At 65.7% G+C, this 922,746-nt stretch carries 847 protein-coding genes, 12 tRNA genes, 1 other RNA gene, 17 pseudogenes and 1 riboswitch (2 of these 878 cut by a window edge); of the genes and pseudogenes, 405 read left to right on the plus strand and 472 right to left on the minus strand.

The window, feature by feature from the left end:
- Positions 1-373: the 3' portion of a response regulator gene (locus tag H0P51_RS22785; protein ID WP_180915106.1), read on the plus strand. Its footprint begins 311 nt before the window's first position; the window shows 373 of its 684 coding nt (coding positions 312-684); the start codon falls outside the window, past its left edge; it ends in the stop codon at positions 371-373.
- A 4-nt stretch (positions 374-377) separates the two neighbouring features.
- Here the strand turns inward: H0P51_RS22785 and H0P51_RS22790 are convergent, their stop codons facing one another.
- The 7 genes from H0P51_RS22790 to mfd form a co-directional block, all read right to left on the minus strand.
- On the minus strand, positions 378-1,340 hold the full coding sequence (locus tag H0P51_RS22790; RefSeq protein WP_180915107.1) for a Ppx/GppA phosphatase family protein: 963 nt from the start codon (positions 1,338-1,340) through the stop codon (positions 378-380).
- Positions 1,331-1,819: a DUF501 domain-containing protein gene (locus tag H0P51_RS22795; protein WP_180915108.1), complete on the minus strand. Its 489-nt coding sequence runs from the start codon at positions 1,817-1,819 to the stop codon at positions 1,331-1,333. The genes H0P51_RS22790 and H0P51_RS22795 overlap by 10 nt, the downstream gene beginning before the upstream one ends.
- Positions 1,812-2,519, minus strand: coding sequence for an FtsB family cell division protein (locus tag H0P51_RS22800; protein ID WP_180915109.1), 708 nt, complete (start codon positions 2,517-2,519; stop codon positions 1,812-1,814). Before H0P51_RS22800 ends, H0P51_RS22795 begins: the two co-directional genes overlap by 8 nt.
- Positions 2,520-2,525: 6 nt before the next feature.
- Positions 2,526-3,815, minus strand: coding sequence for a phosphopyruvate hydratase (gene eno / locus H0P51_RS22805; protein ID WP_180915110.1), 1,290 nt, complete (start codon positions 3,813-3,815; stop codon positions 2,526-2,528).
- Between the two features lie 48 nt (positions 3,816-3,863).
- Complete coding sequence (locus tag H0P51_RS22810) at positions 3,864-4,607, minus strand: lytic transglycosylase domain-containing protein (RefSeq protein ID WP_180915111.1); 744 nt, start codon at positions 4,605-4,607, stop codon at positions 3,864-3,866.
- 264 nt (positions 4,608-4,871) lie between these two features.
- On the minus strand, positions 4,872-5,948 hold the full coding sequence (locus H0P51_RS22815) for a nucleoside triphosphate pyrophosphohydrolase (RefSeq protein WP_180915112.1): 1,077 nt from the start codon (positions 5,946-5,948) through the stop codon (positions 4,872-4,874).
- Positions 5,948-9,586, minus strand: a complete 3,639-nt coding sequence (gene mfd / locus H0P51_RS22820; protein ID WP_180915113.1) for a transcription-repair coupling factor — start codon at positions 9,584-9,586, stop codon at positions 5,948-5,950. The genes H0P51_RS22815 and mfd overlap by 1 nt, the downstream gene beginning before the upstream one ends.
- Positions 9,587-9,738: 152 nt before the next feature.
- Between mfd and H0P51_RS22825 the strand changes: the two genes are divergently transcribed.
- Positions 9,739-11,058, plus strand: coding sequence for a diaminopimelate decarboxylase family protein (locus tag H0P51_RS22825; protein WP_180919174.1), 1,320 nt, complete (start codon positions 9,739-9,741; stop codon positions 11,056-11,058).
- A gap of 3 nt (positions 11,059-11,061) precedes the next feature.
- On the opposite strand, the gene H0P51_RS22830 is transcribed toward H0P51_RS22825, so the two are convergent.
- Positions 11,062-11,655, minus strand: coding sequence for a TetR/AcrR family transcriptional regulator (locus H0P51_RS22830; RefSeq protein WP_180919175.1), 594 nt, complete (start codon positions 11,653-11,655; stop codon positions 11,062-11,064).
- Between the two features lie 187 nt (positions 11,656-11,842).
- Here H0P51_RS22830 and H0P51_RS22835 point away from each other — a divergent pair.
- From H0P51_RS22835 to H0P51_RS22855, 5 genes are all read left to right on the plus strand, one after another.
- Positions 11,843-11,914: transfer RNA gene (locus H0P51_RS22835), tRNA-Gln, on the plus strand.
- Positions 11,915-12,017: 103 nt separating this feature from the next.
- Complete coding sequence (glmU, locus tag H0P51_RS22840) at positions 12,018-13,487, plus strand: bifunctional UDP-N-acetylglucosamine diphosphorylase/glucosamine-1-phosphate N-acetyltransferase GlmU (RefSeq protein WP_180915114.1); 1,470 nt, start codon at positions 12,018-12,020, stop codon at positions 13,485-13,487.
- An 82-nt stretch (positions 13,488-13,569) separates the two neighbouring features.
- The gene (locus H0P51_RS22845) at positions 13,570-14,550 is read left to right on the plus strand and encodes a ribose-phosphate diphosphokinase (protein ID WP_180915115.1); all 981 of its coding nucleotides are present in this window, start codon (positions 13,570-13,572) and stop codon (positions 14,548-14,550) included.
- The gene (arsC, locus tag H0P51_RS22850; RefSeq protein ID WP_180915116.1) at positions 14,551-14,901 is read left to right on the plus strand and encodes an arsenate reductase (glutaredoxin); all 351 of its coding nucleotides are present in this window, start codon (positions 14,551-14,553) and stop codon (positions 14,899-14,901) included.
- 2 nt (positions 14,902-14,903) lie between these two features.
- Positions 14,904-15,554, plus strand: coding sequence for an LpqN/LpqT family lipoprotein (locus tag H0P51_RS22855; protein ID WP_180919176.1), 651 nt, complete (start codon positions 14,904-14,906; stop codon positions 15,552-15,554).
- 4 nt (positions 15,555-15,558) lie between these two features.
- Here the strand turns inward: H0P51_RS22855 and H0P51_RS22860 are convergent, their stop codons facing one another.
- Together H0P51_RS22860 and H0P51_RS22865 are read right to left on the minus strand one after the other, a co-directional pair.
- Positions 15,559-18,858: a helix-turn-helix transcriptional regulator gene (locus H0P51_RS22860; RefSeq protein ID WP_180915117.1), complete on the minus strand. Its 3,300-nt coding sequence runs from the start codon at positions 18,856-18,858 to the stop codon at positions 15,559-15,561.
- A 125-nt stretch (positions 18,859-18,983) separates the two neighbouring features.
- Entirely contained in the window at positions 18,984-22,277 is a 3,294-nt protein-coding gene (locus H0P51_RS22865; protein WP_180915118.1) for a LuxR family transcriptional regulator, read from the minus strand.
- A gap of 150 nt (positions 22,278-22,427) precedes the next feature.
- On the opposite strand from H0P51_RS22865, the gene H0P51_RS22870 reads away from it, so the two are divergent.
- The 4 genes from H0P51_RS22870 to pth all read left to right on the plus strand — a co-directional run bounded on the left by H0P51_RS22870 (position 22,428) and on the right by pth (position 25,965).
- Positions 22,428-23,639, plus strand: coding sequence for a cytochrome P450 (locus tag H0P51_RS22870; protein ID WP_180915119.1), 1,212 nt, complete (start codon positions 22,428-22,430; stop codon positions 23,637-23,639).
- A gap of 5 nt (positions 23,640-23,644) precedes the next feature.
- Complete coding sequence (locus tag H0P51_RS22875) at positions 23,645-24,520, plus strand: oxidoreductase (RefSeq protein ID WP_180915120.1); 876 nt, start codon at positions 23,645-23,647, stop codon at positions 24,518-24,520.
- 194 nt (positions 24,521-24,714) lie between these two features.
- Complete coding sequence (locus H0P51_RS22880; RefSeq protein ID WP_180915121.1) at positions 24,715-25,380, plus strand: 50S ribosomal protein L25/general stress protein Ctc; 666 nt, start codon at positions 24,715-24,717, stop codon at positions 25,378-25,380.
- A gap of 6 nt (positions 25,381-25,386) precedes the next feature.
- Complete coding sequence (gene pth, locus H0P51_RS22885; protein WP_180915122.1) at positions 25,387-25,965, plus strand: aminoacyl-tRNA hydrolase; 579 nt, start codon at positions 25,387-25,389, stop codon at positions 25,963-25,965.
- Positions 25,966-25,982: 17 nt separating this feature from the next.
- Here the strand turns inward: pth and H0P51_RS22890 are convergent, their stop codons facing one another.
- The 5 genes from H0P51_RS22890 to H0P51_RS22910 all read right to left on the minus strand — a co-directional run bounded on the left by H0P51_RS22890 (position 25,983) and on the right by H0P51_RS22910 (position 31,972).
- Complete coding sequence (locus H0P51_RS22890; RefSeq protein WP_180915123.1) at positions 25,983-27,617, minus strand: fatty acyl-AMP ligase; 1,635 nt, start codon at positions 27,615-27,617, stop codon at positions 25,983-25,985.
- Between the two features lie 230 nt (positions 27,618-27,847).
- The gene (locus H0P51_RS22895; RefSeq protein WP_180915124.1) at positions 27,848-28,807 is read right to left on the minus strand and encodes a 4-(cytidine 5'-diphospho)-2-C-methyl-D-erythritol kinase; all 960 of its coding nucleotides are present in this window, start codon (positions 28,805-28,807) and stop codon (positions 27,848-27,850) included.
- A gap of 71 nt (positions 28,808-28,878) precedes the next feature.
- Positions 28,879-29,814 (minus strand): 16S rRNA (adenine(1518)-N(6)/adenine(1519)-N(6))-dimethyltransferase RsmA, encoded by a 936-nt coding sequence (gene rsmA, locus H0P51_RS22900; protein ID WP_180919177.1) that lies wholly within the window; start codon positions 29,812-29,814, stop codon positions 28,879-28,881.
- Entirely contained in the window at positions 29,787-30,875 is a 1,089-nt protein-coding gene (locus H0P51_RS22905; protein ID WP_180915125.1) for a resuscitation-promoting factor, read from the minus strand. Before H0P51_RS22905 ends, rsmA begins: the two co-directional genes overlap by 28 nt.
- Before the next feature lie 236 nt (positions 30,876-31,111).
- On the minus strand, positions 31,112-31,972 hold the full coding sequence (locus tag H0P51_RS22910; protein WP_425488909.1) for a TatD family hydrolase: 861 nt from the start codon (positions 31,970-31,972) through the stop codon (positions 31,112-31,114).
- A gap of 48 nt (positions 31,973-32,020) precedes the next feature.
- Here H0P51_RS22910 and metG point away from each other — a divergent pair, with 48 nt between their 5' ends.
- The 3 genes from metG (at position 32,021) to H0P51_RS22925 (ending at position 34,701) form a co-directional block, all read left to right on the plus strand.
- Positions 32,021-33,568 (plus strand): methionine--tRNA ligase, encoded by a 1,548-nt coding sequence (gene metG, locus H0P51_RS22915; RefSeq protein ID WP_180915127.1) that lies wholly within the window; start codon positions 32,021-32,023, stop codon positions 33,566-33,568.
- Between the two features lie 109 nt (positions 33,569-33,677).
- Positions 33,678-34,043 carry a PAS domain S-box protein gene (locus H0P51_RS22920; RefSeq protein WP_180919178.1) on the plus strand — a complete coding sequence of 122 codons (366 nt, stop codon included), beginning with the start codon at positions 33,678-33,680 and terminating at the stop codon, positions 34,041-34,043.
- A 103-nt stretch (positions 34,044-34,146) separates the two neighbouring features.
- Complete coding sequence (locus H0P51_RS22925) at positions 34,147-34,701, plus strand: LbetaH domain-containing protein (protein WP_180915128.1); 555 nt, start codon at positions 34,147-34,149, stop codon at positions 34,699-34,701.
- On the opposite strand, the gene H0P51_RS22930 is transcribed toward H0P51_RS22925, so the two are convergent.
- A complete protein-coding gene (locus H0P51_RS22930) occupies positions 34,698-35,411 on the minus strand; it encodes a TetR/AcrR family transcriptional regulator (RefSeq protein ID WP_180915129.1) in 714 nt (237 codons plus the stop codon). The genes H0P51_RS22925 and H0P51_RS22930 overlap by 4 nt on opposite strands.
- A gap of 134 nt (positions 35,412-35,545) precedes the next feature.
- Positions 35,546-36,223, minus strand: a complete 678-nt coding sequence (locus H0P51_RS22935; protein WP_180915130.1) for a TetR/AcrR family transcriptional regulator — start codon at positions 36,221-36,223, stop codon at positions 35,546-35,548.
- A gap of 394 nt (positions 36,224-36,617) precedes the next feature.
- Between H0P51_RS22935 and H0P51_RS22940 the strand changes: the two genes are divergently transcribed.
- From H0P51_RS22940 to H0P51_RS22995, 12 genes are all read left to right on the plus strand, one after another.
- Positions 36,618-36,917, plus strand: a complete 300-nt coding sequence (locus tag H0P51_RS22940; protein ID WP_180915131.1) for a PE family protein — start codon at positions 36,618-36,620, stop codon at positions 36,915-36,917.
- 29 nt (positions 36,918-36,946) lie between these two features.
- Positions 36,947-38,101, plus strand: coding sequence for a PPE family protein (locus tag H0P51_RS22945; RefSeq protein ID WP_180915132.1), 1,155 nt, complete (start codon positions 36,947-36,949; stop codon positions 38,099-38,101).
- 188 nt (positions 38,102-38,289) lie between these two features.
- Positions 38,290-39,087, plus strand: a complete 798-nt coding sequence (locus H0P51_RS22950; protein WP_180915133.1) for a glycosyltransferase family protein — start codon at positions 38,290-38,292, stop codon at positions 39,085-39,087.
- Entirely contained in the window at positions 39,084-39,749 is a 666-nt protein-coding gene (locus tag H0P51_RS22955; protein ID WP_180915134.1) for a PIG-L deacetylase family protein, read from the plus strand. The genes H0P51_RS22950 and H0P51_RS22955 overlap by 4 nt, the downstream gene beginning before the upstream one ends.
- A gap of 39 nt (positions 39,750-39,788) precedes the next feature.
- Positions 39,789-40,349: a dTDP-4-dehydrorhamnose 3,5-epimerase gene (rfbC, locus tag H0P51_RS22960; RefSeq protein WP_180915135.1), complete on the plus strand. Its 561-nt coding sequence runs from the start codon at positions 39,789-39,791 to the stop codon at positions 40,347-40,349.
- Positions 40,350-40,385: 36 nt separating this feature from the next.
- A complete protein-coding gene (locus tag H0P51_RS22965; RefSeq protein WP_246398157.1) occupies positions 40,386-41,237 on the plus strand; it encodes a WecB/TagA/CpsF family glycosyltransferase in 852 nt (283 codons plus the stop codon).
- Between the two features lie 70 nt (positions 41,238-41,307).
- A complete protein-coding gene (locus H0P51_RS22970; protein WP_246398905.1) occupies positions 41,308-42,756 on the plus strand; it encodes a sugar transferase in 1,449 nt (482 codons plus the stop codon).
- On the plus strand, positions 42,756-44,258 hold the full coding sequence (locus H0P51_RS22975) for an oligosaccharide flippase family protein (RefSeq protein WP_180915137.1): 1,503 nt from the start codon (positions 42,756-42,758) through the stop codon (positions 44,256-44,258). The genes H0P51_RS22970 and H0P51_RS22975 overlap by 1 nt, the downstream gene beginning before the upstream one ends.
- Positions 44,255-46,306 (plus strand): glycosyltransferase, encoded by a 2,052-nt coding sequence (locus tag H0P51_RS22980; RefSeq protein WP_180915138.1) that lies wholly within the window; start codon positions 44,255-44,257, stop codon positions 46,304-46,306. The genes H0P51_RS22975 and H0P51_RS22980 overlap by 4 nt, the downstream gene beginning before the upstream one ends.
- A gap of 58 nt (positions 46,307-46,364) precedes the next feature.
- Positions 46,365-47,618 (plus strand): class I SAM-dependent methyltransferase, encoded by a 1,254-nt coding sequence (locus tag H0P51_RS22985; protein WP_180915139.1) that lies wholly within the window; start codon positions 46,365-46,367, stop codon positions 47,616-47,618.
- Complete coding sequence (locus tag H0P51_RS22990; RefSeq protein ID WP_180915140.1) at positions 47,615-48,712, plus strand: class I SAM-dependent methyltransferase; 1,098 nt, start codon at positions 47,615-47,617, stop codon at positions 48,710-48,712. The genes H0P51_RS22985 and H0P51_RS22990 overlap by 4 nt, the downstream gene beginning before the upstream one ends.
- Positions 48,713-48,723: 11 nt before the next feature.
- Positions 48,724-49,782 (plus strand): glycosyltransferase family 4 protein, encoded by a 1,059-nt coding sequence (locus H0P51_RS22995; protein ID WP_180915141.1) that lies wholly within the window; start codon positions 48,724-48,726, stop codon positions 49,780-49,782.
- A gap of 95 nt (positions 49,783-49,877) precedes the next feature.
- On the opposite strand, the gene H0P51_RS23000 is transcribed toward H0P51_RS22995, so the two are convergent.
- The 5 genes from H0P51_RS23000 to H0P51_RS23020 form a co-directional block, all read right to left on the minus strand.
- Positions 49,878-51,839 carry an FkbM family methyltransferase gene (locus H0P51_RS23000; protein ID WP_180915142.1) on the minus strand — a complete coding sequence of 654 codons (1,962 nt, stop codon included), beginning with the start codon at positions 51,837-51,839 and terminating at the stop codon, positions 49,878-49,880.
- On the minus strand, positions 51,836-53,332 hold the full coding sequence (locus H0P51_RS23005; protein WP_180915143.1) for an O-antigen ligase family protein: 1,497 nt from the start codon (positions 53,330-53,332) through the stop codon (positions 51,836-51,838). Before H0P51_RS23005 ends, H0P51_RS23000 begins: the two co-directional genes overlap by 4 nt.
- Complete coding sequence (locus H0P51_RS23010) at positions 53,329-54,855, minus strand: tyrosine-protein kinase domain-containing protein (protein ID WP_180915144.1); 1,527 nt, start codon at positions 54,853-54,855, stop codon at positions 53,329-53,331. The genes H0P51_RS23005 and H0P51_RS23010 overlap by 4 nt, the downstream gene beginning before the upstream one ends.
- 190 nt (positions 54,856-55,045) lie before the next feature.
- On the minus strand, positions 55,046-56,758 hold the full coding sequence (locus tag H0P51_RS23015; RefSeq protein WP_180915145.1) for a copper resistance CopC family protein: 1,713 nt from the start codon (positions 56,756-56,758) through the stop codon (positions 55,046-55,048).
- An 11-nt stretch (positions 56,759-56,769) separates the two neighbouring features.
- Positions 56,770-58,635 carry a putative bifunctional diguanylate cyclase/phosphodiesterase gene (locus H0P51_RS23020; RefSeq protein ID WP_180915146.1) on the minus strand — a complete coding sequence of 622 codons (1,866 nt, stop codon included), beginning with the start codon at positions 58,633-58,635 and terminating at the stop codon, positions 56,770-56,772.
- Positions 58,636-58,921: 286 nt separating this feature from the next.
- On the opposite strand from H0P51_RS23020, the gene H0P51_RS23025 reads away from it, so the two are divergent.
- The 5 genes from H0P51_RS23025 (at position 58,922) to H0P51_RS23045 (ending at position 64,735) form a co-directional block, all read left to right on the plus strand.
- Positions 58,922-59,713, plus strand: a complete 792-nt coding sequence (locus tag H0P51_RS23025) for an FkbM family methyltransferase (RefSeq protein WP_180915147.1) — start codon at positions 58,922-58,924, stop codon at positions 59,711-59,713.
- An 87-nt stretch (positions 59,714-59,800) separates the two neighbouring features.
- On the plus strand, positions 59,801-61,006 hold the full coding sequence (locus H0P51_RS23030) for an NAD(P)/FAD-dependent oxidoreductase (RefSeq protein ID WP_180915148.1): 1,206 nt from the start codon (positions 59,801-59,803) through the stop codon (positions 61,004-61,006).
- Complete coding sequence (locus H0P51_RS23035; protein WP_180915149.1) at positions 61,003-61,917, plus strand: RNA polymerase sigma-70 factor; 915 nt, start codon at positions 61,003-61,005, stop codon at positions 61,915-61,917. Before H0P51_RS23030 ends, H0P51_RS23035 begins: the two co-directional genes overlap by 4 nt.
- 22 nt (positions 61,918-61,939) lie before the next feature.
- Positions 61,940-63,202, plus strand: a complete 1,263-nt coding sequence (locus H0P51_RS23040) for an aminodeoxychorismate synthase component I (RefSeq protein ID WP_180915150.1) — start codon at positions 61,940-61,942, stop codon at positions 63,200-63,202.
- A 150-nt stretch (positions 63,203-63,352) separates the two neighbouring features.
- Positions 63,353-64,735 carry a hypothetical protein gene (locus tag H0P51_RS23045; protein WP_180915151.1) on the plus strand — a complete coding sequence of 461 codons (1,383 nt, stop codon included), beginning with the start codon at positions 63,353-63,355 and terminating at the stop codon, positions 64,733-64,735.
- 10 nt (positions 64,736-64,745) lie between these two features.
- Here the strand turns inward: H0P51_RS23045 and rsmI are convergent, their stop codons facing one another.
- Positions 64,746-65,609 (minus strand): 16S rRNA (cytidine(1402)-2'-O)-methyltransferase, encoded by an 864-nt coding sequence (gene rsmI / locus H0P51_RS23050; protein WP_180915152.1) that lies wholly within the window; start codon positions 65,607-65,609, stop codon positions 64,746-64,748.
- A 25-nt stretch (positions 65,610-65,634) separates the two neighbouring features.
- Between rsmI and H0P51_RS23055 the strand changes: the two genes are divergently transcribed.
- Positions 65,635-67,227, plus strand: a complete 1,593-nt coding sequence (locus tag H0P51_RS23055) for a dolichyl-phosphate-mannose--protein mannosyltransferase (RefSeq protein ID WP_180915153.1) — start codon at positions 65,635-65,637, stop codon at positions 67,225-67,227.
- Between the two features lie 66 nt (positions 67,228-67,293).
- Here H0P51_RS23055 and arcA read toward each other — a convergent pair whose 3' ends face one another.
- Positions 67,294-68,502 (minus strand): arginine deiminase, encoded by a 1,209-nt coding sequence (arcA, locus tag H0P51_RS23060; protein WP_180915154.1) that lies wholly within the window; start codon positions 68,500-68,502, stop codon positions 67,294-67,296.
- Between the two features lie 80 nt (positions 68,503-68,582).
- Between arcA and H0P51_RS23065 the strand changes: the two genes are divergently transcribed.
- Positions 68,583-69,179: an alpha-ketoglutarate-dependent dioxygenase AlkB gene (locus H0P51_RS23065; RefSeq protein ID WP_180915155.1), complete on the plus strand. Its 597-nt coding sequence runs from the start codon at positions 68,583-68,585 to the stop codon at positions 69,177-69,179.
- Between the two features lie 17 nt (positions 69,180-69,196).
- On the opposite strand, the gene H0P51_RS23070 is transcribed toward H0P51_RS23065, so the two are convergent.
- From H0P51_RS23070 to H0P51_RS23080, 3 genes are read right to left on the minus strand one after another with little or no spacing between them, the layout of a single operon-like run.
- A complete protein-coding gene (locus H0P51_RS23070) occupies positions 69,197-69,856 on the minus strand; it encodes a DUF5642 family protein (RefSeq protein ID WP_180915156.1) in 660 nt (219 codons plus the stop codon).
- Between the two features lie 28 nt (positions 69,857-69,884).
- Positions 69,885-70,565 (minus strand): DUF5642 family protein, encoded by a 681-nt coding sequence (locus H0P51_RS23075; protein ID WP_180915157.1) that lies wholly within the window; start codon positions 70,563-70,565, stop codon positions 69,885-69,887.
- Positions 70,566-70,604: 39 nt separating this feature from the next.
- Complete coding sequence (locus tag H0P51_RS23080) at positions 70,605-71,591, minus strand: GNAT family N-acetyltransferase (RefSeq protein ID WP_180915158.1); 987 nt, start codon at positions 71,589-71,591, stop codon at positions 70,605-70,607.
- A gap of 94 nt (positions 71,592-71,685) precedes the next feature.
- Here H0P51_RS23080 and H0P51_RS23085 point away from each other — a divergent pair, with 94 nt between their 5' ends.
- Positions 71,686-72,432: a class I SAM-dependent methyltransferase gene (locus tag H0P51_RS23085; RefSeq protein ID WP_180915159.1), complete on the plus strand. Its 747-nt coding sequence runs from the start codon at positions 71,686-71,688 to the stop codon at positions 72,430-72,432.
- Positions 72,433-72,444: 12 nt separating this feature from the next.
- Here H0P51_RS23085 and H0P51_RS23090 read toward each other — a convergent pair whose 3' ends face one another.
- A complete protein-coding gene (locus H0P51_RS23090; protein WP_180915160.1) occupies positions 72,445-72,696 on the minus strand; it encodes a hypothetical protein in 252 nt (83 codons plus the stop codon).
- A 177-nt stretch (positions 72,697-72,873) separates the two neighbouring features.
- Here H0P51_RS23090 and H0P51_RS23095 point away from each other — a divergent pair, with 177 nt between their 5' ends.
- Complete coding sequence (locus H0P51_RS23095; RefSeq protein WP_180915161.1) at positions 72,874-73,389, plus strand: hypothetical protein; 516 nt, start codon at positions 72,874-72,876, stop codon at positions 73,387-73,389.
- Here H0P51_RS23095 and H0P51_RS23100 read toward each other — a convergent pair.
- The 7 genes from H0P51_RS23100 to H0P51_RS23130 all read right to left on the minus strand — a co-directional run bounded on the left by H0P51_RS23100 (position 73,378) and on the right by H0P51_RS23130 (position 80,357).
- Positions 73,378-74,364 carry a helix-turn-helix transcriptional regulator gene (locus H0P51_RS23100; protein WP_246398159.1) on the minus strand — a complete coding sequence of 329 codons (987 nt, stop codon included), beginning with the start codon at positions 74,362-74,364 and terminating at the stop codon, positions 73,378-73,380. The two genes, H0P51_RS23095 and H0P51_RS23100, sit on opposite strands and share 12 nt — an antisense overlap.
- Positions 74,365-74,576: 212 nt before the next feature.
- On the minus strand, positions 74,577-75,926 hold the full coding sequence (locus tag H0P51_RS23105; RefSeq protein ID WP_180915162.1) for an FAD-dependent oxidoreductase: 1,350 nt from the start codon (positions 75,924-75,926) through the stop codon (positions 74,577-74,579).
- Positions 75,927-76,082: 156 nt separating this feature from the next.
- Positions 76,083-76,155 (minus strand) — tRNA-Ala (locus H0P51_RS23110).
- Positions 76,156-76,204: 49 nt separating this feature from the next.
- Positions 76,205-77,281: a divisome protein SepX/GlpR gene (gene sepX / locus H0P51_RS23115; RefSeq protein ID WP_180915163.1), complete on the minus strand. Its 1,077-nt coding sequence runs from the start codon at positions 77,279-77,281 to the stop codon at positions 76,205-76,207.
- Positions 77,282-77,455: 174 nt separating this feature from the next.
- Complete coding sequence (locus H0P51_RS23120) at positions 77,456-78,109, minus strand: GNAT family N-acetyltransferase (protein ID WP_180915164.1); 654 nt, start codon at positions 78,107-78,109, stop codon at positions 77,456-77,458.
- Positions 78,110-78,121: 12 nt separating this feature from the next.
- Complete coding sequence (gene glp, locus H0P51_RS23125; protein WP_180915165.1) at positions 78,122-79,414, minus strand: molybdotransferase-like divisome protein Glp; 1,293 nt, start codon at positions 79,412-79,414, stop codon at positions 78,122-78,124.
- Between the two features lie 28 nt (positions 79,415-79,442).
- A complete protein-coding gene (locus H0P51_RS23130) occupies positions 79,443-80,357 on the minus strand; it encodes a UTP--glucose-1-phosphate uridylyltransferase (RefSeq protein WP_180915166.1) in 915 nt (304 codons plus the stop codon).
- 55 nt (positions 80,358-80,412) lie between these two features.
- On the opposite strand from H0P51_RS23130, the gene H0P51_RS23135 reads away from it, so the two are divergent.
- The 3 genes from H0P51_RS23135 to H0P51_RS23145 all read left to right on the plus strand — a co-directional run bounded on the left by H0P51_RS23135 (position 80,413) and on the right by H0P51_RS23145 (position 82,163).
- Positions 80,413-81,030, plus strand: a complete 618-nt coding sequence (locus H0P51_RS23135) for a 5-formyltetrahydrofolate cyclo-ligase (RefSeq protein WP_246398161.1) — start codon at positions 80,413-80,415, stop codon at positions 81,028-81,030.
- A 76-nt stretch (positions 81,031-81,106) separates the two neighbouring features.
- Positions 81,107-81,433 carry an FmdB family zinc ribbon protein gene (locus H0P51_RS23140; protein WP_180915167.1) on the plus strand — a complete coding sequence of 109 codons (327 nt, stop codon included), beginning with the start codon at positions 81,107-81,109 and terminating at the stop codon, positions 81,431-81,433.
- 70 nt (positions 81,434-81,503) lie between these two features.
- The gene (locus H0P51_RS23145) at positions 81,504-82,163 is read left to right on the plus strand and encodes an SAF domain-containing protein (protein ID WP_246398163.1); all 660 of its coding nucleotides are present in this window, start codon (positions 81,504-81,506) and stop codon (positions 82,161-82,163) included.
- Positions 82,164-82,234: 71 nt separating this feature from the next.
- On the opposite strand, the gene H0P51_RS23150 is transcribed toward H0P51_RS23145, so the two are convergent.
- A complete protein-coding gene (locus tag H0P51_RS23150) occupies positions 82,235-83,503 on the minus strand; it encodes an amidohydrolase family protein (RefSeq protein ID WP_180915168.1) in 1,269 nt (422 codons plus the stop codon).
- Positions 83,490-84,959, minus strand: a complete 1,470-nt coding sequence (locus H0P51_RS23155) for a cytochrome P450 (protein ID WP_180915169.1) — start codon at positions 84,957-84,959, stop codon at positions 83,490-83,492. The genes H0P51_RS23150 and H0P51_RS23155 overlap by 14 nt, the downstream gene beginning before the upstream one ends.
- A gap of 638 nt (positions 84,960-85,597) precedes the next feature.
- On the opposite strand from H0P51_RS23155, the gene H0P51_RS23160 reads away from it, so the two are divergent.
- The 12 genes from H0P51_RS23160 to H0P51_RS23215 all read left to right on the plus strand — a co-directional run bounded on the left by H0P51_RS23160 (position 85,598) and on the right by H0P51_RS23215 (position 102,118).
- Positions 85,598-88,321, plus strand: coding sequence for an AAA family ATPase (locus tag H0P51_RS23160; protein ID WP_246398165.1), 2,724 nt, complete (start codon positions 85,598-85,600; stop codon positions 88,319-88,321).
- 394 nt (positions 88,322-88,715) lie between these two features.
- Entirely contained in the window at positions 88,716-89,750 is a 1,035-nt protein-coding gene (idsB, locus tag H0P51_RS23165; protein ID WP_180915170.1) for a geranylgeranyl diphosphate synthase IdsB, read from the plus strand.
- A gap of 9 nt (positions 89,751-89,759) precedes the next feature.
- The gene (locus H0P51_RS23170; RefSeq protein WP_180915171.1) at positions 89,760-91,214 is read left to right on the plus strand and encodes a cytochrome P450; all 1,455 of its coding nucleotides are present in this window, start codon (positions 89,760-89,762) and stop codon (positions 91,212-91,214) included.
- A 15-nt stretch (positions 91,215-91,229) separates the two neighbouring features.
- Positions 91,230-92,225: a terpene synthase family protein gene (locus tag H0P51_RS23175; protein WP_180915172.1), complete on the plus strand. Its 996-nt coding sequence runs from the start codon at positions 91,230-91,232 to the stop codon at positions 92,223-92,225.
- 55 nt (positions 92,226-92,280) lie between these two features.
- Positions 92,281-92,997 carry a hypothetical protein gene (locus H0P51_RS23180; RefSeq protein ID WP_180915173.1) on the plus strand — a complete coding sequence of 239 codons (717 nt, stop codon included), beginning with the start codon at positions 92,281-92,283 and terminating at the stop codon, positions 92,995-92,997.
- Between the two features lie 65 nt (positions 92,998-93,062).
- A complete protein-coding gene (locus H0P51_RS23185) occupies positions 93,063-94,079 on the plus strand; it encodes a prenyltransferase/squalene oxidase repeat-containing protein (RefSeq protein WP_180915174.1) in 1,017 nt (338 codons plus the stop codon).
- Positions 94,076-95,062, plus strand: a complete 987-nt coding sequence (gene ispH / locus H0P51_RS23190) for a 4-hydroxy-3-methylbut-2-enyl diphosphate reductase (RefSeq protein ID WP_180915175.1) — start codon at positions 94,076-94,078, stop codon at positions 95,060-95,062. Before H0P51_RS23185 ends, ispH begins: the two co-directional genes overlap by 4 nt.
- An 8-nt stretch (positions 95,063-95,070) precedes the next feature.
- The gene (locus H0P51_RS23195) at positions 95,071-96,918 is read left to right on the plus strand and encodes a 1-deoxy-D-xylulose-5-phosphate synthase (RefSeq protein ID WP_425489090.1); all 1,848 of its coding nucleotides are present in this window, start codon (positions 95,071-95,073) and stop codon (positions 96,916-96,918) included.
- Positions 96,915-98,102 (plus strand): flavodoxin-dependent (E)-4-hydroxy-3-methylbut-2-enyl-diphosphate synthase, encoded by a 1,188-nt coding sequence (gene ispG, locus H0P51_RS23200; protein WP_246398167.1) that lies wholly within the window; start codon positions 96,915-96,917, stop codon positions 98,100-98,102. Before H0P51_RS23195 ends, ispG begins: the two co-directional genes overlap by 4 nt.
- A 50-nt stretch (positions 98,103-98,152) precedes the next feature.
- On the plus strand, positions 98,153-99,451 hold the full coding sequence (locus H0P51_RS23205) for a cytochrome P450 (RefSeq protein WP_180915177.1): 1,299 nt from the start codon (positions 98,153-98,155) through the stop codon (positions 99,449-99,451).
- A 73-nt stretch (positions 99,452-99,524) separates the two neighbouring features.
- Positions 99,525-100,934 (plus strand): ABC1 kinase family protein, encoded by a 1,410-nt coding sequence (locus tag H0P51_RS23210; protein ID WP_180915178.1) that lies wholly within the window; start codon positions 99,525-99,527, stop codon positions 100,932-100,934.
- Positions 100,931-102,118 carry a cytochrome P450 gene (locus H0P51_RS23215; RefSeq protein ID WP_180915179.1) on the plus strand — a complete coding sequence of 396 codons (1,188 nt, stop codon included), beginning with the start codon at positions 100,931-100,933 and terminating at the stop codon, positions 102,116-102,118. The genes H0P51_RS23210 and H0P51_RS23215 overlap by 4 nt, the downstream gene beginning before the upstream one ends.
- Before the next feature lie 10 nt (positions 102,119-102,128).
- On the opposite strand, the gene H0P51_RS23220 is transcribed toward H0P51_RS23215, so the two are convergent.
- On the minus strand, positions 102,129-102,479 hold the full coding sequence (locus H0P51_RS23220) for a carboxymuconolactone decarboxylase family protein (protein ID WP_246398169.1): 351 nt from the start codon (positions 102,477-102,479) through the stop codon (positions 102,129-102,131).
- Positions 102,480-102,696: 217 nt separating this feature from the next.
- Entirely contained in the window at positions 102,697-103,509 is an 813-nt protein-coding gene (locus tag H0P51_RS23225) for a mycofactocin-coupled SDR family oxidoreductase (protein WP_180915181.1), read from the minus strand.
- A gap of 261 nt (positions 103,510-103,770) precedes the next feature.
- Here H0P51_RS23225 and H0P51_RS23230 point away from each other — a divergent pair, with 261 nt between their 5' ends.
- The 5 genes from H0P51_RS23230 (at position 103,771) to mscL (ending at position 108,940) form a co-directional block, all read left to right on the plus strand.
- Positions 103,771-104,931: a cytochrome P450 gene (locus tag H0P51_RS23230; protein WP_246398171.1), complete on the plus strand. Its 1,161-nt coding sequence runs from the start codon at positions 103,771-103,773 to the stop codon at positions 104,929-104,931.
- A gap of 160 nt (positions 104,932-105,091) precedes the next feature.
- On the plus strand, positions 105,092-105,898 hold the full coding sequence (locus H0P51_RS23235) for an SDR family NAD(P)-dependent oxidoreductase (RefSeq protein WP_180915183.1): 807 nt from the start codon (positions 105,092-105,094) through the stop codon (positions 105,896-105,898).
- A gap of 15 nt (positions 105,899-105,913) precedes the next feature.
- Positions 105,914-107,401, plus strand: a complete 1,488-nt coding sequence (locus H0P51_RS23240) for an aldehyde dehydrogenase family protein (RefSeq protein WP_180915184.1) — start codon at positions 105,914-105,916, stop codon at positions 107,399-107,401.
- A gap of 51 nt (positions 107,402-107,452) precedes the next feature.
- Positions 107,453-108,268 (plus strand): mycofactocin-coupled SDR family oxidoreductase, encoded by an 816-nt coding sequence (locus tag H0P51_RS23245; protein WP_180915185.1) that lies wholly within the window; start codon positions 107,453-107,455, stop codon positions 108,266-108,268.
- 198 nt (positions 108,269-108,466) lie between these two features.
- Positions 108,467-108,940: a large-conductance mechanosensitive channel protein MscL gene (mscL, locus tag H0P51_RS23250; RefSeq protein WP_180919183.1), complete on the plus strand. Its 474-nt coding sequence runs from the start codon at positions 108,467-108,469 to the stop codon at positions 108,938-108,940.
- A gap of 13 nt (positions 108,941-108,953) precedes the next feature.
- On the opposite strand, the gene H0P51_RS23255 is transcribed toward mscL, so the two are convergent.
- The 5 genes from H0P51_RS23255 to rpmF all read right to left on the minus strand — a co-directional run bounded on the left by H0P51_RS23255 (position 108,954) and on the right by rpmF (position 113,606).
- Positions 108,954-109,499, minus strand: a complete 546-nt coding sequence (locus tag H0P51_RS23255; protein WP_180915186.1) for a MogA/MoaB family molybdenum cofactor biosynthesis protein — start codon at positions 109,497-109,499, stop codon at positions 108,954-108,956.
- On the minus strand, positions 109,499-110,992 hold the full coding sequence (locus H0P51_RS23260) for a S1C family serine protease (protein WP_180915187.1): 1,494 nt from the start codon (positions 110,990-110,992) through the stop codon (positions 109,499-109,501). The genes H0P51_RS23255 and H0P51_RS23260 overlap by 1 nt, the downstream gene beginning before the upstream one ends.
- 115 nt (positions 110,993-111,107) lie before the next feature.
- Positions 111,108-112,613: a HAMP domain-containing sensor histidine kinase gene (locus H0P51_RS23265; protein ID WP_180915188.1), complete on the minus strand. Its 1,506-nt coding sequence runs from the start codon at positions 112,611-112,613 to the stop codon at positions 111,108-111,110.
- On the minus strand, positions 112,613-113,299 hold the full coding sequence (mprA, locus tag H0P51_RS23270) for a two-component system response regulator MprA (protein WP_180915189.1): 687 nt from the start codon (positions 113,297-113,299) through the stop codon (positions 112,613-112,615). The genes H0P51_RS23265 and mprA overlap by 1 nt, the downstream gene beginning before the upstream one ends.
- A gap of 133 nt (positions 113,300-113,432) precedes the next feature.
- Positions 113,433-113,606: a 50S ribosomal protein L32 gene (rpmF, locus tag H0P51_RS23275; RefSeq protein ID WP_180915190.1), complete on the minus strand. Its 174-nt coding sequence runs from the start codon at positions 113,604-113,606 to the stop codon at positions 113,433-113,435.
- 238 nt (positions 113,607-113,844) lie between these two features.
- Between rpmF and H0P51_RS23280 the strand changes: the two genes are divergently transcribed.
- The 9 genes from H0P51_RS23280 (at position 113,845) to H0P51_RS28270 (ending at position 124,979) form a co-directional block, all read left to right on the plus strand.
- Positions 113,845-115,545: an acyclic terpene utilization AtuA family protein gene (locus tag H0P51_RS23280; protein WP_180915191.1), complete on the plus strand. Its 1,701-nt coding sequence runs from the start codon at positions 113,845-113,847 to the stop codon at positions 115,543-115,545.
- Complete coding sequence (locus H0P51_RS23285) at positions 115,542-116,702, plus strand: acyl-CoA dehydrogenase family protein (RefSeq protein WP_180915192.1); 1,161 nt, start codon at positions 115,542-115,544, stop codon at positions 116,700-116,702. Before H0P51_RS23280 ends, H0P51_RS23285 begins: the two co-directional genes overlap by 4 nt.
- 2 nt (positions 116,703-116,704) lie before the next feature.
- Complete coding sequence (locus H0P51_RS23290; protein WP_180919184.1) at positions 116,705-118,294, plus strand: acyl-CoA carboxylase subunit beta; 1,590 nt, start codon at positions 116,705-116,707, stop codon at positions 118,292-118,294.
- Positions 118,295-118,299: 5 nt separating this feature from the next.
- A complete protein-coding gene (locus H0P51_RS23295; protein ID WP_180915193.1) occupies positions 118,300-120,282 on the plus strand; it encodes an acetyl/propionyl/methylcrotonyl-CoA carboxylase subunit alpha in 1,983 nt (660 codons plus the stop codon).
- Positions 120,279-121,445 carry an acyl-CoA dehydrogenase family protein gene (locus H0P51_RS23300; protein WP_180915194.1) on the plus strand — a complete coding sequence of 389 codons (1,167 nt, stop codon included), beginning with the start codon at positions 120,279-120,281 and terminating at the stop codon, positions 121,443-121,445. The genes H0P51_RS23295 and H0P51_RS23300 overlap by 4 nt, the downstream gene beginning before the upstream one ends.
- The gene (locus H0P51_RS23305; RefSeq protein WP_180915195.1) at positions 121,445-122,251 is read left to right on the plus strand and encodes an enoyl-CoA hydratase family protein; all 807 of its coding nucleotides are present in this window, start codon (positions 121,445-121,447) and stop codon (positions 122,249-122,251) included. The genes H0P51_RS23300 and H0P51_RS23305 overlap by 1 nt, the downstream gene beginning before the upstream one ends.
- An 81-nt stretch (positions 122,252-122,332) precedes the next feature.
- Entirely contained in the window at positions 122,333-122,935 is a 603-nt protein-coding gene (locus H0P51_RS23310) for a DUF1707 SHOCT-like domain-containing protein (protein WP_180915196.1), read from the plus strand.
- A gap of 110 nt (positions 122,936-123,045) precedes the next feature.
- On the plus strand, positions 123,046-123,351 hold the full coding sequence (locus H0P51_RS23315; RefSeq protein WP_246398173.1) for a WXG100 family type VII secretion target: 306 nt from the start codon (positions 123,046-123,048) through the stop codon (positions 123,349-123,351).
- On the plus strand, positions 123,348-124,979 hold the full coding sequence (locus H0P51_RS28270; RefSeq protein ID WP_213016711.1) for an alpha/beta hydrolase: 1,632 nt from the start codon (positions 123,348-123,350) through the stop codon (positions 124,977-124,979). Before H0P51_RS23315 ends, H0P51_RS28270 begins: the two co-directional genes overlap by 4 nt.
- Positions 124,980-124,988: 9 nt before the next feature.
- On the opposite strand, the gene H0P51_RS23325 is transcribed toward H0P51_RS28270, so the two are convergent.
- From H0P51_RS23325 to H0P51_RS23355, 7 genes are all read right to left on the minus strand, one after another.
- Positions 124,989-126,974 (minus strand): vWA domain-containing protein, encoded by a 1,986-nt coding sequence (locus H0P51_RS23325; RefSeq protein ID WP_180915197.1) that lies wholly within the window; start codon positions 126,972-126,974, stop codon positions 124,989-124,991.
- A complete protein-coding gene (locus H0P51_RS23330) occupies positions 126,967-128,349 on the minus strand; it encodes a sigma 54-interacting transcriptional regulator (protein ID WP_180915198.1) in 1,383 nt (460 codons plus the stop codon). Before H0P51_RS23330 ends, H0P51_RS23325 begins: the two co-directional genes overlap by 8 nt.
- A 110-nt stretch (positions 128,350-128,459) precedes the next feature.
- Positions 128,460-129,041, minus strand: coding sequence for an LGFP repeat-containing protein (locus H0P51_RS23335; RefSeq protein ID WP_180915199.1), 582 nt, complete (start codon positions 129,039-129,041; stop codon positions 128,460-128,462).
- 88 nt (positions 129,042-129,129) lie between these two features.
- The gene (purH, locus tag H0P51_RS23340; RefSeq protein ID WP_180915200.1) at positions 129,130-130,695 is read right to left on the minus strand and encodes a bifunctional phosphoribosylaminoimidazolecarboxamide formyltransferase/IMP cyclohydrolase; all 1,566 of its coding nucleotides are present in this window, start codon (positions 130,693-130,695) and stop codon (positions 129,130-129,132) included.
- Between the two features lie 7 nt (positions 130,696-130,702).
- Positions 130,703-131,332: a phosphoribosylglycinamide formyltransferase gene (purN, locus tag H0P51_RS23345; RefSeq protein ID WP_180915201.1), complete on the minus strand. Its 630-nt coding sequence runs from the start codon at positions 131,330-131,332 to the stop codon at positions 130,703-130,705.
- A gap of 61 nt (positions 131,333-131,393) precedes the next feature.
- Positions 131,394-132,821: a cell division protein PerM gene (locus tag H0P51_RS23350; RefSeq protein ID WP_246398175.1), complete on the minus strand. Its 1,428-nt coding sequence runs from the start codon at positions 132,819-132,821 to the stop codon at positions 131,394-131,396.
- A 53-nt stretch (positions 132,822-132,874) separates the two neighbouring features.
- Positions 132,875-133,786 carry a DUF5336 domain-containing protein gene (locus tag H0P51_RS23355; RefSeq protein WP_180915202.1) on the minus strand — a complete coding sequence of 304 codons (912 nt, stop codon included), beginning with the start codon at positions 133,784-133,786 and terminating at the stop codon, positions 132,875-132,877.
- A gap of 250 nt (positions 133,787-134,036) precedes the next feature.
- On the opposite strand from H0P51_RS23355, the gene H0P51_RS23360 reads away from it, so the two are divergent.
- Complete coding sequence (locus H0P51_RS23360; RefSeq protein ID WP_180915203.1) at positions 134,037-134,885, plus strand: LLM class F420-dependent oxidoreductase; 849 nt, start codon at positions 134,037-134,039, stop codon at positions 134,883-134,885.
- A gap of 69 nt (positions 134,886-134,954) precedes the next feature.
- Here H0P51_RS23360 and H0P51_RS23365 read toward each other — a convergent pair whose 3' ends face one another.
- From H0P51_RS23365 to sucC, 3 genes are all read right to left on the minus strand, one after another.
- The gene (locus H0P51_RS23365; RefSeq protein ID WP_180915204.1) at positions 134,955-136,478 is read right to left on the minus strand and encodes an acetyl-CoA acetyltransferase; all 1,524 of its coding nucleotides are present in this window, start codon (positions 136,476-136,478) and stop codon (positions 134,955-134,957) included.
- A 256-nt stretch (positions 136,479-136,734) separates the two neighbouring features.
- A complete protein-coding gene (gene sucD / locus H0P51_RS23370; RefSeq protein WP_180915205.1) occupies positions 136,735-137,637 on the minus strand; it encodes a succinate--CoA ligase subunit alpha in 903 nt (300 codons plus the stop codon).
- An 18-nt stretch (positions 137,638-137,655) separates the two neighbouring features.
- Complete coding sequence (gene sucC / locus H0P51_RS23375) at positions 137,656-138,819, minus strand: ADP-forming succinate--CoA ligase subunit beta (protein WP_180915206.1); 1,164 nt, start codon at positions 138,817-138,819, stop codon at positions 137,656-137,658.
- 278 nt (positions 138,820-139,097) lie between these two features.
- On the opposite strand from sucC, the gene H0P51_RS23380 reads away from it, so the two are divergent.
- Positions 139,098-140,165, plus strand: a complete 1,068-nt coding sequence (locus H0P51_RS23380) for a M23 family metallopeptidase (protein WP_425488911.1) — start codon at positions 139,098-139,100, stop codon at positions 140,163-140,165.
- 3 nt (positions 140,166-140,168) lie between these two features.
- Positions 140,169-140,738, plus strand: a complete 570-nt coding sequence (locus H0P51_RS23385; protein WP_180915207.1) for a hypothetical protein — start codon at positions 140,169-140,171, stop codon at positions 140,736-140,738.
- A 4-nt stretch (positions 140,739-140,742) separates the two neighbouring features.
- Here the strand turns inward: H0P51_RS23385 and pcrA are convergent, their stop codons facing one another.
- Positions 140,743-143,070 (minus strand): DNA helicase PcrA, encoded by a 2,328-nt coding sequence (gene pcrA / locus H0P51_RS23390; RefSeq protein WP_180915208.1) that lies wholly within the window; start codon positions 143,068-143,070, stop codon positions 140,743-140,745.
- A gap of 404 nt (positions 143,071-143,474) precedes the next feature.
- On the opposite strand from pcrA, the gene H0P51_RS23395 reads away from it, so the two are divergent.
- The 3 genes from H0P51_RS23395 (at position 143,475) to pgi (ending at position 146,508) form a co-directional block, all read left to right on the plus strand.
- Positions 143,475-143,789, plus strand: a complete 315-nt coding sequence (locus tag H0P51_RS23395) for a chorismate mutase (protein ID WP_180915209.1) — start codon at positions 143,475-143,477, stop codon at positions 143,787-143,789.
- Between the two features lie 75 nt (positions 143,790-143,864).
- Positions 143,865-144,836, plus strand: a complete 972-nt coding sequence (locus tag H0P51_RS23400) for an esterase family protein (RefSeq protein WP_180915210.1) — start codon at positions 143,865-143,867, stop codon at positions 144,834-144,836.
- A gap of 10 nt (positions 144,837-144,846) precedes the next feature.
- Positions 144,847-146,508 (plus strand): glucose-6-phosphate isomerase, encoded by a 1,662-nt coding sequence (pgi, locus tag H0P51_RS23405; protein WP_180915211.1) that lies wholly within the window; start codon positions 144,847-144,849, stop codon positions 146,506-146,508.
- A 120-nt stretch (positions 146,509-146,628) separates the two neighbouring features.
- On the opposite strand, the gene H0P51_RS23410 is transcribed toward pgi, so the two are convergent.
- The 7 genes and pseudogenes from H0P51_RS23410 to cobF form a co-directional block, all read right to left on the minus strand.
- Complete coding sequence (locus H0P51_RS23410) at positions 146,629-147,378, minus strand: SDR family oxidoreductase (RefSeq protein ID WP_180915212.1); 750 nt, start codon at positions 147,376-147,378, stop codon at positions 146,629-146,631.
- An 18-nt stretch (positions 147,379-147,396) separates the two neighbouring features.
- On the minus strand, positions 147,397-147,885 hold the full coding sequence (locus tag H0P51_RS28705) for a zinc finger domain-containing protein (RefSeq protein WP_425489091.1): 489 nt from the start codon (positions 147,883-147,885) through the stop codon (positions 147,397-147,399).
- A 180-nt stretch (positions 147,886-148,065) separates the two neighbouring features.
- Positions 148,066-148,260 (minus strand): annotated as a pseudogene (locus tag H0P51_RS28710) (DNA-formamidopyrimidine glycosylase family protein); the annotation flags it as partial.
- A gap of 15 nt (positions 148,261-148,275) precedes the next feature.
- Positions 148,276-149,790: a PE family protein gene (locus tag H0P51_RS23420; RefSeq protein WP_180915214.1), complete on the minus strand. Its 1,515-nt coding sequence runs from the start codon at positions 149,788-149,790 to the stop codon at positions 148,276-148,278.
- 114 nt (positions 149,791-149,904) lie between these two features.
- Positions 149,905-151,644, minus strand: a complete 1,740-nt coding sequence (locus tag H0P51_RS23425; RefSeq protein ID WP_180915215.1) for a PE family protein — start codon at positions 151,642-151,644, stop codon at positions 149,905-149,907.
- A gap of 198 nt (positions 151,645-151,842) precedes the next feature.
- Positions 151,843-152,529 (minus strand): PE family protein, encoded by a 687-nt coding sequence (locus H0P51_RS29035; protein ID WP_180915216.1) that lies wholly within the window; start codon positions 152,527-152,529, stop codon positions 151,843-151,845.
- 228 nt (positions 152,530-152,757) lie between these two features.
- Positions 152,758-153,513: a precorrin-6A synthase (deacetylating) gene (cobF, locus tag H0P51_RS23435; protein ID WP_180915217.1), complete on the minus strand. Its 756-nt coding sequence runs from the start codon at positions 153,511-153,513 to the stop codon at positions 152,758-152,760.
- A 128-nt stretch (positions 153,514-153,641) separates the two neighbouring features.
- Between cobF and H0P51_RS23440 the strand changes: the two genes are divergently transcribed.
- From H0P51_RS23440 to H0P51_RS23455, 4 genes are all read left to right on the plus strand, one after another.
- Positions 153,642-154,547 (plus strand): AurF N-oxygenase family protein, encoded by a 906-nt coding sequence (locus H0P51_RS23440; protein ID WP_180915218.1) that lies wholly within the window; start codon positions 153,642-153,644, stop codon positions 154,545-154,547.
- On the plus strand, positions 154,523-155,701 hold the full coding sequence (locus H0P51_RS23445; protein WP_180915219.1) for a DUF4873 domain-containing protein: 1,179 nt from the start codon (positions 154,523-154,525) through the stop codon (positions 155,699-155,701). Before H0P51_RS23440 ends, H0P51_RS23445 begins: the two co-directional genes overlap by 25 nt.
- 353 nt (positions 155,702-156,054) lie before the next feature.
- Positions 156,055-156,822, plus strand: a complete 768-nt coding sequence (locus tag H0P51_RS23450; protein WP_180915220.1) for an STAS domain-containing protein — start codon at positions 156,055-156,057, stop codon at positions 156,820-156,822.
- Positions 156,823-156,910: 88 nt separating this feature from the next.
- Positions 156,911-157,780, plus strand: a complete 870-nt coding sequence (locus H0P51_RS23455) for an LLM class flavin-dependent oxidoreductase (RefSeq protein WP_180915221.1) — start codon at positions 156,911-156,913, stop codon at positions 157,778-157,780.
- A gap of 3 nt (positions 157,781-157,783) precedes the next feature.
- Here the strand turns inward: H0P51_RS23455 and H0P51_RS23460 are convergent, their stop codons facing one another.
- Positions 157,784-158,599 (minus strand): enoyl-CoA hydratase/isomerase family protein, encoded by an 816-nt coding sequence (locus tag H0P51_RS23460; RefSeq protein WP_425488912.1) that lies wholly within the window; start codon positions 158,597-158,599, stop codon positions 157,784-157,786.
- Positions 158,600-158,676: 77 nt separating this feature from the next.
- On the opposite strand from H0P51_RS23460, the gene H0P51_RS23465 reads away from it, so the two are divergent.
- Positions 158,677-159,588, plus strand: coding sequence for a class I SAM-dependent methyltransferase (locus tag H0P51_RS23465; protein WP_180919189.1), 912 nt, complete (start codon positions 158,677-158,679; stop codon positions 159,586-159,588).
- A gap of 22 nt (positions 159,589-159,610) precedes the next feature.
- Here H0P51_RS23465 and H0P51_RS23470 read toward each other — a convergent pair whose 3' ends face one another.
- The 3 genes from H0P51_RS23470 to H0P51_RS23480 all read right to left on the minus strand — a co-directional run bounded on the left by H0P51_RS23470 (position 159,611) and on the right by H0P51_RS23480 (position 165,678).
- Positions 159,611-161,539, minus strand: coding sequence for a fumarylacetoacetate hydrolase family protein (locus tag H0P51_RS23470; RefSeq protein ID WP_180915222.1), 1,929 nt, complete (start codon positions 161,537-161,539; stop codon positions 159,611-159,613).
- A gap of 140 nt (positions 161,540-161,679) precedes the next feature.
- Positions 161,680-163,947 (minus strand): ATP-dependent DNA ligase, encoded by a 2,268-nt coding sequence (locus H0P51_RS23475; RefSeq protein WP_180915223.1) that lies wholly within the window; start codon positions 163,945-163,947, stop codon positions 161,680-161,682.
- Positions 163,948-164,130: 183 nt separating this feature from the next.
- On the minus strand, positions 164,131-165,678 hold the full coding sequence (locus H0P51_RS23480; RefSeq protein ID WP_180915224.1) for a PPE family protein: 1,548 nt from the start codon (positions 165,676-165,678) through the stop codon (positions 164,131-164,133).
- A 216-nt stretch (positions 165,679-165,894) separates the two neighbouring features.
- Between H0P51_RS23480 and H0P51_RS23485 the strand changes: the two genes are divergently transcribed.
- Positions 165,895-166,545: a TetR/AcrR family transcriptional regulator gene (locus H0P51_RS23485; protein ID WP_180915225.1), complete on the plus strand. Its 651-nt coding sequence runs from the start codon at positions 165,895-165,897 to the stop codon at positions 166,543-166,545.
- Here H0P51_RS23485 and H0P51_RS23490 read toward each other — a convergent pair.
- The gene (locus H0P51_RS23490; RefSeq protein WP_180915226.1) at positions 166,515-167,033 is read right to left on the minus strand and encodes a class I SAM-dependent methyltransferase; all 519 of its coding nucleotides are present in this window, start codon (positions 167,031-167,033) and stop codon (positions 166,515-166,517) included. The genes H0P51_RS23485 and H0P51_RS23490 overlap by 31 nt on opposite strands.
- Positions 167,034-167,136: 103 nt before the next feature.
- On the opposite strand from H0P51_RS23490, the gene H0P51_RS23495 reads away from it, so the two are divergent.
- The 4 genes from H0P51_RS23495 to H0P51_RS23515 all read left to right on the plus strand — a co-directional run bounded on the left by H0P51_RS23495 (position 167,137) and on the right by H0P51_RS23515 (position 172,952).
- Entirely contained in the window at positions 167,137-168,051 is a 915-nt protein-coding gene (locus H0P51_RS23495; RefSeq protein WP_180915227.1) for a carbohydrate kinase family protein, read from the plus strand.
- An 82-nt stretch (positions 168,052-168,133) separates the two neighbouring features.
- Positions 168,134-169,045, plus strand: coding sequence for a non-homologous end joining protein Ku (gene ku / locus H0P51_RS23500; RefSeq protein ID WP_180915228.1), 912 nt, complete (start codon positions 168,134-168,136; stop codon positions 169,043-169,045).
- 153 nt (positions 169,046-169,198) lie between these two features.
- Positions 169,199-170,323 (plus strand): phosphate ABC transporter substrate-binding protein PstS, encoded by a 1,125-nt coding sequence (gene pstS, locus H0P51_RS23510; RefSeq protein ID WP_180915230.1) that lies wholly within the window; start codon positions 169,199-169,201, stop codon positions 170,321-170,323.
- Between the two features lie 337 nt (positions 170,324-170,660).
- Complete coding sequence (locus H0P51_RS23515; protein ID WP_180915231.1) at positions 170,661-172,952, plus strand: serine/threonine-protein kinase PknD; 2,292 nt, start codon at positions 170,661-170,663, stop codon at positions 172,950-172,952.
- A 6-nt stretch (positions 172,953-172,958) separates the two neighbouring features.
- Here the strand turns inward: H0P51_RS23515 and pstA (H0P51_RS23520) are convergent, their stop codons facing one another.
- The 3 genes from pstA (H0P51_RS23520) to pstS (H0P51_RS23530) are packed head-to-tail and all read right to left on the minus strand — an operon-like array spanning position 172,959 to position 175,978.
- Positions 172,959-173,870: a phosphate ABC transporter permease PstA gene (gene pstA, locus H0P51_RS23520; RefSeq protein ID WP_180915232.1), complete on the minus strand. Its 912-nt coding sequence runs from the start codon at positions 173,868-173,870 to the stop codon at positions 172,959-172,961.
- Entirely contained in the window at positions 173,867-174,841 is a 975-nt protein-coding gene (gene pstC / locus H0P51_RS23525) for a phosphate ABC transporter permease subunit PstC (RefSeq protein WP_180915233.1), read from the minus strand. Before pstC (H0P51_RS23525) ends, pstA (H0P51_RS23520) begins: the two co-directional genes overlap by 4 nt.
- Positions 174,842-174,853: 12 nt before the next feature.
- Positions 174,854-175,978 carry a phosphate ABC transporter substrate-binding protein PstS gene (pstS, locus tag H0P51_RS23530; RefSeq protein WP_180915234.1) on the minus strand — a complete coding sequence of 375 codons (1,125 nt, stop codon included), beginning with the start codon at positions 175,976-175,978 and terminating at the stop codon, positions 174,854-174,856.
- A 233-nt stretch (positions 175,979-176,211) separates the two neighbouring features.
- On the opposite strand from pstS (H0P51_RS23530), the gene H0P51_RS23535 reads away from it, so the two are divergent.
- From H0P51_RS23535 to H0P51_RS23555, 5 genes and pseudogenes are all read left to right on the plus strand, one after another.
- Positions 176,212-177,003: an SDR family oxidoreductase gene (locus H0P51_RS23535; protein ID WP_180915235.1), complete on the plus strand. Its 792-nt coding sequence runs from the start codon at positions 176,212-176,214 to the stop codon at positions 177,001-177,003.
- Positions 177,004-177,013: 10 nt separating this feature from the next.
- Positions 177,014-178,093, plus strand: coding sequence for an NAD(P)H-dependent amine dehydrogenase family protein (locus H0P51_RS23540; RefSeq protein ID WP_180915236.1), 1,080 nt, complete (start codon positions 177,014-177,016; stop codon positions 178,091-178,093).
- Positions 178,094-178,207: 114 nt separating this feature from the next.
- Positions 178,208-179,437 carry an Nramp family divalent metal transporter gene (locus H0P51_RS23545; RefSeq protein ID WP_180915237.1) on the plus strand — a complete coding sequence of 410 codons (1,230 nt, stop codon included), beginning with the start codon at positions 178,208-178,210 and terminating at the stop codon, positions 179,435-179,437.
- A pseudogene (locus H0P51_RS23550) lies at positions 179,438-179,863 on the plus strand (gamma-glutamylcyclotransferase family protein); the annotation flags it as partial. It lies immediately after the preceding gene.
- 81 nt (positions 179,864-179,944) lie between these two features.
- Entirely contained in the window at positions 179,945-180,763 is an 819-nt protein-coding gene (locus H0P51_RS23555) for an LLM class F420-dependent oxidoreductase (protein WP_180915239.1), read from the plus strand.
- Positions 180,764-180,906: 143 nt separating this feature from the next.
- Here the strand turns inward: H0P51_RS23555 and H0P51_RS23560 are convergent, their stop codons facing one another.
- A complete protein-coding gene (locus H0P51_RS23560) occupies positions 180,907-182,466 on the minus strand; it encodes a carotenoid oxygenase family protein (RefSeq protein WP_180915240.1) in 1,560 nt (519 codons plus the stop codon).
- 54 nt (positions 182,467-182,520) lie between these two features.
- Here H0P51_RS23560 and H0P51_RS23565 point away from each other — a divergent pair, with 54 nt between their 5' ends.
- The 6 genes from H0P51_RS23565 to H0P51_RS23590 all read left to right on the plus strand — a co-directional run bounded on the left by H0P51_RS23565 (position 182,521) and on the right by H0P51_RS23590 (position 187,803).
- Positions 182,521-183,081: a TetR/AcrR family transcriptional regulator gene (locus tag H0P51_RS23565; protein ID WP_180915241.1), complete on the plus strand. Its 561-nt coding sequence runs from the start codon at positions 182,521-182,523 to the stop codon at positions 183,079-183,081.
- Positions 183,082-183,200: 119 nt separating this feature from the next.
- Positions 183,201-183,273 (plus strand) — tRNA-Arg (locus H0P51_RS23570).
- A gap of 314 nt (positions 183,274-183,587) precedes the next feature.
- Positions 183,588-183,764, plus strand: a complete 177-nt coding sequence (locus H0P51_RS23575; protein WP_180915242.1) for a helix-turn-helix domain-containing protein — start codon at positions 183,588-183,590, stop codon at positions 183,762-183,764.
- Between the two features lie 116 nt (positions 183,765-183,880).
- On the plus strand, positions 183,881-185,857 hold the full coding sequence (locus H0P51_RS23580) for a type I restriction-modification system subunit M (protein ID WP_213016712.1): 1,977 nt from the start codon (positions 183,881-183,883) through the stop codon (positions 185,855-185,857).
- A complete protein-coding gene (locus H0P51_RS23585; RefSeq protein ID WP_180915243.1) occupies positions 185,836-187,278 on the plus strand; it encodes a restriction endonuclease subunit S domain-containing protein in 1,443 nt (480 codons plus the stop codon). Before H0P51_RS23580 ends, H0P51_RS23585 begins: the two co-directional genes overlap by 22 nt.
- A gap of 225 nt (positions 187,279-187,503) precedes the next feature.
- Complete coding sequence (locus tag H0P51_RS23590) at positions 187,504-187,803, plus strand: hypothetical protein (protein ID WP_180915244.1); 300 nt, start codon at positions 187,504-187,506, stop codon at positions 187,801-187,803.
- A gap of 229 nt (positions 187,804-188,032) precedes the next feature.
- Here H0P51_RS23590 and H0P51_RS23595 read toward each other — a convergent pair whose 3' ends face one another.
- Positions 188,033-188,788 (minus strand): hypothetical protein, encoded by a 756-nt coding sequence (locus H0P51_RS23595; RefSeq protein ID WP_180915245.1) that lies wholly within the window; start codon positions 188,786-188,788, stop codon positions 188,033-188,035.
- Positions 188,789-188,990: 202 nt separating this feature from the next.
- Here H0P51_RS23595 and H0P51_RS23600 point away from each other — a divergent pair.
- From H0P51_RS23600 to H0P51_RS23610, 3 genes and pseudogenes are all read left to right on the plus strand, one after another.
- Positions 188,991-190,150: pseudogene (locus tag H0P51_RS23600) on the plus strand (IS3 family transposase).
- An 89-nt stretch (positions 190,151-190,239) separates the two neighbouring features.
- Positions 190,240-191,325 carry an AAA family ATPase gene (locus H0P51_RS23605; protein ID WP_180915246.1) on the plus strand — a complete coding sequence of 362 codons (1,086 nt, stop codon included), beginning with the start codon at positions 190,240-190,242 and terminating at the stop codon, positions 191,323-191,325.
- 620 nt (positions 191,326-191,945) lie between these two features.
- Entirely contained in the window at positions 191,946-192,923 is a 978-nt protein-coding gene (locus H0P51_RS23610) for a hypothetical protein (protein WP_180915247.1), read from the plus strand.
- A gap of 99 nt (positions 192,924-193,022) precedes the next feature.
- Here H0P51_RS23610 and H0P51_RS23615 read toward each other — a convergent pair whose 3' ends face one another.
- The 3 genes from H0P51_RS23615 to H0P51_RS23625 form a co-directional block, all read right to left on the minus strand.
- On the minus strand, positions 193,023-194,159 hold the full coding sequence (locus tag H0P51_RS23615; RefSeq protein ID WP_246398910.1) for a tyrosine-type recombinase/integrase: 1,137 nt from the start codon (positions 194,157-194,159) through the stop codon (positions 193,023-193,025).
- 380 nt (positions 194,160-194,539) lie between these two features.
- Positions 194,540-195,910, minus strand: coding sequence for a PPE family protein (locus H0P51_RS23620; protein WP_180915249.1), 1,371 nt, complete (start codon positions 195,908-195,910; stop codon positions 194,540-194,542).
- Positions 195,911-195,938: 28 nt separating this feature from the next.
- A complete protein-coding gene (locus H0P51_RS23625) occupies positions 195,939-197,171 on the minus strand; it encodes a PPE family protein (protein WP_180915250.1) in 1,233 nt (410 codons plus the stop codon).
- A 1,036-nt stretch (positions 197,172-198,207) separates the two neighbouring features.
- On the opposite strand from H0P51_RS23625, the gene H0P51_RS23630 reads away from it, so the two are divergent.
- Positions 198,208-199,188: a Rieske 2Fe-2S domain-containing protein gene (locus H0P51_RS23630; RefSeq protein WP_180915251.1), complete on the plus strand. Its 981-nt coding sequence runs from the start codon at positions 198,208-198,210 to the stop codon at positions 199,186-199,188.
- Here the strand turns inward: H0P51_RS23630 and H0P51_RS23635 are convergent.
- The 4 genes from H0P51_RS23635 to H0P51_RS23650 all read right to left on the minus strand — a co-directional run bounded on the left by H0P51_RS23635 (position 199,163) and on the right by H0P51_RS23650 (position 203,938).
- Positions 199,163-200,518: a DEAD/DEAH box helicase gene (locus H0P51_RS23635; protein WP_180915252.1), complete on the minus strand. Its 1,356-nt coding sequence runs from the start codon at positions 200,516-200,518 to the stop codon at positions 199,163-199,165. The genes H0P51_RS23630 and H0P51_RS23635 overlap by 26 nt on opposite strands.
- Before the next feature lie 235 nt (positions 200,519-200,753).
- Complete coding sequence (locus H0P51_RS23640; protein ID WP_246398178.1) at positions 200,754-201,512, minus strand: YoaK family protein; 759 nt, start codon at positions 201,510-201,512, stop codon at positions 200,754-200,756.
- A gap of 133 nt (positions 201,513-201,645) precedes the next feature.
- Positions 201,646-202,806 carry a fatty acid desaturase family protein gene (locus H0P51_RS23645; protein WP_180915253.1) on the minus strand — a complete coding sequence of 387 codons (1,161 nt, stop codon included), beginning with the start codon at positions 202,804-202,806 and terminating at the stop codon, positions 201,646-201,648.
- Positions 202,807-202,816: 10 nt separating this feature from the next.
- Positions 202,817-203,938, minus strand: a complete 1,122-nt coding sequence (locus H0P51_RS23650) for a ferredoxin reductase (RefSeq protein ID WP_180915254.1) — start codon at positions 203,936-203,938, stop codon at positions 202,817-202,819.
- An 86-nt stretch (positions 203,939-204,024) separates the two neighbouring features.
- Between H0P51_RS23650 and H0P51_RS23655 the strand changes: the two genes are divergently transcribed.
- The 5 genes from H0P51_RS23655 (at position 204,025) to H0P51_RS23675 (ending at position 209,374) form a co-directional block, all read left to right on the plus strand.
- The gene (locus H0P51_RS23655) at positions 204,025-205,239 is read left to right on the plus strand and encodes a PucR family transcriptional regulator (protein ID WP_246398179.1); all 1,215 of its coding nucleotides are present in this window, start codon (positions 204,025-204,027) and stop codon (positions 205,237-205,239) included.
- Between the two features lie 250 nt (positions 205,240-205,489).
- A complete protein-coding gene (locus H0P51_RS23660; RefSeq protein ID WP_180915255.1) occupies positions 205,490-205,930 on the plus strand; it encodes an STAS domain-containing protein in 441 nt (146 codons plus the stop codon).
- A gap of 242 nt (positions 205,931-206,172) precedes the next feature.
- A complete protein-coding gene (locus tag H0P51_RS23665) occupies positions 206,173-207,384 on the plus strand; it encodes an acetyl-CoA acetyltransferase (RefSeq protein ID WP_180915256.1) in 1,212 nt (403 codons plus the stop codon).
- Positions 207,385-207,386: 2 nt separating this feature from the next.
- The gene (locus H0P51_RS23670) at positions 207,387-208,910 is read left to right on the plus strand and encodes a carotenoid oxygenase family protein (protein WP_180915257.1); all 1,524 of its coding nucleotides are present in this window, start codon (positions 207,387-207,389) and stop codon (positions 208,908-208,910) included.
- Positions 208,907-209,374 (plus strand): VOC family protein, encoded by a 468-nt coding sequence (locus H0P51_RS23675; protein WP_180915258.1) that lies wholly within the window; start codon positions 208,907-208,909, stop codon positions 209,372-209,374. Before H0P51_RS23670 ends, H0P51_RS23675 begins: the two co-directional genes overlap by 4 nt.
- Before the next feature lie 12 nt (positions 209,375-209,386).
- Here the strand turns inward: H0P51_RS23675 and H0P51_RS23680 are convergent, their stop codons facing one another.
- From H0P51_RS23680 to H0P51_RS23705, 6 genes are all read right to left on the minus strand, one after another.
- Positions 209,387-209,809 (minus strand): hypothetical protein, encoded by a 423-nt coding sequence (locus H0P51_RS23680; RefSeq protein ID WP_180915259.1) that lies wholly within the window; start codon positions 209,807-209,809, stop codon positions 209,387-209,389.
- Positions 209,810-209,927: 118 nt separating this feature from the next.
- Positions 209,928-210,710 carry a VOC family protein gene (locus H0P51_RS23685; RefSeq protein WP_180915260.1) on the minus strand — a complete coding sequence of 261 codons (783 nt, stop codon included), beginning with the start codon at positions 210,708-210,710 and terminating at the stop codon, positions 209,928-209,930.
- Positions 210,711-210,788: 78 nt separating this feature from the next.
- Positions 210,789-211,262, minus strand: coding sequence for a type II toxin-antitoxin system Rv0910 family toxin (locus H0P51_RS23690; protein ID WP_180915261.1), 474 nt, complete (start codon positions 211,260-211,262; stop codon positions 210,789-210,791).
- Between the two features lie 6 nt (positions 211,263-211,268).
- Entirely contained in the window at positions 211,269-211,448 is a 180-nt protein-coding gene (locus H0P51_RS23695; protein ID WP_180915262.1) for an antitoxin, read from the minus strand.
- A gap of 58 nt (positions 211,449-211,506) precedes the next feature.
- Positions 211,507-213,885 (minus strand): cation-translocating P-type ATPase, encoded by a 2,379-nt coding sequence (locus H0P51_RS23700; protein WP_180915263.1) that lies wholly within the window; start codon positions 213,883-213,885, stop codon positions 211,507-211,509.
- A complete protein-coding gene (locus H0P51_RS23705; RefSeq protein ID WP_180915264.1) occupies positions 213,882-215,468 on the minus strand; it encodes a serine hydrolase in 1,587 nt (528 codons plus the stop codon). Before H0P51_RS23705 ends, H0P51_RS23700 begins: the two co-directional genes overlap by 4 nt.
- A gap of 445 nt (positions 215,469-215,913) precedes the next feature.
- Here H0P51_RS23705 and H0P51_RS23710 point away from each other — a divergent pair, with 445 nt between their 5' ends.
- Positions 215,914-219,375, plus strand: coding sequence for a PE family protein (locus H0P51_RS23710; RefSeq protein ID WP_180915265.1), 3,462 nt, complete (start codon positions 215,914-215,916; stop codon positions 219,373-219,375).
- A gap of 32 nt (positions 219,376-219,407) precedes the next feature.
- Here the strand turns inward: H0P51_RS23710 and H0P51_RS23715 are convergent, their stop codons facing one another.
- Both H0P51_RS23715 and H0P51_RS23720 read right to left on the minus strand, forming a co-directional pair.
- Entirely contained in the window at positions 219,408-220,526 is a 1,119-nt protein-coding gene (locus tag H0P51_RS23715) for an MBL fold metallo-hydrolase (protein ID WP_180915266.1), read from the minus strand.
- Between the two features lie 2 nt (positions 220,527-220,528).
- Complete coding sequence (locus tag H0P51_RS23720; RefSeq protein ID WP_180915267.1) at positions 220,529-221,260, minus strand: enoyl-CoA hydratase; 732 nt, start codon at positions 221,258-221,260, stop codon at positions 220,529-220,531.
- A gap of 28 nt (positions 221,261-221,288) precedes the next feature.
- Between H0P51_RS23720 and H0P51_RS23725 the strand changes: the two genes are divergently transcribed.
- From H0P51_RS23725 to H0P51_RS23740, 4 genes are all read left to right on the plus strand, one after another.
- Entirely contained in the window at positions 221,289-222,770 is a 1,482-nt protein-coding gene (locus tag H0P51_RS23725) for an acetyl-coenzyme A carboxylase carboxyl transferase subunits beta/alpha (RefSeq protein ID WP_180915268.1), read from the plus strand.
- A 113-nt stretch (positions 222,771-222,883) separates the two neighbouring features.
- Positions 222,884-223,477: a TetR/AcrR family transcriptional regulator gene (locus H0P51_RS23730; RefSeq protein ID WP_180915269.1), complete on the plus strand. Its 594-nt coding sequence runs from the start codon at positions 222,884-222,886 to the stop codon at positions 223,475-223,477.
- A 56-nt stretch (positions 223,478-223,533) separates the two neighbouring features.
- On the plus strand, positions 223,534-224,235 hold the full coding sequence (gene prrA, locus H0P51_RS23735; protein ID WP_036364553.1) for a two-component system response regulator PrrA: 702 nt from the start codon (positions 223,534-223,536) through the stop codon (positions 224,233-224,235).
- A 16-nt stretch (positions 224,236-224,251) separates the two neighbouring features.
- Positions 224,252-225,592 carry a HAMP domain-containing sensor histidine kinase gene (locus tag H0P51_RS23740; protein WP_180915270.1) on the plus strand — a complete coding sequence of 447 codons (1,341 nt, stop codon included), beginning with the start codon at positions 224,252-224,254 and terminating at the stop codon, positions 225,590-225,592.
- On the opposite strand, the gene arfC is transcribed toward H0P51_RS23740, so the two are convergent.
- From arfC to arfA, 3 genes are read right to left on the minus strand one after another with little or no spacing between them, the layout of a single operon-like run.
- A complete protein-coding gene (arfC, locus tag H0P51_RS23745) occupies positions 225,593-226,246 on the minus strand; it encodes a channel accessory protein ArfC, sunset domain variant (RefSeq protein WP_246398181.1) in 654 nt (217 codons plus the stop codon). It lies immediately after the preceding gene.
- Positions 226,243-226,983 (minus strand): channel accessory protein ArfB, encoded by a 741-nt coding sequence (gene arfB / locus H0P51_RS23750; RefSeq protein WP_180919287.1) that lies wholly within the window; start codon positions 226,981-226,983, stop codon positions 226,243-226,245. Before arfB ends, arfC begins: the two co-directional genes overlap by 4 nt.
- Positions 226,984-226,995: 12 nt before the next feature.
- Positions 226,996-228,033, minus strand: a complete 1,038-nt coding sequence (arfA, locus tag H0P51_RS23755) for a channel-forming protein ArfA/OmpATb (protein WP_180915271.1) — start codon at positions 228,031-228,033, stop codon at positions 226,996-226,998.
- A gap of 117 nt (positions 228,034-228,150) precedes the next feature.
- On the opposite strand from arfA, the gene H0P51_RS23760 reads away from it, so the two are divergent.
- Together H0P51_RS23760 and H0P51_RS23765 are read left to right on the plus strand one after the other, a co-directional pair.
- Positions 228,151-228,414, plus strand: a complete 264-nt coding sequence (locus H0P51_RS23760; RefSeq protein WP_180915272.1) for a DUF2630 family protein — start codon at positions 228,151-228,153, stop codon at positions 228,412-228,414.
- 6 nt (positions 228,415-228,420) lie between these two features.
- On the plus strand, positions 228,421-229,962 hold the full coding sequence (locus H0P51_RS23765; RefSeq protein WP_180915273.1) for a phytoene desaturase family protein: 1,542 nt from the start codon (positions 228,421-228,423) through the stop codon (positions 229,960-229,962).
- Positions 229,963-229,968: 6 nt separating this feature from the next.
- Here H0P51_RS23765 and H0P51_RS23770 read toward each other — a convergent pair whose 3' ends face one another.
- Positions 229,969-231,261 carry a citrate synthase gene (locus tag H0P51_RS23770; RefSeq protein ID WP_180915274.1) on the minus strand — a complete coding sequence of 431 codons (1,293 nt, stop codon included), beginning with the start codon at positions 231,259-231,261 and terminating at the stop codon, positions 229,969-229,971.
- A gap of 75 nt (positions 231,262-231,336) precedes the next feature.
- Here H0P51_RS23770 and H0P51_RS23775 point away from each other — a divergent pair, with 75 nt between their 5' ends.
- Complete coding sequence (locus H0P51_RS23775) at positions 231,337-231,501, plus strand: hypothetical protein (RefSeq protein ID WP_180915275.1); 165 nt, start codon at positions 231,337-231,339, stop codon at positions 231,499-231,501.
- An 18-nt stretch (positions 231,502-231,519) separates the two neighbouring features.
- On the opposite strand, the gene H0P51_RS23780 is transcribed toward H0P51_RS23775, so the two are convergent.
- A complete protein-coding gene (locus tag H0P51_RS23780) occupies positions 231,520-232,785 on the minus strand; it encodes an MFS transporter (protein ID WP_180915276.1) in 1,266 nt (421 codons plus the stop codon).
- A 179-nt stretch (positions 232,786-232,964) separates the two neighbouring features.
- On the opposite strand from H0P51_RS23780, the gene H0P51_RS23785 reads away from it, so the two are divergent.
- Entirely contained in the window at positions 232,965-240,887 is a 7,923-nt protein-coding gene (locus tag H0P51_RS23785) for a BTAD domain-containing putative transcriptional regulator (protein ID WP_246398912.1), read from the plus strand.
- Between the two features lie 115 nt (positions 240,888-241,002).
- Here the strand turns inward: H0P51_RS23785 and pdxH are convergent, their stop codons facing one another.
- The gene (gene pdxH, locus H0P51_RS23790; RefSeq protein ID WP_180919194.1) at positions 241,003-241,629 is read right to left on the minus strand and encodes a pyridoxamine 5'-phosphate oxidase; all 627 of its coding nucleotides are present in this window, start codon (positions 241,627-241,629) and stop codon (positions 241,003-241,005) included.
- A 107-nt stretch (positions 241,630-241,736) separates the two neighbouring features.
- Here pdxH and H0P51_RS23795 point away from each other — a divergent pair, with 107 nt between their 5' ends.
- Together H0P51_RS23795 and H0P51_RS23800 are read left to right on the plus strand one after the other, a co-directional pair.
- Positions 241,737-242,855, plus strand: a complete 1,119-nt coding sequence (locus H0P51_RS23795; protein WP_180915278.1) for a citrate synthase 2 — start codon at positions 241,737-241,739, stop codon at positions 242,853-242,855.
- A 173-nt stretch (positions 242,856-243,028) separates the two neighbouring features.
- Positions 243,029-243,484 carry a VOC family protein gene (locus H0P51_RS23800; RefSeq protein WP_180915279.1) on the plus strand — a complete coding sequence of 152 codons (456 nt, stop codon included), beginning with the start codon at positions 243,029-243,031 and terminating at the stop codon, positions 243,482-243,484.
- 73 nt (positions 243,485-243,557) lie between these two features.
- Here H0P51_RS23800 and H0P51_RS23805 read toward each other — a convergent pair whose 3' ends face one another.
- Together H0P51_RS23805 and H0P51_RS23810 are read right to left on the minus strand one after the other, a co-directional pair.
- Positions 243,558-245,246, minus strand: coding sequence for an FAD-dependent oxidoreductase (locus H0P51_RS23805; RefSeq protein ID WP_180915280.1), 1,689 nt, complete (start codon positions 245,244-245,246; stop codon positions 243,558-243,560).
- A 19-nt stretch (positions 245,247-245,265) separates the two neighbouring features.
- Complete coding sequence (locus H0P51_RS23810; protein ID WP_180915281.1) at positions 245,266-246,291, minus strand: AurF N-oxygenase family protein; 1,026 nt, start codon at positions 246,289-246,291, stop codon at positions 245,266-245,268.
- Positions 246,292-246,500: 209 nt separating this feature from the next.
- On the opposite strand from H0P51_RS23810, the gene serC reads away from it, so the two are divergent.
- The gene (gene serC / locus H0P51_RS23815) at positions 246,501-247,631 is read left to right on the plus strand and encodes a phosphoserine transaminase (protein WP_180915282.1); all 1,131 of its coding nucleotides are present in this window, start codon (positions 246,501-246,503) and stop codon (positions 247,629-247,631) included.
- Between the two features lie 99 nt (positions 247,632-247,730).
- Positions 247,731-248,516, plus strand: coding sequence for a septation protein SepH (gene sepH / locus H0P51_RS23820; protein ID WP_180915283.1), 786 nt, complete (start codon positions 247,731-247,733; stop codon positions 248,514-248,516).
- Here the strand turns inward: sepH and H0P51_RS23825 are convergent.
- Genes H0P51_RS23825 through H0P51_RS23835 form a run of 3 tightly spaced genes read right to left on the minus strand, consistent with a single transcriptional unit; the run spans position 248,499 to position 250,043 of the window.
- Positions 248,499-248,771 carry a DUF2537 domain-containing protein gene (locus H0P51_RS23825; protein WP_180915284.1) on the minus strand — a complete coding sequence of 91 codons (273 nt, stop codon included), beginning with the start codon at positions 248,769-248,771 and terminating at the stop codon, positions 248,499-248,501. The two genes, sepH and H0P51_RS23825, sit on opposite strands and share 18 nt — an antisense overlap.
- A gap of 10 nt (positions 248,772-248,781) precedes the next feature.
- The gene (locus tag H0P51_RS23830) at positions 248,782-249,615 is read right to left on the minus strand and encodes a TrmH family RNA methyltransferase (RefSeq protein WP_180915285.1); all 834 of its coding nucleotides are present in this window, start codon (positions 249,613-249,615) and stop codon (positions 248,782-248,784) included.
- On the minus strand, positions 249,612-250,043 hold the full coding sequence (locus H0P51_RS23835; protein ID WP_180915286.1) for an Rv0880 family HTH-type transcriptional regulator: 432 nt from the start codon (positions 250,041-250,043) through the stop codon (positions 249,612-249,614). Before H0P51_RS23835 ends, H0P51_RS23830 begins: the two co-directional genes overlap by 4 nt.
- 138 nt (positions 250,044-250,181) lie before the next feature.
- Here H0P51_RS23835 and H0P51_RS23840 point away from each other — a divergent pair, with 138 nt between their 5' ends.
- Complete coding sequence (locus H0P51_RS23840; protein WP_180915287.1) at positions 250,182-250,454, plus strand: DUF2530 domain-containing protein; 273 nt, start codon at positions 250,182-250,184, stop codon at positions 250,452-250,454.
- Positions 250,454-250,915, plus strand: a complete 462-nt coding sequence (locus H0P51_RS23845) for an SRPBCC family protein (RefSeq protein ID WP_180915288.1) — start codon at positions 250,454-250,456, stop codon at positions 250,913-250,915. Before H0P51_RS23840 ends, H0P51_RS23845 begins: the two co-directional genes overlap by 1 nt.
- Before the next feature lie 263 nt (positions 250,916-251,178).
- Here the strand turns inward: H0P51_RS23845 and H0P51_RS23850 are convergent.
- A pseudogene (locus H0P51_RS23850) lies at positions 251,179-251,961 on the minus strand (DUF3027 domain-containing protein); the annotation flags it as partial.
- Positions 251,962-252,157: 196 nt separating this feature from the next.
- On the opposite strand from H0P51_RS23850, the gene H0P51_RS23855 reads away from it, so the two are divergent.
- Complete coding sequence (locus tag H0P51_RS23855) at positions 252,158-253,759, plus strand: MFS transporter (protein WP_180915290.1); 1,602 nt, start codon at positions 252,158-252,160, stop codon at positions 253,757-253,759.
- Between the two features lie 8 nt (positions 253,760-253,767).
- Positions 253,768-254,250, plus strand: a complete 483-nt coding sequence (locus tag H0P51_RS23860; RefSeq protein WP_180915291.1) for a DUF2771 domain-containing protein — start codon at positions 253,768-253,770, stop codon at positions 254,248-254,250.
- 229 nt (positions 254,251-254,479) lie between these two features.
- Here H0P51_RS23860 and H0P51_RS23865 read toward each other — a convergent pair whose 3' ends face one another.
- The 3 genes from H0P51_RS23865 to H0P51_RS23875 form a co-directional block, all read right to left on the minus strand.
- The gene (locus tag H0P51_RS23865) at positions 254,480-255,484 is read right to left on the minus strand and encodes a glutathione S-transferase family protein (protein WP_180915292.1); all 1,005 of its coding nucleotides are present in this window, start codon (positions 255,482-255,484) and stop codon (positions 254,480-254,482) included.
- 35 nt (positions 255,485-255,519) lie between these two features.
- Entirely contained in the window at positions 255,520-257,466 is a 1,947-nt protein-coding gene (locus tag H0P51_RS23870; RefSeq protein ID WP_180915293.1) for an acyl-CoA dehydrogenase family protein, read from the minus strand.
- A 77-nt stretch (positions 257,467-257,543) separates the two neighbouring features.
- Positions 257,544-257,966, minus strand: a complete 423-nt coding sequence (locus H0P51_RS23875; RefSeq protein WP_180915294.1) for a cold-shock protein — start codon at positions 257,964-257,966, stop codon at positions 257,544-257,546.
- Between the two features lie 161 nt (positions 257,967-258,127).
- Between H0P51_RS23875 and H0P51_RS23880 the strand changes: the two genes are divergently transcribed.
- From H0P51_RS23880 to H0P51_RS23895, 4 genes are all read left to right on the plus strand, one after another.
- Positions 258,128-258,523 (plus strand): YccF domain-containing protein, encoded by a 396-nt coding sequence (locus H0P51_RS23880; protein WP_180915295.1) that lies wholly within the window; start codon positions 258,128-258,130, stop codon positions 258,521-258,523.
- Positions 258,520-259,590 carry a GTP 3',8-cyclase MoaA gene (gene moaA, locus H0P51_RS23885; RefSeq protein WP_180915296.1) on the plus strand — a complete coding sequence of 357 codons (1,071 nt, stop codon included), beginning with the start codon at positions 258,520-258,522 and terminating at the stop codon, positions 259,588-259,590. The genes H0P51_RS23880 and moaA overlap by 4 nt, the downstream gene beginning before the upstream one ends.
- On the plus strand, positions 259,583-259,873 hold the full coding sequence (locus H0P51_RS23890) for a MoaD/ThiS family protein (protein WP_180915297.1): 291 nt from the start codon (positions 259,583-259,585) through the stop codon (positions 259,871-259,873). The genes moaA and H0P51_RS23890 overlap by 8 nt, the downstream gene beginning before the upstream one ends.
- Positions 259,874-260,121: 248 nt before the next feature.
- A riboswitch (cyclic di-AMP (ydaO/yuaA leader) is annotated at positions 260,122-260,297 on the plus strand.
- A 9-nt stretch (positions 260,298-260,306) separates the two neighbouring features.
- Positions 260,307-261,275 carry a transglycosylase family protein gene (locus tag H0P51_RS23895; protein WP_180915298.1) on the plus strand — a complete coding sequence of 323 codons (969 nt, stop codon included), beginning with the start codon at positions 260,307-260,309 and terminating at the stop codon, positions 261,273-261,275.
- A 28-nt stretch (positions 261,276-261,303) separates the two neighbouring features.
- Here H0P51_RS23895 and H0P51_RS23900 read toward each other — a convergent pair whose 3' ends face one another.
- The 4 genes from H0P51_RS23900 to H0P51_RS23915 form a co-directional block, all read right to left on the minus strand.
- Positions 261,304-261,729: a molybdenum cofactor biosynthesis protein MoaE gene (locus H0P51_RS23900; protein WP_180915299.1), complete on the minus strand. Its 426-nt coding sequence runs from the start codon at positions 261,727-261,729 to the stop codon at positions 261,304-261,306.
- Positions 261,726-262,208, minus strand: coding sequence for a MogA/MoaB family molybdenum cofactor biosynthesis protein (locus H0P51_RS23905; RefSeq protein ID WP_180915300.1), 483 nt, complete (start codon positions 262,206-262,208; stop codon positions 261,726-261,728). The genes H0P51_RS23900 and H0P51_RS23905 overlap by 4 nt, the downstream gene beginning before the upstream one ends.
- The gene (moaC, locus tag H0P51_RS23910; protein WP_425489092.1) at positions 262,205-262,630 is read right to left on the minus strand and encodes a cyclic pyranopterin monophosphate synthase MoaC; all 426 of its coding nucleotides are present in this window, start codon (positions 262,628-262,630) and stop codon (positions 262,205-262,207) included. Before moaC ends, H0P51_RS23905 begins: the two co-directional genes overlap by 4 nt.
- A gap of 71 nt (positions 262,631-262,701) precedes the next feature.
- A complete protein-coding gene (locus H0P51_RS23915) occupies positions 262,702-262,896 on the minus strand; it encodes a hypothetical protein (RefSeq protein ID WP_180919196.1) in 195 nt (64 codons plus the stop codon).
- A 63-nt stretch (positions 262,897-262,959) separates the two neighbouring features.
- Between H0P51_RS23915 and H0P51_RS23920 the strand changes: the two genes are divergently transcribed.
- Together H0P51_RS23920 and H0P51_RS23925 are read left to right on the plus strand one after the other, a co-directional pair.
- Positions 262,960-265,218 carry a helicase-associated domain-containing protein gene (locus H0P51_RS23920; RefSeq protein WP_180915301.1) on the plus strand — a complete coding sequence of 753 codons (2,259 nt, stop codon included), beginning with the start codon at positions 262,960-262,962 and terminating at the stop codon, positions 265,216-265,218.
- Between the two features lie 28 nt (positions 265,219-265,246).
- A complete protein-coding gene (locus H0P51_RS23925) occupies positions 265,247-266,896 on the plus strand; it encodes a DNA repair helicase XPB (RefSeq protein ID WP_180915302.1) in 1,650 nt (549 codons plus the stop codon).
- Between the two features lie 109 nt (positions 266,897-267,005).
- On the opposite strand, the gene H0P51_RS23930 is transcribed toward H0P51_RS23925, so the two are convergent.
- From H0P51_RS23930 to H0P51_RS23945, 4 genes are all read right to left on the minus strand, one after another.
- Positions 267,006-268,151 carry a thiolase family protein gene (locus H0P51_RS23930; RefSeq protein ID WP_180915303.1) on the minus strand — a complete coding sequence of 382 codons (1,146 nt, stop codon included), beginning with the start codon at positions 268,149-268,151 and terminating at the stop codon, positions 267,006-267,008.
- Between the two features lies 1 nt (position 268,152).
- Positions 268,153-268,578, minus strand: a complete 426-nt coding sequence (locus tag H0P51_RS23935) for a Zn-ribbon domain-containing OB-fold protein (RefSeq protein ID WP_180915304.1) — start codon at positions 268,576-268,578, stop codon at positions 268,153-268,155.
- 118 nt (positions 268,579-268,696) lie between these two features.
- Positions 268,697-269,692: an LLM class F420-dependent oxidoreductase gene (locus H0P51_RS23940; RefSeq protein ID WP_180915305.1), complete on the minus strand. Its 996-nt coding sequence runs from the start codon at positions 269,690-269,692 to the stop codon at positions 268,697-268,699.
- A 10-nt stretch (positions 269,693-269,702) separates the two neighbouring features.
- Complete coding sequence (locus H0P51_RS23945) at positions 269,703-270,248, minus strand: TetR/AcrR family transcriptional regulator (RefSeq protein WP_180915306.1); 546 nt, start codon at positions 270,246-270,248, stop codon at positions 269,703-269,705.
- Positions 270,249-270,324: 76 nt separating this feature from the next.
- On the opposite strand from H0P51_RS23945, the gene H0P51_RS23950 reads away from it, so the two are divergent.
- Together H0P51_RS23950 and H0P51_RS23955 are read left to right on the plus strand one after the other, a co-directional pair.
- On the plus strand, positions 270,325-271,596 hold the full coding sequence (locus H0P51_RS23950) for an FAD-dependent monooxygenase (protein ID WP_180915307.1): 1,272 nt from the start codon (positions 270,325-270,327) through the stop codon (positions 271,594-271,596).
- Complete coding sequence (locus H0P51_RS23955) at positions 271,565-272,422, plus strand: LLM class F420-dependent oxidoreductase (protein ID WP_180915308.1); 858 nt, start codon at positions 271,565-271,567, stop codon at positions 272,420-272,422. The genes H0P51_RS23950 and H0P51_RS23955 overlap by 32 nt, the downstream gene beginning before the upstream one ends.
- 104 nt (positions 272,423-272,526) lie before the next feature.
- Here the strand turns inward: H0P51_RS23955 and H0P51_RS23960 are convergent, their stop codons facing one another.
- Together H0P51_RS23960 and H0P51_RS23965 are read right to left on the minus strand one after the other, a co-directional pair.
- On the minus strand, positions 272,527-274,671 hold the full coding sequence (locus tag H0P51_RS23960; protein WP_180915309.1) for a 3-hydroxyacyl-CoA dehydrogenase NAD-binding domain-containing protein: 2,145 nt from the start codon (positions 274,669-274,671) through the stop codon (positions 272,527-272,529).
- A gap of 18 nt (positions 274,672-274,689) precedes the next feature.
- On the minus strand, positions 274,690-275,901 hold the full coding sequence (locus tag H0P51_RS23965; protein WP_180915310.1) for an acetyl-CoA C-acetyltransferase: 1,212 nt from the start codon (positions 275,899-275,901) through the stop codon (positions 274,690-274,692).
- 231 nt (positions 275,902-276,132) lie between these two features.
- Between H0P51_RS23965 and H0P51_RS23970 the strand changes: the two genes are divergently transcribed.
- Complete coding sequence (locus H0P51_RS23970) at positions 276,133-277,311, plus strand: pyridoxal phosphate-dependent aminotransferase (protein ID WP_180915311.1); 1,179 nt, start codon at positions 276,133-276,135, stop codon at positions 277,309-277,311.
- On the opposite strand, the gene H0P51_RS23975 is transcribed toward H0P51_RS23970, so the two are convergent.
- Genes H0P51_RS23975 through H0P51_RS23990 form a run of 4 tightly spaced genes read right to left on the minus strand, consistent with a single transcriptional unit; the run spans position 277,304 to position 279,792 of the window.
- Complete coding sequence (locus H0P51_RS23975) at positions 277,304-277,741, minus strand: SRPBCC family protein (RefSeq protein ID WP_180915312.1); 438 nt, start codon at positions 277,739-277,741, stop codon at positions 277,304-277,306. The genes H0P51_RS23970 and H0P51_RS23975 overlap by 8 nt on opposite strands.
- Positions 277,741-278,205, minus strand: a complete 465-nt coding sequence (locus H0P51_RS23980; protein WP_180915313.1) for an SRPBCC family protein — start codon at positions 278,203-278,205, stop codon at positions 277,741-277,743. The genes H0P51_RS23975 and H0P51_RS23980 overlap by 1 nt, the downstream gene beginning before the upstream one ends.
- Before the next feature lie 58 nt (positions 278,206-278,263).
- Positions 278,264-279,343, minus strand: a complete 1,080-nt coding sequence (locus H0P51_RS23985; protein ID WP_180915314.1) for a CaiB/BaiF CoA transferase family protein — start codon at positions 279,341-279,343, stop codon at positions 278,264-278,266.
- A 5-nt stretch (positions 279,344-279,348) separates the two neighbouring features.
- Complete coding sequence (locus tag H0P51_RS23990; protein WP_180915315.1) at positions 279,349-279,792, minus strand: SRPBCC family protein; 444 nt, start codon at positions 279,790-279,792, stop codon at positions 279,349-279,351.
- Positions 279,793-279,874: 82 nt separating this feature from the next.
- On the opposite strand from H0P51_RS23990, the gene H0P51_RS23995 reads away from it, so the two are divergent.
- Entirely contained in the window at positions 279,875-281,548 is a 1,674-nt protein-coding gene (locus H0P51_RS23995; protein ID WP_425488916.1) for an alpha-keto acid decarboxylase family protein, read from the plus strand.
- Positions 281,549-281,591: 43 nt separating this feature from the next.
- Here the strand turns inward: H0P51_RS23995 and H0P51_RS24000 are convergent, their stop codons facing one another.
- The 7 genes from H0P51_RS24000 to H0P51_RS24030 all read right to left on the minus strand — a co-directional run bounded on the left by H0P51_RS24000 (position 281,592) and on the right by H0P51_RS24030 (position 287,492).
- On the minus strand, positions 281,592-281,777 hold the full coding sequence (locus H0P51_RS24000) for a (2Fe-2S)-binding protein (protein ID WP_180915317.1): 186 nt from the start codon (positions 281,775-281,777) through the stop codon (positions 281,592-281,594).
- Between the two features lie 9 nt (positions 281,778-281,786).
- Positions 281,787-282,416, minus strand: a complete 630-nt coding sequence (locus H0P51_RS24005; RefSeq protein WP_180915318.1) for a fatty-acid--CoA ligase — start codon at positions 282,414-282,416, stop codon at positions 281,787-281,789.
- Between the two features lie 7 nt (positions 282,417-282,423).
- Entirely contained in the window at positions 282,424-283,029 is a 606-nt protein-coding gene (locus H0P51_RS24010; RefSeq protein WP_180915319.1) for a twin-arginine translocation pathway signal, read from the minus strand.
- Positions 283,026-283,964: a hypothetical protein gene (locus tag H0P51_RS24015; RefSeq protein WP_425488918.1), complete on the minus strand. Its 939-nt coding sequence runs from the start codon at positions 283,962-283,964 to the stop codon at positions 283,026-283,028. Before H0P51_RS24015 ends, H0P51_RS24010 begins: the two co-directional genes overlap by 4 nt.
- Before the next feature lie 336 nt (positions 283,965-284,300).
- A complete protein-coding gene (locus H0P51_RS24020; protein ID WP_213016754.1) occupies positions 284,301-285,704 on the minus strand; it encodes a FadD3 family acyl-CoA ligase in 1,404 nt (467 codons plus the stop codon).
- Between the two features lie 56 nt (positions 285,705-285,760).
- Positions 285,761-286,951, minus strand: a complete 1,191-nt coding sequence (locus H0P51_RS24025) for an amidohydrolase family protein (RefSeq protein ID WP_180915320.1) — start codon at positions 286,949-286,951, stop codon at positions 285,761-285,763.
- A 118-nt stretch (positions 286,952-287,069) separates the two neighbouring features.
- On the minus strand, positions 287,070-287,492 hold the full coding sequence (locus H0P51_RS24030; protein ID WP_180915321.1) for a lipoprotein LpqH: 423 nt from the start codon (positions 287,490-287,492) through the stop codon (positions 287,070-287,072).
- Between the two features lie 131 nt (positions 287,493-287,623).
- Here H0P51_RS24030 and H0P51_RS24035 point away from each other — a divergent pair, with 131 nt between their 5' ends.
- Positions 287,624-288,388 carry an enoyl-CoA hydratase/isomerase family protein gene (locus tag H0P51_RS24035; RefSeq protein WP_180915322.1) on the plus strand — a complete coding sequence of 255 codons (765 nt, stop codon included), beginning with the start codon at positions 287,624-287,626 and terminating at the stop codon, positions 288,386-288,388.
- 68 nt (positions 288,389-288,456) lie between these two features.
- Positions 288,457-288,825: a hypothetical protein gene (locus H0P51_RS24040; RefSeq protein WP_246398916.1), complete on the plus strand. Its 369-nt coding sequence runs from the start codon at positions 288,457-288,459 to the stop codon at positions 288,823-288,825.
- Here H0P51_RS24040 and H0P51_RS24045 read toward each other — a convergent pair.
- On the minus strand, positions 288,741-289,436 hold the full coding sequence (locus tag H0P51_RS24045; protein WP_180915323.1) for a TetR/AcrR family transcriptional regulator: 696 nt from the start codon (positions 289,434-289,436) through the stop codon (positions 288,741-288,743). The two genes, H0P51_RS24040 and H0P51_RS24045, sit on opposite strands and share 85 nt — an antisense overlap.
- A gap of 206 nt (positions 289,437-289,642) precedes the next feature.
- On the opposite strand from H0P51_RS24045, the gene H0P51_RS24050 reads away from it, so the two are divergent.
- Complete coding sequence (locus tag H0P51_RS24050; protein ID WP_180915324.1) at positions 289,643-290,914, plus strand: cytochrome P450; 1,272 nt, start codon at positions 289,643-289,645, stop codon at positions 290,912-290,914.
- Between the two features lie 56 nt (positions 290,915-290,970).
- Here H0P51_RS24050 and H0P51_RS24055 read toward each other — a convergent pair whose 3' ends face one another.
- Genes H0P51_RS24055 through H0P51_RS24070 form a run of 4 tightly spaced genes read right to left on the minus strand, consistent with a single transcriptional unit; the run spans position 290,971 to position 293,440 of the window.
- Positions 290,971-291,246, minus strand: coding sequence for a cytochrome C oxidase subunit IV family protein (locus H0P51_RS24055; protein ID WP_246398184.1), 276 nt, complete (start codon positions 291,244-291,246; stop codon positions 290,971-290,973).
- Positions 291,247-291,249: 3 nt separating this feature from the next.
- Entirely contained in the window at positions 291,250-291,837 is a 588-nt protein-coding gene (locus H0P51_RS24060) for a cytochrome c oxidase subunit 3 (RefSeq protein ID WP_180915325.1), read from the minus strand.
- Entirely contained in the window at positions 291,834-292,664 is an 831-nt protein-coding gene (locus tag H0P51_RS24065; RefSeq protein ID WP_246398185.1) for a hypothetical protein, read from the minus strand. The genes H0P51_RS24060 and H0P51_RS24065 overlap by 4 nt, the downstream gene beginning before the upstream one ends.
- Positions 292,661-293,440 (minus strand): hypothetical protein, encoded by a 780-nt coding sequence (locus tag H0P51_RS24070; RefSeq protein ID WP_180915326.1) that lies wholly within the window; start codon positions 293,438-293,440, stop codon positions 292,661-292,663. The genes H0P51_RS24065 and H0P51_RS24070 overlap by 4 nt, the downstream gene beginning before the upstream one ends.
- Before the next feature lie 108 nt (positions 293,441-293,548).
- Here H0P51_RS24070 and H0P51_RS24075 point away from each other — a divergent pair, with 108 nt between their 5' ends.
- Positions 293,549-294,127, plus strand: a complete 579-nt coding sequence (locus H0P51_RS24075) for a TetR/AcrR family transcriptional regulator (protein ID WP_180915327.1) — start codon at positions 293,549-293,551, stop codon at positions 294,125-294,127.
- 137 nt (positions 294,128-294,264) lie between these two features.
- A complete protein-coding gene (locus H0P51_RS24080) occupies positions 294,265-294,546 on the plus strand; it encodes an Mtp family mycobacterial-type pilin (RefSeq protein WP_180915328.1) in 282 nt (93 codons plus the stop codon).
- Positions 294,547-294,688: 142 nt separating this feature from the next.
- Here H0P51_RS24080 and H0P51_RS24085 read toward each other — a convergent pair whose 3' ends face one another.
- Positions 294,689-295,093, minus strand: a complete 405-nt coding sequence (locus H0P51_RS24085) for a hypothetical protein (RefSeq protein ID WP_180915329.1) — start codon at positions 295,091-295,093, stop codon at positions 294,689-294,691.
- Between the two features lie 167 nt (positions 295,094-295,260).
- Between H0P51_RS24085 and H0P51_RS24090 the strand changes: the two genes are divergently transcribed.
- The 3 genes from H0P51_RS24090 to H0P51_RS24100 all read left to right on the plus strand — a co-directional run bounded on the left by H0P51_RS24090 (position 295,261) and on the right by H0P51_RS24100 (position 297,152).
- Positions 295,261-295,995: a hypothetical protein gene (locus H0P51_RS24090; protein WP_180915330.1), complete on the plus strand. Its 735-nt coding sequence runs from the start codon at positions 295,261-295,263 to the stop codon at positions 295,993-295,995.
- Complete coding sequence (locus H0P51_RS24095) at positions 295,992-296,555, plus strand: twin-arginine translocation pathway signal (protein ID WP_180915331.1); 564 nt, start codon at positions 295,992-295,994, stop codon at positions 296,553-296,555. The genes H0P51_RS24090 and H0P51_RS24095 overlap by 4 nt, the downstream gene beginning before the upstream one ends.
- Before the next feature lie 84 nt (positions 296,556-296,639).
- Positions 296,640-297,152 carry an Rv2253/PknI dimerization domain-containing protein gene (locus tag H0P51_RS24100; protein WP_180919202.1) on the plus strand — a complete coding sequence of 171 codons (513 nt, stop codon included), beginning with the start codon at positions 296,640-296,642 and terminating at the stop codon, positions 297,150-297,152.
- 40 nt (positions 297,153-297,192) lie between these two features.
- Here H0P51_RS24100 and H0P51_RS24105 read toward each other — a convergent pair whose 3' ends face one another.
- The 10 genes from H0P51_RS24105 to H0P51_RS24150 form a co-directional block, all read right to left on the minus strand.
- Entirely contained in the window at positions 297,193-298,908 is a 1,716-nt protein-coding gene (locus tag H0P51_RS24105; protein WP_180915332.1) for an MCE family protein, read from the minus strand.
- Positions 298,909-300,213 carry an MCE family protein gene (locus H0P51_RS24110; protein WP_180915333.1) on the minus strand — a complete coding sequence of 435 codons (1,305 nt, stop codon included), beginning with the start codon at positions 300,211-300,213 and terminating at the stop codon, positions 298,909-298,911.
- Positions 300,210-301,634 carry an MCE family protein gene (locus H0P51_RS24115; protein WP_180915334.1) on the minus strand — a complete coding sequence of 475 codons (1,425 nt, stop codon included), beginning with the start codon at positions 301,632-301,634 and terminating at the stop codon, positions 300,210-300,212. Before H0P51_RS24115 ends, H0P51_RS24110 begins: the two co-directional genes overlap by 4 nt.
- The gene (locus H0P51_RS24120; protein WP_180915335.1) at positions 301,631-302,713 is read right to left on the minus strand and encodes an MCE family protein; all 1,083 of its coding nucleotides are present in this window, start codon (positions 302,711-302,713) and stop codon (positions 301,631-301,633) included. The genes H0P51_RS24115 and H0P51_RS24120 overlap by 4 nt, the downstream gene beginning before the upstream one ends.
- Complete coding sequence (locus tag H0P51_RS24125; RefSeq protein WP_180915336.1) at positions 302,706-303,737, minus strand: MCE family protein; 1,032 nt, start codon at positions 303,735-303,737, stop codon at positions 302,706-302,708. Before H0P51_RS24125 ends, H0P51_RS24120 begins: the two co-directional genes overlap by 8 nt.
- Positions 303,734-304,930: an MCE family protein gene (locus H0P51_RS24130; RefSeq protein WP_180915337.1), complete on the minus strand. Its 1,197-nt coding sequence runs from the start codon at positions 304,928-304,930 to the stop codon at positions 303,734-303,736. The genes H0P51_RS24125 and H0P51_RS24130 overlap by 4 nt, the downstream gene beginning before the upstream one ends.
- Positions 304,931-304,935: 5 nt before the next feature.
- Positions 304,936-305,781, minus strand: coding sequence for an ABC transporter permease (locus tag H0P51_RS24135; RefSeq protein WP_180915338.1), 846 nt, complete (start codon positions 305,779-305,781; stop codon positions 304,936-304,938).
- Between the two features lie 23 nt (positions 305,782-305,804).
- Positions 305,805-306,611, minus strand: a complete 807-nt coding sequence (locus tag H0P51_RS24140) for an MlaE family ABC transporter permease (protein ID WP_180915339.1) — start codon at positions 306,609-306,611, stop codon at positions 305,805-305,807.
- Between the two features lie 310 nt (positions 306,612-306,921).
- Positions 306,922-308,127, minus strand: a complete 1,206-nt coding sequence (locus tag H0P51_RS24145) for a CaiB/BaiF CoA transferase family protein (protein ID WP_180915340.1) — start codon at positions 308,125-308,127, stop codon at positions 306,922-306,924.
- Positions 308,124-308,270: a hypothetical protein gene (locus H0P51_RS24150; RefSeq protein WP_180915341.1), complete on the minus strand. Its 147-nt coding sequence runs from the start codon at positions 308,268-308,270 to the stop codon at positions 308,124-308,126. The genes H0P51_RS24145 and H0P51_RS24150 overlap by 4 nt, the downstream gene beginning before the upstream one ends.
- Positions 308,271-308,566: 296 nt before the next feature.
- On the opposite strand from H0P51_RS24150, the gene H0P51_RS24155 reads away from it, so the two are divergent.
- Genes H0P51_RS24155 through H0P51_RS24165 form a run of 3 tightly spaced genes read left to right on the plus strand, consistent with a single transcriptional unit; the run spans position 308,567 to position 310,878 of the window.
- Entirely contained in the window at positions 308,567-309,268 is a 702-nt protein-coding gene (locus H0P51_RS24155; protein WP_180915342.1) for an SDR family NAD(P)-dependent oxidoreductase, read from the plus strand.
- Positions 309,269-309,292: 24 nt separating this feature from the next.
- Positions 309,293-309,487 (plus strand): ferredoxin, encoded by a 195-nt coding sequence (locus H0P51_RS24160; RefSeq protein ID WP_180915343.1) that lies wholly within the window; start codon positions 309,293-309,295, stop codon positions 309,485-309,487.
- A gap of 20 nt (positions 309,488-309,507) precedes the next feature.
- Complete coding sequence (locus H0P51_RS24165; RefSeq protein ID WP_180915344.1) at positions 309,508-310,878, plus strand: cytochrome P450; 1,371 nt, start codon at positions 309,508-309,510, stop codon at positions 310,876-310,878.
- Positions 310,879-310,942: 64 nt separating this feature from the next.
- On the opposite strand, the gene H0P51_RS24170 is transcribed toward H0P51_RS24165, so the two are convergent.
- The gene (locus H0P51_RS24170) at positions 310,943-312,118 is read right to left on the minus strand and encodes an acyl-CoA dehydrogenase family protein (protein WP_180915345.1); all 1,176 of its coding nucleotides are present in this window, start codon (positions 312,116-312,118) and stop codon (positions 310,943-310,945) included.
- Entirely contained in the window at positions 312,102-313,100 is a 999-nt protein-coding gene (locus H0P51_RS24175) for an acyl-CoA dehydrogenase family protein (RefSeq protein WP_180915346.1), read from the minus strand. The genes H0P51_RS24170 and H0P51_RS24175 overlap by 17 nt, the downstream gene beginning before the upstream one ends.
- Positions 313,101-313,177: 77 nt before the next feature.
- On the opposite strand from H0P51_RS24175, the gene H0P51_RS24180 reads away from it, so the two are divergent.
- Genes H0P51_RS24180 through H0P51_RS24190 form a run of 3 tightly spaced genes read left to right on the plus strand, consistent with a single transcriptional unit; the run spans position 313,178 to position 315,776 of the window.
- On the plus strand, positions 313,178-313,672 hold the full coding sequence (locus H0P51_RS24180; protein WP_180915347.1) for a nuclear transport factor 2 family protein: 495 nt from the start codon (positions 313,178-313,180) through the stop codon (positions 313,670-313,672).
- Positions 313,669-314,766 (plus strand): NAD-dependent epimerase/dehydratase family protein, encoded by a 1,098-nt coding sequence (locus H0P51_RS24185; RefSeq protein ID WP_180915348.1) that lies wholly within the window; start codon positions 313,669-313,671, stop codon positions 314,764-314,766. Before H0P51_RS24180 ends, H0P51_RS24185 begins: the two co-directional genes overlap by 4 nt.
- Positions 314,763-315,776, plus strand: a complete 1,014-nt coding sequence (locus H0P51_RS24190; protein ID WP_180915349.1) for an NAD-dependent epimerase/dehydratase family protein — start codon at positions 314,763-314,765, stop codon at positions 315,774-315,776. The genes H0P51_RS24185 and H0P51_RS24190 overlap by 4 nt, the downstream gene beginning before the upstream one ends.
- On the opposite strand, the gene H0P51_RS24195 is transcribed toward H0P51_RS24190, so the two are convergent.
- On the minus strand, positions 315,764-316,366 hold the full coding sequence (locus H0P51_RS24195; protein ID WP_180919203.1) for a nitroreductase family protein: 603 nt from the start codon (positions 316,364-316,366) through the stop codon (positions 315,764-315,766). The two genes, H0P51_RS24190 and H0P51_RS24195, sit on opposite strands and share 13 nt — an antisense overlap.
- A 207-nt stretch (positions 316,367-316,573) precedes the next feature.
- On the opposite strand from H0P51_RS24195, the gene H0P51_RS24200 reads away from it, so the two are divergent.
- The gene (locus H0P51_RS24200; RefSeq protein ID WP_180915350.1) at positions 316,574-317,194 is read left to right on the plus strand and encodes a TetR/AcrR family transcriptional regulator; all 621 of its coding nucleotides are present in this window, start codon (positions 316,574-316,576) and stop codon (positions 317,192-317,194) included.
- Between the two features lie 101 nt (positions 317,195-317,295).
- Complete coding sequence (locus tag H0P51_RS24205; RefSeq protein ID WP_180915351.1) at positions 317,296-318,432, plus strand: phosphotransferase; 1,137 nt, start codon at positions 317,296-317,298, stop codon at positions 318,430-318,432.
- On the opposite strand, the gene H0P51_RS24210 is transcribed toward H0P51_RS24205, so the two are convergent.
- A complete protein-coding gene (locus tag H0P51_RS24210) occupies positions 318,433-319,179 on the minus strand; it encodes an alpha/beta fold hydrolase (RefSeq protein ID WP_180915352.1) in 747 nt (248 codons plus the stop codon). It lies immediately after the preceding gene.
- A gap of 252 nt (positions 319,180-319,431) precedes the next feature.
- Here H0P51_RS24210 and H0P51_RS24215 point away from each other — a divergent pair, with 252 nt between their 5' ends.
- The 7 genes from H0P51_RS24215 to H0P51_RS24245 all read left to right on the plus strand — a co-directional run bounded on the left by H0P51_RS24215 (position 319,432) and on the right by H0P51_RS24245 (position 325,033).
- On the plus strand, positions 319,432-319,839 hold the full coding sequence (locus H0P51_RS24215; protein ID WP_180915353.1) for a DUF4189 domain-containing protein: 408 nt from the start codon (positions 319,432-319,434) through the stop codon (positions 319,837-319,839).
- A 117-nt stretch (positions 319,840-319,956) separates the two neighbouring features.
- A complete protein-coding gene (locus tag H0P51_RS24220) occupies positions 319,957-320,343 on the plus strand; it encodes a carboxymuconolactone decarboxylase family protein (RefSeq protein ID WP_180915354.1) in 387 nt (128 codons plus the stop codon).
- Positions 320,340-321,239, plus strand: a complete 900-nt coding sequence (locus tag H0P51_RS24225; RefSeq protein WP_180915355.1) for an NAD(P)-dependent oxidoreductase — start codon at positions 320,340-320,342, stop codon at positions 321,237-321,239. Before H0P51_RS24220 ends, H0P51_RS24225 begins: the two co-directional genes overlap by 4 nt.
- A 204-nt stretch (positions 321,240-321,443) precedes the next feature.
- Positions 321,444-322,541 (plus strand): amidohydrolase family protein, encoded by a 1,098-nt coding sequence (locus tag H0P51_RS24230; RefSeq protein WP_180915356.1) that lies wholly within the window; start codon positions 321,444-321,446, stop codon positions 322,539-322,541.
- A gap of 38 nt (positions 322,542-322,579) precedes the next feature.
- On the plus strand, positions 322,580-323,737 hold the full coding sequence (locus H0P51_RS24235; protein WP_180915357.1) for an amidohydrolase family protein: 1,158 nt from the start codon (positions 322,580-322,582) through the stop codon (positions 323,735-323,737).
- Between the two features lies 1 nt (position 323,738).
- On the plus strand, positions 323,739-324,149 hold the full coding sequence (locus H0P51_RS24240; protein WP_180915358.1) for a Rieske (2Fe-2S) protein: 411 nt from the start codon (positions 323,739-323,741) through the stop codon (positions 324,147-324,149).
- Between the two features lie 17 nt (positions 324,150-324,166).
- Positions 324,167-325,033: an alpha/beta fold hydrolase gene (locus tag H0P51_RS24245; protein ID WP_180915359.1), complete on the plus strand. Its 867-nt coding sequence runs from the start codon at positions 324,167-324,169 to the stop codon at positions 325,031-325,033.
- A 5-nt stretch (positions 325,034-325,038) separates the two neighbouring features.
- Here H0P51_RS24245 and H0P51_RS24250 read toward each other — a convergent pair whose 3' ends face one another.
- Positions 325,039-325,512 carry a hypothetical protein gene (locus H0P51_RS24250; protein ID WP_180915360.1) on the minus strand — a complete coding sequence of 158 codons (474 nt, stop codon included), beginning with the start codon at positions 325,510-325,512 and terminating at the stop codon, positions 325,039-325,041.
- Positions 325,513-325,545: 33 nt separating this feature from the next.
- Here H0P51_RS24250 and H0P51_RS24255 point away from each other — a divergent pair, with 33 nt between their 5' ends.
- From H0P51_RS24255 to H0P51_RS24280, 6 genes are all read left to right on the plus strand, one after another.
- Positions 325,546-326,826 carry an NADH-ubiquinone oxidoreductase-F iron-sulfur binding region domain-containing protein gene (locus tag H0P51_RS24255; RefSeq protein WP_180915361.1) on the plus strand — a complete coding sequence of 427 codons (1,281 nt, stop codon included), beginning with the start codon at positions 325,546-325,548 and terminating at the stop codon, positions 326,824-326,826.
- 7 nt (positions 326,827-326,833) lie between these two features.
- Entirely contained in the window at positions 326,834-327,130 is a 297-nt protein-coding gene (locus H0P51_RS24260; protein WP_180915362.1) for a ferredoxin, read from the plus strand.
- A 229-nt stretch (positions 327,131-327,359) separates the two neighbouring features.
- Complete coding sequence (locus H0P51_RS24265) at positions 327,360-329,015, plus strand: thiolase C-terminal domain-containing protein (RefSeq protein WP_180915363.1); 1,656 nt, start codon at positions 327,360-327,362, stop codon at positions 329,013-329,015.
- A gap of 44 nt (positions 329,016-329,059) precedes the next feature.
- Positions 329,060-329,917: an alpha/beta hydrolase gene (locus tag H0P51_RS24270; protein ID WP_213016755.1), complete on the plus strand. Its 858-nt coding sequence runs from the start codon at positions 329,060-329,062 to the stop codon at positions 329,915-329,917.
- Between the two features lie 121 nt (positions 329,918-330,038).
- Positions 330,039-331,244 carry a cytochrome P450 gene (locus H0P51_RS24275; RefSeq protein ID WP_180915365.1) on the plus strand — a complete coding sequence of 402 codons (1,206 nt, stop codon included), beginning with the start codon at positions 330,039-330,041 and terminating at the stop codon, positions 331,242-331,244.
- Positions 331,241-331,435 (plus strand): ferredoxin, encoded by a 195-nt coding sequence (locus H0P51_RS24280; protein ID WP_180915366.1) that lies wholly within the window; start codon positions 331,241-331,243, stop codon positions 331,433-331,435. Before H0P51_RS24275 ends, H0P51_RS24280 begins: the two co-directional genes overlap by 4 nt.
- A gap of 21 nt (positions 331,436-331,456) precedes the next feature.
- Here H0P51_RS24280 and H0P51_RS24285 read toward each other — a convergent pair whose 3' ends face one another.
- The 7 genes from H0P51_RS24285 to H0P51_RS24315 all read right to left on the minus strand — a co-directional run bounded on the left by H0P51_RS24285 (position 331,457) and on the right by H0P51_RS24315 (position 338,148).
- Positions 331,457-331,645, minus strand: coding sequence for a ferredoxin (locus H0P51_RS24285; RefSeq protein ID WP_180915367.1), 189 nt, complete (start codon positions 331,643-331,645; stop codon positions 331,457-331,459).
- Positions 331,642-332,925, minus strand: a complete 1,284-nt coding sequence (locus H0P51_RS24290; RefSeq protein WP_180915368.1) for a cytochrome P450 — start codon at positions 332,923-332,925, stop codon at positions 331,642-331,644. Before H0P51_RS24290 ends, H0P51_RS24285 begins: the two co-directional genes overlap by 4 nt.
- A 190-nt stretch (positions 332,926-333,115) precedes the next feature.
- On the minus strand, positions 333,116-333,619 hold the full coding sequence (locus tag H0P51_RS24295; RefSeq protein ID WP_180915369.1) for a hypothetical protein: 504 nt from the start codon (positions 333,617-333,619) through the stop codon (positions 333,116-333,118).
- On the minus strand, positions 333,616-334,227 hold the full coding sequence (locus tag H0P51_RS24300) for a TetR/AcrR family transcriptional regulator (protein WP_180915370.1): 612 nt from the start codon (positions 334,225-334,227) through the stop codon (positions 333,616-333,618). The genes H0P51_RS24295 and H0P51_RS24300 overlap by 4 nt, the downstream gene beginning before the upstream one ends.
- Before the next feature lie 90 nt (positions 334,228-334,317).
- Positions 334,318-335,466: a thiolase family protein gene (locus tag H0P51_RS24305; RefSeq protein WP_180915371.1), complete on the minus strand. Its 1,149-nt coding sequence runs from the start codon at positions 335,464-335,466 to the stop codon at positions 334,318-334,320.
- Positions 335,467-335,559: 93 nt separating this feature from the next.
- Positions 335,560-336,726, minus strand: a complete 1,167-nt coding sequence (locus tag H0P51_RS24310; RefSeq protein WP_180915372.1) for an acyl-CoA dehydrogenase family protein — start codon at positions 336,724-336,726, stop codon at positions 335,560-335,562.
- Between the two features lie 123 nt (positions 336,727-336,849).
- On the minus strand, positions 336,850-338,148 hold the full coding sequence (locus H0P51_RS24315) for an amidohydrolase family protein (protein ID WP_180915373.1): 1,299 nt from the start codon (positions 338,146-338,148) through the stop codon (positions 336,850-336,852).
- 278 nt (positions 338,149-338,426) lie between these two features.
- On the opposite strand from H0P51_RS24315, the gene H0P51_RS24320 reads away from it, so the two are divergent.
- Genes H0P51_RS24320 through H0P51_RS24350 form a run of 7 tightly spaced genes read left to right on the plus strand, consistent with a single transcriptional unit; the run spans position 338,427 to position 344,132 of the window.
- A complete protein-coding gene (locus tag H0P51_RS24320; RefSeq protein WP_180915374.1) occupies positions 338,427-338,993 on the plus strand; it encodes a carboxymuconolactone decarboxylase family protein in 567 nt (188 codons plus the stop codon).
- Between the two features lie 4 nt (positions 338,994-338,997).
- Positions 338,998-340,290 carry an aromatic ring-hydroxylating oxygenase subunit alpha gene (locus H0P51_RS24325; RefSeq protein ID WP_180915375.1) on the plus strand — a complete coding sequence of 431 codons (1,293 nt, stop codon included), beginning with the start codon at positions 338,998-339,000 and terminating at the stop codon, positions 340,288-340,290.
- On the plus strand, positions 340,271-340,597 hold the full coding sequence (locus tag H0P51_RS24330) for a hypothetical protein (RefSeq protein WP_180915376.1): 327 nt from the start codon (positions 340,271-340,273) through the stop codon (positions 340,595-340,597). The genes H0P51_RS24325 and H0P51_RS24330 overlap by 20 nt, the downstream gene beginning before the upstream one ends.
- Positions 340,598-340,600: 3 nt before the next feature.
- A complete protein-coding gene (locus H0P51_RS24335; RefSeq protein WP_180915377.1) occupies positions 340,601-341,809 on the plus strand; it encodes a metal-dependent hydrolase family protein in 1,209 nt (402 codons plus the stop codon).
- Positions 341,799-342,233, plus strand: a complete 435-nt coding sequence (locus H0P51_RS24340; RefSeq protein ID WP_180915378.1) for a nuclear transport factor 2 family protein — start codon at positions 341,799-341,801, stop codon at positions 342,231-342,233. The genes H0P51_RS24335 and H0P51_RS24340 overlap by 11 nt, the downstream gene beginning before the upstream one ends.
- Positions 342,230-343,333: an acyl-CoA dehydrogenase family protein gene (locus tag H0P51_RS24345; protein ID WP_180915379.1), complete on the plus strand. Its 1,104-nt coding sequence runs from the start codon at positions 342,230-342,232 to the stop codon at positions 343,331-343,333. Before H0P51_RS24340 ends, H0P51_RS24345 begins: the two co-directional genes overlap by 4 nt.
- 4 nt (positions 343,334-343,337) lie before the next feature.
- Positions 343,338-344,132 carry an acyl-CoA dehydrogenase family protein gene (locus H0P51_RS24350; RefSeq protein ID WP_180915380.1) on the plus strand — a complete coding sequence of 265 codons (795 nt, stop codon included), beginning with the start codon at positions 343,338-343,340 and terminating at the stop codon, positions 344,130-344,132.
- 138 nt (positions 344,133-344,270) lie between these two features.
- Here H0P51_RS24350 and H0P51_RS24355 read toward each other — a convergent pair whose 3' ends face one another.
- The gene (locus H0P51_RS24355; RefSeq protein WP_180915381.1) at positions 344,271-345,446 is read right to left on the minus strand and encodes an acyl-CoA dehydrogenase family protein; all 1,176 of its coding nucleotides are present in this window, start codon (positions 345,444-345,446) and stop codon (positions 344,271-344,273) included.
- A 200-nt stretch (positions 345,447-345,646) separates the two neighbouring features.
- On the opposite strand from H0P51_RS24355, the gene H0P51_RS24360 reads away from it, so the two are divergent.
- The 4 genes from H0P51_RS24360 (at position 345,647) to H0P51_RS24375 (ending at position 349,442) form a co-directional block, all read left to right on the plus strand.
- The gene (locus tag H0P51_RS24360) at positions 345,647-346,300 is read left to right on the plus strand and encodes a TetR/AcrR family transcriptional regulator (RefSeq protein WP_180915382.1); all 654 of its coding nucleotides are present in this window, start codon (positions 345,647-345,649) and stop codon (positions 346,298-346,300) included.
- 218 nt (positions 346,301-346,518) lie between these two features.
- Positions 346,519-347,721 (plus strand): cytochrome P450, encoded by a 1,203-nt coding sequence (locus H0P51_RS24365; RefSeq protein WP_180915383.1) that lies wholly within the window; start codon positions 346,519-346,521, stop codon positions 347,719-347,721.
- Positions 347,722-347,744: 23 nt separating this feature from the next.
- Positions 347,745-348,584: a mycofactocin-coupled SDR family oxidoreductase gene (locus H0P51_RS24370; RefSeq protein WP_180915384.1), complete on the plus strand. Its 840-nt coding sequence runs from the start codon at positions 347,745-347,747 to the stop codon at positions 348,582-348,584.
- 21 nt (positions 348,585-348,605) lie between these two features.
- Complete coding sequence (locus H0P51_RS24375) at positions 348,606-349,442, plus strand: SDR family NAD(P)-dependent oxidoreductase (protein ID WP_425489093.1); 837 nt, start codon at positions 348,606-348,608, stop codon at positions 349,440-349,442.
- 48 nt (positions 349,443-349,490) lie between these two features.
- On the opposite strand, the gene H0P51_RS24380 is transcribed toward H0P51_RS24375, so the two are convergent.
- The 12 genes and pseudogenes from H0P51_RS24380 to H0P51_RS24435 all read right to left on the minus strand — a co-directional run bounded on the left by H0P51_RS24380 (position 349,491) and on the right by H0P51_RS24435 (position 361,249).
- Positions 349,491-350,294 (minus strand): SDR family NAD(P)-dependent oxidoreductase, encoded by an 804-nt coding sequence (locus tag H0P51_RS24380; RefSeq protein ID WP_180915386.1) that lies wholly within the window; start codon positions 350,292-350,294, stop codon positions 349,491-349,493.
- A complete protein-coding gene (locus tag H0P51_RS24385; RefSeq protein WP_180915387.1) occupies positions 350,291-352,732 on the minus strand; it encodes a CaiB/BaiF CoA-transferase family protein in 2,442 nt (813 codons plus the stop codon). Before H0P51_RS24385 ends, H0P51_RS24380 begins: the two co-directional genes overlap by 4 nt.
- The gene (locus H0P51_RS24390; protein WP_180915388.1) at positions 352,678-353,652 is read right to left on the minus strand and encodes an enoyl-CoA hydratase/isomerase family protein; all 975 of its coding nucleotides are present in this window, start codon (positions 353,650-353,652) and stop codon (positions 352,678-352,680) included. Before H0P51_RS24390 ends, H0P51_RS24385 begins: the two co-directional genes overlap by 55 nt.
- 2 nt (positions 353,653-353,654) lie before the next feature.
- Entirely contained in the window at positions 353,655-354,773 is a 1,119-nt protein-coding gene (locus H0P51_RS24395; RefSeq protein WP_180915389.1) for a M24 family metallopeptidase, read from the minus strand.
- Positions 354,763-355,986, minus strand: a complete 1,224-nt coding sequence (locus H0P51_RS24400; protein WP_180915390.1) for a M24 family metallopeptidase — start codon at positions 355,984-355,986, stop codon at positions 354,763-354,765. Before H0P51_RS24400 ends, H0P51_RS24395 begins: the two co-directional genes overlap by 11 nt.
- Positions 355,983-357,140, minus strand: coding sequence for an amidohydrolase family protein (locus H0P51_RS24405; protein ID WP_246398193.1), 1,158 nt, complete (start codon positions 357,138-357,140; stop codon positions 355,983-355,985). The genes H0P51_RS24400 and H0P51_RS24405 overlap by 4 nt, the downstream gene beginning before the upstream one ends.
- 40 nt (positions 357,141-357,180) lie before the next feature.
- Entirely contained in the window at positions 357,181-358,419 is a 1,239-nt protein-coding gene (locus H0P51_RS24410; RefSeq protein WP_180915391.1) for a cytochrome P450, read from the minus strand.
- Between the two features lie 2 nt (positions 358,420-358,421).
- Positions 358,422-358,616 carry a ferredoxin gene (locus tag H0P51_RS24415; protein ID WP_180915392.1) on the minus strand — a complete coding sequence of 65 codons (195 nt, stop codon included), beginning with the start codon at positions 358,614-358,616 and terminating at the stop codon, positions 358,422-358,424.
- A complete protein-coding gene (locus tag H0P51_RS24420; RefSeq protein ID WP_180915393.1) occupies positions 358,613-359,284 on the minus strand; it encodes a TetR/AcrR family transcriptional regulator in 672 nt (223 codons plus the stop codon). Before H0P51_RS24420 ends, H0P51_RS24415 begins: the two co-directional genes overlap by 4 nt.
- An 85-nt stretch (positions 359,285-359,369) precedes the next feature.
- Positions 359,370-360,887 carry an FAD-dependent oxidoreductase gene (locus tag H0P51_RS24425; protein WP_180915394.1) on the minus strand — a complete coding sequence of 506 codons (1,518 nt, stop codon included), beginning with the start codon at positions 360,885-360,887 and terminating at the stop codon, positions 359,370-359,372.
- Between the two features lie 28 nt (positions 360,888-360,915).
- Positions 360,916-361,110, minus strand: a pseudogene (locus H0P51_RS24430) (SDR family oxidoreductase); the annotation flags it as partial.
- Positions 361,058-361,249, minus strand: coding sequence for a hypothetical protein (locus tag H0P51_RS24435; protein ID WP_180915395.1), 192 nt, complete (start codon positions 361,247-361,249; stop codon positions 361,058-361,060). The pseudogene H0P51_RS24430 and the gene H0P51_RS24435, both read right to left, overlap by 53 nt.
- Positions 361,250-361,799: 550 nt before the next feature.
- On the opposite strand from H0P51_RS24435, the gene H0P51_RS24440 reads away from it, so the two are divergent.
- The gene (locus H0P51_RS24440; RefSeq protein WP_180915396.1) at positions 361,800-363,935 is read left to right on the plus strand and encodes a catalase; all 2,136 of its coding nucleotides are present in this window, start codon (positions 361,800-361,802) and stop codon (positions 363,933-363,935) included.
- On the opposite strand, the gene H0P51_RS24445 is transcribed toward H0P51_RS24440, so the two are convergent.
- The 3 genes from H0P51_RS24445 to H0P51_RS24455 all read right to left on the minus strand — a co-directional run bounded on the left by H0P51_RS24445 (position 363,883) and on the right by H0P51_RS24455 (position 368,550).
- Entirely contained in the window at positions 363,883-364,323 is a 441-nt protein-coding gene (locus tag H0P51_RS24445; protein WP_246398195.1) for a DoxX family protein, read from the minus strand. The two genes, H0P51_RS24440 and H0P51_RS24445, sit on opposite strands and share 53 nt — an antisense overlap.
- Positions 364,324-364,360: 37 nt before the next feature.
- Positions 364,361-365,170 (minus strand): SDR family NAD(P)-dependent oxidoreductase, encoded by an 810-nt coding sequence (locus H0P51_RS24450; RefSeq protein WP_180915397.1) that lies wholly within the window; start codon positions 365,168-365,170, stop codon positions 364,361-364,363.
- Between the two features lie 77 nt (positions 365,171-365,247).
- Positions 365,248-368,550, minus strand: a complete 3,303-nt coding sequence (locus tag H0P51_RS24455) for a helix-turn-helix transcriptional regulator (protein WP_180915398.1) — start codon at positions 368,548-368,550, stop codon at positions 365,248-365,250.
- Positions 368,551-368,706: 156 nt separating this feature from the next.
- Between H0P51_RS24455 and H0P51_RS24460 the strand changes: the two genes are divergently transcribed.
- The gene (locus H0P51_RS24460) at positions 368,707-369,894 is read left to right on the plus strand and encodes a serine hydrolase domain-containing protein (RefSeq protein ID WP_180915399.1); all 1,188 of its coding nucleotides are present in this window, start codon (positions 368,707-368,709) and stop codon (positions 369,892-369,894) included.
- Between the two features lie 81 nt (positions 369,895-369,975).
- Here the strand turns inward: H0P51_RS24460 and H0P51_RS24465 are convergent, their stop codons facing one another.
- The 3 genes from H0P51_RS24465 to H0P51_RS24475 are packed head-to-tail and all read right to left on the minus strand — an operon-like array spanning position 369,976 to position 372,517.
- Entirely contained in the window at positions 369,976-370,752 is a 777-nt protein-coding gene (locus H0P51_RS24465) for a glucose 1-dehydrogenase (RefSeq protein WP_180915400.1), read from the minus strand.
- Positions 370,752-371,552: an SDR family NAD(P)-dependent oxidoreductase gene (locus H0P51_RS24470; RefSeq protein ID WP_180915401.1), complete on the minus strand. Its 801-nt coding sequence runs from the start codon at positions 371,550-371,552 to the stop codon at positions 370,752-370,754. The genes H0P51_RS24465 and H0P51_RS24470 overlap by 1 nt, the downstream gene beginning before the upstream one ends.
- A complete protein-coding gene (locus H0P51_RS24475) occupies positions 371,549-372,517 on the minus strand; it encodes an alpha/beta hydrolase (RefSeq protein WP_246398198.1) in 969 nt (322 codons plus the stop codon). The genes H0P51_RS24470 and H0P51_RS24475 overlap by 4 nt, the downstream gene beginning before the upstream one ends.
- A gap of 130 nt (positions 372,518-372,647) precedes the next feature.
- Here H0P51_RS24475 and H0P51_RS24480 point away from each other — a divergent pair, with 130 nt between their 5' ends.
- Positions 372,648-374,039: a wax ester/triacylglycerol synthase family O-acyltransferase gene (locus tag H0P51_RS24480; RefSeq protein WP_180915402.1), complete on the plus strand. Its 1,392-nt coding sequence runs from the start codon at positions 372,648-372,650 to the stop codon at positions 374,037-374,039.
- A 29-nt stretch (positions 374,040-374,068) separates the two neighbouring features.
- On the opposite strand, the gene H0P51_RS24485 is transcribed toward H0P51_RS24480, so the two are convergent.
- From H0P51_RS24485 to H0P51_RS24520, 8 genes are all read right to left on the minus strand, one after another.
- Positions 374,069-374,887, minus strand: a complete 819-nt coding sequence (locus H0P51_RS24485; protein ID WP_180919206.1) for an alpha/beta fold hydrolase — start codon at positions 374,885-374,887, stop codon at positions 374,069-374,071.
- Positions 374,887-375,876 carry a cyclase family protein gene (locus tag H0P51_RS24490; protein WP_180915403.1) on the minus strand — a complete coding sequence of 330 codons (990 nt, stop codon included), beginning with the start codon at positions 375,874-375,876 and terminating at the stop codon, positions 374,887-374,889. Before H0P51_RS24490 ends, H0P51_RS24485 begins: the two co-directional genes overlap by 1 nt.
- Positions 375,876-376,691: a coniferyl-alcohol dehydrogenase gene (locus H0P51_RS24495; RefSeq protein ID WP_180915404.1), complete on the minus strand. Its 816-nt coding sequence runs from the start codon at positions 376,689-376,691 to the stop codon at positions 375,876-375,878. The genes H0P51_RS24490 and H0P51_RS24495 overlap by 1 nt, the downstream gene beginning before the upstream one ends.
- Positions 376,692-376,694: 3 nt before the next feature.
- Positions 376,695-378,008 carry an LLM class flavin-dependent oxidoreductase gene (locus H0P51_RS24500; RefSeq protein ID WP_180915405.1) on the minus strand — a complete coding sequence of 438 codons (1,314 nt, stop codon included), beginning with the start codon at positions 378,006-378,008 and terminating at the stop codon, positions 376,695-376,697.
- A gap of 18 nt (positions 378,009-378,026) precedes the next feature.
- On the minus strand, positions 378,027-379,697 hold the full coding sequence (locus H0P51_RS24505) for an FAD-binding protein (protein WP_246398918.1): 1,671 nt from the start codon (positions 379,695-379,697) through the stop codon (positions 378,027-378,029).
- A gap of 62 nt (positions 379,698-379,759) precedes the next feature.
- Entirely contained in the window at positions 379,760-380,677 is a 918-nt protein-coding gene (locus H0P51_RS24510) for a 3-carboxyethylcatechol 2,3-dioxygenase (RefSeq protein WP_246398200.1), read from the minus strand.
- Complete coding sequence (locus H0P51_RS24515) at positions 380,625-382,331, minus strand: bifunctional 3-(3-hydroxy-phenyl)propionate/3-hydroxycinnamic acid hydroxylase (protein WP_180915408.1); 1,707 nt, start codon at positions 382,329-382,331, stop codon at positions 380,625-380,627. Before H0P51_RS24515 ends, H0P51_RS24510 begins: the two co-directional genes overlap by 53 nt.
- Complete coding sequence (locus H0P51_RS24520) at positions 382,331-383,194, minus strand: alpha/beta fold hydrolase (RefSeq protein ID WP_180915409.1); 864 nt, start codon at positions 383,192-383,194, stop codon at positions 382,331-382,333. Before H0P51_RS24520 ends, H0P51_RS24515 begins: the two co-directional genes overlap by 1 nt.
- Positions 383,195-383,322: 128 nt before the next feature.
- Here H0P51_RS24520 and H0P51_RS24525 point away from each other — a divergent pair, with 128 nt between their 5' ends.
- Together H0P51_RS24525 and H0P51_RS24530 are read left to right on the plus strand one after the other, a co-directional pair.
- On the plus strand, positions 383,323-383,988 hold the full coding sequence (locus tag H0P51_RS24525; protein WP_180915410.1) for an IclR family transcriptional regulator: 666 nt from the start codon (positions 383,323-383,325) through the stop codon (positions 383,986-383,988).
- Between the two features lie 19 nt (positions 383,989-384,007).
- Complete coding sequence (locus tag H0P51_RS24530) at positions 384,008-385,669, plus strand: FAD-dependent oxidoreductase (RefSeq protein WP_180915411.1); 1,662 nt, start codon at positions 384,008-384,010, stop codon at positions 385,667-385,669.
- Here H0P51_RS24530 and H0P51_RS24535 read toward each other — a convergent pair.
- Complete coding sequence (locus H0P51_RS24535; protein ID WP_180915412.1) at positions 385,659-386,876, minus strand: sensor histidine kinase; 1,218 nt, start codon at positions 386,874-386,876, stop codon at positions 385,659-385,661. The two genes, H0P51_RS24530 and H0P51_RS24535, sit on opposite strands and share 11 nt — an antisense overlap.
- A gap of 88 nt (positions 386,877-386,964) precedes the next feature.
- Here H0P51_RS24535 and H0P51_RS24540 point away from each other — a divergent pair, with 88 nt between their 5' ends.
- Entirely contained in the window at positions 386,965-387,618 is a 654-nt protein-coding gene (locus tag H0P51_RS24540) for a response regulator (protein WP_180915413.1), read from the plus strand.
- Here H0P51_RS24540 and H0P51_RS24545 read toward each other — a convergent pair.
- The 3 genes and pseudogenes from H0P51_RS24545 to H0P51_RS24555 form a co-directional block, all read right to left on the minus strand.
- A complete protein-coding gene (locus H0P51_RS24545; RefSeq protein ID WP_180919207.1) occupies positions 387,615-388,814 on the minus strand; it encodes a sensor histidine kinase in 1,200 nt (399 codons plus the stop codon). The genes H0P51_RS24540 and H0P51_RS24545 overlap by 4 nt on opposite strands.
- 124 nt (positions 388,815-388,938) lie before the next feature.
- Positions 388,939-390,891 (minus strand): annotated as a pseudogene (locus tag H0P51_RS24550) (APC family permease); the annotation flags it as partial.
- 102 nt (positions 390,892-390,993) lie between these two features.
- Positions 390,994-392,910: pseudogene (locus tag H0P51_RS24555) on the minus strand (APC family permease); the annotation flags it as partial.
- A 564-nt stretch (positions 392,911-393,474) separates the two neighbouring features.
- Here H0P51_RS24555 and H0P51_RS24560 point away from each other — a divergent pair.
- Together H0P51_RS24560 and H0P51_RS24565 are read left to right on the plus strand one after the other, a co-directional pair.
- A complete protein-coding gene (locus tag H0P51_RS24560) occupies positions 393,475-395,235 on the plus strand; it encodes an NAD-binding protein (protein WP_180915415.1) in 1,761 nt (586 codons plus the stop codon).
- A 161-nt stretch (positions 395,236-395,396) separates the two neighbouring features.
- On the plus strand, positions 395,397-396,737 hold the full coding sequence (locus H0P51_RS24565; RefSeq protein WP_180915416.1) for a PPE family protein, SVP subgroup: 1,341 nt from the start codon (positions 395,397-395,399) through the stop codon (positions 396,735-396,737).
- A gap of 11 nt (positions 396,738-396,748) precedes the next feature.
- Here the strand turns inward: H0P51_RS24565 and meaB are convergent, their stop codons facing one another.
- Positions 396,749-397,645 carry a methylmalonyl Co-A mutase-associated GTPase MeaB gene (meaB, locus tag H0P51_RS24570; RefSeq protein WP_180919209.1) on the minus strand — a complete coding sequence of 299 codons (897 nt, stop codon included), beginning with the start codon at positions 397,643-397,645 and terminating at the stop codon, positions 396,749-396,751.
- A 195-nt stretch (positions 397,646-397,840) separates the two neighbouring features.
- Here meaB and H0P51_RS24575 point away from each other — a divergent pair, with 195 nt between their 5' ends.
- The 6 genes from H0P51_RS24575 to mbp1 (H0P51_RS24600) all read left to right on the plus strand — a co-directional run bounded on the left by H0P51_RS24575 (position 397,841) and on the right by mbp1 (H0P51_RS24600) (position 404,700).
- Positions 397,841-398,713 (plus strand): proline iminopeptidase-family hydrolase, encoded by an 873-nt coding sequence (locus H0P51_RS24575; protein ID WP_180915417.1) that lies wholly within the window; start codon positions 397,841-397,843, stop codon positions 398,711-398,713.
- Positions 398,714-399,021: 308 nt separating this feature from the next.
- Positions 399,022-399,456, plus strand: coding sequence for an MmpS family transport accessory protein (locus tag H0P51_RS24580; RefSeq protein WP_180919210.1), 435 nt, complete (start codon positions 399,022-399,024; stop codon positions 399,454-399,456).
- Positions 399,453-402,308 carry an MMPL/RND family transporter gene (locus H0P51_RS24585; RefSeq protein WP_180915418.1) on the plus strand — a complete coding sequence of 952 codons (2,856 nt, stop codon included), beginning with the start codon at positions 399,453-399,455 and terminating at the stop codon, positions 402,306-402,308. The genes H0P51_RS24580 and H0P51_RS24585 overlap by 4 nt, the downstream gene beginning before the upstream one ends.
- 88 nt (positions 402,309-402,396) lie before the next feature.
- Positions 402,397-403,002 carry a TetR/AcrR family transcriptional regulator gene (locus tag H0P51_RS24590; RefSeq protein WP_180915419.1) on the plus strand — a complete coding sequence of 202 codons (606 nt, stop codon included), beginning with the start codon at positions 402,397-402,399 and terminating at the stop codon, positions 403,000-403,002.
- A 527-nt stretch (positions 403,003-403,529) separates the two neighbouring features.
- Positions 403,530-404,336, plus strand: coding sequence for a transglutaminase-like domain-containing protein (locus H0P51_RS24595; RefSeq protein WP_180915420.1), 807 nt, complete (start codon positions 403,530-403,532; stop codon positions 404,334-404,336).
- 121 nt (positions 404,337-404,457) lie between these two features.
- Positions 404,458-404,700, plus strand: coding sequence for a microaggregate-binding protein 1 (gene mbp1, locus H0P51_RS24600; RefSeq protein ID WP_180915421.1), 243 nt, complete (start codon positions 404,458-404,460; stop codon positions 404,698-404,700).
- Positions 404,701-404,771: 71 nt separating this feature from the next.
- Here mbp1 (H0P51_RS24600) and H0P51_RS24605 read toward each other — a convergent pair whose 3' ends face one another.
- Genes H0P51_RS24605 through H0P51_RS24620 form a run of 4 tightly spaced genes read right to left on the minus strand, consistent with a single transcriptional unit; the run spans position 404,772 to position 408,911 of the window.
- Positions 404,772-405,539 carry an enoyl-CoA hydratase/isomerase family protein gene (locus tag H0P51_RS24605; RefSeq protein WP_180915422.1) on the minus strand — a complete coding sequence of 256 codons (768 nt, stop codon included), beginning with the start codon at positions 405,537-405,539 and terminating at the stop codon, positions 404,772-404,774.
- Between the two features lies 1 nt (position 405,540).
- The gene (locus tag H0P51_RS24610) at positions 405,541-406,629 is read right to left on the minus strand and encodes an acyl-CoA dehydrogenase family protein (protein WP_180915423.1); all 1,089 of its coding nucleotides are present in this window, start codon (positions 406,627-406,629) and stop codon (positions 405,541-405,543) included.
- Entirely contained in the window at positions 406,616-407,521 is a 906-nt protein-coding gene (locus H0P51_RS24615; protein WP_180915424.1) for an acyl-CoA dehydrogenase family protein, read from the minus strand. Before H0P51_RS24615 ends, H0P51_RS24610 begins: the two co-directional genes overlap by 14 nt.
- A complete protein-coding gene (locus H0P51_RS24620; RefSeq protein ID WP_180915425.1) occupies positions 407,499-408,911 on the minus strand; it encodes a class I adenylate-forming enzyme family protein in 1,413 nt (470 codons plus the stop codon). The genes H0P51_RS24615 and H0P51_RS24620 overlap by 23 nt, the downstream gene beginning before the upstream one ends.
- Before the next feature lie 117 nt (positions 408,912-409,028).
- Here H0P51_RS24620 and H0P51_RS24625 point away from each other — a divergent pair, with 117 nt between their 5' ends.
- Genes H0P51_RS24625 through H0P51_RS24635 form a run of 3 tightly spaced genes read left to right on the plus strand, consistent with a single transcriptional unit; the run spans position 409,029 to position 410,941 of the window.
- Positions 409,029-409,310, plus strand: coding sequence for a 2Fe-2S iron-sulfur cluster-binding protein (locus H0P51_RS24625; RefSeq protein WP_180915426.1), 282 nt, complete (start codon positions 409,029-409,031; stop codon positions 409,308-409,310).
- A gap of 16 nt (positions 409,311-409,326) precedes the next feature.
- A complete protein-coding gene (locus H0P51_RS24630) occupies positions 409,327-409,635 on the plus strand; it encodes a DUF4286 family protein (RefSeq protein ID WP_180915427.1) in 309 nt (102 codons plus the stop codon).
- A gap of 40 nt (positions 409,636-409,675) precedes the next feature.
- Positions 409,676-410,941 carry an amidohydrolase family protein gene (locus H0P51_RS24635; RefSeq protein ID WP_180915428.1) on the plus strand — a complete coding sequence of 422 codons (1,266 nt, stop codon included), beginning with the start codon at positions 409,676-409,678 and terminating at the stop codon, positions 410,939-410,941.
- 6 nt (positions 410,942-410,947) lie between these two features.
- On the opposite strand, the gene H0P51_RS24640 is transcribed toward H0P51_RS24635, so the two are convergent.
- From H0P51_RS24640 to H0P51_RS24655, 4 genes are read right to left on the minus strand one after another with little or no spacing between them, the layout of a single operon-like run.
- Positions 410,948-411,931: a CaiB/BaiF CoA transferase family protein gene (locus tag H0P51_RS24640; RefSeq protein ID WP_180919211.1), complete on the minus strand. Its 984-nt coding sequence runs from the start codon at positions 411,929-411,931 to the stop codon at positions 410,948-410,950.
- A 47-nt stretch (positions 411,932-411,978) separates the two neighbouring features.
- Positions 411,979-412,935 (minus strand): LLM class F420-dependent oxidoreductase, encoded by a 957-nt coding sequence (locus H0P51_RS24645; RefSeq protein ID WP_180915429.1) that lies wholly within the window; start codon positions 412,933-412,935, stop codon positions 411,979-411,981.
- The gene (locus H0P51_RS24650; RefSeq protein WP_180915430.1) at positions 412,920-413,345 is read right to left on the minus strand and encodes a cobalamin B12-binding domain-containing protein; all 426 of its coding nucleotides are present in this window, start codon (positions 413,343-413,345) and stop codon (positions 412,920-412,922) included. Before H0P51_RS24650 ends, H0P51_RS24645 begins: the two co-directional genes overlap by 16 nt.
- Positions 413,346-414,923: a methylmalonyl-CoA mutase family protein gene (locus H0P51_RS24655; protein ID WP_180915431.1), complete on the minus strand. Its 1,578-nt coding sequence runs from the start codon at positions 414,921-414,923 to the stop codon at positions 413,346-413,348.
- A gap of 112 nt (positions 414,924-415,035) precedes the next feature.
- Between H0P51_RS24655 and H0P51_RS24660 the strand changes: the two genes are divergently transcribed.
- Both H0P51_RS24660 and H0P51_RS24665 read left to right on the plus strand, forming a co-directional pair.
- The gene (locus tag H0P51_RS24660) at positions 415,036-415,452 is read left to right on the plus strand and encodes a hypothetical protein (RefSeq protein WP_180915432.1); all 417 of its coding nucleotides are present in this window, start codon (positions 415,036-415,038) and stop codon (positions 415,450-415,452) included.
- Between the two features lie 359 nt (positions 415,453-415,811).
- Positions 415,812-416,450 (plus strand): cutinase family protein, encoded by a 639-nt coding sequence (locus H0P51_RS24665; RefSeq protein ID WP_180919212.1) that lies wholly within the window; start codon positions 415,812-415,814, stop codon positions 416,448-416,450.
- 14 nt (positions 416,451-416,464) lie between these two features.
- Here the strand turns inward: H0P51_RS24665 and H0P51_RS24670 are convergent, their stop codons facing one another.
- The 3 genes from H0P51_RS24670 to H0P51_RS24680 all read right to left on the minus strand — a co-directional run bounded on the left by H0P51_RS24670 (position 416,465) and on the right by H0P51_RS24680 (position 418,916).
- Positions 416,465-417,277, minus strand: a complete 813-nt coding sequence (locus H0P51_RS24670) for a class I SAM-dependent methyltransferase (protein ID WP_180915433.1) — start codon at positions 417,275-417,277, stop codon at positions 416,465-416,467.
- Positions 417,278-417,335: 58 nt separating this feature from the next.
- Positions 417,336-418,094: a M15 family metallopeptidase gene (locus H0P51_RS24675; protein ID WP_180915434.1), complete on the minus strand. Its 759-nt coding sequence runs from the start codon at positions 418,092-418,094 to the stop codon at positions 417,336-417,338.
- A gap of 174 nt (positions 418,095-418,268) precedes the next feature.
- A complete protein-coding gene (locus H0P51_RS24680; protein WP_180915435.1) occupies positions 418,269-418,916 on the minus strand; it encodes a sensor domain-containing protein in 648 nt (215 codons plus the stop codon).
- A gap of 256 nt (positions 418,917-419,172) precedes the next feature.
- Between H0P51_RS24680 and H0P51_RS24685 the strand changes: the two genes are divergently transcribed.
- The 3 genes from H0P51_RS24685 to H0P51_RS24695 all read left to right on the plus strand — a co-directional run bounded on the left by H0P51_RS24685 (position 419,173) and on the right by H0P51_RS24695 (position 421,910).
- Complete coding sequence (locus tag H0P51_RS24685) at positions 419,173-420,558, plus strand: PP2C family protein-serine/threonine phosphatase (RefSeq protein ID WP_246398202.1); 1,386 nt, start codon at positions 419,173-419,175, stop codon at positions 420,556-420,558.
- Between the two features lie 26 nt (positions 420,559-420,584).
- Positions 420,585-421,151 carry a TetR/AcrR family transcriptional regulator gene (locus tag H0P51_RS24690; RefSeq protein ID WP_180915436.1) on the plus strand — a complete coding sequence of 189 codons (567 nt, stop codon included), beginning with the start codon at positions 420,585-420,587 and terminating at the stop codon, positions 421,149-421,151.
- Positions 421,152-421,304: 153 nt separating this feature from the next.
- A complete protein-coding gene (locus H0P51_RS24695) occupies positions 421,305-421,910 on the plus strand; it encodes a biliverdin-producing heme oxygenase (RefSeq protein WP_425489094.1) in 606 nt (201 codons plus the stop codon).
- 196 nt (positions 421,911-422,106) lie between these two features.
- Here the strand turns inward: H0P51_RS24695 and H0P51_RS24700 are convergent, their stop codons facing one another.
- Positions 422,107-422,385, minus strand: coding sequence for a GlsB/YeaQ/YmgE family stress response membrane protein (locus tag H0P51_RS24700; RefSeq protein ID WP_180915438.1), 279 nt, complete (start codon positions 422,383-422,385; stop codon positions 422,107-422,109).
- Positions 422,386-422,889: 504 nt separating this feature from the next.
- Here H0P51_RS24700 and H0P51_RS24705 point away from each other — a divergent pair.
- Positions 422,890-424,512, plus strand: a complete 1,623-nt coding sequence (locus H0P51_RS24705; RefSeq protein WP_246398204.1) for a PE family protein — start codon at positions 422,890-422,892, stop codon at positions 424,510-424,512.
- Positions 424,513-424,606: 94 nt separating this feature from the next.
- Here the strand turns inward: H0P51_RS24705 and H0P51_RS24710 are convergent, their stop codons facing one another.
- The 4 genes from H0P51_RS24710 to H0P51_RS24720 all read right to left on the minus strand — a co-directional run bounded on the left by H0P51_RS24710 (position 424,607) and on the right by H0P51_RS24720 (position 427,122).
- On the minus strand, positions 424,607-424,888 hold the full coding sequence (locus H0P51_RS24710; RefSeq protein ID WP_180915439.1) for a hypothetical protein: 282 nt from the start codon (positions 424,886-424,888) through the stop codon (positions 424,607-424,609).
- A gap of 42 nt (positions 424,889-424,930) precedes the next feature.
- Complete coding sequence (locus H0P51_RS24715) at positions 424,931-425,800, minus strand: hypothetical protein (RefSeq protein WP_180915440.1); 870 nt, start codon at positions 425,798-425,800, stop codon at positions 424,931-424,933.
- Positions 425,801-426,051: 251 nt separating this feature from the next.
- A complete protein-coding gene (locus H0P51_RS28720; RefSeq protein ID WP_246398207.1) occupies positions 426,052-426,684 on the minus strand; it encodes a DUF5994 family protein in 633 nt (210 codons plus the stop codon).
- A 252-nt stretch (positions 426,685-426,936) separates the two neighbouring features.
- The gene (locus H0P51_RS24720; protein WP_180915441.1) at positions 426,937-427,122 is read right to left on the minus strand and encodes a hypothetical protein; all 186 of its coding nucleotides are present in this window, start codon (positions 427,120-427,122) and stop codon (positions 426,937-426,939) included.
- Positions 427,123-427,540: 418 nt separating this feature from the next.
- On the opposite strand from H0P51_RS24720, the gene H0P51_RS24725 reads away from it, so the two are divergent.
- Positions 427,541-427,744, plus strand: a complete 204-nt coding sequence (locus H0P51_RS24725) for a cold-shock protein (protein ID WP_180915442.1) — start codon at positions 427,541-427,543, stop codon at positions 427,742-427,744.
- A gap of 709 nt (positions 427,745-428,453) precedes the next feature.
- Here H0P51_RS24725 and H0P51_RS24730 read toward each other — a convergent pair.
- From H0P51_RS24730 to H0P51_RS24745, 4 genes are all read right to left on the minus strand, one after another.
- Positions 428,454-429,362, minus strand: a complete 909-nt coding sequence (locus tag H0P51_RS24730; RefSeq protein ID WP_180915443.1) for an alpha/beta fold hydrolase — start codon at positions 429,360-429,362, stop codon at positions 428,454-428,456.
- Positions 429,363-429,412: 50 nt separating this feature from the next.
- On the minus strand, positions 429,413-430,117 hold the full coding sequence (locus H0P51_RS24735; RefSeq protein ID WP_180915444.1) for a TetR/AcrR family transcriptional regulator: 705 nt from the start codon (positions 430,115-430,117) through the stop codon (positions 429,413-429,415).
- Entirely contained in the window at positions 430,105-430,353 is a 249-nt protein-coding gene (locus H0P51_RS24740) for a hypothetical protein (RefSeq protein WP_180915445.1), read from the minus strand. The genes H0P51_RS24735 and H0P51_RS24740 overlap by 13 nt, the downstream gene beginning before the upstream one ends.
- 235 nt (positions 430,354-430,588) lie before the next feature.
- Positions 430,589-431,578: an ArsR/SmtB family transcription factor gene (locus tag H0P51_RS24745; RefSeq protein ID WP_213016713.1), complete on the minus strand. Its 990-nt coding sequence runs from the start codon at positions 431,576-431,578 to the stop codon at positions 430,589-430,591.
- Positions 431,579-431,640: 62 nt separating this feature from the next.
- Between H0P51_RS24745 and H0P51_RS24750 the strand changes: the two genes are divergently transcribed.
- Positions 431,641-432,930, plus strand: a complete 1,290-nt coding sequence (locus H0P51_RS24750; RefSeq protein ID WP_180915446.1) for an MFS transporter — start codon at positions 431,641-431,643, stop codon at positions 432,928-432,930.
- 135 nt (positions 432,931-433,065) lie between these two features.
- On the opposite strand, the gene H0P51_RS24755 is transcribed toward H0P51_RS24750, so the two are convergent.
- From H0P51_RS24755 to H0P51_RS24765, 3 genes are all read right to left on the minus strand, one after another.
- Positions 433,066-433,142 (minus strand) — tRNA-Phe (locus H0P51_RS24755).
- A 33-nt stretch (positions 433,143-433,175) separates the two neighbouring features.
- Positions 433,176-433,252: transfer RNA gene (locus H0P51_RS24760), tRNA-Asp, on the minus strand.
- Between the two features lie 33 nt (positions 433,253-433,285).
- Positions 433,286-433,358: transfer RNA gene (locus H0P51_RS24765), tRNA-Glu, on the minus strand.
- Between the two features lie 125 nt (positions 433,359-433,483).
- Between H0P51_RS24765 and H0P51_RS24770 the strand changes: the two genes are divergently transcribed.
- A tRNA-Lys gene (locus H0P51_RS24770) sits at positions 433,484-433,556 on the plus strand.
- Positions 433,557-433,647: 91 nt separating this feature from the next.
- On the plus strand, positions 433,648-434,475 hold the full coding sequence (locus H0P51_RS24775; protein WP_180915447.1) for a TIGR04255 family protein: 828 nt from the start codon (positions 433,648-433,650) through the stop codon (positions 434,473-434,475).
- On the opposite strand, the gene H0P51_RS24780 is transcribed toward H0P51_RS24775, so the two are convergent.
- Complete coding sequence (locus H0P51_RS24780) at positions 434,472-435,377, minus strand: SAM-dependent methyltransferase (protein WP_180915448.1); 906 nt, start codon at positions 435,375-435,377, stop codon at positions 434,472-434,474. The genes H0P51_RS24775 and H0P51_RS24780 overlap by 4 nt on opposite strands.
- Before the next feature lie 83 nt (positions 435,378-435,460).
- On the opposite strand from H0P51_RS24780, the gene H0P51_RS24785 reads away from it, so the two are divergent.
- Genes H0P51_RS24785 through H0P51_RS29145 form a run of 3 tightly spaced genes read left to right on the plus strand, consistent with a single transcriptional unit; the run spans position 435,461 to position 436,607 of the window.
- The gene (locus H0P51_RS24785) at positions 435,461-435,961 is read left to right on the plus strand and encodes a nucleoside deaminase (protein WP_180915449.1); all 501 of its coding nucleotides are present in this window, start codon (positions 435,461-435,463) and stop codon (positions 435,959-435,961) included.
- Positions 435,962-436,008: 47 nt separating this feature from the next.
- Positions 436,009-436,398, plus strand: a complete 390-nt coding sequence (locus H0P51_RS24790) for an ArsR/SmtB family transcription factor (RefSeq protein WP_180915450.1) — start codon at positions 436,009-436,011, stop codon at positions 436,396-436,398.
- A gap of 11 nt (positions 436,399-436,409) precedes the next feature.
- Entirely contained in the window at positions 436,410-436,607 is a 198-nt protein-coding gene (locus tag H0P51_RS29145) for a zinc transporter Slc39a7 (protein ID WP_343061738.1), read from the plus strand.
- A gap of 52 nt (positions 436,608-436,659) precedes the next feature.
- Here the strand turns inward: H0P51_RS29145 and H0P51_RS24800 are convergent, their stop codons facing one another.
- Positions 436,660-437,703: an oxygenase MpaB family protein gene (locus H0P51_RS24800; protein ID WP_180915452.1), complete on the minus strand. Its 1,044-nt coding sequence runs from the start codon at positions 437,701-437,703 to the stop codon at positions 436,660-436,662.
- Between the two features lie 68 nt (positions 437,704-437,771).
- On the opposite strand from H0P51_RS24800, the gene H0P51_RS24805 reads away from it, so the two are divergent.
- The 5 genes from H0P51_RS24805 (at position 437,772) to phoU (ending at position 443,771) form a co-directional block, all read left to right on the plus strand.
- Positions 437,772-438,413: a TetR/AcrR family transcriptional regulator gene (locus tag H0P51_RS24805; RefSeq protein WP_180915453.1), complete on the plus strand. Its 642-nt coding sequence runs from the start codon at positions 437,772-437,774 to the stop codon at positions 438,411-438,413.
- 145 nt (positions 438,414-438,558) lie between these two features.
- Positions 438,559-439,581 carry an acyl-ACP desaturase gene (locus H0P51_RS24810; protein ID WP_180915454.1) on the plus strand — a complete coding sequence of 341 codons (1,023 nt, stop codon included), beginning with the start codon at positions 438,559-438,561 and terminating at the stop codon, positions 439,579-439,581.
- 55 nt (positions 439,582-439,636) lie between these two features.
- On the plus strand, positions 439,637-440,722 hold the full coding sequence (dusB, locus tag H0P51_RS24815) for a tRNA dihydrouridine synthase DusB (RefSeq protein WP_246398209.1): 1,086 nt from the start codon (positions 439,637-439,639) through the stop codon (positions 440,720-440,722).
- A 162-nt stretch (positions 440,723-440,884) separates the two neighbouring features.
- Positions 440,885-443,050, plus strand: a complete 2,166-nt coding sequence (locus H0P51_RS24820) for an LCP family protein (RefSeq protein ID WP_180915456.1) — start codon at positions 440,885-440,887, stop codon at positions 443,048-443,050.
- Positions 443,051-443,105: 55 nt separating this feature from the next.
- A complete protein-coding gene (gene phoU / locus H0P51_RS24825) occupies positions 443,106-443,771 on the plus strand; it encodes a phosphate signaling complex protein PhoU (protein ID WP_180915457.1) in 666 nt (221 codons plus the stop codon).
- On the opposite strand, the gene pstB is transcribed toward phoU, so the two are convergent.
- The 6 genes from pstB to H0P51_RS24855 all read right to left on the minus strand — a co-directional run bounded on the left by pstB (position 443,768) and on the right by H0P51_RS24855 (position 449,501).
- Complete coding sequence (gene pstB / locus H0P51_RS24830) at positions 443,768-444,544, minus strand: phosphate ABC transporter ATP-binding protein PstB (RefSeq protein WP_180915458.1); 777 nt, start codon at positions 444,542-444,544, stop codon at positions 443,768-443,770. The genes phoU and pstB overlap by 4 nt on opposite strands.
- Positions 444,545-444,556: 12 nt before the next feature.
- Entirely contained in the window at positions 444,557-445,474 is a 918-nt protein-coding gene (pstA, locus tag H0P51_RS24835) for a phosphate ABC transporter permease PstA (RefSeq protein ID WP_180915459.1), read from the minus strand.
- Positions 445,471-446,508, minus strand: coding sequence for a phosphate ABC transporter permease subunit PstC (gene pstC, locus H0P51_RS24840; protein ID WP_246398211.1), 1,038 nt, complete (start codon positions 446,506-446,508; stop codon positions 445,471-445,473). The genes pstA (H0P51_RS24835) and pstC (H0P51_RS24840) overlap by 4 nt, the downstream gene beginning before the upstream one ends.
- A gap of 88 nt (positions 446,509-446,596) precedes the next feature.
- On the minus strand, positions 446,597-447,649 hold the full coding sequence (pstS, locus tag H0P51_RS24845) for a phosphate ABC transporter substrate-binding protein PstS (protein ID WP_180919216.1): 1,053 nt from the start codon (positions 447,647-447,649) through the stop codon (positions 446,597-446,599).
- Positions 447,650-447,813: 164 nt separating this feature from the next.
- A complete protein-coding gene (gene mshD / locus H0P51_RS24850) occupies positions 447,814-448,734 on the minus strand; it encodes a mycothiol synthase (protein WP_180915461.1) in 921 nt (306 codons plus the stop codon).
- Positions 448,731-449,501: a winged helix-turn-helix transcriptional regulator gene (locus H0P51_RS24855; protein ID WP_180915462.1), complete on the minus strand. Its 771-nt coding sequence runs from the start codon at positions 449,499-449,501 to the stop codon at positions 448,731-448,733. The genes mshD and H0P51_RS24855 overlap by 4 nt, the downstream gene beginning before the upstream one ends.
- Before the next feature lie 284 nt (positions 449,502-449,785).
- On the opposite strand from H0P51_RS24855, the gene lmeA reads away from it, so the two are divergent.
- From lmeA to H0P51_RS24885, 6 genes are all read left to right on the plus strand, one after another.
- On the plus strand, positions 449,786-450,592 hold the full coding sequence (gene lmeA, locus H0P51_RS24860) for a mannan chain length control protein LmeA (protein ID WP_180915463.1): 807 nt from the start codon (positions 449,786-449,788) through the stop codon (positions 450,590-450,592).
- A gap of 336 nt (positions 450,593-450,928) precedes the next feature.
- Complete coding sequence (locus H0P51_RS24865) at positions 450,929-451,762, plus strand: sulfurtransferase (protein ID WP_180915464.1); 834 nt, start codon at positions 450,929-450,931, stop codon at positions 451,760-451,762.
- A 1-nt stretch (position 451,763) separates the two neighbouring features.
- Positions 451,764-452,066 carry a DUF1416 domain-containing protein gene (locus H0P51_RS24870; protein ID WP_180915465.1) on the plus strand — a complete coding sequence of 101 codons (303 nt, stop codon included), beginning with the start codon at positions 451,764-451,766 and terminating at the stop codon, positions 452,064-452,066.
- 122 nt (positions 452,067-452,188) lie between these two features.
- The gene (locus H0P51_RS24875; protein ID WP_180915466.1) at positions 452,189-452,857 is read left to right on the plus strand and encodes a heme-binding beta-barrel domain-containing protein; all 669 of its coding nucleotides are present in this window, start codon (positions 452,189-452,191) and stop codon (positions 452,855-452,857) included.
- A 50-nt stretch (positions 452,858-452,907) separates the two neighbouring features.
- Positions 452,908-455,244: a hypothetical protein gene (locus H0P51_RS24880; RefSeq protein ID WP_246398213.1), complete on the plus strand. Its 2,337-nt coding sequence runs from the start codon at positions 452,908-452,910 to the stop codon at positions 455,242-455,244.
- A gap of 132 nt (positions 455,245-455,376) precedes the next feature.
- Positions 455,377-456,930, plus strand: coding sequence for a sensor domain-containing protein (locus tag H0P51_RS24885; protein ID WP_180915468.1), 1,554 nt, complete (start codon positions 455,377-455,379; stop codon positions 456,928-456,930).
- Between the two features lie 240 nt (positions 456,931-457,170).
- Here the strand turns inward: H0P51_RS24885 and H0P51_RS24890 are convergent, their stop codons facing one another.
- Positions 457,171-458,037 (minus strand): aminodeoxychorismate lyase, encoded by an 867-nt coding sequence (locus tag H0P51_RS24890; RefSeq protein WP_180919217.1) that lies wholly within the window; start codon positions 458,035-458,037, stop codon positions 457,171-457,173.
- A gap of 56 nt (positions 458,038-458,093) precedes the next feature.
- On the opposite strand from H0P51_RS24890, the gene ygfZ reads away from it, so the two are divergent.
- Together ygfZ and H0P51_RS24900 are read left to right on the plus strand one after the other, a co-directional pair.
- The gene (ygfZ, locus tag H0P51_RS24895; protein ID WP_180915469.1) at positions 458,094-459,179 is read left to right on the plus strand and encodes a CAF17-like 4Fe-4S cluster assembly/insertion protein YgfZ; all 1,086 of its coding nucleotides are present in this window, start codon (positions 458,094-458,096) and stop codon (positions 459,177-459,179) included.
- Between the two features lie 146 nt (positions 459,180-459,325).
- Positions 459,326-459,499 (plus strand): DUF3073 domain-containing protein, encoded by a 174-nt coding sequence (locus tag H0P51_RS24900; RefSeq protein ID WP_180915470.1) that lies wholly within the window; start codon positions 459,326-459,328, stop codon positions 459,497-459,499.
- 71 nt (positions 459,500-459,570) lie between these two features.
- Here H0P51_RS24900 and purM read toward each other — a convergent pair whose 3' ends face one another.
- The 3 genes from purM to H0P51_RS24915 form a co-directional block, all read right to left on the minus strand.
- Entirely contained in the window at positions 459,571-460,644 is a 1,074-nt protein-coding gene (gene purM, locus H0P51_RS24905) for a phosphoribosylformylglycinamidine cyclo-ligase (protein WP_180915471.1), read from the minus strand.
- A 73-nt stretch (positions 460,645-460,717) separates the two neighbouring features.
- Positions 460,718-462,244 carry an amidophosphoribosyltransferase gene (gene purF, locus H0P51_RS24910; RefSeq protein ID WP_180919218.1) on the minus strand — a complete coding sequence of 509 codons (1,527 nt, stop codon included), beginning with the start codon at positions 462,242-462,244 and terminating at the stop codon, positions 460,718-460,720.
- Positions 462,245-462,371: 127 nt separating this feature from the next.
- Positions 462,372-462,764, minus strand: a complete 393-nt coding sequence (locus H0P51_RS24915; protein ID WP_180915472.1) for a sterol carrier family protein — start codon at positions 462,762-462,764, stop codon at positions 462,372-462,374.
- A 19-nt stretch (positions 462,765-462,783) separates the two neighbouring features.
- Between H0P51_RS24915 and H0P51_RS24920 the strand changes: the two genes are divergently transcribed.
- Positions 462,784-463,998, plus strand: coding sequence for an MCE family protein (locus tag H0P51_RS24920; RefSeq protein WP_180915473.1), 1,215 nt, complete (start codon positions 462,784-462,786; stop codon positions 463,996-463,998).
- Here H0P51_RS24920 and H0P51_RS24925 read toward each other — a convergent pair.
- The 3 genes from H0P51_RS24925 to H0P51_RS24935 all read right to left on the minus strand — a co-directional run bounded on the left by H0P51_RS24925 (position 463,953) and on the right by H0P51_RS24935 (position 468,238).
- Positions 463,953-464,615 (minus strand): Rv0804 family intramembrane glutamic endopeptidase, encoded by a 663-nt coding sequence (locus H0P51_RS24925; RefSeq protein ID WP_246398215.1) that lies wholly within the window; start codon positions 464,613-464,615, stop codon positions 463,953-463,955. The genes H0P51_RS24920 and H0P51_RS24925 overlap by 46 nt on opposite strands.
- Positions 464,612-466,873 (minus strand): phosphoribosylformylglycinamidine synthase subunit PurL, encoded by a 2,262-nt coding sequence (purL, locus tag H0P51_RS24930; protein ID WP_180919219.1) that lies wholly within the window; start codon positions 466,871-466,873, stop codon positions 464,612-464,614. Before purL ends, H0P51_RS24925 begins: the two co-directional genes overlap by 4 nt.
- Positions 466,874-466,987: 114 nt before the next feature.
- Complete coding sequence (locus H0P51_RS24935; protein WP_180915474.1) at positions 466,988-468,238, minus strand: M18 family aminopeptidase; 1,251 nt, start codon at positions 468,236-468,238, stop codon at positions 466,988-466,990.
- 49 nt (positions 468,239-468,287) lie between these two features.
- Between H0P51_RS24935 and H0P51_RS24940 the strand changes: the two genes are divergently transcribed.
- The 9 genes from H0P51_RS24940 (at position 468,288) to H0P51_RS24980 (ending at position 476,805) form a co-directional block, all read left to right on the plus strand.
- Positions 468,288-469,307 (plus strand): Dyp-type peroxidase, encoded by a 1,020-nt coding sequence (locus H0P51_RS24940; RefSeq protein WP_180915475.1) that lies wholly within the window; start codon positions 468,288-468,290, stop codon positions 469,305-469,307.
- Positions 469,304-470,107, plus strand: a complete 804-nt coding sequence (locus H0P51_RS24945) for a family 1 encapsulin nanocompartment shell protein (RefSeq protein WP_180915476.1) — start codon at positions 469,304-469,306, stop codon at positions 470,105-470,107. The genes H0P51_RS24940 and H0P51_RS24945 overlap by 4 nt, the downstream gene beginning before the upstream one ends.
- A 73-nt stretch (positions 470,108-470,180) precedes the next feature.
- Positions 470,181-471,053, plus strand: coding sequence for an alpha/beta fold hydrolase (locus tag H0P51_RS24950; RefSeq protein WP_180915477.1), 873 nt, complete (start codon positions 470,181-470,183; stop codon positions 471,051-471,053).
- 65 nt (positions 471,054-471,118) lie between these two features.
- Positions 471,119-472,423, plus strand: coding sequence for a TetR/AcrR family transcriptional regulator (locus H0P51_RS24955; protein WP_180915478.1), 1,305 nt, complete (start codon positions 471,119-471,121; stop codon positions 472,421-472,423).
- A 93-nt stretch (positions 472,424-472,516) separates the two neighbouring features.
- Complete coding sequence (locus tag H0P51_RS24960) at positions 472,517-473,569, plus strand: zinc-binding alcohol dehydrogenase family protein (RefSeq protein WP_180915479.1); 1,053 nt, start codon at positions 472,517-472,519, stop codon at positions 473,567-473,569.
- 10 nt (positions 473,570-473,579) lie between these two features.
- Positions 473,580-474,254, plus strand: coding sequence for a haloacid dehalogenase type II (locus H0P51_RS24965; protein WP_180915480.1), 675 nt, complete (start codon positions 473,580-473,582; stop codon positions 474,252-474,254).
- A 49-nt stretch (positions 474,255-474,303) separates the two neighbouring features.
- A complete protein-coding gene (locus H0P51_RS24970) occupies positions 474,304-475,743 on the plus strand; it encodes a dihydrolipoyl dehydrogenase family protein (RefSeq protein ID WP_180915481.1) in 1,440 nt (479 codons plus the stop codon).
- Positions 475,744-475,756: 13 nt separating this feature from the next.
- On the plus strand, positions 475,757-476,212 hold the full coding sequence (locus H0P51_RS24975; protein ID WP_180915482.1) for a cupin domain-containing protein: 456 nt from the start codon (positions 475,757-475,759) through the stop codon (positions 476,210-476,212).
- Positions 476,213-476,337: 125 nt separating this feature from the next.
- On the plus strand, positions 476,338-476,805 hold the full coding sequence (locus H0P51_RS24980) for a hypothetical protein (RefSeq protein ID WP_180915483.1): 468 nt from the start codon (positions 476,338-476,340) through the stop codon (positions 476,803-476,805).
- Here the strand turns inward: H0P51_RS24980 and H0P51_RS24985 are convergent.
- Positions 476,788-477,900 (minus strand): NAD-dependent epimerase/dehydratase family protein, encoded by a 1,113-nt coding sequence (locus H0P51_RS24985; RefSeq protein WP_180915484.1) that lies wholly within the window; start codon positions 477,898-477,900, stop codon positions 476,788-476,790. The genes H0P51_RS24980 and H0P51_RS24985 overlap by 18 nt on opposite strands.
- 155 nt (positions 477,901-478,055) lie before the next feature.
- On the opposite strand from H0P51_RS24985, the gene H0P51_RS24990 reads away from it, so the two are divergent.
- Both H0P51_RS24990 and H0P51_RS24995 read left to right on the plus strand, forming a co-directional pair.
- Positions 478,056-478,865: a lysophospholipid acyltransferase family protein gene (locus H0P51_RS24990; protein ID WP_180915485.1), complete on the plus strand. Its 810-nt coding sequence runs from the start codon at positions 478,056-478,058 to the stop codon at positions 478,863-478,865.
- Between the two features lie 14 nt (positions 478,866-478,879).
- Positions 478,880-480,265, plus strand: a complete 1,386-nt coding sequence (locus tag H0P51_RS24995; protein ID WP_180915486.1) for a WS/DGAT/MGAT family O-acyltransferase — start codon at positions 478,880-478,882, stop codon at positions 480,263-480,265.
- Between the two features lie 6 nt (positions 480,266-480,271).
- Here H0P51_RS24995 and purQ read toward each other — a convergent pair whose 3' ends face one another.
- The 4 genes from purQ to H0P51_RS25015 all read right to left on the minus strand — a co-directional run bounded on the left by purQ (position 480,272) and on the right by H0P51_RS25015 (position 482,791).
- On the minus strand, positions 480,272-480,946 hold the full coding sequence (gene purQ / locus H0P51_RS25000) for a phosphoribosylformylglycinamidine synthase subunit PurQ (protein ID WP_180915487.1): 675 nt from the start codon (positions 480,944-480,946) through the stop codon (positions 480,272-480,274).
- Positions 480,943-481,182, minus strand: coding sequence for a phosphoribosylformylglycinamidine synthase subunit PurS (gene purS, locus H0P51_RS25005; protein WP_180915488.1), 240 nt, complete (start codon positions 481,180-481,182; stop codon positions 480,943-480,945). Before purS ends, purQ begins: the two co-directional genes overlap by 4 nt.
- A 78-nt stretch (positions 481,183-481,260) precedes the next feature.
- On the minus strand, positions 481,261-482,013 hold the full coding sequence (locus tag H0P51_RS25010) for an LLM class flavin-dependent oxidoreductase (RefSeq protein WP_180915489.1): 753 nt from the start codon (positions 482,011-482,013) through the stop codon (positions 481,261-481,263).
- A gap of 49 nt (positions 482,014-482,062) precedes the next feature.
- The gene (locus tag H0P51_RS25015; protein ID WP_180915490.1) at positions 482,063-482,791 is read right to left on the minus strand and encodes an ATPase; all 729 of its coding nucleotides are present in this window, start codon (positions 482,789-482,791) and stop codon (positions 482,063-482,065) included.
- Here H0P51_RS25015 and H0P51_RS25020 point away from each other — a divergent pair.
- A complete protein-coding gene (locus tag H0P51_RS25020; protein WP_180915491.1) occupies positions 482,768-483,406 on the plus strand; it encodes an MBL fold metallo-hydrolase in 639 nt (212 codons plus the stop codon). The genes H0P51_RS25015 and H0P51_RS25020 overlap by 24 nt on opposite strands.
- Positions 483,407-483,541: 135 nt before the next feature.
- Here the strand turns inward: H0P51_RS25020 and H0P51_RS25025 are convergent, their stop codons facing one another.
- Positions 483,542-485,236, minus strand: a complete 1,695-nt coding sequence (locus H0P51_RS25025; protein ID WP_180915492.1) for an FAD-binding dehydrogenase — start codon at positions 485,234-485,236, stop codon at positions 483,542-483,544.
- A gap of 23 nt (positions 485,237-485,259) precedes the next feature.
- Positions 485,260-485,964 (minus strand): DUF2334 domain-containing protein, encoded by a 705-nt coding sequence (locus H0P51_RS25030; RefSeq protein WP_180915493.1) that lies wholly within the window; start codon positions 485,962-485,964, stop codon positions 485,260-485,262.
- A 97-nt stretch (positions 485,965-486,061) separates the two neighbouring features.
- Here H0P51_RS25030 and H0P51_RS25035 point away from each other — a divergent pair, with 97 nt between their 5' ends.
- Positions 486,062-487,666 (plus strand): DHA2 family efflux MFS transporter permease subunit, encoded by a 1,605-nt coding sequence (locus H0P51_RS25035; protein ID WP_180919221.1) that lies wholly within the window; start codon positions 486,062-486,064, stop codon positions 487,664-487,666.
- A gap of 1 nt (position 487,667) precedes the next feature.
- Here H0P51_RS25035 and H0P51_RS25040 read toward each other — a convergent pair whose 3' ends face one another.
- Positions 487,668-488,243 carry a TetR/AcrR family transcriptional regulator gene (locus H0P51_RS25040; protein WP_180915494.1) on the minus strand — a complete coding sequence of 192 codons (576 nt, stop codon included), beginning with the start codon at positions 488,241-488,243 and terminating at the stop codon, positions 487,668-487,670.
- Positions 488,244-488,341: 98 nt separating this feature from the next.
- Between H0P51_RS25040 and H0P51_RS25045 the strand changes: the two genes are divergently transcribed.
- On the plus strand, positions 488,342-488,788 hold the full coding sequence (locus tag H0P51_RS25045) for a DoxX family protein (protein WP_180915495.1): 447 nt from the start codon (positions 488,342-488,344) through the stop codon (positions 488,786-488,788).
- Here the strand turns inward: H0P51_RS25045 and H0P51_RS25050 are convergent.
- Positions 488,750-490,867 (minus strand): S9 family peptidase, encoded by a 2,118-nt coding sequence (locus tag H0P51_RS25050; protein ID WP_180915496.1) that lies wholly within the window; start codon positions 490,865-490,867, stop codon positions 488,750-488,752. The genes H0P51_RS25045 and H0P51_RS25050 overlap by 39 nt on opposite strands.
- Complete coding sequence (locus tag H0P51_RS25055; protein WP_180915497.1) at positions 490,864-491,769, minus strand: phosphoribosylaminoimidazolesuccinocarboxamide synthase; 906 nt, start codon at positions 491,767-491,769, stop codon at positions 490,864-490,866. The genes H0P51_RS25050 and H0P51_RS25055 overlap by 4 nt, the downstream gene beginning before the upstream one ends.
- A 62-nt stretch (positions 491,770-491,831) precedes the next feature.
- Between H0P51_RS25055 and H0P51_RS25060 the strand changes: the two genes are divergently transcribed.
- Positions 491,832-492,449, plus strand: a complete 618-nt coding sequence (locus H0P51_RS25060) for a hypothetical protein (RefSeq protein WP_180915498.1) — start codon at positions 491,832-491,834, stop codon at positions 492,447-492,449.
- A gap of 25 nt (positions 492,450-492,474) precedes the next feature.
- Here the strand turns inward: H0P51_RS25060 and H0P51_RS25065 are convergent, their stop codons facing one another.
- The 4 genes from H0P51_RS25065 to purB all read right to left on the minus strand — a co-directional run bounded on the left by H0P51_RS25065 (position 492,475) and on the right by purB (position 498,485).
- Positions 492,475-494,721, minus strand: a complete 2,247-nt coding sequence (locus H0P51_RS25065; protein WP_180915499.1) for a serine/threonine-protein kinase — start codon at positions 494,719-494,721, stop codon at positions 492,475-492,477.
- Positions 494,722-494,821: 100 nt separating this feature from the next.
- Positions 494,822-495,826 carry a tellurite resistance/C4-dicarboxylate transporter family protein gene (locus tag H0P51_RS25070; protein ID WP_180915500.1) on the minus strand — a complete coding sequence of 335 codons (1,005 nt, stop codon included), beginning with the start codon at positions 495,824-495,826 and terminating at the stop codon, positions 494,822-494,824.
- Positions 495,826-497,070, minus strand: coding sequence for a cytochrome P450 (locus H0P51_RS25075; RefSeq protein ID WP_180915501.1), 1,245 nt, complete (start codon positions 497,068-497,070; stop codon positions 495,826-495,828). The genes H0P51_RS25070 and H0P51_RS25075 overlap by 1 nt, the downstream gene beginning before the upstream one ends.
- Entirely contained in the window at positions 497,067-498,485 is a 1,419-nt protein-coding gene (gene purB / locus H0P51_RS25080) for an adenylosuccinate lyase (RefSeq protein WP_180915502.1), read from the minus strand. Before purB ends, H0P51_RS25075 begins: the two co-directional genes overlap by 4 nt.
- A gap of 40 nt (positions 498,486-498,525) precedes the next feature.
- Here purB and H0P51_RS25085 point away from each other — a divergent pair, with 40 nt between their 5' ends.
- A complete protein-coding gene (locus H0P51_RS25085; RefSeq protein ID WP_180915503.1) occupies positions 498,526-499,341 on the plus strand; it encodes a DUF429 domain-containing protein in 816 nt (271 codons plus the stop codon).
- A 13-nt stretch (positions 499,342-499,354) separates the two neighbouring features.
- Here H0P51_RS25085 and H0P51_RS25090 read toward each other — a convergent pair.
- Positions 499,355-499,960, minus strand: a pseudogene (locus tag H0P51_RS25090) (TetR/AcrR family transcriptional regulator); the annotation flags it as partial.
- A 55-nt stretch (positions 499,961-500,015) separates the two neighbouring features.
- Here H0P51_RS25090 and H0P51_RS25095 point away from each other — a divergent pair.
- From H0P51_RS25095 to H0P51_RS25105, 3 genes are all read left to right on the plus strand, one after another.
- Positions 500,016-500,927, plus strand: coding sequence for an alpha/beta hydrolase-fold protein (locus H0P51_RS25095; RefSeq protein WP_180915504.1), 912 nt, complete (start codon positions 500,016-500,018; stop codon positions 500,925-500,927).
- Positions 500,928-501,032: 105 nt separating this feature from the next.
- Complete coding sequence (gene ggt, locus H0P51_RS25100; protein ID WP_213016714.1) at positions 501,033-502,616, plus strand: gamma-glutamyltransferase; 1,584 nt, start codon at positions 501,033-501,035, stop codon at positions 502,614-502,616.
- A gap of 193 nt (positions 502,617-502,809) precedes the next feature.
- Positions 502,810-504,375 (plus strand): serine/threonine-protein kinase, encoded by a 1,566-nt coding sequence (locus tag H0P51_RS25105; protein ID WP_180915505.1) that lies wholly within the window; start codon positions 502,810-502,812, stop codon positions 504,373-504,375.
- A 4-nt stretch (positions 504,376-504,379) separates the two neighbouring features.
- On the opposite strand, the gene purD is transcribed toward H0P51_RS25105, so the two are convergent.
- Positions 504,380-505,648 carry a phosphoribosylamine--glycine ligase gene (gene purD, locus H0P51_RS25110; protein WP_180915506.1) on the minus strand — a complete coding sequence of 423 codons (1,269 nt, stop codon included), beginning with the start codon at positions 505,646-505,648 and terminating at the stop codon, positions 504,380-504,382.
- 135 nt (positions 505,649-505,783) lie between these two features.
- On the opposite strand from purD, the gene H0P51_RS25115 reads away from it, so the two are divergent.
- The gene (locus H0P51_RS25115) at positions 505,784-506,935 is read left to right on the plus strand and encodes a zinc-binding metallopeptidase family protein (protein ID WP_180915507.1); all 1,152 of its coding nucleotides are present in this window, start codon (positions 505,784-505,786) and stop codon (positions 506,933-506,935) included.
- Here the strand turns inward: H0P51_RS25115 and H0P51_RS25120 are convergent.
- The 4 genes from H0P51_RS25120 to H0P51_RS25135 are packed head-to-tail and all read right to left on the minus strand — an operon-like array spanning position 506,892 to position 510,468.
- Positions 506,892-507,329, minus strand: coding sequence for a carboxymuconolactone decarboxylase family protein (locus H0P51_RS25120; protein WP_180915508.1), 438 nt, complete (start codon positions 507,327-507,329; stop codon positions 506,892-506,894). The two genes, H0P51_RS25115 and H0P51_RS25120, sit on opposite strands and share 44 nt — an antisense overlap.
- The gene (locus H0P51_RS25125) at positions 507,329-508,186 is read right to left on the minus strand and encodes an NAD(P)-dependent oxidoreductase (protein WP_180915509.1); all 858 of its coding nucleotides are present in this window, start codon (positions 508,184-508,186) and stop codon (positions 507,329-507,331) included. Before H0P51_RS25125 ends, H0P51_RS25120 begins: the two co-directional genes overlap by 1 nt.
- Positions 508,187-508,233: 47 nt before the next feature.
- Positions 508,234-508,986 carry an SDR family oxidoreductase gene (locus tag H0P51_RS25130; RefSeq protein ID WP_180915510.1) on the minus strand — a complete coding sequence of 251 codons (753 nt, stop codon included), beginning with the start codon at positions 508,984-508,986 and terminating at the stop codon, positions 508,234-508,236.
- A 12-nt stretch (positions 508,987-508,998) separates the two neighbouring features.
- Positions 508,999-510,468 (minus strand): aldehyde dehydrogenase, encoded by a 1,470-nt coding sequence (locus H0P51_RS25135; protein WP_180915511.1) that lies wholly within the window; start codon positions 510,466-510,468, stop codon positions 508,999-509,001.
- Between the two features lie 207 nt (positions 510,469-510,675).
- Between H0P51_RS25135 and H0P51_RS25140 the strand changes: the two genes are divergently transcribed.
- From H0P51_RS25140 to H0P51_RS25175, 8 genes are all read left to right on the plus strand, one after another.
- The gene (locus tag H0P51_RS25140) at positions 510,676-511,338 is read left to right on the plus strand and encodes a TetR/AcrR family transcriptional regulator (protein ID WP_425488924.1); all 663 of its coding nucleotides are present in this window, start codon (positions 510,676-510,678) and stop codon (positions 511,336-511,338) included.
- On the plus strand, positions 511,335-512,555 hold the full coding sequence (locus tag H0P51_RS25145) for a cytochrome P450 (protein ID WP_180915512.1): 1,221 nt from the start codon (positions 511,335-511,337) through the stop codon (positions 512,553-512,555). Before H0P51_RS25140 ends, H0P51_RS25145 begins: the two co-directional genes overlap by 4 nt.
- Entirely contained in the window at positions 512,556-513,380 is an 825-nt protein-coding gene (locus H0P51_RS25150; protein WP_180915513.1) for an SDR family oxidoreductase, read from the plus strand.
- Between the two features lie 57 nt (positions 513,381-513,437).
- Positions 513,438-514,790, plus strand: coding sequence for a cytochrome P450 (locus H0P51_RS25155; RefSeq protein WP_180915514.1), 1,353 nt, complete (start codon positions 513,438-513,440; stop codon positions 514,788-514,790).
- 14 nt (positions 514,791-514,804) lie between these two features.
- Entirely contained in the window at positions 514,805-515,023 is a 219-nt protein-coding gene (locus H0P51_RS25160; RefSeq protein ID WP_180915515.1) for a ferredoxin, read from the plus strand.
- Positions 515,024-515,030: 7 nt separating this feature from the next.
- The gene (locus H0P51_RS25165) at positions 515,031-515,582 is read left to right on the plus strand and encodes a nuclear transport factor 2-like protein (RefSeq protein ID WP_180915516.1); all 552 of its coding nucleotides are present in this window, start codon (positions 515,031-515,033) and stop codon (positions 515,580-515,582) included.
- Positions 515,583-515,744: 162 nt separating this feature from the next.
- Positions 515,745-516,872, plus strand: coding sequence for an NDMA-dependent alcohol dehydrogenase (locus H0P51_RS25170; RefSeq protein WP_180915517.1), 1,128 nt, complete (start codon positions 515,745-515,747; stop codon positions 516,870-516,872).
- 7 nt (positions 516,873-516,879) lie between these two features.
- A complete protein-coding gene (locus H0P51_RS25175) occupies positions 516,880-517,296 on the plus strand; it encodes a ketosteroid isomerase family protein (RefSeq protein WP_180915518.1) in 417 nt (138 codons plus the stop codon).
- Positions 517,297-517,300: 4 nt separating this feature from the next.
- Here the strand turns inward: H0P51_RS25175 and H0P51_RS25180 are convergent, their stop codons facing one another.
- Both H0P51_RS25180 and H0P51_RS25185 read right to left on the minus strand, forming a co-directional pair.
- The gene (locus H0P51_RS25180) at positions 517,301-518,737 is read right to left on the minus strand and encodes a hypothetical protein (protein WP_180915519.1); all 1,437 of its coding nucleotides are present in this window, start codon (positions 518,735-518,737) and stop codon (positions 517,301-517,303) included.
- A 103-nt stretch (positions 518,738-518,840) separates the two neighbouring features.
- Positions 518,841-519,758, minus strand: a complete 918-nt coding sequence (locus H0P51_RS25185) for a C1 family peptidase (RefSeq protein WP_180915520.1) — start codon at positions 519,756-519,758, stop codon at positions 518,841-518,843.
- Between the two features lie 38 nt (positions 519,759-519,796).
- On the opposite strand from H0P51_RS25185, the gene H0P51_RS25190 reads away from it, so the two are divergent.
- Complete coding sequence (locus H0P51_RS25190) at positions 519,797-520,207, plus strand: HIT family protein (protein ID WP_180915521.1); 411 nt, start codon at positions 519,797-519,799, stop codon at positions 520,205-520,207.
- Here the strand turns inward: H0P51_RS25190 and H0P51_RS25195 are convergent.
- A complete protein-coding gene (locus H0P51_RS25195) occupies positions 520,204-521,652 on the minus strand; it encodes a sensor histidine kinase (RefSeq protein ID WP_281373805.1) in 1,449 nt (482 codons plus the stop codon). The two genes, H0P51_RS25190 and H0P51_RS25195, sit on opposite strands and share 4 nt — an antisense overlap.
- Before the next feature lie 2 nt (positions 521,653-521,654).
- Complete coding sequence (locus H0P51_RS25200; RefSeq protein WP_180915522.1) at positions 521,655-522,380, minus strand: response regulator transcription factor; 726 nt, start codon at positions 522,378-522,380, stop codon at positions 521,655-521,657.
- Positions 522,381-522,538: 158 nt separating this feature from the next.
- Between H0P51_RS25200 and H0P51_RS25205 the strand changes: the two genes are divergently transcribed.
- Together H0P51_RS25205 and H0P51_RS25210 are read left to right on the plus strand one after the other, a co-directional pair.
- Positions 522,539-523,258, plus strand: a complete 720-nt coding sequence (locus tag H0P51_RS25205; RefSeq protein WP_180915523.1) for a hypothetical protein — start codon at positions 522,539-522,541, stop codon at positions 523,256-523,258.
- Positions 523,259-523,285: 27 nt separating this feature from the next.
- A tRNA-Thr gene (locus tag H0P51_RS25210) sits at positions 523,286-523,357 on the plus strand.
- On the opposite strand, the gene H0P51_RS25215 is transcribed toward H0P51_RS25210, so the two are convergent.
- Positions 523,339-523,926 (minus strand): MarR family winged helix-turn-helix transcriptional regulator, encoded by a 588-nt coding sequence (locus tag H0P51_RS25215; RefSeq protein ID WP_246398217.1) that lies wholly within the window; start codon positions 523,924-523,926, stop codon positions 523,339-523,341. The two genes, H0P51_RS25210 and H0P51_RS25215, sit on opposite strands and share 19 nt — an antisense overlap.
- 91 nt (positions 523,927-524,017) lie before the next feature.
- On the opposite strand from H0P51_RS25215, the gene H0P51_RS25220 reads away from it, so the two are divergent.
- A complete protein-coding gene (locus H0P51_RS25220; RefSeq protein WP_180915524.1) occupies positions 524,018-524,458 on the plus strand; it encodes a nitroreductase family deazaflavin-dependent oxidoreductase in 441 nt (146 codons plus the stop codon).
- Between the two features lie 67 nt (positions 524,459-524,525).
- Here H0P51_RS25220 and H0P51_RS25225 read toward each other — a convergent pair whose 3' ends face one another.
- The gene (locus H0P51_RS25225; protein ID WP_180915525.1) at positions 524,526-525,224 is read right to left on the minus strand and encodes a FadR/GntR family transcriptional regulator; all 699 of its coding nucleotides are present in this window, start codon (positions 525,222-525,224) and stop codon (positions 524,526-524,528) included.
- Between the two features lie 81 nt (positions 525,225-525,305).
- Here H0P51_RS25225 and H0P51_RS25230 point away from each other — a divergent pair, with 81 nt between their 5' ends.
- The gene (locus H0P51_RS25230) at positions 525,306-526,172 is read left to right on the plus strand and encodes a sterol desaturase family protein (RefSeq protein WP_180915526.1); all 867 of its coding nucleotides are present in this window, start codon (positions 525,306-525,308) and stop codon (positions 526,170-526,172) included.
- Positions 526,173-526,282: 110 nt separating this feature from the next.
- A complete protein-coding gene (locus H0P51_RS25235) occupies positions 526,283-527,266 on the plus strand; it encodes an alpha/beta fold hydrolase (protein WP_180915527.1) in 984 nt (327 codons plus the stop codon).
- Positions 527,267-527,281: 15 nt separating this feature from the next.
- On the opposite strand, the gene H0P51_RS25240 is transcribed toward H0P51_RS25235, so the two are convergent.
- The 9 genes from H0P51_RS25240 to H0P51_RS25285 form a co-directional block, all read right to left on the minus strand.
- Positions 527,282-528,898 carry a PE domain-containing protein gene (locus H0P51_RS25240; RefSeq protein WP_180915528.1) on the minus strand — a complete coding sequence of 539 codons (1,617 nt, stop codon included), beginning with the start codon at positions 528,896-528,898 and terminating at the stop codon, positions 527,282-527,284.
- A gap of 83 nt (positions 528,899-528,981) precedes the next feature.
- A complete protein-coding gene (locus H0P51_RS25245; RefSeq protein WP_180915529.1) occupies positions 528,982-529,761 on the minus strand; it encodes an enoyl-CoA hydratase in 780 nt (259 codons plus the stop codon).
- Positions 529,762-529,765: 4 nt separating this feature from the next.
- Positions 529,766-531,214, minus strand: a complete 1,449-nt coding sequence (locus H0P51_RS25250; RefSeq protein WP_180915530.1) for a WS/DGAT/MGAT family O-acyltransferase — start codon at positions 531,212-531,214, stop codon at positions 529,766-529,768.
- 145 nt (positions 531,215-531,359) lie between these two features.
- Positions 531,360-532,325 carry an MAP_0585 family protein gene (locus H0P51_RS29150; protein WP_343061741.1) on the minus strand — a complete coding sequence of 322 codons (966 nt, stop codon included), beginning with the start codon at positions 532,323-532,325 and terminating at the stop codon, positions 531,360-531,362.
- Between the two features lie 35 nt (positions 532,326-532,360).
- Positions 532,361-532,831 carry a lipoprotein LpqH gene (locus tag H0P51_RS25265; protein WP_180915532.1) on the minus strand — a complete coding sequence of 157 codons (471 nt, stop codon included), beginning with the start codon at positions 532,829-532,831 and terminating at the stop codon, positions 532,361-532,363.
- A 134-nt stretch (positions 532,832-532,965) separates the two neighbouring features.
- Entirely contained in the window at positions 532,966-533,841 is an 876-nt protein-coding gene (locus tag H0P51_RS25270; protein WP_180915533.1) for an alpha/beta fold hydrolase, read from the minus strand.
- Positions 533,842-533,850: 9 nt separating this feature from the next.
- Positions 533,851-535,446: an MFS transporter gene (locus H0P51_RS25275; protein ID WP_180915534.1), complete on the minus strand. Its 1,596-nt coding sequence runs from the start codon at positions 535,444-535,446 to the stop codon at positions 533,851-533,853.
- Between the two features lie 126 nt (positions 535,447-535,572).
- Entirely contained in the window at positions 535,573-535,728 is a 156-nt protein-coding gene (locus H0P51_RS25280) for a hypothetical protein (RefSeq protein WP_180915535.1), read from the minus strand.
- Positions 535,729-535,820: 92 nt separating this feature from the next.
- On the minus strand, positions 535,821-538,094 hold the full coding sequence (locus H0P51_RS25285) for a serine/threonine-protein kinase (RefSeq protein ID WP_180915536.1): 2,274 nt from the start codon (positions 538,092-538,094) through the stop codon (positions 535,821-535,823).
- 243 nt (positions 538,095-538,337) lie between these two features.
- Between H0P51_RS25285 and H0P51_RS25290 the strand changes: the two genes are divergently transcribed.
- On the plus strand, positions 538,338-541,430 hold the full coding sequence (locus H0P51_RS25290) for a patatin-like protein (RefSeq protein WP_180915537.1): 3,093 nt from the start codon (positions 538,338-538,340) through the stop codon (positions 541,428-541,430).
- A 31-nt stretch (positions 541,431-541,461) separates the two neighbouring features.
- On the opposite strand, the gene H0P51_RS25295 is transcribed toward H0P51_RS25290, so the two are convergent.
- A complete protein-coding gene (locus H0P51_RS25295) occupies positions 541,462-542,154 on the minus strand; it encodes a GAP family protein (RefSeq protein ID WP_180915538.1) in 693 nt (230 codons plus the stop codon).
- A gap of 171 nt (positions 542,155-542,325) precedes the next feature.
- Between H0P51_RS25295 and H0P51_RS25300 the strand changes: the two genes are divergently transcribed.
- The 3 genes from H0P51_RS25300 (at position 542,326) to H0P51_RS25310 (ending at position 544,699) form a co-directional block, all read left to right on the plus strand.
- Positions 542,326-542,553 carry a hypothetical protein gene (locus H0P51_RS25300; protein WP_180915539.1) on the plus strand — a complete coding sequence of 76 codons (228 nt, stop codon included), beginning with the start codon at positions 542,326-542,328 and terminating at the stop codon, positions 542,551-542,553.
- Positions 542,550-542,933 carry an integrase gene (locus H0P51_RS25305; protein WP_180915540.1) on the plus strand — a complete coding sequence of 128 codons (384 nt, stop codon included), beginning with the start codon at positions 542,550-542,552 and terminating at the stop codon, positions 542,931-542,933. The genes H0P51_RS25300 and H0P51_RS25305 overlap by 4 nt, the downstream gene beginning before the upstream one ends.
- 197 nt (positions 542,934-543,130) lie before the next feature.
- A complete protein-coding gene (locus tag H0P51_RS25310; protein ID WP_425488925.1) occupies positions 543,131-544,699 on the plus strand; it encodes an LCP family protein in 1,569 nt (522 codons plus the stop codon).
- A gap of 68 nt (positions 544,700-544,767) precedes the next feature.
- Here the strand turns inward: H0P51_RS25310 and H0P51_RS25315 are convergent, their stop codons facing one another.
- The 7 genes from H0P51_RS25315 to H0P51_RS25345 all read right to left on the minus strand — a co-directional run bounded on the left by H0P51_RS25315 (position 544,768) and on the right by H0P51_RS25345 (position 551,390).
- Complete coding sequence (locus H0P51_RS25315; protein ID WP_180915542.1) at positions 544,768-545,544, minus strand: SDR family NAD(P)-dependent oxidoreductase; 777 nt, start codon at positions 545,542-545,544, stop codon at positions 544,768-544,770.
- Positions 545,541-546,170: a nitroreductase family protein gene (locus H0P51_RS25320; RefSeq protein ID WP_180919226.1), complete on the minus strand. Its 630-nt coding sequence runs from the start codon at positions 546,168-546,170 to the stop codon at positions 545,541-545,543. Before H0P51_RS25320 ends, H0P51_RS25315 begins: the two co-directional genes overlap by 4 nt.
- Before the next feature lie 67 nt (positions 546,171-546,237).
- A complete protein-coding gene (locus H0P51_RS25325) occupies positions 546,238-547,086 on the minus strand; it encodes an SDR family oxidoreductase (protein WP_180915543.1) in 849 nt (282 codons plus the stop codon).
- Positions 547,087-547,142: 56 nt separating this feature from the next.
- Complete coding sequence (locus tag H0P51_RS25330; protein WP_180915544.1) at positions 547,143-548,078, minus strand: enoyl-CoA hydratase; 936 nt, start codon at positions 548,076-548,078, stop codon at positions 547,143-547,145.
- 83 nt (positions 548,079-548,161) lie between these two features.
- On the minus strand, positions 548,162-548,395 hold the full coding sequence (locus tag H0P51_RS25335) for an acyl carrier protein (RefSeq protein WP_180915545.1): 234 nt from the start codon (positions 548,393-548,395) through the stop codon (positions 548,162-548,164).
- Positions 548,392-550,041: a fatty acyl-AMP ligase gene (locus H0P51_RS25340; protein WP_180915546.1), complete on the minus strand. Its 1,650-nt coding sequence runs from the start codon at positions 550,039-550,041 to the stop codon at positions 548,392-548,394. The genes H0P51_RS25335 and H0P51_RS25340 overlap by 4 nt, the downstream gene beginning before the upstream one ends.
- An 89-nt stretch (positions 550,042-550,130) precedes the next feature.
- Entirely contained in the window at positions 550,131-551,390 is a 1,260-nt protein-coding gene (locus tag H0P51_RS25345; protein WP_180915547.1) for an aminotransferase class I/II-fold pyridoxal phosphate-dependent enzyme, read from the minus strand.
- Between the two features lie 209 nt (positions 551,391-551,599).
- Here H0P51_RS25345 and H0P51_RS25350 point away from each other — a divergent pair, with 209 nt between their 5' ends.
- From H0P51_RS25350 to H0P51_RS25360, 3 genes are all read left to right on the plus strand, one after another.
- Positions 551,600-551,764: a hypothetical protein gene (locus H0P51_RS25350; protein WP_180915548.1), complete on the plus strand. Its 165-nt coding sequence runs from the start codon at positions 551,600-551,602 to the stop codon at positions 551,762-551,764.
- Positions 551,764-553,212: an alpha,alpha-trehalose-phosphate synthase (UDP-forming) gene (locus H0P51_RS25355; protein WP_180915549.1), complete on the plus strand. Its 1,449-nt coding sequence runs from the start codon at positions 551,764-551,766 to the stop codon at positions 553,210-553,212. Before H0P51_RS25350 ends, H0P51_RS25355 begins: the two co-directional genes overlap by 1 nt.
- 98 nt (positions 553,213-553,310) lie before the next feature.
- Positions 553,311-553,889 (plus strand): hypothetical protein, encoded by a 579-nt coding sequence (locus tag H0P51_RS25360; RefSeq protein WP_180915550.1) that lies wholly within the window; start codon positions 553,311-553,313, stop codon positions 553,887-553,889.
- A gap of 12 nt (positions 553,890-553,901) precedes the next feature.
- On the opposite strand, the gene H0P51_RS25365 is transcribed toward H0P51_RS25360, so the two are convergent.
- The 12 genes from H0P51_RS25365 to H0P51_RS25420 all read right to left on the minus strand — a co-directional run bounded on the left by H0P51_RS25365 (position 553,902) and on the right by H0P51_RS25420 (position 565,721).
- Complete coding sequence (locus tag H0P51_RS25365; RefSeq protein ID WP_180915551.1) at positions 553,902-554,393, minus strand: mammalian cell entry protein; 492 nt, start codon at positions 554,391-554,393, stop codon at positions 553,902-553,904.
- Entirely contained in the window at positions 554,393-555,124 is a 732-nt protein-coding gene (locus H0P51_RS25370) for a mammalian cell entry protein (protein ID WP_180915552.1), read from the minus strand. The genes H0P51_RS25365 and H0P51_RS25370 overlap by 1 nt, the downstream gene beginning before the upstream one ends.
- A gap of 8 nt (positions 555,125-555,132) precedes the next feature.
- Positions 555,133-556,815 (minus strand): virulence factor Mce family protein, encoded by a 1,683-nt coding sequence (locus H0P51_RS25375; RefSeq protein ID WP_180915553.1) that lies wholly within the window; start codon positions 556,813-556,815, stop codon positions 555,133-555,135.
- Positions 556,816-556,826: 11 nt separating this feature from the next.
- Complete coding sequence (locus H0P51_RS25380) at positions 556,827-557,981, minus strand: MCE family protein (protein WP_180915554.1); 1,155 nt, start codon at positions 557,979-557,981, stop codon at positions 556,827-556,829.
- Positions 557,978-559,420 (minus strand): virulence factor Mce family protein, encoded by a 1,443-nt coding sequence (locus H0P51_RS25385; protein WP_180915555.1) that lies wholly within the window; start codon positions 559,418-559,420, stop codon positions 557,978-557,980. Before H0P51_RS25385 ends, H0P51_RS25380 begins: the two co-directional genes overlap by 4 nt.
- A 10-nt stretch (positions 559,421-559,430) precedes the next feature.
- On the minus strand, positions 559,431-560,504 hold the full coding sequence (locus H0P51_RS25390) for a virulence factor Mce family protein (protein WP_180915556.1): 1,074 nt from the start codon (positions 560,502-560,504) through the stop codon (positions 559,431-559,433).
- Positions 560,491-561,546 (minus strand): MCE family protein, encoded by a 1,056-nt coding sequence (locus H0P51_RS25395; RefSeq protein WP_180915557.1) that lies wholly within the window; start codon positions 561,544-561,546, stop codon positions 560,491-560,493. The genes H0P51_RS25390 and H0P51_RS25395 overlap by 14 nt, the downstream gene beginning before the upstream one ends.
- Positions 561,546-562,748, minus strand: coding sequence for a virulence factor Mce family protein (locus H0P51_RS25400; RefSeq protein ID WP_180915558.1), 1,203 nt, complete (start codon positions 562,746-562,748; stop codon positions 561,546-561,548). Before H0P51_RS25400 ends, H0P51_RS25395 begins: the two co-directional genes overlap by 1 nt.
- Before the next feature lie 4 nt (positions 562,749-562,752).
- Positions 562,753-563,595, minus strand: a complete 843-nt coding sequence (locus H0P51_RS25405; protein WP_180915559.1) for an MlaE family ABC transporter permease — start codon at positions 563,593-563,595, stop codon at positions 562,753-562,755.
- A 46-nt stretch (positions 563,596-563,641) separates the two neighbouring features.
- Positions 563,642-564,406, minus strand: coding sequence for an MlaE family ABC transporter permease (locus H0P51_RS25410; RefSeq protein ID WP_180915560.1), 765 nt, complete (start codon positions 564,404-564,406; stop codon positions 563,642-563,644).
- 192 nt (positions 564,407-564,598) lie between these two features.
- Entirely contained in the window at positions 564,599-565,504 is a 906-nt protein-coding gene (locus tag H0P51_RS25415) for a 3-oxoacyl-ACP reductase (RefSeq protein ID WP_180919288.1), read from the minus strand.
- Positions 565,505-565,529: 25 nt separating this feature from the next.
- A complete protein-coding gene (locus tag H0P51_RS25420; protein ID WP_180919227.1) occupies positions 565,530-565,721 on the minus strand; it encodes a ferredoxin in 192 nt (63 codons plus the stop codon).
- A 217-nt stretch (positions 565,722-565,938) separates the two neighbouring features.
- On the opposite strand from H0P51_RS25420, the gene H0P51_RS25425 reads away from it, so the two are divergent.
- From H0P51_RS25425 to H0P51_RS25440, 4 genes are all read left to right on the plus strand, one after another.
- Positions 565,939-567,120 carry an acyl-CoA dehydrogenase gene (locus H0P51_RS25425; protein ID WP_180915561.1) on the plus strand — a complete coding sequence of 394 codons (1,182 nt, stop codon included), beginning with the start codon at positions 565,939-565,941 and terminating at the stop codon, positions 567,118-567,120.
- A 25-nt stretch (positions 567,121-567,145) separates the two neighbouring features.
- Positions 567,146-568,243: an acyl-CoA dehydrogenase family protein gene (locus H0P51_RS25430; RefSeq protein ID WP_180915562.1), complete on the plus strand. Its 1,098-nt coding sequence runs from the start codon at positions 567,146-567,148 to the stop codon at positions 568,241-568,243.
- Between the two features lie 13 nt (positions 568,244-568,256).
- A complete protein-coding gene (fadD17, locus tag H0P51_RS25435) occupies positions 568,257-569,759 on the plus strand; it encodes a long-chain-fatty-acid--CoA ligase FadD17 (RefSeq protein WP_180915563.1) in 1,503 nt (500 codons plus the stop codon).
- A gap of 875 nt (positions 569,760-570,634) precedes the next feature.
- Positions 570,635-574,870 carry a PE family protein gene (locus H0P51_RS25440; RefSeq protein ID WP_180915564.1) on the plus strand — a complete coding sequence of 1,412 codons (4,236 nt, stop codon included), beginning with the start codon at positions 570,635-570,637 and terminating at the stop codon, positions 574,868-574,870.
- Between the two features lie 100 nt (positions 574,871-574,970).
- Here the strand turns inward: H0P51_RS25440 and H0P51_RS25445 are convergent, their stop codons facing one another.
- From H0P51_RS25445 to H0P51_RS25455, 3 genes and pseudogenes are all read right to left on the minus strand, one after another.
- Entirely contained in the window at positions 574,971-576,518 is a 1,548-nt protein-coding gene (locus tag H0P51_RS25445; RefSeq protein WP_180915565.1) for an acetolactate synthase large subunit, read from the minus strand.
- Complete coding sequence (locus H0P51_RS25450) at positions 576,515-577,378, minus strand: amidohydrolase family protein (protein ID WP_180915566.1); 864 nt, start codon at positions 577,376-577,378, stop codon at positions 576,515-576,517. Before H0P51_RS25450 ends, H0P51_RS25445 begins: the two co-directional genes overlap by 4 nt.
- Positions 577,379-577,426: 48 nt before the next feature.
- A pseudogene (locus tag H0P51_RS25455) lies at positions 577,427-577,867 on the minus strand (fructosamine kinase family protein); the annotation flags it as partial.
- 1 nt (position 577,868) lies between these two features.
- On the opposite strand from H0P51_RS25455, the gene H0P51_RS25460 reads away from it, so the two are divergent.
- From H0P51_RS25460 to H0P51_RS25470, 3 genes and pseudogenes are all read left to right on the plus strand, one after another.
- Entirely contained in the window at positions 577,869-578,006 is a 138-nt protein-coding gene (locus H0P51_RS25460) for a hypothetical protein (RefSeq protein WP_180915567.1), read from the plus strand.
- 115 nt (positions 578,007-578,121) lie between these two features.
- Positions 578,122-578,840, plus strand: a pseudogene (locus H0P51_RS25465) (hypothetical protein).
- 185 nt (positions 578,841-579,025) lie between these two features.
- Entirely contained in the window at positions 579,026-584,503 is a 5,478-nt protein-coding gene (locus H0P51_RS25470; RefSeq protein WP_180915568.1) for a PE family protein, read from the plus strand.
- Between the two features lie 9 nt (positions 584,504-584,512).
- Here H0P51_RS25470 and H0P51_RS25475 read toward each other — a convergent pair.
- Positions 584,513-584,887: pseudogene (locus tag H0P51_RS25475) on the minus strand (thiamine pyrophosphate-dependent enzyme); the annotation flags it as partial.
- Positions 584,888-584,989: 102 nt separating this feature from the next.
- Entirely contained in the window at positions 584,990-585,757 is a 768-nt protein-coding gene (locus H0P51_RS25480) for a fructosamine kinase family protein (RefSeq protein ID WP_180915569.1), read from the minus strand.
- 152 nt (positions 585,758-585,909) lie between these two features.
- On the opposite strand from H0P51_RS25480, the gene H0P51_RS25485 reads away from it, so the two are divergent.
- On the plus strand, positions 585,910-589,968 hold the full coding sequence (locus tag H0P51_RS25485) for a PE family protein (protein ID WP_180915570.1): 4,059 nt from the start codon (positions 585,910-585,912) through the stop codon (positions 589,966-589,968).
- Positions 589,969-589,980: 12 nt separating this feature from the next.
- Here H0P51_RS25485 and H0P51_RS25490 read toward each other — a convergent pair whose 3' ends face one another.
- On the minus strand, positions 589,981-591,633 hold the full coding sequence (locus tag H0P51_RS25490) for an acyl-CoA synthetase (protein WP_180915571.1): 1,653 nt from the start codon (positions 591,631-591,633) through the stop codon (positions 589,981-589,983).
- 34 nt (positions 591,634-591,667) lie between these two features.
- Here H0P51_RS25490 and H0P51_RS25495 point away from each other — a divergent pair, with 34 nt between their 5' ends.
- On the plus strand, positions 591,668-592,507 hold the full coding sequence (locus H0P51_RS25495) for a crotonase/enoyl-CoA hydratase family protein (protein ID WP_180915572.1): 840 nt from the start codon (positions 591,668-591,670) through the stop codon (positions 592,505-592,507).
- A gap of 578 nt (positions 592,508-593,085) precedes the next feature.
- On the opposite strand, the gene H0P51_RS25500 is transcribed toward H0P51_RS25495, so the two are convergent.
- Positions 593,086-594,306, minus strand: coding sequence for a cytochrome P450 (locus H0P51_RS25500; RefSeq protein ID WP_180915573.1), 1,221 nt, complete (start codon positions 594,304-594,306; stop codon positions 593,086-593,088).
- A gap of 45 nt (positions 594,307-594,351) precedes the next feature.
- Between H0P51_RS25500 and H0P51_RS25505 the strand changes: the two genes are divergently transcribed.
- Entirely contained in the window at positions 594,352-595,062 is a 711-nt protein-coding gene (locus H0P51_RS25505) for an acetoacetate decarboxylase family protein (protein WP_180915574.1), read from the plus strand.
- 51 nt (positions 595,063-595,113) lie between these two features.
- Here H0P51_RS25505 and H0P51_RS25510 read toward each other — a convergent pair whose 3' ends face one another.
- The gene (locus tag H0P51_RS25510; RefSeq protein WP_180915575.1) at positions 595,114-596,145 is read right to left on the minus strand and encodes an LLM class F420-dependent oxidoreductase; all 1,032 of its coding nucleotides are present in this window, start codon (positions 596,143-596,145) and stop codon (positions 595,114-595,116) included.
- Between the two features lie 58 nt (positions 596,146-596,203).
- Here H0P51_RS25510 and H0P51_RS25515 point away from each other — a divergent pair, with 58 nt between their 5' ends.
- The 5 genes from H0P51_RS25515 to H0P51_RS25535 are packed head-to-tail and all read left to right on the plus strand — an operon-like array spanning position 596,204 to position 600,742.
- Positions 596,204-597,193 carry a Zn-ribbon domain-containing OB-fold protein gene (locus tag H0P51_RS25515; protein WP_180915576.1) on the plus strand — a complete coding sequence of 330 codons (990 nt, stop codon included), beginning with the start codon at positions 596,204-596,206 and terminating at the stop codon, positions 597,191-597,193.
- Positions 597,194-597,205: 12 nt separating this feature from the next.
- Positions 597,206-598,270: a thiolase domain-containing protein gene (locus tag H0P51_RS25520; protein WP_180915577.1), complete on the plus strand. Its 1,065-nt coding sequence runs from the start codon at positions 597,206-597,208 to the stop codon at positions 598,268-598,270.
- The gene (locus tag H0P51_RS25525) at positions 598,270-599,463 is read left to right on the plus strand and encodes a thiolase domain-containing protein (RefSeq protein ID WP_180915578.1); all 1,194 of its coding nucleotides are present in this window, start codon (positions 598,270-598,272) and stop codon (positions 599,461-599,463) included. The genes H0P51_RS25520 and H0P51_RS25525 overlap by 1 nt, the downstream gene beginning before the upstream one ends.
- Positions 599,460-600,341, plus strand: a complete 882-nt coding sequence (locus H0P51_RS25530; protein ID WP_180915579.1) for a TIGR03619 family F420-dependent LLM class oxidoreductase — start codon at positions 599,460-599,462, stop codon at positions 600,339-600,341. The genes H0P51_RS25525 and H0P51_RS25530 overlap by 4 nt, the downstream gene beginning before the upstream one ends.
- Complete coding sequence (locus H0P51_RS25535; RefSeq protein ID WP_246398223.1) at positions 600,326-600,742, plus strand: nuclear transport factor 2 family protein; 417 nt, start codon at positions 600,326-600,328, stop codon at positions 600,740-600,742. The genes H0P51_RS25530 and H0P51_RS25535 overlap by 16 nt, the downstream gene beginning before the upstream one ends.
- Here H0P51_RS25535 and H0P51_RS25540 read toward each other — a convergent pair.
- Together H0P51_RS25540 and H0P51_RS25545 are read right to left on the minus strand one after the other, a co-directional pair.
- Positions 600,739-601,944: a glycosyltransferase 87 family protein gene (locus tag H0P51_RS25540; RefSeq protein ID WP_180915580.1), complete on the minus strand. Its 1,206-nt coding sequence runs from the start codon at positions 601,942-601,944 to the stop codon at positions 600,739-600,741. The genes H0P51_RS25535 and H0P51_RS25540 overlap by 4 nt on opposite strands.
- Positions 601,945-602,048: 104 nt before the next feature.
- Entirely contained in the window at positions 602,049-602,579 is a 531-nt protein-coding gene (locus tag H0P51_RS25545; protein ID WP_180915581.1) for a gamma carbonic anhydrase family protein, read from the minus strand.
- Between the two features lie 115 nt (positions 602,580-602,694).
- On the opposite strand from H0P51_RS25545, the gene H0P51_RS25550 reads away from it, so the two are divergent.
- The 3 genes from H0P51_RS25550 to H0P51_RS25560 all read left to right on the plus strand — a co-directional run bounded on the left by H0P51_RS25550 (position 602,695) and on the right by H0P51_RS25560 (position 604,875).
- The gene (locus H0P51_RS25550) at positions 602,695-603,882 is read left to right on the plus strand and encodes a 3-ketosteroid-9-alpha-monooxygenase, oxygenase component (RefSeq protein WP_180915582.1); all 1,188 of its coding nucleotides are present in this window, start codon (positions 602,695-602,697) and stop codon (positions 603,880-603,882) included.
- A gap of 5 nt (positions 603,883-603,887) precedes the next feature.
- Positions 603,888-604,334, plus strand: coding sequence for a hypothetical protein (locus tag H0P51_RS25555; protein WP_180915583.1), 447 nt, complete (start codon positions 603,888-603,890; stop codon positions 604,332-604,334).
- 205 nt (positions 604,335-604,539) lie between these two features.
- Positions 604,540-604,875: a DUF732 domain-containing protein gene (locus H0P51_RS25560; RefSeq protein WP_180915584.1), complete on the plus strand. Its 336-nt coding sequence runs from the start codon at positions 604,540-604,542 to the stop codon at positions 604,873-604,875.
- A gap of 35 nt (positions 604,876-604,910) precedes the next feature.
- Here H0P51_RS25560 and H0P51_RS25565 read toward each other — a convergent pair whose 3' ends face one another.
- The 4 genes from H0P51_RS25565 to H0P51_RS25580 all read right to left on the minus strand — a co-directional run bounded on the left by H0P51_RS25565 (position 604,911) and on the right by H0P51_RS25580 (position 608,356).
- Entirely contained in the window at positions 604,911-606,059 is a 1,149-nt protein-coding gene (locus tag H0P51_RS25565) for a sulfotransferase family protein (protein ID WP_180915585.1), read from the minus strand.
- Positions 606,059-606,841, minus strand: a complete 783-nt coding sequence (locus H0P51_RS25570) for an SDR family oxidoreductase (RefSeq protein ID WP_180915586.1) — start codon at positions 606,839-606,841, stop codon at positions 606,059-606,061. Before H0P51_RS25570 ends, H0P51_RS25565 begins: the two co-directional genes overlap by 1 nt.
- Entirely contained in the window at positions 606,838-607,977 is a 1,140-nt protein-coding gene (locus H0P51_RS25575; RefSeq protein WP_180915587.1) for a hypothetical protein, read from the minus strand. Before H0P51_RS25575 ends, H0P51_RS25570 begins: the two co-directional genes overlap by 4 nt.
- Before the next feature lie 91 nt (positions 607,978-608,068).
- On the minus strand, positions 608,069-608,356 hold the full coding sequence (locus tag H0P51_RS25580; RefSeq protein WP_180915588.1) for a hypothetical protein: 288 nt from the start codon (positions 608,354-608,356) through the stop codon (positions 608,069-608,071).
- A gap of 241 nt (positions 608,357-608,597) precedes the next feature.
- Between H0P51_RS25580 and H0P51_RS28730 the strand changes: the two genes are divergently transcribed.
- The gene (locus H0P51_RS28730) at positions 608,598-609,206 is read left to right on the plus strand and encodes a hypothetical protein (protein ID WP_246398224.1); all 609 of its coding nucleotides are present in this window, start codon (positions 608,598-608,600) and stop codon (positions 609,204-609,206) included.
- 58 nt (positions 609,207-609,264) lie between these two features.
- On the opposite strand, the gene H0P51_RS25590 is transcribed toward H0P51_RS28730, so the two are convergent.
- The 5 genes from H0P51_RS25590 to H0P51_RS25610 form a co-directional block, all read right to left on the minus strand.
- The gene (locus H0P51_RS25590) at positions 609,265-609,570 is read right to left on the minus strand and encodes a hypothetical protein (protein WP_180915589.1); all 306 of its coding nucleotides are present in this window, start codon (positions 609,568-609,570) and stop codon (positions 609,265-609,267) included.
- Between the two features lie 251 nt (positions 609,571-609,821).
- A complete protein-coding gene (locus H0P51_RS25595; RefSeq protein WP_180915590.1) occupies positions 609,822-610,532 on the minus strand; it encodes a hypothetical protein in 711 nt (236 codons plus the stop codon).
- Positions 610,533-610,797: 265 nt separating this feature from the next.
- Positions 610,798-611,850: a 4-hydroxy-2-oxovalerate aldolase gene (dmpG, locus tag H0P51_RS25600; RefSeq protein ID WP_180915591.1), complete on the minus strand. Its 1,053-nt coding sequence runs from the start codon at positions 611,848-611,850 to the stop codon at positions 610,798-610,800.
- The gene (locus tag H0P51_RS25605; RefSeq protein ID WP_180915592.1) at positions 611,847-612,761 is read right to left on the minus strand and encodes an acetaldehyde dehydrogenase (acetylating); all 915 of its coding nucleotides are present in this window, start codon (positions 612,759-612,761) and stop codon (positions 611,847-611,849) included. The genes dmpG and H0P51_RS25605 overlap by 4 nt, the downstream gene beginning before the upstream one ends.
- 232 nt (positions 612,762-612,993) lie before the next feature.
- On the minus strand, positions 612,994-613,779 hold the full coding sequence (locus tag H0P51_RS25610) for a 2-keto-4-pentenoate hydratase (protein ID WP_180915593.1): 786 nt from the start codon (positions 613,777-613,779) through the stop codon (positions 612,994-612,996).
- Between the two features lie 72 nt (positions 613,780-613,851).
- Between H0P51_RS25610 and kstD the strand changes: the two genes are divergently transcribed.
- The 8 genes from kstD (at position 613,852) to H0P51_RS25650 (ending at position 624,317) form a co-directional block, all read left to right on the plus strand.
- A complete protein-coding gene (gene kstD, locus H0P51_RS25615; protein ID WP_180915594.1) occupies positions 613,852-615,534 on the plus strand; it encodes a 3-oxosteroid 1-dehydrogenase in 1,683 nt (560 codons plus the stop codon).
- 1 nt (position 615,535) lies between these two features.
- On the plus strand, positions 615,536-616,396 hold the full coding sequence (locus tag H0P51_RS25620; protein WP_180915595.1) for a MaoC/PaaZ C-terminal domain-containing protein: 861 nt from the start codon (positions 615,536-615,538) through the stop codon (positions 616,394-616,396).
- 585 nt (positions 616,397-616,981) lie between these two features.
- Positions 616,982-617,866 carry a cyclopropane mycolic acid synthase family methyltransferase gene (locus H0P51_RS25625; RefSeq protein WP_180915596.1) on the plus strand — a complete coding sequence of 295 codons (885 nt, stop codon included), beginning with the start codon at positions 616,982-616,984 and terminating at the stop codon, positions 617,864-617,866.
- 279 nt (positions 617,867-618,145) lie between these two features.
- Complete coding sequence (locus tag H0P51_RS25630; protein ID WP_180915597.1) at positions 618,146-618,592, plus strand: MmpS family transport accessory protein; 447 nt, start codon at positions 618,146-618,148, stop codon at positions 618,590-618,592.
- A complete protein-coding gene (locus H0P51_RS25635) occupies positions 618,589-621,510 on the plus strand; it encodes an MMPL/RND family transporter (protein ID WP_180915598.1) in 2,922 nt (973 codons plus the stop codon). The genes H0P51_RS25630 and H0P51_RS25635 overlap by 4 nt, the downstream gene beginning before the upstream one ends.
- 110 nt (positions 621,511-621,620) lie before the next feature.
- Positions 621,621-621,977 carry a hypothetical protein gene (locus tag H0P51_RS25640; RefSeq protein WP_343061745.1) on the plus strand — a complete coding sequence of 119 codons (357 nt, stop codon included), beginning with the start codon at positions 621,621-621,623 and terminating at the stop codon, positions 621,975-621,977.
- 10 nt (positions 621,978-621,987) lie between these two features.
- Positions 621,988-622,824 (plus strand): TetR/AcrR family transcriptional regulator, encoded by an 837-nt coding sequence (locus H0P51_RS25645; RefSeq protein ID WP_246398225.1) that lies wholly within the window; start codon positions 621,988-621,990, stop codon positions 622,822-622,824.
- 242 nt (positions 622,825-623,066) lie between these two features.
- Positions 623,067-624,317 (plus strand): KasA/KasB family beta-ketoacyl-ACP synthase, encoded by a 1,251-nt coding sequence (locus H0P51_RS25650; protein WP_180915600.1) that lies wholly within the window; start codon positions 623,067-623,069, stop codon positions 624,315-624,317.
- Positions 624,318-624,341: 24 nt separating this feature from the next.
- Here the strand turns inward: H0P51_RS25650 and H0P51_RS25655 are convergent, their stop codons facing one another.
- Genes H0P51_RS25655 through H0P51_RS25680 form a run of 6 tightly spaced genes read right to left on the minus strand, consistent with a single transcriptional unit; the run spans position 624,342 to position 630,295 of the window.
- Complete coding sequence (locus H0P51_RS25655) at positions 624,342-625,523, minus strand: lipid-transfer protein (RefSeq protein ID WP_180915601.1); 1,182 nt, start codon at positions 625,521-625,523, stop codon at positions 624,342-624,344.
- Positions 625,524-625,925, minus strand: a complete 402-nt coding sequence (locus tag H0P51_RS25660) for a MaoC family dehydratase (RefSeq protein WP_180915602.1) — start codon at positions 625,923-625,925, stop codon at positions 625,524-625,526.
- Complete coding sequence (locus H0P51_RS25665; RefSeq protein WP_180915603.1) at positions 625,922-626,878, minus strand: bifunctional MaoC family dehydratase N-terminal/OB-fold nucleic acid binding domain-containing protein; 957 nt, start codon at positions 626,876-626,878, stop codon at positions 625,922-625,924. Before H0P51_RS25665 ends, H0P51_RS25660 begins: the two co-directional genes overlap by 4 nt.
- Complete coding sequence (gene fadE29, locus H0P51_RS25670) at positions 626,875-628,038, minus strand: acyl-CoA dehydrogenase FadE29 (RefSeq protein ID WP_180915604.1); 1,164 nt, start codon at positions 628,036-628,038, stop codon at positions 626,875-626,877. Before fadE29 ends, H0P51_RS25665 begins: the two co-directional genes overlap by 4 nt.
- The gene (locus tag H0P51_RS25675) at positions 628,038-629,045 is read right to left on the minus strand and encodes an acyl-CoA dehydrogenase family protein (protein ID WP_180915605.1); all 1,008 of its coding nucleotides are present in this window, start codon (positions 629,043-629,045) and stop codon (positions 628,038-628,040) included. Before H0P51_RS25675 ends, fadE29 begins: the two co-directional genes overlap by 1 nt.
- Positions 629,045-630,295 (minus strand): cytochrome P450, encoded by a 1,251-nt coding sequence (locus H0P51_RS25680; protein ID WP_180915606.1) that lies wholly within the window; start codon positions 630,293-630,295, stop codon positions 629,045-629,047. Before H0P51_RS25680 ends, H0P51_RS25675 begins: the two co-directional genes overlap by 1 nt.
- 121 nt (positions 630,296-630,416) lie before the next feature.
- On the opposite strand from H0P51_RS25680, the gene H0P51_RS25685 reads away from it, so the two are divergent.
- From H0P51_RS25685 to H0P51_RS25695, 3 genes are all read left to right on the plus strand, one after another.
- Positions 630,417-631,580 (plus strand): steroid 3-ketoacyl-CoA thiolase, encoded by a 1,164-nt coding sequence (locus H0P51_RS25685; protein ID WP_180915607.1) that lies wholly within the window; start codon positions 630,417-630,419, stop codon positions 631,578-631,580.
- A gap of 119 nt (positions 631,581-631,699) precedes the next feature.
- Positions 631,700-632,155 (plus strand): nitroreductase family deazaflavin-dependent oxidoreductase, encoded by a 456-nt coding sequence (locus tag H0P51_RS25690; RefSeq protein WP_180915608.1) that lies wholly within the window; start codon positions 631,700-631,702, stop codon positions 632,153-632,155.
- A gap of 5 nt (positions 632,156-632,160) precedes the next feature.
- Complete coding sequence (locus tag H0P51_RS25695; protein WP_180915609.1) at positions 632,161-633,390, plus strand: class I SAM-dependent methyltransferase; 1,230 nt, start codon at positions 632,161-632,163, stop codon at positions 633,388-633,390.
- 19 nt (positions 633,391-633,409) lie between these two features.
- Here H0P51_RS25695 and H0P51_RS25700 read toward each other — a convergent pair whose 3' ends face one another.
- Positions 633,410-634,330: an SDR family oxidoreductase gene (locus H0P51_RS25700; RefSeq protein WP_180915610.1), complete on the minus strand. Its 921-nt coding sequence runs from the start codon at positions 634,328-634,330 to the stop codon at positions 633,410-633,412.
- A 15-nt stretch (positions 634,331-634,345) separates the two neighbouring features.
- The gene (locus H0P51_RS25705) at positions 634,346-635,143 is read right to left on the minus strand and encodes an SDR family oxidoreductase (RefSeq protein ID WP_180915611.1); all 798 of its coding nucleotides are present in this window, start codon (positions 635,141-635,143) and stop codon (positions 634,346-634,348) included.
- 57 nt (positions 635,144-635,200) lie between these two features.
- Between H0P51_RS25705 and echA20 the strand changes: the two genes are divergently transcribed.
- The 5 genes and pseudogenes from echA20 to H0P51_RS29305 form a co-directional block, all read left to right on the plus strand.
- Positions 635,201-635,956 (plus strand): (7aS)-7a-methyl-1,5-dioxo-2,3,5,6,7,7a-hexahydro-1H-indene-carboxyl-CoA hydrolase, encoded by a 756-nt coding sequence (gene echA20 / locus H0P51_RS25710; RefSeq protein ID WP_180915612.1) that lies wholly within the window; start codon positions 635,201-635,203, stop codon positions 635,954-635,956.
- Between the two features lie 50 nt (positions 635,957-636,006).
- Entirely contained in the window at positions 636,007-636,834 is an 828-nt protein-coding gene (ipdA, locus tag H0P51_RS25715; protein ID WP_425489095.1) for a cholesterol ring-cleaving hydrolase subunit IpdA, read from the plus strand.
- Positions 636,831-637,574: a cholesterol ring-cleaving hydrolase subunit IpdB gene (gene ipdB / locus H0P51_RS25720; RefSeq protein WP_180915614.1), complete on the plus strand. Its 744-nt coding sequence runs from the start codon at positions 636,831-636,833 to the stop codon at positions 637,572-637,574. Before ipdA ends, ipdB begins: the two co-directional genes overlap by 4 nt.
- The gene (gene ipdC / locus H0P51_RS25725) at positions 637,571-638,638 is read left to right on the plus strand and encodes a (3aS,4S,5R,7aS)-5-hydroxy-7a-methyl-1-oxo-octahydro-1H-indene-4-carboxyl-CoA dehydrogenase (RefSeq protein WP_180915615.1); all 1,068 of its coding nucleotides are present in this window, start codon (positions 637,571-637,573) and stop codon (positions 638,636-638,638) included. The genes ipdB and ipdC overlap by 4 nt, the downstream gene beginning before the upstream one ends.
- A gap of 34 nt (positions 638,639-638,672) precedes the next feature.
- Positions 638,673-638,768: pseudogene (locus H0P51_RS29305) on the plus strand (hypothetical protein); the annotation flags it as partial.
- 139 nt (positions 638,769-638,907) lie between these two features.
- On the opposite strand, the pseudogene H0P51_RS25730 reads toward H0P51_RS29305, so the two are convergent.
- The 4 genes and pseudogenes from H0P51_RS25730 to H0P51_RS25745 all read right to left on the minus strand — a co-directional run.
- A pseudogene (locus H0P51_RS25730) lies at positions 638,908-639,225 on the minus strand (hypothetical protein); the annotation flags it as partial.
- A gap of 144 nt (positions 639,226-639,369) precedes the next feature.
- Positions 639,370-640,530 (minus strand): steroid 3-ketoacyl-CoA thiolase FadA6, encoded by a 1,161-nt coding sequence (gene fadA6, locus H0P51_RS25735; RefSeq protein WP_180915617.1) that lies wholly within the window; start codon positions 640,528-640,530, stop codon positions 639,370-639,372.
- 1 nt (position 640,531) lies between these two features.
- Positions 640,532-641,134 carry a TetR family transcriptional regulator KstR2 gene (gene kstR2 / locus H0P51_RS25740; RefSeq protein WP_180915618.1) on the minus strand — a complete coding sequence of 201 codons (603 nt, stop codon included), beginning with the start codon at positions 641,132-641,134 and terminating at the stop codon, positions 640,532-640,534.
- Between the two features lie 58 nt (positions 641,135-641,192).
- Positions 641,193-642,350, minus strand: a complete 1,158-nt coding sequence (locus H0P51_RS25745) for a DUF4878 domain-containing protein (RefSeq protein ID WP_180915619.1) — start codon at positions 642,348-642,350, stop codon at positions 641,193-641,195.
- A 366-nt stretch (positions 642,351-642,716) separates the two neighbouring features.
- On the opposite strand from H0P51_RS25745, the gene H0P51_RS25750 reads away from it, so the two are divergent.
- Positions 642,717-644,339: a PPE family protein gene (locus H0P51_RS25750; RefSeq protein ID WP_180919231.1), complete on the plus strand. Its 1,623-nt coding sequence runs from the start codon at positions 642,717-642,719 to the stop codon at positions 644,337-644,339.
- 106 nt (positions 644,340-644,445) lie between these two features.
- Here H0P51_RS25750 and ipdF read toward each other — a convergent pair whose 3' ends face one another.
- Positions 644,446-645,234 carry a (5R,7aS)-5-hydroxy-7a-methyl-1-oxo-2,3,5,6,7,7a-hexahydro-1H-indene-carboxyl-CoA reductase gene (gene ipdF, locus H0P51_RS25755; protein WP_180915620.1) on the minus strand — a complete coding sequence of 263 codons (789 nt, stop codon included), beginning with the start codon at positions 645,232-645,234 and terminating at the stop codon, positions 644,446-644,448.
- Positions 645,231-646,379 carry an acyl-CoA dehydrogenase IpdE1 gene (gene ipdE1, locus H0P51_RS25760; RefSeq protein WP_180915621.1) on the minus strand — a complete coding sequence of 383 codons (1,149 nt, stop codon included), beginning with the start codon at positions 646,377-646,379 and terminating at the stop codon, positions 645,231-645,233. Before ipdE1 ends, ipdF begins: the two co-directional genes overlap by 4 nt.
- A 219-nt stretch (positions 646,380-646,598) precedes the next feature.
- Here ipdE1 and fadD3 point away from each other — a divergent pair, with 219 nt between their 5' ends.
- The 5 genes from fadD3 (at position 646,599) to H0P51_RS25785 (ending at position 652,409) form a co-directional block, all read left to right on the plus strand.
- The gene (fadD3, locus tag H0P51_RS25765; RefSeq protein WP_180919232.1) at positions 646,599-648,128 is read left to right on the plus strand and encodes a 3-((3aS,4S,7aS)-7a-methyl-1,5-dioxo-octahydro-1H-inden-4-yl)propanoate--CoA ligase FadD3; all 1,530 of its coding nucleotides are present in this window, start codon (positions 646,599-646,601) and stop codon (positions 648,126-648,128) included.
- Positions 648,129-648,213: 85 nt separating this feature from the next.
- Complete coding sequence (locus tag H0P51_RS25770; RefSeq protein ID WP_180915622.1) at positions 648,214-649,350, plus strand: acyl-CoA dehydrogenase family protein; 1,137 nt, start codon at positions 648,214-648,216, stop codon at positions 649,348-649,350.
- Positions 649,351-649,357: 7 nt separating this feature from the next.
- Positions 649,358-650,293 carry an acyl-CoA dehydrogenase family protein gene (locus tag H0P51_RS25775; protein ID WP_180915623.1) on the plus strand — a complete coding sequence of 312 codons (936 nt, stop codon included), beginning with the start codon at positions 649,358-649,360 and terminating at the stop codon, positions 650,291-650,293.
- Positions 650,290-651,246, plus strand: coding sequence for an acyl-CoA dehydrogenase IpdE2 (gene ipdE2 / locus H0P51_RS25780; RefSeq protein ID WP_180915624.1), 957 nt, complete (start codon positions 650,290-650,292; stop codon positions 651,244-651,246). Before H0P51_RS25775 ends, ipdE2 begins: the two co-directional genes overlap by 4 nt.
- Positions 651,243-652,409, plus strand: a complete 1,167-nt coding sequence (locus H0P51_RS25785) for a pyridoxal phosphate-dependent aminotransferase (RefSeq protein ID WP_180915625.1) — start codon at positions 651,243-651,245, stop codon at positions 652,407-652,409. The genes ipdE2 and H0P51_RS25785 overlap by 4 nt, the downstream gene beginning before the upstream one ends.
- Here H0P51_RS25785 and H0P51_RS25790 read toward each other — a convergent pair.
- Positions 652,374-653,222, minus strand: coding sequence for an arylamine N-acetyltransferase family protein (locus H0P51_RS25790; protein ID WP_180915626.1), 849 nt, complete (start codon positions 653,220-653,222; stop codon positions 652,374-652,376). The genes H0P51_RS25785 and H0P51_RS25790 overlap by 36 nt on opposite strands.
- 104 nt (positions 653,223-653,326) lie before the next feature.
- On the opposite strand from H0P51_RS25790, the gene H0P51_RS25795 reads away from it, so the two are divergent.
- Entirely contained in the window at positions 653,327-653,758 is a 432-nt protein-coding gene (locus tag H0P51_RS25795) for a hypothetical protein (RefSeq protein ID WP_180915627.1), read from the plus strand.
- A gap of 96 nt (positions 653,759-653,854) precedes the next feature.
- Here H0P51_RS25795 and H0P51_RS25800 read toward each other — a convergent pair whose 3' ends face one another.
- From H0P51_RS25800 to H0P51_RS25845, 10 genes are read right to left on the minus strand one after another with little or no spacing between them, the layout of a single operon-like run.
- On the minus strand, positions 653,855-654,679 hold the full coding sequence (locus tag H0P51_RS25800; RefSeq protein WP_180915628.1) for a CHAD domain-containing protein: 825 nt from the start codon (positions 654,677-654,679) through the stop codon (positions 653,855-653,857).
- 45 nt (positions 654,680-654,724) lie between these two features.
- On the minus strand, positions 654,725-655,387 hold the full coding sequence (locus H0P51_RS25805) for a hypothetical protein (RefSeq protein ID WP_180915629.1): 663 nt from the start codon (positions 655,385-655,387) through the stop codon (positions 654,725-654,727).
- Entirely contained in the window at positions 655,384-656,349 is a 966-nt protein-coding gene (locus H0P51_RS25810) for an MlaD family protein (protein ID WP_180915630.1), read from the minus strand. The genes H0P51_RS25805 and H0P51_RS25810 overlap by 4 nt, the downstream gene beginning before the upstream one ends.
- Positions 656,346-657,356 carry an MlaD family protein gene (locus H0P51_RS25815; protein ID WP_180915631.1) on the minus strand — a complete coding sequence of 337 codons (1,011 nt, stop codon included), beginning with the start codon at positions 657,354-657,356 and terminating at the stop codon, positions 656,346-656,348. The genes H0P51_RS25810 and H0P51_RS25815 overlap by 4 nt, the downstream gene beginning before the upstream one ends.
- Entirely contained in the window at positions 657,353-658,483 is a 1,131-nt protein-coding gene (locus tag H0P51_RS25820) for an MlaD family protein (protein ID WP_180915632.1), read from the minus strand. Before H0P51_RS25820 ends, H0P51_RS25815 begins: the two co-directional genes overlap by 4 nt.
- Position 658,484: 1 nt before the next feature.
- Positions 658,485-659,507, minus strand: coding sequence for an MlaD family protein (locus tag H0P51_RS25825; protein WP_180915633.1), 1,023 nt, complete (start codon positions 659,505-659,507; stop codon positions 658,485-658,487).
- The gene (locus H0P51_RS25830) at positions 659,498-660,502 is read right to left on the minus strand and encodes an MlaD family protein (protein WP_180915634.1); all 1,005 of its coding nucleotides are present in this window, start codon (positions 660,500-660,502) and stop codon (positions 659,498-659,500) included. Before H0P51_RS25830 ends, H0P51_RS25825 begins: the two co-directional genes overlap by 10 nt.
- Positions 660,499-661,491, minus strand: coding sequence for an MlaD family protein (locus H0P51_RS25835; protein WP_180915635.1), 993 nt, complete (start codon positions 661,489-661,491; stop codon positions 660,499-660,501). The genes H0P51_RS25830 and H0P51_RS25835 overlap by 4 nt, the downstream gene beginning before the upstream one ends.
- 3 nt (positions 661,492-661,494) lie before the next feature.
- On the minus strand, positions 661,495-662,367 hold the full coding sequence (locus H0P51_RS25840) for an MlaE family ABC transporter permease (RefSeq protein WP_425488926.1): 873 nt from the start codon (positions 662,365-662,367) through the stop codon (positions 661,495-661,497).
- 16 nt (positions 662,368-662,383) lie between these two features.
- Positions 662,384-663,232 carry an MlaE family ABC transporter permease gene (locus tag H0P51_RS25845; protein ID WP_425488927.1) on the minus strand — a complete coding sequence of 283 codons (849 nt, stop codon included), beginning with the start codon at positions 663,230-663,232 and terminating at the stop codon, positions 662,384-662,386.
- Positions 663,233-663,582: 350 nt separating this feature from the next.
- Here H0P51_RS25845 and H0P51_RS25850 point away from each other — a divergent pair, with 350 nt between their 5' ends.
- Positions 663,583-665,298 carry a GMC oxidoreductase gene (locus tag H0P51_RS25850; RefSeq protein WP_180915637.1) on the plus strand — a complete coding sequence of 572 codons (1,716 nt, stop codon included), beginning with the start codon at positions 663,583-663,585 and terminating at the stop codon, positions 665,296-665,298.
- A gap of 9 nt (positions 665,299-665,307) precedes the next feature.
- Here the strand turns inward: H0P51_RS25850 and H0P51_RS25855 are convergent, their stop codons facing one another.
- From H0P51_RS25855 to hsaA, 5 genes are all read right to left on the minus strand, one after another.
- On the minus strand, positions 665,308-665,916 hold the full coding sequence (locus H0P51_RS25855; RefSeq protein ID WP_180915638.1) for a hypothetical protein: 609 nt from the start codon (positions 665,914-665,916) through the stop codon (positions 665,308-665,310).
- 213 nt (positions 665,917-666,129) lie between these two features.
- Entirely contained in the window at positions 666,130-666,696 is a 567-nt protein-coding gene (gene hsaB, locus H0P51_RS25860; protein WP_180915639.1) for a 3-hydroxy-9,10-secoandrosta-1,3,5(10)-triene-9,17-dione monooxygenase reductase subunit, read from the minus strand.
- A 15-nt stretch (positions 666,697-666,711) separates the two neighbouring features.
- Positions 666,712-667,614, minus strand: coding sequence for an iron-dependent extradiol dioxygenase HsaC (gene hsaC / locus H0P51_RS25865; RefSeq protein ID WP_180915640.1), 903 nt, complete (start codon positions 667,612-667,614; stop codon positions 666,712-666,714).
- A complete protein-coding gene (gene hsaD, locus H0P51_RS25870) occupies positions 667,611-668,486 on the minus strand; it encodes a 4,5:9,10-diseco-3-hydroxy-5,9,17-trioxoandrosta-1(10),2-diene-4-oate hydrolase (protein WP_180915641.1) in 876 nt (291 codons plus the stop codon). The genes hsaC and hsaD overlap by 4 nt, the downstream gene beginning before the upstream one ends.
- Entirely contained in the window at positions 668,486-669,670 is a 1,185-nt protein-coding gene (gene hsaA, locus H0P51_RS25875) for a 3-hydroxy-9,10-secoandrosta-1,3,5(10)-triene-9,17-dione monooxygenase oxygenase subunit (protein ID WP_180915642.1), read from the minus strand. Before hsaA ends, hsaD begins: the two co-directional genes overlap by 1 nt.
- Positions 669,671-669,840: 170 nt before the next feature.
- On the opposite strand from hsaA, the gene H0P51_RS25880 reads away from it, so the two are divergent.
- Both H0P51_RS25880 and H0P51_RS25885 read left to right on the plus strand, forming a co-directional pair.
- A complete protein-coding gene (locus H0P51_RS25880; RefSeq protein ID WP_180919234.1) occupies positions 669,841-670,938 on the plus strand; it encodes a ferredoxin--NADP reductase in 1,098 nt (365 codons plus the stop codon).
- Between the two features lie 44 nt (positions 670,939-670,982).
- The gene (locus tag H0P51_RS25885; protein ID WP_180915643.1) at positions 670,983-671,513 is read left to right on the plus strand and encodes a hypothetical protein; all 531 of its coding nucleotides are present in this window, start codon (positions 670,983-670,985) and stop codon (positions 671,511-671,513) included.
- Between the two features lie 73 nt (positions 671,514-671,586).
- Here H0P51_RS25885 and H0P51_RS25890 read toward each other — a convergent pair whose 3' ends face one another.
- A complete protein-coding gene (locus H0P51_RS25890) occupies positions 671,587-673,686 on the minus strand; it encodes an acyl-CoA dehydrogenase family protein (RefSeq protein WP_180915644.1) in 2,100 nt (699 codons plus the stop codon).
- A gap of 241 nt (positions 673,687-673,927) precedes the next feature.
- On the opposite strand from H0P51_RS25890, the gene kstR reads away from it, so the two are divergent.
- A complete protein-coding gene (gene kstR / locus H0P51_RS25895; protein WP_180919235.1) occupies positions 673,928-674,527 on the plus strand; it encodes a cholesterol catabolism transcriptional regulator KstR in 600 nt (199 codons plus the stop codon).
- Here the strand turns inward: kstR and H0P51_RS25900 are convergent.
- Positions 674,524-675,603, minus strand: coding sequence for an Rv3575c family transcriptional regulator (locus H0P51_RS25900; RefSeq protein WP_180915645.1), 1,080 nt, complete (start codon positions 675,601-675,603; stop codon positions 674,524-674,526). The two genes, kstR and H0P51_RS25900, sit on opposite strands and share 4 nt — an antisense overlap.
- A gap of 129 nt (positions 675,604-675,732) precedes the next feature.
- On the opposite strand from H0P51_RS25900, the gene H0P51_RS25905 reads away from it, so the two are divergent.
- The 6 genes from H0P51_RS25905 to H0P51_RS25930 are packed head-to-tail and all read left to right on the plus strand — an operon-like array spanning position 675,733 to position 680,731.
- Positions 675,733-676,641, plus strand: a complete 909-nt coding sequence (locus H0P51_RS25905; protein WP_180915646.1) for a metal ABC transporter solute-binding protein, Zn/Mn family — start codon at positions 675,733-675,735, stop codon at positions 676,639-676,641.
- A 10-nt stretch (positions 676,642-676,651) separates the two neighbouring features.
- Positions 676,652-677,413 (plus strand): metal ABC transporter ATP-binding protein, encoded by a 762-nt coding sequence (locus H0P51_RS25910; RefSeq protein ID WP_180915647.1) that lies wholly within the window; start codon positions 676,652-676,654, stop codon positions 677,411-677,413.
- Entirely contained in the window at positions 677,410-678,276 is an 867-nt protein-coding gene (locus H0P51_RS25915) for a metal ABC transporter permease (RefSeq protein ID WP_180915648.1), read from the plus strand. Before H0P51_RS25910 ends, H0P51_RS25915 begins: the two co-directional genes overlap by 4 nt.
- Positions 678,277-678,312: 36 nt before the next feature.
- Positions 678,313-679,026, plus strand: a complete 714-nt coding sequence (locus H0P51_RS25920; protein WP_180915649.1) for a sensor domain-containing protein — start codon at positions 678,313-678,315, stop codon at positions 679,024-679,026.
- Positions 679,027-679,043: 17 nt separating this feature from the next.
- Positions 679,044-679,802 (plus strand): LamB/YcsF family protein, encoded by a 759-nt coding sequence (locus tag H0P51_RS25925; RefSeq protein WP_180915650.1) that lies wholly within the window; start codon positions 679,044-679,046, stop codon positions 679,800-679,802.
- The gene (locus H0P51_RS25930) at positions 679,802-680,731 is read left to right on the plus strand and encodes an MBL fold metallo-hydrolase (RefSeq protein ID WP_180915651.1); all 930 of its coding nucleotides are present in this window, start codon (positions 679,802-679,804) and stop codon (positions 680,729-680,731) included. Before H0P51_RS25925 ends, H0P51_RS25930 begins: the two co-directional genes overlap by 1 nt.
- A gap of 102 nt (positions 680,732-680,833) precedes the next feature.
- Here the strand turns inward: H0P51_RS25930 and rlmB are convergent, their stop codons facing one another.
- Genes rlmB through carD form a run of 5 tightly spaced genes read right to left on the minus strand, consistent with a single transcriptional unit; the run spans position 680,834 to position 684,882 of the window.
- Positions 680,834-681,763, minus strand: a complete 930-nt coding sequence (gene rlmB / locus H0P51_RS25935; RefSeq protein ID WP_180915652.1) for a 23S rRNA (guanosine(2251)-2'-O)-methyltransferase RlmB — start codon at positions 681,761-681,763, stop codon at positions 680,834-680,836.
- On the minus strand, positions 681,764-683,170 hold the full coding sequence (cysS, locus tag H0P51_RS25940) for a cysteine--tRNA ligase (RefSeq protein ID WP_180915653.1): 1,407 nt from the start codon (positions 683,168-683,170) through the stop codon (positions 681,764-681,766).
- A gap of 37 nt (positions 683,171-683,207) precedes the next feature.
- Positions 683,208-683,687, minus strand: a complete 480-nt coding sequence (gene ispF / locus H0P51_RS25945; protein WP_180915654.1) for a 2-C-methyl-D-erythritol 2,4-cyclodiphosphate synthase — start codon at positions 683,685-683,687, stop codon at positions 683,208-683,210.
- Complete coding sequence (ispD, locus tag H0P51_RS25950) at positions 683,684-684,376, minus strand: 2-C-methyl-D-erythritol 4-phosphate cytidylyltransferase (protein ID WP_180915655.1); 693 nt, start codon at positions 684,374-684,376, stop codon at positions 683,684-683,686. The genes ispF and ispD overlap by 4 nt, the downstream gene beginning before the upstream one ends.
- A gap of 17 nt (positions 684,377-684,393) precedes the next feature.
- Positions 684,394-684,882 carry an RNA polymerase-binding transcription factor CarD gene (gene carD, locus H0P51_RS25955; protein WP_007166539.1) on the minus strand — a complete coding sequence of 163 codons (489 nt, stop codon included), beginning with the start codon at positions 684,880-684,882 and terminating at the stop codon, positions 684,394-684,396.
- Between the two features lie 341 nt (positions 684,883-685,223).
- Between carD and H0P51_RS25960 the strand changes: the two genes are divergently transcribed.
- Genes H0P51_RS25960 through disA form a run of 3 tightly spaced genes read left to right on the plus strand, consistent with a single transcriptional unit; the run spans position 685,224 to position 688,373 of the window.
- A complete protein-coding gene (locus tag H0P51_RS25960) occupies positions 685,224-685,796 on the plus strand; it encodes a copper chaperone PCu(A)C domain-containing protein (RefSeq protein ID WP_180915656.1) in 573 nt (190 codons plus the stop codon).
- Between the two features lie 48 nt (positions 685,797-685,844).
- The gene (radA, locus tag H0P51_RS25965; RefSeq protein WP_180915657.1) at positions 685,845-687,266 is read left to right on the plus strand and encodes a DNA repair protein RadA; all 1,422 of its coding nucleotides are present in this window, start codon (positions 685,845-685,847) and stop codon (positions 687,264-687,266) included.
- 30 nt (positions 687,267-687,296) lie between these two features.
- Positions 687,297-688,373, plus strand: a complete 1,077-nt coding sequence (gene disA / locus H0P51_RS25970; protein ID WP_180915658.1) for a DNA integrity scanning diadenylate cyclase DisA — start codon at positions 687,297-687,299, stop codon at positions 688,371-688,373.
- Positions 688,374-688,454: 81 nt separating this feature from the next.
- Here the strand turns inward: disA and H0P51_RS25975 are convergent, their stop codons facing one another.
- Entirely contained in the window at positions 688,455-689,264 is an 810-nt protein-coding gene (locus H0P51_RS25975; protein ID WP_180915659.1) for a hypothetical protein, read from the minus strand.
- 89 nt (positions 689,265-689,353) lie between these two features.
- The gene (locus H0P51_RS25980) at positions 689,354-689,977 is read right to left on the minus strand and encodes a carbonic anhydrase (RefSeq protein WP_180915660.1); all 624 of its coding nucleotides are present in this window, start codon (positions 689,975-689,977) and stop codon (positions 689,354-689,356) included.
- Here H0P51_RS25980 and H0P51_RS25985 point away from each other — a divergent pair.
- Positions 689,976-690,887: an HhH-GPD family protein gene (locus tag H0P51_RS25985; protein ID WP_180915661.1), complete on the plus strand. Its 912-nt coding sequence runs from the start codon at positions 689,976-689,978 to the stop codon at positions 690,885-690,887. The two genes, H0P51_RS25980 and H0P51_RS25985, sit on opposite strands and share 2 nt — an antisense overlap.
- Positions 690,888-690,891: 4 nt before the next feature.
- Here H0P51_RS25985 and H0P51_RS25990 read toward each other — a convergent pair whose 3' ends face one another.
- Entirely contained in the window at positions 690,892-691,662 is a 771-nt protein-coding gene (locus H0P51_RS25990; protein ID WP_180915662.1) for an alpha/beta fold hydrolase, read from the minus strand.
- A 14-nt stretch (positions 691,663-691,676) separates the two neighbouring features.
- On the opposite strand from H0P51_RS25990, the gene mhuD reads away from it, so the two are divergent.
- Complete coding sequence (gene mhuD, locus H0P51_RS25995; RefSeq protein WP_180915663.1) at positions 691,677-691,994, plus strand: mycobilin-forming heme oxygenase MhuD; 318 nt, start codon at positions 691,677-691,679, stop codon at positions 691,992-691,994.
- Positions 691,969-693,339 (plus strand): serine hydrolase, encoded by a 1,371-nt coding sequence (locus tag H0P51_RS26000; RefSeq protein ID WP_180915664.1) that lies wholly within the window; start codon positions 691,969-691,971, stop codon positions 693,337-693,339. The genes mhuD and H0P51_RS26000 overlap by 26 nt, the downstream gene beginning before the upstream one ends.
- Positions 693,340-693,652: 313 nt before the next feature.
- On the opposite strand, the gene H0P51_RS26005 is transcribed toward H0P51_RS26000, so the two are convergent.
- The 18 genes from H0P51_RS26005 to H0P51_RS26090 form a co-directional block, all read right to left on the minus strand.
- A complete protein-coding gene (locus H0P51_RS26005) occupies positions 693,653-694,189 on the minus strand; it encodes a histidine phosphatase family protein (protein WP_180915665.1) in 537 nt (178 codons plus the stop codon).
- On the minus strand, positions 694,186-694,929 hold the full coding sequence (locus tag H0P51_RS26010; RefSeq protein WP_180915666.1) for a CbtA family protein: 744 nt from the start codon (positions 694,927-694,929) through the stop codon (positions 694,186-694,188). The genes H0P51_RS26005 and H0P51_RS26010 overlap by 4 nt, the downstream gene beginning before the upstream one ends.
- Before the next feature lie 20 nt (positions 694,930-694,949).
- Entirely contained in the window at positions 694,950-695,159 is a 210-nt protein-coding gene (locus H0P51_RS26015; protein ID WP_180915667.1) for a CbtB domain-containing protein, read from the minus strand.
- A 220-nt stretch (positions 695,160-695,379) separates the two neighbouring features.
- Entirely contained in the window at positions 695,380-697,905 is a 2,526-nt protein-coding gene (clpC1, locus tag H0P51_RS26020) for an ATP-dependent protease ATP-binding subunit ClpC (protein WP_180915668.1), read from the minus strand.
- A gap of 349 nt (positions 697,906-698,254) precedes the next feature.
- Entirely contained in the window at positions 698,255-698,593 is a 339-nt protein-coding gene (gene lsr2, locus H0P51_RS26025) for a histone-like nucleoid-structuring protein Lsr2 (protein WP_180915669.1), read from the minus strand.
- Positions 698,594-698,708: 115 nt separating this feature from the next.
- A complete protein-coding gene (gene lysS, locus H0P51_RS26030; RefSeq protein ID WP_180915670.1) occupies positions 698,709-700,220 on the minus strand; it encodes a lysine--tRNA ligase in 1,512 nt (503 codons plus the stop codon).
- 33 nt (positions 700,221-700,253) lie between these two features.
- Entirely contained in the window at positions 700,254-701,072 is an 819-nt protein-coding gene (locus H0P51_RS26035; protein WP_180915671.1) for a type III pantothenate kinase, read from the minus strand.
- 2 nt (positions 701,073-701,074) lie between these two features.
- Complete coding sequence (gene panD, locus H0P51_RS26040) at positions 701,075-701,494, minus strand: aspartate 1-decarboxylase (protein ID WP_180915672.1); 420 nt, start codon at positions 701,492-701,494, stop codon at positions 701,075-701,077.
- Positions 701,494-702,417: a pantoate--beta-alanine ligase gene (gene panC / locus H0P51_RS26045; RefSeq protein WP_180915673.1), complete on the minus strand. Its 924-nt coding sequence runs from the start codon at positions 702,415-702,417 to the stop codon at positions 701,494-701,496. Before panC ends, panD begins: the two co-directional genes overlap by 1 nt.
- The gene (locus H0P51_RS26050) at positions 702,414-703,325 is read right to left on the minus strand and encodes a Rossmann-like and DUF2520 domain-containing protein (RefSeq protein ID WP_180915674.1); all 912 of its coding nucleotides are present in this window, start codon (positions 703,323-703,325) and stop codon (positions 702,414-702,416) included. Before H0P51_RS26050 ends, panC begins: the two co-directional genes overlap by 4 nt.
- 102 nt (positions 703,326-703,427) lie before the next feature.
- Positions 703,428-704,864 (minus strand): DUF6779 domain-containing protein, encoded by a 1,437-nt coding sequence (locus H0P51_RS26055; protein WP_180915675.1) that lies wholly within the window; start codon positions 704,862-704,864, stop codon positions 703,428-703,430.
- A gap of 75 nt (positions 704,865-704,939) precedes the next feature.
- Complete coding sequence (locus H0P51_RS26060; RefSeq protein ID WP_180915676.1) at positions 704,940-705,413, minus strand: DUF3180 domain-containing protein; 474 nt, start codon at positions 705,411-705,413, stop codon at positions 704,940-704,942.
- Positions 705,413-705,928 (minus strand): 2-amino-4-hydroxy-6-hydroxymethyldihydropteridine diphosphokinase, encoded by a 516-nt coding sequence (gene folK, locus H0P51_RS26065; RefSeq protein WP_180915677.1) that lies wholly within the window; start codon positions 705,926-705,928, stop codon positions 705,413-705,415. Before folK ends, H0P51_RS26060 begins: the two co-directional genes overlap by 1 nt.
- Positions 705,929-705,941: 13 nt before the next feature.
- A complete protein-coding gene (folB, locus tag H0P51_RS26070) occupies positions 705,942-706,337 on the minus strand; it encodes a dihydroneopterin aldolase (protein WP_180915678.1) in 396 nt (131 codons plus the stop codon).
- Positions 706,330-707,166 carry a dihydropteroate synthase gene (gene folP / locus H0P51_RS26075; protein WP_180915679.1) on the minus strand — a complete coding sequence of 279 codons (837 nt, stop codon included), beginning with the start codon at positions 707,164-707,166 and terminating at the stop codon, positions 706,330-706,332. The genes folB and folP overlap by 8 nt, the downstream gene beginning before the upstream one ends.
- Positions 707,163-707,765 (minus strand): GTP cyclohydrolase I FolE, encoded by a 603-nt coding sequence (gene folE, locus H0P51_RS26080; RefSeq protein ID WP_180915680.1) that lies wholly within the window; start codon positions 707,763-707,765, stop codon positions 707,163-707,165. The genes folP and folE overlap by 4 nt, the downstream gene beginning before the upstream one ends.
- Before the next feature lie 14 nt (positions 707,766-707,779).
- The gene (gene ftsH / locus H0P51_RS26085) at positions 707,780-710,029 is read right to left on the minus strand and encodes an ATP-dependent zinc metalloprotease FtsH (protein ID WP_180915681.1); all 2,250 of its coding nucleotides are present in this window, start codon (positions 710,027-710,029) and stop codon (positions 707,780-707,782) included.
- A 194-nt stretch (positions 710,030-710,223) separates the two neighbouring features.
- On the minus strand, positions 710,224-710,637 hold the full coding sequence (locus tag H0P51_RS26090; RefSeq protein ID WP_180915682.1) for a VOC family protein: 414 nt from the start codon (positions 710,635-710,637) through the stop codon (positions 710,224-710,226).
- A gap of 66 nt (positions 710,638-710,703) precedes the next feature.
- Here H0P51_RS26090 and H0P51_RS26095 point away from each other — a divergent pair, with 66 nt between their 5' ends.
- The 4 genes from H0P51_RS26095 (at position 710,704) to H0P51_RS26110 (ending at position 714,447) form a co-directional block, all read left to right on the plus strand.
- On the plus strand, positions 710,704-711,669 hold the full coding sequence (locus tag H0P51_RS26095) for an alpha/beta fold hydrolase (RefSeq protein ID WP_180915683.1): 966 nt from the start codon (positions 710,704-710,706) through the stop codon (positions 711,667-711,669).
- Positions 711,666-712,853, plus strand: a complete 1,188-nt coding sequence (locus tag H0P51_RS26100; protein ID WP_180915684.1) for an LLM class flavin-dependent oxidoreductase — start codon at positions 711,666-711,668, stop codon at positions 712,851-712,853. Before H0P51_RS26095 ends, H0P51_RS26100 begins: the two co-directional genes overlap by 4 nt.
- Complete coding sequence (locus H0P51_RS26105) at positions 712,853-713,866, plus strand: zinc-binding dehydrogenase (protein WP_180915685.1); 1,014 nt, start codon at positions 712,853-712,855, stop codon at positions 713,864-713,866. Before H0P51_RS26100 ends, H0P51_RS26105 begins: the two co-directional genes overlap by 1 nt.
- Before the next feature lie 383 nt (positions 713,867-714,249).
- On the plus strand, positions 714,250-714,447 hold the full coding sequence (locus H0P51_RS26110) for a three-helix bundle dimerization domain-containing protein (RefSeq protein WP_180915686.1): 198 nt from the start codon (positions 714,250-714,252) through the stop codon (positions 714,445-714,447).
- A gap of 73 nt (positions 714,448-714,520) precedes the next feature.
- Here H0P51_RS26110 and H0P51_RS26115 read toward each other — a convergent pair whose 3' ends face one another.
- Positions 714,521-715,768: a PPE family protein gene (locus H0P51_RS26115; RefSeq protein WP_180915687.1), complete on the minus strand. Its 1,248-nt coding sequence runs from the start codon at positions 715,766-715,768 to the stop codon at positions 714,521-714,523.
- Between the two features lie 12 nt (positions 715,769-715,780).
- The gene (locus H0P51_RS26120) at positions 715,781-716,080 is read right to left on the minus strand and encodes a PE family protein (RefSeq protein WP_180915688.1); all 300 of its coding nucleotides are present in this window, start codon (positions 716,078-716,080) and stop codon (positions 715,781-715,783) included.
- Positions 716,081-716,933: 853 nt separating this feature from the next.
- On the opposite strand from H0P51_RS26120, the gene H0P51_RS26125 reads away from it, so the two are divergent.
- Complete coding sequence (locus H0P51_RS26125; protein ID WP_180915689.1) at positions 716,934-717,674, plus strand: SIMPL domain-containing protein; 741 nt, start codon at positions 716,934-716,936, stop codon at positions 717,672-717,674.
- 1 nt (position 717,675) lies between these two features.
- Here the strand turns inward: H0P51_RS26125 and hpt are convergent.
- From hpt to dacB, 4 genes and pseudogenes are all read right to left on the minus strand, one after another.
- Positions 717,676-718,282, minus strand: a pseudogene (gene hpt / locus H0P51_RS26130) (hypoxanthine phosphoribosyltransferase).
- A gap of 9 nt (positions 718,283-718,291) precedes the next feature.
- Positions 718,292-719,257, minus strand: coding sequence for a tRNA lysidine(34) synthetase TilS (gene tilS, locus H0P51_RS26135; RefSeq protein ID WP_180915691.1), 966 nt, complete (start codon positions 719,255-719,257; stop codon positions 718,292-718,294).
- Positions 719,236-720,291, minus strand: coding sequence for a zinc-dependent metalloprotease (locus tag H0P51_RS26140; protein WP_180915692.1), 1,056 nt, complete (start codon positions 720,289-720,291; stop codon positions 719,236-719,238). The genes tilS and H0P51_RS26140 overlap by 22 nt, the downstream gene beginning before the upstream one ends.
- On the minus strand, positions 720,288-721,676 hold the full coding sequence (dacB, locus tag H0P51_RS26145) for a D-alanyl-D-alanine carboxypeptidase/D-alanyl-D-alanine endopeptidase (RefSeq protein WP_180915693.1): 1,389 nt from the start codon (positions 721,674-721,676) through the stop codon (positions 720,288-720,290). Before dacB ends, H0P51_RS26140 begins: the two co-directional genes overlap by 4 nt.
- Positions 721,677-721,764: 88 nt before the next feature.
- On the opposite strand from dacB, the gene H0P51_RS26150 reads away from it, so the two are divergent.
- From H0P51_RS26150 to H0P51_RS26165, 4 genes are read left to right on the plus strand one after another with little or no spacing between them, the layout of a single operon-like run.
- A complete protein-coding gene (locus tag H0P51_RS26150) occupies positions 721,765-722,253 on the plus strand; it encodes an inorganic diphosphatase (RefSeq protein ID WP_180915694.1) in 489 nt (162 codons plus the stop codon).
- Positions 722,254-722,263: 10 nt separating this feature from the next.
- Entirely contained in the window at positions 722,264-723,526 is a 1,263-nt protein-coding gene (locus H0P51_RS26155) for a polysaccharide biosynthesis protein (RefSeq protein WP_180915695.1), read from the plus strand.
- A gap of 38 nt (positions 723,527-723,564) precedes the next feature.
- The gene (locus H0P51_RS26160) at positions 723,565-724,296 is read left to right on the plus strand and encodes a glycosyltransferase family 2 protein (protein ID WP_180915696.1); all 732 of its coding nucleotides are present in this window, start codon (positions 723,565-723,567) and stop codon (positions 724,294-724,296) included.
- Positions 724,297-724,312: 16 nt separating this feature from the next.
- Positions 724,313-724,675: a DUF2304 domain-containing protein gene (locus tag H0P51_RS26165; protein ID WP_180915697.1), complete on the plus strand. Its 363-nt coding sequence runs from the start codon at positions 724,313-724,315 to the stop codon at positions 724,673-724,675.
- 54 nt (positions 724,676-724,729) lie between these two features.
- Here H0P51_RS26165 and H0P51_RS26170 read toward each other — a convergent pair whose 3' ends face one another.
- On the minus strand, positions 724,730-725,671 hold the full coding sequence (locus H0P51_RS26170; protein WP_180915698.1) for an NAD-dependent epimerase/dehydratase family protein: 942 nt from the start codon (positions 725,669-725,671) through the stop codon (positions 724,730-724,732).
- Here H0P51_RS26170 and H0P51_RS26175 point away from each other — a divergent pair.
- From H0P51_RS26175 to H0P51_RS26190, 4 genes are all read left to right on the plus strand, one after another.
- Positions 725,637-727,451, plus strand: a complete 1,815-nt coding sequence (locus tag H0P51_RS26175) for a hypothetical protein (protein ID WP_180915699.1) — start codon at positions 725,637-725,639, stop codon at positions 727,449-727,451. The two genes, H0P51_RS26170 and H0P51_RS26175, sit on opposite strands and share 35 nt — an antisense overlap.
- A gap of 1,109 nt (positions 727,452-728,560) precedes the next feature.
- Positions 728,561-728,830 (plus strand): hypothetical protein, encoded by a 270-nt coding sequence (locus H0P51_RS26180; protein WP_180915700.1) that lies wholly within the window; start codon positions 728,561-728,563, stop codon positions 728,828-728,830.
- A 199-nt stretch (positions 728,831-729,029) separates the two neighbouring features.
- The gene (locus tag H0P51_RS26185) at positions 729,030-729,296 is read left to right on the plus strand and encodes a type II toxin-antitoxin system RelE family toxin (RefSeq protein ID WP_180915701.1); all 267 of its coding nucleotides are present in this window, start codon (positions 729,030-729,032) and stop codon (positions 729,294-729,296) included.
- On the plus strand, positions 729,293-729,538 hold the full coding sequence (locus H0P51_RS26190; protein WP_180915702.1) for a type II toxin-antitoxin system prevent-host-death family antitoxin: 246 nt from the start codon (positions 729,293-729,295) through the stop codon (positions 729,536-729,538). Before H0P51_RS26185 ends, H0P51_RS26190 begins: the two co-directional genes overlap by 4 nt.
- Positions 729,539-730,053: 515 nt before the next feature.
- Here H0P51_RS26190 and H0P51_RS26195 read toward each other — a convergent pair.
- Together H0P51_RS26195 and H0P51_RS26200 are read right to left on the minus strand one after the other, a co-directional pair.
- Positions 730,054-730,126, minus strand: a tRNA-Thr gene (locus tag H0P51_RS26195).
- 67 nt (positions 730,127-730,193) lie between these two features.
- Positions 730,194-731,399: a DNA polymerase III subunit delta' gene (locus H0P51_RS26200; RefSeq protein WP_180915703.1), complete on the minus strand. Its 1,206-nt coding sequence runs from the start codon at positions 731,397-731,399 to the stop codon at positions 730,194-730,196.
- Positions 731,400-731,500: 101 nt separating this feature from the next.
- On the opposite strand from H0P51_RS26200, the pseudogene H0P51_RS26205 reads away from it, so the two are divergent.
- Positions 731,501-733,181, plus strand: a pseudogene (locus H0P51_RS26205) (adenylate/guanylate cyclase domain-containing protein); the annotation flags it as partial.
- Positions 733,182-733,218: 37 nt separating this feature from the next.
- Here the strand turns inward: H0P51_RS26205 and topA are convergent.
- The 3 genes from topA to cspA form a co-directional block, all read right to left on the minus strand.
- On the minus strand, positions 733,219-736,041 hold the full coding sequence (gene topA / locus H0P51_RS26210) for a type I DNA topoisomerase (RefSeq protein WP_180915705.1): 2,823 nt from the start codon (positions 736,039-736,041) through the stop codon (positions 733,219-733,221).
- Positions 736,042-736,204: 163 nt separating this feature from the next.
- On the minus strand, positions 736,205-736,783 hold the full coding sequence (locus H0P51_RS26215) for a hypothetical protein (RefSeq protein WP_180915706.1): 579 nt from the start codon (positions 736,781-736,783) through the stop codon (positions 736,205-736,207).
- Between the two features lie 143 nt (positions 736,784-736,926).
- Positions 736,927-737,130 (minus strand): cold shock protein CspA, encoded by a 204-nt coding sequence (cspA, locus tag H0P51_RS26220; RefSeq protein WP_036363014.1) that lies wholly within the window; start codon positions 737,128-737,130, stop codon positions 736,927-736,929.
- Between the two features lie 299 nt (positions 737,131-737,429).
- On the opposite strand from cspA, the gene H0P51_RS26225 reads away from it, so the two are divergent.
- The 5 genes from H0P51_RS26225 to H0P51_RS26245 all read left to right on the plus strand — a co-directional run bounded on the left by H0P51_RS26225 (position 737,430) and on the right by H0P51_RS26245 (position 746,951).
- Positions 737,430-739,748, plus strand: a complete 2,319-nt coding sequence (locus H0P51_RS26225) for a DEAD/DEAH box helicase (protein WP_180915707.1) — start codon at positions 737,430-737,432, stop codon at positions 739,746-739,748.
- A 298-nt stretch (positions 739,749-740,046) separates the two neighbouring features.
- On the plus strand, positions 740,047-742,626 hold the full coding sequence (locus H0P51_RS26230) for a PE family protein (RefSeq protein ID WP_180915708.1): 2,580 nt from the start codon (positions 740,047-740,049) through the stop codon (positions 742,624-742,626).
- A gap of 140 nt (positions 742,627-742,766) precedes the next feature.
- Entirely contained in the window at positions 742,767-743,498 is a 732-nt protein-coding gene (locus H0P51_RS28735) for a PE family protein (protein ID WP_246398228.1), read from the plus strand.
- 622 nt (positions 743,499-744,120) lie between these two features.
- Positions 744,121-745,164, plus strand: coding sequence for a PAS domain-containing protein (locus H0P51_RS26240; RefSeq protein WP_180915709.1), 1,044 nt, complete (start codon positions 744,121-744,123; stop codon positions 745,162-745,164).
- A gap of 125 nt (positions 745,165-745,289) precedes the next feature.
- Entirely contained in the window at positions 745,290-746,951 is a 1,662-nt protein-coding gene (locus H0P51_RS26245; RefSeq protein WP_180915710.1) for a PE family protein, read from the plus strand.
- Here the strand turns inward: H0P51_RS26245 and H0P51_RS26250 are convergent.
- Genes H0P51_RS26250 through ssd form a run of 7 tightly spaced genes read right to left on the minus strand, consistent with a single transcriptional unit; the run spans position 746,932 to position 751,430 of the window.
- Entirely contained in the window at positions 746,932-747,246 is a 315-nt protein-coding gene (locus H0P51_RS26250; protein ID WP_343061746.1) for an Rv3654c family TadE-like protein, read from the minus strand. The genes H0P51_RS26245 and H0P51_RS26250 overlap by 20 nt on opposite strands.
- Positions 747,247-747,271: 25 nt before the next feature.
- Complete coding sequence (locus H0P51_RS26255; RefSeq protein WP_343061803.1) at positions 747,272-747,544, minus strand: TadE family type IV pilus minor pilin; 273 nt, start codon at positions 747,542-747,544, stop codon at positions 747,272-747,274.
- A gap of 50 nt (positions 747,545-747,594) precedes the next feature.
- A complete protein-coding gene (locus H0P51_RS26260) occupies positions 747,595-747,795 on the minus strand; it encodes a DUF4244 domain-containing protein (protein WP_180915712.1) in 201 nt (66 codons plus the stop codon).
- A 15-nt stretch (positions 747,796-747,810) separates the two neighbouring features.
- Positions 747,811-748,392, minus strand: a complete 582-nt coding sequence (locus tag H0P51_RS26265; protein WP_180915713.1) for a type II secretion system F family protein — start codon at positions 748,390-748,392, stop codon at positions 747,811-747,813.
- A 22-nt stretch (positions 748,393-748,414) separates the two neighbouring features.
- Positions 748,415-749,221 (minus strand): type II secretion system F family protein, encoded by an 807-nt coding sequence (locus H0P51_RS26270; protein ID WP_180915714.1) that lies wholly within the window; start codon positions 749,219-749,221, stop codon positions 748,415-748,417.
- A complete protein-coding gene (locus H0P51_RS26275) occupies positions 749,218-750,384 on the minus strand; it encodes a TadA family conjugal transfer-associated ATPase (RefSeq protein ID WP_180915715.1) in 1,167 nt (388 codons plus the stop codon). Before H0P51_RS26275 ends, H0P51_RS26270 begins: the two co-directional genes overlap by 4 nt.
- Complete coding sequence (ssd, locus tag H0P51_RS26280) at positions 750,381-751,430, minus strand: septum site-determining protein Ssd (RefSeq protein WP_180919237.1); 1,050 nt, start codon at positions 751,428-751,430, stop codon at positions 750,381-750,383. Before ssd ends, H0P51_RS26275 begins: the two co-directional genes overlap by 4 nt.
- Before the next feature lie 519 nt (positions 751,431-751,949).
- Between ssd and H0P51_RS26285 the strand changes: the two genes are divergently transcribed.
- Positions 751,950-752,807: an HAD-IB family hydrolase gene (locus H0P51_RS26285; RefSeq protein ID WP_180915716.1), complete on the plus strand. Its 858-nt coding sequence runs from the start codon at positions 751,950-751,952 to the stop codon at positions 752,805-752,807.
- A 437-nt stretch (positions 752,808-753,244) separates the two neighbouring features.
- On the opposite strand, the gene H0P51_RS26290 is transcribed toward H0P51_RS26285, so the two are convergent.
- The 5 genes from H0P51_RS26290 to H0P51_RS26310 are packed head-to-tail and all read right to left on the minus strand — an operon-like array spanning position 753,245 to position 758,988.
- Entirely contained in the window at positions 753,245-753,985 is a 741-nt protein-coding gene (locus H0P51_RS26290; RefSeq protein WP_180919238.1) for a Fic family protein, read from the minus strand.
- Positions 753,986-754,034: 49 nt separating this feature from the next.
- The gene (locus H0P51_RS26295; RefSeq protein ID WP_180915717.1) at positions 754,035-755,633 is read right to left on the minus strand and encodes a dipeptide ABC transporter ATP-binding protein; all 1,599 of its coding nucleotides are present in this window, start codon (positions 755,631-755,633) and stop codon (positions 754,035-754,037) included.
- Positions 755,630-756,451, minus strand: coding sequence for an ABC transporter permease (locus H0P51_RS26300; protein ID WP_180915718.1), 822 nt, complete (start codon positions 756,449-756,451; stop codon positions 755,630-755,632). The genes H0P51_RS26295 and H0P51_RS26300 overlap by 4 nt, the downstream gene beginning before the upstream one ends.
- Complete coding sequence (locus tag H0P51_RS26305) at positions 756,444-757,370, minus strand: ABC transporter permease (protein WP_180915719.1); 927 nt, start codon at positions 757,368-757,370, stop codon at positions 756,444-756,446. Before H0P51_RS26305 ends, H0P51_RS26300 begins: the two co-directional genes overlap by 8 nt.
- 1 nt (position 757,371) lies before the next feature.
- Positions 757,372-758,988 carry a peptide ABC transporter substrate-binding protein gene (locus H0P51_RS26310; RefSeq protein ID WP_180915720.1) on the minus strand — a complete coding sequence of 539 codons (1,617 nt, stop codon included), beginning with the start codon at positions 758,986-758,988 and terminating at the stop codon, positions 757,372-757,374.
- A 115-nt stretch (positions 758,989-759,103) separates the two neighbouring features.
- On the opposite strand from H0P51_RS26310, the gene acs reads away from it, so the two are divergent.
- Complete coding sequence (acs, locus tag H0P51_RS26315) at positions 759,104-761,056, plus strand: acetate--CoA ligase (protein ID WP_180915721.1); 1,953 nt, start codon at positions 759,104-759,106, stop codon at positions 761,054-761,056.
- An 8-nt stretch (positions 761,057-761,064) separates the two neighbouring features.
- Here acs and H0P51_RS26320 read toward each other — a convergent pair whose 3' ends face one another.
- Positions 761,065-761,718: a S1 family peptidase gene (locus H0P51_RS26320; RefSeq protein WP_180919239.1), complete on the minus strand. Its 654-nt coding sequence runs from the start codon at positions 761,716-761,718 to the stop codon at positions 761,065-761,067.
- A gap of 300 nt (positions 761,719-762,018) precedes the next feature.
- On the opposite strand from H0P51_RS26320, the gene H0P51_RS26325 reads away from it, so the two are divergent.
- Positions 762,019-762,528: a phage holin family protein gene (locus H0P51_RS26325; protein ID WP_180915722.1), complete on the plus strand. Its 510-nt coding sequence runs from the start codon at positions 762,019-762,021 to the stop codon at positions 762,526-762,528.
- Complete coding sequence (locus H0P51_RS26330; RefSeq protein ID WP_180915723.1) at positions 762,529-763,485, plus strand: alpha/beta fold hydrolase; 957 nt, start codon at positions 762,529-762,531, stop codon at positions 763,483-763,485.
- Here H0P51_RS26330 and marP read toward each other — a convergent pair.
- Genes marP through nth form a run of 4 tightly spaced genes read right to left on the minus strand, consistent with a single transcriptional unit; the run spans position 763,478 to position 766,770 of the window.
- Positions 763,478-764,671: an acid resistance serine protease MarP gene (gene marP / locus H0P51_RS26335; RefSeq protein ID WP_180919240.1), complete on the minus strand. Its 1,194-nt coding sequence runs from the start codon at positions 764,669-764,671 to the stop codon at positions 763,478-763,480. The two genes, H0P51_RS26330 and marP, sit on opposite strands and share 8 nt — an antisense overlap.
- Before the next feature lie 5 nt (positions 764,672-764,676).
- On the minus strand, positions 764,677-765,432 hold the full coding sequence (locus H0P51_RS26340) for an NUDIX hydrolase (RefSeq protein WP_180915724.1): 756 nt from the start codon (positions 765,430-765,432) through the stop codon (positions 764,677-764,679).
- Between the two features lie 13 nt (positions 765,433-765,445).
- The gene (locus H0P51_RS26345; RefSeq protein WP_180919241.1) at positions 765,446-766,042 is read right to left on the minus strand and encodes a TlpA family protein disulfide reductase; all 597 of its coding nucleotides are present in this window, start codon (positions 766,040-766,042) and stop codon (positions 765,446-765,448) included.
- Between the two features lie 47 nt (positions 766,043-766,089).
- Positions 766,090-766,770, minus strand: a complete 681-nt coding sequence (nth, locus tag H0P51_RS26350; protein WP_180919242.1) for an endonuclease III — start codon at positions 766,768-766,770, stop codon at positions 766,090-766,092.
- Positions 766,771-766,931: 161 nt separating this feature from the next.
- Between nth and H0P51_RS26355 the strand changes: the two genes are divergently transcribed.
- Positions 766,932-767,339 (plus strand): hypothetical protein, encoded by a 408-nt coding sequence (locus H0P51_RS26355; protein WP_180915725.1) that lies wholly within the window; start codon positions 766,932-766,934, stop codon positions 767,337-767,339.
- A 108-nt stretch (positions 767,340-767,447) separates the two neighbouring features.
- Positions 767,448-768,122 (plus strand): cAMP-activated global transcriptional regulator CRP, encoded by a 675-nt coding sequence (crp, locus tag H0P51_RS26360; RefSeq protein WP_180915726.1) that lies wholly within the window; start codon positions 767,448-767,450, stop codon positions 768,120-768,122.
- A 100-nt stretch (positions 768,123-768,222) separates the two neighbouring features.
- On the opposite strand, the gene H0P51_RS26365 is transcribed toward crp, so the two are convergent.
- Genes H0P51_RS26365 through sp36 form a run of 3 tightly spaced genes read right to left on the minus strand, consistent with a single transcriptional unit; the run spans position 768,223 to position 769,631 of the window.
- Entirely contained in the window at positions 768,223-769,011 is a 789-nt protein-coding gene (locus H0P51_RS26365) for an MBL fold metallo-hydrolase (protein WP_180915727.1), read from the minus strand.
- A 6-nt stretch (positions 769,012-769,017) separates the two neighbouring features.
- Complete coding sequence (locus H0P51_RS26370; protein ID WP_180915728.1) at positions 769,018-769,473, minus strand: RidA family protein; 456 nt, start codon at positions 769,471-769,473, stop codon at positions 769,018-769,020.
- Positions 769,470-769,631 carry a Sp36 family protein gene (gene sp36 / locus H0P51_RS26375; RefSeq protein ID WP_099539648.1) on the minus strand — a complete coding sequence of 54 codons (162 nt, stop codon included), beginning with the start codon at positions 769,629-769,631 and terminating at the stop codon, positions 769,470-769,472. The genes H0P51_RS26370 and sp36 overlap by 4 nt, the downstream gene beginning before the upstream one ends.
- A 40-nt stretch (positions 769,632-769,671) precedes the next feature.
- On the opposite strand from sp36, the gene bagA reads away from it, so the two are divergent.
- Entirely contained in the window at positions 769,672-770,694 is a 1,023-nt protein-coding gene (gene bagA / locus H0P51_RS26380; RefSeq protein ID WP_180915729.1) for an ATPase BagA, read from the plus strand.
- Positions 770,695-770,696: 2 nt separating this feature from the next.
- Positions 770,697-771,830, plus strand: coding sequence for an ATPase BagB (gene bagB, locus H0P51_RS26385; RefSeq protein ID WP_425488929.1), 1,134 nt, complete (start codon positions 770,697-770,699; stop codon positions 771,828-771,830).
- A 542-nt stretch (positions 771,831-772,372) separates the two neighbouring features.
- Here the strand turns inward: bagB and H0P51_RS26390 are convergent.
- Positions 772,373-772,723, minus strand: a complete 351-nt coding sequence (locus tag H0P51_RS26390) for a WhiB family transcriptional regulator (protein WP_180915730.1) — start codon at positions 772,721-772,723, stop codon at positions 772,373-772,375.
- Positions 772,724-773,083: 360 nt separating this feature from the next.
- On the opposite strand from H0P51_RS26390, the gene ponA2 reads away from it, so the two are divergent.
- From ponA2 to H0P51_RS26410, 4 genes are all read left to right on the plus strand, one after another.
- Complete coding sequence (gene ponA2 / locus H0P51_RS26395; RefSeq protein ID WP_180915731.1) at positions 773,084-775,510, plus strand: transglycosylase/D,D-transpeptidase PonA2; 2,427 nt, start codon at positions 773,084-773,086, stop codon at positions 775,508-775,510.
- A 57-nt stretch (positions 775,511-775,567) separates the two neighbouring features.
- A complete protein-coding gene (locus tag H0P51_RS26400) occupies positions 775,568-776,527 on the plus strand; it encodes a metallophosphoesterase (protein ID WP_180915732.1) in 960 nt (319 codons plus the stop codon).
- Positions 776,524-777,630: an L-cysteine desulfhydrase Cds1 gene (cds1, locus tag H0P51_RS26405; protein ID WP_180915733.1), complete on the plus strand. Its 1,107-nt coding sequence runs from the start codon at positions 776,524-776,526 to the stop codon at positions 777,628-777,630. Before H0P51_RS26400 ends, cds1 begins: the two co-directional genes overlap by 4 nt.
- Before the next feature lie 76 nt (positions 777,631-777,706).
- Positions 777,707-777,780: transfer RNA gene (locus tag H0P51_RS26410), tRNA-Pro, on the plus strand.
- Positions 777,781-778,429: 649 nt separating this feature from the next.
- On the opposite strand, the gene H0P51_RS26415 is transcribed toward H0P51_RS26410, so the two are convergent.
- The 3 genes from H0P51_RS26415 to H0P51_RS26425 all read right to left on the minus strand — a co-directional run bounded on the left by H0P51_RS26415 (position 778,430) and on the right by H0P51_RS26425 (position 780,389).
- On the minus strand, positions 778,430-778,585 hold the full coding sequence (locus H0P51_RS26415; protein ID WP_180915734.1) for a hypothetical protein: 156 nt from the start codon (positions 778,583-778,585) through the stop codon (positions 778,430-778,432).
- A gap of 104 nt (positions 778,586-778,689) precedes the next feature.
- Positions 778,690-780,063 (minus strand): cytochrome P450, encoded by a 1,374-nt coding sequence (locus H0P51_RS26420; protein WP_180915735.1) that lies wholly within the window; start codon positions 780,061-780,063, stop codon positions 778,690-778,692.
- A gap of 26 nt (positions 780,064-780,089) precedes the next feature.
- Positions 780,090-780,389 (minus strand): DUF4193 domain-containing protein, encoded by a 300-nt coding sequence (locus H0P51_RS26425; RefSeq protein ID WP_180915736.1) that lies wholly within the window; start codon positions 780,387-780,389, stop codon positions 780,090-780,092.
- 152 nt (positions 780,390-780,541) lie between these two features.
- On the opposite strand from H0P51_RS26425, the gene H0P51_RS26430 reads away from it, so the two are divergent.
- The gene (locus H0P51_RS26430) at positions 780,542-781,084 is read left to right on the plus strand and encodes a cysteine hydrolase family protein (protein WP_180915737.1); all 543 of its coding nucleotides are present in this window, start codon (positions 780,542-780,544) and stop codon (positions 781,082-781,084) included.
- Positions 781,085-781,103: 19 nt separating this feature from the next.
- Entirely contained in the window at positions 781,104-781,268 is a 165-nt protein-coding gene (locus H0P51_RS26435) for a hypothetical protein (RefSeq protein WP_180915738.1), read from the plus strand.
- Here H0P51_RS26435 and H0P51_RS26440 read toward each other — a convergent pair whose 3' ends face one another.
- Genes H0P51_RS26440 through H0P51_RS26460 form a run of 5 tightly spaced genes read right to left on the minus strand, consistent with a single transcriptional unit; the run spans position 781,269 to position 785,080 of the window.
- Positions 781,269-782,030, minus strand: a complete 762-nt coding sequence (locus H0P51_RS26440; protein ID WP_180915739.1) for an endonuclease/exonuclease/phosphatase family protein — start codon at positions 782,028-782,030, stop codon at positions 781,269-781,271. It abuts the gene before it with no gap.
- 2 nt (positions 782,031-782,032) lie between these two features.
- Positions 782,033-782,662, minus strand: a complete 630-nt coding sequence (locus tag H0P51_RS26445; RefSeq protein WP_180915740.1) for an SAM-dependent methyltransferase — start codon at positions 782,660-782,662, stop codon at positions 782,033-782,035.
- Positions 782,659-783,369: a PIG-L deacetylase family protein gene (locus H0P51_RS26450; protein WP_246398229.1), complete on the minus strand. Its 711-nt coding sequence runs from the start codon at positions 783,367-783,369 to the stop codon at positions 782,659-782,661. The genes H0P51_RS26445 and H0P51_RS26450 overlap by 4 nt, the downstream gene beginning before the upstream one ends.
- Before the next feature lie 32 nt (positions 783,370-783,401).
- Entirely contained in the window at positions 783,402-784,349 is a 948-nt protein-coding gene (locus H0P51_RS26455) for an acyl-CoA dehydrogenase family protein (protein ID WP_180915742.1), read from the minus strand.
- The gene (locus tag H0P51_RS26460; RefSeq protein ID WP_180915743.1) at positions 784,346-785,080 is read right to left on the minus strand and encodes a glycosyltransferase family 2 protein; all 735 of its coding nucleotides are present in this window, start codon (positions 785,078-785,080) and stop codon (positions 784,346-784,348) included. Before H0P51_RS26460 ends, H0P51_RS26455 begins: the two co-directional genes overlap by 4 nt.
- A gap of 100 nt (positions 785,081-785,180) precedes the next feature.
- Between H0P51_RS26460 and H0P51_RS26465 the strand changes: the two genes are divergently transcribed.
- Positions 785,181-785,765: a nucleotidyltransferase gene (locus H0P51_RS26465; protein ID WP_180915744.1), complete on the plus strand. Its 585-nt coding sequence runs from the start codon at positions 785,181-785,183 to the stop codon at positions 785,763-785,765.
- A gap of 205 nt (positions 785,766-785,970) precedes the next feature.
- On the opposite strand, the gene H0P51_RS26470 is transcribed toward H0P51_RS26465, so the two are convergent.
- On the minus strand, positions 785,971-786,228 hold the full coding sequence (locus tag H0P51_RS26470; protein WP_180915745.1) for a DUF7218 family protein: 258 nt from the start codon (positions 786,226-786,228) through the stop codon (positions 785,971-785,973).
- A gap of 349 nt (positions 786,229-786,577) precedes the next feature.
- Here H0P51_RS26470 and mbp1 (H0P51_RS26475) point away from each other — a divergent pair, with 349 nt between their 5' ends.
- From mbp1 (H0P51_RS26475) to H0P51_RS26490, 4 genes are all read left to right on the plus strand, one after another.
- Positions 786,578-786,814 carry a microaggregate-binding protein 1 gene (gene mbp1 / locus H0P51_RS26475; protein ID WP_180915746.1) on the plus strand — a complete coding sequence of 79 codons (237 nt, stop codon included), beginning with the start codon at positions 786,578-786,580 and terminating at the stop codon, positions 786,812-786,814.
- 138 nt (positions 786,815-786,952) lie between these two features.
- Complete coding sequence (locus tag H0P51_RS26480) at positions 786,953-787,975, plus strand: chemotaxis protein CheB (RefSeq protein WP_180915747.1); 1,023 nt, start codon at positions 786,953-786,955, stop codon at positions 787,973-787,975.
- Positions 787,968-788,723 (plus strand): STAS domain-containing protein, encoded by a 756-nt coding sequence (locus H0P51_RS26485; protein ID WP_180915748.1) that lies wholly within the window; start codon positions 787,968-787,970, stop codon positions 788,721-788,723. The genes H0P51_RS26480 and H0P51_RS26485 overlap by 8 nt, the downstream gene beginning before the upstream one ends.
- 54 nt (positions 788,724-788,777) lie before the next feature.
- Positions 788,778-790,646, plus strand: coding sequence for a CheR family methyltransferase (locus tag H0P51_RS26490; protein WP_180915749.1), 1,869 nt, complete (start codon positions 788,778-788,780; stop codon positions 790,644-790,646).
- Here H0P51_RS26490 and H0P51_RS26495 read toward each other — a convergent pair.
- A complete protein-coding gene (locus H0P51_RS26495; protein WP_246398230.1) occupies positions 790,600-791,244 on the minus strand; it encodes a chemotaxis protein CheB in 645 nt (214 codons plus the stop codon). The genes H0P51_RS26490 and H0P51_RS26495 overlap by 47 nt on opposite strands.
- 160 nt (positions 791,245-791,404) lie before the next feature.
- On the opposite strand from H0P51_RS26495, the gene H0P51_RS26500 reads away from it, so the two are divergent.
- Complete coding sequence (locus H0P51_RS26500; protein WP_246398231.1) at positions 791,405-792,574, plus strand: glycosyltransferase; 1,170 nt, start codon at positions 791,405-791,407, stop codon at positions 792,572-792,574.
- A 24-nt stretch (positions 792,575-792,598) separates the two neighbouring features.
- A complete protein-coding gene (locus H0P51_RS26505; protein WP_180915750.1) occupies positions 792,599-793,579 on the plus strand; it encodes a helix-turn-helix transcriptional regulator in 981 nt (326 codons plus the stop codon).
- 6 nt (positions 793,580-793,585) lie between these two features.
- On the opposite strand, the gene H0P51_RS26510 is transcribed toward H0P51_RS26505, so the two are convergent.
- The 5 genes from H0P51_RS26510 to H0P51_RS26530 all read right to left on the minus strand — a co-directional run bounded on the left by H0P51_RS26510 (position 793,586) and on the right by H0P51_RS26530 (position 797,068).
- Positions 793,586-794,119 (minus strand): PAS and ANTAR domain-containing protein, encoded by a 534-nt coding sequence (locus H0P51_RS26510; RefSeq protein ID WP_246398233.1) that lies wholly within the window; start codon positions 794,117-794,119, stop codon positions 793,586-793,588.
- A 185-nt stretch (positions 794,120-794,304) separates the two neighbouring features.
- Positions 794,305-795,360, minus strand: coding sequence for a DNA topoisomerase IB (locus H0P51_RS26515; protein ID WP_180915752.1), 1,056 nt, complete (start codon positions 795,358-795,360; stop codon positions 794,305-794,307).
- Positions 795,361-795,439: 79 nt separating this feature from the next.
- Positions 795,440-795,958, minus strand: a complete 519-nt coding sequence (locus tag H0P51_RS26520) for a DUF6328 family protein (RefSeq protein WP_180915753.1) — start codon at positions 795,956-795,958, stop codon at positions 795,440-795,442.
- Between the two features lie 64 nt (positions 795,959-796,022).
- The gene (locus H0P51_RS26525; protein WP_180915754.1) at positions 796,023-796,421 is read right to left on the minus strand and encodes a heme-binding protein; all 399 of its coding nucleotides are present in this window, start codon (positions 796,419-796,421) and stop codon (positions 796,023-796,025) included.
- Between the two features lie 278 nt (positions 796,422-796,699).
- A complete protein-coding gene (locus H0P51_RS26530) occupies positions 796,700-797,068 on the minus strand; it encodes an STAS domain-containing protein (protein WP_246398234.1) in 369 nt (122 codons plus the stop codon).
- A 169-nt stretch (positions 797,069-797,237) separates the two neighbouring features.
- Between H0P51_RS26530 and H0P51_RS26535 the strand changes: the two genes are divergently transcribed.
- The 6 genes from H0P51_RS26535 to H0P51_RS26560 are packed head-to-tail and all read left to right on the plus strand — an operon-like array spanning position 797,238 to position 802,845.
- Entirely contained in the window at positions 797,238-798,122 is an 885-nt protein-coding gene (locus H0P51_RS26535) for an STAS domain-containing protein (protein WP_180915756.1), read from the plus strand.
- Positions 798,123-798,150: 28 nt separating this feature from the next.
- On the plus strand, positions 798,151-798,540 hold the full coding sequence (locus H0P51_RS26540) for an STAS domain-containing protein (RefSeq protein WP_180915757.1): 390 nt from the start codon (positions 798,151-798,153) through the stop codon (positions 798,538-798,540).
- A complete protein-coding gene (locus H0P51_RS26545; protein ID WP_180915758.1) occupies positions 798,530-798,940 on the plus strand; it encodes an anti-sigma regulatory factor in 411 nt (136 codons plus the stop codon). Before H0P51_RS26540 ends, H0P51_RS26545 begins: the two co-directional genes overlap by 11 nt.
- Before the next feature lie 43 nt (positions 798,941-798,983).
- On the plus strand, positions 798,984-799,592 hold the full coding sequence (locus H0P51_RS26550) for a SpoIIE family protein phosphatase (RefSeq protein ID WP_180915759.1): 609 nt from the start codon (positions 798,984-798,986) through the stop codon (positions 799,590-799,592).
- The gene (locus H0P51_RS26555) at positions 799,589-801,823 is read left to right on the plus strand and encodes a SpoIIE family protein phosphatase (RefSeq protein WP_180915760.1); all 2,235 of its coding nucleotides are present in this window, start codon (positions 799,589-799,591) and stop codon (positions 801,821-801,823) included. Before H0P51_RS26550 ends, H0P51_RS26555 begins: the two co-directional genes overlap by 4 nt.
- Positions 801,820-802,845, plus strand: a complete 1,026-nt coding sequence (locus tag H0P51_RS26560; protein WP_180915761.1) for an iron-containing redox enzyme family protein — start codon at positions 801,820-801,822, stop codon at positions 802,843-802,845. Before H0P51_RS26555 ends, H0P51_RS26560 begins: the two co-directional genes overlap by 4 nt.
- Here the strand turns inward: H0P51_RS26560 and H0P51_RS26565 are convergent.
- The 7 genes from H0P51_RS26565 to H0P51_RS26595 all read right to left on the minus strand — a co-directional run bounded on the left by H0P51_RS26565 (position 802,838) and on the right by H0P51_RS26595 (position 808,236).
- Positions 802,838-803,044 carry a CDGSH iron-sulfur domain-containing protein gene (locus H0P51_RS26565; RefSeq protein WP_180915762.1) on the minus strand — a complete coding sequence of 69 codons (207 nt, stop codon included), beginning with the start codon at positions 803,042-803,044 and terminating at the stop codon, positions 802,838-802,840. The genes H0P51_RS26560 and H0P51_RS26565 overlap by 8 nt on opposite strands.
- Positions 803,041-803,733 (minus strand): HemK2/MTQ2 family protein methyltransferase, encoded by a 693-nt coding sequence (locus H0P51_RS26570; protein WP_180915763.1) that lies wholly within the window; start codon positions 803,731-803,733, stop codon positions 803,041-803,043. Before H0P51_RS26570 ends, H0P51_RS26565 begins: the two co-directional genes overlap by 4 nt.
- Before the next feature lie 103 nt (positions 803,734-803,836).
- Positions 803,837-804,400, minus strand: coding sequence for a type 1 glutamine amidotransferase domain-containing protein (locus H0P51_RS26575; protein ID WP_180915764.1), 564 nt, complete (start codon positions 804,398-804,400; stop codon positions 803,837-803,839).
- 13 nt (positions 804,401-804,413) lie between these two features.
- Positions 804,414-805,583: a zinc-dependent alcohol dehydrogenase gene (locus tag H0P51_RS26580; RefSeq protein ID WP_180915765.1), complete on the minus strand. Its 1,170-nt coding sequence runs from the start codon at positions 805,581-805,583 to the stop codon at positions 804,414-804,416.
- A 2-nt stretch (positions 805,584-805,585) separates the two neighbouring features.
- Positions 805,586-806,518: an SRPBCC family protein gene (locus H0P51_RS26585; RefSeq protein WP_180915766.1), complete on the minus strand. Its 933-nt coding sequence runs from the start codon at positions 806,516-806,518 to the stop codon at positions 805,586-805,588.
- 43 nt (positions 806,519-806,561) lie between these two features.
- A complete protein-coding gene (locus H0P51_RS26590; protein ID WP_180915767.1) occupies positions 806,562-807,548 on the minus strand; it encodes an LLM class F420-dependent oxidoreductase in 987 nt (328 codons plus the stop codon).
- A gap of 223 nt (positions 807,549-807,771) precedes the next feature.
- Complete coding sequence (locus H0P51_RS26595) at positions 807,772-808,236, minus strand: GatB/YqeY domain-containing protein (RefSeq protein WP_180915768.1); 465 nt, start codon at positions 808,234-808,236, stop codon at positions 807,772-807,774.
- Here H0P51_RS26595 and H0P51_RS26600 point away from each other — a divergent pair.
- The 5 genes from H0P51_RS26600 to H0P51_RS26620 are packed head-to-tail and all read left to right on the plus strand — an operon-like array spanning position 808,235 to position 813,635.
- Positions 808,235-809,560: a DUF7847 domain-containing protein gene (locus tag H0P51_RS26600; RefSeq protein WP_180919246.1), complete on the plus strand. Its 1,326-nt coding sequence runs from the start codon at positions 808,235-808,237 to the stop codon at positions 809,558-809,560. The genes H0P51_RS26595 and H0P51_RS26600 overlap by 2 nt on opposite strands.
- Before the next feature lie 13 nt (positions 809,561-809,573).
- Positions 809,574-810,224, plus strand: coding sequence for a DUF4129 domain-containing protein (locus H0P51_RS26605; RefSeq protein WP_180915769.1), 651 nt, complete (start codon positions 809,574-809,576; stop codon positions 810,222-810,224).
- A complete protein-coding gene (locus H0P51_RS26610) occupies positions 810,206-811,363 on the plus strand; it encodes a DUF4350 domain-containing protein (RefSeq protein ID WP_425488930.1) in 1,158 nt (385 codons plus the stop codon). The genes H0P51_RS26605 and H0P51_RS26610 overlap by 19 nt, the downstream gene beginning before the upstream one ends.
- Positions 811,360-812,313, plus strand: coding sequence for an AAA family ATPase (locus H0P51_RS26615; protein WP_180915771.1), 954 nt, complete (start codon positions 811,360-811,362; stop codon positions 812,311-812,313). The genes H0P51_RS26610 and H0P51_RS26615 overlap by 4 nt, the downstream gene beginning before the upstream one ends.
- Entirely contained in the window at positions 812,313-813,635 is a 1,323-nt protein-coding gene (locus H0P51_RS26620) for a DUF58 domain-containing protein (RefSeq protein WP_180915772.1), read from the plus strand. The genes H0P51_RS26615 and H0P51_RS26620 overlap by 1 nt, the downstream gene beginning before the upstream one ends.
- A gap of 87 nt (positions 813,636-813,722) precedes the next feature.
- Here the strand turns inward: H0P51_RS26620 and H0P51_RS26625 are convergent, their stop codons facing one another.
- Positions 813,723-814,715, minus strand: a complete 993-nt coding sequence (locus H0P51_RS26625; RefSeq protein ID WP_180915773.1) for a stage II sporulation protein M — start codon at positions 814,713-814,715, stop codon at positions 813,723-813,725.
- Positions 814,716-814,775: 60 nt separating this feature from the next.
- Between H0P51_RS26625 and H0P51_RS26630 the strand changes: the two genes are divergently transcribed.
- Positions 814,776-815,681: an RDD family protein gene (locus H0P51_RS26630; protein WP_180915774.1), complete on the plus strand. Its 906-nt coding sequence runs from the start codon at positions 814,776-814,778 to the stop codon at positions 815,679-815,681.
- Positions 815,682-815,693: 12 nt separating this feature from the next.
- Here H0P51_RS26630 and H0P51_RS26635 read toward each other — a convergent pair whose 3' ends face one another.
- Positions 815,694-816,077 carry a hypothetical protein gene (locus tag H0P51_RS26635; protein ID WP_246398235.1) on the minus strand — a complete coding sequence of 128 codons (384 nt, stop codon included), beginning with the start codon at positions 816,075-816,077 and terminating at the stop codon, positions 815,694-815,696.
- Positions 816,078-816,239: 162 nt separating this feature from the next.
- On the opposite strand from H0P51_RS26635, the gene H0P51_RS26640 reads away from it, so the two are divergent.
- A complete protein-coding gene (locus tag H0P51_RS26640; protein ID WP_180915775.1) occupies positions 816,240-816,950 on the plus strand; it encodes a PadR family transcriptional regulator in 711 nt (236 codons plus the stop codon).
- Positions 816,951-816,990: 40 nt separating this feature from the next.
- Here H0P51_RS26640 and glpK read toward each other — a convergent pair whose 3' ends face one another.
- Positions 816,991-818,457, minus strand: a complete 1,467-nt coding sequence (gene glpK / locus H0P51_RS26645; RefSeq protein WP_246398924.1) for a glycerol kinase GlpK — start codon at positions 818,455-818,457, stop codon at positions 816,991-816,993.
- A 106-nt stretch (positions 818,458-818,563) separates the two neighbouring features.
- Between glpK and H0P51_RS26650 the strand changes: the two genes are divergently transcribed.
- From H0P51_RS26650 to H0P51_RS26660, 3 genes are all read left to right on the plus strand, one after another.
- Positions 818,564-819,358, plus strand: a complete 795-nt coding sequence (locus tag H0P51_RS26650) for a class I SAM-dependent methyltransferase (protein ID WP_180915777.1) — start codon at positions 818,564-818,566, stop codon at positions 819,356-819,358.
- Positions 819,359-819,376: 18 nt separating this feature from the next.
- On the plus strand, positions 819,377-820,861 hold the full coding sequence (locus H0P51_RS26655; RefSeq protein ID WP_180915778.1) for a glutamate-cysteine ligase family protein: 1,485 nt from the start codon (positions 819,377-819,379) through the stop codon (positions 820,859-820,861).
- 80 nt (positions 820,862-820,941) lie between these two features.
- The gene (locus H0P51_RS26660) at positions 820,942-821,610 is read left to right on the plus strand and encodes a class I SAM-dependent methyltransferase (RefSeq protein WP_180915779.1); all 669 of its coding nucleotides are present in this window, start codon (positions 820,942-820,944) and stop codon (positions 821,608-821,610) included.
- A gap of 17 nt (positions 821,611-821,627) precedes the next feature.
- Here the strand turns inward: H0P51_RS26660 and H0P51_RS26665 are convergent, their stop codons facing one another.
- The 11 genes from H0P51_RS26665 to H0P51_RS26715 form a co-directional block, all read right to left on the minus strand.
- The gene (locus H0P51_RS26665; RefSeq protein WP_180915780.1) at positions 821,628-824,738 is read right to left on the minus strand and encodes a PPE family protein; all 3,111 of its coding nucleotides are present in this window, start codon (positions 824,736-824,738) and stop codon (positions 821,628-821,630) included.
- Between the two features lie 184 nt (positions 824,739-824,922).
- Positions 824,923-826,035 (minus strand): ergothioneine biosynthesis PLP-dependent enzyme EgtE, encoded by a 1,113-nt coding sequence (gene egtE, locus H0P51_RS26670; RefSeq protein WP_180915781.1) that lies wholly within the window; start codon positions 826,033-826,035, stop codon positions 824,923-824,925.
- A gap of 12 nt (positions 826,036-826,047) precedes the next feature.
- On the minus strand, positions 826,048-827,013 hold the full coding sequence (egtD, locus tag H0P51_RS26675; protein ID WP_180915782.1) for an L-histidine N(alpha)-methyltransferase: 966 nt from the start codon (positions 827,011-827,013) through the stop codon (positions 826,048-826,050).
- Positions 827,010-827,726, minus strand: coding sequence for an ergothioneine biosynthesis protein EgtC (egtC, locus tag H0P51_RS26680; RefSeq protein WP_180915783.1), 717 nt, complete (start codon positions 827,724-827,726; stop codon positions 827,010-827,012). The genes egtD and egtC overlap by 4 nt, the downstream gene beginning before the upstream one ends.
- Positions 827,726-828,997: an ergothioneine biosynthesis protein EgtB gene (egtB, locus tag H0P51_RS26685; RefSeq protein WP_180915784.1), complete on the minus strand. Its 1,272-nt coding sequence runs from the start codon at positions 828,995-828,997 to the stop codon at positions 827,726-827,728. The genes egtC and egtB overlap by 1 nt, the downstream gene beginning before the upstream one ends.
- Complete coding sequence (gene egtA / locus H0P51_RS26690) at positions 828,994-830,283, minus strand: ergothioneine biosynthesis glutamate--cysteine ligase EgtA (RefSeq protein WP_180915785.1); 1,290 nt, start codon at positions 830,281-830,283, stop codon at positions 828,994-828,996. The genes egtB and egtA overlap by 4 nt, the downstream gene beginning before the upstream one ends.
- 163 nt (positions 830,284-830,446) lie before the next feature.
- Complete coding sequence (locus H0P51_RS26695) at positions 830,447-831,895, minus strand: catalase (protein ID WP_180915786.1); 1,449 nt, start codon at positions 831,893-831,895, stop codon at positions 830,447-830,449.
- 146 nt (positions 831,896-832,041) lie between these two features.
- Positions 832,042-832,428, minus strand: a complete 387-nt coding sequence (locus H0P51_RS26700; RefSeq protein ID WP_180915787.1) for a hypothetical protein — start codon at positions 832,426-832,428, stop codon at positions 832,042-832,044.
- 115 nt (positions 832,429-832,543) lie between these two features.
- Positions 832,544-832,930 (minus strand): hypothetical protein, encoded by a 387-nt coding sequence (locus H0P51_RS26705; protein WP_246398236.1) that lies wholly within the window; start codon positions 832,928-832,930, stop codon positions 832,544-832,546.
- 195 nt (positions 832,931-833,125) lie between these two features.
- Positions 833,126-834,178: an aspartate-semialdehyde dehydrogenase gene (locus tag H0P51_RS26710; RefSeq protein ID WP_180915788.1), complete on the minus strand. Its 1,053-nt coding sequence runs from the start codon at positions 834,176-834,178 to the stop codon at positions 833,126-833,128.
- The gene (locus tag H0P51_RS26715) at positions 834,179-835,444 is read right to left on the minus strand and encodes an aspartate kinase (protein ID WP_180915789.1); all 1,266 of its coding nucleotides are present in this window, start codon (positions 835,442-835,444) and stop codon (positions 834,179-834,181) included.
- Positions 835,445-835,713: 269 nt separating this feature from the next.
- Here H0P51_RS26715 and leuA point away from each other — a divergent pair, with 269 nt between their 5' ends.
- Entirely contained in the window at positions 835,714-837,510 is a 1,797-nt protein-coding gene (gene leuA, locus H0P51_RS26720; protein WP_180915790.1) for a 2-isopropylmalate synthase, read from the plus strand.
- Between the two features lie 75 nt (positions 837,511-837,585).
- On the opposite strand, the gene H0P51_RS26725 is transcribed toward leuA, so the two are convergent.
- Positions 837,586-838,578, minus strand: a complete 993-nt coding sequence (locus tag H0P51_RS26725) for a DEDDh family exonuclease (RefSeq protein ID WP_425488931.1) — start codon at positions 838,576-838,578, stop codon at positions 837,586-837,588.
- A gap of 72 nt (positions 838,579-838,650) precedes the next feature.
- Between H0P51_RS26725 and H0P51_RS26730 the strand changes: the two genes are divergently transcribed.
- A complete protein-coding gene (locus H0P51_RS26730; RefSeq protein WP_180915791.1) occupies positions 838,651-839,889 on the plus strand; it encodes a Mur ligase family protein in 1,239 nt (412 codons plus the stop codon).
- Positions 839,882-840,598 carry a type 1 glutamine amidotransferase gene (locus H0P51_RS26735; RefSeq protein ID WP_180915792.1) on the plus strand — a complete coding sequence of 239 codons (717 nt, stop codon included), beginning with the start codon at positions 839,882-839,884 and terminating at the stop codon, positions 840,596-840,598. Before H0P51_RS26730 ends, H0P51_RS26735 begins: the two co-directional genes overlap by 8 nt.
- A 32-nt stretch (positions 840,599-840,630) precedes the next feature.
- Here the strand turns inward: H0P51_RS26735 and recR are convergent, their stop codons facing one another.
- On the minus strand, positions 840,631-841,242 hold the full coding sequence (gene recR, locus H0P51_RS26740; protein WP_180915793.1) for a recombination mediator RecR: 612 nt from the start codon (positions 841,240-841,242) through the stop codon (positions 840,631-840,633).
- A 5-nt stretch (positions 841,243-841,247) separates the two neighbouring features.
- A complete protein-coding gene (locus H0P51_RS26745; RefSeq protein WP_180915794.1) occupies positions 841,248-841,604 on the minus strand; it encodes a YbaB/EbfC family nucleoid-associated protein in 357 nt (118 codons plus the stop codon).
- A 104-nt stretch (positions 841,605-841,708) separates the two neighbouring features.
- On the opposite strand from H0P51_RS26745, the gene H0P51_RS26750 reads away from it, so the two are divergent.
- Positions 841,709-842,476 carry an Rv3717 family N-acetylmuramoyl-L-alanine amidase gene (locus H0P51_RS26750; protein WP_425488934.1) on the plus strand — a complete coding sequence of 256 codons (768 nt, stop codon included), beginning with the start codon at positions 841,709-841,711 and terminating at the stop codon, positions 842,474-842,476.
- Here H0P51_RS26750 and H0P51_RS26755 read toward each other — a convergent pair.
- Both H0P51_RS26755 and H0P51_RS26760 read right to left on the minus strand, forming a co-directional pair.
- Positions 842,473-842,919, minus strand: a complete 447-nt coding sequence (locus H0P51_RS26755; protein WP_180915796.1) for an SRPBCC family protein — start codon at positions 842,917-842,919, stop codon at positions 842,473-842,475. The two genes, H0P51_RS26750 and H0P51_RS26755, sit on opposite strands and share 4 nt — an antisense overlap.
- Before the next feature lie 145 nt (positions 842,920-843,064).
- Positions 843,065-844,897, minus strand: a complete 1,833-nt coding sequence (locus tag H0P51_RS26760) for a DNA polymerase III subunits gamma/tau (RefSeq protein ID WP_180915797.1) — start codon at positions 844,895-844,897, stop codon at positions 843,065-843,067.
- A gap of 577 nt (positions 844,898-845,474) precedes the next feature.
- Between H0P51_RS26760 and H0P51_RS26765 the strand changes: the two genes are divergently transcribed.
- Positions 845,475-847,757, plus strand: a complete 2,283-nt coding sequence (locus H0P51_RS26765) for a SpoIIE family protein phosphatase (protein WP_246398237.1) — start codon at positions 845,475-845,477, stop codon at positions 847,755-847,757.
- Between the two features lie 11 nt (positions 847,758-847,768).
- Here the strand turns inward: H0P51_RS26765 and H0P51_RS26770 are convergent, their stop codons facing one another.
- The 4 genes from H0P51_RS26770 to ffs form a co-directional block, all read right to left on the minus strand.
- On the minus strand, positions 847,769-849,850 hold the full coding sequence (locus H0P51_RS26770; RefSeq protein ID WP_180915798.1) for a PE-PGRS family protein: 2,082 nt from the start codon (positions 849,848-849,850) through the stop codon (positions 847,769-847,771).
- Positions 849,851-850,130: 280 nt separating this feature from the next.
- The gene (locus H0P51_RS29040) at positions 850,131-852,185 is read right to left on the minus strand and encodes a PE domain-containing protein (RefSeq protein WP_180915799.1); all 2,055 of its coding nucleotides are present in this window, start codon (positions 852,183-852,185) and stop codon (positions 850,131-850,133) included.
- 336 nt (positions 852,186-852,521) lie between these two features.
- The gene (locus tag H0P51_RS26780; RefSeq protein WP_180915800.1) at positions 852,522-853,820 is read right to left on the minus strand and encodes an aspartate aminotransferase type Ic; all 1,299 of its coding nucleotides are present in this window, start codon (positions 853,818-853,820) and stop codon (positions 852,522-852,524) included.
- Positions 853,821-853,864: 44 nt separating this feature from the next.
- Positions 853,865-853,959: signal recognition particle sRNA small type (gene ffs, locus H0P51_RS26785), an RNA gene on the minus strand.
- Positions 853,960-854,050: 91 nt separating this feature from the next.
- Here ffs and H0P51_RS26790 point away from each other — a divergent pair.
- Positions 854,051-854,139: transfer RNA gene (locus H0P51_RS26790), tRNA-Ser, on the plus strand.
- 79 nt (positions 854,140-854,218) lie between these two features.
- On the plus strand, positions 854,219-855,124 hold the full coding sequence (gene lucA / locus H0P51_RS26795; protein ID WP_180915801.1) for a lipid uptake coordinator LucA: 906 nt from the start codon (positions 854,219-854,221) through the stop codon (positions 855,122-855,124).
- A gap of 4 nt (positions 855,125-855,128) precedes the next feature.
- On the opposite strand, the gene H0P51_RS26800 is transcribed toward lucA, so the two are convergent.
- Together H0P51_RS26800 and H0P51_RS26805 are read right to left on the minus strand one after the other, a co-directional pair.
- Positions 855,129-855,875: an enoyl-CoA hydratase/isomerase family protein gene (locus H0P51_RS26800; protein ID WP_180915802.1), complete on the minus strand. Its 747-nt coding sequence runs from the start codon at positions 855,873-855,875 to the stop codon at positions 855,129-855,131.
- A gap of 18 nt (positions 855,876-855,893) precedes the next feature.
- On the minus strand, positions 855,894-856,262 hold the full coding sequence (locus H0P51_RS26805; RefSeq protein WP_180915803.1) for a hypothetical protein: 369 nt from the start codon (positions 856,260-856,262) through the stop codon (positions 855,894-855,896).
- A gap of 94 nt (positions 856,263-856,356) precedes the next feature.
- On the opposite strand from H0P51_RS26805, the gene H0P51_RS26810 reads away from it, so the two are divergent.
- The 6 genes from H0P51_RS26810 (at position 856,357) to H0P51_RS26835 (ending at position 863,496) form a co-directional block, all read left to right on the plus strand.
- On the plus strand, positions 856,357-856,845 hold the full coding sequence (locus H0P51_RS26810; protein WP_180915804.1) for a lipoprotein LpqH: 489 nt from the start codon (positions 856,357-856,359) through the stop codon (positions 856,843-856,845).
- A 65-nt stretch (positions 856,846-856,910) separates the two neighbouring features.
- Positions 856,911-858,632, plus strand: coding sequence for a hypothetical protein (locus tag H0P51_RS26815; RefSeq protein ID WP_180915805.1), 1,722 nt, complete (start codon positions 856,911-856,913; stop codon positions 858,630-858,632).
- Positions 858,629-859,981 (plus strand): CHAT domain-containing protein, encoded by a 1,353-nt coding sequence (locus H0P51_RS26820; RefSeq protein WP_180915806.1) that lies wholly within the window; start codon positions 858,629-858,631, stop codon positions 859,979-859,981. The genes H0P51_RS26815 and H0P51_RS26820 overlap by 4 nt, the downstream gene beginning before the upstream one ends.
- 17 nt (positions 859,982-859,998) lie before the next feature.
- Complete coding sequence (locus H0P51_RS26825; RefSeq protein WP_180915807.1) at positions 859,999-861,318, plus strand: hypothetical protein; 1,320 nt, start codon at positions 859,999-860,001, stop codon at positions 861,316-861,318.
- Positions 861,315-862,409, plus strand: coding sequence for a hypothetical protein (locus H0P51_RS26830; protein WP_180915808.1), 1,095 nt, complete (start codon positions 861,315-861,317; stop codon positions 862,407-862,409). Before H0P51_RS26825 ends, H0P51_RS26830 begins: the two co-directional genes overlap by 4 nt.
- A 28-nt stretch (positions 862,410-862,437) precedes the next feature.
- A complete protein-coding gene (locus tag H0P51_RS26835) occupies positions 862,438-863,496 on the plus strand; it encodes an NAD(P)H-dependent amine dehydrogenase family protein (protein WP_180915809.1) in 1,059 nt (352 codons plus the stop codon).
- On the opposite strand, the gene H0P51_RS29045 is transcribed toward H0P51_RS26835, so the two are convergent.
- Positions 863,493-863,615, minus strand: coding sequence for a hypothetical protein (locus H0P51_RS29045; RefSeq protein WP_281373821.1), 123 nt, complete (start codon positions 863,613-863,615; stop codon positions 863,493-863,495). The two genes, H0P51_RS26835 and H0P51_RS29045, sit on opposite strands and share 4 nt — an antisense overlap.
- 55 nt (positions 863,616-863,670) lie before the next feature.
- On the opposite strand from H0P51_RS29045, the gene H0P51_RS26840 reads away from it, so the two are divergent.
- From H0P51_RS26840 to H0P51_RS26850, 3 genes are all read left to right on the plus strand, one after another.
- Positions 863,671-863,868: a CsbD family protein gene (locus tag H0P51_RS26840; protein WP_246398239.1), complete on the plus strand. Its 198-nt coding sequence runs from the start codon at positions 863,671-863,673 to the stop codon at positions 863,866-863,868.
- A 56-nt stretch (positions 863,869-863,924) separates the two neighbouring features.
- Complete coding sequence (locus H0P51_RS26845) at positions 863,925-864,098, plus strand: CsbD family protein (RefSeq protein ID WP_180915810.1); 174 nt, start codon at positions 863,925-863,927, stop codon at positions 864,096-864,098.
- A gap of 284 nt (positions 864,099-864,382) precedes the next feature.
- Positions 864,383-865,090 (plus strand): cutinase family protein, encoded by a 708-nt coding sequence (locus tag H0P51_RS26850; RefSeq protein ID WP_281373822.1) that lies wholly within the window; start codon positions 864,383-864,385, stop codon positions 865,088-865,090.
- A 25-nt stretch (positions 865,091-865,115) separates the two neighbouring features.
- On the opposite strand, the gene H0P51_RS26855 is transcribed toward H0P51_RS26850, so the two are convergent.
- Both H0P51_RS26855 and H0P51_RS26860 read right to left on the minus strand, forming a co-directional pair.
- Positions 865,116-865,253: a hypothetical protein gene (locus H0P51_RS26855; protein WP_180915811.1), complete on the minus strand. Its 138-nt coding sequence runs from the start codon at positions 865,251-865,253 to the stop codon at positions 865,116-865,118.
- A 34-nt stretch (positions 865,254-865,287) separates the two neighbouring features.
- Positions 865,288-865,671: a PPOX class F420-dependent oxidoreductase gene (locus tag H0P51_RS26860; RefSeq protein ID WP_180915812.1), complete on the minus strand. Its 384-nt coding sequence runs from the start codon at positions 865,669-865,671 to the stop codon at positions 865,288-865,290.
- 133 nt (positions 865,672-865,804) lie between these two features.
- Between H0P51_RS26860 and H0P51_RS26865 the strand changes: the two are divergent.
- Positions 865,805-866,874, plus strand: a pseudogene (locus tag H0P51_RS26865) (SDR family NAD(P)-dependent oxidoreductase).
- On the opposite strand, the gene H0P51_RS26870 reads toward H0P51_RS26865, so the two are convergent.
- The 9 genes and pseudogenes from H0P51_RS26870 to H0P51_RS26910 all read right to left on the minus strand — a co-directional run bounded on the left by H0P51_RS26870 (position 866,808) and on the right by H0P51_RS26910 (position 873,713).
- A complete protein-coding gene (locus tag H0P51_RS26870; protein WP_180915814.1) occupies positions 866,808-867,653 on the minus strand; it encodes a TauD/TfdA dioxygenase family protein in 846 nt (281 codons plus the stop codon). The pseudogene H0P51_RS26865 and the gene H0P51_RS26870 sit on opposite strands and share 67 nt — an antisense overlap.
- A gap of 18 nt (positions 867,654-867,671) precedes the next feature.
- The gene (locus H0P51_RS26875) at positions 867,672-868,013 is read right to left on the minus strand and encodes a hypothetical protein (protein ID WP_180915815.1); all 342 of its coding nucleotides are present in this window, start codon (positions 868,011-868,013) and stop codon (positions 867,672-867,674) included.
- Complete coding sequence (locus H0P51_RS26880; RefSeq protein ID WP_180915816.1) at positions 868,010-869,278, minus strand: aromatic ring-hydroxylating oxygenase subunit alpha; 1,269 nt, start codon at positions 869,276-869,278, stop codon at positions 868,010-868,012. The genes H0P51_RS26875 and H0P51_RS26880 overlap by 4 nt, the downstream gene beginning before the upstream one ends.
- Before the next feature lie 13 nt (positions 869,279-869,291).
- Complete coding sequence (locus tag H0P51_RS26885) at positions 869,292-869,996, minus strand: SDR family NAD(P)-dependent oxidoreductase (protein WP_246398928.1); 705 nt, start codon at positions 869,994-869,996, stop codon at positions 869,292-869,294.
- A 35-nt stretch (positions 869,997-870,031) separates the two neighbouring features.
- Positions 870,032-870,295: pseudogene (locus tag H0P51_RS26890) on the minus strand (2Fe-2S iron-sulfur cluster-binding protein); the annotation flags it as partial.
- 108 nt (positions 870,296-870,403) lie between these two features.
- Positions 870,404-870,856 (minus strand): MarR family winged helix-turn-helix transcriptional regulator, encoded by a 453-nt coding sequence (locus H0P51_RS26895; protein WP_180915819.1) that lies wholly within the window; start codon positions 870,854-870,856, stop codon positions 870,404-870,406.
- An 18-nt stretch (positions 870,857-870,874) separates the two neighbouring features.
- Entirely contained in the window at positions 870,875-872,113 is a 1,239-nt protein-coding gene (locus H0P51_RS26900) for a metal-dependent hydrolase family protein (protein ID WP_180915820.1), read from the minus strand.
- Complete coding sequence (locus tag H0P51_RS26905) at positions 872,110-872,439, minus strand: hypothetical protein (protein WP_425488935.1); 330 nt, start codon at positions 872,437-872,439, stop codon at positions 872,110-872,112. The genes H0P51_RS26900 and H0P51_RS26905 overlap by 4 nt, the downstream gene beginning before the upstream one ends.
- Positions 872,440-872,444: 5 nt before the next feature.
- A complete protein-coding gene (locus H0P51_RS26910; RefSeq protein ID WP_180915821.1) occupies positions 872,445-873,713 on the minus strand; it encodes an aromatic ring-hydroxylating oxygenase subunit alpha in 1,269 nt (422 codons plus the stop codon).
- Between the two features lie 80 nt (positions 873,714-873,793).
- Here H0P51_RS26910 and H0P51_RS26915 point away from each other — a divergent pair, with 80 nt between their 5' ends.
- Positions 873,794-875,191, plus strand: coding sequence for an aldehyde dehydrogenase (locus H0P51_RS26915; RefSeq protein WP_180915822.1), 1,398 nt, complete (start codon positions 873,794-873,796; stop codon positions 875,189-875,191).
- Positions 875,192-875,490: 299 nt separating this feature from the next.
- Here the strand turns inward: H0P51_RS26915 and ligD are convergent, their stop codons facing one another.
- Positions 875,491-876,525 (minus strand): non-homologous end-joining DNA ligase, encoded by a 1,035-nt coding sequence (ligD, locus tag H0P51_RS26920; RefSeq protein WP_180915823.1) that lies wholly within the window; start codon positions 876,523-876,525, stop codon positions 875,491-875,493.
- Between the two features lie 37 nt (positions 876,526-876,562).
- On the opposite strand from ligD, the gene H0P51_RS26925 reads away from it, so the two are divergent.
- The 4 genes from H0P51_RS26925 to H0P51_RS26940 all read left to right on the plus strand — a co-directional run bounded on the left by H0P51_RS26925 (position 876,563) and on the right by H0P51_RS26940 (position 879,258).
- Entirely contained in the window at positions 876,563-877,642 is a 1,080-nt protein-coding gene (locus tag H0P51_RS26925; protein ID WP_180915824.1) for an ATP-dependent DNA ligase, read from the plus strand.
- A gap of 24 nt (positions 877,643-877,666) precedes the next feature.
- Complete coding sequence (locus H0P51_RS26930) at positions 877,667-878,266, plus strand: TetR-like C-terminal domain-containing protein (RefSeq protein ID WP_180915825.1); 600 nt, start codon at positions 877,667-877,669, stop codon at positions 878,264-878,266.
- A gap of 56 nt (positions 878,267-878,322) precedes the next feature.
- A complete protein-coding gene (locus tag H0P51_RS26935) occupies positions 878,323-878,769 on the plus strand; it encodes a hypothetical protein (RefSeq protein WP_180915826.1) in 447 nt (148 codons plus the stop codon).
- A gap of 63 nt (positions 878,770-878,832) precedes the next feature.
- Positions 878,833-879,258, plus strand: a complete 426-nt coding sequence (locus H0P51_RS26940) for a hypothetical protein (protein WP_180915827.1) — start codon at positions 878,833-878,835, stop codon at positions 879,256-879,258.
- Here the strand turns inward: H0P51_RS26940 and H0P51_RS26945 are convergent.
- The 3 genes from H0P51_RS26945 to H0P51_RS26955 are packed head-to-tail and all read right to left on the minus strand — an operon-like array spanning position 879,255 to position 882,381.
- Positions 879,255-880,502 carry a cytochrome P450 gene (locus tag H0P51_RS26945; RefSeq protein WP_425488936.1) on the minus strand — a complete coding sequence of 416 codons (1,248 nt, stop codon included), beginning with the start codon at positions 880,500-880,502 and terminating at the stop codon, positions 879,255-879,257. The two genes, H0P51_RS26940 and H0P51_RS26945, sit on opposite strands and share 4 nt — an antisense overlap.
- A gap of 31 nt (positions 880,503-880,533) precedes the next feature.
- Complete coding sequence (locus H0P51_RS26950) at positions 880,534-881,007, minus strand: NUDIX hydrolase (protein WP_180915829.1); 474 nt, start codon at positions 881,005-881,007, stop codon at positions 880,534-880,536.
- A complete protein-coding gene (locus H0P51_RS26955; protein ID WP_180915830.1) occupies positions 881,008-882,381 on the minus strand; it encodes a WS/DGAT/MGAT family O-acyltransferase in 1,374 nt (457 codons plus the stop codon).
- An 84-nt stretch (positions 882,382-882,465) separates the two neighbouring features.
- Here H0P51_RS26955 and H0P51_RS26960 point away from each other — a divergent pair, with 84 nt between their 5' ends.
- The 3 genes from H0P51_RS26960 to H0P51_RS26970 are packed head-to-tail and all read left to right on the plus strand — an operon-like array spanning position 882,466 to position 884,081.
- Complete coding sequence (locus H0P51_RS26960) at positions 882,466-882,954, plus strand: anthrone oxygenase family protein (RefSeq protein WP_180915831.1); 489 nt, start codon at positions 882,466-882,468, stop codon at positions 882,952-882,954.
- 42 nt (positions 882,955-882,996) lie between these two features.
- Positions 882,997-883,323, plus strand: coding sequence for a hypothetical protein (locus H0P51_RS26965; RefSeq protein ID WP_180915832.1), 327 nt, complete (start codon positions 882,997-882,999; stop codon positions 883,321-883,323).
- 44 nt (positions 883,324-883,367) lie between these two features.
- Positions 883,368-884,081: a VC0807 family protein gene (locus tag H0P51_RS26970; RefSeq protein ID WP_180915833.1), complete on the plus strand. Its 714-nt coding sequence runs from the start codon at positions 883,368-883,370 to the stop codon at positions 884,079-884,081.
- Here the strand turns inward: H0P51_RS26970 and H0P51_RS26975 are convergent.
- Positions 884,065-884,487 carry a hypothetical protein gene (locus H0P51_RS26975; protein ID WP_246398241.1) on the minus strand — a complete coding sequence of 141 codons (423 nt, stop codon included), beginning with the start codon at positions 884,485-884,487 and terminating at the stop codon, positions 884,065-884,067. The genes H0P51_RS26970 and H0P51_RS26975 overlap by 17 nt on opposite strands.
- Before the next feature lie 153 nt (positions 884,488-884,640).
- Between H0P51_RS26975 and H0P51_RS26980 the strand changes: the two genes are divergently transcribed.
- The 3 genes from H0P51_RS26980 to H0P51_RS26990 are packed head-to-tail and all read left to right on the plus strand — an operon-like array spanning position 884,641 to position 887,107.
- Positions 884,641-885,726 carry an NAD(P)H-dependent amine dehydrogenase family protein gene (locus tag H0P51_RS26980; protein WP_180915834.1) on the plus strand — a complete coding sequence of 362 codons (1,086 nt, stop codon included), beginning with the start codon at positions 884,641-884,643 and terminating at the stop codon, positions 885,724-885,726.
- On the plus strand, positions 885,723-886,508 hold the full coding sequence (locus tag H0P51_RS26985) for an SDR family NAD(P)-dependent oxidoreductase (protein WP_180915835.1): 786 nt from the start codon (positions 885,723-885,725) through the stop codon (positions 886,506-886,508). Before H0P51_RS26980 ends, H0P51_RS26985 begins: the two co-directional genes overlap by 4 nt.
- Complete coding sequence (locus tag H0P51_RS26990) at positions 886,505-887,107, plus strand: TetR/AcrR family transcriptional regulator (RefSeq protein ID WP_180915836.1); 603 nt, start codon at positions 886,505-886,507, stop codon at positions 887,105-887,107. Before H0P51_RS26985 ends, H0P51_RS26990 begins: the two co-directional genes overlap by 4 nt.
- Before the next feature lie 3 nt (positions 887,108-887,110).
- Here H0P51_RS26990 and H0P51_RS26995 read toward each other — a convergent pair whose 3' ends face one another.
- From H0P51_RS26995 to H0P51_RS27025, 7 genes are all read right to left on the minus strand, one after another.
- On the minus strand, positions 887,111-888,106 hold the full coding sequence (locus H0P51_RS26995) for a D-2-hydroxyacid dehydrogenase family protein (RefSeq protein ID WP_180915837.1): 996 nt from the start codon (positions 888,104-888,106) through the stop codon (positions 887,111-887,113).
- Between the two features lie 8 nt (positions 888,107-888,114).
- Positions 888,115-889,641 (minus strand): carboxylesterase/lipase family protein, encoded by a 1,527-nt coding sequence (locus tag H0P51_RS27000; protein WP_180915838.1) that lies wholly within the window; start codon positions 889,639-889,641, stop codon positions 888,115-888,117.
- A gap of 65 nt (positions 889,642-889,706) precedes the next feature.
- Positions 889,707-891,071: a flavin monoamine oxidase family protein gene (locus H0P51_RS27005; RefSeq protein ID WP_180915839.1), complete on the minus strand. Its 1,365-nt coding sequence runs from the start codon at positions 891,069-891,071 to the stop codon at positions 889,707-889,709.
- 78 nt (positions 891,072-891,149) lie between these two features.
- A complete protein-coding gene (locus H0P51_RS27010) occupies positions 891,150-891,758 on the minus strand; it encodes a TetR/AcrR family transcriptional regulator (RefSeq protein WP_180915840.1) in 609 nt (202 codons plus the stop codon).
- 27 nt (positions 891,759-891,785) lie between these two features.
- Positions 891,786-892,640 (minus strand): HpcH/HpaI aldolase/citrate lyase family protein, encoded by an 855-nt coding sequence (locus H0P51_RS27015; RefSeq protein WP_246398930.1) that lies wholly within the window; start codon positions 892,638-892,640, stop codon positions 891,786-891,788.
- A gap of 61 nt (positions 892,641-892,701) precedes the next feature.
- Positions 892,702-893,886 (minus strand): CaiB/BaiF CoA transferase family protein, encoded by a 1,185-nt coding sequence (locus H0P51_RS27020; RefSeq protein WP_180915842.1) that lies wholly within the window; start codon positions 893,884-893,886, stop codon positions 892,702-892,704.
- Positions 893,879-895,225 (minus strand): LLM class flavin-dependent oxidoreductase, encoded by a 1,347-nt coding sequence (locus tag H0P51_RS27025; RefSeq protein WP_180915843.1) that lies wholly within the window; start codon positions 895,223-895,225, stop codon positions 893,879-893,881. Before H0P51_RS27025 ends, H0P51_RS27020 begins: the two co-directional genes overlap by 8 nt.
- Positions 895,226-895,294: 69 nt before the next feature.
- Between H0P51_RS27025 and H0P51_RS27030 the strand changes: the two genes are divergently transcribed.
- Together H0P51_RS27030 and H0P51_RS27035 are read left to right on the plus strand one after the other, a co-directional pair.
- Positions 895,295-895,939, plus strand: coding sequence for a GntR family transcriptional regulator (locus tag H0P51_RS27030; protein ID WP_180915844.1), 645 nt, complete (start codon positions 895,295-895,297; stop codon positions 895,937-895,939).
- A gap of 424 nt (positions 895,940-896,363) precedes the next feature.
- Positions 896,364-897,314 carry a helix-turn-helix domain-containing protein gene (locus tag H0P51_RS27035; RefSeq protein ID WP_180915845.1) on the plus strand — a complete coding sequence of 317 codons (951 nt, stop codon included), beginning with the start codon at positions 896,364-896,366 and terminating at the stop codon, positions 897,312-897,314.
- A 287-nt stretch (positions 897,315-897,601) separates the two neighbouring features.
- Here H0P51_RS27035 and H0P51_RS29050 read toward each other — a convergent pair whose 3' ends face one another.
- Positions 897,602-900,472: a PE family protein gene (locus H0P51_RS29050; protein WP_213016716.1), complete on the minus strand. Its 2,871-nt coding sequence runs from the start codon at positions 900,470-900,472 to the stop codon at positions 897,602-897,604.
- 328 nt (positions 900,473-900,800) lie between these two features.
- Here H0P51_RS29050 and H0P51_RS27050 point away from each other — a divergent pair, with 328 nt between their 5' ends.
- Entirely contained in the window at positions 900,801-904,685 is a 3,885-nt protein-coding gene (locus H0P51_RS27050; RefSeq protein ID WP_180915846.1) for a Pls/PosA family non-ribosomal peptide synthetase, read from the plus strand.
- Positions 904,682-906,004 (plus strand): M1 family metallopeptidase, encoded by a 1,323-nt coding sequence (locus H0P51_RS27055; protein ID WP_180915847.1) that lies wholly within the window; start codon positions 904,682-904,684, stop codon positions 906,002-906,004. The genes H0P51_RS27050 and H0P51_RS27055 overlap by 4 nt, the downstream gene beginning before the upstream one ends.
- Positions 906,005-906,089: 85 nt before the next feature.
- Here the strand turns inward: H0P51_RS27055 and H0P51_RS27060 are convergent, their stop codons facing one another.
- A complete protein-coding gene (locus H0P51_RS27060) occupies positions 906,090-906,476 on the minus strand; it encodes a DUF2237 family protein (protein WP_180915848.1) in 387 nt (128 codons plus the stop codon).
- A 97-nt stretch (positions 906,477-906,573) separates the two neighbouring features.
- Between H0P51_RS27060 and H0P51_RS27065 the strand changes: the two genes are divergently transcribed.
- Entirely contained in the window at positions 906,574-906,963 is a 390-nt protein-coding gene (locus tag H0P51_RS27065) for a hypothetical protein (protein ID WP_180919255.1), read from the plus strand.
- Between the two features lie 201 nt (positions 906,964-907,164).
- Here H0P51_RS27065 and H0P51_RS27070 read toward each other — a convergent pair whose 3' ends face one another.
- The 3 genes from H0P51_RS27070 to H0P51_RS27080 are packed head-to-tail and all read right to left on the minus strand — an operon-like array spanning position 907,165 to position 910,635.
- Positions 907,165-908,115 carry an LLM class flavin-dependent oxidoreductase gene (locus H0P51_RS27070; RefSeq protein WP_180915849.1) on the minus strand — a complete coding sequence of 317 codons (951 nt, stop codon included), beginning with the start codon at positions 908,113-908,115 and terminating at the stop codon, positions 907,165-907,167.
- A 2-nt stretch (positions 908,116-908,117) separates the two neighbouring features.
- Complete coding sequence (locus H0P51_RS27075; protein WP_180919256.1) at positions 908,118-909,311, minus strand: MBL fold metallo-hydrolase; 1,194 nt, start codon at positions 909,309-909,311, stop codon at positions 908,118-908,120.
- Between the two features lie 55 nt (positions 909,312-909,366).
- Positions 909,367-910,635: a sulfotransferase family protein gene (locus tag H0P51_RS27080; protein WP_180915850.1), complete on the minus strand. Its 1,269-nt coding sequence runs from the start codon at positions 910,633-910,635 to the stop codon at positions 909,367-909,369.
- A gap of 111 nt (positions 910,636-910,746) precedes the next feature.
- Here H0P51_RS27080 and H0P51_RS27085 point away from each other — a divergent pair, with 111 nt between their 5' ends.
- Complete coding sequence (locus H0P51_RS27085) at positions 910,747-911,106, plus strand: hypothetical protein (RefSeq protein ID WP_180915851.1); 360 nt, start codon at positions 910,747-910,749, stop codon at positions 911,104-911,106.
- 97 nt (positions 911,107-911,203) lie between these two features.
- Positions 911,204-912,340 (plus strand): glycoside hydrolase 5 family protein, encoded by a 1,137-nt coding sequence (locus H0P51_RS27090; RefSeq protein ID WP_180915852.1) that lies wholly within the window; start codon positions 911,204-911,206, stop codon positions 912,338-912,340.
- Between the two features lie 95 nt (positions 912,341-912,435).
- On the opposite strand, the gene H0P51_RS27095 is transcribed toward H0P51_RS27090, so the two are convergent.
- The 3 genes from H0P51_RS27095 to H0P51_RS27105 all read right to left on the minus strand — a co-directional run bounded on the left by H0P51_RS27095 (position 912,436) and on the right by H0P51_RS27105 (position 913,534).
- A tRNA-Ser gene (locus H0P51_RS27095) sits at positions 912,436-912,525 on the minus strand.
- A 29-nt stretch (positions 912,526-912,554) separates the two neighbouring features.
- Positions 912,555-913,016 carry a nucleoside deaminase gene (locus H0P51_RS27100; protein WP_180915853.1) on the minus strand — a complete coding sequence of 154 codons (462 nt, stop codon included), beginning with the start codon at positions 913,014-913,016 and terminating at the stop codon, positions 912,555-912,557.
- Positions 913,013-913,534: a tRNA adenosine deaminase-associated protein gene (locus H0P51_RS27105; protein ID WP_180915854.1), complete on the minus strand. Its 522-nt coding sequence runs from the start codon at positions 913,532-913,534 to the stop codon at positions 913,013-913,015. The genes H0P51_RS27100 and H0P51_RS27105 overlap by 4 nt, the downstream gene beginning before the upstream one ends.
- 107 nt (positions 913,535-913,641) lie before the next feature.
- Between H0P51_RS27105 and H0P51_RS27110 the strand changes: the two genes are divergently transcribed.
- The gene (locus H0P51_RS27110; RefSeq protein WP_180919257.1) at positions 913,642-914,586 is read left to right on the plus strand and encodes a prephenate dehydrogenase; all 945 of its coding nucleotides are present in this window, start codon (positions 913,642-913,644) and stop codon (positions 914,584-914,586) included.
- On the opposite strand, the gene H0P51_RS27115 is transcribed toward H0P51_RS27110, so the two are convergent.
- Genes H0P51_RS27115 through H0P51_RS27135 form a run of 5 tightly spaced genes read right to left on the minus strand, consistent with a single transcriptional unit; the run spans position 914,549 to position 918,589 of the window.
- Positions 914,549-915,148: a putative glycolipid-binding domain-containing protein gene (locus tag H0P51_RS27115; RefSeq protein WP_180915855.1), complete on the minus strand. Its 600-nt coding sequence runs from the start codon at positions 915,146-915,148 to the stop codon at positions 914,549-914,551. The two genes, H0P51_RS27110 and H0P51_RS27115, sit on opposite strands and share 38 nt — an antisense overlap.
- Before the next feature lie 37 nt (positions 915,149-915,185).
- Complete coding sequence (locus H0P51_RS27120) at positions 915,186-915,887, minus strand: ABC transporter permease (protein WP_180915856.1); 702 nt, start codon at positions 915,885-915,887, stop codon at positions 915,186-915,188.
- Entirely contained in the window at positions 915,884-916,552 is a 669-nt protein-coding gene (locus H0P51_RS27125) for an ABC transporter permease (protein ID WP_180915857.1), read from the minus strand. Before H0P51_RS27125 ends, H0P51_RS27120 begins: the two co-directional genes overlap by 4 nt.
- On the minus strand, positions 916,552-917,655 hold the full coding sequence (locus H0P51_RS27130) for an ABC transporter ATP-binding protein (protein ID WP_180915858.1): 1,104 nt from the start codon (positions 917,653-917,655) through the stop codon (positions 916,552-916,554). Before H0P51_RS27130 ends, H0P51_RS27125 begins: the two co-directional genes overlap by 1 nt.
- 1 nt (position 917,656) lies before the next feature.
- Positions 917,657-918,589 (minus strand): ABC transporter substrate-binding protein, encoded by a 933-nt coding sequence (locus tag H0P51_RS27135; RefSeq protein WP_180919258.1) that lies wholly within the window; start codon positions 918,587-918,589, stop codon positions 917,657-917,659.
- Between the two features lie 105 nt (positions 918,590-918,694).
- Between H0P51_RS27135 and H0P51_RS27140 the strand changes: the two genes are divergently transcribed.
- Positions 918,695-919,060 (plus strand): LapA family protein, encoded by a 366-nt coding sequence (locus H0P51_RS27140; RefSeq protein WP_180915859.1) that lies wholly within the window; start codon positions 918,695-918,697, stop codon positions 919,058-919,060.
- 2 nt (positions 919,061-919,062) lie between these two features.
- Here the strand turns inward: H0P51_RS27140 and H0P51_RS27145 are convergent, their stop codons facing one another.
- Together H0P51_RS27145 and H0P51_RS27150 are read right to left on the minus strand one after the other, a co-directional pair.
- Positions 919,063-920,109, minus strand: coding sequence for a phosphotransferase family protein (locus H0P51_RS27145; RefSeq protein WP_180915860.1), 1,047 nt, complete (start codon positions 920,107-920,109; stop codon positions 919,063-919,065).
- Positions 920,110-920,442: 333 nt separating this feature from the next.
- Positions 920,443-921,051 (minus strand): histidine phosphatase family protein, encoded by a 609-nt coding sequence (locus H0P51_RS27150; protein WP_180915861.1) that lies wholly within the window; start codon positions 921,049-921,051, stop codon positions 920,443-920,445.
- An 83-nt stretch (positions 921,052-921,134) separates the two neighbouring features.
- On the opposite strand from H0P51_RS27150, the gene H0P51_RS27155 reads away from it, so the two are divergent.
- Both H0P51_RS27155 and H0P51_RS27160 read left to right on the plus strand, forming a co-directional pair.
- The gene (locus tag H0P51_RS27155) at positions 921,135-922,208 is read left to right on the plus strand and encodes a phosphotransferase family protein (protein ID WP_180915862.1); all 1,074 of its coding nucleotides are present in this window, start codon (positions 921,135-921,137) and stop codon (positions 922,206-922,208) included.
- A gap of 1 nt (position 922,209) precedes the next feature.
- Positions 922,210-922,746 carry the 5' portion of an SDR family NAD(P)-dependent oxidoreductase gene (locus H0P51_RS27160; RefSeq protein WP_180915863.1) on the plus strand. 228 nt of this gene lie beyond the right edge of the window, so 537 of the gene's 765 nt are visible here — the first part of the coding sequence; its start codon is at positions 922,210-922,212; the stop codon falls past the right edge of the window.

A 922,746-nucleotide genomic window follows, 5' to 3' on the forward strand; every position in this document is an offset into this window, starting at 1 on the left:
TGGGATGGACGAATTCCTGGCCCGGCTACGGGCCGCGGTGCGCCGCAGCGCCGCCGCATCGGAGGTAGAGCAGCCCGTCGTCGAAACCGACTCATTCACGGTTGACCTGGCCGCCAAGAAGGTGACCAAGAACGGCGCCGAGGTGCACCTGACGCCCACCGAATGGGGCATGCTCGACGTGCTGGTGCGCAACCGCGGCAAGCTGGTAGGCCGCGAGGAGCTGCTCAAAGAGGTGTGGGGACCGGCGTACGCCACCGAAACTCATTACCTGCGTGTGTATCTCGCGCAACTGCGGCGCAAGCTGGAGGACGACCCCTCGCACCCGAAGCACCTGCTGACCGAATCCGGCATGGGCTACCGGTTCGAGGCGTGAGTCCCTAGCCGGCCAGTGACAGCACGATGCCATCCAGGATGTCGTGCTCGCTGACGGTCAATGTGTCGATCCCCGCGCGGTCGCGCAATTCCCGGGCCAGTTCCTGCACCACGATCGCTCCTCCGCCGATCACGTCCACCCGGCCCTCGTGCATGGGCCCCAGCGCGGCGCGCTGCGCACGGGTCATGCCGAGCAGCCTGTCACACACGTCCAGCAGTGAATCGAACGGAACCCGCGAAAGATGAATGGCCACAGGGTCATAGGCGGTCATGTTATGCGCCAGCGCAGACAGCGTGGTCATGGTCCCGGCCAGCCCGACCCAGGTTCGGGCGCCTTCGACGGGCACCGCGCGCAGCGCGTCGTCGAGTCGCTCCCGCACCACGTTGCGCGCGGCGGTCACCTCTGCGGCGGTCGGCGGGTCGGTGTGCAGGCACCGTTCGGTCAATCGGACACAGCCGATGTCCGCCGAGTAACTGGCGGCGACCTCCCCGCTGTGGTCACCCGCCTTGCCGAGCACGATCTCGGTCGATCCGCCGCCCAGGTCGACCACTACGAAAGGCGCTTGGGCACTGTCTAATTCGCCGACTGCGCCGCGGAACGATAGCTCGGCCTCCTGTGCGCCGGTGATCACCTCGGCTCGCGCCCCGGCGATCACCGAGCCCAGCACCTCGGCCGTCATCGCGAAGAACACATCGCGGTTGGCGGCATCGCGGGTGGCCGAGGTGGCAACCATCGACACCCGCTCCACGCGGTGGATCGCCAGCAGCGAGGCGTAGTCGGTGAGCGCCGCGCGGGTGCGCGCGATCGCCTCCGGCGCGAACTCACCCGTCGCGTCCACGCCTTGACCCAGCCGCACGATCCGCATCTCGCGGTGGACATCGCGCAGATGTCCGTCAACAACATCTGCGATCAACAAGCGGATCGAGTTGGTACCGCAGTCGATTCCGGCCAACCTACTCAAATCCACTGCTCCCCAACTAAGTTCGCGATGGCCGGCTCCGCAGCCAACAGCGCCAGCGCCTCGTCCCCGAACGGGTTGACACCCTGTCCTTTGGCCAGCGAGTGCGCGATCAATACGTGCAGGCATTTGACCCGATCCGGCATGCCGCCGCCGGAAAATGTAGTGCCGAGCGGCTCGATCGCGTCCCGCTCGGACAGATACGACTCGTGGGCCCGCTGGTATGCGGTGGCCAGATCGGCGTCGTGGTGCAGTCGTTCGGTCATGTCGCGCATCAGCCCGGTGGTCTCCAGTCTGCTCGCCGCCGCCGTCAGCACCGGATGGGTCAGGTAGTACAACGTCGGAAACGGTGTTCCGTCAGGTAGTTTCGGGGCGGTCTTCACCACTCCGGGTGAATCGTCGCGGCATCGGAAGGCGATCTCCAGCACCCCGCGAGGCTCACGGCCGAGTTGACGGGCCACCGCGTCCAGATCGTCGCGCTCAACCACCGGGCGTCGTCGGGGTCGGTGAGCCGGGCGGCACTGGAGCAGGCTCCGGCGGCTGGTTGGCCCCGGGCGGCAGGTGCGGCGCGTCGGCGATGGTGTGCCACAGCGACGTGTACCACGGCTCGTTCTTGGCGTGACCGCCCGGCTCGGTACCCGGCTGCTGAGGCGTCGCCGCACCGGGCGGCAGCTGCACCTGAAACGGGATGTCACCGGGCTTGACGAACCCTAGACGCTCACGCGCCTGCGCCGCGATGTACGCCGGATCGGCCAACTGGCCCTTGCGCTGCTCCAATTCGGCGATCTGACGGCGCAGCGCGGCCTCGGACGCCGACAGCTGTTCCATCTCGGTGCGCTGCGCGAAGTAGGTGCGCACCGGGCCAGCGATGGTCAGGGTCAACACGCACATCACTGCGGCCAGGATCGCCGCGCGGCGCGCCGTGAAGCCCAGCCGCTGATCCGAGCGCTGCTCCATCGACTCGGTGAACGACCGCTTGATGGGCTCGACGACATGCTCCTGCAGCGACCGCGTCGCGGCGCGGCTCTCGTCCGGCGCGGTCTGCGCGGGCTTGGACGACGGCCGCGCGACCGGCTTGGCCGCGGCCTTGGAGGAGGAACTCGTCGAGCGCCGGCCGCGTCCCGAATCGCCGGCCTTCCCCGGGCGCGAAGCCGGGGAACGACGTCTCGGATCGGACTTGGCGGCCAAGCTGCGTTACTTCGAGTCCAACGCGAAACGCGGAAACGCCAGATCACCCGCGTAGCGAGCGGCGTCGCCCAGCGCCTCCTCGATACGCAGCAGCTGGTTGTACTTGGCCACCCGCTCGCTGCGTGCCGGCGCACCCGTCTTGATCTGACCGCTGCCGACGGCCACCGCCAGATCGGCGATAGTGGTGTCCTCCGTCTCGCCGCTGCGGTGGCTCATCATCGTGCGGTACCCGCTGTGGTGCGCCAGCGCCACCGCGTCGAGGGTCTCGGTCAGGGTGCCGATCTGATTCACCTTGACCAGCAACGCATTTGCTACTCCGCGCTCGATGCCTTCCTCGAGGCGTTCCGGATTTGTGACGAAGAGGTCGTCGCCGACAATCTGCACCCGGTCACCGATGCCGGCCGTCAGGGCGGCCCAGCCGTCCCAATCGTCCTCGGAGAGCGGGTCTTCGATGGACACCAGCGGATAGGACCCGAGCAGTCCGGCGTAGAACTGGGTCATCTGCTCGGCGGTGCGGGTCGATCCCTCGAAGCTGTAGCCAGTGCCTTCAGTGTGGAATTCGGTGGCCGCCACGTCCAAGGCCAGTGCGACGTCGACGCCGAGCTGGAAGCCGGCGGACTCGATGGCCCTGCTGATCAGGTCCAGGGCGGCCGTCGTCCCGGAGACGTCGGGAGCGAAGCCGCCCTCGTCGCCCAATCCGGTGGACAGCCCCTCTTTCTTCAGGACCGACTTCAGCGAGTGATAGACCTCCGCACCCCAGCGCAGCGCCTCGCTGAAGCTCGGCGCACCGATCGGCGCCACCATGAACTCCTGGACATCGACGCCGGTGTCGGCGTGCGCGCCGCCGTTGACGATGTTCATCATCGGCACCGGCAGGATGTGCGCATTGGGGCCACCGAGGTAGCGGAACAGGGGCAAAGCCGCGCTGTCGGCGGCCGCCTTGGCCACCGCCAGCGAGATGCCGAGGATGGCGTTGGCGCCTAGCCGGGACTTGTCCGGCGTGCCGTCGAGGTCCACCAGCGCCTGGTCGACCAGCCGCTGGTCGTCGGCGTTGAGACCGATCACCGCCGGGCCGATCTCGTCCAGCACGGCCTGGACGGCCTTCTTCACCCCTTTGCCGCCGTAGCGGTCGCCGCCGTCACGCAGTTCGACTGCCTCGTGCTCACCGGTAGATGCACCCGAAGGCACCGCAGCCCGGGCGAAGGTCCCGTCGATCAGCGCGACTTCGACCTCCACGGTCGGGTTGCCGCGGGAGTCGAGAATCTCACGCGCTCCGACCTGCTCGATAATCGGCACTGGGTTCTCCTTTGCGTGCTGGTGCGTCAAACGTCAGCGATCATCTTTCTACAGCGGATGGCCGGCGGCATAGGCGGTCGCCCAGTCCCGGACCGCCCGCGCATAGACAGTGGAGTTGTTGTAGGCCCGCAGCGCGGTGATCCACCCCCGCGGCGTCCCGAGATCTTTTCCGCGCCAGCACAAGTAACCCGCGGCCGACAGCGCGGCGTCGTCGATGTTGTCGACGTTGGGGGTGGCGTGTTCTTTCGCCGAAACCCCGTACAGCCGCCAGGTTTCGGCGATGAACTGCATGGGCCCCATGGCGCGCTGCACCCCGTCGTCGTCAGACGCGCCGCTCGACGTGGCCGCGTCGGCGTCGTCCACAATCCGCAGGTTGCCCCCAGTGCCGTCCAGGCGAACACCCCGAATCGGGGGCGTGACATCGCCGTTGGGCGCGATTGTGGCACCCCGATAGGTGCCGTTGTGGCTCTCCACCTGTCCGATGCCCGCCAGCGTTGTCCAGGCGATATGGCACTTCGGATTCTCCACCTCGGCTACGCGGGCGGCATAGGCGTAAGCCTCCAGAGCGGTGACGGGCATCTCCAAGGCGGGTGCCCGTAGCTGCGCCCACTCCCGCAACTGGTCGGCCGGTCTGCCGGGCGCGTGGGTGTCCACCGGCGGCACCGGATCCCCCGCCGGCGGCGGAACGCCCTCGGGGATGAACAGGCTCAGTTGCCAGGTACAACTCGACGCCAACAGCATCGCGGTCGCCCCTATCACGGCGACCGCGCGCAACCAACGTCTCGGCGACACAACTTCCCCTGTCGGTCTCCTTGTCGGAGCCAATTACCAGTTTTCGTCTCGCTCATCGTCCCACGGCTTCGGAGTGGGCCCCGGCAACCAAGGCACCCAGCAAACTATTCGAGCGCCATGCAAGGGTTCCTACATGGGTTGCCAGCATGGCGCGCAGCTACTACCTATTGTGATTACTAACTGATGATGTCAGCGATCGCAAAGGTTGCAGAGATCGCTTAATGTGCGGAGTCTCTGAGTCCCCGCAAAGATAGACTCTGGGCCTCAGCGGCGGCCTTTGCGCTTCTTGGAAGCACCGCGCGACTCCTTGGCGCCAGTCGACGCGACCGCCGTCTGCTCGCCGTTCAAGGCGTCCGCGGGGTCCTGCTCCGGTGGGTCCTGCCCAGCTTCCACCACCGACCCGCCGCGCGGCCAGTTAGCCCGCCACTCCTCCTCGGTGACGAAACCGAGCGGAGCCATGTCGAGTTCCTCGGCGATGCTGTCGCCGCGGCGAGCCGCGGCGATCGCACGCTCGGCAACGCGCACCATCTCGACGAAATCCAAAACCGCGGCCCGAAGATCGTTTTCCGCATCGACGTCCGGCGTCAGCGTGATCGTGGTGATTTCGCTCGGTATGAATTCGCCGGGCACCCCGGCCTGCGTCACCCGCTGAATCACCTTCTGCGCCAATGCCAATGCCGGCTGACCCGTGTGAACGTCGTCCAGCACCGAGTTACGCGACTTGCGCGACCGTTCCGACGCCTTGGCCTCTTCCCACTGGGCAAGCTGATCCTGCAGCGAAATCGCTTCGCCGGCAAGCACTCCCGGCACCCGGTTGCCGAGTTTGCGCATCAGCGTCTCGGCGACGTCGTCGATGCTGAACGGCAGCAGCGCCTCGTCCTCGGCGATGCGAGCATGAAACAGCACCTGCAGCAGCAAGTCACCGAGTTCGTCGCGAAGCTGCTCGACGTTGCCGCTGTGTACCGCGTCGAGCAGCTCGTAGGTCTCTTCCAGCAGGTATCGGCGCAGCGACTCGTGCGTCTGCTCGCTCTCCCACGGCCCGGCAGTCCGCAATTTGTCCATCATCGCGACCGCGTCGACGAGCCGTTCGCCGCGCTGCCGTTCGGGCGCCGTGATCAGCCGCGCACCGGCGGCCAGCCGCGCCGTGACCGCAGGATGCTTGGGATCCGATGACAGCAACACCGGCGCTTCTTCGCCGGTGTAGGCGGGATGCGCGTCGGGCAGCGACCACGGCACGGCGATCGGCATCTCCTCGGTGTACTGCACCTGCCCGCACAAGAGTTCGATGGCCTCGACCGGTACCAGGGCCGGGCGGCGCGGGTCGACCAGGACGACAATCATCAGCCTTGTCGCTCCTTACTCGCCGGGCCCGAGGGGCCGACATCTCGCTGCGGTTTGCCCGCCAACGCGGTTACCAAGTCAGCCACCATCTGGACCAATTCGACATCACGGATGTGTCCTGCGCCAATACCGCCCGCCCGCGGAATCGGAACCTGCACCGTAGACGTGGTGGGGCGGTACCGCCCACCCGGGTACATCCGCGCCAGACGCACCTGCGCGGAATCCGGCAGGGTCAGCGGCGAGAGCCGCACCGTCGCCGCCGACACGGCGCTGACCTCGGTGATTCCGGACGCCCGGCAAAGCAACCGGAGCCGGGCGACCGCGACCAGCCGTTCGGCGGGTTCCGGCAACGGCCCATACCGGTCTTTGAGCTCCTCCACCACCGACTCGACGGCGGCGTCGTCCTGAGCTGAGGCCAGCCGCCGATAGGCCTCCAGCCGGAGCCGGTCACTGGCGATGTAGTCCGGTGGCAGGTGCGCATCGACCGGCAGGTCAATCCGCACGTCCTTGGGCTCCTCCGCCGTGGTGACAGTCTGTCCATCGGCCGCAGCCTTGTACGCCTCCACCGCCTCGCCGACCAACCGCACATACAGGTCGAAGCCCACGCCGGCGACATGCCCGGACTGCTCGACCCCCAGCACATTGCCGGCGCCGCGGATCTCCAAGTCCTTCAGCGCTACGGCCATGCCCGCACCCAGCTCGTTGTTCTGCGCGATCGTCGCCAATCGGTCGTAAGCGGTCTCGGTCAGCGGCGCGTTCGGCGGATACAGGAAGTAGGCGTAGCCGCGTTCCCGACTGCGACCGACCCGGCCGCGCAGCTGGTGCAGCTGCGATAGGCCGAAGGTGTCGGCGCGCTCGACAATCAGCGTGTTGGCGTTGGAGATGTCCAGGCCGGTCTCGATGATCGTGGTGCATACCAGGATGTCGTACTCCCGGTTCCAGAAGCCCTGCACGGTGCGTTCCAGCAGTTCCTCCGGCATTTGCCCGTGCGCGACTACCACCCGAGCCTCGGGCACCAGCTCGCGCAGCCGGGCGGCGGCGGAGTCGATGGAGCTGACCCGGTTGTGCACGAAGAACGCCTGCCCGTCGCGCAGCAGCTCGCGCCGCAGCGCGGCCGCGATCTGCTTGTCGTCGTGCGGGCCGACGTAGGTCAGCACCGGGTAGCGCTCCTCGGGCGGGGTCAGGATCGTCGACATCTCGCGTATCCCGGCCAGGCTCATCTCCAGCGTGCGCGGGATCGGGGTAGCGCTCATGGTCAGCACGTCGACGTGGCTGCGCAACGCCTTGATGTGCTCCTTGTGCTCGACGCCGAACCGCTGCTCCTCGTCGACCACGACCAGTCCGAGATCCTTCCAGCGGACCCCGGTCTGCAGCAGCCGGTGCGTCCCGATCACCACGTCCACCGAGCCGTCGGCCAGGCCGTCGATTACCGCGCGGGACTCGGCCGGATCGGTGAACCGGGAGAGACCTTTCACGGTCACCGGGAATCCGGCCATCCGGTCGGTGAAGGTCTGCAGATGCTGGTCGGCCAGCAGAGTGGTGGGCACCAGCACCGCGACCTGCTTGCCGTCCTGCACCGCCTTGAACGCCGCCCGCACCGCGATCTCGGTCTTGCCGTAGCCGACGTCGCCGCAGATCACCCGGTCCATCGGGATCGGCTTCTCCATATCCGACTTGACCTCGGTGATCGCGGTGAGCTGGTCGACAGTTTCGGTAAAACCGAACGCGTCCTCCATCTCGGCCTGCCAGGGCGTGTCCGGGGCGAACGCGTGCCCGGGGCTAGCTTGCCGCTTGGCGTACAGCGCGACCAGTTCGCCGGCGATCTCGCGCACGGCTTTGCGCGCTTTGGTTTTGGTGTTGGTCCAGTCGCTGCCGCCCAGCCTGCTCAACGCCGGAGCGTGGCCGCCGACGTAGCGCGACAATTGATCCAGCGAGTCCATTGGCACGTACAGCTTGTCTGATCCGCCGCCCCGCTTGGCGGATGCGTACTCCAAAACCAGGTATTCGCGCCGTGCGCCGCCGACGGTACGTTCCACCATCTCGACGAATCGGCCGATGCCGTGCTGGTCGTGCACCACCAGGTCGCCGGCGTTCAGCGCCAGCGGGTCGACGGTGTTTCGCCGTTTGGCGGCCAGCCGCTTGCCCTCCACAGCCGTGGCCCGGCTGCCGGTGAGATCGGCCTCGGTGATGACGACCAGGTTGGCGCCCTCAATGACAACACCTTCGTGCAGCGGACCCTTGAGCACGCCGACCACCCCGGGTTTGGGGGTGACGCCCGACTCCAGCATGCTTGCGGCGATGTCGGATTCGGCCAGTCGCTCCACCATGCGGTGGGCGGTTCCGGTGCCGGGCGCGACCATCGCCGCGTAACCGCCGGTCGCGACGTGTGCACGCAGCATGGCGAAAATACCGTCGATGTCGTGCTGGTGCCCGCGCGCCGAGGGCGCCGACCGGATGTCTAGCTCCACAGCCGACTCGTCGGACAACTGGCTCAGCGTCCACCACGGATGGTCCGCGCTGACGGCGGCGGCCCGGACCTCATCCAGCTCGGCGAACCCGGAGCCACCGAGCTGTTCGACGTCGACGGGCGCGTCCGTCCCCAGAGCCGCCACCGACCACGACGCCTCCAGGAACTCCCGACCGGTCTTGATCAGGTCGGCCGCGCGGGTGCGCACTTTCTCCGGGTCACACACCAGCACCGGGGTGCCGTCGGCAAGCTGATCGGTGAGCAGCGCGTGGTCGTCCGGCCGCAATACCGGCAATAGCGCTTCCATGCCGTCCACCGGGATGCCCTCAGCCAGCTTGGCCAGCATGTCGATGATGCTGCCGGTGACAGTGTTCTCGGTGGCCGGATGTTCCTTGGCCAATATGCCCGCACGCTCTTTCACATCGGGAGTGAGCAGCAGTTCCCGGCAGGCCACCGCGATCAGCGTCCGGACTTCGATCTCGGGAATCGAGCGCTGGTCGGCGACCGAGAACATCCGCATCTCGGTGATCTCGTCACCCCAGAACTCGACGCGCACCGGGTGCTCGGCGGTAGGCGCGAAGATATCCAAGATTCCGCCGCGTACGGCGAATTCACCGCGGCGGCCCACCATGTCCACCCGGGTGTAGGCCAACTCGACCAGCCGCTGGGCGACGTCCTCGAACGGGATCTCGTCGCCAACGGTCAGCGTCAGCGGTTCCTGCCAACCCAGCTGCGGCGCCATCGGTTGCAGCAGCGATCGGACGGCGGTCACCACCACCCGCAACGGCGGACCCAGCCGCGCGTCATCGGGGTGAGCCAGCCGTCGCAGCAGCATCATCCGGCTGCCGACCGTGTCGATGCCGGGCGAGAGCCGTTCATGCGGCAGCGTCTCCCAGGACGGGAAGACGGCCACCGCGTCACCGAACACCCCACGCAACTCCGCGGTCAGGTCGTCGGCTTCCCGGCCGGTGGCGGTGACTACCAGCAGCGGTCCAAGCTCGGCCAGTGCGCTGGCAACGAAAAGGCGCGCGCTGGCCGGGCCAACCAGCGGCAGTTCAATAGGGCGATCGGAGGCACGCTCGATGAGCTGTTGGAATGTCGGTGCGGTCAGCGCCAATTCGACGAGCCCCGCGATCGGGGTGTCTGGGCTAGCAGCCCCCGGTGCGGTCATGATGTCGCCATTCTAGGGCCGTTGCAGGCCGTCAATTTTCGGCCCGGCACCGTCAAGGAACCGTAAGCAGCCCGAAATCCGCCGCCGCTAGGGCGCAGCTTGGAAGCGTGACCTGGTCGAAGATAACGACGACGCTGGATTTGCTGCCCACGATGGCCAAAGCCGCACCTCGCCGGCTGGACCCCACGATCTGGCCGGCGACGGCGTCGTGTGACAAAGAAGGCCGGATCTGTGTTGGTGGGGTGCCGCTCACAGACGTCGCCGACGAATTCGACACCCCGGCCTACGTGATCGACGAAGCCGACTTCCGGCAGCGGGCCCGCCGCTGCCGCAGGGCGCTACGGGACGTCGAGGTGGTCTACCCCGGAAAGTCGTTGCTGGCCACCGCGGTTGCACGCTGGGCGCGCGAAGAAGGCCTCGGCCTCGACGTCACCTCACCGGGTGAACTGGCGGTGGGCCTGGCCGGCGGCGTGGACGCCGCACGAATCATCATGCACAGCAACGCCAAGTCCCCCGACGAGCTGCGTCAGGCCGTATCGGTGGGCGTCGGGCGCATTGTGCTGGACTCCAACATCGAGATTGCCTACCTGGCCGGCCTGGTCCGCGAGCGCCAGCGGGTGCTCATCCGGGTCACCCCGGATATCGAGGTAGCCGGGCAGCGGCCCCAGGCCGGGTTCAGCGCGGCGTTCGGGTTCACCCTGGACCGGGGCCATGCCGTCGACGCGGTGGGCCGCGTGCTGGCGCATCCGATCCTGGACCCGGTGGGATTGCACTGCCACCTGCCCCGCCAAGGCGCCCACCCCACCGACGCCGTGCGCTACGGCCAGACAATCCACCGGATGATCGCGGCGATGGCCGACATCCGAACCCGTCATGGCGTCATCCTCACCGAGCTGCACATCGGCGGCGGTCTCCCGCTGCGCGGTGAGAGCCAGCCGGGTCCGCTGAGCCTGGGCGAATTGGCCGCCGTTATCGACAACGCGCTGGACGAAGGGTGTGCGGGCGAGCACTTCCCCCGTCCGACCGTGGTGGTGGAGCCCGGTGCGGCGATCAGCGCGCAGGCCGCGGTGGCCCTGTACCGGGTGTGCTCGGTGAATACCCGTCCCAGCGGGCGCGTATTCGTCACGGTCGATGGCGCTACCAGCGACTACCCGGGCAGCGCGCCGTGTCAGGTTGCGCTGGCCAACCGGCATCCGCTGGTGAGTCGCCAGCTCGTCACCGTGGCCGGTCGCCACTGCGAGGCCGGCGAGGAGATCGCCCGCGACGTCGAGCTACCGGCCGACGTGCGGCCCGGCGACCTGCTGGCCGTCGCGGGCAGTGCGGCGAACCACGGCCTGGTGGCCGGCTACAACCTGGTTGGGCGGCCACCGCTGGTCAGCGTGTACCGAGGGCGGGTGCGCGAGCTGGTACGCCGCGAGACCACAGCCGACCTGCTGGCTCGCGACTGTCTCGCCGTCGAACGTGGGGCCTGATTTCTACTCGTCCTGCAGATGCGGGTCGGCTTCCAGGTGAGTCAGGCCGTTCCACATCAGGTTGACCAGATGCGCGGCCACCACTTCCTTCCTGGGCTCGCGGGTGTCCAGCCACCACTGGGCAGTCATCGACACCGAGCCCACCAACGCCTGGGCGTACAGCGGCGCCAGGTCAGGGTCGAGGCCGCGGCGGGCGAAGTCGCCGGCCAGGATCGAGCTGACCTGACTGACGGCGTCGTTGAGCAGGCTCGAGTAAGTGCCCGAGCTGATCGCCGCGGGCGAGTCGCGGATCATGATCCGGAATCCGTCGGTGCGTTCTTCGACGTAGGTGAGCAGCGCCAGCGCAACCCTCTCGACCCGCACCCGGGACCGGTTGTTGGTCAGCGACGAGGTGATGCCGTCCAGCAATGCGGACATCTCGCGGTCCACCACAACGGCGTAGAGGCCCTCCTTGCCGCCGAAATGCTCATAGACGACGGGCTTGGACACATTGGCGCGCTGGGCGATCTCCTCGATCGAGGTTCCTTCGTAGCCACGTTCGGCGAACAGCGATCGCGCAATGCCGATCAGTTGGTGTCGGCGCTCGCTGCCCGTCATCCGGGCGCGCGGGGTGCGGGCTTGGGGCTCTTTTTCGGGCGCTTTTTCCGGTTCCGCCACGCAGAACAGCGTATCGGGCGGGTGTGCTCGACTGTTCGGTGTGCAGGGGTTACGCGGGTGTGTTCGCGGCGTTGAGTCGGCAGACTAAAGTCTCATGGGCGGCGGCACGTGGACCGTCAGCAGCCAATCCGTCGTGGTGTAATCGGCAGCACCTCTGATTTTGGTTCAGATAGTTCAGGTTCGAGTCCTGGCGACGGAGCTTTAAGCGGAGCGCCTTTTGCCCCGAGCGTCCCCAAAATGTCACCCTTAGCGGCGTATCTGCGTGCATTCGCGGACGCTCGACCGAAACGTGAGGAGAGTTGATGACGTTTCGTGGTGACACTGACACCGCGGTCCTGGTCCTGGCGGCCGGCCCCGGCACCCGGATGCGCTCGGACACCCCCAAGGTGCTGCACACCCTCGGCGGCCGCAGCATGCTGTCGCACTCCCTGCACGCGATGACCAAGCTCGCACCCCAACACCTGGTCGTCGTGCTGGGCCACGACCACCAGCGGATATCGCCCCTGGTCGCCGAGCTGGCCGACCGGCTTGGTCGCACCATCGACGTCGCGCTGCAGGACAAGCCGCTGGGCACCGGGCATGCGGTGCTGTGCGGGCTGTCCGCACTGCCCGACGACTACGCGGGCATCGTCGTCGTCGCCGCGGGCGACACGCCGCTGCTGGATGCCGACACCTTGGCCGACCTGATCGCCGGCCACAGCGCCGCCTCGGCCGCAGTCACCGTGCTGACCACGACACTGGACGATCCATACGGCTACGGCCGGATCCTGCGCACCCAGGACAACGAGGTGATGGCGATCGTCGAGCAGACCGACGCCACCGCCTCGCAGCGTGACATCCGCGAGGTCAACACCGGCGTCTACGCCTTCGACATCGCCGCGCTGCGCTCTGCGCTGAGCCGGCTGAGCTCCAACAACGCCCAGCAGGAGCTCTACCTCACTGACGCCGTCGCCATCCTGCGCCGCGACGGCCACACGGTCAGCGCCCGCCACGTCGACGACAGCGCAGTGGTGGCCGGCGTAAACAACCGCGTCCAGCTCGCCGAACTGGGCGCCGAACTCAACCGCCGTATCGTGGCCGCCCACCAGCTCGCCGGCGTCACCGTGACCGACCCCGCCACCACGTGGATCGACGTGGACGTGACGATCGGGCGCGACACCGTCATCCACCCGAACACCCAGTTGCACGGCCGCACCCAGATCGGCGGCCGCTGCGTCGTCGGCCCGGACACCACCCTGACCGACGTCAGCGTCGGCGACGCCGCCTCCGTCGTCCGCACCCACGGCAGCGAGTCCGCGATCGGCGATGGCGCCGCCGTCGGCCCGTTCACGTTCTTGCGGCCGGGCACGGTGCTGGGCGCCGACGGGAAACTGGGCGCGTTCGTCGAGGTCAAGAACGCCACCATCGGCACCGGGACCAAGGTGCCGCACCTGACCTACGTCGGAGACGCCGACATTGGCGATCACAGCAACATCGGCGCATCCAGCGTGTTCGTCAACTACGACGGCAACACCAAGAGCCGCACCACAATCGGCTCGCACGTGCGGACCGGCTCGGACACCATGTTCGTGGCGCCGGTCACGGTCGGCGACGGTGCCTACACCGGTGCCGGCACCGTGATCCGCGAGGACGTGCCGCCGGGTGCGCTGGCGGTGTCGGCGGGCCCACAACGCAACATCGAGAACTGGGTGCAGCGCAAACGGCCCGGCACCGCGGCCGCTGAAGCCGCCGAGGCCGCCGGCCGCAAATCCGGCACCAACCAGACATCGTGATTTCGATTTCCGGCAACCCGGCTACGATGGGTCGTTCTTGTTTTGATTCCTATTCCGATCCCGACATGGCGAGGGCAGCCCGGTGAGCCACGACTGGACCGATAATCGCAAAAATTTGATGCTGTTCAGCGGCCGCGCCCATCCGGAGCTCGCCGAGCAGGTCGCCAAGGAACTCGACGTGCACGTCACCGCGCAGACGGCGCGGGACTTCGCCAACGGCGAGATCTTTGTGCGCTTCCACGAGTCGGTGCGCGGGTGCGACGCCTTCGTCCTGCAGTCCAACCCGGTGCCGGTGAACACCTGGCTGATGGAACAGCTCATCATGATCGACGCCCTCAAGCGGGGCAGCGCCAAACGGATCACCGCGGTCCTGCCGTTCTACCCCTACGCAAGGCAGGACAAGAAGCACCGCGGTCGCGAGCCGATCTCGGCGCGGCTGGTGGCCGACCTGCTCAAGACCGCGGGCGCCGACCGGATTGTGACCGTGGACCTGCACACCGACCAGATCCAGGGTTTCTTCGACGGCCCGGTCGATCACATGCGTGGGCAAAACCTGTTGACCGGCTATATCCGCGACAACTACCCGGACGGCAACATGGTCGTGGTCTCGCCGGACTCCGGCCGGGTGCGCATCGCCGAGAAATGGGCCGACGCGCTCGGCGGCGTGCCGCTGGCCTTCATCCACAAGACCCGTGATCCACGGGTGCCCAACCAGGTGGTGTCCAACCGCGTGGTCGGTGAGGTAGCCGGACGCACGTGCGTGCTGATCGACGACATGATCGACACCGGCGGCACCATTGCCGGCGCGGTCAAGTTGTTGCACGACGACGGCGCGAAGGACGTGATCATCGCGGCCACCCACGGTGTGCTGTCCGACCCGGCCGCCGAACGGCTGGCTAGCTGCGGCGCGCGGGAGGTGATCGTGACCAATACGCTGCCGATCAACGAGGAGAAGCGTTTCCCCCAGCTCACCGTTCTATCCATCGCACCGCTGTTGGCCAGCACCATCCGCGCGGTGTTCGAAAACGGCTCGGTCACTGGACTTTTCGACGGAGACGCGTAGATGGGTTCGGGTCGTGCCGTCATTTACCACAACCCCAAGTGCAGCACCTCACGCAAGACGCTGGATCTGTTGCGCGAGAGTGGATCTGAACCCGAAGTGGTGCAGTACCTGAAAACTCCGCCGTCCCGGGACGAACTGGCGCAGCTGATTGGCGATGCCGGCATCGAGGTGCGTGCCGCGGTGCGCAAGCGGGAGGCGCTGTACACCGAGCTCGGGTTGGCCGACGCCGACGACGAGGCGTTGCTCGATGCGATGGCCGAGCACCCAATCCTGATCGAGCGCCCGTTCGTCGTCACACCGAAGGGCACCCGCCTGGCCCGTCCGATCGACGCGGTACGCGAGATTCTGTGACGTTGCGGGCGATCCGGACACGCATGGCCGCGTTGCTTTGTCTGACCACCACATTGGTGGCCTGTGGACCGAAATCTCCGGACTACCAGTCGATCTGGACGACAAGTTCGACTACCAGCAGCACGCCGGAGGCCACGACGCCGATCCTCCCGCTGTCGAAGTACCTGGACGGTGAGGGCGTCACCGGCATTCCGGTCACACCGGGCGAGCTGACCGACCTAACGGTCTCGTTACCCACCCCGCCGGGCTGGGGGCCACGCGAGCCCGACGCGAAGACCGCGCCCAAAGCGGTGGTGATCTCCAAGGGCAACAACTACCCTGCGGCCATCCTGATCGTGCTGCGACTACGCGGCGACTTCAATCCAGCCGAAGCGATCAAGCACGCCAATGCCGATCTGCCGCAAGGTTTTCACCGGCTCGACGGCTCGGAAGCCGACTTCAACGGCTTTCCCTCGTCGATGGTGCAGGGCACCTACGAGCTCAAGGGCGCACGAATGCGCAGCTGGCAACGCGTCGTGCTGGCCACCGGTTCAGCACCGGACAACCAGAGGTATCTGGTTCAGTTGAACATCACCAGCTTCGACGGGCAGGCCGTCGCCGAATCCAACGACGTCGAGATGATCATCCGAGAGTTTGTGGTCGCCAAGAAGTAGCGCCCTAGTGGCGACCCGCTTCCTGGACCAACTGCACTCGCGAGGACAGCCCCAGCTTGGCGTAGACGTGGGTGAGGTGTGTCTGCACCGTGCGCGGTGAGATGAACAATCTCGCGCCGATCTCCTTGTTGCCCAAGCCTTCTGCGACCAAGCGCACCACGTCGAGCTCCATTGGCGTCAGCGAGCCCCATCCGCTGCTGGGCCGCTTGCGCTCACCTCGTCCACGCTGCGCATAGCCGATTGCCTCCTCGGTCGACAACGCGGAACCTTCGACCCAGTAGGCGTCGAGATCGCTTCGCCCCAACACCTCAATAACTGTCTGAAGCGTCGCGTCGTAGTCGGGTTGATACATCGGGAAGCGCACGTCCCCGGTGCGCTGCCGGATGCCATCCGCCGCGCCCAGAAGGCGCGCCGCGTGGGCGTAGTTGCCGCCGTCGGCCGCCAGGCGGGCAAGGCATTCCAGGGTCAGCGGCACCCGCCCATAGGCCCGGGTACGGACGGCAACCGCCAGGGATTGGTGCGCATCACGCTCGGCCTGGTCCGGGTCACCCTGGGCGAGTGCGACATGGGCACGCGCCGTCAGGGCCGCCGCTTGGTGGAATCCCGGGACCACCGCGACACTCTCGTCAGCCCAGCGACGCGCGGCTTCGAGCTCGCCGCAAGCTAGCTCCGCCTCGGCCATCGGCAGCATGCTTCTGGTGAGCAGTTCTTTCAGCGGATAGGTGTGCTGCCATGCGGCCTCGCAGGCTCGTTTGGCGGCCACGGCGTCGCCAAGGGCCAGCGCGGCGCCGGCCAGGGCCGCGTAGGCCGAGTCTTCGTGGAAGCCGCCCATCGCGGCGGAAACCTCAAGTGCCGCTTCGGCTGCGGCGTGGCCTGCGGCGGGATCCCCATGGTAGGTCAGCGCTTGCGCGAGGATTATGAGTCCGAACGTCTGCATCGAGCCGTCCTCGTCCGCCTTGGCCTCGGCGACCAGCGACCCCGCCATCGCAATGGCCTGCGCCAACTTGCCTTGCACAGAAAGCGCACTGCTCAGGAACGCACGGCTGTATCGGGACATCAGTTTGTCGCCCAGCGCGTCGGAGAGGTCGCGGCCCTCCTCTCCGGCCGCCTCTGATTCGACCGGAAGGCCGGCGACGCTATAGGCGAAGGTCTGGTAAGCACGGAGCTGGTGGAGCCCCAGAGCGTCCTCCGACGCGCGAGCCAGATCCGCCGCCTCGGCGAGGTACGTCTCGACCATTTCCGGATCGAAGATAACGTGCATACCGCAGGCCATCAGGCTGCGCACGATGAGCGCGCGGTCGTCGAGTTCGCGCGCAACAGCCAGTGCCTTTTCCGTTCTTTCCAGGCTGGCCGGGATCGAGGCCCAGACCGCTAGGATCGCAGCGTCGGCGACCGCCCGGACCAAGACCGCCGGAGGAATATCACTCGCCTCGTAGAGTTCGTCGGTGAAGACGGCATTGAAACCGGCCACCCCCTCGCGGAATCGCCCACGCTTCAACCAGAACTGGTGCAGCGAGGACAGCAGCTCCAGCGCCGGACCGATCTCGGCCATCTCCCGGCACCACGTGTAAGCCGCGCGCAGGTTGTCGATCTCGACTTCGGCCCACTGGAGCAGCGGTGAGCCGTCGCCCGCCGCCCGCGCTTCAAGTGCTGCCGCGGTGGCGAGGTAGTAGTCGCGGTGACGGGTACGCACGGTGTCGGCTTCGCCTGACTCGCCCAGCTTTTCCAGCCCGTACTGGCGCACCGTTTCCAGCAGCCGGTATCTCATTGCGCCGTGTGCTTCTTCGGCGACGATGAGCGATTTGTCGACCAGCAGTCCCAGCTGGTCGATGAGCTGGAATCGCTCGGCGTCGCTGCTTGCACCGACTGCGTGGGCGGCGTCGAGATCGAAGCCACCCATGAATACCGCCAGCCGCCGGAACAGGATGCGTTCCGGCTCGGTGAGCATCGCGTGCGACCAGTCGACGGAAGCGCGCAGCGTCTGCTGACGGCGAACCGCGGTACGCGCGCCGCCGGTCAGTACGCGGAAGCTGTTGTGCAGGCCGTCGACGATCTGGGTCAGCGAAAGGGTGCGAATCCGGGCGGCCGCCAGCTCGATCGCCAGCGGCATGCCGTCCAATCGTCGGCAGATTTCGGCGACGCCGGCCGAGTTCTCCGCTGTGACAGCGAAATCGTGCCGGACCCGGCGGGCGCGGTCGGCGAATAGCTCGATGGCTTCGTCGTCCAGCGACAACGACGGCACCCGCCAAGTCAGTTCGCCCGCGACGCCGATCGGCTCGCGGCTGGTGGCCAGAATCGACACCGCAGATCCCGCATTCAGCAGAGTCACCACCGCGTCACCGCTGGCATCCAGCAGATGCTCGCAGTTGTCGAGTATCAGCAACATCTTTCGGTCCCTGACGAATCTGGTCACTGCATCCATCGTCGGCCGTCCGGGCTGATCGGGCAGTCCAAGCGTCCGCGCGAGAACGACTGGAACAACGGCAGGATCGTTGACCGGTGCCAGATCGACATACCAAATGCCGTCGGGAAACTCGGCGCCGAGTCGTGCCGCGACTTCGGTGGCGAGTCGCGTCTTGCCGGCGCCGCCGGCGCCGGTCAAGGTGACCAGCCGGTTACCGGTGACCAACTCACCCAGTTCGGCCATCTGTCCTCGTCGTCCAACGAAACTCGTCAGCTGGGTCGGAAGATTGTGCGAGGCAACGGTGTCCCCGACCCGAAGTGGCGGGAACTCGTTACGCAGATCGGAGTGGCACAGTTGCAGCACGCGCTCGGGGCGCGGCACACCCTTGAGCGGATAACAGCCCAGATCGGTTAACCAGACGCCGCCCGGCAGCCGATCCCCGACGATAGCTTCCGTCGCACCCGACAACACTGTTTGACCGCCGTGGGCCAGATCCCTTATCCGAGCCGCACGGTTAATCGTCGGCCCCGCATAATTCCCCTCATCCCGAAGCTGAATCTCCCCAGTATGCAACCCAATCCGAATCCGAATCGGCGCCAACCGCGCCCGCTGCAACGCCAACGCACACCCCACAGCATCACTAGCCCGCGCAAACGCCGCCACGAAACTGTCACCCTCACCCTGCTCCACCGGACGCACCCCACCAAACCCCGCAACAGCCTCATCAACCGCGCGATTCAGCAACCCCAACGCCGCCGCCATCTGCTCAGGCTGGGTCTCCCACAACCGCGTCGACCCCTCCACATCAGCCAACAGCAACGTCACCGTCCCAGTCGGCAACAACTCGCTCACACCCAGATCACTCCAGTTCAGCGGCGGTACCTCCGCGTGTTGGCTCATGGTAGCCAGCTTCACGCTTCGCATAGCGGAAAACATCCGCCAGAACGCTTAGTTCCCTCGCGCGAGCAGACGCAAAGGCACCGGTTTCGGCACGAAACCGGTGCCTTTGCGTCTGCTCGGCATCACTAGTGGCGGACGGCCTCCTGGACGAGCTGCACCCGGGACGTCAAACTCAGCTTTGCGTAGACATGCGTCAGGTGTGTCTGCACCGTGCGCGGCGAGACGAACAGCCGCGCGCCGATCTCCTTATTACCCAGCCCCTCGCCCACCAGACGCACCACGTCGAGTTCCATCGGCGTCAGCGACTCCCAGCCGCTGGCGGGGCGTTTGCGTTCGCCGCGGCCACGCTGCGCATACGCGACCGCCTCCTCGGTCGACAAGGCGCTGCCCTCCGACCACGCGGTATCAAAGTCACTGGACCCCAATGACTCTCGAACGGCCGTCACAACAGCGTCGTAGCCGGCTTGATACATCGGGAACCGGATGTGCTCGGTGCGCTGCCGGATTGCGTCGGCCGCGCCCAACAACCGTGCCGCATACGGGTGGCTGCCGCCGCCGGCCGCCAAGCAGGCCAGGCATTCCAACGTGTCTGGGACGCGCAGATACCCCTGCGTTTCTGTGGCCACCGCGAGGGCTTCGTGTGCGTCACGTTCGGCTTGTGCCGATTTGCCCTGTGCGATCCCGACAAACGCGCGAGCGGTCAGTGCGGCGACCCGATGACAGCCAGGCACCAGCGCGACAGCCTCGTCGGCCCTCCGGCGAGCCGCCGTAAGGTCACCACATGCCAAGGCGGCCTCGGCGGCCGGAGAGAAGCTAGTGGTAAACGACAACCGCTCCGGAACCGTGTGGTGAAAAGCTTCCTCAGCCGCCAGTCTGGCCGCAGCAGCGTCGCCACGGGCGAGTGCGGCCACGGCAAATGCACCGCACACCGCGTCGCCGTAGACTCCGCCCATCGCTTCAGCGGCCTGTTGCGCGGATTCCGCGGCGGCGTGTGCGGCGGCGGCTCGCCCCAGGTGCGCCTGTGTATATGCGTGCCCAGTCGCAGCGAAAGCCTGCATGGGCAGGTCCCCCGCGGCCTCCGCACTAGCGACCGTACTGCGAGTTATCTCCGCAGCCTGCGCGAGATCGCCTAGCTCCCAAAGAGTTACTCCCAACCACGCTCGGCAGCTTCTGGCAATGAACTGGTCACCAAGCTCGTCGGCGATGTCACGTCCCTCTTCGGCGCATGCGAGCCCCGCGGTCGGCTCCCCACCGATCGCGCAAACGGCGGACATGTAAATGAAGGTCCCGCACAGTGTCCACTTGTCCTCTGTCCGACGAGCTAGGTCGATCGCCTCCCCAAAGGAGATTCGAGCAACGTCAGGGTTGTAAAGGCCGAGCGCGCCGCACGCGATGAGGGCTCGCGCCGTCAATTCCGAGTCATTGAGCCGACGCGCGATAGCCACGGCTTCTTGCGCACGTTCCATGCTCATCGGCACCGCGATCCATCCGGCGAGGGCGGCTTGATCGGCCACCGCTCGCGCCCAGGCGCTCGGAGCGATCGTTTCGGGAGACTGATCGGACAAAATCGAGTCGAACCCGGCGAGCGCCTCGCGGAAACTGCCGCGGCGCAACCAATACTGCTGCAGCGAGGACACAAGTTGTAACGCGACCTCGAAGTCAGCGTTCTCCCGACTCCAGACGAACGCGGCACGCAAATTGTCGATCTCGACATCCACCCACTTCATCAGGGACTCGACCCCGGCCAGTCCTCGGGCGTACAACTCCGTAGCCTTGCCGCTGTAGTAGTCGCGGTGGCGGGTGCGCACCTCGTCGGCTTCGCCGGATTCGCCGAGCTTTTCCTGCGCGTACTGTCGCACGGTCTCCAACAATCGGTAACGCATTCCGGTCCCGGTGTCGTCCGCTACTACCAGCGACTTGTCGACGAGTAGGCCGAGCTGGTCCATCAGCTGATAGAACTCCACCTCTCTGCTCGACCCCACCACTTGCGCGGCGTCCAGATCGAACCCGCCGGCAAAAGCCGCGAGTCGCCGAAACAGCACCTGCTCGGGCTCGGTGAGTAGCGCATGCGACCAATCGACCGAGGCCCGCAGCGTTTGCTGGCGCCGCACCGCGGTACGCGCACCACCGGTCAACAACCGGAATCGGTCGTGCAGACTGTCCACGATCTGGTTCAGTGACAACGCCCTGATGCGCGCCGCAGCAAGCTCAATCGCTAACGGCATCCCGTCCAGCCGAACGCAGATCTCGGTTACCAAGGCGGAATTATCCTCCCCGACAACGAAATCCGGTCGTGCGCGGCGGGCACGATCGGCGAACAACACGATCGCCTCGTCGTCAAGCGACAGCGAGGGCACCCGCCAATTCAACTCACCCGGCACCCCCAGCGGTTCACGGCTGGTGGCCAGAATCGTCAGGTGCGCGCAGGATTTGAGCAACTCGACGATCATGTCGCTACAGGCATCAAGCAGATGCTCACAGTTGTCGAGTAACAGCAGCATCGTCTTGTCGCCGAAGAACCGCACCAACAGCTCCGTAGTGGAGCGGCCCGGCTGATCGGGCAGACCGAGCGTGCGCGCTGTGGTGACCGACACCACCGCAGAATTGCTGACCGGTGCCAGGTCGACGTACCACAGCCCGTCGGGAAACACGGCAGTCAACTGCGCCGCGACCTCCACGGCAAGCCGTGTCTTGCCCGCGCCACCGGCACCTGTGAGCGTCACCAACCGATTGCCTTCAACCAACTGCCGCAGTTCGACGATTGCCGCTTGACGTCCGACAAAGCTGGTCAACTGAGCCGGCAGATTGTGCGATGTCGTAGCGCTGCGGACCCGAAGTGGCAGGAACTCGTTACGTAAGTCCGGATGGCACAACTGCACCACCCGCTCCGGGCGCGGAAGGCCCTTGAGCGGATAGCTTCCCAGATCGGCCAGCCACACCCCTTCCGGCAGCCGATCGGCCACCAGCGATTCGGTGACCCCCGACAACACTGTTTGACCGCCGTGGGCCAGATCCCTTATCCGAGCCGCACGGTTAATCGTCGGCCCCGCATAATTCCCCTCATCCCGAAGCTGAATCTCCCCAGTATGCAACCCAATCCGAATCCGAATCGGCGCCAACGGCGCCCGCTGCAACGCCAACGCACACCCCACAGCATCACTAGCCCGCGCAAACGCCGCCACGAAACTGTCACCCTCACCCTGCTCCACCGGACGCACCCCACCAAACCCCGCAACAGCCTCATCAACCGCGCGATTCAGCAACCCCAACGCCGCCGCCATCTGCTCAGGCTGGGTCTCCCACAACCGCGTCGACCCCTCCACATCAGCCAACAGCAACGTCACCGTCCCAGTCGGCAACAACTCGCTCACACCCAGATCACTCCAGTTCAGCGGCGGTACCTCCGCGTGTTGGCTCATGGTAGCCAGCTTCACCTGCGCAACCCCGCCAATACATCCGCCAGAACGCGCAGACGGCAGAACTGGGTCAACGCGAATACGCGTATCGGTGGCGCAAACTACGCGCTGTGACGGATGGTTCTGGGCGCAATTCGCCGGATAGTCGCTGCCATGACAACCACCACCGCACTCGAATGCCCCACCATCGCCTACCACCACCTCACCGATCCGGCGGACGCACACCGGGCCATCGCAGCGGCCCGCGCCGAGTCCCCGATCGCCATCGGCCCCTACGGCCCCGAGGTGCTCAGCTTCGACCTGGTCCGCACCGTGCTGCGCGACGATCGGTTCGTCACCGCCGACGGCCTGGGTCTGGGCGCCTTCGGCATCACCTCCGGCCCGCTGTGGGACAGGGCGGTCAGCAACATCCTGGGCCTCGACGGTGTTGAGCACCACCGGTTGCGGCGACTGGTGTCGAAGGCCTTCTCGCCGCGCGCGGCGGAACGCATGCGCACCCTGGCCGTCGAAATCATCACCGGGCGTGTGGAACCTCTCATCACCGTCGGGCACTGCGACGTCGTCGCTGACATCGCCCGGCGCTATCCGACGCCGATCATCTGCGCGCTGCTGGGTGCTCCGCCCGAGGATTGGCAGCTGTTCTCCGACTGGACCGACGACATCAAGAAGCTGTTCGAGCCCACCGTCGCCGACGACACCCCGGCGATCCTGTCGGCCTGGAACGAATTGGACGCCTACTTGGAGGACTTGATCTCGGCCCGACGCAAGTCGCTCAGCGACGACCTGATCTCCGATCTGATCCGCGCCGAAGAAGACGGCGACCGCCTGAGCCACGAAGAACTGCTGATGCTGTGCGCCACCCTGCTCAGCGCCGGCACCGACACCACTCGCAACCAGCTCGCCGCGGCGGTGCAAACCCTGGCCGCCCACCCGGGCCAGTGGGCCACCCTCGCTCGGTATCCCGAATGCGCACCGGACGCCGTTCACGAGCTGATGCGTTACAGCCCAATCATTTTCGGGGTCATCCGGCAGGCTGCCGAGGACGTCGAGCTGGCCGGCGTCCACATCCCGGCAGGTTCGCTGGTGCTGGCCAACACCGCGTCGGCCAACCGGGATCCCGCTGCCTGCCCCGAGCCGGAACGGCTCGACATCACCCGACGCAACGCAGCGGCCATCCTCAACTTCGGCGGCGGCGTGCACTATTGCCTCGGCGCCCACCTGGCTCGGCTGGAGCTGACCGAAGCGCTGCGGGTCATCACTGCGCGGATGCCGAACCCCCGCCTGGCCGGACCCTGCCCATGGCCAACCATGGCCGGCATCACCGGACCCCTCAGCGTCCCGCTGGAGTTCGACACCTCAGACTGAGGGGCATGACGAATTGGACAGCAGCCGACCTCCCCTCCTTCCAAGGGCGCACCGTGATCGTCACCGGCGCCAACAGCGGACTGGGCGCGATTACGGCGCGCGAGCTCGCCGGCCGCGGCGCCACCATCGTCATGGCCGTTCGCAACATCGGCAAGGGCGAAGTGGCGGCGAAGCAGGTCTCGGGTGACGTCGAGGTCCGCCCGCTCGACCTGCAGGACCTGTCGTCGGTGCGGGCATTCGCCGACGGTGTGGACGGGGCCGACATCCTGATCAACAACGCCGGCATCATGGCCGCCCCGTACGCGCTGACCGTCGACGGCTTCGAGAGCCAGATCGGCACCAACCACCTAGGCCACTTCGCGCTGACGAACCTGCTGCTGCCCAAGCTGCGGGATCGGGTGGTGACGGTGTCGTCGATGGCGCACTGGCCGGGCCGGATCAATCTTGACGACTTGAACTGGCAGCGCCGGCGCTACTCGCCGTGGCTGGCATACAGCCAGTCCAAGTTGGCCAACTTGCTATTCACCAGCGAACTGCAGCGCCTCCTGGACGCCGCGGGTTCACCGCTACGCGCGTTGGCCGCCCATCCCGGCTACTCGCACACCAACCTGCAAGGAGCATCCGGGCGCAAGCTCAGCGACGCGGTAGTGGGTGCGGCGACCCGGCTGATCGGCACCGACGCCGCTTTCGGCGCCCGGCAAACGCTGTACGCGGCGTCCCAGGATCTGCCGGGCAACACGCTCATCGGTCCGCGATTCGGCTACCTCGGCCGCACCCAGCCGGTCGGGCGAAGCCGCGCGGCTCGGGACACGACCATGGCTACCGCGCTGTGGGAGCTGTCCGAGCAGCTCACCGACACCAAGTTTGCCGCGCAGGCATAGCCGCACCGCCAAGTTCCGCAGACCCAATATCTGCAGCCGGGGCAGGTTCGCAGCGATTTCTCGTCCAACGAACGAGGCTGCTACCCTGACCAAGCGTCACGGCGAGGGTGCACCGGCTTAACCAGCACCGTTATCGACGGAGACCGACAGTTCGTCGCGATCCTGGCCGTGCCTTACACACAGGAGCGACTCTTATGGCCAAAGCCACGATCAACCAGCTCAGCGCCACCGTGCGTACCGAGACCGGCAAAGGCGCCTCGCGCCGGGCCCGCCGGGAAGGCAAGATTCCCGCCGTTCTGTACGGCCACGGCAGCGAACCTCAGCACCTCGAACTGCCCGGCCACGATTTCGCGGCCGTGCTGCGCCACTCGGGTACCAATGCAGTGCTCACCCTGGACATCGACGGCAAGGAGCAGCTTGCGCTGACCAAGGCCCTCGACATCCACCCGATCCGGCGCAGCATTCAGCACGCCGACCTGCTGGTGGTGCGCCGCGGCGAGAAGGTGACCGTCGAGGTGAATGTCATCGTTGAGGGCGACGCCGGGCCAGACACCCTGGTCACCCAGGACGCCAACGCCATCGAGATCGAGGCCGAGGCCCTGTCGATTCCCGAGCAGTTGACCGTGTCGGTGGAGGGCGCAGAAGCCGGCACCCAGTTCACCGCCGGCCAGATTCAGCTGCCCAAGGGCGTCTCGCTGGTCTCCGATCCCGAGCTGCTGGTGGTCAACGTGGTCCAGGCGCCGACAGCTGAGGATCTCGCCGAAGAGGGCGCCGGCGAGGAGGGCGTGGCCGCCGAAGAAGAAGCCGGCGACGAGGCCGAAGGCGAGGCCGACGCCGAGGCCGAAGCCGGCTCCGAGTAGCGCGACGTGGCCGAACCGCTGCTAGTGGTCGGCCTGGGCAACCCCGGCGAGAACTACGCCCGAACGCGGCACAACGTCGGGTTCATGGTTGCCGACGTGCTCGCCACCCGCCTTGGCGCAAAGTTCAAGGCGCACAAGCGTTCTGGTGCCGAGGTGAGCACCGGGCGGCTGGCCGGCCGCGCGGTGGTGCTGGCCAAACCACGCAGCTACATGAACGAGTCCGGCCGACAGGTCGGGCCGCTGGCCAAGTTCTACTCGGTGGCCCCCGCCGACATCATCGTTATCCACGACGACCTCGACCTTGATTTCGGCAAAATCCGCCTCAAACTGGGCGGCGGTGAAGGCGGCCACAACGGGCTGCGTTCGCTGGCTGCCGCGTTGGGCAGCAAGGACTTTCAGCGGGTTCGGATCGGGATCGGCCGTCCACCGGGCCGCAAGGACCCGGCGGCGTTCGTGCTGGAGCCGTTCAACGCCACCGAACGCCCCGAGATCCCGACCATCTGCGAGCAGGCCGCCGACGCCACCGAGCTCCTGATCGAACTCGGCCTCGAACCGGCGCAAAATCGGGTGCACGCCTGGCCCTGAGCCGACTGCGGGGCCGCCTAGGTGACCAGGGTGACCGAGTTCGCCCGGCGCAGCTTGCCCGACGGCGTCTTCGGGATGGTCCCGGGCCCGAGCACCACGACGTTGCGCGGACGCACGTCGACCTCCTTGACGACCTCGTGGGCGACGTCGTGCTCGATGCGGCGAACTTGCGCGGGGTCCTCGAACGCGTTGGACTCCACCGCGACGGCGAATGACTCGCGCGAATGCCCGGCATCCAGCCGCACGGCCACCGCGCAACCCGGACGCACACCTGCGACACGGCCGGCGGCCCGCTCGATATCGGTCGGATAGATGTTGCGGCCGGCCATGATGATGACGTCCTTTACCCGGCCGCACACCACCACGTGTCCCTCGTCGGTGAGGTAGCCCAGGTCGCCGGTGTCGTACCAGCCGTGCTCGTCCTGAGCCGGCATGAAACCGCCCATGGTGAGGTAGCCGGGGGTGACGCACTCGCCACGCAGCTCGATGACACCGACGCCGCGGGCCGGCACCACATTGCCGTCCTCATCGACGATGCGGGCTTCCAAGTCCTGCAGCAGCGGCCCCAAGGTGGCCAGCCGGCGGGTGTTGCCTTTGGTCGCGGGTACCGCCCGCCGCAACGCAACCAGCAGATCGTTGTCCACCTCGTCGACCACGAGCCCGGAATTGCATTTGGAGAACGACACCGCCAGCGTTGTTTCGGCCATGCCGTAGGCCGGCAGGATCGCCGAGGGCCGCAGGCCGAACGGCTTGCCCGCGTCCAGCAGGTCTTCGACGTCGGCTGGGTCGACGGGCTCGGCGCCGGATAGCGCGAACCGCAGGGTGGACAAGTCGAACTGCCCGGCGTTGGCCTGCCGGCGCAACCGCTTGGCCAGCAGCGCGTAGGCGAAGTTGGGCGCCGCGGTCATGGTGCCCTTGTACTTGTCGATCAGCTTCGCCCACAGCAGGGTGTCCCGCAGGAAGTCCATCGGGGTGACCTTGACCAGCTCGGCGCCGAAGAACATCGGGATGGTGAGGAACCCGACCATGCCCATGTCGTGGAAGCAGGGCAGCCAGCTGACCATGACGTCTTTGTCGACGTCGTACTCGGCGCCGATGAACATCGCCTCGGCGTTGGAGTAGATGTTGCGGTGGGTGATCTGGACCGCTTTGGGAGACCCTGTCGATCCGGACGTCAGCTGCATCAGCGCCAGGTCGTCCTCACCGACGTCGATCGGGTCGATCGGGTCCGACGCCAGCAGATCGGCGACCGTGAGGACCTTGATGCCCTTCTGCTCGAGCACCGGAATGGCGACCGTGAACGGTTCGGAGACCACCACGGCCTTGGCCTCGATCATGCCGATGACGGTCATGGTGTCCTCGGCCCACACCGCCAGGTCGGTGCGGGGCGTGGGCTGGTGCAGCATGGTCAGGCTGGCGCCGCGCATCCACAGGCCCTGCGCGGTGGGGGCGATCTCCACTGGGAAGCCGGCGAGCACGCCGACGGCGTCGCCGAGGCCGATGCCGGCAGCCGCTAGCCCGCCGGCGATACAGCGGGCACGCTCGTGCACCTCGCCCCAGGTGTGCCGGACGGGTTCGTGGGGTTCACCGGTCACCATGCCCGTCGTCGCGGTGCGGGCATTGTGGAACATCTTCTCGGTAAACCTGCTCACGCAAACCTCCTCGGTCCAACGCTTCCCCAAGGTCCGGGTTTTCATGTTCCACCTGCCACATCTCGCTTCGAGGCAGGCGCGCATACATATTGGGAAGCGTTTAGGTCTCGATTTGGTGATGAGCTCTTGGTCGTGGCTACTCGTCACCGCGGCTTATCTTAAGCATCTCTTAAGTATCTGCCAAACGAACACACGATTTGAGTGCCAAGTCACAGCTCGGCGCGTGGTCCTCACACATCGTTGGCGGGTGCCGGAACCACACGGGCGCCCGGTGCCGGCCCGGTAGCGACCCGAACGGTGCGGCATACGCCCGCACCCGACAGCTGGGTGCCGACATCGACAGCCGAGTCAGCCGAGTCGCACAAGAAAGCACACGTGGGCCCCGACCCGGACACGATTCCGGCCAGCGCACCCGCTTCGACGCCCGCGCGCAAGGCGCGCCGCAGCGTCGGATCCAGACTCACCGCGGCGGCCTGCATCTCGTTGCCCAGTAGCGGGGCCAGTTGCCGCGGGTCACCAGCGGCCAACGCCGCTAGCACCGGGCCGGGCTCGTCCAGCTGGGGCGGGTCCCCGGCCTCACGGAGCCGGTCCAGCTCGCTGTACACCGCCGGCGTCAACAACCCGCTCTCGGCGAACGCCAACACCCAGTGAAACGTGTTGCGCGACAGCACCGTGGCCAGCTCCTCACCGCGGCCGGTCCCCAGCGCGGTGCCACCGTGCAGCGCGAACGGCACGTCACTACCCAACTGGGAGGCCATCAGCCGCAGGTCGCGGCGGGGCAGGTTGAGTTCCCACAGCGAGTTCATCGCCACCAGCACCGCTGCGGCGTCGGCGCTGCCGCCCCCCATGCCGCCGGCCACCGGGATCGACTTGTCGACGAAGATCGACACATCGGGCGCGCGGCCCACATGCTCGGCCAGCAGCTCGGCGGCCCGCCAGGCCAGATTGCGCCCGTCGGTGGGCAGCTTCTCGGCACCCTCGCCTACCAACTCGAGCGACAGCACGTCGGCGTTGCGCACCGTCACCTCATCGAACAACGAGATGGCGTGAAACACGGTGGTCAGCTCGTGGTAGCCGTCGTCGCGACGATCACCGACGGCTAGGTACAGGTTGACTTTTCCCGGCACCCGGACGGTGACCGACCCGGTTGGCACCCACAACTCAGCGGTGTTCCCATCAGTCCCAGCCACCGCAGCAGACTATCGCCGCCACGGGTGCACCACTCGCAGCGGCACCGTCTGCGCGGTCCGGCCGGAGCGCGTCAGCCCGCCGAAACGTGCGCGGGGTCCTGGCCGCCGCCAGGTGTGTCATCGAGGTCGCCGGACCGCTGCAACAACCGCACGAAATCCTCAATGGACAGCGTCTCACCCCGGCGCGCGGGGTCGATGCTGGCCGCGAGCAAGCGGTTGGCCGACTCTTTGCCCGAGCCCGCCCATTGCACGAACGCGTTGCGAGAGGTCTTGCGGCGCTGGGCAAACGCAATGTCGACCAGCTCGAAGACCCGCTTTCGGAAAGCCTCGTCGGTGGGCCACGGCGACGTTTCGTAGCGGTCGATGCGAACCAGCCCGGAGTAGACGCGCGGGATGGGCCAGAACACCGTCGGAGACACCGTCCCGCACCGCCGAACCCGCCCGTAAAAGTTCACTTTGACGCTGGGCACGCCGTATTCCTTGCCGCCCGGCTCGGCGGCGAGCCGCTCGGCGACCTCGGCCTGCACCATCACCGTCACCGTGCGGATGGACGGGAATTCGGCGAGCAAATGCAGCAGCGCCGGAACCGCGACGTTGTAGGGCAGGTTGGCCACCACCGCGGTCGGCGTGTCCGTCAAGTCCTCACTGCGCAGCGCCAGCACGTCCCGGTTGACCACGCTGAACCGGTGAACTTCGCTGTTGGAACGTTCGGCGATGGTCTGCGGCAGCCGAGCCGCCAGCACCGGGTCGATCTCTACGGCGGTCACCGTCGCGCCGCGGTCCAGCAGCGCCAGCGTCAGTGAACCGAGCCCCGGGCCGACTTCGAGGACGACGTCGGACTTGCCGACTCCCGAGGCTGCGACCACCCGCCGCACCGTATTGGCGTCGTGGACGAAGTTCTGCCCGAAAGATTTCCGTGGCCGGAAATCAAGCTCTTTGGCTAACCGCCGGATCTCGGTGCGTCCGAGCAACCGGATCGTCAGCGGGCACCCACTCGTCCACTGCAGACGGGCCAGGCACCCCAGCCCTGACGCTGCCGGGTCACTTCGGCGACGGCGATCTGTTCTTCGCGGGTGGCCAGGTCGGCTCGGGGCGCATAGCGCAGCCCGCCGTTGGCCTCCCAGGTGCCCTGGTCGAACTGCACACCACCGTAGAAGCCGTTTCCGGTGTTGATCGCCCAGTTTCCGCCAGCCTCGCAGCCGGCCAGGCTGTCCCAGACGCTGCCGTCGTTGACGGGGGGTACCTCGGTACCCGGCTTGGTGCCGACCCGGACCACAGCTTCACGGGCCGGCGTGACGACCGAGTTGGAGATCGGCAGCCGGCCGGTCTCGACGCCGTTGACTTCGGCCACCGCGAACGTCACGTCCTGGGTACCCGGGGCGCCCGGGTCCTCGACGACCTCGCGGCTCATGTTCAGTTCCGGATCCTCGATTCGGCGCGCCGGGGGCGGCAGCGGGACCCGCTCGGTGACCCGCTCGATGCGGTTACGAGTGACCTGGATCTGCATCCCGTCGACGATCGGAGTATTCGCCGCGGGCACCACCTGGTCACTGTCCTGCAGCGGGGCGCCCGCCGCGGCCAGCAACCCGGCAACATTCGGTGCCGGCAGGTGCACCGTGCGCACCACGCCGCCGTCGGAGATCTCGACGGTCTTGGCGCTCACCACCGGCAACGTCATCCCGGCCAGCGGAACGCGGCTGGCGCGCGATGCCGCGGCCGGGGCGGTGTCGGTCATGGCCAGCTGCGCCAGCGCCTCATCGACAGTGGACGCGGTGGTCCACACCTGCCGCGAGTTCTGGCCGTCCAGTGTGATCTGCAGCGGCCGGCTGCGACGCAGGACGATGGTTGCGGCGCTCTGCACTGTGACATCGCCGGCCGGGTACAGGTCGTCCCGCTCGCCGACGGAGAACCCGTTCTCTTGCACGATGTCGATCACCCGCGACTTCATCGTGCTCACTCGCGTTGAGGTTCCGTCGACGGTCAAGGTCACGGTTTTGGAGGAGGAGACGGCGAAACCGCCGGCGAATACCAGTGCCACGAGCAGCGCGCCAACCAATAGGCGCAACATCGGTGATTCGGTTTGATGAAGTTTAGTAACCAGATTCAATGTCAATATCCCAGTCTGTTCCGACCCACTGCAACCGTCAGCATCAACTCTTCGATGAGCCCTCGACCATATTCAGCTGAAATGACGAAATGGGCCCGGAGGCCCACCCGTTCGATCACAAGACGGTAACGAACCGTCCAATGCAGGGCAACTCCGCCCCCTGTGTGTCGGGCTCGAATAGTGCCATCAACAGCCGGTCAGCGAGGGTCCACACCCAGTTCATAGGCACGACGGGCATTGCTGGTCGTGATTTCCGCCACTTCCTCGGGTGCACGATTGACCAGTTCAGCCAGCGCACGAACGGTGTAGGGCAAGCAGTATGGTTCGTTCGCTGCGCCACGGTAGGGGTGCGGGGTCAGGAATGGTGCGTCGGTTTCCACCAGCAGCTGCTCCACCGGTATCAGTGGAACAGCTTCGCGCAACTCGCGAGCGTTACGGAAGCTCACCGTCCCGGACAGACTCAGCAACCATCCGGCCGCCACACATTCGCGCGCCATTGCGCTGCCCGAAGAGAAGCAGTGAAAGATCACCGTGTCGGGCGCGCCCTCGGCGCGTAGCACGTCCAGCACCTCGCTGTCGGCATCCCTGTTGTGGATCATCAGCGGCTTGCCGATCCGCTTAGCCAGGTCGATGTGCCAGGCGAACGCATCGCGCTGGACCTCGGGCTGCGCGCAACCGTCGAGCTTTCCCGGCCAGTACAGATCCATGCCTGTCTCGCCGACGGCCACCACCCGCGGATGTGTGGCCAATCGTTCGATCTCGGTGCGAGCGGCATCGGTGAGTGCGTCGGCGCGGGTGGGGTGCAGCGCCACCGCCCCGTACACCCGGGGATCCCACCCGATTGCTTTGCAAACCCAGCGCGCAGATTCCATGTCGTCGGCGATGGTGACGATCGCCCGCACCCCCACCGCGGCCGCGCGATCGACGATCGCGCGCACGCCGTCGCCGTCGGACGCGCCGCATGCGTCGAGGTGGGTGTGTGCGTCGATCAACGGCGACAACGGCTCCGGCGCTGGCGGTGCTGCTCGGGTAGACCGGTTGGCGCTCACCTGGCACACGATAGGGGCACACGGGCAAGCAGCCCACCCAATAGGGTGGAGCGCGACATGGAGCCCTATTACGTCACCACCGCGATCGCCTATCCGAACGGCGCGCCGCATATGGGACACGCGTATGAGTACATCGCCACCGACGCGATCGCCCGATTCAAGCGGCTCGACGGCTTCGACGTGCGCTTCCTCACCGGAACCGACGAGCACGGCCTCAAGGTCGCGCAGGCCGCCGCGGCCGCCGGCATCCCGACCCTGCAGCTGGCCCGCAGCAACTCGGACGTCTTTCAGCGCATGCAGGAGAAGCTCAACATCTCCTTCGACCGGTTCATCCGCACCACCGACGCCGACCATCATGCGGCGTCGGAGGAGATCTGGCGTCGGATGGAGGCTAACGGCGACATCTACCTCGACAACTACGCCGGGTGGTATTCGGTGCGCGACGAGCGGTTCTTCGTCGAGTCGGAGACCCAGCTGCTCGAGGACGGCAGCCGGATCGCGGTGGAGACCCAGACGCCGGTGACCTGGACCGAGGAACAGACGTATTTCTTCCGGCTGTCGGCGTACGCGGACAAGCTGCTGGCTCACTATCGAGCGAATCCCGGCTTCATCGCCCCGGAAACCCGGCGCAACGAGGTGATCAGCTTCGTCTCTGGCGGCCTGGAGGACCTATCGGTATCCCGGACCTCGTTCGACTGGGGCGTGCAGGTCCCCGGGCACCCGGACCACATCATGTACGTCTGGGTCGACGCGCTAACCAACTATTTGACCGGCGCCGGCTTCCCCGACACCAATTCATCGCTCTACCAACGCTTTTGGCCGGCCGATCTGCACATGATCGGAAAGGACATCATTCGATTCCACGCGGTGTACTGGCCGGCGTTCTTGATGTCGGCCGGAATCGATTTACCGCGAAGGGTTTTCGCGCACGGATTTCTGCACAACCGGGGCGAGAAGATGAGCAAGTCGGTGGGCAACATCGTCGACCCGGTGGCGCTCGTGGACACGTTCGGTGTGGACCAGGTCCGCTATTTCCTGTTACGGGAGATTCCGTTCGGCCAGGACGGCAGCTACAGCGACGAGTCGATCGTCACCCGGATCAACACCGACCTGGCCAACGAGTTGGGCAATCTGGCCCAGCGGTCGCTGTCGATGGTAGCCAAGAACCTGGGCGGGGTGGTCCCCGAGCCCGGCGAGTTCATCGACGCCGACACCGAACTGCTGGCGACGGCCGACCGTCTGTTGGAGCGGGTGCGCGGACACTTCGACACCCAGGCGATGCATCAGGCGCTGGAAGCCATCTGGCTGATGCTGGGTGATGCGAACAAATACTTTTCGGCGCAACAACCTTGGGTGCTGCGCAAGAGCGGCACCGAGGGCGACCAGGATCGGTTCCGTACCACGTTGTACGTCACCTGCGAGGTGGTCCGCATCGCGGCGCTACTGGTTATCCCGGTGATGCCGGAGTCTGCCGCCAAGTTGCTCGAGCTGCTTGGCCAGTCCGAAAATCAGCGCACGTTCGCCGCGATCGGGCAACGCCTAACACCCGGAACGGTGCTACCGCCGCCGAGCGGGGTGTTTCCGCGTTACCAACCGCCCGAGTGAGCCGAGGCGGCAAAGCATCCCGCGGCGAAGCCGCGTGAACTTAACTTCTGCCATAGGCCATAATCGCCGTGTGGAGCGAAGACGGAATCGGGCAGTCAGCCAATCGCCGATAACCACTTTGAAGGAATTGCCGGCGCTGGTGGTGCTGGAGCGCATCCCGGTCCCGGTGCTGGCCATCGGCGAAGACGGCAGCATCCTGTTCACCAACACCGCTTTCGCCCAGATGGTCGGCTTCGAACCCGAAGAGGTTCTGCGACTGGGGTTTCACGAGATCTTCTACCAGGCGCCGGATACCGAGTCCTCGCTGCTGTCGTTCGTGCATGCGTTGGCCAACATGGTGGTCGAACTGGCGCACAAAGACGGTTCGGTGGTGCGGGCACTGATGAGTAGGTCGGCGGTGATGCGCGCTGACGACAAGTTCGCGCTGGCCGCATTCCAAGATCTGACCGAACAACTATGGGAAGAAGAACGCTAGCTTTTCGACGTCGACGTCCTTGAGCGAGGGCGCGCGCAGCGGGACGCAGAAACCAAAGGTTTAGGCATAGGCGCATATTGATACTTGTAGTATGCTTCTACAGGTGATCAAGAGTCGCGCCGACCTGGAATCCTACCTGGCGGCGGATCTGCGTGCTCAAGGACTGGAGCGGTGGCGGCACCGATACCGGATCATCCATCGCGCACCCTACTTCCAGCGCATGCTGCGCAAAACGGAATACTGGACGAATACCGCCCGCACCCCGGCCGGCCGCCTAGTGGCCGCTTACCTGCGCCTACGACTGAAATTTCTCGGCGAGAGACTCGGGTTCGGCATCCCGCTCAACGCGTTCGGGCCGGGCCTGTCGGTCGCGCACGTGGGCTGGATTCACGTGCACCACCGCGCCAGGATCGGTGCGAACTGCCGTATCCACCAAGGGGTCACGTTGGGCGAGGGACGCGCGGGCGAGTATCCGACGATCGGCGACGACGTATTCATCTCCCCCGGCGCCATGGTGCTCGGGGCCACCGTGGGCAGCCGCGTCGGGATTTACGCCGGGGCGGTGGTGAACCAACCGGTGCCCGACGACGTCGACGTCGCCGGCGTTCCGGCCCGGATCATCCGTGATCGTCGCCCGCTCGCCAGCACCCCACGCTAGGGGCCGTCCGGCACCGCGACCGGGCGGCTCGCGGCGGCCTCCACCGCGCGGTGGTGGCGCATGGCTTCCCGCGCCAGGTACTGGCGGAAATACGGTAGCGACGCCTCGGCCGCTACGCCGGGCAGCAACAGCATCCAGAGCTGGGTCAATTGCTCGTTGAGCTCTTTGGCCAGGCCCTCGCCGGTGCGACTGCGGGTCATAGCGATGGTCAACATCCGGGTTCCGAACATCGCGCCGACCACTGCTTCGCTAAGTGACTGAGGATCGACGTCCTCGCGTAGATCGCCTTCGGCTATTGCGCGTTGCGCCTCGGCCGTCATTGCCGCTACCCAGTTGGTACAGCAGCGTCCCGCGGCCTCGTTGAATCCGCTCAGTGCGCCAATCAGCTGTTCGGCCGCCCGCGCCGTCTTGTCCGAGCTGACTACATACGTGACCGCGAAGGTGCCGTGGATCATGTTCTCGAGTGCCGGCGACGCCGATCCACAGACATTGCCGAATGCAGCCAGCAGGATTGCGCTGCCCTCGTCGATGATGTCGGAGGCGAGCGCTTCCTTGGAGTCGAAGTGGTGGTAGAGGGCGCCCTTGGTCATGCCGGTCCGCTCGATGATGGTGCCCCACCCGGCGGCCGCATAGCCCACCTCGCTGAAAACGTCGATCGCGGCGTCGAGAATCTTTCGCCGGGTTACTTCGGATCGAACCTGGCGCGCCATTGCCCTGCCCTTTCCAATGTCAATCCAGTTATGATCCGAGCCCTTACATCTTGTTTTTCCTGGTCAGCCGCTAAAGCCTAGCAGTCGGGAGCCCCGCATTCTCGAGCGTGCGTCCCAGAACTGTTGGTGTCGTATCACCCGGCGCGCGTCGAGGCCGTGGCGGACGAAATGGCCAGCGCGGTGCGTCGCCTGATGAATTGCCTGAAGTAGTCGAACCGGTCGGGTTCCAGGATCCCTGCTAGGACGAGCACGCAGTTCTTCTCCAGATCAATTAGGTAACGCTGCGGATCGTCGAGATCGCTGGCCTGGCGCAACCCCATGTACATCGACACGATCAGGCGACCGACGTCGCGAGGCTCCCATGCACCCGAGACATCTCCCTCGGCAATGGCCCGCTCGACAACCCCGGCGAGCATGTCGATCCAGCCGCCGAGCAACTGCGATTGCAGGCCTTCGGTGCGGCCCACCGACTCGATCAGGTGCGACGCGGCCCTAGCTACGTCTTTGCTCATGTCCTGCACCGCCGCCAGGTAACAGAAGTCGATCAGCGTTTCCAGCCCGGACAGCTGCCTCGCCAGCAAATCTTCCACCGCGACCCGGCCATCAGCGGTGTGTTGCTCGATGATGGCCACCGCCAGCGCGTGCTTGGAGCGGAAGTGGAAGTACATGGCCCCCTTGGTCAACTCGGCCTCAGCGAGGATATCGTCGAGGCCGACATCGTGGTAAGCGCGGCGGGCGAACTGGTGAGCTGCGGCCCGCAAAATTAATTGCCGAGTGGTGTCTGCTCGTCCGTCTGCCGGTTCAGTCGACATTTGACCCGTGGGACTCGTCTGGCCGTGCCCGATAGCCGGGTGCGCTCCGCACACGGACCGAGGTCGCGTTGTCGGCGCCGTTGCCCGTCCCCGTCACCATTTCTTGTGCCCTCCTCGAGCGGGCCGAACCGGTTCCCTTTGCTAGGAGCACCGGCATATCTCCGGCGGCGCCCTGACCGCCACTTGCGAGGTTATCAGCCGGGCCGCAGCCCGAAGTGTTCTACGCCACAAAAGACTGCAAATTACCTCGGACAGTACCTAAGGTTGGCTTCAACCCTTCTAATAGTTCAAAAAGTATGTAGATTGGGTATTCAGAAGATCGATGGTTTGATGCCACCGCGACCGCGGCCATCTCGCCACCGCAGCCTGTGACCAACTTGGTTAGGAGAGACGGATGTCGTTCGTGACCACCCACCCGGAAGTCTTGGCAGCCACGGCAGGCACTCTGCAGAACATCGGCTGCGCTGTTAGCACCGGAAGTGCCGAGGCGGCGGTTCCAACGACCGCCCTGGCACCGGCGGCAGCCGACGAGGTGTCGGCCCTCACGGCCATGCAATTCGCCGCCCATGGACAGCTCTACCAAGCGGTGAGCGCGCAGGCCACAGCGATTCACCAGATGTTTGTGCAGGCCATGGCGGTCAGCTCCGCTTCCTACGCCGCCACCGAGGCCGCTAATGCGGCCTCGGCCGGTTGATCCATGTTGATCCAGGGGGAATGACAGCAATGGACTATGGCGCACTGCCACCGGAGTTCAACTCTGCCCGGATGTACGCCGGCGTCGGTGCAGCGCCGCTGCTGACCGCGGCGGTGGCCTGGGACAACCTGGCGACTGAATTGCAATCGGCAGCGTCGTCCTACACGGCCGTGATCGGGACGCTGACCGGCGGACCATGGCTTGGACCGGCAGCGATATCCGCCGCCGCGGCCGCCACCCCGTACGCCGCCTGGATGGGTGCCACCGCAGCACAGGCCGCGGAAGCCGCCAGCCAGGCCCGAGCGGCCGTCGCGGCCTACGAGGCCGCGTACGCGATGACGGTCCCACCAGCGGTGGTCAGTGCCAATCGAATACTGCTGGCCACGCTGGTCGCGACCAATTTCTTCGGCCAGAACTCACCGGCCATTGCCGCGACCGAGGCCCACTACAGCGAAATGTGGGCGCAGGATGCCGCAGCCATGTATGGCTATGCGGCCAGCTCCGCGGTGGCTTCGGCCCTCACCCCATTCGAAGCTCCGCCGCAGGTCACCGACGCCGCCGGCGTTGCCTCACAAGCCGCCACGGTCTCGCAGGCCACCGGCGAAGCCGCCTCGACCCAGACCACCCTGGCCTCACTGGTGAACTCTCTGCCCTCGACGCTGCAGGGGCTGGCGACTCCCACGTCGCTGGGTTCGACGGAGTCGGCCGCCGCGATCCTGCCGACCACCGGGTCCACCTCCAGTGGCGACCTGGCCAACATGCTGAACATTGCCGTCATGCCGTTGTTCGCGCTCAGCAGCTTGTTGAGCATCGCGCAGACCATGCAGGGCATGGCGCAGGCGGCGGCCGCGCAGGTCGCCGAAGTCGCGGCGGATGCGGCCGAGGCAGCGGCGGGTGCGGTGGACGCGGGCGCCATAGGCGCCATGGGACAGGCCGCCGCCCTCGGCTCGCTGTCGGTACCACCCGCCTGGACCAGCGTGATCCCAACCGCACACCTCGCCGGGGTCAGCTCGGCGCTGCCCGCTGCCGGCGGTGGCGGACCGGTGAGCACGGTGCCACCCAGCCTGCTGGGCGGATTGCCACGCAACGCCGCAGCTCAGGGACCGGTTGCCGGTCCCCGCTACGGCCTGGTGCCGACTGTGATGGCGCAACCGCCGTCCGCTGGGTACGGCACTTTCGCCTGACCCCGTCGGCCGGCTGGGAGCGCATACATTGCACGCCCGGCGCGTCTCCGCTCAGCAGTCTCCAAAATCATTGTTATCAGACTCACAGTTCATCTTTTTGCTGTAAATCATTCTAAATGTATGTATACTAGCCATGCGGCGGTTGTCTGGTATGTGGTTGGACTAGAAGCCCGAAGGGGGCAGGTTAGATGAAGGTGGTTCTTTTCTGCGGCGGCTACGGCATGCGAATGCGCAGCGCTGACGGCGACCTCGTCCCGAAGCCGCTACAGATGGTGGGCCCGCGACCGCTGCTCTGGCACGTGATGCGCTATTACGCGCATTACGGCCACACCGAATTCATTCTGTGCCTCGGCTACGGCCAGGCCATGGTCAAGGAATTCTTCGTCAACTACCGCGAGACCGAGTCCAACGACTTCGTGATGCGCGGCGGCAACGTCGAACTGCTCGACACTGACATGTCGGACTGGACCATCACCTTCGTCGATACCGGGCTGGAGTCGCCGATCGGCGAGCGCCTGCGTCGGGTGCGCAAGTACCTCGGCGACGACGAGTACTTCCTGGCCAACTACGCCGACGTACTCACCGATGCCCCGCTGGACACGATGATCGACCGCTTCCACGACAGCGGCGCCACCGCCTCGATGCTCGTCGTGCCACCACAGTCGTCGTTCCACTGCGTCGACGTCAGCACCGGCGGCGACATCAAGGAGATCGCCCCGATCGCCAAGTTCCCGATCTGGGTCAACGGCGGCTACTTCGTGCTGCGCCAGGACGTGATCGACCTGATCCCGGAGAACGGCGATCTAGTCGGCGACGCATGCATGGCGCTGGCCGGCACCGGGCAGCTGTTGGGCTACCAACACGACGGATTCTGGAAGCCGGCCGACACCTTCAAGGAACGCGCCGAACTCGACGCCGACTACAACCGCGGTATCCGCCCCTGGGCAGTTTGGGAGACCCCCGAACCGGCGGACCTGTCAGCATGAACCCGCTGACCATCGGGGGCGGCATTGCCTCCGTCGCCGTCGTGGGCGCCCATTGCGACGACATTGTCATCGGCGCCGGTGCGACGCTGATGCAGATCGAGCGCGACAACCCCGGTCTAGTGATCCACGCGCTGGTGTTGAGCGGCGCGGGAACCGACCGGGAAATCGAAGAGAAGAGCGCGTTCGCGGCCTTCTTCCCGCGCGCCGACGTGCGACTGACCGTCGCCGACCTGCCCGACGGACGCCTGCCGCAGTACTGGGGCCAGGTGAAGCAGCGGCTCGCCGAATTCCGCCACAGCTGCCACCCGGACCTGGTGCTGGGACCTCAGCGCGACGACTACCACCAGGATCACCGCCTACTCGCCAAGCTGCTTCCCACCGAGTTCCGCGCCCATCTGCTACTGGGCTACGAGATTCTCAAGTGGGAGTCCGACCTACCCAATCCCACGCTCTACGTACCGATTCCAGCCGACCTCGCTCACCGGAAGGCCCGGCTGCTGGCCCAGTGCTATCCCTCGCAGGCCGCGCGGGACTGGTTCGACGACGAGATGTTCCTGGGGTTGATGAGGGTCCGCGGCGTTCAATGCCGATCCCGGTACGCCGAAGCCTTCGTGGTGGAGAAGGCCGTACTGAGCCCGATCACCAGCCGCCCGGGCGCCTGACGACACGGTTCGACTCACAAGAGGGGACAACAGATCCGGATGAAGTACACACCCACCAGCGTCGCGGGCGTGACGATCGTCGACATCGAACCGCACCGCGACCACCGTGGCTTCTTCTCGCGAGTCTTCTGCGCCGAAGAATTCGCCGAGCACGGACTGATACCCGACGTCTCCCAGACCAGCATCTGCTTCAACCAGACTCGCGGCACGGTGCGCGGCCTACACCGCCAACTCCAGCCTCACGCCGAAGCCAAGTTGGTGCGCTGCATCCGCGGCGCGATAGCCGATGTCGCGGTGGACGTACGACCGGAGTCGCCGACTTTCGGCAAGCACGTAATGGTGGAGTTAAGCGCGGACAACCACCGCGCCCTGTTCCTGCCGCCCTATGTTGCACACGGCTTCCAAACTCTCACCAACGACACCGAGCTGATCTACCAGATCAGCGGGCCGTACGTGCCGGGCAGCGAAGAGAACTTCCGTTACAACGACCCAGAATTCGGTATCCAATGGCCTCTGCCGGTGACGGTCATCTCCGAAAAAGACGCCAGCTGGCCCCTGTTGACTGCCGGGCTGGCCCCGACCGGAACCACCCCGAGATGACCCGGCCACGCGAAACACATTGGGGGTAGCGCGGTTATGACCAACAACGCATGCCCCCAAGCCTCGGTACGTATGGTCGTCAGCGGCAGCATCGTCGAGCGCTGCGAAACTCACGAGGTGCTGTCGATCATCGACTCGCGGCTAGGCCCGAACTCCGGACGTGCCTTGGCGGTTGGCTCGGTAAACCTCGATCACCTGCACCACTTCCGTAGGCTGGGCGCAGCCCCCAACGGCCTGCTGGATTGGCTGCTGCTTGCCGACGGCATGCCGATCGCCTGGCGCGGTCAACTGCTCACCGCCAAACCGTGGCCCCGGGTGACCGGCGCCGACCTGCTCCCGGCAGTACTGGCGTTGGCAGAAGCCGACGGACACCGAGTCGGGTTCTTCGGCGGCAGCGCGGCGACGCATCGCCGGTTGGCCGAACATTTGCGCGAAACCAATCCCGCGCTGGCGGTTTCGGGCATGTGGGCGCCCAACCCCGACGACATCGAAACCGGATCCCCGCAGCTGTGTTCAGCGATCCGGGCGGCACGGACCGACATCCTGATCGTCAGTCTAGGTAAGCCTCGACAGGAGCATTGGGTCGACCAGCACGGGTACGCCACGGGCGCAAAGGTTTTCCTACCATCGGGCGGTGCCATCGACTTCCTGGCCGGCACCACTAGCCGCGCGCCCGACTGGATGCAGCGGTCCGGACTGGAATGGCTGTATCGGCTGACTCGCGAACCGCGCCGGCTGGCCCGTCGCTACCTGCTGCAAGGTCCGATCGCGCTGTTGCGCGCCCTTCGCGCCCAGCTGATCTGCTACCCCGGCGTCCACTACGTCGCCACACCCGTACACGAGCATGTCGAAACCTCCTGCGTCAGAACCGAAGCGGTGTCCGCATGACAGAGGAGCGGCCAGCATGACTGCCACACTACGAACACAGAAACGCCGGTCCGCTGTCGTCCCGCTGCCCATGGCGAAAAACGGCGTGGGTGGGTTTCCGCGTTGGCAGCAACAGTACTCGGCGCGGCTGCGCATCACCGACTCGATCATCGTCTGCGTGGCGATCTTGCTCGCGCAGTTGGTCCGATTCGGCGACACCCCTAACAGGTCCGGGTATCCGGGCCCGGTGATGACGCTGTTCTCGTGTCTTTTCGCACTGCTGTGGCTCACTTCGATCTCGGTGTTCCAAGCCCGTTCCCCCCGCGTCATCGGTGCGGGCATCGACGAGTACCGCCGCATCGCCAGTGCGTCATTCTCGGTGTTCGGCATCATCGCGATGGTCACGCTGCTCGCCAAGATCGATCTGGCTCGCGGGTATCTGGCCGTCGCACTACCGGTCGGTACACTCGGCCTGCTGCTCAGCCGCAACGTGTGGCGTAAATATGTGTGGCGCAAGCGAGCTCAGGGCCACTACCAGACAATGGTGCTGGCGATCGGCGATCGGTCCGGCGTCACACACTTGGCGCACGAACTCATCCGCAGCCCCAGAGACGGCTATGTCGTTGTCGGCGTGTGCATCCCAGGCTACGGCGGGTACCGCGGTGAAACCATCAAAGTGGGCGGCAAGGAGATCCCGATCCTCGGGGACGAGACCGGTGCCGTCGCAGCCGTCGGCGCGTGCGGGGCCGACACGGTGGCAGTTACACGCACCGAACAATTCGGGGTGCACGGCATCCGCGACCTGATGTGGCAACTCGAGACGATGGACGTCGACATGGTGGTCTCGCCAGGCGTGATGGACGTCGCGGGGGCCCGGTTGACCATGCAGCCCATCGCGGGATTTCCACTGCTGCACGTCGACAAGCCGCAATACGAAGGGACGCAACGCCTACAGAAGCGCGCGTTCGACTTCTGCTTCGCCCTGGCCGCGCTGCTGGCTACCGCGCCCATACTGGTCCTGGCCGCCATCGCCATCAAGTTGACTAGTAGGGGTCCCGTCTTCTACCGCGCCGAACGCATCGGCCTGGACGGCCAGCCCTTCACGATGTTGAAGTTCCGCACCATGGTCGACGGCGCGGACCAGCAGATCGACCACCTGCTGCCGCTGAACCAGGGGTCCGGCATGCTGTTCAAGATCCACCAGGACCCCCGCGTCACGTCGGTCGGAAAAACGCTGCGCCGCTACAGCATCGACGAGTTGCCGCAATTTATCAACGTGCTCAAACAGGACATGAGTGTGGTGGGTCCTCGCCCGCCGCTGCGGCGCGAAGTGGAGAACTACGACGGCCAGGTCAAGCGGCGGCTGCTGGTGAAGCCGGGCGTCACCGGCCTCTGGCAAGTCAGCGGACGCTCCGACCTGTCCTGGGACGACTCGGTCCGACTCGACCTTTCCTATGTAGACAACTGGTCGATGGCCGGCGATCTAGTCATCATCGCCCGCACCCTCAGAGCCGTCCTCGCTAGCGACGGAGCCTATTGATGAAAGGCGGTCGCGTGATCGAGCCGACGGCACAGGCTCCGCAGGAGGAGTCCCCGGAGTCGTCGGCTGTGCCCGACGTACCGCAGTCACGGATTGCGCACGCGTTCTCGATCCAGCTCATCTGCCGGTCGCTGGGAATGGTGGCCTCGGTGATCTCGGTGTCGATGACCGCGCGCTATCTGGGCCCGGGTCGCTACGGGCAGCTGATGGTCGCAGTCGCCTTCATCGGAATGTGGACCAGCATGACCGATCTCGGCATTACCACCGTGATCGTGCGGCGCGTCACGTCCGGCCGCGGCGAGCTGGAACGTCTGGTCCGCGTCAACAGCGGCCTTTCCCTGGCGTATTGCATTCCGCTGGCGGTGATCGCCTCCGTCACCGGCTGGCTGATCTACCGCGACGCTGACGTCCGCGTGATGCTGGTGGTGTTGTCCGGGCAACTGCTGATGTTGACCATGCGCACCCGGTTCGAACCGGTATTCCTTTCCACGGTGCGCTTTTCCGCGGTCGCCGCCTCCGACGTCGTAGGCCGGTTGGGCACGCTGGCGATGATCAGCTGGCTGGTGACCACCCACGCCGACGTCGCCTGGTTTGCGGTCGCTCAACTAATTCCGCCGCTCGTGCAACTGGCCATCCAGGGTGCGGCAGCCGCCCAGCACATCTCGCTGCGCCCGGTCTTCTCAGCCACCGAATCCATCGACCTGCTACGGGAAAGCCTGCCGCTGATGGGCGTTGCGGTAATCGGAATACTGTATTGGCGCGCCGACGGGGTGATCCTGTCGCTCCTCAACTCCCACGCCGAAGTCGGCGTGTACGGCTTGGCCTACACGCTCGCATTCAACACCGAGGCGTTGTCGGTCTTCTTCCAGAAGTCGACGCTGTCGACCGCCACCGGGCTGTATTCCCGCGACGTCGGCGCCTACGTCGCATTCCTGCGCCGCAGTGTGGAACTCATGAGCTTCCTTGCCTTCCCGGTCGCCGTGGTGGGCACGTTGCTGGCCGGACCGCTGATCGAACTGTTCGGCGACCGCGACTTCGTCGACCGTGGTGCGCCGACGCTGGCGCTGCTGCTCATCGCTGCCGCGCTGCGGTTCGTCACCGGAACGCTGGGGCAGGGCTTGTTCGCTTGTCACGAACAACAGTTCTTCTTCCGGCTTTTCGTCGCGACGCTATTCGTGAACGTGGCACTGAACCTCTGCCTGGACGGGCGATTCGGCGCGATCGGCGCCGGAGTCTCGCTGGTATGTACCGAGCTGAGTGGTTGGATACTGGCCAGCTGGCGGCTGCGCAGCAACTGCGGCTACCGCACTCCGGTGATCTTCTTGGCGCGGCTGCTGGTTCCGACTGTCGCCAGTGTGGTGGTGGTGCTGGTCCTTTCGGGATATCACGTGGTGTTTGTCCTGACAGCCGCGGCGGCCACGTACCTCGGGATAAACATGGTGGCCGGCCCCCTCAACTGGTCGATGCTGACCTCGATCTTCCGGAAACAGGTGACCACATGACAACCGAGCTGGATCGTGCCTACCTCAAACGCCCGTCGACGATTCCCGGCACGCCGCGGACCGAGTTACCCCCGGACCGGCCGCTGTCGGCACTGATCGTCACCTACAAGAGCCACGACCTGGTGGAGCAGTGCCTGGCCGGATTGGCCGAACACGCACCCGAGCTGCCGGTCTACGTCTATGAGAACAGCGGCGACACCTACCCCGGCCGCGCCGAACTGGCCGCCCGCCACCCACATGTGCACTGGGTATTGGGCCCGGTCAATCTCGGCTTCGGCGGAGCCTTCAACGCGTTGGTGGAGCACACGCCCCCCGACACCGATCTGCTGCTGCTCAACGCCGACACCCGACTGACCGGGCCGCTGACCCGCACCCGTGCGCTACTGCGCCAGCCCGGTGTCGCGGCCGTCTCACCGCTGATCCAGGACGCAGGAGCCCCCGGGCCGCAGCGGTGGGACATCGCGACCCGGCGCCGCACCCTGACGCGGGCGCTGGTGGCCGCCGCAGGCTATTCCGACCGGTTCCGCGGCACCCCGGTCTCTCACCTGTACCCGGAGCAGCCCGGCGAATCGCAATGTATCGACGGTTATCTGGCCGGTATCTGCCTGGCCATCAGCCGCGCGGCATGGAACCAGATCGGCGGGTTCGACGAGGAATTCTTTCTTTACGGCGAGGAAACCGACTGGCAGGAGCGAGCCGCGGCCGCGGGCTGGCGCATTCTGCTGGCCAACGAGCTCGACGTCGACCACGGCAACCCGGCGGCCGCCAAAGCTCAGCAACGGACCAACGGCGAATCCGTGTGCGCGCATGGTGCGCAAGTCTCCACCGTCGAACGCTTCCGTAACCGGGACCTGTTGCGCGCCAACATCGCGTTGCTGCTCGAACACCAGGACGGCGTACACCACGCCGACGTCTACCTGGCTGCCACCTCGGTGCTGGACCGGGTGCAGCGCTCCAAGCGCGAAGTCCGCAAGCTTGCGGTCCGAGCCGGCACCGGCAAACCCGCGATCGTCATCACTACCAATCGCTTGGTGTACGGCGGCGCGGAACGTCAAAAGGCGCTGCTAGCAGCGGAACTGGCTCGCCGCGGCTACCCGGTCACCATCGTCTGCATGCAGCGGTTCGGGCCGCTGATCAAAGAGATCCCGCACAGCGTGCGGGTGGTGCGCCAACCCTGGTGGGCGCCGATGGTCGACCTGCCCCCCGGCCCGGCGGTGCTGATCAGTGGCGACACCAATACTGAGACGGGCTTCGCAACCCTCTGGCGCGCCAGGTCTGGGAACCGGCGCTGGCTGGTAGCTCCGCACGTTCCGCCAGAGACCGACCGGCCCATCTACTCGCGGCCGCTGACCGCCGCAATGCGGCGCGCCGATGCATTAATCGTCTTGGCACAACGGCATTGGGAGATGTTGACACCGCACCACAACCTAAAGGGACACCCCTTCATCGCTCCCAACGGCGTGGAGCCGGCCTTTGCCCGGGATTTGACCGATTTGGGCCCGCGGATCCGCCCGCCGGGCGCGCCGCCGCACCTGGTGATGCTATCGCGCATCGTTGAACACAAGAACCCGCAGCTGTTGATCGAGGCGCTCGGGCAGCTAACGGAATTGCCTTGGCGGCTATCAATTTTCGGCGACGGTCCCGATCGCGAGCGGTTGGAAGCCGGCACTCCAGCGGCCCTTCGGAACCGCGTCCAGTGGCGCGGCTGGTCGCCCGGGCCGGGTCCAGCCTTGGCCGATGCCGATCTGCTTTGCGTCCCAAGCCGTTCCGAGGCTTTCCCACTGGTGATTTTGGAAGCCATGTCCCGGGGGGTGCCGGTGGCCGCGTCGGGTATCTGCGCGGTCCCCGAGATGCTGGACTTCGGCAAAGCCGGCTTCGTCGTCGAACCGGTATCGGTGGCAGCCTGGCGAGCCCAGTTAGCCGACATCCTGTCCAAGCCGGAGGAATTGCCGCAGGTCGGCCGGCGCGGTCTGGAGCGGCTGCACAAGCACTACACGGTCGCTGCGATGGCCGATGCCTACATCGACGCGATCGCCGCGGTGGTGTGACACCTGTGCACACTCCGCAATCCGACCTAGCTCACCCAACCAAAGAATCGAGACTCAGATGAAGTGCCGCCTGTGCGACTCGGACCGGATGCTCAGCGTCCTGGACTTGGGCGCGACACCGCCCTGCGAAAAAATCCTCGCTGCCGACGAACTCGACCTGCCCGAACCCACCTACCCGCTGCACCTGCGGCTGTGCCAGGACTGCCTGCTGCTGCAGATCCCGGCGCTGATCACTCCGGAAGAGACCTTCACCGAATATGCCTACTACTCTTCGTATTCCGATAGCTGGGTCGAACATGCGGAGACGTTCGTCGCCGAGGCAGCCGAGCGGCTGGGTCTTGGCCCCGACTCCTTCGTGGTCGAGGCCGCCAGTAATGACGGTTATCTCCTGCAACACGCGGTTGCCAGGGGAATCCCGTGCCTGGGTATCGAGCCGTCGTTGAACGTGGGTGCCGCGGCCGTCGAGCGTGGCGTTCCGACGGTATCGGAGTTCCTGGACCAGGATCTCGCCCGCGGGGTGCGGGCCCAACACGGACCGGCGAATCTGGTGGTGGCCAACAACGTCTACGCGCACATTCCCGACCTGCGCGGCTTCACGCAGTCGCTGCGGGGCCTACTCGCTGACGACGGCTGGCTTAGCATCGAGGTGCACCACGCGCTAAACCTAGTGTGTCTGGGCCAGTTTGACACCATCTACCACGAGCACTTCCAGTACTACACGGTGTTCTCGGCGCGAAATGCGCTCGCCAGCGCCGGCCTGGCCGTCGTCGACGTCGAAATGCTGCCCACCCACGGCGGGTCGATCCGGGTGTGGGCGCGGCCCATAGAGGTCGCCGGACCGCCCACCGACCGGGTCGAGCAGATCCTACGGATCGAAGAGGCCGCGGGATTGCATCGCCCCGAGGGCTATCAGCAGCTACGGCAACGCACCGAGCAGATCCGCCATGACCTGCTGCGGTTCCTGCTGCAGTGCCGGGCCGAGGGTAAGCGGGTGGTCGGCTACGGCGCCCCGGGCAAGGGCAACACCTTGTTGAACTACTGCGGGATTCGCACCGATCTGCTCGAATACACTGTCGACCGTAATCCGTACAAACACGGGCATTTCACGCCGGGCACCCGAATCCCGATTCACGATCCCGACCGCATCGCCCAGGACCGCCCGGACGTGATCCTGGTGCTGCCCTGGAACCTGGAGACCGAGATCACCGAACAACTGAGCTACGTCACCGAGTGGGGCGGTCAGATCGTCTACCCGCTCCCCAACCTGCACCTGGCGACCAGCGTGAAATCGCGCAGTGCCGCACTCGCATGAACGGGTGCCGGGCGTGTGGCAAGCGTGGCCTGACCCGGGTGCTCGACCTAGGGAATGTGCCGGCGGCTGACCATTTTCCGTTGCTCAGCGAGCCGATCGACCCCCGGGAAACGGCACATGAGCTGGCAATGGACCTGTGCGGGAGCTGCGGCCTGGCCCAACTCGCCGACGACGACACCATCACCGAAGAACCCCGCGGTGTCGAGCCGCAAGCACTCCGCGACCAGGCCGCCGACGCGGTGCAGCGCGTCGCCGATCGCGGCTGGCTGCGCGGTCGCACGGTCCGCGAGTTCGGCAGTCCACACGGCGGGACCTGGTTACCGTTGCTCGCCGAGCGCGGCATGGCCCAAGCCGAGGTCGCCGATCTGGTGCTGGACTCGTTCGGCGTCATGCATGAGGCGGATCAACGGGCCTCCTTCGAGCTGCGCGCCAAGGTGACCGCCCCGGGCGGAGTGCTGCTGGTGCAGTTCCCGTCGTTGCAGGCAATGATCGAGCAGGGCCAGTGGAACTCGCTGCGCCACGGTCACTTCGGCTACTACTCGCTGACTGCGATGACCAATCTGCTGCGTGCGGTCGGGATGAGTGTGGCCACCGCGTGGCAGTTCGACCTTTACGGCGGGACTTTTCTGGTGGCCGCTGTGCACGGCCACGTCGAACCCGACCAGTACGTCCACGACATCCTGGCCCGCGAACGCGAATTCGGGGTGATGCAACCGGAGGTGCTGAGACGCATGCAGCGGGCCGTCGACGCCCATGCCGCGCAGTTGCGCGCATGGCTGGCGGCACAGTCCGACCAGGGCCGCACTGTATACGGATACGCCGCCGGTTCGCGGGTTCCGGCACTGTTCAGCATTGCAAAGGTGGACCGGCGGCTGGTCATGGCTGTGGCCGACGGCTCTGCCGCCAAGCAGGGCCGCCGGCTGCCCGGCACCGACATCGCCATCATCTCCCCCGAACAACTCATCGCCGCCGACCCCGACCGGGTCCTGCTGACGCTGCCCGATCTCTACGGCGAACTGCAGCAACAATACCCGCAGTTCGCCGGGCGCTGGTGGGTGGACAACGGCCCGCTGCAGAGTCAGAATTCATTGTGAATCCTCCTCGGGTGCTTTGGCTTTCGCCATGGATGCGGCCGTTGGCGCGCGTTCAGGCCGAGGCGTTGCAGCGCCGGGGCGCCGACGTGTTGCTGGTCACCTCAGATCAGCATCCGGAGTCCGACGGGCCCCGTGATTACGAGCTGGTGCTCGACCCGCGGTTCCGCAGTGCCGCGACGTGGCCGGCCACAGTTAGGGCTTGGCGCCGGGTCCGGGATTTCCGGCCCGACGTGGTGCTCACCGAACTGGTCCGCGACCCGCGCTGGATCGCACTGGCCGGTGGAGCACCGCGGGTGCAGCTGGTGCATGACGACCGACCGCATGACGTGGCCGAACAACGACCCGGCTACGAGGCCGCGGTCTTCGACCGCTGGGGTGCAAGCTCTTTGGCAACTATTACCTACAGCCGGTACGTGGCAGCCGGGATTGCCGCTCGGCGCGACGTCTCCGGCATGCCGGTGCACGTGGTGCCACTGGCCAGTGACCTAGACCCGGCATTGGTCCCCGATCCGGCGGCCGCAGACCGGCGACGCGATTTCGTGATGATCGGCCGGCTCAACCCGTACAAGAACGTCGAGGTCGTACTGTCGGCATGGCAGCAGCATGCGACCGGAACTGGTTGGCGCGGTGACAATCTGGTGCTTATCGGGGACGGTCTGATCGATCCCGATCGATTGCCAGGCCATACCGAGTGGCGTTGCGGCAGCTACCGTTACGCCGATGTGCTGGCCACGCTGACCGCGGCCAAGGGCTCGGTGGCTCACTACCGGCGCGCCTCGCAGAGCGGGGTGCAAGTGCTCTCGATGCAGCTCGGCGTGATGCCGATCGTCTCCGATCGCGGCGCCCTACCCGAATATCAGCCCAGCGATTGCCCGCCGGTCAAAGTCGACGATATCGACGCTCTGACGGCCGCTTTCGACACGCTCGCTGATCCGGACACCGCTGCGCGGCAGGGCGTTGCCGCCGCCCGCCACTACGCGCGCAACTATGCGGTCGGTCATGCCGCCGAACGGCTGCTCGAGGTGATCGACGCGGCGCGCCGACCGAGGAGAGCCACGGTCGCCTTCTAGCGTCCCGATGGCCCTGGCCGACACGCACGGCCCCGGCGCATCCATTGCGATCGGGCACCTGACCATGCCCGAAAGCTCCTAGGAGAGGAAGCTGGCTAGGACCGGAAGCCATCCACCAGTTCGGGCGACCGCACCGCACAGAAATCGTGCACGTAACCCTTCGGCATCGCAAACGGATGGAACTCCCCGGAATTCACCATCGCCAGCTGGTCGCGGTGCACGTCGAACTCGGCGATCGGCCGCAACCCCGACTCCGTGACATAGAACAGGTGGTATCCAAGAGCTTCGATGAACGCGAAAACCTCGGCGATCGGCGCCGACAAGTGTCGCTGCTCGATTTCGATCAAAATTGCAGGGCGACAGCGACGTAACGTCTCGGATCCACCATGCAGCACCGACATCTCGTGCCCCTCGACGTCGATCTTGACGAAGTCGACCCGAGCATCGGGAGCCAACACGTCGTCCAAACGCACCAACGGCACATCGATCTTCAAAACGTCCACGCCTTGACCGTCGAACCCGTGGGCCAGACTGCCCTGCGCGGTCACCTGGCGGTTGCGCTGCCGGGGGACCAACAGTTGCGCGGCGCCCGCCTCATCCGACACTGCGGCCTGCTGGAAATGCACGTGCGGTAGCGCTTGGTCCAGTTTGCGCAGCATCGGCGCATTGTCCGGATGTGGCTCAAAGCTGCACAGCTGCCCGGTTTTTCCGACCCGCCGGGCTAGGTGATAGCTGAACAAGCCCCAACTCGCACCCACGTCGAGCACCGTCGCCCCGCGGGTGGCGAAGTGATCCGCCACCGACATGGCCCGATCCTGACGCAGTCGGCGCCGCCACAGCGCCTCCGTGGCCATCGTCATCGCAGTCCGGCCAAACACCCGGCCGACGTTGCGAACCGTTACGTACTTCGCGGCCCAGTTGGCCGCATCACTTTGCACGAGGAGTTCCTTCACTGACACGGTTGCACCGCCTCTCTGCGAGGTGCGTAGGCACCGCACGTCTGCCCACTCCTGATCCAGCCGGTCATACCATCGCTGCAGCCCGAAGTCGCTGGCCCGGCCGCGGGCAGCCCGCGCTAGCTCTGCCCGCAAAGTATCGTCTTTGAGCAATTCCGTGAGGGCAGCAGCGATTTCGCCCGGACGCCCCGGCTCCACTAGAAGCCCGTTCACCCGGTCGGTGATAGCATCGCCGATGCTGCCGACTGGGGTCGCGACGGGCGCTAGACCGTATGCCATCGCCTCCAGCAGCGCCATCGGCAGGCCTTCGTCGTAACTTGGCAGCACGAAAATATGTGCACTGCAAAGCAGTAAGTCTCTAGCCGCCGGATCCAGCCATCCCGCAACGTGAATCGTCTCGGATAATCCCGCCGCCTGCACCGCCGCGCGTACTTCTTCCACGTCTCCGTCACCGGCCAATGTCAGCGAAAGCCGGCCGCGTAACGAAGGATCGAGCTTGCCGACCGCATCGATCAGGTCATAGCTGCCCTTGCGCACACCCAGCCTGCCGAGCGAAACAGCATGCAAACGATCGACATCCGATTGAACTATCGCTTGTGAAGGAATAGGTACGGCGTTGTTGAGCACGCCGATTTGGTGCTCGGCCAGCCCCAGCCGCCCGGCGTACTCCTGCAGGTGGCGGCTGCCCAACACTAGCCACCGATCGGCGGCCAGCGCACGCCGCACCATTGGCTGCACCGCTGCCGGCAGGCCGTCGAACCAGCCGCCGAAGTCGTAGCTATGTGCGTGCACCACGGTGGGTACCTTCGCCAGCCGCGCCGCCGCCATCGGAACCGCCTTGCGCAAAACACTGCCGCCGTGCGCCAGATGGACGTGCAGGATATCGGCGCGGCCGCGCAGCACCAGCCAGGTGGCGCGAACCATTCCGGACAATCCGACCCAACGTCGATACCAGAACGAGCCCTCGATGTAGGTCGGCACCATGGTGATGCTGATCCGCGGGTTCGGGTGCGCGGTCATCAGCTTGATAACCGTCGCCATCCCGCCGCGGCTCGCCGCCTGCGCGGGAGCCGGGCCGACGACCAACACCCGCGTGGTCATCGGGCCACTCCATCGGGCACCGAGGCCGGCCGCGCCGCGTAGTCGTCAGTCGCGGGCTCTTCCAACTCCGGGCGGACGCGGCGCCGCCCCAGGGTGGCGAACGCCATCGCGGCCCCCAGCGCGATGCCCAGCGTCATCGAGTTGGCCGGGTCCTCGGGCAGCGGATCGATGACGCACATCACCAGTAGCCCAACACTTGTCGCCGCACTGACCTTCGCGGGCACCGACGCACTGCGCAGTGCCCGCACCAGCGGTGTCAGTGCGAACACCGCAAACCCCGTCATGCCAATCGCGCCGGACTTCGCGAGCCACCACAAGTAGAAGTTGTGGGCATAGGTGGTGCCCAGCGTCTGAGTGAATTCGCTTGGGTCATCTCCCCCGAACGGCAGCTGGTAGGCATACCCCAAACCATGTCCGAACACTGGGGCCGCAGCGATCGCGTCATTGAGGTGCCGGTCCTCGGCGAACCTGGCCAACGTCGAGGGGTCCTCGGTGAGCGCGGTCCCGGTCGACCTGCCTAGCACGCGGTGGCTGAACCCAGTGATCTGGTTGGCCAACCACACCCCTGCCGTGGAATCGCCGAGCAGGAACAGCGCCAGCGGGATCGTCACCGCCAGGATGCCGGCACCGGTTAGGGTGAGCCGGGCGGCCCGGCGCACCGCCGACCAGCCCATGCTGGCGAAGAACGCGACGACGGCGGCGACGCCCACCGACAGGATCGTATTGCGCGAGAACGCCAACACCGCGATCACCAACGCCGGCAGGCCCAGCGCGAGGTAGGCCGACGGCTTGACCCGACCGGCTATCTGAGCGGCCACCAGCGCGGTAAGCACGGCGATGGCCGGGATGAGGCTGGACGTGATCACCCGGTTGGCGGCGTCTCCGGTGTCGGCCTGCAGGCTCTCGGTGCGGCCGGCCAACCGAATGCCTCCCGAAGAGCCCAGGATCGCCATACCCGCCGAAAACCACAGTGTGAAAGCCATCGCGTGAATCGACAGGATGACGTAGTCGCCGTACACCACGACCAGCGCCAGGACGAATCCCGCGAGCATCTCGAACAGGAAGGTCGCCTCACGCACCACTATCCCAGTATGGTGTCCGGTTGAAAATCCAACGGCGGCAAAGTAAATGACCACAATCCCGAACATGCCGGGCAGCAGATAGTCGGACATGCGCAGCCGCACCACCGGCAACACGAAGCAGATGGCCAGGATCAGCACCACGTGCGAGGCGTAAATCGAAACGGGGCCAATCACTTTGCCCACATGTAAGCCCTGCGGCAGCGCCGCGCAGCCCAGAAACAGTGCCAGCCCGATCATCAACTCCGGCTTGGCCCAGTACACGATCAGGAAGAACGTCAGTCCAACCAGCAGGATGCCCTGGGTGGTGTTGCGCACCGAGAGCGCGCCGTAGACGAAGCAGCCGAATCCGAACAGCGCCAATACCGCAGCGGCCATCGCCAAGCGGTGCCGAGTGCGCAGGTAGACGATCACGCCGGGCCACTGACCTTGGCGCGGTAGGTCCGGGTGGCTGCCCTGGTGTGCCGGGCAATGCGGGCGTCGGTCAGCACCGTGCCCACCACGTGGGCGCCGGCCGCGCGAAGCGCGGTTATCGCGTCGGACAATTCGTCCTCGGTGGTCCGACCTGCCCGCGCCACCAGCACCGTGGCGTCCACCGCGCCACCGAGCAGGCCGGAGTCGGCTGAAGCCAGCACCGGCGGACCGTCAACCACGGTGCGCTCGAAGGTCTTCGCCACGTCCTTGAGCACCTTGTCCAGCACTTCGGGCAGGAAGGCGCTGGTGGGCATGGTCTCTCGGCGTACCGCCCGGGCCGCCAAAACGAACAGTTTGGGAATCGACGTCGGTTTGGTTGCCTCGGTGGCGATGTCGGGATTGGACAGCGCGTTGGACAGCCCTTCTCCGGACTCGACCTTCAGCAGCCCGGCGATCGTCGGCCGGCGCGGGTCCCCCTCGATCAGCAGCACGTCCTCACCCAGCTCGGCAAAGGCCCGGGCCAGGTTGATCGCTGTCGTCGTCGTCCCCTCACCGCCGAACGGTGCCGTCAGCAGCACCCGGTTGGTACCGGGCCCCATCGCCCGCAGCAGCCGCGCGCGCAGACCGCGTACCGCATCGTCGAAGGAGATGTCGGTGCCGAACCGGGGCGCATTGCCGCGGTGCCCAGGCAATTCGGCCAGCGTCGGCAACCCGGTGAGGCTTTCCAGTTTCGCGCGGTCGCGCACCGTGCGGTCGGCGGCCTCGCGGGTGAGCGCCACCCCGGTGCCCAACAGCAATCCGGCGACCAGGCCCATCGCCATGTTGCGCACCGGCACGGGCTTGACCGGCTTGTCGGGGACGCCAGGCTGTTCAACGACGGTAGCCCGGGCCACCGGCAATTGCGCCGGCGGCGGAGAGGTCTGCTGCGTCGACACCTGCTGCGGGTCCGGTGCCGACACCGTCGTCGTCGCCGACACCGGCGTGGTGGTGTCATCCGCCGGTGGCTGGTCGCTGGCGGGCGCAGCCGAGGGTGGCGGCGGGGCCGCCGTGGGCTGCGGCGCCACGGGTGCGGCGGGGACTTTCGGACCGGAGCCCAGTGTGCCGACCATGATGGTGAACTCGTCGGCGACCGCCTTGGCCAGCGCCGCAGCGCGATTGGGTTCAGTGTCGGTAACGGTGATGGTGAATAGCGTCGACTTCGGGGTGAATGCCACCTTGGTCTCGCTGGCCAGGATATCCGCGCTTACCGGCAGGTGGAATTGCTCGACGGCCCGTTCGGCCACGGCGTGACCACCAGCGATCGCCGCGTAGGAGGATAGGCGTTCCTGGGCGGCCTGCGTACCCTGGTACACCTGCATCAAGTCGGTTTCACCGGAGAAGGAGAGCAGGACGGTGGCCGAGGATTCGTAGCTCTTGGTCTGAAAGGCCGTGATGGCCGCCGCGCCGGCCAGGCATGCCAGGACGGCACCGACAACCAGCTTCCAGTGCAGCAGGATCGTCCGGACAAACGTGCGGAAATCCATCCATCAACCTCTCTGAGCGCCCTTGGGCCGGTGCAGCCAGGACCCCCTGACGGTTGCTTTCGCGGCTTCCGCAAGTCCCGACAGTCAGGTTGCCAGCAGCGAGCCTGACGGTATGCATGATTGATATTGCCATACCTTTGGTACGCTAAACAAACTCGCAACCGTCTCCAGGTATGCGCTCTTTGATCGGCTACGTTTGGCCGGGAGCGGTCAGCACCTCGCGCGGCACATCCAGGGTGGCGATCGGATAGAAGCCGGAGTCGTCGCGCCCGTCACGGGCCAGCTGCATGGGGGGATAGTTCACCGGATTGGAACCATTCGGCTTGTGCTGCTGCCACTCAACCGCGGCACGCAGCGTGTAGTGGCCCGGCGGCAATCCTTTGAGGTCGACCCGCACCGTCTCAGCCGCCGACACCGTCGGTGGGGTGTCTGCGCTGCCGCTGCCGGAGGAATCCGGGACGAGACCCCGTAAATTCACTGTCCCGGGTATCACCCGGACCGTCTGCCCGCTGAAATCCACCACCCGGTAGGCCGCCACCCATTTCTCGGTCGCTGCGGCGGCGCCGTAATTGGTCCAATTGACCGAAATCGACGCCGTGTTGTCCTGCAGCGATTGCGAACCCGGCCGAGCTTCCACCGAATAGCGGTAACCTGCAACCGCATTCGCCTGCGCCCAGAGCACGTACAGCTTGGGATCCATCGGCGAGGTCGCATCCTGATCGGGGAAGTTGACGCTCGAGGTCATCGAGACGTGGTAGCTGATGACGTCGTGCAGGCCTTTCTCGTAATACTGCTGCGGCGTCATCCCGTTTTGCAGCTGACACCACTCGGTGATCACCGGCGCCTTCCCAAGACGCTCTTTCAGCTTGTCGACAAGCGAGTCCTGGTTCTGTACATAGCGCCCCGACTCGGCCCAGGCGGGTAGCGGCGAGTAAACGCCGAGACAATCCGACCGAATGCCCACCGGTGCGACCAATTTCTTGGTGACGTCGTCGGCGAGCAACTGCCGGGTGATCTCGGGGTTATTGGGGGTTACTACCAGCTGGGTGTGCGGGAAGGCGGCGACGTTGGCCGCGACCAGCTGCGTGATGGACGCCTTGGTGATGTTCTGGTCCCGATATTGGCTGTAGTAGCCCAGGACGCGTTCGCTGTCGTCGGGGCCGGGTCCCGGTGCGTTCAGCGAGTCACGCAGGTATGCCACGTGGTTCTCGCTGAAGTCGCCGTAGCCGGAGAACTCGAAGACGCTGAGCCGTTCGTCGTTGTCGTAACGGCGCCCGAGTGCGGCCAGCAGCTGTCCGAAATCGTTCAGATAGGTGGGGTCGTTGAAGTTCGGCACCACCTGCGTCACGCCGGGTGCGGGCGCCTTCGGGGAGCCGGGATAGCTGGTGCTGGTGCCGGGCTTGGCCCGTTCCCAGTCCGGGATCTCGATATTGGTGTTGTCCGGGTAGCTGGCGTTGCAGCAGGAGTTGTAGGCCTGCACTCGAAGCGTCAGCCGCATGTGCCGCTCGGCGAGCTTGTTCAGGGTGTCGTCGATGACGCTGAAGTCGTACTTGCGCTCGTCCGGCGCATCGGGCGGCAGGGTGGCGGGGTCGGTGGGCTGCAACTGGCGCCAGGTGACCCGCAGGCTCGCGTCGTGCGAGGGCGGCCACGCCGGGTAACGCTGCTGCGCGAGATCGCGTTGCGGAAACAGCGGCTCCAGCAGGTCTTCGTACTGCCCCCGCAGTGGATTGGGTATTTCCTGGGCGGCCGGCGGGATGGCCGGACTCACCATCGCGTTCAGCGGACCGGGATTGGTGTGGCCGCGACTGCACCCGACTAGTGCAATCGCCGCGATCAGGACCGTTGCGACGGCGGTCGCGGACGCGGCAGCGATGAACCTGGGGTTTCTGATCGGTCGAACCATTCTCTGTTTGGCTAGATCGCGCCGAGCGTGAGTGCCTCGCGGTCGGCGAGGAACGGCATCGGCATCCAGCGCGCGGACAGCAACGCTTCCATGGCGTTGCCGGGAACAGGGCGCGACAACAGGAATCCCTGCGCGCGGTGACAACCATGTTGCATCAATGTCAGCGCGGCGGCCGGGGTCTCCACGCCCTCGGCAACCACCTGCAGGCCGAAGGCCTCGGCCAGGCCGATGATCGCGCGCACGATCGCCAGGTCTCCGGCGTTCGTCCCAAGATCGCGGACGAACCCGGTGTCGATCTTGAGCATGTCGACCGGTAGCGACTTCAGGTGCGACAGCACCGCGTAACCGGTACCGAAGTCATCGATAGCGATCTGGACTCCGACATCTTTGAGCTCATGCAGCGTCTTGCGGGTTGCGTCGATGTCGTGGACCACGGCACGCTCGGTGATCTCCAGACAGACCGAACCGCCGTCGATGCCGAACTCCTCGATCGTGTCGGCAATGCTGCGGACGAAGCCGCGGGTGATCAACTGGACGGGCGAGACATTGATGCGCAGGATGGCGGTCTGCCCGACGCCGTTAGATCGCCATCGGCTGAATTCGGCGCAGGCGCTGCGCATCACCCAGCGGCCCAGCTCACCGGCCAGGTTGGTCGATTCGGCGACGCCGATGAACGAGTCCGGCAGCAACAGCCCCCAGATGGGGTGCCGCCAGCGCACCAGCGCCTCAGCCGCCACGATGGCACCCGTCCACAGGTCGACCTCGGGCAGGTAGTGCAGCAGCAGGGCTTCGCTGTCGATGTCACCCTGCAGGTGCAGCTCGATGTCGTTGCGAAAAGCGCTCTTGAGCGACATGTCATCGGTGGACACGGCAACCTGGTTGCCTCCGGCGCGCTTGGCTGTCAGCACCGCCTCGTCGGCACGACGCAGCAGGTCGGTGCTGTTGTCGCGGCCGGGCATACCGACGGCCAGGCCGATGCTGACGGTCCGGGTGATCTGGTGCCCGCCGATCGCCAGGCGCTCACGCAGCATGCTGCCGAGGCGGCGGGCCAACGATTCGGCCGCGCCGCTGGACATGGTTTGTTCCGGGATGACGACGAACTCGTCGCCGCCCAGCCGGGCGATCATGCTCTGCGAGCCCGCGCACACCCGCAGCCGCTGTGCGAAGACGCGGATGAACCAGTCGCCGGCGGTGTGGCCCAGGTAGTCGTTGATCGACTTCAGCCGGTCGAGGTCCATATAGAGCACCGCGACCGGGCCGGGGTGGCCGGCCCTGAGCCGATCGGACAGGTGCGCGACCAGTGCCCGGCGGTTGTAGAGGCCGGTCAGGTCGTCGTGTTCGGCCAGGTACCGCAGCTTCTCCTCCGCCGCGATCCGGGCCTGCAGTTGCGCGAAGAGGGCCGCGACGGCCTCCAGGGTGTTGATCTCTTCCTGTTTCCACTTACGCGCGCCGAACTTGACGAAACCCAGTACCCCGGTGGTCATTTCGCCGGATACCAGCGGAGCGGCCGCCACCGAGGGCGATGCGGCCTGCTTCGTGCCGCCAATCCAGCGGGGCAACGAGCGGTTGTTCTGATCGGGCCGGATCACCACCGGCTTCCTGCCGTGTTCGCACTGCGACAACACCGGGTCGGCGCTGGTGAAGTGCACTACCCCCTGGGGATCCGGGTCCGGCACATCGGGCCGCGGCGGCCACTCCGCAACCAGGACCGAGGCGCGGATGTCGTGGTCGTGGTGACGCAGAAAGCTTGCGTCCACGTCGAACTGCTCGACCAGCTGGGCGAGCACCCGTTCGCTGACTTGCGTAGCGGTGGACGCGGTCGCCTCCATGAGCTGGGTGGCCACGGAGGTGACGACGAGGTCCAAGCTGCGCGGCACCGGTCCTCCGATTTGTGCACGAGTCGAGTGGCTGCACCGGTTGACGGGCGTCTGACCCAGGCAGCGTCACTGTCGACGGTCCGCCACGTCCGAATGCCCAGCGATGCGCTTCGAACGGCCCCCTGCATAGCCTGGTTTCCTGGGAAGCACCCGGACCGGCGCAGGTCACGGATGGAATATCTGTCGGGAGAGGTTATCACGCGAGCCCGCAGCAGCCCTGGGAAATCTCTGTGACCTGCGCTATCCCACCGACTGTCGCGGTTGGGGGTCCGCTAGTGTCGGCACGATGTCCGTGGCACGCACAGCCAAGCAGTGGCTCGCGCCTGCGGCGAAGGCCCTCGCGCCGGGGCTGTTTTGGCGACGCAAATACCGCATCCTGCAACGCCTTGGCGCATCCCGTCCGGATGTGGCGCTGGTGCAATCGCTGTGCGACCCCCATCGGCTCTCATTGGACATCGGCGCCGACATCGGGGAGTTCGCGATCGCCATGGCCTCGTCGTCACGGTCGGTGATCGCCTTTGAGCCGCGTCCGGCCCAAGCGCGCGAGCTGACGACGATGTTCGCCGCAGTGGGCGCGGCGGTGCGCGTCGAGGCGCTCGCGCTCTCCGACCGGCCGGGCGTGGTGGCCATGCGGGTAGTCGAGTCCGATCCCGGGCGCAGCACCATCGACGCCGACAACGTGCTGGACACCGCAGTCGGCGGACCGGTTGCCACCATCGAGGTCCCCGTCAAACGGCTCGACGACCTGGGCCTGGACGGCGTCGGCCTGATCAAGATCGACGTCGAGGGGCACGAACTCGCCGTGCTGCGCGGCGCTGTCGAAACCCTGGACCGCAACCGGCCGACGATCGTCGTGGAGGCCGAGGACCGCCACCACGCCGGTGCGGTGGCCGAGATCACCCGGCTGTTGACCAGCCTGGGCTACCGGGGCCACTTCACCCTCGACGGTGAGCAACGGCCGATCGAGGAGTTCGATGCCGCCGCGCATCAGAACCCGGCCAACATCGGCGGCGCCGAGGACGGCTGGGCGCCGCGCGGCGTGTACGTCAACAACTTTGTCTTCACGCCATCGCAGTGAGACAGCTCACAATTCGCGCCTGTTCTGTCACGCCTGGCCGCCCCGCGGTGTCTTGAGGGCGTAACCCGATCAGAACAGGAGACAACGATGTCTGAGCTTTACGAGCTATCCGAACCGGCGAGCGCCAAGACCCGTGTGGTCGTCATCGGCGGCGGATACGCCGGCACCATGGCCGCCAACCACCTCCGGCTGCGCGAAGACGTCGACATCACTCTGGTCAATCCGCGGCCGCAGTTCGTGCAGCGAATTCGCTTGCACCAGTTGGCCGCCGGCACCGGCGCCGCCACCGCGGACTACGGAACGCTGCTGGGCGAGGGCATCCGCCTGGTCGTCGACACCGCCACCCACATCGATGCCCCGGCGCGCCAAGTTTCACTGGCATCGGGCGGCGTGCTGAATTACGACTACCTGATCTACGCCGTGGGCAGCACCGGGGCCACCCCGGTCGCCGTCCCAGGAGCCGCCGAGTACGCGTTCCACCTGGCCGAACTGGAGGGGGCGCAGCGGCTCCGATACACACTGGCCGATCTGCCCCCCGCCGCGACCATCACCGTCGTCGGTGGCGGCCTGACCGGCATTGAAGCCGCCGGTGAACTGGGTGAACAGGGGTGGCCGGTGACCCTGGTCTGCGGCGGTATTCTCGGTCCGTCGCTGAGCGGTCCGGGCCGGCGTTCGGTGGCCAAACAGCTGCGCAAGCTCGGCGTTAACGTGCTCGAATCCGCGACAGTGACCGAGGTTCGCTGGGACTCGGTGGTGCTGGGCGACGGCGCCGTAATGCCCAGCGAAGCCACGGTCTGGACGGCGGGATTCGGGGTGCCGGACCTGGCCACACGCAGCGGGCTGCGTACCGACGCGCTGGGCCGACTGCTCACCGACGAGACGTTGACCAGCATTACCGACTACCGCATCGTCGCCGCCGGCGACGCCGCCGCGCCCTCCAACCAACCATTGCGGATGAGCTGCCAGGCCGCCATTCCGCTCGCCGCCCAGGCCGCGAACACGGTCCTGGCCCGCATCGCCGGCACCGCGCCGGCCCCGTTGAACCAGGCGTTCACCGGGCAGTGCATCAGCGTGGGCCGCAGTTACGGCACCATCCAGCTGGCCCGCACCGACGACACCCCGGTGAACTTCTACGTCGGGGGTCGCGTCGCCGCGGCCCTGAAGGATTTGGTCTGCAAGGGCACGGTGTGGGGCCTGCGTAAGGAGGCCGCGAAGCCCGGCTGGTACCGCTGGCTCAAGGGCGGAAACCGGCCGGCGCGGCTCGGCTCCGATGAGCAGGTTGCGGTCCCGTGAGTTCGCCGGGGGACGGCAGCGGGCACGCGGAACGGTTCACCCTGCTGCGCCCGCTGCTGTTCACCATCGCCTACGAGATCCTGGGCTCGGCAACCGAAGCCGACGACGTCCTGCAGGACAGCTACTTGCGCTGGGCGGAGGTCGACCTAGGCGGCGTGCGGGACACCAAGTCCTACCTGGCTCGGCTGGTCACCCGGCAGGCGCTCAACTCGTTGCGGGCGCAGGTCCGCCGCCGGGAAGAGTATGTGGGCCCCTGGCTGCCCGAACCGCTGCTGCTCGACGACCACGATGCCAGCGCCGACGTTGTGCTGGCCGAATCGGTCTCCATGGCCATGTTGGTGTTGCTCGAGACACTCAGCCCGGACGAACGGGCGGTGTTCGTGCTGCGCGAGGTGTTCGGGTTCGACTACGGCGAGATCGCCGACGCGGTGGGCAAACCGGCGTCAACGGTGCGGCAGGTCGCGCACCGGGCGCGGGCCCACGTCCAGGCTCGGCGCAAGCGGTTCGATAGCGCCGACCCGGGGGATCCCGATCGGCACGCGCGGATCACCCGGCAGTTCCTCAGCACCGCGGCCAGCGGCGACGTCGAGGCGTTGCTGGAGATGCTAGCCCCGGATGCGGCCTGGGTGGCCGACGGGGGTGGCAAGGTCACCGCGTCCCGCAAGCCGATCGTCGGGGCGCGTAAGGTAGCCGGCGCCGTTGTGGGGCTGCTGCGCAAGGCGCGTGGGGAACTACAGGTGGAGGCCGTGACTTGCAACAGCGCTCCGGCGGTGGTGCTTTATCTGGACGGCCAGCTGCAGGGGGTGATCACGGTGGAGATCGTCGACGACAAGATCACCAACTTCTACGCAATGCGCAACCCTGAGAAGCTGGTGGCGTTGGGTAACCCACGCAGGATCAGCCGCGGCTGACACCTTCTGTCAAGCTAAGCCGGTGCGAATCGAGCGGCTCGGCGATCTAGGTGGCGCACCGCAGGTGCTGCGCTCGCTCGGTCGCGCGACCGATCGGCTCGGGTTTGCCCCTCCGGCAGCACTGACCGGGGAGTGGTTCGGCGCGCTGGCGGTGATCGCACCGACCGTGGAGATAGGCCCCGCGGCGACCGGCGACGTCTTCACCGCGCCGCTGGGCTTTACCGCACCGCCCGAGGGCCGGCCGGGGCCAGTTGGCGGCGGGTGGATCGGCTACTTGTCCTACCCAGATCCCGGCGCCGACGGGCTGCCGCACCGGATACCCGAAGCGGCCGGCGGCTGGACCGACTGCGTCCTGCGCCGGGACCGAGACGGGCAGTGGTGGTTCGAAAGCCTCTCCGGTAGCCGGATGCCCGGCTGGTTGGTCGACGCGCTGGGGGCGCCGGCACCCAGAACGGCACCCTTGTGCCAGATCGAATGGCGGCCCGCGGACCGCTCAGCACACAAAAATGGTGTGCTGCAGTGCCTGGAGGCGATCGCGGCTGGCGAGGTCTACCAGGCCTGCGTCTGCACCCAGTTCACCGGCACAGTCACCGGTTCCTCCTTGGATTTCTTCGTTGATGGCGTCGCGCGCACCGCCCCGGCCCGCGCCGCGTACGTCGCTGGGCACTGGGGCGCGGTGGCCTCGCTTTCCCCCGAATTGTTCTTACGCCGCCACGGCGACGTCGTGACGTCCAGTCCGATCAAGGGAACACTGCCGCTGGATGCCTGGCCGTCGGCGCTGCGGGCGTCGCCGAAGGAGGTGGCGGAGAACATCATGATCGTAGATTTGGTTCGTAATGACCTTGGGCGCGTGGCGGTTACTGGCACAGTTACCGTGCCGGAGCTGCTGGTGGTGCGTCGGGCGCCGGGCGTCTGGCATTTGGTATCGACGGTGTCGGCGCAGGTCCCGTCAGAGTTGCCGGCAGCGTCGCTGCTGGATGCCGCCTTCCCGCCGGCATCGGTAACCGGAACTCCTAAACTGCGTGCCCGTCAACTTCTTTCGACATGGGAGCCACATCGTCGTGGAATATATTGCGGCACAATAGGATTGATGTCCCCTATCGCCGGGTGCGAACTCAACGTCGCGATCCGCACGGTTGAATTCGATGCTACGGGCCGTGCCGTGCTGGGCGTCGGCGGTGGGATCACCGCCGATTCCGACCCCGAGGCCGAGTGGGCCGAGTGCCTACACAAAGCCGCCCCGGTGGTCGGCCTACCCACCGCCGAGATCAGCCGAGTGAGTTAACTGAGCAAACTTCTTCGCGACAAAGTCGGGTGAGGTAATTTCGCGGAAAGCCCGCGCCGGTCGCCGGGTGCGCCTAAGCTTGCGCCAGCGGTGTGCCAATCGGCGTGGCGTGGTGCACATCTGATACGCGAGCGGGGCGAAAGGGCTGTCATGAGAGTTGCCATCGTTGGCGCTGCGGCTGCGGCCGTGTTGGGTGGCGCGCTGGCGGTTGCGCCGTTGACCATCTCCAACCAGAGCAAGGTGCTTTCCGGCGGCACCTGCACCGCCGGAAAACAATGCGACAAGCTGGCCTCCGTCTTGATGCCTGAAACCGGCAAGCCAACCGGTCTCGCGATGCCGCAGGCCCCCTCCGTGATCGAAGCCCCGCAAGCAGCCGCCCCTGCCACAGCGCCGCAACCAGCAGCGCCCCAAGCGGTCGCCTACACCGGGCCCACCGGCGGCTCCGGCGCGCTGCCGGACGCCTCGACCGCCGGCCTGTCTCCGGCTGGCCCGCTGCCCGACGCCGCCACTCTCTCGCCGGGGTACGGCGCCGTTCCAGATATCTACTCGATCCCCGGTGTGCCGGACCTCTACGGTGTTGCGGGCGGCGTGGCCGGCCTCGCCGGCATCCCATACGGCGTGAACGCAGCCGCAGCGGTTGTCAACGGTGTGTTGGGCGTCGGCACCGGCCTGGCCAGCGCGGTGACGACGGGCGCGCTGGCGGTCACCTACGTGGTGCTGGCCTACAACACGCTGCAGTCCTCGGGCCTGCTCCCGGCAGTCAACACCGGCGCGCAGGGCGGGCTCAGCAACCTGCTGCTGCCGGTCGCCAGCGCACTTCCCGCGGCGGCGCTGCCGGGTTTGAGCCTGCCCGGACTGCCGAACCTGAACCTGCCCGGCCTGCCCGGCGTCTCGCCGGCCGGCATGATCGGACTGGCCGCGGCGGGCGGCCTGCCCGGCGTCAGCCTGCCCGCGCTGCCGGGCGTATCGCCGGCAAACCTGATGTCGCTGGCCGCCAGCGGACTTCCGGGGCTGCCGGGCGTTTCGCCGACCGACTTGCTTGCCCTGGCTTCCGCCGGAGGCATTCCCGGACTTCCCGCCCTGTCCGGAGTGAACCCAGCCGTGTTGTCGGCCGCGCTGCCGGCGTTGACCGCAGGAATCCCGGGTCTACCGGCGATCCCCGGCGTGGACCCGACCATGCTGGCCGCCGCACTGCCCGCCCTAGCCAGCGCCCTGCCAGCGGTGAATCCGGCGATGTTGGCCCAGGCGCTGCCCGCCCTGGCCGGCGGCGCCCTGCCCGGCGTCGACCCCGCTCTGCTGGCTGCCGCGCTGCCGGCCCTGTTGGCCGGCGGCCCGGCGCTGCACGGCGTGGACCCGGCCGCGTTGGCCGCCGCACTGCCGGCGATGCTGGCCGCCGCCGGCGTGCCGACCGGCTTGCCCGGATTGCCTGGGCTGCCCGGGTTGCCGGCACCCCCGGCGTTGCCGCCGCTGCCTGCCCTGCCCGGTCCGCCGCCGCACCCCCCGCTGTGCGTGCCGATGGGGCCGTGCATCTGACCCGACGGGATTATTCGTCGCCCGACGAATCACGCCGCGACTTCAGCACCGCCTCATAGAGTTGGCGCGAGCGCACCTCCGGGTAACCCGCCGCTACATGACTGCACGCGTCTTTGACGCGGATGCCGCCTTCGACGAGGTTCTCCACCTCCGCAACCAGGTCGGTCACCAACGTGGATAGGTCCGCACGCGGGGTGGCACCGGACAGCACGACGGTGATCTCGCCAAGCACACCTTCAGCCGCCCAGTCGGCCAGCTCGTCGAGTGGTCCGCGCACCACTTCCTCGTGCACCTTGGTCAGCTCCCGGCAGATCGCGGCCTGACGAGCCCCGCCGAGCTGGTCGACCGCGTCGCGCAAGCAGGCGGCCAGACGTCGGGGGGATTCGAAGAACACGCAGGTGCGGCGCTCCTCGGCCAACGAAGCTAGCCAGGACCGGCGGGCCGCGCCCTTGCGTGGGGCGAAACCTTCGAAGCAGAACTTCTCCGCCGGTAGCCCGGAAACCACCAGCGCGGTCGTTACCGCCGACGGACCGGGCAGGCAGTGCACCGGCAACCCGGCCTCGATGCACGCCGTCGTCAGCCGGTAGCCCGGGTCGCTGATGATCGGCATGCCGGCGTCGCTGACCACCAACACCGTTGCCCCAGAGCCGATCGCCTCGAGCAGGGCGGCGACCCGGGTAGCCTCCACCCGGTCGAACAAGCTGAGCACGCGGCCGCCGATCGTCACGTCGAGTGCCTTGGCGAGGTTGCGCACCCGCCGGGTGTCCTCGGCGGCGACCACGTCTGCGTCTGCCAGCGCTTCGATCAGGCGGGGCGATGCATCCGTTGGCTGGCCCAGCGGGGTCGCGGCGAGCAACAGGCGGCCGGTAGTCACGACCGACAGCCTACGATCGACACCGATGACTGCCCCGCCCCGAGAAACCTCTGTCTGCAACGAGGACCCCGCCGAGGACGGGACTTTTCACCGCGCGTCGACCCGCCCAGCCGCCACTGTGAGCCCGGCGCCACTGCTGCCCGCCGCCGACTTCGGCCCCACCGACCGGATGCGGGGCTGGGTCACCACAGCGGTCATCACTTTGCTCGCCGCGCTGACCCGGTTCCTGAACCTGGGCTCGCCGACCGACGCCGGCACCCCGATCTTTGACGAGAAGCATTACGCGCCGCAGGCCTGGCAGATGCTCGGAAACCATGGGGTGGAAGATAATCCGGGCTTCGGGTTGGTGGTGCACCCGCCGGTCGGCAAACAGATGATCGCGATCGGCGAGGCAGTGTTCGGCTACAGCGGAGTCGGCTGGCGGTTCACCGGCGCTTTGCTGGGTGTACTGCTGGTCGCGCTGGTGACCCGCATCGTCCGGCGTATCAGCCGCTCCACGCTGGTTGGCGCGATCGCCGGGATTCTGGTGATCTGCGACGGTGTCAGCTTCGTCACCGCACGGACCGCGCTGCTAGACGGATTCCTGACGTTCTTCGTGGTCGCCGCGTTCGGGGCGTTGATCGTCGACCGCGACCAGGTCCGACAACGCATGCATGTCGCGTTCACCGAAGGACGCTGCGCCGCGACGGTGTGGGGTCCCCGGCTGGGGGTGCGCTGGTGGCGGTTCGGTGCCGGGGTGCTGCTGGGGCTGGCCTTCGGGACGAAGTGGTCGGGACTGTACTTCATGGCCTTCTTCGGTCTCATGTCGCTGGCCTTCGACGCGGCGGCCCGCCGCCAATACCAAGTACCGCGGCCCTGGCTGGGCACACTGCGCCGCGACGTCTTGCCCACCACCTACGCGCTGCTGGTCATCCCGTTCGCCGTCTACCTGGCCAGCTACGCGGGGTGGTTCGCTTCCGAGACCGCGATCGACCGGCACCAGGTCGGCCAGACGATCGGCCCGGACAGCGTCGTCCCGCTGCCCGACGCGATCCGCTCGCTGTGGTGGTACACCACCAAGGCGTTCCACTTCCACGCCACGCTGACCAATGCCGCAGGCAACTACCACCCCTGGGAGTCCAAGCCGTGGAGCTGGCCGATGTCGCTGCGGCCCGTGCTGTACGCCATCGACCAGAACAACGTTCCCGGCTGCGGCGCGCAATCGTGCGTCAAGGCCGTGATGTTGGTGGGAACCCCGGCGATGTGGTGGCTCGCGGTGCCGGTGCTGCTCTACACGTCGTGGCGGATGTTCGTGCGACGCGACTGGCGCTACGCGGTGGTGTGGGTGGGCTACTGCGCGGGCTGGCTGCCGTGGTTCGCCGACATCGATCGACAGATGTACTTCTTCTACGCGGCGACCATGGGCCCGTTCCTGGTGATGGCGATCGCGTTGATCCTCGGCGACATCCTGCACCAGCCGCGCCAAAACAAGGAGCGCCGCACGCTCGGCTTGATTCTGGTCAGTTGTTATGTGGCGCTGGTGGTGACGAATTTCGCCTGGCTGTTTCCGGTGCTGACCGGACTGCCGATCTCCCAGCAGACCTGGGACATGGAGATCTGGCTGCCCAGCTGGCGATAGCCGACCACCCTCCGCGCGTCAAGCGTCAGGCCAGCGCGACTTCCGGCGCTGCGCCGGGCCCTGGTTTCACAACAGATCGCGGCTCGCGGGGCAGGTCATGCAGCGCGGACCGCCGCGCCCGGTGCCCAATTCAGAGCCGGCGATGGTAAGCACTTCGATGCCGGCATCCTGTAGCCGGGCGTTGGTCTGCACGTTGCGCTCGTAAGCGACCACTACGCCGGGCGCCAACGCCAGAGTGTTGTTGCCGTCGTCCCACTGCTCACGCGCGGCGACGACGGGATCGCGGCCGGTGTCGATCACCCGCAGCTTGTCCAGGCCCATCGCCGCGGCGGCCGCCGCCACGAACGGGGCCTCGTCGCTGATCGTCACGCCGCCGGGGGTGCGCGCGATGGTGAACGCCGACAGCGTCTCGACGACGTTGGCGTACATCACCATCGCGTCGACGTCGACCATCGTGCACACCGTGTCCAGATGCATCTGTGCGCGCTGCTGGGCGATCGGCACCGCCAGCACGGTGTGCGCCAGATCGTCGTCGAAAAGACTGCGCGCCAATGCCTCCGCACCGGCCGGGGTGGTCCGCTCCCCCACCCCGACGGCGATCACACCCGGGGCGAGCAACAGCACGTCGCCGCCCTCGACGGGCGCGGTGCGCGATTCGTAGGCTCGCCGCACACCGGTGAACCGCGGGTGGTGGGCGTAGACAATGTCGGTCAGCGAAGCCTCGCGCACCCGCGCGCGCAGCGCCAGCGACGGGATCACCACCCGCGGACCTATCCAGATCGATGAGTCGCGGGTGAATACCAGGTTGGGCAGTGGGTCGATCACGAAGTCCGACTCGTGGTGCATCCGCAACACCAGTGACACGTCGGTGCGGGCCGTTGCCGGCAGCTCCTCGAATGTCATACCGGCGGTTAGCACCCGCGCCAGCGGCGCCGGTTCCAGTCCGCGCAGATGGGCTGAAACCGATTGTGCCAGCGGCATTCCCAGCCGCCGCGCGTCGACGGCCGCGGCCACCCCCTGCATCCGGGCCGCCCCGCTGTGCTGCAGCGCCTCGGTCAGCAACTCGGAGAGCAGCAGCACCTCCACCCCGCGAGACCGCAGCAGCGCGGCGAACTCGTCATGCTCGTCCTGGGCGCGTGACACCCACGGCAGCGCGTCGAACAGCAGCTGGTCGTTGTTGCGCGGGTTGAGCCGGCGCAGTTCGTCGCCGGGGCGATGCAGGATCGCGACCTGTAGCTCGCCCACCTCGGAATTAATCCCTAGCTCGACACCCACGCCACAAACCGTAGCGGCGGCTGGGGCCTCTGGCGCGTCACGCACCAAGCTATCGAACTGATGTGCGATAGACTCGCCGCGTGGCGATCGCGGTTCAGGGCTCGCTATTCGAGCACAACGAACGTCGGTATCTCGGCGACGGCGCCTTCCTCGACGTCCGAGCGAACTGGCTGCGAGACTGCGACGACCTGCTCGGCGAACTGCTGCGGATCGTTCCCTGGCGCGCCGAACGCCGCCAGATGTACGACCGGGTGGTAAACGTGCCGCGACTGGTGAGTTTCCACGACCTCAGCATCGAAGATCCCCCACATCCGCAGCTGGCGCGAATCCGTCGGCGACTCAACGACATCTACGCCGGTGAGTTGGGCGAACCATTCACCACCGTCGGATTGTGCTGCTACCGAGACGGCTCCGACAGTGTGGCCTGGCACGGGGACACCATTGGTCGCAGCAGCTCACAGGACACCATGGTCGCGATCGTCAGCCTGGGCGCCACCCGCACCTTCGCCATGCGGCGGCGCGGTGGTGGCCACTCGTTGCGGTTGCCGCTGGCCCACGGTGATCTGCTGGTGATGGGCGGTTCCTGCCAACGCACTTGGGAGCATTCGGTTCCCAAGACGTCGGCGGCCGCAGGACCGCGGGTCAGCATCCAATTCCGGCCGCGCGACGTGCGCTAGGTTGGCCCGCCGCGCGACTAGCTGCGGACCGCAGCCACCGCCTTGACCAGCAGGTCGCGAGCGCGCTGCGTGTCGACCTTGGCGACCGGTTGGCCGGGTATCACCAGCGGGTTGGCGATCACGATCACCTGGTAGTCGCCGAACTGCGCGGAGTAGTCGTACAGCTCGCCGGTGTGCGCCGCGCCGTCCACCAGTGCCTGCAGCACGCGGTGGATGCCCTGGGTGTGCACACCGTCGATGTGCGGCGCCTCTACCACTTCAATACCGCCGCGGACCTGCGCACCGGCGAAGCCCACCTTGGTGCAGTCTTTTCCCGGATCGTTGACCGGCAGCGCCTGGGAGGTCTCCACCGCAATCGCCACGAATCGGTTGCCGTTGCCCTCGGCCGAAATTGCGGCCATGTTGCCCTCCAGACCGGGCGGCATGTCCGGCCCGACCGCCGTCTTGGCGCAGCCCGCCGGGTCGAAGCTCAGGCCTTCCGGGAGTTTGCGGGCGGCGAAGAACTGCGGGTCGATGGCGCGTGGGGTGACATTGGTGACCTTGAATTCCGGACCGAAACTGGATTTCACCTCGCTGATCTTGGCGATGTCGACCTTGGCGGGCTGGGAGGCGTGCGTGCCGCCGGAGCAGCCCACGAGCACACACACCGATCCGACTGCGAGCGACACCCTGACCATCGTCGCCAATCTACCGAACCCAGAATGCTCAGCCGCGTAACGTCGATACCGTTTTGACCAGTAGATCCGCGGCATATTGCGGCGGCAGCGGCGGCAGCATGGAGCCCGGGTCGGTGGTCAGCGAGGTGAATACGTAGTAGGCGCCTAGATACGCAACGAATGTGTATGCTCGCGAATCGATTTCGCTGCCCGATTCGACTGCGGCGCGGATGTCGGCCACCATTGCGCACGTGTCCGCACCATCGATGTGCGGGGCGTCGACCAGACCAACGCTCACCAGCGTGCGCCCGGCGGACAGATCCCAGTGCGCGCAGGCCGTCTGCACGTTGCGGTCCAGCTTCGCCAGGCCCCCGGACATCGTCACGACCACCGAGTCGACGATGCCGCCCGGTCCGGACGCGGACACGCCCTGCGCGTTCGGCTGGTGACCGTTACCCGGATCTGCCAGGGCCAGACACGGCGGCGGGTTCGCCGCGGTATCGCCGCCCAATCCCCAGAGGGCCTTCGGCGACGCGGCGCGGGCGGTGTTGCTCACCTCATAGCCCGCGGGCAGTTCGCGGGCGACCCGCCTGATATTGCCCGGGTTGACGACCGCGCCGGGCGGGCGACTTGACGTGGGTGCCGACAACGAGGCGGGTGCCGTCGTGGGCTGCTGCTGGGCGCAGGCGGTCAGCAGGGCCACCGCAAGGCCGATGCATACGCGCCGCATGATCGTTGATATCACGGCGGGCGGGTTTGGTCGGGGAGCTCAGCTGAGGACGTCGATGACCTGGCGAGCGACCTGCTTAATCTGTTCGGCCATCGAATCGTCGATCTTCAGTTCGCTGGGCACGTCGATGATGGTGGCGATCACCCCCACGTCCTCGCGCTGCCACACGGCGCCGGCGCGGTCCATGATGGTGCGCATCGGTAGGTTGTCGGAAAGCATTCGCGCGGAGAATCTTTCGACGCCGTCGACGCGGGCGGCCACCGAGAGTGCGTCGATCAGAAACGTTCCGATGCCACGTCCCTGATAGGCGTCGGCGACGGTGAAGGCGATCTCGGCGACCGTCGGGTCTTCCTGGTCGCGTACGAATCGCGCGTCTGCTACCGGGTCGCTGCCGTCGACCATCACCCAGACGAAGTGGTCGACGTAGTCGACTTCTGCCAGATAGTGCATCATCGCCAGGCTGGGCGCGCGCGCCGACATGAACCGTCGGTAGATGGTTTCGCTGGAGAAGTGGACGTGCCCGTGCACGGTTCGTTCGCTGTCGCCGGGCAGAACCGGACGCAGCATCAGCTCGGATCCGTCGCGCAGCCGCACCGGAATCGGTGTGATGAAGGCGGCCAGTCGCTGTCGAACCGTACGCACCAGCCGGTCCATGATGCCGGGAATGTGCACCATCTCGTTCAAGGCGCCCCGGTCGCCGACCCAGCCGGTGAGCGGTTCGATGGTGGCGATCGTGGCCGTTCGCGGGATATCGCGCAGCAAAGCAATTTCGCCGACGATCATGCCAGGCACCGCCTGTTCGATGATCACCGTGTTGTCGGCGCCGACGTGCATCACCTCGGCACTTCCCGACGCGATGAGCAGGAATGACACCGCCTGCTCGCCCTGCCGCATCAGCACTTGGCCAGCCGGGGCAGACAGGGGGGCTAGTCGGGACGCCAGCGGCAGCAAATCCTGCGTCGGGCAGTCCCGGAAAATGTCCATCCGCGCGAGTTCTTCGACCCCCATGCCGGTCAATTCGGCCATCCCTCCGCGGTCTGCTGGGCCCCAGGCTAGGACGTGGGGCGCCGCTCCGGCAAGGACGCCCACTAACCTGAGGGCAGGGAGGAGCCGCCAAACAATGATCGATAACCAGGATCGAGTGGAGTTGACGCGCAGTCTGCTCACCCAGCCCGCTGTGCTGCGGCACGGCTTCCTCGATGTGCTCGGCGAATCGACCGCCTCCCCCGTGCCCACGTTTGCCCAGCTCGCGATGAACAGCCCGTTCGTCGCCACCGTCTATGAACAGTTGTGGCGCCCGATGTCGTTCTACCTGGCCAGCGGTGTCACCACCGGCGCCGAACAGCGGCGCGCGGCGACAGCCCTGCGGTTGCGCGGTGCCACCAGGCTGCTCGATGTCGCATGTGGGCCAGGAAATTTCACCGCGCCGCTGGCCGAGCAACTAACCACGGGAAGCCTCGCGGTCGGATTCGACATCTCCGAGCCGATGCTGACCCGCGCGGTTGAAGATAACAACGGACCGCGGACCTGCTACGTGCGCGGTGACGCCCGCGAATTGCCGTTCGACGATGAAACTTTCGACGCGGTGTGCTGTTTCGGCGCTCTGTACCTGATTCCCGATCCGTTCCAGGTAGCGCAGGAAATGGTGCGGGTGCTGGCCCCCGGTGGGCGCATCGCCATCCTGACCAGCTATTCCGGTCAGCCGCAACCGCTCAGCTTCGCGCTGAGCGCCGGCGCGCGCCTCATCGGGCTCACCATGTTCGACAGTGACGCTTTTGTGGACCTGTTCATCTCGGCTGGTCTGGTCGGCGTGGAGCAGCAGACCCAACGCGTGTTGCAGTTCGTGACCGCCACCAAGCCGAGCTGAGGTCCCGAGACCTTAAGAGGCGGCGGCCGCGCAGATGCCGAACAACCGAACTACGGGCGTGCCCGCTTCGTAGTCCAACGTCGCCGCGCCGTCCGACGTCAGGGTGACCATCGGCGGCTGTCCGTCGCGCTGCGACACCTGAATACTGTCCACCTGAAAAAGACGGAACTTGCCGCCGGTGCGGGCGGCATCGGGGATTGCGAGTGAGTATCCCGGCTCGACGGCTTCAACGGGAATCTTCTGCAGGTAGTACTGGGTGCTCATTCCGTCGACTTTAGAGACGTTGCCGGACACAATTCGACACAGAAACGCGATCTCAGCGAATGTTCAGCTGAATTTTGGACGTTCATCAGGCTGTAGGGCGGATCGCCGTCCGGGGCGGTGACTGAGGGCCGGCGGGACCAGTAGCGTTTGATTCATGGTCGACGGTTGGAGTGTTAGATGAGTGTCGCCGGCTTGGTGCTCGGCGTGGTTGCCACCGTGCTCGCCGTGGCGTCCCTGGGCTGGCAGATCGGCACCTACCTGCGGCAGCGGCCGCGTCCCAGACTCACGGCCGTCATCGGCCGGCTGACGCCCGACGGTTTGGTGACCAACGACGCCAGCGCCGACGTCCGCGAGTGCCTCAGCAATGTCGCCGAGCAACTCGAGGATCTGGTCATCGGGGTGAAGGTGGTCAACGCCGGCCGGGTGCCGTTTCACGTCGACGGGTGGGCGATACGTTGCGGTCCGGACGGCACCTCGTTGATTCCGATCGGGAAGCCGATCGCCGGTGCCGACGTGCCGCACGACATTCCGCCCGACGGCAGCGCGGTGTTCTTCACCGAGTTGCAGCATGCACAACACTTCAGCGCCGACACTGGGGGCCCCACCGATCAGCCGTTAGTGCTAACGGTGGCGTCGGGCACACGCACGTACGCAACCAAACCTATTGCGCCCGAGATCTTTTCAACCAGTTAGCGGCACTCGGCCAATGCGCAGCGTGACCTGCGGGCTTTGGCCGAACTCGTCGCTGTAGTAACCGGCGAAGCGCCCCAAATGCGCGAATCCCCAGCGGTGGGCGATCTCGCCCACGGTGGCCACGGTGCCGTTGGCGGTCAGCAGGTCGCGGTGGGCGTGGTGTAGCCGCACCAGCCGTAGGTATTCGGTCGGGGTGCAATCGCGGTGCTTGCGAAACGCGTACTGCAGCGTCCGTGGCGTGACGTGCACCGTCGCGGCAATATCCGCGAGCGAGATGTCAGCGCGGGCGTTCTCTTCGATGAACCCCATCGCGCGGCGCAGCAGTTGCGGTGTGCCGCCACGCAACTCCGCACTGGCTGGTTCCGGAGATGCGGTGCTGGGGAAGGACCCCAACAACAGCGCTGCCAGATATTGCTCCACACCGCCGCGGATCAACGGGTTCTGGTCTGCGTCGCCCGCCGCGGCGCGCCGCAGGTATTCGATGCAGTCGAAGAGGTACCGGTTTGCCGCCGCCGACACCGGAGTCGAACCGGTCAGCTGGACGGGTTCGCCCCACGGCACGGCGACTCTGTCAAGGATGGACCGCTCGACGACCAGGTTGCGGTAGTGACCAGCACGAACTTGGCCCCTATAACCTTTGCCGTCTTGCGCGCCGAACACGTAGACCTCGCCGGGCCAGCAGAAAGTCGCCTGCCGCTGATGGCTGGCTTGAAGCGCGCCGGAGACCACACCGCTGATGACAATCGATTCCGGCGGGTCCATCTCGTAGCTGAAGCCGCATCCGTAGTCGATGGCATCGATGCCGATGGAACCGAACAAGCTCCGCTCGATCCGGATCGAGGTGGGCGCACTGTCGGTAGTCGCGTTGATGCGAATTTTGGAGTAGTTGGCACTAAGCGCGATCTCGGCCTCGTCGAGATCGCGTGTGTCAAGCAGGACCGTGGATTCCACAATGACCTTCGGAGCAGGGGACACCGTTTCGGCGTCCTTCTGAACCGAATGTTCATTCTAGCTGCGGGCGCCGTGTTGCGCACGGCGTGCTTCGTTGGCACCTCCGACGTGCGGCACGGAGCCCGGCGCGCGGCGAAATGGCCGGCCGCATCATGTTCGACGAATTGCGTCGCGTCGGCATCGGACTGTTCATGACGAACCGGACCTCTCCACATGGATTGAGTTGCGCCACAACGTCACTCGTTGGTTGCCGTCAGTCGGTTGCCAGCCACTATCCGGCGCAACAGGGACGGCCGAAGAAATTCCTTGGGATGCTCGAGGAGTTGCATCTGTCTGAATAGCGCCTCGGTGATTACTACGTCGGTCGCCGCCGCCACGTAAAGCTTGCCCATTGCGAGACTAATGAACTTCTTCGGCTTCGACTGCCAACCATCAGACGGGACAATGGTGAAGTCGAAGAACCGATTCGCCCGCCACATCGGTGACAACGTCTCGGCGCAGGCGCGAAAGAATCGAAGGCTTAACTGGTCGCTGCCATCGGATATGCACGTTTGGAGCGCCGAAGCTTGTAACGCCGCTGAGGTCATCCCTTGGCCGTACACGGGATTGAGGCTGCATACGGCGTCGCCCATGACGAGTAATCCCGGTGGAAACCGAGTGAGCTTGTGATAACACCGCCAAACGCTAGCGGGATACCGCTGAGTGGATACCTCGCCAATCGGTTCCCCAGTGCGTAATGCCGCAGCGACGTGGTTCGGCACCGACGCGGAAATTGAGTCAAGTAAGCCTGGCAGGTCTTTGGGTGTCTTCCTGCCAGCAAACCCGATCACCGTGGCGATGACGGTCCCGTTTTCGTAGGGCAACAACCCAAAACCCTCCGGCCTGTCGAGTGTGGGAATTTCCAACACGGCTCGCTCGGCAAGCGTCCCAGGTGCCAAGCGGAAGAATTGGCTGGAGTAGCTCAGATCGATCGTGTACCTGCGTTCAGGAGGCCGCTGATAACCATTAGCCTCCAAGAACGCGGGGGTGCGGGCAGAGCGACCGGTCGTGTCGATCACCAGGTCAGTCGTCAGCACGAGTTCCTGGCCGGTTGCGCGCTCGACCACGCGCGCACCCGTGACCCGACCAGCGGGGCCGATCACCATCTCCGCCACGTCGTGGCCATCCATGAACGTGACGTTGGTAATCGACCGCACCCGCCGTCGAATTATCCCTTCCAGCAGTGGGCGGCTGGCCAAGAACACGACTGTGCCCTCGGATCGTGTGAACCGCCCCGAACGGCAAAAGACGATGTCACCGACGCCCAGATGGAACAGGGCCGGGTCGTCGGGGCTGTCCAGGACGATGGCACCTGCCGCTTCGAGTTCCTCCAAGAGACCCGGAAACAAGTCGACGATGTACGGCACACCTCTGCTGAGCATCTGATGCAGATGTCGCCCTTGCGAAACCCCTCGCCGCTGGGATGGGCCTTCCGGCAACTTGTCACGCTCGACCACAGTGACTGCGTCGTAGAAATCCGACAGCACCCGCGCCGCAAACAGGCCAGCGATACTCGCGCCGCAGACCACTGCGTTCTCATTACGCATGTCGCCGGTCCCTCCCGAAAGAGTCCCCCACCAACGCCACACTGGCAGTGCGCTCCACCGCTGTCTACCAACGGACGGACCGAATCTGCTTGAGATATCGCGCTGCTGAAAGTGCCCTCCGAGCGGGTCCGCTAGTCCTGACGTGCTCAAACTCTGTGGAGCTAAGGGGAATCGAACCCCTGACCTACTCGATGCGAACGAGTCGCGCTACCAACTGCGCCATAGCCCCTGACCGCTAGCAGGCTACCAGCCAGTCTCGCAAAGGTCCGAACCGCGGGCTACTGGCCGACGGCGCGGGGAAGGTCGCGCGGCCAACCGTAGTTGCGCGAGGCCACCGCATAGTCGAGGTGCTCGAAGATCGGGTCCTCGTCGTCGATCTCGAGGACCACCGCACCCGGGCGCCGCAGCCGCGAGGGCACCACGTCGTAGTCGCGATCCTCGGTGTTCTCCACACCCATGCGTGCGCGGGCCATCCGCCGCATCCGGCGCCGACGTACCTGCTCCTCGATCTTGGTCTGCCGGCGCAGGTAGGCCAGGTAGAACATGGTGATCGTGGTGGCAGTCCCGCACACCCACCAGGCGAGCGACGTCACCTCGAACGCTGCGATGGCCGAACCGATCAGGACCAGCGCCATCACTACCAACACCCGTTTGCGGAACGCGTACTTGCGGGCACTGACCGCCGCGGCCGTCGTGTTGTCGTAGCGGCGCCGCCGCGACGCCCCCGACGCGTAGGTCAGCGGGGCCTCCTCCTCGTCGTCCTCCTCCGGCTCCAAACCCGAAGAGTCGTCGACATATTCGTATTCGTCCTCGGCGAGATCCTCGTCGGACTCGTCAGCCTCTTCGGCCTCAGCGGTGTGCTCAGCGGCTGGTTCGTCGTCGTCTTGGCTCGCGTCGACTTTGAGCGCGAGCGGTGCGACACCGTCGGGGGCAACGCTGGCGCCCGCCGGCAGCGCGGGAGCGTCCTCGTCGACGACGTCGACGTCGAGGTAGTCGTCCGCGGTGTCCATCTCGGCCTTGTCAGTCTTGGTCAGAGCCGTGACCACAGATCGTTTGCCGACCATCACGTCGGTGTCGGCGTCGTGGTCCTTGTCGGCATCGGCGTAGGTCCCGTCGATGCGGTCGGTGTCCCACTCCTCTTCGGGCTGCCAGTCGGGATCACTGCGGTGACCGGCCGCGGGTCCGGTCCGTTTGAGCAGGCGAGAGCCGGCGCCACCATTGAGGACTCTGGTCGCCAAGGCCACATCGCTGGTGCGCCGTACCGCGTCGCGTTTGCTGATCAGCATCGGCACCAACACGAACAACCAGAGCACCACAAGCGAGATCCACAACAACGATTGCGGGATGCTTGGCATGATGACCTGCTCTCTTCGGTTCCGCTATCCGCGAGGCACCTCGTTGGCCTGCGCGGCCGGGTCTCTGTGACCAGGGCAATTACACACCTGTAATTCGCCCCTTTCAAGCATCACACGCCACATATGTCACGCGAGCCACACTTTTATTTCGGTTTTCTCAAGCGTGTACGTCGTCTACGCCCAGCTGGCGCGACCAGCCCGAACCAGCGTCGACGCCACCGACCCGTAGACCTCTTCGACCGTCAGCCCCACCAACAGATGGTCGCGCCAGGCCCGGTCCACCTCGAGATACCGCCGCAACAGCCCCTCTTCCCGGAACCCGACCTTCGCCAGTACCGCGCGGCTGGCCGCGTTCTCCGGCCGCACCGTGGCCTCCACCCGGTGCAGCCCCACCGGGCCGAAGCAATGGTCCAAGCCCAGGGCCACCGCCCCCGTCGCCACCCCGCCGCCGGTGCAGTCGCTGGACACCCAATAGCCAATCCACGCCGACCGCAGCGCCCCGTGCGTGACATTGCCGATGGTTAGCTGCCCGCAGAACTGCCCATCCAGCTCGATCGCGTACGGCAGCATCCGGCCCTTGCGCGCCTCGGCACGCAGACTCGAACACACCGCCGGCCACGCCGCGGCAGAATGCCGGACCGCCCAGTCGCCGTCGGTGCTGGGTTCCCACGGTTCGAGATGCGCGCGGTCGGCCGACCGAATCCGGCTCCACTGCGCGCCGTCACGCATCCGCACCGCCCGCAGCCGGATCACCCCAGCGGCAACCCGCAGCGGGCCCACGGTCATCGGCCAGCCCGGATGCCGGGCGCTGGAACGCAGCAGATTCACGCGCGGTCGCGCTCAGCCGTGCTGAGCCAGGAAGGCAACGTCGACGATCTCCCCGGTCCGGATCTGCTCGGCCCCGCTGGGAACCACCACCAGGCAGTTGGCCTCGGCAAGAGTGGCCAGCAGATGCGACGACGCCCCGGGCGCGCCACCCAGCGCCTGTACCAAATACTCGCCGCTCTCCTGATCACGCATCAGCTGGCCGCGCAGATACCCCTTGCGTCCCGCCACTGAGGTGATCGGCGACAGCGTGCGCGCCTGCACCACCCGGCGCATGGGGTGGCGTCGCCCCAGCGAAAGACGGATCAGCGGACGCACCATAACCTCGAACACCACCAGCGCGCTGACCGGATTGGCCGGCAACAGAAAGGTGGGCACACCGTCGCGCCCGAGTTGTCCGAATCCCTGGACCGAGCCCGGATGCATCGCGACCCGGACCACCTCCATGTCGCCAAGTTCGGACAGCACCGAACGCACCCCTTCGGCCGCGGCGCCGCCCACTCCCCCCGCGATCACCAGGACCTCGGCCCGGTTGAGCTGGCCCTCGACCACCTGACCGAGTTCCTTCGGGTCGTTGCTGACGATGCCGACGCGGTTCACCTCGGCACCGGCATCGCGGGCGGCGGCGGCCAGGGCGTAGGAGTTGACGTCGTAGACCTGCCCATTGCCCGGGTTCCGGGAGATGTCGACGAGTTCACCCCCGACGGCCATCACCGACACCCGCGGTCGTGGATGGACCAGTACCCGCTCCCGGCCGACCGCAGCCAGCAGCCCCACCTGGGCGGCACCGATAATCGTGCCCGACCGCACCGCCACATCGCCGGGCTGCACGTCGTCGCCGGCCCGGCGGACGTAGGCGCCCGACGGCGCGCCGCGCAGGATCCGGACTCGGTTCATGCCACCGTCGGTCCAACGCAACGGCAGGACGGCATCGGCGAGTGTCGGCAGCGGGGCACCGGTCTGCACGCGGGCCGCCTGGCGTGGCTGCAGCCTGCTTGGGGTGCGCGCGCCGGCTTCGATGGTTCCCATCACCGGCAGGGTCACGACCTCACGACCCTCGGCGGCAATCTCGCCGCCGTCACCACCGAACGCCACTTCGACCGGACCTGAATCACCGACTCCGAGCACGTCGACGCTGCGCACCGCGTAGCCGTCGATGGCGGCCTGATCGAAACCGGGCAACGGGCGTTCGGTCACCACCTCTTCGGCACACAACAGTCCCTGTGCCTCGGCGATGGCAACCTTGATCGGCCTCGGAGCCACCGCGGCTGCCGAGATCCGTGCCTGCTGCTCCTCCACAGAACGCACAGTGCGCCTTCCTGCTGCCGGCCTGCGACTACTGTTCGGTCAGGCCCAATCGCGCTACCAACCACCGCCGAAGTTCTGGGCCGTAGTCGTCACGATCCAAGGCAAAGTCAACCGCAGCCTTGAGGTACCCGCCGGGATTTCCCAAGTCGTGTCGGGATCCGCGGTGCACGACGACGTGGACCGGGTGCCCCTCGGAAATCAGCAAGGCGATCGCATCAGTCAGCTGGACTTCGCCGCCGGCACCCCGGTCGATGCGGCGCAGCGCATCGAAAATCGCCCGGTCGAGCACGTAGCGGCCGGCCGCCGCGAGCAGGGATGGCGCGTCGTCGGTCTTGGGCTTCTCCACCATGCCCTTGACCTGGAGGACATCAGGATTCGAGCTGTCCGAAACAGGCTCGACGTCGAAAACGCCGTAAGCGCTGATCTCGTCGGGCTCGACCTCGATGGCGCACAGCACGGTGCCGCCGTATTGCGCCCGCACCTGCGACATGGTCTCCAACACCCCGGTTGGGAGCACCAGGTCGTCGGGCAGCAGCACCATCACCGCGTCCTCGTCGGCTGCCAGCGTCGGCTCCACGCAGCCGATGGCGTGGCCCAACCCGAGCGGCTCGGCCTGTACCACCGACTCAACCTTGATCAGCGCGGGCGCTCGACGGACCTTGGCCAGCATGGCTTTCTTGCCGCGCGCTTCGAGGGTGCCCTCCAGCACCAGGTCCTCAACAAAGTGGGCGACCACGCCGTCTTTGCCTTCGGAGGTGATGATCACCAGCCGTTCCGCGCCGGCTTCGGCCGCCTCCGCGGCTACCAGCTCGATGCCCGGAGTGTCGACGACAGGAAGCAGCTCCTTGGGCACCGTCTTGGTCGCGGGAAGAAACCGCGTTCCCAGCCCGGCAGCGGGGACGATCGCCGTGAGCGGGATCGGGTTTTGCGAGCGTGGAGACATCGATTCACACCATAACCCGCTGGACGGATGTGGCGGCGGGAAGACCGTAGCTGTCATGGTTGACGGCATGGCGGACGACGGTGGCGCAGCCAGCAAGGCCGCATGGCGGGAACGGCTGGCGGCCGGACGTCGCGGTGTTGCCGACGACGTCCGCGCCGCCGAGGCCGCGATGCTTACCTATCATGTCGAGCAGGTGGTGACCAGCGGGATCACCGTGTGCGCGTATGTGCCAGTGGGGTCGGAGCCGGGCTCGACCGGCATGCTTGACGCGTTGCTGAGCCGTGCCGGGAAGGTGCTGCTGCCGGTGGCACGCACCTCGCCCACCGACACCGCGCAGCGGCTGTGGTGGGGAGAGTACCGATCCGGCGACCTGGTGACGGCGCGATGGGGGCTGCGTGAACCGCCCCAGCCATGGCTTCCGCCGTCGGCCCTGGCCGAGGCTGCTCTGGTACTGCTGCCAGCACTGGCGGTCGACCGGCGCGGCGTGCGGCTGGGCCGAGGACGCGGCTTCTACGACCTGTCCCTCCCACTCCGCGATCCCCAGGCCAGCTTGGTTGCGGTGGTGCGCGACACGGAACTCGTCGACAGCTTGCCGTGCGAACCGCACGATGTGCCAATGACCCATGCGCTCACTCCGGCACTCGGGCTGATCCCGCTGCCGATGCGGGAATGATCGCGATCACGTGGCGGTTCTAGCACTTAAGACGGTAGAGTGCTAACTCAGACTTACTTATCCCCCGGAGGTTTTTGTGCCCACGTACAGCTACGCGTGCACCGAGTGCGGCCACCGCTTCGACAAGGTGCAGGCATTCACCGACGACGCGCTGACCACCTGTGAGCAGTGCTCCGGCCGGCTGCGCAAGTTGTTCAACTCGGTCGGGGTCGTTTTCAAGGGCAGCGGGTTCTACCGCACCGACAGCCGTGAGGCGAGCAAGGCGGAGAAGAGTTCGACCAACGGGTCCTCGTCTTCGAGCGACTCCGGGTCCAGTGCCACGTCCACGTCGAGCGACAGCAAGTCATCCGCATCGAGCGAGAAGTCGAGCAGCGCCGCCGCGTCGACGGCCGCCGCTTCGTAAGCTAGCGCTTATCCACAAATAGATCCCGGCCTGACTGCGCTGGTGCTGCACCGCGTCTAACGTGTGCGGCGTGCGGGAACCGTCATCGCTCAATCCCACTCTGCTCAGCCGCATTTCAACGGGACTGCGCCCGGACTGGGCCCGTACCATGCTGGCCCGAAGGATCGCCGCGGGCGGACTCGTGGCGCTGGCCGCGGTGGCGGCACTGCGCTCCGATCCCGAGCGCGATCGCGTCGAGGTGTTGGTGGCCGCGCACGACTTGAGCCCCGGCGTCGCTCTGACCGCAGCCGACGTGCACATCGAAAAGCGTTTGGCAACAACAATTCCCGACGGTTCACAAACCAACATCCAGACGGTGCTCGGCTCGACGCTGGCCAGTCCCGCGCGGCGCGGCGAGGTGCTCACCGACGTCAGCTTGTTGGGCAGCCGGTTGGCCGAGTCGACGGCCGGCCCCGGTGCCCGGATCGTGCCGCTACGCCTGGCCGACAGCGCACTGGTCGACCTGGTCAGGGTCGGCGACGTGGTCGATGTGCTGGCCGCGCCGGCCAACGAATCCCCCGCGACCGCCCGACTGATAGCCACCGATGCGGTGGTGGTGCTGGTCTCTACCAAGCAGAAAATCCAGGCGGGCGACAACGACCGTGTTGTGCTGGTCGCGTTGCCAGCTCGGCTGGCAAGCACGGCTGCCGCTGCAGCACTGGCGCAGACCGTAACCCTCATCCTGCATTGACGGGCGCCTACTGCGCACGTCCGGCATCTCGCCGGTGGCCGCACCGGGGTGCGACCGCTACCGACCGCTTCTTACAGCACCCGGTAAGGGTTGGCATCGTCTCGCTCCCCCGCGTTGTGCTGGTTGAGCGCGCGAATGGACACGTCATGACCCTCGGCGGCCTGCCGCAACGCACCGACCGTCGCCTTCTCGCGAGGGATGCGGGCAAACGGGTCGAACGAATACCAGTTCATCGCGTTGAGGTGAGTCATCTTGTCGACTTCATCCTCCGGCACGCTTTCCGCGGTAAAGACTTCCCAGAGCTGCTCTGGTGCACCCGGCCACATCGAGTCGCCGTGCGGGTAGTCGGCCTCCCAGGCGATGTTGTCGATGCCGATCTTGCGACGCAGCGCGGTGCCCACCGGATCGCTGATGAAGCAAGCAAGGAAGTGCTCCCGAAACACCTCGGACGGGAGCTTGCCACCGAAGTCTTGATGGGTCCACGTCGAATGCACCTCGAACGTGCGGTCCGCTCGCTCCAGGAAGTACGGGATCCACCCCGTGCCGCCCTCGGCCAACGCGATCTTTAGGTCCGGGTAAGCCTTAATTGCTTTGGACCACAACAGATCCGCGGCCGTCTGCACGATGTTCATCGGCTGCACGGTCATCATCACGTCTATCGGCGCGTCGGGTGCCGTCATCACCAATTTGCCGGAGGATCCGAAGTGGATGTTCATCACGGTGTCGGTGTCACACAACGCCTTCCACAGTGGATTCCAGTAAGGATCGTGAAAGCTGGGGTAACCCATCACGGACGGGTTCTCGGTGAAACTCAACGCGTGCACGCCCTTCTTCGACACCCGCCGCACCTCCTGCGCACACGCCTCGGCATCCCAGATCACCGGCAACGCCATCGGGATGAACCGTCCCGGGTATGCCCCGCACCAATCGTCGATGTGCCAGTCGTTGTAGGCCCGTACCAATGCCAGCGAGAACTCCGGGTCGTCGGTGGCAAACAGCCGTCCAGCAAATCCCGGAAAGGACGGAAAGCAGATTGAGGCAAGGACGCCACCTGCATTCATGTCTTTGACCCGTTCGTCGATCTGGTAGCAACCGGGCCGGATCTCGTCGAGACTCTGCGGTTCTAGGCCGTACTCGTGCTTGGGGCGGCCGGCCACAGCGTTGAGTGCCGCATTGGGGATCACTCTGTCACGGAATTTCCACACGTCCGAGCCGTCCGGGCTACGCACCAATCGGGGTGCATCGTCCAAATACTTTCCCGGCAAATGATTCTCGAACATATTCGGCGGCTCGACCGTGTGATCGTCGACACTGATCAGAATCATGTCATCGCTGTTCATCATCACACCTTCGAAGACGCAATCCGGCCACGATGCGACTGGACCGTAGGGAACTGAGGGCAGGATTCTTATTGGCTCCGCGCTGCTCATGCGGCAACACTTCTTGGCGACGGAAAGGAGTCATGCGCAAGCCCTGGGGCTGGACAATCGCCCAAGGCCGTTCACGAACGCGCACTTTCGGCTCTAGTGACAGATGCCAATCACGCAAAATTGTGGCGGCGGTGACCAGCATTTCCGTCATGGCGAATGCGTCACCTATGCACTTGTGTTTGCCAATACCGAAGGGGATAAAAGTATGCCGCGGCACCGGCGCCGAGTGCTCTGCGGCCCAGCGGTCCGGTTTGAATGCAAGGGGATCGTCATACACCGTTGGATCCCGGTGAATCGCGGTAGGGCTAAAAGCTACCTCCACCCCGGCCGGAATCTGGAACTGCCCCAAGCGAACCTCCTCGACGGTTCGGCGGGTCAGGATCGAGTTCGGCGTATGCAGACGCAAAGCCTCGTGGACGACCCGTTTCAGCAGCTCGAGATCGCGAAGGTTGTCGTAAGTGATGGGCTCGGCGCCCAACTTGTCGTCGAGTTCGCGGACAACCTCGCGCTCGATCTCCGGGTGCCGGTCCAGTTCATAGAACAGCCAAGACAGTGTGGTGGAGGATGTCTCGGTGGCCGCGAGCAGCAGGGTGAGCACCTCGTCTCGCACCTGGCAGTCGCTCATCGGTTGGCCGGTGTCCTCGTCGCGGGCCTCCAGCAGCATGGCCAGCGCGCTCTGGCCACCCTGGCCAGAGCAGCGATACGCCGCTACGAGCTCCGCGACAAGCTCGCGTACATCGGCGATCGCGCGCTGAAACCGGCGGTTGACCGGAATGGGTAACTGGGCCAGCCACTCGAATGGGTAGAACGTCTGCCAGATAACGCCCTGGTTGATAGCGATCAGCGCCTGCTCGACCCGGGATACCGCCGATTGGCCGACATCGGTTTGGAAGAGCCCTCGGCACACCACCGCCAGTGCCATCGTGTGAATTTCGTGGGCCACTTCGATCGACCCACCCGGGCGCCATGCCCGCGACAACGTCTGCGCGGACTCGGCCATCACCGCCGTATATCGGGCGATCTGCTGGCGGTGGAAGGCCGGTTGGAGCAACCGTCGTTGACGGCGGTGAAGTTCTCCGTCCGAAACGAGCAACCCTTGCCCGAGAGCCTTGCCGGCGCGTTCGAAAAGCGCTCCGCGAGTGAAGGATTCGGACTGCGAGGTCATCATGTCTCGCACCAGATCGTGCGAGGTGACCAGATAGGCGACACGTGGGCCCAGGTGAATGGCGACGACGTCGCCTACTGACCGAAGCCGCGCCATGTATCCCAGGGGGTCGCGGGCCAGAGCCCCCAGATGCCCCAGGACCGGCAGCCGACCGGGGGCGACGGGTGGTGTCCGCACCCCGGGTGGGATGGCGACCGTCATTTCGGTCCGCCGTCAGAGCGACGAGGACGCACAAGCGTGTAAGCATCAACCATCTTCGACAGGCAGTAGGCTTGCGAAAGTTCTTCTAACGCTTCAGCAGCCGACGGACTCATGGGCGCCGACGCTAACACTTCGATGCCTTAGTTTTAAGGCCATTGATGCTGCACCGCGCACAATTGAGTCATTTGACTGAACCGCCCTGACAGCAGACAGCACGGTGCTGGCATCGCCCTACCGTCCGTGAGTTTGCCGCGCAATTGGTTGGCATCGCCGAGCCTCTGTCATTCATGGCACCTACCAGTGCCAGGAATGACAAGCATCTGTGCCGTTCGCGGGAAGTGTCTGCGCAGGAGACGGCACACTTGCTAGTCTGCGCCATCAATGATGGGACCCGCCGAACCTCGGTAGGAGACCCAGCAGATTTGTCGACCAGGGACTGCATCGAATCCGCTTCGCCTCGAGATTGCCTGCCTAAGCCCGGGAGGAGCACTATGCTACTTGCGTACGATCTGCAACAAGCACTCGCACCACACCGGGGCGGCGCCCGGTCGATCGGATAATTCCATTGCGGCACATGGTGATTGGATGATCTCCTACGACAGCGAAGATAGACCTTCAGCCAACCCGGTGGTGGCCGATTGATCGATCGGGTAGAGGAACTAGGCGCGCTGGAGTCGTTTCTCGATGGCGGCGGCCCCTGCGGAGGCATGTTGCTGCGCGGCGAAGCCGGGGTCGGCAAGTCGATGCTCGTGCAGGAGCTCTCGGACCGAGCGGCGGCGCGGGGTCGGCGGGTATTGCGCTGCAGCGGGGTCGAAGCGGAGGCCTCTTTCGTGCTGGCCGGGCTCAGCCAGCTGGTCTACCCGCTGCGAGACTTCATCGGCGACCTTGGGATCGAGGATCAGCGCACGTTACAGACAGTGCTGGGAGTGCCATCCGACAAGGCACCATCCGTTAGCGGGCTTACCTTTGCTTTGTTAAACCTCTTGACCGCGGCAGGCGACGTCAAGCCGCTGCTGGTGGCTCTAGATGACGCGCATTGGTTCGACGATGTCAGCGCCCGGGTGATCGCGATGGCCGGCCGACGACTTGATGTCGCGGCGGTGCGCCTAATTGCCGCGTGCCGCGCCGAGGTACCAAACGCCCTGGCCGACGGAGGATGGCCGCAGCTGATGCTGGGTCCGTTCGACGCGGAGTACTCCGCGAGCTTTCTGGACGAGCTCGGTGTCGACTTGACGCCGACGGCCCGCCTGGCGGTGCTCGACCAGGCCGCTGGCAATCCGTTGGCCCTGGAGGAACTCTCACGGTGTGCGCTGGAGAACGCGTGGACCCACGAAGCACCGTTGCCGCTGACGCAGCGCTTGGTCGCAATCTTCGGCGAAAGGCTGAAAAGCCTCGACGCGGCCACCAAGACCGAGCTGCTCCGCGGCGCCCTTGACGGCCCCGCGGCACCCGATGTGATGTCGGCCCCGCCGCGAAACCGCTATGTGATGGAGGGGATTGAGGCCGCCGTCGAGTCCGGCATCCTGATTATCGACAGCCGCGGCGAAATGGTGTTCCGGCATCCCCTGGTCCGTGCTGCAGTGATCCAAGCCTCGAGCGCGATACACCGCCGTGCTGCACACGCACTGCTCGCCGACATTTATCCCGATGACCTGGTACGCCGTGCCGCACATCTTGCCGACGCCACCGTCGGTCCCGATCAAGCGGTGGCCGATACCCTCGCCAAGGCGGCCGAAGTCACGATCCGGCGCGGCGGTGCACGGCAGGCAATTCGGTCGTACCGTCGCGCCGCCGAATTGTGTGAGGAGTCGCGACGCCGAGAAGAACTGTTGGCAGACGCGGCGTTTGTCGCGTTGCAAGCCGCGCAACTCGACGAGGCCGAGCGCCTCCTGGCGGATGTAGATCTGGGTGCGCGTGCGTCGAGAACCGCGGTGCTTACCTCGTCATTTATTTCGTTATACCGCTACGGCGATGTGACCGCGACGCATCGGTACCTCGTCGAACGACTGCAATCGGGTGATGACCTTGACCGCGACTCCCTCACCCGGATGGTCAACTTGCTGCTTGCGGCCAACATGTTCGCCGCAGATCCCGTTATGTGGGGTATTACCGATACGCTGGTCGACTCGCTCGCCAGCAGGCTGGGCGAGCTGACGCTGATCTACCGGGACGCCTGGGCCGATGTGGCGCGCCGCGGCCATGGCGTGCGGCAACGGCTAGACGCGCAATTAAACCGGCTCCCGGAGCTGGATCCTTGGGATCTGATGCGGCTTGGCCTGTCGGGCTACTACGTCGACGTGATCGAGGACTTCCGTCCAGCCCTAACTCGCATGGTTGATCGCGAAATCGACGGCGGTGCGGCTACTATCGCGCTCGCGACGCTCGCGCTGGTCATGGTTTACCAGATAGCGACGGGCCAGTGGGCGGAGGCGCTGCGCTCCGGCCAGCGCGGAGTGTCCTTATGCAGCGAGCACCACTACGGCCTATTCGGGTGTCAGTTCCGAAGCTATTTGGGCCTGCTCGCCGCCCACCAGGGCAATGTCGAGCGTGCCCGCGCCTTCGCCGCAGAGGTGCGGGTATGGGCAGAGCCACGGCGGGTGGGCTTCTGTCTGGGCAACGCCCAACAGATCGCGGTCCTGTGCAGTCTCGCCGAAGGCGATTACGAATCGGCCTACCTACACGCCACCGCAATCACCGCAGTAGGCGAGTTCCCGCCGTATTCGCTGCACGCCCCCCGCACCTTGTTCGATTTAGTCGAGGCCGCCGTGCATACGGACCGGCTAGCTGAAGCGCGCCAGCACCTGCAGGCAGCCGAACGCCTCAAGTTTGGCTATGCCACACCGCGATTGGCCATCGCGATCGGCGCTGCGGCGGCCTTGTGCGCCTCGGACGAACTGGCTCCGGCGCTGTTCGAGAAGACATTGCGGCACCCCGATATTGCTGCGTTCCCCTTCGAGCACGCCCGCGTGCGCCTGGCCTACGGGATGCGCCTTCGCCGGTTACGCCGCTACAGCGTCGCTCGGGTGGTACTGGACGCCGCGGAAGAAATCTTTTCTGGCCTGGGCGCAGAACCGTGGGCCCAGCGAGCACGCAGTGAACTTCGCGCAGCAGGCACCTCGGTACACCACTCGGCCACCGGGGGGCCCGCTCCGCTCAGCGCGCAGGAACGCCGCATCGCCGAATTGGCCGCCAAAGGGCTGACCAACAAGGAGATCGCCCGGCAGATGAGTCTCTCGCCACGCACCGTTGGCGCGCATTTATACCGGTTATTCCCGAAGCTAGGCGTTACCCGGCGCGCCGGATTGCATGACGCTCTCAAGGCCATCGATGCTGCACCCCACACTATTGGGTCATCTGACTGATCCCACCTAGTCCGCCAGGCGCAACCCTGTGCATGTCCCCGCGATGAAGCGACGAAGCAATGAAGCGGGACCAGGGCAAGGAGCACCGCATGGCGGTCACGCGAACACGGGTGAAGTTCGCCGATGGACTTTGGCGGCATTCGCGGACCGCCGGACGGCTCCGCTACCCCGACCAACAGCGGGCAGCGTACGCACGACCCGCGTCCAGCCCACCGGGATTCCCCCCGCCGCTACCAGATAGCCGCGAGGCACAATGCGGCCGCTGTCACACTGCGCCAGTCTTCTGGCGTCAGCGCTAAAAGCGTTGCACCTCAGGCATTTCAAACGATCTCTCCATCCTCATAGCTACGACGGCCGGTTACGCCCAACCACATGCGATACCAGGAGGCTGCGAATGTCAGTTGACGCTACTCGCACAAGTGAGTCGTCTCGTTCTGGCTTAGACGTCTTGCGGCGTGCCCAGTGTGATTGTGACCCGTTCTTACGCGACGCAATTGGATCACTCAACGAACCGCTAGCGACGATGGGCGGCTACCACTTCGGATGGTGGGATGCCGATAAGGGAGGTGCGCCAGCCACGTCGGGGAAGTCGCTTCGGGCGGCCCTCGTTTTTGGCGCCGCGCGGGCTTGTGGATATCGCGGCGACGCCACGCCCGCTGCGGCAGCCGTGGAGCTTATTCACAACTTCACGCTGCTTCACGACGATGTCATGGACGGTGATTCGACGCGCCGGGGCAGAGCCACCGTGTGGAGGGTATGGGGGGTTAATAACGCAATCCTGCTGGGGGACGCGCTCCACGCCTTAGCGATACGGATCTTGACTGAATCACTCGGGCAGACTGCGGCTCTGAGCGCGATCGCGCGGCTGGAGCAGACTTGCCTCGACCTATGTGTAGGCCAACACGAAGACTGCGCCTTTGAGCGGTGCATGAGCGTGACGGTTCCCGACTACCTGCGCATGGCAGCCGGCAAGACCGCCGTGTTGATGGGCTGCGCGTGCGCATTGGGTGCGCTGAGCGCCGGCGCCGACGCGACCACGGTATGCGCATTAGACCGGTTTGGTTACGAGCTCGGCCTAGCGTTTCAAATCGTCGACGATCTGATTGGGCTCTGGGGAAACCCCGCTGCGACAGGAAAGCCGGTCGGCAACGATTTGGCCCGCCGAAAGGCGACATTACCGATCGTTGTCGCCCTTAGCTCTACCGGCGAGGCGGCCGTCGAACTGGCGAAGCTGTACAAGTCCGATCACGCGATGACTCAGCAGGAGATTGTTCGTGCTGCCGACCTGGTGGAGGCCGCGGGGGGCAGGGAGGCCGCGCAGCGTTACGCAAACGAGCGGATGCACGCCGCCATGACCGCGCTGCCCGACTCAATGAAGTCGAGCGAGCTCGTTGCGTTGGCGCAGTTGGTTATCGATCGTGACAAGTGAGGCCGACCGATGAGACGTAACCGTGTCCTGGCGCCGCATCAATCTGGCGACGACTCGCCGCTGGAGTCGAAAGTCGTTGTCCACAAAATTCCCACCGCACCGGCGGCATTGCCGCTGGTCGGCCACAGCGTGCCGTTGCTGCGTGACCCACTGTCGTTCCTGCGGTCCTTACCCGCCCAAGGCGACCTGGTGCGGATCCGGATCGGTCCCGCAGCCGCCGTGGTGGTGTGCACCCCTGAGCTCACCCACCAAGTCCTTTGCGACGACCGCACTTTCGACAAAGGCGGCTTTTTCTTCGACAGGTTCAGAGAAATGCTTGGCGACGGTATTGGCACCTGCCGCCGTAGCCAGCACCGACGGCAGCGCCGCCTTTTGCAACCGGCTTTCCACTCGCAGCGGTTGCCCGGCTATGCGGAGACCATGGTCACCCAGGTGGATGCGACGGTCGGGAGCTGGCGTAACGGACAGATCATCGACGTGCCCACGGAGATGATGACGATCACCAGCCGGACGCTGCTCACCACAATGTTCTCCAATAGTCTGCCTGCCTCCGTGTTGCGGGACGCCCTCGACGATGTTGCCGCCATTTTCGAGGCCCTGTATTGGCGGATGCTGACGCCGCCGCCGTTGGATCGGTTGCCCACCCGCGGCAACCGTCGCTACAACCGCGCCCTGACCCGGTTGCGTCATGCGGTCGGTTCGGCAATTGCCGACCGACGTGCCGATGGCGGCGATCACCGCGACCTTCTCTCGGCGATGCTGAGCGCCCGCGATGTCGATAACGGCGACGGCGCCCTGACCGACGCCGAGGTCGTCGACCAGGTCGTGTCGTTTTTCGTTGCGGGCACCGAGACCACTGCTCTTACGATCGCCTGGGCGCTGCATTTGCTCACCCAGCACCCTGATATCGAACGACGCCTGCACACTGAGATCGATGCAGCCCTGTCGGGCCGCTCAGCCACTCACGCCGACTTGCCCCGGCTAGGGTTGGTCAGCCGCATCGTCACCGAGACCCTCCGCCTCTACCCGCCGGGGTGGATCATTACCCGCCAGGTCAGCGCCGATACCTGCCTTGGCGACCATCGTATTTCGGCCGGGGCAACGGTGATCTTCAGCCCATACCTGATCCACCATCGACCTGATCTCTACCCTGACCCCGAGCGCTTCGACCCCGACCGGTGGCTGCCCGAGCGGGCCAAGGCTGTCCGGCGCGACGCCTTCATCCCCTTCGGCGGCGGTGCGCGCAGGTGCATGGGTGATCAGTTCGGCATCACCGAGGCCGTACTGGCCTTGGCTACCATCGCCGCCAACTGGCGGATGGAGCCGATTCCTGGCCTGCCTGTCCACACAGCCGCGGAAGCGTCATTGCGCCCACGAGGACTCCGCTTGGTTGCCATTGCTCGCACGGATGACCACACCCGCGAGAAAACCGGCGCACCTCAAGCGAGCCGACAAATTGGTTAACTCGGAGGTGCGCTCGTGACCATCACCGCGGATTTCACGCTGCCCGAAATCCATTGCCCGTTTCCGTCCGCCTTCGCCCATTCACGTCACTCGGCCGGAGCCGAAGTAAAACAGGCAATGTCGACCGTCCTCCACGGCAGCACAGGCAATTCAGTTCGGCGAGCCGTCTCAGGAATACATCTTGTGGACTATGCCGGCCGCCTTTATCCCGACGTGACGGCGGACGGGCTGCAGACAATCGCCTGGTACTTTTCCTTCTTCTCCCTGCTAGACGACTGGTCCGAACAGCAGGACGGCGACGGACACCCGGATACCCCGGGGCTGATCCAGCACCTTCACCGCGCGGCACTTCGGCTGCTCGACTACCCCGACGCGGATAGCAACGATCCCCGCATTCTTGAACTGGCCCACGTTGTTCGCCCACTCAGTCGGCTTCTCAGTGCCACAGCCAATCCGGACATTGTCGAACGCTTCCGGATCGCTCTCGAAAGAGCCCTGCAAGCCCGGATTTGGGAACTTGATCACCTAAGAACCGGGAGTGTGCCGTCCTTGGCGGTGTATCCGCGGTTGCGGCGGCAGAGCTCGATGGCCCTTCCCCTGCTCGAGCTTCATCCGGCGCTCCTGGAACTGCCTACCACCGCGCAGTCGCTGGACCATCCAGCAGTCCGACAGCTGCGCACGATGCTGCTCAACTGCGTGTTGTGGAGCAATGACTTGTTATCGCTGGCAAGGGAACTACGTGAACGGTCTTGCATGAATCTCGCCCTCGTCTTGCAGGAGGACCTCGGATGCGATCTCCAACGAGCCGTGACTGAGGTTGGCCAGATGATCAAACGAGAAGCCCTCGCATACCTTCTCCTCAAGGAGCAGCTCCCTCGCATAGGTATCAGTTCATCGGACGAATTAGCTTCCGTCACAGCGCTTCTCGATCGCGAGGAACGGTGGTATGCCGACTCGATCCAATGGCATAAATCCCCGCGCTATCAGGGCGACCCAGTGCAGGCGCAATGACACCGCAACCAAGCACAGCACGGCAAGTCAACCACCCCACGATTGGAGAGCAGCGATGACCATAGGCATCTTGGACGCCACAGACGCGAGGGATATCCGAGCCGCTGGATGGGCCGGCATTCTGGCCGTCATCCCCGGAATTGTGGCGAACTTTCTAACCGGTACCCCGCAGGAGCCCTATCCCAATTGGGCCTGGACCGACCAGCATCTGGTCAGCTACTTCGCTGGCCAGCAGTCGGCGGTCGCCGTGCAGCTCCTGCTCACGAATGCGGGTTTCGTCTTACTGATATGGGTGGTGGCCGGCGTGAAACGAGCGGTACTCACCGACACCCGGCCGTCGCTACACACCGACCTGATGGTCCCATCCGCCGCGATAACGACGGTCGCGCTACTGCTAGGCAACGGCCTCTACTGGACCGCGGGGTTACGGGGCTTCCCCCCGCAGTTGGTTCGACTCGCTTTCGACATGCTCATTACCTCCGGATACATCGGTGTCATGATCAGTGCGGCGGTCATGCTCTTTAGCGTCGGCATCGCCATGCGGCGCAGCGCGGTCTTCCCCAAATCACTGGCGATCGTCACGCCCTGGGCGGCCATTCCACTGGCCGCCGGCCCATTCTGCTTGTTGGCCGACTCCGGCCCGGCGGCACCCATCAGCTTCTTGAGCTTGGTCCCGTACTTGGTGCTTTACGTCTGGCTCGCGGTCACCGGCGTCGTCATGTTACGACTCACCGCCGCCAACCGCGTCGCACTCAGCCAGTCGACCGACTAGACGCATACCTATCAACAGGGTTGGCAACTCAAATCTGCACAGCCACCGACACTTTGGAGACCGGTATGAATACGCCCATTCAACGAGCCATCACATACCTCGCCGAACAGCACGCCATCGGTTATCCGAACGCGGTGCACAAGATGGGTTCCTACTCAACCGCGAAGTTTGTTCAACTCGCGGCCGATCACCTTGGCCTCACTGCAGACCAGGTACACAAATTCTCCACATTCACGTGTGAGAACAAGGCGTATCACGTGGCGATGATCACGGACGCCCTGCAAGACGCGGTCGAGGCGGGACATTCCCAATGCCAAGCGATGGTCGATGACAATGTCGACTATCTGCTCGGCTGCCGGGATGAAATATCCTGGCGCTACTTTCCCGGGTTCGATCCACTACCGTACGACGCCGACAGTCTTGGCCAGATAACACAGGTGCTTGTTCGAGCGGGGCGAGCGGAGCCCGAAATACTAGAGAAAGCATTCGAACTCGCTGCCCTTAACGCATGGCCAGACGGCCCCATAAGTACTTTCTTCGCGACCGATCCGAACGACAGAATCACTGTCAACAAGATCTGGGGCCGTGGGCGCGACGACAGCGGACGCGACGCCGAGGTCGTCGCCAACCTTCTCTACGGGGCCATGCTCTATCAAGATAGAGTGGGCGACTCACCATTAACCCCACTGCTGGAAACAGCAACCAAGTGGCTGACGATTCAACAACAGCCGATGGGGTTCTGGCGTGCCGCATGGTATGTCGGCACCTCCTATAGCACTTATATTGTTGTGCGCCAACTTGTTGCGGCGGGTGGCTACCAGGAATCAGTTGACCATGCGGTCCGCTTTCTCAGCCAAGCACCTGCGCCCGATCCGCTGAACCGAGCCCTGGCGATGCTGGCGATGACCGCGACGAACCGCACACCCGATCGCGAGGACCTAGACCTTCTTCGGGACACCCAATTCCATGATGGATCCTGGGAAGCCATCCCGCTGCTGGACAACCACGCACGAATCTGGGGAAGCCGCGCAGTCAGCACCGCCATCTGCCTCAAGGCACTGGTGCGGCAGGAGTCTCAGTGACTATTGCCGATTCCCCGCCGCAGCTGCAGTCGCAGTTATCCACTACCACAGTACTTTTAGCGTCGCCACGCTCATTCTGCGCGGGTGTGCAACGGGCCATCGAAACGGTTGAGCGGGTGCTCGATCGTGCCACGGGGCCGGTGTACGTGCGCAAGCAGATTGTGCACAACCGCACAGTAGTCGCCGAATTGAGCTCCCGTGGAGCAATTTTCGTCGACGAACTGGACGAGATCCCCGATCCACCCGCCCTGGGTACCGTCGTGGTCTTCTCCGCTCATGGCGTGTCCCCGGCAGTGCACGCGGCAGCCAAGCAACGCGGACTGGAAGTCGTTGATGCCACCTGTCCGCTGGTCACGAAGGTTCATGTGGAAGCCACGCGGTTTGCCGGGCGGGGCGACACGGTGCTGTTGATCGGACACGCTGGACATGAAGAGACGGAAGGCACGCTGGGGGTTGCTCCCGAGTCAACCCTATTGGTACAGAACGTAGATGACGTAGCCAGCCTGGATCTCCCCGGAGACGCCCAAGTGTCGTACCTGACTCAAACGACGCTAGCGTTGGATGAAACCTCCGACGTCATAGCTGCGCTGCGTCGGCGGTTCTCCAGGCTTAGCGAACCGCCGTCAGAAGACATCTGTTACGCGACGACCAATCGCCAGCGCGCGGTCGACGCAATCGTCGGGCAATGCGATGTCCTGCTGGTGATCGGGTCACAAAACTCGTCGAACTCGCAGCGGTTGGTCGAGTTGGCCCGACGGCGCGATACTCCGGCCTACCTAATCGACGGGCCAAGCGATATCGACCCGAGGTGGCTGGATGCAGTGGCAGTGATCGGCGTCACTGCTGGCGCTTCGGCGCCACCGCAGCTGGTTGAGCAGGTGGTCGACGCACTGCGGCAGCGCGGGCCGATTGATGTGGTCGAAGACCCGGTGACGACGGAATCCGTGCGGTTCAACCTGCCGCGAAAGGTGCGCGCGCTGTGACCATTGCCATGCGGGCCGATCAGCCCGACCTACTGTCATTCATCCGGGGTCCGCAGGATGTCCAAGCTCTGTCTGATGACCAATTGCCGTTGTTGGCTGCGCAGATACGCCGGCGCATGATTGACACGGTTACGAGCACCGGGGGTCACCTCGGCGCGGGGCTAGGTACTGTCGAACTAACCATCGCGCTGCACCGCGTGTTTTGCTCCCCGCGCGACATTGTTGTGTTCGATACCGGACATCAAACGTACCCGCACAAACTACTGACCGGCCGCATCAATCAGTTCGACACCCTGCGCCAACCCGCCGGGTTGTCGGGATATCCAAGTCGCAGCGAATCAGACCATGACTGGGTCGAAAACTCACATGCATCAGTAAGTTTGGCATGGGTCGACGGTATCGCCAGAGCACTGAGCCTGCAGGGTCGGCATGATCGCCATGTCGTAGCTGTCATTGGCGATGGGGCCCTTACCGGCGGAGTCGCGTGGGAGGGTCTGAACAATCTGGGCGGCACCGACCGCCCGGCGATCATTGTGCTCAACGACAACGGACGGTCCTATGATCCCACGATCGGCGCTGTCGCCGCGCACCTCGAGGAACTCCGCCGCGGTGCTAGCACAGTTCCAAATCTGTTCGAAGTCTTAGGGTTTTCGTATATCGGCCCGGTAGACGGTCACCACATCGAATCGATTTGCGTGGCGCTACGGCAAGCGGCCGCACTGAACCAGCCGGTCGTCGTCCACGCGGTCACCGCCAAAGGGCGCGGGTATCCACCGGCCGAAGCGGATGAAGACGACCGCATGCATGCCTGCGGTGTAGTCGATGTAGCGACCGGCCGGCCCACCAAGAAGAGCCCACCGACCTGGACTGACATATTCGAGCAAGAGCTCGTGCGCATCGCGGACGAACGGCCAGAGGTCGTCGGAATGACAGCCGCCATGCGCCTGCCCGCCGGCCTTGGAGCGCTATCACGCAAGTACCCCGAGCGAGTATTCGACTCGGGCATTGCCGAACAACACCTACTGGCCTGTGCCGCAGGCCTGGCAAGTGCGGGGGCACATCCTGTGGTGACGCTCTATTCGACCTTCCTGAATCGAGCCTTCGACCAGTTGATGTTCGATGTCGGACTGCATCGCCTGCCCGTCACGCTAGTCCTTGACAGAGCCGGTATTACCGGCCCGGACGGAGCAAGCCATCACGGAATGTGGGATTTGGCGCTGCTGGCCACGGTGCCTGGAATGCGCGTCGCCTGCCCACGTGACGAGCTGAGACTGCGCCAACAGCTCTCCGCAGCAGTTGGACTGACGTCACCAAATGCTGTGCGCTATCCGAAAGGATTACCCGACAAGGATATTCCAGCAATCGACCACATCGCTGGGGTCGATGTCCTTTACCTCAGCGGGACATCCCGTCGTGACGTGCTGCTGATCGCGGTAGGTGCGATGGCGCGACCATGCCTCGACGCCGCGCAGTGCCTCAGTGCGGCGGGCGCCGGTGTGACCGTCGTCGACCCAGGTTGGGTCTGGCCACCCAACCCCGTCCTGATCGAGTTGGCCAGCCAGCATCGGATCACCGTCACAGTCGAGGATGGAGTCGCCGAAGCGGGGATCGGCACCCGAATGCGCCACCAAATCAAGCAGCTGAGTCCCCAAGCACATATCTACAGCCTGGGCTTGCCGACGGACTACATCGCACACGCCGCCCGCAACCAGATCCTCGACGAGTTCGGCATGTCCGGAACCGTAATCGGTGCAAAGTGCCGGTCATTGCTCGAAGCGGCCAGCACAGTTCCGACGGTCGATCGGTGCGCCTATCAGCGTGATCTAGTCATGGGCGTCCCACCGGAGACACGATGACTGTCGCGCTCGGTATCCCCGCACCGCCAGTTCCGACGTTGGCCCCGCGACGTCCGACCCGCCAACTGATGGTCGGCAACCAGGGCATCGGAAGCGATTATCCCGTTGCGGTGCAATCGATGACGACGACAAAGACCCATTGTGTGAACTCGACCCTGCAACAGATCGCCGAGCTGACAGCAGCGGGCTGCGACATCGTGCGAGTGGCGTGCCCACGTCAAGAGGACGCCGACGCGCTACCTCAGATCGCCAAGCGAAGTCCTATCCCGGTAATCGCGGATATCCATTTCCAACCCAAGTACATCTTCGCCGCGATTGCCGCTGGGTGTGCCGCTGTCCGGGTAAACCCAGGCAACATAAAAGAATTCGACGGCCGGGTGGGAGAGGTGGCCAAGGCTGCGGGTGACGCCGGCATCCCGATCCGCATCGGAGTCAATGCCGGCTCATTGGACCGGCGGTTCATCCAGAGGTACGGCAAGGCCACCCCAGAGGCGCTAGTGGACAGCGCACTCTGGGAGGCATCCCTGTTTGAAGAACACGGTTTTGGAGATATCAAGATCAGCGTGAAACACCATGATCCAGTCATCATGGTGGCCGCGTACCAGCTACTGGCCGCACAGTGTGACTATCCGCTTCACCTCGGTGTCACCGAAGCCGGTCCCGCATTCCAGGGCACCATCAAGTCAGCAGTCGCTTTCGGCGCCTTGCTATCCGGGGGCATCGGCGACACCATCCGGGTGTCGCTGTCGGCGCCGCCAGTCGAAGAGGTCAAGGTTGGCAATCAAATCCTCGAATCACTCAACTTGCGGCCGCGATCGCTGGAGATCGTGTCGTGTCCGGCCTGTGGACGTGCGCAGGTCGACGTGTACAGATTGGCCAATGAAGTCAGCGCTGGCCTTGACGGGCTTGGGATTCCGCTGCGGGTTGCAGTGATGGGTTGCGTAGTTAACGGTCCTGGCGAGGCACGTGAGGCGGACCTGGGTGTGGCCTCCGGAAACGGCAAAGGACAGATCTTTGTCAAGGGTGAGGTGATTAAAACCGTACCCGAGTCACAGATTGTGGAGACGTTGATTGCGGAGGCTTTGCGAATCGCAGAAGAGCAGGGATATGTCATTCCGTCGGCGGACGTCAGTGTGCAGGGTGTCCCGATCCCCGCTGCGGTAATCAGGGACGAAGCCGTTTGACGTTCGAATAGTTCTCGGATTACTGGTTTTCGGGTTTGAGGGAGGTGTGAATGGACAGCAACGAACGCTACGTTTCTCGGCTGGCGCCGTTGACCCTGAGAGTGAAGGGCATGGCCAGCCCACAGCCCGTGTACCACCAGAAGGCCAAGGATGTGCGGGCCGAACGGGCCGAGGCGGGGGTGGTGACGTTGTACCGGCGCGACGACGTGGTCCGGATCAACCGTCATCCGGCCGTGCTGGGCGCGGGGGGTCGTGGCGGGAACTTCGGCAATGATAATCCCTTAATTCCGTTGGAGATCGACGGCGAGGACCATAAGAAGTGGCGGCAGCTGCTGGACCCGCTCTTTGCGCCCAAGCCGATGGCACGGTTGGAAGGCTTGGTTCGCAAGCGCGCTGCAGAACTGGTAGACGGCTTTGCCGACGCGGGTACCGCCGAGTTGTACGAGGACTACTGCGTGCCACTGCCATGTTTGACGTTTCTGGAATTCGTCGGCGCCCCGGCCGAGGACATTGAATTCTTCGTACATTTCAAAGATGGCGTGTTGCATCCGCAAGGGAACACTCGCGACGAGATTCGGGCCAGCCAGGCCGCCTCGGGAGCCACGCTAGTCGACTACTTCAGCAAGTTCTTTACCCAACGGCGAGCCGAAGGTGTTCGGGGTGACGATGTCCTTGCGGTGTTGCTGCGCTCGCAGATCGACGGTCGACCGCTTACCGATGCCGAACTACTGAACATCATCTACCTGCTGATGTTTGCCGGCCTGGACACCGTTACCGCGTCCATGTCGTGTCTACTAGCGTGGCTGGGCCAACACCCGCACGAGTGCCGCCGGTTGGCCGAAGACCCCGCCCGAATCCCGGCTGCGGTCGAAGAACTAATGCGCCACCAATCACCGGCACCTAGCAGCATCCGTTACGCCACAGCGGATATCGACCTCGGCGACGGCCTAACGATCCAAGCCGGAGAAGCGATCCACGTCAGCTGGGCCGCCGCCAACGTCGACCCGACCGCGTATCCCGATCCCTTGCGGGTGGACTTCGAACGCGGGCGATTCCACCACCTCGCCTTTGGCAGCGGGGTCCACCGCTGCCTTGGTTCGCATCTGGCTCGGCTCGAATTGCGAGTCGCGCTCGAGGAGCTCTTGGCTCGCATCCCCGATTACGCAGTGGATACGGATGCGCTGGTCTACGACAACGTGTCTGTGCGCACCGTGCAACAACTGCACATCGCCTTCGACACCAACGCCGGGATCGCCGCATCCGGAGCCGGGGCTGCGTCGAACAAGACGGGGCTTGCCGCCAGCCACTGCCGAAGTCCAACAGATTCAGTCCATAGTCGTCATAGGTAGACCCATGGCCGGCAACAAAATTAAGCAAGGAAATGGCAATCAATGGGGGGCAGACGCGTCGTTAGGAGCCGCGATGCTTGGCCGGGACCTATTACCCCAGGGGCGACTTCGTCGCACTATGCCGCTGGCCGGATTCACCGCGCGCGCAGCTAGCGGGCGCCTGGTTGCCGGATTGCGGGAGAAGGCTGGCAAGGCGGGCGCGGTTGCCCAGTTTCACGAGCAGACCGCGATTTCCTACGCGGAGCTGCTGGGTCACTCCAAGGGCGTGCTGATGAAGGCCGGGCAGATCTTCTCCATGGTCGACGCCGGCTCGGTTGGCAATGGGCAGCTGCTGCCCTACCAGAAGGCACTGACTCGGCTACAGGCCGACGCACCACCCATGGACGCGAGGCTGGCCAGGGAGGTGCTGCTCGACGATCTCGGCCGTCCAGTGGAGTCGGCCTTCGCCGAGTTCGACGACGAGCCCATGGCCGCAGCTTCGATCGGCCAGGTCCACCGTGCGGTGCTACTTGACGGCCGGCAGGTTGTGGTCAAAATTCAATATCCCGGCGTCGCTTCTGCGATCCGCGAGGATTTGGCCAACACCGAATTGTTGACTACGTTTTTTCGAGTCCTGACCTCGGCGTCGGGCATCGGTATGTATCGCGATCTGCGCGAGTGGACCCAGGAGATCACCGCACGTATCGGCGAGGAAACCGACTATCGACGCGAAGCCGCCAACATCACCGCGTTCAACCGGCTCTACCGCGATCATCCCTTCATCCGGATACCCGAGGTGATCGACAAGCTATCCGGTGAGCGGGTGCTGACGATGACGCATCTGGAGGGCCTGGACTGGGCTGCCGCCCAGGCCGCCGACCAGGATCTCAAGAACACCTGGGCAGAGGTCATTCTGCGCTTCGTGATGAGCTCCTACCGGCACGCGAATCTGTTCCACGCCGATCCGCATCCCGGCAACTATCGCTTCGGCCTCGACGGTACGGTGGGATTTGTTGACTTCGGCTGCGTCAAGATGTTGGACGAACGGCTGCGCCGAAACGGCGTTGCATTGCTGCGCGCAGGGATAGAGGGACGCAAGCGCGAGCTGCGTGACCAGATGGTGAAAATTGGTTTCTTTGCCCATGATTCGACGATCACCAGCGAAGAGGCCTACGAGTGGTACGCCGACATCATCTACGAGGTGATTGCACCACAACCGGTGACATACACGCCAGAGACCACAAGTCGGGCCATCCGTGCTCTGATAGATGTCCGTTCGAAAGAGCACGTTCTCCGTCGTATGTCAGTTCCAGGGGACTTGTTGTTCACGACACGGATCAACCTGAGTGTCAACGCGATATGCGCAGCACTGCAGGCCACAGTCGACGCCAAGTCAATGGTCGACGAGATGGATGGCGTGCGCGCGCCGCTCACCCCCATGGGTCAACAGCACGACATCTGGGTGCGCCAGCGCGGTCTGCCCTACGGATTGGATCCTCGATGAGTACAGCTCACATTCACGAAGCACCGCCTGTGGTGTGGGACCCGCAGAATCCGCACGCATATTGGGATCAACGCCGCCAGGAGGGCGATATTGTTTGGGACGACACCATGCAAGCCTGGCTGGTCCTGGGCTATCAGGCTGCTCGCGACATCCTCTCGGGACCCGGATGGAGCAGCAATCTGCTCTCCAAACCCGAAATATACGAATCGATTTCACCCACATTCGATCCCGAGATGTTCAACCGGTTCATCCTGTTCGCCGACGGGGTAAACCACATCCGCCTGCGCAAAGCGGTACGCGACGTGTTCACTCGGTCCTTCATCGCGGGAATGCGTACCGGAGTGCAAGCCATCGGCTCCGCGCTCATCGGTCATCCTGAACCTCACACGGTGTTCGACTTTATGACCGAAATCGCGTTGCCTATGCCGGTCGCCATCATCGGGGAATGGTTGCGTTTGGACACCAACGCCTCGCGGTTCCTCAATGACCAAGCCCCGACCATCATTCGGATGCTGCAATCCCTTGCTGATCCCGAGGAGGTTGCCAGGGGCACCGCCGCCTTCTCGTCCATCTTCATGGACTTCCTTCCGTTGGCCGCCGATCGGCGGACCCACCCGGGCGATGACCTGCTCAGCCTTATCGCGTCCGACCCCGACCTTGAGCTCGATGACGTCGTGATCACCGCAATCCTCATTGCCGTCGCAAGCCGCGAAACCACCGCGAATCTGCTTGGCGCCGCGATCGTTCGGCTGCTCACACCCGAACCCGACGGCGCCCGCATCATCGATGATGTCGACCCAGCCGATCCGTCCCTGGTCACCGAACTCTTCCGGCTTGATGCATCGGTGCAGACCGCGGCGCGCACGGCCACCCAAGACCACGCCATCTGCGGTGTAGACATCGCGCAGGGCCAGCAAGTTGTTGTGGTAATTCCAGCAGTCAACCGCGACCCAGCTGTATTCGATGAACCGAGCCGATTCCGGTGGAACCGTTCCGGGCCCGCACCACTGACATTTAGCCATGGTGCCCATTACTGCCTTGGTGCCGCCCTGGCTCGACTAGAGATCACCGTCGCCCTAGAGGAAATTTCCGCCCGCAAACCATCGTTGGCCGGGCCCCCGATTTGGGGTGATACCCAGGCGATCCGTGGGCCGCAAAGCGTCCCGATGATCTTCGACCGCTAGCATCTAAGCGTCAGCCCGTCGAGCTCGGTTGCGTGGCTTGTGATCTCAGCACCTTGCGGGCAACTTCCCGCGCACTGAAGGCCGCGGGATACCCGACATAGCCGGCGGTGTGATACACCACCTCTTCGAGCTCTTCAATGGTAATGCCGTTGCGCAGGGCTATCGGAAAATGAGATTCGAGTTCGCTGGCGCGCAACGCAATGAGCGCACCCAGCGTGACAAGGCTGCGTGAGCGGCGGTCGAGCCCCGGGCGGGCCCAGAGCGCGGCATAGACGTGGTCGACTACCAGTTCCGGTAGCTCCTCCGCGAATTGGCCGTCGCGTATGGAGGCTTCGCCGTCGGGCAGCAGTCCGGGTAGCATGTCTCGAAATATTTCGAGACCCTCGGATCGGACCTCGTTCATAATGTGCCTCTCTTTGCTGGCGGCGACGGTACGCCGCGGCGACGATGTCCGATATCCCGAACGTCTTGGAACACTGTCATTCCCCGTCTTGGCATCCCTATCGACAGTTGGGCTGCCGAGTTCGCATCGGTCGTCGCACCTGAACACAATCCACCCGTGTTCGAAGACGGGCCTGTCACATTGCGGTGAATCCGGCGTCCACTGGCAACGCAACGCCGGTGACATACCGTGCTTTGTCGCTGGCTAGCCATACCACCGCATTGGTCACATCCTCGGGTTGGATGAGTGGAACGGGTAGCAAATTGGTTGCAACCTTTGCCGCTGTCGGGGTCCCCCGGAAGAACTGGGCGGCGTGGTCGTTGATGACCATGGGGGTGGCCACGCCGGTGGGATGCACGGTGTTGACCCGGATGTTGTGCTGCGCGTGGGCATTCGCAGCGGATCTCATCAGCCCCACGATGCCATGCTTGGATGCTGCATAGGCGAAGGCCGCCGCGGAGCCGTCACCGCCGCGACCCACCAGTCCCTGGGTCGAGCTGATCAGTATGATCGAGCCGCCTTGGCCTTTGCGAATCATCGAGGGCACGGTCGCAGCGATGGTGTTCCATGCGCCGAACAGGTTGATTTCGACGATGTCGCGGTACAGCTGGTGGTCTTGTGGGTCAGTTTTCCCGGGGGCCACCACACCAGCGTTGGCGACCACAACGCCGATGTCACCGAGTTCGGCGATGCTCGACTGCACACAGGCCTGCAGGTCGGCGAACTGGCGCACATCGGCGACATGAGCGGCGACCCGGCGCCCGGTGTCACGGACGAGTTGTGCGGTCTCCTCAAGATCGTCCTTGGTTCCCAACGGATACGGAATCGATTCGACGTCTGCGGCGATATCGATGGCGATGATGTCAGCGCCCTCGTTCGCCAGCGCTACAGCATGGCTTCGGCCCTGCCCACGAGCGGCGCCGGTAATCAACGCTACTTTGTTTGTCATCCCGACATCGCCCTCCTCACCCGAATCGGCATGATCCAAGGATCATGTCCTGCAGCCCGATTCGGTTGATCGGTCAAATGACTCAATTGTGCGGGGTGCAGTAGCGAGAGCCCTCAAATCAATGGCGTTGAAGTGTTAGCGTCGGCGCTCATGAGCTCATCGGTTGCTGACCTGTCAGAAGAACTTGGACAAGCCTTCCGCGCCGCGACGATGGATGACCCCTACCCGATGCTCGCGGAACGCCGACGCGAGACGCCGGTGATGAAGGGCGACATCATGGTGGAACTTGGCCTGCCGTCGTTTATCGGTGAGCGCGCAAACGAGACGTACACATTCTTCCGCTACGACGACATCATGGCCATCCTGCGCGACAACGAGACCTTCTCGAGTAGCGTCTGGGAAGTTTCGCAAGGCCCGCTGATCGGCCGATCGATCCTTGCGTTGGACGGCTCCGAGCACCGTCAGTGGCGCGGTTACCTTGCCTCGGTCTTCAGTGGAAAACTGCTGAATACCTGGGACGACAACAGCTTCCGTCCGCTGGCCGCAAAGTATGTCACCGACGTAGCTCCCGCACGGCGAGCCGACCTCATTGAACTGGCTCTCGAATACCCGTTGCGAGCAACGTATGAAATGCTGGGCCTGCCAGACCATAAAGGCGCTTACGAAGAATTCCAGATTGATGCCCTCACCATCCTGCTGGCTACGTGGTCCACCCCGGGGCAAATGCAAGCAGAGCAATTTCAACTCAGGTTTGAAAAGGCAATCGAGGCCTCAACTCGGGAATGGGCGCGGCTGCTGCCGGTCGTTCAGCGCACACGAGCGGCTGGCGCGGCGGGAAATGACCTCATTAGTTCCCTGATCCGGGCCGAGTATGAAGGTGGTGTGCTCGACGACGAGCAAATCACCTCGTTTCTACGCGCTCTTCTGCTGGCGGCAACCGACAACACCACCCGCCAGTTCCTGAACACGCTAACGCTACTGCTGGAACACCCGGACGAACTGGAACGTGTTCGCCAGGATCGAAATCGCCTGCAGTTAGCGCTCGTCGAGGGCGAACGTCTTCAACCCCCCGCACTGTTCCTACCTCGGATCACCACCCGCGATGTCGTGGTCCGAGGCACCAAGCTCGCTGCCGGAACACCGGTGATCTTGGCCATCGGGTCGGCCAACCGGGACCCGGAAGCCTATCCGCCCGATCCCGACGAGTTCAGAGTCGGCCGCGAGGGACCGCACCATGCGACTTTTGGATTCGGCGCCCACATCTGCTCTGGCATCAACACCACCCGCCGCGAGATCGCCACACTGATCAACGCGATACTAGACAACCTGCCTAATCTGCGCTGCGATCCCGACGCACCGCCGCCGTTGATCACTGGCATTCACTTCCGCGGACCCTCCACCCTCCGTGTCGTCTGGGACTAGGGATGCCAACACATTTCGTCCGTTTCGGCTGGCGGCGCCGCTCTTCGCTAGATCAATAGGCTAACGAACCACTAACCAGCACAAGCGTTGACGCCCGCAGCCGCGGTGTACACCGGGACGAAACAGGCGCACAGGCGCGCACGAAAGAAAGTGACACACCGTGACACAGACACCAGAACTTGACGGGAAGGTCGCGATTGTCAGCGGTGCGTGCGGCGGTATCGGACTCGAGACGTCGCGGGTGTTGGCGCGCGCGGGCGCGCATGTTGTGTTGGCGGACCTGCCCGACACGGATCTCGCCGGCGCGGCTGCCGCGATCGGCGCGCGGGCCGTCCACCACCCCGTCGACCTCGCCGACGAAGCGTCCGTGCGAACACTGATCGACTTCACCGTCGACAGATTCGGCCACCTCGACATCGTGGACAACAACGCCGCGCACACCGACCCTACCGACACGCTGGTCGCCGAGATGACAGTCGACGCGTGGGACGCGATCTTCGCGGTCAACGCCCGGGGGACCATGCTCATGTGTAAGCATGCGATTCCCCATCTCGTCAGCGCCGGCGGCGGCGCGATCGTCAACATCTCGTCACAAACCGCCCACGCCGCCTCCGACATGTCGACCGCGTACGCCTGCACGAAAGCCTCCGTCGAAACGCTCACTCGTTACGTGGCAACGCAATACGGACGGTACGGCGTGCGCTGCAATGCGATCGCCCCGGGCCTGGTCCGCACCCCACGGCTCAAGGTGGGGCTACCAGCACCGGTCGTAGAGATGTTCGCCGCCCACCACCTTGCCGGCCGCATCGGCGAGCCGCGTGACATCGCTGAGCTCGTCTGCTTCCTCGCCTCGGACCGAGCCGCCTTCATCACCGGACAGGTAATCGCCGCTGACAGTGGTCTCCTCGCGCATCTGCCGACCTTGGTGGAAGTTCGGGCGTCAGAACTGCAGAGCCAATCTTCGTGAGGAGAGCTCACTTCAATGTCGACCTGCTCAACTGACCGCACCGTACCGAATGTGGCGCTCAACCTCGCCGGCGGACGGCGCGCCGAGGGAAGCGGCGGCGTGCACGAGCACGTGAACCCGGCAACCGGGCTGGTGGACGCAACAATCCCGCTGGCGGGCCCAGCAGAGGTAGATGAATCGGTGCGCGCGGCGTATGAGGCGTTCGACGATTGGCGACGGACGAAGCCCGCCGAGCGCCGCACCATCCTCAATAGGTTTGCAGATCTGATCGACGCGCACGCAACGGAATTCGCGCGGCGCGGAGTGCTCGACAACGGGACCCCAATCACCACCACCGCCGGCTCGCCAGTGATTGCGGCGGAATGGACGCGGTATTACGCGGGCTGGGCAGACAAGATCGAGGGAGACACGACAGCGTCATTCACTGCCGACGGCGAACTTGGTCTGACGTTGAGGCAGCCATTCGGCGTGATTGGCGTCATCATTACGTGGAACGGCCCGCTAGTCTCGTTGGCGATGAAGGTTCCTGCCGCGCTCGCTGCCGGAAATGCGGTGGTGGTCAAGCCGTCTGAGTTGACGCCATTCTCCGGCGATCTCTACGCGGAGTGCGCACAGCGTGCCGGCCTACCCGACGGCGTGCTGTCGGTTTTGCCGGGCGACGCTGCTGCCGGGGCCGCCCTCGTTGGCCATCCGCTGGTGGAGAAGGTGAGTTTCACCGGAGGGGCTACGACCGCGCGACGGATTCTCACCGAGTGCGCGCAGACGATGAAACCTGCAGTGCTGGAACTGGGCGGCAAGTCGGCGAACATTGTGTTCGCGGACGCAGATCTGGATTCGGTGTGCCTTCATGGCACGTTTATGTCGATCGGCCTAATGAGCGGCCAGGGGTGCGCATTCCCGACCCGCATGATCGTCGAGGAGCCGATCTATGACGAGGTCTGCAAGCGCGTCGTTGACATTGCCGAAAACCTTGTCGTTGGAGATCCATTCAACCCACAGGTGGCCTCTGGTCCACTGATCTCCGAGGCGGCATTGCAGCGGGTGCTCGGCATGGTCGAGCGGGCGCAAGTAGCTGGCGCACGACTGCTCACCGGCGGTTACCGGCTCGGCGGTGAGCTAGCCGACGGTTTCTACCTCGCGCCAACTGTTTTCGCCGACGTCGATCCCGAATCCGAACTCGCCCAGGAGGAGGTCTTCGGACCGGTGCTGGCGATCATGCGGTTCCGCGACGAGGACGAGGCGGTGCGGATCGCCAACAACACCAGGTATGGGCTGTCCGGCTATATCCAGACCCGCGACGTGAACCGCGCACTGCGAGTGGCCGAGGAAATGAGGACCGGCGAGGTGTTGATCAACGGCGGGTCCAACGTTGCGGTGTGGCGGCCGTTCGGTGGGATCGGCATGAGCGGACAGGGAAAAGAGGGCGGCCGCGCCGGCATCGAGGAGTTCCTGCGACTCAAAGGTGTCGGCGTCGGAGCGACCGCCGCACTCCCGTTCGGCTGAACATCCTCACCAGACCCAGCGACATCGCTACGCAAGCTCAAGGAGGACGCAATGGGTGGATTGGAAGGGCGCGTCGCCTTCATTTCGGGCGTTGCCCGCGGACAGGGGCGAGCGCACGCGGTCCGTCTCGCCCGAGATGGTGCCGACATCATCGGGTTTGACATCTGCGAGGACATCCCGACGATGGACTACCCCAACGCCACCGAGCAGGACCTGGCGGCGACCGTCAAGATGGTCGAGGCGGAGGGCCGCCGCATGATCGGCCGGAAGGCCGATGTGCGCGACTACCAACAGGTCGCCCACGCGTTTCAGGAAGGATTTGCCGACTTCGGCAGGGTCGACATCATCATCGCCAACGCCGGGATCGTCCGCTACGACCCGGAGGAGGATTTCGTCGCGGAGTGGAAGGACGTCATCGACGTCAACCTCACCGGCCCCTTCCAGACGGTTCGGGCGGCGTTGCCCGCGATGATCGAAGGCGGCCGCGGGGGTTCCATCGTGCTCACCAGCTCCTCCGGCGGGCTGAAGGGCAGCGCGACACACGACGCGGCCATGCAAGCTTATGTCGCGTCCAAGCGCGGACTCGTCGGCTATATGCATACGCTGGCCAATGATCTTGCATCACAATGGATTCGGGTGAACACCATCCACCCGACAGGTGTGCTCAGCGGCATGACTGACAACGAAGCACTCCCCCGTGCGGCGGCCCGCAATCCCGAGGGCATCGCCGCGATGCAGAACGCGTTGCCCATCGACATCCTGCAGCCCGAAGACATCGCGAACGCGGTGGCCTTCCTAGTTTCCGACCAAGCGCGGTTCATCACCGGGGTACAGTGGCCCCTCGACGCCGGTTTCTCGATCCGATAGGGAACATCAATATGCGGGATGTGCTGAGCCGACCCTAGTTCGAGCCCTATTCCGCCTTGCCGCGCAACACCCGGCAGCAATCTCCGACGACGCCCACGCCAGACCTTGACTGGCAAATGAAGCCATCTGGGTTAGGTTTTTTGTGGGCGGCAATCCAATCGGCTGGATTAGCAGATGCCGCTAGAGAAAGGACGTCTGATGCTCAAAGGATTCAAAGAGTTTCTCTCGCGGGGCAATATCATCGACCTGTCGGTCGCGGTCGTCATCGGTACCGCGTTCACGGCGTTGGTCAAGAGCTTCACCGACAGCGTCATCAACCCGCTCGTCAGCTCGATCGGCTTCAACCAAGAGTCAAAGCACGGCATCCTGAACCTGCACATACCGGGCACCGACCAGTACGTCGACTTCAATACGGTACTTTCGGCCGCGATCAACTTCCTCCTGGTCGCCGCGGTGGTGTACTTCCTGATCGTCTTGCCATACAGCAAACTGCGCAAGCAGGGTGAGGTCGAACAAGCCGACGACGCACAGGTCGTGCTGCTCGAAGAGATCCGCGACCTGCTCGCGCAGACCAACGGCGCGGCGTCCTCGGGTCGGCACGGCGGCGCACCGGCGCCCGGAAATGTGCCGCTGTCGCCGCCGCCGAACTACGGGCCGCGCTCCGAGCGCTGAGCGAGACCCGGCGTCAGATCTCGAGGCTGGACAGCTCGCCGATGATGTGCGCGGCCAGCGGGTTCAGTGTCGCCATCCCGTCCCGTACCGCGTAGCGAGAACCGGCCAGATTCACCACCAGCGTGCTGCCGGAGACGCCCGCCAGCCCGCGGGACAGTCCCGCATCGGTGATGCCCGCGGACAGTCCGGAGGCCCGGATGGCCTCGGCGATCCCCAGGATCTCCCGGTCGAGGATGTCGCGGGTGGCTTCCGGAGTGACGTCACGCGGCGTGACGCCGGTTCCGCCGACCGAGACAACCAGATCGACCCCGCCGATCACGGCGGTGTTCAACGCGTTGCGGATCTCGACCTCGTCGGCCTCCACCGCCACGACCCCGTCAACGACAAACCCCGCCTCGGTGAGCAACTCAGTGACCAGCGGGCCGCTGTGGTCCTCATCGCCGTGCGCGGTGCGGTCGTCCACGACGACCACAAGTGCCCGGCCAACGACCAACTCCGCGCCCTGTTCCATGGGTGCAACCGTATATCCGAGGTCGGACAGCTGAGCGTCGGCCTTCATCACTGATCCGCCTTTCCGAGCGTGACCTGCACCGTCCGACTACCACCCGCGGGATCCTCGAATGTCAACGACACCTTGTCCCCTGGAGCTTTGGAGCGCACCGCGGCCACCAGCGCATCGGCACTGTTGATCGTGCGGTCGTCGACCTTGGTGACGATGACGCCCTTGGGCACCCCGGCGTTGGCAGCCGCACCGCCGGCAACGACCTCCATCACCTTGGCGCCGGGGGCGCCCTTGTCGGTGGTCACCTGCACGCCCAGCGAGGCGTGCGACGCCTTGCCGGTGCTGATCAACTCGTCGGCGATCCGTTTGGCCTGGTCAACGGGGATCGCGAAACCCAGCCCGATCGAGCCGCTCTGCGCGTCGCCGGAGTCGGCGCCGAGCGTGGCGATCGCCGAATTGACGCCGACGAGTTGAGAGTTCATGTTGACCAACGCACCACCGGAGTTACCCGGGTTGATGGCGGCGTCAGTCTGAATCGCGTCCAGCACCGTGTTCTGGTTGCCGGCTTCACCGGTTGTCGACACCGGTCGGTTGAGGGCACTGACGATGCCGGTGGTGACCGTACCCGCCAGTCCCAGCGGGGAGCCGATAGCCAGCACCGGCTGCCCCACCCGCAGGCCCGCCGACGAACCCATCTGGATCGGCGTGAGCCCTGATGCGCCCTGCGCCCGCACGACGGCGATATCGCTGGTCGGATCGGCCCCGACCACCGTGAACGAGGACGTGTGTCCGTCGGAGAACGTCACCGTGGTCTTCGGCGGCGGGCTTCCGGCCGGCGGCTTGGCGGCAGCCGCGACAACATGGTTGTTGGTCAGGATCAGCCCGTCGGCCGACAGGATGACGCCGGATCCCTCTTCGGATTGGCGCCCCAGATCGGTCTCAAGCATCACGACACTCGGTACCACCTTGGCGGCAACCTGCTCGACGGAGCCGGGCGGCATATTCGCGGCCGGGACGCTGGGCGCCGACCCCGACGCCACCGTAGCGCCCTGGGTACCGCTGGATTGGTGCCCCAGTTCGACCACGGTCGCCGCCGCGCCACCAATGCCCGCCGAGACCACCGCGATGGCCAGGGCGCCCAGGATCAGCCCGCCCGAGCGACGTCGCCGCCGCGGCGGCCCCATCGGTGGGAGCATGCCCGGAATCGGGCCCGACATGGCCGCACCCGGCAGGTGTCCGTGCATGGTCGCCCCCGGAATCGGACCGATTCCGGTGCCACCATGCAGGGGACGCCCGCCGGGGATCGGGCCGGGGCCCGTGCCACCCGGAATCGGGCCCGGGCCGGTGCCGCCGGATACCGGGCGCGATCCAGTGCCGCTGAGCGGATCGAAGGACCGGTACTCCGCCTGGGGGGGTGATTGGTACCGCCAGTCGAACTGCTGGTTGTAACTTTGCTGCCCCTGGGCATAGGCGGGCGGCACCGGCTGGTTAGGCGTGGCACCGAAACCCGGCTGTTGCGGCGGTGGCGAATACCTCGGGTGATTCGTCATGACGCTAAGACGCTCTTCCTCTACTACTACGTGGGGCTTGCTTACGGCCTAGAACATGCGTGGCTTGCATGGCTCAGGTTTTCAACACTAACTGCAACCAGCTTCCGCGCGCGGACTAAGAGTCCACTGAGATAACGTTCGCCGAACCCCGTGAGTTCGCACTGTGACCAGATTCGCCGTGTTCCATTTCGCCGGAGGTTGACGTGTAGACGCCCGGCGGCATCGGCCGGCCGGGTAACAGCACGTGAATCGAGGTTCCCGGCGGTTGGGCGTGGGGGTCGGTGTCTTCGACGCGCAACGATCCGCCGTGGTTGAGCACCACCTGCTTGACGATGGCCAGCCCCAGACCCGAGCCCGGCATCGCGCGCGCCGAGGTGGACCGGTAGAAACGTTCGAACACCAGCCGCCGCTCCTGCGGCGGGATGCCCGGACCCTGATCGGACACCACGAGTTCGGCGTGCGACGGGTCGAGTTGGCGCAGCACGACGCCTACCCGGCCGCCCGCCGGACTCCACTTGGCCGCGTTGTCCATCAGATTCAACGCCGCCCGCGACAAGCCGGCGGAGTCACCGTAGACCTGCCATGGGACGACATCCACATCGAAGTGAATGTCGTTGCGCCTCCGGCGGACTCGTTCCAGGCTGCGGTCGACGACCTCGGCCATGTCCACCGGCTCGTGCACCACCTGACCGGCGTCGCCGCGGGTTAGGTCCACCAAATCGCCTACCAGCGTGGATAATTCCTCGATCTGCGCCAGTACGTCAGCGCGCAGGTCGACCATCTCCTGTTCCGGCAGCCGCGGGGCGCCGGGCTCCATTGAGGCCATCAGCAGCTCGACATTGGTGCGCAGCGACGTCAGCGGCGTGCGCAGTTCATGTCCGGCGTCGGTGACCAGCCGCGCCTGCCGCTCGCGCGATTCGGCCAGCGCCCGCAGCATAAGGTTGAACGCCTCGGTGAGCCGCGCCAGTTCGTCGCTGCCGAACACCGGGATGGGCCGCAGGTCGTCGGTGCGCGCCACCCGTTCGGCGGCTTCGGTGAGACGCCCCACGGGGCGCAGCCCGGCGCGAGTGACCATTCCGCCGGCCACCGCCGCCACCGCCACGCCGACGCCACCCACCATCAGCAGCACGAAACGCAACTTGCCCATCACGTGCTCGGTGGGCTTGAGACTCTTGGAGATCAGCAGTGAGCTGCCGTTGGGCAGGTGGATGGCCAGCACCCGCTGATCGGAGGCGGTACGACGCGACATGAACAGCTCACCGCGGATGACCGCCTTCTCCGGCGTCCCGACTGGCAGCGTTTGCCCCGGCTGGTTGGCGGTGTAGATGGACCGGCCCGGGTTCACCAGCATCGCGTTGACGTCCGAATAAGCGGTGCCCTCGATGGCCTTGCCTGGGTCGGCCGCCAGCGAGCCGCTGGCAATCAGCAGCTGAGCGCGACTCTGCAGCTGATTGTCCAGGTCGCTGTAGAGGGCGGCCGAGATCACCGCGTAGACGGCGAAGGACATCAGCACCACGCCCATCGCCACCATGGACATCGCCAGCAGCATGACCCGCCACCGCAGCGAAAGCGAGCTGGTTGCCGGCAGCGGCGCACGCCGTTTGCGGCGGAGAGAAAGCATCAGGGCGGCGTTTCGCGTAGCACGTAACCCACCCCGCGCACGGTGTGGATCAGCCGCGGCTCGCCGTCGGCCTCGGTCTTGCGGCGCAGATATCCGACGTACACCTCCAGCGCGTTGCCCGAGGTGGGGAAATCAAATCCCCACACCTCTTCGAGGATGCGGCTGCGGGTCAATACCCGGCGCGGGTTGGCGATGAGCATCTCCAGCAACGCGAATTCGGTGCGGGTCAGGCTGATCCTGCGCTGCCCGCGAACGACCTCCCTGGTCACCGGGTCCAGGCTCAGATCGGAAAAGGTCATCGCGACGGACTCGGCGGCATCCTCGGGCTTGGTCCGGCGTAGCAGCGCCCGCATTCGGGCCAGCAGCTCCTCGAGAGCGAACGGTTTGGGTAGGTAGTCGTCGGCGCCGGCATCAAGGCCCGCGACGCGTTCGGAAACCGAATCGCGGGCGGTCAGCACTAGGATCGGCAGGTCGTCGCCGGTGCTGCGCAGCTGACGGCACACTTCCAGGCCATCCAGCCGGGGCATCATCACATCCAGAACAACCGCGTCGGGCCGGTCGCTGGCTATCCGCTCCAGAGCCTCCACCCCGTCATGGGCCAACTCCACCGTATAGCCATTGAAGGAGAGTGACCTGCGCAGCGACTCGCGCACGGCGCGATCGTCGTCGACGACAAGTATTCGCACCGGGCTAGTTTCATACGAGCGCCTGAGACTGGGCTGAGAGGCGCGCCGCTGTACGGGGCAACATCAGTCGCATCCATCACACCGGACCCCGATTGGGTTCACCGCGGCGTGCCCACGAGCGTGTGGATTCGGGTCAGCGCTTGTCGAGGTCGATCAGGCCGAGGCGGGCGGCCTTGAGCAGCCGACGCGGCACCTTGTGCTTCTGCCCGGCAACGTTGACGCCCACCAGCGGAGTCTCGGCGGCCTTCCACTGCGAGCGCCGGCTACGGGTATTCGAGCGCGACATCCTGCGCTTGGGTACGGCCATGGTCGGGCCTAACTCCTCGTTCGGGTTTCGGTGGGTCGTGTCGCGCGGCAAGGCCGTGGGTGACCGACGTGGCGACAGTTGCCGACAAGAATAGTCGCTGGGCCTGCCGGTCACCAAAATGACTCGAACCGTGGCATCCCGCAGCGAGGCCGAGCCGCTTGACGAGGCACCAGCGGTACCGGCTAACCTACCGGTTGGTTGGTTGTGTTCAGGCCGATCCTTTCTGGGGAGGACGCGCATGGCATCTCTGGACGTCGTCCGGATCGCGAATTGCTCCGGTTTCTACGGCGACCGTCATTCGGCGATGCGCGAGATGCTGACCGGGGGTGACGTCGACTACCTCACCGGTGACTACCTGGCCGAACTCACCATGCTGATCCTGGGCCGCGACCGGATGAAGAGCCCGGAACGCGGCTACGCCAAGACCTTCCTGACCCAACTCGAGGACTGCCTGGGCCTGGCCCATGAACGCGGCGTACGCATCGTGGCCAACGCTGGCGGCCTGAACCCCGCCGGGCTCGCCGACGCGGTCCGGGTCCTGGCCGAGCGCCTCGGCATTCCGGCCCGGGTAGCCCACGTCGAGGGCGATGATCTGCAGCCGCGCGCAGCCGAACTGGGCCTCGGATCGCCGCTGACAGCCAACGCCTACCTAGGCGGTTGGGGCATCGCCGACTGTCTGCAGGTCGGAGCCGACGTGGTGGTCACCGGCCGAGTCACCGATGCGTCGGTGATCGTCGGGTCTGCCGCCGCACACTTCGGCTGGAACCGCACCGACTACAACCAGCTGGCCGGCGCTGTCGTCGCGGGACACGTCATCGAATGTGGCACCCAGGCCACCGGCGGCAACTTCGCCTTCTTCACCGAGGTGCCCGACCTAACCTATCCCGGCTTTCCCCTGGCCGAGGTGCACGCCGACGGCTCGGCGGTGATCACCAAACATCCCGGCACCGGTGGCCTGGTCAGCGTCGACACCGTAACCGCCCAGCTGCTCTACGAGATCACCGGCGCCCGCTACGCCAATCCAGACGTGACGGCACGGATGGACACCATTTCGCTGACCCCGGCCGGTCCCGACCGGGTGCGGATCAGCGGTGTGGTCGGCGAGCCGCCACCACCAACGCTGAAGGTCTCGCTGAACAGCATCGGCGGGTTCCGCAACTCCATGACGTTCGTGCTGACCGGGCTGGACATCGAGGCCAAAGCGGAGTTGGTGCGACGCCAGCTCGAGGCCACCCTGACGGTCAAGCCGGCCGAGCTCGTGTGGACCCTATCCCGCACCGACCGACCCGATGCCGACACCGAGGAGACGGCCAGCGCATTGCTCAGTTGCGTTGTCCGCGACCCCGACCCGGCCAACGTTGGACGCAAATTCTCCGGCGCCGCAGTCGAATTGGCGCTGGCCAGCTATCCAGGGTTCACCGCCACCACCCCACCGGGTGACGGCCAGGTGTACGGGGTCTTCACCCCCGGCTACGTCGACGCCGGACTAGTTGAGCACATCGCCGTACACGCCGACGGTAGCCGTGTCGAAATTCCCTGTGCCACGGAAACTTTGAACCTGGCCTCCGCCGCCCCTGCGGGTCTGCCGGAACCGTTGCCGGTCGGCCCGACCAGGCGGGTGCCACTGGGCCTCATCGCCGGGGCGCGCAGCGGCGACAAAGGTGGGTCCGCCAACGTTGGAGTGTGGGTGCGCACCGACGAGCAGTGGCGTTGGCTCGCGCATACTCTGACCGTCGAGTTGCTCAAGGAGCTGCTGCCCGAAGCTGCCGAGCTCGACGTCACTCGCCATGTGCTGCCGAATCTGCGGGCGGTGAATTTCGTGATCGAGGGAATTCTCGGGCAGGGTGTCGCCTACCAGGCACGCTTCGACCCGCAGGCCAAAGGGCTGGGCGAATGGTTGCGCAGCCGCCACGTCGACATTCCGGAGAGCCTCCTATGAGTATCTGGACCACGCCCGAGCGCCAGCAGCTGCGAAAGACGGTGCACTCCTTCGTCGAACGGGAGATCCTGCCCAACGTCGACGAGTGGGAGCGCACCGGGGACTTGCCGCGCGAGCTGCACCGCCGCGCCGGGCAAGCGGGCCTGCTGGGCGCCAACTTCCCGTCCGCTGTCGGGGGTGGTGACGGGGACGGGGCCGACGCCGTGGTGATCTGCGAAGAGTTTCACGAGTCCGGCGGCCCCGGCGGGGTGTTCGCCTCGCTGTTCACCTGCGGCATCGCGGTGCCGCACATGATCGCCTCGGGCAACGAGCGGCTGATCGAAACCTACGTGCGCCCAACGCTGGCCGGCGAGAAGATCGGCTCGCTGGCCATCACCGAACCGGGCGGCGGCTCGGACGTCGGACATCTGCGAACCTCGGCGGTCCGCTGTTCTGGCCCGGAAGGCGACCACTACATCGTCAACGGCGCCAAGACCTACATCACTTCTGCGGTGCGCGCCGACTACGTGGTGACCGCGGTCCGCACCGGCGGGCCCGGGGCGTCTGGGGTTTCGCTATTGGTAGTGGACAAGGGCACGCCCGGGTTCGAGGTGACCCGCAAGCTGGACAAGATGGGCTGGCGGTCGTCGGACACCGCGGAACTGTCCTACACCGACGTTCGGGTGCCGGTGGCTAACTTGGTGGGCGCCGAGAACAGCGGATTCGGCCAGATCGCGCAGGCATTCGTCTCCGAACGGATCGGCCTTGCCGCACAAGCCTATTCCAGCGCACAGCGTTGTCTGGACATCACCGCTCAGTGGTGCCGCGATCGGGAAACCTTTGGTCGGCCGTTGATCTCGCGGCAAGCAGTGCAGAACACGCTGGCTGAGATGGCTCGCCGCGTCGATGTCGCCCGCGTCTACTCGCGCAACGTGGTGGAGCGGCAGCTGGCCGGCGAGACGAACCTGATACCGCAGGTGTGCTTCGCCAAGAACACCGCCGTCGAAGCCGGCGAGTGGGTCGCCAACCAGGGCGTCCAATTGTTCGGTGGCATGGGCTACATGGCCGAATCCGAGATCGAACGCCAGTACCGGGACATGCGGATATTGGGCATCGGCGGGGGGACCACCGAGATCATGACCGCATTGGCCGCCAAACTCCTGGGATACCAACAATGACCGTGCTTGCGACCACGCTCGACCCGAACGGCGACACTTTCGCCGAAGCGGCCGCGGCGGCAACAGCCAAACTCGACGAGATCGCCGCCGAACTGGCCAACGCGGTCGAGGGCGGCGGACCAAAATACGTCGAACGTCACCACGCCCGCGGCAAGCTGACCGCGCGCGAACGCATCGAGTTGTTGGTCGACGCCGACTCCCCGTTCCTGGAACTCAGCCCACTCGCCGCCTGGGGCAGCGCATTCAAGGTAGGGGCGAGTACGGTCACCGGCATCGGTGTCGTCGAAGGCGTCGAGTGCATGATCGTCGCCAACGACCCCACCGTCAAAGGCGGCACCAGCAACCCGTGGACCCTGAAGAAGATCCTGCGGGCCAACCAGATCGCGTTCGAGAACCGGCTTCCGGTGATCTCGCTGGTGGAATCGGGCGGAGCCGACCTGCCCACCCAGAAAGAGATCTTCATCCCCGGCGGACGGATGTTCCGCGACCTGACCCGCCTCTCGGCTGCCGGAATCCCCACTATCGCACTGGTTTTCGGCAACTCCACCGCGGGCGGAGCCTACGTACCCGGGATGTCGGATCACGTGGTGATGATCAAGGAACGCTCCAAGGTCTTCTTGGCCGGCCCTCCACTGGTGAAGATGGCCACCGGTGAGGAGTCCGACGACGAGTCACTCGGCGGCGCCGAGATGCACGCTCGTATCTCGGGTTTGGCCGATTACTTCGCTCAGGACGAGCTCGACGCGATCCGCATCGGTCGCCGCGTGGTGGCCCGACTGAACTGGCGAAAACAAGGCCCTGTCCCGAAACCCGTCACCGAGCCGCTGTTCGACACCGAGGAACTGATCGGCATCGTCCCGTCGGACCTGCGCATCCCGTTCGACCCGCGCGAGGTGATCGCGCGCATCGTCGACGGCTCGGAATTCGACGAGTTCAAACCACTCTACGGATCGTCGCTGGTGACCGGCTGGGCTCAATTGCACGGCTACCCGATCGGGATCCTGGCCAACGCCCGCGGTGTGCTGTTCAGCGAGGAATCGCAGAAAGCCACCCAGTTCATCCAACTGGCTAACCGCTACGACACTCCACTGTTGTTCTTGCACAACACCACCGGCTACATGGTGGGAAAGGACTACGAGGAAGGCGGGATGATCAAGCACGGCTCGATGATGATCAACGCCGTGTCCAACTCGAAAGTCCCGCATATCTCGCTGCTGCTCGGCGCCTCCTACGGCGCGGGCCACTACGGCATGTGCGGTCGCGCCTACGATCCGCGGTTCCTGTTCGCCTGGCCCAGCGCCAAATCCGCGGTGATGGGTGGCGCGCAGCTGGCGGGTGTCCTGTCGATCGTGGCCCGGGCCGCTGCCGAAGCCCGCGGCCAACAGGTTGACGAAGACGCCGACGCCGCCATGCGGGCCGCCGTCGAAGGCCAGATCGAAGCCGAGTCGCTGCCCATGGTGCTCTCCGGGATGCTCTACGACGACGGGGTGATCGACCCGCGCGATACCCGCACCGTGTTGGGAATCTGTCTGTCCGCCATAGCAAATGGCCCGATCAAGGGGACGCCGAACTTCGGCGTCTTCCGGATGTGAGTGTCATGGGAATCACCAGAGTGCTGGTTGCCAACCGCGGTGAGATCGCGCGACGGGTCTTCGCCACCTGCCGTCGCCTCGGCCTGGGTACCGTCGCCGTCTACACCGACCCGGATGCCGAGGCACCGCACGTCGTTGAGGCCGATGCCCGGGTCCGGCTGCTCAAGACGAACGACTACCTCAATGCCGAGGCCATCATCGCGGCGGCGACGGCTGCCGGCGCTGACGCGATTCATCCCGGCTACGGATTCCTGTCGGAGAACGCCGAATTCGCCGCAGCGGTCCAGGACGCGGGCCTGAGGTGGATCGGCCCACCGGTGGACGCGGTGCGCGCCATGGGCTCCAAAATCGAGTCCAAGAAGCTGATGTCGGGCGCCGGAGTGCCAGTGCTCGAGGAGCTCGATCCGGCTACCGTCACTGCGCAGCAGCTGCCGGTGCTGGTCAAAGCTTCCGCCGGCGGTGGCGGCCGCGGTATGCGTGTGGTGCGCGAATTGTCCGCGTTGCCAAGTGAAGTCGAGGCCGCACAGCGTGAAGCGCAGTCCGCGTTCGGTGACCCGACGGTGTTCTGCGAACGCTATCTGCCGACCGGTCACCACATCGAGGTCCAGGTGATGGCCGATAACCACGGCACCGTCTGGGCAGTCGGCGAGCGTGAGTGCTCCATCCAGCGGCGCCATCAGAAGGTAATCGAAGAGGCACCCTCACCGCTGGTGGAACGCATTCCCGGGATGCGCGCCAAGCTGTTCGAGGCCGCGCGGCTGGCGGCTGCCGCCATTGGCTATAGCGGCGCGGGCACCGTGGAGTTCCTCGCCGACGATGACGGCGAGTTCTTCTTCCTGGAGATGAATACCCGGCTGCAGGTGGAGCACCCGGTCACCGAGGAAACCACCGGGCTGGACCTGGTCGAGCTGCAACTCGATGTCGCCGACGGCGGCAGGCTGGGCACTGAACCGTCGCTGACGCAGGGACATTCGATCGAGGCGCGGCTCTACGCCGAAGATCCCGCACACGGCTGGCAGCCGCAGGCCGGTCGGATGCACGCGATTCACGTGCCGTCGGTGCAAGCGGAATTCGAGACCCTGAGGCGCCGGACGGGAATCCGGCTGGACTCGGGCATCGTCGACGGCTCGGTTGTATCGATCCACTACGACCCCATGCTCGCCAAGGTGATCTCCTACGCCCCGACTCGCCGCCAAGCGGCGCTGGTACTCGCCGACGCACTGGCCCGCGCCCACGTACATGGCCTGCGCACCAATCGCGAACTGCTGGTCAACGTGCTGCGTCATCCCGCGTTCCTCGAAGGTGCCACCGACACGGCGTTTTTCGACACGCACGGCCTGGCGGATTTGGCGGCGCCGCTGGCCGATTCCGAGGCAGTCCGGCTGTCGGCGATCGCGGCAGCCCTGGCCGACGCCGCGCACAACCGCGCGGGTGCCACGGTGTTGGCAGCCGTTCCGAGCGGCTGGCGCAATCTGGCTTCTGGGTTTCAGACCAAGGCCTACCGTGACAGCGCGGACAACGAAATTCGGGTCCAATACCGCTACACCAGGACCGGATTGGCACTTCCCGAAGATCCAAGCGTGCAGCTGGTGTCGGCGACACAGGATCAGGTGGTGCTGGCCGAACACGGGGTCGCCGCCAGCTTCACCGTGTCGCGCTACGGCCACGACATCTATATCGACTCTGCCCGCGGGCCCGTGCACCTGATTGCACTTCCCCGCTATCCCGAGCCGGGCTCGGCCGTCGAGAAGGGATCCCTGGTTGCGCCCATGCCTGGCAACGTGATCCGGGTCGGCGCCGACGTCGGCGACCCCGTGACCACCGGCCAGCCGCTGATCTGGCTAGAGGCGATGAAGATGGAACACACCATTACCGCACCCAACGACGGGGTACTCGCCGAACTCAATGTTCAGCCAGGCCAACAAGTCGAAGTCGGCGCCGTATTGGCACGCGTCGAAGAGCCCGAAGCAGAAGGGGATTCCCAGTGAGCGACACCAGCTTTATCGAGAGCGAAGACCGCCAAGCGCTGCGCAAGGCAGTGCGCGAGTGGGCGTCCGGTTACGGTGCCGAGTACTACCTGAAGAAGGCACGCGCCCAGGAGCACACTGACGAATTGTGGTCCGAGGCAGGCAAACTCGGCTTCCTCGGGGTGAACCTGCCCGAGGAGTACGGCGGCGGCGGCGCAGGCATGTACGAGCTGTCCTTGGTGATGGAGGAGATGGCCGCCGCTGGCAGCGCACTGCTGCTGATGGTCGTCTCACCGGCCATCAACGGCACCATCATCAGCAAGTTCGGCACCGAGGAACAGAAGAAGCGCTGGATCCCATCCATCGCCGACGGCACGTTGACCATGGCGTTCGCCATCACCGAACCTGATGCCGGATCCAACTCGCACAACATCACCACCACCGCCCGCCGCGACGGCAGCGACTGGATCCTCAAGGGCCAGAAGGTCTACATCTCCGGCATAGACCAGGCCCAAGCGGTCCTGGTGGTTGGCCGCACCGAGGAAGCCAAGACCGGCAAACTGCGCCCCGCGCTGTTCGTGGTGCCTACCGACGCGCCCGGCTTCACCTACACCCCGATCGACATGGAGATCATCAGCCCCGAACGGCAGTTCCAGGTCTTCCTCGACGACGTCCGGTTGCCCAGCGACGCACTGGTCGGGGCCCAGGATGCTGCCATCGCACAGCTCTTCGCCGGGCTGAACCCGGAACGGATCATGGGTGCGGCCAGCGCGGTGGGCATGGGACGGTTCGCGCTCGACAAGGCCGTCGAATACGTCAAGACCCGCAAGGTATGGTCCACCCCGATCGGCGCCCACCAAGGGCTCGCGCACCCGTTGGCGCAGTGCCACATCGAGATCGAACTGGCCAAGCTGATGATGCAGAAAGCCGCCACCCTTTATGACAGCGGCGACGATGGCGGCGCAGCACAGGCCGCGAATATGGCCAAGTACGCCGCGGGCGAGGCATCCACCCGTTCCGTCGACCAGGCCGTGCAGTCGATGGGCGGCAACGGGCTGACCAAGGAGTACGGCGTGGCCGCCATGCTGGCCGCATCCAGGCTGGCACGTATCGCGCCGATCAGCCGCGAGATGGTGCTGAACTTCGTCGCGCAGACCTCGCTGGGCCTACCCCGTTCGTACTGATGGACACTCTCGTCGAATACACGCGGGACGGCGTCGTCGCCCGGTTGACGCTGAACTCACCGCATAACCGCAACGCCTTGTCGACCAGGTTGGTCACCCAGCTGCACGACGGTCTACGGGTGGCCGCGGCGGACCCGGCGGTGCGGATGGTGGTGCTCGGGCACACCGGCGGCACGTTCTGCGCCGGTGCGGACCTCAGCGAGGCAGGAGGTGGCGCGGCCGGGGGAAGCGGGTCGCCACCACCGTCTGCCTACGACCTTGCGGTGGCGCGGGCCCAGGAGATGGCGACCCTGCTGCGCGACATCGTGTCCTCGCCGTTGCCGGTGATCGGTGCGATCAACGGGCACGTCCGGGCCGGCGGGTTCGGCCTGGTTGGCGCGTGCGACATCGTGGTAGCCGGGCCGAAGAGCACCTTTGCCCTGACCGAGGCGCGGATCGGCGTCGCCCCGGCAATTATCTCGCTGACCCTGCTGCCGAAGCTGTCGACGCGCGCCGCGGCGCGCTATTACCTCACCGGCGAAACGTTCGGCGCCAGCGAAGCCGCCGAGATCGGGCTGATCAGCCTGGCCACCGACGACGTGGACACCGCGGTAGCCGGGCTGGTCGCCGACATCGGCCGCGGCTCACCGCAGGGTCTGGCGGCGTCCAAGGCGCTGACCACGACCGCGGTGCTGGAAGGCTTCGACCGGGACGCGCAACGGCTCGCGGAGGAATCCGCTCGACTGTTCGTTTCCGAGGAAGCGCACGAAGGGATGCTCGCGTTCTTGCAGAAACGGCCGCCGAGCTGGGCTTCTCCGCCGGAATAGGACTATGTCGGCGGCGGGAAGATTGCAGTTTAGCCAAACCCTCTTGCAGCAAAAATATGAAGTCGTAAGCTCGCCTGTGAGATGACCAACCCAGCCCAACGTGACGTGAAGGCCGTGCGCGACGAGCTGTCGCGCGCAGAGGACACCGATCGCATCCAGATCGCGCAATTGCTGGCGTATGCCGCAGAGCAGGGTCGCCTGCAACTGAACGAGTACGAAGACCGGCTAACCAAGGCTTATGCGGCGACGACGTATCAGGAACTCGACGAGCTGCGCGCCGACCTGCCGGGAACGGTGGTCAGTGGTCGCCGCGGCGGCAACTGCAATCCGGCACCGTCCACGTTATTGCTAGCCATCATGAGCGGCTTCGAGCGCCGCGGACGCTGGAACGTGCCGAAGAAGCTAACCACCTTCACCCTCTGGGGCAGCGGCGTGGTCGACCTGCGCTATGCCGACTTCACCTCCACCGAGGTCGAGATCCACGCCTACTCGATCATGAGCGCGCAGACGATTCTGCTGCCGCCGGAGGTCAGCGTCGAGATCGACGGTCGCGGCATCATGGGCAACTTCGAGCAATCGGTGGTCGGTGAGGGCAGCCCAGGCGCACCCAACATCCGGATCCGCGGCTTCTCGCTGTGGGGTGGCGTCGGCATCAAGCGCAAGCCCCGCAAGCCCCGTAACTGATCCACAGCCGCACCAGCGCCAATCCACACGGGCCACTGCGGTGAGTGGTCCGTCGTTTTAGCCGCTGCCAGGCTTTCGCCGAGAGTTCACCTCGGCGGAAGACGGTTGGTATGGCGGAGGAAGTGCGGGCGGTTCCCCACGCGCTCGCTCAGGTCGGTGCAGCGCTGGCCGATCACGGGCAAGCGTTGCTGGACCTACAGCAGGCGTGTCACCGGGACGCTGAGGGCGCTCAGCGGGGTTGGGTGGGTTCCTCGGCACGCGCCTTGTCGGGCTTCCTGGACGGTTGGTTGGCTGCCAGCACCGACCACTGCGGCCGCTTCGACCAGCACTGCGCCGGAATGCTTTGCACTGCAGCAGTATTCGAGGAGATGGAGCAGGGCAACGCGGCGCTATTGGCCGGCCGGTCGGCACGATGACGGTCACTCCGGCCGATATCGAACGCTGGGATCCAACGGCAATCCGCACAGTTTTCGACGCCGCGATCCGCCGCGCACACGGCACCCGCACCGCCTCAGCGTCGGTCGCGGAGATGATCCGACTGCTGAACTTCGGCGGCGACGCCGCCGAGGCGGCGCAGGCGGCCTCCCGTCACATCGCGCTGGTACTGGACGGCCATGCCGATACCTGTGAGGCGGTCGCGCGCGCCGCCGAGCAGTCCGCCGACGAAGTCGCCGTAATCAAGCAGCGGCTGCACGCAATCCGCGATTTGGCCCGCGACAGTCGCCTGGTTATCGACGAGCAGACCGGAGCGGTCCTGCCGCCATTCGACTTCACTTCGCTATCCCCCGATGATCAGCAGCGCATCCTGGACGCCGCGCTGTGGTTGAACGAGCGCATGCGCAGTTTGTTGGAGTCGGCCGAGGTCGCCGACCAAGACCTGGCCGCGGCGATCCGCGGCGCCGACCGCGACCTTGCCCCCGACCAACTCAGCGCGCAACTCGCCCATAATCCACCCGCTATACCGGCGTTGCCGCCGCGCGACAGTACACCCGACCAGGTGAGCAGTTGGTGGCACGCGTTGACGCCGGGACAGCAGGACCGGGTTAAGCAATCGGTACCCGCCGCCATCCGCAACCTCGACGGCGTTCCGGTCACCGTCCGCGGCCGACTCAATCTGCCAGTGCTGCAACGCGAAATCACCCGGCTGCAGCAGGGGTGGTTCGACGGCGCCGGCTGCTGGCACACCGATCCGGAGAAGCTGGCCGACCTTCGGGCACTGCGCGACGCCCTGGACGCCAATCCCGGATCGAGCCTGATCTTGCTGGACACCACCGGCATTCCCGGAAAGGTGTTGGCGGCGGTCGGTGTCGGCGACGTCGACAACGCCGAGTGTGTCGGTGTCACGGTGGGCGGCCTGAACACCCGAGTCAGCGCCAGCGTCCTCGATATGACGAATCAGGCTGCTAGACAGCGCGATAAAGCGGGGGAATTGAGGACGGCGGCGCACCGCACCAATCCGGATGCAGTCGCGTCCATCGCCTGGCTGGGCTACGACGCGCCCGACAGCCTGCGCGACGTGACGCACGACTGGCATGCCCGCGACGGCGCGGACAGGCTGAACCGCTTCTACAAGGGGTTGGCCGCGTCCAGTAACGTTGCAGACCAACATATCACCGGCTTCGGTCACTCCTACGGATCGCTGGTGACCAGTCTGGCACTGCAGCAGGGCGCACCGGTGAGCGACGTCGTGCTGTACGGTTCGCCCGGCGGTGAACTTACCGACGCATCGCAGCTGCGAGTGCGGCCCGGTCACGCCTTCTATCTGGTCGGCGTGAATGATTATGTGGCCGAGACTATTCCCGGGTTCGGTGCGTTCGGCCCGGCGTTACAGAACGTCCCGGGCATGACGCCGTTGTCGACCGGCACCGACCTGGCACCACCGAATGAGTACGGCGACGGTCAACTCCACGAGCGTGCCTACGGCCATTCGGACTACGCCCGGCTAGGCAGCAACGGGCAACTACGCATGAGCGCTTACAACATGGCGGCGGTGCTGGCCGGATTGCCCGACGACCTCATCAGGCCGCGGCAACTGGGCCGATGACTAGCGGCCTTACCGGCGTCGCCGCGAGCGCAGGTAGTCTCCCACCACCGCGGCGCCCAGCCCGTCCAGGTCGGGCACAACGACCCGGCCTTCCACCCGTCGGGCCACCTGGTCGATGAACCGCGCCAGGCCAGGGTCACTGCCGAGTCGGAAGATGGTGATCTGCGCGCCGAGCCGGGCCATGTCGTCAAAACCCTTGACCGTGAACGAGATAGTGCGCGGGTGCGGCGGGTAGTCGAAGAAGACCGAGGTGCCCTCGCCGTCAAAATCCTCCAGGTGCGCGGTCGGTTCACCATCGGTGACGATCAACACCACTGGTTGCGCGTTGGGATGGCGGCGCAGGTGGCGCCCAGCCAGCGCGAGGGCATGATGCAGGTTGGTGCCCTGCTCGTACACGCCCTCCAGGCCGGTCAACTCACCGGCCGTCACGGTGCGCGCGTAACGACCAAAGGCGATGATCTGCAAGGCATCCGACCGAAATCGGGTGGTCACCAGATGATTCAGCGCGAGCGCCGTCTGCTTCATCGGCAACCAGCGGTTCTCCATCACCATCGAGAACGAGGTGTCCACCAGCAACGCCACCGCAGCCTGGGTGCGGGTTTCGGTCTCGGAGATCTCGACGTCGTCGACGGTGATGCGCAGCGACGGGCGACCCTCGTCGAGGTTGTGCGTACCCGCTTGCCGCAGTACGGCATTGGTGAGAGTTCGGGAGATGTTCCATGGCTCGGTGTCGCCGAATTGCCAAGGTCGAGTCGCCCCGGTCAACTCGCCGGCCGCACCCGCGCGCCGGTGGTCCCGCTCGCCATGCCGTCCGGAAAGCTGTTGCGCCACATCGCGTAACGCGGTCTCCCCGAGACGACGCAAAGCCTTCGGGGAAAGTCGCCACTGACCGTCGGAGCCACGGTCCAAGAAACCCTGATTGACCAGGGCACGTTCGAGTTCGGCAAGCGTGCGGGCGTCGACGGCGGCTTCGTCGCCCAGTTGGCGGGCCAGCGCGTCGAGGTCGACGTCGTCCATGGTGGCACCCGGGTACGCCTGCGAAAGCTGATCGGCGAGTTGCTCGAGCTCGCCGATGTCGGCCAGTACCTGCGCGCCCTCGCCCATGCCCAGTGGGTTCTCACCAGAGAACTGCTGCGAGCCGTCCCAATCCTCCCCCGGGCGCGCGGCCTGCAGATGCGCGTCCAGCCGGCCCAACGCCTGCATCAGTGACGGCGATCCAAAAGCCTGCTGCGCCAACGTATCCAGCTCGTCGCGCTGCTCCTGGGACAGGCTGTTGCGGAAGCGCTGCGCGGCCGCGGCCCGCTTGGCCAGCGAGTCCAGCAGCTCGTCGACATTGCGCGGGTTTTCCGGGAAGAACTCGCCATGCTTGTCCATGAAATCCTGGAAATCCTGCTGCGTATCTTCGCCGCGAGAGTGCTTGTCCAGCAGGTTGTTCAGATCGTCCAGCATGTCTTTGACCCGCTGACGGTCCTCGTCGGTGGCACCTTCCAGCGCCTGCTTCATGCCGGCGAAACGCTGGTCCAGCATTTCGCGCCCCAAGAGGTCCTTGATCTGCTCGTACTTCTGCCGGGCCTCGGCGCTGCGCCAGTCGTATTCGGAAAGTTCCTGTACAGCCTTGGCCGGCGACGGCGGCAGCGCCTCCAACTGCAGCTCGGAGAAGCGCGCGTCGTCGTCCAGCGCGCGCGCCAGTTCCTTGCGCTCGGCCAGCACGGCCTCGTCGAGCAGCTTCTTGATTTCCTGCAGGGTGCCGTCCAAGTTGTTGCGGCGCAACAGGTCCCTGCGGCGGCGGTTGGCCTCGGCGGCCAGCCGGTCGGCACCGCGCATGTTCTCGGTGCCGCGCCGCAGCAACTCCGACAGCGCGCGGCGCGGCGAGGTGCCGCCCATCACGTCCTGCCCGATCGCTTCGAGCGCCTCACGCAGATCCACCGGCGGTGCCAGCGGGTCGGGCCCGCCGGTGTACGCCGAGTACCGCGACGAGTGCCCTCTATTAGCCATAGACGGTTTGCCCTTCCCCGGACACTTTGTCGACCCGCTTAGCCAGATACAGCGCCTCGAGCGCCAGTTCCAGCGCCGCGGCCCGCTCGCCTTCGGATTCCGCGCCCAGCTTGCGGGCGATGGCATCCACCACCGGTAGGCCGGGAACCGCGGCCAACACGTCCTTGGCCGACACCCGCTCGCCCGTCGTCACGGCGGAGCCACCCTCGACGGCCGACACCAAGGTGCCGACGTCGATGCCGCCCAGCACCCGCGATGCGGTGTCGGCGGTGGCGCGGCGCAGCAAATGCTCGAGCACCGCCTGCTCACGGCCCTCCTCACCGGACTCGAATTCCAATTTGCCGCGCAGCACGTCGATCACGGTGCCCAGGTCGACCACCCGGGCCACCGGGTCGGTCTCACCGAGGATCGCGCCGCGGTGGCGGGCCGCGGCCGCGACGGTCTCGGCGGCCGCGATGGCGAACCGCGCCGAGACCCCGGAACGCTGGTCGACCGAGCTGGACTCGCGCAGATAGCGGGCGAAGCGGGCGATCACCTGAAACAGATAGTCGGGCACCTGCGCGCTCAGGTGTGCCTCCTGCGCGATGACGCCGATCTCGGCGGACAGTTCCAGCGGGTAGTGGGTGCGGATCTCGGCCCCGAAGCGGTCCTTGAGCGGGGTGATGATGCGGCCGCGGTTGGTGTAGTCCTCGGGGTTGGCGCTGGCCACCACCAGCACATCCAGCGGTAGGCGCAGCGTGTAACCACGGACTTGGATGTCGCGTTCCTCCATCACGTTGAGCATCGACACCTGGATGCGCTCGGCGAGGTCGGGCAGCTCGTTGACAGCGACGATGCCGCGGTGCGCGCGTGGAATCAGGCCGTACGCAATGGTCTCGGGGTCACCCAGGCTGCGGCCCTCAGCGACCTTGATCGGGTCGATGTCACCGACCAGGTCGGCGACACTGGTGTCAGGCGTCGCCAGCTTCTCGGTGTACCGCTCGCTGCGGTGTTTCCACGCGATCGGCAGGTCCGCTTGCGCCTGGGCGGCGCGACGAATCCACTCCGGGGTGATCGGGTTGTAGGGATGCTCGCCCAATTCGGAGCCCTCGATTACCGGGGTCCACTCGTCAAGCAGTCCGGTCAGTGCCCGCAGCAGCCGTGTCTTGCCCTGCCCGCGTTCGCCCAGCAGCACGAAGTCGTGCCCGGCGATCAGGGCCCGCTCCAGCTGCGGAATCACGGTGTCGTCAAAACCGAGGATCCCGGGCCACACCTCGTCACCGTCGGCGAGCGCGGTGAGTAGATTCTCCCGGATTTCCTGCTTGACTCCCCGCTCGCGATGGCCGGAGGCACGCAGCTCGCCGACGGTGCGGGGCAGATTGCTCGGTGAAGTCACCTCTCCACGCTACGACCCTGCCGGGGATTCAGCACGGGCGCGTTCATCAAATGCGCTGAAGGCCGGGCAATCAAATCGATTGCCCGGCCTGCGCGTGGTACGTGGAACAGTCAGCTCGTGGTAACGGTTGCTTCGGGGTCGCCCGGCTTCCAGGTGATGGTGCCGTGCTCGAACGTCGACTTGTAGGTGCCGTCGGGCTGTACCTGCTCGTCCGCGGTGGGGTAGCCCAGCTTGCCCTGCGAAGCCTGGTTGGCATTCCACGCATCGCGGATCTTGCCCCAGACGAAGTAGACCGGGCCGCCGTTGCGGTAGATCAGCACTCCGCCGTCGAACTGCTGGTAGACACCACTGTTGTCTTGGGTGTTCTTCTGGTTGTCGAACGGAGCACCAAGGTCCTTCTTCTGGGCTTCGGTCAGCGTTTGCCACTTGGCCAGAATGGGGCCCTCGACCGTGTACTGGGTACCGTTGGCGCCGGGGATCTGTGTCGAGCTCGCCGACGCACTGGAGCTTGGACCCGACGCCGGGGCCGACGACGTCGCGCTGGAGATCGCGCTCGAGACCGCCGAGGTTGCCGAGCTCAACGAACTCGACGCTTCGTTGGATTTGTTCGAATTGCTGCAGCCGGCACCGATCAGCCCGAATGCTGCGATCGCCGCGGAGAATGCTGCCGTTCGTTTCGTTGTCGCGCGCATCATGCCCTCCGAATTCGTTTGACCCCGTCCCTAGGTGCGATGCTATGCACCTTGTGACGCGGGCGACAAGGGTCGCCGCACCGGGCCATCAATGCGCGAAGTGCCGCGCCCCGGTCAGATAGAGCGTGATCCCGGCATTAGCGGCAGCGGCGGTCACCTCATCGTCGCGTACCGAACCGCCGGGGTGCACGATCGCCTTGACCCCGGCCGAGGTCAGAGTCTCGAGGCCGTCCGGGAACGGGAAGAACGCGTCGGAGGCCCCGACGGCTCCCCTGACCCGTTCGCCGCCGCGTTCGACTGCCAACCGGGCGGCGTCGACCCGGTTCACCTGGCCCATGCCCACGCCGATGGTGGCGCCGCCGGCGACGATGACTATCGCATTCGACTTGACTGAACGACAGGTTCGCCAGGCGAAGACGAGGTCGGTGAGCGTGGCGGGGTCGGCGGGTTCGCCGGTGGCCAGGGTCCAGTTGTTGGGGTCGTCGCCGGGGGCGTCGAGTTGGTCGCGCTGCTGGATCAGCAGTCCGCCGCTGATCGGCCGCAGCTCGTGGGCGCCGCTAAGCGGTTCGGAGGCCACCAGCACCCGGATGTTCTTCTTGCGGCTCAGCACCTCGATCGCGCCTGGCTCGTAGGCGGGAGCGACGATCACCTCGGTGAAGATCGTGCTGACGTACTCGGCCATCTCCACGCTGACTTCGGTGTTGGCTGCGATCACCCCGCCGAAGGCGCTCAGCGGGTCGCATTCGTGGGCTTTGCGGTGCGCGTCGGCAACCGAGACGTCGGAGATAGCGATGCCGCACGGGTTGGCGTGCTTGATGATCGCCACGCAGGTCCGCTCGTGGTCGAAGGCCGCCCGCCAGGCCGCGTCCGCGTCGGTGAAGTTGTTGTAGGACATCTCTTTTCCGTGCAGCTGCTCGGCCTGCGCCAGACCCGGCCACGCGACGGGGTCGGCGTAAAGCGCAGCCTGCTGGTGCGGGTTCTCGCCGTAGCGCAGCGTCGACTCACGGCGCCAGTAACGGGCGAAGAAATGCGGGAATTCCTGCGCGGGTTCCTCGGGCGCCAGCGTGGACTGCATCCAGTTGGCGACCGCGATGTCGTATTCAGCTGTGTGCTGAAACGCCAGGGACGCAAGCTTTTTACGCTCGGCTAGGGAAAAGCCTCCGTGCCGTACGGCGGCCAGCGCACCGTCGTAGCCGCGGGGATCGGTTACCACGGCGACGCTGGGATGATTCTTGGCCGCCGCGCGCACCATCGATGGACCGCCGATGTCGATCTGCTCGACGCATTCGTCTTCCGAGGCACCGGATTCGACGGTCTGGGTGAAGGGATAAAGGTTGACGACGACGAGCTCGAACGCTTCGATACCGAGTTCGGCCAGGGCTTCTTGGTGCGCGGTCTTGCGCAGGTCGGCCAGCAGTCCGGCGTGCACACGCGGGTGCAGGGTTTTGACACGTCCGTCCAGGACTTCGGGGAAACCGGTCAGTTCCTCCACGCGGGTCACCGGAATCGCTTTGTCGGCAATGGCCTTCGCGGTCGAACCGGTCGACACGATCTCGACGCCGGCGTCGGCGAGGCCCCGGGCCAGTTCGACCAGCCCGGTCTTGTCGTAGACACTGATCAATGCGCGACGAATCGGCTTCTTGTCGATGCTCATGCTGCGCTCATCCCAGGGTCGCCTTTCGTCCTGTTACCGTCACGCCGCGAGTCGCTATCGCGGCCACCACTTCTACCAGCAGTTGTCGTTCCACAACCTTGATACGTTCGTGCAGCGTCTCTTGGTCGTCGCCGTCGAGCACCTCGACGGCTTGCTGGGCCAGTATCGGACCGGTGTCCACTCCGGCATCCACCAGGTGCACCGTACAGCCAGTCACCTTGACGCCGTAGGCCAACGCGTCGGCGACGCCGTGCGCGCCGGGAAACGCCGGCAGCAACGCTGGGTGGGTGTTAACAGTACGGCCGGAGAATCGCGAAAGGAACTGCGGCCCAAGAATTCTCATGAATCCCGCGGACACGATCAGGTCGGGTCGCTGCGCGGCGGTGGCCGCGGTGATGGCGCCGTCCCAGGCGTCGCGGCCCGGATGGTCACCAACCCGCACGGTATAAGTCGGGATGTCGGACGCGGCGGCGATCTCGGTGGCCCGGCAGTCGCGATCGACACCGACGGCCACCACCCGGGCCGGGTAGTCGCCTTGCGCCGCGTCCAGCAGCGAGTTCAGCAACGAACCGGTGCCCGAGGCCAGCACCACCAGCCGCGCCGGTGCACTTGGGGGTACCCGGAGCGGTTCCTGCACACGGCGAGCCTAATCTGCCGCCGCCGAGTGGGCGTGGGGGGCTTTGAGTGCGGCCGCGAGCTCACTCCCGGCTGTCGCGCGGCTCGGCGCTGGGCTCCTCCGACGAGGCTGGGTTCGTATCGCCCTCGCCGCGCGGCATCTCGTGATCGGGTGGCATCTGGTGATCGGGCGGCATCTCGTGGCCGGGGGGCATCTCGTCGTCGCGTCGGATCTCCTCATCGGGCGGCGCATCTTGGTCAGAGAACCCAGCGGCCTCGAGATCGTCGTCGAAAGATCCCAATACGGAGTCGTCCTCGTCGGGGTCGGGGGCAATCGGCTTGGCTCGGGGCCGTCGCCGCCGTCGCCTGACCCCGCCGGCCATCACCACCGTCATCGCACCGACGACGGTGAACCAAAACAGCACCCCGAGGAACATCGCCCCCACATCGACGCCGACTTCTCCGAAGTTGCCCAACCGACCGCCGCCGCCATAGCCGAGCAACGTCATCATCAGCGCGCCGACAACCGCGGCGACCACAAGCTTGGCCATCGCCGCCGGCAACGGCAGCGGTCGCCGGGCGCACTGCTGCCCGACGGCCACCCCGGACGAGGCACCGACGATCAGCAGCGCCACCCAGGCCGGCCCGAGCTGCGGAGTGGGCGCGGCGGCCAGAATCGGGACCGCCGGCACGTCGCCGCCGAACACCGCGAATGCGCTGAACGTCGCGAACCCGATGTGCGCACTGGACCCGACCGCGACCGCCGCGGCCCCGACCATCACGTTGGGCGCATACAGCACCGACAGCACCGCGAGATTGAACTGACCCCAGATGGAGTCGCTGATGCCGAACAGGTCCTGCATGGTCGCCCAGTGCACTACCAGCGATCCCGTCGTCACCACCCCGGAGAGCCCCAGCAAGGCCAGCACCCCGGCGAAGGCGGCGCGCAGCGAGTCGCCCAGCCAATTGGGCAACGGGGACACGGCAAGCGCACGCCGCCCCACCCGCGACCACACCCCGATCGTGGCGCCGATCAGATGCACCACCAGCACGCTGGTGAACGCCCGCAGCGCACTTGGTGTTTGCAGCTCGGTCAGCACTGACGACGCGTCGTGAATGACGGCCAGGGCGATCGCGGTCATGAGCAGCGGGCCACCCACCGCCGACGCCACGATCCAGCGCACCACCAGCCAGGACGAGTATGGCGAGGTCGCGCGCGCAGTCGTGCGAGCCGCACCCCAGACCATCAGCAGCGCCGGCAGCAGCGGCATGATGCCCAGCTCCCGGCCACCGATCGAGACCGGGACCTGATGCACGCCCAGCCACATGCTGGCGATGGCGCCGAGCGCGCCGGTCATGTCGCTGTTGGCAATCAGTAGTTCCAGCAGCGTGACCGCCGCGATGATGACCAGCGCCACCACGGCCGGCGCAAACGCGACCCGGACCAGGTCGCGTGCCTGACGGGCGCCTGCAGCCCGGTTGTCCTCGCTTCTTGCCGACACGCTTCTCACTCTTCGCGTGTCACTCTTTGCGCACCGGCGCGACTAGGCGCGAGAGCGCACGGTCAGACCGGTGCCGAACCAGGCTGGCCGTAGGACTGCTGCCCCCCGGCCGGGTTCGAGTAATTAACGGGGGCCGAACCGCCCTGAGACTCGTTGCCGGCCGACACGGGAGGCGGTGGGCTGAAGCTGGGGAAACCGGTGGGCGGCGTGTGGGTCGGCGGTCCCTGATGCTGCGGCTGGTTGACCGCCTGGGTGGGTTGCGACGGGAAGCCACCGGACTGCGGGTTCTGGCCGGCCGAGTAGCCGCCGTACTGCGAGCCGTAGCCGGGCGCCTGGCCCGGATTCGGCGTGGGCTGCTGTGCTGCACCTGGCTGACCGTAGTACCCGCCCGGCTGGCCGCCGTACTGACCGTATTGGCCGTATTGGCCATAGCCGCTGAACGGGTCGTACTTCGGGCGCGGCGTCGGCGCGGTGATGACGCCGGCTTCCAGCAGCAGTGCGCCGACGGCGGCCACCGCCTGGAACACGATGCACACCAGGACGATCCATAGCGCCCAGCCGGCCGTGAACCCGTCCGGCTTGTTGAAGGTCGAGGAGATGATCAGCAGCACAGCCGCGACGGAAAGCACCGCGACAATCGGCAGGTAGCTCTTGGCCTTCGGCAGCAAGCCCACTCCGGCAAGCAACGCCGCCAGCACCGCCACCGGAACCGCGTACCCGGCGTCACCGTGCAGGTCGCCGCTGATGTCCGATTTGTAAGTGAACATCGGGCCGAAGCTGAAGAAATATGCCAACAGCCCCAACGAGAGCACCGTGATGGCCAGGATCAACCCCAGTTTGCTCTCGGGGGCGGCGGGTTCGGCGCCCGGCTGGGTGGCTACCGGGCCAGAGGCCGGCGCGGCAGCGGGTGTGCTGCCGCTATAGGAGCCCCCCTGCTGGGGTGTATAGCCGGGACTACCGGGCGAGTAGGTCATGGACTCCTCCTAGTTGCTTCCGGTCTGTTGCTTTCCGGTGCCTTGCTTGTGGTGCTCGGCGAGCCGAGGCGGCGTCACTGCCGCCGTGCCAGGCAGTCCAGTGCGGCGCTGCCCGCGACGCGTTCGACCAACCACGCTAGCGCACCGCGCCGGACTAATGCCCGCGCCGGTCGCCGCAGCTCCCGCCGGTGGCCCGCGCCATGGGGAGGGGTGCCTGCAGGTAAAAATAGAACACGTTCTAAATTGGGGCATGGACTACGGACTCGTTCTGTTCACCAGCGACCGCGGCATCTCTCCGGCGGCAGCTGCCAAGCTGGCCGACCACCACGGCTTTCAGACGTTCTACGTGCCCGAACACACCCACATCCCGATCAAGCGGGAGGCAGCCCACCCCACCACGGGTGACGAGACGCTGCCCGACGACCGCTATATGCGCACGCTGGATCCGTGGGTCAGCCTTGGCGCGGCTTCGGCGGTGACGTCACGGGTGCGACTTTCTACCGCGGTGGCATTGCCGGTCGAGCACGACCCGATCACCCTGGCGAAAAGTATTGCCACGCTCGACCATCTGTCCGGCGGGCGGGTAAGCCTGGGCGTTGGGTTCGGCTGGAATACCGACGAGCTCGCCGATCACAACGTGCCGGCCGGCCGTCGTCGCACCATGCTGCGCGAGTATCTCGAGGCGATGCGGGCGCTATGGACTCAGGAAGAGGCCGAGTACGACGGCGAGTTCGTGAAGTTCGGGCCCAGCTGGGCGTGGCCCAAGCCGGTGCAGGCGCACATCCCGGTGTTGGTGGGGGCTGCGGGCAATGAGAAGAACTTCAAGTGGATCGCGCGTAGCGCCGACGGCTGGATCACCACCCCGCGCGACTTCGACATTGACGCGCCAGTGAAGTTGCTCCAAGACACCTGGGCCGCGGCCGGCCGTGACGGAGTCCCGCAAATCGTGGCGCTGGACTTCAAGCCCGATGCCGAGAAACTGGCACGCTGGGCCGACCTCGGCGTGACCGAGGTGCTGTTCGGCTTGCCGGATAGCGACGAAGACAAGGTCGCAGCGTATGTGGAGCGGCTGGCGGGCAAACTCGCCTCGTTCGCCTAGCGCTCCAGCCCCGACCAATCTGTTTCGCGCCGCCGTCACATGGGCGTTGCGTTGGGCGCAGGCGATTGCCTACAGCGTGCAGCGGTTGCCGTGCTCGAAGGACCGCACCTGCACCGGATGCCCAAGCGGGTCGCCGTCGATCAACAGTGCGAGCAACTTGTCGTCCTGGGTGGTGGCCAGGAACCGGCTGCCATCGGCGGTAAGCCGTCCGATGACGATCCCGGTCGAACGACCGTTGTCTCGGCGCACCGTGTACGTCTCAATGACCCCGGAGCCGTCGGGGGTCTCGGTGACCGGCACGGTGGGTTGGCTGTCGATCTGAACCTGCAGCGCGGCGCTGCGGTCCGGCTGCCAGGGTCCCGGCGTGGTCGAGTAGACCCCGACCGAGTACTTGCTCTGAATGCCGCCGTTGGCACCGACGAGGCCGAATTCCCCTGGGGCGCTTCGCATCCGCGTGACCGTTTCGGCGACACCGTGCATCGAATAGTTGTTTCCGGGGCCGCCGAAGAACGGCAGCCCACCGGTGAGGGACAGGCCACGAGGGTCGTCAGGGGCCACCCCAAGGCCGTCGCAGAAGTTGAACACCGGCACTGGGAAACAGCTGTAGAGGTCGAAGGTGGCCACGTCGTGGATACCGATTCCGGCCATGTCGAGGGCCTCGCGCGCGGCTAGCACCGCCGCCGGGTAGCCGCCCAAGTCCTCGCGCTGGAGAAAGGGTTGCGCCTCGAGGTCCCCGTGCCCGCGCAGGTACACCCACTTGACCTCGGGCACCCCGAGCCGGCGCGCCGCATCGACCGACATCAGCACCGCGGCCGCGCCCTGGTTGACCTGGTCGCGTGCGACCAGCAACCTCGGGTACGGCTCGGCGATCATCCGGTTGCTCTCGGTCACGGTGATCAGTTCGTCAACGGTCCGTTCGACCGGTGCCGCCGAAAATGGGTTGGCAGCAGCAACTTTGGTGAACGGCGCGAACAGCTCAGCCATCCTCCGCAGGTATTCGGCAGGCCCCAGCCCGGTTCTCGCCCGTCGCGCGTTCTCCATCAACGCGTACTGCGTCGGCGCATCCACCAAGCCATGGATAACGGTGTAGCGCGAGATCAGTTTCTCGATCCCCGGCCCGCGGTCTTCCAGGTCACCCTCGACCATTTCACTGAAGTCGGGCCTGTCGTCGCGCCCCGCGAAATGCCGCAGGGTCGACGTCGCGTCGGAGCCGAAGACCAGCGCGACCTCCGAGTCGCCCGCGACGATCGCCCCGGCCAGCTCGGTGATCAGATGCTGAGGGCCCTGACCGCCGACGATCTCGAGGATCGCCCGTCGCGGTTCGGCGCCGATACGCTTGGCCACCGACCGCGGATAGTTGTTGGAGCACCCGAGCGGGGCGTTGGCGACAGGCCCGGAAATCTCAAACTGCCGGGTGGCCGCAATGGTGTCGATCTCGGCAGCCACCGCGGTTCCCGCGCAGTCGTCGAGGGCGGCCTGGGCTGCCGCAGCGGCCAATTCGACGGGTGACATGGCCCGGTAGCCGGGGTCATCGATGCGTTCGGCTGCCTGCCCGACACCAACGATGACCGGCGTCCGAGAATCAAGATTCATAGTCTTACTATCGACGGCGCGGTCTTGCGAGACAAACCCGCCGGTCGACGCTATCGGGCTGCCATCCGGAAATTCGTTGCCCAAGGCCATGGTGACCCAACCGCCCGGAACGCGCAGGTGACTACGCGATCCGGCTTGTCTGCACGCAGCGATGCTTCGGCGAACGGGATCGCCGGCATCAAGGGCTGACCAGCCCCCGAAAGCGGAAGAGCACGGCCCCCGCGGGGGACCGTGCTCTGCTGCCTAACTGGACCGATCAGAGGCTGTTGAGGATCTCTCGAGCCAGCGCCGCCGTCTCCGACGGAGTCTTTCCGACCCTCACCCCGGCCGCCTCTAAGGCTTCCTTCTTGGCGGCGGCGGTGCCCGACGAGCCGGACACGATCGCGCCCGCGTGTCCCATCGTCTTTCCTTCCGGTGCAGTGAATCCCGCGACGTAGCCGACGACGGGCTTGGTGACGTTGGCCTTGATGAAGTCGGCGGCCCGCTCCTCGGCGTCACCGCCGATCTCGCCAATCATCACGATGAGCTTGGTGTCGGGGTCCTTCTCGAAGGCCTCAATGGCATCGATATGGGTGGTGCCGATTACCGGGTCGCCGCCGATACCGATCGAGGTGGTGAACCCGAAATCGCGCAGCTCGTACATCATCTGGTAGGTCAGCGTGCCCGACTTGGAAACCAGCCCGACCGGACCGGGCCCGGTGATGTTGGCCGGGGTGATACCGACAAGCGACTGTCCGGGGCTGATGATGCCGGGGCAGTTCGGACCGATGATGCGGGTCTTGAGGCCCTTATTCACGTTGTAGGCCCACGCATAGGCGCTGTCCTGGACCGGGATCCCTTCGGTGATGACCACCAGCAGCGGGATCTCGGCGTCGATAGCCTCGATCATCGCGTCCTTAGCGAATTTCGGCGGCACAAAGATGATCGACACGTCGGCACCGGTCTTCTCGATGGCCTCGACGACGGTGCCGAACACCGGCAGTTCCACGTCGTTGTCGTCGGCGTCCTTGTGCTTGACCGTGGTGCCGGCCTTGCGGGCGTTGACACCGCCAACGATCTGGGTGCCCGCCTTGAGCATCCGCGCGGTGTGCGTGGTGGCCTCGCCGCCGGTGATGCCCTGGACGATGACCTTGTTGTCCTTGGTCAGGAAGATTGCCATTTGGGTCAGGTCTCCTTGTCAGGCGTTCGCCAGCTCGGCGGCTTTGTCGGCGCCGGCGTCCATGGTCTCGGCCTGGATCACCAGCGGGTGGTTGGCGGCGGCCAGAATGCGCCTGCCCTCTTCGACGTTGTTGCCGTCCAAACGCACGACCAAGGGCTTGTTGGCCTCGTCGCCCAGAATCTCCAGCGCCTTGACGATCCCGGTGGCCACCGCATCGCATGCGGTGATGCCGCCGAAGACGTTAACGAACACGCTCTTGACCTCGGGGTCGCCCAGGATCACGTCCAGTCCGGCGGCCATCACCTCCGCGGAGGCGCCGCCGCCGATGTCCAGGAAGTTGGCCGGCTTGACCCCGCCGTGCTTCTCGCCCGCGTAGGCGACGACATCCAGCGTCGACATCACCAGGCCGGCGCCGTTCCCGATGATCCCGACCTCACCGCTGAGCTTGACGTAGTTGAGGTCGTGTTCCTTGGCCTTGAGCTCGAGCGGGTCGGTGGCCTCTTTGTCCTCGAACTCGGCGTGACCGGGCTGGCGGAAGTCGGCGTTCGCGTCCAGAGTTACCTTGCCGTCCAGGGCCAGGATCTTGTCGTCCGGGGTGCGCACCAACGGGTTCACTTCGACCAGGGTGGCGTCTTCGCCGACGAACACACCCCAAAGCTTCTCGATCGTGACCGCGGCCGCGTCGAGCACATCGGCGGGCAGATGGCCCTGCTCGGCGATGGACCGCGCGAAGGCCAGGTCGACGCCCTTGACGGCATCCACCGGCACCTTGGCCAATCGGTCGGGTTTGGTAGCGGCGACCTCTTCGATCTCCATGCCGCCCTCCACCGAACACATGGCCAGGTAGCTGCGGTTGGCGCGGTCCAGCAGGAATGACAGGTAGTACTCCTCGGCGATGTCACTGGCCTCGGCAACCAGCAACTTCTTCACTATGTGGCCCTTGATGTCTAGGCCGAGGATGTTCTTGGCGTGCTCGTAGGCCTCGTCGGGGGTGGCGGCGTACTTCACACCACCGGCTTTGCCGCGTCCGCCGGCCTTGACCTGAGCCTTGACCATCACGGGCTTGCCGACCTCTTCGGCGATCGCGCGCGCCCCTTCGGCGGTGTCGGTCACCCGGCCCTGCGTCCCGGGCACGCCGTGCTTGAGGAACAACTCCTTGGCTTGATATTCGAACAGATCCATCAGCGTCACTGCCTTCGCTCGGCTTGCTTACTAGGCCCAATTGGTGGCGGTGCCAGCAATCGGCAACTCGCACGGAGGCACTGTATCCACACCCGAAAAGAGGTCCGTCGCCGCATCCCATGGCTGTGGCATACGTCACGTATGATTTGGGCCTTTCAAACGTGATCCAAGTCACAGTTTCGCTTGGTTTTGGCACCGAGGTTGCCAGTGCCATACCTTTGCGGATACCTTCTCAGAGGTCCAGATAACGTTATGGTCACGATACAAGGACATTCAGGTTGTCCCAGCACCGTATTGCTCGCACTGCCGCCGCTGGCTCGGCTCTCGGATCCCGGGATCGCTGGCCGCACTATCACCGCAACGAAGTCACCGAGATCATCCCGTTAGATGGGTTTGATGAACTCGACGACATGGAACTCGCCGATCTCGACGAGCTGGACTTCGGTGATCCCGAGTTCGACACCTCGACTCCGTTGCTGCAGGCTCCCGAACTCGACGACCTGGACGCCACCGACAATCTGAGCCCACTGTGGCTGGCAGCCCCCGTCACCGAGGTCCTGCCGCAGGTCAGCACCGATGAGCCGCGGACCACGCGCTCAGTTCACGCGCACACCACGAACGTGACGCAGCTGCCGCGCCGTGGCGGAAGCCACCGCAAGCAACCCACCAGCGCCGCTAAGGGTCGCCTGCTGATCGGGGCGATGGCGGCGGGCGCGGCCGCCGCGGCGACACACTCCGCGCTCAACCAGTCCGACGCCCCGAAGATTGAGACGGTGCTGACCGCCAACGCCTCGACCTTGTCCGGCGGGTCCGGGACCAACGGACCCCGTGGCGTCCAGGTGGTGGCCGCGCAGCCGGGCAATGTTGCGGTCCACAACGAAGAGTTCGCCCGCGGTGTGGCGTTCGCGCAGGAACGCGCGCAGCGCGAAGCACGGCTGCAGCAACCGCTGTACGTCATGCCGACCAAGGGCATCTACACATCGAACTTCGGTTACCGGTGGGGTGTGCTGCACGCCGGTATCGACCTCGCCAATTCGATCGGAACCCCGATCTATGCGGTGTCCGACGGCGTGGTCATTGATGCGGGGCCGACCGCCGGCTACGGCATGTGGGTGAAGCTTCTGCACGCCGACGGCACCGTCACCCTCTACGGCCACGTGAACACCACGCTGGTCAGCGTCGGAGAGCGGGTGATGGCCGGCGACCAGATCGCGACGATGGGCAACCGAGGGTTCTCCACCGGACCGCACTTGCACTTCGAGGTACTGCTGGGCGGCTCCGAACGAATCGACCCGGTGCCGTGGCTGGAAAAACGAGGACTGTCCGTCGGCAACTACGCCGGCTGACCTGTGACCACACCGAACGACCCGGCCAAACCCACATCACCGGAATCGTCCGAGTCTTCCGAAGAACCGCGGACTCGAATTATCCGGCGCGCGCCGACCGCGCCACTGCCACCAATTGAGGCCCCGCCGACCACCCAGATTCCGCGCAGCTCAACGCCTTTGGATGCGCGCGCAGGCGTGCCGCCGCTTCCCGGCCTGTTACCACCCGAGCCCCGGGCGCGCACGGCGGTGGCGGCCAGTGCGGTCAGCATTGTCAGCGGTTGGGCCACCTCGGTGGTGGCCACCGATCTGATCGCGGGCTGGTGGCGCACCGACCGACTTTTCTGCGTGGCGGTCGGATTCCTGGCCATGGTCTTCGCGATTACCACCGTCTCCGGGGTGATCACGCTGCTGCTGCACCGCCCGGTCGGGCGTCACCTGATCATCGCTGGGGCGGTCGTCGCGCTACTGACGTATCTCGGTGTGTTCATTGCCGGCGCGCGGGTGGCGTGGGTGGTGCACGCCCTACCGTTGTTGCCGATCGCGAGCGCGGTGCTGGCATCGCTGCCAGAAACCAAACGCTGGACCGACTAAATCCTCAGAGCTTGCTTATCGGGGCGTGGTTGTGCATCAGCTTCACCCGGCCCGCGCTGCCGAAGTCGATCAGCGACATCGCCGATTCGCCCATGCCCGAGACTTCCTCGACCCGCCCCAGCCCGTACTTGTCGTGCGTCACCCGGTCCCCGGGCTCCAACACGATCAGTGGACGCTTGCTCGCACCGGAACGGGCCGGCGCGGTGCGCGGAGCGCCGAACCGGCCCGCGCCACTCACCGGCGCGCTGAACGAAGGCTTGGGCGCGACGCGCCGCCAGTCGATGAGCTGCTGTGGAATCTCACGCAGGAACCGCGATTCCGGATTCAGCATCGGCTGTCCCCACGATGACCGAACAATGGCCCTGCTCACGTACAGCCGTTGGCGGGCCCTGGTGATACCGACGTAGGCGAGCCGACGTTCCTCGGAGAGTTCGGTCGGGTCGTCCAGCGCCCGCATGTGCGGGAACATGCCGTCCTCCCAACCGGTCACGAACACCACCGGGAACTCCAATCCCTTGGCGGTGTGCAGGGTCATCAGGGTGACCAGTCCGGCCGCGTGCTCGGGAATCTCGTCGGTGTCGGCAACCAGCGACACGCGCTCTAGGAACGCCGCCAGCACCCCGGTATCGGGGATGTCTTCGGTTTCAGCGTCTTCCAGGGCGGTGGAGTTCGCCCGGTCGATGCTGAATTCGTGTGCGACGCTGACGAGTTCGTTGAGATTGTCCAGCCGGGCCAGCTCCTGCGGGTCGGTCGAGGACTCCAGCTCACGGCGGTACCCGGTGTGTTCCAGCACCGCTTCGACCAGTTCGCCGAGGTCGTCATCGAGATGCCCGCGCAATTCGTCGAGCAGTTCGACGAACCCGGCGATTGCCTTCTCGGCGCGGGTGTTGAGCATCGGAACCTTGCCCGCGGCCGCGGCCTGCAGGGCGTCGGCGAAGCTGGCGCCAGAGTTCTCCGCGTATACCGCTACGCACGCTTCGGCGCGGTCGCCGATGCCACGGCGCGGGGTGTTGAGGATGCGCCGCATGCTGACCGCGTCGCCGGGATTGTCCAGCACCCGCAGGTAGGCGACAATGTCGCGGATCTCCTTGCGCTCGTAAAAGCGCACTCCCCCAACGACTTTGTAGGGAATCCCGGCGCGGATGAACACCTCTTCCAGGGACCGCGACGAGTTGTTGGTGCGGTAGAAGACCGCGACGTCGTTGTAGGTGATCTCGCCGCGGTCGGCCAAGGCGTCGATCTCGTCGGCGACGAAGCGGGCCTCGTCGTGCTCGTTGTCGGCGACGTAGCCCACGATCAGTTCGCCCTCGCCGGCGTCGGTCCATAGCCGCTTCTCGCGGCGCCCGGTATTGCGGGCGATCACCGAGTTCGCCGCCGACAGGATGTTCTGCGTCGAGCGGTAATTCTGTTCCAGCAGAATCGTTGTCGCGTCCGGGTAGTCGCGCTCGAAGTCCTCGATGTTGCGGATGGTCGCGCCCCGGAAAGCGTAGATGGACTGGTCGGCGTCACCGACCACGCACAGCTCGGCCGGCGGGACTTGATCAGCTGAGGAGTCTGAGTTCTCGTCACTACCCCGCCCGACCAGCTCGCGCACCAAGACGTACTGCGCGTGGTTGGTGTCCTGGTACTCGTCGACCAGCACGTGCCGAAACCGCCGCCGGTAGTACTGCGCGATGTCGGGAAAGGTCTGCAGTACCGCGACGGTCTCGCCGATCAGGTCGTCGAAGTCCAGTGCGTTGGCCGCGCGCAGCCGCCGCTGGTACTCGCCGAAAACAGAGGCGACGGTGCGGGTCAACTCGTCGGACTCGTCGGTGAGGTTGGCCACCGCCTGGTGCGGGTCGATCAGTTCGTTCTTCAAGTTCGAGATGGCATTGGCCAACAGCCGCGGCGAGAACCGCTTGATGTCTAGGCCCATGTCGCGCCCGATCATCTGGAGCAGGCGGCGCGAGTCGTCGGCGTCGTAGATGGAGAAATTGGAATTGAGTCCCGCGATCAGCGAGGCCTGGTTGCGCAGGATCCGCACGCAGGACGAGTGGAACGTCGACACCCACATGTAGCGGGCGCGCGGACCGACCAGGTTGACCACGCGTTCGCGCATCTCGGCGGCGGCCTTGTTGGTGAACGTGATCGCCAGGATCTGCCCAACGCTCACGCCCCGCTCGGCGATCAGGTAGGCGATCCGGCGGGTCAGCACCGCGGTCTTGCCCGAACCGGCGCCCGCGACGATCAGCAGCGGCGAACCCTGGTGGACCACCGCCTGCCGCTGTTGCGGGTTCAGACCCTCCAGCAACTGGTCGGCTTCGGATTTTGCGTCAGCAGCGTGCACACTCATGTCGGTCCAAACTTACCGCCGTCCGCCGACACCCGACCGTGCAGCGTCCAAAGCGCATTCGCAGCCGCGGTCCTAGAGCTAGGTACTCGCTTACGCGGCCGACAGCGCACCGGTCCATCCGAGAGTCACGCTCACGAATTCAAGATGAATACTCTTTATCCGCAGCCGAATTAAAGAGTGCTGCGGAATGTCCGACAGACGCGGCGGACGATTAGCGGTGCGAATTTGCCGCATTTTTTTGCGCGTGCACACCGGTTGGTGGCACACTCGTTTGGTGCTCAACAAGCAGCCTCGATTTTTCTACGGGTACCGGCCAGCGGTGCCCGTGGTCTAGCTGCTATCGCAGAGCCCCGCGGTCCGCTTCCGGATTTCGGGGCTCGTCTTTTGTGTGAGGCCCAACCCGGATGAGACCAGACCCCCCACCTCACGAAAACACGGAGATAGCAGACATGAACACCGAGGCACTCGATACCCAACAGCTCAGTATCGACGAGTTGCGCGCCGAGATCGACCGCCTAGACGCCGAGATCCTGGCCGCGGTCAAGCGGCGTGCCGAAGTGTCCCAGGCAATCGGCCGGGCGCGGATGGCCTCCGGCGGTACCCGACTCGTGCACAACCGCGAAATGAAGGTGATCGAGCGTTACAGCGCGCTTGGCCCCGAGGGTAAAGATCTCGCCATGCTGCTCTTGCGTCTAGGGCGGGGTCGGCTCGGCCACTAAGAGTCGGCCTCTAATCGGTTTCGACCGCATTACATTCGGCTAATTCCGGCTTTGCCAGGGTAAATTTCGCCGGAAATGGTTACAGCATTAACAGCTGGGCTTTCGCCGTTGCGCCGGTTGCTGTTCCTGTCGGCTGCGGCGTTGCTCGCGCTGCTGGGTGAGGTGTCCGGCGCGGGTGCCTCGTCGGCGTGGTCGCGGCAAGGCCAGCCGATCGAGTACCTCATGGTCCCGTCGCCGTCGATGAACAGAAACGTCAAGGTGGAGTTTCAGGGCGGCGGCTCCCACGCGGTGTACCTACTGGACGGGATGCTCGCCCGAGATGACTTCAACGGCTGGGACATCCATCTGCCGGTCTTCGAGTGGTTCGGCTCCTCGGGTCTGGCGGCAGTGTTGCCGACAGGTGGTCAGGCCAGCTTCTACTCCAACTGGTACCGGCCGGCTGTCGGCAACGGCGGCACATACACGTATAAGTGGGAGACGTTCCTGACCCAGGAGTTGCCGCAGTGGTTGGCAACGAACAAGGCGATCGGAGCGACGGGCAACGCGGTGGTCGGTGCGTCGATGGCAGGTTCGGCGGCGCTGATCCTGGCCGCCAACCATCCGCAGAATTTCGTGTACGCGGCTTCGATGTCGGGATTCCTCAATCTTTCGGCCGGTCAATGGCCCGCCCTGGTCAGTGCCGCGCAGCTGGGGGCCGGGGGCTTCCACTCCGACGCCATGTGGGGTCCACCCAGCGACCCGGCGTGGGCCGCCAACGACCCAACGGTCAACGTGCCGAAGCTGGTCGCTAACAACACTCGCATCTGGGTGTACACCGGCAATGGGGGTGAATCCGACTTAGGCACCAAGCTGGATGCCAGCTTGCTGGAAAGCGCCACCCGGATCAGCAACAAAGTCTTCGCGGCGAGGTACAAGGCCAAGGGCGGGCACAACGGCGTGTTCAACTTCCCGGCCAGCGGCACCCACACCTGGCAGTATTGGGGCGAGCAGCTGCAGGCAATGCTGCCGGATCTGCAGCAAGTTCTTGCCGGGATGGGCTCGCATTAGGGTCGGAGGTATGACCTCCTCCGACCCATCAGACATCACCGCCACCGCTGAGTGGGGCGCCCTGCGCAAGCACCACGATCAGATCGGCGAAACCCACCTGCGGCAGTTGTTCGCCGACGATCCCAAGCGTGGGCGCGACCTGACCCTGACCGTCGGCGATCTGTACATCGACTACAGCAAACACCGCATTACCCGCGAGACGATCGAGTTGCTGATCAATCTGGCCCGGGCGGCCCGATTGGAACAGCGTCGCGACGCCATGTTCGCCGGTGAGCACATCAACACCTCGGAGGATCGCGCGGTGCTGCACACGGCGCTGCGATTGCCGCGCAACGCGCGGCTTGAGGTCGACGGCCAGAACGTGGTCAAGGACGTCCATGACGTTCTTGACGCGATGGGCGACTTCACCGATCGGCTGCGTAACGGCGAATGGACCGGAGCCACCGGGCAGCGGATCCGCACCGTCGTCAACATCGGCATCGGCGGCTCGGACCTGGGTCCGGTGATGGTATACCAGGCGCTGCGGCACTACGCCGACGCGGGCATCTCGGCGCGCTTCGTCTCCAACGTCGACCCCGCTGACCTGGTCGCGGCGCTGACCGACTTGGACCCTGCCACAACGCTTTTCATCGTCGCATCCAAAACCTTCTCGACTCTGGAGACGTTGACCAACGCGACGGCCGCGCGGCGCTGGCTCACCGATTCCCTCGGTGACGGGGCGGTGGCCAAGCACTTCGTCGCGGTCTCCACCAACAAGCGACTGGTCGACGAATTCGGGATCAACACCGACAACATGTTCGGCTTCTGGGACTGGGTCGGCGGACGCTATTCGGTGGACTCGGCGATCGGGCTTTCGGTGATGGCCGTCATCGGCCGCGAAGCGTTCGCAGACTTTCTGTCCGGGTTCCATATCGTCGATGAACACTTCCGGACGGCGCCATTGGAATCGAATGCGCCAGCGCTGCTTGGTCTTATAGGTCTGTGGTACTCCAACTTCTTCGACGCGCAATCGCGCGCAGTGCTGCCGTACTCCAACGACCTGGCCCGGTTCGCAGCCTATTTGCAGCAGCTGACCATGGAGTCCAACGGTAAGTCGACCCGCGCAGACGGCAGCCCGGTCACCACCGATACCGGTGAAATCTATTGGGGCGAGCCGGGAACCAACGGCCAGCACGCCTTCTACCAATTGCTGCACCAGGGCACCCGGTTGGTCCCTGCTGACTTCATTGGGTTCAGTCAGCCCCTCGACGACCTGCCGACCGCCGAGGGTGACGGCAGCATGCACGACCTGTTGATGAGTAACTTCTTCGCCCAGACCCAGGTGCTTGCATTCGGCAAGACAGCCAAGGAAATCGCGGCCGAGGGTACCCCGAAGGATGTGGTGCCGCACAAGGTGATGCCCGGAAATCGGCCGTCAACCTCGATTCTGGCAAACCGTCTGACGCCCTCGGCGCTGGGACAGCTGATCGCGCTTTACGAGCATCAGGTGTTCACCGAGGGCGTGGTGTGGGGTATCGACTCGTTCGACCAGTGGGGTGTGGAGCTAGGCAAGACGCAGGCCAAGGCGCTGTTGCCGGTGATCACCAGCGATGCGTCGCCGGCCAAGCAGACGGACAGTTCGACGGATGCTTTGGTGCGCCGCTACCGTGCCGAAAGAGGGCGGGTGGAGTAACCGGCTGGACCCTAGCCGTGTTCTCCGTTGGCTAGCGAGAGCGAATCTTTCGACGCGACATGCCAATTCAGCGTCGTGCGATTCACCTCGGCGCTGCGGGCGCAGTGCTAGGGTGGCGGGCTAGGCGAAGGGTTTGGTCAGCGGTGGCGGCAGCAGCCGCAGCAGCTGCACCAGCGGTGCCCACGGCCACCACGGAATCACGGCGCGGCCGGGCTCCCGCTCGATGGCACCGACGAGCGCCTTGACGCCGGTTTCGTTGTCCACCATCAGCATTGTGCTGTTCGACTTGGCCGTCATCTCAGACTCGATGTAGCCCGGCTCGATTACCGAGATCTTGATCGGGCCCTTGGCGTATTCGGCGCGCAGCGATTCACCGAGCGACCTCAGTCCGGCTTTGCTCGCGGCATAGGCGGCTTTGACTCCCCCGACGCCCTTGTTGCCCAGTACGGACGAGATGAGCACCAGGTGGCCCGAACCGCTCGTGTGGAACATCTCCAGCGCGGCTTCGATCTGGACCAGCGCCGCAACCAGGTTGGTCTCGAGAGTCGCCTTGTTGGCCCACATCTTGCCGGAGCCCAGCCGGGCACCCTTGCCGATTCCTGCGTTGACGATCACCCGGTCGATGCCGCCGAGTTCGTCGCTCAGTTCGGCGAATACCTTCGGCACGCGCTCGTGGTCATTGACGTCCAACTGCTCGACTGCGACCTTTATCGACGGATACTCTTGCGTCAGTTGGGCTTTCAGGTCGTCGAGACGTTCCGTGCGTCGGGCGCACAGCGCCAGGTCGCGCCCCTTGGCGGCGAAGGCTCGTGCCATACCGGCGCCCAGGCCGGAGCTAGCACCGGTGATCAGGATTCTCTGGCGGGTCACCCGCGCAGCATATCGGGGCTATTTGAGCAGTCGCGACATGCGCCGGTCGGCGAGTACCTTGCCGCCGGTCTGACAGGTCGGACAGTATTGAAAAGACTTGTCCGCGAACGACACTTCGCGAACGGTGTCACCGCAGACCGGGCAGGGCAACCCGGTGCGGGCGTGCACCCGAAGCCCGGAGCGCTTCTCGCCTTTGAGGGTAGCCGCACCCTGTCCGACGGAGCGGCTGACGGCGTCGTTGAGGACGGAGATCATCGCGTCGTGCAGGGTGGTGAGTTGCTCCGCGGTCAGTTTGCCCGCGGTGGCGAACGGGGACAGCTTGGCCACATGCAGGATTTCGTCGCTATAGGCGTTGCCGATGCCGGCGATCACCTTCTGATCGGTGATGACGGTCTTGATCCGCCCGGTGTTGCCGGAGAGTACTCGCGCCAGGTCGTCGGGGCCGAGTTCCAGGGCGTCGGGCCCCAGCGAGGCGATCTGCGGGACCTGCTGGGGATCATTGACCAGCCAGACCGCCAGCCGTTTCTGGGTGCCGGCTTCAGTGAGGTCGAAGCCAGGCGCCGTGCCCGGGGTGCCCAGGTGCACGCGCAGCGCGATCGGGCCCTTGCCGGGGCGTAGCGGCGCGGCGGCGAGCTTGTCCGACCAGCGCAGCCAGCCGGCCCGCGACAGATGGGTGATCAGCCACAGCTCGCCGGCCTGCAGGCCCAGGTATTTGCCCCAGCGACCGGCACCGACGACGGTTTGCCCGTGCAGCGTGTTGATAGGCGGGTCGAAGGTTTTGAGCACCGAAAGTGCCGCGACGTCGACGCGGCCGATCGGCAGTCCGACGGCGTGTCGGCGCAGATGGTCGGCCAGCGCTTCGATCTCAGGGAGTTCGGGCACCGGTCCAGTCTGCCCCTAGGTCGTGGCGCCGGGTGTTCCGGGCGTTCCGGAGAGCAGGCCCTTGTTGCCACCGGCGCCGGCCGGTTTGCCGTTGCCACCGGCGCCGCCATTGCCATACAAGCTGGCGTTGCCGCCCTGGCCACCACCGCCGTCCGCGCCGGGAGTGCCGGTCGCGGTTTGTCCATTGACGGACGCTTGACCCGGAGTTCCGCCGAAACCGCCGTTGCCGCCGGCGCCGCCGTTGCCGATCCACCCCGATGCGCCCCCCGCGGCCCCGGAACCGGCGGCGCCACCGTTGCCCGCTATGGGAGCCATGGCGGCGGAGCCGGCATTTCCGCCGTGACCCCCGGTGCCGCCGAACCCTCCAGCGCCGCCGTTGCCGACGAAGAAACCTCCCCTACCGCCGAGCCCACCGTTGCCGCCGGCGCCGCCATCACCACCGTTCTCAAACCTCGCGCTGCCCCCGAAACCGCCGAGACCGCCATTGCCGCCGGCACCCCCTGCACCGAACAGCCCGGCGTCGCCGCCGGCCCCGGCAGTTAGCCCTGCCGCGCCGCCATTCGGGCCAACGACGACCTGTGCGCCTCCACCAATCAGACCTCCACCGTTGCCGCTGTCGCCACCGCTGCCGCCGTTGCCGGATAGCCACCCCGCGTGGCCGCCATTACCGCCCAGGCCACCGGTTCCACCAGTGCCGGCAGTCACAGAGGAAGAGTTGCTGTGGCTCGTCGAGCCGGTGGCTTGTCCGCCGGCGCCACCAGCCGCGCCGTTGCCACCGTCACCGAAGAGATAGCCGCCGCGACCACCGGCGCCACCGTTTCCGCCGATGCCGCCGTTAGCGCCGGAGCCCCCGGCACCGCTGACGTTCAGACCGGCGTCTCCCCCGGTCCCGCCGATCCCGCCTCGTCCGCCGTTGCCCCAAATCCAGCCACCGGCCCCGCCGTTGCCGCCGTTGCCAGCATTGGCCCCGGGCTGGGCTACCGCGCCCGCGGCGCTATTGTCGCCCGATCCACCGGCACCCCCGACTCCGCCGTTACCGAAGAACCCGGCTGACCCGCCGTGGCCGCCGTTCTGGCCAGCCGCACCGTTGGCGCCGTTGCCGCCGTTGCCCCACAGGATTCCGCCGTCGCCGCCGTTGGCGCCGGGTGTGGCTCCGTTGGCTCCGTTACCGATCAGCGGACGATTTAGGAGTGCCATCGTCGGCGCGTTGATGGCGCCAAGCACTTCTTGTTCGGCGGTCTGCAGCACGTTCGATGCCTCCGCACTGGCGTACTGCGCCGCGCCGGCACTCATCAGCTGCACGAACTGCTCGTGGAACTGTGCCGCCTGGGCGCTGAGCGCCTGGTAGGCCTGCGCGTGCGCCCCGAACATCGCCGCGATGACGGCCGAAACCTCGTCCGCCCCGGCAGCCAGCACAGTCGACGTGGGAAATTGTGCGGCCAGGTTGGCCTGACTGATCGTCGAGCCGATCCCGGCCAGATCAGAGGCGGCGGCCGCCACAAACTCCGGCGTAGCGTTCACAAACGACACAAGCGGACCTCCTGAAGTCCGCATATTACTGCGATCAAGATCACACTTTGGGCGTTTTAACCGAATTCGATTGCGGCTGAATGATTTCAGCGACGACGTTATCCGGGCTGCGAACTAGACCGCCCCGGGCTGGCCGTCCTTGCCGAAGATTTTGCCGCCGGCGCCACCGCTGCCACCTGGCTGACCGAACCTGCTGGCTCCCCCATCGCCGCCCGCGCCGAACAAACCTGCGTCGCCGCCGCCGCCACCGATGCCGGTATGGACGCTGGTGGGCGCGCCCGACGGTGACTGGCCGGCGTTGCCACCGCCGCCGCCGTCTCCGAACAACCAGCCACCGTGGCCGCCGGCACCGCCGTTGCTGACCGCATAGACCTGGAACGACGTGGTTCCGGTAGCGCCGCCGTCGCCGCCACGCCCGCCACTGCCGAGCAGTGTGGCATCACCACCGCGACCGCCGTCGCCGCCGACGCCGGACCATCCATTGCTGGGATCTCCGGAAAGGGTCCCGGCTACGACGCCGCCGTCGCCGCCCGCACCGCCCCTGCCACCGTCTCCACCCGACCCGATCAGGCCGCCGCGGCCGCCCTGACCACCGGTCCCCCCGGCGCCGCCCGAACCACCGTCACCCCCGGTAGTGGATGCGCCGCCGAGGCCGCCGGCCCCACCGAGTCCACCGACGCCACCGCTGCCCCACAAGAGGCCGCCATTGCCACCGTCGCCACCGAAGCCACCTTGTCCGCCGTCCCCGCCCGTGCCGCCGGCGAGGACGGTGGCGGACTGTCCGTCGCCGCCGTAGCCACCGTTTCCGCCGGCGCCGCCGTGGCCGAACAACCCCGCGTTGCCGCCGTTACCGGCATGCACGTCGAAGGCGTAGAAGCCGTTGGCTGAGCCGTTGACCCCTTCATCAATGAGCGTGCTGCCTGGGTTTCTGAAGGACCCGCCGCTGCCGCTGTCCCCGCCGGTGCCGCCGTCTCCGGCGATCCACCCGCCGTGACCGCCGTTGCCGCCGGCACCAGCCAAGCCGCTGATTCCGGCCCTGCCCGCGGCGGCGATGTTCTGGGAGCCGACGGCGTTGCCGCCGCTTCCGCCCGTGCCACCGATCCCGCCATTGCCAAAGAGTCCCGCGGACCCGCCGTTACCGCCACCACCACCGGGGCCCGCGCTACTGCCGGCCGTGATCGAGGATTGGAAGTACCCGTCGCCGCCGTTGCCGCCATGGCCACCGGCGCCCCCGTTGCCGTAGAGCCAGCCGCCCGTACCGCCGTTGCCGCCGAGCCCGGCAGCCTGCCCGGCTCGATGAGCCGAGTCACCGGCGACGCCATTGGCGCCGTTACCACCCGTGCCGCCGGCGCCCCCGTTGCCGAAGAACCCGGCAGAACCGCCGTTGCCGCCGTTCTGGCCTGTCCCACCGTTGGCGCCGTTGCCGCCGTTGCCCCAAAGAATCCCCCCGTCGGCGCCATTGGCGCCGGGTGTGGCGCCGTTGGCGCCGTTCCCGATCAGCGGACGATTCAGCAGCGCCATCGTCGGCGCGTTGATGGCGCCGAGGACATCCTGACCCGCCGCGGTCAGCGCGTTGGATGCTTCAGCGCTGGCGTATTGCGCTGCACCGCCGCTCATCAACTGGACGAACTGCTCGTGGAATTGGGCCGCCTGCGCACTCAACGCCTGGTAAGCCTGGGCGTGCGCGCCGAACATCGCCGCAATGGCCGCCGAGACCTCGTCGGCGCCGGCAGCCAGCACTGTCGACGTCGGCGCTGCCGCGGCCCAGGTGGCGGCGTTGATCGTGGACCCGATGCTGGAGAGGTCCGACGCCGCCGCGGCAACCCACTCCGGCGTAGCGAACACGTACGACATCCAGAACCCACTTCCCCGACCAACCGCACATTAAGCACGTGTTTAGCACGCGAACACGGATCGTATCGCGGCGCCTGGGGTACGGAGCACACGTTCTACGAGGGATTTACTAAACCCTCATCTACCGGATGCCGCCGCGAGGAGTCCTCGAGATTTGTCCCGACATGGAAAGCCATCGCCGGGCCGCCGCGAGACGGATTATTGGCGCGGCGGGCTCGGCGGCGCCTGCGGTGCTGCCGGACGAGACGGCCTGGGCGCGACCGGTGTGGCAGGCGCCGGCGGTGTGGCAGGAGCGGCTGTCGGCGCCTCAAGTGCGGCTCCTTTCAGCGCGTTCCCACCTTCGACAGTGCCCCCATTGCCAAGGCCAACCATGCCGCGACTTGCCCCGTTGCCGGCCAGGCCGGCAGATCCGCCACCTTGCGTAGTCACGCCGACCCCGCCGCCTCGCCCAGCGGCTTCTGCTGCCGCGGCACGGCCGAAACTGCCGGCCAACGGGGGGTGCCCGGTGATAGGTGCCGTGATCCCATGGGAAATCTGCTGCTCAGCGGTTTGCAGCGGTCCAGTTGCCGAGGTCGGGGAGATTTCGGCAGCCCCTAGGGCAGCATTTGACGCCTCCGCGGAGGCGTATTGCGCAGCTCCTCCGGCCATCAGCTGCACGAACTGCTCGTGGAATAGCGCCATCTGGGCACTGGCCGCCTGATAGGCCTGGGCGTGCAAGTCGAACAACGCTGCGATTGCGCCCGAGATTTCGTCGCCGCCTGCGGCCAACACGCCGGACGTAGGCGCTGCAGCAGCAGCGCTCGCTCCATTGATCGAGTTGCCGATGCTCGATAGGTCCGAGGCCGCCGCAGCGACCCACTCGGGCATAGCGAACACGTAGGACATTCGGCAATTCTCCTCGTTCGATGGGACCGCGTATTGGGCACGCGTCTGGCAGCCGCACCCTATCCCAGGATGCTGGGGTGCGGCATCTGCAGCGCGTGCCGGCCAGGCGACGCTGTAGGGGTCCGGGCCGTTCGGGGGTTCCGACCCTCAGGTGCGCGTGCAGTCGGGACGCAGTAGCGCGATTACCGCTCAGCTAGCGAGCGTCATGGAAGGTAGGTCAATCGCTAGTTAATCGGGCGCCCGCAGCAGGTAGGTGTCCATGATCCAGCCGTGCCGGGTGCGGGCCTGCGCGCGAAGATCGGCGATCCGCGAGCCCACCCCGCCGACAGTTCCCGTGACCAGCAGCTCGTCCGGAGTACCCAGGTAGGCGCCCCACCAGATGCGGGTTTCGGGTGCGCAGACCTGGAAGGAGCAATCGGCGTCGAGCATCACCACCGCCGACCCGGACAACCCGTGCGCGCGCAGCTGGCGGCCGGTGGTGATCAGCACCGGTTCACCGATGTCGTTGAGCGGGATGCGGTGCCGCGCAGTCAACGCCTGCACCGCGGTGATCCCCGGGATCACGTCATAGCTGATGTCGATCTCGGTGGCCACCGCGTCCAGAATGCGCAGCGTGCTGTCGTAGAGCGACGGGTCACCCCAGGCCAGGAAGGCCCCGCAGCCGTCGGGCTGCACTTCGTCGCGGATCGCCGCCGCCCAGATGCGGGCGCGGTCCGCATGCCAGTCCGAGACGGCTTGCCGGTACTCGGCATCGTGCGCCCCGGCGGCGGCACGCCGCGGATCGGGCAACTCGACGAACCGATAACCCGGGCGCCGGATGAAGCGCGCGCAAATCTGCTGCCGCAACGCCACCAGATCACTCTTGAACTCGCCCTTGTCCATCGCGAAGAACACCTGGGTGTCGTTGAGCGCCTCGATTGCCTGGACGGTCACATAACCGGGATCACCTGCGCCGATACCGATGACGTGAATGCGCCGACCCATACCGCCCAACTTAGAGAAGGCCGCGGGAAGCTCCCTAGATGAGACCGTCGGTACCCAGTACCCTGGGTATTGACTAACGGGTGTGATCTCCCTAACGTTTTGAACTATCCGACGGAGGGACGGTAACGATGACCACTGCCGTGCGACCAAGTGGACCGAGTCGCGAAGAATTCTCCGAACGCCTGCTGAAGGGCTCGATCAAGAAGTCCTACGAGCCCGTCGTCGACATTGACTGGGATGCCCCACTAGACCCGGACCGCTTCTTTCTTCCACCGCGGCTGGTGTCGCTGTACGGCACGCCGATGTGGGACGAGATGACCCGCGAACAGCAGATTGAGTTGTCCCGCCAGGAACTGGTCAACACTCTCTCGGCCGGGATCTGGTTCGAAAACATGCTCAACCAGTCGCTGTTGCGCACCATCCTGCACGAGGACCCCACCAGCCGCTCGACGCATTACAAGCTGACCGAATTAGGCGACGAAACCCGTCATATGGTGATGTTCGGCAAAGCCATCGAGCGGGTCGGCGCAAAACCGGTGCGGCCGAGGCGGTTTCACCGTTGGGTGATCAACCTGCTGCCCTTGGCGTTTCAGCGCGGGTCGATGCTGTGGGTGGCGGCGCTGATCGGCGAGGAGATTTTCGACTCGCTGCAACGGCAGATGATGGACGATCCGGAACTGCAGCCGATCATCCAGCGACTGATGCGGATCCACGTCACCGAAGAGGCTCGCCACATTCAGTTCGCCCGCGACGGGGCGCGCAAGCGGGTGGCCGAGATGCCCCGGATGAACCGGTGGTTCATGGCCAACATCAACGGGCTCGGTGGTTACTTCTTCAACTACCTGTTCAGCAATCCGGTGCCGTACGCCCGCACCGGGCTGGATGTCAAGCGGGCCAAGCGCCTGGCGCGCACCAGCCCGCACCGCCACGAGGTACAGGTCACCGGCTTCGCACCGTTGGCAGCGTTTTTGACCGAGGTCGGGCTGATGGGCAGGATCGGCCGCAGGGCATGGAAACGCAGCAGGTTTCTGTGACCGTAATCGTCGGTGCCGGAGCCCGCGGCATCGAGACTGCACTCGCACAAGCCGGTGTCACCGACGTTGTAACTCTCGAGCGGGCCGTGCTGCGTTCGGAATTCGACGAAGACACCGATTCCTGGACCCTGCACACTGACCAAGCGCCGGTGCAAGCCCGCGTCGTCATCGCCACGGATCAAACGCGATTCACCCCGTGGATACCGGATATCGATGGCCGCAGCGACTTTCGAGGCGAGTATTTCCACGCGGCGGACTGGGACCGGTATTTTCACCCGGATGGAAAGCGCGTTGCGGTGCTCGGCACCGATTCGTGGGCCGGCCATCGCCTCGGCCAACTGATCGAATCGGCGCGCTCGGTGACCGTCTTTCCCCTTGCCCCGCGCCGGGTAGTCACCGACATGCCCCGCTGGACCACCCGCGCAACGCGCCGCCTGCTTCGCCGCCGGCCGGATCCGGGCCCAGAAATCGGATCTGCCGTCACTGCCATCACGACGACGGGCATCCGGACCCACAACGGCATCGAGCACGGTGTCGACGCGATCGTCTACGGCACCGGCTTCGCGACCGTCGACGAGACGCTGATCGGCGTGGGTGGGCGCAGCTTGCGGGAGGCCTGGCAAAGCGGCATGGAGCCATTCGCCGGGGTAGCCGTCCACGGCTTCCCCAACTACTTCGTCCTCGTCGGCCCCGACATCCCCACCCAGGCGCGCTACATCGCGCACTGCGTGGCAGAGATGCAGCGCACCGGCAGTCGGCGCATCGAGGTGCGCCGCTCCAGCCAGCAGGTGTTCAACGAACGCGCCCACTTGGGGCCGATCTCGACACCCGCGCCGACCGGGGCGTTCGAAACTTTCGAACTCTCCTCTGGCGCGCCCGAGTACGAAGACACCTACGACGGTGCCGCCACACTCGAGATCAACGGCACCCGCCATCCGGTACGCGTCCGACTGACCGGTCACCTCGATCCGCTCGACGGCAACTACCACTGGCAGGGAACCGCATTCGACGTCCTGCCGGACGACTCGTTGAAGGCGAGTCGAGCGGGCACACTGCGCATCGGGCAGCGCAGTGCGCCCGCTCGCATAGTTGAGAAGACGCCGTGGGGCACCCACTCGGTCGCCGGGATGGGTGCGCCGCCGTACCCGCGCTGAGCGTCCCGCTACTCCCTTTGGATTGAAACGCCCGTGGTGTGGTTATTCCCACTCGGGAGATTGACCGCGCGCGAAGCGGGGTAGGACTGTATGGGGTGCGCGCGACGGGCGCGCTGCGCAGTAGGCGACCAGCGAGAACGGCGAGTTCGGCGTGGTGATGTATAGGGGTTTGGCTCGGCTCCAACGGGGGCGGAATTGTGATGCGTATCCATCGCGCCCGGGCGTGGACGACACGCGCAAAGCGGCCTTCGCTTTCACAAATTGGACAATTTGTCCGAAAATACATCTCAGCCGAGGGCAGAGGCGGCACCACTGAAGGAATTGACGACGGGGCAGAAGTTCGAGGAGCTGGAATGAGCGCGGTGGCCAAGACCCCCGGTTCCGTGGCCCTCACGGCGCGCACTGAGCAAGGTGTGGTGGTGTTGACCGCCGACGGTGTGCTGGACACCAGCAACGCAGCCGAGCTGCGCGACAGCGTCACCAAGGCGACGCTCGACGTGCCGGCCGCGGTTGTCGTCGACGTCAGTGCTCTGCAGGTTTCCGATGAGACGATGTGGTCGGCAGCGTTAGTCAGTGCGCGATGGCACATGAATTCCCGTCCGGATGTCCCCATCGTGCTCGTATCGGCTAACCGCGCGGCCCGCGACGCGATTACCCGCAGCGGCGCTGCCCGGTTTATGCCCGTGTACCCGACCGAGAAGGGCGCCCTCAAGGCCGTCACCCGGCTCGGGCGGCGCAAGTTGCAGCACGCGCAGGCGCAGCTGCCGGCCAACCTGTCCAGCCTGCGGGAGTCGCGCCAGCTGGTCCGAGAATGGCTCACCAACTGGTCGAAACAGGGACTGATCCCAGTCGCCTTGGTGGTGGTCAACGTATTCGTCGAGAACGTGCTGGAGCACACCGGAAGCGACCCGATAATGCGGATTGAGTGCGACGGCCAGACGGCGACCATCGCTGTTTCCGACACCAGCAACGCCGCCGCCGTCCGGTTGACGTCGCCACCGAAAGGGATCGATGTGTCCGGCCTGGCCATTGTCGACGCGCTGTGCCGCGCTTGGGGAAGCACACCAACGTCGTCGGGCAAGACGGTGTGGGCGATCATCGGCCCGGAGAACCAGCTGTAACGCACTAGTTCGACGGGTCCCATGCGGGCCGAACTGGAACACGTTCTAACCTCGATTGAGGTGCCCCTCTGACGAAAGCAGGGACGACGTGCGGTTCAGCTACGCTGAGTCATTGACCGACCCGCAGTTCTACATTCCGCTGGCCATGGCAGCCGAGGCCGCCGGTTACCACAGCATGACGATCGCCGACAGCCTCGCGTACCCGTTCGAGTCCGACTCCAAGTACCCGTACACCCCCGACGGTGGCCGCGAGTTTCTGGACGGGAAGGAGATCGTCGAATCGTTCGTTCTGGCAGCGGCATTGAGCGCGGTGACGACAAACCTGCGGTTCAACTTTTTCGTGCTGAAGCTGCCGGTGCGGCATCCGGCGTTGACGGCCAAGCAGGCCGGATCGCTGGCCGCGATGTTCGGTAACCGACTGGGCCTGGGCGTGGGCAGCAGTCCGTGGCCGGAGGACTACGAGCTGATGGGTATCCCATTCGTCAAGCGCGGCAAGCGGATGGACGAATGCATCGAGATCATCCAGGGCCTTACCACCGGAGAATATTTCGAGTTCCACGGCGAGTTCTACGACATTCCCAAGACGAAGATGAGCCCGTCTCCTACCCAGCCAATCCCGATCCTGGTGGGTGGCCATGCCAACGCAGCGTTACGGCGCGCCGCGCGCCTCGATGGTTGGATGCACGGCGGCGGCACTTCCGACGAAGAACTCGACCGACTTATTGCCCGAGTCAAGAAGTTTCGCGACGACGAGGGCAGGAAGGACCCGTTCGAGATTCATGTCATCTCCACGGACGCCTACACTGCCGACGGCATCAAGCGGCTCGAAGACAAAGGTGTCACCGACGTCATCGTGGGCTTTCGTTGGCCCTACATCATCGGGCCCGACAAAGACCCACTGGGCAAGAAGATCCACCTGCTGGAGAAATTCGCCGACCAGGTGATTGCGAAAGTCTAACGCCTACAGCGAATCCCAGTTGGGTGTCCGTTTTTCGCGGTGCGCCATGGCGGCTTCGGCCGGATTGTTAGTGAAGCCGGTCAAAATCTGGGTGCGGTTCTCGATCTCGATGGCGTGCCGCAGGCTCGGCGCATCCAGCGCGGCGTTGAGGCCAATCTTGGTTTGCCACACGCCGAAAGCGTTGTTGGCGGCGATTTCTCGCGCCTTGTCCAGGGCCGCGGTCATCAGGTCTTCGGCCGCCACCACTTGGTGCACCAGCTTGATTCGGTAGGCCTCGTCGGCGTCGATCATCCGCCCGGTCAACATCAGTTCGCGGGCCGTACCGGCGCCGACGATCTTGGGCAGCAGATAACTGGTGCCCATGTCCATCGACGAGAAGCCGGCCTTGATGAACGCCGAACCGAAGCGAGCGTGTTGCGCGGCAATCCGGATGTCGGAGTGCAACGCGAACGCCAATCCGCCTCCAACGGCCACGCCGTTGACGGCGGCGATTACCGGGATGGGCAGTTCGTAGAGTCGGATGAACAGCTCGGCCAGTCGCACCTGGGAGTCGTAGCTGACTTTGAAACGCGGGGTCGACGGCCTGACGTCGGTCCAAGCCTCGCCGGTGCCGCTCAGGTCGGCCCCGGCGCAGAACCCCCGTCCGGCGCCGGTCAAGATCGCCACCCGGTGCTCGCCGCGGCTCAGCACGTCCAGGGCGTGGTCGGTGGCCATGATCAGCGCTCCGTCGATGGCGTTCAACAACCTGGGCCGATTGAGGGTGAGGCGGGCGATGCCGTCTTCGACGGTCTCCAGCGTCACCGCGGGTTCGGATGCCATCTGTGAACCGTAAGCGACTCAGGCAACGTTCAGTTAGCGGGCATACGGTGAAACTCACCGGTATCGAGGGAGCAGACATGGCGCGCGCCGACGACGACACATGGGACCTGGCCAACAGTGTGGGAGCCACGGCCACCATGGTCGCGGCCGCGCGGGCAGCCGCTACCCGACGGCCTAACCCCGTGGTGACCGACCCGTTCGCCGAACCACTGGTCCGCGCCGTAGGCCTGGACCTGTTCACCCGGATCGCGGCCGGCGAGATCGAGCCCACCGACGTCCAGCTCGGCTTCCCACGCATGGTCGACACGTTCGCTGCACGCGCCAAGTTCTTCGACGACTATTTCGCCGACGCCGGAGCCACCGGCCTGCAGCAGATCGTCATCCTGGCATCTGGGCTGGATTCGCGCCCCTACCGGCTGCAGTGGCCGGCAGGCACCGTCGTGTACGAGATCGACCAGCCCGAGGTGATCGAGTTCAAGACGTCGACCCTGGCCAAAATCGGCGCGACACTGGGCGTCGAGCATCGCACCGTCGGCATCGACCTGCGCGACGACTGGCCGGCAGCGCTGCTGGCCGCCGGTTTCGACATCGAGCGCCCAACGGCCTGGCTTGCCGAGGGTCTGCTGATCGGATTCCTGCCGCAGGACGCTGAACTGCGGTTGCTGGACAACATCGTCTCGCTCAGCGATTCGGGCAGCCGCCTGGCTGCCGACTACGGTCAGGTTGCCGGACAGTCGGCGCAAACCCAGCAGCAGGCGCAGCACATGACCGACCGGTGGCGCGAACTCGGTATGGACCTCGACATCGCCAGCCTGACCTATCCGGGCGAGCACACCGACGTCGCGGCGCACCTGTGGGCGCGCGGGTGGAATACGGTGACATCGGATCTCGGCGATCTCTTCAGCGGCGCCGGGTTCGCTCCGCTCGACGACTTCGCGCGCCAAGGCCAGGCCAACGCGATCAGGTTCGTGCGCGCGTCGGCGCCCTGAAGCGCAAGGCCGCTGCGCACGGTCAGCCCGAACGTTTGGCCAGCCACTCGGCCTGCATCGCGAACAAGCTGAGCAAGTCCGGCTGCGGGGTGTCGGGGTCCAGTTCGCAGTAGCGCCGGAAAATGTTGACCACCACGCGCTCGGAGTCCAGCCAGGATGCGTACTCGCCCAGGTCGACGGCGTCGACAGCCTCCGCCAGCGTGAGTCCCTTGCGGTGCGCCTCGTCAGCCTGCTCGGTGAGGTGCACGAAATAGCTTCGCACTGCCCGGATTCCGTCGGGATCGGTGACCGGGCCGTGCCCCGGGACAACGATGGGCGCATCCAGCGCGATCATCGTGTCGCACGCTGCGATCCAGTTGGCGATCGGTCCGGCCCACACGATCGGCGTGCAGCCAATGAACAGCAGGTCCCCGGCGAACAGCACCCCGGCGTCGGGCACATGCGCCACCGAATCGGCGGCGGTGTGCGCGGGTCCCAGGTTCAGCAGGTCCACCCGTCGCCCACCGACCTCGATGGTGAGCTCGCGCTGGAACGTCTGGTCGGCGTTGCGCAGGGTGATGCCACTGAAATCGAAGGCCCCGAACCGGTCTCGCGCGAACGTCGTCGCGACCGGGCCCAAGTCGGCAGTCTGGATGCCGACCAATCGGTCGACGCCGGCTTCGTGGGCGATCTCCGCGGCGGTGTCGGCAGCTGCAATTATGCGAACGTTGCTGTCCAGTAACTGGTTTCCGTGCGTATGGTCGCCGTTGGAATGGGTAATCAGGGCGTCGGTAATCGGCGCGGAGTCGGTGATCGGCCGCATCGCGTCGAACATCTCCTGGGTCAGCGCCAGGTCGAATAGGGTGTCCACCAATAGGGAACCGCCAGCGCCGGCGACCAAACCTGCGTTGCTCCAACCGTATCCGCCGTCGGGCAACGTCCAGGCCCATACCCGGTCGGCGACCTGGTGCAGGCCGCGGGTGTAGGGCACCTTGCCCGGGGCCCGATTGACGCGGGGCGCGCCGTTTTCAAAGGCCGGATTCGGCCTCGGCGCAAGCGGATACGGCGCTGGGGTGGCCCGCACAGTTTGCCGGGTCTCGCCCAGACCTTCGACCTGCAGCGTGACCACATCCCCGGCGCGCAGCCAGCCCGGGAACGCATCGCCTTTGGGCAGGTGCTCGACGAGCGTGCAGGTCGGCACCGTGCCGGATCCGATCACGTCGCCTGGGTATAGCGTGACCCCGCGCGAGATGTAGGAGATCACCTCGGCGAAGGTCCAGTCCATTGTCCCGGTGGAGCCCGAGCCGATGACGGTGTCGTTGACCCGCGCGGTCACCCGCAGGTGCAGCCTCCCGTCGCGGCGATAGGCCTCGAGTTCGTCGGCGGTGACCAGATACGGGCCCAGGGTGACGCCACTGTCTTTGCCCTTGGCCTGCCCGATCCGCAGCTGCCCCTCCAGCATCTGCAGGTCGCGGGCGGACCAGTCGTTGAAGATCGTGTAGCCGACGATGGCCTCTTCGGCTTGTTCGACGGTCAAATTCTGGCCGGTGGTCCCGATCACCGCGGCAATCTCTAACTCGAAGTCCTGCCAGGCACTTCCGGGTGCCATCGGAGCGTCGTCGTAGGGTCCCAATACTGTTGCCGGGCAGGCGAAGTAGAACGCCGGGATGCGGTACCAGGTGTCCATTAGCACGCGCCCGCCGCCGGTGGCCTCCTGGCAGTTGCGCATGTGGTCCAGAAAGCACAGCGTGTCGCGGATCGACGGAGGACGCCCGATGGGCGCCGCAAGGGTCACCTCGCTCAGCGCCACGGTCGAATCGGGGGATGCAAGCGCCCGCTCGCCGGCCTCGCGCAGACCGCCGCTCGCGATCAGCTCGAGCAATGTCGTGCCCCGCGGAAGCGGGTGGATCGTTTCGCCGTTGAGCACGCCGACGCGCACGCCGTCAGCGCCTCGATACGTCACCCATTTCATTCTCGACTTTTATCAGATTCCATTTCCGTGGACCTGTTCCAGGTGCAGCATTTCGATAACTGCGCACTTCCAGCCATGATCCGGGAGTTCCACTAACGGTGCCTGGAAGGCAGTTCGTGCGTACGCCCCGCCTACCTCTGCTACTCCCGCACCACCTCACTCGCCTTCTTGTCAGGCCGCAGCCCGCGCCAGCTCGACTGCCGCAGCCGGTTGTCCGGAGTCCATTCGCCGTAGCGCACCTCGCCCACCAGCGTCGGACGCAGGAACGTGACCCCCTTCGCCTCGCGGGCGGGAAGTGAGGCGCCGAAGGGTGATTCGTCGGTGTGCAGCGGCTTGAAGGTCTTCTTCAGGTCCGACAGTTCGCGTTCGGTGAACCCGGTGCCGACCCGGCCGACGAACTGCAGGCCGTCGGGACCCGGAACGCCCATCAGCAACGCTCCGATACCGCTGCTGCGTCCGCCCTCGCCGACCCGCCAGCCGCCGATCACGACTTCCTGGGTGTTCCAATGCTTGTCCTTGACCCAGGAGGCCGAACGGCGGCCCGGCTGGTAGGTCGAGTCGCGCTTCTTGGCGACCACGCCTTCCCAGCCATGCTTGCGCGAGTACTCCAGGGCGTGCGCTCCGTCGTCGCCGGGCAGTAGCGGCGGGACGATGAGATCGCCGGTGCTGGCCAAAGTTTCCAGCAACTGGCGCCGGTCGGCGTACTTAGCCCGCAACAGCGATCGGCCATCGAGGTAGAGCAGGTCGAATGCCCAGAATTCGATACGTGTGGCACGGACCCGGTTCTGCAGTTCGTTGAAGCTGGGCACGCCGGCTTTGTCCAAGGCCACTACTTCCCCGTCCAGCACCAAATGGTGATCCGCGAATGCGTCAGCCACAGAAGCAAGTTGGGGGAACTCTTTGGTGACGTTACGTCCGCTGCGGGATCGCAGCCGGACAACTCCGTGCTCGGCGTCTACCAACAGCCGGTAGCCGTCCCACTTTCCCTCGAATGCCCACTGTCCCTTCGTCAGAGTGGTCACCGACCCGTGCGTGGCAAGCATCGGAGCCAGCCCGTCGAAGTCGAATATCTTCTGTTCCTTCATCCGGTGCGCCAGCCATTGGTCCCCGTTGGTCTGAATTAGCGCATACCGTCCTGAAATTCGATGGCCGTGCAGGTTCACGATCACCTCGTGATCGTTGAACTTCTCGGCCTCGTAGGTGCCCGAGTCCCAGACGACCACCCTGCCGGCGCCGTACTCACCCTTGGGAATTTCGCCCTCGAAGCCACCGTATTCCAGCGGGTGGTCCTCGGTGTGCACCGCAAGGTGGTTGACCGAGGTGGTCTCGGGCAGGTTCTTCGGCACTGCCCACGACACCAGGACCCCGTCGCGTTCCAGCCGGAAGTCGTAGTGCAGCCGACGGGCGTGATGTTCTTGAATGACGAACGTATTGCCCTGTCCAGCTTCAGGTTTAGACTTTGGAACCGGTTCGGGGGTCCTCGACGCGTCGCGCATGCTGCGGTACTTTGTCAGCCGGTCGGGGTCGGGTGCTGCGGGATCGAGCGCGGCGATCAGGTCACCGTCGCGGTGCACCCGCGCCAGCACCTCGTCGTAGCGCAGCTGGCTCAATTGGGTGTCGTCGAGTTCGGCCCAACTGCGGGGCGCGGCGACGGTCGGGTGCTCGCGGCCACGAAGCGAGTACGGCGCGATGGTGGTCTTCGAGCCGTTGTTCTGGCTCCAGTCCAGGAACACCTTGCCAGCCCGCAGGCTCCTGGTCATCGTCGAAGTGACCAGTTTCGGCATCGACTTCTCCAGTTGCTGGGCAACGCGTTTGGCCAGCACGGTGGCCCCCCGGCTGCTGACTGGCTCGTCCAGTGGCGCATACAGATGCAGGCCCTTGCTGCCGCTGGTCAACGGGTAGGTGATCAGCCCGATGCCCGCCATCAGGTCCCGCACGGCTCGGGCCACCTCGGACAGCTGGGCCATCGCCACGCCCTCGCCGGGATCCAGGTCGAATACCAGCCGGGTGGCCGGGCCGGGCGCGAGACTTTCACCGCCGCGCGTCCACTGCGCGACGAATCGCCATTGCGGCACGTGCACTTCCAGTGCGGCCTGTTGGGCGATCCAGGCCAGTCCGTCGGTGCTGTCGATGATCGGGTAGGTGGTGGTCCCGGACCGGTGGGTGACGCTGGCCCGCGGCAGCCAATCCGGGGCGGACGACGCCAGCTGCTTTTCGAAGAACGACGGCTTGTCAACTCCGTTGGGCCAGCGCTTGCGCGTCGCCGGCCGCCCGGCAATGTGCGGGATCATGAACTCGGCGATCCGGGTGTAGTAATCAAAGATATCGGCCTTGGTGGTCCCGGTCGCCGGATAGAGCACCTTATCGGCATTGGTCAGCTTGACCCGCTGCTCCGGTGCCGAACCCATACGGCCAACGTAGTCCTGCCGGCAACGCCCATCTCGTACCCTCAGCGGACGGGTAGCTCGGAAGTTCTCTTGAAGGGCGACGCTGGCGAGAGCTACGGGAAAGTCCCGACGCCTTCCGCACTCCAGTTTGATTGCCTTCGCGCCAATCTTGTCGGCAAGAGAACACAGCCAATCGTTGTCGCTTCAGAGGCCGCCTCGCCAGGTGGTGGGGAGCGCAGGTGCGGCGGGGTTGTCGTTGAACGGGTCACCGTCGATGGTCATCAGTCCGGTTGCCTCGGCGTCCTGCTGGATTCCTTCGGTGCCAGGGAAGCCGCCGCTGACACCAAATGCGCCGGCGTTGCGGCCCGAGGCGGTGGCCGATGGCGGCGGCACACCGTCGGAGTCGACGACGGGTCCGGCGTCCATCGTCAAGTATTCGTCACGGTGACCGCGGCTCTTGAATGTGGTGCCCCGCCGCCGCCGGGCCCGGCTCTTTTCGCTCGCGCAGGCAGCCTGACCGACCGAAGCGGCTGCCAGGTTTGCGGCGGCCTCCTTCGCACCGGTGTCCTCGGTGAGGGTGGGGCCGCAGCCCTCGTCGGGGTAGTCGCCACGCACGGCGTAACCGGCAAAATCGGCGCCGACGGGCGTCGGGCTCGCCGTGGCTGTGGTTGTCATCGACGCGGGCGAAGCCAACGTCCCTGTCGGCGTGGGTGTCAGGGATTCCACCACACCGGATACCCCGATCAGGTGGTCGGTGCGCGGTGGCGCGGTGGCAACTGCGTTGTCCCCGGCGGGTATGGCGACCGGCACCTCGGCGGGTGCGAACGCATGCGACAACAACTCGCTGAGCCCGACGGCACCCAAGGTGATCAGGGTTGGAATCCAGGCAGGTGCTGAGTAGATGAGCCCCCAGGTCGTCGATCCGACGGGCCAAGTGAACAGGTTGTAGGCGACTGCGTATAAGAACGGCCACCACGTCACCAATGCCGTCTGGGGATCGGTGAGGAAGTCGGTGATCAGCTGCTGGGTGTTGGCAACCGGGTTTTGCAGGAATTCGACGATCGGAGCAAACATCTGTTCGAGGGTGTCGGCATAGTACCTCAACAAAGCGGTGACGAAGTTCGAGTTCTCCAATGCCGCAGCGGAATTGGCGGCCCGATCCGAAGCGACGGTCTGCATGGAGGTGGCCGCCGAATTCTCCTCACCGACCAGCTTGTTCATTATCGAAGGCGCCGCGATGCTGCGCGGGGCGGCTGCCCGAACGGAGTTGGTGACGTAGTCGTACACACTCATCGTGGTGGCGGCCTGCACCCACATCCGAACGTAATCGGACTCATTTAGCGCGATCGGTATGGTGTTGATCCCGAAGAGGTTCGTGGCCACCAACGCCGCATGAGTGGCGTGATTGGCGGCAAGGGCCGCCAATGTGGGCATGGTCGACAATGCGCCCAGGTAGGCCACGGCGCAGGCTTCATGTTCGGCGGCGCGGGCCGCACTGTCAACGCTGGCCTGAGTCAGCCACGCCAAGTAGGGAACATGGGCGGTCGCATATCGCTCGACGGCCGGTCCAGCCCATGCACTGGCTTGGACTTGCGTGAGCAGCGCCGCCAATTCAGCTGCTGCAGCGGCATACTCAGCGCTCAGAGAATTCCACGCGCTTGCCGCCGCGACCAGTGCCGCCGGCCCGGGACCAGTCGAGATCAACGCCGAGTGCACTTCGGGAGGTGCGGCCATCCACAGCGACGCGGTCACCGGACAACCCGCCACAATGTACGAGTGATCTGCAGAATGAAGGACAACTCCACGCGCTTGCGCCCCGCCTCTCAAAGGCCGTATCAGGTCGCGGGAGCTGCCCCGGGTGGGTCCGCTGAAGCCAGAATAGTGATGCCCTTAACAAATTGTAAGAGTGGGCGAGGAAAGTGACGGATGTCTCCTAAACGGGCGGTCGGCCGCCCTGCGCGGATCTCGGTGGCAGACATCGAGCGGATCGGCCTGGGCATCGGGTTGCGAGACCTCACCGTTGCAGCCGTCGCAACCGAACTGGGCGTGAGTCCGGCTGCCCTATACCGGCACGTCGGCGGAAAGTTCGGCCTGGAAACGCTGGTCGGCGAGCGCATCTTGTCGGAACTGCGCTTAGTCGACAATCCCACGCACGATGTTGCCGAGCATCTGGTAGCGACTGCCGAGCAGTTTCGTGGTTTCCTGCTCGCCAATCCGGGCCTGTCCAGCTATGTCCAAGTTCTATTCCCCCGAGGGCCGGCCGGCGAGGCGTTGATTGCCGGCCAGATCAGCTCGCTCATCAATCGGGGGTGCAGTGCCGAGGCCGCGATGATGGCATGCACCACCGTCGCACTGATCGTCATGAGCGTAGCGGCCGCGGAAGAGAACCGTCGCGACCGCTCGCGTCAGGTGGCCGAAATCGAACGCCGCCGCCAGGAGGCTCTGGGGGTATACGCAAAACATGGCCTGGCCGATACCGAGATGGACGCCGACGCTTACTTCAGCTACGTCATCCGCTCGTGCCTCAACGGCATCCTGCATACCACCGGTATCCAAAGCGGCGACGACACATCAAGCGCCGCAACAGGCTACGACTCCAGCACCGCTTCAACCAACTGAAAAGGCAAGGCCGGACTCTGCGCCCGATCATGTGAGACGATGTTGAACCCGACATCGCGCAGTGCGTCGACGATACCGTCGCCGAGCACCTCCAGGGCATCCGGCTTCGCAACCATCCTGATGACGAACTCAACAGTTCGGCCACCGCGCTCGGGCACATCCCAATCCGCCGCAATCACCCGACCACCGGGCCGCACCACCGGCGCTGGTTCGGCGTAGGTCAGAGCACGGTCGCAACTGGATATCTCATGCAGTCCATAACATGAAATGGCGGCATCAAAGGTGTTGTCGGGGAATGGTATCCGCGCGGCCGACACGTGCGTGAACCGGCGTGACAAGTAGCCAGAACCCGCGCATACCTCCAAGATTCGCCGGCCAGCTACGCCGATAAGTTCGGCAACCCGCTCATGCGGACGACCAGCGATCTTTGGATTGTAGAACTCAAGTACCTGGGCGCCGAACATGAACTTCACCCGATTCGAGATCACGGTGCCACGATACGGTTCGTGTTCGTGGCAACCCGATCGTCTGCACTGCCTTGTTCCGCGACGCGCTAAGCGCCAGGGCGCCAAGTCTGGAACGCTGGAGCCCATGAGTTCGCGGGGGCTGGTGATCGGCGAGGCGTTGATCGATATCGTCGGCGGCCAGCCGGAGCGGGTCGGCGGCAGTCCGCTGAATGTCGCCGTCGGGCTGGCGCGACTAGGTCGCGGTGTCGACTTACTGACGCACCTCGGCGACGACGATCGCGGACGACACATCGCGGAGTACGTCGAACATGCTGGGGCTCGGCTTATTTCGGGAAGTGTTGCGGCGCAGCGCACACCCACCGCGGTGGTCACTCTGGCCACGGACTCCTCGGCGAGCTATTCCTTCGATCTGGATTGGCGCCTCGACGGCACGCCGCCGGTACCGCCGCCGCTATTCGTGCACACCGGATCCATAGCCGCGGTGCGCGAGCCGGGTTGCCTGGCGGTGGCCGCGTTGCTGAACGCCTACCGCGCGTCGGCAACGGTCACCTTCGATCCCAACATCCGGCCTTCGCTGATCGTCGATCGCGACCAGGCGCGAGGCCGGATCGACAAGCTCGTCCAACGCAGCGACATCGTCAAGGTCAGCGACGAGGATCTGCGGTGGCTTGCACCCGAGCGGTCGCCACTGGACACCGCGCGCGGCTGGCTGGCGTCCGGGCCCGCGATCGTCGCACTCACCATGGGCGAGCGAGGAGCGCTGGGGCTGTGCGCGGCCGGGGAGGTCACCATGCCGTCCTATCCCGCGACGGTGGTCGACACCGTCGGCGCCGGTGACGCCTTCATGGTCGGGATGCTTGACACCCTCTGGAGACTGGAGCTGTTCGGCGGTGACCGCCGCAGCCGGCTGCGCCGGATCGGGCCCGACCAGTTGCGCTCGGTCCTGGAGGTCGCCGCCGCGGCGTCCGCGCTGGTGGTCACGCGTGGGGGTGCCGATATGCCCAATCGCGCCGAGCTGAGCCAGTTCCGACGTACATGACGCCAGCACCCGCCGGGCAGCGTCACATCGCAGCCTGATTACGTTCGCGGATAACCAGTGCATAAGCGGGCATACTGACGCAATGCGCTCCATTTGGAAGGGCTCGATCGCTTTCGGCCTGGTAAACGTTCCGGTCAAGGTGTATAGCGCCACCGGGGACCACGACATCAAATTCCATCAGGTGCATGACAAGGACAACGGACGCATCCGCTACAAGCGAGTCTGTGAGGTGTGCGGAGAGGTCGTCGAATACAACCACATCGCCCGCGCATTTGAGTCCGACGACGGCAAGAGTGTGGTGATCACCGACGACGACATCGCCACCCTGCCCGAAGAGCGCAGCCGCGAGATCGAAGTGCTGGAGTTCGTCCCGGCCAGCGAGGTGGACCCGATGCTGTTCGACCGCAGCTACTTCCTGGAGCCCGATTCGAAATCCTCGAAATCGTATGTGCTGCTAGCCAAGACGCTCGCTGAAACCGATCGGATGGCGATCGTGCACTTCACGCTGCGCAGCAAGACGCGGCTGGCCGCGTTGCGCGTCAAGGACTTCGGCAAGCGCGACGTGATGGTGATCCACACGTTGTTGTGGCCGGACGAGATCCGCGACCCCGACTTTCCGGTGCTGGACAAGGAAGTGGAGATCAAGCCGGCCGAACTGAAGATGGCCGGCCAAGTGGTGGAGTCGATGTCCGACGACTTCGACCCGGACCGCTATCACGACACCTATCAGGAACAGTTGCAAGAGCTGGTCGAGGCGAAACTCGAAGGTGGCGAGGCATTTACGGTCGAGGAGCAGCCGACGGAGTTGGACGAGTCGGAAGACGTGTCCGACCTGCTGGCCAAGCTGGAGGCCAGCGTGAAAGCACGATCGGGTGGCGCAGCGGAAGCGCCGAAGAAGAGCGCCGCGAAGAAGGCGCCGGCCAAGAGAGCCCCCGCCAAGAAGGCACCGGCGAAAAACGCAGCTGCCAAGAAGGCAATAGCGAAAAAATCCTGACCCGCTAGGGCTTTAGCAAATGAGCATCGTGTGTTCAACTCCTATCGTGTGTTCAACTCCTATCGTGTGTTCAACTCCTATCGTGTGTTCAACTCCTATGGAGTGGTTGTTCACCTATGCTCATCGTGCTGCCGACTATTCAGAGGAGTCGCCGTGAAATTCGGTCGATCTGGCGCCGTACTCAGCCTGCTTGTCGTTGCGGCTTTGACCATGTCGGGCTGTGGCGGCAATTCGGGCAATACGTCGTCGTCGGGATCGAGTGCAGCGCCTGTCGTCCCGGTGGACTGCGGTGGCAAGAAGAAGATCCTGGCCGGTGGCTCCACCGCGCAGAAAAACGCGATGGAGCAATTCGTCTACGCGTACATCCATGCCTGCCCCGGCCACACACTGGACTACGCGGCCAACGGATCCGGCGCCGGTATGGCGGCCTTCATCGCCGGCCAGACCGACTTGGCCGGTTCCGACTCCCCGATGAATCAGGAAAAGGGTGAACCCGATAGTGCACGAGCGCGCTGCGGCTCGTCAGCCTGGGATATTCCGGTGGTGTTCGGACCGATCGCGGTCACCTACAACATCAACGGCGTCAGCTCGCTCAACTTGGACGGACCCACGATTGCGAAGATCTTCAACGGCGGCATCACCAAGTGGGACGATCCGGCGATCAAAGCGCTCAACTCCGGGGTGAACTTGCCTCCAACCCCGATCCATGTGGTCTTCCGCTCAGACAAGTCCGGCACCACCGACAACTTCCAGAGGTACCTGGACGCGGCCTCCAACGGCGCTTGGGGCAAAGGCGCCGGCCAGGTGTTCAATGGCGGTGTCGGTGAAGGCGCCGCCGGCAACGACGGCACGTCACAGGCGATGAAGGCAACCGACGGTTCGATCACCTACAACGAATGGTCTTTCGCAGAGGGCCACCAGCTGAACAAGGCTCAGATCATCACCTCGGCCGGGCCCGAGGCCGTGTCGATCAGCCCGGAGTCGGTCGGCAAGACCATCGCCGGCGCAACCTTCAGCGGCGGAACCGAACCGAACGACCTCGTCGTGAACACCTCGTCGTTCTATCGGCCGACTCAGCCCGGCTCTTACCCCATCGTGTTGGTGACCTACGAGATCGTCTGCTCCAAATATCCCGACGCCCCCACCGGCCAGGCGGTAAAGGCTTTCATGCAAGCCACAATTGGCGACGGCCAGATTGGCTTGCAGGAATACGGTTACATTCCGCTGCCGGACTCATTGCAGAAGAAGTTGATACCTGTCGTCAATGCAATCGGATGACCGGCAGTCATAGTAGCCATACCAGCAGGCAGCCGGCACGTTGCGCAGCGGTCAGTTCCACTATGTCGACCAAACCGCTTCGCCAATGTCTAAACACGTCAATGATTTTCGAAGTAGCCGAATGCGCCCACCCGGTACACTGGATGGCAGCGGTGTCGGGCATCGTTACGGACTCGTGATTCAAAATTCACGCCGAGTCGTGGGATTTGGTTGTGTGCCCACTCCGCGAGGATTTACCGTGTGTTAAACATCTGTTTCGGCGCCGCGGCACCGTGGCCGTCGGAGGTAACCGCTGCCGGATGCGGCATCGGATTTCCGGTCGAAGGGAGCGTCGACGGTGACCAACACCGGGTCGGAATCGCGGGTGGGGTCGCAATTTGGGCCCTACCAGTTGGTGCGCCTGATCGGACGCGGCGGCATGGGCGAGGTCTACGAGGCCGAGGACACCCGCAAGCATCGCGTGGTGGCGCTGAAGTTGATCTCGACGGCGTATTCGGGCAATCCGGTCTTCGTTGCCCGCATGCAGCGCGAAGCGGACATCGCCGGACGGCTGACCGAACCGCACGTAGTCCCGATCCACGACTATGGCGAGATCAATGGGCAGTTTTACGTGGAGATGCGCCTGATCGACGGAGTCTCGCTGCGCTCTATGCTGACGCAGTACGGCCCGCTCACCCCGGCCCGGACGGTGGCCATCGTCCGTCAGATTGCTGCGGCGCTAGACGCCGCGCACGCCAGTGGGATCACGCACCGCGACGTGAAGCCGGAAAACATTTTGATCGCCGCCAACGATTTCGCCTATCTGGTCGACTTCGGCATTGCCCGGGCCGCCCAGGACCCAAGTCTCACGCAGAGCGGGATGGCGGTTGGCACCTACAACTACATGGCCCCGGAGCGGTTCACCGGCGACGAAGTCACCTACCGGGCAGATATCTACGCACTGGCCTGCGTGCTGGGTGAATGTTTGACCGGGGCGCCGCCCTACCGGGCGGACAGCGTCGAACGGTTGATCGCCTCGCACCTCATGGAACCCGTCCCGAGGCCCAGTGTGCTGCGGCCGGGCCGGGTTCCGGAGGCGCTCGATCACGTGATCGCCAAAGGCATGGCGAAAAACCCCAACGAGCGCTACATGACCGCCGGAGACCTCGCCGCCGCTGCTCACGACGCGCTTACCACGCCCGAGCAGCGCCAAGAGGCCACGATCCTGCGGCAGGGTGACAATCAGACACTGATCGCGCCCGTCGTCGATCCGAGCCTGGCCGGCGGGTGGAACAGCCAAAGTGGACAGCCGTCAGGTCAGGCTGCGGCGCAACCTCCGGCCGGGCAGTACGCCTCCGCGGACCAGACGATGCGGACCCCCGTTCCGCCCTATGGTTCCGGAGACCAGACGATGCGCACGCCCGTCCCGCCGTACGCCTCCGGAGACCAGACGATGCGCACGCCGGCACCGCCATACCCCACCGACGACCAGACCGCGCGCACGCCGGTGCCGCCGTACCCCACCGGGGGCGAAACCATGGTCGGGTCGGCGCAGTACTCGACCGGCGGCGAGACCGTGGCCCATCCGGTGCCGCAGAACGCTGGCGGATGGCGCTCTGAGCCTGGCCAAAACTCCGATCAGTGGACCCAGGTTGCCCCGGTCGCAGCTGCTGGCTGGGCCAGCCAGCCGGGTGCTGGTGCCCCACCCGGCGCCCCACCTGTCCAGGGCCAACCACCTGCGGCCAGCCCGCCGCCGGCAAAGTCGCGTAAGCCGCTGATCATCGGGGCCATTGTGGCCGCGGTGCTGCTGGCCGTCGCGGCGGTGACCGGTTTCCTGCTCTTCGGCTCCAAAGACGACAACGGTAATCCGACGGACGCGAAGGGCCAGCAGGTGATGCCCTTCAAAGACTTCAACTTCCGATTCGCGCCGGGCGGGGTCGCGGTCGACGCCAGCGGGACGGTGTACGTCACCAATCAGACCATGTACGGCAAAGTGGTGACATTGCCGCAAGGGTCCAGTTCGCCGACGGTCATGCCGGTCAGCGGACTCTACGAACCTCAGGGCATCGCGGTCGACAGCAACGGCACGGTTTACGTCAGCGACTTCAACAACCGGGTGGTGTCGGTGGCACCCGGCTCCAACAAGCCAGTGGTGCTGGCGTTCAATGGCCTCAGCTACCCCGAAGGTGTCGCGGTTGACCCACAAGGCAATGTCTATGTCGCCGACCGCGGCAACAACCGGGTGTTGAAGCTGGCGCCGAATTCCACCGCGCAGGTAGAAGTTCCGTTCAGCGGCCTGAAGAATCCAGACGGCGTGGCCCTGGATGCCGACGGCAACATCTATGTCACCGATACCGACAACAACCGGGTGCTGCGACTCGACGCCGGCACCACCAATCAGCGCGAGCTGCCGTTCACCGGCCTGAGCGCACCGTGGGGAATCACGGTCGACGGCGCCGGTAGCGTCTACGTCACCGAACACGACAACAACGTGGTGGTGAAGCTGCCCGCCGGCGGTTCGGCCAGCGAAGAACTCCCGTTCACCGGCCTGAATACCCCGTTGTCGGTCGCGGTGGACAACAAGGGCAACGTCTACGTCGCCGACCGCGGCAACGGCAGGGTGTTGCGGCTCGCACAGCCCCAGAAGTAAAGCGACTCAGCGCGTCCGCACGGCTAGGAACCGCATCCCCGCGGCAACCAGATTGATCACCGCCACCAGGATGATCAAGGTCAACGCGGCGCCCCACACACGCAGGAACCCGGCGTGTTCGGGATTGGTGAGCTCGGTGTAGATCAGCAGCGGCAGCGAGGCCATGTTGCCCTCGAAGATGTCGAGGTTGATCGAGCGGCTGTAGCCGACGAGCACCAGCACCGGTGCGGTTTCTCCGATCACCCGGGCCACCGCGAGCAGCACACCCGACACGATGCCCGGTGTCGCGATCGGCGCCACGATCCGCACGATCGTCTTCCATTTCGGCACGCCCAGGGCGTAGCTGGCTTCCCGCAGTTCGTCGGGCACCAGTCGCAGCATCTCCTCGGTGGAGCGCACCACCACCGGCAGCATCAGCAGGACCAGGGCGAACGACACAGCCAGCGCGCTCTGCTGGAATCCCAGGGTGGCGATCCACAGGCTGAAGATGAACAGTGCGGCCACAATCGAGGGCACACCGGCGAGGACGTCCACCATGAAGGTCGTCACCCGCGCCAGCCGGCTGTTGCCGTACTCGACCAGGTAGACGGCGGTCATCAGGCCTAGTGGCACCGCGATGGCCGCTGCCACGCCGGCCTGCACCATCGTCCCGTACAACGCGTGATAGACACCGCCGGCGAATTCCTCGGGCAACACCCCGCGCAGCGAGTGGGTCCACCAGTCGGCGTTGATGACGGCTTGGTAGCCGCGGACGATCACCACCGCGAGCACCCAGATCAGCGGCACCAGCGCGATCAGGAACGAGGCGAGAAAAAGAGCCGTGGCGATGTTGTTCTTGACTCGGCGCACCGTGCTCAGCGGGCGGAAGACCACGACCTTGACCGGCTGATCGAGCGCGTCGGCGCTGAGTTGGCTCATCCGTTGACCTTCCCGCCGGCGACCGCGCGAGCTGCCGCATTGACCACAAAGGTCAAGACGAATAGCGCAAACCCCGCCGAGATATAGGCTCCGGTCGGAAGTGGCCGACTGAATTCGGCTGCGGCCGAAGCGATCTTGGACGCAAACGTGTAACCACCGTCGAACAGCGACCATTTCCCGGGCCGGGCCGCCGACCGCAGGATGATCAGCACCGCCACCGTTTCACCCAGCGCACGACCCAGACCCAGCATCGAGGCGGCGATGACTCCGCTGCGACCGAACGGCAGCACAGTCGTGCGCACCACCTCCCATTTGGTCGCGCCGAGTGCCTGGGCGGCCTCGATCTGCATCAGTGGTGTTTGCCGGAATACTTCACGCGACACTGACGTGACAATCGGCAGGATCATCACCGCTAGCACGATGCTTGCGGTGAAGATCGTGCCGCCGCCGGCCATGGATACGTTGCCGCTCTTGAACAAGAACAACCAGCCCAGGTTGTGGTTGAGAAACTCCGCCAGCGGCTCCAGCTTCGGTGCCAGCACGAAGATTCCCCACAACCCGAAGATGATCGAAGGCACCGCGGCCAGCAGGTCCACCATTGCGCTGAACGGCCGCGACAGCCGACTCGGTGCGTATTGGGTGACGAAGACCGCGATACCGACGGCGATCGGCACTGCCAACGCCAGGGCGGTGACGGAACTGAGCACCGTGACCATCAGCAGGTCGCTGATGCCGAACGCTAGTTTCTGATCGTCGCCGGTTTCGAACTGCGCGCTAGTGAAGAAGTTGACGGTGTTCGCGCGCAGCGACGGAACGGCTCGCACCAGCAGGAAGACCGCGATCAGCACGATCGCCACCACGATGGTGGACCCCGCGGCCGCGGCGAGTGACCTGAACAAACGATCAGCTCGCCGCGACGCGCGCGCGTCCACCTCCGCTAGCGCATGCTTTGCCAGCGGGGGATTGGCCACGTCAACCTCGGATCAGGAGATGGCGTTGACCGCAGTCGACAGCCTCGATTTGAAAGTATCCGGGATCGGAGCATACCCGTTGTCTCCCAAGCCGTTTTGACCGGCGCCGATGGTCGACTGCAGGAATGCCTTCACCGCGGTCCCGACCGATGCGTCGGGATACTTCGAGCAAACGATCTCGTAGGTGGCCAGCACGATCGGGTAGGAGCCAGGCTGGCTGGGGCGGTAGAACGAGGCGGTGTCGAGGACTAGGTCGTTGCCCTGGCCGGCGATGGTCGCACCGGCGATGGTCTTGCCCACCGAATCGGCGCTGATCGCGACGGCCTCCGGTCCGGCCGATGTGACGATCTTGGCGATGTTCAGCTTCTGGGCCTGCGCGAAGGACCACTCGTTGTAGGTGATGGCACCCTCGGTGTTCTTGATGGCCGCTGACGTGCCGTCGTTGCCCTTGGCGCCTTCACCGACGCCACCCTGGAATGACTTTCCGGCGCCTTTGCCCCACGCACCGTTGGAGGCGGCGTCGAGATAGTGCTGGAAGTTGTCCGTGGTTCCCGACTCGTCGCTGCGGAACACGACGTGGATGTCCGTTCCAGGCAGGTTGGTGCCGGGGTTGAGGGCGGTGATTGCCGGGTCGTTCCACTTCTTGACGCCCCCGTTGAAGATCTTCGCCAGGGTGGGCCCGTCGAGGTTCAGTGAACTCACTCCCCCGACGTTGTACGTGACCGCGATGGGACCGAACACCACCGGCAGGTTCCACGCCGGCGCGCCACCACAACGTTGCTGCGCGGCGGCCGCCTGGTCGTTGGTGAGCGGTGAATCAGAACCCCCGAAATCGGTTTGGTTGCCGGTGAATTCGCTGATGCCCGCGCCAGAGCCGTTGGACGTGTAGTTCAAGGTCTGACCGGGACATGCCGATTCGAATGCTTTGACGAAGCGGGTCATCGCGTTGTTCTGGGCGGAGGAACCACTGGCCTTCAGCGCCTTCTTGCCGCCGCAGCTCACGTTGCCCGATGAAGGACTGCCCGATGAGCCCGAGCTTCCCCCACCTGCATTGTTGTTGTCGCTACCGCACGCGGACAACACGAGTGCGCCTGATGCCAGGACACTCAGCGCGGCACCAAATCGGTTGAGTTTCAATTCAGTTCCTAACTGGTAGTGATGAAAGATGCTAGCCGCCGCCCACCCGTCGCGGCTCCTCGACAACCCCTTCCATTGCAGCTGTTCAACTACATTAACAACAGGTTACGAACGGTGAAAGGGTTGCTGATTCCCCGCCCAGGGACCCCTGTGCCAAACTAGAACCTGTTACAAAAATGATCGAGGCGATGGCCGCCGCTGTCGTTTCTCCCGACGAGTGAAACGAGGCCGCCGTGATCCTCGACAGGTTCCGCCTCGACGACAAGGTCGCCGTAATCACCGGAGCCGGCCGCGGCCTGGGCGCGGCCATCGCGCTGGCTTTTGCTGAAGCTGGTGCCGATGTGGTGATCGCGTCGCGCACCCAGTCACAGCTGGACGAGGTCGCCGAGCAGGTGCGCGCCGCCGGGCGCCGCGCCCACGTGATAGCCGCCGACCTGGCCCGCCCCGAGGAAACCGAGAAGCTCGCGGCGATGGCGGTCGAGGCATTCGGGAAGTTGGACATCGTCGTCAACAACGTCGGGGGAAGCATGCCCAACACGTTGCTGACCACGTCGACCAAAGAGCTCAGGGATGCGTTCACATTCAATGTCGCCACCGCCCATGCGCTAACCGTCGCCGCGGTGCCGCTGATCCTGGAGCATTCCGGCGGCGGCAGCATCATCAACATCACCTCGGCCATCGGACGGCTTGCCGGACGCGGCTTCGCGGCCTACGGCACCGCCAAAGCCGCGCTTACGCACTACACCCGATTGACAGCGCTCGACCTGTGCCCGCGCATCCGGGTAAACGCGATTGCGCCGGGGTCGATCCTCACCTCCGCGCTCGACGTGGTGGCCAGCAACGACGAACTGCGTAAGCCCATGGAGCAGGCCACGCCACTGCGCCGCCTCGGCGATCCGCTCGATATCGCCGCTGCCGCAGTATATTTGGCGTCACCGGCGGGCGGGTTCCTGACCGGCAAGACGCTAGAGGTCGACGGCGGCCTCACCTTCCCCAACCTCGAGATCCCGGTCCCGGATCTGTAAGGAGTCGATCGTGCCTATACGCGTCGCACAGCTCGGCACCGGCAACGTCGGCATTCACTCGCTGCGTGCGCTCATCACCAACCCCGAGTTCGAACTCACCGGGGTGTGGGTGTCATCGGAGGCGAAAGCCGGAAAGGATGCAGCCGAGCTGGCCGGACTCGAGCAGGTTACCGGCGTCAAGGCCACCACCGACCTGGACGCCGTGCTGGCCACCGCGCCGCAGTGTGCGGTCTACAACGCGATGGCCGATAACCGCCTTCCCGAAGCACTCGAGGACTACGGCCGCGTGTTGGCGGCCGGGATCAACATGGTGGGCAGCGGCCCGGTATTCCTTCAGTACCCTTGGCAGGTACTGCCCCAGAATCTGATCGAACCGATCGAAAATGCAGCGCGGCAAGGCAATTCGAGTGTGTACGTTAGCGGCATCGATCCCGGCTTCGCCAACGACCTGCTGCCGATGGCGCTGGCCGGCACCTGTCAAAGCATCGAGCAGGTGCGCTGCATGGAAATCGTCGACTACGCGACGTACGACAGTGCCGTCGTCATGTTCGACGTGATGGGATTCGGCAAGCCGATAGACGAGATCCCGATGCTGCTACAGCCCGGGGTGCTCAGCCTGGCGTGGGGATCGGTGGTGCGGCAACTCGCTGCGGGACTGGGCATTTCGCTTGACGAGGTCACCGAGAAGTACGTCCGGGTGCCCGCACCCGAGGCCTTCGACATCGCTTCGGGCCATATCCCGCGGGGCAGTGCTGCCGCGTTGCGGTTCGAGGTGATCGGCATGTTCGACGGGCGCCCCGCGGTGGTGCTGGAGCACATCACGCGGTTGCGCGAGGACCTATGTCCGGAATGGCCGCAACCCGCCCAGCCCGGCGGTTCCTACCGCGTCGAGATCACCGGCGAGCCGTCGTACGCCATGGACATCTGCCTGAGCAGTCGGCGCGGTGACCACAACCATGCCGGGCTGGTGGCCACGGCGATGCGCATCGTCAACGCCATCCCCGCAGTGGTGGCCGCCGCGCCCGGCATCCGGACCACTCTTGAATTGCCCTTGATCACCGGTCGCGGACTGTACCGGCCCGCCCACTAGACACAGGGCGGCAACGACCGCGGCGGAGGTTTCGGCTAACCTCACTTTTTTATTCGACCTCACTTTTATTCGACCTCGCTTTTCATTCGGCGAAGCGGACCTTAAGGCGGTGCGTTGGCGCAGGACATCGCGACCTCGGGCAAAGCAAGCTGGTATCTGCTGGGGCCCGCGTTCGTCGCGGCGATCGCCTATGTCGACCCTGGCAACGTCGCCGCCAACGTCAGCTCGGGCACCCAGTTCGGCTACCTGCTGTTATGGGTCATCGTCGCGGCCAACGTGATGGCCGGGTTGGTTCAGTACCTGTCGGCCAAGCTCGGACTGGTGACCGGTCGGTCGCTGCCCGAATCGATCGGCGACCGGATGAGTCGGCCCGCGCGGCTGGCCTACTGGGCGCAGGCCGAGATCGTCGCCATGTCGACGGATGTGGCCGAGGTGATCGGTGGGGCCATCGCGCTGCGCATCCTGTTCGGGCTACCGCTGCCACTGGGCGGGCTGATCACGGGTGTGATCTCGTTGCTGCTGCTGATGATCAAGGATCGTCGTGGCCAACGCCGGTTCGAGGCGGTCATCACCGGGCTGCTGCTGATCATCGCCCTCGGGTTCACCGCTAGCTTTTTCGTCGCCACACCGCCGGCGCGCGAAGTCTTATCCGGCCTGGTACCGCGCTTCCAGGGCACTGAGAGCGTGCTGCTGGCCGCGGCGATCCTGGGTGCGACCGTGATGCCCCACGCGGTCTACCTGCACTCCGGGCTCGCTCGGGATCGGCACGGGCAACCCGCACCCGGGCCGGATCGCCGCCGACTGCTGCGCATCACCCGCTTGGATGTCGGGGTCGCCATGGTGATCGCCGGCGGAGTCAACGCGGCGATGTTGCTGGTTGCCGCATTCAACATGCGCGGGCACGGCGAGGTCGGGTCTATCGATGCCGCCTACGTGGCGGTTCGCGACACCTTGGGACCGACAATCGCGGTGCTGTTCGCAGTCGGACTGCTGGCCTCTGGGCTGGCGTCATCGTCGGTGGGCGCGTACGCCGGCGCCATGATCATGCAGGGCCTGCTGCACTGGTCGGTCCCGATGGCGGTCCGCCGCATCGTCACTGTGTGCCCCGCGATAGCGCTGTTGGCGCTGGATGTGGACCCCACCCGGGCACTAGTGCTATCCCAGGTAGTGCTGTCGTTCGGGATCCCCTTCGCGGTGCTGCCGCTGGTCAGGCTCACCGCCAACCGCAAACTGATGGGTAGCGACGCCAACCACATGATCACGACGGCCGTTGGTTGGGTGGTCGCGGTGATGATTAGTCTGCTTAACGTGGCGTTGATCTGTCTGACGGTAAAAGGTAGCTGAATGCCGGCTCGCCGACACTCCTACTTCGCATACGGATCGAATCTATGCGTGCGCCAGATGGCCGCGCGCTGCCCGGAGGCCTACGACCCGCGCCCGGCGACGCTCGACGGTCACGACTGGCTGATCAATGAGCGCGGTGTCGCGACCGTCGCACCATCGGCTGGCGGCGAGGTGCACGGCGTGCTTTGGCGGCTTTCCGACGACGACCTGGCACGTTTGGACAGTGCCGAGGGAGTGCCGGTGCGCTACCGACGCGACGAGCTGACCGTGCGACTCGACCGCGGGGCCGCACCGGCGTGGGTGTACATCGACCCGCGGGTGACGGCGGGTCCGCCGCGCCCGGGTTATCTGCCACGCATCATCAACGGCGCGGTGCATCACGGGCTGCCGCAGCGTTGGATCGACTACCTGCAGCTTTGGGATCCGGGATGCTGTTCCTCGGTGGCGGGAGCGCGGCCCGTGCGATCTTTCTCGGAGTAGCTTTCTCGGAGTGGATGGAGGTTATTGGTGGCCAAGGACTTTCGCTTCGGGCTGAGCCTGCGATTCTTCAAATCCCGCGAGGCCCTGGCGGACACGGCCAAGCGTGCCGAGGATTCGGGGTTCGACATCCTCTGCGTACCGGACCATCTCGGTGCGGCGGCACCGTTTCCGACGCTGACCGCGGCCGCCATGGTCACCACAACGTTGCGACTGAGCATGTATGTGCTCAACGCCGCCTTCTACAAGCCGGCCCTGCTCAGCCGAGACCTCGGCTGCCTGGACCTGATTAGCGACCAGCGCGTCGAGGTGGGGCTGGGAACCGGTTATGTCCGTGAGGAATTCGAAGCAGCCGAGCTGCCCTATCCGAGCGCCGGCGCGCGTGTCGATTACCTCGAGCACATGACGAGGTACCTCAGTGAGCATCATCCGCAGATGCCGATCCTGATCGCCGGAAACGGCGACCGAGTGCTGACCCTGGCAGCACGCCATGCCCACATCATCGGCCTGACCGGGGCCCGGGTGCGCGAGGCCGAGGACCCGCTGACCGAGCGCGTCGAATTCGTCCGCCGCGCGGCGGGAGATCGCTTCGACTCGCTGGAATTGAACCTGGCGGTCACCGCGATGCCACGGGACGGCGAGACCGTGCCCGACCTGTCGATGACGCGGCGCTACGCGCCGGGGATGTCCGACGAAGAGTTACTGGCGATGCATTCGGTGCTCAGCGGGTCACCCCGCGAGATCGCGGACACGCTGCTGGAATACCGGGACAAGTACGGTGTGTCGTCGATTACCGTGCAGGACAACAACCTCAAGAACTTCGCGAAGGTGATCGACGCGCTGCCCTGATCCCGGCTTCTCCCCCCTCGTCTGTCACCCGCCCTCCCCCAGCTTGTCGCCCCTCCCCCTTCTTGTCGCCGAGTGTGAAACTCACGACACGACAAGCCGACTCGGCGTCGTGAGAGTCGCATTCGGCGGGGGAATCGCTTGGGTCAGCCTCGGGCGGGTCGAGGCGCGAAGTTACCGTGGAACCCCTGCGGGATGTGATCGGTGAGCTGGGCGGTAGCGATAGGCCCGGTGCTGGGATCGCGCGCATCGAGGATGACAAGCCGGGACAAGTGTTGCCGGGCCTGGTATTCCACGGTCAGCAGCCAGCCGTCATCTTCGGCGGACGCGTCGGGACGAGGGACGAACACCGGTTCGCAGAAACTGTTGCCGGCGCCCGCCGCCGTATACGTGTTCTCAGTTTGGTCGGCGAGGTCGACCTTGCTGATCGAGTCGTACAGCGAAGCCAGGCGCCTGCGAGTGGTGAAATAAGCGTAGCGGTGCGGCCTGCCCTCGCGGTCGGGATGATGCCGCGGGAACTCGCAGATGCTGTCGCTCAACGTTTCTCGAATCAACCGTCCGGACTTGGTGAGCCGGAACCGGGTCAGCTTCGACGGTGATTCACGCAACGGAGTGGTTTGGAATCGCGCGATGCTCCTGAGCAGCTGTGGGTTCTCGTAGGTGACCGCGTCGACGACCACGTCCTCCCCGTCGTCGAAGGCGTTGCTGAGGTGGAACTGCAGGATCGCCGGGGACTCGATCCGGCGTATCTCGCCTCCGTCGCGGGGGACGAGGATAAAGACGCTCTCGCGCTCCGGGCGGTAGCGCAGGGCGTCACCGATTGGCTTGCGGCCCAATGTAACCGCCATCAAATCCGGGATGATCGGCGACACCAGAAACACCAGGTAACGCTGGGTGATGCCGAAGTCGTGCGTCATCGCCAGATAGGGCAACCGTGCGGAGCGCAGGTACCGCAGACTGCCCTGTGGGTCGCTGCGGTAGATGCGCAAGTGCGGGCGCGGGATGAATTCGACGCCGAAGTTGTACATGTCACCGGTGCCAGGGCAGATGCTGGGATGCGCGGAATAGGCACCCATCCGCGCTAGCTCACCGCTGAATCGTCGTGGCCCAAGGGTTTCCAGCGTGTCCGGGTTGATCTCATAGGGCGCTCCGCCCTCCCACAGCGCGTAGAGGCGACCGGCATGCTCGATGACATTGGTGTTGGCCAGGTTTGGGGGGGTCTTGCCGATGTTCGCCCGCCAACCACCCGGTGCCGCAGTGCCCAGATGCGTGACGCCGCCCTTGCCCTGGTAGTGACGGGTGCGCACATAGCGATTCCGATAGTGAACCGCGCCCTCGCGGATGGTGAAAGCCGACAGCATGCCGTCGCCATCGAAAAGATGGTGCAGGGGGCGACCCGTGTAGTCCTGCCACCGGCCGGGGCCGTTGCGGTATAGCGTGCCGCACAACTCGGCGGGAATCGCGCCCTCGACGTCGTCCACCGAGTAATCGAATTCGTTGGGTTGCGGTTCGCTGACACCCAGACTGAGCCGATCCTCGCTGGACAGCGCCGAGAGTCGCTCGATGGCTTGGGCACGCTCGCTCTGAGGCAGGGACGCCAGATAACGGCGTAGGGCCGGTAGTGGCGTCAGGTCGAGCAAGGCCGTGGCTTGCGCGGATTGCGTCACCACGCACCCGCCCTTCGCATCCAAACTGAGACGAATCATAAAGTTAGTCTCAGTTGGCGAGGCAGTCAAGAACCTGCGGTACAAATACCCGTGATGGCCTCAACTCGTTCCTGGGACGCGCTGGTGCAGGCGACATTGCTGCTCATCGCCGAAACCGGCGTCGATTCCCTCACCCTGAGCCAGGTCGCCGAGCAAGCGGGCGTCTCCCGCGCCACCGCCTACCGTGAATTCGGCGACAAAGACGGGTTGGTGTCCGCGGTGGCCCAGCACGAGATCCAGCAGATGGCCCTCGATGTGATGACCGGCGCCGACTCACACGCCGATCCCGCGACGTTGGTGCCGACGACCGTCCTGGCCGCCCTGCGCTACCTGCGCAACCACGCCGCCTTCACCTACGTGCGCGACCACGAACCACACTGGCTGCTGCAAGCCGTATTGCGCGTCGGGGAGGCGCGGATGAACGTGGTGCAGACCGTAGCCGCGACCATCGCGCCGGCGATCGCCGCCACAGAGTATCCACATCCGGTACTGCCACCGCTGCAGACCGCCGAAATCATCGTTCGCACAGTACTTTCGCACACGTTAATCGAACGAAGTGCGCTTACCGACGAGGAAGTCGCCGCCTCGGTGGCACGTGCGATCACCGTCGGCTGACCCGTCCCGTGGGCAGGATTGCGGCCTGTAGCGGTACGCTGTGTCCGCATGACCGGCGTCGGTGGCCGTGGAATTTCGCAGTCCAACGGGCCGTGCGCAATCGACCGGCCGGTCGCCCCGCCCTCGTAGCTCAGGGGATAGAGCACGGCTCTCCTAAAGCCGGTGTCGCAGGTTCGAATCCTGCCGGGGGCACTTTGCTGTATAGCTGTTATCGCAGCTCATTACAGTATTTATCGTTAGCTAGCTAAAGCCCCGTGTGATCCATGTGCTATCAACTTCCGGCAGGCACTGCCCGAATCTGTTTGCTGTGCCAGCCCACTCGCGGCCCGAAACACAGTGTTGCCATTTGGTACCAACACGCATTAAGCTGCGCTTATTCGGTTTACCAGAGCGCCGCATAGGGTGCTAATTCAAACCGCTAGAGCGTTGCCGCCAGATAGAACGCAGCCGATGCGTTAGGCACCAGAACGCTAGCCCCGATTCAACTGCGTTCAAAGGTGCCAGCCATGACTAAACAGCCCCGTCTGCTCTCAACCGTCCAAGCAGCCGACTATCTCGGCGTCTCAACCAACACCATCCGCAACTACATCGCTCGCGGTTGGCTCACAGCTCACCGCATCGGCCCAAAACTGCTCAAGTTTGATCCCGCCGACCTTGACCGCGTGGCAGAACGGGTCAACTGAAACTGACCGCCTAGGCTGCTGACGTGGACAAGAATCAGCTCTACTACGGTCATAAAGTCGGAGGTCTGCCCGCAGAGCGGGTGTATCTGGCCCCGCTTCGGTAAGGGGGTAGCGTTTTGGCGAGGAGCCGCGCAACTGCGGAGCATGCGGCCGAAGCATCGATCGCAGCGGTCATCGTAGAGCAAGGAAAAATACTTGACTTCATCGATCGCACCACACAAAGACCTGAAACGCCTGAGGAGTACGTACGGCAGGAAATAGCTAAATCACTCGTACGCGAATATCTATATTCTCGGGAATATATAGCAGTAGAATATACGCTACGCCTTGGGAGCCGCAGACCTCGCGCAGACTTAGTCATATTTAGCGATTCGAAGAAACACACTCAAGACCGTGCACAAATCATCCTCGAATGTAAAGCGCCTACCGTTAAGGCAGACGATCGCAATGACGGAGTAGGCCAACTACAAAGCTATATGGCCGCATGCCCTAATGCGCGATATGGTATGTGGACGAACGGGACTGATCGATACTGCTACGCAAAGGTAGAGACTCGCGGAGAGGTCAGCTTCGAAGAGATTGCCGACATTCCTGCGTTTGGATCAACAATCGAGGATGCAGAGAAACCGACCTTCGATAAGTTGAAGCCTGCGTCAAGTGACGCACTTCTTTTTGCGTTTCGCCGCTGCCATAACTACATCGCTGGTAATCAGGGTTTACAGAAGCCAGAAGCCTTTTGGGAGCTGTTGAAGCTGATCTTTTGCAAAATTCATGACGAGCGAGAATCTCAGTCAGTGAAATTCTATGCAACATCTGCTGAGCGACGAAACCTCAACGGCGAAATGAAAGTTCGCGCACGGATCGAAAAGCTATTCGATTCAGTCAAGAAAGATTACCCTCAAATTTTTAAGACCGGTGAGGAGATCGAACTTACACCGGCAGTCCTCGCCTATATCGTAAGCCAGTTACAAATTTACGCACTACTTGAAAGTGACGTAGATGTCAAAGGCAAGGCCTACGAGGAGATTGTCGGATCGAACCTGCGGGGAGATAGAGGGGAGTTCTTTACTCCTCGAAACGTGTGCCGCATGGTCGTCAACATGCTCGATCCTAACGACCGGCAACTAATCCTCGATCCGGCATGCGGTACCGGCGGGTTTTTGATTACCGCGATGAATCATGTAATCGCCGCTATACGGGTTCAAGAGCTCGCAAAATGGAAAGGTCAAGCGCGCGCTGAGACCGCGATTTCACAACGCAATGACAGATTCCTTAGCCACAAACTAATTGGGATGGACTTCAACCCAAATCTCGTAAAAGCGGCAAAAATGAATATGGTGATGAATAATGACGGCGAAGGCGGCCTTTATCAAGCCGATTCGCTTGCATCACCAGCGACTTGGGTTGCCGGACTTCGTGAACTTTCCTTGATGAATTCGGTTGATTTGTTGATGACCAATCCGCCGTTCGGCTCTAAGATACCTGTCGACAATCCGACAGTCCTGGAAGCGTACGAACTCGGACATCAATGGAATTATGACGAGGCGGATGACCGCTGGGTGATGCTCGAAACAATCCAGAGGTCACAACCGCCGGAGATTTTGTTTATTGAAAGATGCCTGCGCTTTCTCAAGCCCGGTTCCGGAGTTGCCGCCATGGTGCTACCTGACGGCATTCTGGGCTCTCCCGGCTTGGGCTACGTGCGTCAGTGGCTTATGGATAACGCCTACATTTTGGCGAGTATCGACATGCACCCCGATACTTTTCAGCCTGGCACGAGTGTTCAAACGAGCATATTAGTTTTCCAGCGCAAGACCGAAACGCAGAAGAAGATCGATGCTGCTGGTAAACCGACTGAATACGAAGTCTTCATGGCTTTGGCTAATCATATTGGACACGATAAGCGCGGAAACACGCTTTACCTTCGGGATAAGGACGGTAACGAAATCGTCGAAGAGGTTGAGTTGCCCGTACGCGAATATATCGATGGAGTGCCGGTGTTGAAAAATCAAAAGACAATGCGCAAGATGGTCGACGATAACACGGGCACCGTCGCAACTGAATTCCGCAAATGGGTAACTCAAGCGTCGTAGAGGGTGGCGTTGGAGACTTCTTCACACAGCCGCAGGCTGCCGAGTGGGGAACAGTCCGTGCGTCATCACTTTTCAAGGCAGAACGCCGACTAGAAGCCTCAAGCTACTTATCGGATGGATACGGCAAGCGCATTGCCATTGAGTCCAGGTCATCAGGATGGAAGCCGCTCGACGACATGGCGAAAGTCTGGCAACCGAGCCGGCTCAAGGGTGTCGTTGTAGACCCGAGTGTAGGGAAGCCTTTTTTCGCGGCCGGACAGGTATTTGAAGCACAGCCAGTAGCACGAAAATATTTGGCAATTGAAAAGACTCCTGACGCTGCCGCACGGTTCGTTCCGCGCGGCGTCATACTGTTGTCATGCTCCGGCAGCGTAGGACGCACGACTATCGCATATCGGCTCCACGAAGGTCACCTTATTACACATGACTTGTTGCGGATAGAACCGCGCAACCAGAACTGGCTCGGGTGGATATACGCTTTCATGCGGACACCAACCTTCCGGTCTATGGCTACATCAGCGCATTACGGTCACATGATCAAACATCTTGAGCCTGAACACGTTCAGCGATTGCCGTGCGTAGAGGTAGATCGAAAAACGTTGGTGGACTTCAATAACAGTTTCCAAGATGTCCTCGCATCGCGTGATAAAGCGGCCGAATTGACCGATGCTGCTCATGAAGCATATGCTTCCGCGCTTGGCACCGATTCGACACCGATCCCGATGGAACCGACATTTACGACATATGCGCATGAACTATTAAAGGGTCGACGCCGATTAGATGCATACCATCACAACACAGCTGTTCGGGAAGTAGTTTCGCTCATGCAGCGATCAAGTAAGCATATTGACACTTTGCAGACTGTAACTACCGGCGTATGGTGGCCAAACAGGTTCAGACGCGTTTTTGGCCCTAACGGCACACCCTATGTTAGCGCCGGAGAGTTATTTGACGTAAATGCGCCAATTACGAAGAATATTTACGCAGGCCAAGTTGCTAACGCTCAAGATTACTTTGTGGAGGCGAATTGGATTTTGATGGCGCGCTCTGGGCAGATTTACGGCTTGAATGGGCGGGTCATCTTGACGTCTGACCGGCATACGCGCTTTTTTGTATCCGAAGATATCATCCGCATTGTTCCAGACAGGAAAATAATTCGGCCTGGATACCTTGAAGCCGTTTTATCGCATCCGACACTAGGGCGCCCAGTGATCTTAAGTTACGCATACGGCACATCAATCCCTCATCTGGAGCCAGGCGATATTTGGGATCTGCCGATTCCAAGGCTAAAAGCCAAGCTTGAGTCGGAGATTGCTGCAAAGATCGAGGAGGCCGCATCTCTGCGCGCACACGCCGACGATGTTGAAGATGCAATGGAAAATCGAGCAGAGCAGATAATCACCGAGTACCTACATGTATAGCGGTGATGTGGCTTAGAGCGGGCTTCGCACACTGGTTTGCGAGGAAGGCCCGTTGCCGGGGCTGTGCGGGCCGCTGGGCGACGTTGGCTGCTAGCCGGTGCCAGTTCCAGGCAGTCCGGGGTGGTTGGGGCGGGAAATCGTTCTCCGGTGAACGATTCTTCTGTTGTCGCAGGTCAGCGCTGTTCATGACAGGCTTTTTGCAGGTCAGGCAGGTAAAATAGACAGGTGAGCGCAACCCGAGAGTTCTTCACGATTGAACGGGCGCACGCCGAGTTTGAGCACAAGCTGCGCCGGGCCATCTTTTTCGGTGAAACGACGGGGTACGAGTGTCCTACCTGCCTATACACCGAGACCCAAGACGCAATAGACCGCATCGCTGCGCGGTATCCAAACGTCAGCTTTGAAACAGTGCTGGCCGCACGGCATGAGTTTGAGTGTCAGCTTGACGGCAGGCTGTCAGAGCGAAACCGGCTCAAGTTTGAGGCACAGCTAGAGAAGATCGCAGAACGGTTCGGATGGGCGTAAACGAACGTCTTGCGGGTACAAGATCGATCTTGGGAATCACACTAGTCATGTCTAACCTATGACCTTTCGCGCTCGTGGAGCCTTGCCGCGATACGGCCCACCCTCGCTAGGTGGCAATCGATTCACGTATGGCGGAACAAAGCCGAATTCTGATGGTTCCCTTCCCTCTTCGTAGGCATCACCGCAACGGGTCTCTTCTGCGTACTGCCTTCGTCCGTAACTCATTGCGTCACATCGCGATTTGTGGAGCTTCATAGCTGCCAGAGGCTTTGATTTGGACCACCGCCGCAGCCCCTCTGTGCCGCGTGCCGACGCCGATTGCGCGAGACCAGAACGACTCTTGAATCGGATACGCCGGGTTCGGACCTGGAATCGTCCTAAGCCCTTGATACTGCGGCTTTGGATGCTGCCTGACCGATACGACGTTGTTTAGACTGTTAGGGCCTTCGGTCGCGATGGTTGCGAAGTAACCTGCCGGAATGTATTGCGTCCTAACGATCCACAAAGGCCCGTAGCTGCCATCAATCTTCAACCCGTTGTACTGAGCAGGGGCCACCTTGCCGACAATCTCGTTAGGCGTGTAGTACGGCGGAGCACCCTGACTTGGGATGAAGTCGTGGGTAGCGATGATATCGTTGTTGTTCTGCACACCGGCCTTGAACTTCGAAACCTCATCTGCCTCTTGTTCATTCATGAACGCAATCAGTTGACTGTTCGCAGCCACGCCGTAACCATGCTCGGTAATCGTTTTGATCGAATCGTCTAGGTCACCCGAATCTATGACGTCTGACCCGTTGACTACATAGTGAGTGTGGTTGCCGGAGAATGTTTTTCCCAGGTACGGGGGCGGAACCATCCCATCTGCTGACCAGAGCGGATAGCAAGTGTGATTGAATTCGTTGACGTCAGGCGTCGGATCGAACAAGCGGTTCATAATGAGCCCATTCGTAAGTTTGTTGTCCGCAGCCAACGCGTAGTTGGTCACGGCACGAATCTGCTCAGCGGTACTATCCCGCAAAAATCGCCAAGTAAACCGTCCAGCTTTATCGTAGTCCTCTAACGTGTTGCCCAAAAGTATGGCGTTGCCAGGGGGTCTGCTGCACGAATAGGTGACAACTTGACCTGCCCTACCGTTTAGGTTCCAGATTCGGTGACTAACTGACAGCCTGTACGAAAGGCTGACCGTCATGCCACGTCCCTATCCGGCCGAGTTTCGGGCCCGCGCGATCGCGCTCGTGCGGGCTGGCAAGCCCCAGAAGCAGACCGCTGATGATCTCGGCATACATCCCGTCACTTTGTCCAAGTGGATCAAACAGGACGACATCGACCGCGGTGCACGACCCGGTGTGCCCTCGAGTGAATCCAGTGAGCTGCGCGCGGCTCGCCGTCGAATCCGCGAGCTGGAAAGCGAGTTGGCGATCGTGCGCCAGGCCGCGACGTTTCTCGGGGAGGACAAGCCCCGCCCAAAAGGATCTACCCGGTGATCGATCGACTCGTCGACGCCGGGGCGTCCGTGGATCGCTGCTGCCTCATTCTCGGTGTGACGCGCCAGAATTACTACAAACACAAGCGCACTCCGACCACGCCCAGCGCGCTGCGGCGGCAATGGTTGACCGGATTGATCCGCGAAGTGCACGTCGCTTCTAGGGGCACCTACGGGTATCGCCGTGTGCATGCCGAGCTGACCCTGGGTATGGGTATCACAGTGTGCCCGCGCACGGTATCGGTGCTCATGACCCGAGCCGGCATCTGCGGGTTGCCCGGGCCAGTCCGGGTTAAACGGCTGCGCGGGGTGGTCACCGCTGACGATCTGGTCAACCGAAAGTTTCGCCGCCTCGCCCCAAATGAGTTGTGGGTAACCGACATTACGCAACATCGCACCCGCGAAGGGTGGCTGTACTGCTGCGCGGTCCTGGATGCGTTCAGCCGCAGGATCGTGGGCTGGTCGATCGACTCGCGGGCTGACTCCAGCTTGGTGGTCAACGCACTGGACATGGCGATCCGCAATCGCCGCCCAGACGCCGGGGGAATTGTTCACGCTGATCACGGAACTCAGTTCACTTCTTGGGTTTTCGGTGAGAGAATCCGATCCGCTGGGCTGCTGCCGTCGTTCGGATCGATCGGTGACGGCTTGGACAATGCCATGATGGAGAGTTTCTGGTCCTCCATGCAGATCGAGCTTCTCGACCGACAGAAGTGGAAGACCCGGGTCGAGCTGGCCAACGCGATCTTCGACTACTTGGAGATCTTCCACAACCGCCAACGCCGCCACTCAGCGCTTGGCTACCGCACCCCGATCGAATACGAACTATCCTTCACCAACAACACCCTCACCGCCGTCAGTTAGCCACCACAAGTGGAACCCAACGGGTAGGGCAGGTCAAAACTGTCACCTATCCGTGCAGCAGACCCCAAGCCGAAGTCAGCAAGCAACTGTTGCGACTCAATACCGCAGCACAAGCCAAGCGGCTGCAATCACTCGCGGCATGGACAGAGCCGCAAGATCAGGGAGACGCACTCCACCAGTATCAGAACCGACCACCCGCACCCGATTGGCTCATTAAAGAGCTGATCCCGCCAGGATCGCGAGTCTTGGTTAACGCACAGTGGAAAACCGGCAAGACGACACTAGGCGTGAACTTGCTGCATACGTTGGTCACCGGGCGTGATTTCCTGCGTAGGTTCTCCCTAGCCACGAAGCCTCTTGAGGCGGTCGCCTACTGGAATCACGAAGTTGACCAGCAGACGTTTCTTGGTTGGCTGCATGATCGCGGCCTGATTGATCCAGACGAACCGTACGGGCGTCGAATCTTCCCGTTGCACACCAGGGACTTCACAAGTCAGATCAATTTTGACAACGACGCCGCTGTTGAGTGGGCCGTCAACTGGCTCAAAGAACGGCGCATTGAAGCGTGGTTCATCGATACGCTCTCACGGCTGTATACGGGCAGTGAGAAGGAAAACGATGAAATCACGCGCTGGTGGCAGACGATGAACGAGGTTGCCGCCAAGGCGGGTGTGAAAACCGTTGTGATCTTTCACCATACGGGCTATTCCGAAGAAGCTCAGGAACGCGGTCGCGGCGCTAGCGCGCTTATGGGTCTTCCCGACGTGCTCGTTTCATATCGGCACAACGGTAAACCGGGTGAATTTCCGCCCGATAACATACGGTGGCTCAAGGCTTTTGGCCGCAACGTCCACTTAGACGAAGTCGAACTAGATTACGCAGGCGATGCCAAGCGCGAGCTGTTCGTCACGGGCAGCGGAAACAAGCGAGAAACGCCAGGCTTGCGCGACGCAGCGGCTTCGGTCGCTCTGTACCTTCACGACACGCCCGGTGTCGGTGAAGTCAACCAAGGCAATCTCTGTAAAGCGTTGGGTTTGAAAACAACCGGCAGAAGCAAAGAGTTCACAGATGAGGTTCTGCGCACTGTCGTTGCAAACCAATGGGTTTCGCGCAGGGAGCAGGGCAAGGCGATCCTTTACAAAGCAGGTTCAATACACCCAACGAGAGCGGTCTAACCAAATGTCGCAATTGAATTCGAAAATAGCCCCTGAACTGCGGTTTTGTATGTTTCCCGATCGTGCGGAAACATACCAGTTTTCGGCAAACCCGATTGGCCTACTGGCGCACGTTATGTTTCCACACGAAGGCGCGCAGCTCCGGGGCGGTTTTGGCGCTATGTTTCCGCATGTTTCCGCATGTTTCCGAGCTAACCAGAAGATGTTTCACTTCCCCTATAGAGACGGGAACCGTCTCGGGGGGAAGTAACTTCGCGCCGGAAGCACGCCCGCCTAGATAGAGGCGCTAACAAAATTCGAAATCCGCGAATTGAACCGATGGGATCTAGAGCTGTGAAACCTGTTGATAGTGACCAAATCCCGACCGCTTGCGTGAAAGCGGTCAGATTGCACGAGACGCAAGGCCGCACCGTTGAAATCGACTGCGTATGCGGACAACGGCACGAAGGGATCAAATGGCCGGTTGGGCATATCGGCATCGGAGTTGTTCGGATGAGCTGCGGTACAGAGGTTTTCGTAGTGGTGCCGGATTGGTGCTCAGATCGCAGGGATAGAACAGGATACGCCAAACGGAAGCATGAGCTACCGAAGGTAGTGAGTAAACGAAAGAAGGTGTGATGATGGATGCTAAGCGAAGGCGCGCGGAATACAAGCGGCGTCCAACGATTGCTATCAAGATGATGCGTGACGCTGGAATGAGCGAAGAAGAGATTCAAGCAGAATTGTTGAAACTGCGTGAAGCGCTCGGGATTTCAGTCAATGAACCGAGCGATAACCTTCCGGCTGTCATTGATAAGCCAGTGGGTAACCTATCGGGTGAAAAAGCTATGGAATCGCCTGCGGCCCACCAACCGGCGTCCGATTCTCAAAAGGCAAGTGATTCAAGACCTTTGAACGGACGCGATTGGGCGAATTCTGCTGTGCCGCAACGGCGTTGCAAAGCGCACAAAAAAGACGGCTCACAGTGCAGCAACCCAGCGATTCGGGGCGGAACCGTTTGCAGGTTTCACGGTGGAGCAGCAAAACACGTCAAGAGGGCCGCTCGCGCTCGTTTGGAGAATGCGGCCGACCGCATGGCAAAAGAGTTGCTAGGCATGGCAATTGATCCCGATATCTCATCAGCGGTCAAGCTAGCCGGGATTCGTGATGCCTTGGACCGAGCTGGCCTCAAAGCTCCGAACGAAGTGGTGCTGAGCCAAGGCACCGCACCCTATGAAGAGATATTTGATTCCATCGTCAGCGAGCGGCCTGATTCTGACAGCAGCAACGTTGATAGCAAGCAAGATTCGGCTGATTGGCTGGTGTCCGGTCAAAGCACGGAATCGATTGCAGAGCAACCAAACTCGACTGATTACAAACCCCCACCCGCCCCGGCGGAGCCCGACTCTGGCAACCCTCGCGACCGTGCCGACACTGGCCGCACAGACCGCGATTCCGACCGCCTGAGCGCCGACGAGAGCCGCGTTCGTCGCGACCGCGATAGATACCACCAGAGAGCGCACATCACCGGCGAGGACGCCTATCAGGCCGCAAACGCCGCCAACCGCGAGATAGGCGCATTGCGCGCCTTGCCACCAGGGCGAACGGCGAGCTGGTAGCACGCTGATAGCACGAAAAGCCTAAATATGCCCTTGAGCTGCGTGCCCCGACAGGTTAAATACCTGCGACACCGCTAGCCGGTGGTTCAAACCTGGTGACTAGCTTGCCTTTTGGACCGTTTCAGCCATCTTGGACAGCCTATCGGCCAAATGCGTCATTCGGCTAGCCGTCGCCGCTGTGTAGCGCATAGACATCGTTGGCGTTGAATGACCAAGAAACAGGGCAATCTCGGTTGGACTTGCGCCAGCGTGAGCCATCATCGTTGCGCCGAAGTGCCGCAAGTCATGGATTCGAACCTTTTCCCTGCCAGCGTCTTTCAAGGCCGGTTTGTACCACGTCTTTGCAAAAACCTGGTCGTTGACGTGACAGCCGCCCATAAATGGCTTGAACAGCAAGGCATCTCTTTGGCTTTCGACGTGTTCGGCTAGGTGATCTTCGACCAATCGGCGCAGACTGGCCGGAATCGAGACATAACGGACGTTGCCCGATTTGGTCGTATCGATTCGGCACTTGCCAACATGGGTCACAGCACGCGAGATAGTGATCTGGTCACGATTGGCGTTGATATCGCTTCGGCGCAGCTCGGTTGCTTCGCCCCAACGCAGGCCGCACCAGGCCGAGAGCAGAACCAACAGCTTGAATCGTTCGGGCATTGCATCGGCAACCGCGTTCAGCTCGTCAACGGTCAAAATCTCCGGTTCGCGCTTGCGCTTGGTTGTCATCGCCCCGTCAATCTGGCAAGGGTTGCGGACCAGCAAGCCGTCTTTCACGGCGACATTGCAGACCATGTTCAAAAGGCTGTAAGCGTGGCGCTTGGTCGTTTCGCCTTCAAGGCGCGCGTACCACGCTCTGATCGCTTCGGCGTTCAATTCACGCAGCGGGATCACGCCTAGCCGCTCTTGGACGTGGTTCGTCCACAGAGAGTTATAGAGGCTTCGGGTGGTTTCCTTGGTTTTGCGCTCTTCGATCACCTGCTTGCCGTAATCGCCTACAAGCAACACAGCGGCCTTACCTTCGTCGCGGCGCTGCTCGGGAGATTTCCACGTCTCCCCCGTCATCCGGCAACGATCTAGATAGTTCTTTTCGTTGGCTAGCCAACCTTCGGCGTTGAGCTTGGTGTCAAACGTTCCGGCAGCTTTGTAGCGCGTGCCGTCTTTGAGGTAAGACGCCTGGTACTTGCCGCTTGGCAGCTTTCGAAGCCAGCCCCAATTGCGGTGACCTTTAGTCGCGGGCATCACCCCACCCGCCTTGGTGGATCAAGCGTTGTTGGATCGCCCATCTCTGGCCCCTATGGATTCATTCAGCGAAATTGATTCCTTGCATACCTGCCGATTAGCTGCGCTGATGAGCTGGCGTGCTATCAACATGTTATCAAGGTTGGCCGGAGCTGACATGTGTTGATAGGAACTGAGTTTGCGTGTTCGCGCGTAATCGCCTGTAGCACAACATAATTGCTGGTAGCGCGCTATAACGCTGGCACCAGATGGCTTAGGTTCGAATCCTGCCGGGGGCACTTTGCTGGACGGCACACTGTGCGGGACCAAAACTGACAGAGATACCGGACACGCTTGGGGATTTCTGACGACCCTTCCGTCGTTCCGCGTTCACCGCGCCGTCATCCCCAGGTCGGCTGGGGTGAAATTGCCTTAGGTTTGTCTTTCGGGGACAGATGCACGGCATGAACACCAGGCTTCTTGGATAACTGGTCCAGAAGGCTCTCCAGGTGGGCCTTGTCGGTGTGCCAGTGCTGAACGGTTTCCGGCGCCTCCTGCAAGTCCGCGAGGATAACCTTGAGCTTCTCCGGAATTTTTGTGTCGTTCTCTGGTGCGCGGCGACCCACTCCCCGCCCGGCGCCTGCGCTGATCCCGCGCGGGAGCGCACCGCCCAGAGCACCTCCGGCCAAGCCAGCAAGGACCATTTGACCCGCGAGGCCACTCATGGTCGCCGCAACCGTCGGTGCGGCGCCTAGGCTGGTGCACTCCAGCACGGTGGCGGCAAGCTTGGCAGCAGGACTGGCCACAGCCCAGCTCGGCGGCACCGACAAAGCACCTGCCAAACCCGCACTCCCGACACCCGCCGTCACCGCAGGCCCACCCGCCGCCTGGGTGCTCGACCCAAGTGCCGCGAACAGCGGACCCTCGAGATCGACCGCAGTATCGCTCCAGGTCCGTGCCGTTGATACCAGTCCCAAACTGAGGCTCAACAACGTGTCGTTGACCGGCCTGATGCCTTTGGTGACGAATTCGACGTTCGCGGCAATCCGCGCCAGCGGCGTGGAATTCAGGTTGTCCAGGAAGGTTATGAGCGACGACGGATCCGCAGCGGGGGATGCCGCGGGCGATGCAAGGCTCTGCAGGGTGTGCGGCGTAGTCGACATCAGCTGCGACAAGGTCGATTGCGCGCTGGCGGGTGCCGAGCCGACGGCTTGGGCGACCGCCGCTGATTGGCCCGCCGCGCCAACGGGATTGACGGTCTGCGGTGCAGGTTTGAACGGCGTTATCTGAGCAGCCGTGGACGAGGAGCCCGCGTAGCCGTACATCGCGGCAGCGTCTTGCGCCCACATCTGCGCGTACTCCGCCTCGATGGCTGCGATCGAGGCGGTGTTCTGGCCAAGAATGTTCGTCGCCACCAGTGACGCCAACTGGCTTCGGTTTTCCGCGACCACCGCCGGGGGCACCGTCGCCATGAACGCGGTCTCGTAGGCGGCCGCGACCGCTCTGGCCTGGGAGGCGGCCTGCTCGGCTTGGGCCGCGGTAGCACTCATCCATTCCACGTACGGCGCCGCGGCGGCGGCCATGGCCGCCGATGAGGGACCGTGCCAACCACTGGCCAGGTTGGAGATTACGGATCGGTAGGCGGCCGCCGCGGAGTGCAGCTGGGCAGCCAACCCGTCCCAGGCCGACCCCGCGGCCAACATCGATCCCGAACCCGGCCCGGTGAACATCCGACCGGAGTTAAGCTCCGGCGGCAGTGCTCCGAAATCCATTGCTACTCCTTGATATTAGTGAACCTAGCTACTCTTGCGTGTCGTCGGCGTTGATGACGAAGATCGTGGCAGTGGCCGCTGCCCGCCTGAATGCATTGCCCCCGAGGCCCATTCCGCCGGCAGAACCGTTACTGGCAGTGGCCACGGCGTGCCCGGCCAGACCGGACGCGGCAATCTCGCCGAACAGCGAGCCCTGTCCTTGCACAGCAAGGGCCGCCGGAGCAGCGGCAAAAGTGGTGGACTGTGGCATGACGGCAGTAACCATCCGGCTTTCCGGAGCCGCCACGGCCCACCCCTGCGGCACCGACATGCCGCCGACTACCCCGGAACGGCCCATGCCCGCGGAAATGCCGGTTCCGCCGGAAGATATCGAACCCACCACCCGCGTCTGTGAACCGAGGTCTCCGCCCAGCGACACCAGCTTGGAGCGATCCCTGTCAAGCCGTTGTCTGGCGCTGTTGACATTCGCCACGTTTTGCGGCACCAGGTAGTTTTCGATGCCCAGCAGATACGGGCTACCCCCAATGCCATACACCGAGCTTGGTCCCAACGGGCCGGTGAGGGCCAGGTCCAATGCTGACAGCAGCGACGGTGTGTCGGCGGCGGCAGTGGGGGTTGTCAGGGCTTGCAGAGATTGCGGAACGGTCAACATCAGTTGCGGCAGAGTCGATTGCGCATTCGAAGCCGCAGAGCCGCCCGCGGCGTGTACAACGGCGGCCTGGGCCGCCATCCCGGCCGGGTTGGCAGTCTGCGGCGGCTGGCTGAATGGAGTCATCTGCGTGGCGGTCGCCGAGGAGCCGGCATAGCCGTACATCGCCGAGGCATCCTGAGCCCACATTTCGGCGTACTCGGCCTCGGTGGCCATGATCGCCGCGGTGTTCTGGCCGAGCAGGTTGGTCGCCACCAAAGCCATCAGCCGGGCACGATTGGACGCAACGATCGCAGGGGGCACCGTCGCTGCAAATGCTGTCTCATAAGCCGATACCGCCGCTCGCGCCTGGCTGGCGGCTTGCTCGGCCTGGGCGGCGGTCGCGCTTATCCACGCCGTATACGGCCCTGCCGCGGCGAGCATCGCGCTTGACGAAGAGCCCTGCCAGCCACTGGCCAGATCCGCAATGGTCGACTCGTACGAGGCGGCCGTCGCGTGCAGCTGGGCGGCCAAACCGTCCCACGCCGCAGCGGCCGTCAGCATCGGACCCGCACCGGGACCGACATACATCCGGCCCGAATTGACCTCGGGCGGCAAAACTCCGAAATCCATTTCTACACCTCATGATTGACTGCGCGGCGACCACGCCAGCAGCAAAATTGCACCGACCGTCGCGCCCATCTTGAATTGATAAGCACGCGCTATCGATTTAGCGCCTTGGCTCCCAGTTCGCCCGATTCGGGCGCTGATACCAAGAGCTGCAACATGATTAGCTCGGTGAGAGCACGATGATCGGTGTGCCGGTGAGGCGAGGTCGGCGGTGTGAAACACGCCAATTCGACAGCCAGCCCGAAAGGCTTGTCAGCCGACCACAGCGATCTTTGGCCGAGAATGCTGTGCCAGCATCTGCGGAGTTGCTGCGCAACACCGATCACTACACAAAAGGCTCAAGCCCGAGCGCTAGGATCCCCGGTTGCGCCAGGGACGATGCCGGCGACGTTGCAGGTAGGACTCGACACTGCGATTGTGACTATTGGCGATGACTTCAATTGCGCGCCAGCTATCTTCGCGCGTCTGCTCAGAGTCGACTGCAGCCAGGCAAGCGCGTACCTGCGCAAGGCAACGGGCGAACAGCGGGGTCGGACTCCGCCGCCGCAGCGCGACACCAGGGGTACTCGCGACAAGCACCGACAGTGAGTTCCCCTCCAGAGACCTCATCGCCATGCTCCTGCTTGCACGGCCCTGTGCCGCAATGAATTCCCCGCTCAGTGAGTAGATGACTAGACCCGATCGTACTTTCGGTTGGGATGCGCTGTCCAGTTTGCGTTCATCGACTGCGCCGTCCGCCGTGCGGTCACGACGGCCGCGTCCGGCACAACCGCCCATCGCTGTCATCCACTCGGGCGGTTTGATTCCCAGACAGCAACGCGTGTCCGACCGACGAAAGCGGCGCACCTGCCGTCCGACGATTAGCACCGTGCCGCTTCGGCCCCCTCGTCGGATAGGCGATTGCCCGATCACCAGCCCATCGAATGCGGGCCGATGTACCCGGAAGCCTCGGCAAGACGTCCGCCAACCCCGCGCTCGGCAACCCATCGGCTCTATACTTATAATGATAAGAAAATAGGTAAAGGCAGGGCGGTGCAGCATGCCGGTGCTCGAACGGCGATTCCCTTTCGCGGAATATCCGAAAGGATGGTTCCAGGTCGCCTACAGCCGCGACGTCGACGAAGGCGACGTGATCGGGTTGCACTACTTCGGGCGGCAACTGATCTGCTACCGCGGCAACTCCGGCACCCCTTACGTCCTGGATGCCTACTGCCCGCACCTGGGCGCCGATATCGGGGTCGGCGGCTCGGTCCGCGACGACTGCGTCGTGTGCCCCTTCCACGGCTGGTCCTTCACCGGTGACGGAACGAACGTCGACATCCCGTACACCAAGCGCCCCAACCCGACCGCCAAGCTACGAAGCTGGCCGACAGTCGAGCGTGCCGGCATCATCTTCGTCTGGCACTCCGCCCACGGCGGCGCACCGGATTGGGAGCTGCCGAAGATACCGGAGAGCGACGACGCCGCCTTTGCCTTTTACGCACCCGAACATGCCCGGTGGACATTCCGCTCACATCCGCAGGAAGTCTTCGAAAACACGGTAGACATAGCGCATTTCGCTACGGTGCACGGCGTCTCGGCGTTCGGCGCACTCGACGTCGAGCAGAATGGGCATCTGTTCCGCGCGGTGGCCGAAGTGAATTTCGTGACACCGCGCGGTCCCGTGTCCGGCGCGGTGGACTCCGAATTGTTCGGCCTGGGTGTCGACGTCGTCCGGCACCGCGGTTTGGGTCGGTCGTGCACCATATTGACCGTGACACCGATCGACGGCGAGAGAGTCGATGCGCGATATACCTTCTTCGTCGCCCTTGACCCGCAGACCGGCGAAATGACCAGGATGGGAATGGGATTCGCTCGCGACTTCTGCAAGCAGATCGAACAGGACATCCCGATCTGGGAGAATAAGATCTACCGCGGCCGACCCAAACTAGCTCCGGGTGAATCAGCGATTACGGAGTTCCGTAGCTGGGCGCAGAATTCGTATGACGCCGAGACTACGCAGTCCGCGCCGCCCCGCTGACCCGCTGCGCACGTACGGCGCGCCGGCGCCGCGTACCCTGCCGACCAGCGGTGTCGACCTGTCCCGGAATGCGCCGCTCATGAACGGGTTTGCGCTGCCGCGTACCCGCCGGCCGACTCCTGGCGGGCTGCCCCGGCGTAACCGAAGCAGCCCCGCGCGGGTAGGTCGGCTGCGCCACCTCGCCTACCAGTGCCTGCACCGGCTCTGAATCGACGGTGACCTGTTGCGGGCGTATGTCGATGCCGGCTTTGCGCATGATCGCCTGGTGGTCCCGCCGCTGTTCGGGCAACACCACCGTGACGACGTCGCCGGCGTTGCCCGCCCGCGCAGTGCGACCGGAGCGGTGCAGATAGGCCTTATGGTCGGCGGGCGGATCCACATGGACGACAAGTTCCACGTCATCGACGTGCACGCCGCGCGCCGCGATGTCGGTGGCGACCAGGACGCGGGCCTCCCCGCTACTGAAAGCCGCGAGGTTGCGGTCACGCGCGGGCTGAGAAAGATTGCCGTGCAAGTCAACTGATGGGACGCCGGCCTGCGTGAGCTGCTTGGCGAGCTTACGGGCCTGATGCTTGGTACGCATGAACAACACTCGACGCCCGGTGCCGGAAGCGAGTCGATGGACAAGTTCTTTCTTGGCCTCGGTACCGGCGACGTGGAACACGTGGTGAGTCATGTCCGGAACCGGCGACTCGGCCGAATCCACGGAGTGCGTCACCGGGTTGCGCAGGAATCGCCGCACCAGTTTGTCGACGCCGTTATCCAGGGTCGCGGAGAACAGCATGCGGTGACCGCCCGCCGGTGTGGCGGCCAGGATGCGGGTCACCGACGGCAGGAAGCCCAGGTCGGCCATGTGGTCGGCCTCATCGAGCACCGTCACCCGGATTGTGTCCAGGCTGAGGAGGCGCTGCTTCATCAGATCCTCTAATCGGCCCGGACACGCAACGACGATGTCCACTCCGGCCTTGAGTGCCGCTGCCTGGCGGCCCTGCGGCACGCCGCCGAAGATCGTGGTGACCTTCAGGGCATGGACGGCCGCCAGCGGCTGCAGTACACCGGCGATCTGGGTGGCCAATTCACGGGTGGGTGCCAGAATCAATCCGATCGGGCCCGACGACCGCCGGGTCCCCGCCAGCCGCTCGACGAGCGGAATGCAGAAGGCCAGTGTCTTTCCGCTGCCGGTCTTGCCGCGACCGAGAGCGTCCCGCCCAGCCAACGTATCGGGCAGGGTCGCGACCTGGATCGGGAAGGGCGTGTCGATGCCGCGGGCGGCAAGCTCGCGAACGGTCCTTTCGCCGACGCCGAGTTCGGCAAAAGAAGGTGTGGTCATGGTTGAGATGCTTTCAGGTCTGGATGCGCCAATCGTGGCGCAGCTTGGCGAGATTGCCGGCGGGCAAAATCGATCGCCGCAAGAGAGCCGATGCGGGTGCATGGACATCTACGTTCAAGGCTTCGGAGGCCTGCGAGAGAACGGTGTACGCGGAGGCGATTGTCACGCGTAACGCTTGTTGCCGACCCTACCACGAGGTTGACGGGCATCCCGAATCGCCCGCGCGGCATCCCGTTCAGACACGCGCCAATTCGGCAACCTCGTCCCGCACTTCTTTGCGGTAGCCGCGGCTGTGCAACAGGTTGGCGGCCGCCAGCGCTGCACACATTGCGGCCGGAACCACCAGCGCGTAACCGCCAATCTGAGCGCCGACTAGCAGCCCAGCGATGCCGCCACAGAGGAAGAGCAACAGCGTGACCAAAAGGATTGCGGCCTTCCACTTCTCGATCCCGTGCTCGCGACTGCGGCCGAGCATGAGTCCGAGATCGGTGACAGTGCCGGTGAAGTGGGTGGTGCGGACCGCCATCCCCCGGAAGCTCGACGTCAGCGCATTCTGCAGCCCGAGGGCGGCGGCAGCGAAAAGCGCCTGCACCGCAGTTACTTCGATCCCAAAGGTCGCAAGTTGCGCCGCTACGAATGGTTCCGTCAGGCCCAGTGCGGCAAGCAACAACAGCCCGGCTTCGAGCGTCAGAACCACGGCGTGCCGACGACCTGTCACGACACCGGTGGGCGCAAGCAACGCCCCGGCCATCGTCGCGCCCGCCAGAAATCCGACGAGGATCGCAACCAGCATGTGACCTTCGTACAACCACGGGTTGGCCGTGTTCATCCCGATCTGGGTGGTTACAGCGGTGAGATTGCCGACCGGGAAGGCCAGAATCAGCAGCGCGACAGCGTTGACGAAGCCCGCGCTCAGCGCGAGTACCGCGCTAAAGCCGAGCATCATCACACGAGATTCGGGCCCGTACTCCCGGGCCGGATTGGGCTGCGGCATAGTTTCGGTTTTACCCGCCGCTCACCGCGGGAAAAACCTCGACGACGTGGTCACAATAGCCGCAAAACGGCGAAATCTGCTGCGCAGGAAGGGCTCTCGTCAAGTCTAGGAGTTTTATTTGAAGTCCGGCTGATCAGGCGGCTTGTGCTTTCTGCCGCGGCCTGGCGAAGATCGCCCTTCTGATCGCCGTGGGCTGCATCGCCTGAGCCGCTTTGCGCGGGAAATCGTTGGGCAGCGACAGGCGGAACACCTTCTTCCAGGCCGATGTGACCTGGCGCGGAAGGCTGCCGGTGGTGTAGGTGAGCCCATACCGCTCGAAGAGTTCCTGTACTTTCGGCGCGATCTCCTGGTATCGGTTGCTGGGCAGGTCCGGGTAAAGGTGATGCTCGATCTGGAACGACAAGTTGCCCGTCATGAAGTGCATAAGCGCGCTTCCGCTGATATTGGCCGAACCGAGCATCTGCCGCAGGTACCACTGTCCGCGGGTCTCGCCCTCGATCGAGGTCTTCTCGTAGGTCTGCACTCCCTCGGGGAAATGCCCGCACATGATCACCGAGTGGGTCCACCAGTTGCGTACCAGGTTAGCGGTCAGATTCGCCGTCACGGTCGTGACCGCCGAGGGCCCCGAGAGCAATGGGTGCAGTACGTAGTCGCGCATCACGTGCTTGCGCACCTTGGCCAGGACCTTGGCGCCCTGGCGGCGGAATTCCTCCTTGTCGCTTCGCCCCTGCAGGTACTTGCCGATCTCGAGATCGTATGCGGCGATACCGTATTGAAACAGGCAGGCGTTGATCAAGTTCCACAACGGCTGAGCCAAGTAGAACGGCTTCCAGCGTTGGTTCTCATCGACTCGCATGATGCCGTAGCCCAGATCATGGTCTTTGCCAAGCACATTGGTGTAAGTGTGGTGTACCTCGTTGTGCGAGTGCTTCCACATCTGCGCCGGGGAGGCGTTGTCCCACTCCCAACTGGTGGAGTGGATCTTGGGATCGCGCATCCAGTCCCACTGGCCGTGCATCACGTTGTGCCCGATCTCCATGTTCTCCACGATCTTGGAGACGGACAGGCCGGCGGTGCCCAGCAGCCACGCGGGAGGGAACAGCGAGAACAGGAGCACTGCGCGGCTGGCGAGTTCAAGCCTGCGTTGGCCGTCGATGACTCGACGGATGTAGGCGGCATCCCGCTCGCCGCGGCTGGCCAGCACATTCTCACGAATCGCATCGAGTTCGCGACCCAAGTTTTCGATGTCTTCATCGGATAGGTGTGCGGTCGGATCCGCTTGGGCGACAGTCATGTTGGCTCCTTTAGAGGTCAATCTCGCAAGCACCTGCGGCTGCCGACACGCAGGTCTGGATTTGCACGTTGTCCCCGGCAATGGTCACCTCGCCGTTGCGCAGGTCTCGCACCGCGCCCTGCTTCAAAGGCGCGACGCAGCCGAAGCAGATACCCATCCGGCATCCCGACGGCATCAGCACTCCGGCGGACTCACCGGCGTCGAGCAGGGTTCGGGTCCCCTCGACATCGACCGCGCTACCGCTTTTCGAGAAAGTCACGGTGCCGCCCTCGCCCGTGTTGATGACGGTGGGCCGAAAGCGTTCGATGTGCAGCCGGTCGGGGATTCCATCTGCGGCCCAACGCTGCTCGAGGGCATCCAGCAGTCCGGCCGGGCCACACGCCCAGGTTTGGCGTTCGGCGAAATCATGGACGATCTCGTTCAGGCGCGCCACGTCGAGCAGACCGTCGGAATCGGTGTGCTTCTCCACCAAGCGAATTCGACCCTGACGGGCGAGCATGCGCAGGTCCCAGCCGAAGATGGTGTCGTCAGCAGTCGGCGAGGAATGCACGACCACGATGTCTGGGTTACCGATGCCGCTCATGTTGCGCAGCATCCCCATCACCGGGGTGATGCCGCTTCCGGCGGTCAGGAACAAGATCTTGGCCGGCACCTGGTCGCCGTGTGCGCCGAGGGTGAAGTCGCCGGTGGCCTGGTCAAGTTGAATGACGGTGCCAACGGTGGCACGTCGGACCAGGTGGTTGCTCACCACGCCACCGGAGATCGCCTTGACGGTGATCGCGAAGCAGCCGTCGCGCCGGTGGGTCTTGGAGGTCAGCGAGTAGGCCCGCCATTGCCGCACGCCGTCGACATCCACGCCGACCCGGACGTACTGGCCGGGGATGTGGGGGCGCCAGCCACGGCCGGGCTTGATCAGCAGGGTGGCGGCGTCACGCGTTTCCGGGTTGATCGCCACGATGCGCCCGCGCAGGCTCGCACCGGAGCGAAGTGGGTCAATCACGTCGAGGTAGTCGGCGGGAACCAGTGGGGTCGCTAGCGGTACAGCCACCCGCTCGGCAAACTTCAGCACACGCTGACGCATCGCGCCGATGAGAGTGGGCCCCGGTTCCAGTCGGGGTGCTGTGGTGGTCATGCCATCAATAGTGGGCCGCTCTGTGGTGTAAATTCTTGGCTGTATGACGTGAAGTTTTGCCAAGTTTTTGTTCGATTGGAATAGTCTTGACGTATCCATCCACGCGTCTAGCCGGTCTGCAACTGGACGAACCCGTGGTCAGAGCGCTGGAGGCGATCCTGCCGGCGATGGCTGAGCGGACTGTGACAGCCATCACCATCGAGGTGCCCAGTTACGCTGACGCGTTCAGCGGGGACATGGGCCAGAACATCGAGAACGCCGTGCAGACGTCGCTGGGCGTCTTCCTGCGCCTGGCCACCCGCGCTGAGGATTCCGACCCTGGCCCGCCGCTGTCACCCGCTCTCGACGGTGCCTACGAACTCGGCCGCGGCGAGGCCCGCCAGGGGCGATCCATCGACGCGCTGCTCTCGGCGTACCGGGTGGGCGCACGGGTGGCGTGGCGCGAGCTGTCGACGACCGTGGTGGCAGCGGAACTCCCTGCGGCCACCGTGGCCCGGTTCGCCGAGCTGGTGTTCGCCTACATCGACCAATTGTCGGCGGCCAGCGTGTCCGGCCATGCCGACGAGCTGGCCACCTCGGGGCGGGTCCGCCAGCGCTACCTCGATCGGCTCGCCCAGCACCTATTGGCCGGCGAGCCCGCAGCCACCCTGCACGCCGATGCCGACAAAGCTGGCTGGCAACCACCGGAGACCTTGACCGCGGTTCTGTTGCCGCAGGCCCAAACACGCGGCTTAGCAGCACAATTCGGTCAGGCGACACTGCAGCTGTCCGAAGACCTGCCCGCCGTCGACCCGGCGCAGGGGCTTTCGGTGCTGCTGGTATCGGATGTGGCCGGAAGTCAACGGCGTCAACTGATTTCAACCCTGCCCCGCAGGCAGGCAGTGGTGGGCCCGGCGCGACCTTGGACGGCCGTTCGCTCGTCCTACCTCCGCGCGCTACGGGCACGCGAACTGGTGCAGACCGAAGGCATCGAAGCCCTAGACACCGACGACCATCTGGCCGAACTAGTACTCGGGGCCGATCGCGAGGCCGCCGACGACCTGCGGACCCGCACGTTGGCGCCGCTGGCCGCACTCTCGCCCAACACTGCCGAGCGGCTCACCGAGACACTGCGGTCATGGGTGCTGCACCAAGGTCGGCGCGACGCCATAGCCGCCGATCTGTTCGTTCACCCCCAGACCGTGCGCTACCGGATGACCCAGCTGCGCGAGCTGTACGGCGACCGGCTTAGCGATCCGCGGACCGTGCTTGAGCTGACGATTACGCTCGGTCTCGATGCCGAACACACCGTCTTACCCTAAACCGTTGTGGTGGAACATATTTCCAATCGGCGCGGGTCAAGAACCAGCCGCGTACTCCCTGGCCCTGTCCAGAAAGCCGAAACTGGGCTAGGGTTGATGCAACAAGTTGAAGCCACAGCCTGTGGACACGCCAAATAGCACGTCTGATGACAATCCGCTTCCATCAGGACTATGACGGATGCAGCATTCAATTGATCTGACTGCGGCGTATCGAAACCTCTTGCAGCAACGATCGAATCGAGATCCGAGGATGATCACTTCGCGCTACCCAGAATCCGCACTTCGCGGCTTCACTTCACACTCCGGCCCCTGCACGGTCTACTGCAACGGCACGCAGATGCGGGCACACTGTCGGCACGACGTCACGGTCGTCCAAGTAACTGGAGAGATCGACGCCACCAACATCGATCGCGTCTACCACTACGCCCATCGGTTCGTCGGCGTCGCGCCCGGCCTCATCCTCGATCTCAGCGAGGTTGACTTCATGTCCGCCAAGGGCATTTTCGCGCTGTACGCGCTCACCCACGAATGCCGCACCGCGGGAACCGACTGGATCGTGGTCACCAGCCCGGCCATCTCGCGGCTGCTGCGCATCGGGGACCCCAGCCGGGTGATCCCCACCACCGACTCGGAGCACCAGGCCTTGGTTGCCGTCTCGGGCCACCAGCAAACGAGCAAATCCGCCTCCTGACGCCGTTCGCCAACCCGCACAGGCCGGCGTCGCCGGCGGCAGATCTGTTCCAACATGTTTGTCATCGGCCGCAGATGGTAATGATCAACCGGAGGTGGGCGTATCGGCCGGCCTATATGCCCACCGAGGTCCCGTCGGTTCAGCCCGAGAGCCGACGGGACCGCTTTAATTTGTGGGGTGGATCACCGGCCTCGCTCCCATCGCCGGGATAACGGTGCCGACCTCGGAGTACCGTGCCGCTTATGGACAGCGTGTGGATTCTGGGCGGGTACCAGAGCGACTTCGCCCGCAATCTGAGCCGTGAGCAGCGGGACTTCGCCGCCTTGACCGCGGAGGTTGTGGACGGCACGCTGACCGCGGCCCGGGTCAACGCCGCCGAGGTCGAGGTGGTGCACGTCGGGAATGCCTTTGGGGAGATGTTCGCCGCCCAGGGTCACCTCGGCGCTATGCCGGCCACGGTGTGCAACGACCTGTGGGACACCCCGGCCTCGCGGCACGAGGCCGCCTGCGCCTCGGGAAGCATCGCCGCACTATCAGCAATGGCCGACCTGCGCTCGGGGTCCTACGACTGCGCGCTGGTCGTCGGGGCGGAACTAGAGAAGACCGTGTCCGGCGACACCGCCGCCCAGTATCTAGGCGCAGCCGCCTGGGCGGGGCATGAAGGCGCCGAGGCGCACTATCTGTGGCCGTCGATGTTCGCCCAGGTCGCCGACGAGTACGACCGGCGCTACGGTCTGGACGACATTCATCTGCGGGCCATCGCTGGTCTCAACTTCGCCAGCGCGCGCCGCAACCCCAACGCCCAGACCCGCGGCTGGTCGGTGCCGGACCCGATCACCGACGACGACGCGACTAACCCGATCACCGAGGGCCGGTTACGGCGCTTCGACTGCAGCCAGATGACCGACGGCGGCGCCGGCGTGGTGTTGGTCAACGACGCCTACCTGCGTGCCCACCCGTCGGCGCGACCCGCCGGCCGGATCGACGGGTGGGGGCATCGCACCGTCGGGCTGGGGTTGCGCCAGAAATTGGACCGATATGCCGACGACCCTTATGTGCTGCCGCACGTACGAGCCGCCGTTCGCGACGCGCTGCGCCGCGCGCAGTCGACCCTCGACGACCTGGACGGATTCGAGGTGCACGACTGCTTTACCCCCAGCGAATACCTGGCGATCGACCACATCGGGCTGACCGGGCCCGGCGAATCGTGGAAGGCGATCGAGAACGGGGAGATCGAGATCGGTGGCCGGCTGCCGATCAACCCCAGCGGTGGCTTGATCGGCGGCGGGCATCCCGTCGGGGCTTCCGGGGTGCGGATGCTGCTGGACGCGGTCAAGCAGGTCAGCGGCGCGGCTGGTGACTACCAAGTCGAAGGCGCACAGAAGTTCGGCACCCTCAATTTCGGGGGGAGTACGGCCACCACGGTCAGTTTCGTTGTCAGCAAAGGCATTTGATAATGGATGTGCAGATTGTCGGCAAATACCTGTCCACGCTGCCCGAGGACGACGACCATCCTTACCGTACCGGTCCCTGGCGACCGCAGACGACCGAGTGGGATGCCGACGACCTGAGGATCGTAGAAGGCGACATCCCGGCCGACCTGGACGGCGTCTACCTGCGCAACACCGAGAACCCGCTGCACCCGGCGTTCAAGACCTACCATCCCTTCGACGGTGACGGCATGGTGCACGTCGTGGGTTTCCGGGACGGAAAGGCGTTCTACCGCAACCGGTTTGTCCAAACCGACGGCTTTCTGGCGGAGAACGAAGCCGGCGGCCCGCTGTGGCCCGGACTTGCCGAGCCTGTGCAGTTCGCGAAGCGTGAAACAGGCTGGGGTGCACGCGAATTGATGAAGGATGCGTCCAGCACCGATGTCGTCGTGCACCGCGGGATCGCATTGACCAGCTTCTACCAGTGCGGCGACCTCTACCGGGTGGATCCGTATTCAGGCAACACGCTGGGCAAGGAGAGCTGGAACGGCGGGTTCCCCAGCGACTGGGGTGTGTCGGCCCATCCCAAGGTGGACAACGAGACCGGCGAATTGCTGTTCTTCAACTACAGCAAGCAGGACCCGTATATGCGTTACGGCGTAGTGGATGCGAACAACGATCTGGCCCACTATGTCGACATCCCGCTGCCCGGGCCGCGACTGCCGCACGACATGGCGTTCACCGACAACTACGCGATTCTCAACGACTTTCCGTTGTTCTGGGACCCTGGCCTGCTCGAGCAGCGGGTTCACCTGCCGCGCTACTACCCGGACATGCCGTCGCGGTTCGCGGTGATTCCGCGCCGCGGCGGTACCTGCGATATCCGCTGGTTCGAAGCGGATCCGACGTTCGTGCTGCACTTCACCAACGCGTATGAGGACGGCGACGAGATCGTGTTGGACGGTTTCTTCGAAGGCGCCCCGCAGCCTCTGGACAGCGGTGCAGCTAGCACCGGCAAGTGGGACAAGCTGTTTCGTTTCCTTGCGCTGGATCGTCTGCAGGCCAGGCTGCACCGCTGGCGGTTCAACATGGCGACCGGAGCGGTGCGCGAAGAGCAGCTGTCGGACTCGATCACCGAGTTCGGCATGATCAACGCCGACTACGCGACCAGCAACTACCGCTACGTGTATGCCGCGTCCGGCAAGCCGGGCTGGTTCCTGTTCGACGGGCTGGTCAAGCACGATCTGACTACCGGCGGCGAGGAACGCTTCTCGTTCGGCGACGGGGTGTACGGCAGCGAGACCGCGATGGCGCCACGCCTCGGTGGCGCGGGCGAGGACGACGGCTACCTAGTCACGCTCGTCACGGACATGAACGCCGACGCGTCCTACTGCTTGGTCTTCGACGCCGCCCGGGTTGCAGACGGCCCGGTGTGCAAACTTGCGCTGCCCGAACGTGTTTCCAGCGGTACGCATTCGACGTGGGTAGCCGGTCGGGAGCTGCGTAAGTGGGATCACGCGGAAACGGCGGCTGGTGCGGTGGGGCTGTGAACGCCAAGCGGGACACCCATTGGCCTGCCCACCTGGCGTCGATCGGCGGCATCCGATTCGCCCGTCACTCGGCGAACTTTGCCGAGACGGTGCGGTTCTACCGCGAGCTGGTGGGCCTGCCTCTGCATGAGACGTTCAGTCATAGCTACGGCAGTAACGGCGCGATCTTCGGTCTGCCCAACTGGAACCTGACGATGGAGATCATCGAGGCAGCTGAGGGTGTGCCGGTAGATCCCCGCGAGCAGATATGCCTGTATTTCCCGGACTCACGGACCCGAGACGCCGCCGTCGCACGCCTGCAGGCGGCAGGGCAACTGCCGGTTGAGCAGCATTCGTATTGGGCAGCTACGGGCGCGCTCACCTACCGCGATCCGGATGGCTCAGAGGTCGTGTTCGCACCGTTCATCTACGGGGTCAACGAACCGGGCGACAGCTCGGCGTCGGGTCGGCACGACTTTCCGTAGACCCTAGTCGGGTCAGCGCCGTCCACCGCCGAGGATAGCTTCGGCAAACGCCCACAACGCGCACAACACCGCGGCACCCGCGGCCACCGCACCTACGTAGAGCCCATATTCCGGCTTTACCTGCGCGCCGACGTTGCGCTGGTAGTACAGCAAAAGCGTGCCCACGACGAGTAGCGAAATGATCAGTGCGGCAACCGAAGCCACGCGCCCTGAGAGTCCGCGTCCCACCATCGCACCGGCCACCAGCAACGCCGAGGCTAGCAATACGATCAGTTGACCAGCCCCGAATCCGCGGGTGTGCGGCAGGCTGCCATGGACGCCCCCGATCGCGTTGGCCCAGCCGCCCTTCGACGTCAGCCACGGCATCCAGGTGCTGGCCGACAGCACTACCGCGCACAACGCAATCAGCCAACCTGGACGGGGACGGCGACTCATGGTTGCGAGGTTAACCGGTCGCGTCCGCCGAGCCGTGCGTAACGCTGATCGCGCCCGGTGTCGCGTCAAATTCACATAGCGGCTGCCGGTAAGGCTAGGCGCGGCTCGCGGGGCTTTCTCAGCCTTCCGGCACCTGCAAGGACGACAGGTTGAAGGCCGCTCCGGTGGGGTCGGCCGCCGCAGCGAGGCGTCCATAAGGGGTGTCCTCGGCGTCACGCAGCACGGCGCCGCCGTTGTCGACGATCACCCCCAGCGTCTTGTCGACATCCTCGGCCCCGAAGAAAATGCTCCACTGCGAGGGAACCTCGGCCGACAGGAACGCGGCGCCGTCCATCACACCGAGCAACTGCTGATCCCCGAACCACGCAGTGGTGTAGCGGAATTCGTCGGTATCGGAGACGGACTCGGTGCGCCACCCGAACACCTGGCGGTAAAAGTCGACGGCAGCGCGATAGTCGCGGGTGGTTAGCTGATGCCAGACGGGCGCCCCAGCCTCCCCGATCACTTCGAAGCCGCGGTGCTCCAACGGCTGCCACAAGCCCAAGGACGCGCCCGAAGCATCGGTCGCTGTCGCCATGAAGCCCTTCGCCGGCACTTCCATGGGTGGCAGGCAAACCGTGCCACCCGCCGCCGGCACGGCGGAAACGGTCGCGTTGATATCGGCGGTGTGAAAGTAGGTCGTCCAGCTGTCCGGGCTTTCCCACTCCGGGTTGGTGGCCATCAGACCGGCGACCCTATGGCCGTCCCTGGCAGCGCTGACGTAGCCGCCGTAGTCGGGTCCGGCCGACTCGAACGTCCAACCGAAGACGGTGCCGTAGAAGTCTTGGGCGCGGTCAACGTCAGACGTGGTGAGGTCGATCCAGCAGGGTGCGCCGAGTGGGGCGCCATCACGAGTGGGCACAGGGATCTCCTAAGGTCGGTCGGTTCGTAGGTATCGACTCGTGTCGATCGAAAAACTCATCGCCGCCGACGGCCCTGGTCAGCGATGCAGGACGCTGTCGCCGATCGTGCCGGGATCGGGGCGGACAAACACCCTGACGAAGTTCTGCAGCGACTCGCGGATATCGCTGCGCAGCGCGGCGGCCACCACCATCCCGATGGGACCGAACAGCGCCGGCCCGCCGAGGTGGACGTCGAAGCCGACCACCGATCCGTCGTCCTTGGGCGACACCTTGGCGATCAGCTTCACCTTCACCCCGCCGACTCCGTCGCCGTTGAGGGTCATGCCCTCCGGCGGCTTGTACCGAACGATCGTCCACTTAATGCGGTTCGTCATGCCCTTGACCTCGACATAGGACTCCAGCACCGTGCCCTTCTCGATGACGTCGGGCAAAGTGCTGCGCCAGACCTTGTGGATGGTCAGCCACTCCTTGTACCGGGTCAGATCCGAGGCGTGCTGCCAGGCCTTTTCCGGCGGCAATGGGACGTCGATAGCTCCAGACAGTTTGGCCATGCCCGGCTACCCCTGCTGGTCGCCCGGTGCGGCGACCTTCTTGGCTTCCTCCTGCACCTTGTGGATGGCGTCGGAGTATTTATGCTGCGTCTTCTCGTCGACGAATTCGCCGGCCTTATTGATCGCCGTCTCGACCTTGTCAGAGTTCTGCGCCAGCAGGTCTTTGGCCTTATTCAGAAAGCCCATGGCAGTGTTCCTTTCCCCAGCGGCTCCTCCCCCGGGAGCCCCGATTCGCTGGTAAACCCTACTTGCTGCGCCACAATTGCGGCTTTACGCCCAGCATCCGCGCCCGAATCCGCCACATCGCCTCGATCGCAGCCGCTCCCAGCGCGCCGATACCCACAGCCGTCCCGGTCGCCGTCAGATTGGATGGATCGAGGAAGAACTTCTGCTGAGTCCACGGCAGGCTGAAGATCACCACATACGCCAAAGCCGAGGCGATGACCAGCGCCAACCGCCACCACCGGTAGGGCCTGGCGGCCACCGCGAGCACCCATACCGCGCAGATCAACAGCGTGATGAGTGCCGTGGTCGACGCTTGAGCCTGCTGCAATCCGGTTGCGTGCCGACCGTGATAGGCAGTCAGATAGGAGGCGAAAGTCGCGATTCCAACGACAAGTCCCGACGGCAGCGCGGACGTCAATACGCGCCGTACGAAACCCGGATAGGCGCGTTCATTGTTCGGTGCCAGCGACAGGATGAACGACGGAATCCCAATCGTGAACCACGCCGCGATCGTGACATGAATGGGCTGAAAGGGATACAGCAGCGGGTCGACACCCAGCGGTTTGGCGAGCAGGCACTCCAGACCCACCAATAGGGCCAGCAACGCCGAGTACACGGTCTTGGTCAGGAACAGGCTGGCGACGCGTTCGATGTTGCCGATCACTCGACGGCCCTCGCCCACTACATAGGGCAAAGTTGCAAACTTGTTGTCCAGCAACACAAGTTGCGCTACCGCGCGTGCCGCGGGGCTGCCCGCCCCCATCGCGACCCCGATGTCGGCGTCTTTGAGGGCGAGCACGTCGTTGACGCCGTCCCCGGTCATGGCCACGGTGTGCCCATGGGCTTGCAGCGCGTGCACCATGGCGCGCTTCTGATCGGGGCGCACCCGGCCGAACGTGGTGTGGGTGTCCAGCGCTTGCGCAAGTTCAGCTTCGTTGTGCGGCAGTCGGCGCGCATCCATCGTCTGGCCGCGCAATCCGAGTTCGCCGGCCACCGCGCCGACCGACACCGCGTTGTCTCCGGAAATGACCTTGACCGTGACATCTTGCGCGGCAAAGTAATCCAGCGTCTGACGAGCATCCGGGCGAACCTTCTGCTCGAGCACCACCAAGGCGACGGGAGTGACTGTGCCCGGGGCTTCGGGCTGATCCACCTCGACCGTGCCCGCGCCCAGCAGCAGTACCCTTAGTCCCTGCGCGCCGAGGTCCTCAGCTCGTCCGGCCGCGACCGAATCCGGTTCCAGCAGCACATCGGGGGCACCGATCACCCAGTTGCCGTGTTCGCGGAACGACACTCCGCTCCACTTAGTCGCCGATTTGAAAGGCGCTGTGGCAGTGGCAATCCAACCGGGATCGGCGGCGTAGGCCTCGGCGATCGCCTGCATGCTGGCGTTGGGCCGAGGGTCGGCCGCGGCCAATGCCGCAAGCACTTCAGAGACATTCTCGGCGGCGGGCTCAAGGTCTTCGACGTCGGCTACCCGCATGCCGCTCTCGGTGAGTGTGCCGGTCTTGTCCGCGCAGACCACGTCGACACGGGCCAGCCCCTCGATGGCCGGCAACTCCTGCACCAGACACCGTCGTCGACCCAGCCGTACCACGCCCACGGCGAACGCGATCGACGTCATCAGCACCAGGCCTTCGGGCACCATCGGCACCAGTGCACCTACCGTCGCCAGCACCGACTCGCGCCAGCTCACGTTGGTGGTGAACAGTTGGGTGTAGATGGTCAGCAGGCCCACCGGAATCAATAGGTAGGTGATGAACTGCAGGATCCTGTTGATGCCGCTTCGCAGTTCGGATTTGACCAGGGTGAACTTGCTGGCTTCGGCGGCCAGCTTGGCCGCGTACGCTTCGTGGCCGACCTTGGTGGCACGGTAGGCGCCGATTCCGGAGACGACGAAGCTGCCCGACATCACTTGATCGCCGGATTCTTTCGCGATTGGGTCGGCCTCCCCGGTGAGCAGTGATTCGTCGACCTCCAGGTTGCTGGCTTCCAGAATTTCACCGTCGACGACGATCTGGTCACCGGGGCCGATCTCGATGACGTCGTCGAGCACCACCTGGTCGGGCGGCACCGTGCGGGTGCCGGATTGCCTGCGCACCAATGGTTTCGCCTGTCCGACGATGGCTAGCTTGTCCAGCGTCTGCTTCGCGCGAATCTCTTGAACCATGCCGATCACACTGTTGGCGATGATGAGCATGCCGAACAGGCCGTTGATCAGCGAGCCGGTCACCAGCACGATGGCGAACAGCACACCCAGGATGGCGTTGATACGGGTGAATACGTTGGCTCGAACGATATGGGCGATGCTGCGGGTGTTGCGCTGCGGGATGTCATTCGCTTGGCCGTCGGCGATCCGTTGCGCGACTTGCGCATCGGAGAGGCCGGTGACATTCATCGCTTGAACGTTCCCAACTTGTCGGAGTCGAAGTATTCGAGAGTGAGTGACATGCCGGTGAAGGTGGCTTTGGAAACCGATCCGGGCAAGGCATTTTCGGTCGACAGCTGGAAGGTGAAGGTGTCGCCGTCCCAGTGTGTCAGGTCGAAGGTCTGGTTCTTCGGGCCGAGTGACAGCTGGAGCCGGCCGCCGTGGTCGGTGACCGTAGCCGGTCCCCAGTAGTCGCTGTTGTAGACACCGGCGTAGTCATTCAGCGGTCTGGCCGGCGCGGGGTTGGCGGGGGGTTGCTTGCCGGCCAGCGAGCCGTCCGGGTTGTTCATCGGCGCCAATTGCTGGCGGTAGAGCTTCGCCCAGTCCTCGCGCACCTGGCCGTACTGCACCAGATCCATGAACTCGGCGGTCAACGTCTCCGGCACGCCGTAGGGTGCGGCGTTGGTCAGCGCGATGATCCCGACGTCCTCAGACGGCAGCACCGCGAAATTCGTTGCGGCACCGAGGCCGAACGCGCCAGAGTGGCCGTACTGGGTGCGCCCGGAGGAGGTTACCGACACGTTGAATCCGTGGCCGTAGGTACCGGCTCGGCCCTTCGGGTTGGTTGCGGCGACCGAGATGACCTGCGGGGTGATGGCGGGCAGCAACGCTTCCGGTGAGGTGATCCGCTGGCCGTTGTAGGTACCGTTGGCCATCACCATGGTGAGCCAGCGCGCCAGGTCGTTGACCGATGAGCTCACGCCACCGGCCGGTGTTTGGTCGTCGGGATTGCGTTGGTAGCGGGCTTCCCACTTGTCGCCGACCTTGATGTGGTTGACGGCGTGGTTAGGCCGGGCCAGGAAGTCGGCGAATTTCGAACTGGTGGAAGACATGCCGAGCGGGCGGTAAAGCACCTCGTCAGACAGCTCTTCCCAAGGCTTGCCAGCGCCGGCGGCGACCGCTACGGCCGCTGCGGTCACTCCGAAGTTGGTGTAGGCGTAGCTGATTCGAAACGGTGCCAAAGGTAGGTACTTCAGCCGTTCCAGCACCTGTCGACGGTCGTAGCCCAGGTCTTCCAGAGCATCTCCGGCGTGGTCGGGCAGCCCGGAGCGATGCGAGTAGAGGTCAGCGACGCTGACATGCTGGGTGACGTAGGGATCGCTGAGGGTAAACCACGGCAGCTTCGCCGCCACCGGGGTGTCCCAGGTAATGGCACCTTCCGTTACCTGGTGTGCAATTACCGTGGCACCGACGGACTTCGATATCGAGGCTAACTGAAAGACGGTGTCGGCGTTGACACTATTGTCCGGATTATCCGGCTTGCTTGTGTCCCTGATACCGAAACCCTTAGCGTACAAGGTTTTTCCGCGGTATACGACAGCGACGGCCATACCGGGGATACCGCTGTTGTTCATCAGCTCGGCCACCAGACCGTCGACCTTGGCGATTGCGTCGTCGATGCGGCCGGCAGGGATCTGCAGGCCAGACAATTCGTTGGGCGGCACGTTCGCGGGTGTCGTCGAGGGGCTCGAGGTTGGTTGGGCGGGTCCACAGCCAACTAGCGTCAGCAGCATTGCCAGGAGGGCGGCGACGGGGCCACGTTTCGTCCTCATTGCCGAACCTTAGCCCGGCGACGATGCGCGCCGGGGGCGGCGCGAGGAGGAGCCGGGCAATCAGGCTGAGCCGGCGACGATGCGCGCCGGGGGCGGCGCGAGGAGGAGCCGGGCAATCGGGCAGAGCCGGCGACGATGCGCGCCGGGGGCGGCGCGAGGAGGAGCCGGGCAATCGGGCAGAGCCCGGCGACGATGCGCGCCGGGGGCGGCGCGAGCAGGAGCCGGGCAATCGGGCTGAGCCGGCGACGATGCCCGCCGGTGCGACGAAAGGAGGGGGGCACAGATCCACCAAAGGGTTGAATTTCCGAACAAGTCCTAGATCAGGTAGTGGGCTGTGTTCTCATGATTTCACCGCTGCAAATTTGCGATCCTCGTCACTTTTCGGGCCAGTGAGCATCGAACGTGGGGATGGCAAGCGGTTCTGGCAGCAAGGTGAGGGAGTCAGATGTCGTTTGTCATGGCAACACCGGAGCTGGTGGCGGCGGCGGCCACGGAGGTGGCCGGGATCGCGTCGGCCATTCACACCGCAAACCAAACGGCGGCAACCGCGACAACGCAGCTGGTGGTCGCGGCGGGCGATGAGGTGTCGGCGGCAATCGCGGCGATGTTCGGTGCGCACGCCCAGGATTACCAGGCTTTCAGCGCGCAGGCGGCAGCGTTTCACGAGAGATTCCTGCAGACCCTGGCCAATGCCGGAAACGCTTATGCCACGGCCGAAGCGTCCAGTGTCGAAAATCTGCTGCTCGATGTGATCAACGCACCGACGCAAGCCCTGCTGGGCCGCCCGCTGATCGGCAATGGCGCCAACGCGACGACGCCCGGCGGCAACGGTGGAGCTGGCGGGCTGTTGTGGGGGAATGGCGGAAACGGGGCTGTGGGCGCGGCGGGTCAAAACGGCGGCGCCGGCGGTGCCGCGGGCCTGTTCGGCACCGGAGGCCGTGGCGGGGACGGTGGCGCCGGTACCAACGGGTCGCCCGGTACGGGCGGGATGGCGGGCGGCAACGGCGGGGCAGGTGGGGCCGGCGGGATGCTCTTCGGTCAGGGTGGCGCCGGCGGCAACGGCGGCGCGGGCGGCAGCGGCGGGTCCGGCGCGTCGGCCGTCGCCGGGTCGGGAATGGCGGGGATCGCCGGCGGTGCGGGCGGAGCCGGTGGCCAGGGTGGTGCCGGCGGAGCGCACGGGCTGGTGTTGGGCCATGGCGGCAACGGCGGCACAGGCGGCAACGGTGGCCTGGGTGGTGACGGCGGCAATGGCGCCGCGGCCAGTTCGGCTAGGGGCGGCGACGGCGGCAATGGCGGCGCGGGCGGGGCGGCCGGAGCTGGCGGCGCAGCGGGCTCCGGGGGCGGCGCGGCGGGCGCAGCGGGCAATGGCGGGCAGGGCGGCAATGGCGGCAACGGTGCGACCGGTGCCAATAGCTCCGCCCTGCTGGCTGACGGGACAGGCTCCGACGGCTTCGCCGGTGGCTCGGGTGGGACCGGCGGCGCGGGCGGTTCCACCGGCGTGGGTGGCATCAACGGCAGCGGAGGGCACGGCGGAAACGGCGCCTCCGGTGGCACCGGCGCCGACGGCTCAAACACCGGTGCGACCGGTGGCGACGGCGGTGCCGGAGGTCGCGGCGGCAATGCGGGCGCAGGCGGGGCCGCAGGTACCGGGGGTGCCGGTGGCACCAGCGGTGCCCGGGGCTCCGGCGGCGCGGGAGGCTCTGGCGGTAACGGCGGGTCGGTGTCCAGCTACGGCACCGACACCGCTACCGGCGGCAATGGCGGCCAGGGCGGCGTTGCCGGCGACGGCGGCAACGGCGGCTCTGCAGGCAACGGCGGCGGCGCGTACAGCTTCGGCAGCGGACACGCGATCGGGGGGAACGGAGGAAGTGGCACCAGCGGTGCCACCGGGGGCAACGGCGGCAATGGCGGCGGCGCCGTCGCCGGTGGCGCTGGGCAGGTCACACCCGGAGCGGGCGGAGCGGGGGGCGTCGGCACCGCAGGGCGCGGCGGCAACGGCGGCAACGGCGGCCTCGCGGCCATCGACAACGCGGCGTCAGCGCAGAACGCGGTCGGTGCCGACGGCGCCGCGGGCGGCACCGGCACCACGGGCGGCGGCAACGGTGGCAACGGTGGCAACGCGGCAACCCGGGGCTCAGGCAACGCCACCGGCGGCAACGGCGCCGCCGGTACCAGCGGCGTCACCGGCGGCAACGGCGGCAACGGCGGTGGTGCCGAGACCTATGGCTCCGGACACGTCAGCGCCGGCACCGGCGGGGTGGGCGGAACCGGCACCGCCGGGCGCGGCGGCAACGGCGGCGACGGCGGGTACGCGTACGTCGGCGACAGCGGTTCTGCACTGAACGCGGTCGGCGCCGACGGCGCCGCGGGCGGCACCGGCACCACCGGCGGCGGCGACGGCGGAAGCGGCGGAAACGCGTATAACTACGGCACCGGCAACGCCACCGGCGGCAACGGCGCCGCCGGCACTAGCGGTGCGAACGGTGGCAACGGCGGCAATGGAGGTAACGCCCAAGCCCATGGGTCCGGCCAGGCCAGCGCCGGCGCAGGCGGCGTAGGCGGAACCGGCACCGCCGGGCGCGGCGGCAACGGCGGCTACGGCGGCTCCGCAGCCATCTACAACAGCGCCTCGGCGCAGAACGCGGTCGGTGCCCACGGTGCCGCGGGCGGCGTCGGAACCACCGGCGGCGGCGACGGTGGCGGCGGCGGCAACGCGGCGGCGTGGGGCTCAGGCAACGCCACCGGCGGCGACGGCGCCGCCGGCACCAGCGGCGCCACCGGCGGCAACGGCGGCAACGGCGGCGAGGCCGCGGCCTACGGGTCCGGGCAAGTCAGCGCCGGTACCGGCGGGGTGGGCGGAACGGGCACCGCCGGGCGCGGCGGCAACGGCGGCAACGGCGGCTCTGAGTTCATCTACAACAGCGCTTCGGCTCTGGACGCGGTTGGTGTCCACGGTGCCGCAGGCGGTACCGGCACCACCGGAGGTGGTAACGGCGGGAACGGCGGCGACGCATTCACCTCTGGCTCAGGCAACGCGTTCGGTGGCAACGGCGCCGCCGGCACCAGCGGGCCAACCGGCGGCAACGGCGGCAATGGCGGCATTGCCCAGAGCACTGGATCCGGGCACGTCAACCCCGGTGTGGGCGGCGTGGGCGGAACCGGCAGCGCCGGGCGCGGCGGCAACGGCGGCAACGGCGGCAGCGCAACCATCTACAACGTCAATTCGACGCTGGATGTGGTGGGGGCAGATGGCGCCGCCGGTGGCGTCGGAACCACCGGCGGCGGTGACGGCGGCAACGGCGGCAACGCAGCCGCCTCCGGCTCGGGCAATGCCATCGGCGGCAATGGCGCCGCCGGCACCAGCGGCGCCACCGGTGGTGACGGCGGTAACGGCGGCGGCGCCACAACGTATGGGTCCGGGCAGGCCAACCCGGGCACCGGCGGGGTGGGCGGAACCGGCACCGCCGGGCGCGGCGGTGCCGGCGGCAACGGCGGCACCGCGAACCTGATCAGCACCGATTCGGCACTGAATGCGGTAGGAGCTGACGGAGCTGCGGGCGGTACGGGCACCACCGGGGGCGGCAGCGGCGGAAACGGTGGCGACGCGTATACCTACGGCTCGGGCGCCGCGCTCGGCGGGCACGGCGCCGACGGCACCAGCGGTGCCATCGGTGGCAACGGCGGAAAGGGCGGCGGCGCGTACATTTCCAACCCGGTGTCCACGGCTACCGCGACCGCTGGCAACGGAGGCGATGGCGGGACCGGCAGCGCGGGCGCGGGTGGCGATGGCGGCGACGGCGGCGATGCTTCCAACACCCACATCCCCGGCAACGCTGCTGGTGGCAGTGGCGGAGCCGGAGGCGCCGGAACGCCCCCGGGCGCAGCTGGCGCCCACGGAACGCCATAGCCCGGCGACGACGCGGTCGCCGGATGGCAAATCTACAACCGCCACCAGGGGTTGAACCGCAGCGACTCCCCCGAGTCGATCCGCTGCCCCGGTGTCGGCACCGCCACCTGAACCCCCTGTGGCTCAGCGGCTTTGAGTACCCGCTCGACCGGCTCGGACCACGGATGCGGCGCCAATCGGAACGTCCCCCAGTGGATCGGCACCAGCAGCCCTGAGCCGGACTCGGTGACGTCCAAGTGGCCCCGGACCGCCTCCTCCGGGTTCATGTGGATGTCCGGCCACGCGCTGTTGTAGGCACCGATGGGCATCAGCGTCAGGTCGAACGGCCCATGGTCGGCGCCGGTCTGCGCGAAGGTCTTGGTGTAGCCGGTGTCGCCGCCGAAATAAGCACGATGCGACGGGCCGATAAAGGCCCAGGACGCCCACAACGTGTTGTTGCGGCTCAAGAACCGGCCCGAAAAGTGGCGGGCGGGAAGGCAAATCACAGTCAGCTCGTCCACCGAGGCGCTCTGATTCCAGTCCAGCTCGACGATCCGCTCGTCGGGAATCCCCCACGCCCGCAGATGCGCACCGACCCCGAGTGGCACGAAGAACGGGGCCCGCTGCATCCGGGCCAGCGCCAGCACGGTGTCGATGTCGAGGTGGTCGTAGTGGTCGTGGCTGACCACCACAGCGTCGACTGCGGGCAGCCCTTCCAGTAGCACCGGGGGCGGGTGCAGCCGCTGCGGGCCCACAATGTCGGAGGGCGAGCAACGATCGCTCCACACCGGGTCGGTCAACACCCGGTAGCCGTCGATCTCCACCAGCGCCGTCGAGTGCCCGAACCAGCTGACCGCCAGCGGCGCCGGCTCGCCTTGGTAGATCGACGGCGCGGCTAGCGGGATCGGCTTGGCGGGCAGACTTCCGCCCCGTCCGCCCAGCAGTTCCCACGCGATCTGCCGTACCTCTTCGCGGTTCATCACATACAGCGACGCCGGGTCGATATTGACGAACACCCCGTCGTGATAGTTCGGCGACCCCTTGGATACGGCGGCGATCGCCGACGGGTCGGCGCCGAGCGCGGCCGGTGCGCCGTGCAGCGCCCGCAGCAGCCAGCCTCCCGCCGCCAAGGAGGCGGTGCCTGCCGCCAGTCGCAGCGCCTGGCGCATCATGATCAAGCCCCCTGGAACCTCGGTGGCCGCTTCTCCATGCGCGCGACCTGCGCTTCGATTACGTCCTGGCTACCCCAGGCCTTGTCGAATAGCTCCTTGTGCTCCGGCCGCTGCTCTTCAATGGAGCCGTCGTCGTTGAGCACTCGCTTGGCGTGCTGAATCGCCAGCGGCGCCAGCCCGGCGATCTCGGCGGCCCACGCCTGTGCGTCGGCCAGCGTCCCGATGCGGTTGGCCATCCCGGTGTGCAATGCCGCGTCAGCAGTCAGCTTCTCAGCGGCCAGCAGCATCGCCCGCGCCCGCCCGTGACCCACCAGCGACGCCAGCCGCCGAATGCTCCAGTTGTCCAACGCCAGGCCGTACTTCGACGTCGGGAACTGGAAGAACGCGTCCGGCGCGACGACACGCAGGTCACACTGCATGGCTAGCTGCAGGCCAGCGCCGATCGCGGGGCCGTTGATTGCGCCGATCACCGGGATCACTGTCGCATCGAGGACGCGGTGCAGTTCAATGAGCCGGTCGGGGTAGTCGGCGGCGAATGCGTCGCCGGACAGGTCCGCTCCAGCACAGAACGCGGTACCTTGCCCGGTCAGCACGATCGCACGTGTCGACCCGCCGCCGGCCTTGAGCACCGCTTCGCGCAACTCCTCGACGAGCTGGGAGTTCAGCGCGTTGCGCCGGTCTGGCCGCTGCAGCTCAATGGTCATCACGGCTTCGTCGTGGGTGATACCGATCATGGGGGCCAGGATAACTAGCCTCTTCGGTGTGAGCCGTATCACGACCGATGAGCTGCGCGAAGCGGTGCTCGACCAGGACTCGTTCGTCAGCTGGGACTGCGAGCCGATCGCGGTCCCGACCTCACCGGAATATGCCCGCGAGCTGGCCAAGGCGCGTCATACCAGCGGACGTGACGAGGCGGTGTCGACGGGCGAGGGACGAGTCTTCGGGCGCAGGGTGGCGGTGATTGTCTGCGATTTCGACTTTCTGGCCGGCTCGATCGGGGTGGCGGCGGCCGAGCGCATCACCGCCGCAGTGGAGCGCGCCACCGCCGAGCGGTTGCCGCTACTGGCCTCCCCGAGGTCTGGCGGCACCCGCATGCAGGAGGGCACGGTCGCGTTCTTGCAGATGGTCAAGATCGCCGCCGCGGTCCGGCTGCACCGGCAGGCCCGCTTGCCGTATCTGGTCTACCTGCGCAATCCGACCACTGGCGGGGTTTTCGCGTCGTGGGGTTCGCTGGGCCATGTGACCTTCGCCCAGCCGGGCGCCCTGATCGGCTTCCTCGGCCCACGGGTGTATGAGCTGCTCTACGGCGAACCATTCCCGGCGGGCGTACAGACCGCGGAGAACCTGCAGCATCACGGTGTAATCGATGATGTCGTCGAACTCGACCAGTTGCGCGCCACGCTCGACCGGGCTCTGACGGTCATCGCCGACGCCCCCCAAGACCCGCCGCCGGCGGAGGCACCCGAGCAAATTCCCGACGTCCCGGCATGGGAGTCGGTGCTGGCCTCCCGACGGCCGGATCGGCCGGAAGTGCGTGACCTGCTGAGGCACGGCGCCACCGACCTGGTGCTGCTGTCCGGCACCGGCCGGGGTACGGCGACGCTGCTGGCGCTGGCCCGATTCGCCGGTCAGCCCGCGGTGGTACTCGGTCAGCAACGGACGGTCGGCGGTGCGGGTAACACCGTTGGGCCTGCGTCGCTGCGAGAGGCTCGGCGCGGCATGGCCCTGGCTGCTGAACTGCGGCTGCCGTTGGTGCTCGTGATCGACACCGCCGGCCCGGCGCTTTCAGCCGAAGCCGAGCAGGGCGGGTTGGCTGGCCAAATCGCGCAATGTCTGGCCGACTTGGTCACACTGGACACGCCGACGGTGTCGGTGCTGCTGGGTCAGGGCAGCGGCGGCCCGGCACTGGCGATGGTGCCGGCCGATCGGGTGCTGGCCGCACTACACGGTTGGCTTGCGCCGCTACCGCCGGAGGGTGCCAGCGCGATCGTGTTCCGTGATACTGCACATGCTCCCGAACTCGCCGCAGCACAAGGTATCCGGTCGGCCGATCTGTTGGCTTCGGGGATCGCCGATGCCATCGTGCCCGAACATCCCGACGCCGCCGACGAGCGCGTCGAGTTCTCGTGGCGACTTGCGCGAGCCATCGCCGTCGAGGTCCACGCACTGCGCATGGTGCCTGACGCGCAGCGGCTCGACACCCGGCTGAGCCGCTACCGTCGCATCGGTCTGTTCGGCACCTGACCAGCGAAGCCGGCGCAGCAACCGCGCCCTGAATTCGACAGTTCCCCAATTGTCCTGTCGCGCACCCGATGTGACAATGTAGCGAATTACTGAGGCAATCGGAGGCAAGCCAGATGCCGACAGCTACCACGCCCGCCACCAAGCCACCGCGGGTCACCAAACGGCGCGCCGAAACGCGCGCCCGCCTTGTGGAGGCGGCCTTTCGGGTGTTCTCAGGTAAGGGCTACGGTCACGTGACCATTGAGGACGTGTGCCTGGCCGCCGGTTACACCCGTGGCGCGTTCTACTCCCAGTTCGAGAATCTCGAAGAACTGTTTTTCCTGCTGTACGACCAATGGGCCGCCCGTACCGCCGAACAGGTATCCACAGCGATGCAACACAGCACTGAGTTGCGCGGTGTGGTGGAACGCGTTGTGGACACCCTGTTCTTCGAGCGCGACTGGCTGCTCATCAAATTCGACTTCTTGCTGCACGCCGCGCGGCATCCCAAAGTCGCACACCGCTGGGACGCGCATCGGGCGCAGTTGCGCAACGTGATCGAGGAGCGACTGGTCGCTGCCGGGATCGCGTCCCACGAATCTGCCGATACCGCACGCGCGGTCATCGTCGCGTACGACGGGGTCAGCGCTCAGCTGCTGCTCGACGGCGACGAGGCCAGCGCACGCGCCAGACTGAGTCAGGTGTTGAACGCAGTCCTGACGCAATAACCGCCCCCGGGTTCCGCCTCCCACCGCCGCAACCGCCAATCAGGCAAGATAGGCGCATGGACACTGGTGTCAACTCACCCCGGGTCTTGGTAGTCGACGACGACTCCGACGTGCTGGCTTCCCTGGAACGAGGGTTGCGGCTGTCGGGATTCGAGGTTTCAACCGCTGTCGACGGCGCCGAGGCCCTGCGCAGCGCCACCGAGACCCGGCCGGATGCGATCGTGCTCGACATCAACATGCCGGTCCTGGATGGCGTCAGCGTGGTAACGGCGCTGCGCGCCATGGACAACGATGTGCCGGTGTGCGTGCTCAGTGCGCGCAGCTCCGTGGACGACCGGGTGGCCGGCCTGGAAGCCGGTGCTGACGATTACCTGGTCAAGCCATTTGTGCTGGCCGAGCTGGTGGCGCGGGTGCGTGCCCTACTCAGGCGGCGCGGCGCCACCGCGACGTCGTCGTCGGAGACGATCACGGTGGGTCCGCTGGAAGTCGACATTCCTGGCCGTCGGGCTCGGGTCAATGGTGTCGACGTCGACTTGACCAAGCGGGAATTTGACCTGTTGGCTGTGCTTGCCGAACACAAGACGGCGGTGCTGTCCCGCGCGCAGCTGCTCGAGCTGGTGTGGGGCTACGACTTCGCCGCCGATACCAACGTCGTCGACGTCTTCATCGGCTACCTGCGACGCAAGTTGGAGGCTAACGGCGGCCCACGGCTGCTGCACACCGTCAGGGGAGTCGGGTTCGTCCTGCGGATGCAGTGAGGCCGCGACGTTGTTGATGAACATCCTGTCGCGGATCTTTGCCCGGACGCCCTCGCTGCGCACCCGGGTGGTGATCGCGACGGCCATCGGCGCCGCGATTCCGGTGCTGATAGTCGGCGTTGTTGTCTGGGTGGGCATCACCAAGGACCGCAAAGAACGGCTGGACCGCCGGCTCGACGAGGCGGCGGGCTTCGCGATCCCGTTCGTGCCGCGCGGCCTGGACGAAATCCCGCGCTCCCCCAATGACCAGGACGCGCTGATCACAGTCCGCCGCGGCAACCTGATCAAGTCGAACTCCGATATCGAACTGCCCAAGCTGCACTCGGACTACGCCGACACCTACATACATGGGGTGCGCTACCGGGTACGGACGGTCGAGATTCCCGGTCCGGAACCGACGTCGATGGCCGTCGGCGCCACTTACGACGCCACCTACGCCGAGACCAACAACCTGCATCGCCGGGTACTGCTGATCTGTAGTTTCGCGATCGGTGCCGCCGCGGTGTTTGCCTGGCTGCTGGCCGTCTTCGCGGTGCGCCCGTTCAAACAGCTCGCCGAGCAGACCAGATCGATCGACGCCGGCGACGAGGCGCCGCGGGTCGAAGTGCACGGCGCCAGCGAAGCCGTCGAGATCGCCGAGGCCATGCGCGGCATGCTGCAACGCATCTGGAACGAACAGAACCGCACCCAGGAGGCGCTGGCGTCGGCTCGCGACTTCGCGGCGGTGTCCTCCCACGAACTGCGCACCCCGCTGACCGCGATGCGGACCAACCTGGAGGTGCTGTCCACCCTGGATATGCCCGAAGATCAGCGCAAGGAGGTGCTCAACGACGTGATCCGCACCCAGTCGCGGATCGAGGCCACCTTGAGCGCGCTGGAGCGGTTGGCCCAGGGCGAGCTGTCCACGTCCGACGATCACGTGCCGGTCGACATCACCGAATTGCTCGACCGCGCCGCCCACGACGCCATGCGCATCTATCCCGACCTGGATGTCTCCCTGGTGCCGTCGCCGACCTGCATCATCGTCGGGATGCCGGCCGGCCTCCGGCTGGCCGTGGACAACGCGATCGCCAACGCCGTTAAGCACGGCGGCGCCACCCATGTCCAGGTGTCGGCGGTAAGCTCGCGCGCGGGAGTCGAGATTTCGATCGACGACGACGGCAGCGGGGTCCCCGAAGAGGAGCGCCAGGTGGTCTTCGAGCGGTTCTCCCGGGGCTCGACAGCGTCGCATTCGGGGTCGGGACTGGGTCTGGCGCTGGTGGCCCAGCAGGCTGAGCTACACCGCGGGACGGCGTCGTTGGAGAGCAGCCCGCTGGGCGGTGCGCGGCTGGTGCTGCGGTTGCCGGGACCGAGCTGATCAGTCGTCTCGCGCCCTGTTGCGTCCCGGCAGGAAGAATGCCCGCTTGGCGAATTCTTCGTTTTCGAACCAGACTTGCGCTTCGACGTCGTCGTAGCCGTCATCCTCGGGCGAGTAGAAGAGCCGAGAGTCGCTGCGCCCCTTGATTGGCCAGCCCTCGGGCCCCTTGCCGTCTGGATCTGCCCGCATCGAACCGGGCCCGTAGGGCGCATACGGCACCAGCTGAATCTTCTGCGTCGGCGTCTCGGCAGGCGGAATTTTGTGTGTTACAGCACTTTTGGTCCTGACCTTCTTCGCGGGCACCTTCTTGCCCGGAACTTTTCGGCCCGGCACTTTTTTGACCGGCCGCTTCCTGGGGACCGGAATTCGTTCCGTTGCATCATCTCTGGGAGAAGGTCGGCGTTTGGCCGGTGGCGCTTTGGAGACCGCGTTCTTCTTGGCAGGCCGAGGCCTGGCAAGGGGAATCTCCTCGGTCGGCGCCTCGGCTGCGGGCACTCTCATCGCCGGCGGCTCGGGCTTAGGGCGCGGCGCGGGCTGAGCGAGAACCCACGCCGGCATCTGCGCCCTCGTGGGCCGGGCCATCAGCGTGCAGGTCAGCGCCATGCCCAGCGCGAACGAAACGGCGGCCAACCACCAGTGCACGTGGCCTGTCACCGTCTCACCCCAATGCCAGGCCACTGCGATGGCGGTCCAGGCCACTGAGCCTGCGGCAATTCGCGCTCGGGCTCGTACTCGGGTTCGGGTTCGGGTTCGGGTTCGGGTTCGGGCTGCGGCTCGTGATTGAGCTCGGGCTCGGTGAGCAAATCAGAAATGGCGGAAACCGGCTCGGGCTCGTGATTGAGTTCCACCTCGGGCTCCGGCTCCGGCTCCGACTCCGGCTCGGGCTCGGGCTCGGGCTCGGGCTCGGGCTCGTGATTGAGTTCCACCTCGGGCTCCGGCTCGGGCTCGGGCTGCAAATCAGAAATAGCGGAAACCGGCACCGGCTCTGGAACTTCCGGTTCATCGCGCGATTCGACGGGCTCCGGCGCCGCCTCTGGCTCCTGCTCGACAAGTGTCGACTCGGAACCCTCAGGCGCCGTTCGAAATTCAACCGGCTCAGCGTCAGAAACAGGCTGTTCGGTATGCAATTTGAGGCCGAAATCAAGGGTGTCGGATTCTGGCTCTAGCGACGGTCCGGGCCAGTGCGCTACCGGCAACCCGGACTGCTGCGCGTGCGCCTCGACAACCTCCGGCTCAGTCATGACTCCAGTCGGCTCCGGCTTGGCACCTAACGAATCGGTGACATCAGCCCCGGTGCCACTCCTGATCACCAGCGTGACAATGCCGTAGGCAACACCCGAGCCGGCCATGAAAGCTGCCAGGTAGATCAGCCACTGGATCAGGAAACCCATGCTTGATTCTCCCTAGCCGACCACAAGCTCGGCGCGCCGGTTCTTGGCACGCCCCTCGGCCGTGTCATTGCTGGCTATCGGATTGGCCGATCCCAGACCCTTGGCGGTGACGCGATCGCGAACCACGCCGTTGGCGATCAGGAACTCGGCGACTGCGGTGGCCCGCTGGGTACTCAGCGGAATGTTGATGGCTTCGGCGCCGGCGTTGTCCGTGTAGCCATTGACGGTCACGCGCGCGGTCGGACACGTCTTGAGCTTGTCCGCCACTCGTATCAGGATTTCGGTGTCCTGGGTTGTCAGACTCACTCCATCGGCGCCGAAGGCGAGCGGTCCACGGGTCAGGGCATTGATGGCGGCTTGCAGGTCGTTGCACGTCGCCGGAGCCGGCGGCCCAGCCGCGGGAGGGGCGCCCAACGGCGCTGGAGCGCTGGGGGTGATCTGGGTTTTGGCCAAAATTCTGTTGATGACGTTGACGTTGGGCCAGGCGCCTTCAACCGCCCGCGCCACCGCATCCTTCTGATCGCGGGATGTGGCAGTCCCGCTCAAGGTGACCGTGTCCTTTTCCACCGTGAGGTTGAAGTCGGGGATCGGCGCGCCTGCGGCGAACACCTGGTCCGCGATGGCGAAATCCAGCGCGTGCACTAGCGGGTCAATGCGGACCTGATCGATGACGTTGACACCGGGCGCCAGTAATCCCTTGAGCGACTTCATCAATGCCGCCTTCGAAGCGTCGTCGGGAACGTCGCCGATCAGCGTGACGCTGTTTCCGGTGCGACTGATCGACAGGAGGGCCAGCGACAAACTTGGGGCGACCGACACGCTCGTCGTCGGCGAGGTGAGTGTCGGGAGGTCGCCGGTCGGACCGTTGACGGCCAAGGGTCGGCCGTCGGCGCCATAACCGATCAGGGCAAGCAGTATCGGGATGGCCACGACACCGATCAACCAGGGCCGACCGGGCCGCTCCCGACGGAATCGTGAGGTGTTTGGCGCCTGGTCGACGGTATCGGCGGGCGCGGGGGCTTCGCCGACACCCAACTTTGAACCGACCATCGCTCCTCACTCGCTTGTTGAACAGGGTTTGTTCGCGATTTCCAGGCGATATGCAGCCTACCGAGTCCGAGCCGATGCCAACGGTATCTGCGGGCAACTGTCGGGCAGACTAGGGCGATGACCCAAGGGAGAAAACCCAACGAGCACGACACGTTGGCGCACATCCGCGACCTCGTCGCACAGGAGAAGCTGCTGCGCACTCAGCTGCAGCAGGGCGAGATTTCGACCACCGAGGAGCACGAGCGGCTGCAATCGATCGAGGTCGAACTCGACCAGTGCTGGGATCTGCTGCGGCAGCGACGGGCGCTGCGCGAAACCGGCGGCGACCCCCGCGAAGCCACCGTGCGCCCGGCCAACGAGGTCGAGGGCTACACGGGTTAACCGCGAATGGACTACGACGTAGTCGTGGTCGGCGGAGGCCACAACGCCCTGGTGGCGGCGGCCTACCTGGCCCGCGCGGGCCTTGGGGTGCGCGTCCTGGAACGCCAGGGCCACGTCGGTGGTGCCGCGATCTCGGCTCGGATCTTCGACGGCGTCGACGTGCGGCTGTCGCGGTATTCGTACCTGGTCAGCCTGCTGCCGTCGCGCATCCTTACCGACCTGGGCGCGCATGTTCGGCTGGTCCAGCGGGCCTACTCCTCCTACACTCCCGACCCCGGCACGAGCGGTCGCACCGGCCTGCTGGTGGGGTCATCCGGCGGATTCGAATCGATCGGTGCGGCCGCCGACGAGCACGGCTTCGACAGCTTTTACCGTCGCGCCCGCCTGGTCACTCAGCGGCTCTGGCCCACTCTGCTCGAGCCGCTGCGTACCCGCACCCAGGCTCGTCGCCTGGTCTTGGACGGAGGCGATCCCGACTCGGTAGCGGCGTGGCGGACCCTGATCGAGGAGCCGATCGGGCACGCGATCGTCGACGCGGTGAACAATGACGTGGTTCGAGGGGTGATCGCCACCGACGCCTTGATCGGCACCTTCGCCCGGCTGAACGACCCGTCGCTGCAGCAGAACATCTGCCTGCTGTACCACGTACTCGGTGGGGGCACCGGCGACTGGAACGTCCCGGTCGGTGGCATGGGTGCGGTGACTTCGGCGCTGTCCGCCGCCGCCACCGGATTTGGGGTCGAAATATCAACGAGCACTGATGTTTTCGCTATCACCCCGGACTGCGATGTGCACTATCGCGACGCGGGTGGTGAGCACGTCCTCCGCGGCCGGTTCGTCCTGTCCGGCGTCTCGCCAACGGTGTTGGCAGGCCTGTTGGGTGAGACCGCACCTGCGTCGACCCCGGGCGCGCAGGTCAAGGTGAACATGGTGCTGCGGCGGCTACCCCGGTTGCGGGACCAGCAGGTGAAACCGCAACAGGCATTCGCAGGCACATTCCACGTCAACGAAACCTGGTCCCAGCTCGACACCGGCTACAGCCAGGCCGCCAACGGCCTGCTGCCGGATGTGTTGCCGTGCGAGGCCTACTGCCATTCGCTGGCCGACCCGAGCATAGTCTCACCCGAGTTGACCGGTGTGCAGACGATGACGGTGTTCGGCTTGCACACCCCGCACTCGCTGCCGGCCGACGCCGCCGCGCTCACAGACTCGGTGCTTACGTCACTGAATTCCGTTCTAGCCGAACCTATTCAGGATGCGCTACTGCCGGACGCACATGGGCGTCCGTGTATCGAGACGACGACTACCGCCGACCTGCAACGCACCCTGGGGATGACGGCGGGCAACATCTTCCACGGCGCGCTGGCGTGGCCGTTCGCCGAGGACGACGACCCGCTGGACACTCCGGCCCGAAAATGGGGGGTGGCCACCGAGCACCCACGAATCATGATGTGCGGCTCGGCTGCCCGCCGGGGCGGGGCCGTTTCGGGTATCGCAGGCCACAACGCCGCGATGGCAGTGTTGGCGTCCCTGCCCGACAGTGGCTAACGCCGGTTAGCGCCCGTCCATGCCAACATAGTTGCGCTCGGTGTAGCCCGTGTAGATCTGACGCGGACGGCCGATCTTGCTATCGCCCTCGTCGTGCATCTCGCGCCAATGCGCGATCCAGCCGGGAAGCCGACCCAGCGCGAACAGCACCGTGAACATCCGGACCGGGAAGCCCAGCGCCCGGTAGATCAGGCCGGTGTAGAAGTCGACGTTCGGGTAGAGCTTGCGCTCAATGAAATAGTCATCGGTCAGCGCAGCCTCTTCGAGTTGCTTGGCGATGTCAAGCAAGGGGTCGCCGCCAAGCTTGGCCAGGATCTTGTCGGCCTGCTCTTTGACGATCCGAGCGCGCGGGTCGTAGTTCTTGTAAACCCGGTGGCCGAAGCCCATCAGCTTGACGCCCTCTTCGCGGTTCTTGACCTTGCGGACGAATTCGCCGACGTCGTCGCCGCTCTCCTTGATCTGCTCGAGCATCTCCAGCACCGCCTGGTTCGCGCCGCCGTGCAGCGGACCCCACAAAGCATTGATGCCGCCCGAGATTGAGGTGAACAGATTGGCCTGCGATGACCCCACCAGCCGTACCGTGGACGTCGAACAGTTCTGCTCGTGGTCGGCGTGCAGGATCAGCAGCATGTCCAGGGCGCGGACCACCTCGGGGTCGGCCTGGTAGGGCTCGGCCGGGAGCCCGAACGTCATGCGCAGGAAATTCTCGACCAAGGTCAGCGAGTTGTCCGGGTAGAGGAACGGCTGTCCGACCGACTTCTTGTATGCGTAGGCGGCGATGGTGGGCAGCTTGGCGAGCAGCCGAATCGTGGACAGCTCGACCTGCGTGTTGTCGGTCGGGTCCAGCGAGTCCGGGTAGTACGCCGACAGTGCGTTGACGGTGCTGGACAGCACCGGCATTGGGTGAGCGTTGCGCGGGAAGCCGTCGAAGAACCGCTTCAGGTCCTCGTGCAGCATCGTGTGCAGCTGAATGCGGCCAGTGAACTCGGCCAGCTGGTCGGCGGTGGGCAGCTCGCCGTAGATCAGCAGGTAGGACACCTCAATGAAGTTGGACTTCTCGGCGAGCTGATCGATCGGGTAACCGCGATAGCGCAGGATTCCGGCGTCGCCGTCGATATAGGTGATGGAACTCTTGCAGGCCGCAGTGTTGACGAAGCCATTGTCGAACGTGGTGTGTCCGGTCTTGGACAGCAGCGGACCCAGCGCAATACCGTCGGCACCTTCGGTGGCATGGACGACCTTCAGGTCGATCTCGCCACCCGGGTACTTCAGAGATGCGGTGTCGTCGGTGTCGCCCACGAGAACCCCTTTGCGCTCAGGCTTGATATGACTACCTGCCCTTGTGCGTACAGGTGTGCACTAAGGGCGTCATAGGTGAAGGTAGTCGTTATCGCAGCGGCGTGCCTGCCCGGGGTCGGGTCTGCAGGTCACGCCGTCCATCCGGGCTCCGCCGAGCACGCGGGTGGCCCCAGCGGGGGCAGCGAAGGTGACGGCGGCGTCGGTGGAAATGCCCAGGTGCATCCGGCGGTCGGGAACTAGAAGCCATCGGCGCGGGGGTCACGACCGCGCCAGCACCCGGTAGTTCACAAATGCCGGCGCGACCAATGCCGCCACCACCACGCCCAGCACCACCAGCGCCCCACCGCCGGCCGCTGCCGCGGTAGTTCCGACCATTGCGGCGGCCGCGCCGTGCAACGTGTCGGCTAGCCGTGGCCCGCCACCGACCACGACCGCGAACACGCCCTGAAGCCGCCCGACCACATCGTCAGAGGCAGCCTGCTGAAGGATGGTCGACCGGAAAGCCGCCGACACCATGTCCGCCGCACCACCGAATGCCAGGAATACCACCGCGAGCCACAGCATCGCCCCCGCCCGGCCGTGCGCCGCACCGCTGGCCAGACCGAAGCCCACCATGGCCAGGCCCCACGCCACAATCGAGACGACGATCACCAGCCCCTGGCGCCGGACCCTCGGAAACCACCCCGAGAACACTCCCCCGGCCACCGCGCCGACCGCGATGGCCGCCGACAGCAACGCCATCGCCGAGCCACCCTCGATGGGACCGCCGAAGCTCTGGTGCGCCATCTGCGGAAACAGCGCCCGCGGCATACCGAAGATCATCGCGATCAGGTCAACGACGAACGACATCAGCACCACCGTATTGCCGGCCAGATAACGGAAGCCGTCCAAGACCGCACCCAGACCCCACCGAGACGTCCCGGCAGTTTCCACGGCGGGCATCGGCGCCAGCCGGAAAGTCGCCCAGATCGGCAATAGGCATGTCACAGCGTCAAGCAAATACAACGCCGATAGGTCGACCCAGTTCAGCAGCACACCGGCCAGCAGCGGCCCGGCGATTGCACCGAACTGGCCCACGGTCATGTTCAGCGCGTTGGCTGCGGGCAATTGCTCACCGGGCACCATCCGCGGGATGGCCGCCGAGCGCGCCGGTGAATTGACGGCAAAGAACGCCTGCTGCACCGCCAGCAGACACAGCACCACCCAGACGTCGTTAAGCGCCAGTAGCGCTTGCAACCAGAGCAGCAGCGAGGACACCGCCAGCCCGCACGACGCGACAATCAGCAGCACCCGCCGGTCCATAGCGTCGGCCCAGGCACCGCCCAGCAGCCCGAACACCACCAGCGGCACCAGCGAGAACAGTCCAGCCAGCCCAACGTACGCCGAGCTCTGGGTCAGCGCGTAGATCTGGACCGGGACCGCGAAGATCGTGAGGTTGGCGCCGATGACGGTCGGAATGCCGGCCACCCAGAGCCGGCGGAAATCAGGGGTGCGCAGCGGGGTGGTGTCCGCGAACAGTGGCATCGTCGATGAGGTTACCGGTGGCGATCGCGGGCGCCCCGAACCCAACCGCGCTGCCACGGCCCAGGCCGCAGACCGCAACCCGCCGGTCGGCCGTCCATGTTGCTGGCGGTCTTTACCCGATCTTGACCGTGCGTTGAATCGACTTACCGACGATGGCGGATGTGACTACCCTTCAAGACGTGGAGCTGGGGGTTTTGGGCCCTCTTCAGGTCCGGCAGCGCGGCGTACCCGTCGTCATCCCGGGCGCCAAACCGCGCGCCTTGCTCACCGTGCTGGGTTTGCACCACGGCTCCGTCGTTCCGGCCGATACGTTGATCGAACTGCTCTGGGGCACCGATCCGCCCCGCACCGCCGCCAAGGCCCTGCAAACACACATCTCCGCGCTGCGCCGCACGCTTGGCGACGGATTCGTGTTGACCGAGGGATTGGGATGGAAGCTCGCCGGAGCAGACGTCGATGCCTCGCGTTACAGAGCGACAGCCCGGGCGGGACGTGACGCGGCTGCCGCTGGCGACACCAGCCAGGCGGTGGCCCGCTTCGAAGAGGCGCTTTCGCTGTGGCGTGGAATCCCCGAACTGCCCGACGGTCGGCGCGGCACGTCAGAAAAGACGCGCTGGATCGAGGGCCATGCCGCGCTCGTCGAGGACCGCGCCGACGCGTTGTTAGCCACCGGTCGCGCCGCCGAGATCATCGGAGACCTCGAGGCCGCGGTGGCCGAGGCACCGCTTCGCGAAAGACGTTGGGGCCAACTGATGCTCGCCCTGTACCGCGCCGGCCGTCAGGGCGAAGCCCTCGCCGCCTACCAGCGGGCGCGGTCAATGCTCGCCGACGAGCTGGGCGTCGACCCCGGACCCGAACTGCGTCGCCTCGAGGCGGCCATTGTCGCGCAGGACTCTTCTCTGGATGTCGTTGTTGTACAGCTACTCCCGTCGGTAACGCGGGCGGTCACCTTCTTGCTGACCGATATCGAAGGATCCACGTCCGCTTGGGAATTGGACGCCGACGCGATGGCAGTTGCGTTGGCTCGCCACGACGAAATCATCGAACAGGTCGTCACCGCCCGTGGCGGACGGCTGATCAAAACCCGCGGTGAGGGCGACGCGACGTTTTCGGTCTTCGACCGGCCGTCGGCAGCGGCCGCTGCCGCTATTGATCTGCAGGAAGCCATCTTTAGTGAGCCGTGGGCATTACGGGAGCCGATGCGGGTACGCGTGGCGCTGCACACCGGCGAGGTCGAGTTCCGCGACGGCGACTACTTCGGCCGGGCGGTCAACCGCGCGGCGCGGTTGCGGTCGCTGGCCGCCGGCGGGCAGATCCTGTGCTCGGGCGCCGTCGCCGAACTTGTCATCGACACATTGTCCGACGACGTGGTGCTCGCCGATCTGGGGACTCGCCACCTGAAGAACTTGGCCCGCCCGGAGCACGTTTTCGAACTCCGCCTGGACACCGAGCGACACGAAGACGTCAATCTGGAAGCTCCGACGCTGGAACGGCCGCCCCTGCCCGCGGTGTTGATCGGCCCGGGTCCCTTCGTCGGCCGCGGTCCGGAACTGCAGCGGCTGCTGTCGTCGTGGCAGAGCGGCGGCACGCATGCGGTGTTGATCGCTGGCGAGCCGGGGGTCGGCAAGACCCGGCTGGCCGGTGAATGGTCCCAGCGGGCCTACAAACAGGGGGCATTCGTGCTCTACGGCCGGTGCGACGAGGATTTGGGCGCGCCGTATCAGCCGTTCGCCGAAGCGCTGCGGTCGCTGGTGCCGAGCGTGGGCGCGGACCGGTTGCGCGGACTACGCGGTGTGGAAGCGCTACTCCCCCTTGTTCCCGGACTGCCCGACGTAGTGCCCGATCTGGCGTCCCCGGCCCGTTCGGGCCCCGACACCGAGCGCTACGCGCTATTCGATGCCGTCGTCGCTCTGCTCGAAGTAGCTTCGGCCGCGGCGCCGGTGATCCTGGTCCTCGATGATCTGCACTGGGCGGCAAAGCCGACCCTGCTGCTGTTGCGGCATCTGCTGCGCTTCGGCGACCGGGCCCGCGTCCAGATCGTGGGCACCTACCGCAGCACCGACCTCGACCGATCGCACCCGTTGGCGGCGATGCTCGCCGACCTGCACCGGGACGGCAGCGCCAACCGGCTGAACCTCAGCGGTCTCGACCAGGACGACGTCACGGCTTACGTGGCCGAGGCCGGTTACGACGAGGAACTCGCCCACGCGTTGGCATCCGTCACCGGCGGCAACCCGTTCTTTCTGATCGAGGCGCTGCGCCACGTCGACGAGAGCGGCGGCGTCTGGGATCAAAGCACCCTGCCACAAGGGGTGCGAGAAGCGGTGAGCCGCAGGCTTTCCCGACTCTCTTTGGAAACCAACAAAGCGCTGTCGGCCGCGGCCGTCGTCGGCAGCCGGTTCGGCCTAGAACTGGTCGAGACGGTGATCGGCACCGATCTCGTCGACGCGTTCGACGAGGCGTGCCAAGCGGGTCTGGTCATCGAAGAGCCCGGCGGCCGGTACCGCTTCAACCACGCCATCGTGCGGCAGTCGCTGTTAGCCGAGCTGGCATCGGTGCGGCGCATGCGGCTGCACCAGCGCATCGCCTCGACGCTGGAGAATCAGCCCGGTGCCGACGACCAGCTGTTAGCAGAACTGGCGCATCACTACTTCGAATGCGCCTGGGCTGGAAACGCATCGAAGGCCGTGTCTTTTTGCCGGCGTGCCGCAGACCAGGCGATGGCTCGGCTGGCCTATGAGGGTGCGGCCGACCTCTACGACCACGCGCTGCACGCGTTGCAGGAGATCGACGACGAGCTGCCCGACCGCGACGAGCAGACCGCCGAGCTGCTGGTGGCGCGCTGCGAGGCGCTGCTCGCCGCGGGCGATATGGGTGCGGCGACAGGTGCGGTAACCCAATTGCATTCGGCAGCAGTCGATTCCCTGCATCTGACGGCATGGGCGACGTGCTTCGATGGGCAGTTGTCGATGCTGATCCACCCCGAACGACTCGATGAAGTAGAAGCCGCATTGGGGGTGGCCGCCGCCAGGTTAGCCGAATTGGACGATGCCGCAGGCGAAGCTAAGGCACACACCGTACGGGCTGGGTGCCTGGCCCGCCTCGGGCGTATCGGTGACTGTGAAGTCGCGCTGGACGATGCCCTCACCGCGGCGCGGCGATCGCGAGACCACCGTCGGGTGAACGCGGTGCTGGCCGGTGCACCGCTGGCGGCTCTGTGGGGTCCTAATCCTGTTCCGCGCGCGGGCGGCCGGTGCCTTGACGTGGTGCGGCTGCTGCGCATCACCACTGACTCGCCTGCGGTCGAGGCCACTTCGACGCGATGCCAGGCGGTCCTCGAGGCGTTTCGCGGACGCACGGCCGCCGGTCGGCGCATGATCGACTCCGCGCGGCGCACTGTCACCGAGCTCGGGCTGCGGCACTCGCTGCTCGAAGTGGAGCAGTTCGCCGGTATCGTCGAATTGGTCGCCGCTGATCCTTCCATGGCCGAGCCACATCTGCGTAAGGCCTACAACGGTTTCCGTCGAATGGGTTTAGATGCCGACACTGCCGAGACCGCTGCGCTGCTTGGACGCGCTTGCCTCCTGCTCGACCGCGAGGAAGAGGCCAGCGAATTGTGCGCGGAGAGTGAGCGTCTAGCGGGGCACGCGTTGAAGGCATCAATTGCGTGGCGCTTGCTTCGGGCGCACTTGCTGACGCGCTCTAGTGATTACGACGAGGCTCGCCAGGTAGCTGAGGCCGCCGTCAGCCTGGCCGAGCGCACCGACTTGTTAGTCGACCACGGCGATGCCTGTCTCACCCTCGCAACAGTATTACGCGCTGGCGGCGATGCCGCGGCCGCACGTGCCGCAGCCAGCCGGGCTGTCGATCTGTATGAGCGGAAAGGCGCTGCGGCACTTGCCGAAATGGCACAGTCGACGCTTGCGGCCGAACGTCGCCTTGTACTAGCCGCACCCGACGAGGCGCGCGTCGAGCTGGACAACGCGTGTGTCCGAGCATCCGGCCAGGTGGCGGCCGCTGTCGATCGCGAGGCTTGGGACGAGCTGGCGCGGCTTTTTGCCCCCCAGGTGATCGTCGAGAGCCGCCGGAAGTTAGTTCGCTTCAACCGGGACGATCTTCCCACCGCCCCGTGGCCGCAGCAGGTACGCCGGCTCGGTGAGAGCGGGGCACTGCGGTTCCAGACTGTCGGAGTCCTGGCAGTACGAGGAGAACACCTTGCCCTGACTCGACTGAAAGTAGGCACGGCCGACAAGAGCGTGGGGTCGCCGCACGACGAATTTCTTCAATTGTGCCGTCTCGACGCGGACGGGCGTATTGCACTTCAGATTTGGTTCGACCTCGATGACGTTGACGTCGCAATCGCTGAACTCGACGCCGCGCACGAGCGGTCCGGGAAGGTGCAGGAAGCGTCCGTCGAACTGCACAACGCATGTGTGCAGGTGATCCGCCACGGCGAAGCTGCTATCCATCGCAAAGCGTGGGACGAGTACGAGCGGTTGATTTCACCCGACGTCATTGCCGAGAGTCGGCGAAAGGTGGTCGGGTTCAAGCAAAACGATCTCCCCGACGAATGGCTGGATCAGGCGTCGCAGCTACTGCGGTCGGGAACCGCACGCCTCGCCTCGATTATCGTCCTAGCCACCCGAGGCGAGCACCTAGCTCTCGTCAGGGCGGTGCTGGGCACCGACGACGAGAGTCCAGGCGCGCCGTCTGACGAATATCTGCACCTGATTGCCATCGACGATCAGGGCCGAATCTCGCGGCAGGTGTTCTTCGACGCCGAAGACATCGATTCCGCGCTGGCCGAGCTTGACGCCGCGTACGCCCGGTTCGCGAAGTCCCGCCCTCAAACGCCTCTCGAGAACACCGCAAGCCGCGCGGATGCTCGGTTCAACGACCTTTTCGCAGGGAGGTGCTGGAACGAGTTCGACGCCCTACTCATCGACGACCTCCGTATCGAAGATCGACGGCAGGGGCTTCACCAAGACGGCCGTGGCCGCGCCGCAGCGCTCGCTGAGCTTCGGGCGATCGCGGGGGTTGGCACCACGACAATGACCTCGCACGTGGTCGCGGTTCGCGGAGAACGTCTGGCCCTCGTTCGTACCAAGTACTCGGGCCGAGACACTCGGCCCCCGGGGTTCGATACCGAGGTACTCCGCATCGCCGAGATCGACACCGAAGGTCGGATGCTCGCATACGTCGCGCTCGACGCCGATGACCTCGACGCCGCGTTCGAGGAGCTCGATCGTCGATATTTGGCCGGGGAAGGTGCGGCCCACGCCCACACCTGGTCGGTGCTCGTGCAAAGTTTCGCTGCGTTCAATAGACACGAACTCCCTTCGGTGACGCCGGACTGGGTGAATGTCGACCACCGCCGCGCACGAGCCTTCGCGCCCGGCGACCTCGTCCCATACATCCGTGCCACATGGGAACTCGCGCCGGAAGCCACCATCTATGTCGTGGCCGTGCACCGCCTGAGTGGCCTCGGGGCGGTCGTCACGCAGGCGACATGCGGGACGTCGCGAGCTGGCTTCGACGTCGAGTGGCTAGAGGTCACTCTTTTTACGGTCGAAGGCGGCCGGATCAGCCGTTGTGAGGTTTTCGAAGAGGCAGACCTGAACGCGGCAATCGCGAGGTTCGATGAGCTCACCCAACCGCTGCCGCGACTGCAGAATGCGGCAAGTCGGGTCGACCAAAGAGTTCTCGCGTACCTTTCGGCCGGAGACTTGGCGGCTACCGCGGGTTTGTTGTCCGACGGCTATTGCAGCGATGATCGGCGGCAGGTAGTCGGCGTCGGCACCATACGCGGTCTCGCTACCGCAAGCGGGAACGCCGCAAGCGCCGAACTCGGAGTCACCTTCGAAGTACTGGAGGTCATCGCAACCCGCGGAGATCGTCTCGCCCTCAGTCGAATACGCTGTTCTCGAACGGATCAGCGCAATGGACCCCTCGACACCGAGATGCTCAGCCTCGTCGAGGCCAACCCCGACGAGCATCTGAGGGCGCGAATCATGTTCGACCCTAACGATGTCGACACTGCCTTCGCCGAACTGGATGCGCGATACCGCGCTGGTGAGGCCGCACCATACCTGGATACCTGGTCGTCGATCAACCAAGGTTTCGCCGCTCTCAATCGCCGCGAACTCTTTGCCTCAGAGCCTGATTGGGTCAATATCGATCACCGCAAAGGGACCTCGATCGCGACTGGTGAGATGCCGGCGCTGCTTGACGCGGCATGGCGTGTGCCGTCCGAGCTGACTTACCGCATTGTGGCAGTGCCACGTTTGAATGAGCACGGAGCCGTCCTCACCCACGTGACCCGCGAGACCTCGGACGAAGGCTTCTTGGCTGAGTGGCGGGTAATCAGCGTCATCACCTTCGATGGCGAGTTGGTCGACCGTTGCGAGATTTTTGATGAGGCAGACCTCGATGCCGCGATCGCTCGTTTCGATGAACTACACCTGCCAGCAAAACGATTGCAGAACAAGGCGAGCCGTGTCGGCGCTCGTTCCTTTGGACATTTCGCCGCGGGTGAAATCGACGCGGTGGCCGAGATCATGGCGGCCGGCTGTCACATCGAAGACCGCCGCAAGTTGGTGAGCGTCGGGTCCTGGGACGGTCACGATGCCGTCATGGCAAATATGCGGGCGTTGTCCGACGGTGCGACGAACAGAACATTGACCGTTATCGCGACGCGCGGGGAACGACTCGCCCTCTTTCGGGTCAGTGCGCCGAATCGCGATGCAGGGCAAGGACAGTTCGGCGTCGAGGTGCTCAGCATCACCGTGATCGACGCCGACGAGCGGATCACCGCTCACGTCCTGTTCGAGCCGGACGACTTCGACGCGGCTTTCGCCGAACTCGATGCGCGCTACCTCGCCGGCGAAGCCCCCGCTGCGGCTCGTACGTGGTCGATGATCGCGGGAGCCTACGCAGGATTCAAACGACATGATCTTCCCGCGATGACGTCGAATCTGGTTTACGTCGACCACCGACCGCTCGTGTCGATCGAGGGGGTTGACCTTGCCGCATCGATACACGCCTTATGGGATCTCATGCCTTCCAGCCGCGCGTACATCGAGGCGGTGCATCGCCTGACCGAGTTCGGGGCCGTCATCACACAGGCGGTGACCGGAACGTCGCAGGACGGCTTCGATGCTGAGCTTCAGATGGTGGCCGTTTTCACGGTCGAGGGCGACCTGCTTGCTCGAGCCGAAGTCTTCGACGAGACAGACCTCGACGCCGCTATCGCTCGCTTCGAAGAGCTGCACGCGCAGGCGCAGCAACCACAAACCGCGGCCTGCAGAGTGGCCGAGCGCTTTATCGCGAGGTACGCGGTCGGCGACTGGAACGCCATGGCGGACATGCTTGCCGAAGACTTTCTGAACGATGATCGCCGTCAATTGGTGGGTTCGGGAATCCGACTGGGCCGGGATGCCCATATGGCGGATGTGCAAGCCCTCACCGACCTATGCCTCACCAATGTGACGCCGAGAGTCATAGCGACCCGCGGCGAACGACTAGTCCTCGCCCGCAACAGTCTTTCAGATAGCGAACTGGGACCCGAGGCTAACCTCACCGAAGTACTCAGCATCCTCGAGATTGCCTCCGACGAGCGGATTGTCGCTCTGATCACCTTCGACGTCGACGACCTTGAGGCCGCTTTCGCCGAACTCGAGGCCCGATACCTCGCCGGTGAGGTCGCCGCCCACGCTCGCACCTGGTCAGTCCTCACCGGGGCATACGCGTCCCTCAACAAGCACGAAATACCGTTGACAGCAACTGATTTCGTGGACGTCGACCACCGACCCCTGGCCCCGGTCGGGCCTGGCGACCTCAGGGCTTACCTGCGCGCCGCGTTGAACGAAACGACGCACAACAACCTCTACGTTGAGACTGTTCATCGATTGACCGATACCGGTGCGGTCGTCACTCATGTGGCGAGCGGGACTACATCTATGGGCTTCGAAGCCGAGTGGCGCATCACCGTCCTCTTCATGATCGAAGGGGAGTTGCTCAGCCGGTGCGAAATGTTCGACGAGGCTGATCTCGATGCCGCTCTCGCCCGCTTCGACGAGTTCGACCGCTCACCTAGGACATAACCCACCGCGAGAACGGCACAGGCGCGATGATGCATCGCCGGACTCGCAACGGGGATGACGGTCATGAAACTGGCCCGGGCGTGGCCTGAACGCGGGGCAAACGACCCCACGGGCATCACGGCTGCAGTCGCTCCACCACGCCGTCGCAGACCCTAATCCTGTTGTGCAACCGGTCTTCTCGGCCCTGCCAGAACTCAATTACCTCGGGCGCGATCAGGTACCCGCCCCAGTTCGGCGCAACCGGCACCCGTTCGGTGTCAGCGAACCGCGCAGTCACGGTGGCCAGCTGCTCGAGCAGCGCCGCACGCGACGCGATCGGCTGCGACTGATGCGAGGCCCAGGCCCCCAATTGCGAGCCACGCGGCCGCTTCGACCAGTACTCTTCAGTCGCCTCTGCCGCGACCTTGGTGACCGCACCCCGAACGTGGATCTGACGCCCCAGCCGATACCACGGGAAGGTTGCCGACGCATACGGCGTCGCCGACAGCTCCAAGCCTTTGGCCGAGTTGTAGTGCGTGAAGAACGTGATCCCGTTTTCGTCGGCTCCTTTGCACAACACCGAGCGGCTCACCGGCCGCCCATCCAGGACGGTGGCCACCACCATGGCGTTGGGTTCGGCAACTCCGGCGCTCTCGGCGTCGGCCATCCACCTACGAAACAGCGCCAACCAACCGTCCGCCAGCCAGTTCGCGTCGAGATCGGTGCTTCCATCCTTCTCGACGGATCCGTACTCCGCCCGCATCCCAGCCAGGCGATTCTGCTCAGCTCCGGTCACCGCGCCCACGCTACTCGCCGCCGGTTACCAGCCGGTAGTAACGGGCCTGCGGACGGGTGCAAGAATCAAGCCCCATGACAGTGGTCCCCGAGGATTTTGTCCCAGGCTTAGAAGGTGTGGTGGCATTCACCACCAAGATCGCCGAACCGGACAAGGATGGCGGCGCACTGCGCTACCGCGGTGTCGACATCGAGGACTTGGTGGGCCGCGTCCACTTCGGTGATGTATGGGCACTCCTCGTCGACGGAGACTTTGGCCGCGGGCTGCCGCCGGCCGAGCCGTTCCCGTTACCGATCCACACCGGCGACGTGCGGGTCGACGTCCAGGCAGGCCTGGCGATGCTGGCGCCGATCTGGGGATACAAACCGCTGTTGGATACCAACGAACCCACCGCGCGCGACCAGCTGGCCCGCGCGTCGGTGATGGCACTGTCTTACGTCGCGCAATCTGGCCGCGGCATCTACCGGCCCGCGGTTCCCCAGCGCGTCATCGACGAATGCTCAACGGTCACAGCACGTTTCATGACGCGCTGGCAGGGCGAACCGGACCCCAGGCACATCGAAGCGATCGACGCCTACTGGGTGTCGGCGGCCGAGCATGGGATGAACGCATCCACCTTCACCGCGCGAGTGATCGCCTCTACCGGGGCCGACGTGGCTGCGGCCCTGTCCGGCGCCATCGGAGCGATGAGCGGCCCCCTGCACGGTGGTGCCCCGGCTCGCGTGCTGCCGATGATCGAGGAAGTCGAGCGCACCGACGACGCCCGCGGTCTGGTCAAGGGCATTCTGGACCGCAACGAGAAGCTGATGGGCTTCGGGCACCGCGTCTACCGCGCCGAGGACCCGCGCGCCCGGGTGTTGCGCGCCACAGCCAAACGGTTGAATGCGCCGCGGTACGAGGTCGCTGCCGCGCTCGAGCAGGCGGCCCTGGCCGAATTGCGGGAACGCCGCCCCGACCGGCCGATCGAGACCAACGTGGAGTTCTGGGCGGCCGTCATCCTCGATTTCGCCGGGGTACCGGCGGAGATGATGCCGGCGATGTTCACCTGTGGTCGCACCGCAGGATGGTGCGCACACATTCTTGAACAGAAGCGGCTCGGCAAGCTGGTCCGCCCGTCGGCGATCTACGTGGGCCCGGACCCCCGCAGCCCGGAATCCGTGCCGGGTTGGGACGCCGTCGCCACCCCCGTGTGATCCGCTCACCCTATTGCCGCGAACGTAACCGGGCCGCGATTTCCCGGCGCTGATTGCACGGCTGGTGATACCAGCGAGTGCGAACGAGTAAGACAATCTGCTGCCTAAGCGATGAGTTTTCGGCACCGCCCTGGTCAATACGAGCGACCGCACATCGAGCATCAGGAGTGACCATGGCCATCACCGTCCAACCCGCACTGTCCCCCCACCTCGTCGTCGACAACGCCGCCGCCGCAATCGACTTCTACGTCAAGGCGTTCGACGCGGTTGAGCTGGGTCGGGTGCCTGGGCCGGATGGCCGGTTGATCCACGCCGCGGTACAGATCAACGGCTTCACCGTGATGCTCGCCGACGACTTCCCGGAGATGTGCAGCGGCCAATCGATGACCCCGAAGGCGCTGGGTGGCACCGCAGTCACTATCCACCTGACCGTCACCGACGTCGATGCCAAGTTCCAGCGCGCGCTCAACGCCGGGGCCACCGAGGTGATGCCGTTGGAAGACCAGTTCTGGGGCGACCGTTACGGCGTGGTCGCCGATCCGTTCGGGCACAACTGGTCACTGGGACAGCCTGTGCGCGAGGTCAGTTACGACGAGATCCAGAAAGCCATGTGCGCCCAGGCAGACTAGTTTGTCGCTGTTGCTGGTGCCGTATTCGCCGGTGGGACGCCTACAGCTGCGTAACCTGTCCGAGCGGGTACAGCTAGCGCCGAAGCCGTGCCAGCAGGCGTCGTCCCCGGGTAGGCGGCTGCGGCGCGGTGGCAGCTACCGCAAGCATGTCGGCGACATCGGTGAACTTGACCCGCGGCCGCCCATCCTCACCACCGCGCGCAATTTCGGCGGCGTCGATGGCTCGCCACCCAGCAGAGTCCACGACGGCCGGCTGGCGCTGGGCCACCAGCTTCCGTAATGCCGCGGGTTTGGCAACCGGGGCGGTCAGGCGTCCCTCGTTGAAGTCGGCCACCAGCGCCCGGATGGTCTGCAACGAGTCGGACTTGTTGGTGCCGATGAAGCCGGTGGGCCCACGCTTGATCCAGCCTGCGACGTAGGCGCCCACGACGGGCCGTCCGGTCTCAGGATCGATGACGCGGCCCTCCTCATTGGGGACGACGGCGGCTGACTCGTCGAACGGGAGGTCGCGAATTGCCTTACCGCGGTAGCCAATCGAGGTCAGCACCAGGCCCGCGTCAATGCGGCGCACCTCGTCGGTGCCAGAGACGTCGAACTCGACGCCAGTGGCGTGCGCCTCACCGAGGATACGGCGGGGTGTCAGCTGGTACGCCAACCGGATACGCGGTCCTGATGCCGGCGACGAGCTGTCGCCTAGCGCGTGCAGGATCTCCAACTTGTTGCGGGTCAGTGCATCCGACACAGTGGCCAGGTCCTGCTGCACCAGCCGGTGGTCCTCGGCGTCGAGCACCACCTCAGCGGTAGCCGTGAGGCCGATCAGCTCGGGTAGGGTGAATGCCGAGTGGGCGGGTCCGCGGCGGGCCGCGATCACCACCTCCCTTACCGCCGATTTTTCGAACGCCTTCAAGGCGTGATCAGCGATGTCGGTGCGGGCCAACTCGTCTGGGTCGGCGGTGAGCACCCGCGCGACGTCCAGTGCGACGTTGCCGTTGCCGACGATCACCACCCGCTCATGGCTGAGATCGACTGGCAGGGAGGAATACTCGGGATGTCCGTTGATCCAGGCGACCAGCTCGGTAGCGGTGCCGGTGCCTGGCAGGCCCATTCCCTCGATGTTGAGGCGACGATCGTTGGGCGCACCCACCGCGTACAGCACCGCGTGATGATGCTGTAGCAGCTCAGCGTGGCTCAGGTGGTTGCCGATTTCCACATTGAGGAAGAACCCAAACCGCCGATCAGCGGTCACCCGGTCGAACAACCGAGTCACCTGCTTAGTGTGCTGGTGATCAGGCGCCACCCCAGCTCGCACCAAACCGTATGGTGTGGGCAGCTTTTCGAAGATGTTGACCCGCACGTTCTGTTGCACCAGGAGTTCGTCTGCGGCATACATGGCCGCTGGCCCCGATCCCACGATGGCGACCGTCAGCGGCTCGTGTTGTGCGCTCACAGCGGCGGCCGGGAGTACCGCGGCCAGCTTCGAGGTCGGCGGCAGCTTCACGCCGGCGGGCCGCTCCGGGTAGAACGACGCGTTGATCTCCACGAATGGCAACTGTTTGAGGTCAAGCTTGCTGTCGGGCACGATCGCGCCAACTGGGCAAGCACTCACGCAGGCGCCGCAGTCTACGCAGGCCACCGGGTCGATGTAGAGCATCTCCGATGTCGCGTAGCCCGGCTCGTCCGGGGATGGGTGGATGCAATTGACCGGGCACGCGAAAACGCACGACCCGTCATTGCAGCACGACTGGGTAATTACGTGCGGCACAAGTTAACTCGCGGACTTGTCAGGCGGCGGGCACAGCGACCAGGTGCTGCCGCTGCGGCTCGCTACGGTAACGCGACGGCTTGCCGTTGATCTTGCAGAGCCGCCACATTAGGCGGGCGGACCGGTTTTCCATCAGCCCGGTGTCGTAGGCCAGCATCCGGACGTCGGAGAACATGTCGCGCAACCACTTTCTCGACTCCGGCGACCGGAAGAACAGTTCCTTCTTCACCGAGCGCGGGATGTTGAACTCATCCCAGAAGGCCTTCGGCGGAATCAAGATCGCATTGCACAGAATCCGCATGGTCAGCGGGAAGTACAGCGAGACCCAGAACCGCTGCCGCCGGTTGAGATTCGGCAACCTCCTGCGCAGGAATTCGTGCGCAAAGGAAATGTGGCGCGCTTCCTCGGCCACGTGAATGGCCATCACCCGCTCCATGATCGGGTGCAGCGCCTTGCCCTCGCGCAGAACCTGCTTCTGGGTGTGGTCGATCGGCTCCTCGCCGGCGAGCACGCCGATGAAGAACGCTACCGGCAACGGTCCTGCCACCAACGGCACCAGCGGCGATATCCAGCGCAGCCGGCGCGGCATGCCCGGAACGTCGGCACCCACGCGGTTCACCATCTCCTGGAACATCATGGTGTGGTTGCACTCTTCGACCGATTCGTGCAGGCAGTAGCGGTATTCCGGCGAGCCGTTAGGCACCCAGAAGGTGTAAGTCATCAGGCCGCGGATCAGGATGGACTCAAAGTGCAGGCCGACCTTGGCCACGTTGGCCTGGCGCCACATCCCGATCTTGATCTTCACGTCGTCGGGCTGCGACTGATACCAGGGGTGGCGGCCCAGCGGGTCGGTCGCCGGGAGGATCCACCGGGGATCGTTCTCGGTAACAGCGAACTCCGGCGACTCCCAGTCGATATCGGTGTACGGATTGAAATTCCGCCGCACAGACCCCTCGGACAGTGTGGCGAGCATTTCCACGTACTCGGCGTCGTCTCGAACTTCCATGTTGCGGCGCCAACGTCGAACCATGCGCGTCCTAGCCATTCAAGCCTCCCCAAACGAGGTGTTTACATCGGACGTGTAAACAACACGATACCGCCGGTACCGGGAATCCACCAGACCGCAGCCAGCGACTGTGGCCTAGCCCGCACGTGGCGGCCCGCTATGGTCCAAGTCACACCAGGCAGGGGGTTTCTGACCGCGGAGGGTCCCGATTTGTCGGTGACCCCTCGCCGCTCACTACCCTGAACGTCATGGCTGAACAGCTCACGACTTCCCTCGAGATTCCTGCCGACCTCAAACCGCGTGACGGACGCTTCGGCTGCGGCCCGTCCAAGGTGCGACCCGAGCAGCTGAAGGCGCTGAGCACCTCGGCCGCGGCTTTGTTCGGCACCTCGCACCGCCAAGCCCCAGTCAAGAATCTGGTGGGCCGGGTACGTGACGGGCTGTCGCAACTGTTCTCCCTGCCCGACGGGTACGAGATCATCCTGGGCAACGGCGGCGCGACGGCCTTCTGGGACGCCGCAGCGTTCGGCTTGATCGACAAGCGCTCGCTCCATCTCACCTATGGCGAATTCAGCGCGAAGTTCGCCTCTGGGGTCGCCAAGAACCCGTTCGTCGGCGACCCGATCATCATCAAGGCCGACCCGGGCAGCGCCCCCGAGCCGCAGTCCGACCCGTCCGTCGACGTGATCGCCTGGGCACACAACGAGACGTCGACCGGTGTCGCGGTGCCGGTGCGCCGGCCCGCCAACTCCGGTGACGCACTCGTCGTCATCGACGCCACCTCGGGTGCGGGCGGCTTGCCGGTGGACATCACCGAGGTCGACGCCTACTACTTCGCGCCACAGAAGAACTTCGCCAGCGACGGCGGCCTGTGGCTGGCCGCGATGAGCCCGGCAGCCCTTGCTCGCGTCGAGGCGATCGCAACGTCCGGGCGCTGGGTGCCGGACTTCCTTTCGCTGCCGATCGCGATCGAGAACAGCGTCAAGAATCAGACCTACAACACCCCGGCGATTGGCACGCTGGTGTTGCTGGCCGAGCAACTCGACTGGCTGCTGGGCAACGGCGGGCTCGATTGGGCCGTCAAGCGCACCGCGGACTCGTCGCAGCGGCTGTACGGCTGGGCCGAGGAGCGCTCCTACACCACGCCGTTCGTCGCCGATCCGGCGCTGCGCTCGCAGGTGGTGGGCACCATCGATTTCGTCGACGAGGTCGATGCGGCAGCAGTGGCCAAGACACTGCGGGCAAACGGCATCGTCGACACCGAGCCGTACCGCAAACTCGGCCGCAACCAGCTGCGGATCGCCATGTTCCCGGCGGTGGACCCAGACGACATCAGCGCACTGATCGCCTGCGTCGACTGGGTGGTCGAGCGGCTCTGACCCCTCCCGCGTGTCAGCGAGGTTAACAGCGTTCGGCGCACTAGAGTGCGCACGAGACGGGTCCGGCGCTGACCTGCACGGAGCCTGCGAGGAGAAGCCATGCGGGAACTCAAGGTGGTTGGGCTAGACCCCGACGGCAAATTCGTCCTCTGCGAGGGCGCCTCCCCGACGGAGAAGTTCAAGCTGCCCGCCGACGACCGCTTACGCGCCGCGCTGAATGGCGAGCCGATGCCCGCTGAGCAACCTGCCCTCGACATCGTGGTGACGAATATGTTGAGCCCCAAAGAGATTCAAGCCCGGATCCGGGCCGGCGCTTCGGTCGAGCAGGTGGCCGCCGCGTCGGGATCCGACGTCGCCCGCATCCAGCGGTTCGCCAACCCGGTTCTGCTGGAGCGTTACCGCGCCGCCGAGCTGGCAACCGCCGCACACCCGGTGCTGGCCGATGGACCCGCGGTGCTGAGCCTGCTGGAAACCGTCACCGCATCGCTAGTGGGCCGCGGCCTGAGTCCCGACAAGCTCACCTGGGACGCATGGCGCAACGAGGACGGGCGCTGGACGGTACAACTGGGCTGGCAGGCAGGCCGGTCGGACAATGTCGCCCACTTCCGCTTCACCCCCGGCGCGCACGGCGGCATGGTCACCGCGATCGACGACGCGGCCAGCGAGCTGATCGACCCGGACTTCAAGCCTCGCCAGCTGGCGCCGGTGGCACACCTCGCCTTCGATCCCGCCGAGCAGTCGGCCCAGCCGGCCCAACAGGCTGCGCCGGAATCCGCCGTACCAACCGCACCGACCGACCCTCCCGCCCAGGCCCGGCGCGGCAAGCCGGCCATCCCGGCCTGGGAGGACGTGCTACTCGGCGTCCGCTCAAGCGGACAGCGTTAACGCCACCAGGGCTAACCAGCCGCCGACGACTCCGATCCCGGCACCCAACACGAACCAGCGCAGCACCAGGGTTCGGCGCCATCCCCAGAAGGTCGGCGCCAATCCCCCGACAGCCACGATGTTGAGGCCGACGGCCAACAGCGGGTGAACACGCATCAGGCCCAGGCTGAGCACCACGATCGCCGTGCCGACCACAGCGGCGACGAACCCGGCCACCGCCAGACCCGTTCCCCACGGCACGGACTCGTCGCTCACGACCGGAAGCCTAACCCTCGCGGCGATCGACGGTCCGCTCGTAGAACGCCAGCGCCGCGGCCGTCGCCACGTTTAGCGAGTCAGTGCCCCGCGACATCGGAATCCGGACCCGCATGTCGCTGATCTGCAACGCAGCAATGGTCAACCCCGGACCCTCGGCGCCCACCAGCAGCGCGACCGGATCGTCGGCAACAGCGGCCATCGCCTCCGGCAGCGGGAGCGCCTGGTGGTGCGGGGTCATCGCCAGCAACCGAAAGCCCAGATTCTTGAGCCGGGCCAGGTCGGCGGGCCATTGCGCGGCGCGGGCGTAGGGCACCAGCAACGCGTGGCCCATCGAGACCCGCACCGCGCGGCGATACAGCGGGTCGGCGCAGCCGCTGCCGAACACCACCGCATCCACCCCGAGACCGGCGGCGTTGCGGAAGATCGAACCCAGGTTCTCGTGGTCGTTGACGCCTTCCAACACGGCCACGGTTCGGGCGCCGTCGACGACCTGGGCGACGGTCGGCTCGGCAACCCGGCTCGCCGCAGCCAATACGCCCCGGTTCAGATGGAAGCCAACGGCCTGCGCCATCACCTCGGCCGAGGCCCGATAGTAGGGCGCCGAGTTACCAGCCAGGTCGTCCTTGAGTTCGGTGAGTCGGCGCTCGGTGCCCAACAACGCCCGCGGAGTGAACCGCGACGCCAGCATGCGCTGCACCACCAGCACACCTTCGGCGATCACCAGGCCCTTGCCGGTGGGCAGGTCCGGGCGGCGGTCGACACTGTTCAGGTCGCGGAAGTCGTCGAGGCGCGGGTCGTCGGGGTCGGTGACGTCCTGGACATCGATGTCCGGTGACCTCACGGACTTTCGTCGACCAACGTCGACATCAGATCGGCGGCCTTACGCAGGATCTCGCGTTGCTCGTCGTCCAGGGTGGACAGTCGATCGGCAAGCCATTCCTGCCGGGCCCGCCGGGCAGCTCTGACCAGTTCGGCGCCGGCCTCCGACACCGACACCAACACCTGACGACCGTCGACCGGGTGTGGTGCGCGGTCCACCAGGCCTTCGTCGGCCAGCGACGCAATCACCCGGGTCATTGAGGGCGGCCGTACGCGTTCGCGAATGGCCAGCGCGCCGGGCGTCATCGCGCCCTCGTTAGCCAGCGTGGTCAGCGCCGACAGCTGCGACAGAGACACTGGCGACGACGGGTTTCGGAACCGAAGCTGACGGGAAAGCCGCATGACGGCCAACGACAGGTCGGCGGCCAGGCGCGCATCGCTGTCAGGCACAGCGCGAGGTTACAACGGAACCTGGCTAACAGCGATGAGAAACGGCGAACCGGGACGCTCCCTCCTGCGCTGAGCCCTCATACGCGGCGATAAGTCGACGCCACGCGCCGCCTGGCCGCGGACTAATATTGAAACGCGATGAGCACCGAACCCCAGCCGCCGCCGCTACCGCCGGCGATGCTGACAATATGGCCGATCATCATCGTCGGCGCGCTGGGCTGGGCGGTCGCGACCGCCGTCGCATTCCTGGTCCCCAGCCTCGAAAGTTGGCGCCCTATCACCATCGCCGGCCTGGGCGTTTCAGCGCTCGGCACCAGCATCTTCGTGCTGCAGTTGGCCGCCGCCCGACGCGGCGCGCGCGGTGCGCAATCCGGGCTCGAAAGATATCTCGAACAAAAACAGGAGGACTGATGGCCACCCCTACCGCGCTCTTACAAGCACAAGTCGACATCGACGCGCCGCCGGCGAAGGTGTGGGCGCTGATCTCCGACCTGCGGCGAATGCCGCAGTGGAGCCCGCAGTGCCGGTGGATGCGACAGTTCGGCCCGCTGCGCGCGGGCACCCGCACCCTGAACTTCAATCGGCGCAACAAGCTGTTTTGGCCGACCACCAGCACAATTGTGGAAGTCGTCCCGGAGCAAAAGCTGGCTTTCCGGGTCGACACCAACCGGACGATTTGGACCTACGAACTCGAGCCACACGGCGAGGGCACCCGGCTGACGGAGAGCCGGCACGCCGAAAACGGCGTCACCGCATTTTCCAGCATGTCTGTCAACGCGCTGATGGGTGGGACTAGCAGCTTTGAACGCGAGCTGGTCGAAGGTATGCAGACGTCGCTCGCCAAGATCAAGGCGGCCGCCGAGAAGGGTTAGTCGGTGGGCGGTTCCTCGGCGGCCTGCACCTCAATGACCGGCGCCTCGGCGGCGCGTTCCACGCTCGTGTGCTCTGTGGCCGGTTCCGCAGTCACCGATTCGTCCGCGACCGGCTCGTCCGTCAGGGGCACGTCCGCGACCGGCTGGTTCGTCACAGGCTCGTCCGCGACCGGCTCGTTCACCACGGGCTCCTCGGTCACCGGGTCGTCCGCAATCGGCGTGGCCACGGTCTCTTCGGCCGCCGGCTCGGCAACCACAGCCGCCTGAACGACCTCCAGCACACCGTCGTCGTACGGCTCGTACATCGGCGAGCCAGTCCCCGGCGGGGCGGGGGTGTCCGAGTGCGCGCCACACCCGTACAGCTTGTCCACCACGTGGCCGTCGGCGGAGAGTTCGTTGCCGCACACCCCGAACATCCTGCCCAGCGACCCCGCCAGCGGCAGGAAAAAGCCGCAGTCGCGGCAGACCCGTTTGGTCGACCGCGACATCGCCGAATCCGGCCCGTAGTCACCCTCATGCCAGCGCTCGGCGGCATCCGCGCGACCCCAGGCGCTCATCACCCAACGGCGACCCAACCCCAGCTCGTAGGCGACATCGTCAACCTCTGAGTCACCGCTCGCGCGATAGCCCGGCACCAGCCGCGGGTCGTCCTTGACCGGTGCCAGCAGATCCCCGGGCCCCAGGTCGCCCGGCCGCACCCGCTGCTCCCACGGCACCCACTCGGGCGCCAGCAGCGCCGTGGGCCCTGGAATCAGCACTACCTCGCTGATGGTGGCGTGATCCGCGCCAACGTAGGAGGCCACGACGACGGCCCATTGCCAACCCACGTAACCCGGCAGGTGCGCCAGGAAACGGTGGGTGGCGGCGTTCGGGTCTTCGTAGCTGACGCCCAAGTAGTCGCCGACGGTCTCTGGGCCACTGAACTCCGCGACGGCGGCCCTGGCCAGCTCGGCCGCACCCGTGAGCACCCCCGCGATCTCGTCGGGCCAAGCCGTCGCCGTTACGGCGCCAGCCGGCTGGGGGGACTCCTCGATGGGTCCGGTCACGCTTTCACCTCTCTGCATTGCCTCACCAATACTGCCGGAAGACACGTCGGCCGAGCCACACCGGTTTCCTCCACCAGCAGTCGACATAAGACAGAATTGAACCGTGTCTGGACCGAGGCGTGATCAACCGGGCCGTACGGCCCCACCCCCGGGCCGCCGGACCCGAGACGAAGGATCCTTTCAGGAACATCCCGGGATGGCCAATTACCCGGCGGGCGACGCCGACCACCGGCGGTCCCGCCGGCCACCACCCATGCCCAGCTCCAACAGGTACCTGCCGCCGCTGGGCCAGGAACCACCGCCCCGTCGCGACAACGCGCCCCCGCCACGCAACTTCACCAACGGGGAGCGCATCACCGTCACCCGTGCCGCGGCGATGCGTAGCCGTGAAATGGGTTCGCGGATGTACTGGATGGTGCAGCGGGCCGCCACCGCAGACGGTGCCGACAAGTCCGGGCTCACAGCGCTGACCTGGCCGGTGATGGCGAATTTCGCCGTTGACTCCGCGATGGCAGTCGCCCTGGCCAACACGTTGTTCTTCGCGGCGGCAAGCGGGGAGAGCAAGTCCAAAGTGGCCCTGTACCTGCTGATCACTATCGCGCCGTTCGCCGTGATCGCCCCGCTGATTGGACCGGCGTTGGACAAGTTGCAGCACGGCCGCCGCGTCGCGCTGGCTATGTCCTTCGCGCTGCGCACCGCGCTGGCCTTGGTGCTGATCATCAATTACGACGGCGCAACCGGCAGCTTCCCGTCCTGGGTGCTCTACCCCTGCGCGCTGGCCATGATGGTGTTCTCCAAATCCTTCAGCGTGCTGCGCAGCGCGGTGACGCCTCGGGTAATGCCGCCCAGCATCGACCTGGTGCGGGTCAATTCCCGGTTGACCGTGTTCGGCCTGCTCGGTGGCACCATCGCCGGCGGCGCGGTGGCGGCCGGCGTGGAGTTCGCCTGCACGCACCTGTTCAAGCTGCCCGGGGCGTTGTTCGTCGTCGTCGGCATCACGATTGCCGGGGCGCTGTTGTCCATGCGTATCCCGAGTTGGGTCGAAGTGACCGCCGGTGAGGTCCCCGCCACCCTGAGCTATCACCGTGACACCGACACGGTGCGGCGCAGCTGGCACACCGAGTTAAAGCCTGCCAAAGACAAGCCTCGACAGCCGTTGGGCCGCAACATCATCACCTCGTTATGGGGCAACTGCACGATCAAGGTGATGGTCGGGTTCTTGTTCCTGTATCCGGCGTTCGTCGCCAAGGCGCACGACGCCGACGGCTGGGTTCAGCTGGCCATGCTGGGAATGATCGGCGCGGCGGCCGCCGTCGGCAATTTCGCCGGCAATTTCGCCAGCGCGCGATTGAAACTGGGCCGGCCGGCGGTGCTGGTGGTGCGATGCACGCTGGTCGTCACCGCGTTCGCATTGGCCGCCGCGGTGGCCGGGCATCTGATCATGGTCGCCGTCGCCACGCTGGTCACCTCGGGATCCAGCGCCATCGCCAAGGCATCGCTGGACGCGTCGCTGCAACACGATCTCCCCGAGGAGTCGCGCGCCTCGGGTTTTGGGCGCTCCGAATCGACCCTGCAGTTGGCATGGGTGCTGGGAGGCGCCCTGGGCGTGCTGGTCTACACGGACCTTTGGGTGGGATTCACCGCGGTCAGCGCGCTACTGATTCTGGGCCTGGCCCAGACCGTCGTCAGCTTCCAGGGCCGCTCGTTGATCCCAGGGCTCGGCGGTAACCGGCCGATCATGGTCGAGCAGGAGGGTTGGCGCCGGAGCGCTCCGTCAACTCGAGCGATGCCCCAGTGAGGGGCGCGGTGAAACCCCGCGTCGTCGCGCTGCTCGTGAGCGTGGTGGTGCTTGCCGCCGGGGCAGGGGTCGGAACGTGGCTGCTGCTGCGTGATCGCGGCCCGTCCTACCCGGTGATTAGCGCCTATTCGAACGGCCACCTGACCCGGGTGGGTCCCTACATGTATTGCAACGTCCTGAATCTCAATGATTGTCAGGAACCGCGGACGCAGGGCGAATTGCCGGTGAGCGAACGTTACCCGGTGCAGCTCTCGGTGCCTGAGGCGATCGGTCGCGCACCGTGGAAATTGCTTCAGACCTACGAGGATCCGACCAAGGACACCACTACCATCTTCCGGCCGAACAGCACCCTGGCCGTCACCATCCCCACCGTCGACCCGCAGCGAGGCCGGCTGACCGGGGTGGTAGTGCAACTGCTGACCAAGCTGATCTACAACGGTGAAGAACTATTTCCGCCGCACGCCGAATGGTCTGTGCGCGTTACCTTCTGACACATCAACTTGGCAGACGCGCGATGAACCGACGGCGGTGTCGCGAAGGTGATCACTTTCACCAGTTGAGTTCACACGCGCGGCGAATGGACGGGCTGATCCGGCCCGGCATGCCGTTCGTCGCCGGGTCGTCGAGCCGGGGGCGATCGGGTCGATCTGGAGCCAAGTCGGACTATCCAGGGGTCATACAGAAATGTACCCCGCAAGGAAGGGACCGAAGTCAGGCCGGCTACGCGCCGTGACTGGTCGGCACCCGCTCACCCTCGACCGTCGGACCCGGTGCCGTACCCTCTCCGAAAGGCCGGCCGCCCAATGCTTCTCGGCCGTGCGGCGTCAACCAGCCGGACAACTCCGGCCCCTTGGGCACGATGCGAGTGGGGTTGATGTCGGCGTGCACTATGTAGTAGTGCTGCTTGATCTGGACGAAGTCGGTGGTGTCCCCGAAACCTGGAGTCTGGAACAGGTCTCGAGCGTAGGCCCACAACACCGGCATCTCGGATAGCTTGGCCCGATTGCACTTGAAGTGCCCGTGGTACACGGGATCGAAGCGGGCCAGCGTGGTGAACAGCCGAACGTCGGCCTCGGTGATCGTGTCACCCACCAGGAATCGCTGGTCGGCCAGGCGGTCGCTGACCCAGTCGAGCGCCGTGAACAACCGGTCGTAGGCCGCGTCGTAGGCCTGCTGCGAACCGGCAAACCCACAGCGGTAGACACCGTTATTAATCTCGGTGTAGATCCTCTTGCTCACCTCGTCGATCTCGGCGCGCAGTTTTTCGGGATAGAGCCGGGGCGCTCCCTCGCGGTGGTAGGCGGTCCATTCGGTGGAGAGGTCGAGGGTGATCTGCGCAAAGTCGTTGGTGACCACAGCCCCGGTGGAAATGTCGACGATCGCCGGGACGGTGATGCCCTTGGAGTAGCCGGGGAACCGCTTAAAGTAGGCATCTTGAAGCCGCGGGATCTTTAGCACCGGGTCGACACCACCGGGATCAAGGTCGAACGTCCAGCTGCGCTCGTCATGGGTCGGACCGCAAAATCCAATGGAGAGAACCGATTCCAGACCCAATAACCGTCGCACAATGATCGTGCGGTTGGCCCACGGACAAGCGCGGGCGACCACAAGCCGGTACCTGCCGGGTTCCACCGGATACCCGTCGCGACCGTCGCCCGTGATCCGGGTGGTTATGTAGTTGGTGTCGCGGTTGAATTCGCCCGTGCCGGCCACATAAGAGGACATGAGTACGATTGTGCTCCGATCCTCGTCGCCGACAGCTACAGCCGTCCCTGCGCGTGTGGTGACAGGACGCGGCGTGCCAGGTTGGTCTGGGCGGACTCAGCCGGCTCCCAGTCGGCGATCCACGGCCCAGTGCCCTCGGACTGGTCGAGGATGCCGGCTTCCAGCCAGGTGTAGCGACCGTCCAGCACATCGTTGGTCAATTGCACATCACTACTGTCGGTGTTGGTCCACAACGCACCGAACAGTGCATCGACCCGCAAAGTTGCTTGTTGACAGAACATTTCGGCGAGCTCGTAGGCCTGCTTGCCGACCACCGGATCCGCCGCCCGCTGAGCCTCGGCCCGCACGCAAACAGCCGCCATCGCAAAAAGTTCGGCGCCGATGTCGACGATCCTGCCCAAAAATCCCTGCTTCTGCTCCAGCTTGGCCTGCCAGCGCGCCATCCCATAGAAGGTGTTGCGGGCAAGCTTGCGGCTGGCACGTTCGACGAAGCGCAGGTGCGCTGCCAGCGTGCCGAAGTCTCGGTACGCCCTGGGCCGTTGTCCTTCGCCAAACACCAGTTTGGGCAACCACTTTGCGTAGAATCCACTGGCGTCAAGCGCCGCTGCCGCCTTCTGCCGCAGGTCGGCGTCCGGCTTGGCGAGGTCGCCTGCGGCATTCAGGTGCGCGTCGACCGCCTCTCGCGCGATGAGCAGGCGCATGATCTCGCTGGCCCCCTCGAAGATGCGATTGATCCGCAGGTCTCGCAGGGACTGTTCCACGGGTGCGGCACGTTCCCCGCGCGCGGCCAACGATTCCGCCGTCTCGTAGCCACGGCCGCCGCGGATCTGCATCAGGTCGTCGGCGATGAGGCAAGCCATTTCGCTGCACCACAGCTTGGCCAGCGCCGCCTCGATCCGAATATCGTTTCGGCCCTCGTCTGCCATCTGACCAGTCAACTCGACCACCGCATCCAGCGCATACGTGGTCGCTGCCATGAAGGCGATCTTGCGGGCCACCGCTTCGTGTTTGCCGATCTGCTTGCCCCACTGCACCCTCTCGCTAGACCATTCGCGGGCGATCTTCAGCGACCATTTCGACGATCCCGTCACCATCGCCGGCAACGCCAACCGACCCACATTAAGCGTGGTCAGCGCGATGCGCAGACCGTCGCCCTCGCGACCGATCAGGTTCTCGGCAGGAACGCGGACGCGGTGCATCCGCGTCACGCCGTTCTCGATGCCGCGCAGGCCCATGAACTGGTTGCGTCGTTCCACGGTGATGCCCGGCGAATCAGCCTCCACGACAAAGGCACTGATGCCGCCACGATGTCCGTCGCTCTTCGGGACCCGGGCCATCACCACCAGCAGTTCGGCTACCACCCCGTTGGTGGTCCACAGCTTCACACCCTCCAACTCGTAGGCGTGCCCGTCGTCGATGGGTGTCGCCGTGGAGCCCAGCCGTGCGGGGTCGGAACCCACGTCCGGTTCTGTCAGCAGGAATGCCGAGATTGCCCCGGCGGCGCACCGCGGCAGGAACTTTCGCTTCTGCTCATCGGATCCGGCGAGCTTGAGCGGTTCGGGCACCCCGATCGACTGGTGAGCCGACAGCAGCGCACCGAGACTGGGATGAACTGTCGACGCCAACATGAGCGCCCGGTTGTAGGCGACCTGAGACATGTTCAGACCGCCGTACTCCGACCCGATCTTCATCCCAAAGCAGCCCAGTTCGGCTAGCCCCGCGATGTATTCGTCCGGGATCCGCGCGTCACGCTCGATGACGCTGCCCGAAACGGTGCCAAGGAATTCCTTCAACTTCTCCAAGAATTCCGCACTGCGTTTCTCCTCGTCGTCCGGTGGCCGGGGGAAGGGATGTATCAGCTCCAGCCCGAAGCGGCCAAGAAACAGCTCCTTGGCGAAAGACGGTTTATCCCAACCACTCTCGCGAGATTCTTCGGCAACGGCTCTCGCCTGCTCCTCGGTGACCTGCGCTTGCTCTGCCATCGCCGCCTCCTCGCTGACGTTGTAGACGAGGCTTTGAGTACCCGCTTCCGGAACGGATACGCGCAGCTAACGGCCTGCTAAGCCTCGAACTCCCGCGCGACCGCCTTGACCACTTCGGAGATCTGCCGGGCGGTCTTGCGGTCGGGGTAGCGGCCCTTGCGCAGCTCGGGCTGCACGGTGCTCTCCAACAGGGTGATCATGTCTTCGACCATGCCGTGCAGTTCGTCCGGACTGTGCTTGTGCTCGGCCGGCGCTTCCCGCCGCGAGGCCTCACGGCGCGTCCGGGACAGGCTCGGCGGCGGATCGAGCAGTTTGAGGCTCAACGCCTGCGGCCCCCGCCGTCCAGAAGCGATGCCGAACTCGACGCGTTGACCCGCCTTGAGCCCTTCGACACCTGCGGGCAACGCCGACGAACGGACGTAGACGTCCTCGCCATCCTCCTGCGACAGGAAGCCGAACCCCTTCTCGGAGTCGTACCACTTCACTTTGCCGGTCGGCACTGCTCTCACCTGCTTGTCTGACGGAATAGGTATCCCACACAAAGACGCGCCCCGCCTGCGCAGGACGCGATGACGATCACAGATCCTACTCGGCCGCTTGGCGACCGGGCATCCCGGTTTACCCGGAACTCGGTACGCTGGCGGTACCGCTGGAGGAGACTATGCGCCTTATTCTCAACGTCATCTGGTTGGTGTTCGGTGGCCTCTGGTTGGCCCTCGGATACCTGCTGGCCGCGCTCGTCTGCTTCCTGCTGATCATCACCATTCCGTTCGGCTTCGCATCGCTGCGGATTGCGTCCTATGCGTTGTGGCCGTTCGGCCGCACGATCGTGGACAAGCCGGGCACGGGATCGGGCGCCTTGATCGGCAACGTGATCTGGCTGGTGCTGTGCGGGCTGTGGCTGGCCATCGGTCATCTGACCAGCGCGCTGGCCATGGCAGCGACCATCGTCGGCATCCCGCTGGCGTTGGCGAACCTGAAGATGATCCCAGTGTCGCTGGTTCCGCTGGGTAAAGAGATCGTCCCTGCCGACTGGCCGGCCCGAGCGCACGCATGACGCTGATCGCGCTGGGACTGCCCCGGATACCCACCACCAGCAAACACCGGCGGCCGCCGGGCGTCGGGCCGCTGGTGGACACGTACGGCCGTGTCGCTACCGACCTGCGTGTTTCACTCACCGACCGCTGCAATCTGCGGTGCACCTACTGCATGCCCGCGGACGGCCTGAACTGGCTGCCCGACGACCAGCTGCTGCGCAGCGACGAGCTGGCCCGCCTGATGCGCATCGCGGTGACCCGACTTGGCGTCACCAGCGTGCGATTCACCGGCGGCGAGCCGCTGCTGGCCCGCCACCTCGAGGAGGTCGTCGCGGCCGCGGACCGCCTCGTGCCCCGCCCGGAGATATCGCTGACCACCAACGGCGTCGGACTCGCACGCCGGGCGGCCCCGCTGGCAGCGGCGGGCCTGGACCGGGTCAACGTGTCGATGGACAGCATCGACCCCGCGCAGTTTGCGGCCATCACCCGCCGCGACCGCCTTGCCGACGTGCTGGCGGGACTGGCCGCCGCCGCGGAGGCTGGGCTGGCACCGGTGAAGGTGAACGCCGTTCTCGACCCCGCAACCGGTCGCGAAGACGTTGTCGAGCTGCTGCGGTACTGCCTGCGGTACGGCTACCAATTGCGGGTCATCGAGCAGATGCCACTGGACGCCGACCACCGTTGGCGCCGCAACGCCGCTCTGAGTGCTGACGACGTGCTGGCCGCGCTGCGACCGCACTTCCGGCTGCAACCCGACCCGACGCCCCGCGGGTCGGCTCCCGCCGAACTCTGGCTGGTCGACACCGGCCCCGGCACGCCCGCCGCCAAGTTCGGCGTCATCGCCTCGGTTTCGCACGCCTTCTGCGCGGCCTGCGACCGGACCAGACTCACCGCCGACGGGCAGATCCGCAGCTGCCTGTTCTCCACCGAAGAGACCGACCTGCGCGCCCTGCTGCGCGGCGGCGCCGACGATGACGCCATCGAGGCGGCGTGGCGCGACGCGATGTGGGCCAAGCCCGCAGGGCACGGCATCAACGACCCCGGGTTTGTACAGCCCGATCGTCCGATGAGCGCTATCGGTGGCTGAGGCTCCCGCTGAGGCGTCTTCGACGGGCGTCCGGTTCAAGGTGACAGTCCGGTACTTCGCGGCTGCCCGGGCGGCCGCAGGTGTCGAATCGGAATCGGTCGGGTTGCCAACCGGCACCACAGTGGCCGGCTTGGTTCAGAAACTGAAGAGTCGGGGTACCCGCCTGGCAACGGTTTTGGAACGCTGCTCTTATCTACGCGACGGAATTGCTGTTCGAGATGAGGCCGCGGTGTTATCCGCCGGCGACACTGTTGACGTACTCCCGCCCTTCGCCGGCGGCTGAAAAGTGTGAAATGTCTCACATAACGGAAAGATAACGGCCCGGCTACGCTCCGATTTCGGCCGGCATGAGCTGGGTAAACGCATACCGCTCCTGCTGTTATTCGCGCTAAGTGTGACCAAAACGCCGGTTTCAACTCGACGTGACGGGACCGCCGTAACCCGCTACCGTCTCGGGAGGTTCGTCAGCCAACCCAAGAGACGGACTCTCCCTCACCTGTTACGCGCCGAGCTCCATCCAGTAGGTCGAGGGATTCCGACCCGCGGATGGAGGCGGGGGACCCACCAGGTCCACCGAGATCGGACCGGGGCCGTGCGCGGCCCCTTGGGGTGAAGCCGAAGTCGTGGCGACAGCTGCGATCCGGCCGGGTGACCTCTCCCACCCGAACCCGACAGCTGACCTCGCAGGCGTGTACACGAGAGGATTTTCTGGACGTATGAGTGGACGGCACCGCAAGCCCACTACTTCGAGCGTCAGCGTCGCCAAGATCGCCTTCACGGGCACCGTCCTCGGTGGCGGCGCCATCGCCATGGCCGGCCAGGCGACCGCAGCCACGGACGCGGAGTGGGACGCTGTAGCCCGCTGCGAATCCGGCGGCAACTGGGCCATCAACACCGGTAACGGCTTCTACGGCGGCGTGCAGTTCGCGGCCGGCACGTGGGCCTCGCACGGCGGCAGCGAATACGCCCCGTCGGCGCAGATGGCCACCAAAGACCAGCAGATCGCCGTCGCCGAGCGTGTGCTGGCGACCCAAGGCCGCGGTGCATGGCCGGTGTGCGGCACCGGGCTGTCGGGCCCGTCGCCCCACAATCCCTCCCCCGAGCCGGCTGGTTTCGGCCCGTTCGACCCGCCCCAGGAGGCCCCCGCGAACGGTGAGCTGCCACCGCCCGTGGACGAGGCCCCGGCGCCGGTCCAGATGGCCGGTAACGAGCTAGCGCCCGCGCCCGCCGACCTGCCTCCGGCACCCGCCGACCTGCCTCCGGCACCCGCCGACCTGCCCCCGGCACCCGCCGACCTACCCCCGGCACCCGCCGACCTACCCCCGGCACCCGCCGACCTACCCCCGGCACCCGCCGACCTACCCCCGGCACCCGCCGACCTACCCCCGGCACCCGCCGACCTACCCCCGGCACCCGCCGACCTACCCCCGGCACCCGCCGACCTACCCCCGGCACCCGCCGACCTACCCCCGGCACCCGCCGACCTACCCCCGGCACCGGCCGACCTGACTCCTGCTCCGGCGGTCGTCGAAGCCGGCCTGCAGCCCGGCGACACGGGCAACCCCACCGGGGTCCACGAGGTGTCCACCGTCGGCTACACACAGCAGCTGTGGCAGTCGATCGTGGGACACGGCATCGCCGGCAACGACGCGCTCGACGCGCTCGTGGCGGGTCCCGTCCTGTAACCGTCAGGCTCGGCCTGCGCCTTCCGGTTCAGGCCGAGCCGACCCACTCTTCGGAGCCGTCGTCGAAGAACTGGTGTTTCCACACCGGTAGTCGCGCTTTGATGGTGTCCACTAATAGCGCACAGGTAGCAAACGCCGCCTGACGATGGTCGGCCGCCACCGCGGCCACCAGCGCAGCCTCCCCAATGTGCAACACCCCGACGCGGTGGCTGGCCGCCACCGCCCGAACGCCGCTGGCCTGGCCGGCCACGCCCGCAACCACCTCGGTGAAGACCTCGGGCGCCGATGGGTGCGCGGAATACTCCAGTCGCACTACCCGGCGCCCGCCGTCGTGGTCACGGATCATGCCGACAAAGCCGACGACCGCCCCCGCGGACTGGTGACCCACCAGGGCCTCGTGCTCGGCGAGAAGGATCGGCTGTTCGGTCACTGCAGCGCGCAGGACCAGTGTCATCGCCGGTGGTCTTCGCCGGCGAGTTGCGACAGCGCGTGGTCGAGCACACCGGCCAGCACCCCGAGGCCATCCCGCACCCCACCGGGTGAGCCCGGCAGGTTAACCACCAGCGTGTTGCCGGCCACCCCGCAGACCCCGCGCGACAGCACCGACGTCGGCACCTTCGGCAACCCGGACTGCCTGATTGCGTCGGCCAATCCCGGGATGACGTAATCCAACACCGCAACGGTTTGCTCGGGTGTGCTGTCGGTGGGCGAGATGCCGGTGCCCCCCGAGGTAATGACGAGGTCGACGTCGTCGTCGAGAGCGTCGTGCAGGGCATCGCCGACCGGGTTTCCGTCGGCGACCACGCGCGCCTCAACTGGTGAAAATCCTTGTTCTTCAAGCCATTCAGTGATGATGGGACCGCATTCGTCGGTATAGGCACCAGAAGCAGCCCGGGTGGACGCGATCACCACTCGTGCGGATCGGCTCATCACCTCACCCAACTTCCGCTGCGACCACCTTCTTTGCTCAGCACCCGGACATCGTCGATGCGCGCAGCCGGGTCGACCGCTTTGATCATGTCGTAGAGGGTCAGGGCTGCCACGCTGACCGCGGTAAGCGCCTCCATCTCCACCCCCGTTCGGTCGGTGCTGCGTACCGTCGCGTTGATCTCGATATCTGAGGTGCCCACGGTGAATTCGACATCGACTCCGGTGAGAGCCAGCTGGTGACACAGCGGGATCAGGTCGCTGGTGCGTTTGGCTGCGAGGATGCCCGCGACCCGTGCGGTGGCCAGGGCATCGCCTTTGGGTAGACCGCCCGTCGAGATCAGCGCCACCACAGTCGAGGAGGTGCGCAGTGCACCCGCCGCGACGGCGATGCGACGGGTGGTGTCCTTTGCGGTGACGTCGACCATGTGCGCGGCACCCCGCTCGTCCAAGTGGGACAGCGCGGGAACTGCTTTGTGGTCAGCCGACCCGGACACGACTACCAGGTGGCAATGGTCACCGGATGTACATAGGGCAACTCCTCGGCGGGCACCGGGAACACCACTTCCCCGAAGGGTGACAGTGCACCCGTTCGGTCGGTCACGAGTTCGCTCACCGCGTGGTCGTCGGGGTCCGTAGTGGGCCAGCCGTTGTCCACATACTTTGCCTTGCCTGCGTCAGCCACGCGGTCCATTCTGACAGGTCCGCGCACCGTACGCGACGGTAGGCCACCGGTCGGGCCTACGCTTGATCAGCAATGACCGAACATTCCCCGGATATCCCGCTGGGGTCTTGGCTGGCCGACCTGCCCGACGAGCGACTGATCCTGCTGTTGGAGCTGCGGCCGGACCTTGCCCAGCCCCCGCCCGGCAGCATCGCCGCGCTGGCTGCGCGCGCGCAGGCGCGACAGTCGATAAAGGCTGCGACCGACGACCTCGACTTCCTGCGCCTGGCGGTCCTCGATGCGCTACTGGTGCTGCAGGCCGACGCCGAGCCGGTGCCGGTGGCCAAGCTGTTGGCCCTGATCTCCGACCACGCTCCACAGCCGGACGTGCTTGCCGCACTGGACGACCTCAAGTACCGCGCCCTGGCGTGGGGTGACGCCGCAGTGCGGGTGGCCGGCGACACCGGGACGGCGCTGCCGTGGCATCCCGGCCAGGTGACCCTGGAGGACCGCTCGCACAGCGCCGACGAGATCGCCGCCCTGGTCGACGGCCTCGACCCACCCGAGCGGGACGTCTTGGACAAACTGCTCGAGGGTTCGCCGATGGGGCGGACCCGCGACGCCGCTCCCGGCGCTCCCCCGGACCGGCCGGTGCCGCGCTTGCTTTCCGCGGGGCTGCTGCGCCGCATCGACGCCGAGACGGTCATCTTGCCTCGGCACGTCGGTCAGGTACTGCGCGGTGAGAACCCCGGTCCGATCCAGCTGACCGCGCCCGATCCGGTGGTTTCGACCACCAAGCCCGCCGACGTCGACGCCGCGGCCGCCGGCGCGGTCATCGATCTGCTGCGACAGGTCGACGTGCTGCTGGAAAACCTCAGCGCCACACCGGTCGCCGAGCTGCGCAGCGGCGGGCTCGGGATTCGTGAGATCAAGCGGCTGGCCAAGTCGACCGGCATCGACGAACCAGGCGTGGGCCTGATCCTCGAGCTGGCGGCGGCCGCCGGCCTGATCGGCAGCGGCATGCCCGATCCGGAACCGACCTACGGTGAGGGACCGTACTGGGCGCCCACCACAGCGGCCGATCGGTACACCACACTGTCGGCCGCCGACCGCTGGCTCCTGCTGGCCGACACCTGGCTGGACCTGCCGGGCCGGCCCACACTGATCGGCACACGTGGGCCCGACGGCAAAACTTATGGTGCACTGTCGGACTCGTTGTTCTCCACCGCAGCCCCGCTGGACCGGCGGCTACTGCTCGGCATGTTGGCCGAGTTGCCCGAGGGCGCCGGGGTCAACGAGACAACAGCGTCGGCGGCGTTGATCTGGCGCCGTCCACGCTGGTCCCGTCGGCTGCAACCCGGGCCGGTCGCCGATTTGCTGTCCGAAGCGCAGTCGCTGGGTCTGGTGGGGCGCGGGGCGATCAGCACACCGGGACGGGCATTGCTGGACGCCGACGACGATCGCGGCGCCGTGGTCGACGCGATGGTCCGTGCGCTGCCGAAGCCGATCGATCACTTCCTGGTGCAGGCCGACCTGACGGTGGTGGTGCCAGGTCCGTTGGAACGCGAATTGGCCGACGAACTGGCCACTGTCGCTTCAATCGAATCCGCCGGTGCGGCAATGGTTTACCGGGTCAGCGAGCAATCGGTCCGGCACGCTCTGGACGTCGGTAAGACCCGGGACTGGATGCAGGCGTTCTTCGCCAACCACTCGAAAACACCGGTGCCACAGGGACTCACCTATCTGATCGACGATGTCGCGCGGCGGCACGGGCAGCTTCGGATAGGAATGGCGTCCTCATTCGTGCGCTGCGAGGACCCGGCGTTGCTGGCCCAGGCGGTCTCGGCGGCCGATGCCGCCGATTTGCAGATACGGGCACTGGCCCCGACGGTGGCGGTGTCTCCGGCCTCGATCGCCGAGGTGTTAACGGCTTTGCGGGCGGCGGGGTTCGCCCCGGCCGCCGAGGACTCATCGGGCGCGATCGTCGACGTGCGCGGCCGTGGTGCCCGGGTGCCCACACCGCAGCGCCGCAGACCCTACCGGCCGCCGTCGCAGCCCAGCACCGACACGCTGCAGGCGGTGGTGGCGGTCCTGCGCACGGTGACCGCGGCACCCTTCGGCAACATCCGCGTCGATCCCGCCGTCGCCATCTCGCTACTGCAGCGCGCCGCGAAAGACCAGGAAACGGTGCTTATCGGCTATCTCGATGCCGCCGGGGTGGCAACCCAGCGGGTGGTGTCCCCGATCGTGGTCAAGGGCGGGCAGCTGATGGCGTTCGACTCGGCGTCCGGACGTCTGCGCGACTTCGCCATCCACCGCATCACCTCGGTGATGTCGCCCGACGAACGATAGCTGTCGGTCCACCGACGATAATGAACTAATGACTGACGGACCGTTGATCGTGCAGTCCGACAAGACGGTGCTGCTTGAGGTAGATCACGAGCTGGCCGGTGCAGCACGCGCCGCCATCGCGCCGTTCGCCGAGCTGGAACGCGCGCCCGAGCACGTGCACACCTACCGCATCACGCCGTTGGCGCTGTGGAATGCGCGGGCAGCCGGCCACGATGCCGAGCAGGTGGTCGACGCGCTGGTCAGCTTCTCCCGTTACGCAGTACCCCAACCGTTGCTGGTCGACATCGTCGACACCATGGCCCGGTACGGCCGGCTACAGCTCGTCAAGCACCCTGCCCACGGCCTGACACTGATCAGCCTGGACCGCGCGGTGCTCGAGGAGGTGCTCCGCAACAAGAAGATCGCGCCGATGCTGGGCGCCCGCATCGACGACGATACCGTCGTCGTGCATCCCAGCGAGCGCGGCCGGGTCAAGCAGATGTTGCTCAAGATCGGTTGGCCCGCAGAGGATCTTGCCGGGTATGTGGACGGCGAGGCACACCCGATCAGCCTGCAGCCCGACGGCTGGGAGCTGCGTGACTACCAGCAGCTGGCCACCGACTCGTTCTGGGCCGGCGGGTCGGGCGTGGTGGTGCTGCCCTGCGGGGCCGGCAAAACTCTGGTCGGCGCCGCGGCGATGGCCAAGGCCCAAGCGACGACGCTGATCCTGGTCACCAACATCGTGGCGGCCCGGCAGTGGAAGCGCGAACTGGTCGCGCGCACGTCGCTGACCGAGGACGAGATCGGCGAGTATTCCGGCGAGCGCAAGGAGATTCGGCCCGTCACCATCTCGACGTATCAGATGGTCACCCGCCGCAGTAAAGGGGAGTACCGCCACCTGGAACTCTTCGACAGCCGCGACTGGGGCCTAATCATCTACGACGAGGTGCACCTGCTTCCGGCGCCGGTGTTCCGGATGACCGCGGACCTGCAGTCGCGGCGGCGACTCGGGTTGACAGCCACTCTGATCCGCGAGGATGGCCGCGAGGGTGACGTGTTCTCCCTGATCGGGCCGAAGCGGTACGACGCGCCGTGGAAGGATATCGAGGCGCAGGGGTGGATCGCACCCGCGGAGTGTGTGGAAGTTCGGGTCACCATGACCGACAGCGAGCGGATGAACTACGCCACCGCCGAACCCGAGGAGCGCTACAAGCTGTGCTCGACGGTGCACACCAAAATTGCTGTGGTCAAATCGATTCTGAAGAATCACCCCGGCGAGCAGACGTTGGTGATCGGCGCCTACCTCGACCAGCTCGAGGAACTTGGCGCCGAATTGGACGCACCGGTGATCCAGGGATCAACGAAGACCCGGGAGCGCGAGGAGCTTTTCGACAAGTTCCGCAGCGGTGAGATCTCGACACTGGTGGTCTCCAAGGTCGCGAACTTCTCCATCGACCTACCGGAAGCGTCTGTGGCGGTGCAGGTTTCGGGGACCTTCGGGTCCCGCCAGGAAGAGGCCCAACGACTGGGCCGGCTGCTTCGACCTAAGTCCGATGGCGGCGGGGCGATCTTCTATTCGGTGGTAGCACGCGACAGCCTGGACGCCGAGTACGCTGCCCACCGGCAACGCTTTCTGGCCGAACAGGGCTACGGCTACATCATCCGCGACGCCGACGACCTACTCGGCCCCGCCATCTAAAGCTCACCCCCTACCGCGAACTCCCTGCCGCGACTCCGTACGCCGAGCAGACGTAAAAGCACCGTGGAACAGGTGTTCCACGGTGCTTTTACGTCTGCTCGGCGGGGGCCTAGAGGGACAGGATGGTCGCCGACGCCGTACCCGGCGCGCCATAGACCTGTGCCAGCCCAACCCGCGGATTTCCCGGCACCTGACGCTCGCCGGCCTCACCGCGCAGCTGGCGCACCAACTCGTGCATCTGCCGTAGTCCTGAGGCGCCGATCGGTTCGCCGTTGGCGATCAACCCGCCGTCGGTATTCACCGGCATCGAGCCGTGAATCTCGGTGGCACCGTCAGCAATCAGCTTTTCCTGCTCGCCGTCGGCGCACAGGCCCGTCTCGGCCATGTGGATGACCTCGTTACCGGCATCGGTGTCCTGCAATTGGGCCACGTCGACGTCCTCGGGCCCGATGCCCGCGGCCTCGTAAGCCGCCTTGGACGCATACACCGTCGGGGAGACGTCCTCGTCGAGCGGTGCGAAGGTGGCGTGTACCTCGTAGGCGCCGTAGCGTCGGGTGCGAATTTCGCAAGCCCGCACGTACACCGGGGTGTCGGTGTATTTGTGTGCCAGATCGGCGCGGCACATGATGACCGCCGCCGCGCCCTCGTCGGGCGCGCAGAACATGTACTGCGTTAACGGGTAGTTGAGCACCGCCGAGTTGAGGATCTCTTCTTCTGGAATCGGCTTGCGGCGGAACGCATTCGGATTCAGTGCACCATTGCGGAAGTTCTTCGCGGCCACCTTGGCCAAGGTGGCCTGAGAGATGTTGTGGTCGTGCAGGTACTTGTTGGCCTTCATCCCGAAGAACTTGGTGGTGACGAACTGCCCGTTCTGGGCATACCACTGCGGTAGCGCAAGTTTGGCGGGGTCGTCGGTGAAGGCGCCGCGCGGGTGCTTGTCCAGGCCGATCGCAATTCCGATGTCGTACTTGCCCAGCCGGATGGTGTCGGCGGTCTGCTGAATCGCGCTCGCGGCGGTGGCGCAGGCATTGAACACATTGGTGAACGTGATACCTGTCAGCCCGACCAGCCGGGTTACCGCATCGGGGTTGGAGACCTCGTGGCTACCGCCGAAGCCGAACTGGATGTCCTTCCATTCCGCTCCGGCATCGGTCAGGGCGGACTGAATGGCCTCGGCGCCCATCTGCATGGCCGTCTTCTCGAATCGGCCGAACGGGTGCAGCCCCACACCAATGATCGCAACGTCGTTGGTCATCTCAGGCTCCCGTTCCGACCGGCTGGAATGCGAACGTCATGACCTCGTCGCCGTTCTCATCGGTGATGAGCGGCACCATGGTCAACTCGACCTCCTGGCCGAACTGCAGCTTGGCGGGGTCGTTTTCGGTGAGCCGGCCCTCGACACGAACCACGTCACCCAATTGCACCAGGCCCACGCCGAACGGCACGAAGTCCTTGCCGGTCGGACCGGCATACGGCGCGCCGGGTGGAAACCCCTGCGTGGTCCACGCGATGACGGTGCCGCGCCGCGGCAACAGAACATCGCTCATCTCCCCCAGGCTGCAACGCGGACAGCGCTGCTGTACGGGGAAGGTGGTGGCGTCACAGGCGCCGCAGCGACTACCGATCAGCTGTGGGTTCTCGTCGGGCCAGGTCGAGATCTCCGGGGCGAGTGCCTTCTGCATCGAGGATCCTCCGTCGGACACGGGACAATGCGACTCACCCGACGGTACAACAGCGTTCCGCAAAAGTGGAAATCTGATTCTCGCAGCGGCTGCTACCGGCGCTCCTCGGCGCCGACGACTAGTCGGCCGGCGCGCCGAGCGCGGGAATCACTTCCCGCTCGAAAAGCTCGATCCCGGATCGGTCGTATGCCGCCTCAGGGAAGTAGCAGATCGCATATTCGCAGCCGATGTCGCGCGCCTTCGCCAGCCGCTCGATGATCTGTTCGGGCGTGCCCGACGCCGAGTCGGGGATGGCACCCACCATCGACTCAGCCAGCGACTCGGGCATATAACCAGCGAGCCGATCCCGAACTCGCCGAACCCGGTCTGCAACGTCGGCCTCGGAGGTGCCGACGACCGCGGTGAAGTTGGCCGACCGGACGATGGCGTCGAAGTCGGTCCCAAGACTGCGGCAGTGCTCGGCAAGTATCTGCGACTTATGGGCGAAGGCCTCCGGCTCCGGGGTGAAGTTGGTGAACTGCGCATACTGCGCGGCGATGCGGAGTGTCTTCTTCTCGCCACCGCCGGCGATCCACAACGGAATTCCTTTGTCCTGCAACGGCTTGGGTGCGACGATCGCTCCGTCCACCTGGTAGTGCTTGCCGTCAAAGCTCACTTTGCCGTGCCGCCACGCATCGCGCATGATCTGCACGCCCTCGTCCAGCCGGGCCAGCCGCACCCCCGCCGACGGGAAGCCGTAACCGTAAGCGCGCCATTCGTGTTCGTACCAGCCGGCACCGATACCCATCTGGACGCGGCCACCGGAGATGATGTCAGTGGTGGCCGCCACCTTGGCCAGGTAGACCGGGTTGCGGTAGCTCATCGCGGTGCACATCTGGCCGAGTTTGATCCGCGTGGTGACCGCCGCGTACGCCGCCATCAATGACCACGCCTCGTGGGTGGCTTCGTCGCTGGGTAGCGGCACGGTATGAAAGTGGTCGTAGACCCACAGCGAATCCCAGGCACCGCCGTCCGCGTACGTGGCGAGCTCGCGCATCACCTCCCAGTGCCGCTCGGGTTCGACGCCGACGAGATCCATTCGCCAGCCTTGCGGGATGAAGAGTCCGAAGCGCATTGCGCTGACTTTAGACCTGCCCGACCCCGAGCGCGGCCAGCCCTGCCTCCACCGAACGAGCTCGCAACTCGTCGTACGGGGCTTCGGGGAATTGCATGCAGCAGTCCTGCAATCCGCCGAAAGCAACCGCCGCGCGTGTCGCCTGCGCCAGCGTCGGAGTCGGGCCGAAAACTCGCCGTCCGAGTTGCTCGCGCCAGGCGATCACGGTGTCGATCAGGCCGAGGTCGGCCAGCATGGTCAGCTCGGTCAGCACCACGATCAGGTCCTGGCGGTGCCGGTAGTGGAAGTCGAAATAGCCTTCCAGGAGTTCGCGGATATCGACCTCGCCGCGTGCCTCCCACTCGGCGACGAACAGCTGCCCCTCTTCGATGAGCGGCACCACGATGCTGCGTATCAGGTCTTCGCGCGACTCGAAGTGATAGTAGAGCGCAGGCTTGGTGATCCCGAGTTCGTCGGCGATGTCCTGCAGGCTGGTGCGCTGCACACCCTGTCGTGCGAACAGTGAGCGTGCCGCGTCCTGAATGCGCTGCCGGGTGTCTGACCTGGGCTTGGTCACCTGACCAGATTAACTGACCTACCGATAGGTAAAATCATGGGATACGCTTACCTAACGTTAAGTAAGGAGGCTGATCATGCGTATCCTGATCTCGGGCGCCAGCATCTCGGGTCCGGTCCTCGCGTACTGGCTCATCCGGCATGGTTTCGACGTGACCGTCGTCGAGCGGGCCGGACAACTCCGCAAAACCGGCGGCCACGCCGTCGACCTGTTCCGGCCTGCGATGGAGATCTCGGAGAAGATGGGCGTGCTGCCCCAAATCGAGGCGCTGCAGACCGGCACCACCGAGCTGACGCTGCGGCGCCATGGCGCTAAACGGCCGGTACACGTCAACCTCACCAAGGTCTACGCCGCCTCGTCCGACCGACACGTCGAGATCATGCGCGACGACCTCAGCGAGGTCTACTACAACGCCACCCGAGACGACGCCGAGTACCTGTTCGGCGACTCGATCATCGCCATCTCCCCCGACGGCCGAGTGACATTCGAGCACAACAAGCCACGCGACTTCGACGTGATCGTCGGCGCCGACGGATTGCACTCCAACGTGCGCAGTCTGGTGTTCGGTGGCGACGCCGGCCACACCAGGTTTCTCGGCGGCCATCTTGCCGTCGTGTCGGTACCGAAATCCCTTGCACGCGAAGGTGAAATGGTCGTTCATCTGGCGGCAGGCCGGATGGCCGGCATTTACACCGCCAAGCCGTTGCAGGACGCTCGCGCGCTGTTTTTGTTCCGCAGCAAGGAAGAACTGCGGTATCACCATCGGGATGTGTTGCGGCAAAAGCAATTACTACGCGCAGCAGTGGCCGGGATGCATCCACAGGTCGACCGCTGGCTCGACGGGCTCGACGTCACACCGGCGTTCTACTTCGACTCGATCATCCAATTGCAGCTTGACGCGTGGTCGCGCGGACGGGTCGCGCTGGTAGGCGATGCCGGGTACTGCCCCGGTCCCGCGGTCGGTGGAAGCACCAGCATCGCGGTTCTCGGCGCCTACGTCCTCGCCGGGGAGCTGGCGCGCGCCGGCGGAGACTATCCGCGGGCATTCGCCTGCTACGAGCAGCAGATGGCCGAAGCGGTACGGCGCAGCCGCGCCTTCGCGCGCACGGCGGCCAAGAGCATCGTTCCTAGCTCCGCCGCCGGAGTGTGGGCCCTGACCCGCGGTGCGCAACTGATCTCAGCGCTGCCCGCAAGCCTGACCAGGGCCGTCGCCAAGCTGAACACCAAGGGTGTGCGACTCTTCGACTCGATGCAATACTCCGATTACTCGTTTGGCAACATGGCACCAAAGCCGCTGACGAGAGGACTGGCCCCGAATGGATCTCAACGGTGTCGGAATATGGAGTAGTCAACTGCGCTACGGTAACGCAGCCGAAGCGACCGATGCCGCAACGGAATTGGACGAGTTGGGGTTTCCCGCATTGTGGATTCCCGACGTCGGCGGAGCGGTCTTCGAGGCGGTGGGCCGCCTACTAGCCGCCACCAAGCGCACCGTCATCGCAACCGGCATCCTCAACCTGTGGATGCACACGCCCGAAGACACCGCCAAGTCCTACGCGGCGCTGAACACCGAACACGGCGACCGCTTCCTGCTCGGGATCGGCGTCAGCCACGCCCCACTGATCGACGCCGGCACTCCCGGTCGATACCGCAAACCACTGGCCGCGACGGCGTCGTTCCTGGACGGTCTGGATGCCGCCGACACGCCGGTGTCCAGCGACCGGCGGGTACTGGCAGCGCTAGGTCCAAAGATGTTGGCACTAGCGGCAACCCGCGCCCGCGGTGCCCACCCCTATCTGGTCACGCCGGAGCACACCGCTACCGCCCGTACCACACTCGGACAGGGCCCGCTGCTGCTGCCCGAGCAGACCGCGATCCTGACCGACAACGCCGACGAGGCGCGCAGCATCGGAACCGATTGGCTGCGCGGCTACCTGGCGATGCCGAATTACGCCAACAACATGCTGCGCAGCGGGTTCTCCGAGGACGACATCAAGCAGATCAGCGAACGGCTGTTCGACGCGATCATCGTGTGGGGCGATGAGGCCGCAATCATGCGTCGGGTCGCCGAGCATCAGGCTGCCGGCGCCGACCATGTCTGCGTTCAAGTCCTCACGGCCGACCCGAAAGAGTTCCCCCGGGAGCAATGGCGCCGCTTGGCCGCGGCCATCTAGATTTCAAACGCACTCAAAGCTCGGTCAACGGCCCGGAGGCCGGTAGCAATAGGCCCCCGAAACACCGTTGTTTCGGGGGCCTTTGCTTGGCTTACGCCGACTTGTTAAGTCAACGAGTCCGGCGGCAGAAAGCGATCGCCGTACTTCTCGGCCAGCTCCCGGGCACGGGCCACGAAGGCTGCCTTGCCCCGCCCGTGCGGCCCTTCGTAGCCCACAATGTACTGTGCGCTACCACCGGTCCAGGGTGGGTATCCGATGCCCATGATGGACCCTATGTTGGCGTCCGCCGTCGAAGTCAGCACGTTCTCGTCCAGGCACTTCTGAGTTTCCAGAGCCTCGGCGAACAGCATCCGGTCGATCATGTCCTGCAGCGGCGGCTCCGAGGAGCCCGACTTGAACGTCTCCCGCAGGCCCGGCCACAACCCGGACCGCTTGCCCTCGGGGTACTCGTAGAAGCCGGCGCCGTTGAGACGACCCGAGCGGCCGAGCTCGATCATCTTCTCCACCACGGCTTCTGCCGGGTGCGGCTCGTACTTGCCGCCGGCGTCCTCGACGCCCTTGCGGGTGGCGACGGCGATCTTGTGCATCAGCTCCAGGTTGAGTTCGTCGGAGAGCTGCAGCGGCGGCGCCGGGTAACCGGCCTGCGAACCGGCCTGCTCGATCGAAGCCGGCTCAACGCCTTCGCCGAGCATCGCTAGCGCCTCGTTGACGAAGGTGCCGATCACGCGTGAGGTGAAGAAACCGCGGCTGTCGTTGACCACGATCGGGGTCTTGCCGATAGCCAGCGTGTAGTCGAACACCCGAGCCAGCGCTTCGTCAGATGTCTTCTCGCCCTTGATGATCTCCACCAACGGCATCTTGTCGACCGGCGAGAAGAAGTGGATACCGACGAAGTCCTCCTGCCGCTTGACGCCGGTAGCCAGACCGGTGATCGGCAGCGTGGAGGTGTTGGATCCGAGCACCGCGTTCGGTTCGACGATGTCCTCGATCTCCTGGAACACCTTGTGCTTGAGATCCTGGTTCTCGAAGACAGCCTCGATAACGAAGTCGACGCCCTTCAGATCGGCGGGGTCGGCTGTCGGATGGATTCGGCCCAGCAGAGCGCTCGACTTCTCCTTGGTGGTCTTGCCGCGCTCAAGTGCTTTGGCCTCAAGCTTTTCTGAGTAGCCCTTGCCCTTCTGTGCGGCCTCCAAGGAGACGTCCTTGAGCACCACCTCGTAGCCGGCCTTCGCCGAGACGTAAGCGATACCGGCACCCATCATGCCGGCGCCAAGCACGCCGATCTTGTTGATCTTGACCGGCTGGATACCGTCTGGCCGGGACCCACCGCCGTTGATGGTCTGCAGGTCGAAGAAGAACGCCTGGATCATGTTCTTGGCAACCTGACCGGTCACCAGCGAGGTGAAGTAACGGCTCTCGATGCGGCAGGCGGTGTCGAAGTCCACCTGCGCGCCCTCGACGGCAGCAGCCAGGATCGCGCGCGGCGCCGGCATGTTCGCGCCCTTGAGCTGTGAACGCAGCAGCGACGGGAACGACGGCAGGATCGCGGCCAGTGCCGGCGACGCCGGGGTGCCGCCAGGGATCTTGTAGCCCTTCACATCCCACGGCTGGGTGTGCGACTCCGGGTTGGCTTTGATCCACGCTTTGGCCGCCGGCACCAGTTCGTCGACCGAGCCGACCAGCTCGTCGACTAGCCCGACCTCCTTGGCCTTTTTCGGGTTGAAGCGGGTGCCCTGCGACAGCACGTTCATGAACGCGTTCTGGATGCCGAACATCCGTACCGTGCGGGCCACGCCGCCACCGCCGGGCAACAGGCCCAGGGTGACTTCGGGCAGGCCCACGACCAGACCCTTGACGTCGGCCGCGATGCGGTGGTGACAGGCCAGGGCAATCTCGAGGCCACCGCCGAGGGCGGCACCGTTGATGGCGGCCACCACCGGCACGCCGAGGGTCTCCAGGGTGCGCAGATCTCGTTTGACGCTCTCGACGGTGTCGAACGCATCGCCCGCGTTCTCCGGGCCGAGCTGGATCATGCCCTTGAGGTCACCGCCGGCGAAGAAAGTCTTCTTGGCGCTGGCGATCACCACGCCGGTGATCGAATCCTTTTCCGCGACAAGGCGTTCGACCGCCTTGTGCATCGACTCCTGGTAGTGCTCGTTCATCACATTGGCCGACCCGGTCGGGTCGTCCAGCGTCAGGGTGACGATGCCGTCGGCATCCTTATTCCAATGAATCGTGTTCTCAGCCATGACTTTTTTAAATCCCTCTCAGACGCGCTCGATGATGGTCGCGACACCCATGCCGCCGCCGACGCATAGGGTGATCAGCGCGCGTCGCGCGTTGCGGCGCTCAAGCTCGTCGACCATGGTTCCGGTGATCATGGCGCCGGTTGCCCCCAACGGGTGCCCCATCGCGATGGCGCCACCGTTGACGTTCAGTTTCTCGTCGGGAATGCGCAGGTCCTTCTGGAACTTCAGCACGACCGAAGCGAACGCCTCGTTGAGCTCGAAAAGGTCGATGTCGTCGACGGTCAGTCCGGCTCGGTCCAGCGCTTTCTGGGTGGCGGGGGTGGGGCCGGTGAGCATGATCGTGGCGTCCGCGCCGGTGGTGGCCGTCGCCACGACGCGCGCCCGCGGGGTCAGCCCTTGCGACTTGCCGGCCGCCTCGGAACCGATCAGCACCAGTGCGGCGCCGTCGACGATGCCGGAGCTGTTGCCGCCGGTGTGCACGTGGTTGATCTTCTCGACCCAGTGGTAGCGCTGGCGCGCCACGTCGTCGAAGCCGGCCATCGCCGCCAGCCCCTCGAACGCCGGCTTGAGCTTGCCCAGCCCCTCGGCGGTGGTGTCGGGACGCATGTGCTCGTCGTGGTCGAGGATCACCAACCCGTTCATGTCACGGACTGGGACCACGGACTTGGCGAAGTAGCCGCCCGACCACGCCTCGGCGGCCTTGGACTGCGACCGCAGCGCGTATGCGTCGACGTCGTCGCGGGAGAAGCCCTCGATGGTGGCGATCAGGTCGGCACCGATGCCTTGCGGGACGATGTAGGCGTCGTAGCTGGTGGCCGGGTCGGCCATCATCGCGCCGCCGTCCGAGCCCATCGGAACCCGGCTCATGGACTCCACACCACCGGCGATCACCAGGTCGTCCCAGCCGGAGCGCACCTTCTGGGCGCCGATGTTGACGGCCTCCAGGCCTGAGGCACAGAACCGGTTGAGCTGCACCCCGCCTACCGTGTCGGGCATCTTGGCCGCCAGCACCGCGGTGCGGGCGATGTCGCCACCCTGGTCGCCGACCGGCGATACGACACCCAGCACGATGTCGCTGATCAGGTTCTCGTCGAGGTCAGGGTTGCGCCGCCGCAGCTCGTCGATCAAACCGACGACCAGGTCGAGCGGCTTTACCTCGGTCAGCGATCCGTTCTTCTGCTTTCCGCGCGGCGTGCGGATGGCCTCGTAGATGAAGGCTTCTTCGGACATGTCGATTTCCTATTCCAAAAGGGGTTTCGGATCCGTCTTACAGAGTAGGTCCAGTACAGGCACCCTAACAGGACATTCGGCCAACCTGTTGGTTGGGAGGAAGTTCGCAGGTCAGCATCACTGTAGCTACCCTTTTCGGCGCCGAGTGTCCGGCCAGACCGATTCCCGGCGGCCCGCGCACCCTGGCCGGACGTTCGGCGGGGCAACTCACGCGCTCTAGGCTCGACCACCATGACCGTCCCGCGGCTGCAGCCCTACGCCACCACGGTGTTCGCTGAGATGTCGGCGCTGGCCGCGCGCATCGGCGCGGTCAACCTGGGGCAGGGCTTCCCTGACGACGACGGCCCGCCCGAAATGCTGCAAGCCGCTCAGGATGCGATCGCCGCCGGCGTCAATCAGTATCCGCCCGGCCCCGGCATCGCGCCGCTGCGCCAGGCCATCGCCGCGCAGCGGCGCAGGCATTACGGCATCGAGTACGACCCGGAGACCGAGGTCCTGGTCACCGTCGGCGCTACCGAAGCCATCGCATCCGCGGTGCTCGGATTGGTAGAACCCGGCTCCGAGGTGCTGTTGATCCAACCGTTCTACGACTCGTACTCACCCGTGGTGGCGATGGCCGGCGCGCGCCGCGTCCCGGTACCCCTGGTCGCCGATGGCCGCGGTTTCGCTCTCGACGCCGACGCGCTGCGCCGTGCCGTCACACCCCGCACCCGAGCTCTGATCGTCAACTCGCCGCACAACCCCACCGGCGCCGTACTCAGCCCGCCCGAACTACAAGCTATCGCCGAGATCGCTACCGCCGCGGACCTATTAGTGATCACCGACGAGGTGTACGAGCACCTGGTCTACGAGGGGCAGCGGCATCTGCCGCTGGCCGCCTTGGACGGCATGGCGCAGCGCACGATCACCATCTCTAGCGCGGCCAAGATGTTCAACTGCACCGGCTGGAAGATCGGATGGGCCTGCGGCCCAGCACATCTCATCGCCGGCGTCCGGGCAGCCAAACAGTATCTCAGCTACGTCGGCGGAGCGCCGTTCCAGCCCGCGGTAGCCCTGGCGCTGGACACTCAGGACCGCTGGGTCGCCGCGCTCCGCAACGAACTGCAGGCCCGGCGCGATCGACTGGCAACCGGGCTGAGTGACATCGGGTTCGCGGTGCACGACAGCCACGGCACCTATTTTCTGTGCGCCGACCCGCGCCCGCTTGGCTACCACGACAGCACCGCGTTCTGCGCGGCGCTGCCGGAACGGGTCGGTGTGGCCGCCATTCCCATGTCGGCGTTCTGCGACCCGGACTCACATACCGCCGAACTCTGGAACCACTTGGTGCGCTTCACATTCTGCAAACGCGACGCCACCCTCGACGAGGCGCTGCGGCGGCTGGCCACGCTCAAAGCCGCAACTAAGTAGGCGCGACCACCTGCTCGCGCAAACCCTCGGTCGCCACCCACAAAACCTTTTCGCGGGCGCGCTTGACCATGAACTCCGGCAGTAGCGCCGAGGTCTCGACCGTGAGTGTGAAACGCACTCTGGTCCGGTCGTCCGCTTCGCGGCTGAAGTTGTACTCGCCATGCTGGGCGTGCTGCCGACGAGTCTTCTTGGCGTCCCACACCACCCAGTCCGGGCCCCAGTGGTATTCGAGGATCTCTTTGTCGATGATGCCGGCCACTTTGACGATGACCTTCACATGCCGAGGGCGGCCGTCCGGCCAGGTGTCGACGACTTTGGCCCGCTTGTGCACCGACGACCAACCCGGCAACGCCTCGATGTCGGCGATCGCGTCGATGATCGCCTCAGGCGGCGCGTCTATGACAATCTCGGAGGACGCTTGAACAGCCACTACTTCTTCTTCTCCGCGGGTTCACCATCCGACTCGCCTAGCACCCGTTCACGCAATCCCTTTGCGGCAGCGTCCAATACATGCTCACTGGCTCGCCGGACGATGAAACCTGGGATAGGACCACCTGGTTCGACGGTGATGTCGAAGCGCACCCGCGTCGTCTCGGGGCCCTCGGCGGTGACGTTGTACTCCACGTGTTGAGCGTGCTGCTGGTTGGTCTTGCCTGCGTCCCACACCACCCAGTCTGGGCCCCAGTGGTATTCGAGGATCTCCTTGTCGACAAGCCCCAGGATCTTAACCGTGGCCTTCACGTGGTGCGGCCGGCCGTCGGGGTAATAGTCGAGCACTTCGATGCTCTTGTGCAGCGGCGACCACGACATCAGCACGTCGACGTCCGCCAGCGCCTCCATGACGGCTTCCTGGGGCGCCTCAATAAGAAATTCTCGCGATGCTTTTACGGCCACCGCGTTCAAAACTAGCAACGTCGTCCTGACATCGGGAGCTGTTGGAGCAATTTGTCTGTTACCACCCGATCTCGGCGAGCGGGGTGGTCTCGGTGGGAGGTTTGCCGACGGGTCCGCCGGGTGTTCGCGAGAACCGCGGTGCCGGGGCGGCCTGGTCGACGCCGTGCGCGCTGACCACCGTAGACCGCCCCCGCAAATGGGCGTCACCTGCCGCTTCACTCCAGCTCAGCACGGGCGTCACACATGCGTCGGTATCGGCGAACACCTCGGTCCACTCGTCGCGCGTCCGGCTGGCGAACTTCGCCTCGAATAACTCGCGCATCCGTGGAAAGGAATCTCGTTCCAGTTGGGCCGGCACCTCGTCCACCGTCAATTCGAGCCCTGCCAGCAACGCCGCGAAGAACTGCGGCTCGATGGCGCCCACGGCCATGTACTTGCCGTCGGAGGTCTCGTAGCAGCGGTAGAACGGGGCACCGCCGTCGAGCAGGAACGATTCCCGTTCGTCGCGCAGCGAGCCGGTCGCCTTCATCGTCCACATCACCTGGGCCAGCACGCTGACCCCGTCGACCATTGCGGCATCGATGACCTGTCCCTGGCCGGACCGCTCGCGTTCGTAGAGTGCGGTCACAATGCCCAGCAACACCAGCATCGAGCCGCCGCCGAAGTCGGCAACCAGGTTCAGCGGCGGGGTCGGCGGCCGGTCGCGGTATCCCAGCGACGACATCGCGCCGGTCTGCGACAGGTAGTTGATGTCGTGTCCCGCCCTTGATGCCAGCGGGCCGTCCTGTCCCCAGCCGGTGATGCGCGCGAAGATCAGCCGCGAATTGATCGCCGCGCACTCGTCGGGCCCGATACCGAGCCGTTCGCAGGTGCCGGGCCGGAAGCAGTCCAGCAATACGTCGGCCTTGGCCGCCAACTCCAGCAGCACGTCGGGGTGGGACTTCACATCGAGATCGACGATTCGCTTGCCGCGGTGCAGCAGGTCGCGATCCTCGGCAGGCATCTGCAGGCCGCCGGGCCGGCGCACCCGCACCACGTCGGCGCCGAGGTCGGCGAGCACCATGCCCGCGTGCGGTCCGGGCCCGATGCCGCCCAGTTCGATCACCCGCACCCCGGCCAGGGGGCCCCCGCCCACCACCGGTGTTACTTCGCCTTCTTCACCTTCAGCACCCGCTCGCGCAATCCCTTGGTGGCCGAATCGATAGATCCCTTAACGGCTCGCTTGAGCACGAAGCCAGGCAGCGGCACGTTCGGGTCGACGGTGATCTCCATCTTCACCAGCGTGTCGCCACCCTTTGGCACCAGGGTGTATTTGCCGTCCTGCGCCTTCTGCTGGCTTGAATTCACCAGCGTCCAGCTCACCTCGTTGCCGTCCCAGGTGTAGGCCACCACCTGCTCGTCGGTGATGCCCGCGGTCTTCACCTTCATCTTGACTTTGCTCGGACGACCGTCGGCCCCGGTCTCGAGGACCTCGGCACTCTGATGCGGTTCGGACCAGTCGGGCATCGCTTCGAAATCGGCGATGACATCCAGGATCTCCTCGGGACTGGCTTCGATGACGATGTCGCGGGATTCTTTGATTGCCATGGCCCGCACGATATCGCGGGCCGTGTCCCTGGGGAATAGCCGTTGCACTGATATGTCGTCTCCGGGGCGTACCGTCGACGGCATGACCGAATCCGTTTACAGCGTCGGCGACTACCTGTTGGACCGCCTCGCGGAGCTCGGCGTCACCGAGATCTTCGGCGTCCCCGGCGACTACAACCTCGCGTTCCTCGACCACATTGTCGCCCATCCCAAGCTGCGCTGGGTGGGTAATGCGAACGAGCTCAATGCCGGCTACGCCGCCGACGGTTACGGACGCCTTCGCGGAATGTCAGCTGTGGTAACAACTTTCGGTGTGGGTGAACTCTCGGCAACCAACGCGATTGCGGGCAGCTACGCCGAGCACGTACCGGTGGTGCACATCGTCGGCGGTCCGTCCAAGGATGCCCAGGCCACCCGACGGGCGTTGCATCACTCGCTCGGCGATGGCGACTTCGAGCACTTCTTCCGAATCAGCCGCGAAATCACATGTGCGCAAGCCAATCTCATGCCCGCAACGGCCCGCCGCGAGATCGACCGGGTGCTCAGCGAGGTGCGCGAACAGAAACGGCCCGGGTACCTGCTGATGTCCACCGACGTGGCCCGCTTCCCCACCGAGCCGCCCGATGCCCCGTTACCGCGCTACAGCGGGGGCACCAGCCCACGCGCGCTGGCCATGTTCACCGAAGCCGCCGCCAAGCTGATCGGTGACCATCAGTTGACGGTGCTCGCGGACCTGTTGGTGCACCGATTGCAGGCGGTCGGCGAGTTAGAGGCGCTACTGGCGGCCGACGTGGTGCCGCACGCCACGTTGGTGTGGGGTAAGAGTCTGCTCGACGAAAGCTCTCCGAATTTCCTTGGTATCTATGCCGGTTCGGCCAGCGCCGAGCGGGTGCGCACCGCGATCGAACAGGCGCCGGTATTGGTGACGGCCGGCGTGGTGTTCACCGACATGGTTAGCGGATTCTTCAGTCAGCGCATCGACCCGGCGCGCACCATCGACATCGACCAGTATCAGAGCAGCGTGGCCGACGAAGTGTTCGCACCACTGGAAATGGGCGCTGCACTACAGGCGCTCGCCGCGATACTTACCGAGCGTGGAATCAGGTCACCGGCCGTGGCGCCGCCACCGGCCGCACCGCCCGCCCCCACCCCAGATCGCAACTCGGCACTCACCCAGCGGGTTCTGTGGGATCGGCTGTGCTCGGCGCTGACGCCGGGCAACGTGGTGCTGGCCGATCAGGGCACATCCTTCTACGGCATGGCCGACCACGTGCTGCCGCAAGGAGTCACCTTCATCGGCCAACCCCTCTGGGGCTCAATCGGTTACACATTGCCCGCGGCGTTCGGCGCCGCGGTGGCGCATCCTGAACGCAGGGCGGTGCTGCTGATCGGGGACGGGGCCGCGCAGCTGACGGTGCAGGAGCTAGGGACGTTCGCCCGCGAAGGGCTGTCCCCGGTGATCGTGGTGGTCAACAACGACGGCTACACCGTGGAGCGCGCAATCCACGGAGAAACGGCGCCCTACAACGACATCGTCGGCTGGCGCTGGACCGACTTGCCGCACACGCTGGGCGTACGAGACTACCTCGCGTTCCGCGCGCAGACCTACGGCGAACTCGACGACGCGCTCACCGCGGCCGCGGAGAACCGGGACCGGATGGTGCTCGTCGAGGTGGTGCTGCCACGACTCGAGATTCCGCCACTGCTGGCCCAACTCGTCGGACCGATGGCGCCGCCGCACCAGCAATCGGGATAGGAAGGGGGCAGCCCAAGGCTGGATAGGAAGGGCAGCCCAAGGCTTAGGCGGGCTTGGACGTGCTGTCCACGGTCGCCGATGAGATGATCGCCCGCACGGTACGCCGGCAGCGCCCGCAATCCGCACCCGCCCCGCAGGCGGCGGCGACCTCCTTGGTGGTGCATGCGCCCGCGCCGACGGCCTCAGCGACCATATGGCTGGTGATGCCATTGCACAGACACACGTACATCGCGCGCCGCTAGTCCGTCCCGATCCGGATCATGTCGGAGAAACGGCCGACGAACAGCGGCGGGTAGGCGCCGATGCCCACGCCTCTCAACCACTGCGCAGCCGCATCCGGGTGCTCGATCCATTCCCGGGCGCTGTCCTCATCGGGAAACTCTTGCAGGATCAGCACTTCGTGGGAATCGTCGAAAGCCTGGAAAACCCAGGTCTTCCGGATGCCGGCGGCGGTGAACCGCTCCATCGCTAGGCCGACTTCGGCGCTCAGTGTCGGCACGCTATTCACCGACGCGAACGCGGCCACCACCACCCCGGGCGCTTTGGGAGCAGCCGGCGGAGATTCAGCGACGAACCTGTCCACGATCTCGCCGGCGAACACGGCCGGGATGTCGTCGACACCGACCGCATCGAACCAATCGAAGAAGACCCTTGACCGCAGGAGTTCCACGATGGGCTCGCGGCTGTGCACGCCGATCATCACCAGGACCCGGCCGTAGTCGTGGGTCGAGGTATAGACGAGCACATGGTGAGCACCGATGTCGGCCAGCGCCGCCTTGCGACGCTCGAGCAGCGGCCACACTTTGGTCGGATCCGGAATTCGGTAGTCCGACGCAATCACCATCGAGTGGATGTCGCCGTCGCTCATGACGTTCCTAGGCCGGATTGAACTGCGAAATAAGCCATTTGCCGTCAGCCTTGATCAAGGTGACCAGCACCGTACTCGCGGCCATGGACGGCTCCGGGCGGTCCTTGCTCTGGGTGGTTTGGTTGACGAACAACAGGACGACGGCCGAGTTGGGGTGGAATTCGGTCAGCGCTCCACGCAACACCACCGCCGTCGTCTTCAGCGACTTCTGGGTGGCCGCCGGGGCGATGACCTGACGCGAGAAATTGTCATAGTAAGACAGGAAGTCACCCGTCAAACGCGTTCTGGCAGACGAGAAGTCGCGCTCAAGCGTTTCGGGCGAATAGGACAGGATGGCGACCACGCCATCGCTGGCGGCGGTGACTGCGGCCTTGGCGGCGTCCGCGTCGACTGCTTTGTCCTGGCGGTTGATAAACCAGTACTGTCCACCGAGCGCCAACAGCGAGACCACCACGAGCGCGGCCAACAAAATGGCGCCGGCCGTCGACGACAACCTGCTCGCCCGAAGTTTGCTCAACCGCCCACCGAGACGCGTGAGCCGGCCCGGACGCGACTCGCCCGCGGCTTCGAGCTTTTCCTTCTCCTCGACTACCGAGGTCTCCTCTGCGGTCACGGCACGAACTCCACTCTGGACATCTTGAGTTGTCCACCGTCGCGAGTCATTGTCACGATCAGCCGGTATTTGCGTGGATCTTGTTTAGCTCCAGCAGAATTCGTGATCTCAGCAGTACTTGCGACCAGTACGACCGCCGAGTTTTCGGTCATGGTGTCGCGTTCCACCGCAGTGGCCTGAACGCTGCCCTGCGCCACCACCTTCGACTCCTCCACGGTCCGGGTGAAGTCGTCGGCCATCTTCAGGAAATCTGCCTTGAAGTCACCGGTGGCGACGTCCTCGATGCGTTGGACACTTTCCTTCGCGTGCTCGAAGTCCAGCGAGGTCAAAGTCACCACGCCTTGGCGCGCAGCTGCGGCGAACTGCTCCACCTGCTGGCGTTCACGGGCCGCATTGCGGTGCAGGATGGACATCTCGACGCTGGCTCCCACTGAGGCCAGCACGACGAGGACGGCGAGAACCACGGCGACTTCGGACAGTTTCGGACGCCGCAGCGGGAGCAGCCGCCGGCCAGATTCGGCGGTCGCCCCTTCCGGATCGTGGGCCGTGGCGGTTTCACCACCGGTGATCTCTTCGGTCTGGCCCACCGGTTCGGTCTCTTCGGCCTCTTCGGCGGGTTTGGTGAGTTTGCTCGGCTCCGCCTTGCGGGCCGCGACCTTTGAGGGTCCCTCGGCTTGGGGCGCGGCCACAGCGTCCGGCTCGCTGGCCGCCGCGGCGATCTCCGCCTCGACGGTTTCTGCTTCGGCGGTGCCGCTCGGTGCGTCGTGGTCTGATTCGACGAGTTCGGCCTCGCGACGCAGCCGGATCGCTCGGGCCCGGGCCCGAGCGGCGGCGGCGAGGGCTTCGGCCTCGGCAGCCTCAGCCTCCGCTTCCTCGGCCAGCGACCTCATCTCCGCGATATCCCGCGGAGTCTCGTACTTTTTCAGCGGAGACAATTTCGTCTCGGCAGCATCCTGTCGGATGCCGCCGTCCCCCGCTCGTCGGCTAGAGAGCGAGACTGCTTGTCGCTCAACCTGGAACTCCTCTACCGCCTACCCGTCGGTGACCACCGGCATCGCCGACCGGCCCAAACCCTACTCGGCACCAACGATGGTGCGCGACAACTTGAGCGTGGTTAGACCTGTACGCGACAGCAGCCATCGGAGAGCGAGATTATCACTGTCCGCCCGCCACCCTACCGAAGATGTAAAGTACTCCCACCAAAAAGTCCTGGTCAACTGCGGAAATATCATTCTTATTTTTGGCATATCAGACCCTCCCCCGGGGCGGGCTCAGCGCAGCAGGTCCTTGACGACCTTGCCAGTCGCGTTGAGCGGTAGCGCGTCGAGAAACTCCACCGAACGTGGCACCTTGAATCCCGCCATGCGCTCGCGGCACCAGTCGATGAGTTCCTGCGCTTCGACGGGGCTGTGGCAGACCACGAACGCCTTGCCGACCTGCCCCAGCCGCTCGTCGGGTGCGCCGATCACCGCCGCCTGCGAGATGGCGGGATGCTTCAGCAGAAAGCCCTCGATCTCAGCCGGATAGGCATTGAAGCCGCCGACGATGAACATGTCCTTCTTGCGGCCGTCGATGCGCAACCGTCCGGCGACGTCGATGCTGCCTAGGTCGCCGGTGTGCAGCCACCCGTTGCTGTCGATCGCCTCGGCGGTCGCGACCGGATCGTCGAGATACCCCTGCATCACGCCGTAGCCGCGAACCAGCACCTCCCCGTCCTCGGCGATCCGCACCTCCACGCCGTCGCACGGCAGTCCGGCGGTGGTGGCCACATCCTGGAAGGTGTCGCCGGGCCGGGACAAAGTCACGTTGCCCGCCTCGGTCAGTCCGTAACCGGTCATCAACGTCTGGAACGGCAGTTCTTCGTGGATGCGACGCACCAGCTCGACGGGGATGTCGGCGGCTCCGGTCACGCCCGCCCGCAGCGTGGACAGCCGGGATTTGTCGCGCACCGTCAACAGTGAATGGTACAAGGTCGGTGGTCCCGGGAGCATCGTGACGCGTTCGCGCTCAACGAGATCCACGACCCCGTCAATATCGAAGACCGCGACGGGCAACATCGTGGCGCCGCGCAGGAACGACGTGATGAGGCCCGCTTTCAAGCCGAAGGTGTGGAAGTACGGGTTGATCATCAGGTAGCGGTCGCCCTCGCGCAGATCGGCGAGCGTGGCCCACTCCTCGTACATCCGTAACGTCTGCTCGTGGTTCATCATCGCGCCCTTGGGGCGGCCGGTGGTACCCGAGGTGAAGATGATATCGGAGATATCGGCGCCGTCCACCGGCATCTCGAACGGCGAACCACTTTGCAGAAAGCGGGATTTCAGGTCGATGACAGGTATCCCGGCAGGTGAGGCGTAGTCCTGATCCAGGAATCCCTGCTGGACCAGAACCGCCTTGGCCCCGCTGCGAACGATGACATCGCCCGCCTCGTCGGCCTTGAATCGCGTGTTGACCGGAACGAGCACGCCGCCGGCGGTGAGCAGACCGAACGCCGCGACGATCCACTCCACGGAGTTGGGCGCCCAGACGGCGACCCGATCCCCCTTGCCGATGCCAAGTTCAGCGAAAGCACCAGCTGCACAACGTATTCGGTCGACAAGCTCGCGGAAGGTCAAGCGCAGCGGACCGTCGACGACCGCTTCCGCGTCACCGAACCGGTCCGCTGCGCTCAAGACCATCTCGGGGATGGTCCGCCAGCTTCTACTGGCCAAGTCGGCAACGTTGGCCAGGTTTGTCACACCGTGACAAGACGACCGAGGTTGCCGCCCATGATTTTCGCCTGGTCCTCGACGGACAGGTGCGACAGCGCGTTGACGTAGAACGTCGGCTCAGCCAGCCCTTCCGGGTGCGGCCAGTCCGAGCCGTACAACACCTGATCCACACCGACAAGGTTGACCAGGTCGTCGATGCCATCCTCGAAGAACGGGCTCACAAAGATCCGGTTCTTGACCATCTCGACCGGGTCGCTCGGGAAGGCTTCCGGAGCCTTCCGAAATACCTCGGCCAACCCGTCGAGCAACGGGGTCATCCACTTCGAACCGGCCTCGACAATCGCCACCTTCAGCTTCGGGTGGCGGTAGAGCGCGCCGTGAATGACCCACGACCCGACCGAGTCCTGGATGGGCCGCCACTCGTTGAGGATCCCCATCGCATTCGTCTGGAACGGCAGCATCTCCTGGTCGGCGCCGTCCCACTCGGAGGTGTAACGAGAGTAACCACTGTCGCTGGAGTGCATCCCGACCAGCACGTCGTACTCGACGACCCGCTCCCAGAACGGATCGAACTCGGGCAGCGCGAACGACCTGGGGCCGCGGAAGCCGGGCACTGGCGCCGGGCGGACCAGAATGGCGCGAGCACCGCGCTTGACCGCCCATTCCAGCTCCTCGATCGCCTTCTCGACGATCGGCAGCGTGATGACCGGGGTAGTGAAGATGCGGTTCTGATAGTTGAAGCCCCAGACTTCGTCGAGCCATTGGTTCAGCGCGTGGACCAGGACGTGGATCGCAACCGGGTCGTCACGCAGCCGCTCCTCGAGCAGGCTGGCCAACGTCGGGAACATCAGCGTGCGGTCCAGGCCCAGCTCGTTCATCGTCTCCAGGCGCGGGCCGGGCTCGAAGAACGCCGGGATCGCCCGCATCGGCTCACCGAAGAGCTCCCGCTTGCTCTTGCCGTCCGGGTTGCCGTATTTGAAGTACTCCTCCCAGGCGCCAGGCCGGGCGACCACCTCAAAGGTCGGGTTGGGAATGTAGTTGCTGATCTGGCCGCGGATCGCGATCTTGGTGCGACCGTTGACCTGCACGTACTGGACGTAACTCTGGTACTCCTTGGGCAGGAATTTGGTCAGCGCCTCCGGCGGCTCGTACAGATGGTTGTCCGCGTCAAAGATCGGGAACGGCACATCCTCCCGATGCGATAACTGGCCCATGAAATCCTCCTTCGCAATTTGCGAGAATCATATTCTCTTGGTACTCGCGCCGCAACGTGCCCCCGGGTTTACCACGATGGCGCTCCGGCCTAAGCCCGTCAGGCAAGCCGGTTACGGCTCAGCACTTGGCTGCGATCTTGAAATCGGTGCTGGTCGCTTCGTTGGGTGTGGCCGTGTTGGACCCGTTGGCCGTGCCGGTGATCGTGAACGTCTCCCCGTCGAAGCGAGTGCCGGCCTGGTTGGAGTCGTTGCGCGCGAAGTCTCCGGTGAATCCGCCGAGGTTGTGGAACCGCACGGACAATGTGGCGACCGGATGCTCGCGCTGGTCGAGGACCACCTTCGCCCCGGACGTGTCGTCGCCCAGTTCGATGGTGCGGAACCACTCTTGCTGGTAACAGCGGACCAGATGCGGGTGCACCTCGTGTCCGTTAATCGTCACTGTCGCGGTACTGGCGAGCTGGCGCTGAGACGGTGTGCTGCAGGCGCCCAGGACGGCGAGAGCTGCCGCCGTTGCCGCTACCGCCGCCATCCGATTCCGCACTGGCCACCTCGATCCTGGGACTGCACGTCGGTTGGTTAACTTCTGGACCTGCAGCGATGATGCTATTCTCCTGGGGCGAGAATGCCAATATCGGCTTTGCCTTCAGGCTCGCACCAAGGAGCTGAACACGCATGGTGGACCTGGAGTTCGACGAACTCGACCCGGGCCTGGCGGTGCTCACCATCGACCGTCCGCACGCGCGAAACGCCATCGCGCTACAAACCATGGGCCAGCTCGAGGACGCACTGGACGCGGCGGCCGGGGCCCAAGCCCTGGTGATCAGGGGGGCCGGAGACCGCGCCTTCGTGTCCGGCGGCGACCTCAAGGAGCTGAGCGCGCTGCGCACCGAGCAGGACGCCGCGGCGATGGCCAAGCGGATGCGGACCGTCTGCGATCGGATCGCCGACTTTCCCGCGCCGGTGATCGCCGCGCTCAACGGCCACGCGTTTGGTGGCGGCGCCGAATTCGCCGTTGCTGCCGACATCCGGGTCGCCGCCGACGACATCAAGATTGCCTTCAATCAGGTGCAGCTGGAGATCATGCCCGCCTGGGGCGGCGCCGAACGGCTGGTGACGTTAGTCGGCCGGAGCAGGGCGCTGCTGCTGGCCGGATCCGGAACGGCACTGGACGCATACGAGGCACAACGTCTCGGGCTGGTGGACGTGGTGCTGCCGCGGGCCATCTTCGACTCCTCCGACCAAGGTTGGCGGTCGGTCGCCAGGTCGCTGGCACGACGTCCGGCGGCCGAGATAAAGCGGGTAATCGGGGGAGTTTCCGCTGATGAGGCGATAGCATCATTTGCACGGTTGTGGGTGTCTGACGCGCACTGGGAAGCCGCAGATCGAGTCATGAACCGCACAGCCAATCCGCGCCCGGCAGCCGGAGGAGCGAAATGACAACCATCGCAACGAAGCACCTGGGGTTGGGCGCGGCGACGCTGTTGGCAGCCGCGGCGACGGGCCTGATGGTCGGCAGCGGCCGCGCACACGCCGACGACGATCCGCCGCCCATGCACCAGGTGGTGTACACGATTTCGGCCAAGAACCCGATCTACGCCGACATCTACTACCAGGATCAAGATCCCCGCGTGTTTTCCGACTACAGTCACAACCCGTACACCTTCACGCCGAACGTTCAGGCCGACATCGCGCCGGGCAGGCCGTGGGTCCAGCAGGTAATGCTCTCCAATCCGGCCCAGTGGGCGATGGTCAGTGTCAGCACCGGACGGCAGTCAGCCATCCCGCAGTTTCACTGCACCGTGTCGGTCGACGGCGCGGTCGTGGTGTCCAAGGACGGCGACAGAGGGGCGCTCTGTTCGCTACGCACCTGGTGAACCAGCCAGGCGGGACGCATGTCGGCAATCGGTTGCGGGTCGCCTTCCAGGCGGCACAGGTGCTCTTCCACGAACGACTTGGTCTCGGCGTGCCCGCCCGACATGCCCAGAGCCTGCTCGAGCACCAGAAACCGCGACAGGCTGGTCATCAGCACGGTCCACACGATCGGCGGCACCTCGTCGCTGCCGTAGCGCTGCAGAGCCTCGGCTACAACTTGGGCTTGCTCCTCCCGAAAACGCTCTGCGTAGTAAGCGATTTCGGCGCGCAACTCCTTGCGGTGGTTCGCCAGCGCCATGAACTCCATCGAGATGCGGGTGAAGGCGGGGTCGGTGCCGAATCTCCACAGCGCCCACAAGGGTTGCGGCAACTGCAGCAACTGCGCCTGCACCAACAGGCCCTCGTCGGCGCGACGGCGGAATACGGCCAAGAAAAGTTCTTCCATGGTGCGGAAGTAGTAGTGGACAAGCTGGGGCTTGAGGCCGGCCTTGTGGGCCAGTCGCCGCGACGTCACTGCGGCATAGCCCTCTTCGAGCATCAATTGTTCGGCCGCGTCGAGCAGCAGACCGCGATTCTTCGCGTCCGGCGCACCGATCCTGCGAGCCGATGTCATGTCGATACCTCGTACTCTCCGCGTTCCCCCGACGGCCCCGACGATCGTAGCCAGTCCGTCCGCCCCAGGCCGGCTCCGTGACCTTGACCACGACAATACCGCCATGCTAAGCAGGTGCTCAGCAGATCATCTGATCGGGGCGGTATCAGCTCACGCCGCCGTCACATTCACTCGGTAACAGCCAGCTTCGGGAGGGCCTGCACGACATGAGCGACTACGACACGATCGACTTCTTCACCGACCCGTCGCTGATTCCCGACCCATACCCGTATTTCGACCACCTGCGCAACAAGAACCCGGTGCTGCGACTCCCCCATTACGGCGTCGTCGCCGTCACTGGATACGAGGAGGCCACCGCGGTCTACAAGGACACCGACTCCTTCTCCAACTGCGTCGCGCTGGGCGGCCCGTTTCCGCCGCTGCCATTCGAACCCGTCGGTGACGACATCAACGCCCAGATCGACGAGCACCGGGAGAAGTTTCCGATGTTCGAGCACATGGTCACCATGGACCCGCCCGACCACAGCCGGGCGCGCTCGATCCTGAGCCGGTTGCTGACGCCCAGCCGGCTCAAGCAGAACGAAGAGTTCATGTGGCGCCTAGCCGACCAGCAGCTCGACGAGTTCCTCGTCAACGGCAAGTGCGAATTCATCGGCGAATACTCGAAACCGTTCGCCACATTGGTGATTGCCGACCTGCTCGGTGTCCCCGAAGAGGATCACAAAGAGTTCCGGGTGGTGCTAGGCGCCGACCGACCGGGCCGGGTCGGAGCGCTCGACCACGAGTCGGTGGGCGTCAACCCGCTGGAGTGGCTCGACGAGAAATTCTCCGCCTACATCGAGGATCGGCGTGCGCATCCGCGCGAAGACGTGCTGACCGCGCTGGCGACCGCGAAGTACCCGGACGGGTCGACCCCCGACGTGATCGATGTGGTTCGCTCGGCCACCTTTTTGTTCGCCGCCGGACAGGAGACAACGGCCAAGCTACTCAGCGTCGCCCTACAGGTGATCGGCGACCGGCCCGACATCCAGCAGCAGTTACGCGACGACCGCAGCCTGATCCCCGGATTTATCGAGGAGTCATTGCGCATGGAGAGCCCGGTCAAGAGCGACTCTCGGCTGGCTCGCCGATCGACTCAGGTGGGCGGGGTGGACATTCCGGCCGGCACTGTGGTGATGGTGCTACCTGGGGCGGCCAACCGCGATCCGCGCCGATTCGAGAACCCGCACGAATTCCGTCTGGACCGCAAGAACGTCCGCGAACACATGGCTTTCGCACGCGGTGTGCATTCCTGTCCCGGCGGACCGCTCGCCCGGGTGGAGGGCCGCGTCTCGATCGAACGGATCCTGGACCGCATGGCCGACATCGCCGTCGACGAGACCGAGCACGGTCCGGCCGGCGCGCGCCGATGGGAGTACGAGCCGACCTACATCCTGCGCGGACTGCACCAGCTGCACCTGACGTTCAACCCGCAGTAGCGCAACCCAGCTCTTCTGTTCGCTTGCCGCCGAGTGGGCCACGCGAGTGGGTCACATCAGTGCACGGCCAAGCCGACGAAGTAGCAGCTGAACATGGCCACGCCGATCAGCACCACCCACGCATCGGTCACGCGGCGCAGCACCGCCGGCGCTTCCCGGACTTCCATGAACTCACGAAAGATGATGCGCACCTTGAGGAGTGCGATGACGATGACGCTCGAGGTAATGATGACGTTGGCTCTCGGCGAGGCACCCGCCGAGTGGTCTATCCACAGGTAGGCCAGCGTGAGCGAGGCCAGCACCACCCACACGATCAGCAGCCTCTTGTTCACCGGTCACCTCACCACGTACAGCAGTGCGAAGATCAGCACCCACAGGAAATCGACTGTGTGCCAGTAGGTTGCGCAGGTTTCGACCAGTACCTGGGATTCCTGCGACTGCCACGATGCACTCCGGAGCCGATAGACGATCACCCCCAGAACTACAAAGCCGATCATCAGGTGCACAAAGTGAATGCCGGTGAGAAAGAAGTAGTAGGTGAAGAAGTCGTTGCTGTCGAACCCATTTCCGGTGCGTACCAAGCTAGCCCACTCGAGCAGTTTAAACACGAGAAAAACTGCGGCGAATGCGGCAGTGATGCAGACATCGCGTAGCGCCGCCCGACGGGCACCGGCGCGGGCGGACTGCACGCAGCGGGCCACCGACCACGAACTCAGCAGCAGGACAAGGGTGTTGAACACCCCGGTTCGAAGGTCCAGGTGCGCCTGCGAATGCAAGAACAGCTCCGGACTTCGGGTGCGGTAAAACAGGTAGAAGCCGAAGTACCCGGTGAAGACCAAGGTCTCGAACAAGACGAAGGCCCACATGTCCGGCTGACCTGGCACGAATGCAGGACGCTGATCCTTTTCGGTTAGGTCGGTCATGCCGCGGTCGCCCATCGCGTTGCCTGTCTTTGTGGCGGATCGGGCAGCGGCCCGGTACCGAAGTCTTCACGCCTAATCATCTTGAAAAGCATTACGACGAAAGTTATTTGGTAGATGCCGAAGACGACCATGTCCAGCCACCACGCGATCTGGCCGTTCCAGGCCAGCACACCCCGCCCGAAGATCCAGCAGGGCGCGACTACCACCTCGGTCAGCGCGTTGCAGAGGTTCAAATAGCCAAACCATTTGGGGAACACCCGGTTTTTGTCGATCAGAATCGCGACCATCCAGATCAGCGAGCCGATCAGGAAAACGCCCATCGTTCCGTCGAAGGACAGGAAGGCGAAGTCGTAGAGCCAACCCAGCACCTTGGGGTCTCGCTGGGGCCGCAGTGTTCCGACGATGAGTGCGATACACAGCAGCAGCAAACCCGGAAGTGCACTGAGCGAGTAGATGATCAGATACGAATATGCGAACGCCGGGCTCACCGACATGCGCCGCATCGAATACGCGATGAGGGCATTGTTTACCGCGGTCATTCCGGTGATGGCGAAAATGACGCCCAGGCCGACGGGTATGCCGAGGTGACGTTCGTCGAACCAATGGGCTTGCATTGCGAGGTCCCAGGTGGGTTGTGGCGGTGGCTGGACTTGTGCCACCACGAAGACCATCGGAAAGAAAAGGTTGTAGAAGACGATGAGTGCCCCCCACGCAAACCACAACTCGCGCTTGGGATTATGCCGCACATGCCAGGCGATCCGGCGACGCAGAGGCCCGGACGGAGTCGCCGCGACATTGCCGTCTGAGCCCACGATCGCGGTATTCACGTGCCGTCCGCTTCTGCGCTGCGCCGTCGGGTCTCGGCGCGCTCACGATGCACCGCCGCGCGGAGCACGAAGCCCATCACCACAACCCAGACGCCGATGGCGATGTTCTTCAACCAGAATGACAACACGCCATCCCAGGCCAGCGGCCCGGACAACGAAAGGCCCACGAATGTCGCCGGTACCAGCGCCCCGGCGACCAGAAGGTTGAAATATGCCACCCAACGGCTGAATATCGGATTCGGCTGCTCATCGAAATAGATTGCCAGGGCCAAGATTACGCTCTGTCCAATCAGAAACGGCACCAACATCGTGAAAGTGATCCAGGCGAAATCATTGAGCAATTGCGTTAGCTCCGGGCTGCGCTCCGGGCGGAAGGCGGCTAACAGCCAGCAGACATTCGCAACCAGGAACAAACTGGGTCCGCCGGCTACACAGCCCAAGAGCGCGTAGGAGAAGATCGGCGTGCGATGAGCCATCCTGCGAACCTGCAGCACGATCAGCGACAGAATCGGAACGAGGCCCACGCCGAACCAGTTGAAGAGGATCATGCTGTACCGGATCTCCGGCAGGTGAGCGGGATCGCGGTAGAACGCGGCAACCTGCTCTGCGGACATTGTGGCCGACATCGGCGGGTTGAATCCCGGGAACAATAAGAACGCGGCAATCCAGATGACCACCGTGACGGGCAGCGTCCAGAGCAAGATGAGCTCACCGTCGATGCGGCGCAAGCCAAGTCGTGGGGGCGCTGGATCCTGGCTCGTGCCGATCGCGGTCATCGATGGCTCCTTCCTGCACACGGAACCGTGCGGCTGAGGTCGGCTCAGGCACCGAAACTAGCCGATCGGCTATTTCAGGTCAATAGCCGATCGGCTAGGCTGCACGGTGTGGTCGACACCCAGTCACGCAGCCAGTTCCGCTTCATCAGGCGCAGCGCTGCGCAGACACGGATCTTGGACGCCGCTCTAGAGCTGATTGCCGAGCACGGCGTCGGAGGCACCTCGCTGCAGATGATCGCCGATGCCATCGGCGTCACGAAAGCCGCGGTCTACCACCAGTTCAAGACCAAAGAGCAGATCGTCGTAGCGCTCACCGAGCGCGAACTCGGCGGACTCGAAGAGGCACTAGAAGCCGCCGAGGCGCACGAGCACGGCTCGCGGGCGCGCGAGGTGCTGTTGGGCAGGGTCATCGACCTTGCTATTGAGCGTCGCGGGGCGGCCAGCACGCTGCAGTTCGACCCGGTCGTGGTGCGACTGCTCGCCGAGCAGGACCAGTTCCAGCAGTTCATCTCCCGGCTGTACGGAGTCCTGGTCGGCGACAGCACCGAGGACGCGCGGGTTAGTGCCGCGATGCTGTCAGGCGCCATCGCGGTCGGGGTCATGCATCCGCTGGTTGCCGATGTCGACGACGCCGCCTTGCGGGCTCAACTGATGCGGATTACCCGCCGACTCTTCGAGGGAGATTAGGACGCTCTTGTGCCAGTTCCGTTTTCATCGCGCAGTCACTCGGATACGGTGTTTCGTATGAAGACAATTCGGCGTCTCGCCGCCATGACAATCCAGTTCCGTTTTCATCGCGCAGTCACTCGGATACGGTGTTTCGTATGAAGACAATTCGGCGTCTCGCCGCCATGACAATGCTGGTCGGCACTGGCTTCGGATTGGCAAGCACTGCCACCGCCACGGCCGATGACCCACCCTGGCCATTCGTGGGATACCACTGGTGCCCGGGCCTGCCCTTCGACCCGGCCTGGGGCCCGAACTTTGACCCGTCCACCTGCCACGACGCGCATCACCGGGATATGGACGGGACCATTCACGATCGGGATTACTTCGGGCCCAGCCCATTCCAAGATCAGCCCAATATTCCGAACAACCGCCCCTGAGCCTCGACGGCCAAGCGCCCCAGACCCCAAAATGCCGGCAAATCCGGCCTACGACCGCACATTTGAGGACGCTCGCGCGTCAACTACGAAGGGCAATAACACCTGCAGAAACGCCCGCACGACAACCCAAGTCCGCCAGGGGTCAGGTGTCGCCGCGCTCCCACCGCTGTGTTCCGTCGTGCGGATTGCAGACCAGGAACAACCCGTCGGGCGCCTGCGCGACGTAGTACGACGGGTACTCGTTGCATGGCGAGTTTTCCAGCTTGACCCCCACCATCGGCGGCGAGCGGAACCAGCGTGGTTCATATCTGCGCGGCGAGCCGCAGAACATCAGCCGCCCCGGTTCGGTGGCGAACGACACGTAGTAGTCGGCGGTGCCGAACACGTAGTAAGTCGTGTTGTCACACGGGGCACCGAGCACCATATGACCGGCGATGCCCGGCGTGCAGTCCGGATAGTCACAGCTTGCCGGATCGGCGGCGGCAGGCGGTGCGCCCAGCCCACCAATACTCAGCGCTGCGGCGACCGCTCCCACGATGAATCGCACCAACTAAATTTGCCACAGTGGCCCAGAAAATTCATTACCTTAGCCATAGCTGGTAAGAAAATTCTCCCAATCGGAGAGCGCATGCATCGACCGCAACCGGAACCGGGCAGCCCGTGCCCCCAGTGATAATGTGGCCCTCTCGATAGTTGCGGGCGAGGAGGTGATTCATGCCGCCGCGCGAGCTTCCCACTGAGGGGTCCGACGCCGATAATCCGCGGTCGGTTGTGCTCACCGAAGCGGTCTCGGACTCGGCGCCCTCTTCAGCGACCCACGACGACGACTTCGCGGAAGTCGAAGCCCGCGCCGAGGCAGCTCGGGCCCGAGCCACCGCATTGCGCGAAAAGGCGGAGGCCGCAGCGGCGGGCACATCCGGCGCGGAGCACGCGGCTTGGACGCCGCAGGCCCGACACCTGCGCCGGATGGGACGCAACGCGCGGACGCTCGCGGCCGCACTGCTGATCGTCTGCGCCGCACTCGCGGGCAGCGGCTACCTAGCATGGGACCACCACCGGGCCGTGCAGCAACGACAGCGCGCCGACGAATTCGCCACGGCCGCGCGCAACGCCGTCATGACGATGATGTCGATCGACGGCACCAGGGCACGAGACGACATGCAGCGTTTCGCCGACGAAACCACCGGGCAATTCAAGGCCGGCGTGCTGATGGGCGCCGAGGATATGGTCAAGGCACTCGAGCAGTCGAAGATCACCGCAAAGGCCACCATCCAAGCCGTCGGCGTGCAATCCATGACCGAAGATTCGGCTGTTGTGCTGGTCGCCGCGAAATCCGAGCTCACTAAACCCGATAAAGACAAGCCCGAAACGCGACTGTGGCGGCTCGTCGTCAACGTCGAACGAGACGGCGGACGCCTTAAGGTTTCCAAAGTCGAGTTCGTCCCATGACAGCCAAAGAGAAGGTCAGCCACCAGCCCACCGGCCGCCGCTCGACACAACTTCTCAAGCGTTCGGCGCGCATTTGTCTGGCCCGCTGGCGCGCCATTCTGTTGGCTGTTCTCGTCATTTCCACGGCTGGGTACGCCGTGGTCTACTACTTCGCGGTCTACCGCCCGGACCAGCAGACCGACCGCGTGGTGACACGACAGGTGATCAGGGCCGCCAGCGAGGGCGCCGTGGCATTGCTGTCCTACTCGCCGGAAACACTGAGCCGCGATTTGGATAACGCGAAATCGCGCATCACCGAGGATTACCTGACCTACTATCAGCAGTTCGCCGACCAGATCGTCGGGCCGTCCACACAGCGCGCTCAGATCACCACCTCCGCGACCGTCGTCAAGGCCGCGGTGGCGGAACTTCATGCGAATTCGGCTGTCGTACTTCTTTTCGTACGGCAGAAAACCGCAAGCAAGGAAAAGCCTGAACCGGTGGTGACATCGAACAGCCTTCGGGTAACGTTAAAAAAGGTCAACAGTTCGTGGCTTATCGAGAAATTCGAAGGCGTATGAGCGTACGAATTATTTTTCAAGAGCCGGGATCTGAGACATGTCTAGCGGTAGGCCGATAAGCAGCGCGTCGAGGAGTGACAAATGATGCGTTCAACAAATGTGGTAGGCGCACCGCTGGTCGCCGCGGGTCTGATCGGTGGACTCGTTACTGCCCCTCCGGCATCGGCCTACAACCCCGCCATCAACGGGACGTACACCGCCACGCAGATCGGCGACTGGGCCCGCACTCGAACGGTGTATCACGACGAGCCGGTGGTGCGGAGCACGTGGACGATCACCACCGCGTGCACGACCGCGCAGGACTGCACTGGCATGGTGGTCAGTGACCAAGGCTGGTCCGCACCGGTGGTTATGCACGACGGGTCCAACTGGTACCTCAAACGCGACATCCCCAACTGGCAGACGTGCGAAGACGGCACCACCTGGACCGGTCATGACAGCTTCTATTTCTATCCCGCGGACCCGGTGACCGGTGAAAACACGCTCGGATCGCCGGTCCTGGCGGGCAGAGAACATACGAGTTCGGCGAGCGGCGCCTGCGGTGTGAACGCACCGTTGTACATCGAGCAGCCGTTCCGCCTGGACAAAATCGGCTGACGGCGTCGCTGGCCACGGCCGAAACCGCGCGGACCCGGCGTCAGACGGGGAACATGTCCTTCCACGTCTTGGGAGTCTTCGACGGGACCAAGTCCGTCTGCCTAAAAACCTGCCCGTCGGGGGTGATGTAGCTCCCGGTCTCCGGACTGTACTGAGCCACCGCCACGGAGGGTCCGGGCGGCACGCCCGGCTGTAATCCACTGTGCTCGAACGCACTTGGTGCCGCAGCAGGCCCACCGCTAGGTGCGGGCACAGGTCCGGCCGGTGCTGCGGCGGGCGCAGCCGGTGCTGGACCGTCGAGCGGCGCGAGGGGCGACACCGCCCCCATCGGACTCAGCTGCGCAGGAGGCGGAAGCTCCGGCGGCAACTGCGGGCCGACTGGTGGCCCCAGCCCCGGCGGTAGCTGCCCGGGCTGCCCGGCGGGCGGCGGCGCACCCACTCCCGGCGGCATCGGGGTGCCGTCCACCGGGCCGAAGATACGTTCGCGGTTCCAGTTCACCCGGTCATCGGGCGGAATGCCCTGGGACAACAGGTTCGGGTCCAACGGGTAGGTGCCGAATGCGTGCTGCCTCATTGCCAACGGCTGGAAGGGCTGGTCGCTGTCACAGATCTCGACGGTGGGTGCACGTTTACCGGGATGTCCCATGCACGGGTAGTTGCGGGCGCCGCGCACCCCGATGGGCGAGTCCTGAGGCAGCTTGCAGTACAACCCGTCCGGGGTGTCGATGGTGGTGGTGTCCGACGGCGACCGCCATTGGCTCGGCGGCAGGAAGCCGACCGTGCAGGCAGGCGGGTCGCTGATGATGAGATTGAAAGCGCCCGTTGCCAATCCGGTCGGGCTCTTGGTGCCAAGGAAGGACTGAATCGCCGCGGTGAAGGGCGGCAGCAGCACCAAGACCTGCTCGAGCGACGCGTGGTAGGTGATACCGATCTGACCGATCGTGGTGAGGTTGGCCAGCATCACCGGCAACGTCGGCTTGATCTGGTCGAGCAGCTTCGACGCCTCGTTGAAGGCCCCCGGCCCGTTTTGCAACACGTTGCGGATCTGGGGGTCGTTGGTCGCCAGTTGCCCGGTGACGCCGGCCAGGCTCCGTGCCCAGGTCCGGATGTCGCCGGCCGTCTGCGCCTGACTGTCCAGCAGTGGCCCAGTGTCCTCGGTCAGGCGCCGCGCTTGCTCGGAAACGCCATTGAGGTCCTCGGAGATCTGTGTCGACGAATCGAACAGTGATCCGAAATCGTAACTGGCACCGTTGAATGCCTTGAACGACTCGTCGAGCAACTGGCTGATCTTCCCCTTGGGAATGCTGTTGATCAGGGCACTCGTCTGATCCAGCACGGGGCCGATCGGCTGCGGAACCTTGGTGTCTCTGACCGCAATCACCGACCCATCATGCAGATACGGCGACGAGTCGGTGTTGGGACGCAGGTCCACGTACTGCTCACCCACCGCGGAAATGCTTCGTACCTCAGCGCGAAGATTGGCCGGGATCTTCGGCGAAGTGTCAAGGCGCATCTTGGCTTTCGCACCGTGGCTGGTCAGCTCAACCGAAGTGACCTTGCCGATCTGCACACCGCGATAGGTCACGTTGCTAAACCGGTATAGGCCGCCGGCCTCGGGAAGTTCGAGGGTGACGGTCATCTTGCCGATGCCCAGCAGGGTCGGTGCCTGGATGTAGTAGACGACCATTACGAAGATTCCGACGACCCCGACGATCGTGAAGATCGCCAACTGAATTCGAATGAAGCGCGTCAGCATCTATCCGGTCCCCTCCGCCGGTGCGACAGCGGGCGGCAACCCTATGGGTGGCGCCGACGGCTGTTCAGCCGGTGCCGGCCCGAGCGCCGGTGCCGGTCCGGGTGCCATCGGCGCCGGTCCGGGTGCCATCGGCGCCGGTCCTGGCGCCATCGGAGCCGGTCCGGGTGCCCCTGGCAGCGGCCCGGGCGGAGCGAACGAGCCCGGTGCTCCCGGCGGTGCCCCGTATCGGAACTGCAGATGCTCGGGATCCCCTGGTGCCGGCACGCCCTCCGCGCCCAGTCGTTCCCAGTGTGTACCCCGCAAGATGCTCTTACGCAGACCGGAGTTCGTCAGATCGATGATGAAGTAGCCGTTGACGTAGTCGCCGCGGACGTAGCGGTCGATGAAACCCTGCGTGAACGGGAAGGTCGGGGCATAGGCAAGGGCGGCGTCCAGGTCCGGTCCGACATCGGCGAGGGCTTTGATGGTCGGCTCGAGGTTCTTCAGGTTGTTGACCAAGTCGGATCCGGCGTCGTTGACCAACCTGGTGGCCGTGTCACCGAACGTCCCAAGCTTGTTCAGCGCGCTGGTGAGGCGGGGCCGCTCCCTGATGAGCACGTCGAGCGCCGGTGGAATCTTGTTGAGCGCCTGCGTGATCACGTCGCGCTGACCGGCCAAAGTGTTGGAGAGCCGGTTCAGGGATTGGATCGAGGCGACGAGGTTGTCGCGCTGTGCGTCGAAGGTACCCACGAACTTGTCCAAGCGATGCAGCAGATCGCGAATCTCTTTGGGGTGGCCCGATAGTGCCGCGTTGAAGTTGTTGATGATATCGCCGATCTGACCCAACCCGCCGGCGTTGAGCACCACCGACAGCGAGGACAGCGTCTGTTCGGTCGACGGATACGTCGACGACCGGTCGAGCGGGATCGTGGCACCCGGCTGTAACCGCCCCTTCGGCTCCTGCCCCAGTGGCGTGTTAAGCGCGAGGTGCATGGATCCCAGCAGGCTGGTCTGCCCGACGCTGGCCACCGCATTGGCGGGGACCACCACACCGGGCTGCACCGAGATGTCGACGTTGGCGTGCCAGCCGCGCACCGACAGACTCCGGATGCTGCCGACGATCACGTCGTTGATCATTACCGGCGAATTCGCTTCCAGCGTACCGACGTTAGCGACTTCGACGTGATAGCTGCTGGATCCCGGGCCGCGCCCGACCGCGCCGGGCAGCGGCAATGAGTTCATGCCGCTGAATGCACATCCAGACACCGAGACCATGACACAGGCGGCAATGCCCATTAGCCTCCGGATACCCCGCCGGGCGCTCATGGCTGCGGCCGTTCGGCCGGAAGCAGTAATTCCGGCACGCTCGCCGGGGCGGGCGGCGGTTCCTGCGGGACACTCCGCGGCGGCGGCTCGGGCATCGCGGCGCCGGGTATCCGTGCGGGCGGCCCGGGTGGCGGCGGCGCTTCGGGAACATCGCCCGGCAGGCCGGTGTACGCGGACACCGCGGGCGGCAACTCGGGCGGTCCCGGTTTCGGGCCCGCCCCGCCGGGTGCCAACCGCTGCTCGCTGTACACGACGTTGCTCGGATCGAAAGCCGGTGCCAGGATCGGGTTTACCGGAATCGGCAGATAGTTGAAGTTGAAAATCGTCAACGGGTTGAACACTTTCAACGCGGGACTCAGATACAGGCCGCACAGCTTGCCCGTCTCGACCGAGGTGACGTTCTCCAGGGCTCCGATCTGTGAGCAGTAAGCCCAAGTCGGGTTGCTGAGGTTTTGCACACCGACGCCGCCACGGACGTTCCCGACGTCGGGGTCATAGTCGTTGTAGGCGTTGGCAAGTGCGTTGGGCGCCACGTGCAGCACATTCTGCAGGGCCATCTTGTTGTCGACGAGAATCTGGGTGAGGTCGGCCAACCGGGTGATCTGTTCGGCGGTCTGCTCACGACTGCCCGCGATGAACCGCTGCACTTCGCCGACCGCGCTGGACAGATCCGTCAGGGCCGCATCGAGGGTGGACTTGTTGTCGTCGAGCACGCTGGATAGGGTGGCCAACCGATCGTTGAAGTGCACAAGTTGGACATTGCTGTCCCGCAGCGCTCCGACGAAGGCCTGCAGATTCTTGATGATGTCGACGAAGTTACCGCCGCCGTTGGCGAACGTCCGCGCCACCGCCGACAGCTGCGCCAGCGTCTGGCGCAACTTCTCCCCGTTGCCGCCCAGCGCATTGGCGGCCGAGTCAATAAAGCGCGCCACCGCCGGCGTCGACACCTGGCTGTTGGGCCCGAAATCGGTCGCCAATTTCATCAATTGGTCTTTGATCTCGTCCCATTCGACGGGTGTCGCGGTGCGTTCGACCGGTATCACCGCACCGTCTTTCATGGTGGCACCACTCGACCGGTAGGCGGGGGTGAGCTGGACGTAGCGTGCCGCCACCAGGTTCTGCGCCACGATCACCGCTTTGGCATCGGCGGGAATGGAAATCCCGTGATCGACGTGCATCACCATTCTGGCCTGGGTACCCGCCGGCTCGATCGAATCGATGGTGCCGACTTTCAGACCGGAAACGCGCACGTCGTCACCGGGGTAGATCGCGGTGGCGGTGTGGAAGTAGGCGGTGATCTTTGTCGCCCGGAACACCGTGTTGCGGACCACGATTACCGCGCCAACGACGACAAGCAGAGTCAGCAGCACGGCCAGCGCTAACTTGAACTTGTTGCGCAGCAACGACTCGAGCCGCGTCATCGCGACCCTCCAGGGTTCTGGTTGAAGGGGAACGGTAGCTGTGCCCGCGGCCCGGCGTTGTCCGGCGGCTGACCCGGCGCACCGTAGGCGCGGAAGCCGAAGGAGTAGTCGAACAACCACTGGAAGAACTGCAACGTGAACAGGTTTGGGATGAACGGGTTGTAGTAGAACCCGCTGGATACCGTCTCGCCCTGGGTTAATTCGAATTTCGCCAGCCCCGGTATCGCCTTGGCGAGGTTGTCACGGTTGCTTTCCAGCATCGCCGTCACCGAATTCAGCTTAGCTAGCGTCGGCGCCAGTTTGGCCTCGTTGTCGTGCACCAGGCCGGTCAGCTGCTTAGCCACAGCTGACGTACTGGCCAGCAACCGCACGATCGCCTGCCGCCGCTCCACCAGCATGGAGAGCAACGCGTCGGAGTTGAGGATCAGCGTGTTCACCTGCTGGCTGCGTTCAGACAGGATATGCGTGACGTCGGCGGCGCCCTTCAGCAGTTGACTTAGAGTCTGGTTGCGGCTGTTCAGCGTTGCCGACAGCCGGCTCACCCCGTCGAACGTCGGGCCCAATTGCGGCGCAATCTGATCCAGCGTCGTCGACAGCGTATTCAGGGACTGGTTCAGTGAGTCGGTGTTGGTGCCCTGGATGTCGGTGGCCAGGTCACCCACCGCCTCAGACAAAGAATATGGCGAGGAGGTACGCGCTATCGGGATGACGGCGTTGGGGCGCATGGTGCCGCTCCCGGTGGATTCCACGGTGAGCACCCGCTGTCCCAGCAGCGAACCGGTTTTGATGTGCGCGGTGCTAGCCGAGCCGAGTTGCACCGCCCCCTTGACGGTGAAAGTCACCAGCACGTCGCCGTTTTGCAGCGACATGCCCGAGACGCTGCCAACTTTGATGCCCGATACCGTCACGTCGTTGCCGGTTACCAAGCCTCCCGCGTCGGCAAACACCGCCTGATAGCGCACCGTGGTCGCCCGCTGCAGTAGCGCGTCGGGCGATAGTCCGACGGCTATCACCAGCACGATCAGTACGACGCCGATGAATCCGGCGCGAATAAGTTGATTGCCACGGTATTTAAGCATCGGGTTCCGCGCACCTTCCGGTGACCTGGTGAGTCACACCGACTTCCACCGTGCGGTATTGCAGGTCGGAGACGCGCAGCGCCAGCCCGCACAGGTAGTACGGGAACCAGGCGCCGTAGGAGCCCAACCTCGTCAGCTTGCGGTAATTGTTCGGCAATTTGTGTAGCGAAACATCGATTAGGTTCTTGTCCTTGTCCAACAGCGGTGCCAGCCGGTTCAATTGGTCGACCGTTCCAGCCAGCGGCGGTCGGGCGCGGGTGAGCAGGTCCGCGATCGAGGCGGTGCCGTTGTCCAGGGCGGTGATCGCAGCGCCGACGGTGTCTCGGTCGGACGCGAGGCCGCTGATCAGGCGCTCCAGCCGGTCGATCGCACCGGAGAATTTCGCGCCCTCGGCATCGACGGTCCCCACCACGGTGTTGAGGTTGTCGATCAGCGCCTGGACGGTTTCCCCGTTGTCGGCCAACGTGTTCGAAAACGACGACGTCCTGGACAGCAGCGACTGCAGGGTGCCGCCCTCACCCTGGAACACCTCGAGCAGCGCCGCGCTGAGTGCATTGACGTCTTCGGCCTTGAGGCCCTTGGTGACCGGCTTGAGTCCGCCGAGTAGCAGATCGAGGTCAAGTGCCGGTGCGGTACGGTCGATCGGGATCTGCGCGCCGGCGGGCAGCGGGCTGGTGGATCCGGGGCCGTCCAGCAGTTCGAGGTAGCGGTCCCCGACCAGGTTGAGGTAGCGGATCACGGCCCGCGTTCCGTTGGTGAGGACGACACTGCGGTTGGCGTCGAATTTCACCAGAACCTTTTTGTCCGCTCGCAATTCGACGCTGTTCACCGTGCCAACGCGGACTCCGGCGACCCGTACCGTCTGCCCCTCCTTAAGCCGCGACACGTCGGTGAACAGCGCGGAATAGCTTGTCGTGGAGCCGGTTTGGTACTGGCCGAAGATAAAGAACAATGAAATGGTGAGCAGTATCATGATCAACGCGAACGCGCCAAACTTGATGATCATCCCGCGTGAGCCGCTCATCCAGGTTGTCCTACCTGGAAGGAGTTGCGTGGTGGCCCGTCTATCGGCCCGTACAGCAACTGCTTGAGAGCGTCGGAGTTAAGTAGCAATTGCGGGTTTCCATACTCCTGCGGGTTGGCGCCCACGTCGGCGACCACAAACGGCGGCGCCTTGTCGAACGGCACGACGGGCAGGTCGTGGCATTGGGGTCCACCGGTTGCGGCCACCTTAGGCAGGTTGCTCGGGTAGCGGTAGCGTTCGGCGCCGAAGCCGATGTAGACGAGCACCTTGATCATCGGCTCAGGCAGGTTGGGGGCGCGCAGGTTCACCAGTGAGCCGGCCAGACCGCACCAGAGCGCGTCGTGGTACTCGTTGGTCAAGTTGGTGGTGGGCAGCAGCAGATGCAAGGTGTCGGTCAGACCCTGCCGATTCCCGCCGATCACCTCGTTGCCGATGTCGGCCAACCCGATGGAGCTGATCAGGAACGCGTCCAGGTTCTGCTGTTCCTCCACGATGGACTTGCTGATTCGGATCGTGTTGTCGGCCGCGCCGATCAGGTTAGGCGCCGCGTCGGCATAGGCTTCGCTCACCACCGGCAGCACGGACAGATCGTGATTCAGCGCGGGCAGTGCCGGATCCTGGCTGGCCAGAAAGGCATCCAGGTCGGCCAGCGCCTGGCCGATCTGGTGGCCACGGCCGTTCATCGCTGACGCGATGGCGCCAAGTGTTTCGTTGAGTTTGGCGGGATCGATGTTCGACAGCAGCGAAGTGAGCTGCTGGAAGACGGTATTGATCTCCACCGTCACGTTCTTGCCCTGCAGCACCTGGTGGGGCTGCAGGCTCTGCTGCGACGGATGGTCGGGCGCCATCAGCTCGACGAATTTCGCGCCGAACACGGTGGTCGACGCGATGTCTACGAGCACGTTGTGCGGTATCAGATGCATCTGTGACGGCTGCATCGCCAGGTGCAGGACGGCTTCGCCGTTCGGGCGTTCTTCGATCGACTCGACCTTGCCCACCACAACGCCGCGCATCTTCACCTTGGCGTCTGGGTTCATCACCAGGCCGGCACGCGGCGAGACCACGGTGACGGGCACGCTCTCGGTGAAATCGCTCCGGAACAAGCCCACCGCGACAGCGACGATCGCAAGGATCACGGCGATGGTCGCCAGGCCCGTCAGCGGCCGCACATATGAACGCGATTCCTGCACCATCCTCCCTATCCCGACAGGTTGAAGTTGCCGTTGGCGCCATAGATGGACAATGAGATCAGCAACGTCACCGAGACGACCACGATTAGCGAGGTGCGCACCGCGTTACCGGTGGCGACGCCAACACCGGCCGGCCCACCCGAGGCGAAGAAGCCGAAGTAGGTGTGGATCAACAAGATCGTGATCGCCATCAGCACGGCCTGCAGGAAGGACCACAGCAAGTCGATGGGGTTGAGGAACGTCGTGAAGTAGTGCTGGTACAAGCCGCCCGACTGGCCGAACAGAACCACAGTGGTGAACTGACTGGCCAGAAACGACAGGCTGACGGCGATGCTGTAGAGCGGTGTGATCGCCAGCATGCCGGCCACGATCCGGGTGCTGACCAGATACGAAACCGGCCGGATGGCCATGGATTCCAGCGCGTCGATCTCCTCGTTGATCCGCATCGCGCCCAGTTGCGCGGTTACGCCGGCGCCGAACGTGGCGGCCAAGCCGATTCCCGCGACGATCGGCGCCGCGATTCGGACGTTGATGAAAGCTGCCAGGAATCCGGTCAGCGCTTCGATGCCGATGTTGCCCAGCGAGCTGTAGCCCTGGACCGCGAGTGTGCCGCCGGCGGCCAGTGTCAGGAACCCCACGATCACCAGCGTCCCGCCGATCATCGCCAATGTGCCTGCACCCATGCTGATTTCGGCGATCAGGCGAATGACCTCGCGGCGGTAGTGGACGGTCGCGAACGGGATTCCGGCGATCGCCTTTCCGTAGAACAGGGTGTGGTCGCCGACCCGGCCCAGGCTGCCGATCGGCTTCTGCAGGGTCCGCGTCAGTCGCGGGTAGGTAGCTCGCAGCGTCACAGTGTGTCCTTACACCCCCTGCGCTACTTCGCCGACATTCGGATACCGATGGCGGTGACCACGACATTGACCACGAATAGGGACATGAACGCGTACACCACTGTCTCGTTGACCGCGTTGCCCACAGCCTTGGCACCGCCGCCGGTGATCGTCAGCCCGCGGTAGCAGGCGACCAATCCGGCGATCAGGCCGAAAAGCGCTGCCTTGACACAGGAGATGATGACCTCGGGCACGCCTGTCAGCAGGGTGATACCGGCGGCGAAAGCGCCCGGGTTCACGTCTTGGACGAACACCGAGAAGATGTAGCCGCCCAGGATCCCGATGATGACGACCAAGCTGTTTAGCAGCAACGCCACTAGTCCAGAGGCCAGCATCCGTGGCGTCACCAACCGCTGAATCGGGTTGATACCCAGTACCTCCATGGCGTCGATCTCTTCGCGGATCGTGCGCGAACCCAGGTCCGCGCACATCGCCGTCGCACCGGCACCAGCCACGATCAAGACGGTTACCAGCGGACCGACCTGTGTCACCGCCCCGAACGCGGCACCCGCGCCGGACAGATCTGCCGCACCCAGTTCCCGCAGCAAGATATTGAGGGTGAAGCTGACCAGGACGGTGAACGGGATGGCCACCAACAATGTGGGGGCCAGTGCAACGCGCGCGACAAACCAGGACTGTTCGAGGAACTCACGCCATTGGAAGGGCCGGCGAAAGACGAACCTGATGGCGTCGGCCGACATCGCGAATAGCGCGCCGACAGCCTCCATGGGCTTGGCACCGCGGCCCAACGAGATGCCCGGCGTCCAGCGCTCCGCGCCCTTACTCGCCATCGGCTCCGGACTCCTTCCAGATGACAGGAGCGAACTGGGGCAGGACCGTAACGACGCTGTCCGACATCGCGATCCACGGGACGAACGCCAGGGGATAGCGTGGCCTTGCGTTGCGGTCACTACCGACTACCATCCGCACGCCCGTCCTCCGCTCCGTTGCGCGGGTTGGCGCCTCCAAGCCATCCAGGCCGCCCACAGCCCCACGTCTTGACGCGTCCGGCGATTATTACTCATAGTGCGTCCAGTGGGAATGGAAAACGCGTAACCGTTATCGGGCAATTCGGGTGCGCTTGGCATGACGTCGGCGGACCTAGGTGACCGCGCCGGCGGTCTTGAGTTCGATGATGCGATCCCAGTCGAGCCCGAGTTCCTGGAGGATGTCATCAGTCTGCTCGGCGAAGCCTGGAGCCGGACCGGTGTGCGGAGCGGTGACGTCGAACTGAACCGGATTGGCTACCAGTTCGAGTTCGCCTGCGCGAACGATGTATTCGTTGGCCCGGATCTGGGCGTCGTCCGCCGCTTGCAGCGTGTCCTGAACCGGCGCCCACGGTCCCGCGAGGGTTGCAAAACGTTCACTCCACTCAGCAAGCGTCCGGGTGGCGATGACCTTGTTCAAAATCTCAACGGCGTCCGCCGTATTGGCCGCGATCGTCTCTGCGTCGGCGAACCGCGGATCGTTGATCAGATCCTCGCGATCGATGTGCCGGCACACGTCCGCCCAGAACTTGGCCGGCTGCATCATCACCAGAGAGATGTAGCGGCCGTCGGCCGTCGGGTACACCCCGACGAGTGGGTTCACCGGCGAGCCGTGAATACCCGGGGGCGGGGATATCATCAGCTGACCCAGGTGGTTGGTCAGCGCTACCGTGTGCCCCAGCGACCACAGCCCGCTGCCCAGGAGTGACACGTCGACGATGGACGGTTCGCCGGTGCGTTCGCGCTTGAGGAGCGCCGCGGCAATTCCGCCCGCGAGGTTGGTGCCAGAGATGGTGTCACCGTAGGCGGGGCCGGGTGGATTGATCATTCCTTCATACCCCATCGGCGTGATGGTTGCCGCCGTTCCAGCCCGGCACCAGAACGCAGTCATGTCGTAGCCGCCCTTGACTGACTCCGCACCGCGGGGGCCGAGCGCACTGCCACGCGCGTAAATGATCTTCGGGTTGACCGCGCGGATGTCGTCGACGTCGATACCGAATTTCTGCCGATGGTCGGGCAGGAAGCTGGTCAGGAAAACATCGGAGCGACGGGCGAGTTCATAGAGCACTTCCTTGCCCGCAGGCACCGACATGTCCAGGCCGATGCTGCGCTTGCCGCGGTTGGCATGTTCGATGTTCGGATTGGGGTCGCCCTCGACGCGCAACATGCCGGTCTGACGCAGCCCCCGTTGCGGGTCACCGGTCACCGCGTGCTCAACCTTGATCACCTCGGCACCCCATTCGGCGAGCACCGCGCCAGCGGATGGGACAAATCCATACATGGCGACTTCGAGAACACGGATTCCGTCGAGCGGCTTCATACCGGGGCTCCTCCTACGGCAACTGGGATGGCAAATGGCTCGCGCGCCACTTCGTCCTGGGCGATCACGCTGTCCACGTTGGTGAGCAACCTCGGTGCAGCGAAGAAGCCGACCACGATCGACACCGTGTCTTGCACTGACATGCGAAACTCCCGGCTCACTGATGTGGTGACGGTCACGATAATTTCATTCTCATCCCGGGCGAATCTTACATTCGGCAGACGAGAACTCAAGAATGCAGCGGAATCGCATCGCCCCGCCAGTAAGCTGTGCAAGCGCTCAGCGGTTCGCCGATTGCACCTCTTGACGCAGGCCAAGCGGGGTTCCGTAACCAACTTGCCACCGACTTCGGCCGGAGAGTAAGATTCTCATAATCGAAAGGGAGATTCTTTGTGTGTGAGACGACTATGCCGCCACTCGCGCCCGGGGCGTCGCCAGAATGAGGACCGCGGTGGTCACCGGTGGTGGATCCGGCATCGGACTGGCCGTCGCCCAGCGACTGCGCGCCGACGGGCGCATCGTCGCAACGATCGACCTCAAGCCGTCCGATGATGACTTCTGCTATACCGCCGACGTGACCGATAGGTCACAAGTGGACGCAGCACTCTCGGCAATCCGTGACAGGCTCGGGCCGGTCACGATCCTGGTTAATGCCGCCGGCTTGGACGGGTTCAAGCGGTTCCACCACATCACGTTCGATGAATGGCAGAAGATCATCGACGTCAACCTCAACGGCGTCTTCCATATGATCCAGGCCGTGCTGCCCGACATGCTGGCAGCCGAGTGGGGGCGCATCGTCAACATCTCTTCCTCCAGCACACACTCGGGCGTTCCCGGAATGTCGCACTACGTGGCGGCGAAATCTGCGGTCAACGGCCTCACCAAGTCGCTGGCGCTCGAGTACGGGCCCAAGGGCATCACCGTCAACGCGGTGCCGCCCGGGTTCATAGACACCCCGATGCTGCGCAACGCCGAGATGCAAGGCTTCCTCGGCGACGTCGAGCAGAACATCGCCAGGACACCGGTGCGCCGCATCGGCAAGCCCGAAGACATCGCCGCGGCATGTTCGTTCCTGGCCTCCGACGAAGCCAGCTACATCACCGGTCAGATTCTTGGCGTCAACGGCGGCCGCAACACCTAGAGTTCGCACGCTTGGAGGAAGCAGATGAAGGTCTGGGTTGACCCGGAACGCTGCCAGGGGCACACCCTATGCGCCATGATCGCGCCGGATTCGTTCCAACTCAGCGATATTGACGGCAGCTCGTCTGCTGTCAACGAAATTGTTCCGGAGGAGCTTGTGGATCAGGTGCGCGAAGCCGCGCAGTCCTGCCCCGAGCAAGCCATCATGCTCAGCGACTGAACATCAAGGGAGACTTGGCTTTGAGTGTGGATGACGTCGCGACCGATAGCGACAGCGACCGCAAGAAAAACGCGTACCACTACGACCGGCACTCCCCCGAGTACCGATCGCATTTCACGCGCATCACCAAAGAGATGCACACCCAGTGCCCGATGGCCTGGACCGATACCTACGGGGGCCACTGGGTTGCCGCGGGCAGCAACGAGGTGTTCGAGCTGGCACGATGTCCCGCGGTCTCCAACGACCACGACATCCACGGCGAACGCCGCGGCTACAAAGGGATTTCAATCCCTACTGCCCGCCGAGTCAGTGTGGTGCGGGGCGGCATTCTAGAGATGGACGAGCCTGAGCATCGCACCTACCGCAACGTGCTTAACCCGTATCTGTCACCGGCGGCTGTCAAGCGCTGGGAACCGTTCATCGCCGACGTGACGCGGGCGTGCCTCGACGAGAAGATCGAGGAAGGCCATATCGACTTCGTCGACGACCTGGCCAACATCGTTCCCGCCGTGCTGACTTTGGCGATGCTCGGCATCCCGCTGAAAAAGTGGAACATGTACAGCGAGCCGGTCCACGCGGCGGTATACACCCCGGAGCACTCGCCGGATATCGAGCGGGTCACCGAGATGCACCGCAACATGGGGCTCGACATGGTCAACAACATGATCGAGATCCGCGAAAACCCGCGCCCCGGAATCGTCAACGGGCTGCTGCAGATGCGTATCGACGGGGAGCCGGCGCCCGATCTGGAGATCCTGGGCAACCTCGGTCTGGTGATCGGGGGTGGGTTCGACACCACGACCGCGCTCACGGCGCACTCACTGGAATGGCTTTCTGATCATCCCAACGAGCGGGAGCGGCTGCGCCGTGAGCGCGGGGCGCTGATCGACGCCGCAACCGAGGAGTTCCTGCGGTATTTCACTCCGGCGCCGGGTGACGGCCGCACGTTCTCCGACAATGTCGAGGTAAACGGCACCCGATTCAAGGAGGGTGAACGGCTTTGGATTTCGTGGGCCATGGCCAATCGTGACGCGAGTGTGTTCCATGACCCGGACGAGGTCGTCTTGGATCGCAAAGGAAACCGGCACTTCAGCTTCGGCATCGGCGTACACCGCTGCATCGGATCAAACGTGGCCCGCACGGTGTTCAAGTCGATGCTGAACGCTGTGTTGGACCGAATGCCCGATTACCGCTGCGACCCCGAAGGCGCGGTGCATTACGAGACCATCGGCGTGATCCAGGGCATGCGCAAGCTACCGGCCGACTTCACCCCGGGTGCTCGCGTCGGAGCCGGCCTGGACGAGACACTGGAGAAGCTGCAGCGCATTTGCGATGAGCAGGAACTCGCGCGGCCGATCACCGAACGCAAGGAAGCCGCGGTGATCGACTAGGGCGACTCGGCCTTTCGCCGAACGTCGCGGCCGTCCCGCGTCCTGCGCGGCGAAGCACCGACCTCTAGCCGCGTGGCAGCCCCAGCACTCGCTGGGCGATGATGTTGCGCTGGATCTCCGAAGTACCGCCGGCGATAGTGCCGGAGAAGCTTCGCGCATACCGCTCGAACCAACTCGCGAAGTAGTGATCCAGGTTCATCGGCGCGTAAGGTCCGGTGAGCCCAGGATGCACCAGACCGTCGCCGCCGGCGGCCGCCAGTGCATGCTCGGAGATCCGCAATTCCGCTTCGGAGCCAAGGAGTTTCAGCACCGATATCGCCGATGTGTCGTCCTCGCCACGCGAGGCGCGGGCCAGCGCCACCGAGCCCAACAGCCGTAGTGCCTCCTTGTCCATGATCGTGCTGGCGTACTGGTCGCGGTCCAGCTCCGACACGGGATGGAAGTCGGCGAGCATGTTGTCCATCCGATCGGCGAAACCCAGCCACATCATCGTGCGCTCATGCCCGAGCGAGCCGTTAGCCACCCGCCAGCCCTGGTTGAGTTCGCCGACAAGGTTCTCCGCGGGCACCTTCACGTCGGTGAAGAACACCTCGTTGAAGTCGAGGTCGTCGACCGCGCAGATCGACGGGAAGGGTCGCCGCACCACCCCTTCGGCATCGGTCGGTATCACCAACGCGCTGATGCCCTTGTGTTTTGGCGCGTCGGGGTCGGTGCGAACGAAAGTCAGCAGCACGTCTGCGTCGTGCGCCCCAGAGGTCCACACCTTCTGCCCGTTAACCACGAAGTAATCGCCCCGCAGCTCCGCCCGGGTGCGCAACGACGCTAGGTCCGAGCCCGCGCTCGGCTCGCTCATCCCCAACGAAGCGGTGATCTCGGCCCGCAGGATGGGCACCGCCCAACGCCGTTTCTGCTCGTCGCTGCCAAATGAGATCAGGGATGCTGCAACGATATTCACGCCCTGAGGGTTAAGACTGTGGTAGATCCGGCGGCGGCACAGTTCCTCGAGATACACGTACTGCTGCAGTACGGTCGCGTTCCGGCCGCCAAACTCCGGCGGCTGGGTCGGCAGCAGCCAGCCGTTGTCGAAGAGTAGTCGCTGCCAACGCCTGGCCCAATCCGGCATGTGGGAGACGGAGCGGGGCCGCTCGATGCATTCGCTTGCCGGAGGCAGGTTTTCGTCAAGGAAGGCCGAGAACTCCGCGCGGAATTCCTCGACGTCGGCATCAAAAGTCAGCTGCACGGTACTCCTCGGCGATCTGGGCCCGGTGCTCGGCCGCACCACCGAGCATCAGCTCGCCGGCCTTCGCGCGCTTGAGCGCGAACTGCACGTCGTTCTCCCAGGTGAATCCCATTGCGCCGTGCAGTTGCAGTCCGTGCCGAAACACCAGCGACTGGCATTCTCCGGCAGACGCTTTGGCCATCGCCGCGGCGAGTCGACGGCGCGGATCGTCGGCGGATATGGTCAGCGCAGCGAAGTAGGCCAGCGCTCGGGCGCGCTGCACGGCGACGTGCATGTCGGCAGCCTTGTGCTGTACAGCCTGGAAAGAGCCGATGGGAACGCCGAATTGGTGACGGCTGCGGACGTGCTCGAGGACCATGTCCAGGATGCGCTGGCACGCACCGACCATCGTGATCGCCATGCCGGTCAAGGCGATGTGGTGGGCGCGTTCGCTGTCGACGCTCAGCCGGTCGCGGTCCGGCACCCGGGTTCCGGCGAACGACAGGTCGGCAACATGCAGCACCGGATCGAACACCGATTCACGCCGTGCCGACAACTGACTGGCATCGACGACGAACACGCCGGCCTCGGTCACCACCGCCACCCGCTCGGCCCGGTCGCCGTCCAGTACGTGGCGGGCCACGCCGTCCAGCACCCACCCGTCGGCGTCCCGGCGCGCCGAGACCCCGCTGTACACGGCGGTGCCCGACTCGTTCGGCTCGAAGCGGTCACCGGCTAGTGGCGCGAACTGGGTCATGGTCGCAAGGAACGGAGTCGGGTCGGTGGCGTGACCGAGTTCCTCGAGGACGATCGCCAACTCCACCGCGCTGGCCGGGTCGTTGAGCTCGGTCCAGCCGAGTTCCCGGTAGAGCTTCCACAGCGGTTGGGTATCTGCGCCGTCCTCGGCGACACTGCGCACCAGGGAGGGCGGGCATTGTTTGGTGACGACATCGCGCACGGTGTCTTGCCACAGCCGCTGGTCTGCATCAAACTCCAAGAGCATCCGATGAGAATAGCATTCTCGCTGCGGGAAGTAGTAATCTCGGAAACCGATTAGGCCGATTACGTGAAGGGGCCGCTATGCAGGACGTCGCAGCCGAGCTGTGGGAACTCGAGTCGATCAAGCAACTCAAGGCTCGATACTGCCGCTACCTGGACACCAAGCGCTGGGACGATTGGCGCGCGCTGTTCGCCGAAGACTTCGTCAGCGACACCTCACCATCGGGCGGAAAGCTGATTACCGGTGCCGACGAGTTCGTCGCCTATGTGCGCGGAACGCTGGGCAAGCAGCCCACCGTGCATCAGGTCCACGCACCGGAGATCGAACTGACCTCCGCGACCACTGCAACCGGCGTGTGGGCGCTCGAAGATGTGGTACGACTGGCCCCGGGGGTGAACCTAAACGGCTTCGGGCATTACCACGAAACCTATGAGAAAACCGATGACCGCTGGCTGATCAAGACATCGACACTTACCCGGCTGCGTGAAGATGTCTTCAATCCGCTGTTCTCTGTTCGTATCTCGCCTCGGCTGCGTGACGCCGGCGCCGCGCTGGCCCGCAAGTTCGACCGATGAGCCCCACCACCCTGGTCACCGGCGCCTTTGGGCAAGTGGGGACGCGCTGCGCGGAGATCTTGCTGCGACGCGGGCACACCGTAATCGCGGTCGACCTGCCCAACGACGACGCCGCCGAAAAATTGGCGCAGCTCGCGACTTCGGGCACTCTGGTCACCGAGTACACCGACCTCACCGACGCCGACGCGGTCACCGGCGTGGTGCGCCAGCACCGACCTGACGCGATCGTGCACCTCGCCGCAATCGTTTCGCCGCCGTCCTACCGCAATCCGCGGTTGGCCCGCAAAGTCAATGTCGAGGGCACCCGAAACCTGGTGACGGCCGCACAGTCTTGCACCGACCCTGCCTTTTTTATATTCGCTTCCAGCGCAGCTGTTTACGGATCCCGCAACCCCAACCGGTACCCGGAGCGCATCACCGGTGCCACCCCGGTCAATCCGATCGATCAGTACGGCGAGGACAAGGTGCTGGCCGAAGCCGTCATCACCGAAAGTGGGCTGCCCCATGCGATACTGCGATTGGCTGCGATCGTCTCCCCCGACGGCGCCGCCAATTTCGACGGCGATTACCTGGCTCTGGTGCGCGCCACCCCAGTGGACAATCGCATGCACGCGACCGACGCCCGCGATGTCGCATTGGCGTTCGCCAATGCCGTGGAACGACGTGAGGCGGTCGACGGCAAGGTGCTGATGATCGCGGGCAACGAGACCCACGTGCACCTGATGAGCGAGCTGCAGGACGATGTCATGGCCGCCGTTGGCATCGGCAGACTGGGCCGCTGCGCCGGTCTGCCGGGTGATCCCGACGACGACCGTGGCTGGGCATTCACTGGATGGTTCGACACTTCCGAATCTCAAGCACTGCTTGATTATCAGCAGCATGACTGGCCTGACAGCCTGGCCTGGATCAGCGATTCCATGCGCCGGCAGCGCATCCTGTTGCGCGCGGCCGGGCCGGTGGTGCGCCCGGCACTACGTGCGTTTCTTGCGGTGCAGCGAAGGCTCGAACACCGTGGCTGCTATGCCGACCCGTGGACGTTCTTGAGCGCCAAGTACGGATCCCAGATGCTCGCACAGATCCCTGACGCAACATGACCAAGAAACTTGTCATTGGAGCCAGTGGCTTCCTAGGCTCCCACGTGACCCGTCAGCTTGTCGAAGCAGCCGAAGTAGTGCGGGTCATGTTGCGAAAAACCAGCTCCACGAACGGGATCGATGATCTCGACGTGGAGCGGCATTACGGAGACATCTTCGACGACGCGGCGCTGCGCGCGGCCATGGACGGCTGTGACGTCGTCTACTACTGCGTGGTGGACGCCCGCATGTGGCTGCGCGATCCCGCTCCCCTGTTCCGCACCAACGTCGAAGGTCTGCGCCACGTTCTCGACGCGGCTCTCGCGGCCGGCCTGCGTAAGTTCGTATTCACGAGTAGCTCAGGAACACTGGCGATAAATGACCGTCGGCTGGTCACCGAAGCCGACCCCCACAACTGGACCGACGGCGGCGCCTACATCGAATCCCGGGTGGCCGCCGAGAACCTGGTCCTGCAGTACGCGCGAGAGCGCGGCCTGCCGGCCGTCGCAATGTGCATTTCGACAACGTACGGGCCGAGAGACTGGGCGCCGACGCCGCACGGCGGGGTCATTGCCCGAGTGGCCGCCGGGCACATGCCCTTCTACATGGGCTTCTCCCTTGAAGCGGTAGGCATCGAAGATGCAGCCCGCGCAATGCTTCTCGCGGCGGAGAAGGGTCACAACGGCGATCGCTACATCATCTCCGACCGCTCGATCAGCACCCAGGAGGTGCACGCGATCGCCGCCCGTGCGGTCGGCCGCCGCCCGCCGCGCATCCCCATCCCGATGGCTGCCCTGCTGGTGGCCTCGCGCATCAACGACCTTGCCGCACACGCGCTGGATCGTGACCTGCCGTTCGCGTACGTCGGTGCGAAAATGGCGCAGCTGATGTCGCCGCTGGATCACAGCAAGGCCGAGCGCGAACTCGGCTGGGAGCCTGAGCCGGTCGAGGCTTCCATCACCAGAGCCGCGCAATGGTTTGCCGCGCAGGCCTCGAAAAAATCGGTCACGGGTGCAATTCAAAGCGGGTAGGGCTTGTCCCAGTGGTCCAGGTTGACCGCGTCGGCGAGGGGACGCCGACGCACCGGACCGTGATTGCCCTTCGGCCAGCCGATTACGATGTGGCCGGCCAACATCCAGTCGTCGGGTACGCCGACGGCCTCGCGTAAAAGTTGCTCGCCGCCATAGGACGCCCAGCTGGTCATACAGGCGCCGAGTCCCTGCGCGCGGGCTGCCAACAGGAAATTCTGCATCGCCGGAAAAATCGAACCGCCGAGCAGCAGTTCGGATGCCGTCGGGTAATGCAGCTGCGCGAACAGCACGGAGGTGAATTCACCAGCACGGTCGTGCAATTCGTAGGTAGCACGGTTGTTGCGGGCACGGCGGCTGGCGTCGCTGGGGTCGGGTCGGATCATTCCGTAGACAGGTTCGATCACCTGCAACGCTTGTGCGGCCGCCTTGGCTACCACGGCCCGCTGCTCGGGCGATCGCAGGACCACGTAACGCCAGGCTTGCGCGTTGGCCCCCGAAGGCGCCCACCTGGCCGCTTCCAGGCACCGCCGCAACGTGTCATCGTCGACGGGCTCCTGGGTGAAACGCCGGATGGTGCGGGAGGTGGACATCACCTCCCAGATGTCATCGCTTGCGCCGGTCACTGTGGCTGCGTGGCTCCGCTGTGGTGGCAGTGCCTCATCGCTTGTTGCCCGATCGAACGTGACCGGAAATTGGTGGGCGAAAGACTCACCGGCAGCCGAGTAACCCATGGCTTGCTCCTTGATCAGATAGTGCCTGGCACAACCTATTCGGAAGGTCGATTAGCATCACCGGACATGGAAGCCAGCCGCCGGTGGGGTGACGACCGCGCGATCCTCGACGATAGCGAGGCACGCCGGTTGTTGTTGGACGCGGCCAGCAGGTGCATCGTACGGCGAGGGAACGCGCAGATCCGCATGGCCGAGGTCGCCGACGAAGCCGGCGTCTCCCGGTCGACGCTGTACCGCTACTTCCCCGGCCGTAACGATCTACTCCTCGGTCTGATGCTGGCACGCATCGACGCCGCACTCGCGGAAATGGTGCGATCGCTGCGCGACCCGGACGACCCAGCGCATGCGCTGCCCGAGATGATTCTGGCCCGGGTGGAATCGGTCGAGGGCGATCCGTTGAACGAGGCACTCTTTGCCGCCGAGAGCACCGCGGTGTCCGGTGCCCTGGAGCAGGGCTCGCAGCCCATCGTGGATGTGCTGCTGCGCCACTACGGTCCACTCTTGCAGCGATGGAAGAACATAGGCCGTCTTTATGACGATCTGGATCCGAGCGCCATTGTCCAGTGGCTGAACACCACGACGCTGTTCTTGCTCGCGCCCTCGTGGCGACCCCGGCCGGCGGCCGACAAGCGCCGATTCGTCGCGCAATTCCTGGTCCGTGCGCTGGTGCCACGGATCAGACAATAACGCACTATTGTCTGATCCGTGTCGCATCGAATGACTGTGTTCTTCCCGGAAGACCGTGCCGGACGTGACCGGACCGGGTCGCGCGTCCAGAATGAGTCATTATGAAAAATACTGTGCCACAGGCGCTCTCTGCGCTCGGCCTGGCAGCTCACCTGGGCCGTGGGATGGGTCGAGTCGCTACCGATGCAATCGTCGGGACCCGCGCCGGCCTGCCGCGCGGGGTCAATCAACTCGACGCCGCAGTCCTCTCCGACGTGCTGGGGACCAAGGTCAGCTGGGTGCACCTGCTCGGCAACCACAGCGGGACGTCGTCCCGGGCGCGGCTGGCGGTGACCGGGGAGGGCCTGCCGGAGACCTTGTTCGTCAAGCTCACGGCCCAGACCGCCGCGACCCGTCTGATGGGCGAACTCGGCCGGCTTGGGCACACCGAAGTGCGCTTCTACAGCCAGCTGGCCCCGGAGCTGACCGGGGTTCCGCAGTGCTACGGCACCGCTTTCGATTCCTGGACCGGCCGATACCTGCTCGCCCTGGAAGATCTGCCGGCCGACTCCTGCGAGTTCCCGGACACCCTGCACCCGCTGTCGGTTGATCAGGCCAGCCTGATCGTCGAACTACTGGCCAAGCTGCACGCCACCTTCTGGGGTCGGCTGCCGCGCAACGGCCGCGGATCGCTTGGTTGGCTCTACACGCCGTCGGGGGATGTCACGTCGCTGCTGACCGGCTCACTGATGAACGCCTCAATTAAGCGACTCGGCGAACGCACCGATATCCCGGTCGAAAACGGCCGCTTCATCGCCGAGAATTACCGCGCCGTGGCGGCCATTATCGACACCGAACCGCACACCGTCATGCACGGCGACGCGCACCCGGGCAACGTGTACTTCCGCGACGGCCGGGCCGGGCTGCTCGACTGGCAGGCGGTGCGCCGCGGCCACCCTTCCCGCGAGCTGGCCTACACACTGGTCACCAGCCTGACCCCAGCGGACCGCATCTCCGCCGAGCGCGAGTTGCTGGACGAGTATCGGCGCGCGCTGGTCGCTGCCGGCGGCCCCGACCTGGACCGCGACGACCTCTGGCTGCGGTTCCGGCAGGCCGCGCTGTATGCCTACGTGGCCGCGCTGATCACCGCGGGGATGGGCGGGATGCAGGTGGAAGACATCGCGCTAGAGGGCTTGCGGCGCGGCGTGGCCGCCCTTGATGACCTAGAAACCGTTGCCGCGCTGAAGCTTTCACTGTAGTCAGGATCGAGCCCGGCAGCGCGCGAGCAGGATTGCCGCCAGCCGTTCCGGCTCGCTGTACATCAGGTCATGGCAGGTGTCTAGGCACACCAGGGTGTCGACACCGCCCAGCGCCTCGATGCAGCGGTGCTGCTGGGCCGGTGAGAGCGCTCTGTCCCGCAGGGTCATGATCCAGGTCCGGGGCACCTCGTCGGGCAGGTCCGTGCGGTCAACGCGTTCGACGATCACGCTAGCATTCTCCGGGTACAGCCGGTCCCGGGCGAGCCTGCGCCGCTCCGGGGGCAAACCATTCCAGAACGCCCATCCGGCCGCGGCAGCAGGCATCGCGAAGGATCGGTTTGACAGACCGAGCCAAGGCCCCATCCTGGCCAACGGCGCCAAGGGCCCGCGCAGGCTGTGCACCACACTGGATCCCTGCGGCGGCACGAATGCGGCCGCCATGACGATTTCCCGTACCCGGGCGGCGCCGAGTTTCGCCGCTACCTTGGGCACCACCAACCCGCCCATTGAATGCCCGACCACTACCGCGGCAGCCATCCCGGCCCGGTCGATGTCCGCGACCACCGACTCGGCCCAGTCGGCGATGGTCCCCTTCGTCGAATCTCCCCCGGTGCGGCCGCGGCCGGGCAGATCAACCGCGAGGACGCGCAATTGCGGTTCCTGGTATGCCAATTCGGCGACGGTCAGCTCCCAGCAGTCCCCGGCGTGGGCGCCGCCGTGGATCAGCACCAGACCGGGCAGGCTCATCCACCCGATCCTGCTACAGCGGGGGCGAGTCGGCAGCCGTTCGCCCCCAACCGCGGGGGGAGCGTGCACGTCGGGCGAAAGGCGCCCGATCCAATGTCACCGCGGCGACAAGCTGGGCGAAAGGGTCCCGTGGGCTCTGGCGCAAGCAGCGCGCCCCACGAAAGCTCGGTAATCTGGAAGTCGCATGTTTCGTTCTTGTAAACATGTGCTCACATGTCCTCCGCCATCGAGTCGAGAGAAAGGAAACGGCACATGACGACACGACAACGACGTCGGGTCGCGCTCGTATTCGCAGGTTTAGTGGCCGCGCTGGCAATGACCATGAGCCTGATTCAGCCGGCCCAGGCGCGGGTCCATACCGAAACGATGCCGGATAACATTCCGCCGCTGCTCACCAAGTACGGCGCCATCGCCTACTCCGCGGATGGCAGCTCCGGCAAAGCGCGGCGACATGTAAGCAAGCTGGGTGCCGAGCAGCTGGCTCTTTCGCGGTGCGGCGCTCCGTCCTGCATCGTTGTCAGCACCTTTACCAAATGCGGCGCGGTCGCGCACGACGGCACCACCTACCACGGGGGAATTGGCCTCACCCGCACGGCCGCCGAGCTGCACGCCGTCAGTAGACTCGCCGGCGGCTGGCCCGTCGACTGGGCGTGCAACTAAGCAGCCTGGTTGATACCAATCGCCCTGTCCAGCAACACAACTCGGTACGCGATCCAGTGCCGCTAGTCCACGACCCTAGACTCCTGACTGTTCGCACTAGTCGCAGAGGAGAAGGCGTTGGGCAACGAAACGTATCAGCGGGGCAGACAGATCCGCTCCGAGGTGCTGGGCAAGGAGTACGTCGACAAGGCGATCGGCGAGGCCGACGACTTCACCGGCCCCCTGCAGGATCTCGTCACCGAATACTGTTGGGGCGCGGTGTGGGGCCGGGAGGGCCTGACCCGCAAGACCCGCAGCATGCTGAATCTGGCCATGACGTCGGTGCTCAACCGGCCGCACGAACTGCGCACCCACCTGCGGGCCGCGCTAACCAACGGCGTCACCCGCGAGGAGATCCGCGAGATTTTCCTCCAGGTCGCGATCTACGCGGGAGTGCCGGCCGCGGTCGACAGCTTCCGCGCGGCCGACGAGATCTTCGCCGCTGTGGACGGGGCTGCCCCATGACGGTCGGGTTCGTTGGATTGGGGCACATGGGGTTTCCGATGGCGCGCCGCCTCATCGAGGCGGGCCACGCCGTCGTCGCCTTCGACGCCCACGCCGCGGCACTCGACCGCATCGTCGCCCTGGGCGGAGATCCCGCGTCATCACCGCGCGATGTCGCCGACCGTGCTGAAACCGTGTTGGCCAGCCTGCCGACACCGGCCGCCGCGCTCGAAGTGACTACCGGTCCGGTCGGGCTGATCAAGGGTGCGCGGATCCGGCGCTACGTCGACCTGTCCACAGTCGGCAGCCGAACAGCGGCACAGATTCATGAACTGCTCGCCCAGCGCGACATCGTCGCGATCGACAGCCCGGTCAGCGGCGGCGTCCGAGGAGCCGAAAAGGGCGCGCTTGCCCTGATGGTGTCGGCCCCGCGCACCGCGTTCGACGAAATCAAAAGCTTGCTGCAAACGCTAGGCCGGCCGCTGTATGTCGGCGACAAGCCCGGCTCCGCGCAGACCATGAAGCTGGCCAATAACATCCTCGCCGCCAACGTCCTGGCCGCCACCGCAGAGGTCGTGGTGATGGGCGTTAAGTCCGGGCTGGACCCAGCGGTGATGATCGACGTGCTCAACGCCGGTTCGGGTGCCACTAGCGCCAGCCGCGACAAATTTCCGCGCGCGATCCTGCCGCGCACCTTCGACTACGGATTCGGCACCGGGCTGATGGTCAAGGACGTGCAGCTCTACCTCGAAGAAGCCCACGCACTTGGCGTTACCGCCGACCTCGCCGAGGCGGTGGGACGCCTGTGGGAGGCCGCGGCGCAACAGCTAGGACCCGAATCAGACTTCACCGTCGTGATCAAGTTGTTCGAAGCGGCCGCAGGCGTGACCGTGGAATCGGCAGACCTGAGGACATGAGTTACATTTGGCATTGAGAATGTTAATATCGATATTGAAGAACTTGACTTGCGCCATGGCGGCAGGAAGTCTCTTGACCTGGACAGATAGGTAACCGAAATGCTTGCCAGAAATCCATGAAAGGCGACCAGGAAGAATGTTAGGTTGTCTATCTTATGGGCGTATCGGGCCTGCCCATGCTGCCGCGGCCGAAGGGTGGCTGTCGTGATCGAACACGCTGACGGCACACAAACGCCGGTCATCGACGCCAGCGTGCACATCTTCTTCCCGTCCAACAGGGACCTCCGCAGCTTCCTGCGCGAGCCGTTCAAGAGCCGCGGCTTTCCCGACTACGAGATGGACTGGTACGGGGCGCCGGGCGGTGAATACGCGCCCAACACCGAAGGACCGGAGCGCGGCCGCAGCTACCCTGGTTCGGACCCGGAATTCGTTGCCAATGAACTGTTTTCAAAGCGCGGAGTGGACGTGGCGATCCTGCACCCGATGGGGCGCGGCATCATGCCAGACCGCCACCTCGGCAGCGCCCTGCACGCCGCGCACAACGAGATGATGGTGTCGCGCTGGCTGGATTCAGCGGAGTTCGGGGACCGGTTCCGCGGCACCATCCGGGTCAATCCCGACGACATCGCCGGCGCGCTGCGCGAAGTCGAGAGATACCGCGACCATCCCCGGGTGGTCCAGATCGGGGTGCCGCTGCAGTCCCGCGAGGTCTACGGGAAACCGCAGTTCTGGCCGCTGTGGGAGGCCGCGGCGGCCGCGAATCTCCCGGTTGCCGTACACATCGAGTCCGGCTCGGGCATCGGATTTGCGCCGACCCCGTCCGGCAACACCCGCACCTACGAGCAGTACGTCAGCTTCATGGCGCTCAACTACCTCTATCACCTGATGAACATGATCGCCGAGGGTGTGTTCGAACGCTTCCCGACGCTGAAATTCGTATGGGCCGACGGGGCCGCCGATTTCGTGACGCCGTTCATGTGGCGGATGGACACCTTCGGACGGCCGCACCTGGAACAGACGCCGTGGGCGCCGCGCATACCCAGCGACTATCTGCCCGGCCACGTGTACTTCATCCAGGGCGCGATGGACGGACCCGGCGACGCCGAGTTCGCCGGTGAGTGGTTCGGCTTCACCGGCAAAGAAGACATGGTGATGTTCGGGTCTAGCTATCCGCATTGGCAGTGCGCCGACATCCGCGGACTGCCCACGGCCCTGTCATCAGAGCAGCGCGAAAAGTTGTGCTGGCGCAACGCGGCACAGCTCTACGGGATAGACATCCCGGCCGGGGTGGGCGCACAGTAGAAGTGGGCGAGGCCCAGGACGATTTCAGGAGATTCGAAATGACCGTGACTCAGTCCAGCACCCATACGTCGAAGCGGGTTCCGCCCGCCGAGCGCATCGCCGTCCGATGCGTAGACTCCGATGTCCACCCCGCACCCAAGCGCGGCGAACTCGTCCAGTACATCCCGGAGCCCTGGCGCAGCAAGTACTTCCTCACCCGCCAAGTCGGCGAGCAGATCTACTACGACGCACCCGACTACGCGCACAGCTACGCAATGCGCGTGGACGCCTTCCCAGCCAATGGCGAATTCCCCTGCAGCGACCCGGATCTGGCATTCCGCCAGCTGATCATGGAAGCCGGCTCCGACATCGCGATCTTGGAGCCGGCGGCCTACCCAGCGCGGATCCCCGAGGCGCAGCACGCAATGGCGGTGGCGTTGAACGAGTGGCAGGCCAACCACTGGCTGGACAGCCACAACAACTGGCACCAGCGGTGGCGCGGCTCGATCTGTGCCGCAATCGAGGACCCGGACGCATCCGTGCAGGAGATCGAGAAGTGGGCCGGACACCCCTACATGGCACAGATCCTGATCAAGGCCGAACCCCGGCCGTCCTGGGGCAATCCGAAATACGACCCGATCTGGGCCGCCGCCACCAAGCACGACATCACGGTCAGCTGCCACCTGTCGCGCAGTCACTACGACGAGCTTCCGACCCCGCCGGTGGGCTGGCCTAGCTACAACCACGATTTCATGGTCACGTACTCGCTGCTGGCCGCAAACCAGGTGATGAGCCTGATCTTCGACGGCGTGTTCGACCGCTTCCCGACGCTGCGGATCGTGTTCGTCGAGCACGCGTTCACCTGGATCCTGCCGCTGATGTGGCGCATGGATTCGATCTACCAGGCCCGCAAGTCGTGGGTGGACATCAAGCGCAAGCCGTCCGAATACGTCAAGGACCACATCAAGTTCACCACCCAGCCGTTGGACTACCCGGAGGACAAGACGGAGCTGACCCGCGCGCTGGAGTGGATGGAGTGCGAGAAGATCCTGCTGTTCTCCTCGGACTATCCCCACTGGACCTTCGACGACCCGCGCTGGCTGGTCAAGCACCTGCCCAAGGCGGCGCGAGACGCGGTGATGTACAAGAACGGCATCGCGACCTACCACCTCCCCGAGACCGTTCCGGTGCTCGAGGGTCAGGTACGGGTGCTCTGAGTTGACTCCTGAAGAAAACGGGGCGGTCGCCAAGCCCCAATCTCGACTTGCCCAAGGCCGCGAACACATCGTCGCCACCGTCGACGAAATACCCCCCGGCACACACAAACTAGTGCCCATTGGACGTCATGGCGTCGGTGTTTACAACGTCAACGGCACTTTCTACGCCATCGCGAATTACTGCCCGCACCAAGGCGGTCCGCTGTGTTCGGGACGAGCGCGCGGACGCACCATCGTCGACGAGTCTGCTCCCGGCGACGCAATCATGGTGCGCGACCTGGAATACATCTATTGCCCTTGGCACCAATGGGGTTTCGAATTAGCGACGGGCACCACCGCGGTTAAACCGGAGTGGAGCATCCGCACCTACCCGGTCCGCGTGATCGGCAACGACGTGGTGGTGATGGCGTGACGGCCCAGGAGGACAGCGTGGCTTCCATCGAGATCAACGGTGGCAACGTCGTATACGAAATCCTCGGCGAATCGGGCGATCTCATCGTCCTGACACCGGGTGGCCGGTTCAGCAAGGAGATCGAGGGCCTACGGCCGCTGGCCGACGCGCTAGCCGCCGGCGGCTACCGGGTGCTGCTGTGGGACCGACCGAACTGCGGTGCGTCCGACGTGCAGTTCTACGGCCAGAGCGAATCGCACATGCGCGCCGAGACATTGCACAACCTGGTGACGGGCCTAGGTTTCGAAAGGTGCATCCTTGCCGGGGGATCGGGCGGCGCAAGGGATTCCATGCTCACCACCATGCTGTACCCCGAGATGGTGACCAAGCTGGTGGTCTGGAACATCGTCGGTGGCGTCTACGGCACGTTCGTGCTGGGGTCCTTCTACATTGTGCCGAGCATCCTGGCGGTGCGCGGCACCGGCATGGACGGCGTGATCAAGGTCCAGGAATGGCGTGACCGCATCGCGCAGAATCCGGCCAACAAACAGCGGTTCCTCGACTTCGACAAAGACGAGTTTCTAAAGATCCAGCTGCGTTGGCTCAACGCGTTCGTCTCCAAGCCGGGACAGACCATCCCGGGCGTCGAAGACGAGATGTTCGACCGCATCAAGGTTCCCACGCTGATCATCCGCGGCGGCGAGAACGACCTGGACCACCCCAAGCGCACGTCGCTGGAAGTCAGCTGCCTGATCAAAGGTTCAAAGTTGATCGATCCGCCATGGCCGGAGGACGCCTGGGAACGCGCCTCCGAGGACCGGGCGGCGGGCCGCGTCAAACACTTCAACATGTTCGACACGTGGGTGCTGGCCGCCCCGCCCATCCTAGAATTCCTGGGCCGGTGATGAGATCAGACGGTGCGGATGTGGACCTCGCAATTGAGCGACGCCTCGAGGGCCGTGTGGATGCGGCTTTCCGGGATACGCTCAAGGTCTTCTTCGCGAAGCGTGACGTAGACGACGTCGTAGCCGTCGTCCCCGGGCTGGCGAACAATGTCACCGGTCAACCCAAACCCCGACAGCACGCCGCGGACGTCGTCGTCGGTGCCGCGGCTGATGAAAGTGGTCACGCCGACCGCTGGCTGTGTGCTAAAAGATTTGGCGCACAAGTCGATTGCGATCCGCTTCGTCGTGTCGACGTCGTCACAGGTGACCAGCAACTCGAGTTCACGTCGGCTGGACGGCCGATTCGGCAGGTCGATCTCGACCACGTCGGCGCCTTCCTGGCGGGCAAGGACGAGGAGCGTTGCCATGCCCTCCGCTAACTGTTCGGGCGTGAGTACACCGGTCGGGTCGACGTTGACGCGCACCACCGCAGTCCGCATGCGGGCAAGCCTAACTGCAGGACGGGCCGGCTCATGACGACGACAGACGCGTTGTTCCTCACCACCGCCTGGCCCGGCTGCCCGCCGCGCCTGCTCAGCGCGGGTCGGGAGGATCTGGCGGCCTACCGCGACGGTGGCGGATACCGCCCACTGGCCAACGCCGAACAGTTGCTTGCCGAAGTCGAGGCCGGCGGACTGCTTGGGCGCGGCGGCGCGGCCTTCCCGCTGGCGGTGAAGTTGCACGCTGTCCGCACCAACGGTGCCAGGTACGGCGCCCCAGTCGTCGTAGCGAACGGCGAAGAGGGAGAACCGACTTCGATCAAGGACCGGTGGCTGTTGCGCAACCGTCCGCACCTGGTCATCGACGGTCTTCGGCTGGCAGCGGCGGTCGTGGCAGCCCAGCGAGCCTACGTCTTCGTGTCGGACGCCGAGTCGGCGCGCAGTGTCGAGACGGCACTCGGCGAACTCGACCCGAGCTGGCTCGACGGAGTTAGCGTCGATGTCGTCACGGTCGGGCCCGGCTACGTCGCCGGGGAAGAAACCGCCGCCGTAAACGCGATCAATGGCGGCCCCACCAAGCCCACCGACAAGCCGCCGCGCCCGTTCGAGGTCGGTGTCGGAGGCCGGCCCACGCTGGTGAGCAACGTCGAGACGCTGGCCAATCTGGTTTATCTGCAATTCCACGGCGCCGCGCAGTTCCGTTCGCAGGGCACCGCGCAGTCGCCGGGAACATTCCTGGCCACCATCACCGGCGCCGGCCGGCCAGCCGTCCTCTACGAGCTGCCGCACGGGGTGCCGTTCACCGAAGTGATCGCGTTGCACGGGATCTCAGCCGAGAAGGTGCGCGGGGTGTTGATGGGCGGCTATTTCGCCGGATTGCTCAACCGCCGCGTACTGGACACCACACTGGATCACGAGACTATTCGCGGGATCGGCAGTGGGCTGGGCTGCGGGGCGATCTCGGTGATAGTCGACGAGTGCCCGGTGGCGGTCGCTGCATCGGTGCTGGCTTACTTCGATCGCGAGAACGCCGGGCAGTGCGGTTCTTGCTTCAACGGCACGGCGGCCATGGCGGCAGCCGCCGGGGCACTGCGGGACGGGTTGGCGGCCACCGAGGATCTGGACCGATTGCGCCGCTGGTCGGTGGTGTTACGCGGCCGCGGGGCCTGCGGGACGCTGGACGCCGCCTGCAATATCGCGGCCTCGCTGCTCGACCAGTTCCCCGACGAGGTCAGCCACCACCTTGCTGGCACCTGCGCGGACTGTCAGCGCGGCGCGTACCGCGCCGACCGTCCCTACCAGGCAGCGGGGTGAGCGAGCGATGAAGATCCGGTTGGATCGCACTGTGTGCGACGGTTTCGGCTTGTGCGCCAAGCACGCTCCCGAATACTTCTCCCTCGACGACTGGGGCTACGCCTGCCTCGTCGGTAACGGCGATGTTCCCCAACAAGATCGTGATGCGGTGATGCGCGCGTTGCTGGACTGCCCGGTGCACGCCATCACCGAGGTCGGCGAGCCCAAGCCCAGCATCCCCCATCCGCAGTTGCATGACGAAGACGACCCTGCGTCGAGGGTCAAGACCGAATCCAACGAAGCCGAGTGGGGATTCATCCGCTGACGACCTGCCTCGGTCGGGCCCCGATCCGAAATTGCAAGGCTCGCTACGGGATACGCTTTCTGAGATCACTACTGCCGGTAGTTCGGCTAGTGCGGTCCAGGTCGATCTGTCCGAGCGGAGCGTGGTGCCTCACACACCAACGTCTCCGTCACCGGAAGATGATAACGTAATTCTCGTATTCGCATAACATGCCTACCGACGCGGTGGCCGTTCTACTTGCGGAGGTGACGTGTCAGCTGCACCGGGTCGCCCGCTGCCCCAGATCACGGACGAGAACGAATTCTTCTGGACCGCGGGCGCCGACGGCCAGTTGAGGTTCCAGGAATGCCGGGGCTGCCAAGCGCTGATCCATCCGCCCGCACCGGTGTGCCGCTACTGCCGCTCCCGCGACCTGGGCGTGCGCGATGTCTCAGGTCGGGCGACCCTGGCCGGGTTCACCGTCAACCACCGCTTCAGTGTCCCGGGAATGCCCGCGCCTTACGTGATCGCGGAGGTGGCCATCGCCGAGGACCCGCGCGTCCGCCTGACAACCAACATCGTGGAGTCCGATCCCGAGCAGCTGCGGCTGGGCCAGCAGGTGCAGGTGGTCTTCGAACACGTCGAGGACGTGTGGCTACCGCTGTTCCGCACGGTCCCCGACGCCGAACTCGGCGCGCTCCCCGACGACGAGATCGCGCCGGAACGCTTCGGCGAGCACGTCCGCCCGATGCTGACCGCAGAAAAGTTCGAGGACCAGGTCGCGCTCACCGGTATTGGCATGTCGAAGATCAGCCGCCGGCAAATGCTGCCACCGCTGTCGCTCACAGTCGACGCTTGCGAGGCCGCGATCGCCGACGCCGGGCTGACGTTCGACGACATCGACGGCCTGTCCACCTACCCCGGCGGGGGCAACCTCGGCGGATTCGGCGAGGGCGGGGTGACCGCGCTGGAAGCAGCCCTCGGCATCCGGCCCACGTGGCACAACGGCGGTATTGAGACGTTTGGACCGGGCGGATCCGTGATCGCGGCCATGCTCGCGGTATCCGCCGGTCTGGCCCGACACGTGCTGTGTTTCCGGACGCTGTGGGAAGCCACCTTCAACGAACAGATGAAGCGGGGCAAGATCGTCCCGTCCGGAGGCCGGACCACCAGCTGGCAATGGCCATTCGGCGCAACCTCGGCGGCACACACCTTGGCGCTCAACGCACAGCGCCACTTTCATCGGTATGGAACCACGAAGGAGACGTTGGGCTGGATCGCTCTGAACCAGCGCGCCAACGCCGCGCTCAACCCGACCGCGGTTTATCGCGACCAGATGACCATGGACGACTACCTCAACGCCCGGCCTATCACCACGCCGTTCGGACTGTACGACTGCGACGTGCCGTGCGACGGCGCTATCGCCGTCATCGTCTCGGCCGTCGACGCTGCCCGCGACCTGGCCAAGCCGCCGGTCCTGGTGGAAGCGGTGGGGACGCAGATCGTCGAACGCATCGACTGGGACCAAAGCACGTTGACCCATGAGCCGCAGGTACTGGGACAGTCCGCGCACCTGTGGACACGTACGTCGATGCGCCCCGCCGACGTCGACGTCGCCGAACTGTACGACGGGTTCACCATGAACTGCCTATCTTGGATCGAGGCACTGGGATTCTGCGGCATCGGTGAAGCCCGCGAATTCCTGGACGGCGGCAAGAACATCGCCCGCGACGGCCTGATCCCGCTCAACACCCACGGCGGGCAACTCTCGCACGGCCGCACGCACGGCATGGGTCTGATGCACGAGGCGGTCAGCCAGTTGCGCGGCGAGGCCGGCGAGCGCCAGGTCGCCGGCGCCCGCGTCGCCGTGGTCAGCAGCGGCGGCCTCACACCCAGCGGCGTGATCCTGCTCAGGACCGACGCGTGACCGGCTCCGTACGACCCCGGGTTGTCATCGTCGACGGCGTGCCGATGTCCGGGATCGTCGCCGAGGCGCAGGAACAATCGGAGCCCAAGGCTGTCATTGTGGCCATCCACGGCGGCGGTACCAGCGCCGTGTACTTCGACTGCCCCGGTCACCCGGAGTTGTCGCTGTTGCGGTTGGGAGCATCCCTGGGATTCACCGTGATCGCGATCGATCGACCGGGACACGGCAGCTCCGCCGCATATCCGGAGGCGGTGCAGACCCCCGCCCAGCGTGTCGACCTCGCCTACGGCGCCGTCGAACGAATCCTGGGTGAGCACCCGCGCGGTGCAGGGTTGTTCTTGCTAGGTCATTCGGGTGGGTGTGAACTGGCCACCCGGATGGCGGCCGATGACCGCGGTGCAGCGCTGCTAGGTCTGGAACTCGGCGGCACCGGGAGGCGATACCACGACGCCGCCAAACAGATCATGAAGGCGGCCGCGGTCAAGGAACGGCCACCGGGGACGCGCGAGCTGCTGTGGGAGCCGACCCGCCTGTATCCCCCTGACATCCTGCTCGGCGTCACTAATTCGTCGTCAGCTCCGCCCTATGAGCGGGACGTGGCGCTCAACTGGCCACACCGTTATTTCCCGGAGCTGGCTCCCGCGGTCCGGGTGCCGGTGCGGTTCAGCCTCGGCGAGCACGACAACGTCTTTCGGTCCGATCCGACCGCACTCGCAGAAATCGCCGAGATGTTCGAGACGGCGCCGTCTTTCGTCACCGAATTGCATGCCGAAGCCGGGCACAATCTAAGCCTCGGTCATTCCGCAGCCAACTACCATCGCAAGGTCTTCGCGTTCGTGGACCAGTGCGTGACAGCGCGCGGTGACGCCACCGGCCCAGCTGGTGCACGGGAAGCCGGTTGATGCTCGCGATTCGGGTCTTTCGGTCCTTTCGGCCGCGCCCGGAAGCCGCTACCGTTAGCGTTACAGTCAGACGTTCAGCTGTAATGGTGTCAGCCCGCATCTCATGAGCGAGGAGCGTTCCATGACCAAATCGAAGGTCGTCTTCGATCCGTTCTCCGAGGACTTCTTCAACGGCGCCTGGGATACCTATCGGCGCATGCAAGAGGAAGCGCCGGTCTACTACAGTGAGGAGTACGACTTTTACGCACTGACCCGTCACGCCGACGTGGCCGCGGGATTGAAGAACTTCGAAACCTACTCCTCGGCCTTCGGCATTGACCTGTCGATGGTGCGCACCGGCAAACCGCCGGAGCAAAAGTCGATCATCTTCATGGACCCGCCGGACCACCGACACATGCGCAGCCTGCTCAACAAGGTGTTCACCCCCCGCGCGATCCAGTCCCAGCGCGAGATGGTCGGTCAGAAGATCGACAAATACCTCAGCAAGGTGGATCCCGAAAACTTCGATGTGGTGCAGGACTTCTCCGGACCGTTCCCGGTCGAAGTGATCACCACGATGCTCGGCGTGCCGGAGGAGAATGCCCAGCGGATCCGCTACTTGATCGACGAGTCATTGCATCGCGAACCCGGGCAGGTCGAGGTCGGTGACCGCGGCATGCAAGCCAACATCGAAACGGGGATGCTCTACTACGACCTTTTGCAGCAACGCCGCGCCAAACCGCAGGACGATTTGTTCACCAAGTTGATCAACGCCGAGATCACCCGCGAGGACGGCCAGACAACCAAGCTTGACGACATCGAAATCGCCGGATTCGCAACGCTATTGGGCGGCGCGGGCGCCGAGACCGTCACCAAGTTGATCGGCAACGCGCCGGTGGTATTCGCGCGATTCCCCGACGAGTGGCGCAAGCTGCTCGACGACCGCAGCAAGATACCAGCGGCGGTCGAAGAGTTGTTGCGCTACGAGGCACCATCGCAGTACCAGGTCCGTTGCTCGGTCAAAGACGTTGAGCTGCACGGTGTCACGATCCCGGCCATGAAGCCGGTGTTCCTGATCAACGGGGCAGCCAACCGCGACCCCGAAGCCTGGACCGACCCAGACACGTTCAACATCGACCGCGACGCTCACGAGGCGCTGAACCTGAGCTTCGGCTACGGGATTCACAGTTGCCTCGGCGCGGCGCTGGCCCGGATGGAAAGCGTAATCGCCCTGGATAAGCTGCTCGACTTCATGCCCCGCTACGAAGTGGACTGGGACAACTGCAACCGCGTGCAGATGCAGAACGTCGCGGGCTGGAAGAACGTACCGGTGAGGGTGCTGTCATGAGAATTGAAGTCGACTGGGATCTGTGCGAAAGCAATGGCGTGTGCATGGGCATCATCCCCGAGGTATTCGAACTCGGCGACGACGACATGCTCACGGTGCACCGAACCGAGGTCACGCCGGACATCGAGGAGCAGGTCCGCGAAGCCGTTCGGCAGTGCCCTCGGCAGGCGATTTCGCTTGTCGAGGAATAGGAACTTTACAGCCGACCGCGCTCAGCGCTCCTTGATCGCCTGCTCAGGACAGCATTCGATGGCCTCGCGGGTGGCAGCCTCGAATTCCGGTGGGATATCTGAGGTTATCGCCTCGGCGTAGCCATCGTCGGTGAGGGTGAACACCTCCGGACACAGCGTTAGGCACATGCCATGCCCGCGGCAGAACCCGTCGTCGACCCAAATTTTCATGCTGGCGTGAACTCTAGGTGCAGATCGGTCAGACCACGCAGGATGTACGTCGGCACATAGTGGTAGCGGCGATCATTCGCCGGTCCGTGCACCTGTTCGTCGACCCTGATGTCGGAGGTGCGGTCCAGCAGCCGCTCGATCGCGACCCGGGTTTCGGCCCGCGCCAACGGGGCGCCCGGGCAGCTGTGAATGCCACGCCCGAACGAGATGTGCTGCCGGGCATTCTTACGGGCCGGATCGAAGGTTGCGGGGTCTTCGAAGCGACGCGGGTCTCGGTTGGCCGCCGCTTGCACGACCATCACCGTGGTCCCCGAGGGCAGGTCGACGCCACCGACGTTGACCGGCACCCGGTTCATCCGGAAGTCGCCCTTGACCGGGCTCTCGATGCGCAGCGATTCCTCGATGAAGTTGGGGATCAGGCTGCGGTCCCTACGCAACTGCGTCTGGATGTCGGGTCGTTCCCCGAGCGTCTGCAACGCGGCTCCGAGCAGCCGGACGGTGGTCTCCTGGCCGGCCGAGAAGACGTTACTGGCTACGCGCGCAACGTCTTCGACTTCCGGTATGGATCCGTCGGGATAGGTGGCCGTGGCCAGGCCGGTGAGCACGTCGTCGCGGGGCTCACGACGACGATCCCGGACATAATCGGAGAACAGGCCGTAGAGGAATTCCAGCGGGCTGTGCGCCAGCGCTTCCTTCCCGGTGCCGCCGATACCGCCACCCGAGTGCTCGCGAATGCCCTTGACGAACTTGTCCCGGTCCTCCATCGGCACGCCCAGCAGATCGGCGATGACAAGCAGCGTGAACGGCCCGGCGAACCCCTTGATGAACTCGCCTTTGCCCGGCGCCAGGAAGTCGTCGAGTACCTGATCGGCCAGCGCCCACATCGCGTCCTCGTTCTCCTTGAGGCGCTTGGGGGTGATCAACCGCATCAGCAGCGAGCGATGGTTGGTGTGCGTGGGGGGGTCCAGGGTGGGCAGCTGGTCGCTGAACGGCAGTTTGTCGCGGTTCTGCTCGATCAGCTCTGTGAGGTCCGAGTCGCCCAGACCTTCCAGGGACACCGGGAATCCAGGGAACGGGCCCGTCACCGAGATGCACGACGACCACGTCTCGGCGTCGTTCAGCACGGCGCAGGCTTCTTCCCAGCCGGTCACCATGGTGACGCCGTGGTGCTCCTCGCGTGTGACGGGGCACTGCTGACGAAGGGCCTCGTAATACGGGTAGGGATCTTTGATCAGCTGCTTGTCACGGAAAAAGTCCAGCTCGGTGAGGTCATTCACCATCTGCAGCTCCTTGATCTCAGCTAGCGAGAATCTGCCTCTCATTGTTGAGTATTACATTTTCATAGCCGGCGGCGAAATGGCAACGGCGCGTCAGTCGCTGCTCCCGCGTCGGTCACCGACCGTGAAATGCCCGACGCGACACGTCGACCGGCCGTCGTGAATTTCACCGTGAGCGCCCGGCAGCGCTGCGTTAGGCCGGCACCAGGTCAGCCGCAACCGACCGGCAGCTCATCAACCCGCTGCGGAACGACTCGACCGGACCGATAGAACTCACCGGTGTCGCGGCCGCGGCCAGCGCCCGAGCCTTGAACTCCCGGGCGGCCATGCTCAGTTGGTGCTGGACGCGGCCCACGCTGTCGTCCAGCTCGGCCGGCCACGTCTTGCCCCACAAGATGACCTCGGTAACACCGTGGTCGAGGGCCTGCAGGACGCCGGCCCGCACCCGCGGATCCGACCCGATCAGATCCGCCGCGGCCGCTAGCGCCTGCGGCCGGGGCCGCGTCTGCACCGAGGCCAAGGCCGAATCCAAATCGAGCGTCTTCGCGCCGAGGATGTGCAGCGGGCGGTCGTCAGGGTGGTCGGTGAGCAGCACGGTGACGTCCCATCCAGCCATCGACCGATCGAACAGCCAGCCCCCGGCAAAAGTCACGACGTCGGCGACGCTAGAGGCCACGACGTCGAGGCGGTACCTCATGTCGTGCTCGCTGCCGACGGGGAGAAATCGCGTGCTAGTGCCTCCGCGTACTCCTTGAACACCTCGGCCAGTGGTATCGACGGGTCGAGCAACCATGTCATTTCCATTCCGTGGGTGAAGGCGAGTATTTCCACCGCCTTGACGGTTGGGTCTATGTCGGCGCGATACCGGCCATCCTCCTGACCTCGGCGAATGGCTGCGGCGACGATTTCGGTGGCGTCACGCTGCCGTCTGACCAGACGGTCGTGCAGTGGCGCGTCGGGGTCGATGTTTTCGACCAGCAGCACGGTAAACGTGCCGACGAGTTCCGGCGCCCGGGTGAATCGGTCGGCAACCTGAGCGATCTCTCCGAGCAGATCGCCACCGCGGTCGGAGTGCGTGTCGTCGTCCAGGTCCCGGGCGTCCAGTACCGCGTGCAGCAACTGTTCCTTGGACTCAAAATGGTGTAGCAGCCCGGCGGGACTCACGCCGGCCGCACCGGCAATCTGGGCCAGGGTCGTGTTGCGCCATCCGTTGCGCGACAGCAGTCGTTGCGCCACCGTGAGGATCCGCTGTTTACGGTCCTCGCCTTTGGCGAGCAGCGTGTCATACGGCCGTGCTTCGGGCACCGCGCTCCTAGGAATGGGCTGCGACTAAACCTACTGAACACACAGTAGGTTGGTTTGCCAACAGTGGCAAGACCCGTTTCGGGCTCGAATTCAGCCGACCAGTTCGACGATCGTCGCGTTCGCCGTGCCGCCGCCCTCGCACATGGTCTGCAGGCCGAAGCGAATCCCATTGGTGCGCATGTGATGAATCATCCGCGTCATCAATACCGCGCCGGAGGCCCCCAGCGGGTGGCCTAGCGCGATGGCGCCGCCCAGCGGGTTGAGCCGATCTGGGTCCGCGCCGGTTTCGGCAAGCCACGCCAACGGCACCGGTGCGAAGGCCTCGTTGACCTCGAAGACTCCCACGTCACTCAGCTTGATGCCGGACTTGGCCAGCACCTTCTCGGTCGCTGGGATCGGACCGGTCAACATCAGCACCGGATCGGCCCCGGTGACCGCTCCGGCGCGGTACCGAACGATCGGCGTCAAACCCATCTCCAGAGCCAATTCGGACGTGGTCACCAGCAGCGCGGCTGCACCGTCGGATATCTGCGAGGAATTGCCCGCGTGGATCACCCCGTCCTCGGCGAATGCCGGTTTGAGTCCGGCCAGCTTCTCAACCGTGGTGCCGCGCCGCACCCCTTCGTCGGTGTCGATGACGGACGCTTCCCCCGGGAAAACTGGGACGATCTGATCGACAAAAGCGCCCGCGTCCTGCGCGGCTGCGGCGCGTTCGTGGGACTGCGCTGAAAACTCGTCCAGGCGGGTGCGGGACAGCCCCCACTTCTTGGCGATCAGCTCCGCCGACAATCCCTGGTTGAACGAGAAATCGTCATAGCGAGCAAGCACTTTCGGCCCGTATGGCATGCCCGTCGCCCGGGCCGACCCGAGCGGCACGCGGCTCATCACCTCGACACCGCCGGCCACCACGACGTCCTGCTGGCCCGACATCACCGCGTGCACTGCGAAATCGAGGGCCTGCTGGCTGGATCCGCATGCCCGGTTGACCGTGGTGCCCGGGATGCTTTCCGGCCATCCGGCCGCCAGCACGGCGAAGCGTCCGATGTTGCTGGACTGGTCTCCGATCTGGGACACGCAACCCCAGATCACGTCGTCGACGATCTCCGGGCTGACCCCGGTGCGTTCCAGCAGTTCGTTGAGGACGACCGCGGACAAGTCGGCGGCGTGCATGCCGGACAACCCGCCGTTGCGCTTACCCACCGGGGTGCGCACGGCTTCGACAATTACCGCTTCGCGCATGTTCTGCCTGCCTCTCGCTAGCCGAGCGTGCACAGGGACCGAAAGACGCGAAAAAACCGCCGCCAGTACACGTTCGATGACTAATAAACTACGTCAGTAGCTGCGCGGCAGTTTCAGGACGTTGGATCCCAGGAAATTCAGAATCATCTCCTGGCTGACCGGCGCGATTTTCATCAGCCGGGCCTCGCGGAAGTAGCGGGTGATGTGATACTCCTCCGCATAGCCCATGCCGCCGTGGGTCTGCAGCGCCCGGTCCGCGGCGGTGAACCCGGCATCGGCACACAGGTACTTGGCCGTATTCGCTTCACGCCCACAGGGTTTGCCGTTGTCATAGAGCCAAGTAGCCTTGCGCAGCATCAACTCGGCGGCGTCGAGGCGGGCCAGCGAGTCCGCCAGCGGGAACTGCAGACCCTGGTTCATGCCGATCGGGCGGCCGAAGACCTCCCGCTCGTTACCGTATTTGACCGCCTTCTCCAGCGCGACCCGCCCGATTCCCAACGCCTCTGCCGCGATCAGCATCCGCTCTGGGTTGAGGCCGTCCAGGATGTACTGAAAACCCCTGCCTTCCTCGCCAACCCGGTCTTCGACCGGCACCTCGAGGTTGTCGATGAAAAGCTCGTTGGAGCTGACGGCGTTGCGGCCCATCTTGCGGATCGGCCGGATGTCGACGCGGCTGCGGTCCAGGTTGGTCAGGAACAAGGTCATACCGTCGGTCTTCTTGGTGACCTCGTCGTAGGACTGAGTCCTGGTCAGCAGGAGGATCTTGTCGGACTCCATTGCCTTGGAAATCCACACTTTTCGCCCGTTCACCACGTAACGGTCGCCGTCGCGCTTGGCAAACGTGGTAATCCGCGAGGTGTCAAGCCCGGCTCCAGGTTCGGTCACCCCGAAGCAGACGTGGGTCTGCCCGGTTGCCACCGACGGCAGCGTGCGGGCCTTGAGTTCGTCGGACCCGTGCACCACCACCGGTTGCATGCCGAAGATCGACAGATGGATGGAGCTGGCGGCGTTCATGGCGCCACCGGACTTGGCGACCTCCTCGAGCAGAATGGTCGCCTCGGTGATGCCGAGGCCGTGGCCGCCGTACTCAGTCGGGATCGTCATGCCCAGCCAGCCACCGTCGGCAATAGCGCGGTAGAACTCCGTCGGGAATTGGTGTGCCTGGTCTTTTTCCATCCAGTACTGGTCGTCGAACTTGGACGCCAACTCGGCCACGGACCGGCGGATCAGCTCCTGATCCTCGGTGAGCTCAAACTCCATTGCGCACCTTTCTCAGCGCGGGCCCTTTCTCATGCGCGAGTCTCATGCGCGAGCAGACGCAAAGGCACCCGACACGCCGTCGGCTTGGGTGCTTTTGCGTCTGCTCGCCGAGGTACTGGACCCTCAGTCCTTGTTCCCGGTAAGTGCTTTGGCGTTGGCCGCGAAATCCGCGAAGGACGAGCCGCCTCGACTGTCCTTTTCGTGCCCCTGCGCCTTGATCGACACGTCGTGACCCTCGGCGGCTTTACGCAGCGCACCTACCGTCGCCTGTTCGCGACTGATGTGCGTGAACGGGTCGAACGAGTACCAGCGCATAGCGTTTTCGTGCGTCATCTTATTGATTTCGTCGTCGGGAACATTGTTGAGAGACAACACATCCCACAGTTCTTCCGGCGCACCGGGCCACATCGAGTCGCTGTGCGGATAGTCGGCTTCCCAACAGATGTTGTCGATGCCGATCATGTTGCGCAGCGCCACGCCGACCTTGTCACTGATAAAGCAGGTCAGGAAGTGGTCGCGGAAGACCTCGCTGGGCAGCTTGCCCTTGAAATCCTGGTGGGTCCAGGCGGAGTGCATTTCGTAGGTCCGGTCCGCGCGCTCGAGGAAGTAGGGAATCCAGCCGGTTCCGCCCTCGGACAGCGCGATCTTGAGGTCCGGGTACTCCTTGATCGGCCGCGACCACAACAGGTCGGCGGCGGCCTGGACGATGTTCATCGGCTGCAGTGTGATCATCACGTCCATCGGCGCATCCGGCGCGGTGATGGCCAACCGCCCCGAGGACCCGATATGCACGTTCATCACGGTGTCGGTGTCCACCAAAGCCTCCCACAACGGTTTCCAGTACTCGTCGTGGAAGCTGGGGTAGCCCATCGCCGCTGGGTTCTCGGTGAAGGTCAGCGCGTGCACGCCCTTCTTCGATACCCGGCGCACCTCGGCGGCACACGCCTCGGCATCCCAGATCACGGGGATCGCCATGGGTATGAAACGCGCCGGGTAGGCGCCACACCACTCGTCGATGTGCCAGTCGTTGTAAGCCTGCACCAGCGCGATTGAGAAGTCGTGGTCGTCGGTGGCGAACAGGCGTCCCGCAAAACCGGGGAACGACGGGAAGCAGATCGACGCCAGGATGCCGCCGGCATTCATGTCCTTGACGCGCTCGTCGACGTTGTAACAGCCTGGCCGGATCTCGTCGAGCCCCGTCGGCTCGATGCCGTACTCCTCCTTCGGCCGGCCGGCAACGGCGTTGAGGGCGACGTTCGGGATGACCGTGTCACGGAACTTCCACATGTCCGAGCCGTCGGCGTTGTGCACCAGGCGCGGCGCGTCATCCTGGTACTTCTTGGCCAAATGGTTCTTGAACATGTTGGGCGGCTCGACGGTGTGGTCGTCCACGCTGATCAGGATCATGTCCTCTTTGTTCATGGGCTGTTCCCTTCCAATCCGGGTCCATCCGAGCGCGCGGCAGCACCACCTACGCAAAGCTCGCTATATGTGAAAACTAGCTTCTCACGAAGCGAGAATCAACATCCAGCATAGGCGCCCCGCGCACCACCGGGGCCGCTACATCCCCCGCCGCCGCGGGCCCACGAGCAGCCGCAGGGCGTCCCACCGCGCCAGGATTGACCTACCGAGCGATTCGTGCAAGTCTGTTAGTTGTAAATGAGAATATGATTCTCTTTGATCGAGAGGAACCCAGGTAGATGCGTCTGCCTCCGCTGCCCGCCGACCAGTGGGACGAATCTGTCGACCAGGCACTGGCCGTCATGCTGCCCGCGGAGCGCCGCAATCCGCGCGACGCCTCCAATGTCCTGGCGACCTTGGTCAACCACCCCGCGCTGACCAAGGCATTCCTCCGGTTCAACGTCCACCTCTTATTCACCTCCACCCTGCCGCCGCGCATCCGCGAACTGGCCATCCTGCGGGCCGCGCACCGGCGCGATTGCGCCTACGAGTGGAACCACCACGTCGATCTGGCCAAGCGAGAGGGCGTGACCGACAACGAGATCGAAGCCGTGCGAGGTGGTGGCGACACTTGGGTCGGCGACGACTTCGAGCGTGCCGTCCTCGTCGGGGTCGATGAACTCGACGAGAAATCTCGATTGTCCGACGAGACCTGGGCCGCGCTGGGCAGCCGCCTCGACGATCGCCAGCGGATGGACTACGTGTTCACTGTCGGCTCTTACATCATGTTGGCTATGGCGCTCAACACTTTTGGCGTTCAGGTCGAAAAGACCCACCAGACGACAGAGACTGAAGACGAAAGGTAGGACGTTGGCCCATTTCCCCAAGCCAGCCGCCGGCAGCTGGACCGAAAACTATCCCGAACTGGGCACCGATCCGGTCGACTACAGCGACTCGATCGACCCGTCATTCTTCGAGGCCGAGCGCGAAGCGGTGTTTCGCAAGCAGTGGCTCAACGTCGGCCGGGTCAACCGTTTGCCGCGAACCGGCAGCTACCTCACCCGGGAACTGCCCTCTGCCGGCCCGGGGACCTCGGTGATCATTGTCAAGACTAAGGACGGTTCGGTGAAGGCGTACCACAACGTCTGCCGCCACCGCGGAAACAAGTTGGTGTGGAACGACTTTCCCAACGAGGAGACCTCCGGCACCTGCCGGCAGTTCACCTGCAAGTACCACGCTTGGCGGTACAGCCTGGACGGCGACCTTACCTTCGTCCAGCAGGAGGGCGAGTTTTTCAATCTCGACAAGGGCCAGTACGGCCTGGCGCCCGTCCGCTGCGAGGTGTGGGAAGGCTTCATTTTCATCAACTTCGACAACAACGCGGCGCCCCTGGTCGACTACCTTGGTCCGCTGGCCAAGAGCATCGAGGGCTACCCCTTCGGCGAGATGACGGAGACCTACTCCTACCGGGCCGAAGTCGGCAGCAACTGGAAGCTGTTCATCGACGCATTCGTCGAGTTCTATCACGCGCCGATCCTGCACCAGGGGCAGTACACAAAGGAAGAAGCCGCCAAGATCCAGAAGTTCGGCTACGAGGCGCTGCACTACGAGTTGGCCGGTCCGCACAGCCTGCAGTCGACCTGGGGCGGTCAGGCACCGCCACCGGACATGTCCATGGTCAAGCCGATGGACCAGGTGCTGCGCAGCGGACTGTTCGGACCGTGGGACAAACCTGAGATCATCGAGAAACTGGAGCTGCCCCAGGGCGTCAACATCAAGCGGGTGCCACAGTGGGGCATCGACTCGTGGCTTTTCTACCCGAACTTCATGTTGCTCATCTGGGAGCCCGGCTGGTTCCTCACCTACCACTACTGGCCGACCGCGGTGGACAAGCACATCTTCGAGGCGGTGCTGTATTTCGTCCCACCGCGCAACGCACGGGAACGCCTGGCCCAGGAGCTGGCTGCGGTGACGTTCAAGGAGTACGCGCTGCAGGACGCCAACACCCTGGAAGCGACCCAAACCATGATCGGGACCCGGGCTGTGAAGGAGTTCCTGTTGTGCGACCAGGAAGTCCTGATTCGCCACTTGCACAAGATAACTGGCGACTACGTACACAACTGGGTTAAGGAGCGCCAGAACAATGGCAAAGTTACCGTCTGAATTCGCGGCGCTGGAACCGTATTTGGACTGGGACCTGGCCCATGAGCCGGAGCGCTACGCCAAACGGCTAGCCTCGACAATGGCCGAGATGCAGGAGTTCTATGACGTCGCTTTCCCACTTCTCAACGATGTCATCTCCTACTGCGACAAGTTCCCGCTGGACGAGCTGCCCGACGACGCAAAGTCTCTGATGCACATCATGCAGTCGTTGGTGATGGTGTCGTTCCCGATCGAGGCCTGGAAGCAACCGCGGGTTCCCGACAGCGGTGCGGCCTGGGTGGAAGTCCTTCAGGAACCGGTGATCTGAGCAGTGCTCACGCTCAGAGCGGCCGGCCTGCTGGACGTCGAGTCCGGCGACATCGTCCGGCCCGGCATCCTGCGCATCGACGGTGACCGGATCGTCGGCGTCGGTGGCGAACCCGAAGGCGACACAATCGATCTCGGTGACCAGATCCTGCTGCCCGGTCTGATGGACATGGAAGTCAACCTGCTGATGGGCGGGCGCGGCGAGAAGCCGGGCCTATCCCAGGTGCAGGACGATCCACCGACCCGGGTGCTGCGCGCCGTCGGCAATGCTCGCCGCACGTTGCGCGCCGGGTTCACCACGGTGCGCAACCTCGGGCTGTTCGTCAAGACAGGTGGCTACCTGCTCGACGTGGCACTGGGCAAGGCGATCGACGCCGGCTGGATCGACGGGCCGCGCGTGGTGCCGGCCGGACACGCGATCACACCCACCGGCGGGCACCTAGACCCGACCATGTTCGCTGCGTTCGCACCGCACGTGCTGGACCTGACGATCGAGGAGGGCATCGCCAACGGTGTCGACGAGATCCGCCGGGCGGTGCGCTACCAGATCAAGCACGGGGCCCAGCTGATCAAGGTCTGCTGCTCGGGCGGCGTCATGTCGCTGACGGGACCACCAGGCGCACAACACTATTCAGACGAAGAATTGCGCGCCATCGTCGACGAGGCACACCGGCGCGGGCTCCGGGTGGCCGCACACACGCACGGTGCCGATGCCGTCAAGCACGCGGTGCAGGCCGGTATCGACTGCATTGAGCACGGCTTCCTCATCGACGACGCGGCGATCGCCCTGATGGTTGAGCGTGGCACGTTCCTGGTCAGCACCCGGCGCCTGGCCGAGGGCATGGACGTCTCGCACGCCCCACCCGAGCTGCAGGCCAAGGCGGCCGAGATGTTTCCGAAGTCGCGCATCTCAATTCTGGCGGCCTACGAGGCCGGGGTGAAGATCGCGGTGGGCACCGACGCGCCCGCAATTCCGCACGGCAAGAACGCCGACGAACTCGTCACCCTGGTGGAGTGGGGTCTGCCACCGCTGGCGGTGCTGCGGGCGGCGACCGTGACCGCCGCCGAGCTGATCAATTCCCGCGATCTGGGCAAGCTGGCCGAGGGTATGCTCGCCGACGTCATTGCGGTGCCGGGAAACCCGTTGGACGACATCACCGTTACTCGAAACGTCAGCTTTGTCATGAAAGGCGGCAAGGTATTTGTCCAGTAACCAGCCAACCAGAACTGACGATCTGGTCGAGATCCAGCAGCTGCTCGCCCGCTACGCAGTGACCATCACCCAGGGCGACATCGACGGACTGATCGGTGTGTTCACCCCGGACGGTACCTACAGTGCGTTCGGCGACACCTACACACTGGATAGATTCCCGGAGTTGGTCGCCGCCGCACCCAAAGGGCTGTTCATGACCGGCACCTCCCTGGTGGAAAACCTGGATGGTGACACGGCGACCGGGACGCAACCACTGTGCTTCATCGAACACTCCGCCCATGACATGCGGATCGGCTACTACCGCGACACCTACCTGCGGACCCCCGACGGCTGGCGGCTGAAAACCCGTGCTATGACCTTTATTCGGCGCAGCGGTGTGCACGACTCGGGCCGCCCGCACGCGGTGGGCCGACCCACCCCGTGACATCAGCACCGGTTGACGTCGGGCAATTCCGCGCGGACCTGTGCGCGTGGCTCGACGAGCACGACCTGACGCCCGGACCCGATCTTTCGTTGCAGGGCCATATGCGGCAGTTCGGCCGGGTCAGCGAAGCGCTCTTTGATGCGGGCTGGATGCGCTACGGCTGGCCAGTAGAGGTCGGCGGCCTCGGCGGACCCGCCCTGCTGCGCGCCGTTGTCGGGGAGGAAGTGGTCGGCCGCCGCCTGGCCGAACCGGGGCCATATTCGATGCTCGAGGTGCTGGCCCCCACGATGATCGATTATGCCCCAACCGAACTCGCCGCCGAGATGGTGCCGTTGCTGCTCAGTGGCCGCGAGCAGTGGTGCCAGGGTTTCTCCGAGCCGGGCTCCGGCAGTGATCTCGCGTCGTTGACGACACGTGCGGTTCAGGATGGGGACAACTGGATCGTCAACGGCCAGAAGGTCTGGACCAGCTTCGCGCAGTACTCCAGCCGCTGCATACTGCTCACCCGCACTGCCCCCGGCCATGACGGGATCACCGCGTTCTTCGTCGACATGGACACCCCGGGCATCACGGTGCGTCCGTTGCGCACCATGCACGACGTCGACGAGTTCTGCGAGGTCTACTTCGACGACGTGCCAATCCCGTCCCGCCGCATGCTCGGGCGGCCCGGGGACGGCTGGCGGCTGGCGATGGACCTGCTGCCTTTCGAGCGATCGACCTGCTTCTGGCAGCGCATCGCGTACCTCTACTCCCGCTTTGACGCGCTGATCGAACAGGCCGTCGAGCGTGACGATACCTCCTTGGGCGCAGCATATCTCGCGCTGCACACGTTGCGCTGCCGGTCGCGTGTCACCCAGCACCGACTGGCCGGCGGGACTCGACTGGGGCCAGACACCTCCATCGACAAGGTGCTGTTGGCGGGTGCGGAGCAGAAGCTCTACGACACAGTTCGCGACCTGCTGCCCGGGACGCTGGAACTTGACGACACCGCGTGGCGCCCGGAGTACCTGTACTCCCGAGCGGCCACCATCTACGGTGGCACAGCGGAGATCCAGCGCAATATCATCGCCCGCCGGTTGCTCGACCTCGGCAAGGAGTGAGCGCATGACTGCCGACCCCGAGCTGCAGTTGATAACAGAGTCGCTGCGTTCGGCGATGCTGTCTTCGTCGGGCGCGAAGCTCGACGGCGCACTGGCCGAGCTCGGCTGGCTGGACATGCTCGACGAAATCCCTGATACTGCAGTTCCTTTGGTGTTCCAGCTGCTAGGAGAAACGGGTACGCAGGCACCGCTGCTCAACGATGTGGTGCTGCGGGCCGCCGGGCTACCGGGTGGCGGAACCGTGCCGATGCCCTATGCCGGCGGGTCGTGGGTGGTCTGGGAACGCAGCGACCAGGTCGCGTCCACGTTGGGTGGCGATCTGCCAATACATCGTGTGGCACAGCGCGATTCGGTCCCGCTGGCTGCCGGGCGGCGGGCCCTGGGCTGGTGGCTCGTCGGCTGCGGCCGGGCTATGTTGTCGCTGGCTCGTCAACATGCGCTGGACCGCGTCCAATTCGGCCGTCCCATCGCTTCTTTCCAGGCGGTACGGCACCGGCTGGCCGAAACATTCGTGGCCGTCGAGGGCGCCGAGGCGACATTACAGGTCGCCTCGGACCATCCGGACGACCTAGCCAGCCTGCTCGCCAAAGCCGCTGCGGGCCAAGCCGCTCTTACCGCGGCCCGGCATTGCCAGCAGGTGCTGGGTGGCATCGGCTTCACCGCCGAACATCAACTGCACCGGCACATCAAGCGGGCGTTGGTGCTCGACGGGTTGCTCGGGAGCTCGCACGAGCTCACCCGGGAGGCGGGCGCGATCGTGCGCGAGCGGGGATCTGCGCCCCGCCTGGCGCACCTATAGCTCGCGGCCACGCGCCTACTCTTTTGCCTCGCGAGAGTGAACCTTACGACGCGACACGCCGTAACAGTGTCGTGGAAGTCACAGTCGCGGAGGCGATGGGGAGACGGTCCGGAGACGTGGGAGAAGGCGGGGTGAAGATTAGCCGCGCGGGAGTCCGAGGATTCGCTCGGCGACGATGTTGCGCTGGATCTCGGATGTGCCGCCGGCGATGGTCCCGGCAAAGCTGCGTGCGTACCGGTCGAACCAACTGCCCGAGTGAGCATCCAGGTCCAGCGGAGCGAATGGCGCGGTAATCGCCGGATGAACCAATCCGGCTGCGCCACTGGCATTCAACGCATCTTCGGAGGCGCGCTGTAGGGCCTCTGACCCCAAAAGCTTGAGCACCGACTGCGCCGGCACATCTTCCTCGCCGCGCGCGGCTTTCGCCATCGCCGCGGATCCCAACAGTTGCATCGCACGCGCGTCCATAACCAATGTGGCGTAGCGGTCGCGCTCCACAACCCCGTGCGGTGTGAAATCAATCGCCATCTGGTCCAACAGGTTGGCGTAATCCATCCACAGCATGGCTCGTTCATGGCCCAGCGACCCGGTGGCCACCCGCCAACCGTCGTCCAGCTTGCCCACCAGGTTCTCGGCCGGCACCCGCGCATCGGTGAAGAACACCTCGTTGAATTCGACGTCGTCATGGTCACAGACCGACGCGAACGGCCGACGGACCACGCCTGGGGTGTCGGTCGGGATCAGAAATACGCTGATGCCTTTGTGTTTTGGCGCGTCAGAGTTGGTGCGGACGAACGTGAGTAGCACGTCGGCGTCGTGCGCGCCGGAGGTCCAGACCTTCTGCCCGTTGACCACGAAGTGATCCCCGTCTGGCACCGCCCTGGTTTTCAGCGATGCCAGATCTGAGCCCGCGCCGGGTTCACTCATCCCCAGTGAAGCGGTGATCTCGGCGCGCAGGATCGGTACGGCCCAGCGTCGCTTCTGTTCCTCGGTGCCGAACGACAATAGCGATGCCGCGATGATGCCGACGCCCTGCGGGTTGAAGCTGCGATAGATCCGGCGGCGGGCCAGCTCATCGGCATACACGTACTGCTGAAGGAGGGTGGCATTGCGGCCACCGAACTCCGGCGGGTTGCCGGGTAGCAGCCAGCCGTGGTCAAACAACGTCCGTTGCCAGCGGGCCGCCCACTTCGGAAGATGAGAGCACGATCGCGGGCGCTCGAATCCCTCGGCCTCGTCGGGCAGATGCTCGTCCAGGAATGCCACGAATTCCGCCCGGAATTCCTCGACGTCGGCGTCAAAACTGAGCTGCACGGGGTTCCTTCCAACCTTCGCATGCTCGGCTCTCGCAAATCTGCTTCCCAAACACGCGTCTAAGAGAATAGTATTCTCGTCGTGAGGAAGTTACAATCTCCAAGACATCGTCCGTGAGGAGGTCGAGCGCACCGATGGCACGGCGTTCTCCGGTACAGTCCAACCATGTTCTCACCCCGCGGCAGCCTGCCGAGCCGCCCGTGACGACCCCCAGCGAAGAACCCGCCTGGAAGCAGCGCGCCGTAGAGCGGTCCATCAAAACCGCGAAACTGCGTGCAGCGCAGCGCGTCCAGCGCTTCCTGGACGCCGCGCAGGCGATCATCATCGAAAAGGGCAGCACCGACTTCACCGTCCAGGAGGTCGTGGACCGTTCGCGACAGTCGCTGCGCAGCTTCTACCTGCAATTCGACGGCAAGCATGAGCTGCTGCTAGCTCTGTTCGAAGACGCCCTAAGCCGCTCGGCCGATCAGATCCGCGCCGCCACCGAAAGCCATACCGATCCCCTAGAGCGACTCAAGGTCGCCGTCGAATTGCTCTATGAGGCGTCCCGCCCGGACCCGACGGCCAAAAGGCCACTCTTCACCGACTTTGCGCCGCGTTTGCTAGTTACCCATCCCACAGAGGTCAAGGTCGCACACGCGCCGCTGTTGGCGTTGCTCACCGAACTCACCGAGGCCGCGGCCGCGGCCGGCAAACTGCGCGCCGACGTCAACCCCAAACGGGCGGCCGCCATGACCATGCAGACCGTGATGTTCATCGCACAATCCAGCGGTGGCACCGACGACGCGACGGTCAAACCCATCTCCGCGGACGAGGTTTGGGACTTCTGCTCACGCGGATTCGCGGGCAAATAATTCGCCGGCCGACACTCGGCCACAAAATTCGACAATGTGCGAATATCGCACGTCAACGGTTGTGCGAGAATGCTATTCTCCGATATCAAGAATCATAAATAGCCGAAACGGATTCCACGTTGACACTCATTGGTGGGTGATGACAGAGTTCTGGGGCGGCATGAACGCGCACCCGCGAGGGACGGGAGAGCGCGGTTCCGGCGAGAGGGCAATTTCCCGTGACAGTAAGCGCAGCCAATGATGTCTATTTCGACCCCTACGACGTCGAACTCAATGCCGACCCCTACCCGATGTTTCGGCGCCTACGGGAGGAGTCGCCGCTCTACTACAACGAGCAGCACGACTTCTACGCGCTGAGTCGGTTCGCCGATGTCGACGACGCGCTCGTCGACTACCAGACCTTCAGCTCTGCTCGGGGCGCAATTCTCGAACTCATCCGGGCCAACATCGACATGCCACCGGGGGTGCTCATCTTCGAGGACCCGCCGGTGCACGACATCCACCGCAAGTTGTTGTCCCGCATGTTCACGCCACGCAAGATCAACGACCTCGAGCCCAAAATCCGTGAATTCTGTGCTCGCAGTTTGGATCCGCTGATCGACACCGGCAGATTCGACTTCGTCACCGATCTCGGCGCACAGATGCCGATGCGGGTGATCGGCATGCTGCTGGGTGTTCCCGAAGAAGATCAGGAAGCCGCAAGGGATTTCGCCAACGCGCAGATGCGAACCGAGGCGGGCAAGCCGATGGAGGTCTCGGCCGAGAACATGCTCAACGGCGAGTTCTTCGGTCAGTACATCGACTGGCGCGCCGAGCATCCGTCCAACGACATCATGACCGAGCTGCTCAACGCCGAGTTCGAGGACGAGACCGGCACCGTACGCCGCATGCGCCGTGACGAACTGCTCACCTACGTCACCGTGGTGTCCGGGGCAGGCAACGAGACCACCACTCGGCTGATCGGATGGGCCGGCAAAGTTCTTGCCGAACACCCGGATCAGCGGCGCGCCCTGGTCGAGAACCCGGCGCTGATTCCCGCGGCCGTCGAGGAACTACTGCGCTACGAACCGCCGGCTCCGCACGTGGCACGATACGTAACCCGCGATGTCGACTACTACGGCCAGACCGTGCCCGAGGGCAGCGTGATGATGATGCTGATTGGTGCGGCCAACCGTGACCATCGCCAATTCCCGCCCGACGGTGACGTTTTCGACATCCGTCGCGAGCCGCGCCAGCACCTTACGTTCAGCGTCGGCACCCATTACTGCCTCGGGTCGGCGCTGGCACGCCTGGAGGGCCGCATCGCACTCGAGGAGATCTTGAAGCGTTTCCCCGAATGGGATGTCGACCTCACCGAGGCCAAGCTTTCCCCGACGTCCACTGTGCGGGGTTGGGAAACCATGCCGGCCGTAATCGGCTGAATCACTTAAGAAAAGGGGTAATCATGGCAGGTCGTGTGGAAGGCAAAGTCGCCTTCGTCACCGGGGCCGCGCTCGGTCAGGGCCGCAGCCACGCGGTTCGCTTGGCGCAGGAGGGCGCCGACATCATTGCCGTCGACGTCTGCAAGCGAGTCGTGGAGACCAGCCCCATCCCGGCGGCGACGCCCGAAGATCTGGCCGAAACCGCCGATCTGGTCAAAGGTCTCAATCGACGGATCTTCACCGCCGAGGTCGATGTGCGCGACTACGACGGGCTGAAGGCCGCCGTGGACGCCGGCGTGGAGCAATTGGGTCGGCTGGACATCATCGTTGCCAATGCGGGCATCGGCAACGGCGGGGACACCCTGGATCAGTGCAGCGAACACGACTGGCAGGAGATGATCGACGTCAACCTTTCCGGCGTCTGGAAGACGGTGAAAGCCGGTGTACCGCATCTGGTCTCGGGCGGCAACGGTGGCTCGATCATCCTGACCAGCTCGGTCGGCGGGCTCAAGGCCTACCCGCACTGCGGCAACTACGTCGCCGCCAAGCACGGCGTGGTCGGCATCATGCGCTCGTTCGCGGTCGAATTGGGACACCACATGATTCGGGTCAACTCCGTGCATCCCACGCACGTCAGCACGGGCATGATCATGAATGAGGGAACATGGAAGATGTTCCGGCCGGACCTGGAGAACCCGGGCCCTGACGACATGGCCCCAATCTGCCAGATGTTCCATACGTTGCCGGTTCCGTGGGTGGACGCACAGGACATCAGCAATGCGGTGCTCTTCCTCGCTTCCGACGAAGCCCGCTACATCACCGGGGTCACCCTGCCTGTCGATGCGGGAAGCTGCTTGAAATAGGGTTCCGTCAGTATGGACGGAATTTCTAGCTTCGAGGGGCGCGGAGCGGTCGTCACCGGCGGTGCGAGCGGGATTGGGTTGGCTACCGCCACCGAGTTCGCCCGCCGTGGCGCCCGACTGGTGCTTGCCGACGTCGACGGACCGGGATTGGAGCAGTCCGTCGCCCACCTGCGCGGGCAGGGGCTCGACGCGCACGGCGTGCTGTGCGATGTCCGGCACCTCGAGGAGGTCGTGCGCTTGGCCGACGAGTCGTTCCGGCTGCTCGGCCAGGTCGACGTCGTGTTCAGCAACGCCGGCATCGTGGTGGCGGGCCCGATCGCGGAGATGACGCACGAAGACTGGCGCTGGGTGATCGACATCGACCTGTGGGGCTCAATCCATGCCGTTGAGGCGTTCCTGCCGCGGCTGCTCGACCAAGGTAACGGTGGTCACCTCGTATTCACCGCGTCGTTCGCCGGACTGGTGCCCAACGCCGGACTGGGCGCATACGGCGTCGCCAAATACGGCGTCGTTGCCCTGGCCGAAACCTTGGCCCGCGAGGTGAAAGGCAACGGCATCGGCGTCTCGGTGCTGTGCCCGATGGTCATCGAGACCAAGCTGGTGTCCAACTCCGAACGAATCCGCGGTGCGGATTACGGGCTGGCCTCGACGCCGGAGGTGACCGGATCGTTCGGGCCGCTGCCGGCGCAGGACCAGACCGTCAACGTCGAGGAGTTCGCCCGCCTCACCGCCGACGCTATCCTGGCCAACCGGCTGTACGTGCTACCCCACGAAGCCTCCCGCGCCTCAATTCGCCGCCGCTTCGAGCGCATCGACCGCACCTTCGACGAGCAGGCCGCCGAGGGCTGGCGACACTAGGATCGGACCGGCGGGTGGTCCACCACTCACCGGACAGCGCCGATCTGACTAAGCAGGCCCCAGCCGGTACTCGCCGGTGACCGGATCACGGAACCAGCCGCCGGCGGCGTGCGTACCACCGTCGACGTGAATGGTCTGACCGGTGATGTACGTCGACATCCCCGACGCGAGAAATACTGCGGTGCTTGCGATTTCGTCGACATCACCGGCACGACCCCAGGGCACGACGGCACCCACGGATGGGGTGGCGGTCTGTCCTGCGAGCTGCGCCAGACCTTCGGTCATGGTGATGTCGGGGGCGATCGCATTAACCCGGATGGCGTGCCGAGCCAATTCCAGTGCGGCGGTCTTGGTGTAGTTCACCACCCCGGCTTTCGCGGCGGCATAGGCCGCATAACCCGGTGCGGCGCGTACACCCTCAATGGAGGTTACCGCCATGATGCTGCCGGGCAGGCCAGCAGCGACCAACTCTCGCGCAACCCGCTGGGTGCACAACAGCACGTGCCGCAGGTTGGCGCGATACAGTGCATCCCAACCGTTTTCGCTCGTCTCCAGCAGCGGCGAGGAGAACGTCCCACCTGCGTTATTGACCAGGATCGTCGGTACACCGAGTTCGGAGATCGTGCGCTGCAGTGCCGCGTCGACCTGACCGCTGTCGCGCACGTCGGTGGTGACTCCTAGTGCGCCGCTCGATTCGGCCGCATCGTGGCAGCTTTCCGGGTTGCGTTCCCAGATAGCCACTTTCGCGCCAAATGCCGCCAGGCCCGCGGCCACACCGCGACCAATGCCCGTTCCTCCACCGGTGACCACCGCGACGCGGCCGGTGAGCAGTATGTCGGAAGGGTCGATCATGCGGGTGCCTGTCCGATGACGCCGTCGGCTTCCAGCTCGGCGATCTCGCGTTCATCGACGCCCAGCTCGGCCAGCAACTCGCGGTTGTGTTGTCCCAGTAGAGGTGCGGGCTGGACGTGAAATCGGTCCGGACCCTCAGACAGCCGCATCGGCACGGTGCTGAGCCGTGCCGGGCCGTTGACCGGATGGTCGACAAGTTCGAAGAAACCCCGTGCCGCCAGTTGGGCCAGTTCGGTCTGGCGATGCGGCTGCATGACCTTGGCCACCGGGACGCCGGCATCCCACAGCGCGGCCACGATCTGATCGCCGGTTTGCTGCGCACACCATTCGGCAAGTTCCTGGTCGATCCGGCCCTGTTGTGCACGGCGGCCCGCGGCGGTGCGAAGCGTCGGATCGGTAGCCCACGAAGGCGATCCGAGCGCCCTTCGCAGTTCGCACCACTGCTCGTCGGTCGCGACCGCGATGGCGACCCAGCTGTCGAGGCGACCGAACTCGTCGATTTCGTTGGTGCGGTAGAGGTTCTGCGGGGCCGCCGTGGGCCCGCGATTGCCGGCGCGTTCCAACAGCCTGCCGTAGGCGGAGTATTCGATGACCTGTTCGGCGGCGACGTTGAGCGCCGCGTCCACCATCGCCGCTTCCACCAGCACTCCCTGCCCGGTCCGGCGCCGGTGTTCCAAAGCCAGCAGCAGCGCGTTGACGGCGTGGATGCCAGCGTTGGGGTCGCCGACTGAGTATGGCTCGAAGGGCGTGAGGTCAGGGTAGCCAGTCAACCAGCTCACTCCCGAAGCCGACTCGATGACGTAGGCGAAGGCCGGGTTGTCCCGCCACGGCCCGTCCAGCCCGAAGCCAGGCATCCGCATCAGGACCGCATCCTGCCGAAGATCCTGCACCGCCGACCAATCCACCCCGATCTGATCCAGCACCCTCGGCGTGAAGTTCTCCGCGATCACGTCACAGGTGGGAATCAGCCGGCGCAGCAGGTCTCTGCCACGCGGATTCTGCAGGTCGAGTGTCAAACCTTTCTTATTGGTGTTCAGCGCCGCGAAGATCGGCGACTTCTCCCACCACAGTTCTTCGGCGACCGGTATGCCCGCGATCAACCTGGTGCCGTCGGGCCGCCGGGTGGATTCGACATGAATCACCTCCGCGCCCAACATCGCCAAGAAGTGGGTACAGGACGGGCCCGCCCAGAAAGTTGTCATGTCGAGCACGCGAAGCCCGCTCAGCGGCAGGCTCTTTGCGGATGTGGCTGGCGCTTGTCGGGGCGGCTGAACGCGCCGGTGCCGCGTGTTGTGCTCACCGAGTCGGGGCGCCGGGCCCGGTGGGCGCAGTCGCGCCGGTGACATCCGGTAGGGATGGCCGGGCTGGGTGAATCCGTCGCGGGGATTGCGCTGGAAGCTCTCGCGTGCCACGAAATGGTCCAGCGCCGGAGCATTGGCGCCGTTGGCGACTGGGGCGCTGGGTATCCGGAACGCTTTGGCGAGTTCGCGGATGTCGTCGACGCAGTGACTGCGCACCCAGGCGTAGATCTCGTCGGCGTGCACGTTGGCCTGTTCGGTGATCGACAGCGGCGAGTCCTCGTCGATCCACTCCGGGTGCCCGACCATCGCGCACAGGTCGAACCATTGCTGCGCGGTGCCGCAGCCGAGGTCCACCAACCCGTCCTGTGCGGCGGCGACTCCCGGCACGGTCCGACGCCGGGTATCGCGCCACGGTCGGCCGAGCATCTCGTGGTAGGTCACCGGATAGTAAGTGAGACCCAGGATCTCGGCCTCCAGTATGGACAGGTCGATCAGCCGTCCGTGGCGTGCAAAATGTGCCGCGAGGGTGGCGGCGCTGGCGTAGGCGCCCGCCAGGTACTCGCCGACCTGGCCGCCGACGAACACCGGGGCGCGGTCGGCAACCCCTCGGCCAAGCCCGATGATGCCACCGGACCAGGCTTGCAGGGTGAATTCGGTGGCCGCGCGCTGCGACCACGGTCCGAGCCGACCGAACGGTGTGATCGCCGTGACGATGAGGTGTGCATGCCGGTCCCGAATCTGCTCCGGGGTAAACGACTGGTGCTCGGCCACTTTCGATCCGCCCGACCACACCACAGCGTCGGCGGAGGCCAGCAGCGTCTCAACAAGTTCGAGGTCGGCATCGTCGGCCGGATTGGCGACGACGCTAAGCTTCGACCCCGCCAGAAAGCTGAACAACGCGCCGTCGGCACCCGGCTCGATGCGCGCACCCGACGCCGACCATGTCCGCAGCGGATCACCCTCCGGTGATTCGATTTTCACGATATCTGCGCCGCCGTCGGCGAGCAGCTTAGAGCAGTAGGCACCGGCGATCCCGCTGGAGAAGTCGATCACCGCGAAGCCCGTCAACGGAGATTCGGCCACTACCGCTTCTTCTTTCCGCCATCGGCCTTGCGCGCCTTCTTGCTCAGTCGCCATTCGGGCGGGAACTTGTTGTCGTTGTCCTTGACCGCATCGGCCAGGCCCCGGTCGACGGCAGCGGCCAGGGAGAAGGTGCCACCGTCGGGCCGCATCCCGCCGCCCATCGATTCGAACACTCCACTGAGCACACTCCCCAGGTATTCGCCCTGAAACTGTTTCATCACCTCGAAAAACGTCTTCTGCAGGAAGACCGTGTCGGTGGGCCGATTGCTGGCGCAAGCCAACGCGCACTTCGCCACCTCGGCATCGAGTTGGTCGCGAGGCACCACGCTGTTGAGGAAGTTGCAGTCGTACATCTCCGCCGCGGTGAAAGCCCTTCCGGTAAAGACCATTTCCTGGAACTTGCGGATGCCCATCGTCTGGGCCCACCACCACATCCGGGGGCCCCAACCGTAGTATCGAAACGACGGGTGCCCAAACAGCGCGTCGTCACTGGCGATCACGAGGTCGGCATCGGCGGCCTGGTAAAAGTGCCAGCCGTAGCAATAGCCTTTGGCCTCCACGATGCTGATCTTCTTGAAGTCCTGCAGGCCCCGAATGCCCGAGTTCGGGTTGGCGTACCATTGCCCTATCGCCGCTCCGTGGCGGAAAGTGTCCTTCGGCGGATACCTGACATCCTCGGTGCCCAAGCCGAATTCGGCGAGCAGCGGCCCTGAGTCGGCAGCATTCTTGGCCTGCATGAACTCCTCGAGATCGGCGCCGGAGCCCAGGTCCTCCCCCGCGCCGCGGATGACCACCACCTTGACGTCGTCGTCGAGGCTGGCGCGGTGCAGCAGATCGGCGTAGCGCCGCCGCGCGGCAATGGTAGGTGCGTTCAGCTGTTCCGGCCGGTCGAAGGTGATGGTGGCGATGCGGGTGGTGATGTCCTTGTCATATCGGATGATCTTGCCCGCCTTGCGATCCGCTTTGGCGGCCATGTTCAGCCGCGCCAAAACGGACTGGTCGTAAGGACTTCCGGCCCGTCAGGCGCTATCAGCACCGCTTCGCGCCCGAACACCGCGCCGACTTCCGGTTTCCAGACATACCCCGTGACGGCCAGCACCATGCCGGGCTGCAGTCGCTCCACCGCCGCGGTGTCCGGCAGCGACCCCGAGACCACCGGCGGGTCGAACCCCATCCCCAGACCTCGGGCCACCGGCATCGCCGGCAATGGCTCTCCCGCGGCCTGATAAGCGGCCAGCAGGTCCGCGGCCGGCGCTCCGGGCTGGCATGCGTCAATCAGCTTGTCCCACAGTCGGCCCCAGCGACCGAATACCTCGGCCACGCCCGGCACCGATCCGACCGGCCAGGTTCGGCCGACCTCACCCACGTAGCCGCCGGCCACCACTCCCGACGACAGCGCCACCAAATCACCGGACTGAATACGACCGTCGCCGCCGGCACGACGCCAGGGATGTTCACGCGAAGTTACCCACGCCACATCCTGATTCGACGGAGTGCTCACGCCGCCGGCCGCCAACGCCTCTAACAGCACGCCAGCGAGGTTCGTCTCGTCCATTCCCGGCCGCAGCTCAGACACCGCCGCGGACAGCGCCATCTCGGCAACCTTGATCGACTCGCGCAGCGCCCGGATTTCGTCGGCGGTCTTGATCCGTCGCGCGGCACGCATAGCCAGCTCCCCATCCACCAGCTCGGCGTCGGGAAACGCTGTCGGCAGCAGCTGGGCGAAACTGGGTGAGAGCGCGTCGGTTCCGACCCGGCGGGCGGTGGCGGCACCCTCGATGCGCCGAAGCGCCGCCACGGTGTTCACCGGATTCCAGGAGATGCCGTACAGGTTCTCGTGCGGAATATCTTCCGGCACACCTTCATCCCAGGTACTGAGCAGGTGGATAGCGCCTGTCGCGCGCACCAGCACGCAGCTCGGGCCGAACGGCCGGGTCCCGGCCACCCAGAGTTGCGGTGCGCCGGTGATATACCGAATGTTGGCCTGCCTGCCCAGGACTAGCACGTCCAGGTCGTGCTCGGCCATCTGGGCCAGCGCGCGTTCCCGACGACCGTGCCGCAGCGCGGTGTCGTCGGCCAGAACCTCAGTCGACATAGGGGGCGTAGGGGTAGTCGGTCAGTTTCATCGAGCCTTCCTCGGTGATCACCAGGACTTCCTCACTGCGATAGCCGCCGGTCCCGTCCTCCCAGACCACCGGCTCGAGTACCAGCACCATGCCTGATTGCAGCACGAAGTTCTCGTCGAACTCGTCGCCGAGATCGGTTCCGATCATCGGCATCTCGGCGGCGTTGACGCCGATGCCGTGACCGAGGTAGAAGTGCGGAAGCCACGGCCGGACGCCGCCGTTGGCGGCAGTGGCAGCGCGACCCAGGTCGGCTGCGGTTGCCCCGGCGCGCGCAACGCCCAGCACGGCATCCATAATGTGGCGCCATTGGTCGAATTGCGCCTGCTGACGCGGCGACGGGTCCTGTCCGACGATCCAGGTCCGTCCGAAGTCCGAACAGTAACCCTGGTAGGTGATGCTGACGTCGGTCCACAGCACGTCACCGCGGACCAGCTCCCGCTCGGTGCTCAGCAGGGGCAGAGCCAGGTCGCCATGCGTGGTCCACACCCCCTCGGCCCGGCTATTTGGCATCACCTGCCAGATCGGTTCCAGCATGCTGGCCATGGCCCCGAGTTCGAAGGCGCGGCGCAGAAAGCGACCAGACAGGTCAACTTGGCGGATTCCGGGCGCCAATGCCTGCTGCACTTCGAGCATTGCCTGGTCGGTGATCCGGACCGCGGTGCGGATGCAGGAAAGTTCATCCGGTGTCTTGACCGCCTTGGCGGCACTCACCACAGCCGCGGCGTCCACCGGAGTACCGTTGGGGAACAGTATGTTCCGCGCCCGAGACATGGCACCGGTGAATTCGTCGACCGCCACGGTCGCTCCCACCGGGATGAGCTCTGCCAGTTTGCGCGCGAAATCTGAAACGCCCTCGTCGAATTCGAGATAGACAGGTCCATGTCGGTGATCTGACGGCAGGTCCGATTCCTGCGCGGCACCCTCCCGGAACGGCAGGAACAGGTGCGGCGTGTCGTCGTCGACGAGGACTACCGCAACCGGGCGCTCGACGTAGGACAGCCCGGCATCGCCCAGCGGCCAACTTGTCCCGGTCGCGTAGACGACGGCGTTATTGCCCAGCAGGATCAGGGCATCGACACCCCGGTCGGTCATCGCCGCGCGGAGCCGCGCCCCGGTCTCGCGGCGCAGCCGGGTTAGGTCGGGGGTCTCCGGGATGATTAACCGGTCGGTGATCGTGCTCATAGGCCCAGAAATTCACGGATGTTGCCGCTGACAATCCGGACCGCCTGTTCGGACCCGACGGCCTCGACGACGGCCGCGAGCGACTTCTCCGAATAGCCGTATGTGCTTTCGTTGTGCGGGTAGTCGCTGGACCACATCACCTTGTCCACGCCGATCCGGTCGATCAACTCCAGGCCCAGCGGGTCCACCATGAATGAGGCGCTCATGTGGGTGTCCCAGTAATAGCGAACATCGTGCTCAAGCGGGCGGTTGAACATGTGCTGGTAGGAGGCGACTAGATGCTCGGCGTCTTGCAAAGCCCATGGGACCCAAGCGATCCCACCTTCAAACCAGCCGATTCGCAGGCCGGGGTGATCGTCGAGGATGCCGGAGAAGAGGTACTTCGCAAACTGCTCGCGAAAGCCGTCAATGTTGATCATCATGCCGACCACCACGCTGTTGAACTGACAGGGGGTTTTCGGCGGCGTCTCCCCGATGTGATGCGTGACCGGAAGCCCGGCGGCCTCGATCTCGTCCCACACCGGTCTCATCGCGGTGCTGCCATAGTCGATGATGTTTCCGTCGTCATCCTTGCCCGGGTTCAACGGGAGCAGAAACGTCTTGAGCCCCAGCGACTTGAGCTCGGATAGCGTTTTTCGGGTACCTTCCGGATCCCACCAGTTGATCAGGCCAGCCCCGTAGAAGTGGCCGTTGGACTTCTCCTGCAATTCCGCAATGTACTCGTTGTAGATACGAAAGGTGAGCTCGCGAAGTGCCTTGTCCGGGTAGTGAAACAGTGCCAGGACGGCGTTCGGGAAGGCAAGCTCTTTGTCGACGCCGTCCTCGCGAAGTTCTTGAATCCGGGCCTCGATGTTGGTGCTGGCAGCCCCAGGCAGATCATCGTACTGCATGAGCACTGCGCTGAAGTCACCCGGCAGGAACGACTGACCCTTGCGGCCAACCTGGTATGCACCGTCCTCGTACCAGATTCGCGGTGCCTTGTCCTTGAGGTTTTCGGGAAAGCGCTCGTAGAAGATGTCGGAGGCCAACGAGATGTGATTGTCGGCGGAGAACACCTCGGTCCCGGCGGGCAGGCCAACGTTGCTGTCGAGGGCGTGACCTTTGCGATCCTTGGGTGCGCCAAAGCCTTTCGGTGGGTAAAGCGTGCTTGTCATCGTTGACCTCTCGAATACTTCTGTGGGCTGCGTATCGGGCTTACCAGGTGACCGGCAGTTCGTAGACGCCGTAGGCAAGCCGGTCATCCTTGAACGGGATGCCTTCCAGCGGCGCCGCCAACTCGAGTGTGGGCACCCGTCGGAACAGAGTCCGGAAGACGATCTGCATCTCGGCACGGGCAAGCTGCTGGCCCACGCACTGATGCCGGCCGTAGCCGAACGCGACGTTACGGTCCGCGTTGGACCGGTGGAGATAGAGCCGGTCCGGTTCGGTGAAGGCGTGTGCGTCCCAATTCGCCGGGGCCAGGTCGATGATGATGCCCTCCCCGGCGCGAATCACCTCGCCGGCGATCGGAATGTCCTCGACGGCGACGCGACGCTGACCGTTCTGGATGATGCTGAGATAACGCAGCAACTCCTCCACGGCGTTGGCCACAATCTTGGGGTCTTCCGCATCGCGGATCGCTGGCAGCTGGTCCGGATTCTGCAGCAGCGCTAGCACCCCGAGGCCGAGCATGTTCGCAGTGGTCTCATGCCCTGCGATCAGCAGCCCGGTGCCCAATTGCGCGGCTTCTTTGACGCTCAGTTCGCCTGCCTTGACCCGTTCGGCCAGATCGGAGACCGCGTCCTCGGCGGGGTTCTGCATCTTCGCTTCGACTAATTGGCACAGATACTTGTGCAGGCTCATGGCACCTTTGACGGTGTCCTCACCGGTGGCGTACCGCGCGAGACCGACGTTGGCGTGGTGCTGAAACATCTCGGCATCCTCGTAGGGCACCCCCAACAGCTGGCTGATCACCAGCGAAGGCACCGGCAACGCGATCGCGGTGACGATGTCGGCCGGTTGCGGTCCGGCCAGCATCATGTCGATGTGGTCGTCAGTGATCTGCTGGATGGCCGGCCGGAGTGCTTCTACCCGCCGAAAAGTGAATGGCTTGGATAACATTCGGCGGAATCGAGTGTGCTCGTCGCCGTCGGACGTGAACACCGAGCGGGGCCGTTTGTGCACCGTCGACAACATGCCGGCGTTCCAGTGCGGAAAGCCCGGCACCCGGTCGTCCACACTTACCCTCGAATCCGAGAACAGCTCGCGGCACTGCTCGTAGCCGGTGATGAGCCAGGGTGTGCTGCCGTCCCAGATCCGCACCCGGGAAAGGGGTTTGGCATCGGCCAACGCCATGACCTCCGGGGGTGGGGCGAACGGACAGCCCGCCGCTCGCGCCATCGGATACTCGGGGATGCTGGTATCGGTCGTGCTGTCGGTGAGCGTGTCGGGCAAGGTCACTCCTCGATCTGGATTGCCAGCGCCGGGCAGAATGCGGCAGCTTTACGGGTCGCGTCGGCCTGGTCGGCGGGAGGGTTCGGGTTGAGCAGGACGACGACGCCGTCCTCATCACGCTGGTCGAAGACCTCCGGCGCGTTCATCACGCAGTTGCCTGACGAAGCGCAGATATCTTGGTCGACAGTGACTTTCATCTCTTCGGCTTTTCGGTTACAGGTGTGACGGGTGCCAGCCACAGGCCGACGATCGCATCGATGAGACCGGTGGCGGCGGCCCGCCAGGACGGGCGCGGTAACGACGTGCCCTCGGCCAGGGCACGCTCGAGGTCCGCGCAGGTGTGCATCAAAAGGTTGCGCGCCATGATGTTTCGCTCGAATCGGACGGAGACCGGCAGGTCGGGTAGGCAGCTGTTGATGCCGTCGATCACCTCAACCAGCGACGAAGAACTCAGCGCATCCTTAACGACGAGGTTGTGGTAGGCCGGATCGGTCATAGCCTGCGCGGCGAATCGGGCGTACCAGGTGGGGTTGCCCAGTTCCTCCAGGTGCTCGGTGAGGGGGCAGACCAGGCAGGCGACCCAGTCCCGCATCTCGGCTGCGGCGGGCAGGCCGGCCACCATCTTCTCCCGCAGTCGCTCGACGGGCCCGCGGTGCTTCTGCTCGATGGCACGCACCAGGTCCGCCTTGGTGCCGAAGTGGTATCCGACCGCGGCGTTGTTGCCCTGTCCGGCCGCCTCGCTGACCTGCCGGTTGGACACCGCGAATACGCCGTGTTCGGCGAATAGCCGCTCGGCGGCGGCCAGGATCGCCTCCTGTGTGGAGCTGGCCCGGTCGCTGCGCACGGGTCGACCGACTGTGGTCATGCCGCCAGTCAACCGCGCTTGCCCGCGTTAAGTCAAGCGATTGATTTAATCTGCAGCGGATCGGCCCGGATGGCCCGTACCTGCGCTACGACGTCAGGTCAGTGGTGGCCGGGCCTTCCAGCAGCGTGCCGTCCGGCGCGAACCGCGACCCGTGCAGGGGGCACTCCCAGGCCTGATCGGCGTCGTTCCAATTGACTATGCCTCCCAGGTGTGGGCAGACCGGCGAGACGCGATGCTCGATGCCGTCGACCCTTGACCTGGCCTCCAGATGCCACGGTGGACCGCTGACCACCCCGGCGCCGTCATCGGTCGGGCTGCGACGCGTCAGGTGCACCGATGGTGTGATCCATCCCTTGGTCAGGTTGAACCCCACTTCGAGGTTGGACATCACAGCCGATGACAGCCCGGCCAGCTCGTGGCGGCTCCAACTGGCGAACGCATCGGCCCAGTCCATCCGCCCACCCAGGATTCTGGTCGATAGCGCCAACGCCGCAGCAGGTCCGTTAGTCATTCCCCATTTGTTGAAACCCGTTGCCACGAAGATGCTTTCGAAGTTGGGAAGGATCGGGCCAACATAGGGCAGTTCGTCGATGGGCTCGTAGTCTTGTGCCGACCAGAAGTGCGTCTGCGCCGCACCGGGGTAGTGCAGACGTGTCCACGACGACAGCTCGTCGAGCGCCTTGGAGGGGCTCCTCTCGCGGCCGACGGTGTGTCCCGCGCCGCCCACGATCAGCAGCTCGCCGTCTCCGACAAGCGCGTACCGGACGGATCGCGTCGGCGAGTCGGTCGAGATCATCATCGGCCGGGTGATGCTGCCGGGAACCTTGAATGCCATGCAATAGGACCGTTGCGGCTTCACGCGGGCGAAGTAGCCGCCGCGGTCCAGGATGGGGATTCCGGTGGCCAGCACCAGCTGGCCCGCCCGCACTTCGACTTCGCGCCGCAACTCATCGTTCACCTGCACGCGGACCCCATTGCCGCGGCTAGACACCTTACGTACTCGACAATTCTCGACTAGTCGCCCGCCGTGTTCGAGCAACTCGACGGTCAGCGTATCCAGCAGCGTCATCGGATCGAACTGTGCCTGCTGGGGCAGCCGGACGCCGCCACGGTAGGGAAACGGTACCGGGGCGTCGTCCTCCCACGTGACTGGCAGGCCCACCGTCTGCGCGGCCTTGAACTCGGCATGCGCCGATGCGAGGCCCTTGTCGGACTGGGCATAGCTATAGGCGTCCTCGTGCTGCACCGCCACACCGTGCTGCTCGCAGTATTTGAGCAACCACTCCATGCCTTCCCGGTTGCCGTCGACGTAGGCACGGGCGGTATCGCGGCCGTGTTTAGGCAGGATCTTCGACAGGTGCGTGGCCTGCAGCAAGCTGAGCTTGGACGTGGTGTTGCCGCTGGCGCAGGCGCCGACGCTGCGCGCCTCGACCACCAGCACATCTTTGCCGGCGCGGGCCAGCAGCACCGCGGTCGTCAGCCCGGTTATCCCAGCACCCACGACAACGACGTCAGCGGATGCCGGCCCCTCGGCGAGTATGCTCGCCGCCCAGGGCTTTTGGTTGTGCTCGGCAAGCCAGAGAGAAGTCCGCAAAGGAGCCATGAGTCGCTGATACCCGCGAACAACGCCGTCAAACAGCGGGCCACAGTATCGGCCTGCCTCCGGTAACGGCTACCCGCGCACCGGAGACGTAGCTGGCGTCGTCGGATGCCAGCAGGACGTAGACCGCCGCCAATTCGGCCGGCTGGCCAGCTCGACCCAGTGGAACGCTGTCACCGAAGAACTTCACCTTCTCGGCGGGCATGGTCGCCGAGATCAGCGGAGATTTCCTCCAGGCTCTGGTACGTCATCTGGTAAGCGGTATTGTTGACCAGAGTGTCGATGTACCCGAATTCGGCTGCGGCGCAGTCGATAACGGCGCGCTTTAGGCCGGGGACGGTTTGTTGCTGCTCGGGGAATGCCATGACAGGCGGACTAGCCGTTCGGAACCCGGATAAATGTGCTGCGTCCAAAGCTTGTAGGGCCCGCGCGGCGACGCTGTCGGCGACGTTTGGCTCGACGGATCAGGGGTACTACCGGGGCTGGTGTTCTTCAGCCCAGCAGGAACAACTCTGCGACTCAGAGGTTGTTCGCAGCCAGCGGTGGCCAGTTGGCGCCGCTGCGCGCCATTGAAATCAATGTTGTCGAAAGGAACTCGTCATGGTGCGTGTCGCGTCGGTACCCGCCTCGCACGTTTACGCGCGGCACCTGGTCGATACGGAGATCAATTGCGTTGTCCGCCTTGATGACCCCGTTCCTGCGGACGGGCACACCGTGCCCGATGGCTGGTGGCCAATGGCGGGATGGCTCTCGTCGTTCGAAGCCAGCGGCCACATCCGCCGCCGAGCCGACGGTCGACCGGTCCGCAGAGTCAGAGTGGAACGGTCCGCAATCGCTGGTCGAGAACAGATCTCGTTGCACGACAACGTTTTTGCAAATTGCGGAAGAATCCCTTCGAACGTATCAGGAGTTGATATGTCTGTAGCGCGCAAGCCGTCCCAATCCACGCCCCGCCGCATCAGCCCGACTGGTGCTTCCACCAGTTCCGATGGCCTCGACAACGACCCGCGCGCACAGCAAGGTTCGTTTTTGACCACCGCCGAGGGGCTGCGACTGCCCGACACCGACCACTCGCTCAAGGCCGGCAGCCGAGGTCCGAGCCTGCTGGAGGACTTTCACCTTCGGGAGAAGATCACCCACTTCGACCACGAGCGTATTCCCGAGCGGGTCGTACACGCCCGCGGCGCAGCGGCGCACGGTGTATTCGAGGCCTACGGAAATGCGTCCGACTACACCCGGGCAGCCTTCCTGGCCCGCAAAGCCAACAAGACCGACGTGTTCTGCCGCTTCTCCACCGTGCTGGGTTCGCGCGGCTCGGCCGACACGGTCCGCGACACCCGCGGCTTCGCGGTGCGGTTCTACACCGACGAAGGCAATTTCGACTTGGTGGGCAACAACATTCCGGTCTTCTTCATCCAAGATGGCATCAAGTTCCCCGATATCATCCACGCCGGCAAGCCGCATCCGGACCGTGAAATCCCGCAGGCGCAGTCCGCCCACGACACCTTCTGGGACTTCGTGTCGTTGCACACCGAGGCCACCCACCACGTGTTCTGGAATATGAGCGACCGGGGCATCCCGCGTTCCTACCGCACCATGGAGGGATTCGGCGTCCACACCTTCCGGCTGGTGAACCTGCGCGGCAAGACCAGCCTGGTCAAATTTCACTGGAAGCCGGTGGCGGGTGTGCACTCGCTGGTATGGGAGGAAGCGCAGATCGCTGCGGGGTGCGATCCCGACTTCCACCGCCGCGACATGGCGGACGCCATCGACGCGGGTGCCTTCTTTGAGTACGAACTCGGAATCCAGGTCATGCCCGACGACGGGACCGACAGCTATGACGGCATCGACTTGCTCGATCCGACGAAGATCGTTCCCGAAGAGCTGGTTCCGGTCACGCTGATCGGCAAGCTCACGCTGAACCGCAACCCCACCAACTACTTCGCCGAGACTGAGCAGGTCGCATTTCACACGGGCAACTTTGTTCCGGGCATCGAGCCGACAAACGACCCGCTGATGCAGGCCCGGCTGTTCTCCTACCTCGACACCCAACTGACCCGGCTCGGCGGACCAAATTTCACTCAGCTGCCGATCAACCGTCCGCACTGTCCGGTCAATGACATGCTGCGGGACGGCATGCACCAGAACGCCATTCACCAGGGTCTGGCCCCCTACCGTCCCAACAGCATCGACGATGGGGAGCCCGAGGTTGCTGACGCCGACGACGGCGGCTACGTGCAGACTCGGCGCTTGATCGAAGGAAGCGCCGTCCGCGCCAATCCCGTGTCGTTCGAGGACCACTTCAGCCAGGCGGCGATTTTCTATCGCAGTCTGAGCCGCGTCGAGCAGCTGCATGTGATAGAGGCATTTACCTTCGAACTGGGCAAGTGCTACGAGCAGTCGATAAAAGAACGCGAGTTGGAGGTACTCGCAAATGTCGATACCGATCTGTGTCAGCAAGTCGCGGTTGGCCTGGGGCTGCCGGCGCCGAAAGGCAATCCGCCGAAAGACGTTTCGCCGTCACCCGCCTTGTCCCAGGTATATGCCGAACCGGGCCCCGTGGCGGGCCGCAAGGTCGGCATCATCGCCGACTCGGGCTCGGATCTCGCCGGCGTCGGGAAACTGATCAAGGCGGTAACTGCCGCCGGAGCGGTTCCGCTGCTCACCGCTCCGGGCGGCGGAAAACTCAAGTCGGGCCGACGGATCGAGGTGGTCGAGCGCACCCTGCTGACCGCGCGGTCGATCGAGTTCGACGCGGTGGTGGTGGCGGCGGGTACCACCCCGACCGGCGACATCAAGCTAGTAACTTTGCTGCAGGAGGCTTTTCGGCACTGCAAGCCAGTGGCCGCGTGGGGGGATGGTGTGGCTGTCCTGGAATCGGCCGGTATCTCGCGCGACGGTCCGGGTGTGCTGATCGCCGATGACGTCGACAAGAAAACCACTGCCGGGCTGCTGGCCGCACTCGGTATGCACCGGGCGTGGGATCGCGCGCCGACGGTCATGGCGTCGGCGGTTCCTCCCGCGAATAGGCGTCCGGCGAAGAAGAAGTGACACGAGCCAAAGGCCGCGTGCACCACAGCGCCCAGACCACCAGCAACGGCTGGAACAGTAGGCGGATACCACGAGCCAGGTCGGAATTCAGACCGAAAGCATTCGTGTGCGTGACGAATTGGGAGATGTTACCGGGAAACACCAGCACAAAGAACAGCGCGACCGCCCAGCCGACGGACGCGCGCCACCGGGTGAGCAGCAGCAGTGCCGCTCCGAGCACGAGTTCCACCACACCCGAGGCGCTGACCACGAAGTCGGTATCCAGCGGGAGCCATGGAGGCACCTGTGCATAGAAAGTGGTTCGCGCAAACGTCAGATGCCCGACTCCTGCGAAGATCAGCACGCCGGCGAGAACTGCCCGCCCGACGGTGCGTAAGAGGGAGGCCACCGGGTGCACCCAACCAGTATGTCTCTCGGCGGCAACATCAATCCGCCCGTGTGCGAGAACGATTCACTTTGCCGGCTACGGTCCCCCCGTCAACCGGTAGCACCGTCCCGGTAACGTACCGAGACCGGTCGGTCGCGAAATACAGAGCGGCCTCTGCCACGTCGTCGGGCGTACCCTCGCGCTTGAGCGGGCGGTCGTCGCGCATGGTCTGGCGAATCGCTGCCTCGAAACGCTCAAGCTCGGCGGGATCCTTCGCGCTGGACGACGATGCCAGGATCGAAGTCGGTATGTTGCCGGGCGCGATAGCGTTGACCCGAATCTCGTAGCGGGCCAGGTCGATTGCCGCCGACTTGGTGAACTGGATGACGGCCGCCTTGGAAGCTCGATAGGTCATCACACCGCCGCCGGCCTGGATCCCACCGATCGAGGTCACATTGATGATGGAGCCGCCGCCATGGTCCGCCATGTGCCGCGCGGCGTCCCGGGTGCCGGCCATCACGCCCAACACGTTGACCCCCATCACCCGGTAGAAGTCCTCGAAGTCCTCGTCAAGCAACCGGCGCAACGGGCCCGAGATGCCGGCGTTGTTCACCATGACGTGCAACCCACCGAATTTCTCGACCGCCACGGCAACCACCGCGGCAACCTGTTCCTGGTCGGAAACGTCGGTCTGATGAAATATCGCGGACGGCCCTAAGGCGTCGGCCAACTCGTCGCCAAGATCGGTCCGGACGTCGGCAATAACCACCCGGGCGCCCTCGGCGACAAACCGCTGCACCATGCCCCGGCCGATACCCGCAGCCCCGCCGGTGACCACAGCCACCTTGTCCGTCAATTCGTTGACCACCCGTCGAGTTAATCGGGGCGGCCCTCATTAAGTCAAGCACTTGATTTAACACGGCAGGTAGCCTCGATGCAGACACGTCACCCGGGCCCGTTACGGCGCACCGCCTCCTGCGCCAGCTGTACCCGCGAGGTGTAGCCCAACTTCGTGTACATATGCGTCAGGTGGGCCTGCACGGTGCGCGGAGAGACGAATAGTCGTTCGGCGATGTCCTTATTCGTCAGCCCATCGCTGACCAGTCGCGCCACGTCGATTTCGGTCGGGGTCAGAGCTGCCCAGCCCGTGCCGGGCCGTTTGCGCTCGCCACGTCCGCGCATTGCATAGGCGATAGCGTCTTCGGGCGACAACGCCGCGCCCTCCGCCCAGACTTCCTGAAATCCGTTGTCGCCGAGCATGTTAACACATGTATCCAGCGCCGCCCGATACGAGCCCTGGTAGATCGGAAATCGAAACTCGCCGGTGCCGTTGCGCATCGCATCGGCCGCCGCAAGGATCCGGGTCGCGTCAGTGTGCCTATCGGCCTGCACCGCCAGCCGCGCCAGCGCTTCCAGGATGAGTGGGACCCCAAGGCGCCCCTGGTTGGTGGTCGCGACCGAAAGAGCCTCCCGGACATCGCGGCGGCTCTGTTCGTAGTCGCCGAGGTCGGACGCGATGTGCGCCCTGATACCCAGCGCATACATCCGATGCCAACCGGCCAGGGAGGTTACTGCCTCGTCGGCCAGTTCCCGCGCCCGGGCCAAGTCGCCGTCTAGGTGCGCGCACTGGGTGATGGCAGTGATTGCCACGGTGCCGCGCTGTACCGCGGGAAACTCCCAAACGGTCCGACTGATCGCACGCGCGGAGTCGGCATCACCCTGGGCGACGGCAGCCATCGCCATGACGGTGCCGGCCGCGCGTTCCAGCATGACGTCGAGTTCCGCTCCCGCTGCCATCGCCGCCCGACCGATCCGGTTGGCTTCGGCGACCTCACCCCGGTACACCAAGGTGCACCCTTGGCTGATCAGACACAACATCATTCCGACGCCGTCACTGTCGGACTCGCAGTCGGCGAACACGCGGCGATAGGTCTCGACAGCGCCGGCGAGGTCGGCACGGAACATCTGGGACATGCCAATGGCCCAACGACACGAGTGCTCGTTGGACCAGTCGTCAAGCGCATTCGCGATGTCGGCCCCTTCAACGCCGATAGCACTGGCGGCGACCGGATCCCCGGCCATGGCGGCCAGATAGGCCTGCCGGCCCAGGATCTGACTCAGCCTCCAGTCGTCCCCCGTCAACCGGGCCAACTCGTTCGCCTCGGACAAATAGCGGGCAGCCAGGTCGAAGTCGAGTCCGGCCAGGCAACCACACGCCGTCAAGGTTCGGCTCAGCAGCGCGTGATCGCCGAGCCCGCGGGCGGTTTCGACGGCCCGCTCCGCCTGATCCATGGGGTAGTGGGCCACGGTGAAGGAGTCCAGGAAGACCTTGTCGGCTATAGCGCGGGCGTATACCTCCGGGGCGACGTCATCCGGATCCAAACCCTTGTCGGTCAGGATCGCGTCGAACCACGTCAAACCCTCGCGAAGTCGGCCCCGGCCCTGCCATAGCGGCTGCAGCGACGATGCCAGCGCAAGGGCTGCCGCATGCTCGCCGCCACCGCAGCAATAGGTGAACGCGGCACGCATGTTGTCGATGTCGGCTTCGACACGGTCGACGCGGCGTCGAAAGTCGTCGCGGGCGGAGACATCCAGCTCGGCGGCCAGCGAGGAGTAGTGGTTGCGGTGCCGCGTCAGCACCGCGTCGGCCTCCCCGGCCTCCTCCAGCTTTTCCAGCGCATAGTCGCGGATTGTCTCCAGCATCCGATATCGCGCCCGATCGTCGACGCTGTTCGCCTGCACCAGCGACTTCTCCACCAGCAGCGTCAGCTGGTCCAGTACCTGGTAGCGCTGTCCGCATTCGCAGACCGCAACCACGCTGTCGAGGTCGAAACCTCCGGCGAACACACCCAGCCGCCGAAACAACACCGCCTCGGCTTCGCCGAGCATCGAATGCGACCAGTCGACTGAGGCACGCAACGTCTGCTGACGCCGCACGGCGGTGTGCGAGCCGCCGTTGAGCAACAGAAACCTGTCCTGCAGACTGTCGCGGATGTCGGCGGCCGACAGGGCCCGCATGCGGGCGGCCGCCAACTCGATAGCCAACGGCATGCCGTCCAGGCGGCGACAAATCTCGGTGACCACGTCGAGATTGCCTACGGTAAGTCCGAAGTCGGGCTGGACATGGCGGGCACGGTCAGCGAACAGCTGGACAGCCTCGTCAGCCAAGGCCAGGGAGGGCACCTGCCAATTCACCTCAGCGGCAAGGCGCAGCGGTTCGCGACTGGTCGCAAGCACCCGTACGGCTGGGCAGCGGCTCAACAGTGAAAGCACCACTGCCGCAGCCGCTTCCCGCACATGCTCGCAGTTGTCAAACACGAACAAAGCTCGGCGGTTGGCGATACGCGCAGCGGCAACATCGACGATCGAGCGGCCCGGCTGCTGGTGCATCCCCACGGCCTCGGCGACTGCCGCCTCGACCAGGTCGGCGTCGGCGATCGGCGCGAGATCCACATAGTGCACCGGGTCCGCCGCATCCCCGGCGACTCGGGCCGCGAGCTCACTGGCAAGGCGGGTCTTGCCGACCCCGCCGGCGCCGGTCAGCGTCACCAATCTGTGCTCGTCGAGAATGCCTTCCAGTTCGGTTATTTCGGCACTGCGTCCCACAAAGCTGGTCAACGGTATCGGAACCGTCTGTGCAGCACCAATATTCGCAGAACGCAGCGGAGGAAATTCGCCGAGCAGGTCGGGATGGCATAGCTGCACGATCCGTTCGGGGCGAGCCAGGTCGCGCAACTGATAGCTGCCCAGATCGGTCAGCCAGACTCCACCCGGCAGACTATCGATCACCAGCTGCTCGGTGGCGGTAGTCAGTACGGTTTGACCGCCATGCGCCAGATCGCGCACGCGCGCAGCGCGATTGACGGTGGAGCCGATGTAGCTCGCGGTGTCACGAAGCTGGATCTCACCTGAATGCAGGCCAATACGCAGCCGAAGCGGGGCCAACGGTGCGAGCTGCAAGGCCAGCGCACACGCGACGGCGTCGCTGGCCCTGCTGAAGGCGATCACGAAGCTGTCGCCCTCGCCTTGTTCGACCGCACGCACGCCGTGATGGTCGTCCACCAACCGGGCCAACGTCGTATCGAGGCGGGCGACGGCCCCCGTCATGTCTGCTGGACAGCTCTGCCACAGCGCGGTGGAGCCTTCGACGTCGGCCAGCAACAGCGTCACCGTTCCAGTCGGCAGTTCGCTCACGCCACAGCTCCAATTCACCGGCGATGTGTCCGCGCGGGGATCAGACTCACCCATGCTAGCCAGCCTGCGACCGCGGAAGGCGGACAACATCAGCACATATGCGTAGAAAACGGGATCGTCGCCCGCGCCGACGAGTTACGCCTTCCTACCAATGCCCCGGAGCCATCCCGCACCGCAAGCTCGACTCACCGACAAGGAAGGAGCTTTCTGATGACACGACAACTCGACGGGACCGGGCCGAACATCGGCGCCGTCCTCGGTGGGCACTGCGATCCGCACTTCGCCGACCTTGCCGCCGCTCTCGCCGAGGAAATATCCAGGGGAAGCGAGCTCGGCGCAGCCGTTGCCATTGACATCGGCGGCGAGATGGTGGTCGACCTGTGGGGCGGATACGCCGATCGGGCCAAGACCAGGCAGTGGGACCAGGACACCATCGTCAACGTCTTTTCCAGCACCAAGAATGTCACCGCATTGGCGGCCCTGCTGCTTATCGATCGCGGCGAGCTGGATCCGTTCGCCCCCGTAGCCCGGTACTGGCCGGAATTCGCGGCCAACGGAAAGCAGGACATCGAGGTGCGGCATGTCATGAGCCACACCTCCGGCGTCTCCGGCTGGGAGCTGCCATTCACCGTCGATGACCTCTACAATTGGGACCTTGCCAGCGCCCGGCTGGCCAGCCAAGCGCCCTGGTGGCAGCCCGGTACCGCGTCCGGATACCACGTGTTGAGCAGCGGCCAGTTGATCGGGGAGTTGGTGCGGCGAGTCAGTGGAATGAGTCTCAAACGGTTCGTCCGCGAAGAAATCGCAGAGCCGCTCGGCGCCGACATCCAGATCGGCGTCCGCGCCCAGGACGACAGCCGAGTGGCCGAGCTGATCCCACCCCCGCCGCTGGAAGTACCTCTGGAAGCGGTGCCCGAGGATCACCCGATGCGAAAGACGTTCGGGATCATGGCTCCGAACGCCGAGGCCGCATTGACTGCGCAGACGGTGGGTTGGCGGCGCGCAGATATCGGCGCGGCCAACGGTCACGGCAACGCCCGCGCCCTGGCGCTCGCACTGTCCGCTGTTTCGTTGGGCGACAGCGTTGCTGGGAGGCAATTGCTGCGACCCGAAACCGTCGACCTGATCTTCACCGAACAGGCCAACGGTCTCGACCTGGTGCTGGGCATGCCCGCTCGTTGGGGGATCGGATTCGCCTTGCCGAAATACGATGCGGTACCCGACATCCCGGATGGGCGGATCTGCTACTGGGGTGGCTGGGGTGGATCGACGGTGGTAATGGATCTCGATCGTCGGATGACCTTCGCGTATGTGATGAACAGAATGGGGCAGGTCACTGCGGCGGGATCGGATCGCACCCAGCGGTATACCCGGCTGGTCTACCACGCCATGAGGTAGAGCTCAGCCGTCGCACGCTCAGCCGTTCCGACTAAAGCGGACAACCGGTTAGCCTTTGCGGAGCATGCCTTCCGGTGGAGGCTACTGCCCCATCACGTATTGCACGGTGGGACCGGCAGTCCATCCGCCGTCGACGGCGATCTCAGCACCCGTCGTGTATGCGGCGTCGTCGGAGAGCAGATACCCCACCGCGCCGGCGATCTCGTCCGGGAGGCCCACCCGGCGCATCGGAGTGTTGGGATAGTTACCTTCACCGATCTGGATACCGACTTGCTCGGTCATCGGGGTGTACGTCATTCCCGGATGTACGGAGTTAACTCGGATCCGGTCGTCCGCCAGTTCCACCGCGGCGACTTTAGTCAACCCGCGCACACCCCACTTCGAGGCGCCGTAGCCGGCGGTCAGGGCCAGACCGAAAAGGCCTGCAGCAGAAGAGATATTGACAATCGAGCCGCCACCAGCGGCTCGCATTGCCGGAATCGCAGCCTGGATACCGTTGAACACCCCCACCAGGTTCACCTCCAGCACCGCCCGGAAATGGTCGATGGGCTCGTGCTCGACGAGCTGCCCAGTGGATATCCCGGCATTGTTCACCAGCCCGTCGAGCTTGCCGAATTCATCGGTGGCATAGCGCACCGCCTGGGCCCACTGTCCCGGATCGGTGACATCCAGATGCGCGTACCGCGCCGACTCGCCTAGCTCGTCGGCGAGGGAATTGCCGTCCTCGTCGAGCAGATCGACGAGCACAGCTTTGCCGCCCCGGCTGACGATGTGGCGGCCGAACGCAGCGCCGAGCCCCCGCGCACCGCCGGTGACAATGACCACCTTGCCGGCCAATTGTGCTTCGTTCGAGGTCATTATGAGTCGGCCCGCATGTCAATCCCGGCGAGCATGGCCGCACTCATGCGCCGGGGCAACTCGGTCATGATCGCCGACGCCGCGATGCGGCGGGGCAAGGTGACGTAGCGGCGATTGCGTTCGATCGCGTCGGCGATCGCCTCCGCCACAACCACCGGTTCCAGGTCCTCGCGCGGTAACATGTGCATTCGTTGCGATCTTTCGATCGCCCGCCTTGCCGGCCCGAATTGCTTTATGCCGTCCAGCATATCGGTCTTAACAGCACCGATCTGGACGAGCGTCGTCCCGATCAGAGTGCTCTTGAGTTCCTGACGGATTCCGGCGGTAAAGTGGCTCAACCCAGCCTTGGACGTGGCATAGACGGTGACACCGGGGCTCACGCTCACCGCGCCCACCGACGAGACGTTCACGATGTGTCCACGTCCGCGGTCGACCATGCGGGGCATCAGCTGGCGGCACAGCTCCATCGGAGCTAACAGGTTGACCTGCAACAGGTCTCGCACCTCCTGCGCGGAGGTGTCCGGCAGCAGGCGACAGCAGTCCAACCCGGCGTTGTTGATCAATATGTCGATCGGGCCGTCTGCTTCGACCCGGTCGGGCAGGGCTTCGACGGCAGCCGGATCGCTGAGGTCGGTCGGGTACGCCTTGCCGCCGAGTTCCTTGGCGAGAAGATTCAGTGCCGCTCCGTCGCGTGCGACGACGGCAACCTCAGCGCCGCGCTGAGCCAGTACCTCGGCGATGCTGCGGCCTAATCCGCGGCTGGCGCCGGTGATCAACGCGCGGGTGTTGGTCAATCTCATGGACATTCCTTCGGACGGCTTGAGCCCCGCAGGGCTTCGCGCACTATCTGGCACGCGTCGGTGTTTGCCTGCTCGGCGGCGGGAATGTCGTCGGGCAGATTGAAGAAGCCGTGGAACATTCCCGGGTAACGCCGGACGGTGGTGGGCACTCCGGCGGCACGGAGAAGCCGGGCGTATTGTTCGTCCTCGTCGCAGAGTGGGTCGATCTCGCCGGTGATGATATGCGCCGGAGGCAGGCCGGCAAGGTCGGCAAGGATTGGCGAAGCCCGTACGTCGCTGCGGTCGCCGCCCGGGCCCAGATACTGCTCGGTGAACCACCGCTGGTGGTCGATGGTCAGCACACCAGGGGCCGACCGGGCATGCGCCCCGGACGGTTTACGGCGCTGATCCACCACCGGGTAGATGAGCAACTGAAATGCGATCGGCGGGCCACCTTGGTCGCGGGCCAGCAGGCACACCCCCGTGGCCAGATTCCCCCCGGCGCTGTCGCCGGCCAGCACAAGCCGGCCGGGGTCGCCACCGAGCTCGGTCGCGTGACCCGCCACCCAGCGCGTCGCGGTCCAGGCGTCGTCGAGGGCGGCCGGGAATCGATGTTCGGGGGCAAGCCGATAGTCAACCGAGACGACCACGGCACCAACACCATTGGCAAGCCGGCGGCAGCAGGCATCATGAGAGTCCAGGTCACACAGCACGAAACCGCCGCCGTGCAGATAGACAATCACCGGCGCCGCCGATCCCGCTGCCGGCTGATAGATCCGCACGGGTATCTGCGCGCCATCCGGCCCGGGTATGTCGCGGTCGGTTACCCGCGCGACCGGTATATGCCGGCGCGGCTTGCGACTGGCTCGCAGACTCTCGCGCACTTCGTTGGCGTCGGCGCTGCCGTCGCGCATCGAGGCGAATGCCGCGGCCATCCGTTGCGCGACTTCACGGCCCGGTTCTAACCGCGTCGTCGATTCCGTCACGACCGTCACACTAAGGCTTCGGACGGTTCGGACGACCACGTCCTCCCGTTCATCGGGAAAGCCCGCCGCCGAATCATCCGGGACACGGTTGGATGTAATTCAGCGGAAGTAGAAGTGGAGGTGCGCCCGGATGCGTCGTCTCACCGGTGTCGACAACTTGTTTCTCAAACAGGAGAAGAACACGCAACCCCAGCACACCATCAAGGCCGTCGTACTCGATCCCGCCGCTGCGCACCAGCCGCTGACCTTCGAGGCGATTCGAGCGGCGGTGCCCGCCCTGGCGGAACGGATCGAGCCGCTGCGCTGGCAACTCCTGCGGCCGCGGCTAGGCCGGCCGTGGTGGATCGAACGTCCGGATATCGACCTCGATCACCATGTCAAGCGGGTGTCCACGCCGGCGCCCGGCGGCGACCGGGAGCTGAGTGCGCAGATCAACGAGATCAACATGGGCGGACTCGACCACAGTCGGCCGTCCTGGCAGCTGTGGTACGTCGATGGGCTGGCCGGCGGCCGAATCGCGTTGGTGCTCAAACTCCATCACACGCTGGCCGACGGCATGGCGTCGCTGCGGCTGCTCGAGACGATGCTCAGTCCCGATGCCGGCGAACCCTTACCGACAGCTAACGGCGCGCTCTGCGGCGAGCGCCGGCCCAAAGCAGTGCAGTGGTATCGCACGCTGCTAACCCACCAAGTTAGCGCCGCCGCAAGGTTTCCCGGCGTACTGGCACGATCGGCACGCACGATCGAGACGGTCCGCGCCCGCCGTAAGGCCGGCCGACCCGGCTTCGCCGAGGCCTTCGCAGCACCATCCGCCCCGTTCAACGCTCCGTTCACCACACGTCGCGAATTCGCCTTTATTACTTGCGATCTCGACCAGATCAAGACAGTCAAGGCGGCGTTCGGAGTGACAGTTAACGACGTGTACCTCGCCGTGTGCAGCGGTGCCGTCCGGTCGTATCTGCAACAGCACGGCAAGCTGACCGCAGAACCGTTGTCCGCCGTAGTACCAGTGGCGATTCGACCACCGGGCGCCGAGGTGGACTGGGGCAACCAGGTCACCACGTGGTACACCTCCCTCGCCACCGATGTGGCCGATCCCGTCCAGCGGCTGATGCAGATTTCGGCTAACACCAAGGCTGCCCGAGCGGTCCACGACGAGCGCGACCTGTGGTTATTCGGCGACTGGATGGAATACTGGCCCTTGTTCTGGTTCTACGGGCGCGCACTGCCGATCGTCGGCGCGGCGACCAAGAAGCGCCCAACGTACAGCCTGATCGCCTCGAACGTTCCCGGCCCGAGGAACCGGTTGTATCTTGGCGGGGCACCGGTGGAGAAGCTGATCTCGGTGGGACCCATCGTCTATCCCTACGGCTTGAACTTCACCGGTTGGAGCTACGGCGACGATATGACCATCGGGATGCAAGCGTGCAGCGACCACGTTCCGGACATCTGGGAGATTGCCGACGGCATTCAGGTCACCCTCGCCGAACTGTTTTCGCTGGCGAGGGAATCGGTCGCTTAGGTGACAACAGCTTTGCTGCGGCCTCGTCCCTACATGTCGAAGAAGTCCAGCAGCAGGTCGTTCACCACCGCGGACTGCTCGATTTGCGGGCAGTGACCCGCCCCGTCGATGACGACCGAACGCGCGCCACCGATCTGCTCGGCGATTTCAGCTGCCCAACCCGAAGGGAGCAGCTTGTCGCCCCTGCCTTCGACAACCAGCGTCGGCACCCGAATCCTCTCATATGGCCGCTCGCTCGATGGCGCCGTCGTTGCACCGGCGTTGGGCCGGCGAAAACGGGCCGCCGCCACAGCTTCCCACGCGCCGGGGGCGACGCTCGATTGGTAGCGGCGCCAGACATAGTCCTCGTCGGCTGGATAGCAGCGGTCGTAAAACAACGCCTCCACGATGTTCCGCATCGCCGGTAGCGTTGCGTCGTACTGTTGCAGCGCATCGAAATGATGGTTCTGCTGAATCTCCCCGCCCCCGCATATGATTGCGATGCTGCGTACAGGCAGCAGTGGCGACTCCGACGTGGTGTCGGTCAGCAGATTGATCGCGCCCATGGAGTTTCCAGCGAAGTGCGCCGAGGTGACCCCGAGGATCTCGCAGAACCGCGCCACGTGGCGGATCCGCATGGCGCGGCTGTTGACGAAGTCGATCACCTTCGCCGATTCCCCGAATCCCAGCTGGTCGGGAGCCAGCACCCGGAACCGGTCGGCGAGTACGGAAATATTTCTCTCCCAGCCTAATTCAGCACTGGCACCGAACTCACCGCCATGCAGCAGCACCAAGGGGTCACCAGAACCGGCCTCAAGATAGCTCGTCACGAGTCCGTCGACCTCGACGGCTCGGCGATGTGCCTTGATCACTTGATCGCGATCGGGTTCAACGGGGAACCGACCGCGCCGGTGAACCGCAGCGGTGGCGCGATCAGCTGGAACTCGTATACGCCGTCGGTCGCACAGTCCGCGGCCAGCGCGGTGAGGTCCCAGTATTCGCCGAGCATCAGCCCCATGTCGCGCAGACACAACAAATGGAAGGGCAAGAACAACCCGTCGACACCGGACACCGGGTCCTCGACCTGAAGGTTGTCCGCCGCTACGGCGGCAACCTCGTTGTCGTGCAGCCACTGTGCGCAACGCCAGTCCAGCCCCGAATAGGGCTCGACCTTGTCGCCGGTGAGCGCAAACCTGGTCCACCAGCCGGTCCGGACCAACACGACATCACCGCTCTCGATGGTCACCCCCTGCGCCCGGGCGACGTCGTCTAACTCCTGCGGTGTGATCGGATTGCCGTGTTCTAGAAAGACTTCCGCGCCACGGTGCCGCACCAGGTCCAGTAGCACACCGCGCGAGGTGATGCCCTTGACGTCGACCTTATCGATGCCGCAGTGGAATGCGCCCATGCTGGTCACCGAATCCGCTGGAAAACCGTTGTACAGCTTGCCCTCGTAGTACACGTGCGCCAAGGCATCCCACTGGGTGGCTGCCTGCAGTGGCATGATGATCATGTCGTCGTTGAAGCGAAACGGATTGTCCGCGAGATAACTGGCCAGCTGGGCGGCAGTCGGATTCTTCGCCCATCCGGGCCCATACTGCGCCAACGAGGCGGCGTCACCGCCGTCGACTGTCATCACGTGAATCGGGTTGTGTCGGAACCCGAATGCGCCCTGCGGCCCCGACGATCCGAAATCTACGCCCAGGGGGAACACCTTGCCGTGTCGGACCAGCCCGGCGGCCTGCCGAACCTTCTCGGCAGTAATGAAGTTCAGGGTGCCCAGCTCATCGTCATCACCCCACCTGCCCCAGTTGCTGACGTCGGCGGCGGCCCGGCGAAAGTCGGTCATGGTGGCCATCAGGCCCGTCCTTCCTCGAGTTCCCCCGCGATTGCGGCGCCCACGTTCCCCCCGTCGACCCACACCACTTGGCCCGAAATATAGCTCGCTGCCCTGCTATTCAGGAATAGCAATACCGCGGCCTGCTCCGCCGGGTCCGAGACCCGGCCCAGCGGCTTGGGGATGTCGTCGAGGAACTGCGGCCCGTAGGCGGTTCGCAGCTGATCGAGGATCGGCGTCTGGGTGACGCCCGGTCCGGTGCAGTTGATCCGGATGCCGCGCGCCCCTAGATCGTTGACGCTGCGCATTGTGTAGAGGATGAGGGCCTCCTTGGACAGCTGGTAACCGGTGCCCAGCAGGTCCGGGTGACGCTCACACCACTCGATGCCCTCCGGCATGGTTGCCGTGCGCAGCAGCGGCGCCACATCACGCAGATGTTCCCGGTACGCCGACGCCGCCAGCGACGACACACTTACGATCGACGACCCTGCGGCCATCCGGGGCAGCAGCGCCTCGGTGAGGTGTCGCAAACCCAAGAAGTTGATTGTCACCACCAAAAGGGGGTCCCCGATTCCGGACGAGACGCCAGCGATGTTGAACAACGCGTCGACGGGTCCGGCGATGGACGCGACGGCATCGTCAATCGACGCCGGGTCGGACAGATCGACCTGGTGAAATTCACTGAGCCCGAACGCGGTTCGCTGGCGGTCCAACCCCACCACCTCGGCGCCGAGCGCGCCGAGCTGCTGCACCACGTGCGCTCCGATGCCCGACGCGCATCCGGTGACCGCCGCACGGCGGCCGTCATAGCGCAGCAGCTGGTCGACTGTCGCCAACGCTCAGTTGCCCTCGGCCCGCGCCTGCTCCTTCAGCCGCTGCGCGGCCTGCACGCGGCCCTCGTTGATCTCGGCCATCGCCTCGGGAATCTCACTGGCGGTGAAATTTCCACCACGACCGGTCGGCAGGCCACCGAACGAGTACTGCTCGTCGAACGGCGGAATACTCGACTCGGGCCGGCGGGCCTCCACCTTCTCGATGACCGGCGCCAGCCTGGCGACCTTCTCCGCCGCCTGCTTGACGTCACGTTCGATGAACTCGGGCAGCACCTCCTTGCCCATGAGTTCGATGGATTCCATGGTGCCCTCGTGGCTGCGGGGGTTGAGCAGCAGGATGATCTCGTCCACGCCGCTCTCCTCATAGCCGCGCAGGAACTCCCGCACCGTGGCCGGCGAGCCGATCGCCCCGCGACCCGGACCGTACGCCAACGTCGGGTCCTTTTCCACCTCTTCAAGATAGCGCTCCCACACCCCGGTGCGCCCCGGCGTGTGCACGCCCGTCATGTAGTAGTGCATGATGCCGAACGAGAAGAAGCCGCCGCCCTGACCGAGGCGCTGCAGCGCCAGCTCGTCGGTCTTGGCGACCATCATCGACAGGTCACCGCCAATCGCCAAGATGTTCGGGTTGATCTGCGGGGTGATTGGCACTCCGTTCTCTTCGAACTCCTTGTAGTAGCCGTTGACTCGCTCGGTCAGCGGTCCGGGACCCGTGTAGGCGAAACTCAGTGCGCCGATACATTTTTGCGCTGCCATCTGCACGCTGGCCGGCCGGGTGCAGGCGACCCAGACCGGCGGGTGCGGCTTCTGCAGCGGCTTGGGGATCACGTTGCGGGCGGGCATCTGGATGTGCTCGCCCTTGAACCCCGAAAAGGGCTCCTCGATCATGCAGCGAATGGAAACCTCGAGCGCTTCCTCCCACTGAGCGCGCTTGTCGGCGGGGTCGATGTTGAATCCGCCGAGTTCACCCACCGACGAGGATTCGCCGGTGCCGAACTCGACTCGGCCGTTGGAGAGCAGATCCAGGGTGGCAATTCGTTCGGCGACCCGGGCCGGGTGATTGACCGCGGGCGGGAGATGCATGATGCCGAAGCCCAGCCGAATGTTCTTGGTGCGCTGGCTGGCTGCTGCCAGAAATATTTCCGGTGCGGTGGAGTGGCAGTACTCCTCGAGGAAGTGGTGCTCGGTCAACCAGACTGTGGAGAATCCCGCCTTGTCGGCGGCCTCCACCTCATCGAGGCAGTCCTGCAGCATCTTGCGCTCGTCGTCGGGAACCCAGGGCCGCGGCAGCGCGAACTCGTAGAACAGAGAGATCTTCATTTGCTTCCTCCTAATGGGTCAAGGGTCTGTGGGATCAAGGGGCTGGATGGCTTGCCGTTCCACGATGTGCTTCGCCGCGACATAGCCGAAGGTCATGGCGGGCCCGATGGTTGCGCCCGCACCGGCGTAGCTGCGGCCCATCACCGGCGCAGAAACATTGCCCACCGCATACAGGCCCGGTACCACCGTGTCGTCGGGGCGGAGCACGCGCGCGAACTCGTCGGTGCGCAACCCCCCCGAGGTGCCCAGGTCGCCGAGCACGATGCGGAATGCGTAGTAGGGCGGGTCACCCAGCGGGTATAGATTCGGGTTGGGCAGAGTTGGGTCGCCGTAGTAGTTGTCGTAGACGCTGTCACCACGGTTGTAGTCGTCGTCATGGCCTTGCCTGGCCAGCTCGTTGAACCGGGTGGCGGTGGCCCGAAGTTGTTGCGCCGGAACGCCGATCTTGGCAGCCAGTTCCTCCCAGGTCGATGCCGCCTTGACGACGCCGGAGTCCAGCCAGGCCGCCGGCATCTTGGGGCCGGTAGGCACCGGCGCGCCGGGGATCTTCGGAATCGGCAGGTGCCCGCCGACCACGTAGCGGTTGAACGAGCGGTGGTCGGTGATCAGCCAGCACGGGATATGAGTGACGCCGGACTTCTGGCCTTCGATCATCGCGTGGCCGAAGTCCATGTATGGCGCGGCCTCGTTGATGAAGCGTTTGCCTTCGCCATTGACGATGAACTGTCCGGGCATCATTCGCTCGTTAAGCATGAATTGCATTCGCCCGTCCGGCCATTGAATCGCCGGGAACCACCAGGCCTCGTCCATCAGTTCGGTCGCCGCGCCAACCTGTTGCCCGGCTCGGATACCGTCGCCCAGCGCGGCCGGGTTGCCAAAACTCCAGTCCTGGTCCACCACGGGCTGATGCTCCTTACGCCACGCCGTGTCGTGGTCGAAGCCGCCCGAGGCCAGTATCACGCCGCGTCGCGCACCGATCCGCAGCTGCTCGCCATCGCGCTGCACGAGCGCGCCGACCACCGTTCCTTGTGCATCGGTGAGTAATTCGGTCATCGGAGTGTCCAACCACAGCGGAATCTCTCGATCCTTCATCGCCAGTCGCAACCGAGCGGCCAGCGACTGTCCGATCGCCGCCATCCGCTCACCGAAAACCCTCGCCCGGACCATCCGCAACGTCAGCTTCAGCAATACACCTTTGCCGGCCCAGGACTGCCGGATCCGGTAGAACGAACGAAGTTCCTTGGGACCCAGCCAGATTCCTTTGGGCGCTAGCGCCAGCGGTGTCAACAGTCGCGGTTCGTCGTCGCCGAGTGCGCGCAGATCGATCGCGGGGACGTTGATGGTGCTGCCGAGTTCCGATCCACCCGGCAGCTCCGGGTAGTAGTCCGCATAGCCCGGCTTCCAGACGAATTCGAGCCAGGGGCTGAGCTTCTCCAGAAAGTCCAGCATCTGCGGTGCGGCCTCGACATACCGGCGCAGCCGGGCTTCGCTGACCAGTCCGTCGGTGATCTGCCGTAAGTACTGGACAACGCTTTCCGGCGACGGCGAGTAACCCGCCCTGCGCTGCGCGGGTGCACCCGGTACCCAGATGCCGCCGCCGGACAGAGCGGTCGAACCACCGAACTGCGGCGATTTCTCGATGACCAGCGCATCCAGACCGGCGGCGTTCGCGGTCAGTGCGGCGGTCATGCCGCCACCGCCCGACCCGATGACGAGCACGTCCACTGCCCGATCGAAGCCCGTGGATCCCCTCACTCGCTCACCGCCGTCCGGATGGCGAAACCGGCGATCAAATCGGCGGCCAGCCGGTAGTAGCGCATGGTGGTCCGATACGGGCCTGCGGTCGCCATTGCTGCGAACGCCGCTATCCAGGTGCGGATCTCGTGCGCCGAACTGCCACCTTCGTGCGTGACGAAGGAATTGGACCACTGATCCAACTCGGCCAGGTGCCCAGCGTCGACGATGTCCAGAAACCGCCGATCCCACTCTGGGTTGAGCGGCTGCAGATCGCTGTTACCACTGGCGAAACTGCGGGCCGCCTCGATCACCTGAGTTTGCCGGGCCTGGCGTTGTTCGGTGGTCATCGGCCGGCCCTGCACGATGCGTTCCAGCACCGCTGGCCCGGCCGTAGCCAAGGTGGGCACCGGCGGACTGTGCGAAAGCCCGCCGGAACCGACCAGCAACACCCTTTTGTCCAGCGCGCCAAGGAAATTTCCGACCGCGGTGCCCAGCGCCCGACAACGGTGCAGCGGTCCGAGCGGGACCGCGATCGCATTGACGAAGATTGGGATCACCGGCACGGCGGTAGCCGCACCGCACAGCTTCTCCAGCGGCTGCACCGTCCCGTGGTCGACGTCCATGCCCGCCGACACGGCGACGTCGACACCGGCGCCCAGAACGGCTGTCGCGCAGTCGCGGGCGACGTCGCCGGCCACCTCGAGCGGGCCAGCGTAAGTGCCATAGTCGCCGACACCGCTGGCCTGCATGCCGATACAGAACGGCGGCATCGCCCTATAGAAGAAGCCGTTGTAGTGATCCGGGGAGAAGATGACGACGAGTTCGGGGTCGTAGTCGGCGACGAAAGAGCGCGCCTGAGCAATCGCGGTCTCTACATCGTCAAGCAGACTCCGCGGCGGCCCCGGAAGATTCAGCAGCGGGCTGTGGGACATACAGCACAGAGCCAGTGGCACGGTCGACTTCACCCCCTTGCGGCGTCAGGGCGAGTCTCTCCAGGAGCGCGGCGCTCAAGTCCGGTGACCGCTGCGCAATGCAGGCTCCCGCGATGCACCGGTCTGGACGAAGGAACACCACCGATTCCGGATGCGTGTCGAACCAGGCCTTGAGATCACCGCACCGGTCGCCGACGATCAGGACATCGGGATCGTCCTGATCGACCCAATGCAGCTGCGTTGCCGGGCGTAGCGCAACGAACTTGGCACCCAGCACTTTCCAATCCGCGAAGGCGAGTTCGCCGAGGATCCTGCGCGGGTTGTTGTTCCAGCACAACACGGCGAACCAGGTGCCCAGCACGTCGTCGAGCAGGACGTTCTGCTGGGTGCGGGTGTCGACTCGGGGCTGGATGAACAACGTGCCCGCCGGCGAGTCCGCCGCGGCGACCGAGTGCACCACCGCACCCTGCTCGTAGCGCGGCATGGGCTTGAACCTCATCTCCAGCACGTATCGCTTGAGCGTCGGCAGCACGGACGCAGAGCGGATTAGCAAGTCGCGCGCGGAGGCCACCCTGCGGTTGGTGGGTGAGATGACGCGGCCCACCATGGTTGACAGGTCGATCATCGCCCGGGCGTGCTTACGCCTCTCCACGTCGTAGCTGTCCAGCAGTGCCTCGCCGGCGCGGCCGTTGACGACCGCGGCAAGCTTCCAGCCCAGGTTCGCCGCGTCCCGGATGCCGCTGTTGTAGCCCTGCCCCTGCCAGACCGGCATCAGGTGCGCGGCGTCCCCGGCGAGCAGCAGCCGTCCGTTGCGGAAGGACCCGGCGATGCGAGAGTGGTGCGTGTAGACGCGGCGGCGGATCACCTCCACCCGGTCTGGGCGGGGGACCATCCGCGCCAGCATCCGGGTCAGAAACGCGGGATCCTCGGCCTGCTCGTCGGTCTCGTCGGCGTGAATCATGAACTCGAAGCGCCGAATTCCGTGGGCGATCGAGATCGAGGCGTACGGGCGCTCGGGGTCGGCCCCGACCTCACTGTTGGGATGACCCAGCGGGTCGTTGGCGACGTCCACCACCAACCACCGGGTAGCCGAAGTGGTGCCGTCGAACGACACGCCCATCACGCCGCGCGTCTTGCTGCGCCCGCCGTCGCAGCCCACCACGTACCGCGCCCGCACGAAGCCGGCCATGGCCTCGCCACCCAATTCGACGGTCACCCCGCCGTCATCCTGCGCGCACGCGGCCATCGGGCTACTCCACCGGACCTGCACATGATCGAATCTGTCCAGTCCGCGCAATAATTCGGCATCGACGAGCGGCTGGACGAACCCATTGCGCTTGGGCCAGCCGAATCGGGCGTCCGGCGGCGCCATCTCGGCCAGCACCCGACGCTTGGCATCGTAGAAGCGCAGTATCTGATTCGGCACGGTGTGCGGCAGGACCTGCTCCACCAGACCGATCGCCTGGAAGGTGCGTAGCGACTCGTCGTCTAGCCCGACGCCACGGGGATAGTCGATCAGTGACGCCCTTTCCTCCACTACCAGCGTCCGAACTCCTTGCAGACCAAGGATATTGGCCAGTGTGAGACCGACCGGCCCGGCACCGATGACTACGACGTCGAAGTCCTCGACACCAGCGCCGTCACCCTCGACCATCAGCGACCCAGCAAGAAGTCGATGTGTAGCCGGTTGAAGGTCTTGGCATCCTCGTACTGCGGCCAGTGGCCGCAGCCCGGCATCAGCTCGAACCGCGCACCGGGAATCATCGACGCGATGCGCCGGCCTTCGGGTACGTCGGCGGTGGGGTCGTCGCTGGTCCACAGCACCAGCGTGGGTGCAGCAATTGCGCCGTATTCCTTCGGGCCCAACATGTTTCGCGCCCGGACCTCGGGGTCCTGCAGTGCCATGATGTCGCGCATCGCGGCGACGAACCCCGGCTGCCGATAGATCCGCTGCCGACTGGCCACCAGATCGTCGTAGTCCTTGGACTTGTCCGCCATCAACCACTTGATGCGCGCCTGCACTGTCGCCCACGACGGATCCTCGGCGGCAGCCATCGACAGTGTGATGATCCGTTGCATCACCTCGGGGTCGGCCTGCGAGCCGCCAGCGGTGTTGAGCACCAGCCGGTCTATCACGTCGGGATGGTCGATGGCGGCGCACGCGGCCACCCAGCCCCCCAGCGACTCACCGCTGAGCTTGATGCGGTCGACCCCGATGGCATCCACCACCGCCATCAAATGGTGGACATAGTGCGGGATTTCGAGCGGATGATTGGGCTTTTCGGTGTACCCGTGCCCCAGCATGTCGATCGACCAGGTCCAGAAATGCTCGGCGTGCGCCGCGAGGTTGCGGACGTAGGCCTCAGCGTGCCCGCCGGATCCGTGCAGCAGGATCAGCACCGGCTGGCCGGGTTCGCCGGCCCGCAGGTAGCGGGTCCGCACTCCCCCGGCCCTCAGGTATCCCTGCTCGAACGGCACGCCCTGCAGATCGCCCCAGACGCTCTCGAACTCCGTCACAGTTCCCCTCTGCCTGGCCACCCGGTGAGAACAAGGCTCTCGTCTTCAACATATATCGTGTGCTAATATCGCACATTGATGTGCGATATATATAGAGCTTGGCTCTCCCTCGGAGGTCTGTCAACCCCGTGACCGGTTCCCAGACGCTGGCCCGAGGACTCACCGCGCTGCAGCTGGTGGCCGCCTCTTCGGCCGGGCTCACCATGCAAGAGGTCGCCGACCAGGTGGGCGTGCACCGCACCATCGCCTATCGGCTGCTGGGCACATTGGCGCAGTTCAAGCTGGTAGCCAAAGGTGGCGACGGGCGGTATCGGCCGGCCGCGGGTCTGGTGCCACTGGGCGCGTCCTTCGACCGCAACCTGCGCCAGCTGTGCCTACCGACGCTGCGCGGGCTGGCGGACGAATTGGGCACCACGGTGTCGCTGCTGGTGGCCGAGGGAGACGAGCAGGTGGCGCTCGCGGTGATCGTCCCAACCCAAGTCGCCTACCAACTCGCCTTCCACGAAGGCAGCCGATATCCGCTGGACCGGGGCGCCGCCGGAATCGCACTACTTGCGGCCATGCCACCCCGTGCCGCCGAACGCGACTTGGTTACCTCGACCCGACAGCGCGGCTGGGTCACCACCCACGGGGAGATCGAACCGAACACCTACGGCCTGGCCGTCCCTGTTGTCCGCCCGGCGCCCTCACCGCCCACCTGCATCAACCTGATCTCGCACCGCGAAGACGTGGTGATGCGCGGCAAGGATGCCGTCATCCACGCCGCCGGGAAGTTGTCCGCGCTGTTGAGCTAGAGGCTGGAAGGTGACACCGATGCCTGAGGATCAAACCCGAGACCATGAGTACGACTCCGACCATGAGTACGACTGGGATTATGAGTACGACGTCGTCGTACTGGGTAGTGGCGGCGCCGGGCTCACCGCCGCGCTGGCGGCCGCCACGACCGGCGCGACAGTGGCGGTGTTCGAGAAGGCGGCCACAGTCGGCGGCACCACCGCCGTCTCGGGTGGAATTGCCTGGATTCCCGCTCACAATCGTTGCGCAGAAAGGGAATTGACGCCCGAGGATGCACTGCGTTATCTACACGCCCAGTCGTATGGCTCGATGGACAGCGACCTGGTGGACACGTTCGTGCGAACCGGACCGGTGATGCTGGACTTCGTGGAATCCCACAGCGGCCTGCGGTTCGAGGTGGCGACCGGCTTCCCCGACTACCAGCCCGAGCTACCGGGCGGCCAACCGGCAGGCGGTCGATCGCTCAGCGCGGCGCCGTTCGATCTCGGCCTACTCGGTGACTGGGCCACCAGAATCACCGCGTTTCCCGCCGACTGGTCCAACGTCGGCTTCGACGCCGAGACCCGGGCCAGGTTGCACGCCGACATCGACCGGGCCGGCGAATTGTGCGTAGCGGGGACAGCGCTAATCGCCGGATTGCTCAAGGGACTGCTGGACATCGCGGTTACCCCCCACACCGGGTCGCGCGCCACCGAACTCCTGGTCGACGAACACGGCGGTGTCTCGGGTGTGCGGATCGCCGGGCCCGAGCGAACGGAGGACGTGCGGGCGCGCCGGGGCGTCATTCTGGGCACCGGCGGATTCGAATGGGATCCGTTGTTGACGCAGGCTTTCCTGCGCGGACCCATGCACGGCGCCGTCTCCCCGCCCAACAACACCGGCGACGGGTTGCGCATGGCGATGGCGCTGGGTGCCGATCTGGCCAACATGGGCGAGGCGTGGTGGGTACCGATCGTGCGGATTCCCGACGACACCATCGAGGGCCGGCAACGCAGCCGAAGCGTGCGTCTGGAACGCACTCGGCCGCGCAGCATCATCGTCAACCGGGCGGGTCGGCGGTTCGTCAACGAGGCCGGCGAATACAATTCGATGGCTGGGGCGTTCCACTACCTGCAGCCGGGCAAGGGTTACGTCAACGACCCCGCCTGGATGGTCTTCGACTCAATTCACTTGGGCCGCTACGGTTTCTTGGGAATCGGGCCGAACGACCCAGTACCGGAGTGGTTCTGCGAATCGGCCGACCTCGCCGAACTGAGCGCAAAAACCGGCATCGACGCAGCCGGACTCGCCGACACACTGCAGCGGTGGAACCGCAACGTCGCCGCGGGCAGTGATCCCGACTTCGGCCGTGGCTCCAGCGCTTATGACGGCTACTGGGGTGACGACAGCGCCCCCACCCTGTCCGGAAAAACGTTGGGGCCCATCGACACCGCCCCCTACTACGCGGTGCCGATCAGCGTGGGATCGATGGGTACCAAGGGCGGACCGCGGACCGACGTGGACGGCCGGGTCCTGCACGTCAACGGCCGACCAATACCCCGGCTGTTCGCGGCGGGCAACGCGATGGCCGGTGCGACCGGTCGCGCCTACGGCGGCGCTGGCGGAACTATCGGTCCGGCAATGGTTTTCGGCTATCGGGCCGGTTACACCGCGGCGACCGGCGAGTCTGTCAAGGTTTGAGTGCCAGCTCGACACAGACGTGCGTGCCCGGGGGCGCGTCCAGGAAGACGAAGGTGCCGCCCGCGGCGTCGACCCTGGCCCGGTGCGAAGCCAACCCGATATGCCCCTCCCCCAACCGCCGCGCCATCGTGTCCCCGCTGACACCCACACCGTCATCAGAGACCTCCAGCACACAAACCCCATCAGCGACACGCAAACTCACCGAAGCATGCACAGCCCCGGAATGACGCACCACATTCGACAACAACTCCCGCGCCGCCGCGAACACGATCGGGTCGATCTCGTTTCGCACCGGATAGTCAATATCGGTACTCACCTCGATACCCGAGCGCTTGGCCGTAAACCCCGCCAACTGCTCCACCGCAGCACCCAACCCAACCTGCTCAAGAACCGCCGGATGCAGCTCGAACGTGGCCTGCCGCAACCGCTCCGAGGCACTGTGCAGACCCGACAAAGCACGACTCACCCGCTCGTCATCGGGATCATCCAAGGACAACTCCACCAACTCCTGACGCGCGACCAGCACGTCCTGCAACGGCCCATCGTGAATGGCCTCCGAGATCCGGCGCTGCAACTCCTCCGACGCCGTCATCGTCTGCGCCAGCAACTCCTCACGCAACGCACTCAGCCCCGCCACCGAGCGGACATGCCGTTCCTCGATGCGCACCACCACCAACGCCGTACCGCACAAAAACGCATACAGCGCGAATCGAAAGACGGCTTCGGGCCAGCCGATCGCGCGCACCATCACAGGATCCTCGACAACGGCCAAAGCGAATCCGACCAACGTGAAGGCCAGCACCACCGCTGCCCGCCGGGTCGACACGTCGAGGCCAACCAGCACCGGCAACAGAGTCATGATCAGCAACGGGTAGATCCCGTCGGTGGACTGCATCTGAAACCCGGTCAGGGCCACCACATCGATCGCGATGAACGCGAACGGTTCAAACCGGCGCACTCCGACCAGCCGGCCCATCCCCACCCAACGGCGTGACGGGGCGAAGGCCATTACCACCGAACACACTGCGATGAACGCGTAAACGACGATCAGCACGGTTTGCTGAGGCCACTCCGACTGCCGGGTGCCGATGAGCATGGCTGCCACCATGAGGGCCACCACCCCGACCCGTAACACCGATGCAATCCGGTATGAGCGCAACCGGTGCACACTACGAACGCGCTCCAATTCCACGTCGCTGGTCGACACACGAACACCGTACTCACGGCGCCCTAGGTCGGAGCCGGTCCGGCGATTGCGAACAGTTCTTTGCCTGCCAGCCGCTAGACTTTGCACCATGGTCGGCGCTGTGACGCCCGAAAAGGTGCGCGTGGTGGTCGGCGATGATCACCCGCTATTCCGCGAGGGCGTGGTGCGCGCGCTGTCGTTGAGTGGCTCGGTGAGCGTCGTCGGCGAAGCGGATGATGGCGCGGGCGCCCTCGAGCTGATCAAGGAACACCGACCCGACGTCGCGCTGCTGGACTACCGCATGCCCGGGATGGACGGAGCGCAGGTGGCCGCGGCGGTGCGCAACAACGACCTGCCGACCCGGGTGCTGCTGATTTCGGCGCACGACGAAGCCGCGATCGTGTATCAGGCGCTGCAACAGGGTGCGGCCGGATTTCTGCTCAAGGACTCCACTCGCACCGAGATCGTCAAAGCGGTGCTCGATTGCGCGCAGGGCCGCGATGTAGTAGCGCCCTCGCTGGTCGGCGGGCTGGCCGGCGAGATCCGGCAGCGCGCCGCACCAAACACTCCGGTGCTCAGCGCGCGCGAACGCGAAGTGCTGCAACGCATTTCCCGCGGCCAGAGCATCCCCGCGATTGCCGCCGAGCTGTATGTGGCGCCGTCGACGGTCAAGACGCACGTGCAACGCCTCTACGAGAAGCTCGGTGTCAGCGACCGCGCCGCTGCTGTTGCTGAGGCGATGCGCCAGCGGCTGCTGGACTAGCCGCCGGTCCGCAACGGCAGTCGCACACGGACGTGCGTGCCCGGGGGCGCGTCCAGGAAGACGAAGGTGCCGCCCGCGGCGTCGACCCGGGCCCGGTGCGAAGCCAACCCGATATGCCCCTCCCCCAACCGCCGCGCCATCGTGTCCCCGCTGACACCCACACCGTCATCAGAGACCTCCAGCACACAAACCCCATCAGCGACACGCAAACTCACCGAAGCATGCACAGCCCCGGAATGACGCACCACATTCGACAACAACTCCCGCGCCGCCGCGAACACGATCGGGTCGATCTCGTTTCGCACCGGATAGTCAATATCGGTACTCACCTCGATACCCGAGCGCTTGGCCGTGAACCCCGCCAACTGCTCCACCGCAGCACCCAACCCAACCTGCTCAAGAACCGCCGGATGCAGCTCGAACGTGGCCTGCCGCAACCGCTCCGAGGCACTGTGCAGACCCGACAAAGCACGACTCACCCGCTCGTCATCGGGATCATCCAAGGACAACTCCACCAACTCCTGACGCGCGACCAGCACGTCCTGCAACGGCCCATCGTGAATGGCCTCCGAGATCTGACGCTGCAACTCCTCCGACGCCGTCATCGTCTGCGCCAGCAACTCCTCACGCAACGTACACAGCCCTGCCACCGAGCGGACATGCCGTTCCTCGATGCGCACCATCACCAACGCCGCCACGCATAGAAACGCATAGAACCCGAACAGGAACCCGGTATCCGGCCAGCCGATCGCCCGCTTTTGCAGATGGTCCTGTATCCCGGCGAAGGCGAACCCGACCACGGTGCAAGCCAGCAACAGTGCTGCCCGGCGTGTGGACATGTCCACCCCGACCAGCACCGGCAACAGGATCATGATCAGCAGCGGATAAATCCCATCACTGGACAGCATCTGCAGGGCGGTCAATACGACAACGTCGATCGCGATGAAGGCGACTGGCTCCATCGGGCTCACGTCGCCGAAGCGGTTCCACCCGAAGCGCGCAAACGGCGCGAACGCCAGGATCAGCGCGCTGACGCAGGCGAGTGCATAGAAGACGACCAGCGTTGTCTGCCCGCCCCATTCGGACCGCGGGCTGGCCAGCACCATGGCGCCCACAACGAAGGCCAGAACACCGATCCGCAGCACGGCGACCACACGGTAGGAGCGCAGCGCATGAACCCTGCGCACGCGCTCCATTTCCCGGTCGCCGGCCCGCCCTGAAGCACTGGCCACCGAAATACCGTACTCACATAACGGGCTGCTGTTGGGAGTCGTGCACTGCTCCCTCAGTCACAGGGCGCGACGGACGGATGCCGACCGCCGCGGACCGCGACGCACGCTGTTCGGTTTCCGCCCGCGCGATCCGCGACTCGATGTCGTAGGGCACGATGATCGCGGTCGCACCGCGGATACGGCTGACGGCGCGCGCCATCTTGTCTGCGGTGCGGTCGTGCAGCAACCGACCCAGCAGCGGCGAGTAGGTTCGGCGCGGCAACAGGACGGTCACCTTGCTGTCGGGATGCTCACGGAGCACCTGGGCGACCAACTCGTACGCGGACTTGCCCAGATGGCGATCCGGGCAGTCGACCATGCGCAGTTCGGTGTCGTGCTCGAAGCGCTCCCAGCGTTGCCGGAGCAGCGCGGCATGATCGGCGTCGATGACGAAGTGCACCGCGGTCAGTTCGTCGGCGTGCAGCCCGTTTCCGTAGCGCAGTGCTTCGATCTCGGCGAGGTCGACGGTGTCCACGAAAATCAGCACCCGTAGTCGCGCGTGCTTGGCTACCTCCGGAGGTTCGGTCCGCGACATCTCCAAAACTGATGCTTCCGAACGGTATTGGCGATTCAGCCGCATCAGGAACAGCACCAGTAGCGGGAAGATGACCACCACCAGCCAGGCGCCCTCGGTAAATTTGGCCACCGCGAAGATGCCCACCACAACCGTTGACAGGATTCCGGCCGCTAGGTTGACCGCCAACTTCGGGCGCCACCGCCGGCCGCGATGAACCAGATGGTGCTTGGTCATCCCGTACCCGGCCATCGAGAAGCCGGTGAATACCCCGATGGCGTAGAACGGCACCAACGCGGTTACCGAACCTTCGGTGACCAGCAGCAGCGCCACCGCCAGCGCCGCCAAGGTGATGATGCCGTTGGAGAAGACCAGGCGATGCCCCCTCTTCATCAGCGGCCGCGGCAAGAACCGGTCCTCGGCGACGAAGCTAGCCAGCCCCGGGAAGCCGTTGAAGCTGGTATTGCACCCGGTGAACAAGATGGCGGCGGTCGACGCCTGCACCAGGAAGTACAGAGTGTTGCCGAGGGCGCCTTGCCCGAAGACGGCGCGGGTGATCTCGGAGAGCATTGACGGATATTCGTGCAGATAAGGCGTGGCGTGGGTGACGTGCGCCAGCCAGGCAACCCCGGCCAGCAGGAAGCCCAGGATGCAGGCCATCACGGTCAGCACCCGGCGCGCGTTGATGCCCTCGGGTTTGCGGAAGCTGTCGACGGTGTTGGAAATCGCCTCGACACCGGTCAACGATGTACCACCGTTGGCGAACGCCCGCAGCACGACCAGCACGGTCGCACCCATAACCAGCCCGCTGCCATGATGCACCGGGACCGCACCGACGAGCTTGTGAGGATCGTATTTCGGTAAGCCCCAGATGATTTCACGAACTAATCCGGTCAGGATGGTCAGGGTGATCATGACGACGAACGAGTACGTGGTGATCGCGAACGCCCGGCCCGACCGCCGCAACCCCCGCAGGTTGGTCAGACACATCAGCACCACCACGCCCACGGTGAGCTCCAGGTGGTAGGGACGCAGCGCCGGGATCGCGGAGACGACCGCCAACGTCCCGGCCGCGGGCTGCACAGCCACCGTCACCACGTAGTCGATGAGCAGCGCTGCCGCCGCGACCTGCGCCGTACGGGGACCGAAGTTCTCCCGCGCTACCAGGTAGGCGCCGCCGGCCCGGGTGTAGGTCGTGACGACCTGGCGGTACGACGCGGTGACCAGCACCAGGATCAGCAGCACGACTCCGGTGATCGGCAGCAACAAGGTGAACGCTGCCATGCCGGCCGCCGGCAACAGCTCGATCATCACCTGCTCCGGCCCATAGGCGGTTGAGGAGATTGCATCGGGCGAAAGTGCGCCCAGCGCAATGTGGTTCGACAATCTTTCGGAGTCGAGTTGATCGCTGGTCAGTGTCTTTCCGAGGAAGATCCGCTTCCATCGGTCGGCAAATGACTGCGGTATACCGCCAGCCTGAGTCGTCACAATAGGTTCGCTTTCTTGGAGAACGTCGTGCTTGTTCCGGCGTGCACGGCCAATGGTTCGACGCCGGAGGGACGGCCTGCAGGTTCAGCCCACCCGAGTGACTTCCGCCACTCGAGATTCGATGTCAAAGGGCACAATTTGCGCGGTGGCACCCGAAATTCGGCTCACCGAACGGGCGATCTTGTCCGCGGTGCGGTCGTGCAGCAGTCGGCCGACCAGTGGCGAGTAGGTTCGGCGTGGCAGCAGCACTGTCACCTTGCTGTCGGGATGATCGCGCAGCATCTGCGCGATCAACTCGTGGGCGGCCTTGCTCAGATGGCGGTCGGCGCAGTTGACCATGCGTAGTGGGGTGTCGTGCTCAAAGTGCCTCCAGCGCTCGGTCAGTCGCGCCGCATGATCGGCGTCGATCACAAAGTGCACAGCGGTCAGCTCGTCCGCGTGCAAGCCGTTTCCGTAGCGCAGCGCCTCGACCTCCGCAAGATCGACCGCGTCGACGAAGACGACGACTCGGTGTTTGCTGTAGCGGGCCAGATCTGGCGGTTCGGTCTGGGACAACTCCAAGACCGAGGCCTCGGCCCGGTACTGGCGGTTAAGTCGCATCAGTACCAGCACCAGCAGCGGGAAGACGACGACCACCAGCCACGCGCCCTCGGTGAACTTGGCCACCGCAAAGATGCCGACCACGATCGTGGACAGGATTCCGGCCGACAGGTTGACCGCCAGCTTGCGGCGCCACCCCCGGCCGCGATGAACCAGGTGGTGCTTTGTCATGCCGTATCCAGCCATGGAGAAACCGGTGAATACGCCGATGGCGTAGAACGGCACCAACGCGTCGAGCGAGCCTCCGGTGACTATCAGCAATGCCACCGCCAGCGCCGCCAGGGTGATGATGCCGTTGGAGAAGACCAGCCGATGGCCCCGCTTCATTAGCGGCCGCGGCAAGAACCGGTCCTCGGCGACGAAGCTGGCCAGCGCCGGAAAGCCGTTGAAACTCGTGTTTCCTCCGGTGTAGAGGATGGCCGCGGTCGACGCCTGGACCAGGAAGTACAGGATGTTACCGACAGTGCCGTGGCCGAAGACCGCGCGGGCGATCTCGGACAGCATCGACGGGTACCCGTCGACGTACGGGGTGGCGTGGGTGGCGTGCGCCAGCCAGGCGACGCCGGCCAGCAGAAACGCCAGGATGCAGGCCATCACGGTCAGCACCCGGCGCGCGTTGATGCCCTCCGGCTTGCGGAAGCTGGTCACCGTGTTGGAGATCGCCTCGACACCGGTCAACGACGACCCACCGTTGGCGAATGCGCGCAGCACGATCAGCACCGTCGCACCCATCACCAGTCCGTTGCCCTGGTGGACTGGTACCGCGCCGGCGATGTGCGCTGGGTCATACACGGGGAGGGTCCCCATGACCTGGTGAACGATGCCGACAACTATCGTGAGCGAGACCATAACGACGAAGGCGTAGGTCGGCAGGGCGAACGGCGCTCCGGCTTCCCGCAGGCCACGCAGATTCGCGAGGCACATCGTCAGTACCACGCCCACAGTGATCTCGAGGCTGTACGGGCCGAGTACCGGCACCGCGGAAACCACTGCCACGGTCCCGGCTGCACATTGCACCGCAACGGTCACCACATAGTCGATCAGCAGCGACGCCGCGGCAATCTGAGCGACCCGCGGTCCGAAGTTCTCCCGTGCCACCACATACGACCCGCCGGACCGCGTGTAGACCATCACCACCTGGCGGTAGGACGCGGCCACCAACACCAGGATCAGCAGGATGACGCCGGTAATCGGAAGCAGCAACGCGAACGCTGCCATGCCCGCCGCGGGCAGCAGCTCGATCATGATCTGTTCCGACCCATAGGCGGTTGACGAGATCGCGTCCGGCGACAGCACCCCTAACGCGACCGGATTAGACAACCGCTCGTGCTGCAGCTGGTTATTTATCAACGGCCTGCCGAGAAACCCTCGCTTGCACACGTCGGAAAACGACGACCATGTTCTTTGTTCATGATCCAAAGTTGTTGCCAAGGCGTGATATTCCTTTGCCCAATCGGTAATTGACGTCAAAAGCCTAGCGGCTCAGCACACCTCACCCCCCGCTCAGAGGGCTACCGACAGCATGTTGTCAGGATATTCCCAAGATAACTTGATATCGATGTAACAATGGACGCCCAGTATGGAGACCAAAGCGCGCCACGGGGGCCGCTAGAACCGCAAGACGCCGACGAAAATGGAGGTTGGGCGCCATCACAACCAGGCGCGGCGCATTGGCAGCCGCGACCTCGAAAGCTCGCTGGTTCCACGGCCTGGCTGTCGTTCGGCGTTCACCGGATAACGAACGACCGCCAATCCTTGTCGCAGATCAATTGCCGCAGCAGCCTTTTATTCGCGTCGAATTTGCCGTGGCAGCAGCGTTTATCGAAATGACTGTTAGCAGTCGAGACAATAGGGGAACGGATGCTGCAGCAAGATCAGTGTTCATGCCAGGCAAAAAGTATTGATCAGCAGAAATATTCGCGCCGATCACGCCGAACTCTGGCAGTGGCCAGTCCAGGCCAGCACCGCGAGGAGCCGAATTTGATGCAACAGCGGGTAATCGTCAGCGGTGACGACGCGCTCGCCACGACGATCATCGAGGAGTTGAAGCGCGCGGGCGCCAGCGTCGTGAAACTCATCGGTCCCGAACTAGCCGGCACCAGAGTCAAAGCGGAACTGGCGCGGGCCGGCGTAACCGAGGCGGCGGCCGTCATCTGCGCCAGGGACGACGACGCGACCAATCTCGAGATCGCGTTGCTGGCGCGGAAAGCCAACCCGGATATCCGGGTGGTGTCGCGCCTGTCGAACGAGGTTCTGCGCGAGGCGGTGGCCGAGGACGAGGGACCCAGCGCGATCTTCGGAGTCGCCGAGCTCGCCGCCCCGGCTGTCGTCGAGGCGTGCTTGGCGCGCACCACACACCCGTTCGAGGCGGCGGGGATCGAATTCGCGGTCTTCGGTGCCGAAGCGCCGCACGAGGGGACGCTGCGGGAGATCTTCGGAGACCTCGCCCCGGTGGCAATCATGCGCGGCCAGAATGCATCTGACCCCGGCCAGGTAGTGGTATGCCCCGGCCGCGATGAACATGTCTGCGAGGGCGACTGGACGGCGCTGATCGGAACACAGGACGAACTAACGACTTTCGGCGTCAAGGTTCCACGCCAAACGCGTACGCGTTCGCACCATTCCCGGTTCCGCCGGATGCTTGACGCGGCGCGCCTGTTGCCGGCCGAGGTCAACCCGGCCTTTTACCCGGTAATCATCGCCCTGGTCGTGCTGATTCTGGGCTCGACCATGTTGTTGCACTTCGCCTACACGCACCCCGGAATGTCCTGGGTCGACGCGTTCTACTTCACCATCGAGACCATCACGACGACCGGTTACGGCGACTTCAGCTTCGCCGAACAACCCACCTGGCTGCGCGTCTACGCGGCCGTGTTGATGCTGGGCGGCGTCACCACCACAGCCCTGCTGGTCGCCTTCGTCGCCGACGTGCTGTTGTCCCGCCGCTTCGTCTGGTCGTCCGGACGTCCCCGGGCACGCCACCTGCGCAACCATGTGATCGTGGTCGGGCTCAGCGCCCTGGGCATCAAGGTCGTTCGGGACCTGACCGAGTCCGGCCACGACGTCGCGGTGATCGAACGTGACCAGGGCAATCCGTTCGTAGCGGAGGCGAACGAGCTGGACGTGCCGGTCATCTATGGGGACGCGACGCTACGTCAGACGCTGGAATCGGCCCGCGTGGACACCGCACGTGCCGTAGCGGTGTTGACGCGCGACGACATGATCAACATCGAGGCCGGAATGGTGCTTCGCGAGATGCTGAGCGCCCAGGTGACCCCGGAGGTCAATCGCTGGAACGAGGTACCCCTCGTTTTACGTGTCTTCGATCACGACCTCGGCGCCGCAGTGGCGCAGCGGTTCGGCTTCGACAACGTCCGCTCCACCGTGGAGATCGCCGCCCCGTGGTTCGTCGGCGCCGCACTGGGCCTGGAGATACTCGGGACGTTCTCGGTGGGCAGCCGCTCCTTTCTGATCGGTAAGATGCATGTCCAGCCGGGCAGCGAACTCGACGGTTTGCAGATGTTCGAGATGTCGACGCAAACCCGCGTTTTCGCCATCACTCGAGACGACGCCCCGGTTCAACTGCACCCGCGCCGTGATGCCCGACTTTGTGCCGGAGACACCGTGTACCTGGCCGGGCCGTATCGAGAGCTGCTGGCCACGTTGCGCAAGGGACAGCAGTCCAAGCAGACCTCTGACGATCTGGACGCCGAACACGGGGTGAGTGCCAGCTCGAACAACTGACCCGGTGCTCCGCCCGGCCTATGTGAAGGCTGTCTGGCTTCACGGCAACCTCCTTGACGGTTCAGATGGCTGACCAATCGGCATAGCGGATGTCACCGTTTTCCCTGACCGACGAGATCGGGCCACACTGCCCCGACCGATTTGAATTGTGAACCGATACAATGTATTTCGCCGCAATACCGCCCGAAGTCAATTCCGGACGTATGTATACAGGCCCTGGCTCGGCCCCGATGCTGGCTGCCGCCGAAGCCTGGGAAAGTTTGGCGGCCGAGCTGCATTCGGCGGCGAGCTCCTATCAAGCGGTGGTGTCAGGGCTCGTCGCGGGACCGTGGCTGGGTCCGACGTCGATGACGATGGCGGGCGCCGCCTCGAACTACGTGGCATGGCTCGGTGGCGCCGCCGCGCAGGCCGAGGAGACGGCCGACCAGGCCACTGCCGCCGCAGCAGCCTTTGAGTCGGCGTTCGCCGCGACGGTGCCGCCGGAAGTAGTGGCCGCCAACCGCAGTCTGCTGGCGGCCCTGGTCGCCACCAATCTGTTGGGGCAGAACACGCCTGCCATTGCCGCCACCGAGGCGCAGTACCTCGAGATGTGGGCGCAAGACGCCGCCGCGATGTACGGCTACGCCGGTTCGTCGGCCGCGGCCACGCAATTAACGCCCTTCCTAGGGCCCCAACAGGCCACGAGTCCGTCGGCGGCGGCTGGCCAGTCCGTTGCCGTCAGCCAGGCTGCCAATACCGCGGCGGGCACCGCGCAGGGCGCGGTGTCCCAGGTCGCGCAGGTCTTCTCCGCGGTGCCCGACGCGCTGAGCGGCCTGGCGGCGTCGTCCCCGAGTGCTGCCGCCTCGCTGTCGCCGCTCGACCTGCTCGACATCGGTGCCGACCTGATCGCGTTCTTGATCGACGCGCCGGTGTCGCCCCTAGGCGTTATTTCGCTGCCGATCGACATCGTCGGCGCCCAGACCGGTTTGCACACCGACGACATCGTGTCCGGATGGGCGGATGAGAGCACAGCAATTCCGGGGCTAACGGGCGCGAAGTTCGTAGTACCGCCGCAAACGATTGCAGCGGGTATCGGGGAGGCCAACTCAGTAGGCGCATTGTCGGTGCCGCCCACCTGGACTGCTGCCACACCCGCGGTGCGTCCGGTCGCGCTGGCCTTACCTGCCAATTTCGGCATCGACCAGCAGGCGCTGACGGCCAGTTTGTCCAATAGCGTCGACACCGCAGCCGGTGACATGGCGCTGGCGACTGCGGCCGGACGCGCCGTCGGCGACACGGTAGGCGGGCGGGGTCGTCAAGTTGCCCAAGCGGCTACCAGAGGCCAGAAACCCGCCGCCGAGAACGCCAAGACCGAGACCGACGAGAAGGCCGAACACGAGGAGCCGCGTACCGTGGTGACCGGAATCGCCGCCGAGATACGTGAATTCGCCCGGCTTCGCGACGAGGGCCTGATCACCGACCAGCAGTTCGTTGAGCAGCGGAACCGGCTACTGGACCTTTAGCGCCACACCGCCTAGTCGGGCCGCGACGGCGCCGACAGGAGTCTTTCGGCTGCAGCGTACGGGTCTTCGCGGCCATCGACCACCGACTGGGCGAGCAGATCGAGGTCCGGCCGGGTGCGCAGCCGGGTCTGTGCCAGCGACAGGATCTGCGCTCTCGCACGGGCCAGCCGCCGGGCACGATTGTCGGCGCGGTGATGCACCTCGATCGCGTCGACCAGCTCCGTTAGCCCCTCCCCACGTGCGGCGACCAGGCTGACGATCGGGGCCTGGGTTTCGGCGCGCAGGTCCCGCACGGTTTGTTCGGCGCCCTCCCGGTCCGCCTTGTTCACCACCACGATGTCGGCGACCTCCAGCAGGCCTGCCTTGGCGGCCTGCACCGCGTCGCCGGCCCCGGGGTTGAGAATGACGATGGTCGGATCGGCGAGCGCCGCGATTTCGATCTCGGACTGCCCCACACCGACCGTCTCGGCGAGCACCACGTCGTAGCCGATGGCCCCTACCAGCCGGATGGCCGCCGGCACCGCCGCAGCAAGGCCCCCGAGGTGACCTCGACTGGCCACGGATCGGATTAACACGTCAGAATCGTTGATATGGGCTGTCATTCGGATACGGTCGCCGAGCAGCGCGCCGCCGCTGAACGGTGACGAGGGATCGACGGCCAGCACCGCGACCCGACACCCACGTTCCCGGTAGGCGCCCACCAGGCCACCGATCGTCGTCGACTTCCCCGCTCCGGGCGGACCAGTGATGCCGATGACCCGTACGTTGACCACGGGGAGACCGAGTGTGGAGAGCACCTCGTCGCGGCGCTCACTCTCCACCAGGCTGAGCAAGCGACCCGCGGCACGCGGAGATCCGTTGCGCGCCTTGATGATCAGATCGTTGACGTCCGTGGGATGCGGGCGCATGGCGTCGGGCACGGACAGTTCTCCACTTCGGCGGCGCGCGGGGTGAAGAGCCGACCGCGCATTCGTGAGAACTATATTCTCACAGCTCGAGAGTATGAGTTGCAAGGCGGGCTCCGGGCGCAGCGGCCCGGCCCGTTGCGTGCGATTCTGGTGGTTGCCATCACGACTTGCCAACAAGAAAGGGCGTCTTTGGTGATGACCCCACAGCCCACGATCGCCGTTCCGGGCGGACTGGTATGGGCCAAGCGGGTCGGTCCCGCGCAGCCGAGCGGATCGCGCCCGCTGTTGGTGGTGCACGGGGGTCCCGGGTTGCCGCACTATTACCTGAGTGCGCTGGAACGCCTGGCCGACGAACGCGAGGTGGTCTTCTGGGACCAACTGGGTTGCGGAAACTCCGAGCGTCCGACCGACCCGGGGTTGTGGACCATGCGGCGTTCGGTGGCCGAAATGGACTCAGTCATAACGGCTCTGGGCCTGTCCGACTTCCACATCTTCGGCAACTCTTGGGGGGCGATGCTCGCCCAGCAGTACCTGCTGGACTTCCCCAGCGGTATCCGCAGCTTGACCATCTCCAACAGCGCCGCGTCCATTCCGGTGTTCGCCGCCAACGCAATTCGACTCAAGGCTGGGTTGGACCGGGCAACTCGGGACGCCATCGACCGACACGAAACCGCCGGAGCCACCGATTCCGCCGAGTACCGAGCGGCGATCGCCACCTGGAACGAAACCCACCTGTGCCGCCGCAAGCCCTGGCCCGACGACCTCTACCGCGCCTTCCAGAATATGGGCGCAGAGATATTCGATACGATGTTCGGCCCCAGCGTCTTTCGCATAGTCGGAACGATGCGGGACTGGGACGTGGTCGATCGGCTCGGCGAGATCACCGCGCCGACGCTGCTGCTCGCCGCCCGGTTCGACGAGTTCTCGCCGGAGCACATGCGAGAGATGCACCGGCGCATCCACGGCTCACGCTTCGAGTTCTTTGAGAACAGCGCACACCTCCCCTTTATCGAAGAACCCGAACTGTTCGACACAGTGGTGCGCGATTTCCTAGGTCAGCACGACTGATCCGGGAGGAACGACGATCAGGCGCAGGTTCGCCGAAATCACTTCCATGCAAACCGTGTTGGCTCAGGCTGGCCGTGATGCTACTGATCAGCTGATCGGCCCGATACGCACCGATTCCGGCCGTCCTGTTGGTAAACACTAACGCCCGCACTCACACCTCGGTGGCGGCTGTGCGGTAAAGTCATCCCGGATTACATGGAACTTGAGTTCCGTTATGGACGCGCCCCCACGTCGACCGATCTACAACTGTGCGAACAACTCGGTTCGCATAGGGGCCGCCGGGCGTCATGTTGAAGGAGGAGATGGCGGTGTTTCGACTTCTCAAGAAGGTGTGGATTCCGCTGCTGCTCGTCGTAGTCATCGCTCTGGGCTCCTATGTCGTGATTCGCGTACGCAACACTTTCGGTGCCAATACTGCCGTCGCGCGGGGCGACGTAAACGCCGAGACCAAGCCGTTCAATCCCAAGCGCATCACCTACGAAATCACCTCGCCCGCAGGGGGCAGCATCAGCGCCAACTACCTCGATGAAAATGGGCAACCCCACCTGATCGAACATGCCCCGCTGCCGTGGTCGTACACCATCGTGACAACCCTGCCGTCGATGTCGGCCAACATCGTTGCCCAAGGCGACCGGGGCATGCGTGACATCCGATGTCGGGTCATCGTCGACGGCCAAGTCCGCGACGACCGCACCATCAACGAATTCGAGCCCTTCATCTACTGCTTGGTGAAATCTGTATGAGTAACGAGCCCGACTCTCGCTCCCGCATCGCCCACCTGATCCGTACCCTGGCGGTGCCGATCATCCTGTTCTGGCTCCTGGTCGCCCTCGGGACCACGCTGTTTACCCCCGACCTCGGTGAAGTGGCGGGGAGGCACTCGGTGCCCATGACTCCGCGGGACGCAACGGCGTTCAAGGACATGATGAAGATCGGCCACAAATTCGAAGAGTTCGACACGGACTCCTCGGCGATGATCGTTCTCGAGGGTGAGGACAAGCTTGGCGACAGCGCACACGTCTTCTACAACAAGCTCGTCGCGAAGCTCAAGGCCAGCAAGCACGTTCAGTTCCTCCAGGATTTCTGGAGTGACCCGCTGACCGCCGCCGGCTCCCAAAGCCCAGACGGTAAAGCCGCCTATGTACAGGTCTTCCTCGACGGTGCGCAGGGCACCACTCCCGCCCACAAGTCGGTCGCCGCAATCCGCAAGATCGTCGCCGACGTACCGCCGCCACCCGGCATCAAAGCCTACGTAGCCGGCAACACCGTGCTCAACACCGATACGCTCAAAGCCGCGCACAACAGCATGGAACTCATGACCCTGGTCACCATCGGCGTCATCTTCGTGATGCTGCTCTTCATCTACCGGTCGCTAAAGAACGCCATCCTTGCGTTGATCCTGGTTCGCTTCGAGCTCTACGCCGCGGAAGGCATCGTGGCGACCGCCGGCAATCTTGACATCATTGGGCTCACGCCGTACGCCGTCAGCATGGTCACGATGCTGACCATCGCCACGGGAACCGACTATTTCATCTTCCTGTTGGGTCGCTACCACGAAGCCCGATCGCGCGGCGAAGACCCCGAACAGGCGTACTACAGCGCCTACAACGGCGTCGTGCACGTCATCCTGGGGTCGGGACTGACGATCGTGGGCGCCTGCCTGTGCCTGACCGCGACCAAGCTTCCGTACTTCCAGACGATGGGAATTCCGTGCGCCATCGCCCTGGTGGTGACGATGCTGGCGGGCCTGACTCTGGCTCCAGCGGTGCTGGTGGTCGCGTCCCGGTTCGGCTTCTTCGATCCGAAACGTCAAGTGTCGGAACGGGGTTGGCGCAAGGTCGGCACCCTGGTGACGCGGTGGCCGAAACCCATCATTGTGGTCGCGACCTTTATCGCGGTGATCGGGTTCGTCAGCCTGACGACCTACGTGCCAACTTACAATGACAGGAAGTTCACTCCGCCCGAGATCGCGGCCAACGTTGCGCAGACGGCGGCCGAGCGACACTTCACCCCGGCGCGCGTGAATCCGGAATTGCTGATGGTCGAAGCCGACCACGACATCCGCAACCCGGCGGACATGCTGATCATCGACAGGATCGCCAAGGCCGTCTTCCATGAACGCGGCATTGGGCGGGTGCAGACCATCACCCGACCCCTAGGGGCGCCGATCGAGCACAGTTCGATCCCGTTCGTGATCGCCATGAACAGTTCGAGCACCCTGCAGACGGCGAAATTCATGAACGACAGCATGGCGGCCATGCTCGAGCAGGCCGACGAGATGGGCCGGACGATCGCAGTCATGCAGCACATGTACGGCGTCATGAAGCAGATGACCGAGACCACCCACGAGATGACCGGCGATATGCACGTGTTGCAAGCCGACATCGAGGGGGTGCGCCAGCACGTCGCCGATTTCGAAGACACCTGGCGCCCAATTCGCTCCTATTTCTACTGGGAGAAGCACTGCTACGACATCCCGGTGTGCTGGTCGTTGCGGTCGATATTCGACATGCTCGACGACATCGACACCATGGCCGACGACATCGGAAGAACAACCAAGGACATCGACAAGCTCGACACCTTGATGCCGCAACTGCTCGCTGATTTTCCCAAGACCATCGAGTCAATGCAGAGAATGCGCGATTACATGCTGTCCACCCACAGCTCCATGGCAGGCATTCAGCATCACATGCAAGAGAGCGCCGAAGGCTCGACGATGATGGGCAACTACTTCGACCAGGCCAAGAATGACGACTCGTTCTACCTGCCGCCGGAGGTCTTTCAGAACCCCGACTTCAAACGCGGCCTGAAGATGTTCGTCTCGCCCGACGGCAATGCCGTCCGATTCATCATCACCCACCAGGGCGACCCTGCCTCGGTGGAAGGCATTCAGCACGTCCAGGGCATCAAGCAGGCCGTCGCCGACGCGGTCAAGGGAACGCCGCTGGAATCGGCGAAGGTATCGCTGGCCGGCACCGCATCGATGTACAGTGACATGCAGCACGGGGTCGGCATCGACTTGACGATCGCCGGAATCGCGACGCTGATCCTGATCTTCTCGATCATGCTGCTGATCACCCGTAGCTTGGTGGCGTCCCTGGTGATCGTCGGTACCGTGCTGGCTTCACTTGGCACGGCATGCGGTCTTTCCGTGCTGCTCTGGCAGGACATCCTTGGGCTGGGCCTGCAATGGATCGTGCTGCCGCTGACGGTAGTCATCCTGCTGGCCGTCGGGTCCGACTACAACCTGCTGCTGGTTTCGCGTCTGAAGGAAGAGATTCCGGCCGGCCTCAACACCGGCATCATCCGGGGCATGGGCGCTTCTGGCCGGGTGGTCACCGCCGCCGGCCTCATCTTCGCGGCGACCATGGCGTCGATGATCGTCAGCGACCTGGTGGTGATCGGCCAGTTCGGCACGTCGATCGGCATCGGCCTACTCGTCGACACGTTCATCGTGCGAGCATTCATGACGCCGGCGATCGCCGCCGCCCTAGGCCGCTGGTTCTGGTGGCCGCTGGACACCTTCCGCATGAAGAACAGTGCAGCGGCGCCCACGAACGACCCCGCAGCTGTCCCGCAACCGATGAGGGTGTAAACATCGAAGACCCGCACCGGGATCTGGCACGCTTTGGTGAGAATCGATGAAGCGCTTCGGGCCGCGGGTGGGAGCAGGTACAGGGCAGATGAGCGAGATGGAATCGAAGCTACGCCAACGGACGGACGGCCGGCTGGACCGCTCCCGTGATCCCGCGATCCTCAACGCCGCTCTTGCAGCGTTGACCGAGAACGGCTACGACGCCACCAACATGGACGACATCGCGGCCCGCGCTGGCGTCGGCAAGGCCGCAATCTACCGGCGATGGTCATCAAAAGCGGCGTTGATAACCGACGTCCTGGTCTATTGGCGGCCCGATCTGCGGACCGACGACACCCCCGACACAGGCAGCTTGGCTGGCGACTTCGACGCCCTCATCGAACGCGCAGTGCGCACTGACAACCAGTTGATCACCACCGACCTGGTACTCCGTGTCGCTTTAGAAGCCACCCGCGATCCTCAGCTCGCCACGGCCGTCGACGATCTCCTACTGCTCAGGGGGGGCCGAATAATCTCCAATATCCTGACCCGAGCCGCGGCCCGGGGCGAGATCGCCGCCGACCGTGACTGGTCTCTGGTCGCCGACGTGCTAACCGCAATGGGCCTGCTGAGGGTGCTGAGCGGACAAACCGTTGACGCCAAATTCCTACGACAAGTCGTTGACACCGTCGTCTACCCAGCGCTTGCCACCTAGACATCGCCTCCGTGCTCGATCCCCGCACAAACACGAAGACCTCTGAGCCAGCTTGGCGACTTAAGAGCGCGGAAAATCAAGGCGATACAAGCATTCTCGCCCGGGCCAATGCAGCCGGCACCGTTCGGCCGCGGCCAGCCCACGTCTCGACCGCCAGGATCAAACTCAAGTCGCAGGTATGCGGCGTAGACCACTTGCTGTCTTCCACCGTGTCGGCCATGTCGGTGTCGATCCACCCGGCGTGTACGCGGCCGACAAGCGTTTCCGCGCAGCGTAGTTCGATGCGACATCGCGTTGATCGGACCCGGCGTGGGATTGAAATTGCCTACTGCTGCGTGGAATTGGCCGGTGCCGGCTTTGTCGCCGACGTGTGCGCGGACGAGGGTGCAGTCCGTGGTGAGGGATTTCTTCGAGGACCAGATCCTGCCCGCACCGATGGCGCTGATTCGAAACTGCGGATGCGGGTATAGGCCGGGCGTGATTGGCTGCAGACGATACTGCTGCGACGAATCGGAATCGGGGCCACATTGACCAAGCGTGAGGTCGGATCCAGCCTGCATGTCAGCGTGACCGAACCGACGACACTCGAGTTCCAGATCACCGTGGCCGCCCTGCCCGGCTTGCAGGTGAACGAGTCACTGACGGTGACGGTGGATGGCAGCCCGGTGACGGTCCGCGAGATCGCCGGCGAGCATGGCACCCGAATCCACACCGGGGAGTTCGGCGTCGGGGATGTCCGAATCAACTATGAGGCCACCGTCACCGGCCGGGCCGAGCCACCCCCGGTGCGCGACATCGACGCCTCGACGTATCTGCGGCCGAGCCGTTATGCAGAAGCCGACAAGTTCTTCGGGTTCGCGGCCACCGAGTTCGGCCAATACACCGACTCGGTGACGGTGCTGGAGAAGGTGTCGTCGTGGGTCGGCACGCGGTTGAAATATGTTCCAGGTTCCAGTGATCCGATCGACGGCGCGACTGATACCCTGCTCGCCGGTGCCGGGGTGTGCCGAGACTACGCGCACCTGGTGATCGCGTTACTGCGGGCGGTCAACATCCCCGCCAGACTGGTGTCGGTGTACGCACCGGGCTGCGACCCGATGGACTTCCACGCCGTGGCTGAGGCGCTGATCGACGGAGACTGGCGCGTCGTGGATGCAACCTGCCTGGCGCCTCGGCAGGCGATGCTGCGCATCGCCACCGGCCGCGACGCAGCCGACACTGCCTTCCTGGACAACCACCGCGGTGCCATCGACCTCCGCGACATGATGGTCACGGCGGTGACCAGCGACGATCTGCCCCGCGATTCCGTTGAGGACCTGGTGACACTGGGCTGATCCTCAGGGGCTGGAGTGATTGATCCCATAGTTAGGTTGTTCCGCAACTTCCGCGCGGGTAAGCGCTTGCAACGTGATTGCCAAGGAATCGTAAGGCGATTCAAGGGAAGGGAGCGCAACAGTGAGTAACCGCGACAGTGGACCGGTGGCGGCCGTCAAGGGCATCGTCGAGGACGTGCTCGGCAAGTCCAAAGAGATCGCCGGCATCGTGATCAACAACGACAACCTTCGCAACGAAGGCCGGGCGCAGCAGGACAAGGCGCAGGCGCAGCGCGACGTGGCCAAGAAAGAGGCTCAGGCCGAGTCGGCGAGGGCTGCTGCTAGCGCGGCCGAGGCGCGCCAGAAGACCAAGTCCGCCAAGTAAGAGTTAGTCGCCCGAAGTGGGGTCGCCGCCAATGCGCCGGCCCCACTTCGGTGTTCAACGGCGTGCGAAGGCTAATTTTTGCTCGCGTTGAGTTTGGTGACGATCGACCTGAAGTCTTCGGTGACGAACGACTGGTGCTCGGCGGACAAGGCGTAGTCGATGCTGGCGAGCACCGCACGCTCCAGGTGGATGTTGAGCACCCGCTTGGTGCTTTCCACCGCCTGCTGAGGCAATTCCAGGATGCGCTGTGCGCAGGCCACCGCTTCCGCGACCGGATCGTCGACCACGTGGTTGGCTAGGCCGAGTTCGACTGCCCGCTCGGCGCGAATCCTGGTGCCAGTCAACGCATATTCCTTAGCCAGCAACAGGCTGATGTGCAGTGGCCAAGTCAGCGGACCACCGTCGGCGGCCACCAATCCCACCTGGACGTGCGGGTCGGCTAGGAAGGCGTGGGGCGCGATGTAGACGATGTCGCTGAGCGCCACGAGGCTGCAGCCCAGGCCCACTGCCGGGCCATTGACCGCCGCCACCACCGGAATTCGGCAGCGTGCCATTCCCAGCACGATCTCCCTGCCGTCCCGAATGGTCTTGGCGCGCAGGTCGGCGTCCTCGGCAAGTTCGGCCAAGTACGCGAAATCCCCGCCGGCAGAGAACGCCTTGCCGGCGCCGGTCAGCACCGCGGCGCGAGCCGACGCATCGTCGGTGAGCCGCTGCCACAGCCGGGCCAGACCGACGTGCAGGCTGTCGTTGACCGCGTTGAGGTCGTCAGGCCGGTTGAGCGTGATGATCCGCAGCGACCCGTCCGCCCGGACGTCGATTTCACTTGGCATGTCGTACATTTCAGACTCCCAATCCCAGAATTCGCGAGGCGATGATGTTCTTCTGTATCTGCGACGTGCCGCCCATGACGCTTTGCGCGCGGCTGTAGAGGTAAGCGCTGAGCAGATCCGGGTCGCGGGTACCGCCGACCGCCAGCGCGGCATGTCCGACCGACTGCTCCACCCAGGTCATCAGCAGCTTGTCCAGCGAACCTTCCGGGCCGTGCGACACGCCATCGAGTTGCTCGGACAGCCGCCGCCGCACGTGGTGGGTCAGCATCTGCGCCTGCACCGCCGCCCACGCAACTTCGTCGGCTACATCGCCGTCAGTGCGGTCCACCAGCTGCGCCACCAGCTTGTTGTAACGGGCGGCATATCCCAGCGTGGACGGTTCGCGCTCGTGGCCGACGACGGTCATCGCGACGGCCCAGCCGTCACCCGGGGCGCCCACCATCCGATCTGCCGGAACCCGGGCGCCGTCAAAGGTCACCTGCCCGAACTCGTTGGTGACGCCGTTGATCATCTGCAGTGGACGTTGTTGCACCCCATCTTGTCTCATCGATATGACGAAAGCGGAGATGCCGCGGTGCCGCTTGGCGGCGGGTTCGGTGCGGGCTAGCAGCAGACACCAGTCGGCGACATCAGAGTAGCTAGTCCAGATCTTGTGGCCGTGGATCACATACTCGTCACCCATGCGGGTCGCGGTGGTGGTCAGCGACGCCAGGTCGGATCCCGCGCCCGGTTCGCTGAACCCCTGACACCAGCGTTCGGTGCCGTTGATGATGCCCGGCAGGAATCGCTGCCGCAGTTCGTCGCTGCCGTGCCGGCCGATACCGATCACCAGGTAGCCGACGCTGGGCCGCGGCGGGGCGCCCGCTCGGGCGATCTCCTCGTCGACGATGACGTCGTAAACCGGCGGCAGCTCCCACCCGCCGTACTCGCGCGGCCACGACAAGCCGAAGAACCCTTCCTGATACAGAGCGCGATGCCAGTCCGCCTGCCCTGCCCAGTACTCGTCACCCGAGCCACCGAATTCCTTCGCGTGCAGGGCAAGCCACGACCGCAACCGTTCCCGGAACTCCGCTTCCTGCGGTGAGTCACGAAAGTCCACGGCCGACCTCCTTCAGGGTGACCGGCCACAGCTCGGTCGATGTCAGGGCCCGGCGCAGGTAGACGTGCACCAGGCATTCCCACGTGTTGCCTATTCCGCCGTGCACTTGTATGGCGGTCTCACATACGGTTACGGCGGCACGGGCGCAGTAGATCTTGGCCACCCGGGCCGACTGGATGGCTTCGGCAGGTTCCAGTTCGTCGACAGCCCATGCGGCATGCCGCAGCACGCTCACCGAACCTTCGATGAGCGCCAGACTTTCGGCGAGCAGATGGGCGACGGCCTGATACGACCCGATCGGTTTGCCGTACTGCTCCCGGAGCTTCGCGTAGTCGCAGGCCAGGGCGTGTGCCCCGCGCGCGGCACCGACCAGGTCGGCCGCGGTGATGACCAGCGCCAACGCCCGCCATCGGTCGGCGGCTTCCGCGGACACCTCTCCCAGCGGCGCCGGCGAACCTGTGATCCGAACACAGGACCGGGTCAGGTCGGCACCGTCAACGCGGTCGCCGAGGTGTACCTTAAGGACCGTGGTGCCCGAAAGTTGAACGGCCCGTTGATAACCGCGGGTGTCGACCCCACGATCCTCGACCGCGACGGTAGCCCGCTCGACTCTCGTCTCCAGGTGCCGGGTCAGATCGTCGGCCAGCACCGGGCCCAGAAACGGAGCATCGAGGAGTCGCCGTCCGAATTCCTCTGCGACGATCGCCGCCTCGACACCCGAGGCCTCATCCGAGCGCAGCGATCGCCACCCGGTCAACTCGATCTGCTTGTCCAGCCGGGCAATTCGACCCTGGTCGGCCAAGTCGCCTACGGCGGCCGGGCCGAGGTCGTCGGCCAGCTTTGCGGCGGCGTCGCGCAATTGCTGCTGTTCAGCCGTCAGCCGTACATCCATAGCTCTCCTTGAGCACTCTGCGTAACACCTTGCCCGAGGGCAGGCGAGGAATCTCCGGCACGAACACCACCCGGCTCAGCCGCTTATAAGACGCCAGTTTCGCTTCCACCCGCGCGGTGAGTTCGGCGGCGAGCTCGGTGTTGTCGAATGTGGGGTGCGTGGCGACGGCGGCGACCACTGCCTCACCATTGGCTCCGTCGGCAACGCCAAAGACCGCGCAATCCCGTACGGCCGGATGACCATGCAGTACGGTCTCGATCTCGGCGGGGGCAACCTGGAAGCCCCGCACCTTGACCATCTCCTTGAGTCGGTCGGTGATCGACAACCAGCCGTCGCAGTCCAGGTGGCCCACGTCCCCGGTGCGGTACCACCCGTCCCGCAGCACGTCACTGGTGGCCTCGGCCGGGAGGTAGCCGGCCATCAGGGAGTCCGCGCGTGCCTGGATCTCTCCCGTCTCTCCCGGATCAACCGGCTCACCAGTCTGCAAGGACACCACCCGCAACTGCACGCCGGGCACCGCGCGGCCGACGGAGTCCAGCCGAGGCCCCTGGATGGGGTTGCAAGCGATGACCGGCAACTCGGTGGTTCCGTACGCCGGAACCCAGCCGACGCCGGTGCGCCGGGTGACCATCTCGGCGACCGTGGCGGTCACCGGGGTCGCACCCCACATGAAGTACCGCAGCGACGACAAGTCGTAGGACTCCAGCTGAGGGTGAGAGGCGATGGCCAGCGCGATCGGTGCGACGGCCATTTCGACTGTGATGCGGTCGATTTCGATGTGCCGCAATATCCGGTCAATTTCGAAGCGGCGGTGTAGCCGTATCCAGATACCGGTGCGCAGCGCGGTCAGGATGTTCAGCAACCCCAGGATGTGCGACGGGGGCGTGGCCACCTGGATGCGGTCCCGAGTGGTCAGCTGCAGCGCGTCGCGCCAATCCCGCACGGCCGCATCCAGCGACGCGTGGGTGTGCCGCACGGCCTTCGGCAACCCGGTGGTGCCGGAACTGAACACCAGCGCCGCATCACCGTTGGGTGATAGGGCGCCGATGGCTTCGCGGGGAGCGAGCGGTTCGTCCAAGTGCAATGTCGGCATCAGCCCGGCCAGCACTGGATGGTCACCGACGGCGTCGGTCGGGTCGGTGAGCGCGAGCGCATGGTCGACCTCGTCGCGCTTCCAGGCCGGGCTGAGGAGGACCGCCACCCCGCCGAGCCGCCAAATCGCCAGCACGGCGGCGACGAACTCGGGCCGGTTGGACGACATGACCGCGATCCGCTGGCCCGGCCGGACACCCCTTTGGCGCAGGGTGGCGGCGAGGGCGCCGGTCAGCCCATCGAGTTCGGGCAGGCTGAATCGCTGCTCTTCGAACACGAGCGCGGCCGGCTCGGTCACGTCCCGCCCTCCTGGGTGGCTGAGAAGATACTATCGCTAGGTGAGAATAGTATTCTCTATAGTGAAGAACGCAAAGTGCACAGCAAATGGCGACGACCCGGTGGCAGATAGGCGGTCATGACGGAGCCCGGCATGGTAACGATTCACCTCGACCGTAAGAAGGTCACGGTGCCACTTGTTGCCGGCGAGACACTCCTGGAGAGCGCGCGCCGCGCGGGGCTCGATCCGCCGTTCAACTGCGAGGCCGGTAACTGCGGCACCTGCATGGCCAGGCTGACCGAGGGCACCGCAACCATGCGGACCAACGACGCCCTCGACGACGACGAGGTCGAGGACGGCTACATTCTGACCTGCCAGGCCGTACCGGACGCCGCACCGATCACCGTGCAGTACGAGTAACCACCAGGAGGCCACGATGGCAAAAGGAATCATCTACGTCGAGACGTACCCCAGCTCGCCCGAACGCGAGCAGGAGTACAACACCTGGTACGACGAGGTCCACTTGGGCGAGCTCGTCGCGCTGGACGGAATCGTCTCGGCACGCCGGCTGCGGCCGGTCAACGGCGAGGGGCCCTACATCGCCCTCTACGAGATCGAGGGCGATGACCTCGAGGAGGTGCTGCACAGCATGAGCGGCGCAAAGCTGACCATGTCCAGTGCGCTGCAACTCGATCCGCCACCGATCCCGCGGCTGCTTCAGACCATCACCGAGCACACCGGCTGACCGGGCCCGGATCGGGCCGCTACGCGGAGAGGACTGCCCAATGAGGGCTGATGACCTGATTTTGGTGAGTATCGACGACCACGTCGTCGAACCCCCGGACATGTTCCGGCGGCATGTGCCCGCCAAATACCGGGACGAGGCTCCGATCGTCGTGATGGACGACAAGGGCGTCGACCAGTGGATGTACCAGGGCAGGCCGCAGGGTGTGAGCGGGCTGAACGCCGTGGTGTCCTGGCCGGCCGAAGAGTGGGGACGTGACCCGGCCGGATTCGCCGAGATGCGCCCCGGTGTCTACGACGTCCATGAGCGCGTCCGGGACATGAACCGCAACGGCATCATCGCGTCGATGTGCTTCCCGACCTTTACTGGCTTCTCGGCCCGCCACCTCAACATGCACCGCGAAGAGGTCACGCTGGTGATGGTGTCGGCTTACAACGACTGGCACATTGATGAGTGGGCGGGGTCCTATCCCGATCGGTTCATCCCGATCGCCATCCTGCCGACGTGGAACCCCGAGGCCATGTGCGACGAGATCCGCCGAGTCGCCGCCAAGGGCTGCCGCGCGGTCACCATGCCGGAATTGCCGCACCTGGAAGGACTTCCGAGCTATCACGACGAGAACTACTGGGGTCCGGTGTTTCGCACCTTGTCCGAGCAGAACGTGGTGATGTGCCTGCACATCGGCACCGGGTTCGGCGCGATCAGCATGGCGCCCAACGCGCCGATCGACAACCTGATCATTCTGGCCACCCAGGTCTCGGCTATGTGCGCCCAGGATCTGTTGTGGGGCCCCGCCATGCGCAACTATCCCGACCTGAAATTCGCCTTCTCCGAAGGCGGTATCGGCTGGATTCCCTTCTACCTGGACCGCAGCGACCGCCACTACACCAACCAGAAATGGTTGCGCCGCGACTTCGGTGACAAGCTGCCCAGCGACGTCTTCCGCGAACACTCGCTGGCCTGTTACGTCACGGACAAGACATCGCTGAAGCTACGCCACGAGATCGGCATCGCCAACATCGCCTGGGAATGCGACTACCCACACTCGGACTGCTTCTGGCCCGACGCCCCCGAACAGGTGCTGGCCGAGCTCAATGCCGCCGGCGCCGACGACACCGACATCAATAAGATCACCTGGGCCAACGCCTGCCGCTTTTTCAGCTGGGACCCATTCGCCCGCACCCCTCGCGAGCAGGCGACGGTTAAAGCCCTGCGTACCAAGGCGACTGACGTGGATGTTTCCATCCGGCCACGCGCCGAATGGGCGCGGCTCTATCGGGAAAGGCAACTGGCCGAACTGAGCTAGCGCGGCTTAGGCCCCCGGCAGTGCCGGCGGCGGCCGGTACTCGGGTTCATAGCCCGTGACGTGGATCGGGCTGCCGACCAACCGGAACTCGCCCGCCGACACGACCACTTCCGGGGTGGCCTCAAGCGCTTCGGGTAGCGTCCGGACCGCTGACGCCGGAACACCGAGCGGCCGCAGTCGCCGTTCCCACCCGGCGGCGGTGTCGGTGGCCAACATCGCGGTGACGACAGCCAGCACTTCGTCGCGGCGCGCCACCCGCTCGGCCATCGTCTCGAAACCCCCGATACCGGCCTCGGCGGCAAAGGTCTTCCAGAAGCCGTCGTGCGTGATAAACAGGGCGAGATAGCCTTTGGAGGTCGGAAATAGCTGTGCGGGAACGTAATAGGAGTGCGCCCCGTACGGACGGCGCTGCGGCTCGATACCGCTGTTGAGGTAGGCGGAGGCATGATAGTTCAGTTGTGACAGCATCACATCGCGCAGCGACACATCCACTTGGCCGCCGGTGCCGGAGATGATCTTCGCCAACAGACCCAGTGCCGCGGTCATCCCGGTGGAGTTGTCAGCCGATGAATAACCCGGCAAAGTGGGTGGACCGTCCGGGTCACCCGTCAGGGCGGCGGTTCCGACGCCAGCCTGCACCACGTAGTCGAAGGCCGGATCGTCACCGCCGTACAGACCGAAACCGGTGATCGCCACGCAGACGATCTTCTCGTTGTGCTGTCGCAACTCGTCGTAGGTCAAACCCAGCCGGCGGATGGCCGACGGCTTGAGGTTGACCAGCAAGGCATGCGATTCGACGACCAGTTCGCCCAATCGCTGTTGTCCCGCATCAGAATTCAGATCCAGCACGATGCTGGATTTGTTGCGGTTGAGGCTGGCGAAGTAGGTGGCGCCGACGCTGCGGGATATCTCACCACCGGTCGGTTCAATCTTGGTGACGTCGGCGCCGAGATCGGCGAGCAACATCGTCGCGTACGGGCCCGCCAGCATCGTGCCGACCTCGAGGATGCGTATTCCGGACAGCGGCCCGGTACCGCTCACCGCAACTCCCTGGCGAACTCGGAGATCATCTCCCGAGTGCGGCGCTTGGACGCGACAAGTTCGTCACGGTTCTTCCCGATAGGCAACAGCCGTACCGACAGATCCGTCACTCCGGCGTCGGCGAAGCGGCGCATCCGTGCCAGGATCTGTTCCGGTTCACCGGCCGCGCACAAATCGCCGACATCGCGGGCATCACCGCGCTCGAGCAGCCGCTGGTAATTCGGCGAGACCTCAGCCTCGCCCAGGATGCGATTGGCCCGCTCCTTAGCTTCGCCGACTTGCGAAGGCGCACAGAGGCATACCGGGATTCCGGCGACGATGCGAGGCGCCGGGCGCCCGGCATCCGCGGCGGCCTTGGTGATCTTGGGCGCGATGTGGTCGCCGATCGCGCGCTCGTCGGCCATCCACAGGACGGTGCCGTCAGCCAATTCACCCGCCAACTGCAGCATCACCGGCCCCAGCGCGGCTACCAGCACAGGCATCGGGGTGTCGGCCCCGATACCCAGCGGATTATGCACGGTGAACGAATCATTCTCCACGTCAACGGGTCCCGGTCCCGCAACAGCGGCGGTGAGTACCTGCAGGTAGTCGCGGGTGTAGGCGGCCGGCTTCTCGTACGGCAGGCCCAGCATGTCCCTGATGATCCAGTGATGCGACGGCCCGACACCCAGCGCCAACCGGCCACCGGCGACCGCATGCGTCGAGAGTGCTTGGCGGGCAAGGGCAATCGGGTGTTGGGCCTGCAGCGGCACTACCGCGGTGCCCAACTCGATGCGCGAGCTGTGCGCAGCCATCAACGACACCATGGTCAGGCAGTCGAAGTCGTTGGGCACCTGAGGCATCCACGCCGTGTCCAGCCCCGCCGATTCAGCCCACTCGATATCGGAGGCCAGCTTAGCCACCTTGCGGGCCATGTCGCCGCGCTCGGCGCCGATCATCACTCCGATACGCACGGTTCCTCCTGCGCTGGTTCGGGCGTGCCGGTCAGCGCACGAATCTCGCGCACCAGGTTGGCCAGCGACGTACCGGTCGGAAACACTGCCGCCGCACCGGCTTCCAGCAATTTTGGAACATCAGCGTGCGGGATGGTGCCGCCCACCACGACGGCGATGTCGCCGGCATCGGCGGCACGCAAAGCCTCGATGGTGCGCGTGGTAAGCCTCAGGTGCGCTCCGGACAGGATGCTCAGGCCGACCAGGGCCACGTCCTCCTGAACGGCGATCGACGCAATGTCCTCAATGCGCTGGCGGATGCCGGTGTAGATGACCTCGAAGCCAGCATCACGCAGCGTACGGGCAACAATCTTGGCGCCGCGGTCATGCCCGTCCAGACCGGGCTTGGCGACCAGGATGCGGGCGGTCATCTAGAACACCACCGGCTGCTGAAATTCGCCCCACACCGCTTTGAGCGTCGAGACCATTTCGCCCACCGTGCAGTAGGCGTTGGCACAATCGATGATCTTGTGCATCAGGTTGTCGTCTCCCTCGGCACTGCGGGCCAGCGCGGCGAGGGCGGATTGCACCGCGCCGCTATCTCTTTCGGCCTTCACCTGCGCGAGCCGCTTGAGCTGCAGGTCGCGGCCCTCAGCGTCGAGTTCGTACATCACGACGTCGGGTTCGGGTTCCTCCGAGACGAACCGGTTCACCCCGACCACCGGCCTGACGCCACTCTCGATGTCCTGATGGATCTTGAACGCCTCGTCGGCGATCAGTCCCTGCAGATAACCGTCTTCGATGGCGGCGACCATGCCGCCGTGCGCCTCGAGGTCGGCCATGATCTCGATGATGCGCGCCTCGGTGGCGTCGGTAAGGGCCTCGACGAAGTACGAGCCGCCCAGCGGGTCGGCGACCTGGGTGACGCCGGTCTCGTAGGCCAGCACCTGCTGGGTGCGCAACGCCAGCGTGGTGGATTCCTCCGACGGCAGTGCGAACGGTTCGTCCCAGGCCGCGGTGAACATCGATTGCACGCCGCCCAGCACCGCCGCCATCGCCTCGTAGGCCACTCGCACTACATTGTTCTGCGCCTGCGGCCCGTATAGCGATGCGCCGCCGCACACGCAGCCGAACCGGAACATCGATGCCTTGTCTTTGGTGGACCCGTAGCGTTCGCGCACGATCGTGGCCCAACGACGCCGTCCCGCACGATATTTGGCGATCTCCTCGAAGAAGTCACCGTGCGTGTAGAAGAAGAACGAGATCTGAGGAGCGAATTCGTCGATGGTCATCCGGCCTCGTTCCACCACGGTGTCGCAGTAGGTGACGCCGTCGGCCAGGGTGAACGCCATCTCCTGCACCGCGGTAGCGCCGGCGTCGCGAAAGTGCGCCCCGGCCACCGAGATGGCGTTGAACCGCGGCACCTCGGCGGCGCAGAACTCGATGGTGTCGGCGATCAACCGCAGCGACGGTTCCGGCGGCCAGATCCAGGTGCCGCGCGAGGCGTACTCCTTGAGGATGTCGTTCTGGATGGTCCCGGTGAGCTTGGCGCGCGGTATCCCCTTCTTCTCGGCGGCCGCGACGTAGAACGCCAGCAGGATCGCCGCGGTGCCGTTGATCGTCATGCTGGTGCTCAGCTTGTCCAGTGGAATGCCGTCGAAGAGGATCTCGAAGTCGGCCAGGGTGTCGACCGCGACACCCACCCGCCCCACTTCTTCGCCGAAGTCAGGATCGTCGGAGTCGTAGCCGCACTGGGTGGGCAGATCGAGCGCCACCGACAGTCCGGTACCGCCCTGATCGAGCAGGTACCGGTAGCGACGATTCGACTCCTCGGCGGTGCCGAAACCGGAGTATTGCCGGAAGGTCCATAGCTTGCCGCGGTATCCGGATGCGAAATTGCCACGAGTGAAGGGGAACTCTCCTGGCGCTGGCGGCTCGGCGTGTCGGTTCTGCGGGCCATACACCGGCGCAAGCGGTATGCCCGATGGGGTCTGGGCTGCGTTATTCATCGTTGAATAACGTACTTGCAAAAAAAGAGAATGCCAATACCAGTAGGTTGACCTGCGGAATAGGCGCTATGGGGGTGAGTCTGCACGGCGCCGGATTTGACACAATGCCGCTATGGCTGACGAGTCCGATGACGCGCAACGGAGCCACGGTGGCTTGCCGGTGGTCGGGGGTCTGTTGCGCCGACAGCGACGGGAGGCCGAACGGGCCCTGCACGGGCTCGTCGACACCGTCGTGCGGGACGGCAAAAGCCTCGAGAGACTGATGCGGCGAATCAACATGGACGCGATCATCGCCCGGCTTGACATCAACGGCATTGTCGCGCGCATCGACATCGACGCATTCCTTGCGCGCCTCGACATCGACGCGATTGTGGAGCGGCTCGACATCGACGCGATGCTTGCCCGCCTGGACATGGACGCCATCGTCGCCCGCGTCGACCTGGACGCCCTCCTAGCACGGCTGGACCTAGACGCCGTAGCCGCCAGAGTCGATCTCGCAAAGCAAGAGAGTCGGCCGGAGAACTTGTGAACATGACCACACCGGGTCACGCGAAGCGGCGTCGACGCGCGCACTGATCACCACCGGCCACGTGCTGAAATGCCTCCGACTGCCCGTGTAGCGGCAGCCGTCGGCGAACTTTGTCGGCGCTGCGGCGGCTCGACCCGTGATTTACGCTCACCGCGTCGCCTTCCCAACGCGTGGACCCGGAACAAAGCGCGGCCGCCACGAGTTCGTAATCGGCGGATCCCCCGGCAGACCCCTCAGATCTACGAAAAGACGAAAAGACGAAAAGAGTTAACTTGCGCCGCACTAAATCCTCCACCCCGCCGGCGCGGCGGGTGGCTCGTTGGTTGGCAGCGGCCTTCGTCGCCGTCGCGGCTCTGCTGATGCCAGTGCCGGGCCAACTCTCGCGGGCTAGCGCCGACCCCGGGTGTCCGTCCGTCAAAGTGGTGTTTGCCCGCGGGACCTTCGAGGCACCGGGCATCGGTGCCACTGGGCAGGCATTCGTCGATGCACTGAATGCCCGGCTAGGCGGCACCGATGTCGCCGTCGATCCGGTCAACTACCCGGCGTCGCTGGACTTCGGCAGGGCCGTCGACGGTGTCGCCGATGCCAGCCGCAAGGTCGAGGCCACAGCCGCAAACTGCCCTGGGACCAAGATCGTGCTCGGTGGGTACTCGCAAGGCGCGGCCGTGGCCGCCTACACCACTTCCGACTCTGTTCCGGACGGCATTTCGCTTCCCGACGGAATAACCGGCCCGATGCCGCCGACCGTCGCTTCCAAGGTTGCCGCGGTCGTTTTGTTTGCCGCTCCTTCAGATGCGTTCCTGCACTTCGTCGATGGCAGTGCACCGCCCATCAACATCGGTCCGCTGTACACCGCCAAGACTCTTCAACTCTGCGCTGATGGAGATCCGGTGTGCTTCCCGGGCGGGCGGGATCGCGCCGCGCACAGCACCTATCGAGACAACGGCATGGCCAACCAAGCCGCCGATTTCACCCGCAACGCAATCGCTTCCCACTGACGCAATCGGGGTTGTCAGGCGCGGCAGAGGATTTCGCCGTGCGGGATGGCCAGCCAGCCGTCAGGGTCGGCGGCCCACATCCGCCACGCTGCCGAGATCTCCTCGAGCTCTGCGGTGGTGGCCAGGCCGGAATCGGTCAGCTGGTGCCCCAGATCCGAATGCAGAATCCGGTCGGCCCACATGCCGCCCCACCACTTTCGGGTGTCATCTGTTGCGTAGCACCACGTGCTGGCGCCGGGGGTGATGTCGGCGAAGCCGGCTTGGCGAGCCCAGGCCAACAAAGAACGTCCCGCATCTGGTTCTCCGCCATTGTCACGCGCTGCGCGTTCGTACAGCTCCCGCCAGCGATCCAGCGGCTCCAGCCGCGGATACCAGATGAATCCGGCGTAGTCAGCGTCCCTGGCGGCGACGATCCCACCCGGTGCGCACACTCGCTTCATCTCGCGCAGCGCTTGCACTGGGTCGGCGACGTGCTGTAGCACCTGGTGGGCGTGCACGACGTCGAACGTGTCGTCGGGCAGGTCGAGCGCATGCACGTCGGAGGTCAGGAACGCCACGTTGCGCAGGCCACGCGATTCCATCTCGGCGCGGGCGAGACTGAGCGCATCATCGGTTTGTTCGACGGCCGTCACCGATCCGGGTGCGATCCGCGTGGCGAAGTCGGCGGTGATGGTGCCGGGCCCGCAACCGATGTCGAGTAGGGATATTCCGGCCCGAAGGTGCGGGAGTAGGTAGCCCGCGGAATCCTCGGCGGTGCGCCGCCGGTGGCTGCGCAACACCGACTCGTGGTGGCCGTGAGTGTAGGTGACCCGTGGTGGTTCCGTCATGAACCAAGCCTAGCCAATATCTCATATATTGAGTTTTTCGTCTCAAATAATGAGACGATTAGTCGACCGGGACATCAAGGATTGGTCGCTGCACCGCCGCGCCGGGACCGTCAAAGTGCCACCACTCACCGGAGTACACCGATAGCCCGCCGTAATTCATTGCATCGCGCAGCCGGACCCGATTCGCGTAGGCGGCGGGACCGACGTCCTTGGTCGCGAAAGCCTTTGCGCGGTCGGTGAAGTCGTCGAAATCGGTGCCCATGTCAGCCAGGCAGAAGTACCCGGCATGCCGCTCGGTAGGACATGGCTGCTGTGAGCTGGTGAAGGTGACGTCCACCGAACGCCCGGCCTCGTGGCTGGTCGCGTACGGGCCCGGGCGAGCCACCCAGGCGGGGTTCGGCACCACTTGATACATCTTCACCTGGACGTCGTGCGGGCGGTAGCAATCCCAGAAGACGAGGACCTGGCCCTGTGGCCGCAACGCCGCGGCGGCGGACTCCAGCCCGTGTGCCATCGATTGATGCACCAGGCAGCGGGCATCGGCGGGGTAGAGCTGGGTGTGGGTGAAATTGTCCGTGGTGGCATAGCGCAGATCGATCACGGCGTCGGGAACTACGCTGCGCACGTCGACGAGACCCGCCGCAGCGGCTTCGGCGCTTACCGGGGGAACGCTGGGACTGAGCGGAGCCGTGGTACCCACCGGCAATATCGACGTCGCGGTATCCGAGCGAACGCCGAACGGCGACGCACCACACGCCGCGACCGCACCCACGGCCAAGGCGGTCAGCAGGATCGACGTCGCTTTTCGCACGGACATCGTCGCTTTTCGCACGGACGTCGTCGCTCTTCGCACGGACGTCGTCGCTTTTCGCACGGACGTCGTCGCTTTTCGCACGGACGTCGTCGCTCTTCGCACAGACGTCGTCGCTCTTCGCACAGACGTCATTGTCCAGTCGCCAACCCCACGGACGCGGAGCGCCACGACCGAACGTCAGCGAATTCGATCGGTCGCGGTCTGCAAGATAGCCCCGGCGATCTGGTCGGCCGGCTCGAGTCCGACTACGCCAATCGACAACAACACCGAGTCCTTCTCGCGGTACACATGGCTCCACGCGTTGGCATTGAGCCGTACGGTCGCCGAATCCGGCCTGTCGAGGGTGAACTGGTAGTGCGGATCGTGTAGATCCGCGCAGGCCCGCAGTGACTCTTCTAGCTGGTTCAGCACTCCACGCGCTGCGTTCGAGTCCGGATAGACGGCGACGGCCTGGCTGACCGTCTGAATCATCGCCGGCCCACCAGGCTTGAGGTCGTCGGTAATCCCGTGATAGCCCGCGCTGCGGAACTCTGACCACCCGGTGCCGAACGTTACGTCGCTGATCCCGGCGGCCCGGCACGGCCCCGGCGCGTTCAGATCGCCGACGGGTGGCTGCCGCAGGTCGGCGTGGGAGTGCGCGGTGAGCTCCTCGTAGTTCGCGATGCGACGAACCTCTTCGACACTGACGATCAGTGAGTCGGCGCGCGAGACCGGGGTCGCAGCCGGTGCGGCGGAGGTGTTTCGGGTCGAACAGGCAGTAAGCGCCACGAGGACGGTGACGGACGCTGCGCGGATGATGGCAGTCCGGCGTGATCGAGGTGTCATGTCCTTGGTCCGGATCGAGGTGCGCCTTGCTACCTCAACACTATGACTGGCCAAGACCGGTCATCGCCCCGCCAGTGCAATACCACGAATACTCATCGGCAGTTCATAGGTAGCGGCGCCGCTGCGGCGCAGGTCCGGAGTCTGTGCACAGGCCCGGCACGCGGCATTCGGACTATAGTCGGACGCATCGGGCCGTTGGTCTTTCTGTCAGAGTTTCCGGCGCGGAGGCAACCACGATTTCCAGACCTTATTTGCCGTGAATGCCACTGAGACGGCCCGCTTGCAGGCGGTAGAACGGTACCGATTGCACGAGACTCCGCCCGACCGGATTTTCGGACGAATCGCCGCGCTGGCGGCGCGAGTCTTCGGTGCACCGATGGCCTTGGTGTCGATCGTCGATCGCGACTGCACCTGGTTTCTGGCCGTCCACGGGCTGCAAAGCGCGCGGCATGGCGCGGCCGCCGAGGAATTGGCGGCCGGCCTAGACGCTGCGGGTCATGCGGTTTTGGTCGAAGATGCGCTCACCGATCCGCGTACCGCCCACAATGCGTTCGTGCGCGATCACCAGATCCGCTTCTATGCGCGCGCGCCGATCACCACCGCCGACAACTATCGACTCGGCGCGGTGGCCGTACTGGACACCCAGTCGCATACCGCCACGCAGGAACAACTGGGCATCCTCGGCGATCTTGCGGACCTGGTGATGGATCAGTTGGAAAGCCGGTTGTCCTCGTTGGACAACCTGCGCTTCGCCCGGCGGCAACGGGACGCGGCGGAATTCGCGCGCGATGATGCCCGGCTCGACCGCGACACCGCTGAGATAGCCCGTGACGATGCCCGGCTGGACCGCGACGACGCGATCCGCCACCGCGACATCGCCGAGCACACCCGCGACGTCGCAGAGCATGAACGGGATCTCATCACGGAGTATGCGACCGTCCTGCAGCGGACGCTGCTGCCGCCCTCCCTGCCGGAGATCGACGGTCTCGCCCTGGCCGCGCACTACCATCCGGCGTCCCCGCGGCAAGTCGGCGGGGACTTCTACGATGTGTTCGCACTCGGTCACAGCCGGTGGGCGTTCTTCATCGGTGACGTCGAGGGCCATGGTGCCGAAGCCGCTGTGGCGACGTCGCTGATCCGTTACACACTGCGCGCCGCCGCGCTGCACTTCGCCGATCCAACCGAAGTTCTCGCCGAACTCAACGCGGCGTTACTTCGCGAGCTGGATCCACGGCGATTCTGCACAGTATTGTTCGGCAACCTGGAGCCCGCCTCCGGCGGCCACGGGTTCGAGGTCACCATTGCCACCGGCGGGCACCCACCGGCGCTGCTCCTCGACCCCTGCAGCGGCAGCGCGAGTCAAGTACGCTCCGCGGACGGGATGCTGGTCGGTATGACGTCCAACGCCACCTTCGACTCTTGTCGGGTTCGGCTGAGTCCGGGCGAGATTTTGCTGTTCTATACCGACGGCATCGTCGAATCCCGCCGTGCCACGCCGCCGTTCGACGAGCACAGTCTGGCTGACTTCGCCGTCGAGCACGCGGGCCTGGGCGCCGCGGGGCTGATCGACCGGTTCGCCACGCTGGTTCCTAAATTGAATCCCGACGACGACGTAGCCGTGCTGGCGATCGGTGCCCGCTAAACCTGTTGTCGGCGTTAGAGTCGCGTGTGCCTAAGATCAGCGCCTCATCGGTGGAGGAGCACCGCGAGCAAGTCCAGCGACGAGTCTTCGAGGCGTTCGCCACCCTGATGGCCGAGCACAGCTTCGACGCGATCACCATGGCCAAGCTGGCGGCCGCCGCCGACATCGGCCGTACCGCGATCTATCACCATTTCGCCGACAAAGAGGCGGTAGTGGTGGCTTTCGCGTCGCACGAGACGAGCCGCTACATCGACGGGCTGCGTGGCGACTTGGCGGACGTCGACGACCCGGTGGCGCGGCTGCGGATCTACATTCGGCATCAGCTCGGCGCCGGCGAGCAATTTCACATGGGGCTCGGGCCGCAACTGTATGGCGCGCTGTCGCACGACACGATGCGCGCCATCCGCGAGCACGTGGTCGCCATCGAGGACGTGTTGCGGGAAATCCTGGCCGACGGTGTTGCGAGCGGACAGTTCGTGATCGAAGACCAGGCCGCCACCATGTCGTTGCTACACGCCTGCCTCGCGCCGCGCGAGTTGCCGGTGACGGCCATCGAGCGGTTTATCCTGCGTGCTCTGGGGGCACGCCCCTAAGACACGACATCCGCCGAAGGCTGTGTTATGTTTCCTGACATCTTGTCAGCATCGTTTTGACATGTTGTCAGAGTTGTTGGAACAGAAGCCGAATACCCGGGAGCAAACGTGTCAGTCAGCGCAGCCGAGGCCCTGCGGCCCTTCTCCGTTGCGATGAAAGAGGGTTCGACCGCCGAGCACGAAGCCGCTGAACACTCACCCTATGTATCCGAGCTTTTGTCCGGCCGAGTCAACCGCCAGGGTTATGCCGACTACCTGTTGCGGCTCCGCGTGATCTACCAAGGGCTGGAGGAAGCGGTGCGGGCTTACCGTAACGACCCGCTGGTGGCCGCGGTGTACGACCCGGCCCTGGAGCGCCTGGCCGCAATCGATGCCGACCTGCAGCACTGGGCGCCCGGCGCCGGGCATCACGTCGACTCCCCCGCTGCTCGCGCGTACCGTGACCGGTTGGCCACCGCGACTTGGGGAGGCGCATTGGTGGCGCACCACTACACGCGCTATCTCGGCGACCTGTCCGGCGGCCAAGCCATTGGCAAGATTCTGGACCGCACCTTCGGCCTGAACGGCGCGGGCCTGTCCTTCTACGAATTCCCGATGCGGCCCAAGCCGTACAAGGACGCCTATCGCCGTCGGCTCGACGCTCTCGACCTCGACGCCGACCAGATCGACAGGGCCGTCGACGAGGTGAAGATCGCGTTCAACCTCAACCAGGCGCTGTTCAACGAATTAGCGACGAATCTGCCCGCCTACCGGAGCTGATCTGTTCAGACCCGGGCGTAACGCCGCTGGAAGATACCCCTCAATTCTCCCAGCGGCGTTACGCTCGTTCCGGATCCCGACCGGTTGCCTTCGGCCCCAAGATGTTTCGACTCCAAAGCGAAACCGCCGCCGACAATAAATGTCGACGGCGACTCCAACTGGCATGGATCCGCGGCTGACCCGCGTTCAACTTCGGTCAGTGCGGCAACCGCGTCCGGCGACCGGTGACGGCCTCGTAGATTGCAATGAACACCACAGCAGCCCCGATACCGACGAAGAACGGGACCCAGGCGACGCCACCGTTGGCGTTGGAGTAGCCGAATTGTGCGGCCACCGCCGAACCGACCAGGCCCCCGAGGGCACCGAGTAACACCGTCATGATCATCCCGATGTTCTGTTTGCCGGGCATGACGAGTCGCGCCACCACTCCAATCACCGCGCCCACGATGAGGGAAAGGATTATTGCTCCGATCATTTTCGAACTCCTTGTCCTGGCGGGCGCCCGATCGGCCCCGTCTGCGACACCGGGTTCCCCAATTCGCGCGGCCGTAACACCCCCCAACGGTCATTTACCCGTTGGTACGGAAGCGTTTAGCTGGCCGGGACCGGGGGTAGATCCAAGAGGCGTTCGACGCACGTTCACTAGGAGGTCTTCGCCGTGAGCACTAACGCTTGCCCCGCATGCGGCTATCCCACGCTGGAGCCCGTTTTGTGCGCGTTTTGCGGCCCTGGCGATACGTTTGCCGGCGACCAGGTGTTTGGCGGATCGACGTACGTGGCGGCGACGTCGAGTGGTTCGCTATCAGGTCTCGGCCGCGTTCGCTCGGAGCCCCTTGCACTTCCGACGTTCGGCCCCGCTGCCTAACAGATACCGGCAATCCCATGAATCTTGCTGGGCTGACTGTGAATCGGCTGCTTCTTGGCGGTTCACCCGCCCGTTCGGCTGCGTCACCTCTGTCAGCGTGACAACCTGCTAGACGTGCTGAATATTCACCTTCCGGCGCTGACATCGGCGGCCGCCGATGTGGCGGCGATCGGTTCGGCGGTCAACGACGCCGCCGTGAGCGCGGCGAGCGCTACCACCGACGTGGCGGCAGCCGCCGCCGACGAGGTATCCGAAGCCATCACAACCCTCTTCAACGCACAGGCCCAGGAGTGTCAAGCAGTCCTCGGCCAAATTGCGGCCCTGCACACCAGATTCGGCCAGGCGCTGGCCGCATCGGGTGCCGCCTACGCTGGCACCGAGTCCGCGACCCTCAGCGCTCTAGCCGCAGACCCTGCCGTCACCTTCGTGATGGCCGGCAGCGGTACACCGACACCGTCGTGGACGTTCGTTAACGACATGGTCAGCCGGTACCTCAAATTCCCGGCCGGTGACCTGATGCCGCTGACCCTGCCGGCCGGGGAGTATCCCGACAGCGGAATCAAGGACCTGACCCAGGCGGTGTCGCTGTCGCGGGGCGTAACGATCTTGAACAACGCGGTCCAGCAGCAGCTCGCGGCCGGAAAGACCGTGAACGTGCTGGGCTACTCGCAGAGCGCAAACATCGCCTCGCTGCTGATGCAGCAGTTAGACCCCTCCGGTACGCCCAGTTCGTTGCCAATCAACTTTGTGCTGCTTGGCAATTCGATGAACCCCAACGGCGGGTGGGACGCGCGCTTCCCTGGCTTGAGCCTGCCGACGCTGGGCTTCAGCACCCTTGGCGCAGCACCCAGCAACAGCTTCAACACCGTCTCCTACACCCTCGAATACGATGGGTGGGCGGACTTCCCGCGGTATCCGATCAATGTGGTGTCTGACCTGAACGCCCTGGTCGGCATGGTCACCGTGCACGGCACCTATGACAGCGTGACCGCCGCGCAGTTGGCTTCGGCGGTAGTCTTGCCGACGGTCGGTGACACCATGACCACCTACTACATGATTCCCAGCCAGAATCTGCCCCTGCTGGAGCCGCTGCGGTACCTGCCAGTCGTCGGCGACCCGCTGGCGGACCTGATTCAGCCGGTGCTGCGGCCGCTGGTGAACTGGGGCTACGGCGACCCGAGCTACGGTTGGTCCACGGGGCCGGCCAATGTGCCCACGCCGTTCGGATTCCTGCCGCCACTGAGCGACACCTTGGCCCTGGGGCCAGCGATGCTGCATGGGATCCCAGCGGGAATCACGGCCGCTGTCAACGACATTCAGGGGATGGGGTTGCCGACGCTGGGTTCGCTGGAGTCGCTGGTCTCGGCACCCGGCACCCTGGCCCTGCCGACCTTTCCGGCGTCGATTCCGGACCTGCTGTCGGGCCTGCAGGCGGCGAACACCCAGATCGTCAGTGGTGCCACCACCGCCGTCTCGACGGCTTATGCGACCTTGCTCCCTACCGCCGACATCACCATGGCGGCGCTGGTCTCGTTGCCGTCCTATGACGTGAACCTGTTCTTGGGGGGTGTCAGCCAGATAGTGAGCGGGCAGCCGCTCGCGGGCCTGCTCAGTGCTTTCGGCGATCCGGTCGCGGCGAACTTCGGGCTGCTGCCGTTCCTAGGAGGTCTGGAGCTCGCCGTCCTTGCCGAAGCGGCCGATTCGATCGTGACCGGGACGCCGTATCCAAGTCCCTAACTCATGCACCCGAAGCTCCAGTGGCGGCGACGGCTCAACAGGGGTGACGGAGTCGTCCCCGGGGAGTCCGCCAAACCGCTGAACGCTGCGTGGCTCACGGGCCAAACATTGGCCCGAACATGCCTCCTGGGCCGCCGAGCAGGCCCGGCCCGTCGAGCATTCCACCAGGCCCCATACCGAAACCCAGGACCATCACGACAAGCACCACCACACCCAGCACCCACGCCCATGACGGAGCCGACATTCGTCTCGGCGTCGACCCGCTGGTACCGACGGCAGGGTGCTGCGGTACGTCGTTTCGGGGATGGGGACGGGTCTGCGTGCCTGCCCAGTAGGCACCCGCGGCGACAGCGGCCAGCAACAACAACACGATCACGGTGGCTGCTCCTCAGTTCCTTTGACGGGTATTTCTCAGTAGCTACGCGGGAGGAGGTGGTGGCGGACCCCACGGCACGGCTGGCAGCGGGGCCGGCCCGCCAGGCGGCGGACCCAACGGCGGCGCGGCCAGCAGCGGCGCCGGCCCGCCAGGCGGTGGACCTGGTGGACCCCACGGCTCCGGTGGCGGCGGCGGACCCCACGGCGCGGCCAGTGGCGGCGCCGGCCCGCCAGGCGGTGGTGGACCCAACGGCTCCGGTGGCGGCGGCGGACCCCACGGCGCGGCCAGCAACGGCGCCGGCCCGCCAGGCGGTGGACCTGGTGGACTCCACTGCACGCCGAGTGGTGGTTGTACGTCCGGCGGTGGCGGGGGTGAACCCCAGGCCCCAGGCACAACAGGTGGCCCTGGCAACGGTTCACCCTGCGCAACCGGCGGCGGTGGCAGCGGTCCCCCAGGCTCCGGCGGAGACGGTGGAACCGGCTCCTGCGGCGCGGGTCGAGCACGCGCCTTGGGGTAGCTAGGCTCGGCCTTCGGCGGCGGCGCGGGACGCAACGCCTGCGGCGGGGGAAGGTCAGGCGTGATGCGCGCGGGCGGTCCAAGCGGCGCGATCGCGCCGGGCTGCCCGTTGGTCGGTGTGGCCAGATTTTGCCCGCCGATCGGTGTGGCCAGGTAGGGGCTCCTGGCGATCACGGCAATGGTGGCGGTCGCGCCGACGATCAGCCCCATTAGCGCCGCCACGATGGCCGTGCCGACCGGCCGGCGGCGTACCCGTTCACTAACCGCGGCCCGGACGCGTCGCCGGGGCCTCTCCGCCTGGACCGGGGCCGGGTTCTCGCCACTGTCTGGGGTGCTATTTGTGCCCGCGTTGAAGTCCACGTCGGAGTCCGCGTGGTCGCTGCCGTCGGAGGTCATGGGGTTTCCCGTGTCCGTTGGAGATTGATAGCACGGACGGTAGCCAGCGGAGTTGAAATTAAGCTGAAGAAAAGCGGATCCGGACGCTTCTTCGGGCCAAGCCGCTCAGCGTCGCGCTAGCCGGCTACCGCAACTGGGCACCGGCCATGAGGGAGCGAACACGGAACAACACATAGGTGGTGTGGCGCAACCGCTTTTACCTTTTAACGAGTGTTGAGCCAGCGGGGCGACTCGGCCAGGGCCCGGGTGTTCTACCCGCAACACATCTGAAGTTGCGGCGCGGGTGTCGCGAGCGCTGTCGGCGGCGTTCGACGGTAACGACGTTGCAGCCTCTTGACGGAGGTCGATTGGACGCCTTCGACCAGGCTATTCCCGCCGCCAACTGCGAAAAGGGACCGGACCCTAGATGCAAGTGCTCGTCCGCCCCGCGGACGACGCGTGGTATCGAATAGCCGGTCGACGGTGTCGGCGTCAACTGGTTGCGCGGCGGCCATCACGGTTGCGCGCGCATTGCGCGGCGCCAGATGTGGGGGGACGATCAGCAAGACGATCCGGCCGCGATTGAAACCCTGGACTTCGATGGTCGCAGGCGGCTGCAGTGGGCAGCCCTCGAGCCGAACAACGCCATCGTCGATAACGAGTTTCCTTGGCGGTGTTGACCATTCACCGGTTCGGTAGAGCACACGGTCGATCGGCCCGAGCCGAATTGCCAGAGCCGACAACAGATTGGGCAACTCCGCAGCAAGGTCATCGCTACGAGGCCACCATGCTCCGTCGACGTAGCCGGATGTGGGGGATTTGGGCTTTAGACGCAGCCGAAGTGGCCCATCAGACTCGGGTGCACCTGAGGTTTGAACGTCAAGAAGTACGTGTTGTTGCGTCACGAGGACGCTCCTGTCATTGGCTTGGAATCAGCCAGATCATTTCCAATCAGCGACGACGCAAGCTTTGGAGTGCTATACGTACGAAGTACCGCCGATGCTGTCTGACCCTACGGCGCATCTGCCTCAAGCGCAATACGTCGCCACCGTGTCGCACTCGAACTGCGCACCGACACCGTTGCGAAAAGGCATGGCGTCGTATCCGACGGGCCTTGAACGAGATTGGCGCAATCGTCCGACAGCGAACGCTCGCCGTCAGGACGTTCGACGCAACCGGCGAACGTCGCGTTCGACGCAGCCCACACGGTCGGCCGCCTCAGCGACCGATAATGCTGGGTTGAGCAAGATGTTCAACTCCTCAGCAGTGAACGTCGGCTCGACGTCCCAGGGCGCCTCATCCCACCCCGTTTCGCTGAAGCCGGAAAACAATTCATCGCACATAGACTATCCTCACGAAAGGTGGAGCACGAGAACAGAATTCGGCGGGTAGGGCGTAACCGATCAACACCCGGTTCTCCGTGGTTTCCATCGCCGTGGCGGAATCACTGGTTGCGCTTGATACTACCGCCACAGCGGCTCGTGCGTAGCTGGCAAGCCGTACCGGCGCATCCTCGCGGACGGAGGTGGTCACGAACTTGTCGTCGGATGGCGCGAGGCGTTCGTACGGCCGTGCAGGCCACCGCGGCCGTCGTGGCGCGATGAACTTGTTCTGTTAACTTCCAGCTTCTGCGGAGTCCAGCCAGGTGAACCCTGAATGAAAAGCCTTCCGTCCCAATTGAAGATAGTTCCAGCTCTCGCACGTGCTACTGTAAGCACGGATGCCCATCGGCATCTGTTCAGAATGAGAGAAGTTGGAAGTATGACACAGGGAACTGTGAAATGGTTTAACGGCGAAAAAGGCTTCGGCTTTATCGCTCCCGATGGCGGCGCGGCAGATGTGTTCGTCCACTACTCGGAAATCCAGGGAAGCGGCTACAGGTCGCTCGAGGATAACCAGCGAGTTGAGTTCAGCATCGAGCAGGGCGCCAAGGGTCCGCAGGCAGTTGGGGTGACTGTCGTCTAGCGCGAGAGTTTTATCCCGCGTGGGCTGGTGGGTGAATTCCTGCCAGCCCACAGCACATTTGAGAGGTCCTTTAGCCTCAGAGCTGGCAGGCGTACTTTCCAAGAATCGGGCTCATCCGAGTTGTACGATGTCAACCAACACCCTCGAAGTGCTTGCAGTCGCCTGCGAGAGGCCACTTCTGAAAGTGGTACCCCAGACCGATCCAGACGTAGCAGATCCGGCGATGATGAGAGCGGCGGTACCGCGCAACGCTTCCAGGTCGGCGACATGGTTAGGATCAGTTCGGACCGCCAAGAACCGAACCGTCGCGTGTTACCGGCCGTCACTTCGCCGAGATATCCAGAGGGCGCGTCCGCCGGCAAATCAACCGCTCTTCGCTCGTCAGACCAATGTTTGAGCCGAGGCTAAATCCAATGAGAAGGATGCCCAACAACATGAAATCGATCGATTTGTTTTCACATCGCTACGCACCCGAAGTCGTATCTCGCACCGGTGACGATTCAGAACCGGTGCAACTTCCCACTTTCTCCGACCGCCCCGCGAGCGATTCCGCCGCTGCGCCGTCACCGTCGTGAATGCTTGGTCGGGACGCCTCGGCGTTGCGGCCGCTCAGCCTCGCACGGACTTGGAAGCTACTGCAACACTCGACTTTTCGCCACTCTTATGAGGGTCGTGAATAGATGCCATCACTGCCCCGTCCGCAACGCAATCAGGTATCGCGACCAAAGAAGCGCCGCAGCTGCTCGGCGATGATCGCGGGATTGCCGCCTTGGTCCTGGGGGCCGCCGTGGTTGAGGCCGGGCAATTCGACCCGAGTCGCTCGCGGCAGCACCTGCTGCAAGGCGTCCAGCGTGCCGGTGAAAAGCGTTGGGGCACCGGTTCCACACATCAGTAAGACCTCGGCGGCCACCTTCGCGTAGTCTTCGAGAGTGCCCTCGGTGGCCTTGACCACGTCCAATTCTTGTTTCCAAGCAACTATTAGGTCCCGTAGTGGGACGCCGTCGCCGGTGACCCGTCGAGCATCGGCCCACAGCAACGCGCGGCAGATGGCCGGCTGCGTCATCACCCGGCCCAGCAGCCGATAGGGTGCCGAAACCTCCTGTGCCCGAGGATCTGAGTCGTAAGAGTCTTTGGCCAGGCTCGCCATCGCTGCGGCGATATCGCCGCTATCCACCAGCCGTTGCCCACGGTTGATGATTCGTTTGAACTCGTCCAGGCCGGGTTGGCCGACGAACAGGACCGGTTCAAAGACGGCGACCTTGCGGATCGCCGGTATCGCGGTGGAGGCATGTAGCGCAAATAAGCCACCATCGGCGACACCGAAAACGTACTGCGCTCCGGTGGTGGCGATGATGGCGTCGAGGTCTTCGTCCTCGCGTTCGATGCTGTAGTGCGGACCGTAGGGGCCGCTCATCCCACGGCCGCGTCGGTCCGGCATATAGACGGTGAATGCGTCCGCCAAGGAGGTGCCAAGCTTCATGTAATGCTGCGAGGCTAGCGCCCCGCCGTGCAAAATCACTAGCCCAGGACCATCGCCGAACTCGCGAAAGCCGATGCTCGTGCCGTCTTTCGAGGTTACGACCTTCTTCAAATACGTTGCCTTCTTGCTAACCAACATGCCAACCCCCTCTGTACGTGGCGATAGTTGTTCCAGGTGATTCCGCGGCATCAGTAGTTGCGCGGCAGTGGCGCGAGCAAGGCCTTGACTTGGTCAGCGGTCAAGACGGTGATACTGCCGTCTGGTAGTCCGAGAATGCGGTCGATCGCCAATCCGTGCAGCCTCAATCTGGTTGTCAGAACGTCGATCGCCTGGTCTCTGGCTGACTCGTCGGCGGCCTCAAAGACCTGCAGGATGTTTGAGTTGGTCCGCGCGGCGAGGCCCTGGATCATATCGGCGACGCCTTCGGGATCAAAGGTGTCGAAAATGCCCTCCTGTACCCCATTGGAAATCAACTCAGTGAGCAGCGGTCGAGCCAGATCCTCTGCAACGCTGACGATTCGTGCGTACAGGTGCGCATTCTCAGGTCGCAGAAGCGATACCATGGCCGCCAGCTGTTCAGCTGTTCCGGTCTGCATCTTGACATCAAACCCGCTCTGCAGCAGCGTGTTTAGCCGTTCCAACGCATTGCCGTCACATCGGGCCACGACGTCCTGGATGACCTCGAACTGGTGGTGGGCACCACGCTCGGTCAGGGCGGTGATCAGGGCTTCTTTCGATGGAAACCAGTGGTAGAAAGCACCTTTGGAGACCCCAGCGTCCGCGATCAAATCATTGAGGCTGACATTGTCATAGCCGCGCTCGACAAACAACGCGGTTGCGCGGTCTAACAGTTCTGCCCGCCGAATGTCTGGATGCTTCACTACCCGTGGCATACGGCCGGTCCTGACGTTGAGCCCGTTCCAATGACTGGGCTTGATTCGAACGTTGCGGCGTAGGTCAGATAAAGGCCGACCAACACCAAGGCGCCGGTGATGGTCCTTTCCGCCGAAATGGCGCGCTGCTCAAAAACATTGCCGGCCGCGTTGAGGACGTCGGGGGCGGCCAACAGGAGCACCCCGCGGGCGAGCATGCGGGTGCGTCCCTGTTGCGACTGCTCCGCTGCGCTCACTACGACGTCCTTACGTGTCAAATACGACCATAACCGACCAATAGTCGGTATGCAAGACCACCAGTCGGTATAGAAGACTGACGGTCTGAGGTCAACGACGATGTGCCTGCCTCTAGGAACTACCGCCGTTGCCCACGGCTCATTGCGCCTGCGTAATTTCGCGCTGCCGTCGGAATTTACGGACACGCAGCTCGACGAAATCACCCGTACCGATCTTCAGCAGTTCCTCGGGGCCTCAGTGTGAACATTCGCCGAGGAGTTGCAGGAGTTGATGTCCTTGTTCGCTGAGCCGGTAGGTGACGCTGCGTCCGACTCGGGTTCCGACGATTGTTCCTGCATCGCGCAATACGGCGAGGTGGCTACTCACCGTGCCCAGGGACTGGCCGAGCGTGTGCGCGAGTTGGGTACTGGTGGCGGGGGTTTGCAGCTGGCGTGCGATGCGGGACCGGCCGGGCCCGAGCAGGGTCGACAGGGCGTCGGTGCCGTCGAGGTCGGGCGCAGTCGGCTCGGCGTGGGGACCGTAGGCGCAGTAGACCAGGGCGTAGCGGGGGGCTCGTTCACACGTCCACCATCCGCCGGTGGTGGTGCGCGGAACAAAAATCAGCCCCTCGTCGATAATGCGGTCGGGCCAGTGCTGATTGCTGAAACGAATCGCATTGTCCCCGACCCAAACTGAGCGCTGCTTCATCGATTCGACGGCGTGCTTCCAGCCGTAAGCGGCCAGGAGCCCAGCGCGGTACATGATGTCTCGTTCCAGCACGGCACGGCGCCGTGACCAATCTGGTTCGACGAATTGCCGCCAACCCTCGTCGAATAGCTCCGCGGTGCGGGCAGCCAGATGCTGCTGTTCGAGCCAGTCGAGGCGATGGGTTTTCCAGCTCGCCGCCGCTGCGGCACGCACCCCGGCACGGATGTCGTCGTCGCCGAAGGCTGCCATCAATGCGAGTTCAGCACCAAGGCGGGTGTTCATCCCGTGCTCAGGTGGTATGGCGATCATGTCGGGGAATCGTTTAGTAGTCGCTATCAGCGGCAGTAGTGCGGCAGCGATCGGGTTGGCGTCGAGCCAGCGGCGGTAGGCCGGCCGGTGTTTGGCGTGCCAGCGGGCCGAGGCAGGATCGGTGCATCGTCGCTGCAAAGTGATTAGCGCACCCACGGTTTCGGCCAGCGGTGAGATCGCGAAACGGCAGTGGGCTAATGCATTAGGGCTGAGCTGGAGAAGCGTCATATCCTTGCGCCTTTTGGCGTAAGGATAGCGGCTGAATCGTGCCGTTGCGATGCTGTCCGGCTATGGCACGTTCGGCACTCTCAAGCGCGGTCCGCACGCCCTTCGGCTGCTTCGTAGTGGGCAGGTCAGTCTCGCTAGCGGGAAGCGCGATAACACCTGTCGCGCTGAGTTTGGCGGTGCTGCAGGCATCACATCGGCCGAGCGACCTTGGTGTGGTTTTGGCCGTGCAGGTGGCGGCGCAGCTTGGCTTGTTGCTGGTGGGCGGCGTACTGGGTGACCGCTGGCCGCGACGCGCCCTCTTGGTGGGTACGAATCTGGGCGCGGGGCTGACCCAGGGCGCGGTCGCCGCCATCTTGCTCACCGGTCACTACCAACTGGCACTGGTGGCGTGCTTGCAGTTCATTAACGGGGCACTGGAAGCCTTTGCCTCCCCTGCACTGCGGGGCATTGTGCCCGAGTTGGTTGAGTCCGCCCAACTGCCGCGTGCCAACGCAACACTGGCCACGGCAAAGAATCTCACGAAGGTTCTCGGGCCAGTTGTTGCCGGCCTGCTCGTAGCCGCACGCGGAGGCGGGATCGCCATTGCCGTCGACGCCATCAGCTTCCTGGCCGCCGCGGCGATCTTTTCTAGACTCCGGCTAGCCGACACACCGAGCGGCCCTTCGGGCGACAGCGTGTTGACCGAGATACGCCGGGGATGGCGCACCTTCCGGTCAACACGATGGCTATGGGCGACCACCGCCTCATTTGCAGTCATCAACCTGATCGGTACCGGAACATGGCAAATTCTGGGACCCGAAATCACCATCGCGCGAGCCAATGCGCCCGTATGGGGGATGGCGCTGAGTGTGCGCGCCATCGGCGCCCTGTTTATGGGTGTAGTGCTGTACCGCCATGCCCCGCAACGGTTTCTGCGCTCCGGCCAGCTCCTGGCCGCCTTGGGCGCCTGCGGGCTTCTGGGCTTGGGAATTGACCTGTCCGCACCCTGGTTTCTGCTCTGCGCGTTTGTTTCCGGGCTGGGATTCGCCGCCCCGTCGATCGCCTGGGACACCTGCGTGCACCAGCACATCCCTCGACAGCAGTTGTCCCGCATCTCCGCCTACAACGATCTGTTGTCCTACACGTGCGTCCCCGTCGGCCAGCTACTCGTCGCACCGGCCGCCGCATGGCTAGGACCGGCCAACGTGGCGCTTTACGCGGGGATTGGCTTCATAGCCGCAGCGCTCGCCCCGCTCAGCAGCCGGTCGGTGCGCGCCCTTGCCCTTCCGTCCCAACCCACGGCGCGAACCAGGCCCGCCAAAGCACAGAAGACCCCAACGTGTCGCATCGCAACGCGCCCTCGTCCGAAGTGACTTCTAGTCACGAAGTCGACCACGTCGTCACGAATCTCAACCGGTTCAACAACGTCACCAGAACACAGCGGACGGAAACGGACCCGCCACAACCAACCATCAATCAAGAGGCACGATGCCCATGCAGGTAAAGAATGGTGGCCAGGGGCGGGATCGAACCGCCGACCTTCCGCTTTTCAGGCGGACGCTCGTACCGACTGAGCTACCTGGCCGGAAGCCGGCAGGCAGCATGTGCCTCGCCGTGCTGGCGACCCTGACGGGACTCGAACCCGCGACCTCCGCCGTGACAGGGCGGCGCGCTAACCAACTGCGCCACAGGGCCTTGCTGCTGCTCCGCGGTGAGCCGCGACGCAAGTACCCCCTACGGGATTCGAACCCGCGCTACCGCCTTGAAAGGGCGGCGTCCTAGGCCGCTAGACGAAGGGGGCCAGAACCGAATCTCTCCGGGGCACTCGCAACGAGATCAACGTTGGGAGCCAAGTCAGCTTAGGGCACCCCGGCCCCAATCCTCAAACGAGGGCGACAGGGGCAGGCAGTATCCTGAGTCTCCGCCGCCCCTATAGCTCAGTTGGTAGAGCTACGGACTTTTAATCCGCAGGTCGTAGGTTCGAGTCCTACTGGGGGCACCGTTCGAGCTGGAAGAGCGCCGTCGGCACCAATCGCAGCCAATCGGGGCAGCTCGTTTCAATGCCGCACCGCATGGTTATGCTCGCGGCTATGCTTCCCGACGTGAATCAGGCTGACCAACCCAACGCCCCCGTAGCTCTGGTGACGCTCGAAATCCGTCACCCCGCAACAGACTCCCTCACCGAATCGGCAAGCCGCGAACTCAAACAGCTCCTGCTCAACGACCTGCCGATTGAGCGTCAAGCCCAAGACGTGCAATGGGGCATGACCGCCCCCGGACAGCCGCCGCAGCCGGTCGCCGACCGCTTCGTGCGCTACTCCAACCGCGACAACACCACCGCCGCATCGCTGAAGAACCAGGCGATCGTCGTTGAAACCAGCGCCTACACCAACTTCGACACGTTCCTGGACACCGCGATGCGGGTGGTGGACGCACGTTCCGCGGTCTCGTCGATCGTGGGCGTCGAGCGCATCGGCCTGCGTTATGTCCTTGAGGTCCGGGTGCCTGCGGGCGTCGACGGTCGCATCGAGTGGGCCAACTGGATCGACGACAGCCTGCTCGGGCCGCAACGCCTGGCCCCCACCGGACTTGCTCTCACCGAGTGGCAGGGCGCGGCGGTCTACCGCGAGGCTCAGCCCGGCAAGTCGCTGATCGTGCGGTACGGCCCAGGTGTCGGACAGGCTCTGGACGCCAACTACCACCTGCGCCGGGTGACGCCGCCGCAGACCGGTCAGTTCTTCCTGATGGACCTGGACAGCTTCTGGACCCCGCCCACCGGCGCGATTCCGGAGTACAGCCGCGAGGCGTTGGTGTCGACCTTCCGCGACCTGTACGCACCGGCGCAGACGGTGTTCCAGGACATGCTGACCACGAGGCTCAAGGACGAGCTGCTGCGCAACGCCAGCCCCACCAACTAGGGCTTGAGCACCGCGCTGGTGTAGGTCACGTCGGCGAAGGCCTCGGCAAGTTCGTCGTCGGGATAACCGAAGCCGTTGGCTTCGTGCAGCTCCCGGGTGGTGTGGGGCGACGTCTGCCAACCCTCGCCCGCCAGGTGGTCGAGGATGTGGCTGCGTTCGGCGTGGTAGACGAGGTCGTTGAAGTCGAGTTCGAAGCCGAGTTTGCTCATCCGTTCGTGGTGCTCGCGCCACCGGGGATCCGCAAAGATGCGGGTGTCGGGCACGAACTCGAAGGCGAGCCGGCTGCCGGGTGCGCTGAGCGCGGTGATGTTGTCGAACAAGGCGTCCTGCGCGTCATCGGGCAGGTAGACGAGTAGCCCTTCGGCACTCCACGCAGCCGGCTCCTCGATGTCGAATCCCGCGGCTTTCAGCGCCGAGGCCCAATCGTCGCGCAGGTCAACGGACACGGTTCGGCGCTCGGCTGTCGGTTCGGCACCCAGCTCGCGCAGCGTCTCGGTCTTGAACTCGATCACCTCCGGCATGTCGACCTCGTAGACGACGGTCCCCGCCGGCCAGGGCAGCCGATAGGCGCGCGCGTCGAGGCCGGAAGCGAGGATGACCACCGAAGTGATGCCGCCGCGGGTGGCGTCGAGAAAGAATTGGTCGTAAAACCTGGTACGGCAGGCCATTCCCCTGGCCATCCGTCCTGGGTCGAAGTCGGAGTCCTCCCCCACCGGAATCTCGCCGTTCACCAGCCGCGTGTAGACGTCGATGCCGACCGTGCGCACCAACGGTGCTGCGAATGGATCATCGATGAACGCGTATTCCGGCTGCGAGGCCAAGGCACGCTGGGCAGCGACCATGGTTGCCGTCGCGCCAACGCTCGAGGCGAGGTCCCAGCGATCGTTCTCGGTACGTGCCATGTTACTCCCAAGCAGACAAACAATATAGATAAGCTAGTCAGTATCATAGACACTCCGATGAATTGCGGGACTACCCTGCAGCTGTGACGGACTTCGCCCAGCGCACGATCGACCTCGCCCGCCGCAACGTCGCCGAAGGTGGGCGTCCGTTTGCGACGGTAATCGTCAAGGACGGTCAAGTGCTGGCCGAGAGCGCCAACAAAGCCGCCCAGACCAACGATCCCACCGCCCATGCCGAGATCCTCGCGATCCGCGAAGCGTGCACGAAGCTGGGCACTGAGCATCTGGTCGGCACTACCATTTACGTGCTCGCTCATCCATGTCCGATGTGCCTGGGCTCGCTGTACTACTGCTCCCCCGACGAGGTCGTGTTCCTGACGACCCGCGACGCCTACGAACCGCATTACGTCGACGACCGCAAGTACTTCGAGCTCGCCACCTTTTACGACGAGCTCGGCAAAGACTGGCGGGACCGACGGCTGCCAATGCGATATGAGCCGCGGGACGATGCGCTGGAGGTCTACCGGTCCTGGCAGCAGCAGAATGGCGGCAGCCGCACCGCCAGCACCGTGCCACCCGGCTGAGGCGGCAGCCTTGACACCACCACACCGCCCTCGCTTACTATCTGCGTATGCATGCAGATAATGGCCCATTGCGACTCCCCGACGATCAGGTGGCCCTAGTGGTCGAGGTTTTTCGCATGCTCGCCGACGCGACCCGGGTGCAGGTGCTGTGGTCGCTGTCGTGCCAAGAGTTGTCGGTGAACGAGCTCGCCGAGCATGTGGGCAAACCCGCGCCGTCGGTCTCCCAACACCTGGCCAAGCTGCGGATGGCACGGCTGGTGCGCACCCGGCGCGACGGCACGACGATTTTCTACAGCCTGGAAAACGACCACGTACGCCAACTCGTCATCGATGCCGTGTACAACGCCGAGCACGCCGGCCCCGGCGTACCCCGCCATCACCGCGGCTCAGGCGGACTCCAGGCCGTCAACGAAACATCAAGGGAAACAACAACATAAAAGGAAGACCGATGTCAGACCACAGCCATGACGCGCCACATGCGCACGAACACCAGCACGGCGGGGTAACCCACAACCACCCGCACACCGCCCATGACCACGAACATGTGGTGCACGATCACACCCACACCCACGACGACGGCACCGAGCACAGCCATGAGCACGTGCACCAGTCGGGCCTGGAAGCCGCGCACAGCCACACTCACTAGCTAAGCCCGCGCTGAGCGCCTCAGACCGCAGCGCTATCAGACCTAGGACCCGTCAAACCTTGGGGCAGTAGTGCATCGGGTTATCCCGCTCGTCCAGCGGCGGCAGGTTGCGCGCCGGCGTCTCGGGCAGCGGCGCGTCGACCGGGATACGACCACTGACGCGGTCCAGGCCGGCTCGAGGCCGCGGATGCTTGCGATACCGCCGCGGCACGAAGGCGAAAACCACCCGAACCAAGTTTCCGAAGCGGCGGTGCAACCACTCGTCCCGCGCAGACCAGCTGTAACCCATCAGGTCGCGGACGGCCGGGTCGTAAAGACCGACAGTCAGCCAAACCATGAACGGAGCAAGCAGTTTGCGCTGGGCGGCCCACAGCCAATCGGGAATCCAGCTCGCGAATGGCGGCTGCGGCAGCTCGGAGAGGTCAAGCACGGCACGTGCTGCGTAGTTGTTCTCCAGCACGTCGCGGCACATGTGGTCCCAGTACTGCTGGAATTCCTCCAACGAGCCCGGCACCGGTCGCATGCTCATCCCGTACATCCGGTACCACTGCACGTGCTCGTCGAAGAGCTGCCGCTTCTCCGCTTCGGTCAGACCACCACAGAAGCGTTCGGCGACCAGGATGGTGCCAACGAAGAAGGTGGCATGCGCCCAATAGAAGACTTCGGGGTTCAGCGCATGGTAGCGGCGGCCCTGGGCGTCGATGCCTTTGATGGAAATGTGGTAGTCCCGAACCTCGGCTCCCGTTGTGGGGGCCCGGTCACCGTCGAAAACCACCCCGCCGATTGGGTACAACGATCGCATCAGCCGCGGCCAGCGCTCCCGGAAGAACGTCGAATGTTCCTCGACCGCGGCACCCAGCTGCGGATGCATGTTCTGCATCGATCCCGCCCACGGTCCCTGCAACATGCCACGCCAGTCACCGAAGTACTTCCAGGTCAGGGAATCCGGACCCAGCGGCGCCGGCGGCGTGTCGTAGCCCAGCGGCGATACCGGGCATCCCCCGGCGACGCCGTCGAATCCCTGACCGGCCGCGGCTTCGGGCAGGCCGGGTGCCGTGGTGGTAATCGGGCAGGCAGCGGACGTATCTTGGGTCACTGGCAACTATCCTCGGTGGTCGGCAACTTTGACTACACACGTTGTCAAAATCGATTTTAGGAGTAGAGGTGCAGGCGGGTCAACGGCGGGGCCGCTGGTCGGGCGTCCCCTTGCAGGACCGCCATGCCTTACGCCGCGACGACCTAATCGCCGCGGGCGTGCAGCTACTCGGCAGCGAAGACGGGCCCACCCTCACGGTGCGCGCGGTTTGTCGGCAAGCCGGATTGACCGAGCGGTACTTCTACGAAAGCTTCACCGACCGCGAGCATTTTGTCCGCGCGGTCTACGACGACGTCTGCACCCGGGCAATGAGCACACTGACGTCCGCGAAGACGCCGCGAGAAGCCGTCGAGCAGTTCGTCGCCCTGATGGTCGACGACCCGGTGCGGGGCCGGGTGTTGCTGCTGGCACCCGCGGTCGAGCCGATCCTTACCCAGTCCGGCGCCGAGTGGATGCCGAACTTCATCGAACTACTGCAGCGCAAGTTGTCGCGGATCGTCGACCCGGTCGTGCAGAAACTGGTCGCCACCAGCCTCATCGGAGCGCTGACCGGCCTATTCACCGCGTACCTGAACGGACAGCTCGGAGCCACCCGCGAGCAGTTCATCGACTATTGCGTTGAGATGTTGCTCAGCAGGGCCACCAGCTACGTGCCGCGGCCAGGGCACGGCGGAATGGAAATTCCCGTCGGAACCGGCCCGCACGATTGACTCCCACGCTCCCCGGGCACCCTATTTCGACAAGCCCCCGCGCCGCGACAGTGGTGCGAGGCGCCACACCGCGACCAAACTTGATGCTACCGGTAGGCACAGATATTCTGACTGCAACCCAAAGACACAGATATCTGGAGGGGCCATGTCAGCGGAGCTGACCCACCTGCAGTTGCTGCACGAACTCGAGCCGTTTGTCGAGAAGTACATGAACCGGCACGAAAGCATGCATAAGAACTGGAACCCGCACGACTACATCCCGTGGTCGGACGGCAAGAACTACTACGCGCTCGGCGGCCAGGAATGGGAGCCCGGACAGTCCAAGCTGTCCGACGTCGCCCAGATCGCGATGGTGCAGAACCTGATGACGGAGGACAACCTGCCGTCATACCACCGCGAGATCGCGATGAACTTCGGCCTCGACGGCCCCTGGGGCCAATGGGTCAACCGCTGGACCGCCGAGGAGAACCGGCACGGAATCGCGCTGCGCGACTACCTGGTGGTGACCCGCGCGGTCGACCCAGTCGAACTCGAGAAGCTGCGGATGGAGGTCGTCAACCGCGGCTTCAGCCCCGGTCAGAACCACCAAGTGCGGGCCGACCTGTTCGCCGAGAGCCTGTTCGACTCGGTCATCTACGTGACCTTCCAGGAGCTGGCGACCCGGATCTCGCATCGCAACACCGGCAAGGCCTGCAACGAGACCATCGCCGACCAGCTGCTGGCAAAGATCTCCGCAGACGAGAATCTGCACATGATCTTCTACCGCGACGTCAGCGAAGCCGGGTTCGCCGCCTCGCCCAACCAGGCGATGAAGTCGCTGCACAAGGTGCTGCGCAACTTCCAGATGCCCGGTTTCCAGGTGCCTGAGTTCCGCCGCAAGGCCGTGGCAATCGCCGTCGGTGGGGTCTACGACCCGCGTATCCACCTCGACGACGTGGTCATGCCGGTGCTGAAGAAGTGGCGCATCTTCGAGCGCGAGGACTTCACCGGCGAGGCCGCCGCGCTTCGTGACGACCTGGGTGTGCTGATGAAGGAGCTCGAAGCGTCCTGCGACAAGTTCGAGCAGTCCAAGCAGCGTCAGCTCGAGCGGGAAGCCCGCACCGGCAAACGGACCACCGCGTTCGAACTGCACCAGACCGCCGGCACGCTGACAATGAGCCGGCGGTAGCCAAGCGGTGCGCATAGGGCCCATCGCGCTCGCGAGCCCGGTGGTCTTAGCCCCGATGGCGGGCGTGACGAACGTTGCATTCCGGACGCTGTGCCGCGAGCTGGAACTGTCCAAGGTCGGCACGGTCAGCGGTCTATACGTCTGTGAGATGGTGACCGCCCGCGCGCTGGTCGAGCGCCATCCGGTCACCATGCACATGGTGACGTTCGCGCCCGACGAATCGCCCCGGTCGCTGCAGCTCTACACCGTCGACCCGGACAACACCTATGCCGCGGCCAAGATGATTGCCGACGAGGGCCTGGCCGACCACATCGACATGAACTTCGGCTGCCCGGTGCCCAAGGTCACCAAGCGTGGTGGCGGAGCCGCGCTGCCGTTCAAACGACGCCTGTTCGGCCAGATCGTCGCCGCCGCGGTGCGGGCAACGGAAGGGACCAACATTCCGGTGACGGTCAAGTTCCGCATCGGCATAGACGACGAGCACCACACCCATCTGGACGCGGGGCGCATCGCCGAGGCCGAGGGCGCAGCGGCTGTCGCCCTGCACGCCCGCACAGCGGCCCAACGCTATTCCGGGACCGCCGACTGGGATCAGATCCGTCTGCTTAAGCAGCAGGTTCGCTCCATCCCGGTACTAGGCAACGGCGACATCTACGACGCCAGCGACGCGCTGGCAATGATGGCCGCCACCGGATGCGACGGCGTGGTTATCGGCCGCGGCTGCCTAGGCCGGCCGTGGTTGTTTGCCGAGCTCTCGGCCGCATTCACCGGACGCCCGGCACCCACCCCACCCAACCTGGGCGAGGTGGCCGACGTCGTCCGCCGCCACGGCGCGCTGCTCAGCGAACACTTCGGCGAGGACAAGGGCATGCGCGAAATTCGCAAGCACGTCGCCTGGTATCTGCACGGCTTCCCGGCCGGATCCGACCTACGCCGCGGATTGGCGCTGGTCAAGACCCTCGAAGAGCTCGACGCACTGCTGGACAAGCTGGACCGCGACATTCCGTTCCCGGCGGCCGCCAACGGCCCACGCGGCCGGCAGGGCTCGGCGGCGCGGGTCTCGCTGCCCGACGGCTGGCTGGACGATCCCGACGACTGCCGGGTGCCCGACGGTGCCGACGTCATGCACTCCGGCGGCTGATCCGCAAGTACCGCTGGCCGAACCGAAACAGTCTTGAAATCGCGCCTCGGCCGACAAATCAGTACGATGTGAGCCTTACTGCTATTCCGCGGCGCCGGGCAACACGGTGCTGCGTCTACCTGCGCGCATCACATGCACGCGACCGTTGGAGGCCAGCAGGACATGAGTGACGGCGACAAGGACGCCACTCCTGGACCTCGGCGCGGCTCCGGCAGCGGTAATGACTTCATTACCTCAACCCCACAGCCGATGCCAGGCGCCGCGCCGTGGGAGAGGTTCTCGGCACCGGCAATCGATGACGAGCTGTGCCGTTGGTCGTCCAAACCGCGGCAGGAGGCACCGGCCGAGCACGTCGCCTCACCCTCGGTGGACACCGGAAGTAGCAGCAACGGCGGTGCGCTAAGCGTCGCCGACCTGATCGCCAGGCTGGGCGCCACCATGCCGGACCGACCGACCCATCACCACGTCGCTGAAGACTCCGATACCGCCGAAGACTCCGATACCGCCGACGAGTCCGGCCTGGCCGATGAGCAACCGGAACCGGAGCCCGCCGACTTCGACCTCTCCGACACGCAGATCCTGCCGATCCCCGCCTACTCGCTGCAACTGCACTCCGAGCTGCCCGATCTCGGCGCGGCCAACTACCCGCACGATGCCACCGACGACGAGCCCCCGAAGAGGCGCGGCAAGCGGTTCGGCATGAAAGCACCAGCCGACCGTCCGGCGCGGGAAACCCGCCAGCCCAAGCGGCGGACCCGTAGTCATCGAGTCCTGATCGCGGGTCGCTCCCTGGCCATCCTCATCGCCGTGCTGTCGCTGGTAATGACCGGCGGCGCCTACCAGTGGAGCGCGTCGAAGAACAACAAGCTGAACACCGTGAGTGCACTGGACCCGCAGTCGAACGACATCGTCGACCCCAACGCGCAATACGGTGACGAGAACTTCCTCATCGTCGGCATGGACTCCCGGCTGGGCGCCAACGCCAACGTCGGAGCTGGTGACGCCGACGACGCCGGAGGCGCCCGTTCGGACACCGTCATGCTGGTCAACATCCCGGCCAACCGCCAACGTGTAGTCGCTGTCTCGTTCCCGCGTGACCTGGCGATCAGTCCGATTCAGTGCGAGGCGTGGAATCCCGAGACTGGCAAGTACGGCCCCATCTACGATCCGAAAACCAAGACAACCGGTCCGCGGATGGTCTACACCGAGACCAAGCTGAACTCCGCCTTCTCCTTCGGCGGCCCCAAGTGTCTGGTCAAGGTCATCCAGAAACTCTCGGGCTTGAGCATCAACCGGTTCATCGCTATCGACTTCGTCGGATTCGGACGGATGGTCGAGGCGCTCGGCGGTGTCGAGGTGTGCAGCACCACACCGCTGAAGGACTACGAGCTCGGCACGGTCCTCGCCCACGCCGGACGGCAAGTCATCGACGGCCCCACCGCGCTGAGCTACGTCCGGGCACGCCAGGTGACCACCGAGGTCAACGGCGACTACGGACGCATCAAACGCCAGCAGCTTTTCCTGTCGTCGCTGCTGCGCACGATGATCTCCGAAGACACGTTGATGAACCTCAACAAACTCAACAACGTCGTCAACATGTTCATCGGCAACAGCTACGTCGACAACGTCAAGACGAAAGACCTGGTCGAGCTCGGCCGGTCGCTTCAGCACATGGCCGCCGGCCACGTCACCTTCGTCACCGTGCCCACCGGCATCACCGACCAGGACGGCAACGAACCTCCCCGCACCGCCGACATGAAAGCGCTGTTCGCGGCGATCATCAACGATGATCCGCTGCCCAAGGAGAACGACAACAACGCCCAAAGCCTGGGGAACACACCGGCATCGGGGGCGACCACTTCGCCGTCCCCCACCAAGAAGCCGCCGGCCAACTCGTCCAACGAGATCCGCCAGGAGCAGGTAACCACGACCTCGCCGCAAGAGGTCACCGTGCAGGTCTCCAACGGCACCGGCACCGAGGGTCTGGCGGCCACCGCCGCCAGCCAACTCAAGCGCAACGGTTTCAACGTCATGACGCCGGACGACTACCCGGACGCACTCAAGGCCACCACGGTCTTCTTCTCGCCAGGCAACGAGCAGGCCGCCGCCACCGTCGCCGCTGCCTTCCGCAATTCGAAGACCGAGCGGGTCACCGGGATCGGCTCGGTGGTTCAGGTGGTCCTCGGCTCCGACTTCAACACGGTGAGCGCTCCCCCGCCCAGCGGCTCTTCAGTGAGCATGCAGATCACCCGCGGCACCACCAGCACACCGACCAAGCTGCCCGAAGACCTCACCGTCACCAACGCCGCCGACACCACCTGCGAATAGGCTGCGGGTGTGGGGCTTACGTCCGTTTGACCTGAACGGACCGTAGGCTCTACCTATGCGGACCGCGTACCACGAGCAACTCACCGAACTGTCCGAGCGACTCGGCCAGATGTGCGGGCTGGCCGGTGCGGCGATGGAACGGGCCACCCAAGCCTTGCTGCAGGCCGACCTGGTGCTGGCCGAGCAGGTGATCTCCGACCACGAACAAATCTCCGCGCTCAGCTCCCAGGCAGAGGAGAGCGCATTCGTACTGCTGGCGCTGCAAGCGCCGGTCGCCGGCGACCTGCGGTCTATCGTGAGCGCGATTCAGATCGTCGCCGACATCGACCGGATGGGCGCGCTGGCACTGCACGTCGCCAAGATCGCCCGGCGCCGCCACCCCCAGCACGCCCTACCCGAAGAGGTCAACGGCTATTTCGCCGAAATGGGCAGGGTCGCAGTCGAACTGGGGAACAGCGCGCAGGAAGTACTAATATCGCGCGACCCGGAGAAGGCCGCCCGGATCCGCGAAGAAGACGACGCGATGGACGACCTGCACCGGCATCTGTTCAGCGTGCTGATGGACCGCGAATGGCGATACGGGGTGGCGGCAGCCGTCGACGTGACCTTGCTGGGCCGCTTCTACGAGCGCTTCGCCGACCACGCCGTCGAGGTCGCGCGACGGGTCATCTTCCAGGCCACCGGCAAGTTCGAGGACGACTCCTCAACCACATCGAGCTAGCCGAATCGGCCAGAGATGTAATCCTCGGTGGCTTTCTGGGTGGGATTGGAAAAGATCTTCTCGGTGTCGTCGATCTCGACCAGCCGGCCCGGCTTTCCCACCGATTCCAGGTTGAAGAACGCCGTCTGATCGCTGACCCGGGCGGCCTGCTGCATGTTGTGGGTGACGATTACGATGGTGTACTCCTGCTTGAGTTCACTGATCAGTTCTTCGATCGCCATCGTCGAGATTGGGTCCAGCGCCGAGCACGGCTCATCCATGAGCAGCACATCGGGCTGCACCGCAATGGCCCGCGCGATACACAGTCGCTGCTGCTGCCCACCCGACAATCCACCGCCAGGTCGGTCGAGCCTGTCCTTCACCTCGTCCCACAAGTTCGCCCCCCGCAGCGAGTGTTCTGTGGTCTCGTTGAGCAGCTTGCGGTTTCGGATGCCCTGCAGCTTCAGCCCGGCCACGACGTTGTCGCGGATCGACATCGCGGGGAACGGGTTGGGCCGCTGAAACACCATCCCGATCGCCCGGCGCACCCCCACCGGATCGATGCGCGCGCCATAGATGTCCTCGTCGTCGAGCAACACGCTGCCTTCGACCCGCGCGCCAGGAATCACCTCGTGCATCCGGTTCAGGGTGCGCAGCACCGTCGTCTTGCCGCAACCGGATGGTCCGATGAACGCCGTGACGCTGCGCGGCAGTACCGATAGAGAGACATCGGCGACGGCGTGAAACGAGCCGTAATAGATGTTGACCTCTTTGAGGTCCAACCGTTTGGCCACGGAAAATATCCCCTAACTACGACTTCTCGGGTCCACGATCTTTGCCACCACTCTCGCTCCGACGTTGATCATCCCAATCAACACAATCAGTGTCAGCGCGGCGCCCCACAACCGATCCGTGGAGACCTGATTGGCGCCCGCGCCGGCCGTCGTCTGGTAATACATCATTCCGGGCAGCGTCCCAACGAATCCGCTGAAGACGTCGAAGTTGATTGCACGGGAGTAGCCGACCAGGATCAGCAGCGGCGAGGTCTCGCCAAGTACGCGCGCCAATGCCAACAGGATGCCGGTCAGGATGCCGGACCGGCCGGTCGGCAGCACCACTCGGGTGATGGTCTTCCACTTCGTTATCCCGAGTGCGTAACTGGCCTCGCGAAGGTCGACCGGAACGATTCGCAACATCTCCTCGGTTGCGCGGGCGATCACCGGCAGCATCAATAACACCAGCGCCAGCGCGACCGCGAATTCCGAGCGGGGAAGACCCATCGCCGAAACCCACACCGAGTAGATGAACAGCGCGGCCACCATAGACGGAACCCCGGCCAGCACGTCCACCGTGAACGTGACCAGGCGCCCCAACGGACTGCTGCCGCCGTACTCCACCAGGTAGATCCCTACCAAGACACCGATCGGGATGGAGATCGCGGCACACATCAACCCAAGCAGCAAAGTGCCTACGATCGCGTGGTAAGCGCCGCCGCCGGGCTCCAGGGCCGTCGTACCCGCCTGCGAATGAGTCCACCAGACACTCGAACTCAGCGAGCGGAACCCGCGGGCCACCACCGAGCACAACACCCAGATCAAGGGCGTCAAGGCGATCAGCATCGCGAGCGTCACCAACACGGTCGCAACGGAGTCGGCAAGGCGACGCCGTCGGCTGATGCCCGAGATTCTGCGCCACTTCAGTGGGCGGTCCAAGATCGAAGTCATCCGCGCTTCCTACCGGCCCGGGTTCCGGCCACCACCGTGCGCGCCAGCGCGTTGACCACGAAGGTGAGCAGGAAAAGCACTAGGCCGGCGGCGATGTAGGCACCAGCCTTGTACGGATTGTCGAACTCGGGCGCCGCTGCGGCGATCTTGGTGGCGAAGGTGGAGCCGCCGTCGAACAGCGACCATCCGAACGCTTCCTGCGTACCGCGCAAGATGATCAGCAACGCCATGGTTTCGCCCAGTGCTCGGCCCAGGCCGAGGATCGCGCCGCTGACAAATCCGGACCGCCCGAAAGGGAGCACGGTCGTCTTGACCACTTCCCAGCGGGTGGCCCCGAGCGCCAACGCCGCTTCGACCTGCTCGTGCGGAGTTTGAACGAATACTTCGCGGGTGACGGCGGTGATGATCGGCAGGATCATCACCGCCAACACAATTCCGCCCGTGAATATGGTGCCGCCACCGGAGACCGAGGCGTTGCCGGTGGCGAACAGGTGATAGTCGCCCAAATGGACGTTCAGCCAGGTGGCGACGGGCCGCAGCTGCGGCGCCAGCACGTACAGTCCCCAGACGCCGAAGATGATCGACGGCACCGCGGCCAGCAGATCGACCAGGTAGGCCAGCGGCGCGCTCAGCCGCCGCGGCGCGTATTGGGTGAGAAAGATCGCCACCCCGAGCGCCACCGGCATCGCCACGACCAGGGCGAACATCGCCACCAGGACGGTGACCTGGAGCAGATCGGAGATCCCGAACCGCATCGCCGACGTATCAGCGGTGAACCAGTTTCCGCCGTAGGTAAAGAAGTTCACCCGGTTGCGCGCCAAGGCCGGTAGCGCGCTGGCCAATAGGAACGCGCCGATAGCCGCGATCAGCGCCACGATCAGCACACCGGCACCTTGCGACAGCCGACGGAAAAGCCGGTCGCCCAGGTGCGGCCGGGCGTCACCCCACGGGCTGATGGGTACGACCGGCGGTTCCGGATGCGGTACCGCGACGACTTCACCCGAACCCGCGTCGGCTGGGTGTGGTGTCGTCACTGCTGTCCCGTCGGTCCCGTTCTCCGCGGCTCGGCCGAGCCCCGATTGCCCACGTGCGCGCGCGCCCGGGTAAGCCGCGGCCGATAAGTCACTGCAATGCGTCGATCGCGGCAACCAGGCGCCCTTTGAGGGTATCCGGCAACGGCACATAACCGGCGGACGGAAGCGGCGTTTGACCTTGATCGACGGCGGTGGTGAGGAATGCTTTGATGGCTCCGGCGGTATCGGCGTCGTACCCCTTCGAACACACGATTTCGTAGGTGGCCATCACGAGCGGATACGCGCTCGGGTCCGGGTTGCCGTACATCGAGCTCAGCTCCAGCACGAGGTCGTTACCGGGGGCGGCGAAGGCGAGGGACTTGACGGCGTTGCGTGCCGTGCCGTCGGTGAGCGGCACCACACCGTTACCGTTGTCGATCTGCGCGAACGGCACACCGGCCCGGTCCGCGAAACCCTTCTCGACATATCCGATCGCTCCCGGGGTGGACTGCACCGCCTGGATCACCCCACCCGAGCGCTGCGCTCCTTCACCCACCCCGCCCTGAAACTCGGTGCCCACGCCCCTGGTCCAGCTCTGCGGGGCGGCGGCGGTCAGGTACTTCTGAAAATTATCGGTGGTCCCCGAGGAATCCTTGCGATAGATCGACGTGATTTTGATGTGCGGCAGCGCCACGCCCGGATTGAGCGCAAGCAGTATCGGGTCGTCCCACATTCGGATTCCACCGCTGAAGACCTTCGCCAGTGCGTCGGCGTCGAGGACCAGTTTCGCAACGCCATCCAGGTTGTACACCAACGCAATCGGGCCGAAAACCAACGGCAGGTCCCACGCGGGATTCCCGCCACAGCGATTGGCGGCCGGACCGAGCTGGGAGGCGACCAGCGGCGAATCCGACCCGGCGAAGTCGACGTGGCCGGCGATGAACTGCTCGCGACCGGCCCCTGACCCGGTCGCGTTGTACGCCACCTGCTTGCCCGGGCACAGCTTGCCCCACACCTGGTTGAACATCGCCATCGCGTTCTGCTGGGCGGTCGAACCCTCCGCGGTCACCGAGTTCTTGCCGCCGCATGAACCCGTCCCGGCGGCGCCACCGGAGTTTGACCCCGACCCGCTGCGGTTGTCGTCGCTCCCGCAGCCGGTCATGATCGCCCCACACACCGTCGTTGTCGCCAACAGAGCAGCCGTTGTCTTGACCACCGAACCCGGTTTCACCGACCTCACTTCCCGAACGCTTCTCGATGGATTGCGGGCGCACCAGCCCCTGCAACATTGCCAACCCCTCGAGCAAGTATGCGCGCCAGCGATGTTTAGCCGGTGTCCGCGGCATACGCGGTGTCGACGCTGTAGACCGTAAAACCCGTCTTCTCGTAGGTCCGCACTGCGGCGAGATTGTCGGACTCCACGTAGAGCAGCGCGGTCGGTTCGGGGTTTTCGGCCAGGCGCTGCGCCAGCGACGCCAGGCCGATTGCCGTCAAAGCTTGGCCCAGACCGCGGCCCTGCGCCGCGGGATCGACACCAAGAACGTAGACCTCACCGAGACCCGCGGGGTCGGGATGGATTTTGGTCCAGTGGAACCCCAGCAACCTGCCCTGCGTGCCTTCCTGGGGCTCGGAGAACGCCAGAAACAACCCGTCCGGATCGAACCACGCCGCGCTGCGCCGCTCGTCCAGCTCGCGTTCGGTCCAGCCGCCCTGCTCGGGATGGGAGGCGAACGCGGCGTTGTTGACCCGCAGCAGTTCGGCATCGTCGGACGGCCCGGCGTAGGTGCGGATCTGCACCCCCGGAACCCGCTCCGGGTCCCGCCGTTCGGCCCGCAGGGGGCGTCGCATTTGCAGCAGTTCCCGGACGGGGACCAAACCGAGCGTCGAGGCGGTGGCGCGGGCTGCCTCAAGGGTGCCGTGCGCCCAGAACTGGTTGTGTCCCTGGGATTTATCCAGCGCCGCGCGCGCCAGGGCGGTGCCGACGCCACGGCGCCGGGACTGCGGGTGCACCACCAGCTCCGCCATCGCGGGCGACGCGTCCCGGGCCGGGCTGAGGTTCAGATATCCGACAATGCCGCCGCCGGTATCCACGGCCAGCAGGTGGCCGGTGCGCCCATGCGGCAATTCTCGAAGAACCTGCTCGCCTACCGGCGCTACGCCATCGAATTTTGTTGCCGCACTGATCAATTCGCGAATAACCTGCTGCTCGTCGCCGGTTGGCGCCGAGCGCCAGTCCAGGGCCGTCACTGACTGCGGAGCTGGTCGGCCAGTGGGTCGGCTAGACCGTCGCCGCCATCGGGGTCGGATTCGGCATCGTCGGTCTCAGCGGCGGCCGTCCTGCCGCGGGCGGGCCGAACCGCCTTGTAACCGACGTTGCGCACCGTGCCGATCAGCGCTTCGTGCTCGGAACCAAGTTTGGCCCGCAGGCGGCGCACGTGCACGTCGACGGTGCGGGTGCCGCCGAAGAAGTCGTAGCCCCACACCTCGTGCAGCAACTGGGCGCGAGTGAACACTCGGCCGGCATGCTGCGCCAGGTACTTCAGCAGTTCGAACTCTTTGTAGGTGAGGTCCAGCGGACGGCCCCGCAGCCGGGCCGTGTAGGTGCCCTCGTCGATCACCAGCTCACCGAGGGTGACCTTGCCGACGCTTTCCTGATCCGCCAGCCCGCCGCGCCGACCGATGACCAGGCGCAGCCGGGCGTCGACCTCGGCCGGCCCGGTGGTGGGCAACAAAATTTCGTCCAGCCCCCAATCAGCGCTGACGGCGACCAGGCCGCCCTCGCTGACCACGGCCAGCACCGGCACCGAGCGGCCCGCCGTGCTCAACAACCGGCACAGACCGCGCGCTGCGGACAGGTCGTTGCGCGCGTCGACCAGCACGGCATCGGCGTTGCCCGCCTCCAGCAACGAAGACGCCTCCGCCGCTGCGGTCCGCACGGTGTGAGGGAGCAGCGACAGCGACGGCAGGACCGGGTCGGGGTACAGCTCCGAGGTCAGCAGTAGTAGCTCCAACAAGCCCCTCCAGCGTCGTGGGCAAGGCCTCCAGATTCATCGCGAAATATGACGTTAGCGGCCAGAACACCTAACGATAACTTGCAACCTGGCCCTTTGCCTTCCGACGCCGCCTGCGCACATGCGCCGCCGCCCGGGCTCAACCAGCGGATTCGGGCCGGCCACAGGTCCTGGTGCGGGGCGGGTCACCACGCGGGGCAGCGACTTTGCCGTCCCGGCTGCATCGCTGGCGCGCAGCCGGCTGTGACCAATGCAACACGGCCACCAACCGGTGTCACAATGTCCGGGTGCGCAAGGTCTTGCTCGGTGCAACCGGCATCGCGATCACGGTCGCAGTGGTCGCGCTGGGAGCCGTCGGCGTCGATTTCGGCGCAAGCATCTACGCCGAATATCGACTCTCCCGGACCGTGCGCGACGCCGCCGACCTCGGCTCTGACCCCTTCGTGGCCATCCTGAGTTTCCCATTCATTCCCCAGGCGCTGCGCCACCACTACAACGAGCTGGAGATCAAGGCCCACGCCGTCGAGCAGCCCAAAGTCGGTAAGGCCACCCTCGAGGCCACCATGCACTCCATCGGCCTGACCGACGCGTCCTGGCTGATCAGGCCCGACGCCAGGCTGCCGGTGGGCGAGCTGGAAAGCCGGATCATCATCGACTCGGTACACCTGGGCCGGTACCTGGGGGTCCCCGATCTGATGGTCGAGGCGCCCCCGCAAGAGTCCAACGACGCGACCGGCGGCACCACCGAATCCGGCATCTCGGGCAGCCATGGACTGGTTTTCAGTGGCACGCCGACCTCAGCGAAATTCGACCACCGAGTCAGCGTCTCGGTGGACCTGTCCATCGCCGCCGACGATCCGGCCACCCTGGTGATCACCCCCACCGGCGTGCTGCTCGGCCCCGAAACCGCCGACCAGCCCGTCCCAGACGACAAGCGGGACGCGGTGCTGCGCGCCTTCAGCAGCAGGTTGTCCCGTCAGAAGCTGCCGTTCGGGGTGGCACCGAACACCGTCGGCGCCCGAGGTTCCGACGTCATCATCGAAGGCATCACCCGTGACGTGGTGGTCAAGCTCGACGATTTCAAGCAGCAGTGATCGCCCGCCAACCGTCATTGGCCTGATCACCATGCCATTGGGTAAGCTTGCCGACGTGTCAACCCGCACCGAGCTTTCGCTCACCAAGTGCCGCACAGTCGAACTGTGCCGCACCGCGGGTTGTTGCTGTTGCTGTAGCTGCTGAGTAGCCGCGCCGATCTGCGCAGCACTCGGAACAGCCCGGAGCCCCCACCGCGGCATGTCTCCCACGCGCAACAGGCATATCTAGGAGTAGTCCGTGTCGAGCACCATTCCCACCCGAGTGCGTGGACGTCCGCGCCGACCGGTCAGGTAGTGCCCGAAAGTTCATCAGAAGAAATCGAAAGGATCCCCACCATGGCACGCTCCGACGTCCTGGTCTCCGCCGAATGGGCGGAGAACAATCTGGATGCCGCAGGCGTCGTCTTCGTCGAGGTCGACGAGGACACCAGCGCTTACGACGGCGGACACATCCCCGGCGCGGTCAAGCTGGACTGGCGAGACGACCTGCAAGACCCGATCAAGCGGGACTTCGTCGACACCGAGCAGTTCTCCAAGCTGCTGTCCGAACGCGGTATTTCCAACGACGACACCGTGATCCTCTACGGCGGTAACAACAACTGGTTCGCGGCGTACGCCTACTGGTACTTCAAGCTGTATGGCCACCAGGATGTCAAGCTGCTCGACGGCGGCCGCAAGAAGTGGGAGCTCGACGGCCGTCCCCTGTCGGCCGACCCGGTCAGCCGGCCGGCCACCTCCTACACCGCCGCGACACCGGATACATCGATCCGCGCCTTCCGCGACGACGTAATTGCCGCCATTGGCGTGAAGAATCTGGTCGACGTCCGCTCCCCTGACGAGTTCTCCGGCAAGATCTTGGCCCCGGCTCACCTGCCCCAGGAGCAGAGCCAACGGCCCGGCCACGTCCCGGGTGCCATCAACGTTCCGTGGAGCAAGGCGGCCAACGAGGACGGCACCTTCAAATCCGACCAGGAGCTGGCCAAGCTGTACGCCGACGCCGGCCTGGACGGCGCGAAGGAAACCATCGCCTACTGTCGAATCGGGGAACGTTCCTCGCACACCTGGTTCGTGCTGCAGGAACTACTGGGCCACGAGAACGTCAAGAACTACGACGGCAGTTGGACGGAATACGGCTCCCTGGTGGGTGCCCCGATCGAGTTGGGAAACTGACATGTGCTCTGCACCAAAGCAAGGACTGACGTTGCCAGCCAGCGTCGACCTGGAGAAGGAAACGGTGATCACCGGCCGCGTCGTGGACCGCGACGGGCAGGCGGTTCCAGGCGCTTTCGTGCGCTTGCTGGACTCCTCCGACGAGTTCACCGCCGAGGTAGTCGCCTCGGCCACCGGTGACTTCCGCTTCTTCGCCGCGCCGGGTGCGTGGACGCTGCGGGCCCTATCCAGGGTGGGCAACGGCGACGCCGCGGTGACACCGTCGGGCGCGGGCATCCACGAGGTGGACATCAAAATCGCCTGAGGGCAACGCGCAGAATAGACTCGTCCCGTGGTGCTGTTCTTCGAGATCATGCTGGTCCTGTCGACCGGGGTCATCTCCTGGTTTGCGTTGTATGCGCTGTACCGGTTGATCACCGACGAGTCGTGACGTCCACCGAAGGCGACGACGCTGCAGCCGACGTGCCGGGTTCGGGAGACCGGGCCGTCGCGGCCGCGGCCGAACGCGCCAAACTGACTGCCGCGCGCAACATCCCGGCGTTCGACGACCTGCCGATTCCGTCGGACACCGCGAATTTGCGCGAGGGCGCCAGTCTCAACGACGCATTGTTGGCGTTGTTGCCCCTGGTCGGGGTGTGGCGTGGTGAAGGCGAAGGCCGCGGCTCGCACGGCGACTACCGGTTCGGCCAGCAGATCGTCGTGTCCCACGACGGCGGCGACTACTTGAACTGGGAAGCCCGGTCCTGGCGGCTCGACGACGCCGGCGACTACAAAGAACCAGGCCTGCGCGAAACCGGCTTCTGGCGCTTCGTCAGCGACCCCGACGACCCGACCGAGTCCACCGCGATCGAGTTGCTGCTGGCCCATTCGGCCGGATACATCGAGTTGTTCTACGGCCGGCCCCTGACCCAGTCGTCATGGGAGCTGGCCACCGACGCCCTGGCCCGCAGCCGATCGGGCATGCTAGTCGGCGGCGCCAAGCGGCTGTACGGCATCGTCGAGGGCGGCGACCTCGGCTATGTCGAGGAGCGGGTGGACGCGGACGGCGCGCTGGTGCCGCACCTGTCGGCGCGGCTGTCCCGATTCGTCGGCTGACCGCCTGGATGCGTACCCGCAGGACGGCCCCACCCCAGGTGCGCTGGACAGTGTCCGGGATCGCCGTGCTGCTCATCGGCTATCTCGCCGCGGTAGCAGCCCGGCCCGTGATCCTGGAGGTGCTGCCGGGATGGCTGAGCTGGTTCGGCCGGCCGGGATCGATGGCGACCACCGCGATAGTGGTCGGCGTGCTGGTCACGGCCTGCGTGATGACCTTCCGGTCCAGCGCCAACCACCGCGTGGTGGGTGTTTCGTTCACTGTGATCGCAGCGCTGATCACGATGAGCGCGGTGCTGGGCCTCAGCGCGTACTGGGCCTGCCACGACACCAATCACCCGGCCCTCTTCACACCGTTGATGTTGACGGCCCAGCTGATCAAAGGCAGCAGCAGCGACTACTCACTCGCTGGGCACATCTGCCCGGACCCCACCCCGGTCGGGCTCGAATTGGCCCGGCTGGCAGCAGTTTCGGCGATCTTCACGGGCTTGGGCGGCGTGGTGGTCGGCGTGTTCCGGTCCCAGGTGGACCGGCTGCGGGCGAATCTCGCGGACTCCGTCACCGCGGTGGTAGGCATCGACGACGACACCGAGTCGATGGTCAGCGGTATCGCGCGAACGTTGGACCGGCGCAGCACCCTGGTCGTCATCTCCGGTGCCAGCGACGACCGGGTCAATCGGGTCCGCAGGCTGGGCGCACGGGTGGTGCTGGTGGACTTCAACACACCGTCCACCCTGGTCTCGCTGCGGCTGTGGCGCCACCTCGGGCGGCTGTACCTGATGGCACCCGACCCCGCCGTCAACCTGCTGTGGCTGGACCTGATCGGCCGGCGACTCGCCGAGGTCGCCGACAAGCGCCGGCTGCCGCTGATCGTGCGCATCGACGACCCCTGGCTCGCCGAAGCCTGGCGCGCCCAGCAGTTCGGCGGATCCGACACCCGATGGGCCGCCGATGTGGTGGGCAAGTACGAGGTGACCGCGGCTCGGCTACTCGACGGCATCATCGCGACAGGCCGGACCAAACGTGTGTTCGTCTGCGGCACTTCGCAATTGACCCTGGCGCTAAGCGCGGACCTCACCCGGCGCGTGCTGGAGCGCGACTTCTACACCCCGCCCGGAGCGTACCCGCTGCCCGCGCTGACGCTGGTCGAAAAGGATGCCGAAGAATACCTGCAGGATCACCAGTTCTACCGCAGGCAAGCGGGTTTCGCCTCGGACGGTCCGTCGATCGACGCGGTGGCCGAGGCCCCGACCATCCCCACCATGTTGCGACTACTGGCCGACACCGATCCGACCACCAGCGCGGTGATCCTGGTTGACGCCCACACCGCGACAACGGGTACCCGGCTGGCCGCCCGCTTCCCCGACATGCCCGTCTACACCTCGGATCTCAACACGAGCATCGACGACGACTCCATCCAGGTCGTCGGCATGCTGCAGTCCTACTCGCTGGTGCTGGACACCCGCGAAGGCCAGGTCCAGGATGCGTGGGAACGCGCGGCGCGGCTTATTCACGAGCGCTACGTGGCGACCATCGACCCCAGCTGGCCGCGCGGGCCCGCTGCGGTCCCGTGGATCGAACTCGACGAGTTCTACCGCGGCTCCAACCGCCGCCAGGTGCGCAACGCGTTGTGGATGGTCGAACAGATCGCCGGGCACACCTGGAACACTTGGGGCACACGGCCTGCGCAGCTGTCTGGCCAGCAGATGGCCGATTCGCCGCCACTGGAGCAGTTGGCGATGATGGGTTTCGACGAGTCCTCGGCGCTGGCCATGGCGCGGGCAGAGCACGAGGACTGGTGCCGCTACTACCGCCGCAACGGTTGGAAGTACGGCACGCCCCGCGACGACGGACGCAAGATTCACGACAAGCTGGTCGACTGGTCGGTGGTCGAAAGCAATCCCGACCTGCTCGGCGCCGCCGTGCGGAGTCTGGCTGCCACTCTGTGGAGCCTGCGTCAGCTGGGTTACCGATCGCGCCCGTTATGGCGGTCTTTCACCAGGGTCGGCACGGTTGCCGCCGAACAACACCATGAGCCGTGGACGTGGACGTCGGACTCGGGGCACGCCATGCATGCCGATGCCGGTGACTGGGAGGTCCGCTCCGACGGCAAGACGTGGTCGGTGCGCGACGACATTTTTCGCGCCACCTACGAACCGGCCGGCCCCAGGGCGCAAGGCGAGTGGCGGCGAAAGGGCCGGGTGCAAGCTCGTCCAGCCCAACCGGGTGAGACCGTCAACACTTTGGAAGGCCCCACCACCGCCGCCGACGGCGACTGGGTGGTGCGCGGCGCCGAGGGCGAGCAGTGGCCGGTCCCGGGTCCCGAATTCGCACTACGATATGCCGAGACCCGCCAACGCGCGGACGCGCCGGCCCGCGACGGGGATTGACCGCGCAACGCGTTCGGCCGACAGCCGCCGTGAGTTTGCCGGAAGCCGATTGCTGCGGGGCGCAAATGCGCTACGGTCGCAGGACGGTTTTGCCGTATTAACTTCCCCTTGCCCTCAATTGAGGAGACCGCTGTGGCCATCTTCATCAGCTACTCGAGCCAGGACAGAACGTCGCTCGACGCGCTGACGACCGCACTCAAGCGCGCTCAGCAGAAGGTTTGGTTCGACCAGGAGCTCGGCGGCGGCGACGCATGGTGGAACGCGATTCTCGAGCAGATCCGCTCCTGCGACGTGTTCATCGTCGCGCTATCCAACAATTGGCTGCAGTCCAAGCCGAGCCAGGCCGAGTTGCGCTACGCGCAGGCCCTGAACCGCCCCATCCTGCCTGTCCAGGTGGGCCCGGTCGACAGTGTGCGAGTCAATCCCGTTTCCGCCCTGCAGATCATCGACTACCAGAACCCGACCGTGGACGCCGGGATCCAGCTGGTCACCGCCATCCACGGGCTGTCCGGCAAGGAGTCCCCACTGCCGTCGCCCCTGCCCGAAGAGCCGCCGCTGCCATTTGGCTACATCATGCGATTGGGCAACACCCTCTCGGAAAAGGAACTCACGCCCCAGCAGCAGCTTCAGCTGCTGGTCGAGTTGCGGTCCGGGCTCGATGAAGACGGCAGCGACCCCAGTGCCCGCAGCGACATCGCCCAGCTGTTGCGGATGCTGCGGATGCGCCATGACGTCACGTACCGCACGCGCACCGAGATCGATAACGTGCTGGCCGAGATCGAGGCCAAGGATGGGTCGCCGGCGGGCCCGAAACCCCCCGCGCCGGGCGCCGCTGAGGCTGCCCCGCCACCCGCCGCCACGTCGGCCGCACCGACGCAACCGGCCATCGCCGCGACACCGGCGCGCCCAGCGACCGGTTCCGCCGGAGCCACAGCCAGCTCGGCTGGCGGATCGAACAAGCGGCTGCTCCTCATCGGTGGCGCCGCCTTGGCTGCCGTGGTTGTGCTGGCGCTGATCGTGGTCTTCGCAACCCAGGGCGGCGGCCGCAAACCGGCCGCCAAACCGGGTACGTCCAGCGCCGCGCTAGCTGCACCAGCGGGGGCGAGTGGGCAGAACTCCGACAAGCTGGATTCGTTTCTGCTCAACGCCGCCGAGATAGGCACCATAATCGGGGATCCGAACATGACGGTCACCGGGAAAACCGACCTGCTGCGCGCCACCCCGGGCACCCTGTCCAGTCCCGAGTGCTTCGGGGCGTACGAACCTTTACTGCGCGAGACGTACGAGGGCGCCGACGGCTTCGTGGGGGCGCGCGGTCAGGCGATTCAGACGCCCGGCGAGGACCCGCAGCACCGAACCTACGAGGCCGTCGCCGCATTCGGATCCGCGGAGAAGGCGCATGCGTTTGTGCAGGCGTCCGCGGACAAGTGGCGGGCCTGCGCGGAGCGCGCAGTGACCCTGACCACGCCAAAGCGCAGCTTTGACTGGACATTCGGGCGCCTCGAAGGCGAACCCCGGAACAGGATCTGGATGGAAAAGGTGGCGGCCGCCGGGGGCCGCAGCTGCCATCATGTGCTGAGCGCGCAGATAGACGTGGTTGTCGATGTGCTGGCCTGCGGTGCGGCCGCGGCCGCCAGCCCCGCGGGCAAGGTCGTCGACCAGATCGCCGCGAAGATCGAGCATTAACTGGTCGAGAAATGGAGCGGCCCCCGAGCCGTTCTCCGGTTGGACAGACCGAAGACTCGGGGGCCGGGTGGCTGCGGGAAATTCGCCAGCGCGCGTTTATCGCTGACCCTTCCGAGCCAATGCAGCTAGCGCGCAGCCACCTCACATGTCCATGAAGCTATCAATTTCGCGGACCACCTCCTTCCTTGTGTACGACCGACGCTACCGCGACTTCTGTCCGGCTACAACAGAATTAACGCCTCAGCGATCGCTGACGATTGCGGCATCGACCAATTCGGCGAAGCGGTCGGCGAACGGGGCCCGGGGCAATGGCCGACCGTCGAGGGTGTGCACGCGGGCCGCCAGTGTCATGCTCGATATGAGCCAAATACCTTGGGCGGCTACGAGATCCGAACGGCGCAGGGCGCGGTAGTCGCAGTCGTAGCCCTTGGCGCGAGCGACCTCGAAGAGCGCCTGCTGGGTGGTTCCGCGCAAAATTGGGAACCAGGGCGGCGGGGTGAGCAAGCACGGGTTGCCGTCGTCGCCTTCGGCGGCGATGACAACGGTCGAGCGCGGACCCTCCAGGACAAAGCCGTCGGTGCTTTCGAAGACGACGTCGCCCGCGCCGTGTCGGGCGGCGTGGCGCAACGCGGCCATGTTGACCGCGTAGGACAGTGTCTTGGCGCCGGCCAACAGCCACGGCATGGCGTCGACCCCCTTGGCCGGCAATCCGCGGTCCAGCGTGACGGCCGATACGCCGTCGCGGCGCACTGCTGCGACCCGGTCGGGAACCGGGCTGACTGTGACATAGCCGGTGGGCGCGCTCGGCGCGCTCTCGCGGCCTCGGCTGTAGATCAGCCGCATCGCGGCCTCGTCGGCGCTGCTCGAGGTCCATTGGCGGGTCGCCGCGTCGATGGCGCTGCGCCAGGCCGGAAGATCAGGTTCGGGCAATTCCATGAATGCGGCCGACTGGGTCAGCCGCTGCAGGTGCGACTCAATCAGGCACGCCCTGCCGTCGCGGATCAGCAGCGTCTCGAAAACTCCGTCCCCGCGGACGGCGGCCAGATCGTCCGCATGCAGCAGCGGCGTACCGGGATCCAGGATTTCACCGCCGAGCCTGACAACCACACCAGCCATGGAGTCAGAGCCTAACGACCCCTGCGTCAACCGTAGAGTTGATGCATATGAATCCCGTTCCCGCCCCCGACCCCGGACCCGACGCCGGCGCGGTCTGGCACTTCGGCGATCCGCTGGGCGAACAGCGGGCGGCCGAGACCGGAGCCGTCGTGGTGGACCGTTCGCATCGCGGCGTGCTCACCCTGACCGGCAACGATCGGCAAACCTGGCTGCACAACATCTCCACCCAACACGTCAGCGGCCTGCCCGAGGGGGCCAGTGCGCAGAACCTGAGCCTGGACGGCCAGGGCCGGGTCGAGGACCACTGGTTGCAGACCGAACTGGGCGGCACCACCTACCTGGACACCGAACCGTGGCGGGCCGAGCCGCTGCTCAATTACCTGCGCAAGATGGTGTTCTGGTCCGACGTCACGCCTTCGGCCGCCGACCTTGCGGTGCTCTCGCTGATCGGTCCGCAGCTGGCCGACCAGGCCGTACTCCAGGCGCTGGGCCTGGCTGCGCTGCCCAACGAATGGCACGCCGTCCCGCTGGCGGGTGGCGGCTTTGTGCGGCGGGTGGCTGGCCGCCCACCCGAACTCGACCTGCTGGTACCCCGCGAAGAAGCAGCCGAATGGCAGCGGCGCCTGTCCGCGGCGGGCGTACGACCGGCAGGCGTGTGGGCCTACGAGGCCCATCGGGTGGCGGCCCTGCGGCCGCGGTTGGGCCTGGACACTGACGAACGCACCATCCCCCACGAAGTGCGCTGGATCGGCGGGCCCGGCGAAGGAGCGGTGCACCTGGACAAGGGGTGCTACCGCGGCCAGGAAACCGTCGCGCGGGTGCACAACCTGGGCAAACCGCCGCGAATGCTCGTGTTGTTGCACCTCGACGGATCGGTGGACCGGCCGTCCACCGGCGATGCGGTGCTGGCCGGCGGCCGGGCCGTGGGTCGGCTTGGAACCGTGGTCGAGCACGTCGATCAGGGTCCGATTGCGCTGGCCCTGGTGAAGCGGGGCGTACCCGGCGACACCGAATTGGCGACCGGCGCCGACGGGGCGGTGGCGGCGGTGATCGACGCCGAATCCCTGCCACCGGCAGACGAGCTGGGCGCCGGACGGCTCGCGGTGGAGCGGCTGCGCGGCGGCGGCCGCTGATCCCGGGGCAGTCGGAGCCACCTGGCAGGGCGCGCCTACGTTCCGCCGCGCGGCACGGTAAGCTGTCGGCAGGACAATAACGACACTAAGAGATCGGAGCCGCCTACTTGTTAGGCCGCTCCGTTATTTCGCGAGGGGGTTCCCCCATGGGCCGCGGCCGGGCTAAGGCAAAGCAGACCAAGGTTGCTCGAGAACTGAAATACAGCTCCCCCCAGACCGACTTCCAACGGCTCCAGCGCGAGCTGTCCGGGACGAGCACCGACGAATCCAACGGTATGGACGGTGACGACTCATGGGAAGACGACGACTGGCGCCGCTAGCTCGCTGATCCCGACCGTGCCGATGCGCTCCCGCATCGGCACAGTGCTCTGGGTAGCTCTGCTAAGCCCGTTCAGAACCGCGGATGCTGCCCGACGAGTGTGGCCCGCGGGCCGTCCTTTCCACCCTTCCCGACAGTGCCCAGCACCCAGCAATTCAGGTGCCGCGCGGTAAGGATGGCCTGGGCCCGATCGGTGTCCTCGGGAGCGACGATGGCAATCATGCCGACGCCCATGTTGAACGTCTTTTCCATCTCCACCCGGGTGACCCGGCCACGCTGGGCGATCATGGCGAACACCGGCGCGGGTGTCCAGGTGCCGCGATCCACCTCGGCGACCAGCCCCGGCGGGATGACCCGAGCCAGGTTGCCGGCCAACCCGCCGCCGGTGACGTGGCAGAAGGTGCGGACCTGCGTCTCGGCGGCCAGCGCCAGACAGTCCTTGGCATAGATGATCGTGGGCTCGAGTAGTTCCTCACCCAGCGTGCGCCCGAATTCCTCCACGTAACCGGCCAGGTTCATCCGGTCGATGTCCAATAGCACGGCGCGGGCCATGGAGTATCCGTTGGAGTGCAGGCCCGAAGATTCCATACCGATGATGACGTCGCCGGGCTTGACCCGCTCCGGTCCCAGCACGTCGTCGGCCTCCACCACACCCACGCCGGTGGCAGAGATGTCGTAGTGGTCGGGTTCCATCAGGCCGGGGTGTTCGGCGGTCTCACCGCCCAACAGCGCGCAGCCGGCGCGTACACAACCGTCGGCGATGCCGCCGACGATCGCCGCGACCCGCTCCGGGACGGTACGGCCGACCGCGATGTAATCCTGCAGGAACAAGGGCTCGGCGCCGCACACGACGAGGTCGTCCACCACCATGGCCACCAAGTCGAGCCCGATGGTGTCGTGCTTGTCCATCGCCTGGGCGACCGCAAGCTTGGTGCCGACACCGTCGGTGGACGCCGCCAGCACCGGTTCGCGGTAATCACCGCGCAGCGCGAAAAGCCCGGCGAACCCGCCCAGCCCGCCACGTACCTCGGGTCTGGTGGCCTTGTTCGCCAGTGGTTTGAACAGGTCAACAGCGCGGTCACCGGCTTCAATGTCCACTCCGGCCAATGCGTAGGTGACGCCCTGGTTGCGTTCGGGATCCGTCATCGCGATAAAGGCTACCGCCCGGTGCGCACCGTCGGCATCAGTTATTGCCGGTTGCGCGGCGCGATCGGTCTCGTCAACGCCCGACGGGCACTTCTGGGTCGGCCAGATCGCCCAGGCCGGCGCCGCGTGCCGCATTGGCGAGCATCTGCTCGATGACGTTCTTGCCCAGCGCGCTCCCACTCGGCAGCTCGATCGGATAGGTGCCGTCGAAGCAGGCGGTGCACAGCCGCGAGGCGGGTTGCTCGGAGGCGGCGATCAACCCGCGCAGCGAGATGTACCCGAGCGTGTCGGCGTTGATCGCGTGCCGAACTGCCTCCAGCATCTCGCTTTGGTCCTCGACGGCGTTGGCGATCAATTCCGCCGGTGACGGGAAGTCGATGCCGTAGAAGCAGGGCCATTTCACCGGTGGTGAGGCGATCCGTACGTGAACTTCCACTGCACCCGCTTCGCGCAGCATGCGTACCAGCGCACGCTGGGTGTTCCCCCGCACAATCGAGTCGTCGACGACGATGAGCCGCTTACCGCGGATCACCTCTTTGAGCGGATTTAACTTGAGCCGGATACCGAGTTGGCGGATGGTCTGCGACGGCTGGATGAATGTACGACCGACGTAGGCGTTCTTCATCAGGCCCTGGCCGTACGGGATGCCAGACTCCTGTGCGTAGCCCACCGCGGCCGGGGTGCCGGACTCCGGCACGCCGATCACCAGGTCGGCGTCCACCGGGCACTCGCGTGCCAGCCGGCGGCCAATCGCCAGGCGCGCGCCGTGGATGGACCGTCCGGCGATGATGCTGTCGGGTCGGGCCAAGTAGACGTATTCGAAGATGCAGCCCTTGGGCGAGGGGTTGGCGAAGCGGGTGGACCGCACCCCGTCGGCGTCGATGGCCAGCAGTTCACCCGGCTCGATGTCCCGGACGAACGAGGCTCCGACGATGTCGAGCGCGGCGGTTTCGGATGCGACCACCCAGCCGCGGTCCAGCCGCCCCAGCGACAGCGGGCGCACGCCGTGCGGGTCGCGGCAGGCGTAGAGGGTGTTCTCGTCCATGAAAGTCAGGCAGAACGCGCCGCGCACGGTCGGCAGCAGTTCGAGCGCGGCTTGTTCCAGGCTGGAGTCGGCCGCGCCGTGAGCGAGCAGCGCGCCGAGGATGTCGGAGTCCGTCGTTGCCGGGGCCGGGTACCGTTTGTCCATCAGTCCCGCGTCCCGGGCCCGCGCGGCGAGTTCGGCGGCGTTCACGAGATTCCCGTTGTGGCCCAACGCAACCCCGGTTCCGGCTGCGGTGTTGCGAAATACTGGCTGGGCGTTCTCCCAGGTGGTGTCGCCGGTGGTGGAATACCGGCAGTGCCCGATGGCGACATGGCCGTCCATGGCCGCCAGCGTCTGCTCGTCGAATACCTGGCTGACCAGTCCGAGGTCCTTGAAGACCAGGACCTGAGACCCGTCGGCAACCGCGATCCCAGCGGCCTCCTGGCCCCGATGCTGCAACGCGTATAAGCCGTAGTAGGTGAGTTTGGCGACGTCTTCCCCGGGGGCCCAGACCCCGAATACGCCACATTCTTCACGAGGCGAACTGAAGTCCTGGTCGGGCTGCTGCGCGGTCACGGTTTGGCGGCTCCCTGGGGCGCGGTTGGTGACGTCTTCGGAGTCTACGGGCAGCACCGCCCGGCCGTGCAATCCAAACCGCGTGTCGAGCCGCGGCGCGCCGTACACGTGGGCACAAAACCTATGGTCAGTACCCCACCTGCAGCACTGGTAACCAGTGATCAATGTCACGCGATCGCGAGCCCGAGAGGGTTAGCGCGCCACTCGCGAGAGCCTCGTCGACGCTGATTAGCCCGGTGGCCAGCAACAACCACGTTCGGGGATCGGTCTCGACGACGTTGGGCGGCGTACCGCGGGTATGCCGGGGCCCCGATATGCATTGCACCGCGACGAACGGCGGCACCCGCACCTCCACGGTGGCGCCCGGCGCGGACGCCGCCAGAGTGCGAGCGGTCAACCGTACGGCCGCCCCGAGCGCATCCCGGTCCGGTCCCGGAATCGAATCGTCGCGCAGCCAATCCGCCAGGGCCGACACAGCTTGCCGGGTCTTCGCCGGATCGGTTCTATTGCGGGCCGCCATACCTTAGGGTCTCAGAGTCATGGAGCGTCGTCGCTCGGGCACGCGACCGCCATTCAAGGCCATCGGCTTGGCGGCACTGATGGTGCTGGTGTTCGTGCTCGGGTCGCTGTATTGGCAGTTCCGCGGGAACTTCACTCCGAAAGTCAAGCTGACGATGATCGCCCCCCGCGCGGGTCTGGTGCTGGACCCCGGCGCCAAGGTCACCTACAACGGGGTGCAGATCGGCCGGGTCTCCGACATCTCCGAGATCACCCACGACGACCGTCCGGCGGCGCAACTGGTGCTGGATATCTATCCGCGCTACATCCCGCAGATCCCGGCCAACGTGGCCGCGCAAATCACCGCGACCACGGTGTTCGGCAATAAGTACGTATCGCTGACTTCGCCGCAAACCCCGGCGCCGCAACACATCACACCGTCGACGGTGATCAACGCGACGCACGTAACCACCGAGTTCAACTCGCTGTTCCAGACCCTGACCGCGCTGTCCGAAAAGGTCGATCCGGTCAAGCTCAACCTGACGCTCAGCGCCGCCGGCCAGGCCCTGGCCGGGCTGGGCGACAAGTTCGGCGCCTCCCTGACTAACGGCAACGCGATATTGGACGATCTGAACCCACGAATGCCGCAGGCGCGCTTTGACATGCAGCGCCTGGCGGCGCTGGGTGACGTCTACGCCGACGCCGCACCCGACCTGGTGGAAGCGCTCAACCAGGCCGCGACGACCGCGCGCACCGTCGACCGCCAACGCGGCGCCCTGGATGCGGCGCTGCTGGCGGCCGCCGGGCTGGGCAACGACACGGCGCCTGTCTTCGAGCGGGCCGGGCCATACCTGGCCCGCGGCGCAGCCGACCTGGTCCCGACCGCACAACTGCTGGACGAATACAGCCCCGAAATCTTCTGCACGCTACGCAACTACGACCAGGTTGCGCCACGGATCCACAATGCACTGGGGTTCAACGGCTACGCGCTGGGGGCAACCTCGGCGGGCGCCGTCTCCGGCGCCCCAAACCCTTACATCTATCCGGACAACCTGCCCCGGATCAACGCCCACGGCGGGCCGGGTGGCAAACCGGGATGTTGGCAGACCATCACCCGCGACTTGTGGCCGGCGCCGCTGTTGGTGATGGATGTGGGCGCCAGCCTGGCGCCCTACAACCACTTCGAGATCCCTTCGCCCTTCGTTATCGATTACGTGTGGGGCCGCCAGGTCGGCGATCCCACCATCAACCCCTGAGCGTCGTTGCGCTTCCGCCGCTGGACGGCCACCGCGGCAACCGCTCCGGACTCGTTGACGGCCAGGTGCGCCAGGATCGGCGCCGCCAGGCTGCCGCTTCGGTCCGCCAGCCAGCCGAACACCCAGCCCGCCAGGGCGGTGACCGCCGCAACCGGCACCGCCGGCTGGCCCGCTGCCCGGGCGTCAGCGACGTGCGACAAGCCAAATGCACTGGCCTGCAATAGCCTTCCCCCGACGTCCCCGAATGCCCGGGCCGCCGTGACGCCCAACGCGGCGCGGAAGGCGGCCTCCTCGGCCCACACCGTGCCGACCGGAATGTGCAGCCCGAGCCAGCCCCGTACCGACGGAGGCAACTCGCGTGCGGCCATCGAGAGCCGTACTGCGGGCACCGGTGTGGCAGTGCCGATCGCCACCGATGCGACGGCGGCGGCCAGCGATCCGGACCGCAATCCCGCCCACAGCTGCGGCGGCCGCAGACCCAGCGGGGCTCGCGCCATCAACGCCAGCAGCCCACCGGCGACCGCCTGCACCGGGGTCCGCCAGGTGGCGGGAACCCGGGGAACGACGAAGCTCCAGCCGACCAGCCCGGCCGCTAAAGCCAGTGCGCGCAACCTCAACCGAACAATCGTGGCAGCACCGCCTCGGACGTCTCGCGCAGTTCTGCCAGCGAAACGGTGAACAGTCCCTGCACCTCGATCTGGTCCGACGCCTGGTCCACGACTCCGATGCGCGCCGCGGGCAGCCCGCGCGCCTCACACATCGAGCGGAACCGGCTCTCCTCGGTGCGCGGGACGGCGACCAGCACCCGGCCGGCCGACTCGGAGAACAGCGTAACGAAGGCATCGGCACCTTCGGGAAGTACTATGCGGCAACCGGTTTCACCGGCGAGCGCCGCTTCCACGACGGCTTGGGCCAGTCCGCCCTCGGACAGGTCGTGGGCGGCGGTGATCAACCCGTCCCGAGACCCGGCGCGCAGTACCTCGGCCAACAACTTTTCGCGCGCCAAGTCCACCGCGGGCGGCCGCCCGCCCAAGTGATCGGCGCTGACCTGTGCCCAGATGGATCCGTCGAATTCGTCACGGGTGTCGCCGAGCAGCAGCAGCGATTCGCCGGGCTCGGTACCTAACGCGGTGGGAACACGCCGGCCGACGTCGTCCAGTACACCGAGTACACCGACCACCGGGGTCGGCAGGATCGCCGAAGAACCGGTCTGGTTGTAGAAGCTGACGTTACCACCGGTGACCGGAATCCCAAGGGTCGCACAGCCATCGGCTAGTCCGCGTACCGCCCGAGCGAACTGCCACATCACACCCGGGTCCTCGGGCGAGCCGAAGTTGAGGCAGTTGGTCACCGCAACCGGGGTTGCGCCGGTGACGGCGACGTTGCGGTAAGCCTCGGCCAGCGCCAATTGGGCGCCAGCGTAGGGGTCGAGTTGGGTGTAACGCCCGGAAGCGTCGGTGGAGAGCGCGATGCCGCGGCCGGTCGCCTCGTCGATGCGCAGCACCCCGCCGTCGGCATGCTCGGCCAGCACCGTGTTGCCGCGCACGTATCGGTCATACTGTTCGGTGATGAATGCCCGGCTGCACAAATGCGGGCTGCCAAGCAGCGCAAGCAAAGTCGCCCGCAGTTCGGCGCCGGTGGCCGGGCGGGGCAGGGTGGCCGAAGTGTCGGCGTTGAGCGCGTCCTGGGTATCCGGGCGGGCCACCGGCCGCTGGTACACCGGACCCTCGTGGGCCACCGTGCGCGGCGGCACGTCCACCACCGTCGCACCGTGCCAGGTGATGCGCAATCGGTCGCCGTCGGTGACCTCGCCGATCACCGTGGCCAGCACCTCCCACTTGCGGCACACCGCCAGGAACGCGTCCACGTTCTCCGGCGTCACCACCGCGCACATCCGTTCCTGGGACTCACTGCACAAGATCTCGGCGGGCGTCATCTCCTTGGCCCGCAGCGGAACGGCATCCAGGTCGATCGCCATGCCGCCGTCGCCCGCGGAGGCCAATTCCGATGTTGCACAAGACAATCCGGCGCCGCCCAGATCCTGGATCCCTACCACGAGCTTGCCGGCGTAGAGCTCAAGGCAGCATTCGATTAGGACTTTCTCCATGAAGGGGTCACCGACCTGCACTGAGGGCAGCTTCTTGCGCGAGTTCTCGGCGTCGAATGTGTCCGAGGCCAGCACAGACACCCCGCCGATGCCGTCCAGACCGGTGCGCGCCCCGAACAGGATGATCTTGTTCCCGGTTCCAGAGGCGAACGCCAGGTGCAGGTCCTCCTGGCGTAATACGCCGACGCACAACGCATTCACCAACGGGTTGCCCGCGTAGCACTCGTCGAAGACGGTCTCGCCGCCGATGTTGGGCAGGCCCAGCGAGTTGCCGTAGCCGCCCACGCCGCGGACTACACCGTCGAGCACGCGGCGGGTGTCGGGCGCGTCGGCGGCGCCGAACCGCAGTTGGTCCATCACCGCCACCGGCCGCGCGCCCATTGCCATGATGTCGCGCACGATGCCGCCGACGCCGGTAGCCGCACCCTGATACGGCTCCACATACGACGGGTGATTATGCGACTCCACCTTGAAGGTGACCGCCCATCCGTCACCGATGTCGACGACGCCGGCGTTTTCGCCGATACCGGCCAGCATCCCGGTGCGCATCTCTTCGCTGGTGGTCTCGCCGAAGTAGCGCAGGTGCACCTTCGAGGACTTGTACGAACAGTGCTCGCTCCACATCACCGAGTACATGGCCAACTCGGTGTCGGTGGGCCGACGCCCCAAGATCTCGCGGATCCGCTGATATTCGTCCTCTTTGAGGCCCAGCTCGTGAAACGGTTGCGGATAGTCGGGAGTGGTTGCGGCGTGTTCGACGGTATCGATCGTGGGAGTGCGCGCGCCTGTCACGACGACAGTCTAGAGTCCAGCCCGCCCCGCCCGCCGCGTGTGAGCTGCCGCCATCTGCACCTCGAGTGCCCACGGCCCGGGGATGCGCGGTTATCCCGGTGTGAGAAACGCCCGCAGCGCCGCGGCGTACCGCGGAACGTCGTGGGCGCCCATCAACTCGCGCGCCGAGTGCATGGCGAGTTGGGCAGCTCCGACGTCGACGGTCGGGATCCCGGTCCGGGCCGACGCCATCGGCCCGATTGTCGACCCGCACGGCAGGTCGGCGCGGTGTTCGTAACGCTGCAGAGACACTCCGGCCTGCTCACAGGCCAGCGCGAAAGCCGCGGCCGTGCGACCGTCGGTGGCATACCGCAGATTCGGGTGCACCTTGAGCACCGGTCCCTGGTTGACCTCGATCCAGTGGCCCGGCTCGTGCCGCTCCGGGTAGTTGGGGTGGGTGGCGTGCGCCATGTCCGCCGAGGCCAGCAGCGACGCGGGCAGCAGCCGCAGGTAGTCCTCGCGGCCGCCGCCAGCGGTCAGCACGATGCGCTCCAAGACCGTGGTCAGCAGGTTGGACTGCGCGCCATGGTCGGAAGTCGAGCCAACCTCCTCGTGGTCGAACAGCGCCAGCACTGGTAGGAAATCGCCCGGCTCGGCGGCCAGCAGCGCCTCCAGTCCGGCGTAGCAGCTGGCCTGGTTGTCCAACCGCGGGGCGCTGAGCAGGCTGGCGTCCGCACCGATCACCGCCGACGGGGTCAGGTCGTGTGTCATCAAGTCGGCGGCCAACACGTCGGCCGCGGCGACACCCGCGCGCCCGGCGACGTAATCGATAAACGACCCCTCCCCCACGCCCCAAATCGCGTTGAGATGGCGCTGCGGATCCAGCGTCAGCGACTTGCGGTCGTCGGCCAGGTGGATAGCCAACTGCGGCACCCGCAGGATCGGCTCGTCAATCCGCACCAGCCGATGGCTGACAGCGCTGCCTTCGCGCACCGACAATCGCCCGCTGATGCCCAGGTCGCGGTCCAGCCAGGAGTTCAGCCAAGCACCGCCGTAGGGTTCCAGCGCCACCACCCGCCAGCCGGCGACCACGCGATCCGGGTGCTGCTTTACGCGCAAATTGGGACTGTCGGTGTGCGCGCCGACAATGCGGAACGGTGTGCCCGCCACCCCGCCATGCCAGGCGACCAGCGATCCGGCGCGTACCACGAAATAGCGGCCCGGTTCAGCGGGCCAGCGATCGAGCTCGCGAAGTTCGGTGTAGCCGGCCTCGAGCAGCCGCACCGCGACCGTCGCACAGGCGTGAAACGGCGACGGGGACGCGTCGATGAATTCACCCAACCCGGGCGCGGTGGCCACCATGCACCCAGGTTAGGCACCGCGTCGCGTACCGGGGCGTTAGGGTCGAACCGTGCCCGATGTTCAGCCGCAGCCCATTCTGGCGCCCCTTACGCCCGCCGCGATCTTCCTGGTGGCCACCATTGACGAAGGTGGCGAGGAGAAAGTTCACGACGCCCTGGCCGACATCTCCGGATTGGTGCGTGCAATCGGCTTCCGCGACCCGACCAAACGACTTTCGGTGATCACCTCGATCGGCTCGAACGCCTGGGACCGGTTGTTCTCTGGACCGCGGCCCGCCGAGTTGCACCCGTTCGTGGCGCTGGAGGGTCCTCGCCACTCGGCACCGGCCACCCCGGGCGATCTGTTGTTCCACATCCGCGCCGAGACCATGGACGTATGCTTCGAGCTGGCGGGGCGCATCCTCAAGGCGACGGCCGGGGCGGTAACGGTGGTCGACGAAGTGCACGGCTTTCGGTTCTTCGACAACCGCGATCTGCTCGGCTTCGTCGACGGGACCGAGAATCCGGACGGCCCAATTGCTATTAGCGCCACCGCAATCGGCGACGAGGACCCCGACTTCACCGGTTCCTGCTATGTGCACGTGCAGAAGTACGTACACGACATGACGTCGTGGGAATCGCTGTCGGTCACCGAGCAGGAGCGGGTAATCGGGCGGACCAAGCTGGAAGACATCGAACTCGGCGACGGTGTGAAACCGTCCAATTCGCACATCGCGCTCAACGTGATCACCGACGACGACGGCACGGAGTTGAAGATCGTGCGGCACAATATGCCGTTCGGCGAGGTCGGCAAGAGCGAGTACGGCACCTACTTCATCGGCTATTCGCGCACCCCCGCCGTCACCGAGCAGCTGCTGCGGAACATGTTCCTCGGCGACCCGCCCGGCAACACCGATCGGATACTGGACTTCTCGACCGCCGTCACCGGCGCGATGTTTTTCTCCCCCACTGTGGATTTCCTCGACGACCCGCCACCCCTGCCGCAGACGCCCGCGCCGACCGCGGATGCGGCCCCACCCTCGTACGACGGTTCCCTGTCGATCGGCAGCCTGAAAGGAATGTCCCGATGAACAACCTGTACCGCGATCTGGCACCGGTCACCGAAGTCGCCTGGGCCGAAATCGAATTGGAGGCCTCACGCACGTTCAAGCGGCACCTCGCCGGACGCCGCGTGGTCGACGTCAGCGAGCCCGGCGGCCCGGTCACCGCGGCCGTCAGCACCGGCCGGCTGGTCGACGTGCAGGCACCCACCGACGGCGTGGTGGCCCACCTGCGTACCAGCAAGCCGCTGGTGCGGCTGCGGGTTCCGTTCACCCTGTCGCGCAGCGAGATCGACGACGTCGAACGCGGGTCCAACGACTCCGATTGGGACCCGGTCAAAGTTGCCGCGAAGAAGCTGGCGTTCGTCGAGGACCGCGCCATTTTCGAGGGGTACCCGGCGGCGTCGATCGACGGCATCCGCAAATCGAGTTCCAACCCGCCGTTGACGCTGCCGGAGGACCCGCGCGACATTCCAGACGTGATCACCCAGGCGCTGACCGAGCTGCGGCTCGCCGGGGTGGACGGCCCGTACTCGGTGCTGCTGTCGGCAGACGCCTACACCAAGGTCAGTGAGACGACCGCACACGGCTATCCGATCCTGGAACATCTCAACCGTCTGGTCGACGGCGACATCATCTGGGCGCCGGCCATCGACGGCGCGTTCCTGCTGACCACCCGCGGCGGCGACTTCGACCTGCAGTTGGGCACCGACGTGTCGATCGGCTACCTCAGCCACGACGCCGACACGGTGCAGCTCTACCTGCAGGAGACCCTGACGTTCCTGTGCTACACCGCCGAGGCGTCGGTGGCGCTGAGCCCGCCGGCATAGCTGGCCGCTACGCACGACGCCCTTGATGCATAATGGGTTGCACAACCCATTTTATTGCCTTAGGGGGATGCTCGTGCCGTCCGTTCACCATCGCTACATCACCGTCGAGGGCCACCAACTTTTCTACCGCGAGGCCGGGACGCCGGACCGCCCCACTGTGGTTCTGCTGCATGGCTTCCCGACCAGCTCACACATGTTCCGCCACCTCGTTCCGGCGCTCGCGGACAGCTATCACGTGATCGCCCCTGATCACCTCGGCTTCGGCCTTTCCGACGCGCCGCCGGTCGAGGCCTTCGATTACACCTTCGACGCACTGACCAACCTGACCGCCGGACTGCTGCGTGCGCTGGGCATCAACCAGTACGCCATGTATGTGCAGGACTATGGTGCCCCGATCGGATGGCGACTGGCACTGCGCGACCCGAACGCGGTTACGGCCATCGTCAGCCAGAACGGCAACGGCTACGACGCCGGCTTCGTCGCAAGCTTCTGGGAGGGGGTGTGGGCCTACCAGCGCGACCGCAGCACCGCCAACGAGGCCGCGGTCCGGCAGTTCCTCACCCTGGAGGCCACCCGGTGGCAATATCTGACCGGCGTGGCAGATCAGACGCTGGTGGACCCTGACTGTTGGCAACACGACTACACGCTGCTGGCACGTCCCGGTAACGACGTGGTGCAGTTGAAGCTCTTCCGCGACTACGCGACGAACCCGCCCCTCTACCCGCGTCTGCACGAGTACTTCCGCGCCAGTGGCGTTCCACTGCTGGCCGTCTGGGGACGGGGTGACGAGATATTCGGCCCGGCCGGCGCGACGGCTTTCGCCGACGATCTGCCCGACGCCGAGATCCACCTGCTCGACGGCGGGCACTTCCTGCTGGAGTCGGCGTTCGACGAGACCACCCAGTTGATTCGCGCATTTTTGGCCCGGCGACTGGTAGCCACCTGACCAAGTGGGGCGGCTCCGGGCTGTATATCCCATGATCGAAGATCTGCCGGCGTTAGCCTGGCGCCGTGGATCTGGACGCCGAACAGCGGTTGACCGCGAAGGGGCGCGCCACTCGCGAGCGAATAGTGCTGACCGCGGGCGAGTTGATCGTGGCCGAAGGCCTGGTTGCGTTCAATATGGACAACGTGCGCAAGGCCGCCGCGGTGAGCGGTTCGCAGCTGGCGCACTATTTCACCGACAAGCGCGCGCTGCTGCACGCCGTCATCGACCGCCAGATCGAGGTGGTCCTCGACTTCCACCGCCAGCCAAAACTCGGACAACTGGACACCTTCGACGACTTCGAGCGATGGATCGACCTCAACATGCGTTACCTCCGACGCATCGAGTACACCGGCACTCCGACTTACCATGCTCTCGCAGCGCAACTCGCCAAGTCCGACGACGCTACCCGGGGGAGCCTGGCGACAGGCTATTGGCGGTGGATCGACCTGATCGAACAAGCCATCGGCCGAATGAAGGATGCCAAAGCCCTGACTGCCCGGGCCGAGCCGCGGGCGCTGGCTATGGCCGTGGTCAGTGCCCATCAGGGTGGCGCTACCCTTGCCTTTACCTATCGAGCGGAATGGCCGCACGCGGACGCGACCCGATTTGCGGTCAACTGGCTGCGCGCATTCGCCACCGATCCCGCCGAACGGACTCCCCGCCCACCGCGGGAACCTCGCGCACCACAAGAATCCGCGCGATCCGAGGGCGACGACACCGGCTCACGGCTGACCAGGAAGGGTCTGGCCACTCGGGCGCGGATAGTCGCGGCGGCCGCCGATCTAATGTTCGAGCGCGGCGTCGCCAACGCCAGCATCGAGGACGTGCGATCCAGCGCCGGCGTGAGTGGTTCGCAGATCACCCACTACTTCCGGGACAAGCGCGCACTGACCCGCCAGGTCATCGCCACACGCCGCAACGATGTGCGAACATTTCACACCCGGCAACAGTTCGGCACTCTGGACAGTCTCGATGCCGTGGCAGCCTGGGCCGACGCCTGTCTGAACGACGTTGACACCGTCTATCGACGCGGGGGATGCGTCTACGGCTCGTTGGCCGGAGAACTCATCGATGCGGACGACGAGATCCACCGTGACCTATCTGCCGGGTACGACGAGTGGATCGAGCTATTTCGTACCGGGCTCGTCGCAATGCGGCGCCGCGGCGAACTGCGCGCCGACGCCGACCCGCGACACCTGGCCGTGTCCCTGGTGGCCGCACACCAGGGCGGCGCGATGGTCACGCACGCCACCGGCGACGCCGGACCTATCGCCGCCACCTTGCGGGCAGCCGTGGGGTACGTGCGGTCCTTCGCCGCGATCGACTGATTCGGCACCCCTAGACAAAATGGGTTACCTGTCCCATAATATTGGGTTGTATAACCCATATATGCCGTGCGACGGCTCAAAAGTGAAGGCAACATGACTGTTTCGGACAAAGTCGCCCACGCACTGCCTACCGCACCGGCGGTGGTACGCGACCAGCACAACGGTGAAACCATGCGGGCGATCGTGTTGGCACGCTTCGGCGGCCTGGACAGCCTGGTCTATACCGACATCCCCAAACCGTTGCCGAGGGACGGCGAAGTGGTGATCGCAGTCAAAGGCTTCGGTATCAACCACGCCGAAGCGCATATGCGTCGCGGCGAGTGGGCCGAGGCGGCCGAAGTGAGCGGGATCGAGTGCGTCGGCCTGGTGGACGCCTGCCCCGGCGGTGAGTTTCCAATCGGGGCCAAAGTCGCTGCCCTAATGGGCGGGCTGGGCCGAACCGTCAATGGCAGCTATGCGCAATACACCCGGGTACGTGTGGAGAACGTCGCGGCGCTCGACTCCGACCTGCCATGGGCACAGTTGGCGGCTCTGCCCGAGACGTACGCGACCGCGTGGACCTGTTTGTTCCGCAACCTCGCGCTGGTGGCGGGCCAGACCCTGTTGATCCGTGGTGCGACTTCGTCTTTCGGTCAAGCCGCCCTGAAGATGGCGGTCGCCGCTGGCGCACAAGTCCTCGCGACGACGCGGAACCCAGCACGCGCCCCCACACTGAGGAAACTGGGCGCCGTGCGAGTCGAGCTGGAGCGAACCGACCTCGCCGCGCACATTGCCGAAGCTAAGCGGATCGACGCCGTGCTGGATCTCGTCGGCAACAGCACCATTCTGGATTCCCTGGACATGCTGCGCCGCGGCGGCACGGCCTGCTTAGCGGGATGGCTGGGTGGCCTGGACCCGATCGGAGATTTCAACCCGTTACTGCGGATGGCGAGCGGAGTAAACCTGAACTTCTTCGGCAGCTTCGTGTTCGGCACACCGAGCTTCCCGCTGTCCGACGTTCCGCTGCAGGACATCGCCAAGCAAGTTGCCGAAGGGCGCCTCGACGCCGCGCCCAGCCGGGTGTTCTCCTTCGATCAGATTCACCAGGCACACCAGGTGATGGAGGCGGGAGAGGCCGGCGGAAAAATGGTCGTGGTCCTGGACTAGCGTCGGTGACGTGGCGCCCTCTGTGCTGATCTTCGACGTCAACGAGACGTTGATCGATATCGATTCCCTGGCACCACTTTTCGATGAATTGTTCGGCGATCCGCGGGTGCTGCGCGAGTGGTTCGGTCAACTCGTGACGTATTCAATGACCGTGACACTGTCGAGCAGCTATGTCGACTTCTTCACGCTGGCGCGCGGTGTGCTGCGCATGCTCGCCGAGGTGCACGGCGTACAGGTGAGCGAGGCCGACCTCGACCGGATCGGTACCGGCATGCGCCGGATGCCCGCACATCCCGATGCCGCAGCAGCGCTGGCGCTACTGCGCGACAACGGTTTTCGGTTGGCCACATTGACCAATTCCCCCCATCTCGCGGCAGACCGGACACCGCTGGAGGAAGCCGGATTGGCGGAGTTTTTCGAGTGCCAGCTCAGCGTCGACTCCTGCCGGGAGTTCAAGCCGGCCCCAACGGTCTACCGCTACGCCTGCCGGGAACTCGCGGCCGCGCCCGGCGACTGCATGATGGTGGCCGCGCACGTCTGGGACCTGCTCGGCGCACAGAGCATCGGGATGCACACCGCGCTGATCACCCGGCCCGGCAATCCGCCGCTACCCGTCGCCGGCCTACCCCAACCGGATCTTGTCGCCGCCGATCTCGGCGCGCTCGTCCGCCGTCTCACGCCATGACCGCGCGGCGTAGCGTCGGTGACGGACTCAGCTGAAAGGGAGACAGACGATGACCGAGCACGACTTCGACGTCGTGGTGCTGGGCGCGGGGCCGGTTGGCGAGAATGTCGCGGACCGGACCCGGGTCGCGGGCTTGAGCGTCGCGATCGTCGAACGCGAACTCGCCGGTGGCGAGTGCTCGTACTGGGCCTGCGTACCGAGCAAGGCGCTGCTGCGTCCAGTCATCGCGCTGGCCGACGCGCGCCGTGTCGACGGCGCACGCCAGGCGGTCCGCGGCGCGCTTGATGCCGCAAGCACGTTCGCCCGCCGGGACCACTACGTCGGCAATTGGGATGACTCCGGCCAGGCCGACTGGATCGCTGGCACCGGCGCGACGCTGATCCGCGGGCACGGCCGGTTGGCGGGTCCGCGCCGGGTCACGGTCGCCGAGCCCGGGGGTGCTGAGATCACGCTGACCGCGCGGCATGCCGTCGTCGTGTGCACCGGAACACGGGCAGCGCTGCCCGAACTGCCCGGCATCGACGATGCCCGACCGTGGACCAATCGGCAAGGCACCGATAGTAGTTCGGTCCCGTGCCGGCTCGCGATCGTCGGCGCCGGTGGTGTTGGCGTTGAATTGGCAACGGCCTGGCAGGGTTTGGGCGCATCAGTCACCCTGCTGGTGCGTTCGAAGTTGTTGCCGCGGATGGAGCCGTTCGTCGGCGAACTCATCGAAAAGGGGCTGACCGAGGCGGGCGTCGACGTCCGCAAAGGCGTGTCGGTGACCGCGCTGAGCAGACCCGGCCCGGTGCTGGCCGAACTTGACGACGGCAGCACGCTGGAGGTCGACGAGATACTCTTCGCCACCGGACGCGCGCCGCAAACCGACGACATCGGCTTGGACACAGTCGGATTGGAGCCGGGAAGCTGGCTGGAAGTGGACGACACCTGCCGCGTGCGGGCCATCGGCGAGGGATGGTTGTATGCCGCCGGTGACGTCAACCACCGCGCGCTGCTGACCCATCAAGGCAAGTACCAGGCCCGGATCGTCGGGGCAGTCATCGCCGCTCGAGCGCACGGGCAGGCACTGGACACCGCGCCGTGGAGTGAGCACACCGCCACCGCCGACCACCACGCGGTGCCGCAGGCGTTCTTCACCGACCCGGAGGCGGCGTCGGTGGGACTGACCGCCGAGCAGGCCGCGCAACATGGCCACCGCGCCAAGATCGTCGACGTGGAGATCGGCGACGTCGTCACCGGCGCCAAGCTGTTCGCCGACGGGTACACCGGTCGGGCGCGGATGGTGGTTGGCGTCGACGACGATCGCGTGCTCGGTGTGACGATGGTGGGCCCCGGGGTTACCGAAATGGTGCATGCTGCCACGGTCGCGGTCGCCGGGCAGGTGCCCATCGACCGGTTGTGGCACGCGGTGCCGTGCTTCCCGACGATCAGCGAGCTGTGGCTCAGACTCCTTGAAGCGTACCGGGATTCGGATTACGTGTTGGTCTAGCAAAGGATGGTCCATGGCAACCTCGGACGGATTCCATCCCGATTTCGACGCGGCCCAGGTCGAAGCCCGCAGCAAACGAGTCCACCATGTCAAGGCTTCCGAGCTAAGTTCCGACACCGCGCAGACGGCCGGGTTGCAGCGATTCGCCGCCATCAGCGGGATGTCGGTGGGTGCCTCGAAGATCTGGATGGGTGAGACCTACGTCCAGCCCGACACAGCGTCGGACAACCATCACCACGGCGATTCCGAGACCGCGATCTATGTGCGAAGCGGTAACCCAGAGTTCGTGTTCCACGACGGCGTGCAGGAAGTGCGCATAAAGACCCAACCCGGCGACTACATTTTCGTGCCACCGTTAGTGCCGCACCGGGAGGAGAACCCGGACCCCACCACGCCCGCCGAAGTCGTCATCGCCCGCTCCAGCCAGGAGGCCATCGTGGTGAACCTGCCGAATCTCTATCCCCTGTAGGGCCGGCACACCGTCCCCGGGAGGGGCCGCGAACCGGGGTTACTCAGCGAATTCTCAACCGATTCTTCGCAATCACTGGCTTTGCCAAAAGCCTGCGCATAGCCGGGTGCCGGAGCATCGACTCCATGATTGACCTCTCGGCCGAGCCGCTGAGCACGGACTTGATCGAACGGTACCTGCGCACCCGCGGGCGACGGTACTTTCGCGGGCGCCATGATGGCGAGTTCTTCTTCGTTCTCGACGCCGGCAGACGTCTGCGCGTGCACCTGGAGATCCCGCCCGCGCACCCCGACGTTTTCACCATGCGGTTCACTCCCGCGTGTTTCTTTCCGGCCGCCGAGCGACCTCGGTTGACCAAGTTCGCCGGCAGCTGGAACAAGTTCAACCGTGACATCGCCGCCGTGGTGCACGGGTCCTCCGACCCGCAACGCGTCGGCGTCACCGGCGAACAGACCCTATGGATCGCGGACCCGGTCGACTACGTCGAATTCGCAGCGTTCGCCGACCGTGCCACCGACGCCGCGATCGATCTCTTCACCGGGCTAAATGTCGTCGAATTACCTTCTCCGACAACGCTACTCGATGCAAGCTGAACCCGCGGCCAAGCGGCCGGTGAGCACCTTGTCTGGCCGCGGTTCGCCAAGTTTGGCACGGATAGCACCCCACGGGTTCGCGTAGCGTCCCGGCGCGTTGCGGTATGCCGCACGCCGTTTGAGTATCAACCGGACCAAGGGGGCCATCAACCGCATCGGGTGTTGCCGCCAACCGGTGGCGGCGCGCATCTCGGTCAGCATGTCCGGCCACCGGTGGTGCTGAAAGGCCAACACCCGCTGGGCGTGGGTGGTGTCCATCCAATCGGTGACGAACCAGTCCTCGTCGCTGTCGGGGTCGCCGGGGCGCCCACCAGGCAACACGTCTTCCAGACCGCGAGCGGCCGCCAACGCCGCCCCGACCTCCCCCTGCAACAGCCGGTGCGATTCGTCACCGGCGACCAGCAGAATCTCGCCGATGACGTCTGTCGCGGGCGCGGTTGTCGCGGCGGCGAACGCGACCGCCACGTCACGGACGTCAACACTGTGCATCCGCCCGTCCGCGGGAAGCGCGCTCTCGAAATAGAGGGCGTCAAACGTGAACGGCATCGCGCCGGGGTCGACGCTCATCACGCCGCCCAGCCGCAATATGCCCCACGGCAGTTCCGAATTCCGTACACACTGCTCGGCCTCCGCCTTGTGCGCTCCATAGATGTCAGACGGGGCGAGGGGGCTTTCGGCGGTCAGTAACTCCGGATGATGGTGCGGATTGCGGGCGCCGTGCACGGCGTTGCTGGACGCCTGGATGAAGCGGGGCGGCCGCGGGCACGATTCGGCGGCACGCAGCAATGACACCGTCGCGTCGACGTTGACTCGACGCGCGAGTTCGGGCTGGCCATAGATGACCGGCGGGATCACCGCGGCCAGGTGGATGACGACCGTCGGCTCGACCTGAGCGACCAGCTCTGCGACCGCCTTCGGATCGGTGAGGTCTGCCCAGTGAGCCTGTGCTCCAGCGGGCAGCGCCTTGGCTGCCTTGCGATGCGCCGGAGTCCCAAGGTCGGTGGCCACCACGTGGTGCCCCTGAATGGCCAGCAGTCGCACAGTTTGCGATCCGACAAGCCCGAATCCTCCTGTAACTAGTACTTTTTCGGCCATGACGCCTCCCTGAACTCATTGCTGTGCGGTATGCCACATCGCACGATAATGACATTCTCCTATTTCGAAAGTACCATATTCTCTACATACGTAGAGCGCCTGAACTGGGTAATCCCCGTCACAACGCCATCCTCGCCAACAATCGGAGAACGCCAATGAACGGCAGCGACAGTCCAGACGGACGCGAGATCGCCAAGTGGGACCCCTCCTTCACCAAGCGGGTAATCGACACCGTCGCGCCCGCGGTCAGGCGGTGGCATCGCGCCGAGGTGCGAAACCTGGAGAACATTCCGGCGGCGGGCGGCGCACTGGTGGTGTCCAACCACTCCGGCGGCATGTTCACCCCGGACGTGTTCATCTTCTCGCCGGCCTATTACGACGCCTTCGGCTACGACCGACCCGTCTACACGCTCGGCCACTACGGGCTGTTCATCGGTCCGATGGACGGCTGGCTGCGCCGGCTCGGGGTGATCGAGGCAAGCCGGGAGAATGCCGCCGCTGCGCTGCACTCAGGTGCGCTGGTGCTGGTGTTTCCCGGCGGCGACTACGACTCCTACCGACCGACGTTCGAAGCGAACACCGTGGACTTCAACGGCCGCACCGGCTACGTCACCACCGCCGTCGAAGCTGGGGTGCCGATCGTGCCGACGGTGTCGATCGGCGCCCAAGAAACCCAACTGTTCCTCACCAGGGGCAACTGGCTGGCTCGCAAGCTGGGGCTGACCAAGGCCCGAATGGACATCCTGCCGGTCAGCTTCGGGTTTCCCTTCGGCCTCAGCGTGATCTTCCCGCCGAACCTGCCGCTGCCGGCCAAGATCGTGACCGAGGTGCTCGAGCCGATCGATGTCGTCGCGCGATTCGGCACCCATCCCGATGTCGCCGAGGTCGACGCCCACGTCCGCTCGGTGATGCAGGCCGCGCTCGACCGGCTATCCGCCCAGCGCCGACTGCCCGTACTGGGCTGAGGGCTAGGTTCGCGATGAAACGACTGAACGGCATGGACGCGATGCTGCTCTACAGCGAGACGCCCAACCTACACACGCACACCCTGAAAGTGGCCGTGATCGACCCAGGCGCAACACTTTTCGGATTCGAGGCATTTCGCCGCCATCTCATCGAACGCCTGCACCTGCTGGAGCCGTTGCGTTACCGGCTGGTCGAGATGCCCTGGCGGCTCGGCCACCCGATGTGGCAGCAGAATTGTGACCTCGACCTGGACTACCACCTGCGGCGGGTGCGGATACCGGCGCCCGGCGGCCGCCGCGAACTGGACCAGGTGATCGGTGGGATCGCTTCGACGCCGCTGAATCGCAGCCGTCCGCTGTGGGAGTTCCATTTCGCCGAGGGGCTGGCCGGCGGGCGGTTCGCGGTGATCGGGAAGGTACACCACTCGCTGGCCGACGGCGTAGCGTCGGCGAATCTGTTGGCGCGCATGATGAACCTGGTCGAGATTACCACGGCTGACTGTGAGAACGATTGCACCACTGGAACTCTCGACCTGTTGCGCGCAACCGTGAGCGAGCAACTTCGACAACTCGCGGCACTACCCGGCTTGGTGAGGGACGCCGCGCGGGGTGCGGCCAGAGTACGCCGTCGTACCCGGGAGCGTGGTGACCATCCCGATCTCGCCACCACATTCGACGCTCCACCGACCTTCCTCAACAACCACGTGGTGTCGCCGCAACGCCGGTTCGCCAGTGCGGCGCTGCCGCTGGCCGACGTCAAGGCCACGGCCGCAGAGTTTGGTGTCACGATCAACGACCTGATCCTGTCGATGGCCGCCGGGGGGCTGCGCACGCTGTTGCTCGACTACGACGGGGTCGCCGACCGGCCGATCATCGCTTCGGTCCCTACCGCCACCGACAAATCGGATCGAGTTACCGGCAACGAGATCAGCGGGCTGTCCGTCTCGCTGCCGGTGCACGTCGCCGATCCGATCAAACGGCTGCGCCTGGTGGCGCTGGCCACCCGGTTCGCCAAGGAGGATCACGAGATCCTCGGCCCAACCCTGTACGGGCGAATGATGAGCTACCTGCCGGCGGCGATTGCGCCGGCGATGTTCCGGTGGCTGGCCAGGCGCGACGCGCCGAACAGGATCATGAACGTGGCGGTGTCCAGCGTGATGGGTCCGCGTCGGCGCGGCGACTTCGCCGGTGCCCCGGTCAGCGAGATCTACTCCACCGGCGTGCTCTCACCCGCGGCACCGGTCAACATCACCGTGTGGAGCTACGCCGACCAGGTCGGCATCGCGGTGCTGACCGACGACCAAACCTTCACTGACGCCCACGACGCAACCTCGGCACTCACCGCCGCATTCGACGAATTACGCAGTGCCACAGCACTTTATGCGAGCCTGACAGCCTGAGTAGATTCAGGCGGTCAGCACCGCGTCGAGCGCGGAGTAGAACAAGCCCAACCCGTCATCGGATGGGCCGGTCAGCGCTTCGATCGCGTGCTCGGGGTGTGGCATCAGGCCGACCACCCGCCGGTTCGCCGAGGAAACACCGGCGATGTCGTTCTGCGAACCGTTGATGTTGTCCCGGTAGCGGAACACCACCCGGTCCTCGCCTTCCAGTTCGTCGAGCACCCGGGTGGGTGCCACGTAGCGGCCCTCGCCGGACTTCAGCGGAATCAAGAGGTCGGCATCAGGCTCGAAGCGCGACGTCCAGGCCGTCGCTGTCGATGCCACGCGCAGCCAGACGTCGCGGCAGACGAAGTGCAGGCCCACATTGCGGGTCAGCGCCCCGGGCAGCAGGCCGGCCTCACAGAGGACTTGAAAACCGTTGCAAATGCCCAACACCGGCATACCCCGGCCAGCGGCGGCGACCACTTCGCCCATCACTGGGGCGAACCGCGCGATCGCTCCCGCGCGCAGGTAGTCACCGTAGGAGAAGCCGCCGGGCACCACCACTGCATCGACGCCTTTGAGGTCGGCGTCGGCATGCCAGAGGTTCACCACCTCGGCGCCCACCATGCGCGCGGCGCGCGCGGCATCCACGTCGTCGAGGCTGCCGGGAAAGGTGATGACGCCGATGCGGGCCGTCACCGTGTTTCCCGGGTGATCGTCCAGTCCTCGATCACCGTGTTGGCCAATAGCGACTCGGCGATCTCGGCCAGCACGGTGTCGTCGACGGTGTCGTCGACCTCCAACTCAAACCGCTTGCCCTGCCGGACATCCGAGACGCCGCGATGGCCCAGCCTGCCCAGCGCGCCGACGATTGCCTGACCCTGCGGGTCGAGAATCTCCGCTTTGGGCATCACATGCACGACCACCCGGGCCAACGTGCTCCTCCTCAGCTCCGATTGCTACACCGGCGCAAGCCACGAGCCGGACGAACAGACGGGCCAACTCTACCGCGCCTACCCGAGCAGGATCAGTCCGTCGCCGCCCAACTCGGCAATGCGACGCTGCGCCTCGCCGCCGGGATCGAGAGACTCCTCGGACAGCGTCGTCCAGGCGTTGAGCAGCAGCGCAGCATCCGGCCGCGCGGATGCCGCTCGCGCGGCACGGGCCGCCTCGAAGAACTCGCCGATGCGCGGGTGCTCGAGCGCCACGTTGACCGCATCGCATCGCAGGCCGGCGATCTCGGCCAGTGCGACACTGTTGACTCCCAGTAATACCGCTGGTCGAGGGTCGGGCAGCGGAAACCCCGCCCATTGTGCCGGCCGATTCGGGTCCCACTGGACGTCACACATGTCAAGCACATCGCGCAAGTGCGCATGCCGCTGTCGCATCGAGTCGCTGAGCGTGATCCCGACCAGTTCGTGCTCGCGTGACCACGGACTGCCCGGTGCCGAACCCGCACCGAGCCCGAACACGAAGCGCCCACCGCTGATTTCCTGCACCGAGGCGGCAGCGGCGACCGTCACACCGGCGGGCCGGTTGGCGGCGTTCACCACCAGGGTGCCGACCTTGATCGATGACGTCACCGCGGCCAGCGCGCCGGCCAGGGTGAAGCACTCCAGCATCCGGGAACCGGCCAACATCGCACCCGAGAGGTGGTCGAAAACCCACGCCGTCCCGAACCCGTCAGCTTCAGCGCGCAGCACCTTCTCGCGCAGCTGCGGCCAGGGATGGGAAGCCGCGCTGTAGAGCACGTCGAGTGTCACCATCGGCCCAACATACCGGTTAAATACTCACCGCCGGAACGAGTTTCGCGAGTCACGAACACGACGCGATGTAGGCCTCGCACAACGGGGCGGTCATTGCGTCCAGTACGGCGGCATCGGAGATCACCGGCCAAGCCACCTCGGGAGACCCGGTCGCCCACAAGGTCAGCTCGCTGATCGTGCTGCTGGCGACGTGCGCGACCAAATAGGTGTGCATCAGGACCGGGCCGGCGATCACGGCTGCCATTCGGGTCGGCTCATCGTCGGTGATCGACGGCGACTGCGCGGGTGCGCCCAACTGGCACGCCCGCAGGGCGGCTACCGCTGTGCCCAAGACCGACGCAGCGAGCGCGCCGCCGCGGGCGGTGTCTCCGCGCCAGTGCATGATCTGGGCCTGCAGCTGCCACTGACCGTCGGGCTGCGTCACCGTCACGCGGGCCGCGACGGTCGAATTGCGCGTGTCCTGCGGAAAGGCCGGAGTGGCGCACACCTGCTCGAACCTGAACTGCGGCGTGGTCCCAGTCACCGGCACCGCTCGGCTTGCCAGCGGCGGCCACCGATACACCGCATCCAGCGGCACCGACCGGTGAGCCATCCACGCGCTTGCCGGGATCTGGTCACAGAGCGGCGGGCAGGTCTCCGGGTCGGCCTGCGCAGGCACCACCACGACTAGTGCAACGACGACGCTGCCGGCGAACAACATCGTCGCCAGAATCATCCGCAGCTGCACCGCCCCCATCAGGGCACAATCGTAGACATGCAACTGACGCATTTCGGTCATTCGTGCCTACTCGCCGAGTTCGGTCAAACGAAAGTCTTATTTGACCCCGGCAGCTTCGCCCACGGCTTCGAGGGCATCACCGGCCTGTCGGCGATCCTGATCACCCACCAGCACCCCGACCATGTCGACGTCTCGCGGCTGCCGGCGTTATTGGAGGGCAACCCGGACGCGCCGTTGTACGCCGACCCGCAGACCACCGCGCAGCTGGGCCAGCCGTGTCGGGCGGTGCACGTCGGTGACGAGCTTTCGGTGGGGCAGCTGACCATTCGAGCCCTCGGCGGTCGGCATGCGGTGATTCATCCGGAAATCCCTGTGATAGAGAACATCTCGTTTGTGATCGGCGACGGCGAACACCCGGCCAGGCTGATGCATCCCGGGGACGCGTTGTTCGTGCCGGACGAACCGGTGGACGTGTTGGCCACACCCGCTGCGGCACCGTGGATGAAAATCTCGGAGGCCGTCGATTACCTGCGGGCGGTGAATCCCACGCGGGCGGTTCCCATCCACCAGGGCATCGTGGCACCCGAGGCGCGGGGTATCTACTACGGACGGCTCACCGAGATGACCGACACCGACTTCCAGGTGCTGCCAGAGGAGGACGGCGTCACCTTCTGAATCTGACGCGCAATCCGGCGCTGAGCCTGGCGCGGAATCCGGCGCTGAGCCTGGCGCGAGCAGACGCAAAATCGCAGGATTCGCGGGCGATTTTGCGATTTTGCGTCTGCTCGGCGGAGAAGGTGGGCCCGGCGGCTAAGTGATATCGGCGGCCGCGCCGCGTCCGGCGGCCCGCCCGGAGAAGATGCAACCGCCCAGGAAGGTGCCCTCTAGGGCGCGGTAGCCGTGCACACCGCCACCGCCGAAGCCAGCGACCTCGCCGGCCGCGTATAGCCCGGCCACCGGACTGCCGTCGGTCTTGAGCACCCGCGAATCCAAGTCAGTTTCTATGCCGCCCAATGTCTTTCGAGTGAGAATGTGCAACTTGACCGCGATCAGTGGACCGGCCTTGGGGTCGACCAACCGATGCGGCGCGACCACACGTCCCAGCCGGTCACCTAGATAGGTGCGGGCGGCGCGAACCGCGGTGATCTGACCGTCCTTGGTGAACTTATTGGTGACCTCACGATCTCGAGCGGTAACGGCTGCTTCCACCGTCTCGTAGTCCAACGGCTCCACGTCCGGCAGCGCGTTCATGGCCTCCACCAGATCGGGCAGCGAATCGGCGGTCACAAAGTCCACACCCCGGTCGATGAACGCCTGCACCGGCGCCGGCGGACCGGAGCTGGCCCGCGAGCGCAGCAGTTGGCGGACGCTCTGCCCGGTCAGGTCAGGGTTCTGCTCTTGACCCGACAGCGCGAATTCCTTTTCAATGATCTTCGCGTTCAACACAAACCAGGTGTAGTCGTAGCCGGATTGGGCAATGTGCTCCAAAGTGCCCAACGTGTCGAATCCCGGATACAACGGTACCGGCAAACGATTCCCCGCCCCGTCGAGCCACAGTGACGACGGCCCCGGAATGATCCGGATACCATGCAGCGGCCAGATCGGGTCGTAATTGGTGATGCCCTCGGTGTAATGCCACATCCGGTCGGGGTTGATCACTCGCGCACCGGCTTTCTGGGCGATACCGATCATCCTGCCGTCCACGTGCGCGGGTACCCCGCTGAGCAGCTGCTTGGGCGCGCGGCCCATCCGGCGCGGCCAGTTCTTGCGCACCAGCTCGTGGTTGCCACCGATGCCGCCGCTGGTGACGATCACCGCAGACGCCCGAAATTCAAACTTCCCCATCGATTTTCGTGACGAAGGTACGCCGCGCGGCTGATCGCACGGCTCCAATACGGTGCCCCGGACGCCGGTCACCGCGTCGCTCTCCACGATCAACCGGTCCACCTGGTGGCGGTGCGCGAAGCGAACGTTCGGCCGGTTACGCAGCTGCCGGGCAAAGATCTCGACCAGCGCGGGGCCGGTGCCCCAGGTGATGTGGAACCGGGGCACTGAATTGCCGTGTCCCTGCGCGTCGTAACCGCCTCGCTCGGCCCAGCCGACCAGCGGGAAGATCTTCAGGCCGCGGGCCCGCAGCCAGCTACGCTTCTCCCCCGCCGCGAAGTCGACGTAAGCGTGCGCCCACTGCTCGGGCCAGTAGTCCTCCGGCCGATCGAACGCGGCCGTGCCCAACCAGTCCTGCAACGCGAGTTCGTGGCTGTCCCGAATGCCCAGCCGGCGCTGCTCTGGGCTGTTGACGAAGAACAGGCCGCCGAACGACCAGTACGCCTGCCCTCCCAGATTGGCGCTGTTCTCCTGATCCAGGATCAGCACGCGCAGGCCACGTTCCACCAGTTCGCAGGCCGCGACCAGTCCGGCCAGCCCGGCCCCGACGACGATCACGTCGGCTTTGAACTCCTCGGAACCCGAACTCGCATCGCTCATGTCGGTACAGGGTAGTGCCACCCGAACGGGTGACCGGGCGCGACTTAGGCGGCGTCCAGAACCGCCTTGTCTGCACGCCACCGGTACACCATCGGGGTGCATTCCTGCAGTAGAGCGAGGTCGACGGCGTCGAGCATGGCTTGCCGCGGTCCGGGCTTGCGCAGGTGACGGGCGGCGACTGCGATCCGCACCACACCACCGCGCCGGGCGGTGCGGTCGGCGGACATCACCACCATCCGGCACCACCACGGCTCTGCCAGATAACCCTCGCCGATACCCAGCACGCGGGCCCGCACGGTGGTGTTGCGCACCAGGTCGGTCACACCGTAGGCGTCGGCCAGTAAACGAAAACCGTTGGACGGCAATGCCTTGACCACACCGGGCGAGACCAGCCAGCCGGGTGCCGCAAACAGCCGAGTGCGCAACCCGAGATGCTCGAGCACCCGATCGGCACCCTTGAGCCGGAGGTTCGCCTCGTGGGCGTGCAGCGTCGCGAACTCGCCTCGGCGCTTCTTGACCGCTGACTCGTCGAAGCCGTGCAGCACCAGCGCGTCGCCGCCGGAACGCCGGGCCGAGAGCCAGTCAACAGTGCGGGCGTCGCGGTCGAGGCGATAGCGATCACCGAGGCGCGGTGCCACCAACAGCGACACCGGGACGGAACGGGAGTCCATTTGCGCACAAAAGTCCTCGACGTCGGACAGGGTTTGCTCACCGATACCCGAGACCGAGACGATCAGTTTTCCAGACACGCTTGTAGTTTGCCGACCACAGGTGTCTCGACCGTGAAGGACACGCAGACTCCAGACGACCATCCGCCCGCTGATCAGGTCGAACAATCGGTTAGATATCCTCAGTAACGCCATGGATAAGGCGCCTCCCACACCGGCTGACGCCGCGCTGCCGACCACTAGCTCCACCGGGCAGTCGAATGTCCATCACGACTATCCCGACAAGCTCGACGCCGCGACCTTCCGGACCGCCGGGGTGTGCATTCTGGCGTCAATGATGATGGCCGTCGACGCCACCATCGTCAACGTCGCGCAGCGCACCTTCATCGTCGACTTCGAGTCCACGCAGGCCGTGGTCGGCTGGACCATGACGGGCTACACGCTGGCGCTGGCCACCGTTATCCCGATAGCCGGCTGGGCGGCCGACCGATTCGGTACCAAGCGGCTGTGGATGGGTTCGGTGCTGGCCTTCATCGTCGGCTCCCTGCTGTGTGCGATGGCGCCGAACATTCTGCTGCTCATCGTATTTCGGGTGGTGCAGGGCATGTGCGGCGGCATGATGATGCCGTTGGGATTCACGATCCTTACGCAAGTGGCGGGTCCGAAACGGCTCGGCCGGCTGATGTCGATACTGGGCATCCCGATGCTGATCGGCCCGATCAGCGGACCGATTCTGGGCGGCTGGCTGATCGGCGAATTCGGCTGGCCTTGGATCTTCCTGGTCAATCTGCCGATCGGATTGTGCGCGTTCGTCCTGGCGCTATTGGTGTTCCCGCGCGACGAACCGACCCCGTCGGAGACCTTCGACGTCGTTGGCGTGCTGCTGCTGTCACCCGGCTTGGCCACCTTCCTGTTCGGGGTGTCGTCAGTTCCCGGCCGCGGCACGGTGGCCGACCGGCATGTGTTGATACCGGTGGTCGTCGGCCTGACATTGATCGTCTTGTTCGTCGCGCACGCGTGGTTCCGAGCCGAGCACCCGCTGATCGACCTGCGGCTGTTCAAGATCCCGTTGGTGACCCGGGCCAACGTCACGGCGCTGCTGTTCGCGATCGCCTTTTTCGGCAGCGCACTGCTGCTGCCGAGCTATCTACAGCAGGTCACCCACCAGACGCCGCTGCAATCCGGGATGCTGCTCATTCCGCAAGGCATCGGCGCGATGCTGACCATGCCATTTGCCGGGGTGTTCGTGGACCGAAAAGGACCCGGGAAAGCGGTGCTGTTCGGAATTGGCCTGATCGCGTTGGGTATGGCGGCCGTCACCTTTGCCATCGCCCGCCAGGCCGAGTATTTGCCGACGATGTGCGCCGGGCTGGTGATCGTCGGCATGGGCATGGGCTGCACGATGATGCCGCTGTCCGGCGCCGCGGTGCAGGCGCTCGGACCGCACGATATCGCCCGTGGTTCGACCTTGATCAGCGTGAACCATCAGGTCGGCGGTTCGATCGGCACCGCGCTGATGTCGATGGTGTTGACCAGCCAGTTCAACCGCAGCCCGACCATCACCGCCGCAAACGAACTGACGCGCATACAGCAGGACGCGGCCCGGCGCGGGGTGACCGTCGACCCGTCGGCGATACCGAGGCGGACGATGGATCCGGACTTCGACACCGTACTGCTGCACGACCTGTCGCACGCCTACACCGTGGTGTTGGCGATCGCAGTGGTGTTGGTGACGTTGACGCTAATCCCGGCCGCGTTCCTGCCCAAGACTCCGGCTGGCTAGCTCAGCCGGCGAACAGCATCGTGGCGATGCGGGCGACGGTGTCCATCGGGTCGACGGCCTTCACTCGGGCGTCGACGGTGTCGTTGAGCCATAGCATCGAAAAGCCGTGCACCAGAGACCATGCCGCGAGTTCGGCGCCGGCCGGGTCGGCCCTCGCGTTCGGATCGTGCAACGTCGCCACTCCTCGTGACAACTCGGCGGCCGCGGCGGCTTCAGCGGCGGCGAGCTCGGCGTCGGAGCCGTCAAGCAACGACCTGTTGAACATGACCTGGTAATGGCCAGGACGCTCGAGGGCGAACCGCACATAGGCTAGGGCCGCGTCGGAAAACTGCGCTCCGGGCGCGGTCATGGCCCGCACGAGGGCTTCGGCGAGCAGCCGGAATCCCTGGGTGGCCAACGCAGTGAACAAGCCACGGCGGTCGCCGAAATGATGGGCCGGTGCAGCGTGTGACACACCGGCATCACGCGCCAATTCGCGCAGCGATATCCGCTCGGCGCCGCGCGCGGCCACCGCTCGGGCGGCTTCGGCCAGGATCACCGCACGCAGGTCTCCGTGGTGGTAGCTCGCCCGGCTCATATCAAAAAGCATAGCCAATCAATCTTGACAGCGCCAAGATCGCCAACCTAATCTCATCGAGTTATATCTTGTCATTGTCTAGATAAAGGAGGTATGCGATGGCTCCCCTACTCGCGCTGTTGCTCAGTACAGCGGTCGCCCGCGTTATCGGCTGGTTCGGTGTGAGCTACGTCGACGGCTGGCCGGAGGCGGTCGCACTCGGCCTGGCCGTGATGTTCGTGGTTACCGGTGTGGCCCACTTCGTGCCGCCGCTACGGACGGATCTGATCGCGATCGTTCCGCCCCGTTTGCCCGCACCGGGCCTGCTGGTCACCGGCACCGGCGTGCTGGAACTGCTGGGCGCGGCAGGCCTGCTGCTACCCGCGACCCGAACGATCGCGGCGGCCTGCCTGCTGCTGTTGATGCTGGCGATGTTCCCGGCCAACATCTACGCGGCGCGGATGCCAAATCCGCCCAAGTCGATGACGACCCGCCTGTCGGTACGCAGTGTCGAGGAAGCTGTCTTTCTAGGCGCCGCGCTCGTCGTCGCCCTTAGCGGTGGTTAGCAACCACGCGTACTGGAACGCCGTCTCTTTCCAGCGCTCGTAACGTCCGCTGATTCCGCCATGGCCGGCCTTCATCTGGGTCTTCAACAGCACCGGATTACCCTCGGCATTCGCGTGCCGCAGCGCCGCGACCCACTTGGCCGGCTCGACGTAGTAGACCCGCGTGTCGTTCAGCGACGTCATCGCCAGGATCGCCGGATACCGCTGGCGCACCACGTTCTCGTACGGCGAATACGACTTCATATAGGCGTAGACATCGCTGTCACTTAATGGGTTTCCCCACTCGTCCCACTCGGTGACGGTGAGCGGCAAGGAGGGATCCAGGATGGTGGTCAGCGGGTCGACGAAAGGGACCTGGGCCAGGATTCCGGCGAACAGTTCCGGGGCCATATTGGCCACCGCCCCCATCAGCAGGCCCCCAGCGCTGCCGCCCAGGGCTACCAGTTGCCGCGGCCGGGTCAACCCCGAGTCCACCAGATGCCTTGCCACCGCGATGAAGTCGGTGAAGGTGTTCTTCTTTTGCAGCAATTTGCCGTGCTCGTACCACAGCCGGCCCATTTCGCCGCCGCCACGCACATGGGCCGCGACGAAAACCATGCCGCGATCCAGCAGCGACAACCGGGCGATGGAGAACCGCGGGTCCTCGCACATCTCGTAGGCCCCGTACCCGTAAATCAGTGCCGGCGCAGGGAACTCGATGTCGGCTCGATGCACGATCGAGACCGGTATGCGGGCACCGTCCGCGGCAATCGCCCAGTCGCGCCGTTCCACATAGTCTTCGCGGCGGTAATCACCCTGCACCGACTGTTCCTTGAGCAGGGTGCGCTCGCCAGTCACCAGATCCAGGTCGTAGATCCGCATCGGTGTGACAAACGATCCGGCGCCGACCCGCAACTTCGGTGACATCCAGTTCGGGTTGGCCCCCAACCCGGACGACATCAGCTCCGAATCGAACTCGAGTTCCTCCGGAGCACCGTAGGTACCGTCAGAACTGAATGGCCACAACTGAATTCGCGGCAGTGCGGTACGACGATAACTGACCACCAGGTGGTCGGCGAAGGCGTCCACGCCGTCGAGGCGGACGTCGTCACGGTGCGGGATCAGCGTGGTCTGCCGAGTCGGCGCATCTACTGGCGCCTCCACTAGCGTGAAGTTCACCGCCGCGTCGTTGTGCAGGATCAAGAATCGCTCCTGGCCGCCGACGACGGCATGCTCCACTGAGTACTCGACGCCCTCGCGACGGGGCAGCACCACAGTGAATTCAGCGTCGGGGTCAGCCGCGTCGGCGTAGCGCACCTCCGAAGTGATCGACGACCCCGCCGCGATCACCAGGTAGGCATCGCTGCGGGTACGCCCGACCCCAAGCCAGAACCGTTCGTCGGGTTCGTGATAGACCTGCACCGAGTGCCCGCCGGAACCGAGACGGTAGCGCCACACCGTATCCGGACGCCAGGCCTCGTCCACGGTGCTGTAGTAGACGGTGGCGTTATCTGCCGCCCAGGTCGCGCCGGCGCCGATGCCAGCGATCTCGTCGGGATATAACTCGCCGGTGCGCAAGTTCTTGAATCGCAAGGTATATCGCTCATCGCCGATCACGTCGACGGAGTACGCCAGCAGGTTGGCATCCAGGCTGACACTGGCTGCGCCGAGCGCGAAGAAGTCGTGGCCTTCGGCTTCGACGTTCTCGTCCAGTAGCACCTGCTCCCGGGCAATCTCGGTGTGCTCGTCGAATTGCGGCGGGTTCCAGTCGTCGGGATCACTTACCGGACAACGGCAATGCACCCCGTACTGCTTCCCCTCGAACGTGCGGGCGTAATACCACCAGTCGCCGCGCCGGGTCGGAACCGACAGGTCGGTCTCCTTGGTGCGCGCCTTGATTTCGCTGAAGATCTTCTGCTGCAACGCCTCCAAGTGAGCGGTGCTTTGATCGACGTAATCGTTCTCGGCTTCCAGGTACGCGATCACTTCGGGATTGTCCTTGTCGCGCAACCATTCATAGGGATCGACGAAGACGTCACCATGGTACTCGCGGCGGATGTCGATCCTCTTCGCAACGGGTGGCAGCGGTTGTCCGGTCATGCGCCGGGACCGATCCAGTCGCCGAACCTCAGGCCCGAAATCCGTTCGTATGCTTCGATGTAACGACCACGGGTGGCGTCGACGATCTCGCCGGGCAGCGGGGGCGGCGGTTCGGTGCCGTGCCGGTCCCAGCCGGACTCGGCACTGGTGAGCCAGTTGCGGACGAACTGCTTGTCGAACGCCGTCTGCACCACACCCGGCCGGTATTCGTCCGCCGGCCAGTAGCGCGACGAATCCGGGGTGAAAATCTCGTCGGCCAGCAACAGGTTTCCGTCGGTGTCCGAACCGAACTCGAACTTGGTATCGGCGATGATGATTCCTTTACTCAGCGCGTGATCGGCGGCCTGAACGTAAATCTGCAAGGTGCGGTCGCGTAACTGGTTGGCGCGCACCGCCCCCACCAGCTCGATGACGCGGTCGAATGCGATGTTCTCGTCGTGGTCACCCAACTCGGCCTTGGTCGCCGGGGTGAATAGCGGCGTGGTGAACTTGCTGGCCTCCACCAGCCCCGGCGGCAATGGGATGCCGCAGACCTTCCCAGTGGCCTGGTAGTCCAGCAAGCCCGAGCCGGTGAGGTAGCCGCGCGCCACGCATTCCACCGGCATCATTTCCAGCCGCCGCACCACCAGCGCACGACCGAGCACCTCGTCGGGAATCCGCGGGTCGTCCGGCGGCCCAGCGAGGTGATTGGGGACCTGTGTGAGCCGGGAGATCAGGCCGAAGAAGAACACGCTCATCGCGGTCAGGATGCGGCCCTTGTCGGGGATCGTGCTGTCCAGGATGAAGTCGTACGCCGAGATCCGATCGGAGGCGACCAGCAGCAGGTGGTCATCGTCGACACCGTAGATCTCGCGAACCTTGCCACTGGCCAGATGCTGATAATCGGACAAAGCGGGTCGCATCGGGTCAGCCTATCGGGCAAGCCGTCGCCATTTTGGATGCCAGCTGTGCTGGTATCAGTGTCATGAGCCGGTATCTGCCCTACTCGACCAGACCCGTTCGGCTGTTTGGTCAGCTTCTCAGCGACATCATCATCTCGATATGGACGGTGATCTGGGTGTTCGTCGGCTTGGCGGTACACGAGGCGATCGCCACCATCGCCGAGGCCGGACGCCAGGTCGAGACCGGCTCGAAGGGACTCGCCGGCAATCTCGCGTCCGCCGGGCACGGTGCACACAACGTTCCGCTGCTGGGTGACGCCCTGGGCAAACCGCTGGACGCGGCCAGCCAGGCGGCCCTCGACGTGGCCGGTGCCGGACACGATCTCAGCACCACGGCGACCTGGCTGGCAGTGGTGCTGGCGCTGGCGGTCGCCCTGCCGCCCATCCTCGCAGTGACAGTTCCGTGGCTGTATCTGCGGATCCGGTTCTTCCGACGCAAATGGGTGGTGACCGCGCTGGCTGACACTGCAGCCGGTCAGCAGCTACTTGCGTTGCGCGCCTTGGCCAACCGGTCTCCGGCCAAGCTGGCTGCCGTCAGTGCTGACCCAGTCGGCGGTTGGCGCTATGAGGATCCTACGGTCGTCCGCGGCCTGGCCGCGCTCGAATTGCGAGCAGCGGGAATCCGGCTCCGCATGGACTGACTACCGGCGCGCTAGAAGTGCCAGCTCAGGCGCTGTTGACCAGAATGGCGTACTGGGCGGCAGCGCGCTGCCGCGCGTCTTTGTCCTCGTTGCTGCGCACCGCCGCGACGTACCGCCCGAACGAGACCAGACACTCGAATCGGGCGTTGGGGTTGTCGGCAACGACATCTGGTTTCTGCTCGTAGCACCTGGCAGCCGGGAGCCCGGCGGGCGGTGGAATTTCATGGTCGATGTATTCGCCTCGTTCCGCCTCCACCAGCTTCGGCAGGATCGCAGTGGCGGTTGACTCGTCCTTTGTCCGCAGCAAGGTGGAGTCGGCGCTGAATGCGCACTGGTCGATTCCAGCCTGGTTGAACAGGCCATCCTTTCGCGCCTGGCTATCCGCGCAGAGGAGCGCCGCCCGTGGGCCGATGCTACCGAAGGTGGCGGATACTTTTGGCACGTCGCCGGCGAAGAAAAGCCGGCTGAGCATGCGATTGGGGTCCAGCGGCAGCTCAGTGAGCCCTACCGCGAGGGACGGGACGAGCTTGGCCGACAGGGGGGCCTGCAAGTCGAGCGCGCTTTCGATCCGCTTGGTCAGATACGAAAGGTCGGGGCGGGTGTCGCTGCGAACCGCGATCGACAAGACCGTCCGGCCTGCGGCCATGGTCGCACCGACCGACGGGGAATCGGGACGATAATGCGCCTTGGCCTGCGGATAGTTAGGTATGTCCACCGGTCGGTTCTCGGGGCTGACAGCAAAGTCGACCGAATCCATCTCAGCGGCAGCCCGGGCGGCCGCATCGTCGTTCGGGAAGCTCGTCAGCAGAATCCGCAGCAGGTCGGCGCTGCCGTTGTGCACAAAATCGGGGAGGGACTTGGAAATGCCCTGGACAAGGTAGCCGGAGATCATGTTGTACTTCTCCAGCACCGGTTGGGTAATCGGGGTTCCGGTACCCGAGATAGCGGTGGCAGCCAGCTCCGGGGTGGGGATGGCCTCTCCGTAGACGTGGTCCAGGATGGGATCCACTTCATACGGATCTGCCAGGCCTTCGGCCAGACGGAACGCCTCGAGCGCTCGCCCCTCGTCGACGGTGGCGGGACCGGGCAGCGGCCGCGGCTTGATTCCGTAGCGGCCCACGTCCAGCTTGCTGATATTGGCTGCGTTTGCGTGGTCGGAGTCCGCTTTAGTCAGCTGCCAGATCGCCACCCCGGCCACCACGGCGACGACGAGCAGCACCGCCGCCGCAACCAGAATCCACCGAGTGCGCTTGCCGGCTGCCGGTGGCGGCCCCCCGGCAACCATCGGTGGGTACTGGCCGGGCGGCTGTGTCCACTGCGGCTCGCCCGGCTGCTGCGGAGATGGCGCCGGCTGCTGCGGAGGTGGTACCGGCGCTGGTTGGGTCGGCACGATCGGCGCGGTGGCCGCGGGAACGGTGAAGGCAGTCGTCGAACTGCCAAGGGACGCAAGGCAGTTCTCCGCCGCCCGAGCGAACTCACCACTTGTGGCATATCGCTGCGCGGGATCCTTCGCCATGCCACGAGCGATCACGTCGTCCAGCGCAGGCGGCAGCCCGACCCGTGCACTGACGCGGGGTGGTGGCTCGCTCAGGTGCGCACCGACCAGGCTCGCGGTGTCGCCCGCGAACGGTGGCGAACCGGTCAGGGCTTCGAAAAGAACGCACGCCAGCGCGTAGGTGTCCGCACGCGACGTCACCTGGCTCTCGTCGCCACGGAATCGTTCCGGCGCCATGTAAGTCCAGGTTCCCAACACGTCGCCCATCTGGGTCAGCTTGGACTCGGTGGCAGCATTGGCGATCCCGAAATCCACCAGGTAGGCGAAGTCGTCCGCGGTGATCAAGATGTTTCCCGGCTTGACGTCGCGGTGCAGCACACCGGCGGAGTGCGCGGCATCCAGCGCCGAGGCGATCTGGCGCACCATGGCCACTGCCTTCTCCGGCGACAGCGGCCCCGAGCGCTGCAGGATCGTCTCCAAGTCGGTGCCGTTGATCAGCCGCATGTCGACGTAGAGCTGCCCGTCGATCTCCCCGGTGGAGTGGATCGGCACCACGTGGGGGTCCTGTAACCGCCCGGCGATCCGGGCTTCGCGCTGCAGCCGCTGCCGGTAGTTCGGGTCCTGTGCGTAGGGTCCCGAGATGAGCTTCAGGGCCACGACACGGTCCATGGCGGTGTCCTGAGCTTCGTACACCGTCCCCATGCCGCCGCTGCCGAGCATGCGCTTGAGTAGGTAAGGGCCGAATTGCGTCCCAACCTCTGGCCGTGCCTCAGTCATCGCCCCTCCTGTACCGGGCATGCGGCAAACGCCGCAGAGGCATCGTAAACCCGACACCTACCTATTTGCACCAGTTAATGCGGGTACTTGGTCGCACCAGTTAACGCTTTGACGTTGCAGCGGCTAACGCTCTGATCCGCAGCAGCCCGGCGAGGACCACAACAAGCCACGCCACCAACGCAATCCAGAAGAACACCAGCGAAACGCTCTTCAGCGAGGACCGGCCAAGCTCGGCGGCGGCAGCGCCGTTGGCAGCGGTCGCGGCGGTCGCGACCGAATACATCCCCAACGGAAACACCATCGCCCACCACACCCCGGCGAAGCGCAACAGCGCGGGCCGCCGCTTGATGCGCCGCAAGACCAGATAGGTCAGTGCTGGAATCCATAGGGTGGCGGCCAACCACGTCAGCACCGTGACCGTGGCCACCGTCGACCCTAACCACCCGGCGGCTTGGCTGCAGATTCTGTCGCCGGTCAGAGTCGCAATGGCCAAGCCACCCATCAAGATCCACGAATCAGGCTCGAACCCGTCCTGTCGTTCGGCGATGGCGCGCCACAGGATCAGCGAAGTCATCAAGCCGTAGCTGCACAGGCCCGCTACCCATAGGACAACCGCGACTCCCGAGCACCAGTGCAATGGCGGGTGCCGGGCAAACTCGGCCGCCACTATCGCCGTTCCCGAGGTGCCCACACTAGCCAACTCCCAGGCACCGCGCGCACGGTCGCGCAGCGCCGTCCACGAATTCGCCGCCATATTCCGGGTGGTCAGCAAGGCTAGGGTCAACCAGCACGAGAAGGCGGCTAGGCCGAGCGGAAGCACCACCGCACGCACAGCGTCCAACCCGCTGTCCAGGACCGCGCACGCGGCGACGAAGGTGAAAAGCCGCACCGTGACATCGGGATCTTTCAGATCCCAGCGCTTGGCGGCGCCGGTCACCAGCACCAGGACGACCAGCAGGGTCATCCCGGCAGCAGCAAGCATGATCAACGGTTCACTGAGTGGACGGTAATGCTGCTTTTGCGCGGCGATCGACAGGATTCCCGTCGCCATCACGGCGGCGAACACATCGGGCGACGGCCTGACACCGACCTTCCGGATGCGCATTACGCCTGCACGAGTTCCACGACCAAATGACGCAGGCCGGTGTGGCGATTGCTGCGTGTCCACTCCGGAGGCGCCACCAGACGTATAGAGCCGAATCGGGAAAACATCTCCTCGTAGAGCACCCGTAGTTCCAGCCGGGCTAGGTTGGCTCCCAGGCAGTAGTGCACACCTTGGCCAAAGCCCAAATGCGGATTGGGTTTACGGGTGATGTCGAATCGCCCGGCGGACTCGAACACGGTGTCGTCGCGGTTGGCGGAGCCCTCCCAGATCTGCACCTTCTGGCCCGCGCGGATCGACTGGCCGCCGAGCGTGACATCGCGGGTGGCGGTGCGCCGCTTGGACGGTGACGGCGCGGTCCAGCGGACAATCTCTTCAATGGCAGTTGGTAAGATCTCGAAACCACTACGCAGCAAACGCAATTGGTCGGGATGCTCGGCGAGCGCCAACAGTCCGCCCGCGACCGCGTTGCGAGTGGTCTCGGCACCTGCGCTGAACAGCAGGCTGAAGAAGAGATACAGCTCCAGATCCGACAGCACCGCCGACTCGGCGCCCGCCACGGTGGCATTGGCAACGACCGACAGCATGTCGTCGGTCGGCTCGGCGCGTTTGGCGGCGATCAGCTCCTGCCCGAACGCATACATCCGCGACCCGGCCTCTTCGACCGAGAGCTGCGTCAATGCAGCTTTGCGTGAGCCGCCGAAGTCGAACTGCGGCTCGATTGCCTCGAACAGCCAATGCCGTTCGGACTCCGGCACTCCTAGCAGAATGCAGATCATCTGCATCGGCAGTTCGGCGGCGACCTCGACCAAAAAATCGACCGGCTCTCCCGGCACCACCGCGTCCAGCAGTCGGCGCGACCTGGCCCGCAGGTCGTCCTCGACGCGTCGGATCATGCGCGGCGTCAGCCCGGAACTGACCAGCCGGCGAATCTGCGAATGTCGCGGATCGTCCATCATGTTCAGCACTTGGCCGGCAATGGCCAGGTCCTGCAACAGCGTGCCGCCGAACGGCCGGTCACCACCCGTCACCGACGAATAGGTGACCGGATCACGCAACACCTCAAGCGTTTCCGGGTAGGTGGCCACCGACCAGAAGCCCTCGCCGTCGGGGGTGTTCTCGGTCGGCTCGTGCCAGTACACCGGGGCCTCGCGGCGATGGACAGCGAATAATTCGTGCGGAAAGCCGCTGGCGAAATTGTCCAAATCGGTGAAGTCGATGCCGGCGAGCGCGGCAATCGCAGTCACAGGATCGCCCCGGGGGTGTACTTGGCCGCCTCCGGATAGCGCTGCACCAGTTGCTCCACCGCCCCGGCAACCTCGTCAATCTGATCGCCGGCCGCGCCGGTAAAGGCCTTCCTATCGGCCAACGCGGCGTCCAGGGCCGCCCGGTCCAGCGGAAGCCGCGGATCGGCAGCCAGCCGCTCCAGAAGATCCGGCTCGGCACCATGCTCACGCATGGCAAGCGCGGTGGCCACCGCGTGTTCGCGGATCACATGGTGTGCGGACTCGCGGCCCATGCCCGCACGTACCGCGGCGATCAACACCTTGGTGGTAGCCAAGAAAGGCAGGTAGCGGTCCAACTCACGCTGGATCACCGCCGGGTAGGCGCCGAACTCATCGAGCACCGTAAGGAACGTCTCGATCTGTCCGTCGATGGCAAAAAAGCTGTCCGGCAACGCAACCCGGCGCACCACCGAGCAGAATACGTCGCCCTCGTTCCACTGCGCGCCGGCCAGTTCGGCAGCCATCGAGGCATACCCGCGCAGCACCACCTGCAGGCCGTTGACCCGCTCGCAGCTGCGCGTGTTCATCTTGTGCGGCATCGCCGAGGAACCGACTTGGCCCTCGGCGAAGCCCTCGGTGACCAGCTCATGCCCGGCCATCAGCCGGATGGTATGCGCCAGCGACGATGGTCCCGAACCCAACTGCACCAGTGCGGACACCACGTCGTGGTCCAGCGAGCGCGGGTACACCTGGCCAACGCTGCGTAAAACCGTTGCAAAGCCCAGGAATTCAGCGATGCTGTGCTCCAGCTCAGACAGCTTGGCTACCTCGCCGCCGAACAAGTCGAGCATGTCCTGGGCGGTGCCCATCGGGCCCTTGACGCCACGCAGCGGGTAGCGGTCGATCAACTCGCGCAGCCTGGTCAACCCGATCAGCATCTCTTGCGCGGCCGAGGCGAACCGTTTGCCCAACGTGGTGGCCTGGGCGGCGACGTTGTGACTGCGTCCCGCCATCACCAGGTCGCGGTATGACACCGCCCTTTCCGCGAGCCGGGCCACCACCGCTACCCCGTGTGCAAACACCAATTCCAGTGATTGCCGGATCTGCAACTGTTCGACGTTCTCGGTCAGGTCACGGCTGGTCATCCCCTTGTGCACCTGCTCATGGCCGGCGAGGGCGTTGAATTCCTCGATGCGGGCCTTGACGTCGTGGCGCAGCACCCGCTCGCGGGCGGCGATCGAAGCCAGGTCCACCTGATCGAGCACACGCTCGTAGTCCTCGATTGCCGCGGCGGGAAGATCGACCCCGAGGCTGGCCTGGGCCCGCAGCACCGCCAGCCACAGGCGCCGCTCCGCGACGACCTTGGCCTCGGGCGACCAGATCGCCAACATCTCGGCACTGGCGTAGCGGGCGGCCAGAACGTTCGGAATGCTCACCCGGACAGCTTAAGGTCGGGACCGGCAATAGCCTGTGCGGATGTACTTCGCCGGCGTCGACCTGGCCTGGGCGGGCCGCAACCCGAGCGGTGTCGCAGTGCTCGACGAGGTCGGTGGCCTCGTGACTGTCGGTGCGGTCGGCGACGACGCCGAGGTGCTGGCGGCCCTGCGGCCCTACACGCAGGGTGCCTGCCTGGTCGGTTTCGACGCACCGTTGGTGGTGAAGAATCCGACCGGTCAGCGTCCGGCCGAGGCCGCGCTCAGCCGCGACTTCCGCAGATTCGAGGCGGGCGCACATCCGGCCAACACCGGCAAACCCGAGTTCGCCGATGGCCCACGCGCTGGGCGGCTGGCCCGCGCGCTGGACTTGAACACCGATCCACACTCGGGTGTGTCCCGCCGCGCGATCGAGGTCTATCCGCATGCGGCAACCGTGGCACTGTTTCGACTCCCCCGGACGCTGAAGTACAAAGCCAAACCCGGCCGCGACGTAAATGGGCTCAAGTCGGAGTTACTGCGGTTGATGGACGGCGTCGAGATGCTCGCGCGCGCATCGGTACCGATGCGGGTCACCGGTCACCACGGTTGGACCGAACTGCGGCGCACCGTCACAGCTGCGCGCCGCAAGAGTGAGCTGCGGCGTGCCGAGGACCCGATAGATGCCGTCGTCTGCGCTTACGTGGCGCTCTACACCCAGTGCCGCCCTTCGGACATCACCGTTTACGGAGACCCGGCGACTGGCTGCATTGTCACGCCGTCTCTACCGGCAGACCTGGCTCCGGCGGTGCGAGATCACGCGGCGCGAGATCGGGCGGCACAAGATCGGACGGCGCCAGCTCCGGCGGCGCCAAGCTGATTCGCGCCGTCGGCTGATCCACCGGTGCGAGCACATCGATAAGGTCGATCACCGTGGCCAGCGCCGCGGCCCGTGGGTCACGCCCCTCGACCAGCGCGGAGACCACCGAGCCGTCGACCGCGGAGATCAGAGTGCACACCAGTTCAAACTGAACTGCCCTTCCCGACCTCTCGATGGCCTCGGCCACCGCCTCCGCGCGTTGGCGCAGGCTGCGCCGCATGCTCTCCCGCAACGCCGGCAGGCGAGTGCAAGCGATCTGCCGCTCATACCGAGAAATCAGCTGCTCGGCGAGTCCCGGCCCGGACACGTCCCCCACCAGTAGGTCAACCAGCACCTCAGCGGTGGTCTCGGGGCCCCGGCGCCGTCGCGACAGGGCGCTGACCCGCGCCCGTAGCTGGGCCACCTCGATCATCCCGATATGTTCGACCGCGCGGGCTATCAAATCGTCCAGTGACGAGAAGTAGTAGGTGGTCGACGCCAAGGGCAACCCAGCGCGCCTGGCTACCGCCCGATGACGCACCGCTTCGAATCCGCCCTCGCCGAGCAGCTCGGCGGCCGCACTCACCAGTGCGTACCGCCTACGTTCCCCTTTTGGGGTCACTGCTGCTGTCACGCCCACCCATGCTGCCAGTCAAAGTGGTACTGCATTGCCATTTTAGCGAAACGGACATGGCATGATGGCCCGCATGTCTGCCGTCAGCCGCCGTACCGTGCTGCGTCTCGGGGCCGGCGCGGCATGCGGCGCGGTCGGCGCATATGCGCTCAACATGGTTGTTCAGCCGGACAAATCCGTTGCCGCGCCGGTTACGGGGAGTGGGACAAACGTTCCATTGGCCCCGACACGACCGCTGGATCCGGCGCCGTCCGGCCAGGTGGCCCCGACAATGGTGACTGGTTCCTTCGTCTCGGCGGCTCGCGGCGGCATCTCCACCAATTGGGCGATTGCGCGTCCACCTGGCCAGACCAAACCCCTGCGGCCGATCATTGCGCTGCATGGCAAGGGCAACGATGCGGCGGCGGTGATGGCCGGCGGTGTCGAGCAGGGTCTGGCCCAGGCGGTCAATGCGGGGCTGCCGCCGTTTGCTGTGGTTGCCGTGGACGGCGGTGGTAGCTACTGGCACAAGCGGGCCTCCGGCGAGGACTCCGGGGCGATGGTCCTGGACGAGCTGCTACCGATGTTGGGCGGCCAGGGCCTGGACACCTCACGGGTGGGATTCCTGGGCTGGTCGATGGGCGGCTACGGCGCACTGCTGCTAGGCGGTCGGCTGGGGCCGGGGCGAACCGCGGCGATCTGCGCGGTCAGCCCCGCATTGTGGACCTCCGCCGGAGCAGCCGCGCCCGGTGCCTTCGACGGGGCCGAGGACTACGCGGCCAATTCGGTGTGGGGGATGCCGGCGTTGGGGTCGATCCCGATCCGGATCGACTGCGGCGACAGCGACCCATTCTATTCCGCGACCAAGCAATTCATCGCCCAGCTGCCCAACCCGCCGGCGGGCGGGTTCTCGCCGGGCGGGCACAACGGCGGTTTCTGGAGTTCGCAGCTGCCGGGTGAGCTCGCCTGGATGGCCCCACTCCTGACGGCGTGAGCCGGCTCTCTCCGCGAAGATAACGGGCGGCGAAGAACCTTGCCGAGGTTCGCGGCGTGGTTATGATCCGGAGGGCGCACGCCGGCTGGCGTTAGGCTCACGAGAGTGAGTGCACCGTTTGGCTGGACCTTTCCCTACGCGCGGCCGCGCATGCCGGTGCTGGCCGCCAACGCAGTCTGTACCTCGCAGCCGTTGGCCGCCCAGGCCGGGCTACGAATGCTCGCCGAGGGCGGCAACGCGGTGGATGCGGCCATCGCCACCGCCATTACGCTCACAATCGTCGAACCGGTGTCCAACGGCATCGGATCGGATGCGTTCGCGATCGTCTGGGACGGCGAACAACTCCACGGCCTGAATGCCTCGGGCCGCTCCCCCGCGGCGTGGACGCTGGAATACTTTGCCGGCCAGCGAGTCCCGGCTCTGGGCTGGAATTCGGTGACCGTCCCGGGCGCCGTGTCGGCCTGGGCGGAGTTGCATAGCAAGTTCGGCCGTCTTCCGTTCGACCGACTTTTCGTGCCGGCTATCTCCTACGGCCGCAACGGCTTTCTCGTCTCTCCGACTGTGGCGTCGCAGTGGCGAGCCCAAGTTCCGCTGTTCGCCGACCAACCCGGATTTGCCCAAGCGTTTCTGCCACACGGACGGGCACCGAAACCGGGTGAGCTGTTTCAGTTTCCCGACCACGCCGCCACGCTGGAGAAGATCGCTTCGACGGGCGGTGAGGCCTTTTACCGCGGCGAGTTGGCCGAAAACCTCGAAGCACACTGCCGCGCCAACGGCGGCGCCATGCGGGCCGACGACCTAGCATCCCACCGCGCCGACTGGGTCGGGACCATCAGCGGAGACTATCGCGGGTACACATTGCACGAGATACCCCCCAACGGCCAGGGCATCGTCGCCCTGATCGCGCTGGGCATCCTCGAAAACTTCGACTTGTCATCGCTTCGAGTGGATTCCGCCGACAGCGTGCATCTGCAGATCGAGGCGATAAAGCTGGCATTCGCCGATGCCCAGGCTTACGTCGCCGACATCGAACACATGACGGTGCCGGTCGAGCATCTACTAAACCGGGAGTACTTGTCGCAGCGCGCCGCGTTGATCGACCCGAAGCGGGCGCAAGCCGCCAGCGCAGGAACACCGAGGGGCGGCACGGTGTACCTGACGGCCGCCGACGCCTCCGGGCTGATGGTGTCGATGATCCAGTCGAACTATATGGGCTTCGGCTCCGGCGTGGTGGTACCCGGCACCGGCATTGCGTTGCAGAACCGTGGGGCGGACTTCGTTGTGGCACAGGGTCATCCGAACCAGGTTGGTCCGGGTAAACGTCCGTACCACACCATCATCCCCGGTTTCGTGACCAAGGGCGGCGCACCGGTGATGAGTTTCGGGGTGATGGGCGGGCCGATGCAGCCCCAGGGGCACGTGCAGGTCCTGGTCCGCATCGCGGACTACGCCCAGAACCCACAGGCAGCCTGCGACGGCCCCCGGTTCCGTTGGGTGCAGGGCTCGCAAGTCAGCTGCGAGAACGGGTTTCCGCCGTCGACCCTCGAGGAGTTGCGCCGGCGCGGGCACGAACTGCTCACCACCGATGACTACAATTCGTTCGGCAGCTGCCAAGCGATCTGGCGACTCGACGACGGGTACCTCGCGGTCAGCGATCCGCGCCGCGACGGTCAAGCCGCCGCATTCTGAACCTCGCAGACGAGCCGATTCGACCCTGCTCTCGTTTTGCCAGTAAGCCGGGGAAGCCAGCGGCTCAGGCCAAATTCAAAGGTGAACAAATGGTGAACTGGAGGTGGCTCAGTAGTAAATCTGAGGTGACGGCAATACACTATCCGCAGGCCAGGGACCAGCCCGGTCAGGTATCAGCGCAGGAGACGGTTTCATGGTTGGGATAGCTGACATGCTCCCCGGTGGCAGGTTGACTGCCGGTGAGGTGTTTGCCGACTACGTGATCGTCCGGTTCTTGGGATCCGGCGGGATGGGTGAGGTCTACCTCGCCGAACACCCCCGGTTGCCCCGGCGCGAAGCGCTCAAGATATTGCGCAACATCCCAGATAACGACGTGTCAGCCGACGACGAGTACCGCCGGCGGTTCATCAGAGAGGCCGACCTGACGGCCGGGCTGTGGCATCCGAACATAGTGCGCGTCAACGATCGAGGCGAGTTCAACGGACAGCTCTGGCTCGCAATGGACTTCGTGGACGGATCGGACGCGGCGACGTTGGTGCGGGAGCACTATCCGGTCGGCATGCCGGCAGATCAAGTGGCCCCGATCCTGTCGGCAATCGCCCGCGCCCTCGACTACGCGCATGAACACCACGGCCTGATGCACCGCGACGTCAGCCCCGCCAACATCCTGCTGACCAAACCTCAAGACGAAGAACAGCGAATCCTGCTGAGCGACTTCGGAATAGCCCGCAACGTCTGCGACACCAGCGGCTTGACCGCGACCAACATGACCATCGGCACGTTTCCCTACGCCGCACCCGAACAGCTCACGGATGAGCCGCTCGACGGACGCGCCGACCAGTACGCATTGGCGGCCAGCGTTTACCACCTTCTGACCGGATCGCCGCTGTTTCCGCACACCAACCCGGCGGTGGTGATAGGCCGCCACTTGACCGCGCCGCCCCCGAGACTTGCCGAGACCCACCCCATGCTCCGGGTTTTCGATCCGGTACTTGCCGTGGCTCTGGCGAAGGACCCGGCCGATCGATTCGCCCGCTGCACCGATTTCGCTGAGGCGTTCATCCGGGCCGCCAAATCCGGCCGACACCCGGCAACGTCGGTTTCCACCATGCCGCGACCTCTGGCGATCAAGCCTGCGAAGAGCACAGCCTCGTCTTCGGATGCGGATGTCGATCTGCCGCAACGGCGCCGCAGCCGGTGGGGGGTCCTCGCGGCAGCATCGGCGGCGATCGGATTGGCCGCGCTGGGAGCCAGCGGCAGCCACCCGGATGCCAGCAGAGCCGCCGCTGGGCAGAATGCGTCGTCGGTGGCACCCACGGTTGCGGCGCCGCCGCCGCATGAAGTGGCAGACGCGGCACCGGCCGCCCCGCAAGCGGCGCCAGCCCTACCCTCGGCACTTCCCGCCCCTGCTGCCGTTCCGGCCGCGCCGGCTCCCAAAGGACCCGCCCCCACCCCGAGGGCACCGGCACCGCCCCCACCTGCGCCCGCTTCGAGGCCGCCGGCGGCGGTTCCGCAACCGCCGGCCAGCCCCGACCAGACCTACCTCAATCTGGTCTCCGGAATTCCCGGGGTCACCGTCACCGACCCCTCAGTGGCGGTGGCCACCGGCCGCAACCTGTGCACAGTCCTGCAGAATGGCGGCAGTCCGAGCGAAGTCGCAAACGCGACGGTCAACAACAACGAAGGAATCACGCCCGCCCAAGCGGCCGCGGGGGTCAACGCGGCGATCACCGTCTACTGCCCGCAGTATCAGCGGTAGAACCTCACACGCTGATCTTGCCCTCGGCCGCCCGCTGGCCGATATCGGTCCGAAAGTGACTGCCCGGCAATCGGACTGATTCCATGATGTGGTAGGCGTTTGCGCGGGCCGCGGACAAGTCGGTGCCGGTGCCAACCACCGACAGCACCCGACCTCCGGAAGAGACAACTGCGCCGTCGTCACGCCGCGTGGTTCCCGCGTGCAGGATGCCCTCGGCCTCGGATCCGGTGACCACATCGCCGACCCTGGGCCGGCCGGGATAGTTCTCGGCGGCCAACACCACCGTCACGGCGGCCCCCTCGTGCCACCGCAATTCGCCGAACTCAGCCAGTTTGCCGTTGCCCGCGGCGTACAGCAGCTGTCCCAGCGGCGACTCCAGCAGCGCCAGCACCGCCTGAGTCTCCGGATCCCCGAAACGGCAGTTGAATTCGACCACGGCCGGCCCGGCGGGCGTGATTGCCAACCCCGCGTAGAGCAGCCCGCTGAACGGGCTGCCACGTCGAACCATCTCGGCCGCAACGGGTTCCACGATCTGCTCGACGATCTCCCGGTAGACGGTGTCGGGTAGCCAGGGCAGCGGCGCGTAGGCACCCATGCCGCCGGTGTTGGGGCCGGTGTCGCCGTCGCCCACCCGCTTGAAGTCCTGAGCCGGCAACAGCGGTACCACGGTTGCACCGTCGACCACGCAGAACAGCGATACCTCGGGACCGTCGAGGAAGGCCTCCAGCAAGGCCGGGTGCCCTGCCTCGAGCAGACCCGCGGCATGCGCGCGGGCGACCTCGCGGTCGGCCGTCACCACCACACCCTTACCTGCGGCCAAGGAGTCGTCCTTGACCACCCAGGCGGGATCGCCAGCCGGCGGCCCGAACCGGCCCAGAGCCGCATCCAAATGCGCCGGGTTGTCCACGATTTCGCTGGACGCGGTGCGCACCCCGGCCGCAGCCATCACGTCCTTGGCGAATGCCTTGGAACCCTCGATTAGCGCGGCCCCCTTGCTGGGGCCGAAACAGGTGATGCCGGCGGCTCGCACCGCGTCGGCCACCCCGAGCACCAACGGCACCTCGGGACCGATCACCACCAGGTCGGCCTCGACCTTGCGGGCCAGAGCGATAACCGCCTCGCCGGAAGTGATGTCGACGTCGTGCTGTTCGGCCAGCCGGGCCGTGCCGGCGTTGCCGGGAGCAACGCTGAGCCCCGTCACCTGTGGGTCCCTGCTGAGGGCCAACAGCAGGGCATGTTCACGGGCACCGGAACCGATCACCAGGACGCGCACGAGAGGTCAGACTAGCCCCTGGACCCCCCCGAGTCTTTTCGAGCGGGCCCTCGACACCCCCGAAGCCGCCGCCCGCTGGCCTGGACCGCTTGAGGGCCAGCCACGCTGGGTAGATAGTCCGCGGAAGGAGCCCCGATGACGCCGCATGAGAATCTTTGCGCCGACGAGCTGTTGCAGGAACTGCTGTGGACCTACGGGCCGTGCGGACAGGAAGACGCAGTGCGCGCCGTCTGCGCTCGCACACTTCAGTCCGTCGTCGACGACATGTGGGTCGACGACGCCGGCAACTTGATCGGGTTCGTCGGCGCCAGCCCGGACTCTGCCGGTGCCGGCCGCCACCGAGTCAGGCATCCGGCGTCCGCCGGCGACGGGACACGCGTGATGGCGCACCTGGATGAATTATCCATGCTGGTCAAGCGGGTCGAACCGGACGGCACACTGCACGTGACTCAGCTGGGCGTGATGTACCCGGGCAACTTCGGACTGGGTCCGGTGGCCGTGCTCGGGGACAACGAGACATTCACCGCGGTGCTCACCCTGGGCTCCGAGCACACCACCAAGGAGAGTCCGCGGATCTGGGAGACCAAGCCCGACCAGGGCGATCGGGCACTGGATTGGCAGCATGTCTACGTCTTCACCGGTCGCACCCCCGACCAACTCGACGCCGCCGGCGTGCACGCGGGGACCCGGCTGTGCGTAGACCGCAGCAAGCGGACGCTGGTCGATGTCGGGGATGACTATGTCGGTTCGTACTTCCTGGACGACCGCGCCGCGGTTCGCGCGTTGCTGCGCGCCGCCCAACTGCTGCGCGATCGGGGCCAACGCCCCACCGAGGACGTATACCTGGTGTTCACCACCAACGAGGAGATCGGCGGGGTGGGCGGCAGCTACGCCGCCGCAACGCTGCCCGGCACCCTCACCCTGGCGCTGGAAGTTGGCCCCACCGAACGCGAATACGCGACCACGGTCACCGGCGGTCCGATTGTTGGCTACAGCGACGCGCTGTGTGTCTACGACAAAGACATCGCCGACCGGCTGATGCGGACGGCGAACGCCCGGGGTCTGTCCCCCCAAGCGGCGGTGCTGGGCGCCTTCGAATCCGATGCCTCGCACGCGAAAGCCAATGGCTTGACACCGCGCGCCGGGCTGCTGTGCCTGCCCACTCTGAGCACCCACGGTTTCGAGGTGATAGCCCGCACGGCGATCGAGGACATGGCCGCGATCGTCGCCGATTTTCTGACGCTCAGTCCAGCTTCTTCCCCGAGTGCATCTTCAACGCAGCGTTGACGTTGCCCTTCTTGTCCTCGGCGGCGCCTCGGGCGACTGCCTTCTTGCGCCTGGCCACCACCGTGTCGACGGCACCGTTGAGCGCCGAGCCCAGCGGGAACCCGAGGTAGTGGGTGAGGAAGACGGCCATCTCCTTGAGTTCGGTCTCGTCGAGCTCGCCGTTGAGCAATGCGGCGTTGATCTGGATCTCGGCCAGATCGCGACTGCCGAGTGCCGTCACAGCGGTCAGCGTCATGATTCGCTTGTCCCGCATCGAGAGCCCGGGCCGGGTCCAGATGGAGCCGAACAAGTGGTCGACGGTGAGGTCGAAGTAAGGGTCGCCCTCGACGTCGGGCATCTCCCAGCCGTAGACCTCGTTCATTTTCTCCAGGCCATTGCGGCGCAACTCGTCCATCAGGCTTCCTTCTGTGTATGCGGGACACCGAGCGCGAGTCCGAGCCGATCAAGCGCCAGCTTAGCCAGCGGCAAATCCACCGAAAGCGAGTCCGCCAATGCCAACGCCAAACTCAGGTCCTTTTCCCCGAGGTCCCGGGTGTGGGTGAAACCGTCGTACAGGAAATGGCCCTGCTCAAGGTCTTTCGCATCATCTCGGTACATGATCGACCCAGCGCCGCCGGTCAGTTTGTCGGTATGGCGCACGACGCTGCCCAAATCCTGCAGATTCAACCCGGCCGCGTCGGCCAGCTTCCACGCCTCGCCCACCGCTACCCACGTGGTGAAGGTGATCATGTTGCGGGCCAGCTTCATCCGGGTACCAGCACCGGGTGGTCCGGCGTGCACCACCAGCTCCGCCCAATGCTCGAACGGTTCCTTCACCCGGGCGAAGACCTCGTCGCTGGCCCCCACCATGGTTGCCAGTTGACCAAAGCGCGCCGCCCGCCCGCCGCCGCTCACCGGCGCATCGACGACGTAAATGTCCTGCGGTTCCAGCTCGCGGGCCAGCTCCTCGGCGGTCGTCTCGCTAATGGTGGAGTGAATCGCGATGATGGTGCCCGGTTTTGCATGTGCTGCTAGCTCGCTCACTACGCTGCGCACTTGTTCGTCGTTGAGCACGGTGACGCTGATGATGTCTGCATCTGCGACATCGGCGATACTGTCGGCCAGAATGGCACCCCGCTCGGCCAGCGGGGTCATGGCTTCGGTCCGGATGTCGTAAACCGTTAGCCCACCGGGCCATTCGAGCATCTTCTTGGCCATCGGCGTGCCCATGTTTCCCAACCCAATGTACCCGAGCTTTGCTGCTTGAGTCATGACGCGCCACTCCTCCTCGTCGGTTCGCTCTGCATCGTCGCCGGTCGCTATGACCGGATGATTTGTCCGCCATCGACATTGAAGATCTGGCCGGTGATCCAGCGCGCCTGATCACTCAGCAGGAATAGGCACATACCCACCAGGTCATCTGAAGTTCCCATCCGGGACAACGGAAGCCCCTTCACGATGTCCTGAACTATCTCCTGTGGAGTGGTGGTGCGGTTGGCCTCGGTGTCGATGGGCCCTGGCGCGATGGCGTTGATGCGGATGTTCTGGCCGCCCAGTTCCCGCGAAAGTTGTTGCGTGAGGCCGTTGATGCCGACCTTCGCCAGGCCGTAGAAGTTCGAGTAGAGCCACGCAGCGGTGGACGACTGATTCACGATCGCCCCGCCGCCGCGCTTGGCCATCTTCTTGTAAACCGCGCGGGTGCACCACAATGCCCCGTCCAGGTTCACACTCATAAACCTCTTGTAGTACTCCGGGTCGACGGTGACCAGGAAGTCCAGTTTCATGCCGCCGAAGATCGCGGCGTTGTTCACGAGGTAGTCGATACCGCCGAACTCGGCCAGGGTGCGATCGGCCATCGCCTTGGCCGACGCGGGGTCCGACACGTCCACCGGGACGCTGATGGCGGTGCCGCCGTCGGCGACGATCCCCTTGGCCACCCGCTCGGCCGCCTCGGCGTTGATGTCGGCCACCACCACCGCCGCGCCCTCACGGGCTAGCGCCTCCACGTAGGCCTGGCCGATACCGCCACCGGACCCGGTGACAATCGCTACCTTGTTTTCGAACTGTCCCACGCGATGCTCCCTCTAATTCGCTGCTGTGGCAACGAGTTTGGTCTCCAAGTATTCCTCGAAACCGGCCACGCCCATCTCGCGGCCGTTGCCCGACTGCTTGTATCCGCCGAACGGCGCGTCGGCCGAGTACCAGACGCCGCCGTTGACGTTGATGGTGCCCGCCCGGATGCGCGCGGCGACACCCGCGGCGCGGTCCGGGTCGGCGCCGTACACGGTGCCGGACAGGCCGTACGGGGAGTCGTTGGCGATGCGCACCGCGTCGTCATCACCGTCGTGGGCGATCACGGTGAGCACCGGCCCGAAGATTTCTTCTCGCGATACCTTGGCCTCGTTGCCTAACCCGGCGATCAGCGTCGGTTCGATGAAGAAGCCGACGTCCCTGCCTTCCGGGCGGCCTCCGCCACAGGCGAAGGTGCCGCCTTCGGCGACTGCGGAGTCCAGGTAACCCTGCACCCGGTCGCGTTGCCGCGCCGAAATCAAGGGTCCACAAATGGTTTTCGGGTTGGTGGGGTCACCCGCCCGGATCCCGCCCATGGTGGCCGCCGCGATGGCGACGGCCTCGTCGTAGCGGGACCGTGGGACTACGAGTCGGGTGGTGATCGCACACCCCTGCCCAGCGTGCATGCACACCGAGAAACCCGCGACACCGGCGGCGGCACCCAGATCAGCGTCGTCGAGCACCACGAACGCCGACTTGCCGCCGAGTTCCAGGAAGACCCTCTTGATCGTGGCGGCACCGTCGCTCATCACGCTGCGCCCGGTGGCGGTGGACCCGGTGAACGAAACCATGTCCACCCGAGGGTCTTTGGCCAACAGTGCGCCCACACCATGGTCGCTGGACGTGACGATGTTGACTACGCCGGGCGGAAAGTCGGTGTGCTCGGCGATCAGTTCGCCGAGCACCGCGGCGCACCACGGGGTATCCGGCGCCGGCTTGAGGACGACGGTGTTGCCCGCGGCCAAGGCAGGCCCGAGCTTGGCGAGGTTGATCTGATGCGGGAAGTTCCACGGGGTAATGGCGCCGACGACACCGACCGCCTCTCGGGCGATAGTGCGCTTGGTAGGGATGCCCATCGGTGCCGCTTGGCCCAGATCCTGCCGCCACGGGTAGGACTCGGCGGTATCCGCGGCGAAAGCGAGGTCGTTGACCGGCCCTTCCAGCTGAGCCATCGAAGTGAGCATGCGAGGCGCGCCGACCTCGGAGATCGTCAGCTCACGCAGTTCTTCGATGTGCTGTTGCATCGCCTCGCGCAACTGCCGTACACAGCGCACCCGCAGCTCGGTGTTGCGCGACCAGTCGGTGTCATCGAAGGCACTCCGGGCGGCTGCTATGGCACGGTCCATGTCGGTCGCGTCAGCGTCGGCGGCTACGCCCAGCACCTCTTCGGTGGCGGGGTTGAGGGTCGCAAAGGTTCCGGCCCCGCCGTCGGACAACTTTCCGTCGATGTACAAAGCACTCTTGCCGCCGGCCAACAGGGCCATCTACCACTCCCACCAGGTGAACGAGTCGACTTCGGGTTGAAATGGACAACTGTCCGATATTCTCGTCTCGAACCATAGCCCTCACGGCCGGAGCGGGGCAAGGCCCGATCTGGCGGGACGCTCGATCTTGCGTAGCTAAAGCAGCTTGACGTGCTTATTTAATCCAAGAGCTTGCTTCGTGCTGCGCTCATCCTCTAGTTTGGACATGTGTCCAGCGATGCCCTGGCTACGACGTCGGAGACAGCAGCGACGTCGGCCCAGACCCAGCCCCCCGCAGACCGGATGCCGCGCAACCGGCGGCAGGAGGAAACTTTCCGCAAGGTGCTGGCGGCCGCCATGGAGACGATGCGGGAAAACTCCTTCGCCGACCTGACCGTTCGTATGGTGGCAGCGCGAGCGAAAGTGGCGCCTGCCACCGCATATACGTACTTCTCCTCGAAGAACCATCTGATCGCCGAGGTGTATCTCGACCTGGTCCGGCAGGTCCCGTACTTCACCGATGTCAACGACCCCATGCGTACCCGGGTGGAGCAGGCACTGCGTCATCTGGCGCTGGTGGTCGCCGACGAGCCCGAAGTCGGTGCCGCGTGCACGGCCGCGTTGCTCGGCGGTGGCACCGACCCCGCGGTGCGCGCAGTCCGGGACCGGATCGGGGCCGAGATCCATCGGCGCATCGCGTCGGCGATCGGGCCGGGCGCCGAGGCGGGCACCGTATCCGCCTTGCAGATGGCGTTTTTCGGTGCTTTGGTGCAGGCCGGCAGCGGTGAAATCACCTATCACGAGATCGCCGACCGATTGGCCGGCGTGGTGAATCTCATCCTGACCGGAGCCGGCTTCGGGAACAGGGCGGAAAAGGACGGTGACGCATGACCATCCACGTGGGTGGCGCGGAGTTGGTATTGGATCCTTACGATTACGACTTCCACGAAGACCCGTACCCGTACTACCGGCGGCTGCGCGACGAAGCGCCGCTTTATCACAACGCCGAACTCGGCTTCTGGGCCGTGTCCCGGCACAGCGACGTCCATCAGGGATTCCGCAACAGCACCACGCTGTCCAACCGCGACGGCGTCTCGCTGGACCCGGTGTCCCGCGGTCCGCACGCGTCCAAGACGATGTCGTTCCTGGCGATGGACGACCCGGCGCACCTGCGGCTACGCACGCTAGTGTCAAAAGGCTTCACGCCGCGTAGGATTCGCGAATTGGAGCCGCGGGTCACCGAGCTCGCGGTGCAGCACCTCGACGTGATGCTGGACACGGCCGGTTCGGGGACCTCCGTCGACTACGTCGCCGAATTCGCCGGCAAGCTGCCGATGGACGTGATCTCGGAGCTGATGGGTGTGCCGGTGGAGGACCGCGACAACATCCGAGCCATGGCCGACGGCGTGATGCACCGCGAGGACGGTGTCACCGACGTGCCGGCGTCCGCGATCGAGGCGTCGATCAACCTGATCGTCTACTACCAGGGCATGATCGCTGAGCGGCGCAAGAAGCTCAGCGATGACCTGACTTCGGCGTTGCTGGAAGCCGAGATAGACGGCGACCGGCTCACCGACGAAGAAGTCCTGGGATTCATGTTCCTGATGGTGATCGCCGGCAACGAGACCACCACCAAACTCCTTGCCAATGCCGCGTTCTGGGGTCACAAGAACCCAGATCAGCTGGCGCCGGTGTATTCCGACCTGTCCCGAGTGCCGCTGTGGGTCGAGGAGACCTTGCGTTATGACACCTCCAGCCAGATCCTGGCCCGCGTCGTCTCCGGGCCGCTGGAACTGTATGGCATCACCATCCCCGAAGGCGACGTCATGCTGCTGCTGCCCGGATCGGCGCACCGTGACGAGCGTGTCTTCGACAATCCCGACGACTATGTGATCGGTCGCGAGATCGGTTCCAAGTTATTGAGTTTCGGTAGCGGCGCGCACTTCTGCCTGGGTGCGCACCTGGCCCGGATGGAAGCCCGCGTGGCGCTCACCGAACTGTTCAAGCGAATCCGTGGCTATCAGGTCGACGAGGCCAATGCCGTCCGCGTCCACTCCAGCAATGTCCGCGGGTTCGCCCACTTACCCATGACCGTGGAGGTTTCCTAGATGCCCCGCTTCGATCCGCACCCCGCGCGCCGGCCCGCAATCGTCGCGGGCGCGTCCTCGGGTATCGGTGCTGCCACCGCGATCGAGCTTGCGGCGCATGGGTTTCCGGTGGCCCTAGGGGCACGGCGCGTTCAGAAGTGCCAGGAGATCGTCGACCAGATCCGCGCCGACGGCGGCGAGGCCGTCGCGCTGCCACTCGACGTCACCGACCCCGAATCGGTGAAGAACTTCGTCCACCAATCGACCGAACAGCTCGGCGACATTGAGGTGCTGGTTACTGGGGCCGGCGATACGTACTTCGGCAAGCTGCATGAGATCGACACCGAGACATTCGAATCGCAGCTGCAGATCCACCTGATCGGAGCGTACCGGCTGGCCACCGCGGTCCTTGGGGGCATGATCCAACGCCAGCGCGGCGACCTGATCTTTGTCGGGTCGGATGTGGCGCTGCGCCAACGCCCGCACATGGGCGCCTACGGTGCGGCCAAGGCCGCGCTGGTGGCGATGGTCACCAACCTGCAGATGGAACTCGAGGGCACCGGCGTGCGGGCCTCGATTGTGCATCCCGGTCCGACCAAGACGGGGATGGGCTGGAGCCTGCCGGCCGAGCTGATCGGCCCGGCGCTGGAGGACTGGGCCAAATGGGGGCAGGCCCGCCACGACTATTTTCTGCGCGCGGCCGACCTCGCCCGGGCGATCACATTCGTCGCGGAGACACCACGCGGTGGCTTCGTGGTCAACATGGAACTTCAGCCCGAAGCTCCATTGGCTGCGACGAAAGAACGCCAGCAGCTCAAAGTCGATGAGGAAGCCCTGAATTCATGACAAGCCGCGAAACGACGCTGCGGCGCCGAAGCACGAGCGCCAAGGAGAAGTGAGCAAATGACCACTGCGATGGTGCCGCGAGTCTCCGGCGGCGAAGAAGAACACGGCCATCTCGAGGAATTCCGCACCGACCCGATCGGTCTCATGCAACGGGTGCGTGACGAGTGTGGAGATGTCGGCTGGTTCCAGCTGGCTGACAAGCACGTCATCCTGCTGTCCGGCGCCGGAGCCAACGAGTTCTTCTTCCGTTCCGCCGACGAGGATCTCGACCAGGCTGAGGCATACCCCTTCATGACACCGATCTTTGGCAAAGGTGTCGTGTTCGACGCCAGCCCAGAGCGGCGCAAGGAGATGCTGCACAACTCGGCGCTGCGCGGCGAACACATGAAGGGCCATGCCACCACCATCGAAGGCGAAGTCAAACTCATGGTGGCCGATTGGGGCGACGAGGGCGAGATCGACCTGCTGGACTTCTTCGCCGAGCTGACCATCTACACCTCGACCGCGTGCCTGATCGGGCTGAAGTTCCGCAATCAGCTGGACGGTCGGTTCGCCCACTTCTACCACCAGCTCGAGCGCGGCACCGACCCGCTGTGCTACGTCGACCCGTACCTGCCGATCGAGAGCTTCAAGATCCGCGACGAAGCCCGCGTCGGCCTGGTAGCCCTGGTTCAAGAGATCATGAACCAGCGAATCGCCAACCCGCCCAAAGATAAAACCGATCGCGACATGCTCGACGTGTTGGTGTCGATCAAGGACGAGGAGGGCAACCTGCGCTTCTCCGCCGACGAGGTCACCGGGATGTTCATCTCACTGATGTTTGCCGGACACCACACCAGTTCGGGCACCTCGGCCTGGACCCTGATCGAGCTGATGCGCCACCCGGATGCCTACGACGCGGTGGTCAACGAACTCGACGAGCTCTACGCCGACGGCCAAGAAGTGAGTTTCCACGCTCTGCGCCAAATTCCCAAGCTGGAAAACGTGCTCAAGGAGACTCTCCGGTTGCACCCGCCGCTGATCATCCTGATGCGGGTGGCTCAAGGCGAATTCGAGGTCCAGGGCTATCCGATCCACAAAGGCGACTTCGTCGCGGCGTCCCCGGCGATCTCCAATCGAATACCGGAGGACTTCCCCAACCCGGATTCCTTCGACCCGGACCGCTACGAGAAGCCGCGGCAGGAAGATCTGGTCAACCGATGGACGTGGATCCCGTTCGGTGCCGGGCGGCACCGTTGCGTCGGCGCCGCGTTCGCCCAGATGCAGATCAAGGCGATCTTCTCGGTTCTGTTGCGCGAGTATGAGTTCGAGATGGCTCAGCCCGCCGACAGCTATCACAACGACCACTCCAAGATGGTGGTGCAGCTGGCCCGGCCGGCCAAAGTCCGTTACCGCAAGCGCAGTTCGTAGCAGGTTTACGGCTCATGGGATCAAGAACATTTCGGATCGAAGCAGACCTGGACCTCTGCCAGGGCCACGCCATGTGCGAACTCGAGGCACCCGACTATTTCCGCGTGCCCAAGCGGGGCAAGGTCGAGATCATCGATTCCGAACCGTCCGAGGACGCCCGCGACGAGATCGAGCGGGCAGTCGAATCGTGCCCGACGCAAGCACTATTCATCAAAGAGAACGAGGGAGACTGAATCCAAAATGGCACCGTCGTCACATCCGAGGGAACTGCTCGAAGACTGGGTCGAACGCTGGCTGGAGGCCAACCGGCTGGCCGAGCGCGAAGGCAACTGGAAGCCATTGGCCGACTTCTACGCCGAGAACGCCACCTATGGCTGGAACATCGGGCCCAAAGAGGACGTGATGTGCGTCGGCATCGACGAGATCCGCGACATCGCGCTTGGCCTGGAGATGGAAGGCCTGGAGAACTGGCAGTACCCGTACCAGAAGGTCCTCATCGACGACAAGCAAGGCGAGATCGTCGGCTTCTGGAAGCAGGTCGCCACCGACGCCGACGGCACCACCTCAGAGATTTATGGCATCGGCGGCAGCTGGTTCCGGCTCAACGCCGACGCGAAGATCGAATGGCAGCGCGACTTCTTTGACTTCGGCCACGTGCAGGCGCTCTACCTGGACCTGATGAAGGCCGGGAAGCTGTCGGCGGGCATGCAAAAGCGGATCGAGCGCAGCCTGGCCGGCGAGAAGCTGCCGGGTTACTACCCGCTGGGTAAGGCGCCGGTCCCGATCTGGTGAGGGTGTCGCCGTGGGGCTCCTCGGCACCCAACCAAGCACTTGTTTTGTTGGGCAAGCTATGCTGGCCGCAAAGGGGTGCCCTGTGGCACTCGTCACCACCGTGCCGGGCATGATTGGGCCAGGCACTACTCAATTCAAAGGCGAAATGGGGTCAGGTCCACCGTGAAGACAAAAGGCGCATTGATCTGGGAATTCAACCAGCCGTGGTCCATCGAGGAGATCGAGATCGGTGACCCGGCCAAGGACGAAGTCAAGATCCAGATGGAAGCGGCCGGGATGTGCCACTCCGACCACCACCTGGTGACCGGCGGCATCCCGATGGCGGGCTTCCCCGTGCTCGGTGGGCACGAGGGCGCCGGAATCGTCACCGAAGTCGGGCCAGGCGTCGAGGACATCGCCCCCGGAGATCACGTCGTGCTCTCCTTCATCCCGTCCTGTGGGCAGTGCCCGACCTGCCAGGCCGGCATGCGCAACCTGTGCGACCTGGGTGCCGGCCTGCTCGGTGGCACCGCGGTGTCCGACGGCACCTTCCGTATCCAGGCCCGCGGCCAGAACGTCTTCCCCATGACACTGCTGGGCACGTTCTCGCCCTATATGGTCGTGCACCGCAGCTCGGTGGTGAAGATCGATCCGTCGGTTCCGTTCGAAGTCGCCGCCCTGGTGGGCTGCGGCGTCACCACCGGCTACGGCTCAGCGGTGCGCACCGCCGACATCCGGCCGGGCCAAGACGTCGCGATCGTCGGCGTCGGCGGCGTCGGCATGGCCGCACTGCAGGGCGCGGTCGCCGCGGGGGCGCGCTACATCTTCGCGATCGACCCGGTGGAGTGGAAGCGCGACCAGGCCCTCAAGTTCGGCGCCACCCACGTCTACCCCGACATCAACGCCGCGCTGATGGGCATCATGGAGGTCACCTACGGCCTGATGGCCCATAAGGTCGTCGTCACCGTCGGCGAGCTGCAGGGTGCTGACATCGACAACTACCTCAACATCACCCAAAAGGGCGGCACCTGCGTGCTGACCGCGATCGGCAGCCTGCTGGACACCAACGTCAACCTGAACCTGGCGATGCTGACCCTGATGCAGAAGAACCTGCAGGGCACAATCTTCGGCGGCGGCAACCCGCAGTACGACATCCCGCAGCTACTGTCGATGTATAAAGCCGGGAAGCTAAACCTCGACGATATGGTTACCACCCAGTACCGCCTGGAGCAGATCAATGAGGGCTACCAGGATATGTTGAACGGCAAGAACATTCGCGGCGTCATCCGCTACACGGACGCAGACCGGTAGGTCGACCATGACGCAAACCGCGCAATCCCCGGCACTGACCGCCTCGCAGTCGTCGTGGCGGTGCGTCCAGGCGCACGACCGCGAAGGCTGGCTGGCCCTCATGGCCGACGACGTCGTGGTCGAAGACCCGATCGGCAAGTCGGTCACCAACCCCGACGGCACCGGCGTCAAGGGCAAAGACGGCGTTGCCGCGTTCTACGACACCAACATCGCCGCCAACCAGTTGACGATCACGTGCGAAGAGACCTTCCCGTCCAGCTCTCCCAACGAGATCGCCCATATCCTGGTGCTGGACAGCAAGTTCGAGGGCGGCGTCACCAGTTCGGTGCGCGGGGTGTTCACCTATCGCGTCAACGACGAGGGACTGATTGAGAGCATGCGCGGCTACTGGAACCTGGACATGATGAAGTTCGGCCAGGAATAGGCCGCTAGCCGATACGGCCCAGCCCGGTGATGTTGCCCTGCATGATCTTGTTTCCCATCAACACCATTGACGACGTCTGAATCGGGTCGCTAAGGATGGTGGCCGACTTCGGTTGCTGATGCAGCAGTTTGCCGGTATTCGGATCGATGACGGCATAGGCGAAAATGTCCGCCGGTGTGGTCTGGTCGAGCCCGATCCGGGTGATCGTGTAAATAAGCCCGTCGCCGGTGGACAGATGTGGCAGCGCGGCACTGCGAACCTTGCTCTCCCACACCGTATGACAACCCGGGTTGTCGATGTCGACTCTGGTCATGCCGCCGACAAACGGTGCCGTCGCTGGCACGGCCGGACCGGCATTCGCCGGCACCTGCGGATACGGGTAGCCGTAGGTACTGGCGATGAACATCGAATTGCCCACGCCGATCGGTGAGTTCTCGCTGCCCGGGCCGCCCTGGGTCAACACCGGTTGCTGACAGATCAGGGCTCCGGTGCCGGCCTGGTAGACCAATGCGTGCACCTGCGAGTCGGCATTGTCGACGATAGTCAGATAGTCGGCCCCGTTAGGGCCGAAATAGGTTGGGGTAGAGCCGGTTCCCCAGCTTAGCTGGCCGGGCTTGCGCGCCGAGCCGCGATCGTAGGGTTGCCTCCACACCTGCTGCGGGTTACCGCCACCCCCGAGGCCTATCTCATAGAGCGCGAACGTGGTGGCCACAGCGACGTGGTTTTGCGGCGAGGCCGAAATGCTGTTGGCCACTTGCTCTCCGGCCGGCAATTGCATACTGGCCACTCCCCCACCGACTTTCGCCACACCCACTACGCCGTTGGCAGTGGCGAACCAGACATTGCCCTGATAGTCGGGCACCACCCCGACGGAGCTGTCGCCGGCGGGTATCGCGCTCGATAGATCGGTGGATTCGGTGACCTGCAAATGCCACCCACCCCGATCGTCCCGGTTGTGCGCGATACGCAGCAGGTGGTTGGTACCGTCGATCAGCACCATCTGGTTGTTGTTGTCCAGGTATGCGTAAACACCACCCAGCAGACCACCTTTGGTGATATCCATGCTGGCCAGCGGGATGACCGCGGGCAGGATGCCGCCGGGGTTGATCAGATGCAGCACCGGCGCCTGCGCGGTAATGGTGGTGCACAGCGCCAACACCAGGCCGTCGGTGCCCTGAGTGATCGTCGGACAGGCCGCCAGCAATGGGAAGGCGAAGATCGGCACCAGACGGGCACCCGGGCCGGGCAACGGGCCTGCGTCCGCAGATCCGGCGTCGTTGTGCATGGATGCAATGCCGTTGGGCGCCATGAACGGATTCGGCGGGCCCAGTGGGCCCAGTGCGTCGGCCGCCAGAGCCGGTGTGATGACGGGTAACAGCGACATCGCGCAGGCGGTAACCACCGCTACCGGAATCGCCAGTAGCGCTTTGGGAAACCGCACTGAGGTCCCCTCCCGTGAGTTGTGTCACATGGGAGTTTGGCGTTCGTTGAGAACGACACCGCAACGGTGAGTTAACGATTCGGCTTCACCGCGTTTAGCGGCCTCAGACCGTGTCGGGGACGTATACCCCAATGCCCTGCGACATCTTCTCCAGCGTGTCGTAGGCAATACTCACGAATCCACGCTCACCCCAACGCTTTCCGAAACTGTTTTGCACGCGAACGGCCGACAGATGGTCGTCATAGCCCGTGATGAGCATGACGTGACCGACTTTCTTGCCGGCGTTGTCGTGCATCCACTGCCCGTTGCCGACATAGGGCGACGGATTTGCCCGGTAGTGCGGAAAGTCCGAGTAGAGCCACACACCGAAAGCAATCGGCATGCCGTTGGCGATGACGGTACGCAGGTTGTCCAGACCGGATGGTCCGGTGATTCTGGTTGTTTTGTGCTCAGGGATACAGAACATCGGGTCGGGAGCGATGGTCTGCGAACCGTAATCGGCCCAGTTGGCCGCGCACGACGAGTTGGCTTTCTGCCGGCCGCGGTTCGGCGCGGCCTGTAGCGACGGAGTTCCGCCGTTGTCGCGAAGCCAATTCAGGCACTTCACGATTTGCCCTCCCTCGCAAGTGTTCTCGGCGCGCTGGTTGGCCTGCTGGTAGCGGATGTAGGCGTAGTCGGGTCCGGCCCGACGGGCAGGGGTGGTGGGCGCAGTCTTGCTCTTGCGCGCAGCGTAGAAAGTGGCCAGCCCGTACACGGTGGCCCACACGAAACAATTCGGCATGGTCTGCCGGCCGACCGGGGGCAGCCACTCGGTTCGCACCGACGCCTTGGCCGGCAGCTGACCTCGCCGCTCGGGCCGTTCTGGGGTGCCGGGCTCCGGGACGTCGGGGTCGTAGCCGTACGCGGTGAGTTCGACGGGCTCGTCGTCCTGCGTGGCGGTGCCGCACCCCGGCAGTGCCGCGGCCGCTGCGGTGGCGGCCGCGAGCGCCAGCATCGAACGCCTGCCGAACCGTGGCTCCATCCGACTGACTTTATTTCGGCCACACCTATGCTGGGGCAATGGCAACGATCTTCACCAAGATCATCAACCGCGAAATCCCGGGCCGCTTCGTCTACGAAGACGACGACATCGTCGCGTTCCTGACGATCGAGCCGATGACGCAAGGCCACACCCTGGTGGTGCCGCGTGCCGAGATCGACCAGTGGCAGAACATCGACCCCACGGTATTCGCCCGGGTCATGGCAGTGAGCCAGCTGATCGGCAAAGCCGTGACCAAAGCGTTCGACGCCGACCGGGCCGGGGTCATCATCGCCGGGCTGGAAGTGCCGCATCTTCACGTGCACGTGTTCCCAGCCCGCGATCTCAGCGATTTCGGCTTCGCGAACGTCGACCGCAACCCGTCGGCGGAATCGCTGGACGAGGCTGCGGCCAAGATCAAAGCGGCGCTGGCCGAATTGAGCCAGAACTAGCCGACCTGTGCCGGCACGTCGCTCACCCGCGGCAACGCGACCCGAAAACAGCACCCCTGTCCCGGCGAAGTCGTGACAGTTACCCTGCCACCGTGCGCCTTCACCAGTGAGTCGACGATCGAGAGCCCGAGCCCGGTGCCGCCGCTGGCCCGCGCCCGCGACGAGTCAGTGCGATAGAAGCGCTCGAAAATCCGGTCGGCATCCTGCTGGCTCATGCCCGGCCCCGTGTCGGCGACCTCGAGGACGGCATCGTCACCCGCGGTGCCGACCCGAACGGTGATGTCCGCGGTGTCCGGTGTGTGCTGAATCGCGTTGGCAACCAGATTGCTCAGCACCTGACGCAACCGCGGCTCGTCACCAAGCACTTCCGGGGTGCCCGGGCCGTCGAGCACTTCCATCGTGATGTTGCGCTGAGGTCCCATCGCGCGCCCGTCGTGCACCGCATCACTGGCCAGCGCGAGCAGATCCACCCGGTGGATCTCCAGGGGCCGCTGCACGTCGAGCCGAGCCAACAACAGCAAGTCCTCGACCAGCAGACCCATCCGGCTGGCTTCGCTTTCGATGCGCGACAGCAACATGGAAACGTCCGACGCGGCGCCCTGCCGGTACAGCTCGGCGAACCCACGAATGGTCGTCAGCGGGGTGCGCAGTTCATGACTGGCGTCGGTGATGAAGCGACGCATCCGCTCCTCGGAAGTACGTGCCGTCTCCGCCGAGGCCTCCGAGGCGGCCAGCGCCTCCTGAATCTGGGCCAGCATTCCATTGAGCGCCGCCGACAGCCGGCCAACCTCGGTGCGAGGGTCGCGTTCGGTGACCCGTCGATCCAGCTGCCCACCGGCGATCGCCGCCGCAGTCTCCTCGACCTCGTCCAGCGGCCGCAGACTGCGGTGCACGACCGCAAAACTGGCGATCCCCACTACCACCAACACCACGGCCCCGATACCGATCTGCAGCCAGAACAACGCCGTAACCGTGTGGTCCACGTCGGACAGGTCGATGGCCACCGTGGTCAGTCCACCCTGCGGGCCGTGCACCGAAACCGCACGCCACTCGATGTCGGAGTCACTGACCGAGGGCAGCGTCGTCGGATTGGGGCCGACGTCGTTGTCGGCGGGCAGCGCCGGCTCAGCATTGCGGTCGTTGATCGCTGTCATCGTTTTGCCGTCCGGGCTGATTGCGCGGACGTAGAACTTCGACGGCGGCCGGGCGGGGTCTGGTCCGCCAACGGTCGGCGGGGTGTGCTTCCACGGCGCCTGCGCCCAGCTACGGGTGGCGTCCATCAGCGTCGCGTCGATGCGACTTATCAGGCTGTGCCGCAGGATCGAGGTGACCGCGACACCCGAAGCCAGCAGACCGCACAGCACCAGCACCAGCGTGGCCGCAACCAGACCCACCCGCAGCGGCACACCGCGCCGGTACCGTCTGGTTGATTCGGTCCGGGCCACGCTCAGCGCGGCTCCCGCAACACGTAGCCAACCCCGCGCAGCGTGTGCAGCAGCCGCGTCTCACCGGTATCGATTTTGCGGCGCAGATAGGAGACGTAGGACTCCACGACATTGACGTCACCACCAAAGTCGTAGCGCCACACGTGGTCCAGGATCTTGGGCTTGCTCAGCACCGTGCCCGCGTTGATCACGAAGTAACGCAGCAGCGTGAACTCCGTGGGCGACAACGAGACTGGCTGCCCAGCCTTCCACACTTCGTGAGTTTCCTCGTCGAGTTCGATGTCGGCGAAGGTCAGGCGGGCGTTGCGCGGCTCATTGCTGTTCCCTTTCCCCGCTCGGCGCAGGATGACCCGCAGCCGCGCGACCACTTCTTCGAGACTGAACGGCTTGGTCACGTAGTCGTCCCCGCCGAGGGTCAGCCCAGCGATTTTGTCCTGCAACGAGTCCCGCGCGGTGAGGAACAGCGCCGGCGCGTCGATGCCGTCGGCGCGCAGCCGGCGCAGCACCCCGAAGCCGTCCATGCCGGGCATCATCACGTCGAGAATCACTGCGTCCGGACGGGATTCGCGGGCCCGGTCGAGCGCCTGGGCCCCGTTGGATGCGGTGAGGACTTCGAACCCCTGGAATTTCAGGCTCACCGAAAGCAACTCGACGATGTTGGCCTCGTCGTCGACGACGAGGATGCGCGCCTCCGGTTGGGTGTCGGCGCCAGAGTTTCCCATTGTCATCACTGCGCCTCTCGGCCAGAGCTGTGTACTAGCTTCACAATCATTGAAAACTTCCTGAGAGGTCGTTGCAAGTAGCCTGCAAGCATTCTGCCAGTGGTAATCGAACCAGCTCGGACCCGAACGGCGAAATCGGTCCGCGTCGCTCGTAGACTCGCAGAATGAACCTCGTCAAAGCCGCTATGGGCATCGCGACCGCACCTGCGCGGGCCGGGCTCGCGGCGGCCGAAGCCAGCCTGAACCTTGCCGGTACGGCGGTGGGCGTGGCCAAGCGGGCACTGGGCGACTCCGGCAGCACCGGCGGCTACAACCCGATGGCCAACATGCTGGGGCTCGACGACACGCTGGCGCGGGCCAACCGGCTAGCCCGGCTGCTCGACGACGACATGCCGTTGGGGCGGGCTATCGCGCCGAACGGTCCGATGGACCGGATGCTGCGACCGGGCGGCGTGGTCGACCTGCTGACCGCAGAGGGCGGACTGATCGACCGCCTGACCGCAGAAGGCGGTGGGCTGCAGCGCGCCCTGCAACCCGGCGGGCTGGCCGATCAATTGCTTGCCAACGACGGGCTGATCGAGCGGGTGCTGGCCGAAGACGGGCTGGCCGACAAGCTGCTCTCCGAGGGCGGGCTGGTCGACAAGCTGACGGCCAAGAACGGGCCGCTGGAACAGCTGGCCGATGTGGCCGACACCCTGGCGCGGCTGGCGCCCGGAATGGAGGCGCTGGAGCCGGCGATCGCCACGCTGCAGGAGGCCGTCATCTCGCTGACCATGGTGGTCAACCCGCTCAGCAGCATCGCCGACCGCATCCCGTTGCCCGGTCGCCGGCCGCGCACCTCGTCGCGGTCGGTGCGGTCGCAGCGGATCGTCGAGGGCGATTGACCGGCTAGGCTGTCACCGGTTTCACCGGCCTCCTTAGCTCAGTGGTAGAGCACTCGCCTTGTAAGCGAGCGGTCGTCAGTTCAATCCTGACAGGGGGCTCTCTCACCAGGCCTCCGAGCCTGACCGATGCTGTCCATGCGTTCGGCCAAGTGGTTGCCCATCGTGGTGCGTAAGTCGATGAGTAGGCTCTCGAAACTGTTCAGCAGCTCGGCGGAGTAGCGCGACATTGTCGTGTCGAGCTGCTCTGCCAGCGGCGCGAAGAACTCATCGGCGCGAGCGTGCACGGTCGGGCTGCTGCGCAGCGTCACCACCCGACGGTCGGCGCTCTCTCTGCTGCGTATGACGTGTCCGGCCTCTTCGAGGCGGTTGAGCAGCGATGTCGTGGCACCCGATGACAGTCCGATCCGGCTACTCAGCCGCGCCGGCGATAGCGGGACGTTGCGTTCCTCGGCGTTCACGATTTCCATCAGTGCCTCCGAATCGGTGGAGTGCAAGCCAAGCCAGCTACCGAATAGGCGGCTGAACTGGTTGAAGATGGAGCCGAAACTGCGCAGCCCCTCCATCAAACGTGCATGCTGCCCCGAAGCATCGGGCGCGGCATGCGCGTCCTCCCTGCGCGCAGACCCACCTGCATCCTGAGTCTGGTGATCACCGCGTGTGCTTGACAACGAACCTCCAAGCATTAACCTTCACTATGAAGCTACTTTATAATGAAGTGATACCGGCTGATTGTGTTCGCAGACTACGCCCAGGAGTTCGATGACTGACCAGATCCCCGACGCCGCCACACAGCGAGCCTTCAACCAGGGCGTGATCGACGAGTTCCGCGCCAACAACGGCAAAGTTGGGGGCCCCTTCGCCGGGCAAAAGCTGCTGCTGCTCACAACCCAAGGCGCCAAATCGGGGCTGCCTCGATTGGTGCCGTTGTCCTACCTGACCATCGACGGCGCAATGATCCTGGTCGGCTCCCTGGCCGGCGCCGACGTCGATCCCGCCTGGGCACACAACTTGCGAGCCCACCCGCGAGCGCAAGTCGATCTCGGCACGCAGTCCTACGATGTTCTGGCGCGCGAACTTCCGCGCGCCGAGCGAGATGCCACGTTCCCGAAAGTCACGGCAATGGAACCCATCTACGCCGACTACCAAGCGCGAACAACTCGGCCGATCCCCCTCTTCGAATTGCGACCCGCCGACAACTGAAGGCTCATCCCTCTGCCGTCGAGCACAGCGACCGACCCCGAATTTTCCAGCCATCCAGACCTAATGCCTACGCCAACTCCGGTGCGCTGAGCACCGCGTCCAGGAACTCGGCGGCGATTCGGCGCGCCGCTTGCGCGTCGCCATCACCTATCGCCGTCGCAAGCAATGCCATCTGTTCCGCTTGTCGATATTCGCGATGCAGAGCGTCCATGATCTGCGCCCCACCAGCCGCTCGCCGGATGGTGTCGATGACCGCCATCAGCGTGTTCAACGCAAGGCGATAGGCCAGGTTGTGCGAGCCGTCGATGATCGCCGACCAAAATTCCAGGTTGCCGGCCTCGAGGTCGGCCACCGACGTCGTCGACGCCGGAATGTGTCTCATGAGCTGTTCGGCGACGCCCGACGAGCGCAGTGCGCACAGCCGGGCGGCGTCGGCACCGACGCACGAGCGCAATTCCAGGACCGCCCGGGCGACGCCTGGGTCCAGCACGCCCTCCCGAACGATCACGTCGGGCAGCAGATCCAGACGCGCATGGTCGGTCACCGACAGCACGCGGGTTGCGCCGCCCTGGTTGACCTCCACCAGCTTGGCCTGCTGCAGACGCTTGACCGCCTCGCGGATCACGTGGCGATTGACCTGAAAAGACGCGGCCAGCTCTCGTTCCGGCGGCAGCGTGCCGTGCAGCGTTCCTTCCAGAATCGCGTTGAGGAGTTGGTGGTGGACCTGCTCAGATAGCGGAACCGCACCCACCGGACGCCATGCCATCGCCACACGGTAGCACTGCGGTTCACTAATCAACTGGTCCAACCACTAGACAGGTTGGACCAATGTACCTAAACTCCCTACATGGACCTTTCGTCGCTACTCCTGTTGATCTCGGCTCCCGTGTTCCTGCTCGGAATGGCGCTGGAAGTGCTCGTCCTGCGGTTCCGCAAACGACCGTCCTATGACAGGCGCGACTCAGCCGTCAGCATCACCACCGCACTGATCAACCAGGCGCTCACGTTGCCCTGGGCCTTCGTGGAGATCGCACTGCTGGTGTGGCTGTGCGGCGCGGTCCCGTGGCACCTGCACGGCTGGGCCGCCTGGATAGTCGCGATGATCGCCGTCGATTTCGCCTTCTACTGGTATCACCGCACCCACCACCAGATCCGCCTGCTGTGGGCCGTGCACGTGGTGCACCACAGCAGCCAGCAGTACAACCTGTCCGTCGCCCTGCGCCAGCCCTGGGCGGTGTTCACCACACTGCCCTTCCTCGTCCCGGTCGCGCTCCTGGGCATCGACGCGCGGATCATCCTCGCCTGCTACGGCTTGAACCTGCTCTACCAGTTCTTCCTGCACACCGAGATCGTCGACAAGCTTTGGGCGCCAATCGAATTCGTATTCAACACGCCCAGCCATCACCGGGTGCACCACGGATCGCAACCGCAGTATCTGGACACCAACTACGGCGGCATCCTGATCATCTGGGACCGGATGTTCGGCAGCTTCCAACCCGAACGCGAGCGGGTGCGCTACGGGCTGACCAAGAACATCGCCACGAACAACATCGCCGCCGTCGAGACCCACGAATTCGTCGCGATCTGGCGCAGCGTGCGGACCGCCAGCAACTGGCGAGACCGTCTCGGTTATGTGCTGCGCGGGCCCGGCTGGGCGCCGGTACCAACCGGCGCGCTCGCCCCCAGCAAGGCAAAGCCACTACCCGTCGGCTGACGGCTGGCAGGTAGCACCCGCCGCGCTTTTAGAAAGTTGCAAGGCCAGCACCCCAGACTTCACTTCACCAGGAACAGCCCGTCCACACCGAAGTGAGCTAGCAGGCCAAAATGAGCAACCTCCGAACGATCAACTTGCACGGCGATCGTGTCGCCTACCGCGACGAAGGCGCCGGCGACGTGCTGCTGCTGATCCACGGCATCGGCGGCAGCTCGAACAACTGGCGCGCGATCATCCCCGCCCTGTCCAAGAAGTTCCGCGTCATCGCCCCGGACCTGCTGGGCCACGGCCAGTCCGACAAGCCGCGCGGCGACTACTCGCTGGGCTCCTTCGCGGTGTTGCTGCGCGACTTCCTCGACGCGCTGGGCATCCCACAGGCCACCATCGTGGGCCACTCGCTGGGCGGCGGCATCGCGATGCAATTCGCCCACCAGCACCGCGACTACTGCGAGCGGCTGATCCTGATCAGCAGCGGCGGCCTGGGCGCCGAGGTGAGCCGGATGCTGCGGCTGGCCTCGCTGCCCGGTTCGGCGATGGCATTGCGGCTGATCTCGTCGAAGCCCGCGATCGCGGCCCGCAAGGCGGTGACGTCGTTGCGGCCCACCGACCAGAGTGCGGAGCGGGTCAGCGACCACTGGGAAGCCCACGCCGCGCTGTCGAATCCGGAGAACCGCAAGGCGTTGCTGCGCACCCTGCGCGCCGTCGTCGACCGCAAGGGCCAGTACGTGTGCGCGCTGAACCGGTTGCACTGCAACGCCGCCGTGCCGGTGCTCATCATCAGTGGCGACCAGGACCGCGTCATCCCAGTGACCCACGCCTACGCGGCGCACCAAGCGATGCCGCACAGCCGGCTGCACATCATCCCCGGCGCTAAGCACCACCCCCACATGGAGCGCACCGAAACCGTCGCGGACCTCATCGACGACTTCATCGACGCCCCCGCCTACCCGCACCAGACCTCAGCCGCGGTGTCCCTGGCCGACTGGTCGGCGACGCACTCGCCGCGCTCGGGTCTGCGGTCGGCAGCCGTGGTTCAGCGCATCAACCGTCGCCGCGGTCGCCGGCACCTGCAGGCGGTATCGGAGGCCAGCTGAGCCCGCAGCCCCCGCTCACGCCACCGCGCCGAGCAGGTCCTCGCCCACCTTGATCGGGAAGTTGACCGTCGCCGCTGCGACCCCTTCGATGCCATCCCGAACAGTGCTGAGCACCACGGTCGGATCGCCGGTGAATAGCGACTGCCAAATGTCCCACACGGCGTACTGCGGCGGGGTGATCACGTTACGGAAATCGACGAACAACCGCGTCGGCAAGTTCGCCGGACCGATGGGCATCCCGTCCCAGCTGTTCATCGTCCAGCCCCCGCCCGGACTTCCCGTAACCTCAACGATCGCGGTATTGGGCAGTGAGTGGGCCAGCAGCAGCAACGGATTCGGATTGTCGACGTTCATCAGCGTGCCGACCCCGATCGAAAACGCGCTGGAATACGCGACCGACGTGTTGGAAGGCACTGGATTTGCCATGGCGTTGCCGTAGATCGCGCCCATGGCGCCGGTGAAGGCGCGGTTGAACACGATCCCATTGACGTCCGGGGTGCCTGGAACCAGCATCGGGAAAAGGGGGAAGCCCAACGTCCACGCGACCGGGCCCACCAGATACAGCAGACCACCCGGGCTGATCTGCGGCATACCGTCGAACCAGCCAGCGTTGATCTCGTTCAGGCCCGGCAACACGGCGAATGTGGGCGTCAGGGCCGAGGCCGTCTGCTGCACCCTGAGCAACTCCGAGGCGAAGACGCCCGAGTACTGGGTGCTGGGCGCCAGGACGGCCGCCACGTCGGCCGCCTGCTGAACGCCCGTGGCAGTCAGCGCGACCCCGGGAACGCCCGTGTCGATCAGGCCCGCGGCGTTGGCGATCGACTGTGCATGGCGCACGAAGTCGATGACGATCGGCTGCTGACTGCCGACTGGGGCGGCCCATCCGCCGGTACCGATGAACAGCCCCCCGCGGCCATCGAGCGCCCCGGCTGCGCCGAGCCCGCCGTTGCCGAAGAACAGGGCCTGGCCGCCGACTCCCCCGGTGGCTCCGGGGCCGCCCGGCCCGCCGTTCCCCATCAGCCACCCGCCGGCTCCCCCGGTGCCGCCATTGCCGCCGCCGAAGCCGGCGCCGCCCGCGCCACCCGTGCCGATCAGGCCGGCGTTGCCGCCATTACCCCCAGCAATGGTGCCGGTGGTCGGGCTGTAGCCGGTCCCGCCGTCGCCGAACAGGATCCCGCCGGCGCCGCCGGCGGGGCTCCACGCGGTTCCGGCGGCGCCGTTGCCGATCAGACCACGCCCGAACAGCGCGACGGTGGGGGCGTTGATGAATGGGTCCAACGCCTGACCGTACGGACTGTTGATCCACGCTTGACCAGCCTCGTGCAGAGGGGTGTAAAGGAGCGTCTGGAATGCTGCGGCTTCCGCGCCGCGGTAGGCGGCTGCCGCCGCAGCCAGGCTCGGTATGAACTGCCGTTGGTAGCCGGCGGCCACGGCGGCCGCCGCCTGATATTGCTGAGCATGCCCGCCGAACAACACAGCAATAGCAGCCGACACTTCATCCGCGGCGGCCGTCGCCAGCTGCATGGTCGGTATCAGCGCCGCCAGGTTGCCCGACCGCACCGCCGATTCGATCCGCGCGATCTCGGCCGCTGCCGATTCCAAGATGTCCGGTGCCACGACCACAGATGACATCGCTTACCCCCGTTGGTATCGCGTCCTAGTCATCATGGCCCGCACCGGCGGCAAACAGCGGAGATTCGGCAGAATGCGTGCCGCTAGCTGGCGCCCTTCCTGCGGGACAGGAATGCCCGCATGTGCTGTTGCGGCTCGCCGGTGAGGAACGCCAGGCCAAACTGTTCCACGCTGTCCTCTATCGCGCCGTGCACGGTCATGTCGAACCATTTGTTGAGCAGTCGCTTCTGCTGCCTGACCGCATGCGGGCCGAATTCGGCGAGCCGCGCCGCGAGCTGTCCGATTCGGTCGTCCAGCGCGTCGGGCGCGACGACCTCGTGAACCAGGCCCCAGGTCGCGGCCGTCGGAGCATCGATGGTCTCACCGGTCAGCAGCAGCCAGGCCGAGTGCGAGGCCCCGATCAACGCTGGCATCAGCGCCGCGTGAATCACCGACGGGATGCCGACCGCCACCTCCGGCATGCCGAATTTTGCGCCGGACTCCGCGATGCGCAAATCGCAGCACATCGCGACCTCCAGGCCACCGCCCAGACACCAGCCCGCCAGCCGGGCGATGACGGGGACCGGGCACTGACGAATAGCCTCGCAGAGCCCGGCCAGGCCACGGATGAAATCCTGGGCGCTGGACTGGTCGAGGGTTACCATCTCGTTGATGTCGGCGCCGCCGATGAATGCCTTGTCGCCGCTGCCGCGGAGCACCACCACCCGAACCTCGTCGTCTCGCCCGACGGCGCCGAAAGCTTCGGTCAGCTCCGAATTAGCTTGACTGCCAATGATATTCAGTGGCTTGGAGTTGATCAGCTCGATGGTGGCCAGACCGTCGGCGTGTCCGTACCGGACGAAGGGGCCTTCCGTGATCGTCATGTGCTTAGCAGGCGCTCTCCAACTCATCGAGTGCCTCGCCGGTGTAGACGGCGAGGCGCTGCAGGTGCGGCAGCGAGTCGCGACAGCCGATGAACCCGAAGTTCAGTGTGCTGGCGTAGCTCTGCAGGGTGACGTTGAGCGCCTGGCTGTGCGCCACCAGCGACACCGGGTAGGACGCCTCCATGCGGCTACCGCGCAGGTAAAGCACATCCTGCGGTCCGGGCACATTACTGACGCAGAGGTTGAACGTGTAGGGCCACGGCGCCTTCACCCCGGTCAACGTGCTGGCCAACTGCATGCCGAACGGCGCCATCAACGCGCCGCTGTAAGCCAGGATTGCGTCCCGGTCCATCTTCGCCAACTCGGCCTTTGCCATCCGGGTCGTTGCCGTCACCGCTTGCAGACGCTCGACCGGGTCCGCGATGTCGGTGCCCACCGTCGCCAGGATCGTGGCGACGGCGTTGCCGCCGCCTTCGTCGTCCTTGGGCCGCACGTTGACCGGCAACATCGCAATCAGCGGCTTGTCGGGTAACTCACCGAGCTCGTTGAGAAACCTCCGCAGGCTGCCCCCGACAATCGCCAGCGCGACGTCGTTGACCGTCGAATCTTGGCTGGCTCCAATCTTTTTCAGACGATCCAGCTGGTACTGCTGGGTGGCGAAACGGCGGTTGCGGCTGATCCGGGTGTTCAGGATCGACCGCGGCGCCCGCAGCGAACCGACCAGGTCGCGGTACTCGTTGTCGCTGCGCAGCTGAGTGTTCACGATCGCCTTGGTCAGATCCAGGGACGAGCGGCCCGCGCCCGCGGCCGAACCGATCACGCTGCCGACACCGCTGACCAAGCCGCCCAGACTGCTCACCACGCCACCGATACTGCCGAGCAAGCTGGCCCCAGAGTTCTCCTTGGCGGACGACACCCGCCCGGGCGTCGGGATGTTGAAGAACAGCGGGTGCTCGGTATCGTGCGGATCCGTCGAGAGGCTGCGGGCCAGCATCTTCTGACCGGTGTAGCCGTCCACGAGCGCGTGGTGCATCTTGATGTAGATCGCGAAGCGCCCCCCTTCCAGGCCCTCGATGAAGTGCATCTCCCACGGCGGACGCCGCAGGTCCAGGGCGTTGCTGTGCAAGCGCGACACCAGGATTCCGAGTTCCCGCTCGTCGCCCGGGCTGGCCAGCGCCGAGCGCCGCACGTGGTAGTCAAGGTCGAAGTTGTCGTCGTACACCCACGATTGGATCGGGCTCAACAGCAGGTCAGGATGACTCAGCTTCAGGTTCCACGGGTCCACGACTTCGTTGGACCTGCTCTCATCGACGAGCTGGCGCAGAAAATCCCGGGGCGCGTCCGGCGGCGGCGCAAACGGCATCAGCGCACCGACGTGCATCATCGTGCTCGAGGACTCGCCGTAGAGGAAGAACATGTCTTGCGGGCCCAGCCGCCTGGCGATCTTGCTCACGGGCTGCTCCTTTGCGCACGTCACGACTGCCGACAGCAGCCTGTACAGCTTGTGACGCTAGCTCAAAACAGCGCGAACACCTGTGCCTTTTCGCGTTACGGTGCGCTGGGCCGGCGGATACCAAAGCCGGCGCAGCCGGTGTCCGTCAGTACAGCGGAACCCAGGTACCGAAGAACCAGTAACCCCAGCCCCCGTACTGCCAGTTGAAGACCGGCAGCACAGTGAAGGTGTTGTAGTTGAACGGACCGAAATCACGTTGTCCGTAACCGATGTCGCGCGCCGGTGGTCCCTCGTAGGGACGGTTCCAACCGCCCGGAGGCGGCGGACCATTCCATCCCCCGGGAGGCGGCGGGCCCTCCCAGTTGGGCGGCGGGTGGCCGGGTGCGGGCCCGTTGTTGTAGCCGAAGCCACGCTGCGGTGGCGGAGGCGGCGCGCCGCGGTCGGGGAAGAGAATGCCCGCAAGCGTGTTCCTTGGGCCACCAAACTGGTTGTCGGGCTGCGCCAGCGGTCCGCGTGGAATGAAAGGCGGGTGCGGGGGCTGGGTTGCCGGAGCGTTGATGACGATGGTGATCCCCGGAGCGGCCGTCGTCGACGTGCTCGACTGCCCCGCCGGCACTGTCGTGGTGGTAGTCGACCCGCTCACGCTCGTGGTCGACCCGGCCGGCGTCGTGGTAGTGGTCGCACCCGAGGACGTGGTCGTCGAGGACGCTGTCGGGGTGGTGGTCACGGTCGTCGTCGTGGTCTGCGAGGACGGCGCCGCGCTGGAGGCCGTGGTCGACGGCGGGACGGTCGTGGTGGGCGGGACCGTGGTGGTAGCCGGCACCGTCGTGGTGGCCGGCGGAGCTGTGGTGGCGGGCGCGGCCGTGGTCGCCGGTGGCGCGGTAGTGGCTGGGGCGGCGGTAGTGGCTGGGGCCGGGGCGGCGGTGGTGGCTGGGGCCGGGGCGGCGGTAGTCGCCGGCGCTGGTGTGGCCGGACCCGGCGTCGGAGTGTTCGGCGCCAGCGGTATTGGCGCGAACGGCGCGGAACTAGCGATGCCCGCGTCGAGTAACACCGCCGAGATCCCCAGTCCCGCCGCGACAGCCGTCGCGCCGACGACACGTTTCATGGTCATAGCTGCGTCCCCTCCTGGGATTCGGCTGCCCGCCCTTACGGGCAAGTCACGCTCATCTCGAACGGTTTAGTCACCGACTTCGGGTCCTGCGGATTACTCACGTCGACACCGGAAGCGGTGCCCTTGATGGCGTAGGTCTTGTCCTTCACCGCCGCACCGGCGTTGGTGGCCTGGTTGGGTGCTGCATCGGAAAACCCGAGGGTGACGCCATTCACCGCGCCCAAACCGACCGCATGAACGATCGGCGGAGTGTCTTTGCTGACCACCGCACCGATTCCGGCCGAAGCGTCGCCGATGCCGATGTTGATGTTGTTGCCCGACGGCGTGCACGTCACTGCACCCGTGACCTTGAGGTTCTGACCGTCGACGATGACGACCGGCCCGGAGGGCGCGGTCCCCTGGGGAGCCGAGGACTGTGCAGCCTTCTCGGACTTGCTCGAACAGCCGGCGCAACTCACCACCACCAGTGCCAGACCGGCCAGCCCGGCCACGATTCCACGCTTCACACCGCTCTCCTTGTGTCGCAAGTGTCGTAGGTGTCGAAAGTGTCGCCCTGAACAAACGCACGCTGCGCGCGAATACCCAATGCAGTGACTCCGCAAACTAAGTCATACAACGTCGCGATGCCGCCGGCAAGCCCTCACCCCGCATTGACGTGCCGCTGGATGAATTCCAGGACCGAATCAGCAAAGACGTCGTTGCGATCACCGGCAACCATGTGGCCGGCGCCTCGGACGTCGGTGAACTCGACCTGCGGAAAACGTGCCAGAAACTGATCGGCGCGTTCCTGGCTGACCAAGTCGCTCACCTGACCGCGGACCAGCAGCATAGGTACACCGTCGGCCAGGATGGCGGCTACCGCCGCATGCATGCGGTCCGCCTCGACGACCTCCAGCGGCGGATACGCCGCGCTGCCGTTGATGAACTGCGGGTCCCAATGCCAGTACCACCGATCGCCGCGACGGCGGAGGTTCGTGGTGAGTCCCTGCAGGTCAGTGGGCCGGGGGCGGTGCGGGTTGTACTCGGCGATCGCATCGGCGACTTCTTCCAGCGACGCGAAGCCAGACTCCATCCGGTCAGCCATGAAGTTGTGGATGCGGTTCGCCCCGGACTGCTCCATGTCGGGCACGATGTCGACCAGCACGACGGCGCTGGCGATCCCCGGCGCGAGTTCGCCGGCCAGCAGCATCGAGGTGAACCCACCAAGCGATGCCCCCACCAGCACCGGCCGCGGGGGCAGACTGCGCAGCACCTCCTGCACGTCGGAGGCGAAGCTGACCACGCGATAGTCGCCCTCGCTGGACCAATCGGATTCGCCGTGGCCCCGTAAGTCGACGGTGACCGCTTGGTACCCACGCTGGGCGACAGCGCTCGCCGCGCGTCCCCAGGATCGGCGCGTCTGCCCGCCGCCGTGTAGGAAGACCACGGCGCGCGCCTGCGGATCGCCATGACGGTCTGAGACGATGCGAACCCCGCCGCGCCCGTGGGTGATGAATGGTTCGGCTGCCGTCACCATCAGGAAATACTAGGACGCGGTGCGGTCGCGCAGGCGGCGCGCAAGCCGCAACCGCTCGCCGTCTCGTCCGGGGGCGAACAGCGAGATCAGGACTGCAGCCACAGCCACGACGACGGCCATCACGGTGTAGGACGAATTCGTCGCCGCCACGAACGCCTCCTTGCTGCGCTCGGCGAGCTGAAGACCATGCGGCCCCAATTGGTGAGCGGCGGCCAGGGCCTTGGTCAGCGAGTCCGAGGCCGGAGCGCGCACCGGCTCCGGGTAGCCGCTCAGTGCGGCGGCGACCTGGTGGCTGTAGCTGCTGGCGAGAATGGAACCGGCTAGCGCGATGCCCAGCGCGCCGCCGACCTCTCGGGTGGCGTCGTTGACCGCGGACGCGACACCCTGCTTCTGGTCGGGCGCGGCGGTCATGATCGCCGATGTGGTTGGCGCCGTGCACAATCCGAAGCCGGTGCTGATCACCAAAAGCGGCCAGGCCACCTCGAGGTAAGTGGAGTGGGCATCGAGGGTGCGCATACACAGAAACCCGACAGCGACCAGTGTCATGCTCGCGAACACCACCGCCCGCAACCCCAGCCGGGGTAGATACCAGGACGACAGCATCGACAGCGACAACAACGGTAAAGCCATGGGGCTCAGGGCAAGTGCCGCCGAGAGCGCGGAGTAGCCGCGGACCTGCTGCAGATATTGGACCACCAGGAAGAACAGCGCGAAGGTGGCCAGGAATACCACGGTTATCGCGGCGGCGCCGGTGCCGAATTCGGGATCGCGGAACAACCGGATGTCCAGCAGCGGTTGCTTGCGCCGCAATTCGACCAGGCCGAACAGCACGGCCAGCAGCGCACCGGCGACAAGGCAACCGAACACGCGAGCGTCGCTCCACCCGTGCGCGGGTGCCTGCAGGATGCCGAACACGAAGACGGCAACCGCCGCACCGATGGTCACCGCACCTGGCACGTCCAAGCGCGGGGCGTGGTCGTCACGCGATTCGGCGATGGTCAGCGTCAACACGAAAACCAGCGCCCCGCCGATTGCCAGGGTCCAAAAGATCGACCGCCAATCCGCGAACTGGACCAGCAATCCGGCGCCGAGCAGGCCGAAAAGCCCGCCGGAGCCAGCGACCCCGGCCCAGATACCCACCGCTTTAGTCCGCGCCTCCGGCGGATAGGCGGCAGTCAGCAACGACAGCGTTGCCGGCATCACGAACGCCGCTCCGGCCCCGGCGAGTCCACGCGCCGCGATGATCTGTAGCGGGCTGGCGAAGATCAGGGGTGCGGCCGAGGCGACAGCGAACGTAGCCACCCCGACCAGCAATGCGATACGGCGCCCATACCGATCGCCGATCGCACCGGCGGGCAGCAACAGGCAGGCCAACAGCAGCGTGTAGCTGTCGACGATCCAGGTCAGTTGCGTCTGGTTCGCCGAGGTGGCTCTAGCGATGTCGCCCAGCGCGGTGTTCAGCGCCACCATCGACGCGATAACCAGGGCGACACCCGCGCAGGCGATAAACAGAGTCCAGCCACGTCGGGCGCGAGACCCTTGCGTGAACGAACCGGAAGGGGCGTTGTGGGCACGGCTGAGTGATGTAACAGCAGATCCAGTCATGGGCCCGCTTCCCTTGTTGGACAGGAGCAAAACAAGACTTACAGTCTCTGTACGAGACTAACGGTCTCATTACCCCGTCCGGTAGAGGGGAAAACGCCCACACCCCGCTACGAGCCGAACCGGAGATCAGACTCGCGACGCCCCAGGCAGCCGGTCGCGTACCCACCCGATCAGTCGGACCAGCGGGTTTCCCGACCCCGTCGACTTCTTGATCCGGTCCAGGGCCTGCTCGCCCTCCTCGGCGTAATCCTTGACCGTTTCGTCGCCTTCCTCAGCACGCATCGATCAGCTCCGTTCTCAGATTTCCACGTTCGATCAGGAGGGCCTACCCGCCGCGCGCGTGTTCCAAAACAGGTGCGGCCCCGGCGGGGCACTCATCCGCCGGTGCGGGTGAACTTCATGTCGTAGGGGCCACCCCTGCACGCACTCCCCGACTCGTCCTTGACGCCGTTGCCGGTGAGGAGCGGGATCGGGTCCGACGGCGGCTCGGGAAGCGGGAAGGTGCCCTTGATCTTGACGTGCGAGGTGCCCCCGGCCGGGCAGGAGGCGTCGTACTCGTCGTCCCGGGTCCAGGTGTTGTTAGCGAATAGCAGCAGCTGGGTGCCACTGCTGCCATTCCTGACGAAGCGGCTTAGACAACGGTCGCCGGTGCGCAGACAAAAAGTGTCGACCGTGTAGTCGGCTTCCTGCGGCTTCGGCGCGTCGGCCCCGGTGTAGGTGGTGAGCAGGTGGTAGTTGCCACGCAACGCTTCACCCGGAGACACCACCCGCGCGGCCAGCTTGGTGGGGTCGGTCACGTTGGTGCTATCCGGGTCACCGGTCCGGCTAAACGTCACGGTCCGTTTGCTGTAGCAATCCAGTGAGTCCGTGATCCATTCGCCGACCATGGTGCCGTCGGCATGTGGCTGCAGCCAGACGTAATTCCACTTCTCGATGTTCTTGTCGTTGCACCTGCCGCCCTCCAGAGCGACCGCTATCCAGCGGCCGCGGACATAGTCGAAGGTCAACCTTGGCGTGTGGTTGTAGGTGCCGTCGGTTCGCTGCGCCGAGGCCACGCAGGCGTTGCCGTCACTGCCGCAGGTGGAATGAAGGACCCAGGTCTCGTGATCTGGCGGCTCGGAGTTTTCCACCGGTTTGCCCGCCAGCGAGACCTTCGGGCCGAAGTCGGCCGTATAGGTGCCGGTGAACGGGCCCGCGACGCCGCCGGCAGGTTCCGCTCCGGCGGGATGCGCGGCTTGGTGACCACTGCCGCTGCTGCCATGGCCGCCGGTCAGCACAATCGCGGCGACGACCGCAATGACGGTCACCAGCGCGCCCGCACCCGCCAGCAGCAACGGGGTGCGACGGCGCTTGGGTTTAGGCGTGGCGGGGGTGGCCTCCTCGGCCGGCGCGGACCACGGAGGTGGCGTCTGGGGATCGCTCGGCAACCGGAAAACGGTCTGCTCTCCACTGTTCGGGCCGTTTGGGCTGTTCGGGCGATAAATCTTCGGGTCGCTGCTCGGTCGCCGCATCGTTGGATCTGCGTTGGGCCGCTGCACGGTTGGCTCCGCCGGCGGCCGCTGCGGGACCGGTTCGGGCGCGAGCCGCTGCGCCTCCACAGGCGGGCGATACCGGTTCGGGTCGGCGGCCGGGCGGGGCTGGCTCTGCCGAACCGGCCCGCGATGCTGGTTGGGATCGGCGGGCGGGCGCCGCTGTCCAGGGTCGGCATATCCCGGGCCCGGCCCACCACGCATCGGGGGTGGCTGGGTCGGCGGGGGCTGCTTCGGCGGGCCGGATGGCGGCGCCAGCTGAGTGCGTTGCTGCACCGGCTCGGGACGGCGCACCGGAATCGGGCGCGTGCCGGTCACCGCTTCGCGCGCTGCCGCGGCGAGGTCGGTCACCGTCGCGTAGCGCTGCTCGGGGTTCTTTGCCATCGCGATGGCAATGACGTTGTCGAGTTCCTCGGGGATGCCGCGACGCAGGGTGGAGGGACGCGGCGGCGGCAGACTCAGATGGCCGCCGATCTGCTGCTCGAGGCTGGCGCCGGGGAACGGCTGACTTCCGGTAAGACACTCATGCAGCACGCATCCCAAGGCATAGGTGTCGCCGCGCGGGTCGGTGCGGCCGTTCGTGACCCGCTCGGGCGCCATATACGCCCAGGTCCCGATCACATTCCCGGTGCCGGTCATGTGGGAATCACCCTCCGCACGGGCAATCCCGAAATCGATCAGGTACGCGAAATCGTCCTCGGTGACCAGGATGTTGGACGGTTTGACGTCGCGGTGCACCAACCCGATCCGGTGCGCCGACCGCAGCGCCGAAGCGATCTGCTCGATGATGTTGACCGCACGCTCGGGATCCAGGGGGCCCTCCGCGATGATGGCCTGCAGGTCGCGGCCGACGACCAGGCGCATATCGACATAGAGGCGACCCTCGATTTCACCGAAATGGTGGATCGGCACCACATGCGGATCATTGAGCCCGGCGGCCGCGAGCGCCTCGCGGCGAAAACGCTGTTCAAAAGTCGGGTCGTTGGCCAGGTTCGCCGGCAAGACCTTCACGGCGACGACGCGCTGTGTCTCTGTGTCGTAGGCGCGCCACACTTCGCCCATACCGCCGCGGCCCAGCAACTCGATGAACCGGTAGCGGCCGAAGGTCGTACCTTCCACTCCGCCCCCTCAAGCGAAATTCTCCGATATTCAGCAAATACATTAGGACCCCGTGCCGGGATGCACAGCTGCATTGACAAGCTAAGCACGAAAGGGTACCGCCGCACACCGCGGTCCGTCGGTTCGACTGGCGACGCGGTCACCTGCCAACCCGACGTCATTGACCCCGAACTGCACGCTGGTCTGGCAATCTAAGGCAGGGGCCCGGTTCCGGGCGGACCCCGCCTTACCTGGGGGTGCGTCATGGCATTCGACAAACCGTCGCCCGTGACGGAGTTGACTCAGGAGCTGCGGCTCGCCACGACCATGACCGGCGGGGTCAGCCTGGCGGTTTGGATGGCCGGGGTGGCCCGGGAAATCAACCTGCTGGCCCAAGCCTCGCAATGGCGCCGCCAAGGCGGACCCTTTCCGGCCGACAGCCGACTCAGCAAGCAATCGGCTGAGGCACTGCGCCTGTACGCGGGACTGATCGACCTGCTCGACATGATCGTCGACGTCGACGTCCTATCCGGGACCAGCGCCGGCGGCATCAACGCGGCCCTGCTCGCATCGTCGCGAATATCCGGCGCCGACCTGGGCGGACTTCGCGACCTGTGGCTGGACCTCGGCGCGTTGACCGACCTACTGCGCGACCCCCGCGACGAGGACACCCCGTCGCTGCTGTACGGCGACGAGCGGATGTACGCCGCCCTGGCGACGCAGATCCCCCGGCTCGAGACCGGACCATTCCCACCCGCGGCGTTCACCGGCGGCCCGCGCACCCCGTCCACCACCCTGTACGTCACGACCACCCTGCTCGCCGGCGAGACCAGCCGGTTCACCGATTCATTCGGCACCCTCGTCCAAGACGTCGACCGGCGTGGTGTGTTCACCTTCACCGAGACCGAGCTGCTCGAACCGGGTACGGTCGCGGCCCTGGCGCTGGCGGCGCGCAGCTCGGCGTCGTTTCCGATCGCGTTCGAGCCGTCGTTCCTGCCCTTCACCCAGGGGACCCCAGCCGCCGGAAAGATCCCGGCCCGGCCACCGATGGCGCCGTTCGCCAACATCAGTCGCGCCCACTGGGTCGCCGACGGCGGCCTGCTGGACAACCGGCCGATCGACGTGCTGCTCAAGCGCATCTTCGATCGCCCAGCCCGCCGCCCGGTGCGGCGGGTGCTGCTTTTTGTGGTGCCGTCGTCGGGGCCCGCGCCAGACATAGCTCGCGACGTCCCAGCCGATGACCTCGAGCACCCGCTCGGGCTGGTCGACGGGCTGCTCAAGGACCTCTCCGCGATCACCACCCAATCCATCGCCGCCGACCTGCGTCAGATCCGGGCCCACCAGGACAGCATGGCGGCACGTACCGACGGCAAACTGCGGCTGGCCGAGCTCGCGGCCCAGCTGCCCGAGGGTGCCCGGCTGCTGACGCCCGCGCTGCTGGACGACTACCGCTCCCGCGAGGCGACGCGACATGCACACGACCTCACCGACGCGCTACTGCGCCAGCTCGGTACCGGCGTCCCGAAAAGCTGGGCAGCCGAACTCGCCATCGGTGGCGATGCCGAGAAGGTATGCCGGAAACAGATCACCGAATCGATCCTGAGTCGTCGGGACGCGCAGCCGCGCCTACCGCTGGGTCCTGCGGATCTGGCCCGGTACGGCCAACCCGGCTACGACCTCGCCAAGAGCTGCGCGCTGGCCGTCGTGCGGGCGGCCTACCAGCTGGCGACGTCCGACGACGACATCGCCGACTTGACCGCACTCACGAAGGGGATCCACGCCGCCTGCCCGCCCCCGGATCCGGTGGACTCGGGCGCGCTGGTGCGAGCAGTCTTCGCGAAACCCGCTGTCCGACAGGGAAGTTTGAAAGATGCGGCCACCATGATCGCGGCCGAACAGCTGCGCCGATCCGAGGTGCCGCAGGACGGTTGGGCCAAGCTGGGCAGGGTACTGGTCGACGGGTACCCAGCCTTGAAGAGATTGGCGGACAAGGCTTTACCCGCTGACGATGCCGCACCTGGGTCGCCGCTAGCGCTTGACGGTGCCGCAGCCGGTCAGCTGCACACGTACCTGCGCTACCTCCGTCCGGCCACCGACCCCGGGGAGGTGGCCACCCGATTGTTCGACCTGGCGGCAGCCCAGCGCGCAATGCTGCCCGCCGACGCGGACATCGACCAGTCGGTCGAGCTGGTACAGGTCAGCGCCGACACACGCAGTCTGCTGGCGCCGGACTGGCAGACCGCGCAGCAGAAGCTGACCGGGATGCAGTTCCACCACTTCGGCGCCTTTTACAAGCGATCCTGGCGCTCCAACGACTGGATGTGGGGACGGTTGGACGGGGCCGGGTGGCTGGTCCATGTGCTGCTTGATCCGCGCCGCGTCCGCTGGGTCGTAGCAGCCCGCCCGCAGGCGACCGAAAGTGGCGCAAAGTGGTTCGTGCAACATCTCAAAGCGCTTGGGGCCCCGGACTTTCCGGCTCACGGTTACCGGCTGGCGACAGTCGGCGGCGACTCTGGACGACTGACCGAGGACACGGTGCTGCGCGAACTGGCCTTCGTCGACAATCCGGCCGTCCCGATGCCGCCGAGCCTGCCGGCCACCTCGATGTGGCTGGCGCAGCTATGGCAACGACGCGTGCTGGACGAGGAACTGGACGAGCTGGCCGGCACGGTGCTCGACCCGAACACCAACGACCAACCCGACTGGAGCCCGGCCAGATCCCGAACTTGGGCCAAAAAGGTACTCGCCGCAGCCCCGGGTGAGTCGAAATACGCTCTGCTGAACGAGGATCCGGTGGCCCGCGAGACGTTCAACAGCGACCGGGGCTCACCGCTGATGGCTCACACCGTCGCCAAGGCCGCCGCGACGGCATCGGGCGCGGTGGGGTCGGTACGGCAACTGCCCGGTGTCGTCAAGCCGCCGATCGCCACGGTGCGAACACTGACGCTGGCCGCATACCGGGTGGTATCGCTGACCAAAGGGATCGCGAAGCGGACGTTGACCGCCGGAGCGGCACTGCTGGTGTTGGGACTGGCCGCCGCGGTTCAGTCGGCCACGTTAATTGGTGTGACAGGACTGACCATGGCCGGTGTCGGCGGCTACCTGATCGTGCTGGGCACCTGGCAGCTCTCGAGCCGTCTGCTCTTCGCCCTAGTGTCGGCAACCCTTGTCGGAGCCGTACTTTCGCTGGCCACACCCGTGGTGCGCGCGTTCCTGTTTGGCGACCGCGAGCATTCCGGCTGGATCGGCACCCACGCCTATTGGCTGGGCACCCAGTGGTGGCACCCGCTGCTCGCTGTGGCGGCAATATCACTGTGCGGCTTGGCCGCCGCCGCCGCGAAACCGAAGCGGAAGTGACGCGGACCAGACGGCCCGCCGCCGCGGAGCGTCACGTCAGGCCTTTGAGCCCGTTGTGCAGCACCATCAGCCCGATCAGAACCAGCACGGCGGCCAGCATTCCCGCGTGATTGCGTTCCATCCAGTCCTTGAGCTTGGTCAGCTGGTCGTCGAGGCGGTCCCCGGCGCTCACGTAGCCCAGGATCGGGACGGCGACCGTCGAGGCGGACAGGACCACGAACGCCACAGCGAACACCCATTTGTCCGGCATCGTCAGGCCACTGGTGCCGATGGCCAATCCTGCGGCCAGGCACATGATCGACACCTCGAGTCGCACCACTGTGAGCACCAGCGCGGTGACGCCTGCGCGCACCGGGGTGATGGTGTCGAACGCCCTCATCCAACGGGGCGTGTCGGACTCCCGGTGCCGGGTCAGCCACCGGTAGATGCCGAACAGGATCAAGATCGAGCCCAGCACCACACGCACCCAAGAGGCCCACTGCGGCGGCGACTTATGCAGGCCGGCAAACAGTCCGGAGCCAGCCGTGAAAACGGCGGTCAGCGCGGCCAGCCCCAGCACCCATCCGCCGAGGAACGCCAGACTTGTTGGCCGGGGCCGCGGCGCGTGCAGAACCAGTACCGCCGGGATGATCGTTAACGGCGAGACCGCGATCACCAGAGCCAACGGAATCAGCGTCGCCAGCAATGAACCCCAGTTACCTGTCACGGGCAGCAATCTTCGCATTCCCACGTCCGCAACGGCCGCATTGGGTGATCAGCCAGTCGGCCTTCCTTGCAGCAACCCGACCTAAGCCACCGTTACACCTGTCAAGACGCGCCTAGACTGCGGTGAGGCGAGGAGTCGGACCAGGATTCGAGAGAGTAAATGCAGACCCGCGCGCGAACGAAGTCGTCAATGGCCATTGGGCTCGCAGCGGTGGCGGCCATCGCCACCCTGGCGATGCCGGTCAAGCAGCGATGCGGTGCGCCCGGCCACACCTGCGGCAGCGCGGTCGACGCTAACGGCGACGTCCACTACTACTACGAAGTCGAACCATTCGGGGTATTTCTGGTCGAGACGCTGATCGGTTCGGACATCCCGTTGTTTTACACGTCCGGGGAGGAGGTCGTGCGGGCCCGATGAACGCGCGTATCGCGGCGGTGGTTGTGGTGGCCGTCCTGCTCGGCGGCGCCATCGCGGCGATTCCGATGACCGACGTGTCACTTACGAACAGGAGCGAGAACTTCTGCGTCGTCAGCTATACCTGTCCGACAAGTCCCGCGGCCGACGGCGGCGACCAGGCCACCGCCGAGCGCCGAGTCATCGACGGATACCTCGCCAAACAGGCTGGATGCACACCGGAAGCTACGGCCAATCCTCAGTCGGTGAGCTGGGAACCGCCGGGATTCGTCCCCGCTGTTGGAGGCTCCGGCAACGTCAGGGACGCCGACGCGAGCCTCGGCGGCCATTTCGCCGCCACCTATATCAACGGCCGGTGGCATATCGATTACCAGGACTGCTGACGGACCGCGCGTCACCGGCTGGCAGCAGAACGTACTGCTCAAAGCGATTTCTATGGGTGAATCCGCCCACACCGACCGAGCTGGAGTGGGGTCGATGCAGCAATCTGCCGCATACTAGACCTCATGCCTCGGATGACGTCACCGCAAACCGCCGGTCAGGTGCCGGCCGGTAGGTCGGCGCTGGGTCGAGGACGTTAGTGACACGCTCCGGCGGTGCGCACCGCCTCCGATCGGATCGACGTGCAATCAAGCGGACAACACTCCGCAAACGATTGGCGCGCACTTTCATGACCCTGGTTTCGGTAGTAGCCGTCGGTACGACCGGGGCCGGCTACTGGGTGGCCCACGGCGCCCTCGGCGGCATCACCATCTCGCAAGCGTTGACTCCCGAAGACCCCAGGTCCAGCGGGAACAACATGAACATCCTGCTCATCGGCCTGGACTCGCGCAAAGACCAGGACGGCAACGACCTGCCCTGGTCGATCCTCAAACACCTGCACGCCGGCGACTCCGACCAGGGCGGCTACAACACCAACACGTTGATCCTGGTGCACGTCGGATCCGACGGCAGAGTCGTTGCCTTCTCGATCCCGCGGGACGACTGGGTGGCCTGGAACGGAATTCCCGGCTACAACCACATCAAGATCAAAGAGGCGTACGGGCTGACCAAGCAGTACGTCGCCAATCAACTCGCCAACCAGGGCAACATCTCGCAGCGTGAACTGGAGGCCCGCGGCCGCGAAGCCGGCCGGGCCGCAACGCTGCGCGCGGTGCGCAACCTGACCGGAGTCCCGATCGACTACTTCGCCGAGATCAATCTGGCCGGTTTCTACGACCTCGCCCAGACCCTGGGCGGCGTCGACGTCTGCCTGAATCACCCGGTCTACGACTCGTACTCCGGCGCCGATTTCCCGGCCGGCCGTCAGCGGCTGGACGCGTCGCAGGCGCTGTCGTTCGTCCGGCAGCGGCACGGGCTGGAAAACGGCGACCTAGACCGTACCCACCGACAGCAGGCCTTCCTGTCCTCGGTGATGCGCGAGCTGCAGGACACAGGCACGTTCACTAACTTCGACCGGCTCAACAGCCTGATGGCCGTGGCGCGCAAGGACGTCGTGCTGTCGGCGGGATGGGATGAAAACCTGTTCCGTCGGATGGGGGAATTGGCCGGCGGCAACGTGGAGTTTCGCACGCTGCCGGTGGTGCGTTACGACAACATCGACGGCCAGGACGTCAACATCATCGACCCGGCTGCGATCAAGGCCGAGATCGCCGCGGCCTTCGGCACGGCCGCCACCCCGTCGGCCGCGCCCACCACCTCGGCGAAGCCGAACCAGTCGACCGTCGTCGACGTGGTCAACGCGGGCGCGATCAGCGGCATGGCCTCGCAGTTGTCCAGTGCGCTGAAAAAGCGTGGCTATACCGCAGGCCAGGTCCGCGACCGCGAATCCGGCGAACCCACTTCCACCACGATCCAGTACGGCGCCGGAGCGGAAACCGACGCCCAGAACCTGGCCGATGTGCTGGGTATCGACCCGCCCAAGAAGCCCGATGCCAGCATCGCGCCCGGACACATCCGCGTGACCGTGGACACCAACTTCTCGCTGCCCGCCGCCGAGGAGAGCACGTCGACAACGTCCACGACGACGACCACGACGACCACGACGGCGAAGTCCAACGGCTACTACTACGACGGCACCTTCACGCCTTACCCCACGCCCGATCGGGGCAAGCCGATCGACGGCGGCGGCGTGCCCTGCGTCAACTGATCTCCCCTTCTGCGGGGCCCGCTCGGCGGCTCTTCGAGCCGATGCGCGAAGCGGCCGCACCCGAGGTGTCAGGCGTGCGTGCCGCCGTCGATGCGGATCTCGGTGCCAGTGATGAACTGGCCGTCGTCGGACACCAGCATCGCGATGACACCGGCAACCGCCGACGGGTCGGCCATCCCGGCGCCGCTGGATGTCTCGGTGGTGGGCAGAATCGGCATCAACCGGCCGAACAGCGACCAGTCGGCGTCCGCGGGGATGTATCCGCCGGTGGCATCGGTGATCCCGGACTTGATGCTGCCCGGCGCCACGCACACCGCGCGCAGCCCGGCCTTGGCGTATTCGAGCGCCAGCGCGTGCGTGAAAGACTGCACCCCGCCCTTGCTGGCGGCGTAGGCCGCCATATAGGGGTGGGCGAAACTCGCCGAGGTGGAGCTGAAGTTCACGATCGAGCTGTGCGGGTTGTCCAGCAGCGCCGGCAACGCCTCGCGGACCACCAGGAAAGTGCCGGTCAGATTGACGGTGAGGATCTGGTTCCACAGTTCAAGGCTGGTCTGGGTGGTGTGGGCGGCACGCAACATGCCGGCCGCGTTGACCACCGAATCCAGGCCGCCCAGGGTGTCGACGGCCGAGCGCACCCCGTCGACCACCGAACGCTCGTCGGCGACATTCATCTCCAGCCCGGTGAATCGGCTGTCAGTTCTGCTCCGGGTGGCCGCCAGACCGGCCGCGGCGATGTCCGCGCCGACCACCGCCGCACCTTCGTCGAGCAACCGCAGCGCCGTCGCCTGGCCGATCCCCGACCCGGCACCGGTCACCAGGATCCGCCGCCCTTCCAGCCGCTTCACTGGAACGCCCGGTTGCCGTACCGGTCCAGCGACACGAATTCGCCGACCGGCCTGCGGGAGGTGGGACCGTACTTACCCATCGGCCAGCCCAGCGGGATCACCGCGCACGGGGTGACATTCCACGGCAGGCCCAGCACCCGCTTCGCGGCGAACGTGCTCCACAGCGGCAAGGTGATCAGCGCCGCGCCCAGCCCGGCCGCGCGGGCCGCCAGCAACAGGTTCTGCACCGCGGGATAGATCGACCCGTAGGCGCTGCTGACAGCGACCGGCGGAAAGGGCGGGATGACACCTTTGAGGCAGGCCACCACGACCACGGGGATGTCGTCGAAGTGCTCAGCCTGCCAGCGCACGGCCTTCTCGATGCGCAGCATCTTCTCGTCCATCCGCTTTTCCAGGGCGCGCTTGTAGAGCGGCCCGAAGGTGTTCATCGCCGCGCGATTCAACCGGCCCAGCTTCGCAACGACCCGGCGGTCCTTGACGACGATGAACTCCCAGTTCTGCGCGTTCGAACCGGTGGGTGCCTTCATCGCCAATTCGAGCAGGTGCAGGATCAGTGAGTCGTCGACCGGGTCGCTCTTGAGCCGACGGATTGCACGCTGGGTGCGCATCGCCTCTTCGAGCGGCATGTTGAGGGGTTGCTGTTGAGCCATGACCCTCATTCCAGCACCGGCCGGCCCGCCCGCAAACCGCGGGTCAGCCGACGGGGTCTGACACCACTCCGCGCAGGGCGTCGGCACCGAACATCTGCTCCATCATCGACGAGTAGTCCGGCCCGCGGCGCACCATGTGGCCGCCGTCGACGTTGATGCACTGCCCGGTGATGTAGCTGGCGGCATCGCTGAGCAGGAACATCGCCAGGTTGGCCACGTCCTCGACTTCACCCACCCGCGGCAGCGGGGTGCACTGCGCGTAGTCGCCACTGATCTCCGGTGACTGGATGACGCTGGCGTTCACCAGGTCGGTGCGGATCAGGCCCGGCCGGATGCTGTTCGCCCGCACCCAAGACGCCCCGAGCTCGTCGGCGGCCAGCTGCATCATGTGGTCGATCGCCGACTTGGTGACACCGTAGGGCCCGAACCACCGGTGGGTGTTGCTGGCCGCGATCGACGAGATCGCCACGAACGACCCTCCGCCTCCGCGCACCAGCTCCCGAGCCACATGTTTGAGGACGTACATCGTGCCGTTGACGTTGAGGTCGACGGTGCGGCGCCACTGCTCGGAGTCGGTGTGGGTGAGCGGGCCGACGGTCAGCGACCCGCCGGCGCTGTGCACGGCGCCGTGCAGCCGGCCATGCCATGCTGTCGCGGCGTCCACCACCCGGGCGACCTCGCCCTCGTTGGTGACGTCGGCAGGTTCGTAGCGGATCGAGCCGGGCAGTTGCAGGCCCTCGATCTCCTTGACGGCCTCGGCCAGCCGGTCGGCGTTGCGGCCCATGATCATCACCGACGCGCCGCCGTTCACCAGCCCGGTTGCGACCCCCTTGCCGATACCGCTACCGCCGCCGGTGACCAGATACGTGCGGTCCTGGAATGAAAGCTGCACTGGGGACCTCCCGCGCCGAAAACTGAAACAGGTTCTAGCTATCGAACCATTGCGCGTTAGGGCTCGTCGCGGCGGGCGACCTTGGTGGGCCGGGCGGTGCGCCAGTCCTCTACGTCCGGCGGCAACCCGACCGGGAACCTGTTCTCGTTGTGCGCCGCCCAGTGCGCGTGGCCGAGTTCGTGGACGTGGAACGCGTGCCGCAGCGCCTCGGTGAAACCCATCGCGTCGGAAGCCGCGTTGACCGACGCCTTCACCAGCAGCGAGGCCATCGTCGGACGCTCGGCGATACGCCGCGCGAAGGCCAGTGTCTTGTCGTCCAGCTCGTCGACCGGGAAGACCTTGGACACCATGCCGAGCCGGTAGGCTTCGTCGGCGTCCAGCGAATCGCCGGTCAGCAGTAGCTCTTTGGCCTTCCGCGGGCCGAATTCCCAAGGGTGCGCGTAGTATTCGACGCCCGGCATGCCCAGCCGGACCGCGACCACGTCGCTGAACTTCGCATTGTCGGCCGCGACGATCAAATCGCACGCCCAGATCAGCATCAGCCCCGCCGAAATCGCGTTGCCCTGCACCTGAGCGATGGTGATCTTGCGCAGATCGCGCCAGCGCCGGGTGTTCTCGAAGAAGAAATGCCACTCCTGGTGGTACAGCTTCTCCACAATCGGCTCCAGGGTGGCTCCATGCGAACGGAAGGTCGGATGCTGCGTCGGTCCCGGCTTTCGCTCCGCCAACGCTGCCTCAGAACCCAGGTCGTGGCCGGCCGAGAAGTTGCGACCGCGCGCGGCCAGAATCACCACCCGCACGGTGTCGTCGGCCTCGGCCCGCAAGAACGCCTCGTCGAGCTGCACCAGCAGGGTGCGGTTCTGCGCGTTGTGCTCTGCGGGCCGGTTCAGCCAGATCCGGGCGATGCGTCCCTCGTCGAGCGTTTCGTAGGCCACCATCTCGGGGGCCGCGGGCACCTCGGCGTTGGCGTCGGTCTGGTCGGAGAGTGTCATTGCCCACCTCACTTGTCACGGGCTTGGGCTTTACACATTACGGCTAGTGTGTAAGCGCGCCGCTGCTGGGTTGACGCGGGTCGTCAGCGCCGTTGCGCGTCAACCCAGTCGATGACCTCCCGCACCGTCTGCAGTGGCGCATCGGGATCTTCGAGCCGCATCTCCAGGTGCGCCTCCAGGGTGGCAACCAATTCCATTTTGCGAGGCGAGTCGTAGCCCAGGTCCTCCACCAGGTCCGAGTCGGCGGTAACCGGGGCCATCCGGTCCGGCGCCAGGGCCGCGACGATACCCACGATCGATTCGTCGAACGCATTCACAGTGCACTCACCTCTCCGAAGAGCTCCTTGGCCGCGACGTGGCGCAGCTTTCCCGAGGCGGTTTTGGGAACTTCGCCTTTGCCGACCAGCAGCACTGTCGGACTCATCCCTGTCGCACCCAGCACCCTGCGGGTGATCTCCCGGCGGATCTCCCGCCCCTGGTCGGCAGGATCGCGCTGGACCGTCTCGGCGACGATCCGGATCTCCTCGCGTCGATCCGGCAGCGTGACCCCGAAAGCGACCACCCCGCCGCGCCGAACGCCGTCGACCGACGCGGCCAGTCGCTCGATGTCGGCGGGAAAGATGTTGCGGCCGGCGACGATGATGACGTTCTTGAGCCGTCCGCACACCACGATTTCGCCCTCGTCGGTGAGGTAGCCGAGGTCGCCGGTGCCAAACCAGCCGTCGTCGCCGACGGCGTCGACCTCACCGTCGGGGGTCAGGTAGTGACTGGTCACCGCGTCGCCCCGGATATGCAACTCACCCATCTGGCGCGCCGGTTGGCTGTGTCCGTCCTGATCGACGATCCGGACTTCCATGCCGGACACCGGACGGCCGAGCAGCACCAACTGCTTCTGCGGAGCGTCGCAGCCGCACGCGGTCACCGCGCGGCCCCGGAGTTCCAGTTCCTCGGCACACACTGTTTCGAAGGCCAGCGGCCGGTCCACCGGCGAGAACGACACCGCGACGGTGGCCTCGGCGAGACCATAGGCCGCGCCGACCGCCGCTCGCCGCATCCCGAAGCGGGCTGCCTGCGCGGTGAACTCGAACATGGTGGCCGGATCTATCGGTTCGGCACCCGAGACGACGCAGCGCAGCGCACTGAGGTCGTAGGCGCCATCCTCGACAGCTTTGAGGCGGCGGCTGACGATCGAGTACGCGAAGTTGGGCGCCGCAGTGACGGTGGCCCGCTGCTCGCTCAGGACCTGGATCCACTGCAGCGGCGACCTCACGAACTCGGTCGGGGGGATGTAGACCGCGCCGTTGCCGGCCCACATCGGCGAGAGCAGGTAAGCGATGAGTCCCATGTCGTGGGAGAGCGGCAGCCAGCTCATCGTGACGTCTGCGTCGGAGTCGATGTCCACTTCGGCCACCATGGCCGAAATGTCGGCACACAGATTGCCGTGGGTGATCGCCACTGCCTTGGGGTCACCGGTGGACCCGGAGGTGAGCTGGTAGAGCGCGACGTCGTCGTCGGTGGTCTGCCAGTCTTCGGCGGCGATGTCCGGCCAGGTCTCGGGGATCTCGATAACTCGGTATCCGTCCGCCCGCAATGCCCCGGCGATCGCCGAGAACGGTTGTCCGACAACCACGCACTGTGCGCCGAGCATGGCCAACGCACGCAGGGTACCGGCATGCCACTGTGCCAGATCGGCCTGCGAGGTCGGCTGCTGGAGCATGGTCATCGCGGCGCCGGCCTTCCAGGTGCCCTGCAACACCACGGCGACGTCCTGGGCGTTGGCGGCCAGGACGCCCACCCTGTCGCCGCGGGCGACGCCCTCGGCGACCAGCCGTCCGGCGACTCTGGTTGCGGCCTGGTTGATGTCCTGCCAGCTGAGGAAGCGCAAATCGGTCGCGGTGCCGAAGCGCAAGCCGGTGGCGGAATTCGCCGCCACTTTGTCGATGACTTCGGTCAGCCTACTCATTGTTCGAAAACGTCCTGTCCTAAAGCGGGAAGCGAGCCGGAAAACTCCGAATGACGTTCTAATTTTGGTGAGGGTTCGAAATGGACGTCTTAGACGAATTCGCTTGCCTGGTCTTTAACGCTGGGGACGGCCGCGGCGATGATTTCGACGGCCCGCTCAATCTGGGCACTGGAATGCGCCGCCGAAACACCGCACCGCATCATGCTGTCGTTTTCGCCGACGGCGGGCGCAAGGGCCAGCGAGCAGAAGACGCCGTTGTCGAAAGCCTCGTTCCAGGCCGCGACCGCGTCGTCCTCTTGCCCAATCCACACCGAGACGATCGGCGCCACCACGCGCGACCCGTCGGACCGGATGATGTCGCCGCCCACCTTCAGTCCATGCGCGGCCAGCCCGTCACGCAGAGCGCGTGAGTTCCGCAGGACCTCGGCAGCGCGCTGCTCCCCCTCCGGACTGCGGATGATCTCGATCGCGGCGATGGTCGCGGCCAGAGTTCCCGGCGGCGACGTGGCGGTGAACATATGTGGGTTGGAGTACATCTTGAGGAAGTCGACCAGATCCCGCGAACCGACGATGTAGCCACCCGCCGAGCCCAACGCTTTGGACATGCCGCCCATCAAGATGTCCACGGCGTGCAGGCAACCGAATTCCTCGGCGATGCCGGTGCGTTTGGCACCGAATACGCCGACGCTGTGCGCCTCGTCGACGAACAGCCCTACACCGTATTTGCGGGCCAATGCGACGATCCCCTCCATCGGAGCCACGTCACCGTGCATCGAGTAGAGGCCGTCGATCGCGATCATCTTGGTGCCGCCACGGTCGGCGGTGCGGATCAGATTGTGTTCCAGCGCCTTCAGGTCATTGTGGGCGAAGTAGCGCGAGCTGGCCCCGGACAAGCGAATTCCGGCGTGGATCGAGGCGTGCGCTTGGCTGTCGGGCAGCGCGAGATCGCCGACTCCCAGGATGGCCGTGAGCGCGCCGACGTTGGCTTGATAGCCGCTGGTGTACACCAGCGCCGCCTCGCTGCCGTGCCAGTCGGCCAACAGCTCCTCTAGTTCGACCTTGAGCCGCGACGTACCGCAGAACGGGGGCGCGCCTTCACTGGACGTGCCGTGTCGGTCGGTCGCGCGATTGGCCGCGGCGATCAACCGCGCGTCGCCGCCGAGGCCCAGAGAATCGTTGGCACCAAGCATGATCCGCGATTTTCCTTCGATGACCGCGGTCGGTCCGGGTGCGGATTCCACCACTCGGAAGAATGGAAGTCGGTCATCGGCGGCATAAGAACGGAAAGCAGCCAGTCGGCGATCCTGCTGGACCCGCTCGCGCATATTCAGTCTCAAGGTGTTGAACACGCGAATATTAGACACCGCGCGCGCGGCTCAGACACAACTTTTCACCAGAACAAAATAAGCAGCCATTCTCCGTTTGCGTTGCCATATTTCGAAATACGCCAGGCGACCTGTTAGTGCTACCGGTAGCCCGCTGTCGTCTACCGGCGCCGACGGCATCCGCTGAACGACGTGAGTTCCAGCGGCAAGCCGCCGTCGCATACAGTGAACTGATGCCAACAAAAACCGACCACGCCGATATCGGTGACGTGGAACCGCTGGCCGACAGCACCGCCAGCCAGGCGCGGCGCGTCGTCGCCGCCTACGCCAACGACGCTGACGAGTGCCGCGTCTTCTTGTCCATGCTCGGCATTGGTCCGGCGAAACACGAGAGCTAATGGCTCGAAAAGCCGGCGCCAGCTACGGGGATTCTGACTTCGTCGTCGTTGCCAACCGGCTGCCGGTCGACCTGGAACGCCTGCCCGACGGCAGCATCGCCTGGAAGCGCAGCCCCGGCGGTCTGGTCACCGCGCTCGAGCCGTTGCTGCGTAAACGTCGCGGAGCCTGGGTCGGTTGGCCGGGAGTGGTCGACGCTGACGAGGACCCGATCACCCAGGATGAGCTCACCCTGCACCCGGTCCGGCTCAGCGCCGACGACGTCGCCGAATACTACGAAGGTTTCTCCAACGCCACGCTGTGGCCGCTGTACCACGACGTCATTGTCAAGCCGAACTACCACCGCGAATGGTGGGACCGCTACGTCGACGTCAACCGCCGATTCGCCGAGGCGACCTCCCGCGCCGCAGCCAAGGGCGGAACCGTCTGGGTGCAGGACTATCAGCTGCAGCTGGTGCCCAAAATGCTGCGCGAGCTGCGACCGGATCTCACCATCGGGTTCTTCCTGCACATCCCGTTTCCGCCGGTGGAACTATTCATGCAGATGCCCTGGCGCACCGAGATCGTCGAAGGTCTGCTGGGCGCCGACCTGGTGGGCTTCCATCTGGCCGGCGGCGCACAGAACTTTCTGATACTGGCCCGACGGCTACTGGGCGCGGAAACGTCGCGGGGAACCGTCGGCGTGCGGTCCCGGTTCGGCGAGGTTTCACTCGAGTCCCGCAGCGTCCGGGTGGGCGCCTTCCCCATCTCGATCGACTCCGCCGAACTCGACCATGCCGCGCGGGACCGCAACGTGCGACGCCGGGCCCGCGAGATCCGCGCCGAGTTGGGCAACCCGCGCAAGATCCTGCTGGGTGTCGACCGGCTCGACTACACCAAGGGCATCGACGTACGACTCAAGGCGTTCAACGAACTACTCGACGAGGGCCGCGCGAAGCGCGACGACACCGTGTTGGTCCAGTTGGCCACCCCTAGCCGGGAACGGGTTGAGAGTTACCAGATCCTGCGCAACGACATCGAGCGGCAGGTTGGGCACATCAACGGCGAATATGCCGAGGTCGGCCACCCGGTGGTGCACTATCTGCACCGGCCCGTCCCCCGCGACGAGCTGATCGCCTTCTTCGTGGCCAGCGACGTCATGCTGGTCACTCCGCTGCGCGACGGCATGAATCTGGTGGCCAAGGAGTACGTCGCCTGCCGCAGCGATCTGGGCGGCGCTCTGGTGCTGTCCGAATTCACCGGCGCCGCAGCCGAACTCCACCAGGCCTATCTGGTGAACCCGCACGACCTGGAAGGCGTCAAGGATGCCATCGAGGCCGCGCTCACCCAGTCCGACGAGGAGGGTCGCCGGCGCATGCGGGCGCTGCGCCGCCAGGTGCTCGCCCACGACGTGGACCGCTGGGCCCGCGCGTTTCTCGACGCCCTCGGCCAAGCCCATTCCTCGGGCTGACAGGCAAAAGTCCGGCCGAACCCGTGGTGCTGCCGCGCAATCGCTGTGATACTCAGATGCGGCGCAGCGGCGCCATCAATCGGGCCAGGAGGGTTCAGGTGAAGATCCGTCGCGGGCTGGCCGGCGGTGCCGTCGTCAGCACGGCAGTCGCAGTAGGCATGGCGCTGGATTCGGGCAGCCCGGCGTACGCGATAGGGCCGCCCCCGGACGGCACCTACGTCTTGAACCAGGCCGGCGTATCCGGCGCCACCTGGACCATCGGCGCGCTGTGCGCGCAGCCGTCGGGAACCCGCAACATGAACGACTATTCGGACCCGATCGTCATCGCGATGAACTGCGCGCTGAACATCGTCAGCTCGACCCCGGCGAACAACACCCGCGCCGAGCATCTGCAGAACTTCAGTGGCCGGGCCCGGATGAGCAGCATGCTGTGGACCATGCAGGTCAGCAAGCCCGAGGGGGTGGTATGCCCGGACGGCAGCTTCGCCCCCAGCAGCGAGACCTACGCGTTTAGCGACGAGACCTTGACCGGCACTCACACCACCCTGCATGGCGCTGTGTGCGGCCTGCAGCCGGACATGAAGAAAGAGCCGTTCTCGCTGTCCCTGGTGGGGCCGCCGCCCAGCCCGATCGAGCGTTACCCGATGGAGTGCAACGACATTGCGATCTGCTTCTGACCCGAGTCGGGCTCAGATCGGCATGATGTGCGCGATCAACCACTTACCCTGATCGCGCTCGAACTCCACCCGAAGCCGGCTGCCCTCGTAGATGGGCTGACGCGCCTTGTCGGTGACGATGCGGTTCATGTACACCATGAGCGTCGCGGAGTTGCGTTTGGCCTGCATGACTCCTACGCCCACGACGTCCACCTGAACTACCATCTCCCGCTTCTTGGCTTCCGGGATGATCTGCTCGTTGACGACCTTCTTGTACTCCTGGCGGTACGCGGGGGTGAGCAAGGGATACACGTCGTTGAGGCTGCGCTCGATGGTCTGGAAGTCATAGCCGAAGAACTGCGGAATCTCCTTTGCGGCTTGTTTGGTCAACACCTCCCGTGCCGACTGGGCACCCCGGGCCTCCACGCGATCCCAATAGAACCAGCCGCCGGCGGCCGACAGCCCCACCACCAAGACGATCGCCAGATAACCCGCAGCAGTGGGCAACCACCGCAACCATCGCATCAGTTGCCCCCGTGCGGGTACATCATGTCGAACGCGGTCATCCGACCCTTCTCGTCTTCGTGCACGATGACCCGCACCCGGTAAGGCTCCGACGGCTTATTGACCCCGTCGAGGTCTGTGTTCGTCACGCGCACCGCCACCAGCACCGACGCGTTGTCGCTAACGGGATCGATACTCTCCAGCGCGGCGCCATTGACGACCGCCTCCGAGGATGCGCTGGTCTTGCGCAAGAACGCCTTCACCAGGTCGACGTTCTCCGGGCTGAACTTGCTGCGCAACGGGCCGCTGGTGCCGTTGACGAAGCGGTTGATCGCCTCGTCGAGGTTGTCGAGCGTATGACTGTACATATTGACCACGGTCTGGGCGCCGACGTCGACGAAGCGCTGTTCACGGGCCTGCTCCGTGCGTGCGTCCCGGTGCTGCAGCACCAAGGCGGTGACGCCGCAGACCAGTGCGGCGATCACCGGCACCGCAGCCGCCAGCGACACCCAGCCCACCAGGCGGCGGTTGGGCTGGCGGCGCCGCGGCGGCCGCACCGCCGTGAGGGATTTCTTCTCTCCGGCGGCCCGGACAGCCTTTTTCGGGGCGACGACGACGGTATCGGTCGTCGCCTCGGCCGCGGCCCCGTCCTCCTGCTTGACCTGCTCGGATTTTGGCGGGCCCGCCGCACGCGAGGCCTTCCGGCGCACGCGTTGCGTTGGCGGTACTTCGTCTGTCACTACTGAATCCACTTGCTCGGCTAAAGCGGCTTGGGCGCGAGCATCAAGTCCACCCAATTCTCGGCGCTGGCTGCGCCGGTCACGCCGGACGCGAAGATACCAGTGCCGCCCGCCGGATCCTTGAACAGGCCGGTCGACGGGTCATAGGTGGTGTAAGCCGGACCGCTGGCCTGCGGTTGGGGACCGGGTACCGGACCGGTGCCCAGCGGTGGCGGCGGTGGCTCCAGGTACTTCGGATACGGCAGCTGCGGCGGCACCGGCGGGTAGTTCGGCGGCATGTACGACGGGTTGCCCGGCGGCGGCGGAACGTTGTTTGGCGGCGGCGGGTCGTAGGCCGGCTGGATCGGCGCCGGGCCCGGACCCGGCGTCACTCCCGGCGGCGGCGGCCCGACGATCGGGATGCCCGGGTCGGGGTCGGCACCCGGCGGAATGAACGGGAAGTGGTTGGGCGGCAGGATGTTCAGGCCGTTGGTGACCGGCGTGCCGTACGGGATCGGCGGCCCGCGCCACGGGTTGCTGCCGAGCGGCACGTACCCGCGCGGATCACGGCACAATTGCACGGTGGGCGCCCGCTTGCCGGGGAATTCCTGGCACGGGTAGTTGCGGGCGCCGCGCACGGTGGTCGGGTCGTTCTGCGCGGCCTTGCAATACAGGTCACGCGGGACTTCACGCACCGTCTCGTCCGCCGGCGTCCGCATCAACGGGGACGGGATGAAACCGGTGTTGCACGGCGGCGGGTCATTCAGGTCGAGCTTGAAGTCCAGCTTTGCGCCCTCGTCCTGGGGCGCCCCACCGGCCGCGGTTGTGATCGCGGCGAACAGCGCGGGAAAGACCACCAATAGCTGCTCGATCGACTTGTGATAGATGACGCCCACCCGGCCCAGATTGGCCATATTGGCCGCCAGCGCCGGCAAGGACGGCCGGATCCCGGTGATCGTTTCGTTGGCCTGGTCGATCGCGCCGGGTGCGGTGGCGAGCGTGTCACGCAGCCGCGGGTCGGCCTGGCGAACTTCGGACGTGAACCGAGCTAACCCATCGGCCAGCGTCTTGATGTCGGCGCCGGCACGCACTTGGGCCTGCAGAAAGGGGCCGGCCTGGTCGATGAGCTGCGACACCTGCGGGTAGTTGGCATTGGCTTCGTCCACCAGCAGCCGCGCCGACTCGATCATCCTGGCCAGCTCCGGCCCGGTGCCGTTGGTCGCCAGGAACGCCTCGTGCAGCACCTCGCGCAGCCGGGTGTCACCCAGGCTGTTGACCAGCGTCTCTGCCTTCTTCAGCAGGTCGGCGACGTCCTGGCCGATACGGGTGTTGGCGCGTTCGATCTTGGCTCCGTTGCGCAGCTTGCCGGGCGCCGGATTGGCCGGCGGCACCAGGTCGATGTACTGCTCGCCGATCGCCGACACACTCTTGACGGTGGCGGTCACGTTGGCCGGGATGGTGGTCCCGCTGTTAAGTCGCATTTCCGCGGTGACGCCGTTGCGGTTCAGCCCGACGGATTCCACCCGGCCCACGGCCACGCCCCGGTAGGTGACGTTGGCGTTCTTGTACAGACCACCGCCGGCCTCGAAATCGGCGCTCACCGAGTAGGTTCCGATGCCCAGGGTCGCCGGCAGCCGCAGGTAGAAGATGGCCATCACGGTCAACGTGATCACCGTGATGACGGCGAAAATGTACAACTGGATTCTGGTGAGTCTGTCGATCATCTCTGCCGCCTCTACTGTGACGCCGTGCCGGGCGGGATCTTGAACGGGTCGGCCGCTTGTCCGGACAGGTTGGCCATCTCACCCATCAAGAAGTTGGGCGCGTTGAGCACCTCGTCCATGTGCATCATGTTCGGGTCCAGCGCATAGCTGGTGGTGAAGAACGTCTCCCCCAGCCGGCGCAGCGTCAGGTCGAATGTGGTGAACACGTTGAGGTAGTCACCGCGCACCGCCTGCTTGATGCCGAAGTTGGGGAACGGGAACGTCAGCATGATCTGCAGCGACGTGACGAAGTTCTTGCGATTGTCGTTGAGGGCCTTGATCGCCGAATACAAGTCCTTGACGTCGGCGGCGAAATCCGACTTGGTCTTCGACAAGACGTTGGAGGCGACGTTGGCCAGCCGGCGCAGCGAGCTGAACGCCTCCACTATGTGGTCGCGGTTCTTGTTGAGCACGCGGACAGCTTCGGGCAAGGTGTCCAGCGTGCGGCCCAGGTTGTCCTTGTCGCGCGCCAGGATCGCCGAGAACCGGTCTAATCCCTCCATCGCGCCGATGATGTCGTTGACCTGCCGGTTGAGCCCGGCCGTCAGCTCCGCCAGCCGGGGCACCAGGTCCACGAACTGGCCCTGCCGGCCAGCCACCGCCTGATACGTCTCGTCGATGATCTCTTCCAGCGCACCGACATTGCCCTTGTTCACCACCACGCCCAGCGCCGAGAAAACCTCCTCGGTGGTCGGGAAGCGGCCGGTGTTGGACTCTGCGATGCGTGACCCGTCGCGCAGCCGGCCCTGCGCGGGCTTGTCTTTCGGAGCCGCCAGCTCGATGTGCAGCGAGCCCAGCAGCGAGGTCTGGGCGACCCTGGCCACCGCGTTGGCGGGCAGCACCACATTCTTGTCCAGCGCCAATTTGACTGCCGCATAGAAGGATCCGTCGGCACGCTGCTCAGCCGCGACCCCGGCAACACTGCCCACCGTGACGTCGTCGACGAACACCGGCGAGTTCTGCGGCAGCGTCGAGATGTCGGGCAGCTCCACCGTGACCGAGTAGGCACCGCTGCCGTGGCCGGCGGTCCCCGGCATCGACAGCGAGTTCAAACCGCCGAACGAGCAGCCGGCCAGCAGAGTGCAACCCGCCAGTAACACGCTGCCGCGCAACGCGATACGTCTCATCGGCCGCCCCCCTGCTCGGCCGGCAAGGGACCCGGCATCGGACCCGGAAGCGGGCCGGGAGCCGCCGCTGGTGCGGCCGGGCCGGGCCCGGGAGCGGGACCCGGCGCAGGACCGAAGCCCGGCGGCGACCCCGCAGCCGGGGCCGGAGCCGTCGGCGCCAAGAGGCTCTGCAGGTCGGTGACATTGCTGGGCGCCGGACGTCCCGAACCGGGCGCGGGAATCCAGGTCAGCTCCGGAATCGGGGTCTCCGCCTTGGCCTGTGTGGCCGGCGTGTCATAGATGATCTGACCCTTGTAGGCGGTGATCGTGTTGATCGGGTGGAACATGATCGGCGGGTAGTTCACCGTGAGCCGGCGCAGTACCGGTCCCAGCCGCTCGCGGCAGATCTCGGCGCGCCGGAAGTAGTCGGGCGCCGACGGGCCGGCCGCGGTGTCAAAGGACCCGCCGCAGATGAACTGCACCGGGTTCATGAAGTTGGGCAACGACAGCAGACCGTTCAGGGTGCCCTGCGCGGGGTCGTAGATGTTGTAGAAGTTTGAGATACCGGGACCCGCGACGTGCAGCACCTGCTCGATGTTGTCGCTCTGGTCGCTCAGGGTCTGGGTGAAGTCCTTGAGCTGGTTGACCGTTTCGATCAGGTTCGAGTTGTTCTCCTGCAAAAAACCCCGCACGTCGGAAAGTGCCTGATTGAGGGTGCCCAGTGTCTGGTCAAGGTCGCGCGAGCTGTCCGCCAGCACCTGCGACACCGACGCCACATGCCCGGCGAATTGCACGATCTGCTCGTTGCTCTGGGACAACGCGTCCACCAGAACCTGCAGGTTCTTGACCGTGCTGAAGATGTCGCTGCGCGAATCCCCAAGGCGGCCAGCCACTTGCGCGAGCTCGGTCAGCGCGCTGTGGAACGACTGGCCGTTGCCGTCCAAGGTGTTGGCGGCCTGGTTGATCGCCGCCCCGAGCGGGCCCTGCATCTCACCGGCGGCCGGGCTGAGCGACACCGACAGCTGGGTCAGCGCCTCCTTGACCTCGTCCCATTCCACCGGCACACCGGTGCGGGACAGGTCGATGCTGGCCCCGTCGGGTAGCGCCGCGCCACCGGTGTAGGCCGGGGTGAGCTGAATGAACCGGGCCGCCACCAGGTTCGGCGAGATGATGACGGCCTTGGCGTCCTTCGGGATCTTGACGTCGTCGGACACCGTCATGGTGATCTTGACGTCGGTTGCCCGCGGCTCGATCGACTCGATCTGGCCCACCGGGACACCCACCACACGGACCTGGTCCCCCGGGTAGAGCCCGACAGCGGAGGTGAAGAACGCGGTCAGCTTCCGTCCGCCGCCGCCGGCGGAGAACAGCACATAGGCACCACCCACCAGCGCCGCGACCAGCGCAACGACGGTAATGGTCCGCAGCCCCCGGCTGCCCAGCCGTCTGGGGGCGGTCATCGCTGCTCGATCATGGTGATTTCGGCCTAATCGTCCAACGTTCCTGGATCATTCCGCGCAGGTAGTCCGCGAGACTGTCCGGCAGCTTGCCGGGCTGGAAGACCACGTCGAACATGGTCGCCACCAGCGGCGCCGGAATCGCGCCGAAGACGTTGACGTTGAAGCCGGGACCGGAGCCGACCACCTCGCCCAGGGTGGTGGCGTACGTGGGCAGCCGTTTGAGGGCCTCGGTGATGTAGTCGCGGCGTTCGTTGAGGTTAGCCACCACCTGGTTGATCTTGGTCAGCGCTGGGCCGAATTCCCTACGGTTGTCGTTGACGAAGCCCGAGAGCTGGGCCGAGACACCCTGGATTCCGGAGATCAGCGAGCTGAGCGCGGCGCGACGCTCGTCGAGTGCGGCGAACAGCTGGTCGCCGTCGTCGACCAATTTGCGGACCTGTCCGGCACGGTCGGACAGCACCGCTGTCACCGACTTGGCGTGCGCCAGCAGCCCTTGCAGTGCCTCGTCGCGGGTGTTCAGCGCGCGCGACAGCGTGGTGACACCGTCCAGCGCGCCGCGCAACCCCGGCGTTGCATCGTGCAGCGTTTCGGTGAGCACCTTCAGCGCGTGCTCGAACTGCGGCTTGTTCAGGTGGCTGGCGTTCTGACCGAGATCCTCCAGCGCGCCTGCCAGGGTGTAGGGGGTGGTGGTCCGGCTCAGCGGGATGGTGGTCGCATGACCGGAGCCACCCGGACTGACCGAGATGGAGCGCTCGCCGAGGATGGTGTCGGTGCGGATCGCGGCCAGCGACTGGTCGCCGACTACGACGTGGCGATCGACGCTGAACCTGATCTTGGCGCTGTCGCCGGCCAGGGCCACCTCCGACACCTTGCCCACCTTGACGCCGGATACCGTGACGTTGTTGCCCGGCGTGATGCCGCCGGCGTCGCTGAAGTAGGCGGTGTAGCTGTTGCCCTGCGGCCAGAACGGCAGGCTGGCGTAGCCGAACGCGATGAGCACGATGAACGTCACCACCGCTAGACCGATGATGCCGGTGCGCAGTGGATCCTGGTCGCGCTTGCTAGCTGGCTTACTGCTTGGCAAAGGCGCACCTCCCCTTGCTGGAGTCGACCTGGCCACCGAGTCCGAAGCGAATGTCGGAGCCCGCCGGGCCGTTGATCTTGATCGTGACCGAGCAGAAGTAGATGTTGAAGAACGATCCGTAGGTGCCCAGTGCGGCCAGCCGCAGGTAGTCCTCGCCCAGTTGCTCCACGTCGTTGTTGATTTCGGCCTTACGGGTGTCCAGCTCGGTGGCCAGCGGCCGCGCGTTCTCCAGCAGACCCTGCAGCGGCCGGCGCGAATTACGGAGCAGCTCCGTCAGGTTCGTCGTAGTCGAGGCCAGCGGCGGGATGGCGCCGGCGATAGCGTCGCGGTTCTTAGCCAGTCCGTCGATCAGCTGCTGCAACTGGTCGACGCTGGTCGAGAACTGCGCGCTGCGCTGGTCGACAGTCGCGAGCACGGTGTTCAGGTTGGTGATCACATCTCCGATGAGCTGGTCGCGCTTGCCCAGTGCGGAGGAGAAGGAGCTGGTGTCGGCCAGCAGGTTGGACAACGCACCGCCCTGCCCCTGCAGCAGCTCGATCAGGGCGCCGCTGATCGCGTTGACCTTGTCCGCGTCCAGGCCCTTGAGCACCGGCTTGAGCCCACCCAGCAGCGCATCGAGATCGAGCGCCGGCTGGGTGTGCGAGGCGTTGATGGTGCCGCCCGGCGGCAGCTTGCGCAGCTCTCCGGGGCCGGAGGTGATCTCCAAAAACCGGTCACCGACCAGGTTCTCGTAGCGCACCACCGCACGCGTGGACGAGTACAGCGTGTAGCGCTCGTCGACACCGAACGCGACGTCGACGGTGTTGTCCGGGTTGAGTTTGACCCCCGACACGGCGCCGACGGGCACACCGGCGATGCGGACCTTCTGACCACCCTTGAGCCGCGACGCGTCGAGGAAGGTGGCGTGATAGGTGCGTTCCGAACCAAACCGGAAGTCACCGAACACCACCACCAGCGCGGCGCTCACCAGGACCATGACCACGGTGAAGATGCTGACCTTGATCACCATCGAGCGGTGTGACGGAATTCCTCCGGCGGCCATCAGAAGTCGTCCTTTTCGGCGAAGGCGCCGTGGAAGAGGAACTGCAGCGTCGAAGGCGCGTCGAACTGGAACTCGGTGAACGGCTCGTAGGGGATCAGCGCGTTGTCGGTGACCAGGAACGGAGCCCGGTAGAACGAACCACCGGTCTGCTTGGTCGGAATGTCCGGCAGGCCACGACAGTTCGGCCCACCCGACGCGTTGACCAGCGGCAGGCTCTCCGGATAGGTGTAGGCGGGTGCACCGATGACAAAGCTCGACGAGGTGAACAGCCCCGCCTTGCGCACACCGAGCAGCGGGGCGAATTCCTTGATGCCGCGGTCGATACCGGCCAGCAGACAGCCGAATTCCGGGGAGTAGTCCGCGGCGACCTTGAGCGGAGCGCGCAACCGGTTGACCGTGTCGATCAGGTTCTGCTCGGCCGGCGCCAGCGTGTCGTACCCGTTGTTGGCCAAGCCGATCGCGGCCAGCAGCGTGGTGTTGAGGTTCTTCTGCTGATCCACCACAGTGCGGTTGATCGTCGGTAGGTTGTCGAACATGGTGTTGAGGTCGGGCGCGGCGTCCCCATAGATGTTGGTCACGATGCTGGCCTTGCGGAAATCCTCCTGCAGGGTGGGCAGCTTCGGATTGGCTTGGCGGGTAAGCGTGTTGAGGCCCGTCATCAGCGAGCCGAGGTCGTCGCCGTGGCCGCGCAGGCCCTCCGACAATGCACTCAGCGTTCCGTTCAACTCCACCGGGTCGATCTTGTGCAGCAGGTTGATCAGCGACTGAAACAGCGTGTTGACTTCCAGCTGTACCGCCGAAGCCTGCACCTGAGCTCCGGGCCGGAGCGAGGTGGTCGCTGGGTCCTTGGGAGGGATGAACTCTACCGACTTGGCCCCGAAGATGGTGTTGCCGGCGATGTGCACGGTCGCGTTCGACGGGATCCAGTGCAGATCACCGCTGTAGATGGCCAGCTTGAGGCGCGCCTGATCGCCGCTGTAGATGATGTCCTCGACTTTGCCGACCTGGATTCCGCGGTACTTAACCTTGGCGCCCGGCTCCATCACCAGGCCGGCGCGCTGTGATGCGACCGTGACGGTCTCCACCGGCGTGAAGTAGGCGGTGTAGGACAGATAGGTCAGCACGGCCGAGGCCACCAGCAGCCCGGCGAGCACCGCCGCGGCCACCCGGCCCGCGGTCTTACGTGACCCCGTGTCTGACATCGCCTTATCCCGAAAGGTTGAAGTTGCCGGTCGCTCCGTAGACGGCGAGCGAGATGAACAGGGTAATGACCACAACGACGATCAGGGAAGTGCGTACCGCTTGGCCGACGGCCACGCCCACACCGACCGAACCGCCGCTGGCGTTGTAGCCGTAATAGGTGTGCACCAGCATCACCGCGATCGCCATCGCGATGGCCTGCAGGAACGACCACAGCAGATCGGATGGGATCAGGAAGGTGTTGAAGTAGTGGTCGTACAGACCTGCGGACTGGCCGTTGACGAACACCGTGGTGAACCGCGCGGCAAAGAACGCGGCGAGCACCGAGAGCGAATAGAGCGGGATGATCGCGACCAGGCCGGCGATCAACCGTGTCGACACCAGATACGAAACCGAGTGCACCGCCATGCATTCGACGGCGTCGATCTCCTCGGAAACCCGCATCGCGCCCAGCTGTGCGGTGGCGCCAGCACCGATGGTCGCAGCCAGCGCGATCCCGGCGATCACCGGGGCGACCACACGCACGTTGAGGAAGGCCGATAAGAAGCCGGTCAGCGCCTCGATGCCGATGTTGCCCAGCGACGAATAACCCTGGACCGCGATGACACCGCCGGAGGCCAACGTCAGAAACGCCGCCACCCCGACCGTTCCGCCGATCATCACCAACGCACCTGCGCCCAGCGTCATCTCGGCGATTAGGCGGATCGTTTCCTTGCGATACCGGGTGATGGCGTTGGGAACGTAGCGCAGGGTGTCGCCGTAGAACAGTGCCTGCTCGCCAAAGTTGTCGACCGGTTCGGCGAACCTCGATACGAATCGTTTGAAACGAAGGGTGGCGTCGTAGCTCATCGCATCATCACCATCGCCGCTGCCTCGCCCATCGTTACCCCGACCCCTACTTGGCCGAGATTCTGACGCCGATGGCCGTCATGACCACGTTGATGACGAACAAACAGATGAAGGCGTAGACGACGGTTTCGTTGACGGCATTTCCGACGCCTTTGGGGCCGCCCTTGACAGTGAGGCCGCGGTAGCAGCCGACCAATCCCGCCATCACACCGAACAGCAGCGCCTTGACTTCGGCGAGAACCAGCTCCCGCAACCCGGTGAGCACGGTCAGGCCGTTGATAAATGCGCCGGGGTTCACCCCCTGCAGGAAGACCGAGAATGCGTAGCCGCCGGACAGACCGATGATGCACACCAAGCCGTTGAGCAGCAGAGCGACCAGCGTGGACGCCAGCACCCGGGGCACCACCAGGCGCTGAATGGGGTCGATGCCAAGCACCCGCATCGCGTCGATTTCTTCGCGGATGGTGCGGGCACCGAGGTCCGCGCAGATGGCGGTGGCGCCGGCACCGGCCACCACCAGCACGGTGACGATGGGGCCGAGCTGGGTGATGGTGCCGAAAGCCGTTCCGGCGCCGGACAGGTCGGCCGCACCGATCTCGCGCAGCAAGATGTTCAGGGTGAACGCAACGAGCACGGTGAACGGGATTGACACCAGCAGCGTCGGCACCAGCGAGACGCGCGCCACCATCCAGGTTTGCTCAAGGAATTCTTGGAACTGAAACGGCCGCCGGAAGGCCGCGCGCGCTGTCTCGATCGACATCTCGAAGAACCCGCCGACCGCGCGGGCCGGTACGGCAAGCCGTTGCAACAACCGGGTCCTCCAATCTGCGGCTCGCGGCGAATTTTCGTGACCGGAACACACCGTTGGATGACTCGTTGCCTGGTGTGAGCGCGCTCATAGTAACTAGAACAGGTTCCTGCTGTCGATGAACCTTGATATTTTTGCGGTAAATATGTGTCTAGCTGGTACTTCTTCTCGACAGACGCGCAATAAGCGGGCCCGTTAGTCCATCAGATGCGTGGCGGCGAAGGTTAACTCCGGGTTACGGTCGGCAAAATAGCCCTGCAACGTCGTGCTCAACTGGGCAGGTTCCCAGGCCGCGGCGCCGGCGTCGAACTGCTGCTCCACCGTCGGTGCGGCGACCAACGTCACGCGCGGGCCGTACACGATGAACACCTGACCGTTGACCTCCGCGGCGGCCGGCGAGGCCAGGAACCCGACCAGGGTGACCACGTGCTCAGGCGACAGCGGGTCCACCTCGCCGCCTTCGGGCGCCGCGCCAAACACGTCCGCGGTCATCGCGGTGCGTGCTCGCGGCGCGATCGCGTTGGCGCATACCCCATAACGTCCCAGGCCGCGCGCCGCGGTCAAGGTGAGCGAGATGATGCCGGCCTTGGCAGCGCCGTAGTTGGCCTGGCCGACCGGTCCGACCAGGCCAGCCTCCGAAGAGGTGTTGATGATGCGGCCATATACCGAACCACCTGCCTCTTTGGCTTTGTTTCGCCAGTACGTCGCTGCGTTTCGGGTGAGCAGGAAGTGGCCGCGGAGGTGCACGGCGATCACCTGGTCCCAGTCCTCGTCGCTCATGTTGAACAGCATCCGGTCGCGGGTGATACCCGCGTTATTCACCACGATGCCCAGGCCACCCAGGCCATCGGCGGCGGTGATGAGATCGTCGGCGGTGGAACGCGCACTGATGTCACCGACCACGGCCACGCCTTTGGATCCGGCGGCCCTGATCTCGTCGAGTACGTCGGAAGATTCCAGCGCCGAGGCGATGTCGTTGACGACGACGGTCGCACCGAGCCGGGCTAGCCCGATCGCCTCGGCTCGGCCCAGGCCAGCGGCGGCACCGGTCACCACCGCGACCTTGCCGGACAGATCGGTCGCGTTCGTATTGCTGCTCAATTTATGAATACCTCTAGTTTCGGTTTCAGTCTTCTCGTAGCAGGGCTGCGCGCGGGCATTCGGCGATCGACTGCTCGGCCAGATCCTCCTGGTCAGCGGGAATCGGATCCGTCTTGACCACGGCATAATCCTCGTCGTCCAGATCGAAGATATCCGGAGCTATTCCCACGCAAACGGCATTACCTTCGCAACGGTCACGGTCCACTTTTACTCGCACGGCATCCTCCTTGAACTTGGGCTGGAAGCTGGGGAACACGCCTCTTTCATCGGCAAATCAGGTTGTAACACCACCATAGAACTCACACACGTCCGAACAAACGGTCGCTGGATTCCCAGACTAGAACGTGTTACAACCGGGGTGACGAATGGGTGGCCGCCGCTATTGTCGGATGCCAGCCCACAGATGGACGATCGCTCGATCGGAGGCGGCGGGAATGCAGATCAGTTACACCCCTGAACAGGAGGAGCTGCGTCGCGAGCTGCGGTCGTATTTCACCGCGCTGATGACACCCGAACGCCGCGAAGCCCTGACCTCGACGCAGGGCGAGGTGGGAACCGGCACGGCTTACCGCGACACCGTGGCGCAGATGGGCAAGGACGGCTGGCTGACCCTGAACTGGCCCAAGGAGTACGGGGGCCAGGACCGCACACCGATGGATTCGCTGATTTTCACCGACGAGGCGGCGATCGCCGGTGTGCCCGTACCGTTCCTGACCATCAACAGCGTCGCGCCGACCATTATGGCCTTCGGCACCGAGGAGCAGAAAAAGTACTTCTTGCCCAAGATCGCCGCCGGCGAACTGCACTTCTCGATCGGCTACTCCGAGCCGGAGGCCGGCACCGACCTGGCGAACCTGCGCACCACGGCCGTACGCGACGGCGACGACTACGTGATCAACGGCCAGAAGATGTGGACCAGCTTGATCGCCTACGCGGACTGGGTGTGGCTGGCCGTGCGCACCAACCCGGAAGCCAAGAAGCACCGCGGCATTTCGATGTTGGTGGTGCCCACCACCGCCGAAGGTTTTTCCTGGACTCCGGTGCACACCATGGCTGGTGTAGACACCAGCGCCACCTATTACTCCGATGTACGGGTCCCGGTGACCAACTTGATCGGTGAGGAGAATGGTGGCTGGAAGCTGGTGACCAACCAGCTCAACCACGAGCGGGTCGCCCTGGTCTCGGCGCAGCCGATCTTCCTGGCACTGCGCGAGGTACGCGAGTGGGCGCAGAACACCAAGGACCCCGGCGGCGCCCGGCTCATCGACTCGGAATGGGTGCAGCTGAACCTGGCCCGGGTGCACGCCAAAGCCGAAGTGCTCAAGCTGATCAACTGGGAGCTGGCGTCGGCGTCGAGTGAGGCCCTGAACCCGGCGGATGCGTCCGCGGCCAAGGTCTACGGAACCGAGTTGGCCACCGAGGCCTACCGACTGCTGATGGAAGTGCTCGGCACGGCAGCGACGGTGCGCCAGGACTCCCCCGGCGCCCTGTTGCGCGGCCGGGTCGAGCGGATGCACCGGGCGTGTTTGATCCTGACCTTCGGCGGCGGCACCAACGAAGTCCAGCGCGACATCATCGGCATGGTCGCGCTCGGTCTGCCCCGAGCCAACCGCTGAATTCTCTGACGAGGACGGATATCTGATGGATTTCTCGACGACCGAAGCGGCCCAGGACCTCGGCGGTCTGGTCGACAGCATCGTCAACTCGGTATGCACGCCGGAGCACCAGCGCGAGCTCGACAAGCTGGACCAGCGATTCGACCGTGACCTGTGGCGCAAGCTGGCCGACAGCGACATCCTGACCAGCGCAGCAGCCACCCAGGTGGGTGGCGACGGGTTCGGCGTCCTCGAGCAGGTCGCCATCCTGGTGGCGCTGGGACACCAGCTGGCCGCGGTGCCATACCTGGAGTCGGTGGTGCTGGGCGCGGGTGCGCTGGCCCGGTTCGGTTCCGAAGAGCTGCAACAGGACTGGGGCCAGTCCGCGGTCAGCGGGGAAAAGGTCCTCACTGTCGCGCTGGACGGTGAGATGGGCGAGGGCCCGGTGCGCGCGGTGAGCTCCGGTGACGGTTACCGACTCAGCGGCACTCGTACCCAGGTGAGTTATGGTCCAGCCGCTGATGCCTTCCTGGTTCCCGCCGAGACCGATGCCGGCACAGCGGTTTTCCTGGTTGCCGCGGACGACCCAGGAGTGACTTCGACACCGTTGCAGACCACGGGACTGGGCAGTGTCGGGCATCTGTCGCTGGACGGTACCGAGGTGCCCGCCGGCCGCAAGGTGGGTGACGCCGAGGCCGCGGAGTGGCTGCGCCTGATCTCCTCGTTAGGCCGCAGCGCCTACCAGCTCGGAGTGCTCGAGCGCGGCCTGCAGATGACGGCGGAGTATGCGCGCACCCGTGAGCAGTTCGACCGCCCGATCGGAAGTTTCCAGGCAGTGGGCCAGCGGCTGGCCGACGGCTACATCGACATCAAGGGGCTGCGGTTGACGCTGACCCAGGCCGCGTGGAAGGTGTCCGAGGACATCCCCGCCGAGGTCGACGTTGCGTCCGCAGCATTCTGGGCCGCCGATGCCGGCCACCGAGTGGCGCACAGCATTGTGCACGTGCACGGTGGCGTGGGCGTCGACACCGACCACCCGGTGCATCGATACTTCCTGGCTGCCAAGGAGACCGAGTTCGCGTTGGGTGGCGCTACCGGCCAGTTGCGTCGGATCGGACGAGAACTGGCCGAGACCCCCGCCTAACCGGCAGCGTGCGTTGACCGAGCCCACCGTCACCGACCTGCTGGTCCCGCTGGCCGAAATCGAGGACCGCGGCGTCTATTTCGAGGACTCTTTCACCAGCTGGCGGGAGCATCTGCGGGACGGCGCCGCCCTGGCCGCGGCCTTGCGCGCCAGGTTCGACCCTGCGTTGCCACAGCACGTCGGGATTCTGATGGAGAACACGCCGGCCTTTTCGGCGGCGTTGGTGGCAGCGGGGCTGTCGGGCATCGTCCCGGTAGGCCTGAACGCGGTGCGGCGCGGCGAGGCGCTGCTCCGCGATATCCGGCACGCCGACTGCCAACTGGTGCTGGCCGATGCGAATTCGGCTGCCGCGCTCGGCGACGTCGACTACGTCGATGTCGAATCCGCGGAATGGGCCCAAGAAATCGCCGCATATCGTGACACTGAGCTTCGATTCCAATCCGCCTCTGCGGCAGACCTTTTCATGCTGATCTTCACCTCGGGCACCAGTGGTGAGCCCAAAGCGGTAAAGATCACCCATCGCAAGGTGGCCAGCGCCGGCCTGGGGATGACCATGCGCTTCGGCCTCGGCGCCGACGACGTCTGCTACGTGTCAATGCCGTTGTTCCATTCCAACGCGGTGCTGGTCGGCTGGGCAGTCGCGGCAGCCTGCCGGGGCTCGATGGCGTTGCGGCGCAAGTTCTCTGCTTCGGGATTCCTGCCTGATGTACGCCGCTACGGCGCCACCTACGCCAACTACGTGGGCAAGCCGCTGTCCTACGTGCTGGCCACCCCCGAACAGGCCGACGACGCCGACAATCCGCTGCGCGCCGTCTACGGCAACGAGGGCGTTCCCCGGGATATCGAGCGCTTCGCCCGCCGCTTCGGCTGCCGGGTGCAGGACGGCTTCGGTTCCACCGAGTTGGGTGTCGCGATCGCCCGGATGCCGGGGACGCCGCCTGGGTCACTGGGCCCACTGCCCGACGGTGTGGCGATCCTGGATCCCGACACCGGGCAACCCTGCCCGCCGGGAGTGGTCGGCGAACTGGTCAACACCGCCGGCGCCGGCGGTTTCGACGGCTACTACAACGACGCCGCGGCCGAGGCCGAGCGCATGCGTGGCGGCGTCTACCACAGCGGCGACCTGGCCTACCGCGACGAAAACGACTACGTCTACTTTGCCGGGCGACTCGGCGATTGGATGCGCGTCGACGGGGAGAACCTGGGCACCGCCCCGATCGAGCGGGTGCTGCTCCGCCACCCGACGGTGGCCGAGGTCGCGGTGTACCCGGTGCCCGATCCGGTGGTCGGTGATCTAGTGATGGCCGCGCTCGTCCTATCGCCCGGCGCACGGTTCGACGCGGACGAGTTCCGCGCGTTCCTGGCCGACCAGGACGATCTCGGACCCAAGCAGTGGCCGTCGTACGTGCGGGTCAGCTCGGGACTGCCGGGAACGGTTACCTTCAAGGTCCTCAAACGACAATTGTCGGCCGAAGGCGTCGACTGCGGCGAGCCGGTGTTCCAAATCCGCCGATAGGCGCCGGCCACATTGACAAACGGCTCCGAAATGTTCGCACCTCCCCTAAGGCCCCCGTAGAGGGTCTTCCGTTGCGCAAGAAGGGGCAAGTGTTGGGAAACGAGTTGGAAAGTTGGCCTCCGGTCCGCCCACCGTCGTGATCATGGCCACCCCTTCCCGCAGCCTTGGATTTGCCTTCGGATCGCTCTGACCAACACAGGTTCCTGCTCTTGGAGGTACCGGTTGGTGTCCGCCGACTTCTGTTCGAGCGGCCTATCGGTCTGGTTCCGACGGAGGCTCGAGCTATTGGATTTCGACCGGGGTTTGGTCGTTCCGTTCGGCATCATAGAACGCGATTTCGAACTCGGCTGGTGAAATGTCGCCGAGGTGACCGTACAAGTGGCTGGTGTTGTGCCGGTGGACCCATCCCGGGATGACGAGGAATTCGAAAATGGGCGGGACCCTATGCGTTTAATCCAGCCGTTGCGCAGTCATTTGCTGTCAACAGTGCAGGATCCCCGCCTAATCCCCACGGCCGACAGCCAGGACGCATGCTTTCGCACACGAAGGCCCCGACCAAGGAGATGACCCGGGATGAGCCGCGCAGCGTTGCCATGCCCTCACCCGTACGCCAGGTCGCATGTGTGTCGACCGTGCGTGTCCTTCAGCGTCTGAATTGTCTGGGCTCTCGTGATTCATCAACTGCACGGGAATGCGTTTTAGAACGCCTTTTAGAACGTCGTTCAACGGAACCAACTCCGTCCTTTAACTTGAGACGCCTATTACGCGCGAATACAACAACCTGGCGCCAAGACGCGATACGATCCGCGCCTAACCGCTTACATTGTTGCCCGCTCGGCCATCGCCGGGCCGCCCTAATTTAGTGCGAGGTGCCGATGTCCTTCCTGCTTGTAGCGCCCGAGCCGGTAGGCGTGGTGGCCGCGAATCTGGCCAGCATCGGCTCGACTGTCAACGCGGCCACCGCGGCCGCGGCAGCACCCACCACTGATTTGCTGGCGGCAGCCGCCGACGAGGTATCAGCGGCAATCACCCGCCTGTTCTCCCAGCACGCGCTCGGCTATCAGGCGATCGCGAATCAGGCCGAGGCGTTCCACACGCAGTTCGTACAGACAATGATCCGTGGTGCAGGGGCTTACGCCGCCGCTGAGGCAGCCAACTTCCAGTTGGCCGCCGCTGCGGCGACCAACCCCATCCAGGCACTGCTGTCGCGTCCCATCATCGGCAACGGCGCCAACGCGACGACTCCGGGCGGCAACGGCGGTGACGGCGGCTGGCTGTTCGGCAGCGGCGGCAACGGGGCGGCGGGCGCGGCCGGCCAGCCGGGCGGTAACGGCGGCTCCGCGGGCCTGATCGGCAACGGCGGCATCGGTGGCGCGGGTGGCAGTGGTGGGGCCTCCGGCGGCAACGGCGGCAACGGCGGTCTGCTGCTCGGCGTCGGCGGAACCGGCGGCCTCGGCGGTGTGGGTGCCGCCGGACTATCCGGCGGCACCGGCGGTCACGGTGGCCACGGGTCGTACCTGATCGGCGGTGGCGGTGTCGGCGGCCAAGGCGGCCAGGGCGGATCCGGCGGCGGCCAGGGGGGCCACGGCGGCGACGGCGGTAACGGCGGGTTCCTGCTGGGCACCGGCGGCGACGGCGGCGCGGGTGGAATCGGCACACCGGGCGCCTACGGCGGAGGCGGGGCGGGCAACGGCGGCGCGGGCGGCAACGGCGGGGCCGGCGGCCTGTTCATGAACGGTGGTAATGGCGGGGCCGGCGGCCAGGGCGGCAACGGCGGGGCCGGCATCGACTCCACCAATCCCGCCCTCGTCGGCGGACTCGGCGGCAACGGCGGCAACGGCGGGAGCGGTGGTCAAGGCGGGACCGGACCGGTGTTGTTCGGTCACGGAGGAGCCGGCGGCCTGGGAGGCCAGGGCGGCACCGGGGGCACCGGCGGCGTGGGCGCCGACAGCCTCACCGGCATCGGCGGCACGGGCGGTACCGGTGGAAACGGCGGATCCGCCGGCCTGGGTGGCGCCGCCGGGGCCTCCGGCCCGCTGTCCAACGGCGGGGTGAACGGCGGTGTCGGTGCCGGCGGCACCGGCGGTGGCGGCGGCCACGGCGGCAAAGGCGCCGACGGCGCGGCAGTCGCCGGCTACAGCACGGACGGCAAATCAGGCTTCACCGGCGGCGGGGGCGGCAAGGGCGGCCAGGGCGGCGCGGCAATCGCCGGTGGCGTCGCCGGAAACGGCGGCCAGGGCGGTGCCGGCGGTCTTGGCGGCAACGGCAGCGACGGCACCAGCGCCAACCCAGCGGCCAACGGTGTCAACGGCGGCAACGGCGGCAACGGCGGCAATGGCGGCGCCGCGGGGGCGGGCGGCGCGGCGGGCACCGGCGGGGGCGGCCAGACAGGCAGCATCGGCAACGGCGGCAACGGCGGCAACGGCGGCAAGGGTGGCAACGGCTCGGCCGGATTCGCCGGCGCCGACCATTCCGGCAATCCCAATACCCGCGGTGGCGATGGCACCACGGGTGGCGCTGGCGGAGCCGGCGGCAATGGCGGCGACGCGGGCGGCAAGGGCGGGACCGGCGGGACCGGCGGCACCGGTGGCAACGGCGCGCAAGGCGGGGCCGGCGGGAATGCCGGTCATAACACTGCCGGCGACCCCACCGCCGTCACCGGCGGGAAGGGTGGCGATGGCGGGGCCGGCGGCGCCGCCGGAGCCGGCGGGGCTGCTAACGGCGGCACCGCTGGGGCGCTGGGCAAGGGCGGCAACGGCGCCCTGGGCGGCAACGGTGGCCAGGGCGGCGACGGCATCGACGGCACCGGGACGGACGGCCTGGGCAACGGCAAGTCCGGCACCGTGGGCGGCACCGGCGGTAAGGGTGGCAACGGCGGATTCGCCGCCAACGGCGGCACCGGCGGCACCGGCGGTACAGGCGGCACCGGGGGTGCCGGGGGCAGCGGAGGCAATGGCGCCACCGGCAGCACCGGCACCGGCACTGCGCCCGCCGGCGGCACCGGCGGCACCGGCGGGACCGGTGCCAACGGCGGCGATGGCGGGGCCGGCGGCAACGCCGGGGGTCCGGGCGGCGGCGGTGGCACCGGCGGCGTTGGCGGGAAGGCCGGCAACGGCGGTAACGGCGGCCAGGGCGGCAATGCCGTCATGCCGAATGCGGGTGTGGGTACTGCTCCCGATGGCGGCACGGGCGGTACCGGCGGCCAGGGCGGCACCGGCGGCCAGGGCGGGAGGGGCGGCGATGGCGCCGTCGGCGGTGTGGCCGGTGACGGCGGTATGGGTGGGGACAGCGGCAACGGCGGAAAGGGCGGTCTAGGCGGCAACGGCGCGACTGGCGGGAGCGTTAGCAACGGCGGCGCCCCCGCCGGATCCGGCGGGGCCGGCGGCAACGGCGGAAACGCAGGCAACGGCGGCACCGGTGGCACCGGCGGTACCGGCGCTACAAATTCGCCCGCAGGTAACGGCGGCAACGGCGGAAAGGGCGGTAACGCCGGTGCCGGCGGAGACGGCGGCCAGGGAGCTACCGGCGGAAACTTCAGTCCCGGATCCGGCAGCACCACCGCCGGCAACGGGGGTAACGGGGGCAACGCCGGCACGGCAGGCAACGGCGGTGCTGGTGGAACCGGTGGCTCGGGCCTGGCCGGCGGCAACGGCGGCAACGGCGGCAATGCCGGGAACGGCGCGGACGGCGGCAAGGGTGCCGATGGTGCTGATGGTTCGCAAACCTTCACGGCTAACTACGACGCCACTACTTCCGGCGGGTCTGGCGGGGCTGGCGGCACCGGAAGTAACGGAGGCGACCCGGGGGCGGGTGGTGTCTCCGGAGGCGTGGGCCATACGGGCAGCCTGGGTAAGGGCGGCGACGGTGGCGACGGTGGAGCTGGCGGAAAGGGCGGCAAGGGCGCCAACGGTGTCAACAACGCTATCCCGACGACCGATCCGCAGGCCGCTGCCGGCGCCAACGGGAGTCCAGCGGACCCGACAGGCGTTGCCGGTGGTCCAGGCTCCCCTGGGCAACCCGCCAGTGGCTTGCCCAACGGCCACGTTCAGCAGGGCGGCGACGGAGGGCACGGCGGCGACGGGACCAACAGCAGCGCCAATGGCGATGCAGCTGGCGGAAAAGGCGGCGATGGGGGCACCGGCAGCCTTTACGGCGGGCCCGGCGGCAACGGCGGAACGGGTGGCAACGGCACCCAATCCGGCGCCTCCGGCGGGACGGCCCATGGCGGAGACGGCGGCAACGGCGGCACCGGCGGTCAGTATGGGGACGGGGGCAAGGGTGGCCTGGGTGGCGCAGCCAAGACCACAGGCACCGGCGGCGTTGCCACCGGCGGAAACGGTGGTAACGGCGGCAATGCTACTGAGGGGCCAGCCGGCGACGGCGGCAACGGCGCCGCCGGCGGTGCCGGCGGTGATGGTGGATTCGCCACCGGCGGCCCAGGCGGTGTGGGCACCGGCGGCAAAGGCGGCAACGGTGGCAACGGCGCAACCGGATCCTCGAGTGCCGGTGACGGCGGCGCCGGCGGCCTGGGCGGGGCCGCCGGCGCCGGAGGCGCTAATGGCGGCAGCGGCGGAACGGGCGGGGTAGGCGGAGCCGGCGGGGCCGGTGGTGTCGGCGCCTCAGGGGGCGTCGGCGGGGCAGGCGGTAACGGCGGCGGCGCGACGGTCGGCGCCGGCGGGACCAGCCAGATCGGAAACGGCGGCAACGGCGGAGGAGGGGGTACTGGCGCCCTCGGCGGCGCGGGCGGCATGGGGGGCAACGGCGGGGCTGGCGGCGCAGTCGGCGCGCCCGGACCCGCGGGGGTGGGCACGGCCGGCGACGGCGGCGCGGGTGGTGTCGGCGGGGAGGGCGGCAACGGCGGCGGGGGCGGCGACGGCGGCAAGGCTGGAAGCGGCCTCGTAGCAGGAACCGGTGGAACCGGCGGCAACGGCGGTAGTAGCGGGGTCTCCGGCAACGGCGGCAACGGCGGCCAATCCGGCACCGGGGTTACTGGCGGCAACGGCGGAACCGGCGCGTCTTCCCAGGCCGGTGGTGCTGGCACGATCACCGGCGGGGGTACAGGCGGTACCGCTGGTCCAGGTGGTACCGCTGGTGCAGGTGGTAGCGCCTAGAGGTGCTCTGCGAGAGCTGTCGGTGCGTCCCGGCGCTCAGCGCGCATGCTTCGACCACGGCGGTCAGGTCATCAGTTGAATTTTCGGTGGCTGACGCGGTCTACCCCAGCAGTGACGGCACCACCGCGTCGATCAGGTGCGGTCCGGGTTCGGCAAACGCGTCCCGCAACGCATCGGCCAGCTCCTCAGCCGTGGTGACCCGCCGCGCCGGAACCCCCATGCCCTCCGCGATCTTTACGAAATCCATTGTGGGGCGCGAGATGTCGAGTAGGTCGAGAGCCTTGGGGCCGGGTGTGGATCCGGCACCGACCCGCTGCAGCTCCAACCGCAGGATGTCGTACTTGCCGTTGTTGTAGATCACGGTGGTGACGTCGAGCTTCTCGCGCGCCTGGGTCCACAAACCCGAAATCGTGTACATCGCAGAGCCGTCGGATTCCAGACACAGCACCGGGCGATCGGGGGCGGCGACGGCGGCGCCGACGGCCGTCGGTATGCCGTAGCCGATCGCCCCGCCGGTCAGAGTGAGCCAGTCATGCGCCGGGGCGCCGGCGGTGGCCGCCGGAAGCGGCAAACCCGAGGTGTTGGATTCGTCGACCACAATGGCCCGCTGCGGCAGCAGCGCGCCGATCACGTCGGCCGCCGACGCCGCCGTCAGCGTTCCCGACGGCAGCGACGGACGCGATGCGGCCGCTACCGGCGGTGTAACACCGGGTGCCACCTCATCCGCCAAGGCGGTCAAAGCTGTTGCGGCACCGCTATATTCGGCAAGAATGTGGACGTTGCAGCCAGCTGGCACGAGATCGCTGGGCATGTCGGGGTAGGCGAAGAACGACACCGGGGACTTGGCACCGGCCAGCACCAGATGCTTGGTCCCGTTCAACTGGGCGGCAGCGGCCTCGGCGAAGTAGCCCAGCCGTTCGATCGCGGGCACCCCTGCGCCCCGCTCCAGCCGAGTCGGGAACGTTTCGCACAGCAATCGAGCCCCGGTTGCTTGGGCGATCCGTGCGGCAGCGGTCAAGCCGGCGGTGCGGGTGGCGTCTCCCCCAACCAGAATCGTGGCGGGTTCGCCGCTGCGCAGCACCTCGGCCACGGCACCCACCTCTGGAATCGGCCCGGGCGAGGTCACCGCCACCGGCGTAACCGGTTGCGCGCCTTCGGACCACGAAGTGTCCGCGGGCAGAATCAGCGTCGAGACATGCGAGCCCGATATGCTGGTGGCGATCGCCTCGGCGGTGTCAGCTCCAACTTCGGCGACGGTCATGGTGCGGCGCACCCAGCCCGAGACCGTGCCGGCGACCGCGTCGATGTCGGATTCCAGTGGGGCGTCGTACTTCTTGTGGTACGTGGCGTGGTCGCCGACCACAACTACTACCGGCACCCGGGCGCGACGCGCATTGTGCAGGTTGGCCAGCCCGTTGCCCAGCCCGGGCCCCAGGTGCAGCAACACCGCGGCGGGCCGGCCGGCAATGCGCGCATAGCCGTCGGCGGCGCCGGTCGCCACTCCCTCGAAAAGCGTTAGCACACCGCGCATTTGCTCGACGTTGTCCAGCGCCGCGACGAAGTGCATCTCGGAGGTGCCCGGGTTGGAGAAGCACACGTCGACGCCGCCGTCGACCAAGGTCTTGATCAGTGCCTGGGCACCGTTCATCGGTCCGCCTTTCCTGACTGCTCGTCGTGAGAAAAATCCGCCGCCGCCGGCAGCTTGAAGACCCGCTCGGCATTACCGCGCAGGAAGTCTCGGCGCGCCTGCCCGCTGAGCTCGAGGTCGTCCAGCCCCGCCAGAGCATGAGCGTGGCTGATCATCGGATAGTTGGTGCCGAACAACACTTTTCGCTGCCCGGTGCCGGTCTTGATGAATCTGACCAGCTCTTCGGGGAAGCGCCGCACCGTGTAGGCGGAGGTGTCGATATAAACGTTCTCATGCTTGCGGGCCACTGCGACCATTTCCTCGGTCCAGGGGTAGCCGACATGCCCGCATACGATCACCAACTCCGGGAAGTCCAAGGCCACCTGGTCGATGTAGGGAATAGGGCGGCCGGTTTCCGACGGCCGCAACGGACCGGTGTGCCCGACCTGGGTGCAGAAGGGCACCCCGGACTCCACGCACTGGGCGAACAGCGGGTAGTAGCGGCGGTCGGTGGGCGGTGCGTTCCACAGCCACGGCACCACCCGCAGGCCGACAAAGCCGTCGGCAACCCGGCGGCGTAGCTCCCTGACGGCCTGCATCGGGCGGTCCAGATCAACCGCCGCCAAACCGCCCAGCCTATCCGGGTACTGCGAGATCCACTCGGCGACTTCATCATTGGAAACCAAGCTCTGTCCACCCGGCCCACTCCAGGCGCTCAGCAACCCGAACTCCACGCCCCCGGCATCCATCGAGGCCACCGTCGCCGCGAGGGGTATCTCGGCGTCCGGCATCGACCCGCCGGTCCAGCGCCGCAGCGAAGCCAGCAGCTCGCTGCCCAGGAAGCGCTGAGTTGGATGCTGCATCCACACGTCGATCGTCATCGCGGTTCGACTCTAGATCCAGCACCAGTCCCGGCGGCACCCGCCCGGTCACTTGCCCAGCGCGGAGCACGCCGCAGCGTGTGTCTGACCGGCGTATCCCCCACCGAACAGCACGACGTGGGCGAGCAGCGGGAACAGCTGGTGCAACGCCACCCGATCCTGCCAGCCAGCCCGCAGCGACCGCACGTGCTGGTAGCCGGCGATCACCGCCTCATAGTGTGGGCAGCCGAACAACGCCAGCATCGCCAGGTCGGTCTCGCGGTGACCCGCGTGCGCGGCGGGGTCGATCAGCACCACCCCGGCTTGCGTCCACATCACGTTGCCGCTCCACAAGTCGCCGTGCAGCCGGGCCGGCTGGTCGTCGTCGTCAAAGTCGCCTGTGCGGCAACGCCGTACGACGGCATCGACGGCGTCGCGGGTGCCGCCGTCGAGTCGCCCGCCAGCCCGCTCGGCCATCGGGACCAGTCGCTCGTCGGCGTAGAACTCCCCTGTGTCGACACGCAACGGCGGCACCGGCGGCAGTAGAGCCCGAGGCACTGGCAGCTCGGCCGGCAAGGGCGGTACCGGCGGCCTCAGCGGTGCGGGAGGTCAGGGTGGCACCGGTGGCCTGTCGGACCCCCGGCAATAGTGGCGGGGCGGTCGGACCCGCCGGATCGGCAAACACCGGAGACACCGGCGGAGCTGGCAGCGAGGGCATGGGCGGCAAAGCTTGACAACGAGGCGGCTGGGGTTTCCGGACGACCATGCGCTCAAAAAGAGATGCTTCGCGCACTCCGGCGACGATCGGACTCGCGATTTCGGCACCCGGTCTCACCGGCCTGTACTCACGTGGCCCTTGGTCCACCGCGGTGGCGTGGTCGACCATCGAGGTGCCACTGGCGATCGATGCGCCACGAGCTGATCCGGACGCAGCACCTTTGGCCATCAAAGCGATTTCCGAGTCCGACAATCCGGCGTCGGAGGCGTCGGAGGCTTCGGAGGCTTCGGTGGCGTTGTGGATGCTGCTGGGAGAACCGTCGGACGCCGCGCGGCAGGTGCAGGCCGTCATGGGGGCTGGCGGCGACGTATCCACGATGGTCGAACCCCGCCGGTTGCGCCCGGGCTTCACCGCCTTCGGCCAAACGGGGTGGCCGCTCGCACGCCAGGCAGTGTTCGCCGCCAACTTGTCCGACCTCCCGACGCCGCCCCGGTCATCGAGTCCATGAACAGACAGGTACCGAACAGCCTTGGGGGCTGGCCGCCAAAGGCGTTGCTGCCAAGGGTGGTTGGGGTCCTGGACTCCAAAAAAGCTACCTGGTAAGGCAATTCAGCATTGTGCCGACCGAAGCGGGGAGTCTCCGCGTCACCCTATCAGGCGGGGCAAGACTTTTATCCGATAGGACTAGCCGCAGTCAACCAAATGGCTGAATGGCTGTTCGGCCAATTGGAGGACCTGAAACTGACGATAGCTAGCCGGGACTGATGGACATTCTTGAGCGGTCCTATGAACCATAGAATTCACGCGGGAAGATGTTCGAAAACTTATGAAACACAAATTCTTCCAAAATTCCTGCCAAATTCGCTACCCGAGTAATAGTATCGCCCGCGTAATGCCAACGTCGCTATCAAGCGTTGCTGGAAGCCCTTCGAAGGTTGCGGGTAATTGCGATGTCATTTGTGCTGATTTCACCGGAAAGCGTGGCAGCAGCGGCTGGAGAGCTGGCCAAAGTTGGGGCCACGATCGAAGCTGCCAACTGGGCGGCGGCAACGTCCACGACCGATATCCTGGCCGCGGCCACCGATGAGGTGTCGACTCGCATCGCGGCGCTCTTCGGTGGCTACGGCCTGGAGTACCAGGCGATCAGCGATCAGGTGACGGCCTTTCACGAACAGTTTGTCGCGGCGCTCGGCGCGGGTTCCGGGGCGTACGCGTCTGCCGAGTCCATCAACGCCGAACAAGCCGTGTTGAACGTGGTCAACGCGCCGACGCAGGCATTGTTGGGACGTCCGTTGATCGGTAACGGCGCGAACGCCACGACGGCGGGCGGCGCCGGTGGAGCCGGCGGGATCCTCTTCGGCAACGGCGGCAACGGCGCCGCCGGAGCGGCCGGCCAAACCGGCGGCGCCGGTGGCGCGGCGGGTTTCTGGGGCAACGGCGGAGCAGGTGGAGCCGGCGGCGCAGGCGGCGCGACCGGCGGCGCCGGCGGGGCCGCCGGCTTGCTATTCGGGGTGGGCGGCGCCGGCGGTACCGGCGGCGTCGGGGGAGGAACCGGAGGCGCCGGCGGGAGCGGTGGCTGGCTGTGGGGTGGCGGCGGGGCTGGCGGCACCGGCGGCTTAGGCGGTGGCACCGGTGGAGCTGGTGGCCGCGCCGAGTTGCTCTGGGGCGCTGGCGGAGCGGGTGGCGACGGCGGGGCCGGCACAGATGCTTCCGGTAGCGGCGCTGGCGGAGTCGGCGGTAACGGCGGGGCTGGTGGCGCTGGCGGACTGTTCGCTGGCGGCGGGGCCGGAGGTAACGGCGGGGCCGGCGGCGCCGGCGGGGCGGGCACGACGGGTACCGCGGTCGGGAACAGCGGCGGCAGTGGCGGCGTGGGTGGCAACGGGGGCGCCGGCGGGCAGGGCGCTTTATTCCTTGGTGCGGGTGGCCATGGCGGCCTCGGTGGTTCCGGCGGAGTCGGTGGCCATGGTGGTAACGGTGTCGACGGCAGCGTGGCCGGCCTCGGCGGCATCGGCGGCAACGGCGGAGCCGGGGGAACCGGTGGAAACGCCGGCCAGGGCGGTGCCGGTGGCGCCGGTCAGCTGTTCAGTGCCGGCGGCGCGGCAGGTGCTGCCGGTGTCGGTGGTCTGGGCGGTGACGGTGGTGCTGGTGGCGCGGGCAGCAACGGCCGGTCCGCACTCGCGGGCACGGGTGCTACCGGCGCAACCGGCTTCGCCGGCGGCGCGGGCGGCACCGGCGGCGCGGGCGGCAATTCCGGAGCCGGCGGGGTCAACGGCGCCGGCGGCAATGGCGGCGCGGGTGGTGCCGGCGGTGTGGGTGGCAACGGCGGGTCGGGAACCGCTGGCGGCTCCGAGGGCGGCGGCGGCGGAACAGGCGGCGCTGGTGGAACGGCCGGTGCCGGCGGTGCGGCCGGGACCGGTGGCAGCGGCGGGACGGCAGGCAAAGCGGGCACCGGCGGCCACGGCGGCAACGGCGGCAACGGCGGGGCGGGCAGCAACGGCGCCGACGCGGCCGCGACATCCGGCGCGATCGGTGACAACGGGTTCCGGGGCGGTGCGGGCGGCGACGGCGGGGCGGGCGGCGACACCCTGCTCGGTGGAACGAACGGCACCGGCGGGAACGGCGGCTCGGGCGGCATCGGCGGACGGGGTGGCGACGGCGCGGCAAGCCTGATCACGGACGGCGGCATGGGTGGCACCGGAGGGACCGGCGGCAAAGCGGGCGCCGGCGGGAGCGCCGGAACTGGCGGGGACGGCGGCGCCAACGGCAGCGCCGGCACTGGCGGTGCCGGCGGTCAAGGCGGAAACGGTGGGGCCGGCGCTGCCGGCATCGGCGCTGGCCAGGGCGGCTTCCAAGGGGGTGACGGCGGCCTGGGTGGAAACGGGGGCTACGCGGGCGAGGGCGGTACAAACGGTGCTGGAGGCGCCGGTGGCCACGGCGGCGACGGCGGCGCCGGAAGGGCGGCTGCCAGCGGGTTCGGCGGCACCGGCGGCCAAGGTGGTAACGGCGGCACCGGGGGCTACGGCGGCAACGCGGGTGGTGGAGCCGGTGCCGCGGCCAGTGGCGGCGCGGCTGGTACCGGCGGCGACGGTGGTGCTGGCGGTCGCGGCGGCGACGGGGCCCTAAACCAAGACGGCGGACACGGTGGTGCTGGCGGCCAAGGCGGCGCCGGTGGGGGCGGCGGCGTCAACACCGGCTCTGCCAGCAGCGTCGTCAGCGGAACCGGCGGTAACGGCGGCCAAGGCGGCGCCGGCGGAACCGGCGGCACCGGCACCGTAGGCACCGCTGGCGCGGGCGGTAACGCGGGCGCGGGCGGTGACGCCGGTGCAGGCGGACTCGCCAATATCGGCGGCAGCCAGGGGAACGCCGGCATCGGCGGCAAAGGCGGAACCGGCGGCACCGGCGGCACCGGCATCGCCGGCACCGGCGCTGGCCAGGGCGGCTTCCAAGGTGGCCAGGGCGGTAACGGCGGCGACGGCGGGAGCGCGGGCGCGGGCGGCACCAATGGAGCCGGCGGGGCCGGTGGCACCGGCGGAAACGGCGGGGCCGGAAAGGCCGCCGCCAACGGCTTCGGCGGCACCGGTGGACTGGGTGCTAACGGCGGCGCTGGCGGCTCCGGCGGCAACGCCGGCGCGGGAGCAGGCGCGGCCGCAAGCGGCGGGACGGCGGGCACCGGTGGCAACGGCGGTGCCGGCGGTAGAGGCGGCGACGGCGCCCTCAACCAGGGCGGCGGCCAGGGCGGCGACGGCGGCCAGGGCGGCGACGGAGGTGTCGGTGGCCTCGACACCCACGCAACCAGCAGCGCCGCCAGCGGTACCGGCGGCAACGGCGGCAACGGCGGCACCGGCGGCACCGGCGGCACCGGCACCCTTGACACCGCGGGCATGGGTGGAACCGGCGGCGTCGGCGGGAACGCTGGCGCGGGCGGCGTCGCTAACGTCGGCGGAACCGAAGGCAACGCGGGCAACGGCGGCAGGGGTGGCGAGGGTGGCAACGGCGGCAACGGTGCCGCGGGCACCGCTTCGGGCCAGGCGGGCTACCAAGGCGGTGAAGGTGGCCTGGGTGCAAATGGCGGCTACGCCGGTGCGGGCGGCACAAACGGAGCCGGCGGGAATGGCGGCAACGGGGGTAACGGCGGTGCCGGCATGGCGGCTGCCAACGGGTTCGGTGGGACCGGCGGACAGGGCGGCGACGGCGGTAATGGGGGCGCCGGTGGTATCGCCGGCTCGGGCGCCGGCGCGGTCGCCAGCGGCGGCGCGGCCGGCACCGGCGGCGACGGAGGGGCCGGAGGCCGGGGCGGCGACGGCGCCCTCAACCAAACCGGCGGACAGGGCGGCGCCGGTGGCCGCGGCGGCCAAGGCGGTGTTGGCGGCCTCAACTCCCCCTCGGGGAGCACCGTCACCAGTGTCGCCAGCGGAACAGGCGGAAATGGCGGCCACGGTGGAGGTGGCGGCACCGGTGGTGCCGGCACCTCCACCAACGCGGGCACCGGCGGAAATGGAGGCGTTGGGGGCGACGCCGGGGCAGGCGGGGTCGCGAACATCGGCGGCATCGACGGTAACGCCGGCTGGGCGGGCGACGGTGGTAACGGCGGCGCCGGCGGAAAGGGCAACGACGGGCCGAACCTCGGCCAGAACGGGTTCTACGGCGGAGCTGGTGGTCAGGGCGGCGACGGCGGTAACGCCGGTGCCGGCGGCACCAACGGCAACGGCGGCGCTGGCGGCAGCGGCGGTAACGGGGGAGACGGGAAAATCGGCACCAACGGCGTCGTGACCTCGGGCGGCACCGGAGGTTACGGCGGCAACGGCGGCAACGGCGGCGACGGAGGAAACGCCGGGATGGGCAGTGGCGCTAACGGAACTGGCGGTGCCGGCGGCCTGGGGGGCGACGGCGGCATCGGAGGGCGTGGCGGTAACGGTGACGCGCACTACGACGGCGGCGACGGCGGCGACGGAGGCCAGGGCGGACAAGGTGGCAGGGGCGGACTCAATACCGGCGGCGTTAGCAGCGTCACCAGCGCTAACGGTGGTAACGGCGGCTTAGGGGGTACCGGCGGCATGGGTGGAGCGGGCGTCCTCGGCCCCGCCGGGACCGGTGGCATGGGCGGTACCGGCGGCGACGCGGGTGCGGGCGGTGACGCGAACGTCGGCGGGGCGCAGGGCTTCGCCGGTACCGCCGGCAACGGCGGTCAGGGCGGTACTGGCGGGACCGGTGCCAGCGCCGCCGCCGGCAGCGCCAACGACGGCCTGGACGGCGGCTGGGGTGGCCGCGGCGGTGATGGCGGCAAGGCGGGGGTCGGCGGCACCAACGGCAACGGTGGCGCGGGTGGCCGCGGTGGTAACGGGGGCGACGGCGCATACGCGGAGCCGTACCTTCTCGGCGCCGCAGGCGGTCACGGCGGAGCGGGCGGCGACGGCGGCGGCGGCGGCAACGCCGGTTCTGGTGCCGGCGCGACCGCTCTCGGTGGTGCCGCGGGTACCGGCGGCGACGGCGGCGACGGCGGCCGCGGCAGCAACGGGAATGGCCACACGAGTCAAGCCGGCGGAGTGGGTGGCGACGGGGGTCGCGGTGGCGCTGGCGGCATGGGTGGCCTCAACACCGGCGGAAACGGCAGCGTCGCCAGCGGCCTCGGGGGCAACGGCGGTACCGGCGGCGACGGCGGCACCGGCGCGGATGGCATCAGTGGCGTCGCTGGCACCGGCGGCCGGGGTGGCAGCGGCGGTGACGCCGGTGCGGGCGGCGTGGCCAACAACGGCGGCGTCGACGGTAACGCCGGCGTCGGTGGCGACGGCGGGACCGGCGGTAGCGGCGGCAACGGCATAAACGGCGCCGAGGGCGGCCACGGTGGCAACGGCGGCGCGGGTGGATCGGCAGCACTGGGCGGCACCAACGGCAGTGGCGGCGACGGCGGTGATGGCGGAACCGGCGGGACCGGACAACAAGGTGCGAGCGGCACCGGCGGATCGGGTTCGCCTGGCGGCAACGGCGGCGACGGCGGCAACGGCGGCAATGGCGGTGCTGGCAGCGGTGCGCCCGGCAATGGCGGCGACGCGGGACGCGGCGGCACCGGCGGCACCGGCGGCCAGGGCGGGACCGGGTTGGGTGCCACGGATGGCGGCATCGGAGGCAACGGCGGCAACGGCGGCAACGGCGGCACCGGCGGCCATCCCAGCGTGGGCGGAACCGGCGGCAAGGGTGGCGACGGCGGCAATGGCGGCACCGGCGGCGAGGGCGGTGACTCGCAATACGACCAAGGTGGCAATGGCGGCTCGGGTGGCAACGGCGGCAACGGCGGCAACGGCATTGGCTCGCCCGGCGGAGCCCGCGGCGGGGGTGGTGACGGCGGTGACGGCGGTGTCGGCGCCGGCGGCACCTCCAATGGCATTAGCGGCTCGGACGGCAGCCCCGGCCAGGACGGTTACGTCACCTGAGTCCGGCCATCCCACCGCGATCTTTACGAAATCCATTGTGGGGAGCGATATGTCGAGTAGATCGAGAGCCTTGGGGCCGGGTGTGGATCCGGCACCGACCCGCTGCAGCTCCAACCGCAGGATGTCGTACTTGCCGTTGTTGCACATCACGGTGGTGACGTCGAGCTTCTCGCGCGCCTGGGTCCACAAACCCGAAATGCGCCGGGGCGCCGGCGGTGGCCGCCGGATGCGGCAAACCCGAGGTGTTGGATTCGTCGACCACAATGGCCCGCTGCGGCAGCAGCGCGCAGACGACCTCGGCCGCCGTCGCTACCGGCCGGGTAACACTAGCTCACCCGCCAAGGCCGTCAAAGCTGTTGCAGCACCGCTATATTCGGCCAGAACCTCGCTGCCCAGGAAGCGCTGAGTTGGATGCTGCATCCACACGTCGATCGTCATCGCGGTTCGACTCTAGATCCAGCACCAGTCCCGGCGGCACCCGCCCGGTCACTTGCCCAGCGCGGAGCACGCCGCAGCGTGTGTCTGACTGGCGTATCCCCCACCGAACAGCACGACGTGGGCGAGCAGCGGGAACAGCTGGTGCAACGCCACCCGATCCTGCCAGCCGGCCCGCAGCGACCGCACGTGCTGGTAGCCGGCGATCACCGCCTCATAGTGTGGGCAGCCGAACAACGCCAGCATCGCCAGGTCGGTCTCGCGGTGACCCGCGTGCGCGGCGGGGTCAATCAGCACCACCCCGTCCTGCGTCCACATCACGTTGCCGCTCCACAAGTCGCCGTGCAGCCGGGCCGGCTGGTCGTCGTCGTCGAAGTCGCCTGTGCGGCAACGCCGTACGACGGCATCGACGGCGTCGCGGGTGCCGCCGTCGAGTCGCCCGCCAGCCCGCTCGGCCATCGGGACCAGTCGCTCGTCGGCGTAGAACTGCCCCCATCGCCTGTGTCGACGCAGCGACATCGGCAACGGTTGGGCCAGTGGCCCGAAAAATCCGGGGCCGTCCCAACCGTCGGGTCCGGCGCCGAAGGCCGCTGCTCCCGCATCGTGGGTGAGGGCCAACCGGCTGCCGAACACCCGCGCCGCATCGACGCTCGGGCGCACCGATTCAAGGCGTTGCAGCCTCAGGCTGGCCGCGTCCACCGACACCACCCGCGCACACGGCACGCCGCGGTCGACTTCGGCGAGCCAGCGCAATCCGGCGGCCTCCCATGCGAAGAAACCCTGTGGCGCCCCCACCCGGCGCTTGACGAAGTCGCTCACGAACGCGACTGTAGACGCCAGCCTGCGACCAAGCCCGGCGGCTGGGTTGATACGACGGAAAGCGCCACGCGCACAGCGGGATTGCAGAAATTCGGCACCTTGCCGGAAACGTCGATTCTAGAATCAAACTCCACAAGGACCGGAGCCGCGTGATGTCGTTCCTCCTCGCCTCACCCGATCTGATCGCGACTGCGACGGAGAACCTGAACGAGATGCGGTCCGCCCTGCATCAAGCAAATGCCGCGGCCGCGAGGTCCACCACCAACCTGGCGGCAGCGGCTGCCGACGAGGTGTCGGCGCAGATTGCCGCGCTATTCGGTGCGCACGGCAGCGTCTATCAAGCGGTCAGCGCCCAAGCCGCCGCATTTCACCAGCAACTCACCAGCGCGCTGAGCACCGCCGCGGCGGCCTACTCGACCACCGAAGCCGCGTCGGCCGCCGCTATCGACCAACCCGCCATCTTCGGACGGCCCCTGTTCGGCAACGGCGCCGACGCCACCACGCCCGGTGGCAACGGTGGGGACGGCGGCTGGCTGTTCGGCAACGGCGGGAACGGGGCTGCCGGCGCCGCCGGACAGGCCGGCGGCTCTGGCGGGTCGGCGGGACTGCTCGGCCGCGGCGGCGCCGGCGGCACCGGCGGCGCGGGCAGTAGCGGCGGAGCGGGTGGCCACGGCGGATGGCTGCTCGGCGTCGGAGGTCCCGGCGGAACCGGCGGCTCCGGCGGTGGCACGGGCGGTGCGGGAGGTAACGGCGGCCTGCTCTGGGGCGGTGGCGGAGCGGGGGGCACCGGTGGCTCCGGCGGGGGCACCGGCGGGGCCGGAGGACGGGCGGAGTGGTTGTTCGGGGCGGGTGGCGCTGGCGGGGCCGGGGGCGCCGGAGATCCAGGGACGGACGGCGGCGGAACCGGCGGCGACGGCGGACACGGCGGGACCGGCGGCGGTGGCGGTCTGCTGGCCCGCGGTGGTGCCGGCGGCGCCGGCGGCATGGGCGGTCCCGGCGGCAACGGCGCAACCGGCGCTACGGGCGGCACCGGTGGCGTTGGCGGTGACGGCGGAGCCGGTGGCCACGGTGCGCTGCTACTTGGCCCGGGTGGGCACGGTGGGGCGGCGGGCGCGGGCGGTACCGGCGGTGTCGGGGGAACCGGCGCCGACGGCGCAATCGCCGGGCTCGGTGGTGTCGGGGGCACCGGCGGGCCGGGCGGCCAGGGCGGTGTGTCCGGCCACGGCGGCGCCGGCGGAGCCGCGGGCGGGTTGTTCGGCGTCGCCGGCCAAGCGGGCAGCGCCGGCACCGCTGGCACCGGCGGCACGGGCGGCAACGGTGGCAACGGACTGGCCGGCACAAACGCCGGCGCCGCATCCGCCGGCGGTGACGGATTCGCCGGCGGTGCCGGCGGCAACGGCGGTGCCGGTGGGAACGCGGTGGCCGGCGGAATCAATGGCTCGGGCGGCAACGGCGGCAACGGCGGCATCGGCGGTAAAGGCGGCGGCGGGGGTGCGGCCGCTGCGAACAGCATCGGCACCGACGGCGGAAAGGGCGGCGCAGGCGGCAACGCCGGCCTCGGCGGCGCGGCCGGCACCGGCGGCCAGGGCGGCGTCGTCGGCAACGCCGGCACCGGCGGCACCGGCGGCCGCGGCGGCGACGGCGGCATTGGGAGCAACGGCACCGACGCCGCCGCAGGCTCCGCCGCACCGGGCAATAACGGGTTCGCTGGCGGAAACGGCGGCGAGGGTGGGGCGGGCGGCAACACCGGCGCGGGCGGCACCAACGGCACCGGCGGCCAGGGCGGCACCGGTGGGAGGGGTGGGGCCGGGGGAACGGGCGGGTCGGGTGCCGCCAACTCCGGCGGCATCGGCCACGACGGTGGCGCCGGAGGCCGCGGCGGAGACGCCGGTCAGGGCGGCGCGGGCGGAGCGGTCGGCACCGGCGGGCAAGGCGGTGCCGAGGGAGCCCACGGCGACGCCGGAACCGGCGGAACCGGCGGAACCGGCGGCAAGGGCGGGAACGGCGGCAACGGCACCAGCGCGGCGTCCAATACCGGCGCCGACGGCACCGACGGTTTCGCCGGCGGCAAGGGCGGCAAAGGCGGCCAGGGTGGCAATTCCGGCGTCGGCGGCACCAACGGCAGCGGCGGCCTGGGCGGTGCGGGCGGCAACGGCGGTTACGGCGGTAACGGCGGATCCGGCTTCGCAAACGACACCGGCGTCGGCGGGGACGGCGGCAAGGGTGGCGCGGGTGGCGACGCGGGTGCCGGCGGGCTCGGCGGTGAGGCTGGCAGCGGCGGAACCGGCGGCACGAGCGGCGACCGGGGTGAACTCGGCGCCGGGGGTAATGGCGGCAAGGGCGGCAACGGTGGTGGCGGCGGGCCCGGAAGCAAGTCGGGTGCCACGCCCGGCGCGGCCGGAGCCTCGGGCTTCGCCGGCGGCAACGGCGGCCGGGGTGGCGCGGGAGGTGCGGGTGGCGGCACCGGCGGGGTCGGCGGCAATGGCGGTCAAGGGGGCGATGGTGTCCGCGGTAACGACGGCGGAGCCGCCGGTCAGGCCGGGGGCAACGGCGGCGCTGGGGGCAACGGCGGCAACGCCGGTGCCGGTGGACAGGCCGGTTCCGGCGGCAAGGGCGGAGACGGCGGAGTTGGGGGCAAGGGCGGGGAGGGCGCACGAGGCGGGGCCGGCACCACCGACGGCGCCTGGGGCGGCAACGGTGGCGCAGGCGGGGATGGCGGCAACGCCGGTGCCGGCGGCGACGGGGGCACAAACGGTACCGCCGGCAGCGTCGGCAGGGGCGGCACCGGAGGGAACGGCGGCGCCGGCGGACAGGGCGCTTTCGGGGCCCGCGGCATTGACACCACCGACGGCAGCACTGGCGGTACCGGGGGCAACGGCGGACAGGGCGGCAACGGGGGAAACGGCGGCAAGGGTGGCGACGGCGTCGGCGGTATCGGCGGTGGCCAAGGTGGCAACGGCGGCAAGGCAGGTAATGGCGGACAGGGCGGCACCGGCGGCACCAGCACTGGTACCGCGGTGCACGCCACCGGCGGTGACGGTGGCCGGGGCGGGGTGGGCGGCAACGGCGGCAACGGCGGCCTTGCCGGTGCGGGCGGTGCGGGCGGCGGCGTCCAAGGCAAGGCGGGCGTTGTCGGCAACGGCGGGACCGGCGGCTCCGGCGGACAGGGCGGCACCGGCGGGAACGGCGTCAATCCACCGCAGATATTCATCGACTCGGCCGCCGACGGCGCTGATGGCAAGGCCGGCATCCCCTGGGGTACCAATGGCGAGGATGGCGGCGACGGCGTAACGGTCGGTCAACGAGGTGGCAACGGCGGCAACGGTGGTACCGGCACCAGCGGGAACATGATCACCGCCACCGGCGGCAACGGCGGCAGCGGCGGAGACGGCGGCACCGGCGCGAACGGTGGAAACGGTGGGCGGGGCGGCGACGCCGACCGTACCGTGCCCAACAACTTCCCCAGCCAGGGTGGCCGCGGGGGCGACGGCGGGAAGGGTGGCGACGGCGCAAACGGCGGCAACGGTGGCGACGGCGGAGATGTCAACAGCCCGGCCGCCTTTGATATCGACTTCTACCACACGGCCGGCAATGGCGGGAACGGCGGCGACGGGGGCGTCGGTGGAAACGGTGGAAACGGCGGGACCGGCGGGCTCAGCTACAGCGCCTACGAGCCCGGCGGCAACGGCGGAACCGGTGGCCACGGTGGCGATGCTGGCGGAGCGAACAGCATCGGCGGCACCGGCGGCACCGGCGGTGCTGGCGGCGCCGGCGGAAACGCCGGGACCGTCGGCGATCTCACCGGTGCGGTCGGTGGCGTCGGGGGCGCCGGGGGTGAGGGCGGCACCGGCGGAATCGGCGCGGCCGGCGGCAACGGAGGCAACGGCGGCGACGGTGGCCCCGCCGCGTCCACTGCCGTGAGCGGCAACGGCGGCGATGGCGGTGCCGGTGGAAACGGCGCCGATGGCGGCCGCGGCGGGAACGGCGGCCAGGGCGGGGCCGGTGGTTTGGGACCCACGGGTCAAGCTGCCGGCGGCTCCGGCGGCGACGCGGGCTTCGGCGGCGTCGGCGGCTCGGGCGGCGACGGCGGAACCGGGGGTGCGCCGGGGACGGCCGGTGTTACGACGCACGTGGGCGAGCACGGCGCCGACGGCGTCGACGGCACGGCCGGGCACACCGGCGCCCGGGGCACAGCTGGTGCCCCGGGCTAACGCCGGGCTATGTCAGGCGCTTACGTGCGCGGCGTGCACGTCGTCGGCTGGCCGGGCCTCGGTCTGCTCCTTGGCCCAGCGGTAGTCCGGCTTGCCGGCGGGTGAGCGTTTTACCTCGTCGACGAACCAAAGACTGCGCGGCACTTTGTATCCCGCGATTTCCGAGCGTACGAACTTGTCCAGTTCGACCAGCGACGGGCGGACACCCTCGCGCGCTTGCACGACGGCCGCGACGTGCTGTCCGTAGCGCGGGTCGGGCACGCCAACCACCAGCGCGTCGAACACGTCGGGATGGCCCTTCAATGCCGCCTCGACCTCTTCGGGGTAGATCTTCTCGCCGCCGCTGTTGATCGACACCGAGCCGCGTCCCAGCATGGTGACGCTGCCGTCCTCTTCGACCAGTGCGTAGTCGCCGGGGATGGCGTAGCGCACGCCGTTGATGGTCTTGAACGTCTCGGCGGTCTTCTTCTCGTCCTTGTAGTAGCCGACGGGGATGTTGCCCTTCTTGGCGATGAAGCCGCGGACGCCGGAGCCGGGCTTAACCTCGTTGCCCTCGTCGTCGAGGACGACGGTGCGGTGGTCGATGGTGACCCGCGGGCCGCCGCTGTGCGGCGCGTCCTTGGCGACGATGCTGGTGCCGCCAAACCCGGTCTCCGAGGAGCCGATCGAGTCGGTGATCACCCGGTTGGGCAACAGCTCAAGGAGCTTCTCCTTGATGCTCGGCGAGAACAGCGCGGCGGTGCTGGCGAGCAGAAACAGCGATGACAGGTCGTATTCGTTGCCTGCGTCCTGGTGTGCCAGCAGGGCGTCGAGCAGCGGGCGGGCCATCGCGTCACCGGTGAAGAACAACAGGTTCACCTTGTGCGTGTGGATTGTGCGCCACACTTCGTCGGCGTTGAATTCCGGTGCTAGCACTGTGGTTTGGCCGCTGAACAGCGACATCCAGGTGGCTGATTGGGTGGCACCGTGGATCATCGGCGGGATCGGGTAGCGGACCATCGGCGGATTAGCGGCCGCGGCCTTGGCGAGGTCGTACTCGTCCTTGACGAATTCGCCTGTGGCGAAGTCCGTTCCGCCGAAAAGCACTCGGTAAATGTCCTCGTGGCGCCACATCACGCCCTTGGGGAAACCGGTGGTGCCGCCGGTGTAAAGCAGGTAGATGTCGTCGGCACTCCGCTCGCCGAAGTTCCGCTCTGGGGACCCTGCGGCGATCGCCGAGTAGAACTCGACGCCGCCGTAACGCTCAAAGTCGTTGTCGGAGCCGTCCTCGACCACCAGGATCGTCTTGACGTTCGGGGTCTCCGGCAACACATTGGCGACCCGGTCGGAGTACTGGCGTTCGTGCACCAGCGCAACCATGTCGGAGTTCTCGAACAGGTACCGCAACTCGCCCTCGACATAGCGGAAGTTGACATTGACCAGGATGGCGCCCGCTTTGATGATGCCGAGCATCGCGATCACGATCTCGATGCGGTTGCGGCAGTACAGGCCTACCTTGTCGCCCTTTCGCACCCCATGGTCGATCAGGTAGTGCCCGAGGCGGTTGGCCTTCTCTTCGAGTTGGGCGTAGGTCAACTGCTCGTCACCGCAGATGAGGGCTACACGGTCGGGCACAGCGTCGATGGCGTGCTCGGCGAGGTCAGCAATATTCAGGGCCACGGCCACCAAATTAGAACGTGTTACATTTCTTTACAAGCTGATGCCCAATCTCGCACGGAAGGCGGTTGTAGTGTCTGAGACGCCAGCAAACGATTCTGGACCGGACGCGCTGGTCGAGCAGCGGGGTCACACCTTGATCGTGACGATGAATCGGCCGCACCGCCGTAACGCGCTGAGCACCGAGATGATGCAGATCATGGTGGAGGCGTGGGACCGTGTCGACAACGATCCGGACATCCGCGTCTGCGTACTCACCGGAGCCGGTGGCTACTTCTGCGCCGGGATGGACCTCAAGACAGCAACCGCAAAACCACCGGGCGACTCGTTCAAAGACGGCAGCTACGACCCGTCACGGATTGACGCGCTGCTCAAAGGCCGGCGGCTGACCAAGCCGTTGATCGCGGCCGTCGAGGGGCCGGCGATCGCCGGCGGTACCGAAATTCTGCAGGGCACCGACATCCGCGTGGCCGGCGAGAGCGCAAAGTTCGGCATTTCCGAGGCGAAGTGGAGCCTGTACCCGATGGGCGGATCCGCCGTGCGCCTGGTTCGCCAGATCCCTTACACGGTGGCGTGCGACCTGCTGCTGACGGGTCGCCACATCAGCGCCGCCGAGGCCAAGGAGATCGGCCTGATCGGTCATGTCGTTCCGGATGGGCAGGCGCTAAGTAAGGCACTCGAGATCGCCGAGGTGATCTCCAACAACGGTCCCCTGGCGGTGCAGGCGATCCTGAAAACCATCCGCGAGACCGAGGGCATGCACGAAAACGAGGCATTCAAGCCCGACACGGCCAACGGTATTCCAGTGTTCCTGTCCGAGGATTCCAAAGAGGGACCGCGGGCGTTCGCCGAGAAGCGGACGCCGCAGTTCAAAAATCGCTAGACCGCGCTGCCGACGCGCACCCCGCCCCGGTCAGCGGCGAATCATGTCCGCGGTCACAATCCCGGTATGCCGGGAATGGGTGGGATACCGGGGATTCCCGGAATAGGCGGGATCGGTACGGGAACTGGCCCCGGAGGCGGAATCGGCGGCCCCCACGGAGCCGGGCCTGGCGGCCCCCAACCCGGTGCGGGTCCCCAGCCCGGCCCGGGACCTGGCCCAGGCCCCCATCCCGGTGCTGGTCCGGGAGCTCCCCAGCCGGGACCAGGGGCACCCCAGTCCGGACCAGGTCCACCGGGACCAGGTCCGGGGCCGCCCGGCCCCGGCATCCACATCGCCGGTGCGGCGGCGGCTGCTGGCATGGCCGGGCTGGCAGTCGCTGTTGCGGTGAGGCCACCGATGGCCACCGCGCCGAAGGCTACGGCCGCGCAGACGACCGATCCACCAAGTAGTCGATAAATACTCTTCGATCGTGGCATCGCTATTCACCCCCAGGTTGTTGTGGGCGATGGCACTACAACCAGAATATCTCTGGAATCTAAGACTCGGCTACCTGCCGGTAAACGTGCCGAACATCTCCCTTAACGCAACAGCGGCGCGCTCGGCGTGAACACCACCGGCATCGACTCCAGCCCGGACACGAAGTTGGCCGGCCGCAGCGGCAGGGCAGACTCGTCCGCCAACCGCAGATCAGGCAGCCGCCGCAACACGCGTTCAGTCATCATGGACAGCTCCAGCCGGGCCAGCTGATTGCCCATGCAGAAGTGCGTCCCGAAGCCGAAAGCCAAGTGCGAATTGGGGTTTCGGCGAATATCGAACTTCTCCGGCTCCTCGAAGACGGACTCGTCGAAGTTCGCCGACTCGAACAGCAGCATGATCTTTTCACCGGCGGTCAACGAAGTTCCGTGGAATTCCGCATCAGCGGTCAACGTCCGGCACATGTTCTTCACCGGCGACGTCCAGCGCAGCATCTCCTCGATGGCACCTGGCAGCAACGACGGGTCGGCCACCAGGTCGGCAAACTGCGAACGGTTGCGTACCAGCTGCTCGGTTCCCCCGCTCAACGTGTGCCGGGTGGTCTCGTCGCCGCCGATCAGGATCAGCAGCGTCTCCATGACGATCTCGTCGTCCGACATCCGCTGGCCCTCGACCTCGGCGTTGATGAGGATCGAGTAGAGGTCGTCGGTGGGCTCGGCGCGGCGCTTGCCGATCAAGTCCATGGTGAACGCGGTGTAGCCGGCGAACGCTTCCATTACCGTCTGGAATTCTGCCGACGTCGGGTCGATGTGCGACGACAGCCCGCACACCAGGTCGTCGGACCACTTCAGCAGCATCTCCCGGTCCGCGGGCAGCACACCGAGCATGTCGCCGATCACCGCCATCGGCAGCGGCGCGGCGATGTCGCGAACGAAGTCACACTCGCCGCGTTCACACACCGCGTCGATCAGCGTGTCGCACAGTTCGCCGATCGCGGCTTCCTTGTCCTTCACCCGTTTGCGGGTGAAGCCCGCATTGACCAACTTGCGGCGCACCAGATGGGCCGGGTCGTCCATGTCGATCATGTATGGCATGCCCGGCTGGTCGGGCCGGATCCCACCGGTGCTGGAGAACAACTCCGGATTGCGTTCGGCGTCGAGGATGGCCTGATACGTTGTGGCACCGGCCAATCCGTTGCGATCACGAAAGATGGGCTGGTTCAACCGCATCCAGCGATACGCTTCCCGCGCCCCCACCCCGTCGGCGTAGAAGTTGCCGTCGGCCAGGTCGATGTTGAGGATCGTGTCGGGGATTGTCGAAGTCATCTACAGCCTCCAGTTTTCTGCCTCGAGCCCATTACAGTAAGCCCCATGTCTGTCTCGCAACACACCATCGCCGGAACCGTCCTCACCATGCCGGTGGTCATCCGCAAAGCCGACCAGCACTCCGCGATGTTCTCGGTCGACGCCAAAGCCGCCCAGCGGCTGATCGACTACAGCGGCCTGCAGGTCTTCGAATACCTGCCCGGTCGCGCGATTGTGCTGCAGTTGTTGGTGCGCTACATCGACGGCGACCTGGGCCGCTACCACGAGTACGGCACCGCGTTCCTGGTGAACCGGCCGGGCACCCACGCCAAGGGCTTCCGCGCGATGGCCAATGCCGCGACGTTCATCCACCGCCTGCCGGTCGATCAGGAATTCACCCTCGAGGCCGGCCGCACGATCTGGGGTTACCCGAAGATCATGGCGGACTTCAACGTCCACGAAGGCCGCAAGTTCACCTTCGACGTGAGCGCCGAGGGCCAGTTGATCGCCGGGATCGAGTTCAGCCCCGGCCTGCCGCACCCGGCGATGAAGGCCCAGACCCTGACGACCTACTCCCACCTGGACGGCGTCACCCGGGAGACCTCCTCGACGATGACGACGACGGGCGCCCGAACCCGGCTCGGCGGTGCCCGCATAAGACTCGGCGACCATCCTTACGGGAAGGAGCTGGCCGCGCTCGGCCTGCCCAAGCGGGCGTTGATGACGCAGTCGGTTGCCAACGTGGAGATGTCGTTCGACGACGCACGTCCCCTTTGAGCCCATCGGGCCAATCTAGAACGTGTTCTAACGGCCCCGCAAGCCACCCCGTCAGGTCAGCGCTGCGAGGTCGTGTACCTGCTCAACGCTGCGAGCACCGACCACCATCATGGTGACGCCGGCCGCCTCCCAGACCTCGATTTGCTTACGCACGTAGTCCAGGTCGCCGACGATCATCGCGTCGTCGACGAGTTCGTCGGGAATCACCTTGGCGGCGTCGTCCTTGCGGTCGGACCGGAACAGTTTGGTGACCTCGTCGACGACCTCGGCGTAGCCCATCCGACGGTAGACGTCTGCGTGGAAGTTGGTGTCCTCGGCACCCATGCCACCCATGTAGAGCGCCAGGAACGGCTTTACCGCGGCGAAGGTCGCCGGCCGGTCGTCGGTGACCACCACCTGCGCCGTGGCGCAGATTTCGAAGTTCTCCCGCGAGCGCCGGGCGCCCGGTCTGGCGAACCCCTCGTCGAGCCATTCGTTGTAGGTGTCGGCCATCCGCGGTGAGTAGAAGATGGGCAGCCAGCCGTCGCAGATTTCGGCGGCCAGGGCAACATTCTTGGGTCCCTCGGCACCCAGCATGATTGGGATGTCGGCCCGCAACGGGTGCGTGATCGGCTTTAGCGGCTTGCCCAAACCCGTTGTGCCCTCGCCTTTCAGTGGCAGCGGGTAGTGGGGTCCGTTGCTAGTCACCGGAGCGGACCGTGCCCACACCTGGCGCACGATGTCGATGTATTCGCGGGTGCGCGCCAGCGGCTTGGGAAACTTGGCCCCATACCAACCCTCGACCACCTGGGGTCCGGACACGCCCAGCCCCAGGATGTGCCGACCACCGGACAGATGGTCCAGGGTCAGCGCCGCCATCGCGCAGGCCGTCGGGGTGCGCGCAGACAGCTGCACTACCGAGGTGCCCAACCGCACCCGCTGCGTCTCCCGCCCCCACCAGGCCAGCGGTGTGTAGGCGTCCGACCCCCACGCCTCCGCGGTGAACACCGCATCGAATCCGGCCTCTTCGGCGGCTGCGACAAGTTCCGCGTGGTTCTCCGGCGGCTGGGCGCCCCAATAACCGAGTTGCAGACCGAGCTTCATACGCGCCTCTCCCAAACCGATGTTGAAACCATTCTTAGAACCTGTTCTACTCGAAGGCGTGACAGCCAGTTCGAGCGGCCCAGCCCTGATCGATCACCCTGAGCCGCCTCTCTCCGCGCCGTTGACATTGTCCTTCGACTACACCCGTTCGGTGGGTCCCACGCTAGGGAAGTTCTTCACCGCACTGCGTGAGCGCCGCGTTCTGGGAGTACGCGGCTCCGATGGCCGGGTGCATGTGCCGCCTCCGGAATATGACCCGGTCACCTATGAGCCGCTTGGCGAGATGGTACCGGTGGCCAGCGTCGGGACCGTGGTGTCCTGGACCTGGCAGCCCGAGCCGCTCGGCGGTGAACCGCTGGACCGCCCGTTCGCGTGGGCGCTGATAAAGCTCGACGGCGCCGACACCCCATTGATCCACGCCGTAGATGTGGGCTCGCCGGACGCCATCAAGACCGGCGACCGGGTGCGGGTGCACTGGGCCGACGAGACGCTGGGGGCGATCACCGACATCGCCTACTTCGTGCCCGGTGAAGATGCCGAGCCCGAAGGGCCGCCGTCCGAGCAGGACCCGGTCACCATGATCGTCACGCCGGTCTCGTTGACCATCCAGCACACCGCCTCGCATGAGGAGAGCGCCTACCTGCGAGCGATCGCACAGGGCAAGCTGATCGGGGCGAAGACGGGCGAATCGGGCAAGGTCTACTTTCCACCCCACGGGGCGGACCCAGCCACCGGCCTGCCGACCACGGACTTCGTCGAGCTACCGGATAAGGGCATCGTGACGACGTTCGCGATCATCAACATCCCGTTCCAGGGCCAGCGGATCAAGCCCCCCTATGTGGCGGCCTACGTGCTGCTCGACGGCGCCGATATCCCGTTCCTGCACCTGGTTTCCGACATCGATGCGCACGAGGTCCGAATGGGCATGCGGGTGGAGGCGGTGTGGAAGCCCCGCGAGGAGTGGGGCTTCGGCATCGACAACATCGAATACTTCCGGCCCACCGGCGAACCGGACGCCGAATACGACACCTACAAGCACCACCTGTAAAGGGCCCAGCACATGAGTGATCGCAACGTTGCGGTAGTCGGCTTTGCCCACGCTCCGCATGTCCGCCGCACCGACGGCACCACCAACGGGGTCGAGATGCTGATGCCGTGCTTCGCCGAGTTGTACGACGACTTGGGCATCACCAAGGCCGACATCGGCTTCTGGTGTTCGGGATCCTCGGATTACCTTGCCGGACGGGCATTCTCCTTCATCTCGGCGATCGACTCGATCGGGGCCGTGCCCCCGATCAACGAGTCGCACGTCGAAATGGACGCGGCCTGGGCACTTTACGAGGCTTACATCAAGATCCTCACTGGCGAAGTGGAGACCGCGCTGGTCTACGGATTCGGTAAGTCCTCGGCGGGAATCCTGCGCCAGATCCTGACCCGGCAGACCGACCCCTACACCGTCGCACCGCTGTGGGCTGACTCGGTGTCGTTGGCGGGCCTGCAGGCCCGAGTCGGCCTGGAATCCGGCAAGTGGACTGCCGGGCAGATGGCGCAGGTGGCCCTCGACTCGTTCGCGCAATCGGAGCGCAACGACTCGGAGAAGCCAGCCAAGAGCATCGATGAGCTGCTGTCCCGGCCGTTCTTCAACGACCCGCTGCGACGCCATGACATCGCCCCGATCACCGACGGTGCCGCGGCGATCGTCCTCGCGGCCGGTGACCGGGCGCGAGAATTGCGCGAAAACCCGGCCTGGATAACGGGGATCGAGCATCGCATCGAGACGCCAGCGCTCGGGTTGCGCGGCGACCTGACGGTGTCGCCGTCCACCGCCGCGTCGGCCAGGGCCGCCAAGAATGGCAATGACACGATCGACGTCGCCGAGATCCACGCGCCGTTCACCCACCAGCATCTGATCCTGACCGAGGCGATCGGGTTGACCGGTAAAACCAAGGTGAATCCGTCCGGCGGTGCCTTGGCCGCGAACCCAATGTTCGTCGCCGGCCTAGAGCGCATCGGCTTTGCCGCACAACATATCTGGAACGGATCGGCAGGCCGGGTGCTGGCGCATGCCACCAGCGGGCCTGCGTTGCAACAAAATCTGATCGCGGTCATGGAAGGACAGAACTGATGGCCGGCGCAGGGGCAAACCTAGCCGCGGTGCTGGGCACCGGGCAAACCAAGTACGTCGCCAAACGTAAAGACGTATCGATGAACGGCCTGGTGCGCGAGGCGATCGACCGCGCATTGGAAGACTCGGGGTCTACCTTCGACGACATCGACGCGGTCGTGGTCGGTAAGGCACCCGATTTCTTCGAGGGCGTGATGATGCCCGAGCTGTTCATGTCCGACGCGATGGGCGCTACCGGCAAGCCCTTGATCCGGGTGCACACGGCCGGCTCGGTTGGCGGGTCCACCGCGATCGTGGCCGCCAGTCTGGTGCAGTCGGGTAAGTACCGCCGCGTGCTGGCGATGGCGTGGGAGAAGCAGTCGGAGTCGAATGCCATGTGGGCGTTGTCGATTCCGATTCCGTTCATCAAACCGGTTGGCGCGGGCGCGGGCGGCTATTTCGCGCCGCACGTCCGGTCATACATCCGCCGCTCGGGCGCACCGAACCACATCGGCGCAATGGTCGCGGTCAAGGACCGGCTCAACGGGGCGCGTAACCCGTTGGCGCATCTACATCAGCCAGACATCACCGTCGAGAAGGTGATGGAATCACCCATGCTGTGGGACCCGATCCGTTACGACGAGACGTGCCCGTCGTCAGACGGTGCCGCCGCCGTGGTGATCGGCAACGAAGAGAGCGCCGAAGCCCGTCTAGCACAGGGACAGCCGGTGGCCTGGATACACGCCACCGCGCTGCGTACCGAGCCGCTGCAGTTCTCCGGACGCGACCAGGTGAGCCCGCAGGCCAGCCGCGACGCGGCCGCCGCTCTGTGGCAGGGAGCCGGGATTACCAGCCCTATCGACGAGATCGACGCCGCCGAGATTTATGTGCCGTTCTCCTGGTTCGAGCCGATGTGGTTGGAGAGCTTGGGTTTTGCTCCCGAAGGCGAAGGCTGGAAGCTTACCGAGGCCGGTGAGACGGCGATCGGTGGACGTCTGCCGGTAAACCCGTCCGGCGGGGTGCTGTCGTCCAACCCGATCGGCGCCTCGGGTCTGATCCGCTTCGCCGAGGCCGCGATTCAGGTGATGGACAAGGCCGGCGACCACCAGGTGCCCAACGCGCGAAAGGCGTTGGGACACGCCTACGGCGGTGGTTCGCAGTACTACTCCATGTGGGTGGTCGGCAAGGACAAACCACAGCGGACCGGCAAATGAAATACACGTGCAGTATCGCGATGGGCCAGCTCGACCAGCTGATCGAACTGGCCAAGACGGCGGAGGAAGTCGGGTTCGACTCGATCGCGCTGCCGGACTCCATCTTTTACTTCGAGAAGCAGTCCGTCGATTACCCCTACACCGCCGACGGCAAGCGAATGTTCGACGAGAACACGCCCTGGGTCGACCCGCTGATCCTGGCGGGCGCCATGGGTGCGGTCACCTCTAAGCTGCGGTTCTACACCAACGTGATGAAGCTCGGGTCGCGTAATCCGCTGCTGGTGGCACGCCAGGTCGGCTCGGTCGCCAACCTGACCAACAACCGGTTCGGCTTCGGAGTTGGAATCGGCTGGGCACCCGAGGAATTCGAATGGTGCGGTGTGCCCTACCAGCGCCGCGGCAAACGTGTGGACGAGATGATCGAAGTCATCAAGCTGGTGCTAGCCGGCGGCATGGTCGAATTCCACGGCGAATTCTACGATTTCGACCGGCTGCAGATGAGTCCGGCGCCCAGCGAGCCGGTGCCGTTCTACGTGGGCGGCCACACCGATGTCGCGCTCAAGCGTGCGGCGCGCATCGGCGACGGCTGGACCAGCGCGATGATGACGCATGCCGAGCTGGCCGAAACCATCACCAAGCTCAACGAACTGCGTGCCCAATACAACCGTACGGATCAGCCTTTTGAGTTCCAGGCGGTGTGTATCGACAAGTTCGGTGTGGACGGCCATCGCGAGCTTGCTGAGATCGGGGTGACCGATTACATCACCATTCCGTGGATTTTCGACGGCCACGGTTTCGATGCGCCGTTGGAAAAGAAGCAGGATTCGCTGAAGCGCTTCGCCGACACCTACATTCACTCGGGTTGGCAGGACAAGTGAGCCATCCGGCGCACGAGGCCGGGCGTCGGTCCCGCGAGGCGGTCGCCGCCCGCGACAAAGACGCCTGGTTGGCGGTGTTCGCCGACGATGCGATCGCCGAAGATGCGATCGGGCCGTCGGCGTTCGACCCCGAAGGCAAGGGCCACCGGGGCCGCGATGCCATATCGGTGTTCTGGGACAAGGCAATCGCGCCGACCACCAGGATCGAGTTCTTCTTCAAAGACACCTACCAGTGCGGCAACGAAGAAGCCAATGTCGGGCACATCCTGATCACCACCGGCGACTACCAGACCACCGCCGAGGGCGTGTTCACCTATCGGGCGAACGACGCAGGCCAGATGGTTGCGCTGCGGGCTTACTGGGAGATGGACAGGGCCGCCGCCTCTACCCGCAAGGTCTAGCTCGCGCGGACCGGGTTCCGGGCGCGCAGGGCGAACACAATCAACAGCGCCAGCGCGGTTATCCCCCACACGCTACCCAGTAGATGCTGGCCGGAAGTCCACAGGCGTTCGCGGTCTTCGCTGTTCGGCAGGTGTGCCCATGGCGCCCAGAACGAGATGGCCGCGATCAGTAGTCCGGCCATCAGGTTGCGCGCCGCGCCCAAAGACGCCCAGCGCATCAGGAAGTACACCGCCGCCACCGGCAGCCACACCCAGTGGTGACCCCAGGAAACCGGCGAGCACAGCAGCCCGATAAACGCGGCGGACAGCAGCGCGGCGACCGTGTCGCCGCGCTGCCGGTTGACCGCGATTGCCGTCGCGGCCAGCACTATCACCAGCACCGTCGCGGTCGCCCAGACCGCGCCGTGCACCGAGTCGAGCATGGGGAGTCGTTCGACGATCCCCCGCACCGACTGGTTCGAGGAGTAGGCCAGCCCGCCGATCCTGGCTGGGTCGAACGCGGTCGAGGTCAGGTAGCGCACCGTGTCGGCGGGCGCGACGAGCCAGCCCACCACCACCGCCAGCACGGTCGTCACCAACGAGACCGCCAGTGGCCGCCACGCGCGAGTTACCAGGAAGTATCCGACGAAGACCGCGGGTGTCAGCTTGATGGCCACCGCGACGCCGACCAGCAGTCCGCGCGGCCACGGCACCCACGGGGGCAGGATGTCCAGGGCGACCGCGGCCGCCAACAGCAGGTTGACCTGACCGTAGGTCATGTTGTGCTCGACCGGGACGCTCAGGGTGAACACGATCGCGGCGAACACCAGCACGACCGCTGTTTTGGGCGAGATGGGTGCGGTCAAGGCGCGCCAGCTGCGAAGTCGACCCCAGTTACCTTGCGTCGCAACAACAGTCAGCGTAAAAAGCAGCAACGCTGCAGTGGCGTTGAGCAACAGCATCAGCGTCTTGGCGACGCCCACCGGAACAATTGCCAGCGGCACGAAGACCACGGCGGCGAACGGCGGATAGGTGAAGGACAACCCGTTCGGAGATTGGTTGGCCGCAGCGAAGTCGGCCGCGTAGATCGAGTGACCGGTCAGCACCGCGTGGCCGCCGGCCCGGTACACCAACAGGTCGATCAGATCGGTGTAGCTGCGCGCCCAGAGCAGATATCCGACGAACAACCAGGCGAACACCGCGGCCACCGCCGCCAGAGTCACCAGTGTCACCTTGCGCCCCGGTCGGGCATCTCGTGAACTCCGGGCCGCGCTGTCCTCGATAATCTGCAACGTCCAATCGGTTGTCGACGCCAGGTCGCGTCGGCTTATCCCTCCACCGGGTCCAGCCCGGCGATGTGCCGTTGTGCCAGATCACGATAAGCCTGCGGGTTGACGTTGACCCACATTTCGGCTCCCGTTCCCTCGACCGGCCCCTTGACCTTTGCCGGCGTGCCGGTCACCAGCATTCCAGGCGCGATCTGAGTGCCGCCAACAACCAGCGATCCCGCCGCGACCATGCAACGAGCCCCGATCACGGCACCGTCCAGCACCGTGGCGTGGTTGGCGATTAGTGCTTCCGAGCCGATATGGGCGCCGTGGATGACGCACAGATGCGCGACCGTGGCGCCTGGACCGATGTCTACCGGAATACCTGGCGGTGCGTGCAGCACGGATCCATCCTGGACGTTGGCGCCCTCACGGATCACCACGGGGGCATAATCGCCGCGCAGTACCGCGTTGAACCAGACCGAGGCGCCCGCCTCGACGGTGACGTCACCGATCAGGGTTGCCGTTGGGGCCACAAAAGCGGTGGGGTCGACCTTCGGAGTACGACCCTCGAAACTAAACAGCGGCATCGTTTACATATACCGCATCGTGCATATGCCGTGGTTAGGATCACCATCGTTGCGCTCCCCCACCCCAAAACTGTAACGTGTTCTAGTTAGCAGCCCAATCTGGAGGTGACAGCGGATGACTACCGACACAAGCGACGTCGGCGTCCGGGAGATCGATGCCGGCGACCTGCCGACCCGCTACGCGCGCGGCTGGCACTGCCTGGGCGTCGCGAAAGACTTTCAGGATGGCAAGCCGCACTCGGTCCAGGCGTTCGGCACCAAGTTAGTGGTGTTCGCCGACTCGCACGGTGACATCAAGGTTCTCGACGGCTACTGCCGGCATATGGGTGGCGATCTGTCCATGGGCACCATCAAGGGTGACGAGGTGGCCTGCCCGTTCCACGACTGGCGCTGGGGCGGCGACGGCCGTTGCAAGCTGGTTCCCTACGCCAAGCGCACCCCCAAGCGTGCCCGCACCCGCGCCTGGACCACCGACGTACGCGGCGGCCTGCTGTTCGTCTGGCACGACCACGAGGGCAACCCACCCGACCCGGCGGTACGCATTCCGGAGATTCCCGAAGCACATAGCGACGAGTGGACCGAGTGGCGGTGGAACCGCATCCTCATCGAGGGATCAAACTGCCGCGACATCATCGACAACGTCACCGATATGGCGCACTTCTTCTACATCCATTTCGGGTTGCCGACGTACTTTAAGAACGTCTTCGAGGGACACATCGCCTCGCAGTACCTGCATAACGTGGGACGGCCCGACGTCGACGACCTGGGTACGTCTTACGGTGAGGCGCACCTGGATTCGGAGGCGTCCTACTTCGGCCCGTCGTTCATGATCAACTGGCTGCACAACAGCTACGGCGGTTACAAGGCCGAGTCGATCTTAATCAACTGCCACTACCCGGTGACGCAGGATTCGTTCGTGCTGCAATGGGGCGTCATCGTCGAAAAGCCCAAGGGCATGGACGAGAAGATGACCGACAAGCTGTCGCGGGTGTTCACCGAGGGTGTCAGCAAAGGCTTCCTGCAGGACGTCGAGATCTGGAAGCACAAGACCCGCATCGACAACCCGCTGCTGGTCGAGGAGGACGGGGCCGTCTACCAGATGCGCCGTTGGTATCAGCAGTTCTACGTCGATGTCGCCGACATCACCCCAGAAATGGTGGAGCGCTACGAGATCGAGGTCGACACCTCTCGCGCCAACGAGTTCTGGAACGCTGAGGTGGCCGAGAATCTGAAAGCCAGGGACGCTGAGGCAATTTCTGACGCCGATTCTGTCTCCGATGAAGTGCCCGCCGAGCAGCACTAGTCGCCATGGCTGACGATCGCCCGGATGTGCCCGACGTCGATCGCCTGGCGCGATCGATGCTGCTGCTGCACGGCGATCACCACGACCACGACGAGTCGCCACCAAGCAACGGCGGTTCCGGATCTTGGTCGAAATCAAGGGATTTCGCCGGTGATCCGGAGCGCGCCGCGTCGGTGGCCGAAGCCAGTCGTGCCGATCGCGAGCGGTACCTGACCGCGGGTCTGCAGCCGGTGGACTGCCGGTTCTGTCACGTCACGGTCACCGTGCGACGACTCGGGCCGGGTCACACTGCGGTGCAATGGAATACCGAGGCTTCGCAGCGGTGTGCGCACTTCGCCCAGGTGCGTGCCGCTGGCGGCGACACCGCCCGGACCAGGGCGTGCCCTCGGCTGTCCGACAGCATCGAACACGCGGTCGCCGAGGGCGTCCTCGAGGATCAACCGGTCGACTAAGCCACAACTTACGAGCCGGCAGTTAACCGGCAGTGCACATGGTGTGAACTCTGCCGCGTATCGGTGTGGCACCTACTACCCAGGGCAACCTCAGCTCGTAGCGGGTGACTGCCGACCACAGCGCGGGCGAGCCCTGGTGTGGCCAGTGTTGACGGTCAGTGGAATCTCGCGACCAGAAATTCCGAGAATCCAGGGGTGATTCGAAATGACCAACCGCGTTATTGCAGCTGTGGCGATCGGGATACTTGGCTCGTTTGGGCCCGTCTCGACCGCTCACGCCGACACCAACGACGCCAAATTTATTTCTGCGCTTCGGTCCGAGGGCATCACCGAACAGATACCTGCGGACTACGCGATCGAGGCCGCTCATACAGTCTGCGAAAATCTCGACACCGGCAAGTCGCCGAAGGAGATGGCGACCGAAATGGTCGGCAAAGCAGGGATGACAGCCTACTCAGCGGGCTACTTCGTCGGCGCAAGTATCGAGGACTATTGCCCGAAGCACCTGCCAAAGCTCAACGGCAGCAGCAGTGGTGGTTGACTCTGCTACCGCATGGCTACCTTGCGGCAAGAGACCTACAGCCCGGCGAAGCGCTCCTTGACCTGCTCGACGGTCAGACCGTAATCGGCAAGTGAATAACGGTGTTTCGGCGCCCGTTCCCCGCTCTGGCTGGCGGCATGGCTCTCAGCCATCGCCTGACGCGCCTCGTCGGTCAGCGTCAGCCCGAAGTGGCGGTAGATGTCGGCCACCGTGCCTAGCGGGTCGGCGATCAGATCCTGGTAGTCGACGTCGCAGAACTGCGCCGAATCATATTTCGTGCGTGCGCTGTTGAATCGCTCCAGGCCCCGCGACCACGTGTCCATCGAGTCGGCGCCGATCTGCTCCGGAGTGAACGCCGTCGACCAGCCTTCGGCGGTGTGCTGGGCTAGCGAGCACATCGAAGCCATGATCGTCTCCACCGGCCGATGGGTCTGAATCACAAGCGCGTCAGGGTAAGTCGCCATCAGCGCATCCAAGGCGAACAGATGGCTGGGGTTCTTCAGCACCCATCGCTTGTCGGCGTCGTTCATCCCGATCAGTTGCAGGTTGCGGCGATGCCGTTGGTACGCAGGCGTCCAATCTTGCTGCGAGAGCCACTTCGCATAGCCCGGGAGGTGCGCCAAGGTCTCGTAGGAGACCGAGTGCAGCGACTGGCGCAGCAGCTGCCAGCACTCCTCCAGCTCGTAGGCGGCCATGAAATGCAGACCGGTGTAGCCAGGGTTCTCCGCATGGTGCTGGTTGAACTGGTCATCGAGCCTGCGGTACAACGGGTTCGAATCCCACGTTTCGCGCGGCGGCCGCGGCTGCGGGAACTCGGCCAGCCACATGTGCAGGCCCTGGGCCGCCGGGTCGGCGCCTAGTAGTCGGTGCAGCGCTGTCGTGCCGGTTCGCACTAAACCTGTGACGAAGATCGGCCGTTTGATCGGCACATCCGTGTACTCGGGGTACTGCTTCCATGCGGATTCGGACAATAGCCGCGCCACCAACGCACCCCGCAGGAAGAACCGATTCATCTTGCTGCCCAGCGGCGTCAGGTCGGCTTCGTTCCGGTAGGAGTCGAGCAGCACGCCGAGCGCTTCACGGTAGTTGTCGTCGTCGGTGCCGAAGTCGTCCAGTCCGGTCAATTTGGTCGCCGATGCATGCAGTTCGTCGACGGTGGCGATGTCGGTGCGCTCAGGAGCCATCAGCTGTGGTACTCCCCGCAGTTGACGTCCAGGGTCTGTCCAGTGATACCACTGGACAGATCACTGGCCATGAACAGGATGGCCGAGGCCACCTCGTCCTCGGTGGGCAGCCGCTTGAGGTCGGAGTTGGCTGCGGTGGCCTGGTAGATCTGTTCGGCGGTGGTGCCGTATTTACCGGCCTGGTGGTTGAAGTAGCCCTGCAACGTGTCACCCCAGATGTAGCCGGGTGCAACGGAATTGACCCTGATTCCCTGCTCACCGAGTTCGGTGGCCAGTGATTGTGACATGGACAGCAGCGCCGATTTGGCCATCTTGTAGGCGCCGTACTTGGCCTGAGAGTGCCGGATCACCATCGAGTTGACGTTGACCACCGAGCCGTGCGCCTGCGCGAGCGCCGGAGTGAAGCCCTGGATGAGCCGCAGCGCGCCCAGCGCACTGAGCTCGATCGCGTCGCGGATGTGCTGAAAAGTGGTGCCGGCCAAGGGTTTCATCGACGGTACCCGGAAGGCGTTGTTGACCAGCACATCCACCTTGCCGTAAGCCTCTAGCGACGCATCGACAAGGTTGTTCACCTGATCGTCGTCGGTGATGTCGGTGGGCACCGCGACCGCCTTGCGACCCAGATCGACGACCTGCTTGGCGACGTCGTCCAGGCGCTCGGCGCTACGCGCCGCGAGCACCAGGTCGGCTCCTTCCTGCGCACATCGGCGCGCCAATGTAGTGCCCAGCCCGGGACCCACGCCACTGATCACCACTACCTTGCCGTCGAGCAGATCGGTCATCCCAGCATCCTTGCCGCAATTTGTATCTGGCGCAGCGCAATTCGCGCCCGCCAGTCGTCCTCAGAGATCGTATTGTGGTCGAAGTACGGCAGCACCCCGGGTACCTCGTCGAGGTCCACCAGCTCAACGGTGGGACCGTCGGCCTCGGTCAGTTCTCGGGAGACCCGCTGCCATCGGAACTGCAGGAAGCCCCGCCGATGTCCCAGCGTCTCAACCCAATTGGTCACACCCGGGTTCTGGTCGCTGACGACGATGCGGACCTTTCCATCCGGATCCGGTTGCGCCTGGGTGTTGTTCAGCGAAGTCTGGTGGTTGATGTAGTCCAGAGAGATGTACCACAGGCTGCCCAGCTGGAAGCCCAGATAGGGCGCGTCGCTCACCGGCACAGTTATCACCAAGGCCTGGTCCGGCCGCAAGTCGAAGTGACCGACCGAGGAATATTGCGTCGCAAGGCCGCCCGGGGTGAGCCGCGGCGCCACCATGGTGTTCACCGGAATGTCCAGGTAGAACCATTGCGGAAACTGCAGCCAGGTCTTGACCCGGTTCACTAGCTGCTTACCCGCTGTTACATAACGCTTTTCGATCAACTGGCGGGTCAGCGGGGGCGGCGCGGTGCCCGCTGTATCGAGGCGCTCAATGGTCAGGGTGCCGCGCCGGGCGGACCAGTCGCCGTACACCTCACGCATCACCAACTGGCCCGGGCTGCTCGGCCGGAACCGCCACTCGAAGCTGCCGTCGGCGGCGATGTCGAGTTCGCGGTCGTCGAACGCGGCCTGACTGGCCGGTACGTTGTCGTCGGTGTACTCACCGCCGAGTAACTGGAAGCTCAGGTCGGTAGTGGTACCACGCACTCCCCTGACCACATAGTCGTGGTCGGCGTGGACGCGGGTGCCGAAGTAGAGGGTGTCGGGGTTGTCCAGGGCCATCTTGGTAAAGGGCCCGGTTCCCGATTGCAGGAACGGGTGGTCGCGTTCGTAATCGAATGCCAGGTGCATGCAGCCGGAAACGCACCCGGCCAGGTACTGCAACCCCTCGAGTAGGTCGGCTTCGGTTTCGATGAACGGAGCCGCGACCACCAATTTCTCGGCTTCCGCGATCGCAGCGGTCAATGGGTCACAAACAAGGGGATCGGCCACAACCTCGACGCTAGAACGTGTTCCTGTTTTGAGTCAACCGCTAACATTTCCGCGCGTCGGGGGCGCGGTGCCGAAACGAATCCCGATCACGTCACGACGTGCACTCGTTGGCCAGGGTGATCAGTGCTTGCCGGACATCGGGATGCCGGTTGAGGTAGTCGACCAGGTTGGTTCCGGACCCCGACGCCTGTGAACGAGCGGTGATCTCGGCCTTCACATCAGGATGCCGGTTCAGGTAACCCTGGACCTGCTCCGACGCCGTCTGACCGAAGGTGGTGTTGCACGGCTGCGGATCGGCGTTGGCGGGCGGCATAACGAGGACGGCTGAGGCGATTGCGCTCAGTAAACCACCGGCCAATAGTCCCTTGATCACGGTCATCGGAATGCTCCTTCTATGTGGCAGTGGCGCGTGCCTCACCACTGGTCCCTGCTTCGAGGCTACGCGCGACTGCCAGCAACGGAACCCTGCTGAACGCGGGGGCCGGTGACCACCGAAGTCGGTCGCGAGAGCCGATTGGGAGGTGGCCGACTCTGCGAGGGAGCACCGATCTCATTCCGGCTGCGCTGCGATGGCCTGATGCTGAAGGCCGCAACGGAAATTGGAAACTAGTGTGGTTGGAATGAGTACTCGCGATCAAAATGTAGGTCCAGATCGTCGAATCGAAGGCGGGCATCCACCCCCGCCGCGCGAACCCAACGCTCCCGACTTCAGCCTCACCCCCAGGGAACGCCGGCGCCCTTCGCTGCTCGCATTGGGAGCCGTGCTGCTAGCAGCAGCGGCCCTCGTCATTTCTCTCATTGCACTGCTGACCCAGCCCTCGCCTACGCCGGCGCCGGCGGCTAGCGCGCCCAACCCGCAGGCGGCAACCACCGCGGATAAGGCGTTATGTCAGGCAATCGGTCCGCTCATGAAGGAAAACGACGACCGCAGCAATGCGTTCCTGGCAACGGGTGATGCGGGTTCGCCGGGACGAGATGCTGCACTGCCAAAATTTGTCACGGACACTCGGGACTGGTCCCGGCGAACGCAACAGGCGCTGGATGCGCACGCCAGCCCGCCGCGTTTCGCCACCCGCGCGCTGCAGCGCTACATCGACGACATGCAGTTTTTCATAGCAAGCGTTCGCCCCGGTGCCGGAACGCAGTATGACGAGGCCGCGTGGACGGACAGCATTGTGGCCTACGGGGGGACACTGGCCACCTGCCAACAACTCGGTATCGGCTGGTGACGTTCGCCGCCATGTCACCTTTGCGGCTCCCAAGCGCCACCGCTTGGATATCCGCCGATCAGTACGGTTGCAGCGGAACCCACACCCCGTACAACCAGAAGCCCCACTCCTGGTAGTACGGATCCCACACCGGCAGCACGGAGAACCCCAGGTAATTCAGGGTGGGCGCCGCCCATCCAACTGGCGGTGGCCACGGTCCCCAGCCGCCGAACGGAGCCAGGGCATCCCGCAGCGGCGCTCCCCAATCCAGTGGGGGCGGCGGCGGAGGACCCCAACCCCACGGCGCAGGTCCAAGGCCCCACGGCGCGGGACCGCCGAACCACGGTGGCGGGAACGGATGCCAAGCCGGACTACGGAATGCCACATCCCAGCGCGGATCTCCAAGCGGGGCTCCCGGTCCGCGGAAGTCACCCCGGAAGTGCCAGGCTGGCCCACCTCGCCAACCGTAACGCCAATTCAGGTTCGCCCCAGGCCACCCCGGTCCTCCCACGTTGACCCCCAAGTCTCCCCGTGGGCCGAACCAGTGGTCGAAGGGCGGCGCTCCCGGACCGCGGAAGGCACCGCGGAAGTCGCCGGGCGGTGCGCCATGCAGGTGAGGACCGCCACGGAAGTCGGCTAGAGGCCCACCCGGTCCCCGGAAAGGCCCACGGAGATCGACCGCGGGGGCTCCCATAGCGCGGAATGCCGCCGCTGGGCCACCCGGGCCGCGCACACCGCCGTTGACCCCAAGCGCTGGTCCCGCCGGTCCACCTGATACCCCCAGACCGCCGCGTAGCGCGGTGGCCGGCGGACCGGGATTAAATCCTTGCTGTGCTGGTCCACCGGGACCAGCACCCGGTGCGGGACCGCCACCCCGTGCCGGACCACCAGCCTGCGGCGACGGACCACCACCCGCCTGCGGCCCAGGACCACCACCACGCGCCGGACCACCAGCCTGCGGCAACGGACCACCACCCGCCTGCGGCCCAGGACCACCACCACGCGCCGGACCACCAGCCTGCGGCGACGGACCACCACCCGCCTGCGGCCCAGGACCACCACCACGCGCCGGACCACCAGCCTGCGGCGACGGACCACCACCCGCCTGCGGCCCAGGACCACCACCACGCGCCGGGCCACCACCCGCCTGCGGCCCAGGACCACCACCACGCGCCGGGCCACCGCCACCAGGACCGCCGGGGCCGGGACCACCGCCACCGGGGCCTCCGGGGTGAGAACCGCCGCCACCGGGACCACCGGGGCCAGGTCCACCGCCACCGCCACCAGGGCCGCCGGGCCCACCGCCACCGCCAGGGCCGCCGGGACTCGCGTGTGCGACTGGCCCACCAATTCCGATGGTTGGAACCGAAAGCGGGTTGTTGACGAGCACGCACATAACGACAGCGATCGATAATCCCGCTGCCAGTTGCTTCAGATTCTTATTCCACCCCATGGGGAATCCTCTGTTGCTAGAGACCCCGACCCAGTACCTTATGTTACCCCCCGCACCGACGCTCGCGACTGCCGAGCGCGACCACCCGGCGGGCTTGTGCCCTTGTTGCACGCAACAGGGGGTCCCGCCCAACGGTCTGGCGGGGCACTTCTGCTCCGACTACTTCGAAGCGGCCTCGGCGTCTCGCTCCCGCTTGATCTCTAGCGCAATGTCGATCAGCTGGTCTTCCTGACCACCGATCAGCTTGCGCTGCCCGGCCCGGTGCAGCAGCTGATGGGCCGGTACGCCGTAGCGCTCGGACTGGCGCACTGCGTGCTTGAGGAAGCTGGAATAGACGCCGGAGTAGCCCATGATCAGCGCATTGCGGTCGAGCAGACATTCGGCCGGCATAGCCGGGCGCACCACATCCTCTGCGGCATCGGCAATGTCGAAGAAGTCGATACCGGTCTTGACACCGATCTTGTCGAACACCCCGATTAGCGCCTCGACGGGAGCGTTGCCGGCCCCGGCGCCGAACCTGCGCACACTGCCGTCGATCTGCTTTGCGCCGGCCCGGACCGCCTCCACTGAGTTAGCCACTCCGAGTCCCAGGTTCTCGTGCCCGTGAAATCCGACCTGAGCGTCTCCGCCCAGCTCGGCGACCAGCGCCGACACCCGGTCCGCCACGCCATCGAGCACTAGGGCACCGGCCGAGTCGACGACGTAGACGCACTGACAGCCGGCGTCGGCCATGATGCGCGCCTGGGCGGCCAGCTTCTCCGGCGGGATGGTATGCGACATCATCAGGAACCCGACGGTTTCCAGGCCAAGCTCACGGGCCAGGCCGAAGTGCTGGATGGAGACGTCGGCTTCGGTGCAGTGGGTGGCGATGCGACAGATCGACCCGCCGTTGTCCTGGGCTTCTTTGATGTCTTCTTTGGTGCCGACGCCGGGCAGCATCAGGAACGCGATCTTGGCCTCTTTGGCCGTTTCGGCGGCCAGCTTGATCAGTTCCTGCTCGGGGGTCTTGGAGAAGCCGTAGTTGAAGCTTGAACCGCCCAAGCCGTCGCCGTGCGTCACCTCGATCACCGGCACCCCGGCGGCGTCCAGCGCCGTGACGATGGATCGCACCTCGTCCTTGCTGAACTGGTGCCGCTTGTGATGCGACCCGTCGCGCAGCGACGTGTCGGTGATTCGGATGTCCCACGCCGCGTTGAAGAAAATGTCGGTCATTTCGCGCCTCCCGTAACGGCCAGGATTTCCTTGGCGATCTCCTCGCCCACCTTGGTCGCGGCCGCGGTCATAATGTCGAGGTTGCCCGCGTACGGTGGCAAATAATCCCCGGCGCCTTCCACCTCCACGAACGTCGTCACGAGGTGGTTGCCGCCGTTGACAACCGATGGCTCGTCGAACTGCGGCTCATTGAGTAGCCGGTATCCGGGAACGTAGGTCTGCACTTCGGCCACCACCTCTTTGATGGACTCGGTTATGGCGTCGCGGTCGGCGTCCTCGGGGATGGCGCAGAAGATGGTGTCGCGCATGATCATCGGCGGGTCAGCCGGGTTCAGGATGATGATCGCCTTGCCGCGGGCGGCGCCGCCGATCGTCTGCACTCCACGCGACGTGGTTTTGGTGAACTCGTCGATATTGGCGCGGGTCCCTGGACCGGCCGAGACAGAGGCAACAGAAGCCACGATTTCTGCGTAAGGGACGTCCACGACCCGGCTGACGGCGTAGACGATCGGGATCGTGGCCTGCCCGCCGCAGGTGATCATGTTGACGTTCGGGGCATCCAGATGCGCCCGCAGGTTCGCTGGCGGAATCACTGCCGGACCCACCGCGGCCGGCGTCAGGTCGATGGCGCGGATCCCGGCGGCCTCGTACTTGGGTGCGGCGTCGCGGTGCACGTAGGCGCTGGTCGCCTCGAATACCAGGTCGGGCTTCTCGGACTGCTCCAGCAGCCAGTCAGAGCCCTTGTGACTGGTCTCCAAACCGAGCTTGCGGGCCCGCGCTAGGCCCTCGCTGTCCGGGTCGATGCCCACCATCCAGCGCGGCTCCAGCCAATCCGAGCGCAGCAGCTTGTAGAGCAGGTCGGTGCTGATGTTGCCCGACCCGACGATGGCGACACTCGCCTTAGCAGGCATGATGCTCCTCATACTCAATCGTCGCGACCCGCTGCGCCCGGCTACACCGCGCTTGCGATCGCTCCCTATCTATTTGTCGCGACCCGCTGCGCCCGGCTACACCGCGCTTGCGATCGCTCCCTATCTATTTGTCGCGACCCGCTGCGCCCGGCTACACCGCGCTTGCGATCGCTCCCTATCCACTTGTCGCGACCCGCTGCGCCCGGCTACACCGCGCTTGCGATCGCTCCGGCTACTCGAACGACAACCGGACGCCACCCAGACCGGCGAACTCTGCGACAAACTCGTCGCCGGCATGAGCGTCGACCGCGAAGGTGCACGATCCGGGTAACACAATGTCACCTTTTTTCAACCGCACCCCGAAGCTTTCCACCTTGCGGGACAACCAGGCCACCGCGGTCGCCGGATTTCCCAGCACCGCATCGCTGCGGCCCTCGGCGATCAGATCGCCATTGCGCGTCAGCTTCGCGTCGATCGCGGTGATGTCGATGTCAGCCGGCGCCACGCGCGCCGTACCCAGCACGAAGCCGGCCGAGGAGGCGTTATCGGCGATCGTGTCGCACAACGCGATCTTCCAGTCCCGGATCCGGGTATCGATCAGCTCGATGGACGGGGCGACAGCCTCGGTCGCGGCCAGCACGTCGGCTTCCGTGCAGCCCGCGCCGGGCAGGTCCTCGCCCAGAATGAAACCCACTTCGACCTCGACCCGGGGCAGCAGGTAACGCGCCGTCTTGACCGGGGAGTCCTCAAACACCTGCATCTCGTCGAGCAGGTGGCCGTAGTCCGGCTCGTCGACACCCATCATCTGCTGCATCACCTTCGAGGAGAGGCCTACCTTGTGCCCTACCACCCGGGCGCCCTCGGCCACCCGTTGCCGGATGTTGATCAGCTGGATCTCGTAGGCGTCGACGACGTCGATATCGGGGTGCGCGGCCGTCAGTGGGGCGATGCCAGTCCGGCTGCGCTCGGCCTCCGCCAGGTCGGCAGCCAGCTCGTCGCGGGTCGCAACATCGAGCATTTACCGAATTCCCTTCGCGCTTGTGACCGGGCCAGTAGCGCCCGACCCGGGCAATTCTATAACGTGTTCTACATGACAGCACAGGAGTACGACGTCGTCGTGGTCGGTAGCGGCGCCGCCGGCATGGTGGCTGCCCTCACCGCCGCCCACCGCGGCCTCTCGACAGTAGTCATTGAGAAGGCGGCCCACTTCGGCGGATCGACCGCCCGCTCGGGCGGCGGCGTCTGGATTCCCAACAACGAGGTACTGCAACGTGACGGGGTCAAGGACACCCCCGAGGCGGCGCGCAGGTACCTGCACGGCATCATCGGCGACGTCGTCGAACCCGAGCGCATCGACACCTACCTGCAGCGCGGACCGGAAATGCTGTCGTTCGTTTTGAAGCACACGCCGCTGAAGATGTGCTGGGTCCCGCGCTATTCCGACTACTACCCGGAAGCACCGGGCGGTCGCGCCGGGGGCCGGTCGATCGAGCCGAAGCCGTTCAACGCCCGCAAGCTCGGGCCGGACGAGGCCGGCCTGGAGCCGGCTTATGGCAAAGTGCCGCTCAATGTCGTTGTGATGCAACAGGACTACGTACGGCTCAACATGCTCAAGCGTCACCCGCGCGGAGTGCTGCGCAGCCTGAAGGTCGGCGCGCGCACCATGTGGGCCAAATCGACCGGCAAGAATCTGGTCGGCATGGGCCGTGCGCTCATCGCGCCGCTACGAATCGGGTTGCAGCGCGCTGGTGTTCGCGTGGTACTGAACACCGCACTGACCGACCTCTATGTCGAGGACGGGGTAGTGCGCGGCATCTACGTTCGCGATTCGGACACAGCGGAATCCGCCGAACCGCGGCTGATTCGTGCCCGCCGCGGAGTGATCCTGGCTTCGGGCGGCTTCGAGCACAACGAGCAGATGCGGGTGAAGTACCAGCGCGCCCCCATCACCACCGAGTGGACGGTGGGCGCCAAGGCGAACACCGGCGACGGCATTCTTGCGGGCGAAAAGCTTGGTGCCGCATTGGATTTGATGGAAGACGCGTGGTGGGGCCCGACGGTACCGCTGGTCGGCGCGCCGTGGTTCGCGCTGTCGGAGCGCAACTCTCCCGGTTCTATCATCGTCAATATGTCCGGCAAGCGGTTCATGAACGAATCGATGCCTTACGTGGAAGCCTGCCACCAGATGTACGGTGGTCAGTACGGCCAAGGACCCGGGCCCGGCGAGAACATCCCGGCCTGGCTGGTCTTCGACCAGCAATACCGCGACCGCTATATCTTCGCAGGATTACAAGCCGGGCAACGCATTCCGCGTAAGTGGATGGAATCGGGCGTCATCATCTCGGCCGACACGATCGAGGAGCTGGCCACCAAGGCCGGTCTGCCGGTCGACGAATTCGCCAAGACGGTGGCGCGTTTCAACGGCTTCGCCCGCTCCGGGATCGACGAGGACTTTCATCGTGGCGAGAGCGCCTACGATAAGTACTACGGCGACCCAACGAACAAGCCCAACCCGAACCTGGGCGAGATCAGCCACGCCCCGTACTACGCGGCGAAGATGGTGCCCGGCGATCTGGGCACCAAGGGCGGTATCCGCACCGACGTGCACGCACGCGCCCTGCGCGACGACGGCAGCATCATCGAAGGTCTTTACGCCGCAGGCAATGTCAGCGCGCCGGTGATGGGCCACACCTACCCGGGGCCGGGCGGCACCATCGGTCCGGCAATGACCTTCGGTTACCTGGCCGCACTTCACATCGCGGGAGTAAATTGACATGCCGATCGACGTCGAAGTTGCCCTGGCCGCTGAGCTCGACCCGATCGAATTCTCCTGGACCAGTAGCGATATCCAGCTTTATCACTTGGGATTGGGCGCCGGCGCGAACCCGCTGGACCCGCGCGAGCTACGTTATCTTGTCGACGACGCCCCGCAGGTGTTGCCGACCTTCGGCAACGTAGCGGCCAGCTTCCATATGACCACGCCGCCGACCGTCCAGTTCCCCGGCATCGACATCGAGCTGGCCAAGGTGCTGCACGCATCCGAGCGGGTCGAGGTGCCCGGGCCGTTGCCGCCGTCGGGCTCGGCGAAAGCCGTCACCAGGTTCACCAACATCTGGGACAAGGGCAAAGCCGCGGTGATCTGGAGCGAGACGACGGTGACCGCGCCGTCGGGTGAATTGTTGTGGACGCAGAAGCGGTCCATCTTCGCCCGGGGCGAAGGCGGGTTCGGCGGCGATCGCGGGCCGGCGGGATCCGACGCCGCGCCGGAGCGGGAACCGGACCTGCAGATCGCGCTGCCGCTGCTGCCGCAACAGGCGCTGCTGTATCGGCTCTGCGGCGACCGTAACCCGCTGCACTCTGACCCCGAGTTCGCCGCCGCCGCCGGCTTCCCTAAGCCAATCCTGCACGGTCTGTGCACCTACGGCATGACCTGCAAAGCAATCACCGACGCCTTGCTCGATGGGGATGCTTCGGCGGTTGCGGCTTACGGTGCGCGTTTCGCGGGTGTCGCATATCCAGGTGAGACACTGCAAGTCAACGTATGGAAGGACAACGGTCGCTTCGTTGCCGGGGTAAATGCGCCGTCCCGCGACAACGCGGTGGTGCTGTCCGGTGTCGAGTTGCTCCCCACCTGAGCGTCGGGCACGGTTCGCGCCGCAGCACTCACCGGCATCTGGTTGGCTAGCGTGATCTCGTCATCTTTGCTATCTCCATGAAATCGTTTGCCCGACAACTGATGTGCGGGCCGACGTAGCCGCCACGAAGCCACTTTGGATTGCCGCGTCGGCGGTATCGCTCTCGGCGACCTCGCCATTGCAGCTTCGTTGCCGATAAATATCTGTGATAGGGGCAAGAAATACCTGTGACATGGGGCAAGCGAGTTTCACGGTCGTTGCCAGTGGGCACTTTAGCGGGGGTGAATTATCCACAATCCCCCATCGAGCGGCACGCTGTCTGGACACTCGGCGTCGACAGCGGCGCGAACGCGATGTTCGGCGAGAAGGAGGAAGGCGAGAAGAGGGTGTGGCGAAACTGCCCCGTACGCCGTCACGCCAGCGTGACACTCGGGGACAAAACTGCATGTCAACCTGCTGCTTTCAGGAGTATCGGCCCCGCACCGGTAAGCTGGGACGACTGGTCGGCGTTGACCGCTGACCTCACGCGTGGGGGGCGCGCTCATAATCTGAACCGCCGAAAGCAATAAACGGAAAGTTGTCTCGATGCCTGAAAAGCAATCTAATACTGAACAACTGAAGCCGCATTTTGAAGATGTGCAGGCACACTACGACCTTTCCGACGAATTCTTCCGGATCTTCCTTGATCCGTCGCAAACCTACAGCTGCGCCTATTTCGAGCGTGAAGACATGTCACTCGAAGAGGCGCAACTCGCCAAGATCGACCTGTCGCTGGGCAAGCTCGGGCTGCAGCCGGGGATGACGCTGCTCGACATCGGCTGCGGCTGGGGGGCCACCCTCAAGCGCGCGTTGGAGACTTACGACGTCAATGTGGTGGGCCTGACCCTGAGCCGCAACCAACAGGCGCACACCCAGCGACTTCTCGAAGAACACCCCAGCTCCCGCAGCAAGCGGGTGCTGCTGCAGGGTTGGGAGCGCTTCGACGAAAGCGTCGACCGCATCGTCTCGATCGGTGCCTTCGAGCACTTCGGCCGGGACCGCTACACCGACTTCTTCAAGATGGCGTACGCCGCGCTCCCCGAGGACGGCGTGATGCTGTTGCACACGATCATTCAGCCCAGCGGCACCGAGTTCGCCGAGCGCGAGCTGCCCGTCACCATGACCAAGCTGCGGTTCATCAAATTCATCATGGAAGAGATATTTCCGGGCGGCGACCTGCCAGCCGCGCAATCGGTGGTGGATCATGCCGACGCCGCCGGCTTCTCGGTCAAGCGGATCCAGCAGCTGCGCCTGCATTACGCCCGCACCCTCGACATCTGGGCCGCCGCGCTGGAGTCTCGCCGTGACGAGGCTATCGCCATCCAGTCCGAAGAGGTCTATGACCGGTACATGAAGTACCTAACCGGCTGCGCCGACCTGTTCCGAGAGGGCTACACCGATATCGCGCAGTTCACTCTCGCCAAGAGCTGACTGACCTCGTCGCCCGTACCGACCTCTTCGCCCGTGCGAAGGGCCGCTCGAAATTGCACGCGCTCATTGCTTGTCTGAACCTTCAATACAGTCTACATTAGCCCCTGTGTCAACAGGTGGTGAGTGGCCGCAGACCAATGCTCGGCATGCCGGCCGCTGCCCGGACTGGCTTCGTCGAAACGGCCGATGCCGTGCGAATGCCGGCGCTGCCAACGAGTTTCGAGTTCTGCTGCCGGAAACGTCGCGTCGGGTGGCGCGAATCCTGTGAAACGGTCACGGATGCAGCGGTTTTCGCTCGGACGCAGACTCAGCCGACGGTGGTTGCTGGTGGTCGCGATAGCCGTCCTCGCGGTCGCCGGCTTTACGGTGTATCGGCTACACGGCATCTTTGCGTCACAAGATGTCACCTCGACGCCCCGCGGCAACGGCGACGACGTCACCCCGTTCAACCCCAAGCACGTAGTCATCGAGGTTTTCGGCCCCCCAGACACCCAGGCAACCATCACCTACCTGGACGTCAACGCCCAACCTCAGCGCGCGGACGCCGCCACACTGCCCTGGTCCTACGACACGACCACCACCCAGCCGGCGGTGTTCGTCACGGTCTCCGCCCAGGGCAACCGCGACTGGATCGGGTGCCGAATCGAGATTGACAACGAGGTCAAAGACGAGAGAACGGTCAACATCTTGCACGCCTTCACCTACTGCCTGGACAAATCCGGATGAGCACCCGCAACGCTCCGCGACATTCGGTCCCTAATTTCATCCGCCGGTTCGCCGTGCTGATCGCGTTCTTCTGGCTCGGCCTGGCGGTAGTGACGAATGTCTTTGTGCCCCAGTTGGAAAAGGTCGCCCAGGCGCACAACGTATCGCTGAGTCCCCATGATGCGCCGTCGCTGCAGGCGAGCAAACGCATCGGCAAGGTGTTCGGAGAATTCGATTCTGACAGCGCGGCGATGATCGTGCTCGAGGGAGATCGACCGCTCGGCGCCGACGCCCACCACTACTACGACGGCTTGGTCAACAGGCTCACCCAGGACACCAAGCATGTCCAGCACATTCAGAATTTCTGGGGGGACCCGCTGACGGCGGCCGGCTCACAGAGCTCCGATGGCAAAGCGGCGTTGGTGCAGGTGTACCTTGCCGGAAATCAAGGCGAGTCGTTGGCCAACGAATCGGTCGATTCGGTGCGCAACATCGTCGACCACACGTCGCCGCCGCAGGGAGTCAAGGCTTACGTCACCGGTCCCGCGCCGCTGGTGACCGATCAGTTCGAGGTGGGCGGCAAAGGCACACTCAAGACCACGCTGATCACCATCGGGGTGATCTTGGTGATGCTGGTGTCGATCTACCGTCGCCTCAGCACGGCGGCCCTGGTGCTTTTCACCGTCATGGTCGAGCTGACCGCGTCCCGCGGAGTCGTCGCCGTTCTCGCAAACGCGGGCATCATCGAACTCTCTACGTACTCGACCAATCTGCTGACTCTTCTCGTCATCGCCGCCGGAACAGACTATGCGATCTTCATTCTCGGCCGCTTTCACGAGGCCCGGTACGCGGGTCAGGATCGGGTATCAGCATTCGACACGATGTATCACGGGACCGCGCACATCATCTTGGGCTCGGGCCTGACGATCGCCGGCGCCGTATTCTGCCTGACTTTCACTCGGCTCCCGTATTTCCAGAGCCTCGGTATTCCCGCGGCATCCGGCGTCCTCATCGCAGTGCTGGCGGCGCTGACCCTGGCACCCGCAATCCTGGTCATTGGCCGGCATTTCGGTCTGCTCGAACCCAACCGCCAGATGGACACACAACGGTGGCGGCGCATCGGCACCGCCATCGTGCGTTGGCCCGGCCCCATCCTGCTGGTGACGATCGCCGTAGCCCTGATCGGTCTTCTTGCCCTGCCTGGCTACAAGACGAACTACGACGCCCGCTCCTACATGCCGGCCAGTGCCCCGGCCAATGTCGGTTATGCGGCTGCGGAGCGCCACTTTTCGCAGGCGCGACTCAATCCCGAACTGTTGATGATCGAAGCCGACCACGACCTGCGTAACTCCACCAACATGATCCTGCTGGAGCGTGTCGCCAAGGCAATATTCCATACCGACGGCATCGCCGAGGTGCAATCGATTACCCGCCCGCTGGGTACACCGCTGGATCACACGTCGATCCCGTTTCAGATCAGCGCAGGGAACGCATCTCAGATCAATAATTTGCCCTTCCAGCAGTCCCAGACCGCCGACCTGCTCAAGCAGGTCGCCGTGATCAACAACTCGATCGACATTCTGCGGCAGCAGTATGCGCTGCAACAGCAGTCCAGCGCTGTCACAGACGAGCAAGCCAAGGCATTTCAGCGGACCGTCGCGATTGCCCAGGACCTGCGCGACAAGATCGCCAACTTCGACGATTTCTTCCGGCCGATCCGCAACTATTTCTATTACGAGAGACACTGTTACGACATACCAATTTGCGCCACACTGCGGTCGCTGTTCGACGCACTCGATGGCATCGACGCGCTCACCGACGAACTGAACAGCGTCTCGGGCAGCATTGCCAAATTGGACGCGCTACAGCCCAAGCTGCTCGCGTTGATACCGCCCCAGATCGCGAGTCAGGAAACCAACCGCGACCTGACGATGACGAACTACAGCACCAACTCCGGACTGAACGACCAGGCGGCCGCTGCACTGCAAAACGCCACCGCTCTCGGTCAGGCGTATGACGCGTCGAAGACCGACGATTCTTTTTACTTGCCGCCGGAAGCGTTCACCAATCCCGAATTCCTGCGCGGTCTGAAGTTGTTCCTGTCACCGGACGGCAAGGCCGCCCGGATGATCATTACTCATGACGGTGATCCTGCTACACCACAAGGTATTTCGCATATCAACGCCATAAGGCACGCGGCCCAGGAGGCGGTCAAGGGAACGCCTCTGGCCGGATCCAGAATCTTCCTCGCCGGTACTGCGGCCACCTATAAGGACATCCAGGACGGCGCTAAATACGACCTCATGATCGCCGGAATCGCTGCGCTCAGCCTCATTCTGCTGGTGATGATGACCATCACCCGAAGCGTCGTCGCCGCGTTGGTCATCGTCGGTACGGTGGCGCTGTCGCTGGGCGCGTCCTTCGGGCTGTCCGTGCTGATCTGGCAGGACATCTTTGGCATCCAGCTGTACTGGATTGTGTTGGCGCTGGCCGTAATTCTGCTGTTGGCGGTGGGATCGGACTATAACCTGCTGTTGATCTCGCGGTTCAAGGAAGAGCTCGGCGCCGGTTTGAACACCGGCATCATCCGTTCGATGGCCGGATCGGGGGCGGTGGTGACATCGGCAGGCTTGGTCTTTGCCGCGACGATGGCCTCTTTCGTGTTCGCTGACTTGCGGATCCTCGGCCAGATCGGCACCACGATCGCGCTCGGCCTGCTGTTCGACACGTTGATCGTGCGCTCGTTCATGACGCCATCCATCGCAGCACTGATCGGACGGTGGTTCTGGTGGCCGCTGAAGGTGAGACCGCGGCCCGCCAGTCAAATGCTTCAGCCCTACGGATCACGCCAGTCGGTCCGCCAACTGCTGTTGTGGGAGGACGACGACCCGGTGGCGCCCGGCTCACAGCGACGCGAAAGCAGAGGAACAGCAATATGATTTCCGGCCCTTGGGGATACCTCACCGTGCTTGCCGCTATTTCGGCAGTGACGTGCGCTGGATGCGTATTCGTTTATGTCCGGCGGCTGGAGAATCGGACGCCCGCACCCATGGGTGAGAAAGTCGGCGCCCACAAGGCGGTTCTAGCCAAATTGCGCAAGCGGGAGCCGCTGACACAAGACGAGTTCGACTACGCGAGTGAACTGGTCGCCGACGCCCGATCACCGCTCGCTTACGCCATACCCGCCACACTGTTCTGCGCGGGCTTCTTCTACGTGGTCGGTTGTCTGTACGAGCTCAGTGTTTATGGCGGGAATCCGTCGTTCCGAACGTTCATCGGGGGACTTCCCATGCTTGGTTCGCTGAACGTGTTCGGTCAACTGCGCCGGGTCGCGCGACTGCACAAGCGACTGCCGAATTCCGTGAGAACCGACCGCGATGCCGATTTCGCGGAGAGCAAAGTCTGACGAGGTGCTCATGCCGCACGACCGCATCGATGCCGATGCAGCAGACCCGATGATCGACCATCGCTGCGTCTCGCCCGAATTGATCGAGGCCGCGGTGCGGGCCGCCGAGGCCCTGAACCGCGACATCGCCGAAGTTCCGGTCAGTGCCATCGCTGCCGAAGCCCGGATCTCCCGCAGCACGTTGCTACGGAGACTCGGCGGATCTCGTAGCCCTCTGGATGCCGCGGTTCGTGCCGCCGGCATTGATCCTGGTGGCCGACCCCCGGTGCGCCTGCGGGCTCTCACCGCCGCAGCAGCCGTGGTCAGTGAGAATGGTCTAGCTGCGGCCACCCTGGAGGCCATCGCGGAACGTGCGGATTGCTCAGTGTTCAGTTTGCACGCCGCATTCGGTGGGCGCGACGAACTCATGCGCGCGGTATTCGACCAGTTCAGTCCCATCCGCGACATCGAGGAATATCTCGCCCAGGCCCAAGGCGACCTGCACTCCACGGTGCACGGCTTTTATCGCGCCGTCGCCAATGCACTCAGCCGCGAACCCCGCGTCTCTCCAGCAATGTTGGCCGAAGTGTTTTCGCGACCCACGAGCACCGCGGTGCAGTCACTGGCCCAGTATGCCGCGCCGCGGATGTTCGGCACGCTCGGAACTTGGTTCGATGCCGAGATCCGAGCGGGGCGCATCCGTGATCAGCCGGTATTGGTGCTTACCCAATACCTCCTCGGGCCAATTCTGATCCATATGCTGATGCGTCCCGCCTTCCCCGACGTTCCCGGGCTCACGCTCCCAGAAATCGACGAGGTCTGTGATGCCTTCGCCGAGAATTTCATCCGCGCTGTGCAAACACCGTAGAGACGAGAGGGTCGTGACCGCCGGCGCGGCTGCATTGTGCATGGTTGTCGCTGCGGTAGCTCTGATCAGCCTCGGGCGTTCCGCCGGGTACCGGTGCAAGCGCCAAGAAGTGCAGGCACCCTCATGGTGACGAACTTTTTGCGCGTGGGAATTGCCTCGCCTCGCTTCCGGTCGATAACCTCGGGTTTGATGCCCGTCGAAGCGGCAAATCGGGGAGACCTCACAACACGGCGGCGACCAGCATGGCAACTTTGAGAACCGGGGCGGGATTTCCGAACGTCGTCGTCACTGCAGTGGCGTCGACCACCGCTTTGGCGCCGGATGCCGAAGAGACCTGGCAGCTGCTGCTACAGGGGCATAGCGGGATCAGGGAACTCGACAAACCATTCGTCGCGGAATTCGATTCGCCGGTGCGTATCGGCGGGCCATTGCGGGAGGATTTCGACGAACACCTGAGCCGCATCGAGCTGCGCCGCTTCGCGTTCATGCAGAAGATGGCCGCGGTGCTAGGCCGGCGGGTGTGGGAACAGGCGGGCTCCCCCGAAGTCGACGTGAACCGCTTGATGGTGTCGGTCGGCCTGGGCTTGGGCAGCACCGAGGACATCCCGTACTGGTACGACATCTGGCAGGTCAAGGGCCTGCGCGCGGTCACGCCGCTGTCCGTGCAGAAGTACATGCCCAACGCTCCCGCCGCGGCGATCGGGTTGGATCGTAAAGCCAAGGCGGGTGTCGTGTCGCCGGTGATGGCCGACGCGTCGGGTAGCGCGGCGATCGCGCAGGCCTGGCAACACATCGTCCTCGGTGAGGCCGACATCGCGATCTGCGGCGGCATCGAGACAGTGGTCGAGGCGGTTCCGGTCGCCGCGTTCTGGCGGCTGGGCATACTCTCCACCAACAACGACGACCCGCGGGGCGCGTGCCGCCCGTTTGATGCGCAGCGCGACGGCATGGTGTTCGGTGAAGGCGGCGCGCTACTTGTCATTGAGACCGAGGAGCACGCGAAGGCGCGGGGCGCGCCGATTCTGGCCCGGATTATGGGCGCGGCTGTCACCTCCGACGGCTACGACATCGTGCAGCCGAACCCGAGCGGTGAGCGCGCCGCGCACGCCATCACCAGAGCCGTGGAACTCGCCGGGTTGACGCCAGCCGAAATCGACCACATCAACGCGCACGCGGCGGGCACCACGTTCGGGGACGTGGCCGAGGCGCGCGCCATCCATCGCGCCCTGGGCGATCACGCACCGGCGGTGTACGCGCCGAAGGCGGCACTGGGCAATCCGCTGGGAGCCGCGGGTGCCATCGAAGCGGTTCTGACCGTGCAGGCGCTACGCGATGGAATCATTCCGCCCACTTTGAATCTCAGCGAACGCGACCCCGAGATCGAACTCGACATCGTCACCGGCGCTCCTCGCCGCGGCAACTATCGCTACGCTATCTCCGAGTCGTTAGGCCTCGGCGGCAACAACGTTGCGGTGGTGTTCGGCGCCGCCTGACAGCGGCCACCAGAAGCCAAGAACTCAGCCGAGGATCAGGCCCGACGTCGGCACACCTGTCCCAGCCGTGACCAACACATGCTCGACGTCGGGCACCGGGTTCACCGAGGTCCCGCGCAACTGCCTTACCCCCTCGGCAATTCCATTCATGCCGTGGATGTAGGCCTCACCGAGTTGCCCGCCGTGGGTGTTGATGGGCAACCTGCCGCCGATCTCGATCGCACCCTCGGCGATGTAGTCCTTGGCCTCGCCGCGGCCACAGAAACCCAACTCCTCCAACTGAATCAACGTGAACGGCGTGAAGTGGTCGTAGAGCACGGCGGTCTGGATGTCGGTCGGGGTCAAACCCGACTGCTCCCACAACTGTCGACCCACCAGTCCCATCTCGGGCAAACCGAGTTCGGGCCGGTAGTAGCTGACCATGGTGTACTGGTCCGGGCTCGAGCCCTGTGCCGCCGCCTCGATGACGGCCGGGCGGTGCTTGAGGTCGCGCGCCCGCTCAGCCGATGTCACCACGATCGCCACCGCACCGTCAGTCTCCTGGCAGCAGTCCAGCAGCCGCAGCGGCTCGGCGATCCACCGTGAATTTTGGTGGTCCTCAATGGTTATCGGCTTCTGGTAGAAGTACGCCTTCGGATTCTTGGCGGCGTGCTTGCGGTCAGCCACCGAGATGGCACCGAAGTCCCGGCTGGTCGCCCCGGACATGTGCATGTAGCGCCGCGCGATCATGGCCACTTGGGCAGCCGGAGTGGAGAGGCCGTGTGGGTAGGAGAAGGAATTGTCAGCGGTGGTCGAATCCGCTTGATCCCCACCGCTTCCCACGAGCCTGGTCTGCACCTGACCGAATCGCATCCCGGAGCGTTCGTTGAACGCCCGATAAGCCACCACACAGTCGGCGACCCCGGTCGCCACCGCGATCGCCGCCTGCTGCACGGTCGCGCAGGCCGCGCCGCCTCCGTAGTGGATCTTGGAGAAGAACTTCAGATCCCCGATGCCTGCCGCACGCGCCACCGCCACCTCAGTGTTGGTGTCCATCGTAAACGTGGTCAGACCGTCGACATCGGAGGGCGACAGTCCGGCATCCTCGAGTGCATCCAGCACGGCCTCCGCGGCCAGCCTCAGCTCGGAGCGGCCGGAGTTCTTGGAGAAGTCGGTGGCGCCGATCCCGACGATGGCAGCACGACCACTCAGTAAACCGGCCGACATCTACACATCCCCCATCGTCAGCGTCACCGTGGCAATGACGTGGTTGCCAAGACTGTTGGCACCCAACACTTTCACCGTGATCAGACCATCCTCGACTGCGGTCACCTCGCCGGTGAAGGTCACCGTGTCGTAGGCGTACCACGGCACCCCGAGCCGCAACCCGATCGACTTGATCCGCGCCGACGGCCCGGCCCAGTCGGTGATGAAGCGCTGCACCAGTCCGGTGTCGGTGAGGATGTTGACGAAGATATCCTTCGAGCCCTTCGCGACTGCCTTGTCCCGATCGTGGTGCACGTCCTGAAAGTCCCTGGTGGCCAGGGCTGTTGAGATGATAAAGGTGGGATCGCCGTAAAGCTTGAGCTCCGGCAGCTGGGTACCGACTTCAGCGGTGGGCGCACTCATGCGTCCGGCTCCCACGCATAGAGGGTCCATTCCGGGCCGCTGTCCCCGGCGGGGAAGTCGATATACGTGACCCGCACCGGCGTGCCGATCTGCACGGCCTCCGGGTCGATACCGCGCAACTCGCCGAGCATCCGCACCCCTTCCTCCAACTCCACCAACGCAATCACGAACGGCAGTGTGCGACCGGGAACCTTGGGTGCGTGGTGCACCACGAAGCTGAACACCGTGCCCCGCCCGCTGGACACGGCGTAGTCGATCGGCGCGGCAGGGTCCTGCCACAGCGCCGGCACCGGCGGGTGCTGCAGCGTACCGTCGGCCAGCTTCTGGATCCGCAACTCGTGTGCCTTGACGCCCTCCCAGAAGAACGCGGTGTCCCGCGACGACGAGGGTCGCATCATGGCGTCGGCATCGAGGTCCTCGGGCACCGAGCCGCTCGCAGCTGAATCGCTGTCGGCTGGCCGGAATTTGAGGATGCGCCACTCCATTTCGGCGACATCCTCATCTCCCACCCGCCAGACGATGTGCTGGTTGATGAAGAATCCTTCACCGAGCGCGGTCCGCTTGGGCCCTACCACGTCTCGCATCTCCGAGTGGATGGTGACCTGCTCGCCAGGCCGCAGGTAGCGGTGGTAGGTCTGTTCGCAGTTGGTCGCGACCACGCCGATGTAGCCGTTGTTGTCGAACAATTCCATCATCGGGCCCATGGGGTCGTCGCTCGGACGCTCCCCACCCAGGCCGAACATAGTCCACACCTGGATCATCGCCGGCGGGGCTACCAGTCCCGGGTGCCCGGCCGCACGCGCGGCGTCCTCGTCAACGTAGATCGGGTTGCGGTCACCGAGTGCTTCCACCCAGTTATTGATCATCGGCTGATTCACCGGGTCGCGCCCGGTGCGCGGCTTGGGACCGCCGGCCGCGACGATTTCCGCGACGGCTGCCTGGATGTCGGTCATCGAGGAACCCTCGGCACCTTCAACCCGGACGCGGCGATCATCTCCCGCATGACTTCGTTGACGCCGCCACCGAAGGTAATCACCAGGTTGCGCTTGGTCTGAGAGTCGAGCCACTCCAGCAGCTCGGCGGTCTGGGGCTCGGCCGGATTGCCGTACTTGCCGACGATCTCCTCGGCGAGCCGTCCGATGTACTGAATCTTCTCGGTGCCAAATACTTTCGTCGACGCCGCATCGGCGACGTTGATGTCTTCACCGGCCGCGGCCACCTGCCAGTTCAGCAGTTCGTTGATTCGCCAGAGCGAATAGATCTCACCCAGTGCACGTTTGACGTCGTCGTGGTCGATCGGGGTGACGCCGTTGCCGCCGGGCTTGGACGCCCAGTCGTGCACGCGGTCGTAGATGCCCGCGGTGCGTCCGGCCGGGCCCAGCATCACCCGTTCGTTGTTGAGCTGCGTGGTGATCAGCCGCCAGCCGCCGTTCTCCTCGCCGACCAACATGTCGGCCGGCACCCGTACGTCGTTGTAGTAAGTGGCGTTGGTGTGGTGGGCACCGTCGGACAGGATGATCGGCGTCCAGGAGTAGCCGGGGTCCTTGGTGTCGACGATCAGGATCGAAATGCCTTTGTGCTTAACGGCTTCCGGGTCGGTCCGGCAGGCTAGCCAGATGTAGTCGGCATCGTGGGCACCAGTGGTGAAGATCTTCTGGCCGTTGACGATGTACTCGTCTCCTTGGCGCACCGCGGTGGTCCGCAACGACGCCAGGTCGGTGCCGGCGTCCGGTTCGGTGTATCCGATCGCGAAGTGCACCTCGCCGGCCAGGATCGCGGGTAAGAACTTCTTCTTCTGCAGGTCACTGCCGAATTGCTGCAGGGTGGGTCCGACGGTCTGCAACGTCACCGCGGGCAGGGGTACGTCGGCGCGATGCGCCTCGTTGACGAAGATGGACTGTTCGATGGGGCCAAAACCCAAGCCGCCGAATTCTTTCGGCCAGCCTACCCCGAGCTTGCCGTCCTTGCCCATCCGGCGGATCACCGCGCGGTAGGCCTCGTTGTGCCGGTCGGACTCCATCGCCTTCGCCTCGTCAGAGGAGATTAGGTTCGAGAAGTATTCGCGAAGCTCCGCCTGCAGCTGCCGCTGCTCGGGAGTCAGGTCAATGAACATTACGGAGCTCCCACCAAGCCAAGACGATGCGAGGGTCCACCCAGCAGCCGGGTCAGATCCTTGATCGTCGAGTAATACCGGTGCATCGGATAGGTGATGTCCATCCCCATACCGCCGTGCAGGTGATGGCAGATCTGCATCACCGGCGGCGCTTGTGACGCCAGCCAGTACCCGAGGACGTCCAGATCATTTGCGGCGTCGCGACCTTCGGACAGCCGCCAGATCACCGACTTGGCTGCCAAGTCGATGGTGCGCGAAGCGATGTACACCTCGGCCAGCTGCGCAGCCACCGTCTGGAAGGTCGACAACGGCTTGCCGAACTGTTTGCGCCCCGCGACGTAGTCGGCGGTCAGCCGCAGTGCACCGGCCACCAGCCCGTCGGCGTAGGCGCCGATCGCGGCCAACACCAACTGATTCACCCGCGACGCCGACGCACCGGCCAGCACATCGGAGTCCGGCACGGCCACGTCCGAGAACGTTACGGTGTATTCCTCGGAACCGTTGGAGGTCGGCGTGCGAACCAGCGCCACCCCGTCGGCCTTCGGCGACACCACCACCACTGCGTTGTCGGCCGTCACCAACATCCAGTCGGCCGAATCGGCGTATCCGACACCAACTTTCACACCCGATAGCCGGCCGCCGCGGAATGCGACCGAGGGCCGATCGGGCAGCGCCGCGCCGGGCTCGTTGATTGCTGCGGTCAGTACCGAGCCCTTGGGGACCCCAGCCAGGAACCGGTCCTGCTGTTCCTCGGACGCCAGATCTAGCAGGGGCAGCACCGCGGAACCCAGCGTCGCCAGGGCTGGGGTGATCGCGCCGTACCGACCGATTTCGGTCAGCACGGTGCCCACCTCGGGCAGGCCCACACCGTCGCCGCCGATCCGTTCGGGTATTGGCAATGCCGCAACTCCTCCGTCGGCCAAGGCTTTCCAAGTCGGATCGCGGTCCATGACGGACGTGACGACATCGGCGACGGCCTGCTGCGTCGCGGTGAGTTCGAAGTCCATCAGGACGTCACCGGGGCGCTGCCCGAGTAGTCGACCTGCCAGTGCTTGATGCCGTTGAGCCACCCGGACCGCAGGCGTTCGGGCTCCGAGAGCGGTTTGAGGTCCGGCATGTGATCGGCCACCGCGTTGAATATCAGGTTGATCGTCATCCGCGCCAGGTTGGCGCCGATGCAGTAGTGCGCGCCGGTGCCGCCAAAACCGACGTGCGGGTTGGGGTCACGCAGGATGTTGAACGTGTAGGGGTCTTCAAAGACGTCCTCGTCGAAATTGGCTGAGCGGTAAGACATCACCACTCGCTGACCCTTCTTGATCAGCACGCCACCCAGCTCGATGTCTTTGTTGGCGGTGCGCTGGAATGCGCTCACCGGCGTCGCCCAGCGCACGATTTCGTCGGCCGCTGTCGACGGGCGTTCCTTCTTGTACAGCTCCCACTGATCCGGATTGCTCGCAAAGGCAATCATGCCGTGGGTGATCGAGTTGCGGGTGGTCTCATTGCCGGCGACAGCGAGCATGATGACGAAAAAGCCGAATTCGTCGTCCGAGAGCTTCTCCCCGTCAATGTCGGCCTGAATCAGGGCAGTGACGATGTCTTCGGTCGGGTTCTTCGTCCGTTCCTCGGCCATCGCCATCGCGTAGGTGATCAGTTCCAGCGACGACTGCGCCGGGTCGATATCGGCGTACTCGGGGTCCTCGCCGCCGGTCATCTCGTTCGACCAGCGGAACAGCTTGTCGCGGTCGTCCTGCGGCACCCCCAGCAGGCCCGCGATCGCCTGTAGCGGCAGCTCGCACGACACCTGCTCGACGAAGTCACCGGCCCCCATGGAGGCCGCGGTCTTGGCGATATTCTGAGCGCGCTGCTTGAGCTCCTCCTCCAGCCGGCCGATCGCGCGCGGGGTGAATCCGCGGGAGATGATCTTGCGCAACCGGGTGTGGTGCGGGGCGTCCATGTTGAGCATGACGTTGCGCTGCAACTCGACGGTCTCGCGCGTCATCTCCTTGGGCCAGGTCGGGATGGCGCCGTTCTCCCAGCTGGAGAAGTCGTCGCTGCGGCGCGACACCTCCTTGACGTCGGCGTGCTTGGTGAGCAACCAGTAGCCGTGGTCCTCGAAGCCTCCGCAACCATCGGGCACGGCGACCCAGTGAATCGGTTCGGACTTGCGCAGCTGGGCCAACTCCGCCACGGGAAGTCCGGCCAGGTTGATGTCGGGGTCGAGGAAGTCGTAGTCGGCCGGAATATTCGGGGGTGCCATTAGGGTGATCTCCTAAATTGCGACGTGGTCTAGTGCCAGTAAAACATGCCTCCACCGCAGACAAAAGGCGCTAAGGCATCCTCGCTTGTCATAGTAATGAAACGTGTTCTAGCCTGGCTCCATGGGTAACCCGGTAATCGTCGAAGCCACTCGCAGTGCGATCGGTAAGCGCAATGGATGGCTGTCAGGACTGCACGCCACCGAACTGCTGGGAGCGGTACAGAAGGCACTGGTCGACAAGGCGGGCATCGACGCGGGCGACGTCGAGCAGGTGATCGGCGGATGCGTGACCCAGTACGGCGAGCAGTCCAACAACATAAGTCGGGTGGCTTGGCTGACGGCCGGCCTGCCCGAGCACGTCGGCGCCACCACCGTCGACTGCCAGTGCGGCAGCGGCCAGCAGGCCAACCACCTGATCGCCGGCCTGATCGCAGCTGGGGCTATCGACATCGGCATCGCCTGCGGCGTCGAGGCCATGAGCCGGGTGGGGCTGGGCGCCAACGCGGGCCCCGACCGCGCGCTCATCCGCGCCGAATCGTGGGACATCGACTTGCCCAACCAGTTCGAAGCGGCCGAGCGGATCGCCAAGCGGCGCGGCATCACCCGTGCGGACATCGACCAGCTCGGCTTCGAGTCGCAGCTCAAGGCCAGGCGCGCCTGGGACGAAAATCGCTTCGAACGCGAGATCTCCCCGATCGTGGCGCCGGTGATCGACGAGAACAAGCGGCCCACCGCCGAGCGGGCACCCGTCAGTCGCGACCAGGGCCTGCGCGAGACCACCCTCGAGGGTCTGAGCCAGCTCAAGCCAGTGATGGAGGGCGGGATCCACACCGCCGGCACGTCGTCGCAGATTTCCGACGGCGCGGCCGCGGTGCTCTGGATGGACGAAGACAAGGCCAAAGCGCTGGGGCTCAAACCACGGGCCCGGATTATCAGCCAGGCCAACGTCGGCGCCGAGCCCTACTACCACCTTGACGGGCCGGTGCAGTCGACGGCCAAGGTGTTGGAGAAGGCCGGCATGAAGATGGGCGACATCGACATCGTCGAGATCAACGAGGCGTTCGCGTCGGTGGTGCTGTCCTGGGCGCGGGTCCACGGGCCCGACATGGACCGCGTGAACGTCAACGGCGGCGCGATCGCATTGGGACACCCAGTGGGCAGCACCGGCAGTCGGCTGATCACCACCGCCCTGCACGAATTGGAGCGGACCGACAAGAGCACCGCGCTGATCACCATGTGCGCCGGGGGTGCCTTGTCGACCGGGACCATCATCGAACGCATCTGACTTGCGAGCCACGGCTACCGCGAGCGTGACCACACTGTGAAATCACCCGTCTGAAATCGCAGGCAGGTAACCCTCGCGTTGCACAGGTCGGGCCAGCCGCAACCGATCAAGGAGCCCTGATGCCGAAATCCCGCCCCCGGTTTCTGAATTCGCCGTTCACCGACTTCTTCATGAAGTGGATGGCGCGGCTGAACACCTGGATGTACCGCCGCAACGGCGGTGAGGGCATGGGCAGTACGTTCCAGAACAGCCCGGTTGCGCTGCTGACCACCATCGGCCGCAAGACCGGTGAGCCCCGCGTCAGCCCGCTGCTCTATCTGCGCGACGGCGACCGCGTGATCCTGGTGGCGTCGCGCGGCGGTTCCGAAAAGAACCCGATGTGGTACCTCAACCTCAAGGCCAACCCGGCGGTGAAGGTGCAAATCAAGAAGGAAGAACTCGATCTGACCGCGCGCGACGCCACCGACGCCGAGCGCGACCAGTACTGGCCACAGCTGGTGCAGATGTACCCGGCCTTCGAGGACTACCAATCCTGGACCAGCCGCACGATTCCGATTGTGGTCTGCGACCCTTAGCAGCTATGAACGATCGACTGAACGACGTCGTCTCCAATCAGTACGAAAAGTGGACGTACCCAGAACCGATCCAGGACATCACTGCCTGGCTTGTCGACGGTTGGCAGTGGTTTGACCCGAGCCACGCCTTCCTGCAGTTCTGGCCGGACCGCGAATACAAGCCCGACATGGACATCCTGATTGCGGGCTGCGGCAGCAACCAGGCGGCGATCATCGCCTACAACAACCGCGCGGCCCGGGTCGTGGCTATCGACGTCAGCCAGCGATCGCTGGACCACGAGCAGTACCTGAAGGACCGGCACGGGCTGTCGAATCTTGAATTGCACCAGCTACCCATCGAAGAGGTGGCTTCGCTGGGCCTCGATTTCGACTTCATCATGTCGACGGGCGTAGTGCACCATCTGGCCGATCCCGCGCTGGGCATGAAGGCATTGGCCGATTGCCTGCGCCCGGGCGGTGCTGTCGGCCTGATGCTGTATGCGCGGTATGGCCGCATCGGAGTCGAACTGTTGCAGTCGGTCTTTCGAGACCTGGGATTGCAACAGGACGAGGACGGGATCCGGGTGGTGAACGAGACGATCTCGATGCTCGACCCCAACCATCCGTTTCTTGTGTATCGGGACACCGCCCCGGACCTGTATTACGATGCGGGGCTTGTCGATACGTGCCTGCACGGCCGCGACCGCAGCTTCACCACCGATGACTGCATCGACCTGGTCGGCTCGGCGGGGTTGGTGTTCCAGCGGTGGTTTCACAACGCCCCGTACTACCCGCACGACATCGGCAGCCTGTCGTCGCCGGCGACGGAATTCTACGAGATCATGAGCGCCTTGCCGGAGCGCAAGATGTGGTCGCTGTTGGAGAAGCTGCGCACCTCGAATTCGTGTCACTTCTTCGTCGCCGCCCATCCGGATCGACCGAAAAGCAGCTATACCATTGACTTTTCGTCGCCAGACGCTTTGGACTACGTGCCACGGATGCGGTTCGCATGCGGGCTTTCGGGGGCCGAGCTCTCGCGGCCGCAATGGAGCACGACGCTCAACGCCGCCGAGTTGCCCTACGTCCAGCACGTCAACGGGCAACGCACCATCCGTGAGATCGCCGCCGCCGTCGGACGCAACGAGACCGACAGCTTCAAGCTGGGTCTGTACGAGAACTTCGGCCGCATGTTGTTTCAGTCGCTGTGGCGACTCGACTTCGTCGAGATGAGCCTGGAAGCCGTCCGCCGATCCTGACCGGGACTAGGAACCGCTCTCAGGCACCCGCGCCGTAGACCGGCACCGGTGGGCGCGACTTGGCCAGCAGGTCGCTGACGACGGGGCCCAATTCGGCCGGATCCCAGCGCGCGCCTTTGTCAATCTGTGGTCCGCGCGCCCAGCCCTCGGCTACCCGGATCAGGCCCGCCTCCACCTCGAAGACCTTCCCTGTTACCGCACGGGATTCGACGCTGCCCAGCCAAACCACCAGCGGGGAAACGTTTTCCGGCGCCATCGCGTCGAAGCCGCCGTCCTCGGGGGCAGCCATCGTTTCGGCGAACACCGCTTCGGTCATCCGTGTGCGAGCGGCCGGCGCGATGGCGTTGACGGTGATGCCGTAACGCCCGAGTTCGGCGGCACCGACCAGGGTCAGTGCGGCGATCCCGGCCTTGGCGGCCGAATAGTTGCCCTGCCCGACGCTGCCCTGCAGGCCGGCGCCCGAGCTGGTGTTGATGATGCGCGCATTCAGGTCGTCCGGCCCGACGCTGCCGCCCTTGATCTGTCGACGCCAGTACCCAGCCGCATGCCGCAATGTCGCGAAATGGCCCTTGAGGTGGACGCGGATCACGGCGTCCCACTCACTTTCGCTGGTATTGGCCAACATTCGGTCGCGGATGAAGCCGGCGTTGTTCACCAGCACATCCAGGCCGCCGAAGCTGTCCACCGCGGTCTCGATCAGATTCTGCGCACCCGTCCAGTCGGCGACGTCGTCACCATTGGCAACGGCCTCGCCGCCCGCAGCTTTGATCTCGTCAACCACCTGTTGGGCCGGGCTTTCGCCGGCGGACCCATCCAGGCCCACACCGATGTCGTTGACCACCACCCGTGCACCTTCAGCCGCGAAAGCCAAGGCGTGCGCGCGGCCGATGCCGCGGCCCGCTCCGGTGACGATAACTACTCGGCCGTCAACCACACCCATATTTCCTCGTCTCCTCTACTTGATCGCGCTCGCGTTCGTCGTGGCCAGATAGTGCGGCGGTTCACCGCCACCATGTACCTCCAAGGTGGCCCCGCTGATGTAGCAAGCCGCGTCGGAGGCCAAGAATGCCGCGGCCCAACCGATGTCGTCCGGTTTGGCCAATCGGCCCAGTGGCACGTTCTTGGAGATCGCGGCGATCGACTCGGCGTCGCCGTAAAAGAGGTCGGCCTGTTCGGTTTCGACCATGCCGACCACACATGCGTTCACCCGCACCTTCGGTCCCCATTCGACCGCCAGGGTCTCGGTAAGGCTCTCCAGGCCGGCTTTAGCCGCGCCGTACGCCGCGGTGCCCGGGCTCGGCCGCCGGCCACTGAGGCTGCAGATGTTCACGATCGACCCGCCCCGGGGCTGCGCTTGCATCTTCTCGTTGGCACACTGCGAAACCAGCAGGCCGCCAATCAGATTGAGTTCGATGATCTTGCGGTTGAATTTCGGGCTGGACTCTGCGGTCAGCACATAAGGCGAGCCGCCGGCATTGTTGACCACGACGTCGAGCTTGCCGTGCCGCTCGACGATCGAGTGGATCATGGATTGCACGGCTTGTTCGTCACGAACGTCGCAGCTGTGGAACTCATGCGGAAAACCCTCGACCGAGCGGCGCGCGCAGGCGATCACCGTCGCGCCCTGCCCAGCGAAAACCGAGCTGATGCCGGCGCCGACGCCACGGACACCACCCGTCACCAGCACCACCCGCCCAGCCAGGCCGAAGTTGAGGCCGTCGGTGTTCGGGTGCGCTGAGTCCGATTGGGTCACTGTGCTAGCGTACCAAGCAAGTGCTTGCTTAGGTAACTACCCCCAGCAGGAAGTGCCATGACCATCAGCTCCAACACACTCGAACCCGGCATCGTCGCCGTCACGGTCGACTATCCGCCGGTCAACGCCATTCCCTCCAAGGGCTGGTTCGAACTCGCCGACACCATCACCGCAGCCGGCGCCAACCCGACCACCCACGCAGTGATCCTGCGGGCCGAAGGCCGCGGCTTCAACGCCGGCGTGGACATCAAAGAAATGCAGCGCACCGAAGGGTTCACCGCATTGATTGACGCGAACCGCGGCTGCTTCGCCGCGTTCCGCGCGGTGTACGAATGCGCGGTGCCCGTGATCGCGGCGGTCAACGGATTCTGTGTGGGCGGCGGAATCGGCCTGGTCGGCAACTCCGACGTGATCGTCGCCTCCGACGACGCCACGTTCGGCCTACCAGAGGTGGAACGCGGCGCACTCGGTGCGGCTACCCACCTGTCCCGACTGGTGCCGCAACACCTGATGCGGCGGCTGTTCTTTACCGCCGCCACTGTGGACGCCGCCACCCTGCACCACTTCGGCTCGGTGCACGAGGTGGTGCCACGCGATCAGCTCGACGAAGCCGCACTGCGGGTGGCCCGCGACATTGCCGCCAAGGACACCCGCGTCATCCGTGCCGCCAAGGAAGCCTTGAACCTCATCGACGTGCAGCGGGTCAACTCGAGTTACCGCATGGAGCAAGGCTTTACGTTCGAGCTGAACCTGGCCGGGGTGGCCGATGAGCACCGCGACGCGTTCGCCGGCACCGAGAAGGGCAAGAAGTGAGCAACAAGCTGACCACCCTCGACGACGCAGTCGCCAGCGTCGCGAGCGGCATGACCATCGGCATCGCCGGATGGGGATCGCGACGCAAGCCGATGGCGTTCGTGCGTGCCCTGCTACGGACCGACGTCACCGACCTGACCGTCGTCACCTACGGTGGCCCCGACCTCGGTCTGTTGTGCTCGGCCGGCAAAGTCAAGCGGGTCTACTACGGATTCGTGTCACTGGACTCGCCGCCCTTCTACGACCCGTGGTTCGCCAAGGCCCGCACCACCGGCACCATCGAGGCCCGGGAAATGGACGAAGGCATGCTGCGCTGCGGCCTGCAGGCAGCCGCCCAGAGATTGCCGTTCCTGCCGATTCGCGCCGGGCTGGGCAGCTCCGTGCTCGACTTCTGGCAAGGTGAGCTACAGACCGTTACCTCCCCCTACCCCACCGGCGACGGATACGAGACCCTGATCGCCATGCCGGCCCTGAAACTTGACGTAGCGTTTGCACATCTCAATCTCGGTGACGCCCAGGGCAATGCGGCCTACACCGGCATCGATCCTTACTTCGACGACCTCTACCTGATGGCCGCCGAAAAGAGATTCCTGTCGGTGGAGCGCGTCGTGCCCACCGGGGAACTCGTCAAATCCGTGCCCCCGCAGGCGCTGCTGATCAACCGGATGATGGTTGACGGCGTCGTCGAGGCACCGGGTGGGGCGCACTTCACCACGGCCGCACCAAGTTACGGTCGCGACGAGAAGTTCCAGCGCCATTACGCCGAGGCCGCGTCCACTGAAGAGGGTTGGGCGCAGTTCGTGCAGACCTATTTGGCCGGCAGCGAGGACGACTACCAGGCCGCCGTACGCAAGTTCGGTGAGGAGGCAGTCAAGTGAGCACCCGGGCAGAGGTTTGCGCGGTCGCCTGCGCCGAATTGTTCCGCGATGCAGGCGAAATCATGGTCAGCCCGATGACAAATATGGCATCCGTCGGAGCCCGACTGGCACGGCTCTCTTTCTCCCCCGACATCCTGTTGACCGACGGGGAGGCCCAACTGCTGGCCGACACCCCGGCGCTCGGCCAAACCGGCGCCATCGAGGGCTGGATGCCGTTCGGCCGGGTCTTCGAGACCCTGGCCTGGGGGCGCAGGCACGTGGTGATGGGCGCCAATCAGGTTGACCGCTACGGCAATCAGAACATTTCGGCGTTCGGCCCGCTGCAACAGCCGACCCGACAGATGTTCGGCCTCCGCGGCTCGCCGGGCAATACCATCAACCACGCGACCAGCTACTGGGTGGGTAACCATTCCAAGCGGGTGTTCACCGACGAAGTCGACATCGTCTGCGGCATCGGCTACGACAAGGTCGACCACGACAACCCGGCGTTCCGATTCGTCAACGTCTACCGGGTGATCTCCAACCTCGGCGTGTTCGACTTCGGTGGTCCGGACGGGACCATGCGGGCACTGTCGCTGCATCCCGGCGTCGCCGCCGACGAGGTCCGCGAGGCCACGTCGTTCGAGATCCACGGACTCGACGAGGCCGCTGAAACCAGGCTACCGACCGACGCCGAGCTGCAGCTGATCCGCGACGTCATCGACCCGAAAGCATTACGCGACAGAGAGATCCGCCAGTGAGGCTCAAGACGCCATTGACCGAGCTGGTCGGCATCGAGCATCCGGTGGTGCAGACCGGGATGGGTTGGGTGGCCGGTGCACGGCTCGTGTCGGCGACTGCCAATGCGGGAGGGCTGGGCATCCTGGCCGCGGCCACCATGACACTGGATGAGTTGGCGACGGCCATCGGCAAGGTCAAGGCCGCGACCGACAAACCGTTCGGCGTGAACATCCGCGCCGACGCCGCCGACGCCAGCGATCGCGTCGAACTGATGATCCGTGCGGGCGTCAAGGTGGCCTCGTTCGCCATGGCCCCCAAGCAGGAACTGATTGCCCGACTCAAAGAGGCTGGTGCGGTGGTGATTCCGTCGATCGGCGCGGCAAAACACGCCCGCAAGGTCGCCGCCTGGGGCGCCGACGCGATGATCGTGCAGGGTGGCGAGGGCGGCGGCCACACCGGGCCCGTCGCGACCACACTGTTGTTGCCGTCCGTACTGGACGCCGTGCAGGGGACCGGAATCCCGGTGATCGCCGCCGGTGGCTTCTTCGACGGCCGTGGACTGGCCGCCGCGTTATCTTATGGCGCGGCAGGGGTGGCAATGGGGACCCGCTTCCTGCTCACCTCGGATTCCACGGTGCCCGACGCGGTCAAGCAGCGCTACCTGGACGCCGCACTGGACGGCACCGTGGTGACCACCCGAGTCGACGGCATGCCCCACCGGGTGCTGCGCACCGGCCTGGTGGAGAAGCTGGAAAACGGCTCTCCGATAAGAGGTTTGAGCGCTGCGGTGCGTAACGCCGGCAAGTTCAAGCACATGTCTGGGATGAGTTGGCGTTCGATGATCCAGGACGGGCTGGCCATGCGGCACGGCAAGGAGCTGACCTGGTCGCAGGTGGTGATGGCGGCCAACACCCCGATGCTGCTCAAGGCCGGCCTGGTCGAAGGCAACACCGACGCCGGGGTGCTGGCGTCGGGTCAGGTGGCCGGAATCCTGGACGACCTGCCATCGTGCGCCGAGTTGATCGAGTCAATTGTTTCCGAGGCGATCACACATTTGCAAAAGGCAGCTTCGCTGGTGGAATAGCCGCGTTTGTCAACTGGACTACGCCAACCCAGCTATGGCAACCGTCGAGATTGATCGCGCGGCTCCGGGCCCCGCCACGCACCACGCGTTGCCCGATCCCGGTGAGTCAGCACCGAAGCTGGCCCTACCCGGCCCTCCCCGGCCAGCGCCTTCGTCGGCGCCCGCCCCTTGCCGCCCAATGTGAATGCTACTGCGCAACACACTGATTCAGCGTCGCCAGATTCACGGTCGGCGATGATTCACGCCATCCGGCGGCGTGCATCGCCGCGTAAGCGGGCGTCGATCAGCACCAACCGGAGCCGAGACTCGTGCGGTGATTCCGCGCCGGCGTCGACAATCGGCAGCACCCGTCTGAGCCGGACCAGTCCCCGGGTGCCGGGGTGTTGAGCGATCAGCGCCTCCACGTCGGCGATCTTGACATCGGTCGCATTCGCCAGAGCATCCAGTCGCTGGATCGCGTGCAGCCGATCGACGGTTCGCCGCCCGATGTCAAAGATGGTGCGCGCCGGGCTGGTTGTCGCCATCCTTTCGACGATGAGGATCTCGTCGGACGCCAAAGTGGCGGAGTGCACGGTGAGGCGTGCTGGCGCGCAGCCAGCGCCTCGGTACCGAGAAATGGCCAATCCATCCGCGCATGCTCTCACCGCTCAACAGCAACCGGCCGTCGCTTATCAACAGCCCATAGCGCCGCGGGCCAGGCCGCGTCTCACCCCGCCGCTGCGGCGCAGCGACTAAAGCCGCTCGATGATCGTGACGTTGGCGGTGCCGCCACCTTCACACATCGTTTGCAGCCCGTATCGGCCGCCGGTGCGCTCCAACGTATTCAGCATCGTGGTGAACAACTTCGCCCCGGTCGCACCCAGCGGGTGTCCGAGCGCGATCGCTCCGCCGGACGGGTTGACCTTCTCCGGGTCGGCCTTGATCTCCTTGAGCCAAGCCATAACCACCGGCGCGAACGCCTCGTTGATTTCCACCGTATCGATTTCGTCGATCGACAAACCCGTCTTCTCCAACGCGTAACGGGTGGCGGGGATGGGACCGGTGAGCATGAACACCGGGTCGGCGCCCCGCGTGCTGATGTGGTGAATACGCGCGCGGGGGGTCAGCCCATGGTCCTTGACGGCCTGATCGGAAGCCAACAATACTGCCGACGCGCCGTCGGAGATCTGGCTGGCCATGGCTGCCGTCAGCCGGCCGCCCTCGACCAAAGTTTTCAGACCGGCCAGTTTCTCGAGCGAGGACTCGCGCGGACCTTCGTCCACTCGGAATGGTCCGGTTTCCGTTTCAACAGTGAGGATTTCGTTGTCGAAGTTGCCCCCCCGTATCGCGGCGAAAGCCCGCTCGTGACTAGCCAGTGAATACTGCTCCATCTCCTCTCGGGACAGGTTCCATTTCTCGGCGATCAACTCCGAACCGCGGAACTGCGAGATCTCCTGATCGCCGTAACGGTGTAACCACTGCTTGGATTCGTTTGTGGGCGAAGTGAATCCAAACTGCTCGCCGACGATCATCGCCGAGGAGATCGGAATCTGGCTCATGTTCTGCATCCCGCCGGCCACGATCAGGTCCGCCGTGCCGGACATGATCGCTTGTGCGCCAAAAGAAATGGCCTGCTGGCTGGAACCACACTGCCGATCGACGGTGACGCCGGGCACCTCTTCCGGAAAACCCGCGGCCAGCCAGGACAGTCGGGCGATGTTGCCGGCCTGACCGCCGATGGCGTCGACGCACCCGGCGATCACGTCGTCGACGGCGCCCGGGTCGACGTCGTTGCGGTCGAAAAGTCCCCGCCATCCAAGCGCGCCCAGGTCCACCGGGTGGATCCCAGCCAACGCGCCGCCGCGCTTGCCAACCGCGGTACGCACAGCGTCGACGATGTACGCCTCCGGCATTTCAAACTCCTTCTTTGTGGATTCCGCCCAAAACAATGGCGAGGTATTTCTGGCCCACTTGCTGCGCGGTCAGCGGCCCCCCGGGCTGATACCACCGCACCGACACCCAGGTGGTGTCGCGGATGAAGCGGTAGACCAGGTCGACGTCGAGATCGGAGCGGAAATATCCCTCCTCGATGCCCTGGTGCAAGACGTCCAACCACATCTTCCGCTGCTGTTTGTTCAGTTCTTCGACATAGGCGAACCGCGGCTGCGACGACAGCCGCTGCGCCTCGTCCTGGTAGATGACGACCTGAGCGTGCCGGTTTTCAATCGCCTCGAAGGACGCCATGAACAGGCCCTTGAGCCGTTCCAGCGGGTTGGGTTCGCTGTCGACGATCTCGCGATAGCGCGCGAACAACCAGTCCAGGAAGCCGCGCAGTAGCTCGTCGACCATCTCCTCCTTGGAGGAGAAGTGGTGATAAAGGCTGCCCGAGAGGATGCCCGCACCATCGGCGATGTCGCGCACGGTGGTGGCGCGCAGGCCGCGCTCGGCGAACATCACCGCGGCGAGTTCCAGCAACTCGTCTCGGCGGCTGTTAGCCTGACCGGCCACTCGCTCCACCTGCTCAGGGTATCAACCAAGCGCTTGCTCGGCGAACGGGCCCCACCGGTCTGCGCGGTCAGCGCATGGTGACAACCGGCGGGCTCTGCGAGACATCGGCCTTCGCACTCACATAGGCGCGGACTTCGCCCGTCTTGGTACCGCCAGATTTCGTCCGTGCGGTCAATGGAAACACCACGTCGCCCATCACCCTGGCCTCCAGGCGGTACTCGTCGAAAAACGACACCTTCAACCCGCTCAAATCCGGTTGGCCCCAGACAACGCTGCCGTCGACAATCTCCGAGTCGTAGGCATGCTGTGGGCAGTTGGGTGGTGCCAGCTGGGTGGACCTGGTGCAGTCCGCCAAACTCGCCGATATCGCCGACATGATCGCCGACTGCCCGCTGTCACTCAACGTGTACTCCACGTCGTTGAAATAGCTTCCGCCGGAAAGACTGTCGAGTAAGAATGGCTTCTTGAGTTTGACCGCCACGTTCGCGTTGGTGCTGCCCACCTCCACGTATCCGGGGAACACGTACAGCGGCGACTTCCCGACCGAACTTCCGAAGAACGTCAAGCTATCCCGAGCCTTGTTCTCGGTCACGCTCACGGTTTCCACCTTGATCGCACCGTGGTCCAGCTTCCAATCCTTGCCAGACTTCTGCACAGACAACGTGACATCGGAAACGTTGTCGCCGAACTTGGCCGAGACGTGCACCTGCCCGAAGGAAAACGCGCCGCTGTCACTAAGGATCTTGATTTCGGTGATAGGCCACTGGGCGATCTGCTTCTTGAGGACCTCGTCGGTGAGGAAATCCTTCGATCCGGGCTGATCGCTGCTGTAACTCAGCGCCGCCGCCGCGTCACCCTTGGCAAGCGCTTCGAGGTATCCACGGACGGCGTCTCCCGCGCTGCCCGATTTGCCGGCGCCGGTGAACGAGACGACCGCCACGACGACGATCACCACCAGGATGCCGGCGGCGGCGACGCTCAGGCCGATGATCAGAGGCTTCCGATTGGGTTGCCCCGGCACGCCGGGCGGCGGACTGAATTGGCCGCCAGCCATCGAGGGGCCCGACGGCCAACCCTGGTAGCCATGCGGGGGCGGATTCCCCTGCCCGGGCCACCCCGGCTGCGGTGGAGGTGTTGCGGCTGGCGGCAGCCACGCGGCCTGGGTCGCGCCATCTGCTGGATTGGGGGGTTGGCCCCACGGATGTGGACCCGGCCCATAGTTCACGAACAACCCCTCCTACACGGTTAACCAACCAATCGAATTCCCCCATTGGACGGCCACGGACGGGCTTAGCCGCATCGTGAGCATGTAGCTAATCGTAAGTCACCTCGAGCGGGCAATTCGGCACTGGAAATGAGGCGTTGTCGCCATCCCCGCGCCGAAAGCGCGGCGGCCCCGGCGTCGTCGTATGTAGGCGGCCGCAAGCAAACCGCACGCCGCTCAAACCGAATTCCGCGAAACCGCATATCAACTCCGACGCGGCGTCGTATGTTCTCTGGCGTCGGGTCTCGCTCGGTCTCGAGCGAAAGGTAAGTGGAGGTCGGTGCGGTGAGCTTCTTTTGTTTTCCACCTGAGGTCAACTCCTGGCGGATGTTCAACGGTGCGGGCTCCGCACCGATGCTGACCGCCGCGGCATCCTGGACCGGGTTGGGTGAAGAGCTTGAGACCGCAGCACAGTCGTTTGCCTCGGTGACGTCAAACCTTGCCAGTCAGGCCTGGCAAGGTCCGGCAGCGCTGGCCATGGCTCGCACGGCCGTACCCTATTCGTCGTTCCTGCAAGCCGCGGCCCAGCAAGCCCACAGCGCCTCCCGCGGCGCCAGCGCCGTCGCCGCAGCTTTCGAAGAAGCCCAAGCCGCCACCATCCACCCGATGGAAGTCCTGGCCAACCGCAACGCCTTCGTCCTGGCCGCCCGCACCAACTTCTTTGGCCTCAACAGCCACATCATCGCCTCACTCGAAGGCGTCTACAACGAATTCTGGGCCGCTGATGTCACCGCGCTGGCCAACTACCACGCCGGCGCCTCGGCAGCGGCCGCACAACTGTCCTCCTGGCAGAGCACCCTGCAGAACCTGCCCGGCATCGGCCAGGCCCTCGGTGCCGCTTCGACCAGCCCCAACGTGGGTATCGGCAATAAGGGCGGCGGCAACCTGGGCAGCGGCAACACCGGCGACAGCAACATCGGCAACGGAAATAAGGGCAACTCCAATTTCGGCGGCGGCAATCTCGGCAACAACAACGTCGGCAGCGGAAATATCGGCAACGGAAACTACGGCCTGGGCAACCTCGGCGACAAGAACGTCGGCTTCGGGAACTCGGGCAGCGTCGGAGGCAACATCGGCCTGGCTAACAGCGGCAACAACAACGTCGGACTGGCCAACACCGGTGCCGGAAACTGGGGCGCCGGTAACAGCGGCAACAACAACGTCGGCTTCGGACTCACCGGCAACAACCTGACCGGCATCGGCAACGCCTACTTCGACCGGACCACTGGCCAGTTCCACTTCACCGGCCTGAACTCGGGCAGCGGCAACATCGGCTTCGGCAACTCCGGCACCAACAACATCGGATTCTTCAACTCCGGCGACGGCAACGTCGGCCTCTTCAGCTCCGGCGCCCACATAGCCAATCCCGCCGACGTCGGCAAGATCCAGAGCTTCGGCATCGGCAATACCGGGATCGGCAACATCGGTATCGGTAATGCCGGTGCTGGCAACTCCGGATTCGGGAACGCCGGCCAGCTCAATACCGGCATCGGAAACGGCGGCGGCTTCAACACAGGCATCGGAAACGGCGGATCGTTCAACACCGGCATGGACAACTCCGGTTCTGCGAACACCTTCGATGGCAACTCCGGCAACGTCAACACCGGGTTCTGGAATTCGGGCAACTTCAACACAGGTGTCGGAGCCGACACGAACGTCGCCGGCACCACCAAGTCGGGCTTCAACAACACCGGCTCGTACGTCTCCGGGTTTAACAACTCACTGAACGGCAGCGGAAACGGCTATGCTTCGGGCTTCTTCAACAGCGCCAGCGGCGGTTCCTTGCAGAACGGCTACCTCTCGGGCTTCCTCAATACCGGCATCACCGGTCCAATCAATGGCGTTCCGAGCGGTGTCATCAGCGGGTGGAACACGGGCGCGTTGAACTTCGGTACCGGCATCTCGGGACTGTTCAGCATTAGCCAGCTATTCAAACTTGTCGCCGGCTGATCCCCGCCGAGCGTGAAATACGCTACGCGACACGCCGATTGAGGGTCGCGTGGTTCACTTTCGAAGCGCTGGGTCGAGTGAGTGTGAACGGCTGCCGGTCCAGCCTTCAGGGGTGCTGGCTGGAAACTGAAATGACCTCGCCAGTCAGGTAGCTCGAGTAGTCGCTAGCCAGGAAGGCGATGGTGGCCGCCACCTCCCACGGTTCGGCGGCGCGCCCGAACGCCTCGTCGGAGGACAGCCGGTCCAGCAGATCCGCAGATGACGTCTTCTCCAGGAATTTGTGCCGCGCGATGCTCGGCGACACCGCGTTGATGCGAACACCATATTCCGCGGCTTCTATTGCGCTGCAACGTGTCAACGCCATCACCCCGGCCTTGGCGGCGGCATAGTGCGACTGCGAGTGCTGCGCCCGCCAGCCCAGCACGCTGGCATTGTTGACGATCACCCCGCCGTGATCCGCGTCCCGGAAGTACCGCAACGCCGCCCGCGTCGCGCGGAACACCGAGGTCAGTGAGACGTCCAGCACCCGGTCCCATTCGTCGTCGGTCATGTCGGCCACCGGCGTCTGTCCGCCCAATCCTGCGTTATTGACCAGCACGTCCAGCCGGCCGAATCGTGCTGTGGCCGAGGAGATCAGCGCGTCCACCTGAGCGGTGGAGGTCACGTCGCACACCACGCTTTCGACCCGGCCGAGGCCCATCGCAGCCAACTCCCCGGCGGTCTCCCCCAGCCGTCGTTCGTGGTGGTCGGAGACCAGCACGTCGGCCCCCTCTGCGAGGGCACGCCTGGCGGTCGCCGAGCCGATGCCGGTACCCGCGGCGGCGGTAACCACCACCACTTTTCCGTCCAGAAGTCCGTGTCCAGCAATCTCTTTCGGCGCTTCGGACAAGCTCACCCTTTGACCTCCCTCGGCATTCCGAGCACCCGCTCGGCGATGATGTTGCGCTGAATCTCGTTAGAGCCGCCGTAAATGGTGTCGGCGCGGGTGAACAGGTACAGCCGCTGCCATTCGTCGAAGTCGCCGTCGGCCAGCGTCAGCCCGGGCTTGCCTATCACGTCCATGGCCAGCTCACCCAGGCTGCGATGCCAGTTGGCCCACAACAACTTCGACACATTGTCCTGACCAGGCTGCTCGACATCCATGGTGGCCAAGGCGTACGACCGCATCGCTCGCAGCCCCGCCCAGGCGCGAGTCAACCGTTCCCGGATTGACGGATCGTCCGTCGCACCGGTGCGCTGCGCAAGCGCGACGAGATTGGAAAGCTCACGGGCATAGACGATCTGCTGGCCCAGTGTGGAGACCCCGCGTTCGAATGTCAGCGTGCCCATCGCGACCCGCCACCCGTCGCCAGGCTGGCCGACCACCAGTGAGGCGTCGGTGCGCGCGTCGTCGAAAAACACCTCGTTGAATTCCGCGGTTCCGGTGATCTGGATGATCGGCCGCACCTGCACGCCCGGTTGGTCCAGCGGCACAAGCAGATACGACAATCCGGCGTGGCGCTTGGAACCCTTCTCGGTGCGCGCCACCACGAAGCACCACTGCGACAAGTGCGCGAGCGACGTCCACACCTTCTGACCGTTGATCACCCATTGATCGCCGTCGAGCTCGGCGGTGGTGGCGACGTTCGCCAGATCGCTACCGGCACCGGGCTCGGAGTAGCCCTGGCACCACAATTCGGTGACGTCGAGAATGCGCGGCAGAAAACGCTGCTGCTGTTCGGGAGTGCCGAACGCGATCAGGGTAGGGCCGAGCAGCTCCTCACCGAAGTGGTTGACCTTGTCCGGGGCGTCGGCCTTCGCGTATTCCTCGTAGAACGCAACCCGGTGCGCGGTGGACAGCCCGCGGCCGCCGTGCTCCACCGGCCAGCCCAGGCACGTCAGCCCCGCGGCCGCAAGATGCTGATTCCAGGCTCGGCGTTCTTCGAACGCCTCGTGCTCGCGTCCTGGCCCGCCAAGGCCCTTGAGTGCCGCGAATTCGCCGACCAGATTGTCGGCGAGCCAGTCGCGGACCTGCGCCCGGAACTCTTCGACGTCCTGCATAACCTGTAGGCTAACCTACCAAGCACTTGCTTTGTTAGCCCGGTGACGATGCGCGCGGCGGCGCCGCGCGAGGAGGAGGCGGGCAATGAAGTTAGCCCGGTGACGATGCGCGCGGCGGCGCCGCGCGAGGAGGAGGCGGGCAATGAAGTTAGCCCGGTGACGATCCGCACAGCGGCGCCGCGCGAGGAGGAGGCGGGCAATGGATACAGGAGCAGCCCCGTGACCGGCAACACCCGCACCATTCCCGCGGCGCTGGATCAATTCGCGGACTCCAACCCGGATCACGACGCTCTGATCACCGACGATCGCAGCTTCACGGCAGCTGCCCTACGCGACGAAGTGCGTCGCGCCGCGGCCGCTCTGGTCGTGCTCGGCGTCGAACCGAAGGACCGGGTCGCCATCTGGTCGCCCAATACCTGGCATTGGGTCGTCGCGTGCCTGGCCATTCACTATGCCGGCGCGGCCATGGTGCCCCTGAACACCCGCTACACCGCCGAAGAGGCCTCCGACATCCTGGCCCGCACGGATGCGCCGCTGCTGTTCGCCGCTGGCCGGTTCCTCGGCGCCGACCGCGCCGCCGACCTGGACCTCACCGCGCTGCCCGCGCTGCGCCACATCGTGCGCATCCCGGTCGACGAGAACGACGGCACCTGGGACGAGTTCATCGCGCACGGCGACGACCCGCGGGCCGCCGCGGCCGCCCGGTCACGTGCCGCCGGCGTCAGCCCCGAGGACGTCAGCGACATTTTGTTCACGTCCGGCACCACCGGTCGTAGCAAAGGCGTGTTGTGCGCGCACCGCCAGTCACTGAGCGCCTCGGCCGCCTGGGCGGCCAACGGCAAGATCACCGCCGCTGACCGCTACCTGTGCATCAACCCGTTCTTCCACAACTTCGGCTACAAGGCCGGAATCCTGGCCTGCCTGCAAACCGGCGCGACGCTGATCCCGCACCTGACCTTCGACCCGCTGCGCACCCTGCAGGCCATCGAGCAACACCGCATCACGGTGTTGCCCGGACCGCCCACCATCTACCAGACGCTGCTCGACCATCCCGCGCGCGGCGACTACGACCTGAGTTCGTTGCGGTTCGCGGTGACCGGGGCGGCCACCGTTCCGGTGGTGCTGGTAGAACGCATGCAGTCCGAGCTAGACATCGACATCGTGCTGACCGCATACGGCCTTACCGAGGCCAACGGCATGGGCACGGCCTGCCGTCCCGAGGACGACGCCGTGACGGTGGCGACTACCTGCGGCCGCCCGTTCGCAGATTTCGAACTGCGCGTTGATGATTCGGGGGAAGTACTACTGCGTGGCCCGAACGTGATGCTGGGCTATCTCGACGATCCGGACGCGACCGCGGCCGCCATCGATTCCGAAGGCTGGCTGCACACCGGGGACATCGGCATCGTCGACGACGCCGGCAATCTGCGCATCACCGACCGTCTCAAGGACATGTACATCTGCGGCGGGTTCAACGTCTATCCCGCCGAGATCGAGCAAGTGTTGATGCGCCTGGAGGGCGTGGCCGACGCCGCGGTAATCGGAGTTCCAGACCAGCGGCTCGGTGAAGTGGGCCGCGCGTTCGTGGTGGTCAAGCCGGGCGCCGAACTCGACGAGGCGGCGGTAATCGCTTACACCCGCGAACATCTGGCGAACTTCAAGACCCCGCGATCGGTGCGGTTCGTCACGGTGTTGCCCCGCAATGCCGGCGGCAAGGTGGTCAAGCCACAACTGCGGGAGTGGACCTGATGTCGTACGTGGAACGTAGTTACCTATCGTCGTGGCGTCTCGTCCCCAACCCACGTTCGGTTAACCGAGATCGAGATGGATTGACATGGAACTAGATTTCGACGAAGAAACATTGGCCTTCGCGACCGAGGTACGCGACTTCCTCGCGGCCAATCGGGATTCGGTTCCGACGAAGTCTTACGACAATGCCGAAGGCTTTGCCCAGCATCGCATTTGGGACAAGGTGCTGTTCGACGCGGGCCTGTCGGTGATCACCTGGCCAAAAAAGTACGGCGGACGGGAGTCGCCGCTGCTGCATTGGGTGGTCTACGAGGAGGAGTACTTCCGCGCCGGCGCCCCCGGGCGGGCCAGCGCCAACGGCACCTCGATGCTGGCACCCACCCTCTTCTCGCACGGCACCGCCGAACAGCTGGACCGCATTTTGCCGAAAATGGCTAGTGGGGAACAGATCTGGGCCCAGGCCTGGTCGGAGCCGGAATCCGGCAGCGACCTGGCATCGCTGCGGTCCACCGCGACCAAGACCGACGGCGGCTGGCTGCTCAACGGTCAGAAGATCTGGAGTTCACGGGCACCGTTCGCCGACATGGGATTCGGCCTCTTCCGCTCGGACCCCGGTTCGCAGCGCCACAACGGGCTCACGTATTTCATGTTCGATCTGAAGGCCAAGGGCATCACGGTGCGCCCGATTGTCCAACTCGGTGGGGACACCGGCTTCGGCGAGATCTTCCTCGACGATGTCTTCGTTGCGGACGAGGACGTCATCGGCACGCCCAACGACGGCTGGCGGGCGGCGATGAGCACGTCGAGCAATGAGCGGGGCATGTCGTTGCGCAGCCCGGCCCGCTTCGTGGCCGCGGCCGAGCGGCTAGTGCAGCTGTGGCGCGAAAATGGCTCGCCCCCCGAGTTCGCCGACCGGGTGGCCGACGGCTGGATCAAGGCGCAGGCCTACCGACTGCAGACATTCGGAACGGTGACAAGGCTGGCCGGCGGCGGCGAGCTGGGCCCGGAATCCTCGGTCACCAAGGTGTTCTGGTCAGACCTCGACGTCGAGTTGCATCAGACCGCGCTCGACATTCGCGCGGCCGACGGCGAATTGGCCGGCTCGTGGACCGAGGGCCTGCTGTTTGCATTGGGCGGGCCGATCTACGCGGGCACCAACGAGATTCAGCGCAACATCATTTCCGAACGGCTACTCGGACTGCCCCGAGAGAAGAAGGGGTAGAAGCGATATGGACTTCACACTTGACGAACAGCAGCGCGATTTCGCTGCCAGCATCGACGCCGCGTTGGGGGCAGCGGATCTGCCGGGTGCGGTACGGGCCTGGTCGGCCGGCGATGCCGCTCCCGGCCTCAAGGTTTGGCACCAACTGGCCAACCTCGGCGTCACCGCGCTGCTGGTTCCGGAGAAGTTCGACGGCATCGATGCCGCACCGGTGGACCTGGCCGTCGCCATGGAGCGGCTAGGACATTGGTGCGTGCCGGGACCGGTGACCGAATCCATTGCGGTGGCACCCGTTCTGCTCGCCGAAGACGCGCGCAGTGGCGGTCTGGCATCCGGAGACCTGATCGCCACCGTCGCGCTGCCGCCGGATGTTCCGCGCGCGGTCGACGCCGACACCGCGGGGCTGGTACTGCTCGCGGGCCCCGACGGAGTGCGGGAGGCTGAGTTGGGTGACCGCCACGAGTCAGTGGACCCCAGCCGTAGCCTCTACGACGTGACCGCGACCGGCGACGCCTGGCAGGCCGACATCCCCCGCGCCTACGAGTTCGGCGTGCTGGCCACCGCGGCCCAGCTGGTGGGCGCGGCCGAGGCGCTGCTGGCCGGCAGTGTCGAATACGCCAAACAGCGATCCCAGTTCGGCCGGTTGATCGGTTCCTACCAGGCGATCAAGCACAAGTTGGCGGATGTGCACATCGCGATCGAATTGGCCCGGCCGCTGGTGTACGGCGCGGCGGTGACAATGCAGCCGCGCGACATCAGCGCGGCTAAAGTGGCCGCCGGAGAGGCCGGACTGCTGGCCGCCCGCTCTGCGTTGCAGACCCACGGGGCGATCGGCTTTACGCAGGAACACGACCTTTCGCTGCTACTACTTCGGGTGCAGGCACTGCGCTCGGCGTGGGGTACACCGGAAGCACACCGACGCCGAGTTCTGGAGGCGCTATGACGTCCAATGACGAACGGGACATGCTGCGGGAAACCGTGGCGGCACTGGTGTCCAAGCATGCCGGCCCGGCCGCGGTACGCGCGGCGATCGAGTCCGAGCGCGGTTACGACGAGTCACTCTGGCAGCTGTTGTGCGAGCAGGTCGGTGCCGCGGCCCTGGTGGTACCCGAGGCATTGGGCGGCGCGGGGGGAGAGCTCGCCGATGCCGCCGCGGTTCTGCGGGAGCTGGGTCGCGCGTTGGTGCCATCCCCACTGCTGGGTACGACCCTGGCCGAGCTCGCCCTATTGGCTGCGCCGTCACCCGACGAGGAGACGCTCGGCGCGCTCGCCGAAGGCCGCTCGATCGGCGCGCTGGTGCTCGACCCCGACTTTGTGGTCAACGGCGACATCGCCGACGTCGTCGTTGCCAGCAGCGATGGCCAGTTGAGCAGGTGGACAAGCTTCAGCGTCGAGCCCGTCACCGCGATGGACTTGACCCGCCGACTGGCCAGGGTGGCACCCAAGGAGACCACTGAGCTGGGCGCGGACCCTGGCCTCGCCGACACCGCGGCGATCCTATTGGCCGCCGAACAGATCGGCGCCGCTGAGCGCTGCCTGGAGCTGACCGTCGAATATGCCAAGAGCCGAGTGCAATTCGGCCGACCAATCGGTAGCTTTCAGGCGCTCAAGCATCGGATGGCCGACTTGTACGTCAGCGTCTCGGCGGCCAAGGCCGTCGTCGACGGTGCGTGCAGTGAGCCCACCGCGGTCAACGCCGCCACCGCACGGCTGGCTGCCACCGAGGCACTGAATACCGTCGCGGCCGAGGGGATCCAGCTGCACGGTGGCATCGCGATCACTTGGGAACACGACATGCACCTGTACTTCAAACGCGCGCACGGCAGTGCGCAGTTGCTCGGCTCGACCCGAGACGTGCTGCGCCGCATGGAATCAGAGGTCCTGTCGGCATCATGACCAACCACGTCGCGCTGCGTGCGGGCATCCCTCCGTTCTACGTGATGGACGTCTGGCTGGCCGCCGCGGAGCGACAGCGCACCCATGGTGATCTGGTCAACCTCTCGGCGGGTCAGCCCAGCGTCGGCGCCCCCGAACCGGTGCGGGCCGCCGCCGCGTCCGCCCTGCATCTCAACCAGTTGGGCTACACCGTTGCGCTCGGCATCCCCGAGTTGCGCGCCGCGATCGCGGCAGACTACCAACGGCAGTACGGGATTTCCATCGAATCCGACGCGGTGGTGGTTACCACCGGGTCGTCGGGCGGGTTTCTGTTGGCGTTCTTGGCCTGTTTCGACGTGGGTGACCGGGTGGCGATGGCCAGTCCCGGCTACCCGTGTTACCGAAACATTCTGTCCGCGTTGGGTTGTGAGGTGGTGGAGATTCCGTGCGGGCCAGCCACTCGGTTCCAGCCCACCGCCGAGATGCTCGCCGAACTCGATCCGCCGATCAAAGGCGTTATCGTCGCGAGCCCGGCCAACCCCACCGGCACCGTGATTGGGCCGCAGGAACTGGCGGCAATCGCCGTGTGGTGTGACGACAACGACGTGCGGCTGATAAGCGATGAGGTCTACCACGGGCTGGTTTACCGGGGTGCGCCGCAAACCAGTTGCGCGTGGACGACATCACGAAATGCGGTGTTGGTCAACAGTTTCTCCAAGTATTACGCGATGACCGGATGGCGGCTGGGCTGGCTGGTGGTACCCGAGGAGCTGCGCCGCGCGGTGGACTGCCTGACCGGCAACTTCACCATCTGCCCGCCGGTGTTGTCACAAATCGCAGGCGTGTCAGCGTTCACACCCGAGGCGATCGCCGAGGCAGAGGCGAACCTCAAGAACTATGCCGTCAACCGGACGATGCTGCTGGACGGCCTGCGCCGCATCGGTATCGAGCGGCTGGCTCCGACCGACGGGGCGTTCTATGTCTACGCCGACGTCTCCGACTTCACCGGCGACTCGTTGGAGTTCTGCTCGAAGCTGCTAGCCGACACCGGAGTTGCGATCGCACCCGGCATCGACTTCGACCCGACCCGCGGAAATTCGTACGTCCGGCTGTCGTTCGCCGGGCCGAGCGGCGACATCGAGAAGGCGCTAGCCCGAATCGGTCCCTGGCTGCCCAACCGGTAGCGTCTCGATACGCGCTTGCAGCGCGGCGCGATCGAAATCCGCCAGATTGATCCCGAACAGCTCGCCGAGTGCGTCAGCGACCTCGGCAGCGCTGTTCAGCACAGTCTTCTCGCTGCGGCCCGCGCGATGGATGACCAGGTTGCGGCCGGCCAAATTCATCCGGGCGTCCTCGCTCACCCGCGCCACCATCAGATCCGTGACGAAATGCGACGACGGATGAGTCGAGACCCACCAACTGCCCACTACAAGGTCGATCTGGGGCCGGGTTTGCGTGGTGAACACGTAAAGCGACTGCCATTCGTCGCGGACCTTCGCCTGCAGCAACATCCCGTCGCCGCGGTCCTCGAGTCGGTACGGCTCATGTGTCGTCTCCTGCTCGCCACCGGTCAGCAGCCGCAGCGGAGATGTCGGCGTCTGCCCGCCGAAGCCGACGTCGACCAGATATGGGCCCGCGCAGCCAGGGAACGTCACCGCGAGCACGGTATGCGACATCGCCGGCGTGGGAGCGTCGGACGGGCGCATCCACACCACCCGGCCGGCGAGCCGGCGGACCCGGTAGCCCAGTTCGGTCAGCACGTAACCCATCAGGCCGTTCTGTTCATAGCAGTACCCGCCGCGACGGCGTCGAACCAGCTTGTCGGTCAATGCGTCTCGGGTCAGATCATCGACCGGTACGCCGGTGAACGGGTCGAGGTTCTCGAAAGGAACCGCGTTGATGTGCGCGGTTATCAGTTCCTGCAGGGCGTCCAGACCCGGTGCAGTATCACCTCCGTAGCCAACCCTGGCGAAGTAAGCAGTCAAGTCCATGTCCACGAACCTAGCCCTAGGACGTCGGAGGCGGTGTTTTATATCTGTCGAATATGGGGACCCGTCAGAGACGGTAGCTTTGCACACCGATCTAGCAACGGGAGTTCGTGATGAGTACCAGCAACATCGTATGGATTGTCATTGCCGCACTGGTGGTCGTCGCGCTGATCGTGGTCGTGGTCGCGGTGTCGGCGCGGGCCAAGCGCCGCCGCCGAGTGCAGCAGGCCGAAGAGATCCGCGAGCAGGCCAAGCTGGAATCCACCCGCGTTCAGCGCCGTGAAGCGCTCGCCGAGGAGACCGCCGCGAAGGCCCGTGCCGCACAGGCCGAAGCGGAGGCCAAAGCCGCTGAGGCGGCCCGGCTGCAAGACCGCGCCGCAGCTCACCAGAACGAAGCAGCGGCGTCCCGCGAACAACTCGACGAGCAGTGGAAGCGCGCGGACCACCTAGATCCGACACAGACGAGCACCGAAGACTCAGTCGAGACCCACCAAGACTCGGGCGAGCCCCGCGACGCTAAGCACCGCCGCCAAGCGCACACCTGATCCGGCCCAGTCCAGTAACGCTGCTGCGAATCCCTCCACTCACCTTTTCGCAGCAGCGTTACCTGTTGTCTGGAGGCTCGCGGCGCTGCGCCGAACTCAGAGCCGACGCACCGCCGTACGGCTGCGCAACGCGATCTGCTGTTCGCGCGCATGCAGCAGGCCGTAGGTAAAACCGTTCTCGCCCTGGGTCGTTCCCGCAGTCACCGCCATCCGCCGCAATACGTCGCAGGCCACAACCGCATCCTGATGATCACCCAGCAAGGTTTGAATACCCTTGTACTTCTTGATGATTCGCCGAGATCCCGAATGGACTGGCTTGCACAGTTCGCCCGCATAGCGGGCGCGCTTTGCGGCCTTGCGTGCACGATGCAGCATCTCGTCCGAGCCGTCGTATAAGGCGACCGTCAACCGGCGATCCGCCTTGCGACCCGCGCGCTCAACTCGCTTGCGTAGTCGCTTGCCCGTGATTGCGTGCACGACGCGCGGTGTGGTGCGCAAGTCGAGCAGCGCCGTCATCAGGTTCAGGTAGCGTTCGGAGTCCATCTCCTCGCTCACCCGGGCGCGCGCCGGCAACTCGATTGCTTTCAGGTCATTGCGAATTCGCGATTTGACCGGACCCAGAACGAGCACGTCGGGGAGTTCCTCGACCGCTTGGTCGAAACGACGCAGTTGCACCTGGCAGTCGCGCACCTCACCGAGCAGTCCGGCGAACCACTTGAGGTCGAGGTCCAAGCCGCCGATCGCCGAACTGTCCAGGTCGGGACGAAACACCCGCAGCGTGCTGCGAAGTCGGCGGATCGCCACCCGCGTGTCGTGAATCGGGTCCGCCCCGCCGCGCAGGCCGACCTCACCGGCCACGATCCGATCAATCTGGGTGTTGAGGTATCCGACGAGTGCATTGGTAGCGGCCCTTCCCGGCATAGTGCAGCGTATTTCCGCGTCGCGCAGCGTCAAACCTCGAAGCGTTCACCGGCCGCCGTTGGCCGGCGCCATCGGAACCAGCTGGTCCGGGATTGGGTGGCTCCCAGTCTTGGGCCCGATGTCGCAGACCTGCCACTTGTCACCGACCTTGCTGACGGTGATCTGCAGCAGGATTACTGACACCCGCGGCTTCGGGTTCTGCAGGTTGCGCGTGGTCTGCGCAGCCGATACCACCACCTGGTACACCTGTCCGGGTTGGGCCTCCGCGTCAGTGGCCAGCACCTCGCCCGACGATGTGACCTGCGCCTGCAGCATGATGCCCTTCAGCAATTCGGTCGCGTTGACGTACTTGTCCTTCAGCGCCTGCGAAACATCGTCCTCGACGTTGCGGAAGAACGCGTCGGGATCCTCGAAGGTGTAGGTCAGCGACTTCAGGGCGTAATCAGTGGCCAGCTTGGCCGCCGCAGCACGATCGGCCGATACGCCACGCAGCGCGGCCAACTCGTCACACGCGTCGCGGTACTTGCCGAATCCGAACCAACCGGCCGCCAACACCGCGGCTGCGATAACACACAGCAGCCAACGGTCCGCGACACCGGTACACAACCGGCGCAACCGATTCGACCCGGCGTGGGCCGTCACCTCCGACCGGTCCAGCTGCGGCTGCGGGTCCTCGTCGACCCTGTCCGCGATCACGATGCCACTCATTGGTGTCCTTCCGGTACCGTCACCTGCACGCGAACTGCGCCTGCATCACTGAAAGTTGACTCCCACAGATCGACGAAGTGCCCCGCGTCGACCTTTAATCCACGCAGCGGCGCGGTCGCCGGCTCCAACGCTGCAGCGAACGTGGACAGTGGACCCGACAGCATCTCGAGGTACTGCCGCAGATTGGCCACCAAGGTGGGAACCGGTGCGCCGGGTGCGAGAACACCGTCACCGGTGTGGGCATACTCATCGACTTCGCGAGTCAGCCTGGCCAGAGCCATGATCGAGTCGGGTAATCGCTGTCCGCTCGCGGTGAGGACACCACCGACATTCTGCGCCCTCAGGTTGGCGGTCAACGTCGCGAGGTTGCCGAACAACGTTGCCAGGGCCTGCTTGTTGTCACGTTCCATGCTGGCGGCCAGACCCGCGGTTGCGGCCAGCGAATCCAGGGTGGCGTCGTTGTCCGCAAATGCCGCCGAAACCGAGCCGACGATGTTGTTCACGTACAACGGGTTGAGCACGGCGAGCACCGCGTTGGCCTTGTTGAGCAGGTCGCTGACCGTGACGGCAGACGCGACCCGCTCCGCGGGGATCACCGTACCACTGCCGAAATACGGCGGCGCAACGTGTTTCGGCTTGAAGTCGATGTACTGCTCGCCGACCAGCGACAGGTTCTGGATACTGATCGCGCTGTCGACTGGAACCGGGTATGCCCGATCGAGTTCGACGGAGACTTTCAAACCGGTTGCTGTGGTGTTGATTCCGGAGACCCTTCCGATCCGGATGCCTCGCATGGTCACCTGCGAGGTGGGCATCAGCCCGCCCGAATTGTCCAGTAGCAGCGTCAGCCGGGTGGCCTGCGCGGTTGGCTCGACTTTGAGTACACCGAAGGTGAGGTAACCCGCGCCGAGCAACGTCACCGCAACCAGAATCACACTGGTGATCGTGGCATTGAACTTCATGGCAGCATCCCCATCGTTCGCAACACCGAAATTGACTCCTCGGCACGCTCCCCGGGGCTGACAGACACACTCAGCCGTGGACCACCGTTGCTGTAGAACGGGATCAGCTTGTCGCGCATCAGGGCGATGATCCTTTCGGACAGCGCCGGCAGGGTAGTGTCCGACGACGCGATTGTGTGCACCGTGGGCGTGATGTAGGACAGCATCTGCAGGAAGTCCGCGGTGTTGGGAACCAGCAACTGCCCTCCGTAGCGGCCCAGATCTTGCGCGCACACCAGCAACGCGATGATGTTGGGCAGCACCGCGGCCATGCCCTGCAACCGGGCCGGCCCGTCGCTGATCAGCCGGTCGAACGCTCCGGTGTTGGCTAACAGGTCGTTGCTGACGCCTTCGGTGCTGGCCAGGATTTGGTCGATGGTGTCCTGGTTAGCGGCGAGGTCTCGCATCGTCGCGGCCAGCTTCTGCCGCATCCGATCCAGCTCAGCGGGGTCCTTGGAGAACGCTTTGTTGAAGTTGACGACGGACTCTTCCAGCGTGTTGAGCGCACCACCGGACACCAGTGTGGACACCGACCGCAGGATGTCCTCCACGTTGTCGGCCGGAACGGTGTTGCGCAGCGGGATGGTGTCACCGTCACGCAGTGACGCCGGCAGCGGGTTATCCGCCGGCAGCAACGCGATGTAAATGTCGCCCAGCACCGTCGCCTGGCGCAACTCCGCTCGGGTGTTCTGCGGCAACTTGACGCTCCTGTCCACCTCCACGTAGGCGACCGCCGTCGCGCCGGCCAACTGCACCCGGTCCAGTACGCCCACCTGGACACCGCCGAGGTCGACCTTCGCCCTGGCCGGTAGGTTCAGCACACTCGAGAACTCAATTTTGATGGTGTACTTGGCGATTGGCGCGTAGGAACCCGGTACCGGTAGCCGAGTAGGGTCGAGTCCGCACCCGGTCAGGAAGCCGATCAACAAGAAGGCCAGCAGCACAGCGAGTCTCACGCGCCGGTTCATGACACTGCCGCTCCGAGGAGTAGGTCCGTCAGCCCGAGCGTGATCGCATCGGAGGGGGTGCCGGTGCCGCAGGCCGCCGCGGCACCGGGCGTGTTGCGCTGCCGCAGCATGTCGCAGATGGACTCGGCCTGCTGCGGCGAAGCCGTCACCTGCGGAGGCAGGTACGTCAGATGGTGGCTACCCCACTCCGGCCGGTATTGTGACGCAACCCAATCCGACACCGGAGCCAGGCCGTTGATCAACCCGACAATCTGCGGGGTGTAGGCGGTTAGCACATCGCGCAGCCAAGGGATCAGTCTGCCGCCGATGTTGTTGTAGGCGCGTGGGCCGAACCGGCTTAGCGCATCGACCAACAGCGGCAGCGCGTGCGCTAAATGACCTAGCGCCAAACCGAATCCATTGGAAAGCCCTTCGATCATCCGTAGGCTCTCCGGCAGCGTGCCGATCACCGCGGTGAAGGTCTGCCAGTGCGCCAATAGGTCAGAGGTCAGGATCTCGCTGTTGGTCAGTAGCTGCCGATACTCCGCGTCGGGGTGGCCGGGATCGCCGACGAGGGCGACCAGATTGCGCAGTGTCTCGTTGATTCCAGGGCCGGTTCCTTCCAGCGACCGGCTCAAGGCGGCCAGGCTGTCGTTGATCGCCTGCGCGCCCGAGGCTCTTGCCGCATCTTGGTCAGGTTGGACTTCCAGGATTGCGCCGGCGAGTTTGTCGACAGCTGCGAAGGTTTGGCTGACGCTGATCGGAGTCTTGGTGGATCCGAGCTTGATGCACTGCGCGCCAGAGAATTTTGGGCCGCCGGCGTAGGGTTTGCTGAGTTCTACATGTCGGTCGGCGACGATGGACTGCGAATAGGTAAGTGCGCCGACATCGGCGGGCAGCTCGAGATCGCCGGGCACGGTGAAGTCGACCTGAACGTAGTCGGGCCGGTTGGCGATCGCCGTCACCGAGCCGACGTCGATACCTAACAACCGCACCTTGTTACCGGGGTAAAGCCCGACGGCGTCCGTGAATTCGGCGCACATCGTCCTGGTGTCGGTGGATGCGGGTGCCATTATCTTGGCACCGGTCACGGCGGCAGCGACCCCACCCGCGACTGCGATCGCGATCATCGCTGTCTTCTTCTTCATGTCAGCACCGCTTAACCATGTTTGGCAGGCAGAGATTCTCAGCGCGCAGTACCTGGTTGCGCTGATCGAGCACCACGACACCGTCACCCCGCAGCATCGGCATCAGCACGTTGACGATTTGACTCAGACCTTCGCTGGCTTTGCCGACTCGCTCGGGGTGTGCGACCAGGGCGGTGACGATGTCGTCGATCCCGTTGATGGACGGCGCCAAGTCACGGTCGTAGAACGCCATAACCCGGTCGATGATGCGGGAGAGTTCGCCTAGTAGCGTGAAGAACTCGATGATGTCGACCGACTTCGACGTGTAGCGCTGCCCCACCAGGGCGAACTGCTCCAGCAAGGCCATGAGCTGTCGGCGCCCCGAGACGAAGGCGGCGCTGGCGTCATTGATGAAGTCCATGCCGCGGTGAAAGTCGCCGCCCATCTTGGTCAGCGATCGGGTGAGCTGGTTGGCGGACTGCAGGATGTCCCGTAGCGCGTTGGGGTACTTGTTGGTGGCGTTGGCCAGCTCCGCGAACGTGTCGTGGATAACTTGGCCGTTGACGTCTCTGACGAACGGGGTTACCGCCTGGATTATGTCGTTGCCCTCGAACGGCGTCTTCACCCGCTGTGGGGGAATGACATTGTGTCCCAGCGGGATAACGCCCTGTGGCTCGAGAGCGAGATAGTGACCGCCCAGCGGTGTCAGCAGTCTGATGTCCAGCGTGGAGTCCGAGCCGATCACGACGTCACGCTTGACGCCAAACTTGATCTCGACAAGCGTGCGACGCAGCGCCACGCTGGTCACCCTGCCCACCGGAATCCCCGCGATGCGCACCTCGTCGCCGCTGCGCACACCTCCGGAAGTACTGGAATTCGCGGTATAACTGGCCTGGCCGGTCGGGTTGACGTACGCCAGTCCGGTGGCGCACAGCGCCACGACGATAGCAAGGACACCGACGATGCCCAGGCGGCGACTGCGCACCGCTGCCGCGCGCTCGTTCAGCGCGCAACGCTGCCGAAGCCGCCAGGTGATCACCGGCACACCACCAAACTCTGCTGCGCGAAGGACACATCGCCGATGACCGGTAGGTGGACTTCGCCATCGGTGCAGGTGAATGCTGGGCGCTCGTCGTCCGCGACCGAATCACGCAAGCCTTGGATCAGGGTTGGTGTCAACGACAGACCGGCGATCACCGCAGGCGTCTGTGGAAACAACCGGGTCGCCAGGCCGTACAGCGGCGACGTCGAGGCATCCAAGCCGCGCTCGGCGGACTGCAGCACCTGAACGAGGCTGCGCATCATCGGCAGCTCGATGTCGATCGAGGTGCGGAAGTCCTCGGCTCTGGCCGTGAAGGTGTCCAGTGCATCGTTGAGCGAATCGATCAGGTGGAAGAGTTGTCGCGACTTGCCGCCGAGGTCTTTCGACAGTTCACTGAGGTTGCCCAGCAACACCTTGATGACCGCCTGGCGGTTCACCGCGTACTTGGAGATGGCATCCAGATCCCTTAGTACCGGGCCTATTCCGGTGTCATCACCTTGAATCAGCCGCAGCAGGTTCTCCCCGAACTGGTTGAGCTGGGCGGCATCCAGAGTCTGAAATACCGGGCGAAACCCGTTGAACAGCTTCGTGATGTCAAAGGACGGCAACGTTTGACCGACCGCAATCACCGACCCGGCCGGCAGCCGCTCGCCCGGAGCCGAGGTTTGTACCAACTCCACATAGCGCTGCCCCAACAGGTTCTGATACCGCACCGCCGCGATCGTGTTGCGGTAGACCGGATGTGCGTCAAGGACGGTGAAATCGACTCGCGCGGTGCGGCCGTCAAGCCGGACGGCCTCCACTTTGCCGACCTCCACCCCGGAGATGCGGACGTCGTTGCCCACATCCAGACCGGAGACGTCGGTGAATGTCGCTGCGTAGTGCAAGACCGGGCCGCGGACCGGACTGCGCAACGCGGTGAGCAGTAGAATCGCGCATATGGTGGCCACCGCTGTGAAGAGCGTCAGCCAAAACGCAGGTTTGGCAAGCCTTCTCATCGGCCGGTCCCGCCGTCCAGGATCACCTCGGTGCGTAGCCGGACCTGCCCGTCGACCACCGTGAGGGCACTGTCCGCACGGTCGAGCAGCCCCGACATCCGGTCGTAGGCGGGAGCTAGGCTGCCTGCGGCGAAGGAGACGGGTATGCCGATGTTCATGATCGCATTGACCAACTGGACGATCCAGGTGCTGTGCTGGGCGGATATCTGGCCGACATCGGCCAGCAACTGTCCGGTTTGGGCGAAGACTCGGTTGGTGCGTTCCACCGCATCCGGTGCCGTCAACGGGTCCAGCCCGTCGAGGAGGTTGGTGGTCAGTCCAACGACGGGCAGCACGTCACCCAGGCCACCGACGAACGACGCCAGCACCGAAAGTGATTGCGCGACAGGCATCGTCTCGGTGTCGGCGATGATCCTGGCCAGATCGGACCCGGCCCGGGCCAACGGTTCGACGATGTCGGCATGCCGGCGCAGCACCGCGATGACATGATCGAACTCTGGGGTGTCGAAGTTTCGGGTCAGTTTCTGTCCCTGCCGCAGCAGTCCGGTTATGGAGGCCGCCTGCACGTCGTCGCTCATCACCAAAGTTTGATTGGGTTTCAGCGGTGGGCCGCTGCCCGCACTGACGAGTTCAACCGCGGCCGTGCCGAATACGTTCGACGAGGTGAACCGGGCCTTGGTGTCGGTGGTCAGCGCCCGGGCCTGGCGGGGGTCGAGCACCACCGTCATCCGTTGGCGGTTGTACCCCACCGATTCCAACTTCTTGACCGCGCCGATGGACAGCCCGTGGAACTTGACCTCTGCACCCGGCGCCAGACCTTCACCGATTGTGTTCGCCACGACCGTCAACTCAAAGGTCTCGCCGAACGTACCCTCCGCCGTCTGGTTCAACATTGCCGCAACCGCTACCAGCGTTGCCACCACGATCAAGCCCCGGAGACGTAGCGCGCGGGCGGTGCTTCCCCGCTCGGCGAGATCACGAAATGTCATGTGCTACCCCGACAACCGTAGTCCCGAATTGTTGCCCCAGAACACCAGCGTGAGCACCATGTCGGCAACAACGACGCAGATCAGACTGGCCCGGATCGCGCGACCGGAGGCGCGCCCGACGCCTTCGGGTCCGCCCGCGGCGTAATAGCCTTCGTAGCAATGGATTACCACGATGAGCAGGACGAAGACTGCGGCCTTGACGATCGAGAGCAGCACGTCGGAGGGCTGAATGAACGCGTCAAAATAATGGTTGTAGGTGCCCGACGACTGCCGGTGCACCACGTTGACCACCAGCGCGCAGAAGACATAGCTCAGCACCAGCGACATCAGGTAGAGCGGGATGATGGTGATGACGCCGGCTATCACGCGCGGCGTCACCACGAACGGAATCGACTGAATCCCTTGTACTTCGAGGGCATCGATCTCCTCGGAGATACGCATGGAGCCGATCTCGGCGGTCATCCTGGTGCCGGCCTGAGCGCCGAATCCGATCGCTGCGATCATCGGAGCCATCTCGCGGGTATTCGCGTACGCGGAGATGAATCCGGTCAGCGGCCCCATACCGACCATGTCCAGAGCGGCGTAGCCCTCGATGCCAACCGATGCGCCGATTGCGGCGCCCATGAACACCAGCACCCCCACGGTTCCACCACCGACGATCAATGCTCCGTTGCCCCACATCATGTCGACTAGGATCGCCCCAACGTTGCGCCGGTAGCGGCCGCCGGTGCGCGGTATCGCGCCGAGCACCTCGATCAAGAAGGTGGCCTGGTGCCCTAACCGCTCGAGCAGTGTCAGCCCCCGGTCGGCCGCAGCGAGGGACAGCCGCGCCACCAATCCTTGCGGCCGATACCGAGACGGTGCCGCCGTACTCACTGAAAGACTCCGTCCATCAGCCCACCTTCGTCGGCATGAACACAGTGACGAATTCGGTGATCACCAGGTTGAGCAGAAACACCGCGACCACGCCGACCACTACGGCCGCGTTGACTGCGTCGGCGACGCCACGCGGGCCACCGCGAGCCTCGAGACCGCGCTGGCAGGAGATCAGCGTGACGATCACCCCGAACAACCATGTCTTGAGCAGCGCCACAACGAGATCGGCGACAGTGGCGAACGATCCGAACGAGGCGATGTAGCTGCCCGGTGTGCCGGACTGGTAACCGACATTGATCACGTAACCCGCGGCCAGTCCCATGAAGACGATGAAGACGCACAGCAGCGGCGCCACCAGCAGCATCGCGGCCAGGCGCGGCGTGACGAGCCGTTGCACCGGATCGATCCCCATCACGCGCAGCGCGTCGACCTCGTCGCGGATGCTGCGCGCGCCCAGGTCGGTGGTGACCGCCGCACCCGCCGCACCGCCGAGTAACAGCGCGCAGACGATCGGCGCGGCCTGCCGGATCACGCCGAGTCCGCCCGCCGCACCGGAGATCGACGTCGCGCCGACTTGCTGGATCAGGCTGCCCACCTGGACGGCGACGATGACCCCGAACGGAATGGAGATGAGCAGCGCGGGAATCGCGGTGACGCTGACGATGAACGCCGCCTGGCTCAGGGTGTCCCGCCACGGATGACGCAGCCGGAATAGGTCGGTGATCATGTAGACGGTTGTCTGCACGGCCAAGTCGAAGAAGCGGCCCAGGGTCTGCAACGAACCGTCGGCCTTTGCAAGCGCGCATCGCAACCATTTGACGACGACGCCGGCCGGCCGCCCCGCGCTGCCGCGCACCGCCGTCACGGCTGCCCCCAATGTCGGCCGAGCGGCCGATCGGACAGTCAATAGCGACATGACGAGGCCCCGATCAGAATAGGAGTGGGGTGGCTTGTGGTGAGTTCGCACAGTACAACACCGCATATCGTTTTCGCGAGGCCGAATCGGCATTTTTTCGAGCGCTCATTGAACGCGTCCAGGGACTTGACAAATCGTGGCGTCATGCAATTGTAAAGTTTATTTACAGGCCGTGAATTCGGCGCCCGTAAACCAGGCCGAGTAAAGCCGTCGGATTTTCTCTGTGAATATCTCGCTAATCGCCGAAACGCGGTTTAGGCTGCGCATCACATTCACCTGGATTTGAAAGGGTTGCCATCATGGTGCAGACAGCAGCGGAGTTGGCGACACCACTAGGTGCGTTGCGTAGCGAGTACGACGTGCTGGTCGTCGGCTCCGGGTACGGCGGGGCTATCACCGCCGCGCGGCTCGGTGTGGCCAATGCGCGCGCTGGCGGCAAGCTGGACATCGCGGTGCTCGAACGTGGTGCCGAGCATCCGACCGGAACTTTCCCGGAGACCGAGAAGGCGGCGGCGGCCGAACTTCGCTCGCCGTTGAATCCGCTCGGACTTATCGAGCTGGAGCGCTTCAAGACCATCGACGTCATCCACGCGAACGGTCTGGGCGGCACCTCGCTGATCAACTTCAATGTCGCGATCGTGCCGGACCGGGAAGTGTTCCTGGCGTCGTGGCCGCGGGAGTTCCAGCAGCTGGTGGATCAGGAACCCAACGGCCTGGGCGGCCTGGAGGAATACTTTGCGCGGGCCAGGCTCATGCTCGCCGCCGTACCCTACGCCGAGAACGTGCCGCTGCGCCGGGTCGAGGCATTCACCCAGATCGCCAAGAACGCCGGCGCCCAGCTGCAGCTGCTCGACATCACGGTCAGCACCGAGGACCGGGTTACCAAGTACGGCGTGCTGCGGCGGCGCTGCCCCAATCACGGGGGCGATGGCACTGGCGACAACACCGGTTCGAAGAACACCTTGATGACCAACTACCTGCCGATGGCCGCGCATTTCGGGGTGGAGTTGTACGCGGGAATCGAGGCGCAGCGGATCGAGCCGACCGACGACGGCCGATGGCGGGTGATCACCCGTCGCACCGGCGAGAAGGGCAAAGAATCCGCGGTCGTCGCGCGGCGGGTGGTGGTGTCGGCCGGCACACTTGGCAGCAATGGAATCCTGCTGCGCTCCGCCCAGGCCGGGCTGCAGCTGTCGACGCGGCTGGGCAAGAACTTCAGCGGCAACGGCGACAACTTCGGCATCGCCTACAACACCGACATGCGGACCGACACCCAGTCGTGGGCGAGCACTGACGGGCCGCCGCGTTCGCTGCTGGCCTGCGGGCCGAGTATTACGGCGGCGATGCGTTTCGGCGCCGACCAGTCCGACCTGCGCAAACGATTCACCGTGCAGGATCTGTCGCTACCGCACGCGTTGATCGACAGCTTCCGGCTCGGGTTGATGGGCCTGGCTGCCACCAGCTACCGCGACTACCGCAAGGCCAAGCTGGACCGGTGGCGCCGCGACATCACGTTCAACACCGACGGCGCGATGAACCACTCGCTCGGGTTCTTGATCATGGTGCACGACAACTCCGACGGAGAGCTGGTGCTGCGCAAGAACGGCACGGTCAAGGTCGACTGGCCGGGCGCGCCTACCGAGCGGGTCTACAAGGACGTGGATGTCGTCATGCGGTCGGCAGTGGCGGCGATCGGCGGCACGTATATCAAGAACCCGCGCTGGGACAAGCGCTTCCTGGGCAAGCACCTGATCACGGCGCACCCGATGGGTGGCTGCGTCACCGCCGACAACGTCGACGCGGGAGTGGTCGACCACGCCGGGCGGATCTTCCGACCCGACGGCGGCACCTACGACGGGCTGTACGTCTGCGATGCGTCGGTGATCCCACGCGCGATCGGGGTCAACCCCTTCCTGACCATCTCGATGTTCGCCGAGCACACCGCGGAGCTGATGCGCGAAGAGCTGGACCTGCCCGGCTACGACCCGGCCGTCGAAGCCGACGACCGGGCCTGAGCCCGGCGGTCACGTGCGCAGCGCGAAGAAGCCGATCATCTCGTAGCGATCGCGGGGCAGCCGGAACAGGATCTTGCCCAGATAGGTGCCCGGCACAACCTCGACCAGCTCGTCGCGGATGCTGCGGATGATGACGTAGGGGTTCTCCTTGACGTCGGCGTAGTCGATGACCATTACCTGCACGTCGGGATCCAGCTTGCCGGCGTCCTGGTAGGTCTTAAAGTCGAATGCCAGCCTGCCGCCCGCGGCGTCCTTCATCTTGTAAAGCGGCCAGAGCAACTTGGACGGCAGCTTGGCGCTGTTCGTCATCCGGTTGTCACCGGCATTGGCGGTCAGGTCGAACCGCTTTCCCTGCCACGGCATCCACAGGCCGGTCACGAAGCGGACCGCAGCGTCGACGATCGGATTGGTGGTCGTCATGACCAGGATGCCGTCGGTCGGACCGTCCAGGGTGGCCGGCGGCGTCCCCTTACGGAAGATCGCGTCGAGTTGCGCCTCGGCGGCCGCGCCGTCGGATTTCGCCTGTTCTTTCAGGTCGACGATCCATTGCCAGGCTTCCTCGGCGGCGTCGCGTTCCCGGAGTTCGGAGAGACGAGATTCGGCTGCTTCGATTGACATTTCATACCCTTTTCTGTGAGGCGGAGCGCATTGGCCCAGATGCTAACTCCGGCACCGCAGAATTGAACAGCATTTTTCCAAAATTGAAATACGACAATCGAGAGGAGTGATTTAACAAACAAAAGTAAATTTTCTTTACAGCATCGCTTTTTATGCGCGTTGCGCTAGAGCATTGACAATGGCCCGATTCGCGGGGCTCGGCCCGCCCGTGGGTTAGAGCCAGGTGTCGTCGGTAGTGGTGGTCAGAAACGCCTCCAGGTCGTCGCGCCACTGGGCCGGCGTGTTCTTGTCCGGTTCGATTCCGGTGTATTCGCCGCGGTAGAACAACAGCGGCCGCGGTTTGATCTTGGGCGCCTCCGAGAGCGACTGGACCGCGCCGAACACCACGAAGTGGTCCCCACCGTCGTGCACCGACGCCACCGTGCAGTCGATGTGGGCCAGTGAGCCGTCGATGATCGGTGAGCCCAGTTCCGAAGGGTGCCAGTCGATTCCAGCGAACTTGTCGGGCTCTCTGGAGCCGAAGCGGGCCGAGACGTGTTGCTGCGCCTCGGTCAGCATGTTCACGCAGAACCGACCGCTGGCCTCGATCGCCTGCCAGGACCGCGACACCTTAGTCGGGCAGAACAACACCAGCGGCGGCTCCAGCGACAACGCCGCGAACGACTGGCAGGCGAAGCCCACCGGCACGTCGCCGTGCACGGTGGTGATGATGGTGATTCCGGTGCAGAACTGACCCAGCACGTTGCGGAACGCGCGCGGGTCGATCTGCGGGGCGGTCATGATCGGCGGAGCGACTTAACCCTTGAAACCGACGCTGAAGTCGTGCCCCCACAGACTGATCGCCGTGCTCTCTCGGGCGATCCAGTCGTCGTCCTCGACTTGTCGTCCCTCACAACCGAACTCGACATCAAATCCGCCGGGAGTTTTCATGTAGAAGGACAGCATTAGGTCATTGACGTGGCGGCCCAGCGTCGCCGACATGGGCACCTTCTTTCGCAGCGCCCGATCCAGGCACAACCCGACGTCGTCGGCTTCGCCCACCTCGACCATCAAGTGCACGATTCCGCTTGGGGTCTGTCCGGGCATGAACGCGAGACTGTGGTGACGGGGATTGCAGCCCAGGAACCGCAACCAAGCCGGCGGGCCGTCGGCCGGCCGGCCAACCACCTGCGGCGGCAGCCGCATCGAGTCACGCAGCTTGAAATCCAAGACATCCCGATAGAAGTGCAACGTCTCCGCGTCGTCGCGGGTGGTCAGCACCACATGACCAAGCCCCTGCTCGGCGGTGACGAACCTATGGCCGTACGGGCTGACCACTCGGCGGTGTTCCAAAGCGGCGCCGTGGAAGACCTCCAGGCAGTTGCCGGACGGGTCGGAGAACCGGATCATCTCATCGACGCGGCGGTCGGCCAGTTCGGCCGCGGTGGCCTCTTTGTACGGCGTGCCCTCGATGTCGAGGCGGTTCCGAATCTCCTGCAGCCCAGCGGCATTCGCGCATTCCCAGCCGGCTTCGATGAGGCGGTCCTGCTCGCCCGGGACGATCACCAACCGGGCCGGGAAGTCGTCCATCCGCAGATAGAGGGCGCCTTCGGTGGCGCCTTTGCCCTCGACCATGCCGAGCACTTTCAGGCCGTATTCGCGCCAGGCGGCCATGTCGGTGGCCTCGATGCGCAGGTAACCCAACGACCGGATGCTCATCTGGCACCTCCCAGGAAATCGATGGTCAGGTTGTTGAACTCGTCGAACTTCTCCACCTGAGCCCAATGTCCGCACTGCCCGAACACGTGCAGCTGCGCGCGGGGAATGGTCTTGAGCGCCACGAGTGCGCCGTCGAGTGGGTTGACCCGGTCCTCCCGGCCCCAGATCAACAGCACCGGCTGGCGCAGCCTATACACCTCGCGCCACATCATGCCGAGCTCGAAATCGGCGCCGGAGAACGACATTCCCATCGCTCGGGTGGCGGTCAGCGACTCCGGCGTACTGGCCAGCTCGAATCGCTGGTCGATCAACTCGGGGGTGATCAACTTCTGGTCGTACACCATTACCCGCAGAAAAGCCTCGAGGTTCTCCCGGGTGGGTTCCACGGAGAACTTGCCCAGCCGCTTCACCCCTTCGGTGGGGTCGGGCGCAAACAGGTTGACACTCAACCCACCCGGGCCCATCAGCACCAGCTTGCCGGCCAGCTCAGGATAGTCCAGCGCGAACCGCACGGCGGTTCCACCACCCAACGAATTGCCAACCAGCGGAACACGTTTGAGGCCGATCTGGTCGAACAGGCCCTTGAGCGCCCGGGCCGCGTAGCGGTTGAACTGCCCGTGCTCGGCGCGCTTGTCGGAGTGCCCGTAGCCGGGCTGGTCGACGGCCAGCACGTGAAACTGCTGAGCAAGGACCGCAATGTTGCGCGAGAAGTTCGACCAACTCGACGCCCCGGGTCCACCGCCGTGCAGCAGCACCACCGTTTGCGGGTTGCCTTCACCCGCCTCGTGATAATGCAGCTTCAGCGGTCCGTCCACGTCGACTTCCGCGAAGCGCGAAGTCGATTCGAACGTGAGCTCCTTCGTGCTGGTCATCAGACCATGGTGTCGCCGGGCGGCAACCCGAACTCGTTGTTGCCGAAGATCACGTACGCCCGCTCGGGATCATTGGCCGCGTGCACCCGGCCGGCGTGAGCGTCGCGCCAGAACCGCTGCACCGGTTGGTCGATGCCGAGCGCGGTAGCACCCGACGCCTCGAAGAGCCGGTCGATCGACGCGATCGCGCGGCCGGTGGCGCGCACCTGGTCGCGGCGGGCGCGGGCCCGCAACTCGAACGGAATCTCCTTGCCTGCCGACAACAGCGCGTATTCGTCGGCGACGTTGCCGCGCAGCTGACGCCACGCGGCGTCGATGTCGCTGGCCGCCTCGGCAATGCGGATCTTGGCGAACGGGTCGTCCTTGGCCTTTTCGCCGGCGAACGCGGCCCGCACCCGCTTGCCTTGGTGCTCGACGTGCGCGGCATAGGCGCCGTAGGCCATGCCGACGATCGGCGCCGAGATTGTAGTGGGATGCATTGTGCCCCAGGGCATTTTGTAAACAGGCGCGGTGTTGCGCTGATAACCCCCTGCGGTGCCGTCGTTCATCGCCTTATAGGACAGGAACCGGTGCCGGGGCACGAACACATCTTTGACTACGACGGTGTTGCTGCCGGTGCCCTTCAACCCGACCACGTGCCAGACGTCGTCGATGCGGTAGTCGCTGATCGGGATCAGGAAGCTGCCGAAGTCCACCGGCCGGCCGTCCTTGATGACCGGGCCGCCCAGGAAAGCCCATGTGGCGTGGTCGCAACCCGAGGACCAGTTCCAGGAACCGTTGACCAGGTAGCCGCCGTCGACCACCACACCGGCACCCATCGGGGCGTATGACGAGGAGATGCGCGTCTTGGTGTCCTCGCCCCAGACCTCTTCCTGGGCCTGCTGGTCGAACAATGCGAGGTGCCAGTTGTGCACGCCCAGGATCGAACTCACCCAGCCGGTCGAGCCACAGGCGCTGGCGATCCGCCGCACCGCTTCGTAGAACAGCGCGGGATCGCACTGCAGACCGCCCCACTGTTCGGGCTGTAACAGCGTGAAGAAGCCCGCCTCGTCGAGTTCGGCCACCGACTCTTCCGGCAGCCGGCGGAGGTCTTCCGTCTGTTGCGCACGTTCGCGAATCCGCGGGAGCAGATCGTCGACGGCAGCTAACACCTGCTGCGCATCACGCTGTTGAATGGTGGTCACTTACGTTTGCCTCCTGTGGGAGTGCGGGCTGAGTCGCACCTAGACCAAGACTAGACCAAAGACTAGAACACGTTCCGATTTGTGTCGAGCAGCGTAATCCTGCGGCTGGTAGAGATATTAATCGGGTTTTCTATAACATGTTCTAGTTGAGACGGAAGAGAGGGCACGCCTTGAGCGAGGCGGATCTGGACCAGGCACCCGACGAGCCGCTCGGCGACCACGTCCTTGAGCTGCGGGTCGCCGAGGTCGTCGCGGAAACCGAGGATGCGCGATCGTTGGTGTTCGCGGTCCCCGACGGACCCGGCGACCCGCAGATCCCACCCGCGCGGCTGCGCTACGCGCCCGGCCAGTTCCTCACCTTGCGGGTGCCCAGCGAACGCACCGGGTCAGTGGCGCGCTGTTACTCGCTTTGCAGCTCACCGTTCACCGACGATGCGTTGACGGTGACGGTCAAGCGCACCGCGGACGGGTATGCCTCCAACTGGCTGTGCGACCACGCACACCCGGGAATGCACATTCACGTACTCGCCCCGTCGGGCACCTTCGTGCCCAAGACCCTGGACCAGGACTTTCTGCTGCTCGCCGCCGGCAGCGGCATCACCCCGATCATGTCGATCTGCAAGTCGGCGTTGTCCGAAGGCAGCGGCCAGGTGACGCTGATCTACGCCAATCGCGACGAGAACTCGGTGATCTTCTCCGAGGCCCTGCGGGAGCTGTCCGCAAAATACCCCGACCGGCTCACAGTGCTGCACTGGCTGGAATCGCTGCAGGGACTACCCAGCGCGGCCGCGCTGGCCCAACTGGCTGCCCCGTTCACCAGCCGGCCGGCGTTCATCTGCGGGCCCGGCCCCTTCATGGAGGCCGCACGGCTGGCGCTGGAAGCGCTGAACGTCCCACCGCAGCAAGTGCACATCGAAGTGTTCAAGTCGCTGGACTCAGATCCGTTCGCAGCGATCAAGATCGACGACACCGCCGATGACGACGAAGCCGGCCCGGCCACCGCGGTCGTCGAACTCGACGGCGAAACCCACAGCGTGTCGTGGCCGCGCAGCGCCAAGCTGCTCGACGTCCTACTGGCCAAGGGCCTCGACGCGCCGTTTTCCTGCCGCGAAGGCCACTGTGGTGCCTGCGCCGTCACGCTGCGCGAGGGCAAGGTCAGCATGGAGGTCAACGACGTGCTCGAACAGGAGGACCTCGACGAGGGTCTGATCCTGGCCTGCCAGGCGCACCCGGAGACCGATTCGGTGGAAGTCACTTACGACGATTGACCACAACGGTTAAGTTCAGCTAGGCCCGGCGGAAGGGGAGCAGGATGAAGCGACTAATACCGGGTGTTGCCCTGGCCGGGCTCCTGACGGCTCTGCTGCCCGCTCCACATGCGGCCGCCGGCGCCAACACCGCGACCACGCTGTTCCCGGTGGACGATGTCAACCAGATTGAGACGCACACTTTCGTCGACTGCCACGGCAACGGCAGCTGCGACTTCGTGGCCGGTGCCAACCTGCGTACCCCCGACGGTCCGGCCGGCTTTCCGTCCGGTCTGTGGGCACGCCAGACCACCGAGATCCGGTCCAACAGCCGGACGGCGTATCTGGACGCGCACGCCACCAGCCAGTTCGAGCGGGTGATGAAGACGGGCGGCGGCGACGTGATCACCACCGTCTATTTCGGTGACGGCCCGCCGGACAAGTACCAGACGACCGGCGTGATCGACTCGACGAGCTGGTCGACGGGACAGCCAATGACCAACGTGACGGTGTACGTCTGCACCCACATGCAGGTGGTCTACCCGGGCGTGAACCTGACCTCGCCGAGCACCTGCGCGACCACGAACTTCTCCTAGGTCGGCCGAGTTAACCCCGCTGCGAAGCTGGGCACCTGCTTTCGCGGTGTGGCTACATTCGCGGCGACTGGAATTAGCGCGGGAGCCCCAGCAACCGCTCGGCGGCGACAGTGAGCAGGATCTGCTCAGTGCCGCCGGCGATGGTCAGGCAGCGCGTGTTGAGAAAGTCGAAAACCGCCTGGTTGTGCACCAGACCGCCGCCCGGGCAGACATCCATGGTGAACTCAGCCAACTCTTGCCGGTAGCGCACCCCGATCAATTTGCGCACGCTGGACTGCGCCCCGGGATCCCGGCCACCCACAGCCAACTGGGCGATGCGCTGATCGAGCAACGCGCCGGTCTGGGCCAACAGGATCAGCGCGGCGAGCCGTTCCTGCTGGGACACGTCGAGATCGAGCTCGGCCAGTACTTTGAGCAGCTCCTCCATCGGATTGCCCAGCGCGGTGCCGTTGGCCATCGCGATCCGCTCGTTGGCCAAGGTCGTCCGGGCCAGCCGCCAACCGTCGTTGACGTTGCCGACCACCATCTCGTCCGGAACGAACACATTGTCCAGAAACACCTCGTTGAACAGTGAGTCGCCGGTGATTTCGCGCAACGGCCGGATCTCGATGCCGGGCGATTTCATGTCGACCAGAAAGTAGGTTATGCCCTTATGTTTCGGTGCGTCTGGCTCCGTTCTGGCGAGACACACACCCCAGGCCGCTTTGTGCGCGGCCGACGTCCACACCTTCTGCCCGGTAAGCAGCCAACCCCCGTCCGTGCGGACTGCTTTGGTGCGCAGCGATGCCAGATCCGACCCGGCGCCCGGTTCGGAAAACAGCTGACACCACAGGAAATCACCACGCAGGGTTGCCGGCACGAAGCGCTCGATCTGCTCGGGCGTACCGTGCTCGAGGATCGTCGGCGCCGCCCACCAACCGATCACCAGATCAGGTCGCTCGACACCGGCGGCCGCCAGCTCCTGGTCGATCAGCAGCTGTTCGGCCGGCCCTGCGCCGCGCCCGTGCGGAGGCGGCCAGTGCGGTGCCTGTAGGCCCTTTTCGGCTAGCGCAGCCTGTCGCTGGTCGGCGGGTAGCGCGGCGACCTCAGCGACAGCGGTGGCAATCGCCGGCCGGTCTGCCTCGACGTCGGTGAGGTCGACCGACAACCGGCGCCGGACACCGTCCTGAGTCAACGCGGCGACCCGGCGCAGCCAGTGTTGCGGACCGCCCAGCAGCCGACCGATGCTATGCGCGCGTCGCAGATAAAGGTGCGCATCGTGCTCCCATGTGCAGCCGATGCCGCCAAGGACCTGGATGCAGTCCCTGACGTTGGCTTTGGCGGTGTTGATGGTCAAACTGGCCGCCAGGGCGGCGGCGATGGCGAACTGTTGAGTATCGGATTCACCGGCCGCCCGCGCGGCGTCGGCGGCGGCCACGTCAGCCTGCTCGGCGCGGCAGAGCATCTCCGCGCAGATGTGCTTGATCGCCTGGAAACTACCGATCGGCTTGCCGAACTGCTCACGCACTTTGGCGTAGGCGACCGCGGTCTCCAGTGCATAGCGAGTGATACCGGCGGCCTCGGCGGCCAGCAGGGTGGCCGCAAGGTCTGTCAGGTTCGTGGCGTCGAGTTGGGTGGCGGGCACCGACGTCAGCGTCACTGCGGCCAGCGGCCGAGAGAAATCGGCGGCCCGCAGGGGTTCCAGCGCCACGCCGCCGGCGTCAAGGTCGATTAGCAGCCAGGTTCCGGCGGCGGGTAACAGCAGCAGACCGCCGGTGGCCGCGCCTGATGCCCAGGGCAGCATGCCGGACGCCACCTGTCCGTCGAACCGCACGTCGCCCTCCAGCGCCAGGCCGGCGAAGCGTTCACCCGAGGCCAGTGCGGCAAGCACTTCGGGGTCGTCGACGACGAGGGTGGCCAGCGCCGTGGTGGCTACCGGGCCCGGTACCAGCGCCTTAGCGGCCTCCTCGACCATGGCGCAGAGGTCCTCGACGCTGCCCCCGGCTCCTCCGGCATCCTCATGAACGGCGACACCGAACAGCCCGAGGTCGGCCAGCCCGGCAAACACCGGCCGCCAGGCGTCGGGGTCGCCCACTTCCACGTCCCGGATCGCGGCGATCCCGGCCGCACTGCGCGCCCAATCGCGCACCAGCTCGCGGGCCGCGAACTGTTCATCGGTGACGGTCGCTACCACCAGCAGTCCTCCGAGTCGTCAAATTCACACACCAAGATATCTTTTCTTAACACTAGAACGTGTTCTAATAGTGCATACGATCAACCGTCAAGTTGGCGATAATCGAGCCAGTACAAGTCGTTGTCCCGGCTGCGGGGAGGTGGGAGATTTACGCCGAGAATGCGTATCGTTTTCAACCATGTCGCCACCGAATGCCAGCCAGGGCCGTGCTCCTGACATCCAGCCTCGCGAGGTCGTGAACGTGGCGGTGCTGGCTGAGTCCGAACTCGGTTCGGAGGCGCAGAGAGAACGACGCAAGCGGATCCTCGACGCCACCATGGCGATCGCCTCCAAAGGGGGCTACGAGGCGGTGCAGATGCGCGCGGTCGCTGATCGCGCCGACGTCGCCGTCGGCACCCTGTACCGGTACTTCCCCTCGAAGGTGCACCTGCTTGTCTCGGCGCTCGGACGGGAATTCAGCCGCATCGACGCCAAGACCGACCGCTCCGCCGTCCCCGGGGGTACGCCCTTTCAGCGGCTGAATTTCATGGTCGGCAAGCTCAACCGGGCCATGCAACGCAATCCCCTGCTCACCGAAGCGATGACGCGCGCCTACGTGTTCGCCGACGCGTCAGCGGCCAGCGAGGTCGACCAGGTGGAGAAGCTGATCGACTCGATGTTCGCCCGCGCGATGGCCGACGGCGAGCCGACCGAGGACCAGTACCACATCGCACGGGTGATCTCGGACGTATGGCTGTCCAACCTGCTGGCCTGGCTCACCCGCCGCGCCTCGGCCACCGACGTGAGCAAGCGACTCGACCTTGCCGTACGGCTGCTGATCGGCAACCACGAGAACTGCTAAGCGGGCGGCCCGGAAGTACGACCCCGGATCAGTTCGGTCTGTAGCAGCTCGACGACGGGCAGACCGTTGCGGGGCGGCTTGAGCACCAACTCCCCCGCCCGCCGGCCCTTCTGCAGACTAGGTTGCGCGACCGTGGTCAGCCCACGCCCGAGCGCGTCCTGCACACCGTCGAAGCCGGTGACCGTCATCTGGCCAGGCACGTAAATGCCATGTGCACGAAGGTAATCCATCGCCGACAGGGCCAGGATGTCCGCGGTACACAGCAGCGCGGTGATACGCGGATTGGCCTCAAGCGCCACCTTGGCCGCGTCCCCGCCCGACGTCGGCAGATGCTCGTCGCTTTCCACCACGGTCAGCGACTCCGGGTCGACGCCGGCGCCCGCCATCGCCTCCCAGACACCGACGATGCGCTCCCGCTGCACGTCGAACGTCGGGGAGCTAAGCCGCTCGGCGTCCACCAATCCCTGCCGCCGGTCCCGGCCCAACCGCATGGTCAGCAGCCCGATCTCGCGGTGCCCCAGCCCCAGCACATATTCGGCGAGCTCGCGCATCGCGGCCCGGTCGTCGATGCCGACCCTGGACACCCCTGCTAGACCCACCGGCTGATCGACCACCACCACCGGCAGCCGCCGCTGCAACACCACCTGCAAATAGGGGTCGTCGTCGCGGACCGAATACACCACGAAGCCGTCCACCCCGGCGCCCAGGATGGCGGCGGTGCCGTCCTCGATGCTGCGATTGGGCCCGACAGCCACGAGCAGCAGGCCCTGCCCCAGTTCTTCGCACGACTGCGCCACTCCCGCAACGAAATCCCGTGCCGCCGGATCGCTGAACGAGTAGGTGAGCGCCTCGGTCATCACCAGACCGACGGCACCGGCCTTGCGGGTGCGCAACGACCGCGCCACCGGGTCGGGACCCGCGTAGCCCAGCCGCTTGGCGGTGTCCAGCACCCGCTCACGAAGTTCGGGCGAGAGCTGATCCGGCCGGTTGAAGGCGTTCGAGATCGTGGTACGCGACACCTTGAGCTCCGCCGCCAACGACGCCAGAGTCGCACGCCTGCGTGGTGTGGGACTCACGTTCGGTGAGGCTACCGGGCGTTGTGCTGCTGTTCACACCGGACGACACCGCCGACTTTCTAATGGAAACGATTTTCATTAGTATGGTAAGTCGGCTTCCCGGTCCGCTGAAAGGACACCCAGGTGCGAATGAGCTGGCGCAGACTGCTGCGCGTCGGCGTTCCCGCGTTTGGCTCCTGCCTGCTGGCCGCGACCGCCCTGAGCGGCTGTGGGAGCAGCGGTCCTTCCCACCCGGGTGCCGTTGCGGTGGTGGCATCCACCGAGGTGTGGGGCAGCGTGGCACGCGCCGTTGCCGGCGACCACATCGCCGTCAAGTCCATCCTCACCGGCGCGGGTACCGACCCACACTCCTACCAGGCCACTCCAGCCGATGCGGCCGCCCTGGCCGACGCCGACCTGGTGGTCTACAACGGCGGCGGCTACGACCCCTGGGTGGACCGAGTGCTCGCCGGCCACAACGACATTCAGGTAGTAGACGCCTACAGCTACCTGGGACCACACTCCGGGAGACCCGACGAGCACGTCTTCTACAACCTCGGCGTCGCCAAGGCGGTGGCCACCGAGATCGCCGAACGACTGGCGGTCATCGACCCTGAGCACGGCATGGACTATCGCGCCAACGCGGCCACCTTCGGACAGGGCGCCGACGCGATCGCCAACGCCGAACGCGCGATCGCCGCCAACTACCCCGCCGCCGGGGTGATCGCGACGGAGCCCGTCGTGCATTACCTGCTGGATGCAGCTGGACTGATCGACCGCACCCCGGTTGCCTTCACCGTCGCCAACGAGAACGACAACGATCCCGCCCCCGCCGACCTCGCGTCGGTACTCGACCTAATCAACCGCAGGCAGGTCGCGGCGCTGCTGGTCAACCCGCAGACCGCAACCGCAACCACCGCCGACCTGCAGGCCGCCGCCCGCCGGTCCGGGGTGCCGGTGACCGAGGTGTCCGAGACCCTGCCCAATGGTTCCGACTACCTGACCTGGCAACGCGACACCGTCAACCAGCTGGCGGCCGCGCTGCGGTCGGCCCGCTGATCACCGCGCTATGACTGCCGTCGCGTTGACCGGTGCCCGGCTGGCCTTCGGGACCCGCGTGCTATGGGAGCATCTCGACCTGTCGGTGGCAGCCGGTGAGTTCATTGCGGTGTTGGGCCCCAACGGAACCGGTAAGACCTCACTGCTCAAGGTGCTGCTCGGTCAGCTGCGGCTCAACGCCGGCACGATGCGGGTACAAGGGCCGATAGGCTATGTGCCACAACATCATCCGATTGACCCGGACGTGATGGTGCGGGGGCGTGATCTGGTCACGCTGGGGGTCGACGGGCAGCGCTGGGGAGCGGCGCCGCTGCGCCGGGCCGCCCGGACCCGCCGGCGCGAGGCAGTGCAAGGGGCGCTGCACCAGGTCAACGGTGAGCCGCTGGCCGACGTGCGGGTTGGACTGATGTCCGGCGGCGAGCTACAGCGGGTGCGCATCGCTCAGGCGCTGGTCAGCAACCCGACGCTGTTGCTGTGCGACGAGCCGCTGCTGACTCTCGACCCAGCCAACGCCCGGCTCATCGCCGATCTGATCGACCGCCGCCGGCGCGAAGCCGGAACTGCGGTCATCGTGGTCACCCACGAGGTCAACACGCTGCTCCCCTACGTCGACCGGGTGCTCTACCTGGTCGACGGGCGCTTCCGGATCGGCACCGTCGAGCAGGTGATGACCAGCGAGACGCTTTCGATGCTGTACCGATCCGACATCCAGGTGGTGCGGGTCCAGGACAACTACATCCTGGTCGGCGGGCCACCCGAGCAGGGCCGATGAACGACCGGCTCGCCGACATGCTCGGTCACCTGTTTGCCTTCGACCTCACCGCGCATCTGCTGCGACACGACTTCGTTCAGCAGGCCCTGGTGGCGGCCGCGCTGCTGGGGTTGGTGTCCGGATTGATCGGTCCGTTCATCGTGATGCGGCAGATGTCGTTCGCCGTGCACGGTTCGGCGGAATTGTCTTTGACCGGAGCGGCATTCGCGTTGCTGACCGGCTTCGGGGTGGGAATGGGGGCACTGGCCGGCAGTGCGTTGGCCGCAGTCTTGTTCGGCGTCCTCGGCCGACGGGACCGCGAGCGCGACTCGGTGATAGGTGTGGTGCTGGCATTCGGGCTGGGGCTGGCAGTGCTGTTCATCCACCTCTACCCCGGCCGCAGCGGAACCAGTTTCGCGCTGCTGACCGGCCAGATCGTCGGGGTGGGTTATTCCGGACTGACCATGCTGGCAGTGGTGTGCGTATTGGTGATCGCCGTGCTGGTGAGCTGTTACCGCCCACTGCTGTTCGCCACCGTCGACCCGGACGTGGCAGCGGCGCGCGGAGTGCCGACGCGCGCACTGGGCATCGTGTTCGCCGCGCTGGTCGGGGTGGTCGCCGCCCAGGCCGTGCAGATCGTCGGGGCGCTGCTGGTGATGTCATTGCTGATCACCCCGGCCGCCGCGGCCACCCGGGTAGTGTCCGCTCCGGTGGCGGCCATCGTCATCTCGACAATTTTCGCCGAGGTCGCAGCGGTGGGGGGAATCGTGCTGTCACTGGCGCCGGGAGTCCCGGTCTCGGTGTTCGTGGCCACCATCTCGTTCATGATTTACCTTGTTTGCTGGCTACTCGGGCGACATCGCCGGGGCCAGCGCATAAGCTGATGAACGCCCGGGTTGTGGAGGTGGGGAAGGGGAACGATGCGCCAGCAGATCGCCGCAGTGACCGCATTAGCCGGTGCGTGCGTGTTCCTTGCCGCCTGCACGAACATCGTCGACGGTAAGGCCGCGCCGGGCGCGAAGGCCGGGCTGGCAAATCAAGTCGAAATTCCGGTCGGTTCGCTGGACAACGTCTTGCTGGACACCAGCCAAATCAACACCGCGGTGGGTGCGACCTCGATGAAGGTGTGGTTCAGCGCCAAGGTCATGTGGGACTGGAGTAAGAACGTGACCGACATCGGCTGTCTGGCGATCGACGGTGCCGCACAGGAAAAGGTGTACTCCGGCACCGGCTGGACGTCGATCCGCGGACAACGCCTCGACGACAGCCCCGACAACAGCACCAATCGCTCGCATCTCGCGATCCAGGCCGTCGTCGCTTTCCCGAAGGCCGCCGACGCCAACAACTTCTACAACAATTCGGTCCAGAGCTGGAAATCCTGTTCCAATCGTCAATACAGCGACGTCAACAGCAGCGGGCACGAAACCGTCTGGGCGGTGAGCGCCGCCAGCAGCGACAACGGCATGCTGAGTTCCGAGCAGGTGGAACAGGGCGGTAACGGCTGGGGCTGCCAGCGTGCCCTGACAGTCCGCAGTAACGTCGCGATCGACGTGATGACGTGCAAGGGCAACGCGAATAGCAACCCCGCGGTCGACATTGCCAACCAAATCGCCGGCAGGATCGCCAAGCTGTAGACGTCTAGGCTGGCGCAGTGACCCGCATCGACCTCAACGCGGACTTGGGTGAAGGATTTGGCGCCTGGCAACTCGGTGACGACGACGCCATGCTCGAGCTTGTCACCAGCGCCAATCTGGCCTGCGGCTTCCACGCCGGTGACCCGGCCGGGCTGCTCCGAGTATGCCGGTCGGCAGCCGAACGCGGCGTATCCATCGGTGCGCAGGTCGGCTACCGCGATCTTGCCGGATTCGGCAGAAGGTTCATCGACGTCGCGCCCGAGGACCTACTCGCCGACGTGGTGTACCAGATCGGCGCGTTGCGGGCACTCGCACAGGTTGCCGGCTCAGCAGTGCGCTATGTCAAACCTCATGGCGCACTTTATAACTCGATTGTGAGCCACCGGAACCAGGCCGCGGCCGTCGCAGCGGCGGCGCATCAGGTGGACCCCTCGTTGCCGGTGGTTGGCATGACGGGATCGGTGTTCTTCGAAGAAGCCGACCGGCTCGGATTACGCACCGTCGCCGAAGCATTCGCCGACCGTGCCTATACACCCGACGGCCGGTTGGTCTCCCGCCGCGAACCGGGCGCGGTGTTGCACGATCCGGCGATGATCGCCGAGCGGGTATTGACAATGGTCACCTTGGGAGAGGTGGCGGCCGCCGACGGCACAACGGTCAAAGTTAACGTGGAATCGATTTGCGTGCACGGTGATTCACCAGGCGCGGTACAGATTGCGGCCGCCGTACGCGACAGACTCGAATCCGCCGGCCTCGTTCTGAAAGCGTTCTGCTGATGCGCCTCAAACTGGGCCGCCCCAACCTAGCAAACTATGCAGAACGCTTCGACGTACCTGTTGCAGAACATGATTCGCCACTTTGCGCAACCTGGTTGGGGGTAGCCAGCCTGCTGCTCGACGACGGCGCTTCGGCACTGATGACCGACGGCTACTTCTCCCGCCCGGCACTGGCTCGGGTGGCGGTCGGCAAGGTCGCACCGTCGACGGCACGGGTGGACGGTTGCCTGGCCCGGGCGAAAGTATCCCGGCTGGCCGCAGTGATTCCCGTCCACACCCACATCGACCATGTCATGGACTCCGCCCTGGTGGCCGAACGCACGGATGCTCAGCTGGTCGGTGGCGAGTCGGCCGCCAATATCGGCCGGGGACACGGACTTTCCGAGGACAGGCTCGTCGTCGCAGTCTCTGGCGAGCCAATAAATCTGGGCGCGTTCGAGGTTACGTTGATCGAGTCCCATCACTGTCCGCCCGACCGATTTCCGGGCGTCATCGACGCGCCGGTGGTGCCGCCGGTGCGGGCGTCCGCGTACCGCTGCGGCGAAGCGTGGTCCACACTGATCCTGCACCGCCCCTCCGGCCGGCGGGTGTTGATCCAAGGCAGTGCTGGATACGTCCCTGGAGCGCTGCGGGGCAGGCGTGCCGACGTCGTCTACCTGAGCGTGGGCCAACTGGGTGTCCAGCCGCGGTCGTATCTCGTCGATTACTGGAACGAGACGGTCCGCGCCGTGGGGGCCCGGTGCGTCGTCCTCATCCACTGGGACGATTTCTTCCGCCCACTGTCAAAGCCGTTGCGGGCCTTGCCGTATGCCGGTGACGACTTGAACGTCTCGGTCCAGGTGCTCGACGAATTAGCTGCGCAAGACGGAATCGCCGTGCACCTGCCTACGTTATGGCGACGCGAGGATCCCTGGGTTCAGCCGGGCTGACCGCGGTGACTCGCGCTCGGATGGGAGCCGCAGCAACCACCTTCGATGTAGGACCGCACCGCCTTGAGTTGCCTCCAGTACGGGAGCGGATGCTTCGGTGGGTTAGCGCCTGCGCTGGCGCGCGATTTCGGCGAGTACCACCCCGGCGGCCACGGCGGCGTTCAGCGACTCGGTCTGACCGGCCATCGGGATGGACACCACCTCGTCGCAGGTCTGGCGTACCAGGCGGGATAGGCCTTTGCCCTCCGAACCGACCACTACCACGATCGGGTCGCTGCCGTCGAGATCGTCGAGCACCGTGTCACCCTCGGCATCCAGGCCGACCACCCGAAGCCCACGGTCGGCCCAATCCTTCAGCGTCCTGGTCAGATTGGTCGCCCGGGCTACCGGGATCCGCGCTGCCGCCCCGGCGCTGGTGCGCCAGGCCACCGCCGTCACCGAGGCCGACCTCCGTTGCGGAATGACCACGCCGTGTCCACCAAAAGCCGCGACTGACCGCACGATCGCACCCAGGTTGCGCGGGTCGGAGATGTTGTCCAGCGCGACCAACATTGCGGGCGGCGATGCAATGGCGGTCGCAACCAGGTCGTCGGGATGGGCGTAGTTGTAAGGCGGCACCTGTAACGCGATGCCCTGGTGCAGATGATTGGCCGTCATCCGATCCAGGTCGCCCCGTGGCACCTCCAGGATTGGGATACCGGAATCGGCTGCCCGAGAGACGGATTCGGTAAGTCGCTCATCGGCCTCGGTACCCAACGCAACGTAGAGTGCGGTCGCCGGAACCCCGGCCCGCAGGCATTCCAGCACCGGGTTACGACCGAGCACGGTCTCGGCTTCGTCGACCCGCTTGGATGAGCGCGTCGGCGCGGGCTTGGACCGTTTGGCGGCCGGATGGTTGGGCCGCATATGCGCCGGCGGTGTGGGACCACGGCCTTCCAGGGCGCGGCGCCGCTGGCCACCCGAACCGACGGTCGGCCCTTTCTTGCTGCCGGACTTACGGATTGCCCCCCGGCGCTGCGAGTTGCCGGCCATCTATTTGCCGTCACCGCTTAGCGTCCACTGCGGCCCGTCTGCGGTGTCGGTTACCTCGATGCCGGCTTGCTTGAGCCGGTCCCGAATCTCGTCGGCCAACGCCCAGTTGCGCTCCGCACGAGCCTTCTGCCTGTTCTCCAACTCGGCCCGTACCAGCACGTCCACCGCGGCCAGCGCGGCCAGTGTCTCGTCCTTGGATTCCCAGCGCTCGTCGAGCGGGTCACAGCCCAGAATGCCCATCATCGCGCGAATCGAGGCCGCGCTGCGCAGGGCACCCTCATGGTCCCCGGCGTCCAGTGCGCGGTTTCCTTCGGCCCGGGTCTGGTGGATCTCGGCCAGTGCTGCCGGCACAGCCAGGTCGTCATCCAGGGCCGCGGCGAATCGCGGCGTCCATTCCCCGGGGCACACCGCGCCCACCCGACTGCGCACCCGGTGCAGAAAATCCTCGACACCGACGTAGGCGTTGACCGCGTCCTGCAGCGCTGTCTCGGTGAACTCCAGCATCGAGCGGTAGTGCGCGCTGCCCAGGTAGTAGCGCAGTTCGGCAGGACGCACCCGTTGCAGCATTGCCGGAATGGCCACCACGTTGCCCAGCGACTTGCTCATCTTCTCGCCACCCATGGTCACCCAGCCGTTGTGCAACCAGAAGCGGGCGAACCCGTCCCCCGCCGCGCGGCTTTGGGCGATCTCATTCTCGTGGTGCGGGAAAATCAAATCCATTCCACCGCAATGGATATCGAACTCGGGGCCCAGATAGGTACGGGCCATCGCCGAGCATTCGATGTGCCAGCCCGGACGTCCACGGCCCCACGGCGACGGCCAGGACGGCTCGCCCGGCTTCTCGCCCTTCCACAGGGTGAAGTCACGCTGGTCACGCTTGCCGGTGGCCACTCCCTCGCCCTGGTGGACGTCGTCGATCCGGTGCCCGGATAGCTGACCGTAGTCGGGATAGCTGAGGACGTCGAAGTAGACATCCCCGGCCGCAGCGTAGGCGTGACCGGTTTCGATCAGGCGTTGCATCAATTCGATCATCTGGGTGATGTGGCCGGTCGCCAGCGGTTCCGCTGAGGGGGGCAGCACATCCAGGGCGTCGTAGGCCGCGGTAAACGCCCGCTGATGGGTCGCGGCCCATTCCCACCACGGCCGGCCGGCCGCTGCCGCCTTGTTCAGGATCTTGTCGTCGATGTCGGTGACGTTGCGGATGAAGGCGACGTCATATCCGCGGGCCATCAGCCAGCGGCGCAGGATGTCGAACGCCACCCCGCTCCGGACGTGGCCGATGTGCGGTAGCCCCTGAGGGGTGGCGCCGCACTGATAGATCGAGACGTGCCCGGGCCGCAGCGGTTGAAAATCGCGCACGGCGCCGGTCGCCGTGTCATGGAGCCGCAGGACAGCGCGATCGGTCACGACGTGCCAGCTTACTGCCTAGGCCCGGCGGCACGATTCAGCGGAGCGGTATCACCATCGCGGTCGCAATGGCTGCCAGGCCCTCGCCACGCCCGGTGAGACCCAACCCGTCGGTGGTAGTGGCCGCCACCGATACCGGCGCGTTAAGCAGTCGGGACAGCACCGCCTGAGCCTCCAATCGGCGCCAACTGATCTTCGGACGGTTGCCGATCACCTGCACCGCCGCATTGCCCACCCGGTATCCCTCCGCAGCCAGCAGCTTGACCACGTGCCGCAGCATGTCGGCCCCGCTGACTCCCTGCCAGCGCGGATCGTCGACGCCGAATACCCCGCCGATGTCGCCGAGTCCGGCAGCCGAGAGCACCGCATCGCACAGCGCATGCACCGCCACGTCACCGTCGGAGTGGCCGGAGCACCCGTCGGCGCTCGGGAACAGCAGGCCCACCAGCCAGCACGGCCGCCCGGGTTCGATCGGGTGAACGTCAACACCCAGGCCCACCCGAGGCTGCTGCATCACGGGCGCACTATCGACTTAGCCAGCAACAAGTCGAGCTGGGTGGTGATCTTGAACGCCAACGGGTCGCCGTCGACTACCTGGATCTGACCGCCGATCTGCTCCACCAGCGCTGCGTCGTCGGTGAAATCGGTGGCCCCCGTCCGCGCCAGGGCCTGTTGATACGCGCGCAACAGCACGTCGGTGGCGAAGCCCTGGGGCGTCTGCACCGCCCGCAACCCGGCCCGTTCGGGCGTACCCAGCACCACCCCGTTGGCGTCCACGGCTTTGACGGTGTCCGCGAGGGGCAACCCCGGCACGACGGCGTCGTGGCCTGCCCGCAGCGCCTCGACCACGCGCACGATCAACGACGGAGGCGTCAGCGCGCGCGCCGCGTCGTGTACCAGTACGAACTGTGGACGCGGTTCGGAAATCGCCGACAGCGCCAGCTTCACCGATTCGGTACGACTAGGACCACCGGCGACGATTGTGGCGGAATGGCCGAGTATCAATTTGGCTTCATCGGTGCGGTCGGGGGGCACCGCGACGATCACATCGTCAACTACGCCCGACGCCTTCAGGCCCGCGACGGCCCGCTCGACCAGCGACTGCCCCTCGAGTTGATAGAACGCCTTGGCCACCCCCGCAGCCAACCGTTCACCCGACCCCGCGGCCGGAACAACCGCAACAGCGTTTCCGCTGCCCGCGCTCACTCAGAGCCCCGGGCTATTCAGGAGGCGGCAGCCAGAACCTCGTCCAAGATGGTCTCGGCTTTGGCGTCGTCGGTGCTCTCGGCCAACGCCAGCTCACCGACCAGGATCTGCCGTGCCTTGGCCAGCATCCGCTTCTCGCCCGCCGACAGGCCCCGCTCCTGGTCACGCCGCCACAGGTCACGCACGACCTCGGCAACCTTGTTCACGTCGCCGGACGCCAGTTTCTCCAGGTTGGCCTTGTATCGACGCGACCAGTTGGTGGGCTCTTCGGTGTGCGGAGCCCGCAATACCTGGAAAACCTTGTCGAGACCTTCCTGGCCTACGACGTCGCGCACGCCCACGTACTCGGCGTTGTCGGCAGGGACACGAACGGTCAGGTCGCCCTGGGCGACCTTCAAGACGAGATACTCTTTTTGCTCCCCTTTGATGGTTCGAGTTTCGATCGCCTCGACTAACGCGGCACCGTGGTGTGGATATACAACGGTGTCGCCGACCTTGAAGATCATCTGATTCGAGCCCCTTTCGTTAACTCAGTCTAACACGCGGGACCGACGCGTGCGGATCAACGGTGCAGGTCAGGGGCATGCCACGCGCACATTAGGGGTTGACAGGCGGGCTCTGACGTGCAGGGGGACCAGCTCTGGCGTCGCATTCGGCCCCGGTGCACGGGCCCGAATCCGCCCTAAAAGAATAGCTGGTCGAGCGGGCCAGATTTCAGCGGGGACCGGCGCGCAAGCCGGCGCGGATCGCGCGACGGCAACGTCGGGTGTCCCGCCGCTACCGCGGACGGTACCTTGCTACTACTGTGCATAGTTGACATTCAGGGTTGAGCAGCAGGAGGCATTGAGTGAACCGCTTGAACATCCGCCTGCCGTTCCGCCTGGCCAGGCTCGCCGCCTCGGCGGCGGCCGTGGGCGTGGCCACGGCCGTGCTGACCGGCTGCGGAACCGGTCAGATCGCTCAGACCGCGGCGCAGGAGCCCGCCGTCAACGGCAACCGGATCACCATCGGCAACTTGGCGCTGCGCAACATTCGCATCCAAGCCACCCAGACCGGTGACTTCCTGCAACCCGGCCGCACCGTGGACCTGTCCTTCGTGGCGGTCAACAATTCGGCGGACGTCAACGACCGTCTCACCGGCATCACCAGCGATGTCGGCCCCGTGACCCTGTCCGGTGACGCGAAATTGCCGGCCGGCCGGATGCTGTTCGTCGGGGCGCCGGAGGGTCCGGCGGTGGCGCCGGGACCCCCGGGGCCCAACGGCGCGGCCAACGCGACGGTCAACTTGTCCAAGGCGATTAGCAACGGTCTCACCTACAAGTTCACCTTCAAATTCGAGAAGGCCGGCGAGGGCAGCGTCGAGGTGCCCGTTGCGGCCAACTCGGAACAGCCGCGCCAACCCGGACCCAACCACTCCTAGCGGCCTGTCGTCGCCCGGCCTGTCAGACCCCGGGGATACGGTCACGACGTGGCCAACGCGCGCTCGCAGTTCCGCTGCTCGGAATGTCACCACGTCAGCGCCAAGTGGGTGGGGCGGTGCATGGAATGCAGCAGCTGGGGCACTGTCGAAGAGGTCGCCTTACTCGCCGCCGTCGGCGGCGGACGTCGCTCGGCGCCCACCGGATCGCAGGCGGTGCCGATCAGTTCCGTCGAGCCCAACCTCAGCCGGCATCGCTCCACCGGAGTCGACGAACTCGACCGGGTCCTCGGCGGCGGGGTGGTGCCGGGATCGGTAACCTTGCTGGCCGGCGAGCCCGGTGTAGGCAAGTCGACGCTGCTGCTGGAGGTGGCGCACAGCTGGGCGCAACGCGGACAGCGAGCCTTGTACGTCTCCGGCGAGGAATCCGCCGGACAGGTGCGGCTGCGCGCCGACCGCATCGGCTGCTGTGGGGCCGCCGGATTCGACGAGGTCTACCTGGCCGCTGAGTCCGACTTGCACACCGTTCTGGCGCACATCGACACGGTGCGGCCGGAATTGGTCGTCGTCGATTCGGTGCAGACGATGTCCACCAGCGAGTCCGACGGCGTGGCCGGCGGCGTCACCCAGGTGCGCGCGGTGACGGCCGCGCTGACGGCTGCAGCCAAGACCAAGGGCGTCGCGATGATCCTGGTCGGGCACGTCACCAAGGACGGGGCGATTGCCGGCCCGCGTTCGCTCGAGCACCTCGTCGATGCCGTCCTGCATTTCGAAGGCGACCGCACCAGCTCCCTGCGCATGGTCCGCGGCATCAAGAACCGCTTCGGCGCAGCCGACGAAGTCGGGTGTTTCCTGTTGCACGACAACGGGATCGAGGGTGTCGCCGACCCGTCGCACCTATTTTTGGACCAGCGTCCGACGCCGGTTCCCGGCACCGCAATCACCGTGACCCTGGACGGCAAACGCCCGCTGATCGGGGAAGTCCAAGCCCTGCTCGCCGTCCCGAACGGCGGTTCGCCACGAAGGGCCGTCAGCGGTATCGACCACTCCCGGGCCGCGATGATCACCGCGGTCCTGGAAAAGCACGGCCGGCTCAAACTCGGTGCGGTCGAGATCTACCTTTCCACCGTCGGTGGCATGCGATTGACCGAGCCGTCGTCGGATTTGGCGGTCGCCGTCGCGTTGGCCTCGTCCTACACCGGGATGCCACTGCCCACCACCGCGGTGGTGATCGGAGAGGTCGGGCTAGCGGGCGACCTACGCCGCGTCCACGGCATGGAACGACGGCTGGCCGAAGCCGCCCGGCAGGGCTTCACCGTTGCGCTGATCCCGCCGGGCTGCAAGGAGATCCCGGCCGCGATGCGGGCGTTGAGCGCGGCCACCATCGGCGAGGCGCTGCGCCACATGGTCGACATCGCCGAACAGCGCGACCCCACCGGCGCGGAGTCGTATCGGCTCGACAGCGCCCACTAGGGGTCCCGCTTCGCTGCGCGGCGTAGCAGAATGCACGCTGTGACTCGTCCGACCCTGCGTGAGGCCGTCGCCCGCCTGGCTCCCGGAACCGGGCTGCGCGACGGCTTGGAGCGCATCCTGCGTGGCCGCACCGGCGCCTTGATCGTCCTCGGGCACGATGAGAACGTCGAGGCCATCTGCGACGGCGGTTTCGCGCTCGACGTGCGCTATGCGCCGACCCGCCTGCGGGAACTGTCCAAGATGGACGGCGCGGTGGTGCTGTCCACCGACGGCAGCCGCATCGTGCGGGCCAATGTTCAACTGGTTCCGGATCCCTCGATTCCCACCGACGAATCGGGCACCCGGCACCGCTCGGCCGAGCGGTCGGCAATCCAGACCGGATACCCGGTGATCTCGGTCAGCCACTCGATGAACATCGTGACCGTCTACGTTGCCGGCGAGCGCCACGTGCTGACGGACTCGGCGACCATCCTGTCTAGGGCCAATCAGGCCATAGCGACCCTGGAGCGTTACAAGACCAGGCTCGACGAGGTGAGCCGGCAACTGTCCCTCGCCGAGGTCGAAGACTTCGTCACGCTGCGGGATGTGATGACGGTGGTACAGCGTCTCGAGCTGGTCCGCCGCATCGGGTTGGCGATCGATTATGACGCCGTAGAACTGGGCACCGACGGACGGCAGCTGCGCCTGCAGCTGGAGGAATTGCTGGGCGGCAACGACACCGCTCGCGAGCTCATCGTGCGCGACTACCATGCCAACCCCGAACCGCCGTCCAAGACCCAGATCGCGTCCACGCTGAGCGAGCTGGATGCACTCTCGGACAGCGACCTGCTGGAGCTGACCGCACTGGCCAAGGTTTTCGGCTATCCGACCACCGCCGAAGCCCAGGACTCAGCGCTGAGCCCGCGCGGCTACCGCGCCATGGCCGGCATCCCCCGGCTGCAATTCGCCCACGTCGACCTGCTGGTCCGCTCGTTCGGCACCCTGCAGGGGCTGCTGGCCGCCAGCGCCAACGACCTGCAGTCGGTGGACGGGATCGGTGCCCTGTGGGCCAGGCATGTGCGCGAAGGGTTGTCGCAGTTGGCGGAGTCGACGATCGCCGACCACTAGACCACTTTCTGCGAGCGTGACCAGGCTGCGATCTCCGGCGCCGAACTTTGTGGCGGTTTTACCTACGCCGGCTGCACGAAGTTAGCCGCCCTGGGCCGGCGGAGCTTCCGGTGGTGGCGCCTGGGCGGGCCCCGGTGCGGGCACCGGCCCCGGTGGCTGCGGCGGCTGGTTGAGCACGAACGGGACCGGCTGCGAACGCAGGTTCCCCAGCTGCACCACCAGGTTGTAGGTGCCCGGTCCGATCGCCGGACGCGGCAACGGGCACTTGGGTGCCGAGCCCATGCCGGTCCAGGTGACCGCGGTAGTCACCTGCTCGCCCGGTGTGAACGTCTTGACCAGTGTCTCGTTGGAGGGCGCGCAGTCCAGGTTGGACCAGAGACGCTTGTTGTCCAGCGAGTAGACGTAGGCGGCTAGCACGGCTGCACCGACGTCGCGCTTGCAGGACACCAGCCCGATGTTTGTCACCACCATGGTGAATTTCGGCTGGTCACCGATGTAGTACTGGGGCGCGTTGGTCAGGCCCTTGACGGCCAGCGTCGAATCGGGGCAGTCGTCGCCGTCCTTGAGAACGGGTGGTGGCTGCACCGCGGCCGTTGGGGTGGGCGACTCCGGGTTAAGGGTCCCCGGGGGTGCGCCGGGAGCCGGCGGCGCGGTCTGCCCAGCCGGTTCGGGGCTGGCTGGAGCGCCGGACGCCGGCGACGGGCCAGCCCCTTGGTGCCCCTGGGCCGCGGTGGCCTTGTTCGCGGGCTTGGAGCCCGAGCTACTGCTGACGACGGCGATGACGACGGCGACGGCGATACCGATCACGACGGCCGCGATGCCCAGGGCAAGCCCCCTGCGGCGCCAATAGATCTCGGTGGGTAGCGGGCCCCGCGGTTCTAGATCCAGCACGTTCACACCGTAAGGCCAGGTCACACCGACTCGGCTGACCCGCCTCGGCGTGTCGTCAGGTTGGTCGGTCAGCGGTCGTGTAGTGACGGTCAGGCTTGGTCGCCGATGTCACCGATGTGGTCGACCAGAGCTGCCTTTCCGTCGGCGAGTTTGTAGGTGACCCCGGCAAGGGCGAGGCTCCCCGCATCGACCCGCTCCGCGATGGCCGAGGAGCGCGACACCAACTGCGCCAGTGTCTCGCTCACGTGCCGCGCTTCGAACTCATCGACGCGGGTCAGCCCCTCGCGCCGGCCCGCCAGCACCGACGGAACGACCCGCTCCACCACGTCCCGGACGAAGCCGCCCGGAATCTCGCCCTCATCCAGGGCAGCAATGGTGGCCTTGATCGCGCCGCAGCTGTTGTGGCCGAGCACCACGATCAACGGCACGTTAAGAACCGCAACGGCGTACTCGATCGAGCCCAGCACCGCGGAATCGATCGCCTGTCCGGCAGTGCGCACCACGAACACGTCGCCGAGGCCCTGGTCGAAGATCAGTTCAGCAGCGACCCGACTGTCTGCGCACCCGAAAATGACCGCGGTAGGCTTCTGCCCGCCGGCCAGGCTGGCTCGGTGGTCGATGCTTTGGCTGGGATGCACGGGCTTACCCGCGACGAATCGCTCGTTACCCTCTTTGAGTGATTTCCAGGCGCTTATCGGGTTGCTGCTAGGCATGGCACACATTGTGCCGCAAGGAACCGTGGCCGTCTCCCAAAACATATCGGCCACAAATCTGCTCGCCTGGTACCGCAGTTCGCGGCGGGACCTGCCCTGGCGGGCGCCTGGCGTCGACGCCTGGCAGATCCTGGTCAGCGAGTTCATGCTGCAGCAGACCCCGGTCGCACGGGTGCTGCCGATCTGGACGGAGTGGGTGCGCCGCTGGCCCACCCCATCGGCAACCGCGGCGGCCACCGCTGCGGACGTGCTGCGAGCGTGGGGCAAACTGGGCTACCCGAGGCGAGCTAAGCGTCTGCACGAGTGCGCAATCGTAGTCACGCGCGAGCACGACGGCGTGGTTCCCGACGATGTCGAGGTGCTGTTGACGCTGCCGGGCGTCGGAAGCTACACGGCGCGGGCGGTGGCCTGCTTCGCCTATCGGCGACGGGTACCGGTGGTGGACACCAACGTGCGGCGCGTGGTGGCCCGAGCAGTGCACGGTCGCGCCGACGCGGGCTCGCCGTCGGCCACCCGCGACCATGCCGACGTTGCCGCGCTGTTACCGAATGACAAACGCGCGCCGGAGTTTTCGGTGGCCCTGATGGAGCTGGGTGCAATGGTGTGCACGGCGCGAGCACCGAAGTGCGGCCTGTGCCCGCTTGATTCCTGCGCCTGGCGCCAGGCTGGCTACCCGCCAGCGACCGGCCCCGCCCGCCGGGTCCAGACGTACGCCGGTACCGACCGTCAAGTCCGCGGCCGACTACTCGATGTGCTGCGTGACAACAACTCTCCGGTCACGCGAGCCCAGCTCGACGTGGCGTGGCTGACCGATACCGCGCAACGGGACCGGGCACTGTACTCATTGCTGGCTGACGGCCTGGTGACACAGACCGCCGACGGCCGTTTCGCGCTGGCAGGCGAGGAATAGCCAGCTAGTCCAGTCCGCTCACGAAGGACTCGACCGCGCGCCGATATACTTCTGGCGCATCGTCGTGCACCAAATGGCCGGCCCCGGGGACATGCAAATACGTTGACGCCGGCGATAGTTCGTGCATCCGTCGCATCTGCCCCGGCGGCGTTACCGAAACGCCTGCCTCGATCAGCAGCGCCGGTGCACGCACCGCCCGCCACTGCGACCAATAATCGCGGGTACCCCATTGCGCCGCGATCTCGATCCAGCGCGCCGTATGCCCGTGTAAGCGCCAGCCGCTGGCGGTGCGATCGAACGCTTCCAGGAAGTACTGCCCGGCAACCGGCCCGAACTCGGCGAATACCCGCTCAGCAGAATCGAATTCGACGGGAAGAGCGTGCAGCCAAGGCTCCCACGGTCCCGTGGTCCGCCCGACGAAATCCGGCGCCATGTCCTCCACCACCAGCGCCCTGACCAGTTCCGGCCGCTCGGCGGCCAGGCACCAGGAATGCAGGCCCCCCATCGAATGCCCGACGAGCGTGACCGGCGCCCCCAGCCCACTCACCGTGTCGCCCAGATCGGTAACGAAGCGCTCGGTGCTGATCGGGTGCGGGTCCTCGACGTCTCGCCCGCGGTGCCACGGCGCGTCGTAGGTGTACACCGCGCCCAACCGAGTCAACCACGGCAGCTGACGTGACCAGGTCGTTCCCCGGCCCATGAGCCCGTGCACCAGCACCAGGGGCCGGCCCCCTCCGCCGCGATGGGTCAACAGATCGGTCGGCATCCGTGGCACGGTAACCTAACGGAATGCCAGTGGTGAAGATCAACGCAATCGAGGTGCCCGCCGACGCTGGCCCGGAGCTGGAGAAGCGGTTCGCTCACCGCGCTCACGCGGTGGAGAATTCCCCCGGGTTTCTCGGATTCCAGCTGCTGCGTCCGGTCAAGGGTGAGGACCGCTATTTCGTGGTTACGCACTGGGAGTCCGAAGAGGCCTTCCAGGCCTGGGCCAGCGGACCCGCCATCCACGCGCACGCCGGGGAGCGGGCCAACCCCGTGGCAACCGGCGCGTCGCTGCTGGAATTCGAGGTTGTGATGGACGTTGCCGGGAACGCGAAGGCTGAATAGCCGCCTTAGTCCCCGGCGTGCCCGGGTATTGGCGACGAGCACCGCGGCGGCGCTGGTGATGGCACTGGCGCCCGGATGCACCGCCTCACCCACCCCGTCGGCGAACGCGGCCAACGTCGGGCATCGGATCGACACCACGACTCCACCGGGTCTGCGGGCGCAGCAGACCATGGACATGCTCAACTCCGACTGGCCGATCGGCCCGGTCGGAGTTGGCACACTGGCCGCACCCGACAAGGTGGACGCGGTAGAAGCCACCATGGAAAGTCTGTGGTGGGACCGTCCGTTCACCCTCGAGGGCGTCGACGTCGGCGCCAGCGTGGCTACCCTGCACCTGACCTCCTCCTACGGCGCGCGCCAGGACATCCGGATCCATACCGACGAAGCCGGCCGGGTCGACCGCTTCGAACTTGAAACGCAACCGCCACCGACGATCAACGCCTGGCGTGACATTGATGCCGTGCTGAGCAAGACGGGAGCCCGCTACTCTTATCAGGTGGCCAAGGTCGACAACGGCCAGTGCACCCGGGTAGCGGGCACCAACACCGGCGAATCGCTGCCGCTGGCATCGATTTTCAAGTTGTACGTGCTGCACGCGGTCGCGACTGCCATCAAGAACGGGACCGTATCCTGGGACGATCAGTTGACGGTTACCGCCAAAGGCAAGGCAGTCGGCTCTTCTGGCTTGGAACTTGCTGTTGGCGAACATGTTTCGGTGCGTACGGCGGCCGAGAAGATGATCGCCACCAGCGACAACATGGCCACCGATCTGCTGATCGGCAGATTGGGGACCCACGCCATCGAGGAAGCGTTGGCCACCGCCGGTCACCACGATCCGGCCAGCATGACGCCGTTTCCCACAATGTATGAACTGTTTTCGGTCGGCTGGGGCCAGCCCGACCGGCGGGAACGTTGGAAAAACGCCTCCCAGCAGGAACGCGCCGCCCTACTAGAACAAGCGAATTCGGCTGCCTACGAACCTGATCCGACGCGCGCCCACACCCCCGCCTCCGCCTACGGCGCCGAGTGGTACGGCAACGCTGACGACATCTGCCGGGTGCATGTGGCGCTGCAGGCGGACGCCGTCGGCAAAGCCGCTCACGTCCGGCAGATTCTGTCCGCAGTCGCCGGCATTCAGCTGGACCGCACCATGTGGCCCTACATCGGCGCCAAAGCTGGTGGCCTACCCGGAGATCTGACCTTCAGCTGGTACGCCGTCGACAAGACCGGGCAGCCCTGGGTAGTCAGCTTCCAGCTGAACTGGCCACGTGACCACGGCCCGACGGTAACCAGCTGGATGTTGCAGATCGCCAAGCAAGCCTTTGCGTTGGTCGCCCCCAAGTAGGGGCCATACAGTTCTCACATCAACTCGGCCCAGGGGCCGCCGGCGGCTATGCGTTCGGTATGCCTGGCCGCGATTGGCTTGCCCACCATCCGGTGGAAAAATAGCGTGCACCTAACTCCGCGAAAGGGTTGGCGTTGTACGGGTCAGATCTGTTTGTGCACCGGCGCGTCAGGAACCAGCGGTTGTTGACCGCGATACTGACACCCGGGCAGTCGGCGATGCTACATTCCCGGCCGCGTCGACTGCTCCTGCATACGGTCCTCAACGCTGCCGTCGTCATCGGCTGCTGCATCGCAACAGAGCGCTGGCACAACTAGAGCCGCAGCGTCCAGCGCTGACCGCGAAAGTACAGCATGGTCCGGCTCAGCGGGGCAACATCGATGCGCCAGAACGACTTCGGCGGTATTTCCAGAGCCGTCAGCAGCGCGGCCCGGACCACGGCCGGATGCGTTACCGCCACCGTCCGAGCGGCCTCGGAGGTCACCGTGGCCAACCAGCCCCCAACGCGGTCGATGAGCTCGACAACGGTTTCGCCGCCGTGCGGCGCCTGGCCCGGGTCGGTCAACCACGTCTCCAAGTCGGCGGGGTGAAGGTCGGGCAGCGACGCCCCGCGCCACATTCCGCAATCCAGGTCAGCCAGCCGTGGTTCGATAACCGGTTGCAGCCCAAGTAGTTTCGCAGTTTCGCGGGTCCGCTGCTCTGGCGCGGCCAGCTGCCGGGTATTACCGCTCAGCCGCAGCGGCGCGACCTGGCCGCCGGCGCTGAGCGGCTCGTCGGCGGGAAAGCGTCCGGCCGCCATCGCGACCGTCATGGCGTGCGACACCAGGGTCAGCCGCGCCACCCCGCTCACGGCGCGGTGCTCGGAGCCTGCGTATCACCGGCATTGAGCGCCTGCCCGGCGAGCACGCCGAAGGCCAGGCCGATGCTCACCCACAGCACCAGTTGAGTGCCCAGCGAAACCAGCCTGAATTCGTAGAGGACGTCCGCGGGAAAGCCAGGCGGTGTCTCTGCCACCGACGGCAACACCAGCGCAATCAGCGCGACCGCTGCGGCGTAGGCGGCCACAGCCAGACAGCCGGCATTAAACGCCCCGAACCGCTTCCTCAGGCGCCTCGACAGCCGCACCGCAGCGATGGCCAGCACCACCGACGCCAGCACCAGTACCAAATACCACGAAGTGCGCGAACCGATGGTGTCCGCCTGACCGACAGCGGGCGGATTCGCCGGATATTTCAGAAACGGCACCAGATACGCCGCGACAAACCCGCCGACCGCCAGTCGAATCGAAAGTAGCTGCGGTGCAGTGTTTTCCGATCGTGGATAAACAACGCCGAACAATACCGCGAACAGCGCACCCAGCGCGACTCCGAAGAGCAGCACACCAAACCCCAACCCGGCGTTGCCCTGCACGCCGCGGGAGAATAGTTCGGCGCCGTGTTCGTGCACCCCCGGCGCCCGTTCAGCCCGGGCTTCCTCGAATTCCACCGCGCGGGAGATGACGGGCTCGGCGAACAGGCGGGCGAAAACGAACGCCAGCATCGCGCCGAGTACACCCGCCAGCAGCCCGCGCAGTATCAGACGCTGCTCCACCGGGTCAGGCCAGCCGCGGGTCAGTGGCAGGGGAACCCGAGCAGATGCCTTGCATCATGGAAGAATTCGTGCACATGTGTGTCGCTGCCGAACAGCGATACTGCGCCCTGGTCGATGCCGACGAAGTAGATCGCTAGCAGGGCCAGCACGACGGTGGCCGCCAGCCACACCGCTGCGCGGGCGCCCGACAGGTCAACCGATCCGGCTCGGGAGGTCTGCGAAGTGGCCACAATCAACTCCTTCTGGGATCTCGCGTCCCACAGTCACTGCTAGCGCGTGCTGAAATCGGGCACCAGGTCTGACTATCGACAGTGGCGCGACCGTTCTGGAGTTTCACCAGATTCCGGGTACCCGTCCGACAACAGTGGCCAGTGTAGACCCGCCCGCCAAAAGCAGCATCGGAGTAAGCCCCAGGTTGGGGCTTACTCCGATGCAGTCAGGTTGGTGCGGCTACTGGGCTTCGTGCGCTCCGGCCTTGGCCAGATCCACGTCGACCGGCGGCTTGCGAGTGCCGACGAAGGTGAACTTCGCGTCCTCGCCGGGGCCTTCGCCGTCCCAGTCCTCCACGTCAACCGTGACGACCTGACCCGGACCGACCTCGTCGAACAGAATCTTCTCCGAAAGTTGGTCCTCGATCTCGCGCTGGATGGTGCGCCGCAGCGGACGGGCACCCAACACAGGGTCGAAACCACGCTTGGCCAGGAGGGCCTTGGCCTTGTCGGTCAGCTCGAGCGCCATGTCCTTGCTCTTGAGCTGGGTGGCGACGCGCCCGATCATCAGGTCGACCATCTGGATGATCTCGTCCTTGGTCAGCTGGTGGAAGACGATGATGTCGTCGATACGGTTGAGGAACTCCGGACGGAAGTGCTTCTTCAGCTCGTCGTTGACCTTCTGCTTCATCCGCTCGTAGTCGTTGGCACCGCCACCCTGAGTGAAGCCGAGGCCGACGGGCTTGGAGATGTCGGATGTCCCCAGGTTCGAGGTGAAGATCAGCACGGTGTTCTTGAAGTCGACCGTGCGGCCCTGACCGTCGGTGAGGCGACCGTCCTCGAGAACCTGCAACAGGCTGTTGTAGATCTCTTGGTGGGCCTTCTCGATCTCGTCGAACAGCACCACCGAGAACGGCTTGCGCCGCACCTTCTCGGTGAGCTGACCGCCCTCCTCGTAGCCGACGTATCCCGGAGGCGCTCCGAACAGCCGTGAAGCAGTGAAGCGGTCGTGGAACTCGCCCATGTCGATCTGGATCAGCGCATCGTCGTCACCGAACAGGAAGTTCGCCAGCGCCTTGGACAGCTCGGTCTTGCCGACCCCGGACGGCCCGGCGAAGATGAACGACCCCGACGGCCGCTTCGGGTCCTTCAGCCCGGCACGGGTGCGACGGATCGCCTTCGAGACAGCCTTGACGGCGTCTACCTGGCCGATGATCCGCTTGTGCAGCTCATCCTCCATCCGCAGCAGGCGCGTGGTCTCGGCCTCGGTGAGCTTGAACACCGGGATGCCGGTCCAGTTGCCCAGCACTTCGGCGATCTGCTCATCGTCGACCTCGGCGACAACATCGAGGTCACCGGATCGCCACTGCTTCTCCCGCTCGGCGCGCTGGGCTACCAGTTGCTTTTCCCGATCGCGCAGGCTGGCGGCCTTCTCGAAGTCCTGGGCGTCGATCGCGGACTCTTTCTCCCGGCGAGCCTCGGCGATCTTCTCGTCGAACTCGCGCAGGTCTGGCGGCGCGGTCATGCGGCGGATTCGCATCCGTGCGCCGGCCTCGTCGATCAGGTCGATCGCCTTGTCCGGCAGGAACCGGTCGTTGATGTAGCGGTCTGCCAGGGTGGCCGCAGCCACCAGTGCGCCGTCGGTGATCGACACGCGGTGGTGCGCTTCGTAGCGGTCGCGCAGACCCTTGAGGATCTCGATGGTGTGCTCCACTGTCGGCTCGCCCACCTGGACCGGCTGGAAACGGCGCTCAAGCGCGGCGTCCTTCTCGATGTACTTGCGGTACTCGTCGAGGGTGGTGGCACCAATTGTCTGCAGCTCGCCGCGGGCCAGCTTGGGCTTCAGGATGCTGGCCGCGTCGATGGCACCCTCGGCAGCACCGGCACCAACCAGCGTGTGCAGCTCGTCGATGAACAGGATGATGTCGCCGCGGGTGTTGATCTCCTTGAGTACCTTCTTGAGGCGCTCTTCGAAGTCACCGCGGTAGCGGGAGCCAGCGACCAGCGAACCCAGGTCCAGGGTGTAGAGCTGCTTGTCCTTGAGCGTCTCGGGAACCTCGCCGTGCACGATGGCCTGCGCCAGGCCCTCGACGACGGCGGTCTTGCCGACGCCGGGCTCGCCGATCAGCACCGGGTTGTTCTTGGTGCGCCGGCTCAGCACCTGCATGACCCGCTCGATTTCTTTCTCACGGCCGATGACGGGGTCGAGCTTGCCTTCCATGGCCGCGGCGGTGAGGTTGCGGCCGAATTGGTCGAGCACCAATGACGTCGACGGGCTGCCAGACTCGCCGCCGCGACCACCGGTGCCGGCCTCAGCGGCCTCCTTGCCCTGGTAGCCGGACAGCAGCTGGATCACCTGCTGACGCACCCGGGTCAGTTCGGCGCCGAGCTTTACCAGCACCTGGGCCGCCACGCCTTCGCCCTCGCGGATCAGCCCCAGCAGGATGTGCTCGGTGCCGATGTAGTTGTGACCGAGCTGCAGCGCCTCGCGCAGGCTCAGCTCCAGGACCTTCTTGGCGCGCGGCGTGAAGGGAATGTGACCGGACGGCGCCTGCTGGCCCTGGCCGATGATTTCCTCGACCTGGCTGCGGACACCCTCCAGCGAGATCCCCAGCGACTCCAGCGACTTGGCCGCCACGCCCTCACCCTCGTGGATCAAGCCCAACAGGATGTGCTCAGTGCCGATGTAGTTGTGGTTGAGCATCCGGGCCTCTTCTTGGGCCAGGACGACCACCCTGCGGGCACGATCGGTAAAACGTTCGAACATTGGTGGTTACCTGCTCTCCTCACCATGGGTACTCCGTGTCGCCAAGACTCTGTCGGCACAGGGGCCGACACCGCGTACCTGCCGTCCACTCTAATGGTCGGCCCGCCAGGGTTCATAACCTCACGGTGCGCAGCGGCGCCGAAGCACAAGACACTAACGCGGCAAAGCCCCGGTGTGTTTCCCGAGCGCAGCAAAGATCCGTTCGCCGCAAGCGAAAAGCAAGAAATCCGGCGCCCGAGCTGACATGAGCCCGGGCGCCGGCAAATGCTGGATCAGACGACGACCGCGACCAGAGTCAGGCCGAACAAAAGCCCTTCGCCTTCGATCGACTTAGGTCGCTCGCGATGACTTAGGTCGCGGCGTGGAACGCATCGATCACGTCGGCGGGGATCCGGCCGCGAGTCGATACGTTGTGCCCATTGCGACGCGCCCACTCGCGGATCGCGGCGCTTTGCTCGCGGTCGATCGCGCCACGGCCCCGGCCGGAACCCGCACGTCCGCGCCGCCTGCCACCAACGCGCCGCCCAGCGGCCACCCACCCCTTCAAATCATTACGCAGTTTCGCCGCATTCTTACTGGAAAGGTCGATCTCATAGGTCACCCCGTCAAGCCCGAATTCGACCGTTTCGTCGGCGGCGCCGGCACCGTCGAAATCATCGACCAAGGTGACCGTCACTTTCTTCGCCATTGGCTTACCCTCACGTTCTTCCTGATTGGTTACAGATTCCACTTTGGATAGATTCCCCCGGGCACCAATCTGCCATATCAAGGGCGAATACTCAATCCGACACAACTGGTCTTGTTCAGTTTGAGTGGGGACGAACAATCGGGAACAAAACTGTCTCCCTAATTGACAGGCCGGTCAAGCACATCAACAACCGGTCGATTCCCATTCCAGTTCCGGTGCATGGCGGCATACCGAACTCCAGTGCCGCAAGAAAATCCTCGTCCAGTTTCATCGCCTCGTCATCACCGGCAGCCGCGGCCCGCGCCTGATCGGCAAATCTTTCGCGCTGGATGACCGGGTCGGTCAATTCCGAGTATCCGGTGGCCAGTTCGACTCCGTGCAGGTAGAGATCCCACTTCTCGGTTACTCCGGCAATACTGCGGTGCTGGCGGGTCAAAGGGGTGGTTTCGACCGGGAAATCCCTGACAAATGTGGGAGCGGTCAAGCTCCTGCCCACCACATGCTCCCAAAGTTCTTCGACGAGTTTGCCGTGACCAAAGCCACGATCTGCCGGAATCTCCACGCCGAGTTGGTCCGCGATGGCTCGTAAGCGTTTGACTGATGCCTCCGGCGTGATCTCTTCCCCGAGTCCATCTGAAAGCGAGGAATACATCCCAAGAGTTGCCCATTCGCCGTCGATGTTGTATATGGAGCCGTCCGGCATCGGGAGTTCTCGAGTGCCGATCGCCTCGTCGGCAACCTCTTGAATAAGCTCTCTGGTGACGACGGCGGAATCGTCATACGTACCGTAGGTCTGGTAGGTCTCCAGCATGGAAAATTCCGGGGAATGCGTCGAATCGGTTCCTTCGTTTCGGAACACTCGATTTACTTCGAAGACCTTATCAAAACCTCCGACGATGCAGCGCTTGAGGAACAGCTCCGGCGCGATCCGCAGGTAAAGGTCGATGTCGAGCGCATTGGAATGGGTGACGAACGGTCGCGCGGCGGCGCCGCCGGCCAACGTCTGCAACATCGGCGTTTCGACTTCCAGGAACCCGCGACGTTCCAAGGAATTCCTTATCGCACGGATGACCGCGATCCGCTGCCGGGCCACCGAGCGTGCTTGCGGACGCACGATCAGGTCGACGTAACGCTGCCGTACCCGCGCTTCCTCGCTCATCTCCTTGTGCGCGACCGGCAACGGCCGCAGCGCCTTGGCGGCCATCCGCCAGGAATCAGCCAGGACAGACAATTCGCCGCGTCGTGAGCTGATTACGGTGCCGTGGACATAGACGATGTCGCCGAGGTCGACATCGGCCTTCCACGCGTCCAGAGCCTCCTGGCCCACCTTGTCCAGGCTGATCATCGCCTGTAACTGGGTGCCGTCACCGTCCTGGAGCGTCGCGAAGCACAGCTTGCCTGTGTTGCGCGCGAAGACCACCCGGCCGGCGACGCCGACTACGTCACCGGTGGCGGTATCGGTCGGCAGATCAGGGTGCGCGGCGCGAACCTCGGCCAGTGTGTGGGTACGTGCGATGGCTACCGGGTAGGGATCTTGACCCTCGTCCAGCAGGCGAGCTCGCTTGTCCCGCCGGATTCGGAACTGCTCGGGAAGGTCCTCGACAGGAGCTTGATCGGCGGCACTCACGACGTGCCAGCTTAATTCAACTCGTGGCGACGCTCAGCGCGCGGTCTTCAGCCGGCCGCGCTGGGCGTCGCGGTTGCGCTCGAAGACCAGCCGCAGACCGTGCAGCGTCAGGTGTTGGTCGTAGTGCTCCACACTGTGCAGTTCGGGCAATAGCAGCGGCGCGGTGTGTCCGGTAGCCACCACTGCGACGTCGTCGTCTGCAGAGAATCCCTTGACGTCGTCCCGGATCCGGCCGACCAGCCCGTCGACCAGGCCGGCGAACCCGAACACCGCGCCGGCCTGCATGCATTCCACGGTGTTCTTGCCGACCACCGAGCGGGGACGGGACAGCTCGACGCGGCGCAGCGCGGCCGAGCGGGCAGCGGCGGCATCCGAGGACACCTGCACCCCGGGAGCAATGGCACCGCCGAGGAACTCACCTTTGGCCGATACCACGTCCACGCAGATCGAAGATCCGAAATCGACGACGATCGCGGCCTTGCCGAACTTGCTGAACGCCGCCAGACAGTTGACAATCCGGTCGGCACCGACCTCTTTCGGATTGTCGACAAGCAGCGGGATGCCGGTCCGCACCCCGGGCTCGATCAGAACTTGCGGCACCGACGGCCAGTACTGCTCGAGCATGATCCGCACCTCGTGCAGCACCGACGGGACGGTGGACAGTGCCACAGCACCGGTGAGCTGTTCAGAGTCCTCCCCGATCAGCCCGTCGATGGTGAGCGCCAGCTCGTCGGCGGTGACTTCGGGTTCGGTGCGAATCCGCCACTGCTGCAGAACTTTCGCATGGTCCTTGACTCCGGACAACAGACCGACGACGGTGTGGGTGTTGCGGACGTCGATCGCCAGCAACACGATTACCGCACACCGATCCGGGGGTCGAGCAGTTCCTCCACGCCGTCCGGCACGAACGCCGGGTCGTGGCCCAGGTCGATCTGCTTGTTCGCCGCGTCGACAAATACGATCCGCGGCTGGTAGGCGCGCGCCTCGGCGTCCTCCATGGTGCCGTAGGCGATCAGGATCACCAGATCGCCGGGATGAACGAGATGCGCTGCGGCGCCGTTGATTCCGATGATTCCGCTGCCGCGGTCACCGGTGATGGCGTAGGTGACCAGCCGGGCGCCGTTGTCGATGTCCACGATGGTGACCTGCTCGCCCTCGAGCAGGTCGGCGGCATCCATCAGATCCGCGTCGATGGTCACCGATCCGACGTAGTGCAGGTCGGCCTGCGTGACGGTGGCGCGGTGGATCTTCGACTTGAGCATGGTCCGTAACATCAATTCCTCCATTGTGATTGGACGTCCGGCCCATTGGTGCCGGCGAGGTTACCGATTTGGATTGCGACGTTGTCCAGCAGTCGGGTGGTGCCTAGCCGAGCCGCAACCACCAGCCGGCCCGAACCGTCAGTCGGTTCCGGACCCAGCTCGGTGTCGCGCAACTGCAGGTAGTCGACGACCAAGCCGGGGGTGGCATCCAGCACTGCGCGGGCAGCGTCCAGCGCGGCCCGAACACCGTGCGACGCGGCATGCGCCCCTGCCGTCAGGGCCGCCGAAAGCGCCACGGCCGCTTCACGTTGCACGGGGTCGAGGTAGCGGTTGCGCGACGACCGGGCCAGGCCGTCGGCTTCGCGCACCGTCGGCACTCCGACGATCTGCGTGTCGACGTTCAGGTCGGCCACCATCTGCCGGATCAACACCAGTTGCTGATAGTCCTTTTCGCCAAAGAACGCCCGGTCCGGGCGCACGATCTGCAGCAGTTTGAGCACGACGGTCAGCACACCGGCGAAATGCGTTGGACGAATAGCTCCTTCGAGCTCGGCAGCCAGCGGCCCGGGCTGCACGGTAGTGCGCAGGCCGTCGGAATACATTGCCGCCGCAGTCGGGGCGAACACGATCTCCACACCTTCGCCGCGCAGCAGTTCGAGATCGTCGTCCAGGGTGCGGGGATAGGCGTCGAGGTCCTCGTTGGCGCCGAACTGCAACGGATTGACGAAGATCGACACCACCACAACCGAACCGGGCACCCGCTTGGCGGCGCGAACCAGCGCCAGGTGCCCGTCGTGCAGTGCTCCCATGGTGGGTACCAGCATGATTCGGCGCCCGGTGTGCCGCAGCGCACGCGTGACCTCGGTGATCTGCCGCGGTGCGGCATACACGTTGAGCCGGTCCCGCTCGAAGGTCGGGGACTTGGCCGCGCTCATCGGGCCAGCACCTCCACGACGTCCTGCGGGGCGTGGGCACGCTGCGCGGTGCGCAGCGCATTGACCCGATATGCTTGCGCCAGTTGCGGATCCGCCTCTGCCAGCGCCCGCAGATGCCCGGCGACGGCGGCCGCGTCACCACGGGCCACCGGTCCGGTGAGCGCAGCCTGACCGCGTTGCAGGGTGTTCTCCAGCGCGGCCCGGGCCAGTGGTCCGACGATACGTTCGGCGATTCCGCCGGGGTGGTTGTCCACCCGCTGCTGCCCCAGCAATTCGTCGCCGCGTACCGCGGCCCGCAATGCCTCCAATGCGTCTGCCAGCACGGTGACTAGATGATTGGAGGCGTGCGCCAGCGCGGCGTGGTACAGCACGCGCGCCTCCTCGCGCACGCAGAACGGCTCCCCGCCCATCTCCAACACCAGCGACTGGCCGATCGCGTATCCGACTTCGTCGGCGGCGGTGACCCCGAAGCAGGTGTCGGGCAACCGGGCGATGTCCTCGTCGGAACCTGTGAACGTCATCGCCGGGTGGATTGCCAGCGGAACGCAGCCCTGCTCGGTCAGCGGCGCCAGCACGGCGATCCCGTTCGCACCGGAGGTGTGCGCCACGATCGTCCCCGCACGCACTGCGGAGGTAGCGGCCAGACCGGACACCAGGCCGGCGAGTTCGCTGTCGGTAACCGCCAGCAACAGCAGCTCAGCGCCGGTGGCGACGTCGGGCGGTGCTAGCACGGGGGTGTCGGGCAGCCGGCGCGCGGCACGCTGCAGGGACGCCTGCGAGATAGCGCTACAGGCCACCACGACGTGGTCAGCGCGCTCCAGCGCGACCCCTAGCGCGGTGCCCACCCGGCCCGCGGAGATGATCCCCACCTTGAGCCTGGCCGGGCGCAAACCGTCGAACTGCTCCATCGCAGACGACCTCACAGTGATCTTCGTTCGTTCCAGTCCCACTTCTGGGGTACCGGACGGTCATAAAGACTGTAGTCGATGCACCGAACTCAGCGCAGCGTGTCAACCGTCACGCCGGCGACGGCGCCCGCCGCCACCTGGCTGCACCTGCAGCCGCGCCATCAGGTCGGCGACGGTCTGGCCACCGGATTCGGGATCGGTCTGGTCTGGCACGTTGCCCATCTCGTCGGCACTACGATGCCGGGGAGCGGGCGCCGGGGCCAACCGCGGCGGCGCCGGTTCGGGTGCCGGTTGCGCCGGCGGAGGTGGCGGCTCATCGACGCGTGCGCCGGCCTCCGACTCAGCCGGCTGCCCAAAATTGCCGACGCCGTATTGCCGGTATTCCGCCGAGTGCCGGGACCGCGACCGGCGACCTCCGTATTCGGCTGCGGCCTCGCGCGGCGGCGCGGCACCGGGCGGCGGGACATCGGCATTGGGCCGGACATTCATGGCGGTTGGGACGTTGGGTCCCGGCTGAACATTTTCGCCAGGCGCGACGTTGACGGCACCGAACGGCAGCCCGGCTTCCTCCGATTCGGAATGCCGGGCGCGCCGCCTGCGTCCAGACTGCTCCGGCGCATCAGCTGCGTCACCGGGCGCCCAGTGGCTACCGGGCGCTCCGGGCGGCAACCACTGGCCCTCTGCCGCGACCGGCTGCCACGGCGAGGGTTGAGACTGCCCAGCCGCCGGTGGGGGCGGGGGAACAGGCTGCTGCACCGGCGGCGGCCGATGACGCGGCGCGAACGCCGGTTCAGGCTGCGGGAACGACGGCTCCGGCTGTTGGAAAGGCGGTTCGGGCTGTTGGAACGGCGGTTCGGGCGGACGGGGGGGCGCGTACTCGCGCACGGGTGCCGACGGCCGAGGTGGCAACAGCGGCTCTTCCGGCACGTCGATGATCGCCGAATCGTCGGCGCGGGTAGGCCGGTCGTCCCGTCGCACCGCCGTGACCCGGTCGCTGGTGACCCAGTCGGCGGACGGCATCTCTCCGTTCTGAGCGCCGTGCCCCGTTCGATCGGTCAACGCCCGGGCCGATTCGCGGTCCAGTGTCTCCAGCGCCGGACGCTGTTCGAGGTCGGTGTCGAACAGGATCTCCAGGTTGGCGCGCAGCGAGGACAACTCGGCGCGTAGCGCCGCGATCTCATCGGCGGCCTGTGCGTGTATCTCGGCGGCCAACTCGCGGCGCAACTGCGACTCCACGGTCAGCTCGTACTCACGACGCGCCGAGATCTCCCGATCCAGCTGCAGGTCGTAGACGAGTTTCATGTCCCGCGCCCGCGCTTGGTCGGCCTCGGCCTGTCGTCGGTAGAGCACCGACACGAAAGCGCCAGCGACGGCGGCCCACAGCGCCAGGATCACAGCGAGCTTGAGAAGTTCCACGCGATCGGTGAAGACCAGCGCGGAACTCGCCCCGATCGCGAGGACCAGCAACGTCGTCAAGAGCACCCACCCCGGCCTGCGGCCGCCGCGCCGAACCCGGGCGCCGCGGGACAGAACGGTCATGGGCTGACTGTACCCGGACGAGGTCATTCCGCGTGTCGCGCCAGTCCGGCGATTCTCAGGTCGGGTCGCCCACGGTCAACTCTCGGCTCCCTCGCCATGCTCGGGCGGATCCGGCGGCGATTTGCAGCAATGCTGCAGCCACAGCGCGGCGAACACCAACGCCAACGCACTGACCGCGGCCACCACCGCTCCGGACGTATCCTCGGCGACCACCCGCAATGACCTGCGTGGCAAGAAATACACCAGCACCCCGAGCCACCACCCCAGCACCAGCGCCCCCACCCAGGCGGATGCCTTGGCCACAATCAGGCTGCGCGCCACCGCGAGCGGGTGGAGCCGGCCGGCGCCCTCACCGATTTCGCCGTCGTCAATCTTGGTTCGCACAAACCGGCCCCACCGCCATTCGGCCGCTGCGACGACCAACAGCGAAATCCCGGTCCACAACGTGATCGGCGGAAACCATCGGTACAGCACGGTGATCAGCAGGTAACCCAGTACCGCGGCACCGATCGCCACCGCCGTCAGATCGCGCTTGCGGGTCGGTCCCATCAGCGGCTCAGGGTCAGGGAAGTCGGCCGAACGCCAGCCCGGCCGGCGGGTTGCAATCGATACAGCAGCTCGACGACGGGGTGCCGGCCGTCGGCGAGCGTCAGCTCGGCGCCGGGGTCGACATCCAGCCACGGGATCAACACAAAAGCCCGCAGCTGTGCCCGTGGGTGCGGCAGGATCAGGTCGCGCTCGTTGCTGATGATCTCGCCGTCGGCGTCGTAACACGCGATCAGATCCACGTCCAGAGTGCGCGGGCCCCAGTGCACTTCGCGCTCCCGTTGCGCCGCCCGCTCATATTCACCGGCCCGGCGCAGCCAGCCACGGGCGTCGCAGGCCGGGTCGTCGGCGATCAGCACCGCGTTGAGGAACGGGTCCTGCTCGACCCCACCCCACGGGTCTGTTTCGTAGACCTGTGACGACGCCGCGACGGCGTCGCCGAGCCCGGTGATCACCGACTGCAGCCGGGCCAGCCGGTCGCCGAGGTTGGCTCCGATAGACAGCACCACCCTGGTCATCCCGCCACACCCGTCATACGCTCGCCGGAACCACCGAGCCTCGGCCGCCCCGCCGGGAGCGCCGAGTCACCACGGCCACGTCGTCGAAGCCCTGGGAAATGGGCGCCTGCGGCTTGTGCACAGTGACTTCGACGGCGTGCACCCGCTCGTCCTTGATCACCTCGTCGGCGATCTCGGCGCCGACTGTTTCGATCAGGTTGCGCGGGGTGCCGCCGACGACGTCGGCGGCCAATTGGGCCAGCACGCTGTAGTCGTAGGTGTCGGTCAGATCGTCACTCGCCGCGGCTTGTGCCAGGTCGATCCACACGATCACGTCGACGACGAAGTCCTGCCCATTACTTCGCTCGTGTTCGAAAACGCCGTGTCGGCCGCGAACTACCAGACCGCGCAACTCGATTCGATCAGCCATTGGTCGCCGTTCCTTTCCCCCAGGCGCGGATCACCTCGAGCGCGTCCGCCGAGGCGCGCACGTCGTGCACGCGGACCCCCCAAGCGCCGTGCAGCGCCGCCAACGCCGAGATCACCGCCGTCGCCGTGTCACGACCCTCGGGCGGCCGTGGGGTGCCGTCCGGGTCGGCCAGCAACGCACCGAGAAATCGCTTGCGTGAGGCGCCGACGAGCACCGGCACCCCGGTTCCGACCAGCTCGGGCAAGCTGTGCAGCAACGCCCAATTGTGTTGTCCGGTCTTGGCGAAACCCAGCCCCGGGTCGATCACCAGCATGGCCGGATCGACGCCAGCGGCTACCGCGTCGTCGACGCTGGCGAGCAGGTCGGCACGCACCTCGGACACCACATCCCGGTAGGCCGGAACGTGGTGCGGACGCTCTGCCGACACCGGCCGCCAATGCATCAGCACCCATGGCACTTTCGCCTCCGCCAGCAACGGGGCCATCGCCGGGTCGGCGCGGCCGCCGGACACGTCGTTGACAATCCGGGCGCCGCGCTCCAGCGCCTCAGCAGCGACCTTGGCATGCATGGTGTCAATGCTGACCGTGATTCCTTGCGCTGCAAGCCCTTCGATCACCGGAAGGACACGGCGGGCCTCGATGCCGGGGTCCACCGGGATAGCGCCGGGACGGGTCGACGCGCCGCCGACGTCGACGACCCCCGCACCCTGGGCGGCCAGCGCCAGACCGTGCTCGACCGCACCGCTGGGATCCAGGTAACGCCCGCCGTCGGAGAACGAGTCTTCGGTGACATTGAGCACCCCCATCACCTGCACGGGCGCCGAACTCACTTGCGCAGGATGAGATCGAGCGCTTCGGCTCGAGACGCGGCATCGGTCTTGAACTGACCGCGCACCGCCGACGTCGTGGTGGTGGAACCGGGTTTACGCACACCCCGCATCGCCATACACAGGTGCTCGGCCTCGACCACCACGATCACTCCGCGGGGATTCAGCTTCCGCACCAGGGCGTCGGCGATCTGGCTGGTGAGCCGTTCCTGCACCTGCGGGCGCTTAGCGTAAAGGTCAACCAGCCGAGCGATTTTCGACAAACCGGTGACCCGGCCGTCCGCGCCCGGGATGTAGCCGACGTGCGCCACACCGTGGAACGACACCAGATGGTGTTCGCAGGTCGAGTACATCGGGATCTCTTTGACGATCACCAATTCGTCGTGGTCTTCGTCGAACATGGTGTTGAGCACCGACGCCGGATCGGTGTAGAGACCCGCAAATATTTCGCGGTAAGCCCGGACCACGCGAGCAGGCGTGTCCCGCAGCCCATTTCGATCGGGATCCTCGCCGATCGCAATGAGCAGCTCGCGAACCGCGGCCTCGGCGCGCACTCGATCGAACTCGCCCACGCGGCCATCCCTGGAATCCAGCTGCGTCATCAAGCCTCCGTCGATCAGCCGTGGGCCGGGGGGTTGGACCGGGTCACGTCCTTGTCGCGCTGGGGGTCGAACTGGGGACGGGACTCGTCGGTGTCCGAGTCGGTATCCGGGCTGGGATAACTGGGGGCTGGTTGGGGACGGTCGGGAGCTGACTTGGGCGGCCACCCGGGCGCGCTCCAGCCCGCCGGGGCGCCATAGTCGGGCTGGGTGGCGCCGTGCGAACCGTTCGGGCCCTGCGAACCGCCGCCGTTACCTTTGGCTTTGCCGGCGGCCTCCTCGGCGGCCTTGCTGGCTTGCGCGATCGCTACTTTGAACGCGGGCTCGGGCACCGGTTGCGGCCACGGCTCGCCGCGCTCGATCGCCAGTTCCCCGGGTGTCTTGATGGGCGGCTTGTCCGACGGGATACGGCCACCAAAGTCGTCGAACATAGTCAGCCTGGGTCGCTTCTCCACGTCGCCGAAGATTGCCTCCAGCTCGGGCCGGTGCAGCGTTTCCTTTTCCAGCAGCTCACCGGCCAGGGTGTCCAGCACGTCGCGGTATTCGGTGAGGATCTCCCAGGCCTCGGTGTGCGCCGCTTCGATCAGCTTGCGGACCTCTTCGTCGATTTCACGCGCGACCTCATGCGAGTAGTCGGATTGGGTTCCCATCGAGCGGCCCAGGAACGGGTCGCCGTGTTCGGTGCCGTACTTGACGGCGCCCAGCCGCGCACTCATGCCGTACTCGGTCACCATCGCGCGCGCGATCTTGGTGGCCTGTTCTATGTCGGAGACCGCACCGGTGGTCGGTTCGCGGAACACCAGTTCCTCGGCAGCGCGGCCACCCATCGCGAACACCAACTGAGCGATCATCTCCGAGCGGGTCCGCAGGCCCTTGTCGTCTTCCGGTACCGCGACCGCGTGGCCACCCGTGCGACCGCGGGCCAGGATCGTCACCTTGTACACCGGGTCGATGTCCGGCATCGCCCACGCGGCGAGGGTGTGGCCGCCCTCGTGGTAGGCGGTGATCTTTTTCTCCTGCTCGCTGATCAACCTGCCCTTGCGGCGCGGTCCGCCGATGACCCGGTCGACCGCCTCCTCCAGCGCCGCGCCGGTAATCACGGTGCCGTTCTCGCGGGCGGTCAGCAACGCTGCCTCGTTGACGACATTGGCCAGGTCGGCGCCGGTCATGCCGACGGTGCGCTTGGCCAGCCCGTCCAGGTCGGCGTCCTCGGCGATGGGCTTGCCTTTGGAATGCACCCGCAGCACCGCCCGGCGCCCGGCCAGGTCGGGGTTGGACACTGGGATCTGCCGATCGAAACGCCCAGGCCGCAGCAGTGCCGGGTCCAGGATGTCGGGGCGGTTGGTGGCCGCGATCAAGATGACGCCGGCGCGGTCGCCGAAGCCGTCCATCTCCACCAGCAACTGGTTCAGCGTCTGTTCGCGCTCGTCGTGCCCGCCGCCCAGGCCGGCGCCGCGCTGCCGGCCCACCGCGTCGATCTCGTCGACGAAGATGATGCATGGGCTGTTCTGTTTGGCCTGCTCGAACAGGTCCCGGACGCGGGATGCGCCGACACCGACGAACATCTCGACGAAGTCCGAGCCGGAGATGGTGAAAAAGGGAACGCCCGCTTCTCCTGCTACCGCCCTGGCGAGCAGCGTCTTGCCGGTGCCGGGCGGTCCGTAGAGCAGCACACCTTTGGGGATCTTGGCGCCCAGCGCCTGGTAGCGGCTGGGGTTCTGCAGGAAGTCCTTGATCTCGTAGAGCTCCTCGACCGCTTCGTCGACGCCGGCGACGTCGGCGAAGGTGGTCTTGGGCATGTCTTTGGACAGCTGCTTGGCGCGCGACTTACCGAAGCCGAAGCCCATCCGCGCGCCGCCCTGCATGCGCGAGAACATCACGAACAAGCCCACCAGCAGCAACAGCGGCAGCGCGTAGACCAACAGTTCGCCGATCAGGCTGCCTTCGTTGACGACGGTGCTGACTTTGGCGTTCTTGGCGTTCAACGCATTGAAAAGGTCGACGCCGAAGCCAGTGGGGTATTTGGTGATGACCTTGTCGGAGTTCTCTGTGTCGCCATTGCCCTTTTTCAGGGTCAATCTCACCTGCTGTTCACGGTCGTCGATCTGCGCGCTCTTGACGTTGTCGCTGCTGATCTGCGCCATCGCGACCGAGGTGTCCACGGGCTTGTAGCCGCGGGTGTCATCGCTGAAATAGAAGAACGACCAGCCGAGTAGCACCAGAACAGCAACCGCCGTCAGGGTGCGGATCACGTTTCTACGGTTCATCAAGCATCGGCCGTGCCGGCCAGGTCCTTCCCGATACACACAGCTGGAAATGTCCAGGCTACCGCTATCGGCTGACGCCAGTAGCGGCAGAGCGGAGCTAGGTCTCTGGTGACAACTCGTGACGACGAGCAGCGGTTCCCGGCGCCGCCGGACGCGCGCGGCGCCGGGGCCGCCGTCGGGTGCTAGTTCGGGCGCTAGTTGTAGTAGCGGGCCTCCACCACGTTGCCGTCTGGATCGGCGAAGTAGTAACCCTGCGGGGCCCAGCCCTGGGCGCCGAAGGAGTTGTCCAGCCGCGCGCTGGTATCCACCCCCTCCGCCTGCAGCCGTCGATCCAGCGCGTCGTATTCGTCCTTCGACATCGCCAGGCAGACGTGGTTCACGCGATGGCCCGCGCTACCGGCGACCTTGGTCATCGCCTCCGTGAAGGGAGCGCCGTCGACAGCCATCAGGTCGATGATCGCGTCGTCGCACACCCGCACACTCGGAAACGGCGCCTGTCCGGCCTCGTACTCCTCGAAACGCACCGGCGCCAACCCCACCACGCGGGTGTAGAAGTCCATCGACGCACGTGGATCCCGTGTCCACAGCACTATGTGGTCCAGCCTCATGGATCCAATGGTCCTCGGCCCCGCCCGAACCTTCTCAGCCGGGTGTCGTTGTGATTTGGTGAGAATATGAGCTCATCTACCGAGCGGTTAGTCGAAACCAACGGCGTGCAACTGAAAGTGGTCGAGGCCGGTGATCCGGGCGCACCGGTCGTGGTGCTGTGCCACGGATTTCCCGAATTGGCCTACTCCTGGCGACACCAGATTCCGGCCCTCGCTGACGCCGGCTACCGCGTGCTGGCGCCCGACCAGCGCGGCTACGGCGGATCGTCGCGTCCGGATGCGGTCGAGGTCTACGACATCCACCACTTGACGGGCGACCTCGTAGGTTTGCTCGACGACGTCGGGGCCGACAAGGCCGTCTGGGTCGGGCACGACTGGGGTGCCGCCGTCGTCTGGAACGCGCCGTTGCTGCATCCCGATCGAGTGGCCGCCGTCGCCGCACTGAGTGTGCCGGTCACCCCCCGCCCGAAAGTCGCTCCGACGACGGCGTGGCGACGCATGTTCGGTGACAACTTCTTCTACATCCTCTACTTCCAGGAGCCCGGTGTCGCCGACGCCGAACTGGGCAGCGACCCGGGCCGCACCATGCGCCGGATGATGGGCGGTTTGCGTCTGTCCGACGACCACAGCGCCGGATTGCGTATGGTGGCCCCCGGACCTGACGGATTCATCGACCGGCTTCCCGAGCCCGCGGGGCTTCCCGACTGGATTAGTCAGGACGAACTCGACCACTACATAGCCGAATTCACCCGGACCGGATTCACCGGCGGCCTGAACTGGTACCGCAATTTCGACCGCAACTGGGAAACCACGCCAGATCTCGCCGGTGCCACCATCGGGGTGCCGTGCCTGTTCATCGGCGGGACAGCAGACCCGGTGCTGAGCTTCACCCGCACCGACCGGGCCGCCGAAGCGATCACCGGCCCGTTCCGCGAGGTGATGATCGACGGTGCCGGACACTGGATACAACAGGAACGACCCGACGAGGTCAATGCGACGCTTCTCGAATTCCTCAAAGGAGTGGAATGGTGAGTGCACCAATGCGTTTCGGCGTATTCATCACGCCATTTCACCCGACCGGCCAATCTCCAACGGTGGCACTGGAATACGACATGGAGCGTGTCGTCGCTCTGGACCGTCTGGGCTATGACGAGGCATGGTTCGGCGAACATCATTCCGGCGGTTATGAACTGATCGCCTGCCCGGAAGTCTTCATCGCCGCCGCAGCGGAGCGGACCAAGCACATTAGGCTGGGCACCGGCGTGGTCTCACTGCCCTACCACCATCCGCTGATGGTGGCCGACCGGTGGGTGCTGCTCGACCACCTGACCCGCGGCCGCGTCATGTTCGGCACCGGCCCCGGCGCGCTTCCTTCCGACGCCTACATGATGGGCATCGACCCGGTCGAACAACGACGAATGATGCAGGAGTCGCTGGAGGCGATTCTGGCGTTGTTCCGCGCTGCACCCGAAGAGCGAATCGACCGTCACACCGAATGGTTCACCCTCCGTGACGCGCAACTGCACATCCGCCCGTACACCTGGCCTTATCCCGAAATATCCACGGCAGCAATGATTTCCCCGTCCGGACCGCGGTTGGCCGGTGCGCTGGGCACGTCGCTGCTGTCGCTGTCGATGTCAGTGCCCGGCGGTTATGCGGCGCTGGAAAATACCTGGCAGGTGGTATGTGAGCAGGCCGCCAAAGCAGGCCGGGCGCAGCCCGACCGCGGCGACTGGCGAGTCCTGAGCATCATGCACCTCGCCGACACCCGCGACCAGGCGATCCAAGACTGCACGTACGGGCTGATGGATTTCGCCAAATACTTCGGCGCCGCTGGGTTCGTCCCACTCGCGAACACGGTCGAGGGCGCGCAATCACCGCGAGAGTTCGTCGAAGACTACGCGGCCAAGGGCAATTGCTGCATCGGAACCCCTGCGGATGCGATCGCCCACATCGAGGATCTGCTGGAACGATCCGGCGGGTTCGGGACGTTGTTGCTGCTCGGCCACGACTGGGCATCGCCACAGGCCACCTTCCATTCCTATGATCTGTTCGCGCGCAAGGTGATTCCCTATTTCAAGGGCCAACTCGAAGCGCCCCGAGCTTCGCACGAGTGGGCGAAGGACAAACGCGAGGAGCTGATCGGGCGCGCCGGTCAGGCAGTGGTGCAGGCCATCACCCAACACGTGGCCGAGCACGATGGAGCCGGCAACTGATGCGGGCCTCGGTGTTGCGCGACGGACGCATGGTCTACCGCGACGACGTCCCCGACCCGGTTCCCGGACCGGGGCAGGTGCTGGTTAGGGTGCGGGCCTGCGGAATTTGCGGCTCCGACCTGCATTTCGCAGCGCACGGCGCCAGAGTATTGGAAATGAGCGGCGAATTGGCCGGTGCCGGCGGCGGGATGGACGTCGACCTGGGACGCGACATCTTCATGGGCCACGAGTTCAGCGCCGAAGTGCTCGATGCCGGACCCGGCACCGAGACCCATCCGCCGGGAACGTTGGTCACCTCACTGCCGGTGTTGTTGTCCGACAAGGGAGTCGAGCCGATCGTCTACAGCAACACCACGCTCGGCGGTTATGCCGAGCTGATGCTGCTCTCGGCGTCGCTGCTGTTGCCTGTTCCAAACGGGCTGAACGCCAAACACGCGGCGATGACCGAGCCGATGGCGGTGGGACTGCATGCGGTGAACAAGTCCGGGATCACGACCGACGAGTCGGCGCTGGTGCTGGGCTGTGGCCCCATCGGGCTCGCAATCATCGCAGCCCTTCACCAGCGCGGCGTGGAAAGCATTGTGGCGTCTGATTTCTCACCCACGCGCCGCGGGCTGGCTACCGTGATGGGCGCGCATCAGGTCATCGACCCGGCTCGCGGCTCACCGTTCGACGCCCTCAACGCGGGCGTGGTGTTCGAAGCGGTCGGCGTCCCTGGGATCATCGATGACGTGCTGCTGCGGGCAGGGCGCGGCACCCGGCTGATCGTCGCCGGGGTGTGCATGGAATCCGACCGTATCCACCCTTTCTTCGCCACCGCCAAAGAGATCAACATCCAGTTCTCGCTGGCCTACGACATGGCGGAGTTCACCGAGTCGCTGCGCGCGATCGCCGACGGCGACATCGATGTCAGCCCACTGATCACAGGCGAGGTCGGGCTGGACGGTGTCGGAAGAGCCTTCGACGACCTCGCTGACCCTGAACGGCACTGCAAGATCCTGGTGACGCCTTAACTGTGCCGCCAGCTTCACGTCTGGGCGTTGCGCCGCAGCAGTATCGCGGGTTCGAGGGAACCGATGCCGCAGATTGTCCAGCAATTGACGGGCTTCGTGTAGCTCCCGGCGCAACTGCGCATCCCGTCGCACGCGGTGGTGGCGCTTCTGCAGGGCCGAAGGGCGGCGACGGTGTGGCGGTGTGTCGAGCTGACCTAAAATCTCCGTGATCGTATCCCGCAGCATCCGGGTCAGTATCGCCGCCTGCAACGCGTCAACATCCTCGCTCACCCGGGATATTCTCCCCGAGAAGCGGTACAGGACACGGCCGACGAGCGACGATCAGGCATCCGAAATCTGAACACGAGTTGACGGGGAGTCCCGTGTGGCGCAGTCTATTTCTCGTGATCGAGACCGCCGAGGAGCGACTGATCATCGAGCTGGAGAGACGGCTGATCGCCAGCTATGGACATCTGGGGCAGGAGCAGATCTCGGTTGCGGTCCGCAGCGCCCATGCCGCGTTTGACCGAAGTCCGATCCGCGGCTTCGTTCCGCTGCTCGTCGAACGGCGTGCCCGCGCCGAACTCGCGCAAACCTACTAACGCCCGAACGCAGAAAGCCGCCGAGACGCCAGCGACTCGACGGCCTTCTGCGATGGGCTCGCGGGCCTGAGTTTCATCCCCCGGCCGGTGGTTGTGCGATCACCGTTGGCTTGAACCCGTAGCGGGGCGCGGCGAAGTTGGCCACGCTACGACCGGTGCCCGCACCGGGCACCATCGGCAGTCCGCCGAACGCCGCCGTGGCGGGTTCCGCGGCGGCCGCGCCGGCGGCACCGTTGAGCGCCACCGAGATCGGCGTTGCCGCGGGGGTGGCCGTCCAGCTCGCCGGAACGGACACTGCTCCAACCTTTGCCGCATTGCCGACAGCTCCGGTGATCCCCCCCAGCGCGTTGCCCAAACCACTGCCGAAGGTGGGTGCGGCGGCCGCGGCCGCTCCCTCGGCGGCCTTCGCGGCCCCCTCAGCCGCCTTGCCGAAAGCGGGAAACGCACTGTGGAACAACCCGTCCAAGTCTTTCATCGCCGTGGTGCTGAGCCGGAACGGTGAAACCAGCCTGATGTAGGTGTCGAACCCGGTGCTGGCATCCAGCGTCGACGACCCGGTCAGGCCTTCCAGGACGTCGCCTAACAGGCCGTTCACTACGATCCCGTCGCCGGTGGCGTTCCACGTATGACCGGTGAGTCCGAGCGCTGCCTGGGGATTGGCGAGCCAGGGCGGAGTGTTTGTCAACCCGGCCATCTGGCTCAGCGCTTTGACCACGTCGTGGTACCCCGTTGCCGCCAGCGACGAGTTGACCGCGTTGATCTGGGCGTTGAATTGCGCATAAAGACCGGTCAGGTTCGCGGCGACCGATTGCGGGGTCAGCGCCGGCAGTTCCGCTGCGGCCGCCGAAGCACCGGAGTACCCGTACATGGCGGCGGCATCCTGGGCCCAGAACTCGAGATATTGCGCCTCCGTGGCAGCGATGGCCGCGGTGTTCTGGCCCAGGAAATTCGTCGCCAGCAAACCGGCCAACAATGCCCGGTTGGCTTCGATCACCGGTGGCGGCACCGTCGCGAGGAATGCGGCCTCGTAAGCGCTCGCCGCCGCGACGGCCTGCGCCCCTGTCTGCGATGCCTGCTCGGCGGTGGTGGTCAGCCATGCGATCTGCGGTGTGGCCGCGGCCGCCATGGATGCCGCCGAGGGGCCCTGCCACGGCCCGTCGGTCAGGCCTTGCACGACAGCTCCGTAGGAAGCCGCGACGGCTTGTAGGTCGCCGGCCAGACCTTCCCAGGCCGCGGCGGCGGCCAGCATCGGCCCCGAGCCGGGTCCGGCATACATCAGCGCAGAGTTGACCTCTGGCGGTAGGGCTGCGAAATCGACCATTGTCGGGTTGCCCTAAGCGACCGCGGCGGCGTTGGCGGACTCAGTGGTGGCGTACGAATTACCGCTGATCCCCAGCGTGGTCGCCAACTGCTCCTGCACGGCCGCCGCCTGCGCGCTGATTGCCTGGTACAGATTGGCGTGGTTGACGAAATGATTGGCCATCAGCATTGACACCAGGTCGGCGGCGGCCGGGACAACCGCTGTCGTGGGGCCCGCCGCGGCTGCATTGCCGGCGCGCATTGCCGCGTTGATGGACATGAGCTCGCCCGAGGCACCATCCAGCACCTCTGGTTCGGCGAAAACGATCGACATTGAGTCCTCCCTCAATTTCACGGTGCACATCTGCAATAAGCGCCCATGGACGCCACTCGTCGCTCGTCGCTGAGACGGTTCCGCGACAACGCTAAGGCAGGCGTTCGTATTCAAACAGGCTGCACGCGGCTTGTTCACGATCGAGTTAGGAATTATTCATTTGCTGCCGGACATTTATAGACAGATCGCCAAACATATATGAATCTTATATGTGGTCATATCTATTTGAGAATAGTATGAGTTATTCGCAACGGCGTAAGCGAGCGGTATTATGTGGCCCACGCGAGCCGACCGGGTACCCGGACAACGTAAAGCGATGACGAGTCCGGGGTCCGACGGGACTGCAACAGCAAGCACGAAAGCGGACACAGACAACGCTCGGCGGAGCGCTGAACCATGCCACTCAACACGGATAATTGCTGGTACACAGGTGAATATGGCGAACCGCGGCATGATTTCGCGATCCCCATGCGATGGGCGACGATGGGTAATCCGGCGGCGAGATCTGCGGCACTCGCTGCAATGAACGGCGGCCCGGCTGGGCCGCCCCGCTAGGCCTGGCACGAGGCCGGTGTGGATTTGAATCGCCGGCAGATCTAGCGCTGCTACATGCTTCTACAGTTGATGATTCCAACCAGCTATTTGTCAGCATCAGTTGTCGATGATCTGGCTAATATTTAGTTTGCTGATAGTTACTCAGATCACAAAATGTATGATCTACCTACCCCCGTACGGACCGTTATCTGCCGAGCTCGGTGAGACGTTACTTTAACAAAAGGAAAATGAGAGTAGTCGCCACGGTGGACGGGATGCGTCCCTTGAACCGACAGCCCGAAGCGCTAAGGTCCCACACATGCCGGCCCGAAGGAACTCCCGCCTCATCCGCAGTTCGATCGCCGTGGCCACCGCACTCCTGGCGGTCATCGCCCTGCCGTCCTGCGACTCTCATCCTGCAACGCCGACGCCGGGGATCGCCCCGCGCCAGGTCACCGTGTACGGATCGGGGCAAGTCCAAGGCGTCCCGGACACCCTCACCGCCAACGTCGCGATCGAGTTCACCGCCGCCGACGTCTCGACCGCGATGAAACAGACCAACGACCGCCAACAGGCGGTCATCAACGCCCTGGTTGGAGGGGGCCTGGACCGCAAGGACATCCGCACTACCCAGGTGACGCTGCAGCCGCAATACAGCACACCCGAGCCCGCTGGCGCCGCGACTGTCAGCGGCTACCGCGCCAACAACGCGATCGAGATCAAGATCCACCCCACCGACGCAGCCTCGACTCTGCTGGCCCTCGTGGTAAGCACCGGCGGCGACGCCACCCGGATCAACTCCGTCAACTACTCGATCGCCGACGACTCACAGCTGGTCAAAGATGCCCGGGCCCGGGCCTTCGACGACGCCAAGAATCGCGCCCAGCAGTACGCCCAGCTGGCCGGCCTGAACCTGGGCAAGGTGTTGTCGATCTCAGAGGCCACCGGCTCCACACCGCCGCCAACCGGAACCCCGGCGCCACGCGCGGCCATGGTCCCGCTGGAACCCGGTCAGCAGACGGTGAGCTTCTCAGTGACGGCGGTGTGGGAGCTAACCTGAGCTACTCGTAGACCCGTGGGTCGAGGGTCCCGATGTAAGGCAGGTCGCGGTAGCGCTCGTCGTAGTCCAGCCCGTAGCCGACGACGAAATCGTTGGGAATGTCGAAGCCTACGTAGGTGATATCGACGTTGGCGCCCACCGCGTCGGGTTTACGCAGCAGCGTGCACACCCGCAGCGAACGTGGATGCCGACTGGTCAGGTTGCGCAACAACCACGACAGCGTCAGCCCGGAGTCCACCACGTCCTCGACGATCAACACGTCACGGTCGTGGATGTCGCGGTCGAGGTCCTTGAGGATCCGCACCACCCCCGACGACGATGTCGAGGAACCATACGAGCTAACCGCCATGAACTCGAACTGCGTCGGTAGCGGGATAGCGCGCGCCAGGTCAGTGACGAATAGCACCGCTCCTTTGAGCACGGTGATCAGCAGCAAGTCCTGCCCGGAGTCGGCGGCAAGGCCGCGGTAATCCTCGCCGATCTGACGGCCGAGTTCGGTGATCCGGAGCTGGATCTGCTCCTGGGTGAGCAGCACCGATTTGATGTCCCCCGGATACAGCTCCGCCGTCACGATGCACAGCGTGCCACGCCGACCTGTGAACGACCAACGCAGGCTCTCACATTGCCTCGGGCGACAACGTAAGCAAGCCCGCACGCCGCCCGGCAACCAAGCGCCGACCACGCAACTGAGACCCGACCGCCACCCCGCCCTGGCCCCGCCATGCCGTGACCAGCCTGTCCACCGCACGGATCTGCTTGTCGGTGAGCCCGACCGCACCGCCGGATTGCAGCCAGCCCCGGATCACCCGTCGCCGCACCGGGTCGGGCAGGGCGGACAACGCACTGGCATCCAACCCGTCGCCGGACCCGATGTCGGCCAGTGCTGCGGCGGCAATCGCGTCGAGGAACTCGGTGTCCTCACGCAGCGCCGTCGCGGTGCGGGCCAGCGCTTCGGCGACCCCACCGCCGAGCACGTCTTCCAGCAGCGGCAACACCTCGCGGCGCAACCGAACCCGGGTGAAGCGGCGGTCGGCGTTGTGCGGGTCCTGCCACGTCGCCAGGCCCAGCTGGGCACAGGCGGCCAGCGTCACGGCCCGCCGCACCCCCAGCAACGGCCGACACCAGGGCGAATCGAAAGGACGCATGCCGGCGATGGACCGGGGACCCGAGCCGCGGCCCAGCCCGAGCAGCACCGTCTCCGCCTGGTCGTCGAGGGTGTGCGCCAGCAGCACCGGGCCGTCTCGATGGGCCCGCAGGGCTGCGTAGCGGGCGGTGCGCGCCGCCGCCTCCGGCCCTCCGGCGCCGGACGGGTCACACTCGACGGATAGCACCCGCGCGTCCACACAACCTAACGAAAGAGCTTGTGCGCGTGCGTTTTCCGCGACAACAGCAGAGTCCGGCTGCAGCCCGTGGTCGACGATCAACGCCAGGGTGGGCCGCAACTCCGCGGCGACGGCGGTCAGCGCCAACGAGTCCGGCCCGCCGGACAGGCCGACACACCACCGTTCGTCGCCAGCTACGTAGACGCGGGCGAATTCGATTGCAGCCCTGCGCAGCTGGGCTACAGCACCCGATCGATCCATCGCTGTGGATGTTCGATCTCGGCAGGCAGCGGCAACGTCTCGGGGCTCGTCCAGACCGTGTTGAAGCGCGTCATTCCGACCCTGTCCACCACCGCGTCGACGAACGCCTTGCCACGGGTGTACTGGCTTAGCTTGGCATCTAGACCCAGTAGTGCGCGCAAAATCCGTTGCAGCGGTGGCTGTTTACGCTGCCGACGTTCGTCGAACCGGTTGCGGATGGTGGCCACCGACGGAACCACCATCGGTCCGACCGCGTCCATCACGTGCTCGGCATGGCCTTCCAGCAACGTTCCGAGCACCAGCAGTTGGTCCAGCGCCTTGCGCTGCGGCTCGGATTGCACGGCGCGCACCAAACCCAGGATCCCCTCGGAACCGAAATCATCGGAACCCTTTCCGCGGCTGCGGACGAAACCGGCGAGTCGGCTCGCCACCTCTCCGAGGTTTTCGGCGGGCTCTTGGGTCAGCAGACCCAGCGAACTCGACATGTGGCCGGCGATCCACGGGTTGGCGGTGAATTGCACCCGATGAGTGACCTCGTGCAGGCACACCCACAGCCGGAAGTCGGACGGCTCGACGTTGAGCTGGCGCTCCACTGCGATCACATTGGGGTACACCAACAACAGGCTCCCCGCCCGCGCGTCCCCGAATTCGCCGAAGGGGTCGTATTGGCCGAGGATGCCCGAGGAGACGTACGCCAGCACAGCTCCCGTCTGCGCGCCGGTGAGCCGGCCGGTGAGAAAGCCCCGCGGCTTATCACCTCCGTTGGTCATCGCCCGCATCGACTCGGTGGCCGCCCTGATCCACTGCCGCCGGTCCACCACGCGGGCCGGCGGCACCGCGCCGTCTGTGATCAGGCCGGTGACGTCGCGAACCGGTGGCTCGGCCTGCGCGGCGGCGCTCATCAGCTCGTCGATCACCTGGCGGCGGGTGTACTCCGACGTGACCGGACCCCCGCGGGTCAGCTTCTCCCCCACTGCGGCGGCGAAACGCCAGTCGACGGCGTTGCCCATGGTCAGTTCGGCGGTGTCGGTCATGCCGCGCACCCACAGAACCACAACCGGGTCGCCAGCGCGTCCATTGCGTTGCGGCCGTTGGGTCCGGCGTCGTTGGAGATGAACGCGAAGGTAAGCACCCGTCCGCTCGCGTCGGTCAGAACCCCAACGAGCGAGTTTACGGCGGTCAGCGAGCCGGTCTTGGCCCGCAGCCAGCCCGCCGGGCCTTGATCGGTGGACCGGTCGAGGAAGCGTTCACCGAGCGTGCCGCTGCCGCCGGCGATCGGCAGCAGATCCAGCAAGGCCCGCAACGACGGCTGATCCGGCCCCGCGGCAGCCTGCACCGCGCCGTCGAGGGTGCGTGCGGTCAAGCGATTGTCCACCGACAGGCCACTGGAATCGACCAGCGCGACCCCACCGGTGTCCACATGCGCGATGTTGAGCCGATTGGTCACTGCGTCGACCGCGCCGGTGAAGCTCCGCGGCCGGTTGATGGCGGCGGCCACCTCACGCGCGATGCACTCGGCCATCACATTGTCCGAGGCGTTCATCATCTGGGACAGCCGCTGGATCAGCGGTGCGGACTGCACAACGGCCAGTTGCCGGGCGCCAGAAGGCGCCGACGCGACGGATACCGCCGCCGGGTCCAGCCCCAAGGCCTTAGCCAGCTCCCGCCCGGCATCCAACGCCGGCGTTCGAGAGCGGCGGGAGTTGACGGTGGTGGGCTGAATGCGGCCGGCATCGATCATCGCCGCCTCGATCGGGGCGACGTCGCCGTTGTCGACATCGGCGAGATCCCAACCCGGAGCGATGGTGGGACCGCTGAAAGCCGACATGTCGACCTGCACCGACGTCGGCGTCATTCCGCTGCGGTGTATCTGCTCGACCAAGTCGTTGATCCGGGCCGCACCGCGATACCAGGTGTCAACGCCGGGCGGGGCGGCCGACAGCGTCGGGTCCCCGGCGCCCACCAACACCACAGGTCCCTGCGAGCTCTGCGCGGCGGCCACCACCCGGGTGCTGATCCGCGCCTGCCGGTCCAGGGTGAGCAGCGCCGCGGCGGCGGTCAGGATTTTATTGACCGATGCCGGCACCATCGGCACGTCGTCAAGTTGACGCCACAGTTCCTTGCCGGTCATGGCATCGGTGATCCGGCCTCCCAGCCTGCCCAGATTGGGGTCGGCGGCGGCCGCGGCCAGTGCCGCCGCCACCCCGCCGGCGCTCGGTGCCTCGGCGTTGTCCGCCACCGGACTCACCCCCGCTTTGACGGTGGGCGGACGGGGCGGGGGTACCGGTGACCGGGCCCCGCTGCCGCCATGCCCACCGGTGGTGAACAGCACCGCGGCCGCGACCACGGCCGCAACGAACGCACACACCGTCAACCCCACCAACACGTGGGTGGTCTTGCGCCAGCGTTTGGGACCCATAGGACTGCGAAACTCCTGTCTTCTGCGCCCCATTCTGCCGAACCGGCCACGAAGGAACGCTAAGACACTGCTCGACTACTGTGTATCCGTGCAATTCGACGTGACCATCGAAATCCCAAAGGGCCAGCGCAACAAGTACGAGGTCGACCACGAGACCGGCCGCGTAAGGCTGGACCGCTACCTCTACACACCGATGGCTTACCCGACCGACTACGGCTTCATCGAGGACACCCTCGGTGAAGACGGTGACCCGCTGGACGCTCTCGTACTGCTGCCGCAGCCGCTGTTCCCCGGGGTGCTGGTGGAGGCGCGGCCGGTGGGCATGTTCCGCATGGTCGACGAGGCCGGTGGCGACGACAAGGTGCTGTGCGTGCCGGCCGGTGACCAGCGTTGGGACCACATCCAAGACATCGGCGACGTCCCGGAGTGGGAACTCGAAGCCATCAAGCACTTCTTCGTGCACTACAAGGACCTGGAGCCGGGCAAGTTCGTCAAGGCCGCCGACTGGGTCGGCCGTGCCGAAGCCGAAGCCGAGGTGCAGCGTTCGGTGGAGCGATTCAAGTCCAGCGGCCACTGACGCCTAGCCCGTGACGGACGGCGCGAGCGCCCATGGCGCGTCGGCGGGACCGATCGCACGCGCCAGCGTCGCGCGGGTAGGCATCGCGACCGCGGTGACCGCGCTGTGCGGTTATGCGGTGATCTATCTGGCGGCGCGCAACCTCGCGCCGGGTGGCTTCTCCATATTCGGGGTGTTCTGGGGGGCGTTTGGGCTGGTTACCGGCGCCGCCAGCGGCTTACTGCAGGAGGCGACGCGCGAGATCCGGGCCATGCAGTACCTGGCTGAGCTGCCAAGTCGACGGACGCATCCACTGCGGGTCGCCGCTGTGGTCGGCCTGACCTCGGCCGCCGTAATCGCGGGGAGTTCACCGCTGTGGAGCGGACGGGTATTCGTCGAGCAGCGCTCGTTGTCGGTGGCGCTGCTCAGCGTCGGGTTGGCCGGGTTCTGCCTGCACTCCACCCTGCAGGGGATGCTCGCCGGCACCAACCGGTGGGGGCAGTACGGGGCGTTGATGGTGACCGATGCCGTCATCCGGGTGGCGGTGGCGACGGCGACCTACGTGCTCGGCTGGGGCCTGGCCGGTTTCCTGTGGGCGACCGTCACTGGCTCGGTGGCCTGGCTGATCATGCTCGCCAGTTCACCGGCCGCACGCGCGGCGGCGCGGCTAGTGACGCCCGGCAGCGCCGCGATGTTTCTGCGCGGCGCCGCCCACTCGATCACCGCGGCGGGGGCCAGCGCGATCCTGGTGATGGGCTTTCCGGTGCTGCTCAAGCTCACCTCCGCCGAGCTGGGACCACAGGGCGGCGTGGTCATCCTGGCGGTCACACTTACTCGCGCGCCGCTATTGGTTCCGCTGACCGCCATGCAGGGCAACCTGATCGCGCACTTCGTCGACGAGCGCGGGCACCGGTTGCGTGCCCTGGTGGCACCGGCGCTACTGGTCACCGGTATCGGCGGGCTGGGGGTGCTGCTGGCCGGCGTAGTGGGCCCGTGGTTGCTGCGGTTCGCCTTCGGGGCGGACTATCAGGCCAGCAGCGCGCTGCTGGCTTGGTTGACCGCCGCTGCCGTATCGATCGCGCTGCTGACATTGACCGGCGCGGCCGCGGTCGCGGCCGCCCTGCACCGGGCGTACGCGCTGGGCTGGGTCGGCGCGACGGTGGCCTCCGGACTGTTGCTGATGCTGCCGCTGGAGCTGGAGACCCGCACCGTGGTCGGTCTGCTGTGCGGCCCGCTGGTGGGAATTGGCGTCCATCTCGCCGCTTTGGGGCGTGCCGGCCGCGCGCGAGGCTGATGACGGCCAGTTTTGGCGTGTAACTTGTGGGCTTGGATATGGGCACTGAAAAGTTAGGTACCGACACGCGTTACCCCGAAGCGCGTTACCCCGAAGCCTGGATTGTCGTTCCCGCCTACAACGAAGCCACTGTGATCGGCGAGGTCGTCGCAGAGTTGCGTTCGGTCTTCGATCACGTCGTCGTGGTCGACGACGGCAGCACCGACGGCAGCGGCGAGGTCGCCCGGCAGGCGGGGGCGTACCTGGTGCGCCATCCGATCAACCTGGGCCAGGGCGCGGCCATCCAGACCGGCATCGAGTACGCGCGCAGGCAACCCGGGTCTGCGGTGTTCGCCACCTTCGACGCCGACGGGCAGCACCGGGTTAAAGACGTGGCCAGGATGATCGACCGGCTCAACCGTGGCGACGTCGACGTCGTGATCGGGACCCGGTTCGGCCAGTCCGTCGCGAGCCGGCCACCGCTGCTGAAGCGGATCGTGCTGCAGACGGCCGCGCGGTTGAGCCGGCGGGGCCGCCGGCTCGGCCTGACCGACACCAACAACGGGCTACGGGTGTTTAACAAGACAGTGGCCGACGGTCTGAACATCACCATGAGCGGGATGAGTCACGCCAGTGAGATCGTGATGATGATCGCCGAAAACCATTGGCGGGTAGCCGAAGAACCAGTCGAAGTGCTTTACACCGAATACTCCAAGTCCAAGGGGCAGCCGCTGCTCAACGGCGTCAACATCATCTTCGACGGATTCCTGCGTGGGCGGATACGCCGATGATTGAGAGGAGCGCTCGATGAACTGGATCAAGGTGCTGCTGATCGGCTCGATCATCGCGCTGCTCGTCTTCCTGTTGCGCTCACGCCGCAGCGCACGGGCCCGCGCCTGGGTGAAAGTGGGCTACGTCCTGTTCGTGGTGCTCGGCATTTACGCCGTGCTGCGCCCTGACGACACCACCGTGGTGGCGCACTGGTTCGGGGTGAACCGCGGCACCGACCTGATGCTGTATGCGCTGATCATGGCGTTCAGTTTCACCACGCTGAGCACTTACATGCGGTTCAAGGACTTGGAGCTGCGCTACGCGCGCCTGGCGCGGGCCATCGCGGTGGAAGGCGCCCAGGAGCCGGAACCCGCCCCGGAGCTCTCCCCGCGAGAGTGAATCCTGCGACACTCCTCTCGGCGTGTCTGTCGCGGGATTCACCGTGGGCAGCGGTCAGCCGTGTTTGTGCCGGAAGTAGTCCACCGTGCGCCGCACACCCTCGTCGAGTTCCACCTGCGGGTGCCAGCCCAAAACCTCTGCTGCCAAACCGATGTCGAGGCAGGAGCGCTTAAGGTCACCGAGACGCGGCGGGTGAAACTCCGGATCGTCCGGACCTCCGACCGCCGCGGCCACCGCCGAATGCAGTTGCCGGTCTGAGGTTTCGACGCCGGTGCCGACGTTGAAGCGCAGCCCGCCGCCAGCCTCCCCAGCAGCCTTGACGAAGGCGTCGACGACGTCGTCGACGTATACATAGTCGCGGGTGTTGGAGCCGTCACCGAACACCTTGGTGGGCTTGCCCTCCAGCAGTGCCTGGGCGAATATCGCCACCACCCCGGCCTCGCCGTGCGGGTCCTGGCGCGGGCCATACACGTTGGCTGGGGCGATATGTGAGCAGTCCAGGCCGTACAGGTGCCGGAAGGTGTTCAGGTAGATTTCGCCGGCCACTTTGCCCGCCGCATAGGGCGAAGCAGGATCGGTGGGCACCGTTTCGGGCGTCGGATACTGCGGCGGCACACCGTAGATGGAGCCGCCCGACGAAGTGTGCACCACCTTACGCACCTGCGCCCGACGCGCGGCCTCGGCCAGCCGGATGGTGCCGATCACGTTGACTGTGGCGTCGAACTGCGGGTTGGCCACCGAATGCCGCACGTCGATCTGGGCCGCCAGGTGAAACACCACCTCGCACCGGTGCTGATCGAGTATGCCGTCCAGGTCTGCGGTGACGATGTCGGCCTCGACGAACGCGTACGCGGGATTGTCGGCAAGATGCTCGATGTTGGTCGCGCGGCCGCTGGCGAAATTGTCCAGACCCACCACCACGTGGCCGTCGGCCAGAAGACGGTCGACTAGCGTCGACCCGATGAAACCGGCTGCCCCGGTGACCAGTGCGCGCACCGGCCCACCATACAGAGTGGCGATCGCGGCGACCGTGCTGATCGTGTTGCAGCTGGTGATCCGCGGTGTGCTGGCGTTCCGCGGCTATTTCTACTGGGACGATCTGATCCTGATCGGCCGCGCCGGCACCCAGGGGCTGCTATCGCCGTCGTACCTGTTCGACGACCACGACGGCCATGTAATGCCCGGCGCTTTTCTGGTGGCGGGCGCCATCATCCGGCTGGCGCCGCTGAACTGGACCGGGCCGGCGATCAGCCTGGTACTCCTGCAGCTGCTGGCGTCGTTGGCGCTGCTGCGGGCGCTGTATGTAATCCTCGGTTGGCGTCCGGTGCTGCTGATCCCGTTGACGTTCGCGTTGTTTAGCCCGTTGAGCGTGCCGGGATTTGCCTGGTGGTCGGCGGCACTGAACTCGCTGCCGATGCTGGCGGCGCTGGCGTGGGTGTGTGGCGATGCCGTGCTGTTGATGCGTACCGGGCGGGCGCGCTACGCCGCCACCGGGCTGCTGGCGTATCTCGGTGGCCTGCTGTTCTTCGAAAAAGCCGCGGTGATCCCGTTCGTCGCTTTCGCGGTCGTCGCGCTGGGTTGCCACGTGGCCGGTGACGGGCCGGCGTTGCGCAGGGCGTGGCGGGGCGGCATCCGGTTGTGGGTGCCGTCGTTGGCGCTGACCGCCGGCTGGGTGGCGCTGTATCTGGCCGTGGTCAACCAGCGGCGGTGGAGTTCGGATCTTTCGATGACGTGGGCCCTGCTGCGCCGCTCGGTGACCCACGGCATCGTGCCGGGCCTGGCTGGCGGGCCTTGGCAGTGGGCGCGCTGGGCACCGGCTTCGCCGTGGGCAACTCCCGGCCCGGTGGTGATGACGCTGGGTTGGCTGGTTCTGGTTGCGACGCTTGCGGTTTCGCTGCTGCGCAAGCAACGAATCGTGCCGGTGTGGTTGACCGCGGCGGGTTACACCGCCGCCTGCCAAGTGCCGATCTATCTGATGCGCTCGTCCCGGTTCACCGCGCTCGAGCTGGCCCAGACGCTGCGCTACTTCCCGGATTTGGTGGTGGTGCTGGCACTGTTGGCCGCGGTCGGGTTCACCGCACCCAATCGGGCGTCATCGGCGTGGCTGGACGCGTCGCGGCAACGGACCGTGGCGACAAGCGTTGTGGGAGTGTTGTTTCTGGCCAGCAGCCTGTACTCGACGTCGACATTCCTCACGTCGTGGCGCGACAACCCGGCCGAGCCTTACTTGAACAATGCCCGCTCTGGGCTGGCGATCGCGAATCCGACGGTGCCGCTGCTGGATCAGGAAGTCGACCCGCTGGTGCTGCAGCGGGTCGCCTGGCCGGAGAACCTGGCCAGCCACATGTTCACCCTGCTGCACGATAGGCCTGATTTTGCCTCGGCAACAACAGAATTGCAGATGCTGAACAGCGAAGGTCAGCTCGTTCCGGCGCGAGTGACCTGGGTGCGTACTATCAAACCGGGACCCGTGCAGAACTGTGGCTACTTCACCCAGCCGGATCACCCGACGCGGATGGCCTTGGACGGGCCGCTACTACCGGCCGACTGGACCGTCGAGTTGCACTACCTGGGCAACAGCGACGGCTCGATGACGCTGGCGCTGTCCGAGGGCCCCGAAGTGAAAGTGCCGGTACATCCGGGGCTCAATACCGTGTATGCCCGGCTGCCCGGGGCGGGCGACGCCATCATGGTGCGCGCGAACACGGCCGCACTTTCGTTGTGTCTGTCTTCTGGACCGGTCGGTTTTCTGGTGCCACTGCGGCCAGACCGGTAGCAATCGGGTTGCGGCAGACGCAGACCAGCCGGTTGTGGAGCCGCCTAGGAGAATCGAACTCCTGGCCTGTTCAATAAATAGATAGCAAACTGCTAGTATATGCTCAAATATCTCGACTATATCGACCTACCAACCGCATGCTAAAGATCGGGTGTCACCAAATAGTGACCGAAATGACGGGTCAAAATTCCCCAGGGACCTCCAACCTTTACCCCATGGACATCCCGGGCCAACACGTGACTGGGCGCCAAGAACACGCTGGACTTATTATGGCGCGCTAGCGGCTTGGTTCCTGTGGTTGCAGACCCAAGGTCACCGACCGGACAACCCTATGCAGCACCTAGGGCGCCCCCGCCGCCCTAGGTCGGAGCCTCGCCCGCTGTCCAACGATCACCTCTGTCGGCTACTCGCCACAAAAATGCACCGTCGCGCCCGGGCGATGGTATTGCTCGCTGCGCTGCAAGGGCTGCGGGTGCACGGGATCGCAAAACTAAAGAGTGATCATGTTGACCTGTCCAGCCGAACTATGTTCGTTACAGGAAAGGGATCTATTACCGCGTCACTACCAATTCACAGAATGGTACTAGACCACGCTGAATTTATGCCCAGCAAAAGTTATTGGTTTCCCGGTACGAATAATGGACATCAGCACCGCGTTTCTATATCGAACACAATTACGGCAGCTATGGTGCGGGCTGGGGTCCCCGGATCGGCACACCAACTATGACACTGGTTTGGGACAGCGCTCGTTGCAGCCGATGTCGACCTTCGGACCACGCAGACCCTTATGCGCCACCAGAACCTGGCCAGCACCGTAATCCCCCTCCTTGTCGCCAGCCTGATATGTGGGGCCATCTGCCTCGCAATTGGCAGGGCGAAGAACCGCCCCGCCGCCGGGTCTTTTCTCCTGGGAGCCGTGCTTGGGGTCATCGGCGTGATGATCGTGGCCTGCTTGAAGTCCCGGCGTCCTCAGGCGCCCAAAGGGATGCGGGCGGTGAAATGCCGACGCTGTAACACCGTGCAGAACGTCGATGGTGACGCCGAGAACTGGGAGTGCTGGCAATGTAAGAGCAGGGTATCGGTCCCGGCCGAAAGAGCCCGATGCGTGAATGCCAGGCGGGTTAGCGGACGGCGGCAGCGCCCGACAGCGGCCGGCACTCAGGGCCGAGCGGCGGGGCGTAGGTGACGGCGTCGCACTGAAGGCACGCCCAGGTGGTGCGGCCGCCGCGACGCGCACATCCGCAGGGCTGGTGCCCGACGAGCATCCGGCCCCGCCCCAGCTGGTGGCCGGTCGGGCAGCGCTGCGGCGGGCGGACCATCCACGCGCCGCCGGTTCAGCCAACAAGGTCACCAACAGCTGGCATGAACACCGATGGTAGGCGCCTGAAACGCCGAACGCCCCCGGCTCGGCGCGGGCGACGCTCTGTCGTACAGGTCCAAGCCCCAGCAGCAGCGACATCGTTGACCAGATCATCCGTCTTGCTGAGCAGCTACGCACCGCCACCTGAAAATAGGTCCGTAAAATAGGTCCATACATTTGGACTAGAATTATGGTCCATATGTTGGTACCATTTTCGTATGGTGAGCGAATACCAGGTCGAAATCGAGACCAGCGCAGCGAAGCAAATCCAGAAGATGCAGCGCTACGACCAACGCCGCATCATGGACGCGATAGACGCCCTGGCTGTTGACCCCCGCCCCCACGGCTACACCAAGCTCAGCGGCACCACCGACGCCTACCGCATCCGCGTCGGCGTGTTCCGCATCGTGTACGTCATCAACGACGGCCTGCTCATCGTCACCGTCACCCGCGTCGCACACCGCAAGGAGGTCTACCGGAAATGATGATTCCGATAAGCAAGGCAAAGGCCAAACTGTCCGAACTCGTACGCCACAGCCAAGACGAGGACGTACTGCTGATGAACCACTCCGAACCGGCAGCCATCATCATCGGCGCCGCCCGCTACGACAGCATGCGCGACGAAATCGAGGACCTGCGCGACCGGCTCAGCGTCCACGAACGTACCGGCGTCACCATCTCGGCAAGCAAGCTGCGCGCCGAACTCGGGCTGGCCGGCGACTCATGAGCGACCGCCGGCGCGAGCAGGTCGCACGGCTGCTGTACGACGCGATCTGCAACAGCTGCAGCGGCTACGTCGAACACGTCCGAGACGATGAAGAGTTGTTTACCTACTATGGGGCTCACTCTGGTATTCATCGGAAGACGGGGCGGAGAAAGCGCCACCGCCGCTGCGAACCGGCGGTAGCGCGAGGAATTAGCCAGCAGGCGACTGTCAACCACGGCAGCGGCCGTGGCCTGCGGCGTCAAGCAGCAATGGCTATCTAGGCGACTGACGGGATGCCACGGACTGGGCGCTGGGCGAGCTTGAAGCACTGTGTGAAAAGCTGGGGCTCTCATTTGACTACATCGCGACGGGAATTCGCGATTTTCCGCCGCCACCGACACCGGGGACGTCAGCCACCTACTCCGATGGCGCCAAGGTTCTACAGTTGCGCATGTCTACCGACTGTGACCCTGCCGAGTTGGATGAGGTTGACGAGTCCGCCGCGGCCTATGTCCAGCTCGCAGAATGCGAGGTTGAGCCGCCTAGGAGAATCGAACTCCTGACCTATTCATTACGAGTGAATCGCTCTACCGACTGAGCTAAGGCGGCCTGCCAGCTTTTCGGCCCTCACGGGCGGCACGAGTCTACGGCAGCCCCACCACCGCACCCAAGTCCACTACCGCAGCTCCTGCCCGATGGTGGCGACCATGGCGTCCACCGCGAACTTCGGCTTAACGTTGATGGCCAGCGCCTCGCGGCATTCCAGAACGGCCTCAACGCAGCGCAGCAACCGCTCCGGGCTGGCGTGCGCGGCCAGCGATCCCACCTGCCCGGCCATGTCCGGGTGGTTGGGCCGCACCTGTCCGGCACCGGAGGAGACCAACACCGCGTCGCGGAAGTACGAGGCCAGGTCGATCAACGCACGGTCCAAGGCATCGCGCGAAGCGCGGGTCTGCCGGGACTTCTGCCGGCGCTCCAGATCCTTGAGCGCGCCGGCGGAGCCGCGCACCGCCCCCGCGGCGCCCTTACCCGTACCGCCTGCTCCCAACGCCGTGCGCAGCTCCTCGGTCTCAGCCTCGGCACGCCCGGCGGTCAGCGCCACCGCTTCGGCCTCGGCGGCGGCGACCAGCTCCTCGGCCGCAAGAAACGCCCGCGACGGTCGCGCCGCGTCGCGGACCAGCTCCAGCGCCCGCTGCCGCCGCTGCCGGGCTTCTGGGTCGGTAGCCAACCGACGCGCCCGCCCGACGTGGCCACCGCTGACCGAGGCCGCCCAGTGCGCCGTTTCGGCATCCAGCCCATCGCCCTCGATCAGCACCTGCGCGATTGCGTCGGTGGACGGTGTCACCAGCGCGACGTGCCGGCACCGGGAGCGCAGTGTGATCGCGATGTCCTCGGGGTCCACCGAGGGCGCACACAGCAGGAAGACCGTCGACGGTGGCGGCTCCTCGACGACCTTCAACAACGCGTTCGCCGCGCCTTCGGTCAACCGGTCGGCGTCCTCGACGACCACGATCTGATGGTGGCCGGTGGTCGGCCGCCGCGACGCGATCTGCACGATGCCGCGCATCTCGTCCACGCCGATGGACAGACCTTCGGGAATCACCCGGCGCACATCGGCGTGAGTGCCCGCCATGGTCGTCGTACAGGCCCGGCAGGTCCCGCAGCCGGGTTCGTCGTCGGAGGTGCACTGCAGCGCCGCGGCGAAGCACAACGCCGCCACCGACCGCCCCGACCCCGGCGGCCCGGTAATCAGCCAGGCATGTGTCATATTCCCGGCCTCGAGCGGGCTGTGAGCCGAATCACCGCGAGCTGCGCGGGCGGCGGCGCGCAGCTCGGCCTCCACCAGCTGCTGGCCTACCAGCCGAGTAAACACCCCTGTCATCAACGGCAACACTAGTGAGCACCCCCGACGGATACCGATCAGCGTCCGTTTCGCGACAATTCCGTGATCTTTCCTGCTCATTCACCCCCGGCGGGAGACTTGCCGGTGCACATTTAAGTTTCCGACGAGTCCCCGCCGACCGATACGGTGGTTTCGATGACCACGGCCGCACAACTTCCCAGGCGAATCAGCGCATTCGTCCGGTGGGTGGTGCGCACTCCCTGGCCGGTGTTCTCGCTGAGCATGCTGCAGGCCGACATCATCGGCGGCTTGTTCGTGCTCGGCTTCCTCCGGTACGGCCTGCCGCCCACCGACCGCATCCAGCTGCAGGACCTCCCGACGGTCAACGTGGTGGTCTTCATCTGCGCGGTGATCCTGCTGTTCCTCGCGGGGTTCGCCTGGAACCTCAAACTGCTGGTGCCGGTGTTCCGCTGGCAGCGCCGCGACAATCTGCTGGTTGAAGCCGATCCGTCCACCAGCGAGTTAGCCCGCACCCGCGCGCTGCGGATGCCGTTCTACCGGACGGTGACGACGGTCGGATCCTGGGCGCTAGGCAGCATCGTGTTTGTCATCGCCAGCTGGTCGGTGGCCCGCCACGCCGCGCCGGTGGTGATGGTCGCCAACGCCCTTGGCGCCACGGCCACCGCGATCATCGGCTACCTGCAATCCGAGCGCGTATTGCGGCCGGTGGCGGTGGCGGCGCTGCGCAGCGGTGTGCCGGAGAACGTGCGCGCCCCCGGCGTCATCTTGCGGCTGATGCTGACCTGGGTGTTGTCCACCGCGGTGCCGCTGCTGGCGATCGTGCTGGCGGTGATCTCGGACAAGATCTCCCTGCTGCACGCCTCGCCACACGTGCTGTTCAACCCGATCCTGCTGCTGGCCCTGGCCGCGCTGGCGATCGGCGCGGCCAGCACACTACTGGTTTCCATGTCGATCGCCGACCCGCTGCGCCAACTGCGCTGGGCGCTGTCGGAAGTCCAGCGGGGCAACTACAACGCGCACATGCAGATCTACGACGCCAGCGAGCTGGGCCTGTTGCAGGCCGGCTTCAACGACATGGTCCGCGATCTGTCCGAGCGGCAGCGACTGCGCGACCTGTTCGGCCGCTACGTGGGCGAGGACGTGGCCCGGCGGGCACTGGAACGTGGCACCGAACTAGGCGGCCAGGAACGCGATGTTGCGGTGCTGTTCGTCGACCTGGTGGGTTCCACCCAGCTGGCGGCAACCCGGCCGCCGGCCGAAGTGGTGCACCTGCTCAACGAATTCTTCCGGGTCGTGGTGGAGACCGTCGGCCGCTACGGCGGGTTCGTCAACAAGTTCCAGGGTGACGCCGCCCTGGCCATCTTCGGTGCACCGATCGAGCACCCTGACGGCGCGGGAGCCGCGCTGGCGGCGGCACGCGAGCTGCACGACGAACTCATCCCGGTGCTGGGCAACGCCGAGTTCGGCATCGGCGTGTCGGCCGGCCGGGCCATCGCCGGACACATCGGCGCGCAGGCGCGCTTCGAGTACACCGTGATCGGGGACCCGGTCAACGAGGCGGCTCGGCTGACCGAGCTGGCCAAGCTGGAAGAAGGCCACGTGCTGGCGTCGGCGATCGCGGTCAGCGGCGCCCTGGACGCCGAAGCGCTGTGCTGGGACGTAGGCGAGGTGGTGGAGCTGCGCGGCCGCACGGCCCCAACCCAACTGGCGCGTCCACTCAATCTGGCGGCCCCCGACGATAAGTTGGCGGGTCAGCAGCAGGGCCGGGAGCGAAATGCCCCGGCGCAAAATCTCGCTTAAATTCGCCGGCAGACCGGGCCCGCAGACCCTAGGCGATTCAGCTGCGCTTGGCGGCCTTCTTGGCCGGCGCTTTCTTCGCCGGCGCCTTGCGGGTGGTCTTCTTCGCGGTCCGCTTCACCGGACCACGCGCCCGCCGATCGGCCAGCAGCTCAGACGCACGCGCATCGGTGATCGACAGCACGTCGTCGCCCTTACGCAGGCTGGCATTGGTCTCACCGTCGGTGACGTACGGACCGAACCGGCCGTCCTTGATCACCATAGGCTTGCCCGACGCCGGGTCGGTGCCCAGCTCGCGCAACGGCGGCGCCGAAGCGGCTTGCCGCCCCGAGCGCTTCGGCTCGGAATAAATCTTGAGCGCCTCGTCGAGGGTGATGGTGAACATCTGATCCTCGGTTGCCAGCGACCGAGAGTCGTTGCCACGCTTCAGGTATGGCCCGTAGCGACCGTTCTGCGCGGTAATCTCCTCGCCGTTAGCGGGATCCACTCCGACCACCCGGGGCAGCGACAGCAACTTCAGCGCATCCTCCAGCGTGACCGTCTGCAAATCCATGCTGCGCAACAGCGAGCCGGTGCGCGGCTTGGGACCGGTCGGCTTCTTGCCCTTCTTCGCCGCCGACCCCGACTCTGGGCCGTCGTCTTCGGGTTTGGGCAGGATCTCGGTCACGTACGGCCCGTACCGACCATCCTTGGCGACGATCTCGTGGCCAGTCTCGGGGTCCACACCCAACACCCGACCCTCCTGCGGGGTGGCGAAAAGCTCTTCTGCCACTTCGAGAGTCAGCTCGTCGGGGGTGAGCGAGTCGTTGAGATTGGCCCGCTGCGGGGCGGGTTCGCCGTCCTCACCGATGACGGTGCGTTCGAGATACGGCCCGTTCTTGCCGACCCGCACATAGACCGGCCGGCCCTCGGCATCATCAAAAACCCTGATGGAGTTGACTTCTCGAGCGTCAATACCTTCCAGGTTGACACCGACCAGCTTCTTCAGGCCGCCGGATCGGGCTACCGAGTCGGGTACCCCGTGGTCGCCGCCGAAGTAGAAGTTGTTGAGCCAGTTGGTGCGCCGCTCGTTGCCCGAGGCTATGGCATCGAGTTCGTCCTCCATTGCCGCAGTGAAGTCGTAGTCCACCAAGCGGCCGAAATGCTGTTCCAGCAACCCGATTACGGCGAACGCCACCCAGGACGGCACCAGCGCGCTGCCCTTCTTGTACACGTAGCCGCGGTCCTGAATCGTCTTGATGATCGACGAATACGTCGAGGGGCGGCCAATACCCAACTCCTCCAACGCCTTTACCAGCGATGCCTCGGTGTAGCGGGCGGGCGGGTTGGTGGAGTGACCATCCGGGTTCAGCTCGATTGCATCCAGCCGCTGCCCCTCGGACAGCTGCGGCAGCCGACTCTCGGCATCGTCGGCCTCGCCGCCCGCTAATTCGTCGACGGTTTCCACATACGCCTTGAGGAACCCGGCGAAGGTGATGGTCCGGCCACTCGCCGAGAACACGACCTGCCGTTCTCCGGCGGGCCCAGCCGCCGTTCCGCTGATCCGCAGGCTCAGCGTGGTGCCGCGCGCGTCGGCCATCTGCGAGGCCACCGTGCGCTGCCAGATCAGCTCGTAGAGCCGGAATTCGTCGCCGTCGAGCTCGCGCCGCACCGCGTCCGGGGTCGCGAACGTCTCACCTGCGGGCCGGATGGCTTCGTGCGCCTCCTGGGCGTTCTTCACCTTGCGGGTGTATTGACGAGGAGAAGGGGCGACGAATTCCTCGCCGTAGAGCTGGCGCGCCTGGTTGCGCGCGGCGCTGATCGCCGACTCCGACAGCGTCGTGGAGTCGGTTCGCATATATGTGATGTAGCCGTTCTCGTAGAGCCGCTGGGCGATGCTCATCGTGCGCTCCGAGGAGAACCGCAGCTTGCGGCCCGCCTCCTGCTGCAAGGTCGAGGTCATGAACGGGGGGTACGGACGACGGGTGTAGGGCTTCTCCTCCACCGACGACACGGTGAGCTGCGCACCCTGCAGGCCGTTGGCCAGCTGGGTGGCGCTGGCCTCATCCAGGACGGTCACCTCGTCGGCCTTGCGGAGCACGCCGAGCGAGTCGAAGTCGCGACCGGTGGCCACCCGCAGTCCGTCGACGTTGGTCAACCGGGCGGCGAAGGTCGGTGGGGTCGCCTTGGGGTCGGAGACGCTGGCATCCAGCTTGGCCAGAATGTCCCAGTACGACGCGCTGCGGAACGCCATCCGGTCGCGTTCGCGCTGCACGATGATGCGGGTCGCGACCGACTGCACCCGGCCGGCCGACAGCTTCGGCGCGACCTTCTTCCACAACACGGGGCTGACCTCGTAGCCGTATAACCGGTCCAGGATGCGCCGCGTCTCCTGCGCGTCGACCAGGTCGATGTCCAGGTCGCGGGGGTTCTCGGCGGCCTCCAGGATGGCCGGCTCGGTGATCTCGTGGAACACCATCCGCTTGACCGGGACGCGTGGTTTGAGGGTCTCCATCAAGTGCCAGGCGATTGCCTCGCCCTCGCGGTCACCATCTGTGGCCAGATAGAGCTCGTCGACGTCCTTCAGTAGACCTTTGAGTTCGGTGACGGTGTGTTTCTTCTCGGGACTGATGATGTACAGCGGCTCGAAGTCGTGATCCACGTTGACGCCCAGGCGTGCCCACGGCTCGGACTTGTACTTGGCCGGCACATCGGCCGCGGCTCGGGGCAGGTCGCGGATATGGCCGCGAGACGACTCGACGATGTAGTTGGAACCCAGGTAGCCGGCGAGTTTGCGCGCCTTGGTGGGCGACTCCACGATCACGAGTCGCCGGGTGCTCCCGTTCCTGCCGCTGCTCGCCCTCTCGGGGCCCCCGTCAGCCACCTGCGCTTACGCTCCATCTCCTACTTCGGCCCCCTGGCGGAGCCGCGCCACAGGGAAGAGACGGTACGCCGCCGTACCTTCTCCCCGCGGGCAACTGACAATTTCGCACCAAAAGGCGGGCCTGCGCAAACTGGCTAGCTCTGCGGCCCACCTGGACAACCCGTCAGACCCGGGGCCACTGGTCGACGGCCGCTGGGTCCTCGGGAGCGTCTCCCACGTTCTCTACCAGGCGCGATAGCCTGCGCCGACCACTGATCCGAAGTGCCGGGCGGGCGCCCCGCGTGCCGATCAGGGTGGGTGCTATTCCGACCCGCATCAGAGCCGACGCCAGCGGCGAATGGGTGTCCGGCGCGTGCGGGTCCAGACCAAGTAGGTATCGGTCGGCCTCTGGACTGCCGGCCGCCAGCGTCCACGCCCGCAGCTCCCGCGGACCGGGCAGCCAGCGCGGCGGGACCGTCTTGACCGCGCCTCGCGTCCATTCCTTGGCGATAGGGCGCAAGCGCGGGTCCACCGCCGTGCGCACCAAGGGGTGGTCTTCGTCGGTTCGGGTGATCTCGGGGACCAGCCCGGCTTCGGTGATCATCTCGGCCAGCGCGGCGGCCCGCCAAGGCTGCTCGACGACCACCGACAGCCGTGCACCGGCACCGACCATCACGATCTGACCCGGCGCGGCCAGCAGCCCACACAGATCCTCGACCGCGGGCGGCACCGATTCCGCGGCGAAGAAGGAAAGCTGGCTCACGCCACAGACAGTAGGCCAGCCGGAGGGTCGGCTGCTGCTCCGCGTCCGGCGCGGCGGGCAGCGGCGCCGAAGCGACGAAAACCCCCCGGGCGGTTCCGCATGTGCGGGGCTGCGCCGGGGGGTTGCGTCAGAATCTGCCCGGTTTAAACGGAGCGGACTCCGGTGGCCTGGGGGCCCTTGGGGCTATGGCCGATCTCAAACTCGACCTTCTGGTTCTCTTCGAGGGTGCGGAAGCCCGTTCCCTGGATCTCCGTGTAGTGGACAAACACATCTGCGGAACCGTCCTCGGGGGCGATGAAGCCAAACCCCTTCTCCGCGTTGAACCACTTCACAGTTCCCTGTGGCATTTCTCGATCTTTCCTTTACTTTCTGGTGCGGGGCGCCGCCTTTCGGTGCCCCGGGCCCGTTGCGACCGCCATACCTCGCGTAGTCGCCGGAACTTCACCCGACAGATAACCTCGCAGGAACCGCGATCGCAACGTCGATCCTGCGAAAGTTTGACACGAACACAGAAGCTACGACCGCACTTAGTCAACCATGTTCGTCGCGTCGGCGACAGCCTGTTGTACGCGCAGATGGCGAACCGACGCGCAAATTTACGTCAGTGTCACCGAACGGCCCACCAGCGCACCAGGAAGGTAAGGCGATGGCGAGTTTCGGCAGGGAGCTGCTGGCCGCCGCGCTCATCGGCACAGCACCCGGCGAGGAGCCGCTGCGCCACGTCGCCGAGCTGCCGCCCCGGCCGGGTCAACCGGGCGACTGGCCGCAGTGGGCACCCCCCGGCGTGGTTCGCGCATTCACCGACCGCGGTATCCGCGCGCCCTGGTCGCATCAACTACAGGCGGCCGAACTCGCGCACGCCGGACGCCACGTGGTGATCAGCACCGGCACCGCGTCGGGCAAGTCGCTGGCATACCAGCTGCCGGTGCTCACCGCGCTGGCGAGCGACCCGCGGGCCCGGGTTCTGTATCTGTCGCCCACCAAGGCGTTGGGGCATGACCAGCTGCGGACCGCTCACAGCCTGGTCACCGCTGCGGAACTGATGGACGTGGCACCCAGCGCCTATGACGGCGATAGCCCCGCCGAGGTGCGCCGTTTCGCCCGGGAGCGATCCCGCTGGCTTTTCTCCAACCCCGACATGATCCACCTATCTATCCTGCGCAACCATGCTCGCTGGGCAGTGCTGTTGCGCGGCTTGCGGTACGTGATCGTCGACGAATCTCATTACTATCGTGGCGTTTTCGGTTCCAATGTGGCTATGGTGCTGCGACGGCTGCTGCGCCTGTGTGCCCGTTACGCAGCCGATCGGGTTTCGAGCCCCACCGTGATCTTCGCCAGCGCCACGACGGACTCCCCGGGCGCGACGGCAAGCGAGCTGATCGGGCAGCAGGTCGCCGAGGTGCTCGACGACGGGTCGCCGCAGGGCGGGCGCACGGTGGCGTTGTGGGAGCCTGCGCTGCGCAGCGACCTGGTCGGCGAGCACGGCGCCCCGGTGCGACGGTCGGCCGGCGCCGAGGCGGCGCGGGTGATGGCCGACCTGATCGTCGAGGGCGCACAGACGTTGACTTTCGTGCGGTCGCGGCGCGGGGCTGAACTGACGGCGTTGGCGGCGCGGGCGCGGCTGGACGAAGTGGCCCCGCAGTTGTCGGGGTTGGTGGCGTCGTATCGGGCGGGTTATCTGAGCGAGGACCGTAATGCGCTCGAGCAGGCGCTCGCCGAGGGCCGGTTACGTGGTCTGGCCACCACCAATGCCCTCGAACTGGGCGTCGATATCGCCGGGTTGGACGCCGTCGTGCAGGCCGGGTTCCCGGGTACGGTGGCCTCGTTCTGGCAGCAGGCCGGCCGCTCGGGCCGCCGCGGTCAGGGCGCGCTGGTGGTGCTGATCGCCCGCGACGATCCGCTGGACACCTATCTGGTTCACCACCCGGCCGCGCTACTCGACAAGCCCGTCGAACGGGTGATGATCGATCCTCGAAATCCGTACATTCTTGGTCCGCAATTGCTCTGCGCGGCAACCGAACTACCGTTGGACGAGGCCGAGGTCCGGGCGTTGGACGCGGTCGACGTGGCCAACGGCTTGGTCGACGACGGCCTGCTGAAACGCCGGGGCGGCAAATACTTTCCCGCGCCCGGGGTGGAACCCCATGGCGCAGTGGATATTCGGGGATCCATCGGTGGCCAGATCGTCATCGTCGAAGCCGACACGGGACGACTGCTGGGCAGCACCGGCGCCGGGCAGGCTCCGGCCTCGATTCATCCGGGAGCGGTGTATCTGCATCAGGGGGAAAGCTACGTTGTCGACTCCCTGGACCTCGAGGAGGGCATCGCCTTCGTCCACGCCGAGGATCCCGGATACGCGACGTTCGCACGGGAAATCACCGACATCGCCGTTACCGGCAAGGGCGAACGGTCGACGTTCGGCCCCGTCACGCTGGGTCTGGTGCCGGTGACGGTCACTCACCAAGTGGTCGGCTATCTCCGCCGCCGCATCGACGGCGAAGTGATCGACTTCGTCGAACTCAGCATGCCGGAGAGTTCCCTGCCCACCGTCGCCGTGATGTACACGATCGAGCCGGATGCATTAGCTCACGACGGCATTGAACCGACCGCAATACCCGGTTCGTTGCATGCGGCCGAACACGCGGCCATCGGGCTGTTGCCGTTGGTGGCCAGCTGCGACCGCGGCGACATAGGCGGGCTGTCCACTGCTCTCGGGCCAGACGGGCTGCCGACGGTCTTCGTGTACGACGGTCACCCCGGCGGTGCCGGTTTCGCCGAGCGCGGATTTCGCACGGCCGACATCTGGCTGGGCGCCACTGCGGCGGCCATCGAAGCCTGCGAATGCCCCAGCGGTTGCCCATCCTGTGTGCAGTCCCCCAAATGCGGTAACGGAAACGACCCGCTGGACAAGGCCGGTGCGGTGCGGGTGTTGCGACTGGTGCTGGAAGCGCTGGGCTCGCGCTGAGCCGGCCCCAACGTGGGCAGCGGATCCGTGCGAAGGGGGCTGGATGTCCCTACTGCGCCGCGGTGCCGTCCCGCGAGCGGCGTCGACCGCCTTCAACGTATGGGCACCGCCGGGCTGGCCGAATCGGTGTCAGCAAGGCCCGCCTCCCCTAAACGAAGGCCCGCCTCCCCTAAACGGTGGAGAAAATTTCATCCGACAAATCACGCATTTGGGCGAGGGCCGCGCGGCCCCGATTGGACCACGGTAAAGGGGCACGCCCCACCACCGAACCCCGCCAGCGCGGAGAGGATCCAAATCGATGTCGTATTTGATGACTACCCCGGAGGCCCTGGTGGCTGCGGCATCCGACGTAGTGGGTATCGGTTCAACACTGCAATCGGCGAATGCGCTGGCCGCGATCCCGACAACGTCGGTATTAGCGGCCGGTGCCGACGAGGTGTCGGCGGCGATAGCAGCGTTATTCTCCGCGCACGGGCAGGCCTACCAACAGCTGAGCGCCCAGGCGTTGGCGTTCCACGACCAGTTCGCTCGCGTCCTGGACTCTGGTGCGAATGCCTACGCCGCCGCCGAAGCCGCCAACGTGTCGCCGCTGCAAGCAGCACTGAACGCGGTGAACGCACCCGTCGAGGCGGTGACCGGGCGCCCGCTGGTCGGCAATGGCGCCAACGCCGCCCCGGGCAGCGGCGCCAACGGAGGCGATGGCGGCTGGCTGTTCGGCAACGGCGGGGCCGGCGGGTCGGGAGCCGCAGGCACCGGCCAACGAGGCGGCAACGGTGGGTCCGCCGGGTTGCTCGGCACAGGAGGCGCCGGCGGCGCGGGCGCTGCCGGCACCGGTAGCCCAGGCGGCGCCGGTGGGACCGGCGGCTCAGGCGGGTGGCTGTGGGGCAGTGGCGGGGCTGGCGGCCTCGGCGCCACAGGCACGATCGGTGGGGCCGGCGGGACCGGCGGTGCCGGCGGGTTGTTCGGATCAGGAGGCGCCGGCGGCACCGGTGGCTTCGGTAACGACGGCAACATCGGCGTCGGTGGGAAGGGCGGGACTGGCGGTTCCGGCGGCCTGTTCTCCGGCCTGGTCGGTGGGGGCGGCGGCACCGGCGGCGGCGGTGGATACGGAGAGACCGCGGGCGGCGCCGGTGGTGTCGGCGGCAGCGGCGGACACTTCGCCGGCCTCGGTGGTGCGGGCGGTGCCGGTGGATACGGCGCCGAGGGTGGCGTCGGCGGCAGCGGCGGCCGCGGTGGGTTGTTCTACGGCAACGGTGGCGCGGGTGGTACCGGCGGCGTCGCCTACTACGGCACCGCGGGAGCCGGCGGGGGCGGTGGCAACGCCGGCCTCTTGTTCTCCAACGGTGGAGCCGGCGGGGCCGGTGGATACAGCTACTTCTTCGGCGCCGGTAACGGTGGAGCCGGAGGCGACGCCGGATTGCTGGGCTTTGGCGGCACGGGTGGTGCCGGCGGCTTCAGTTCAGGGCCCGTGCTGCAAGGCGCCGGTAACGGCGGCGACGGCGGCGCCGGCGGTCGCGGCGGTCTGTTGTTCGGCAATGGCGGCGCCGGCGGTGCCGCCGGCGAGGGCGGACCGACCTCGGGTGGGGCCGGTGGCAATGCGGTGTTGATCGGCAATGGCGGCAACGGCGGGCTGGGTTCGACCGTCGGCTCCGGCGGTATAGCGGGGGCGCTGCTGGGCCTGGACGGCTACAACGCACCGACCAGTGCAAACCCGCTGCACGCGGCGCAACAACAGCTACTCAACGTGGTCAATGCACCCGTGGAGTCGCTCACCGGACGGCCCTTGATCGGCAACGGCGATCCCGGTGCGTTCGGCACGGGCGACGCGGGCAAAGCCGGTGGATGGCTGCTCGGCGACGGCGGCGCGGGAGCGGCAGCCGAAGGCGGCAGCGGCGGCGACGGTGGTGCGGGCGGCGCCGCGGGCCTGTTCGGCACCGGTGGCAGCGGCGGCGCCGGAACGATGCAGTACACCGGCGCGGGCGGCAACGGGGGCGCGGGCGGCGCAGGCGGATTCCTGGTCGGCGACGGCGGCATCGGTGGGATGGGCGGCGGCGCCATCAATGGCTTGGGTGGTGCCGGCGGTGTCGGCGGCGCTGGCCGGTTATTCGGCGCCGGCGGTGCCGGCGGTGTCGGCGGGTCCGCCGTCTCGGGGCCGGCGGGCGGCGTCGGCGGCGCCGGCGGTGCGGCCGGCCTGTTCGGGATCAACGGCGGCGCAGGCGGCGACGGCGGGTTCGGCATGGACACCGTGGGCGGCGCCGGTGGGACTGGCGGCAACGCCGGGCTGCTCGGAGGCACCGGCGGGGCCGGCGGGTTCGGCGGCGTCGGCGCCAACAACGTCGCCGGCGCGGGCGGTGACGGCGGCAACGCCGGGCCGCTGTTCGGCAACGGCGGGGCCGGCGGAGCCGGCGGCTCGACAATCGGAGCGCTCGGCATGTCCGGAGCCGGTGCCGGGGCCGGCGGCAACGGCGGTAACGGCGCCCGGCTGTTCGGCAGCGGCGGGGCCGGCGGGTTCGGCGGCAACACCCTCACCACGATCGGCGGGGCCGGCGGCGACGGCGGCAATGGCGGGCTGATCGGTGACGGTGGCGCCGGGGCAGCCGGCGGCCTCGCTTACGTCGGGGCCGGCGGAGCGGGCGGGGCCGGCGGCATGGGCGGCACCCTGATTGGCGCCGGCGGGGCCGGTGGGGCCGGCGGGGCCGGTAACCCGACCTACGTTAATGGGCACGGCGGCGACGGCGGGGACGGCGGCGGCACCGGGTGGTTCGGCGACGGCGGCAACGGCGGCAATGGCGGCACCGGCGTTACCACGGGTACGCCGGGCGCCGGCGGCAGTGGCGGGAAGCTGTCCGGCGAGGACGGCCACGACGGACTCTCCTGAGTCCGTCAGCCGGCTCACAACTGACGAATACGGATATTCCATTTCCGCCTAATTCCGTTTACGGTGCAACATAGCCGTCGCGCAGCGAACGGCTATCAGACACTGGCCGAGTCTGTCGCGTATCGATTCGGAGGTGTCGTGTGTCGCGTTTCAGCGCCGTGCCCGGCGCCATTGGAGCCGCCGCCGCGAATGTCGCTGGTATCGGTACGACGATCAGCGCAGCCAACGCCCTGGCTGCGGCACCCACCACCGCCGTGCTTGCCGCAGCCGGGGACCAGGTGTCCGCCGCGGTGGCCACGTTCTTTTGCAGCCACGCCCAGACCTACCAGACCATCAGTGCGCAGGCCGCGAGTTTCCACGCCCAATTTGCGCGGGCAATCGACGCCAGCGCGAATGCTTATGCCTCCACCGACTCCGCCAACGCCACGTCGCTCGGCAACAGCGGCTCCGCGGGGTCCGGCTCCGCCTACGAGTATGTCGCCCCACCCCGTCCTGTCGGTGCTTGGCTTAGACCGTCCACACCGGCCGTCGCACCGGCGCGTGCTGACCGGCCCGCGGCAGCCGGGGTGCCGGCCGAAGCCGGACCGGTCGTCGCAAGCGGCGCATGCGGTGGGTTGTTGCTCGGGTCCAACCAGGCTGGCACGGCGGGCAGCGGGCGCGCGGGCGGTGCCGCTGCCGGTGGTTCCGGCGGGCTATTGAGCCGCCTGCTCCAAGGCGACGAACGCCGAGCGAAGTCTCCTGAGGTCGGCCGGGTCAGCGCGGGAACGGGTGTCGGGGTGCTGCTCGCGCCGCCCAACGCCCAGGGTGCATTGCGCCCGACCGACACTGCGTGTTCAAAACGGGACCCCGCGCGCCTCGGTTCGCCGACGTGAGAATCCTGACGGCTGGCTGAATGCGCTGTAGCACAACACATTCAGAGTGACGAAGACAGTGCGCGAAGCGGCCCGAGACGCGAGATCCATTTGGTGATCCGTTGGATGGGCGACCGACCCCTCGAACGGTCGACCTCCACGGATGCGCTTTGCGACGGTGTGACAACACAATCCATTCGCATTTAATGTGAGCGCAGCCAGAAACCTACCTGGCTCCAAGCGCCAATTGCAACACACTGAGCCGCGGTTCACGAAAGTCTCCGTGCCGGAATCCGTCTGACGGTATGACAACCACCCCGCCAGGAGACTCAGATGGTCGGGAGGCCACTGGTTGCCTACCGTGCCACTCAACTGACTATCGTTGGCAGGGCCATTACATGTAACTGGGACAACGGATTTGACTCCTCCGTCAATGCCCGCAAAGCCGGTCACCGCCCACTGTCCCGCTCACCGGCGCCATGCGGACGCCATAGCCGGATCTGCTTTCCACGCAAGGACATTCCGCTGTACCGGAGGCTTCATGGGGCAACCTCACAGGAAGAATGTGGTAGACATCATGCCCTGGATCGACCGACCGACCCGCCCCGTCAACCTACGGACTCGCGATCAGTAAACTGCGGCTATGGGCCACGACTGGTTGCTCGTGGAGACGCTGGGAGATGAGCCCGCCGTCGTAGCGCAGGGGCGTCAACTCAAGAACCTCATCCCGATCACCACATTTCTTCGCCGCAGCCCGTATCTCGCGGCCGTCAAGACGGCGATCGCCGAGTCGGTGCAGACCGGCCAAGCCCTGACCAGCATCACCCCCAAGAGCGACCGCGTCATCCGCACCGAGCCGGTGACCATGTCCGACGGTCGCATACACGGAGTACACGTGTGGAGCGGACCGGCGGGTGAGGACCCACCCGAACGTCCCGTTCCGGGTCCGCTGAAGTGGGACCTGACCCGCGGGGTGGCCACCGACACTCCCGAGTCTTTGGCTAACAGCGGCAAGAACCCCGAAGTCGAAGTCACCTACGGCAGGGCCTTCGCCGAGGACCTGCCGTCGCGCGAACTCAACCCCAACGAAACTAAGGTGTTGGCCATGGCTGTCCGCGCCCAACCGGGCCTGACGCTTTGCAGCACTTGGGATATCACCGATTGGCAGGGCAATCCGATCCGTATCGGCTTCACCGCGCGCAGCGCGCTGGAGCCGGGACCGGATGGTCGTGACCACCTGGTCGCCCGCGCGATGAATTGGCGCACCGACCGCAAGGGCCCCGCGGTGGCCGCCGACGACCTAGCGCAACGAATCCTCGACGGCCTGGCGCAGGCCGGTGTCCATCGCGCCCTGGTCGACCTGAAGAACTGGACCCTGCTGAAGTGGCTGGACGAGCCGGCGCCGTTCTACGACTGGCGCGGCACCGACCCCGACAGGCCGCGGGTTCACCCCGAGGACGAGAAGCTAATGGATTCCATGACAAAGGAATTCGCCAACGGTGCGACCAGCCGAGTGTTGCGATTGCCGGGATACGACACCGAGTGGGTGCCGGTCCATGTGACGGCCAACCGAATTGAACTCGAGCCCGACGCGTTCGCCGGACTCCTCTCGCTGCGTACGCCCACCGAGGAGGAAATCGACGCGGCGCGGTTACCGCAGGACCCTACCGCCTCCGATCAGGCCTGACCGCACCAGCGTGCCGATAGCTGAAACCCGTTCTCCCTAAAGCGAACTCGACACATGTTCGAAAAACGTCACCAGCGACCGCGGGGCACGCTACGGTGAGTCCCTGCGCCGCCGAGGAGGTACCTGTGTCTTTCGTGACCGTTGCGCCAGAGACACTCGCGAGCGTGGCGGCGAACCTGTCGGGTCTGCGTGCCGCGCTCGATGCGGCCAACGCCGCTGCGAGCACCCAGACCACGGCCATGCTGGCCGCCGCCCAGGACGAGGTCTCCGTCACCATCGCGGCCCTGTTCGCAGCGCACGGCCAGGCATATCAGACTTTCAGCGCCCGGGCGGCGGACTTTCACGCGCAATTCGTGCAGGCGTTGACCGCCGCCGCCGGCTCGTACGCCGAGGCCGAGACCATCAATGCCACGCACTCCCTGCTCGAAGCCGTCAACTACCCCACCCAGATGCTGTTTGGACGCCCACTGATCGGCAACGGCGCTAACGGAGCCCCCGGAACCGGCCAGGATGGCGGAGCAGGTGGTTTGCTGATCGGCAACGGTGGCAACGGTGGTTCCGGTGCTGCCGGCCAGAACGGCGGCAGGGGCGGAGCCGCGGGACTGCTCGGTAACGGCGGCGCCGGTGGCGCCGGCGGATTCGGGCTGCCGGGCCAATCCGGTATGGCCGGCGGAGCCGGCGGTGACGCCGTACTGTTCGGCAACGCTGGCCACGGCGGTACCGGCGGAGGATCCCTGGACGGCAATGGCGGCTCCGGCGGAGCGGGCGGTGCCGGCGGATGGCTGGGCTCCGGTGGAAACGGAGGTGTGGGCGGCGTCAGCGCCCACCTACTCGGGGGTACCGGCGGGGCGGGTGGAGCGGGTTGTTTGTTCGCCTCCGGTGGAGCGGGGGGCGACGGGGGCCAGGCCGACCATGCCGCCGGCGGAGCCGGTGGGGCGGGCGGAGCGGGCGGCTGGTTCTCGGGTTCGGGTGGCCTCGGCGGTGGCGGGGGCAACGGCGGTCAAGACGGCGGCCACGGCGGCGCGGGCGGCACAGGCGGGATATTCGGCGACGGCGGCGTCGGTGGAGGCGGTGGCACCGGCTTGACACGCAACGGAGGAATCGGTGGCGCCGGCGGTGACGCCGGGCTGTTCGGCGACGGCGGCATCGGCGGAGACGGCGGGACCGGTGGCACCAACGGAGCGGCTGGCGGCGCCGGCGGTTACGGCGGCCTGATCTTCGGCTTCGGTGGGGCCGGCGGTGACGGCGGCAACGGGCAGCCTGCCGATGGCGGGGCCGGCGGAGCGGGCGGATCCGGCGGGTTCTTCGGCGGTGGTGGCGATGGCGGCGATGGCGGTGCTGGCCATGTCCACGGCGGATCAGGCGGGGCCGGAGGGGCCGCCGGTTGGATATACGGCCCCGGTGGTGACGGCGGAACGGGTGGTGTCGCGGGCCTATACGGCGGCGCTGGCGGCGCGGGAGGCGCCGCGGGAATAGTCTTCGGCAACGGGGGCGCGGGTGGCGCCGGCGGCTGGGGCGGATTCAGCTCCGCCGGCCAGGGCGGCAACGGAGGCGTCGGCGGTCACGCCGGCCTGATCGGCAATGGCGGCACCGGCGGCGACGGCGGGATCACCTCGGCACCGGGCGGCACCGGCGGTGACGGCGGCCAGGGTGGCGACGCGTGGCTGATCGGCAACGGCGGCAACGGCGGCAACAGCGGCACGGGCACCAACCCTGGATCCGCCGGTACCGGCGGATCCGGGGGTTCGCTGCTTGGGGTGGACGGGCTCACCGGGCAAGTGCAATAGCCGTTACCGGCCCTGCCCGCGCCGACGCGCGCGCGGATCCGATGCGAACAATCGGCACCTCGACAGTCACGATCATGTCCAACCCGTCCAGTCGGCACTCGACATCAGCGACCCGCATCTGCCGGGCCACCGTCGTCGCCCGGACGCAGGCCGCTGAAACACCTTGCGGCAATTGGGCAGCCGCGGCCAGCGCAGCCAGATCGGCAGCAGCCTGCGCGCGGTGCCGGGCCACCACGACGGAGCCTAAGCAGACGCCCGCCGCTGTGACACACACCAGCACGGCGACCACGAACACCGCAAGCACTGTTGCCGAGCCAAGCTCACCCCGGCTCGGCGGCCGACACCGCCTTCGACGCAATATCCAAGGTGGGCAGCAACTTCGAATGAGCCACGACGGTAACAACCCAGAGCCCACCGTCGCGGCGCACCACGACTTGCGCCCCAGCCGGAGCGATACGATGCGCAATCTCGACGGCGGCGTCGAGGTCCCCGCGCGCCGACAACCGCGCCGCCTCACGAGCGGCGTCCACACAACGCACCTGCATCGACACTGCAGTGATCCCGGCCAAGCACAGCACCAGCACCACCACCAGTGCGGCGATCGCAAACGCAGCCTCGACGCTGCTCGAACCGTCATCGGCGCTTAGACCTTGGTGCTGAGCGCGCGTCCGATGATGTGGTTCAGAGCGGAGACCACCGAGTCTCCGGTCACCACTGTGTAGAGGATGGCACCGAATGCCGCGGCGGCTATCGTCCCGATCGCGTATTCGACGGTGGACATCCCCGACTCGTCGGTGGCCAGGAGCGCCAGTCGTGCCGCGATCCCACGAAACATGTTGAACATCAACCACTTCCTTTCTCACAGCAGACCTGACTGCAGAACACTGCCGGCCAACCCGGCCACCACTGGGACAATCCCCAGGCAGACGAACGCCGGCAGGAAGCACAGGCCCAGCGGACCGGCGATCAGGACGCCCGCGCGTTCGGCGGCAGCGCCCGCGGCGTGCGCGGCATCGTGACGGGACTGGGCCGCCAGTTCGGCGACGCCGTCGGCAAGCGCGGCGCCTGACGCCGCGGAACGCCGCGCTAACCTCAACAACCCGTCGATCTGCGCGTCGGCACGCGCATCCGTGGGTTTGGACCACGCGACATCGGCATCCGCACCCAACGCCAGCAAATCGGCAGCGCGACGCAACACCCGCGCCAGTTCAGCCGGCGCCGAACCGGCGGTCGCCGCGGCGGCAGTCGAGACCGCCATCCCAGCTCCGAGGCACACGGCGAGTACATCCAGGCTCGATGCCACCGCCAGCGGATCCGGCCCGGCCGGACGGTGCTGCCGCTGCCGATTCACACGCGACGACATCCCAGCGCGAGCGCGCGCCGCCGCCGGCCCACCGCCGACCAATAATGCCGCCGCCAGCAGCACTGCCGCGATGCTCATCCCCGCGCTCCCGCTCGCACAGTCATCCCGATAGCACCCGATCGCTGATTCGGTCCGACCACAGCAAACCGCCGCACAGCAACACCACCCCGACCGCTAGGAACCAACCCCCTGCAGCGCCCCCGCCAAACAGGAACCGCAGCGGCTGAGCTCCGATCAACTGCCCCAGCAGCATGCCGAGCAACGGCAGCGCGGCCAGGATGCCGGCGGTGGCACGGGCACCCGCCAGGCCCGCAATCACTTTCGCCGAAAACCGCTGCCGCTCAATGATATCGCGTTGGGCCGCCCGCATCAGTGTGCTGATCGCCAGGCCGTGTTCGCCGGCAAGCTGCCAGCACACCGCCAGGCGTCCCCACTGCGCGGGTAGTGCTGAGGATTGCGCTGCAGCGCGCAAACCCGCCGCGACATCGGCACCCAGTCGAGCGCGCGCCGCGACTGCCCGCATGGCAAGCGACACCGGCCCGCCGCTCTCGTCGGCGGCGACGTCGAACGCGCGTACCGGGTGGGCGCCCACCCGAAGCTCGCCGACCAGCACCTCGAGCGCCGCCTCCAGTTCCCGACCCTCCGCTGCCGCGTTTCGGCTGTGACGACGCCGCAGGCAGCGCACGCCCACGGTTGCGCCCGCTGCCGCCGTTGCTACCGCGGTCGGAAATGGCAGCACCACCATCGCAACACCGAGCGCGCACGCAGAAAGCCAGCTTGCAGCACGTGCGCCGAAGACAACGCGCCAGCGAGCGGACCCAACCGCGGCGAGCCGACCACGCGGCGAGCCGGGCGATACCAGCAGAGCCAAAGCAAGCATTAGTGCGGCACCCGGCAGCCCGGTCATGCCGAGATCCTGGGCTGCAGCAGGACACGTAGCTCGTCAGCCTGATCGGTCATTCCGTGCTCGGCGTGCCAGACGGTGACCGCCTGGACGTGACCGTCGCCGCTTCGCCGCAGCATGGCGATCTCACTGAGCCGCCGGCGCCCGGCGCCATCTCGGCCGACATGCAACAGCACCCGTACCGCCGCAGCGAGCTGACTGTGCAGGGCGGCGCGGTCCAGGCCACCGAGCGCGCCCAGTGCCTCCAGCCTGGCCGGAACCTCACCTGGGCTGTTGGCGTGCACGGTGCCGGCGCCGCCCTCATGCCCGGTGTTCAGCGCTGCCAGCAGATCAACCACTTCGGCGCCCCGTACCTCACCCACGACGATCCGGTCCGGCCGCATCCGCAGCGCCTGGCGGACTAGCTGGCGCACCGTCACCTCTCCGACGCCCTCCACGTTGGCGCAGCGCGCAACCAGCTTGACCAGATGGGGATGCCCTGGCGCCAGCTCAGCGGCGTCCTCGACGCAAACGATGCGCTCCGTCGGCGCGACGGCACCAAGCATCGCAGCCAACAGGGTTGTCTTGCCCGCCCCGGTGCCACCGGAGATCAGAAACGCGAGCCGTGCGGCGAGGACGGCGGCCAGCAGTTCACTGGCTTCTGCGGTGATCGCGCCCGCGGCGATCAGGGCCGCTAAATCCTGGGTCGCTGGCCGCAACACGCGCAACGACAGGCAGGTGCCACCAGCGGCCACGGGCGGTAACACGGCGTGTAGCCGCACCGTGCTCCCATTAGCCCCGATTCCGCTGAGCTGCCCGTCGACCCAGGGCTGGGCGTCGTCGAGTCTGCGGCCGGCGGCCAGTGCGAGCCGCTGCGCGAGCCGTCGGACCGCCGCCTCGTCGGCGAATCGAAGGTTGCTGCGGCGCAGACCGTTTCCGTCGTCGACCCACACGGCGTCCGGCGCCGTCACCAACACATCGGTGGTGCCGTCGGCGCACAACAGTGGGTCCAGGATGCCGGCGCCGGTCAGTTCGGTGTGCAACAACCGGAGGTTGGCCAGTAGTTCAGTGTCGCCGAGGATTCCGCCGGATTCGGCGCGAATCGCTGCGGCCACCACGCTGGGCTTCAACGGTCCAGCCTCGGTGGCAAGCCGCTCCCGCACGCGTTCGATCAGGGAGCCGGTCACGCCGCACGACCATTCAAATCCGTTCGACCCCTTGATAAGACGTCGATCACGCTACTGGCGGCCGAGGCCAGCGCGGAGCGACGGCCCATGCGCAGCCCACCGTGCTCCAACCGTTCGGCCAGCCGCGGCTCGGCCCGCATCGATGCCAACAACGGCACGGCGGCGATCTCCGCGACCTCTGCGGCACGCAATCCCCCGGGCGACGGTCCGCGCACCACCAGCCCAACATTCGGGTTGATCGCGGCTAGGGTAGGAGCGATCGTCGCGGTGGCCGCACAGGCCCGGACATCGCATCGGCTTACGAGCACCACGAGATCGGCGCTGTCCAGGGCGAGATGCGTCGCCTCGGTCAGGCGGCGCGGGAGATCGCACACCACGGTGACGCCACCGCACCGACCGGCCTCGATGATCGCATCCACCGGCGCTGCTTCGAGTTCGTAGCCGCCCCGGGTGCCCGACAGTACGCTGACCCCGCGATGCCGCGGCAACACCTCACGCACGGCCTGCCAGCTGAGTCGGCCGCCCTGCAGTGCCAGGTCCGGCCAGCGCAGCCCCGGCGAGGTTTCGCCGCCGATCAGCAGGTCGATCCCGCCGCCCCACGGATCAAGATCGAGCAGCAGCGCCTCGACCACCGTCTGCGCCAGCGCCACCGCGAACAACGATGCACCGGCCGCCCCGCAGCCGCCGATGACAGCGACGGTCTGGCCGCGGATGCTGTGATCGCGGGCGGACTCGGCAGCTTCGGCGAGTGCGCGGACCAGCGCCTGTTCCTGCTCCGGCACTCGCAGTACAAGTTCGGCGCCGACAGTGACCGCCGCCGCCCAGGTGGTGGTCGCGGGTGCTGCGCTGCTCAACACGCTTACGTGGGTACGCCGGGGCAGCCCAGTCCGCCCGCAACGATCGGCCGCCACAGCATCTAGGACCACCGCCGTTGCTGCTAACCAGGTCTTCCTGCTGATCGGGCCGCCCCCGGCATGAACCACGCGCACGCCGACGGCCGCGGCGATGCGGTCCAGCTCGTCACGCAGATCCTGCTCCGCCAGCATCGCCAGCACACCGGGGCCGCCGCGGGGCGGACGGGAAGGGTTGCTCACGTCTTTACCGTGCTTGCCGGTCCCTACAACGCACCAGCGGCAAAACGGAATCTGTGGAGGAACCCCCGGTCTGTGCACAAATCACTGTGTTCGCTGGGCGGCCGTCCGGTCCCGTACCAGCGGTGTCCCCGCAAGGGCGCCAGACAAGAGCAGGCAAAAAGCGACCAGTGGTCAGCGAAGGATTTCTTACCCCAGAAAAGGGACGACCCCCGCCAGGGGGGAGGAGGCGAGGGTCGTCGTGTATCAGCCCCGGGGGGTCGGGCTGATACACCCTCGGCTCAAGGCCGAGTAATGCTTACTATACACATGCCAGCCTGGCATCACGCAAGTACTCGATCGAAACAAAAGTGCCGTCTGAGCCGTGTAAACGCCATCGGCAGAAAGACAAGCGGGGAATTTGAGAGCCGCTCCATCAAAGCGTTTGCGGGCCAAGATCCCAGCTGGACCGGATCGCCGACCTATGCTGGATCGGTGACCGTCCCCGACCCGGCCGCGACAGGGCGGACCTCTCCGCAAACACTGGAACCGACAGTTCCGGGCGTCCGCACTGCGGCTTTCTTCGACCTGGACAAGACCATCATCGCGAAGTCCAGCACATTGGCTTTCAGCAAACCCTTCTTTGCCCAGGGCCTGCTCAGTCGGCGGGCCGTCCTGAAGTCCAGCTACGCACAGTTCATCTTCCTGCTCTCCGGGGCCGACCATGACCAGATGGACCGGATGCGGGCCCATCTGGCCAACATGTGCGTCGGATGGGACGTCGAGCAGGTCAAGTCGATCGTCAACGAGACCCTGCACGAAATCGTCACCCCGTTGGTGTTTGCCGAAGCCGCCGACCTGATCGCCGCCCACAAACTGTGTGGGCGCGACGTGGTGGTGGTATCCGCCTCGGGGGAAGAGATCGTCGCGCCCATCTCCCGCGCGCTGGGTGCCACCCATGCGATGGCGACGCGGATGGTGGTCGAGGACGGCAAGTACACCGGCGAGATCGCGTTCTACTGCTACGGCGAGGGCAAGGTTCAGGCGATCCGCGAGCTGGCCGCCCGTGAGGGCTATCCCCTCGAGCACTGCTACGCCTATTCCGACTCGATCACCGACCTGCCGATGCTGGAATCAGTCGGGCACCCATCCGTGGTCAACCCCGACCGCGGGCTGCGCCGGGAAGCCCTCGAACGCGGCTGGCCGATGTTGTCCTTCTCGCGGCCGGTGTCACTACGCGACCGGATACCGGCACCCTCCGGCGCGGCAATCGCGACAACGGCAGCAGTCGGTGTGACCGCGGTAGCGGCCGGCGCCGTGACCTATGCACTGCTACGCCGGTTCGCATTCTGAGCACTGCCGTCGCACAGTCCCCAACTGCCCCGTCAGCAAACACACGGACGGGATACTTGCTGTCCATGCCGAACTTTCACCCGCGCAGGGGTTGCTGAGCCTGTGGTCTAGTAGTACAAAGGAACCACGGCAGCCCGGTGAGGCCAAGGTCGATCCGGAAGAGAAGGTTCGTTCTCCCGACCCGGGCACCCAGCACGGTTCCCGGCACCCACGCGGAGTCATAGCCGCGATAATGGCAGAAGTGTTGCGGGCCTGCGTAATTGCGAATGACGGATTGCCTCGACGGCCCTTTGGGTGGGGTTGCAGCAGGAAGTGTCGCAAACGCGCCGAGGCCACCCACGCAGCCCACATATGCACGCTTGGTAACCGAGAACCGTGTTGGCGGGCGGCGATTCGAACACATTCGTGTCGCCGCCCGCTTCGCATTCTAGGGTCCGTTATGTTTTCGGGCCGCCAGCTACCGAATCGGCAATCGCCACAGCTTCTTGTGCACCGGCCCGCATTGCGCGGCAACACAACACCAGCCAGGCCGCCACACCCGCCCGGGAGCCGGACGCGAACTTCGCCGCGGCATCCCGATAAGCCGCCGGCTGACGCATCCAAGTCACCTCCGGCACACCCAGCCCGTGCGGATCCAGGCCGCTGGCAATGGTCACCAGCCTGGACACCGCGCGGGCAACGACGCCGTCGGCGCTGCCGAATGGTCTGAGTGTCAACAACTCTCCGTGCGCGATGGCGGCAACCACCGGCGCCGAAGCTGCGGTGGGGCGGGTCACTAGGTCGGCGAGCAATTCGAGGCGCGGACCGATCTCGGGTTCGGAGCGGGGCCGGCCCAGCCGCGCTTCGTCCACCTGGTCGGCTGCCGCCAGCATGTGCATCCGGGCCAGCGCTTGTAGCGGCGCCCTCCGCCACACCGCGACAAGCGCACCCTCGCCCCCCTCGAGAGCTTGCGCGACCCGCAGCGCTCCGCCGAACACCGGGTCGCTGACGCCCGCACCATCCGCGACGTCGTCCAGCTGTACCGGCCCCCCGTCGAGCACCGAGGAGGCCCGCGCCGCACGCAACGAGGCCTCCGCGGCCGTCACCGGCCAGCCACGCAGATTGGCGCGGTGCCGGTGGGCCCGACCCAGCGCCTCACGTGCCCGGTCGCTGGCTTCGGCGACACCGGGGAGGTCCATCAATGGGGCCAGCGGATCAGTCACAAATTGCCAACCTAATGGGACGCGATTACCGCGATGCGGTCGAGGCGCCGGGGATAGCGTCCAGCAGCCGTCGGGTGTACTCGTGCTGCGGTGCGCTGAACACCTGCTCGGCGGGGGCGTGCTCAACCACTTGCCCGGCCCGCATCACCAGAACCTCGTCGGCGATCTGCCGAATCACGGCGAGGTCATGGCTGATGAACAGGTAGGTCAGGCCCAGCTCGGCCTGCAGTTCGGCCAGCAAGTCCAGGATCTGCTGCTGGACCAGCACGTCGAGTGCGGACACCGCCTCGTCGCACACCAGCAGGTCGGGCCGCAGCGCCAGCGCTCGGGCGATCGCGACCCGCTGGCGCTGCCCGCCGGACAGCTCCCGCGGCAGCCGATCCAGCACCGAGGACGGCAGCGCCACCTTGTCGACCAGTTCCCGCGCCGCCTGCCGGCGCTGCCGCCGGTCACCGAGCCGGTGGATGCGCAGCGGCTCCTCGATGGCACGTGCCACCGAATACATCGGATCTAGGCTGCTGTATGGGTTTTGGAACACCGGCTGCACCCGACGCCGGAACGCGAGTTCGGCACCCCGGTCCATCATGCTGACGTCGGCGCCGTCGAAGAGCACCGATCCCGACGTTGGCTTGAGCAATCCGAGCACCATGCGCGCCAAAGTGGACTTGCCTGAGCCTGATTCGCCGACCACGGCTAGGGTGCTGGCTCGCTGTAACCCAAACGACACCCCATCTACGGCACTGAACTCGGTGCGGCGCCAGGGCATGCCGTGCGACTCCCGGTAGGTCTTGGTCAGCTCCGACACCACCAGGATGTCGGCCGACCCTCGCTCGAAATTCCGCGGCATTTCCCGGACGGTCAACGATGGCGCAGCAGCAACCAGCCGGCGAGTGTACTCGTGCCGTGGGTCACCTAGAATTGCCTGCGCTGCACCGGATTCCACTACCACGCCACGATGGACGACCACGACTGACTCGGCCCGCTCGGCGGCCAACGCCAAGTCGTGGGTGATCAGCAGAAGCGCCGTTCCCAACTCTTCAGTGAGCTTCTGCAGATGATCCAACACCTGCCGTTGCACCGTGACGTCCAACGCCGAGGTCGGCTCATCGGCGATCAGCAGTCGAGGCCGGCCAGCCAATCCGATGGCGATCAGCGCGCGCTGACACATGCCGCCGGAAAGCTGGTGCGGGTACCGGCCTGCCTGCTTGGCGGGATCCCGCATCCCGGCCTCGGCGAGCAACTCCACCGCCCGTTGCCGCAGATCTCGACGATCAGTATTGGCGCGCAACGCTTCCCGGATCTGGAAGCCCACCTTCCAGACCGGGTTGAGGTTGGTCATGGGGTCCTGCGGAACGTATCCGATCTGACTACCGCGGATCGACCGCATTGACCGCTCACTCGCCGAGGTGATGTCGCGTCCGTCAAACACGATGCGCCCGGCGGTGACTCGGCCACCCGGCGCGAGCAAGCCAAGAATCGCCGCGGCAGCGGTCGACTTGCCCGACCCCGACTCCCCGACCACCGCGACCGTCTGACCCGCCAGCACCGAGAACGACATGCCGCAGACCGCAGGCTGGTCGCCGAAGCTGACCTGAAGACCTTCAACCGACAACAGCGGCTTCATGCGCGCCACGCCCTCGATGCCGGGTCGAACCAGTCGCGCAGCGCATCACCCATCATCATGAACGCCAGCACCGTGATTGCCAGTGCGCCAGCGGGATAAAACAGGATGGGTGAACCGGCCCGCAACCGCATCTGCGCCACATTGATGTCCCCGCCCCACGACACCACCGATGTCGGCAACCCGACTCCCAGGTAGGACAGCGTGGCCTCGGTGACGATGAAGACGCCCAGCAGGATGGTGGCCACCGCGATCACCGGACCGATCGCATTTGGTATCGCATGCTGCAACAGCGTCTGAAATCTGCTCTGCCCAAGGGCCTTGGCCGCCAGCACGTAGTCACGGGAGCGCACCTCCAGCACCGAGCTCCGCGCGATCCGGGCCACCTGCGGCCAGCCGAACAGGGCCAGTATGGCGATCACGGTCCACACCGTGCGGTGATGCAGGACTTGCGTCAAGACGATTGCGGCCAGGAGCAGCGGCAGCGCGAAGAAGACGTCGGCGACCCGCGACACCAGCGCGTCCACCCAGCCACCGTAGAAGCCGGCCAGGGCGCCGAGCGCACCTCCGACCACGAACACCAACAGCGTCGCACCCAGTCCGGTCATTACCGATGCGCGTGCCCCGTAGACGGTGCGCGCGTAGATGTCGTGGCCCTGCAGGTCGGTGCCGAACCAGTGCGCCGCCGACGGCGAAAGCAGGCTCTGGGCCGGGTCGGCGTAGCCCGGATTCGCCCCGGTGAACAGCGTCGGGAACGCCGCGACCAGGAGGATCAGCACGATCAGCAACGAAGCGATGACGAACTTCGGGCGCCTATACATAGCGGATCCGGGGGTCCAGTGCCGCGTACAGCAGGTCCACCAGCAGGTTGCTGAGCAGGTAGATCAGCACCAGCACCGTTACGATCGACACCACTGTGGGCGCCTCCTGCCGGGTGACCGCCTGGTACAGCACACCCCCGACGCCGTGGATATTGAAGATCCCTTCGGTGACGATCGCCCCGCCCATCAGCGCTCCCAGGTCCGCCCCGAGGAAGGTCACCACCGGGATCAGCGAGTTGCGCAGGATGTGCACCGTTACCACCCGGGATCGCGACAACCCTTTGGCGGTGGCGGTGCGGACATAGTCGGCATGGGCGTTGGCGGCCACCGCGGAGCGAGTCAATCGCACCACGTACGCGAATGACACCGATCCCAACACGATTCCGGGCAGCAGCAGCCGGTCGAAGCTGGCCTGCCCTCCGACGGTGACCGGCGCCCACCCCAGCCGCACCCCGAACACGAACTGCGCCAGGAAGCCCAGCACGAAGATCGGGATCGCGATGATGATCAGCCCGGTGACCAAGACCGTGGCGTCGAAGTAGCCTCCCTGACGTAGCCCGGCAATCACCCCGAACCCGATGCCCAGCACCGCCTCTATCACCAGCGCGATCAACGCGAGCCGGAAGGTCACCGGAAAAGCGTGCGCTAGAACTGCTTTCACGGGAAGACCGGAATATGCGCGACCCAGGTCGCCCCGCAGCAGGCCACCGAGATAGCGCAGGTACTGCACCAGAAACGGGTCGTTGAGGTGGTACTGCGCACGCAGTTGCGCGGCTACCGCGGGGCTCAGTGGCCGGTCTCCGGCGATTGCCGCCACGGGGTCACCGGGCAGCAGGAACACCATGCCGTAGATCAACAGCGTGGCGCCCAGAAATACCGGCACCATGACGGCGAGGCGGCGCAGCACATACCAGCCCATCTCAACCCTTCAGGATGTTCTCGTAGTCGGGCAGCCCGTTCCAGGTCGGCGTGACGTTGCTGACCTGGTTCGACCATCCGGTGACACTGCTGTAGTACCACAACGGCACGCTCGGCATGTCGCGCAACAGGATTCGCTGTGCTTTATTAATCAGCACGTCCGCTGCCGGAAGATTGGGCGCTGCCTCGGCCGCCGCCAACGCGGCGTCGAACTCCCGGCTGGAGTAGCCGACGTCGTTGGATCCCGCTCCGGTGGCGTACAGCGGGGCGAGGAACTCGATCATCGATGGGTAGTCACCGATCCAGCCGGCCCGGAAAGCAGTGTTGATGGTGCGGTTGGCGACTTGGGTGCGAAAGCCCGCGAAGGTGGGATAAGGTGCGCCGGCCGCGTCGATGCCCAGTACGTTCTTGATGCTGTTGGCCACCGCGTCCACCCACTCCTGGTGGCCGCTGTCGGCGTTGTAGGCGATGGCGTACTGACCGCTCCACGGCGAGATCGCGTTGGCTTGTGCCCAAAGTTGACGGGCCCGTTCGGGATTGAAGTCCAAGGCATCATTGCCCGGGATGTTCGGATCGTACCCGGGCAGCGAACTCGATGTGAAATCCCGTGCTGGGCTGCGGGTTCCGTTGAAGATCTGTTGACAGATCTGCGGGCGGTTGATGGCGGCCGACAACGCTAGCCTGCGCAGCCGGCCTTCCTCTCCACCGAAATGCGGCAACCGCAATGGCGTGTCCAGCGACTGACTGACGGCCACCGGGTCTTTGACCCAGTTGCTTCCCAGGTCGCGCGCATAAATGGTCAGGGCGCTGGACGGAATCGTGTCCAGCACGTCGAGATTGCCGGACAGTAGGTCGGAGTAGGCGGTTTCGAGATTGCCGTAGAACTCGAACCGCAGGCCTTTGTTGCGGGGCTTCCGGTTGCCGTGGTAGTCGGGGTTGGGTCTCAGGTCGATCCGGACGTTGTGCTCCCAGGCCGGCCCGTCGGAGCTGTCGGCAAGCCGGTAGGGGCCGTTGCCGATCGGGTGCTGTCCGAACGCGGACAAATCCCGAAATGCCGAGGGCGGCAACGGGTAGAACGCGCTGTGCCCCAGGCTCAGTACGAAGTCCACTGTCGGTGCCCGCAATCGCACCGTGAACTCGAGATCGCCGAGCACATGCAAACCCGACATGGTGGTCGGACGTCCTGGGCCCGCGGGGCCGGCCACATCGTCGAAACCCGCTATCGGGCTGAAAAACTGTTGCTGCAGTTGGGCATTGGCGCTTGACGCCCCGTAATTCCAGGCGTCGACGAACGAGTGCGCAGTCACCGGGGACCCGTCGGTGAATGTCCAGCCTGGTTTGAGCACGACCCGGTAATTGACGTTATCGGCGGTCGCCACGGATTCGGCAACCTCCGGAGTCGGCCGGCCGGCGGCGTCATACGACATCAAGCCGGCGAACAGCCGGTCGATGATGCGACCGCCGTTGCTGTCGTTGGTGCCGGTCGGGATCAGCGGGTTGGGGGGCTCCGCGCTGTTGACGACCACCAGGTCGGGTGTCAGCACACCGCCGCCGCAGCCGCAGAGGCAACCGGCCAGCATGGCGGCCACCAGCAGGACGGCCTGCATCCTCCGACGCATAACAGCGACCTTAAGGGGTGCGCACGCGCAGCCTGGTCGCGCCGGAAGATGTACGCCAGATGACCAGCTACTGAAGGCTGACCGCCGATGCTGGCGCGGTATTACGCTCGCACCCGTGACCACCACCGATCCCGAACACCCCGCGTCCTACCCGCCTCCGACGCAATTCACCGCACAAGCCAACGCTCAGGCGAGGCTCTACGAGCAGGCCGAGCAGGACCGGTTGGCGTTCTGGGCCGAGCAGGCCGACCGGCTGACCTGGGATACTCCGTATTCGCAGGTGCTGGACTGGTCGGACGCGCCGTTCGCCAAGTGGTTCGTCGGCGGCAAACTCAACGTCGCCTACAACTGCGTGGACCGCCACGTCGAGGCCGGCAACGGGAATCGGGTCGCCATCCACTGGGTGGGTGAACCCGAGGGCCACGAACGCACGCTGACCTACGCGGACCTGCAGCGGGAAGTGTCCAAGGCGGCCAACGCGATCAGCGATCTCGGCCTGGTGGCCGGCGACCGAGTGGCCATCTATCTTCCGCTCATTCCCGAAGCCGTGATCGCGATGCTGGCCTGCGCGCGGCTGGGCATCATGCACACCGTGGTGTTCGGCGGCTTCACCGCGCACGCGTTGCAAGCCCGGATCGCCGACGCGCAAGCCAAGCTGCTAATCACCGCCGACGGCCAGTTCCGCCGCGGCCACCCAGCTCCTCTCAAAGAGGCCGCCGATGAGGCGGTCTCGGTCGACGGCAGTCCCGTCGAAAACGTTATCGTGGTGCGGCGCACCGGAATAGACGTGGCATGGAACGACGACCGCGACCTGTGGTGGCACCAGGTGGTCGACAAAGCGTCACACGAGCACACGCCGGAGGCGTTCGACGCCGAGCAACCTCTGTTCCTGCTGTACACCTCGGGCACCACCGGAACTCCCAAAGGCATCGTGCACACCAGCGGCGGTTACCTGACCCAGTGCGCGTACACCATGCACGCCATCTTCGACGTCAAACCGGACAGCGACGTGTTCTGGTGCACGGCCGACATCGGCTGGGTTACCGGGCACACGTACGGCGTCTACGGACCGCTGTCCAATGGCGTCACCGAGGTGCTGTACGAGGGCACCCCCAACACACCCAGCGAGCACCGACACTTCGAAATCATCGAAAGCTACGGCGTCACAATCTATTACACCGCTCCCACGCTGATCCGCACGTTCATGAAATGGGGCCGGGAGATCCCCGACGCGCACGACCTGTCTAGCATCCGGCTACTGGGTTCGGTCGGCGAGATCATCAACCCGGAGGCCTGGCGTTGGTACCGCGACGTCATCGGCGGTGGCCGCGTGCCCGTCGTCGACACCTGGTGGCAGACCGAAACCGGCGCCGCGATGATCTCCCCGCTGCCCGGTGTGGCCGCAGCCAAGCCCGGGTCGGCGATGACCCCGTTACCCGGCATCTCAGCCAAGATCGTCGACGACCACGGCGAGCCGCTACCGCCCGACGAGGAGGGCGAGACACACGTCACCGGTTACCTCGTCCTGGATCAGCCGTGGCCGTCGATGCTGCGTGGCATCTGGGGCGACCCGGAGCGGTACCGCAGGACGTATTGGTCCAAGTATCCCGAGCACGGCTACTACTTCGCCGGCGACGGCGCGCGCTTCGACCCCGACGGCGACATCTGGGTGCTGGGCCGCATCGACGACGTGATGAACATTTCCGGGCATCGCATCTCCACCGCCGAGGTGGAGTCCGCGCTGGTCGGCCATCCGGGGGTGGCCGAGGCCGCGGTGGTCGGGGTCACCGACGACACGACCGGTCAGGCCATCTGCGCGTTCGTCGTGTTGCGGGAGAACTACGAGGCCAGCGACGACACTGTCGAGGAACTGCGTTCCGAGGTCTCCCACGAGATCTCACCGATTGCCAAGCCGCGGGAGGTCCATGTGGTCCCCGAGCTGCCGAAGACCCGCAGCGGCAAGATCATGCGCCGGTTGTTGCGCGACATCGCCGAGAACCGCGAACTGGGTGACACCTCGACACTGCTGGATCCCAACGTGTTCGACGCGATCCGCGAGGCCAAGTAGCCCGAGCGTCAGGCGATCGGCACGAACCCCGAGCCCGGCCGGTTCTTGGCGACGATGTCTGCCAGGTCGGCGTTGATCGACATCACCACCGCCGGTGTGTGCAGCGGAATGTACTTGGTGACGCAACTGGGCAGGCTGTCGCTGAAGGCGCCATGGATCATCCCGACGAGCATGTTGTCCACCGTCACCGGCGCCCCGGAGTCACCGGGCCCGCCGCAGACCTGCATCAGGATGCTGCCCGGGTCCTGGCCAGGGCCCCAAGTGACGCCGCACGAGTTACCCGTGGTGCGACCCTGCTTGCAGGCGATCTGACCGGCCGTCGGGTCCGGGCCGATGCCGTTGATGGCGAAGCCGTTCAGGTTGGCCACCGGGGTCACCCTGGCCGGGTCGAACTTAATCACCGCGTAGTCGAGGCTGTCGTTGCCGGCGACCATGGTGCCCACCTGACCCTGGTTCTCGGCGCCCTCGGCGGCGACGGGAGCACCCGGGCCGCCGCAGTGCGCCGAGGTGAATCCAATGAGGTCACCACGATTGTCGTGGCCGATCGCGGTCAGGGTGCACAGCGTGCCGGTGTTGACCACAATGCCCGCGCCGCCTCCCAGCGGCACCTTGTCGTCGGCGTTCGCCGTGCCGGCCGGAGCCAGTAGCAAGCCGAGGAGCATGGCCACAGCGGCCGCGATGGCGGTTTTTCGGCCGCTAGGCGCCTTCGGCAAAGTAATACTCCCGTCGGGTCATCAGAACATTGGAGAAAGATCGGAGGCCAGTGCGCCAGTGTAGAGGATCGCCTTGTGCCCTCCGGCGCCGTTTCGACCGGCCGTCGACGCCAGTTCGCGGGTCGATCGAGCCTCGTTCACGGACGGTTCGGCTGGCCTCGTCCGGGAACAGATCACATGGCAACATAAACCGCGACGCGGCGCGCCGGTGGGGCGCTGGATGAAGGCGTGCAACGGAGAGGACCGTCTGTGAGCAAACCCGATAAGAACGGTGTGCCCAACACGCTGACCACGATTCCCCTGGCCGACCCCCACGCCAGGGCCGGTGAGCCGTCGGTGGGCGACCTGATCAAGGATGCAACCGCGCAGATGTCGACGCTGGTGCGCGCCGAGGTTGAGCTGGCCCGTGCCGAGATCACCCGCGATGTGAAGAAAGGCCTGACCGGCAGCGTCTTCTTCATCTCCGCGCTGGTGATCCTTTTCTACTCCACCTTCTTCCTGTTCTTCTTCCTGGCCGAGCTCCTCGATACCTGGCTCTGGCGCTGGGTGGCGTTCCTGATCGTCTTCGCGATCATGGTCGTGGTCACCGCGGTGCTGGCCCTGCTGGGCTTCCTGAAGGTGCGCCGGATCAGGGGGCCGAGCAAGACCATCGAGTCGGTAAAGGAATTGCCCGCCGCATTCACGCCGGGGCACGACAAAACGCCGGCGGCCGCGGCGATCACCTCCGACAAGACACCCACCGATCCGTCGGGTTGGTAGATGCCGGCTCCAGATCCGTCGATGGTCCGCATCGACGGGCCCTGGCGTCATCTGGATGTGCACGCCAACGGTATCCGCTTCCACGTCGTCGAAGCGGTTCCCGACGGTGTGGACGCCGGTGCGCCGGCGACCGCCCGTCCGCTGGTCATCCTGCTGCATGGGTTCGGCTCGTTCTGGTGGTCCTGGCGCCATCAGTTGCGGGGGTTGAGCGGGGCCCGGGTGGTCGCGGTCGACCTGCGCGGCTACGGCGGCAGCGACAAGCCGCCTCGCGGCTACGACGGCTGGACGCTGGCCGGGGACACCGCCGGACTGATCCGCGCGCTGGGGCATTCGTCGGCGACGCTGATCGGCCATGCCGACGGCGGACTGGCCTGCTGGGCCACCGCGCTGCTGCATTCGCGGCTGGTGCGCGCTATCGCTCTGGTCAGCTCTCCGCACCCGGCCGCGTTGCGCCGGTCCACGCTGACCCGCCGCGATCAGAGCCGCGCATTGCTGCCGACACTGCTGCGCTACCAGGCGCCGCTGTACCCGGAGCGGCTCCTCACCCGGAACAACGGTGCCGAGATCGAACGCCTGGTGCGCAGCCGTAGCAGCGCTAAATGGATTGCATCCGAGGACTTTTCACAATCCGTCGGCTACCTGCGCCGGGCTATCCGGATCCCAGGGGCCGCGCACTGCGCGCTGGAGTATCAGCGCTGGGCGGTGCGCAGCCAGTTGCGCAGTGAGGGCCACCGGTTCATCAAGTCGACGGAGGCGCCGCTCGGTGTGCCGCTACTGCACATTCGCGGCGACCTCGACCCTTATGTGCGGGCCGCGCCGGTCGAACGGACCCAGCGCTACGCTCCGCACGGCCGGTACATATCTGTGGCCGGCGCAGGGCATTTCAGTCACGAGGAGGCGCCGCAGGAGATCAACCGGCACCTGGTGCGGTTCCTGGAGCAGCAGCGGGTCAGGTGACGCAGGCCCCGGTGTTGACCTGCTGGGTGGCGCCCACCTTGGCCAGCTGACTGTTCACTTCCTCCGCGGTCAACACGAAGCCGGTGTCGGCGTCATCGACGGCGGCGCCGAACACCACACCGAGCACACGACCGTTGAGGTCGATCAGCGGTCCACCTGAATCACCTTGCTCCACATCGGCTCTGATGGTGTAGACGTCGCGGGTCACCTGTTGTGGGCTGTGGTAGATGTCGGGTCCGCTGAGCTTGATGATCTCCCGGATGCGGGCCGGAGTGGCGGTGAAGTTGCCACCGCCCGGGTAACCGAGGACCACCACGTCGGTGCCGGTCTTGGCCGGGTTCACCGCGAATTCCAGAGGGGCCGACGGTAGCCCCGGCGCGCTGAGGATCGCGATGTCCACCTGCGGGTCGTAGGACACGACCGTGGCGTTGAAGTCCTTTCCACCGACCTGCAGCGAGACGCTGTTCGATCCTGCCACCACGTGCGCGTTCGTCATCACCCGTTCCGGGGCGATCACGAACCCGGTGCCCTCCAGAATTTTCTGGCAGCTGGGCGCCAGGCTGCGGATCTTGACGACACTGGGCGCGACGGTGGCGACCACCGGGTTGTTGGCCAGCGCCGGATCCGGTGAGGCGACCGGGATGATAGGGGTCCGGCTGAACGGCGGCAGAACCGCCGGCAGGCCGGAGATGTTGAGCAGCGCCGAAAGCCGCTTGGGCACGGTCTTCAACCAGGTCGGGGCCACCTCGTTGACCTCGGCGAGCACCCGGGAACCCCGCACGGCGGCCGCCAGCTCCGGTTGATCTTTGGACTGAGTCAGCGGTGTCGCCAACAGCCAGGCCGCGGTCAGCACCACCACCAGCTGCAGCCCCACCCCGATCACCGAATCGACCAGACGCACCGGCCGGTTGCGGATCGCGCCGCGCACGGCGCGCCCCAGCACCACGCCGGCGACTTCACCGACCACCACCAGGGCCAGGATCACGAACAGGGCGGCAAACAGTTTCGCGCGCGGCGCGGAGATGTGGCCGACCAGATGCGGCACCAGCAACACCCCGGCCATGCCGCCCAGCACCACCCCAGCGAACGACAGCATGGAACCCAGTGCACCGGAACGCCATCCGGAGATCGCGGCAATGAACGCCACCGCCAGGACAGCGATATCCAGCCACTGCGACGGAGTCATCGTATTCATCGGGAGTCACCCACCAGCACCATGGCGTCGTCCAACTCGCGAAGGTCGTCGGTGTCCCAGGGCTTGGACCACCCCGCGACGTCTAGAACCGCGGAGATCACCTGGCCAGTGAAGCCCCACACCAGCATTTGGTTCAGCAGAAACGCCGGTCCGGCCCAGCGCTTGCCCAACGTGCCGCGGTACACCATTAGCCGATTCTCCGGGTTGATGAACGCCCGCACCGGGACCCGCGCCACGATCGCCGTCTCGGCGTTGTTGACGACGGTGACTGGTCCGGGATCGGTCGAATAGGCGAGTACCGGGACGACGTGAAAGTTGGACGGCGCGATGAACGTCCGTTCCATGGTGGCCAGGGCATGCAGCCTGCTGACGTCAATCCCGGTCTCCTCCCGCGCTTCTCGCAGCGCGGTCGCGACGGGACCCTCGTCGCCGGGATCGGAAGCGCCGCCCGGGAAGGCGGCCTGCCCGGCGTGGTGACGCAGCGTGGCGGCCCGCACGGTGAGCAACAGGTCGGCGTCGTCGGGCACCCCGCCCTCGGCGGGTGCATCCGGCGGCCCGGAGAACAAGACCAGTACCGCGGCGTCGCGGCCTGTGCGGCGCACCGACGAAACCGATCTTGCCGCGGTCACCATGGCGAGGACATCGGCCGGCAGGCGCCGCCGGTATGCGTCGGGAATCTGATCGATGTTGTCGACGAGCGGCCGCAGCCACGGCGGGCCCACGTCCGGAGTCAGGGGAATCGCTGCGGTCACCGGCGCCTCCCTCCTACCCCGCGCCTTCTCCTACCGCGGCCGCGATCTCGTCTGCGCTGCCGAAAGCCCGCGGCAGGGTTTTCGCAACGCTACCGTCTGGCCGCAGCACGACCGTCGCGGGCATCACGTTAACCATTCGCAACGCTGATGCCACCCTGCGCCGACCGTCCTGCAACGTCGGTAACCGAACGCCAAGCTCGGCCAACCGCAGCAAAGCGGCCGTCTCGTTCTCGTCCTGGTGCACCGTCAGCACCAACACGTCGTCACCCGACCGACGCTGATACTCGGCCATGGCGGGTAGTTCGGCTGTGCACGGCGCGCACCAGTATGCCCAGAGGTTGACCACCACGCGGCGTCCGGCCAACGCTTTCGCCACGTCGACCGGGGTGCCATCGGCCGCGCATTCCACTACTACTCCGCGCAGTGCGGGCGGCCCGTCACCGGTGCCGGCGGCCGGACAGGCCGGCAGGCCGGCGCGCTGGCGGGGGCCGGCCAGCGCCGCCGGGGTGTCAGCGTCACGGTGCTCACGCTGAGCGGGGGGCTGGATTCCGGTGCGTCCCGCGGACGGCGCAGCGTCGTCTCGTAGTTGGGCCACCAGCGCCAGCACCATCGCGGCGGCCACCGCCAGGATCGCGATGGTCCAGCGCAATCTCGGCGTCAAAGCCCGGCCATGGCCAGCAGGTGGTCAGTTTCCGGGCCGTTGACCAGGGGCGCGGCCAGCAATGGTTCGGTGGGTCCAAGCCCGAAAGACGGGCAGTCCTTGGCCAGCACGCAAACCCCGCAGGCCGGCTTGCGGGCGTGGCAGACGCGGCGGCCGTGGAAGATCACGCGGTGGCTGAGCAGTGTCCATTCCTTGCGCTCGATCAGTTCGCCGACGGCGTGCTCGACCTTGACCGGATCCTCTTCCGCGGTCCACCGCCACCGTCGCACGAGTCTGCCGAAGTGAGTGTCCACGGTGATGCCAGGAATATCGAACGCGTTGCCCAGGATCACGTTGGCGGTCTTGCGGCCGACGCCGGGAAGCGTCACTAGTTCCACCATGGTTTTGGGGACCTCGCCGTCGAACCGCTCGACGAGGGCTTGACCCAACCCGATGAGCGACGACGCCTTGTTGCGGTAGAACCCGGTGGGACGAATCAGGGCCTCGAGTTCTTCGCGATCGGCCTGCGCATAATCCAATGCGGTCCGGTAGCGGGCGAACAATGCCGGCGTCGTCAGATTGACCCGTTTGTCGGTGCTTTGCGCAGACAGAATGGTCGCCACTGCCAGTTCCAGCGGGGTGGTGAAGTCCAACTCGCAGTAGACAACCGGAAAGGCTTGCGCCAGTGTGCGATTCATACGTCGCGCGCGGCGCACCAAACCGGCGTGGGTCTCGGTCGCGAAGCGCTTGGCGAGCACCGGAGCGAGTGGGGCGGGCTTGGATTTCCCACGCCTGGAAGATTTCGCCGCTGTCACCTACGACAGAGTACTGATTTCGTAATCTCGCTGAGACCTTCGCAGTGTTTACTCTCCTTGTGTTGTGGTTGCTGGTGGCCTGCATTCCGGGGTTGCTGATGCTCGCGACGCTCGGGCTCGGGCGGCTGGAGCAGATGCTTGCCCGCGACACCGTGACAGCCACCGACGTCGCCGAATTTCTGGACCAGGCCGAGGCCGTTGACATGCACACGCTGGCCCGGGAGGGTATGCCGGAGGCGCTGGAGTACCTGCATCGCCGCCAGGCGCTGGGCTTGTTGGCGGCCCCGGAGCCCAAGCAACTGACCGGGCGTCATCACGCCGAGACATTATTTGCCGTCGACTTCGTCGCGCGAATCGACTCGGGTCTGCCCGCCCGCCACGCCGCGGGCTTCGACACCCGCTACCGGAGCAACACGCACGTTACGGTGACTCGACACGTTAATCGTGTGTAGCGTTGGCAGGTCGCGCCGTTTGGCCTACCTTTAGACTCGTGTCGGCCGTCACAGTTTGGCCTGCCCATATCAACTTGGTTAGAACCTGAAGAGGCAAGAAGAGGCAACGTGGACGAGATCCTGGCAAGGGCAGGAATCTTCCAAGGGGTTGAACCCAACGCAGTCGCTGCGTTGACCAAGCAGCTGCAGCCCGTTGATTTCCCCCGCGGACACACGGTTTTCGCTGAAGGCGAGCCGGGTGATCGGCTCTACATCATCGTCGCCGGCAAGGTGAAGATCGGTCGCCGATCACCAGACGGCCGCGAGAACCTGCTCACCATCATGGGCCCGTCGGACATGTTCGGTGAACTGTCCATCTTCGACCCGGGTCCCCGAACGTCCAGCGCGACGACGATCACCGAGGTCCGCGCGGTGTCTATGGACCGCGACGCACTGCGGGCCTGGATCGCCGACCGCCCCGAGATCGCCGAGCAGCTGTTGCGTGTGTTGGCGCGCCGATTGCGCCGCACCAACAACAACCTGGCCGACCTGATCTTCACCGACGTTCCGGGCCGGGTCGCCAAGCAGCTGCTTCAGCTTGCTCAGCGGTTCGGCACCCAGGAGGGTGGCGCGATGCGGGTCACCCACGATCTCACCCAGGAGGAGATCGCCCAGCTCGTGGGTGCCTCGCGGGAAACGGTGAACAAGGCGCTGGCTGACTTCGCACACCGTGGCTGGATTCGACTGGAGGGCAAGAGCGTGCTCATCTCCGACTCTGAGCGCTTAGCCCGCCGAGCGAGGTAAGACCGCGCGGAGCGCGGGCGCGACCGAGCGAGAATCAGACCCCGAGCGAGGTAAGACCGCGCGGAGCGCGGGCGCGACCGAGCGAGGTAAGCGCGGGCGTTCAGGCACGTAAGTGGTTCAGTTGCACCTCGACCGACCACTCGGCGGCGTCCCATAGCTTCTCGTCGACGTCGGTGTAGACGTGCTCGACCACCTGCCGGGCGCTGGCTTCCTCGCCGAGCTCCCGCAGCGCCGCGCGTACCTGATCCAGCCGCTGCTGGCGGTGCACTAGATATTCCTCGGTGATGGCATCCAGATCCGGCAGCTCTGGTCCGTGCCCGGGCAATACCGCGCGGCCGCCCAACCCTCGTAGCCGTTGCAGCGAGTCTAGATACGCGGTCAGATTGCCGTCTTCTTTGTCCATCACCGTCGTGCCGCGGCCCAGCACCGTGTCTGCGGTCAACACCGCATCCTCCAGCACGAATGACAACGAGTCCGCGGTGTGGCCTGGGGTGGCCATCACCTTGATCTTCAAGCCGGCGGCGTCGATCACCTCGCCGTCGGTCAGATGACCCCCGAGGCCGCGCAGGAATCCGCTGCCCGCCGAGCGCACTGTCGCCCCGGTCAACTCGACCAGCTTGTCGATGCCGTCGGTGTGGTCGAGGTGGCGGTGACTGATCAGCACCAGGGTGATCCGGCCGAGTGCGGCGACCCGGGCAATGTGCTCGTCGTCGTCGGGCCCGGGATCGACGATCACCAGCTCGTCGCTGCGCGAGCCGCGCAGCACCCAGGTGTTGGTGCCGTCCAACGTCATCAGCCCGGGGTTGTCACACAGCAGCACCGAGGCGGTCTCGGTGACCGCCCGCAACTGACCGTAGGCAGGATGGGTGAGCGCTGTCGTCTCAGGCATCGGTCGCTAACTGACCTCCACGACTAGCTCCACCTCCACCGGCGCGTCCAGCGGCAGTTCAGCCACGCCGACCGCGGAGCGCGCGTGCTTGCCGGCGTCGCCGAAGACTTCGGCGAACAATTCGGAGGCCCCGTTGACCACGCCCGGCTGACCGTGGAATCCCGGTGCGGAGGCGACGAATCCGACCACCTTGACCACCTGGGTCACCGAGTCCAGACCGACCAGCGAATCCACCGCCGCCAGCGCGTTGAGTGCGCAGGCACGGGCTAGCGTCTTGCCGACATCGGGGGCAACCTCGGCGCCGACCTTGCCGGTGCCGGCCAGCTTTCCTTCGACGAACGGCAATTGGCCCGCGGTGTAGACGAGGTTGCCGGTGCGCACCGCCGGAACATAGGCCGCCAGCGGTGCGACTACCTGCGGAAGCTCGAGGCCAAGTTCTTGCAGTCGGGCTTTGGCGCTCACTTGGGGCGCTTGAGATAGGCGACGTGCTGCTCGCCGGTGGGGCCGGGTAGCACCGACACCAGCTCCCAGCCGTCGGCGCCCCACTGATCGAGGATCTGCTTGGTGGCGTGGGTGAGTAGCGGAACCGTGGCATATTCCCATGCGGTGGGTTGGGTCATGCCGCGAGCTTATCGGCCAAACCAGTAGGGCTAGCATGCGATGGTGGCAAACACATCGAGTGGCGGCAGCACCGTCGGATGGCCGTCGCGCCTGTCGAAGGCTCGCCTGCACTTCGTGACGGGCAAAGGCGGCACCGGGAAGTCGACGATCGCGGCAGCCCTCGCTCTGACCCTGGCCGCGGGCGGCCGCAAAGTCTTGCTGGTCGAAGTTGAAGGGCGCCAAGGGATTGCGCAACTGTTCGACGTGCCGCCACTGCCCTACCAGGAAGTCAAGATCGCCACGGCCGAACGCGGCGGCCAAGTCAACGCGCTGGCGATCGAGCTCGAGGCGGCGTTCCTGGAGTACCTCGACATGTTCTACAACCTGGGCCTCGCCGGCCGTGCGATGCGCCGGATCGGTGCCATCGAGTTCGCAACGACGATCGCTCCCGGACTGCGCGACGTGCTACTCACCGGCAAGATCAAGGAGACGGTGATCCGCCTCGACAAGAACAAGCGGCCGCTCTATGACGCGATCGTCGTCGACGCGCCACCCACTGGTCGCATCGCCCGGTTTCTGGATGTCACCAAGGCGGTTTCAGACCTGGCCAAGGGTGGCCCGGTGCATTCGCAAGCCGAGGGCGTGGTCAGGTTGCTGCACTCCGACCAGACCGCCATCCACCTGGTGACGCTGCTGGAAGCGTTGCCGGTGCAGGAAACACTGGAAGCTATCGAGGAACTCGCCGAGATGCAGCTGCCGATCGGCAGCGTGATCGTGAACCGCAATATCCCGCCATTCCTGGACGCCGGCGACCTGGCGAAGGCCGCCGAGGGTGTCGTTGACGTGGACTCGGTACGGACCGGCCTGGCGGCGGCCGGCATCAAGCTCGAGGACGAAGATTTCGCCGGACTGTTGACCGAGACGATCGAACACGCGACCCGCATCGCTGCCCGCTCCGAGACCGCGCAGCAGCTCGATGCGTTGCACGTGCCGCGGCTAGAGTTGCCAACCATCGCCGACGGTGTCGACCTAGGTAGCCTGTACGAACTTTCGGAAGTGCTTGCACAGCAAGGGGTTCGATAAATATGACGCACCCACACAAGCCTGAAACCCTTGATATGGCGGCAATCCTGGCCGATACGTCCAATCGCGTCGTGGTGTGCTGTGGCGCTGGCGGAGTGGGTAAGACCACCACGGCAGCGGCAATCGCGCTGCGGGCGGCCGAATATGGGCGCACCGTAGTAGTTTTGACCATCGACCCGGCTAAGCGGCTCGCACAAGCGTTGGGCGTCAACGACCTTGGGAATACACCGCAACGGGTGCCGCTGGCTCCGGAGGTGCCCGGCGAACTGCACGCGATGATGCTCGACATGCGTCGCACGTTCGACGAAATGGTGGTCCAGTATTCGGGATCCGATCGGGCCCAATCGATTCTGGACAATCAGTTCTATCAGACCGTCGCCACGTCGCTGGCCGGTACGCAAGAGTATATGGCCATGGAGAAGCTGGGGCAGCTGCTGGCGCAGGACCGGTGGGACCTGGTGGTGGTGGATACGCCGCCGTCGCGTAACGCACTGGACTTCCTGGACGCACCCAAACGGCTGGGCAGCTTCATGGACAGCCGCCTGTGGCGCCTGCTGCTCGCACCGGGCCGGGGTATTGGCCGCCTGGTGACCGGAGCGATGGGGCTGGCGATGAAGGCGATTTCGACGATTCTGGGTTCGCAGATGCTCGCCGACGCCGCCGCGTTCGTGCAGTCTCTGGATGCCACCTTTGGTGGTTTCCGTGAAAAGGCCGAGCGCACCTACTCGTTGCTGAAGCGGCGCGGGACGCAGTTCGTGGTGGTGTCGGCCGCCGAGCCCGATGCTCTTCGCGAAGCTTCTTTCTTCGTCGATCGGTTGTCCCAGGAGGGGATGCCGCTGGCGGGGCTGGTGCTCAACCGCACCCACCCGACGCTGTGCTCGCTGCCGGTCGAACGGGCGATCGACGCTGCCGAGAACTTGGAGTCCGATAAGTCGGAGGCGGCCGCGCTGGCGGCCGCGGTGCTGAAGATCCATGCCGACCGCGCGCAGACCGCTAAGCGGGAGATACGGCTGCTGTCCCGGTTCACCGGCGCAAACCCGCACGTTCCGGTTATCGGAGTGCCGTCACTCCCGTTCGACGTCTCAGATCTGGAGGCGTTGCGCGCGCTGGCGGACCAGATCACGGCGGTGGGTTGACGGTCTCGTTGGGCAATTGATCGTCGCACCAGTGCCCGATAGTGCCTTTCACCTGCGGTGATGGGTGGGAGCAGCGCCGTTATTTGACGCTGATGCAATCGTAACGGCCCCCGATAGGGTGGGAAAGATGTCGCTTTTTGCGCCCTGACCTGCACGAATACCCGTCGGCCTTTAATTTGGCCAGCTATCGTGTAACAGAAATGTAATGACGTAACCCGGCCGGGAGCTACCATCTTCACGCACCGGGGACGGGGTTTGCGATCCTGAGTTGAATACAACCCAACCTGATCCCGCGTCCGTTGCCGACTTCCCGCGTTACAACCACCGCACGGTTTGTCGCGACGCGCAGAGCTGCAATGATGCCGTCCACGAAGCTGTTATTTGACGACGGTTCAACGGCGAGCAAAAACGCCGGCCCGGGTAGCACTCCAACAAACCCCTATTGAACTGCTAAAACAGCGCAATCCAGGGTTGGCATCGGGCACTGCTGTAATAAAAAAGAAATGACGAGCACCGCCGAACCCGGCGTGCTGACCCTCGCCTCAGATGATGTTGCGGCGCTTGCGCTTGTCGAAGTAATCCGACCACGAGACCACCTCGGGGTGCTGCTTGAGCAGCGCCCGGCGCTGGCGCTCGGTCATGCCACCCCAAACACCGAATTCGACCTTGTTGTCCAGGGCGTCGGCCCCGCATTCCTGCATTACCGGGCAGTGCCGGCAGATCACCGCGGCCTTACGCTGGGCGGCTCCCCGCACGAAGAGTTCGTCGGGATCGGTTGCCCGGCATAGCGCCTGCGAAACCCAGGCGATGCGGTCGTCCGCCTCCACGCTGCGTAACAGGTTGCCGGTGGACGTGAGGTTCGTCTTGCGTGCGCCCGGGCTTGTTCCTGACACGAGCTGATCCCTTTCCTTTCGGCCGCCGCTGACGGCCGCCCTCCTCGGGTACCAGCCGAGGTGCGGTCTGGGACACATTGCGCACATCGGTGTTACCTGAATCTCACTGCGTATATAAGTTAGGTGGTCAGGCCGCAATTGCGCAACAGTACGATAACGCTTTTTCTGGGACGGTCGTCCCGTCTTCGATTCGGGCGGTCGGCCCCGCTCTTCCGGCCTGTCACTTTTTGTGGCTCTGACCTGTGATGTCGGTGCGGGCCCCGACCCCCGCCCCCTGGCAAACCTGTTCAACACCTGCTCAAGAATTTTTTCCTGCTGCGCGGCGCGGGAGCGTGAAGGAGGGCCGCTACTGTAGTACGCATGTCCGAGCGCCCCCCGGTCGCGCTCACCCTGGCGAAGCTCGCGGGGTGTTGTCTGCTGGCCAGCGTTGTTGCCACCGCGCTGATGTTTCCGTTCGCCGGTGGCGTCGGGTTGATGTCCAACCGCGCCTCGGAGGTCGTCGCCAATGGCTCGGCCCAGCTTCTCGAAGGTCAGGTCCCGGCTGTGTCGACGATGGTCGACGCCAAGGGCAATGTCATCGCCTGGCTGTACTCGCAGCGCCGCTTCGAAGTGCCGTCGGACAAGATTGCCAACACCATGAAGTTGGCGATCGTATCCATCGAGGACAAGCGGTTCGCCGACCACAACGGAGTGGACTGGAAAGGTACCCTGACCGGCCTTGCGGGCTATGCGTCCGGCGATTCGGGGACGCGCGGCGGTTCGACCATCGAGCAGCAGTACATCAAGAACTACCAACTGCTGGTCACCGCGCAGACCGACGCGGAGAAGCGTGCGGCCGTCGAGACCACGCCGGCGCGCAAGCTGCGCGAGATCCGAATGGCGCTGACGCTGGACAAGACCTTCACCAAGCCCGAAATCCTGACCCGCTACCTCAACCTGGTGTCATTCGGCAACAACTCGTTTGGGATTCAGGATGCCGCGCAGACCTACTTCGGCGTCAACGCGATCGACTTGAACTGGCAGCAGGCCGCACTGCTAGCCGGCATGGTGCAGTCGACCAGCACGCTGAACCCGTACACCAACCCCGAAGGCGCGCTGGCCAGGCGCAACCTGGTGCTGGACACCATGATCGAGAACATCCCCGATCAGGCCGACGCGCTGCGGGCGGCCAAGGTGCAACCGCTCGGCGTGCTGCCGCAGCCCAACGAGTTGCCCCGGGGTTGCATCGCCGCCGGCGATCGCGCGTTCTTCTGCGACTACGTCCAGGAGTACCTGTCCCGCGCCGGTATTAGTAAGGAGCAGGTGGCCAGGGGCGGCTATCTGATCCGGACCTCGCTGGATCCTGATGTGCAGATTCCGGTGAAGTCGGCGATCGACAAGTTCGCGCCCCCGACGCTAAGCGGCATCTCGAGCGTGATGAGCGTGATCCTGCCGGGTAAGACGTCCCACAAAGTGGTAGCGATGGCCAGCAACCGCAAGTACGGGCTGGACACCGAGGCCGGCGAGACCATGCGTCCGCAGCCGTTCTCACTGGTCGGCGACGGCGCCGGGTCGATCTTCAAGTTATTCACCACCGCAGCGGCGATGGATATGGGGATGGGAATCAACACCAACCTCGAAGTGCCGCCTCGGTTCCAGGCCAAGGGGCTGGGCAGCGGTGGCGCCAAGGGATGTCCCAAGGACACGTGGTGTGTGGTCAACGCCGGCAACTACCGCGGCTCGATGAACGTGACCGACGCGCTGGCGACCTCCCCCAACACCGCGTTCGCCAAGCTGATATCGCAGATCGGCGTGTCACCTGCGGTCGATATGGCGATCAAACTCGGCCTGCGTTCCTACGCCAACCCCGGCACGGCGCGCGACTACAACCCCGACAGCAACGAGAGCCTTGCCGACTTCGTCAAGCGCCAGAACATCGGTTCGTTCACCCTGGGCCCCATCGAGGTCAACGCGCTGGAGCTGTCCAACGTGGCGGCAACGCTGGCCTCCGGCGGCACGTGGTGCCCGCCCAACCCGATCGACAAACTGATCGACCGCAACGGCAATGAGGTGGCCGTCACCACCGAGACCTGCGAACAGGTGGTGCCCGAGGGGCTGGCCAACACCCTGGCCAACGCGATGAGCAAGGACGCGGTGGGCGGCGGCACCGCGGCCGGTTCTGCCAGTGCCGCCGGCTGGAATCTGCCCGTATCCGGCAAGACGGGCACCACCGAGGCGCACCGCTCGTCGGGCTTCGTGGGATTCACCAACCGCTACGCGGCCGCCAACTACATCTACGACGACTCGCCGTCACCGACCGACCTGTGCTCGGCGCCGCTGCGTCACTGCGGCAGCGGCGACCTGTACGGCGGTAACGAGCCGGCACGAACCTGGTTCACGGCGCTGCAGCCGATCGCGAACAACTTCGGCGAGGTCCATCTGCCGCCCACCGATCCGCGCTACGTGGAGGGCTCACCCGCCGGCCGGGTGCCCAGCGTGGCCGGGCTCGACCTCGAGCAGGCACGTCAGCGACTGAGAGACGCCGGGTTCCGGGTCGCCGACCAGCCGAACTCGGTCAACAGCAGCGCCAAGTACGGCGAAGTCGTCGGTACCTCGCCCAGCGGCCAGACGATTCCCGGTTCGATCATCACAATCCAGATCAGCAACGGAATCCCGCCGCCACCGCCTCCGCCGCCGGAGGGGCTACCGCCGGAGGTGGTCGGATCGCAGGTCGTGGAGATACCTGGCCTGCCGCCCATCACCATCCCGCTCTTGGCACCCCCGCCGCCAGCGCCGCCGCCTCCGTAATCCCTGATCGGGGCAAGAAGTGCGCGTCGATACGGCGACCGGCAGTATTCTGCCTGCATGGCTGATGTACTGCCCGTCCTATTACGCACCGGTGCCGCACTGGCCGGCTCGGCAGTCGCCGGGATCGGTTACGCCTCGCTAGTCGAGCGCAATGCATTCGTGCTGCGCGAGGTGACGATCCCGGTTCTGAGCCCCGGCTCCACACCGCTGCGGGTGCTGCATGTCAGCGACCTGCACATGACGCCCAACCAACGTCGTAAGCAGGCCTGGTTGCGTGAGCTGGCCAGCTGGGAGCCTGACCTGGTGGTCAATACCGGCGACAACCTGGCGCACCCGAAGGCGGTGCCCGCGGTGGTGCAAGCGCTCGGCGACCTGCTGTCTCGGCCTGGTGTGTTTGTCTTCGGCAGCAACGACTACTTCGGCCCGCGGCTGAAGAACCCGGCGAACTATCTGACCAACCCGGACCACCGTGTCAAGGGTGAGCCGCTGCCCTGGCAGGACCTGCGTGCGGCATTCACCGAACGCGGCTGGCTGGACATGACGCACACCCGGCGCGAGTTCGAGGTCGCTGGCTTGCACATCGCCGCCGCCGGCGTCGACGACCCCCACATCGACCGGGACCGCTACGACACCATCGCGGGCCCGGCTAGCCCCGCCGCCAACCTGAAGCTGGGCTTGGTGCACTCCCCCGAGCCGCGGGTGCTGGACCGCTTCGCCTCCGACGGCTACCAGCTGGTGATGGCGGGCCACACCCACGGCGGGCAGCTGTGCGTGCCGTTCTACGGGGCAATCGTGACCAATTGCGGCCTAGACCGCTCCCGCGCCAAGGGTCCGTCGCAATGGGGTGCGAACATGCGGCTGCACGTCTCCGCTGGCATCGGCACGTCACCGTTCGCCCCGGTGCGGTTCTGCTGCCGGCCCGAGGCCACCCTGCTGACGTTGATCGCCACCCCGATGGGTGGCCGGGACGCGACCAGCAACCTGGGGCGCTCCCAGCCCAGCATGTCGGTGCGTTGACCGATCGGGCTCGGGTCGCGGTCCACAACCGGTCCCGAAGCTGGGCCGACAATGCGATCCGGCTGATCGAGGCGGATGCCCGACGCAGCGCTGACACTCATCTGCTGCGCTACCCGCTGCCGTCTGCGTGGGGTCACGACTGCGATGTCGCGTTGTATCTGAAAGACGAAACGACGCATATCACCGGCAGCCTTAAGCACCGGCTGGCCCGTTCGCTGTTTCTCTACGCACTGTGTAACGGATGGGTCGACGAGGGCACGACGGTGGTCGAGGCGTCCTCTGGTTCGACGGCGGTGTCCGAGGCGTATTTCGCAGCGCTGCTGGGTCTGCCGTTCGTCGCCGTGATGCCGGCGGGCACCAGCGCCGCGAAAATCGCGCTGATCGAATCACAGGGTGGCCGTTGCCATTTCGTGGAGCACTCCGGCGAGGTCTACGCCGAAGCCGCGCGGGTCGCCGCGGAGACGGGCGGCCACTACCTGGATCAGTTCACCAACGCCGAGCGGGCCACCGACTGGCGGGGCAACAACAACATCGCCGAATCGATCTATCTGCAGATGCGTGACGAGACGCATCCGATCCCGGCCTGGATCGTGGCGGGCGCCGGCACCGGTGGAACCAGTGCCACGATCGGCCGCTACATCCGCTACCGGCGGCACGCGACGCGACTTTGCGTCGTAGACCCCGAGAACTCGGCCTTCTTCCCCGCCTACGCCGCAGGGCGGTACGACATCGTGACGGGGGTGTCGTCGCGGATCGAGGGCATCGGTCGCCCCCGGGTCGAGCCGTCGTTTCTGCCGTCGGTCGTCGACCGGATGGTCTCGGTGCCCGACGCCGCCTCGATCGCGGCCTCGCGCCACGCCAGCGCCGTTCTGGGCCGCCGGGTTGGGCCGTCGACCGGGACCAACCTCTGGGGAGCGTTCGAACTGCTCGCCGAGATGGTCGCCAACGGGCGCGACGGCTCGGTGGTGACCCTGCTCGCCGACAGCGGCGACCGCTACACCGACACCTATTTCGACGACGAGTGGGTGGCAGCCCAGGGCCTCGATCCCAGCGGTCCGGGCCAGACGCTGGCCGAGTTCGAGCGTTCCGGCCGCTGGGTCTAGCCGCGGCATTCGCGCGCCCAGGCCGACGCGTTTGGCGGTGCACCGGACCGGTGCGATACGCTGTCGAGGCTTCAAGCGGGGTGTGGCGCAGCTTGGTAGCGCGCTTCGTTCGGGACGAAGAGGCCGTGGGTTCGAATCCCGCCACCCCGACTCAGCTAATAGGGCTCTGACCAGCAAGTATATGGTCGGATTTGCGTCAGGAGCCAATGGGTTCGAGCGTCCGCAGCAGTTTTGCGCACCGCCTGCAACTGCGATGTCCAGCGTGTCCGCGACCGCCTCATCGTGCGGGAACAGGTCGGCTTGTGGCGTGTTCATAGACCGCGTGGTCGAGTGCTGCATGCAAGTTGCAGAGCATGTCGCCCACGATCAGGCTCCACTCCGAGTGCCCCGGCACCATCGAAACGCCCATGCTTACCCACCAGATCGACTGCGGCGACCGCGACCTCGACCGCGACCGAGTCGCCGCCGACCGACCCCGTCGGCATCGCATTGCCCGTCGGCGGCGGACACACATCGCGCGCTGACCGCAACCCCGCCTTAGTGATCTCACACAGATTCGCCCGGATTCGGCATTCGGTCGTAGTGCCCACGTGTAGGCACAGACCGCCTCAGCAATCTGTGCAGCACCAAATTTTCCGCCAATAATTGACAATCACAACTGTCGCTCGAAATCCACTCAAGAGTTTCAAAAAGAATTGCTAATCGCCAAAGCCCGATGCGGGCCAAGGGCGAATGCCCCTAGCCCGCATCGATTCGCAGTCAGATGCCTAAGCATCCGGAAACTATGCGCCTACCAGCGCTAGTACCAGACCCTGCGACCGCCGACGGGGCGCCCAACCGCCCCCAGGATCCACAACACCACACCGACGAGCAGCAGGATGCCGCCGATTGTGTACAGAATGCTGATGCCGGTGAAATAGCCCACCACCAGCAGAACAATGCCCAGGATAATCACGTCGCGCCCCTTCTGTTGAACGCTGTCGAATTGGAGAACGAGGTGTGAATACCCCGCTAATCGGGGCTCCAACCGCGAATTTTCACGGCAGATTGCGGGGGGTTCTAGCCCGCCGCCCGCGGTCGAAACAGAACTCTGGTGCCGCGGCGCGGCGCCAGCATGATGGATCGCCGCACGATACGTTCGGGCGCGCTGTCCACCGCGCTGAACTCGCCTTCGCGCAGCAGCACGTGCAGCACGGTGATCAGCTCGCGCATCGAAAACGCCGCGCCCAGACACCGTTTGACGCCACCGCCGAACGGCACCCAGGCGTACGTCTGGGGCCGGGTCCCGAGGAATCGTTCCGGGCGGAACTCGAGCGGGCTGTCATAGACGGCCGGATTGCGATTGATCGCGATGATGTGCACGACGATGCGGGTCCCAGCGCCCACCGTATAGCCGCCGATTGGAAAAGGTTTCGCGGCGACCCGCGCCGTCAACGGGGCCGGCGGACGCACCCGCAACGTCTCCTCGATCACCGCCGTGGTGAACGTTTCGGCACCGCTCGATGCCTCCTCCCGCACCCGTCGCAGTGCATCGGGATGATGCAGCAGCAGGTCGAAGACCCAGGCCAGCGTGGTCGCGGTGGTCTCATGACCGGCCAGCATCAGGGTGACCAGGTCGTCGCGAATCTCGCTGTCCGACAACCGCTCTCCGTCTTCAGTGCGCGCATTCATCAACAGCGCCAAGATGTCGCGGCGAGACGCCAGATCGGGTTCGCCTCGCCGGGCGGCGATAAGCGGCAGTACGACGTCGTCGATTTCGCGGTTGGCACGCGCGCGCGACGGCCACACCCGCAACGTGCCGAGTCCGCGCAGCGCATAGCGAACCGTCAATTGCTCTGACACTCCTAAGTTCAGCAGCTTTTCGAATGGCCGCCCCAGCCGCCGCACTTCGTCAAGATCGTCGACGCCGAAGATCACCCGCACAATCACGTCAAGCATTAAATCCCTTGCTGCATAAAGCATTTCGAACGGCGTATCAACGGGCCAATCGCGCATCGCTGCGCGAGCGCACGTCTGGATGATTGGCAGGTAACCGTTCAACGCGGCGCCGTGCAGCGGCGGCGTCAGCAGCCGGCGGCGCCGGAGGTGTTCTGGCTCCTCCTGAACGAACATCGACCCCGACCCGTAAATCGCGGCCGCGGGACCCACGCCCTCGCCGCCGAGCAGCACATCGGTTGGCGCGCTGAACACTTCCTTGGCCAGCGCCGGGTCAGAAACGATGGCGACATCGCCCAGACTCAGGATCGGCATGGTCATGATCGGCCCGTACCGCCGGATCAGCCGCAGCATCCTCCGCTCACCGCCCAACAAATAGGCCACGGCGTACGCGGACGCGAAGACGCTACGAAACCCCCGCGGAGCGGGTAGCCCGGGTGGAGAACTCAACGGAGTTGGCACCCGCACGACACAACACGGCGATCGACGCCAGGTCAATCACCGGCGGTCGTAGATCGTGCGTGTCAGGCGCAGTCGGCGCAGATCTGGCGCCCGCCGCCGGAGACACGCAACCGGTTGCGGTGCTGCACCAGGAAGCAGCATGAGCAGGTGAACTCATCGGAGCGCTGCGGGATCACCACGACGGACAATTCCTCGCCGGACAGGTCCGCGCCGGGCAGCTCGAAGAAGGGCGATTCGTTGGGGTCGTCGTCGACGACCGCGGTGGCCAGCTTGGGCATGGTGCCCAGCTCGCGGAGCGGGTTCTTGTCTGCGGCGTCGGCCTCGGTCACGCGGCGGGCGTCGTAGTCACTGACGGTAGGCATGGGGTTCCTTCCTGCTGAGTGACCGGGCTACGCACCTCGCAGTCGCCCGTTGGCGCAGGAAGTACCCCATTCGAATGTGAATCACACACAGCAGATCCAACAATCTGACATCAACTTGCGCTGAGTCGGCGCACAGCGGGTATAGGTCGCCTGTGAGCGACACCGCCCTGCTGGTAATCGACATGTTCAACGATTACCGCCACCCGGACGCCGACCAGCTGGCCGACAGCGCTGCCGACGTTGTCGAACCGCTGCTTGGCTTGGTTGAAGACGCCAAGAAGAGCGTTGCCGTCGACTTGGTGTATGTCAACGACAATCTCGGCGACTTCACTGCCGACCGCGAGGCCATCATCGGCAACGCCCTGCGCGGAGAGCATCCCGAACTGGTCGAACCGCTGGTGCCGACGCCCGACTGCCCGCTCATCACCAAGGTCCGGCACAGCGTGTTCTACTCCACCGCACTGGACTACCTACTGCACCGGCTCAAAACCAAGCGCATCGTGCTGGCCGGGCAGGTCACTGAGCAGTGCATCCTCTACAGCGCACTCGACGGCTACCTACGGCATTACGAAGTGGTGGTTCCACCCGACGCCGTCGCGCACATCGACGAGGAACTGGGGTCGGCGGCGCTGAAAATGATGGAACGCAACATGAGCGCCGAGTTGCTGCCCGCTGCCCGCTGTTTTTCGCAATAACCGACCGAGAGGCGACCTGATGGCCGAACGCAGAAAAGCCGAATCCGACGTAGAGCCCGACGAGCACGTCGCCAGTTCGCGCGCCGGGCGCGAGCGCGACGGCGATTACGTCGGACGCACCGGCGCCGACGACGACTTCGACGCCGGAGAGACCGGCGCGGAGGCACGCAGCAAGGATCGGTGACTACCGCCATACCTCGGCGACCAGTGGCCGGTGGTCGGAGATCGGCATCAGCTCTGCGGCGGCGCCACCGCCGTGCAGATCGGGGTCGTCGGTCAGGATGTGGTCGAGCTGCCGCTCCGGCTGGGGGGCTGGGAATGTCGGCGCCGACGCCAACGGCCGCATACCCGACCAGCGGTGCGCCGCGGCGGGACTGAGGTTGAGATCGCCAATCAGCAATCGCGGGCCGGGCAGGCCCCGCAGGTCGCGGGCCAGCCGTCGCACCTGGCGCAGATTCCAGCCCGGCACAAAGGACAGGTGGGTGTTGGCCACGGTCATGGGTCCCAGCGGAGTGTGCAGCCGGGCGATCACCGCCGCCCGCGGCTCTTCGTCGACCATCATCACCTTGTTGGGGCCGGGCAGATACATGGGAAACCGCATCGGAATCCGGGGCAACCGCACCACCTGCCAGCTGGCCGCGGGAAACCGGGATAGTAGCGCGATCCCATACGCGGCGGTCCCGGGCTGTTCCCGTCCGGTCGCCGCCATCCAGGTGGCACCCGGTGTGCCGGAGATGGCCGCCACGAACCGGTGCTCGACAGCACCCATGGCTTGGGCGGCGGCGGCGGTCAGATCCGCCCGCCCGGAGCGCGGTTGGTCGAGGTCGACCTCCTGCAGTGCCAGTACGTCGGGATCCAGTCGCCGCACGCAGTCGCGCAGTCGCTGCGGGTCGACACCGTCACCGACCGTGCGTCCGTGCAAGATATTGAAGGTGGCAACCCGCATCGCTAGGCCTGCGCCCCCGGCACTTCTTCCCGCGCCGCCACCGAACGACTGTCGCCGTTGTCAAACACCTCGATGATCACGTCACGGTCGCGGTAACACCCGAGTGACGCGAGGCCCGGTGTCGCCGCGATGACGGCGTGCGCGGCGTCACCGGTCAGTGGATAGTCGGCAACGGGGTGGCGCCAGTGCGCAGCAATCACACTGGCGTCCGGCGCCAGCCGCGGGCACTCCCGGCGCAGCGTGGCTGCCAGGGCGTCGGCGTGCAGGTAGTAGGCGACCTCGCTGAGCACCAGCAGGTCGAAAGGGCCGGCCGGCCACTGCTCATCCAGCGACCCACGTGACAGCGTCACCCGGTCTCGGCTACCGCGCTCGCGCAGTCCGGTATCGGCGCCGCGCAACGCCGCCTCGGCCACGTCGACGGCGGTGATCCGCTCGCAGCGGGTCGACAACAGTGTGGTCAGCGCACCAATCGAACAGCCCGGCTCAAAGGCATGCCGATACCGCTCGCGCGGTAGCAGGGCCAACGTGATCGCGTACTTGCGTTGCTCGTACCAGCGCGCAGACAGTTGCCATGGATCATCGGCGTCGGCGTACATCCTGTCGAAGTACGCGTCGGGCAGTCGCGAGGTCATCGAAAAACCACCTCTCCCACTGCCATCAACCGTTCCAGCACGAAGGGCGGTAGCACCGCATCGGGACCAGCGGGTTCGAGCTGGCTGTGAAAGCATTGTGCGGCTTGGCTTTTGCGCTGTACCGCCCAATCACGGAGCGGTATCGTTCGGGCCCGATCCCACGGCACGTCGGGATCTTCGGGGACTGCCCAGTGCCACATCCACACTGGGTATTCGACCAGTTCGATGCCGGTGCGGGTGCAGGCTATGGCCGCGGCCCGCCCGACGGCCTCGTGGTCGGGGTGGCCGTCCCCCCGCCAGGTCGCCGCACACCAGGTTCCGGGCGGCCGGCCGTCCAGGTAGCGCGTCAGCAGCGCCGCTAAGCGATCCTCTTGGTCTGTCAATTGCCCGTCCGGCAGTCCGAGCAGCAGCGGTGCGCTGACTTCCAAAAGCTCTGCAGCGCTGCGCAATTCCGCACGTCGCTGAGCTTCCAAAGCAAGCCGCTCGGCCGCCGACGCCTCCGGGTGCACGCCGCCGCCGTCGCTGACCGCCACCAGCTGCACCGGCACGCCCGCCGCCGCGAGCTGCGCTGCCGTCGCCCCGATGCCCAGCGTCTCGTCATCAGGATGGGGGGAGACGACGACCAGAGCGGCGCACTCGTCCAGATCGAGTGGGGGTGGCCGGTCGGCTGTCAGCCAATCCTGCACGGCGGTACCGCCTTCGGCCACCGGCCTGGCCGCAAACCGCGGCCCATTGGTTATCAATGTCCGCGCCGTCCAGCCAGCCGCCCCAGCTCGGCCAGGTCACGCTCGGCGTGGCTCTGGCGTATGTAGATGCTCAGGTCGGCGACCCGCTGGGCGTGCCTACCGTCCTGGCACAGCGGCCCGGGTCCTAGCGCCCGTCCGGTGCGCGAGATCGCCTCGTCGACGGCATGTTCCACTACCGCGCGCACCCGGCGGGCTAACAACTGCGCGGTGTCGGACCTATCGAAAGGGTCGGCGTCGACCTGGGCGGCCGCCGCGGCCAGCACCGCGTCGCCGGCGGTTAGCGCGGCGTCTACCGCCCCCAAATGCGCCAGCGTGTACGCGTCGGCGGATTCGCTTCCGGCGCTGCGGTACAGCGGCTCGGCGACGCGCCGCGCCCCGCCGAGCCAGCAGGCGGCCACACCGATCGCACCGTGCCAAAATCCGGCGCGGCTCAAGTAGCCGCCGGGCGCGCCGACCAGGACCGCGTGCACATTGTTGAACTGCACCGACCGGGTGTCGCTGCCGGCCATTCCGGGATTCCACCAGGTACTGGGCAGCGGTCTCACTCCGGCATCGGTCAGGGTAACTGCGAACAGCCCCCGATCACCGCCCTCGATCCGTGCGGTGACCAGTGCGTTCGTGCAGAACCCGGCGCCTGAGCACCACACCTTGGTGCCGTTGAGCACGAAGCCGTCGCCGGCGACGTGGGTTGCGGTCAGGACGGCCTCCGACGATTCGGCCGCCCAGACGCCCCACAGTTGGTCGGGGTCAGGTGGCTTACCGCCCAATTCGTGCAAGATCGCGACGGCGTCGACGTGCGCTTCGGCGATACGGGCGGCGGCGATGTCTTCTTCAGCCAGCCTGCCCAAACCTTGCCAGCGTTCGGCGGTGTATCCCAACGCCGGCAACGGCAATTCCAGCCGCCCTGTTTCCAGCCAGTGCCGGACCAGCCCCGCCGTCATGCGACATCTCCCGTGGCCACGTCGTCGTCTGTGGCGATGCCCGAGAGTTCGCTCAGGTGATCGCCGAACCCGCGGGGCGCGCGGGCTTTGGTACGCGAGGAGGTCACGACCGATCGGGCGGTATCCCGATGAATCCGATAGCCGGCGTCCTCGAACCGTGCAACCAGGTCGACGTCCTCGCCGGAAGCCAGTGCCCGGAAGCCACCCGCCCGCCAGTAGGCACCCGAGCTGAAGCCCATGTTCGCCCCGTGGATGTGGTCGTGGTTGTCCTGGACTCGCGCGTCGTACGCTTTTAGATAGCGCTCGACGACTTCGGAGGGGTGCAGGTGCCAGTCGGTGACCCGCACCAGTCCGAGGAACATATCCGCGTCGCAAGCCAATTGCCGCAGCAACCAGTCGGCGTCGACCGTGCTGTCCGCGTCGGTGGTGGCATACCAATCCCGCGTGTCCTGCCCGAACAGCGAACGCGCGTAATCGAATCCGGCGGCTCGGGCCGCGCCGACGTTGCGCGATTCCACACGCAGGAAGTGCACATCCGGCCCGTATCGGCCCGCGAGTTCCGTGCTGCCATCGTTGCTCGCATCAAGCACGACAATGACTTTGACGGGGGCGGGCGCGCACAGTGCGGCGGTCACAATCGCGCGCAGACAGAGGGGCAGGTGCCCTTGTTCGTTGTGGGCAGGTATCACCACGGCAACCTGATCGTAAGAGCGCGACGTTCCGGTTGACATGAGCTGCTAATTTCCCATTTCGGTACCAATTAAACGGTTGACCGATACCCCAGGAGTTATCTGGTTGCCGGCGACAAAGGCGGGGTATGCGATAGCGGTTATGAATTCGACGCCACCGCCGGCCGCCGGTGAAGAGGGCATTCCGAGCCGCACCGAGTTGCGCGAAGCCCTGCGATGCGCGGCGTCGGCACTCAAAGAACACGGACCGCCCTTCGCCCTGGCCGGCAGCTACGCGTTGTGGGCCTACGGCGCTCCTGAACCGACGCACGACGTCGACATCGTGATAGCTGAGTCCGACGTGTCCGCCGCGGCGACCACACTGGAAATGGCCGGATTCCGAATCGAACGTCCACCAGAGGACTGGCTGTTCAAGGCATGTATGGGCAGGGCCGTGGTCGACGTGCTGCACCGGATAAATGGGGCAATCGTCCCGCCACAAGCCCTGGACAGCGCGGAAGACCGTACGGTGCTGGCGATTTCGATGCCCGTGCTGCCTCCGACGGAGGTCTTCATTCAGAAGCTTCGCGCGCTCACCGAACACTCTTGCGATTTCGCGAAGTTGATGCCGGCGGCACGGGCGACCCGTGAAAAGCTGGATTGGGAACGCATCGAAACCGAAACCAAGGACAACGATTTTGCGGTTGCGTTCCTGGTGCTGATCGACCGGCTTGGCCTCCGCCGCTGACCGTAGCGACTAGAACGTCATTCTTCGGGTATCCCCTTGGACCATGGAATCCCATCCGCGCCGTGACGACGACCTCGAGGATGTTGTCGACGAACTGGAAAGGGACGTCGCAGCAGAAAGGCCCGAGAAAGGTGCGGACGACAGCTCGCCCGAGCGGGATCCCTCGACAGAGGGCACGAAGCAAGAGCCGCCGGACTGAAAGCTACTAGTGGTTGCGCAGTTTGGCGACCAGCTTGTCCTTCGTCAGGCTTGAATAGCCCGAAATGCCGAGCTCTTTCGCCCGCTTCTTCAATTCCGGCACCGTCCAGGCGTCGTAGGAACCGGCTTTGCCCCCTTTGCGGCCGACCTTGGACTTTCCCTGCCCGGCCGCCGCATTGGAGATTCTGGCTGCCTTTTCCTTCGAGTCACCCTTCTTACGCAGGTCTTCGTAGAGCTTTTCGTTCTTGATCGACGAATTCGGCATGACAGCACCTCCTATGCGTGTTCCGTAGCGCCGCAGGCAGGGTGCCCGAATCGCTCCGCGTCAAACGCCCAGCCCGTGTCTGTTAAGCAAACGCGATTTGTCGGCACACCCGACAGCCGGCTGCTCCGGCTGGACGTCATTGCTGAGAGGACTGAATATTACTGTCGCGGAATCGATTTCGCTGCCGTCATGGCAGTGCACGGTACCACCCAGGTCCACGTATCCAGCATTTTCGGCCGGCAGACGCGAAGATCACGGCGCTGTAGTTTGATGCCGCCTTAACCGGGAACACAGGCACCGCGAGGCGCTGCGTCTAGCGCGACGCGAACAACAACGGATGGGAAAAGCGATGAGCGACAAGAATAGTGGTCCCAAGGAAGGCGTCAAGGGGGTCGCTGAAGGGATCAAGGGCAAAGCCAAGGAGGCCGTCGGCGCCGTCACCGGCAGCGACGACCTGAAGAACGAAGGTCAAGCTCAACAGGATAAGGCGGACGCCCAGCGCGACGCCGCCAAGAAGGAAGCCGAAGCCGAGTCCGCGCGGGGAGGCGCCAAAGCCGCCGAGGAACGGCAGAAGTCCAACCAGTAGGCTCCGTCCGTCTTTGCTGTGGCCCCGGATGCCCCGACCGGGGCCACAGCTTCATCTGCCGGAACTCACCCCCGAAAAAGAACTTCGAGATCTAACGCTCGACGCCGCGGTTGCCTAGCCTGGTAAGGGGTATTGGGAATGACAATGCAGGCAACCAACGGGCCCGGCGACCTGGACGGGGTCGTCGCCATCGGCGCTTCCGCGGGAGGCGTGGAGGCGCTGTCGAGGCTGGCTGCCGGCCTCTCGTCGGATTTGCCTTACGCCTACTTGGTGACTCTTCACATGCCAGCGAGCGCACCCAGCCTCCTGGCGCGGATCATCGATCGCTGTGGCCCGTTGCCCGCGGCCACAGCCAAACACGGGCTGAGACTCAAACCCGCACAGATCTACGTCGCCGTGCCTGATTTCCACCTATTGGTCGCCGACCACCGAACGATGCTGTCGCAGGGGCCGACCGAGAACGGCCACCGGCCAGCAATCAACGCGTTGTTTCGCTCAGTGGCCGTTGCTTACGGACCACGTGCCATCGGGGTACTGCTCTCGGGTGTGCTCGACGATGGGGTGTTGGGACTGCAGGCAATCCGCTCCCGCGGCGGTTTCACGATCGGCCAGACACCCGGCGACGCACTGTTTCCCGCGATGCCCAGCAACGCCTTCAACGCCGGCGTGCTGCGGCGTCAAGCCGCGGCCGCGGACATCGGCGCCGTACTCAAGGAGCTGGCGCAGCGCAAAATTGAGGAGCGGCAGATGGAGCGCGACACCCAGCTGGAACTGGAAAACCAGATCGCCATGCGACCACGTTTCACCAGCGATTTCGACACCCAGGAGCTGGGACCTGCATCGGGGTTCACCTGCCCGGACTGCAACGGATCACTGGCCATCCTGGGCGAGGACAATTTTCGGTGTCGGGTCGGCCACGCGTGGACCCCGGACTCGTTGTTGGCCGCTCGCGACGGCGAAGTCGAAAGCGCACTATGGGTCGCGCTGCGCGGTCTGCAGGAAAAGGCCAGGTTGGCCAGGCGGTTGGCCGAGAAAGCCAAAGACGAACTGTTGCTTAAGCGGTACAGCGCATTGGCTGAGGAAGCCGAAGGCGCGTTCACCGTGCTAAGTGAGCGGCTTGCAAGCGCAAGCCTGCCGCCCGAAGAAGACGCCGATGACTGAGACCAGTCGGCATATCCGGGTCGAGGTTGAGCGCCAGCACGAAGTGACGTTCCTGACCGCCGAGGGTGTGCTGGACGGTTACACGTACCGGAGTTTCCGCGACACCCTGATCAAGGCCGCGCTGGACGAGCCCCGCGTCGTGATCGTCGACGTCAACAGTCTCTCCGCTCCGGCGCCCACGGCGTGGTCGGTGTTCACCAGCGCGCGGTGGCACGTCAGCGTTTGGCCAGATGTACCAATACTCTTGGTGTGCAACAACACCCGATGCCGACGAGTCCTCGCCAACGGCGTCGCCCGTTATGTGCCGGTACATCCGACTCGCGAAGCGGCACTCGACGCCGTCCACGACCTGACGTTGTACGGTCGCCGCCGAGCGCGCGCCCAACTGCCCGCCGCTCGGGCCAGCTTAGGTCTAGCTCGGGCGATGGTCCGCGAATGGCTCACCGCGTGGGACAAGACGGAGTTGATCCCGACTGCCGCTACCGTGGCGACCGTGTTTGTGGACAACGTCCTCGTCCATACTGAAAGCGCCCCGGCACTGATTGCCGAAAGTCATCGAGACACCATCACCGTCGCCGTCGAAGACGGCAGCCAGCACCCCGCGGCCCGGCACGAAGATGCCGATCACGGCGCGGATGTCGTGGCCGGTTTGTCTATCGTCGCTGCCCTGAGCCGGGTATGGGGCAGCACGCCAACATCTTCGGGCAAGACGGTGTGGGCGCTGATCGGTCCCGAAGGCCAGCTCTGACACGGCGAGTAGTCTGCAAGTGCCTCGGCACGGCAGCCACGGGACGGAATCCGCATGAACGACACTCCTGATGAATCTTTCGAGGCGTTGCTGCGGTACATGCGGGATACTCGAGGCTTCGATTTCACGGGATACAAGCGCAACTCGCTCATGCGCCGCGTTCGCCATCGCATGGACCAGGCCGGGTGCTCCACTTTCGAGGAATACCTGGACGCGCTGCAGGCCGGTTCGGACGAATTCGCCTCGCTGTTCACCACAATTCTGATCAATGTCACCGCCTTCTTCCGGGACGCCGATGCCTGGGACTTCATCGCCGGTGACGTCATTCCGCGACTGCTGGCCGAGCGTGGTCCCAATGACCCGATTCGGGTGTGGAGTGCGGGATGCGCGTCTGGACAGGAGGCTTATACGCTGGCCATGTTGTTGACCGAGGCGATGGAACCCAACGCGTTCCGGCAACGCGTCAAGATCTACGCCACCGACATCGACGAGGAGGCTCTGGCCCAGGCGCGCACGGCCTGCTACGACGCCAGGGCCGTCGAGTCGGTGCCACCAGCATTGCTGGATCGCTACTTCGACCAGGTCAATGGGCGGTATCTCTTCCGCAAGGATCTACGCCGAGCAGTCATCTTCGGCCGTAATGACCTCGTCAAAGATGCACCGATCTCGCGTGTCGATCTGCTGGTCTGCCGCAACACGCTCATGTATCTGAATGCCGAGACCCAACGACACGTCGTCAGCAGGTTGCATTTCGCCCTTGCGCCGCAGGGGACGCTGTTCCTCGGGCACGCCGAGATGCTGCTGAGTCACGGCGACCGATTCACACCGCTGAACCTGAAAAACCGGATATTCCGCAAGGCCATCGGTTCACCAGGCGGCATCGATCGCTACGACCCCGCTTCGAGCTACTACGAAAGGCACAGCGAATTGCCTGGCCTGGCGACGATTCGAGAGCTGGCTTTTCGCGCCAGTCCGGTAGCCCAGATCGTGGTCACCGGCGAGGACACCGTCGCAATGATCAACCTGCAGGCCGAGGCCACATTCGGGCTCTCCGCGCGCGACATCGGCCGGCTGCTTCGCGATCTCGAGGTGTCCTACCGTCCGGTCGAGCTGCGCGCCTATGTCGAGCAGGCCAAGGTGGAACGGCGCCCCGCGCGAATCCAGGACGTCAAATGGCAGCGCCCCGGCGCTGAAACGGTGTGGTACGAGATCCACGTCAACCCCCTCATCGACACAGAGAACGGGCTTCTCGGAGTGTCGATCGTGTTCTTCGACGTAACAGCGACGCGTGCCCTACTGGACAAGCTCCTGCAGACAAATCGCCAACTCGAGGCGGCATACGAGGAACTGCAATCGACGAACGAGGAGCTGGAAACTACCAACGAAGAGTTGCAGTCCACGGTGGAGGAACTCGAAACCACGAATGAGGAATTGCAGTCCACCAACGAAGAACTCGAAACGATAAACGAGGAGATGCAGTCCACCAACGACGAGCTGCACAACATCAACGACACTCTTCGTGAACGCACCATCGAACTGGACGACGCGAAGAATTTCCTGGACTCCCTGATCAACTCGATCCCGCTGGGGATGGTGGTGGTGGACCGGGAGATGCGGGTCGTCGCGTGGAACCGCGGGTGCGAAGAGCTGTGGGGTCTGCGGGCTCACGAGACGACAGGCGCGTCCTGGTCCTCCTTGGATATCGACTTGCCGATGGAGACAGTGCGACCGCTGATCGGTAATGCCTTTGTCGACCCGGACAGCTCCGGCCAGACGGTTGTGGATTCGGTGAACCGGCGCGGACGCTCGACCCGATTGCGCGTCACGTGCACGTCGTTCCGCGGCGCCGATCGTGGTGTTAAAGGGGCGCTGCTGCTTATGGAGGTGCTGGACCCCGCCGCGGCGCCGACGACGCACCCATGACGATCGCGGTGACCACACGGCCGATCTCTGCGACTGGAAGCACCAGCTCGGCACCTGCTTGGGCGGCCGCAGTCGGCATTGACGAGAATTGGGCTGTTTGCGAGCTCTCCGCGATCACAAGGGCGCCGGCACGTTCCATCGCCTTGGTCCCTTCCGCGCCGTCGTGACCAAGACCGGATAACACCACGGCAAGCCCGCGCGGGCCATAGGATCTGGCCAGCGACGCTAGCAATACGTCAAAACGCGGGGTATAGGGCTTTTCGAGAGCTCGCAACCTACATGAACGGTCCGGCGACAGCTCAAGGTGCATCGCCGGCGGACAGACGACGACCTCGCCGGGCCGAAGGATCTGGCCGTCCTGTGCCCACGTGACGTGACGCCCGGAATTCCTGGCCAGGATCGCCGGCAGCACACTGCTGTGGCCACCGAGATGCTGCTGCACCACAATGGCGGCCGGAAAGTCCGACGGCAGGTCATGCAGGACGGTCGACAAGGGATGTAGGCCGCCGGCCGATGCGAGAAGTGCCACCACGTCGATAGCCGTGCGTCGCACATCACTGACCATCCCATAAGTGTCCCCCCTGAGGGCCACGCCCACAGTGCGGAACGGATTTTCCCTTCGCTTGTGCGTCCAGAACACTCGCGGCCGCCAATATCCATTAAACGAACCGCTCGGTCACCAACGTTTACGCCCTACCGACCCGGGTACGCCATGACTTCCAAGCTCGCCCCCGAAATACTTGAGGAATGACGACCTAGTGCATATCGCGATCGTCTGCGGAGACGATGTCCGCACCGAGGTGGGCGCTCGCGTCGGTGCCGGTCTAGGAGAATTTTGCGCCGCGCTTGCGAGCCAAAGACATTCGGTCACCGTCTACCCCCGGCAACTCGATCAATTCCCACCCGCGACCGAGCACCCGTATCGGGTCATGCCGGCGGCAGTCGGCCCGACTGGCCACGTGACCCCGCTCGACGCGCTGCCTTACATAAGCGCGTGGGCCGCGCTACTCGACCGAGCGTGGTCGTCAAATCCACCGGACATCGTGCATGCATTCGGTTGGCTGGGGGGCCTGGCGGCCCAATTGGCGGCGCGCCGTAACGAGTTACGGGTTGTCCAGAGCTTTTACGGGATGGCTGCAACGGCGGGGCCGACGGCCGAGACCGAGCGCGTACGCCTAGAGCCGTTGCTGATCCGTAACGCAAGCTGGGTCACTGGCGGCAGCGGCAGCGAAGTCGATGCACTGACGAGGCTGCGTCGCAAACGAGCTCAGCTGTCGGTCCTGTCCACCGGCGTTGATACCGAACGCTTTTCGCCCGCCGAGTGCAGGCCGACCGGCAGCGGTTTGACTCGCGTCCTGCAGTTGGAACCAAATGCCATGCCATGCAGCGGTTTTGACAAGGTCATTCGGTTCTTGCCGAGACTTCCTGAAGTTGAATTGGTTCTTGCCCAAACTAGCGGGGCAGACACCGCACATAGCCGGGACCGGGCCGCACTCAAACGCTTGGCCGGCAAGCTTCGCGTAGGCGACCGGGTTCGATTCGCGGGCAAGGTTTCTGGCGAAGAGCTACCGACGTTGCTGCGCTCTGCCGACGTGGTCGTGTGCACGCCGCAACGGGCGCCGCGCGCGACAACAGCGTTGCAGGCCATGGCCAGCGGGGTGGTAGTCGTAGCTGCGGCCGTCGACGCCCTGATCGACACGGTCGTCAACGACGTCACAGGAATACTGGTCCCGCCGAACAAGCCGCAAGAACTGTTTTCAGCCTTCAAATATCTTCAGACAGATCGGTTCCCGCGGGAGAGCATGGGTGCGGCCGGTCGGGCCCGCGCGATCTCGCGCTTCACCTGGGATCGGGTCGCCCTCGACGCGCTCGGCGTGTACCAACATGTCACCAGCAGCGGCAGCGTGAAGACGAAAACCACAGCATAAGGCGAATTGCCAGTGCCATCCGCGATGAGCGGCGATGATAACAATGTCACCGACCGCGCCGCTGGGTATGCCCTCCGGTACCAGCATTTACACAGCGCCGATGCCGAAGCGGTGAATCGCATCTTGACCGAGGCCTACCCTTCGGGCTGGCGGGTCTCCCGCCTTTCTCACAGTGCGACAATCACCCACCGGCGATTCGTGACGGAATGGGCAGTGCTGGACGAAGTGCAGATCGACGGTCGAGCGATCTGCGAAATCCGTCCCGTCGACGCAGTGGTGGCAATCCAGCCTCGGGCAGGAACCATGGCGGTAGCCAGCGACCCCGCCGGAAGGTTGAAAACTCCAGTTATTGCCACCGAAGACATGCCGAACGTGATACACGCCAATACCGCACGCTTCCACGTGGTGAGCGTGGATGGGCGACTCTTGAACCGGGTCGCTGCCGAAGACCGCCAGTCGGTGCCCCAGATTGTTCGGTTTCTCGATTACCGCGCGCGGACCGAGGGCGCCGCGCGACGCTTCACGCAAGCGCTCGACTACGTCGTCACCAGCTTCGGGAGCGCGGAGAGCGCCCATCAGCCGATGCTGGTCGGGGCGGCCGCACGCCTGCTGAGCGCCGCGCTACTGGAGTGCTTTCCATGCAATACCAGCGCCGGACGAGATTTGCTGAACGACCCGCACCTTCCGCCGGCACTGAAAGGGGCGATCTCGCTGATTCATCGCCACGCCGCGGACGGCATCGGCGTCGTCGACGTCGCTGAGTCGCTGCGGATAACCCCGCGAGCGGTCCAGTACCTGTTTCGGCACCACCTGGACACCACGCCGACCGACTATCTCCGCCGAATCCGCTTACACCGCGCCCATCAGGACTTGCTGGGCAGCGATCGAGCTACGACGACAGTAGGCGAGATAGCCCAGCGCTGGGGATTCAGACACGCAGGCCGGTTCGCCGCGCTCTACCGGCGCAGTTACGGCCAGAGCCCGCACTCCACTCTGCAACATTGAGCGTTGCTAGAGCACTTCGCGCGGCGCGCGCAGCAGGCGATCAACCCGATACGCTGCATCATCGTCTTCGTCGTCGCGTGCGCTGATCTCGGCGACCACGCGTTCAGCAATATTGCGCAGCTTGACGTTGGACTCCTGCGAGAGCTTGACCAGTAGTTCGAACGCTGCGTCCGAGCCGACGCCGTACCTGAGCATGAGGATGCCCATCGCCTGGTTGATCACCGCGCGGCGGGAATCGACGGCCAGCAGTGCCTCACTGAGGTGCTTCTGCAGGTCGGCATCGTACTGTTCGGTGACGTCGATGTAGAACCCGCCGATTCCGAGCAGCCGTCCATCTGGGCCCGGGAATCGGTCCCCGACCACCACCACGACATGCGTCTCGCCGCGGGTGTCGACGATACGGTGCCGGCTGCTGAACGCGGTGCCGTGCCGACGGATCTGTTCGATCAGTTCAGCAATGTTCGGTTTATCATCCGGATGTTTGTGTTTGAGCAGCAATTGCGTAGTCGGAGTGATGCTGCCGGGCGTGTACCCGTGCATCCGGGCGACTTCTTCCGACCATTCCCAACGGTCCTCACGCGTCAGATAACGAAACCGTCCTACCGGCGGCCACCGTCGGCCCCTCTTTCGCCGCGAATCTGCGCACACCAGCTTCATAGTATTCGGACCTACCGGCGCGCGGTGTGAAAGCCAGCATTCCTGCTTGCGTAAAAATCGGGTGAGCGTTAGGCGGTTTTCGCCAGCGCCGGCGCGCGGGATACCTTGTCATCCTTCGCCATTCGACGAATCATTGCGCGGGTGGCTTTCTCCAGCACCTGTTGAGCCACCTCCGGGCGACGAGCTCGCCCGGAGCGCCGCGCCGCCGCGGCGATCGTGATGCCCTGCCGGTACGCGCTGACCACTCGCGGATCCACATACGAACCGCGCGCCACCGCCGGTGTATTGCCCAGCTCCTCAGCGACCTCGCGCATGACGGCGGCCTCAACTCGCTTGGCCACCCGCTGGGACACCGCAGGGTCCGCGTCGACGAACGCGGCGGCGGCCAAGACTGTCCCGTGCCAGGTGCGCAGGTCCTTGACGCTGTAACCGTCGCCGACGAGTTCCTTGAACCGCATGTTGAGGTCATCGGCCCGTACTTCTACCCAGTCGGAACCGTTGCGCCACAACAACAGTCGGTCGGCGCCTGCCGTTTGCCGCAGCAGAGCGCGCACCGCGCGCACCACCTCGGCATTCTCGATCTCATAGGTGCGCTGCACTCCGCTTTTGGCGGGGTAGTCGAAGGCCACCGCGTCGCGGCGCACGGTCACGTGCTCACGCAGCAGGGTGGCCAGCCCGTACGACTCGTTCTCCTCCACGTATCGCTCGCCGCCAGCCCGAAAGTAACCGAGGTCCAGCAGATGCAGGCCGAGCGCCAGCACCCGTTCGCGGGTCAGGCCCCGACCCTTGAGGTCATGTGCGATTCGTTCCCGCCACGCCGGCAACTCCGCGGACAGCTCCAGCACCCGGTCGAACTTCTCTTCGGCCCGTTCCCGCTGCCAGTTCTGGTGGTACAAGTATTGGCGACGGCCCGCGGCATCGGTGCCGACGGCCTGAATATGTCCGTTGGCAAACGGGCAGATCCACACTTTGCGCCAGGCGGGCGGAATAACGAGATCTCTAATCCGCTGCACCGCGTCCGGATCGGTCAGTGGCTGGCCATCCGGGCCGTAGTACGCGAATCCTTTGCCGCGTCCCGTGCGGGTGATGCCCGGCTTGTCCAACACGCTGCGGCGCAGTCGCATCTTCGTCCTCCGCAGGTTCCCGACTCGAGTCGGCTGAACGCTGAATTACCCGCGCGGCCAGTCGCTACACCCGGCATGGTCAAGACACCGGCAACTCCGGCGCATTGCGGATGCGCAGCATCACCGGAACCACCAGCCAGGAGAACCCGAACAGCGCTAAGGCACACACTCCGGCGACCAGCCCCGCGGCAGTACCGGCCACCGCGTCGAAAATGATGACGGTCACCCCGGTCAGCGCCAGACCAAGCAGCAGCAGCCCACCGTAGGCGCACCGGTGCGCGGCCGATACCAGCACCGAGAGCCGGTGTCGCCGAAACAGCAACCGGTGCAAGCCCACCGGGGCGATCAACAGGACCGTCGCGGCCACCGAACAGCCCACCGTGACCAGATACACCGCTTGCATGTCATCACCCAGGACGTCGAAACGGGCCTGGAAAGGCAGCGTCAGCAGGAACCCGGTGAGCAATTGCACGCCGGTCTGCACCACCCGCAACTCTTGCAGCAGGCTGTTCCAGTTTCGATCCAGTCGTTCGACCTCGGTCTCGCCGCGCTCACGGCGATCCCAGTTCTGGTCTTGCTCCGGATGATCCGCATCCATCAGCCGATAATGCCGAGCGACCCGCCACAGCACTGTGGCGGGTCGCTCGCGGTGTGGCGGGGAATCAGCCGGCCATGAACTCGTGGTAGGCCGATTCCAGGGTCGGCGGCAGCGCCGTCACGTTGCACTGCCGTTCGGTCTCGCCGATCGGCGCCAAAATCCCACGCAGATCGTGATATTCGTTCGGGTGCGCGGTGAAGTAGGCCCGAATGTTGGCGGCCGCGTCCCCGCGCGGCTGGCCGTAGGCGGCCGAGACCACCTGGCTGGCGCCGGGGTGGCCGTCCAGGTACTGCTGGGCCGCACCCTGCACCGAGGAGACGGTCGCGTTGACACCTTCCGGACTGCAATCGGGTGCCGCCGCAGCCGACGGCGCACCGACGATACCGATGGCGATCCCCCCGAGCAGACAGCCGGCGCTAACACCGGCGACTCGCCGGCGCACGACGATACTGCTGAATTTCATGATGGTTTGTTCCTCCGAATGAGTGAACTGATTCGAGGGACGCCCGAGTCCCTGAAATCCAAAGTAACCGCGTGCAAACTGGTCGGCCTTGCGCGTTCGCCGACGACGAACACGCGTTTAAGACGTCGCGTGATGATGATGTGAACCAAGCAACTCGAGTGGCGCTTTGCACTAAGCAGACGGCCAAGAATCGACCGAGAAATTGAGAACTATTACAAAATTCGAAGGGTTCTTAGCAGACCGTGATCTCTATTCGTAACCCAACCGTGACGTCGGCACTAGTGGTTGAGCTTGCCTTCGCGTACGCCGGCCAAACCCTCCTCGATGGTCGGATACAACGGGAAAGTCTTGTCCAGGCCAGTCAGATGAATCGGCCGTCTGGTCGCCGGGCCGCGGGCCACTACACCGAACCCGGCGCCATCACCGAGTTTCTCGTAGGTGGAGGCCAGAATCTTCAGCCCCACCGATCCCAGGAAGTCCACCCCGGACAGGTCGATGATCAACGCACCCGGATTGTCAGCAACTACTCCACCGATTGCTTCTTCTAAGGCGGGCGCGGTGACCAGGTCGATTTCGCCGCCGATGCTAAGCACCACTACCCCGTCATGGTCAGAGACCGTGGCGGTGATCGAATCAGGAGCTGACAATGGCGATCCTTTGTCCGGGTCTGCGGTGTGCTGCAAGCCTAACGTGCGGTGCTTACCGCGAGAAGAAGAAGACCTCAACACGCTCCAGGTCACATCCCAAGCTAGTCTCCCCATAGCGCGATCCACTGGGTACGGCCTCTCGAGAGCGCCCGAGAGCTTGGAGGGACAGATGTCCGATTCGCCGACAGATTTCAGCACCATCAGCAGCACGACAGGCGTCTCCAGCGAAGGTCTGCTGCCACAGCTGGTCCAGCATCTGCGACGAAACCGGACCGCCCTGCGCGAGGAGTGGGCGCGCCGGATCACCGAAGCCGAATTGCTTACCGCGATGACGCCGGAGGAAATTTTCTCCGAGGCGACCGCCGTCTACGACAACTACGTCGAGGTACTAGAAACCGGCAGCGTCGAAGCTCTGCAGGACTACGCGCGAGACCTCTCCGAGCGCATCATCCCCCGCGGCGTGGAAACCGACGAGGTGCTGGGCATCGTGTTGTTGCTGCGCGACGTCCTGGCGCGCTCGCTGTTCGAGAAGTATCAGACCGAGTTCGACATGCTGAACCGCGTTCTGGACGCCTACGAGCCGGCGGCCAACCGCATCGCGAACACCGTGGGCGTCAGCTTCGTCCAAGAACGCGAGCGCATCATCCGCCAGCAGCAGGAAGCGATCCGCGAACTGTCCACGCCGGTGCTCCAAGTCCGCGAACAGCTGTTGATCCTGCCGATCATCGGTGTGCTGGACAGTCAACGCGCCCGCCAGGTCACCGAACAGTTGCTGCGCGCCATCCGCGCCAACCGAGCCAAGGTCGTCGTCATCGACATCACCGGTGTGCCCACCATCGACTCGACGGTGGCCAACCACCTGGTGCAGACGGTTGACGCGTCCGGACTGATGGGCGCCAGCGTCATCATCACCGGACTGTCGTCGGAGATCGCCCTGACGCTGGTGACGATCGGCCTCGACCTGTCCAAGATGAACGCCGTAGGCGACCTGCAGGGTGGTATCGAGGAAGCCGAGCGCCTGCTTGGTTACGAAGTCACCCGCACCGGCGAATAAACGCCCCCGAAAGCATTGAAAGCAGCCCATGCCAGTACCGATCTTGAAACAGGGCGCGATCCTGATCGCCACGGTGCAGGCCGCGTTGACCGACTCCGACACCGAGCGACTGCGCGAGGACCTGATGGAGCGGGTCAGCCGGTTCCGCGCTCAGGGCATTGTTGTCGACGTCACCGCAATCGACGTAATGGATTCATTTGCGGCTCGGTCGCTGCGCACCATCGCACACATGACCCGGCTGCGGGGGGCCACCACAGTGATTGTCGGCCTGCAACCAGAAGTGGCCTTCGCCATGGTGCAGCTCGGCCTGGCCTTCGACGACATGAGCACCGCGCTGGACCTCGAAGAAGGCATCGCGCTACTACACAAGCGGCTAGGCCTGAATCGATCGACGATCGGGCGCGACGGTGGCGGTTGAGACGGTGGTCGCCATCAGCACCTCAGACGACATCGTCGCCGCCCGCAAAGCCGGGCATCAATTGGCGCTCGATCTGGGCTTCTCGTTGACCGACGTGACCATGATCGCCACCGCGATCTCTGAAATAGCCCGCAACATCACCAGCTACGCGGGCCGCGGCCAAGTTCGGGTCACAGTGGCCGAGCGGGAGGGCCGCAGGGCGCTCGTTGTCCGGGCGGAAGACGACGGCCCAGGCATCGCCGACATCGACCGCGCCATGGAAGACGGCTACACCACGGGCCGTGGACTGGGCATGGGATTGCCCGGTGCGCGCCGACTGATGGACCGGTTGGTTGTGGAGTCCGCGCTGGGCCGCGGCACGGTAGTCGAGATGTGGAAATGGGTCCCGGCCCGTGCGTGACCCGGTTCGGTCGACGGGCCGCTTCGGTCCGATCGAGTGGGCGATGACGAGTCGCTCACGACCCGGTGAGCAAGCGTGCGGGGATCAGGGCATCGCGGTGGAAGTCAACGACCGAGACAGTGCCGGGAACCCGCTCGCGGCACTGTTCGGCGTCATGGACGGACTGGGGCACGGTCCGGAGGCTGCCCGCGCCGCCGTCGCCGCCGCCGAAACGCTCGACGAAGCACGCGACGAACGACTCGAGGTGCTAATCCAGCTGTGCCACCGCGTATTGGGCGGCACCCGAGGCGCCGCCATGACGCTGGCGAGGATCGATTTCCAGACCTCCAAGATGAGCTGGACCGGCATCGGCAACGTCAGCGCGCACTTGGTGGCCAAAGGCGTCAGCGGCGTCCAGATCCGCGCCAGCGCCCGGTTGGTCGGCGGTATCGTCGGCTACCGGATACCGGAAACCCGCCCCGCACAAACCGTTTCGATCCGCACCGGCGACCTGCTGGTGATTGCTAGCGACGGCATCGCCAAGGATCACCTGGAGCACCTTGACTTTGCCGCCTCGGCCAAAGACATCGTCGAACAAGTGCTCACCAAGCACGCCAAGGAATCCGACGACGCCATGGTGCTGGCTGCCCGGCACCGGGGTATCACGACATGAGTTCGACAGAGGACTTCCACACTCACTACCGGGCCACGCTGCGCAGCTATCTCGACACGCGTGACGAGGACCTGTTGGCCGTCGGACACGAGCTGGGTAGACGGGCGCTAGAAGAACAGATCAGCATGCTCGGCATCGTGGAGAACACGTTCCGACTGCTCAACGAACAATCCGACCCGGCTCCCGACGAGCGGGCCGCTGCAGTCGAGTTCCTGCTCCAGACGCTCGCCCCGCTCGACGTGGCAACCCGCGGATTCCTGGATGGCGCAAGGCGATTCGCGGAAGAAAGAGCCCGCGCCGAAGACTTGGAAGACCGCGACAAGTTCCGCACCGCATTGGTCAATTCGCTGCAGGAGGGGTTCTTCGTCGCCGACCGGAGCGGCGCGGTGATCGAAATCAACAATGCGTTCGCCGAGATCCTCGGTTACGGCGCAGCGGGTCTGCCCTACCCGTGGCCCCAGCCCTGGTTGGTGGACAAGGAACGCACCTACCAGGAGCAACAGCGGCTGCGCACCGAAGGCAGCGCCGACTACGAGATCCCGGTCCGCCACCGCGACGGGCGCCTGGCCTGGGCGGCGGTCAGTATCAACGCCGTCCACGGCCCCGGCGAAAAGGGCGATGTCTATGTGGGCACGGTCCGCGACGTCACCGCCGAACGCGCGTTCGCCGCGCGGGAGAGCGCGGTGCTGCGCCTGGCCACCTCGGTGGCGGTAGCCAAGAGTGTGGCCGAGGTGCTCGAAATCACCCTCGACGAGTGCCGGACCGCCGTCGACGTGCAGCGCGTGGTCGCGGTGATGTGGCCGGCCGCCGAAGGTGAGCCGACCGTGCTGGTCGCCGGTGACCCATCCGAATCAAGCTGGCGCACCATGGATCCGACGTTGCGGCAGACCTTCATGGACGCCCGCCACCAGCTCCCGCTGACCGCCAAGACCGTCGAGTGGCCGGATATGCCGGGCAAGACCAGCGGCTTGGTCGCCATGCTGTCGGGCACCGGGGATGTGGCGCTGTGGCTGGAGCTCGGCAAGCCGCGCTGGGTAAGTGCCGAGGACCGGTTGCTAGTCACCGTCCTGATCGGCCACCTCAGCCTGGCTATTCAGCATGTCCGTCAGTTCGAGAGCGCGCGCGAAACGTCGTTGACATTGCAACGGGCCATGCAACCACCCATGGAGCCGCCGCCGGGCTTCGCCGTTCGCTATGAACCCGCGGTACTGCCGCTGGAGATTAGTGGCGATTGGTATGACGTGCTGCCAATCGACGACCGCCGCATCGGGATAGTCGTCGGAGACTGTGTGGGTCGCGGTTTGCCGGCCGCCGCGATCATGGGCCAACTCCGCAGTTCGTCGCGGGCCCTGCTGCTCACCGGCGCCAGACCGGCCGTGCTGCTCGAGCAACTCGACGCGGCGGCAAGCACCATTCCGGACGCCTACTGCACGACGGTGTTCCTGGCGATTCTGGATACCGAATCCGGGGTGCTGGAGTACAGCAACGCCGGCCACATGCCCGCAGTCCTTGTCCAGGCTCAGCCTGGGTCGAAATCTGTCACCTACATGCTCACAGATGCCCGATCAGTCCCACTGGCGGTGCGCCGCAACGAGACTCGGCCACAAGCTGCTGAGGTTCTAGCACCCGGGTCGACGCTGATGCTATTCACCGACGGTTTGGTCGAGCGCCGTCACGAGTCGATCGACGAGGGACTTGCACGGGTCGCCGACGTCCTGACGGATTCGGCGCACTTGCCCATCGACGCCGTGGCCGACGCCGTGCTCGAACAACTAGCGCCGCAGGCAGGCTACGACGACGACGTCGCGATGGTGGTGTATCGCCACCATCTGCCACCGTTGCGAATCCAAACCGACGCCACCGCAGAACAACTGGCCCCGCTGCGGCGGCAGCTGACACCCTGGCTGCAGTCGGCAAACGTGTCCGATGAGCAGACCTCCGACATCGTGCTGGTGGTCTGCGAAGCGGCCGCCAACTGCGTCGAACACGCCTATGTCGGCCAGGACGCCGGAAAGATGCTGATTGAGGTGGAGGCCGACGACAACGCGATCCACGCGTGCATCGCCGACTTCGGCTCATGGAAGACACCGGCCGCCGAGCCAGGCAACAGCGGGCGGGGCCTGGTGCTGATGAGAGCCATGAGCGAGTCGATGGATGTAGTAGAGCGAGCCGAGGGCACCACCGTGGAAATCGTCTTCCGTTTGTCTGGCCCGCAGACGGGTAAAGCATGAGTGTGAAGCCCGCGTCGATCGCCGTCGAACCCGCCCTACCGGCGGCACACGGGCCGTTGTCGACGACCGTGCGCCGCACCTTGGCCGCTCCAGCCACGCGCGAACAGTCCGGCCGGATCAGCGCAGCGGTCCGCGACGCGGACCCCTACGGCCTGGACCTGCATCTGGCCTTGTACATGTGCTACGAGATGCACTATCGCGGATTCGCCTCGGTCGATCCGGACTGGGAGTGGAACCCCACCCTGCTGGCTTTCCGCGCCGAACTGGAGCGGGTGTTTTTGGCCGGAGTACGCCGTGACGTAGGCCCGATCGAGCCCGACCACACCGCTGCGGCCGAGATGGACGCAATCGCCGTCGAACCGAAGGAGGGCAGTGGCCCGTCCTACTTCCTCCGCGACCACGGCACCTGGGAGCAGATGCGCGAGTACTTCGTCCACAGGTCGCTCTATCACCTGAAAGAGGCGGATCCGCACGCGTTCGCCATCCCGCGGCTCACCGGCACCGCGAAGGCGGCTTTTGTGGCCGTCGAGTTCGACGAATACGGGGCCGGCCAGGGCCAGCGGATGCACCAGCAACTTTTCGCAGATTTGATGGACGCCGCCGAGCTGGATTCGGCCTATCTGCGCTACCTGGATGCGGTGCCCGCCGACTCGCTGGCGGCGGTGAACCTGATGTCGCTGTTCGGTCTACACAGAAAGCTGCGCGGCGCGGCCGTTGGCCACTTCGCATCGACCGAGATCACCTCGCCCCCGGGTTCGCGACGAATGATGCAAGCGCTGCAGCGCATGCAGGCTCCCCAGGCTTGCGTCGAGTTCTACCGCGAGCATGTGGAGGCGGACGCGGTGCACGAACACGTGGTGCGCCGGGACGTGGTCGAGGATCTGGTGGCTCGCGAGCCGCAGTTGGACGGCGACATCGTCTTCGGCATCCGCGCGCACGCCCTGGTGGAGAATCGTCTGGCCGACGCGCTGATGGCCGCATGGGAGCGCGGGGAGTCCTCGCTGCGACGGCCGCTCAGCTGAGCGTGTCCTTGACTTTGGCGGTTCGGCATCTGCGATGGCTGGTGTCGCACAACGGGTAATCCTGGCTGCGGCGACAAGTACAGATCGCCACCATGAACCGGTCGGACTCGACGACACTGCCGTCGGGCATCTCGATGCGCACCGGGCCGGAAACCAGCACCGGCCCGTTCGGCACCACCTGCACCCGGGTGGTATTCACGGCTTGTCGGCCCGGATCACCACGAGTTCTTCCTCCCTGCAGCCATATTCGATCTGACCGGTCTCTTCCAGCCACGCCGCACGTGCCGTCAACACCGGACCAAACGGGATATGCTGTCGAGCAACCACATCGGCGTCCATACCGGAGGCGCGCAGCGCGTCCAGCGTCCGCTGCGTACCGGCCAGGGCGGAGTGCACCAGCAGCGCGGATCCGCCAGGGTGCAATAGCTTTGGCGCGGCAGCGCACAGTGGATCCAGGATAAGTCGGCCGTCAGGACCGGCGTTCCACGCCCACGAGGGTCCGGCCGCCGGCGGGATCAGGCCCGTATCGTCAACGGGCGGTGCGGGTACATACGGCGGATTAGACACCATCACGTCGAACGGCCCTCGCTCCAGCGCAAGCGCCCAAGAGCCGTGCTGCACATCGACTTCCACCCCAGCCTGTGCCGCGTTGCCCCGCGAGTCACGCACGGCCCGCGGGCAGATGTCGAACGCAGTCACACTGGCGCAACCCATTTCCGCTGCGGCTATCGCAACGTACCCGGTGCCGGTACACAGGTCGATGACACGGCGTCCCGCGATCAGGCCGGTGCGGCGCATCGTGTCGACGAGCAGGTGAGAATCATGCTGCGGCTGGTACACCATTTCGGCGACCAGCGACTCTCCCGGCGCTGGGTACGTGATCGTCACGGAAAGCCTCTCTTGCCGTTGCCGTGGCGGTCACGGCCTGCCGTTTTAATGCCCGATAATCATCGGGTTAAACCGTATAGCGGCCGACCTGCCTGCTGCGGCGTTACAGCGACGAACCCGCAGCTGCCTGCGTCAATTGCCGCAAAATGGCCGAGCAGAAGGCGTCCAGATCTTTCGGCGATCGGCTGGTGATCAGGTTGCCGTCCACCACCACTTCTTCGTCGGCCACCCGGGCGCCGGCGTTGCGCAGATCGGTGCGGATGCTCGGATACGAGGTCAGATTGCGGCCGGCGACCACACCGGCTTCGACCAACGTCCATGGCCCGTGGCAGATCGCCGCGACCGTCTTACCGGAGTCGACAAAATCGCGGACGAACGCGACAGCGGAGTCGTCCAGTCGCAGTTTGTCGGGATTGACGGTGCCGCCGGGCAGGATCAGCCCGTCGTAGTCGCCCACGGATGCACCCGAAACAGCCCGATCAACGGGAATCGTTCCGGCCGGCTCCAAATCGTGGTTGCGTGCTTCGATCTCGCCGTCTTTCAGCGACAGCAACTCGACCTGCGCGCCCGCCTTCGTCAGCTCGTCGCGGGGACGCTCCAGTTCGATCTTCTCTACGCCGTCGGCGGCCAAGATCGCAATCTTCCTGCCAGTCAAGTCGTTCGACATGATTTGTGCTCCTCTATGGGTTGAGCACCACCTTGGTGCAACTCTCCTGCTTGTGTTTGAAGATTTCGTACCCGTGCGGGGCCTGATCGAGCCGCAGATGATGACTGATGATCACGGTGGGATCGATGTCACCGCCGCGAATCCGCTCGAGCAGAGGTCGCATATAACGCTGCACATGGCACTGCCCTGTCCGAATGGTGAGCGAACGGTTCATCACCGCACCGATCGGGAACTTGTCCATCAGACCGCCGTACACCCCGACGATCGAGATGGTACCGCCGTTGCGGCAACTCATCACGGCCTCCCGAAGGGCATGTGGCCGTTCGGTTTCCAGTCGGACAGCCTGCTTTACCCGGTCATAAGTGTCCACCACGGAAGAGCCGTTGCGGGCCTCCATGCCGACAGCGTCGATGCACTTGTCGGGCCCGCGGCCGGCGGTCAGGTCACGCAATTCGTCCAGCACTGACGTTTCCGCGAAATTCAGCGGTGTCGCACCCAGGCGCTGTGCGAGTTCAAGCCGGTACGGCACCCGGTCGATCGCAATCACCTGCCCGGCGCCCAACAGCAGCGCGCTCACCATCGCGAAAAGGCCGACAGGTCCGGCGCCCCACACCGCGACCACCTCGCCCGGCGCGATATCGCACATCTCGGCCCCCATGTAACCGGTGGGCAGAATGTCGGAAAGGAACAGTGCCTGGTCGTCGGTGACGTCCTCGCCAATCTTCAGTGGACCTACGTCGGCGAACGGCACCCGCACGTATTCCGCTTGCCCGCCGGCGAATCCGCCCAACATGTGCGAATAGCCGAACAGGCCAGCCGGCGAATGGCCCATCAACTTCTCGGCGATTCCGGCGTTCGGGTTGGAGTTCTCACATAACGAATACAGCTCGTGCTGGCACGCCGAACAAGCGCCACAGGCGATCGGGAAGGGAACGACAACCCGATCACCGATCGCTAGGTTTGGCACGCCCTTGCCGACTTCGACAACCTCGCCCATGAATTCGTGGCCTAGCACGTCGCCATGCTTGACGGTGGGGATGTAGCCGTCGTAGAGGTGTAGATCCGATCCGCAGATTGCCGTCGAGGTAACCCGAACGATGGCATCGCGGTCATTGAGTATCGTGGGGTCCGGAACAGATTGCACTTCAACGCTATTGCGTCCCGCCCAAATCGTGGCTTTCATGACTACCCTTCCCTGCCGACCGGCTGGGCGGCTTGCTGGTGCAGCTGACGTTTTGCCACGGTGCCCTCGGGTGATCCGTCGGAACGAATCACCTGGCCCGTTTCCAGGATCTGTTTGAAACGCCGCAGGTCGTCGTTGACTTGCTGGTCTGGCGATTCACCGAGCAGTGCCGCCGCCGCCTTGCCCAGCGCACGCCCCGGCAGCTGATATCCGATGGTGACGCGGACTTCGGTGCCATTACCCGAGTTGTCGGGCGAGAATTCGACAGTTCCGCTGTTGTCGATGCCCGAGCCCGGCAGCGACTGCCATGCGATGCGCTTGCCTAGTTCGTCCTCGATGATCTGCGCGTCCCATTGCGCCGGCTGCCCGATCGGTGCGTTGGCCACCCAGTGCGTCCGTCCGTCGCCGCCGTCGGTAACCGATTGGAGGTGATACATGAAGCGGGGCAGGTTGGCGAAGTCGCGCCAGAATCCGTAAACCTCGTCGGGAGAGCGCATTACGGTGATGGCCGCACGTAGGCAATCATGCCTTTGGTTGTCGGCGTGACGTGGATGTGCATCGCCGAGACTGGTGCGCAACGCGGCGTACAGGTCGACGCCACCGATGACAGCGAGTGCCATCCCTGCGACGATGCCGCGGCGACGTCTCCCCGAGGCGCGGCGTGCGACACCCGCCGTCAGCACCGCGACGTCCAGGACATCTCCGGCGACCCTGGTCCACGCCCATCGCGGCGGACCGGCCAGAAGTGCTGCGCCATGCCCGCATTCGCGTACGCCGAGTGCTCTGATGACCGCCCGTGACCGTCGTGTGGCGTCGACGCCGGCGACCGCGGCGACACTCGAGGGCGCCAGGATTTCGGACAGGCCCAAGCCCAAACTGGCTACGCCTAACCCCTTTACGAGGATCGCGGTCCTGTTCGTTGCGGAATCATTCATCGCCAAGCGATACCCGCGCGTTGGTCACCCAAACTCGCTGTCCTCAGTTCGACGCCACCCGCAGCGCGTCGAGCAGTGGCTCGGCGGCTTCTTTCAAGAACAATTCCTGATGCTCGCCGCCGATCTGAATGAGCGCAATGTCACTGAAACCAGCCTCCCAGTAGGGCTTTACCGCCTCCACGATCGCGTCCAGATCTGGCCCGCAGGGAATGCTGTCGGCGACGTCCTCGGGCCGCACGAACTGGGTCGCGCCGGCGAAGCCGGCCGGGGTGGGCAGGTCGGCATTGACCGTCCAGCCACCCGCGAACCATCGGAACTGCTCATGCGCGCGCTCGATCGCGGCGTCGCGATCGGGATCCCAGCACACGGGTATCTGGCCCACTACGCGTCCCGCGCCGGGCGGGCCACCACTATGCCGAGCCGTATACCAGGTGTCCACCAAGTCCTTGTCGGGTTGCACGGCGATCAGATGGTCGGCGAGCTTGCCGAACTTCTCCACGCCTTTCGCGCCGGCCATGGCCACTCCGATCCCGGGCGGCGCTTCGGGCAGATCCCACAGTCGCGCGGAATCGACCTGGAAGTACTCACCGCGCCAATTGACCAGTTCGCCGCCGAACAGCTCGCGGATGATCTTGATGGCTTCCCGCAGCATGTCCTGCCGGCGCTCGACGGCCGGCCAGCCCTTGCCGACAACGTGTTCGTTGAGATTCTCGCCGCTACCCAGACCGAGGGTGAATCGCCCGTCGGCAAGGATCTGCACGGTGGCCGCCTGCTGTGCGACGACCGCCGGGTGGTAGCGCATAGTCGGGCAGGTGACATAGGAGTAGAGGTCTACCCGTTCAGTGACATGCGCCACCGCTCCCAGCACGGCCCACGCATTGGGCGCGTGGCCCTGCGTTGCCAGCCACGGCGAGAAGTGATCGCTGCAGACCTCAAAATCGAAGCCCCGCTGCTCGGCCGTAACCGCATCGCGCACAAGCTGTTTCGGGCCGCATTGCTCCGTCATCAGGGTATAGCCGAACCGTGCCATATTCCCCGGGTACCCCGGGCCGGGGGCCGCAAACGGGCGCCATGTTCACAACGGAGGCGGGTTTGCGGGCAAATTCAGCCCATGTCGACCCAGGTCGTCAGGGCTAACGCCCCACTACCGGACATGACGAACAGGATCACATCGAACGGGCGAAGACGCGGAGGTTCCGCAGCGCCGATCCGAATCTCGCGAGCGAGCAGGAAGAGCGGACCTACGGGGGCGCTCAGAGCCGATCTTTTGCGGCCGCCGACAACCGCGAACCGTCTGCCTTCCCCTCGGCGATGCCAGTGGCCACCTTCATCACCTGGCCCATCTCCTTCATGGTGGGCCGATGGCCGAGCGACTCGGCGACCTGGGCTATCGCGGTCTCGACGACGTCGACCACCTCAGCGTCGGTCAGCGGCGTCGGCAGGTATTCGTCGATGATCCGCGCCTCTGCGTGCTCGTTGGCGGCCAGCTCACCGCGTCCGTTCTGGGTGTAAATCTGGGCCGCCTCGCCGCGTTTGCGCGACTCTTTGCCGAGCACTTTGAGGACTTCATCGTCGGTGAGCTCTCGAGCTTGCTTACCCGAGACCTCCTCGGTCTGGATGGCGGCCAGCAGCATGCGCAGCGTCGCCGTCCGTAACTTGTCCTGCGTCTTCATCGCCTCGGTGAGGTCGGTCCGAAGCCGTGCTTTGAGTTCCGCCATACCTGAGACGCTAGACCTACCTCGCTACACCTACGTTGAGAAATGCAGCGACCGCCGACAGGATGGACAACATGACCGACGACGACAGCCGCTTCGGACTGTGAGCACGCTGCCGCCTGCTTCCCCGGGAGAGCCGCCGCCGGCCTACGGCCCGCTCCCGGCATACGCGACCCCACTGCCGCGCTACGGTCCCCCACCGCCCGGCTACCAGACTCCACCGCCGGGCTACCAAGTCCCACCTCCCGGCTACGGCGCCCCACCGCCGGGCTACCAAGTCCCACCTCCCGGCTACGGCGCCCCACCGCCGGGCTACGGCCCCCCGCTGGCGCCTGGCTACGGTCCCCCGCTGGCGCCGGGTGCGGCCAAACCCGGCATCATCCCGCTGCGGCCGCTGACGCTCAGCGACATCTTCAACGGCGCCGTCAGCTACATCCGCGCCAACCCGATGGCCACGCTGGGTCTAACCGCGGCGGTGGTCGTCGTCGTGCAGGTCATCTCGCTACTGGCCACCATCGGGCCGATTACCGCAATCAGCAGATTCGACTCCAGCCAGTCGAACGCGAGAGCCGGTGCGATGGGTGCATACCTGGCCTCGCTGGCCGGCGGCGCCCTCGTCGCCTGGCTGGGCGGCATCCTGGTCAGCGGGATGTTGACCGTAGTCGTCGGGCGGGCGGTGTTCGGATCCCCGATCACTATCGGCGAGGCCTGGGCGAAGGTGCGCGGTCGTCTGCTTGCACTGCTCGGGCTGGCCTTGCTGGAGGCCACGGGGTTAGCGGTGATCGTCGGGCTGGCGGTGGTGATCCTGGTGGGTGTCGCGGTGGCAGCCAACGCTGGCATTGCGGTCCTGGTCGGGTTCCCCGTACTGCTCCTGATGCTGGTGCTGCTGGCGTACGCCTACACAGTCCTGATTTTCGCCCCAGTACTGATCGTGCTGGAAAGAATGCCGGTCTTCGACGCCATCACACGATCATTCGCGTTGGTGCGCAACGGCTTCTGGCGCGTATTGGGCATCCGCCTGCTGGCTAGCCTGGTGGTGGCCGTGGTCGGCGGCGCCCTCTCGGCACCCTTCAGCATCGTCGGCGAGATCGTGACTATCGGCAACGCGAACCTCACTGCGCTTCTCATCGGCGCGACGTTGACGACCATCGGGAATGCGATCAGCCAGATCGTCACCGAGCCCTTCCTCGCCGGGGTGGTGGTGCTGCTGTACACCGACCGCCGGATCCGTGCCGAGGCGTTCGACCTAGTGCTGCAGACCGGCGCGGCTGGTGGACCCGCCGCGCTGGCGTCTACCGACAACCTCTGGCTGACCCGGCCCTTCTGACGGAAAGCAAACGGTGCCCGCCATAGACATCGACCGCGATGCCGCCCACGAGGCCGCGCAACGCGAACTGAGCAAGCCGATCTACCCTAAGCACTCGCTCACCGACGAGATTTTCGCCAAGGTCAGCGAGTTTCTGTTCCGGGTCCTGCAGAAGACCTCGTCGGTGCCCGGCGGCTGGTTCACCGTCACCGTCCTGTCCATCCTGGTGGCGATCGCCCTGGCCGCGGCGATTCACCTCGCCCGACGCACCATGCGCACCAACCGCGGCACCGACTACGAACTGTTCGACGCCGGTCAACTGACCGCGGCCCAGCATCGAGCGACCGCAGAAAGCTTTGCCGCCGAAGAAAACTGGTCAGCGGCGATTCGACACCGACTTCGCGCGGTCGCCCGCGAACTGGAAGAGACCGGCGTGCTGAGCCAGGTTCCCGGCCGCACCGCCAACGAGCTAGCCTCCGACGCCGGTGCGGCGCTTCCTCATCTGTCGGGCGAATTGACGCAGGCGGCAATGGCTTTCAACGACGTCACATACGGCGAACGACCCGGTACGCAGGCCGGGTACCAGATGATCGCCGACCTCGACGACCACCTCCGCTCGCGGGTCACCGCCGTCTCGACGGTGCAACAACCCGCGACAGCGAACTCTTGGGCGCAGATCCGATGACCGCCACAGCGCCCGGAGTATCCAACGGGGTCGCGCGGCCACGACGCCCGTGGCGCGCAATCGTGTTGGCGCTGACTGCCATCGCGATCGTCGCTACCATCACCACCTACCTCACCGCGCCGCGTCCCGGCGGCACGATGGACCCAGAGGCCACCAGCTCGTCGGGGGCACACGCCCTGGTGGCGCTGCTGCGCGATCACGGCGTCGAGGTCGTTGTCGCCGACACCCTCGACGACGTCGAACATGCGGCACGCCCCGACACGCTGGTGCTGGTGGCCCAAACCCACCATCTGAGCGACAACACCCTGCTGGCGCGGCTGGCCAAAGTCCCCGGTGACCTGCTGCTGGTCGAGCCCACCGCTCGCGCCCGCACAGCGTTGACGCCGCAGCTACGCGCCGGCAGTGCAGACAAGTTCGCCACCGAACCTAATTGCTCTTTGCCGCAAGCCAATAGGGCTGGCTCCGTGAACTTCGGATCGAGTAACGCCTACCGGGCCAGGGGTGAACTCGACCTGGTCAGCTGCTACGGCGGGGCGCTGGTCAGCTACCGCGACGGGAACCGAACCGTCACGGTGGTGGGCAGCAGCCAGTTCATGACCAATGACGGACTGCTCGACCAGGGCAACGCCGCGTTGGCGATGAACCTGGCCGGCATGCGGCCGCGCGTCGTGTGGTTCGCACCCCAGCATGCCGAAGGGCACACGTCGTCGCACAACTCGATCATGGATCTCATCCCGGACAACGTGACGTGGATGATCTGGCAGTTGTGGCTGGTAGTTGTGCTGGTGGCAGTGTGGAAGGGCCGACGGGTGGGTCCGCTGGTCGCCGAGGACTTGCCGGTCGTGGTCCGCGCTTCGGAAACCGTCGAGGGCCGGGGTCGGCTGTACCGATCCCGTCGGGCCCGGGACCGTGCCGCGGACGCCCTGCGCACCGCGACGCTGCAACGTCTGGTCCCGCGGCTCGGTCTAGGCCCCAACTCGACCCCGCCATCGGTGGTGACGACCGTTGCGCAACGCTGCGGGGCAGACCCGGACTTCGTCCAGTACCACCTGTACGGCCCACCACCGAACAACGACAGCGACCTCAGAAATCTCGCTCTCGCGCTCGACGATATCGAAAGGCAGGTCACCCACTCGTGACACAACCGGATCCGGCACGCGAAGCACTGCTGGGCTTACGCAACGAAATCGGCAAGGCCGTGGTCGGGCAGCAAGGCGTGGTCAGCGGCCTGGTCATCGCCCTGCTCTGCCGCGGGCACGTGTTACTGGAGGGCGTTCCCGGAGTCGCCAAAACGCTGATGGTCCGGGCGCTCGCCGCGGCCCTGCAACTGGAGTTCAAGCGGGTGCAGTTCACCCCGGACCTCATGCCCGGCGACGTCACCGGGTCGTTGGTGTACGACACCCACACCGCGGAGTTCGCCTTCCGGCCCGGCCCGGTGTTCACGAACCTGCTGCTGGCCGACGAGATCAACCGCACCCCACCCAAGACCCAGGCCGCGTTGCTGGAGGCGATGGAGGAGCGTCAAGTCAGCGTGGACGGGCAGCCCAAACCGCTACCGGACCCGTTCATCGTCGCCGCAACCCAGAACCCGATCGAGTACGAGGGCACTTATCAGCTACCCGAGGCGCAGCTGGACCGTTTCCTGCTCAAACTGAACGTGACGCTGCCACCGCGAGACGCCGAGATCGCCATCCTCGGCCGGCATGCGCACGGTTTCGATCCGCGTGACCTCTCCGCCATCAAACCGGTGGCCGGCCCGGAGGAGCTGGCGGCCGGGCGAGAGGCGGTGCGCCAGGTGCTGATCGCCGACGAGGTCCTCGGCTACATCGTCGACATCGTCGGGGCCACCCGCTCGTCGCCGGCCCTGCAGCTGGGCGTATCGCCACGCGGTGCCACCGCGCTGTTGGGGACCGCTCGGTCCTGGGCGTGGCTGTCGGGACGCAACTACGTCACTCCCGACGACGTCAAGGCGATGGCCCGTCCGACGCTGCGGCACCGGATCATGCTGCGTCCGGAGGCCGAGCTCGAGGGCGCCACACCGGATGGCGTGCTCGACGGCATCCTGGCCTCGGTCCAGGTCCCACGGTAATGGTCCTGACCGGGCGAACCGGGTTGCTGGCGCTGATCTGCGTCCTGCCGATCGCGGTATCGCCTTGGCCGGCAAAGGCTTTTGTTGCCCTGCTCGTGACGCTGACAATATTGGTGATTGTCGACATGGCGCTGGCGGCAAGCCCGCGGCGACTGCGATTCACCCGTTCGCCGAATAGTTCGGTCCGGCTCGGCCAGACCACCCAGGCCCGCATACTGATTCACAACAACGGCCGGCGCCGGTTTCGCGGACAGGTTCGCGACGCGTGGCCGCCCAGCGCGCAGGCCGAACCGCGCGTGCACCGACTGGCGATTGCGGCGGGTCAGCACCAGCAGCTCGACACCCAGCTGACTCCGATTCGTCGCGGCGACCAGCGCGCGACCGTGGTGACGGCGCGATCGATCGGTCCGCTAGGTCTTGCGGGACGGCAATATTCACAGCCGACGCCCGGTAAAGTCCGGGTGCTGCCGCCGTTCCTGTCTCGCAAGCATCTGCCAGCACGGCTGGCCAAGCTGCGGGAGATCGACGGGTTGCTGCCCACCCTGATCCGTGGCCAGGGAACCGAATTCGACTCGCTGCGTGAGTATGTCGTCGGTGATGACGTACGGTCCATCGACTGGCGGGCCAGCGCGCGTCGCACCGACGTGATGGTCCGCACCTGGCGGCCCGAACGAGACCGTCGCGTCGTGATCGTTCTCGACACCGGGCGGATGGCGGCGGGCCGGGTCGGGGTCGATCCGACCGCAAGCGACCCGGCCGGGTGGCCCCGGTTGGACTGGGCGATGGACGCCACACTCTTGTTGGCGGCGTTGGCCTCTCGCGCCGGGGATCACGTCGAATTCCTGGCCCACGACCGGGTGAGCCGGGCCGCGGTGTTCGGCGCATCACGCACCGAACTGCTGGCTCAGCTGGTCGACGCGATGGCTCCGCTGCAGCCTGCGCTGATCGAATCCGACTGGCGGGCAATGGTTGCCACTATTCTGCGGCGGACACGACGGCGGTCGCTGGTGGTGTTGCTGACCGACCTGAACGCAACCGCGCTCGACGAGGGGTTGTTCCCGGTGCTCCCGCAGTTATCGACCAAGCATCATGTGCTAGTGGCGGCGGTGGCCGACCCCCGCGTCGACCAGCTTGCCGCCGGTCGTTCCGATGCCGCGGCAGTGTACGACGCTGCGGCGGCCGAACGCTCCCGCAATGAGCGGCGGGCCATCGCCTCCCGGCTGCGCCGCAGCGGGGTGGAAGTGGTCGACGCGCCGCCGTCGGAGATCGCGCCCGGACTGGCCGACCGCTATCTGGCGATGAAGGCCAGCGGCCAGCTCTAACACCGCGCCCAACGTGAGTTCCGCGACGCCTCAGCGGCATGTCCCGTCGGGAGATTCACTTTCGGCGCGGGGAAGGGCGAGGTCAGCTCAGGAAGTGGGGACGAGGTCGGGTGCGTCCTCGATGTCCCCGGTCTCTCCGGCGGCCACGCCACGCCGGCCGAAGTAGACAATGTACGACAGGAACGTTACTTCGGCCAGCACGCCGATGCCGATCCGCGCGAACGTCGGCAGCGGCGACGGCGTCACCAACGCCTCGATCAACCCGGATACCAGCAGCACACCCACCAGCCCGACGGCCACCGAGATGACGCCGCGTCCCTCCTCGGCCAGCACCTGGCCGCGCGGCCGATCCCCCGGCGCAATCACCGACCAGCCCAGCCGCATTCCGGCCCCAGCGGCCAGGAACACCGCGGTCAGCTCAAGCAGCCCGTGGGGTAGCAGCAGCCCTAGCAGCAGTCCGCCCTTGCCCGCGGGGAACATCAGCCCGGCGATCACACCCACGTTCGCGGCGTTCTCGAACAGAATGAATGGGATCGGCAGGCCCAACACGACCGACATCGCGATGCACTTGGCGGCCACCCAGGAGTTGTTCAGCCAGACCTGCAGGGCGAACGCCGCGGCGGGATGCTCGCTGTAGTAAGACTCGACGTCGTGGTTGATCAGTTCGTTGATCTCGGTCGGTGTCCCGACGACGGACTGCACTTCCGGGCTTCCGGCCACCCAGTAGCCCATGACCGTGGCAATGAGAAAGAAGCCCACCGCACTGGCCAGCCACCAACGCCAGGCGCGGTACGCAACCACCGGAAACGACACCGTCCAGAAGCGGACGAAGGTGCTGCTCATCGGCGCGTGCGCGCCCGTGACCGCAGCCCGGGCACGCGCAACCAGGCTGGATAGCCGCCCGGTCACCGTGGAATCCGAGGACGCCGACCGCAGGATCGACAGGTGTGTGGACACCCGCTGGTAGAGCTCGACGAGTTCGTCGATCTCAGCGCCGTCGAGCGAACGCCGCCGCTTGATCAACTGGTCGAGCCGGTCCCACGTGCCCCGGTGGGTCAGCAAGAACGCGTCAACGTCCACTCGGGCAGCCTACCCATCGGCACGGCGGGTGCACCGGCCGAAGCCTGTAGCGTTCCCAGTATGTCCGAGGTGGTCACGGGGGACGCGGTAGTACTCGATGTCCAGATTGCGCAACTGCCGGTGCGCGCACTCAGCGCTCTGCTCGACGTCACCGTGGTGTTCGTTTTCTACTTCGTTGGCCTGATGATCGCCGCCGCGGCGATGTCGCAGATGGACGAGGCGTGGATCGTCGCGTTCATCATCATCTTCACGGTGCTGGCCATGGTTGGCTACCCGGTCACGATGGAGACCCTGACGCGGGGCCGATCGCTGGGCAAGATGGCGCTTGGACTGCGTGTCGTGTCCGACGACGGTGGGCCGGAGCGGTTCAGGCAGGCGTTGTTCCGGGCCCTCGCCGCAGTGGTGGAGATCTGGATGCTGCTGGGTAGTCCGGCTGTCATCTGCAGCTTGTTCTCACCGAAAGCCAAACGGGTCGGTGACTTGTTCGCCGGCACAGTGGTGGTCAGCGAGCGAGGACCCCGCCTGGCGCCGCCGCCCATGATGCCACCGCAGTTGGCGGGCTGGGCGGCTGCACTGCAACTATCCGGCCTCAGCGCTGGCCAGGCTGAGGTGGCGCGCCAATTCCTTTCTCGGGCAATGCAACTCGATCCGCGGCTACGTGAGCAGATGGCGTACCGGATTGCCGGTGACGTGCTCGCGTGCGTCGCGCCTCCGCCCCCGCCCGGCGTGCCACCCCAGCTGGTACTGGCCGCAGTACTGGCTGAGCGACACCGGCGCGAGCTGGCCCGAATGCGTCCGGCCGCAGCGCCGGTGGCAGCACCGGCCATGGTCCCACCGAATTGGCCCCCACCCATGCCACAGGGCTGGCCACCTGCGCCGATTCCGGCACAAACCTCGGCCACCCAGCCGCAATCTCAAGCGCCTCCTGAAGCGTCGGACGTCGGCGGCTTCGCCGCGCCGAGCTGAACCGGCGAAAAGTTAGAACTGCGCCACGCTGACCGCGAGAAATGCGACGTCGGCGACGAGCAGCGCTAATCCACCGAGCGGCACCACTACACCTGCGCGCCGCTTGGCGGTGAACACCGAGACGACGATCACCAGCAGCGCCACCACAGGTGGGCCGTAAAACGCTACGTCGAAGTTCAACCCGGCACCCAGATGCGGACAGCGACTCTCGGTACAGGAATCGGTACTCATCACCGCCCCCAGCGCGAAAAGCATCACAATGGCGGACGCGGGCACTGTGAGCAGGGCCAACACCCAGTTGACCCGCGCCCGAGCCTTGCCCCGGTGGTCCCCGGCCGGATCGCTGTCACGGCTGGGACCTGTATGCATCGCGAGGTCGCGATTGTTCCCAGTCATGGGTCACTTGCTACCCGGCCGCACTGGGTTGCAAACAGGAGGCATCCGAAATTGAGAGGCTCCCGACGTTGCATCGCGTTAGTTTACGATATATCGTGATAGTCGCAAACACATCGGAGTGCGTCGGTCGGCGCCTCCCCGAGCCTTAGAAGGACTACCAACATGAACACCCCATTCACACCTCCCGCCGGCCCTTTCGGAACCCAAGGGTTCGGCTTCGGACCCGGACACCGCCGTGCGTTCCACGGCGCCAGGCGGCAAGCCCGCCGGGAATTCCTGGAGAACCTGCGGGAAAACGCCGATGGACACGACGGACCGTTCGGCCCCGGCTTCGGCGGCCCCGGCTTCGGGCCAGGCGCCGGCTTCGGCGGTCCTGGCTTCGGCTTCGGCCGGCCAGGGTTCGGCGGCCCGCGGGGCGGAGGCCGTCGCGGTGGCCGTAGCCGTCGCGGCGACGTCCGCGCGGCCATCCTGGTGCTGCTCGCCGAGCGGCCCATGCACGGCTACGAGATGATCCAGCAAATCGCCGAGCGCAGCAACGGAATCTGGAAGCCCAGCCCGGGCTCGGTGTACCCAACGCTGCAACTGCTCGACGACGAAGGATTGATCACCGCAAATGAAACCGACGGCAGCAAGAAGCTATTCGAGCTGACCGACGAAGGCCGCAACGCCGCGGAAAAGGTCGAGACACCGCCATGGGACGAGATCGCCGAAGGCGTGGACCCGGCGCACATCAACCTCCGCACCGCTGCGCGCCAGCTGTTTGGCGCCGTCGGGCAGTCAGCCCAGGCGGCAAGCACTGAGCAACAGCAGCGCATCGTCGACGTGCTCAACAATGCGCGCCGCGAGATTTACGGCATCCTCGGCGAAGACTGAGATCCGACAACCCGGCAGCGGGCCCTGGACGAAGACGAGCTCAAGACACGTCAACCCAGTCCAGGGTCCGCTGCACCGCCTTCCGCCAGCCCGCATAACCCTGCGCGCGTTGGTCGTCGTCCCAAGTCGGCGTCCAGCGCCGGTCCTCCTGCCAGTTGGCGCGCAGCTCGTCGGGACCACTCCAGAAGCCGACCGCAAGGCCCGCCGCGTAGGCAGCACCCAACGCGGTGGTCTCCGCGACCACCGGGCGCACAACGTCCACCCCTAACACGTCGGACTGGATCTGCATGCACAAGGCGTTGGCCGTGATACCGCCGTCTACCTTCAAGATCTCAAGGCGCACACCGGAATCAGCCGCCATCGCGTCCACCACGTCGCGGCTCTGGTAGCAGATCGCCTCCAATGTCGCGCGGGCAAGGTGCGCGTTGGTGTTGAACCGCGACAACCCGACGATCGCGCCGCGCGCGTCGGAGCGCCAATACGGGGCGAACAGCCCGGAGAACGCCGGGACGAAATACACCCCACCGTTGTCCGCGACCTGTCGCGCCAGCGACTCGCTCTGCGCGGCCCCGCTGATAATGCCGAGCTGGTCACGAAGCCACTGCACCGCCGATCCCGTTACCGCAATCGAACCCTCGAGTGCGTACACGGGTTTGGCACCACCGAACTGATAGCAGACCGTGGTCAACAGCCCGTTCTCGGAGCGCACAATGGTTTCGCCAGTGTTCAACAAAAGGAAATTGCCGGTGCCATAGGTGTTTTTGGCCTCGCCGGAATCCAGGCACACCTGACCCACCATCGCGGCGTGCTGGTCGCCCAGCACCCCCGCGATCGGCACCTCGCCACCGATGGGACCGGCTTCCGCGGTGACACCGAACGGTTCCAACGGCGAGGAAGCTTCGATCTTCGGCAGCATCTCCCGCGGGATGTCGAACAGGGACAGCAGCTCGTCGTCCCAATCCAGCGTCTCCAGGTTCATCAGCATGGTTCTGCTCGCGTTAGTCACATCGGTGGCATGCACGCCCCCTCGCGGACCGCCGGTCAAATTCCACAGCAGCCAGCTGTCGGCAGTACCAAACAACGCCTCGCCACGCTGCGCGGCCTCGCGCACCCCGTCGATGTTCTCCAAGATCCACTGCAACTTTCCGGCCGAGAAATAGGTCGCCGGCGGCAGACCCGCCTTGCGGCGGATCACGTCGCCACGCCCATCACGGTCCAGCGCCGTAGCGATGCGGTCGGTGCGGGTGTCCTGCCAGACAATCGCGTTGTAGTACGGCCGGCCGGTCTTACGGTTCCAGACCAACGTCGTCTCACGCTGATTGGTGATACCCAGTGCGGCAATGTCTTTCGCAGCGATATTGGACGAGTTCAACGCCGTCATCAACGCCGAGACAGTGCGCTCCCAGATTTCCACCGGGTTGTGCTCCACCCAGCCCGCACGGGGCAGGATCTGGTCGTGTTCGAGTTGGTGACGGGCCACCTCGGCGCCGCCGTGATCAAAGATCATGCACCGAGTGCTGGTGGTGCCCTGGTCGATGGCTGCGATGAAGTCTGAGGACTCGGCCAACGAAGGTCTCCTAGGGGCTGGCGGCGGACACTATGTGCAATCGTCCATGATTGCTCATGTGGCCATTGACATCGAGCGGATGCCACGCGGGGGACCCGGCGCGTCGCGGCTAGACCGCTGGCTCGAGACCGACCGGCTGGAGTACATCGACCGCGCCGATGTCGAACGCAGGAAGCGTGCGGCGATCCGGTCCCTGGACCGAATGGGCAGACTGTTCGGTTTCCACAACACAATCGCTCGCGTCGTACTCGACGAAATCCCCGCTGTCCCGGCACCCCGGATCCTCGAACTCGGCGCCGGCCACGGTGGATTGTCGCGAACGTTGCTGGCAATGCACGCCAATGCGCAACTGACCATCACCGATATCGATACCTCTCTGGTGGCGTCGATCGGCGCCGGCGACCTGGGCTCGCATCCGCGGGCCACCGTCTGCGCCATGGATGCCACCGCCATCGACTTGCCGGACGACAGCTACGACCTCGCGGTTTTCTCGCTGTCCCTACACCACCTGCCCCCGACGGCGGCGTCGAAAGTATTCGCCGAAGGGACCCGCGTCGCGCGAAAATTGGTCATCGTCGATCTGCCTCGGGCGGCGCCGCCGCTACACCTGGTCAGGTTGGCGCTCGTCATGCCGTGGATGATGTTCCCTTGGTCGCATGACGGCGTGATCAGCTCGCTACGGTCCTACAGCCCGTCGGCGCTGCTGGCGCTGGCGCAGCACGCGGACCCCGGGATCGACGTCTCACTGCGGGGCGGACGAGTCTTTCACAGCTCGCGTCGCCCGCTGCCCCAGATCGCGGTCGCCGCCGCTAAGCCGGGCCGGTTGCGCAGCGCCTGGTAAACCTGTTGCATCGGCGATGTGGGTGACGAAGTCAAACACGTCACGTATGACCGGCAGCAACGACGGGCATACCGACGCAAGGTGCAACTGTGTCTGGATGTCTTCGAGACAATGCTCGCCCGGACACCCTTCGATTTCGAGCAGCCGCTCACCGGCATGGAGATCGAATGCAACTTGGTGGACGCAGACTACCAGCCGGCGATGTCGAACCGAGTCGTGCTGGATGCGATCTCTGACCCCGCCTACCAGAGCGAATTAGGCGCTTACAACATCGAATTCAACGTGCCGCCCCGCATGCTGCGCGGGCACACCGGACTGGAACTGGAAGCCGAGGTCCGGTCCAGCCTCAACGACGCGGAGATAAAGGCCAACGCACGCGGCTCGCACATCGTGATGATCGGCATACTGCCCACGCTGATGGCTGAACATCTGCATGACAATTGGATGAGTGAGTCGACGCGCTACACGGCCCTCAACGATTCGATCTTCGACGCCCGCGGCGAAGACATCCCGATCGATATTTCCGGCCCGGAACCGCTGAGCTGGAAGGCCGCCTCCATCGCACCGGAATCCGCTTGTACCAGTATGCAATTGCATCTACAGGTAGCCCCAGACGACTTCGCCGCAAACTGGAATGCCGCACAGGTTCTGGCCGGTCCCCAGCTGGCGCTGGGTGCCAACTCCCCCTACTTTTTCGGCCACCGACTCTGGGCGGAAACGCGCATCGAACTGTTCACTCAGTCCACCGACACCCGGCCCCAAGAGCTGAAAACCCAGGGCGCGCGACCCCGGGTGTGGTTCGGCGAACGTTGGATCACCTCCGTCACCGATCTCTACCAGGAGAACATCCGCTACTTCCCATCGTTGCTACCGGAATTGTCCGATGAGGACCCGGTCGCCGAACTCGCCGCTGGGCGGTGTCCGCAACTGTCCGAGTTGCGGTTACACAACGGCACCGTCTACCGGTGGAACCGGCCGGTGTACGACGTCGTGCAGGGTCGTCCGCATCTGCGGCTGGAGAATCGAGTCCTGCCGGCCGGCCCGAGTGTCATAGACATGCTTGCGAATTCAGCGTTCTTCTACGGCGCGCTTCGGACCATGTCAGAAGACCGGCAGCGGGTCTGGTCAGAGCTGAATTTTGCTGCGGCACAGCATAATTTCCTGAAGGCCGCTCGGCATGGCATCGAGGCAAGGCTGCAGTGGCCGGGCCTCGGCGAAGTCGGCGCACGACAACTCGTGCTCGACACTCTGCTGCCGATGGCTCATGAAGGGCTACGGCGGTGGGGCGTCGACACTGAGGTGCGTGAGCACTTCCTCGGCGTGATCGAGGGCCGGGCTAAGGCCGGACGTAACGGCGCGAGCTGGCAGGTCTTGACCGTCGGCGCACTCGAAGACAGCGGGATGACCCGGCCGCGGGCGCTCGCCGAGATGCTGCGCCGCTACTGCGAGCACATGCACGCCAACGAGCCGGTACACACTTGGGATACGCATCGGCTCAGCTGAATTCGTCACAAGTCAGCTTGACAGTATTGCCGGACCGCTCGACATTGGTCTGGGTATGCGACGGGCGTACGTTGGGAGTCATGTCTGAGGTAATGGATTGGGACGACGCATATAAGCAACAGGGCGCCTTCGAGGGCCCGCCGCCATGGAACATCGGCGAACCTCAGCCGGAACTGGCCGCGTTGATCGCCGACGACAAGATCCGCAGTGACGTGCTGGACGCTGGCTGCGGGTACGCGGAACTCTCGCTGACGCTGGCCGCCCACGGCTACACCGTGCACGGCGTCGACCTCACCCCGACGGCCGTCGCGGCGGCCACCGAGGCCGCACGGGAACGCGGACTGACAACCGCCACTTTCGAACAGGCCGACATCACCTCGTTCGGCGGACACGACGGACGATTCTCCACCGTGATCGACAGCACGCTGTTTCACTCGCTTCCGGTCGAGGGCCGGGACGGGTACCTAAGTTCGGTGCACCGGGCGGCCGCGCCGGGGGCCGCGTTTTACGTGCTAGTGTTCGCCAAGGGCGCCTTCCCTGCCGAACTGGAGACGAAGCCCAACGAGGTCGACGAAGACGAATTGCGCAGTGCGGTCAGCCAATACTGGGAGATCGATGAGATCCGGCCGGCGTTCATCCACGCCAACATGCCCGAGCTGCCGGACGCTCCAGCGTGGCCGCACCCGCGGGACGAAAAGGACAGGGTCATGATGCCCGCCTACCTGTTGACGGCCCACAAAGCGGATTGAAAGTTCGCCTTCTCGACTCAGTAGTTCTGCAGGAGGATCCCGGCGAGGTGGGAACCAATGTTCTGCAGGCCTGACACGAAGCTGCTTACGTTGGCCGGCAGCGTCCCGATGTTGTTGATTCCCGAGACAGCGCTGCCCAGAACCCCGATACCCGAGGATCCTTCGCCGAAGACGTTGTAGCCCGATGCGCCGAGGAGCCCCAACGGGTTGCCGCTCCAGAAGCCCGAGACACCCGTACCGTTGTTGAAGAAGCCCGAGCTGTTACCCCCACCGGTGTTGAAGAAGCCTGACGTGGTGAAGATGTCGTCGGTGGTGTTGCCGAAGCCCGGCGTCGGGGGGATCTGGAATTCGAAGAGCTTCTGGCTCGGTAGATGGATGCTGGGAATGTAGATGTCGGGCAGGTTGAAGGCTCCGATCCCCAGGGGCGGGATGACCAATGGCGGCGTCTGGAACTCGGGCCAGCTGATCTGCGGCAATGTGAACTGGCCGATGTGAATGGGTGGGATCGCGATTGCTGGCAGGCTGAACGCATCCGAATTGATCAGCGGCAAGTCGAATGCGCCGAGTGAAATCGGCGGAATTCCCACCTGCGGCAGTGAGAACGCCGACGAGGTGAACTGCGGAAGCAGGAACTGGCCGATCCCGATCGATGGGATGGTCAACGCCGGTGTTTGGAACTCTGGCCAACTGATCTGCGGCAGGTCGAAGCTGCCCAGCTCGATCGGCGGGATCGTCAATGCCGGTGTGGAGAACGCGGGCCAACCGACCTGCGGCAGGTCGAAGCTGCCCAGCTCGATCGGCGGGATCGTCAATGCCGGTGTCGTGAACTGCGGCCAGCCGATAGTGGGCAGGTCGAAGCCGCTCACACTTATGGGATCGATCGTGATCGACGGGATATTGAACCCGGACAGCCCAATGGACGGGATTATGTAGTCGCCACCGTTATTACTGATATTGATGGTCGGTAGGGTCATCGCGCCAATAGTGATGCTCGGGAAGGTGAACGCGCCGATAAAGCTACCCGAACTGAGGCCCAGGGATATCGGGATATTGAATGATTGGAGCTTGATGTCATAATTCGGGGCCACGAGATTTCCGGTGACGAGGCTAATCAGTGTCTGACCGCCACCCGCGATGTTGATGAAAGGATTGATTGTCACTGCGGGAAGATTGATCTGCGGAACGGTTACCGTCGGCAAGCTCCACCCAGTAATCGTGATCAGTGGAGATTGAAGTGGCGGTATAATGATCTGGGGTAGTTGTATACCCGGGACCGCAATATTCGGCGTTGTGATCGATGGCAGGTTAAAGCCACCCACGTGAACTCCGGATGGCGAGGTGTAGGCAGGGATCGTGATCGATGGAATACCGATCGAAGGCAGGCTGAAGTTACCGATATTGACGCCCGCCGGAGTGGTGTAGGCGGGAATGTCGATCGACGGAATACCGATCGACGGCAGCCCGAAAGCACCGATGTTGACGTTGGCGGGCGTCGTGTAGGCCGGAATGGTGATCTGCGGGATGGTGATCTGCGGCGTGCTGAACGCTCCCACTAGTGCAGTTACGGGCGAGGCGAATTCGCCGATGTCGATCGGCGGAATAGTGATCTGTGGCAAGGCAAAGGCGCCCACTAGGACACTCGGCGACGCAAACGCTCCGATATTGATCGGCGGAATGTTGATGGCAGGTAGGTCGAACGGGAAAACATTGATGTTCGCCGGCGTCGTGTACGCGGGAATGGTGATCGGCGGAATCACGATCTGCGGCGTGTTGAATGCACCCACCAAGATGGCGGAGATGTCGACCGGAGGGAGTTGGATATCGGGCGTGGTGATCGCGAAGACGACTCCGCCTTGCCGGTCTCCAGTCCAGCCGATCCCGTTGTTCATATTGCCGGTGTTGAGCGCACCAGTGTTGTAATTGCCCCAGTTGGAGTAACCGGTATTGGTGTTGCCGATGTTGAAGCTACCCGTGTTGTAGGAACCGGGATTGAAGTCGCCAGTGTTGTAATTTCCGGCGTTGTAAGTACCGGTGTTGGCGATACCTGTGTTGAACGCACCGGAGTTTACAAACCCGGGATTAAGGAATCCGGTGTTGGCTATCCCGGAGTTTCCGATACCAGTGTTGAAGCTTCCTGAGTTGAAAAGGCCGTAGTTTCCGTTTCCGGAGTTGAAGAAGCCGATGTTATTGGTGCCGGAGTTGCCGAAGCCAATATTGCCGCTACCGGAGTTCAGGCCGTTGAAATGGAACTGGCCGGATGCCATATCATAGTAAGCATTACCCAGTCCTACCAGATTATTACCGGTAAGTCCGAAGCCGATGTTGAAGTTACCATTGTTGCCAAGACCCTTGTTGCCGAGACCGATGTTTCCAAACCCGATATTAGACGTGCCCAGGTTGCCGGCACCGATATTCCAGCCGCCCAGATTGGCGGTACCGAAGTTAAACTGGCCGAGGTTTCCGTTGCCGATATTGCCGTTACCGACGTTGCCGAACCCGAAGTTGTTCGCACCGACATTCGCCAGGCCCAGCGTGAGCTGAAGTGTCGGTGAGGCTGCGGCCGCACTCGACACGCTGGACAGTTGAGTGGTGATACCCCCTAGCAATCCCTGGAGTGGCATGGTGAATTCCGTCAACGCGGCTACGGCCGCCGACGCACCGGCGTGGTAGCCGAACATCGCGGCCACATCCTGCGCCCACATCGACTCGTACACGGCCTCTGCCGCAGCAATCGCCGGTGCGTTCTGCCCGAACAGGTTGGACATTACGAGCTGCACGAAACCCGAGCGATTCGCCGCCACGGCCAGCGGATGCACGGTCGCGGCCACCGCCGACTCGAAGACACTGACCACCGCTTTGGCCTGCGCTGCCGCGCCGGACGCCTGCGTGGCCGCTTCGCTCAACCACCCCGCGTACGGTAGCGCCGCCGACGCCATCGCTACAGACGCCGGGCCCTGCCAGGCCTGACCAGTCAACCCGGATGTCACCGAAGTGAAAGATTCTGCGGCCGTGGCTAATTCGACGGCAAGGCCGTCCCATGCGGAGGCTGCCTCCAACAGCGGACCTGGTCCCGCGCCGGTGAATAGGCGCAGCGAATTGATCTCGGGTGGCAATATTGAAAAGTTCATCGAGCACCTTCCACCGAGTTCCGGCAAAGCGATTTGGAGCAGGAGCGGGAGGTGTCCACCCGTTGACTCCAATCCGTACCGAGCGAGAAGTTACTCCACACACGCGCAATATGCACCAAAACCAGTGAGGTGTTTTCACGACTTCTTGCGCGGAACAGCTACTCCGGGCCGCGTGACGGTCTCGTCAATTTTGAGCAGCGGTCGCCGCCGTGGCTTCGATAAGCGCTTCGGCGAACATCTCCAGCTCATCAGCGGTGGTGTCGACGTGGGGTGAGATACGCAGCACCGGTGCCGTCAGCTCCAGCGGCGCCCGCGGTATCCCTGCGAAGGTGGTGAGGATGCCGCGCTCAGCAAACAACCAGGACCGCACCACCTCGGGATCGGCGCCGTCCAGTGGCGCCAATGTGGTGATTGCGCTGGGCTCCTCGACCTCCTCGACCACCGCCCAACCCGGCACGTCGGCGAGCAGCCCGCGCGCTATCGCACCCAACTCGGCCAGCCGAGCACGCACCTGTTCCGGTTCGCACGAAAGATATTCACCAACTGCCACCGAAAACCCCACCCGCGCAGCAACATTCGCTTCACCGAAGCCGAAAGGCAATGGCAGGCGCGGGGTCAACCCCGCCAGCAGCTCGGGCCGCCCGACCAACACCCCCACCCCGCGCGGCCCGGCGAGCCACTTGCGCGACGACGAATAAGTGACATCGGCGCCCACCGCGCAATCGATTTGCCCCAAGGCCTGAGCGGCGTCCACCACGAGCGGCACCCCTAGCTCCCGGCACAACCTGGCCACCATCGCCAGTGGCTGCACGATGCCACGGTGACTCGCCACCGGGGTGAGGTGCAGCAGGTCGGGCGGGTTCTCCTCGAGCTCCAACGCGGCGTCGTCGAGCGCCAGCCGGCCGTCGCCGAGTGTCGGCAGCCGCCGCACCTCGAACCCATGCGCCTCCATCACGGCCAGGTTCGGGCCGTACTCGCCGGGCAAGCAGGCCAACGTGCGCTTTGCCGTGGGCCAACTGCCCAGCAACAGATCCAGTGCGTCTAGCGAACCGGTGGTGAAAACCACAGTGGCCTCCGGAAGGCCGCACAGCGACGCGACCGCGGCACAGCCCGCATCCAGCACCGGCGTGGCCGCCTCGGCCGCCACGTAGCCGCCAACCTCAGCCTCGTGCACGGCATGCCGGGCGGCCGCGTCCAGTGCGGTGAAGCTCTGCCGCGAGCAGGCCGCGTTGTCCAGGTGCAGACCCGCGAACGGTGGGCGGGCCGCCCGCCACCTCTCAGCCAGCGGTTCAACCATTTCCGCCGCCGCTCATTTGGTGGCCAACGACAAACCGAAGTCCCCTGCGGCATCGGTCCACCACCGGGTGGCTTGCAGGCCGACTGCTGCCAATTCGGCGCGAACCGCATCCGGACGAAACTTGCACGACACCTCGGTCAGCATCTCCTCGCCCCGGTCGAAGTCAACGGTCAGATCCAGCGCCGCGACCCGCACCCGCTGCCGGCGAACGGACCGCAGCCACATCTCGATGCGTTCCTGTTCGGCGTTCCACCGGGCCACGTGCTGGTAGGCGTCGACATCGAAATCGCCGTCGAGTTGCCGGTTGATCACCGCCAGCACATTGCGGTTGAACCGTGCGGTCACACCGGCGGCGTCGTCATACGCCCGGACCAACCGTTCGGCGTCCTTGACCAGGTCGGTGCCCAGCAACAGGCTGTCTGCAGGCCGCATCACGTCCGATAAGGTCGCCAGAAACTCCGCGCGCGGGCCGGGAGTCAGGTTGCCGATCGTGGAGCCCAGGAACACAAACAGCCGGCGGCCGCCGTCGGGGATCTCGGTCAGGTGTTCCTCGAAATCGCCGCAGACAGCTTTGATCTCGATGCCTCCGTATTCGCGCTGAATGGCACCAGCGGCCGCGGACAAGACTCCGGCGTCGACATCGAACGGCACGAACCCGCGCAACACCCCGCGCTCACGCAGCGCATCGAGCAGCATCCGGGTCTTCTCCGAGGTACCGCTGCCCAACTCCACCAGCGTGTCGGCCTGGCTGGCGGTCGCGATCTCGGCGGCGCGGGCGCGCAGAATGGCGGCCTCGGTGCGCGTCGGATAATACTCCGGCAGCCGGGTGATCTGATCGAACAGCTCGCTGCCAGTGTCGTCGTAGAACCATTTGGGCGGCAACGATTTCGGTGTCTGCTGCAGTCCGACGAACACATCCCGCCGTAGCGCGCGCAGGGCGGCGTCTTCGGCAAGGTGATTCGACAGTGTCAGCGTCATCGGGATCCTTTCGGCTTGTGGTCCAGCGGACTCACCGTCACGCCGCCACCGTCGACTTGCACCAGGTGGCGATCGGGGACATCTTCCCAGGCGGGATCGTCGTCGTAGGGCTCGCTGGCCAGTACCACGCCGTCGTCGCGGCGCAGACTGTACAAGGTATCGCCCCACGTGGTGGCGAGCAGCCGAGAACCGTTGGCCGCCAAGATGTTCAGCCTAGCCCCCGGGTCGGCGGCACCGATCGCCGTGATGGTCTCGCCCAGGGCGTCCAGCCCGTTGGCGAAGATCGTCGCGGCCAGAACCGCACTATCACATACCGATTCGGCTTGGACGGTCAGTGGCAGCACGGCACGGTCGACGACACCGTTGTGCGACATCAGCCATCGCCCGTCGGTGAACGGCGCGGTCGCGGTGGCCTCGAGCGGCATCCCGACCGTCGCGGACCGCACCGCCGCCACCATGCAATGAGTGTGCAGCGCAGGAGCAATCGAGGCGAACGAGCTGTCCCCCCACAGTGGCGCCGCGCTGCGCCACCGGCGTGGTGTACCGCCTTGCGACAACGAATCGAAGAAGCCCACGCCCCAACCGTCCGCATTCATCAGGCCGTGTTTCTGTCGGCGCGGCGCGTACGCCTGCACCCGCAGACCCTGCGGCGGATCGAGCACCAGCGAGGAAATGGCGACTGGAGCGCCGAGCCAGCCCAGGTGCCGGCACATCAGACCGACCACGCAAGGCGCACGCCGGAGAAAATTTGGCGACGGTACGGGTGGTCCCAGTTGCGGAAGCTGGGCCGCAGGATAGCCGACTCCACCGCCCAGGATCCCCCGCGCAGCACCCGGTAATCACCGCCGAAAAATGGCTGAGAGTAGCGCTCGTAGATCATCGGCACGAATCCGGGCCACGGCCGCAACGGCGAGCTGGTCCATTCCCAGACGTCGCCCAGCATCTGCTCGGCGCCGTACGCCGAAGCCCCGGACGGGTACGCGCCGACCGGAGCCGGGCCCAAAGCCGCACCGCCCAGGTTGGCGTGGTTGGCGGACGGCGCCTCGGCGCCCCAGGGGTAGCGACGGCGGGAACCCGTCGCCGGATCCCAGGCGCACGCCTTCTCCCATTCGATCTCGGTGGGCAGCCGGGCGCCGGCCCACGACGCGAAGGCCTGTGCCTCGAAATAGCTGACGTGCTGTACCGGTTCGTCGGCGGGAATGTCCTCGACCTGGCCGAACCGGGTGCGGGTGCCGGCGTTCCAGAACTGGGGCGCCGTCAGGCCTGCCCGCTCCCGGTGCTGCCAGCCGCGGCTGGTCCACCAGCGCGGTTGCGCGTAACCGCCATCGTCGACGAATTGGCGCCACTCGCCGTTGGTGACCGGCACTCGGCCGATCCGGAAGGCCGGAACATCGACCACGTGCGCCGGGCGTTCGTTGTCCAGCGAGTACGGCTCGTCGGCGGCGTCAACGCCCAGGACGAACGGGCCACCGGGCACCAACACGGCCGTCCCCGCCACACCTGCGCGGCCCGCTGGCAGCGTTGCGGCGTCCCGCAGCAGCGGCGCTCCAGTGCGCAGATTCAATGCCTGCAGCATGGTTTCGACGTGCTGGTTCTCGTGGCTGACGACCAGGCCGAACTGGAAGTCGTCGGCGTCGGCCGGCAGCGTGCCCAAGGCGTCAAGTGCGGCCGAACGCACCGTGCGGCAGTACGTCCTGGCCTCCGTCGGAGACAGCAGCGGCAGCTGCACGCGGCTGGCGCGGGAATGCACGAACGCGTCGTAAAGCTCCTCCACCCGCGGCGGCAACAGCCCCGGCCGATCCAGGCTGCCGCCGCGCAGCAGCCACAGCTCTTCTTGCTGGCCGATGTGCGCCAGGTCCCACACCAGAGGGCTCATCAGCGGGTCGTACTGCCGCCGGAGTTCGTCGTCGTCGAAGTCGACCAACCGCAGCGTGCGGTCGCGCGCCCGCTCCAGCTCGCCGGCAAGCCGTTCCCGTGCGGTCACGGCTCCCCTGCCGCTACCCGTGCGACCGTGGCGGCGATGCCGTGCTCGACCACTTGGTCGGCGAAGTCGTCCGCCGGGCTGCGTCCGGTTTCGACGTTGCGGATTAGTTGCCGCATCCCGTCGGCCAGCGACGCCGGCGCCCGCTCGGCCGCGATGCCCACGCACCGGTTGGCGGCGGTCCACAGCCGCCGATCCCGCAGCCCGAGCCGGGCCGCGATGTCCCAAGCCGTCGCGACCGGTTCGACGGCTTCGGCCGCCAGGTCAGCGGCGAACGGGTCGTCGAGCAGGGTGGTCAGCATGAACACCAACGCCGGCCAGATCGTCTCGGGAACGCTGTCCAGGTAGCGGATTTCCAGCCACTGCCGCGGCCGGACCGGCGGAAATAGGGTGGTCAGGTGGTATTCGAGGTCAGCGACGGTGGGACGACGGTCCCCGAGCAGCACCAGACCGTCCACCCAATCCGTGAAGGCGACGTAATGCGTGACCGGCACGGCGTCGGGGGCGTGCACCATCATCACGGGAGCCTTGAGCGCATACCGAGCCCAGTCGGTAGCGGGATCGTCGCCGCTGACGGCCAGGATGGGCCCGCACCGCGCGGAATCCATCTGACCCCACACCCACTGACGGGTGGACTGCCATCCGGAAAACTCGCCACTGAGCATCGGTGAGTTGGCGGCGATCGCGATCATCGTCGGCCCCAGCGCGTGGGCCAGCCGCACCCGCGCGGCCCATCCTGCCTGCGGACCCGCGTCGAGATTGACCTGGATCGACGCGGTCGAAGTCATCATCGCGGCGCCCGCCGCGCCGCTGTGGCTGGCCGCGAAGAACTGCTCCATCGCGCGGTAGCGGGCGCCCGGGTTGATCCGCGCGGGCGCCCGAAGCGGGTCGGCGCCGAGGAACACCAGCCCAAGCCCGGCGTCGGCGAACGCGGAGCCCAGCACCGCCTGATCGGTGCGCATCGCCTCGATGGCCGACAGCACGCCGTCGGCGGGCGGGCCTGAAAGTTCCACGGCACCACCGGGTTCCACCGTTACTGCGCTGCCGCCCGGCAGCTGCCGCAACCACTTGAGGACGTCGGCGATCTCGTCCCATCCTGGCCGGCGGTGCGGATGGCCCGGGTCGAAACAGTGCGCCTCGACCTCTAGACCGACCTTGCCCAGTGGGCCGTCGACCAAGCAACCTTCTGCAATGTGGCGGGCGGCGGCCGCCGAGCCGGTCAGCTCGGTGTCTATCAGCTCCAGCTGCGACGCTACGGCTGCGGGGTTGGTGGTGGCGATGCGTGTCATGTCACGCTCCCTCCGGGGCAGCTGGGCGCGCAGCTATCGGAACGATAACCACCATCACTAAATCTTGCAGATGGGGCCGACATATTCCCGTACGGTTTGGAGGCACGGGGTAGACAAGTACCCAATTTCCGGACCTCCTAGTGGCCCGGTGTGGCCCAGCAGATCAGCCGAGGTTCGCCCGCACCCCTTCCTCGACCTTCTTCCCGAGATCGGAGTCGACGTTGCGCCAGTACTCGAACACCCGCGACAGCACCGGCTCCTTCACGCCCTTGGAAACGTGACCGATGATGTTGTTAGCCAACCGATCCCTGGCGTCGTCGTCGAGAACTTCACGCACCAACGTGCCTGCCTGTCCCCAGTCGTCATCCTCGGCACGCAGCGTGTACGCCGAGCGGACCATTTCGCCGTCGGCAAACCAGCGCACCTCGGCGGCCCGGCGCGGGTCGGCGTGCGGCCCACCGAAGGAATTCGGCGCATACACCGGGTCCGATACGTTCTTCATCCGCATCGCGCCGTCCTTGGAGTAGCTGTTGACCTCCACCTTCGGCGTGTTGACCGGGATGTGCTTGTAGTTGGTCCCGAGGCGGGCGCGATGTGCATCAGCGTAGGAGAACCCGCGGGCCAGCAGCATCTTGTCCGGGCTCAACCCGGTACCGGGAACGATGTTGTTGGGTTCGAAGGCGGCCTGCTCGATTTCGGTGTGGTAGTCGGTGACGTTGCGATTCAACGTCATCTTGCCGACGTCGATCAGTGGATAATCACCGTGCGGCCACACCTTGGTGAGGTCGAACGGGTTGAACCGATAGGTCTTGGCGTCCTCGAACGGCATGATCTGGACTTTGAGGGTCCAGGACGGGTAGTCGCCGCGCTCGATCGACTCGTACAGGTCACGCTGGTGGTAGTCGCCATCCTCACCAGCCAGCCGGTCGGCTTCGTCCTGGGTCAGGAAGTCAACGCCCTGATCGCTGATGAAGTGGTACTTCACCCAGACGATCTCGTCGTTGGCGTTGATCCAACTGTAGGTGTGGCTGCTGTAGCCGTTCATGTGGCGCCAATTCTTGGGGATACCGCGATCGCCCATCAACCAGGTGACCTGATGCGCCGACTCAGGAACCAGGGTCCAAAAATCCCACTGCATGTTGTGGTCGCGCACGTTGCTGGCCTGAAGGCGCTTCTGCGACCGGATGAAGTGCTGGAACTTCATCGGGTCACGCATGAAGAACACCGGCGTGTTGTTACCCACCATGTCGAAGTTGCCCTCGCTGGTGTAGAACTTCAGCGCGAAGCCACGCGGGTCGCGCCAGGTGTCTGGGCTGCCCCGCTCACCGGCCACCGTCGAGAACCTGGCGAGCATCTCGGTCTTGGTGCCCGGCTGGAAGACCGCGGCCCGGGTGTACTGGCTGACGTCGTTGGTCACCTCGAAATGACCGAATGCACCGCCGCCCTTCGCGTGTGGCTGACGCTCGGGAATGCGTTCCCGGTTGAACTGCGCCATCTGCTCGATCAGGTAGTGGTCCTGCAGCAGAATCGGGCCGTCGGGGCCGATAGTCAATGACTGTTCGTCGCTGGGAGCGGGAGTGCCCGCATCGGTGGTGGTGTAGCGCTCCGTCATTTCGCTGCCTCCTTTAACTGGGCTGTTAACGGAAGGTCCCGTGCAGCACGGTGTTTGACGATAGGCGCGCGCCAGTTCGCCGAACCCGGCCGAACTCAGGGATTACCCCACCACCGGTCGCCGAAACGAGGACCGATCGACGCCAGTCAGCGCCCGGGGGCCGTTGAGGGTGCGCTCGGGACGGAGGTCGGCGACTGCGCGGGTCCTGAGCTAGGGAAGCCACCCGGTCCGCCGCCCGGGAATCCCGGACCCATGCCGGGAGGTGGCGGGCCTGGGAACCGGTACGGATAGCCGGGCCCGCCGGGGCCCTCGGGCGCGAAGTAACCGTGGTGGTGATGCCGGTGGTGGTGGCAGCTTCCGCCCCACAGCACCGCGGCGCCCACCATGAACAGGGTCGACGCGATGAAGATGACGCCGGCGACGATCACCACCCACGCCGCGACCGCGTAGAGCCGGGGCGGCTTTTCACGCCGGGGTGGCGGCGCGGGTTCGGTCGAAACAGGCGGGGCCGGGGGTGGTGGTGCATCACTCATGTCTTCGAGGATCGCTCAGGGCTGCGGCGGGGTAAAGGGCTGCTGCCGCAAAGTTGCCATGAATTGATATAGCCCGGCGCTCAAATGAGCGCCGGGCTATTGGTTGCAGGACTGGTTAGCGGCCGGGGGTCGGGGCCGGCGTGACCGACGGCGCGACCGAGGACGGCACCTGGGCCGGCCCGCCCGGGCCGCCGGTACCGCCGCCCGGGGCCACCGCGGGGCTGCCGCCACCGCGGAAACCGCCCCCGGGGAATCCGCCGTGATGCATCATCGCGTGCTTGTGGTGATGACCGTGATGCCCGCCGCCGTGCCCGCTCATCAATCCCAGCCGGAAACCGGTGAAGAAGATGACCGAGACGATGAAGACGATCCCGGCGACAATGGCGACCCAGGCAGCGGCCTTGAAGACCTTTGGGGTCCTGTGCTCGTGCACCTCGGTTGCCGGGGGTGTTCGTACCGCGGTAGAGGTCCGCGTGGTTGGGGTGTCGGAAATTTCGCTCATGACACAGATGATGGCGGGGCAACCAGTAGGGATCGCTATGGAGAACTTATGTAGCAGCTATGAGCGATCGCACCCCGTTGCTGCGTCCAAAATGCCGCTTGCGCTGCGCCGAGCGGATAACCCACGGGGCAACAAGCCCCGCAGACCTCGACTCCAGTACACCTCCGGTGCGGATCACACCGGTTCGAGCGCGACTCAGCCGAGCTGCGCAGCCAACAACTCCGCAATCTGAATCGTGTTCAGCGCGGCGCCCTTACGCAGGTTGTCCCCAGAGATGAACAGCGCCAGGCCACGCCCGTCGGGCACCCCGGGGTCCCTCCGAATCCGGCCGACCAGCGATTCGTCGACGCCGGCGGCGGCCAGCGGTGTGGGTACATCGACCAGCTTCACACCCGGGGCGCCGTCGAGCACCGAGCGGGCCCGCTCCGGTGAGATCGGCCGGGCGAACTCGGCGTTGATGGACAGCGAGTGACCGGTGAACACCGGGACCCGCACGCAGGTCCCGCTGACCAGCAGGTCGGGAATGCCCAGGATCTTGCGGCTCTCCGAACGCAGCTTCTGGTCCTCGTCGGTTTCGCCGGAGCCGTCGTCCACCAGAGACCCGGCCAGCGGCACCACATTGAATGCGATGGGCGCGATGTACTTGCGGGGCGCCGGGAAATCGGCGGCCCTGCCGTCGTGCACCAGGGCCTCCGCGTCGTCGATCACCGCACGTGCCTGGGCGGCGAGTTCCTCGACACCGGCCAGTCCACTACCCGACACCGCTTGGTAGGAGGACGCGATGAAGCGGGTCAACCCGGCTTCGTCGTGCAGCACCTTGAGCACCGGCATCGCGGCCATGGTGGTGCAGTTCGGGTTTGCGATGATGCCTTTGGGTCGATGACCGGCATCCCGCTCGAAATTCACCTCGGCAACGACCAGCGGTACGTCGGGGTCCTTCCGCCACGCCGACGAGTTGTCGATCACCGTTACACCGGCGGCGGCGAACCTCGGTGCCTGCACCTTCGACATGGCCCCACCGGCGGAGAACAGCGCGATGTCCAAGCCGCTCGGGTCGGCGGTCTCGGCGTCCTCAACCTCAATCTCCTGGCCGCGGAACGGCAACTTGCGTCCTTGCGAGCGCGCCGAGGCGAAAAACCGCACCGATGTCGCGGGAAAGTCGCGCTCGTCGAGCAGCGTGCGCATCACCTGGCCAACCTGGCCGGTGGCACCAACCACACCTATCGACAAACCAGCTGAACGGCCCATCTACCTGCCCGTCCCCGCATATACCGTGGCTTGCTCCTCGCCGCCAAGACCGAACGCCTCGTGCAACGCCACAACCGCCTTGTCCAATTCCGTATCCCGGCACAGCACCGAAATGCGGATCTCGGAAGTGGAGATCAGCTCGATGTTCACGCCGACCTGGGCCAGTGCTTCACAAAACGTCGCTGTCACGCCGGGATGGCTGCGCATGCCGGCCCCGACCAGCGACACCTTGCCAATGTGGTCGTCGTAGAGCAACTGAGTGAAGCCGATTTCGTCCTTGAGCGAATCCAGCTTGGCCACCGCCGTGGGACCGCTGTCGCGCGCGCAGGTGAACGTGATGTCGGTCTTGCCGTCCTCGACCTTAGAGACGTTCTGCAGCACCATGTCGATGTTGACGTCGGCATCGGCGACGGCCCGGAACACCTTGGCGGCGTACCCGGGAATGTCGGGGATTCCGACGATGGTCACCTTGGCCTCGCTGCGGTCGTGCGCAACACCGGTCAGGATGGGGTCTTCCATGGCTATGTCCTTGATCGATCCGACGACGACGGTGCCTGGTTTGTCCGAGTAAGACGACCGGACGTGCACCGGAAGGTTGTAGCGGCGGGCGTATTCCACGCAGCGCAGCATCAGGACTTTGGCGCCGCAGGCCGCCATCTCGAGCATCTCCTCGAATGTGACGGTGTTCAGCTTGCGGGCGTTGGACACTATCCGCGGGTCGGCGCTGAAGATGCCGTCTACGTCGGTGTAGATCTCGCAGACGTCAGCGCCCAGGGCCGAAGCCAGCGCCACCGCCGTGGTGTCCGAGCCACCACGGCCCAGCGTGGTGACGTCGCGGGTGTCCTGGCTGACGCCCTGGAATCCGGCGACCAGAACGATGCATCCCTCTTCCAGCGCGGCCCGCAGCCGGCCCGGGGTGACCTCGATGATCTTGGCGTTGCCATGAGTGCCGGTGGTGATCACGCCGGCTTGCGAACCGGTGAAGGAACGGGCGTGCGCACCCAGCGACTCGATCGCCATGGCCACCAGCGCGTTGGAAATGCGCTCGCCCGCGGTCAGCAACATGTCGAGTTCACGCGGTGGCGGGACCGGACATACCTGCTGCGCGAGTTCCAGCAGGTCGTCGGTGGTGTCTCCCATCGCAGAAACGACGACAACCACGTCGTTGCCCTGCTTCTTGGTCTCCACGATCCGCTCGGCAACGCGGCGAATCCGGTCGGCGTCGGACACCGAGGATCCGCCGTACTTCTGCACGACGAGCGCCACTGATCTTTTCCTGTCTCGGATTCGGGGACGGATATCCCCCCTCAAGTCCACAACAGGATACGTTGCGGCGCATCTCGGTTTTCCGATGGCAGCGGCGACCGTTCGTCGCCCTTTTTGTTCGAGCAGCCGAGAGCGGTAGAGTGCAGGACGTGCAGCGGGTGCTCCTCCTCGGACGCCGCGACGGGGTCTGATCCAGACCGGCTTCCCGTCGCGGGTGTTGGCGATGCGCCGGTCTGAGGTTCCTCACTCAAAACCCCGGAGCAAAAATCGTGACTACTAATCCAGACGCCTACGTTTCAACCCGCACTGTCATCAAGCCTGCCGGCCCGCCGCGACCCGGCCAACCCGCTTGGAACCCCCAACGCGGCACGTCGATGCCGTTCAACCGCTACCGGTCATTCGCCGCGGAGGTCGAACCCATCCGGCTGCCCGACCGCAGCTGGCCCGACCACGTCATTGAGGCGGCCCCGCTGTGGTGCGCTGTCGACCTGCGCGACGGCAACCAAGCACTGATCGATCCGATGAGCCCGGCCCGCAAGCGCCGTATGTTCGACCTGCTGGTACGGATGGGCTACAAGGAGATCGAGGTCGGCTTCCCGTCCGCCAGCCAGACGGATTACGACTTCGTCCGCGACATCATCACCGACGGCGCCATCCCCGACGACGTCACGATCCAGGTGCTGACCCAGTGCCGGCCCGAGCTGATCGAGCGCACCTTCGAGGCATGCGACGGCGCGCCGCAGGCGATCGTGCACTTCTACAACTCGACGTCAATCCTGCAGCGCCGGGTCGTCTTCCGTGCCGATCGCGCCGCGGTGCAGAAGATCGCCACCGACGGCGCCCGCAAGTGCGTCGAAGAGGCCGCCAAGCACCCGGGCACCCGGTGGCGCTTCGAGTACTCGCCGGAGTCCTACACCGGCACCGAGCTGGAGTACGCCCGTGACGTGTGCAATGCGGTCGGCGAGGTCATCCAGCCCACCCCGGACTGGCCGATCATCTTCAACCTGCCGGCCACCGTGGAGATGGCCACGCCCAACGTGTACGCCGACTCGATCGAGTGGATGAGCCGCAACCTGGCCAACCGCGAGTCGGTCATCCTGAGCCTGCACCCGCATAACGACCGCGGAACTGCCGTCGCCGCAGCCGAGTTGGGCTACCAGGCCGGTGCCGACCGCATCGAGGGCTGCCTGTTCGGCAACGGTGAACGCACCGGCAACGTCTGCCTGGTGACGCTGGGGCTGAACTTATTCTCCCGCGGCGTGGACCCGCAGATCGACTTCTCCAACATCGATGAGATCCGCCGCACGGTGGAGTACTGCAACCAGCTGCCGGTACCCGAACGACACCCCTACGGCGGCGATCTGGTCTACACCGCGTTCTCGGGGAGCCACCAGGACGCCATCAACAAGGGCCTGGACCAGATGAAGATCGACGCCGACGCCGCCGACGCCGACGTCGAGGACATTCTGTGGCAGGTGCCGTATCTGCCGATCGACCCCAAGGACGTCGGGCGCACCTACGAAGCAGTGATCCGGGTCAACTCGCAGTCCGGCAAGGGCGGGGTGGCCTACATCATGAAGGCCGACCACGGCCTGGCACTGCCGCGTCGGCTGCAGATCGAGTTCTCGCAGGTCATCCAGAAAATGGCCGACGGCGACGGCGGCGAAGTCTCCCCCAAGGAGATGTGGGACGCGTTCGCCGAGGAGTACCTGGCCCCGGTGCGCCCGCTGGAGCGGATCAAGCAGCGCGTCGACGCCGCCGAGGAAGACACCGGCCGCACCACCATCGCTGCCACCGTGAAAATCGATGGTGTCGAGACCGAGGTCAGCGGGGCCGGCAACGGACCACTGGCCGCATTCGTCGACGCGCTGAGCGCCGTCGGATTCGATGTGGCGGTGCTGGACTACTCCGAGCACGCGATGAGTTCTGGCGACGACGCGCAGGCCGCGGCGTACGTGGAAGCTGAAGTCGGGGGCAAGACGGTGTGGGGCGTGGGCATCGCGCCGTCGATCACCACGGCCTCGTTGCGTGCGGTGGTCTCGGCAGTCAACCGGGCCTCTCGGTAGCCGTCCGCGGCGGGGCAACCCCGGGCATGCAGGGTTTTGTGACTTGGTCGTATTGGGCAACGTCAACACAGAACGTCAAAACAGGACGTACTGCTCCTCGGCCGGCGTAACGTCGGCGAACTGCTCCATGCTCCGGCCTCCGACGACGGAGCCCACCCCGTCCATGAACTGCGCATCCGAGACCACCGGCACGCCGAGCTGGCGGGCGTGGTAGCCCTTGCCCTGCTCGGGCGAGTCGTCGTTGCAGACCACCAGTGAGGTCGCGTTGTCGACGTCGTCGCTGTAAGCCAGCCCGGCGTGCAACATCCGCTCGACGAGTTCCTCGTGGGTCCTTCGCACCTCGGTGGCCAGCGCCACCCGCATGCCCTGGACCAGCGGCCTGCCCGAAACGTACCGGCCCGGATTCAGATACGGGCAGGGCATCCGGGCGGCCAGCGCCTTCAACGGGCGCAGCTCGTCATGCGTCACCCGGCCGTTGGGCCAGCGGCTGCGGGTTACCGGGTGCACCGGCAGCCAGATGTCCCGCTCGCGTGCCCGCTGCAGTGCCGACGCGAGCACCCTCGTCAGCACCGTCGCGTCGTCGAATGCATCATGCGGGCGTTGCTGGGTGACGCCCCAGTGCGCGGCCAGCGTCTCCAGCCGGAGGTTGTCGACGCCGAGGTCCAGGCGCCGGGCCAACTCGACCGTGCACATGACGGAGTCCACAGGCAACTCGGCCTGCGCCATCTCCGCCTCGGCGGCCAGGAACGAGTAGTCGAAACCGACGTTGTGTGCAACCAGTGTGCGGCCGCGTAGCACTTCGATCACGTCGTCGACGATGTCGGCGAACTGCGGCTGGTCCTCAAGCATCGCCGCCGTCAGGCCATGCACGTGCGTGGGACCCGGGTCCACGCCCGGGTTGAGCAGGCTGACCACGGACTGCTCAACCCGGCCGTCGCCGTCGAGGCCCAGCGCCGCGATGCTGAGGATCCGGGCCTGACCTGGGCGAAAGCCCGAGGTCTCGACGTCGATGACGGCCCATCCTCTATCTGGCTCCCGTGCGGGCCGGCCCCAGGACATCCGGTTCATGGCTTGAGAATGGCACGTCTGACCGACATCGCTGAGTCGCTGACCCGTCGTGTCGGCCGTTAACATGCCCGGGTGATCACCGCGCGCGCACGTCTGGCCCTGGCTGCCGGGGCGAGTGCGCGCTGGGCATCGCGGGTCACCGGACGCGGCGCGGGTGCCATGATCGGCGGTCTGGTGGCGATGACGCTGGACCGCTCGGTGCTGCGTCAGCTGGGCGCGGGCCGGCGCACCGTCATCGTCACCGGCACCAACGGCAAGTCGACCACCACCCGGATGACCGCGGCGGCACTGGGAACCTTGGGTGCAGTAGCCACCAACGCCGAAGGCGCCAACATGGACGCCGGGCTGGTGGCCGCGCTGGCCGCACACAGGCGGGCCGAGTTAGCCGCCCTGGAAGTCGACGAAATGCACGTCCCGCACGTTTCCGACGCCCTCGATCCGACGGCCATCGTGCTGCTGAACCTGTCCCGCGACCAATTGGACCGGGTCGGTGAGATCAACGTCATCGAACGCGCGCTGCGCGCCGGCCTGGCCCAACATCCCGACGCGATCGTGGTGGCCAACTGCGACGACGTACTGATGGCCTCAGCCGCCTACGACAATCCGAATGTGGTGTGGGTGGCCGCCGGCGGTTCGTGGGCCAACGACTCAGTCAGCTGCCCGCGCAGCGGCGAAGTAATCGTGCGGGAAAAGGGGCACTGGTACTCCACCGGCGCCGACTTCAAACGACCCAGCCCACACTGGTGGTTCGATCCGGAAGATGGCGGGAAGCTGTACGGGCCCGACGGGCTGGCGCTGCCAATGCGGCTGGCGCTGCCGGGCGCGGTGAACCGCGGCAACGCCGCGCAGGCGGTAGCGGCCGCCGTCGCACTGGGCGCCGACCCCGTCGAAGCCGTCGCGGCGGTGGCCGGTGTCGACGAGGTCGCCGGTCGATACCGCACGGTCCAGGTCGGTCCGCACCAGGTGCGGATGCTGCTGGCCAAGAATCCGGCCGGTTGGCAGGAAGCGCTATCGATGGTGGACAAGCATGCCGACGGTGTGGTGATCGCGGTCAACGGGCAGGTTCCCGACGGCGAAGACCTGTCCTGGTTGTGGGACGTCCGCTTTGAGCATTTCGAGGAGACCCGCGTGGTGGCCGCCGGCGAACGCGGCACCGACCTGGCGGTGCGACTCGGGTACGCCGGCGTCGAGCACACCTTGGTGCACGACACGCTGGCGGCCATTGCTTCCTGCCCGCCCGGGCGAGTGGAGGTCGTCGCCAACTACACCGCGTTCCTGCAGCTGAACCGCCGATTGGGGCGACATGGCTAACACCGGCTTCTCGAAGGTCCGGATCGGGCTGGTGCTGCCCGATGTGATGGGCACCTACGGCGACGGCGGCAACGCCGTCGTGTTGCGCCAGCGGCTACTGCTGCGCGGCATCCCCGCCGAGATCGTCGAGATCACCCTCGCCGACCCGGTGCCCGACTCGCTGGACCTGTACACGCTGGGCGGCGCCGAGGACTATGCGCAGCGGCTGGCCACCCGGCACCTGATCCGGTACCCCGGCTTGCAAAAAGCGGCCGAGCGCGGTGCCCCGGTGCTGGCGATCTGCGCAGCCGTCCAGGTCCTCGGCCGCTGGTATGAGACCTCATCGGGAGAGCGGGTCGACGGTGTCGGGATGCTGGATGCGACGACCTCGCCGCAACAGCATCGGACCATCGGCGAACTGGTGTCCAAGCCGCTGCTGCCCGGATTGACGCAACCGTTGACCGGATTCGAGAACCACCGCGGCGGCACGGTATTGGGGCCTGCAGCCGGCCCGCTGGCCGCGGTCACCAAGGGGGCCGGCAACCGCGCGGGTGATGGCTTTGACGGCGTCGTCCAGGGCAGCGTGGTGGCGACCTACATGCACGGGCCGTGCCTGGCCCGCAACCCGGAACTGGCCGACTTGCTGCTCTCCCAGGCGGTGGGCGAGCTGATGCCGCTGGAGCTCCCCGAGGTGGAACTGCTGCGCCGCGAACGACTGTCGGCCCGCTGACCGGGACTCCGGTCCGGAGATCGCCGCGCGGCTCAGACCATGGCGCGGCGGCCGGTAAGCGCGCGCCCGAGGGTCAATTCGTCGGCGAACTCCAAGTCACCACCCATCGGCAGCCCGGAAGCGATACGCGACACGGTCAGGCCAGGGATGTCGCGCAACATCCGTACCAGGTAGGTGGCCGTCGCTTCGCCTTCGGTGTTGGGGTCGGTGGCGATGATCACCTCGGTGATGTCGACGTCGTCGACCCGCTCGCCGATGCGGGCGAGCAGTTCGCGGATGCGCAGCTGCTCGGGACCGATCCCCGACAGCGGATCCAGTGCCCCACCCAACACGTGGTAGCGGCCGCGGAATTCGCGGGTGCGTTCGACCGCTTGGATGTCCTTGGGCTCCTCGACGACGCAGACTAGCGAGCCGTCGCGGCGCGGATCGGCGCAGATCCGGCATCGCTCGTCGTCGGATACGTTGCCGCAGACCGCACAGAACCGCACGCCGTTGCGGACCTTGCCCAATACGGCCGTGAGGCGATCGATGTCCGGCGGTTCCACCGACAGCAGATGGAAAGCGATGCGCTGCGCGCTCTTTGGTCCGATGCCCGGCAACTTGCCAAGTTCGTCGATCAGATCCTGAACCGGCCCCTCAAACATGCAGGTCAGACACCCGGCACTTGGGGCGGCGGCCCCGGCGGCGCAGGTGGGGCGGGCGGACGCATGCCGCCTGCCAGCGCACCCAGCCGTTCCTGGGCCATTCGGGTTACCTGCTTGGAGGCATCGCCCATCGCACCGACGATGAGATCCTGGAGGGTTTCGATGTCGTTGGGGTCGACCACCTTCGGGTCGATCTTCACGCCGATCACCTCGCCGCTGCCCTTGACGACGACCTGAACCAGGCCTCCGCCCGCTTGACCATGCACCTCGGAGTTGGCCAGCTGCTGCTGGGCTTCGAGCAGTTTTTGCTGCATCTGCTGCGCCTGCGCCAGCAGTTGCGACATATCGCCTCCGGGTTGCATGACAGTCCCCTCGCATCTTGGTCTCGAGTTGGTTTCGCCTGCGGGTGTCGGGCGATTTGAAACATTCAGCGTAGTCCGACGGGCGTTACGTTGACGCAGTGGACATGAGACTGAGCCTTCGTGTCGGGGTCGCCTTGGTAGTGGGGGCGGTGGTGGCCGCCGCAGGGCTTTTCGTGAAGCCGCTGCTGCCCGCCGCTGCCGCTGCTCCCGGCAGCCTGGCCGGCATGATCGTGTTCATCGATCCGGGCCACAACGGGGCCAACGACGCGTCCATCGGGCGGCAGGTGCCGACCGGTCGGGGCGGCACCAAAGACTGCCAGGCCAGCGGGACTTCGACCAACAGCGGATATCCAGAGCACACATTTACCTGGGACACCGCGCTTCGGCTGCGGGCGGCGTTGAACGCGCTCGGTGTGCGGACCGCGATGTCCCGCGGCAACGACAACGCGCTGGGCCCCTGCGTCGACGAGCGCGCCAACATGGCCAACGCGTTGCACCCGAATGCCATCGTCAGCCTGCACGGCGATGGAGGGCCGGCGTCCGGGCGGGGATTCCACGTCAATTACTCGTCGCCGCCGCTCAACGCGGCCCAGGCCGGGCCGTCGGTGCAGTTCGCCCGGGTGATGCGCGACCAGCTGCAGGCCTCTGGCCTGACCCCGGCCACCTACATCGGCCAGGGGGGCCTGTACGGGCGTTCGGATCTGGCCGGCCTGAACCTGGCGCAATACCCGTCGATACTCGTCGAGCTGGGCAACATGAAAAACCCGGCGGACTCGGCATTGATGGAATCTGCTGAAGGCCGGCAGAAATACGCGGACGCGCTGGTCCGCGGGGTGGCCGGCTTCCTGGCCTCGCAGGGCCAGGCGCGCTAGCCGGACTGCCCTTCCAGCTCGCTCTTGAGGTTCGTCAGCGTCTGTGCCTGAATCTTCTTCAACCCCAACGGGGCAAACGTCTTCTCGAAGAAGCCCTTGACTCCGCCGGCGCCGGTCCAGGTGGTGGTGACCGTGACGCTGGCTCCGGGTCCGGCCGGGGCCACCGTCCAGTTGATCACCATCGACGAGTTCTGGTCCTTCTCGATGACGGTATGGCCGGCGACGTCCACATCGACCTGGACATTGCGCACCCGCGACTCGGTCGCCTGCAGCCGCCACTTGGCGACCGTGCCCTGCCCCTGACCGCCCTGCAGCACCTCGTACTCGCTGTACTGCGAGGGAAGAATCTTCGGTCGGACATTCTGGTAGTCGGCGACCGCTTTGAGCACGGCCTCGGGCTCAGCGTTGATCAGGATCGTGCTGGCTGCCCTCACCTGTCCCATCAGGTGCACTCCTCTGCTGTGATTGCCGCGCCGCAGTCGCTGGGTTCGCGCGGCCGGACGGTCTGCGTTCGAGGACCACGATATATGTGGTGCACAGGCGGGGAGCCCGGCAGTCCGCACCCGCCCCGCACACCGACCGCCTCGCTCAGGCGTCGTCGATGCGGCGTGCGCCCAACTCGTTCTGCAGCAGCTCCAGTGCGACTTCTTCGGGGTCCCGTCGCGGCTCGGACGAATCGTTGCGGCCCGCCTCGGCGAGCATGCTCTCCTCTTCGTCCTCGTCGCGTGCCGCGACCTCCGGTGCCGCGGGCTCCGCGACCATGGGTGGTGGCGCGACTTCGGCGACCGCGGGTGGGCCGGTCTCGCAACGCACCCGCCAGTTGACGCCCAGGGCGTCTTTGAGCGCCTCGACGATCACGTCGGCGTTGCGTTGTTCAGACAAGCGTTTGGCCAGCGGCGCCGCTTCGTGTGTCAGCACCAGCGTGTCGCCTTCCACCCTTAACACCGTCGCGCCGGACAGCATCACCGCGGTGGTCCGGCTTCGCTCCCGCACCTTGTCGCGGACCGTCGGCCACATGCTGCGCACCGCGGCGGCATTGGGCTCGCCCGGCGCAGGAGCCGGGCTTACGGGCGCGGCTACCGGCTCGGGTCGGCGCTCCGGCGCAGGCGGTGGCGGTGGCGGTGCGGCAGGCGGCGACGGTGCTGCGGGCTTCGGCTGCGGCGCGGGCTTCGGCGCGGCGACAGAGCGGCGGACCGGCGCGGGTCGGGCGGGGGGCACATACGCCGGTGCGCTGGGCTCCGCCGCCGCCTCGGTCGCAGGTATCGACATGGCCAGCCGCGTCTCAATGCGTTCGACACGTTGCAGCAGCGCCGACTCGGTGTCGGTGGCCGACGGCAGCAACAGTCGCGCGCACACCACTTCCAGCAGCAGCCGCGGGGCCGTGGCACCGCGCATCTCCCCCAGCCCGGCCTGGACCACCTCCGCGTAGCGGGTCAGGGTTGCCGCCCCCAGGCGGGTCGCCTGCTCACGCATCCGGTCCAGCACGTCCTCGGGCGCGTCGACCACACCGCGCGACACCGCGTCGGGAACCGCCTGCAGCAGGATGAGATCGCGAAACCGCTCCAGCAGGTCGGTGGCGAACCGGCGCGGGTCGTGCCCGGCGTCGATCACCGCTTCGACCGCCCCGAATAATGCCGCGGCGTCCCCGGCGCCGAGCGCGTCGACAGCGTCGTCGATTAGGGCGATGTCGGTGGCGCCCAGCAATCCCAGCGCCCGCTGGTAGCTGACCCGACCGCCCTCGGAACCAGCCACCAGCTGATCCAGCACCGACAAAGTGTCGCGGGGCGAGCCCCCACCGGCCCGGATCACCAGGGGGTACACCGCGTCGTCGACGACGACGCCTTCCTGCTCGCAGATCCGGCCGATGAGCCCACGCATGGTGCGCGGCGGCAACAGCCGGAACGGATAGTGATGGGTGCGGGACCGGATCGTCGGCAGCACCTTCTCCGGTTCGGTGGTGGCGAAGATGAAGATGAGGTGTTCGGGCGGCTCCTCGACGATCTTGAGCAGCGCGTTAAAGCCGGCCGTGGTCACCATGTGCGCCTCGTCGACGATGAACACCCGGTAACGGGACTGCGCCGGCGCGTAGAAGGCGCGGTCGCGCAGTTCGCGGGTGTCGTCGACGCCGCCGTGGCTGGCGGCGTCGAGCTCCACCACGTCAATGCTGCCCGGCGCATTGGGTGCCAGAGCCTGGCAGGAATCGCAGACACCGCAAGGGGTGGCGGTGGGCCCCTGAGCGCAGTTCAGGGACCGCGCCAGGATCCGGGCCGACGACGTCTTCCCGCAGCCCCGTGGCCCGGAGAACAGGTAGGCGTGGTTGATCCGGCCCGCTTGCAGGGCCACGGACAACGGCTCGGTGACGTGCTCCTGCCCCACCACCTCGGCGAAGGTTGCCGGTCGATACTTGCGGTAGAGAGCCACGGTGAGCAGGCTACCCAGCCTGTCCGACGATGCGCGCCGGAGGCGCGGGGAGGAGGCGGGCAATCGGGTACAGCCTGTCCGACGATGCGCGCCGGAGGCGCGGGGAGGAGGCGGGCAATCGGGCACAGCCTGTCCGACGATGCGCGCCGGAGGCGCGGGGAGGAGGCGGGCAATCGGGCACAGCCTGTCTGACGATGCGCGCCGGAGGCGCGGGGAGGAGGCGGGCAATCGGGCACAGCCTGTCCGACGATGCGCGCCGGAGGCGGGACGGGCTCCGCCGGGGCGAGTGTGACAAAGCCGACGGTTCTGGCCCCCGTGATTGAAAAATCGGCACCGCGTCAATCCAATTGACAGTTCAATCGCGGAAAGTCGAGTGTGACTCGCCTATCGGTGAGCTGCCGGGGAGTACGCGGCAAGGAGCCTGTTGAAGACATGTGGGACGACTGGTTTGGTGAGCCTTCGGGCGTCAGCTGTCGCGCAGGAAGGACTTCGACCAGGCAGTACACCGTACGGCTGAACACGTCGGCAGTCCGTCAGTCTGTTGGCCCCGCAGGCCAGGTCCGGTGGAGCTGATTGCGTGAGCAGCGGCGACGGAAAAGGTCCGCGGTCGGCACTGGACAGCGACGAGCTCGTATCGGTCGGCGCGCCCATCGACCTGGAAAACTGTGCACGCGAGCCGATCCACATCCCCGGAACCATCCAGCCGCGCGGCGTGCTCGCGGTGGTACGCGAACCCGAGTTCGTGGTGTGCCAGGTCAGTGCCAACGTCGCCGCGTTGCTAGGACGCTCCGCCGATGGCGTTCTCGGTCGGCATCTGTCTGCGCTGATCGGCGCCGATCAGGCAGCGCGGATCGGAACGGCGGCAGCGTCCTTCGGCGACCTTCGGGAACGCAACCCCCTCGAGTGCCAAATCGACGTCGACGGTGTGCCACGCGCCTTCGACGCCATCCTGCGGCGGGAACCAGACGGGGCGCTGCTAGTCGAGCTGGAGATCGCCTACGGCGAGCGACCCTTCTCTTTCCCGAACACATACCAGGCGGTGCGGAGCTCCATTGAGGATCTGAACCGTGCTGCCACCCTGACCGAGCTGTACGACACCACCGCGCGCGCGGTTCGCGACCTCACCGGCTTCGACCGCGTGATGGTGTACCGCTACGACCAGGACTACAACGGCGAGGTCGTCGCTGAGGCCAAGCGCGGCGACCTCAATTCGTTCCTCGGGCTGCATTACCCGTCCACCGATATCCCCGCGCAAGCCAGGGCGCTGTACGAGAAGAACTGGATCCGGTTGATCTCGGACGTCGACTACACGCCGACGCCGATGGTCCCGCCACTGGACCCGGACAGCGGGCAGCCTCTGGACCTCACCTATGCGACGCTGCGCGCAGTCTCACCGATCCATATCGAGTACCTGCAGAACATGGGTGTACATGCGTCGATGTCGATCTCGCTGCTGCGGCACGGTCGGTTGTGGGGCCTAATTGCCTGTCACCATTACGCCGGACCGCACTTGCCTCCGTTCGGCACCCGGGCGGCGGCCGAATTCCTGGGCTCAACTTTGTCGCTGCGCCTGGTCGACCGTTTCGAGGACGACCAGCTGCACAAGCGGCTGGCCGCTCAGGCGGTGCTCACCAAAATCATCGCCGCGACGCTGGACGACGGCGAACCGCTTGCGTCGGCGTTGCTCGGGGCGCCCAGTCTGCTCGACTTGATTCCCGCCGAGGGCGTCGTGGTCAACATCCAGGGCGACCGCCGGGAGCGCGGCACAGTGCCGCCGCCGGATGTGGTGGCCATGGTGGCCGCGTGGGCGCGAGGCGTGGGCGAGGAGATCGCCAGTAGTGAGAACCTGATCAACGACCTGCCGACGCTGAAACTCGACCCGCAGTTGGCCGCGGGCGCGCTAGCGCTCAACCTGCCCGACGGGCAGTACGCCATTTGGTTCCGCCGCGAAGTGCTGCGTTCAGTGGACTGGGGCGGGGACCCGTACAACAAGGCGATCGCGGTCCACGAGGGCGACTCGCTGCGGCTGAGCCCACGGAAGTCGTTCGAGCGCTGGCGTGAAATCGTGCATCAACGCAGCGATCCGTGGACGCTCAGCGAAACCGAGTCCGCCGAGACGTTGCGGCGCCACCTGGTGGAGTCGCTGTACCGGCGCACCCGGAGTGCGCTGCGGATGGCTGAGACATTGCAGCGCAGTTTGCTGCCAGAGTCGATACCCCGGCTGGAGAGCTGGCAGCTGTCGGCGCACTATGAGCCCGCCGCGGGCGACAATGTCGGCGGCGACTGGTACGACGCGTTCGAGCTGCGGGACGGCCGCCTGATCCTGCTGCTGGGCGACGTCGCCGGGCACGGCATCGCCGCCGCCGGAACCATGGCGCAGCTGCGCAACGCCTTACGGGCCCAGCTATTCGCCGGCGCCTCGCCCGCCGAAGCACTCAATCAGCTCAATGACTTCGCCGTACACATGCTGCCCAGCTCCTTCGCCACCGTCATCGCGGCCCGGATCGAGCTCGAGTCGGGGCAGGTTGAGGCGGCATCGGCCGGGCATCTGATGCCCTATCTGACGAACGCCACCTCCCAAGCCACCCAGGCCCCGATCCGGATCTCGCCGCCGATCGGGATCAGGGGCGTTACCTACGCACCGAGCATCTTCGTCGTCGAACCCGGCCACGGATTGGTGATGTACTCCGACGGGTTGGTGGAGCGCCGTAGCGAGTCGATCGACGACGGTTTGGCTCGGTTGGCCGAGACCCTCACCCAAATCGGCAACGCATCAGCTACGCGGATCTGGACGGCCATGTCGACGGCGTTGGGCAACACCGACGACGACGTCGCCATCGTCAGCCTGCGGCGGCCCTGATCAGGTCCTGATTAGGCGCTGATCATCGACACAGTGCCGCTACTGAAGTTGGTGACGTACACCGCGCCGGTCGCCGAGTCGACCGCGACGCCGTAAGGTGCCGAGCCCACTCCGATGGTGGCGGTAACGGTATTGGTGCTGGGGTTGATCACCGACACCGTGCCGTCGAAGGAATTAGCGACGAACACATAGCCGTTGGTTTGATTCACCGCGACCGCGAAGGGTGCGTCTCCCACCGCGACGTTGCTGGTGACGGTGTTGGTGGTCGGGTCGATCACTGACACGGTGTCGCTGCCGGCGTTGGCGACGTACACGTTGCCGCCGGGTCCCACCGCTATACCGCGCGGATTGCCGCCCACGGAAATGGGTGACCCGGTGACGGTGTTGGTGGCGGGGTCGATCACCGACACGGTGTCATTGGCATTGCTGGTGACGTATACGTTCCCGCCCCCGTTGGTCGCAACGCCGTAAGGATCACCCAGGACGACGGTGGGGGATCCGGTGACCGTGTTGGTGGATGGATCGATCGCCAATACGTAGCCGCTGCCGACGTTGGTGACGTAAACATCGCCACCGGGGTTGACCGCCACGCCAAGGGGATTGGTACCGACCGGGATCGATGAACCCGTGACCGTGTTCGTGGTTGGATCGATCACCGACACCGTCCCGCTACCCCAGTTGGTCACATAGACGTCGCCGCCGGGGTTGACTGCCACTCCGTAGGGCTGGTCACCGACAGCGATGGTGGCAACGATGGTGTTGGTAACGGGATTGATGACCGCCACCGAGTCGGTGTTGATATTGGTGACGTAGAGGTAGCCATCAGGGCCGACCGCCACCCCGTACGGAGTGCTGCCGCCGCTAAGCGTGGTCACAGTGCCTCCGGAGCCACCGGTCCCGCCGATACCCCCGATACCGCCCACGCGACCAACGGCAGCACTGCCGGTTCCGCCGGCAGTGCCCGGTGCGTTGAAGCCGGCAGTAGCGGCCCCGCCTTGAGCGCCAGCGCCGCCGTGCCCGCCGGCGCCACCGAGCCCGTCCACACCGCCATGCCCACTAGTCCCAAGGAAACCCGTTCCGAAGAGCCCGGCCGAGCCACCGGCACCACCGAGCCCACCGTTACCACCGGCACCGCCGGTCCCACCAGCCCCGCCAGCCAGTCCCCAGCTGGTACTCACCGCGCCGGTTCCGCCGGTGCCGCCTAATCCCCCGTCGCCGCCGGCGCCGCCAGCACCGCCGACGCTGAACAGACCCCAACTAGCGCCGCCGGCCCCGCCCCGGCCGCCGGCACCCCCGGCATATCCGACAGCACCGGCCTCTGCGTTGCCGACACCCGAAGGGGCCACTGTCAGGCTGTCGCCGGCGTCGCCGCCCATCCCGCCGTTCCCGCCGGGCCCCCAGAACAGCGCCCGGCCAACACCCCCGGCACCGCCAGCGCCACCGGCACCCCCGGCACCGGTCGTACTGTCCGCACCGATGCCACCCATGCCGCCGGCCCCGCCGCGACCGGCCCACCAACCGCCGGCACCACCTGCCCCGCCAGCACCGCCCGCGCCACCGTTGACCGCGTTGCCCCCAGCTCCACCGGCCCCGCCACGGCCGAGCAGGCCCGCGGATCCGCCCTTACCTCCGGCTTGCCCGGCCGCCCCCGAACCGCCGGCACCGCCGTTGCCCCACAAGAATCCGCCGTCGCCACCGGCCTGACCGGTGCCCGCGGCGCCGTCGGCCCCGTTGCCGATCAACGGTCGTCCGAACAACAGCTCCGTCGGGGCATTGACCACGTTCAACAATGTCTGCAGCGGCGCCACGCTGGCCGCCTCGGCACCCGCATACGCGCCCGCGCTCGCGTTCAGCGCTTGCACAAACCGTTCGTGCGCCAGGCCCACCTGTGCACCCAGGGTCTGGAACTCCTGCCCGAATTCGCTGAACCAACTCGACACCGCCGCCGACACCTCGTCGGCAGCTGCCGGCAACACCCGGACCGTGGCCGGTGCCGCCGACACAGCCGCCGACCTAACTGCCGAGCCGATCTGGGCGGCATCCGCTGACGCCGCAGCCAGCACATCCGTATCGACAACCAAGAATGATGACATCAACAACTCCCAACCATCGCCCGATGACACTTGGCAACAACAGCAACCGTGTGCTGCGCAGTACGCTGCGCACTCTGCACCTGCCGGAGTCGCAGCTGCAGCATCGGCACAGGGTGAAATCCGCACTCCGCCACACCCTGTACGATAAGTGAAATACTTTGTGTAAAAACAGAATTACTCTCCTCGATCGGCAGGAGTCCACACCGATGCGGACGGGCGGGCGATCGGAACCCACGGGGACCGGCAGGACGCTCCGAACCGTTTTCAGCAAACTTTTTTATCACGCGCTGATCACCGACACTGTGCCGCTGTTGAAGTTGGTGACGTAGACGGCTCCGGTGACCGGGTCGACGGCGACCCCGTACGGCGCCGAACCAACCGGGATGGTGGCGGTGACGTTGTTGGTAGTCGGGTTGATCACCGATACCGTGCCGTCGGCGAGGCGGTTGGCGACGAAGACGTAGTCACTGCCAGGACTGACCGCCACCCCGTACGGGGAATTGCCGACATTGACGGTGCCCGTGACGGTGTTGCTGGTGGGATCGATCACCGATACCGTGCCGCTCCCGCTGTTGGTGACGTAGACATTGCCTCCGGGGTTGACTGCAACTCCGTAGGGGCCGTCACCGACGCCGATAGGCGACCCGACGACGGTGTTGGTGGCCGGATTGATCACCGATACCGTGTCACTGCCGTAGTTGGTGACGTACACGTTGCCGCCCGGGTTCACGGCCACCCCGTAGGGGGCGCCGCCGACATGGACTGAGCCGGTGTAGGTGTTGGTGACGGGATTGATCACCGACACCGAGTCACCGTCGACGTTGCTGACATAGATGTCGCCGCCCGGGTTGACCGCGACGCCAGAAGGGTAGGCACCGACCCCGATGCCGCCGGTGACAGTGTTAGTGGACGGGTCGATCACCGCGACCGAGTTGCTGTTGGAGTTGGCGACGTACAAATTGCCGCCCGGGTTGACCGCGATACCCGTGGGGTTTGCGACCGCGATGTTGTCGATGACGGTGTTGGTCTTCGGATCGATCACCGACACCGTTGCGCCATTGGGGTTGGTGACGTAGACGTAGCCGCCCGGGTTGACCGCCACCCCGTATGGAGAGTTGAGGCCGGAAATGGTGGTTACCGTGCCACCGGACCCGCCGGTCCCGCCGATGCCACCGGCCCCGCCGGCCTGGCCGACGGCGGCGCTGCCGGTGCCGCCAGCGGCGCCGGGAGCGTTGAAGCCGGCAGTTGCGGCGCCACCTTGCCCGCCGGTGCCTCCGGCGCCGCCGGCGCCGCCAATACCGGCCACACCCGCGTGCCCCGTGATTCCCAGAAAGCCCGACCCGAAGAGCCCGGCTGAGCCACCGGCGCCACCGAGACCGGCAGCGCCGCCGGAGCCCCCGATTCCTCCGGTACCGCCCGCCACGCCCCAGGTCGCACTGGCGGAGCCAGTTGCACCGACGCCCCCCAACCCGCCGTCTCCGCCTGCCCCGCCGGAACCGCCAACACCGAAGAGCCCCCAACTGGCTCCGCCGACACCACCGCGCCCACCGGCACCGCCGGTGAAACCGCCCTCACCGGTGAGGGCGGGCGCCAAACTCGCGCCACCATCGCCGCCGGCTCCGCCAGCGCCACCGGGTCCCCAGAACACCGCCCGCCCAACGCCGCCGGCTCCGCCAGCCCCGCCCGCACCGCCGACACCGGCCGCGCTGTCCGCACCGATCCCACCGACACCTCCGGCACCCCCGCGACCAGCCCACCAGCCGCCGGCTCCGCCAGCCCCGCCGGCTCCCCCGGTACCCCCGTTGACTCCGTCCCCTCCGGCTCCCCCGGCGCCGCCGCGGCCCAGTAGCCCCGCCGATCCGCCCTTGCCGCCAGCTTGCCCGGCGGCTCCTGAACCACCGGCGCCGCCGTTGCCCAATAGGAAGCCGCCGTCCCCACCGGCCCGGCCGGTGCCGGCCTCCCCGTTGGCCCCGTCACCGATCAAGGGACGCCCGAACAACACCATCGTTGGCGCGTTGATCACGTCCAATACGGTTTGCAGCGGTGCCACGTTGGCCGCCTCGGCGCTGGCATACGCCGCCGCGCTTGCTGACATTGAGCTCACGAAGCGTTCATGCGACAACCCCACCTGCGCGCCCAGCCTCTGAAACTCGTGAGCGAAATTGCTGAAAAAGTTCGAAACCGCCACCGACACCTCGTCGGCAGCCGCCGGCACCAACCCCACCGTGGCCGGCGCGGCTGCCGCTGCTGCCGACCTGACGGCCGATCCGACGCCGGACAACTTCGCCGACGCCGTCTCCAACGCTTCCGGAGCAGCAATGACATGCGACGACACGAAGGCCTCCTGACCATCACCCCATGGCACCAAACTGCGGCACCCTAGCAACCGTTAGCCGCAGTCCCGACACCAAGTTTCGACGTCGGTCAGCGTCCAGAAAAAGCGATGACTGAAGTTAACGCAGCCCCCCGCCGCACACCGCGGTTACACACTAAAAGCCTTGTGCGGTCGGCAAATTCCCACCTATAGGGGGATCTGGTGCCCCCCAATCGGAGGAACCGCACGCGGTCGGTCAGCGGTCACGTCGTGGGATCAGACAGCAAACACAAAGACAGAGACCGGGCGATCATCGGGATCGGCCAGAGCGCAGCGGCCAGCACGGGCCGCGGGGGATTACCGCGCCGACGCGCGGGTTTGCGTGCCAAGCATCAACTCGGTGGCGGCCAGCAGCGCGCAAGTCGACAGACCGTTGACGGCGTCGCTCAGATCTGGCAGCGACGGGAACGACGGTGCGATCCGGATATTTTTGTCCTCCGGATCTTTGCGGTACGGGAAGGATGCTCCCGCTTCAGTAACCGCGATGCCGGCGTCCTTTGCCAGCGCAACGGTGCGGCGCGCCGTACCCGGCATGACGTCGAGGCTGACGAAATAGCCGCCCTTGGGATCGGTCCAGGAGGCGATCTTGGACTCCCCTAGCCGTTGTTGCAGAATCTCGGCGACCAGCGCGAACTTGGGCGCCAGGATCTGCTGGTGTCGCTGCATGTGCAGCCGGACCCCGTCGGCGTCGCCGAAGAAGCGCAAATGTCTCAACTGGTTGACCTTGTCCGGGCCAATCGATTTCTTTCCCGCGTACTGCAGGTACCAGGCGATGTTGCCCAGCGATCCACCGAAGAAGCTCACACCCGCGCCGGCGAAGGTGATCTTCGAGGTGGACGCGAAGATGTAGGGCCTATTGGGGTTGCCGGCTTTGCTGGCCAGCCCCAGCACGTCGACCTGACGGATGAACTCTCGAGTCAGGGTGTGCACCGCGTAGGCGTTGTCCCAGAACAGCCGGAAGTCGGACGCCGCCGTCTGCATCTGCACCAGCCGACGCACCGTCTCCCAGGAGTACGTGATGCCGGTGGGGTTGCCAAAGACCGGAACCGTCCACATGCCCTTGATCGCCGGGTCGGCGGCGACCAGCTCTTCGATCAGCCCGACGTCCGGACCGTCCTCGAACATCGGGATCGGGATCATCTCGATGCCCAGCGTCTCGGTGATGGCGAAGTGCCGGTCGTAGCCGGGGACCGGGCACAGGAATTTGACGCCACCTGGTTCCGCTATCCAAGGCCGCGGTGAGTCGACGCCGCCGTGGAGCATCGAGAAGACAACGACGTCGTGCATAAATTCCAGGCTGGCGTTGTTGCCGGCGATCAGGTTCTGCACCGGCAGGCCCAATAGCTCGGCAAAGATCGCTCGCAGGCCGGGCAGGCCGTGCAGGCCGCCGTAGTTGCGGGTGTCGGTGCCCTCCGGGTCCTTGAAACTGTCGCCGGGCAGGCTCAGCAGCTGGTTGGACAGGTCGAGTTGCTCGGGCGACGGTTTTCCGCGGGTGAGATCAAGGGACAGCTTCTTGGCCTGCAGCGCCGCGTACTCCTGTTGGTGCCGGGCATGCACCCCGGCCAATTCGTCAGGGCTGAGGGACTCCAACGACACCATGCGGCCCTTTCGCCGTCAAAACGCAATTAGACGTGATCTCAAAGAGGGGACCCCGCGCACCCGACAGAGCCCATTGACCCTTGCTGCCTTCCGGCCCTGGGGGAGTTCACAGGATAGACGCCGCGCGGGGTCCACCGGCGAGTGTAATACCTGCGGTTGGGCGACTCGGCGACGGCCGAGTCAGGTCCAAGGAACACCCGACTCCGTTCAGCCGCTACCATGACCACGGAGGATTCGCCTAGTGGCCTATGGCGCTCGCCTGGAACGCGGGTTGGGTTAACAGCCCTCGCGGGTTCAAATCCCGCATCCTCCGCCAAACGGTCCCCCGTGCGACCAGGGACAACAACGATCCCGGTCGACTTCCGGGGGCGGAGCAAACCAGCCTGAGGAGGGGTATGGGGCGCAAAGTCGCCATGCTGTGGCACGCGTCGTTCACGATCGGCGCCGGCGTCCTCTACTACTTTTTCGTCCTGCCCCGGTGGCCCGAACTACTGGGCGACACGGGTCCAGGCCTGGGGATGGCACTCCGGATCGTCACCGGCGTGCTGATCGGCCTGGCCGCTTTGCCGGTGGTATTCACTCTGCTGCGTACCCGCAAGCCCGAACTCGGCACGCCGCAACTCGCGCTCACGATCAGAACCTGGTCGATCGTGGCACACGTGGCCGCCGGAGTCCTGATCGTGGGCACCGCGATCAGTGAAAACTGGGTGAGCCTCGACAAAGCCGGCCAGTGGTTGTTCGCGATCTACGGTGCCGCCGCGGCGATTGCGGTCCTGGGTTTCTTCGCGTTCTACCTGTCGTTCATCGCCGAGCTCCCGCCGCCTCCCCCGAAGCCGATCAAGCCGAAGAAGGAAAAGAAGCGCAGGCTGCGCGGGAAGAAGCGCGCTGCGGTCGGCGGGTCCGACGATCACGACGCTGACGACGACGAAGACGAAGAAAAAGACGAAAAAGAACACGACGACGAGAGTGTCGCGACCGCGGACGACGCGGCCGCCGAGCCCGAGGAAGACTCGGCCGAGGAGGTCACCGAAGCCGAGACCGTCGAGGCGAAGACCGATGAGACCGTCGAGAGCGAAGGCGAGACGGTCGAGGCGGACAGCCCGGTCAGCGCCGGCCCAGAGAAGGACGAGCCGCCCGAGGCGGCGCCGGTCCCCGACGAGGAGTCCGAGGCCGCGGCGGAAACCGTCGAGGCGCCGCTGCCCGAGACCGCTGCGCAACCGCGGCTGCGCAACCGTCGTCCGACCGGCAAGACCTCGCACCGTCGCAGGCGTACCCGGGGTGGTGTCGCGGTCGAGGAATAGCGCCTCATCGCCGCCGTAGCCGCTCGACATAGTCGGCGATACCCTGCTGAGTTTTAGCCGCGCCCCAAATCTGGCGGACTTCACGGTCTGTGTCGACACCCGCGTGGATGCGCGTCAGCGCGGGAGCACGCAGCTGAGCCTTCGTGTGGCGATACGCCACTGCCGGGATCGTTGCCAGATCTGACGCCGCGGCAACGGCAACATCGAGCAGGTCTTGCGGCACCACCTGGTGGATGAGTCCCCGCACAACCGCTTCGTCACCGACGTAGCTTCGTCCGCTGAGCAGGACTTCCTCGGCATGATCACCGCAGGCGTAGCGCATCACCTCCAGCGCGGCGACCGGGAAGGCAACCCCAACCCGCACCTCGGCCGCGCCGATCTGAGCGTTGGGGGTGGCCAGACGCCAGTCGCACGCGCAGGCTAGTACGCAACCACCGGCTATCGCCGCGCCGTTGATGGCAGCGACCGTCGGTCCGGGATAGCTGAACACCGCGTCGAACAGCTCTGAGAGCGCGGGTACCAGCCGATCCGTATAGGCGGCACCGCCCATGATGACGGGGTTCAGATCGACCCCGGCGGAAAACACCCGACCGGCGCCGGTGATCACCAATGCCCCACCACCTGCCCGTTCCTGTTCCCGAATGACACCGGTCAGCTCACCGAGGACCTCAACATCCAGCGCGTTCACCCGTCCGGCTGACAACGTCAATACGTGCACAGCCCCTACAGCGTCGATTTCGATCACAGTCACTCACTACATCAGAACTGGCTAGACGAGGATCACGGGGATGTCGGTGTTCTCGTCCGTGTGGTAGCTCGCACAGACCCGGTGGTAACCATCGGCGATCTGCAGCGGGACACCTTTCGTGTAATCGCCGCGCACCAGCAGGATCGGCGAAAGCGGTTGGCCCTTCCTGATCTTCGAGAGATCCGCGGCGACGTGTGGGTTGTCCTCGCGCAGCAGCCGCAACCCTGCCGCCCGCAGAATGTCCTTGGCCTTCTTATGCACGATGCCGGCGGCCCGCAGTCGCTCCGCCACGTCGTTGACAGTGTGCATGTCCGCCAGCAGCGCAAGGTAGCTGGCCGCGGCCGGAAAGTCGTGGTCCTCGGGCTGGTCCAGCCACTTCACACTTGGCATGTCGCCACCATAATTGGGATCGGTAGCCGGCGCAGTGATCTGTACTTCCGCCATGACGACGCCAACGGGGCGGCGCATGACGGAAGGAAGTTCGATGAAACGTGTTATGGCGGCTGCGATTGCCACACTTGGTTGCGCGACCGTGTTGGTGGGGTGCTCCAGCGGCGGCCACACGGCCAGCCCCGCGTCCAACGGTCCGGCGTCAAGTGTCTCCGCCGGGGGCGGCGCAACCGAGATCAAAGTGGGCGGCACCGACCTGGCTGGCGTCAACCCGTCGTCGGTGACCTGTGTTAAGCAGGGCGGGAAGATCAACATCGGCAGCGGATCCACCAACGGTCAGCAACAGGCGTTGGCAGTGGTGATGACCGACGCGAACCCGCCCACGGTCGACTCGCTGGCCCTGATCGTGGACGGCAATGCGTTGTCGGTGGCCGACAACATGGGCAGCAAGGTCGGATCGGCCAAGGTCACGGTGGAGGGTAAGACCTACACCATCACGGGCCAGGCACAGGGCGCGGACCTGAAAAACCCGATGGCGGGCATGATCACCAAGGACTTCAGCATCAAGGTTACGTGTGGCTGATGAGGAACGCTTCGGCGCGGCGGGCATCCACCGGATGTCCGTCGCGCCGGACTTATGATGCAGCCGTGTCGATCCGCGACGAGCTCGAGCGAGCACGACACTTGGCGTGCGCCGGCGACGAAAACTCGGCACGCGATCTGCTTCTGTCGCTGATGCCGCGCATCGAGCAGGAGGATCGCGACGATCTGCTACTCGAAGTGTTCGCCCAGCTCGGTGAAATCTATCTGGTTCGAGGCACGAATGATGGAGTGCGCGAATGTATTCGGCGCATTCAAGAACCGCTGGCGATCTACCGCGAGATCCTGGCCGGCACCCGGCCGGATGCGGCCGCCCTGGTGCACATGTCGGATTCCGCGATCGCGCACATGGTGCTGCGCTATTCCCGACGGGCACGGCTTCTTCAGATCGGCTTGGCCGCCACGCTGGGCGATCACGACAGCGCCGCAGCCACGCTGGCGGAGCTAGACGACTCCGATTACAGCGATGTGGATCTCGCCGACGAACACCATCAGCTTCTGTTTCAGGCCCGCACATTGTGCGCAATCGCGCTGTGTGACGACGATTTGCATCCGCGATCCGTCCCGCTGTGGGAGCAGGTACTCGACACGTTGCAGGCCGGGCGCGGTGGCTCCGAATACGCCCAGCATCTCTGGGTTTTGGCGGCCACCGCCTACGGCCGGTTCTGCGTCGAGACCGGGCGACTGGCCGATGCCGAGCCGTGGCTACGCCGTGCCGGTGCCCGAGCGCAGGCCAACGGCTGGGAACTCGACAGTGCCCGAGCACAATTGGAGCGCGCCGCGGTCAGCTGGACCCTGGGCGAGCAGGCTGCCACCGAACGGCTGGTGTCGGAAGCCTACCCGGTGATCGCCCGGTCTGCCCGGGCTCACGAGGTGTCGCGCTGCTGGCTTTACCTGGGCCTGACCCGATTCGCCCACGGTGCGCTGCAGGCCGCCGACGAGTGCTGGGAGCACGCCGAGCGGCACTGGCGCGAGCTGGGCAAGCCGCTGCATCTGCATCGCATCCTGTTGCAGCGCAGCTGGATCAGCATTTTCCGGGGCCGCTTCGCAGCCGCGGTCGAGTTGATCGCACAGGCCCGGGAGTTACTGGACTCCTCGCCGCGCAGCAGCTGGTTGCAATACGCGCTGCTGGACAATCACCTTGGGACGGTGTGGCGGGCAGATGCACTAGCTGATCTCGGCTTCGACGGATCCGGTAATCCCGGCGAGACACTGCGGGAGACGGCGGTACGCCAGGCCGCCGCGCTGGGGTTACTCCACGGCGAGACTGGCACCGCTGAGCACCGGCGAGCGATGGCCAAGCTCGAGCGGGCCGCCAACCTCAAGGTTCCCGCGGCGCTGGCCGTCGACTCGGTCCGCTACTCGATCGCCCACCCGAACGCGCGATCGTCTTGGGCGCAGCGTATTTCAGCGCCGGTGCTGGCCGGTGCGTTCGCCGTCGCGTGGGAGTGGGAGAATATCGAACTGGTCGCCGAACTGATTGAATATCACAGCGCTCGAGGAACTTTGACCGACCAACCGCACCCTGTTGCGACCGCCGAATGGGAGTCAACCGCAGCGGCACCGGCCTTCGCCGACACCGCAGACGAATCCGGCGCGGCGGCAACGGCGTTACCGGACACAGGCCCCCTGACCCGGCTGGGGCCACTGCCGCCGCTGCAGATGCAACCCGGGGCAGCACCCATCCTGAGCAGCTATCGAGCACTGGCGCAACAGCGATACGGCCGTCAGGTAACGGCCGCCGAACCGGCGTGGTGCAGCTGGCCATGACCGAGACGCTGATCCTGCGCTACGCCGATGTCGGGATCGCCACCTACGCCAGCTTGCGTGTCGTCGGTCAGCCACCCGTCACCTGGGTGGTCGAGGAGCCAATTCTGTTGGCGGCCTTGCAGGAAATGACCGATGCGCTGCCAGAGCCCATCGATGCCGAGAGCCGCCGCGACGCGATCGAACGTGCGCTGACCCGGGGCCCGTTGGCGACACAGGACGCCGAGCTCACCGTCGCCTACATCCTGGGTGTGCTGTTAATCGGTGCAGTCGGCTGGCACCTGCTGTCGCAGTGCCTGACCCGATCGGCTGGACAACGACCGACCTTGTTCGTCTCGCCCTGCACCCGGTTGGCCAAAGTGCCGTGGGGGCAGCTCGCCGTCCCGAACTCCGGTCCCACCGCTGAGGAGCTGGTCCGTGCCCGGCAGGGGGCAATCACCAGCGCCGGCCGGGCGGCCGCCCGGATTCCCTGGCAGCTGGCCGACATCCACGCGCACACAGAGGGCTACCGGTTGATGGAATTAGCCGACATCCTGCTGTCGGTGCCGCAGCACATTGTGCACGCACCGCGTACGCCGCGCGCCTGGGAGTCGAACCGGGACAACCCACCGCTGCTGGTCCTGGATCCGCGGGTACCGGGGCAGCGGCCGGACTCAGCACTAGGTTCGGTGCTGGGCAGGCCATCGGACCAGACTCCGCTGGCACGCTATTACGGCGACATGATGCGCCGCCGAGCCGTGCTGCCGCGGGTCGGCACCGCCGTCGAGCTGTTTCGCCGGCAAGACGCCGACCGCCGTTGGTTGACGGAAATGCTTGCGCAGCAACCGAGCCGCATCCTGTATGCCGGCCACGCCAGCTCCGCCGACAGCGAGGTGGGGGGCGCCGATCGGGCCGCGCTGCACTTGGCGTGTTCAGCGGCGATGCCCGGGGACGCCGCGTCGATCGGTGACCACCGGCCCTTGACGGCCTCGGACCTGATGGCTGCACGAATGCCGATACCACCGCGGGTGGCGCTGTTGGCCTGCGCATCCGGTGGCGACTATCAGTTCGACGAGGCGACGGGACTGGTGGCCGCGATGATTCTCGGTGGGGCGCAATTGGTGACGGCCACGCTATGGTCGCTGCCCACCGCCGCGGCCTTTCGGCAATTCGGCCCTGCTGCAGAGGATTCCGTTGATCCACTGGCGGAGTCGGTGACAGCCGTGGACAGCGCGCACCAACAGGACGAGGCCGGGCGCGCCGTGAACCGATGGCAACGTGCCCAAATGCGGCGCTGGCGGGACGGCGATGTCACAGCCAGTCCGCTGTTCTGGGGTGCGTTGGTGACGTTCGCCGTGGATGGCGCGCGGTGACTCAATATCCTGTGTTCATGAGCGCCGATCCTCAGCTACCGGCCGCCGCCGGTGCGGGGCACCCCCGTCGCGCGGTGATCGAGCAGGCATGGCGCGCGATCGGTCCCGGAGTCGAGGTGCTGAGCAGCGACGACGGTGGCCCGCTGACCCGGACCGTCAAACGCATCATCGACCCATTGGTGCTGCGCCTGCGCTCGAACCCGCAGTATTCGGCTCCCGTCTGTGCGGCCAGCACGGCAGCTGCCATGTCCGAGTTGATCGTCGGTAACGCCGACAACTTGCGCTGTGCCGCAGCCTGGTTCGAGCTGCTCAAGGTCGAGCGCCGCCGGTTGCGGATCCGCAGCGGCAACGCTCAAGAGTTGTATTTTCCGGTTTGTTTCGAGCTCGCGGTCACCAAAGGCCCGCCCACGCCGCATGATCACCAGTCCGCCGCCGAGGTGTTGAGGAAGATTCACCAAGACCGCGACCGCACCGCGGTCGAGGTGCTCAACGACTACATCGCCGACACCGAAGTGGAGGCCGGGCTGGCGGTGCAGCTGGAACGCACCTGGCGGGATGTGCGGGCCGACGGCGTAACGCTCGAAGCGTTCCTCGCCGAGCTGAGCACCGTGCTGGGACCGGCGCGCGGACACAACGCGGTCACCGCACGCCAGCGGGTCTGGTCGGCGATGATCGTCGACACCGCCCCCTACAACCTGGGTGCGCTGGCCAGGGAGCGGGACGCCGCGCTGCCCTGGTCAATAGTCCAATTGGGCCTGAGTTCGGTTGCACCGCAACGTGCCCCGAAGATCACGGGGGTCTCTGATGGCGATCGGCCGCTGGACCGGTCGGTGCTGGACCGGGTGCGGGCCACGCTGCGACGCGCCTTGAACCGCGACTCCCTGCCCGACATCCCGCTGCTGTGCGCCGAGGAGGTCGACCGAGCTTGTGCGCCATGGGGTTTGCTCGGCGAGGACAAGCAGGCCACACTGGTGGCCGGCATCGAGGTGGCCGTCGACCTTGCGCCCCTGGACCGTTCGCTCACCAGCCGCTACGCGCTGGCCGCCCAGATCCAGGCGCGGCTGCGCAAGGAGGCCTACGTGCTGCACGCACGGCGATACCTCGCCGACGGTGAACCGATCCATCCACGTCAACGACAGGTTGTCGATGAATTGGCTGCATTCGCACAGCCCTACCTGAACCGATTATGGGCGCGTCTGCATGGCCGGGACGTCTGGCAGGAGCCCTGCGACGATCTCGACGACGTCCGTGCGCTGCTGGACGGAGTGGCCCGATCGGTGAGCCTGGACCATCGGCAGCGCATCAAGTCGATGCTGGAATTGCAGGCGGCCGGATGAGACTGGTCAATGACCCCGAGCAGCCCGCGCCCCTGATCGCAGGATTGGAAGTCGCTGGCGCCGCGTTGTTTTGGGTGGTGACAGACCCGCCAGATGCCGCGGACGCCGTCCAGGTTTCGCTCACCGACCCAGCGCGGGCGGACTGGCTGTGGCGCGTCGTGGGCGCCGACGGGCATCTCGCGATCCTGTCGGCCGCCGCTGGGACCACGGACCTGCCCGACGTTGCCATCGTGCCGGGATCGTTGGCGGCGCTACGCAGGCTGGCGATCGGCCACTGGCTGCGGCGCTGGTGGCCAGCCAGCCGGCGCGACGGCATCCCAGGTCTCGATGCGGCGCTGCTCGACGTCGAGGTGGCGCTGCTGACCGCCGCAGCGCAGGCCTTTTTCTCCGACGACACCCTGGATTCGGACGCGGCCGCGTTGCTGGCACCGCACGCGGCGGCATTGACCGCCCACCTGGGTACCAGCGACCGCCGGGTACGCGAGTTGGTACGGGCGAGCGCCGAGTTGGCCGACGAGATTGGTGTGGACGGCAGCGGCTGGCCGGAACTGTCGGCAGCGCTGGATAATTCGGCCAATGCACCGGCCGTGCCGTCAGGACGCCAGGACGACTACGCGCTGGCCGCGGGCTCCGATGCCGCTCCGGGGACCGCGGCGATCGGTCGGGGTGTCGCGTCGATCAACTGGGCTGCGGTGCCGCCGGGAATCTTCGACGCGGCCGAGGACACCGTCGAGTGGCGCGTAGCGGTGTCCGGCCCGACAGTGATCGCCGTGGTGCGCGCCGCCGTCATCGGTCCGCATCCGGCCACCGATATCGCGGTGCGGGTGCAGTCCGGCGACGTCGCGGGCACCGCTGCATTGGACGCTCGGGGCGGGGCCGTGGTCGCGCTCGTCGACGCGCAAGGGCGTGCATTGCTGGAGTCGGACGCTTGGAATCACGACTGGCCGCCGACGTCCGTCGTGGTCGGCGCCGGTGTCAGCGAGGCTCGGGAGATCCGGGACCAAATTCGCCAGTGGGTTCGGACACGGTTGGACCAACCACCGCAGGATGCGTTCCTGGCCGAGATTCTGGCGGCCGAATCCACTTACTGAGCGCGGGGCTCTTGCCTATGCTGAGCGAGTGCCCAACAAATATCGCGTCGTGCAATGGACCACCGGAAACGTCGGCAAGAGCTCGTTACAGTCGCTGGCCACCAATCCCCAGTTCGAGCTGGTGGGGTGCTACGCCTGGTCCCCGGATAAGGCCGGCCGCGACGCCGGCGAACTGGTCGGCATCGGGCCACTCGGCGTGACCGCCACCAACGACGTCGACGAACTACTGGCACTCAAACCTGACTGCGTGGTCTACAACCCGATGTGGATCGATGTCGACGAGCTGGTCCAGATCCTCTCGGCGGGAGTGAACGTGGTGACGACGGCCTCGTTCATCACCGGACACAACCTCGGCGCCGGCCGCGACCGCATCCTCGAGGCCTGCGAGAAGGCGGGTTCGACCATTTTCGGGTCGGGGGTGAGCCCGGGCTTCGCCGAGCTGCTGGCCATAGTGTCGGCGATGGTGTGCAACAGGGTCGACAAGGTCACCGTCAACGAGGCCGCCGACACCACGTTCTATGACTCACCAGACACGGAGAAACCGGTCGGGTTCGGTCAGCCGATCGACAACCCCGAGCTGCCGCAGATGGCCGAGAAGGGGACGGCCATCTTTGGCGAGGCGGTGCGGCTGGTCGCCGACGCACTCGGAGTCGAGCTCGACGAGGTGCGATGCGTAGCCGAATTCGCGCAAACCACCGAAGACCTCGCCATGGCATCTTGGACCATCGAGGCGGGATGCGTTGCGGGCGTGTACATCAGCTGGCAGGGCATTGTCGGTGGCAACACCGTGGTCGACCTCAACGTGCGGTGGCGCAAGGGACAGACCCTGGAGCCGGATTGGAAGATCGACGGCGACGGCTGGGTCATCCAGGTCGACGGCCAACCGACGGTGACCACGAAGGTCGGGTTTTTGCCGCCGCCCTATTTCCAGGCCACCACGCTCGCCGAGTTCATGGCGCTGGGGCACATCATGACGGCCATGCCGGCGATCAACGCGATCCCGGCCGTGGTCGCCGCCGCACCCGGTATCGCCACCTACGCGGACCTGCCGCTCACCCTTCCCCGCGGGACGGTGCCAACGGGCTAGACGTCAGCGGCGCCGCCCGACAAAGCTTTTCGCTGCACAGGCTTGGGGTAGGTGGCACCTAAGGCCGGCACCTTGCGCGGCAGGCCGTCGCCGGCAACCGGAAGAGTTGCGCCGCTCATCGCACCGGCCGAGGCTACGTTGCCCTCACCTGAATGAAGCTATCAGCGTGCGGGTATGCAGCAGAACATGGCTGGAAACCGGTTTAGCAACACGGCGCAGTATTGGGGCGGCAGAGCGAAGGAGACGATCGGCCGACTCACCGGCAACAGGCGCACCGAATTCGAAGGCAGAGTCGATCAGGTCAAAGCGAACGCCAAAGATGCCGGCAACCGTGTTGCGCGCTCGTTGCGGCGGCGGCCGCGGCGTTTTTGATGCGCTCATGATCGGGTATTCGGTCTGAGTCAACGAACGTGACCACAAGGAGCAAGATGAGCGGCGAAGACAAAGTCAAGAACAAGATCGAAGACCTAGGCGGTCGCGCCAAGGAGGCGGTCGGCAAGGCTACCGGTGACCGCGACACCGAGAACGAAGGTCGCGTTGATCAGGCCAAGGCGAGCCTGAAAGACGCGGGCGAGAAGATCAAGGACGCTTTCAAGAAATAGTCCGTGCCGGCCTGGGTTCGCGTATGCCGCTGCGTCGCGTCAACCCGGTGCGCCGTACCACCAGAAGTGTCCCGCGCGAGCACCAAATGCGGTCGTTCTCGCGCGGGACAGTTTGTTGCCAGATACATTGCGCCCAAAGCGGATCCGTGGCTCATCAAGGTTTCCGACTAAGTCAAGACCGAGTCGAGCGGCGGCGGTTACCCGATCTTTGCGGGTCAGCCCTGGTTGAGGAGACGGCGTTGCGGCTACTCGTAGTTGATCCAAGCAGGGAAGAGGTCGCGCACATGGATGGCTCCGCACCGATTCGCCGGATCGCGGTTGTCCTCGGTATCGCCGCGGTGATAGGCGCGTTTGCGCTGTTGTTCGAGCCGGCTCCGGAGGCCAACGCGGCCCCATGCCCCGATGTTGAGGTGGTTTTCGCACGCGGCAGCGGCGAACCACCAGGTCTAGGCAACGTCGGCGGGCCGTTCGTCGACGCGCTGCGCGCTGAAATCGGTGGGCGCTCACTGGGGGTATACCCGGTCAACTATCCGGCCAGCACCGACTTCGCCAGCCCGCAATTCGCCTCATCGGTGATCGACGGAATTCGCGACGCGGGCAATCACATCCAGTCGATGGCCGCCAATTGCCCCAACACCAAGGAGATTCTGGGCGGATACTCCCAGGGCGCCGCCTTGGCCGGCTACGTTACCTCGGCCGCCGTACCACCGGGGGTGCCGCCTTCCGCCGTACCCCAGCCGCTCGCACCTCAGATCGCGAATCATGTTGCTGCCGTGACGTTGTTCGGCACACCCTCCCCGGAATTCCTCAGTCAATACGGCGCACCACAGATCGCCATCGGGCCGGCGTACCAAGCCAAGACCCTTGAGTTGTGTGCCGACGGCGACACGATCTGCGCCGGCGGCGGCACCACCCCGACTCTTGCACACACGTTGTATGCCGTCAACGGAATGACCGGGCAGGCAGCGGATTTCGCGAGTGCCCACCTCTAGGCGCTGGTTTTATATCGGTCGCGGGCTAGTCAGGCTCGTCGTCGTCGGGCGGTGGGGGCAGCGGCGGTGAGTTCTTCAGCCAGTCGCGCAGTCGGAACATGCCGTTGATTACGATGCCCAGCCCCAACAGGACCAGCGTCCCAACGATGATTGCGGTGGTCACCGTTCCATGGTGGCAGGTTCAGCGGTGATAACCGCTACGCCGGGCTGACCTCGAGACCGACGTGCACCTTGTCGATTCCCCCGCGGACGATCGAGTGGACGTAGAACCACCAGGCGTGATACCAGTACCGGCGCAGTACCGCGTTGTAGACGCGCCGCGTCTCCGACTTCGGCAGGATGCGTGCAACGCCTTCGACGGCCTCACTCTTTGGGTTGCCCAGGCCGCCGCTCTTGGCGATCGTCACCCGTGGAGTGTTACGGATCCGCTTGACTTTCCAAGAGTCGTCGTCGGTGATGACCAGTAACCGGTCTCCGTCCGGCACACCCCAGATCGCAGTCGGCTTGGGTCGGCCGTCCTTGGTGAAGGTCGTCAGCAGCAGGTATTTGGACTTGACGACGTCTTTGAAGGTGACGGCCACGTTGCGCCTTCCTCCCGGGTCAGTGTGTCGACTGTCTGGCTAAAAATTTCACAAACTTAACTACCCCAGGAGTCATGGCTGGAAACCTCAGCCCGATGTGGCCGGCCGCACAGACCGGTTGCAGAATGCCAGCATGCATGTTCTGGTCACCGGAGGTACGGGATTCGTCGGCGGCTGGACTGCCAAAGCCATCGTCGACGCCGGGCACTCCGTCCGGTTCCTGGTGCGCAAGCCCGAGCGTCTGGCGACCTCGGCCGCTGCGTTGGGGGTCGATACGTCGGACTACGCCATCGGCGACATCAAAGAATCCGAATCCGTGCGAAAAGCACTCGAAGGCTGCGACGCCGTCGTACACAGCGCCGCGCTGGTCGCCACCGACCCCCGGCAGACCCCGCAGATGCTGGCCACCAACATGGAGGGCGCCCGTAACGTCCTGGGGCAGGCCGTCCAGATGGGTCTGGATCCGGTAGTGCACGTGTCGAGCTTCACCGCCCTGTTTCACCCGAATCTGGAGACGCTGACGGTCGACCTGCCGGTGGTTGGCGGAACTGACGGCTACGGAACCTCCAAGGCCCAGGTCGAGATCTACGCCCGCGGCCTGCAGGACGCCGGTGCACCGGTCAACATCACCTATCCCGGCATGGTGCTGGGTCCACCGGTGGGTGACCAGTTCGGCGAGGCTGGGGAGGGTGTTCGCGCGGCGCTGCAGATGCACACCATTCCAGGCCGCAGCGCTGCCTGGATGGTTGTCGACGTGCGCGACGTGGCAGCGCTGCACGCCGCACTGCTAGAGCCCGGTCGCGGTCCGCGCCGTTATATGGCCGGAGGCGAGCGGGTGGCGGTCGCAGATCTGGCGAAGATGCTCGGCGAGGCTGCCCATACCCCGATGATCTCGATTCCCGTTCCAGATTCCGTATTACGGGCTGCGGGAACGGTTTTGGACTTCGTCGGGCCGTATCTGCCCTTCGACAACCCGTTCACCGCCGCCGGAATGCAGTACTACACCCAGATGCCGGAGTCCGACGACGCCCCAGCCGCGCGTGAGCTCGGGATCGCATTCCGCGACGCCCGCACCACCATCGCGGACACGGTCGCGGCACTGCACAGCACCTGACCACTCGACCTAATCTCTGGTCCTATTGGATCGACTCATCACCAAGCACTGTGGTGCGCAACATCTCCCGCGGCGAGTCGGGGTCATAGGGCGCCGCGCGGTGCAGCACTCCGCGGTTATCCCAGATCACGGTGTCACCGACCGACCAGTCGTGGCTGTACACCCGCTCGGGCACGGTGGCACGGCCCAGCAGTTCGGCCAGTAAGGCCCGGCCCGCGTCCAGGTCCATGCCGACAACGTAGTCGGCAGACGCCCCCAGCACCAACGATTTTCGGCCACTGCGGTGGGTCCACACCAGCGGGTGCTCGTGGGTGCGCCGGGATCGCCACCTCGCCAGCTGCTCGGGGGTCGGGTCGGGAGTGACGCGCCGTTGCGAGGCTTCCAGTGAATGCACAACACGCAGTCCGCCGTAGCGTTCCTTCTCCTCGTCGGTCAGCTCGTCATACGCGGCATAGGCATTCGCGAATTCCGTTTCGCCGCCCCATTCGGCGACGTGCACCGCCGACAGCACAGTGGCTTTCTGCGGGCACTCGTCTGCGGTCGGTGTGCAACCGTCGATATGCCAGTCGAAAGTGGCCTTCAGGTATACGGCCGAGGAATTCTTCGACCGGTCCAGCGTGATCGGGTAAATCCCGGCTACCGGATGGTGCCCGTCGGAGGAGTAATCGACCTCGCCGAGACGACTGCAGAAGGCGACCTGAGCCCGCGGCTCAATCCGTAGGCTGCGAAAGACAAGAACTCCGTTGTCTTCCAACGCATCCAAGATCGACCCGCCGATAGTGTCGTCGGTAACTAAGCGGTCCTGGTCTAGCCCGGTGACCTCCGCACCGACGGAATCACTGAGCTTGGTGATGGTGAGCGGACTCATGGTTCCCTCGTACTTTCGTCATGGCCGGGGTTCGCCGGTGCGGATCATGACGGCATCAGCGGCGTCGGTGGGCGTGATCTGGTGCATGATTTCCACCGCCATGGCCACCATGATCATGGAATAAATCAGGTGCAACAGGTTCAGCGCGTCGTCGGGCAGGCTGTCCAACTCGAACTTGTCGCAGTACTCGATCGCTTCTTCCAGTCGCGGCAGAAACGCGTCGTGAAACCGGCGCATCTCGGCCATGGTGCTGGCCGTCCTCATGTGCCAGCGCTCGGTTTCGGTTGCTAAACACCAGGTTTGGGCAAATTCCTCAAGCTCGGCGAAAGCGCTGGGCAGCAACGGCTCCGGCATCGTCATATCCCCGCCGCCGCCAGGGCCTGGTCGCGCCGGTAAGCCTCGACCCAGTCGACCACCACCTTGTGCAAATGGCGTACCAGGATCTCCTGGTCGTTGAGCGGGAACTCTTCGACGATGCCATATTCCAGCGCGGCCTGGGTGCCGCCCAGCATGCCGGCGTCCTGCAGCGCGAATTCCTTGAGCACCACCGAAGCGACCTCGTGTTCGATGCGCTCTCGTACGGTGCGCGCCGGGTGGAAGTAGGTGTACGCCTCGAACCGGTGCGTGTTGTAGGAGGTGGGCCAGTAGCGGTATAGCAGATACCAGCCGCCGTAAATCAGGATCTCGGTGTTGGGGAAGATCTGGAAATTGCTGATCCCCCAGGGTTCGATACCCCCGGGGTTGACACCTGCCGGAAGTTCGCCGATGTCCGGGGTCCGCCACGGCCCGACCAGTCCGCTCTTGGTGGCGCGCTCGATCGGGTACATATATTCGGCCGGCAGCAGCCAACGGCGCCGTCCCGCCGTCGACACCAATCGGTGCGGACCGTCCAATTGAAAATGACCGCAAGTGAATCCGGCGTCGGGATCACGCACCCCCGGGGGCACCTGCTGCGGGTGCAGCGACGGCACGTGGTAGTACTCCTGGAACGCGTCGGCGAAGATCTTCCAGTTGCTGTTGTTGTGCGCAACCCACTGGTAGCGTTCGGTCAGCTTGCCGAACGGGTAGTCGTCCAGCCCGGTGATCATCGGGCCCAGGAACTCGCGCAGGCTCTGCCGCGGCTCGGGATCGAAGTTGATGAAGACGAACCCATTCCACACATCGCAGTGCACGGTAGCCAGTCCGTGCGCAGCCTGGTCGAGGTCGAAGAATTCCGAGGACTGCTGCACGTAGGTCAGTGCGCCGTCCAGACCGTAGCGCCAGCCGTGGTACTTGCAGGTGAACTGTCGGCAGGTACCGCGCGTCGCTTCGTTCGGAAAGTCGTTCCACACCAACTTGTTTCCCCGATGCCGACAAATGTTGTAGAAGGCGCGGATCTGCTCGTCTCGGCCCTTCACCAGAATGACCGAGACGCGGGCGGCCTCGATCTCCTTGGTCAGATAGCTGCCGACACGGGGCAGTTCCTCGACGCGGGCGACGTTGAGCCAAGCTCGCTTGAACACCGCTTCGCGTTCCAGCTCATAGAATTCCGGTGACGTGGAGTCGGCGAATGAGACCGGCCCGGTGCCCAATTCGGGATAGTGCTCGGTCCAGGAACCCGCCGCCGGCCTGCCCTCTCGCGTCATTGCCGAACCTCCCTCACATCACGGCTCCACCGTTGACGCCCAGCACTTGGCCGGTGATGAAACCCGCTGCGTCCGAGCACAGAAAGCCCACCGCTGCGGCAATGTCGTCGCCGGTGCCCAAGTGGCCGACTGGGATGTTTGCGGCGATCTCCTCGTTGGATTTCAGATACCCCGCCGCCTGCGCGTTGTGCTGCATCGGGGTTTCGATACCCGACGGCGGAATGTTATTGACCGTGATCCCGTGCGCGGCGTACTCGCGGGCCAGCGACTTGGTCAGGGTGATCACCGCCCCCTTGGATGCCGCGTAGTGCGCGGCGAACGGCGACCCGCGCTGGGCACTGGATGATGAAATCATCACGATGCGGCCCCATTTGGCCGCCACCATGTCCGGCAGGGCGACCTGACTGCAGTGGAAGGTGCCGGTCAGGTTGACATCGATGATCCGATTCCAAGCCTGAGTGCTGATTTCTGCGAATGGCGCGAAGCCGAACATTCCCGCACTGGTGACCAGGACGGACACCGGTCCGAGTTCAGTGCGCACGTGGGCGAAGGCTCGTTCGACGGCGGCGCGGTCGGTGACGTCAGCACCGACGCCCATGGCCATGATCTCCTGCGCCCGAAGCGCATCGCTGACCCGCTGCGCCGCGGCCTCGTCGATGTCCAAGACGGCGACCCGGTGCCCGAGTCGGCCTAACTCGTGGCAGGTCGCCTCACCCATGCCCGAGGCGCCGCCGGTCACCACGGCTACCCGGCTCACTCGTATACCACCCGGACCGTGCGCGTTGTCGGCAGGGACTGGCAGGTGAGCACCCAGCCTTGCGCCACTTCGTCGTCGTCGAGCGCATCGTTGTTGATCATCCGGGCGCCGCCCTCGGTCAATCGGGCCATACACGTTCCGCAGGAACCGATCTCGCAGGAAGACGGGGCACGCAGGCCCGCTATTCGCGCGGTCTGCAGCAGGGTGTCGCCCACGGCGTAGGCCACGGTGGTCTTGCGTCCATCCAACTCAATGGTCACCGCCTTGGTGGCCACGTCATCGGCGACGGCCTGCGGATATTCATGCATCCCAAGGAATATATCAACTACTTGTCATTAATCTCAAGTACTAGATATAGGAAGCAGCCTTCACTCCTCGACGTGGTCTTCGACAAGCCGATTGCCGGTACCCTTCTCCACCACCCGGGCCAGTAATTCCCGCAGCGTCTCCTTCTCTTCGGAACTCAGCACCCCGAAGACCTCTTCGTGCGCGGCCACCGCATCGGCGAATACCGCGGCCACCACTTTTCTTCCGTCGTCGGTCAGATAGGCGTGCAGGATGCGCTTGTGCGCGGGGTCCGGCTTGCGCTGCACCAACCCGCGCCGTTCGAGCGCGGTGAGGGCCAGCTGCACCCCCTGCGGAGTGATCAACAGCCGTCGGGCCAATTCGGCACCCGACAGACCCGGTTCATTCGCAAGTTGGCGCAGGACACCGACTTGCGCGGTGCTCACACCGTGCGGGCTTATCGCGTCGTTCACGGTGGTCAGCGAATAGTAGAAAGCCTGCTTGAGCAGCCACAGAATGTTCTCGGTGAGTTCCATAACCGTCTCCCTGCCCACTCAGGCGGCCTCCGCCTTGTAGATCTGCCCATCCTTCATCACGAACGAGACATCCTCGATGACGGCGATATCGCGCGACGGGTCACCGCGTACCGCGATCACGTCGGCCAGGTATCCCGGCGCCAGGCGGCCTGACTCGTGCTCGGCTTCGACCAGCTCAGCGGCCACCACGGTGGCGGCGCGGATCGCCTCCATCGGCGCCATCCCCCGGGCGACCAGTGCACCGAGTTCCTTGGCGTTCTGGCCGTGCGGAATCGCCGGCGCGTCGGTGCCACAGGCGATCCGCACACCGGCGGCAATCGCCTTGGGCAACATAGCTTTTGCACGCGGGAAGACATCTTCGGCCTTCTTGCGCAGCTCGGGTGCGATCCGGTCGATGGCCATCGCCTCGGTCAGATAGGTAGTGGAGACCAGGAAGGTGCCATGATCGGCCATCATCTGGATGGTCTCATCGGAGGCCAGGAAGCCGTGCTCGATGCAGTCGATGCCAGCGCGGATACACGCGCGGATCGCAGTGTCGCCGACCGCGTGGGCAGCCACCCGCACGCCCGCGCGGTGGGCCTCGTCGGCGATCGCGGCGAACTCGGCGTCCGAGTATTGCTGGGCCCCCGGCGCAGTGCTATGCGACATCACCCCGCCGGACGCGGAGACCTTTATCAGCTTGGCGCCATGCCGGATTTGATAACGCACACAGGCGATCACGTCGGGAACCCCGTTGGCGATGCCCTCTGCGATCGACAGCGGCATGATTCCGGGCGCCAGCCGCTGGAAAACGGTCGGGTCCAGATGGCCGCCGTACGGGGTGACCGCGTGCCCGGCGGGATAAATGCGAGGGCCGGCGTGCCAGCCCTGTTCTATCGCCCGCTGCAATGCCACGTCGAGCAGGTAGCCGCCGGTCTTGACCATCAGCCCGAGGTTGCGCACCGTGGTGAAGCCGGCGTCCAGCGTGGTGCGCGCGTTGATTGCCGCGCGCAATGTCCGGTAGGCCGGGTCGTCCTGGACGCCATGCATCGGCGCAGGCAGCCCCTCGGGGCCACCGATGAACAGGTTTAGCTCCATGTCCATCAACCCGGGCAGCAACGTCACATCACCTAGCTCGACTACGGTGACCGAATCCGGCAGCGGCCCTTCGGGATTGACAGCGACAATCCTATTGCCGTCTACCACTACCACGCCCGGCGAGCGGACGATCCCGGCGTCTACGTCGGCCCAGCGGTCGGCCTTCAGGACAGTGGTCACGGGAACGGCTCGGACACACAGTCCAGGGTCGAGGCACCGGAATCGGGGACGCGCGGCTGTTTCCAGCACTCCACCGGGAACGACACCATGATCATCGAATACAGCAGGTGCATCAGGTTCAGCGCGTCTTCGGGCAGATCGTCCAGCGGGAATTTGTCGCAGTAGGCCAGGGCTTCCTCAGCGCGTGGGGTGATCGCGTCGTAGAAGGCCCTCATCTCGACCATCGAGCTGGCGAGCCGCTTGGCGTAGCGCTGCGGCTCGGTGGGCAGGCACCAGTCGGCGTACGACTCCAGATCGGCGAATTCGTTTGGTAGCACGGGTAGCATCGCGTTCACGCTCTCGTGGCGGTGGTCCGTTGATACTCCTCGATCCACGCCGCGGTTTCCTTGTGCAGGTGTCGCAGCAGGACCTCCTGGTCGTTGAGCACGAAATTGTCGACCACGCGCGATTCGATCATGCTCTGGGTGGCCTCTAGCGTGTTGGCGTCTTGCAGGCCGTATTCCTTGAACGATACCGCCGCTAGTTCCTGTGCGACCCGCTCGCGGGGAGTCCGCGGCTGCGGGAAATACAGTGTGCCCTCGAAAATGTGACTGTTATAGGACGTCGGCCAGTAGTGGTAAGTCAAGTACCAGCCCTGCCCCCAGAACAGAATGACGAAGTTGGGAAAAAGCTGGAACGAATCCAGACCCCAAGGTTCGCATTGGGCGGGATTGAGGCCGGCCGGCATCTCGCCCAGATCCGGTTTATCCCAAGGTCCGAACAGCCCGCTCTGACAGATATCTTCGATCGGCTTGCGCATCTCCGCCGACATCTCCCAGGCCCGCACACCGGAAGTGCTGACCAGCCGGTGCGGCCCCTCCAAGCGGTAGTGCGGTGCCTCAAATCCGGCCTCCGCGGCGGCCTTCGAATAGGCGGTCGGCGACTGGTTCGCGTGCAGCACCGGCGCGTGATAGAACTCCTGGAACGCGTCCATGTAGAGCTTCCAGTTCGCCTTCACCTCAGAGCGGTAGTACCAGCGAGAGGTCATCAGGTCGAACGGATATCCCTCCAGAGCGGTCACCATCGGACCGAGAAATTCGCGCAGGCTCTGTTCGGGCTCCTTGGCGAAGTTGACGAAGATGAAGCCTTCCCAGACCTCGCAGTGCACCGGAACCAGTCCGTGGCGGCTCTTGTCGAGGTCGAAGAACTCACTTTCCTGCTGCACGAACGTCAGGTTGCCGTCCAGGTCGTAGCGCCACGCATGGTACTTACAGGTGAACTGGCGGCACACCCCGCGGGTCTCCTCGAGCGGCATGTCGTTCCATACCAGTTTGTTGCCGCGGTGCCGGCAGATATTGTGGAACGCGTTGATCTTCCCAGACGTATTGCGCACCAAGATGATCGAGGTGTTGACCACCTTCAGTTCTTTGGTGAAATAGCTGCCCTTACGCGGAAGCTGTTGCACGCGACCGACATTAAGCCAGGCACGTTTGAAGATCGCCGCGCGTTCCAGATCGTAAATCTGCGGGCTGATCGAGTCTTCGTAGGACACCGGCCCAGTACCCAATTCGGGATAATGCTGCGTCCAGCTGCCCTCCGGCGGCTTAGGAAATCGGGGCATAACGGCTCCTGTCTTCCGTCAGCGCCGACGGTATATGCTCGATACCTGAATCGCAAGTAGTTGATACTGAAAGGCTCCTGATGGGATCGCAGGTTTTCGAGGTCATCTCACCGCACACCGAGCAACCGATCGCCGAAGTCACTGCGGCCAGCGCAGCCGACGTCGACGCCGCGGTCGCCGCCGCGCGCACAGCCTTCGAATCCTGGGGACGCACCGAACCGGCCGAACGCGTCGCCGTGATCCGCCGACTGGCCGACGTGTACGACGAGCGGCGCAAGGAGATGGCCCAGACGATCAGCGCCGAGATGGGCGCTCCGATCACCTTCGCCCAGCGCGCCCAGGTGGGTCTGCCGGCGATGATGATGCGGGCATTTTGCGACCTGGCCGAGCGCCACCCCTGGCAGGAAAGCCGGCGCGGCTTCTTCGGGGCCGACGTGCAAGTGCGCAAGGAGCCAGTAGGTGTCGTTGGCGCCATCGTGCCGTGGAACATGCCTCAGTTACTCATCGTCGCCAAACTGGTGCCCGCACTGCTGGCCGGCTGCACCGTCGTATTGAAGCCAGCGCCCGAATCACCCTTGGACGCACAGCTTCTCGTTGAAATGCTGAAAACCGTCGACCTGCCCGCCGACGTGGTCCATGTGGTGCCCGGCGACCGTGCCGTCGGGGAACAACTTGTCTCGCACCCCGGCTTGGACAAGGTGTCGTTCACCGGGTCCACGGCGGCCGGCCGAGCAGTGGCCGCTGCCTGCGCGCCGAACCTGACCAAGGTCAGCCTCGAACTCGGCGGGAAATCCGCCGCTCTCGTCCTCGATGACGCATCTCCGGAGAAGGTCGCGGCGGGCGTGCGTTCGGCCAGCCTGGCCAACAGCGGGCAGATCTGCAACGCGCTTTCCCGCGTGCTGGTACCGCAGCAGCGCTACGACGAGTACGTCGACGCGCTCGCCACCGAGATGGCCGGCCTGCGCGTCGGCGACCCCGCCGAAAAGTCCACCCAACTGGGACCGCTGGTCTCCCAGCGCCAGCAGAGCCGTGTTCGCGAATACATCGAGATCGGCCGGCGCGAGGGTGCGCGAATGGTGCTGGGCGGCAGCGACATGCCCGACGGTCTGGACCGCGGGTGGTACGTCAAACCCACCTTGTTCGCCGACGCCGACAACTCGATGCGCATTGCGCGCGAGGAGATCTTCGGTCCGGTCATCAGCGTTATCGCCTACCGAGACGAGGACGAGGCGGTGGCCATCGCCAACGACTCCGACTACGGCCTGGCCGGATCGGTGTGGACCGGCGACACCGACCGGGCGCTGGCGATCGCCGGGCGCATTCGCACCGGCACGCTAGGCATCAACCAGGGCTACACCATGGACCCGTTCGCGCCGTTCGGCGGCGTCAAGGCCAGTGGCTACGGACGTGAACTTGGTCCCGAGGGCCTGGACGCGTACCTCGAGACCAAGTCGATCGCGGTCGCTCCGGGACTCTGACCACGCCGGAGGCGCCCATAGCTCAGATCGGTTTGGCGTGAAAGGCGGCTTCTGGGCCTGGTCATAGCACTGCCTCGATTACCTGGTATCCGGACGTGGCCGACACATTGCGGACGAAACGCAATCCACTGTCTGGTTGGGCCAACCTCATGGCGCCGGACGATTCGCGCGCGCGAGATGCCTATCGAACCAATCACCGAGAAGTCCCGGCCGCAATGCGGGTCGCCAACAGCCCGTTCACGCCAAACTCGCTCCAGGCCGGCAACGGCAGCTCCGTGCGGGGGTCTATCCCGCTCATGCTAGCCAGAATGCGGCTTGCGGTCCGTGTCCCGGCTCGGCTGCACCCTCTTCGGCTCCCCCGGCATTTTCGGGTAGTTCGGGGGATACGGCATGTCCCCCAGCCCGCGTTCCTGGTCGGCCTCCACCATCGCCAGTAACGGCGCCAGTGACTGCGCGTGATCGTCCATGCTCGCCCACGGGTCGTCGCGGGCTGAGACAAGCTCCGGCACGGTGGCCATGGTGTAGTCGTCCGGATCGGCACCGGCAAGTTCTTCCCACGTCAGGGGCATCGAGACCGTCGCGATCGGGGTGCGCCGCACCGAGTACGGCGACGCCATGGTGCGGTCGCGGGCATTCTGGTTGAAGTCGATGAAGATGCGCTCACCCCGCTCTTCCTTCCACCACGACGTGGTCACCGCCTCGGGTGCACGGCGCGCGACCTCGCGGGCCAGCGCGATCCCCGCCCGACGCACCGCGATGAAGTCCCAATCGGTGGCGATCCGCAGGTAGACGTGCACGCCGCGACCACCCGAAGTCTTCGGGTAACCGACCAAACCAAGCTCGTCGAGCAGCGGCCGCAGCACCTCGACAGCCACCGTGCGCGCCTCGATGAACCCGGTGCCGGGTTGCGGATCCAGGTCGATGCGCAGCTCGTCGGGGTGATCGGCGTCCGGGCAGCGGACCTGCCACGGGTGCAGCGTGACGGTCCCCAGCTGGGCCGCCCACACGATCGCGGCCGGATGCGTCACCTTAAGCGCGTCGGCGGTGCGCCCAGATGGAAACGTGATCCGGCACGTCTGCAGGTAGTCGGGGTGATGCTGCGGGACCCGCTTCTGGTAGATCTCCTCGCCGTCGATGCCGTCGGGGAACCGCTGCAGATGGGTGGGCCGGTTGCGCAGCGCCGTCAGCATCGGGCCGGCGGCCACCGCCGCGTAGTAGTCGATCAAATGGCCTTTGGTGCCGGCGGCAGCCAAGGCGGGGAAGTACACCTTGTCCCGGTTCGTCACCCGCACCGCGATGCCGTCGACGTCGAGTTCTTCTGCTTTGGCGGCCATGTCTGGCTACCAGCATGCCGCACGACACAATGAACCAATGGATTTGCCTGTCATGCCGCCCGTGTCGCCGATGCTGGCCAAGTCGGTGAAGACAATCCCGAAGGATGCCTCCTACGAACCCAAGTGGGATGGTTTCCGGTCCATCTGCTTTCGCGACGGCGACGAGGTCGAACTGGGCAGTCGCAACGAACGGCCGATGACGCGATATTTTCCCGAACTGGTCGCCGCGGTCAAAAGCGAACTCCCAGCACGGTGCGTGATCGACGGCGAAATTGTAATCGCCGCTGCGCACGGCCTGGATTTCGAAGCGCTGCAACAACGCATCCACCCGGCCGATTCCCGGGTGCGGATGCTGGCCGAACATACCCCGGCGTCGTTCATCGCTTTCGACCTCCTCGCGCTGGATGACGAGGACTACACCGCGCGCCCGTTCAACGAGCGGCGCGCGGCACTGGTTGAGGCGCTCGCGGACTCGGGCCCGTCGTTTCACGTCACGCCGGCCACGACCGATCCCGAAGTGGCCCAGCGGTGGTTCGATGAGTTCGAGGGAGCCGGTTTGGACGGGGTGGTCGCCAAACCGCTGAGCGTCACCTATCAGCCGGACAAACGGGTGATGTTCAAGATCAAGCACGAACGCACCGCCGACTGTGTGGTCGCCGGGTACCGCGTGCACAAATCCGGCGCAGACGCGATCGGGTCGCTACTGCTCGGGCTGTACCAGGAGGACGGGCAACTCGCCTCGGTCGGTGTGATCGGCGCCTTCCCGATGGCCGAACGCAGGCGCCTGTTCGCCGAATTGCAGCCGCTGGTCACCGACTTCGCCAGTCACCCATGGAACTGGGCCGCACACGAGGCCGGCGAACGCACGCCACGCAAGAACGAGGGTTCGCGATGGAATGCGGGTAAGGATCTGTCGTTCGTGCCGCTGCGTCCCGAGCGGGTGGTGGAGGTCCGCTACGACCACATGGAGGGTGCGCGGTTTCGGCACACCGCCCAGTTCAGCCGCTGGCGACCGGACCGCGATCCACGCTCGTGCACCTACGTACAGCTAGAAGAACCACTCAGTTTCAGATTGGGTGACATCGTGCCTGGTCTTCTGAGGGAAGATACCCACTAGCGGACCCTCAGAAAGGGGGCAGGTATGCAGCCGTCGCACAACCCACCTAAACCAGATGCGCTACGCAGTTCCGTACCTGCCGATATCCGGGACCTGGTCATGCCGGCCGTGCTCGATGAGCTGGCCCACTGGGGAGTAGAGCGGTTCAGCATCGAGGCGCTCGCCGAGCGCCACAGACTGGACGCGGGCGCGATCTACCACTATTGGGGCACGCGGCAGCGGCTGATCGTCGATGCCGCTCTCGGAGATATTGACGTATTGCGGTCGATCACAGATACCGGCTCGCTACGAGGAGACCTGATCGCGCTGGCCCGCAGCGTCGCCGCGCAAATCAACACGTCAGTGGGTCGCACCTTCCTGCGCGCGCTGGTTATGGACAGTCGAGGCCATCACGATAACGAAACCCGAATGCTTTACTGGCGGGGACGCTTCGGCGTCGTCCGCTCGGTAGTGGATCGCGCCCGAGAACGCGGCGAGATCCGCGATGGAGTCAACACCCTTGCCGCGGTTCAGATTGTGCTGGCGCCGCTCAATGTCCGCGCGCTGTATTCAGAGGACCTCATCGACGACGACTACTGCGTCGCCATCGCGGACCTGGCCTGGCACGCGATGGCTAGCAAATGACGTCTGAATGGCGCGGCCACAGCGGGGATTACGCGGCGCAGCCTTAAGATGTCTTGATGCTGCACGTAAGTTCACTGTTCGTTGCACGCACCGCCGCGTTCGACGAATATGGCGCGATCAACGCCACTTCCATTCCTATGGCGTGGTTTCAGGTCGACCAAATGCCCTTATGGGTAAAGGTTCCGGTGGTGCTAGTGGTGCACGCGCCGGCCGGCGGCGACTACGACCCGGACCTGCACGTCGTCTGTAAGGACCCGGCAGGCGAACCGCTGGGATCGCTGCGCGCGGCGTGGCACTGGCCCGATGACGGAAAGCTGCCCTCGAAGTTCCGGTGTTTTACCCAGGAACTCACATTTCAGGTGGAGACCGAAGGCGAATACACCGTCGGCGCCTATTACGACGCTGACGGCAAATTCGAGTTGTCCACACCCGTGCCGATGTCAATCGTGCAGGCCGAGACCAGCCCCGCTGTCGACGGCGACGCCGGCGAAGCAGCAATATGAGTTGATTCGATCGGTACTGCGAACACCGAGTTTTCGCCAACCTCCCCCGGTTAAGCTGTCGGGATGCATGTAGCCGCACTGCTGGTGGCGGGGTCCGCCAACATTGACGATTCCGCGATCGATGCCACCCGCCTCCCGACAACCAGTTACGACGTCAACCAGGTTCCGTTATGGCTGACGGTTCCACTGGTGCTGGTCGTGCATGCGCCGGCCGGTGGGGATTTCGACCCGGAATTGTTCATTGTCGCGAAAGATCCCGGCGGAGCCATACGCGGCACACTGCGTTCGGCCTGGCAATGGCCGGACGAGGAAAGCAAGCCATCTAAGTATCGTTGCTTCACACCCCAACTCTCGTTTGCAATCGAGACCACGGGTGAATTCACGATCGGCGCATATCACGATGCGGAAGCCACCCGACCCATTGCCACACCGATTCCGCTGCTGATCAATTTGGCCGGCGGTCGGCTGGGCCGCAACAACGGAAGTTAGACGGCGACCGTCAGCGTCGACAGACCTCGCAGAGTGAGGTTCGGCTTGTAGACCGGTTCGCCGGACAGTCGCGCGTCGGGGAACCTCGCCGTCACGGCCGCTAGCGCCGCGCTAGCTTCGAGGCGGGCCAGCGGGGCACCGAGGCAGTAGTGGGCGCCGCGTCCAAAACCCAGGTGTCGCACCGTAACACGGTCCGGGTCGAAGATGTCGGGGCGGTCAAACTCGGCGGGATCCCGGTGGGCGGCCGCCACAAGCAGCGTCATCATGTCGCCCTTGACCACGTGAGTGTCGCCAATTCTCATGTCTTCGAGTGCGATTCGGCTGAGCTGCTGCACCGGCGGGTCGTAGCGCAGGGTCTCCTCCACCACGGCTGCCGCTCGGGATGGATCGTTGCTCAACGCCGTCCATTGCCGGCGATCGCGCAGCATCGCCAGGATGGCGTTGCCAATCAGGTTCACCGTGGTCTCGTGCCCAGCGACAAGCAGGAGCAGACAGGTCGAGACGATCTCCTCTTCGCTCAGCTGGTCGCCGGACTCATTCACGGCCACCAATCCCGACATCAAATCCTCGCCCGGGGTCCGGCGCCGCAGCTCGATCAGGCCGTGCAGGTACTCGCGCAGGCTCGCACCGGCGTCGAGTGCGCCGTCGATCTCTTCTGGTGGGCCTTCGGTGAAAAACGGGTCTAACGACTTCGCGAGCACCGCCGACGCGCGGCTGAACTTGGGCTCGTCCTCCAAGGGCACCCCGAGCAACCGACAGATCACCGCCACCGGCAGCGGATAGGCGAAATCCGCGACGACATCGAAGCTGCCCTTTTCGGCGATCCGGTCCAGGAGCCCGTCCACCAGGGCATCAATCTCGGGCTGTAGCGCGCTGACCACTTTCGGCACGAACGCCTTGCTGACCAGTTTGCGTAGCCGGGTGTGGTCGGGTGGGTCAAGGAAGAGAAATCCCGGCGGTGTTTGGGCACGCGCCGACCGATCGGCCTCATCCCGCTGCTGAGCGGAGGTGGAATTGAGGTGGTCGCTGCTAGAGGATGGATGACGTAGCACCTCGTCGCAATCCCGGTATGACGAGAAGATGACGAAGTTGCTGCCGGGCAATTCGACCGGGCCGAGATCACGCAGCTCCGCACACACTGGATAGGGGTCCGGCCGATTCGCGGGGTCCAGCAACCGCAGTAGCAGCGCCTGCGGGTCGGCCTGCACGGTGGACTGAGACGGCAATATCGGCATGGAGCCCATTGTGCCTGTGCCAACGAGGGAGCCGGCCGGCTCACAAACCCGCTATGCCGGAGTGCGCCCTCAGGCGATCCAGGAACACCCGCTGGCCCTTCAGCAGCTTGATCTCGGCCCGCGCCATTGGAACCCACTCCACGCGATCGACTTCGGGGAATTCACGCAGTTTTCCCGACCCACGCGGCCACTCCATCTCGAAGGTGTTGCTGCACGCGTTGGTGATGTCCAAGTCGCCCCCGACGGCAAAGGCGGTGACGAGCTTGCCACCCGGTTGCTTCACCTCGCCGAGTTCAATCCGGGTCCCGTCGGGTGGCGGCAGCCCGATCTCTTCGGCGAACTCGCGTCGAGCGGCGGACCATGGGTCGTCTCCCTGCGCGTACTCACCTTTCGGGATCGACCAGGCGCCGTCGTCCTTGCGCGCCCAGAACGGACCGCCGGGATGAACGATCAGGACCTCCATTTCGCCCAAGTGTGTCCGGTACAACAGCAAACCCGCACTGAGCTTGGGCATTCAGGCTCCCACGGCCTGCTCCAGGTCTGTCAGCGACGACTCCAAATGCGCGAGTAGGCGCTGCAGATGGGGCACGCTGCGACGGCAGCCGACCAAACCGAAGTCCAGGTTGCCAGCGTTGTTGACCAGCGTGATGTTCAGCGCTTGGCCGTCCGGGATGTTGGACAGCGGATAGCTGCCGTCGAGTCGTGCGCCGCCGTAGTACAACGGCTCCCCCGACCCAGGCACGTTGGAGATGACGATGTTGAACGGCGGCGGCACCGCCGAGAGAAAGCCTGGGACACCGGCCAGCAGCAGCGGCACCATGTTCAGCGCCGACAACGCCAGCACCTCATAGGACGGCAGGTCGGCCAGCACCTTCTTGTTGCGACGCATCGACTCCGCGATGATCTCGATCCGCTTCGCCGGGTCTTCGACAGTGGTGGCCAGATTGCACAGGATGCTGCCCACCTTGTTGCCGCCACTGTCGGCGTCGGCCTCCGAACGCAGGCTCACCGGGACCATCGCCACCAGCGGGGTGTCGGGGAGCGCATCCCGCTCGAGCAGGTAGTAACGCAATGCGCCGGCGCACATCGCCAGCACGGCGTCGTTGACCGTGACACCGGCGGCCGCCTTGACCCTCTTGACTCGCTCCAGCGGCCAGGATTGTGCCGCGCAGCGCCGCGCTCCCCCGACCTTGACGTTGAGCATGGTGTGCGGCGCGGCGAACGGCAGCGTCAGCTGCTGCTCCAGCAGCGCGGCGCGGGCCAGCCTTAAAGTCGACGGGGCAACTCCCGCAACAGCTTTGAGCGAACCCGCCAATCCGGCGAGGGATCGTAGCGGACTGCTACCGCCGCTCGGTGGCTTCGCTGAGGGTAGCCGCGGCAAGCTCCACATCGCCTTGACGTGCGTGTCGTCGGGGTCGGTGGACAAGGTGCGCTGCATCAGCTTGACCGCTGAGACGCCGTCGATCAGTGCGTGGTGCATCTTGGTGTACATCGCGAACCGGCCGTCCTTGAGGCCCTCGATCACGTATAGCTCCCACAGCGGGCGGTGCCGGTCGAGCAGGGCGGTGTGCACCCGCGACGTCAGCTCGAGCAGGTCGCGCACCCGCCCCGGCGACGGCAGCGCCGAGCGTCGCACGTGGTAGTCGACGTCGACTTCGTCGTCGTAAGCCCAAGCGAGAGTGGCTATTCCACCCGCGATCTTTGCCGGATGCTTACGGAAGGTGGGCTGGAATTCGTCGTTGGCGATCAGGGCTTCGTAGAACTCCCGGACGAACTCGGAGCCGGCCCCTTCCGGGGGCTCGAACAGCGACAAGCCGCCGACGTGCAAAGGATGCTCCCTAGATTCGTTGAGCAGAAACATCGAGTCGGTGGGCACCATGAGTTCCATCCGGTCATTACACCCCGGAGATGGGCGCGGACGTAATGGCCCTGCACGAAACGAGGGCGTTGGTGCCCTGATTGGATGGCCGCTATGCCCAAGCGTGTCAGCCCCGTCAGTGTTCTGACCATCGTCGCCGCTCTCGGCAACGCGGCCGTCGGCGGCCTGTTCTTCGCTTTCTCCACCTTCGTGATGCGCGGACTTAACCGCATCAACCCGGTTGACGCGGTTGTTGCGATGCGCGCCATAAATGCTGAGGCACAGGCCAATCCCCCGTTCTTGATCTTGTTCTTCGGGGCGGCGGTCGCGGCATTGGCGGTCGGCATCGTCGCGGTGACACAGTTGCAGCGGCGCGGCAGCGGATACCTACTGGCCGGTGCGGTGCTCGCGGTCGTCGCGCTCGTCATCACCGCCGCATGCAATGTGCCGCTCAACGAACAACTGGACCGAGTCCGCCTCGCGACGGATGCAGGTCTGGCCTGGCAGGCCTACTCCGGGCCCTGGACGGCGTGGAACCACGTACGCACCATCTGCCCCCTGCTCGGTGCGGCACTGCTCGGCGTTGGCTTGCTACGCCGCTGACGCCAGGTAGGTTCTCAGCAGAGCACGAGGAGACGAGGCGACGTGGGCAATGGATCCGGCATCCCGACGCGTTTGATGCATAAGGCGGGCACCGCCGGAGTGACCGCCGCGCGACGATGGGCCTGGGCGAACCCCGCCGTGCCCATAACGCTGGCCGGCGTGGCGCTGGCGGGATACCTGGTACACCGGGTGGGCGGTCACCGCCGGCTGGGTAACGCGCTGGATTCCACGGTGGTGACCGCGGGTAGCGTCCTCGACCCCGATCCCACCGACACCGCCTCGCTGCGCCATCCGGTGCGAAGGGCCCGCCACGCCGTCATTGACCGGCTCACCCGCGGCGCCGCTGCCCGGCGCCGCAACACAACTTAGGGTCGGCTAACAAGCGCGATCTGGGACTCCGATACGCTCGGTGCGTGTCCGAGCCGAACCCCGATACCGTGCCCGCGTCCGCGAACGCCGGGTTCGACGCACCGAAGAGCCTTCGCGAATACGCCCTGACCACCGTGATCAACACCGTGCCGCCGGTTTTGACGTATTACGGCCTGCGTTTGTTCGGCGTCACGCCCTACCTGGCCCTGGTGGGCGCGATCGTCGTCGCGACCCTGCAAGGCCTCTACACCGTGGTGCGCAAACGCAAGATCGAATTCGTCAACGTGGCGGTGCTGGTCTGCGCCGCGGTCTCGCTGGCCGTCGCATTCACGACGAAAAATCCGCGCATTGTGCAGGTCACCGAACTCATTCCGGCGACGTTCTTGGTCTGGTCGGTGGTGGCCAGCGGCGTGGTGCGCAAGCCCACCTCCAAGATGATCGCCGGTGCGATCGCGCCCAGCCTCGCCGACGCGGCGCTCCCGCAGCGGGGCTGGACCGATCAGGACATCCGCGATTGGCACAGCCTGCATACCCGCCTCTGTGTGCGCCTCGGGCTGATTTGCGGCATGTTCCCGGTCGCCGCGGTCGCGTGCATCTTCACGCTGTCGGTCGACATCTCGCAGATCCTGATCGTCACGGTCGGTCCGACGCTGCTGGTGGTCTGCATCGCGAGTGCCACGACCCTGTTGCGCCGATTCATCCGTCGCACCGACCAGGCGGCCGCCCATCGCGCCGCTTCCGTCAGCCGACCGGCGTAACGCCTGAGCTGGACAGGCTGAATCCTCGGCCCGAGGTAACCGTGCAGGTGACACCGCTGGATTCGGAGCGGCAGGTGAAAGGACCCAGCGCGGCGGTTTGACCATAGGCGAGCGTCGGGGTGCCCTGGCCCGAATTACCCAGGCAGGTCTCCCCCGAGCAGCTCTTGAACGAGCCGTCGGGGCTCATATGTACCGACTGCGGCGGCGAGTTGGTCTGGCAGTACGTTTCGTCGGCGATGCCGCTGCCCCGGTGGTAGTCGATCTCGCAGCCGATGTTGCGGGTCGGCGACAAGAACGAGCACCACGTACTGGTACAGACCGGATTGTCCGCGGCGGCCGGAGGTGTCGCCGTCCACCCGGCGGCGACCGCTGCTGCTGCTGCTGCTGCGATGACTGTCTTGCGCACCTGTTGTCCTTCCTGCTGAAGCTGGGAAAAGTATCGGCCTTTCCCGGTGCATGGACGCCGGTTTCAGAGATTCCCGTGCATTCGTTGACAGTCACTGCCAAATAGTCATACGTTGCCATCCGTCGCATCACTCGTCCCGTCGGAAGGTGACCCATGACCACTGCGCCCACACTTCGAGTCATCCAGTGGGCGACCGGGGGGGTCGGAAAAGCCGCCGTCGAGTGCGTGCTGAATCATCCGCAGCTCGAACTGGCGGGGTGCTGGGTGCACTCCGCGGACAAGAGCGGCCGCGACGTCGGCGAGATCGCGGGTGTCGGTTCCCTCGGCGTCACCGCCACCAACGACATCGACGAGATCCTGGCGCTGGACGCCGATTGCGTCGTCTACAGCCCACTGGTGCCCAACGACGATGAAGTGGTGGCTATCCTGCGGTCTGGCAAGAACGTAGTCACTCCGGTCGGTTGGGTCTACCCGGACCTCAGCCACCCCCGCCACCGGGCCGTCGCCGACGCCGCACTCGAGGCTGGCGTCACGCTGCACGGGTCGGGAATCCACCCAGGCGGCATCACCGAACGCTTCCCGCTGATGGTGTCGGGACTGTCCTCGGCCGTCACCCACGTGCGCGCCGAAGAGTTCTCCGACATCCGTACCTACAACGCACCGGACGTGGTCCGTCACATCATGGGCTTCGGCGGTACACCCGAGGAGGCGGTGCAGGGGCCGATGGCCGCGCTGCTCGAACAGGGATTCAAGATGTCCGTGCGAATGATCGCCGATCACATAGGTTTTCGCATCGATCCCGATATCCGAACAATCCAGGAGATCGCGGTGGCAACCGCGGACATCGAATACGGGCCGTTCGCGATCACCGCGGGTACCGTGGCCGCACGCCGGTTCCGCTGGCAGGCGCTCGTCGACGGAGAACCCGTCATCACCGCAGCGGTCAACTGGCTGATGGGTGAGCACAACCTGGAGCCCGCATGGAACTTCGGCGGCGAAGGCGAACGATTCGAGGTCGAGATCACCGGCGACCCCACGGTGAACCTGACTTTCAAGGGACTGCAACCGCCGACCGTCGCCGAAGGGCTGGTCCGCAACCCCGGTGTGGTGGCCACGGCCAACCACTGCGTCAACGCCATCCCCGACGTATGCGCCGCCGCACCGGGCATCAAGACCTACCTGGATCTGCCGCTATTCGCCGGACGCCCGGCGTGCCAGCTTTCGGGCGGGGCCCGGTGAGTTATTCACACCCCGCATCGCTGCGGGAGCGCGTCGCCGTCGTCACCGGCGCCGCACAGGGCGTCGGCAAGGAGGTAAGCGCCGCGCTGCTGGAGCGCGGAGCCTCGGTGCTGTTGGTCGACATCCAGCAGGACAAGCTCGGCGCAACCACCGCTGAGCTTCAGACGGAATTCGAAGCGGGACAGCGCGTCTCGTCGCTGACGGCTGACTTGCGTCGCCCAGACAGCGCGCAGCGGATCGTGGCCGCGGCGGTGGAGGCGTTCGGCACGGTCCACGGCCTGGTCAACAACGCGATCGCCACCAACGAGCCCAAGGCGTTCGTCGACATCACCGTCGAGGACCTCGCGCTCGGCTACGACGTCGGTCCGCGAGCGACGTTTCTGCTCATGCAAGCCGTGCACCCGTTGATGGTCGCCGCCGGCGGCGGCTCGATCGTCAACCTGGGCTCCGGGACGGGTACCGGCGGCGAGCCCAAGTGGGGTGGCTACGCGGCGGCCAAGGAAGGCATCCGCGGCCTGTCCAAGGTCGCCGCACTCGAATGGGGCCGCGACAACATTCGCGTCAACGTGATCTGCCCGTTCGCCGAATCGGACGGCGTCAGACTCTGGAAACAGTTCGCCCCCAACGACTATGCGAAAGCGGTGCGGCGCGTTCCGATGAAGCGGATCGGCGACGGGCGCACCGACGTCGGGGCGCTGGTCGCGTTCCTGCTGGGCTCAGACGCAACCTTTATCACCGGCCAGACCATTCACGTCGACGGCGGGATCGGCAGTTTCCGGTGACCGGGGAGTCGCTGCGCGACCGTCAGCGCGCCCAGATCCGTGCTGACATCCAGCGAGCGGCCTTCCGGCTGTTCGCCAGGCGTGGCTACAACACGGTCACCACAGACGAAATCGCGGCTGCCGCAGGCGTTTCTCCACGCACATTGTTTCGGCATGTCACCACCAAGGAAGAGTTGCTGCTGGCGCCCGCCCGTCACGGCGGCGCCGAAGTGATCAGCCTGCTCGAAGAACGCCCGGTCGGCGAATCACCGGACGTCGCGCTGGCCAACGCGATCATCGCCCGCACCCGATCCTTCGGCAAGACCGACACCGAAGAGTGGCGCGCGGCGTTAGTGGTGGCACCACAGCTGTTGGAGCGGCTGAAATTTCACACTGCCGCGGACCGGGAGCGGGCGACCGGGGTCACCGCAGCAAGGATGGGCGTGGATCCCAATCTCGACATTCGTCCAGGATTGTTGGTGCACTTGAGTTTTGCCGCAGCCGATTTCGGCTTCCAGCGCTGGGTCAGGCAGGATTCGACGCGGCCGTCGTTGGATCGCTGCGTGGCCGAAGCCCTGGACGCGGTGCGGAGCCCACGCTGGAGCTCCAAAAGCGGATGACGGTCATCGCAGCGCTTCGGGGTTGGCGATCCGGGCGGGCCTGCCGTCCAGCCATGCAACCACGCCTTCGATGGTGTCGGAATAGAACGCGCCCAGCATTTCCCGGGTGACATAGCCCAGGTGGGGCGACAGCGTCACGTTCGACAGCTTTCGCAACGGATGGTCGGCTGGAAGCGGCTCGGTGTTGAAGACGTCCAGCCCCGCCCCGGCAATCCGCCCGTTGCTCAACGCTTCGACGAGCGCCGTCTCGTCAACGAGCGGACCGCGAGAAGTATTGATCAAGAACGCAGTTTGCTTCATCGCCGCCAGCTCACGCCGGCCGACGAGCCCTCTGGTGCGCTCGGAGAGCACCAGGTGGAGGGACACCACGTCAGAGTGCTCAAACAGCGCCGACTTCTCCACCCGCCGCGCGCCCACCTCAGCCGCGGCTTCCTCGGTAAGGTTCTGACTCCACGCGAGCACTGGCATACCGAATGCTTTCGCGTATTCGGCCATCCGTTTGCCGACCCGGCCGAGACCGAGCAGTCCCAAGGTCTTGCCGGACAGCGTCATACCAGTGGTGGTCTGCCACCCTCCATCCCGCATCCGACGGTGTTCTTCGGCCAGATTGCGCACCGTCGCAATCATCAACCCCCAAGCCAGTTCCGGCGTGGCGTCCCGGACCGCGCGGAAGAGGGGGTGGGTGAAATTTGAGTGGACGACCAGTACGCCGTACTCGGTTGCGGCGGCCATGTCCAGATTGGGCAAGCTGCGGCCGACAATGGTGATCAGCTTGAGGTTCGGCAATCTGGCGATGAGGCCGCGTCCAAACGCCATTCGCTCGCGCATCGTGCACACCACATCGAAGGGCAGCAGCGCCTCGGCGGCCTCGTCTTCGGATAGGTGCCTATCGAAAACAGTCACCTCACAACGCCGCGCCACCTGCGACCAGTCGGCCAGATCGAGTGCCACGCCTGCGTAGTCGTCCAGTATCGCAACCCGTGCGCTGCGGTTGTCCATCCGGCCTCCTATTGCGCCGCAGTTGGTTTCGCGCCACGCTGGGGTCCGGCGTAATGCCGCCACGCTTCCCACGTCGCGCTGTAGAGCCCGTTGACCACATGCGGTTCCGGCCGGTCGATCACGACGGCAACCTCGTCGTCTGCGTAGACGGGCCAACCTGGGGTGCCCGTCCGGGCGAACTCGACCCAGCGTCGCTGCACCCAATCGCTCATCGCCCGGTACTCTGCGCGTCCGCCGATCGCGAGGGGCTGGACAGTTTGCATGCCGAAACCGAACACCAACGGAACGTCGGTGGCGTGAATGGCACCCATGCCGATCCAGCGCAACAGCGGCGGGGCGTAGTCGAGTCGGTAGAGGTAGGTGGGCGCGTGACGAGCATGGGCCTCAGCCGCGGCGATCATCGGCCGGACGAAGAAGCAATCGGTGGCCAGGCGGGTCAGCGCACTGCTACGAGGATAGTCCGGATAGTATTGGAGCACAGCGGGTTTAGCGTTGGGGTCGGTGGCAGAGAACATGCGATCGACCCGCTGCGGGGTGGTCGGGAACAAGTCGACGAACTGCCGAATGGGCCCCCAGCCAGCGTGACCCATCTCGTTGCGCATGGTCCCGATGAGCAGCGGCACGCGGTGCGCCCGGCCGGCTGAAATCGCGGCGGTCGGGTCCTGCGGCAGCAGATCACCGTCGATCACCGGGGCCAGCGACATCTGGCACGGGACTTCGCGTCCGGTACGCAGCATCACCCGGATCGCTGCCCCGGTGATCGCTTTGGCAGGCGCTTTGCGCAGAGCGGCGGCGGCATCATCGGAGTCGATACCGAGTGCCTCGATGACCCTGCGGGCGGTTTCGGCGGCCTGGTCCGGGGTGCGCACCGCATCGGGTACCGGGCTCTGCGCAATCGCGCGATGGAACAGGCCTTTCGCGGACGGCACGGCGAGGTGTGTGAGGACGGCACTGGCGCCGGCGGACTGGCCCCACACGGTGACACAATCCGGGTCACCGCCGAACGCCGCGATGTTGCGCCGCACCCATTGCAGCGCGGAGAGTTGATCGCGCAGACCGACATTGGAATGGAAGTCCGGCGAGTACTGCGAGAAATCGACGAAGCCCAACCCGCCCAGCCGGTAGTTGATCGTGACGAGCACGACCCCGAACCGGTGCACCAGCGGCTCGGGGTTGTGGACGGGCAACGCGGAGCTGCCCTCGAAAAAACCTCCGCCGTGGATGAACACGAGCACCGGCCGGGGCGGACCGCCGCCAGCGGGCGCGCACACGTTGAGCGTCAAGCAGTCTTCGTCCTGCATCTGCCGCTTCACGAGGCCCAGGGGGGAGCTGAACAGGTGCGAATGCGCGGCGTTGCCGAACTGGGTCGCGTCCCTGACACCGGTCCAGGGCGCCACCGGTTGCGGAGCCCGGAAGCGCAGCGCGCCGACGGGTGCGGCCGCGTACGGGATGGAACGCCACAATGAGACGTCGCGATACCGCTGCCCGCGGACGGTACCCGAATCGATGGTCACCTCTGACGCAATGTCCCTCAAAGACTCACCTCCCTGCCGGGCGACTTAACCCCCTGCAGGAAGTGTGCCGCAAAACTGGCTCGCGGCTACACCGTGTCGAGGATCTCGCTGGCGGCGCGGCGGCCCGAGGTGATCGCCCCGTCCATGTAACCGCTCCACTGCTGGGCCGTTTCGGCGCCGGCCCAGTGAATCCGCCCGACGGGCTCGGCCAGTGCTTTGCCAAAGTGCGTTAGCGCACCCGCGGCTAGCCGCCCGCCGTAGCATCCGCGAGTGAATTCCTCTGCTGACCAATCTTTTTCGAGGATGTCGAACGGCTCGCCGGCCTGGGGTCCAAAATACTTCACCAGGGCGTCGAGCACGAGCTTGTGCCGTTCTTGGGTGGACAGCTGGGCAGCTTCCCGGGCGTGGGCGCCGTCCAGGAACCCGACCAGGACACCGCACGAGCCGTCGCACGGAGAGTTGTCCAACACCACGTTGAAGGCGTCGTCGAGGCTGGTGACGAATCCGCTCAGGCCGGCGTCGCGCCAGAATGGCGTCGGGTAGCCGATCTGGAATTTGATCACCGACCCAGCCGGGAACTGCTGGGTCAGCGAGTCCCGAGCCGACGGCAGCGGCGGCAGGTAGCGGATCCGGCCCGCCAGGGTCGGCGGGATTGCGACGATGACGTTGCGGGCGGTCACGGTGCCAGTCTCGGTCCCGTCGTGGTTCTCGTAGGTGACTGTGACGGCGCTGTTGGTTTGCGAAATCGTGCGGACCACCGCCCCGAGCTGAACGCGGTTACCTAGTTCGGTGGCCATCCGTTCGGAGATCCGGTGTGTTCCACCGACGACGCGGAGTTCCTGCGCGCCGCCGGTCACGGCCAGCATGCTGGCCAAACCATTGCCCGCCCGGACGTAGAACAACAAGTGCAGCAGCGAGACTTCGGGGGTTTCCGCGCAGAACAAGGTGGGCATCACGACCCGGAAAAATCGCAGCGCCAAGTTGTCGGTCGTGTTGGCTGAGAGCCAGTCGTCGAAGGTCTGCCGATCCCACTCGGCCGCAGATTCCGCCTGCCAGGGCGCTTCGAGTGGTACCGAAGCAGCGAGCATTTCGAGTTGGCCCCACACCCTTGCGATCTCGGCGAGGCTTTCGACAGGCAGGCCGAATGTCGCGTCGGAGTAGCGGATCTTCTGGCCGTCGAAAACGGTGAGTGCATCCCCGGCGTCGTAGGTGGGGAACGTCTCTAGGCCGAGCTCGTCGATCAACGCCAGCACTGTGTCCTGCCCGGGTCCCACCCATTGGCCACCGAGCTCGACGGCCACTCCGTTGTTCAGAGATCCGCCGAAATTCCGTCCCGCGACGCGGTCCCGAGCTTCCAAGATCCGCACGGTCTTGCCGGCAGCGACCAACTTGCGCGCCGCCGAAAGCCCGGCCAACCCTGCTCCGACAACGACTACATCCACGTCCGTCATGTCCGCTCCTCACGACTCATACAGTCGTATGACTTAGTTCGCATGAGCGTAAGCCACCGTTGCCCGGTCAGGCAAGGGTCAGTCCTGGGCGCGGACCGTCGCCAGGGCGATCACGGTGTCGGCCAGCACATCGAGATCGGCGAGTGCGCGCTCGGTATCCGAGCTGATCACGTGCTGCAGAATCAGCCCGTCGATGCCAGCGACCAGAACACGTGCCAGTCGGTCGAAGGGAATCGCACTCGTCTCGCCCGCCTTCGCCGCGGCCGTCTCACACCAGTGCGCAACGATTTCGGTGTACTGCTCGTACTGCCAGCGGGGTAGCTCCTCGAGGCCCGGCGTGCGCAACGCGTGAGTGACGAGTTCGAGCTGCACCAGCTGCAGGTCGCGGTGGTTGACCACCAACTCCGCCCAGAAGCTGCGCAAACCGACTCGAATCGCGCGTGCCAGACCGGCCTCCAGCTCCGCTGAGTTTCGCAGTAGCTCGGCGATCTCCGCGACGATGTCCTCGAACACCGCCCGCAGCAGGCCCTGCTTGGTTGGGAAGACGTACTGCAGCGTGCCCAGCGGGATGTTTGCCTCGGTGGCGACCGCACGCATCGTCAAGCCGCCGACCCCATCGCGTATCAGCACCGCGCGCGCCGCGGCCACAGCCTGTTTGCTGCGCACCGCGGACTCGACGTAGGGCATCGGATCTCCCGTCTCGACCTTGGAAGATTATGCCCCGCTGATCAGCGCCGCACGCGCCAGCGTCTGTTCGGCCATCTTGACGTGCGCCGCGTCCACCAACACACCGTTCACCCCGACCGCGCCGCGACCATTCGACGCCGCCTCCTGGTAGGCCGCGACATTACGGTGCGCCAAAGCGATTTCGTCGGCCGTGGGTGCATAGACGTTGTTGGCGACCGGCACCTGGCCCGGGTGGATGGCCCACTTGCCGGTATACCCCATCAAGGATGCCCGCCGCGCATCACGCTCGTATCCGAGGAGATCCTGATAGTCGGGGTAGGGCGCGTCGATCGCCTCGATATCCGCAATGCGCGCCGCGACAATGACCTTGTTGCGCGCGTATTGCCAGAAATCACCGGGGTATTCGCCGAGTGGTACGAAGTTGGTGTCCACCCGAGCGCCCTGGGACAGCGAGAAGTCACCCACTCCGAAAATCAGCGCGTCCAGTCGCGGGCTCGCCGCCGCAATGGCTTCAGCGTTGGCCAGGCCTTCGACCTCTTCAATGAGCACTTCGAGGCGAATCTGGTTGCTCAGAGCTAGTTTCGCTTCCAGTTGGGTGATCAGTACATCCACCCACCACACGTCGCGAGCGGTGCGCGCTTTGGGGATGATGATGGTGTCCAGGTTGGCTCCGGCCCTACTCACCACATCGATCAGATCATCGTGGCACCAGGGGGTGTCCAAACCATTGATCCGGATCGCCCGCGCGGTGCGGCCCCAGTCGATCTCGTTGAGCGCAATGATCGCCTTGGCCCGTGCCGACTCCTTGAACGCCACAGGCACCGCGTCCTCGAGGTCGAGGAACACCAGGTCGGCGCCACAACCGGCGGCCTTGTCGAACATGTCGTCATTGCTCGCGGGTACCGCCAGCTCCGAACGGCGAAGCCTCACTTGTTTCCCTCTCTCACAGCACGCCTTTGGCGCGCAGATCGTCAATGTCGTTGTGGCTCAGACCAAGTAGTTCCCCGTACACCTCAGCGTTGTGCTCGCCGAGGCGCGGGCCCAGCTGCCGTACCGTTCCGGGCGTCGAGGAGAACCGCGGCACTGGGGCCTGCACCGTCATCGGCCCGAGGTCAGCGTCGTCGACCGAGACGAACACCCCCCGATGCGCAAGCTGCTCATCACCCACCAGGTCGGCGATGTCGTAGACGGGTGCAGCGGCCACGTCGTGCGCCTCGAAGACCTGCATTGCCTGCGAAAGTGTCTTGCCGGCAACCCAATCCGCCACCACCGCGTCCACCTCGCGGGCCCGGGCCAGCCTTCGCTGCGGATCGGAGAAGTCGGCGTCGTGCACCAGGTCGCCACGCCCGATCGCCCGGAACACCCGGAGCGCCAACGTCGGCGAACTTCCCGACATCGCCAGCCACCGCCCGTCGGCGGTGCGATAGGTGTTGCGCGGCGCCGAGATGTCCCAACGGTTACCAGAGCGCTGGGGCACCAAACCGAGTTGGTCGTACCCCAACAGCGTCTGCTCTAGCAATCGCGCCAGCGGGTCAACAAGATTGACGTCTATAAGCTGGCCCGGCCCGCCGTGTACGTCGCGGTGGTACAGCGCCATCATCACGGCGTACGCGGCATTCAGCGACGCGACCCCGTCTGCCAACATGAATGGCGGCAGGGTCGGCGGCCCGTCGGCCTGACCGGTGATGTGCGCAAAGCCGCTCATTGCCTCGCCCAACGTGCCGAAGCCCGGCCGCTCGCTCTTTGGCCCGGTCAACCCGTATCCGGTGATGTGCAGCATGATAATTCGGTCATTGACCGCGCGCAGACTCTGATAGTCCAAGCCCCACTTGCGCAGCGTCTGGGGCCTGGTGTTGAAGATTGCGACATCGGCGCGCCTAACCAGTCGGCGCACCAACTCCTGGCCGTCACTGCAGCGCAGGTCCAGTGTTATTGATTTCTTGTTGCGGGAGATGGATTTCCACATCAGGCCGACGCCGTCACGCTGGTTGCCCCACGAGCGGATGGGATCGCCATTGCGCGGGTCCTCTACCTTGATCACCTCGGCGCCGAACTCACCCAAATAGGTGGCGACTAGGGGTGCAGCCGCCAGGGTGGCCAGATCGAGCACCCGCAGTCCGTCAAGCATTGGTACCGACGGGTCGTTGTAGACCCAGATGGCCCCGCAACGTCGACGACTCGTAGGCGGTGCGGAACATGCCGCGTCGCTGCAGTTCCGGAACAACCATGCGCACCACATCTTCGAATGCGCCGGGTAGATGCGTTGCGGCCAAGACGAATCCGTCGCATGCGCCGCTTTCGAACCAGTCGACCATCTGGTCGGCTACCTGCTCTCCAGTCCCGACGAACCGTGGCCCCTGCAGGAGGGTGGCGCGGTGGCCGGCCAGGTCGCGCACCGTGACCGTATCGCCGCCGATGTGCGTGCGCAGGTTCTGCACCAGTCCCCGGATACCCGAGACGGACGCAATCAGCTCGTCGGTGACGGGATCGTCCAGATCATGTTGGGCGAAGTCGTAATTCATCAACTCCGACAGCAGGGTCAGCGACGCCATCGGATGCACCAGATCGTTGAGGAACATCGCTTCGCGGTCCTTGGCGTGGGACTCCGACTCCCCCACCACCGCGTAGGCCATCGGGCAGATACGCACCGCGGCCGGGTCACGTCCGGCGTCGGCGATACGATCCTTCTGGTCGGTGTAATGGCTGCGGGCCACCTCGATTCCCGGGTCGCCAGTGAAGATTAATTCCGCCCAGCGCGAAGCGAATTCGCGCCCGCGACCCGACGAACCGGCCTGGATGATCACCGGGCGGCCCTGCGGGGTACGGGGAACCGTCAACGGGCCGCGCGCCGAAAAATACTGCCCGACGTGGCGGAGCTCGTGCACTTTGGCTGGATCGGCGTAATGGCCCGACGAGCGGTCGTGCAGGACGGCGTCGTCCTCCCAGGTGTCCCAGAGGCCGGTGACCACCTCCATGAATTCGTCGGCACGGTCGTAGCGTTCGTCGTGACCGAGGTGGGCCTCGACGCCGAAGTTCTGTGCCTCGCTGTCGTTGACCGAGGTGACGACGTTCCAGGCGGCGCGGCCGGCGGACAGGTGATCCAGCGAGGCGAAGGTGCGCGCGACGTGGAATGGTGGGTAATAGGTCGTCGAGTAGGTCGCACCGAGCCCGATGCGCGACGTTGCCTGAGCCAGAATCCCCAGCACGACACTCAAGTCGAGCTTGACCGGCCGGGCGCCGTATTGCACCGCCTCCTGCACCGAGTTGCCGTAGACCCCAGGCATGGCCAACCGGTCGTCGAAGAACATCAGGTCAAAACAGCCCTCTTCGAGCTGACGGCCGATCTTTGCGTAGTAGGACGCGTCGAGATACCCGTGCTCGGTCGCGGGGTGCCGCCAGGATCCGGCATACACCGAGGTGCTGCCTGCCTGCATGAAGGCGACCAGAGACATCTTGTCGGTTCGCATGGGTTGAGAATCTAACATCTGATATTTTAGATTTCAAATGCTAGATGTGTAGTTTGGTACGCTGCCCCAATGGCGAGGATCGACATCTCCGGGACCGTGCGCGAGCGCGCCGCCCGGGAATTGCGCGACCGCATCCTCACCGGCACGCTTCCAGCCGGAGCGCGGCTGGACCTCGACGCCATCACCGAGGAGTTCGCCACCAGCCGCACCCCGGTGCGCGAAGCGCTGCTGGAACTGTCATTCGAAGGCCTGGTCCGCGTGGCTCCGCGCAGTGGCGTCACCGTGATCGGCATCAGTCCTGAGGACGTGCTGGACAGCTTCACCATCCTGGGTGTGCTGACCGGCCAAGCGGCCGCCTGGGCTGCGCAGCGGGTGGAACCGGACGAGCTGGCCATGCTGCGCGAACTAGCCGCCGACGTGGCCGCCCGCTCTGGTGACGACAGCATTGGCGAGGCGAACTGGCACTTCCACCAGAAGATTCACCGCGCCGCGCATTCCCCGCGGCTGATGGCCCAGATCAAGCAGGCGGCGCGCGTGGTACCAACTAACTTTCTGACGCTGTTCCCGGACCACGAGAAGCACTCGCTCGACGATCACCAGGCGCTGCTCAACGCGTTCGCGGACACCGACGCTGAGCGTGCCCGCACCATCGCCGAACGGCACGTGCTGGACGCCGGACGGTCATTGGCTAAGTGGCTGGAACAGCGCGGCTAAACCCATCTGGTCCGCGGGTTCGCGCAATGGTGAAAACTGTTGCGGGACCGCAATAGTATTTCCCAGGTCGGCGAAATACGTTGCGCAGCTGTGATATACCGAAAGCGGATTTCTCCACCGACCACACTGGTCTACTCGCGGCCACAAGTCTTCGGATAGCTGAGGGATTCTCGGGATGAACTTTTCTCCTCCGATCGGGGGAGAAAGCCTGCCCACCCAGCCCCGAACACGGCGTGCAAACCCGAGCTTGTGATGTTGAAAGCTATTGATACTTAACGCTTTAAAGAGACTCCACGGTTCGCCCTCGGCCGCGGACCACCGTTTCGGCGGAGTTGTCCGTGGCTTGGCAAGGACCCGTGACTGGCGATCGAATGTGGTTACTATCGCCTTCCACGATACCGACGAGGGCAAGGCTGCAGCTTTCGTGAGTCAGAGATTCGCACAGGTCTTCACCGCCGACGAAGGTGCGGGCAACCCGGTCCACATGCGGCGTCGGCAGCTGGGTTCGATGAGCTTCGACGAGCTTGAACTCGACTCCGAAATCCGCTACCGCATGGCTCCGCTGGACCGAATCGTTCTGACCCGGGTTCGCACCGGCTACATCGAGCTAGACCGGGCCGGCGGTCAAACCGAAGTCCTGACACCTGCTGACCAAGTGGTAGCCCTCCCCACCGAGAACCTAACCGTCGGGATGCGCGGCAGCTACGAGATGGTGACATTCAAGACGGCGGATCTGACCAAGGTGGCCGCCGCGGGAGCGACGGACCGCGGACCGGTGCGGTTGTTGTCCCCCCGCCCGGTGTCGGCTGCGACCGCCCAGCAACTCAGCTCGCTGATTGACTACCTGCGCGATCACATCCTCAGCCAGCCCGAAGCATGCGACTCGCCGGCCATTGCCAGCAACGCCGCGTCACTGCTGGCCGCCAGCGTGCTCAACACCTTTCACAGCACCGTGTCGACCAAGGCCGACCCGCTCGACCCAGTCAAGTCGAGCCTGATGCGGCGGGCCATCGCGTTCATCGACGAACGCGCGCACACCGACATTGCGCTCGACGACATCGCCGCCGCCATCCACGTGACCCCACGCGGACTGCAGCACATGTTTCGTCGACAGCTGGGCTGCACGCCGATCAGCTATTTACGCCGGGTGCGCCTCAGCCGAGCGCACGAGGAGCTGCTGGACGCCGATCCTGCCACCGTCTCGGTCTCAGCGGTCGCCAGGCGCTGGGGATTCGCCCACGGCGGGCGGTTCGCGGCCTACTACCGACAGCACTACGGCCAGCACCCACGGGTCACCCTGCACGGCCAGCCGGCGCCGCCTTCGCCGCCTTCGCCGAAGCCAAGGACTTCGGCATACGACGATATGCGACACTGAATACCTCAGATTCCAGCGCGGACGAAATGCCCGTTTAGCGCAGAGGCTTTGTGGCCACTGCGTCACCGACATTCCGTGACGCAACAGCTTTATCGGACCCGTCGCATTTGCACCCAGACAAATGTCGTCGTTGGTCGAAATCGCTATCGCTGCATTCAGCGATCATTCGCTTTTTCTTATTGAGGACACCGAATCCCGGGTACACATTTCACCGCTGAGATTTGCGGTGAAATGGCTCCCGGGATTCGGTCCCGTCGCCCGCGGTCCGGCGCGAGTCCCGCCTGGGGCTACGGCGTACCGTCGGTCCCCGGTGTGCCGCTGCTGCCGGTTCCGCTACCAGCACCGGCGGTGCCGCCGGTGCCGCCCTGTGCGTGGGCACCGCCGGGGGCAGATGCGTTCCCGCCGTTGCCGCCGTTCCCGCCGGCGCCGTTCTGCTGGCCGCCGGCTCCGCCGGCGCCCCCGTTACCGCCGACGACCGTAGCGGTCGATGCGGTGTTGGTAGCGGCCCCGTCGCCGCCAGTGCCGCCATTTCCGCCCTTGCCGGCCCCGCCTCCGGCACCGGCGTCACCGCCACTACCGCCGGTCACGTTGCCCAGGCCATTGCTGGACGCGCCGCCGCCGGCGCCGCCGTTACCACCCCATCCGGCCTGGGAGGTGGCGCCGCCGCCCGTGCCGCCAGCCCCGCCAGTGCCGCCGGCACCACCGGTGGCCGCGGCCTGGGAGGCGGTATTGGAGACGGTCGCTAAGCCGCCGGCCGCGCCATCGCCGCCGCGCCCAAAGTTGATGCCTTGGCCACCGTTGCCGCCGCCCCCGCCGGTGGCGCTACCTGTGCCGTACGCCTCTGCGTTGCCCCCCAGGCCGCCGTCTGCGCCGTCGGAGATACCGCCTGTGTTGAGTACGCCGCCGTCGCCACCGCGTCCGCCGACCGCGCTCCCGCTGCCGTAGTTGAGTGCCCCTCCGCCCCTTCCACCGACAGCGTGCGAACCGTTGTCAGACGAATAGCCGCCGGTGCCGCCTTGACCGCCAACGGCATTTGCGGCGGAGCTGGACGAACTGACGGTAGCCCTCCCGCCGTAGCCGGCGGCCCCACCGTCAGCGCCGGCACCTCCGTTACCGCCCGCGCCACCGGTAACCGTGCCGGCGGCGGTCGTGGTCGAACTGTTGGCCTGGCCCCCGGCACCGCCGCGGCCGCCGTTGGCGGCTGCCGCGCCGCCGTCCCCGCCGTGGCCGCCGGTGGTCGCACCCGTGCCCGCGTTGTACGCATTGCCGCCGACGCCGCCGTCGCCGGCCGGGTTGCTGCCGGTGCCGCCACTGCCGCCATTGCCTCCGGCGCCGCCGGTCGCGCTGCCGATACCCCCGGGGTCGTTGATGTTGGCGTCACCGCCCGCACCGCCGGTGCCGGCGAAATTGTTACCAGCGGCGCTGCCACCCACGCCACCCTTACCGCCGGTGGCATTCAGGGTCCCGGAGCCGAAGGACGCGCCACCCTTCCCGCCGTCGCCGGCGTGGCCGAAGCCATTACCAGCGCCGACGCTGCCGCCGTCGCCGCCATTGCCACCGACGCCGCCGTTGCCGGATTGACCGCCGTCGCCGCCGTCGCCGGCGGTGTAGTTCGGGAAGTTCAAGTCGCCGTAGCCGTTGCCGCCGTTGCCGCCGTTGCCGCCCGCCAACTGCCTGCCAGAAAGGCCATCAGCGCCGGAATTGGCTCCGATGCCACCGGCAGCGCCACCAATGCCACCAGCACCGGCAGCGCCGGGATTGGCGCCATTGCCGCCCAGCCCGCCGTTGATGTTGCTCGCGTCGCCGTTGCCGCCGTTGCCGCCGTTGCCGCCGGCTCCGGCGGCACCCCCGGTCCCGCCTGCGCCGCCGTCACCGTTGGCGCCGTCGGGGCTCAACAGCCAGCCACCCTTGCCGCCGGCGCCACCAGCACCACCGTTGCCGCCCGCCGCTCCGTTTCCGCCCAAACCACCCTGGCCTCCGGCACGGCCAGCGCTGGTGGTGCTGTAGCCGGCGCCGCCGGCACCACCCGCACCGCCGGTCCCACCGGCACCGCCCTCACCACCCATTCCGCCATGCCCCCACAGCCAGCCACCGTCGCCACCGCGGCCGCCGATCCCACCATCACCGGCAGCGGTGCCGCTGGTTCCGGCGCCACCAGTCGTGTTCTGCGGGCTGCCGCTGTTGCCGGCCCCGCCGTTGGTGCCGTCGCCACCCCCGCCGCCGATTCCACCGTTGCCCCCGCCGCCCAGTAGTGCCCCACCGTGACCACCGGTACCGCCGGTGCCGCCGACGCCCTGTGCGCTACCGAGCCCCCCGGCGCCTCCGTCGCCGCCATGACCCCAGATCCAGCCGCCGCGCCCGCCGGTGCCGCCATCTGCACCGTTGAGCATGCTGCCGCCCGCGCTACCACCGGAGCCGCCGGCACCACCCGAGCCCAGCAGGTACCCGCCGTTGCCGCCGGTTCCGCCGACCGCCCCGGTGCCACCGGCGCCACCGGTTCCGCCCTTACCGAACAAAGTCGCCGACCCGCCAGTACCACCGACCCCGTTCACACCACCAGCACCGCCACCCCCGCCGTTGCCATACAGCCAGCCCCCAGACCCACCATGACCACCCGCGGCGCCCGAACCCCCCGCGCCGCCAGCCCCACCATGACCGATCAATCCCGCAGATCCACCGGCTCCCCCGGTCTGGCCCGCGGCGCCGGACCCGCCACTGCCCCCGTTGCCCCACAGCAAGCCACCATCAGCACCGGCCTGACCCGTGCCGGCTGCACCATTAGCACCATTACCGATCAGCGGGCGACCGAACAAATACTCCGTCGGCGCATTGATCAACCCGAACAACTCGAACCCGCCACCACCCAGCGACGCCAGGTTCACCGCCTCCGCAGACCCGTATGTACTACCCGCCCCCGCCAGCGACTCCACGAACTGCGCATGAAACGCGGCCGCCTGCGAACTGACCGCCTGAAACTGCTGCCCGTGGCCCGAGAACAGCGCCGCAATCGCGGCGGAAACCTCATCGCCCGCGGCCGCCGCAATCTGCGTGGTCGAGGCCGCCGCGCTCGAACCAGCCTCGGCCAACGACGACCCGATGCCGGCCACATCCGACGCCGCCGACGCCAAGAGCTCCGGACCCACCAAGACAAACGACATTTCAAACCTCCCAGCAGAGCCCGACGAATTGCCAGGTGCGCGGTTACCTGATTGGCGAAGTGAAGCAATAAATCCCGCCGGGTGGCGACGTATTCGATATACGATGCCGCGGTCGGACAAAGATCGTCGTTCTCTGGATAAGCCTGCATTTCCTGTTGCACTTACGTACCGAATTGATTCCTGATATTCGTGCTGAGTTTCAGCCCCAAACAGGGGCGCCGACGGAACGGCGCGCCATGGTTTCCCGACGTCGGATCGCATCGCTCGGCCGCGACACAGCTACCGTCACCGCAGGCGCCGGACAGCGTGGCGTGAGTATTTTCGTAAGGTGCCCGAGACTCCCGCGCAGTACCTGCTGTCGGCGCACGCGCCGAGCCCGCGCACGCTTATCGACATCATCAACGAGACGGCCGCGCGCCATCCTGATGCCGCCGCGATTGACGACGGCGAGGTGCAGCTCACCTACCGCGAGTTACTCGAGGACATGGCCGACAGCGTGCGGTGGCTGGCCGCCCGGGGCATCGGCCGAGGCGACCGCATCGGCATCCGGATGCCCTCGGGCAGTTATTCGCTGTACGTCGCGATCCTGTCGGTGCTGGCGGCCGGTGCCGCCTACGTGCCCGTAGACGCCGACGATCCAGACGAGCGGGCCGAGTTGGTCTTCAATGCAGCCAATGTTGTCGCGGTAATCACCGACAAGGGCATCGAACGCACCCTCGGCGCTTCCCGCGGCTGGCGGGCCGGGGCACCGCTGGCCCGCGACGATGCGTGGATCATCTTCACCTCTGGCTCCACCGGCACCCCCAAGGGTGTGGCCGTTACGCATCGCAGCGCGGCCGCGTTCGTCGACGCCGAAGCGCAACTGTTCTTGCAGGAAAATCCGATTGGGCCGGGCGACCGGGTGCTGGCCGGGCTGTCGGTGGCGTTCGACGCGTCGTGCGAGGAGATGTGGCTGGCGTGGCGGCACGGCGCCTGCCTGGTCCCGGCGCCGCGGTCGTTGGTGCGTAGCGGGATGGACCTGGGCCCCTGGCTGGTGACTCGCGACGTGACGGTGGTGTCCACGGTGCCGTCACTGGCGTCCCTATGGCCCGCCGAAGCGCTGGAAGCGGTGCGGCTGTTGATCTTCGGCGGTGAGTCCTGCCCACCCGAGCTCGCCGCGCGGCTGGCAGTGGAGGGCCGCGAGGTGTGGAATACCTACGGCCCCACCGAGGCAACCGTGGTCGCCTGCGCCGCCCGGTTGGACGGCTCGGAGGTGAGCATCGGACTGCCGCTGGCGGGCTGGGATCTGGCGGTAGTCGATGACGAAGGCGAGCCGGTCGACTACTGCGCGACCGGTGAACTGGTGATCGGCGGGGTGGGCCTGGCGCGATACCTCGACGAGGACAAAGACGCCGAAAAGTACGCTCCCATGGCCACATTGGGCTGGCGGCGAGCGTACCGCAGCGGCGACCTGGTGCGGCTGGAACGCGACGGACTGTACTTCTGCGGCCGCCGCGACGACCAGGTGAAGGTTGGCGGCCGGCGCATCGAACTCGGCGAGGTGGACGCGGCGCTGGTGAACCTGCCGGGTGTCAGCGGCGCCGCGGCCGCGGTACGACGCACTAGCAGCGGCACCTCGGTGTTGGTCGGGTACCTGGTCAGTGCCCAGCCGGAATTCGATATCGCCAAGGCGCGCACCGAACTTGCCGAGCATCTTCCCGCCGCGCTGGTGCCCCGCCTGGTGCGCGTCGAGGCGTTACCGACCCGCACCTCGGGCAAGGTGGACCGGGATGCGCTGCCGTGGCCGCCACCGGGCGGCACCGACGACACCCCCGAGCTGGCTGGCACGGCCGGCGCGCTAGCCGCAATGTGGCGGGATTTGCTAGGCGCGGAAGTGGCTGGCCCGCAAGCGGATTTCTTCGCTCTCGGCGGTGGTTCGCTGGCCGCCGCGCAACTGGTCGCCACGCTGCGCAGGCAGTACCCGCAGATCACCGTCGCCGACCTCTACGACCATCCGCGGCTGGGATCGCTCGCCGGTTTCCTCGACGAGCAGGAGGCGCCGCCGCGAGTCACTGAGCGGGTGGTGCGGCCGCTCCCCCGCCGCACACAGTTGGCCCAGCTGATATTGGCGTTGCCGTTGGCAACGCTGGCCGGGCTGCAATGGGTTACCTGGCTGGCATTGGGGAATAACATCGCCCGTGCGCTGCATGTGGTGCCTTGGACGGTCGCAGTCAACTGGTGGCTGGTGGCTGCCGCGTTCATCCTGTTCGTCACGCCGCTGGGCAGAATGGGTAGCACGGTGCTGTGTGCCCGTCTGCTGCTGCGCAACGTCAAACCCGGCAGCTACCCGCGTGGTGGTTCGGTGCATCTACGCGTCTGGTTCACCGAGCGGATGGCCGCCGCCAGTGGGGCCGAAAACCTCGCGGGCGCACCGTGGCTGGTCTACTACGCTCGCGCGCTGGGAGCCGAGATCGGCAAAGGCGTCGACCTGCATTCGATGCCGCCGGTGACCGGCCTGCTCAAGGTCGGGCAGCACAGCGCGATCGAGCCCGAGGTGGACCTGTGCGGACATTGGGTCGACGGGGACCTGTTCCACGTCGGCACCATCACCATCGGCAACGACGCGACCATCGGCGCCCGGACCACCCTGCTGCCCGGCGCAGTCGTCGGCAAGAACGCCGATGTGGCACCGGGTTCCGGTGTAGTCGACAAGATCAAGAACGGCCAGTACTGGAAGGGCTCACCGGCCGCGAAATCCGGTCGGGTCAAGCATCCGTGGCCCGACGAGCGACCTCCGCTGCGATCCTATTGGGTAGCCGGGTACGGGGTGACGTCGATGTTGTTGGCAGGCCTGCCGCTACTCGCCGCTGCGGTCGGGTTGACCGTACTCGGATTGGCGGTGCACCACACCCGCAGCCTGCCGCAGGCGGTGCTGCCCGCACTGGCTTGGACACCGGTGGCCACACTCGTCGCGGTGGCCGTATACGCGGCGGCGACAGTGGTGTCGGTGCGCGCGTTGTCGATCGGCCTACGCGAGGGATACCACCCGGTGCGCAGCCGCGCCGGATGGCAGCTGTGGACCACCGAACGGCTGATGGACGCGGCCCGCAACTACCTGTTCCCGCTGTATGCCAGCCTGTTCACGCCGATCTGGCTGCGCATACTCGGCGCGCGGGTCGGGCGCGGCACCGAGATCTCCACGGTGTTACTCACACCCAAGTTCGCCGTCATCGAGGACGGCGCGTTCCTGGCCGACGACACCATGGTCGCTTCGTATGAGCTTGGGGGCGGCTGGATTTACGCCGCGGAAACCACGGTCGGGCGGCGCGCCTTTCTGGGTAACTCGGGAATCACCCAGCCGGGCCGCCGGGTGCCCGACGACGGCCTGGTCGCCGTGTTGTCAGCGACGCCGCCCAAGGCTAAGCGTGGCTCGTCTTGGCTGGGCAGTCCGCCGATGCGACTGCGTCGGCGTCCCGTCGAGGCCGACGAGGAAACCACCTACGCTCCGCCGACCCGGTTAAAGGTGATGCGGGCCGCGGTAGAGATTTGCCGTTTGGTGCCGATGATGATCACGGCCGCGATCGGCCTGGCGATGTTGGGCGGACTGCAGTTCCTTACGGCCTTCGGGATCTGGTGGGCAGCGTTGGGCGGCGGGCTGGTCATGCTGTCCGCAGGTGCGGTGGCCGCAGCGGTAACGGTGGCAGCGAAGTGGCTGCTGATCGGTCGGGTCCGCGCGCGTGAATATCCGCTGTGGTCATCCTTCGTTTGGCGCAACGAACTCGCTGACACGTTCGTGGAAACAGTTGCCGCGCCATGGTTTGCGCGCGCGGCCGCGGGTACGCCGGCATTGAACCTGTGGTTGCGGGGACTGGGTGCGGCGATCGGGCGCGGAGTCTGGTGTGAAACCTACTGGCTTCCCGAGGCCGACCTGGTCACCCTCGGCGCGGGCAGCACCGTCAACCGTGGGTGTGTGGTGCAGACCCACCTGTTCCACGACCGGATCATGCGAATGGACACCGTCGTGCTGGAGCCCGGTTCCACGCTGGGCCCGCACTGCGTTGCGTTGCCCGCGGCCCGGCTGGGCGCCGGCGCTTCCGTCGGCCCCGCCTCACTGGTGGTCAGGGGCGACGAGGTGCCCGGATCGACGCGTTGGCAAGGCAATCCGGTGCGGCCGTGGAAACCCACCCGGAAGAAAGGGCGCAAGAACGCCGACGTTGAAGGAACCGCGGCGTGAAATCACCAGCCAAGAAGGCCCCGAAGAGCGGGGTACTTGATCCGTATCTGCCGCAGAACGGCAATTTCGGCTACTCGGTGTCGCGTTACGAACTGGACCTGGAATACAAGGTCGGCATCAACCGGCTATCCGGTACCGCGACGATCACGGCCGTGACCCTCACCGAGTTGCAGGTGTTCACCCTGGATCTGTCCGGTGCCCTGTCGGTGTCCAAGGTGTCGGTGAACGGCAAGCGCGCCGAGCGGTTCGGTTGCCGGGCCGGCAAATTGCGAATCACGATGTCGTCGAAACTGGCGACCGGCGCCGCGATGTCGGTCGTTGTGCGCTACAGCGGCCATCCGAAGCCACTCCGAACACTTTGGGGCGAAGTCGGGTTCGAGGAGCTGACTGAAGGTGCGCTGGTGGCCGGGCAGCCCAACGGGGCCGCCTCGTGGTTCCCTTGCAACGATCATCCCAGCGCGAAGGCCGCCTTCCAGATCCAAGTCAGCACCGAAAACGCCTACCGCGTGGTGGCCAACGGCAAGTTGGTGTCGCGGCGGGTGCGGGCATCGCAGACGGTGTGGACCTACGAACAACCCGAGCCCACGTCGACCTACCTGATCACGTTGCAGATCGGCGTGTACGAGCTGACCCGGCTGACCAGGACGCCAGTGACCATCCGCGCCGCCCTGCCCGAAAGACTTACGAAGGACTTCGATCACGACTTCGGCCGGCAGCCCGAGATGATGAAGCTGTTCGTCGAACTGTTCGGACCCTATCCGCTGAGCGACGGCTATACCGTGGTGGTCACCGATGACTCGCTGGAAATCCCCCTCGAAGCACAAGGTATTTCGATCTTCGGCGCCAATCATTGCGACGGTACGGGTGACAGCGAGCGGCTGATCGCCCACGAGCTGGCGCACCAGTGGTTCGGCAACTCGGTGACCGCGCGCCGCTGGCGCGACATCTGGCTGCACGAGGGATTCGCCTGCTACGCCGAGTGGTTATGGTCCGAGCACAGCGGCGGGCCCAGCGCCGACGAGCTGGCCGACGAATTTCACGAGGAGCTTCGCGCCCAGCAGCAAGACTTGCTGCTCACCGATCCTGGACCGCGGCGCATGTTCGACGACCGGGTGTACAAGCGCGGTGCACTGACTCTGCACGCCCTACGCGAAAGGTTGGGCGACACGAAATTCTTTGCGCTACTGAAGGATTGGACGTCACGCTACCGGCACTCGACGGCCAGCACCGACGACTTCACCAGCTTGGCGGCCACCTATTGCGACGAATCGCTGAGGCCGTTGTGGGAGGCCTGGCTGTATTCGACGGCGGTGCCCTGAGCCGCGAGCGGGTTCAAAGCCCGGCCTTGGCGCCGAAGCGTTCCATGAACCGGCAGGAATGGACCTTTTCGCCATCCCCAGACGTCTAGAGGTTGGCCAGATCGTCGGGGACGTCCACGGCATGTTCCTGAAGGACCTCGAGAGGCACCACGTCGAGGGTGCGCTGATTGGTGGAGGCGAGCACCACCGGGGCGGCGCAGCCGTCGTTGTGGGCGCGCAGCCAGTTCAGCGCGGTGACACACCAGCGGTCCCCGGGCAGCAGCCCGGGAAATCGGTACTCGGGCACCGGGGTGGACAGGTCGTTGCCGATTGAGCGTTGATGCTCGAGGAACTCGGCGGTCACCACGGCGCAGATGGTGTGCAGGCCCCGATCCTCGTCTCCGGTGGAACAACAACCGTCCCGATAAAATCCGGTCATCGGCTCGGTGCCGCACGGTTCCAGCGGGCCCCCTAGCACGTTGCGATCGGGCATTAGCTCAGTATTACGCTTCGCGCCCTCGAATGGCGGGCAAATCATGGGCACGTGGGTGGCGGCAGCACCATGTCACGGTGACGGTAGGTTCATCGGCGTGATACTTACGGGTGCCTTCCTGGCCGACGCGGCCGCCGTCGTTGACAACAAACTCAACGTGTCGGGCGGGGTGCTGTCCCGCTTCGGGCTCGGGCCCGATCGCTCCGCCCGATTCGTCTTGGTGGTGCTGACGCAGTCCGAGCCCGGCAACACCGACCGGCAGATCAAGATTGAGATGCGGCCGCCCAATGATGACGAGCCGATCAAGCTCGAGTTCGACCTGCCCGAGGCGGCCGTCGCCGACTTTCCTGGGTTCGCGTTCTTCGAGTTGCAGCTGCAGTTGCCCACCGACGGCCGCTGGGTGATGGTGGTGACCGGCGGGACGGGGGCGATCTCACTGCCGGTGCTGGTCAGCGAGATGCCGCAACCATCAGGGCTCGGTCTCTAGGGTCCAGCCCTTCGCGGGTGCCAATCGGTTTCTTTCCCGCGCGAGCGTCCTCAAAATGCCGCTATTTGCGCGTGAAAACCGTACATTTGAGGGCGCTCGCGCGAAGGTTAACGAGACATTTGCGGGCGCCCGCGACACTTGAGGGCGCTCGCGCGAAGGTTAACGCGAGAAGCTAGTTGCGGACGGTGGTTGCGGGCCGGTTCAGCTCAGCACCGGCAGCACCTTATCGGTGAGTAACTGCACCGACTTCCAGGCTTCGTCCACCGGCATCCCCCCGACCAGCGGGTGCAGCACGATCGGCCCGTAACAGTGCTCCGCGCCGCGCACCTCGGCGATTAGCTGCTCGGGTGTCAGGAACCGGTATCGGCCGGAAGCCTTCACCTCGTCGAGCGTCTGCACCCCGGGCAGGTGCATGAGGGATCGCTCGTCGGCGGACCAGCCGCCGTAGGTGACCGCTTCCCACAGGATGTGTTCGCCGAGTTCGGCCCAGGCGCGATCCGGGTCCTCGTGCAGGTAGATCATGCCGCGGTTGATCGGTCCGGGCATGACGACGAACGGCTTAATGCCCGCTTCGGCGCACAACTCGCGGTAACGGGCCGCAACCTCGGGCAGATGGTCGGCCAGACTGAGCGGCAGCCTGAACCGCGCCGCGCGGCGCGCGGTAGCCAGCGACCCGCCACCCACATACAGCGGGGGATGCGGCCGGGTCCAGGTTCCGATGCTCGACCAGACCGCCAGCACCCGCTCCACCAGTTTGTCCATCAGCTTGCCGCGCTGGGCAAATTCGACTCCCAGCGAGTCGAATTCGACCGTTCGATAGCCCAATCCGACCGTGGTATGCAGCCGCCCGCGACTCATGTTGTCCACCAGCGCGATATCCTCGGCGAGCCGGACCGGATTCCACAGCGGCCCCAGTGCGCAGTCCACGCTCGCGATCAGGGTCGACGTGTGCGCCAGGAACATTGAGGCGGCCATGATCGGGTTGGGGCTCCAGCCGTGTCCGGTGGCATGGTGCTCGTCGACACTCACCGTGGTGATGCCGCGCGACTCACCCCACTGCGCAAGCTCGAGTGCGGCGTTGAGCAGTTCGCTCTGCTTGCGCGGATCACCCTGCGGGGAAGCGAAATTGAACCTCAGTACGGTGAGCAACATCGTCAGGAGCTTCTGGCGATCTGCTGGGTGAGCCAAGCGGATTCCCAGAAGTTGGTGCTGTCGGCCAGCAGGTGCTCGTGTGCCGCCCTGAGCACTTCGCGCGCTGCGGGTTGGTCGCCGAGCAGTTCGGCGAGGTGGATGGCATGCAGGGGGCGGCCCGCCTCCAGGTGTCCCCGGGCGCGGTCGAGGAGCTCGGCGGCGCCGGCGAGTTCGACGACGTCGCTGGCCACCGCATCGAATCCGACCGGATACAGTTCGGTGGTCGAGCGGTGGTGGAACCAGCCCGAGTAGTTCTCCCAGATGGCCCGTACATCCCAGGCGACCTTGCCGTAGCCCTGTCCCACTTCGTATTCCGCGGGCAGGGTGATCTCCCGCATCAACGTTTCCACGTCCTTGCCCTCGTTCATTCCGGTGACGGTCTGGTCATGGACGTACTGAATCGCGTTGCGCAGTCGCGTGAGTTCGGCCTCGATTCGCTCGGCGCCCGAGATCGGCTCGAAGTGACCGGTGACGAGCAAGTTGGGCTTCAGGTCGCGGACCCGGTCGACCGAGGCGATCGTCGTCAAAGCATCGCGATAGCGGTCGCCGCGCATAGTGACCAGGTTCGGGATGTGTCCAAGTAATGGACCGAAAGTGTTCCCACACAAACAGATTCGCTCCTCGGGCAGCCACACCACCAGGGAGTCGGTGGTCTCGCCGCCAGGCACCGAGATCAGCTCCAACTGGCGCCCACCGACCTCCAGCGTCAGAGTGTCGTCGAAGTCGAGATCCACGCTGGGAATGCTCTGCGCAGGCAGCCTCCTGGTGCCGAGCCGCCGTTGGATGTCCTGGATTCCGGTGGACAGCGTGTCCTTGAAGGCGAACGCGCTACGACTGGCCCGGTACGGGATGAGACGTTCGTTGTCATCGCGCCACAGCGTCCAGTTAGCCTGCGCGACAACGACAGTTTCAGGATCGCGGACGCTGTCCAACCCGCCTACGTGGTCGACGTGTCCCTGGGTAAAGATGACGTAGCGCACCGGGGACGGGTCGACGTCGTCGAAGTTGGCCCGGTGCACCGGCCCTTCGAATCCCATGCCGGTGTTGACGATCACCCGCCCGTCGTCGGTAGTCAGCAGGTAGGAGTTGGAGAGCCCGGGCGAACACCACACGCCAGGCGCGATCGGCTCGGCCCGATCCGCGGAGGCTGGACGCATCTCCTCGGCACCCGGCCGGCTGCGGTAGACCGGTTCGAATTTCACTGTGTCTCCCTCATTCGGCACGGACGTCGAACCTGTCGAAGTAGAAGCCGAATCGTGCGCGTAGGTCGTCGGCGCTGACCCCGAAATGCCGTTGCAGGTCGTAGCGGATGCGGCCGTGCTTGCCCCGCGGGTTGCTGCCGAGATACGCCTGGAAGCTGCGCGTTGCCTTGCCGGTGAGTTCGACGCCCCCGCGGTGGTACAGCTCAGTCAGCAACTGCATTTCATTGCCGTTCAGCTGATGGAAGCCGATGTCGATGCTGCGTTCGTTGGGCACCAAGCCACGATCACGCACGCAGGCGCTGAGTAATCGGTGTACCCGGTCGGTCCAATACTCCAGCAGCCAATCCGGGTTGATACTGGTGCGGCGCAGCCGATCCGAATAGGCCATCATCGTTATCGCGGACTGGATCACCGCTGCGGGATCGCGGTGGGTGAAAGCAACCGTCGCGTCGGGAAAGGTGGCCATCAAGGGGCCCAGTTGCTCACAGTGCTGCGGACTCTTGAGCACCCAGGTCCGTGGACCGCGCAGAAAAGTTAACGCCTGCAACACTTTACGCAGATAGCCATAGTGACGGCGCTGGTCCAGGCTCAGGTAGTAGTCGCGCCAACCCGGAACCCGCGCATGCCATTCCAGCACATAGGAAGCCAAATCCAGGTCCAGGACCTCGACCTCTTCTTCGATGGCTTCGGGGAACCGGTCATGCATGGCGGCAACCAACGGCGCGCTGGCCATCAGCGCATCGTGTTCCTGTTTGGTTCGCGTGTAGCGCGGATCCACACCGTAGGTGTCGGGGCCTTGGCCGCGGGCCGGTATCGGATCCTGGCTCTCCCAGTACGGCAGCGCGCGGCGACGCGAGTCTGAGGCGATGAGATTGACCAGGTGCGTGGTGCCCGATCGGGGCATCCCGACGACGATGAACGGCTGCTCGATCGGGATCGACTCTGTCTCGGGGTACCGCTTGACCAGATCGGTCAACGACAACCGGTTCCGCAGCAGGCGCACCACCCGTTGCCGCAGTGTGGCGCGGGTGAGTTGACGCAGGCCGTCGTCGGCTTCGATCGCGGCAACGTGAGCGCTCAACCGTTCGGTGAACCGGTCACCGTCGTCGAGATCGTCCACACCGGCCTGCGCGCGGGCCTCATCCAGCATCGTGTCGATGTCGAACTCGACGCGCCTTGACTCGGTGAACTTCAGGATCTGCCGCTGGGTCTCGGTCAACTCGGGCGAGCGCAGGTCGCTCAAGTCGATGTCCTCGACATCCTGACCCGCAACATCCACGCTTCTGACCTCCGTTGGCCGTCTCGCTGCCCGTCGCTGCCCGTGGCTGCCCGTCGAATATAAGCCGTCGCCCACCTGTGCCTGCCGGCACCGCAACGGTAGGTTCAGCGGGTGATAGTCGGGGCCTTCCTGGCCGAAGCCGCATCGGCAGTGGACAACAAGCTCAACGTGTCGGGCGGTGTGCTGTTGCGATTCGCCGTCGAGGCAGATCGGCTGGCCCAGTTCCTGCTGGTGGTGCTCACGCAGTCGGAGACCGGGAGCCCGGACCGGCGGGTCGAGGTCGAGGTCCGCCCTCCCACCGACGACGAGCCGCTAACCATCGGATTCGAGCTGCCCGAAGCCGCCACCGCAGCCGAACTCGGGTTCGCCATCTTCCCCGTCGAGGTGACCTTGCCCGTCAACGGGCGTTGGGTCCTGATGGTCACCGGCGGTGCGGGCCTGATCTCGCTTCCGCTGATTGTCAGCAGTTGACCGCGTGGATGACGGCGGCATAACGATTTTCCACCTCACTTGTCGCGGTCCGGTACGCCGCGCCTGAGGGGCCGCCCGCCGAAACTACCGTCGCGTCGTGCACCGCCGAACCGCCCTCAAGCTGCCACTGGCGCTGGCCGTGGGTACGGCCTTGATCCGTGCACCGCGCGCCGCCGCAGACGCGGGCCGGTGGCCCGCGGACCGCGCCCACAACTGGTATCAGGCCCAGGGCTGGTTGGTCGGCTGTAACTACACGACCTCGACGGCGATCAACCAGCTCGAGATGTTCCAGGCCGGCACGTACGACGCCGCGCGCATCGACCGCGAGTTGGGCGCGGCCCGCTTCCACGGTTTCAACTCGGTGCGGGTGTTCCTGCACGACCAGCTGTGGGCCCAGGACCGGCAGGGATTTCAAACCCGGCTCGCGCAGTTTGTCGGCATCGCTGCGCGGCACGGCATTAAGCCGCTGTTCGTGTTGTTCGACTCCTGCTGGGACCCGTTTCCGCGGATCGGCCGGCAGCGGGCGCCACGCCCAGGGGTACACAACTCCGGGTGGGTACAAAGTCCCGGCGCCGAGCACATCGACGACGCTCGCTACGCCGGTGTACTGCGCGACTACGTAACCGGCGTGCTGAGTCAGTTCCGCAACGACGACAGGGTCCTGGGCTGGGACTTGTGGAACGAACCTGATAACCCGGCGCGCGAGTATCGAAAAGTAGAGCGCAAGGACAAGCTGGACAAGGTCGCCGCACTGCTGCCTCAGGTGTTCGGCTGGGCGCGCGCCGTCGATCCGGCTCAGCCATTGACAAGTGGTGTGTGGCAGGGCAATTGGGGGGACCCCGGAAGCCGTAGTGCGATCGCCGGCATTCAGTTGGACAACTCCGACGTGATCACATTTCACAACTACGGCCCGCCGGCTCAGTTCGAGGGACGGATCAACGAACTCGCACCGCTGGGGCGGCCGATTATCTGCACCGAGTACTTGGCGCGGTCGCTGGGCAGCACTGTGGAGGGCGTCTTGCCGATTGCCCGGCGGCACAACGTCGGCGCGATGAACTGGGGGTTGGTGGCCGGAAAGACGCAGACGTATCTTCCCTGGACCTCGTGGGATCGGCCGGTCACGACGCCGCCGAAGCAGTGGTTCGCCGACTTGCTGCTGCCGAGTGGACAGCCGTTCGCCGACGTCGAGGTTCAGATGATCAAGAAGCTGGCCAGCGGGCAGAAACAGGATTGAGTCCTGCGGTTGCCCTACTGGGACCTGGGTGCGATATGGGTCGCCCGAAATTGCAGTCAGGCTTACCTGCGCGGGCAACTGTGGTGCAACAAATTTGGCGGTGGCGGAGGGATTTGAACCCTCGGACGGTTTTAGCCGTCACACGCTTTCGAGGCGTGCTCCTTAGGCCGCTCGGACACGCCACCGCCGAGCAGCTTACCGAACCACCCGCCCTTCACCCCAATCGCTGACGGGCGAAGAACTCTTCCAGCGGCGCCGCGCACTGCGCGGCGAGCACACCCCCTCGCACCTCCGGCCGGTGATTGAGCCGACGATCGCGCACCACATCCCACAGCGACCCGACCGCGCCGGTCTTGGGCTCCCACGCTCCAAACACCAGACGCGCCACTCGGGCCAGCACCAACGCCCCTGCGCACATGGTGCAAGGTTCGACAGTGACGGCCAGCGTCGCACCCTCCAGACGCCACCCATCTCCCAAAGCCAAGGCCGCCGCCCGCAGCGCCAGAATCTCCGCGTGCGCGGTCGGGTCACCCAACATTTCGCGAGCGTTGACTGCCCGCGCTAACTCGGTGCCGTCCGGCCCAACAACCACCGCGCCGATCGGCACGTCACGCGGGCCGGCCGTCCCGGCAACCGTCAGCGCGGCACGAATCAGCTGCTCGTCAGGCGGAGTCACCGACCTAGACGGTCGATCACCGCCGATAATTGCTCAGCGAAGCCCATCTCCCGCGCGATGCGTCCCAGCTGCTCATCGGCGTACAGGTCGGTCTCGTCGAGGATTACACTGAGCACTGCCTCGGGTAGCCCGATGTCGGACAGCAGCCCCAGGTCACCTTCCTCGAACGGGTCGGATTCCTCCAGGTCCTCCGGGTCGATCTCGGCGTCCAGGCTGTCCAGCACCTCGGCGGCGATGTCGTAGTCCAGCGCCGCGGTGGCATCGGACAACAGCAGCCTGGTCCGGGCGGGGGCCGGCCGCACGATGACGAAGAACTCGTCGTCGATATCCAGCAACCCGAAGACCGCGCCGGCGCTGCGCAGCTCACGCAACTCGGTTTCAGCAGCCGACAAGCTGGTCAGTGCCTTGGCACCCATCGGCGCGCAGCGCCACTTGCCCTCTTCGCGTACCACCGCAACGCCGAAGCCGTCCGGAGTGTCCGCGGACGGGCCTGTTGCTGAAGCCCGTTGTGCGCTCATGGGCGCCTACGCTAGTCCCTGACCTGGCCGGTGGCCAGACGAAGCTGGGACGGGCATCCCATCACCCGCAGGGCTATGCCACCCTTGATCCTGTGAGTAGTCCACCGGTGTGCGTACTCGGGCTGGGCCTGATCGGGGGATCGATTGTGCGGGCCGCCGCCGGCGCCGGCCGCGAGGTTTTCGGCTACAACCGCTCGGTTGAGGGCGCGGCAGGCGCCCGCGCCGACGGGTTCGACGCAACCACCGACCTCAGCGAGGCACTGACCCGCGCCGCCGGCTGCGGGGCGCTGATCGTGCTGGCGGTGCCGATGCCGGCGCTGCCGAACATGCTCGCCCGCATTCACGAGGCCGCCCCCGATTGTCCGCTGACCGACGTCACCAGCGTCAAGACAGCGGTCCTGGACGCGGTATCCGAGGCCGGGTTGCTGTCCCGGTTCGTCGGAGGACACCCGATGACGGGCACCGCGCATTCCGGCTGGACGGCGGGACACGGCGGACTGTTCAACCGCGCGCCCTGGGTGGTCAGTGTCGACGACCACGTCGACCCCGAGGTCTGGTCGATGGTGACGGCTCTGGCACTGGACTGCGGGGCCCACGTGGTGCCGGCCAAATCCGACGAGCACGACGCCGCCGCGGCCGCCATCTCGCATCTGCCTCACCTGCTCGCCGAGGCGCTGGCCGTCACCGCCAGCGAAGTACCACTGGCATTCGCGCTGGCCGCGGGATCCTTCCGAGACGCCACCCGGGTCGCGGGCACCGCTCCGGACCTGGTGCGCGCGATGTGTGAGGCCAACACTGATCAACTGGTGCCGGCCACGGACCGGATCATCGAACTGCTGAACCATGCCCGCGACTCGCTGGCTGCCAACGGTTCGGTGGCCGACCTCGTTGACGAGGGCCACGCCGCACGCACCCGGTACGAACGCTTTCCCCGCTACGACATCGTGACCGTCGTCGTCGGCGCCAAAGATTGGCGAGGCCAACTGGCCGCCGCCGGCCGAGCCGGCGGGGTGATCAGATCCGCTCTGCCAACCCTGGGTAGTCCACGATAAATCCGTCGGCGTCGACGGTCACCGTGGTGTCGGCCGCGGGCGAGCGGAGCCTGATCCCATCCAACCGACCCTCGCTGCTGTAGCTGACGGTGGCGGCGTCCACCGACATGTCCGGCACGTTCACGTAGACCATCGGCAACGCGATCACCTCGGCGCGTTCGTGAATACCGAGTCGCCGGATGGGCAGCGCGTTGAAGAACGGACTGAACACCAGGTCGACGTCAAGGGCGCCGTTGTAACCCGCGCGCCGCTCCCCCTGGTGGTCGGTGATCAACCACATGTTCTCCTCGTCACGGGCGATGGCGAGCTGGCGTTCCCGCTCGGCCAGCGTGACGGTCAACCCGAACCGCTTGGTGGCGCCGGACTCGTCGGTCTGCAATTCGTAGAACGCGCCGAACGCCGGGTTAGCGGCGGTAGCTGCCGCGACGATGCGGCCGTTGGCCTTGATTCGCTTGCCGGACAGCTGGATTCGTACCGATTCCATGCGAGACACGTCCTGGGCCCGCCAGGTCAACATCTGTGGCCAGACGCTCGAACTCGAATCAGAAGGGGCTGCGTTCACACGTCTACCGTAAGACGTGTCCGTCCGCCATGGCGGATTAGGCGACAACTGTGACGTTGGGTACTCGTCCGGTCCTGCTCAGCCGTCCCGATCCGGGTGCGGCCGCCCACACCGCCGAGGCCAGCAGCCCGTCCAGTATTAAGGCCAGTGCGGTCACCATCAGCGCACCGACCAACGCGATCGCGAACTGTCGCTCCTTGATCCCGTCGACGAGGTAGCGGCCCAGTCCGCCGAGACTGGCGTACGCGGCCACCGTGGCGGTGGCAACCACCTGCAGCGTCGCGTTGCGCAGCCCGCCGAGGATCAGGGGCATCGCATTGGGCACCTCGACGCGCAGCAGCACCTGCACCTCGGTCATACCCACCGCTCGCGCAGCGTCGACCACCAGCGGATCCACACTGGCGACGCCCGCGTACGTGCCGGCCAGCAACGACGGGACGCCCAGCAGCATCAGCGCGACGATCGGCGGACCCAGTCCGAGCCCAAACACCAGCACGCCGAACAGCAGCACCCCGAGAGTCGGCAGCGCTCGCAGGCCATTGACCACGCCCACCACCAGCAGTTGGCCACGGCCGGTGTGTCCGATGACGAGCCCGATCGGGACAGCCACCAGCGCAGAGGCCGCCACCGCTAGCGCGGTGTATTCCAGATGCTCGCCGACGCGCACGGCCAGTCCTGCCGGGCCGGTCCAGTTGGTGGCAGTAGCGAGGAAAGACAGCGCTTGCTGGATGAAGCTCATCGGGCGCCGCCCACCAGCGGTGTCGTCGTCCGACGGCCTCCCTGCCAGGGCGTGAGCACCCGCCCGGTCACGTTCAGCACGGTGTCGACCACGACCGCCAGAACGAACATCGCGATGATCCCGGCGACGATCTGGTCGCTCTTGTTCATTTGGAAACCGGCGGTGAACCAGCTCCCCAGGCCGCCGATGCCAATCACCGCACCCACTGAGACCATCGCGATGTTGGTCGCCACCACCACCCGCAACCCGGCCATGAGTACTGGAATCGACAGCGGCAGTTCAACTTTCACCATCCGGGCAACTGGCGAGTAGCCGATCGCAACGGCCGCGTCGCGTACCGCAGCGGGCACCGCATCCAAGGCTTCGAGCACCGCGCGCACCATCAGCGCGGCGGTGTAGGCGCTCAGCGCGACCACGACGTTGGCTTCGTCGAGGATGCGGGTGCCGATGATCATTGGCAGCACCACGAACAACGCCAGCGACGGGATGGTGAACACCACACTGGCGGCAGCCGTCGTCAGCCAGCGCAACGGCGGGGTGCGCTGCACCGCCAACCCAAGGGGCACCGCGATCGCCACGCCGATCAGCACCGGCACCAGCGACAGCCGCAGATGCACCACAGTCAACGCCCACGCGGCGCCCAAATGGGTCAGCAGGTAGTGCATCAGTCCGCCTCGGTGTTCCGCCGCGCTTGCACCGCGGCCAGCACATCAGCGGCCAACACACCACCGACAACCTTCTCCGCGCGGTCTACCGCGACTCCGATCGACGACGGCGAGGCCAGCGCCGCATCCAGCGCCTGGCTCAGGTTGCCGTCAACGTGGAAGACCGATCCGACCGACGTCATCGCCTGCGGCAGCGATTGTCCGTCGCGGTACCGGTGCAGACCGTCGGCGTCGATCCAGCCTGCTGCCGTGCCGCCATCGTCGACCACCAGCGCCCAACCCGCCGGCGGTTCGGCATTGCGCAGTTCTGCGGCGCGGATCCGCTGGATTTGATGCAGCGGTAGATCGGCCGCATCCATGAGTTGCAGCCATCGGTAGCCGCGGCCGAGGCCGATGAATTTGGATACGAACTCGTTGGCCGGGCGGGACAGCAGCCGCGCCGGTTCGTCGTACTGCTGCAACACGCCGCCCACCCCGAAAACCGCGACCCGGTCGGCCAGCCGTAGCGCCTCGTCGATGTCGTGCGTGACGAACACGATTGTTTTACGCAATTCGCTTTGCAAGCGCAGGATTTCGTTCTGCAGCGTGTGCCGCACCACGGGGTCGACGGCCGAGAACGGCTCGTCCATCAGCAGGATCGGCGGGTCGGCGGCCAGTGCCCGAGCCACCCCGACGCGTTGCTGTTCGCCACCGGAGAGCTGGCGCGGATAGCGGGTCGCCAGCTTGGGGTCCAGACCCACCCGTTCGAGCACCTGGTAGGCGGCAGCGCGAGCAGCCCGGCGAGACTGACCCTTGAGGATGGGAACCGTTGCGACATTGTCGATCACCCGCTGATGGGGCATCAGCCCGGCGTTTTGGATCACGTAGCCGATGCCGCGCCGCAACCGGACCGGGTCGACGGTTGAAACGTCAGCGCCGTCGACCACGATACGACCCGAGGTGGGGTCGATCATCCGGTTTATCATCCGCAGCGCAGTAGTCTTGCCGCAGCCCGAAGATCCGACAAACACGGTCAACTTGCCCTCGGGGACTTCGAAATTCAAGTTTTTGACGGCCGTCGCGCCACCGGCGAAGACCTTGCTGATGTTGTCGAAGGTGATCATGTCACTGCCCGACCGGATGGTCGAAACCGTTGTCGTGCACCCATTTGCGGGCCGCCTGGTCGGGGTCGACGCCGCTGTTGCCCGATACCGCAGCATTGAGTTCAGCGATACCTTTTGTGGTCAACTTCGCCGACACCGCGTCCAGCACGTCCTTGAGCCGATCGGACTTCTTCTGCGAATTCACCAGCGGCACAATGTTACCGGCTAGGAAATTGTGATCTGGATCCTCTAGCACCACAAGATGGTTCTGCAACACCGACGGGGAGGTGCTGAAAATGTTGGCGGCGGTGACATTTCCCTCGACCAGCGCCCGCACCGTCACCGGACCACCGCCGTCGTTGATGGTCACGAAATTGCCAGGGCTGACGTCGAGGCCGTACTTCTGCTTGAGGCCGGGCAGTCCCGACGGCCGCGTCGCGAACGCCGAAGGCGCCGCGAAACGCACGTCGGCGGAGTGTGCGGCCAAATCGGCGATGGTCGTGAGGCTCCACTTGGCGGCAGTCGCCGCGGTGACCGTGACGGTGTCGGTGTCGGAGGCCGGTGCCGGCGTGAGCAGCGACAGATCACCGGGCAGGCGTCTGTAGAGCGCCAATTCCACGTCGTCAAGCAACGTCGCGGTAGCTGTGGGCTCGAAGTAGAGCAGCAGGTTGCCGATGTACTCCGGCACCAGATCGACGGAATGGTCTTTGAGCGCGGGGATATACGTTTCGCGGCTGCCGATCCCCATCCGCCGACCGACCTCGAAGCCGTTGGCCTGCAATGCCTGTGCATAGATTTCGGCCACGAGCTGCGACTCCGGGAAATCACCCGACCCGACCACGATAGATTTCGTGCCGCCCGCCCCGGAGCCGAACGGGTCGGGATTGCTGCACGCGGCCAGTAGGCACACCACCGCCGACCACACCACCGCACCGAGAGCCACGCGCCGCAGCATTCTCACCTTGCCGACACTAACCGTTTCCGTCCGCCCGACAGCGCTTCCCGCGAGTTTCCCGCGTGGTTGGTTTCAATCCGCCCGGGATGGGAGAAAGATAGAAACATGAGCAGCAATATCCCGGGTTCGCCGTCCGAGAATCCCGTGCCCGACCAGCCGCCCGCGCTTACCCCGGAAGAGCGCTCCCGTCCCCTTCCCAAGGACAGGGCGTCCACGTTCACTCGCGCCGGCGCACTCTGGACTTCGCTGATCCTGGGCTTCTTGGTGCTGATCCTGCTGCTGATCTTCGTCACCCAGAACCTCGACCCCGTCAAACTGTCGTTCCTGGGCTGGCAATGGACGTTGCCGCTTGGGGTGGGGATGCTGGTCGCGGCGATCGGCGGCGGGCTGATCACCTTCGCGGTGGGGACGGCACGCATCGTTCAGTTGCGCCGCGCGGCCAAGAAGAACCTCGCCGCCGCCATTCGTTGACCTCAGCTCATCTTGGCGATCTCGCCAAGCCCGCGGGAGATCAAGGGCGCCACCACGTCGGGTGCATCATCAGATCCGTCTCGACCATCAGCTTGCTCGGACATGCGGCGGCGGAAGTCGATGCCCGCCGCGATAATCGCCAGCTTGAAATAGGCCAGCGCCATGTAGAACTCCCAGGGCCCCAGTGCGTGTCCGGAGACCAGCGAATACCGGTCTGCCAATTCGTCGGCCGAAGGCAGCAACGGCGATGTCCAGGCCGCCTGCGTGTCGATGATCAGGTCCAATGCCGGGTCGCGATACACGCACATCAGCGCTGCGTCACTGATCGGGTCGCCCAGCGTCGAGAGTTCCCAGTCCACGACGGCGCGCACGATGGTGGGGTCTTCGGCGTCCAGGATGGTGTTGTCGATGCGATAGTCGCCGTGCACGATCGACGTCCTGCTCTGCTTCGGAATGGCCTGCTGCAATGCGGAGTGCAGCTTGGCCACGTCACCGTCACGGCGGTCGTCGGGCAGCCGCACCAGTTCCCACTGCGAACCCCACCGCCGCACTTGGCGTTCCAGGTAGCCGTTGGGTTTGCCGAAGTCGCCCAGCCCAACCGATTCCGGGTCGATGCTGTGCAGATCGACGAGAACCCGGATTAGCGCGTCGACACAGCCGTCGATGGCGCGACGGCCCAGCGATTCCAGTTGGGTGCGCCGGCGCACCACCTGCCCAGCGACGAACTCGACGATCTGGAACGGCCCACCCAACACCGAGTCGTCCTCGCACAGCGCGATCGCGCGCGCCACCGGAACCGGGGTGTCCCGCAGGGCTGCCACCACTTTGTATTCGCGGCTCATGTCGTGCGCCGACGGTGTCAGCCCGTGCAGTGGCGGACGGCGAACCAGCCAGCTGGTCGCATCGTCGTAGACGCGGAAGGTCAGATTGGAACGGCCACCGGAGATGAATTCACCGTGCAACTCGCCGTCTCGGGCGATACCCAGTGAACGCAGATACCCGTCCAGCGCGGCTAGGTTCAAGCCGTCAAGTCGGTCCACTGATGTCACCGGACTTGTTTACCACCGAGGGTTGCTCGGGATTGAATCACCACCTTTGAATTAGTTCGCTCCTCCACACGGCGCAACACGCCGCGCATCGTCGACTCACCCCCGCCGAATTCGTTCGCTCCTCCACACGGCGCACCGCGCCGCGCATCGTCGACTCACCCCCGCCGAATTCGTTCGCTCCTCCACACGGCGCAACACGCCGCGCATCGTCGACTCACCCCCGCCGAATTCGTTCGCTCCTCCACACAGCGCACCGCGCCGCGCATCGTCGACTCACCCCCGCCCGAATTCGTTCGCTCCTCCACACGGCGCACCGCGCCGCGCATCGTCGACTCACCACCTTTGATTCCGAGGCAGCAGATCCCACACGTGTTCGGTGCCGTTGACGCTGGCCACTGTCCCCTGGCCGCTCCGGGAGAACAACAGCCGCGTCACCGACGCATAGTCGATCGGGAAGGACAACAACCGCGCGGTGCCCAACATCTCGTGTAACACCACGTTGATGACCCCGCCGTGACTGAACGCCGCGACGGTGTCGTCGGGCTCCGCCGCCGCGACGAGGTCCTCAATGGCGGCACGCACCCGCCCACGGAATGCGTCCTCGTCGACCGCGCTCGGCAGGTGTCCCTGCGCCATACGCGCCCATTCGTCGGGGAATTCGGCCTTGATCTGCTCGACGGGAATGTAGGAATGCAGGTCGCGGTCGTACTCGGCGAGTCGGTCATCGATCTCGATCTCTAGCTCCCGAGCCTGTGATACGGGCTCGGCGGTCTGGATCGCGCGCCGCTGCGGACTGGAGACCACCCGCCTGATGGGAAACCTGGCCAGCGCCTCGGGCAGACGCGCACCCTGCTGGACGCCCGTCTCGGAAAGGTCGGGGTCGGCCCCTTCGCCGGGTTCGCTGCGCAGCGGCAACGCGTGCCGCACCAGGATTAGTTGCATGGCCTAAGCTTCGCACGCTCATTTTGGCTCTTCCCACGGTCGCGGAGAATGATATTCTCCATGCAGAGAGTGGGGTGTGCACTATGGCCGATGCCGGCAAGCCGCAAGCGGGTGTAACGCAACTGGATGCAGGTGCGCTAGGTCGCTGGCTGGACGCCCAGGGCGCGCCGGGCAGCGGCGAAGTGCCGGTCGCTGAACTGCTCAGCGGCGGATCTCAGAACACCCTGTACCTGCTGCACCGCGGGAACGAGCGGATGGTCCTGCGGATGCCAGGCCCCCGCGCCGACGCCGCCCGTATCGACGGGCTGCTCCGGGAGATCCGGTTGGTGCGCGCCCTGTCCGGCACCGACGTGCCGCACGCGGAGTTGATCGCGGCCGACGAGACCGGCTCGGTGCTGGGTATGCCGTTCTACGTGATGAACGCCATCGACGGGTGGAGCCCGATGGAAGGCGGGTGGCGCGCGCCGTTCGACTCTGATCTGACGTCGCGACGCGAGCTGGCTTTCCAACTCATCGACGGTGCTGCGCGGCTGGGCCGGGTGGACTGGCGTGCTCAGGGCCTGGAGGGTTTCGGCCGCCCGGACGGATTTCATGAACGCCAGGTCGATCGGTGGCTGCACTTCCTGGACGCTTACAAGGTGCGCGAACTGCCTGGCCTGGAGGAGGCTGCGGACTGGCTGCGGCGGAACCGGCCCGATCACTACAAGCCCGGAATCATGCACGGTGACTATCAATTCGCCAACGTGATGTTCGCCCACGGTGCCCCGGCTCGGCTGGCCGCGATCGTGGACTGGGAGATGACTACGGTCGGCGATCCGTTGCTCGACCTGGCGTGGTCGCTGTTGGGTTACGACGGTGAGGAGCCGCGGGCCGCCGGGTTCTATCTGGACATGAGCGGCATGCCCAAGCGCTCCGAACTGCTGGAGCATTACGAGAGAGTCAGCGGGCTGTCCACCGAGAACATCGACTACTACCTGGTGTTGGCCAACTGGAAGCTGGGCATTGTGCTGGAGAAGACCTATGCCCGTGGGGTCCGTATGGGGACCGAGAAAGGCGGCGTCGATCCGAAGATCAAGGACGCGTTCGGAGCGATGATCCCGCAACTGATCGCCACCGCAGCCGAGATGGCCCGCACGTTGCCCGCCAAGGTGCGATGAAATGGGTTATGCAGAACAGCTTTTCGATCTCACCGACCGGGTGGTGCTAATCACCGGGGGCAGCCGCGGCCTGGGCCGCGAGATGGCTTTTGGCGCGGCCCGTTGCGGCGCCGACGTGGTAGTCGCCAGCCGCAACCTGGACAACTGCGTGGCCGTCGCCAAAGAGATCGAGTCCGAAACCGGCCGCACCGCACTTCCGTACCAGGTGCACGTGGGCCGGTGGGATCAGCTTGACGGGCTGGTCGAGGCAACCTACGACGCGTTCGGCAAGGTCGACACCCTGATCAACAACGCGGGCATGTCGCCGCTGTACGACAAGCTCACCGACGTCACCGAGAAGCTGTTCGACTCGGTCGTCAACCTCAATCTCAAAGGGCCGTTTCGGCTGTCGGCACTGGTGGGCGAGCGGATGGTGGCCGCAGGGCGCGGCTCGATCATCAACGTGAGCACTGCCGGATCGATACGCCCGACACCCGACATCATTCCGTATGCTTGCGCCAAGGCCGGCCTGAACGCGATGACCGAAGCACTGGCCAAA

The sequence above is a fragment of the Mycobacterium vicinigordonae genome, from assembly GCF_013466425.1.
GTDB classification, from domain to species: Bacteria; Actinomycetota; Actinomycetes; order Mycobacteriales; family Mycobacteriaceae; genus Mycobacterium; species Mycobacterium vicinigordonae.

Excerpts from the sequence above, each read along its gene's own strand:
- H0P51_RS24100 (WP_180919202.1), top strand. The coding sequence starts at position 296,640 with ATGCGTTCAACAAATGTGGTAGGCGCACCGCTGGTCGCCGCGGGTCTG.
- H0P51_RS25015 (WP_180915490.1), bottom strand. The coding sequence starts at position 482,791 with ATGACCGAAATGCGTCAGTTGCATGTCTACGATTGTGCCCTGATGGGG.
- H0P51_RS25805 (WP_180915629.1), bottom strand. The coding sequence starts at position 655,387 with ATGAGTGGCATCGTGATCGCGGACAGGGTCGACGAGGACCCGCAGCCG.
- H0P51_RS24235 (WP_180915357.1), top strand. The coding sequence starts at position 322,580 with ATGACCGTGACTCAGTCCAGCACCCATACGTCGAAGCGGGTTCCGCCC.
- H0P51_RS23215 (WP_180915179.1), top strand. The coding sequence starts at position 100,931 with ATGAGTACAGCTCACATTCACGAAGCACCGCCTGTGGTGTGGGACCCG.
- H0P51_RS26820 (WP_180915806.1), top strand. The coding sequence starts at position 858,629 with ATGACCGAGACGCTGATCCTGCGCTACGCCGATGTCGGGATCGCCACC.
- H0P51_RS25330 (WP_180915544.1), bottom strand. The coding sequence starts at position 548,078 with ATGACACTCTCCGACCAGACCGACGCCAACGCCGAGGTGCCCGCGGCC.
- H0P51_RS24070 (WP_180915326.1), bottom strand. The coding sequence starts at position 293,440 with ATGACCGCGATCGGCACGAGCCAGGATCCAGCGCCCCCACGACTTGGC.
- H0P51_RS23355 (WP_180915202.1), bottom strand. The coding sequence starts at position 133,786 with ATGACCTACTCGCCCGGTAGTCCCGGCTATACACCCCAGCAGGGGGGC.
- H0P51_RS24025 (WP_180915320.1), bottom strand. The coding sequence starts at position 286,951 with ATGGGCCAGTTATCGCATCGGGAGGATGTGCCGTTCCCGATCTTTGAC.
- H0P51_RS23935 (WP_180915304.1), bottom strand. The coding sequence starts at position 268,578 with ATGCAGAAGGCACTCGCCCCGGAGATCTCGACCTGGCCCGACGAGAAC.
- H0P51_RS25045 (WP_180915495.1), top strand. The coding sequence starts at position 488,342 with ATGGCTCCCCTACTCGCGCTGTTGCTCAGTACAGCGGTCGCCCGCGTT.
- H0P51_RS27105 (WP_180915854.1), bottom strand. The coding sequence starts at position 913,534 with ATGAGCGCACAACGGGCTTCAGCAACAGGCCCGTCCGCGGACACTCCG.
- H0P51_RS23445 (WP_180915219.1), top strand. The coding sequence starts at position 154,523 with ATGGAAACGCAGCAGGTTTCTGTGACCGTAATCGTCGGTGCCGGAGCC.
- H0P51_RS26665 (WP_180915780.1), bottom strand. The coding sequence starts at position 824,738 with ATGAACTTTTCAATATTGCCACCCGAGATCAATTCGCTGCGCCTATTC.
- H0P51_RS24045 (WP_180915323.1), bottom strand. The coding sequence starts at position 289,436 with ATGACATCGGCTCGCAGGATCGGTGCGCCGGACGCGAAGAATCGCGGT.
- H0P51_RS24305 (WP_180915371.1), bottom strand. The coding sequence starts at position 335,466 with ATGCGCGAAGCGGTAATTGTCGAAGCCGTGCGCACCCCGGTGGGTAAG.
- H0P51_RS23265 (WP_180915188.1), bottom strand. The coding sequence starts at position 112,613 with ATGCTTTCTCTCCGCCGCAAACGGCGTGCGCCGCTGCCGGCAACCAGC.
- H0P51_RS25065 (WP_180915499.1), bottom strand. The coding sequence starts at position 494,721 with ATGACTGAGGCACGGCCAGAGGTTGGGACGCAATTCGGCCCTTACCTA.
- H0P51_RS27025 (WP_180915843.1), bottom strand. The coding sequence starts at position 895,225 with ATGCGAACCGACAAGATGTCTCTGGTCGCCTTCATGCAGGCAGGCAGC.
- H0P51_RS25440 (WP_180915564.1), top strand. The coding sequence starts at position 570,635 with ATGTCCTTCCTGCTTGTAGCGCCCGAGCCGGTAGGCGTGGTGGCCGCG.
- fadE29 (WP_180915604.1), bottom strand. The coding sequence starts at position 628,038 with ATGTTCATTGACCTGACTCCCGAGCAGCGGCAGCTGCAGGCGGAGCTT.
- H0P51_RS25830 (WP_180915634.1), bottom strand. The coding sequence starts at position 660,502 with ATGAGAAGGCTTGCCAAACCTGCGTTTTGGCTGACGCTCTTCACAGCG.
- H0P51_RS24630 (WP_180915427.1), top strand. The coding sequence starts at position 409,327 with ATGGCAAAAGGAATCATCTACGTCGAGACGTACCCCAGCTCGCCCGAA.
- nth (WP_180919242.1), bottom strand. The coding sequence starts at position 766,770 with ATGAATCGCACACTGGCGCAAGCCTTTCCGGTTGTCTACTGCGAGTTG.
- H0P51_RS26365 (WP_180915727.1), bottom strand. The coding sequence starts at position 769,011 with ATGCCTGAGACGACAGCGCTCACCCATCCTGCCTACGGTCAGTTGCGG.
- H0P51_RS25655 (WP_180915601.1), bottom strand. The coding sequence starts at position 625,523 with ATGTCGGCCGGTTTACTGAGTGGTCGTGCTGCCATCGTCGGGATCGGC.
- H0P51_RS25910 (WP_180915647.1), top strand. The coding sequence starts at position 676,652 with ATGACTGCCGTCGCGTTGACCGGTGCCCGGCTGGCCTTCGGGACCCGC.
- H0P51_RS23325 (WP_180915197.1), bottom strand. The coding sequence starts at position 126,974 with ATGGCTAATAGAGGGCACTCGTCGCGGTACTCGGCGTACACCGGCGGG.
- H0P51_RS24140 (WP_180915339.1), bottom strand. The coding sequence starts at position 306,611 with ATGGCGAGTAAGGGCGCGGAGCGCTGGACGCCGGGCATCTCGTTGGGC.
- H0P51_RS24750 (WP_180915446.1), top strand. The coding sequence starts at position 431,641 with ATGGCACGTTCGGCACTCTCAAGCGCGGTCCGCACGCCCTTCGGCTGC.
- prrA (WP_036364553.1), top strand. The coding sequence starts at position 223,534 with ATGGACACTGGTGTCAACTCACCCCGGGTCTTGGTAGTCGACGACGAC.
- H0P51_RS26200 (WP_180915703.1), bottom strand. The coding sequence starts at position 731,399 with ATGACAGGGGTGTTTACTCGGCTGGTAGGCCAGCAGCTGGTGGAGGCC.
- H0P51_RS24110 (WP_180915333.1), bottom strand. The coding sequence starts at position 300,213 with ATGAGCGCCCGGCGGGGTATCCGGAGGCTAATGGGCATTGCCGCCTGT.
- H0P51_RS24385 (WP_180915387.1), bottom strand. The coding sequence starts at position 352,732 with ATGGCGACTGAGCAAGAAGGCGCGCAAGGCCGATGGCGGAAAGAAGAA.
- H0P51_RS27140 (WP_180915859.1), top strand. The coding sequence starts at position 918,695 with ATGAGCAGCAATATCCCGGGTTCGCCGTCCGAGAATCCCGTGCCCGAC.
- H0P51_RS25505 (WP_180915574.1), top strand. The coding sequence starts at position 594,352 with ATGTCTGTCTCGCAACACACCATCGCCGGAACCGTCCTCACCATGCCG.
- H0P51_RS25645 (WP_246398225.1), top strand. The coding sequence starts at position 621,988 with ATGCCGCACGACCGCATCGATGCCGATGCAGCAGACCCGATGATCGAC.
- H0P51_RS25165 (WP_180915516.1), top strand. The coding sequence starts at position 515,031 with ATGGCACCGTCGTCACATCCGAGGGAACTGCTCGAAGACTGGGTCGAA.
- H0P51_RS24125 (WP_180915336.1), bottom strand. The coding sequence starts at position 303,737 with ATGAGCGGCTCACGCGGGATGATCATCAAGTTTGGCGCGTTCGCGTTG.
- H0P51_RS25145 (WP_180915512.1), top strand. The coding sequence starts at position 511,335 with ATGACCATCCACGTGGGTGGCGCGGAGTTGGTATTGGATCCTTACGAT.
- H0P51_RS23615 (WP_246398910.1), bottom strand. The coding sequence starts at position 194,159 with ATGCCCGCGACTAAAGGTCACCGCAATTGGGGCTGGCTTCGAAAGCTG.
- ponA2 (WP_180915731.1), top strand. The coding sequence starts at position 773,084 with ATGTCCGAGCGCCCCCCGGTCGCGCTCACCCTGGCGAAGCTCGCGGGG.
- H0P51_RS24960 (WP_180915479.1), top strand. The coding sequence starts at position 472,517 with ATGACTGTTTCGGACAAAGTCGCCCACGCACTGCCTACCGCACCGGCG.
- arfA (WP_180915271.1), bottom strand. The coding sequence starts at position 228,033 with ATGGTCGGTTCAAAGTTGGGTGTCGGCGAAGCCCCCGCGCCCGCCGAT.
- pstA (WP_180915232.1), bottom strand. The coding sequence starts at position 173,870 with ATGAGCCAACTCAGCGCCGACGCGCTCGATCAGCCGGTCAAGGTCGTG.
- H0P51_RS26460 (WP_180915743.1), bottom strand. The coding sequence starts at position 785,080 with ATGTCAACCGGAACGTCGCGCTCTTACGATCAGGTTGCCGTGGTGATA.
- H0P51_RS26505 (WP_180915750.1), top strand. The coding sequence starts at position 792,599 with ATGAGCGGCGATGATAACAATGTCACCGACCGCGCCGCTGGGTATGCC.
- H0P51_RS24275 (WP_180915365.1), top strand. The coding sequence starts at position 330,039 with ATGACCAAATCGAAGGTCGTCTTCGATCCGTTCTCCGAGGACTTCTTC.
- H0P51_RS26725 (WP_425488931.1), bottom strand. The coding sequence starts at position 838,578 with ATGAACCGGATGTCCTGGGGCCGGCCCGCACGGGAGCCAGATAGAGGA.
- H0P51_RS25570 (WP_180915586.1), bottom strand. The coding sequence starts at position 606,841 with ATGACCGATCTGCTCGACGGCAAGGTAGTGGTGATCAGTGGCGTGGGT.
- H0P51_RS25425 (WP_180915561.1), top strand. The coding sequence starts at position 565,939 with ATGCAGATCAGTTACACCCCTGAACAGGAGGAGCTGCGTCGCGAGCTG.
- sucC (WP_180915206.1), bottom strand. The coding sequence starts at position 138,819 with ATGGATCTGTTCGAATATCAAGCCAAGGAGTTGTTCCTCAAGCACGGC.
- H0P51_RS23495 (WP_180915227.1), top strand. The coding sequence starts at position 167,137 with ATGAGTTCGCGGGGGCTGGTGATCGGCGAGGCGTTGATCGATATCGTC.
- H0P51_RS24915 (WP_180915472.1), bottom strand. The coding sequence starts at position 462,764 with ATGGCGGCCCGCAATAGAACCGATCCGGCGAAGACCCGGCAAGCTGTG.
- H0P51_RS24095 (WP_180915331.1), top strand. The coding sequence starts at position 295,992 with ATGACAGCCAAAGAGAAGGTCAGCCACCAGCCCACCGGCCGCCGCTCG.
- H0P51_RS26910 (WP_180915821.1), bottom strand. The coding sequence starts at position 873,713 with ATGCCCCGATTTCCTAAGCCGCCGGAGGGCAGCTGGACGCAGCATTAT.
- H0P51_RS25060 (WP_180915498.1), top strand. The coding sequence starts at position 491,832 with ATGAGCCGGTATCTGCCCTACTCGACCAGACCCGTTCGGCTGTTTGGT.
- H0P51_RS26445 (WP_180915740.1), bottom strand. The coding sequence starts at position 782,662 with ATGACCTCGCGACTGCCCGACGCGTACTTCGACAGGATGTACGCCGAC.
- H0P51_RS23075 (WP_180915157.1), bottom strand. The coding sequence starts at position 70,565 with ATGCGGCGCGTATGCATCGGCCTTGCGGTGGCCCTGCTGACCGCCTGC.
- H0P51_RS26895 (WP_180915819.1), bottom strand. The coding sequence starts at position 870,856 with ATGGAACTCACCGAGAACATTCTGTGGCTGCTCAAGCAGGCTTTCTAC.
- H0P51_RS25930 (WP_180915651.1), top strand. The coding sequence starts at position 679,802 with ATGCGCCTCAAACTGGGCCGCCCCAACCTAGCAAACTATGCAGAACGC.
- H0P51_RS26745 (WP_180915794.1), bottom strand. The coding sequence starts at position 841,604 with ATGCAACCCGGAGGCGATATGTCGCAACTGCTGGCGCAGGCGCAGCAG.
- H0P51_RS22875 (WP_180915120.1), top strand. The coding sequence starts at position 23,645 with ATGACGAATTGGACAGCAGCCGACCTCCCCTCCTTCCAAGGGCGCACC.
- H0P51_RS24605 (WP_180915422.1), bottom strand. The coding sequence starts at position 405,539 with ATGTACGACATGCCAAGTGAAATCGACGTCCGGGCGGACGGGTCGCTG.
- H0P51_RS25770 (WP_180915622.1), top strand. The coding sequence starts at position 648,214 with ATGGAACTAGATTTCGACGAAGAAACATTGGCCTTCGCGACCGAGGTA.
- H0P51_RS23010 (WP_180915144.1), bottom strand. The coding sequence starts at position 54,855 with ATGGATTTCCGCACGTTTGTCCGGACGATCCTGCTGCACTGGAAGCTG.
- H0P51_RS25660 (WP_180915602.1), bottom strand. The coding sequence starts at position 625,925 with ATGAGTGCGCCCACCGCTGAAGTCGGTACCCAGCTGCCGGAGCTCAAG.
- H0P51_RS26140 (WP_180915692.1), bottom strand. The coding sequence starts at position 720,291 with ATGACCGACACCGCCGAACTGACCATGGGCAACGCCGTCGACTGGCGT.
- H0P51_RS25385 (WP_180915555.1), bottom strand. The coding sequence starts at position 559,420 with ATGACCGCCCCCAGACGGCTGGGCAGCCGGGGGCTGCGGACCATTACC.
- H0P51_RS23465 (WP_180919189.1), top strand. The coding sequence starts at position 158,677 with ATGGCGCGCGCCGACGACGACACATGGGACCTGGCCAACAGTGTGGGA.
- H0P51_RS23150 (WP_180915168.1), bottom strand. The coding sequence starts at position 83,503 with ATGAACAGCGATGACATGATTCTGATCAGTGTCGACGATCACACGGTC.
- H0P51_RS24575 (WP_180915417.1), top strand. The coding sequence starts at position 397,841 with ATGACCCCACAGCCCACGATCGCCGTTCCGGGCGGACTGGTATGGGCC.
- arsC (WP_180915116.1), top strand. The coding sequence starts at position 14,551 with ATGGGTTCGGGTCGTGCCGTCATTTACCACAACCCCAAGTGCAGCACC.
- H0P51_RS25700 (WP_180915610.1), bottom strand. The coding sequence starts at position 634,330 with ATGGGTGTGGTTGACGGCCGAGTAGTTATCGTCACCGGAGCGGGCCGC.
- H0P51_RS26485 (WP_180915748.1), top strand. The coding sequence starts at position 787,968 with ATGACTGAGACCAGTCGGCATATCCGGGTCGAGGTTGAGCGCCAGCAC.
- H0P51_RS24205 (WP_180915351.1), top strand. The coding sequence starts at position 317,296 with ATGAAAAATACTGTGCCACAGGCGCTCTCTGCGCTCGGCCTGGCAGCT.
- H0P51_RS24980 (WP_180915483.1), top strand. The coding sequence starts at position 476,338 with ATGATTGACCTCTCGGCCGAGCCGCTGAGCACGGACTTGATCGAACGG.
- H0P51_RS25355 (WP_180915549.1), top strand. The coding sequence starts at position 551,764 with ATGGCTCGAAAAGCCGGCGCCAGCTACGGGGATTCTGACTTCGTCGTC.
- H0P51_RS25230 (WP_180915526.1), top strand. The coding sequence starts at position 525,306 with ATGGACCTTTCGTCGCTACTCCTGTTGATCTCGGCTCCCGTGTTCCTG.
- H0P51_RS23475 (WP_180915223.1), bottom strand. The coding sequence starts at position 163,947 with ATGGGTTCGGCACCGGAGCAGCGGGTCAAGCTGACCAATGCCGATAAG.
- H0P51_RS25520 (WP_180915577.1), top strand. The coding sequence starts at position 597,206 with ATGAGTGATCGCAACGTTGCGGTAGTCGGCTTTGCCCACGCTCCGCAT.
- H0P51_RS26950 (WP_180915829.1), bottom strand. The coding sequence starts at position 881,007 with ATGCCCAAGCTCAGTGCGGGTTTGCTGTTGTACCGGACACACTTGGGC.
- H0P51_RS26880 (WP_180915816.1), bottom strand. The coding sequence starts at position 869,278 with ATGACGCGAGAGGGCAGGCCGGCGGCGGGTTCCTGGACCGAGCACTAT.
- H0P51_RS28730 (WP_246398224.1), top strand. The coding sequence starts at position 608,598 with ATGAGTACTCGCGATCAAAATGTAGGTCCAGATCGTCGAATCGAAGGC.
- purH (WP_180915200.1), bottom strand. The coding sequence starts at position 130,695 with ATGAGCATCGACAAGAAGCCGATTCGTCGCGCATTGATCAGTGTCTAC.
- H0P51_RS25055 (WP_180915497.1), bottom strand. The coding sequence starts at position 491,769 with ATGCGACCCGCTTTGTCCGATTATCAGCATCTGGCCAGTGGCAAGGTT.
- H0P51_RS26830 (WP_180915808.1), top strand. The coding sequence starts at position 861,315 with ATGAGACTGGTCAATGACCCCGAGCAGCCCGCGCCCCTGATCGCAGGA.
- H0P51_RS23130 (WP_180915166.1), bottom strand. The coding sequence starts at position 80,357 with ATGTCTCCACGCTCGCAAAACCCGATCCCGCTCACGGCGATCGTCCCC.
- H0P51_RS23760 (WP_180915272.1), top strand. The coding sequence starts at position 228,151 with ATGACCCAAGGGAGAAAACCCAACGAGCACGACACGTTGGCGCACATC.
- H0P51_RS26435 (WP_180915738.1), top strand. The coding sequence starts at position 781,104 with ATGGCCGAACGCAGAAAAGCCGAATCCGACGTAGAGCCCGACGAGCAC.
- ispG (WP_246398167.1), top strand. The coding sequence starts at position 96,915 with ATGACTGTCGCGCTCGGTATCCCCGCACCGCCAGTTCCGACGTTGGCC.
- H0P51_RS22870 (WP_180915119.1), top strand. The coding sequence starts at position 22,428 with ATGACAACCACCACCGCACTCGAATGCCCCACCATCGCCTACCACCAC.
- H0P51_RS26630 (WP_180915774.1), top strand. The coding sequence starts at position 814,776 with ATGTCCGAGGTGGTCACGGGGGACGCGGTAGTACTCGATGTCCAGATT.
- H0P51_RS26455 (WP_180915742.1), bottom strand. The coding sequence starts at position 784,349 with ATGACGGCGGGGCTGGTCCGGCACTGGCTGGAAACAGGGCGGCTGGAA.
- H0P51_RS24640 (WP_180919211.1), bottom strand. The coding sequence starts at position 411,931 with ATGCTGGCGGGCCCGTACGCGACGATGTTGCTCGCCGATCTCGGCGCC.
- H0P51_RS23895 (WP_180915298.1), top strand. The coding sequence starts at position 260,307 with ATGAGTGGACGGCACCGCAAGCCCACTACTTCGAGCGTCAGCGTCGCC.
- lsr2 (WP_180915669.1), bottom strand. The coding sequence starts at position 698,593 with ATGGCGAAGAAAGTGACGGTCACCTTGGTCGATGATTTCGACGGTGCC.
- H0P51_RS22965 (WP_246398157.1), top strand. The coding sequence starts at position 40,386 with ATGACCAACAACGCATGCCCCCAAGCCTCGGTACGTATGGTCGTCAGC.
- H0P51_RS26960 (WP_180915831.1), top strand. The coding sequence starts at position 882,466 with ATGCCCAAGCGTGTCAGCCCCGTCAGTGTTCTGACCATCGTCGCCGCT.
- H0P51_RS25580 (WP_180915588.1), bottom strand. The coding sequence starts at position 608,356 with ATGACCGTGATCAAGGGACTATTGGCCGGTGGTTTACTGAGCGCAATC.
- H0P51_RS24200 (WP_180915350.1), top strand. The coding sequence starts at position 316,574 with ATGGAAGCCAGCCGCCGGTGGGGTGACGACCGCGCGATCCTCGACGAT.
- moaA (WP_180915296.1), top strand. The coding sequence starts at position 258,520 with ATGACGCTGATCGCGCTGGGACTGCCCCGGATACCCACCACCAGCAAA.
- H0P51_RS26300 (WP_180915718.1), bottom strand. The coding sequence starts at position 756,451 with ATGTATAGGCGCCCGAAGTTCGTCATCGCTTCGTTGCTGATCGTGCTG.
- H0P51_RS26185 (WP_180915701.1), top strand. The coding sequence starts at position 729,030 with ATGGTGAGCGAATACCAGGTCGAAATCGAGACCAGCGCAGCGAAGCAA.
- H0P51_RS23795 (WP_180915278.1), top strand. The coding sequence starts at position 241,737 with ATGACAGTGGTCCCCGAGGATTTTGTCCCAGGCTTAGAAGGTGTGGTG.
- H0P51_RS23970 (WP_180915311.1), top strand. The coding sequence starts at position 276,133 with ATGACCGTCCCGCGGCTGCAGCCCTACGCCACCACGGTGTTCGCTGAG.
- H0P51_RS26875 (WP_180915815.1), bottom strand. The coding sequence starts at position 868,013 with ATGACGATGCCGGAGCCGTTGCTGCCCAGCGCTTTCGCCGAGCTTGAG.
- H0P51_RS22945 (WP_180915132.1), top strand. The coding sequence starts at position 36,947 with ATGGACTATGGCGCACTGCCACCGGAGTTCAACTCTGCCCGGATGTAC.
- H0P51_RS24715 (WP_180915440.1), bottom strand. The coding sequence starts at position 425,800 with ATGACCTCCGACGGCAGCGACCACGCGGACTCCGACGTGGACTTCAAC.
- H0P51_RS23650 (WP_180915254.1), bottom strand. The coding sequence starts at position 203,938 with ATGACCACCACAGCACCCCGACTGGAACCGGGGCCCACTCTCATCGGC.
- pstA (WP_180915459.1), bottom strand. The coding sequence starts at position 445,474 with ATGACTTCGATCTTGGACCGCCCACTGAAGTGGCGCAGAATCTCGGGC.
- H0P51_RS24320 (WP_180915374.1), top strand. The coding sequence starts at position 338,427 with ATGCGTCTGCCTCCGCTGCCCGCCGACCAGTGGGACGAATCTGTCGAC.
- H0P51_RS26470 (WP_180915745.1), bottom strand. The coding sequence starts at position 786,228 with ATGCCGAATTCGTCGATCAAGAACGAAAAGCTCTACGAAGACCTGCGT.
- H0P51_RS24730 (WP_180915443.1), bottom strand. The coding sequence starts at position 429,362 with ATGTTGGTTAGCAAGAAGGCAACGTATTTGAAGAAGGTCGTAACCTCG.
- H0P51_RS23440 (WP_180915218.1), top strand. The coding sequence starts at position 153,642 with ATGACCACTGCCGTGCGACCAAGTGGACCGAGTCGCGAAGAATTCTCC.
- H0P51_RS23285 (WP_180915192.1), top strand. The coding sequence starts at position 115,542 with ATGAGTATCTGGACCACGCCCGAGCGCCAGCAGCTGCGAAAGACGGTG.
- H0P51_RS25010 (WP_180915489.1), bottom strand. The coding sequence starts at position 482,013 with ATGGTGACACTCGACGTGCTCTACAGCGCGGCTTCCCATCCCTGGCCG.
- H0P51_RS23470 (WP_180915222.1), bottom strand. The coding sequence starts at position 161,539 with ATGAAATGGGTGACGTATCGAGGCGCTGACGGCGTGCGCGTCGGCGTG.
- H0P51_RS23170 (WP_180915171.1), top strand. The coding sequence starts at position 89,760 with ATGAGACGTAACCGTGTCCTGGCGCCGCATCAATCTGGCGACGACTCG.
- H0P51_RS25665 (WP_180915603.1), bottom strand. The coding sequence starts at position 626,878 with ATGACCGACATCCAGGCAGCCGTCGCGGAAATCGTCGCGGCCGGCGGT.
- H0P51_RS26465 (WP_180915744.1), top strand. The coding sequence starts at position 785,181 with ATGAATTCGACGCCACCGCCGGCCGCCGGTGAAGAGGGCATTCCGAGC.
- mbp1 (WP_180915746.1), top strand. The coding sequence starts at position 786,578 with ATGAGCGACAAGAATAGTGGTCCCAAGGAAGGCGTCAAGGGGGTCGCT.
- H0P51_RS23335 (WP_180915199.1), bottom strand. The coding sequence starts at position 129,041 with ATGCGCGCGACAACGAAACGAACGGCAGCATTCTCCGCGGCGATCGCA.
- panD (WP_180915672.1), bottom strand. The coding sequence starts at position 701,494 with ATGTTACGGACCATGCTCAAGTCGAAGATCCACCGCGCCACCGTCACG.
- H0P51_RS24540 (WP_180915413.1), top strand. The coding sequence starts at position 386,965 with ATGGTCGGCGCTGTGACGCCCGAAAAGGTGCGCGTGGTGGTCGGCGAT.
- H0P51_RS22880 (WP_180915121.1), top strand. The coding sequence starts at position 24,715 with ATGGCCAAAGCCACGATCAACCAGCTCAGCGCCACCGTGCGTACCGAG.
- H0P51_RS24210 (WP_180915352.1), bottom strand. The coding sequence starts at position 319,179 with ATGAGCCTGCCCGGTCTGGTGCTGATCCACGGCGGCGCCCACGCCGGG.
- H0P51_RS22830 (WP_180919175.1), bottom strand. The coding sequence starts at position 11,655 with ATGACGGGCAGCGAGCGCCGACACCAACTGATCGGCATTGCGCGATCG.
- H0P51_RS23965 (WP_180915310.1), bottom strand. The coding sequence starts at position 275,901 with ATGTCCGAAGAAGCCTTCATCTACGAGGCCATCCGCACGCCGCGCGGA.
- H0P51_RS23030 (WP_180915148.1), top strand. The coding sequence starts at position 59,801 with ATGTCTGAGCTTTACGAGCTATCCGAACCGGCGAGCGCCAAGACCCGT.
- H0P51_RS23310 (WP_180915196.1), top strand. The coding sequence starts at position 122,333 with ATGACCAACCCAGCCCAACGTGACGTGAAGGCCGTGCGCGACGAGCTG.
- H0P51_RS23240 (WP_180915184.1), top strand. The coding sequence starts at position 105,914 with ATGTCGACCTGCTCAACTGACCGCACCGTACCGAATGTGGCGCTCAAC.
- H0P51_RS22905 (WP_180915125.1), bottom strand. The coding sequence starts at position 30,875 with ATGTTGCGCCTATTGGTTGGCGCGCTGCTCGTGGCACTGGTATTCGCC.
- H0P51_RS24650 (WP_180915430.1), bottom strand. The coding sequence starts at position 413,345 with ATGACCGCCCGCATCCTGGTCGCCAAGCCCGGTCTGGACGGGCATGAC.
- cspA (WP_036363014.1), bottom strand. The coding sequence starts at position 737,130 with ATGCCACAGGGAACTGTGAAGTGGTTCAACGCGGAGAAGGGGTTTGGC.
- H0P51_RS25235 (WP_180915527.1), top strand. The coding sequence starts at position 526,283 with ATGAGCAACCTCCGAACGATCAACTTGCACGGCGATCGTGTCGCCTAC.
- H0P51_RS24680 (WP_180915435.1), bottom strand. The coding sequence starts at position 418,916 with ATGACACCTCGATCACGCCGGACTGCCATCATCCGCGCAGCGTCCGTC.
- H0P51_RS24280 (WP_180915366.1), top strand. The coding sequence starts at position 331,241 with ATGAGAATTGAAGTCGACTGGGATCTGTGCGAAAGCAATGGCGTGTGC.
- H0P51_RS25685 (WP_180915607.1), top strand. The coding sequence starts at position 630,417 with ATGGGTAACCCGGTAATCGTCGAAGCCACTCGCAGTGCGATCGGTAAG.
- H0P51_RS24865 (WP_180915464.1), top strand. The coding sequence starts at position 450,929 with ATGGCACGCTCCGACGTCCTGGTCTCCGCCGAATGGGCGGAGAACAAT.
- H0P51_RS26840 (WP_246398239.1), top strand. The coding sequence starts at position 863,671 with ATGCAGCAGAACATGGCTGGAAACCGGTTTAGCAACACGGCGCAGTAT.
- H0P51_RS27030 (WP_180915844.1), top strand. The coding sequence starts at position 895,295 with ATGGCGAGGATCGACATCTCCGGGACCGTGCGCGAGCGCGCCGCCCGG.
- H0P51_RS25560 (WP_180915584.1), top strand. The coding sequence starts at position 604,540 with ATGACCAACCGCGTTATTGCAGCTGTGGCGATCGGGATACTTGGCTCG.
- H0P51_RS26585 (WP_180915766.1), bottom strand. The coding sequence starts at position 806,518 with ATGAATGATTCCGCAACGAACAGGACCGCGATCCTCGTAAAGGGGTTA.
- H0P51_RS27070 (WP_180915849.1), bottom strand. The coding sequence starts at position 908,115 with ATGTTGCTCACCGTACTGAGGTTCAATTTCGCTTCCCCGCAGGGTGAT.
- H0P51_RS22940 (WP_180915131.1), top strand. The coding sequence starts at position 36,618 with ATGTCGTTCGTGACCACCCACCCGGAAGTCTTGGCAGCCACGGCAGGC.
- H0P51_RS24545 (WP_180919207.1), bottom strand. The coding sequence starts at position 388,814 with ATGGAGCGCGTGCGCAGGGTTCATGCGCTGCGCTCCTACCGTGTGGTC.
- H0P51_RS25775 (WP_180915623.1), top strand. The coding sequence starts at position 649,358 with ATGGACTTCACACTTGACGAACAGCAGCGCGATTTCGCTGCCAGCATC.
- H0P51_RS23665 (WP_180915256.1), top strand. The coding sequence starts at position 206,173 with ATGGACAGCGTGTGGATTCTGGGCGGGTACCAGAGCGACTTCGCCCGC.
- fadA6 (WP_180915617.1), bottom strand. The coding sequence starts at position 640,530 with ATGCCGGAGGCGTACATCGTCGACGCTGTGCGTACCGCGGTTGGCAAG.
- H0P51_RS23610 (WP_180915247.1), top strand. The coding sequence starts at position 191,946 with ATGGATGCTAAGCGAAGGCGCGCGGAATACAAGCGGCGTCCAACGATT.
- H0P51_RS25785 (WP_180915625.1), top strand. The coding sequence starts at position 651,243 with ATGACCAACCACGTCGCGCTGCGTGCGGGCATCCCTCCGTTCTACGTG.
- H0P51_RS23090 (WP_180915160.1), bottom strand. The coding sequence starts at position 72,696 with ATGAGCACCCAGTACTACCTGCAGAAGATTCCCGTTGAAGCCGTCGAG.
- H0P51_RS26190 (WP_180915702.1), top strand. The coding sequence starts at position 729,293 with ATGATGATTCCGATAAGCAAGGCAAAGGCCAAACTGTCCGAACTCGTA.
- H0P51_RS22970 (WP_246398905.1), top strand. The coding sequence starts at position 41,308 with ATGGCGAAAAACGGCGTGGGTGGGTTTCCGCGTTGGCAGCAACAGTAC.
- H0P51_RS25020 (WP_180915491.1), top strand. The coding sequence starts at position 482,768 with ATGCAACTGACGCATTTCGGTCATTCGTGCCTACTCGCCGAGTTCGGT.
- H0P51_RS24560 (WP_180915415.1), top strand. The coding sequence starts at position 393,475 with ATGCAACAGCGGGTAATCGTCAGCGGTGACGACGCGCTCGCCACGACG.
- H0P51_RS24270 (WP_213016755.1), top strand. The coding sequence starts at position 329,060 with ATGTCCGGGATCGTCGCCGAGGCGCAGGAACAATCGGAGCCCAAGGCT.
- H0P51_RS25280 (WP_180915535.1), bottom strand. The coding sequence starts at position 535,728 with ATGCGTGCTGAGGAAGGCGACGAAACGGTCAAGGATTACGCCGAGGAG.
- H0P51_RS24145 (WP_180915340.1), bottom strand. The coding sequence starts at position 308,127 with ATGAAGCCGCTCGACGGAATCCGTGTTCTCGAAGTCGCCATGTATGGA.
- H0P51_RS25810 (WP_180915630.1), bottom strand. The coding sequence starts at position 656,349 with ATGAAGTTCAATGCCACGATCACCAGTGTGATTCTGGTTGCGGTGACG.
- H0P51_RS23210 (WP_180915178.1), top strand. The coding sequence starts at position 99,525 with ATGCTTGGCCGGGACCTATTACCCCAGGGGCGACTTCGTCGCACTATG.
- H0P51_RS25275 (WP_180915534.1), bottom strand. The coding sequence starts at position 535,446 with ATGACTGGATCTGCTGTTACATCACTCAGCCGTGCCCACAACGCCCCT.
- H0P51_RS26515 (WP_180915752.1), bottom strand. The coding sequence starts at position 795,360 with ATGCGACTGCGCCGCAGCGTGTTGGACAAGCCGGGCATCACCCGCACG.
- H0P51_RS23920 (WP_180915301.1), top strand. The coding sequence starts at position 262,960 with ATGACCGAACATTCCCCGGATATCCCGCTGGGGTCTTGGCTGGCCGAC.
- H0P51_RS24250 (WP_180915360.1), bottom strand. The coding sequence starts at position 325,512 with ATGCGGACTGCGGTGGTGCGCGTCAACGTCGACCCGACCGGTGTACTC.
- H0P51_RS24565 (WP_180915416.1), top strand. The coding sequence starts at position 395,397 with ATGTATTTCGCCGCAATACCGCCCGAAGTCAATTCCGGACGTATGTAT.
- H0P51_RS25920 (WP_180915649.1), top strand. The coding sequence starts at position 678,313 with ATGCGCCAGCAGATCGCCGCAGTGACCGCATTAGCCGGTGCGTGCGTG.
- H0P51_RS25205 (WP_180915523.1), top strand. The coding sequence starts at position 522,539 with ATGAACCTCGTCAAAGCCGCTATGGGCATCGCGACCGCACCTGCGCGG.
- pdxH (WP_180919194.1), bottom strand. The coding sequence starts at position 241,629 with ATGCGGGCGGAGTACGGATCCGTCGAGAAGGATGGAAGCACCGATCTC.
- H0P51_RS24260 (WP_180915362.1), top strand. The coding sequence starts at position 326,834 with ATGAAGATCCGGTTGGATCGCACTGTGTGCGACGGTTTCGGCTTGTGC.
- H0P51_RS26660 (WP_180915779.1), top strand. The coding sequence starts at position 820,942 with ATGTCTGAGGTAATGGATTGGGACGACGCATATAAGCAACAGGGCGCC.
- H0P51_RS26705 (WP_246398236.1), bottom strand. The coding sequence starts at position 832,930 with ATGAGCGAAATTTCCGACACCCCAACCACGCGGACCTCTACCGCGGTA.
- H0P51_RS26225 (WP_180915707.1), top strand. The coding sequence starts at position 737,430 with ATGGCGAGTTTCGGCAGGGAGCTGCTGGCCGCCGCGCTCATCGGCACA.
- H0P51_RS23045 (WP_180915151.1), top strand. The coding sequence starts at position 63,353 with ATGAGAGTTGCCATCGTTGGCGCTGCGGCTGCGGCCGTGTTGGGTGGC.
- H0P51_RS23740 (WP_180915270.1), top strand. The coding sequence starts at position 224,252 with ATGAACATCCTGTCGCGGATCTTTGCCCGGACGCCCTCGCTGCGCACC.
- H0P51_RS24420 (WP_180915393.1), bottom strand. The coding sequence starts at position 359,284 with ATGACCACAGTCGGTCGACCCGTGCGCAGCGACCGGGCCAGCTCCACA.
- H0P51_RS29035 (WP_180915216.1), bottom strand. The coding sequence starts at position 152,529 with ATGTCCTACGTGTTCGCTATGCCCGAGTGGGTCGCTGCGGCGGCCTCG.
- H0P51_RS26735 (WP_180915792.1), top strand. The coding sequence starts at position 839,882 with ATGGCTAACACCGGCTTCTCGAAGGTCCGGATCGGGCTGGTGCTGCCC.
- H0P51_RS25135 (WP_180915511.1), bottom strand. The coding sequence starts at position 510,468 with ATGGCCCTGTTGGCCGGCGGCAAGAGTGCTTTGTACATCGACGGAAAG.
- metG (WP_180915127.1), top strand. The coding sequence starts at position 32,021 with ATGGAGCCCTATTACGTCACCACCGCGATCGCCTATCCGAACGGCGCG.
- H0P51_RS24160 (WP_180915343.1), top strand. The coding sequence starts at position 309,293 with ATGAAGGTCTGGGTTGACCCGGAACGCTGCCAGGGGCACACCCTATGC.
- H0P51_RS27015 (WP_246398930.1), bottom strand. The coding sequence starts at position 892,640 with ATGTTCGACAAGGCCGCCGGTTGTGGCGCCGACCTGGTGTTCCTCGAC.
- H0P51_RS24720 (WP_180915441.1), bottom strand. The coding sequence starts at position 427,122 with ATGTGCGATGAATTGTTTTCCGGCTTCAGCGAAACGGGGTGGGATGAG.
- H0P51_RS26650 (WP_180915777.1), top strand. The coding sequence starts at position 818,564 with ATGATTGCTCATGTGGCCATTGACATCGAGCGGATGCCACGCGGGGGA.
- H0P51_RS23070 (WP_180915156.1), bottom strand. The coding sequence starts at position 69,856 with ATGGTCAGGGTGTCGCTCGCAGTCGGATCGGTGTGTGTGCTCGTGGGC.
- H0P51_RS26345 (WP_180919241.1), bottom strand. The coding sequence starts at position 766,042 with ATGGTGCTGGCGCTGGTGGCCCAACTACGAGACGACGCTGCGCCGTCC.
- H0P51_RS26305 (WP_180915719.1), bottom strand. The coding sequence starts at position 757,370 with ATGGGCTGGTATGTGCTGCGCCGCCTCGCCGTCATGGTGCCGGTATTT.
- H0P51_RS22935 (WP_180915130.1), bottom strand. The coding sequence starts at position 36,223 with ATGTCGACTGAACCGGCAGACGGACGAGCAGACACCACTCGGCAATTA.
- folE (WP_180915680.1), bottom strand. The coding sequence starts at position 707,765 with ATGACGCAGCTGGATTCCAGGGATGGCCGCGTGGGCGAGTTCGATCGA.
- H0P51_RS23865 (WP_180915292.1), bottom strand. The coding sequence starts at position 255,484 with ATGTCCTCTTATGTGGCCGGCACGGGCGAATTCAACCGCGACACCAAC.
- H0P51_RS23840 (WP_180915287.1), top strand. The coding sequence starts at position 250,182 with ATGAGCACCGAACCCCAGCCGCCGCCGCTACCGCCGGCGATGCTGACA.
- H0P51_RS24670 (WP_180915433.1), bottom strand. The coding sequence starts at position 417,277 with ATGACGGAACCACCACGGGTCACCTACACTCACGGCCACCACGAGTCG.
- H0P51_RS23295 (WP_180915193.1), top strand. The coding sequence starts at position 118,300 with ATGGGAATCACCAGAGTGCTGGTTGCCAACCGCGGTGAGATCGCGCGA.
- H0P51_RS23845 (WP_180915288.1), top strand. The coding sequence starts at position 250,454 with ATGGCCACCCCTACCGCGCTCTTACAAGCACAAGTCGACATCGACGCG.
- lucA (WP_180915801.1), top strand. The coding sequence starts at position 854,219 with ATGGGGCGCAAAGTCGCCATGCTGTGGCACGCGTCGTTCACGATCGGC.
- marP (WP_180919240.1), bottom strand. The coding sequence starts at position 764,671 with ATGACTCCGTCGCAGTGGCTGGATATCGCTGTCCTGGCGGTGGCGTTC.
- H0P51_RS23630 (WP_180915251.1), top strand. The coding sequence starts at position 198,208 with ATGCCGGTGCTCGAACGGCGATTCCCTTTCGCGGAATATCCGAAAGGA.
- H0P51_RS23425 (WP_180915215.1), bottom strand. The coding sequence starts at position 151,644 with ATGTCGTACGTGTTCGCTACGCCGGAGTGGGTTGCCGCGGCGGCGTCG.
- H0P51_RS26525 (WP_180915754.1), bottom strand. The coding sequence starts at position 796,421 with ATGAAATTCAGCAGTATCGTCGTGCGCCGGCGAGTCGCCGGTGTTAGC.
- H0P51_RS23635 (WP_180915252.1), bottom strand. The coding sequence starts at position 200,518 with ATGACCACACCTTCTTTTGCCGAACTCGGCGTCGGCGAAAGGACCGTT.
- H0P51_RS26640 (WP_180915775.1), top strand. The coding sequence starts at position 816,240 with ATGAACACCCCATTCACACCTCCCGCCGGCCCTTTCGGAACCCAAGGG.
- H0P51_RS25855 (WP_180915638.1), bottom strand. The coding sequence starts at position 665,916 with ATGTCAATCGAAGCAGCCGAATCTCGTCTCTCCGAACTCCGGGAACGC.
- H0P51_RS26885 (WP_246398928.1), bottom strand. The coding sequence starts at position 869,996 with ATGGGTGAGGCGACCTGCCACGAGTTAGGCCGACTCGGGCACCGGGTC.
- H0P51_RS26165 (WP_180915697.1), top strand. The coding sequence starts at position 724,313 with ATGAACTGGATCAAGGTGCTGCTGATCGGCTCGATCATCGCGCTGCTC.
- H0P51_RS23185 (WP_180915174.1), top strand. The coding sequence starts at position 93,063 with ATGAATACGCCCATTCAACGAGCCATCACATACCTCGCCGAACAGCAC.
- H0P51_RS26590 (WP_180915767.1), bottom strand. The coding sequence starts at position 807,548 with ATGGCACGGTTCGGCTATACCCTGATGACGGAGCAATGCGGCCCGAAA.
- H0P51_RS24060 (WP_180915325.1), bottom strand. The coding sequence starts at position 291,837 with ATGACCGACCTAACCGAAAAGGATCAGCGTCCTGCATTCGTGCCAGGT.
- H0P51_RS26270 (WP_180915714.1), bottom strand. The coding sequence starts at position 749,221 with ATGACCGGGCTGCCGGGTGCCGCACTAATGCTTGCTTTGGCTCTGCTG.
- H0P51_RS23990 (WP_180915315.1), bottom strand. The coding sequence starts at position 279,792 with ATGGCAATCAAAGAATCCCGCGACATCGTCATCGAAGCCAGTCCCGAG.
- H0P51_RS23585 (WP_180915243.1), top strand. The coding sequence starts at position 185,836 with ATGGGTAACTCAAGCGTCGTAGAGGGTGGCGTTGGAGACTTCTTCACA.
- H0P51_RS24120 (WP_180915335.1), bottom strand. The coding sequence starts at position 302,713 with ATGCTTAAATACCGTGGCAATCAACTTATTCGCGCCGGATTCATCGGC.
- H0P51_RS23670 (WP_180915257.1), top strand. The coding sequence starts at position 207,387 with ATGGATGTGCAGATTGTCGGCAAATACCTGTCCACGCTGCCCGAGGAC.
- H0P51_RS24180 (WP_180915347.1), top strand. The coding sequence starts at position 313,178 with ATGCAGGACGTCGCAGCCGAGCTGTGGGAACTCGAGTCGATCAAGCAA.
- sp36 (WP_099539648.1), bottom strand. The coding sequence starts at position 769,631 with ATGACCCAACCCACCGCATGGGAATATGCCACGGTTCCGCTACTCACC.
- pgi (WP_180915211.1), top strand. The coding sequence starts at position 144,847 with ATGACCTCCTCCGACCCATCAGACATCACCGCCACCGCTGAGTGGGGC.
- H0P51_RS24920 (WP_180915473.1), top strand. The coding sequence starts at position 462,784 with ATGGAGCGTCGTCGCTCGGGCACGCGACCGCCATTCAAGGCCATCGGC.
- H0P51_RS25115 (WP_180915507.1), top strand. The coding sequence starts at position 505,784 with ATGACGCCGCATGAGAATCTTTGCGCCGACGAGCTGTTGCAGGAACTG.
- H0P51_RS29050 (WP_213016716.1), bottom strand. The coding sequence starts at position 900,472 with ATGTCGTTTGTCTTGGTGGGTCCGGAGCTCTTGGCGTCGGCGGCGTCG.
- H0P51_RS25905 (WP_180915646.1), top strand. The coding sequence starts at position 675,733 with ATGAGCTGGCGCAGACTGCTGCGCGTCGGCGTTCCCGCGTTTGGCTCC.
- H0P51_RS23460 (WP_425488912.1), bottom strand. The coding sequence starts at position 158,599 with ATGGCATCCGAACCCGCGGTGACGCTGGAGACCGTCGAAGACGGCATC.
- sepX (WP_180915163.1), bottom strand. The coding sequence starts at position 77,281 with ATGCCAAGCATCCCGCAATCGTTGTTGTGGATCTCGCTTGTGGTGCTC.
- H0P51_RS23950 (WP_180915307.1), top strand. The coding sequence starts at position 270,325 with ATGCGTATCCTGATCTCGGGCGCCAGCATCTCGGGTCCGGTCCTCGCG.
- ku (WP_180915228.1), top strand. The coding sequence starts at position 168,134 with ATGCGCTCCATTTGGAAGGGCTCGATCGCTTTCGGCCTGGTAAACGTT.
- folK (WP_180915677.1), bottom strand. The coding sequence starts at position 705,928 with ATGACCAGGGTGGTGCTGTCTATCGGAGCCAACCTCGGCGACCGGCTG.
- H0P51_RS23230 (WP_246398171.1), top strand. The coding sequence starts at position 103,771 with ATGAAGGGCGACATCATGGTGGAACTTGGCCTGCCGTCGTTTATCGGT.
- H0P51_RS25190 (WP_180915521.1), top strand. The coding sequence starts at position 519,797 with ATGGCAACGATCTTCACCAAGATCATCAACCGCGAAATCCCGGGCCGC.
- H0P51_RS25545 (WP_180915581.1), bottom strand. The coding sequence starts at position 602,579 with ATGCCGCTGTTTAGTTTCGAGGGTCGTACTCCGAAGGTCGACCCCACC.
- H0P51_RS26755 (WP_180915796.1), bottom strand. The coding sequence starts at position 842,919 with ATGGGACAGGTGAGGGCAGCCAGCACGATCCTGATCAACGCTGAGCCC.
- H0P51_RS23720 (WP_180915267.1), bottom strand. The coding sequence starts at position 221,260 with ATGATCGGTATCACCCACGACGAAGCCGTGATGACCATTGAGCTGCAG.
- H0P51_RS26550 (WP_180915759.1), top strand. The coding sequence starts at position 798,984 with ATGACGAGTCGCTCACGACCCGGTGAGCAAGCGTGCGGGGATCAGGGC.
- H0P51_RS26580 (WP_180915765.1), bottom strand. The coding sequence starts at position 805,583 with ATGAAAGCCACGATTTGGGCGGGACGCAATAGCGTTGAAGTGCAATCT.
- H0P51_RS24090 (WP_180915330.1), top strand. The coding sequence starts at position 295,261 with ATGCCGCCGCGCGAGCTTCCCACTGAGGGGTCCGACGCCGATAATCCG.
- H0P51_RS28270 (WP_213016711.1), top strand. The coding sequence starts at position 123,348 with ATGACGGTCACTCCGGCCGATATCGAACGCTGGGATCCAACGGCAATC.
- H0P51_RS24295 (WP_180915369.1), bottom strand. The coding sequence starts at position 333,619 with ATGAGGTACCGCCTCGACGTCGTGGCCTCTAGCGTCGCCGACGTCGTG.
- H0P51_RS26050 (WP_180915674.1), bottom strand. The coding sequence starts at position 703,325 with ATGGAGCAGTTCGACGGTTTGCGCCCGGCCAGGCTCAAGGTGGGGATC.
- H0P51_RS26620 (WP_180915772.1), top strand. The coding sequence starts at position 812,313 with ATGGTCCTGACCGGGCGAACCGGGTTGCTGGCGCTGATCTGCGTCCTG.
- H0P51_RS25185 (WP_180915520.1), bottom strand. The coding sequence starts at position 519,758 with ATGGAGCCACGGTTCGGCAGGCGTTCGATGCTGGCGCTCGCGGCCGCC.
- H0P51_RS24780 (WP_180915448.1), bottom strand. The coding sequence starts at position 435,377 with ATGGCACGTACCGAGAACGATCGCTGGGACCTCGCCTCGAGCGTTGGC.
- H0P51_RS23870 (WP_180915293.1), bottom strand. The coding sequence starts at position 257,466 with ATGGCAGAGCAAGCGCAGGTCACCGAGGAGCAGGCGAGAGCCGTTGCC.
- H0P51_RS24380 (WP_180915386.1), bottom strand. The coding sequence starts at position 350,294 with ATGATCGACCCTTCCGACATACTGCTCACCGGCCGCGTCGCGGTGGTC.
- H0P51_RS26060 (WP_180915676.1), bottom strand. The coding sequence starts at position 705,413 with ATGGGACCGACCCGCAAGCGCGATCTGACGGCGGTGGCGATCGGTGCC.
- H0P51_RS25835 (WP_180915635.1), bottom strand. The coding sequence starts at position 661,491 with ATGACATTTCGTGATCTCGCCGAGCGGGGAAGCACCGCCCGCGCGCTA.
- H0P51_RS24105 (WP_180915332.1), bottom strand. The coding sequence starts at position 298,908 with ATGCTGACGCGCTTCATTCGAATTCAGTTGGCGATCTTCACGATCGTC.
- H0P51_RS25850 (WP_180915637.1), top strand. The coding sequence starts at position 663,583 with ATGGTGCAGACAGCAGCGGAGTTGGCGACACCACTAGGTGCGTTGCGT.
- ipdE2 (WP_180915624.1), top strand. The coding sequence starts at position 650,290 with ATGACGTCCAATGACGAACGGGACATGCTGCGGGAAACCGTGGCGGCA.
- H0P51_RS25245 (WP_180915529.1), bottom strand. The coding sequence starts at position 529,761 with ATGACGATCACGGAAGGCCCCTTCGTCCGGTACGGACACGCCGACGGT.
- sepH (WP_180915283.1), top strand. The coding sequence starts at position 247,731 with ATGCGGGAACTCAAGGTGGTTGGGCTAGACCCCGACGGCAAATTCGTC.
- H0P51_RS26980 (WP_180915834.1), top strand. The coding sequence starts at position 884,641 with ATGACCACTGCGCCCACACTTCGAGTCATCCAGTGGGCGACCGGGGGG.
- mscL (WP_180919183.1), top strand. The coding sequence starts at position 108,467 with ATGCTCAAAGGATTCAAAGAGTTTCTCTCGCGGGGCAATATCATCGAC.
- H0P51_RS23565 (WP_180915241.1), top strand. The coding sequence starts at position 182,521 with ATGGCCTCAACTCGTTCCTGGGACGCGCTGGTGCAGGCGACATTGCTG.
- H0P51_RS27060 (WP_180915848.1), bottom strand. The coding sequence starts at position 906,476 with ATGCCCGATCGCAACGTGCTAGGGGGCCCGCTGGAACCGTGCGGCACC.
- H0P51_RS24655 (WP_180915431.1), bottom strand. The coding sequence starts at position 414,923 with ATGAATAACGCAGCCCAGACCCCATCGGGCATACCGCTTGCGCCGGTG.
- H0P51_RS23450 (WP_180915220.1), top strand. The coding sequence starts at position 156,055 with ATGAGCGCGGTGGCCAAGACCCCCGGTTCCGTGGCCCTCACGGCGCGC.
- H0P51_RS25525 (WP_180915578.1), top strand. The coding sequence starts at position 598,270 with ATGGCCGGCGCAGGGGCAAACCTAGCCGCGGTGCTGGGCACCGGGCAA.
- H0P51_RS23625 (WP_180915250.1), bottom strand. The coding sequence starts at position 197,171 with ATGGATTTCGGAGTTTTGCCGCCCGAGGTCAATTCGGGCCGGATGTAT.
- H0P51_RS25095 (WP_180915504.1), top strand. The coding sequence starts at position 500,016 with ATGATGGCCCGCATGTCTGCCGTCAGCCGCCGTACCGTGCTGCGTCTC.
- H0P51_RS25915 (WP_180915648.1), top strand. The coding sequence starts at position 677,410 with ATGAACGACCGGCTCGCCGACATGCTCGGTCACCTGTTTGCCTTCGAC.
- H0P51_RS26915 (WP_180915822.1), top strand. The coding sequence starts at position 873,794 with ATGGGATCGCAGGTTTTCGAGGTCATCTCACCGCACACCGAGCAACCG.
- H0P51_RS22930 (WP_180915129.1), bottom strand. The coding sequence starts at position 35,411 with ATGGCGCGCCAGGTTCGATCCGAAGTAACCCGGCGAAAGATTCTCGAC.
- H0P51_RS24505 (WP_246398918.1), bottom strand. The coding sequence starts at position 379,697 with ATGACCGCCGCACTGACCGCGAACGCCGCCGGTCTGGATGCGCTGGTC.
- H0P51_RS25430 (WP_180915562.1), top strand. The coding sequence starts at position 567,146 with ATGGATTTCTCGACGACCGAAGCGGCCCAGGACCTCGGCGGTCTGGTC.
- H0P51_RS25695 (WP_180915609.1), top strand. The coding sequence starts at position 632,161 with ATGAACGATCGACTGAACGACGTCGTCTCCAATCAGTACGAAAAGTGG.
- H0P51_RS25980 (WP_180915660.1), bottom strand. The coding sequence starts at position 689,977 with ATGCCTAGCAGCAACCCGATAAGCGCCTGGAAATCACTCAAAGAGGGT.
- egtA (WP_180915785.1), bottom strand. The coding sequence starts at position 830,283 with ATGACACGCATCGCCACCACCAACCCCGCAGCCGTAGCGTCGCAGCTG.
- H0P51_RS25510 (WP_180915575.1), bottom strand. The coding sequence starts at position 596,145 with ATGAAGCTCGGTCTGCAACTCGGTTATTGGGGCGCCCAGCCGCCGGAG.
- H0P51_RS23395 (WP_180915209.1), top strand. The coding sequence starts at position 143,475 with ATGAGACCAGACCCCCCACCTCACGAAAACACGGAGATAGCAGACATG.
- H0P51_RS26810 (WP_180915804.1), top strand. The coding sequence starts at position 856,357 with ATGAAACGTGTTATGGCGGCTGCGATTGCCACACTTGGTTGCGCGACC.
- H0P51_RS23915 (WP_180919196.1), bottom strand. The coding sequence starts at position 262,896 with ATGGACCGCGTGGCTGACGCAGGCAAGGCAAAGTATGTGGACAACGGC.
- H0P51_RS25240 (WP_180915528.1), bottom strand. The coding sequence starts at position 528,898 with ATGTCATCTGTGGTCGTGGCACCGGACATCTTGGAATCGGCAGCGGCC.
- H0P51_RS25445 (WP_180915565.1), bottom strand. The coding sequence starts at position 576,518 with ATGAACGGTGCCCAGGCACTGATCAAGACCTTGGTCGACGGCGGCGTC.
- H0P51_RS26105 (WP_180915685.1), top strand. The coding sequence starts at position 712,853 with ATGCGGGCCTCGGTGTTGCGCGACGGACGCATGGTCTACCGCGACGAC.
- idsB (WP_180915170.1), top strand. The coding sequence starts at position 88,716 with ATGTCAGTTGACGCTACTCGCACAAGTGAGTCGTCTCGTTCTGGCTTA.
- H0P51_RS24425 (WP_180915394.1), bottom strand. The coding sequence starts at position 360,887 with ATGGCTCCTTTGCGGACTTCTCTCTGGCTTGCCGAGCACAACCAAAAG.
- H0P51_RS24000 (WP_180915317.1), bottom strand. The coding sequence starts at position 281,777 with ATGTACGTGTGTCTGTGCAATGGCATCACCAGCCATATGGTCGCTGAG.
- H0P51_RS23180 (WP_180915173.1), top strand. The coding sequence starts at position 92,281 with ATGACCATAGGCATCTTGGACGCCACAGACGCGAGGGATATCCGAGCC.
- cobF (WP_180915217.1), bottom strand. The coding sequence starts at position 153,513 with ATGGGTCGGCGCATTCACGTCATCGGTATCGGCGCAGGTGATCCCGGT.
- H0P51_RS25800 (WP_180915628.1), bottom strand. The coding sequence starts at position 654,679 with ATGCCGGGAAGGGCCGCTACCAATGCACTCGTCGGATACCTCAACACC.
- hsaC (WP_180915640.1), bottom strand. The coding sequence starts at position 667,614 with ATGAGCATCCGGTCGTTGGGTTACCTGCGCATCGAGGCCACCGACATG.
- H0P51_RS24115 (WP_180915334.1), bottom strand. The coding sequence starts at position 301,634 with ATGACGCGGCTCGAGTCGTTGCTGCGCAACAAGTTCAAGTTAGCGCTG.
- H0P51_RS26090 (WP_180915682.1), bottom strand. The coding sequence starts at position 710,637 with ATGAGGCTGGACCACATAGTGCTGTGGACACGGGATCCACGTGCGTCG.
- H0P51_RS24515 (WP_180915408.1), bottom strand. The coding sequence starts at position 382,331 with ATGGTCGAGGGTGACGGCGCTGGTGTCGAGGACTTCGACGTCGTAGTC.
- H0P51_RS23315 (WP_246398173.1), top strand. The coding sequence starts at position 123,046 with ATGGCGGAGGAAGTGCGGGCGGTTCCCCACGCGCTCGCTCAGGTCGGT.
- H0P51_RS24510 (WP_246398200.1), bottom strand. The coding sequence starts at position 380,677 with ATGTCCCACAGCCCGCTGCTGAATCTTCCGGGGCCGCCGCGGAGTCTG.
- H0P51_RS25675 (WP_180915605.1), bottom strand. The coding sequence starts at position 629,045 with ATGGACTTCGAACTCACCGCGACGCAGCAGGCCGTCGCCGATGTCGTC.
- H0P51_RS22955 (WP_180915134.1), top strand. The coding sequence starts at position 39,084 with ATGAACCCGCTGACCATCGGGGGCGGCATTGCCTCCGTCGCCGTCGTG.
- H0P51_RS23995 (WP_425488916.1), top strand. The coding sequence starts at position 279,875 with ATGACCGAATCCGTTTACAGCGTCGGCGACTACCTGTTGGACCGCCTC.
- ssd (WP_180919237.1), bottom strand. The coding sequence starts at position 751,430 with ATGCTGGCGGAGCAGGATCTGCGTGACGAGCTGGACCGCATCGCCGCG.
- sucD (WP_180915205.1), bottom strand. The coding sequence starts at position 137,637 with ATGGCAATCTTCCTGACCAAGGACAACAAGGTCATCGTCCAGGGCATC.
- egtE (WP_180915781.1), bottom strand. The coding sequence starts at position 826,035 with ATGGTTGAACCGCTGGCTGAGAGGTGGCGGGCGGCCCGCCCACCGTTC.
- H0P51_RS24150 (WP_180915341.1), bottom strand. The coding sequence starts at position 308,270 with ATGTCAGTGCAAGACACGGTGTCGATCGTGGTCGGCTTCTTCGCTGCA.
- H0P51_RS23305 (WP_180915195.1), top strand. The coding sequence starts at position 121,445 with ATGGACACTCTCGTCGAATACACGCGGGACGGCGTCGTCGCCCGGTTG.
- H0P51_RS25340 (WP_180915546.1), bottom strand. The coding sequence starts at position 550,041 with ATGAGTAGGCTGACCGAAGTCATCGACAAAGTGGCGGCGAATTCCGCC.
- H0P51_RS25295 (WP_180915538.1), bottom strand. The coding sequence starts at position 542,154 with ATGCGAAGATTGCTGCCCGTGACAGGTAACTGGGGTTCATTGCTGGCG.
- H0P51_RS23930 (WP_180915303.1), bottom strand. The coding sequence starts at position 268,151 with ATGACCAACGACGTTGCGATCATTGGTGTGGGGCTGCACCCGTTCGGC.
- H0P51_RS24175 (WP_180915346.1), bottom strand. The coding sequence starts at position 313,100 with ATGCTCTTGGAGTTTGATGCAGACCAGCGGCTGTGGCAAGACACCGTG.
- panC (WP_180915673.1), bottom strand. The coding sequence starts at position 702,417 with ATGAGCGCGGCCAAGTCCCCGACCTTCGAGCGGGACCGGCTCAACGTG.
- H0P51_RS26635 (WP_246398235.1), bottom strand. The coding sequence starts at position 816,077 with ATGACTGGGAACAATCGCGACCTCGCGATGCATACAGGTCCCAGCCGT.
- H0P51_RS26995 (WP_180915837.1), bottom strand. The coding sequence starts at position 888,106 with ATGGACAACCGCAGCGCACGGGTTGCGATACTGGACGACTACGCAGGC.
- H0P51_RS24585 (WP_180915418.1), top strand. The coding sequence starts at position 399,453 with ATGAGTAACGAGCCCGACTCTCGCTCCCGCATCGCCCACCTGATCCGT.
- H0P51_RS26935 (WP_180915826.1), top strand. The coding sequence starts at position 878,323 with ATGCTGCACGTAAGTTCACTGTTCGTTGCACGCACCGCCGCGTTCGAC.
- H0P51_RS25500 (WP_180915573.1), bottom strand. The coding sequence starts at position 594,306 with ATGACTTCGACAATCCCCGACACGATCCTCAACATCGACCTGGCCGAC.
- H0P51_RS25650 (WP_180915600.1), top strand. The coding sequence starts at position 623,067 with ATGGCAACTTTGAGAACCGGGGCGGGATTTCCGAACGTCGTCGTCACT.
- H0P51_RS24310 (WP_180915372.1), bottom strand. The coding sequence starts at position 336,726 with ATGGAGTTTGAGCTCACCGAGGATCAGGAGCTGATCCGCCGGTCCGTG.
- H0P51_RS29045 (WP_281373821.1), bottom strand. The coding sequence starts at position 863,615 with ATGAGCGGCGCAACTCTTCCGGTTGCCGGCGACGGCCTGCCGCGCAAG.
- ipdA (WP_425489095.1), top strand. The coding sequence starts at position 636,007 with ATGACCATCGGCATCGCCGGATGGGGATCGCGACGCAAGCCGATGGCG.
- H0P51_RS24775 (WP_180915447.1), top strand. The coding sequence starts at position 433,648 with ATGCTTCCCGACGTGAATCAGGCTGACCAACCCAACGCCCCCGTAGCT.
- H0P51_RS24130 (WP_180915337.1), bottom strand. The coding sequence starts at position 304,930 with ATGGTGCAGGAATCGCGTTCATATGTGCGGCCGCTGACGGGCCTGGCG.
- H0P51_RS23710 (WP_180915265.1), top strand. The coding sequence starts at position 215,914 with ATGTCGTTTGTCATGGCAACACCGGAGCTGGTGGCGGCGGCGGCCACG.
- H0P51_RS24990 (WP_180915485.1), top strand. The coding sequence starts at position 478,056 with ATGAACGGCAGCGACAGTCCAGACGGACGCGAGATCGCCAAGTGGGAC.
- H0P51_RS27135 (WP_180919258.1), bottom strand. The coding sequence starts at position 918,589 with ATGCTGCGGCGCGTGGCTCTCGGTGCGGTGGTGTGGTCGGCGGTGGTG.
- H0P51_RS25750 (WP_180919231.1), top strand. The coding sequence starts at position 642,717 with ATGTTCAACGGTGCGGGCTCCGCACCGATGCTGACCGCCGCGGCATCC.
- pstS (WP_180919216.1), bottom strand. The coding sequence starts at position 447,649 with ATGACCGGCTGCGGGAGCGACGACAACCGCAGCGGGTCGGGGTCAAAC.
- H0P51_RS24440 (WP_180915396.1), top strand. The coding sequence starts at position 361,800 with ATGTCTGTAGCGCGCAAGCCGTCCCAATCCACGCCCCGCCGCATCAGC.
- H0P51_RS23955 (WP_180915308.1), top strand. The coding sequence starts at position 271,565 with ATGGATCTCAACGGTGTCGGAATATGGAGTAGTCAACTGCGCTACGGT.
- H0P51_RS26175 (WP_180915699.1), top strand. The coding sequence starts at position 725,637 with ATGAAACCGGCTGCCCCGGTGACCAGTGCGCGCACCGGCCCACCATAC.
- H0P51_RS25550 (WP_180915582.1), top strand. The coding sequence starts at position 602,695 with ATGACTACCGACACAAGCGACGTCGGCGTCCGGGAGATCGATGCCGGC.
- H0P51_RS23660 (WP_180915255.1), top strand. The coding sequence starts at position 205,490 with ATGATCACTTCGCGCTACCCAGAATCCGCACTTCGCGGCTTCACTTCA.
- rlmB (WP_180915652.1), bottom strand. The coding sequence starts at position 681,763 with ATGGCCGGCAACTCGCAGCGCCGGGGGGCAATCCGTAAGTCCGGCAGC.
- H0P51_RS24790 (WP_180915450.1), top strand. The coding sequence starts at position 436,009 with ATGCATGCAGATAATGGCCCATTGCGACTCCCCGACGATCAGGTGGCC.
- H0P51_RS24700 (WP_180915438.1), bottom strand. The coding sequence starts at position 422,385 with ATGATCGGAGCAATAATCCTTTCCCTCATCGTGGGCGCGGTGATTGGA.
- H0P51_RS22815 (WP_180915112.1), bottom strand. The coding sequence starts at position 5,948 with ATGATTGTCGTCCTGGTCGACCCGCGCCGCCCGGCCCTGGTACCGGTC.
- H0P51_RS27150 (WP_180915861.1), bottom strand. The coding sequence starts at position 921,051 with ATGCAACTAATCCTGGTGCGGCACGCGTTGCCGCTGCGCAGCGAACCC.
- disA (WP_180915658.1), top strand. The coding sequence starts at position 687,297 with ATGCACGCTGTGACTCGTCCGACCCTGCGTGAGGCCGTCGCCCGCCTG.
- H0P51_RS26240 (WP_180915709.1), top strand. The coding sequence starts at position 744,121 with ATGGGCCACGACTGGTTGCTCGTGGAGACGCTGGGAGATGAGCCCGCC.
- kstD (WP_180915594.1), top strand. The coding sequence starts at position 613,852 with ATGACAGCACAGGAGTACGACGTCGTCGTGGTCGGTAGCGGCGCCGCC.
- H0P51_RS23880 (WP_180915295.1), top strand. The coding sequence starts at position 258,128 with ATGCGCCTTATTCTCAACGTCATCTGGTTGGTGTTCGGTGGCCTCTGG.
- H0P51_RS24400 (WP_180915390.1), bottom strand. The coding sequence starts at position 355,986 with ATGAGCACGATCACCGACCGGTTAATCATCCCGGAGACCCCCGACCTA.
- H0P51_RS26295 (WP_180915717.1), bottom strand. The coding sequence starts at position 755,633 with ATGAAGCCGCTGTTGTCGGTTGAAGGTCTTCAGGTCAGCTTCGGCGAC.
- H0P51_RS26560 (WP_180915761.1), top strand. The coding sequence starts at position 801,820 with ATGAGTGTGAAGCCCGCGTCGATCGCCGTCGAACCCGCCCTACCGGCG.
- H0P51_RS24185 (WP_180915348.1), top strand. The coding sequence starts at position 313,669 with ATGAGCCCCACCACCCTGGTCACCGGCGCCTTTGGGCAAGTGGGGACG.
- H0P51_RS23780 (WP_180915276.1), bottom strand. The coding sequence starts at position 232,785 with ATGCCACTGTTCGCGGACACCACCCCGCTGCGCACCCCTGATTTCCGC.
- H0P51_RS26870 (WP_180915814.1), bottom strand. The coding sequence starts at position 867,653 with ATGAGTCCGCTCACCATCACCAAGCTCAGTGATTCCGTCGGTGCGGAG.
- H0P51_RS25555 (WP_180915583.1), top strand. The coding sequence starts at position 603,888 with ATGGCTGACGATCGCCCGGATGTGCCCGACGTCGATCGCCTGGCGCGA.
- egtD (WP_180915782.1), bottom strand. The coding sequence starts at position 827,013 with ATGACGCTGACACTGTCGAATCACCTTGCCGAAGACGCCGCCCTGCGC.
- H0P51_RS25120 (WP_180915508.1), bottom strand. The coding sequence starts at position 507,329 with ATGGACGAGTTGCGCCGCAATGGCCTGGAGAAAATGAACGAGGTCTAC.
- H0P51_RS27125 (WP_180915857.1), bottom strand. The coding sequence starts at position 916,552 with ATGCACTACCTGCTGACCCATTTGGGCGCCGCGTGGGCGTTGACTGTG.
- mfd (WP_180915113.1), bottom strand. The coding sequence starts at position 9,586 with ATGACCGCACCGGGGGCTGCTAGCCCAGACACCCCGATCGCGGGGCTC.
- H0P51_RS23620 (WP_180915249.1), bottom strand. The coding sequence starts at position 195,910 with ATGGATTTCGGAGCACTGCCGCCGGAGCTTAACTCCGGTCGGATGTTC.
- H0P51_RS26095 (WP_180915683.1), top strand. The coding sequence starts at position 710,704 with ATGAGCTCATCTACCGAGCGGTTAGTCGAAACCAACGGCGTGCAACTG.
- H0P51_RS24390 (WP_180915388.1), bottom strand. The coding sequence starts at position 353,652 with ATGGCCGCCAAAGCGGATCGCAAGGCGGGCAAGATCATCCGATATGAC.
- H0P51_RS24455 (WP_180915398.1), bottom strand. The coding sequence starts at position 368,550 with ATGGGTGAGTCTGATCCCCGCGCGGACACATCGCCGGTGAATTGGAGC.
- H0P51_RS23560 (WP_180915240.1), bottom strand. The coding sequence starts at position 182,466 with ATGATTCGTCTCAGTTTGGATGCGAAGGGCGGGTGCGTGGTGACGCAA.
- bagB (WP_425488929.1), top strand. The coding sequence starts at position 770,697 with ATGACGCACCCACACAAGCCTGAAACCCTTGATATGGCGGCAATCCTG.
- H0P51_RS27005 (WP_180915839.1), bottom strand. The coding sequence starts at position 891,071 with ATGACGGACGTGGATGTAGTCGTTGTCGGAGCAGGGTTGGCCGGGCTT.
- H0P51_RS25625 (WP_180915596.1), top strand. The coding sequence starts at position 616,982 with ATGCCTGAAAAGCAATCTAATACTGAACAACTGAAGCCGCATTTTGAA.
- H0P51_RS24435 (WP_180915395.1), bottom strand. The coding sequence starts at position 361,249 with ATGGCATTCCCCGAGCAGCAACAAACCGTCCCCGGCCTAAAGCGCGCC.
- H0P51_RS25485 (WP_180915570.1), top strand. The coding sequence starts at position 585,910 with ATGTCGTTCCTCCTCGCCTCACCCGATCTGATCGCGACTGCGACGGAG.
- H0P51_RS24530 (WP_180915411.1), top strand. The coding sequence starts at position 384,008 with ATGCCTGAGGATCAAACCCGAGACCATGAGTACGACTCCGACCATGAG.
- H0P51_RS23940 (WP_180915305.1), bottom strand. The coding sequence starts at position 269,692 with ATGCGCTTCGGACTCTTCATCCCGCAAGGCTGGCGAATGGATCTCGTC.
- H0P51_RS24040 (WP_246398916.1), top strand. The coding sequence starts at position 288,457 with ATGGTCGGCAGCGGCCGCGCACACGCCGACGACGATCCGCCGCCCATG.
- H0P51_RS26260 (WP_180915712.1), bottom strand. The coding sequence starts at position 747,795 with ATGTTCAACATGTTTCGTGGGATCGCGGCACGACTGGCGCTCCTGGCC.
- H0P51_RS24945 (WP_180915476.1), top strand. The coding sequence starts at position 469,304 with ATGAACAACCTGTACCGCGATCTGGCACCGGTCACCGAAGTCGCCTGG.
- H0P51_RS23135 (WP_246398161.1), top strand. The coding sequence starts at position 80,413 with ATGGTTGACGGCATGGCGGACGACGGTGGCGCAGCCAGCAAGGCCGCA.
- H0P51_RS25985 (WP_180915661.1), top strand. The coding sequence starts at position 689,976 with ATGGCACACATTGTGCCGCAAGGAACCGTGGCCGTCTCCCAAAACATA.
- H0P51_RS23055 (WP_180915153.1), top strand. The coding sequence starts at position 65,635 with ATGACTGCCCCGCCCCGAGAAACCTCTGTCTGCAACGAGGACCCCGCC.
- H0P51_RS26845 (WP_180915810.1), top strand. The coding sequence starts at position 863,925 with ATGAGCGGCGAAGACAAAGTCAAGAACAAGATCGAAGACCTAGGCGGT.
- H0P51_RS24590 (WP_180915419.1), top strand. The coding sequence starts at position 402,397 with ATGAGCGAGATGGAATCGAAGCTACGCCAACGGACGGACGGCCGGCTG.
- H0P51_RS25305 (WP_180915540.1), top strand. The coding sequence starts at position 542,550 with ATGAACGCGCGTATCGCGGCGGTGGTTGTGGTGGCCGTCCTGCTCGGC.
- H0P51_RS26160 (WP_180915696.1), top strand. The coding sequence starts at position 723,565 with ATGGGCACTGAAAAGTTAGGTACCGACACGCGTTACCCCGAAGCGCGT.
- H0P51_RS25635 (WP_180915598.1), top strand. The coding sequence starts at position 618,589 with ATGAGCACCCGCAACGCTCCGCGACATTCGGTCCCTAATTTCATCCGC.
- H0P51_RS26955 (WP_180915830.1), bottom strand. The coding sequence starts at position 882,381 with ATGGAACTCATGGTGCCCACCGACTCGATGTTTCTGCTCAACGAATCT.
- H0P51_RS26265 (WP_180915713.1), bottom strand. The coding sequence starts at position 748,392 with ATGAGCATCGCGGCAGTGCTGCTGGCGGCGGCATTATTGGTCGGCGGT.
- H0P51_RS24290 (WP_180915368.1), bottom strand. The coding sequence starts at position 332,925 with ATGGTGAATGACCTCACCGAGCTGGACTTTTTCCGTGACAAGCAGCTG.
- H0P51_RS25395 (WP_180915557.1), bottom strand. The coding sequence starts at position 561,546 with ATGGCCGCCGGAGGAATTCCGTCACACCGCTCGATGGTGATCAAGGTC.
- H0P51_RS23255 (WP_180915186.1), bottom strand. The coding sequence starts at position 109,499 with ATGAAGGCCGACGCTCAGCTGTCCGACCTCGGATATACGGTTGCACCC.
- H0P51_RS23000 (WP_180915142.1), bottom strand. The coding sequence starts at position 51,839 with ATGACCACGCGGGTGTTGGTCGTCGGCCCGGCTCCCGCGCAGGCGGCG.
- H0P51_RS26535 (WP_180915756.1), top strand. The coding sequence starts at position 797,238 with ATGTCCGATTCGCCGACAGATTTCAGCACCATCAGCAGCACGACAGGC.
- H0P51_RS23260 (WP_180915187.1), bottom strand. The coding sequence starts at position 110,992 with ATGACGAATCACCCGAGGTATTCGCCACCGCCGCAACAGCCGGGTTTC.
- H0P51_RS24975 (WP_180915482.1), top strand. The coding sequence starts at position 475,757 with ATGGCAACCTCGGACGGATTCCATCCCGATTTCGACGCGGCCCAGGTC.
- H0P51_RS25300 (WP_180915539.1), top strand. The coding sequence starts at position 542,326 with ATGGCCATTGGGCTCGCAGCGGTGGCGGCCATCGCCACCCTGGCGATG.
- H0P51_RS23695 (WP_180915262.1), bottom strand. The coding sequence starts at position 211,448 with ATGGGCTTTCTGAATAAGGCCAAAGACCTGCTGGCGCAGAACTCTGAC.
- H0P51_RS26055 (WP_180915675.1), bottom strand. The coding sequence starts at position 704,864 with ATGACCGTTCTGTCCCGCGGCGCCCGGGTTCGGCGCGGCGGCCGCAGG.
- H0P51_RS24615 (WP_180915424.1), bottom strand. The coding sequence starts at position 407,521 with ATGGATGTACGGCTGACGGCTGAACAGCAGCAATTGCGCGACGCCGCC.
- purM (WP_180915471.1), bottom strand. The coding sequence starts at position 460,644 with ATGACGGATCCCGAACGCAACCAGGGCGTCACCTACGCATTGGCCGGA.
- H0P51_RS27155 (WP_180915862.1), top strand. The coding sequence starts at position 921,135 with ATGGCCGATGCCGGCAAGCCGCAAGCGGGTGTAACGCAACTGGATGCA.
- H0P51_RS23715 (WP_180915266.1), bottom strand. The coding sequence starts at position 220,526 with ATGATGCGCCAGGCGCTGCGACTGGCGGCAGGCACCGCCTCCTTGGCG.
- H0P51_RS25155 (WP_180915514.1), top strand. The coding sequence starts at position 513,438 with ATGACCACTGCGATGGTGCCGCGAGTCTCCGGCGGCGAAGAAGAACAC.
- H0P51_RS24465 (WP_180915400.1), bottom strand. The coding sequence starts at position 370,752 with ATGACCTCGAACGAAGCACAATTGGCCGGCAAGGTGGTCATTGTCACC.
- H0P51_RS25450 (WP_180915566.1), bottom strand. The coding sequence starts at position 577,378 with ATGACGATCGACGTGTGGATGCAGCATCCAACTCAGCGCTTCCTGGGC.
- H0P51_RS24050 (WP_180915324.1), top strand. The coding sequence starts at position 289,643 with ATGAGCGACTACGACACGATCGACTTCTTCACCGACCCGTCGCTGATT.
- H0P51_RS26425 (WP_180915736.1), bottom strand. The coding sequence starts at position 780,389 with ATGCCTACCGTCAGTGACTACGACGCCCGCCGCGTGACCGAGGCCGAC.
- H0P51_RS24470 (WP_180915401.1), bottom strand. The coding sequence starts at position 371,552 with ATGAGATTGACCAACACCCGCGCGTTGATCACCGGCGCCAGCCGCGGA.
- H0P51_RS24460 (WP_180915399.1), top strand. The coding sequence starts at position 368,707 with ATGACACGACAACTCGACGGGACCGGGCCGAACATCGGCGCCGTCCTC.
- echA20 (WP_180915612.1), top strand. The coding sequence starts at position 635,201 with ATGACCATCAGCTCCAACACACTCGAACCCGGCATCGTCGCCGTCACG.
- H0P51_RS26330 (WP_180915723.1), top strand. The coding sequence starts at position 762,529 with ATGCCGGCTCCAGATCCGTCGATGGTCCGCATCGACGGGCCCTGGCGT.
- H0P51_RS22975 (WP_180915137.1), top strand. The coding sequence starts at position 42,756 with ATGAAAGGCGGTCGCGTGATCGAGCCGACGGCACAGGCTCCGCAGGAG.
- H0P51_RS25630 (WP_180915597.1), top strand. The coding sequence starts at position 618,146 with ATGCAGCGGTTTTCGCTCGGACGCAGACTCAGCCGACGGTGGTTGCTG.
- H0P51_RS24635 (WP_180915428.1), top strand. The coding sequence starts at position 409,676 with ATGAGGGCTGATGACCTGATTTTGGTGAGTATCGACGACCACGTCGTC.
- serC (WP_180915282.1), top strand. The coding sequence starts at position 246,501 with ATGGCTGAACAGCTCACGACTTCCCTCGAGATTCCTGCCGACCTCAAA.
- H0P51_RS25405 (WP_180915559.1), bottom strand. The coding sequence starts at position 563,595 with ATGAGCTACGACGCCACCCTTCGTTTCAAACGATTCGTATCGAGGTTC.
- H0P51_RS24395 (WP_180915389.1), bottom strand. The coding sequence starts at position 354,773 with ATGTCGACTGAGGTTCTGGCCGACGACACCGCGCTGCGGCACGGTCGT.
- H0P51_RS25610 (WP_180915593.1), bottom strand. The coding sequence starts at position 613,779 with ATGCTCGATGTTGCGACCCGCGACGAGCTGGCTGCCGACCTGGCGGAG.
- tilS (WP_180915691.1), bottom strand. The coding sequence starts at position 719,257 with ATGGATCGATCGGGTGCTGTAGCCCAGCTGCGCAGGGCTGCAATCGAA.
- H0P51_RS25375 (WP_180915553.1), bottom strand. The coding sequence starts at position 556,815 with ATGATCGACAGACTCACCAGAATCCAGTTGTACATTTTCGCCGTCATC.
- H0P51_RS23195 (WP_425489090.1), top strand. The coding sequence starts at position 95,071 with ATGCGGGCCGATCAGCCCGACCTACTGTCATTCATCCGGGGTCCGCAG.
- H0P51_RS29145 (WP_343061738.1), top strand. The coding sequence starts at position 436,410 with ATGTCAGACCACAGCCATGACGCGCCACATGCGCACGAACACCAGCAC.
- H0P51_RS26510 (WP_246398233.1), bottom strand. The coding sequence starts at position 794,119 with ATGCACGGGTACACGCCCGGCAGCATCACTCCGACTACGCAATTGCTG.
- H0P51_RS23800 (WP_180915279.1), top strand. The coding sequence starts at position 243,029 with ATGGCCATCACCGTCCAACCCGCACTGTCCCCCCACCTCGTCGTCGAC.
- H0P51_RS25225 (WP_180915525.1), bottom strand. The coding sequence starts at position 525,224 with ATGGCATGGCGTCCGGTGGGTGCGGTTCCGCTATCTGAGCAGGTCCAC.
- H0P51_RS24415 (WP_180915392.1), bottom strand. The coding sequence starts at position 358,616 with ATGAAAGTCACTGTCGACCAAGATATCTGCGCTTCGTCAGGCAACTGC.
- H0P51_RS26905 (WP_425488935.1), bottom strand. The coding sequence starts at position 872,439 with ATGCTACCCGTGCTACCAAACGAATTCGCCGATCTGGAGTCGTACGCC.
- H0P51_RS24970 (WP_180915481.1), top strand. The coding sequence starts at position 474,304 with ATGACCGAGCACGACTTCGACGTCGTGGTGCTGGGCGCGGGGCCGGTT.
- H0P51_RS23095 (WP_180915161.1), top strand. The coding sequence starts at position 72,874 with ATGAGTGTCGCCGGCTTGGTGCTCGGCGTGGTTGCCACCGTGCTCGCC.
- H0P51_RS23400 (WP_180915210.1), top strand. The coding sequence starts at position 143,865 with ATGGTTACAGCATTAACAGCTGGGCTTTCGCCGTTGCGCCGGTTGCTG.
- H0P51_RS23645 (WP_180915253.1), bottom strand. The coding sequence starts at position 202,806 with ATGACTGTCGCCCAAGCGGATCCGACCGCACACCTATCCGATGAAGAC.
- H0P51_RS25565 (WP_180915585.1), bottom strand. The coding sequence starts at position 606,059 with ATGGCTCCTGAGCGCACCGACATCGCCACCGTCGACGAACTGCATGCA.
- H0P51_RS25885 (WP_180915643.1), top strand. The coding sequence starts at position 670,983 with ATGAAGCGACTAATACCGGGTGTTGCCCTGGCCGGGCTCCTGACGGCT.
- ygfZ (WP_180915469.1), top strand. The coding sequence starts at position 458,094 with ATGAATCCCGTTCCCGCCCCCGACCCCGGACCCGACGCCGGCGCGGTC.
- H0P51_RS25365 (WP_180915551.1), bottom strand. The coding sequence starts at position 554,393 with ATGCGATGGTTGCGGTGGTTGCCCACTGCTGCGGGTTATCTGGCGATC.
- H0P51_RS25530 (WP_180915579.1), top strand. The coding sequence starts at position 599,460 with ATGAAATACACGTGCAGTATCGCGATGGGCCAGCTCGACCAGCTGATC.
- H0P51_RS26310 (WP_180915720.1), bottom strand. The coding sequence starts at position 758,988 with ATGCGTCGGAGGATGCAGGCCGTCCTGCTGGTGGCCGCCATGCTGGCC.
- rfbC (WP_180915135.1), top strand. The coding sequence starts at position 39,789 with ATGAAGTACACACCCACCAGCGTCGCGGGCGTGACGATCGTCGACATC.
- H0P51_RS26520 (WP_180915753.1), bottom strand. The coding sequence starts at position 795,958 with ATGGATGCGGATCATCCGGAGCAAGACCAGAACTGGGATCGCCGTGAG.
- H0P51_RS24820 (WP_180915456.1), top strand. The coding sequence starts at position 440,885 with ATGAGTGACGGCGACAAGGACGCCACTCCTGGACCTCGGCGCGGCTCC.
- H0P51_RS24695 (WP_425489094.1), top strand. The coding sequence starts at position 421,305 with ATGAAAGAGGGTTCGACCGCCGAGCACGAAGCCGCTGAACACTCACCC.
- H0P51_RS25640 (WP_343061745.1), top strand. The coding sequence starts at position 621,621 with ATGGGTGAGAAAGTCGGCGCCCACAAGGCGGTTCTAGCCAAATTGCGC.
- H0P51_RS25070 (WP_180915500.1), bottom strand. The coding sequence starts at position 495,826 with ATGCGCATCCGGAAGGTCGGTGTCAGGCCGTCGCCCGATGTGTTCGCC.
- H0P51_RS26925 (WP_180915824.1), top strand. The coding sequence starts at position 876,563 with ATGGATTTGCCTGTCATGCCGCCCGTGTCGCCGATGCTGGCCAAGTCG.
- phoU (WP_180915457.1), top strand. The coding sequence starts at position 443,106 with ATGCGGACCGCGTACCACGAGCAACTCACCGAACTGTCCGAGCGACTC.
- H0P51_RS23205 (WP_180915177.1), top strand. The coding sequence starts at position 98,153 with ATGGACAGCAACGAACGCTACGTTTCTCGGCTGGCGCCGTTGACCCTG.
- H0P51_RS25680 (WP_180915606.1), bottom strand. The coding sequence starts at position 630,295 with ATGGCACCCCCGAATATTCCGGCCGACTACGACTTCCTCGACCCCGAC.
- H0P51_RS26930 (WP_180915825.1), top strand. The coding sequence starts at position 877,667 with ATGCAGCCGTCGCACAACCCACCTAAACCAGATGCGCTACGCAGTTCC.
- H0P51_RS24195 (WP_180919203.1), bottom strand. The coding sequence starts at position 316,366 with ATGTCCACCTCCCGCACCATCCGGCGTTTCACCCAGGAGCCCGTCGAC.
- H0P51_RS26540 (WP_180915757.1), top strand. The coding sequence starts at position 798,151 with ATGCCAGTACCGATCTTGAAACAGGGCGCGATCCTGATCGCCACGGTG.
- H0P51_RS24985 (WP_180915484.1), bottom strand. The coding sequence starts at position 477,900 with ATGGCCGAAAAAGTACTAGTTACAGGAGGATTCGGGCTTGTCGGATCG.
- H0P51_RS26695 (WP_180915786.1), bottom strand. The coding sequence starts at position 831,895 with ATGACGGAGCGCTACACCACCACCGATGCGGGCACTCCCGCTCCCAGC.
- H0P51_RS23015 (WP_180915145.1), bottom strand. The coding sequence starts at position 56,758 with ATGGTTCGACCGATCAGAAACCCCAGGTTCATCGCTGCCGCGTCCGCG.
- H0P51_RS22950 (WP_180915133.1), top strand. The coding sequence starts at position 38,290 with ATGAAGGTGGTTCTTTTCTGCGGCGGCTACGGCATGCGAATGCGCAGC.
- H0P51_RS24155 (WP_180915342.1), top strand. The coding sequence starts at position 308,567 with ATGAGGACCGCGGTGGTCACCGGTGGTGGATCCGGCATCGGACTGGCC.
- H0P51_RS24870 (WP_180915465.1), top strand. The coding sequence starts at position 451,764 with ATGTGCTCTGCACCAAAGCAAGGACTGACGTTGCCAGCCAGCGTCGAC.
- H0P51_RS27010 (WP_180915840.1), bottom strand. The coding sequence starts at position 891,758 with ATGCCCTACGTCGAGTCCGCGGTGCGCAGCAAACAGGCTGTGGCCGCG.
- H0P51_RS23705 (WP_180915264.1), bottom strand. The coding sequence starts at position 215,468 with ATGAGGACGAAACGTGGCCCCGTCGCCGCCCTCCTGGCAATGCTGCTG.
- H0P51_RS24315 (WP_180915373.1), bottom strand. The coding sequence starts at position 338,148 with ATGAACAAAGAGGACATGATCCTGATCAGCGTGGACGACCACACCGTC.
- H0P51_RS25040 (WP_180915494.1), bottom strand. The coding sequence starts at position 488,243 with ATGAGCCGGGCGAGCTACCACCACGGAGACCTGCGTGCGGTGATCCTG.
- dacB (WP_180915693.1), bottom strand. The coding sequence starts at position 721,676 with ATGGGTCCCAAACGCTGGCGCAAGACCACCCACGTGTTGGTGGGGTTG.
- H0P51_RS24810 (WP_180915454.1), top strand. The coding sequence starts at position 438,559 with ATGTCAGCGGAGCTGACCCACCTGCAGTTGCTGCACGAACTCGAGCCG.
- H0P51_RS26595 (WP_180915768.1), bottom strand. The coding sequence starts at position 808,236 with ATGGCGGAACTCAAAGCACGGCTTCGGACCGACCTCACCGAGGCGATG.
- H0P51_RS26575 (WP_180915764.1), bottom strand. The coding sequence starts at position 804,400 with ATGTCGAACGACTTGACTGGCAGGAAGATTGCGATCTTGGCCGCCGAC.
- H0P51_RS26825 (WP_180915807.1), top strand. The coding sequence starts at position 859,999 with ATGAGCGCCGATCCTCAGCTACCGGCCGCCGCCGGTGCGGGGCACCCC.
- H0P51_RS25605 (WP_180915592.1), bottom strand. The coding sequence starts at position 612,761 with ATGCCTGCTAAGGCGAGTGTCGCCATCGTCGGGTCGGGCAACATCAGC.
- H0P51_RS25820 (WP_180915632.1), bottom strand. The coding sequence starts at position 658,483 with ATGAAGAAGAAGACAGCGATGATCGCGATCGCAGTCGCGGGTGGGGTC.
- H0P51_RS26750 (WP_425488934.1), top strand. The coding sequence starts at position 841,709 with ATGAGACTGAGCCTTCGTGTCGGGGTCGCCTTGGTAGTGGGGGCGGTG.
- H0P51_RS23640 (WP_246398178.1), bottom strand. The coding sequence starts at position 201,512 with ATGCCGCAGCCCAATCCGGCCCGGGAGTACGGGCCCGAATCTCGTGTG.
- H0P51_RS22825 (WP_180919174.1), top strand. The coding sequence starts at position 9,739 with ATGGCCAAAGCCGCACCTCGCCGGCTGGACCCCACGATCTGGCCGGCG.
- H0P51_RS25380 (WP_180915554.1), bottom strand. The coding sequence starts at position 557,981 with ATGAGACGTATCGCGTTGCGCGGCAGCGTGTTACTGGCGGGTTGCACT.
- H0P51_RS26125 (WP_180915689.1), top strand. The coding sequence starts at position 716,934 with ATGCCGGCCCGAAGGAACTCCCGCCTCATCCGCAGTTCGATCGCCGTG.
- H0P51_RS22990 (WP_180915140.1), top strand. The coding sequence starts at position 47,615 with ATGAACGGGTGCCGGGCGTGTGGCAAGCGTGGCCTGACCCGGGTGCTC.
- H0P51_RS23225 (WP_180915181.1), bottom strand. The coding sequence starts at position 103,509 with ATGACAAACAAAGTAGCGTTGATTACCGGCGCCGCTCGTGGGCAGGGC.
- H0P51_RS23105 (WP_180915162.1), bottom strand. The coding sequence starts at position 75,926 with ATGCGTAATGAGAACGCAGTGGTCTGCGGCGCGAGTATCGCTGGCCTG.
- H0P51_RS24745 (WP_213016713.1), bottom strand. The coding sequence starts at position 431,578 with ATGACGCTTCTCCAGCTCAGCCCTAATGCATTAGCCCACTGCCGTTTC.
- H0P51_RS26770 (WP_180915798.1), bottom strand. The coding sequence starts at position 849,850 with ATGTCATCATTCTTGGTTGTCGATACGGATGTGCTGGCTGCGGCGTCA.
- mhuD (WP_180915663.1), top strand. The coding sequence starts at position 691,677 with ATGCCAGTGGTGAAGATCAACGCAATCGAGGTGCCCGCCGACGCTGGC.
- H0P51_RS24020 (WP_213016754.1), bottom strand. The coding sequence starts at position 285,704 with ATGGTCTTGAGCGCAGCGGACCGGTTCGGTGACGCGGAAGCGGTCGTC.
- H0P51_RS26290 (WP_180919238.1), bottom strand. The coding sequence starts at position 753,985 with ATGGACCTCCCCGGTGTCGCCGAAGCCAGCGACCGGGCACGTGAGGCG.
- dmpG (WP_180915591.1), bottom strand. The coding sequence starts at position 611,850 with ATGACCGACATTTTCTTCAACGCGGCGTGGGACATCCGAATCACCGAC.
- H0P51_RS26115 (WP_180915687.1), bottom strand. The coding sequence starts at position 715,768 with ATGGTCGATTTCGCAGCCCTACCGCCAGAGGTCAACTCTGCGCTGATG.
- H0P51_RS26805 (WP_180915803.1), bottom strand. The coding sequence starts at position 856,262 with ATGCCAAGTGTGAAGTGGCTGGACCAGCCCGAGGACCACGACTTTCCG.
- H0P51_RS23085 (WP_180915159.1), top strand. The coding sequence starts at position 71,686 with ATGATCGATAACCAGGATCGAGTGGAGTTGACGCGCAGTCTGCTCACC.
- H0P51_RS24500 (WP_180915405.1), bottom strand. The coding sequence starts at position 378,008 with ATGAAGATCTCTCTGTTCTACGAGTTCGCGCTGCCGCGGCCCTGGGTT.
- H0P51_RS23730 (WP_180915269.1), top strand. The coding sequence starts at position 222,884 with ATGCCGACAGCTACCACGCCCGCCACCAAGCCACCGCGGGTCACCAAA.
- folB (WP_180915678.1), bottom strand. The coding sequence starts at position 706,337 with ATGGCTGATCGAATCGAGTTGCGCGGTCTGGTAGTTCGCGGCCGACAC.
- H0P51_RS26850 (WP_281373822.1), top strand. The coding sequence starts at position 864,383 with ATGGATGGCTCCGCACCGATTCGCCGGATCGCGGTTGTCCTCGGTATC.
- H0P51_RS25105 (WP_180915505.1), top strand. The coding sequence starts at position 502,810 with ATGGTTGGGATAGCTGACATGCTCCCCGGTGGCAGGTTGACTGCCGGT.
- H0P51_RS27130 (WP_180915858.1), bottom strand. The coding sequence starts at position 917,655 with ATGATCACCTTCGACAACATCAGCAAGGTCTTCGCCGGTGGCGCGACG.
- H0P51_RS23900 (WP_180915299.1), bottom strand. The coding sequence starts at position 261,729 with ATGACACTGGTCCTGCGCGCTGCAGTGACCGAACAGCCGATCCTTCTC.
- H0P51_RS26230 (WP_180915708.1), top strand. The coding sequence starts at position 740,047 with ATGTCGTATTTGATGACTACCCCGGAGGCCCTGGTGGCTGCGGCATCC.
- H0P51_RS24675 (WP_180915434.1), bottom strand. The coding sequence starts at position 418,094 with ATGTCCGTGCGAAAAGCGACGTCGATCCTGCTGACCGCCTTGGCCGTG.
- H0P51_RS27020 (WP_180915842.1), bottom strand. The coding sequence starts at position 893,886 with ATGCTTGACGGACTGCGGGTGCTCGATCTGGCCACCCTGGCGGCTGCA.
- H0P51_RS23925 (WP_180915302.1), top strand. The coding sequence starts at position 265,247 with ATGACTGACGGACCGTTGATCGTGCAGTCCGACAAGACGGTGCTGCTT.
- H0P51_RS23220 (WP_246398169.1), bottom strand. The coding sequence starts at position 102,479 with ATGCTACCCGGACTGCTGCCCGACGGCGAAGCCTCCATACGCGACGGC.
- H0P51_RS24330 (WP_180915376.1), top strand. The coding sequence starts at position 340,271 with ATGGCAAAGTTACCGTCTGAATTCGCGGCGCTGGAACCGTATTTGGAC.
- H0P51_RS24255 (WP_180915361.1), top strand. The coding sequence starts at position 325,546 with ATGACGACGACAGACGCGTTGTTCCTCACCACCGCCTGGCCCGGCTGC.
- ipdE1 (WP_180915621.1), bottom strand. The coding sequence starts at position 646,379 with ATGCAGGACGTCGAAGAGTTCCGGGCGCAGGTCCGCGACTGGCTCGCC.
- H0P51_RS23855 (WP_180915290.1), top strand. The coding sequence starts at position 252,158 with ATGGCCAATTACCCGGCGGGCGACGCCGACCACCGGCGGTCCCGCCGG.
- H0P51_RS24285 (WP_180915367.1), bottom strand. The coding sequence starts at position 331,645 with ATGAAAATTTGGGTCGACGACGGGTTCTGCCGCGGGCATGGCATGTGC.
- H0P51_RS26400 (WP_180915732.1), top strand. The coding sequence starts at position 775,568 with ATGGCTGATGTACTGCCCGTCCTATTACGCACCGGTGCCGCACTGGCC.
- H0P51_RS26945 (WP_425488936.1), bottom strand. The coding sequence starts at position 880,502 with ATGGGCTCCATGCCGATATTGCCGTCTCAGTCCACCGTGCAGGCCGAC.
- H0P51_RS23690 (WP_180915261.1), bottom strand. The coding sequence starts at position 211,262 with ATGGCCAAACTGTCTGGAGCTATCGACGTCCCATTGCCGCCGGAAAAG.
- H0P51_RS26320 (WP_180919239.1), bottom strand. The coding sequence starts at position 761,718 with ATGCTCCTCGGCTTGCTACTGGCTCCGGCCGGCACGGCGAACGCCGAC.
- recR (WP_180915793.1), bottom strand. The coding sequence starts at position 841,242 with ATGTTTGAGGGGCCGGTTCAGGATCTGATCGACGAACTTGGCAAGTTG.
- H0P51_RS23765 (WP_180915273.1), top strand. The coding sequence starts at position 228,421 with ATGGACTACGACGTAGTCGTGGTCGGCGGAGGCCACAACGCCCTGGTG.
- H0P51_RS24005 (WP_180915318.1), bottom strand. The coding sequence starts at position 282,416 with ATGAGCGACGGCGACATCCACTCGATGGTGATTGCGTCGGACTACCGA.
- H0P51_RS22985 (WP_180915139.1), top strand. The coding sequence starts at position 46,365 with ATGAAGTGCCGCCTGTGCGACTCGGACCGGATGCTCAGCGTCCTGGAC.
- H0P51_RS25050 (WP_180915496.1), bottom strand. The coding sequence starts at position 490,867 with ATGACCGGACAACCGCTGCCACCCGTTGCGAAGAGGATCGACATCCGC.
- H0P51_RS25125 (WP_180915509.1), bottom strand. The coding sequence starts at position 508,186 with ATGACTCAAGCAGCAAAGCTCGGGTACATTGGGTTGGGAAACATGGGC.
- H0P51_RS25290 (WP_180915537.1), top strand. The coding sequence starts at position 538,338 with ATGGCATTCGACAAACCGTCGCCCGTGACGGAGTTGACTCAGGAGCTG.
- H0P51_RS23025 (WP_180915147.1), top strand. The coding sequence starts at position 58,922 with ATGTCCGTGGCACGCACAGCCAAGCAGTGGCTCGCGCCTGCGGCGAAG.
- H0P51_RS23700 (WP_180915263.1), bottom strand. The coding sequence starts at position 213,885 with ATGAATGTCACCGGCCTCTCCGATGCGCAAGTCGCGCAACGGATCGCC.
- H0P51_RS24660 (WP_180915432.1), top strand. The coding sequence starts at position 415,036 with ATGGCTGACGAGTCCGATGACGCGCAACGGAGCCACGGTGGCTTGCCG.
- H0P51_RS24665 (WP_180919212.1), top strand. The coding sequence starts at position 415,812 with ATGCCAGTGCCGGGCCAACTCTCGCGGGCTAGCGCCGACCCCGGGTGT.
- H0P51_RS23280 (WP_180915191.1), top strand. The coding sequence starts at position 113,845 with ATGGCATCTCTGGACGTCGTCCGGATCGCGAATTGCTCCGGTTTCTAC.
- H0P51_RS23360 (WP_180915203.1), top strand. The coding sequence starts at position 134,037 with ATGGACTACGGACTCGTTCTGTTCACCAGCGACCGCGGCATCTCTCCG.
- H0P51_RS23245 (WP_180915185.1), top strand. The coding sequence starts at position 107,453 with ATGGGTGGATTGGAAGGGCGCGTCGCCTTCATTTCGGGCGTTGCCCGC.
- H0P51_RS24350 (WP_180915380.1), top strand. The coding sequence starts at position 343,338 with ATGACTGCCGACCCCGAGCTGCAGTTGATAACAGAGTCGCTGCGTTCG.
- ligD (WP_180915823.1), bottom strand. The coding sequence starts at position 876,525 with ATGGCCGCCAAAGCAGAAGAACTCGACGTCGACGGCATCGCGGTGCGG.
- H0P51_RS24370 (WP_180915384.1), top strand. The coding sequence starts at position 347,745 with ATGGCAGGTCGTGTGGAAGGCAAAGTCGCCTTCGTCACCGGGGCCGCG.
- H0P51_RS25350 (WP_180915548.1), top strand. The coding sequence starts at position 551,600 with ATGCCAACAAAAACCGACCACGCCGATATCGGTGACGTGGAACCGCTG.
- glpK (WP_246398924.1), bottom strand. The coding sequence starts at position 818,457 with ATGATCTTTGATCACGGCGGCGCCGAGGTGGCCCGTCACCAACTCGAA.
- rpmF (WP_180915190.1), bottom strand. The coding sequence starts at position 113,606 with ATGGCCGTACCCAAGCGCAGGATGTCGCGCTCGAATACCCGTAGCCGG.
- H0P51_RS25270 (WP_180915533.1), bottom strand. The coding sequence starts at position 533,841 with ATGGTGACGGCAGCCGAACCATTCATCACCCACGGGCGCGGCGGGGTT.
- H0P51_RS25085 (WP_180915503.1), top strand. The coding sequence starts at position 498,526 with ATGTACTTCGCCGGCGTCGACCTGGCCTGGGCGGGCCGCAACCCGAGC.
- clpC1 (WP_180915668.1), bottom strand. The coding sequence starts at position 697,905 with ATGTTCGAACGTTTTACCGATCGTGCCCGCAGGGTGGTCGTCCTGGCC.
- H0P51_RS25795 (WP_180915627.1), top strand. The coding sequence starts at position 653,327 with ATGAGTACCAGCAACATCGTATGGATTGTCATTGCCGCACTGGTGGTC.
- H0P51_RS29150 (WP_343061741.1), bottom strand. The coding sequence starts at position 532,325 with ATGACCATGAAACGTGTCGTCGGCGCGACGGCTGTCGCGGCGGGACTG.
- H0P51_RS25470 (WP_180915568.1), top strand. The coding sequence starts at position 579,026 with ATGTCATTTGTGCTGATTTCACCGGAAAGCGTGGCAGCAGCGGCTGGA.
- ftsH (WP_180915681.1), bottom strand. The coding sequence starts at position 710,029 with ATGAACCGTAGAAACGTGATCCGCACCCTGACGGCGGTTGCTGTTCTG.
- H0P51_RS22860 (WP_180915117.1), bottom strand. The coding sequence starts at position 18,858 with ATGAGCCAACACGCGGAGGTACCGCCGCTGAACTGGAGTGATCTGGGT.
- H0P51_RS26940 (WP_180915827.1), top strand. The coding sequence starts at position 878,833 with ATGCATGTAGCCGCACTGCTGGTGGCGGGGTCCGCCAACATTGACGAT.
- H0P51_RS24225 (WP_180915355.1), top strand. The coding sequence starts at position 320,340 with ATGACGGTCGGGTTCGTTGGATTGGGGCACATGGGGTTTCCGATGGCG.
- H0P51_RS26480 (WP_180915747.1), top strand. The coding sequence starts at position 786,953 with ATGACAATGCAGGCAACCAACGGGCCCGGCGACCTGGACGGGGTCGTC.
- H0P51_RS25400 (WP_180915558.1), bottom strand. The coding sequence starts at position 562,748 with ATGTCAGACACGGGGTCACGTAAGACCGCGGGCCGGGTGGCCGCGGCG.
- H0P51_RS24215 (WP_180915353.1), top strand. The coding sequence starts at position 319,432 with ATGACGACACGACAACGACGTCGGGTCGCGCTCGTATTCGCAGGTTTA.
- H0P51_RS22980 (WP_180915138.1), top strand. The coding sequence starts at position 44,255 with ATGACAACCGAGCTGGATCGTGCCTACCTCAAACGCCCGTCGACGATT.
- H0P51_RS26490 (WP_180915749.1), top strand. The coding sequence starts at position 788,778 with ATGAACGACACTCCTGATGAATCTTTCGAGGCGTTGCTGCGGTACATG.
- H0P51_RS24035 (WP_180915322.1), top strand. The coding sequence starts at position 287,624 with ATGGTGGACCTGGAGTTCGACGAACTCGACCCGGGCCTGGCGGTGCTC.
- egtC (WP_180915783.1), bottom strand. The coding sequence starts at position 827,726 with ATGTGCCGGCACCTGGGCTGGCTCGGCGCTCCAGTCGCCATTTCCTCG.
- meaB (WP_180919209.1), bottom strand. The coding sequence starts at position 397,645 with ATGCGCCCGCATCCCACGGACGTCAACGATCTGATCATCAAGGCGCGC.
- moaC (WP_425489092.1), bottom strand. The coding sequence starts at position 262,630 with ATGGTCGACGTCACCGCAAAGGACACCACCCGTCGCATCGCCGTCGCG.
- H0P51_RS24480 (WP_180915402.1), top strand. The coding sequence starts at position 372,648 with ATGCGTCGTCTCACCGGTGTCGACAACTTGTTTCTCAAACAGGAGAAG.
- H0P51_RS25160 (WP_180915515.1), top strand. The coding sequence starts at position 514,805 with ATGGGATCAAGAACATTTCGGATCGAAGCAGACCTGGACCTCTGCCAG.
- dusB (WP_246398209.1), top strand. The coding sequence starts at position 439,637 with ATGGCGGGCGTGACGAACGTTGCATTCCGGACGCTGTGCCGCGAGCTG.
- pcrA (WP_180915208.1), bottom strand. The coding sequence starts at position 143,070 with ATGAGTGTGCACGCTGCTGACGCAAAATCCGAAGCCGACCAGTTGCTG.
- carD (WP_007166539.1), bottom strand. The coding sequence starts at position 684,882 with ATGATCTTCAAGGTCGGCGACACCGTTGTATATCCACACCACGGTGCC.
- H0P51_RS26710 (WP_180915788.1), bottom strand. The coding sequence starts at position 834,178 with ATGGGCCGTTCAGCTGGTTTGTCGATAGGTGTGGTTGGTGCCACCGGC.
- hsaD (WP_180915641.1), bottom strand. The coding sequence starts at position 668,486 with ATGACCAGCACGAAGGAGCTCACGTTCGAATCGACTTCGCGCTTCGCG.
- H0P51_RS23080 (WP_180915158.1), bottom strand. The coding sequence starts at position 71,591 with ATGGCCGAATTGACCGGCATGGGGGTCGAAGAACTCGCGCGGATGGAC.
- H0P51_RS25690 (WP_180915608.1), top strand. The coding sequence starts at position 631,700 with ATGCCGAAATCCCGCCCCCGGTTTCTGAATTCGCCGTTCACCGACTTC.
- H0P51_RS25815 (WP_180915631.1), bottom strand. The coding sequence starts at position 657,356 with ATGAACCGGCGCGTGAGACTCGCTGTGCTGCTGGCCTTCTTGTTGATC.
- H0P51_RS22865 (WP_180915118.1), bottom strand. The coding sequence starts at position 22,277 with ATGAGCCAACACGCGGAGGTACCGCCGCTGAACTGGAGTGATCTGGGT.
- H0P51_RS26440 (WP_180915739.1), bottom strand. The coding sequence starts at position 782,030 with ATGCGGGTTGCCACCTTCAATATCTTGCACGGACGCACGGTCGGTGAC.
- H0P51_RS24995 (WP_180915486.1), top strand. The coding sequence starts at position 478,880 with ATGAAACGACTGAACGGCATGGACGCGATGCTGCTCTACAGCGAGACG.
- H0P51_RS23155 (WP_180915169.1), bottom strand. The coding sequence starts at position 84,959 with ATGACGGTCGCCATCCCACCCGGGGTGCGGACACCACCCGTCGCCCCC.
- H0P51_RS23960 (WP_180915309.1), bottom strand. The coding sequence starts at position 274,671 with ATGGCTGAGAACACGATTCATTGGAATAAGGATGCCGACGGCATCGTC.
- H0P51_RS26555 (WP_180915760.1), top strand. The coding sequence starts at position 799,589 with ATGAGTTCGACAGAGGACTTCCACACTCACTACCGGGCCACGCTGCGC.
- H0P51_RS27075 (WP_180919256.1), bottom strand. The coding sequence starts at position 909,311 with ATGCGTCCAGCCTCCGCGGATCGGGCCGAGCCGATCGCGCCTGGCGTG.
- H0P51_RS24490 (WP_180915403.1), bottom strand. The coding sequence starts at position 375,876 with ATGGCCACCATGACCGACTTTCGCCGGGCCGCCGCCGACGTCAGCAAC.
- H0P51_RS26180 (WP_180915700.1), top strand. The coding sequence starts at position 728,561 with ATGCCAGGCGGGTTAGCGGACGGCGGCAGCGCCCGACAGCGGCCGGCA.
- H0P51_RS25495 (WP_180915572.1), top strand. The coding sequence starts at position 591,668 with ATGCCCAATCTCGCACGGAAGGCGGTTGTAGTGTCTGAGACGCCAGCA.
- H0P51_RS24080 (WP_180915328.1), top strand. The coding sequence starts at position 294,265 with ATGAAGACAATTCGGCGTCTCGCCGCCATGACAATGCTGGTCGGCACT.
- glmU (WP_180915114.1), top strand. The coding sequence starts at position 12,018 with ATGACGTTTCGTGGTGACACTGACACCGCGGTCCTGGTCCTGGCGGCC.
- H0P51_RS25620 (WP_180915595.1), top strand. The coding sequence starts at position 615,536 with ATGCCGATCGACGTCGAAGTTGCCCTGGCCGCTGAGCTCGACCCGATC.
- H0P51_RS25200 (WP_180915522.1), bottom strand. The coding sequence starts at position 522,380 with ATGACAATGGGAAACTCTGGCGCCGACACCCAACCGGAGGCGCGCATC.
- H0P51_RS24735 (WP_180915444.1), bottom strand. The coding sequence starts at position 430,117 with ATGCCACGGGTAGTGAAGCATCCAGACATTCGGCGGGCAGAACTGTTA.
- H0P51_RS24935 (WP_180915474.1), bottom strand. The coding sequence starts at position 468,238 with ATGGTGGCCACCGCGCCCGGGTTGGGTGAATTCATCGACGCGTCCCCG.
- H0P51_RS24900 (WP_180915470.1), top strand. The coding sequence starts at position 459,326 with ATGGGCCGCGGCCGGGCTAAGGCAAAGCAGACCAAGGTTGCTCGAGAA.
- H0P51_RS23365 (WP_180915204.1), bottom strand. The coding sequence starts at position 136,478 with ATGAATCTTGATTCTCGGACGCCGGTCATCGTTGGTGTCGGGCAGGCA.
- H0P51_RS25320 (WP_180919226.1), bottom strand. The coding sequence starts at position 546,170 with ATGCCGCTCGAAGAGGCGATGCGCACCCAGCGTGCAATCCGTCGGCTC.
- H0P51_RS23680 (WP_180915259.1), bottom strand. The coding sequence starts at position 209,809 with ATGAGTCGCCGTCCCCGTCCAGGTTGGCTGATTGCGTTGTGCGCGGTA.
- H0P51_RS23575 (WP_180915242.1), top strand. The coding sequence starts at position 183,588 with ATGACTAAACAGCCCCGTCTGCTCTCAACCGTCCAAGCAGCCGACTAT.
- H0P51_RS26700 (WP_180915787.1), bottom strand. The coding sequence starts at position 832,428 with ATGAGTGATGCACCACCACCCCCGGCCCCGCCTGTTTCGACCGAACCC.
- H0P51_RS25150 (WP_180915513.1), top strand. The coding sequence starts at position 512,556 with ATGCCCCGCTTCGATCCGCACCCCGCGCGCCGGCCCGCAATCGTCGCG.
- H0P51_RS23810 (WP_180915281.1), bottom strand. The coding sequence starts at position 246,291 with ATGGCTAGGACGCGCATGGTTCGACGTTGGCGCCGCAACATGGAAGTT.
- arfB (WP_180919287.1), bottom strand. The coding sequence starts at position 226,983 with ATGGGTTTCCTGATCCAGTGGCTGATCTACCTGGCAGCTTTCATGGCC.
- H0P51_RS24625 (WP_180915426.1), top strand. The coding sequence starts at position 409,029 with ATGACGGAGCCCGGCATGGTAACGATTCACCTCGACCGTAAGAAGGTC.
- H0P51_RS27120 (WP_180915856.1), bottom strand. The coding sequence starts at position 915,887 with ATGAGCTTCATCCAGCAAGCGCTGTCTTTCCTCGCTACTGCCACCAAC.
- hsaB (WP_180915639.1), bottom strand. The coding sequence starts at position 666,696 with ATGACCGCCCCGCAGATCGACCCGCGCGCGTTCCGCAACGTGCTGGGT.
- H0P51_RS26120 (WP_180915688.1), bottom strand. The coding sequence starts at position 716,080 with ATGTCGATCGTTTTCGCCGAACCAGAGGTGCTGGATGGTGCCTCGGGC.
- H0P51_RS25220 (WP_180915524.1), top strand. The coding sequence starts at position 524,018 with ATGACTGACCAGATCCCCGACGCCGCCACACAGCGAGCCTTCAACCAG.
- H0P51_RS24190 (WP_180915349.1), top strand. The coding sequence starts at position 314,763 with ATGACCAAGAAACTTGTCATTGGAGCCAGTGGCTTCCTAGGCTCCCAC.
- bagA (WP_180915729.1), top strand. The coding sequence starts at position 769,672 with ATGGTGGCAAACACATCGAGTGGCGGCAGCACCGTCGGATGGCCGTCG.
- H0P51_RS24725 (WP_180915442.1), top strand. The coding sequence starts at position 427,541 with ATGACACAGGGAACTGTGAAATGGTTTAACGGCGAAAAAGGCTTCGGC.
- H0P51_RS24405 (WP_246398193.1), bottom strand. The coding sequence starts at position 357,140 with ATGACAAGCACGCTTTACCCACCGAAAGGCTTTGGCGCACCCAAGGAT.
- H0P51_RS25175 (WP_180915518.1), top strand. The coding sequence starts at position 516,880 with ATGACGCAAACCGCGCAATCCCCGGCACTGACCGCCTCGCAGTCGTCG.